We start from the raw sequence: 896,676 nt of genomic DNA on the forward strand, positions 1-896,676 counted from the left end.
CCACGTTCTCGACCACGACGATGGCGTCATCGACGACGATGCCGACCGCCAGGACCAGAGCGAACAGGGACAGGGAGTTGATCGAATAGCCCAACGCCAGCTGCACCGCGAAGGCGCCGACCAGGGACACGGGAATGGCGATGATCGGGATGATCGCCGCGCGCCAGCTTTGCAGGAAGACCAGAACGACGATGACGACCAGAACGATGGCCTCCAGCACGGTGTTCTGGACGGATTTCACCGAGGCGGCGACGAATTCGGTCGGATTGTAGGGCACGGAGACGTTCATGCCCGCCGGAAGATCGGCCTTGATGGCGTCAACCTCGGCCAGAACCCGATCTGCGGTGCCCAGCGCGTTCGCGCCCGGCTGCTGAACGATCGCGACGCCGACGCCGCGCTTGCCGTCGAAGAAGCCGCGGATGCCGTAGTCCTGGGCGCCCAGTTCGATCCGCGCCACGTCGCGCAGATAGGTGACTCGACCTTGGGCGTCCGTCTTGAGGACGACCTTGGAGAATTCGTCGGGATCGGTCAGACGGCCCTGAACCTGGATCGGCAGCTGGAACGAGGCGGCGCTGTTGGGGAACGGCGGCTGGCCGATGGAACCGGCGGCGGCCTGAACGTTCTGGGCGCGCAGGGCCGCGACGATCTCGGGGCCCGTCAGACCGCGCTCGGCCGCCTTGGCCGGATCGATCCAGATGCGCATCGAATAGTTGCCGCCGCCGAACACCTGAACCGCGCCCACGCCTTCGATACGCAGAAGACGGTCCCGCAGCGTCGAGTTGGCGTAGTTGCCGACATAATCGTTATCCAGCGTCCCGTCGGGCGACGTCAGACCCAGGATCATCAGGAAGCCGCTCTCGGCTTTGTTGACCACGACGCCCGTCTGGCGAACCGCCTCGGGAAGGCGGGGTTCGGCCAGGGCGACCCGGTTCTGGACCAGCACCTGTGCAGAATCGAGGTCGGTTCCGGGCTGGAAGGTCACGGTGATCGCCACCGCCCCGTCCGAGGTGGACGAGGAGGTGATGTAGAGCATGTTCTGGACGCCGTTCACCTCCTGCTCGATGGGGGCGGCGACGGTCTCGGCTAAAGTCTCGGCCGAGGCGCCGGGATAGGCGGCGTTGATGGTGATCGTCGGCGGCGCGATCTGCGGATACTGCGACAGGGGCAGCAGCGGATAGGCGGCGATGCCGATGATCGTGATCACCACCGCGATCACGGCCGCGAAGATCGGCCGGTCGATGAAGAAGCGGGAGATGTTCATGGCTTAGCCAGCGGGAATGGAGTTGGCGAACGAGGCGCTGGACGCCGGGGCCGCCTGGGTGACCGGCGCCTGCGAAGCATCGGCCGCGACCGGCTGGATCTGACCGTTCTTGGGCGTGACCTTCGAACCCGGCTGAGCCGCGCGTTGCAGGCCGGCGATGATGACGCGGTCGGTCGGGGCCAGGCCCGAACGCACGACGCGCAGGCCCTGTACGATCGGGCCGAGCTGGACCGCCTTGTTCGTCACGGTGCCGTCGGCGTTGACCACGGCGACGGTGCGGCGGGCCTGATCGGTGCCGACGGCCGAATCCGGGACCAACAGGGCGTCATAGGCGCCGGCGCCGGCGACCTGGGCGCTGCCGAACATGCCGGGGCGCAGGAAGCCGTCGGCGTTGGGCAGAATGGCGCGCAGGCGGATGACGCCCGAGTTCGTGTCCACGGCGTTGTCGGAGAAGTCGAGACGGCCGCTGTGCTTGTAGGTGCTCTCGTCCTGCAGACGGACGTTGACGGTCGCGCCCTGGTTGGCGCCGCCTTCACGCAGATACTTCAGCAGGACCGCTTCCGAGCCGTCGAAGACGAAGTGGATCGGGCCGCCCGAGATGATGGTGGTCAGCACGTCCCCGGCCGACGATCCGCCGGCGATGACATTGCCCGGATCGACGCGACGGTCGGACACGCGGCCCGAGGTCGGCGCAGTGACGCGGGTATATTCAAGGTTCAGACGCGCCGTACGGACGGCCGCGTTGGCGGCGGCCAGATTGGCCTGGGCCGCGTCGACGGCGGCCTTGTTGGCGTCATACTCGGCCTTGGACACAGCCTGCGAGGCCAGCAGGGTCTCGCTGCGGGCCAGGTTGGCGCGGCTCAGCGTGACCTGCGACTGCATCTGCGTCACCTGGGCCTGGGCCTGGGCCAATGCAGCCTGCGCCGGACGAGGGTCCAGGGTGAACAGCAGCTGGCCGCGCTGGACCATCTGACCGTCGCGGAAGTGAACCGCCTGGATATAGCCGCCGACGCGAGCCCTCACCTGCACGTTCTCGATCGCTTCGAAGCGGCCCGTGAATTCGTCCCAGTCGCGCACCTTCTGCTGCAACGGCGTCGCCACCGTCACCGGTGGCGCGCCTTGCGCCGGAGCTTCCGCCTTGGGGGAACAACCATAAAGCGCACCCGTCGCCATGACGGATACAGCCGCAATCTTCAGCCCGCGCATCTGCGCATTCTCCCTGTCGGAGGTAAATCCCAGTCGTGCGGACAGAGGCCGATGGGGAGTCGGCCTTGTCAACGCGTGGTGACTTAATGATCGGGGCCATGCCGCTTGTCAACAGGCGTTGACAAAGCCATATGTGATCTACGGTTATTCACCTGTGGAGTGTCATCACCTTGTTATGTCCCGGCCCACGCCCGAGGAACGCCGCCGCGACCCGCACGGCCATTCTCGATGCTGCGCGTGAGAGATTCGCGGCGGACAGTTACGACGACGTGGGCATGCGCGACATCGCGCGGGACGTCGGCGTCGATGCGGCGCTGATCAGCCGCTACTTCGGATCCAAGGACGACCTGTTCCTGGCCGCGCTGGACAGCTGCGGCGACGGCAGCGCCCTGATGTCAGGCGAGAAGGGTGATTTCGGCCGGCGCGTGGCCCACGAGATCGTCTTCGAACCCAAGAAGGCCGAGAAGCTGAAGGGCATGTCGATCATGCTGCGCTCCATCGGTTCGGCCAAGGCGTCGGAGATGGTCCAGACCACCTGCGCCCAGCGCTTCTTCGGGCCGCTGGAGGAATGGCTGAGCGGACCGGACGCCACGGTTCGCGCACGGGTGCTGGCCGGCTTCCTGATGGGCATGTCCGTCAGCCGCGAGCTGGGCGGCGGCAGTTTCGATCTGGAACCCGCCGAGTGCGAGCGGATGCGCGACCGGCTGGCGCCGATCCTTCAGGCCCTGATCGACGGCTGATCACACCCCGGAATGCAAAAGGGCGCGGAAGGAAACCTCCGCGCCCTTTGTCTTGTCCGACGACCGGTCTCAGTGCGAGGCGGTCGAGGTCACCTCGGCCCGCGCCTTGGTGCGGATGCAGGCGATGGCGAAGACGGTCAGACCGACATAGCCCAGCATCGGCACGATGAAGGCGGGTTGCAGCCGGCCCGCGGCATCGGCGATGTGCGCCGCGACCTGAGGCAACAGGGCGCCGCCGATGATGCCGAAGACCAGCAGGCCCGAGGTCGCCGAGGTCGGCGCGGTGGACCGCTCCAGCGTCAGGGTGAAGATGGTCGGGAACATGATCGAGTTGAACAAGCCGATCGACAGCACGGCGTATGCCGCCGTCGGGCCGCCGATCTGGCTGACGATCAGGCACAGGATCCCCGCCGCCACGGTGCAGCAGACCAGGACGATGCCGGGACGAACCTTGGTCAGGACGGCCGAACCGATGAACCGGCCGACCATGGCGCCGCCCCAGTAGAGCGCGACCATCTTGCCCGCGGTCTCGATGGGGGCGTTCAGGATGTCGGGGCTTTCCAGGAAGTTGGTCAGCATGCCGCCGATGGCGACTTCGGAACCGACGTAGAGGAAGATGGCCAGGGCGCCGAAGATGGCCCAGGGCGAGGACAGCGCCTTCAGCGGCGAAACAGCGTTGGTCGTGGCGGGGGCGGCGGCGTTGATCTTCTTGCGCGCCGTGAAGATGAAGACGGCGACCAGGGCGAAGAAGGATCCCATGCCCAGGAAGGCCATGTCGATGCTGCGCAGCGACTGGGTGCGCGTGGCGACGGTGACGACCGCGCCGGCGGCGAAGACGCCCCCCGTCAGCAGGACGTGCGACCCCAGCCACGGGCCGATCGTCGTGCCCAGCGAGTTGAAGGCCTGCGACAGGTTCAGGCGGCTGGACGCGCCCTTGGGGCTGCCCAGTTCGGCGACCAGCGGATTGGCCGCGACCTGCAACAGGGTCACACCCGAGGCGATGACGAACAGGGCGATCAGCACGCCCGGATACCAGTCGGCGGCCGTCGCGGCCGGCACGATCAGACAGCCCGCAACCATGACAATCAGGGCGCCGATGATCGAACGGCTGTAACCCAGCTTGCTCAGCACCGAGGCGGCCGGCAGCGACATCAGCCCATAGGCGATGAACCAGGCGAAGGTCGTCAGGAAGGCCTCGGCGTTGTTCAGGTCAAACACCCGCTTCACCGCCGCGATCAGCGGATCGATCAGCGATGTGGCGAAGCCCCAGGCGAAGAACAGGGTGGTGACATAGGCGAAGGCCAGGCCCGCGCCCTGGCGTTTTCCGGCGTCTGGAATGGTCATGGATGAAATCCCCCAGTGGAACAGAACGGCCGCGCTGTTGTCGCGCGGTTCTCGTCCTGCTTGGTTCCGACATCGCACGACAGGCGTCCAGCCGAAAAGCGTCGTCTGTAACGAAACTTTCCCAGGGACCGTCGGCGCCGCAGGCAAAGAAAAGGGCCGCCTCGCGGACGCGGCGGCCCAAGTTTGCTCAGAAGAGGGGGAGATCAGAACTTGTAGTTCATCCCGACCGCGAAGGTCCGGCCATAGCTCTGATAATCGATGGTCTGGCGCTCATCGCCGTTCTGGAAGGTCTTGAACGGTTCGTCGGTCAGGTTGTTGACCTGGGCCAGGATGGACAGACCCTCCAGCGGACCGGCCTGGAACTGATATCCGATCTGGGCGTCGACGACGGTTTCCGCCGCCACCGAACGCAGGGTGCGGCCGTTGCCGAAACCGGCGACCTCGCCCAGATAGTCCGAGCGGTGACGGGCCGAGATGCGCGACTGGAAGCCGTAGCGCTCATAATAGAGCGTGCCGTTGATCACGTTCTCCGACAGGCCCGGCAGGGCCGTCGGGGCCTGGGTCGGATCGGGCTGGACCTCGCTGTCCGTCGTCGAGGCGCTGAACTGGGCGCCGAAGCCTTCCAGCGCCGGATGGAAGATGTCGAACGGCGCCGAGATCGAGAACTCCAGCCCCTTGATCCAGCCGCCTTCGCCGTTGTCGGGGGCGCCCACCAGACCTTGACGCAGGGCCGGCTCGGGGTTGGTCGGCGAGATCGTGCCGATCGGATAGCCGGTGAAATCGACGATCTGGTTGCGGTTATAAACGTAGCTTTCCAGGTTCTTGTAGAAGGCCGCCAGCGAGACATAGCCCTTGCGGTTGGCGAAATACTTCTCGAACGACAAATCCACGACGTCGGCGATGAACGGCCGCAGTTCGGGATTGCCGCCCCCGCCGCCCCATGGCGACTGGTTGATGTCGGTCGATTGAGCCAGACCGGCGTTATAGCTGAAGTTACGCGAGGCGCGCATGTCGTCCATGCGCGGACGGGCCAAAGTGCGTGAGGCCGCAAAGCGCGCAAACATATCGTCGCCGATCTGCAGGATGAAGTTCGAGCTGGGCAGAATCTCCAGATACTCGGCGCCGCCGTTGACGGCGATCGTTTCAGACACGCCCGGCCCGACCTGACGCGCCGAGAAGCCTTGGCTCTGCTGATTCGTGTAAACGAACTGCATGCCGACATTGCCGGTCAGCGGCATGCCGAACACGTTGTGGTCGATGTTGGCGCGGATGTAGCTGGTCGAGACCTTCTCCGTCACCTCCCAGTTGCCCGCCGTGACATCGGCGTTCGGGTTGCGAATGCGGTTCAAGGCGCCGCTGTTGACCAGACCGAGCGCGTCATAGCTCAGCACGGCGCTGATGCCGAGATAGCCCAGATCGGTCGGAGCCAGCAGGAAGGCGCTCGGCACCGTCAGGTCGCCCCCGCCGGGGACGCCGAGATAGAACTGATCGTTGACGAAGCTCTTCTGACGTTCGGTGTAGTTGAAGCCGAAGTCGATCGACTTGAACGGGCTCTGATGCAGTTCGCGCGTCGCGCTCAGACGCACGGCCTTGATCTCGTCCTCGATGGACGGTGTGTTCATATAGCCGGCCTGGCCACCCGGAATGACGTCGCCGCCCCAGCCTTGCGGGCTGGTGATGCGGATCAGGGCCGGATCGGCATAGTTCAGACGGCTGGTGAAACGGGTCACGCCGTCGTCGGTCAACTGGAAGCCCAGGGTGTCCAGCGCGCCGTTGATATTGCGGCCGGTGCCGGCGTTGGTTTCCAGGATGATGTCGTTACGCTCGACCTTGGAATAGCTGAGGTCCAGGGTCGCCGACCAGTCGTCGTTCAGGACGAACTCGGTGTTCCAGCCCAGGGCCGTGATGTTGCTTTCACGCTTGTTCAGGTCGTTACGAACGACGCCCTTGATGTTGTCCCAGGCGCCCGCGACGATCAGGCCGTTATCGACCGTGTAGCCAGGACGCAGCGACGGCCCCGGACGGCAGACGGCTGAGGGCACGTTCACGGTGCAGTCACCGGACGAACCGCCCCAGGCCAGCGGGAACTCGATGCCGCGCAGAACCTGGGTGTTCTTGAACTCGGAATAGAAGGCGTCGATCGTGGAGTGAATGCGGTCGTTCGGGCGCCATTCCAGCACGCCCATATAGCCGCTGCGCTCCAACTCCGACGACATCACATAGGGCTTTACGCCGCCGGTCAGCAGATTGCCGTCGGTGTAGTTCGGATAGCCCCAGGCGTTGAACCTTTCCGACTGATAGGGCGAGTTCATGCGGGCGTAGCCCAGGGCCACGCCCAGCGTGCCGTCCAGGAACTGGTCGATGTAGGAGACGGTGTAGCGGTCGCCCTTGTCGGTCGTGCCCGAATTCAGGGCGCCGATGTCGTTCCACTCGCGGCGATAGTTCAGCGCCAGGGCCTGACGGCCATAGGCCAGCGGGCGCACAGTGCGCAGGTCGACGGTGCCGCCCAGGCCCTGACCGATCAGCGACGAATCCGGGGTCTTGTAGACGACGACGCTCGACAGCAGTTCGGCGGGAAACTGGTCGAACTCGACGCCGCGGTTGTCGCCGGTCGTGACCAGCTCGCGCCCGTTCAGCAGGGCGGTGGTGAAGTCGGGACCCAGGCCCCGGATCGAGATCGCCTGGCTGCGGCCGTCCAGGCGCTGCATCGTTACGCCGGGCAGGCGCGCCAGGGATTCGGCGATGGAGACGTCCGGCAGCTTGCCGATGTCTTCCGACGAAATGACTTCGACGATCGAGGTGTTGTTGGCCTTGGCGTTGATCGAGGCTTCGATGGAGCGGCGGATGCCGGTGACGACGATCTCGCCGACCTCGGTCGCCTGATCGTCGGCCTGGGGCGTCGTGGCGGCGGTCTGGGCGTGCGCAGCGCCGACCGACATCATGGCGGCTGCGCCGAAGGCGACGCCGGATAGCAGGCGCGCGCGCCGGTTGAGACGTTGGAACATGGTCATCCTCCCTGGGGCTTACCGCGTTTCTGAGCGTCGCAGTCTGAAGCCGTCGCAAAAATATGCAAATCTTTGGCAAGGTTGCAAGCAGTTAATGTAACCGCCCGATTTCGGCCCTCCCCCGGCGTCGCCCCAAGCCCCTACACACCGGACAAACAGCAATGAACGGCGACGCTTGCGCTGCGTTGCAGCAAGTTAAACCCGCGTTGACAGGCCCGGCCATTGCTGCAAAATCTTGCAAATCGATCTGGAAGGCTTTGCATTTTCCAGACGGCAGGGAGCGAGCGCCATGAGGAAGAGGACCGCCGTCCGAAACGGACTGCACGCCATGGCGGCCGCAGCGAGCCTGCTGATCGCCTCCAACGCCAGCGCCGACAGCCTCGCCGACCTGCGCCAGCGCCTGCCCCAGGACGAGGTGATCTATTTCCTGCTGCCGGACCGGTTCGCCAATGGCGATCCGTCGAATGATCACGGCGGCTATCTAGCCGAGCGGCTGAAGAGCGGTTTCGACCCGGCCGACACGGATTTCTATCACGGCGGCGACCTGGCGGGCGTGACCCAGCGGCTGGACTATATCCAGGGCCTGGGCGCGACGGCGGTCTGGCTGGCGCCCGTCTTCAAGAACAAGCCGGTCCAGTCGGATGGGAACTATACCGGCGCGGCCCACCACGGCTACTGGATCACCGACTTCACCACCGTCGATCCGCACTTCGGCGACGAGGCGTCGATGCGCGCCCTGGTCGAGGCGGCCCATGCGCGCGGGATGAAGGTCTATCTGGACATTGTCGCCAACCACACCGCCGACGTGATCCAATATCGCGAATGCCCGGAAGGCCGCTGCGCCTATCGCAGTCGCGCCGACTATCCCTACACGCGTCGCGGCGGCGGCGGCGGCGCGCCGATCAACGACGGCTTCGACGGTCGCGACTTCTCGCGCCTGACCGGGCCCGACTACGCCTACACCCCCTATGTTCCGACCGGCGAGGAGACCGCCAAGGTTCCGGCCTGGCTGAACGACCCGATCCATTATCATAACCGGGGCGAGAGCACGTTTTCGGGCGAGAGCAGCCTGGACGGCGACTTCGCCGGTCTGGACGACCTGCTGACCGAAGATCCGGTCGTGATCCAGGGCATGATCGACGTCTTCGGCGGCTGGATCGACAAATACGGCATCGACGGCTTCCGCATCGACACCGCCCGCCACGTGAACCCCGAGTTCTGGCAAGCCTTCATCCCCGCCATGATCGCCCGCGCCGAGGCCAAGGGCATTCCCAACTTCCACATCTTCGGCGAGGTCTATGATCCCGACCCGGCCGTGACGGCGCGGTTCACCCGGGTCGACGGCTATCCCGCCGTGTTGGACTTCCCGTTCCAGAAACAGGCGGTGGACGCGGCCTCGGGCAAGGTCGGCACCGACGCCCTGGCCAAGCTGTTCGACGCCGACACGATTTACGACAAGGGCGCCGACACGGCCGCCATCCTGCCGACCTTCCTGGGCAATCACGACATGGGCCGGGTCGGTTTCTTCGTGAAACAGGCCAATCCGAACGCCGACGACGCGGAACTGCAGTCGCGCATCGCCCTGGCCCATGCACTGATGATGTTCAGCCGGGGCGTGCCGACCCTGTATTACGGCGACGAACAGGGCTTCGCCGGCGCGGGCGGATACGGAAACTCGCGCCAGGACATGTGGCCCAGCCAGACCCCGGTCTATGCGAACGAGACGCCCGTCGGCGGCCGACAGCCCGCCTATTCCACCGACGCGCCCCTGTATCGCGCCATCTCCGAAATGGCCCGCATCCGCGCCGCCGAACCGGCCCTACGACGCGGTCGTCAGGTGGTGCGCGCCTATGGCGACAAGCCGGGCCTGTTCGCCATTTCGCGCATCGGCCAGGACGGGGGCGAGGAAGGGAGTGAAATCCTGATCCTGTTCAACACCTCCACCACGCCCGTCGCAGCCCAGGTCGAGGTGGAGCCCGGCTCGCTTCGGTGGCAGGGTCTGCGTGGTGATTGCGCCGTCCAATCCTCGGCGCCCGCCAGTGTCGCCGTCCGCGTCCCTCCCCTCGATTACCTCGTCTGCAAGAGCGTCCCGTGACCGCCCAGCCTCTCGATCTTTCCACGGCTGACGCCGCCCCTGCCCTCGCTCACGACTGGTGGCGGGGGGCGGTCCTGTACCAGATCTATCCACGCAGTTTCGCCGACTCGAACGACGACGGCGTCGGCGACCTGAAGGGGATCACCGAGCATCTGGATCACGTCGCCTCGCTGGGCGTGGACGGGATCTGGCTGTCGCCCTTCTTCACGTCGCCGATGAAGGACTTCGGCTACGACGTGTCGGACTATTGCGACGTCGATCCGATCTTCGGCACGCTGGCCGACTTCAACGCCCTGATCGCGCGCGCTCATGGCCTGGGCCTGAAGGTCGTCATCGATCAGGTGTTCTCCCACACCTCGGACGAACACCCCTGGTTCATCGACAGCCGCGCCAGCCGAAACGGCGAACACGCCGACTGGTACGTCTGGGCCGACGCCAAGCCGGACGGTTCGCCGCCGTCGAACTGGCAGTCGGTGTTCGGCGGCCCGGCCTGGACCTGGGACGCGCGGCGCGGCCAGTATTACATGCACAACTTCCTGGCCTCCCAGCCTCAGCTGAACGTCAGGAACCCGGCGGTGCAGGACGCCCTGATCGCGGCGGCGCGGTTCTGGCTGGACAAGGGGGTGGACGGCTTCCGCCTGGACGCCATCAACTTCGCCATCCACGACCCCAGCCTGCGCGACAACCCGCCCATCGCCGACGGCAAGAAGCGGACGCGGCCGTTCGACTTCCAGGACAAGATCTACAACCAGTCCCACCCGGACATCATCGGCTTCCTGAACCGCGTCCGCGCCCTGACCGACCGCTATGAGGGCCGGTTCACCGTTGCGGAGGTGGGCGGCGACCATGCCGATCGCGAGATGAAGGCGTTCACCGCCGGGAACGACCGGCTGCATTCCGCCTACGGCTTCCTCTACCTCTATGCCGATGCGCTGAAGCCCGAGTTGATCGGCGTGGGCGACAGCATGTGGCCGGACCAGCAGGGCGAAGGCTGGCCGTCCTGGACCTTTTCGAACCACGACGCGCCGCGCGCGGTGTCGCGCTGGGCCGAGGGTCGCGACGAAAAGGCCTTCGCCCAGATGGCCCTGCTGCTGCTGATGTGCCTGCGCGGCAATGTCTTCGTCTATCAGGGCGAGGAACTGGGCCTGCCCCAGGCCGAGGTGCCGTTCGAGCGGCTGGTCGATCCCGAGGCCATCGCCAACTGGCCCCAGACGCTGGGCCGCGACGGCGCCCGCACCCCGATCCCCTGGGTGGCGTCGGCGCCCAACGCCGGCTTCTCGACGATCGAGCCCTGGCTGCCGGTCGATCCGCGCCATCTGACGCTGGCCGTCGATGCTGAGGAGGCCGATCCGACCTCGACCCTGCATGTCGCGCGCCGCGTCATCGCACTGCGCAAGGCCCATCCGGCGCTGCGCCTGGGCGGTCTTGACCTGGTCGACGCGCCCCAGGGTCTGGTGGTCTTCGAACGGTTCGAGCGCGGCGGCGACGGCGAGCGCCTGTTGTGCGTCTTCAACCTGGGCCACGTCCCCGTCGACTGGATGCCGCCTGCGGGGGCGCATCGTATCGAGGCGATCAACTGGACCGAGGCGGACGGACAGACCCTGCCGCCCCTCGCCGGCCTGTTGTTCACGGTCTGAAGATGGGTTCAGCCGCCGCAGGTCTCGCGCACGATCAGCTCGGTGGGCACCCGCTCCGACCGGCCGGCGCCGACGTCGGCGCCGCCGTGGTCCAGCAGTTTGGACACCATCAGCCGGCCGGCCTTCATCGTGTCCTGGGCGATGGTGGACAGGGCCGGGCGCGAGTAGCGGCTGAACGGCACATTGTCGAAACCGATGACCGAGACCTGGCCCGGCACGTCGATCCCCGCATGCAGCAGGGCGCGCACGGCGCCCAGGGCGATCTGGTCGGAGGCGGCCACCACCCCGTCGAAGGCGACGCCGCGTCGGATCAGGGCGTCCACCGTGGACTCGGCCGACTCGACCTCGAAATGGGCCGATACGATCAGGTCCGGCTCGACCGCCAATCCGGCCTGGGCCAGGGCGTCCAGATAGCCGCGGTGCCGCTGCATCGACTCGGGCGGATCCAGATCGCCCAGGAAGACGATGCGCTTTCGACCCAGCCGCGCCAGATGAAGCGTCGCACGCCGTCCGCCCGAGATATTGTCCGAGCCGATCGAGCAATAGTCCTGATCCGGCAGTTCGGCGCCCCAGACGACGAAACGATGGTCGGCGTCCACCAGCCGGTTGAAGGCCGAGTGCAGGCTGGATTGCCCCAGGAAGATCACCCCGTCCGCACGACTGGTGTTCAGCGCGCCCGACAGCTCGTCATAGTTGGCGGGCGAGATATGGCTCATCAGCAAATCACAGCCACGCTCGCGCGCCGCCTCGCCCACCCCGGCCAGCAGTTCCAGGAAGAAGGGATCGCTGAGGCGCCCTTCGCGGCCCTGCGGGCGCGGCACGACAAGGGCGATGGTGCCCTGGGCGCCGATGGGGCCCGCGGGCATGTGGCGGCGGAACGGATAGTCGTGCTCCTTGGCCAGCTTCCAGATCGTCTGTTTGGTGCGGTCGTTGACGGCGGGGCTGTCGTTCAGCGCGCGCGAGGCGGTGGCGATGGACACCCCCGCCAAGCGGGCGATGTCTTCCAGACGGGTTGTCTTGCGGCTCAAGGTCGCGGGTCCTCACGACAGCGTTTCGACGCTGCAAATTTTTCTGCAAATATTTCAGCCACCGTTCGCGGCGGTTGGCAAGAGGCGGCGTAACGGAGTTCCCATGATGCAGCGCAGATCCTTCCTGGCCCTCGGCGGCGTTTCGATCCTGGCCTTCGGCGCCACCGGCGTTCGTGCCCAGACCACGCCGACCCACGCCCGCGCGTCGTCGCCGGGTGGGGTGCTGACGGTCGAGGCCTTCACCGACAACGACGGCCGGCCGATGTATTCGGTCCTGCGTCAGGGCCGGGTCGTGGTGGCGCCGTCCAAACTGGGCTTCCTGCTGACCGACGCCCCCGCCATCGAGCGCGGTCTGGCCCTGACTGCCGGTCAGCCGGTCACGATCGACGACACCTGGGAGCAGCCCTGGGGCGAGCGCCAGTTCATCCGCAACCACTACAACGAATGGCGCGTCGCCTATGCCGAGACCGGCGGCCTGCAACGCCACGTGGACGTGGTCTTCCGCCTGTATGACGACGGCCTGGGCTTCCGCTACGAGTTCCCGGACCAGCCCGCGCTGAAGACCGTCCGCATCGGGTCGGAGCTGACCGAGTTCAACCTGGCCGAAAACGGCGAGGCCCTGTGGTGCCCAGCCTGGGAATGGAACCGCGAGGAATACCTCTACAGCCGCACGCCCATCGATGCGGTCGGCAGCGCCCAGACCCCGATGACGGTCAAGGGCCAGTCGGGCCTGCATGTCTCGATCCATGAGGCCGCCTGCATCGACTACGCCGGCATGAACCTGCGTCGCTCCGAGGGCACGAACTTCCGCGCCCAACTGACGCCTGGCCTGACCAACGCCGCCGTGGTGCGCGCGGCGCCGTTCAACACCCCGTGGCGCACGCTGCAGATCAGCGACACCGCCGCTGGCCTGATCGACTCCAGCCTGATCCTGAATCTGAACGAGCCCAACAAGCTGGGCGACGTGTCGTGGTTCAAGCCGATGAAATACGTCGGCGTCTGGTGGGAGATGCACCTTGAGCTGAAGAGCTGGAACTCCGGCCCCAAGCACGGCGCCACCACCGAGAATACGATCAAGCACATCGACTTTGCGGCCCAGAACGGCTTCGGCGGCGTCCTGGTCGAGGGCTGGAACAAGGGCTGGGACGGCCAGTGGTTCGCCAACGGTTCGGACTTCAGCTTCACCGAGGCCTACCCCGATTTCGACATTGAGGCGGTCTGCGTCCACGCCCGGTCCAAGGGCGTGCAACTGATCGGCCACCACGAAACCGGCGGCAACGCCTTCCATTATGAGCAGCAGCTCGAACCGGCCATGGCGCTGTATGAACGTCTCGGCGTCCATTCGGTGAAGACCGGCTATGTGGCGGATGCGCAGGGCGCGCGCGTCGCCGGACCGGACGGACAGATGGTCATGGCTTGGCACGAGAGCCAGGCGATGGCCCAGCACCATATGAAGGTCGTCGAGGCCGGCGCCCGCCACAAGGTGGCGATCAACGCCCACGAGCCTTTCAAGGATACGGGCCTGCGCCGCACCTATCCCAACATCATCAGCCGCGAAGGCCAGCGCGGCATGGAATATTCGGCCTGGGGCAACCCTGGCAATCCGCCCGAGCACGAGCCGAACCTGGTCTTCACCCGCCTGCTGGCCGGGCCGATGGACTATACCCCCGGCATCTTCGGCATGGAGACGCGCAGCCCCGGCGGCGTGCAGACGACCTGGGCGAAACAGTTGGCCCTCTATGTCGTCATCTACAGCCCGATCCAGATGGCGGCCGATCTGCTGGTCAACTACGAGGCCAATCCGGGTCCGTTCCAGTTCATCAAGGACGTGCCCTGCGACTGGGCAGAGACCCGCGTGCTGGCGGCCGAGATCGGCGATTACGTCGCCATCGCGCGTAAGGACCGCGCTTCCGACGTCTGGGCCCTGGGCGCCATCACCGACGAGCATCCGCGCGTCCTGACCGCGCCCCTCGACTTCCTGGACGACGGGCGCCGCTATCGCGCCGAAATCTACCGCGACGGGCCGAACGCCGACTATCGCGGCAAGCGCGAGGACATCGTCATCGAACAGCGCGAGGTCACGTCGGCCGACGTCCTAACCCTGGCCCTGGCTCCCGGCGGCGGCCAGGCGATCCGGTTCGTGCCGGTTGGAAGGGCGCGGCGGTGAGTATCGCCAATGATGTCCTTCTCCCCTCGGGGGAGAAGGTGGCTCGCGGAGCGAGACGGATGAGGGGGCTGGCTCAGCATCCCGATCGTTCGACGTGGACTCCGTATTCGGCAGCCCCCTCATCCGAGCGGCTTCGCCGCCCACCTTCTCCCCCGAGGGGAGAAGGATCAGGTGTGCGCCCATGACCCTCCTCTCACACCGCCCGCGACTGTCCGGCCTGGCGATCTGGAACATGTGCGTCGGCTTCTTCGGCATCCAGATCGGCTTCGGTCTGCAGAACGCCAACACCAGCCGCATCTTCCAGACCCTGGGCGCCGAGGTGGATTCGCTGGCCATTCTGTGGATCGCCGCGCCGCTGACGGGTCTGCTGGTCCAACCGATCATCGGCCATTTCAGCGACAAGACCTGGACGCGGTTCGGGCGTCGTCGCCCCTATTTCCTGGTCGGCGCCATCGCCACGACCCTGGCCCTGATCGCCATGCCCAACAGCCCCAGCCTGTGGTTCGCCGCGGCCATGCTGTGGATCATGGACGCCTCGATCAACATCACCATGGAGCCGTTCCGCGCCTTCGTCGGCGACAACCTGCCGGAGGAGCAGCGCACCGCCGGCTATGCGATGCAGAGCTTCTTCATCGGCGCCGGCGCGGTCTTCGCCTCGACCCTGCCGTGGCTGCTGTCCAACGTCTTCAACATCGCCTCGACGGCCGAGGCCGGGGTCGTTCCGCTGTCGGTCAAGATCGCCTTCTACGTCGGCGCGGCGGGCTTGTTCGCAGCCGTGCTGTGGACGGTGCTGAGCACAAAAGAATACAGCCCCGAACAGATCGCCGCCTTCGAACGCGCAAAGCAGAAGGCCCTGGGCGCCCCCGCCGACGACGGCCCCGAGGCGCCGGCGCGCAGCGTTCAGGGCTGGATGACTTCGGGCCTGGTCTGCGCCGCCATGGGCGCGCTGGGCTTCGTGCTGATTTCATTGCTGGATCTGGAAAAGGAGCTGCTGGTCCTGGCCGGCTTTTTCGCCGGTTTCGGACTGCTTCAGATCGCGGTCGGCGTGATGCAGCGCCGCCGCATCACCAACGCCGCGACCGAAATCCTGAACGACATCTTCCGCATGCCCGAGACGATGCGTGGCCTGGCCATCGTCCAGTTCTTCAGCTGGTTCGCCCTGTTCGCCATGTGGATCTACACCACCGCCGCCGTGACCCGCGTCCATTACGGCACGACCGACACGACCTCGGCCGCCTACGCCACGGGCGCCGACTGGGTCGGGGTTCTGTTCGGCGTCTATAACGGCGTCGCGGCCCTGGCCGCCTTCACCCTGCCCATGCTGGCCAAGCGGATCGGGCGAAAGGCGACCCATGCCCTGATGCTGCTGCTGGGCGCGGCGGGCCTGTTCGGCGTCTTCGTCATCCGAGAGCCAGGCCTGCTGTGGCTGCCGATGATCGGCGTCGGCTTCGCCTGGGCCTCGATCGTCTCCATGCCCTACGCCATCCTTTCGGCGGCGGTGCCGGACCGGAAGATGGGCGTCTATATGGGCGTGTTCAACATCTTCATCGTCGTGCCGCAACTGCTTGCCGCCACCGTCCTGGGCCTGATCCTGAAGACCCTGTTCGACGGCCAGGCCATCTGGGCCCTGGTGTTGGGCGCCGTCTCCTTCGTGCTGGCTGCGGTCAGCGCGCTGTTCGTCCGCGAGTCCCGCTCGCTTCCCCCCACGCACAATCCGTGAGGACCTCCATGCGTATGTCAAAGACCCTCTGCCTCGCCGGCGTCGCCAGCCTGGCCCTCGCCTCCGCCGCCTCGGCCCAGTCCGTAGCCCCCGGCGCACCGGGCGCGCCGCCCGTCTGGTCCAGCGCCGCCAAGACCGGCGCGGGCGCGTCGTATGAAGCCTATGTCGATGGCCAATACCGCGACGGCGGCCCGACCGGCGCGGTATCCAAGGTCTGGTTTTCCATCGCCGACGGCGTCCTGACCGAGACCATGTACGGCCTGATCCATGAGGCGCAGATCAAGGCCCTGCGTTTCGTCGGCGTGACCCACGACGGACTGGTCGTGGAGGGCGACGACACCACCAGCCGCACCGAATACCTGCATGTCGATGCTCAGGGTCGCCCGCTGTCGCCCGCCTATCGCGTCCTGACCCAGGACAAGAACGGCCGCTTCGAGATCGAGAAACAGATCTTCACCGACCCGGACCGCAACGCCCTGGTTTTGCGCGTCACTATCAAGGCGTTGAAGGGCGAGGTGACGCCCTATCTGCTGCTAGAGCCACACATCGCCAACACCGGGATCGACGACAGGGGCGAAGTGACACGCGACGGCTTCCATGCCTGGGAAGGCGATACCCATCTGTTCCTGAAACCCAGCGAGGCCTTCGAGAAGGCCAGCGTTGGTTTCGTCGGCGCCTCCGATGGTCTGACCGATCTGAAGGACGGCAAGCTGGACTGGAACTACACCTCAACGGGCGATCAGGCCGGCAACACCATGATGACCGGCGCCCTGCCGCACATGGGTGAAAGCTCGACCCTGACCCGTGACTTCGTCATCGGCTTCGGCGACAGCGAGGTCAAGGCCCGCGCCGCTGCGGACGGCGCATTCGGGACCGGCCTGGACGAGGTGCTGGCCCGCTTCAACGGCGAGGGCGAGCGCCTGGGTTGGGAGGACTATGTCGCCTCCCTGACCGAGCTGCCGCGCATCGCGCAGCAGGCGACGGACGGCGGCAAGCTGGCCTACGCCTCGGCCCTGATGCTGAAAGTGCAGGAGGATCGCACCCATGCCGGCGCCCTGATCGCATCCCTGTCCAACCCATGGGGCGACACGGTGGACGCGTCCAAGTCCTCCACCGGCTACAAGGCCGTCTGGCCGCGCGACTTCTATCAGGTGGCGATGGCTCTCGCGGCGCTGGGCGACAAGGAAACGCCGCTAGCGGCCTTCAACTACCTGCCGCAGGTTCAGGTGGGCGCAAACACGCCCGGAAATACCGGCGCCGGCGGCTGGTTCCTGCAGAAGACCCACGTCGATGGCGAACTGGAGTGGGTCGCGGTTCAGTTGGACCAGACGGCCATGCCGATCATGCTGGGCTATCGTCTGTGGAAGATGGGCTGGCTGTCCGACGCCCAGATGACCGAACACTATCAGTCCATGCTGAAACCGGCCGCCGACTTCCTGGTGGACGGCGGCAAGATCGGCCTGTTGTGGAACGATGCCGAGATCAAGCCACCCTTCACCCAGCAGGAACGCTGGGAAGAGCAGCAGGGCTATTCGCCGTCCAGCACCGCCGCCGTGGTCGCCGGCCTGACGGTCGCGGCCGAAATGGCCCGCGCCTCGGGCGATGCGACGAGCGCCACGCGGTATCAGATCGCCGCCGACAACTATGCCTCCAAGATCGAAGACCGGATGTTCACCACCAACGGCGACTTCGGCGACGGTCGCTACTTCATCCGCATCACCCAGAACGAGAACCCCAACGACAAGGCCCCGATCGGCGCCGCCAACGGCCAGATCGCGCCGGCTGAGGATCGCGTCGTGGACGGCGGCTTCCTGGAACTGGTCCGCTACGGCGTGCGCAAGGCCGACGATCCCCACATCTTGTCCACCCTGCCCGTCTATGACGATCAGTCGCTGGAGCCGCTGTATCGCGTTCGCTACGACTTCGGCCCCGAGGGCGACAAGACGCCGGGCTGGCGCCGTTACGGCGTCGACGGCTATGGCGAAGATCATCTGACGGGCGCCAACTACGGTGTCGGCGGCGAGATGAGCCCCGGTCAGCGCGGCCGGGTCTGGCCCTTCTTCACCGGCGAACGCGGGCACTATGAGTTGGCGCGTGCGTCCGTGAACGGCACGCCGTCGGCCGCAGACATCGCCGCCATCCGCCAGACCTATGTGCGCGGCATGGAGCGGTTCGCCAACGGCGGCCTGATGTTGGCCGAACAGGTCTGGGACGGCGTCGGCGATCCGACCGCCAGGGACTATGCGCTTGGCCAGAACACGGATTCGGCAACGCCCCTGGCCTGGGCCCACGCGGAATATCTGAAGCTGCTGCGGTCGCTGGCCGACGGCAAGGTCTGGGACAGCTACGACCCCGTCCACGACCGCTACGCCCGTTGAACGAAAAAGGCCCCGGAGATCGCTCTCCGGGGCCTCTCTTTCAGGTCGACCGCTGGATCAGAAGGCGAGCTTGACGGCGCCTACAATCCGGTCTGCGGCGCCCGGCACGCCGTCGACGTCGGTGTCGTAGTAACGGACGTCAATGCCCACCTTGTCGGACAGAGCATAGCCCACGCCGGCGTTCCAGGTGGTGTAGTCGTCGGTGACGTTCAGCCACTGCTTGCCGACGGCGCCCGAGACCGTCCACTTGTCGGCCGGGCTGAAGGCGGCGTTGACCTCGGCATAGGTCGCTTCGTCGTCGATACCGAAGAAGTCGGGCGAGTAATAGACGGCGGCGCCGAAGGTGGCGGGCCCGACGGCGCGCGAGGCCGCAGCCTTGAACTCGGCGTAGCTATAGTCCGCGGCGTCCGGCTCTCCGACGTAGAGGTAGCCGATCATGCCGAAGTCGAGCGCGAAGCCGCCCGCCTCGGTGCGATAGCCGCCATACAGATCGACTTCCGCGTCGGTGTCGTCGCCGAAATCGACGTTGGAGGCCCAGGCGCCGCCATAGAAGCTGCCCGAGGTGACGTCGACGCCGCCCTGGATGGCCGGATCTTCGCCCGTCTGGCTGAAGCCGCGGAAGATGTAGTCGCTGACGACGCCGACATTCCAGGCGACCTTCACGTCGCTTTGAGCGGACGCCGGAGCGGCGAGACCGATCAGGCCGGTGGCGAGAGCGGCGGCGGCCGCCGCGCGAAGCATGGTGTTTCTCATAATTTATCCCCTTGTTGTACTTGATTTATTCAGGTCGAAATCGGGCGCGGATTGAAAGCCGCGCCCGATCCTAATCAGTGTTCCAGCGCTTCGCCGTGTAGCGAAGTGTCCAGACCGGCGGCTTCTTCCGCCTCGCTCACGCGCAGGCCCGTCGTGAACTTGCAGATGAACAGGATGATCAGGGTGCCGACGGCGCTGTAGACGATGGTCCACAGAAGCCCCAGCGCCTGGGCGCCGACATTGGCGCCTTCCGACAGGCTGTTGATCGCGGTCGTGGCGAACACGCCGGTCAGCAGGGCGCCGATCAGGCCGCCGGCGCCGTGGATGCCGAAGGCGTCCAGACTGTCGTCGTAGCGCAGCAGCTTCTTGATCCACACCGACGAGGCGTAGCAGACCGGACCGGCGATCAGACCGATGATGACCGCGCCCTTGGGATCGACGAAGCCGGCCGCCGGTGTGATGGCGACCAAACCCGCGACGACACCCGACAGCATGCCGACCAGCGAGACCTTCTTCTTCTCGATGAACTCGACCAGCTTCCAGGTCAGGGCGCCCGCAGCGGCGGCCAGGACGGTGTTCAGCAGGGCCACGCCCATCAGGTCGTTGGCCGCGCCCGCCGAGCCGGCGTTGAAGCCGATCCAGCCGACCAGCAGCAAAGAGGCGCCGATCATGGTCAGGACAGGGTTGTGCGCCAGTATCGGCTCGACGCCGTAACCCTTGCGACGGCCCAGGAAGATGGCGCAGACCAGACCCGCGACGCCCGAGTTGACGTGAACGACCGCGCCGCCCGCGAAGTCCAGCACGCCGGCCGAACCCAGGAATCCGCCGCCCCAGACCCAGTGACAGATCGGTGCATAGACCAGCAGCGACCACAGGGCGGTGAACAGCAGCAACGCCGAATATTTCATCCGCTCGGCGAAGGCGCCCGTCACCAGCGCTGGCGTGATGATGGCGAAGGTCATCTGGAAGGAGATGAACAGGAATTCGGGAATGCCCGGCAGCAGGGCGTTGGCGGTCTTCAGCGACACGCCGTTCAGGAACAGCATGTCCAGGCTGCCGATATAGGGTTGCAGCGCCGCATTGCCGTTGGCGCCGAAGGCCAGGCTGTAACCGGCGATGAACCACACCAGAGACACCACGGCGAAGACGCCGACGGACTGGGTGATGGTGGCGATCACGTTCTTCTTGCGAACCATGCCGCCGTAGAACAGCGCCAGACCGGGGAGGGTCATCAGCAGAACCAGGGCGGTCGAGGTGCCGAGCCATGAGGCCCCGGCGCTGTCCAGCTCAAGTGCGGCCTGGTGGCCCAGCAAGGCCGGCGCGGCGTCCTGTGCGTTGGCCGCGCCTGCGGCCATCAGACAGAGTGTTGGAAGAAGGAGCCCTGCGGCCCCCATAAGTCGGTTCGTTGTCCGCGACATGAGCTAGTACCCCCTATGCAATCTCGCAGTTGCGAAGGTTTTACTGCAATCGCGAAACACGCAAGGAGATTCACCGCAGTCGGTGCAACTTTCTTGCAACGGTCATGATAAAAAAAGAACAAGGCGCACGAACCATGCGGTTCATGCGCCCATACGAATAAATCATGTCTTCACAGCCAAGGTTTCAAGGCAGGATTTTCACCCCGCGCTCAGGCCGACTTTAACCTTTCGACCATCACGCCCAATGCATCTGCACCCGATGCGCCGCCGCCCAGTGGATGGCGCGAATGGCGTCGATGACGGCTTCGGTCGCCGCGCGCGTGCCCAGTGCGCCGCCCAGGTCGGCCGTCACCGCGCCGGCCGCCAGCACGGCGGCGACGGCGGCCTCGATCGAATCGGCCTCGTCTTCCAGCTTCAGGCTGTGGCGCAGCAGCAGGGCCGCCGACAGGATGGTCCCGACCGGGTTGGCCAGATCCTGACCCGCGATGTCCGGCGCCGAACCGTGGATCGGCTCGAACAGCCCCGGCCCGCCCGCGCCCAGCGAGGCGGACGGCAGCAGGCCGATGGAGCCGCCCAGCACCGAGATCTCGTCCGACAGGATGTCGCCGAACATGTTCTCGGTCAGGATGACGTCGTATTCGCGCGGCTTCCTGATCAGGTGCATGGCCATGGAATCGACCAGCGCGTGTTCCAGCTCGATCTCGGGGAATTCCTCGGCATGGATGCGGGTCACCACCTCGCGCCACAGGCGGCTGGTCTCCATGACGTTGGCCTTGTCGACCGAGGTCACCTTGCCGCGACGCTGTTGGGCGGTCTGGAAGGCGGCGCGGGTCACGCGCTCGATCTCGGGCACGGTGTATTCGCACAAGTCGGTGGCGCGGTCGGCGGTGCGGGTCTTCTCGCCGAAATAGACGCCGCCGGTCAGTTCGCGGAAGACGATCAGATCGACACCCTCGACGATCTCCTTCTTCAGCGGCGAGCGATGCGCCAGCACAGGCGAGACTTGCAGCGGGCGCAGGTTGGCGAACAGGCCCATGGCCTTGCGGATCGCCAGCAGGCCTTCCTCGGGCCGACGCTTGCCGCCGTCCCATTTCGGACCGCCGACGGCGCCCAGCAGCACGGCGTCGGAGGCGACGCAGGCCGCACGCGTGGCCTCAGGCAGAGGCTCGCCGGTCTCGTCGATGGCGGCGCCGCCGATCAGGTGTTCGGAGAACTGGAAATCATGGCTGTAGAAGTCGCCGATGACCCGCAGAACGTCGCGCGCGGCGCGCGTCACCTCGGGTCCGACACCGTCGCCGGGCAGCAGGACGATGTTGTAGGTCTTGGGGGCGGCGTTGGTCATCAGACAGTCTCTCTCGATCGCTCGAACGCTTCGATCTCGGGCATGTTTGCTTGCAGCCAGCCCAGGGTGTCCACCCCGTCCAGCAGGCATTGGCGGGCGAAGGATTCGACCCCGAACGGCACGGGTTCGGCATTGCCGCGCTGAATCTGATTGGCCTGGAGGTCGATCGTGACCGGCTGGTCCGGCTGCGACGCCAGATCGTCCCAGACGGCCTGGCTGACGACGATGGGCAGCAGGCCGTTTTTCAATGCGTTCGATGTAAAAATGTCAGCGATCTCGGTCGAGATCACGGCCTTGAACCCATAGTCCAGCAAGGCCCAGGGCGCGTGTTCGCGCGACGAACCGCAGGCGAAGTTCTTGCCCGCCAGCAAGATGCGATGCTCAGCCGGGTCGATCCGGTTCAGAATGGCCTCGGGCTTTTCCGAACCATCTTCCTCATAGCGCCAGTCATGGAAGGCGGCCTTGCCCAGCCCCTCGCGCGTCGTCGTGGTCAGGAAACGTGCGGGAATGATCTGGTCGGTGTCGATATTGGCCTGGCTCAACGTCACAGTCTTGGAGGTCAAAACCTGGAAGGGCTCAGACATGCTCGACCTCAATCAGATACACGCGCGGGTCGGTCAGCACGCCGGCCACCGCCGTCGCCGCCGCCGTCGCAGGACTGGCCAGGATGGTGCGGGCGTCCTTGCCCTGGCGACCTTCGAAATTGCGGTTCGACGTGGATACGGCAAGCTGCCCCGGCGCGACGAAATCGCCGTTCATGGCGATGCACATCGAACAGCCCGGAATGCGCCATTCCGCCCCGGCGGCGATGAAGACCTGATCCAGGCCTTCCGCCTCGGCGTCGCGACGCACGGCCTCGGACCCCGGCACCACTAGCATCCGCAGACCCGGCTTCACCTTGCGGCCGCGCAGCACGTCGGCGGCGGCGCGCAGATCGGGCAGGCGGCCGTTGGTGCAGGAACCGATGAAGACCACATCGACCGGCTGGCTGGTCGTCGCCTCCCCGGCGGTGAAGCCCATATAGGCGATGGCCTTGCGGTCTGAGTCCGACTGCGGCTGGGGCACCGGCGACCCGATGGGGGCGCCCGCATCCGGCGTCGTGCCCCAAGTCGCCATCGGACGTATGGCGGCGCCATCGATGGTCACTTCCTTGTCGAAGACCGCGCCCGGATCGCTGGACAGTTTCAGCCACTCGGCCGTCGCCGCCTCATAGTTGGCGGGGACGTGCTTGCGACCGCGCAGCCAATCGATGGTCGTCTGGTCCGGCGCGATCATACCGGCCCGCGCGCCGGCTTCGATGGACATGTTGCACAGGGTCATCCGCCCTTCCATGTCCAGCGCGCGCACCGCCTCGCCGGCGTATTCGATGACATAGCCGGTGCCGCCGCCGAAGCCGATGGCGGCGATCACGGCCAGGGCGACATCCTTGCCCGACACGCCAGGCTGCAGCTCGCCCGTCACCGTCACCCGCATGGCCTTGGCCTTGCGCTGCAACAGGCATTGGGTCGCCAGCACATGGCCGACCTCGGACGTGCCAATGCCGAAGGCCAGGGCCCCGAAGGCGCCGTGGGTCGCCGTATGGCTGTCGCCGCAGACCACGGTCATGCCCGGCTGGGTCAAGCCCAGCTCCGGCCCCATGACATGGACCACGCCGCGGTCGTCGGAGTCCCAGCCCGCCAGCGGCACGCTGTGGGCTGCGCAGTTCTTCTCCAGCCGATGCACCTGAGCCTCGGCCTGGGCGGTGACATAGGGTTTCAGCCCGTTCAGCCCCGCAGGCAGGGTCGGGGTCGAATGGTCCAGGGTCGCATAGGTCCGGTCGGGGCGACGCACCTTCAGGCCTCGCGCCTCGATCTCGCTGAAGGCCTGGGGGCTGGTGACCTCGTGGACCAGGTGCAGGTCGATATACAGCACCCCCGGCGTATCGGCCGTTTCCGGCCGCACGACATGGGCGTCCCAGACCTTGTCGAACAGGGTTTTGGGATCAGGCATACTGGGCCACGACCTCGGACACGCCATCGACACGGTCGATGATGGCGATCAGTTCTTCGTCGTTGATCTCGCCGATCTGGTCGGCGCGCGACTTGAAGCCGGCGACCACGGCGACCAGACGCTCGCCCTCGATGGGACGACCGATGGTCTCTGCGCGCTTGGCGATGGCGTGGCGGCCCGAGTGTTTGCCCAGCACGAACCAGCTGCCTTCGAAGCCCACATCCTGGGGCCGCATGATCTCATAGGTGCGACTGTCGGCCAGCATGCCGTGCTGATGGATGCCCGCCTCGTGGGCGAAGGCGTTGATGCCGACCACCGACTTGTTACGGGCGATGACCGTCTCGGTGATCTCGCACAGAATCTTGGAGGCGCGCACCAGGTGGCGGCTGTCGGCGCCGGTCGTGACGCCGTAACGGTCCTCGCGGACCTTCAGGGCCATGATGACTTCTTCGATGGAGGCGTTGCCGGCGCGTTCGCCGATGCCGTTGATCGCGCCCTCAACCTGACGCGCGCCGCCCTCGATGGCGGCCAGGGAGTTGGCGACCGCCATGCCCAGGTCGTCGTGGCAATGAGCCGAGAAGATCACGTGCGGATGGCGCTTGTGGATACGCGCGGCCAGGGCGGCGAAACGCTCGCGCACCTCTTGCGGCGTCGCATAGCCGACGGTGTCGGGCACGTTCAGGGTTCGGGCGCCGGCGTCTGCGGCGGCCTCCATCACGTCGGCCAGGAACTCCGGCTCGGTGCGGAAGGCGTCTTCAGCCGAAAACTCGACGTCGTCGAACAGGCTGCGGGCGTATTCCACCGACCGCACCGCCGTCGACAGCACCTCGTTGGTGGACATCTTCAGCTTGGCGCTGCGGTGGATCGGGCTGGTGCCGATGAAGACATGGCAGCGGCGATGCGACTTGGGCGCCGGAGCCAGGGCGCGGAAGCTGGCGTCGATGTCTTTCTCGTTCGAGCGCGACAGGGAGCAGAAGACCGGCCCCTCGATCTCGCCCGCCACGCGGCGGATGCAGTCCTCGTCACCGGGCGAGGCGGCGGCGAAGCCGGCTTCGATAACATCGACGCCCAGGTCCTTCAGGACCTGGGCCATCTTCACCTTGGCCTGGGCGCTCATCGAGAAGCCCGGAGCCTGTTCCCCGTCCCGCATCGTCGTGTCGAAGATTATGACGCGGTTCGGGTCTTTGGCGACGATCTGTTCGGTGCGCGATACGCCCGATACTCGTACCTCTTCGGGGGTAATCATTACGCGGCCTCGGATTGAATAATGTCGTTGCTGATGCGGCGCACGCCGAACAGCCGGTCGATCTGGCGACCCAGATTGTCCTTGCAGCGGCCGGCGTCGCGGCCGCGCACGGTCAGAGCAATTTTACGGAATCCGCCTTCGTCGGCCATCGCCATGCCGTCGATGTGGAAGCCGCGGCGCTCCACCAGGCCGATGAGACGCTGAAGCGAACCGTCCGCACGGTCGATCTGGATGTGGATCGTGTCGCTCATCTCAGGAGCCCTCCATCATTTCAGCATTGCTCTTGCCCGGCGGAACCAGCGGCCAGACATTGTCTCGGGGATCGATGACCACGTGGGCCAGGCAGGGGCCGTCGGCGGCCAGCAGGCGCTGGATGCCGTCGGACACCTGATCGCGACGATCGATACGGAAGGCCTCAATGCCGAAGGCCTCGGCCACCTTCACGAAGTCCGGGTTGTCGGACAGATCGATCTCGGAATAGTTCTCGGCGAAGAACAGCTCCTGCCACTGGCGCACCAGGCCCAGCGAGGAGTTGTCGATCAGCACGATCTTCAGCGGGATGCCGTAACGCTTCAGCGTCGCCAGCTCCTGGATGTTCATCATGAAGCCGCCGTCGCCGGCGATAGTCACGACCGTAGCCGACGGATCGGCCAGCTTGGCGCCGATGCCAGCGGGCAGGCCAAAACCCATCGCGCCCAGACCGCCCGAGGTGATGTGCGATTCCGGACGGGCGAAGCGGCAGTGCATGGCCGCCCACATCTGATGCTGGCCCACGTCGCAGGCGGCGACGAAATCATCGCCGGCCGCTTCCGAGATTTCCTTCAACAGGGCCGGGGCATAGACCCCCTCGCCCGGCGCGTCATAGCGGTGCGCGCCGGCCTCGGTCGCCCGAGCGCAGTCGTCGGCCCAGGTCTGGATGTCCAGCGCCGCGCCCGCGCGCATCCGCTGTGTCAGGGCCTCGACCCCTTCAGGCAGTTCACCGACGACAGCGACATTGGCCGCCCGCAGCTTGCCGACTTCCGAGGCGTCGATGTCGAAATGGACGATGCGGGCGTTCGGCGCGAACTCGGCCAGCTTGCCTGTCGCGCGGTCGTCGAACCGGGCCCCGACGACGATCAGCAGATCGCTGTCCTGCACCGCATGGTTGGCGGCGCGCGTACCGTGCATGCCCAGCATGCCCAGCATGCCCGGCGCGTCGGTCGGGATGGTGCCCAGGGCGTTCAGGGTCGAGACCTGGGGGATGCCGGTCGCGGCGACGAAGGCGCGCAGGGCCTCTGTCGCGCCGCCGATCTTCACGCCCCCGCCGATATAGACCAGCGGCTTCTTCGAGGCGCGGATCGCGGCCTCGGCGGCGGCGATGGCGTCGTGATCGACGCGCGGCGTCTCGTTGGGGATGTGAAAGCCGTAGTCGTCGCTGGTCGTGGCGAACTGCACGTCCTTGGGCAGATCGACCAGGACCGGGCCAGGGCGACCCGACCGGGCGATATAAAAGGCTTCCTCGATCGCGGCCGGAACCTCGGCGGCCGAACGGACCAGGATCGAGTGTTTCACGATCGGCAGGGTGACGCCCAGGATGTCGATCTCCTGAAACGCGTCGGTGCCCATCAGACCTTGCGCGACATTGCCGGTGATGCAGACGATCGGCACCGAGTCCATCATCGCATTGGCGATGCCCGTGACCAGATTGGTGGCGCCCGGACCCGAGGTGGCGATGCACACGCCGACCCGACCACTCTTGCGCGCATAGGCGTCGGCGGAGAAGGCCGCGCCCTGCTCGTGGCGGACCAGGATGTGCTTCAGCTTCGACCCGGCCAAGGCGTCATAGACAGGCATGATGGCGCCGCCCGGATAACCGAACACCACCTCCACGCCCAGCCGCTCCAGGGTGGAGACCAGCAGGCGCGCCCCCGACTGGGGAGCGGCCTCGGCTGAGGTTTTGAAGGCGGCGGCGGTCATCAGGGTCATCCGGTGTTTAATGCTGGGCTCAGGCCGCTTCGGACTTGGGCGTGTTCAGCCAGGCCATGCGTTCACGCAGGCGGGCGCCGACCTGTTCGATCTGGCTTTCGCGGTCCGCCTTCAGCCAGGCTTCGTACTGCGGCTTGCCGGCCTCGTTCTCGGCGATCCAGTTGCGGGCGAAGGTGCCGTCCTGGATCTCGTCCAGGATGGTCTTCATGCGGGCCTTGGTCTCTTCGTTGACCACGCGCGGGCCGCTGGCGACGGCGCCGTATTTGGCCGTTTCCGAGATGAAGTGGTGCATCTTCGAGATGCCGCCTTCGTAGAACAGGTCCACGATCAGCTTCAGCTCGTGCAGGCATTCGAAATAGGCGATCTCGGGCTGGTAACCGGCCTCGACCAGGGTGTTGAAGCCCTGGATGACCAGCTCCTTGGCGCCGCCGCACAGGACGGCCTGTTCGCCGAACAGATCGGTCTCGGTCTCTTCGCGGAAGGTGGTTTCCAGCAGGCCGCCGGTCGCGCCGCCATTGCCCTTGGCGTAGCCCATGGCCCGGTCGCGGGCCTTGCCGGTGACGTCCTTCTCGATGGCGAACAGGCTGGGCACGCCGCGACCGCGCTGGAACTCGCGACGGACCAGATCGCCCGGTCCCTTCGGCGCGACCAGGATCACGTCCATGTCGGCGCGCGGCGTGATGCGCTCGTAGATGATCGAGAAGCCGTGCGCGAACAGCAGGGCCGAGCCTTCCTTGGCGTTTGGCTCGATGATGTCGCGATAGACCTCGCCCTGGACCATGTCCGGCGTCAGGATGGCGATGATGTCGGCGCCCTTGACGGCCTCGGCCGGCTCGGCGGTCGCGACCCCGTCTTCGGTGGCGTGTTTCCAGCCCGTGCCGCCGTGACGCACGCCGGCGACCACGTCATGGCCGCTGTCCTTCAGGTTCTGGGCGTGGGCGCGGCCTTGCGAGCCATAGCCGATGATGGCGATGCGTTGGCCGGCGATGGCGCCGGGGCGGATGTCGTCGTTGGTGTAGATGGTGATGGCCATGGGTCAGGCGTCCTGAGCAGCAGTTGTCTTGTGAGACGCCGGGATTTGGGCCGGCGGCGGGTTGGGGATGGTGACGGCGCCCTGGGCCGCAGAGGAGACCGAGGCGCGGTATTTGGCGAAGACACCTCGCGCCGGGCGGACTACGTGGGGCGTAAAGCCCGCCCGGCGCGTCGCCAGATCGACATTGACGTCGATGCGGCGGTTGGTGACGTCGATGGTGATGCGGTCACCATCGCGAATGAGAGCGATCGGGCCGCCGACGGCGGCTTCCGGCGAGACGTGGCCGGCGACGAAGCCGTAGCTGGCGCCCGAGAAACGGCCGTCGGTCAGCAGGGCGACATTGTCGATCTTGCGCCCTTTCAGGGCGGCGGTGACCTGCAGCATCTCGCGCATGCCCGGACCGCCCTTGGGTCCTTCGTAGCGGATGATGATGACGTCGCCCTCGCCGACCGAACTGTCCTGAACGGCGTGGAAAGCGTCTTCCTCGCTGTCGAAGACGCAGGCCGGACCTTCGAACTTATCGACCTTGTGACCCGTCAGCTTGATGACCGCGCCTTCCGGGGCGACATCGCCATAGATGACAGCGTAGCTGCCGCGCGCCATGACGGGGGCGTCGAAGCTGGTCACGACCACCTGGCCCGGCGTCTCTTCGGCTTCGGCCGCCTCGGCGAACAGGCTGCGGCCGGTGACGGTCGGGGTGTTCACGATCTTGCCGGCCTCGGCCATTCGCTGGGTGACCAGACGGGTGCCGCCGGCCGCGAACAGGTGCGAGGCCAGGAAACGGCCGCCCGGCTTCAGGTCGCAGATGACCGGCGCCTCGACGCAGGCCTGGTGGCAATCCTCGACGCCGAAATCGACGCCGGCTTCCGCCGCGATGGCCGTCAGGTGCATGACCGCATTGGTCGATCCGCCCGAGGCCGAGACCGCGACGGCGGCGTTCTTCAGGCTGGCGCGGGTGATGTATTTGCGGGCCGTGTCGCCGGAGAAGACGCGCTCGACGATGATGCGGCCGCAGCGCTCGCCCTCGGCCGCCTTGTTCGGATCGACGGCCGGCACATCATTGGCGCCCATGGGCGAGATGCCCATGACCGACAGGGCCATGGCCATGGTGTTGGCCGTGAACTGACCGCCGCAGGCGCCGGCGCCGGGGCAGACAGCGGTCTCGACCGCCTTCAGACCCGCGTCGTCCAGGGCGCCGGCCGAATGGGCGCCGATGGCCTCGAACACTTCCTGGACCGAGACCTCCTTGGTCCCGATCACGCCGGGCATGATGGTGCCGCCGTAATAGACCAGGCCGGGGATATCCATCCGCGCCAGGGCCATGGCCGCCGCCGGGATGGTCTTGTCGCAGCCGACGATGCAGACCACGCCGTCCAACTGGTGGCCTTCGATGGCCAGTTCGATGCTGTCGGCGACGACCTCGCGGCTGATCAGCGAGGCCTTCATGCCCGCCGTGCCCATCGAGATGCCGTCGGTGACGACGATGGTGTTGAAATCAACGGGGTAGCCGCCCGCCGCGACGATGCCGGCGCGCACGTCCTTGGCCAGGCGGTCCAGGTGCATGTTGCACGGCGTGACCGTCGACCAGGTGTTAACGATGCCGATCATCGGCTTGTCGAAGTCGGCGTCCTGCATGCCGGCTGCGCGCAGATACGAGCGGGCCGCGGCCCGGTTCGGGCCAGCCGTCACCGCCGCGCTACGCGCGTTGGGCTTTCGGGGTTCTGAGGTAGAATCTTGCGTCATCGGTCCGGTTCTTTTGGAACCGCCAAGCACGAAAAACCCCGCTTCCTTTCGGGAGCGGGGTGGTGCGAGGCGATCCTGAGTACGTTTAGGTCAGGTCGCGTGCATCCACGCCGCTTGCGTAAGCAGGCCGAGAAGTACGAGGGTAATGAGGAATACAGGGCTTTCCAGGCCGGCCGGCGCGCGAACGGCCGCCACCGCCTTCGCGGTTCGTCCCTTCATCATGTCGCGCGTCATCGTGGCCACGGGTGGCTCCCTGTTCTGACGCCAAGAAACCATAGGCGCTGGACAGGCACAACCCCTGTCGCAAAGATTTTGCGCATTATCTCGAAAAGAACCGCCTCAAGGGTGTTTCTTGCCCGAAGCTGACAACGCCGCCTCTGGAAGCGTAAACGTCCATCACATCATGTTACGCGCGCGGGGTTGAAACCCATCCGCGACCGCTCCATTGAGACGCCAACCTATATACACCGCTCAACACCTACCGTTCAGAGGAGCCTCCCATGACCGTTCGCGTCGCCATCAATGGTTTCGGCCGCATTGGCCGCCTTGTCCTGCGTTCCATCGTCGAGCACGGCCGCACGGACATCGAAGTCGTGGCGATCAACGATCTGGGCCCCGTCGAGACCAACGCCCACCTGTTCCGCTACGATTCGGTTCACGGCCGCTTCCCCGGCACGGTGACCTCGGGCGAAGACTGGATCGACGTCGGCACGGGCAAGATCAAGGTCACGGCCGAACGCGACCCGGCCAACCTGCCGCACGCCGAACTGAAGGTGGACATCGCCTTCGAATGCACCGGCATCTTCACCTCCAAGGACAAGGCCAGCGCCCACCTGAAGGCCGGCGCCAAGCGCGTCCTGGTCTCGGCCCCCGCCGACGGCGCCGACAAGACCATCGTCTACAAGGTCAACCACGAGACCCTGACCGCCGACGACATCATCGTGTCCAACGGCTCGTGCACCACCAACGCCCTGGCCCCGGTGGCCAAGGTGCTGAACGACCTGTTCGGCATCGAGCGCGGCTATATGACCACCATCCACTCCTACACCGGCGACCAGCCGACGCTGGATACGATGCACAAGGACCTGTACCGCGCCCGCGCCGCTGGCCTGTCGATGATCCCGACCTCGACCGGCGCCGCCAAGGCCCTGGGCCTGGTCCTGCCGGAACTGAAGGGCAAGCTGGACGGCTCGTCGATCCGCGTCCCGACCCCGAACGTCTCGGTCGTGGACCTGAAGGTCGTCTCCGGTCGCGACGTGACGGTCGATGAGATCAACGCCGCGCTTCAGGCCGCCGCCGACGGTCCGATGAAGGGCGTCCTGTTCACGACGACCGACCCGCTGGTCTCGCACGACCTGAACCACATCGCCGCCTCCTCCACCGCCGCCCTGCCCCAGACTCAGGTCGTCGACGGCAAGCTGGCCCGCGTCCTAAGCTGGTACGACAACGAATGGGGCTTCGCGACCCGCATGGCCGACACGGCCCTGGTGATGGCGAAGTTCCTGTAAGCCGAAAACGTCTCCTCCCCACAGCGTGGGGAGGGGGACCACGAAGTGGTGGAGGGGCTCTTTCCACCGCACCGAACTCGGGGCCAGAGCCCCTCCGTCACGGCGCAAGCGCGCCGCGCCACCTCCCCATCGCTTCGCGACAGGGAGGAGACAGGGAAACGATCATGACCTTCCGCACTCTCGACGACGCTCGCGACCTCGCCGGCAAGACGGCCTTGGTCCGCGTGGACTTCAACGTCCCGATGGAGGGCGGCAAGGTCACGGACGACACCCGCTTGCGGGTCGCCCTGCCAACGATCCAGCGCCTGCGCGACGCCGGCGCCAAGGTGGCCCTGCTGGCCCACTTCGACCGTCCCAAGGGCCAGCGCGTCCCGTCGATGAGCCTGAAGCCGGTCGTCGAACCGCTTGAGGAACTGCTCGGCGCCCCCGTCCGCTTCGCCGACGACTGCATCGGCGGCCCCGCCGTCGAGGCCATCCGCGACCTGGACGCCGGCGGCGTGGTCCTGCTGGAGAACGTGCGCTTCCACGCGGCGGAAGAGGCCAATGATCCGGTCTTCGCCCAGAAACTGGCCGACCTGGGCGACCTCTATGTCAACGACGCCTTCTCGGCCGCGCACCGCGCCCATGCCTCGACTGAAGGGATCGCCCACCACATCCCCGCCTACGCCGGCGAATCCATGCGCCGCGAACTGTACGCCCTCGACGCCGCCCTGGGCAATCCGCAGAAGCCGGTCATCGGCATCGTCGGCGGCTCCAAGGTCTCGACCAAGCTGGACCTGCTGAAAAATCTGGTCGGCAGGCTGGGCACGCTCGCCATCGGCGGCGGCATGGCCAACACCTTCCTGTTCGCCCAGGGGATCGACATCGGCGGCTCACTGGCCGAACGCGACATGGCCGACACGGCGCGCGAGATCATGGCCGAGGCCGAGGAGCAGGGCTGCAAACTGCTGCTGCCCGTCGATTTCGTGGTGGCGACCGAGGTCAAGCCCGGCGCCGCATCCCGCCCCGTCGTCGCCGGCGCCGCCCTGTCGGCCGACGACAAGATCCTGGACGCCGGCCCCGCCACGGTCGCGCGGCTGCTGGAGGCCCTGACGGCCTCCAAGACCCTGATCTGGAACGGCCCTCTCGGCGTGTTCGAGGTGCCACCCTTCGACGCCGCCACCGTGACCGTCGCCCGTCATACGGCGGCCCTGGCCAAGGCCGGGATGCTGGTCGCCGTCGGCGGCGGCGGCGACACCGTCTCGGCCCTCAACCACGCGGGCGTGTCGGACGACATGACCTTCGTCTCCACCGCCGGCGGCGCCTTCCTGGAATGGATGGAGGGCAAGCCCCTGCCCGGCGTCGAGGCGCTTAGGGGGTGACGAAAGGCGCGTTCGCTCTGCCGGACTGACCGGGATAGGGATTATCGCATCCCGAACCCGCTTCGGGGTCGCGGCAGGCCGACACATCGCAACGCGATGATTGCCGACACGTGCCTTCCAATACGCTGTGTGCGGTTTTGGCCCAGTCGATCCGCGGAGGGCTAGCGCAGCTCATCGTCCCTAGCGCCAGGGCAAAGATCAAAACGACACGCATGACGACGCCTCCGTTGGTAGGGTTGAAATCTTCACACGTCAAAGGCGACACATACAAGCGCTGCGTGAATTTATGCTCGCTCTTGTCACGATGCAGGCGGATCACGCCCGCGCGCTATCGTCGAAATTCAATGCAAGGCGGCTGTAGCGCGGCGTGACTTCGTCACGGCTCGCGTCTAATCTCTCGCCCAATCAAAAAAGACTACTCGGCTCAGGAGACTACCCAATGGCGCGCATCACGCTGCGACAGCTGCTCGACCACGCGGCAGAGAACGACTACGGCCTGCCCGCCTACAACATCAACAATATGGAACAGGGTCTGGCGATCATGGAGGCGGCGCACGAGGTCAATGCTCCCGTCATCATCCAGGCCTCGCGCGGCGCCCGGAACTACGCCAACGACATCGTCCTGGCCAAGCTGATCGACGCATTGGCCGAGCTTTATCCGCACATCCCGGTCTGCATGCACCAGGATCACGGCAACGGTCCGGCGACCTGCGCCACCGCCATCCAGTACGGCTTCACCTCGGTGATGATGGACGGCTCGCTGGAAGAGGACGCCAAGACCCCCGCCTCCTACGACTACAACGTCGATGTCACCCGTCGCGTCACCGAAATGGCCCACGCCTGCGGCGTCTCGGTCGAGGGTGAACTGGGCGTGCTGGGCTCGCTGGAAACCGGCATGGGCGAGGCCGAAGACGGTCACGGCTTCGAGGGCGTGCTCGACCACTCGCAACTGCTGACCGACCCGGACCAGGCCGTCGATTTCGTCGCCGCCACCAAGGTCGACGCCCTCGCCATCGCCATGGGCACCAGCCACGGCGCCTACAAGTTCTCGCGCCAGCCGGACGGCGAAGTCCTGGCCATGAACGTGATCGAGGAAATCCACCGCCGCCTGCCCAACACCCACCTGGTGATGCACGGCAGTTCTTCCGTGCCGCAGGACCTGCAGGACATCATCAACCAGTACGGCGGCGAAATGCCCCAGACCTGGGGCGTGCCGGTCGAGGAGATCCAGCGCGGCATCAAGCACGGCGTGCGCAAGGTCAACATCGACACCGACAACCGCATGGCCATCACCGGCGCCATCCGTAAGGCGCTGGCGGAAAAGCCGGGCGAGTTCGATCCGCGCTTCTATCTGAAACCCGCCAAGGAGGCGATGAAGAAGCTCTGCATGGAGCGCTACGTCCAGTTCGGCTGCGAGGGCCAGGCCTCCACGATCCGTCCGCTCTCCACCGCCCAGATGGCCAAACGCTACGCCTCGGGCGACCTGGATCCGTCCTTCCGCGGCGCATCCGTCAAGGCCGGCTGAGACGTCTAGACCGGGTAGCGACCGCTCAGTTCGCGCCGCACCCGGCGAACGTCCCATTCCGCGCGATCCAGCGCGTCGCGTGCCTCGCGGGCGTTGCGACGCGCCTGACGGATTTCACCCCGGACTTCCTCGATCCGGTCGCGCACTCGCTGCCGCTCCTCGTCCGTCAGCCCTTCGCCGCGCAGTTCACGCTGCTTGGCGTCCAGCTTCTCTTCACGATTGTCGATCCGGGCCAAGGCGCTGTTTAGCGTGCTTTCCGCCGTTTCGAACGCATCCTCGACCTCATGCAGCATCCGCCCGTCCCGATAGGCTGGCAGGAACGCCTGCTCCTCCTCCGGCCGACAGACTCCGTAATAGGTGTTGCCCGCTCTACCTTCCTCCCACCCGCGCTCGAAGGTGCAATAGGTCCGCAACCCATCCTCACGCGCCGAGTCATAGGCCGCTGGATTGGGCGCGACCTGAAACTTGGCGCAGGCCTTGGCATGGTCGTCCAGACGCGTCGTCGGATAGCCCGCCGCGCCGTCCGCATAGCCCTTCTCGCCCCAGGCCCCGGCCAGGCACTGGTTCTTGCTCATGGTCGCGCAACTGCCCAGCAGCGCCGCCACGGCGACCGCGCCCCCGGCGATCATCAACCGCGTCATCGGATGTCCTCTACGCCCCCAAGCTTGACTATCGCCCCACCTCCGCCCCTCGCGCAAGCGGCCGGTCGTGCTAGGGAGGACCCGTGTCCGACCCTGACCTGATCGACGACGAAGAAGACTCGGCAACCGTCGGCCCCGCCGAAGTGCTGGAAGCTCGCATCGACGCGTCCGGGGTTCGACTGGACAAGGCCCTGGCCGACGCCTTCCCGACCCTGTCGCGCGCCCGGCTGCAGGCTCTGCTGGCCGAGGGCGCCGTCACCCGCGACGGCGCGGTCCTGACAGGCGGTTCGGCCAAGGCCCAGCCCGGCCTCTACGTCGTCGCCCTGCCGCCCGTCGCGCCCGCAACGCCCCAGCCACAAGCCATCCCCCTGACCGTCCTCTACGAGGACGCCGACCTAATCGTCATCGACAAGCCCGCAGGCATGGCCGCCCATCCGGCGCCCGGCACGCCCGACGGCACCCTGGTCAACGCCCTTCTGGCCCACTGCGGCGACAGCCTGTCGGGCATCGGCGGCGTCGCCCGCCCCGGCATCGTCCACCGGCTGGACAAGGACACCTCCGGCGTCATGGTCGCCGCCAAGACCGACCGCGCCCACCAGGGCCTGTCCGCCCTGTTCGCGACCCACGACATCGAGCGCACCTACATCGCCCTGACGCGCGGCGCACCGTCGCCATCCAAGGGCCGGATCGAGACCCGCATCGGCCGCTCCACCGGCGACCGCAAGAAGATGGCGGTGCTCAAGGCCGGCGGCCGCGAGGCCATCACCGACTATGTCGTCCAGACCACCTTCGGCGAACCGGCCAAGGCCGGCGGCGCACCCATGGCCGCCCGAGTCGCCTGCACCCTGCACACCGGCCGCACCCACCAGATCCGCGTCCACCTGTCGTCCAAGGGCTCGCCCATTCTAGGCGACGCGACCTATGGCTCCGGCAGTCCGGCGATCCCCGTGCGCGCCGCCATCGCCGAGGCGGAGCTGTCGCGCCAAGCCCTCCACGCCGCCGTCCTCGGCTTCGTCCATCCCGTCACCGGTGAACAGATGCGCTTCGAAACCGCGCCCCCCACTGATATGTTGCGCCTCGAAGCCCTGCTGTCCGAACTCTGAGACCCGCCATGCTCGATCCCGAAATCCACGACAACGCCGAGCTGAAACGCTACGAACTGCCCGTCGATGGCGAGGTGGCGATCGTCACCTATAACCTGTCGCCGCCCAATCTGATGATCACCGAAACCCTGGTCCCGGAACGGCTTGAGGGCCAGGGGATCGCCAGCCGCCTGGCCAAACATGTGCTGGCCGACGCCAGGGCCCGCGACCTGCTGATCCTGCCGGTCTGCCCCTTCTTCTCCGCCTATCTTCAGAAACACCCCAAACACGCCGAGGCGGTTCACCCGACCTATCGCGGCATCCTGGGAATCTAGGATCCGGCGCCGAACACCCCGGCCATGGCCATGACGAACAGTCCCACGATCGCAATGGCCGACACGCCGGCGGCGACTGCCCCCACGGCCAGGACAACGATCAGAACCCGTTCGCGCACGCTCTTTTTCATGGCTGCCATCTAAGCGGTTCGAACGTCAAACGTCCACGCGCGTCAACCGCACCGCCATCCATTGCCGCCCCGGCAAGGTCAGGGAGGGCCGCGCCGGATCGCGGAAGAAGTATTTGGTGTCGTCGCGCTTTTGCATCGTGAACTCGCCCGGCACGGCCTCGACGGTCATGTTCCAGGTGTCGATCACATCGACCTTGAACCGCTCGCCGCCGACGATCTCGTCGCGGGGCAGATCGACCGCCCATTCCGTCGGCGCCGTATCCCCGAAATAGCGCAGGTAGTACCGGCCCGGCACGCCACCCAGATGCTGCTCCCACCATTTGTCGATCGGCTCGACCCCCGGCTTTGGCCCCGCCTCCATGAGGGCCTTCAGGAAGGCCAGCCGCGGCGCGCTCTCGCCACGCAGCGCCCCGCCCTCGCCCAGCCAGAACTCGCCGCCATCGACCGGGAAACACTCCGAATGGCCGATATAGGTCCCGGCGATCAGCCCGTGCCAGAAGGCGCGCACCATCTGCGGCCCGGTCAGATTCCCCCAACGCTCGTCCAGCGAGCCCTCGTAGCAAACTTCATCGAAGATCACGGCCTTCTGCCAGACGCTGCGATAGGTCTCGGCCCGCGCATCATCCATAACGGCCGATCCGTTCTGGATGCTGGAATGCGTCACCCAGGGCTTGCCGTTGTCGTAAAGCCTGCGCCAGTTATGGATCGATCGCAGCCGTCCGTACGGATCGTTGGCCTGCACCAGCTGGAACAAGCGATCCCAGTCCGTGTCCGTCTTGGTCTTCAGGATGTCGAACTCGTTGGCCATCGACCACCAGACGTTCCGATAGGCCGCCAGCCGCGCCACGACATAGCGGACGTAGCGATCGTCCGCCTCGATCGGCATCTCGTCGAACCCGTATTTGCCGTCATAGGGGTGAAACAGGATCACGTCCGCCTGGATTCCAAGGTCCACCAGCGCCGCCACGCAGGACTCCAGCCGTCGGAAATAGGCCGGGTTGAACCGCGTCAAATCCCAGTCCTTGTCGCCCGATCCGGTCTTCTCGAACGGGAACAGAGCCTCGTTCGTCTTCACCGAGGCGTTGGGGAAGACCAGCATCCGCATCTTGTTGAACGGCGCGGTCTTCAGCGTCTCAAGCGTCTGCCGCCGCTTCGCCTCCGGCTGGTGCGTCCAGCCGTAAGCGGTCGTGCCGATCTGGCGGAACGGCGTCCCGTCCGCGTGGGCGAAATGATAGGTCTCCACCACGCCGACCGGCCCGTGATTGCCAGACGACGGCGCCACCGCCTCGATCTGACCCGACCGACCGTTCAGCGCCGCAACAGCGCTTTCGCTTGTCCAACGCCACGCCCCCGTCTCGGGCGGCGAGAACCGGATGCGCCAGGTGTCATCCCCGTCAAAAAAGCCAGGCGCCCGCACCGTGGTCCGACCGTCGGTGAAGACCCCGACGACCTCGACCGCGTATGGATTACCCGGGACCGTCGCCTCCAGTGCGACCTCGAACAGCCCCCATCGCTCAACCCGTTCGGGCGTCGCCGCCTGCACCGTCCCTGCCAATCCCAAGGCCGCCGCCGTCGCCAGCGCGCCCCTGCGTGTCAGTTCAAGTCCCATTCGCTCCTCCCCAGGAGTCATTTGTTACCGGTGTCATACAGGGCGCAAGGCGACGGCGACAAGCGCGTCAGCCTGCCGCGTCGGCGCATCTTGAATAGCAACTGACAAAGTTCTATATAGGACATTGATCGGCGCGAGTGGCGCCAGGGCCACGGTCACGCTTTCGTGTGACGATCCGCCTCTAAAAATGGCGGCAACCCATCGCTACTTCACCGGTTGAGGGGTGAGACTTCGGCGCACGCACCGTGGCCGATGACGAAGAGCCCGCTCGTTTAGACGGTCGGAGGGACCTGTATATGGCTGCCAATAGTACGCTCGCGGTGATGTCGCCTGAACAAGGCCTGTCGCGTTATCTGACGGAAATCCGCAAGTTTCCGATGCTGACCAAGGACGAGGAGTTCATGCTGGCGAAGCGCTGGTCCGAACACCAGGACGCCGAGAGCGCCCACCGTCTCGTGACCTCGCACCTTCGTCTCGTGGCCAAGATCGCCATGGGGTATCGCGGCTACGGCCTGCCGATCGGCGAAGTGATTTCCGAGGGTAATGTCGGCCTCATGCAGGCCGTCAAGAAGTTCGACCCGGACAAGGGCTTCCGCCTGGCCACCTACGCCATGTGGTGGATCCGCGCCTCGATCCAGGAATACATCCTGCGCAGCTGGTCCCTCGTGAAGATGGGCACCACGGCTGCGCAGAAGAAGCTGTTCTTCAACCTGCGCAAGGCCAAGAGCCAGATCTCGGCCTTCGAGGAAGGCGACCTGCACCCCGAACACCTCGCCGCCATCGCCACCAAACTGGGCGTCAGCGAGGAAGAGGTGACCAACATGAACCGTCGCCTCGGCGGCGACGCCTCGCTGAACGCGCCCCTGCGCGCCGACGGTGAAAGCGAATGGCAGGACTGGCTGGCTGACGACACGGCCGTGTCCCAGGAAACCCAACTCGCCGAAGACGAGGAAAAGGGCATCCGCATGAGCCTCCTTCAGGAGGCAATGGAAGAGCTGACCGATCGCGAGAAGCACATCCTGACGGAACGTCGCCTCAAGGACGACCCCGTCACCCTGGAAGAACTCGCCGGCCAGTACGGCGTGTCGCGCGAACGCGTGCGCCAGATCGAGGTCCGCGCCTTCGAGAAGCTGCAAAAGGCCATGCGCGCCGCCGCCGAAGAGCGGAACCTGGTCGACGCCTGATCGAGAATAACCTGTCGCGCTTTATCGGCGCGACAGGCCTCTATCGCCTCAGGACGCTCGCGCCATCAGCGCCGTTTGCTCTGCGGCCTTGGCCGCTGCGACCACGGCGCCGATCGGCTGGGCCAGACCGACCTTGGTCACCTGACCGCCGGCCAGATAGGCCTGCAACGTCGCCACGACCATCGCCAGCTTGGCGTCAGCCGTCTTGATCGCCAGCCCGTTCAGCGTCTCGGCCTGCTGTCGAATGGCGCGCGTCGCTTGCGACGGATCCTGATCGAACTGCGCCATGGCTGAAACCAGGATGCGGATCGCCTGATCCTTCACTTCGGCCGGCCCACCGCCTGCCGAACCGTCGCTGCGTCGTTTGCGCGCACCGGAAAATTCTCCCGAGTTGAACCGCCGCCGATCCGGCCCGACATAGCCGACCGCTTCGATCCACGGCCGGGGCTTCAACGCGACGTTCTCGACCCGCTTGAACAGGTCGCCGGTCGTGAACGGCTTTCTCAGAAACTCGTGGATGCCGGAATCGCGCGCGCCCTTGATGGCGGCGGCGGTCGCCTCGCCCGTCACCATGATGATCGGCGACATCCGGCACGACATGCTGGACCGGCGTATCCGCCGCGCCAGCGTCTCCCCATTTAACGTCTCGCCGGACCGCTCGGTGAAGATCATGCCCGGCTCGACGTCACGCAGCAGCTCAAGCGCCCGCTCCTCGTCGGTCTCGGCATAGACCTCGCGCGCGCCCATGCCCTTCATGATGTCCGTCAGCAGTCGTGCGGACGACAGATTGGGGTCGATGATCACCACCCGCCTGACGGCGGGTTCGATGCGACTCAAGGTTCTGGCGTTGGCGGCGAACACGTCCGTCTCCCGGTTGGAGCCGTTATCCTTACCGCGCGCTGGTTAAAGCCTGTTGAATCAACGAAACCGTCACCTCACCCTTGGAAGGGATCTCGCATCAAAATCGTGTCGTCCCGTTCAGGGCTGGTCGATAGCAGGGCCACAGGCGCGCCGATCAGCTCCTCGATCCGCCGCACATATTTGATGGCGTTGGCGTTGATGTCCTTGAAGCTGCGGACGCCGACGGTGCTTTCGCTCCAGCCTTCCAGTTCCTCGAACACCGGCTCGGCCGCCGCCTGGGCCTTCAGGCTGGAAGGCAGGTAATCCAGCACCTCGCCATCGACGCGATAACCGACGCAGATCTTCAGCGTCTTCAGCCCGTCCAACACATCCAGCTTGGTCAAGGCGATGCCGTCGATGCCGTTGATCGCCACCGACTGACGCACCAGCACGGCGTCGAACCAGCCGCAGCGACGCGCCCGGCCCGTATTCACCCCGACCTCGCGGCCGACGGTCGCCAGATGCTCCCCGACCTCATCGTCCAACTCGCAGGCGAACGGCCCCTCACCGACGCGGGTCGTATAGGCCTTCACGATGCCCAACACATAGCCGACGCCGCGCGGACCGATGCCCGACCCCGCCGCCGCCTGACCCGCCACGGTGTTGGAGCTGGTCACATAAGGATAGGTGCCGTGGTCCACGTCCAGGAAGGCGCCTTGCGCCCCCTCGAACAGCACGCGCTTGCCGTCCTTCTGCGCCTGATCCAGCACCCGCCAGGCAGGCTTCACATAGGGTAGGATTTTCGGCGCGATCTCCAACAGCGACGCCAGCAGCGCGTCGGGGTCGATCGGCTCAAGCCCCAGCCCCGCGCGCAACGGATCGTGGTGCGAACGCAGCCTGTCGATCTTGACCCTCAGGTCGTCCTCATTGGCCAGATCGCACACGCGAATGGCGCGACGCCCCACCTTGTCCTCATAGGCCGGGCCAATGCCCCGCCCGGTCGTGCCGATCTTGGCCCCCGGCGCGCTCGCCGCCGCCTCGCGCGCCACGTCCAGCGCGGGGTGGATCGGCAGGATCAGACAGGCATTGTCGGCGATGGTCAGGATTTCGGGGCTGATCACGACGCCCTGGGCCGCGATCTTCTCGATCTCGCCGACCAGATGCCAGGGATCGACCACCACGCCGTTGCCGATGATCGACGGCTTGCCCTGCACCACGCCCGACGGCAGCAGCGCCAGCTTGTAGACCTTGCCGTCCACGACCAGCGTATGGCCCGCGTTGTGACCGCCCTGGAACCGCACGACCATGTCGGCGCGGTTGGACAGCCAGTCCACGATCTTGCCCTTGCCCTCGTCGCCCCACTGGGCGCCGACCACCGCTACGTTCGCCAAGGTCCGTACTCCGCCTTAGCGTTCTCCTCGGAGAACGCGTCAAAACCAGCAGGCGCCGCATCTTCGCGGCGATCTGAATGCGGGCGCAGCCTATAGCGGGGGAATCATCCGATGTCGTCCCAGAAGTCGGATTTATCCGATCTCCGAGACCGCCGTTTCGAACGCCCATTCCAGCCACGGCGTCGCTGCGACCACATCGGCCGTCTCGACCGTGCAGCCGCACCATAGCCTCAGGCCCGGCGGCGCGTTGCGGTGGGGCTCCATGTCGAAGACCGCCGCCTCGTCTTCCAGCAAGGCCTTGAACCGCACGACGAAGGCCTTCTGCGCCTTGGCGTCCAGCGCGGCGATCCGTGCATCGGTGAACTTCAGACACACCGAAGTCGTCGACCGGATCTCTGGTAGATTCGGCAGGAAGGCGATCCAGTCCGTCTTCTCGACCCACGCCGCCAATGCCGCATAGTTGGCGTCCGTGCGCCGGATCAACTCGCTCAGACCGCCGATGCCCTTCGCCCAGTCCAGGGCGTCGATCCAGTCCTCGATGGTCAGGATCGAGAAGGTGTTGATCGCCACCCCGTCCGCCAGCGCCCGGTCGAACCCCTTGCCGTCCGTCAGCCGCAGCAACTTCGGTATCGCCCGATCCGGCCGATACGTATCCAGCCGCTCGATCGCACGCGGCGACAGCACCATCACGCCGATGCCCGCTTCGCCGCCCAGCGCCTTCTGAAAGCTGAAGGTCACGACATCCAGCTTGTCGAACGGCAAGGGCATGGCGAAGGCGGCCGAGGTCGCGTCGCAGATGGCCAGCCCCTTGCGGTCGTCGGAAATCCAGTCGGCGTCCGGTACGCGCACGCCCGAGGTCGTGCCGTTCCACGGAAACACCACGTCCCTGGACCAGTCCGCCTGGCTCAGATCCGGCAGCTCGCCCCACGGCGCCGTCAACGCTTCGGGCTCCAGCCCCAGATGATCCTTCACATCCGCCAGCCAGGTCAGACCGAAATTCTCGAACGCCACGACCTGCACCGGCCTTCGCCCCAGCATCCCCCACAGCGCCGCCTCGACCGCGCCGGTATCGGACCCCGGCGTATAGAGCATCACATGGCTCTCGGGGACTTCCAGCACCTCGCGCGTCAACCGCAGGCCATGCGCGAACCGCTCCACCACCTCCGGCGCACGGATGCCCCGCCCCAGCAGGTCGGACGGCAAGCCCGCCAGGCTGTAGCCCGGTCGTTTCGCCGTCGGTCCCGCCGAGAACCACGGCCGCGACGGCTTCATATCAGGCTTCACGCTCATGCTCTTTCCCCTTGGCGCTACCGCGCCTCGCGCGACTTGAGCGCGCTCAACGTCCCGGCGTATAGGGCCGCTTGGCCCGCCATTCCTCGGCGAACTTGGTCAGGGCCTCGTCCGGCTCGTCCGGCAGCGTCACCACCAGCCGCGCCAGCAGATCCCCGCGCCGACCCTGCGCAAACGCCCCGCGCGCCTTCAGCCGCAGAATCTTGCCCGAGTTCGATCCCGCCGGGATCGTCATCTGCACTACGCCCTCGGGCGTCGGCACCCGCACCTTGGCGCCCAGCACCGCATCGGGCGCCGACACCGGCAGGTCCATCGTCAGGTCCGCCCCGTCGCGCTTGTAGATCGGATGCGTCTCGATCCTCAGTTCGATCAGGGCATCGCCGTTCTCGGCCCCGCGCCCCGGCGATCCCTGTCCGCGCAAGCGGATGGTCTGGCCTTCCGACGCCCCCTTGGGAATGGTCACGTCCAGCGTGCGCCCGTCCGAGAACTGGATCCGCCGCGTCGCCCCCGCGATGGCGTCCTCCAGACTGATATCCAGCGTCGCCTTCACGTCCTGGCCGCGCGCGGTGAAATCGCGGGCGCCGCGCTGACGTCCGCCCCCGCCGAACATGCCGAACAGGTCGTCCAGATCGACGCCATCGAAACTGGCCCGGCCGCCCGGCCCGCCGCCGAAGCCGCCGCCAGCGCCGCTTTGACCGAACGGACTACCGCCCGCGCGACCGCCCCCGCCAAAGCCGCGATATTGGTCGTTGCCGTCGTTGTCGATCTGGCCGGCGTCGTATTTGGCCCGCTTGTCCTTGTCGCCCAGGATGTCGAAGGCCGCCGTCACCCGCTTGAACTTGTCCTCGGTGATCTTGTCGCCGGGGTTCTTGTCGGGATGCAGCTCCTTGGCCAGCTTGCGATAGGCCTTCTTGACCTCGTCCGCATTCGCGCCCTTCGAAACGCCCAGTTCCTTGTAGGGGTCGCCTGCCACGTCCGTTGCCGCTCCAACTGAAAAACCGAGAGGCCGTCAGTTAAGCCATGCCCCGCCGCCCGCAAAGGGCCGGACCCGCCCTATTTGCTCAGATCAGCCCGATTTCCGCCTGCACCTCTGCCTCTGGGCCCCACCCAAACCCCTCGCCCCACTGCGCCACGGCGATCCGCGCGCCCGCCGTCACGCCTTCGGGGAAGTCCACGACCAGGTCCGCCGCAGCATAAGACGCAGACATCCCCTCCACCTCCATCGTCCGAACCCCGACGCCGCAGTCCAGCACCCTCAGGCGAAACCGCATCGGATCGACCGCCGCCGGTTCGCCATCCCAGCCGTCGCCGAACAGCCGCACACGCGGCGTCCACCGGATCGTCAGCCCGTCCTCCTCCGCAACGATCGCCAGCCCACACGGCGACCACGGCCGATCATGCACGCCCCTCGACGTAAAGGCCGTCTCGCTGAACCCCGTCCCGCCCGGCGCCGCCCCGGCCGGTCCCGCGCGACAGACCAGCGGCAGGCCCCGCTCCCCTCGTCCGATCTCCGCCCGCGCCAGCCGGTCGTCCAGAAACACCACGACCGATCCCGCCCCGGCGCCCGCCTGCATCTCGACCTCGGTCCCCTGCTGCCCCCGCAACAGACCCGTCAGCCGCCATGTCCCCGGTCCGACCAACAGCGCTGAGCGATACTGCACCACCTCCCAGCCTGCCGCCGTCTCGACGGCCAGCGCATTGCCGCCCCCCAGCACCGCCGTCTCGACCGCGCTTTCCGGCGCTGCGCCCTCGACCCGCACCAGGATCGCATGGACCTCGTCCCAGCGATGCCGCACCCCGGGCCCCAGCGCGGCGACCAGCACCCCGACCGTCGCCGGCGTCTCGACATCCGCCCGCGCCGTCAGCGTTTCCGCCGACGCCCCCGCATGCAGCCGCATCGTCCGCCAAGGCTCAGCCGCTACGGCTACTACCGGCCGCCCATCCTCCTCGCGCCCCATCAAGGGCGGCAGATCCATCACCCTGACAAAGGGCGCCCCGACCACCGCCGGCGTCTCGCCGCCGCGCCAGACGCCATCGTCCTCGACGACCCGTCGCAAGGCTACCGGCTCCACCACAGCCGACGGCGTCTCGTCCGTCGTCGTCCGAATCACCCGCCAGTCGCCCGCGACGCAGTCCAGCCGCACCCCATCCCCCGGCTCCAGCCTCAAGGCCTCCAGCGGCCCCAGCGCCAGGGTCTTCGCCTCCACGCCCTCGCCATCCAGCGCCCGCTCCGCCGCCGCCTTGGCCAGTCCGCCGCCACACACCAGCGGCAGGTCCATATCCACCCCGCCGCCCGTCGCCGCTGCATCGTCCGACCGCACCACCACCGCGCCCGTCTGATAGTCCGCCGTCTCGTCGATGAACCGCACCCGCGCCTCGCCCGCGCGCGCCTCCAGCGTCCGCGTCGCCGTCTCCGCCGCGCCGCCGTCGGGCAAGGCCAGCGCCCCACCCGCAATCTCGACCACCGTCTCGACCCGCCCCAGCACGGCCACCCGCCCGTCCCGCTCGGTCGCCACGGCATCGAACGCCGCCAACAGCGGCTCCAGCGCATCGCGCGTCCGCATCGGCCGGTCGATCACATAGCCGGCCGCCGCCCCCTCGACGCCCTCGACCGACATCTCAGACGGCGACAACCCGCCCCGCGCCAGGACGGCCTCGATCAGGTCGCGCCCGTCGCCCGCCAGCCGTCCGTTCAGCCAGTGCCCGGCCCGCCACGCCCCTGCGTCGGCCCAGACATCGCCCCGCGCCGGAAAGGCCGGATACGGCCGCGCGTCCCAGCACCAAGCGTCCGCCCCCGCCAGCATCCGCCCGCCATAGACCGCCGATACGGGATTGTTCTCAGCCGTCGCATAGTGCCCCAGCACCGCCTCCAGAGCCGCCCGCTGCACCGCGTCGTCGCGTGCGCCGGTCGATCCTGGCGGCAAGCTGCTCTCCGTACTCTTCGCATCCTGAAACAGGTTCGGCGCATTGCCGCCCCGGTCCACCGCCGCACAGCCGAACTCCGACAGCCGCACCGGCTTCATCCCCGGAACCCAGGCCGTCGGCGTCGCGCTCCGCACCCCGCCCGGCCGGTCATGGTGCCGGTTCGACCACCACCCCTTCAGGTCCTTGGGCCGGAACAGCCAGTGCTCGCCATACGCCCCATCGACGATGGGCGTCCGCACCTGCGCCGCCCGATCCGCCTCGCTGGCGTAGAACCAGTCGAACCCATCCCCGCCCGCGACACCCGACGCCAGATAGGCCGGGTCCGCCGCTCCACCAAACGCCGCCGCATCCACGCCGCCGTCCCCCTCGCGCCAGTCCGTCAGCGGCGGATACCAGTCGATCGACACATGATCGATGGTCTCATCGGCCCACAGCGGATCGAGATGAAACACCACCTCCCCGCCCGCCTGCCGCCCGAAATACTCGCTCCAATCCGCCGCATAGGACAGGGCGACATCCGACCCGACCACCGCCCGACACTCCCCCGCCAGCGCCCGGAACTGATCGACCGCCGGAAAGCCCCCGGCCGCATCCCGCGTCCAGGTCACGCCCCGCATCTCCGACCCGATCAACAGGCCGTCCGCCCCTTCATCGGCCGCGATCCGGGCATAGTTCAGCGCCATCCGCCGCAGACCCCAATCCTCGGTCCCGCCGAACAAGGCCGCGATCTCCGCCGTCGCCCCTGCGCCATCCACGCCCGCCACACGCCCGCGCCACGGATAGCCGGGGCAGTCCATGAAGACGAACGGATACAGCGTCACCTCCAGCCCCCGCGCCTTCAGCTCGCGGATCGCCTGACGCACGCTCTCGTCCGACGGCGTCCCGCCATAGGCCGGCGCCCCGTCCACCCGGCTGACCTCATAGGCGTCTTCGCGCGCCAGGCCCGCCACGGACCAGCCCATCGGCTCGGTCGGTTTGTCCCGCCGCTCCACCCCTGGCCGCACGCGGCATTCCCCCGCCCTCAGATCGCTGCCGAACCACCCGACCACGAGACTGACCCGCTTCAGGTTCGGCAATTGCGCCTGCAGCTGATCCAACGATGCGATCAGGTCCGCCCGCCCCTCGCCGTTGTGCACATTCTCAGGCCGCGTCCGCGTCAGCCCCTCGCGCCTCACCACCGCCTCGGTCGCCAGGGCGAACTCCCCCGCGCCGGGGATCAGGCATACGCCTTCCAGCAGGTCCTCAAGCCGCGCCGCCTGCCCCCTCGGCCGCCGAAACACCTCGAAACTTAACTGCGGAACCCGATCCCCGAACGGCCCCAGCGGCAGATCCTCGAACACCACATAGGCTGTGCCGCGATAGGCCGGCGCCGCCCCCTCGACCGCCTCGATCAACGGATCCGGCGTCTGGTCCTCGCCCCCGCGATGCACCCGCATCACGACCCCGGTTATGTCCATCAGCCGCCCATCGGCCCAGACCCGCCCAACCCCGTCGATCTCGCCTTCGCAAAGCGCCACGGCGAAACTCAGCGAATAGACATAATCGACCGTCTTCGGCCCGCCCTTGCCCGCCCGCCCTTTATTTTTGCCTTCCAGGAACCGCGCCGCCCAGATCACCTGACCCGTCACCCGCGCCCGTCCGAACACACAGGCCATCGGCGACCCTTCCGCCGTCCCCTGGACCTTCAGCGTCTCCAGCCTTGGCCCGACCTGCCGCGCCGGCCCCAGCGAGCTTATCACGCGATTGTCGATCGCCCGCCCGAGGGTCGAACCGATCACCCGCCCGATCCCCCCGCCGACCTGCTGGCCGACCGCGCTCAATACTACCTGGGCCAATCAAGCCTCCTCGGAAACCGAAACACGGCGACGAGCCGCCTTCGCCACCACACGCCCATCCAACTCTCGACCACCGCCCGTCCCCAATAGGCGTGGATCATCCTCGGCTCCGGCCCCTCGACGTCGCTCAGGATGGCGCAATGCTTCGCCGCCGCCCCCGGCGACATGCGAAACAGCATCACGTCCCCCGCCCGCATCTCCTCGACCGAAACCGGCCTCAGCCACCGCCCCGCCGCCTCCAGCAGCGTCTCGCGCCCGCCCGTCTCGGCCCAGTCCGCCGAATAGGCCGGCAAGATCTCCGGCTCCTCGCCCGCCACCTCACGCCAAACCCCGCGCACCAGCCCCAGGCAATCCGCGCCAACGCCCCTCACGCTGGCCTGATGCCGATACGGCGTGCCGAGCCAGGATCGGGCCGATGCAACGACAAGCGCACCAACCTCTCCCTCCCCCCGCGGGGGAGGGGGGTCGAGCCGGAGGTGAGACCGGGTGGGAAGGGCCCGGCACTCCGAGTCCGCTCTCCCTGCCGTCCCCACCCCGTCATCGCTGCGCGCTGACGCCCCTCCCCCGCGGGGGGAGGGAGAGTTCTTCGTCGCCCCGCCCCTCACCGCCGGCTCCCGCCGTCGTTCCGCGCGCTCCCGGCTGGATAGGCCGTCAGGAAGTCGTCCCCCGGCACATCCGGGAAGCCGCGAAAGTTCACCCTATTCCCGAACGTCCCGACGCAGGTCTCCCACCGCTTGTCGCAGACCCGCCCCTGTGTATCCGCGACCCCGCACCTTTGGTCCCCCAGCCGCGCATCGCACATCCGCCCATAGGTCCGCCCGACCACCCGCTCCAGCTTCGCCAACGGCCCTTCCAGCTCGGCGACGAAGCCGCCCGCTTCGCGTCGGATTCGCGCCAGCGCCCCCGCCCAGAGCCGCACCTTCAGATCCGGTCGCGACCAGTCCACGCGCCACAGCTCGACCGTCGCTGCATCGAACAACCCCGCCGCCACATCCGCTTCACTGATGGCCTCGTCATCCAGCGCCCCCGCCGCCGAGACCGACCCCGCCGCCAGCCCCACGGCGCTCTCGCCCGCCCCCGCCGTCCAGCCGCTCGCGGCCCGACAGACCACGCCGTCCACCACCAGGTCCCGGTCGTGATCGGTGAACCCCATCACCGCCCCGTCACCCCGCTCCAGCCGCCAGACATGACACAGCGTCGCCGCCCCGCTCTCGATGCGGGCGGCCATTTCTTCCGGTATGTTTCGCATGGTTCAGACCCGAACCTCGATCAGCGGCACGGCCGCCATCCGCCCGGCCTCGAAACTCTCCAGCGTCGTCTCGATCCGGTCCGAGTCGAACCGCACCGGCGTGTCGAACTGAAAGCCCGCCGTCACCACGACGCCCGCCCCCGGCGCGCTCTCCAGCATCACCTGCCCGGTCGCCACATCGAGCGTGAAGGCCGTCATCTCGACACCGCCCACCGCAAGACGCACCGAGCCTTCGACCGGCTTGGCGATCGGCCGCACCACGTCACCATAGGCCTTGATCAAGCCGAACTCCGTCCGCGCCCCATCCCCGACGCCCAACACCTGGTCCCGGGCCGAAACCGTGCCGCCCGGCGCGCACGACTTGAAGTCGGCGAAGTCCTTGAACCGGAACCCGTACAGCCGCCCCCGCCGAGCCTCGAAGAAGGCGACCAGCTCGGCCATGTCGTCCAGCGACCTCAGGTTCGCCCCGATCAGATACCGCCTGCGCCCCAGCGCCCAGGGCGTCGAACGCCGCTCGAACCCCGACGCCAGCGTCGTGATCTCCGTCCGTCGCTCCACCCCGCCGGTCGAACCGAACGCCAGCCGCGCAGGCAGGCGCACCTCGTGAAAAGCCATTGCCGTCTCCATTGTGGCCGCCTCCGTCTTCGGCCAAGGTTCGACGACGGCGCACCGGCCGCGTCCCTTGGATCGAGACATGAGAAGCGATGTTCTGAGCTTGGATCCCGCGACGACGACGCGAGCCCCCCATGCGCGGTGAGATTCTCAAGTACGATCCCGAAACCGGGGCCGGCCTGGTCAGCGGCGACGACCTCGCCCGCTATGGTTTTTCATCCCGGTCGCAGGATCTGGCGGTCGGACGCCGCGTCGATTTCGTCGTCACATCCGACGGCGCAGCGACGGACCTGATCGTTCTGCAGGACACCCGCCCCCAACCCGTCGTCATCGCCGCCGAGCCGGACCTGGGCCTGTGGGGCTATTTCCGTCGCTGCGTAACCACGAAATACGTCGATGGAAACGGGCGCGCCCGGCGCATGGAATACTGGTCCTTCGCCCTGTTTCAGTTCCTGATCCTGATGCTCTCCATCATGCCGATCCTGGGGCTAGCGATCGCCGACGCCGAGACGGGGCAAGGCATGGAGGCTTGGGCCGTCGCCTGGATCTGCGTCGTCGCCCTGGTCTATTTCGGCCTGCTCATTCCGGGTGTCAGCGTCACGATCCGCCGCTTTCACGACGTCGGCCTCAGCGGCTGGCTGATCCTGATCGGCCTCATTCCCTACGTCGGCGGCCTGTTCCTCTTTGTGGTCAGTCTTCTGCCGTCGCAGCCATGCGTGAATGTCCACGGCGCACCGCCGAAAGGCATGGGCCAGATCGCAATTTGAGAGAAATTCTCAGGAACCGTTCGCCAAGCTTGACCTTTCAGTCTTGTCCGGCGCACGTCGTCTGGCGAAGTTCGCAAACTGCCGCTCGGCGGCGACAACCCAGGAGACCTCCGTGCGCGGTGAAATTCTCAGCTACGACGCCACGACCGGCGCCGGCCTGATCAGCGGCGACGACGGCGCCCGTTACGACTTCACCTCGGCCGCGCTCCAGTCGCCGGCCGTGCCCACGTCCGGCGTCCGCGTCGACTTCGTGCCCGAGGGCGGCGTCGCCACCCAGATCCTGATCCTCGCGGGCGCTGCGACCACCACCGGCGTCGCCGGCGGTTACGCCACTTCGGCCGCCTCCGCCGCTGTCGGCGCACCCGGCTCGGGCTTCGACTTCAAGTCCGCCATGCTGTCGTTCGACGGCCGCCTGCGCCGCTCGCACTTCTGGATCGGCTTCCTGATCATTTTCGGCGCCAATATAGTGCTCAACTTCATTCCCTTTATCGGCGCGCTGATCTCGTTGGCCCTGATCTGGTCGAACCTGGCCATTTCGGTGAAGCGCCTGCACGACATGGGCAAGACCGGCTGGCTGGTCGCCATCCCCTACGCCGCTTCCATCGTGCTGGGCATCGCCGCCGCCGTCATGATGGTCGCCGGCATCGCCGCCAGCGGCATGGACGAAAGCTACTACGAGAACAATCCGATGGCCGCCCTGTCCATGATGGGTCCGGCGTTCGGCATCTTCGGCATCATCATGCTGGTCAACCTGGCCTTCCTGCTGTGGGTCGGCATCACGGACAGCCAGAAGGGCGAAAACCGCTTCGGCCCGAACCCCAAGGGCGAATAGGCCTCAACGCCTGAACGACCTCCGCGCCGCCCCGTCCTCGACGGGGCGGCGTTTCTACATCCGCCGCGCACCCAGACTGACCGCCCGCGCCAGCATTTGGGCGATCTGCGCCTCGGACCGCAGCAGAGCCGGCGCGCCCCCGTCCACCGCCACATTGACGGTAACCCCGCCGCCCGAGCCTGCTAGACTGCCAACCGGCCCGATCTCGCCGCCCGTCGCGGGTCGAAACACCTCCGGCCCGCGCTCCCCGACCAGATAGGCCCCGCCGCCCAGTACCGGCCCGCCGTCCGCCCGCGCCCCGCCGAAACTGGACAGCACCGACTGGATCGCGCCGCTTAGTCCACCGCCTGGGCCGACCTGCGACCCCGCCGCCGCATTGACCGCGTTCAGCACCGCCCGCGCCAGTTCGGCCAGCGACACCTCCCCATCCGCCGCCGCCCTTGCCAGCGACCGCGTCAGGCTGTCGCCCGCGCGCCCGAACGCCTCCTCGATGGCGTCAGCCGCCTCCTGCGCCGGCGCCTTCAGCGCCTCCAGCGCCGCCCCAGCCTCCGCTGCTCTCAACGCGACCTGATCGATCCCGTCCCGCCCGAACTCATCCGCCATCCGGCCAACCCTCCATCAATCGCGCCAGCCCGTCACGCCCGAGCGGCGCCGTCCCGCGCGGCGCCTGCGTCAGCATTCGCCACTCCTTCAGCGACAGCCGCCAGAACGCCTCCGGCGCAACGCCCATCGCCGCCGCCAGCCTCAGCATCTCGTCCCACGGCGTCACCTCGCAGCCGCCGCAAACGCCTGCGCCACCGCGACCGCCGCCTCGCGCGGATCGACGCCGGCCACATTCGGCGCCTCGTCCCCGCCCCCGCGCAACACCGCCGCCAGCACCACCATCAGATCCCTCGCCGACAGCGTCTTCATCCGCTCCGCCACGGCCGCCAGCCCATCGACGCCCAGCTCAGTCTCGATCTCCGCCAGCGCCCCCAGCGTCAGACACACTCGTCGCCGCTCGCCGCCGATTTCAACGAGCATTTCACCCCGCACGCCGTTCATCACATCTCCGATTTCGATTTCGTGAGCGGTGAATCGTGATGCGTGATCAATGCCTCGCCTCACGATTCACGCATCACCATTCACGAGGCCTCATATTGCGCTGAACCCGATGGCACCCGCGCTGGCCAGGCTCAGCGCAAACGTCGCCTCCCCCTCATGCTCGCCGGCGTATTCCAGCGCCGCCACCAGGAACGGCCCCTCCAGCACGCCGAAGTCCGGCACGATCAACCGCCACCGCTTCGCCGCCTGATCGAAGAAGGCCTCGCGCACCAAGGCGTCCGACGCCGCATCGCGGAAAATGCCCTGTCCCGACACCGCCGCCGACTTGACGCCCGCCCCCGCCAGCAGCTCGCGCCACCGCCCGGCGCTGTCGCCGTCCGTTGCATCCACCGTCTTCGCGTTCAGCGAAATCGTCCGCGCCCTCAACCCCGCCACCGTCGTGAACACGCCCGGCGCGCCCTCGATCTTCAGCAGCATGTCCTTGCCGGCCTGTGCCGTCATTCTGTCCTCGCTTTGCTCGTTGGTGGTGAGTCGTGAATCGTGAGCCGTGACGACCAGCCGTTCGCAGGCCGGCTACAGTCACGGCTCACGACTCACCATTCACCTCTTCCGTCACCGCCCTCAGCCGCACCACCGCATAGGTCCGCCGCCCGTCACCCGCCCGAAACACATCCGCGAACGTCGCCCTCAGCGTCGCCGTCCGCACGCCATCGGCCTCCAGCACCGCCTCGTGAAGACAGGCCCGCACCGCCGCCGCCACCGCCTTAGCCTCCTCCGATCCCGCGAACCGCGACACGCCCGTCAGCGTCAGCCGCTGCTCGACCCCGCCCCCGTCCGCCGCCACCGGCCGGCTCTCGCACCGCCCGATCACCAGATGCGGAAACTCAGCCCCATCCGGCGCCTGATCCCAGACTCGCCCGGCCAACATCGCCTGCACTGCGGCATCGCCCCTCAGCGCCGCCAGCACCGCCTTCTGCAGCGCGCTCTCGTGATCCCTCATCGCACCCGCTCCAGATCCAGCTTCGCCCGCCCCGGCCGCGCATCCTCGACCGAGACAATCCGCCAGTCCGCCCCGCCGAACCGCAGCACGCGCCCGACCGTCAGCCGAGGATCCGCCCGCGCCTCCGCGCCCATCGTCTCGACCGCCCGCCGCTGCTCCCCTTCGCCGCGTTCGGTCCGCCCGCGCGCCCCGCACTTCAGCCAGGCCGACCCGACCACCTTGAACGTCACGCTGCGCCCGCCATACGGCGTCTCGGCCTCCACCGGCTGAAACAGCCCCGCAAGAACTCTCATGTCGGCGCTCAAGTAGGCCGAAGGCCGATAGCGCCCAGTCAAAGTCGCACCACGCGATAGGGCGCGATCCAGCCCTCGACCGGTTCCACCGCCACCGGCTCCCCCCGCTCATAGGCCCGCAGCACCAGCATCAGGATCGCCAGCCGCAACGGCGCCGGCGAGGTCGATGTCAGGCCCAACCCCACATCCCCCTCGACTTTCGCCTGCGCCGCCTCGATCAAGGTCTGGATCAGCCCGTCCTCGGCCTCATGCTCGATCCTCAGAAACAGCTTCGCCTCCGCCACCGTCACCGGCTGCGCCATGGCAATCTCCATTGTCAAAAATCAGACCTCTCCCTCCCCCACGGGGGAGGGTGGTCGAGCCGCAGGCGAGACCGGGTGGGGAGGGCCAGGCAATCCAAGTCCGGTCGCCCTGCCGCCCCCACCCGGCCGCTACGCGGCCTGCCCTCCCCCGCAGGGGGAGGGAGAAACGAGCGCCATCACATCAGCTCGCGCTGAACTTCGTCACCTTGCCCTCCGCGACTACGTCGCGGAGAACTTCATCACCTTGATCGCGTCGAAGTTCTGCACCCCGCCGCCGACCCGCTTGGTCGTGTAGAACAGCACATAGGGCTTGGCCGAATAGGGATCGCGCAGCACCCGCACCCCCGCCCGATCCACGATCAGATACCCCCGCTGGAAGTCCCCGAACGCGATCGACAGGCTGTTGGCCGCCACATCCGGCATCGTCTCGATCTCGGTCACGGGATAGCCCAGCAGAGACGCCGTCTCGCCCAGCCGCGTCGCCGGCTGCCAGATGTAGTTGCCGTCCGCGTCCTTGAACTTGCGCACGGCCGAAACCGTCTTGCGGTTCATCACGAAACGCCCGTTCGGCCGATACTGGGCCTTGGGCGCATAGACCAGGTCGATCAGCCGGTCCGCCGGACTGGTCGGGGCGAAACCGCCCGCCGCGCCGGACGCCACATAACCGATCTGACCCCAGGCCTGGCCCGCATCCGCCACGGTCGGATAGGTCAGGAAGCCCTTGGGCTTGTTCACCCCGTCGCCGCCCACGAAGGCCTGGGTCTCCTGCGCCGCAAAGGCGTCCTCGACTTCGGCGGCCAGCCATTCGTCCAGATCGACCATGGCGTCGTCCAGCAGCGCCTGGGTCGCCGCCGGATTGGCGTAGAGATCGGCCGACGGGAACTCCAGCAACGCCAGGGTCGCCGGGTCCGTCTCCGGCCGCGCCGCCGTCTCCGCCACCCAGCCGCAGGCCACGCCCGCCGTCGACACCGGCTTACGGAACACGCCCGCCGCCACCGTGCGCACCGTGGCGATCTCGCGCATCGGCGAGGCCGCCATCAGACGCCGCTCAATGGCCCGCTCGGTCTCGTACGGCACGACATAGCCGCCCGAGGTCGCCCCGCCCGACAGCCCCGCCTTGACCTCCAGCGCACCCGACTGACCCGTCTTCAGATAGCCATCCCAAGCCGCCTTCGCCTCGGGCGCAGCCGCGGGCTCGGCAGGTTCGCCCCCGATCATGCCGGCGATCTGGGGACGCCTGTTCTGGCTCATCACACGATCCAGCCGCGCCTGCGCCGACGCCACCGCCTGGTCGATACGCGCCACCTTCTCCTCCAGCAGCACATCGGCCGCCGCCTTCTTCTCGATCTCGTCCAGCCGGACGTCGTTCGCCCCTTTGAACGCCTCGAACGCCGCCATAATCTCATGCACGACAGCGCGCGCCTCCGGCGAGCCGGAAGCCTGTTTGGTCTCTTTCATGATATCTCCGGTTTTTAATGGAAGGGGCGGCGCAGGTTGGAACCTGCAAGCGCCACGTCGAAGCCTCAGAGCTTCGATCTCTTTGCCGGCACGGGCGATTTCGCCCACGCCTTTGCAACGCACGGTAATCTTACCGTTCGCGCATCTTGAAAACGCTGATATGTCTGAAAAGCGAAACCCCGCGAGGGCCTTTCGGCTGTCGCGGGGCTCTATCAGTCCGAAACCGTATGCCTAGGCAGTGACGAGTTCCGGCTCACTCGGATGTCTATACGCATAGTGGCGAACGTAGTTCAACAAAGTCTTATAGAGCAGCTTAGGCCCGTCATATCCGACGAACGGATCGGGACATATCTGACGGCGGCTGGTTTTGACACGGACCGAGCGCTGCGCCTCTACATCTGGAACGCCCTCATAGGCGAAGCCTTTCACCTGCCCATTCAATCCGTTGAGGTCGGCCTGCGCAACAGGATCAACGCTCATTTGATCAATCTGTACGGTCCGAAGTGGTGGCAGGAGCAAGTGTTTCTGACGATGGCCGGGCGTGAACGCGCTTCGGATATCGAGACCGCGTTGCGGCGCATACGCAACAGAGGCGCGTCGCTCGACACAGGCCAGGTGGTCGCCACGCTCTCGTTCGGCTTCTGGGCCAGCCTGCTTCAAAAGAAGTACAATCCTCCGTTATGGGGCGGCCGTCTTTCCTCCGCCTTCCCCTATCTGCCTCCTGGGACCAGTCGCGGCGATCTCGCCAATCGCGTGAAACGTGTGGCCGATTTCAGAAACCGGGTCTGGCATCACGAGCCGATCACCAAAAAGGATCTGCTGGCTGAATACTCGGTCGCCATGGAGCTTCTAGGCTGGATATGTCCGGTGAAAGCAGGATGGGTGCGTCCCCATTGTCGTGTTCCAACCCTCATGCGACAGAAGCCGTGAACCTAAGGCGTGTCCTATTCATGCCGTCCTTGGACAAAGCCTGATGTCCCACCTCACGCCGCTCGGAAGCGCCGTCATGGACGCCATGGTCTGGCAGATGGGCGACGGCGTCCCCGATCTGGCGGCGCAGGCGGCGTCCAGTTCGCCGGGTCTGCGTCGCAACACCGGCGCCGGCCTCTATTCCCGGATCGTCGTCGATGCGGACCGCATCGCCGCAAACCCGGACGCCACCGGCCTGTTCGGCACGGTCCATGTCGTGGTCGGCGATCTGCCCGATCCCATCGGCTTCCAGATCGAGCTGCGCCAGGGGCGGCTGATGGCCCTGCACGGCCAGAGCTATGGTCAGGACACCCGCGCCATCGACTTCTCCAGCACCCCCTTCGGCGAGGTCTTCACCGTCGACGCCCGTGGCCAGTCCGTCCTCTACCGCCCCGCCCGGCGCGCCCCCGATCCCGTCGCCCCCAGACCAAAACCCGCCGTCCGCCCGGCCCCACAGGCCCAAACCCCGGCCCAGACCAAGCCCCCGGTCGCCGCCGTCAAGCCTACGGACCCCACCCCCGCGACTGCCGCCACGCCCAGCCTGACCGAAATCCTCGCCAGCGTTTCCAACCCCACCGCCTCTCGCGCCGGCAAGCTGGCCCTGGTCTATCTCGGCGCCTATGCGCTGGCGGTGCTGTTCGTCCTGTTCGCCGAACTCGTCCTGCATCTCGGCTGGGTCTTCGCCGCCATCGTCGCCGGCTGGGCGTTGCGCTACATCCACGGCTCGAAAGGCCGCGCCAAAATGGCCGACCTCGCCGACCACCTGGACCGCAACGGCGCCTTCGAGGCCCTCAAGCCAAACTGAACCGCGCGCCCGGCAGCATCGGAAACGTCACCAGCGACACCTCCCACAGCTCGACCGCGCTCAGCACCCGCAACCGCCCCTGACGCCGGGCCCGCGCCGTGCGGTATCCGATCGACAGTCCGTCGATGGCCCCCGCCCGGCTCAGCGCCCCGGCGAACCGCGCTTCGGTCGACCAGTCCTCGATCAGCCCACGGACGAACAGCCCCCGCGCGTCCTCAATAATCTCGTCCCAGACCCCGACCGGCGCCCGCCCATCGTGCTGGTTCAGCATCCGCACGCCCGCTGCGCCCGTCTTGCCCAGACTGTCCGCGAACGCCCCCGCCTGCACCACATCCCCGTTCAGATCCGCCACGCCCCACAGCGAGGCGTAGCCTTCGATCCGAAGGGGTGAGTGGTGACTCGTGAGCCGTGAATGATTGCGCTCCATCACCACTCCCGATTCACCACTCACGACCCGCCCTCCAACCGCCGCTCGATCCGCTCCACGGTCGCCGCCGTCGCCTCGCCCTGGACCTCCAGCCGCGCCAGCCGTTCGGCGACCAGCCTCTGTTCCCCCACCCGCTGCTCCAGCGTCGCGATCCGCGCCGCCGCGCCCCCGGCCCAGACCAGGCCGCCGATGGTTTGCACCGCCACGGCGATCAGCAACGCCGTCGGCACGCGCCGGATTTGATGTTCGGTCATTCGCCCACCCCCGCCATCCGCCTGCGCTCCTCGTCCGTCAGGAAGCTCGCCGCCTCCAGCCGCGCCCACAGGGCGTCCCGCTCGGGCTGCAAGGCCGACACCGCGTCAAGGTCCGCCCGCACCTCGCACCCCGCAAACCGCTCGCCAAGCCAGCCCGTCATCGCCCCCGCCGCCTTCTTCACCAGCGGGATCACCGTCTGTCGCCAGAAGGCCGCATTGGCCTCGCGATAGTTGGCGTAGGTCGCGTCCCCCGGTATGCCCAGCAGCTGCGGCGGAACCCCGAACGCCAGGGCGATCTCGCGCGCCGCCGCATGTTTGCCGGCCGTGAAATCCATCTCCGCCGGCGTCAGGCTCAGCGGCTTCCAGTCCATCCCGCCTTCCAGCAGGATCGGCCGCCCGGCGTTCGTCGCCCCGGCGTAGACGTTCGACAGCTGGTCCTTCAGCGCCTCGAACTGCCCGTCCGTCAGCCGCTCACCGTTACGCGCCCCGTAAACCAGCGCCCCCGACGGCCGCGCCGCATTGTCCAGCAGGGCCTTGTTCCAGGCGCCCGCCGCATTGTGCGCATCCACCCCTTGCGCCGCCGCCTCCAGCGGCGACAGCCCATACCAGTCGTCCAGCGGATGCCACAGCTTCAGGTGCATCACCGGCGCCCATCCGTCCGCCGCCCGCCCGATCCGCACCGACCGTCCGTCTACGGAATAATCCCACGCCTCGGGCCAGCCGGAGCGGCCCGGAACCACCTTCACCCGGTCGGAACGCAGCGCCCACAGCTCGTCCGGCGCCCCGTCCCCATCCGCATCGCCGGTCGCCTCGACCCAGGCGTTGCCCGACACCTGCAACGCCCCATAGACCGCCTCCATCAACTCGGCCCCCGACTGTTCGGGATTGGGCCGACGGATCAGCTTCGCCAGCGGATGCGCCTCGTCCCGCGCGCCGTCCACGAACACCGCGAACGGCGCCGCCGCCGCCGCCTCGGCGATCATGCGGATGCAGCGATAGGCCACCGCATTCTTCTGATACCCCTCGCGCGCCAGGCTGGCGTAGTCGTTCGGCGTCCACCGCGGCCGCCCGACCCCCGACAGGGCGATCACCCCGCCCGCCCGGCTTTCCTTCGCCTCGGGCGCACGCACGCGCCCCGCCTGGCCAAACGGCCACCGGATCGAAACCATCACAATCTCCTCAGATTTCTTGTCCCTTCTCCCAGTGGGAGAAGGTGGCTCGAAGAGCCGGATGAGGGTCGGCTGGTGGGCCAAATCGCACGAGCCCCGCCCTCACCCTTTCGCGCAAGTCCGACCGCTACGCGTTCGGGCGCTCAAGCCCTCTCCCAACGGGAGAGGGGCGCATAACTTTCAACACCGGCCGCTCCACCCACAGATGCACGATGACGCCCGCGGCCAAACTCGCGAGCACCGTCAGCCCAACCACCGCATCCCCCGGCGCCGCGACCATCCCGCTCTCGAACAGCCGTCCCAATGCCCGGACTGCCAGCACATGCGTCAGATAGATCGAATAGGACGCATCCCCCATGAAGGCCGCCGCCCACTCCAGCCGCCCCGGCGTCGCGTCAACCCGCTCCATCCGCACCACACCAAACACCAGCAACGCACTGGGCAGGCCCCAGATCAGCACCCGCCTCAACCCATTCCACGGATCGTTCAGCGCCCGCACATCGTCGATCCCGCCATAGCCGATCACCAGGCTCAGCCCGAACCCAACCATCGCCAGCCCGACCGCCCACCGCCCCAGCCGACGCGGCGCCTCCCGCCACACCGACGCGATCCCGACGCCCAGCAAAAACTCCAGAATGATCGGCGCGCCCCAGAACCTCAGCACCGGCGCCGCCACGACCAACCCGGCCGCCAGCATCGCCGCATAGGCCCCGACCAACCCCCAGCCGACCCGCCTGCCGCCCGCCATCGCCCCACCCGCTATGGCTAAGCCGAACCCGGCGTAGAACAGCATCTCGAAACACAGGGTCCACCCCGGCCCCAGCGCCGGAAACGTCATCTCCAGTCCGCTGAACGGCCAGAACAGAAATGTCGCCACCGCCACCTCAGGGCTCAGCGTCCCGCCCCGCGCCATCCCCACCAGGATAGGCAGCGACAGCAGCCAGTAGATCGGCGCCACCCTGCGAAACCGTCGCCACAGAAAGTCGCCGGCCGCGCCCACGCCCGCCTGTCCCCGCGTCGTCGTCGCGATGATGAAGCCGCTGATGACGAAGAACACGTCCACGCCCACCGCGCCGAAATCCTCCAGCGTCCCGCCGGCCAGCGCCGTTTCCAGCCCCAGCCGCGTCCCCGCCAGGTCCAGCGCATGGGCGACGACCACCGCCGTCGCCGCCGCGAACCGCAGCCCCTGCACCCCGTAAAACCGCTCCCCCATCCGCCACGGTTAACATCGCGCGCGTAGAACAAACAACCTCAGATAATCACCCGCGCCCGCATCGCCTCGGCGATCCTCGCCTGACCCGCTGCATTGGGATGGACGGAATCGAACATCAGCCCGCCGGCGAAACTCCCGCCGAACAGGGCCGTCCCGTCGATGGGCGCCGCCAGCCCCCGCGCCGCCGCAACCTCGAATACCGCATCCCGGATCGCGCCCTGGGTCGCATAGCTCGCCTTGCCCTGCGTCGGGTCCGACGGACAGCCCGTCATCAGCAGCACGTCCCCCGTCGTCAGGCACCGATCCACCAGCATGCCCAACCCGGCCTTGTAGGTCGCCACAGCCGTCCCCGCGTTCCAGTCATTGATCGTCAAACACACGACCGACAGATCGGGCGCCGCCGCCGGGATCGCCCCATAGGCCCGATACGGCTGGTCCGTCGTGATCCAGTCCGCCACCTTGGCCCCGCCCCATCCCGCATTGATCACCCGCGCCCGCCGCACGTCCGACCGCCACGCGACCCCGCCCGCGATGAACACCGCCCCGCCCGAGCCCCAGCGCACCGTCACCGGCCCGCTGGTCTCGGGAAAGGCCACGGTCGTCACCTCCATCGACGCCGGCTTGGTCGTGTTCACACTCGCGCGCACCACCCCGTCCGTCTCGACCGTCATCACACCCAGCGCCGTATTGGTCACGGCCCACAGGTCGAACCGATCCACGGCCGCGTCGGGCTGAAAGCTCCAGGCGCCAGCGGACGCCGCCGCGCCCGAGAACAGCTTGCCGCCCATCCCCGTCAGCGCATTGACGCCCCACCCCGCGCCCATCGTCACGCGCGGATCATAGGCCGAATAGCCCCCGCTCGCCCCGTCCGCCGCACCGGCCCCCGCGACCGACGCCGCCGAGGCCGGCAGGCCGCGACCGCTCATCATCGCCGCCAGCCGCTCGGGCCAGGCGCCCGCCCGACCATTCGGCGTCCAGCCGCCGGAGACCGCGCCATAGCCTTGCGTCACGCTGTCGCCGATGCACAGCAGCCGCGCCTCGCGCCCGCCCGCCTGCATGGTCCGCACCGCCGCCGACCAAAGGGGCAAATCCGGTACGGAAAACCTCGACCGCCCCAATACCCCGCCCGGCGCCGCCGTCGTCGCCCCGATCTCGACGCCCGACATCAGTCGAAGGCCGCCACGATCTGCGTCGCCGTCGTCCCGGTCGCCAGCACGCGCCGCACCTGCACCGGCAACCACCCCACCGGATGGTTGGCGAACATCACCGCATCCCCATCCTCAGCCCCCACCGTCAGCACACGGACATTACCTGCCGCCCCGACATACAGCGCCTTGGCATAGGCCGTCAGATCGACCGTATCGCTGGGCGTCACCGCCACCGCGCGCCGCGCCGGCCCGCTCGCATCGCGCCCATGATTCAGCAGTCCGTCCCGCTCGGGAATGGCCGGCATCTCGTCTCTCCTGTTCAAAAAATCTCCCTCCCCCCGCGGGGGAGGGTGGCTGAGCCGCAGGCGAAGCCGGGTGGGGGCGGCAAGGCGCCCCATCACCGATCTTGCGTGATCATCCGTGCGCCCCTGCCGGGCCGCCCCCACCCGGTCGCTCCGCGACCCCCCTCCCCGTTCCGGGGAGGGAAAAGCCCTAGAGCCTTCTTATCGATGGTCCCGCCGACTGCGGCCCCAGCATCAACCGCGTGATCGCCCATACCAGGGCGTCCGCCCGGTCCGGGCTAGGCCCGCCCTCGCACCCCAGGGCCAGCATCTCTTCCTCCAGCGCCGGAAACGCGTCGCAGTGGACCACCCGCCCCTGTTCGTAGAGCAGGGCCACCGGCTCGGCCCGCGCCGCCTTGGACCGCGAGGCGTGCACCATCTCGACCGGCGCGGGACAGTCGTTGGTCCTCAAGACCGCGCGCACCATGTCCCCGCCCTGATTGCCCTCGGCGACCACCTCGTGCGCCCCATAATCCCGCGCGGCCTGACAGACCGCCTTGGCCCAGCCGCCCGGCGACAGCCCCCGCACCGTCCGGTCGGCCAGAACGAAGGCCTGCCGATCCCTGCGACCGACCACCACGATCCCGCAGGCGTCGCCGCCCGCCGTCGCCGGCGGATCGACCGCCACCACCACCCGCTCCAGCTCGACCGGCCGCGCGCCCCTGGCCCGTTTCAGATCCTCGATACGGAACAGGGCGCCCTCGCCCTCTACCACCAGGCCTTCCAACTCCTGCGCCGCCAGCCGCGTCCCGCCATAGACGTCGTGCAGATGCGCCAGAAATCCGGGCGACAGGTTCTGCGCGTTCAACGCCGTCGCCGCCCGTTCCGTCACCGTCCCGGCCTCGGCCATCAGCCGCCTCAGCGCCGGGATCGGCCGGGGCGTCGTCGTCACCGCCAGCAGCGGCTCGTCCCCCAGCCGCAATCCGAATCTCAGGTTCGACAGCACCATCTCCGGCTTGCGCCAGGCGCAGAACTCGTCCGCCCAGGCCGCATGAAACTGCGGCCCCCTCAGACTGTCCGGGTCTTCCGCAGAAAACGCATAGGCCGCCGATTGATTGCCCCACACCAGCCGACGCCGCCCCGCTTCCCAGCGCGGCCGGTCACCCGGTTCCGCCAACGCCTTGATCCCCGACGCCCCCTCCACCATCACCTCGCGCACGTCGTGCAGGGCGGGGCCGACCAGAGCCAGGGTGATGCCGGGCAGCTCGCGCGCCATGATGTCGATCCAGACCGACCCGGCGAAGGTCTTGCCCGACCCTCGCCCGCCCAACAGCAGCCAGGTCTTCAGATCATCGTCAGTCGGAAGACACTGATGGCTCGCCACCCGACAATGGCTGCGATGCAGCCTTAGCTCGCGCCCTTTCAGCAGCCTCGGCGTTCTTTTCTTCCAGAATCCGATCAAGCCTCTCGTGCTCGACGACCAGCTCCTGTCGGATTCGCTCGTCTTCTGCGGGATCGTAGGTTCGTCCACCCATCTCGTCCTCTTCGTTGTCGCTCAGGCACAGCAGCCGCATCGCCTCGACCGCCTTGGCCGAGCGCGCGATCACCCCGATCTGACGCGCGACCTTTTCGGCCGTCACCGCGTCCTCGATCTCTGTCTTGCAAACCTTCTGCGCGGCCTCTTCCATCTTGGCCTTCAGCATCAGGAACATCGGCTCCAGCCATCCGGCGCAGGCCGCAGCGCTCTCGCGAGCGCCACCCCGGCCGCCCTCTTCGTCATCCCGATTTCCCGTCATGCCCAAACCATAGCGCAGCAGCGTCCTCAGGCCGGAAGAACGCCCACATAATTCGCCAACGATTTGTTTTCTAAAGACTTCGACCAGCGTCATTGCGCTGGCTAGAGGGGGCTACCCTAGCAGCCTCAGCCCCGCTCCAGCATCCATTCAGGCGCCTCGAAGTCCAGCGCATCCTCCGGCTGGGCCAGCGACAGCTCCGAAATCGTCTGCCCCCGCACCGACACCCCGGCCGTATGCACCGTCTCGCGACTGCCCGAGATCAGGTGATGCCACCCCGCCAGCGGCCGCCCCTCGTGCAGCCGGCGATAGGCGCACGACAGGGGCATCCACCCCAGCGCCTCGATGTTTCCGGGCGTCAGCTTGATGCAGTCGGGCACCTGGGCCTTGCGGTTCGCATAGTCCGAGCACGAACAGGCCTGGGAATCGAACAGCTTGCAATGCACCCGCGTCGGAATGACCTCGCCCGTATCCTCGTCCTCGAACCGGATCACGCAGCACAGCCCGCACGCATCGCACAGCCCCTCCCACTCGGACGGCGACATCTCGGCCAGGGTCTTGGTTTCCCAGTAGGGCGCCATCAAATCCTCCCCCGTCTGCGGGGGAGGGGGGCCACGAAGGGGTGGAGGGGGCGGACGCCGCACCACGCGCGACGCATCCCCTTGCCAAAGGCACAGCTTGTGATGGTGATGCACTCCATGAGAGCGCCGGTCCTTACCCAAAAACGCGCCAGAAGTCTCCGCCGGACGATGTCTTTGTCAGAAGTCCTGATCTGGCAGCGTATTCGAGGCTGCGGCTTTCGTCGCCGGCACGCTTTCGACGCCTTCATCCTGGACTTCTATCGCGCCAGAGACAGCCTCTGCATCGAGATCGACGGCCAGCAGCACGACCTCGCCTGTGACGGCCGCCGCGACGCCTATCTCGCCGAAAGAGGTATCCGCACCGTCCGCATTGCCGCCGTCTCTGTCCTCGCCGACCCAGACGCCGTCGCCGAATTCATCCTGTCCCTCTAGATTCTCCCCCGTTCACGGGGAGGGGACCGCGCGAAGCGTGGTGGAGGGGGCGGAAACGGGCTGGATGTGAAACGTCTGGCGCACCGCGCGCCTTTGCCCCCTCCACCGCTTCGCGGTCCCCCTCCCCCGCTACGCGGGGGAGGATTGTTTCAGTGACCCACCGTCTTGGAGAACAGGTTGATCACCACCACCCCGCCGACGATCATCGCCAGACCCGCCATCGCCGGCAGGTCCAGCCTTTGGCGGAAGACCACCGCCCCGATCACCGAGATCAGCACCACGCCCAGCCCGCTCCAGATCGCATAGGCGATCCCCACCGGCATCTGCCTCAGCGCGATCGACAACAGGTAGAAGGCCACGCCGTAACAGGCCGCCATCCCCGCCGTCGGCCACAATCGGGTGAACTGCTGCGAGGCCTGCAGCAGGGTCGTCCCAGCCACTTCCAGCGCGATGGCGCCCAGCAGCGCCATCCACGTCACCGGGCTCATGCGTCGTTCGCCGTGATGGGATGTCCGGGCGTCAGCAGCGACAGCAGCGCCTTCCTCTGCTCCGGCGACACATTGTGCGTGCCGAAAATGTCCGACATCCACAGCCCGTCCGCGATAAGCATCAGCATCAGGGCGTCGTCTGCCCCGACTGGATCGCGCGGATCGTCCACCTTCACCTTTTCCATCCAGCCGTTCCAGCGTTGCGACAGCGCTGGCTCGATGGCGCAGGCGGCCATGACGACGCGCCCGATGCTGACGTCCTGCGGCGTGAACGGCTCGTTGACCGTGGCCCTCAGATAGGCCCGCGCATTGCGACCGTAGGGTTCGGGATCGCGCGCCGCCTCGGCCAGTATGGCCTGCATATGCATCTCGCCGAGATTATCGATCATCCCCTCCAGCAGGGCGATCTTGGTCGAGAAATGGTGCAGCAGGGCGCCCTTGCTGACGCTCGTGCGCGCCGCAACCGCATCCAGCGTAAAGCCTGACGCCCCCAGTTCGGCGGCGACCTCCAGCGCCTTTTCGATGATTTCAGCGCGGGTGTCGTCGGGCGCACGGCGGCGTGTGGTCGTGTCCATACGCGCTACATACCAACCGGACGGTAACTGTCAAGACGTGCTAGATCAGGCTTGGCGCGGCGTCCGCCGACGGCTCCAGGCCACCCAGGCGATGCCCAGGATCGACACGAAGATGCCACCGAAGAACGCCCCCACCGCCGACAGGACGACGGCGAACATCCCTGTCATGAAGCCCTGACCCACCGCGATCACGGTCTGCGGCCCGGCACCGCTGTCGTAATCCGCCGACACCCTGTAGGTCCCGGCCCGGTCGATGCGGAACTTCTGGATCGACTGCCCCTGCCGTCCGCCGAAGGTGTAGGTCGAGCTGCCGCTCGGTGTTCGCGTCGCCACCGGGCTTCCGTCCGCCGCCTGGACCTTGACCGCCAGTCCGCCCACGTCTTGCACGACATAGACCCGCCCATCGACGACGCTGCGGAACTCCAGGAACACCGTGTGGTCGCCGGGTTTCAGCATCAGGTCGCGCGCGCCCGGCACGACGATCTGCTCCAGCCCGTCGTCCAGCGCCGGCAGTTTCGTGGCCATAATGACCACCATGATCACGATCCCACAGATCGCCGGCAGCACAGCCAGCAGATAGAAGATTCGCCCCGGCTTACGTTCTGGCGCTCCTCCGCGCCCGTTCGACGTCATATCCATCCCTGCATCCCCCGACTGCACACTGTGCACGAACTACACCGTGTCGCCCGGAAACCGTCAACGCCGATGGCGGTTCGGCCTCCCCTCCTCTATATGGCCGCCCATGGCAGCCAGACCCCCCCTCGTCGCACTCAAGGACGTCCGTCTTCAGGACGGCCAGCGCCCCCTCTTTGACGGCGTCGACCTCGCGGTCGAACCGCGCAGCCGCGCGGCCCTCGTCGGCCGCAACGGCGCCGGCAAGTCCACCCTGATGAAGGTCGTCATGGGCATGATAGAGCCCGACAGCGGCGACCGTTCGGTCCAGTCCTCCGTCCGCTTCGCCTATGTGCCGCAGGAGCCCGTCATCACCGGCGAGACCCTGCTGGACTACGCCTCCTCCGGCGAGGCCGAGAGCTGGACTGCTGAATCCTGGTTGGCCACCTTCGGCCTGAACCCCGAGAAATCCACCCAGGGCCTGTCCGGCGGCGAGACCCGCCGCGCGGCGCTCGCCAAGGCCTTCGCCGAAGAGCCCGACCTGCTGCTGCTGGACGAGCCGACCAACCACCTCGACATCCTGGCCATCGAACTGCTGGAGAATGAGCTGATCCAGGCCCGGTTCGCCCTGCTGGTCGTCAGCCACGACCGCGCCTTCCTGAACCGCGTCACCAACACCGTCCACTGGCTGGAAGGCCGCCGCGTCCGCACCCTGAGCAAGGGCTTCGTCGAGTTCGACGAATGGTCCTCCAGGGTCATGGAGGAGGAGGCCGAATCCCTGCGTCGCCTGACCAAGACCATCGAGCGCGAGACCGCCACCTTCTACTCCTCCATCACCGCCCGCCGCAGCCGCAACGAGGGTCGCGCCCGCTCGCTGAACGCCCTTCGCGCCGAACGCGCCGAGAAGATGAAGGACGCCCCGCGCGAGCTTTATCTGGGCGTCGATTCCGGCGGCACGTCGGGCAAGCTGGTCGCCGAGATCAAGGGCGTGTCCAAGGGTTTCAACGGCCGCACCCTGTTCAAGGACCTGACCACCCGCATCATCCGCGGCGACCGTCTGGGCATCGTCGGTCCCAACGGCGCGGGCAAGACCACCCTGGTCAAGACCCTGCTCGGCGAACTGCCGCCGGACGAAGGCACGGTCCGCATGGGCTCCAACCTGGAGTCCGTCTATCTGGATCAGTCGCGCGAGGGGCTGAAGTCGGACATGACCCTGTGGGACGCCCTGACGCCCGGCGGCGGGGACTCGATTCTGGTGCGCGGCGTGTCCAAACACGTCGCCGCCTACGCCAAGGACTTCCTGTTTTCCGAGGCCCAGCTGCGTCAGCCGATCTCGACCCTGTCGGGCGGCGAGCGCAACCGCCTGCTGCTGGCCCGCGCGCTCGCGAAACCCGCCAACCTGCTGATCCTCGACGAACCGACCAACGACCTCGACATGGACACGTTGGACAAGCTGGAGGAGCTGCTGGAAGGCTATGACGGCACCCTGATCCTGGTCTCCCACGACCGCGACTTCATCGACCGCCTGTCCACCTCGACCCTGGCCCTGAACGGGCGCGGCGACATCGTCGAGACCCCCGGCGGCTGGACCGACTTCATCCGCCAGAACCCCGGCTTCCTCCAGCCCGGCTCCAACCCCCGCCCCCAGGACAAGGCCGCCGCCCAACGCGCCGCCGAGGCCGCCCCGGCCGCCGTCGCCCCCAAGAAGGCCGGCAAGCTGACCTTCAAGGACGCCCACCGCCTGAAGGAGCTGGAAGCCCTCATCGACACGCTCCCCGCCACCATCGCCAAACACGACGCGACTTTAGCCGACCCCGCCCTCTACGCCCGCGACCCCAAGACCTTCGACGCCACGATGAAGGCCGCCGACAAGGCCCGAGCCGACCTGGAAAGCGCCGAACTGGAATGGCTGGAACTGGAAGAGAAGAAGGCGGCGCTGGCGGGGTAGAGGCTGGTATGGCCCAAAGGACCGTCCTCTCAACCATACCAGCCTGAACCCAACCCCACCCGTCATCCTCGCCCTTCTGGCGAGGATCCGTAGACTCCGTCGGAGAAGCGACGCATCTCGTCAACACCGGGAGTCTGTATCCTGGGCACAAGGCCTAGGATGACGAGATTGGGGAAAGTCCGTCCGCCGCCGTTGTCTGCTTACGGAATTGGCGATCCGACTTGAAACCGGTGCGCGCGTCCCGATCTTGTGTTAGCGTGAAGACACCAAAGGAGGCTCCATGTCGTATATGCAGATCGCTTCTGAAGAGACCCTGCGCGCCGGTCGCAAGATCGTGGAACAGTATGGCAGCTGGTCGGCCGCCATCGCCAAAGGCGAGCGCCGCGACGACGGCGTCGTTGTGCTGCCTGCGCCACCTGCGGTTCAACCCGCCAGCAAGCCGACTCAGATCAAGAAGCCGGCCCGCGCCGCTTGACTGTCACCCTGGGGGTCGCCTGGGCGCTTTTCATCCTTGCGCCGGGCCTGGCGGTGTTCGCCGCCCTCTATACCTCGGGCGGCGGCAAGGTGGTCGCACCCGCCCCGCCGGCTCCCAACTCCTTCACAGCCCTGTCCATCGTCATCTTTGGCGCACTAGCGGCTCATGCGGCGGGCGCGGGCCTGTTCGTTCTCAACGACCTAGCCGCCCATCTACTGCCGTCGATCCATGTGCCCTGGAACCCGAACCCCTACGCCTACTTCCTGGCCGCGCGACCGAAGGACGACCCTTTCCTAGGCTTGGAGGCGTGGTTCCTTCTCAGCGTTTTGCTGGCCCTGTCCTACGGCGCCTATCTGGCGATGCGGGGGGCGATCAACCAGGCTGAACGCATCAGCATCACCCGTCAGCAGCAGGAACTGCCCCAAACGGCGACTCCCCTGTTCCGTTTCCTCTACGGGGGCTGGGCTTCGATCCTGACACAGCTCAGCCCAGAGCCTGACTACAACAAGCACTTGGCCGCCTATGTCGTCACCGACATGGAAATCGAGGACAGCTGGATCGGCTACGAAGGCGAGGTCGAAAGCCTTTCCCTAGATACGGACAAACAGATCGTCGCCCTGACGCTGAAGAACTGCCAAGCTTTTCGCTTGGTCTCGACCCAGACCGGCCTCAGCCACAAAGTCGTCCGCCGCACCATCCCGATTCCTCTCATGCTGATCGAGCGGTCGCAGATCAAGAACATCGCCCTCCAGGTTGTCTTCCAGCGCAAGTCCCTTCCCAAATGACCCTGCGCACCCACCTCGTCGAGTTCGCCCCGCCCCAGCAGGCGGCGGTGCGGCGGATCAACGCCGTCCTCGCCCGCGCGCCGCGCCTGCGCACCGACGGCTGGCGGATCGATGCAGGTCAGCGGCTGTCGCTGTGGCTGGACGCCGCCGCCGGGCGGGTCACGGTCCCCCGCCTCAGGAAGCGCGGCGTCACGGTCGAGATCATCCAGACCGATGGCGACCATCCCGTCCCCTTGCGCATCCTGCACCCTGTCGGCACGCCCCGCGCCGTCATCCTGGACATCCACGGCGGCGGCTGGGTGCTGGGCAGCGCCAGTTTGAACGATCGGCTGAACGCCCATCTGGCGCACCACGGCTTCTGCGTCGTCTCGGTCGATTACCGCCTGCTGTCCGAGCGTCGCCAGATCTATATCGACGCCGCCATCGCCGACTGTCTGGCCGCCGCCTACTGGACCGTGACCAACGTCGACCGGCTGGGCGCCTCGACCCTGTTTCTGACGGGTGAATCCGCCGGCGGGCATCTGGCGGCCCTGACCGCCGTGGCCCTGCGCGACCAGGGGCTGATCGACCTGGTGAAGGGCTGCGTCTTCACCTACGGCGTCTTCGATTTGTCGGGGACCGAGAGCGTGCGCTCGGCCGGACCAGAGACCCTGCTGTTCAACGGCCCGACCATGCGCGCCGACCTGGCCCGGTTGGCCCCTGATCGCGACGAGGCGGGCCTGCGCCGGCCCGACGTGTCGCCTCTCTATGCCGACCTTACCGGCCTGCCGCCCGCCCTGTTCATCGCCGGCGAGGACGACCCCCTGTTCGAGGACAGTCTGCTGATGGCCACCCGCTGGGGCGAGACCTCGGACGCCGACCTCATCCGCGTGCCCCAGACCCCGCACGGCTTCCTGCACTTCGGCGGCCCGGCCGCACGGGGCGCGCGCAGAGCGATCCGCACCTGGCTGGATGCTCGGATTTAGAGCCTTCGGGCCCCAGGTTCTGGACTCATAAGTTCTGAGCCAAAGTCTTGTTGAAGCGAGCAGTACGGCGGCGAGGAAGTTGCGGGCGAGTTTGTCGAAGCGGGTGGCGACGCGTCGGAAGTGGTTGAGCTTGCAGAAGTAGCGCTCGACGACGTTTCGGTGTCGGTAGATGGCGGGGTCGATAATGGCCTGGGCTTCATTGCCTCGGTCGGCGACCAGAGCCTTGGCGGGTTTGAGGCCGTCGATCAGGGCCTCAACGGCGGCCTTGTCCGATGCCTGACCGGCCGAGAGCACGATCCGCAACGGCAGGCCGTCCTGATCGACCAGGGCGTTGATCTTGGTGCTCAGTCCTCCACGAGAACGGCCGATGGCGTGATCCGGACCCCCTTTTTTCACCGGCGGCGTGCTGGTGGGCCCGGATGATCGAACTGTCGATCACGGCGAGCTGGCAGACAAGGCCTCGAACACCCGGATTCAGACGCCTGCCTTGGCCCAGCGGCTGAAGCGATTGTAGACCGTCTTGTGCGGCCCATAGCGACCCGGCAGGTCCCGCCACGGCGAGCCGGTCCGCAGCACATAGAAGATGCCGTTGATCACCCGACGGTCATCGACGCGGGCCACCCCGCGCGGCTTATTCGGCAGCAGCGGCTCAATCAGACGCCATTCCGTCTCGCTCAAATCGTATCGCGCCATCCCAAGGCTCCTTTCAGGACCTCGAATCCCCGCACGCTTTATGAGTTCGGAACCTAGAGCGGCCGGCGCCAGACCAGGCCTCGCCAATTCCCTCAGGTTGCGTCTATGGTCGAGGGCCGAAGGGGAGAGCGGACAATGATGCTGAGGATTCTGGGATGCTGAGGATTCTGGGATGCTGAGGATTCTGGGATGCTGAGGATTCTGGCTGCGGCGCTTGCGCTATCGACGGCCGCAATGACGACGGCGCCCGCGCTCGCCCTTGCGACGGCCGCCGCCGACGCACCGCAGATGTCGCGTCAGGAACGTCAGGATCACGAACTCTTCGTCCAGGCCAACGCCGAGTTTCAACGCCGGGGCTATCCCGCCCTCGCCCGCCGCCTTCCGTTGCTTCGCCAGGCGCTGGACCGGATGCCTGCGGACTATGGCCAGTTGGTCGAACAGTCCGGTCAGCATGTGGTCAGGGTCACCGATCCGGGCGATGTGCTGATGATGATGATCGGTCTGTCTGCAGCCGCCGCCAAGGACGGCAGCACCGCCAAGGGCGCGACGGCGCTGCCGAACGTCTATGGCGACATCGCCCTGATGCTCGCCTCGGAAGCGGTCGAGGGGCGGCGCTATGACGAGGGCATCGCCTATCTGGATCGCGTGCTGAAAGTGCAGCCGAAGAACTGGCTGTTGCTCGTTGAAAAGGCCGCCGCCCTGCAAGGGCTGGCGCGCTGGAACGACGCCCTGGTCCTGGCGGACGCCGCCCTGGCTGACGACGACATGCTGATGGTTCTGCATCGCGGCCCGTTCCATCGCCGGCGCGGCTTCAGCCTGATCGAACTGGGCCGACTGGACGAGGCCAAGGCCGCCTACGAGGCCGCGCTCGAAATCGATCCGGCGGACGCAAACGCCAAGCGCGAACTGGACTATATCGCACAGCTGAGGGCCGGCGCCCCGCCGACCGCGCCCCAGGTGATCTCTCCCCTGTCGCCAACGCCTCCACCGCCGACCAGCTAAAGCAACCGGCCGCCGGCCTCGTGCGCCAGCAGCCAGCGCTTGCGCTCCAGCCCGCCGGCATAGCCGGTTAGCGTTCCGTTGGCTCCGATCACGCGGTGGCAGGGCACGATGACGCCGACGGGGTTGGCGCCGTTGGCCAGGCCAACGGCCCGCACGGCCTTCGGCGCGCCGATCGCCGCAGCGAGCTGGCCGTAACTGCGCGTCTCTCCGGCCGGTATGTCGCGCAGGGCCTTCCACACCGCGCGCTGGAACTCGGTGCCGCCGGTGCGGACCGCGATGGCGTCGAAGGCGGTCAGGTCGCCGCCGAACCAGGCCTCGACCGCCTGGCGCACCGGCTGCGGCGCACGGCCTTCAGTCAGCACGACCTCGCCATAGTGGCGGCGCAGCAGCAGCCGCAGCCGCGCCTCGTAGTCGTGGAAATCCAGCGCCCGCACCGCGCCGTCCGCATCAGTGACGACCAGCACCTCGCCCACGGGCGACGCGATCCGGTCCAGGGTCAATTGCATATCAGGCTGCTTCTTCATCTCGCCGCTCCTCGATCAGGGTCCAGTACAGGGCGCCATAGGCGCGCCACGGCCGCCACCGCTCCGCGCGCGCCAGCAGTCCGGCATCCGTCGTCGTCAGCCGGTCGCTGGGCGCATCCTCGCCCGCATCGATCCAGTCGCCCGCAGGCCGCAGTCCCGGCCGGGTCTCGACGGCCGCCCGCAGGACGGGATCGGCCGACAGGTCGCGCGTGATCGCTTCGGGATCGGCGGCGAGGTCGAACACGCGCCGCACCCGCGCCAGAACGCCGGGCAAGGCCTTCAGCTCGCCGACCCGCGCCTCGACCGACGCCTTGCCAGTGGCGGCGTGACGCACCGTCACCGACCCATCCGTGCCGTCCACGTCGGCCCGCAGCCGCCGGATCCAGACGCCCTCAACCACCACCTCGTCCGCGACGCCGCGCATCGCCAAGGTCGTCATCATGCTGGTCCAGTCATAGGGCGGGCGATAGGACAGGCCGATCTTGACCACCCCGCCCGGCTCGCTTTCGACCTTTCGTCGCCGCAGGTCCGACGGCGCCCGGCCATACAGAGCCTGGAAGGTCTCGTTGAACCGCCGCACGCTGCCGAAGCCGGAGGCCATGGCCACCTCGGCCATCGAAAGGTCGCTCTCGTGGATCAACTGTTTGGCCAACAGCACGCGCCGGGTCTGGGCCACGCTGACGGGGGCGGCGCCCAGATGCTGGCGGAACAAGCGGCGCAGTTGCCGCTCGCCCATGCCCAGCCGTGTCGCCAAATCTTCCGCATTGCCAGTATCCAGCGCCCCGGCCTCGATCAGGGCCAGCGCGCGGTTGACCGTGTTCGACGTGCCGCGCCAGGCGCCCATCTCGGGCGCGGTCTCGGGCCGGCAGCGCAGGCAGGCCCGAAGCCCCGCCTCCTCGGCCGCCGCCGCCGTCGGATGAAAGATGACATTCTCCCGCTTCGGCGTTCTCGCCGGACAGACCGGCCGGCAATAGATCCCGGTCGAGGTCACGCCCGTGAAGAAACGCCCATCGAAACGCGCGTCCCGCGCCACCACGGCGCGCCAGCAGGCGTCCTGATCCAGAGGCTGTTCCATGAGGACAGGATGCCCCCGCCGCCCCGCGATGTCTCGCGGTTTTCGGACATGGATCGGATCAGTCCTTGAGGAAGAACAGCCCCTCCACCGTCGTCTCCAGCGCCCGCGCCAGTTCCAGCGCCAGGACGGTGGAGGGCACGAAGACGCCGTTCTCGACCGTATTGATGGTCTTGCGCGACACGCTCGCCTTGTCGGCCAGGCCCTGCTGGGTCAGGCCTGCGGCGGTGCGCAGTTCCTTGAGCCGTGACCCCAGTCTTGGATCACCCATCGCGACCGGCCTCCCGGTCCAGCCAAGCGAACCGCAGGCCCGCCGACGCGCCGCCCAACGCCAGCACATAGGGTAAGGCCATCACGCCATAGTCCGCGCGCCACATTCCCAGACCCAGTGCGACCGTGACGCCGCTCATCAGCACCACGAAAGCCAGAATGATCGACCGCGCCCTCATCACCTGGGTCAGCTCGTCCTCCAACAGGCGGCGGTTCTTCTGCGCATGCCAGTCCCAACCCATGACGAGGACGGGGATCAGCCAGCCGTACAGGACCGGAGTCAGTATCTGGATGTAGGCGCCGAAGTTGTGGTCCCCGCCCAGCACCCTCAGCATGGCGCTGTGGGCCTGCACTATGAACATCAGCATCATCACGGGATAGATAATCAGCTGTCGTGTGCGCACGCGCTGCAGCTTGTCGCGGCGCGACCCCTCTCCGCTTGCAGCGACATTGATCGGCTGGCCGGGCCTCCCGCACCAGGCCATAAGCCCCCCCACGATCAAGAGGCCAAGACCGACGCCCGCAGCCACATCTGCCGTCGTCGCTTGATCGCCGTCTGCCCCGACTAGAACGGCGAAGCCAGCGCCATTGACTAGGGCGGCGGCGCCGACGACCACAATCGCGATGCCGCCCCACCAGTATTTGCGCCGTTCCGTTTTCACCCGTAGCACGGCAGCGTTTTCGTCATTGTTCATCACAGCCTCCTGAAGTAACCTTGAGGTGACATATCACCTATAGGTTACACGCCGTCAAGAGGCGACTGTCACATGGGCCAGAACAGCAGGATCGTCGGCGGGCCGATGACCAGCACCAGCAGGCTCAAGGGCGCGCCCAGCTTCGGATAGTCCGAGAATTTGTATCCGCCTGGCCCCATGACCATGGTGTTGCACTGGTGTCCGATGGGGGTCAGGAAGTCGCACGCGGCCCCCACCGCAACCGCCATCAGGAAGGGGTCGGGCCGATGGCCCAGCTGCTGGGCCAGAACACCGGCGATGGGCGCCACGACCAGCACCGTGGCGGCGTTGTTCAAGAAGGGCGTCACCGCCATCGACGCGGCCATCATTCCCGCCACGGCGACCACCGGCGGAATGCCCTCGAAAAGCCCCTTGAGATGACTGGCGATCAGGTCGGCGCCGCCGGTCTGCTGGATGGCGTCGGACACGGGGATCAGCGCCGCGATCAGAACCAGCAGCGGCCCATCCAGCGCCGCATAGGCATCTCGCATCCGCAGGCCACCCAGGGCGACGATCACCACCGCGGCGCCGAAGAAGGCGATGGCCACGGGAAGGATGCCGAACCCCACCATCACCATCGCCGCCGCCAGCACCACCGCCGGCAGGTATTTGCGCCTCTTGCCGCCCAGCCGCACCTCGCGCTCGGCCAGCGGCAGCAGTTGCAGCGCCGTCAGCACCTTGGGCATCGCCGCCTCGGACCCCTGAAGCAGCAACACATCGCCCGCCTGAAGCTTGGCCGTTCTTAGATGCTGCGTCAGCTCATAGCCGCTGCGCGACACCCCCAGAAGGTTCAGACCGTGCTGGCCGTAAAGGTCCAGCTGGCGCACGGACTGGCCCGTCAGCGGGGATTTGGCGCCGACCACCGCCTCCACCAGATTGACCTCGTCCTTGGCCTGTTCCAGCAGCACCGGCCGGTCGCCCCGCACCAGCGTCAGCTTGGTCGCATCGATGAAGGCTTCCAAGGCCTCGTGGTCGCCCTTCAGCAACAGGGTGTCGCCCGGCTGGACCACGGTGTTGCCACGCGGCCTGGCGCGCCGCTTGCCGTCCCGGATCAGGGCCATGATCTCGACCGCGTCGGGCGCCAGCGCCACCAGGGCGGTGATCGTCGTCGGCGACCGCATCCAGTCGTCCGGCGCACGCGCCTCGGTCAGATAGGCGTTGGCCGAAAGGGCCGCCGACAGGCCCAGCGCGCCGGTTCGATCCTTGGGCAGCAGCCGATAGCCGAACGCCAGAAACGCCAGCGCCGCCGCCGTCAGCGCCAGACCGACGGGCGCATAGTCGAACATCTGGAATGGTTGGCCGACGATGTCCTGACGCACCTCCGCGACCAGGATATTGGGCGAGGTGCCCACCAGGGTCACCATCCCGCCCGCCATGGCGCCGAAGGCCATCGGCATCAGCAGGCGCGACTGGGGCGTGCCGGTCCTGCGCGACACCTGAAGCGCCACCGGCATCATGATCGCCAAGGCCCCGACGTTCTTGGTCACCATGGACAGCAGGGTCACCGCCGTCGTCAGAACCGGAACCTGGCTGCGCTCGGTCTTCAGATGGGGCAAGACCCGCTTCAGCGCCATCTCGACGATACCGGACCGGGCGAAGGCCGCCGACACCACCAGGGCGCAGGCGATGATCACCGTCACGTCGTTGGCGAAGCCCGCGAAGGCGTCCTCCGCCGGAATCACGCCGACGGCGAGACCCGCGACCAACGCCGCCAGCGCCACCAGGTCATAGCGGAACCGACCCCAGATGAAGGCCGCCACCGTCAGGCCGACCAGGCCGAACGCCAAACCCTGTTGTAATGTCACGCGATGATCCCGCCCCCGTTGCGGCCTGAACGGCGCCGCTTGGCCCCAACGGTGCAGCCGTCCGAAGGTTCAGCAATCAACCGTCGGAAAGGGGTTATCTATCGCCCCCTCACCGCCCGACGACCAGTCGCGCCGCCGCCCGGACCACCCGCACCACCTCTGCCGCGAAGGCCCAGACCACCACGACCATCAGGATCGTCGCCAGACCGCCCGAATCCTCGCGAGAAGGACCGATCAATATCCGCACCCGCTCAACGAAGTCGGTCACTGTCCCGACCCAGATCAGCGGCGACAGCGCCGACCAGAACCAGACCCACAACAGGCCCCAGGCGGCCGCGATCCCGAACGCCAGATCGCCCAGCGCCGTCACACGCACATTCCCGCCCGAGGCCGCCCGCATCATGTCGAAGCCGACACGGCAGGCCGCGAACAGGGCGACCGGCCAATAGGCAGCCCGCACCATCTCGCCCAGAATCCGCCCGTAATCGACGCCGTCGACGACGCCCGCCAGATCCTCGGGCCGGATCGGCGCGACCTGCAGCAAACCCGTCCACCACAGCAGCACCACGGCCCAGCCGATGGCGCTGGCCACCGCACGGGCCACGGGCGACATCTCGGCGCTCTTGCGGACGTCGGCGCCCGGTTTGGCCTTCGGAGAAGACCATTCGCCGCGCGCCAGCCTTTGGCCCCACTGGTCGGCGTCGAAGTCGCCGCCCAGTTCGAACAGGCCCAGATCCTTGACCCGCCACTTGGCGATGAAGTCCGGCTTCTTCTCCTGCCGCTCCAGCACGAAGCCGGCGACGGTCAGCAGTCCGATGATGGTCACGGCCCCGCTGAACAGGCTGGCGATGCCTTGCCCGATCGCCTGGCCCACATAGACGTCGCCGACCAGCACCCGCACGGCCAGCCCGACCAGGGTCACGCAGGCCATGACCGACAGCCCGACCTTCACCCCGAACATCCACCAGGGATAGAGCTCCGGCCCGATCAGCGCCTGAGGCCCCGAGCGATAGCGCGCCGCCACTGTCAGGGGATGACCCACCTCGCGCAGCAGGGCCTCGACCTCGTCGTCGCTGGGCGCACGACCCAGCCGCGCCTCAAGCGCCTCCAGCCGATCCATGATCTCGTCGCGCAGTTCGGCGACGATGTCGTCGCGACTGTCCTTGGGCAATTGCGCCGCCAAGGCCTTCAGATAACGTTCGACCAGGTCCATGCCCGTCTCTCCCTCTTTCCCGGTGTTCACAGCATCTTCTCCAGCGAGGCCGACAGGCCGCGCCATTCGGTCGCGAGCCGTTCCAGCATCGCCTCGCCGCGCGGCGACAGGCGATAGAAGCGCTTCTTGCGCCGCTCCTCCTCGCGCCATTCGCTGTCGAGCAGCCCCTGGCTCTCAAGCCGGCGCAGCAGCGGATAGAGGGTGCTCTCCTCCATCTCGACCCCGACCTCGCCCAGGGCGACCCGCAGCGAATAGCCGTATTGCTCGCGCCTGAGGCTGGCCAGCACAGCCAGGATCAAAGACCCCCGCCGCAGCTCCAGCCGCAAGCTCTCGAACAGCAGCGCCTCGTTGTTCTCGCTCACGCGCCATCTCCGTGCGTCACATAGTGTGTGATACACAGTGTATGGGACATACTGTGCGAGGGAGTCAAGCCTGGCATTGCGCCGTCTTGTCTATTCCGGCGCCCGGACAAAGAAAAAGGGCGGCGGACCGAAGTCCGCCGCCCCTATTCAGTTTGAGACAGTCGTTCTTAGAACGACTTGGAGACGTTGATGAATGCGCTACGTCCAACATAGTCGTAGCCGGAGTACAGAACGGTATCGCCAACCTTGTTGTAGGCGCCCTGCGAGATCGGCGGCAGATCCGCGTCGAACAGGTTGCGAACACCAGCGGTGATCGTGATGTCGTTCATCGAGTACTGGGCGGAGATGTTGTGCGTGAAGTACTCGTCAACATCGAAGACGTAGTCGGCCAGACCCGTGGCGCCGACGAACGCGGTCGAGTCCATCGCGTCGATCCATTCCACGCCATAACGAACCCGGTACGGACCCCAGGCGTAGCTGACATTGCCGGTCGCGGTCCACTCGGGCGAACCCAGGATTCCCTTCTCTTCGCGGATGGGATCATCCGAGAAGAGCTGGCTGTAGATTTCCAGGAACTGAGTGGCGCCCAGGTTCACGATAACGCGGCCCGGACCGATGTCTGCGTTCCAACGCGCGTTGTAGTCGATGCCGCGAACCTTGTCGGTGGCGACATTGGTATAGCTGTCGCGAACCGTCAGAGCCTGCGTTCCAGCGTTACGCGGATCGATCAGACGGCAGAAGCCGTTGTCGGCGGTGAAGTCGGCCGGGTTGGAGTCGTAGCAGCGCGACAGGATGTTGGCGGAGCCAATACGGCTGACGCCGTTCTCGACGGTGATCTCGTAGTAATCGACGGCGAACGAGAGGTTGCCGAAGCCCGACGGAAGGGTCGGCTGCAGAATTACGCCGGCCGTGAAGTTCTTCGAGGTTTCAGCCGCCAGAGCGCCCGAACCCGCGCCACCCGAACTGATGACGGTGATGCCGTTCGTGGCGCTGAAGCCGGCCGGCAGGCCTTGGCTGGCGCAGTTGGCTGCACGGTTCGCGAAGACGCCCGGAGCGTCGTAGTTGTTGCAGGGATCGCTCGACTGGTTGAGGAAGCCGCTCGTTGCGCCCTGGAACTGTTCGAACAACGCAGGTGCGCGGTACGACGTGCCATAGGTGCTGCGAACCGACAGCCACGACACCGGCGTATAGACGAGGCCGGCCTTGTAGGTCGTGTCGTCGCCGTAAGAATCGTAGTCGGTGTAACGACCCGACAGGTTCAGGCTGAGTTCCTTAGCGAAAGGCAGGTTTGCCAGAAGCGGGATTTCCAGCTCGCCGAAGACTTCCCAGACCTGGTCCGAACCGCGCGTGGGCGCCGAAGTCGTCAGGTTGAACAGGTTGCCGTTGACGCTGTCCACAGGCGGCGAGTCGTTGATCGACGCATCACGCCATTCAGCGCCCAGGAAGGCGGTGACTTGACCGGCAGGCAGGGTGAACAGCGGACCGTCGATACCGGCCGAGATGGTCTTCTCTTCATACACGGTGGTGCCGGTCACAGGGCGGAAGACGTAGTCTTTCCAGTCCTGCGGCAGGGCGCCGCCGATGGTCTGGCTGGTCAGGAACGGCGCAGCGATACAGCCGGCGGTCGGGTTGGTGATGTTGACGGCGCAGGTGACCGAGCCCTGGACACCGGTCGGCAGAATGCCGGTGCGAACCAGGCGGGCGGGCGTGCCGGCCGGAGCAGCCACGACGTTCAGCGAGTCGCGCAGACGGTCGGTCAGGAACGATTCGAACACATAGGTCGAGTTCGAACGCGCATAGCTGGCGTAAACGTCATAGCGCCATTCGGGCAGGAAGAAGTCGCCACGGATGCCGGCGGTAGATTTAGTGAAATCGACCTCCTGCGTGCTCGTGTCGTTGCCGAATCCGATGAAGGCGCGAACACCGACTCTGGTTGTGGGCGTCGCGGAAGTCGGCTGAGCAGCCAAGAAGTTGCTGAACTGGAGGTTGCCGGGGATCAACAGGCTGCCCCGGTTGTAGTCGAGCGACAGTTGACGGAAGCCGGTCTGGCTCGACTTACGGCGGTTCACTAGGAATTCGCCGTAGAGTTCGGCGTTACCGAGCGCCTTCAGGTCGTAAGAGCCTTCGAGGAAGGCCGTGCCGACTTCGACTGGCGTGGTCAATGAGCGCTTCAGGATACGCGGATCGAATGTATCACGGACATTCAGGTTATTTGCGCCGCCACCCACGCCTTCAAATCCGACCAACCCGGTCGTCACTGCAGAGTTCGGGCGGAACCGGTTGAAGAGTGTTCCAACCGCACCAGCGGCCCGAACGCCAGCGACGTCTACGGTGCCAGTGACGCCATCAGTATCGACACCGATGGTGTTGATCGTCACGCCGTTCGAGCCGGTGCCGGTGACCGGATAGCATTTACGCTGGCCGGTCAGGGGATCGACGAAGTCGGAGAAGGCGCCGGTCGTGCGGTTCAGGCGGTAGTCGGTGTTGCAACGCGTGAACTCACGGTCGCCGAGGGTGATTTCCTCGCGGTTGTAGTATTCTGCCGAGCCGGACAGGTGGAAGCGATCGCCCTGCAGGCCAGCGACGACCGAGTAACGCGTCTGCTTGCCGGCGCCGTTCGCTTCCATAGGAGCATTCAGCTGGGCTTCGAGGGTGATCCCGTCGATGTTGTTGCGCGTGATGACGTTGACGACGCCGGCGACGGCGTCGGAACCGTAGATCGACGAGGCGCCGTCCTTCAGGACTTCGATGCGCTCGATCATGGCGGTCGGCAGGACGTTCAGGTCGGCCGAGCCGACGGCGCCGCGCGAACCGGCGGGCGCAACGCGACGGCCGTTCAGCAGGATCAGGGTGCGGGTCGCACCCAGGCCGCGCAGCGACAGGGTGTTGGCGCCAGGGCCACCGTCGGTCACGAAACCGCCGTAGGAGTTGTTGATCTGCGACGAGCCGCTGGTGACGGCGGTGCCTTGCAGCACTTCGGTCGTGGAGGCGAAACCGGCCAGGGTCGACTCTTCGCGCGTCACGACCTGAATGGGCGACGGCGAGTTGTAGGTGTCGCGGCGCAGACGCGAGCCGACGACCACAACCTCTTCGACGTTCGTGGCGTCTTCGGCTTCGGTCTGGGCGTTCGTGCGGGTGGTGGTTTGTGCGGATGCGGCCGATGCCGAGCCAATGACCGCGACGGCAGCCAGGCCGGCGACCATCGTCGAGCCTAGAAGCTGGTTTTTCAATTTCAGCATGTGGTTGTACGCCCCTCTTCGTGAATCTGAACGATCCGTCGTTTGCCAACGACCGAGTCCATCGGTCCTTACACGAAGGCCGATACGAAGCGACAGCGGGCCGGTCGCCTTTTGGTCACTTTCCGACCACCGGCGTTACATTTCCGCCACATAACGCTGATGTGACAAATGCGTCAAAAATGCGTGAAATGCAGGATTACGCGCACGGCTCGTTCACTGCCAGTGCTGATACGTGGACGTTTTTTTGAGCCACAACGTAAGCAGTGACTTTTTCGGAAGTGAACATTTTCGTGCGATTTGGGCGGCGAAGCTTGGCGTCTTGAGGCCGATGATTTTGCATTCAAGGCCAAAAAAGGGCGGCGGACCGAAGTCCGCCGCCCTTCCCAAACCAAGATCGCCCTTAGAACGATTTCGTCAGATTCACGAAGGCCGTGCGTCCCAGATAGTCGTAGCCCGAATACAGCGGAGCGTTGCCGACCCGGTTGTAGAAGCCGGACGAGATGGTCGGGGGGTCTTCGTTGAACAGGTTGCGCACGCCAGCGGTCGCCGTCCAGCCATTGGCCGAATATTGCACCGACGCGTTGTGCAGCCAGTAGTCGTCGACTTCCAGATCCAGATCGGACGTGACCGGATCTTCTTCATAGTAGGCATAGCTGTCGGTGCCCTGGATCCACTCGACGCCGTAACGCACGCGCCACTTGTCCCAAGCGTAGGAAACGTCCGTCGTGCCGGTGAACTCCGGATTGTTGAGCATACCGGTGAAATCTACCAGCGGATCTTCGGCGAACAGTTTGCTCGATATTTCCGTGTACTGCGTCACAGCCAAGTTGAACAACGCCGTGCCGGGACCGACATCCTTGCGATAACGCACGGTGTAATCCAGACCCTTAACATTGTCGGTGGCCAGGTTGATGTAGCTGTCCTGGACCGTCAGGCTGTTGTCGACCGTGCTGCGCGTGACCAGACGGCAGAAGCCGTTGTTGGCGGCGAAGTCGGCAGGGCTGGAATCGTAGCAGCGCGTCAGGATTTCGGCTGCGCCCGTCCGAGAGACGCCATTGTCGACCTCGATTTCGTAGTAGTCGACGGCGAAGGACAGATCGCCCCAGTTGGACGGCAGCGGCGGCTGGAGGACCAGGCCGACCGTCATGTTTGTCGATGTTTCGGCCGACAGACCGGCGTCTGCGCCGCCCGAAGTGACGACACGAACGCTGGTGACCGACTGGAAGTCGCCCGGCAGGCCTTGGGCCGTGCAGTTGGCGACCCGGTTCGGGTTCACGTTCGGCGCGCCGTAGTTGTTGCAGCGATCCAGCGTGTTGGACTGGAAGCCGGTCGTTGCGCCCACGAACTGTTCGAACAGGGCGGGCGCGCGATACGACGTGCCGTAGGTGCCGCGAACCGTGACCCAGTCGATGGGACGATAGACCAGACCGATCTTGTAGGTCGTGTCGTCGCCGTAAGAGTCATAGTCGGTGTAGCGGAACGAACCGTTCAGCGTAAGTTCCTTGGCGAACGGCATATCCGCCAGGATCGGTGCTTCGATCTCGCCGAACACTTCTTTCACCGAGTCCGAGCCGCGCGTGATGGACGAAGTCGAGAAGTTGTAGGTGTTGCCCAGTTGGCTATCGAGACCCGGCGTGTCGTCGATTTCCGATTCACGCCATTCGGCGCCGAAGAAGCCCATCACGCGACCAGCCGGCAGGCTGAACAGCGGACCATCGATGCCGAAGCTGACGACCTTCTCGGTGAACTCGGTCGTGCCGGTCACCGGGCGGAAGACGTAGTCGACCCAGTTCTGAGGCAGCACGCCGCCGATCGTCTGAGTGTTCAGAACCGGAGCGGCGACGCAGCCGGGGTTAGCGCCCAGTTGAGCGCACTGGAACTGGCCCGGCGCGGTCTGGACGACATCCAGGCTCTCGATCAGGCGATCCGTCAGGAACTGCTCGCTGGTGTAGGTCGATTTGGAGCGCGAGTAGCTGAACGATGCGTCGTAGCGCCATTCTGGGATGAAGAAGTTACCCTTGATGCCCGCGACATAGCGGCCGAAATCGACTTCCTGCTCGGATTGGTCGTTGCCGAAACCGATGAAGGCGCGCACGCCGACGTTCTGGCCCTTGTTCAGGCCTTGATCGGCGAAGACGACGCTGTTCTGGAGGTTGGCCGGGATCAGCGGGCTGCCGACGGCATAGTCCAGCGCCAGTTGGCGGTACCCAGTCTGCGAAGACTTGCGGCGGTTGAACAGGGCTTCGCCATAAATCTCGGCATCGCCGAGCGCCTTCAGCTGATAGCCTGCCTCGCCGTAAAGGGTCGTGATCTCGACCGGCGAGATCAGCGACTTGTTCAGCATGCGATCTTCGAAGGTGTCGCGCACATTGACGTCGTTGGCGCCGCCGCCGACGCCTTCGAAGCCGATCAGACCCGTGGTGACGGCCGAGTTCGGACGCCAGCGGTTGAAGGTCGTGCCCACCGAACCGGGAGCGCCGACGCCGGCGATAAGGTTGGTGCCGATCGTGTTGATCGAAACGCCATTCGAGCCGGTCGTGGTGATCGGATAGCATTTCGACTGGCGGGTCAGCGGATCGATGAAGTCCTGACCGTTGCGGAAGCCGTCCGTCTGGCAACGCGTGAACTCACGGTCGCGCAGGGTCAGTTCGTCGCGCTCGTAGCGCTCGACCGAGCCGGCGGCCCGCCAGCGATCGCCGCTGGTTCCGGCCGTCAGCGACAGACGGGTCGAACCGCCGGCGCCATTGGCTTCCAGCGGCTCGTTGCGCTGGGCTTCGATCGTCACGCCGTCGATGTTCTTGCGGGTCTGGATGTTGACCACGCCGGCGACGGCGTCGGAGCCGTAAACCGACGAGGCGCCGTCGCGTAGGATTTCGACGCGGTCGATCATCGCGGTCGGCAGCACGTTCAGGTCAGCGGCGCCGACAGAGCCGCGCGAGCCGGCCGGCGAAACGCGACGGCCGTTCAGCAGCACCAGGGTGCGGCTCGGCGACATGCCGCGCAGACCGATGGTGTTGGCGCCAGGGCCACCGTCGGTGACGTAGCCGCCGTAGGAGTTGTTGATCTGCGACGTGCCGCCTGTGACGGCCGTGCTTTGCAGCGCTTCGGTGGTCGAGGCGAAGCCCTGAAGGGTGGCTTCTTCGCGCGTCACGACCTGGGTCGGCGACGGCGCATTGTAGTTGTCGCGACGAATGCGCGAACCGATGACGACGACCTCATCGACGGTCGACGCTTCACCGGCTTGAGCGACGGAAGCATCCTGTGCCGCAGCAACGGATGGAGCGAACATCGCAAGCGATACTGTAACAATTCCGCCGACTATGGTCGACGCAAGGAGATGGTTCTTACGGTTACGCATACGCCTCATTCACAATCTGTATTGACACGATACTTAACGACACCCGCGTATCGCGGATATGTATCACCGATATACGTATTATATCGATTGTGTGACAGCCCTAGGCGCAACCAAGAACAACCACAACTGAAAAAGTCACACAAAAGTTCGTAACGAGGTCAAATTAAGCGCAAAATGCCGCAGTTGAGGCCGCAACAAAGCACGATGTTTTTACATTGCGACGTTTTCTGGCCTTTTTTACTCCCAACATCCGAGATGAACCGTCTTGGCGCTCTGTGCGCTATGGCGTCATTCCGTAGCGCTCACTAAGTTCTGTTCATGAACCGTTCTTCGACGCCGAAGCCCGCCGCCGCAAAGCCGGCCAAGCCTGTTCACGTGCCCAATCCGGGGGTGCAGGAGGCGTCGGCGCAGTTTGTGCGCGATACCGGCAAGCCGGCCAAGGCCATGCCGATGTTCGCCCCCGTCACCGGCCCGCGCCTGACGCCGGAGGAGCCCATCGCGGCCCCCGCCGACTGGGTTCCGCACCGCCCCTCGCACGAGGGCAAGAAGAAGGGCGGCCGTTTTCGGCTGGAGACGAAATACACCCCCGCCGGCGACCAACCCACAGCCATCGCCGAACTGGTGGCCCAGGCGGGGGAAGGTGACCGCGATCAGGTGCTGCTGGGCGTCACCGGCTCGGGCAAGACCTTCACCATGGCCAAGGTGATCGAGGAAACCCAGCGCCCGGCCCTTATCCTGGCCCCGAACAAGACTCTGGCGGCCCAGTTATACTCCGAGTTCAAGAGCTTCTTCCCGGACAACGCCGTCGAATATTTCGTCAGCTACTACGACTACTATCAGCCAGAAGCTTATGTCCCGAGAACCGATACCTACATTGAGAAGGATTCGTCGATCAACGAGCAAATCGACCGGATGCGGCACTCGGCTACTCGGGCCATACTAGAACGGGAAGATGTCATCGTCGTGGCGTCGGTGTCCTGCATCTACGGCATCGGGTCGGTGGAGACCTATACGGCGATGACGTTCACGCTGAAGGTCGGGGACCAGATCGACGAGGCGAAGCTGAGGGCGGATCTGATCGCGCTGCAGTACAAGCGCAACGACCTGAACTTCGACCGGGGGATGTTCAGGAAGCGCGGGGACGTGATCGAGATCTTCCCGGTCCACCTGGAGGATCGGGCCTGGCGCATCAGCCTGTTCGGGGACGAGCTGGAGGCGATCCAGGAGTTCGATCCCCTGACCGGCAAGAAGACCGCCGACCTGACCGAGATCACCGTCTACGCCGCCAGCCATTATGTGACGCCGCGCCCGACGCTGAACCAGGCCACCAACGGCATCAAGGCCGAGCTGAAGGAGACGCTGGACTGGATGGTCGAGAACGGCAAGCTGCTGGAGGCGCAACGCCTCGAACAACGCACCCGCTTCGATCTGGAGATGATGGAGGCCACCGGCAGCTGCGCCGGCATCGAGAACTATTCCCGCTGGCTGACCGGCCGCGCGCCGGGAGAGCCGCCGCCCACCTTCTTCGAATACATCCCCGACAACGCCCTGCTGTTCGTGGACGAGAGCCACGTCACCATCGGCCAGATCAACGGCATGTTCCGGGGCGACTACCGCCGCAAGTCGACGCTGGCGGAATACGGCTTCCGCCTGCCCTCCTGCATCGACAACCGCCCGCTGAAGTTCGAGGAATGGGAGGCCATGCGCCCCCAGACGGTGCACGTCAGCGCCACCCCAGGCCCTTGGGAGATGGAACAGGCGGGCGGCGTCTTCGTGGAGCAGGTCATCCGCCCCACCGGCCTGATCGACCCGCCGGTGGAAATCCGTCCGGTCAGCGGCGTGACCCGCAACCAGGTCGACGACGTCATCGACGAGGTCAAGGCGACGACCGCCAAGGGCTACCGCAGCCTGGTCACCACCCTGACCAAGAAGATGGCCGAGGACCTGACCGAATATATGCACGAACAGGGGGTGCGCGTCCGCTACATGCACTCCGACGTGGACACGCTGGAGCGGATCGAGATCCTGCGCGACCTGCGGCTGGGATCGTTCGACTGCCTGATCGGCATCAACCTGCTGCGCGAGGGGCTGGACATCCCCGAGTGCGGCCTGGTCGCCATCCTGGATGCGGACAAGGAGGGCTTCCTGCGCTCCGAGACCTCATTGATCCAGACGATCGGCCGCGCCGCGCGCAACGTGGACGGCCGCGTCATCCTGTACGCCGACCGCATGACCGGCAGTATGGAGCGCGCCATCGCCGAGACCGACCGTCGCCGCGAACGCCAGGTCGCCTACAACACCGAACACGGCATCACCCCCGAGAGCGTCAAGCGCGACATCAAGGAGATCATGGCCGGCCCCTATGAGTCGCGCGAGATGGACCGGATCACCCGGCCGGGCGTGGCCGAGGCCTCCAAACCCTTCGTCGGCTCCAACTTCCAGGCCGCCCTGCGCGACCTGGAAGGCCGCATGCGCGAGGCCGCCTCCAACCTGGAGTTCGAGGAAGCCGGCCGCCTGCGCGACGAGATCAAACGCATGAAGCTGATGGACCTGGAGTTCGCCAACGAAGCCCTGACCGGCGCGGGGGAAACGGTGGACAAGTCCGCGCCCAAGCGGTGGCGGGCGGATGCGGCGGCGGAAGCGCAGGAGCGGTTCAGGAAGGGGCGGTTGTAGGGTGAGCGCATTAAGATGGCGCGACAACCAAGAGGAATGGATATTATCGTGTAACCTAAGCTAGTTGACTTCTTGCGGCCGACAACATCCCTTACGTGCTATACGCACACGCTCAATTAGAACCTTAAGGCGCAGCTGGATGGCTTACACTGCAAAAATGATACCGATAATGCTCGCGTCTCCAGGCGACGTGCTAGAAGAGAGAAGCATAGCCAGAGATGCAATTCACGAGTGGAACTATATACATTCGCTATCCACACAGACTGCTTTAATGCCCGTAGGTTGGGAAACTCATTCGGCACCAGATTTAGGAGGGCGCGCTCAAGAACTTATAAATGATCGCGTGCTCGCCGACTGCGATCTTCTAGTCGGAATTTTTTGGACACGCCTCGGCACTCCAACTGGCGATTCAGCCAGCGGCACAGTCGAAGAAATTCAAAAGCATTTGGACGCCGGAAAGCCTGCAATGGTTTATTTTTCCTCTGCGCCGGTAGCTCCTGAAATTTTGGATCCAGCTCAATACGCTGCCTTAAGTGAGTTTCGGGATTGGTGCAAAGATAAAGGCATTATTGAAACATATTCAAACTACTCAGATTTTCGAGAAAAATTTGTAAGGCAACTTCAAATTCAGCTACGCAAAAATCCCTATTTGATCGAACTTTTATCCACTCAAGCTAACACCGATGCCAATGGGTTAGGGAGCGCCGCAATACCCGCACCCGCCCAGACCCCAGAATCGCTCATTTCAGCCGAAGCTAAAGAGCTTCTTCTAGAAGCGACAGCAGGCAATGACGGCATGATCATGCGTCTGGCAACATTGGGTGGTCGCTACGTCCAAGCAAATGGCAAGTCATTTGGAGACCCTCGCGATCGTAGATCGAATGCAAGATGGGAATACGCCGTCGAGGAACTCGTTGATCAGGGCTTCTTGATAGCCAGAGGCGTCAAAGGCGAGATCTTCGAAGTGACCGCCAAGGGATACGATGTGGCCGATCGGTTGCGCGCAGCTCTCTGAGGATTGCTAGGCACCAAAGGCCTAAAATCGACACTTGGGTGTTGAGGATGCTGTCAACTGTCCGACTTTGGTCGGCATTGCAGCGCGAGTCAGGACTTGGGCCTTTATCGCCATTTTGATTCCTTCTCCCCTTGCGGGAGAAGGTGGCCGAGCGGAGCGAGGTCGGATGAGGGGTTGCGCGGTCTTGGACGGTCAATGCTGAACCGACCCCTCATCCGCCCCTTCGGGGCACCTTCTCCCGCAAGGGGAGAAGGAATGTGGCGGGTGGGATTGAAATCTGGGCGGAGGCGCGAAACAACTTCAGCATGGATGGCTGGCTGCAATCCCGCGCCAATGCGATGCGTCGCGAACCCGTGCTGTATGAGCGGCGGCTGTGGGCGATCTTGCGGGATCGGGGGCTGGCGGGGCTGAAGTTTCGGCGGCAGGTGGTGATGGGGCGGTATATCGCCGACTTCGTCTGTCTGAGGCATCGGCTGATCGTCGAGGCGGACGGGCCGCATCATGAGGGTCGGGTCGAGGACGCCGAGCGGGACGCGTGGTTTCGCGAGCAGGGGTTTCGGGTGCTGCGGTTTCCCAATCAGATGATCGAGAACCGTAGGAACGAGGTGCTGGCGGCGATTGTGGCGGCGACGCGGGAAGGGTTGATTGGGGATTAAAATCCCTTCTCCCCTTGCGGGAGAAGGTGGCCCGAAGGGACGGATGAGGGGTCGGTTTGACTTAAGCCGCTGAGGCCGGCGCAACCCCTCATCCGACCTCGCTCCGCTCGCCCACCTTCTCCCGCAAGGGGAGAAGGATCAGATGTTAGAGATCATCCAGCGTCTTGTCCCATTCCTCCATCGTCACGATCCCGCGCCAGGTGCCCAGATAGAGGTCGATCCCCTTGGAGATGCGGCGGTCCTGTTCGCGTTCGATGACGGGGTCGAGGCCGGCTTCGCGGAGTTGGTCTTCCAGGGCGGCGATGCGGCGGTCCAGCTGGACGCGGCGGGCCAGTTGGGCCTCGCTCCATTCATCGTTGGCGCGGTTCAGCTTCTCCTTGGCCTTCCAGTATTGGCCTCTCAGTTCCCAGTCGCTCTTGTCGCTGGTGTTCATGGCGAAGCGGCGCTCGGCCTCCCCGAAGTTGGTCAGGATATCGAAGACCAGTTGCAGGGGCGCGGTCTTGAGCGTCAGGCGGGCGCCGCGCGACGAGGCGCTGCGGTCGGCCAGTTTGCGATAGGTCTCGGCTAAAGCCGCCAGGGCGCGAGCCTGGGTGAAGTCCTTGGCGTGGAGAGCGCGGCCCGAGGCCTGGGCCGCCGCCTCGGCCAGGGCGGCGGGGTCATTGGGGTCGGATTCGGGGGCGTCGAGGTCTGGGGCATCCTCGAACGGGCCGAAGTCGTCGGTTGAGGCGGGCGCCGGGGCGTCGGGCCTGAGCGGCGCCGCCTTTGCGGGCTTGGCCGGCGACCGGCGCGGGGCGTGGAGGTAGCGGGACCAACCCTCCTTCGTCGCGCGGGCGCGCAGGGCGGGCACGGTGACGTCGTAGCGGGCGGCGACCTGACGGGCGTCGTCGCCGGCGAGGTAGTCCTTGCGGATCTGGCTCCAGATCTCGGGGGACACGATCTTGTATCTGCGTTTTTCCATGCCGCCAGTATGGGGCGGGCGCGACCTCAGGCCGGAAGACGGCCGATTTTCGATGTCAAACCGCTGAATTCATACAGATCGACATGTAAAGTTTGACGCGCCAGCCCGCGTAATGACGCTGCTGTCCCCCTACCCTCTCCCCGCCTGCGACCGATGCTGACGCAGGGATGGGTCACAAGGGGCGAATGAGCCAGGGCATACATCGCAAGATCCGGCCGGACGCCGTCTGGGCCGAGGTGCGCAAGGCGTGGGAGGACGGCGAGACGGCGCGGTCCGTCGCCGCGCGCTATGACGTCGGGGTGCATGCCCTGTGGAAGCGGCGCGAGGCGGAGGGGTGGAAACGGCCCGAGCCGACGCAGGGGCCGATCGAGCCGGCGGAAGGCTGGGACCGTTACATCCAGGCGCGGCGCGATGCGTTCACCGCGCAGTTGGAGGACGCGCGGGCGCTGGCGGAATGTCTGGCGGCGGCGATGGCGGACGAGCGGCTGACGAGTGCGCCGCACTGGCATATTCCGTGGCTGTATCACTGGCGGGCGACGCATCTGGGACCGGAGGCGACGGCGCGGGACCGGGCGCGGGCGATCGAGACGGGCCAGCCGTGGGCCGAGCGGTTCTGGGACGACGACGGGGCGCTGAAGCCGCTGGCGTGGCTGGATCTGGAGATGGCGCGGCTGCATCCCGAGGACTGGCGCGCGGCCATCGGCCTGCCCGACGGACTGCCCGAGGCGGCGACGCGATACGCGCCCTGATGGGCGCCGCAGTTGACTTATCGGCGATAAGCGCCCATTTGCGCGGCGTCGCACAATCGCGATCTCCGGCGTCTCCAGCGCGTGTGGGTCTGATCCAGACCTGTCTGTAGAAGCCGCCGGCCCCTCATATCCATTCGCTGCCCGGACACGCGGGGCGGCGCCCGATCCACCCCGCAGGCCTCCTCCCCGAGGCCCCGTCGGGACTGGCGGTGCGCGGCCCGACGGCGTCATGCCATGGCCGAAGCGCGTCGCCGCTACGCGAAAGACATAGCTGTGAGCATCACCTTCGAATCCATGGGCCTGAACAAGGCCCTGCTGCAGGCCCTGGCCTCGACCGGCTACACCAAGCCGACGCCGATCCAGGAAAAGGCCATCCCCGACGTCATGGCCGGCAAGGACCTGCTGGGCATCGCCCAGACGGGCACCGGCAAGACCGCCGCCTTCGCCCTGCCGATCCTGCATCGCCTGGCCGAGAACCGCATTGCGCCCAAGCCCCGCACGACGCGCGTGCTGGTCCTGAGCCCCACGCGTGAACTGGCCACCCAGATCGGCGACAGCTTCAAGGCCTATGGCGCGCACCTGGGCTTCCGGGTCGCGGTCATCTTCGGCGGCGTGAAATACGGCGGTCAGGAGCGGGCCCTGCAACAGGGTCTGGACATCCTGGTCGCCGCGCCCGGCCGCCTGCTGGACCATATCCAGCAGAAGAACCTGGACCTGTCCTCGACCGAGATCTTCGTGCTGGACGAGGCCGACCAGATGCTGGACCTGGGCTTCATCAAGCCGATCCGCCAGATCGTCTCCAAGATCCCGGCCAAGCGCCAGAACCTGTTCTTCTCGGCGACCATGCCCAGCGAGATCGGCAAGCTGGCGGGCGAACTGCTGAAGGATCCGGTCAAGGTCCAGGTCACGCCGCAGTCGACCACGGTGCAGCGCATCAGCCAGTCGGTGGTCTATATCGAACAGGGTCGCAAGCGCGCCCTGCTGACCGAGATGTTCAGCGATCCGGAATATACGCGCTGCCTGGTCTTCACCAAGACCAAGCACGGCGCCGACAAGGTCGCGGCCTATCTGGAAGCCGGCGGCGTCGAGGCCGGCGCCATCCACGGCAACAAGTCCCAGCCTCAGCGTGAACGCACCCTGGCCGCCTTCAAGGCCGGCAAGCTGCGCGTGCTGGTCGCCACCGACATCGCCGCGCGCGGCATCGACGTGGACGGCGTCTCGCACGTCGTGAACTTCGAACTGCCGCACGTGCCGGAAAGCTACGTCCACCGCATCGGCCGCACCGCGCGGGCGGGCAAGGACGGCACGGCCGTCAGCTTCGTCGCCGGCGACGAGATGAAGCTGCTGAAGGACATCGAAAAGGTCACGCGCCAGAAGATCCCGGCCATCGACCGCAGGAACGACAAGGCCCTGGGCCAGCTGGACGCCACCATCATGGCCACCGGCGTCGGCAAGAAGGCGACCATGCCGGAACGCGAAGGCGGCGACCGGGGCGAAGGCGGCCGCGGCGAAGGTCGCGGCGGTCGTGGACGCAGCCGCGTCCCGCATCGCGACGGCGTGCGCCCGGAAGGCGGCGGCCAGCCGCATCGCCAGCGTCGCGCCCGTCCGGGCGAGACCCCGGCGGCCCCGCGTCCCGAACGCGCCTACAACCCGCTGGGCGGCGAGCGCGTGCCGTCGATCAACGACAACGTCAAGCCGGCAGAAGGCGAGATGAAGCGCCGTCCCCGTCGCCGCCCGTCCAACGGCGGCAAGGGCTATGTCGGCGGCGCCAAAGGCTGATCCAGATCCTCCCCCGTGAAGCGTAGCGAAACGGGGGAGGGGGACCGCGAAGCGGTGGAGGGGGCGAACGTCGCACGGCGCGAAACGTCGGAAATCGAGCCCGTTTCCGCCCCCTCCACCCCGCTTCGCGCGGTCCCCCTCCCCCGCTGCGCGGTGGAGGAATAAAAAAAACGGCGGCTCCTGCGAAGGAGCCGCCGTTCTCATGTCAGGCGTGTGCGGACCTTAGAAGGCCCAGGTCGCGCCCATCGAGAAGCCGACGCCGTAGCCGGTGGCTTCGCCACGCAGGTTCGAGACGACCAGGCCGTTGCCATAGACGTCGCGCGTGTCGTTGATCGCGGCGGTGTCGATGTCGATGTAGGTCACAGCGCCGTCCAGGGTCATCGCGCCGACCGTCTTGGACAGGCCGGCGGCGTAGAGCCAGCGGTCGCCGTCCGGGATGCGTGCGGTGCGGTTAGCATCCGGGGTCGGGGTCGGGTCGTAGCCCAGGCCCGCGCGGAAAGTCATGGACGGATCGATCTTGTAGTCGAAGCCGATCGCGCCGGTGGTCACGTCGTCATAGTCCTGGACGATGGTCGAACGGCCGGTGGCGCCAAAGCTCACGCGGATGGCGTCGAACTCGCTCCAGCCGATCTGGTTGACCTGGGCGTTCAGGGTCAGGCGGTCGTTGACGGCGTAGCGCGCCGAGACCGTGGCGTACCAGGGGGTGTTGAAGCTGGCGACCCCGTCAGCCGAGACGTTGTTGGCGGCCAGAGTGCCCGTCAGACCCGAGATGTTCACGGCGCCTTCCAGTTCGTGCTCGATCTTGGAGCGGTAGGACACACCCAGGTCCAGCTTGCCGAAGTGCATCTGGGCGCCGGCGTTCCATCCGTAATCCCAGCCGTCGCCTTCCAACTGGTTGCGACCGTCGCTGGACGGCGCGACGACATAACCCGGCGCCAGGACAGCGGCCGACACGTTCGGCAGAGCCGAAGACAGGGTCGCCTTGGCGTACTGGGCGTCGAAGCCGACGCCGACGTCCAGCCAATCCGTGACGGTCATGGCGGCGACCAAGCTGACGTTGGCCGATCGCAGCTCAGACGTCAGGGCGTCGTAGCGGGCGAAGTCGGGCTGCTCGTATTTGGTGGTGAAGTTGTACGGCGCCTGGACGGCCAGGCCGACGTTGAAGCGGTCGCCGATCGGCATGGAGACGGCGAAGTTCGGCACGATGCCGCTTTCGACGACTTCATGGACGTGCGGGTCGCCGTTGACGGGAGCGGTGCGGCTGACGACGCCGCCGGGCGTCGGCACGTTGTAGGTCAGGCTGGAGCCACGGTCATCGACGTCGGAATCCAGGATCAGGCCGTGGGCGCCGACATAGACTTCACGTTGGGTTCCGGCGATGGCGGCGGGGTTCCACCACAGGGACTGAACGCCCTTGTCGGCGCCGACGCCGGCGTTGGCGCGGCCCTGGGCGCGCGTCGATTGTTCCTGAACATAGAAGGAGCCGGCCATGGCCGGGGCGGCGACGCCGGCCAGAAGGGCGGTCGTCAGAGCAAGCCCGCCCACGCGGGCGAAGTTCCTGGAGGTCATTTCAAACACCTAAGTAAACGTCGACCGCATTAGGCGCGGTCGATCCGGGGAGGAACCCACTCAGCGTTCACGGCGTGAAAGCGTTGCGGGCAAGGCCCCCATCGGACCGGAAACAGGCGAAACCGTGGCGCCTGAGCCGCACATGATCACGGCTTTGCGAGGTTACGTTGCGGCAACATCGATGCTCAGATTACGGAGTTCGGCGATCAAATCTTGCGCCGCAGCCTCGACCTGGCCGGCGTCGCGGCCACGGATGACCAACTGGGTTCCAATCTCGCCGACGCTTCCATGGCCAAACGGATAGCTGCCGAACGACAGGTCACGGTGCAGATTTGCGGCGGCGCGCAGCACATCGGCCACAGCCCCCTCGCCCACCCCACTGACCTTCAGCGTCCGGGAATGTACGACGGCGCCTGTGCGCAGGCGCGGCGCCACATCCTCAAGCATCGCCTGCATGATCTTCGGCACGCCGGCCATGACGAAGACATTGCCGATCTTGAAGCCGGGCGCGTCGGTGACCGGATTGGCGATCAGCACCCCGCCCTCAGGGATGCGAGCCATGCGACGGCGCGGGGCGTTGAAGTCGTCGCCATAGCGGCGCGCCAGGATGGCCATCGCCTCGGGATTCTCGGGCAAGGCCACGCCGAAGGCCGCCGCGACGGCGTCAGCGGTGATGTCGTCATGGGTCGGGCCGATGCCGCCGGTGGTGAAGACATAGTTCCAGCGCGACCGCAGCGCGTCGAGCGCCTCGATGATCCGGTCGTGGTCGTCGCTGACGACCCGCGCCTCCATCAGGTCGATCCCCAGGGCGGCCAGGAAGCGGGCGATGGTGTTGGTGTTCGTGTCCTGGGTCCGGCCCGACAGGATTTCGTCGCCGATGACCAGGACGGCGGCGGTGGGCCCGGCAGCGGCGGGATTGGCGTCGGTCATGCGGGGAATCCAAACTCGGGGTTGAGGTTTCATGCTATAACGACCATCTGCGGCGAACGGATTGCGCCGTATCCTCGCCTTTTGCAGACCGATCGCCCCATGTACGAAACGCCCGAAATCGAAACCGACGTCCTGGTCCGCTCCAGCGCCATTCGCGTCCACGAAGCCGAAGACTTCGAGGGGATGCGCAAGGCCGGGCGTCTGGTCGCCGAGGCGCTGGACATGATCGCCGCCCATGTGAAGCCGGGCGTCCTGACCAGCACGATCGACGATCTGGTGCGCGAGTTCACCCTGGACAACGGCGGCCTGCCCGCCTGCCTGGGCTACAAGGGCTATGAGAAGACCGTCTGCACCTCGATCAACCACGTCGTCTGCCACGGCATTCCCGGCGACCGGGTGCTGAAGGACGGCGACATCGTCAACATCGATCACACCGTCATCGTCGACGGCTGGCACGGCGATAGCAGCCGCATGTATGCGGTCGGCGAGATCAATGCGCGCGCCAAGAAGCTGATCGACGTGACCTATCAGTCGCTGGATCTGGGCCTGGAACAGGTCAAGCCGGGCAACACCTTCGGCGACATCGGTTTCGCCATCCAGAAGTTCGTCGAGGCCCAGCGCATGAGCGTGGTGCGCGACTTCTGCGGCCACGGCATCGGCCGCGTCTTCCACGACAGCCCCAACGTCCTGCACTATGGCCGTCGCGGCGAGGGCGCCGTGCTCAAGCCCGGCATGTTCTTCACCGTCGAGCCGATGGTGAACCTGGGCAAGCCGCACGTGAAGGTGCTGTCCGACGGCTGGACCGCCGTGACGCGCGACAAGTCACTGTCCGCCCAGTGCGAGCACACCATCGGGGTGACGGAAGACGGTCTGGAAATCTTCACGGCGTCTCCGGCTGGGCTGTTCCGGCCGAACTGACTCCAGGCTTTCGTCATCCTCCGGCAAGCCGCTTGCGGCGCAGACCGGGGGACCCAGCGGCGCGCGCGAGCGCGAACCTGCCGCGGACACTTTCATTCGACATCATGCCGATGGACGCATCGCCTTCGGCGCCGCTGGGTCCCCCGGTCTTCGCTGCGCTTCGCCGGAGGATGACGAAAGAAGGTAGTGTTCACACACGTTGAGCTTGCACGCATCGTCGGATCGACCGATCCTGTGAAGGTTGCGCATCTGCGAGCCTGACGGCGTATGACCGACGAGATTTCGACCAAGCCGACCCCGCGCCACAGCGGCCATCGCGACCGGCTGCGTGAGCGGGCGGCGAAGGGGGGCCTGGGCGCCCTGCCCGACTATGAGCTGCTGGAGCTGCTGCTGTTCCGCAGCGTGCCCTACAAGGACACCAAGCCGCTGGCCAAGGATCTGTTGGCGCGGTTCGGCGGGCTGGAGGGGATCGGGGCGGCCAGCCACGAGGCGATAGAGGATCAGGTTTCCCGGTCGATGGGCTATGCGGCCGGCAAGGCGACGCGAGCGGTGGCGCTGGACCTGCAGCTGATCTTCGACGTGACGCGGCGGATCGCACGCGAGCCGACCGCGAAACGGCCGGTGATCTCGTCGTGGACGGCGCTGTTGGCCTATGTCCGCGTCGCCTTGCAGCACGAGCCGCGCGAGCAGTTTCGGGTGCTGTATCTGGACAAAAAGAACCAGCTGATCCTGGACGAGGTGCAGAACCGGGGCACGGTCGATCATGCGCCGGTGTATCCGCGCGAGGTGGTGCGGCGTGCGCTGGAGCTGTCGGCCAGCGCCCTGATCCTGGTCCACAACCATCCGTCGGGTGATCCGACACCCAGCCGCGCCGATATCGAGATCACGAAACAGGTTGTGCAGGCCGGGCGCGCCCTTAACGTGGAGGTTCACGACCATCTGGTCGTCGGCCGCGACGGGGTGGCCAGCTTCAAGCAACTGGGCCTGATGTGAACGACGCCATTCTGACGACCGAACGGCTGGTGCTTAAGCCCGTCTCGACCGACGATTTCGACGACCTGCTGACGCTATGGTCGAACGAGGACTTCACGCGTCACATCATGGGCCGGGCGCTGGGGCGCGAGGAGGTCTGGTTCCGGCTGCTGCGCGACATCGGCCATTGGGTCGCGATGGGGCACGGCAACTGGACGATCCGGCTGCGCGACGACGGGGCTTATCTGGGCAGCGTGGGGGTGTTCGACTATCGCCGCGAGCTGGAGCCGCCGTTCGATGCGCCCGAACTGGGCTGGGGCGTGGGGCCGGCGTTTCAGGGCAAGGGCCATGCGGCCGAGGCCCTGACGGCGGCGCTGGGCTGGACCGACCGGACGCTGGAGGGGCGCACCGTCTGCATGATCGCGCCCGAGAACCTGGCCTCGCTGAAGCTGGCGGCGCGGGTCGGTTATCGCCCCTATGCGACCGCGACCTATAAGGATCATACGGTTCAGCTGTTCGATCGGCCCCGCCGTTTCGCGTAGGTCGCCATTAAGGTTTATGCGTCAAAATCGCGTCGAACGAACCGCGAGTCCCTTGCCATGCCCATGTCCGTCGAAACGCTGCGCCAGCATCTGGTCGAGGCCTTTCCCGACGCCCAGATCGACATTGAGGATCTGGCGGGCGACGGCGACCACTATCGCGCCCGCATCGTGTCCGACGCCTTCGCCGGCCTGGCGCGCGTGCGACAGCACCAACTGGTCTATGCGGCGCTGAAGGGTCAGATGGGCGGCGAACTGCATGCGCTGGCGCTGGAGACCTCGGCGCCGGTCAAGGAGGCCTGACCCCATGCGCTATCGCCCCTTCGGCGTTTCAGGCTCCGCGATCTCGAACCTGACGCTCAGCTTCGGCGCCGAGGCGTTGAAGCGGGGCCGCGAGGCCGGGCTGGACCTGCTGTATTCGGCGCTGGAAAGCGGCATCAACAGCTATCGGCTGGAGAATGCCGATCCTGTGGCGGCCGAGGTGCTGGGCGAGGCGCTGTCGCACGTGGATCGCAAGCTGGTCTACGTCAGCCTGACCCTGGGGGCCGGCGACGGGCGCGAGGGCGAACGGGACTTTTCCGCCCAGGGCATGACTGCGGCCATCGACCGGGCGCTGCACTTCTCGGGGCTGGGCTGGATCGACGTGGCGGTGCTGCACGAGCCGGGCGAGGCCGAACTGGCCCAGTCGTCGCTGAGCGCGCTGAAGGCCATGCGGGCGACCGGCCGGATCAAGCTGCTGGGCATCGCGGGCGGCGGCGAGGTGATGGACGCCTACGTCTCGACCGGCGCGTTCGACGCCCTGCTGACGCCGTTCGACATCAATGCCGGCTGGCAGATCCGCAACCGCATCCGTGCGGCGCGGGATCAGGACATGGCCGTCTTCGCCTATGGTTTCCACACCGACCGCCGCAGCCGCGCGCCCGAGGCGCCAGTGTTCAAGAAGGGGCTGTTCGGCCTGGGCGGCGGCAAACGGCCCGTCGATACGCCCAAGAAGGACGCCTTCGGCTTTCTGTATCGCACGCAGAACTGGACCGCCGAGGCGATCTGCCTGTCCTACGTCCTGACCGATCCGTCGGTGTCCAGCGTGATCGTGACCGCGACGGACACCGATCGTCTGGCCACGCTGGCGGCCGCGCCCGAGCGCGACCTGCCGCCCGGCCTGGCGGCGCAGATCGAGATGGGCCGCGTCGTCGCCAGCGCGGCCTAAGCCGACCCGAATGCGCGATGCAGAACGTCGCGCACGCCTTGACCGCGCCCTCTGCTCTCCCTAGCTGACGGGCTTCACGAAAGGCCTATCCCGTGACCGACACCATTCAAGCCGCCGATCCCGCCCACGCCTTCATCGGCGAAACCGTCGCCCAGAACGACGTCGTGCTGTTCATGAAGGGCACGCCCGACCAGCCGCGCTGTGGCTTCTCGTCCCTGGCGGTGCAGATCCTGGATCATGTCGGAGCCGCCTTCGTCGGCGTGGACGTGTTGCAGGACGAGGCCCTGCGCGAAGGCATCAAGAGCTTCACCGACTGGCCGACGATCCCGCAGCTCTATGTGAAAGGCGAATTCGTCGGCGGATCGGACATCATCCGCGAGATGTTCCAGGCTGGCGAACTTCAGGCCCTGATGGTCGAGAAGGGCGTGCCGCTCGGCGAGGCCTGATGGCGCGCAAGACCCTGAGCCCGCGCGAGGACCGCGAGGTCTTCGTCGTGCCGCTGCACGTGCTGCCCGAGCACATCGACGCCAATGGACACGTCAACAACGTCGTCTATGTCGGCTGGCTTCAGGACGCCGGCACGGCCCACTGGAACGCGCGCTTCGACGAGGCGACGCGGGCGAAGTGGTCGTGGGTCGCGACCCGGCACGAGATCGACTATCTGCGCGGCATCGAACCGGGCGCACAGGGCGTGGTCGCGCGCACCTGGGTCGGCGATCCGCAGGGGCCGCGCTTCACCCGCTATGTCCGCATCGAGGACGCCCAGGGCCGCGTCTGCGCCCAGGGCGTCACCGAATGGGTGCTGGTGGACGCTGCGACCCTGAGGCCGCAGCGCATTCCGGCCACGATGCTGAGCGTTTTCGAGACGCCTACTTCAACGGATTGAAGATCCGCGCCGGCGTACCGGGCTCCAGGCCCAGGTCGGCGTAGGTCCAGCGCAGTTCGACGCCGTTGGGGACCAGGGCCTTGCACAGGTCTTCCTTGGTGCGACGCAGGGTGATCTCGGCAGGCGAACCGTCGGACACCGACACTTCGAAGTCCGAGGACTGGGTGCAGCCGTTGGAATCGACGCGAGCGACCAGGGCGCCGTCGGCGAAGCGGGCCTCGCGAATGGCCTCGGCCGGCGGGGCGTCGTTGCGCGTGACATTGACCGAGACGTTCTCGCCCGCATCGCTGTCATAGATGACGCAGGCCGACAGCAGCGGCGCGACCAGGGCCGCGACCGCCAGACCCTTGACGAGGCCGCGCATCACTGACCCGAGGCCGGGGCGGTGATGACCCGCGTGGTCGGCTTTTCGGTCGAGACGATGATGCAGCCCGACAGCAGCGGGGCGGCGATGGCGATGGCGAGAGCGAGACGAAGCATTTGGGTTCCCCTTTGAAAGCTTGACCCTTTGTGCCGCGAGGACCGGTTCAACACACGTGAATAATCGGCAAGCTGGATGAACATTTGGAAAGGGTCGGGGTTGAATGCGTCCGCAACTGCCATAGCTACAGTCCCTCCCCTTTCCTTCGGATCGCCTTTCATGAGCCTGCTGTTCTCGCCCCGCGCCGTGGGCCCGCTGACGCTGAAGAACCGCGTCGTCATCGCGCCCATGTGCCAGTATTCGGCCATCGACGGCGTGCCCCAGCCCTGGCACGTGCAGCATCTGGGTCGGCTGACCATCTCCGGCGCAGGCCTGGTCATCGTCGAGGCGACGGGGGTCGAGGCGGCGGGCCGCATCAGCCCGGACGACACCGGCCTGTGGAACGAGGCCCAGGAAGCCGCCTTCGCCCGGATCATCGCCGACATTCGCACCTACAGCGACACGCCCATCGGCATCCAGCTGGCCCACGCCGGTCGCAAGGCCTCGACCAGCGCGCCGTGGAAGGGCGGCGGCGCCCTGAAGGCCGAAGACGGCGCCTGGGAGACGTTCAGCGCCTCGGCCGAGCCGTTCAAGGACGACTGGCATACCCCGACCGCGATGACCGAGGCCGACATGGACCGCGTCGTCGCCGCCTTCGAGGACGCCGCGCACCGGGCGGACCGGGCCGGGTTCGACCTGGTCGAACTGCACGCCGCCCACGGCTATCTGCTGACCCAGTTTCTGTCGCCCCTGTCCAACCACCGCACGGACGATTTCGGCGGCGGGTACGAGAACCGGGCGCGCTTCCCCTTGCGGGTGGCCCAGGCCCTGCGCGACGCCTGGCCCCGGACCAAGGCGCTGGGCGTGCGGTTCAACGGGTCGGACTGGGTCGAGGGCGGCATCGCCCTGGACGAGGTCACGGCCTTCGGGCAGGCCCTGCATGACATGGGCTATGACTATCTGCACCTGACGTCGGGCGGCAATGTCGCGCGCGCCGACATTCCGGGCGCCGAGCCGGGCTATCAGCTTGCGTTCGCGCAGGCCGTGAAGGCGGCGACGCCCGACGCCAACGTCATGGCCGTGGGCATGATCTTCGATCCGCAGCAGGCCGAGGACATCGTGGCCTCGGGTCAGGCCGACCTGATCGCCATCGCCCGTGCGGCGCTGGACGACCCAAACTGGGCGCATCATGCGGCCGTGGCGCTGGGCCAGGACGAGGGCCTGCCGCCACAGTACGTGGCTGCGAGCAAGGCCTACTGGCCGGGCTACGACAAGGCCAACGCTTAAGGCCTGATCAGGCGGCCTTCTCCAGCGCGGGATCGACGGCCCACAGCACCCGCGCCGCCGCCTGGACCTCGCTCTCGGCCGTCTTTTGCGGGCGGCCGAGCAGATAGCCCTGGACCTCGTTGCAGCCCTGGTCGCGCAGGAAGGTCAACTGTTCCAGCGTCTCGACGCCCTCGGCCAGGACCGGGATGTGCAGGCTCTCGCCCAGAGTCAGGACGGCGCGGATGATGGCGGCGGATTGCGGTCCGCCGTCCAGCTCGGACATGAAGGAACGGTCCAGCTTGATCTTGTCGAACGGGAAGGCGCGCAGGGTGGACAGCGACGAATAGCCGGTGCCGAAGTCGTCCATGGCGATGGAGACACCCAGCAGCTTGAGCTGGCGCAGCACATGGGTCGTGCGCTCCATATCCGTGATCATGGCCGTCTCGGTGATCTCAAGCTCCAGCCGGGCCGGCGACAGGCCCGTCTCGATCAGGACCTGATGCACCAGGCGCGGCAGATCGACGTGGCCCAGCTGGACCGGCGACAGGTTGACGGCGATCTTGTGCGGCTCGGCCCATCCGGCGGCCTCGGCGCAGGCGGTGCGCAGCACCCACTCCCCAATCGGCAGGATCAGGCCGTTCTCTTCGGCCAGGGGGATGAAGTCGGCCGGCGAAATGAAGGTCCCGTCCGGCTGGATCCAGCGCAGCAGAACCTCGTAGCCCGTGATGTCGCCGGTATCGACGGCGGCCTGAAGCTGCCAGTTCAGGCTGAACTGGCCTTGGTCCAGGGCCTCGCGCATCTGCTGGGCCATGCGACGGCGGTTGCGCACCGCCTCGTCCATCTCTTCCTCGTAGAAGCAGACATCGGTCCCCAGCGAGGCCTTCGCCCGGTACATGGCCAGGTCCGCGTCATTGATCAGGGCGGACGGGTCATGGGCGTCGTCGGGCCAGATCGCGATGCCGGTGCTGAGGCCGCAGGCGACCTCGGCATGGTCAAGAATGACGGGTTCGGTGACCGCGTCACGCAGGCGCGCCACCAGGTCCAGGGCGTCGTCGCGGTGGCGGATCGGCATGACGGCGACGAACTCGTCTCCGCCCAGGCGGGCCACGAACTCGTCATGGTTCAGGCAGGCCCGCATCCGTTCGGCGATCTGGACCAGCAACTGGTCGCCGGCGGCGTGGCCATGAACGTCGTTGACCTCCTTGAACCGATCCAGGTCCATGGCCAGCAGGGCGACCTTGGTCGGAGCGTTGAGGTCCGAGGTCTGGCGCGTCAGCCATTCCAGGAAGGACGAACGGTTGGGCAGGCCGGTCAAGCCGTCATTGCGCGCCAGATGGGCGATGCGACGTTCCTGGGCCAGGCGCATGCGCAAGTCGCGCACCGCATAGATCATGACATCGGTCACGACGGCGTGTCGGCCATCGCGCCGCACGGCGATCTCGACCGGGATTTCGGTCTCGCCCGCGCCGACCAACTTGGACTGTGTCAGGCCGCCTACCGTCAGGTCGGCGGTATTGGACAGCCAGCGCGACAGCGGCTCGCCGACCAGGGCGTCATGCGCCACTCCGGCCAGGTCGGCGAAGGCGGCGTTGGCGGCCAGGATCAGGCCGCCCTGCTCGACCACCATGCCATCCACACTGCCCTCGATCAGATGATCGAGACGCGCCTTGGCCTGGAGCCGGGACTGAATGTCCAGAGCGTGGCTGGCGACGCCGGTGCCCAGCATCATCAGGCCGACGGCGGATGCCGCGAAGGCCAGGACGATGTTGGCGCTATTGCTGGCGATGTGACCCGGCGACGGCGCGAGCGGAATGACGGTCATGGCCGCCATGCCGGTGAAGTGCAGCGCGACGATGCCCAGCACCATCAGGGCGACGGGCGCCACCTGTCCCGAACGCCGCGCGCGGTTGAACGCCAGCCCACCGAACAGGACGGCCCCGACGATGGAGGCGACGACATAGGCGGTCGACCAGTGGATGACGGCGTCGGTCGCAAAGGCCGCCATGCCGGTGTAGTGCATGGCCACCACGGTCAGGCCGAACAGCACGCCGCCGATCTCGGCCGAGAACCGCAGGGTCCGCGAGGCGACCCAGAGCGCCAGGGCGCTGCCCCCGATGGCCACGCCCAGGGAGACGCCGGTCAGAACCGGTTCGTAGCTGACGCTCGTGCCGGGCTCATAGGCGATCATCGCCACGAAATGGGTGCACCAGATCGTCGCCCCGGTCGCCACGGCGCCCATGAAGGCCCAGGCCAGGCGCGTGCCCTTTTCGGCGGCGCGCAGGCGGCGATAGAGGCGGAAGGTGATGATGGAGCCGATCAGGCAAAGACCGGCGGCGAGCCCCACCAGCCAGAGATTATGATCGTCGGTCAGGCACGTGAAAAAACGCATGAAAGCTACAGACCGTGGAGAAGACAGCCTGGCTTCATAGCAGCAGAGAATTTAATCAGACGCGCCCGAACAGGCTTAACCAATCCCTATCCGGACGGATCAGGAGCGCGGCAGCTGATAGGGGTTGTTGACGCTGATGGGCGAGCCGGGCGGCAGGCCCAGTTCCTCGAACGACCATTTCAGCTCGACGCCCTCGACCAGATCCTGACGGCACTTGTCCTCGTCGATGCGACGCAGGGTGATGACGGCGGCGCCGCCCTGCAGGCTGACGATGGGGATCAGGTCTTCCTTGGCGGTGCAGCCGTTTGAGCTGACCCAGAAGACGGCCTCGTTCTTGGTGAAGGCGGCGGCGTGGATCGGCTCCAGCGCGCCGGGCATGCCCTGGGTCGAGACGGTCGGCTCGCTGGCGGTCGCGCAGGCGGCAAGGCTCGCTGCCCCGGCGGCGATCAAACCCAAGCGTCCGATGATGGAGTCGCGCACCGACGACCTCCCCTGTCTCTCAAAGCCTGAACGGGCCGAGAATGCGCCTGTTCGCCCGTGGAGGGAACAGGGTAAAAACGAAAGGCCCCGGACGAATCCGAGGCCCTTCAAACTGAAACCTTCAAAGGGACTATCGACGGGCTCAAGCAGCCCGAAGGGCGATAGCCCCTCAAAGAGAGCTTCGTAAGCCTTGCTTACGAAGCGTAGTATTCGACGACCAGGTTCGGTTCCATCTTCACGGCGTACGGCACGTCCGACAGTTCCGGGACGCGGACGTAGCGGACCGAGAACGAGCGATCCGACAGTTCCAGGTAATCCGGCACGTCGCGTTCCGACGACGTCTGGGCTTCGATCACCAGAGCCATGCTGCGCGACTTTTCCTTCACCGTGACGACGTCGTCCGGCTTCACGCGGTAGGAGGCGATGTCGACCTTCTTGCCGTTGACCAGGACGTGGCCGTGGTTGACGAACTGACGGGCGGCCCAGACGGTCGGGACGAACTTGGCGCGGTAGACGATGGCGTCCAGACGCGATTCCAGCAGGCCGATCAGGTTTTCCGAGGTGTTGCCCTTGCGACGCGTGGCTTCGTCGTAGGTCTTGGCGAACTGCTTCTCGGTGATGTTGCCGTAGTAGCCCTTCAGCTTCTGCTTGGCCTTCAGTTGCAGACCGAAGTCCGAAACCTTGGACTTGCGACGCTGACCGTGCTGGCCGGGACCGTAAGAACGCTTGTTGACCGGCGACTTGGCGCGGCCCCACAGGTTCTCACCCATGGCGCGGTCGATCTTGTATTTGGCGCTGTGGCGCTTGGACATTCTATTCTCTTTTCAACGATACGGCCCGGCACCCCCTCGATTGGGAATGCGATCTCAACGGCGGTCCACGCATCTTCCGTCATCAATCCCGCCCCTGGCGAACCAGAGGCATGGAAGGCGGCGCTTATGGCCAGAGGGGCCGACGGAGTCAAGCCGGACGGGCCGTTAAGCACGATGGAATGGAACGATCGACCGGTTCCACCCTTCATTCGATGCAACCGAACACTGCACGAGGACAAGGAGGAGTGGAATGCAGACTGAATCCAAAAGCTTTCAGACCGGCCTGTCCGATCAGGCGGTGGAAACCCTGAAAAAACAACTGGTCGATCTGGTCGAACCCCTGACCGATCATCAACTGCTGGACCTCGCCGACGGCATCCATGAGATGCTGCGCCAGCGCCGCGCGGTCAGGCAGCACCATGCCGAACGCATGAACGAGCGCGTTCGGCAGGGCGTGGACCTGAGGGTCTGATCTCTATTTAGCCGCCCTACTTGGCCGACTGGGCCTCCGAGATGAACATCGCTCGCCCCTCGCGCGTGGCGATCTTGCCCAGGCCCGGGAAAGGGAAGTGATAGGCGTAGATGTGGGCGCCCGAGTTGCGCAGCGCCGTCACCTGGTCCAGCCGCGCCTTCTCGCCCGCCGCCTGATCGTCGTCATAGCCGACGTTCCAGTCAGGATGTTCCACCGACAGGATCCAGTGGTGCATCAGGTCGCCGGTGAAGAGCAGCTGGTTCTGGCCGTCGGCGATCAGATAGGCGACGTGGCCGGGCGTATGGCCCGCCGTGTCCTGGGCCGTGACGCCCGGCGCGACCTCTCCACCCGGCGCGAAGGCCTGGACCTTGGGCGTGATGATCCGCACCAGATCGGACAGTTCGGGATTGGCGCGCATCGACGCCCACTCCGCCTGCGACATCCGGATCGTCGCATTGGGGAAGGCCAGGCCGCCGCTGCGGATCAGGCCGCCCACATGGTCGGGGTGGCCGTGCGAGATCAGCACGTCGGTGATCGAGGCCGGATCGACGCCCGCCTTTTGCAGGCTGTCCATCAGTTGACCCTTGCCCTCGCCCAGGCCGGTGTCGAACAGCATCGTCCGGTCGCCGTTCCTGACCAGCAGCGGGTGGATTTCCAGCATGATCGGATCGGCCGGCTGGCCGGCGGCGGTCAGGGGCGCGGCGACCGCCTGAGGGTTCAGGCCGACGCCGAACACCTTGTTGTCATTCGGCACGGGGTTCTGGCCGTCGAACAGGGCGATGGCGTCCAGCGCGCCGATCTTGAAGCGATAGACCGGCTTTTCCGCCGGTGCGGCGACCGTCTGCTGGGGCGTGGGCGGAGCGTGGTCGCCGGACTTCTGCTCGTTCGCCGGCTGCTGGCAAGCCGCCAGGGTCAGGCAGGCCAGAGCGGCCCCCGTCATCATGATCCGCATCGCTTCAATCTCCGTGTGCCAGAGCAGAATCGAAAACGCCCGCCGGAGGTTCCGGCGGGCGTCGTCATGTCTCGATCCGAAAGCGACTTACTTGGCGGCGGCGTACAGTTCGTTGACCTTGTTCCAGTTCACGACCGACCAGAACGACTTCAGATAGTCGGCGCGGCGGTTCTGATATTTCAGATAATAGGCGTGTTCCCAGACGTCGGCGCCCAGGATGACTTCGCCGCGCTCGTCAACGACGTCCATCAGCGGATTGTCCTGGTTGGGGGTCGAAGTGATCTTCAGCTTGCCGTTCTGCACGATCAGCCAGGCCCAGCCGGAACCGAATTGCGCTGCGCCGGCGGCGTTGAAGTCTTCCTTGAACTTGTCCATGCCGCCGAGATCGGCGTCGATGGCGGCGGCGAGTTCAGCCGAGGGTTCGCCGGCTTGATCCACCGGGGCCAGCAGTTCCCAGAACAGGCTGTGGTTCCAGTGACCGCCGCCGTTGTTGCGGACGGCCTTGGGCGCGGTCGAGATGCTGGTGAAGATTTCTTCCAGCGACTTGCCCTGCAGACCGGCGTCGGCGTCGACGGCCTTGTTCAGGTTGTCGACATAGGTCTGGTGGTGCTTGTCGTGGTGGAAGGTCATCGTCTCCTTGTCGATGGCCGGCTCCAGCGCGTCATAGGCGTAGGGCAGCGGGGGCAGGGTGAAGGCCATGGGAGAGCTCCTTTTCCGACAGATCTTGATAGGCAGCACATAGGCGCCCGTTCGTAAAACCCAAGCGACAAGACCCGGATTCGTTCCGACTTATCGGCCCGGAACGGTCAAGCTGGCAAGTTCGCCTTCAGGCATTCGCGCACGGCGCGCTTCACGTCGCCCGGCGCATTGGGCTCGTCCACGCCTTCGGCGGCGAAGACGGCGCGCACGGCAGCGTCCAGCCCCTTGGGCAGGGCCTCGATCACCTTCTTCTGGCCCTTGGCGTGCAGGCAATAGCCCACCTCGCGGCACAGGGCGGAAAACATCGGTTCGTAGGGATCGGGAGCGCTCATGGCGCCCCTCTATCACCGCCGGGCGATCAGCGACAGTCGGTCACGCCTTCAACCGCTCGGCGTGGAAGGCGACATGGTCGGCGATGAAGCTGGTCATGAAGAAGTAGGAGTGGTCGTAGCCGGGCTGCATACGGATCGTGACCTTCTGGCCGGCGGCGTCGGCGGCGGCTTGCAGCAGTTCGGGTTTCAGCTGGTCGGTCAGGAAGCTGTCGGAGTCGCCCTGGTCGATCAGGATGTCGTCATAGACCCCGCGTGCGGCGCCGGCCGTGATCAGTTTGGTGGCGTCGTGGCAGTCCCAGGTCGTACGGTCGTCGCCCAGATAGGCGGTGAAGGCCTTTTCGCCCCAGGCGCATTGGGTCGGCGAGCAGATGGGGGCGAAGGCGGAGACGGATCGAAACAGGTCGGGGTGGTTCAGCGCAAGCGTCAAGGCGCCGTGCCCCCCCATCGAATGGCCGCTGATGGCGCGGACGCCCGTGGTCGGGAATTCGGCGTCGATCAAGGCGATCAGTTCGTCGGTGACATAGGATTCCATGCGGAAGTGCGACGCCCAAGGGGCTTGGGTCGCATCCAGATAGAAGCCCGCACCCTGGCCCAGGTCATAGGCGGGATCGTCCGCCACGCCTTCCCCGCGCGGGCTGGTGTCGGGGGCGACGACGATGACGCCGTGCTCGGCGGCGGCCCGGTAGGCCCCGGCCTTGGTGGTGAAATTGTCCTCGGTGCAGGTCAGGCCCGACAGCCAGATCAGGACCGGAAAGGGCCCCTCCCCGCCCGGCGTGAAGACCGACAGGGTCATGGGCGTGCCGGTGGCTGTGCTGTCGTGCTTCAGATAGCGGAGGGTGCCGCCGTGGACGATGTGGGTCTTGGTGGTCTCGAAGGTCATGCGACGGTTTCCGACGAACTCAACAGGCGAACATCCATTCCCTCGACCTTGCCCAACTTCCGGGCCAGCTTGAGGTCGGCTGTAACGAGCGGGATACCCCGCCGCCGCGCCATCACGGCATACAGGCAGTCGGTCATCGAATGGTTCAGGTCGCAAGCCAGGGTGAAGGCTTCGGAGATCAGCCCCCGGTGATCCACCAGATCGACCACCTGCGGGATGATGGACAGGTTCTCTGTCGCCGACGACGACTGCAACTCGTCACGCACGACATAGCGGCGAAAGACATTCGCCACCTCGATCAGCATCAGGTCAGGCGCGACCGCCGGACCATGGGTCCGACGCGCCTCCATCGCCGCATCCGCCAACGGATCATCGACGAACCATTTGACGACGACGCTGGCGTCGAAGACCGCGCTCACCGATCACGGTCTTCGCGGATCAGAGCGGTGGAGTCGAGCGACGAGCCGCGAGTCTGCTCGCGGGATCGTCGGGAGGCGTTTTCAAAGCGAGCCTCGACGTCCATGGCCTCGCGAGCGGCCATATCCCTGAACTTCTGCTCCAGGGACATGTTCTCAGCCTTCGCCATCACCTTGAGGCGAGCGACGATGCCGTCATCCAGATCGCGAACGAGAACCTGAGCCATGAAGCGATGATAGCGCAATGCTATCATCGCGCCAAGTGCCTCACCCCACCCGGTGCATCGCGACGATCTTGTTGCCCGACGGATCGCGCAGATAGGCCAGGATCATCGGGCCGAACGGGCCCTGACGCTCGCCGGGCGGATCCTCGATGGCGCGACCGCCGGCTGCGACACCGGCGTCGTGGAAGGCCTGGACCATCTCGGGCGTCTTGGCGGCGAAGCCGATCGTGCCGCCGTTGGCGTGGCAGGCCGGATCGCCGTCGATCGGCGCGCCAACCGCAAAGGCGCCGCGCAGGGTGCGCCACCAGTAACGGCCCTTGGGATCCGGCCCCTGCCCCGGCTCGACGCCCAGGGCGCCGAGCGCCGCATCATAGAATTTGCGCGACGCCTCGATGTCGTTGGCGCCGACGGTGACGTGTGTGAACATGGTCAAACCTCCCGATTTCCAGTCCGTTTCTTTAAACAACGAACCGTGTGACGCGCAAGTCGATCAAAACACCACAACCGACCGGATGCTCTTGCCCTCGTGCATCAGGTCGAAGGCCTTGTTGATGTCTTCCAGGCCGAAGGTGTGGGTGATCATCGGGTCGATCTCGATTTTGCCGTCCATGTACCAGTCGACGATCTTGGGCGTGTCGGTGCGGCCGCGCGCACCGCCGAAGGCGCTTCCCCGCCACACCCGCCCCGTGACCAGCTGGAACGGGCGGGTGGCGATCTCCTTGCCGGATTCGGCGACGCCGATGACGACGCTCTCGCCCCAGCCGCGATGGCAGGCCTCAAGCGCCTGGCGCATGACGACCGTGTTGCCGGTGCAGTCGAAGGTGTAGTCCGCGCCGCCGTCGGTCAGTTGGACCAGATGGGCCACGACGTCCGGCACGTCCTTGGGATTGACGAAATGGGTCATGCCGAAGCGGCGGCCCCATTCTTCCTTGTCGCCATTGATGTCCACCCCGACGATCATGTCGGCGCCCACCATCTTCAGCCCCTGAATGACGTTCAGGCCGATGCCGCCCAAACCAAAGACCACGGCATTGGCGCCCGGCTCGACCTTGGCCGTGTTGACCACCGCGCCGACGCCCGTCGTCACGCCGCAGCCGACGTAGCAGGCCTTGTCGAACGGCGCGTCCTTGCGGATCTTGGCCACCGCGATCTCGGGCAGGACGGTGAAGTTCGAGAAGGTCGAGCAACCCATATAGTGGGCGATGGCCTGGCCCTTGTAGCTGAAGCGCGACGTGCCGTCGGGCATGACGCCCTTGCCCTGGGTCGAGCGGATCGAGGTGCACAGGTTGGTCTTGCGCGACAGGCACGACTTACACTGGCGGCATTCCGGCGTGTACAGCGGGATGACATGGTCCCCGACCGCAACCGAGGTCACGCCCGGTCCGACCTCGACCACCACGCCCGCGCCCTCATGGCCCAGGATGCTCGGGAAGATGCCCTCACTGTCCAGGCCGTCCAGCGTATAGGCGTCGGTGTGGCAGATGCCGGTGGCCTTGATCTCGATCAACACCTCGCCGGCGCGCGGCCCCTCCAGATCGACCTCGACGATCTCCAACGGACGTTTGGCCTCGAAGGCGACGGCAGCGCGGGTTTTCATGGCGAGGGCTCCTTGGTTTGCGCCTGTTTCTCACGAGCGACGCCGTGAAGGCCAGCCCGTCCGCCGATGAAGGCTGCTGAATTTTTTTGAGTGCACTTTCGTGCAGATTTTTGAGACTGGTTCGCAGACACCCTTCGATATGACCAGCCATAGGCTGCATCTACGTCACAGGCGGACGTAGGCTGACCAAGCAGGCGAGACGCGCTAATCAGGGTCATGACCCATCGCAACCTCGTCGTCCTGACGGGCGCCGGCATTTCGGCCGAGAGCGGCGTGCCGACGTTTCGGGCCGACGATGGGCTGTGGTGTGGGCATCGGGTTCAGGATGTGGCGACGCCGGAGGGGTATGCGGCCGACCCGGCCCTGGTTCAGGACTTCTACAATCAGCGGCGGCGGCAGTTGGCCGATGTGGCGCCCAATGCGGCGCATCGGGCGTTGGCGGATCTGGCGGCGCGGTGGGAGGGGAAGTTCCTGCTGGTGACGCAGAACGTCGATGACCTGCATGATCGGGCGCATGCCGCGACCAAACCGGCCGCAGGGTTCGAACTGATCCATATGCATGGCGAGTTGTTGAAGGCGCGCTGCACCCGGTCGGACGTGGTGATGGACTGGACGGCGGACATGGCGGCGGATCAGGCCTCGCCGCATCATCCGCAGGGCCTCATGCGGCCGCATATCGTCTGGTTCGGGGAGATGCCGCTGGAGATGGAGCGGATCGAGCGGGCGCTGGAGGCCTGCGACCTGTTCGTCTCGATCGGCACGTCGGGGGCGGTCTATCCGGCGGCGGGCTTCGTCCAGACGGCGCGGTATGCCGGGGCGCGGACGGTGGAGATCAATCTGGAGCCGACGCAAGGGGCGCGCCTGTTTGATGAGGGCGTCTATGGGCCGGCGACGCAGGCCGTGCCGGGCTTCTTCGACAGCCTGTAAATACGAAAACGGCGACCGCTGCGAAGCGGCCGCCGTTCGGGTCTTTCGAAGTCGAGGCGGTTAGGCCAGGACGACGATGGTCACGCGGCGGTTCTGCGAACGGCCTTCGGGCGTGTCGTTCGACGCCACCGGCTGTTCCTGACCATAGGAGATGGTCGCCATGCGGTTCAGGGCGACGCCCTGACGGTTCAGGAAGCGACGCACGGCCTCGGCGCGCTGCTCGCCCAGCTCGTCATTGTGCTGGGGCGTGCCGGTCGCGTCGGTATAGCCCTGGATTTCCAGATAGACGTTCTTGTTTTCGCCAGCCAGGCGCTGGGCGAACTGGGCCAGGCGTTGCTCGGCTTCGGGCGACAGGGCCGCCGCGTCGGTGGGGAATTTCACGGAATCGTCCGACAGCACGACCTGATAGAGGAACTTGCCCTCGGCCAGTTTGTGCGCGTCGTTGGCGCGCTGGAGCGCCTGACCCGCCGTGCCTTCGACGCCGGTCACGCGGGTATCGACGACTTCCACCTGATCACGCACGAAACGATGGCTGGCGCAGCCGCTGGCCGCAAAGCCGAGGGCGATGAGGGCGCCGCCGACGACCGCCGTCCTGAGTTTCGATCTGCTCAAGTTCTGTCTCCTTCTTGCCGGGAGCGCCACACCCGTTTTTGCGCAAGATGAAAATGGCGTAGGGCACAAGGCGGAGTAATGACGTGCTTTGGGCAGGATCATGTCAGCTTGACCATAAAAAGATGGGGTATTTCGCGTTATTCTTGCGCCGACATGGAACCCGGCGGCGAGATCAACCGTTGCGCCGCCGACGGTTCAGGCCGAAAGGCGGGCAGGCTGATCTATCGCTGATCTGAAACGCCGTCCGGTTGTATTCGGCTCAGCGCCACTTTCCTGACGCGACCGAATGTTTTCAACAGGGCCTGATGTTTTTTACAGGCGTTCTGCTCTGATGACCATGCGGCGCGGTGTTCAACTGTCATCACGGATAGGCGATTGAGCGCCGGACGGGCACCGCGCCGGGCACGACGCTGGACGCTGGCGGCGATGCCGATTCTGGTCGCTCATGCCGGGCTGGCCCTGCTGATGACCGCGCGCGCGGAGCCGGAGCCGGTCGTGTCCGAGCCGCCGCTGATGATGGTCGAACTGGTCGAACCGCCGCCTCCTCCCCCGCCGCCGGCTCGCGTCATCGCCCCCGATCCCTCGCCCAAGCCGGATGCGCCGGCCGCCGCGGCCCAGTCGGCCGCGCCGCCCAGGCCCGCCCCCCAGCGTCGCCCGCCCGCGGTGGCGGCGGCTCGACCGCGACTGGTCGTGACCAAACGCCCGCCCGACGTCGAACCCCTGCCCGCCGCGCCCGCGCCGCCGGGACCGCCCCTGCCCTTGCTGGGCGCGGCCCAGATCGCCGGCGCCATGACGGTGGGCGCCGGGCCGGGCGGCGGGGGTGGAACGGGCGTGGGCGGCGGCGGCGGGTCGGGCGGAACCGGCTCAGGCTCCGGGTCGGGCGGCGGATCGTGCGACATGGTGCGCTGGGTCCAGGACGCTGTGCGCGACGACACCGCCGTGCGCCGCGCCGTCATCGACGCCTCCCGGGACATGGACGCCAATGGACGCGCCATCCTGGTCTGGAACGGCGACTGGCTGCAGAGCCGCAACCAGTCGGGCAAAGGCCTGGCCGGCGTGCGCCAGGCCATCGCCCTGGAGGTCGCCTTCGCCCCGGCCGAGTGCAAGAACCAGCGGATGACGGGCCTGGCGGTGCTGAAGCTGGAAGACCGGGCGGGTGGCGCGCAGCTGGCGTTGGGCAAGGGCAGCTGGCGCTGGTCGGACCTGCTGGGGGCGGGTTAAGCGGCCCTCGGGCCGAACAGAATGATCCCCGCGCCGACCAGGCAGACCAGGCCGCCCAGCACGTCCCAGCGATCCGGCGTCGTCTTCTCGACCAGCGCCATCCAGACCAATGAGGCGCAGATATAGACGCCGCCATAGGCCGCGAAGGCCCGGCCCGCCGCGTCGCTGGGGACCAGGGTCAGCAGCCAGGCGAAGGCGATCAGGCAGATGACGCCCGGCGCCAGCCACAGCGGCGAGCGATCCAGCTTCAGCCAGGCCCAGAAGGCGAAACAGCCGCCGATCTCCGCCAGCGCCGCCAACGGATAGATAAGCAAGGCTTTCATCCTCGCCTCCTACCGCTCGCCGCGCGGCGGCTCGCTACTTGAGGAGGCCTTGGCCGCCCGCTCGGCCGCCAGCTTGGCCAGCACCCGGCCGCGGCCGCGCGACAGGGCGTGGATGGCCCCGCGCATGGTGGCGACCTCCTGTTCGGAGAAGGCGGCGCGTCCCAGCATGACGCGCAGGTTCTGGCTCATAGAACGCTTCTTCTCGGGCGGATAGAAGAAGCCGCCGTTTTCAAGCTCTTCCTCCAGATGCTCGTACATCCCGACCAGAAGCTCGTTGGACGCCGGCGGTTCACTATCGCGGAAGCGCGGCGGCGGGGCGTCCAGGATCAGGGTGCGCCACTCATAGGCGTTGATCGCCACGGCCTGGGCCAGGTTAAGCGAATGGTGCCGGGGATCGATGGGGATGGTGACGATGCCGGCGCACAGGGCGATGTCGGTCGTCTCAAGCCCCGCGCGCTCGCCGCCGAACAGCAGGCCGGTCTTCAGGCCCGAGGCGGTGTCGTCATAGAGGATGCGGCCGGCCTCGCGCGGGGTGCGGACCGGCTGGCGCGTCTCGCGCGGGCGGGCGGTGGTGGCGAAGACGGTGTTCAGGTCGGCGACGGCGTCCGCCACGCTGTCGAACACCCGCACACCCTCCAGCACCCAGTCGGCGCCCGAGGCCATGGCCCAGGCCCGCTCCTGGGGCCAGCCGTCGCGGGGCGTGACCAGGCGCAGGTCCGTCAGGCCGAAATTGGCCATCACCCGCGCCACGGCGCCGATGTTCTCGGCCATCTGCGACTTGTCGAGGATGACGGCGGGGGGGGTGAGGTCGGACATGGGCGCTGCTTAACGCCTCAGCCCACGCGCGGAAAGCACCCCTCTTCTTTCGTCATCCTCCGACGAGCGGAGCGAGATCGGGGGACCCAGCGGCGCCGAAGGCGATACGTCCGTCGCACGATGCCGAGACATCCCCCTCCGCGACAGGGTCGCGCTCACGCGCGCCGCTGGGTCCCCCGGTTCCGCTTCGCGGCCCGGAGGATGACGAAAGTATGGGGTCTTAGTCCTCGCCCACCATGGCGATCCAGGGGTCGGCGGTTCCGGCCTCGACCTCGGCGACCTTGACGGCGGGCCAGCCGATGGAGGCGCTGCCCGAGGCGGTCCAGGCGGTGACGATGAAGTCGCGCAGTTCGCCGGCGCCCGCCGCCAGACGTTCGTTGACGAAGGCCGCGCCACGCGGATCGGCGTCGCGGAAACCGCCCGCCTTCTCCAGCCGATAGAAGGGGATCACCGTGCCCAGGGTTGTGGTCAGATAGGAGACGGTGCGCGCCTTGGCGTCGAAGCCGTCCAGATTGGCGGCCGACATGGCGGCCTCGACCGCGTCCAGTCGGGCGACGCGGTTGGTGAACTCGCCCTCGAACAGGGCGTGGGTCTGACGCGAGTTGGTGAAGCCTTCGGGGTTCGGGAAGTCGCCCCAGCCGTTGTAGTGAATGCTGGTGTGATGCGGCTGGGAGCCGTCGCCGACATAGTGGCCCATCACGCCGATGTCGCGCAGGATCAGGGCCTCGCGGCGGATGCGGTCGGCGCGGTACCAGGCCTGGCGCTCCATATTCGTCTCGCGCTTCTCGGCGGCGTTCAGTACGCGCCAATAGGCGAAGTCGCGGCCCAGCTGCTGCCAACCGTCGATCATGGCGTAGGGCAGATAGCCGGCGTCGTTGACGTCCAGACCGGCCTTGGTCAGGGCGGCGTCATATTCGGATTTCAGGCGCGGCAGATCGGCCAAGGCCATGCCGCGCTGGTCCATTACCCGGCCCTGGTCGTCCAGATCGACGAAGTGGGCGGTGTCGCGTTCGCGGTCGTGAGGCTGGCCGGCGCCCTTCCAGCGGTCGGGCTCGCGCGCCAGCTCGCCCACGTCGGCGATGGCCGCCGGGGTGCGCAGGAAGGCCGGCAGATCGTCAGGCAGGGCCCGCATCGCCGCCACGCCGATCAGGCGGTGGCCGGTATTGCCCCAGGCGGTGACGGTGACGGCCGGCGCGGCGACCGCGACCAGGGCGAGGGCGGCGATGGCGAGACGTTTCATGAGGCGACCTCGGAAAGACGGGAAGGCCTCGCTCTAGCGCATCGCTACGCCCGCCTCCACCCGCCTCAGACGTCGGCGGGTTCGCGCCTGATATTCGGCGCCGCCGGGCCCGCCTCGTCTTCGTTCAGCAGACGGCCTTCGCGCTTGGGCTTGATGTAAGGCGCGGGCTGCGGCGTCGGCATATTGCCGCGCATCAGCTGGCGGCCCGCGCTGATCCCGCCCGTCAGTTGCAGATCCAGACGCGCCTCGTCGCGACGGCGCACGTCGCCGATGGTCTCGGCCGCCTGGCTTTCGTCCAGCCCCAGTTCGACCAGGGCGCGCTCTCCGAACTTCAGCGCCGATTCGAAAGTCTCGCGGATCTGGTAATCGACCCCGGCCTGGATCAGGCGCATCGAATGGCCCCGGTCGAAGGCGCGGACCATGATCTTGGTCGTCGGGAACTCGGACTTGACCAGTTCGACGATGCGGTCGGCGGCCTCTGGCTTGTCCACGCAGACCAGGACGATCTCGGCCTCCTCGGCGCCGGACGCCCGCAGCGTGGCGAGCTGGGCGCCGTCGCCGTAATAGACCTTGAACCCGAACTTGGAGGCGGCCTGGATCATCTCCACGTCGTTCTCGATGATGGACACGTCCACGTCGCGCGCCAGCAGCGGCTGGGACACGACCTGGGCGAAGCGGCCGAAGCCGATGATCAGCACCTGGCCGCGCAGGTCCTTGGCGAAGTCCACGCCGTCCGCGTCCTCGGCCGACACCACCGGCTTGGGCAGAAGCCGCTCGGTCAGCAGGCTGGTCAACGGCGTCAGAGCCATCGACAGGATGACGATGGCCGAGAGCATGGCGCCGACCTGGGCATCGAACAGACCCGCCGCGACGGCCGCGCCATACAGGACGAAGGCGAACTCGCCCCCTTGCGCGAAAAGGGCCGCGCGCTCGACCGCCTCATGATGCGAAGCCTTGAACAGGCGGGCGACGCCGTAGATGCCCAGCGCCTTGACCACCATGAAGGCGATCACGCCGCCGACCACGATGCGCCAGTCGGTGATCACGACCGACAGGTCCAGCGACATGCCGACGCTGAGGAAGAACAGGCCCAGCAGGATGGCGCGGAACGGCTCCACGTCCGATTCCAGCTGGTGGCGGAAGGTCGATTCCGACAGCAGGACGCCGGCCAGGAAGGCGCCCATGGCCATCGACAGACCGCCCAGCGACATGGCCCAGGCCGCGCCGACCACGACCAGCAGGGCGGCGGCAGTCATCACCTCGCGCCCACCATAACGAGCCAGCAGGCGGAAGATGGGATCGACCAGATATTTGCCGGCCAGCAGAACGCCGCCGACCGCCGCGACTGCGAAACCGATGGTCTGCCACAGGGGCGGCGCCTGTTCGTTCGCCACGCCCAGCACGGTGGCGAGGACGGCGACGATGGCCAGCAACGGCACGATGGCTAGGTCTTCCAGCAGCAGGATGGACACCGCCCGCTGGCCAGGCCCGCCGGCGATCTCGCCCCGCTCCTCCAGCATCTGCATGATGACGGCGGTGGACGACAGGACGAAGCCCATGGCCCCGACGAAGGCGACCGGCGCCGAAAAGCCCGCCAGCATTGCCGTCAGGGTCAGGATCAGGCCGCAGAACAGCACCTGCGCTGCGCCCAGGCCGAAGATTTCCTTCCTCAGCCCCCACAGGCGTTTGGGCCGCATCTCCAGCCCGATGATGAACAGGAAGATGACCACACCGAACTCGGCGACATGCAGGATGGTCTCGGGTTCGCGAAACAGCTTTAGGCCGAAGGGACCGATGGCGAGGCCCGCCGCCAGATAGCCCAGCACCGACCCAAGGCCGATCCGCTTGAACACCGGCACGGCGAGCACGCCCGCCGCCAGCAAGGCGGCCGCCGCACCCAGATCCAGTCCTGTCGCCGCCTCGGCCATCACATTCCCCCTCAAGCTTGGCCCCTATTTTGGGGGGCGTCGCGCGCGATTGCGAGATGGCGCCGAAGACACGGTCGAAGATCACCGTGCGACGAGCGATCCGGACGCCACAGTTTCGCCCCAGGACGACCCGCGACTGGCGTCAAGAAAACAACCGGAGGAAGCCATGTCACGTCTCGCCCGGATCGCCGCCTTGTCGGTGTTGAGCCTGTTGATCGCCGCGCCGCCGGCAGCCCTGCCGTCCATCGCCCTGGCCAAGCCTTTGGACGGCGAGGCGACACAGGCGGCCTGTGGGCCGCTGGGCTTCGACCTGGGCCAGCCTGCGCCGGTCGCTGCGCCTCCGGTGCGGCGGGTCAGCCCGCCGACGCCGCCCGTGAACATCACGCCGACCCGGAAGGAAGACCGCATCCAATACGGCGCGCCGCCTCCGCCACCTCCCCCTCCTCCCCCTCCGTCGGCCCCGCCAGCGCCGATGCGGCCGGCCCTCATCCAGGGTTCGTCCGCCGCGTCAGGCTCGGTGAGTGAACTCGTCGTCACCGGATCGCGGATCATGCCGGGCGGGGTCGCCCCTGCGCCCGCCGACACCGAACGCTATCCCGATGCGACGCCCAATCCGGTGAAGCGGACCAGCGATCAGCCGGTCTCGACCTTCTCCATCGACGTGGACACCGCCGCCTATTCGAATGTTCGGCGCTTTATCGACGAGGGGCGCGCCCCTCCGAGGGACGCCGTGCGGGTGGAGGAACTGATCAACGCCTTCGACTATGGCTACGCCCGGCCGACGTCACAGAGCCGGCCGTTCGCGATCACCACGGCTGTGGCGGCCTCTCCTTGGGGTCCGGGCCGGCAAATCGTTCACATCGGACTGCAAGGTTATGAGCTGCCGGCGGGGGAGCAACGGCCGCTGAACCTGACCTTCCTGGTCGATGTCTCGGGGTCGATGCGGTCGGCGGACAAGCTGGACCTGGCCAAGAAGGCGATGAACCTGGCCATCGACCGGTTGAGGCCGCAGGACACTCTGGCCGTCACCTATTACGCCGAGGGCGCCGGCACGACGTTGCAGCCGACGCGCGGCGACGAGAAGCTGAAGATGCGCTGTGCGGTGGCCAGTTTGCGCGCCTCGGGCGGCACCGCCGGGGCGACCGGCATGACCAACGCCTATGACCAGGCCCAGGCCAGCTTCGCCCGCGACAAGGTCAACCGCATCCTGATGTTCACCGACGGCGACTTCAACGTCGGCGTCACCGACGACAAGCGGCTGGAGGACTATGTCGCCGACAAGCGCGGGACCGGCATCTATCTGTCGGTCTATGGCTTTGGGCGCGGCAACTATCAGGACGCGCGGATGCAGACCATCGCCCAGGCGGGCAATGGGGTGGCGGCCTATGTCGGGGATTTGCGTGATGCGCGCCGGCTGTTCGGCCCGGCCTTCGACAAGGGCGCCTTCCCCATCGCCGACGACGTCAAGATCCAGGTCGAGTTCAACCCCGCGAGCGTGGCCGAATGGCGGCTGATCGGATACGAGACCCGGCTGTTGAATGAGGAGGATTTCGCCAACGACCGCATCGATGCCGGCGAGGTCGGATCGGGCGCCAGCGTCACGGCCCTGTACGAAATCACCCCCGTCGGCGGCCCGACCCAGGTTCCCGAGCGCCGCTACCCCGACAATCGCATCGGCGTGGGCGGCGGCGATCCGAACGGCGAGATCGGCTTCGTCCAGGTGCGCTACAAACAGCCGGGCCAGAGCCGGTCCGAACTGATCCAGCAGCCGCTGACCAACCGTGCGGCCGGCGCGGTCAGCGCCCAGCCGCCCGAGGCCACGCGCTGGGCCATCGCGGTCGCCGGCTTCGGCCAGAAGCTGCGGGGCGATCCGTGGATGGCGGCCGACTATGGCTGGAACCGGATCGTCGACCAGGCGCAGGGGGCCAGGGGCGAGGATCCCTATGGCGACCGGGCCGAGTTCGTTCAGCTGGTCCGGGCAGCCGAGGGCCTGCCGGCCCAACGGACGCCCTGATCGGAACCGCCACGCTCGCGGCGGGTTTCCAGCGCAACGCTTCAGCTCAAGGAAACCCGCCATGAAGATCCGCGACGTGATGACCAAGGACGTGCACCTGGCCCGTCCCGCCGACACCATCCAGGACGTGTCCAACCGCATGGCCAAGGGCGGCTTCGGCTTCGTGCCCGTCGCGGACGGCGATCAGCTGATCGGCACGATCACCGATCGCGACATCGTCGTGCGCGCGCTGGCGACCGGCGCGGCCTCCAGCGCGGCGGTGGTCGAGTTCATCACCCGCGATCCGCAGACGGTGCTGGACACCGACGACCTGAAGGTCGTGCTGGACCTGATGGGCGCCAAGCAGATCCGCCGCGCGCCGGTGGTCGACAAGCACGGTCGTGTCGTCGGCGTGGTTTCGCTGGGCGATCTGTCGACGCGGGTGAAGGAAAAATACGCCGGAGAGACGCTGGAAAGCATCTCGCGTTAAGACCTGCGTAACCGCGCCCCGACACCGGGCGTCAAGGATCGTCGTTCATGCTGTTCTTCGAATCTCGGAGAATGGCATGGCGCGCGCGCAGTTCCAGAAGGGTCAGAAGGTCTGGGTCGAATGTGTCGGCGCCTGGGCCTTCGTCGAACAGGTCCAGCCCGTATGGGCCAAGGGCTTCGAGGAACCCGTGCGCGTCACCTACGACGTCGGCCTGGGGCGCGAGTTCACCGCCAACGAACTGATGCTGGCGACGGACGATCCGTCGGCGGACGAGGGCGTCGGCGAGTGGCGGCTGCTGCGGGCGCGCAACAAGTGGCAACTGCCCGAGGACTGCCTGCACCACCCGCATCCCGGCACCTATCCCGTGGTGGTGACCGACCGCGCGGACTGGGGCGGCTGGCGCGTGCCGGGCGCCGAATACGACCGTGACCCGCAGCAGATCGAGCTTCAGGCCCGGTTGATCGCCGCCGCGCCCCAGTTGATGCAGATCGCACAGGCCCTGGTGGACATGGTGTCGGAGGCGCCCGACGACGCCCCGCCCGCTGTCCTGACCCTGGCCCGTCAGGCGCGCGATACGCTGCAAGGCGTGACGCGGGTGCTGGAGCCGGCGCCGGATCGCCTGCTGTCGCCGGTCGCAGCGGCTTAAAATACCGTTAAAAGCGCGCGCCGAGCCTCGACAGGAATCCGCGACGCAGCCTAGATTCCCCCCACAGCAGATTTGCCGGAGGGGACGGGCTTGCGCGACGAGGAGCGGCGGGAACATCGGTCGGGGCGGCGCGCCTCCGACCGCGCCCCCGGCGCGCCCGCCTGGCTGCGGATTTCCGTGCTGGCTTTGGCCTTGGTCGCGACCGGCTATGTGCTTCTGGCGTCACGCGAAATCACGCGGCCGACGCGAGATGTCAGCCGGCTGGAAGCCGAGAACCTGACGCTGAACGCGCAACTGGTCGCCAGCCAGACCGCCGTCCTGATCCAGTCCGCAAACGCCGGCCTCGCCGCCGGCCAGGCCGAAATCCGCGCAGGTCGTGCGCCGATCGACGTGATCGAGGCCGCACGTCGCGTCGCGCCCCAGGTCGCGTTCTCGCTGATCGGCCCCGGCGAGACCGTTCAGGCGGCCGAGGGCGAAGGCGCTGTCGCGGCGGCCAGCGCCAACCTCAACGGCCTGAGGCTGGAGGCGCGGATGGACCCGCCGCTGCCGGCGTCGGGCGAGGCGCGGATCGTGTCGGCGGGCGGGGTGGTCCTGGCCTCCAAACGCGCCGCCGAAATCGGCCAGCCGATCCGGGCGTTGATCGACGTGGACGCCGTCGCCCTGGCCGGCCAGGCGACGCCGCGCAATGTGACCATAGACGGCGAGGGTCGGATCGTGACCGCTGCGCGCACGACGCCGGACGGGCCCTATGTGTTGACACTGTCCAAGGGGGCGACCTCGTCGTTCCTGGACGACCTGTGGCTGGTGACCGTGCCGCTCATGCTGGGGCTGGGCGTCGTCGGCCTGTTCGTCTTCTACGGTTTTCGCCGGACCCGTCAGCACCGCGAGCGGGTCGCCACCGAGAAGCGGTTCCGCATCGCGGTCGAGGCTGCGCGTTGCGGCGTTTGGGAGTGGGATCTGAAGAAGGACGAGGTCTCCCTGTCCGACTTCATGGCCGTGCTGCTGGGTTTCGAGCGCGGCGGCGTCAGTTCGGCCGAGGCCGTGATCGCCCGCGTCCATCCGCGATTCCAGGAAGATTTCCGCCACGCCCTGCGCCAGGCGGCGGCATACGGCGCCTTCGAGATCACCTTCCCCGTGCCGGGCGCCGACGGGCGGGCGCGTTGGATCGACGCGCGGGGCCAGGCGCGCGGACCGCGTGGCGATGCGGGCTTTTCGGCCATTCTGGGCGTCGCGCTGGACATCACCGAGGCCCGCCGCGCCAAGGCTGCGGCCCAGGCCGCCGAGAGCCGGCTGCGTGACGGGGTTGAGAGCATTTCCGACGCCTTCGTCCTGTTCGACCGCCAGGGGCGGCTGATCCTGTGGAACCAGGCGTTCGAGGACGCCTTCGGCTTCGAGCACGGGGTGGTCCGGCGCGGCGCCCTGAAGGACGAGTTGAACCGGATCGCGGCCCTGGCGATCAAGGCCGAGCACCGTCCCGCCGGCGGGCGCGCGGGTCTGCGCGAGGTCGAACTGCACGACGGGCGCTGGCTGCAGTTGTCAGAGCGCTTCACCTCCGAGGGCGGTTCGGTCGTCACCGCCGCCGACATCACCGCCATCAAACGCCAGGAGGCCGAGCGCCGACGCGCCGCCGACGACCTGCGCGCCACCGTCGACCAGCTGGAAGCCAGCCGTGAGACGCTGGCGCTGCTGGCGCGCAAATACGAGGTCGCCATGACCCGCGCCGAGGCCGCCAACCAGGCCAAGTCCGAGTTCCTGGCGAACATGAGCCACGAGTTGCGCACGCCGCTGAACGCCATCAACGGCTTCTCGGAGATCATGGCCAGCGAGCTGTTCGGGCCGCTGAACGAGAAGTACAAGGGCTATGCCGGCGACATCCTGAAGTCGGGCCAGCACCTGCTCAGCCTGATCAACGACGTGCTGGACATGGCAAAGATCGAGGCCGGCAAGATGACCCTGCACTATGAGCCGGTGTCGCTGCGCGAGGTGTGCGAGGACGCCGTGCGCCTGATGCGCGGCAAGGTTCAGGAGGCGGGGCTGAAGATCGCCGTCGAGGGCGGCGACCTGCCCGACATCGAGGCCGACTATCGCGGGGTCAAACAGGTGCTGCTGAACCTGATCTCCAACGCCGTGAAGTTCACGCCCGACGGCGGGTCCATCGTCGTGTCGCTGAACCGGTTCGCAGGCCCGGCGGGCGAAGACCGCATCCGTGTCGCCTGCGCCGACACCGGCATCGGCATCGCGCCCGAGGATCTGGTCCGCCTGGCCCGCCCGTTCGAACAGGTCGAGGGCCAGCATTCGAAGACCACGCAAGGGACCGGCCTGGGCCTGGCCCTGACTAAGTCTCTGATCGAGATGCACGACGGCAAGCTGACGATGGAAAGCGAGCCGGGCCTCGGCACGGTGGTCAGCTTCGACCTGCCGGTCAAACGCCCAGACCAGACGGTGCAGCCAATCCGGGCGGCCTTCGCGGCGTAAGGCGGCCGGCTGACGTCTGACTAATCCCGACGACAGTGTCGCTTGCAGACCCACGATAGGGTTTCATGACGTCCGAAGTCGTAACCGCACGCTCGTTAACGCTTCGTGGTAACTGGAAGTTGTGGATGGTGGCGTCATTGCTGGGAAGCGTCACCATCAGGAAGTCGAACATGCGAGCCGCGATCATCACCCTCGCCCTGATGTGCGGCCTTGTTTTCCCTGCGGCGGCCGCTGACGATCCCTCCAGCTGGTGGGTGAGATGCGGCGGCCCATTCCAGCTCTGTGGCTATGTCGAACGGGACACCGAGACACTCCGGATTCCCATGCGATACGAAGCCGCGAAGCCTTTCCGCAACGGGCTCGCCGCGGTCAGAATCGACGGCAGATGGGGCTATATCGACCGCAGCGGCGATCTGGTGATCCGGCCAGCTTATACTGAAGTGGCGTCCTTTTACGGGGCATTCGCGGAGGTTCGGGTCAACGAAGCGTCTGGGATTATTGACCGGCGCGGGCGAATGATCATTAGCCGCCAATTCAAGCGTGTCATCCCGTTCGCGCGCGATGTCTTCATTGCAGTCCCGCTCGGTTCCAGTGCGCGGTCTGACGGCCTGTTCGGGCTTGATACTGAGCCTGCCAAACTTTCGGGCATCGAAGGCGCAGGTCTCTACCACCGTCGGCGAGGTTGGCTGACTTCGCCTGATCTTCAGTTCACGGCTTTCGATCCAGCCCGTGGCCTGATCTGGGCCGGGCGGCGCAATGAAGACCACGAGGATGTGTGGGGACTGATGCGCGCTGATGGGTCATGGCAGGTCACCCCTCGTTATAGCTACGTTCAGTGGCTTGCCGGCGGGCGCGCCATCGTCAGAAGTCTGCCGGATCGTACGGTCCCTGCCGCCGAGCGCCGGGCCAGCGTTCTCTCCGGAGCGATCGACGGGGACGGCGAGCTTGTCGTACCCATGGAACGTCGCTGGCTCGGCTATTGGCGCGCCGGCTACGGCCTTGCAGACAGGACAGGGCGCGCCAGTGGCTTAGAGGATCCGACCGGCGAGCCAAGCGCCGGCATTGTGAACCTCGACGGCACCCTGTTGGCGGGGCGCTATTTCGATGAGGTCGATATTTCGGAAGAAGGGCTGCTGCCTCGGGGGCGCCTGGGTGACGTCTGGTACAGCATCGATCAAAGCGGCCGATTGCTGCCGGACCAGTTGGAGGGAACGACGCTGCTGGACTGTCCTGACGGGCCGTCCTTCATCCGCCGCGGCGCACGCGTCGAGGTTCGTGGACCCAATGGCAGGTCTGCAGGAACTTATGAACCCGGGCATCTTCAGCAGCGTGAATGCCCAGGGCCGTTCTCGCTAAAGCGCGCAGACCGCTGGTTCATAGTCATGCCCGACGGCCGGGTGTTGGGCGGCGAGCGGGGGTTCGAGAACCTGTACGGCTTCAACGGCGACAGCTCGGCCGTCCAGCTCAACGGAAAATGGGGCATCATCGATCGGCTTGGGCGGTTCACCGTCTCGCCGCGTTTTGACCAACTGCGCCCCGCTGGGGGCGGGGTGTTCCGGGTGGAAGGTGCTGACCCACAGTGGATCGACGCCATGGGCCGCGCAGTTTCGGAACCGCAGCCTCCCCGCCCTGACCTTGTCTGTGAAGGCGGCCTCACCCCGTTTCAGGCGGACGGCCGCTGGGGAATGAGGGACGATCTAGGGCGCACGGTGATCCGGCCCGAGCACCGCGTTCTCACCTGTTTCAGTCACGGCTTCGCTTGGGCGGTGTCGTCCGGTGCGCGCGAGTGGTGCCCCATCGGTCCGGATGGCGAGCGTCGGCGAGCATTCCGTTGCATAAAGGCGGTCTATCCGCAGATCGTGAGCCATCACGCGCCGGAACGGTTCGACGATGACCCGTTCGAAAACAGCGTCCGTTGGAATCTGGCGCTTCTCGACTACCTCGCGGGTACGCGGCCTGAGCCGCCCCAATGGATTCCAGCCGACGGCGGCAGAGCCAGCTACTCTGTCATCGGAGGATTGCCACAGCCCGAGCGCGTGGATTCAGGGGGCGATGGCCAAGAGGCGCTCCTGAGGTTCGCTCCGTACGCGGCGGGCGTCATGAGCCTAGTGGCGTTTGTGATCAGCAAAGGACATCGATCGCGAACTGCCAACTCAGTTGGCTTTACCGAAGCGTGAGGCACGAGCTTAGTCTCTGTCCGCATCCCACTTTAGCACGCGCACCAAGTCCTCTAACGCGACATGCGGAGAGCCTAAACCAGCTCCACGCCCATCGCGGTCGCCTCGCCGCCGCCGATGCACAGGGCGGCCATGCCCTTGGTCTTGCCGTGGGCTTTCAGGGCGGACAGCAGGGTGGTCAGGACGCGGGCGCCGGAGGCGCCGAGCGGGTGACCCAGGGCGCAGGCGCCGCCGTTGACGTTGATCTTGTCGTGGGGGATGCCGAGTTCCTGCATGGCGATCATCGGCACGATGGCGAAGGCCTCGTTGACCTCCCACAGATCGACGTCGTCGGCGCTCCAGCCCGCCTTCCTCAGCGCCTTTTGCAGGGCGAAGACCGGGGCGGTGGTGAACAGGCTGGGCTCGTGGGCGTAGGCGGCCTGGCTGACGACGCGGGCGACGGGCGTCAGGCCGAGCGCATCAGCCGTCGACTGGCGCATCATGACCAGGGCGGCGGCGCCGTCCGAGATCGAGGCGGCCGAGGCGGCGGTGATGGTGCCGTCCTTGCCGAAGGCGGGCTTCAGGTTGGGGATCTTGGAGGGGTCGGACCTGGTCGGCTGTTCGTCGCGGTCGACGATGACGGGGCCCTTGCGGGTCTTGACCTCGACCGAGGCGATCTCGGCGTCGAAGGCGCCTGAGTCCTGAGCGCGCTTGGCCCGGCCGGCGCTCTCGATGGCGTAGGCGTCCTGCTGCTCGCGGGTGAACTGATAGACCTTGGCCGTGTCCTCGGCGAACTGGCCCATCAGCTTGCCGGGCGTGTAGGCGTCCTCCAGCCCGTCCAGATACATGCTGTCGGAAATGACGTCGTGGCCGATGCGGGCGCCGCCGCGGTGCTTGGTCATCAGATACGGGGCGTTGGTCATGGACTCCATGCCGCCCGCGACGATCACGTCGGCGGATCCGGCGGCCAGAGCGTCGTGCGCCATCATGGCCGCCTGCATGCCCGAGCCGCACATCTTGTTGATGGTGGTCGCCTCGGTCGAGACGGGCAGGCCCGCGCCCATCCCCGCCTGACGCGCCGGCGCCTGGCCCAGGCCGGCGGGCAGGACGCAGCCCATGATGATCTGCTCGACCTTGTTCGGGTCCAGCCCGGCGCGTTCCAGCGCCGCCTTGACCGCGACGGCGCCCAGGTCGGTGGACTTGGCGTCCGACAGCGCGCCCTGGAAACCGCCCATCGGGGTGCGGGCGTAGGAGACGATGACGACGGGATCGGACATGGAGCGGTTCCTCTTGTTGCGCGGACAGATAGCGATCCGGGCCGGTCAGGAAAAGTGCAGCCGCCGATACTTGCCCCGGAAATAGAGCAGCGGGTCGCGGCGCGGCTCGAACCGCGCGCGCGTCACCCGGCCGATGATGACCAGGTGATCGCCGGCCTCGACGATCTGCTCCGTGCCGCATTCGAAACTGGCCAGGGCGCCCGACAGGATGGGCGCGCCGGTGTCCCAGGTCTCCCACGCCACGTCCTGGAACCGGTCGGCATGGGACCGGGCGAAGACGCCGGAAGTCGGCTGCTGGCCGATGTGCAGGACGTTGATGGCGAAATGTTCGGCCTGGCGGAAACGCTCGACGTTGGTGGACGAGCGAGCAAGGCAGAACAGGATCAGCGGCGGGTCCAGCGACACAGAGGAAAAGGAGTTGGCGGTCAGGCCGACGGGCTGACCGGCCTCGTCCCGCGTCGTGACCACCGTCACCCCGGTCGCGAAACAGCCCAGGGCGTCGCGCAGGGTGCGCGGGTCGGACCCGGCCTGATACAGCATGGCCTCGCGCGGCGCCTGGCGTTCGAGGAAGCCCAACAGGGCGGCGTTGTCGGCCTCGACCGGATCGGGACCGTCGTCACGGGAGATGATCTGGACCGGCAGGCCGGCCAGCAGGGTCTCGACCTCGGGCGACACGGCGCCCTGCCCTTCGCCGGCGATGATCGTCATGCAGCTGGCCAGAGCCGGGCCGGTGACGGCCAGCGCGGGTGCCACCGCGTCCAGCGTCCGGTCCGAACAGACGATGGCAGGCCGCGACGGGATTTCGGTCAGCAGACGCCTCAGCGCCGCCGAGCCGTCCTCGGTCTGATCGAAATCGGCGGCCAGCACGACGTGCCGCCCGGCCTCGACCAGCGCCCGCACCGACCGCCGCCAGTCGCCGGACAGGCTCTCGGGTGCGCCGATCAACAGGACGATGGGATCTTCCGGGTCGCCCCAGCTTTCGACGTCCAGGCCTCCGATCCGGGGCGGCGATGCGGTCATGAGGCGAGGCGGTCCGGTCTGTGGTGGGGCGAGAGAGCCGTCCCTAATAAGGGAAGTCCGGCCGCCGACGCCAGCCGGACGATCAGACGTTCAGCCGATAACCGACGCTGGGTTCGGTGACCACCAGGGTCGGCTCGGCCGGATCGGCCTCCAGCTTGTGCCGAAGTTGGCCCACGACGACCCGCAGATATTGAACGTCGTCGGCATGGCCGGCGCCCCAGACGGTCTTGAGCAGATCGACGTGGCCCAGCACCTTGCCGGCGTTGCGCGTCAGATAGGCCAGGACGTCGTATTCCTTGGGCCGCAGCTTCACCCGCTCGCCGGCGCGGGTGACGATGCGGCGGTCCAGATCGATCACGACATCGCCCGCCGTGACCACCCCGCCCGCGACCGGCGTCAGCGCGCCCTGACGCAGGCCGGCCCTGATGCGGGCCAGCAGTTCGCCGACGCCGAACGGCTTTTCGACATAGTCGTTGGCGCCCAGGTCCAGGGCGACGATCTTTTCCGCCTCGCGGTCGCGGGCGGACAGGACGATGATCGGCCCCTGATAGAAGTCGCGCGCCCGCGTCAGCACGTCCTTGCCGTCCATGTCGGGCAGGCCCAGGTCCAGCACCACGGCGTCGGGGCTCCACAGAGCGATGGCGCGCAGGCCTTCCTGACCGCTGTCGGCGCGGCGGGGCTCATAGCCGGCGGCGTCCAGGGCAGGCGCCAGGAAGCGGTGGATCTGGGGCTCGTCGTCGATGACCAGAACCTGGGGGCGAACGGCGGACATCACAGCAGATCCGGGTGGGTGGCGATGGACTTGGGCAGGCTGATCAGGATGCGGGTGCCGCGCTTGCCGTCGGCGTCGTCCTGGATCGGGCTGGCGGCGGCGATGCGGCCGCGCATGGCTTCGACGAAGCCTTTGGCGATGGCCAGACCGAGACCGGCGCCCTTGGCCCGATCCGTGGACTCTTCCATGCGGCGAAACTTGTCGAACACCCGTTCCAGCTCGGCGGTGGGAATGCCCCTGCCCTCGTCCTCGATGGAGATGACGACGGCGCCGCGATCCTCATAGGCCGCCAGTTCGATGGTCGTGCCGTCGGGGCTGTAGGCGATTGCGTTTTCCAGGATATTGACCACGGCCTGTTCCAACAGGCCCGGATCCGCCTCCACCATGCTGAGCTGGGCCGGAAAGTCGCGCGTGACCTTGCGCCGGCCCAGGCGACGCGACACCCGGTCGGCGGCGGTGTTCAGGATGTCGCGCACATCGCTCCAGTCGGTGCGGACGTTCAGCCCGCCGCCCTCCAGCCGGGTCATGTCCAAGAGGTCGCCGACATAGCGCGACAGGCGTTCGGCCTCCTCGCGGATGCTGAGCAACAGGTCGTCGCGGACCTCGGGCTTCAGGGTCGCGCCATAGTCGATCAGGGTCGTCGCCGAGCCGAGGACGGTGGACAGGGGCGTGCGAAGATCGTGGCTGACCGAGTTCATCAGGGCGGCGCGGAAACGGTCGGCGCGACGCAGGGTCTCGGTCTCCAGCGCCTGACCGGCCAGATCGGCCCGCTCCAGCGCCACCGCGCCCTGGTCCAGCAGGGCCATGGCCAGGCGTTCCTCGTCCGAGCCCGCCGCCACGGCCGAGGTGTCGATGCCCGCCACGCCGGCCCGACCGCGAACGCCCTGCAGCGGCTGAAACCGCCAGTGGGTCTGCGGCAGGGTGCCGGTGCCGTGGCCCGTGACCTCGCCATGGGTCCAGGCCCAGCGGGCGGCGGCCATGGCGTCGGGGGCCAGGGTCACGCCCTCGGGGCTGGCGCCGATCAGGACGATGTCGTCCTCGTCCGGCAGCAGGACGACCGCCCCGGCGCCGGCGGCGGCCGAGGCCTGTTCGGCCAGGCTGCGGGCCGTGGTCGCGCGATCCTGACCGGCCGACAGGGCCTGGCTGGCGGCCAGCAGGGCCGAGACGGCGGCGGCGCGACGCTGGGCCGCCCTGGCCTGTTCGCGCACCCGCCCCGCCAGGGCGCCTGTGCCCAGGGCCACGCCCCAGAACAGGATCAGGGTCAGCACGTCGGTCGGCGAGCCGATCAGGAAACTGTAGCGCGGCTGAAGGAACAGGAAGTTGTAGGTCAGGAAGGCCAGGGTCGCCGCCGCCAGCGCGGGCCGCAGCCCGTTCAGCACCCCCGCCGCCACGACCGCCGCCAGATAGATGACGCCCAGATCGACCCGCTCGAACCGCGTGTCCAGCAACAGGGCCGCCCCCGTCGCCGCCAGGACGAAGGCCGCGCCGGCCGGATAACCACGCCAGTCCAGCGCCGCCTTGACACCCGACTTCAACGCCGGTTCGGGCGCGGTCAGGTCGCCCTCGGTGACGACGTGGACCGCGACGCCCTGGGCCTTGCGCAGCAGTTCGGTCGCCAGCGCCCGACCGGTCCATTCGCTGAACCGTCCGCCGCGTGTCTTGCCGATGACGATCTGGGTGACGTTGTTCCTGTGGGCGTGATCCAGCACGGCGCGCACCACGTCGTCGCCGCTGATCGTCACGGGCCGGCCGCCAAGTTGTTCGGCCAGCTTGAAGGCCTCGGACAGCCGCCCCGCCGAGCGGGCGTCGGCGCGCGATCCGCTGGGCCGTTCGACGTGGGCCACCGACCAGGGGGCGTCCATCATCATGTCCGACATCCGCCGTCCGGTGCGAACCAGCGAGGCGGTCATGGCGTCGCCGCCGATCAGGACCAGGATCCGCTCGTTCGCCGCCCACGGCCCCGACACGCCCCGCTCGCGCAGGTGCGACAACAGCTGGTCGTCCACCGTCTGGGCCGCGCGGCGCAGGGCCAGTTCGCGCAGGGCCGTCAGGTTCTCGATCTTGAAGAAGTTCTCGGACGCCACCCGCGCCGTCTCGGGCACATAGACCTTGCCCTCGGCCAGACGCGCCCGCAGGTCCTCGGGCGTGATGTCCACGACCTCGATGTCGTCGGCGCCGGTCAGGGCGCTGTCGGGCACCGCCTCGCGCTGGCGCACGCCGGTGATGCGCAGGACGACGTCGGACAGGCTCTCCAGATGCTGGATGTTCAACGTCGTCCAGATGTCGATCCCGGCGTCGCGCAGCTCCTCCACGTCCTGCCACCGTTTCGGGTGGCGCGAACCGGGCGCATTGGAATGGGCGTATTCGTCGACCAGCAGCAGTTCGGGACGCCGCGCCAGGGCGCCGTCCAGATCGAACTCCATCAGCGCACGGTCGCGGTGTTCGATCGGCGCGCGCGGCATGACGTCCAGCCCGCGCAGCAGGCTCATCGTCTCCTTGCGGCCGTGGGTCTCGACCACGCCGACGACGACATCCAGCCCCTCGGCCTTTCGTCGGCGCGCGGCGCGCAGCATCTCGTAGGTCTTGCCCACGCCGGGCGACATGCCCAGAAACACCTTCAGCCGCCCGCGCTTGCGGCGCGGAGCGGCTGAAGGGCCGGGCGTGGTTTCGCTCGAAGTCTCGGGCAATCAGCCCTCCGCGCCGAAGCGGGCGTCCAGCGCGCGGTTGGTCAGCAGGACATTGACGTGCGGCTGGCCGATGAAGCCGAGGAAGGCCCCCTCGATGTGCGCGTCGATGATGCTCTGGACCTGCTGCACGCGAACGCCTCTGGCGCGGGCGATCCGCGCGGCCTGAAGCCGAGCGTAGGCCGGAGACACGTCGGGGTCGAGACCGGAACCCGAGGTCGTCACCGCATCGGCGGGGATGACGCCGGGGCCGTCCTCGGCGCGGATCGTCTGAGCGCTTTCGGCGACGCGCGCGGCCAGGTCCTCATTCAGCGGCCCCATGTTGGAGCCGGACGAGGCGGCGGAGTCATAGCCGGCGCCCGCCGCAGAGGGGCGGGGATGCAGATAGGTGGCGCCCGCGAAGGGCTGACCGATCAGGGATGAGCCGACGACCTGACCGCCGGCGTCGCGCACCAGGCTGCCGTTGGCCTGTTCCGGAAAGGCGACCTGGGCGATGCCTGTGACGGCCAGCGGATAGGCCAGGCCCAGCAGCAGAGTGAAGAGGGCCGTCATGACGATGGCCGGGCGAAGTTGGTTGACCATGATCGTCGCCTCAGAAGCTGGCCTTCAGCGTCACCACAGCGCGCGCGCCGTAGCCATCGCCGAAGTCGTGTTGATCGGTGTCGTGATAGCGCAGGTCCACCGCCAGATTGCTGGTCCGCTGATAGCCGCCGGGGTAGAAGCCGTTCTTGGTCAGGTCGACGCCGTCCGGGAGGGCGGGGTTATCCTGGGCCTTGGCCTCGCTGCACAGGCCCAGACCGGCGATGCCGAGGATGCAGGCGGCGGCGAACCAGGCGTCGTTGCGACCCGAGGCCCTGGAGTGGGATTTGCGCATGGAGATGTCCTTGGAAACGCGCATCAGGCCAGGCCGAGCGCGGAAATGAGGAGGTCGATCAGCTTGATGCCGACGAACGGGGCGATCAGGCCGCCCAGTCCGTAGATCAGCAGGTTGCGACCCAGGAGGGCGCCGGCGCCGATGGCCCGGTATTTGACGCCCTTCAGCGCCAGCGGGATCAGGGCGACGATGACCAGGGCGTTGAAGATCACCGCCGACAGAATGGCGCTCTCGGGGCTGTGCAGCCGCATGACGTTCAGCGCGCCGAGCGACGGGAGGGCGACCACGAACATCGCCGGAATGATGGCGAAATACTTGGCCACGTCGTTGGCGACCGAGAAGGTGGTCAGGGCGCCGCGCGTGATCAGCAATTGCTTGCCGACCTCGACGATCTCGATGACCTTGGTCGGGTCCGAGTCGAGATCGACCATGTTGCCGGCCTCGCGCGCGGCCTGGGCGCCGGTCTGCATGGCCACGCCGACGTCGGCCTGAGCGAGCGCAGGGGCGTCGTTTGCGCCGTCGCCGCACATGGCGACCAGACGGCCCTTGGCCTGTTCGGCCTTGATGAGGCGCATCTTGTCCTCGGGCGTGGCCTCGGCGAGGTAGTCGTCAACGCCGGCTTCCGAAGCGATGGCCGCGGCCGTCACCGGATTGTCGCCGGTGATCATGACGGTGCGCAGGCCCATGCGGCGCAGGTCGGCGAAGCGCGCCTTCACGCCCGGCTTGACCACGTCCTTCAGGTGGATGACGCCGACCAGGGCGCCGTTCTGGGTCACGGCAAGGGGCGTGCCGCCCGAACGGGCGATCCGGTCCACGGCCTGGCGGAACTCGGCCGGGGCTGAACCGTCGGTCAGGTTCAAATCCTTCAACACCGCATCGACCGCGCCCTTGCGCCAGCTGTCCTTGCCGACATCCAGGCCCGACTGGCGGGTGACGGCGGTGAAGGGAATGGCGACGGCGCCGGCGGGCTTATCGACCGAGACGCCGGCGTTCCGGCCCAGCTCGACGATGGAGCGGCCCTCGGGCGTCTCGTCGGCGAGCGACGCCATGACGGCGGCGGCCAGAGCGGCCTCGGGGCGCACGCCCGGAACCGGGATGACCTCGGTCGCCATGCGGTTGCCGAAGGTGATGGTGCCGGTCTTGTCGAGCAGCAGGGTGTCGACGTCGCCTGCCGCCTCCACCGCACGGCCCGAGGTGGCCAGCACGTTCACCTTCAGCAACCGGTCCATGCCGGCGATGCCGACGGCGGACAACAGTCCCCCGATCGTGGTCGGGATCAGGGTGATGAACAGGGCGCCCAGGACCATCGGGTCCAGATCGACGCCCGAATAGGCGCCCAGGCCCACCAGGGTCACGACCGCGATCAGGAAGATCAGGGTCAGGCCGGCCAACAGCACGGCCAGGGCCAGTTCGTTCGGCGTCTTCCTGCGGTCCGCGCCCTCGACCATGGCGATCATGCGGTCGAGGAAGGTCGAGCCCGGCTTGGCGGTGATGCGCACCTTGATCCAGTCGGAGACGACGGTGGTGCCGCCGGTCACGGCCGAACGGTCGCCGCCGCTTTCGCGGATCACCGGGGCGCTCTCGCCGGTGATGGCGGCCTCGTTGACCGAGGCCACGCCCTCGATGATCTCGCCGTCCGAGGCGATCACGTCGCCGGCCTCGACCAGGATGATCGACCCGACCTCAAGCTCCGACGCATTGGTGGGGACCACCGTGCCGGTCTTGGGATCGACGATCAGCTTGGCCTTGGTCGTGACGCGGGTGGCCCGAAGACTGTCGGCCGCCGCCTTGCCGCGCCCTTCGGCGATGCTTTCGGCGACATTGGCGAACAGGACCGTGGCCCACAGCCAAAGCGCCAGTTGCACGGCGAAGGCCGCAGACTGACCGCTGGCGATGGCGGCCGCCGCCGAGATCGTGGACAGCAGCGCCACGATCCAGGTGGTGAAGATGACCGGGTTCTTGATCAGTTTGACGGGGTTCAGCTTGACGAAGGCCTCGCCGACGGCGCGTCCGATCATCGCCCCGGAGAGCCCGCCCGCGAGGGGCGACGCACGGCCGCCCTCGCGTGGGTCCCCCCCGCTCGTGTCCAATGTGATTTGTGTCATTTAATGATGTCCGGAGGATCAGGCGCCGGCGACCGCGGCGAGCACCTGGAAGTGCTCGACGATCGGTCCCAGGGCGAGGGCGGGCAGGAACTGCAGACCGCCGAGGATGAGGATCACGCCGATCAGCAGGCCGATGAACAGGCCGTTGTCGGTGGGCAGGGCGCCAAGGCTGGGCGCCAACTTGGGCTTGACGACCAGGCTGCCGGCGATGGCCAGGACGGCGACGGCCGGAATGAATCGCCCGAACAGCATCCCCAGACCCAGTGTCGTGTTCCACCAGGGGGCGTTGGCGGTCAGGCCCGCAAAGGCCGAACCGTTGTTCGCCGCCGCCGAGGTGTAGGCGTACAGGATCTCCGACAGACCGTGCGGTCCCTTGTTCAACAGGCCCGCCAGCGCCGTCGGGAAGACGGCCGACACGGCGGTGAAGCCCAGGATGGCGAGCGGCAGGATCAGCACCGCGATCATGGCGAACTGGATCTCGCGCGCCTCGATCTTCTTGCCCAGATATTCCGGGGTGCGCCCGACCATCAGGCCGGCGACGAAGACCGACAGCAGGGCCATGACCACCATGATGGCGATGCCCGAACCGACGCCGCCGGGCAGGATCTCGCCCAGTTGCATCAGGAACATCTGCAAGCCGCCGCCCAGGGGCATGAAGCTGGCGTGCATGGCGTTGACCGAGCCGTTGGAGGCGCCCGTCGTGACGACGGACCAGACGGTCGAGGCGGGGGCGCCGAAGCGAACCTCCTTGCCCTCCATGTTCACCGAGGCGTCCACTTGGGCCGCGACCAGGGACGGCGGTGCTTGCGTCTCGATGACGTACATGGCGGCCGAGGATACGGTCAGCAGGATCAGCGCCGCCGCCGCCAGGGCCTTGATGTCGCGTCCCGCCATCGCTGTGCGGCCGAAGGCGAAGAAGGCGGCCCAGCCCATGACGTTGATCGCCACGGCGGTCAGCAGATTGGTGATGGCGTTCGGGTTCTCGAACGGATGGGCGCCGTTGACGTTGAAGACGCCGCCGCCGTTGATGCCCAACTGTTTGATCGCGACCTGGCTGGCCGCCGGGAACAGCGGCAGGGTCTGCGACCCGCCCTCGACGCCGGTCGCATGGACATTGGCCGCCAGGCTCTGGACGATGCCGAGACCGGACAGGGTCACGGCCAGGATCAGGGCGGCGGGCAAGAGGACATAGAGGGTGGTGCGCGTCAGGTCGGCCCAGAAGTTGCCGACGCCCTCGCCGCGATTGGCGACGAAGGCGCGCGCCAGGGCGGCCGCGATCGTCGCGCCGGTGGCGGCCGAGACGAAGTTCTGCACCGTCAGCCCGACCATCTGAGTGAAGGTCGACATCGTCGCCTCGCCGCCATAGCTCTGCCAGTTGGTGTTGGTGACGAAGCTGACGGCGGTGTTGAAGGCCAGGTGCGGCGACACGCCCGCAAAGCCTTGCGGGTTCATCGGCAGCACGCCCTGCAGACGCAGGATCGCATACAGCAGCACAAAGCCCGCCAGATTGAAGGCCAGCAGGGCGCCGGCGTATCCAAACCAGCCCTGGCTGCGCTTCGGATCGACGCCGGCCGCACCGTAGAAGACGGCCTCGACCGGCTTGAGCACCGGGTCCAGCCAGGTCCGTTCGCCGTTCCAGACGCGCGACATATAAACGCCGATGGGCCAGCCGAGCATTACGGCCAGCCCAAGGGTCAGGGCGATCTCGCCCCATCCTTGAATGTTCATGATTTAAGTCCCGGTCCCTTAGAACCGCTCGGGCCGCAGCAGCGCCGCGACCATGTAAACGGCGACGGCGACCGCCCCCGCTCCCCAGAGCATGGCGATCATCGTCACACCCGTTTCAATGCTGTGGCCAGCAGGGCGAAGGCGGCGAACGCCCCTGCCCCCACCGCCAGAAAGATCACGTCGGCCAATCCGGCCTCCTCAGGCTCAAGTGAAGCAGGAGGAGATCATGGGCGGCCGTAACGTCGCGATGTGAATCCCGGCGCCGGGCATAAAGGAACCATAAAACCGGGCCGGTCGCCGGAATGCGAAAAAGCCTCCGACCCGCAAGGATCGGAGGCTTTCAAAATCACCACAAACGCTTGGGTCGGATTAGCCGCCGTAGCTGCGGCCGCCGCCGCCGAAGCCGCCGCGCGAGACGACGGTGGTGCGGCTCTGCACCCGCGTCGGGGCCTGGCGGGCGACGTCGCCGTGTTCGCGCGCATTGGTCAGGGTCTTGCCGGTGCGGTAGTCGCGGTAGGTGTAGCCGCCGCCGTAGCCGTTCGACAGCCGGCCTTCCCGGTCGCGATACAGAGGACCGCCGCCGCGATAGCCGCCGTTCAGCATCTGGCCGACGATGAAGCCGGTCAGCAGCGGGGTGAAGAAGGAGCCGTTGCCGCCCTGGTTGTTGGGCTGGCACTGGGACGGTCCCCACTGGCCCTCGCACTCCTCGCGCGAGGCATAGCGGGGCGCGGTCTTGGCCGCCTCTTCCCGGGCCTTGGTCAGGGCGGCGTCGCACTGATCGTCGGGGATGTCGTTGGCGGCCTTGCACTCGTCCAGCGACTGATAGGCCAGGGTCGGTTCGGGATCGGGCGCCGGGACGCGCTGGGGCGAGCCGCAGGCGGCCAGCGAGAAGCTGGCGGTCGCCATCAGGCTGCTGACATGAAGCACGCGCGAGCGCTTCAGCCGGCGCATCGTGTCAGTCTTGGGCAGGTCCTTGGGATCGGTCATGGCGGTCACGACGTCATGCAGGCGGCGTTGAGCAGGCCGACGCAGATGGAGATGGAGGCCAGATAGACGGCCGCCGCGATCTCGCCCGCCTCGATGCGGACGACCAGATTGCGGAAGGCCATGCGGCTGATGGTGACGAAGACGACGATCTGGATGATGCCGGCCAGCAGGGCCCAGGCGGCGAACTCCATCAGGCTGACGGTGTACGACAGGGCCGAGGCCAGAGGCAGGACATAGCCGATAAGGGCGCCGCCCAGCGCGATGGCGGCGGCGGTGTTGCCCTGACGGATCAGCGTATGTTCGTGATACGGCGTGACCCACTGATAGACCAGTTTGAAGGCCAGGGTGAAGACGCCCGCCATTGCGAAGGCGATCAGGAAGGCGATCGCCCCCTGCTGAAATACGAACCAGTCGAACATCTGTCTTGCCCCTCGGATTGCGCGCTCAGGCGCGGAACTCGGCCATTTCCAGCGGAATGCCGATCATGATTTCGTGCGTCGTCTCGCCGCCCTCGGGCTGCTGCTCCAGGGCGATCATCAGTTCGCGCCCGCCGCCCAGCTCGCGTGCATACAGCATGCAGGTCTGGAAGATCTTGGCATAGGGGGTGGTCGCGGTGCGGTCGTCCCAGATCGTCTCCCACAGGGTGACCGGCGGCTGGATGGCGTCGCTCTCGGCGAACCAGAAGCGCGGATAGTCGGGCAGCTCTTCGGCCGCGCCGTGGAAGACCGGCGCCGACAGGCGGTCGCGCCAGATGCGGCGCTCGCGCTCGCCCGGCGGGTAGGCCGAGGTCCAAGGCACGAACAGGCTGAAGTCATAGCTTTCCAGCCCCGCCTCGTCGTCGCTCATGGCTTGAAGCATGACGTGGTCGTCGGTGTAGAAGCGATGCACGAACTGACCGCTGTCCAGGCTTACCAACCCCTGCGCCGAGATATCCAGCACGTCGCGATCCAGGGTGAAGTGGGTCTCTTCGCCCAGACGGCGCCAGGCCAGAGGGTCCAGCGACACGGTGCGACCTACGGTGATGTTGCGCACCGTCGCCAGCCGATTGGCGGGCGCGGCCTTCTCCGACGATCCGAAAAGCTTCTTGAACATGGGCGACTATCTAGGCCCGATGCGCGCCGACGGCGAGCGAACAGAGACGATGCGACCGAATGAGGCGGTTCATGCCCACAACTTCCGTCCGATCTTGCATCAAGTCAAGCGTTCATGTTACGCGTTTCATGTAACGACATGCCGAATGACGCCTCATCCTCCTCCGCCGCAAACGACCGCATCCGTGCGTGGCGACAGGCGCGTCGCGAGGCGGGCCTGGTCAAGCTGGAGCTTTGGGTGCCGGAGACCGCCCGCGACGACGTGAAAGCCGCCGTGCGCGCTATCGTCACAGATTCCACGCGCGGCCCGCACCTTGCCGGCCAAACCCTTGCCAGGCAGGCGCGCCGCCCCACTTCTGATCCCATCACCCCTGGAGACGACCACCATATGGACGCCGTGATCGAAACCCCCTGGACCGTGCCCGCCATCAAGTCGGCGCTGGACGGTTCCGCCCTGCTGCGCGACGGGGAAATGACCCTGCGCGTGGTCGAGGGCGCCGAGCCCGTGCTGCTGGCGACCATGCACGAATATGGCGACCTGCCGGTCTATCTGAGCGTCGGCGGCGCGCAGATCGTCTGTTCGGTCCTGCTGTGGCCCGTCGCCGAACAGGCCGACCGCCATGCCTTCAACGAGTTCCTGCTGAAGGCCCAGCGCGTTGTGCCCCTGTCCAACTTCGCCATCACCAACGTCGGTGGCGAAGACGTGTATGAGCTGATGGGCGAACTCTCTTGCAAGACGACGCTGCAGACCATCCTGATCGAACTGCGCACCCTGGCCGAGAATGCGATCGACGCCACCGAACTGCGTGAAACCTTCGGCGCCGACGCCGCCTGATCCCGGAAGACCGACCATGTCCATGCTCAGAAAACTGTCCGCCCTGTTTCGGGGTTCGGCCCATGACGCCGCCCAGGGCGTCGTCGACGCCAATGCGCTGAAGATCCTCGATCAGGAAATCCGCGACGCCGACAACGCCCAGGGCAAGGCGCGCGACGACCTGGCCGGCCTGGTGGCGCGCCGCCGCATGGCCGAGAACGAGATGTCCAGCTTCCGCGACCAGATCGGCAAATACGAAAGCTCGGCCCGCTCGGCCATGAGCCAGGGCAAGACCGACCTGGCACGCGAAGTCGCCGGCCGCATCGCCGAACTGGAGGTCGAGATCACCAGCCGCGGCCCGCTGATCGAAGACATGAAGACGGCGGAGACGCGCCTGCGCACCGCCATCGCCTCGACCGACCAGAAGATCGAGACGCTTCGTCGCGAGATCGACATCGTCAAGGTCAACGACTCTGTCCAGCGCGCCCAGACCTCGGTCGCCCTGAACTCGGCCGGCGCCCAGTCGCGCATCGGCTCGGCGGCGGACAGCCTGCAACGCATCAAGCAGCGCCAGGCCATCCAGGAAGAGAAGCTGAACGCCAACCAGGCGCTGGAAGACCGCCGCACCGGCGCCGACCTGGACGCCAAGCTGCGCGAGGCCGGCATCCTGCCCGGCCATTCGTCGGCCGACGACGTCCTGGCCCGTCTGAGCCAGCCGGAGGTGACGGTGGTCACGCCGCGCATCGGGCAGTCGGCTCCAGACAAAGACCCGGCCTGATCCATGGAGCGTCTGCGCTTCGATCCCCGAACCGACTGGGACGCCAAGGCCGAGGAACTGGGCTTCACCTGGCGCCATACCGACGGCAAACCCTATTGGGACGAGACGGCGGCCTACGCCTTCTCGCTGGCCGAGATCGAGGATGGGATCGAGGCGCCGACCGAGGAACTGCACGGCCTGTGCCTTGAGCTGGTCAACGAGGCCGTCCAGTCCGAGCGGCTGATGGAGCAGCTCGATATTCCCGAACCCATGCGGGACTATGTGGCCGCCAGCTGGAAGCGGGGCGATCCGTCCCTCTATGGCCGGTTCGACTTCGCCTATGACGGGACCGGTCCGGCCAAGCTGTACGAATACAACGCCGACACCCCGACCAGCATCTATGAGACGGCGGTGTTCCAGTGGCTGTGGCTGGAGGATCAGATCGCGGCCGGCGCCCTGCCCGCCGACGCCGACCAATTCAACAGCCTGCATGAGAAGCTGGTCGATCGGTTCCGGGCCATCTTCCCGAACGGCGGCTTCGTGCATTTCGCCTCGGACGCCGACTTTGTCGAGGACCGCCAGACGGTGCGCTTCCTCGAAGACCTGGCGCGTCAGGCCGGGCTGGACCCGCAGTTCGTCGCCATCGACCAGATCGGCCTGAACGCCGACGGCCGCTTCGTGGACCACGAGAACTGGATCATCCAGGCGATGTTCAAGCTGTATCCGTGGGAGCAGATGCTGCGCGACGACTACGCCGCCCCCCTGCCCACCGCCGACGTGACGGTGCTGGAGCCGGCGTGGAAGAGCATCCTGTCCAATAAGGCCATCCTGCCCCTGTTGTGGGAACGGCATGCGGGCCACCCCAATCTGCTGGAATCCTATTTCGAGGGCGATCTGGACGAGAGCGCGCTGGGGTCGTCCTATGTCCGCAAGCCGCTGTTTTCGCGCGAGGGCGACAATGTCGAACTGATCGACCAGGGCCTCAGCGCGGCCGAGGTCGTGGACGGCGGCTATGGCGAGGGGCGCTACATCCGCCAGGCGCTGTGCGATCCGCCGAACTTCGACGGCAACCATGTGATCGTCGGGTCGTGGGTGGTCGGGAAGGAGCCCGCCGGCATCAGCCTGCGCGAGGATGTGGGGCGCATCACCCGCAACACCTCGCGTTTCGTGCCGCACTTCATTCGGGGCTGAGGCGGCGTCACGCCGTTTGGCGAAGGCGGCAACCAATGCAAGGCGCGGGTCGTTCTTGGGGTCCCACAGACGCCCGAAAGCCGCATCCATGCCCAGCATCCGCCTCGCCCTCTTCGCCACGACCGCCCTGACCCTCGCCGCCGGCGCCGCCAGCGCCCAGACCCAGGCCCCATCGACGACCCAGGACCGCCTCGGCGCCGTAGTCGGAGCCCTGTTCGGTGATCGGCTCGGTCTCTCGGCCATGGATCAGGCCTGGCTGCGCGGCGGCCGTCCTTTGCGTGATGGACAGAGCCAGTTCTCGACCCAGGTGGACGCCAGCCTACGCGCCGGTTCGGTGTCCAGCTCGGCCGCGACGCGGTTGAGATCGGACTATACGGCCCTGGTCGATCTGGAGACCCGTTACGCTGCCGACGGCATCAGTACTCAGGAGCGCGCGGACCTGAACGCCCGCTACACGGCCCTGACCCAGACGCTGCAATCTGGCGCCTCGGGTTATGAAGAGACCGACACGGTCGCCCAGGGCCGCGCGGCCTTCAACGCCCGCGTGGACGCTGCCGTGACCGCTCGCCGTCTGACCCGCACCGAGGCCACGCGCCTGAAAACCGACTATCAGGCCCTGATCCAGATCGAGACCCGCTATAATTCCGACGGGACGATCAACGCCACAGAACGCGCCGATCTGGACGCGCGCCTGGATGCTCTGGACCTGCGTGTCGGCGACGGCCCGACCGGCACGACGCCGCCTGCCGCCAACCTGACGGCGCGCGTTCGACTGACGAACCTGGAAACCACCCTGACCGCATCCGAACGCTCGGGCGCCGTCACCCGCGCCGAGGCCGCAGACATCCGCGTCGAAGCCGGCGATCTCGCCCGTCTCGACGCCGCCTACACCCGCACCAGCCCGTCGGCCGACGACACGGCCTACCTCAGCCGCCGCATCGGCGAACTGGAAGCCCGCGCACGCCGCTGAGGCAGGGCCATTATCCCCGACGCTCGGCTTCCACCCGCTCGTAACCCGCGTCGATCACGAACAGCATGGCCTCGGCGGCGCCGGGGCCATCTTGTCGTTCGATCAGATCGACGATGCGTTCGTGGGCGGCGGCCGTGTCGGCCTGAAGCCGCAGGTCGCGTGTGGGCGGGCTGAGGGTGAAGACCTCCAGCAGGGCCGTCTCGATGACACTGGCCAGCGAGCGCATCATCGGATTCTGCGACGCCGCGCCGATGGCGACATGCAGGGCCAGGTCGGCCAGGGCGAAATCGTGCTCGGACAAATCCTTGACCTGCATCCTCTGCACTGCGTGGCGCATGGCGACCAGATCTTCCGCCGTCCGGCGTTGGGCGGCCAAGGCGGCGGCGGCCGGTTCAAGGGCGCGACGCACCTCGGCCAACTGACGCCTGAAGTCCGCGTCCATGCCGCCCGAGACCTGCCAGGTCAGGACTTCGCGGTCGAAATAGTTCCAGTGGACGGGATCGGTCACGCGGGTGCCGACGCGCGTCTTGACGCTGAGAAACCCCTTGGCCGCCAGCGTCTTCAGACCCTCGCGCAAGGCCGTGCGCGAGACGCCGAAACGGTCGAGCAGATCGGCCTCAAGCGGCAGTTTCTCGCCCGGCGCCAGGCGGCCGGTCAGGATGTCCTGCGCCAGGGCGCGCACGATCTGCTCGTGCGTGGACAGGACCTGCGTCGATCTGAGGGGACCGACCGGGGCATCGTTGCTGGCGCTCATCCTGCGGTCGTAAGCCAGGCCGGCTCAAAAGTCAGCAAACCAAATAATATGATTATATGCCGCACGCCTCAGGGCACCAGCACCCGACGCAAGGCGGGCACGGCCAGGATCAGATCGCGCGTCACCATGGCGGCGAAGAAGTCCGCCCCTTCGTGTCCCAGGTGCGTGTAGTCGAACGATACGCGCGCCTGGCCCAGCGGCTCGACGGCGGCGTTGTTCTGGGCCTGGGCCGCAGGCGTGGCCGGCGCCGGCGTCACGCCGGTCGAGCCGGGGATGGTCGTGCCGGTCAGCAGGGCGGCCGCGACCTCGGGCGACGGCGGAACCTGGGCGAAGCGGGCGGACATCGTCGGCCCCAGGGCCTGGACCGCGGCGGCGCTGGACGTGTTCAGATCGACCAAGGGCGCGCCCGTCTCCCCGGCGACCTTGCGCACCGCATCGGCCCAGGGGACCAGGTCGTTCTGTAGCCGGCCGTCGACGAACTGACGCCGTGTCAGCGGCGTCAGCAGGACGGGGATGGCGCCACGTGCGCGGGTCTCCTCGACATAGCGTTTCAGATTGGCGGGAAACTGGGTCGCAAGATCGGTGGAGCGGCCCGGCTTGCCCGGCTGGTCGTTATGGCCGAACTGGATCAGCACATAGGTCTGGACGAAGCCGGGCGTAGACATTTCCGCCAGGGCCAGATCCCAGGAGCCTTCAGCGAAATAGCTGCCCGAACTGCGCCCGCCCCGCGCCAGGTTCACGCAGGCGACGAAGGAGGTCACGTGGTCGGCGCAGAAGCTGGGCCCCCAACCGCCGATCACCGCCGTGGTGGAATCGCCGACCAGAATGATCTTGGACGCCTGGATCGGCGTGATCGGCGTGCCCCCAGGCGGCGGCGCGGGTGCGGCCTGGGGGACGGCGAGCAGCGCGACGGACGAGAGGATGGCGGCGAGCGTCATGGGATTTCCTTCGGTTCAGTTCGCACAGGCGGCGGTGGGTTCGAGCCGGGCGGCCCAGGGAGCGGCGGTCGTGCTTTCCAGGCGGGTCGCACCGGCGGGCAGGCAGGCGACGCCCTGGCCGCTGGCCCAGCGAACGGTCATCGGTCGGGCCAGTCGGCGCAGCGTCGCGGGGCCTTCGATCGCATAGACCAGCAACCGCCCATCGGCGTCGGCCCCGCCCCAGGAGGACGGTCCGGCGATGACGCGGTCGGAGGGTCGCATCCCTGCTCGCGCCGCCGCCGGGAAGGCCGCCTCGACGGCTCGGCTCAAGTCGGGATAGGCGTCGTCGCCGTCCAGCAGCGCCAGGTCGGCGCGGCGGTCGCGGTATTCGCGATAGGCGCGGTAACGCATGGCGGGCGTGGACTTCCACAGGTCACGACGCACCTGGGCGGCGTCAGCGCCGTTGGCCAGATCCTGGGGTCGGGCGATGGCGTCCACCTGTTCGCGCGGCGCCTTGTCGATGCCGCCTTCGACCGCGAACAGCGTCCCGTCCGGGCGATAGGTCCAGTGATGGAACTCGACCCCATTGATGACGCGCGACAGGGCCGGATCGTCCAGCACCGCGTCCGTCACCGCCTTGGGCGCCTCCAGCACGACCCAGACCGAGCGGCCGGTCTCGGCCTCCCATTCGGCGATGGTTTCCAGCCAGAAGCGGACGAAGGATGCAGGGCCGGTGTATTCCGGGTCGAGGCCGAAGATGACGTTGGAGCGGTCCTTCAGCGCATCAAGCGTATGGCGAATATAGAGCCGATGCAGGTCGCGCCGCACGGGGTCGGAGACGTCCCAGAAGACCTCGGCCGCCGGAACCTCCATCGGCATGCCCGTCGCCTGGATCGTGTTCATCGGCCGCCACGGGAAGTCGACGTAATGGGCGCGGCTCTCCAGCAGCCAGTGCTGCAGATACATGCGGTGATGCAGGACGACGCCGCGCCGCTCGGCCCGTTCCGCGAACCCATCCAGCCGGTCGAAGAACCAGGGATTGAAACGGGTCAGGTCGTATTTGCTGAGGCCGTCCCAGGCCCGCCCCTGCCCGCTGCGGGCCCAGGGCAGTTCGATGAAGGGCGACCAGACCTCGCCGTCCGTCTGATCCGGCGAGCCGTAGAAGTCGTGATCGACGCGGCGGCGGTCGTACCAGAGGCCGTAGTTGTGCTGGACCACGTCGCCGGTGTTCAGCCCCGAGACCAGGGCGTCCAGATCGTCGGTCAGGCCCAGTCCGATCTTGCCCGGCGCGAACCGGGTCAGGAAGGGGCCTGAGGCGGCGGCGGCGGCCGTGGGCATCTGGGCCTGGAAGAAGGCGAAGCCGATCTTGCGCACATAGGCCGGGCGGCCGTCGATCTGGAACCGGCCGTCGGCCAGGGTCAGGGGATGTCGGTCGTCGGACGGACGTTGGGCGTCGCGCCATGCGGCGGCCTGAGCCTCGGTCAGGCTGGGCGTTCCGCGTGCGGGCGCAGGCAAGACGACGGGGTCGAGCGCACGCAGGGCCGAAGCGCCCAGACGCGCCTCAAGCTGATAGCGATACAGGCTGGTCGGTTCCTGCGGCTGGGCGCGGTGGAAGTCGCGGCCGGGCTGGGCGCGCGGATCCTCCAGCACCCCGTCGCCGATCCGTTCGCCGCGACAGCCGACGGCGGCGTTGGGGGCCTCGGGCGGATTGCGCACCTCGACCACTGTCGCCTCACAATTCCACAGCAAGGAATTGGCGGCGGCCCAACCGGCGCCCTGGGCCTCGCGTCCCCGATGGGTCAGGGTCAGGGCGCCGCCGCGCACCTTGACCCCGTCGAACAGGGCGCCCGAGGCCCAGCTTTCCAGCGCGCCGCTGTCGCCCTTCGCGTCCGTGGCGGTGCAGTCGAGGAAGACGTTGGGGCCGGCCGCCGCATGACCCAGGCCGAAGTCGTGGATGCCGTCGCGGCTGTCGCAGCGGACGAACAGGCTCTGCTGGCCCGCCGTATAGAAGACCCGCCGGCGCCAGCCGCCGATCTCGGACACGGGGTCGGAGGCCGAGACGTCCTGAACCGTGATGCGCCGCGTCGTCTCGCCCAGATCGACCACCGAGCCGACGAAGCCGCGCGCGGACAGATTGCGAATCCAGCCGTCCTCGACCCCGTCGAAGGCGACGGCGTACCAACTGTGATCCTCGTCCATCGGTCGTGCGGGATCGTGGGCGGAGACCAGGGTCAGACCTTCGACGCCGACTTCGCGGATGCGCGGCGTGGACGGGCCGCGTGTGACCAGACCGCCGCCCATCGCCGGGTTCAGCGCCGTGGTCAGGGGGGCGTCGATGACCACGGCGCCCGGCTCGACCGCCGTGACCGTGCGGTCCCAGACTATGTCGCGCGTGCCCGGCTTCCAGTTCAGCCGCCCCTCGGGCCGCCAGCCGACGAAATCGTCCATGCCCAAAGCGGCGATCCAGGCGTCTGTGCTGGACCGCCGGATCGTGATCCGATCACCGACCGCGAGGCCTGCGGTGGAGACCAGCGGCAGGCGCATGGCCCCCACCGGCACGGCGCCGACGACCGACACGGGATCGCCGGAAGGCGCAGCGCCGCCTTCGCCAACGACGGCGATCAGGGCGCGACGATCCACGCCGGTCGCCACGACGGTCGTCCCGCCACCGGCCGCGCCGCGCAGCACCACGCCGTCGGCCGCGATGCGCACCTGGCCCTCGACCTCATAGGTTCCGGGCGTCAGTTGGACCACGCCGCGATGGCCGCGCCGGTCTGCGGGCCGTGCCGCGACGAGGTCGATCGCCGCCTGAATCCGCGCGCCGTCATCGCCCTCGACAGGCTCCACGATCAGGGTCGCCGGATGGATGGCTGGCACCACGCCGCCGCCGTGATAGCCGGCGTGGGAGAAATCGATGGGCGGTATCCGCCATACGGCGCGCGGATCGGCGTCTTGCGCGCCGGCCAGGCTCGACAGTGCGATCAAAGCCGCTGCGGCGAAGCCGCCCACTCGCCACTTCATGGCCTTTCCTCCCTAGCCATTTGCCGAAAAGTATTATTATATTTCCAGACATGTCCAGCGGTGTCATTCCGCAAGTCGCCGTCAGAGCGTCGGACATCCGGGAAACGAAGGGGTCTTCGATGCTGAGCCGACGCACCTGTCTGGCGACTGCGGCCGGCGCCGCTCTGGCTGCGCCTCTGGCCGGTTGGCGCGCGGCCGAGCCGACGCGCGCCCAGGTGCTGGCGACCATGGCGCGCGCCACCCGCTTCATGACGGAGAAGGTGGCGGTGAATGGCGGATATGTCTGGTCCTACGTGCCCGACCTGTCGCGCCGCTGGGGCGAGATGGAGGCCTATCCGACCATGATCTGGACCCAGGCGCCGGGCACGCCGGAGATGGGACAGATCTTTCTGGACGCCTGGCGGGCGACCGGCGACGATCTTTATTACACGGCCGCGACCCAGGCGGCCGACGCCCTGATCCAGGGCCAGCATCCGGCGGGCGGCTGGAACTACGTCATCGACACGGCGGGCGAGGATTCGATCCGGCGCTGGTACGAAACCATCGGCGCCAATGGCTGGCGGCTGGAGGAGTTTCAGCACTACTACGGCAACGCCACCTTCGACGACCACGCCACGGTCGAGTGCACCCGCTTCCTGCTGCGGCTGCATCTGGCCAAGGGCGAGGCGCGGTTCCGGCCCGCCGTGGACAAGGCCATCGACTTCGTCCTGACCAGCCAGTTGCCGTCGGGCGGATGGCCCCAGCGCTGGCCCCGGGCGGGCGCATTCGAGAACCACGGCAAGCCCGACTACACCGGCCTGATCACCCTGAACGACGAGGTGGCGGACGAGAACATCGACCTCCTTCTGCTGGTCCTCCAACAGCTGAAGGACGAGCGGGTGCGCGAGCCGATCCAGCGCGCCATGGCCTGCTACCGCGACCTGCAACAGCCGGACCCGACGCCGGGCTGGGCGCTGCAATACACCCCCGACTTCAAGCCCGCCTGGGGACGGACCTATGAGCCCGCCGCCGTCTCGCCGCATACGACCGCCGCGTCCATCGACAAGATGCTGGACTTCTATCGGCTGACCGGCGACCGCAGCTTCCTGGCTCGCTTGCCGCAGGCGCTGGACTGGCTGGAGCGGATGGAGGCGCCGGTCGAGGCCCACAACGACGGCCGTAACTTCTTCCGCTTCGTCGAGCCGGGGACCAACCGCTTCATCGCCGTGCATCGACGCGGCTCCAACGCCCAGAACGGCGAATACTACGCCGACTTCGACATGACCGGCGCGCGTGGTGAGAAGCACATCGACGTGGCCGCCCTGCGCCGTCGCACAGCCCAGGTCTCGGCCCTGTCGCCTGAGCAGGCGACGCAGAACTCGCCGCTGCTGGGGCGCGGGCCGTCGCTGATGCCGGACTATGTCATCACCCGTCCGCAGGCGGGTTCGGACCTGAACGCCGCCGGGCCGGCTCCGGTCGCGGCGCTGGTCTCGGGACTGAACGCCGAGGGCTATTGGCCCGTCGCGTTGAAGACCACCAGCCACCCCTATCGCGGCCCCGGCCCGGCCGAACCGCCACCCGGCTTCGTCGATCGCGGCCAGGTCGGCGACGACTGGGACACCTCGCCCTTCACAGAGGCCAGCGGGCCGATGGGCATCTCCACAGGAACCTACATCAACGCCATGAGCCGCCTGATCGCCGTGGCGAGGCCTACGACATGATCGCGCGTCTTCTCAGCACTGCTGCCCTGGTCCTGATCGTCGGCACGTCCGCCCAGGCCCAGCAAACGGTTCCCGACCGGTCGCCCGAGGGCCTGGCCTATCGCGCCCAACCCCTGACTACCGACATCTTCTTCGCCGATCCGTCGGCCCACGTCTTCGACGGCCGGGTCTATGTCTATGGCTCGCACGACATCGAGGCCCCGCCTGCCGACGATCAGCCGGGCAAGGGCTATGCGATGCGAGACTATGTCGTCCTGTCGATGGACCGGATCGGCGGGCCGGTGACGCAGCATCCGGTCGCCCTCGCCCTGGAGGATGTGCCCTGGGCGTCTCGCCAGCTCTGGGCGCCCGACGCGGCCGAAAAGGACGGCCGTTATTACCTCTACTTCCCGGCCAAGGACCGCGAGGGCGTCTTCCGCATCGGCGTGGCTGTCGGCGAACGGCCCGAGGGACCGTTCCGTCCTCAGCCGCAACCGATCCCCGGCGCCTTCAGCATCGACCCCAGCGTCTTCGTCGACGACGACGGCGCGGCCTATCTGTTCGTCGGCGGCATTCATGGCGGACAGTTGCAGCGCTGGGCCACGGGAACCTATGACCCGGCCGGCGGCGACACCGACCTGGGCCGCCCGGACCAGCCGGCCCTGACGCCCAAGGTCGCCCGTCTGAGCGACGACATGCTGAGCCTTGCCGAGCCGATGCGCGACGCCGTGATCGTGGATACGGACGGCAAGCCCCTGCTGGGCGGCGACCTGGACCGCCGCTTCTTTGAGGCGGCGTGGATGCACAAGCACGACGGCCTCTATTACCTCAGCTGGTCGACGGGCGAGACCCATCTGCTGGCCTATGGCACGGCGACGACGCCCTATGGTCCCTTCACCTATCGCGGCACGATCCTGTCGCCAGTTCAGGGCTGGACCACCCACCATTCCATCGTCGAGGTGGACGGCCGCTGGCGGCTGTTCTTCCACGACACCCAGCTGTCGAACCGCAACAACCTGCGCAGCGCCAAGGTGCTGGATCTGACGCACGAGGCGGACGGCGCGATCCGCACGCTGGACCCCTTCATCCGCGAGCCCTGATCGGCCCGCGATAAAAAGAAGACGACAAAGGAAACGCTCATGAGATTCATCGACCGCCGCGCCGCCCTGACGGGCCTGCTGGGAGGCGTCGCCGTCGCCGCCCTGCCGGTGCGCGCCGCCTTCGCCCAGACCAACGAAGAGGCCGCGCCCCTGGGTCGCGAATGGGCCGGCATGAAATGGCGTCGCGGCATCGAGGGCCAGCGGATGGCCGATCTGGGGAACGGAACCTTCCTCAACCCCATCATGTCGGGCGACCACCCCGATCCGTCGATCCTGAAGGACGGCGACGACTACTACATGACCTTCTCGTCGTTCGAGTCGGTGCCGGGCATCCACATCTGGCACTCGCGCGACCTGGTGAACTGGCAGCCGGTGATCGCGGCCCTGACCACCAATATCGGCTCGGTCTGGGCGCCCGAACTGATCAAGCACGAGGGCAGGTTCTACTGCTACATTCCCGCCCGCTTCCCGGAATACCGCTCCAACTACGTCATCTGGGCGGACAAGATCGAAGGGCCGTGGAGCGAGCCCATCGACCTGAAGATTCCGGCCAACATCGACCCCGGTCACATCGTCGGCGAGGACGGCAAACGCTATCTGTTCCTGAACGGCGGCGACCGGGTGAAACTGACCGATGATGGCCTGGCCACCGACGGCCCGGTCGAGGAAGGCGTCTACAAGGCCTGGCGCTATCCCGACGACTGGATCGTCGAAGGCTTCGCCCAGGAAGGGCCCAAGCTGCTGAAGCACGGCGAATATTTCTACATGATCACCGCCATCGGCGGCACGGCCGGCCCGCCTACCGGTCACATGGTCATCGCCGCCCGGTCGAAGTCGATCAACGGCCCGTGGGAAGACTGCCCGCACAACCCCATCGTCCGCACCGCCTCGGGCGCCGAGAAATGGTGGTCGCGCGGCCACGCCACCCTGGTCGAGGGGCCGACCGACGGCGACTGGTGGATGGTCTATCACGGCTATGAGAACGCCTATTGGAGCCTGGGCCGCCAGACCCTGCTGGACCCCATCGAATGGACCGACGACGGCTGGTTCCGCGCCAAGGGCGGCGACCTGTCCCAGCCCATCGCCAAGCCCCAGGGCGGCGAGGCCGTGCCGCACGGCATGGCCCTGTCGGACGACTTCTCGACCGACAAGTTCGGCATCCAGTGGAGCTTCTACGATCCGCAACCCAACGAGAAGGATCGCCTGCGTCGCGAGAACGGCGTCCTGCATATGCGCGCCAAGGGCAAGGCGCCGGTCGATTGCTCGCCCCTGACCTTCGTCCAGGGCGAGCAGGCCTATCAGATCGAATGCGAGGTCGAGATCGATCCCGGCGCGGTGGCGGGCCTGATCCTGTTCTACGACCGCGCCCTGTATGCCGGCCTCGGTTTCGACGCGACCCGCTACGTCACGCACCAGTATGGGATCGAGCGCGGGCGACCGGCCAATCCCCACGGCCGGCGCATGTTCATCCGCCTGACCAACGCCTACCAGAACGTCTATTTCGACACATCGGGCGACGGCGTTACCTGGCAGCGGTTCGACCGGGGCATGGAGGTCTCGGGCTATAACCAGAACGTCCGAGGCGGCTTCATGATGCTGCGCCCCGGCATCTACGCCGCCGGCGAAGGCGAGGTCCGGTTCAAGAACTTCAAGTTCAAGGCCCTCTGATCAAAGACGCCGGGCGCGTTCCGACGCGCCCGGCCCCCTGCCCTGTTTCCCGAGTTTAGAATGCCCAATACCCTGCACGGCCTGACGCGCGCCCAGATCGACGACACCCTGCGTCGCCTGATCGACAATCTGGTGAACATCACCGACGAGAGCGGCGAGTTCCTGCTGCGGCTCGACGACGGTCGGGTGATCGACACCAAGGGCTGGAACGACTGGGAATGGACCCACGGCATTGGCCTGTACGGTCTGTATGGCCTGTATCAGCAGACCGGCGACCAGGCGGTGCTGGACATCATGCTGGACTGGTTCCGCGACCGGTTCGCGGCCGGGACGCCGACCAAAAACATCAACACCGTCTCGCCCTTCCTGACCCTGGCGCATCTGTACGAACAGACCGGCGACCAGACCTATCTGCCCTATCTGGACGCCTGGGCCGAGTGGCTGATGGACGGTCTGCCCCGCACCGAGGAGGACGGGTTCCAGCACATCGTCTTCAACGACGAGAACCCGCAGGAACTGTGGGACGACACCCTGATGATGAGCGTCCTGCCCCTGGCCAAGATCGGCCTGGTGCTGGGCCGGCCGCACTACGTCGAGGAAGCCAAGAAGCAGTTCCTGGTCCACATCAAATACCTGTTCGACCGCAAGACCGGCCTGTGGTTCCACGGCTGGACCTTCCTGGGCCGGCACAACTTCGCCGACGCCCTGTGGGCGCGCGGGAACTGCTGGGTCACCATCGCCATCCCGGAGTTCATCGAACTGCTGGACCTGCCGCCCGAGGACAACCTGCGTCGCTTCCTGATCGAGACGCTGGAGGCCCAGGTGAAGGCGCTGGCGGCGCATCAGGACGACAGCGGCCTGTGGCGCACCCTCATACCGGATCGGACCAGCTATCTGGAGGCGTCGGCGACCGCCGGCTTCGCCTATGGCGTCCTGAAGGCGATGCGGAAACGCTATATCGGCGCCGAACATGCGCCGATGGCGCTGAAGGCGATCCAGGGGGTGCTGGCCAATATCTCCGACGACGGCGAACTGCAGCAGGTGTCGTTCGGCACCCCGGTCTTCGACGACCTGCAGGGCTATCGCGACATTCCGCTGACCTCCATGCCCTATGGCCAGTCGCTGGCCATCCTGGCGCTGGCGGAGTTCCGACGCGGCTTCATCTGATCTCAGGCGGGCGAGGCCGGCGCCGCCTCGATCCACCGATCAAGAACAGGCGCGGGTGGAAAATCGATGGTGCGATCGCAGGCGCGCACGCCGCGCTGGTGGAACTATTGGGGCTGGGGCTCGGGCGACATGCTGGGGGCGGGGGCGCAGGCCGTCGTCACCGGCTGGCTGTTCTACTTCTTCACCACCTTCTGCGACCTGACGCCGGTGGAGGCGGGGCTGATCCTGGGCCTGCCGCGCCTGCTGGAGGCGATCACCTGTCCGCTGATCGGCTATGTCTCGGACAATCTGCGCCACACCTGGATCGGGCGGCGCATCGGACGACGCAAGATCTTCCTGCTGATCGTCATTCCCCTGCTGCCGTGTTTCGCCCTGATCTTCGTGACGGGCCAGACCTTCTTCTACTACCTCGCCGTCTTCATCGTGTTCGAGCTGCTCTACACGATGTTCCTGATCCCCTGGGAAACCCTGGCCGCCGAGATGACCAGGGACTATCGGGAAAAGGCGCGGTTCGCGGGCGCGCGCATCCTGACGGGCCAGGCTTCGGCCATCCTGGCCTCCTATCTGCCGATCCTGATCATCGATGCGTTCGGCGGGCGGGATTCGGCCCAGACCTTCCTGATCATGGGCGTCGTCTTCGGCCTGTTGTTCAGCCTGGTGGTGATCCTGGTCGTCTGTTTCAGCTGGGAACGGCCCTATACCGACGAGGAGAAGGCCATCGTCGCCCCGCCGTTCGACGCGCGCGCCGCCCTGCTGCTGCCGGTGAGGATGTTCCGCGACCTGTTCTCGACACTGCGGATCCGCGCGTTTCGCCAGCATCTGTCGATCTATCTGGGCGGCTATATCTCGCAGGACGTGTTCAACACCGCCTTCCCCATCTTCGTCGCCACGGTGATGATGGGGGCGACCGTCATGATCTCGCAGATGATGACCGTGATGTATGTGGCCCAGCTGGTCTCGGTGATGATCGCCATCCAACTGGTCATCCGTATCGGCCCGGCCGTGGCTTACCGGGTCGCCATCAGCTTCTTCGGCGCGGCGTTGTTGCTGTTTTTGGCCCTTTATCTGATCCGCCCCGAGCTGGCGGGACGCGACCTGTTCGCCGTGTTGAACCCAGGATCGGCGCTGTTCAGTCCCGCCACGGCCCTGTGGCTGCTGGTCCCTATCGTGCTGGCCGGGTTGGGGCGCGGCACGTTGAACTTCGTGCCCTGGTCGGTCTACAACTACCTGCCCGACGTGGACGAGGCGGTGACGGGACAGAGGCGCGAAGGCGTCTTCGCCGGGGTGATGACCCTGGTGCGCAAGGTAGCCCAGTCGCTGGCCATCATCGCCACGGGCTGGATCATCGGCGCGGGCGGCTATGTCGCCGACGCGCCGGTCCAGAGCCAGGAGACGGTGAACGTGATCGTCGGCGTCGTGGTCGCAGGGCCGATCCTGGTGATGCTGATCGGACTGATCGCCTCGTGGCGGTTCCGCCTGAACGGTGCGAACCACGCCGTGCTGATGACCGAGATCGAGCGGCTGCGCGCCGGCGAAACCACACCCTCCAGCCCCGAGGCCGGCGCCGTGGTGCAGGACCTGACCGGCTGGCCCTATGACCGGCTATGGGGCCGAAACCGACTGACCGCCGAACGGAAACAGCCATGAGCGACGCCATCGAAACCGTGGCCTTTCGGATGCGGCTGCATCCCGGTCAGGCCGACGAATACCGCCGCCGCCACGACGCCATCTGGCCCGAACTGGCGAACGAGTTGAAGACGCGCGGGGTGCTGGACTACCGCATCTTCCTGGACCCCGAGAGCCTGGCCCTGTTCGCGGTCATGACGCGGCGTCGCGACCATGGGCTGGACACCCTGCCAGACACCGAGATCATGCAGCGCTGGTGGGCGATGATGGGCGACATCATGCAAACCAACCCGGACCAGTCGCCGGTCCAGGTCGATCTCCAGCCCATGTTCACCTTGGCCTAGCTGGGCGTGCCGTCCCGCCGCGTCATCGTCGCCAGGTCCCAGTCCGCCTCGACGAAGGCGCGCTGCATCGGCGTCAGGGTCGGGTAGCCGCCGACTTCCTTTTCGTCGTCGATGATCCGGCCGGTTCCGTCGCGGACCTGCTGCAGGATGCGCCGGTCGATGGCGTCGCGCGCCCAGGGCCGCGCCCCGGCCTCGGCGAAGACCCAGGCCTCGACCTCGCCCGACGGTCGGGCGCGAAAGCCCTCGGGCCAGTGCGGCGACCGTTCCAGCCGGGTGATCTTCGGGTCGCGGTCGGAGATGATCCCGATCTCCTGCATCGGCCGGCCGTCGGCGTGGCGGGCGGGATTGTCGATGGCGTAGAGATCCAGATCGCCCTGCCCCTCCACGATCAGGAACGGCAGGTCGGCGCGGGTCGAGGGGCCGCCGCGCGTCACGTTTCCGACGATCGACAACTGGCCTGCCTCCCACGGATGGCCGACCCATTCCGAGGCGTTCAGCGCATAGTGCATGCAGCGATTGCCGGGGTCGTAGATCAGGTTGTTGGCCGTCACCGCATGGGCGCCGCCCTTGAACAGCTGGTTCCGCTCGTAGTCGTGGGCGTACAGATTGCCGACGATCAGCACCTCCGTCGCATTGTCGTGGATCAGCGTGCCCTTGGAATGCTCGCCCTTGGCGTGGCTGGAGTGGGACAGGCCCTCGGCGACGATGTTGCGGCTGAAGGTGATGCGGCGCGACGTGTTCTGACGCCACTGTTCGACCGTGTCGCCGCCATTGAAGCGCGGGCCCGAGGCCGACAGATTCTCGTCCGTAGCCCACGAAAACGAGCACTGATCCACGATCACGTTCCAGCCGCCCGAGGTGGTCAGGCCGTCCACCTCCCAGCCGCTGCGGGGCGCCGCGCCGTTCGCGCCGGGCCGCACGCGGATATGGCGCACGATCACGTCATGGGTGCGGATGCCGATCCCGCCCCGGATCAGGGTGATCCCCGGTTCGGGCGCCGTCTGGCCGGCGATCGTCAGGAAGGGGGTCTGCACCCGGATGTCATGACCGTTCAGATCGATCACGCCGCCGACCTCGAACACGACGATGCGCGGCCCCTCGGCTCCAAGCGCCTCGCGCAGGGATCCCGGCCCGTCGCCGGCCAGGGTCGTGACGCGGACGATGCGACCGCCACGCCCGCCGAGTGTTGCGGCTGCCCAGCCCATGGCGCCAGGAAAGGCCGGCTGTGCTTCCCTGGCGAGACTGGAGGTCGGCAGAGCGACCAGGGCGGCGCCGGTCAGCAACAGGGTTCGGCGATCCATCACGACATCATCTCCGGCCTGGGCGTCGGCAGGGGCGGCAGGGGGCGGGCGAAGGGCTGGTCCTTGGCGGTGACGATCCGCCCGGCGTCGTCGAACTCGACCCGGATCAGGCCGGGTTTCTCGCGAAAATGGCTCTGTTCGTCATTGCCGAAGAAGGTGGACCACCAGCGCCCTTCCCTGTCCTTGAAGACGTTGCCGCCGCCGGCGCAGGGCGCCGCCTCGTGCCGCATCCGATAGGGGCCGTGGATGTTTTCCGACACGGCGAAGACGAAGGAATAGCGCCCCTCAACATTGCCCACCGCCCCAAGATAATAGAGGCCGTCCTTCTTGAAGAGGGTCGCGCCTTCGTAGCCCAGGATGTTCTCGCCGCGCAGGCAGCGGTCGCGGTCGCGCGCGACCAGGCACTCGGTCTCGACGAACTCGGTCTTGCGCCACTCGCCTGCATAGCCGGACAGATCGTCCTTCAGCCGCACCATCTCGTCGCCCGAGCCATAGGTCAGATAGACGGCGCCGTCGTCGTCCTGGAACAGGGTGGCGTCGATACCGCGACGCAGGTGGGCGTCGGGCGAGAAGGCGTATTCATACGGTCCCTCCGGCTTCCCGCTGGTGCTGCGCAGGACGCCCAGCCCCGCGCGACTGACGCTGAAGCAGATGAAGTAGTTTCCCGCGACATAGTGGATTTCCGGCGCCCAAATGGCGCGGAAGGGCACGCCGCGCCGCGACCGCCAGGCCTTGGCCCAGCCGCCCTCGCGATCCAGGCTCCAGACCAGGCCCAGATAGGTCCAGTCGGTCAGGTTCTCTGACCGCCACAGCTCGACCCCGTCGTTGAAGGCCCAGATGTTTCCGCCGGTAGAGCCGGTCATGTAATAGGCCCCGTCGCCGCCGATGCAGATCTGGGTGTCGCGCAGTTGCACCTGGATCAACGGATGGATCGGCGGCAGCAGTCCCTTGTCCACCGCGGCCCCCGTCGCCGCCTCGCCCCAGGGCAGGACCGGATAGGGCATCGGTCGTCGGCCGCTGTAGCGCACGCCCGGCAGGCCCGACATCCAGCCGCCGCGCGCATCTTCCGGCTGAACCGGCAGGCCCGGCCCGCTGACGCCGGAATAGGGATAGGGATTGTGCTCGGGCGTCGGGATGATGCGCCCTGAATCGTCCAGCGGTTGATCGGCCCAGGCGCCGCGCGCCGCGCCGATGCTCGCCACCCCGGCCGCACCGGCCAGAAACCCTCGTCTGCCCAAGATCATCGCGTTCCTCCAAACGTCGTTATTTTAGGTTGCAAGCTGCGTCTGCGCGCGTCATGACACCGGTGACATTTCTGCTTGATGTCCAAATCGTATCATACTACTTTTTGATTGTGACCCGGCGCACCGGGATTAGGGGAAGTCGGCATCCAGCCCGCCAAGAGGCCAGGAGCGCGACTGCAACGGAGGGAAGAATGCGGAACCAACACACGGGATATTTGCGCGCGGCTTCGTCGCCGGCCGCCCTTTTGATGGGGGCCATGCTGTTCGCCGCCCCCGTCCAGGCGCAGGAGGCCGACCCCGAGGCCACAGAGGTCGGCGAGATCGTCGTCACCGGCATCCGCGCCTCGCTGGCCAGCGCGCTGAGCGAAAAGCGCCGGTCCAACACGATCGTCGACGTCATCAACGCCGAAGACATCGCCGACTTCCCGGACGCGAACCTGGCGGAATCCCTGCAGCGGATCCCCGGCGTGTCGATCGACCGTGAGAACGGCGAGGGCAACTCCATCTCGGTGCGCGGCCTGGGCGGCGACTTCACCCGCGTTCGCCTGAACGGCCTGGAGACCCTGTCCACCTCGGGGTCCAGCAACGCCGACGGCGCCCTGCGTCGCGACCGGGGCTTCCAGTTCAACACCTTCGCCTCCGAGCTGTTCAACTCGCTGAAGGTTCAGAAGTCAGCCGACGCCAAGACCGACGAAGGGTCGCTGGGCGCCACCGTCGACCTGATCTCGGGCCGTCCGTTCGACTTCAAGGAACGCCGCCTGGCCCTGACCCTGCAGGACGCCTATTACGAGAACGGCGGCACCCACAATCCGCGTGTCGCCCTGCTGGCCTCCGACCGCTGGGACAGCAAGATCGGCGAGTTCGGCCTGTTGGGTTCGGTCGCCTACAACGAGCGTAAACAGTCGATCGACAGCTATTCGCGCGGCGTCGGATCGTCGGACTACACCTATCGCGGTGCGACCTTCAACAACGTCGGCACAGGCACGGCGGGCGACCATCAGGGCTTCGCCTTGCCGATCGGGACCAACCCCGCGACCGCTCTGCCGCGCGTCACGAACCCGGAGGCGCTGGGCTATCTGATCGGATCGAACCCGACCGCCTACAACCTGATCAACGGCGGATCCACGCGCGGCTCACTGGTGCGAATTCCGGCCCTGGCTACGCTGAATCGCCGCGAAGTCGAGCAGGAACGTCTGGGCGTCACCCTGTCGGGACAATGGCGTCCGACGGACCGGACCACGATCAACTTCGACAATCTCTATTCGGAGATGACCCAGGTCTCCACCAACTATCAAATCGGTCCGGTGGGCCTGAACCGCAACAATACCAACGGCAACCGCACCACCACGGCCTTCAGCTACCAGACCTTCCCCACGACCAGCGCGACCAACAACTCCTACGCCAATCGTCGCGCCGCCTATGCCAACTGCACCTCGCAGGCCGCGACCGAGTTCCGCGATTCCATCGATTGCGGCCAGTCGATCTACGGCAGCAACCCGATCTTCCGAACGGCTCCGGGCGCGACCAACCAGAACCTGGCGGCGGGAACGGGCAGCTTCAACCCGAACAATCTGGACGTCTACGACTACTATAATCAGCCAGGATCAGTGGGTTACGTCGCCCACCCGCAGAATTTGGCCATGCGTGGCGCCTTCATCGGCCGCCCGTCGGTTCGCCTGCTCGACGCCGGTCTCAGCGAGACGGGCGCCAACGCAAACTATCTGGTGCTCGGCAACGTCGATTTCCGTTCGGCGGTCGACCAGGGCGGCTACACTACCAAATTCCGTCAGAATTCGATCAACATCGAGCACGAATTCAGCGACCGCTTTCGCATGTCGTTGCTGGTCGGAGACTCGGAATCTACAAACGAAAACACTGGCTTGCTGGTCGACTTCATCCGCCTGGACTCGGGCCAGGGCGTCGCGGGCAACGACTACTTCGTCTATGACGACCGCAACGGCGGCGATATGCCCAGCATGAACTTCGGCTTCGATGTCGCGAACCCCAACAGTTGGGACTTCGTGAAGGGCTACTCGGCCCTGCGTAACTACAAGACCATCACCGAGAACGGCTATCAGACCGCCAAGGCCGACTTCGAGTGGGATCTGAACGACGACTTCACGCTGAAGTTCGGCATCGGCAAGCGCAAGTTCGACTTCTACTATACCCGTTTCGAGCGTCTGATCGGCGATACCATGAACCCCTCGCTGCTTGAGGGCGTCAACACCGGCCTGACCACCGCCACGACCGTGGGCCAGATGGGTCAACTGGTCAGTTGGGGTGACGGCCTGAACGTGCCCGACGGCACGCCGACATCCTTCTTCGTGCCCAATCTGGACGCGTTCAAGAACCGCTTCGGCTTCGACTGCAACTGCATCAACGCCTGGGGGGACTGGCGCCTGTCGGACCTGCGCAACGGCGGAGTCAACACCTTCTCGGTGGATGAGGAAAGCCTGTCCTATTATGGCCAGCTGGACTTCCGCGTGCCCATGTTCCTGGGCGAGATTCGCGGCAACGCCGGCCTGCGTCGTTCGGAGACCAGCATCGACGCGCGAGGTCGCTCGCCCAGCGGGCGTCCGGTCCAGAACGATAACAACTACAACGACACCCTGCCGTCGATGAACCTTGTGTGGGAGCTGAACGACAAGCTTGTCCTGCGCTTCGCAGCGGCCAAGGTCATGGCTCGTCCGCAAATGATGGCGTTGCAACCCGGCGTGACCGCCTTCACCGTGCCCGTGGGCATCGGCGTCGATCCAGCCCAGTTCGACGGCAACAACGCCCAGATCACCCTGGGAAACACCAAGCTGAAGCCGTTCCGCGCCTCGAACCTGGACTTCAATGTCGAATGGTATTTCGCGCGTGACGCCATCTTCTCGGTCGCCCTGTTCCACAAGCAGATCGACAGCTTCCCTCAGGTGGTTCTGCGTGAGGGCAAGCTTAGCGAGATCTTCAATACCGAGCAGGTCGCCAATCTGCGCGCCGCTTTCGACGGCCTGGTGGACGTCGCCTCCGACAGCCGCCGCGCCTACATCGATCAGGATCAGCCTTTCCAGGTCCGTCAATACAACGACGCGCCGGGGGGAACGCTGAACGGGTTCGAGATCGCCTATCAGCAGAACTTCACCTTCCTGCCCGCACCGTTCGACGGCTTCGGCATCCAGGCGAACTACACCCAGATCGATTCAGAGCTGGAATACATCCTGGATCCGGCGCGCAACCTGACCGGCACCGCCCCCTTCCTGGGCGCCTCGCCGAAGTCGTTCAACGCCACGATCTTCTATGAGGTCGAGAAGTGGAGCGCCCGCGTCTCCAGCGCCTATCGCGCCGGGTATCAGACCACTTATCCGCTGGCCTCGGGCGGCTGTGACCCAGGCCAATGCGACTCGCCGCTGATCAACGACTTCATCGGCTCGCAAGAGACGCTGAACGTGGACGCTTCCTTCACCTACAAGCTGACGGATCACGTTACCTTCACCGCCGAGGCGCTGAACCTGACAAACCAGACGGACACCCGCTGGGCCTATCAGGCGGACCCGGTCATCGCTAACTACGGCGCCACAGGCCGTCAGTATTTCGTCGGCGCACGCTTCGTGTTCTGACCATGACGTTCGACAGCTAATCTCTCCCAGGATGCTGTCCCTCGGGGCGCCGCGAAACATCGGCGCCCCTTCTTTTTTGCCCGAACCGGAAAGGCTCTCGATGAAAAAGGTCGCTCTGATCCTGGGCTTCGCCCTTTCCACGACGGTGTTGGGCGCCGGCCCGAGCTGGGCGGCCCCTCAAACCGCCGCAGCCGCAGTCTGGAACACAGCCGTCGTGCGTCATCCCGCCGACTGGTACGCTACCGACGAGGCTCGGCGTCTGGCCGCGACGGTCATCTTGCACCAGTCGTCCGAGGGCGGCTGGCCCAAGAACACCGACCTGTTCGCGGCGCCGCGCGCCGACGCCGACCCTGGCCTGGCCAATACGATCGACAACGGCGGCACGACCCTGCCGCTGGCCTTCCTGGCCAGGACGATCACGGCGGGCGATACGAGCAGCCGCGCCGCCTTCGACCGGGGGCTGGACTATCTGCTGGCGGCGCAACAGCCGAACGGCGGCTGGGCGCAGTTCTTCCCGCTGCGCGGCGGCTATCACGACCAGATCACCTTCAACGACGACGCCATGGTCCATGTGCTGGAGCTGTTGCGGGACGTGGGTGACGGAACCGCGCCCTATGGCTTCGTCGATGACGGACGACGTGAACGCGCGCGTCAGGCCGTGGCGCGGGGCGTGGACACCCTCCTGCGCACCCAGGTCCGCAAGAACGGCGTCCTGACCGGCTGGTGCGCCCAGCATGACGCACAGACCCTGGCCCCGGCCCCGGCGCGGCGGTTCGAGCCGGCGTCCCTGTCCGGCCAGGAAAGCGTCGGCATCGTCCGTTTCCTGATGAGCCTGCCGGACCCCAGCCCCGAGGTCGTCGCCGCCGTGGACGGCGCGGTCGCCTGGCTGGAGAGCGCGGCGCTGCGCGACACGACCGAGGTCTTCGTCACGGATGCCGAGGGTCGCCGCGACCGCGTCCTGGCGCCCAAGCCCGGCGCGCGCATCTGGGCGCGATTCTACGATCTGGAAACGGGTCGGCCCATCTACATCGGCCGCGATTCCATCGTCCGTCACGACCTGATGGAGATCGAATACGAGCGCCGCAACGGCTATCGCTACGTCGGGGAATGGGCCGAGCAACTGCTGGATAAGGATTATCCGGCCTGGAAGCGGACGGTCGCGGCAGGCTGAGCGATCAGAGAGCCGTCGCGGCGCCGATCGTCATGGCGAGCGATCGGGTCTCGCCCGGCGCCAGGCGGATCAGGCCGTGGTCCTCGCCCTGCGGCGCATTGTGGGCGTCCGGGCGGTGGGTGACGGGTTCGACGCAGAAGAAGTCGGCGCCCACCGGCGCATAGACCTGGGTCCAGCGCGCGGGCGCATCGGCGCTCAGAGTCACCCGGCGACCGCCGCCGTCCAGCACGGCTTCGCCCGTCCAGCCGGCGTATGCGTGATCGACGAAGGGGGCGTCGGCCAGGGCCAGACCGTTCGACCAGTCGGTGATCTCGGCGGGCGCCGCCAGCCGTTCGGGGATTTCGCGGGCGTCGGTGATCCAGACGCCCTCGGCCGACAGGGTCAGTCGGCTGTCGGCGTATCGGTGGAAATAGGGATGCAGGCCCAGGCCGGCGGGCATGACCGCATCGCCGGTGTTGGTCAGGGACAGGGTGATCTGAAGCCCCCGGTCCGTCAGTTCGACGATCTGCCGCGCGCGCCACGGCCAGGGCCAGCCGGTTTCGTCGCCGGGCCAGTCCAGCGTCATCTCGACCCGGTTCGCTGTCTGGGTTTCGACGGTCCAGGGCAGCAGCCAGGCGTCTCCATGCAGGGCGTGGGGGGCGAACCGTTCCAGTGCCGGCAACTGGACCGAGCGCCCCTCGAATGTGAAGCGTCCGTCCGAGATCCGGTTGGCGTAGGGGACCAGCGGAAAACAGGCGGTCTCCAGAATATCGGTCGCGCCGTTGGGCGTGGGCCGGAACACCGGTTGACCCCGCCAATCCAGGCTGAGCACCGCCCCGCCCTGCTCCGGCGCCAGGGTCGCGCGCCAGTCGCCGGCCGTCAGCGCGATCACAGGCGGATCCGGTTCTGCGGCAGGCCCGGCGTCTCGACGCGCACGCGATAAAGGCCGCCCAATGTCGGCTGGTCCGCCCGCTTGTCGGCGTTGGCCAGCCAGGCCGTGGTCATATAGAGGTCGCGCAGGTCGGGACCGCCGAAGGCCGCCTTGGTCACGGTCTGGACCGGCATGTCGATCTTGCCGATCCGCGTGCCGTCCGGGGCGTAACGGGCCACGCCCCAGCCGTTGAACAGGCCGACGTGAAGCACGCCCGCCGCATCCATGCTGGGACCGTCGGCATAGCCGTCCTCGGTCACGGCGAAAACGCGCCGGTTGGAGATCGCGCCGTCCGCATGATCGAAGGCCAGGACGGTCTTTTTCAGCGTGTCGTGGTGGTAGAGGGTGCGGCCGTCGGGGCTGAGGCAGGGGCCGTTGGTGACGCCATAGCCGTCGTCGTGCCGCGTCAGATCGCCCCGGAACCAGCGATAAAGGGCGCCGGTCTCGACTTCCTCGCTGTCGTCCATCGAACCGAACCACAGCGAACCGTCCGGCGCGACGAAGCCGTCGTTCAGCCGGTTCTGCGGCCGGTCTTCCTCGACCGGCTGGAAGCGGGAGAAGTCGCCCTCCTCCGGGTCGAAGCGATACAGGCCGCCCCGCACGCCGCAGATCAGCGAACCATCCTCGGCGGGCAGGGCGAAACCGGTCTGGTCCGGCGTGTCCCACGACCGCTTCTCACCGGTCGCGGGGGTGTATCGATGCAGCTTTCGACCCTTGATGTCGACGAACCACACCGCGCCACGCGCCGCGTCCCAGACGGGGCCTTCGCCCAGCTCCGCCTGAATATCCCAGACCAGTTCCGGCTCGCTCATGGATCAGCCCGCCGAATAGCTGGTCTTGATCTGGGTATAGAACTCCACCGCCGCAAAACCCTGTTCGCGCGAGCCGTAGGACGACTTCTTCGAACCGCCGAACGGGACGTGATAGTCGACGCCGGCGGTGGCCAGGTTGACCATCGTCATGCCGGCCCTGGCGTTCCTCTGGAAGTCGCGGGCGTGTTTCAGCGACTGGGTGACGATGCCGGCCGACAGGCCGAACTCGACGCCGTTGGCGACGGCCAACGCCTCTTCATAGCTGGCGACGCGGATGGTCGAGGCGACGGGGCCGAAGACCTCTTCGTTGTTGATGCGGGCGTCGGCGGCGGTGTCGGCGATCAGGGTCGGCTGGACGTACCAGCCGGGGGCGTCGAAGGTCAGGCGCTCGCCGCCGGTGACGATCCGGCCGCCGGCTTCGCGGGCGATGTCGATGTATTTGTAGGAAACCTCGCGCTGGGCCTCGGTCACCGCCGGGCCCATCTGGGTGTTGGAATCCAGCGCATTGCCGACGCGCAGGGCGGCGACCTTTTCGGCCAGAGCGGCGACGAAGCGATCGTGGATGCCGTCCTGGACGATCAGGCGGCTGGAGGCGGTGCAGCGCTGGCCGGTGGCGAAGAAGCTGCCGTCCAGGGCGATGTTGACCGCCCGGTCCAGGTCGGCGTCGTCCAGAACGATCAGCGGGTTCTTGCCGCCCATCTCCAGCTGGACCCGCGCCTGGCGCTTGACCGCGCCCTCGGCGACGCCTGCGCCAACGGCTTGCGAGCCGGTGAAGCTGATGCCGTCGATGCCGGGGTGGGCGACGATGGCGCGGCCCACGTCGCCGTCGCCGATGACCATATTGACCACGCCCTTGGGCAGGCCGGCCTCATGCAGGACGGCGATCAGGGCCTCGGCCGTGGCCGGGGTCGGGCCGGCGGGCTTGATGACGACCGTGTTGCCGAAGGCGATGGCGGGCGCGATCTTCCACGCCGGGATGGCGATAGGGAAGTTCCAGGGCGTGATCAGGCCGAAGACGCCCACCGCCTGGCGATAGGTCTGGATCTCGACGCCGGGACGGGTCGAGGCCAGGTTCTGGCCGTGGACCCGCAGGGCCTCCCCGGCGAAATATTTCAGGATGCGGGCGGCGCGCATGGTCTCGCCGATGCCCTCGGGCAGGGTTTTGCCCTCTTCGCGGGCCAGCAGGCGGCCGATGACGGCGGCGCGCTCCATGATCAGACTGCCGGCCTTGTCCAGCACGTCGAAGCGCACTTCCGGCGAGGCGTCGGACCAGCCGGGGAAGGCGGCGCGGGCCGCCTGAACGGCCTGATCCACCTCGGCGGCCCCGCCCTTGGGCGTGCGGGCCACGACATCGCGCGTGTCCGACGGGTTCAGGCTCTCGCCCGCAAACGCGCCCGCGACCTTCTCGCCGCCAATCCAGTGCGAAAGTTCAAGCGTGTCGGTCATGGGGAAGTCCTTTTCATAAGGCTGACGGGCGGCGGGGGAGCGCCGCCCGTTTCGGGGAGAGGGTTTCAGGCGTCAGACCGGGATCAGCCGGTCATGTCTTCCAGTTCGCGCCCACGTGTCTCCTTGACCCAGGCTTGCACAAGGAAAAACGATATCAATGCGCTAATCGCATAGAAGCCGTAGGTGATCACCAGACCCAAGGTGGCCGCCATCCACGGGAAGCTGACCGAGATGGCGAAGTTGGCGATCCACTGGGCGAAGCCGGCGACGGCCAGGGCCGAACCCCGCATCTGGTTGGGGAACATCTCGCCCAGCATGACCCACATGACCGGGCCCCAACTGAAGTTGAAGAAGACCACATAGGCGTTGGCCGCGATCAGGGCGATCAGGCCGGTGTTGTCGTCCAGATGCAGCGAACCGTCGATCAGGGCGGCGCGCGAGAAGCACCAGGCGACCGTGCCCAGGGTCACGAACATGCCCGCCGAACCGATCAGCAGCAGCGGCTTGCGACCGATCTTGTCGATGACCGAAATGGCCGCCAGACAGGCCGCGATCGACAGGACGCCGGACAGGATGTTGATCTGCAGTGCGTCGTTCTCGGAGAAGCCGACCGACTGCCACAGCACGGCGCCGTAGTAGAAGACGATGTTGATGCCGACCAGTTGCTGGAACACGGCCAGGATCAGGCCAGCCCAGACGATGGGACGCACCTTCTTCGTCGCCGGGTCCAGAAGATCGGAGAATTTCGGCTTGTGATCGGCGCTCAGCGAGGCGCGGATTTCGTTCACCTTGCGCGCGCCGGCGGCGGGTCCGAACAGTTTGGACAGCACGGCCTGCGCCTGGGCGTCCTTCTTCTTGGCGACCAGGAAGCGCGGGCTTTCCGGGATGACCAGCAGCGCCAGCAGATAGATGGCGGCGGGGATGACCTGCAGCCAGAACATCCAGCGCCATGCGGGGAAGCCCAGCCAGAAGTCGGCGGTCGATCCGCCCGCGGTGCGCGCCAGCACGTAGTTGGCCACGAAGGCGCCGGTCAGGCCGGTGATGATCATGATCTGCTGCACCGACGACAGTCGGCCGCGGATCGAGGCCGGGGTCACCTCGGAGATATAGGCCGGCGACAGGACCGAGGCCGCGCCGACGCCCAGACCGCCGATGAAGCGGGCGATGATGAAGTGGGCCGAGGTATCGGCAGCCCCTGCCCAGAAGGCGGAGATGATGAACAGGACGGCGGCGATCTGCATCACCGTGCGGCGGCCGATGGCGTCCGCCAGACGACCCGCGATGAAGGCGCCGACGGCGCAGCCCAGCAGGATGGCGCCGACGTTGAAGCCGGTGCCCAGCGCCGACAGGTTGAAGGCCGCCTCCAGCCCGTCCTGGGTGCCGTTGATGACGCCGGAATCATAGCCGAACATGAAGCCGCCGATGGTGGCGACCGCCACGATCAGGGCGATGAACGCCATGTTGACGCGGTCGTCGCCCGCGATGTCGGGGCCTGAGCCCCCCGTCGGTCCTGCCATCTCGATGTAACCTCCCAAGGCCCGTCTGACGCGGGCGTGAAATCAGAAAACCCTACCTTGATGCTGGAGCCTGATTCACCGCTACGTCGAAGCGCGAAGCGCTTCAACTCAAGCGGATCAGGCTCTAGCGCCAGCCGGCGTCCACGAAATACTCATGGCCCGTGATCAGCCGCGCGTCGTCGGACGCGAGGAACAGGCCCAGGGCTGCGACATCGTCGGGCTGTAGCCGGCCGGGCAGACATTGAGCCGCCACGATCTCGGCCTCGCCCTCGGGCGTGTACCATTTCATCTGACGCGGGGTCTGGACGTTGCCGGGCACGATGCAGACGACGCGCACGCCGTCGCCGCCCAATTCGCGCGCCAGGGCCCGCGTCATGCCCTCGATGCCCGCCTTGGCGGTCTCGTACAGCGACAGGTCGGGCAGGCCGAGGTGCCAACTGATCGAGCCGAGGTTGATGATCACCCCCCGTCCCTGCTTGCGCATGCCCGTCGCCACCGACTGGGCCGCGAAATAAAGGTGGCGCAGGTTCACGTTGATCCGCTCATCCCAATAGGCGGGCGTGACCTCGGCCAGCGTATGACGGTCGTCGTTGGCGGCGTTGTTGATCAGGACATCGATGGGACCGTGTTCGGCGACGACCTCTGCCAGACGCCCTTGCAGGGCGGCGATGTCGGTCAGGTCGCAGGGGCGAAAGGTCGGGGCCGGCGACAGCTCGGACAGCGACGCCTCCAGCGCCCTGGAATCCGCCTCGGCGATGTCGAAGAAGACGACGCGGGCGCCCTGACGCGCAAAGGCCTCGGTGAAGCCCGCGCCGATGCCCGAACCGCCGCCGGTGACGACGACCAGACGGCCTTTCAGCGACGGATAGATTGCGCCGCTCATGCGGTGGCTCCCAGCAGGCCGCGACCGGCCAGATTGCGCATCAGCTCCAGCACCCCGAACCGCCACGGCGGGGCCTGGTCGCAGGTCGCGACGATGTTTTCCAGCACACCCAGCTTTTCGGACGAAACGCGGACCCGGTCGCCGATCTTGTGGGTGAAGCCCTTGCCCGGCGCATCGCGGTCGTCGATCGGCGCGAACATGGTGCCGAGATAGAGGGCGAAACCGTCGGGATACTGATGGGCGCTCAGGGTCTGGCGCACCAGCTCTTCGGGGTCGCGGCTGATCAGGCTCATCGAGCTTTCGCCCGTCATGACGAAGCCGTCCGCGCCCTCGACCTCCAGCCGGACGGTTGCGGCGCGCACGTCGTCCATGCCGAAGCCGTCGTCGAACAGGCGGATGAAGGGGCCGACCGAGGCCGAGGCGTTGTTGTCCTTGGCCTTGCCCAGCAGCAGGGCCGACCGGCCTTCGATATCACGCAGATTGACGTCGTTGCCCAGGCTGGCGCCGACCGGACGGCCGGCGGGATCGCAGATCACCACCACCTCGGGCTCGGGGTTGTTCCAGGCCGAGTCCGACCGCACCCCGACCTCGGCGCCCCAGCCCACCGAAGCCAGCACCGGCGCCTTGGTGAAGATCTCGGCATAGGGGCCGATGGCGACTTCGAGATACTGGGACCACAGACCCTCGGCGATCAGCTGGGTTTTGACCGCTTCCGCCTGTTCCGAGCCGGGACGCAGGTCCTTCAGATCGCCGCCGATCCGGTCGAGGATGGATTGGCGAACGGCGTTGGCCGCGTCGGCGTCGCCGCGTGCGCGCTCCTCGATCACCCGTTCCAGGGCCGACACGGCAAAGGTGACGCCCGAGGCCTTGATGCATTGCAGGTCCAGCGGCGACAGCAACTGCACGCCCTGCGCCGACCAGGCCGAGGCGACGGTCAGTTCGTCCAGCGGCCCCATGTCCACGCCCGCCGTATCCATATCGTCCAGCGCGACCGCCTGGGCCGTCGTCGCGACATGGCTGGAAAGATCATAAAGCCGACCGCCGCGCGCCAGCACCGGCGACGGCCCGGCCGGGGTCATCACGCGTCCAAGCAGGCGCGCGTCGCGCCAGTCCGCCGGCAGGCATGAAACTAGATCCACAGTCGTCTCCTCTCCACGTTCTCCGACGTGGTAGCGCTAACATCTTTTAGCGGGACGCGGATGTCAATCGCGCGGTGCGGCGGTGCTTTCGCGGGCGATGAATTGGTGGGGGACCGGACCGTCCGCCTCCCCGCCCCGCCCCAGGATGACGGCGGCGGCGCGCGCCATTTCGGCGACCGGCTGGCGGATGGTGGTCAGGGTCGGCCAGACGCTGGCGGCCAGATAGGTGTCGTCGAAGCCGGCGACGGAGATATCGCCCGGCGTGGACAGGCCGGCGGCATGCACGGCCGCCAGAACCCCGGCGGCCATGTCGTCGTTGCTGGCGAAGACGGCGGTCGGACGCTGGGGTCGGGCCAGCAGCCGCCGCCCGGCCTCGAAGCCGGATCGGTAGGTGAAGTCGCCCGCCTCGACCAGCAGCGCCGCGCCCTCGACCGCATCGACGGCGGCCTGGGCGCCCGTGCGGCGATCCGCGCTGGCGCTCTGATCCTGATGCCCCTCGACGAAGCCGATCAGGCGATGGCCCAGGTCCAGCAGATGGTGCGTCATCTCGTGTGCCGCACCTTCATCGTCCACCCGCAGGGAGATCAGGCCGTCGCGATCCACAGGTGCGGCCAGGACCACGGCCTTCATGCCGCTCCTGGCGATGGCGTCCAGGGTCGCAGCCGATTCGCCCAAGGGCGGCGGCACGATCACCCCCTGCGCCCCGCCGGCCGCCAGCCGCTGAACCGCCTCGCGCTCCTCGTCGGGCGCCCCAGGCCGCGACGGCTCGATCAGCAACAACAGTCCCACCGACCGCGCCCCATCCAGGGCGCCGGACAACAGTTCGGCCAGATAGGCGCTGGATGGGTTGGCATAGAGCAGGCCGATCCGCCCGCCGCCGGCCCGCGCCAGGATTCGCGCGGCGGGATCGGGCACATATCCGGTTTCGCGAATGACGGCCTGGACCTTCTCGCGCGTCGCCTCGCGCACCCGCGCATCCCCATTGACCACGCGCGACACCGTCATCGGCGAAACGCCGGCCAGGCGCGCGATGTCGCCCATGGTGTGGTTGCGATGCGGATTCGTCTGGAAAGTCACAAGCGCAACAGCAGCACGCCAGACCGGGCGCGTCCACCTCTGCGCAGAACGGTGTGGTTGGCCGCCACGATCTATAGTTGAAACTTTCTGCTGACCTTCGAGCACGAACTGGTCACGGCCACGGACATCGCCGGCGATCACGTCGGCAGTCCGCCCCAATCGCAATCGCTTCAGCGTATCGCGAAACTGGTCCGTCAGACCTCAGCCGTGTGGCTCGCATGGCCGAGAATGTGGAGTATCAGGGCGAATATCGCCGACCCATGGTCGGAGCCATTCGCAAGCCTGTGGATTGCGCTGCTTCCGCCTTTTCTCACCCAAGTCTCCATAGGTTTCGTCGCGGTGCAGGCGGCCATCGTGGCCGTGACCATGCCCTTCTCGTGGATGGCCGCTCGCGCCTTGACGGCCCTTCGGCTGGGCGAGGACCGGGCGCTGAGCGCCGGGGTCGATGTGGGGCGGTTGCGCTTCTTCTCTCTGTTGCGCGCCAGGCTGCTGTCCGCCGCCGCCGTGGCTTTCGTCGGGGTCATCGGCTTCGTCGGCTGGTCGGGCCGCACATCGCGCGGCTGCTCGTCGGCGAGGATCACCGGCTCTATCTTCCCGCCAGCGTGCTGAGCAGCGCCCTGCTGATGTCCCTGGCCTCGGCCGCGTCCAAAATCCTCGTCCCCGGCGCCCTGCTGCCGGTCGGGGTGGTGACCGCCGTCATCGGCGTGCCCGCCTTCCTGTTCCTGATCTTCCGCAGCGGAGCGCGGCGATGAGCCTGACCGTCCACCATCTGACCGCCCGCTACGGCGACCGGACCATCCTGTCCGACGTGGCGCTGCAACCCCTGGAGGCCTCGCCTTCCGCCGCCGGATCGGCCCATGCGGAGGTGCGCACCCTCGCCGCACTTGAGCGGGTCGGGGCGATCAATCTGGCCCTGATGCGTCTGGACCGTCTTTCGGGCGGCCAGCGCCAGATCGCAGGTCTGGCCCAGGCCATGGTGCGCGAACCCTGCGTGCGTTGCTGGATGAGCCGACCAGCGCGCTGGACCTTCGACACCAGTTGGAGGTGTTCAGCCTGGCGCGCGCCTATGCTCGTGAACGCCAGGCCGTGGTGGTCATGGTCCTGCAAGCCCTGCAGGCCGCCGCCCGCGTCTCGGACCGGATCGTGGTCCTGGCCGACGGTTAGGTGAAGATCGAGGGTACGCCGACCGAAGCGGTCACCCCCGCCGTCCTGGCCGAGATGTGGCAGGTCCGCGCGCGCGTCGAACCCTGCGCGCGGCCAAATTCAGGTGATGATCCACGACGTCCTCTGAAACGCAGGACGCCGACGCCTTTTCGAGGCGTCGGCGCGAACCACGTCAGATTAGTGAAGCGACAATTAGATCAGGGCCGGATCAGGGTGACGGTGTCGCCTGCTGGATCGACGGGGACTTGCGTCACGGCCGGGGCGCTGCGCGGCAGGCCCCGCGCCTTGTTTGTCACATAGACGGCATTGGTGCGCGCCCAGAACTGCAGCCCCGGTTTCTCGGCGACGACCGGTCCGGCCAGATAGAACTGCCCCTGATACCAGTCGGCGCTGTCGCCGTTCTCCTGGGACACATAGTCGGCGCCGACCGATCCGCCCCAGCGCAAAGGCACCTTCTTGGTGATGATGTTGATGACCCCACCCAGGGCGTCCGACCCGTACCGGGACGACATCGGCCCGCGCACCACCCGGACCCGCTCGATCTCCCCGACAGGCGGCGTGAAGCTCGAACGGCACAGGGCGACCGGTTTTTTGCTGGATGATCGTCGAGCGCTGATGAATGGCTCCGTCTTGGGCGACATCCGCCAGCCGGAGCTTCACCAGATCACAGCCTCTGAGCTTGTTCAGCGTGATGTTGAACATCGCCAAGGGCCCTGATCGATCCGAGCGACTTGAGATCCTGTCAGATCGCCCAAATGTGTTTAGGCTTCAGGGGAGCCTTCGTTCCTGCATTCGACAAGGGTTCCAGGTCTTGCGAGGTAGACGGACCAGATCGGGCTGGCTCATGACCACCTTCCACGATCAACGCCCCCTTTCACAATACGCCCCTTCAGAGGCTCCGATGCGCCAGCAGCGGACGATGAACTCTGGCATTAACGGGGTCGAGGGTTCCCTCCCCTGTCAGCTGTCAGCTGTCAGCTGAAATGCGCCTGGGATATTTGAATTAGTCCGCCGGCAACTTCGCTTACGCACCATCATCTCACCGCAATGCGTCGCTGCCGTAACGCTTTCTCTTCCCGTGACGACAACGGCAACTGTCTCATGGCGTCGTTCAGATAGCCGTGCAGCGAGCCGGAGAACGGCCAGTCGGAACCCGCTACGAAACGCGCGACGCCGATGCTTCTCATGACCTCGACCAGTCGCGCCCGGTCTTGCGGCGACGTATCGGCGTGGAAGACCTGGGCCAGGTCGAAGGAGAGGTTGGGGGGTGTGTCAGGCCGATCTGCCAGGACGTGTCGAAACGCCTCAAGCGCGTCCCAGGTGTTCGCGTCCAGCCCGCCCCAGCCGCCGGAATGGGCGATGACGACCGAGATGTTGCGAGCGTGGGGCAGGACCTGTTCGACGAAGATGCGGACGTCGCGCGCGCCATAGTCTTCGGCCCGGGTGCGCATGTGGATCATGATGGTCAGCCGGGCGTCCGATGCGGCCTCGAAGACGGCCGCCAGGCGACGGATGTGCTCGGGATTGCGCAGATCGACGCCCGAGTTGGTCAGGTGCAGCTTCAATCCCTTGGCGTAGGGATCATTCTTCCACGCCTCGATTTCGGCCACAGCATCCGGCGTCAGCGGATTGACCGAGACGAAGGCGACCAGACGCCCAGGGTGCGCCGCCGCCGTGGCGACGGTGAAGGCGTTGGCGTCGTGAACCCGCGTCGCGGCGTCGGCCAGCGCGGGAACCATCATCGGGCTTTCGGCCAGATAGGCCGTGGACATCATCCAGGCCGTCTGAACGCCCGCCTCGTCCATGTCCGCCAGCAGATCATCGGCCGTCAGCGGCTCGACGAAGGCCGGATCGCAGGTGCCGATACGCCCCGGACTGCTGCAATAGGCCAGTAGTATCTCCAGAATTGTAGGCGAATGGACGTGGACGTGATGGTCGGTGTGAACCGGCGTGCGGGTCTGCGCCATCACGGGCGCCGCAAGGAGCGCGGCCGAAACCGCGCTCGCCGCGACGATGCGTTTGAAGGGCATGGGATATCTTCTGAACGGCGACGGTCAGGGCTCAGCGCGCGGCGTCGCCCAGCAGGGTCTGTTTCCAGAACAACAGGCTGGTCCAGAAATAATAGTCCTCGTTCTCCTTCTTGTGGAAACCGTGACCCTCGTTCTGCGCCAGCAGGTGCCAGGCCGTGCCGCCGTTGCTGCGGACCGCGCTGACGATCTGGTCGGCTTCGGAGGCGGGCACGCGTGGATCGTTGCCGCCCGTCGCCACCAGCAGCGGGATGGTGATCTTGTCCACGCTGGTCAGGGGCGAGATGGCCTGCAGTTGCGCACGCTGCGCCGGATCACGCTCGTCGCCGTATTCGACGCGTCGCAGGTCGCGGCGATACGACTGGGTGTTTTCCAGGAAGGTGACGAAGTTGGAGATGGCGACGTAGCAGTTCGCCCCCTTCAGCCGGTCGCTGTAATGCACGGCCGTGGCGTAGCACATGTAGCCGCCGTACGAGACGCCGGTGACGGCGAAACGCGCGGCGTCCAGCTCAGGATTGACCTCCAGCGCGTCGAGGAAGGCGCCGATATCCTTGACCGAATTCTCACGCTGGAACGGGCCGTTGTCCAGGTTGACGAAGCGCGTGCCGTAGCCCGAGGACCCGCGCACGTTGGGGAAGAAGATCGCCACGCCCAGCTCGTTCAGCAGATAGTTCTGAGAGCCCAGGAAATCGGGACGGGTCTGGCCTTCCGGTCCGCCGTGGATGTCGACGATCAGCGGACGCTTGCCGGGGAATTTGGTCGGATCGGGTTGATAGAGGAAGCCGGACACGGTCTCGCCGTCGAAGCTCTTCACCTCCACCAGCCTGGGCTCGATGTTGATCGCGGGGTCCAGGCCGCCGGTCTCGCTGTGAGTCCATTGGGTGACCGCCAGGGTCTTCGGATCGATTGAGAAGGCGTCGCCTGACACGCGGGCGGACGACAGGCTCAGCCCGATAGCCCCCCACGGTGCGATGTCGATGGACGGGCCGATGCTGTAGGGGATGACGCCGTCCGGCAGGCCGGAGACGACACGCACCGCGCCCGTGGCGACATCCATGACCTTGAGCCGCGAGATCCCCGCCTCGTTCACCGCATAGGCGACGAAGCTGCCGTCCGGCGCCAAGGCGTAGTCGCTGACATCCCACCGGGTCTCGGTGCTCACGGGCGCGAAACCGCCCTGCCTGATCCGCCCCAGGCGAAGGAAGTCGCTGTCCTTGTTCGACGTCGCCCAGACCGTGCCGTCGGCCGCATATTTGGGATCGACATAGGAAACCTGCGCCGCCGGATCGGTCAGCGGCGTCATGCGGCCGGACGCCAGGTCCAACTCATAGACCACGGCGTTGTTGATCGACATCCGGTTCAGGACCAGGGCCTTTGTCCCATCCTTGGAGAAGTCGGCGATGTTCCAGCCGCCGCCGGACACCTGCGCCACCAGACGGTCGGTCGAAGGATTTTCAGGATCGATGACATACAGGTCCATGTCCGCGCCGTTGCGCCGCGACGAGGCATAGCCGACCCGCTTGCCATCCGGGCTCCAGGCGCCGAACCAGTTGCGGCTCTTGCCGTCGGTGATGCGGGTCAGGCGGCCGCCGGACAGGGTGTAGAGTTGATAGAATTCGTCCCCGCCATTGTCCTTCTGGACTAGCAGGTTCTGGCCGGAAGGCGAGAAGGCGCCGCCCACGATCGGCTCCGCCTCGAAGCTGATCTGGGTCCGGGCGCCGTCGGGCGATGCAACGACATGGAGTTGGTCCGTGGCGCCGAACCGGGTCTTGACCAGCATGGACCGGTCTGCAGCGTTCCACCCCATGAAGGCGGCCCGACGGGCCTGAAGATAGGGCTGGGTCGCGGCGACCAGATCGTCCGGCACCGCCGGCAGGCCATCGGCCACGATCGCGGCCGGCTTCGGCGCTTCGGCGAAGGCGGCGGGCGCTGCGGACAAGGCGAGCGCGAGGGCCAGCGGGAGACGAGAAATCATCATTCGGACCGTGAACTGGGGGGGAGGGGGGGAAGAAAGGGTCGCCGGCTCCCGATCGGGAGAACGAAGCCGGCGACCGGGAGCGCGCTACCCGAACTAGAAGCGGTAACGCGCGCCTACCGTGACGTACCGACCGACGACGTCGTAGTACGGAGAGAAGAGCGAACCATCCGGCGGAGACTTGTCGAACAGGTTGGTCGCATTGGCGTAGAGCTCGACGCCGTCGGCGCCGTAGTGGGCCAGGTCGGCCGTCAGCCCCAGATCGACGTAGGTGAAGGCGTCGATGTCGTTGTTCACGATCTTGACGGTGCTGTTGTAGACGCCTTCCGAGATGTGGCGGGCGCGCAGGTTTGCGCCGAACACCTCGCCCTGCCAGCCCAGGCTGGCGTTGACCCGCAGTTCCGGCACGCCGAGGCCGAAGGCGTAACCCTGCGACTTGACGTATTCGATCTCGGAGATGCCGTCGTCCGTCGTGAGGCTGTTCACCCAGGTCCCGACCAGGCGCATCTTCACCCGTCCGGTTGCGCCCGGAACCCACAGGTCCGCCGGCGACGAATAGGAGACTTCGGCGTCGATGCCGTCGGTCTGATACTCGGCAAGGTTCACATAGGTGGACCGGGTGCGGATCAGATTGCCCGAGGCGTCACGGTCCACATTAGCGCACAGGGTGGTGTTGCCGTTGAAGCAGCGGCTGACCAGATCCTGAGGGGCGATCGTTGTGATCACGTCGTCGATCTTGATGTTGTAATAGTCGACCGACATGTTCAGGCCGTGGATCGACGGCGGCGAATAGGTCAGTCCCAGCGTCAGGGTATCCGCCGTTTCCGGCGCCAGATTCGGGTTACCGCCGCCGTTGTTCAGCGTGTAGACAGTCTGTCCCTTCAACGGGTCGTTGATGTTGTTATAGCCGGTCGTGGTGGTGGTATAGAGCTCGGTCAGGTTGGCCGAACGGATGTCCCGCGACTGGGTGATCCGACCCCGGAAACCGGGGAAGAACTCGTTAGTCGCGCCGACCTTCCACGACCAGATCGAGCCCGTGGTGTCATAGTCAGAGATACGCGCTGCGGCGTTGAATTCGAGATTGTTCAGAACCGGCAGGTCGCGAACGATCGGCACCAGGATTTCGCCGAAGGCTTCCTTGACGGTGAACTCGCCCGACATGGCCGAGAAGCTGAAGGTCTGGAACGCCTTGGCGGCGTCCAGTTCACCCACGCGCTGATCGGTCTGCTCCTTGCGGGCCTCCAGACCGACGGCGATCGAGACATCGCCCGCCGGCAGGCTGAAGGGCTCGCCGCGCAGGCTGACGCCGGCGACGTCCAGCTTGGTGGTCGTGCGCTGCTGGGGCGTGCCGGTGACGTAGTCGATGGCTTCCTGAGACGGCGCGCCCAGGCCGAACAGGTTGATGGGCACGCAGCCGGAGTTGGCGTTGGTCAGGGTCACGCGGCAGACGGGCTGATTGGTGACGGGGCTGATGACCGAGTCGACCGCCTGGGCGTAGTTGGTGGTCAGCAGGAAGCCGGGCGTGTCGATATTGTTCTCGTATTCGCCATGGCTGTAGTAGGCGCCCCACCGCCAGCTGTCGCCGAACTCGCCGTCCAGGGCGATGGTCGCCTGGGTCGTGACCCGTTCGAAGTCGATGGTCGAATAGGACAGGTCGGAGTTGAAGCGACCCATGGTGAACGAGGTCTGGCCCGCCGCCGCCATCTGCTGCTTGATCGCCGTGGACAGGAAGGCGTTGTCGTTCTTGATCGTCAGATTGCCGCGATTGTGATCGCCGAACCAGATGTAGTTGTTCCACATCCGCGAGTGACGAACGTCGGCCGTCAAGCGGAGCTTGTCGGAAAGCTCGTAGGTGGCGCTGGCCAGACCGGTGTAGCGACGCTGGGGCGTGACCAGGGGGCTGAGGTCGTCGTTCGACGGTCCCTCGCCGCCGACCGTATTCGTGCCGACCACCGTGCCATAGTTGAAGGGACGCAGCGTGCCGTCAGGGTTGAACACCTTGCCAGCGTTCACGCCGGACATGATCAGACCGCCGTACGCCGCGTTCGAGAAGCCGACGTTGGGAACGGTGACGAACCCGCCGGCGCCGTTCGAGACTTGGGCCCAGCGACCGATGGCCGGGCGCGAGGTCTTAGGCACCACGCCGTCATTGTCCAGATATTCACCGCCGATGACGAAATGACCGCGTCCGTCGGCAAACGGCGTGCCCCATGCGGCTTCGAAACGCTGCTGTTCGGCGTCGTCGAAGGACGAGATGCCGTATTCGGCGCCCAGCTTGCCGCCCGTGAAGAAGCGGTCGATGCCGATGTTGACCACGCCGGCGACAGCGCCCGAACCCCAGGCGGCGGATGCGCCGCCGGTGACGACGTCAACGCTCTTCACCAGAACGGACGGAATGCTGTTCAGGTCGTTCTCGCTCGCCGCCCGGCGCCCGTCGATCAGGACCAGCGTGCGGTTGATCCCCAGGCCGCGCAGATCGACCGGCGCATTGCCCGCGCCGGTGTTGGTGCCGGTCGTCTGGGGCGAGCTGCTGGCCTTGAACTGGGGCATGTCGTTCAGCGCGGCGGCGATGTTCTGGCGCGCGCCGACCGAAAGATCCTCGGCCGTCAGATGGATGGTGGGCGTGGGCGCCTGGAAGCCGGCCCGGTCGATCCGGGACGCGGTGACGACGATGTCGTCCACCGAGGCGGCGGCCTCTTGAGCGGTTTGGGCGTCCTGTGCGTGAGCGATGCCGGCGCACGAAAGCAGAGCGATGGCGCTGCAGCAGGTGGTCAGATGGCGGTTGAGACGAGACAAGGCGATGGTCCTCATAAAGATGACGCCCCTCCCCAGGGGTGTCTGACGCGAGCGACGCTCTGCGGCGTCGTTTCGCCCCCGCTGTCATCAGGCCTGAGAGCTTCGGGGCCTTGCGACCCGTTTCTCCTTCGGCGAGGCCGGATCCCCCGGACCCGTCCTTCTCTCCAGCGTTCCTTCAGCAAGACGGTCCGTTTGCCTGAGCGTTTCCGGGGCGGTTGCGCCTTCGGCGTCGGCCGGAGCCGATCTCTCCCGCCTTGCTGAAGCTGAGTAAGATCGACCCCCGCCTCGGTGTCAAATAGGTGAAAACCGCAATTTTATTGCAGCATGAAGCGCTCCCTTCGCATTTCATTGCTCTTCAGGATCAAGTGGGGTCACTTACGGCTACTCTCCATAGGCACCTCGTACGGCAGTGACGGCGGCGTGACAGAAAGGCGGGTTTCGGACTTTGTGGACTTATCCACAGGAACGCTCAGGGCGCGGCAGGATCCGAGGGCGCCCTGACGCCTAGACGCATCGCGGCGTCCCACCGCGTCAGCAGGGTCGCACGCCGCGCCTGATCCAGATTGGCCAGCAAGGCCGGCCCGACCCGAATGGGCCGAACGCCGGGCGACGCGGGTCGCAACGGCGCATCGACATCGTCGCGCACCGGCCGAACCCCCAATGCGCCGATCACCCGTTGTCCTTCGCGCGACAGCAGAAAGTCCAGAAACAGTCGCGCCGCGTTCGGGTGCGCGGCGTTGCGAGGAATTAAGGCCACTCGCGACACAGACAGATGATAATCGTCGGGCGTGATCAGCCCGATCTGAGGAACACGCTCGGCCCAGGACGCACCGTAGGATTGGTTCATATTATAGGCGAACACCATCCGCCCATCGGCGATCTGGCCCATCATCCTCTGCCCCGAGGTGTCCAGTCGCGGACGCTGCGCGCCCAGCGCCTCCATCAATGGCCAGGCGTCGGGATAGATCTGCACGTCCGCAGACAACTGCATCAGGGCCACACCGCTGCGTTCGGCGTCGTAGAGGGTGACGCGACCGCCGAAGAGATCCGGGCGAGCCTTCAGCAACCGAAGCAGATCCGCGTGATTGCGCGGCACCGCATCACCCGCAAGCTGGCCTCGGTTATAGGCGAACACGATCGGCTCGGCGGTCAGCCCATACCCCTGATCGCGCCACACCGACCCGTCGGGCATCGCTGCACGATGCGGTGACTTATAGGCCTGGGCATAGCCGTCGTTGATCAGCTTGACCTGCACGTCCATGGCCGTGCTCCAGACCAGGTCCGGCCCATCCTGCCCTGCGTCCGCAAGCGTCCGAACCTGTTCGGCGATCCGCGTCGAGTTTATGTCTTCCAGATGCACGCTGATCCCGGGCCAGCGACGACGAAAGGCCTCCAGCACCGGCCCCATCAGGCTGGTGTTCGTCAGGATGTGCAGCGCCCCTTCACGGCGCGCCAGCCAGCGCACGCGCCGCGCCGTGCCCGCCCCCTCCGGCTCCGACGAACAGCCGGCGGCGCCCAATCCCGCCAGGCCTCCCGCCAGACCCATCAGCAGATGTCGTCGATCCGTCTTCACCGCTCCGGCTTTCTGGTTATGGTGTCGCGCATGATCCGTCGCCCCGTTCCGTCGCCATGAGAATACTCGTCGTCGAAGATGACAAGGCGCTGCGGCATTCGCTCGAAGCCAGTCTTCACGAGGCGGGGTTCGAGGCAAGCTGTATCGACAGCGGCGAACAGGCCTTGCAGCTCGAAAGCGCCGAGATCTTCGACGCCGCCATCCTGGACATCGGCCTGCCCGACATCGACGGCTTCGAAGTGCTCCGAACCCTGAGGCGGCGGGGATCTTCGACGCCGGTCCTGATGTTGACGGCGCGCGACGCCCTCGGCGACCGCGTCGCGGGCCTGGACCTCGGGGCCGACGACTATCTGGTCAAGCCGTTTGCCCCGTCGGAACTGGTCGCTCGCCTTCGCGCCATCGTGCGCCGACGTCAGGGACAGGCCGCCGGCGCGGTGGTGGTCGGGACCCTCTTCTGCGATTGGCGCACGGGCCGCGCCCTGGTCAACGACCGCGACCTGGCCTTGCGCCCCCGCGAATGGGCGGCTCTGCGCGTCCTGGCGTCCCGGCCGGGACAGGTCGTGGACCGCGATCTTCTGGCCGCCGAGGTCTTTCCGCAGGACGAGGCGCCGTCCCTCAACGCGCTGGAAATCCACGTCGGACGGCTGCGGCGCAAGCTTCAGCCGGATGGCCCCGCGGTGACCAATATTCGCGGCCGTGGGTATCGTCTCGATCCATGAGCCGCGCCCGGCATGCCCGTTCCCACAGCCTGGTCATACGCCTGTTGATCGCACAGGTGGTTCCGCTGGCGATCTTTGCCGTCGTCGTTCTGGCGGTTGGCGCCTGGACGGCCCAGCGGGTGGTGGCGAGCAATGCAGACCGGTTGTTGGCCGGCGCGCTGCAAACGATCCGCGAGACTGTGTCGGCCACCGACGATCGCATCACAGTAAACGTGGAACCCTGGGCTCTGGCCTTGCTGGACGGCCCCGAACGTGACGCCGTCTTCTACAGCGTCCGCGAAGGCGATCGGCTCGTCACCGGCTATCCAGAACTGCCCAACCTCCCGCAGGCGCAAGCGGACCGGCCGGTGTTCGCGGACCTGTCCGTCAGGGGCGTTGCGGTGCGGATGGCTCAACAGACGCTGGTCATTCCCGGCCGCGACGCCCCCGTCCGCGTTTCGGTCGCCCAGAGCCTGGACTCCCGCCGCGCCAGCCTGCGCGAGCTTTACCGCAGCATGCTGCTTCTCCCCGGCCTTCTGGTCGTGCTCGCCGCCCTTCTGATCTGGCCGGCCCTGCAATGGGGCCTGAATTCGCTGAAACGCCTGATCGACGACCTGACGCGACGCCCAAGCCCCTCGGCGAACTTCGCCCCGACCAATGTCGATCTGGCGCCGCGCGAGTTCTGGCCGGTCCTGAACGCCTTCAACCATCTGCTCGCGCGGCTGGAGACCTCGACCTCCGGCATTCAGCGGTTCGCGGCCGACGCCTCGCACCAACTGCGCACGCCGCTGTCGGTGGTCTCCGCCAATCTCGACCTTCTCGCAGGATCATCCCGTCCCTGGACGGATCAGGAGCGACGGCTGATCGCCGATTCTCGCGACGCCGTCAGCGGCATGACGCGCCTCGTCGGGCAACTGCTGTCCACGGCACGCGCCGACGGCGCGCGGATCTCGTCCTCAGCCGACCTGGGCCGCGCCGCCCGTCGCGCCTGTCAGGCCGCCGGTGAGCGCCGCAGCGTTCCTGACGGGGCCCTGCGCCTTCGTCTTCCGGCCGAACCGGTCACCGTCCTCGGCGCCGAGGACCTCATCAACGAACAGATCCTCAACCTGATCGACAACGCCTTCCATCACGGCGCACCGCCTGTAATCGTGCATGTGCAGATGACGGGTGCGGTGTGCGTCTGGGATCACGGCCAAGGCGTCGACGAAGCCACGCTCCCCCACCTCACCGACCGCTTCTTCCGCGCCGCTTCAACCCGAGCATCCGGCTCCGGCCTCGGCCTGGCGATCGTTCACACCCTGGCCGAAGCCCAGGGCGCGCAGTTCAGAGTGTATAATCGCAGCGCAGAACGAACCGGTCTTATTGGGAGGATCGCCTTCCAGCTTGCCACGTAGCCCTATCGCGTTGGGCGACCTAATTGCCGGAGCAAATAGTTGCGTACCGACAAGGCGGCGCGCTGCCGAATGAGCGACCCATGACGGAAGCGGCGCTGCTGGTCAGGCGATGTACGAACTGGCTACGGCCTCAGAACCGTATGATGCTTCTCGGATGCAAGAAGGCGCGCAAGCGTCTGTTCAGCGTTCTTCTTGCCACGCTGAACGCGCGCCAGTCCGACCCTCGCAACAATCGTCCGGCTGCCTAATAAGCGTCTAGAAATCGCGGCTTATCGGCCTTTGCCTTCAGTCCGGCGAAAGTCGCTGCTTGCGTTGGTCGATTTGACGTTCTGCCTCTACCGCCCATGCCTTGGCATCGTCGAACCGTAGGAAGGTCTCGCTCGCAACGTGTCCCTTACGCCGAACTTGGGCGCGCCACCGACCAGACCTTTGCTTGCGGATCGAAGCCATGTTTTGGGTGCAAAAAGGGTGCAGTGAGCTGTCGTAAAAGGGCGAAAACCGTCAAAAAAGCGCGTAATAGCGTCGGCGAACACCGTCCGACAACCCTCTGAACTTACAGGAAAAATGTCGTTAAATCAAGCGCGTAGGCTGTCCGTGGCCCCCATGATGGACTGGACCGACCGGCATTGCCGGGCGTTTCACCGTGCGCTGACGACGCGGGCCCTGCTCTATACCGAGATGGTGACGGCGCCGGCGGTGTTGCATGGGGATCGCGAGCGGCTGTTGGGGTTCGATGCGCTGGAGCATCCGGTGGCGCTGCAGCTGGGCGGGTCGGATCCGTCGCAGTTGGCAGAGGCCGCCAGGATCGGTCAGGCGTTCGGCTATGACGAGATCAATCTGAACGTCGGCTGTCCGTCGGACCGGGTCCAGTCGGGCAGGTTCGGGGCCTGTCTGATGCGCGAGCCGGAGCTGGTGGCGGACTGTATGGCGGCGATCGCCGAGGCCGTGACCGTGCCCGCCACCGTCAAATGCCGCATCGGCGTGGACGATCAGGATCCGGCGGTCAGCCTGTTCGCCACGGTGGACGCCTGCGCCGCCGTCGGGATCGAGGTCTTCGTCGTCCATGCGCGCAAGGCCTGGCTGAAGGGTCTGTCGCCCAAGGAGAACCGCGACGTGCCGCCGCTGGATTACACCCTGGTGCGCAGGCTCAAGCGCGAGCGGCCCCATCTGAACATCTCGATCAACGGCGGCATCGCCTCGATGGACGAGGCCGAGGCCCATCTGGACGACACCGACGGGGTCAAGCTGGATGGGGTCATGCTGGGCCGCGCCGCCTATCATGAACCGGCCATCCTGGGTCAGGCGGACCGTCGTCTGTATGGCGAGGCTGTCGCCGACACCGACGCCTTCGTCGCGCTGGACCGCTATCGTCCCTATATGGCCGCGCGGCTGGCCGAGGGCGTCGCCCTGCCCGCCATGGCGCGGCACATGCTGGGCCTGATGCACGGACGTCCCGGCGCACGGGCGTTCCGCCGCACTCTGACGGTCGAGGCGATCCAGCCCGGCGCCGGGCTGGAGGTGCTTGACCGCGCCGTCGAGGCGGTGCGCGAGGCCGAGGCGCGTCGCGACGAGGCGGCGTAAATCAGTCTAAAGGCCAGCGCGAACATCAAGTCTTTCGTCTGACGCAGCCACTAGCTTGCCGCACAGGCGCGCAAGCTGGGGATGGATAGATCATAACAAACAACGCGTTAACTTAGAAACAAATCGTAACGCACAGCGCGCCGGACGATCTGGCCGCTTTCTCGCCACAAGTTAACGCGACAAGACAAGCGCCGGCGGCGTTGGGAGCCGGTGTCTCCTGAGCGAAACTCATGATCGGCGCTTCCGCTGCTATCGCCATGCTTTGGGCCGCCGTATCGTCTGTGACGAGCGGGCCTGTCCCCTACAATGATGTCGTAGCGGCGGATGAAGTCAGGGTTGAAACCCCTGCCGCCACCGTCGGTTCCGCCGAAATCGAAACCGCTCTGAACGCCGAACAGGCGCAGATGATGGCCTCCGATCCCGACTGGCGTGCATCGGCGCGCCTCTATCACGCAGGCGGCGGCGGCGCGACGGGCAACGATTCCCTGGGTTGCCGTCCGATCGCCATGCGCACCGTCGCGGTCGATCCCCGCGTGATCCCGCGCCGCACCAAGCTGTTCATCCGCGAGACGGTCGGCCTGCGTATGGCCGACGGCACGATCCACGACGGCTACTGGTATGCGTCGGACACCGGCGGCGCCATCAAGGGCCAGAAGGTCGATCTCTATACCGGCAACGGCCGTGGCTCGATGAATCAGGCGCAGCGTCTGAACATGCGCACCCTGACCATCGTCGACGCCGGCGATTTCGACGGCTGCCCCCCGGCCTGGACCACCGCCTCCAACTAAGTCCATGCGGAAATGAAAACGCCGGCTGACCGCGAAGGTCAGCCGGCGTTTCCGTGTCTGCGTCTAGCTGCGATCAGTCCATCTCGGACACTTCCAGCGTCGATTGCACCATCGAGTCGTTGTAGGTGCCGACCCAGATGTCATAGCGGCCGCTCTGCGGATTGGTGATCGTGACCTTGGGATCCAGGTCGCCGCCGCTGTCGTCGTCGCAATAGAAGCGGCCGTTCGGCGTATTGATCAGCAGGGTGGTGTCCTCCTCCGCCCGCACGCGGAACGTCAAATCGGAATCCCCCGGCTCGAAGAAGATTTGAATGTCCGGCGCCGCGCTGACCGAGCCTTCGCAGCCCGACTTGGCAGCCGAGGCCGGCGATGAACCGCCGGCCAGGATCGACTTGATCCAGGGATCGGGCGTGAAGCCTCCGCGCAGATTGGCCGTGCCGTAGTTGGGCTCCAGGCTGATGTCCGGGCCGCTGCCCGAATCGTCGCCATCCATACCGACGCGCTCTGTGACCGATAAGGTCGAATCGACCATGCTGTCGCCATAGGTTCCGACCCAGATATCGTAACGGCCGCTTTGGGGAGCGTCGATCGTGACCTCGGGGTCCAGATCGCCGCCGCTGTCGTCGTCGCAATACCAGTCGCCGCCCGGCGTGTTGACCAGCAGCGTCGTATCCTCCGACGCCACGGCCTTGAACGTCAGGTCCAGCGCGCCCGCCTCATAAGTGACCTGAAAATCGGGCGCGGCGCTGACATTGCCCTCGCAACCAGATTTGGCGCGAGAGGCCGGGATCGAACCGCCGGCGCGTATGGCCTTGGTGTAGGGATCGGGCTCGAACCCGACCGAAAGGTCGACCGTGCCGTAGTTGGGATCCAGGTTGAAGTCGGGCCTGGCTTCGCCCTTCTGCGCCAGGCTGACGCCCGGTGCGAACAGGACCGAGGCGGCGGCGACGATGGCGATGGATTTCATGAACGCTCCCTCCAGCAGCGGCGAGGCACCGCAGAGGCAGACTAGTCGGTTTCAAAAAACCGCGCAGCTTGAAATGCGGATCAGAAGCGACGCTTGCCCGACACCGTCTCGAAGAACAGGCGGAAGTCGCCCATCAGGCTCCACAGCGGATATTGGAACGTCGCGGGCCGGTTCTTCTCGAAGAAGAAATGCCCCACCCAGGCAAAGCCGTATCCGAGCAGTGGCATGGCCAGCAGCCACCAGGGGTTCCACGTCACGAGGAAGACCCCGAACGCCAGGATCACCAGACCGGTGCCCACGACGTGGATACGCCGGCACGTCCGGTTCGAATGCTCGTGGATGTAATAGGGATAGAAGGCCTCGAACGAGGCGTATCGTCCCTCGGGTGCGGACGGCGTGCTCATGGCCGAAGGGTGCGCCCGCACGGCGCCGGAGGCAAGTCCGGGATCAGAAAGGGCGCCGCCCGGTCACGGTCTCGAAGAACAGACGAAAATCCCCCATCAGGCTCCAGACGAAATGGCGCAGGCCTAACGGACGGTTCTTCTCGAACACGAAATGCCCGATCCAGGCGCTCGCGGCGACTGCCGGAAAGATGACGAGCCACCATGGATTCAGGGTCAGCAGGCTGATCGGAACCGCCAGGATCATCAGACCCGTCCCGATCACATGGATGCGTCGCGAGACCCGGTTCTGATGCTGACTGATATAGAAGGGATAGAAGGCCTCGAACGAGGCGTATCCCTGCTCGGGCATGCTCATGGGTGAAGGGTGCGCCAGCACGGCGTGGGTGGCAAGGGCACACCCATTCCGCTCATCCCCGCGAAAGCGGGGACCCAGTGTTTTGGGCGCTTCGGCGCAGACGCTACGAGGCGGCGCCTATCCCGGACATCGTGCCACGCAAAAGAACTGGGTCCCCGCTTTCGCGGGGATGAGCGGAGTTTTTCTGGTCAGCCCTTCGGCTTGCCCTTGAAGCCGTCCTTCTTGAAGTTCGGCTTGCCCTGGAAGGCCTTCTTGGCGAACGGCTTGTCGGCCGCTGCGTTCGAGCGCGGGTTGCCGCCGCCGTCAGCCTTGGGCGCCCAGGGCTTCTTGAAGGCCGGACGGGCGTCGCCCGCGCCGCCGTCGGCACGCTTGTAGGGGGTCTTCTTGAATGGGCGGTCGCCCTCGTCGCGGTTCGGCTTGCCAGCGAAGCGGCTGGACTTCATCGAGCCCGGCGTCGGAGCTTCCGACGGCGTGATCTTCACCTCGTCCTTGGACGCGGCGACGGCTTCGCGGAAGGCCTTCTCGTGGGTCTTGGCGACCTCGAACCGGGTCTCGTCGGGGAAGGTGCGGATGGCGCCGATCTGGGGCTTGGTGATGCCGCCGATGCGGCAGATCAACGGGATCAGCCATTTCGGGTCGGCATTCTTGTTGCGGCCGACATCCAGGCGGAACCAGACCACGTCGTCAGAGCCCAGGCGGTCGCCCGGCCAGGGTTGGGCCGCGGTGCCGTCGTCGTTGCGCACGGTGCGTTCGCGCTTGGCGGGACCGCGATCCGAACCGGGATCGGACAGTTCTTCCGGCGCCGGCTGTTCCTTGCGCAGCAGGCGCACCAGGGCGGCGGCGATCTCGTCGGGCGTGCGCTCGGCGATCATCCGCTTGGCGACGATCATGTCCTCGTCGGAGACCTCGGCCTCGAAGAACTCGGGCGACAGCAGACGGCCTTCGTCGGCCTTGCGGATTTCGTCGAAGGTCGGCGCACCGGTCCAGACGGCGTCGACGCCGGCCTCGTCCATCAGACGCTCGGCCTTGCGACGGCGCGAGTGCGGGACCAGCATCACGGACACGCCCTTCTTGCCCGCCCGGCCCGTCCGGCCCGAACGGTGCAGCAGGCCGGCGCGGTTCATCGGCAGTTCGGCGTGGATGACCAGACCCAGGTCCGGCAGGTCCAGACCGCGCGCGGCGACATCGGTGGCGACGCAGACGCGGGCGCGGCCGTCACGCAGCGACTGAAGCGCGTCGGTCCGCTCGCGCTGACCCATCTCGCCCGACAGGCTGACGGTCGAGAAGCCGCGCTCCAGCAGCGACGACTGCAGGTGACGCACGCTGTCGCGCGTCGAGCAGAAGACCATGGCGCGCGGCGCCTCGAACCAGCGCAGGGTGTTGACCACCGCATGCTCGATCTCGTTGGGGGCGATGCGATAGGCGCGGTATTCGATGTCGGCGTGCTGGCGTGTCTTGTCGGTGGCGTCGATACGCACCGCGTCCTTCTGATAACGCTTGGCCAGGGTCGCGATCTCGCGCGCGATGGTCGCCGAGAACAGCAGGGTGCGGCGTTCGGCCGGCGCCTGGTCCAGGATGTGCTCCAGGTCCTCGCGGAAGCCCATGTCCAGCATCTCGTCGGCCTCGTCCAGGACGGCGACCTTCAGCTCGGACAGGTCCAGGTTGCCCCGGTCGATGTGATCCTTCAGGCGGCCGGGCGTGCCGACGACGATGTGGACGCCGAAGCTGAGGGCGCGCGCTTCACGACGCGCATCCATGCCGCCGACGCAGGTGGCGATCTTGGCGCCGGAGTCGGCGTACAGCCATTCCAGCTCGGCTGCGACCTGCATGGCCAGTTCCCGCGTGGGGGCGATGGCCAGGCACAGCGGCGCGCCGCCGGGGGCGAAGATCGGCTTGTCGCCCAACAGGGTCGGCGCGGCGGCCAGACCAAAGGCGACGGTCTTGCCCGAACCCGTCTGGGCCGAGACCAGCAGGTCGCGTCCCGCGTATTCGGCTTCCAGGACCGCAGCCTGAACCGGGGTGGGTTCGGCATAGCCCTTGTTGATCAGGGCGCGGTCGAGCGCGGGATGGACGGCGGGAAAGGGCATAGGAAACCTGGGCAAACGGACAAGGGCGGTCGTTGAAACGACCGCGCCCGGCCGAGGTCAGACCTCAGGCCGGGCGAATGATGGCGCTCTATACACGGATAAAGGCGCGGGTGGGGCGAAGAATCGCCGTTCACCCTGTTCCTTCAGGCCGCGTTGACCTGAAAGACGCACTGTGGCGACCGAACGAACCTCGCCCAAAGCGCAATCGGAAGCATAACGCCATGCAGGCCCTTTCCATCGCCGCCGCCGGAATGACGACCGCCCAGAACCGCTTCGAAAGCAGCGCGCGCCGCACGGCCGCCGCGCCGCTGGACAACCTCGCCGAGGAAACCGTCGAACGCGTCCAGGCCAAGACCGCCTTCAGCGCCAACGCCGCCGTGGTCCGCACCGCCGACGACATGACCGGAACCCTGCTGGACATCCTGGCCTGATCGCCGTCAGGCCTGCGCCTTCTCCGGCAGGTTGAAGAAGCCCACGAACCGGTCGAACACGGCCCGGTCGCCGGTCAGGGTCATCAGCCCCTCGGCCTCGAACGCAGCCGGCGGAACCTTGCCATAGACGCAGGCGGCGACCAGCGGCGGCTGGGTCGTCAGCACGACCTCGGCGGCGTCCGTCGCGTCGCGCAGCGTCGTGATGACCCCGCCTGCAACCTGGACCACGAACGGCTCGTCGCCGAAGACGAAGCCCAAGGTCATCGTCGCATCGCCGGCCAGAGCCGGGTCGAACATCGTCTCGAACGACTGCATGATCGACACCGCGCTGATCGGCAGGGTCGGGTCGTGCAGCGGCGAGCGCGCCGCCCAGCCCCCCAGCACCATGAAGACCGGCTTGATCTCATAGCCCCAAGGCGTCAGCTCATAGACCTGGACCGAGGCGGGCGGCGGAAGCTTCCTGCGCCGCAGGATGCCCGACGCCTCCAGCCCCTCCAGCCGCTGGGTCAGCACATTGGCCGAGATGCCGTGCAGATCCTTCCTCAGGTCTCCGAACCGGCGCGGTCCCATCATCAGTTCGCGAATGACCAGCAGCGCCCAGCGCTCGCCGATCAGATCCAGTCCGTGGGCCGCCCCGCAGGCGTCATGATATTTGCGGCCCGCCTTTTCGGTTACTTTTTCTAACTTCATGGTTGACTATCATAATCATCGGAGTCAGGTTTCGCAAACAAACAAGGAAGAGGAAACGCCGTGCCCCAGCTGATTTTCATCAACCTGCCCGTTACCGACCTGCCCAAGTCCATCGCCTTCTATGAAGCCGTCGGCGCGACCCGGAACCCCATGTTCAGCGACGACACGGCCGCCTGCATGGTCGTGTCGGACGTCATTCACGTCATGCTGCTGACCCACGACAAATGGCGCACCTTCACCGACCGCCAGATCCCCGACGCCCACGTCTCTGCCCAGATGTCGCTGTGCTTCTCGTGCGACAGCCGCGCAGCCGTGGATGACGTGGTGCAGAGGGCGGGCGCCGCCGGCGGTCTGATGGACCCCAATCCGATCCAGGATCACGGCTTCATGTACGGTCGCGGCTATGCCGACCCCGACGGCCATATCTGGGAACCGATGTGGATGGACCCGGCCGCCGTCGCCGCCGGCCCCGAGGCCTTCGCCGCTGACGCCACGGCAGCGTGATGGCCGACCCCCGCGAACTCAGCATCAGCCGCCTGATCCAGGCCTCGCCTGAAACCGTCTGGAAGATCTACACCCAGCGCACCGGCGAATGGTTCTGCCCTCGCCCCTGGACCACCCCGGTCGTCGATTGGGACCTGCGCGTCGGTGGACGGGCCAATATCGAACTGGCCTCGCCCGAGGGTGAACGCCATCCCTATTCCGGCGTCTTCCTGGAGGTCGTACCGGGCCGCAAAGTGGTCTCGACCGGGGCCTTCACCGAGGGCTGGGTTCCCCAGTCCGGCGACCTCGACTTCGTCCGCATCGACACCTTCGAGCCCGAGGCCGGCGGCACGCGTTACACCTCCATCGCCCGCCACTGGGACGAAAAGACCGCCGCGAAACACAGGGACATGGGCTTCGAACAGGGCTGGGGCGCCGTCGCCGATCAGCTCGCCGCCCTTGCAGAGGGAGACACCCAGTGAACATCACCCCCAACCTGATGTTCCACGATCAGGCGCGCGAGGCCTTCGGCTTCTACGCCGAGGTTCTGGGCGCCGACCAACTGAACCTGATCACCTTCGCCGACATGCCCGAGGCCCCCGTCGGCCCCGACTGGAAGGACAAGATCGCCCACGCCTGGATGCAGGTCGGCGACCAGGCGATCATGGGCTCCGACAGCCCGCCCGGAGTCTGCGCCGACACCGGCGAGCACAAGGCCGAAGAAATGCGGACACCGCCCGCTCGAACCTCCGTCGCCCTGCATTTCGACACGGCGGATCGTGCACGCCAGATCTTCGACCGGCTCAGCGAGAACGGCCTGATCCAACTGCCCTTCGCCGCAACCTCCTGGTCCGCCGGTTTCGGCATGACGCGCGACCGGTTCGGCAAGGACTGGATGATCAACACCTTCCCGCAGGAGCACGCGTGATGGCCGACAAGATCGTTCCCTGCCTGTGGTTCGACGGCGACGCCGAGGCGGCGACCGCCTTCTATGTCTCGCTCCTGCCCGACAGCCGCGTGACCGCCGTCAATCGCTCGCCCGTCGATACGCCATCCGGTCCGGCCGGGTCGGTCCTTACGGTCCAGTTCGTCCTGGCCGGCCATGACTATGTAGCCCTGAACGGCGGCCCGAACTTCCGCTTCACCGAGGCCGTCTCCTTCATGGTCATGACCGAGGATCAGGCCGAGACGGACCGGCTGTGGGACGCCCTGATCGCCGACGGCGGCAGCGAGAACGCCTGCGGCTGGCTGAAGGACCGCTGGGGCCTGTCGTGGCAGATCACGCCGCGCCGCCTGATGGACCTGACCACCGACGCAAATCCCGCCCGCGCGGCCGCCGCCATGACGGCGATGATGAGCATGATAAAGATCGACATCGCGGCGCTGGACCGCGCCGTCGCCGACCTCTGAACCCAAACCAAGGAGACGACCGATGACCTATGTGACCGGCTTCCTGACCCCCGTGAAATCCGAGGACAAGGCGCGCTACGTCAAGTCCGCCGAGGCCGCCTGGCCCCTGTTCCAGAAATACGGCGCCCTTTCCCAGGTCGAGACCTGGGGCGAGGACGTGCCCGACGGCAAGCTGACCAGTTTCCCCATGGCGGTGAAGCTGGAGGATGGCGAGGTCGTGGTCTTCTCCTGGGTGACCTGGCCCGACCGCGCCACCGCCGACGCCTGTTTCGGCAAGATGCAGGACGACCCCGACTTCGCTGACATGGACATGCCCTTCGACGGCAAGCGCATGATGTGGGGCGGTTTCGACGTCGTCTTCGACGGCAAGGACTGACCTTCAAGGTTAGGACTTGAAACATACCTAGGAGAAATATTAGTAACTACCAGGGATTGCCGCCCTTATCGAACCGCGTGATGCAGAGACCACCGACTGTACTTGAGTGAGGTTCAGCAGCCTCGCATGTCGCTCACACATCGAGGGCTGAGATTTCATGGCATGGCAAATCGAGGAAGCGCCAGCCTTTCGAAAATGGATTCTCAGCCTTCGTGATGAAATCGGCCGCGCCATAATCTTGCAACGCATCAGCCGCTTGGCGGCGGCGCAGATCGGCGACGTCAAACCTGTAGGAGAAGGCGTTTCCGAACTGCGTATCAATCACGGACCCGGATATCGGGTGTATTTTGTGAAGCGTGGAAGCACGGTCGTCGTGTTATTGTGTGGTGGCGACAAGAGTTCCCAAGCGCGGGATATCATCCGCGCCAAGTCTTTCGCGAAGGACTTTTGACTTGGACACCCGGCCCTTTGATCCCGCCGACTATCTGACCTCCGAAGAGGGTATCGCCGCCTATCTTTTGGATGCTCGTAGTTTCGGCGCCCAAGCCTATTCCGAGGCCGTCGAGGTTGTCGCTCGCGCACGTGACCGTATGCGAGGGGCGCGAATCGTGCGACGTTCTTCTTCTGTTCGCAAGGAGGCGACAATGGGAAAGAACACCGGAAACGACTACCGCATCGGTGCGGTCAAAGGCCGAACGCAGTTCCAGCACGAGAACGGCGACTGGCAGAAACGCGACGAAGGCTCCGGCCGTTTCATGGAGCGCAAGTCCAGCGACGGCGCCTTCAAGGGCGTAGCCAAGGAGCCTGACGGCCGCGACGGCAAGGACTGATCTCCTAGCGGCAGAACCGCGTGTCCGTCGCCTCCAGGTGCAGGTGGTTGTGGTGGACGGCGTTGTAGTCGGGGCTCAGCGTCGTGCCGAAGATGCGGCAGGCGTCGTCGCGGATGCGGCGCAGGAAGCGCGCCTCGGCCGTGTCGCCGCTCCAGTCCCTGGTCACCGTGATGCGCCGCCCGTCCCTCAGCCGCACCCCGGCGAAGTCCAGCGCCGCCGCCTGGGAATGGGCGCTGATCCGGTTCGAGCCGACCCCGTTGTTCACGTTGCGACAGGCGTAGGCGCCCATGTGGTCGATCTGGACCACGTCCGAGCCCAGGATCTCGCGCGCCGCCGGCTCCAGCGATTGCCTGCGCCAGATGCTCAGGGCCAGCGCCGTCTGGCACGTCATCTCCACATCGCCCGGCGCCAACCGCGCCACCGTTCCCAGATCGGGCCCCAGCACCCCGCCCTGGCTCAGGCCGCAGGTCGCGGTGTTCTGGCGATCCGGCACGGGGCTGAACCGCACGCGCGCGGCGTTCAGCTCGGCTAAACACCGCCCCAGGTCCCGCCCCTCGCGCACCACCGCGCCTTGCGTCCCCCCATCGATGGCCCGATCGACCAGACCCCCGACCAGCGGCGCCTCGGTGCGGGAAGGATACCCACCCGGATAGGGCGAAGGCCTCAACGGCTCGGGTGGCCGCCGCACGCAACTGCTCAGGATCAGACAGACGACGACGGCGACCGAGGCGATGACGCGGCCGGATTTACGCGGGAACAGGGGCGATGACATTTCGCCATCCTAAGCGATTCCCGGGCCATCCGAAGGTGGAGACAGGTGGATCGGCCCCGCATAGTTCAGATCCATTGTTTGCGGGTGGCGCCAGCCCGGAATGGCGTCGAACTGCGGCGCGCGCCTCAGATGCTGGGCCACCATCATGCCCAGCGGCGTGATCGGCTCGGGCAGCGGCCTCAACCGGCCCTCCGCGTCGAAATAATTGGGCGCCCATCCTCCGTTCACAGCATAGGCGAAATCGGACGCCGTCGCCTCCGGTCCCAGGTGATGCGCCCGCCAATGATACAGGAAGGCGCTGTATCGCCCCGCCTCGCCCATCGGCTGGTCCATCAGCATCGCACAGGCCAACCGGGTCGCGTTGTCGATGATGTCGGCGTCGCGTTCGGCCATCCACTTGGCGATGTCCGCCTCCGACGCCCCTTCGTCGTCCGCTGCCTCGACAGCCCTGGCGGGTTCCGTTCGATCCGCCAGCCGCGCCAGCGCCTCGGCCGAGCGCACCAGAACCTGGGCCTCGCTGCTTCGCCCTTGTGACAACAGCCCGCCCGCACGCTGCATCGCCTCCTCCACCGCCTGACGCGGATCGACCGACGGCGGCGGCGAGGCGGCGTCCGAGGGCGCGACGCCCGGACGCACCGGCTCCAGCTCCTGGTCCAGGCGCGCGGCGGTTTGCTTTCGGCACCACCCCTCCAGGCGGGCCTTCTTCCTCAGATTGGCAAGGCCCACATCGAGCCGACGCGCCACGGACGCGCCGCTCTCTCCGGCCTCATAGGCCTGGCGGACACGTTTCCAGACCTCCGGTCCCCGATATTTTCTCAGACGAAAATGTTCCATCCCGTCATCCTGATCGTCCGAGTCGTCAAAATCGGTCGCAGGCCGTCGTCGCAGTCGTCGAAATCTCACGAAATTCGTCGTCGAATTCTCTCATGAGTATCAGGGCCTTCAGGCGCCTCCCTGCGCACCCTTCGCCCGGCATCGATCCGAGCAGAACCGCACCTGATCCCATTCCCGCGCCCATTTCTTGCGCCACGCGAACGGTAGGCCGCAGGCGGCGCAGATCTTTTGCGGCAGATCGGCCTTGGCGGGGGCCATACCGAGGTTGACGTGCTTTCGGGCCATGTCGCCTGCCAAGAAAAAGGGCGGCCCCGTCGGAGCCGCCCCTTTAGTGTAGAGTTGAGCCGGCAACCCCTGCCGCCATGCTGGACCCCATTCCCGCTATTACGATCAGACTTTGTCCGATCATATTTCGAATGGTCTTCAACACGTTAGTTACGGTCGTCTTCGTGATGCGCCTGCGCCCTTTTGGGCTTTGATTGAATCCGTATGGATTCTTTCTGAGGGCTTGCACCCCCACAGTCTCATTTTTCATGTCCTCACCCTTTACCTTTCCGCCCACCAGATGGAGGGCTGCTAGAAATGGGATTGAGGCCAGCACGATGGCGATTGGAGTTGAACCGGTAACTGCTCCGAAGTTCAGAATTCGAATCTAGACCAAATTTAGAAAAGATTCAAGTATTTCAGCACAAGAATCTTAGCTGTCCAGGAAGGACCGCAGTTTGCGAGACCGGCTGGGGTGCTTCAGCTTGCGAAGCGCCTTGGCCTCGATCTGACGGATCCGTTCGCGGGTGACGCTGAACTGCTGGCCGACTTCTTCCAGCGTGTGGTCGGTGTTCATGCCGATGCCGAAACGCATCCGCAGGACCCGCTCCTCGCGCGGCGTCAGCGACGCCAGCACGCGGGTGGTGGTCTCGCGCAGGTTCGACTGGATGGCGGCGTCGATGGGCAGGACGGCGTTCTTGTCCTCGATGAAGTCGCCCAGGTGGCTGTCTTCCTCGTCCCCGATGGGGGTTTCCAGCGAGATCGGCTCCTTGGCGATCTTCAGGACCTTGCGCACCTTCTCCAGCGGCATGGCCAGCTTTTCGGCCAGTTCTTCCGGGGTCGGCTCGCGGCCGATCTCGTGCAGCATCTGGCGGCTGGTGCGGACGATCTTGTTGATCGTCTCGATCATGTGGACCGGGATGCGGATGGTGCGCGCCTGGTCCGCGATGGAGCGCGTGATCGCCTGACGGATCCACCAGGTAGCGTAGGTCGAGAACTTGTAGCCGCGACGGTACTCGAACTTGTCGACCGCCTTCATCAGGCCGATGTTGCCCTCCTGGATCAGGTCCAGGAACTGCAGGCCGCGATTGGTGTATTTCTTGGCGATGGAGATCACGAGGCGCAGGTTGGCCTCGACCATTTCCTTCTTGGCCTGACGGGCTTCGCGCTCGCCCTTCTGGACCGTCTGGACGATGCGGCGGTAGTCGTCGATCGGCAGGCCGGCTTCCAGCGCCACGGCGGCGACGTCGCCGCGGATGGTCGCGATCTGCGCCGCTTCATTGTCGCTGAACTTGGTCCAGCGCACACCCTGTTCCTTGATCCGGTCGGTCCAGGTCGGGTCCAGTTCGGCGCCGAAATAGGCCTTCAGGAACTCAGGCCGCGAAATGCCGTAGCTGTCGGCGAGACGCAGCAGGCGGCCTTCCAGACCGATCAGGCGCTTGTTGATCGCGTAAAGCTGCTCGACCAGGGCCTCGATACGGTTGTTGTTCAGCTTCATCGTCTTCAGACGGTCCGAGATGGACAGCGTCAGCGCCCGATAGGCCTTCTCGTCCTTGGCGCTCAGCACCTCGCCCTTCAGGCGGGTCTGGACCAGCTTGTCCTGAAGCCCCCGGAACGCGCCGAAGTCGGCGGCGATCAGGTTCAGGACCTCCATCACCCCATCGCGCAGCTCGGCTTCCAGCGCCGAGATCGACATGCCGCCGCCATCGTCGAAGTCATCGTCGTCATCGTCGTCGTCGGATTCGGGCTTGGCCTCGGCCGCCGGTTTTTCTTCGGTTTCTTCTTCCGCCTCAGCCTCGGGCTGAACGGCGCCCGGCAGGGACGACGGGTTCAGCACGCCATAGGTGGCGTCGAGGTCGATGACCTCGCGCAGCAGGATGCGGTTGTTCTCCAACTCGTCGCGCCACACCATGATGGCCTCGAAGGTCAGGGCGCTTTCGCACAGACCCGAGATCATGGCGTCGCGGCCGGCCTCGATCCGCTTGGCGATGGCGATCTCGCCCTCGCGGCTCAGCAGTTCGACCGAGCCCATCTCACGCAGGTACATCCGCACGGGGTCGTCAGTGCGGTCATAGGCGGCCTTGGCGGGCGCTTCGGCGACGGCGGTGCCGGCGGCGGCGGCGACGTCGGTGGACTGCTGCTCCTGCGCGTCCTCCTCGGCCTCGACGACGTTGACGCCCATCTCGGACAACATGGCCAGGGTGTCTTCAATGGCGTCAGGCGTGACTTCTTCCGACGGCAGAACCTTGTTCAGCTCCTCCATCGTCACATAGCCACGGGCCTTGGCCTGTTTGATGAACTTCTTGACGCCGGCGTCGGTCAGATCGAGCAGGGGCCCATCGGTCGAAGCCTCGGTTTCCTGCGTCTCGGTCTGTGCGTTCATAGTCAGTCTGTCTCCAGCCGGAGGGGGTGATCAATCCGCCCCGACGAAAAATACAATGCCTGGCGGGCCGTAAGGTTACGTGCCCGCGCTGTCTTCCCAAATCGTTCCGGCTTTGATCGCACGGCGAAGCGCATCCCGCTCGGCCTTAAGCCGGCGAAACGCCTCATCCTGCCCAGGCACATCACGTGCATGGGCCAAGGCGTCCTCCAACGCGGCGACCCGCGTCGAAGCGTCGAACGCCTGCGACCATCGGACCCTTGCCTCGGCGAGGGGCGCATTTGCGGCCAGGAAAGGCGCGCCGGACTTTGCCGCCGCCTTCTCGACCTCGCGCACTAAGGCATCATGACCCGATTGCGCCAGATGGCGTCGCAGGGCGGCAGAGTCAAGGCTATGTCCCGACAGACGCAGGCGAACCAACTCCTGGGCCAGCCCATCCAGCCCCTTGTCGCCGAAACCATGCGCGGCAATTTCCTCCAGATGGTCGTCCATTCGTTCGGGGTCTTCGATGGCGCCGTGGGCCAGGGCGGCCGGCACGGGCTCAATGGCGCGAAACAGCGACTGCATCGCCTGGGCCCCTTCCGCCGTCTGACCCAGCTTGGGCGGCGGACCGAAACCACGTCTCCCCTGCCCTGGCGTCCAGGGCGCGCGTTGGGAACTGCGCGGGAACAGGGCGTCGAAACGGTCGAACAGGTCGCGGCGGTATTGCTCGGCCAGATCCTTGTCCTGGATCGCCGAGGCGGTGTTCCTCAGCCGCGCCTTGAAGCCGGCCTTGCGTTCCGGCGTATCCAGCGGCTCCAGATCCTGTTCGCGACGGAACAGCACCTCGGCGAAACCGTGGGTGTCGGCCAGGGCCTGGCGCAGCGCCGGCGCCCCCTTTTCACGCAGGATATCGTCGGGGTCCTGCCCGGCGCCCAGCAGCGAGAACCGGAACGAGCGCCCCGCCTTCAGCAACGGCAGCGACCGTTCGATGGCGCGATAGGCGGCGCGCAGCCCCGCCGCATCCCCGTCGAAACACAGCACCGGCTCGGACGACACCCGCCACAGCCGCTCCATCTGTTCTTCCGTCAGGGCCGTGCCCATCGGCGCCACGGCCGGCAGGCCCGCGCGCTGGCAGGCGATGACGTCCATATAGCCTTCGACCACGATGATGGCCTGGTCATTCTTGCTTTCCGCCCCCAGGATCCGCCGCGCCTCAGGCAGGCCGTAGAGGGTCGCACCCTTATGGAAGAGTGGGCTTTCCGGGCCGTTCAGATATTTGGCGCGGTCGTCGGGGTTCATGGCCCGGCCGCCGAAGCTGACGATCCGCCCACGCGCGTCCAGAATCGGGAACATCAGCCGGTCGCGGAACCGGTCATAGGGCTGGCCGCCGCTTTCCGGCGAGATCAGCATCCCGGCCTCGACCAGTTCTGCCGGCTTGGCGCCCCGCTGAACCAGGGCCTGTTTCAGCCCCTCGCGGTCGTTGGGTGCATAACCCAGGCCGAAGCGCTCCCACTGATCCTCGGGCAGGCCGCGTTTTTCAAGATATTCGCGCGCCGCCTTGCCTGGCGTGCGCCGCAGATTGGCGGCGAACCATTTCTGGGCCAGGTCCATCCAGTCCGACAGGCCCGCCCGCTTCTGCTCGCGCTCGGCCTCCTTGGGGTCTTCGGCCGGAAGCTGCATGCCCGCCTCGCCGGCCAGCCGCTGCACCGCCTCGACGAAGCTGAGCCGCTCGGTCTCCTGCAAAAAGGATATGATGTCGCCGTGTTTGCCGGACGAGAAGTCGTGGAAGAATCCCTTGTCGTCGTTGACGAAGAAGGACGGCGACTTTTCCTTGGAGAAGGGCGACAGGCCGACATATTCGCGCCCCTGACGCTTCAGCTTCACCGTCCGCCCGATCACGTCGGACGGCCGAAGGCGGGCCTTCAGTTCATCGATGAATCTTTCGTCGAAACGCACCCGGCGATCCTTAGGGCCTGCGGGCCTCTACGTCGATATCGGGAGCGATCAGGCGGCTCGTCCGGGCATCCCCCGATATCCGAACGAACCGCCGCATCGCAGAAGGCGTAAACCGCCGCGTCCCCCAACGCCTTGGCTAACGAAGTCCTAACGCCTCGCGGACCGGCATCTGAAGTCAGGACCGGCGTTCTGTCGAGGGGGCTACCGGTGTCTTTCGACGGATCAAGGCGAGACTGTGTCTTTTGCGCCGCGTATCGTTCGCCTCAGGGGCGACCGAAGGGTACGACCTTGTTGGCGCCGTCGTGCCCGATATCGGCGTTTCCGAGGAAGGGTATGCCCGACCTCAGACACCAGTATCGAACGATCTCCTCGGGAGTCTGTCCAAAATCGGGATCGTTTGGCGTGACATCCGAAACACGCCCCAGGCGAATCCCGGCCACACGCCGAATGCTGGCCTGGCTCGTCAAATGAAACATCATCCGGTCGATCCGGTAGGCAGCCTCCGAAACCTCCTCCAGCATCAGGACGTGACCGGATAGATCCGGCTCCAGCGACGTGCCGGTCAGCTCGTTCAGGATGGTGAGATTGAAGGCCACGGCCGGTCGCGGATCGCTCGCCAGAGACGGCTCGATCCAGTCGGTCCGCCCCGTAGTCAGCCAGGACAGCGCCCCACGCGCCGTCGCATCGTCGCGCACCGAATCCGAGGCCATCGGCCCGTGCGCCAGATGCTGGAACCCGGCCTTGTACATCCCGGCCAGCAGGCTGCCCGCGTCGGAATAGCCCATGTAGCGCTTCTTGCGCGCCACGGCGTCCAGGCGCGGGATCACGGCATCGGCGATGCGGCATGAGCCATAGCCGCCGCGCGCGAACCAGATGGCGTCGATGCGCGGGTCGTTGGCGAACTCGACGAAGGCGTCGGCGCGCGCCCGGTCGTCGCCGGCGAAATGGCCGTGCTTCAAAAAGCAGGCGGGGTGAAACACCACCGCCACGTCACGGTCGGGATGGTTCTGCGCCATCCAGGCCTCGACCGCCTCGGCGCGTTCCTTCGAAAACCGCGAACTGGCGCAGACGACGCCGATCTTGAAGCTATTGGTCGCCACGCGCGCCTTCTTCGTCGTTTTTGCGATCCCCTACTGGCGGACCGGCCCGATCCCCTGTTCTAAGGGGGCATGAACCAAGACGCCTCCTATTTCTTCTGCGGCATCGGCGGGTCGGGCATGCTGCCGCTGGCCATGATCGTTCAGGCGCGCGGCGCGACCATCGAAGGCTCCGACCGCGCGCTGGATCAGGGCCGCACGCCCGAGAAGTTCGACTGGCTGCGCGCCCACGGCGTGACCCTGCACCCCCAGGACGGATCGGGCGTGACCCGCGCCGACCAGACCGTGATCGCCACCGGCGCCATCGAGGAGACGGTGCCCGACATCCGCGCGGCCCGACGCGTCGGCGCGACCCTCAAGACCCGGCCCCAGTTGCTCAGCGAGATCTTCAACGCCGCTCCGACCTCGGTCGGCGTGGCGGGCACCAGCGGCAAGTCCACCATCACCGGCATGATCGCCTGGATCCTGCACCAGACGGGCCGCGCCCCCACCGTCATGAATGGGGCGGTGATGAAGAACTTCGCCGACGCGGACCATCCGTTCGCCAGCGCCCTGATCGGCGGACCCGACCTGTTCGTGTCAGAGGTCGACGAGAGCGACGGCTCCATCGCCGGCTACGATCCGACCGTCGCCGTGGTGTCCAACATCTCGCTGGACCACAAGTCGATGGAGGAGCTGCGCGACCTGTTCGGCGGCTTCACCGCCCGCGCCACGACGGCTGTGCTGAACCTCGACAATCCCGAGACGGCGGCTTTGGCCCAGACGCTGCCGGCCGGCAAGGCGATCACCTTCGGCCTGGGCGAGGAAAAGGCCGACCTGTCCGGCCATGATCTGCAGCCCCTGCCCACGGGCATGAAGTTCCGCCTGATCGAGGGCTGGAGCGAGCACGACGTGGTGCTGAACGTTCCCGGCGCCCATAACGTCGCCAATGCGCTGGCGGCGCTGGGTGCGACCAGGGCCCTGGGCGTGCCGACGAGCGAGGCGGTCAAGGCGCTGGAGACCTTCGCCGGCATCCGTCGCCGCATGGAGGTGGTCGGGACCGTGAACGACATCACCGTCATCGACGACTTCGCCCACAACCCGGACAAGATCGCCGCCACGCTGAAGACCCTGCACGCCTTCGACGGGCGCCTGCTGATCCTGTTCCAGCCGCATGGGTTCGGCCCGCTGAAGCTGATGAAGTCGGAGTTCATCGACGGCTTCGCCGGTCTGATGCGGCCGGACGACGTCCTGCTGATGCCCGAGCCGGTCTATTACGGCGGCACGACGGACCGCAGCGTTGGGTCCGAGGACATCGCCTCCGGCGTCCGCGCCGCTGGGCGCCAGGCGGAGGCGCTTCCGGCGCGCGCGGCATGCGGCGACCGGATCGTGGAGATCGCAAAACCCGGCGACCGGATCATCGTCATGGGGGCGCGGGACGACACCCTGTCCACATTCGCGGCGGAGCTGCTGGAACGACTAAGGAAATAGCCGCTCATCCCGGCGAAAGCCGGGACCCAGTGCTTTGGGCGACCAGACGTGACCTGTCTGGCGGCTGTCGATCCCAGACATCCTGCCTCGCGAAAGGACTGGGTCCCGGCTTTCGCCGGGATGAGCGGAAAAGTTAGTACACGTCGCGCCGATAGCGGCCGTCTTCCAGCATCGTCAGCACAGTGTCCGCACCCAGCGCATTTTCCAGCGCCGCATGCACGCCCTGCGACATCCCTTCCAGGCTGCCGCAGATATAGATCGCCGCTCCGCGATCGACCCAATCGCGCAGTTCGTCAGACGCCGACGCGACCAGAGCCTGCACATAGCGCCCGTCGCCCGCATCGCGCGAGAAGCATCGGTCTAGCCGTCGCAGAACGCCTGACGCCAGCCACGCCTGCAGCTCCGCATCGAAGAAGGCGTCGTGCACCTGCGTCCGCTCCCCGAACAGCAGCCACGCTCCGCCTGCCGCCGTCCGCGCCTTCAGGTGCGCCCTCAGCCCGGCGATGCCCGTGCCGTTGCCGATCAGGATCATCGGCGTCTCGTCCGCAGGGCCGTGGAAGCTGCGGTTGGTGCGCAGGCGCATTCCGATCTGATCGCCGGGCGCCAGGTCCTGCGTCAGCCAGCCCGAGGCCAGGCCCGGCGCGCCGTCGGGATGGCGCATCAGGCGGATCAGGAACTCGACCCGGCCGTCCGACGGCAAAGAGGCGATGGAATATTCACGAGAGCCCGGCGTGACGCCGTCCCGCTCGGGCAGGCCGACCTCGGCGATGTCGCCGGCCGACCAGTCGGGCGCCGCGCCCACGGCTTCGAACGCCAGATGCCAGGCCACGCCGCCGGGACTGCCGGGGTTGACCAGGGTGCGCTCGACCAGCCGCCAGGGATCATAGGCGGGCGGGGTCCAGTCGGGGGCGGTCACGCTGCCGGTGATCTGGTTCAACTGGTGCTGCCAGTGGCGGATGGCGCCGGCCTCGCCGTTGTCGACCTCGACCATGTCGAACAGGGGTTCGGCGCCCGACCGCCTCAGCCAGCCGTCCACCGCATGGCCGAAGCCGCAGAACTGATCGTAGCTACGGTCGCCCAGCGCCAGCAGGCCGAAGCGGAGACCGGACAGATCCGCCGTCTCGCCCATGGCCTTGCGCACGAACCGGGCCGCGCTGTCGGGCGGATCGCCCTCGCCCGTCGTGGAGACGATCAGCAGCGCACGGTCCGTCGCCTTCAGGGTCTGGACGTCCAGATCGGCGAAGGACAGCATCCGCGCCCCCACGCCGCCGTCGCTCAAGGCGCGCGCCGTCATCCAGGCCAATTCCTCGGCGAAGCCCGTCTGGCTGGCGAAGGCGATCAGCACCGTTCGCTCTTCGCCAGCGCCGGCAAAGGCGTCCGAGCGCGCACGCGCATCAGCCTTGGCCCGGCGTTCGCGCCAGACGATGACGGCGATCAGGGCCAGCCAAAGCAGGAACGCCCCGACCGCCCACAGCCAGCGCTGCGGATCGGCTGTCACCCCGGCCGATCTCCGTCGGGATCGTCCATCAGGGCGGCGAAGGCCGACGTCATCCGCTCGACCGGCCCGCGCTCGGTGCGTTCGACGAAGTGGGCGATCAGCCCCAGCGCCTCGGCATACTCCGGCCCCTCGAACGGCCCTATGACCGTCAGCGCCGTGGCGTAGGCGTCGGCCATCATGGCCGAGGCGTGCAGCACGGTGACCGAACTCAGATTGTTGCTGACGGGACGCCCGGTCGAGCCGTCGATGGTGTGGGGATAGAGCCGGCCGTCGTGCCTGAACGCCCGGCGATAATCGCCGCTGGTGGCGACGGCCAGGTCGAACAGTGCCGCCACGGTGTGGGGCGCGGGGCTGCCCTCGACCCGTTCGATCTCGACCCACCAGGGCTGGGCGTCCGGCTTGACGCCGCGTCCCTTCAACTCGCCGCCGATTTCGATCAGGTGCGAGGTCGCGCCCATCCCCATCAGCCGGTCGGACACCCGGTCCACCGCATGCCCCTTGGCGATGCCGGAGAAATCGAGCTTCATCCCGCCCGTCTGCATGACGCCGCGCGCATCGGGATTCAGCCGCAGCTTCTGCCAGCCGGACACGGCCATGGCCGCCGTTATCTCTTCGTCGGACGGCACGGGCAGCAGGGCCGAGCGTGGTCCCGGCGGGCCGAACCCCCACAGATCGACCAGGGCGCCCAAGGTCGGATCGACCGCCCCGTTCGTTTCGTCGCCCAGGGTCATCGCCGCATCCAGCAGATCCCAGAACGGCGGCGACACCGCCCAGAACCCGGCCGGCGCATTATTGAACCGGCTGATCTCGCTGGACGGCTCCCACGGACTGAACAGACCGACGACGGCCGCCAGCTCCTGTTCGATCGCGTCCTGAATCGCGGCCTCGCCCACGCCCGGCGGCGCGATCACGCGCGCGCTCCAGGTCGTGCCCATCGTCTCGCCGCCCAGCGCACGGATCAGGTCGCTGGGCGGACGGGGCGGCGCGCCCTCGATGACGGGCACCAGCACGCGGTTGTCGACGCGGTCGGCCAGCGGGCTGGCGTCGCCGATATTGACCGTGGGCGGGGCGGCGCGGGAACCGCGCGAGGGAGGCGTGTCTGACATGCCCTTCGCTTAGGGCAGGACTTCCATCGCCGCCACATAGCTGGCGTTGGAACCGAGCGTTTCGCCCTGACCTTCTGTGCGGACAGAGGCGTTCAGCCAGTACATGCCGGCTTCCGGCCAGGTCACGGTGAAGGCGCCGTCGGCGTTCGTCTTGACCGTCGATTCCTCGGGGTTGTCGCGATAGCGGATCGCGCCGCGCGCCACGGTGACTTCGATGTCCGACGCCGGCTGGCCGTTGTTCAGCAGCTTGAAGGTTGCGGGCTCGCCGACGACCAGGTCGTTGGGGTGGGTCACGGGAACCAGTTCAAGCCCTTCGCCGGTCGTCTTGAAGACGGTGTCGGTCGGGTTGTTCAGGGTGACGAAGGTTTCGATGCGGCTGGCGGTGCGGGTCGCCTGCACGTCGGTCGCGCCCTCGGGCAGGCCCGCCGGGTATTCGGCCGCCGCGCCGCGCCAGCGCTTCTGCTCGCCGTTCAGCTTGTAGCTGGCCATGACGCCGCCCATGACGTTGGCGATCTTGTAGGTGCCGTTCTGCGTCAGGTGCGCGTCGAAGGTCGAGCGATACTGGCCCTGCATGGCGTGTTCGGGCTGGACCGCCGAACCGTCCGGCGCGGTGATGGCCAGGCCCGTCAGGCGCATGGCGGCGTGATCGGGGTTGAACACCTGGTTCGACATGCCGGCGTCGAAACCGACCCAGGCGTCCGAGCCCGACAGGGTCGTGGCGGTCGGCGCCAGCCAGGCGCGGTGCGCCTGCGCGGCCATGGGGGCGGCCAAGGCGGCGGCCAGCGTGAGGAGAGCGATCGTCTTCTTCATGGGTCTGTTCCTTAGCGAGAGACGGCGACGCGCACGGCGCCCAGTTCGGTGGAGCCGGTTCCGGCGCCGGTGTTGGCGGCGCCCCAGCGGAACGGCACGCGCACGACCTCGCGACCGCCCAGTTCACGGGCCGCCTCGACGACGATGTTGTACTGGCCCGGTTGCAGGCCGGCCAGACGCGCGGCCGGTACGGTCACGGTCTGGCGACCCGGCGCACGAGTGGCGCCCGACACGCCGTCGGCCGGCAGGCTCATGGCCCGGCCGCCCTTGCGCCACCAGGTGCGCAGGTCCTTCAGCCAGTCCTTGCCGTCGCCCTCGTTGTTGCGGGTCTGCTGATACCAGACGGCCAGGGTCCGTTCGGCCGACTGATCCGGCTTCTCGATCCAAACAGCGACATAGGGGCGGTGATAGGAGGCGGTGTTCAGGCGCGGAATCTCGACCGACACCGTCAGGTCGGCGGCCATGGCGGGCGCGGCGGCGGCGGCGAGGCCGACGGTGGTGATGACGATGGGGAGCAGGCGCATCGGGAAACTCGTCAGTGAATGAAGATCAGGGCGATGACGACGGGGATCAGCAGGCCCAGCGCCGCCAGCGGCCAGGTCGACGGCCGACCCTTGGCGTGCAGGACCATCAGGCCCAGCCCCGTCAGGGCGAAGAGGGTGCAGGCGACGGCGAAGACGTCGATGAACCAGAACCAGACCGAGCCGGCGTTGCGGCCCTTGTGCAGGTCGTTGAGGTAGGCGATCCAGCCACGGGTGGTCTTCTCGTGCAGCGTCTCGCCGTTTGAACGGTCGATCGTCACCCATCCGTCGCCGCCCGGCATGGCTAGGGCGACATAGACCTCTTCCGGCGTGGTCTCGGTCGGCTTGCCGGCGATCTCGACCTTCAGCGCCTGCGACGCCCAGCGCGCGACGGCGTCGGGAACGGGATCTGTCGTCTCTTGCGGGAAGGCCGCCAGCCGCTGCAACAGCGGCGTCGGCAGGGTCGCGGTCTGTTCGACCGTGACCGGGTTTCCGGGGATCGAGGCCGCGTGGTTCAGTGTGATGCCGGTGACGGCGAACAGGATCATGCCGACCAAGCTGACCGCCGCCGAAATCCAGTGCCAGCTATGGAGCTGTTTCAGCCAGAACGACCGCGCGCCGTTCAGCGCCGCCTTGGGTTTGGGCCCCTTGGTTGCGGTTTCGGCCTGACGCTGTGTGGCGAGTTCGGTCACGCGGTCGCTGTGCCATTGTTGCGAACGGGTTGCAATAGCGTTTAGCGGCCCCGCGACACCCTGTGCCCTAGACCTCGGCCCAGCGGCGCAGCAGATTGTGATAGACGCCGGTCAGTTCGATCACCGCCTGATCCTTCGGACCCTTGTCCACCGCGACCCGCTGGGTGGCGATGTCCAGGCGGAACAGCGTCTCGCGATCCGCATCGTCGCGCACCAGGCTCTGCATCCACATGAAGGACGACACCCGCGCGCCGCGCGTCACCGGCGTGACGCTGTGCAGGCTCTTGGACGGATACAGAACCAGATCGCCGGCGGGCAGTTTGATCGATTGCGACCCGTACATCTCCTCGATGATCAGTTCGCCGCCGTCGTAATCCTCGGGCTCGGACATGAACAGGGTCGCCGACAGGTCGCTGCGGATGCGTAAAGCGCCTCCTCCCCGCGCCTGACGGATGGCGTTGTCGATGTGCAGGCCGAACTCGCCCCCGCCCTCGTAGCGGTTGAACAGGGGCGGAAAGATCGTGTGCGGCAGGGCGGCGGCCACAAACATCGGATTGGCGTTCAGGGCCTGGACGACCAGGGCCGAGACCTCTTTCGCGACCTCAGAATCCTCGGGCAGTTGCAGGTTCTTCTTCGCCGTCGCCGACTGATGGCCCGATGTGACGTTGCCGTCGCTCCAGGGGCCGGCGTCCAGCCGCGCGCGCAGGGCCGCGACCTCGGCCTTGGAGAAGACTTCCGGGATCTGCAGCAGCATCATGCCTCGCGGAAAGAAAACGGCCCCGCGGGGGATCGCGGGGCCGTCAGGATAGGCCGGGTGGAGGGCCTTTAGAAGCGCAGGTTCAGGGCCAGGATGGCTTGCCGACCTGCCGCCACGCCGGCGTAGTGGATGCCGTTGGTGCGGATGATGTATCCCTCGTCCGTGAGGTTCTTGACGTTGAGTTGAAGCGTCGCGCGATCCGTCAGGTCATAGGTGGCGAACGCGTCCACGCGGGTCCATTCCGGCGCATAGACGCGGTTGGTCCCGCCGCCGGCGCCGCCCTGGTTCCCGCCCAGAGACTTGGACGTATAGTAGACGCCGCCGCCAACCGTCAGCTTTGGCAGGACGCGGTAGGTGGTGAACAGGCTGGCGTTGTTCTTGGGCGTATTGGCCAGCGGCAGGCCCTGCAGCGGATTGACGATCTCCACCGGCGGCAGCGTCGCCGTGAACATCCTGGCCGCCTTGGTCAGTTCGGAGTCCATGTAGGTGTAGCCGCCGAACACGGTCCACTTCGGGGTGATATTGCCCGAAACACCCAGTTCGAAGCCCTTGACCTCGACCTCGCCCTCCTGACGGAAGATGTTGGGCTGAACCAGGATCAGCGCGTTCTTGCGCGTCAGTTGGAAAGCGGCCGCCGACAGCGCCAGACGGTCGTGGAACACGTTGGCCTTGGCTCCGATCTCGAAGCTTTCGGTGTCTTCCGGGTCCAGCACGACGTTGGCGACGCCATCGACCGTGCCCGTGCCGCCCGAGGCGTTCTGATCGCCTGCCGATATGGTCGGCGGCGTCGAGGAGGTGGACCACGACGCATAGACGCTGCTGCTCTGCGTCGGCTTGAAGACCAGTCCGACCTGATAGTTGGTGAACTCCCAGGTCCGGTTCGGCACGGCGGTGAATCCCGTCGTTGTCCAGACGCCAGCCGCCTGGGTCGCCGTCGCATTCACGCCCTTGACCGAATACTGGTCCCAGCGAACGCCCAGGTTCAGGATCAGACGCTCGGTCAGGGTGATGCTGTCGTTGGCGTATACGCCGATGGCCTCGGTCGTGTTCGAGCTGGTCGGGCCGCGATTGATCACGCCGGTCCAGGCGTCGTCGGGGTTCGGATTGAACACCGGGGTGCAGTCGTCGGCGCCCAGCGCGCCCGTCGCCGTGGGAGGCGCACCATTCACTGTCGTCAGACCCGTCGGGCAGGTCGAGCCCGAGGTCGTATAGGTCGAATAGGCCGCATTGAGGTTCCGCTCGCGCGACAGTTCGACGCCGACGTCATAGCTGTGTTTGATCGAGCCGGTGGCGAACTGGCCGAAGACATCCGTCACATTGGCCAGGGTGGTGACCGGATTCCAGCGGGTCTTGGTGCCCCGCTTCATCCAGTAGGCGCCATCCGCCGCCCGACCGACATAGCCGCCGTCGCCGGGATTGGTGACGATATAGTCGTTCAGCGTCCGCGAGAAGCGGCTGACGTTGCGGATGGTGGCGAAGTCGTTGAGGCGATGCTCGGCGCGGAAGGTGAACGCATCCACCTCATTGGTCAGATAGTCGCGGGACTTGAGGCCGTAGAAGCTGTCGTAGGGCACATCCAGAACGCCGCTGTCCGTGCGCGGCCGAACCGGCGCCGTCGAGGTCGCGGACGGAACCAGCTTCGTAAACAGCGGAATGCCGTAGTCGGGCATCTGGTCGCTGGTCAGGTGGTAATAGCTGAAGACCATCGACGACGGCGTGCCGAGGCCGGCGCCCAGGCTAAGGCCCAAGCCCCATTTGTCATAGTCGACGGCGTCGCGGCCCGGCACGTCGCCCTGGGCGCCCATCAGGTTGATCCGCAGGGCTGCGGTCTCGCCCAGCGGCAGATTGGTGTCGATCGTACCGCGCAGATAGCCGTCCGTGCCCACGCCGGCCGAGATGTTGTTGAAGGCATTCAGCTTGGGCGATTTGGAGCCCAGGTTGATGCTGCCCCCGCCCGAGCCGCGCCCGGAATAGACGGCGTCCGGTCCCTTGATGACCTCGACCTGCTCCAGGTTGAAGACTTCGCGCTGCTGGCCGCCGGTGTCGCGGATGCCGTCCACGAAGATGTTGTTGCCCGAGGACTGGCCCCGGATGAACGGACGGTCGGCCAGCGGCTGGCCGCCCTCACCCGCGCCGAAGGTGATGCCCGGCGAGTTGGACAACAGATCCTGCAGCGACGAGGCCGAAGTCTGTTCAATGATGGCCTGGGGGATGATGGTGATCGAACGCGGCGTATCGACCAGGGGCGCCACGAACTCTGGGCTGACAGGGGCCGGCTTCTTGACCTGACCATTCACGTCGATCGTGCCTAGGTTAGCCGGTTGCTGCTGGTCGGCCGTGACGACCACGCCGTCCTCGGCGGTGACGTCAGAGGCGAAAGCGGGTGCGGCGATCAACATGCCGGCGGCGCTGGAGGCGAACAGGAGCGCTCGGAGGGAGGCGGCTCGGGAGTCGGACATAGTCTTGCGACCTTTTGGTCTGATTTTGCGATGCGGTCGCAATAACCAGCTTCAATATGTCGCACAAGTTCAATTGCGAACAAATCGCAATATTAATCAACTAACGACGGTCATCGTCCGTTGAGCCGGCGTCTTGTCCACATCCAGCCAGGTCGGATCGGGCATGGCGCGGTGAGCGGCGGCCAGAGCCTCGGACCAGCGGCGTCCCAGGTCGCGGAAATAGGGGTCGTCGGCTTCGATACGCCGTGCGGTGCCGCTCAACTGGTCACGCGGCATGACGATCAGGTCCAGCGGCGGCCCGACCGCGATGTTCGAACGGATGGTCGAATCGAACGAGATCAGCCCCAGCTTCACAGCCTCGGACAAGGTCGTCGAACTGTGCAGCGCCCGATCCAGGATCGGCTTGCCGTATTTCAGCTCGCCGATCTGAAGATAGGGGGTGTCCGGCCCGCACTCGATGAAATTGCCCTGACCATAGATCAGATACAGCCCCATCTTGCCGCCCGAGATCTGACCCCCCAGCAACATCGACGCCGTGACGTTCAGCCCGTCGGCTGTCGGGGTCGGCGGCGTGTTGATGCTGGCGCGGACGCTGGCCATCGCATGGCCCAGGATCTGAGCCGCACGAAACAGCGTCGGCGCGGTCTCCAGGGTCTCCACATCGATGGAGTCGGGCAGTTTTACCCCGGCCGACGCCATGGCCAAGGCCGTCTGGGTCACCGACAGATTGCCCGCCGTCGCCACCGCCAGCATCCGCTCGCCCGGCGACTTGTAGATGTGCAGCTTTCGGTAGGACGAGATGTTGTCCACGCCCGCATTGGTGCGCGTGTCGGCGATCATCGCCAACCCTTCGTCCACCAGCATGCCTACGCAATAGGTCACTTCGCTCTATCCGCTCCCCGCGTTGCGAATCCGATGACGCTAACAGATTCGCGCGACATGCCTATCAGGGCCATCCGCGCGACTGCAGTTGTTGTTGGGTCTGTTGCACGGGCCGCACATTCAGGGCGACCGTCAGGGTCTCATGCCCACCGCCATAGCTGGTGCCCCGGATCGGCGTGGCCCCGCGCGCGTCGAGGCCGACGGCGACGCGAACATAGTGTTCGGTCGGGCTGATGCCGTTGGCCGGATCGAACCCGACCCAGCCCAGGTTCTCGACCCAGGCCTCGGCCCAGGCATGGGCGGCGTCCTGGTCGTGCTTGCCGTCCTGACGGCTGAGGTGGCCCGAGACATAGCGGGCGGGAACGCCCATCCGTCGCGCCGACGCGATGAAGATCTGGGCGTGATCCTGACAGACGCCGCGCTTCTGGGCGAAGGCCTCGGCGGCGGTGTGGCTGGCCGAGGTCGAGCCGACCTCGAACGCCACATCCTGCTTCAGCGCCCCCATCAGGGCATGCATCCGGCCCAGGGTCGCACTTTCGGGGATCGAGCGGGCGAAGTCGTCGATGGCCGCATCCGGCTTGGTCATCGGCGTCTCGCGCAGGAAGACGATGGGCGACAGCCGCTCGGCCTGGCCCCGCACCACGCCGCCCGTGTTCACCGTCGCCACCTCACCGGTGACCCGAATGGTCAGGGCATCGGTCGGCCGCTCGGTATAGAGGCTGTGGACCACATTGCCGAAGGCGTCCTCGCTGCGACGCAGGCGGGCGTCAACGTCGGTCTCGATGCGCCAGTCGCGCACCTGCTGGCCCTCGCACGAGCGCGGCGTCAGTCGCAGCATCTGCACGATGAACCGCGCCGGGCGGGCGTAGGCATAGCGGGTGGAGTGGTCGATCCGTATCCGCATGTCAGACCAGATACTGTTCTTGGACGGCCGCAGCCAGGGCGTTGTTCTGGTTCAGGAAGCCCTGGATGTATTCGTGCAGGCCGGACTGGAAGATGTCCTCGATCTTGGCCTCGTTGAACTGGGTCAGGCGGTTGGAGGCCAACCGCTGCGCCGGGCCGCGCCGCCCGTAATCGGTCGCCAGCCGTTCCAGATAGCTGACGATCATCCCTTGGCACGACGCCAGCGAACGCGGCATCTGGCGGTTCAGCACCAGCAGGTCCGCCACCAGCCAGGGCCGCACAGATTCGCGATAAACCCAGCGATAGGCGGTCAGGGCCGAGACCTCACGCAGCAGGGTCGTCCACTGGAAATAGTCCAGCTGTCCCCCCACCCGTTCGCCGGGCGGCAGCAGCAGATGGTATTTGACGTCCAGCAGGCGCGCGGTGTTGTCGGCCCGCTCGATCGCCATGCCCAGCCGCAGGAACCAGTAGGCGTCGTTGCGCAACATGGTCCGCGACGAGGCGCCCTCGACCGCCAGCGACGTGGACTTCACGAAGTCGAGAAAGTTGGTGAAATCGTCGCGCTTGGTCGGTTCGCCCAGTTCGTTCAGGCCGTTCCAGGCGCCGTTGATCGCCTCCCACAACTCGATGGTCAGGGCGGTCCGCACCGAGCGCGCATTGGTCCGCGCCTTGGTGATGCAGGCCTTGATCGAGGTCGAGTTGTCGTAGCCGAAGGCCAGATACTCGCGGACCGACTTCTCCGAAATCGTCCGGCCCGAGGCGTCGAACCCGCTCTTGACCCCGGACGAGGCGATGGCGCCCGCCCAGGCCGTGACCGTGGCCTGGTCCTTGGCCGGCAAGGCGGCCAGGCGAATGGCGGCCTCAAGAATGCGCGCGAGGAAGTCCGCCCGCTCCATGTAGCGGCCGGTCCAGTAGAGGCTGTCTGCGGTGCGTGAAAGCATCAGTTGTCCAGCACCCAGGTGTCCTTGGTTCCGCCGCCCTGGCTGGAGTTCACCACCAGCGACCCCTCTTTCAGCGCGACCCGCGTCAGACCGCCGGGCGCGACGCGCACCCCGGCCGGGCTGGACAGGACGAACGGCCGCAGATCGACGTGGCGGGGCGACAGGTCGCCTCCATTCAGGGTCGGCGCCGTCGACAGGCTCAGCGTCGGCTGGGCGATGAAGTCGTCCGGGTCGGCGATCAGCTTGGCGCGAAACGCTTCGATCTCGGCCTTGGTCGAGGTCGGCCCGACCAGCATGCCGTAACCGCCCGATCCGCCCACTTCCTTGACGACCAGTTCCGGCAGTTTTTCCAGCACCTCTTTCAAGGCATCGGCTTCGCGACATCGCCAGGTCGGCACGTTCTGAAGGATCGCATCCTCGCCTGTGAAGAAGCGGATGATCTCGGGCATATAGGTATAGACGGCCTTGTCGTCGGCCACCCCCGTCCCGATGGCATTGGCCAGGGTGACGCGCCCGGCGAAATAGGCCGACATCAGTCCAGGCACCCCGACCGTCGAATTCGGCATGAAGGTCAGCGGATCGATAAAGTCGTCGTCGATGCGGCGATAGATGACATCGACCCGTTTGGGCCCCTCGGTCGTGCGCATGAAGACGGTGTCGTCATTGACGAACAGGTCGGTGCCCTGGACCAGTTCCACCCCCAGCTTGTCGGCCAGGAAGCTGTGTTCGTAATAGGCCGAGTTGAACGGTCCGGGCGTCAGCACGACGATGGTCGGGTCCGCCCCCGCGCCCGCCGGCGCGGACGCCTGCAAAGACCGCAGCAGCATGTCGGTGTAGATTTCGACCGGCCGAACCGCATGTTCCGCGAACAGATCGGGGAACAGGCGCATCATCATCTCACGGTTCTCCAGCATGTAGGAGACCCCCGACGGCGTGCGGCAGTTGTCTTCCAGCACGTAGAAGCCGTCCTCGCCGGTGCGCACCAGATCGACGCCCGAGATATGGCACCAGACATCTCCCGGCGGACGGCGGCCCTGCATCTCGGGTCGATAATGCGGATTGGTCAGGATCAGGTCGGCCGGGACGATGCCGGCCTTGATGCATTCCTGCGCGCCGTAGATGTCTTTCAGGAAGGCGTTGATGGCGGTGACCCGCTGCTTCAACCCTTTTTCCAGTCCGCTCCATTCGTCCGCGCCGATGATGCGCGGCACGACGTCGAAGGGGATCAGACGTTCGTTGGATTCCTCGTCGCCATAGACGGCGAAGGTCACGCCCATACGGCGGAAGAACAGCTCCGCCTGGCGCGAGCGCGCCTGCAGCAGATCGGCGGGCGCGTTTTCCAGCCACGCCGCCAAAGTCTTGTAGCTGTCGCGGATCGCACCCGATCCGCCGCCGTTCATTTCGTCGAAAGCTCTCGTCATTCGCCCCCGCCGCGTTGAAGTCGCAGCTTGATCGTCCCCAAACGAAAAGCGCAACAGTTTTGTTGCACTGCGGCGACGAGGAGCGGCACTGCACCTCTCCCTCCCCCTGCGGGGGAGGGTGGCCGAGCGGAGCGAGGTCGGGTGGGGGCGGCAAGGCGACGCCTCACAGACCTTTCTTTGAATCAAGTAAGTGCGACCCTACCGGGCCGCCCCACCCGGTCGCTACGCGACCACCCTCCCCGAAGCGGGGAGGGAAAGGTTTCGGGTCACCCGGCCGCCACGGCCTTCATCGAAATCGCCGGATCGGCCAGCTTGTCCACGTCCACCGGCGTCGCCTTCCCGATCAACTGCTTGCCCGCCATGAACTCCGGCGGCGCATTGACCGCCTCGACGCAGACCACACGGTCGCCGTTCAGATGAAACACCGCAAATCCCCCTACCGACGGATCGCCGCGCACCACCTGACGGTCAGCGTCGAACGGCAAGCCGGCGATCTGCAGCTTGAAGTCATACTGATCCGACCAGAACCACGGCACCTCGGGCGTCGGCCCCGCCCGGCCGACGATGGCGGCCGCCGCCTGTTTCGCCTGTTCCAGCGCATTGGGCACGCTCTCCAGCCGGTGCGAAACTCCGCCGTGAACCGGAATCGGCCGCCGCGTCATGTCGCCGACGGCGAAGATGGCCGGATCGCTGGTCCGCGCCTCGCCATCCACCACCACCCCGTCGTCGCAGGTCAGGCCCGCCGACCGCGCCAGGCTGTCGCACGCCAGCGCCCCGACCCCGACCAACACCGCATCCGCTCGCACAACCGATCCGTCCGCCAGGGTCACGCCGTCATTGGCCACGGCGACCACCTCGGCCTCGGTCAGGATCTCGACCCCATGCGCCCGGTGCTGGGCGGTGAAAAAGGCCGACAGGGTCTCCGACGCCACCCGCGCCAGCACGCGCGGCGCCCGTTCGATCACCACCGCCTCGGCCCCCAAAGCCCGGGCCGAGGCCGCCGCCTCCAGCCCGACATAGCCGCCGCCGGCCACCGCCAGCCGCTTGCCCGGCCCCAGCACGGCCTTCAGCCGCTCGGCGTCCTTCAGCGTGCGCAGCTCCAGCAGGTCGGGATGATCCCCGCCTGGCACCGGCAGTTTCCGCGCCGTCGATCCCGTCGCCAGCACCAGGACGTCATAGGTCTCGCTCGACCCGTCATGGAAGGCGACCGTCTTCGCTGCCGGGTCCACCGAAACGGCGACGGTCGAGGGCCGGAAGTCGATCCGCTGTTCCTCATAGAAGCTCAGCGGCCGCAGCAGCAGCGCCTCCAGATCCGCCTCGCCCTTCAGCCAGGCCTTGGACAGAGGCGGCCGCTGATATGGCGGCGCATCCTCCTCGCCGATCAGCACAATCGGCCCCTCATGGCCGTATTGCCGCAGAAAGGCCGCAACGGAGCCGCCGGCATGCCCGGCGCCGATGATGAGGATCTTGGTCATGGGGGTGATGTAGAGCGGTGAACGAGTGTGCGTAAGTCGTGATTGGTGAATCGTGAGCCGTGACTGAAGCCCACACCAATCACGACTCACGTACTCCCTCTTGACCGTTCCACCGTTACAGCATAGTGGAACGCGCATGACGACCCCGCCCGCCCGTGACGCCCTTCATGACGCCCTGCTGTCGATGCAGACGCGCACGGAGATCGACGCCTTTCTGGCCGATCTATGCACCCCGGCGGAACTGCGCGCCTTCACCGAGCGCTGGCAGGTGGCGCGCCTGCTCGACGCCGGCGGCAAATCCTATCGCGAGATCGCGGCCGAGGCCCACGCCAGCCCCACCACCGTCGTCCGCGTCGCCCGTTATCTGAAAGACATGCCGCACCAGGGCTATCGCCTCGCCCTGGATCGCCTGAAGAACAAGAACTGAGTATCCGAACATGAGCACCGTCCAGGGCCGGCTTCGCATCGCCGTCCAGAAATCCGGCCGTCTGGCCGACCGCAGCCTCGACCTGATCCGCGACGCGGGTCTGAAATGGGTCAAGGGCCACAACGACCTGCTCTATCGGGTCGAGAACTATCCGATCGACCTGCTGCGCGTCCGCGACGACGACATCCCCACCTTCGTGGCCGACGGCGTCTGCGACCTGGGGATCGTCGGCGAGAACGTGCTGGAAGAGGGAAAGAACGGCGGGGCCAACGCCTCCATCGTCATGCCGCTGGGCTTCGGCCGCTGCACCCTGAAGATCGCCACGCCCCCGACCTTGGCCTATGACGGCCCGGCCTCGCTGGACGGTCTGCGCATCGCCACCTCCTATCCCAAGATCCTGCGCCGCTTCCTGGACGAGCGAGGGGTCAAGGCCGACATCGTCGTCATGCGCGGCGCCGTCGAGGTCGCGCCTAGGCTGAAACTGGCCGCCGCCATCTGCGACCTGGTCTCGACCGGCGCGACACTGGAGGCCAACGGCCTGGGCGCCAAGGACACGGTGCTGGAAAGCCAGGCGGTCCTGATCCAGTCCCCCGTCGCGCCCGAGCCCGGCCTGCAGCACCTGCTGGACAGCGTGATCGAACGGATGTCCGGCGTGGTGTCCTCGCAGGGCGCCAAATACGTCATGTTGAACGCGCCGCGTTCGGCGCTCGATGAGATCACCGCCATCCTGCCCGGCGCCGGTTCGCCCACTGTCATGCCCCTGATGGGTCGTGACGATGCTGTCGCCGTCCACGCCGTCTGTCAGGAGGCCGTCTTCTGGGAGACGCTGGAGAAGCTGAAGGCCGCCGGCGCCTCGGCCATCCTGGTCCTGCCCATCGAGAAGATGATGTGATGACCACGGCCTTCAAACGCATCGACTGGTCGGCCCTCGACGCCGCCGGCAAAAAGGCGGCCCTCGCCCGCCCGGCCCAGCGCACGGCCGGCGACGTGACCGAGGTCGTCCGCACCATCCTGGACGATGTGCGGATGCGCGGCGGCGCGGCCGTCACGGACTGGTGCCTGAAGCTGGACAAGGCGCCGCCGCGTCGCATCGCCATCACGCCCGGCGTCGTCGCCGAGGCGCGGGGCGCCCTGCCGCCCGCCGACGCCCGCGCCCTGCGCATGGCGGCCGAGAACGTGCGCGTCTTCCACCAGGCGACCAGGCCGGAAGACACCCCCTTCATCGAGACCACGCCCGGCGTGCGCTCCAAACTGGCCTGGCGTCCGATCGCCTCGGCCGGTCTCTACATCCCCGGCGGCACCGCCCCCCTGTTCTCGTCCCTGCTGATGCTGGCCATTCCGGCCGGGGTCGCGGGTGTCGGCCAGCGCGTCGCCGTCACGCCGCCCGACAAGAACGGCGGCGTCCACCCCGCCATGATCCTGGCGGCGGCCGAGGCGGGCCTGGACGCCCTCTGGCTGATGGGCGGCGCCCAGGCCATCGCCGCCCTGACCTTCGGCGTCGAACTGGAGGACGGGGTCATCCCCGCCTGCGACAAGCTGTTCGGCCCCGGCAACGCCTATGTCGCCGAGGCCAAGAAACAGGCCTCCGCCCTAAGTCGTTTCGGGGGGGGCGGCCCCGCCGTGGACATGCCCGCCGGCCCGTCCGAACTGATGGTCATCGTCGACCGCGACGCCGCGCCCGAGATCGCCGCCGCCGACCTGCTGAGCCAGGCGGAACATGACGCGGACGCCCAGGTCATCCTGGTTTCCACCAGCCGCGCCACTATCGACTACATCCTGTCGGAGGTGGAGGTTCAGATCGCGACCCTGCCGCGCGAAGCCATCGCCCGCGCCTCGCTGAACGAGGCCCGCGCTATTCTGGTGCGCGACCTCGACGCCGCTGCGGAGGTCGCCAACCTCTATGGTCCCGAACACTTGGCGATCCAGATCGACGATCCCGAACCGCTGGTCGATTCAATCAACGCCGCCGGCGCCGTCTTCGTCGGTCGGTTCGCGGCCGAGACCCTGGGCGACTATGCGGCGGGTCCTAGCCACGTCCTGCCGACCGACGGCGGCGCCCGCACCCTGGGCGGCGTCACCACGTCCAGCTTCATGACCACTATGTCGGTTCAGTTGGTGACCGAGGCCGGCGCCCGCGCGCTGGCGCCCATCGCGGCCCGCCTGGCCCGGATGGAGGGCCTCGAAGCCCACGCCCGCGCCGCCGATCTGAGGAGTGAGGGATGAACGCCGCAGCCTCTGGACAAGACCCCGCCCTCGCCCCACCTCCTGTGCGTCGCCCAGCCTTGAATGGACGAAGTGCACTGATTGCACCCTCTTTTATCGTGAGCGCATCCAGGCGAACTGCACACATTGCACCCTGTTTTTCGGGCGCCGATTTGAGACCAATTGCACTGATTGCACCTCGTTTTGTCCGGGGAGCCATCCAATGACCCTGCCCGCCCCCTATCCCCCGCTGGTCTCCGGCGGCGAGGGCCTGGACCGCTATCCTGGCGACGCGTCGGCCTTGGGCGCCCGCATGGCCGCCGTCTACGCCGTGCCCGCCGAGCAGGTCCTGCCGGTGCGCGGCCTGACCCACGGGTTGGAGCTGGCCTGGCGTCTCGCCGCCCGCGAAGGCGGTTCGGTCGATGCCCCCAAGGCCGAGCCCTATGACAGTCTCGCCGCCATCTATCCGGCCAGGGGCGAACCCGCCGTCGTCGTCATCCGCGCGCTGGGCTCGCCCGAGGCCGTCGCCGAAATGGCCGCCCGCGTCGCCCCCGCCCTGCTGGTGGTGGATGAAGGCCTGATCGAGTTCTCCGACAGCGTCTCGGCCGTCACGGTCGTCGCTGAGCAGCCGAACCTGATCGTCCTGCGCAGCCTGTCCCTGGCCTATGGTCTGGCCGGCGCCCGCGTCGGCGCCGCCATCGCACAAGCCCCGACCCTGGCCCGCCTGGCGTCGGTGCTGGAGCCCTACGCCCTGCCCGAACCCCTGGTGCGGCTGGCGATGCAGGCGCTCGACCCTTCCCGCATGATCGAAACCGCCGAGCGGATCGCCTCCGTCCGACGTGAGCGCGAGCGGCTGGCCCGCGAACTGGGTCGCCAGATTAATGTCGAGGCCGGCGTCGGCCCCATCATCATGGCCCGCCCAGAAGACCCCGCCGCCGCCCTGGCGGGTCTGAAGGCCTACGGCGTCGAGGCCGACCTGTCCGGCGACCGCCTGCGTCTGCCCGTCTCCATCAAGCCCGAGGTCAACGACCGACTGCTGGCCGCCTTCGGCCTGACGCCCGCCAAGCGTCGGCCGGCTCGCGTCGGCCAGGCCGTGCGCGATACGAAAGAGACCCGCATCGTCTGCGCCGTCGACCTGGACGCGCCCGGTCCGGTGAAGATCGAAACCGGCGTCGGCTTCTTCGATCACATGCTGGAGCAGATCGCGGCCCACGGCGGCTTCTCCCTGCGGCTTCAGTGCGAGGGCGACCTGCACACCGACCCGCACCACACCATCGAGGACAGCGCCATCGCCCTGGGCCAGGCGCTGAAACAGGCGCTGGGCGAAAGGAAGGGCATCGCCCGCTACGGCTTCGTCCTGCCGATGGACGAGGCCAACGCCACCGTCTCCATCGACCTGTCCGGTCGTCCCTATCCGCTGTTCGAGGGCACGTTCGACACCCCCTTCATCGGCGACTATCGCACCGACCTGACGGCGCACGTCTTCCGTTCATTGGCTGAGGCCATGGGCGCCGCCGTCCACATCTCGGTCACAGGCCAGGACGACCACCACAAGACCGAGGCCGTCTACAAAGCCTTCGGCCGGGCGCTCCGTCAGGCCATCCGCGTCGAGGGCGACGCGGTGCCGTCGACCAAGGGGGTGCTATGATGAGCGGACCCGCGTTCCTTCTCCCCTCGGGGGAGAAGGTGGGCCCGAAGGGCTCGGATGAGGGGGCTCTGTCCGCCTCAGTGACGGCAAGAGAGGTCCTGTGTCCAGCAGCTCCCTCATCCGTCTCGCTCCGCGAGCCACCTTCTCCCCCGAGGGGAGAAGGCTGATGGAAGTCGCCGTCATCGCCTATGGCGCCGGCAACGTCGCCTCGGTCCAGTTCGCGCTGGAACGGCTGGGCGCGACCGTGCGCCTGACCGACGATCCCGCCGTGATCGCGGACGCCGAACGTGTCATCCTGCCCGGCGTCGGCGCGGCCGGTTACGCCATGAGCCGCCTGGCCGAACTGGGCATGGTCGAACCGATCCGCGCCTTTTCCCGCCCCCTGCTGGGCGTCTGCCTGGGCCAGCAACTGCTGTTCGGGCGCAGCGACGAAGGCGACGGCGTCGATCTGCTGGACCTGATCCCCGGCATGGTGATCCGGCTGGAACCCGCAGGCGATCTGCCGGTGCCGCACATGGGCTGGAGCCGCCTGACGCGCGACCATGACGACCCGCTGCTGGACGGCGTCGCCGACGGCGCCTACGCCTATTTCGTTCACGGCTTCGTCTGTCCCGACGGCCCGGCGACCTTGGCCCGCGCCGACTATGGTGGGGTCGTTCCGGCCATGGTGAGATCCGCCAACCGCTGGGGCTGCCAGTTTCACCCCGAACGCTCGGCAGAGGCCGGTGCGACCATCCTCAAGAACTTCCTGGGCCTGCCATGCTGATCTATCCCGCCATCGACCTGAAGGACGGCGTCTGCGTGCGCCTGATGCACGGCAAGTTCGACCAGGTGACCCAGTATGACGAACAGCCGGCTGCACGCCTGACCGCCTTCGCGACCGAGGGCGCCCAGTGGATCCACATCGTCGATCTGGACGGCGCCGAGGCGGGCGAAGCGCGCCAGCATGGCCTGATCGGCGAACTGACCCAGGCCATCGACGTCAAGATCCAATCAGGCGGCGGGGTGCGCGGCGCCAACGACGTGGCCAAGCTGCTGGACGCGGGCGTATCCCGCGTCGTCGTCGGCTCTCTCGCCGTGACCCAGCCCAACGACGTCGCCGCCTGGCTCAAGGGCTTCGGCGTCGAACACATCACCCTGGCCCTGGACGTCAAGATCGAGGACGGCGTGCCCGTCCCGGCCCTGAAGGGCTGGACCCAGTCGTCGGGCGTCACCCTGTGGGAGGCGCTGGATCGCTATCCCAAGGGGACGGCAAAGCATCTGCTGGTCACGGACGTCGGCCGCGACGGCGCAATGACCGGACCGAACCTGGATCTGCTGGCGGAAATCCGTCAGCGCCGTCCCGATCTGGTGCTCCAGGCATCGGGCGGGGTCTCGTCGCTGGACGACATCGCGGCGGTCAAGGCTCTGGGCTGTCACGGAGTCATCGTCGGCCGCGCCCTCTACGAAGGCCGCTTCACCCTGCCCGAAGCCATCGCGACGGCCAGGCGCGCATGACAGCTCGCCGCATCATTCCCTGCCTGGACGTCAAGGACGGCCGGGTGGTCAAGGGCGTGAAGTTCGTCGGCCATACCGACATGGGCGACGCAGCCGAATTGGCCGCCCGTTACCGCGACGCGGGCGCCGACGAACTGGTCTTCTATGACATCACCGCCAGTCCCGAGGGGCGGACGCTGGACTATGGCTGGATCAAGGATATCGCCCGACTGCTGGACATCCCCTTCTGCGTCGCCGGGGGCATTCGCAGCGTGGACCAGGCGGCCCGCTGCCTGGATCATGGCGCGGACAAGGTGTCGATCAACTCCCCGGCCTTGGAACGTCCCGAACTGATCGCCGAAATGGCCGCGCGCCTGGGCAGCCAGTGCGTGGTGGTCGGCGTCGACAGCCGGTTCGAGGACGGCGACTGGGTGGTTCACAAATACACCGGCGATCCCGACGCGCGCCGCCACGCGGGAAAGCGCACATTGGAATGGCTGGACGAGGCGCAAGGCCTCGGCGCCGGCGAGATCGTGCTGAACTGCATCGACCAGGACGGGGTCCGACGCGGCTATGACATCGAACAGCTTTCCGCCGCCCGCGCACGCCTGGCCATTCCCCTGATCGCCTCGGGGGGCGCCGGCGCGCCCGAACATTTCAAGGATGTCTTCGAACAGGCCGACGTATCCGGCGCCTTGGCCGCCAGCGTCTTCCACACCGGCGCCATCGCCATTCCCGACCTCAAACGATACCTGGCCGAGCAAGGCCTGGAGATGCGGATATGACCCTCGATCCAAACACCATCGACTTCGCCAAGGGCGACGGCCTGGTTCCCGTGGTGGTGCAGGACGCCGCGACGCTTCAGGTTCTGACCCTGGCCTATATGGACCGCGCCGCCCTGGACGAAACCCTCGCGTCCGGCGAGGCCACCTTCTTCTCGCGTTCGCGCGGCGGGCGGTGGAGGAAGGGCGAGACCTCGGGCGACCGGCTGCATGTCGTCGGCGTCACGCCGGACTGCGACAACGACGCCCTCGTCCTGTCGGTGAACCCGGTCGGCAATGCGTGCCACCTGAACCGGACCAGCTGCTTCGGCGAGGCCGACGCGCCGGGCGTGGGCCGCATCGCCCGGCTGGAACAGACCATCGCCGTGCGCGCCGCCGCCGATCCGTCCGAAAGCTGGACCGCCAAACTTATCGCCCAGGGGCCCAAACGCATCGCCCAGAAGGTCGGCGAGGAGGGTGTCGAGACCGCTCTGGCCGGCGTCGCAGGCCCTGACGAGGAACTCGCCAGCGAGGCTGCGGATTTGATCTATCACCTGCTCGTTCTTCTCCATGCCCGTAACATGGTGTTTCAGGACGTGCTGGACGTGTTGGCCTCGCGTGCGGAAGCGGGCAAAGCCAGCGGCTAGGCCGTAAAGGCGTTCGTCCCGACAAATGGGACAGTCGAGGGAAATTCTATGGCGGCTCTCATTCTGTTTGGCGGCGGCGGCGATCTGGCGATGCGCATGCTGCTGCCGTCGCTCTATTTCCTCGAACACGACGGTCTTCTGCCTGAAGGACTGAAGATCATCGGCGCCGCCCGTTCGGAAGAGAGCGCCGACGACTATATCGCCAAGGTGCATGAGGCCGTGAAGGCCCGCGCCGAGGCCGACCAGGCCTGGGACGAAACCAGCTGGACCAAGATGAAGGCCCGTCTGGACTATCTGGCCGTGGACGCCACCTCGCCTGACAGCCTCAAGCCCCTGAAGGACAAGGTCGGCGACGGCGAGGTCACCTCCTTCCTGGCCGTCTCGCCCTCGCTTTACGCCCGCATCGTCACGGCGATGAAGGCGGCGGGCCTCGCGGACAAGAACTGCCGCATCGTGCTGGAGAAGCCGGTCGGACGCGACCTGAAGTCCTTCCTGGAAATCGACGACGCCGTGGCCCACGCCTTCAGCGAGAGCCAGGTGTTCCGCATCGACCACTATCTGGGCAAGGAGACGGTCCAGAACCTGATCGCCCTGCGGTTCGGCAATACGATCTTCGAGCCGCTGTGGAACAATCTGACCATCGACCACGTCCAGATCACGGTCGGCGAGACGGTGGGGGTCGGCGACCGTTGGCCCTACTATGACGAATACGGCGCCCTGCGCGACATGCTGCAGAACCATATGCTCCAGCTGCTGTGCCTGGTGGCCATGGAGCCGCCCAGCGACCTGGACCCGGACTCGGTGCGCAACGAGAAGGTCAAGGTGCTGCGGTCCCTGCGTCCCGTCACGGTGGACGAGGTCGAGCGCGTCACCGTGCGCGGCCAGTATGTGGCGGGCGTCTCAGAGGGCAAGCCGGTCAAGGGCTATGACGAGGAACGCGGCCAGCCGTCCGACACCGAAACCTTCGTCGCGGTGCGCGCCGATATCGACAACTGGCGCTGGGCCGGCGTGCCCTTCTTCATGCGGACCGGCAAACGCCTGCCCGAGAAGCGCACCGAGATCGTCATCCAGTTCAAGCCGGTTCCCCACTCGATCTTCGACCGCGACGACCGCGGCGAGGTTCAGGCCAACCGCATGATCATCGAACTGCAGCCCGAGGAAGACATCTCGCTGACGGTGATGAACAAGCGGCCCGGCCTGGATCGGCGGATGCAGCTTCAGCCGATCAAGATGAGCCTGTCGTGGGGCGTCGATGGCAAGTCCGCCGCCCCGCCCCGCCGCCGCATCGCCTATGAGCGGCTGCTACTGGATGCGATGGCGGGAGACTCGACCCTGTTCGTGCGCCGCGACGAAGCGGAACAGGCCTGGAAATGGGTGGACGAGGTCTCCGAGGCCTGGGCCGAATCCGGCTTGAAGCCCGACGAATACGTCGCCGGCACCTGGGGGCCCGACAGCGCCGACATGCTTATGATGCGCACTGGCCGCGACTGGAACACGACCGATGCGTGAAGACAAAACGCCTCCCTCTCCCGCTGGGAGAGGGCTTGAGCCTCCGAGAGCGCCGCGATCGGCAAGGCGAAAGGGTGAGGGGATCGCCCTTTCATTCGGCGTGAGCCGCGCCCCCGAGCGTGCGGCGGCTTACGCCGACGGACGCACCCGACCCTCATCCGACCGCTTCGCGGCCACCTTCTCCCAACGGGAGAAGGGATCAGTTTTCGGCGGAGCCGTTCAATGACCCACCCCATCGAAACCTTCCCCACCGTCGACGCCTGGGCCGCGACCATCGCCGCACGCTTGGCCGAGACCCTGGGCGCCGCCGTGCGCGACAATGGCCGCGCCCTGTTCGCCGGTCCTGGCGGTTCGACGCCCGCCCCGGTCTATCGCCGTCTCGCGGCGACCGATCTGGACTGGTCGAAGATCGCCGTGACCCTGGTGGACGAGCGCTATGTCCCCGAGACCTCGCCGGAATCGAACGCTCGCCTGATCCGCGACGTGCTGTTGCAGGACAAGGCGGCTGCGGCGCGCTTCATCCCCCTTTACACGCCCGAGGTCACGGTGGACCGTGCAGGCATCGTGGCGGCCAAGGCCCTGGCCGATGCGGGCGGGCGTTTCGACGCGGTCCTTCTCGGCATGGGCGAGGATGGCCATATCTGCTCCATGTTCCCGGAAAGCCCGACGCTGAAGACCCTGCTGACGCCGACGCTGAAGCCGACGGTCCTGGGCGTGCCGCATGGGCGCGACGGCATGGCGCCCAGCCTCGAACGACTGTCGATCAACCTGCCCTATCTGATGTCGGCGGGCCGGGTGATCCTGGGCCTGAAGGGCGGGGCCAAGCGGCGGGTGTTCGAAGAACAGGCGCAGGGCGATCCGAAGATCCAGCCCATCGCCGCCCTGATCGCCGCCGGCGTTCCCCTTGAAGTTCTGTGGACGGAGGAAGGCTGATATGGCCCTTCACCCAACCGTGGCGGCCGTCACCGCCCGCATTGTCGAGAAAAGCCGCGAGACCCGCGCCGACTATATCCGTCGCATGGACGCCGCCCGCGACAGCGGGACCGGCCGGGCCAAGCTGAGCTGCGCCAACTGGGCCCACGCCTTCGCCGGTCAGACCATCGCCGACAAGCTGACGGCGATGGACGGGTCCAAGCCCAACCTGGGCATCGTCACCGCCTATAACGACATGCTGTCCGCCCACCAGCCGTTCGAACGCTTCCCAGACGTGGTGCGCAAAGCCGTGCGCGAAGTCGGCGCCACAGCCCAGGTCGCCGGCGGCACCCCGGCCATGTGCGATGGCGTGACCCAGGGGCGTCCGGGCATGGAGCTGTCGCTGTTCAGCCGCGACGTGATCGCCATGTCCACCGGCGTCGCCTTGACGCACGACGCCCTCGACGCCGCCCTGATGCTGGGCGTCTGCGACAAGATCGTGCCTGGCCTGTTCATGGGCGCCCTGGCGTTCGGCCACCTGCCCGTCGTCTTCGCCCCCGCCGGCCCCATGCCGTCGGGCATTCCGAACGCGGAAAAGGCCCGAGTCCGCGCCGAATATGCGCAGAACAAGGTGGATCGCCACACCCTGCTGGAAAGCGAGATCGGCAGCTATCACTCGCCGGGCACCTGCACCTTCTACGGCACAGCCAACTCCAACCAGATGATGATGGAGCTGGGCGGGTTGCACATGCCGTCCACCGCCTTCGTCCACCCCGACACCGGCCTGCGCGACGCCCTGACGGCGGCGGCGGCCAAGCGCGCGGTCGAACTGGCCCGCAGCGGCGAATGCCGCATGGCCGACGTCATCGACGAGAAGTCCATCGTCAACATGATCGTGGCCCTGCTGGCCACCGGCGGCTCGACCAACCACGCCATCCACCTGGTCGCCATGGCGCGGGCGGCGGGCGTGCTGGTCGACTGGACCGACATGGACGAACTGTCATCGGTCACGCCGCTGCTGGCGCGGGTCTATCCCAACGGCTCGGCCGATGTGAACGCCTTCCAGGCCGCCGGCGGCGTCGCCTTCATCGCCCGCGAACTGGCGATGGCCGGCAACATCCACTCGGACGTGACCACCATCATGGGTCAGGGCATCGAGGCCTATTTCCAGGAACCGTCGATGGTGGACGGCGAACTGGTCTGGCGCGACGGGGTGGCGGAAAGCCTGGACCTGGACATCCTGCGTCCCGCCTCGAACCCGTTCGACAAGGAGGGCGGGCTGCGCCTGGTCCAGGGCGATCTGGGGCGCGCGGTCATCAAGATCTCGGCGGTCAAGCCCGAGAACCGCGTCGTCGAGGCGCCCGCCGCCGTGTTCGAAACCCAGGAAGACGCGCTGCAAGCCTTCCGGGACGGCAAGCTGTTCCGCGACGTGGTCGTGGTCCTGCGCTTCCAGGGACCGAAGGCCAACGGCATGCCCGAGTTGCACAGCCTGTCGCCGGCCCTGTCGGTCATTCAGGACAAGGGGTTCAAGGTCGCCTTCGTCACCGACGGCCGCATGTCGGGCGCCAGCGGCAAGACGCCCGCCGCCATTCACGTGTCACCTGAGGCCCTGGCAGGCGGCCCGCTGGCCCATGTCCGGGACGGCGACATCATCCGCCTGGACGCCGAGGCCGGGGTCTTGACCACGGTCGGGATCGCCGACCTGACCGCCCGCCCCCTAGCCGCCCGGTCCGCCGACAACGCCGAGGGTTCGTCCTGGGGCTATGGCCGCGAGATGTTCGGCGCCTTTCGCCATGTGGTCACCACGGCCGAACAGGGGGCGACAGTCTGTTTCGCCGTTCCAACCGGTTCACGCGGTCATGACGACACGCCGCCCAACCCCAACTTCGTCGACCGGACCGTGGACGCATGATCCACCGAACCGAGCGCAGGAAACGACCCCATGAATGACAAGACCCTCCTCGTCGGTGATGTCGGCGGCACCAACGCCCGCTTCGCCGTGGCCCGCATGGTTGATGGAAAGCCCGTGCTGGACCACCACGAGAGCTTCCCGGCCGAGACCTATCCGACCTTCCTGGAAGGCGTCGCCGCCTACGTCGACGGCTGCGACGTCAAGCCGACCGGCGGCGTCATTGCCGTAGCCGGCCCGGTCACCGACGGGGCCATCGACCTGACCAACTCGCCCTGGGCGGTGTCCGAGACCGAGCTTCAGACCCTGGGCCTGAAGCCGGTCAAGCTGATCAACGACTTCGAGGCCCTGGCCTGGGGCGCGCCCGTCGTGCCGGAAGATCAGCTGGAAAGCCTGGGCGGCCCGGTGGACGGTGATCCGCATTCGACCGTCGCGGTCATGGGACCGGGCACGGGCTTCGGCGTCTCGGCCCTGGTGCGCGACGCGGCCGGCAAGGAAATGGCCATGCCGTCGGAAGGCGGTCACGCCTGTTTCCCGCCCGGCGATCCGATCGAGGACGAAATCCTGCGCATCCTGCGTCGTCGCTATGACCGCGTCTCGATCGAGCGGCTGATCTGCGGTCCCGGCCTGCTGAACATGCACCGGGCTCTGGCCGAGATCGACGGGCGCGAGACCCATATCGACGATCCGGCCCAGATCACCGAGACGGCGATGGCGGACCCCAACAGCCCGTGCGGCGCGACCCTGGCCCGCTTCTGCGCCATCCTGGGCGCGGTCGCCGGCGACATCGCCCTGACTACCGGCGCGCGCGGCGGCGTCTATATCGCCGGCGGCATCGTCCCGCGTATCCTGCCCTTCATCAAGGCCAGCCCCTTCCGCCAGCGGTTCGAGCGCAAGGGCCGGTTCAAGGACTATATGTCCGAGATTCCGACCAAGGTGATCATGCACAAACACGCCGCCCTGTTGGGCGCGGCACGCGTCGCCTTCGCCCAATCCGAAGACTGAAGATCACGAAAATATCACGGCGGCGTGAACCGTTTCGCCGCCGTGACGTTTCCTGATTTCCACCAAGGAGAGGAAACGAAAATGAAGAAGATCGCCATCGCCGCCGCCTCGCTGTTCATGCTGGCCGGCGTCGCCGCCTGCGGTGAAAGCGCCGCCGACAAGGCCGCTGAAAAGCAAGCTGGGGCCGTCGAAGCGACGGGCGAGGCCCGCGCCGATCAACTGGAATCGCAAGCCGCGACCGCTCCGACCGCCGCTCAGGCCGGCGCTCTGAACGCCCAGGCCGATCAGGTCGAGGAGAACGCCGACCGCAAGGCCGACATGGTCGAGCAGCAAGCCGGCAACGCCGACGGCGGCGCCACCACGGCCAACACGCCTTCGACTCACTAAGTCCGTTTACGGATGGATCAGCCCCCGTCGTTCGCGACGGGGGCTTTTTCGTGCCTGCCTATTTGCGCTGACGATCAGTCGATGCAGAGGGTCGCGCCGGCCTTGCCGTCCTCGACCGCCGTGTTGCAGCCGAAGCGGTTGCTGGTCGCCTGACAGACGCCCGCCACGGCCGCCCCAGGCGCGACGCCGCTGTTGCCCTCGATCAGGCAGTCAGCCTGGCATTGGTCGCCGTCGGTGCAGCGTTTGCCGGCGTCGGTATAGCGAACGACGCACTGCCAGGACTGCATCCGCCCCACCTGTTGCATCGTGCCGCCTCGGGTGGCGCACGACGCGGCGTCCGCGCTCTGCATCGGGGCCTCGGCGGCGGAGCCCGTCGGCTGGGACGAGCAGGCGGCAGCCAGCAAGGCGACGGCGGCGATGAGGGAAATACGGATCATGAGATCTGTCCTTTGGTGAAGCCTGACCAGCAGTCGTCGTAGTCGAGCTGCATCTGCGGTGATTCGGACGCCCATTTCGTGACTCGGATCGGCGCGCGGGTTTCGAACATGAAGGCCAGGGTGTTTTCAATCTTGTGCGGCTGAAGGTCCGCCTTGATCGCCCCCTCATAGCTGGCCTGATCGGGACCATGGCCGCTCATGCGGTTGTGCAGGGACGCGCCACCCGGCGCGAAACCGCCGGCCTTGGCGTCATAGGCGCCGGTCACAAGACCCATGAACTCGCTCATGACGTTGCGATGGAACCACGGCGGCCGGAAGGTCTGTTCGGCCACCATCCAGCGCGGCGGAAAGATGACGAAGTCGATGTTGGCGGTGCCCGGCGTCTCTGACGGGCTGGTCAGGACGGTGAAGATCGACGGGTCCGGGTGGTCGAAGCTGACGGTGTTGATCGTGTTGAACCGCGCCGTGTCATAGCGGCAGGGCGCCAGGTTGCCGTGCCAGGCGACAACGTCCAACGGGCTGTGATCGAAGGTGGTGACCCACAGGCGGCCGCCGTATTTCTGGACGCACTCGGTCGGGCGATCCACATCCTCGAACGCCGCGACCGGGGTCTCGAAGTCGCGCGGATTGGCCAGGCCGTTCGAGCCGATAGGGCCCAGATCCGGCAGGCGGAACGGACTGCCGTAGTTCTCGCAGACATAGCCCCGCACCGGCCCCTCGACCTCGACGCGGAAGCGCACGCCGCGTGGGATCAGCACGACATGGCCCGGCTCGGCCTCGATCACGCCCATCTCGGTGACAAAGCGGTGCGCCCCCTCTTGCGGCACGATCAGCAGCTCGCCGTCGGCGTCGTAGAAGACCCGGTCGGTCATAGAACGGTTGGCGGCATAAAGATGGATGCCCGCGCCTGCGCCCGCGTCCGGCTCGCCGTTTCCGCCATAGGTCGTCAGCCCCTCGACCCAGTCGGTCGGCGCCTCGGGCATCGGCAGCGGGTCCCAGCGCATCCGATTGGGATTGGGCGGCGTCTCGTCGAACGGGCCGGAGCGCACCAGACCCTGGCCGAAGGGCGTGTACGGTCCATGCTGGGCCGAGGGGCGCAGGCGATACAGCCAGCTGCGGCGGTTCTCGGCGCGCGGGGCGGTGAAGGCCGTGCCCGAAAGCTGTTCGGCATACAGGCCCATCGGCGTCTTCTGCGGCGAGTTCTGGCCGACCGGCAGGGCGCCGGGCGCGGCCTCGGTCGCGAAATGATTGCCAAAGCCGGTCAGATAGGCGGGCGCGTTGGATCGCGTCATGTCGTGTCTCCCTATGACGCCGGTTTAGCCGTCCCTTGGGTCAGCGTCACCCTTTTGCGGCGAGGCAACAGCTTGGCGGTTGGCGCGTTGCTCTGGCCTCACGGAGGGATTTCCATGACCTATCTGACCCGGGCGGTCTTCGCCTTCGCCAGCCTGCTGCTGTTGCTGGCCGCAATGGCCCTGATCGGCTTCGGCGTGAAGGACGCGCTGGAGGGGATCGGGTCGCCGGACAAGTCGGGCGCCGACGCCGTGCTGGACGTGCTGGGCTATGTCATCGTCGCCATCGCCGTGTTCGACGTGGCCAAATACATCTTCGAGGACGAGGTGCGGCGCGGCAACGAGAAGCGCAGCGCCGCCGAGGCCCGGCGCAGCCTGACCAAGTTCCTGTCCACCATCGTCATCGCCCTGTTTCTGGAGGCGTTGGTGGTCGTGTTCAAGACGGCGCGCGAGGACGTGGCCCTGCTGCTCTATCCCACCGCCCTGCTGGTCGCCTCGGTGATGGTTCTCGTGGGGCTGGGCGTCTTCCAGCGCCTGTCGGCCACGGTCGAGGAAAAGGTCGGCGACGACGACGAGGCCGAGGACCGCAAGGACAAGGTCAAGCGAAAGGCCGCGACCTAGCCTTTGTACGGCAGGCCTAACCCTTCGAGGGCAAGAAAGGCGAGAAGGTGATCACGGTGAAGGTGTCGCGCACATGCGGTCGCGTCTGCACCTGTTTCGTCACGAAGGTGCCGATGTCGGCGTCGCGCGGCAGGTTGAACTTGGCCAGCAGATCGTGCTGGCCCGAGGTCGAATAGACCTCCGAGACGTTCTCGACATTGTCCACGATGTCGGCCGCCACCTCGTTGGCGTAGCCCAGCTCGCATTTGATGAAGACGAAGATGGCGGTCATCATGGCGGATCAGTCCTCTGGTTCGAGGGCGTTCCTAGCGGATGAACACGTGCCGGGGTAAGCCGCAAGACACAGACGCCGTGCTGGAGGCGCAATATAACAACCGCGCCCTGGTCCCCGACCACCCCGCCGTCATGGCGCGCTGGAAGGCGGGATCGGAGGCGGCGCGGGCGGCCCATCCGCCGCAAGTCCTGCAATACGGCCCCGGCGCCCGCGAGCGGATCGACTGGTTCGACGCAGGGAAAGGCGCGCCGGTCGTGGTCTTCATCCATGGCGGATACTGGCAGGCGCTGGACGCCGGCTGGTTCAGCTTCGTCGCCCCGCCCCTGCTGGCCCACGGCGTCAGCGTCGCCATCCCGACCTACGACCTGGCGCCGACCGTGCGGCTGGGCCGGATCGTCGACCAGATGCGCACGGCCGTCGATCTGATCCACGCCCGAACCGGCGCCCGCCCCGTCGTCAGCGGCCATTCGGCGGGCGGCCATATGGCGGCCTGCCTGCGGTCCGAGGGCCGCGCCTGGGCCGCCATCTCCATATCCGGCGTGTTCGACCTTGAGCCGCTGATCCCGACCTCGCTGAACGTGGCTCTGGACCTGAACCCCACCGAGGCGCGCGCCCTGTCGCCGATCCACTGGCCCGCACCCGCCGGCGCGATTCTGGACTGCATCGTCGGCGGCACCGAGAGCGACGCCTTCCAAAGCCAGAGCCGGGCCATGGCTGAGCGATGGAGCGCCCAAGGCGCCGAGACACAGTTCGAGGCCCTGTCAGGCATGAAACATTTCACGGTGCTGGATCCGTTGTTCGATGCGGAAAGCGTCTTGGTCGGGCGTCTGGCGGCATTGGCGCACCGCCGCAACGCGGTTTGACTTGACGTTGCGGCCGCGACATCGGAGGTCGGACGCGAACCTATCGCAGAGGAAACCATCCATGGCCCACGATCGCGTCAGCGTGCTTCAGGCGCTGGAGACCCAGGGCGTCTGCCCGGTCTTCTATCATCCCGACGCCGAGGTCAGCCTGAACGTCATTCGCGCCTGTGCGCGCGGCGGCGCGCCGGTGGTCGAGTTCACCAATCGCGGCGACTTCGCCTGCGACCTGTTCGGCGAGATCAATCGCGAACTGATCAAGACCGACCCGGAGGTGGTGCTGGGCATCGGCTCGGTGGTCGATGCGGGCACGGCGTCGCTTTATCTGAACCGGGGCGCGCGCTTCGTGGTCAGCCCCTGCCTGATCCCCGACGTGGCCAGGGTCTGCAACCGGCGCATGGTCGCCTATTTCCCCGGCTGCGGCTCGGTGACCGACATCGGCGAGGCGCACGAACTGGGCTGCGACATCGTCAAACTGTTCCCCGGTTCGTCGGTCGGCGGCCCGGACTTCGTCAAGGCGGTGAAGGGGCCGATGCCTTGGGTCAAGATCATGCCGACGGGCGGCGTGGACCCGGACGAGGCCTCCATCGCCAAATGGTTCGGCGCTGGGATCGTGGCGGCGGGCATGGGCTCCAAACTGGTGACGGACGAGGCCGTCAAGTCGGGCGACTGGGCCGCCATCGAGGCCAAGGTCCGCGCGACGGTGGACGCCGTCGCCGCCTTCCGGGCGTCCAAGAAGGGCTGATCGGCCGAACGGCTCAGCGGGACGGACGGTCGTCCCGCTGACGACCGTTCCGCTCGCCGTGATGGACGATGGCGCGGCGGGCGTCGCCCTTGCGTTGCAGGATCGGGGTCAGGGCCTTGCGCTCTTCCGGCGTCAGCGTCGCCAGGACGGCGACGGCGCCGTTTTCCAACCGCGTGCGGCCACGCATCTCGGCGGCCCTGGATTGTTCGAGCAGCGTCTGAACACGGGCCGCGTCCAACGTCGGTTGACCGGCCGCGTCGATGGCCTCACGCCGCGCCGCCCGCGCCGCCTCGAAATCGGGACGCGCCGCCAGGGCGGATTCCCGCAGGGCCGTGCGCACGCGGTCTCGAACGGCGGGGTCCAGATCGCCCAGCACCTCGGCCAGCGGGCCTTCGCGACCGGGACGCCTCTGATCCTCGATCTTGCGTTCGATCCTGTCGCGGTTGACGCCATAGGTCACGGCCCCCGCGACCGCGAACACGTTCAACGCCACCGAAACGGCCAGGGCGATCTTCAGGGTCTTCGGCGTCATCCCAGAACCTCGGTGTCGTCCACGCCGGTCAGCGAGGATTGATAGAGCACCGCATCGGCCCGCGCGTCGGCGGTCAGATGGGTGGTCAGGCCGACGCCGGCGACCACGCCCGCACAGGCGGCGGCGGCCCATCCGGCCCCCAGATACCAGACTGCACGCCCCAGCCGGCTGCGTGCCTTGCGTTTGGGCGCTGCGGCCAGAATTCGCGCGGTCAGGGCGGCGGACGGAACCGGCGCAGGCGCGCCGTTCAGCAGGGCGTCCAGCGTCGCCGCCTCGTCCAGCACCGACTTCAGCGACGGATCGGCCGCGATCAGGCTTTCGGCGAAGGCGCGCTCGGACGCGGGCCACCGACGCAGGTCGGCGCCGTAGGCGTCCGCCAGTTCGTGCAACCGTTCCGCCTTCATCGTCCGTCTCCTCTACCCGCCCTCGGCGACCCGGCTGGGGCCATGTCCGAAAGGGCCTGACGCAATGCGCGACGACCGCGCGACAACAAACTCTCCAGCGCCTCGACGCTGATCTCCATCAGGGCCGCCGCCTCGATATTGGACAGCTCCTGATAATGGCACAGGACGATGGCCTCGCGCTGTCGGTCCGGCAGACGTTTCAGGGCCGCATCGACCCGCGCGCCCGTTTCTGCGGCCAGCAGCCCCCGATCCGGCGCCGGCCCCTCGTCGGGGCGATCCGGCGGCGTATCGGTGGGGATTTCGCGCCGTCGCCTCAGCCGGTCGTAGCAGAGATTCAGCGCGACGCGGTGCAGCCAGGTGTCGAACCGCGCCTTGCCGGGCGCCCATTTCGGCGCCTGTCGCCAGGCCTTGAGCATGGCCTCCTGGGCCACGTCCTCGGCCTCGGCCGCGTCGCCCAGCATCCGCTGCGCCAAGGCCAGGATGCGCGGCAGCTTGCGCGCGACGAGCGTCTGCGCGGCCGCCGGGTCGCCCTGACCCACCCGGCGCACCAGATCCTCGTCGGGGTCGACGATCGCGACCAAACCTGCCTCTTCCGCTGCTGACGAAAGGGACCGGTTCGTTCATGACGGCCGACCCCGACACCGTTCTTACTCCGAAGCCGGGGCGGGGGAAGCCGGTTGTTGCGCCGGACGGACTGCGCGGCGTTCCGCACGCTGGGCCTGACGCTCTGCACGATGGGCGGTCATGGCGGCGCGACGCTCGTCGGCCGAGATCACGCCGTCGCGGTTGGCGTCCATCTTGTCGAAACGCTCGCCCAGCGTGGCGGCGACGTCTGAGATCACCACCGGACCGCGTTCGCGGCCGGGGCCACGCCCTTCGGCGCCGGGACGGCCGGGAGCGCGCATGGCGTGATGCGGGCCGCCGCGATGACCCTCACGATTGCCGGCGCGTTCGGCGCGCGGACCGCGATCGGGGCGAGCGGCATGGCCGGCGTCGAACTCGGCGCGGCTGATGGAGCCGTCGCCGTTGGCGTCCAGCTTGGTGAAGCGGGCATCGGCGCGCTCGGCCTGGCGGGCCTGCATGCCGGCCTGACGTTCCTCGACGCTGACCGTGCCGTCGCGGTTCGCATCCAGCGCGGTCAGGCGGGCGACGCGCGTATCGACGAACTCTGCGCGCGTGATCTGACGGTTCGGTTCGCCGCGCGTTTGATGCGGAGCGGCTGCGCCAGCGGGGGGAACCTGTGCGGTCGCAACGCCGGCGACGGCGGCCAGCGCGATGACGCTCAGGCCGGTCAGAAAGGTCTTTCTCATCTCGATCATCTCCATGGACCGCGTGACGCGACCCTTTGACATTGCCCTGTCAGGAGATTGAACGCGGCGTCTCCGAATCTCCGTCGCGACCTGCAGGAACAGCCCGCTCGAAGGCCTTGCGCGCCCGCGCCCGCAGGTCGGTCAGTTCGGTCTTCAGGGTCTCGAAATCGGGCGCGCCCGCCGCCTCGGCCAGACGAAGCTGGAAGACAGACGGCTCGGCCTCGGGATCGACACGCCCCTCGAAGGCGGCGGCCAGCAGGTGCGCCAGCCGCTGCTGCACCCGCCAGGCCTCGGCCAGGACAGGGTCGTCGTGCAGGGCCTCCAGCGTGGACAGGGTCAGGGGCTCGCCGATGGCGGCGGCCTGGAGCTGGCGGAACTGGGCTGCGAACTCGGCATCCACCTGACCGCCGGGCGACAGTTTCAAATCCCAGAAGCCGTGCGGGCGCCGCTCGCGATCCATCAACGCCCGCATCTTCCTGACATCGGCGGCGACATCGACGCCGGGGCGCGGACGGCGCAGGGCGGCCTCGATGGCGGCGGACACCTGGGCGCCGAACTTCGGATCGCTGGCCCAGACGACGCGGGCGCGGGTCAGGACCATGAACTCCCAGGTCTCGGCCTCGCGGGCGTAATAGTCGTCGAAGGCCTTCAGCCGCACCGACACCGGCCCCTTGGAGCCGGTGGGCCGCAGCCGCATGTCGACCTCATACAACCCGCCCTCGGCCGTGTGCGCCGACAGGGCCGCGATCAGCCGCTGGGTGAAACGGGCGTAGAAGACGTCAGAGGTCCAGCCCTTGATCTCGGATGCGGCTTCCGGCGGCGCCTCGTACAGGGTCATCAGATCCAGGTCGGACCCGGCCGTCATCTCGCGCGAGCCGGCCTTGCCCAGGGCCACCACCGCGACTGCGCCGGGCAAGGCGCCGCCCAACCGTTCGGTCTCGGCCAGGGCCGCCGGCGACAGAGTCCGCATCGCCGCGTCGGCCAGGGCGGCATAGGCGCGACCCGCCGCCTCGGGCCCCGCACGTCCTGTCAGGGCGTGGATGCCGATGCGGAACATCTGCTCGCGGTGCAGGCGGCGCACGGCGTTCATGGCGCCTTCGAAATCCTCGGTCTCGCCGGCCTCGCGCAGGATCTGTTCGGTCAGACCGGTCTCGGCGGACAGATCGGCCAGAAAGCGCGCGTCCAGCACCCCGTCCAGCGCCGCCGGTTGCCGCCCCAGGGTCCGGGCCAGGCGCGGCGCGAAGGCCATGACGCCCAGCACCATCTCGAACAGTTTGGGCTGGTTCAGGAACAGGGCCTGGACCTGGACCCCCGCCGCCAGGCCCGAGAAGAAGGTGGCGAAACGGCGAAACGCGTCGTCTGGAGCGCCCGACCGAGCCAGGGCCTCCAGCAGGCGCGGCGCCAGGCGGGTGAACAGTTCGCGCCCTCGCGCCGTCCGCGTCGCGGGGATGCGGCCGTGGTGCCAGCTGCGGATGGCAGCAGCGACGGACGGGGCCTCGGAAAAGCCCATGCGGCGCAGGGTCTCCAGGGTCTCGGGATCGTTCTCGACCCCGGTGAAGACCAGGCTGCCATAGCTCGAATCCAGATCCTCGCCGCCCTCGAACAGTTCGCCATAGCGGGTGTTGACCCGGACCAGCAGGGCCTCGACATGGGCGTCGAAGGCCGCCAGTTCGCCGAAACCGGCAAGCGCGGCGACGGCGGCGCGACGTTCGCGGTCCTCAGGCAGGCGGTGGGTCTGCTCGTCGTCGAGCATCTGCACCCGGTGCTCCAGCCCGCGCAGTTCGACATAGGCGGCCGACAGCTCTTCGGCGACCGCCTGGGGGATGTGATCGGCGTCGGCCAGCGCCTTCAGCGCCTCCAGCGTGCGTTGCTTGCGCAAGGCCGGATCGCGCCCGCCCAGGATCAGCTGCTGGGTCTGGGCGTAGAATTCGATCTCGCGGATGCCGCCGCGCCCCAGCTTCAGATTGGCCCCGGCAGCGTGCAAGCCCTCGCCGGTCTTGTGGACGTGGATCTGTTTCTTGATCGACTGGATGTCGAGCACGGCGGCGTAGTCCAGGCTGCGCCGCCAGATGAAGGGGATCATGGCCTTCAGGAACCGGCCCGCCGCGCGCATGTCGCCCAGCACCGGCCGCGCCTTGATGAAGGCCGCGCGCTCCCAGTTCTGGCCGACGCTCTCATAATAGGCCAGGGCCATCGGTCCCGCGACCACCGGCGGGGTCGAGGATGGATCGGGCCGCAGCCGCAGATCGACGCGGAAGACATAGCCGTCGGCCGTCCGCTCGGTCAGCAGGGTGGCGACTCCCTTGCCGACGCGATTGGCGAAGTCCTGCATCTCCTCGCCCTCGCGCAGGGCCAGGACCATCAGGCGCGGCTCGAAGAAGAGCGAAATGTCGATGTCGGAGGAGTAGTTCAGCTCGTTGGCGCCGTGTTTGCCCATGGCCAGGCCGAACAGGCCGGGGATCGGGCCGCGCGGATCGCCCGGTGGCGACACCAGACGGCCGCGCGCACGCTGCTCGGCCGCGACGGCGCGCAGGGCGGCGCGGCATGAAGCGTCCGCGAACTTCGACAGGGCGTCGGTGACCTGGTCCAGATCCCAGACACCGCCGAGGTCGGCGAGCGCGGTCAGAAGATGCAGGTCTGCCTTGAGCACCCGCAGCGGGGCGCGGACCTCGTCCGGCTCGGCGTCCAGCGCATCGGTGTCGCGGATGATCTGGACGAGGCTGGCGGCGGGATCCTCCTCCAACAGGCGGCGCAGATGGGTGGGGCGGCGGCGCATCAAGCCGGCGAGATAGGGGGACGCTCCCGCAACCGGGGCCAGAGCGGGCCAGGCGGCGTCGAGTGTGTCGCGCCAACCGTAGGCGTCGTCGGCCTCGGTCAAGCTTTCCAGCAGGCGGTCGGCGGCTGCCGTGTTGGCGACAGGTCCTGCGGGCTTGATCCTCTGGCCCAACGGGATCGGTGCGGAGGTTGCAGTATCGGCCATTAAATCATCCGCTCATCCCCTCGAAAGCGGGGACCCAGTGCTTTCGCTCGGCAAAGCGTTGGACCACGATCCTGACACACGCCACAAGCCTGACTGCCCAAAGAACTGGGTCCCCGCTTTCGCGGGGATGAGCGGAAATCTTTAGTTCTGGACCGCAGCGGGCAGCACCAGCGCCACCCGCAGCCCCGGCCCGAAATCGCCATAGGCGCCGGGCCCTTCGTCCAGCACGACCCGGCCGCCGTGCGCCTCGGCCACCGCCGTCACCAGCGACAGACCCAGACCCGAGCCGGGTTCGGTGCGGCTGTTGTCCAGGCGCACGAAACGCTGGACCACCCGTTCGCGGTCCTCCACCGGCACGCCCGGTCCGGTATCGGTGACGGAATATTCGATCTCGCCCGACGAGCGCCGACGCGCGCGCAGCTTCACGGCCCCGCCGGCCGGGGTGTATTTGATGGCGTTGTCGATCAGATTGGCCAGGGCCTGGGCCAGGAAGGGCTGATTGCCCTCGATCATCAGGCCGCGCTCGACCTCGGACGAAAAATCGATCTCCTTGTCCTCGGCCGCCGGCTCGTACAGTTCGGCCATGTCGGCGGCCAGGTCGGCGGCGTCCATCAGCCTGGGGTCCGGCGCGCCGCCCGCCTGCAGACGCGCGATGGCCAGGACCGTGTTGAAGGTCTTTAGCAGATGATCGGCCTCGTCCAGGGCGATGCCCAGGGCCTCCACCCCGTCGATCTTGCCCGCCTCGGCGTCGATCAGAGCCACCTCCAGCTTGGCCCGCATCCGGGTCAGCGGCGAGCGCAGATCATGCGCGATGGCGTCGCCGGCGTGGCGAATGGAGGACATGGACGCCTCCAGACGGTCCAGCATGGTGTTCAGCCCCTGGCCCAGCTCGTCCAGTTCGTCCCCGGTGTGGCGGATAGGCGCGCGGACCTTGAGATCGCCCTCCTGCACCGCCTGCACGACCCGGTTCAGACCGGCCATCGACTGTTCCACCCGTCGGCTGATGTAGAGACCACCCGCCAGGCCCAGCAGCATCACCAGCGCCATGGCGCCCCACAGGGCCTGGGTCAGGCGCGCCAGATATTCCTCGATGTCGCCGATGTCCTGACCGACGAACAGATGCTCGCCCCCCGACAGTGTGGTGATCACCCCGATGGAGCGCCGACGCTGGACCTTGCCCTGCGCATCCGTGTCGGTCAGGCGGAAGGTCTCCCAGTCGCTGGCGCCGGCCGGCAGGCTGAGGTCGATGTCGATCGGCGATTCGGTGATGTTGCCGGTGATCGTCTTTCCGGCCGTATCGGTCAGCAGATACAGATACGGTCCGCCCCGGATCGACCGCTCGACCAGCGCCTGGTTCAGGGCGTCGATGCCGCGCGTGCGATGGATCGCCGTCAGGGCGCCCAGCTCGATCTCCACGTCCGCCTTGGCCCGGCCTTGGGCCTCGGACGCCGAGGCGAAATAGACATAGGCCAGAATCGCCCCCGCCGCCGCCACGAACAGCGCCAGGAACAGCAGCGTCAGCCGGAAGGGCGTGCGGCGAAGGAGGGAGGGAAGGCGCATAGATCAGGAGAAATCTTCTCCCTCCCCCTGCGGGGGAGGGTGGTCACCGCGCAGCGGTGACCGGGTGGGGCGGGCAAGGCAATGCGCGCGCACGTCATCGACAACCTGAATCAACTCATCTCTGACCATGAGATTGTCGTAGCGCAAGGTCAGCAGCCCATCTCTCGCGAAGACGGCGTCGCGCACGCGATCCTGTCTCATGCGGTCTTCGTCGAGATGAAAACTGCCATCGACTTCCACGATCACGCCGCGCGCCCAACAGAAGAAGTCGAGGTAGTAGCCGCGCAAAGGCGCTTGTCGGCGGAAATGCAAACCCTCGGGTCTGAGATCTCGTAAGGCTACCCAAAGACGAGCTTCCGACGGAGTGAGCGCCTTTCGCATCGCGCGGGCTCTAGCGATGATCGCCATGTCGCCTTGCCCTCCCCACCCGGCCGCTGCGCGGCCACCCTCCCCCGAGGGGGAGGGAGAACTATTTGCGAGACCTCACGCCTCCAACCGATACCCCGCCCCGCGCACGGTCTGCAGCATCACGCGGTCGAAGCCTTTGTCGATCTTGGAGCGCAGGCGGCTGATGTGGACGTCGATGACGTTGGTCTGGGGGTCGAAATGATATTCCCACACCTTCTCCAGCAGCATGGTGCGCGTCACCGACTGGCCGGCGTGACGCATCAGGAACTCCAGCAGCTGGAACTCGCGCGGCTGAAGATCGATCTCTGTCGCACCGCGATGGACGGTGCGGGCGATCAGGTTCATCTCCAGGTCGCCCACCTTGAGCACGGTCTGGACGCCGCCTGTCTCGCGGCGGCGGGCCAGGGCCTCGACCCGCGCAATCAGCTCGGCGAAGGCGTAGGGCTTGACCAGATAGTCGTCGGCGCCGGCCTTCAGGCCTGTAACCCGGTCCTCGACCTCGCCCAGGGCCGACAGGAACAGAACCGGCGTCTGATCGCCGCCCTTGCGCACCGTCTCGACCATGCCGACGCCGTCCAGGCGCGGCATCATCCGGTCCACCACATAGACGTCGTAGCCGCCCTTTTGCGACTCCAGCAGCCCAAAGGCCCCATCCACGGCGTGGGTCACCTCATGTCCGGCTTCGGACAAGCCCCGCACCATGGCGGTCGCCGCCTCGGCATCGTCCTCGACCACCAGAATCCGCATCGAAACCCCTCCCGGAATCAAAATCGCCGCCGATGGTAGCGTATCGGCGGCGATAGGGTGAGTTAAGGCTTGGTCAGAATGCCGATCATTCGTCGGTGGCGAAGCGCAGCGGCACCGGGCTGGTGCCCTGGGGCGTGCGGACGAATAGCAGGATGCTGGGTCGACCCGCCTGTTTGGCCGCCGCCACCGCCGCGCGCAGATCGGCCGCGGAGGTGATGTTGCGGTCATTCGCACGGGTGATGACGAAGCCCGGCTGGAAGCCGAGACGCGCCGCAGCCGACTCCTGCTCCACATTGGTGATGACCACGCCGTTGACGCTGTCGGGGATGCTGAAGCGCGACCGGGCCGCAGGCGTGATGGCGGTGACGCCGAGGCCTTCGATGGTTTCGCCCTGGCCCGGCTGGGCCTGATCCGGCTTGGCCGCGCCACCTCCCTCTTCACCGGCGTTCAGCTCCTCTTCCGACGGACGCGTGCCCGAACGGACGTTGAGCGTCTGACGACGACCGTCGCGGAGCACTTCCAAGCGAATGGTGTCACCTGGCTTGGCGGCGCCGACGCGACGGGTGGCTTCCTGGCTGTTAGCCACCGCCTCGCCGTTTACGCCGACCAGCAGGTCGCCGATCTGAACGCCGCCGCGCGAGGCAGGACCGCCGTCGGTCACGCTCTCGATCAGGGCGCCCTTGAAGTCCTTGGGCTGACCCAATGCTTCCCAGCCATCGGGGCTGAGAGTGCGAAGACCCAGGCCGACATAGCCGCGCTCGATCGACTGACCGCGCATCAGGCGTTCGGTGATCGACTTGGCCGTCTCCGCAGGGATGGCGAAGCCGATGCCGACCGATCCGCCGGTGGGCGAATAGATGGCCGAGTTCACGCCGATGACGCGGCCGTGGATGTCGAAGGTCGGGCCGCCCGAGTTGCCCCGGTTGATTGCGGCGTCGATCTGGATGTAGTCGTTGTAGCCCGACGGATCGATGTCGCGCGCCTTGGCCGAGACGATGCCGGCCGTGGCGGTGCCGCCCAGGCCGAAGGGGTTGCCGATGGCGATGACCCAGTCGCCGACGCGGGGCTCGGCCGTCTCTTCGAAGCTAACGTATTTGAAGTCGTTACCCTCGACCTTGATCACCGCCAGGTCGGTGCCGGGATCGCGGCCGATCAGGCGGGCCGGCAGTTCGCGGCCGTCCGACATCTTGACCTTGATCTCGGTCGCGTCGGCGACGACGTGGTTGTTGGTGACGATGAAGCCGTCCTGGGAGATGAAGAAGCCCGAGCCGGCGCCCTGGGTCGTCTGAGGTTCGTCATTGCCCTGACCGCCACGGCCTTGCGGCGGCACGAACTGGAACGGCAGGCCAGGGATCTGGAAGGCGCCGCCCTGGGGCTGGTCCACCTTGACCGTCACGTCGATCTGGACGACGGCGGGCGAGACCTGATCGAAGATGGTCGCGAAGCTGCTGGGCGCGCCCGGCGGGGGCGTGAAGGCGTCGCCGTTGGCCGGGACCGGGGTGATCCGGTTCACCGCCTGCGGTTCCGCATGCGCGCCGGGCCAGTTGATGACGCCGCCGGCGGTCGCCGCCGCCGCCAGGGTCAGGCCGGCCGCGGCCCCGAGAATGAACTCCTTGCGCTTCAGCATCGTGGTCCTTGCGATCCTCTGTCCTGCGCCATGCGGGCGTAGGTTTCGCGATTGATATAGGCCGGACGGCGGTTACGCCAATCCCGACCGCCGATCGTTGATCTCGACTAGCGCCCGTCGTGAGGCGAGGTTGCGTCAGGATCGCGGCGAAGCTTCTCATTTCGCAAAACTTCGTCCAGCCGGTCTTCCTCTTCGGCCGTCAGGGGCGCGGCCTCGACCGGACGACGGCGCGCGCGCAGCATCAGCACCACAACCGCCAGCAGCACCAGAGCGAAGGGCCCGAACCACAAGAGCCAGGTCCCGGCCCGCACCGGCGGGGTGAACAGCACATAGTCGCCGAACCGCCGCACCAGGTCGTCGCGCACCGCCTGGTCGGAGGCGCCGGCCGCGATCTCCTCGCGGATCAGGCGGCGCATGTCGCCCGCCACGCCCGCCGGACTGTCGGCGATGGCCTCGTGCTGACAGACGACGCAGCGCACGTCCTTAAACAGGGCTTGGGCGCGCGCCTCCTGTCTTGCATCGGGCAAGGGCCTGTCGGGCGCGGCGGGCGGTTCGGCCGCCGTCAGCATCAGCACCAGAACCGGCGCGGCCAGCAGGATCGCCAGGCGCCTCACGCCGTCCTGCGCCGACGCGCGCCGACCCCGACCCTCAACCGACGATCCAGCAGGGACAAGACGCCGCCCAACGCCATGATCATCGGCCCCAGGAAGATCAGTCGCGCCCAAGGGTTCCAGTACAGGCGCACGACCCAGGCCGGTTGTTCGGGACTACCCGCTCTTTCGCCCAGCGTTACATAGACGTCGTCGAGTCCTCGGAAATCCAGTCCGACCTCGGTCGTGGTCTGACCGCCGGCGGGGAAGAAACGGCGTTCGGCCGTCACCGTGCTGGCCCGACCCCGGTCATCTGTGGCGCGCACCGTCAGCCGGCCCTGTTCGGCCAGATAGTTCGGCCCTTCGATCACGCGGACCTCGTCGAGGGTGACGGTCCAGGGTCCGGCGGACACGCTCTGGCCCAGCGACAGCGCGCGCGCCGTCTCGGCCTTGAAGCCGGTCTCGACCACCGCGCCCAGGATGAAGACGCCCAGGCCCAGGTGGGCGAAGGTCATCCCCCAGGCGCCCAGCGGCAGGCCCTTGAGCCGACGCAGCGTCTCAACCGCCGACGCCCGGAACAGCCGCGCGCGTTCGGCCACCTCGGCCAGCGATCCCAGGATCAGCCAGGCCCCCAGCCCGATGCCGGCGGCGGCGAAGGCCTCCTTCGGTTCCCACAGAGCGTAGGCGGCCAAAGCCGAAACCACGGCCAGACCCGCCGCGACGGCCAGGCGTTGGACCGCGCCGGGCAGGTCTCCGCGCTTCCACGCCAGCAGCGGTCCGGCGGGCAGGATGATGAAGGCGACGACCATCAGGGGCGTGAAGGTCGCGGCGAAATAGGGCGGGCCTACCGAGATGGTCGCGCCGGACGCGGCCTCCAGGATCAGGGGATACAGGGTGCCCAGCAGCACGGTCGCGGCGGCCGCCGTCAGGAACAGGTTGTTCAGCACCAAAGCCCCCTCACGGCTGACGGGCGCGAACAGACCGCCGCCCTTCAGCTGGGGCGCACGCCAGGCGAACAGGGCGAAGGCGGCGCCGGCCGTAATCCCGAGAATGGCCAGCAGCATCATGCCGCGCTGGGAATCGACAGCGAAGGCGTGGACCGATGTCAGCACGCCCGACCGCACCAGGAAGGCGCCCAGCATGGAGAAGGTGAAGGCCAGCAAGGCCAGGAAGACGGTCCAGCCCGCCAGCGCGCCGCGCCGTTCGGTCACGACCGCGCTGTGCAACAGGGCCGCGCCCGCCAGCCATGGCATGAATGACGCATTCTCGACCGGATCCCAGAACCACCAGCCGCCCCAGCCCAGCTCATAGTAGGCCCAGAACGACCCCAGGGTGATGCCGACGGTCAGGAAGGCCCAGCTCGCCAGCGCCCACGGCCGAACCCAGCGCCCCCACGCGGGCCAAAAGGCCGTCTGCGCCCGCCCCTCGATCAGGGCCGCGACGGCTAGCGAGAAGCAGACCGAAAAACCGACATAGCCCGCGTAGAGCAGCGGCGGATGCACGGCCAGGGCCGGATCCTGAAGCAGGGGGTTCAGCGACGCACCTTGGAACGGCGCGGGGTCCAGGCGGGTGAAGGGGCTGGAGGTGAAGACGGCGAAGGCCAGAAACAGCGAGCCCAGAGCGCCCTGCACCGCCACGGCCGAGGCCTTCAGCCCGAACGGCAGACCGCGCGCCCGCGCCAGCGCCCCGCCGAAGACGGTCAGCACCAGACACCACAGCAAAAGCGACCCCTCGTGGCTGCCCCAGGCGCCGGCGACCTTGTACAGCATCGGCTTGTCGGTGTGGCTGTTGGCCGCGACGTTCGAGACCGAGAAGTCGGACACCACGAAGGCGTAGATCAGCGCCGCGAAACTGAGCGCGATCGCGCCCGCCGCCGCCAGAGCCGCGCCTTGCGCTGCACCCGCCAGGACCGGGCTGCGTCGCGCGCGCCCGGCCGCCGACAGGCCCGTCTGCAGGATCGAAAGCGCCAGAGCCAGCGCCAGGGCGAAGGCCCCAAGTTCGGCGATCATAGGGGAACGGTCTTGGTCGCAGCGGCCGTCGTCGGCGCAGCTTCAGGCCGCCACTCGCCCTTTTCCTTCAGACGGTCGGCGACCTCGCGCGGCATATAGTTCTCGTCGTGCTTGGCCAGGACCTGGCTGGCGTGGAAGGTGCGATCGGCGCCGAAGGCTCCCTGCGCCACGATCCCCTGCCCTTCGCGGAACAGATCGGGCAGGTCGCCGTGATAGACGACGCGGGTCACGCCGACGTTGTCGGTGACGGAAAAGGCCACCACGCCGTCGCCGGATTTTTGAACACTGCCGATCTCGACAAGACCGCCCAGGCGGATGTTGCGGCCCTCGGGCGCCTTGTCGGCGGTGGCCTCGGATGGGGAATAGAAGAAAGTCACGCTGTCCTGCATCGCCCACAGCGACAGGCCGACCGCCAGCGCCAGGATGGGCGCCACGGCGGCGACGACCCACAGGCGACGACGCGCCTTCGGCGATTTGGGCAGCCAGCTCATGCGACGGACGTTCCGGGTTCGGAGGGCAGATCGGCGGCATATACCGCCGTCGCGGCGCACGACCAACGCGTCATTGCGCGCCCTCCTTCTGCAGTCGCCGTTCAAGATCCAGACGACGCAGGTCGGCCGGATCGAGCGCGGCGATCAGGGGCGTCCACAGCGCACGCGCCGATGCGCCGTCGCCGCGTCGCAACGCCGCCTCGCCCAGGAAGAAGCGCGCGCCCAGCTGATCAGGGTCCAGCTTCAACGCCTCGCGAAAGGCAGCCTCGGCGTCGCCGCCGATCTGGTCGTCATTGGCCACCACCAGGCTTTCGCCCAGCCGCGCCCAGGCCTGGGCGTCCTTGGGGTTCAGGGCGATCAGACGACGGAAGGCCGACGCCGCGCCCAGGGGATCGCCGGCCGCGTAACGCGCCGCGCCCAGCATGGCCAGGGCCTGACGGTCCTCGGGGCGTTCCCGCACGACCCGCGCCGTCACGGCGGCCAGCTGCGCCGGCTCCAGCCCGTCCAGGTTCGCCGCCCAGTCGTCGACGCGCCGCTCATAGGCCTGATCCGGCAGGCCGGGCGCCCCGGTGAAGACATAAAGGCCCAGCGCACCCGCGACTGTCACGGCGATCCCGCCCAGCACCCAGAACCGATCCCGGACGCCGGCCACCGGGGCCGCGGTCGTCGCCACGGCCAGAAGCCGCCGCCCCGCCTCGGCCCGAGCGCCAGCATAGGCCGCATCGTCCAGCAGGCCGCGCGCCTTCAGACGATCCAGTTCCTCGATCTCGCGTGAGCCGGCCTGGGTCTCGGCCCCGGCGGCCGGGTCAGCGCCGCGCCGCGCACCGGTCAGCACCAGCAGGGCGGCCAAGGCCGCCGCCAGTCCCGTCATCATCCAGAAGGCGATCATTCTCGCCGTCTAACCCATCCGCGAACGACGGGCGAGGCGTCGTTTCAGCCCAGGCGCGCCATTTCCGCCGAGGCCGCGCGTCGTCGCACGGCCCGCGCCGCCTCCAGCGCCTCGATCAGGGTCAGAAAACGCGCCGCGACGCCGACCAGGCGCAGGACATGGTCGGGATCCTCGACCTCGCCGTCCGCCGCGCTATCCAGCGCCTCATTGGCCCAGGTGGAAAGATAGTCGGTCAGTTCGGTCTTCAACGCCGAGCGGTCGGCCTCGCAGCCGAAGGTGTTGGCCGCCCCGCGCAGTGCCGCGACCGCCGCCAGCAGGGCCGCTGCCGCCTCGATCGGCTCGCCGTCGCCGGGCGCCTCCAGCCAGGGCGACATCCGCGTCATGCGTCCGGTGATCGTTCGCCGCTTCATCGGCAGTGCCGCATGGACGGCGGCCGAGGTGGACTTCATCAACCCAGACAGCTGACCCGAGACCTGGACGCGCGCCATCCGCGCCGTCTTGCCCCAGCTGGAATCGGGCCGGATTTGCAGGCTCATGTCCATCTCGGCCAGAACCCCGGCGCACCAGGTCACGTCGTCCACGACGCCCAGCATGGTCGCCTCGCCCAGTGACGACCGTACGGCGGCGATGCGCTGAACCCGCGTCTGGACCGAGGTCAGCAGCCGTTCGACGAAGACGCCCATTTCCGAATGGCTGAGGGTCGCCTCGCGGTCGGCCAGACGGCTGGTGCGCGTTACGACCCGCAGCATCCGCTCGGCGTCCGCAACATGGGCGAACAGGATGTCGATCATCCGCCGGCCGCCCTCGGGCGACATGACCAGACAGTCCTGGATCAGCAGGCGCAGGCCCGCCAGCTGATTGTCGTCGGGCCGTTCCAGCCACACTGGCAGGCGCGGCAAGGCGGACCGCGCCAGCGGCGTCAGGTCGAAACAGCCGGCCAGTTCGAACGGCGTCGCAAGCGGCTCGCCCTCCGCCGGTCGCTGATAGTCGGGCCAGACATCGCTCGCGCGGTCGCGCAGCACAGCCGCCGCCTTGGCGCAAAGCCGGTCGGCGGCCAGGGTCCATTCGCCGTCGATGGTGACGGCGCCGTCCAGCAGCGGCAGGAAGGCCTCCTCGCCCACCACCGCCTGACGCCAGACACGGCACAGAACCTGTCGGGGAAAGGCCAGGGCCGGCACGCCGTCCGCCCTTGGCTGAAACAGCGGCAACAGGGGTCCGAAGGCCGTACCGCGCCGCGCACGGTCGCGCGCCTCTTGCGCGACGATGATCGCCAGTTCGGCCGCCTTGTCCCCACGCAGAGCCTCAACGGCCGCCCCCAGCGTCGCCAGCGACGCGTCGGGACAGGCCTCGACGACCGCCGTCAGGGCGGCGCGGTGGGCGGCGGACAGGGACGACACGAAAGCTCCCGCCAACGAAGGGAAAGCCTGCACCGTGAGGCAATCCGGTTAACAACGACTTGGCGCCCTCTTGGGTCAGGCGCCCCTTGAGTAAGGCGTAGAGCACGCCATATTGCCGCCACACCCCGGCCGGCGCCGCCGCGCCGCCGGAAAGGAACGCCCATGCCCGTAATCGAGATCGACGGCCTGACCAAGACCTACAAGTCGGGGCTTCAGGCGCTGAAGCGCATCGACCTGACCATCGAAAAGGGCGAGATCTTCGCCCTCCTGGGTCCGAACGGCGCGGGCAAGACCACCCTGATCTCCATCGTCTGCGGCATCGTCACGCCCACGACCGGGACGGTGGTCGCCGACGGCCACGACATCCAGAAGGATTTCCGCGCCGCCCGCACCAAGATCGGCCTGGTGCCGCAGGAGCTGACCACCGACGCCTTCGAGACCGTGCTGGCCACCGTCACCTTCAGCCGGGGCCTGTTCGGCAAGGCGCCGAACCCCGCCTTCATCGAGAGCGTGCTGAAGGACCTGTCGCTGTGGGACAAGCGCGACGCCAAGATCATGACCTTGTCGGGCGGGATGAAGCGCCGCGTGATGATCGCCAAGGCGCTGAGCCACGAGCCGGACATCCTGTTCCTGGACGAGCCGACTGCCGGGGTCGATGTCGAGTTGCGCCGCGACATGTGGGCGATGGTCAGGAAGCTGCGCGAACGCGGAGTCACCATCATCCTGACCACCCACTATATCGAGGAGGCCGAGGAGATGGCCGACCGGGTGGGCGTGATCCTGAAAGGCGAACTGATCCTGGTCGAGGAGAAGTCGGCGCTGATGAAGAAGCTGGGCAAGAAGACCCTGACGCTGAACCTGATCGATCCGCTGATCGCCCTGCCCGCCGACCTGTCCGACTGGGATCTGACGCTGAAGAACGAGGGCGGCGAGTTGGAATACAGTTTCGACGCCAACGCCGACGACACGGGCGTGCCGTCGCTGATCCGTCGGCTTGAGGCGCTGAACATCGGCTTCAAGGACCTGAACACCCGCCAGAGCTCGCTGGAAGACATCTTCGTCAGCCTGGTCCACCAGAACGGAGCCGCGGCATGACCTTCAACGCATTCGGCGTCTGGGCCATCTATCGTTTCGAGATGGCGCGCGCCCTGCGCACCCTGTGGCAGAGCGTGGTCACGCCGGTCATCACCACGGCCCTGTATTTCGTCGTCTTCGGCGGCGCCATCGGCAGTCGGATGCAGGAGGTGGACGGCGTTCCCTATGGCGCCTTCATCGTGCCGGGCCTGATCATGCTCAGCCTGTTCACCCAGTCGATCTTCAACGCTTCGTTCGGCATCTACTTTCCCAAGTTCACGGGCACGATCTACGAGATCCTGTCGGCGCCGGTGTCGTCGCTTGAGATCGTGCTGGCCTATGTGGGGGCGGCGGCGACCAAGTCAGCGGTGCTGGGCCTGATCATCCTGGCGACGGCGGCCTTCTTCGTGCCGCTGCAGATCCTGCATCCGTTCTGGATGATGGCCTTTTTGATCCTGATCTCGGTAACCTTCAGCCTGTTCGGCTTCATCATCGGGGTCTGGGCCAACGGGTTCGAGCAGCTTCAGATGATCCCCATGTTGATCGTCACCCCCCTGACCTTCCTGGGCGGCGCCTTCTATTCCATCGACATGCTGCCCGACGGCTGGCGCACGGTGACCCTGTTCAATCCGGTAGTCTATCTGATCTCGGGCTTCCGCTGGGCCTTCTATGGTCAGGGCGATGTCGCGATCGGCATCAGCGTGGCGGCCACCCTGGGCTTCTTCGCCGTCTGCCTGGCCATCGTCATGTGGATGTTCAAGACCGGCTACCGGCTCAAGAACTGATCCGTCACGAAACGGGCCAGATCGCCAGCGATTGGAATAGAATGTCCGACGACCAAAAGACCCCGCCCGAACCCTTCGCCCGCCCCGAACCTTTCGCTCGAAAGCCGGTGACCTGGGGACGCATGCCCGCGACGACCTTCCACGTCGGGCCGGTTCCGGTCGCGCCCAATCCGCTGGATCGCATCCCCAATCCGCCGCCGCGTAAACCCGCGCCGCAACAGCCGCAGGGTGCAATCCAGGGCCAGAGCCTGGCCTCGGGCATGGCCCCGGCCAGGGGCCTGTCGCCGGCTCAGGGCCAGGCCCCCACGCCCCGGCCCGCGCCGCGTCCCCAGACCGGCAGCATCCTGGGCGGATCGCTGATCCCGACCGCGCGCCCGGTCGCCGCTCCCGCAGCACCTCAAGTGACGCCTGCACCCCGCGCGTCTTCCGACGCCGATCTGACCGTGCGCCCCCTGCCGACGCCGCAGGCTGCGCCCCAGCCCGCGGAGGCCGCGCCTGTCGCCGCCCCGTCGGTCGCCCCCGTCGCAACCAGGCCTGCCGCCGAAGCCCCGGTCGTCGCACCGGCCGCGCCGCCCCTCACGCCCAGCTTCGCCGGCAAGCCGGCCAAGTCGTCTCGCCTGCCCCTGTATGTCGGCGCCGGCGTCGTCGCCCTGCTGGTCGCCGGCGGCGGTCTGTGGTTCGCCCTGCGCCCAGCCGCCACGCCAGATCCTGCGATAACCGCCCTGTCCGCAGCGCCCCTGACCACGCCTCCGGCCGAGACCGTCCCCACCGGCGCCGCGCCGGTCGTTGCGACCGAAACGCCTGCAGCGACGACACCCTCGACCGCTACGGCGCCCGCTCAGACGACGCCGGCCCCAACCGCCCGCGCGACGACGCCCGCCACGCCGACGACCCAGCCTCGTCCGACGACCGTAGCGCCGCGTCCTCAGACGCCGGCCGCGACGACGTCTCAGCCCGCCGCCTCCAACCCGGCCCCGACGCCTGCGCCGACGGTTCAGACCGAACCGCTGGTCGTCGTGCCGCCGACGCCGGCCCCGACCGCCGCTCGTCCGGCGGCCAGTGATCCCAACGCCCCGGTGGTGACGCGACCGCAACCGCTGGACTGATAGAGCTTTCGCGTCCTGAACAGGTGACGAAGCGGCCTGCAGCCCCTACCTACAGGCCATGACCGTTCACGCCTCCCCGCCGCCCATCCTCGACGCCGCCGGCGTCGATACCGATGAAGCCCTGTCGATCCTGAAGACGGCCCTGGCCGGCGCCGACGACGGCGAACTGTTTCTGGAACGGTCCGAGAGCGAAAGCCTGGTGTTCGACGACGGCCGGCTGAAGTCCGCCGCCTATGACGCGACCGAGGGCTTCGGCCTGCGGGTCGTGGCGGGCGAGACCGCCGGCTACGCCCACGCCAACGAGATATCTGCCGCCGCCCTGCGCCGCGCCGCCGACAGCGCCGCCTTGGCCAAACAGGGCCATGCCGCCCTGGTCGCCGATGGGCCGCGCGCCACCAATCAGAAACTGTATGGCGAGGTCGATCCCCTCGCCTCGCCCGCCTTCTCCGACAAGATCGCCCTGCTAGCCGAGATCGACGCCTGGGCGCGCGCGCGCGATCCTCGCGTGGTTCAAGTCTCGGCCTCGCTGGTGGGCGAGCGCCGCGCCATCGAAATCCTGCGCGCCGACGAGCGGGCGGTGCGCGACGTCCGCCCCCTGGTCCGGCTGAATGTCTCCGTCACCGTCGAGCAGAACGGCAAGCGCGAGAGCGCCTCGTCCGGCGCCGGCGGCCGCGCCGGCTTCGAGACCTGGGTCGCGCCCGAACGCTGGCAGGCGCAGGTAGACGAGGCCCTGCGTCAGGCCCTGGTCAATCTGGACGCCATCGACTGCCCGGCGGGCGAGATGGACGTGGTCCTGGGCGCCGGCTGGCCCGGCGTCCTGTTGCACGAAGCCATCGGCCACGGCTTCGAGGGCGACTTCCACAGGAAGGGCTCATCCGTCTTCAACGGCATGATGGGCCAGCGGGTCGCCGCCCCCGGCGTGACCGTCGTGGACGACGGCTCCATCGCCGGGCGGCGCGGGTCGCTGTCCATCGACGACGAAGGCACCCCGACCTCGCGCACCGTCCTGATCGATGACGGGATCATGGTCGGGCTGATGCACGACCGGCTGTCGGCGCGTCAGCTGGGTGTGGCTGCGACCGGCAACGGCCGTCGCCAATCCTTCGCGCATATGCCGATGCCACGCATGACCAACACCTTCATGGAAGGCGGCAAGGACTCCAGGGCCGACATGATCGCCAATACCAAGCGCGGCCTCTACGCCGCCAACTTCTCGGGCGGCCAGGTGGACATCACCAACGGCAAGTTCGTGTTCCAGTGCAACGAGGCCTATCTGATCGAGGACGGCGTGATCACCGCTCCGGTGCGCGGCGCCACCCTGATCGGCGACGGGGCCACCGCCCTGACGAAGATCCAGATGGTCGGCGACGACTTCGCCTTCGATCCCGGCGTCGGCGTCTGCGGCAAGGCCGGACAGGGCGTGCCCGTCGGCATCGGCCAACCGTCGCTCAAGATCGGCGGCCTGACCGTCGGCGGCACGGCGGTCTGAGCGAGCGGAACCGTATCGCGCGACAACGTGTTTCCTCGCCACACTGGAGAGGGAACACCATGCCGACCGAACGCGAAGTCCGACATCCCGATGGCCGGGTTGAACGCATCACCGAAACCAACGCCGCTCCCACGACCATCGTCGAGCGCCGCAGCGGCAGCGGCATGGGCGCCATCGTCGCCCTGATCATCGGCCTGCTGGCCGTGCTGGTGATCGGCTACTTCCTGATGAACATGAGCCGCAGCGACGCGGCCAAGGATAACGCCATCGCCGGTGCGGCCGAGAGCGTCGGCAACGCCGCCGACAATATCGGCGACGCCGCCCGCGACGCGGTCCCTGAACGCGCCCCGGCGCCGGCTCCTGCCAACTAAGTCGTCAGGGGGCGGATGGGCGCCATTCGGGACCGAGCGGTTCCAGCCCGTCCGCCTCCAGCCGATCCAGCACGCCGCCCGGCTCGGCCAGCAGTCGCAAGGGCGCGATGGCGACCGTGACGCCGGTCTCGGCCAGCGCCTCGTCCACCGCCGTGTTCCAGATGCCCCGCAGCGTCTCGCCCTGCCCCATCACCGCCCAATAGGAACAGGCGTTGGTCGCCTGATCCAACGACGAGGCCAATACGGCCGGCACACGCCGCAGACGCCAGGCCTCGGCCCGCTGCGCGGCCTCTTCAGGATGCGCCTCCGCCGCTGTCACCGCCGCCGTAATACAGTCCACATAGGCCTCGGGCGGCGTGGTCAGGATCTTATCGATCATCTCATCGCCGCGAAAAACGCCCACCGGCTCGGCCGGGGTGCGATTTGTCCGGGCCGCGCGACGCACCACCTCCGACACCGGCCGGGCGCGACGCGCATAGCCGCCATGTTCCATCAGGTCGGCTGACAGCATCAGCATGCTCTTGCGGCTCGGCCCCTCGCCCGTCACCTGTTCCACCCGCGCCTCAAGCTCGGGCGACAGATAGTCCGCGCTGGTGCGGTCGTCCGGCAGGCGCGTCAGGGTTCGCATCCGCCATAGCAGACGCCCGACATCCGCCAGGGACGCGCGTCCCTCGACCGGAAACAGCACCCGATCCGCCCGTTCGACCGCCGAGATCAGGGCGTCGGTGCGCCATTCCATATCGCGCGGCAGGCCGTCGATCGACCCGACCAGGATCAGCACGCTGTCGCCGCGCCGCACCTCCCACATCGGCCCCTCGATCCGGCGCGCCGTGACGACGATGTCTTCGACCGCATCGGACGGAACCTCCTGGGCCGAGACCGGGCCGGCAAACGCGGCGGCGGCCAGCAGGGACAACAACAGGCAAGATGAGCGTCTGATCATTACATCGCTGTAAGGCGTTCTACTGTCTTATGTGTAATGAAATCCCTGTAATGATGTCGTCGATTTAATCCACCTTTCAGCCTTGTAACTGGAGATGAACGCGTCGGATCGGCACACCTCTCGCCAACGAAACGAGGGGAACCCCATGACCAAGACCCTGTTGCTGGCCAGCACCGCCCTGCTCTTCACCGCCAGCGCCGCCTTCGCCGGTGATGCGCCGCAGGTCGCCGAGGCCCCGGTCCCGACCGGGCCGACCAGCCAGGCGCCGTTGACCGACGCCAACCAGCGCGGCGTGCTGGTCTTCACCCCCGACTTCTTCGCCGCCCAGCGCCCCAACACGGCGCTGGACATGGTCAACCGTGTGCCCGGCTTCTCGGTCGACGACGGTTCCGGCGCGCGCGGCTTCGAAGGGGCGGTCGGCAACGTCCTGATCAACAACAACCGCCCGGCGTCCAAGAACGACTCGGGTTCGAACGTCCTGGGCCGCACCCTGGCCAATCAGGTCGAGCGCATAGAGCTGATCCGCGGCGGCGCCTCCGGCATCGACATGCAGGGCTATGCGGTCGTCGTGAACGTGGTCCTGAAATCCACCAGCAGCCGTCAATCGATCCTGACCTGGAACGCCATGCTGTTCGAAGGCGGCCACGACATCTACGGCGGCAGCTACCAGTTCACCGCGCGCGACGGCGACCGCAGCTGGGGCGTCGTCCTGTCGGACGGCATCAGCTCCAGCGATTCCAACGGCGTCGGCCGTTCGATCCGCACCAATGCGGTGGGCCAGGTCATCCGGGATGAGCGCTACGAGAACGACGGCTGGGGTGGCGGCGCCTCCATCCGCGGCAACTATTCCGGCCCGCTGTTCGGCGGCAAGGTCGAGAGCACGGCCCGGTTCGGCGTCAACGACTTCCAGAACTGGTCGGAGCTGACTTCACCCACCTCGCTGCGTCGTAGCGACTATGCCGAGACCGGCGACGCCGGCGAGCTTGGCCTGACCTGGACCCGCCCGATCAACCCGCGCTGGCAGTCCGAAACCCGCTTCATCCATGAGTTCAGCAGCTTCGACAACGTCTCCAACAGCAACGAGACCCTGAACGGCGCCATCGACCCGGAACAGCAGTTCAAATCCAACGGCGACTCTTCGGAAACCATCCTGCGCGCCCTGGTCCGCAACGAGCGTTCGCCGGCCCTGACGTTCGAGGCCGGCGGCGAGGTCGCCTACAATATGCTGGACGTGCAGCAGGGCTTCACCATCGGCGGGACGGCAGTCGATCTGCCCAGCGCCTCGGTCAAGGTCGAGGAGACGCGCGGCGAGGGTTTCGGCAAGGCGACCTGGCGCGCGAACCCAAAGTTCACGCTGGAGGGCGGAGTCCGTCTGGAGGCCTCGACCATCAAACAGTCCGGCGACGCGAACCAGGAAAAGAGCTTCTTCTTCGCCAAGCCCCGCCTCCTGGCGACCTGGACGCCGATGGCCAACAACCAGCTGCGGTTCCGTTTCGAACGCGAACTGGGTCAACTCAATTTCGGCGACTTCGCCGCATCGGCCGACCTGGGTGAAAACAATGTCTTCGGCGGCAACGTCGATCTGGAGCCGGAGCAGCGCTGGATCTCCGAACTGACTTATGAACGCCGCTTCTGGGGCGAGGGCATCGTCGCCATCGGCTATCGCCACGACCGGATCATCGACGTCATCGACCGCCTGCCGCTGCCCGGCGGTCTGTCGGCGGTAGGCAATATCGGCGACGGCACGCTGGACCAGCTGTCGCTGAACGTGACGGCGCCGTTGGACAAGGTCGGCATCTCGGGCGCGCGCTTCACCTTCAGGAACAACTGGAACAAGACCAGCGTCACGGACCCGACCACGGGCGAGGACCGCCGCATCTCGGGCGTGCGCGCCAGCCAAGCCAATATCGGCTTCCAGCAGGACATCACCCGGTGGAAGACCCAGTGGGGGATCAACTGGTTGCCGCGCCTTGGCCAGGGCACCTATGGCCCGGATCAGGTCAGCGTCTGGCGCGGCTCGGACTACATCGAGGCCTTCGTCGAATACAAGCCGACCGTGACCCTGGCGATCCGCGCCCAGTTGAACCTGTGGGACGACTTCACCATCCGTCGCACGGTCTATGCCTCGCGCGATCCCCGCACGGTCGCCTTCGTCGAGGACCGCGACATCGATCCCCGCACCTTCCTGTCGCTGCGCGTCCGCAAGACGTTCTGAGGCGCGCCCAGCCCAACAAAAAGCCCCGGCGGATCGCTCCGCCGGGGCTTTTCTTCGTCAGGCGGTCGGGATCAGTGAACCCCGGCCATGCCCTTCTTGAGCAGCGGCGAGATCAGCAGCAGGAAGACGCCGACACCGACGCCCGTCCAGCCGATGGTGCCGAAGATCGACCCATAGGTTTCCAGCGCCAGAGCCGGGCTGGTCACGACGCCCGCGACCGTGTCCGTCGCCGTCGCCTTGGCGATCAGTCCGGCGACGATGTGCGCCACCGAGCTGGACAGGAACCAGACGCCCATCATCAGGCCGACCACGCGAGCCACCGACAATTTGGTGATCATCGACAGGCCGACAGGCGACAGGCACAACTCGCCGATCGTGTGGAAGAAGTAGGTCAGGAACAGGAACAGCAACGGGACGCGGAACGCCTCGTTGGCCTGGCTGCCCGCCGCCCAGGTCAGGACCAGAAAGCCGATGCCCACGAAGACCAGACCGAACGAGAACTTGACCGGCGTGGACGGCTCAAGCTTGCGCTTGGCCAGCCAGACCCACAGCGCCGCCATGATCGGGCCGCCGATGACGATGATGCCGGGGTTGAACATCTGCGTATAGCCGGCGTTGAACCAGCTGGGCATCTGGGTCGATTGGTCCGCGAACAGGGTCAGCGAAGAGCCCGCTTGTTCGAACAGGGCCCAGAACAGCACCGAGAAGAAGATCAGCACCTGGGCGACCAGCATACGGCTGCGCTCGGCGCCCTTCAGACGGAAGACGGTGAAGCCGACGACCGAGGCGAAGATCACGCCGGCGATCCAGGGCAGGCCCGTCTCGATGATCTCGTGGCGTTGCATCAGGAGCCAGGTCGGGACGACGGCGATGATGCCGGCGATCCAGAAGAAGGGCACCAGCGGCACGCCCAGGATCGAACGCCCCTGGATCGGGACCGGCGGTCCGCCGCGACCTTCCAGCCACGACTGACCCAGCACGAAGGTCAGCAGACCCGCCAGCATGCCGATGCCCGCCAGGCCGAAGCCGTAGGCCCAGCCGTAGTTGAAGCCCAGATAGGAACAGGCGGCCGTGGCCAGGAAGGACCCCAGGTTGATGCCGACGTAGAAGATGGTGAAGCCCCCGTCGCGACGGGGATCGTTCTGCTCATAGAGCGAGCCGACGACGGTCGAGATATTGGCCTTCAGGAAGCCGACCCCGACAATGATCAGAGCCAGGGCCAGGAACAGGACGGGCTCGCCCAGCTTCTGGTCGCGCTCGGTCTCCAGCGTATAGGCGCCGGTCGCGGTGAAGGCGGGGAAGCCGGCGGCGGCGGCGGCCTGAGGCGCAGCCTGGGTCGCGGGATCAAGCGCGCCGGTCGGCGGCGTGCCCAGACCCGTGCCGACAGCGGCGGCCGCTGCGTCTGCGGCGTTGGCGGCCGAGGGTTCGGCGCCGACGGTCGAAACACCTTCGGGCGTGATGGCGATATGGACCCGCTCGTCGCCGTTGACGGCGAACATCTTGCGGTTCTGGTCTCGGCCTTCGACCTGAATCTGATAGGTCGTCTCGCCGATGGTCAGGCTTTCACGTCCGCCCGTGCCCTCGAAGGCCATGGTGAAGTGACCCAAGACCAACAGGACGGCGCCGATGATGACCGCCTTGCGCGATCCCAGATATTTGTCCGCGATCATGCCGCCGATGACCGGCATCAGATAAACCAGCGCGGCGTAGGCGGCGTAGATGCCTTGAGCTTCGGCCGGGCCGAACAGGAAGTGCTGCGTCAGATACAGCACCAGCAGGGCGCGCATACCGTAGTAGGAGAACCGTTCCCACATCTCGGTGAAGAACAGGATCACCAGCCCCCGCGGGTGCCCCAGGAAAGTCTTGCGAGGCGCGAGCGCCCCCCCATCCGTCGCTGTCAACGGCTCACTCCCAACTGCTGCGCCGCTATCGGGCGCGCGAAAGGCGCATACCCAGCACAGCGGGCGAATCCGAACAAGTGTTAAGGCCGTTGTGGGACAGCGTGCCGCGAAGACCTGTCGCCAGACACAACCTGTGGTGATATATGTTGGCGCCCATTCTGCAATCCTCGCGCCCAGGAGAAACCCCCGGTTTCATAATGGGAAGGAGCGCCCGATGTCCGTTCGACCGATCGTCGGATCCGACCACGAGGCCCTGAACCGGCTGCACCGAGACGTGGGCTGGCCCGAACGGTCGCCGGCCGGCTGGCGCTGGCTGGAGGCCAATCCGGCGCGCCAGGATATCGCAGCCCCGGCCGGCTGGGTGGTCGCCGACGATCAGGACGAGGCCGTCGCCATGCTGGGCAACTTCATCCAGCGGTTTCGGCACGGGTCACGCAGTCTCTATGGGGCGACCGGCTTTTCGATCATCGTGCCGCCTAGCCAGAAAGGCGCCAGCCGTCCGCTGATCCGCACCTTCCTGAAACAGTCCGGCCTGTTCGCTCGCTACACCTTCAACGCCAATGCGCGCTCGGCGCCGCTCTATAGCCTGTTCGGCATGTCGCCCTGGCCCGCCCAGACACACGGGCTGAAGCTGTCGTGGGTGACGGACCGGGTGGCCTGCGCCAAGGGGCGGATGCTGCGAAGCCTTCTAGGCCGCACCTCGGCGCAGACGGCCGCCCGGTTGGGCGAGCAGCTAATGAACGGACGGGTGTTTCGACAGACGACCCCGGCCCTGCCGCCGCAGGTGACCGTGCTGCGCGACCTGTCGGACGGCTCGCCCTATGCCGATTTCTGGCGGCGGGTGTCGTCGGAGGATCGCCTGCTGGCGGATCGCAGTCCCGAAACCCTGCGCTGGCGTATGGCGGACCCCGACCTGACGCTGACGCCGCTGTTGCTGGCCTGTGTGCGCGATGACCGGATCGTCGCGACCGCCATGGCGCAGATGACCAAGACCAGCCTGATCGAGCCGCCCTGCCTGGACATCATTGATCTGGTCGCTTTGGAAACGGCGCAGGATGCGATCGAACTTTTGACGCAGGCCCTGATCGACAATGCGCGAGACATGGGCGCCGCCAAGGTGCGGTTGCAGATGGTGACGGCGCGGATGATGGCTGCCTTGGGCGACCTGGCGACCACGGCGCGGCGCGAAGGCGGTTGGGGCCATTGCCACGCCATCATCGACGATCCGGCGCTGGCGGCCGCCTGGGCGCCGACCCCGTTCGACGGTGACTACGGCATCTGTTCGCGCAACCCGCCGGCGCCGACGCGTCTCAGCCGGCCGTCCGCGGCGCGCGCGACATCGCGTGGCCGCGTTTCCAAGGCCTGATCAGGCGGTTGGGCGGGCCTTCAGCTCGTCGCGGATTTCGATCAACAGGGCTTCGGTCGCGGTGGGCGCCGAAGGTGTCGCGTCCGGCTCGGCAGCCTGCTGGCGGCGCAGCTTGTTGATCAGCTTCACCATCATGAAGATGACGAAGGCGACGATCAGGAACTGGATCATCACATTGATGAAGGCGCCGTATTCGATCACGGCCGGCTCGCCGGTCGGATTGGCCGGATTGACCGGCAGGGTGACCTTCAGGTCCGCAAAGTCGATCCCGCCGATCAGCCAGCCGATCGGCGGCATGATGACCTGATCGACCAGGCTGGTGACAATCTTGCCGAATGCGCCGCCGATGATGACGCCGACCGCCAGGTCGACGACATTGCCCTTGACCGCGAACTCACGAAACTCAGACAGCAGGCTCATGGATTTTTCCTTGGATGGTCGTCAGAGGGCGAGGCGCAGGATCACGCGTCGCCGGATGCGTTAAGCCGCTCGCGCAATTCCTTGCCGCTCTTGAAGAAAGGCACGGCCTTGGCGGGCACCTCGACGGCTTCGCCAGTGCGGGGATTGCGTCCCGCCCGCGCCGGGCGCGAACGAACCGACAAGGCGCCGAAACCGCGCAGCTCGACACGTCCGCCCTCGGACAGGGCCGTGGTCATGGTGCCCAGGATGACATTGACCAACCGCTCCACCTCCGCGTGGGTCAGGTGGGTGTTTTCCATCGCCAGCTTTTCGATCAGTTCGGACTTGATCATTGATGCCCCTGCCAGCTCGTTTTGACAGGCCGTCTCGCCCGCCGTCGATCCAGAAGCTGCACCCTAACCTTCGACCGGCTCTCGAAAAAGCCCTTATCCGCCAATGATGCGCGCCATTCGCAAGAAATGTGTCCGCTAGGCCCAATCGACATTCAGTGATTCCCGAGCGTCCTGATGCGTGATTCATAGGTCTCCGTGTTGGCGGAGGTCTTTGATGGGTGTGAAGCGTTACGAACTCGACGATGCGCAGTGGGATCGGATAGCGCCGTTGTTGCCGGGCAAGACTTCGGATCCCGGCCGGACCGGGGCGGACAACCGACTGTTCGTGAACGGTGTGCTGTGGGTCTTGAGGTCTGGCGCGCACTGGCAGAACCTGCCCGAGCGCTATGGCAAGTGGAAGACGGCGCACAAGCGCTTCAGCCGATGGGCAGCGGCCGGGGTGTGGGAGAAGGTCTTCGCCGATCTCGTCGAAGATCGGGACAACCAGTATCTGATGCTCGACTCGACCCTGGTGCGGGCTCACCAGCAGGCGACGACCGGCCGGGGCAGCGGCTCAAAAAAGGGGGCCTCGATCCGGCTGTGGGGCGTTCCCGAGGTGGACTGACGACCAAGATCCATATGGCCTGCGACACGCTGGGACGGCCGGTCCGCTTCCTGATCGCGCCGGGGCAGAGCCACGACATTCTCGCCGTCCCGGCGCTTCTGGAGGGGTATCGACCCGCCGCCGTCCTCGCCGACCGGGCCTACGACGCCAACAGCCTGCGCGCCTATCTGGCCAGCATCGGAGCCGAGGCGGTCATCCCCTCCACCCGCTCGCGCAAGACCCCGATCCCGCACGATCCCCTGATCTACAAACTACGGAACCGCGTCGAGCGCTGCTTTAACAAGCTCAAGCACTTCCGACGCTTCGCCACACGGTTCGACAGGCTGGCGCGTCACTACCTCTCCTTCGTCCACATCGCCGCCTCCATGCTCTGGATGCGGTGAATGTCGATTCGTCCTAGCGAACACAAGGGTGTGCCAGACAGAGAAAAGGGCGACGGGATCACTCCCGTCGCCCTCATCTTTAGTGCGCTATCGCGGAGCGCGCGGCGCTCCGCTGCTTGAGCGCTTAGTCCTTGGTGCCGGCGTTCTTCAGCGCAGCGCCCAGGATGTCGCCCAGCGAAGCGCCCGAATCGGACGATCCGAACTGTTCGATAGCCTCGGCCTCGTCCTTCATTTCCAGCGCCTTGATCGACACCGAGACGCGGCGCGAGGCCTTGTCGACGGCGGTGATCATGGCGTCGATGCGATCGCCGACGGCGAAGCGTTCCGGACGTTGTTCGTTGCGGTCACGCGACAGGTCCGACTTGCGGACGAAGGCCGTCACCGGCGCGTCGTCTTCACCGAACTTGACCTCGATGCCGCCCGACTCGATCGACGAGACGGTGACGGTGATCTGCTGGCCACGGCGATAGGTGTCGCCCTCGCCGATCGGATCGCCGCCCAGTTGCTTGATGCCCAGCGAGACGCGTTCCTTCTCGACGTCGACGTCCAGGACCTTGGCCTTGACCATCTCGCCCTTGCGGTAGCGCTGGATGGCTTCTTCACCCGAGACCGACCAGTCGAGGTCGGACAGGTGCACCATGCCGTCGATGTCGTTGTCCAGGCCGATGAACAGGCCGAACTCGGTGGCGTTCTTGACTTCGCCCTCGACGGTCGAGCCGATCGGGTTGTTGGCGACGAACGCATCCCACGGATTGTCCTGAGCCTGCTTCAGGCCCAGCGAGATGCGGCGCTTGGAGGCGTCGACATCCAGAACCACGACGTCGACTTCCTGCGAGGTCGAGACGATCTTGCCGGGGTGGACGTTCTTCTTGGTCCAGGACATTTCCGAGACGTGCACCAGGCCCTCGACACCGGCTTCCAGCTCCACGAAGGCGCCGTAATCGGTGATGTTGGTGATGCGGCCCGTGTATTTGGCGCCGACCGGATATTTGGCTTCCACGCCGTCCCAGGGGTCCGACTGCAGTTGCTTCATGCCCAGCGAGATACGTTGTGTGTCCGGGTTGATCTTGACGATCTGGACCTTGACGGTGTCGCCGACGGCGAGAACCTGCGACGGGTGCGAGACGCGCTTCCACGACATGTCGGTGACGTGCAGCAGGCCGTCGATGCCGCCCAGGTCGACGAACGCACCGTAGTCGGTGATGTTCTTGACGACGCCTTCGCGGACTTCACCCTCGGCCAGCTGACCGACCAGTTCCGTGCGCTGTTCGGCGCGGGCTTCTTCCAGGATGGCGCGACGCGAGACGACGATGTTGCCGCGCGGACGGTCCATCTTCAGGATGGCGAAGGGCTGTTCCTTGCCCATCAGCGGACCGACGTCGCGGACCGGACGGATGTCGACTTGCGAGCCGGGCAGGAAGGCCGAGGCGCCGCCCAGGTCGACGGTGAAGCCGCCCTTGACGCGGCCGACGATGGCGCCGTTGACCGGCTGGCCTTCGGCGAACACGACTTCCAGACGGGTCCAGGCTTCTTCGCGGCGAGCCTTGTCGCGGCTGATGACGGCTTCGCCCAGGGCGTTCTCGACGCGCTCCAGGTAAACCTCGACGTTGTCGCCGACCTTGGGCAGGGCGCCGTCGTCGCCTTGGCCGAACTCGCGCATGGCGATGCGGCCTTCGGTCTTCAGACCGACGTCGATGATGACGATGTCTTTTTCGATGCCGACGACGCGGCCGTGAACGACCTGGCCTTCGCCGAAGTCGCGACCCTGAAGTTGTTCGTCGAGCAGCGCCGAGAAGTCGTCGCGCGTGGGATTGAGAGTATCAGACATGAAGCTCTGGTGTTTCCGATAGGGCTGTGGCGCGCGACCGAACGGTTCCGCGCGAGGTGGACGCCCCTCACACAGCAAGGCGCTGCGCCGAGGCGAGAGGAAAAGATAGGCAGGTCGTCAGGATGCGAGGCCGTTCAGAACGATCAAAACGCCCGCGGAAGCCGAGGATGGGAGCGTTGGATTTGCGAGAGCGGTCTTTTTGTTTCCCTACCGCTTACGCTGCATGAGGGAATCTAGAGACCGTGTTTCGCGCGCGCCGCCTCGACGATACGGCGGGCCGCATCGAAGGCCGCCTCTATACCCATGTCGGTCGTATCCAGCAAGACCGCGTCGTCGGCCTGGACCATGGGGGCAGAACCCCGGCCGGCGTCCCGCTCGTCCCGGCGCTGGATATCGGCCAGCATGGCCTCGAAGGCGATGTCCGATCCGCGCGCCGACAGCTGCTTCCAGCGGCGGGTCGCACGCACCTCGGGCGTGGCGGTGACGAAAAGCTTGGCCTGGGCGTCCGGCGCGATCACGGTGCCGATGTCACGCCCGTCCAGCACCGCCCCGCCCGCCTGGGCCGCGAACGCCTGCTGCAGTTCCAGCAAGGCCGCGCGCACGACGGCGAAGCTGGCGACCCGGCTGGCCGCCTCGCCAGCCTCGCCCGTCGTCAGGCGCGAATCGTCCGACAGTCCGGCCGCGTCTAGCCCGCGCGCGGCCTCGGCAGCCGCCGCCTCGTCGTCCAGCGAGCCGCCGTCCTCCAGCAGCTTCAACCCTACCGCCCGGTACAGCAGCCCCGTGTCCAGATGCGGCAGTCCATAGGTATGGGCCAGGCGCGCGGCGATGGTCCCCTTACCGGAGGCGGCCGGTCCATCGACGGCGATGATCAGGGTCAAGCGGAGGTTCCGGGCGAATGTATTCAAGTCTGGTCAGGCTTTAGCGGTCGGCGCACGGCCTTGTCCAACGTCGGCCCGCCCTGTTGGCTCACGCCCAGTCGTTCCAGCGCGCCAGGACGAAGACCGCGAATGCCGCCAGACCCAGCCACAACAGACAGGCGACGCCGTTCAGCGTCACTGTCGAATAGAAGAAGAAGTCGCCCTCCGCCCTCAGATGGACGGCGCCGTGCTTGCCCCTGACGCTGCCGGTCATCATCCCCTGCCAGACGGTCCAGGCCGTCCAGCTGGCCCCACCCAGACAGGTCAAAAGCCCCAGGACCGCAACGCCGCGATAAAGGACGTCGCGCGTCGGCTTCAAGCGATCCGTCCGCCCAGCCCGTTCATCATCTCGACGAAGCCGGGGAAGCTGGTGGCGATCATGCCGGGTTCGTCGACCGAGACCGGATGTTCGGCGGCCAGGCCCAGGACCAGATGGCTCATGGCGATGCGGTGATCGTGGGCGGTGTGGACGGTCGCGCCGCCGTGAACCCCTCCACCCGTGACAATGAAGCCCTCCGGCTCCTCCTCGACCTGGACGCCGCAGGCGCGCAGGCCCTCGACCATCAGCGAGATCCGGTCGCTTTCCTTGACCCGCATCTCGCCCACGCCACGCATGACCGTGACGCCGTCGGCGAATGCCGCCGTCGCCGCCAGGATCGGATATTCGTCGATCATCGAGGCAGCGCGCCCCTCGGGCACCACCACGCCCTTCAGCGCCGAATGCCGGGCGGTGATGTCGCCGACGTCTTCGCCGCCGGCCTCGCGCCGGTTGGTGATGGTCAGGTCGGCGCCCATCTCGATCCAAGTGTCGAACAGGCCGGTGCGCAGGGGGTTCAGCATCACCCCCTCGACCGTGACTTCCGACCCCGGCACGATCAGCCCCGCCGCCAGGGGGAAGGCCGCCGAGGATGGATCGCCCGGCACTGCGACGAAGGTTCCGGTCAGCGACTGACCGCCCTTCAGCGTTACCTTCCAACCCTCGCCCATCTCTTCCACGCCGACCTCGACGCCGAAGGCCCGCAGCATCCGCTCGGTGTGATCGCGGCTCTTTTCGGGCTCGACCACCGAGGTGACGCCCTCGGCGTTCAGCCCGGCCAACAGAATGGCCGACTTCACCTGAGCGGAGGCCACGGTCTGCACATAGTCGATGGCCTTCAGCGTTCCGCCCGTCAGCGTCACCGGCAGCCGATCCTCGGTCGCCTGCCAATCGAACGCCGCGCCCATGTCGGCCAGCGGCCCGGTCACCCGTTTCATCGGCCGCTTTCTCAGAGAGCCGTCGCCGTCAAAGGTCGCCGTCAGCGGATAGCCCGCCGCCGCACCCATCAGCAGGCGCACCCCGGTTCCCGCATTGCCGCACTCGATCACCGACACCGGCGTCTTGAAGCCGCCCGCACCCTCGATCCGCCACTTGCCGTCGCCCGTCCGCTCGACCTTGGCGCCGAACGCCTCGACGGCGCGGCCGGTGGCCAGAACGTCATCGCCTTCCAGCAGACCCTCGACCTCGGTCACGCCCGACGCCATTCCGCCCAGGATCATCGACCGGTGCGACATGGATTTATCGCCGGGCGCGCGGACCTTTCCGGTCAGGGCGGACGAACGGCTCGCGGTCAGTTGGGCGGTCAGTTGGGAAGGCATATTCACCCGCTTCAGGCGCTATTGTCGAAACGGCCGCGCGGGCGGCGCGAAAGATGGCTTTTGACAGCGGGTCAAAGGGGTGGCAAGGGACCGCCCCGAATTCAACCCGTTGAAAGTGTCCTCACGTGGCCAATCCCGAACTGGGCGCCAAGCAGGTCTGCCCCAACTGCCAGGCGAAGTTTTACGACCTGAACCGTCGCCCCGCCCACTGCCCCAAATGCGGCACGGACTTCGATCCGGAAGAAGCGCTGAAGCTGCGCAGCCGTCGCGCTCGCCCCGGCTATCCGGCCGACGACGAAGCCGAAGACCAGGTCAAGGACAAGAAGGTCGATGGCGACGAGGACGAGGAAGAAGACGTCAAGACGCCCGAGATCGACGAGGAAGGCCATGAGCCGATCCTGACGCCGGACGACGAAGACGAGGACGCGCCCGCCGATGCTTCGGAAGAAGCGGGCATGGGTTCGACCGACGGCGACGACGATCTGACCGACGACGATGACGACTCCGTGCCGTTCATCGAAGACGACGACGATGACTCGATCGACGACGAAATCGCCAAGCCGTCGCGCGACGACGACTAATTTTGGGCCTATCGCGCGTCGCGCTACTTGAGGCCGGGTTTCCCGCCTCTGCTGCGCTTCTCACGACTGGGCTCAGATTCTTGTTGCACCCGCCGCATTTCCCGCTAGGGAAGCGCGGCGGGACAGCAGCCTTTTCCAGCCGCTTCGGTTTGAAAAATCTGCGTATTTTCACCTCTGGGAACGCGGTGAAAATAAATCTCGAAACGGGCTTGATCGCAGAAAAGCCCTGACATAGTTTCCGCCGCCTCGCCGGGGGCCATCGCAAGATGAACCGGGCGAACCAGACCGACAGGTCCGGGGCTTTAGCTCAGTTGGTAGAGCGCTTGCATGGCATGCAAGAGGTCAGCGGTTCGACTCCGCTAAGCTCCACCAATTTTTCAAGGGGTTAGCAGGAAACTGCTAGCCCCTTGTTCGTTCTGGGTTGCACATGGGTAGCAAACTGCGTTCTGCGAAATAGTTTAAGGCGGGGCTGTTTCTTTAAGCGTCAGGCCGTTTCAAGCGCCTTCGCCTGCGCCCCGGGCCAGCGCATCCATTCCGCCTCCATTTTCATCCCTCAACCGGTCAGAGAGCGCTCGGCCTGAGAGCCGTGAGGCGTCTGGTCGCACCGCGGCAACCGCCGCGACTCGCCGCATCCCACGCGCTTCCGGCGACGGCGGTCATCCATCTAGTTCGGATGTTATGATCCGGCATGGGCAAGAAGATTTCCGAGAATCCGACCGCGGCCGAGATGATCCAGGCGGCGGAGGCGGCGCGTCTCATCGCGAGCCTCGGGATCGTACCGCAGGACGGTCCACTGGCAGAGGCCGCCAAGGCGTTGGCGGACGTCGTCGAGAAGGCCGGCGTCCTGACCCTTCCGGACCGGTTCAACTCGGCCTTCGCGGGCCTTGGCTGGATCACTTGCGGAAGCATGCCGACCACGGCGATGGAAACCGCGATCGACCTGAAGAAGGCCGGACGCCCGGACGATGCGGAAGAGACTCTGGCCGACATCTTCGACGAGCCGGCTTTGCGCTTCCTGATCATGAGGTCCCACCGCTTCCACAGGGCCTACGAACGGAAACTCCAACTCGAGGAGGCCAAGGCGCTTTTCCTGGAGGGCCGCTACCTGGCCGCCACGCCCCTCGTGCTGATGGCCTCGGATGGACTCGCCTATGACGTCGGCGGCTTCAGCGTCTTTTCCGAACACGCCGACCTGACAGCGTTTGATTCCATCGTCGGTCACCCGACCGGGCTCCCTGCCCTGATCCGGCTCATCCGGGCGCCACGCCCCCGGACGTCCGGCGACGCCGTCTCGGTTCCCTATCGCCATGGGATCCTGCATGGCCGCGATTCCGGATACGGAAACAGGATCGCCTGCGCCAAGGCCTGGCACCTGTTCCAGGCTCTCGTCGACTGGGCCCAGGAGAAAGCCGAGGAACCCGGTCGAATCGCGAGCCAGAAGGAGAAGGCCGCTCAATCGGTCGGAGACATCATCAACCAGGCCGTGGCCAGCGCGGCCCGACGGGACGAGGAAAGGCAGGCCTTGGAGGCCTGGACGGCGCGCGACCTGCCCTGCCTGCCCGATGCCCTCGCGGTCGGCTCACCTGAGGAGGCGCTCCACGATTATCTGTCGGGATGGAGAAGCGGCAACTTCATGCTGATGGGAACCCGTTCGATAAATTTCACCGGCAAGACACCCGGAAAGATGGCCTATGAAACCGGTCGCGACGCACGGAAGCTCAAGCTGACGGGCTTCCAGGTTCATCGGTTCGAGGATCTGAACCCAAGCCAGTCCAGGGCCGAAGCCACGCTCACCTTCGACACGCCTGCCGGGCCCAGAGGAATTTCGCTCTCGATCGGGATCATGCTCGACCTCGGCAAGGATGGCATTCATCTCCGCGGGCCTAAGGCGCGCTGGCAGGTCATGGGCCACGCGCTCCATGAGGTGCGCACCTGGCTGGAGGAGCCTGGCGAGTTGTGAGCCGCAGGCTAAACTCGCGCAAACAATTGGTCGGCCGCGGTTGTCGCGTCGGCGGCGGGGTGACGAACATACCGGGAATCAAGCCAACGCTACGACGCCGTGGAAGCGGTGGTGGCTCCCCTCGCGCCCTCCCGAGCCTCTCGACAGGCCGTTCGGGCCACTCGTCAAGGGAGGCATCCAGTGTCCAAGCTGCAGGTCCGCGATGGTCTCAGGACCGCCCGCCGGGGATGCCGGAAGGGACGGCAGTTCTGGGGCTGCGCCAGCTATCCCTTGTGCCAAGGCACAAGGCCCGACTGACCGATGGCGGCCGGGGCTCGGCGTCGATCAGATGTAGTGTTTGAACGGCAGGGGCGGCAGGTCGGCGATGGGCGCGGCGGTAAGGATTTCGCCGACGTCGTCAGCGAATCTCAGGGTCACCGGGGTGCCGTCTCCATAGATGCAGGCGTTGAAGTTCAGCTTGGTGAGACCGAGGACGTCCTGCATGACCTGCGTGAGGTCGGCGTCTCCTCTGGTAATCTCGATCGACAGGGGGTTGGGCGCCTCCCGGCCGGGATAGGTCTGGAGATCGGGAACGAACCCTACCGTCCAGAGGTAACCCTTCCGCGGGCTGACGGTGAGCGCGGTCCCGCGCAGGACGGGGCTACGTCCCTGGCGGAAGAGCTTGATCTCCCGCGTGGTCTGGATGCGAACACCGACGAGCCGGGTGTCGGGTCCGACGGCGCTGGAGAAGCCACGCCACTCCGCCTCGTTGAAATGCTGTTTGGCGTGGATGAAGAGTTCTTTTGGCGGACGACCATGCTTGGCGACATAGGCCTCGACCACCAGGCCCGCGATCTCCTTCGCTTTCGCCTCGTCGAGGTGGAATTCCGAGGTTGTCAGCGAATACCAGGGCCCGACCGCACCCTTGAAGACGACGCCGTCCCCGGAGCCGAGGAACATCTGGGCGCCGCAGCAGGCGTTTCCCGGCGAGCCAGCCGTATCCGTCTTTTTGAAGACGAGGCCGATGTAGCAGACGTCTTCTCTCACCCCCGCCAGGGCCCACGGACGGCCGCCCGCCTTGAAGAAGGCGGTCGTGGAGAGGTTCCAGGCGATGTTCGCCGGATCCTGCAGCATCCGTGGTTTGCCGCCTAGCGCATTAACGCCCTCCGGATCGATGGTGGATTCCCGCACGATCTGGAGGACGACCTTCTGGTCCAGAAGCCGCGCCTTCAGCTGGTTGTGGAAATCGACCTCGTACCGATAAGGCTCCGCGGCCGCGTTGTCCTCGGCGAACATGGACGGAGCCTGGACGAAATTCCGAGCGGTGCGCGCCGAGAATCGTTGGCTCGTCCTCGTCCGCTCCGGCAGCGGCACTGTCGATTTCGGTCTGCAGAAGCGATGGACGTCATCGGGTATGACCACGAACCAGACCGCCGGACTGCTGTCTTCCTCCCGCAGGAATTTGCGGATGGCCTGGTCAAAAAGGTCGACGGTCTTGTAGACGCGTTCGTGCCCATCCGGGATCCGGACGGTGCTCGACAGGGCTGCGGCCGAAATCGAGATAGCCGCGACGGGATTGGCCGGCCATCTGGTCTTGAAGGCGGCTTCGAACCCGGGAAAGGCCAGGTGGTGCTGCTCGGCCTTGGCAGCGGGAATGTAGCCGGTGATCTGGGCGACCCACTTCTTGTACCGGGCGATCCCCTCGTCGGTGCCGATGACCCCAACCCGCATCTCGGCGGGTTTGCCCTCGTCGATCATGGGGCCAAAGAGAAAAAGGCCGTCTTTCGGATCCGGCATCATCTGGCCATGCCCGAACTGAAGAAGAGGTTCGGGCAGCATCTGAAGGGTCTGGATCACGTCAGTCATCAGCGGCTTCGTCCATTCCCGCGATCTCGAAACCCTCGTCCGGTTCGACAGGCGCCTCGGGCGGCGTCTCGTCCTCGTCCTCGACCACGAGGGCTTTCGATTTCACGGCCGGGTCGGGACAGGAAACCGGCGAGTCGAACAGAACAGGCCGCACATCGACGACCACCTCCGCGAAATCGCCCATGGCCAGCTTCAGCCGACCTTCGTCGTCGCCGATCCAGGCGACATAGGCCAGCATCAGGTCGCGCCACTGGCCGTTCCACCAGTTCCGGCAGAACCCCCGCCGCAGCTTGTGCATCTTCTCCACGCTGTCGAGCGGGGTCTTGCCGTCGTGGGAAAAAATGATCGCCGCCTTCATCACGAAGTGGGGCGTGTCCGTCATGACGGGCTTGGCGATGAAGCCCAGGTGCCAGTAGACGCCCCGTTTCTCGCTTCGGCCGACCATCGCCTTCCGGCGACGCCTGCCCGTGTGGTCGATGAAGTGTGCCGTATCCGTCTCGATGAGGTCCTTGGGGAAGAACCAGGCGATGGAGTTGTCGGCCATCTCGAAGGCGGACAAGCCCTTGGCCGCCATCGCATTGTTCCAGGACTGCCGCAGGAGATTGACGACCATTCGCCTGGCGTCCACGCGTTTGACCGAGGGCATCGCTGACGGCGTGCCCGCCAGCATCTCGTCGAGCGTCACGAGGTAGCGGCGCTCGATGATCTGCTCCGGCAGGGCCAGCTTCAGGTCGACCTCCGCGCCGAACGTCCCGACGAGCTTGAAGTATTTGAACCACGGCAGCCGCGTCCCTGCCATCAGACCCGCGACGTGCTTCTCTTCGACCCCGACGGAGAACAGCGACACTTCGGTCGGCAGGGACGTGATCGGAAGCCAGTTCGAGTACAGCTGCTCGGTCTCGGCCCTGGGCGCCTGATCCGTGTCGAAGCGACGAAGGCACCAGGACGCGACGTCGGCCGGGGCGATCGCACCCTTGGGAATACCGTCGCGTTCCAGAACCTGGAACACCCGCGCCAGCGCCGGAGCCCACCCCGCCTTGAAGTCGATGACGTTCTTACGGGCGATGTTCCCCTTGAAGTCGGAATAGGGGACATCATCGACCCTGACCGGCAGCAGGAAGTTCTCGATCTTGTCGCTGCGTTCCACGGTGACAGCGAGGTGGATTTCGTCCTTCACGCCCTCCTTCTTCAACGCGGCGCTGGAGACGACGAGGATGAATTTCGCCGTGTGGTGGCGAATGGCGTCCTCGATATCCTCCCAGAACAATTCCCCACCGATCAGCTTGGTGACGTCCGACCAGACTTCGTAGCCCGCGCTGGCGAGCTGAACGCCAAGCCAGCGCACGAAATCATTCTCTTCCGGGTTGGCGTGACTGATGAAGACGAGCCGTCGCGCAGGTCCAGCGGGCTTCGGGGGCGTCGAGGATGTCGCGGCTGAAGGAATCACCCCGGAACCATAGCGCGTTTCCCTGAACTTTCCCGCTTTGTTCCTCCATGCCCGGGGCCGGCTCATCAGGTGGCGATGACGCTACAGGTTGTAGACCGCCTTCAGGCGCGCGATCAGCTTACCTTTGTCGGGAGGCGACAGCTTCAGGGCCTTGGGATCGAAGGTCTCGTCAGCGGACACAGCCTCGACGAAAGCTCCCAGGTCCGCGGCGATACCCCCGGGAAGCTTGACCGTAACCGCCGGCCCGAGCAGCTGCAGGAGCTTAAACACGTCGTTCCGGTGCTTGGTGACATTGTGCTTGTCGACCTGCCCCCCTTCCGCGCGATCGCGCGCGAGATTGTTGTAGGCGAAGGCTTTGAAGGGGATGAGCACCTGGACATCGACGACCGGGACGCCGTCCATCTCCGTCGTCCCTTCCTGGAGCAGTTCATAATAGGTGTCGTCGAGCAGCATGGCGGACAGGCTTTCGACCGTCCCGTCCAGCGGTATGGGCGTCAGGCGCGCGCCTTTCGGGACGGTGATGACATCCGGCACGCGCGAAAACAGCTCGAGCATCGCGGGATAGGACTTGTCCGCGGGATGGGTGAAGCGGAAGAAGTCCCGGGTCCCGTCGCTGCGCTCCCGGGTCTGATAGCCGCCCGCGTCGATGAAGGCCCAGAAGGTCTGGACGAAGGCGGGCTTCAGGGCCTCGAGACAGAGGACCAGGTCGAGATCCTTGGTGGCCCGGAACGGTAGTCCCGCGCCCGTCATGTGGATCTCGGCCGCCGCGCCGCCGATCAGGGTGTACTGGTCCTCGAAGCCGGCGAAGGCCGCCTTGAACACATCGATGCCTACGACCATCCGAGGGACTCCATCAGGGTTTCGACGGCCTGTTCGAGGCGCTCGTCATGGCGGTCCTCGAGGCTCAGAAACAGCGAGATACGATCGACGACCGGGCCATGGTGGCAGAGCAGGCGCGGGTCATAGGACCAGGTCTCGATCCGGACGGCCGCCGGGTCGTCATCATCGGCCGGCTCCAGGTCGTACTGGTAGACCAGCGCCTTCCACTGACGCGCGGACACCGCGCGGATATCAAGTGGAGGCGGCCCGAGGTTGGTATAGTCCGCCAGGGCCGACTCCCCCGCCAATGGCAAGGTCCGCACCTCGGGGAAGGGTCGAACCAACCGACGCGCGCGGACAGGCGATTGCAGCAGGGGGCGGACGTCCCGCCACAGGGCGTCGCCCTCCTCGCTGAAGGCGATGCGACGCTCCCGCCCCCGCGCCTCGACATCGAGGATCCCATGCCGCTGGAGTTCATCGACCACGCGGCCGGTGGTCATCGCCGAATACTGGAACCGCTCGGCCAGTGACTTGGGCGTCTGGCCGTCCAGGTCTTCCTGGAGCAGGGTGGCCACGACTAGGACCTGGGCGGCTGGGGTCAGTTGCTCCAAGGCCGGCCGGACTTCGGACCGGAAGTATTCGCGCAGGTCGGCTCCGAGCTCGGGAAGGAAGAGCTGGTTGCCAGGAACGATGAAGTTGACGCCCTGCTGGATGAGCCGTTGGCGATTGGCCGAACTCAGCGCATCCGTCAGTACGACGACGACGAACCCGTCCGACGTCGAGCGTGCGGTGGCGACATGCTTGGCGATGGCCGCCGGCGTCTCCGCGTCCTGGCCAAGGGTGGCGAGGATAAGCAGCCTTCGCCCAAACAGGGTGGTCTCGGCGAGGCGATAGCGGTCGGTCAGAAAAAACGGCAGGAGACCCACGTCGGCGGGCTCGAACGCCAACCGGGCGTCGAACAGCTGCCCGACATAGGCCGCCGTGTCGTCGAACAGACGGCCCAACTCTCCAAAGGATGCGGTGTTTGATAACATTGGATTGGACGATAACACCGACAACGTTACCATTCAATCTAATGTTATTATGGTCGCTTCGCCGTCCGGCTCATGATGGTGATGATGGCCGTGCGCCCCAGTCACCTCGGCGGCGCGTTCGCTCTTCTGATCGTCGTCGGCCATTCATCACCTTTCACACGCCGCGCGTGCCTTCCGGTCTCTGTTCACTCCTCGATCAGATGGAACTCTTCGAGCAGCTTGGCGATCTCGGTGCCTTCGAGCTTCTTCATCAGCAGCTTGCGCAGGAAGGCCGGTCCGGGAAGGTCGATGCCCTTGCCGTCCCGCAGCGGACCGATCGCTGCCAGCAGCGTACGGATATCGTAGGTCGAGTTGAAGACTTCCGGCACGCCGCGCTCGACATTCATCAGGGTGTAGACGGCCTCCATCGGGGTCCTCACCGAATATTCCGTGGTGAAGATGCAGTCCCGCTGTTTCGATTCCGCGAACTGTCCGATGAAGGCGAAATTGACCGCGCCCTCCGGCACCACGTCCGGCCGGTCACCCGCCTGGCGCGGCATGAAGAAGGCGGTGATATAGGGCATCATCGTGGGCACGGTGCTGGCGCCGGAGGCTGCGAGCTCCGGAATGTCCTCGACCGGTACACCGAGATGGTAGAGCCACTCCTGGGTGATTTCCTCGCCGGTGCATTCCTGCATTGGCTTCTTCACATAGTCGCCGGGCTTGTCGACAAAGAGCGCGTAGAACCAGGCGATCATCTGGTCCTAGGGCTGCTTCTTGAAATGCGGCTGGCGATGAACCGTCCAGCTCAGCAGCCACGCCGAGTCCTTCACCGTGACGATACCCGCCGAGACGATCTTGCCGGTGAAGGGGTTGCGCTTGGTGATCTTCTCGACATCGGCCGGAATACGGGCATCGAGGGCGGTAATCGATGCCGAGGCCCATTTCGTTTCCGGGATATGGGCCCCGAATACGTCCGGGCGGCCGAAGGCCGGATCCTTCGCCGCGATCCGCCGCCACAGGTCCCAGGCCGGCGCCGGTCCTTCGTTGAGCTTCGCCGGCGTCTTGTGATCGCCATTGTCGGAATTCTCGGTCAATGAGCCGATGGTTATGAAGACGAGATCGTCTGGCGCGAGATCGACGCCGCCTTCGACGCCGCGCTCTTTCCAGTGAATGCGGGTCGCTTGCTTGCGGCCGGGCTGGATGTCGAAATCGACGTCGGTGACCTCGACGCCGTAGCGGAACGTGACGCCGTGATCGGTCAGCCACTTCACCAGCGGCAGGACCATGGATTCATACTGATTGTAGCGATTGAACTTGAGCGAGGAGAAGTCGGCGAGACTGCCGATATGATGGATGAAGCGGTGCAGGTAGAGCTTCATTTCCAGCGCCGAATGCCATTCCTCGAAGGCGAACATGGTGCGCCAATAGAGCCAGAAATTGCTCTTCAGGAAATCTTCGCCGAAGACCTCGTTGATGCGCTTGTTCTCCATCTCCTCGCGTGTCGCCAGGAAAACGGAGAGCAGGTCCTTCTGGGCCTTGTCGTTCAACGTCAGCAGCGCCTTGTCGGGCACGTCCTGGCCCTGGTTCTGCGTCGTACGCTGGAGCGAAAAGTTGGGGTCGTCCTTGTTGAGCCGGTAGAATTCGTCGAGGACGCTGGCATCCTCGATCTCCAGCGAGGGGATCGAGCGATAGAGGTCCCACAGGCACTCGAAATGCTCCTCCATCTCGCGGCCGCCGCGAATGACGAAGCCCTTCTCCGGCACATCAAGACCATCGAGCGCGCCGCCGGGGATTCCCAGCTCTTCCAATATGGTGATGCGATCGCCCGAAACGCCGCCGTCGCGGATCAGGAAGGCGGCGCCGGCGAGCCCCGCCAGCCCCGAGCCGACGAACCAGGCCGTCTTCTTGTCGGCCCCCTCGGGCTTGCGGGGACGCACGAAGGCTTCATAGTTTCCACTGCTATAGTGCATGGCGAACTCCTGTTCTTCTTGTTGGGATCAGTCTGCGGAGGGTTTGTAGCTGTAGAAGCCTTCGCCCGAGGCGATGCCGAGCCTGCCCTTGTCGATGTAGTTTTCCTTCAGCCATGCCGCGAGCGACTGGGCGTGCTCATCGCCATGCGACAGAATGTTGTAGGGGGTGTTCAAGCCGATGATGTCGTAGATCTGGAACGGCCCCATCGGCGCGCCGGTGGCGATCCGCCAGACCTTGTCGACATCTTCCGGCTCGGCATAGCCGCCGGCGGCGAGATCGGCCGCCGCGTTCAGGAACGGCACCAGCAGGGAATTGAGGACATAGCCTGCCTTTTCCTTGCGCACCGGGATCGGCACCATGCCGATGGCCGAGGCGAAGGCGATCAGGGCATCGAACACGGCCGGATCGGTGTCGTCGGTGCCCATCACCTCGGCGGTGTTGAACTTCCAGATGCTGTTGGCGAAGTGCAACGCCAGAAACCGGTCCGGGCGGCCGGTGAAGGCCTTGAGGTCGCTCGGCAACAGGGTCGAGCTATTGGTAGCGAAGATCGCCCTTTCCGGCGCAAGCCCCGCGAGCTTCTCGTAGAGCGCCTGCTTGATCGAGAGAAGCTCCGGAACCGCTTCGATCACGAGGTCCGCGTCCGCGACGGCCGAACCGAGATCGGCGGACAGGGTGATGCGCTGCAGGGACTCGGCGGCCTTGCCGTCGGCCGCACCGGCCACCTCCTTGCCATAGGTCTCGACGAGCATGGCAAAACGCTGCCTTGCCTGTTCAAGCGCCTCCTCGCTGGTGTCGTAGGCGGTAACGTCGAAGCCGCTATAGGCGGTCTGGAAGGCTATCTGGCTCCCGAGGACGCCCGTGCCGAGAACCGCCACTTTCCTGATATCGCTCATTCAATCTCCTTCTGCGCGGTATCGTCACCAAGAAACGGAGCCGCCACCTCCACCGGGACGCGGGCCAGCTTGCCGGTTTCCCGATCGACAAGGGCCCACTGGGTCAGCGAGGCGACGAGCGTCCGCCCGTCTTCATCATGGAATTCGACGCATCGTGCATAGCGCGCACCGCGCGGCACTCCGACGACCCAGGTGATCGCGCTGACCGCGTCTCCCGCCCGGACATTGCCGCGATAGTCGACCTCATGGCGCAGCACGACCGCGACGAGCCGGTCGCGATCTTGCGGACGCGCGGCCGTCAGCCAGTGCGCCACCGACGCATCCTGGATCCAGGTCACCCAGACAGCATTGTTGACATGGCCGAGTTCGTCGATGTCGGCGTCCTGGGCGCGGAAGCGGATATGGAAGCGCCGATGCTCATCCACCTCGCCGACGAGCGGGTGTCCGTGCTCATCGCAGCCGATGCGTCGACGATCTGACACGATCCCGCTCACGAATACGCCTGCTCCTCATGCGACGAACCCAGTCCAGCCATGGCGCGGAAGAAGCCGACGAGCATCTCGTCGCGCGGCATGGCGCCTTCGACATCGCCCTGGACCGCCAGTCCCATCCAGAGCGCGTATAGACCGATGCCCGTCTGCATCGGCGGCAAGGCCGGACGCAGTGCGAAGCGTTGCGTTAGATCGGCAACGAGTTCACCGAACATCCGATAGCAGGCCGCCTTGCCCTCCCGGTGCCGCTCGGCGAAAGCCGGATCGCGCCGCGCGTGAAGCTGCAATTCGATCGAGAGGAGCGACCATTGCGCTTCACCGGCCAGCTTCGCGAGCCGGGCGGCCAGCACCTGGAGCGTTGCCTCGATATCATCGCCGGAGCAGTGCGCGACCAGGTCGCGAAGCAGTGTGACCTCATCCTGGATATGGCTCTGCAGGATCTCGACCAGCAGATCGTCCTTGCTGGCGAAGTTCGAGTAGAAGGCACCCTGCGAATGGCCGGCCGCGCTGCAGATGTTGCGGATCGACATGGCGGCGACCCCCTCCTCGATGATCGAGGTATGTGCGGCGGCGATCAGCCGGTCCCGCGTCTGGCGCTGCGTGTCCTTGCGCGTAAGCGGCATGGGTTCGTTCTCCAACCAACGGGCGAGACGTGCGAAACCTTTTCGGCGGTTCCGCGTTCTCAGTAAAACCAGATATCAAGTGATATCCGAAATCAACGGCGATTTCGACCCGAAATCGTCCGCAGTATCGAAATTAAAACGCGAAGGAGTGCCCTTGGCTGAAACCTACATTGGCTATTCCCCGGACGTGGAGGTTCTCGGCGAAGACGAGGAGCGGCTGACCGCCGAAATCCTCGAGATCATGGCGAGCACTAACCGTAAGGCCTTCGAACGCCACCGCCATGCGGTGCGCGACGCCCATGCCAAGAGCCACGGGTTCCTGAAGGGTGAGTTGGTCATCCCGGAACTGCCGGAGCATCTGCGCCAGGGGCTTTTCGCTCGTCCCGCCACCTATTCCGTGGTGATCCGCCTCTCATCAGCGCCCGGAGATATTCACTCCGATACGATACCGGCTCCGCGCGGCATGGCGATCAAGGTCATTGGCGTGGCGGGGGAGCGGCTTCTCCCCGAAGACCAGGGCCGCAACCAGGATTTCCTGCTGGTCAATATCCCGACCCTGAGCTTCGGCACGATCGGTAAATATCGCCAGCTCATCGGCCTTCTGGAAAAGAATGCCCAGAACCCGGCCGTTCTCCAGCGCGCCATGGCCGGGGTGGCGCGGGGAGTGGAAGCCGCGGTCGAAGCGGTCGGCGTCGAGCCCGGCGCCACGCTGCGCGGTCTCGCGCGCGACAATGACCATCTGCTTGGCGAGACCTATCACTCGATGGCGGCGATCCGCTTCGGCGACTACATCGCCAAGATCAGCGCCGCACCGCTCTCCGACAATGTCCGGGCACTCGCCGGCAAGGATGTCGGCGCGGTGGAGGACGCCACCATGCGCGATCTGGTGGTCGAGCATTTCCGCGATCAGAGCGCGGAGTATCAACTGCGCGCCCAGCTCTGTACCGATCTCGAAAGGATGCCGGTCGAGGATGCGGCGGTGCTCTGGCCGGAAGATCTCTCGCCGCACCAGCCGATCGCCACGCTGCGCATTCCCCCTCAGGACGCCTATTCGCCAGCGCGGCGGGTCTATGGCGATGACGTGCTGTCCTTCAACCCCTGGCACGGCATCCGCGATCATCAGCCGCTCGGCTCGATCATGCGGGTGCGCATCGCCGCTTATGAACGTTCCGCCCGCTACCGCCACGAAATGAACGCGCAGCCGCGCGTCGAGCCGACGAACATCGACGCCATTCCGGACTGACGATCCGATCGTCAACCAAACTTACGAAAGGAGGCCAGCCATGGCCGAGACCGAAGAAACCCCTCAGATCGACGAAACCCGCCTTCAGGCCATCCGCCGCCGGATCGAGGAAGTGGCCGGCGACGCGCCGCAGCTCGCCAAGCTCGCCCTCGAGCAGATGGTGACGAAGCATAATCCAGACCTCAAGGGCACCGCCGGCTCCGCCGGCCGTGTCGGCGCTCAGTCCGGCAATGTCTCGGAGCTTACCGCCATCGCCAACCTCAAGCCAGGCGGCGCGGACCGGCTGAAACGCATCTTCGGGCTGGTGAACGGCAATTTCGACGGAGCACAGAAGGTCGGCACACTGCACAATATGCGCTTCGTCTTCTTCGACAACGACACGCGCATCCTGTTCGCCACCGCCTATGATGGCGACTGGGACACCTATATCAACGACTTCGCCACCAAGATCCCCGACCTGATGGACCTGCTCTTCGCCTCGGTCGAGGGCTGGCCGGGCATTGCGAGCCCCAAGGTCAAGGACTTCATCGCCGAGCATCAGATCACCGCCGCCGGCTGGTTCGTCGCCAACCCGCAGGTGACCGTCGTCGATGTGCGCCGGCTCCAGCGCATGGAGCATGCCGTCAACGAATTTCTCGACAAGGTGGGCTGAGCAATGGCGATCCTTCAGAAACTGAAAGAGCGCTTCCGGCGCGACAGCGTCACGCTCGACCTGCACGACATCCAGGCGCTGATTCTGCGAAGCCGGCCGGAGCCCTATGTCGGCATCCACGCCATGCTCCATTTCGACGAGGCCGAGGGCGCGCGCGACCTCCTCGGCCGGCTCGCGCCGCATATCGCCTCGGCCGACAACTGGAGCGACGATCTCGATTTCTGGATCGGGGCCGCACTCAGCTTCGAGGGGCTGAAGGCGCTCGGCCTGCCGGAAGCACAACTCAAGACCTTCCCGCTCCCCTTCCAGCAGGGCATGCCCGCACGCGCGGAGCAGCTTCGCGACTTCGGGCCCAACGCGCCTGAAAAGTGGGAAGAGGTCTTCAAGCCGGGCAACTGCCATCTCGCGCTGACCATCTATGCCGTGAATGATGCGGCGCTCGACAAAGCGCTGGCGACAGCGCGCGCCGAACTCGACCGGAGCAGCGGCGTGACCCTGCTCGGCGAGCATCGCTTCGGTGCGCCGGATGGCGCGAAAAACCCGTTCGGCTTCCGGGATTCGATCTCCCAGCCCGCAGTGGAGGGCAGCGGCGTTGATCCGCTGCCAGGCGAGGAGCGGCCGATCAAGGCCGGCGAATTCATCCTCGGCTATGAGAGCGAGAACGGCCAGCCTCTCGGCATGCCGGAGCCCGCCGCGCTCGGCAAGAACGGCACCTTCGTCGTTATGCGCAAGTACAACAGCCGGGTCGGCTGCTTCAACGCCTTCCTCAAGGCGCATGGCGAGACGCCGGAGGAACGCGAGCTATTAGCCGCCAAGATGTTCGGGCGCTGGCGCTCCGGCGCGCCCTTGACGCTGTCGCCCGACCATGACGATCCCGACCTCGGCGCCGATCCGCAGCGCAACAATGACTTCACGTTCAAGGAAGACCCCAAAGGCCGCGTTGTGCCGCTCGGCTGCCATATGCGTCGACTCAATCCCCGCGATTCCGAGCTGACGCTGCTTACCGACGTCAACATCCACCGGATCATCCGCCGCTCCTCGACCTTCGGACCGGTCTATTCCGAGGATGTCGCGCCGGAAGACGATGCCGAAGGCGATCGCGGCCTGTTCTTCATCTTCATCAGCGCGCGTGCCTATGACACGATCGAGTTCATGCAGCAGGAGTGGATCAACCGAGGCAATTTCGTCGACCTTGGCGAAGAGCGCGATCCGATCGTTGGCCTGCATGAGGATGACGGCCGGTTCACGATCCCGCAGGCGTCGGCGCGCAAGCGCATCGACGGTGTGCAGACTTTCAATGTCATGAAGGGCGGCGAATATCTGTTCATGCCAAGCCTGTCCGCGCTCAAATGGCTGGCGGCCGGGAGCTGGGGTTAGGAACCCGCCGGTCAGTCGTTGGCCTTTGTGAAGATGAACGTGCAATTCATCAGGATCGCTGCGCTCGGCCTCACCATGATCTTTGCCAGTCGCGTCTGGCCCGATCGGTAATCCTGACGTCTGCAAAAACTGCCTCTAACGCATGATCGGCGAGGACGCTTCGGTCATCCGGACCGCTTGAGCGCAGGCCTTTCGGATCCCGGGTGGCTTTTGCTCTTCATAAGAGCTTGTCCTTCAGCAGCGTCTCAAGCCAATCGGCAAATACCTGCAGCCGGTGTGAAAGGTGCTGGCGGTGGGGATAGAGTAACGTCATAGGCATCAGCTCGGCTCGATGGCCGGGCATCACCTCGACCAATTCTCCCGCCTCAAGATGCTGTTTCACGTCATAGGCTGGGATCTGGATCATGCCGAGGCCTGCGAGGCAACAGGCGATGTAGGCCTCGGCGACCTTCGGAGAGTCCGCTTCTGGGAGTAGAGGTTCGCTGTCAGGGGGCGATCGCGGCGCGCCCATTTTCTGAGGAAGTTGGCCCTCGCAGGCCGCGTTGGGTTAGGCATCAGGCAGGCCAAAATCGGCCGTTCTAGCGCAGCGGGCGGGGCGGATGCCTGACCCCGCCCCGCCCATCATCGATCCGACGAGCCTCTTATTCCGGCGGGCCCTTTGTGACCTTGTCCGCCCACATCTGGGCCACTTTGCCGGCGGCGTCGCGTCCGCCAAGCCCAAACGCCAGGGCGGCGGCGACGGCGGCGGAGCCGAGGATCAGGCCGAAGGCCAACAGCACGATATCGTCGGCAATGCCCATGAACCGAAGGCCCATGGCGGTCGCTAGAGCGATGGTCGCCCAGCGTACCAAGGTCGACGCGAACCCGTCTGCCCCGCCAGTGCCCTTGTTGATGAGGTTGGCCAGGACGCCCCCGATCAGCACGCCGGCGGTGATGATGATCCCGCCGACGATGACGTGGCCCGTAAGCGACAGGATTTCCTGAAGGGTGACAGCGATAGTGCCGAACTGCAGCAGCTTGGCCGCCTCGATGGCCGTGAAGGCGACGATGGCCGCCATGGCGATCTTGCCGACGACTATGGACGGGGTCATCGGCTTGGGCGCGTCACCGCCTAAGGCCCGCGCGGTGGCCGGGGTTACGTCGCCGGCGTAGGGGACGGTGGCCGCTTTTGGCGCGGCGGCCGCAGAAGTAGATGCCGTCAGCGAGGTTAGGCTGGAGATGCTGCGGTCGAACCCGGTCGCGGGGAGGATCCGCTCGATCAGTTGAGCGACCCACCGGCCGATGCACCAGCCGACGGCGAGTACGATCGCGGCGGCCAGCACGTTGGGGATAGCGGCCAGCACCGTCGAGAGAACTGCGACCGCAGGCACCGTCAGGGATTCGATGCCCAGCTGCTCAAGGGCGGCGATGGTTATCGGGATCAGGATCAGGACGAAGACTAGGGTCCCGATCGCCGAGCTGACGCCTGTCGACCCGGTCGCCCTGGTCAGTCCCGCCTTCCCAAGCCAGCGGTCGGCATTGGCGGCCTGCAGGGCCGCCTCGACGACGCGCTTGGCCAGGGTCGCGACGACGAAACCGATGAAGAAGATCAGCACCGCGCCCAGCACGCTCGGAATGAAGGAAGCGACTTGGTTCAGGAGCGAGTTGAGAGGGGTGACGACCTGGCCCAAGTTCAGGACGCCGAGGGCGGCGACGACGCCGAAAAGCAGGATCAGCCAGAAAGCCACATCACCGAGGCTGGCGCCGATGGAGTGTTTGGGATTGTCGCTCGTCGTGGCCTTCGCGGCGCCGGGAATGCGGTTGATGCCTTTGGCTAGGGCCCATTTGACGGCCTTGCCGATAAACCAGGCCGCGACGAGGATCAGGATGGCGCCGATCGCCTTTGGCGCCCACTCATAGACGAGCGCGTCCCAGCCGATGAATTCGTAGTCTGTCGTTTGCATTAAGCCCTCTCAAACCCCACGCCACCGCGGAGTGTTCCAGCCGTTGAAACCCTGGGAGTTCGCCGCAAGTTCCGTCGCGTCCAGGACATAGACCCGATCGGGCGATCGCGAACCTTCGTGAGGCTTGACCGATAGGACGTCATTGGAAGCGGCGCCCGACGCTTAAGCCGCAGGTCAGGTTCAGCCGCCTCTGCTCTGCAGTGTTCGATGTGTCAGTTCGGTGGGCCGCCTAAGCCCCGCCGCAAGGGCAGCGGGGCTGTCTGGGTCGAAGATCCTACCCGGCTTTCGGCTGTGTAGCCTCGGCGTTGACGGCCGCATCAGCGATCGTCGTCAGATCCTCGTCGGTCTGGCTTTCCTCCTGCAGGGTCTCGTCCAGCAGGGCGACGGCGTCTGTCAGCCCGAGCACATTGGCCCAGCGCTTCAGCGTGCCGTAACGGGTGATCTCATAGTGTTCGACGGCCTGGGCCGCAGCCAGCAGGCCGGCGTCGAGCGCGGCCGTGTTCTTGTACTCTTCCATGATCTCGTCGCCCTCGGCCAGGATGCCTTCGATGGCATCGCAGGTCTTGCCGCGCGCGGACTTGCCGATGATCTCGAACACCTGCTGCAGGCGTTCGATCTGGCCTTCGGTCTGATCCTTGTGCTTTTCGAAGGCCGCCTTCAGCTCGGGCGACTGCGCGGCCCGGGCCATCTTCGGCAGGGACTTCAGGATCTTCCGCTCGGCGTAGTAGATGTCCTTGAGCGTGTCGTGGAACAGGGTGTCGAGGGTTTTCTCGGCCATGGTGCAAACTCCTGATGATGCGCCTAGCGCGCGCAGCAAAAAGGACATGTGGCTCCAATGGTTCCTGTTCGCGGGTGAGGCGGGGACGGTAAAAGCAGGCGCGTCTCCCCACCGCCCCACAGCACCAAGCCGACGCCGGACAAAGCGCCGGGCAGCCACGCGATGGATATGCCTCCGCTGAGCGAGGCACCGAGCGACCTCCCACCTGACAAGGTCCCTCAATGGACGCAGGAACCGCCAGCTCCGAATGACCATTCAACCCTCTTGCGAGCGCCCGTCGCAGGCAAGCGCAGGCTCGCCCAGCAAGCCCCCAAGAGGCCGATGTGCAACGCTACTTTTTCAACATCGCGGACGGGAGCTGTGTTCGCGATCCGCAGGGCGATGTACTCCCGGGACTGGACCAGGCCAACCAGATGGCCTTGGCAGTCATGTCGGAACTCCTGCCCATGCAGCACTCCAGCCTGCTGGTGGCGGGCGAACGGCCCGGCGAGGTGCGCGTTCCTGTGTCGGCTTGGCGACCAGGCGCGTTGAATATCCGGTTCGGCTCGGCTCCCCGAAACACAGTACAATACCCCTGAGAGGCGAGAGCCTCGTACTTCCGACATCGTCAGGAAACCCCATGAAGAGATACGCCTACGCCTGGATCACGCTCGGTTTCTTCGCGGTGTCCCTTGGGCTGCACTGGCTGTTCGGCTGGTTCACCTTCGTCGATGAAGCTCGGGACCACGGAGTCGCGCCGGAACTGACACCATATCTGATGGTGATGGGGCGCGACACATTCGAGAACTGGCAGTCGGAGTTTCTGCAACTGCTCTGGCAGGTCGTGGGTCTGGCCTATTTCCTCTACGTCGGTTCGCCCTCCTCCAAGGAGAACGACGACCGGATGGAGGCCAAGATCGACGCCCTCCTGGAACTGGTCGGTAAGGAGCGCGGCGAGGCCCTGATTAAGGAGATCGACGGCACCCACCTGCGCCGCGACGGCCATGCCTCCATCCATCAGGATCCTGCCTATTCCGCTGATGCGCTCGTCGCGAGAGAAAGCTCAGGAGAAGCGAAATGACCGATGCGGTGGAGAATAATGCGTTCGCCAGAAAGCTCGCGTACGGTGCCGAGTTGACCCAGGCGGACAAGGCCGTGCTGGTCGACGTCTCCTCCGGCGGCCGACGGATGCCGAGCCGTTCGGACATCATCGCCGAGGGAGACAGGCCGACCAATGCGCATCTGATCATGGAAGGCTATGGAGAACGAGAAGGACTGGATCCAAACCTGCCTCGGCTCACCAAACCGTTCCGGAAAGACGAACTCGCCGCATGCCTGGCCGAGCTCGGCTGACACCGCGACCCCATCAACGCAAGAGTTCATATCCAGCTGGCTAGGGGCATGCCCTGTTCTTAAGTCCCCCATCGTTGGCTGGAAGAGGCCAATGGCGGCGCCGTCAAGTAGTTGGCGTCAGATGACGCCTCTGTGAACCATATCGATGCCAACGATCGCCGCTGCCGCGAGGCTTGAGACGACATATGCCAGGACGTTGACCTTCCAAGACAGGCGAAGTGACGTGACCCCCGTTTCTCATCCAGCCATAACGAGAGTCCTTTGGTGATCTGAACTGGGGTTGGTGGGGTTGGCAAGAGGCCGGTCAGCGCAGCCTTCAACCAGCGCAGCGGACCGGCCGATCTTTCCGCTGAGCGCATCTGCGTAAGCCTGCGGCGTCAGCCATCCCAGCTTTGAGTGCGGCCGGGTTTCATTGTAGTCGCGCCGCCAGGCTTCGAGCACGACACGGGCGTGCGGCAATGATCGGAACAGCGTCTCGTTCAGCAGCTCGTCACGCAGGCGGCCGTTGAAGCTTTCGTTGAAGCCGTTCTGCTGGGGCTTGCCTGGCGCGATGTAGTGCCAGCCGACCCCGGCCTCGTCCGCCCAGGCCAGAATGGCGTTGGACGTATATTCCGTGCCGTTGTCGCTGATGATCGTGTCCGGGCGCCCCCGTCGCAGGATGATGGCGTCCAGCTCGCGCGCCACCCGCCGGCCCGACAGCGAGGTGTCGGCGACGAGTCCGAGGCACTCACGTGTGCAGTTGTCGATCACTGTGAGGATGCGGAAGCGCCGCCCATCGGTCATCTGATCGGACACGAAGTCCAGCGACCAGCGCTGGTTTGCGACCAGAGGAATCTCCAGCGGCCGCCTTGTGCCCATGGCGCGTTTGCGCCCGCCGCGCCGACGCACCGTCAGCTTCTCTTCGCGGTAGATCCGCTGGACCCGCTTCTTGTTGACCGCATGCCCCTCGCGCCGGAGCATCACGTGCAGACGTCGATAGCCGAACCGCCGACGCTCCTGGGCCAAGGCCTTCAGCCGATCGCGCAGGGCGCCATCGTCCGGTCGTGTCGCCTGATAGCGCACGCTCGTCCGATCCACGCCCAGCACCCGACAAGCCCGCCGCTCGCTCATCGCGTAGGCCGACTGCAGGTGCGCCGCCGCCGCTCGATGCGCAGCGGGCGTCACCACTTTTTTCCCAGCAGATCCTTCAGCGCGACGTTGTCCAGCATCGAGTCCGCCAGCATCCGCTTCAGCTTGGCGTTCTCGTCTTCCAGCACCTTCAGGCGCCGGGCCTCCGACACGTCCATGCCGCCATATTTGGCTTTCCACTTGTAGAAGGTCGGCGAGCTCAGCCCGTGCTTCCTGCACAGGTCCGCCACCGGGACACCGGCCTCCTGCTCGCGCAGGATCCCGATGATCTGCTCTTCCGTGAACCTTGATCGCTTCATTCTGTCCGTCCTTTCGAGGAGCGGACTCTAGCTATTCCTGGAGGAGTTTCAGGGGGTCACGTCACGGGCTAACCACACCGATCTGCCTTTTTCGACGATGTCAGACTAGCGCAGGCGTGTGCACAAACGAAGTCGGCTTATGGTCAATACGGTTGTCGGTCGCCCGGCCGGGGCATGTCCGCTAGAGGGCGACGAACCGATGACCGCTCACGGCGCAAAGCAGCGGTTTGCTAGGCCATCTCGTGACGGAGGCGCGCATCCGCTCTGGCCTGTTGATCTGCTCGACACCGTGAGTGGCACCAAGCCTGGATACAGGACCTCGGATCTTGGGGCCTAATGTCCGAGGTTCTGAACCCTTCACCGTGAGCGCTTTGCACGGGTTGCGCGTGGGGTCCTAGAACCTCATGGCCTGGCTGAGTCGGGCCGCCGTCTTGTTGGCCACAAGCTTCAAGGGGTCGTCGCTGAGATGGGCGTAGATTTCGGTGGTCCGCGCCTGCTTGTGACCGAGAACCTTTCCCACCAGGAACAGCGAGGCGCCGTCAGCAATGGCAAAACTCGCGAAACTGTGCCGAAGGTCATGGAGGCGAACGGTCGTCAGCGACCGAACCTCCCGAAGATCGCCGCCAAGGTCGTGGATCCGTCGGTGCAGGATCGTATCGGCCCTGAGTTTGACCTTGGTCCAGAGGTTGGGGAGGCCGACGAAGTGACCGTCTCCCTTCAAAGCCGGCAGCACCCACGGCGACCCAGCGCCCGGCACAGGCATCGTATCACCCGAGTTGTGGCCCCTCGACGCCTCGGGCGCTCTCGTCTCGTCCCAACGACGCCGGAGCACTGCGATCGCATCGTCGGCCAAGGGCACTACCTTGGCTCCGGTCTTGGATTCCGGAAGCCGCAAGCACCCCTTCGACCAGTCGATGAAGTCCCACTGCAAGGTCAGGATCTCAGACTTGCGGCAACCCGTCAGCATCAGCAGGCGCACCGAGTCGGCCATGACAGCGTAGCGCTCGTCCTCGCGCTCAAACTCCGCCAAGGCCTCGGCTAGCGCCGCGATTTCCCGCTCGGAGAGGTATCGCTCCTTCCGGATCGTCTTGAACCTTTCGACGCCTTTGGTCGGGTTCTTCTGGAGGTACTCGGCCTTGATCGCGAACTCATAGACCGCCCCGAGCGTGATCACCGCCATCGCCGCCTAGGAACATTATCCTAATGCTGCCCAAGAGCGCGGGGCGCCCCCAGTGGTGGGCCAACACCGCCGATTCCGATACGACCCATGTGCAGCGCAGGGCCTGGGGCGACGCCGGCTTCGACGCCTTTCTGATCGACGGCGCAGATCGCGTGCGCTTCCGACGCCTTCCGTCCAAAGAGCCGGTTTCCTAGCTCCCGAAGTCGAAGGCGATCTGGCCAGGCGAGGTCTTGGAGCCCCGGCGTCCGACGGATGCCGGGCTCTCCTGCACCGGCTCACCGGCAGGGGTGGTCGTCGCGGGGGCCTTACCGGCGGGCGCGACGGGGCGGCTGCCGCCTTGCCGTTCCGGGTCGGCTGGGGCCTCGAACAGCCGGGGCTCGGCCGGACGGCGCGGAGCCCGCGCCAGCTTCCATGCGGCCAATTCGCTCTCCCACCATCCTACCCGGCCCCGCGACACCAGGACCGGCAGGGGAAAATCCCCCGCCTTCTGCATCCGCCAGGCGGTGGTGCGGCTGAGGCCAGTCACGGCGTGAACAGCCGGCCATGCGAGCAGGCGATCGTCAGCGCCGCCCGGGCGCCCGTCGGTCACGGCGCCCATGACACAGCCTCGTCCGCCCGGCGATCGAGAAGATCGGCGAGGATCCGGGCGTCGTGCGCCGCGTCGACCGGATCGCGCATTTCCCAAGCCTTCAGCACGTCCTTCAGGGCGAAGCTGACCGCCGGATCCACCAGCAAGTCGGCCACCGTCGGCAAGCTGCGATCGGACACCGGCCGTGATTGCGGATCAGCCATGGCGACGCCCCCGTGCTGCGGGCGGGGCTGATGCGCGCAGGTCGCTGACCTGGGCCAGGGCCCAGGTCCTCAGCACCCCCCTCGGATAGTAGGGCTTGTGACGGACGTGCCGGCAGGGCGGACCATTGCCCCCCGTCGACCATAGTCGGGCGAGCGTCTCCGGCTTCATGCGAATGCCGAACTGGACGAGGAAGGCTGAGGCTTCCTTGCGTGTCAGCAGGTCGTCATCGCCGGCCTCCGGACGCCCGACCTCCACCCCCCCGATCACAGCCCGCCCTCCGGCGGCCGGCACTCCGGGGAGTTTCGAGCCCCGCGCCCGGCGGAGAGCGCCAGGTAGCATTCGACAACGCTGACGACATAGGCGCGGGTCTCGGCGATCTCGGGGATGCGGCCGAGGCGGGCGACGCGACCGGGCCCGGAATTGTACGCCGCGAGCGCCAGGCGGACGTCCCCGAAGCGCATCAGCTGCCGGGCCAGATAGTCGGCTCCGCCGGAGAGGTTCTGCTCCACGTCGAATCGATCGCTTACGCCCAATTCGGCCGCGGTCCCTGGCATCAACTGGGTCAGGCCACAGGCGCCCGCGGACGAGCATGCGTCGGCACGGTAGGCAGACTCCGTGATCACCAGCGCGTGGAGGAGCTTGGGGTCGAGGCCGTGACGATCCGCCGCCCGGTCGATCGCCTCCATGAACGGCTGAGACAGGGGTCTGAGCCGAGCCGCGAAGCCCGCGGCGTCGGCGACCTCGACCGTTTCGACCGCCGACGGCCGTCCGAACAGGTCGCCGCCCGCCTCACGCCAGTCGACCGACTGGGCCTGGGACGCCGCAGGCCAGAGCAAAGCCGTCGCCGCCACCAAAAGGGATCTCACCATGTCAGGGTCTCCCGGAACACGCCGTCGACATCGCCGACGGCAACGGGTCCAAAATACCGGCTGTCGAAACTGCCCGGCGTGTCTCCCAGGACGAACAGTTCGCCCGGGCCGAGCCGCCGGCACCCTCGCCACTGCGGCAGCGGCTCGCCACGGCCGTCGCGCTCCAGGACTGGCGCGGTCCGACCGGCGGCCGTCACCCCGGCCTCGCCCCGGCAGACGAGGTCCCCCCCGACCGCCGCCACCCGCTTGATCAGCAGGACGTCGACCGGCATCCCGAGGGCGCCGAGATAGCGCTGGGCCTCCGGCGGCTGCGGCAGGGCGACGGTGGCGCCGCGACCGGGTGCGGCGCCGATCTCACGGAGATAGAGCCCCTTGGGCAGGCTTGGGCTTTCGTTGACGAGCGCCAGGGCCGGGGTCCGGTCTGCGACCGCGGCGACGCAGCCAAGAACGAAGACGGTGACTCCAAGGGCCGCCCAGCGATTTCCATTGTCCAGGGGCGAAGTCATGGCTGGTAGGGCTCCAGGATCAGGTCCTGGGTGATCATCACCCGAACGGAGGCGCCGGGCCGGAGCCGGATCGAAGGTCGGACCTGGAGCTCGCGATCGACCAATCGCCCGCCGACCTGCGACCCCTCGATGGCGGCCGCGTCGCCGGCGTCGCCGAGCAGGCCGCCGGAGCTGCGGTCATCGCCGTCCCGCGCAATCTGGCCAAGGGTCGTGATGGCGCCGGCGAACAGGGTCCCGACAAAAAGCGGCAACAGCCGACGATCGACCGATCCCCGCACGCCGACGGCGCCCTGGGCGTCCACCCCGGGCTCCTCCGTCAGGACCAGGCTCTTGCCGTTGGGCAGGATCAATCGGTCCCAGGCCAGGAAGGCGCGGCGGTCGCCATAGGCGCTCTCACCCTCATGCCGGCCGATCAGCCGCGTTCCCTGGGGCAGAACCAGGTGGCGGCCGCTGACCGAGTCGAAGACGTTTTGGGACACCGTCGCCACGACGGGTCCCGCCCGCGAGGTGTCCACGCCGGTCAGAAGCACGGCGGGGATGATGGCGCCCGCCTTCAACTCGTAGGGCGAGAGGGGCGCGGTCAGCACATGGCCGTTGTACGTGGCGCCGATGTCGGCGGCGTCGGCGCCACCGGCCCGGGGGGACCCGCCAGCCGGCGCTCGCTCCCCCGGCGTCGCCGAGCCTTGCGCCGTTTCAAAGAACAGCCCCGACCGCGCCGCCAGTTCCTGCGGTCCCGGTCCCCGGTCCCGCGGCGCGGATCGTGGCGCAGACCCACCGCCATAGGATCGCACAGGCTCGGTCCGGGGCGACGCAACCGCTCCCGGTTCCGACTCCGGCTGGGCGGCGGTGCGCGGCTCGGGCAGACGATCATAGGTCGCCGGCTGTTCGGTCACGGCCTCGGCCGGCCGCACCACGCCGCGCGCCTCGTCCTCCCGGGCCTCCGCCGCCCGCGCGCGGGCGCTGTCTCGCAGTTCAGGCTGGATCACGAAAGCCCAGGCCAGCGAGCCGGAGACCAGCACAGCCCCGCCGATCACGATCGCCTGGACGACGGACTTTCGCAGGCGGGTCGCGGGCGGACGCGGCGCCCGCATCGACAGGCCCGGCGGCGGCGTCTTGGCGGCCGGTTGAACGGCCTCGGCCGTGTCGGACTCAGGGCGAGGGTCAGGAGGAAGGGTCATCGGGCGGCTCCCTGAAGACGGCGGATGCGCACGACCTGGGGCCGCCGGTCGCCGAGCCTCAGCTCGGCGCGGTCGAACACCCGGTCGACAATGAAGAGGCCCCCGGCCTGGCGGTAGTTGACCATCTGCGCCTCGCCGTCCGGCGCGATCACGAACAGGGCCGGTGCCTCATCGATGTGCAGATCGGGATCAAAGGCGATGAAGGTGCGCAGACCGTCGTTGAACACCGAGACCGGCGTCCACCGCGCCCGCCGTCCCTGGGGCTCGATCCGGTAGCGGGCGTCGAGCGGGCCCTCCGGGGTCGCGACCGGGTCGGGAACGCGTAGGTCCACACCATCCTCGACCAAGGGCGACGCCGGTTCGTCCATCGCCCCGACGTCCCAGGCGATCGCCGCATTGAAGCCGTCAGCCGCGCCGCTTCGCAGGTCCAGCAGGTAGACACGCCGGTTGGTGGTGAGGACCAGGTTGGTCTCCAGCCCGCGTTGCAGCGGCTTGAGCAGGACATGGGTGCGTTGTCCGGCGCCCTCGCCCGAAGTGGTCTCGCCGATCTGCCAGCGGACGGTGTCTCCCGCCGCTTTGGAGACCAGGGTCTCCCCGGCGCCGAGCGTCAGGGTGGTGACGCGCAGGGGCGCGGTCCAGACCTCATAGACCCGACCCGAGGACCAGCCGAACACCTGCACCCCGCCGACAAAGGCGTCGGATTGCGATGCCGTCCGAGCCTCCACGTTGGCGGCCGCGATGGCGCGTCGTCCGGAGGCGGCCGACGTTGCGGTTTCCGCACGCGCAGCAGGGGCTGAGGAGGGGATCGCAGCGACCGTCTCATAAGGAACAGGACCGCTGTTCGTCGGCTCGGCTTCCGCCCCATCCGCGGCCCGCGTCTCCTCGAAAGCCTCCTCGCTCACAGCGGAAGCCGCAGTCTCCGGAGGGTGGGACGCCTCCGCCGAAGGTACGGGATGCGGCGACGGGACGGTGGCGTGACCGAGGGACAGGGCCGGGTCGCGAAGCACGGCGCAGCCGGTCAGACCGAGCCCGGCGATGGTCAGGATCAGGAGGCGTCGGGGGTCCATGAGATGTCCTCGATTTTGATGCCAAGGGGATTTTTCATCAGTTCGGCCTCGGTCCGCGGCGCCTGGCGCCCGGTCGTGATCAGGGCGCGCCATCGCTCGACCCCGGCCTGCTGGCCGTTGACGAACCGGGTCTCGCGCCACTGCAGGTCGTAGGTGCGCTCGGTGCGACGCACGACGTTCAGGATCTCGACGTTGACCGCCTCGCGCCCGACATCGGCGAAGGGGTCGTGGGTCTGGGCCCAGGCGTTGAGGAAACTCGCCGCCCGGGGCGTCAGCAGGTCGTAGGCGGCCAGCCAGTTCTGCCGGATCACGATCGGATCGATCGACTTCGATCGGACGTCACGAATCCAACTCGCGAGGGCGTGGCCGACCTGGGCCTCGGTCGGATCGTAACGGCCGCCGATGGCCGTGATCCTCTGGGTCTCGCCCCAGTCGGAGACCTCCACCACGAACGGCTTGACCACGGCCCGGTCGGCCTGGACCCACCAGCCCGCGCCGAGAAAGCCAGCGAGGACGAGATTGGCCAGCGCGATCCGCCGCCAGTTGCGGGCATGGGCGAGCGACAGACCCATGCGGTCGTCCCAGACCTGGCCCGCGCGCTGGTAGGGGGTCGCTTCGGGGGCGGACGGCTGGACGCGTCGAGGGCGGAAGAAAGGATGCATGGTCACTGGTCCTCTGTCCGGAGGTTGGGAGACAGGACGCCGCTGGTCTCGCCGGCGGGGAGCAAGCCCCGTCCGGCATTGGCGACGAAGAAAGCCTGCAGAGCGGCAGCCCGCCCCGACGGACGCGGTGCGGCCTGGGCGGATCCGGACGCGGCGCGATGGAAGGCGCGGCGCGCGGCCTCGGCCTCGCGTCCGATCGTCGCCGAGGGCCGGCCGGACGACGCGCCATCGGGTCCAGCGGCCGACCCGCCCGCCCCCGACATGGAAGCCTGGGTGACAGCATGGTCTGGCTCAGCCGATGCGACCTCGCCCTCCCAGGCTCGCGCCGGCTCGGCGACGCCAGGGCCTCGCCCGCCGGGGCGCGGGCCCGAGGGGGCGGGATTGTCGTTTGACGGACGCGGCGACCCCGATCCGGAAGGCCCGGAACCGGATGGGCCCGAACCTGGCGACCAGGGTCCCGACGGCGACGTCGGCGGCCGACCGGAACCCGCCCCCGCCGCCGCCCGGGCAGGCCCAGCCATCCGGGCGGCCGTGCCAGAAACTGCGGCTCCGGCGCCGGCCACGGCCCCGGCCGCCAGGGCGCCTGCGCCGCCGACCGCCAGGGTCCCGGCCAGGGCAGCGCCGGCGCCAAGCGCGGGGCCGCCGGTCACAAGGGCCGAGGCGAGGTTGGGGATGAACAGCGCCAGCATGGCCAGGAGGATCGCGGCCACGAGGATGCTGAGCGCCTCGTAGATGTCGGGGTTGGCCGAAGGCTGTAGCTGATCGAAGATCGTCCGCGCGCCCGAGACCACGATGGCCAGGGCCAGGACCTTCAGACCCGAGGAGACGACGTAGCCGAGGGGCCGTTCGGCCAGGAAGGCGGACTTGTTCCAGATGCCGAAGGGCAGGAGCACGAAGCCGCCCAGGGTGACGATCTTGAACTCCAGCAGGGTGACGACGATCTGCAGGGCCAGCACGGCGAAGGCCAGCATGATGCCGATCATGGCCAAGCCCAGGATCAGGGCGTCGGTCATGTTGCCGACGACGTCGAGCGGATTGTCGACGGGCGCGGGCGTCTCGCCGAGCGCTTTCACGATCTCCCAGCCCTGTGAGAGGATGGCTCCGGGGTTGAGGAAGTCGGCACGGCTCAGGGACCCACCGCCCGCCGTGAGGCCGAGCTCGATGAAGCCGGCGTAGATCGTCTCCGACAGTCGTTGCCAGTCGTTGATCAGCCAGGCGAAAGCGCCAATCAAAAGGACCTTGCCGAACCCCGAGGCCAGCACCTCCCGGTTGGGCGACATCGCCCACTGGATGCCCGTCAGGGCCACGACCAGTGCGATTAGCAGGCCGAAGACGCCGTTGACCGAACCCTGCAGGGCGTCGAACCCGGCCGAGATGGTGTTGGAGAACACCACCATCAGCTCGTTTGGGGTTTCCATTCCGACCGACATTCGAGGGCTCCTCAGTCCCGTGCGTGCGACAGCGGATCGAAGACCGGGGCGGTCGGCGTGGTCACCGGCGCGGACCAGCGGCGGCGACGGGCCTCGTCTCCGGCGGCCCGGTCGGCGGCCTCCCGGGCGGTCGCCTCGGCAAGCAACCGGGATTGGGCCAGCATGACGGTCCGGAGCGCGGCGAGGTCCTCGGCCAGGACGGCCAGCATCTGGTTCGACGACTGGATCGCCGCCGTCTGCCCAACGGCGGCCTCGCTCGCCGACAGGGCGCCGGTGAGCCGGCCGGTGCGCCCCTGACCGAGCCGTTCGAGCTCGGCCGCGGTGCGAGCCACATCCTCGGCCGTTCGCCGGGCGGCGGCGGTGCGCGCTTCGCCCTGCGCCACTAGGCGGGCCAGATCGGCGCCGGACAGGTTGTCCGGGTAGAGGTCCGCGAACTGCCGTTCCAGGCCTTCGACTGAGGTTGCGAGCCCTCGGGCGGTCCGGGCCAACTCCGCCATGTCGTGCAGGCTCTGGCTGTTCCGGGTCAGGTGGCTGTAGGGGGATGCCGCCAGGGTCCGGGCCTCGTTGGCCAGGCTTTCCAGCTGTCGCGCCGTCTGCAGCGCGTTCTCGATGTGGTTGCGGGGATCGAACACCACCTGCTGGGCCAGGGCCGGAGCCGGCGCGGCTCCGACGAGACTGGCGCCGACAAGCCCGGCGGCGAGGATGCTGAGCGGACTATTCCGCCGCGAGCGGCGGGGCGAAGGCGTCGAGGACGGCGTCGACATGATGGACTCCCTTGGCTGTGAGGAACTGGCGTGCGAATCCGGCCTCTCCGGAGCGCGCGAGGATATCGTCGATGAGGGTCTGGTCTTCCGGCGCGCCGGAGCCGCAAAGGGCCAGGGCGACGCCGGTCAGGCGCAGGTCAAACAGGCGCCGACCTCGAGGCTGGCGCCAGTAGTAGGCGCGCTTGGGCGTGGCGAAGGCGATCAACTCCAGCTGACGCCGGTTCAGGCCGAAGCCTTCGTAGAGCCGCGCGGAAGACGGCTCGAGCGCCCGCGGGTTGGGCAGGAAGACCTGGGTGGGACAGCTCTCGATGAGGGTGGCGGCGATCGGCGAGGCCGCGACATCGTCCAGGCTCTGGGTCGCAAAGATCACCGCCACCCGCTTCTTGCGCAAAGTCTTGAGCCACTCGCGAATCTTGGCGGCGAAGGCGGTCTCGCCGAGGAAGAGCCAGGCCTCGTCGAGGATCAGCAAGGTCGGCCGCCCGTCGAAGCTCCGTTCCAGATGGTGAAAGAGGGCCGAGAGGACCGGAGCCACCGCGGACGGCGTCGCCATCAGGCTCTCCAGTTCGAAGGTGTCGAACCGTCCGGGCGCGGGGGCTTCGCCCTCCCCGTCCAGCAGGGCGCCGTGAGGCCCCTTGAGGGTCAGGGGCTCCAGGGCCGCGGCGACGGCGCGGTCCTGGACCAGGGCGCAGAACAGGGTGAGGGTGCGGTGGCTGACGGGCGCATCGGCGAGCGCGCCCAGCGCCGCCCAGATCTCCTCCCGGATCCGGGGCACGGGCTCCAGACCGGCCAGGCGGACGGTCTCGGCGATCCATTCCGAGGCCCAGGCCCGCTCGGTCTCCTCGTCGATCCGGGCCAGGGGCTGGAGAGAAAACTTCGCCCCCGGTTCGAGGGCGCGCCACCGCCCGCCGGCCGCCAGGGTGGCGGCGCGCGCCGAGCGGCCCTTGTCGAAGAAGACGACGCGGGCGTCCGGGTAGCGGAACCACTGCAGGGCCAGAAAGGACAGGAGGGCGCTTTTGCCCGAGCCCGTCGGTCCGACGACCATGGCGTGGCCGACGTCCCCGACATGGAGCACCAGCCGGAAGGGCGTCGAGCCCGTGGTCCGGGCCGTGGCCAGGGGCGGCCCATCGAGATTGAGGTCCATGGCCGGGCCGGCCCAGATCGCCGAGACCGGCAGCAGGTCCGCCAGATTGAGGGTCGAGACAAGAGGGCGGCGAACGTCGGCGTAGGGCTCGCCGGGCAGGGAGCCGAGCCAGGCCTCGACCGCATTGAGGTCCTCGATCCGCGCCACGAGGCCCTGGGCGTTCAGCGCCGCCTCGATAGCGCGCGCCTTGGCGGCCGCGCCGGCCTCGGTGTCGTCAAGGACCGTCACGGTCATGGTCAGATAGCCGAAGGCGCAGGCCTCGGCCCCCAGGGCCGCCAGGGCTCCGTCGCACTCCTCGGTCTTGGAGGCGGCGTCGGTGTCGAGGAGCGGGACCTCCTCCTTGGTGATGGCTTCGCGAAGCAGGACGCCGACGCCCTTGCGCTTGGCGAACCAGCGCTTCCTCAGCTTGACGATCTCACGCTCGGCTTCCGGCTTGTCGAGGCCGATCCAGCGCGCGGTCCAGCGATAGGGGAACGGCAAGGCGCCCAAGGCATCGAGCAGCCCCGGCCGGGTGACGGAGGGCAGGCCGCGCACGGAAACGACCTTGAGCCAGCGCGTCCCAAGCTTCGGCGCGATGCCGCCGGAGAGATCGGTGTCCGCCAGCCAGGCGTCCAGGAACATCGGCTGCTCGGGGACGGTGATCTGGAAGGCGCGCGTGGAGACGCAGTCGTGTAGCCAGGTCAGCAGGGACGCGTCGTCCAGGACTGCGATCTCGGGCAAGGCATCGGACAGAAGGTCGAGCGTGGTCTCCGCTTCGCGGGCGAACAGGGCGAGGGCCTGGCTCCAGTCGGCGCCGCTGCGGGCCAGACCGTCGAACAGCCAGCGTTCGATCCGACGCGTCTCGTCGGCCGGCGGCAACCAGGTCAGGGCCAGTCGGAAGTCGGTCTCGAAGGCCAGGTCGCCCGCCTCAAAGCGGCTGCGGCGCTCCTCGTCCAGGAGCCAGGCGACGTCGAGGTCGAAGGCGCTTTCCGGATAGGGCGCCGCTTCGCGCCGACGGGCTTCCATGTGCAGGCACCAGCCGGTGCCGAGCCGCTTCAGCGCGTTGTTCAGCCGGGCCCGGACCGCCATCAGTTCGTCCTCCGTAGAGGACTCGAGGTCAGGACCCCGAAAGCGGAAGCCGGTGGTGAAGGAGCCGTCCTTGTTCAGGATGACGCCGGGGGCGACCAGGGCCGCCCAGGGCAGGTGATCGGCAAGGGCCGCCGGTCGTCTGCGATGCTCGTCGAGAAAACGCATTCCGGTCTCACGCGTCCAGATGGCCAGGCATGGCCAGGTGCCGGCGCAGGACATCGAAGAAGCGGCGATCCGCCTTGGCGGCCCACAGGCCAATGGCGTGAGCCGCCGCCCACCACAGCAGGCCTAGCCACCAGATACGCAGGGCCAGGCCGAGAACCATGGCGATCGTGCCCATGGCGATTGCATAGTCCCTCGGCATCCCGGCCATCAGCACGGGTTCAGCCAGGGCCTGGGCGACCGGGAGATCCCAGCCGTCCGGACGGCCGTCGGAACGGAACTCAGCCATCACCCGATCTCCGCCCCGCCGGCGAAGCCGAAGAAGTCGAGGAAGAAGGTCGAGGCGGCGAAGGCGATCGACAGGCCGAACATGATGCCGAGGCCCCTGCGCATCGAGGATCCGTTCTCGCTCATGGCGATGCCGGCGCCGAAGACGACCACCGCCACGACGGCCGCGGCCTGAACCACCGGTCCCGTGATCGACTCGACCACCTGCTGCAGCGGTCCCTCCCACGGCATCCCGGATCCCCCGGCCAGGGCGGGTCCGGCCAACAACAGGCCGCACGTCGTCATCGCGCCGAGAAGCCGGCGCCCCAGTATCCGTCGCATGTCTGCTTCCTTTGTTTTCAGCGCGTCTCACCGCGCCTCAACACATTGCAAGCAAATATATCCACAGGCTGTCAACTCTGTGGATCGATTATTTTGAGTGACTGTATTTTGACTTACATTCGAGTCCCGACAACTCATCTGCCGACTTGCGGAGACTTTTTCGCGAAGTCTCGGTAACTCGCCAATCGACTTTCGACGACTTCCAATCATGTTCAGTCGTGGCGGGGCTTTGGCCCCGTGCGGTCCACGTGCGGTTTTGCGCAGCACTCACCCGTCTCTCTGGAAAAAAACGCGGGCGCCATATTCATTGGCGGAGACGCAGATTGGCCGGTCGGGCCGGGCGGCGCCGTTATCAGTCAGGCGGAGCGCGAAGACGTCGCTACGCGGACGTGGAAGCCCTCGCCGGCCCCCTCCACAAGCCGGGTCAGACCGCCATCGCCCGGGCGTATGCGGAGGCGCAGGACGCTCCGGTCGTCGGCCTGGTCTCCAGGCGGAATGTCCTCTCCCGCCAGGAAACGGGCCTGTTCGGGATCGGGAAGATCGGCCGAGAAGCCATCGGTCGCCAGGATCAGGTCCCGCTCGTCCTCGAGTGGGAGGGCGGAGGGCGGCATGAACTCCCGGGGTCTGAAGCTGCGCGTCAGACGATGCCGGGCCGGATCGGCCGCGATCGCCGTGATATCGAGGTCGACGAAGGCGTTGGCGAGGGTGTCGGGCCGCAAGAGCCACTCGGCGCGCCCCGCACGGACCCGTCCCAGCAGACAGTCGCCCGCATGCAGCACCAACCCGTCGCCGCCATTCAGGTGAACGAGCGCGTAGCTCGCCGAGGCGCGCGGCCGGCGCGAAGCAAGCACCTGGTGCAGGTCGCGGAGCTTCGCCTTCAGCGCTCCAGCGGTGACGGCGCTCTCGAGTTCAACAAACCAGTCGATCAGGCCCCGGGCGATGTCGCGGGCCAGCGCACCGCTGTCGGGCCCCTGGGTCGATCCGTCCAGGACGATGCAGAGCGCTTCGTCGCCGCGCACGCCCAGGCCGGCGCAGTCGCGGTTGTCCACGGTGCGTCGTCCGGCCCGGGTCCGCCAGGCGACATCAACCCCCCACGGTCGCCGCCGCTTGCAGCCAAGTCGGCGAGGCGGCGGTAGACAATGTCCGTCCGTCCCTCCGGGCCACGGATATTGTCTTCCAGGAGGTGGTTGAAATCCCTGCCCTGCATGAGCGCTGCCATCTGTTGGGCGATGAAGACGCGGACCTCCGTTTCCGCGGCCCGCACCTCGACGACAATGGCCGGGCGACCGTCGACGACCAGCAGGACAAAACCCGTAGGGCCAAAGACGAACGACCGAACGCGAACGCGCGTCCATGGCCTAGATCGTCCGCTCATGCGCTGGAGCGTCGGCCGTGACGATGCGTCGTAAGGATCGATTGCCGGTTATGGGGGGAATGTTCCCATGCAACATCAATGCCCTATGCGAGCGACAGTCGCAGAATCGCCTCGGTGCATCGCCTATAGTCCCCCATGGTGCAGGGGCAGGCCAGACCCTCTCCAGACGGTGACCCCCAGCGGGGGGCGGGGGGTAAAGCCAGTGGGTCCGCGTATATTCGACACTTCAGAAATGTGACCCAAAACCATTTGGGCTATGGTGCGCGCTTGTTCAGCAGTTCCGCAATGGCGGCCACGACCTGTGCAGGGACGAAAGGTTTGTCGATCAGGATGCTGTCTGGAACCCCATGCGCGGCCCACTCGTCGGCGCTATCGCCGGTCACATAGATCACCGGCAAGGTCGGAAACTTTTCGCGCGCTGCCCGCGCGATGTCCCAGCCTTTGATTTCTCCTCCGAGATTCACGTCCGTCACCAAGGCGCGGCATATGTGACCCTTCTCGTTGAATAGAGCCAATCCGTCCTCGGCTGTGTGCGCGGTGTGTGGACGGAAGCCGTCGTCTTCGAGCGCATGTTCGATGGTTGTCGCGACTAGCACATCGTCATCGACGACGAAGATGCATACAGAATCCATGATTTAGCCCGAGCCGAGTGGAGTTCCCCGGAGCCAGAACACGCTCACCGCAAAAACGATCCCGGTGAGCGCAGCGTCATTCGAGCGGAAGTAGGAACACTCTGGCGTAGCCCGTAGAGCCATCGGTAGTGGGAAAAGCCACGAACTCTTCGCCGTTACGCTTCAAGACCTCTCGGGCGAGATCGTTGAAACGGTCCTCGGCGCCGTCCAGACGAACAAGCAAAAGGCCGTCCGCTTCCGCGATCACTGTGTGCGCGGACGACCCTTTACGAAGTCGGTCGAGGAACTTCCCCATGGCTCCAGAGAACATGAACATAAATTCATGTTCAAGGTGGGCCGCGTGAATATCGCGTGACAGGAGAGTCTTTTCTCGGCGTTCAAAGGGCGAGGCCCGCTGTTCTCGCTGTGGAACCGGCACCCGCCGTGCCCGAAGTGCGGCGATGGCCGGTTCCTCACGAGCCATCATGCGGGCAAAGCCTTTGTCTGGCCCATGACAACGGACCTGTTCGTCACGACCGCACACCTTCACGAGATATACGAGAACACGAAGGGGAAGGTTTAGAGCGGAATGATCTCGGCACAGTCGTAGAGCTTGTTTTCATCGAGCCGGGGGAACAGCGCGAAGTCGCGAACGGTCATGTCCTGAAGCGACGCGACAAACCGATCAAACTCCTGTTCGAACCCAAGCCTTGGGTGGATCGTCCACGAGCCGTCATGCTCGCGGGAAAGGTAAACTTCCCCATCTTTTTGCAAGTCGACGAATGTAATCATTCGACAATTTTAAGCGTAGCGCGAGCGCGATGCAAATATGGCAGCGCTTGAGCCGTATTAAGATCAAGCTGCGACAGAATTCCTAGTTCAATGCGGGATCTGGCGAGCATGCCTCCAGATGCAAAAAGCTTAAAAGAACAGTCCGTTCGTTGCCGTGCTTTGTTTCGGCGGTCAACCGACGCCCAGACGCTCACGGCTATTGAAGGGCATTGCGATGACCTAGATCATCGCGTGGCCGGCCTCAAATGTGGCGCATCTAGCGCGGCCAACTCGACGAGTCGGGCAATTAGCCGACCGGGAACCGTTCAGACCGACCTTACCGGACGGCGCAGATCAGTTCAGCCGCATGACCTCGGCCGACGCGTAGAACCCGGCTGGCCCCATCTTGGGGAAGATGGCGAACCCGCGATCCTCAACCTCGTAAAGGTGGGCGACCAGCGTATCGAACTCTTCCTCACACTCGGGGCGGGGCTGGATCAGGATTGCGCCTGACAGGGGAACCACGATGTGGATATCGCTACCGGCGGCGAGATCGTCGAATGAAACCATGGGCGGGGTCTATCGCAGAGGGTCGTGAGCGTCTTGTGACGACGATGTAGCCGGGCATTACCCGGATCGTCGCTGACTAAATATCAGCATGATTTCCAAACTTCTGACCGGCGGCATCGACCTGCCGAAACTCTAACAGCGCGTCATCGCGCTCACCACAGAACTCGTCACCGCCTGTAGGCGCCAATCTGTCCGCTGTCCTAGGACTGCGGACAAGATTGTAGGTGACGGAAGGATTGTCAGCCAATGTGCGTCGCTGAAGTGTTCAGGCCAGAAGGCTGATCGCATAGGCGTCGTCGCCCGACGGCTCGACGCCGAGAACGGCCTCGACCTTTCGCCCAGTCGCCGTCCGGCGGATATGGACGATGCGATCGACTGCCTGTGCGATCGCGCGGCGAGGCGTCCGGGTTGATACCTCCGCGATCAGGTCCTCGACACGGCGAAGCACATCGTCGGCCGAGTTCGCATGGATGGTCGACAGGCCGCCGGGATGTCCGGTGTTCCAGCTCTTCAGGGTCTCGAGCGCCGCAGCGCCATCTCGCATCTCGCCAACTACGATCCGGTCTCGCAGCGGTTGTGGCAAGCTTAGCACCACGTCCTGCATCATGAGAGCGTGCGCCTGATCGGCCGCATGCGAGTGCGCAAACCCTGGGGTCGCCTCGATAAGCAGTTCCGCCCGGCGCCGGGTCAGCCGCGCCCGGGTGATTGCGATATTTGAGGCGACCTTCAGCAGCAACGCCTTCGGATGGCGGATTTCGACCCTGTCGCTCATGGGCACGATCCAGAGCCAAGCTTCCTGCACAATGTCTTCGGCATCCCAGCCGAAGCGCCGCCGGATGCGTGCTGTCAGCCAGTGGGAATGAAGACGATAGAGCTGGTCCAGCCCTCTCCGTCCGCGGCGGGTAACCGCGCCGTTCTGTTCTACTGGCTCGACCTTCGACACGGACCGTCTCCAAACCAAATCAAATCATAACCGAAAGGAGAAATAGTCACTATAGTGACTGGCCGAATTTGACCTTGTCGGCGCGCTTGCGTCGATGACGCTGGTTCAGACATTCGGCCGAAACGTTCGTAGAGAACGGGAAGCAAAGGGCATCACCCTCGAGGGTCTGGCCCATGATGTCGGGCTGTCGTACAGCTACGTTGGCGGCATCGAGCGTGGCCAACGCAATCCCACGCTGGCAGTGATCGAGCGCATATCGGCGGCGTTGGATATTCCTTCGCTTGATCTACTCAGCAACCGAAGAACCTGACCAGACCCGCTGTATGGTGAGATCGGCGGGTCTGCAGTGATGACACGAGACCGATCATGAGCTTACGTCGCGCTAGAACAGAGTTGACCAGAAACGGCAGTGATTGTCCGAAAATAGACCACCGCGAGGCTCGCTGACGGGGGCCTGGTGACGATTTGCGCCAAGAACGGCCATTGCTGCGCGACCGAAAATGCGACACTCGATCCAGTGATCCGCCATCAACCCTGTTGGATCGGCGCGCGATGTTTGGCTGACGCCGCGCGCGAACGCCTGTAACCTGACGCGCCTCTACTGTTGCACCCCGGAACGCTCCCCACATGACCGTCAGCGCGTGACCTACGCCGTCAAGGAAGCCTTCCTGACCGTGCAGGGTGAAGGCGGACAGGCCGGCAGGCCGGCCGTCTTCCTGCGCTTCGCAGGGTGCAATCTTTGGAACGGTCTCGAACGCGACCGTGCGAGCGCCATCTGCAGCTTCTGTGATACGGAGTTCTTGGGCGTCGATGGCGACGGCGGCGGCAAGTTCGCAGAACCCCACGTCTTGGCGCGTCATGTTGCGGGGCTCTGGCGCGGGCGCCCGAGCGATCCAAAGCTGGTTGTCTGCACAGGCGGCGAACCCCTGCTCCAACTCGACAGGCCGTTGATCGAAGCCTTGCACGACGTCGGCTTCGAGATTGCGGTCGAAACTAACGGCACCAAGGCCGCACCAGACGGACTCGACTGGATCTGCGTCAGTCCTAAAGCCAGTGCGGCCATCGTCCAGACGTCCGGTCAGGAACTCAAGCTTGTCTTCCCGCAACCGCTCGCCATGCCCGACCGCTTCGAGGCTCTCGCTTTCGAGAGGTTCTGGCTTCAGCCCATGGACGGCCCGGATCAAACCGCCAATACCGCCGCCGCCCTCGAATACTGCCTGACCCATCCGAAATGGCGCCTCAGCATCCAGACCCATAAATACATCGGCGTCCGCTAGAGACGGATGGACGGGCGCTGTGGTCGAGCGTCAGACTTCAGGCTGCGGCCTCGCGCACGGCGTTGAGGATGCTCGCCGTGCCCTTGCCGGCCGCATAGACGGGCTCGCGCCCGCCCAGAGCGTCCTTGATGCAGAAGAAGGCCTGATGGCTGCTGCTGCGCCAGGCGAAGATGAAGATGTCGGCGGTCCGCGCCAGGTTGGTCAGGCTGAGCGTGCTGACCGTGTCGGAGTTCACCTCCACGGCGCACCCGGGGTAGAGCACTTCAAGCGCCGCCTTGGCCCGGGCGCCGGCGGCGGTCGTCAGGGTATAGACGCCGATGAGTTTGCCGTTCAGGTCCGCGCCCGCCGTCTCTTCGGCGCCGGGGCCGGATGAGGGTCGCAGTCGGGCGATCGACGAGGGATCGACGCCGAAGTCCCGCGTCAACGACTCGATCACCAGGACATCGGACCCCGTCAGCCTGTGCGCGAAGCCTTGGCATTGGCCGATGACGGCGAGGAAGACACGCAAGCGCGCCTCGTTCGCCTCGGCCGAGGGTGTCGGCGAGATCGCCAGGGTTTCGCAAATGTCCAGAGACCAGGCGAGATTGACGTAGGAGGCGCTGCGCGCCTGCACCGCCTCCAGATCGGCGATCATCGTCAGATAGTCGGGCGCGGTCAGGCCGAGATCCAGCAGGGCGGACATCACCGTCGTCAGGGTCTCGAGATCAGCGCGCCCAACGGCGTCGTCGATGGCGATCAGCAGCAGGACGACATTTGCCACGGCCCGGGACGGGCCCGTGGCCTGTTCCCCTTCGGGGAAGAAGGCCGAGACCACCATGGGCAAGGCTTGACGCGCCGCTTGCGCCGCTGCGCCCTCCAGATTGCCGATCAAATCGGCGAACGTCCGGCACTGGGCGGCGTTTGCGCGCAACTCCCGCGTCTCCCAGGCGGCGCGGTTATCGAGGACATCCGTCACCGCCTCGTCGACCCCCTGCCCGGCGTCAAGGCGCTGCGCCCAGTTCAGCCAGCCGGACGCCGGCGCGTAGGACAGATCTCGCGGGACCTCGGGGGCGGTCCGTGGCCTCAGCGCGTCCAGGCGCTCGACCTGGGTCTTGGGCAGATCCGTTCGGGCCTGGGGTTGGGCGTCGAAAGCCTCCAGCACTCTCGACCGGGCCTCCGCCGTACCGATGAACTGGGCGCAGGCCAGAAGGCGCATCACGGATTTGCGATTGAGGGGTTTGGCAAGATCGATTTCGAAGGCGCGATCGACCTGCCCGTCGTCGAAGGCAGCCTCGGCCTCGTCAACGACCCCGTCCGGGTCACCCACGGTCTCCGGAACGTCGGGGGCTGCAAGAACGGACGCAGGCTCCGGGCCTTCAGTAGTCGGGTCAAGGGACGCCTCCACCGGGGGCGTCGCCCGAGGCGGAGGGGGCGGTGAGACGGGAGGCGTGGGGCCTGGCCCGGACGCCTCGGCGTCGCGTGCCGCAGCAGACCCTTGAGGGGCCTCGACCTCGGTGACGAAACGTTCAACCCAATCGGCGTCCTCTGCGGGCAGAAGGGCGGTAAGCGTCGCCAGAATGGCGGCGTTCGGTCGAGGCTGAACGTGCTCGTGGAGGATGAAGGCCTTGACCACGCGGGGCGTGCGCACGCCGTGACGAGAGGCGAACAGCCTCGGGAAAGGGTCGAGAATGTCGTTCCTGAAGGCTGCGACGAACGCCGTCGTATCTGCGTCGGCGTCGAGTTCGTCCAGGTGCACCCGGTAGAGCGCCTCGACCAGATCCGACAAGGTCTGGGGGGGAAGCGGAAGGTCGGAGAGGTTTCGGATCGCCCAGTGATCGAGCGCGATCTGGCGCCACTGTCCAAGACCCGCCTTGAGCCGCACATCGAGGAACTGGAGGTTCTCTTCGTTCAACCGCCCCGTCGCCCGCAATTCGGCGATGAGAGCGAGCGCCCCCGTCTCATCGCGCGCCAGAAGGGCGCGTTCGAGATCGGAACGTATGCGGCCGACAGGCCGGGGCGCGGAGCGGGCCAGTCGGGGCCGCTGGGCGTCGAGGCGCGCCAGAAGGGTCAGCTTCGCCGAGATCGCATCGGGGTCCTGGCCGGTGAAATAGAGCACTTCGCGGCCAAACCGTCCCCGCAGGGCGTCGGCCTGGGGGTCGGCCGGCGCCGCGGCGTCCAAGGTTGAAAGATAAGAGGTTCCGAGCCAGGCCCGCAGCGTCGATCGCAGCCCCTGCTCGCCTTCGCGGGTCATGGCGGTCGCATACCAACCCCTGAGCCGCCCCCCGGCGCACATCGGCAGGATTAGGGGCGTATCCGACACCGATCCAGACAGTCTCGCCAGCCAGGGCGATACGGCGTCGACCTGGTCCTGTCGCGCGGATCCGGCGGCGAGCGTCTCCCCCGTCAGGCCGTTCGGCGCACTGAAGAACGCTTGCACCCAGGCGCGTTCACCTTCGGGCAGATCGGCGATCATGGCTCGACCCTTGCATAGGAATCAAAGTTGAGCCGCGCCTGGGCGATCGTTCGCGTCGCCGTGTCATAGACCACAGTCTCGTCGTTCAGCTCCAGGCCGCGATAGGTCAGGTTCATGGATCCCGTGAGCAGTCCGCGCTTCAGCAATATGCCTTTGACGTGGAGGTTTTCGCGCTTGACGATCACGAGCTTGGCGGACAGGCCGGCTTCCTCGGCGCCCACCCGCAGCGCCTCGAGAAAGGGGGCGTTGTGGGTGTCGTGATTGGTGGCGATGCCCAGTTCCGTTCCTCGCGCCATCAGGTGAAGCGCCACCTCGGTGAGCCGGATCTCCCGCCCCCCCCACTCCGGATTGACCGAAGCGAACCCGCCCGCGCGGTTGTCGAACAGCACGACATTGCTGATCCAGGGGCTGACCAGCCAGGCGCGCTGTCCGCCCGGCGAAACGATCTCGCCCAGAAGCATCATCTGCAGGAGTTCGCGTACGAGGTTCTGGCTGGTCGCCACGCTCTTGAAGATCCGTCGGCTCTCGAACGTCATTGGACCGCCTCCGCGATATCGACGTCGACGGCCAGGGTGCTCTCGACCCGACGAACCGCCTGGACCCGCGCATAGACCGACAGATAGTCGGATTGAACCGGGTTGGTGGCCAGGAAGCTGAAGGCGTCGGCCAGAAGGTCGGCCTCGCCCATGGGGCAGACCAGAGTGGCCGCGCCCAGGCTCGCCAGACGTTCCAGGCAACGGGGGCGCCAGTCCTCGTCGCGGATGTCGATCACATCTAGGCCCTCAGTCAGGAAAGATTTGACCAGCAGGGGTTCGGGAGGCGGCAACTCGCCAAACGGCGAATAAAGGTCCAGGCCGGATCGCCGGATCTGGGCTCCACGTGGCCACAACAGGCCATAGATGACCCCGAACCGCCATTGGGCGGCGCTGACCGACGGCGCCTCGATGCCGGCCTCCATCAAGGCGGCGTCGATATCGGGCCAGTTCGCCAGTCTGTAGGCCAGCACCCGGGCGTCGAGTTCGACCCCCAGTCGGGCCTCCTCGGAAGACCAGCGCGTCAGGGCCTCAAGCAGGAAGGCATCGCTGCCGGGTCCGGACCCGGGCCGCAGGATGCGGTTGGCGAGCGCGACGATGAAGGCGTGGAACGTGACGTAGCCTTCCCCGGCGAGAGTCTCGCGCAATTCTGTGAACCGGGCGTAGCTTTCCCGAGCGCCATAGGCCGAGCGGTAGTTGATCGTCGCCACGGCGATTTCGCCGCCCGGATCGGCCGCCAGTTCGCCGAGGTAGCGCGTCATCTGGAAATCACTGAGCAGGAAGTCGTTGTCGCGGAGTGCCGCCGTCATCAGGCTGAAAAAGCGCCTCGGATCCTCGGCGTACTGTTTGAGGACGTCCTCGATCAACCCGTTGCCGCCGGGGGCGAACTCGCTGATCCAGATCTCGCTGGCGTCGGCGCCGGCCAGGACATCGTCCTCTTCGCGCGGTCCGGCATCGATGTCGACGACGAGGCTGTCGGAATCGATCTCCGGACACAGGCTGGCGATGGCGCTCGAGGCCGCCGCCGCAACGGTGGCGACGAAGCGCTGCCTGAGCCAGGGCTCCCAGGTCTCATCGATCGGCTTCCAGAGGATCGTGGCCAGACTCCGCAGGTCGGCCAGGACGGTCGGGTCCTCGAGATAGGCCTCGAGATCGACCCGCAGCTTGTCCTGCACATTGCCCTGGGCGTCGACGTCATCGACCGTCGCCGACTGGAACAGGATCACCAGGGTGGCCTTGAGCGAGAGGTCGGCGAGGTCGTTGGCGAGATTGTCCGCCGCCGCACTGAGCGAAATCCCCTTGGCGATCGCTTCGTTGGACAGGGCCGACAGCAGCAGGTGGGCCAGCCATTCCCGGGCGAAGACATTGTCGACGCTCGCCAGAACCGGGCCCTGACGCGCCTTATGGTGGAACCGGGCGGTCCGCATGGCCCGGTACAAGGCGCTCTCTGCTCCCCCGAGCGACGCCCAGATCGCCGTCGGACAGGTCAGCCTCAGGCACAGGGCGTCCACGGCGACGCTGAAGCCCACAGCCGCCTGCCCCCCCTCGTCGGCTGAGAATGTGAACGTCTTACGCACGCTGCGGCCATCGCGATATTTGATCTCCGCGTCGCTGGCGACGGCGAACCGCCGGACCTCCACGGGCGACAGATTCTGATGGGTGAAGAACCGCACCTCGGACACCAGGTCGGTCCACGGATCCTTGCGGGGAAGAGCCAGGACGAGGCCGGGGGTGCGGGCGACGATCTGGGTTCGCCAGTCGAGCCGCGCATGGGAGGTGTCGAGGACCTGACCCGGGGTCTGTTCCGTCCTGATCAGCAGGGGGCGGAACACCGGAAGCCGGAACACCCCCGCGCCGGCGGCCATGGCCCACTCGCCCAGAGGATCGCTGTCCAGGATCGAGGCGATGCTCAGGACCTGGTTCGGCCTGTCGTCCAGGGCCGGACAGACCCAGTGTCGCTCGCCCCCGTGCTGGAGGGCATAGCGGCGGGACACCCGCCCCGGCGCGAAGTCGCGCATCGCCTGAAGGATGGGCATCACGCGCGGTTCGACCTCCTGTCCGTTCAGGGGCGGCAGTGTGATCGTCACTTCCGGGAGGTTCAGATCGCTGAACAGATTGGCCGGCGCAAACTCCGGCAGGGGCGAGTTGCGGATCACCGCCTCGTGCAGGGGCGGCTGGCTGCGCCAATGCGTCTCGAGCCGCCGAAGGGCCGTCGGCAAGACCTCTGTCAGGAGCGGGCGCGGCTGATCCCAGAGCAGCAGGCGAACCTCTTCCTCGTCGAGCTTGAGCGCCTTGGCGAGATAGGTCCCGTAGCGGTCGCGCTCAGCAGGTTCGGAAAGGACCCGCGTAATGGCCTGGGCCAGACGGGCCTGACGGGTTTTGTTGGGAGCCCAGTTCGCCGGTTCGGCGAGGTCGCGCCACACGCTGCCGGCGGGCGCGCCACCCATCTGTTCGCTGAGGTAATCGAGGGTGGCGTAGACCGACTGTATGCGGCGCACATAGCGGTTGCCGGTGGGCAGGCTGCGCACGGAGAGTTCCGGATCGAACAACAGGTCGTAGCCCTGATAGGCGATCCGGTCGCGACCGTAATCGGACAGGACGACGATCGTCCAGGGCCGCATGCGCCGCGATCGCCCGGCCCGGCCCTTGCGCTGCAGGAACTGGGCGACATCGCGCGGCGCCTTGTGCTGGATGACGGCCCCGACGAGCGGATCGTTGAAGCCGACTTCCAGGGTGGCGGTCGCCACGACGATGTCGAGGTTTTTGCCCACGCCCGGGTCCAGCGACATGACACGGCCCACCGCCTTGCGATCGGAGGCGTTCAGGTCATGGCCGATGATCTGAGGCGCTTCCCAGTCCTGCCCATGGAGTTTGCGCTGGCGGTTGGGCATGGGCCGGCGCAGGACCGACAGGCCTCCACGAGGATGGTTCTTCATGTCGGGCTTGCCGGCCGAGTTGCGGCCCTCGGCGTCGAGCATGGCAAAGAACATCCGGTTGGTGACGTCCAGATCGTCGGTGAACAGGAACAGCCGCTCCCCCAGGACGCCGTCGCTTTTGCGGCTCAAGGGCGCATCGAGCATCCGTGAGGCCAGCATCGCCGCCTGGATGGTCGTCGACAGCAGGGCGGTGCGGGAGACCGGATCGCCGCGCAGTGCGAGCATGTATTCGGCCCCCTCCTCGACCATCTCGGAGGCGACAGGGGTGACTTCCGCCGCCGATTGTTCGCTCACGCCAGTCAAACGCGCGAAGAAGCGCGCGCCGTCCCTCAGGGTGGCCGACAGACCCACGAAACTCACGGGCTTGCGCAGCATCTTGCGCCACCGCCGAAGCAGGAAGGCGACTTGGGCGCCGGAGCGTCCCGAATAGGTGTGCACCTCGTCGAGGAGCATCATCTCCACGGCGCGCTCGGCGCGCCCGCCCAGGCCGAACAGATGGTGGAGTTGGGAATCCGCCAGCCTCTGGTTCAGCATCTCGGTGGTGGTGAACAGGATGTCGGGACTGACCGTCTCGAGCCGTTTGCGGGTCAGGACGATCTCGTCCTCGCTGATATGGTGACGGCAGACATCGCAGCGCAGGCTCTCGATGTGCTGATCGCGATCCTCATTGCGCCAGACCAGATCCCCGCCGCAGTTTTCGGTCGGGCACCGGATGTACTCGCAGATCAGGCCATCGGGATGGACCGGCCATTTGTTGTGGCCGGTCTCGACGGTCTTGTCGGACTGGGGCGTCGGTCCGAACAGGGTTCCGATGAGGATCTTGCGACGGCCCTTCGCCGCCAGGGTGTCGTCCAGCGCCCGCGCCTGGGCATAGACCTCGGCGAACTGGTCCTTCAGCAGTTCATTGCGAGGGTAGAGCGCCAGGACCTTGACCCAGCGGGTGTCGGGCTTGTCGCGCTGAATGTGGGATGCCACCCGCGCCAGGGCCGGCAGATAGAAGGCTAGGGTCTTGCCGCTGCCGGTTCCCGCGCTGACCAGGGTCGCCTGGGAATACGGGCTGGCGAAGCCGGCGAGAATGCGTTTGGCGGCGTTGACCTGGAACCGGGCGAGCGTGAAAGCCGCGCCGTAGCGGCCGATCAGGGCGGCGATCGCCGCGCGCCCTTCCGGCTCCGCCGTCGCCTCACCGATCTCGGCGATGGCGGCCTGGGGCGCGACGTCGCGCATGGGGTAGCGTCGGCGCCGCCAGAGGAAGCGGAAGTCCGCGACCAGGGTCGGCGCCCCCTGCCAGCCGACCGCGCCCTCGTGCTTGGGAAACAACTGGCGGAGGCGGAACATCAGCCTCACCTCCTCGGCCATGCGCGAGCGGAAGCGTTCTCCGGGATCCTCGCCGACGTCGAACACCAGCGCCTGGTCCACAAGCGCGTCGATGATCGCCTCGACCGTCGTCAGGGTCAGCCCTTCGACGGAGGCGAGGTTATCGATCAGGTCGCCGACGATGTCGTGAAGGTCGGCGGCGGGCAGAAAGGCGTCGACCAGCCCCCAAGACAGGAGACGGGCCTCCTGCTGTTCGATCTTGTCGAGGGCGGCGAAGACCAGCGTGTCGTCGGGGGTCATTGTGTCTCCGCAGCACGAATGCGGTAGCTGTCGATCGCATCGCCGGATTTAAGCCAGTCCAGAACCTCATCCGTCAGAAGCGCCAGAGGCGCCCCGCCGGCCTGCACCGCGGCCAGGAACACCTTGACCTCGGGTTTGACGTCGTAATCAAAACGGGCCGCGATCCGCACGAGTTCGGCGGCGAGGCTCCTGGCTCTCTCAACAACGGACGGGTCCGTCGGCTGAGACTGGAACAGTTTGGTGAAGGCCTCATGCGTCTGTTGATAGGCGACGAGCGCGTCGAGATTGCCCTTGGTCGAGGCCAGAACCCCTTTGATCTTTGCGGGCGCGTCCCCGGCGAACAGGGTCGAGCGATACTCCCGCCAGGCGGCGCCGAGCGACTTGTCGACATCGGCGGTCGCCGAGGTCAGGTCCGCCAGCATCAGTTTCCAGGCCTGTCCCTTCTTCAGGGTCGCCGATGAGCGCTCCGCCCGGAACTTCTCGCGGACACCCTCGGCCCGCTTTTTCAGGACGCCCAGACTTTCCGGCGCTGAAACCGGGACGCCGAGGTCTTCGAACACCTTCTGGCGAAGGGTCAGAGCGCTCAGGGTCTGGACCGGTTCGCCGAGATCGGTCCGCAATCCCGACAGGTTGCTGGCTTCCTGCTTCCTGGACGCCAGACTGTTCAGACGACCCAGTTTTTCCTTCAGTTCGGTCAATCGACCCGGCAGGGACGCGGTCATGACGATGCTCCGGACGGGCCGGCGCCATCCGGCCCCGGCTCGCCGATGATCGTGGTCAGCAAACCCTCGATCTCGTCGGCGATCCGGTCCGGATTGGCCTGGTCGCTCAAGGCATAGGCCCGGTCGACATTGGCCTGGGCGACCTCGATGAGGGTTTCGACCATGGCCAGGAAGGATTTGGTCCGGTGAATGTTCGACAGATCCAGCGTCCCAAGGGCGTTGAGGACCTTGGGCAACTGGTCCAGGGTCGCCTCGTCCACGATCGTCGCCTTATAGACCAACTCGACGATCGGCGCGGCCTTGAACTCCGTCAGCCGCCTGGCGAACTCCTTGAGGTTCAGCTCCGCGCGATCCGGCCAGGTGGCTGTCGTCATCAAAAGACTGGCCACATCCTGCAGGTCGTTGACGAAGGCGGCCTTGTCGAAGTCGCCCTCCACGTAGTCGGCCAGTTCGGCGCGGAACTCCCTCAGCCGTCCGATGACGGGCTGCAGTTGGAGCCAGATGCGGTTGTCGCTGAACTGCTTGAGATAGACGAGGGTGTCAGGACTCAGACTGTCCGCTCTCGTCTCCTGAACCTCGATCGCCGCCAGACTGTCTAGCAGCCTGACGCTGTCCAGGGCGTAAGGCGTTGAGCCCGAGCTTCCCTGGAACGACGACAACAGTCCCTGGAGTTCCGACTGGAGAAGCTCGCGCGCCGGCCGCCCTGCGAGTTGCCCCCAGGCCGCTTCACACAAACGTTCCCAGTTCTCATCAAAGTCCTGGCGGGTGCGGGTTGGCAGGACCTCGAACAGTCCGCCGAGCGTCGCAGCGACGTTGGTGGGTTTGAGCGGCGGCGCGAGCCCCGCGATCCGACCTTGCGCCAGCAGTCCCTGCGCCAGTGTCCGGACCTGAAGCTCGACATCCTCTGACACCATCCGTTCGACCTGGGCGACCAGGACGTCGATGATCGCGGCGCTGGCCACATAGTCCGTGTCCGCCCCGGGGTAGGTCCAGCCCTGGTTGCGTTGCTCGTAACGCAGCGCGCCCAGCAGTCCGGCGCGAATGCGACCGTCTTCATCGCTGGGAGCCTTGCAGACGTGGATGGCCCTGCGGGGCGGCGGATTGCCGCGAGCCTCGGGGATCGAGATCGAAGCTGCGGAAATCGCACGTTTGCGCACGCGCATCCGCGGCCACTCCATGGCCTTTTCGAGAAGCGGATAGAGGGCGTTGCGGATCGCCCGCGCATCCGTCTGGACCAGCGGCTCGCCGCCCGCCCAGGCGTCGAGCACGCCCGACCATTTCACAGCCCAAGGGTCCGCTCCGGTCGATGGTGGAGCGGCAGGTTTCGGCGGTCGGCTGTCGTCCTCGCCATCGCCCCCGGTCTGGGCGCCCCCCGACGGTTCAACGGGCCGGATATTGTCCAACTGTTCGGGCGTCGGAAGGTTGAAGGCCTCGAATGTGCCGGGCGCCAGGCGGGCCAGGTCCGCCTCGCCGGGAGGATTGCCGCCCCAGACGGCAAGGAAGGCGGCCAGCCTCTTGCGGATCGCTTCGCTCTGGTTGGTTCGCCGTATCCAGTCGGCCAGATTGGCGTTGGGCGTGTAACCCTTCTGATCGACCGACGGGAAGGCGTTCGCCTCGTACAGACGGCGCAGCAGTAGGGTGTTGCGCAGGATGTCGTTGATGATCTTGCGCGGATTGAAGACAAGCGCGGTATTCTTGATCAGATGGGCGTCGGCCATCACCGAGATGGCCTGCCGATTAAACGGAAACAGGGGCGCGCCGGACCGGGAATAGCCGAAGGCGTCCAGCAAGGCCTGGGCGCGATCCGTGTCGTCGTCGTCGCGCCAGATCGGCAGCCAGGCCCTGTCGACCTCCGCGTCGCTCGTCTTGAACAGCCGTTGAAGTTCGGCCTCGCCCCATCGGGCCGCGTTCAGATAGGCCCCGACCAGATCGACCGTCGCGTCCTTGATCTGGGCCTCGCTCATCTCGCGGCCGCCGACGATCCACTCCTTCTGGGCGCGGGTGAAGATGGTGTCGCGGAAGGACAGCACGCCGTCGGTCAAGGCGATGGCGGTGCGCATGGTGGCCCTGACCTTCTTGCCCTCGTACTCGCCCTCCTGGATGCAGACCTTGAGGAGGACATCCTGGATTCCGGACAGGGCCGCAAAATCCTCGACCAGAAGAACCAGGTCCTTGTCTTCCTCGAGCAGCGTCTCGCGTACGGCCAGGATGATGTCCTGCAGCGTCATTCCTCCGGTCGAGTGCTGGAGATGAAAGACATTGCCGATCGCGGGATCGGTCGCCTCATTCAGCAGGTCGATCGGGACGCGCAGTTTCGCCGGATCCGCCGTGTCCAGATTGCGCTGGAAATAGCGCCGGACCGCCAGGGCCGCCTGCCCCAGGTCGATCTCGGGCGGAAGTTTCAGGTCCTCGGGGACGAACTGGCTCTTGCGATCGTCCTCTTCGCTGCTGGCTTCCGAACGCCCTTTGAGCGCGCGCTGGACGATGCGCGACAGCACATTGTCCAGGAAATGCCTGGCCAGGGCGGCATCGGAGAAGAATTTGGGCAGGTCCTGGGCGTGGGCCAGCTTGACCCGGAGATCCGCCCGCTCGGGGTGTTCCAGGCATTCGGTCAAGAGGCGGGCGGCGATCTCGCCCAGGGCGAACTCCAGATGCGCCCGGAAGGTCAGGACGGCTTCGTCGACGTTGACGTCGGCGACGGCGCGGGTCAGTTCGCCGCGGGCCTTGGCGTAGAGCGGATTGTCTTTCAGCGGCTCCAGAATCTTCTCGACCACGGTGCGCAGACTGGCGCTTTTCGGGATGCGAATGATGTGAAGCTTGTCGCGTTTGGAGGATCGCTGCAGTTGCGCGTCCAGCCAACGGATCATGTGCGACTTGCCGGCCCCGGATGCGCCCGTGATCGGGAACAGCAGGGCGCCGCCTGGCACATTGTCCGTCAGGAAGGCCGCCAGCAGATCGTCTTCCGTGACCGCGCTGGGAAGGCCCGATCCCACGTCGCGTGTCGTCAGGGGCGACGGCTGGTGGACCGCCAGCAGGACAGCCACATCGGCGGTCTCGGCCTCGTTCTTGATACAGGCGTTGACCTGGGCCGCCTCGGGCCAGTAGCGCTCAAGCATCACCGGGCTCCCGCCGGACGCGCGGGGCGCCAGATATGGGTGAAGGATCGCCACACCCGGCCGTTCACACCCGTCAACTGCAAACCGTCTTCGGCGTCCGCCCGCTGTTCCATGGCGAGTTCATCGGCATAGACCAACCTCTCTATGGCGCGCGAGAGCGAGGTCGACAGCCGGTTGTCGTCGAGAGGCGACCAGGCCGAGGTCTTCAGGGTCTCCTCCACCATCAGGCGATAGGCGCCCTGATCGAGGACGGGGAGGATTGTCGCCGCCCTTGAGAGGAACTCGCGCGCCGGGAGGGGTTTGGCGTCCGGAAAGATCGCCGGCAGGCTGTCGCGAACGGCGACCGTGGGATCGACGACAAACGCGGCCTCGCCGCGTCCGAACCCGAGATAGATCATCCAGGCCTTGAGGCCGGTCCAGCGGGTGTCGTTCTGCATCATGCGCCGGCTGAGATCGGGAATCTGACGGGTTTCCAGTTCCTCGATCCTGCCGTGGCTCGAGGTGTCGAGCGGGTAGATGTCTTGCGCCAGCATCCAGGACAGGCCTCGGGTCAGGTCGGCGCTCTTGTTGCCGTCGCTCTCCCAGAAGCGCTGATTGTTCTCAGCGGCGAGCACGATCTCGCGGGCGACGGCGGGCAGGCGGGTCTCGGCCCTGGCGGCGTCCTTGCCCAGTCGGCTCCGATAGGGCTCGCTCAGGACCACCCGATCGTCCTGCACCTCGAACAGACCCAGTTCGGTCCATCTCAGATAGGTGCCGTTGAGGCGGGACGGGTCGACGCCAGGGACGCCCGCGCCGCACAGGGCGAGCAACTCGGTGCGTTCACGCGGGCCGAACCGGACGGCGGCGCGCACCAGGGCGATCAGGACGTTGAACTGGCCGTCGTTGGCTTGGTTGAGGACGGTCATAGACGGGTGCCCGATCGGAATTGTTCGAGGGTCAGGACGTTGGAGCCGACCTCGCCGAGGCGGCGGGCGGGGTGCCACGGGTCGGGTGTCGAGGTCGGGGCGATGATGATGTGCAACGGTCGCTCGAGGTCGAGAAGATAAGCCGGAACCGAGCCTTCCGTCAGCACGCTGATCCGGGCGACCGGATAGGGCGGCGGCGCCTTGGCCTCCTCCTCCAGGTCCTGCAGCATGAGGAAGCCGCCCGGGGCTTTCTTGTGCAGCGTCCGCACGGCCGGCGTCCCAAATCTGAACGCCCGCGATGTCGCGATCTCCTTGATGTTGAATAGGGCGACGGCCTCCCCGAGGACGGAAGCGATGTCGCGGGTCTCCACGCCGTCCGGCACGAGCAGGAAGACCGTTCTGGCGTCAGACAGATGCGGGAAAATCCGGCGCCAGTCGCCGAGGTCCTGGGGCGGAATCCGGCTGACGCCGAACACAGCGGGTTCGGCGTAGTCGGTGTTGACCTCGCCCTCGCGGCGATGGACAGGGCAGCCGCCGCACGCGGCGGAGACCACGATCGAGCGGCCCTGTTCGTAGCTCTGGTAGAGGCGCGCCAGCAGGGTCCCGACCTCGCTGTCGCCGCTGACGAGTGCGTGCAGCAGGGTGGCGTTTTCCTGCGCCGCCCGGAAGGATCGCGCCCGCTCGGCCTGGATGCGGTTCGAGAACACGGTCTTGTCGCGATGGCCCGCCTCACGCAGATCGACGATGCAACGCATATAGTAGGCCGACCAGTAGGCCTCGGTCCGTCGCTCGAAGGCCTCGTCGTCCTCGGCTGCGCTCCGCGCCTCGAGGTCGGGCGCTGCCGCGTCCATTTCCAGCATGCCCGCGCGCGCCATCATGATGAGGGTGCGCATGTTCCAGGCTTCGTTGTAGTCCGTCTGCTGCCTGAGCCTGGGGGGCACGATGGCGATGCTCACCTCCAGCCTCGACCCGATCGCATTCAGGGGTTTGGCCTCGCGAACCATCGCATCCCAGCGCTCGAAGGCCAGGTCCTCGCTGATCAGGGACGGCTGGCCGATGCGTTCGGCGACGGCGAGGTCCCGCCCCGAATAGATCAGCATAGACCCGGCCGGGCTGCCGTCCCGACCCCCGCGCCCGACCTCCTGATAGAACCGGTCTACGGTCTCCGGGACGGCCGCATGGATCACGGTGCGCACGTCGCTCTTGTCGATGCCGACACCGAAGGCGGAGGTGGCGACGATGATGTCGATCCGGTTGTGCGCCCAGTCCTCGATGATGCGTTCCCGCCGCCCATCGGGCGTCTCGCCGTGAAACTCCTCGATCCGCCCGAACCCGTGGGCCGTGAGCCGTTTGCGCCAGGCGCGCGCATCGTCGCGTTTGGTCACATAGAGGATGACCGGCCGCGGTGCCGTCCTGACGGCCTCGAGTATTTTCTGTTCCTTCAGAGCCTCGTCGTCTTCGCGCTGTATCCAGTACTGGGGCTCGGGACGAATATGGATGGACGCCACCATCTGGATGCTTTCCGGCGGCCCGAACAGGGCGTCGATCGTCTCGATCGCCTCCGTCGTCAGGGTGGCCGACATCAGGATGGTGCGAAAGCGATCGCCCGAGCATTCGCGGAGCAACCCCCGGCGCACCCCGGCCACCAGTTGGAAGGCTGGCCGGAAACCGTCGCCCCACTGACTCAGGAGATGGGCCTCGTCGATGATCAAATAGTCGAGAAGACCCGACTGCGCTGCGGCGTAGAGCGAGGGGAGAAGGGCGCCGGTCATGGCTTCGGGCGAACAGTAGAGGATGCCCTGGCGCCCTTCGCGGATCGCCGCCTTGATCTCGGCCTTTTGCTCCGAGGACAGACCCGAATGCCAGGCCAGCGTCCGGCGCTCGCCGGCCAGGGAGCGCGGCGCCATCATCCTCAGGGTCTGGCGCGCTTGGTCGAGCGCGAGCGCGGTGGTCGGCACGATGCACAGGCTCAGGCCGCCTTCGAAGCCGCGCGCCAGAACCGGCGCCTGGGCGACGAGACTTTTTCCCGAACCCGTCGGCAGGCAGACGATCAGGGTTTCCCCCGGAGGAATCAGAAACGCGCTGCGGACCGCTTCCCTCTGCCCCGGCGTGACGTAGTCGAAGAAGCCGCTGCTTTCGCCCAGAAAGGGGTCGATGGCGCAGAACCAGCTCTTGCGCACGAGGTCTTCGGCGAAGACGTCCTCGAACACCGGAACGTCGGCTCCTTTGAACCAGTCGGGTCGCCAGGCGAGCGACTCGATCAGGGCGTGGGCGCCGGTTTCGCTGTGGGCGCTGAGGCCGTAATTTCCCCAGACCCGCGCCGTCGGCCAGGACGCATCGGTCCGGACGCGGAACTGGGCCGGCGCGCCCGTGCGAAGGGACTGGCGGCGCAGAATATGCTTGAGCAACGGCGCCAGGTCGGGGAGCGCGGCGGCGACGCCCTTCGTCCGGGCGGCGCTCAGGATCTGGGCGACGCGATCGTACAGTCCATCGGAACCGGCCTCAGGCGAGGCGACGTCCGGCCAGCCGTCAAGCGCGGCGTAAAGGCTGCCGAAATCGAGGTGCGTCGCCGTCATCCGCGGGCCAGGGTCGCAGCGGTCTTCATGTCGGATCCGAGGAAGCAGGCGCAGACCGCGTCCAGCGACAGGCGGGGCATCCGGATGCCGGCGATCAACTGCTCGGACAGGGCGCGCTCCAGATGAAGATCCCTCTCATCGGCGTCGCTGGCCGCGCCGGCGCGCGCCGTCCGAGCCTGCAGCAGCCCGAGGCGGCCCGCATCCATCGTCTCCGCCCGGCGGGCGGCGATCTCCAGATCCGCGTTCAGGGCCGGCAAATCCCGCAGATGCCGTTCGGCCGCGCGTCGGGCATCGACGCACAGGTCGGCCCATTGATCGAGGTGAATCGCGCCGAGCGCCTTGAGCGCGGCCCAGCGCCTGGGGTTGAGGTTGAAATCGCGCCCGCCCTGATTGCTGGCGTCGACGCGATACGGTCGCGCCAGCAGGGACAGGGCGCGGGCGTCTGTGACGATCTGGCGGTCTGCGTCGAGCCAGAGCGTCTGGAAGGACGGCACCAGGGCCATGTCGCCGCGTCGCCCCAGAGACGACAGGGCCGACGGCGTCAACTGCCCAGCCAGATCCAGGATGTCGTGCGCTCCGGCGACCTCGGCCTCGACGACGAAGTCGAAGCGGAAGAACAGTTTGGTTTCGCCCCACTCCGTCGGCGGCACGTGGCGCCAGAACGCTGTGGAGCGGCCCCGTTCGTCGCGCTGGGCCAGATCGCGAAGGCCGGTCACGAGAGGGTCGCCATATCGCAACAGTCGCGCCTGCACGGCGCGCCCCTGCCGGGACAGGGCGGACAGACGACGATAGGTATAGGGCACGGTCCAGAGGTCACGCGAGCGAACGACCTTAACCGTCAGGTCAATCGCGGGCCGGCACTTCTCGTAAAAGGTCTCGAGCGGCAACAGGGTATGCTGCCCACCCGTCATATAGCGGTAACGAAAAGCGCCACCGGGGGCGCTCGACGCCGGCGGGCCAGGCGGTTCGTTGGATCGCCCGAACATCAAGGTCGTTTGGATCCAACCGCCGATGTCCGTTTCCAGTTGTCGCCATTCGTCGTCCAGGTCGGACAAGGCTTCCAGGGTCTCGGACGGCGGGGCGCCGAGCGCATCCAGCGCATCCTGCTGATTGAGGCTCCGGATTTCGCGCGCGACCCGTCCGTCAACGCCGGCGTCTCGCGCTAGAAGGTCGAGTATCCCCTCGACGCCCTCGGCGAGAAGCAGCGCAGGCAGGGCCTGAACCGTCTGATCGATCAGGTACTGAAGGCTGGCGATCGATCGGTCGAAGACCTGCAGGCCTTCGTCCAGATAGCGCGCCCAGGCGCGCTCGATCGGATCGTCCTGGCAACACAGGAGGAGCGACTTGACCGATTGGCCTGAACCATAGCGGTCTGCCCGTCCTAGGCGCTGTTCGATGCGGTTGGGGTTCCAGGGCAGGTCAAAGTGGACGACGATCTTCTCTCCGCCCTGCAGATTGAGACCCTCCTCGGCGCGGTGATCGCAAACCAGCACGGTCCGGGTCGGATCCTCACTGAAGGCTCGCCAGTCGTCGTGCGCCGGGTCGTGACGATCGACGGGCCGACCGAGTCGCGCTGTCAGGCTCTTCACGATCTCGTCGCCCGTCTCAGGGTCCGAGCAGAAGACGATAAACTGCGCCCTGGGCACCGTATGGGCCGCAATGGTTCGGGCGAGAACCTCCATCCGGTCAGCCGCCCTTCCCGGAGCCTCCAACGCAGACACTGCGGTCTCGTAGGGGCTTAACGCGATCGGACGCGCGCTGTCGGGGGTCACCGCCTTCGTTCCGCCGGTGCGATAGGCGGCGCGGGTGTCCGCGAGGGCGGAGACGGCTGTCAGGCTGGCCGGGTCGAGGGTGTCCGGCGCCTGGCCGACCATCTCGGCGAAGCGCCAGTCCTCGACGGCTTCGGCCGCTCTCCTGCCCGCCTCCGACGGGTAGTCGACCCTTTCGGCCCCGCGCCTGTCCGGGGTCAGGCCCATGACGTTCTGGCGCCGGTGACGCAGCACCCGGCGGTGCAACCGGTAGACCTCGCTCAGGTGGTCCCGCACGACCGCGACTGCGGCCACAAGCTCCGGATCCTCTTCCGTCGGCATCCGGGCAATGATCCGGCGCAACTTGTCTGCTTCCTGCTGAAGGCGGAGATCCGTTGGAAACATCACTGCCAACTGGTCCAGCGCATCGTCCAGATAGAGGGCGTTATCGGGCGTCAGCGACGCCACGATTTCGGCCAGGGCCTGACGATCACCGACCCGCTTGCGGAAGCCGTCCTCTGCATCGAGCGGATAGCCGGCGGGATCGAGCATATGCAGCATCCGCAGGAAGCCGCGCTCGTTATGCAGGGCGGGTGTGGCGGAGAGCAGCAGGACCCGGTCGATCGCGGGCGCGGCCGCGATCAGGGCGTCGTAAAGCTCCGTGGCCCCCGCGCCGGTGTCTGTCGTGAGATGATGGGCTTCGTCGATGACCAGCATGGTCGCCGATCCCAGTCGCGCCTTGATCCGGTCGATGGCCGAAAACGGTTCGACGAAAACTGTCTCGCCGAGCAGGTCGCCCAGGAAGAATTTGCTCGTCAGTTCCAGACGCCACTGCGAGACCAGGGCCTCAGGCGTCAGGACCAGAACCCTGGCCTCGGCGCGATCGTCGAGTACACACTGGCGGATCAGGACGCCGGCCTCGATCGTTTTTCCCAGACCGACCTCATCGGCCAGAAGGTAGCGCTGGATCGGATCCTGCAGAACCTTTCGCACAACCTCGACCTGATGCGCCTCGAGTTCGATGGCCGACGACGGCAGGGCCGACATGCCGAGGGACACGGCGCGTTGCTCGAGCAAGGATCGCACGAAGGGCGCGCGACCGTCTGTGAACCGCGGGGTCTCGGTGATGCCGGCGGCGAGAAACGGCGTGGGATCGGCGATAGGCCGGTCCCACCGCACAAAGACTTCGGACACCGGGAGGTGCAGCGTCTCGTCGTTGGGGAATTTGACCAACTGGGCGTCGCCATGGTCGTCGAGCAAGCGCCCGATCTTCCAGGCTCTCACCCGGGCGTTATAGGCATAGACACGGGTCTGGGACGGAACGCTCAGCGTCCGAAGGTCAGAGGAGAGACATTCCCACAGGACGGGATCCGACATCGGCGTGTCGAAATATTCGACGACGCAGTCCGCGCCGTTTTGCGAGAGCAGTTTGCCGACACCCCAGGATCGCGCTTCGCCTGAAACGGCCGTTACGAACACGCGGCGAGGCTCGTAAACGGGATCGGCGACCCTGCGGCGAACCTGAACACTTCAGCCTTCCGAACCATTGCCGGCCGGCCCGGTTTTACCGGACTCATTCGCTTCCCCACTCCACCCGAGCACGCTCGCTCGGATGATATGGGATGGCAACCGTAAAGTGAGCGTTACGAGCGTTTCCCCGCTTACGGGCTCCACCGTTCGAAACCGGACCGGCGCAGGTCGCAGGCGGGGCAGTCGCCGCACCCCCGGCCCCAGGCGTTGTGGGTTTCGGTGTCGCCCTTGTAGCAGGTCAGGGTTTCGGCGCGGATTAGTTCGACCAGATCCGCACCGCCGATGGCGTTGGCTATGGCCCAGGTCTGGGCTTTGTCGATCCACATCAAGGGGGTCTCGAGCACCATCCGGGTCTCCATCCCCAGGTTGATCGCGACCTGAAGCGCCTTGATGGTATCGTCGCGGCAGTCCGGATATCCGGAATAGTCGGTCTCGCAGACGCCTGTGACGATATGTTTGAGGCCTCGGCGATAGGCCACGGCGGCGGCAAAGGTCAGGAACAGCAGGTTCCGCCCGGGGACGAAGGTGTTGGGCAGGTCGGACGCGCTGGTGACGATCTCCATGTCCTGAGTCAGGGCGGTCTCGCTGATCTCGCCCAGAACGCCGAGGTCCAGAATGTGGTCCTCGCCCAGCTTGCTGGTCCAGTCCTTCATCGCGCGCAGACCGTCCAGGACGACGGTGCGGGCGTCGAGTTCGGCCCGATGACGCTGGCGATAGTCGAAGCCTATTGTTTCAACCCGGTCGAAACGCTCGAGCGCCCAGGCCAGGCAGGTGGCGGAATCCTGACCGCCGGAGAAAAGGACAAGGGCCCCGCTCACGCGACGGACTCCCCGAAATAGGTGACCCGGTCCTCGGTGGAGTCCCGAAGGACCGCCACCGAATGGAGATTGGAAATCTCGTCCTCGAGGCGGCGCCAGATGTAGGCGCACAGGTTCTCCATCGTGCCCGGACCAAGATCGTTGATCTCATCTAGAAACCGGTGGTCGAGGGCGTCTCGGGCCTGTTCCAGCTTTCGGGCCAGCAGGCCGGTATCGATGATCATCCCGGTTTGGGGATCAGGCCGGCCGCGCAGGGTCACCTCCGCGCGATAGGAGTGGCCGTGAATGCGACGGCTTCCCTCAGTCTCGATCTCGCGCTCGAGCGTGTGGGCGGCGTCAAACCGGAATTGTTTGGTCAGTTCATACATGGCGTGGATCGCAGAAGATCATGAGTCGGAGGATTAGAGCAGGCTTGGTTGGGCTTCGACCGCGTCCGCGAGCCTGGCCCGACGGGCGCGCACATCGCGGCGCACGATGCCGTCCAGATATCGCGACAGGACCGAGACGTCGGTGGCGGTGACATTGACCGCCTTCCAGTGACGCACGTCGCCATTGCCGAAATCCCAGCTGCCTTCCGTCCAGGCCGTCCGGCCTTCGAGGCAGGCCAGCCCCTTCAGAAACTGGCTCCAGGTGCGCGCGTCGTCCAGCTGGGCCAGCGTCTCCATGACATGGCCCAGGGACTGGATGCCGGCGCCGCCGACCAGACGGGAGGTGTTGGCCTTGTGACCCCACCAGTCGGTTGGAAACGCCATGGCGACCGCCTTGTAGAACTCGCTGATGAGCTCAAAGCATTGGCGCTCCCCGTTCGGCTCGGTGACCATCGCCCGCATGATGCCGTCACTCAGGGAGTTCATCAGCACCTTCTGGATCGCGGTATCCTTGATGACGCCCGAGGGATTGGTGTGCAGATGGATCTGGCCCTTCAGCGAAGAGGCCTGGTTGAAGTTCAGCCGATCCGTCAGTTTCGCCGCCAGTTGACGGCTTTGCATGCGGTCCGGCAGGCCGTCGACCGTCGGCAGCAGCTCGTAGATCAGCGATTTGGGCAGGGGCCGGGTGTTGTTTACCAGGACAAACTGGCGACGGAGTTCGGCTTCGTCCTTGCACAGCATCAAGGACACGAAGAGCTGGAAGTCCTGCCGGGACGACAGGCTGAGCGCCGTCAGACGCTGCTGGCCGTCGACGATCAGGCCCTTTGGACCCTTTTCAAGATCGATCGTCACCCGGCATATCCCGTCTCCCCTATCCTCTACGACGACGCCCTGTGTGAAGGCTACGACGATCGCGTTCGGCAGGATGGCCGTCGGCGTCTCGATGTAATCGCGGATTTCGCGAATATGGCCGGCGATCTGGGGGCGTTGGAAGCCGCTCAGCGTTCCCGACTCATCGCGACCCACCCGGTCGATCTCGGCGAACTCCAACACCTGTCCGGCCGTCGCCGCGAAGGTCAGGACGTCGTGTTCGGCGCTTTGGCGCGCGCGGGCGGCCATGAAGGTCAGGCTCGTCATAGTCTCTCGTTCTTATTGGATGGCAGGGCGTCAACCACGGTTTTGAAGGCCGCCAAGTTGTGAATGCCGCGACGCTTGTTGCGATTGCTGGCGCGGAAGATCATCACCTCGATGCCGACATCGCGACAGATGCGGCAATCGCATTTGCGCCACGGCTTGTCGGCCAGTGTGGTGCGGTAGCGGCCGCGCAGCTTTTCCATCGTCGCGCTGTTGCGGACGTGTTCGTACGCCTGGCCTGTGGCGAGGACGGCATTGTACGCGAGCACCGTCTCAAGCACGTCTTCGAGATCCTGATCATCATGGTCGTAGGCTCGCAGGGCCGCTAGGGCGTGGGTCTCCAGTCGCGTCAATGCCTCCGCTTTGAAATCCCCTTGCCGCACGTGCGCCTGCAAACGCGGGTTCTCGATGGCTTGGGGAACGCGGATCGCGGTGTAATAGGTGAGCTTGGGCCCATCCCCGAGCCAGTAGTTCTGCTTGTCGTCCTTGAACGCCCGCAGCAGCGGTGACGTCGTGTCGATACTGGTGACATTGAAGGAGGCGAATTCGTGAATGTCGTTGGCCTTGGCGAAGCCGAGGATATGCAACCGGGTTGACGGTGGCACCACGTCACGAATGGCGACGAGGCAGCGTTTGATCTGGTCCGATTTCAGCGGAACCATCCCGCCGATGGCCAGGTAATCATAACCCATGGCGACAAGGCGGCGCGCGGCTTCAGCCATGCTTTGAGGCGACCAGCCCTGGACCACCCCCATCGGCGTGAACCGACCGACGTGGCGGGCCTCCGTCAGGAAGGCCGCCGCGTTCTCAAGGGTGATCTCGAACCGGCGATGGGCTTCGGCATTTCCGCCCTCCATGCCGACGGCGGTTTCGTCGAAGTCGAAGATGATGTGATCGACCGAGCAGCCGTGAGTGAAGCCACAATCCTCGTAGAACTCCATCGTATCGGTCGGGGTGTAGGGAGGATTGTCCTCCTTCACATAGGTGAAAGCGCCGCAATCCCCGAACAGGGCGAGCTCAGCGAACTCCGGGGTATTGAGGCGAAGAAACTCCCTCGCGCCGACCCGACGGAACCGCATGGCTTGGGCGTCGGTGTATTTTCCTTTCACCGGGCCATCGCCGACGATCCCGCGCGAGACCAGCATGCCGTGGTACGGCGCATAGCCGAGGATTTCGTGTGGATAGGCGTCGTCCCAATAGGGTTTGCGGCCCGGAGCGTTGCGATCGTTCAGAAAGTCGTAGCCCGGATCGACATAGTCGAGGCTGTCGGCGAAAATGAACTTCATCGCGCGGGCCTCGACAGTTCACGGTCGAGCTTGAGCAGGTGTTCGCTTAGTCCCTTGATGTGCCGGCCTGTCGCCTGGACGTCATTCCAGGCCCAACCCAACCCCTCCCAGGTTCCTTCAGTCCAGCGACAGTGAGGCGCGATCCGCGCCAGAGCGGCGGCGACTTCCGCATCCGGATTCTCACTAGCGTCGGCCCGCGTCCAGATGGGGTCCATCAAAGCGCCCATGGCCTGGATGCCTGCAGTATGCATCAGGCGACTGTCGCTCGACGAGCGGCCCCAGGCGTCGGGAAAGGCGTCTCTCACCGCCCCCCAATAGGTGCACAGAGCCTGCAGAATGGCATCGAGACCGCTCTCCGCGTCATAGGCTCCTAAGGCGCCCGCCGGCCTGAGATTGGCGGCGATCGCCTTGGTCAGGGCCGTATCGGTGACCACGGCTGCGGCGTTGTCGTTCTGGGACTCCCGCTTGATCATGCCGTTCAGGGGCGAGGCTGGATTGTCACTCAACTCAGCGCAGAGGGCACTGGGCACCTGCCGCGCCTTGAGCGATCGCGGCAGAGCCATGGACATCAAGGGCAGCAACTCATCGATCAAGCGAGGCGGCAGGGGTTTTGCCTTGTTAACCAGAATGAACTGGGCGCGCTGGGTCTCCAGGTCACCGGAGACGAAGGCCACCACGGGCACCAGCAGGTCGGCTTTTTTGGCTCGGGCCAGCGCCAGCGAACGCTGCTGACCATCCACGATCCAAGCCGCGCGCTGCCCTTCGGGACGGATGGGAATGATCAGTTCGCCGCTGCGCACGGCGGTGTCCTCTCCCGCAGGGCCACGGGCCAGTTTGAACCGGACCTGAGGCGACAAGGCCAGAATAATGGCGTTCGGAAACAGAACCGCGCCTTGACTCAGGAAGTCGGTAATCTCGGAGACATGAGCCCGGATTTCCTTGCGCTGAAACCCGTCGAGCTTTCCGTCGCCACGGCGTAATCGGGTGATGTCGGCAATTTGGGTGACCTGGTCGCCCGGCAGGAAGAAGGCGTAGACGTCAATGTCATCGCCCTGACGGGTCCTGAGCGCGCGGACCGTCACCTTCGGCCCGCGGCTCATGCGCCCGCCCCCGCCTGAAGGCTGACGCGAGCCGAGTGGAACAACCGCCGGAAGCGTCCCTGCTCACAGGCCATGCCGAGTTCGTCACGGAGGTGGCGCAGCATCAGGGCCGAGCGCCCGTCCACGGCGGCCCAGTGGGCGCGGATCGCCGCTTCGATCCTGTCATCCGACGCGCGTTCGCGGATTGGCACCTCACGGGCTTTATGGTCGCCCAAGGCCTCCATCACCGCCGCACGGTCGAGGTCCGCAGATCCCCTTCCCTTGATCGCCTCCGCGAAATGGCGAAGCGCTCGCTGGGCGAAATCGCTCTGCGTCCCAGCCAACTCGGCACCGACCGCATCGAGACGATCGTCATACGGCATCCAGGCTCCGGCCAAGGCCGCCGCCGGACCCTGCGGCCGGCCTTTGGTGAATAAGCGCAAACGGCCAAGCCTCTCGGGAGGCCAGGCCGACCAGTCTTCAGCGACCATGCCGACATAGGAGGCAGACAGGGCGGCGAGGATAAGACCTGTCTCGGTTTCCACCGCCCGACTGCGGAATGGCGTCGCCTCTTGCAGCGCTGACCACCAGGCAGCGGCGCCGCTGGTGGTCTTGGCGAGAACATTGTCTGGATCGCGCCCTGCTGTCGTCAAACTATAGGAAGGAGCCAGCGTTTCGCCGTCGATCAGGCCAAGCCCGGCGGACACGATCGCTAACGGTGCGCCAAGCAAGAGCGCGGCCCGGCGGGCTTCAGAAAAACCCCGCCCACCGTAGAGAGATTCGGCGGGGCCGACCGGAGCCCTCGTGCGCAACCGAGCCGTCCAGGCCCTGGCGACCTCCGGGGAAGATCCTGGCGCTAAGGTTCCCGCCAACAGGGTCTCGTCGACGGGCAAACGCTTCCTCTTGCTGCAGTTGGTAATCACAAGTGTCACGGTTTTTGCACCAAACGATCGTATCTTTTACGCAGTTTTTTGACGCAAATCACGCCATCTGCGTGTAGTTTCCCACCTGTTTTACCGTAAATCCATAGCTGCGATCGCAGACGGCGTGTTTATTGGCCAAGCTTTCGCGGCTGAGTGCTCCGACATGCGGCGGTTCGAGCGTGTCGCCGCCTCACTGGCCTATCACTCGTCAAGGGAGGAAGGCTGCCCGGCTCGCAAGACAGCGGACATCTTAGCCCAGTCGTAGAAGTCGCGCCTGGTCTTCGCCACAAGGACAGGACAAGATGAGGGCCGATGCTGAGTCCAAGCCGCCGGAGCCCCCTCCCGCACCAGTCCCCCGAGCCTGACGCCTGTCGAGGTCAAGGCGGTTGCGTTCATTGCCTCAGAGACCGATCCCGGAGCGCTGCGCGGAATGGCGAAGAGCGCTTTAGGTCGATCCCCGTGGTCGAACAGGCCGCCCTCCGTCGTCTCGCAGAGGTCTCGGCCGGCCGGACGCTGGGGACGGTCGAACATGCCTGCTCGCAGACGGTTGATGCCGTCGAGGTCCTGCGGCGGTTGAACGGCCGCAGGGTTTGGCGCATGCGCCGCATGCGCCGCATGCGTCCGAAGATCGCCAGAGACGGCGAGGTCGCGCCCTGAAGTACAGCGCGCTGAAGCGCACCGAAGGCTTGACGAGATCATGGCCTATGGACTGCCCGCATTGGCGGCTGAAGCCATCTCTTGCGGTTCGCGGCCAGCTTTACGTCTGCGGCCCTTGCCGCCGCTCGAACGCGGCTTGAGGAGGCCGGCTCCACCGTCGGAGCGAGGGGAGAACTGACACGATGACCGTCATTTGGTCGAAACCGGCCTTGTGATCCTGACACCCCTCGCCCGCCGCCAGGCGGGCAACTGATCCGTCTCGAAAAGCCGGCGATCAGCACGAAAACGACGAGGAAGAATAGAGTCCCGCCGATGACGTTGCTCGGGTGATGCCGCAGAAGCTTGCGGCAGGAGTTGGGTCGACGCTGCCGCGCGGTTCTCCTCCACTGTTTGCAGATGAACCCTACTCCCGGATGGTCAAGACAGGGTTCTCTCGACGGCCCATCGGCCCGATAATCGGCCCTATTCGCCCGATCGTTGAGACGCTCCCAGGCAGTCTGATCGGGCTCCTTGTGCCCGCCAAGTCCTGGTCCGCGAAACGGCACGACTCCGGTTCTTGCTCCGGGCCATTGGCGCGTTTCGGAAACAGCGCTAATGAGAGCCCCCACGCGCGCGAGTTGTGCCTCCCTCTATGTATGAACCGTTTCTCATTCGGTCGCCGCGTTTGCGTTTCGAGGCCACTTCCCCAGGCGAACGCCTGTGGTTCGCCATTCGCGACTGGTGGTACAATGCTCTCGGAGATCAGGCTGGGCCCCAAGGGCTGATTGGCTTTGCCTGGCTTGATGGCGACGGTCGGCCTGGTCAGGCGCTGACTCATGCGGCGATCTCCGATGCCTGCACCCGTCTTGCGCGTCGGGCGGATAAGGTACTTACTCGGTCTCTCGAGGGCACCTTCGAGGCGGAGCAGTTCCGCGACACAGTCGTCAGCGAGGTCAAACAATACTGCGTTTCGCCTATGGGCATGAGCTTTAGCGATCCGATACTCACTGTGCTTGGCAACCTTGCGTTCGAATGCGCCCGGGTGTCACGGCAGTCGATCTCACAGACGACGCGCCGAGATGTTCACAACGAAATGCGCGGCGCAGATGGCCATGCCCAATGCTACGTCTGCGGACTCCAGCTCGATGGCCGATATCCGCTCGATCATCTCTGGCCCCAATCGCTCGGTGGCATTAGCGGCGAAGCCAATCTTCTGCCGGTTTGCGAGGAGTGCAACACGCGTAAGAAAGACCGCATAGGCTGGGACATGTTCGGGGTTGTCGTTGACAACGCCTTTTTCGGCCAAACGATTGAGGGCGGGCGAATTGGGGACATGGCTTTGCAACGGCGCGCCGCAACACGTCTAGCCGAGCGGGACAAGACGACTCTCAAGGACGCCCTCAAGCGGATCGGGCCCGTACGGATCCGTGAGAAGATAAGCCCCGATTACGACGGCGACTGGTTCTATAATAACTCCGTGCACGACCTCTCGGTTTTGCCCCAACTTTGAAATGACAATGGCCAAATACACTTATCCAGCCCTGGTCTATTCCCAGCGCGGCAGCGCCAAGACGGCTTTTTGCATGCTGTCCGCCCCGGCTGGTCAGATACTCCAGTGGGCTCGTGTCGATCGCCTTGAGCACAACAACCTCAAGGGTGTGCAGAGACGCAAGAACGACACGAGAACGCGGTCGATCAAACAGTTCCTGACGGCAGATCCAGCCAACACTATCCCGACCGCCTTGACTGTCGCCCTCCCGTTCAGCGCGATCAACGGCATAGACGGTGCGGCCATCGGCAAGACCGGCGTCTCCCCAGTCTCGATCACGATCGACGTCGATGAGGCGGAGGAATTGCCCGGCCTCATTATCGATGGGCAGCATCGGATTTTCGGCATCAACGAGTTCGATCCGCAGATGCACGTGTCGGTCGTGCTGCTGCTCGGCGCCAGCGATGCAGAAATCGCCTTTCAGTTTCTGGTGATCAACAACAAAGTCGCCCGGGTCAGTCCCGACCATATGAAGGCGCTCAAACTCGCTTACCAACTGGATGATCTCGACGCCCGCCTCACCCGTTCGGCGCGGATGAAATCGAACGGCGCTCCGACCTATCTGGAAACGATCGACACCGAAGCGGACAGTCCATTCAAAGGGCGACTCAAATGGCCGCGCAATAACGACACCGCTGCCTTCCGCGCGATCCCGCCCAACGCCTTCGAGGCCGCGCTGCTTTACCTCCAGCAACAGATGGCTGTGACTTCGACCGACGCAGACGCCAAGGGCTACGATGCGGTTGTAGACTTCTTTCTCGAGATATGGAGAACGGTGCAGACCAAATGGCCCCTCGCCTGGACTGACGCGACGTCCCGACTGCTTTCCAAAGTTGGGATTGTGGCGTTTTCCCAGTACATCATCGACGCAGTCATCGCTCGTGCCGAAGCGCTCGATCAGATTGAAAGCCTCAAGGACCTCGATCAGGTCCGGCAACATGTCGAGAAGATCTTGGAACGCCAGACCTACGAGTTCTGGACGGCGCCATGGTCGACAGGAAGCTTGGACACGGAGGCGGGTCGTGGGCTCGTGCTCAAGGACTTGAAGCGTATTGCCAACAACGATCGCAATGGCAAGCCGTGGTTCGACAGCCTGGGACTGGTCGACAAACTCGACGGTTAGGGCTGTCCTGAGCTTCGTCTCCACATCGTCATCGAGCCAGTATCGCCGGCCCGCCCGTGCGGGCCGTGCTCGACGAGATCGCGGACAAATGGACCATCATGATCGTGACCGTCCTTTGCCCCCAGCCTTCGCGTTTCAACGAGATCAAACGACGGCTGGATGGCATTGCTCACAAGGCGCTGGCGGACGCTCAGAAGCGGTTGGCGCGGAATGGTCTGGTGACGCGCACCGTTCTGCCGACGACGCCTATCGGGGTGGAGTATGCAATCACGCCTCTGGGACACTCGCTTCGCCAACCCTTCGAGGCTCTGTGCGCCTGGGCTGTGGTTCACGCCGAGGCCGTCGAGCAATCGAGTTCGTCCTACGATGACGGCAAGGCCGCCTGATCCGCAGTCCTTGCGCCGCTGCCAGGCTCAACCCAACGGCCCGTCCCCGTCCTGACCGCGACGTTCCCTACGAGGTCCGGGTCCGACGGGCTGACATGCTCCCGGGAAGCCCTCGACAGGACGGACGGTTGATGGCCCGAAAGCCCGAGAATCCATGTCGAACGATCCGCCACGCGGCGCTGGCGGGGCCCATCGACCCTAACGCGACAGGTCCGCGCCCCGCCCGCTCACGACCTGAGCCAACCCGTTTGACATCGGCTGGAGCGTGACCGTCCTGCCCGCAGTCAGGAAAGGACTCCCCGCCCGCAGCCGCGCATAGTGTTCGACGCCGCTCTGGTCACGCAGCACGACGAAAGCAGAAGCGCCCGCCTCGTCATGGAATCCCGCCTTCACGACCACGCCCCGCACGCGCTCAAGACCCAAAGGCCGCACCTCCTTCGCCCCCTCCAGCCGGCGTTGGTTCAGCGTGCGTATGATGTCCCGGCGAGCCTGCAGGGTCCTGAGCTTCGGCTCGATGTCCTCGTCGAGGCGGTATCGCCGCCCCACGCGGGTCGCGAGACCCAGTTGTTCCAGATGCCTCAGCCGACCGCGCGTCAGGGCCGCCCAGGCGTCGGTCGTCCCTACGCCGTCGTCCACCATCCGGCCGCCGTCCGCCTCGGCGATCAGGCGCCGATCGAAGCCGGTGAACCGGTTCGCCTCGGTCTCCTTCCAGATCCGTCGCTCGGCCTCCACCCGCGACAGGTCTCCGAGGCGCTCCTGCGCGACCTCCTGCGCCCGCGCCCTGAAGCCGTAGCCGATGTAGTCGCGAGGGATGACGAGGTCCCGGCCGTCCTCCCGCCGTCCCCGAACCAAGACGTGGGCATGCGGTTGATCGGTGTCGTAGTGGCAGGTCGCGACCCATTTCAGATCGGGCTCTCCGAGGTCCGCAGATACCCGTCCCATGACCTCGCGGACATAGGATTTCATGTCGAGCCGCTCGCCGTGCTCGGGCGAGATGATAAACCGGAAATGGTGACGGTCATCGCTCCAGCCGTCGGTCTCCGCGGCCGGCCGGATCCCGTCGACCTCGCGATCGAAGAACTCCGGACGCTCGCCTTCGACACCGGCGCCGGACCGGCCGAGGTAGGCGATATGCTTGCCCTGGGCGGCAGCCCGATCGGCGCCTCGGCCGACATGACGCGAGACCAGCGCCTTGACGATGACCTTCTGGCGAACGTCGAGACGGAAGGCCCGGCCCGACCGGTTCTGCGCCGCCTTCAGGACGCCGGATCGGTCGCCGAGCGCGAACGCCCTGGAACTCGCCAGCCGTTGCATCATGCCCTTGCGAACGCACGGCCGGTCCTTCTTCAGCCGGATCGGTAGGCTGACGCGGACGCCTTCTGGGTTCTCGCGGGAGCCGGCGGCCATCCTCTCTCCAATGGCGTCGCGGATCAGCATTCAGACCGCTCCTCAGATATCCCCGAGGCTGTTCCCCGGCGGCAACTCAACGCAACTCGCCCATAGGTCCGCGCGTCTCGACTAAGTCACGGTCAGAATAGAAGAAAAGCGCAGCGCCAAAAACACCCTTTTATCTTGCCCTCCGACCTCTTTTGCAGATTGTCATACATTCCGATCATCTCTCGACATGCCCGATCAACAGAAACCGCCGCGTTCCTCTCCTGCGCCGGGATGTTCTCGTCGAGGCCGCTCCGGACGTCGGACGCCACCGGATGACAAACAAAAACCCGCCCGGCCGAAGCCGAGCGGGTCGTTGATCTCAGTCCTGATGTGTCAGGCTGCGCGCGCCTTGATGGAGACGTGTCGCAGCCCGTTCTCCATCGCCTTCTGCCCGAGGTTGAGCGCCGGTCCGAACGGCCGCTGATCCTCCCGCATCCCCGCCACCGAATGGACCAGGGTCAGGCAAACTTCCGGCTCGAGCGCGATCAGCTCTTCGTTCGCCCGGAAGGGAGCGGCTTTGCCGTGCGCATCGAAATCCGCCCGGGCGAGGATGAGTTTCACCCCCTTCTGCTGGGCCCATCTGATCGCCAGTTTCTCGGACCCCTTCGCCCCGGTCGTCGCCAGGGCCATGTCCGGCCAGGTCTCCTTCGCCCAGTTGAGGGCGTCGAAGATCCGGCCCGCATCCTCCGCCGTGTCGGCCGTCGGCGCGCCCCGGAAGGCGATCACCGGACCGCCTGGATCGGCCTCTCCGGATTTCCGGTTGCGGATCGCCCGGATCGCCTGTTTCGCTTCCAGCTGCGCCGCCGTCAGATGCGTGCCGCGCCGTGATCCGCGCCAGGCCGTCCAGACCTCCCCGGTCGCGACCGTCCAGGTTTCGGAGGCCGCGTCCCGGATCAGTTCGCAGGCCTGCGTCGCGGCATCGCCCGCCTTGGCCTTCGCCGTCGCTTCCTGAAGCTCGGTGTCGGCCGCCTCCGATCCGTCGAAGTGTCGGTCGAGCGTTCTCATCGTGTCGCGGGCCCGATCCGCATCGCGTTCGATCCGTCCGGCCGCCGAATGGAAGGCGCCGATCAACGCCTCCCCCAGGATAGTCTGGTAGTCTTCCAGCGCCGTGTCGGAAATCACGTCCACCAGCTCGGTCATGAGCGCGCGCCCGAGCTGGACCAGGGCATCCTCCGTCGGGTGCGGACGATCCTCACCCAGGGACGCGGTCAGGTCGTCGAAGGCGGAGTCGGACTTCTGGGCGGCGGAGGCGATGAAGGGATGGCTGTAGAAGGTCATTGGAACATTCCTTGAGAATGTCGAGCGCCCCATGCGCAACGACCCCGGTCTTGGCCATATCGGGGTCCCCGGCAGTCACCGGAGCGGGTCGCCTCTTGCGACCCGTGGAGGGGAACGGCGCAGCCGTTGACTTCCGGGGTGATATGACAAGATCGGAGGGCGTTGTGTGGGGGCAAGTCGTCGTCGCTCTTCGCGACGACGACACAACTCGGCGCCGTCGCGCCGATGCGGACGAAGACACATCGATCTTCCTGTCCGTCGGCGTCGGCGAGCCGACGACGCTGCCCGGTCGACCGGACCGCAATCTGCCTCTGTCGCTCGACCGGCGACCGAACTAGTCTGGAGACTTACTCACCGAATAGGACGGCCCCGACCCTGATGGAGGACTTACATCCCCTGGTGCGCGCAATACTCCGAGGTCTTCTTGAAAGCCCACTCTACAGCCTGGCTGAAGACGTTGTCGCGCGACTGTCCTCTGACCAGGATGAGCCGTCCGAAGGCTGGAGCGCGGATGACGCGCCGCCACGTCGCGAAGGGCCGGCGCTGAAATCACGCCGCCAACCGACCGATTATGACGGCATGGGCCAGCTCCTCGTTCTGGAAGAGGTCGTCGGCGGCTGGCTCACACGAGAGATGGCGATCGCAAGGGCTATGCCCAAGCTCGCCAGGGTGCTCGAACTCGAAACCGTGTCGTTTGACCGGTTCAGCGACGTCAATCTCATCGACGAAGACCGGAGCGTGGCGCTGGAAATGTTCGAAAAGAGGTTCCGTTTCGTCGTGGCCCGTGCCCGTGCGGCCCTGTCGGGCGACGCCGGAGACCTGCCATGAGTTCGCCGCCGCTCACCGCTACGCCGTCTCTGGAAGAGCAGTTCACCCAGGAGATCGCTCTGGCCTCGACAGACCTAGCGATCGCCCAGCCGGACCTGGCGCTCGGTCTCGGCAAACGTTTCGAGGCTTGGCTCTACCTCAAGATCGCGGCTGACCTGAAACCCTTAGCGAAAGCTCGCAACTCGACCGGAGAGTCGACGGCCGACCTCATTATTCGCGGTGGCCCAGGGTACATGGCGCCCAAGACCGGAGATCCCCTCGTCGAGGCCGGTTACTTTCGGATCGGTGGTGATGAGGGTCCTCACCTCGAACTGCATGCCGGTCTGCGCCACAAGGGTCTCAGCGGTGCGTCCCACGAGATCGACATCAGTCTCAACTCGCGCCTTACTTGCCATGGCACGCGGTCCGGAACCAAGGCGCAGCCCTATCCGGGAGCGCCGGTCCTAGGACTGGAGCTGAAGCAGTACGACGCCGCCAAGGCCCTCGACAAGAACTTCGCCCGCGCCCTTCTGGGCGTGGCGGTGGATCTCGATCCCTGCTGGCTGATCGGGGAGATCGAACTGGTGGGTCGCAGACGGTCGCTGGGGGCATGGCACGCCCCGGATCGCGCCGCCTACCGGCTTGTGACCACCGCGACGCTGACCCCCGAGACCGTGTCTTTCCTCGATGCCTACGACATCGGCATGTCCGTCAGCGTAGCGCCGCAGACCGCCGGAACCACGGCCGACCTCATGGAAGCCGTCTGGGACGCGGTTCGCTTCTCCTGCTGATCCGGGCGAGCAGACCGTCCGCCGGTCTGCTTGTCCTAAACGGGCTCTACCCATCCGGTCGGCCGCCAGCCGCTGAAGGCCTCGATCGCGACCTTGACCGGCCCGCTGATGTCGCGCTTTCCGGCCTCCATATCCTGGATGCGTGCCTCCAGCTTCTCCGGCGTGCCGACCAGACGTAGCGCGCGCGCCATCGTCAGCGCATCCCAGCCCAGGATCTGGCGGGCGACCTTCAGTTCAGCGGCCGGAGACGCCATGATGGACCTCGTGCGGCCGGGGCCGAAAAGGGGGCGGCGCGATTGGGCCGGCCGGACAAATTGACAAACGGCGACCTCGTCGAGGCCGCCGTTCGGGCGTGTGTAGACGTGGATTGCAGCGGCCCCATGGCCACTATGGCCGTCAGACCAAACCCGCCAGCCGCTCAAGGCTGCGTGTCGTCTCAAGCACAGGCCGATACGCGATCTGGGCGTGCGGCGCGCAATAGGCGCCGCGAACGGCGGGCCGTCCGCAGAGACTGAAGCTGCGAGTGCCCGGATCTCCCAGAGGCCAGCGACAGTCGTGGCGGCGGACGGACAGGAGGGACGCCCGCCCTGTCTCTGGCGGCTCCGGACAATCATCGGGTAGGCCCTCCTGTGGCGAAGGCGCCGGCAGGGTCGGAGCGCGGGAGGTCAAAGCACGGGCGGGCCGCGGTTTCATCGTCGGCGGCGCGGCGGCGCGTCCGGCCGACAGGCCCATGCGATAGACCTTGCCCAGCACGGCGCTTCGACTGATGCCGTGCGCAAGCTCGTGGGCAATGTGCTCTGCGGTCTTTCCTTCTCTCCAGAGGGTCTTCAAGCGTTCGATACGATCCTGGGTCCAGGCGGAGGCGGTCATTGGGGGGACTCCCGATGCGACGAGCCCGATCGGCTCGCCCCTCCCGCCCTTCCTTTTTCTCCGGCAGACGAAGAACGGCCCGACGCCTGCGCGCCGGGCCGTTCAAGGAGGGAGCCGCTCCGATCAGAACGGGATGTCGTCGTTCAAATCGTAGCCGCCGGCCGGTTCCTGGACCTGGCGGCTTTCCGCCGGATCGTCCTCGCCGGCGCGCTCGCGCCGGTTCTTGAGGCGAATGTCGCCGACGATCAGGCGAAGGTCATAGTGTTCGACCCCGTCCTTGCCGGTCCAGGTGTCGTTCTCGACGTGGCCCTGGATCACGACCCGGCTGCCCTTCCTGGCGTACTGCTCGATGTAGCGTTCGGCAGTCGCTTCGTTGAAGCAGACGCAGTTGAAGCCGGTGGTGCGTTCGCCCGGCGTGCCGTCGCCGCGCCGGAAGCGGGTGGTCTCCAGCACGCGGAAGCTCGCGCGCTTCTTGCCCGAGCCCTGGGCGGAGAGGATGGAGGGGTCGGCGGCCAGATAGCCTTCGATGACGAGGGTCTGCATGGTCAGTCTCCTGTTGAATGTAGGGGGTTGAAAGGATCAGGCGGCGGCGCGGTCGGGCGAGCCGACCGAGGCGTCGCGGCCTTCGGCCCAGTCGAGGACGGTCAGCCGGTTGATCACCAACTCCTTGGCCGCCCGCTCCTTGCCGTCCCGGGCCGTGTAGGTGGTGTCGATGAAGGCGCCGATGACCACGGCCTCGCAGCCCTGGGCCAGTCCGCGAGCGATGACCTTCTCGTTCAGACCCTTGGACCAGCTGACGCAGTTGACCCCGACCAGCCGGTCCTTGCCGGCTGCGTCGACGCCACGCTTCTCGAGCAGCCGGAACACGGCCTTGCCGAAGTCGTCGCTGATCTGGGGATCCGCCGCGAGACGCCCGGTGAACATCATGGATTGCATGTCAGTCTCCTGTCGATCCGAAACGCCGGGGAGCCGATCTCCCTCATCCCGCTTCACCCATGGCCTCCCTTCCTCCATTACTTTCCGGTTCGGGCCTCCGCCCGGACGGTCTGCTCGGTCAGGCGATGCCCGCGCCAAGGCCCCCCGTGCTAGACTGATGCATTGGGATCGACCCAGGAGGGACGGCATGGATCGGGAGCCTTTGTCGGCCAAGGACGCGCGCGACCTGGCGCGGATGTCCAAGGCGATCGTGGAGATCTGCGTCCGGAATACCGAACTCGAGACGCTCCACGCCGGACGGTTTCCGGTCTCGCGCGCGGGCGACTTCAGCGACGTCGTGGTCATCACGCCGGACGGCGAGATTCCATGGGCCGAGCTCAGCCGGATTTCCGATCCGGAAATGAAGGCCCTGATGATCGAGATCGTCGACAGGGTCTTCACCTACATGCGTTTCCCCGAAGCCCTGGCCACGATCCCGGGCGGCCGCGCCTGGGATCCGCCCAAGTTGAACGAAGACCTGATGAAGACCGTGCGTCGCCGACAGGCCCTGCGAGACGCCGAAAGGCTAGCTCAGGCCGGCGCTCAGGCTGCGGCGCCGTCTAGCACGGTCTGCACGGGGTGACGCCGGAGCACCGCCTCGACCACCCGCGGCCGATCTACGGGCACGAACACTCGCGGCGTGAAGGCGATGATTTCGACGAAGCAGCCCAACGAGACCAGGGCGTCGCGATCGGCGCGCCCCCCGACGATCTCCAGGCGCCAGCGGTCCATGACGCGGGCCCGCTTTAGCCAGAGGCCGCCTTCCAGCGAGAGCTGGACGCCTCGGTCGAGCACTGCTGCCCCGGTCGTCGCGCCGTCGGCCCAGGCCTCGCTCACGTCCGTCAGGCCGAGAGCGGCCTTCAGAGCGCGGGCCTGGACGGCGTCGAGGACACGGCCGAGCCAGCGCCGCCCATCGGGCGCGCGGACGCGACGAACGGAACAGCCCCTGGCTGGCAGCCGGCCCCAGATTGGCAGAAGCAGGCCGGTCGCCAGGGTCAGCTCGCGCCGACGCCACGGGTCCGTACCGGCGACCTCCTCGTCCCACGCCCGCCGCCAGTCCTCGACGATCGCAGGCTTCCAGGACGACTCCTCGAAGGCCTTCTCGGCCAGGGTCTGGCGGTCGTCGGGACGAATGAGCCGCACTGCCGTGACCAGGCGATCGTCGTCCGTGGCCGTCGTCAGGCCGAGCTCGGCTATCGCCGCCCGGCCCGACTTCTCGTTGACCACCAGCCGGTGGGCGATGTCACCCGCCAGGTTCAGGGCGTCGTCGGCGTTGAGGATCTCGCGCCGCACCTTCAGTGCGAAGGTGACCAGGGCCGTCTCGGCGCCGGTGGCGACATCGGTGCGGATCCTCTCCTGATCGACGACTTCCAGCTCCTCGGCCTCGATGTCCTCCAGGCCGCGATCCAGGTCCCCCGAGGCGGCCGCTCGCTCCAGGATGCCGGAGAGGATGCGGTCGAAATCGTCGAAGAGGGCGTTCTGATCGGCGATGCGCAGGGCCAGCAGCCGGTTCAGGAAGGTGTGGATGGGAGGCAGGTCGTCGGAAGGTTTGAGGGGGCCGTCCTCGTCCAGGAGCTTCAGGCTCGTCTTGGCCATGAAGGTCTCCAGCATCATGGACGACAGCTCGCCGAAGGCCAGAGCTCCATAGAAGACCAGCAGGGCGCGGCGCGCCCAGGGGCTTTCGAGGTTGTCCTCAGCCCGGAAAAGACCAGCTCCGGCGGTCCGGCGCTCTCCGCGCGTTAACGCGCCCAGGGAATCGAGGCGCCGGGCGATCGTGGAGGTGAAGCGCTTTTCTCCCTGGATGTCGGTGGTCACGGGCCGAAACAGGGGCGCCGAGGCCTGGTGGGTCCGGTGGCTGCGGCCCAGCCCCTGGATGGCGGCGTCCGCGCGCCAGCCGGGTTCGACCAGGTAGTGGACGCGACGCTGGCGGTTCTCCGCCGACAGGTCGGCATGGTAGCTGCGGCCCGTCCCGCCCGCGTCCGAGAAGATCAGCACCCGCTTGCGTCCGGACATGAAGGCGTCCGTCTCGGCCCGCGCGGCGGAGGCGCCGCGCCGTTCCACCACGCGTCGGCCGTCCCGCACCACCACCCGGCGCGACCGGCCCGTGATCTCGGCGACGGCGTCCGTGCCGAAGGCCCCCAGCAGCGCGTCGAGCACGCCGGGCACGGCGGGCAGGCAGGCCATACGCGTGATGAGGAGCTGTCGGCGTTCGACGGCTTCCCGGCTGACGGCTGGTCGTCCGTCGACCATGACCGGGACCATGGTGACCCCGCCCCTGTCGTCCTCGATCGCTTCCATCAGATGGATCGGGAAGGCCTCGCGCAGATAGTCGAGGACGTATTCGCGGGGGGTCAGGTCGATCGACAGATTGTTCCACTCCTCGGGCGGAATGGAGGAGAGCCGGCGTTCCATCACCGCCTCGTTGGTCGAGACGATCTGGACCACGGCCGACCGGTCGGCAGCGAGGTCGTCACGGATGGAGGCGATCAGGCTGGGGGCCTTCAGCCCGGCGAGGAGATGGCCGAAGAAGCGCAGCTTGGCGCCCTCGAAGGCGGAGTGGACGGCGGAGGCTGCCTGTCCGCTCCTGGGCTTGCCCTCCTCGTCATTCAGACCGGTAGCCTTCAGCGCCTCGGCCAGGTTGGCGTGGATGACCTGGAACGCATCGGCCCAGGCGTCCCAGATGCCGATATCGTCGGGCGTCAGCGGATGGACGAGCGGCTCGTATTCGACGCCCTCGAACGACAGCGACCGCGCCACATAGAGACCGAGCGCCTTGAGCTCGCGCGCCACCAGCTCCATCGCCGCGACACCGCCCCGGTCCATCGCATCGAGGAAGTCGGCGCGGGTCATGAACGGCGCCTCCGGCCCGCCCCACAGGCCGAGACGCGCCGCGTAGGCGAGGTTCTCGGCCGTGGTGGCCCCGGTCGCCGAGACGTAGAGGATCCGGGCGTTCGGCAGGCGGTTCTGCAGGGCGAGACCCGCCATGCCCTGCAGCGAGGCCTTTTTGGTCCCCCGCGCGCCCTTGCCGCCGCCTGCCGCGTTGGCCATGGCGTGCGCCTCGTCGAAGGCGATGACGCCGTCGAAATCCTCCCCTAGCCAGGCGACGATCTGGTCCAGACGCGACGGGCGCGCGGCCCGCGCGGGCTGGCGAAGGGTCGCATAGGTCGTGAACAGGATCCCGCGATCCAGCCGGATCCCGTCGCCCTGTTTCCAGCTCGAAAGCGGCACGATGTCATGGGCCCCGCCGCCGATCGCGCCCCAGTCGCGGCGAGCGTCCTCCAGAAGGGCGTCGTTCCGCGACAGCCAGACGGCCCGCATGCGGCCCTGGCCCATGTTGTCGGCAATGACGGCCGCGATCTGGCGGCCCTTGCCGCAGCCCGTTCCGTCGCCGAGGAAGAAGCCGCGGCGAAACCGGATCGCGTCCTCCGCATCGTCCCGGACGAGCACGACCTCGTGCGGCGCCTCGGCCGGGCGGAACCGCCCAGGCAGATGTCCGCCGTGGGCCTCGCCGGCGTAGATGACGCTCTCTGTCTGGGCGTCCGAGAGGCGAGCCTCGGCCCGCATCGTCGGCGGCAGGACCGGACGATAGGTCGGCGCCGGGGGCGCGACCGAGGCCATTGGCCCGGACTCCACCAGAGGGGACGGATGCGGCCTCGGGTCCGGCAGGTCGATCCGCGCCAGGGCGTGGGCCTGGTAAAGGCCGACGTCGCGGCCTGCCCCGCTCCATGCCTTGACCGCATAGGCGAGCGGCGCCGCGCCCGCGAGGAAGCCAAGCCGGCCGGAGGGCAGGGCCAGGCCACGGTCCCTGGGCGCGAGGAGGGAGGTCGCGGCGAGCTCGATCCGGACGCGCGGCCTGGCTGAGGCGCGCGGAGACAGGCCGCGGATCAGGCCCGTCATCGCGTCCCAGTCGTCCGGCTGGTGCAGGAGCCCATCCCAGGTCCGCGCCGGCGCACGATCAACGACCAACAACCCGGTTTCGACGGATGTGCCATGTCTGGCGAAGGCGCGGCCGGGAAAGGCGATCGTCCCGACGACGGCGCCATGCGCCTCGAACGCGCGGCGCATCCCCGTGTCCGCCAGGGCCGTCAGGGGCACGATGGCCGCCATCCTCCCCCCGTCCGCCAGAGCCTTGAGACCGGCGACGAGGTGAGCCGCCAGGTCGGAGAAGGGTGGATTGACGAGGACAACGTCGAAGCGGCCGGCCTCGGGCAGCAGGTCGGCGAGGTGGCGACCATCATGCCGCGTCCGCGCGGCCAGAGGAAACAGGCCGTCGAGGAGGCCGGCGCGGCCCGGCGCCCTCTCGTTCAAGGTCAGTGCGCCTCCGCAGACCTCGGCCACCACCGCGAGCAGCCCTGTGCCCGCCGAGGGCTCCAGCACACGGTCGCCGGGCCGCACCTGGGCGGCCAGAACCGCCATGGCCGCGAGCGGCGGCGGGGTCGAGAACTGGTCGAGCGCGACCTGTTCCTCGCTGCGACGGCTGTGGGTCAGACCCAGGGCGGACACGCCGGCGAGGACGGCGGCGATCTCGGCCGGCGCGTCTTCCAGCCTCGCGACCTGGGGCGCCAGGCGCCGGATCTGCATCACGGTCCCGGCCTCGATGGCGTCATAGGCGTCGCGCCAGGTCCAGGCCCCTTCCGCATCCGACGCGCCGAAGGCGGTGGTCATGACATCGGCGACGAGGCGGCGGTCGAGCGGCCTGGACCGCGCAAGGGCGATGGCGAACGCCCGCGCCGCGGCGAGGACATTGGCCGATCGGTCGGACCGCGAAGGCGTGGCGAACAGGGACGGGGTGATCGAGGCGGCAGGCATGGCGGGCATCCGGATCACCTGGAGCGGAGGGCCCTCCCTCACGGTCCTCCAGGCTCGCCTCGCCCCGCCCTTCCCCCGCCTTTCCGGGTCCGCACGACAACGCCGCCCCGACCGAGGTCGAGGCGGCGCGTTCGTCGTCGGCGAAGGTTCAGGCCGCGGCGGGGTCGAGCGCGGCTTCGCCAGCGGCGGTGACAGCGAAGGCGCCGACGCCATCGTCATCGGCCTCGTCGTTTAGCGCATCGAAAGGACCGTCCTCCGCGCCCTGACCATCCTCCGCGGCCGCGCCTCCATCATCGACGGAGAAACGCCAGGACAGGCTTGCGGGGGCCCAGGTTCGCGCGGCCGCCTGTTCGACCACCCAATCTACCAGTTCCGTCTTCTTCAGGGTCCGGGCGCGCTCGTCCTCGGAGCCCATGGTCTCGAGCATGCCCAGCAGGAGGCCCTTGGAATGAGACTGCAGAAAGGGCGCATCGGGCGTCCAGTGCAGGCTGATGTCCGCATCGCAAAGCGCGGCGAGTTCCGCCGCCTCGGCTCGGGCAGCCCGGCGGACCTGGAAGGTCTTCTCCTCCCGGACGTCGAGGCTGACGGCGGTGAGTTCGGCCAGCAGTCCCATCTTCTCGCCGTGCGGCAGTCCATGGATCCAGGCGATCACGGTCTCGCCCGAGGCCTGCCAGGCGGCGCGACGATCGTCGAGGCGCTGGCGGACGTCGCCGTCGAGGGCCTCGATGACCCTCCCGGCCGAAGGGTTGAACCCCGTGGCCACGATCGCCAGGGCCGACTCCGACCGGGCCACGCGGCTGCGCAGGACGATCACCGTGAACAGGCGCGAGATCAGCGCCGTCAGGGCGGCGGACGGATCATCGGCCAGGGCCCGGATCAGGCCTCGCGTGGCGACGTCGGTGCGCGCCCCATGGAGCGCGTGGTTGACCCCTTCAGTCTCAGGTTCGGGCGCCTCTACCTCGGGCGAGATGTAGGCGGGCGGGGCGGCCGGGCGCGGGACTGGATCGCCCCCGCCGCTCTCATCGTCGTCGGTCTCGGGCTCCTCCGGCGTGTAGCAGCGCACCTCCACGCCCGTCTCCGCGGCCGGCCACATCACCATCGTCGTCACGACGCGGCCGCCGCAGCCGGTCTGGTCGGAGGCGATCCGCGCGCGGATCATGTCCATGATGGCGAGATCGGCGATGTCCGGCCGGGCCGGTTCGGCCAAGGCCAGGCGCGCAGCCTCGACACGATCGTTGAAGACCTCGCGCTGGGCGCGATATCGCGCCATCTCCTCGGCCGGGAGGGAGCCGCCATAGACATAGCCGAGCGCTTCCAGGTCCTCGGGCAGATCCGGCTCCGGGCCAGCCGTGACGTGGACGGCGACGCCTTCCGCCTCGAACACGGCCGCGATGCCACGGGCGCGCCTCAGCCACAGATCGGTCAGGATGTCAGGGTCGAGCAGGACGGGGACGAGTTCGCCGAAGAGATCGGTCTCGGTGCGGCCCCCGGCCTCGCTGTAGGTGGTGGGGTCGACGAGGGCGCAACGGCGGTCGCGCGCGGTGACGCGGGCGTCGTCGAGCCGTTCGAGAACGCGCCAGTCCTGGAAGCCGTGACCGTCCAAGGCCGCCTCGGCGAGTTCCTCCTGCTCGGCCTTGTCCGGCAGCCGCGCCAGCAGCCGCGCCTGCTTCAGGCTCATGCGGCCGCTCTTCAGGGCGACGAGCGCTGCGGACGGCAGGCCGGCGAGCGCCGCCAGACGCTTGATCTCGATCTCGGCATAGCCCAGCGCCCTGGCGATCACCGCGACCGTCAGTTTCGACTTCAGCATCCTGCCGATCGCCGCGATGATGTCGGCGACATGGACGGGCACGGCGGTATTGGTGAGGAGCACCGCAGCGGCCTGACGGGCCGGGTCGGTCTCGACGAAGACATCGACGGGATGGTCCTCGCCGATCTCGCCGGCCTGGAGAAGAAGGCCGAGCGCGAGCCGGCGACGGCGTCCGTCGAGCGCCATCCACGGCTCTTCCTTCCTGCCGCGACCGGGGCGGACCGTCAGGGGCTGAAGCTGGCCGGCCGCCCGGATCGTCGCCGCGAGCGTGGGAATGTCGTCGTCGGGCGGTTCGCCGTGACGGAGGTTTTCCCGGGCGATGCCCAGATCGCCGAGACGGACTGTGCGTCGGTCGCGCTCGACGACAACGACAGGGGTGATAACGGGAGCGAGGTCGGTCATGGGATCATCTCCGCAGGGCGACGGGGCCCATCCCCGCCGCTCCGGCGCCCCCGAGCGCCCTCGCTCCTCCTTTCGCGACGCCGCGGGCGATCGCGTTCCAGTCCTCGAACGGCGGGTTGGGGCAGCAGACCCGAACCTGGATTCCCAGCGTCCTGAGGCGATGGCCCAGGCGGGCGGCGGCGTCCTCGCCGACCGCGCCCCGGTCCGCGGCGACCAGCAGGCGCCGGACGTCCGGCGGCGGGGTCCAGGCCGCGAGATTGTTCGCCGACATCAGGGCCCAGCCGGGAAGGCGGAAGCGGTCGATGGCGGACAGGGTGGTGACCACCCCTTCGCCGACCAGCATCTCCTCGGCCGCCGGCGACAGGCGAACCGCCGCGCCAGGCGGCACGACGCCCACCGTCTTGCGGGGCACGGCGAGGCCGACGGCGCCCAGGCCGTTCGGCTCGAGATAGGTCACCTCGACGGCCGTCAGGCCCCCGTCCGCCCCGACGATTCGCGCGACGAGGGCCGGACGCGTGCGCCCGCCGGGCCGGTAGATGGAGACGGGGACGGCGGGATGGAAGCGCAGGTCGAGCGCCCCGTCGCCGCTCTGGACGGCGCGGCGCCGCAGGTAGAGGCACGCGGGATCGGAGGGGCTTAACGGTCGAGCGTCATGCCACAGACGAGAGGCGGTCTCGATGCGCCGCCGGCGGTCCGGCGCCGGGGCCGACACCGGGGCGCGCCCCGCCCCCGTGAGACGCCCGGTATCGTCGATGAAACCCGAACTACGCAGGTGGTCGCGGATGGCCCTCCAGTCCGCCGCGCCGAACCCGTGGATGATGACCCGACCCTGGGAAAGGAGGAGCGAGACCGATCGATCGGCCTGGCTGTGGCCCGGCGCGGGCACATTGGCGCGCAGCCCGCTCTGGTAGAGGTCGCCGCCCAGGGCGGCGACGATGGCGTGAAGGGTCATGACGGCCTCAGAACAGGCCGAGTTGCTTGAAGCTCGCCGTCCCCTGACGCCCCAGGACCAGATGGTCGTGGACCTGGATGCCGAACAGTTTCGCAGCGTCCACGATCTGGCGGGTGACGACGATGTCCGCCTGGGACGGGGTCGGATCGCCGGAAGGGTGGTTGTGAACCAGGATCAGGGACGAGGCGGACAGTTCGAGCGCCCGCCGGATGATTTCCCGCGGATAGACGGGCGCGTGGTCCACCGTGCCGTCGGCGACCAGTTCGTCGCGCAAGAGGTGATTGCGGCGGTCGAGAAAGAGGGTTCGGAACTGTTCCCGGGGCAGATGGGCCAGGGTCGTCCGGGCATAGGCTGTGAGCGCGTTCCAGGATGACAGGACCGGGCGGGCGCACGCCGTGGTCCGCGACAGCCGCACGCTCAGTTCGCGCAACAGCTTGAGATCCAGAATGGCCGCCGGACCAATCCCGGGCAGCCGGCCGAGTTCGGCGACCTCGGCGGCGGCGATATCGCCGAGCGACCCGAACCGATCGACGAGGGCCTCAGCGGTGGCGCCGACCATAGGCGCCGGCAGGCATCGCCCAAGCAGCAGGCCGAGCAGGGCCAGGTCGTCCAGATTTGAGAGCGTTGACGGCTCGGCGGTGAAGGGGGGTGTAGCCGCAAGGGCCGGGTATGCTGGTGCGCGGTCGGGAAGCGATCTCATGGCGACCTCCTGGTCTGCGCTCCCTGATCGGAGCGCCCGCCGCCGCCCTCGCTTTCCCTTTCGATCGATGGCGTCTTGGCGAAGCGGCGGACGCGCTTCACCCTGTGCCCATGAAATGGCTCCTCGTTGTCGCCGGCCTCCTCCTCACCCCCGCCGCTGCCCGCGCCGACCCGTGCGAGGGACGCCTGCCTGACCGGGCCGGCGAGACCTTCTCCGGGCTGGTCCGCTATGTCGGGGACGGCGACGGCCTGTGCCTTGGCCCCACGGCGGACCCCTCGACCTGGATCGAGGTGCGGCTGTCGGACTTCGACGCTCCAGAACTCAACAGCCCGGCCGGTCGCGGCGCCCGGGATCGTCTGGCCAGTCTGGTGCGGGGGCGCAGGCTAACCTGCGTCGCGGTCAGGGGCAGAAGCGGCCGGGTCGTCGTCTACGATCGCGTCGTCGCCGCCTGTCGCCTGAACGGGCGAGGGATTGGCGACCTGCTGCGGGAAGCCGGCGGCCGCGAAGGCGGCAACTAGGACCGACGGCGCGTTCGCTCGGCCTAGGCGCGATCCTCCAGGATCGAGTCCGACCGGCCCCCTATAGCTGACAACCGGGCGGGTGACCGGCCTTTCCGACGTCACGAAAACCATTGCAACTCCAGCCAAGCGACTATCATCGCAGGGCTAGATCGCGGCGCCCGAGCCACTCCTCAACATCGTCTGAAGCGTCGATTCTACCTTGCCGACTGGCGCTCAAGGCGCTCAGCCATAACTCAGGTTCGACGCTGGCCGGTCGGCCCGGGCGACCGACTGTACAGCGCCAAGTTCACCACGAGCTGCCTGTGTATCGCCGCTCCGTCGAGCAGGAAGTTCTGCTCGTAGAACCGACCGTCCCGGATTATGTGAAAACATGTTCGGCGCATTTCACGGTCGCGCCGTTGGGTTCGGCCCCCAACCACGTGGAGATGGAACACCCGTGTGAAGAATATTGCCGCAATCCGATCGTCGTCCATGGCGACATCCTGCAGGTGAAGGTCCTGATGACGGCCTGCATGCGCGCCCACCTCTCTTCTCGCCGACCGGCGGGAAGAGAGACCAAGGCGTCGCGCCCGCGCCCTCGGAAAGGCGCGGGAGCGGTAGAACTCTTAGGCGTGGGCGTTCTTTTCGGGGTTGAACCCGTCCCAACTCTCGAACACGTCCATGAAGCCCGGGACCGTATCCTTGCGGGACCAGTCGCGCTGGAACTCGCACCACAGCTGAGTTTTGCTGATGAGCTTGCCGCCGGCCTGCTCGACGCGGCGCAGCCCGAGCTCATGCGCCGCCACGGAGGTGCCGCCGATCGCGTCGGCCACGACGTAGACGTCGAACCCTTCGCGCAGTGCGTCGAGTGCGGGGAAGGCAAGGCAGACCTCGGTCCACAGCGCGGTCATGATCAGCTTCTTGCGGCCCGTGGCGAGGACGGCTTGCTTGAATTCCACATCTTCCCACGCATTGACCGTCGTGCGGTCGATGACCGGCGTGTCAGGCAGCAGGTCCATAAGGGGTTGAATCGGCGCTTTGTTGAGGCCCGTCGCCACGTTCACCGACGAGTGGATGACCGGGACGTTGTAATTCACGACCGCCTTGACGGTGTGGACGATGTTGAAGAGCAGTTCCTCCTGGCCGATGGACCGGATCGAGCTGACCTGGATCGGCTGATAGTCGATCAGAAGAAAAGCGCAGTTTTGCGGCGTGAGGAGGTGATCGGTTTTCGGATCACGGATGGGTTCGCTAGCCATTACAGATACTCCTGGCGTTGAGATCGGGATGCGCCTGCGCGCAAGCACGCAGGCTGACGACGCCCGGCCGGGTCGGGGGATTGGGGGGAAGCCCGGCCAAGGCGACGATGGGGTCAAGGTAGCCCCCTCGCCTGTCGCCGTCCGCCTGGGCCGGGAGAACTCAGTGTTCTCCAGTCCGGCGCCGCCGCTGGTCAGCCGACGGGCTAGACCTTCCCGGGGGCCCGCCCCTGGCAACCCCGTCACGAGCGGAAACCTGACACGGCGGCGCCGTGCGGACATCGCCCGAGCACCGGTCGCCAAGAAGGCTTCGGCGCGACAACACGAGACCAGAGACCGTCATGACGCTTCAGCGCCCCCGCTCCGCCCCGACCCCCTCCTCAGCCCCGGCCGCCGCCTGGCTGGCGAAGGCGGGCGCGGTCGCCTACGTGATCTGGGGCCTGCTCCACGTTCAGGCGGCGTGGAAGGTCTACAGTCTCGGACAGCAGATGGCGGACGGCATGGAACGCGCGCGCGTTCTGCAGAACGCCTGGAACCTGCTCTGCTTCGCCCTGATAGCGATCGTAGCCGCGGTGGTCCTGAACTGGCGGAACAGTTCACGGGGCTGGTGGATCAACCTCGTGGCCGTGAGCGCCACCGATATCGGCTTCATCGCCTTCGTCCTGGCCCCGGGCTATATGCCGCTATGGCCCGGTCTGCAGGGGCCGCTTTTCTGGTTCGTCGGCCTGGGCCTGTCCACGGCCGCCCTGTTGGAGGCCCGCAAGACCTGAGACGCGACGGCGGCATGGCGCCTCCGGCGGCGATCCTCGCGACGGGACGCTCCCTCTCACGCGGCGGGCGGATCTCTGCAGGAAAGGCGTCCGCAGTTGCTTCAGCGTTCCCGGCCGGCCGTCTCGGTCACGTCACCCGGGGCCCTGCAGCGGGGTGCGGCTCCCCGGGAGCGCCCAGGGGCAGGAGGTAGGCGGCGGCCGGCGCGGCCAGCAAGGCGACAGCGAGCGGCTCGAAGACGAAGGCCATGGGGATCGCCAGACCGTTGGCCGCCAGGGCCAGAAGGTTCTTCAGTCGTCGCGGCCGCGCCAGGCGCCGGACGTGTTCGACCTCCTGATTGTGCCCCGTCAGATCCCGGTTGAGCCACATGAAAGCGGCCGAGGTCATGGCCGAAACACCCGCATAGACCGCGATCGTCAGCGGCGCGGCGCGGCCCTGGCCGATGAAGGCGGCGGCGAAGGGGAAGAGCGACAGCCAGAACAGGAAATGAATGTTGAGCCACAGCGTGCTCGTCCCGACCCGCCGGGCGGAGTGCAGCAGATTATGATGATTGACCCAATAGATGGCGACCAGGGTGAAGCTCAGCCCATAGGCGGCAAAGATCGGCCACAGCGGGGCCAGGGCGGTCAGGCTGGCGGAATCCGGAGGCCGGAGTTCGAGAACCATAATCGTCACGATGATGGCGATCACTCCGTCGCTGAACGCTTCCATCCTGGCGGCGTCTACGCCCGTCGCATTCATGGTCTCGACCTGTTCCACTTCGCCCTCCGGGAAGCGCGACGATAAGCTCGGACAGAACGTCCTGGCGTTCATTTCTGGAGCACGATGAGTTCTGCGGTCCCGCGCGGCTATGGGCGCGCGCCCCCTCTATCCTGGGGCCATCATCCACGCGGCCCGACCGCAGCGAGATCTGCTATGCACAAACTCTATTATACGCCCGGAGCCTGCTCGCTCTCGGTCCACATCTGCCTGGAATGGATCGGACGACCCTACACGGCTGAACGCGTCAACACGACCGATCCCGATTATGCGCGCATCAATCCGTCCGCTGCCGTTCCGGCGCTGGACATCGGGCAAGACCAGGCCCTGACCCAGTGCGCGGCCATCCTGCACTACCTGGCCCGCCGGTATCCGGAAGCGAGCCTCGACATCGGTTCCAACCTCGAGCAGATCGCCGAACTTGAGCGCTGGTCGTCCTTCCTGACGGGCGACCTGCATCCGGCCTTCTTCCCCATCTTCATGCCCCAGCGCTACACCACCTCGACCGACTCGGAGCAACTGGGCCACGTCCGTGAAGCCGGGGTCGCCCTCGTGCGCAAGAAGTTGGCGATCCTCGACAAGCACCTTGAGGGCCGGGAATACATGCTGGGCGCCAAACGGACCTTCGTGGACGCCTATACAGTGCCCATGGTGCGGTGGGCGACCAGTGCTCTGCCGGGCGGCCTCGCCGACTTGCCGGACGTCGCGCGCCACCATGCGCACATGCTGGCAGACCCCGCTGTCCAGCGCGCCATGGCCGACGAAGGTCTGAGCCGTCACTGACGGTACAGCCCGGTCTTCCCATCGCGCTGTGTCTTCGGTGCCAAGGGCAAGACCGGGCCTTTCGCGGGCGAACAGCGGACCGGCGCCCCGGCGCTCGAAGCTGTCCAATGCCGGAACGGGCTTTACACCCGCGGGCGCCGCCATTGGCTCGCCCGCTCAACCTTTTTGCAACTCTGGAGCCCACCCAATGTCGATCGACTGGATCTCGCGCCCGGTTGTGCGCACCCTGGAGGCCAAGCCGGCCATGGACGGGGCGGGCGTTCGCATCCGCAGGGTCTTTCCGACCGAAACCATCGACGACGTCGATCCCTTCGTCCTGCTGGACGAGATCCGGTCCGATGACCCCAGCGCCTATATCGCCGGTTTCCCGCCGCATCCGCACCGGGGCATCGAAACGGTGACCTATATGCTCGCCGGTCACATGCGCCATAACGACAGCAACGGAAACGAGGGCGTCATCGGCGCCGGCGACGTCCAGTGGATGACGGCCGGACGCGGCATCATCCATTCCGAGATGCCCGAGCAGAAGGATGGCCTGATTTGGGGGTTCCAGCTTTGGGTGAACCTTCCGGGGGCCGAAAAAATGAGCACCCCGTCGGCTTATCGAGAGCTGGCGTCCGCTTCGATCCCGGAGGTCAGCGAGAACGGCGCGACTGTCCGCGTGATTGCGGGTCAGTACGGCGGGCGGGGGGGCCCCGCGCCCGGACGCACCGCCCGGCCGCTTTTCCTGGACATCCGGCTCGACGCCGGGTCCGAAGTCCGGGTGCCGATCGAACCGGGACATAGGGCCTTCGCCTATGTCATCGATGGCAGGGTGACCTTCGCCGAGGGCGCCGATGTCGGGACCGGGCACGCCGCGATCCTCGGTGAAGGCTCCGGCGCGCAGGTCTCTGCGCCAGGTGGCGGACGTCTGCTGCTGTTCGCGGGAAAGCCCAATCTCGAACCCATCTTCCGCTATGGCCCGTTCGTGATGACAAGCGAAGACGCCCTTATGGAAGCCGTCTCCGACTTTCGGTCGGGCCGGTTCCTCGATCCGCAGGCCTGACAGCCGACGAACCGCCGGCGGCGAGTTCCACGCTGCGCAGGTCCGCGCAGGCGCCTCGCCGGCGCCGTGCCGGTCAGGCGACCTTCGCCGGCGCGTCTTCAGGCGAACCCGCGGTGTCGCGGGGGGCGTCCCCGAGGGGCGCTTCTGCGGGCGTTCCGGCCTGCGGGTCCTTCGAAGAGGCCGTGGAGGGCATGGCCGCGCCGAACAGGCTGCGGTCCCAGAAGGGATCGTCGCCGAACCGGGAGACCAGGAAGTCGATGAACAGCCTGACCTTGGCCGAAACGTTCCTGCTGGACGGATGGACCACGTGCATTCCGATCGGCTCTCGCCGATAGTCGGTCAGCACCATCTCCAGCTCGCCCTTCAGGATGGACTGAGAGACGATGAAGGTGGGCAGCATGGCGATCCCGGCGCCCTGAATGGCAGCGTCCCGGATCGCATCTCCGTTGTTCAGGACGAGCCGCCCCCTGGCCTCGACGCTTTCGTCGTCCTTGAACATCCAGTAGGTCTTGGGATCGACGTTGCTGTAGGCGATCCCCGCGTGGTCCTTCAGATCAGCAGGGACCTGGGGCCTGCCATGCCGATCCAGATAGGCCGGGCTCGCGCAGCAGACGTGCCGGATGGTCGCAACGCGACGGGCGATCAGGGATGAATCCTTCAGCCGGCTGACCCGCACCGCAAGGTCGAAGCCCTCGCTGAAGAGATCGACGATCCGGTCATTGGTCTCGACTTCCAGTTCCACGCGCGGATTGGCGTCCAGGAACTCGCACAGAACCGGCGCCAGGCAATGCGTCGTCAGGGACACCGGAGCGGCGATCCGAAGGCGACCGACCGCCTCCTGCGATCCGGTCGAGGCGATCGCCTCGGCCTCCTCAAGCTCGGCTAGCAGGCGACGAGCCCGTTCGTAGAAACCCGAGCCGGCTTCGGTGAGCTTGATCTGCCGCGTCGTGCGATCCAGCAACCGCGACCCCAGTCGGTCCTCGAGGTCGCGAATGCGTCGACTGACCGCCGATTTCACTACGCCCAGCCGGTCGACCGCCGCGTTGAAACCGCCGCCTTCCACGACAGCCACGAAGGTTCTCATATCCTCAAAACGGTCGGCCAAATCGTTCCCCGCGCAACTCACCATTCTTCTGCGAAGAGTGTGCTTAGCCGGAGAACGATAGCCTCTTGCCGTTCGCGTTTCAAGGCCGGCAATCGCGTCGACCTCTGGGCCTAGAGGGGAAGGGCGGGGTCTGGCGGCCCTGTGCGATGTGACGCCCCGTCGCTTGCGCTATGGTGACGACCTGGGCGCCGACCGTCAGGGCCTTATGCACGGGGCAGCGTTCCGCCGCCTTCAACAGACGCTCTCGCAGAACCGGTCCTACCCCCTCGGGAAGATGGATGGTGCGCTCGAAGATGTCGGGCGGGACAGCCGCCTTGTCTTTGCGGTGCGTTACCGTCACCGCCAGCGGTTCCACCGCCACGCCCGTTTGTTCGGCCTGCAGTCGCATGGTCATCAGCGTGCACGCGCCCAGGGCGCTGCTCAGCAACTCGAAGGGCGTGGAGCCCTCGCCTGAACCGCCCGACGTCGTCGGCTCGTCCGCCGTCAGATCTGCGGTGGCGGTGCGAATGTGCGTGCGGAACCGTCCGGTTCCCGTCTCCTCCAGTTCGACGGTTCCGAGCGGCGGCCCGACCCTGGCGCCGTGCGTTGGAAGGTATCGCTCGGCCCAGGCCGCGATGACGTTCGCCGCGTAACGTCCGTCGGCCGGCCGGAGCAGAAGGTGGTCGGCCTGATCCAGGGACACGAAGCTTTTGGGATGATGCGCCGCCTGAAAGATTTCCGAGGCGTTGGAGAGGGAGACGATCTGGTCGACGGGCGATTGCAGGACGAGCAAGGCGCGCCGGAGTCCCCGGACGACTATGGCCGAATCCTGCCGCCGTAAATCCTCGACAAACTCTCGTCGGACAGTGAACGGCCCGGCGCCGAGATCGACGGCCGCCTGACCTGTCTCCAGAATCACCTTCAGGCGGTCACCGAGGAGGCCTTCGGCGTGGTCGGGACGAAACGGCGCGCCGATGACCGCCACCGCCGTAACGCCGGGGAGCGACGCGGCGGCCGCCAGCACGGCCGCGCCGCCCAAGCTGTGGCCCACGAGGAGCTGTGGCCCGCGCCCGACCGACTGCATCATCTCGGCCGCCGCGGTCAGGTCCGCGACGCTCGAACTGAAGGTCGACCCGGCGAACTCGCCCTCACTGGCGCCCAGGCCGGTGAAGTCGAACCGCAACACGCCGATCCCGGCGTCGGCAAGCGCCGCCGAAATCGCGATCGCGGCTCTCGAGGATCGCGTGCAGGTGAAACAGTGGGCGAAGAGCGCGTGAGCGCGGGGCTCACCGGTGGAGGGAAGATCCAGGCTGCCGGCCAGCCGCTGCCCGCCCGCGCCGGTGAAAGAGAACGGACGCGTCAGCACGCGATCAGTCGCCCGCCCGCGTCTCGGGCCTGTCGGACCCGGACGCCTGCTCGGTTTTCCAGCGTCCCTGCGCGTCTTCAAACCGGATCGATGCGTCATCGCCGGGCCGGCGTTGTCGCGAGGCCGCGGCGTGCGCAGCCGTCACGGCCGCCTCGCGGACCGGAAAGGTCTCCGAATACGTCCCGCCGACCCGATAGGCCCAGCCCCCGTCGTGGGGGATGATCTCGTACACAACCGTCGCCATCTCTGAACTTCCCGCCAAAATGCGACTATGGCGGCGATCGCCCGATCCGTCGGCGAGCATGCGTGAACACGGCATTCGTGGTTCAAGAACAGTCCTCGTTCTCCCGAACGGAACTCTCGGTTCTGCGAAGATGCGCGGCGATCTGGGGGTGCAGCCGCTAGACTCCGGCTTCCTGCAGGGGCCTTGAATGGACGACATGATCGAACGCTATGAGGGCACGGACGTCACCGTGCTGATCCACCCTCACCGGTGCATTCATTCGCGCAACTGCGTGATGGGTCGGCCGGATGTGTTCGTCCCCAATGCGGAGGGGCCGTGGATTCATCCGGACGCGGCGCCCGCCGAAGAGGTCATCGCGATCGCGCGCAGCTGCCCCTCCGGCGCTATCGCCTATGAACGCCATGACGGCGGCCTTCCCGAAACCGGCCCGGTCGTGAACACGATCAGGCTTCGGGAAAACGGTCCGCTCGCCCTCAACGCTGATCTCGCCATCGCCGGGGGCGGCGCGAGCCTCAGGGCGACGCTCTGCCGCTGCGGGGCTTCGCGCAACAAGCCCTATTGCGACGGAAGCCACCATGACAGCGGCTTCGTGGCGACGGGTGAACCCGAGACGCGGAGGTCCAAGGCTCTGGACGTCCGGAACGAACCGCTGACGGTGACCCCGACCCCGAACGGGCCCTTGATGGTCTCGGGATCGCTGGAGATCCTTTCCGGGACCGGGCGCACGATCGACCGGCTGGAAACGGCCTTCCTCTGCCGCTGCGGCGCCTCGGCGTCCAAGCCCTTCTGCGACGGGAGCCACAAGCGCGTCGGCTTCACGGACCAACCGTGACCGGCGAGGTTCACCACGGTCTCGAACTCGCCGCGCCCCTGGTCTTTCTAGGGGCGGCCGTCATCGCCGTGCCGCTGTTCCGCGTCCTCAAGCTTGGGGCGGTGATCGGCTACATCGCCGCCGGCGTTGTTGTCGGTCCCTCCATCCTGGGGCTGATCGACGACCCCGGCTCAGTCCTCACCTTCGCCGAGCTCGGCGTGGTTCTGCTGCTCTTCATCATCGGCCTCGAGCTCAAACCCAGCCGCCTGTGGGCCATGCGTCGGGACATCGCCGGTCTGGGCCTGGGTCAGGTGCTTGCTTGCTGGGTCGTCCTCGGCGTGGGGCTGTGGGCTTTGGGGCTGTCGCTGCCCGCCGCCGTCATCGGCGGCGCCGGCCTCGCCCTGTCCTCGACGGCCTTCGCCGTCCCCCTGCTCGAAGCGAGAAACGATCTGGCCGCTCCCTATGGGCAACGCGCCTTCGCTATTCTCCTCCTGCAGGATCTCTCGATCGTCCCCTTGCTGGCGCTGGTCGGATTGCTCGGCGAAGGCGGGGCGACGAGCGCGGACGCAACGCCGGCCTGGCTGAGCGTTGTCATGATGATCGGCGCCGTCGGCGCGGTGATCGTGGTCGGCCGCTTCGCCCTCAACCCTCTCTTCAAGATCCTCGCCCGGTCCGGCGCGGGCGAAATCATGACCGCAGCCGCCCTGCTGGTGGTTCTCGGCGCTGCGGCGCTGATGCAGTTCGCCGGCCTGTCCATGGCCATGGGGGCCTTCCTGGCCGGGGTGCTGCTGGCGGAATCGCGGTTCCGGCACGAGCTGGAAGCCGATATCGAGCCCTTCCGGGGCCTGCTGCTGGGCCTGTTCTTCATCGCCGTGGGGATGGGACTGGACCTTCGCGCCGTCCTCGACAATCTTCCCGCCATCCTCCTCGGCGTCGCCGGCGTGATCCTCGCCAAGGCCGGGGTCATTCTCCTGCTGGCGCGATCGACCGGTTCCGGCTGGCGCGACGCCCTCAAGCTCGGCGCGGTGCTTTCGCAGGGCGGGGAATTCGCCTTCGTGCTGTTCGCAGCGGCCGCCGCGGGCTCGGTCATGCCGACCGGGACCGCCGCCATCCTGACCGCTGTCGTCACTCTGTCCATGGCCGTCACTCCCCTGATGGTCGCCCTGGCTGAGAGGATCGCCCGGGGCAGTCCAGGCGCTGACCGCGAAAGCGATTTCCGGGACGCGCGCGGTACGGCGCTGGTGATCGGGTTCGGGCGAGTCGGCCAGGTGGTCTCGCAGCTCCTCATGATGCGAGGTGTCGAAGTCATCATGATCGACAGCCAGGTCGAGGCGATCGACGCGGCCGGTCGCTACGGCATGGAGGTCCACTACGGAGACGGGTCGCGCATCGACCTTCTGAAGGCCGCGGGCGCCGCCAAGGCGGAGCTGATCTGCGTCTGCATCGACGACGCCGCGGCGGCGACGCGGATCGTCGATATCGCCCGCGCCCAGTTTCCGATGGCCAAGCTGTTCGTCCGCTCGGCCGACCGCAATCACGGACTGGAGCTCGCTGGACGCGACGTGGACTACCACATCCGCGAAACCTTCGAGTCGGCGGTGAAACTGGGCGAGAAGGCTTTGGAGGCTCTCGGAATGACGCCCACGGCGCTCGAGGTCCTGGTCAGGACCTTCCGTCAGCGCGACCGTGAACGGTTCGAACGTCAACTGGCCGGCGGCGTCTACGCCGGCCTGGATCTGGTGCAGCGGGAAGCCGCCACGCCTTCACATGAGGACAAAGACGATGGGCGTTCTGGTTGAGGGTCGCTGGACGACCAACGCTGCCGAGTTCGAGGGTGGGGCCTACAAGCGCAAGGCGAGCGCATTTCGCGATGCGGTGACGGCGGCCCCCGATGCCGCATTTCCCGCAGAGCCGGGTCGCTATCATCTCTACGTCTCGCTCGCCTGCCCCTGGGCCAGCAGGGTCCTGATGGTGCGCAAGCTCAAGAGGCTCGAAGACGTCATCTCCGTCACCGTGGTCGATCCGGACATGCTCGAGAACGGATGGACGTTCGGAGACCAGCCGGAGCCGATCAACGGGTTCCGCTTCCTCCACGAGGTCTATTCGGCGGCGGATCCGACCTATACCGGCCGCGTCACCGTTCCGGTGCTCTGGGACCGGAAGTCCGGATCCATCGTGAGCAATGAGTCGGCGGAAATCATCCGCATGCTCAACTCGGCGTTCGATGCCTGGGGCGACGCGGACCTCGACCTCTACCCGGCCGACCTGGCTCAGGAGATCGATGCGCTCAACGACGTCGTCTACGACACGGTCAACAACGGCGTCTACAAGTCGGGCTTTGCGCGGTCGCAGGCCGCTTATCAGGACGCCGTCTGGGCGCTGTTCCAGACTCTGGAGAGGCTCGAGGACCGGCTTGCCTCGCGACGGTATTTGATGGGTTCGCGCTTCACAGAGGCCGATGTCCGGCTGTTCACGACCGCAGTCCGCTTCGACCTCGTCTACTACAGCCATTTCAAATGCAATGTCCGGCGCTGGGCCGACTTTCCCAACCTCGACAACTGGCTGCGGGACGTCTTCCAGATGCCGGGTGTCGCCGAGACTGTCGATCTCGACCAGATCAAGCGCCACTATTACTTCAGCCAGCGCTGGGTGAACCCCTCGGGGATCATCCCCGCCGGTCCGTCGATCGATCTGCGCGCTCCGCATGATCGCGCGCGGTTCGGCAGACGGTGATGCGGCCCCCCTGCGGCCAGCGGTTACGGTTCATCATCCGTCCGCTTTCGAAACATCCGGACCTCTGAGGTGGATATCGAGGCGCTGCGCTGCTTCGTGGAAGTCGCCGATACCGGGGGCGTGTCTTCCGCGGCCCGACGGCTCGGGGTGGCGAAGTCGATCGTCAGCCGCCGTCTCCTCGGGCTCGAGGCCGAAGTCGGCGTTCAACTGCTGACCCGGACCAGCCGAGGGACGTTGCTGACCGAGGCCGGGGCCACCTTCCGGGACTACGCCGCGAGGGTCTGCGCCGAGATGGACGTGGCGAGGGAGACCATTCTGCCCAAAGGCGATCTTCGCGGCCGCCTTCGGGTGGCCGCGCCTCTCGCCTTCGGCCCCACCCATGTCGCGCCGGTCCTCGCCGAACTGGCGCGTCGCCACCCCGAACTCAGCGTTCAGGCCGCCTATACGGACCGGTTCGTGGACCTCGTCGCCGAAGGCTACGATTGCGCGATACGGATCGGCTACCTCCAGGATTCCAGTCTGGTGGCGCGACGCATCTCACCCGTCGACGTCAAGCTGATGGCCAGCCCGGCCTATATCGCCGCCCACGGCGCGCCGGAAAACCCCGACGAACTGGTCGCTCACGAGGCCCTGATGCAGGGCTCGGAAGCGTGGCGGTTCCTGGATGGGGAGACCGTGCTCACGGTTCGTCCCCAGGGCCGCTTCAAGGCCGACAACGGAATGGCGCTGACGGCCGCTGCGGTCGCCGGCCTCGGCCTGGCCTATCTCCCCACCGTCTTCACCGGCGAACACGAGGCGAAGGGCGCCCTGGTTCCGATCATGACCCGTTTCCCGCCGCCGCCTGCCGGAGCCTACGTTTTGCGGCCGCCGGGCCAGCATCCCGAGCGCAAGATCCGCGTGCTCAGCGAGTTGCTGATCGAGTTCTGGCAGGAGTCGAACCCCGACGCGGCGATCGCCATGGCCCGTCCGGGGCCGCGGCGCTTTTCGGTCACCGCAGCCGCATAGGTCGAACCGACAGGCAGGGACTGACCCCTTCGCCAGGCCAGCCAGTCGCCTGTGGGGAATCGACGCCATCGATATGGCGGACCGTTCAGGCGGCGCCGCGAAGGCCTGACGGCGCCGCGCCAGGTCGCCGCTAGAACAGGGCGACCTTGAAGTCATCCAGGCACGCCGCCAGACCGGGCGTGCTGATCAAGGGCAGGGCGGAGATCTCGCCCAGCTTGGCCACGGAGCGCTCGAAGACTGCGATGTTCAGCCCTCCGTTGAGACGCGACGGGTAGTAGATCCCATCCACGCTTCGGGGATGCTCATGGAAGGCGAGCGACCATTTGCGCGCCAGACCCTGGCGGGAGTCGCGCGCCACATCGGTCGGTATTCCCATGCGGATGAGATTGTCGCCGGTCAGGTCGATCAGGGTCAGCGGCTGCTCCGCACGGATCGACGCGTAGTTGCGGGAGCGCAGCTCGGACTCCGCCATGTCAAGGTCTGCGCCGATCCCGTCTCTCCGATCGCGTAGCACGGCTTCGAGGAAGCAGACCTTCAGCGAGGAGCCGACGTAGAGCACCCCGTACCGGCTCTCCGCCTTGCGCCCGGTTCTCGGGTCGCTGAAGCGGCTGCGCGTCTTGCCAAACCCCAGCGGATCCGGATAGCGCGCGTCATAAATCCTGCCGAAGGTCTCGCCCGGCTGAACGACGTGCAGGTCGAGCGTCTGCGCATTGAACGCGTGAGGAGGAGCGACAGCAGCCATGGGTCAGGCGAAATCCCCGAGGCCCCGGCCCCTCGCCGCCTCGATGAGGTCCTCGTCACGACCTTCCGCCATGACCTCGCGACCCGCGCGGCCGTCGAGCGCCGACTGCGGCCGGGTCAGGAACAGGAACACGGCCCATGGATCATCCCCGATCACCTCGAACAGACGCGGTATCACCGCATAGGGCCGACCCGCATCGTTGATCTGCCAGTCCGGATACCGAAGACCGCGTTTGGCGCGCTCCAGGCCCAGCACCGCCCTCGCCTTGCGCCAGGTATTGACCGTTTCCCGGGTCACGCCGAGCCGGTCGCCAAAGGCGTCCGCGCTCAACATGTCCTGACCGTTCAGCACAAGCGCCGCGCGGGCATCACCCCGCGCGCGGGCCCGGCTCAGGGCGCCGTCGAGATCCTCGGCCGGAGCCGGGGCGACGTCGGCGACGCTGGCGGGCGGCGTCACCGGCATGCGCCGCAGATCCACGGTCCCGTCAGGGCGCACCACGACATGCATGGAGACGCCGCGGCCGGCCTGGAGGCTACGGGCCAAGGCGCGGCGATAGAACGCCCTCAGCCGCTCTGGCACGACGTCGTCGTCCGGCCCGTGAGACACATGCCTGTAGAGCGGCTTCTTCGCGGACTTCGCCGAAACCTCCTCGGCAAAAGACGGAATCGCAGTCTTGCCGGGCTTTGCATGCCTTGAGACGCCGGACTCCAGAAACGCCTTGGTCTTGGCGACCTTGGCGACCCGGCTTCGCACCGGCTTGAACTGGCCATGGCGCTGCGGCTGCGCGGGCGTGGACTTGTTGGTGGCCATGCCGACAAGATGGCGCGCGCATCCTCGTTCGTCAAGTTCGTCAGATTCGAGGATTGGCATGAAGGCGACATTGCCCCCGGCAAGCTCCCCCTTGGCGCATGTAAACCCGCGCCCAAGGTCGTCCGTCAGACGCCCGTCGACGGCGAGATGCGCGCACTGTCCGGCAAGGGGGTGAACTCCAGATCATCGGCGTCCGGCAGCTTGATGCGTCCGGCTTTCCAGTCTTCCGCCGCCTGGCGGAGACGGTCCGGCGAGGACGACACGAAATTCCAGTAGAGATAGCGTTCGCCGACCGGCTCTCCGCCCAGGACCATCACAGTCGAAGGCCGCTCTGCGCGCAGGGATGAGGCGGCCGCCCCAAGGACCGCCATCTGCCCTGCGCCGATGGATCGCCCGCCCACGGCGACCTCGCCGCTGGCGACATAGATGGCCCGCTCGCTGTGGCCGGCGGGAATTTCCGCCGACGCTCCGGCGTCGAGATCGAGATGTACGTAGAAAAGCGGCGAATGGGTGCGCGCGCTGGCCGTCAGGCCGTAGGCGGCGCCGGCGATCAGATGGCCGCGCACGCCTGCCGGATCCCAGGACGGCAGATCGCGGCCTTCGTAGTGATCGAAGGCGGGGTCCGTTTCCTCGTCGCCGGTCGGGAGCGCCACCCAGGCCTGGATGCCGTGAAGATGATCTCCGACCGCGCGCCCCTTCTCAAGACGCTCGCTGTGCGTGATGCCCCGGCCTGCCGTCATCCAGTTGACCTCGTTCGGCCGAACGGCCTGTTCGTAGCCAAGGCTGTCGCGGTGCATCATCTCCCCCGAATAGAGGTAGGTGACGGTCGACAGTCCGATATGCGGGTGGGGGCGGACGTCTACCTCGCGGCTGACGCCGGCCGCGACGTCCATCGGGCCCATGTGGTCGAAGAAGATGAAGGGCCCGACCATCCGGCGCGTCTCCGAAGGCAGCACCCGGCCCACCTCCAAGCCTCCGCCGAGGCTGCGGCGCCTCTGATCGATCACCAGTTCAATCATGTCGCTCTTTCCCCTGACCTTGGCGCCGCAAGCGCCTTGTCAGGCCTCCCACGATGGCGGTGCGGGGGTCATGCCATTCCTCATTCCCGGGGGGAATGGGCCGCGGCGCAACACTGCGTTGCGGATTGCGGAACATCCGCGTTCGATGACACTTCGCCTGATCGGCCAGGGCACGCGCTTGCGGTCGAAGCGCGGCTCGGATCGCACGCCCGGGTCAGTCGGCGCGGTCGGGACCTCTGACCTCGAGCCCGGTCCACCGGGCGGCGAACGCCCACATGTCGGCGGTCTCCTCAATGACCTTGTCGAGCGGCCTGCCCCCGCCGTGGCCCGCCTCAGTCTCGATCCGGATGATCCTCGGCCGGTTTCCCAGGTCCGCCGCCTGGAGGGCGGCGGTGTATTTGAAGCTGTGCCCCGGCACGACCCGGTTGTCCGTGTCGGCGGTCGTGACCAGGATCGCCGGATAGTCGTTCCCGGAACGAATGGCGTGGTAGGGCGAATAGGCGAAGAGCGCCCGGAAATCGGCCTCGTTCGCCGGGTCGCCGAACTCCGTCACCCAGAGTTGCCCGCCGGTGAAGCGATTGAACCGAAGCATGTCGAGCACGCCAACGCCCGGCAGGGCCGCCGCAAACAGGTCGGGGCGCTGGTTGATCACCGCGCCGACCATCAGCCCGCCATTGGATTCTCCCTGGACGGCGATCCCGTCCGCCCTGGCGATGCCGCCGCCTCGGAGGTCTTCCGCCGCGGCGATGACGTCGTCGAACGCCTTCTGGCGATTGGGTCCGCGCGCCGCCTCGTGCCAGGCCTCACCGTATTCCCCTCCCCCGCGAATATTGGCCACGGCGACCACCCCGCCCTGCTCGACCCAGGCGAGCTGCAGCGCGGAAAAGAACGGGACGTTGGCGATGCCGAAGCCGCCATAGGCTTGCAGCAAGGTCGGGGCCGGGCCTGTGAGGTCGCGCCTGCGGACGATGAACATCGGCACCCTCGTGCCGTCACTGGAGACGTAGAATCTCTGCAGGACCTCTATCCTGTCCAGGTCAGCCGGAACGTCAGGTCTGGCCCACACAGCGGCGATGTTGGACGCTATGTCGTAGCGGTACACGTTGACCGGCGCGTTGAAACTCGTGAAGATGAAGAAGCTTTCCGACTCCCGGGGATCGCCCTGAAAGCCGCCAGCGCTTCCGACACCCGGCAGGCCGATCATCCCGTCCGGCGTCCCGTCGAGCCGGTAGCGCCGCAGTTCCGTCTTTGCATCGACGAGATTGGACGTGATCAATCGACCTCCAAGCAACCAGGCGTCGTTGAGAACAGAATCCCGTTCAGCGACGACGTCGCGGAATAAGGGGCCTGCGCCGGCGAGCTCGATGCTGACGATCTTGCGCCGTTGCGCGCCTTGGGTGGTGACGGCCAGAAGCGAGGTTCCGACATTGTCGATCACGCTCCATTCGTGATCGTGGTCAGCGATGATCGACCGGGGAGTCCATCGGGAGTCCTCCAGGTCAACGACCGTCAGGGCGTTGCTGCCGGCCCCCTTCAACGTCGAGATGGCGAGGTACCGGCCGTCCGGCGTCACGTCGATGTAGTGGACCTGCCCCGGCTCTTCCGGCGTGGCGAACACCGGACGGTCGGCCGATTGCGGCGTGCCGAGCGCGTGGAAATAGACCGCGTGGTTGGCGATGCCGGCCTCGAAAGCCGCCCCCTCGTCGGGCTCGGGGAAGCGGATGTAGAAGAAGCCGGACCCGTCGTTCAGCCATTCGATCTGGGTGAAGCGGGCCCATTTCACCTCGTCCTCAAGCACCGCGCCGGTGCCGACGTTCATCACCTTGAGCGTGCGCCAGTCGGTCCCGTTTTCCTGGACCGCATAGGCGACATGCGACCCGTCGCCGGACGGAGCCCAGTCCGCGAGCGCGATTGTCCCGCCCGATGACCAGTCATTGGCATCGATGAGCCTGCGGCCGGCTCCGTCCAGGGTATCGCGCACGTACAGCACGCCCTGATTCTCCCGGGCGGACTGACCCATGTAGAAATACCGCCCGCCCCGCTTCTTCGGCGCATGGATCTGTTCGTAGTCGAACAGCTCGGTCAGCCGTTGCCGGAAGACGTCGCGCCCCGGAAGGGTTCGCAGATAACTCTCCGTGAGCTGGTTCTGCGCCTCGACCCACGAGGCGACTGCCGGGTCGGTGCGGGCGTCGTTTTCAAGCCAGCGATACGGATCGGCGACCCGCTGACCGAAGTAATCATCGACAACCTCACCGCGGACGGTGTTCGGGTAATGAAGCGCCATGGTCGCGCCTTCCTTGTTGGCGGTGCAGCTGGCGAGGACGGTCGCCATCATCAGGCTGAGCGCCGCGCGCATCAGGGGATCTCCAGGGCCTTGAAGCCAGGAAAAGCGATCAGAACGCGGCCGTGAGCTGAACGAGCCCGAACGCCACGTCGTCGCCGCCTGCATTGCGGATGCCATCCAGCGCCTCGGCGCGAAGGATCGATGTATAGAGCTCGACGCCTGGCCGCACGGACCACCGCGCCGACGCTTCCAGGAGGACCGCCGAAAGGCGATCGCCGGACGGCGGCGTGGCCAGCGGCCTGCCGGGGCTCGTATAGATCGCGTCGGACGTATCGTATCGACCGGTTAGCGTCACGTCCGCCTGCAGCGTGACCGCGCCGAACCTGCGCTGCGCATTGACCTGCGCATTGATCTGGTTCGCATAGTAGTAAAGCGGGGCATCGCCGAAGGCGCCCAGGTTCGGGTAGAGCGGATCGAAGGTGTTGAGCTCGCCATCCCCGGCGTCGCCATCCCCGCTCGCGACGCTGAACTCCGCCCCGATCCGGGTCGGCGATCCGGGCGAGGGCCGCCAGCCGTAATCCACCGCCATGCCCCAGGCCGAGACGCCCTGCTCCCCGACTTCGCCAGTCTGCGCGACGATCTGGACCTCAAGGTCGGACCGGTCGCCATCAGCCGCATAGCGGAAGCCGTAGCTCTGGCGCCGTTCCTCGCCGACGGCCGAAGCATAGCGCGCGAGACGTCGGCTCCGCTCGAACGCGAACAGGCTCCAGACCGGCCCGTCTTGCTCATGCGGCAAGGCGATGCTGACGCCGCCGAAGGTCTCCCCCGGCGTCGTCCGGTCGTCGAACGCGTCCGGCTGATTGAGCACGGGGCTGACGTAGAAGCCGGTCACTGCCCATCCGTGGGCCTCGACATCGACCCGTGCGCCGTCAAAGGCGCGGCGCAGGGTGACGCCGTCGCGCAGCGCGACCAGACGATTGTTCAGGCTGAGCTCCTGCCGGCCAAGCCTCAAGGAGACCGACCCGCCGTCGAACTGGACGGGAACGTCCACAAAGGCCTGGGCCAGATCCGGGTCGCTCTCGTCGAACGCTCGCGGGCCCGGCTCGCGCCCGTCCTGACCCGCCGCCGAAAGCTGTACGAACAGGCGCGGCCCGGCTTGCGTGCGCAGGTCTGCATGGAGAAGCGACCGGTAGGCGAGAACACCGTAGTCCGGGCCGTCGCCGATCCCGAAATCGACGCTGTCCAGACCTTCCGCCCGCGTGCGGAACTCGCCGCCCACCGTCAGCCAGATAGCTCCGTCAGCGGCCAGCGGCACATAGCGCAGGGCTTCGAGACCTGTCCGGGGACTGTCCGCCAGGTTGCGGCAATCCTCGGTCCAGCGGTTCAGCTTGACGGCGCAGGTCTCCGGTTCGGGGGATGGCTGAGCGAGCGCCTGGCTCGCGACCAGGGCCAATGCGACCCCGGCGCCGCTGGACCAGACCCTCATTCCATGCCCGCCCGCGGTTCACCCGGCGCCGACGGGTCGGTCGCATAGGCCGGATTGTGGCTGACGGGCGACCAGGCGGGCAGGACAGGCAACGGCGCCGGAGCCAGGGCGGAGAGCGCCCCGGTCGCGTGGATCACGTCGCCGCCGACCACGGTCAGGACAGACTCCAGCCCTGCGATGTCACCCGGTGCCACGCTGAAATAATCGGCGCTCAACAGGGCGAAGTCGGCCTGCTGGCCGGACTTCAGGATCCCCTTGCGATCCTCCTCGCCGGAGAACCATGCGCTCCCCACCGTGTGGGCGCGCAGGGCCTCCAGGCGCGTCAGACGGTTCTCGGGTCCGTACAGAACCCGGCCGCTGGCCGTCTCCCCGGTCACCAGCCAGTGGAGGGTCACGAACGGGTTGAACGTCGACCCTCGCGGTGCGTCCGTTCCGAGGCCGAGCGGCACGCCGGCATCCAGGATCCGGCGAACCGGCGGCGTGCGGGCCGCTTGCTCGGGGCCATAGCGGGCGACGAAATCATCGCCAAGCATGCGCATCCGGCTCTGGACCGCGATCCCTCCGCCCAGCGCCTTGACCCGTTCGATGTTGCGGTCGCTGATGGTCTCGGCATGATCAATGGAAAAGCGCAGGCCCTGAAGCGGCGTGTCGCGATTCACCTCCTCGATCACGTCCAGGATCACAGAGACGGTCTCGTCGTAGGTGGCGTGGAGAGAGAACGGCCAGCGCTCCTTCACCATCAACTGGACCACTTCCTTCAACTTGACACGCGCCGCCTCTGGAATGTCGGGCCGCGGGGACTGGAAGTTCTCGAAATCGGCCGCCGCCCAGACCAGGTACTCCCCGCCGCCGTGAAGCTCGAGTTCGTCCTCGACAACGCCGAAGCTGCGTCCGGCCCGGCTACCAGCCGTCCAGGTCTGGAAGTCCTCGAGCTCGCGGCCCGGGCGCTGCGCGAACAGATTGAACGCCGAACGGATCGGCAGCAGCCCCTCGCCCGCCAGACCTATCGCGACGTCATAGTCGTCCGGATAATCCTGCCCGCCGCCGCCCGCGTCGATGGCGCTGGTCAATCCATAGCGCGCAAGCGTGCGGTACTGCTGCAGGGTCGAGTTGCGCTGCTCCTCCGGCGACAGGGCCGGGAGTTTGGCGACGCTCTGGTACATCAACTGGGGATGGGGATCGGCGATCAGAACTCCGGTGAGCTCCCCGCTCGCATCGGTCTCCAGCCGGGTCCCCTCGGGAGCCGTGGTATCCGGGGTGAAGCCCAGCGCTGCGAGCGCCAGGGTGTTCACGATCGCCTTGCTGTAAAAATACTGGACATAGACCGGCCGGTCGGGCGAGGCGGCGTCCAGTTCCGCCTTGGTCGGAAGCCGCTTTTCGGCGAACTGCCAGGGCGTCCAGCCCCCGATGACCCGCACCCACTGCCCTTCCGGCGTGCGAGCGGCCTGCTCGCGGATCAGGCGCAAACCCTCCGCCAGCGTCGTCACGCCGTCCCAACGGAGCTCGGCGTTCCACGACAGCCCACCCCGGATGTAGTGGGAGTGAGAGTCGTTGAGCCCCGGAATCATTCGCCGGCCGCCTGCATCGACCACGCGCGTGTCCGGCGCGCGCAGTCGGAGGATCTCGGCGTCGTCGCCGACCGCCGTGATCACGCCGTCGTCAACCGCGAGCGCAGTGGCTTCGGCCCGCGCGGGGTCCAGCGTGGTGATCCGCGCGTTATGGACAATCAGATCCTGCGCCTGCGCCGCCGGGGACCCGAGGGCGGCGGCGACAGTGAGCGCGAACAGGGCCCGGCGATTGAAACGGCTCATTGAGCGCCCACCTCGGCGTAGGTTTTTGGAATGTTGACCTGGGTGTGGATGAACGGGAAGACCTTGTACTGACCCCATGCGGCCGCCATTCGCTCGGTCACCCGCGCTTGCGTCTGCTCGGACGTCAGGCCTTCCGCCTTGGCGGACGCGACCTCGCGCTGCAGCTCTTCGAGATAGGCGATATGGCGATCCACAGCGCCCATGTCGGTCGGCACGCCGTGGCCGGGCACGATGATCGTGTCGGCCGGGAACTCGGCCCTGATCCGCCGCAGCGTCGCGGTGGCGTCGGCCACGTGACCGTCCAGCAGCCACGAGAAGGAGGGGCCGCCGCTCAGGATGGGGTTGCCCGTGAAGAGCACCTTGTCGGACGGGACGTAGACGAACAGATCGCCCTGCGACTGCGCAAAACCGAGATGCATGACGCGAACGATCTTGCCGCCCAGATCAATGTCGCGGGACTCGCCGTCCTGGAAGAGGATTTCGGCGCTTTGCGGCGTGAGCTCCGACAGACCTGACTCAGAGCCGAAATTCTGGCCCATGAAGGCTATGTCTTCTTCGAACTTGGTCTGCACATAGGTCTGGGTGTTGGTGTGCTGGATGACCTGCGTGGCTTCCGGCAGAAACTGGTTTCCGTAGGAATGGTCGCCATGATAGCTCGTGTTGACCGCGTACTGGATGGGCGCCGCACTGCGTTCGGCGACGAGCGCCAGCAGCTGATTGGCGAGATTACGGTTGATCATGGTGTCGATGAGCAGGACGCCGTCGCGCCCGACGATGAACCCGCCCGACGTCGCTGCGGGGGTCCCCTCCGCGCTCCTTCTTTCCGCGTCGTCCGGGAAGACGGCGAAGACGCCCGGGGCAATCTCGCGTGACATGAGCGCTGTCGCGGCGGGCGTCCACACCAGGTTTGGATCTTCGGGGGCGCGGGCGGCCGCAGCGCGGGCGTAGGCGGCGCTGGCGTGCTCAGGGGACCCAACGGTCTGGGCTTGCGCGGCGCCGGCCGCCGTCAGCGCTGCGGCGAGCGCGGCGGGCACGAGATAGGATTGAAGTTTCACGCTGAGCAGCTCCCGATGAATATCTGCTGGCAAGGTAGCCGTCTGGGAGGCCAAGCGGGGCACCGGGTTCGGGAACTCATTGTGCGTAGAGAGAGAACAATCCGCCGTTCAGTCCACTCTCTTGGTGGACCAGGAAGCGCTCGGTCGCATGTGCGTAGGCCCGGACTAATTTACGGACATACAGACCGCGAGAAACCGTGATGGTCACCCTAAACGGCGCGCACGGTCAGTTCGTGGAGCACTCAGGCGCGGGAGGAACAATGGTCCACAGTGGCTGGCTGGAAAAGTTCTCTCTGGACCGCCCCCAAGGCGAGGGCGAAGCATCGAGCGGCGCTGGCCGCGGGTTCACCGCCTTCCGGGCGAACCTACGATCCTTCGCGATTGAGGGCGTGGCCCTCGACATCGACCAGGTAAGAACGCTGGATCTCGGCGCCGCGGTCGAAACCAAGTGGGTGCTAAGCTGGCCTGTGCTCGCCCACCTCGATGAGATGGCCGTCGGGATCGACGACGTAACACCGGCGTTCGTCGCCATTGGGCAACGGCGGGGTCAGGAATTCAGCACCCCGTGCCGACCATTCACGATAGACGGCGTCGATATTGGCGACGCGCACGTTCATGAAGGCGGACACGGCAGCGTTCGGCGCGGGCGTCGCCAGGGCAATGTTTGGCTTATCGGGCGTAGTCCCGCCGCCGGGGTTCATGATGATCCAGATGTTGGCAAAACGGACGACAGCCGGGTCAGCGGACCGCGTGATCGTCGCTCCAAGGACATCGCGGTAAAAGCGCGCTGATCGCTCGACGTCTGCAACGACGAGGAACAGCGTCGCAACCAGACCGGAATCCGGCGCCGGAATACCTTTGACTTCTCTTGTCATCAGATACCTTCCATCAACGGGTGCAGATTGTTCTGCGTCTGTTGCGGGCTAAGGAACGCCCTGTAACCAGCAACGCCGCGTTGACCGGCGGCGGGCCGCGGGAACGGTCGGACAGCAATCAGGCCTCTCTCGTACCCAGAAGATCCGTGGGGTATGGCCAACGCCGCTTCGTGACAACGAAATGCCACCTCCGCCAAAAGAGCTTTGGGCATTCCGAAAACCGGAGCGACCACCGGAGCCGCTCAGACCTTGGCTTTTACAGAACTCAGGATTTCGCGACAGGACGGGGCCTGCGGGGTGCTCCGGTCCGGCATTCAAGCGACCGATCCCAATCAGCCGTCGATGCCGCAGCCTCAAACGTCGATTGCAAGAATTCGAGGAGCGCCGCCTCTGGGTCTGGGGCCTTCCGGACAAGTTCGTAAGGCAACAACCATTCGCCAAGCTCTTTTGAAAACCCCGCCCCATCGGGCCCCACAACGGCCTCTGCAAAGCCGTCAGGAGCCGGATAGGCGTAGGAATAAAATGAAGCCTCCGGATGGTTCTCATCTCCCGGCCAGAAGCCGGCGCTGCTGACCTCGTAGTCGTAGGCTTCGCGGGCGATGGCGTCTGGCAGGCCGGGCACCCCGCCTGGATGGACCGGAGCGCTACGGCCCGAGAAGCGGGTGACCGCCAGGTCAAAGCTCCCCCAGAAGAAATGCACGGGGCTGGCCTTGCCGACGAAGCCGGTGCGGAAGCGCTTGAAGACATGGTCAATCGACAGCAGTGCGCGCCAGAACCGCCGCGCCGCTTCTCCGTCGTAGGCGAAATGGATGCGATCCTCGGCGAAGGGGGTGGCGTCCGCGATCTCGCTCGGAATGCCGTCGAAGCGCGGGTCGACGCCAATCGCTTCAAGTGCACGGATCAGCTTGGCGTGGAAGTCGGCCATGGACATGGGTTCGAGCCGGAACCCGGTGTCGGCATGGTCTGAGCTTCGAAGCAACAGCCGGTCCTGAACAAGGTCAAACTCAATCTCGAACGCCGATCCGGCGGTGTGAATCATCGACGTCGTCAATCCGCTGGCGCTGACGTAGAGCGGCACGTGCCACGAGTGGTTGAGCCAGGGCTCATGCGCCACCCGGACCTTACCGACCATCTGCGTCCAGAGCCTGAGCGTCATCAGAGGGTCGCGCCACTACGCGTAGTCAAGCGCAGGCCATCGATCGTCGCGGTCAGTCATGGCTGGTTCTCCTTGAAGCAGCATTATCACCTACTGCGGAGCGCGCGGCCGAGGATAGGAGAACAACGCGTTCTTCTCCTGCGTCCGGGTATTTACTCTGATTTCACTCTGGAGTCCGACCGCTCGGTCCCTCGCCGATAGGTCGCAAAACTCCCGGTTGAGAAGTCAGATACTGCCCGACGCAGCCCTTTCCCTCCCGATGGACGGCGCCCAGCGCGACTGGCCGCTGCCGCCACGGAACAGACTTGCCGACCGCGGATTTCTTTCCAGCGCGACCAGCGGACCGGCTCGTTCGGACCAGATCAGATCGTCTCGTCAATCGTCACCTGATCGCGTCAGCGCCTCTGCTGGATACAGGATTCAGCGGCCTTCAGACCAGGCGACGGCGTCAGCGCCGGCTGGTAAAATCATCGGGCAGTTCGGATCGGTTGCTGCTCGGAAGACGGCTCCAGCCACGTCCTGCGAAGTTGTCACCGCGCCGCCCGCTGCATGTTGCTGCATGCCGGCCATCGTCTGTTGAACGAAGTCGGCATAGGCGTCGGGAAAGCCTCCATTGGCCGCGATCCGCACGCGGGCGGTCGTACCGAAATGGGTCATGGGCGCAGCGCCCGGAACGACCACGCGCGCACGGATATTGAACGGGGCAAGTTCCAGATCTGCACATTCCGTCAGCGCGTTCACAGCAGCCTTGCTCGCGCGATAGATCGAGAGAAGCGGCAACGGCTTGAATGTCGTGCTGGAGCTAATGTTGACGATCATGCCCCTCCCCCGGTCGCGCATGCCCGGCAAGACGGCCTGCATCATTGCGACCATCGAGAAGGTATTGGTCTCGAAAACCTGACGCACGGTCTCCATCGATGTCCCCTCCACCGCGTTGAGCCAACCGACGCCGGCATTATTCACCAAAACGTCGATCACGCCGGCATCGGCGATTGCGGCCTTGATGCTTTCCGGATCGGTCACATCAAGCGTCAGAATGCGCAGTCGGTCGGACGCCGGCAAGCTGTTGGCTGAAAGGTCGCGCATTGTCGCGACGACGTTCCAGCCTTTTTCAAGAAAATGGACGGCGGTTTCCCGGCCAAAGCCGGTCGAGCATCCGGTAATCAGAACGGTTTTCATCGAAGATCTCCTGAGATTTTGAAGCGAGAGGTAGCCCGGAGCAGCCGGACGCACTACGTTCGAAAGTCCGAAGTTTTTTAGAATTAGTCCGACAGTGACCGACCCGCTCGCTCAAGTGATCCGCTTGCTCATGCCCAAAGCTTCGTTCTCCAAGCTTGTGACGGGCGCGGGCTTGTGGGCCGTGCAGCCGCCGGGACGGCTGCCGTTCTACTGCGCTGTGCTCGAGGGTCAGTGCGAATTGACAATCAAGGGGCGCGAACCGGTGAGGGTCGCCAAAGGCGATTTCATCCTGGTTCCGGCGTCCCATAGTTTCACGATGACAAGCCTGACGCTTCCTCCTCACGGCTTGGTGTCCGAACCGGTTGAGGTCCGCCCCGGTGAGTTCCACCTGGGAGCGCCGGGGACGCCGGACGTTCGGATGCTGGTCGGGCATTGCGTGTTCGCTTCGAATGACGCGGCGTTACTCGTTTCGCTCTTGCCGGAGTTCGTGATCGTGCGGGGCGAGCGACGATTAACAGCTCTTGTCGAACTTCTGAGAGACGAAGCGAGCGGCCGTCGTCCCGGCCGCGAAACGGTGCTGACCCATCTTTTGGAGGTGCTTTTGATCGAGGCGTTTCGCGCGACGACAAAGCCATTGGCTGCGCCCGGACTGCTGCGCGGGCTTGCCGACGAGCAACTCGCTGCGGCCCTTACGCGGATGCATGCTGAGCCTGGCCGGCCTTGGACGATCGGCGACTTGGCAAAGGAAGCCGCGTTTTCGCGATCGACCTTCTTCGGCCGGTTCCGCCGCGAAGTCGGGATCGCCCCCATGGAGTATTTGCTCGGATGGCGAATGGCGGTCGCCAAGGACCTGTTGCGCGGCGGGGCGCTCAGCGTGAGCGAGGTCGCACGCCGTGTCGGTTACAGCTCGGCCAGCACCTTCTCCGTAGCGTTCTCGCGACATGAGGGATTTGCGCCAGGCTCTTACGCTCGCGGGAAAGCGAACGTCGCGTGACCTTCGCTGGCGCCGCTTGTGCTGACGCTTTTCTTAATCCTCAGCCTTAGCCCGAACAAGAACACTGAAACCCCGAACGGAGGCCTAGCAGAGAGAGGGGCCTCGCGTAGGAGGTGGGGGATGGGATGAGGGTTGGCGTGTGACACGTCACGCCAGAACACAGCGAACACGTCGCGCTGCCGCCCTCGCCTGCCACGCCTTCTCCGCGAGACACCAATGCCGTTCGATCTGACTTTTCCCCGCAGGCCCTGGCTGCTTGCCGGAAGCCTTCTGCTCGCTGGGTTTGTAGCTCTCAGCATTCATGTGGGCATGCTGGCGAGCGGTGTTCCCTTTCCCCTGCCAGAGCCGCCGCGCGTTGCAGTATGGCTACATCAGTCACTGGTCTGTCTCGGGTTGCTTTGCTTCCTCCGCCTGGCCGAGCCGCGCCTCGGGCGCCGCAGCGTTCTGACACGGATCGTGGTCGTGTTTCTTGTGCTTCTCGGCCTGCAGGAGACCTTCCGGGTGGCCATCATGACAAGCGTGGTCACGGGAGGCTGGGAGTATTCTGTGCTGGCGCTTGTAAAGCCGCTCATCCGATGCGCGACGCTCGCTAGTCTCTGCGTGGTCCTGGGGCGTTGGGTGCGGGGTGGAAAGTCGCTGTTCATGATCGCGCTGGCCGCGGGCGCGCTGGCCACGGTGGCGCAGACCTTGGTCAACCTCGCTTTTGCGCCGGTTATGCAGCATTTCGCCGGACTGGCGCGAGGCGACCTCTACGCCTTCCCGTATCCGTTTCACGTAACAGTCAGCGCGTATGTCTCATTCATTGAGGCGCTCGCCGGCGGTACGCTCATGGCGGCTTTGGCTTGGGATGGACTCCCCGGGTCCCGACCGATCCGCCTGCTGGTCCTCGGCGGACTCGCCGCTCTTATCAAGGGGGTTGTGGGCGGGACATTCGTGTACGGGTTTTTCACGGGCGGATCGGTCTGGATCGGCATGTTCAGCTGGAGCCAGTTCCTTCTGGAGTTCCTCGCGTTGGGGATCCTTATTGGTGTCGCTCTGGAGATGTTCGCGTTTTCGGCGTCGTCACGTCTCTCAGCTGAAGCGGATGGGCGGCCAGTCTAACCGCCCCCGGGTTTCAACGTCGTGGACCTTGGGGCATTGACCCACCTGGCCGCCTGTAGAAAACGCCTGCACTGCGCGGCGGCGCCAGTCCACATGGACCAGCAAAGCTAGTCGCCAAAAGATGTCGCCGCTCGGTCGATCCGCTGCATAGGGGAGTTTGCGGTCGACGGCTGCTTCGGCCATTTCAGTGGTCGACGCACGGCGAGGCGGACCTGTGCCCGCTCCGGTCGCTTGAAGCGACACCGTGTCGCCGCTTCCGGGACGCCGCTAATGCTTCACCGTGCAGCCGGTCGGTCTTAAAGACCGAGAGCTTCCTGAGTCTTCAAATGGGCCGGCAGATGGAGCCCGTTACCGTCCGCCTGGCAGCCAGCTTTGCAGGACGCGGCGGACCGCTCCGTTCGACTAAGACATGCGGAACCAGCATCAATCTGCCCGTCCGGCCGTCCGACTCCATGATAGGCAAATGGAGAGAAGGTCATCTCGAGAGGACGACCTTCTCTCGTGTGCTTACGAGCTCGATCGACGACCGGGCTTCAGACCGTGAACTCAGGTCCTGCTGGCGTCTTGATGGACCATGACCCGTCCGCGCTGAAGGAGCGGGATGTGGCGAAGGTATCTTCCATGAACATGAAGGCGACAATCACTCCATTGCGGACCTTGGCATGGATCGCCAGCGGGGAGCGGACGGTCTTGCCCAAGGTATTGGAGGTGTAGGTGAAGTCGCCGAAGACGGCGACGTCCTCGCCTTCGCCGAAGATCGCGGAGATGCTGAAGGCGTCGATCGTCCACCACCTTGCAACGCCAAGGAAGGTTTCGACGTAGGCCTGACGGCCTTTCTGCGTGCCGGTCCAAGGCAAGATTTTCTTGAGATCGGCGTTTTCGAAGTTCAGCGAAATGTAATCAGCGTCCTCAGCGACCAGCCGGTCGGCTGCGGCCTGAACCTTGTCGGGGGCCGTATTGGCCAGGAAGTCGGCGACGATGTCTTTCGGGACGATAGTCATAGGTATCTCCAAAGGGCGGCCGACCTCGGTCCGTTTGTCGAGGACGACAGAGGGCGGCTGTCTATCCCGCTAAGCTCATTCGGATAATCCTCATTAAATCGATGATGATGTTCGGATTTATTGATCAAACCGACCGCGCGATGATAGGCGCACGTGCAGTTTTGACCTGATCGATCCAGGACGTTGAATGACAGAGCCCGGCGCTCCCACGCTCGACCAGTTGAAGGTCTTCATCACCATCGTTGAGACGGGGAGTTTCACCGCGGCCGCACGCAAGCTCGGTCGTGCGACGTCGGTGATCAGTTATTCGGTGGCCAATCTGGAAAACCAGCTCGGCGTCCGGCTCTTTGACCGGACCCAGACCAAGACACCCCAGCTGACCGACGTCGGGCGAACCCTCCTGGCTGAAGCGCGAACCGTTACAAACGGCGTCAACGGCCTGCGCGCCAAGGTCAAGGGACTGGCTCAGGGGCTGGAGCCGGAGGTCAATCTCGCGCTGGACGTGATGCTTCCGGCCGCCCGCGTGACGGACGCCTTGAGGGCGTTCAGCGAGGCCTATCCGACCGTCACCTTGAGCCTCTGCGTCGAGGCGCTCGGCGCCGTTACCCAGATGGTCCTGAACGGTGCAGCGGGTGTGGGCGTCAGCGGCCCGCTGGATGTCGAGATCGCGGGCCTTGAGCGGGTCGGCGTCGGCTATGTGGAATTGGTGCCCGTCGCCGCTCCCACCCATCCGCTCGCGCTGGCCGGCCGAAACCCGCCCGGCGCGGGACGTGACCATGTCCAGCTGGTGCTTACGGACCGATCCTCCCTCACCCAGGGCGTGGAGTATGCGGTCGTCGGAACTCGCACCTGGAGGCTGGCGGACCTCGGCGCCAAACATCTTTTGCTCAAGGAAGGAATCGGCTGGGGCAATATGCCGGAGCCTATGGTCCGCGAGGATCTCGCTTCTGGCCGGCTGGTCCTGCTGGACATGCCGGACGTGCGCGGCGGCCCTTACCGCCTGCAGGCGATCTACCCGAGCAACAACCCGCCGGGACCAGCTGCCCGCTTCCTGATCGAGCGTTTCGAAAGTCAGGCTGTGGGTCATCAACTCCAACGCACGGATCGACTTTAGCCGAAGCCGGCAGCGGCATGCGTTCTGCGATGGGCGATGCGGCGTAGCCGTGAGCGGCCCGGTTCAACGCGTCCAAGGCGCTGAGGGGCTGAACTCGGCAATCACCCTCTCGATGAACAGGCGTGTTTTGGCCGGCACGAGCCGTCCTGGTGGAAGTAGGATCTGGACGTCGCCCTCGTGGTCCATCCGCCAGTCCGGAAGAACACGGACGAGGCGTCCCGCAGCCAGATCCCTGCCGCAAGACCATTCTGAGGCCAGCATAATGCCCCCGCCCTCAAGCGCTGCGAGCACCATGCTGCTGCCATCGTCGGTCCTGAACTGAGCCGGTGCAGGCAAAGTGGCACGTTCGTCGCCCCGGCGAAGACGCCAATCGGGCCAGAAGTTCGGCACCTTCAATCCAAGGCAGCGATGGTCTCGCAAATCATCGGGCGTAGAGGGAGCGCCCGCCTCGGCGAGATACGCAGGCGACGCGCAGAGGACGGTCTGGAAAGATGCAAGGCGCCGAACCACAAGCGAGCTGTCGGCGAGACCGCCGATCCTGATCGCGACATCAAATCCTTCCGCAACCAGGTCGAAATGCCGGTCGCCTAGTTCGAGGTCCATTTCGATCTCGGGGTAGTCGCGAAGAAAAGCAGGCAGCCATGGCACGACCCAAAGCCGCGCAAAGGTTCTCGGCATAGTCACGCGAAGTAAGCCGCGCGGGCGGGCCGCGCCGTCCGATGCCTCGACGTCGGCAGCGGCGAGTTCCGCAAGGATCGTTCGCACTTTTCGCAGATAGGCTGCGCCGCCCTCCGTCAGGCCGACTCGGCGGGTCGTCCGGGCGAATAGCCGCACGCCCAGGCGCCGTTCCAGAGCGTCGATCCGGCGGGACAGGACCGAAGGGTCCTTGCCGAGAAAACGGGCCGCCGCCGCGAAGCCGCCGTGATCAGCGACCGCTACGAAGGCCTCGATCTGATCGAAATAGCCGCCCGTCCTTTCGTGCATTTTTTGCATCGATCCCATGCATCGTGAAGCCATTATCGCCGCCCAAGGCATGGCCTAAATGGCTCTCGAAGTCGATGGCGGAGCCGACCCCCGGTGCGGCCGCCCAACAATCGAAGGGTTGAACTTTGACAACGACAAACAACACCAAGCCGCTCGTTTCGGTCTACGGCGCGACAAGTAAGCAGGGGCGTAGCGTCGCCGCCACGCTTCTGGACAGTGGGCGATTCAGAGTTCGCGCCATCACGCGCAACCGGGACTCGAACGAGGCGCGTGCCCTGGAGCGTCTCGGAGCCGAGATCGGCATTGTGCCAGCAGGACCGGTTCGGCGCGAAGCGCTGGTCGCGGCCTTCGAAGGCTCCGATGGCGTGTACCTGATGACGCCACAGGTGGATCCGCAGGACGGCGTGGAGTTCGCTCTGGGCAAACAGCTGGCCGATGCGGCGGTCGAGGCCGGCGTCGGTCATATCGTCTTCAGCACGCTGGAGAATGCGAAGGCGGTGACTGGCTCTCGGAAGCACGTCCCGCACTTCACGGAGAAGGCGCTCATCGCCGACTACATCCGGAGCTTGCCAGTCTCACATTCGTTCGTAATGCTGGCTTTCTTCTACACGAACTTCCTCGAGTATTACGTTCCGCGCGTGGAAGACGGCAAGCTGCTCATGCCGATCTATCTCCCGGAGGATTTCCGAGCGCCGTTCGTCGATCCCCTCACGGCAACGGGACCGGCCGTGCTCGAACTCTTCTCAGACCCCGGTCGCTACAACGGCCAGACGCTTCCGCTCGTCGGCGACATCCTTTCGCCGCGTGAGATGGTCGAGACCTTCCAGCGTGTGACCGGCATCAAGGCTGAATATCGCAACGCCTACAGCCGCGAGGGCCTCCTTCACTATTTCCCGGACTTCGCGGCCAACGAGCCCCTGGTCGACGAACTGGTCGGAATGGTCGAATACGCGGTCGAGTACGGCTACTTCACCGCGGCCCGTGATCTGGACTGGAGCCGTCGCCTGAACCCGTCGACCCTCACCTGGGAGCAGTTCCTCCTCGCGACCGGGTGGCGGGGAGAGCAGCGGCCATTCGGCGGCTAAGCCGCGCGAGGTCTCTACAGACGGGAGTTGGACATGAACATTCAAGACAACAAGCAGGCGGTGCGCGCGTACCTCGAGCATTTCGGAGAGGCGTCCATTCCGGGTCTCCTGGAGGCCATGACCGAGGATGCGACCTGGTGGATCCTCGGCAAGCCTCACCTTTTTGCCGGCGCGGGCACCAAATCCAGGGACGATATGGCGCGCATCTGGCGCGGTCTCTTCAGTCACATGAAGGACGGGCTCGAGATGACCGTCGTCGGTATGGTCGCAGAGGGTGACCAGGTTGCGGTCGAGATCAGATCTCATGCCGATCTGAACGATGGCAGGGTCTACGAGAACCAGTACCACATGCTCTTTACTATCCGGCGAGGCAAGATCGCCGAGGTCAGGGAGTATGCGGACACTCTTCTGATCGCGGACATGTTCGGCTAATGGCCACCGCAGGTGAATAGGACTGGCGGCGTCTCAGTGCGTTCATTTGGAAGTCGATGTTGGCGAACGGGTCTGCCCGCCTGGGTCAGGTAAGCGTCCTTGCGAGCAGAAGGACAGGGATGGTCGGGATGTTGACGAAGACATGGACGGTGACGGCCGTCCAGATCGAGCCACTCCGGCGGAAGATTTCTCCGGCCGCGAGGCCTACGACGAGGGCTGCGGGAAAGACCATGTTCACCCCGTGAAACAGAGCGAAGATGAAAGCGCCCCCGATAACGCCCACGAGCGGCCCCAACCGAAACAGGGCGCTGGTCACCACCCCCCGGAACAAAAACTCTTCGCCGATGGGCGTAAGCACACTGAGGAAAAGCGTCGAGACCACCAGGGTCCACACCCCGCCGCTCGCGCCGGTCGCATAGACCTCCTGGATGTTGCGATCATCGCCGGTGAGGTGGACCCAAAGCAGAATCGCCAGCCCTTTCGCGACGAAGGTCGCAACGCCGACGCCCGCAGCGATGAGTAGCCATCTAACCGACGTCCCGCGCACGCCGAAGGCAGCCAGAGGCCGTCGTCGCAGCGCCCAGGCCGCGGCGAAGGCCGTGAGCCCGCCGATCCCGGACATGGCCGCGAGGATCAGGCCGAGCAATACGGGGTCGATCTCGGACTTGACCAACACAAGCGAGCCGCCGATCGCCACGACGGCGATGGTGACGAGCCCGATCACAGCCTCCACCCAACCCGGGCGATCGATGTCGACATCTCTGGTCATCATGCCCTTCCTGCGTATCTGGGATCCGGTGAGCCGAATAGGCCGGAGCCGGCGCACGTCCCGTCGCTCAGAGGCACGCGACGATTGTTGAGGTGGGAAACGCACTTCGCCCCGCCACCGGATTATTCCCGCCTGTCGGGCGCCCCGTTCCAATAGCTTGCGAGAGTGGCCTCACTCGCATGCTCTAAATGGAGCGACTTTTTGTAAGGTCGAGCCTGACCAAGCCGTCGGATGATTGCGCCACGCACCGATTACTGAATGATCGGATCACGCTCCGCAGCCTGTTCGGTCGGCCGCAGGAAGAGGGTCTGGGCCCCCACATCCAGCACGCCGGCGAAGCGCGTCAGGACATCCTGACCGACGACACCGTCGATGTCGGCTCCCGTCGCCAGCTTCAGCTGGTCGACCACTGCGCCGAGATCAAGCGTTCTCACCTGATCTATGTCGAGCGGCACGCCCTCAATCACGAAGGACTGTACATTCGCCCGAAAGGCGGTGAACCCGCCGCCCGCGCCACTCGACGCTTCCCCCTCACCTTGAGGGGCCTGTAGAGAGAACTTCTCAAGCCGGCCGTTGTGGACAACGGTTCCTCCCGCGCCGGAATCCACGACGAACTGACCTTGAACGCCGTTGATTGTGACGATCACCGTTTCATGGCCGGTGGACAGCTTGGTCATCTTGATCGGCACGTAGCCATGCTGAGTGAGGTAACCCGCGAGGTCTTGAGCGGACGCCGTCGCGGGCGCCAAGGCTGCGCTTGCGGAGAGAACCGCCAGCGCAGCGACAAGTGAAGCGGATCTTGAAAACATGCCGGTGATTGCGCAGCCCTAACTAGGACGCACCTCAGCCAGCGCGTAGGCGCCCACACAGCGACGCTGCGTCGCCATCTGAGCAACACGGGTCATAAAGCGCGAGCAAGGACAGTTTTGGGCAAACACCACACGTATGTCTGATGTTTCAGGGCCCTGCCGGCGCAATCAAACGCACCAGTCGGTCAGCCCAGATAAGCAACGCCGAGAGCGGAAATGGCGCGACGGCGAAGCTTCGCCCAGTCGACTGGCCGGCGACTAGCGGCCGCCCTCAGGCGGAACGCCAAACCTGTTCCGGACCCACGTCAAATAGAGTCCGTAGGGGCGGCCTAGCACCAGCATCATGACCACCGCTCCAGCCACCCCAAAGAGGAGCGATCTCCCTGCTGCTCCGCTAATGAAGATGATCGCCGCATAGATGGGCGCCTGGAAACTCATCAACGCAAGGGCGTCCCAGACGAACTGCGAAATCCTGTCGGGCCGGGCGCGCTGCAGCAGCCAGTCCCGCCAAAGGCCATAGGGCCTAGCGACTGGAACCATCAGGACCGCCCCGAGCACGCGCGCGTTCAAAACTTCGCTCCAGCTCATACCGGCGATCCAGCGCTCGTTGATGATCCCCGTGAGGGTGAAGAATGACAGGAGGGCCGTAGTGTCGGCCGCAAACCGCCGCAGGTCGTGTTTTGAGGAGCGTGAGCCAGTCATTTTGGTCTCGATAAGGAAATGGCCCGCTTGAACAGGCGGCGAGGACTGCCGCTGGGTGATGGGGAATGCACTTGATTGCTTGCGCGTTTGAAAAGGGGATGAGACCTGCAGTCGCTCGTCAAAGCCTCCTGCCAACGCGCGGACGTCGATACCGTAAAGGTCGCGATAGCGCGCGCGACGCGAAAGAAGCAGCTCCGCCGTCCGACGGCCCACACGACGAACCCGGAGATCGCGACGCGGGCGATCGGCATTGTATTCTCCCTGGGTAAGAGACGAACGCAGGCATCGCGGATCTCGTCTTTGGTTTCGGCTTAGTAGAAGCCTTCGAGGACAATCTTTCCCTTGGCGCTTCCGCTCTCAAGCAGGGCGTGGACGCGCTTCAGATTGACGGCGTTGATCGGCGAAAGGCGCTCGCTCAGGGTGGTGCGGATATGTCCTGCGTCGGCGAGATCGGCGACGGCGTTCAGGATCGCCCCCTGGTCGGCCATGTCGGGTGTCTGGAAGATCGAACGGGTGAACATGAGTTCGTGGTGAATGGAGACGGCCTTGCGCTTGAACGCCATGGCGTCGAAGCTTTCCGGATCGTCGATCAGAGCAAACCGGCCTTGCGGCGCGATGAGTTCAACGACCTCGGCGACGTGCTGGTCGGTATGGGTGGTCGAGAAGACGAAGGCTGGGGCTCCCAGCGTGAGTTCGGCGATCTGGGCGGCGAGCGGCCGCGAATGGTCGATCACATGATGGGCGCCCTGAGCGTGAGCCCAGTCCCGTGTCTCCTGACGCGACGCCGTGGCGATGACGGTCAGGTCCGTGCGCTGGCGGGCGATCTGGATCGCGATTGATCCGACACCGCCTGCCCCGCCGATAATGAGGATGGCGGGCGCCGCGCCGGGAACCGGGCGGGTGACATCCAGCCTGTCGAAGAGCGTCTCCCAGGCCGTCAAGGCCGTGAGCGGAAGCGCCGCGGCCTCGGCCCAGTCCAGCGACGACGGCTTGCGGGCCACGATGCGTTCGTCGACCAGGTGAAACTCGGCGTTCGCACCCGGCCGCGTGATCGACCCGGCGTAGAAGACCTCGTCTCCCGGTTTGAAGCCGGTCACGTCCGATCCGGTCGCGGTGACGACGCCCGCCACGTCCCAGCCGAGCACCTTCCACGTGTCGCCGCCGGATGGAGCCGTGCTGCGGCGGACCTTGTAGTCCACCGGGTTGACGGACACCGCTCTGACTTCGACGAGGAGGTCGCGCCCGATCGGGGTCGGTTTCGCAAGATCGATGTCGACCAGCGCGTCGGCGTCGGTGATCGGGCCGGGCGACCGGTATCCAATGGCTTTCAAGATGGGGCTCCAATGTTTGAGAGGTGACGAGAGACCCGGCGCTCTGTGGCGCGCCGGGTCAGAGTTAGAGACGAGTTGCTTGGTCTGCTTGCGCTGGACATGGCGATCACCGCGTCAGCACTTTCGCCCTAGCCGTTCATGGTTCTCGGGCCCCGTGACCGGGCGTCCGTTGACAGTGTGTCCGTCGGCATGTGCAGAACGACAGGCTCCTCCGCCAGGAAGGGCGCGAGAGCGGATATGAACCGCTCGTGCGCTGGGCTCGGCTCGAAGCCCTGGATGTGGGCCTCCAAGTCGCGCCACTCGACCTGAAGCAGATAGAGCCCTGCCTCGTCGAGCGTTGGCGCCAGACAGTGCTGCACATAGCCATCCGCGCCGGCCAAGAGAGAAACAACGCTGGCGAAGGCCGCTTCGAACTCGAGGCTGCGGCCCTGGTCAACGCGTAAGATCGCGAGCTCCGTTACCATTTTGCCTCTCCTGACAAGGGGCCGGCGTTCTCCTGGCAAGCTGTGGCTGTTTGAGCCGTCACTGGCCTTTCTCCTGGCCGGGCAGGCTGACAGTCTCGCCCACGACGTCGATCACGACCTTGCCTCGCAAGCCCCGGACGGAGCCGTTCTCCAGCAGATCGTGCGCCTCTCCCATGCGCGCCAGCGGCAGGATCGCCCCGACGACAGGCTTCACCAGGCCGCGCTCGACGAGCGTGGTGAGCGCGTCCAGCTTGCCCTGGTTCTGGCGGGTGAAGACGAAGTGGTAGGATGCGTTCTTGCCCCAGGCCTCGATCAGGTTCTGCGGTTGAGCGATGTCGACGAGACTGACCACACGACCGAACGGGGCCAGCGTCAGAGGGCTTCTCGTGAGGGTGTCGCCTCCGATCGTGTCAAAGACGACATTAACGCCGATGCCGTCCGTCAGCCGGGAGACCTCCTTGACGTAGTCACTGGTGGTGAAGTCGATCGCATCGTCAGCGCCCAGGGACCGTACGAAATCGTGGTCCTTGGCCAGCGCCGTCGTGATCACCCGCGCGCCGATCGCCTTGGCGATCTGGATGGCGAGCGTGCCCACGCCGCCGGCCCCGCCGTGAATGAGGATGTTCTCGCCGACGCTCAGTTTCGCGCGCTCGACAAAGGCCTCCCAGACGGTGCCGCCCGCCAGCGTCAGGCTGGCGGCCTCGAGGTGGGTCAGGTTGCGCGGCTTGCGAGCGACCAGTTCCACGTCGGCGACATGCTGCTCGGCATAGGAGCCGAAGCCGCCGAAGATCTTCGGCGTGTAATAGACCTCATCGCCCGGGGTGAATTCGCAGACCTCCGATCCGACCTCTTCAACGACGCCGGAAATGTCGTGACCGGTGATGGCGGGCAGCGGGACGTAGTCTTTGTAGTCGCCGCGGCGGATCTGGTAGTCGAGAGGGTTCAGGGCTGTGGCGTGAACCCGCACTCGTACCTGCCGCGATCCGACAGGCGGCACAGGCACGTCTCGCAGCTCGAACGAGTCAGGCCCCCCGAAGCGGGTGAGCACGGCGGCTTTCATGGTCTTGGTCATGGTGTTCTCTTTCTTTGAATGGATGGATGGGGAGGATCAGCGGTCCCGAACGGGGCTCTCGGCGCCGACGCCGGCCGGTGAGCGCGTCTGCAGCTCCCGGGTGACGAAGATCGGCGCGGACTTGCCTTGAGGACCGAAGTGGCGAAGTTCACGGACCGTTTCGACGCGGGTTTCACCGGTCATAGCCGGCCTGGGCGAACCGGGACCCGTGGCGCAGGCGCTGAGCAGCGAGACCGTCGCCAGCAGCCCGATGGCGGAAAAGGATCGCCTCGATTTCCCGTGGCGCTGCGCCGAGATGAGAGCTGGAGTCACGTCCGAACGACCGGGCGCTGCGAGGTTTTGGATCAGCATGGTCTGTTCCTTTGATTTGCGGCCCGGTTCAGTCCGGCGCCTTGTGGACGCTATTTGACTTCCCGGACTGGCCACGGGTAGCTGGGTCGTTCTAGGATCAGCTTCAAAGAACTGTTGAAAGTCGATCCGTGGACGTTGATGACCTGAACCTCTTCGTCCGCATTGCCCGGCTTCGGAGCATCAGCGCGGCGGCCCGCGACATCGGCGCTACGCCGGCGAGCGCGAGCGCCCGGCTGGCGGCGCTGGAGAAGCGGCTCGGCGCCCGACTTCTTCATCGGACGACACGGCAAGTCACCCTGACGGAGGACGGTCTGGCCTTCCTCCCGCATGCGGAGAATGTCGTGTTCGCAGCAGAAGCCGCCCAGGCGGCGCTTGGACGCGAGAACGCCACGCCTCGCGGCACGCTGCGCATCGCCGCCCCGGCCTCGTTCGCCCGGCTGCATATCGTGCCCGCGCTGACCGAGTTCTGCAGTCGGTACCCCGATCTGGCCATCGACTTGCGGATCTCGGACAGCGTCGTCGACCTGGTCGAAGGCGCCTTTGACGTGGCGGTCCGCTACGCCGATCTTGGCGACTCCTCCTTCGTGGCGCGCAGGCTCGCGCCCGACCGGCGCGTCCTGGTGGCCTCGCCGGGCTACATCGAGCGACACGGACGACCACGCACCCCTCACGACCTCTCGGGCCACGCGTGTCTCGCTGTGGGTACGCTCGATCTCTGGACCTTCCGGGGCAAAGACGGCGAGACGATCGAGCGGCGCGTGGAGCCCAGCCTGCGCATCAATGACGGCGAGGCGGTCCGGGACGCCGCCGCCGCGGGGCTGGGTATCGCCCTGATGGCGACGTGGTGCGCAGCGGACGAACTTCGCTCGGGCGAGCTCTTGCCGGTCCTCACGGAGTTTCCGTTGATTTCGACGCAGACGCTCTGGGCGCTGTATCCCAGCTCTCGCGAACTGGCCCCAAAGGTGAGGGTCCTGATCGACTGGCTGACCGAACGGTTCGGGCCCCATCCGTACTGGGACGAGGGTCTCGAGACGCTTCTTCGGGCCCCATGAGGCGAACGGTCGGCCGCCCGCTCACGATCTTGGCGCGCTAGGCGAGATCCTGCAGCAAGGACGGGATCAGTTCTGACACCGTCGGATGGATCGGCACGGCCCAGCGCAAGGCTTCTATGGTCTGGCCTGCGCTCATCATGTCCAGAATGCCGTGGATCGCCTCATCTCCGCCGACGCCCAGGATCGCCGCGCCGAGTATGCGGCGGCTGTCCGCGTCGGCGACCACCTTCATAAAGCCCTGCGTTTCGCCCTTCTCGACCGCCCGTCCGACACGGGTCATCGGCCGTTTGGCGTGCAGCAACCGGAGCCCGGTCTTGCTCGCCTCTGCGTCCGTCAGTCCGACCCGCGCCAGCGGCGGATCAATATAGAGCGCATAGCCGGGCAGCCTCTGGGTGACGCGGCGGTCTTCCCCATCCAGGAGGTTGGCCGCGACGATCTCGAAGTCATTGTAGGCGGTGTGAGTGAAGGCGCCGCGCCCGTTGCAGTCGCCAAGCGCCCAGATCCCGGGCGCCGAGGTGCGGAGCTGGTCATCAACGGTGATGTAGCCCCGCCCATCTGTCGTGACGCCGGCGGCCTCCAGACCGAGGTCATCCGTGTTGGGCCGGCGTCCGATCGCCAGCAAGACGTGGCTGCCCACGGTCGCGGGAGAGCCTTCGGCGCAGTCGACCGATACCGACACCCCCTCATCCGCCGCCGCCGCGGCGAAGCCAATGCAGTTCGCTGCGGTGCGCACCACGATCCCTTCCGCTTCGAGGATCTCGCGGACGGCTTGGGATACGTCGGGGTCCTCGCGAGAAATCAGGCGATCGGACCGCTCTACGATCGTGACCTCAGAGCCGAACCGGCGATACATCTGGGCGAACTCCAGGCCGATGTAGCTGCCGCCGACCACGACCAGATGCCGCGGCAAGACGTCGAGAGCGACCATGCCGGTGTTGGTCAGGTGGAAAACGTCGCTGAGCCCGGGCATATCAGGCACGGACGCCCGGCCGCCGACATTGATAAAGATACGCGCCGCCTTCAGCCGCCGACCCTGAACGACGACCGTGTCCGCGCTTTCGAACCTGGCGTGGCCCCGGATCAGCTCAACCTTGTCCATTCCGGCAAGCCACGCCTCCTGGCTCTTGCGGGAGTCGAGCGTGACCTTCAAAGCGCGCGCAGCGACGGCAGCCATGTCCACCACGACTTCGCCGGCCGAGAAGCCGTAGTCGCTGCCCCGTCGCGCGGTGCGCACGGCTTGGGCGCTGGCGACGAGGGTCTTGGTCGGTTTGCATCCCGTGTTCACGCAGGTGCCGCCGACGAGGTGGCGCTCTATGATCGCGATCGTCATCCCGGCCGCATTCAGCCGTCCGGCAAGCGCGGGGCCCGCCTGGCCGGCCCCAATGATGATGGCGTCGAACTGTTGCGGCGCGACGAGGTCAGGCTTGGTCGACATGCAAGGTCCTTAGGCCGGGTGGGAAGGCGACGCCCGGCATCCGAAGCCTTGCGCCAGACGATGGGGCCGCCACGGATATCTACCATATTCGCGCGCCCTCGCGGTCGATCGAAGACTCTGATCAGACAACCGCTGCGAACGGAAGGGCGACGCGACAGCGATCCGCAGCACCCGAACGGCCGAGATCCAGCCTGGCTGCGCCAGGCCGGATCAAGCGGTCCGCGATCGCTCTGACAGTCATCGGACATTATCCCCTTGGGACCGCTCCTGAAAAAGGCAGGGAGCCACGGCAGCGCGTCGAGCGTGAAGATCGCCTCCTACGAGGCGATCTTCATTTCGTCCTCATTGATCGACGTAGTAGCTATCGAAGTGGTTCGATGGCGACCAGGCGGGCAGAGCCGCCGGCAGTCGAGGCGACAGATCGCCGTAATCCTCGGCCCCAAACACGACCCGGCCGTCCATGACGGTCAGGACCGAAGAGATGGATTCGATCTCTTCGTCTGGCACCGAGAAATAGTCCCGGTCCAGCAGAGCGAAGTCCGCCAGGTTCCCGGGCGCGATCGCCCCGAGCTCGGCCTCCGCATCCATGAACCAGGCTCCGCCCCTGGTGAACAGTTCCAGCGCCTCGGTTCGGGACAGGCGGTTGTCGTCGGCGAGAGCCTGGGCCCCCGACACGGACTTGCCGGTGACCATCCAGCTGATCCCGACCCAGGGATTGAAGGTGGCTGCCCGCAACCCGTCGGTCGTCATGGCCACAGGGATATCGCTATCGACCAGCATCCGCAGGCGCGGCGTCTGAAGCGCGAGCTCGCGGCCGTGGGTCGCGATGAAGCCATCGGCATGGAGCGCCATCTTGGCGTCGAGAGCGATACCGCCCCCAAGGCGGCTCACTCTTTCGATGTTTTGCGGGCTGATGGTCTCGGCGTGCTCGAGGCTCCACATCAGGCCGTCGAGCGGCACGGTCTCGTTCACCTTCTCCAGAGCCTCGAGGAAGGGGGTGATGTTCTCGTTGTAGGTGGCATGCATCCGGAAGGGGATGCGCCGCGCGATCAGTCTCGCCACATCCTGCTCGACGAAGCGCTGCATCTTCTCGGGGTCTATGATGATCGCCGGACGATCGAAGTTCTCATGGTCATGCAGTTCGGCGTTCAGGACCTCCCCGGCCCCCCGATACTCGTGGCCGTGTTCAAGGGTGGGATGCAGGTTCTGTCCCGCGCTGATCGGCGCTTTCTCCGTGATCGCCTCGATCTGAAGGTCGACCATGTTCCCGCCGCCAAGTTGCAGGTCCACGAAGGGCAGACGTACGTTCAGGCGGTTGTCGCGGGCCAGGACATCGACCCGGGTCTGGGCCTCAGGGTAGCCCCACCGGCTGCCGTTATCGATCACCGACGTGACACCGACCCGGTTCAGAGCCTGGACGCTGTAGACGATCGAGCTGACCTGTTCGTCGAAACTGAGCTGCGGCACCATCGTCTCGAAGGCGACGAACACCCAGGTGTTGCCGTGGACGACGCCCGTCGGGCGGCCGTTGCTGTCGGTCTCGAACTCGATGTCCGGCACTTGCGGGAACCGATCGGTGCCGACGCCCAGCGTTTCCATGGCCTGCTTGTTCAGGAAGGCGCGGTTATAGGCGTACTGAACGATCGCCGGACGGTTGGGGACGGCCTCAGCCAATTCGGCGAGCGTTGGAAACCGGTTCTCCTCGAACTGGTAGGGCGACCAGCCGCCGATCACCTTGACCCATTGGCCCTCTGGCGTGCGACCCGCCTGCTCGCTGAGCATGGCCAAGGCCTCCCGCAGCGTCGGCACTCCGTCCCATCGCACATTGGAGTTGAAGGCCAAGTCGTTGAGGATGTGCGTGTGCGCATCGATGATGCCAGGGATCAATCGACGGCTGCCTGCATCGATCACCTGGGTTTGCGCGTTCGTCAGGCCGCGGATGTCCGCATCTGACCCGACGGAATAGATCCGTCCATCCTTGACGGCCAGGGCCGAAGCTTCGGGTTGCGCTCGGTTGCCGGTGTAGATCCGCGCATTGATCACGATCAGATCGGCGCCAGGGTCAACCGGCGCGGTTTGCGCCTGGGCCGTCGTGAACGAGACGCTCGCAACGGCGGCGATAAATAATTTCCTGATCATGATGTCCTCAGCCAGCTATGCGGTGATTTGGGCCGTCCTCGTCTGCGAGCGATAGGCCGCATGCACGGCACACCGTGTCGCGCACCGGGGAACGGCGCGCGCCAGTTACTGGCGGCGCGCTTGCGTTGACCCCCGTCGATGACGTTCCGGAAAAAGCGACACAGCTACGCAGTCCCCCACGCTATTGCGCAGGTCTGAAGCGGAACACAGTTCCCCCGTCGCCAACCGGACCCGAAGGGGCTGCACGCTCATGAAAACTCTATCGAGACCTGAAGGCCAAACGGCCGCCGCCTCGGTGCAGGCCGAAATCGAACAGGTGTTGCAGACTTACGAGACAGCGCTGAACGCCTCGGACACCGACACCGTCCTGACCGTGTTTGCAGCCGACGGTGTCTTCATGGCTCCGAACACTCCCTCGATCATCGGCGCCGATGCGATCCGGGGCGCCTACGCTGGCCTCTTCCAGGCGATCACGTTCGACACCGAGTTGACGGTCGAAGAAGTCGTGCAGGTCGCGCCGGACTGGGCGTTCGTCCGGACAAGCTCGAACGGACATGTGACGGTGAATGCGATCCAACAGCGCGTCCCCGACGCCAATCACGAACTGTTCGTCTTCCACAAGGGTGACGACACGGCCTGGAAGATCGCGCGCTACTCGTTCGCGACCACGAACCCGCTACCGCAGTCGTAGGGACGACGTCCGGACCTCTGAGGAGGGCAAAGGGCCGCCAGACGCTCCCCGCCGCCTCACCAGGGGTTATCCGCAGCCGACCGGCGCGGAGCCGAGGCGCCATCCAGCCCCAAGCTGACCTCGTCCAGCATCACGCAACAGGAGAGAGCCCATGATGATCGCCGACACAATGGGCCGTCTGTTGCGCCGGGGGAGCCTGACGCCGCGGGTCCGATCCACGAGGCTTGCCCTGATCCTGCTGACCGCTGCGGCGTCCCCGGCCATCGCGCAGGCGGACCGACGACCTTCCGCATCCGAGCTCGCGCCGCAGGTCCGGCTAATGGACGACGTTGTCGCCCTGCCGATCACCATGATCCGGGAGTACCCGTTCGTCGACGCCTCCATCGCCGGCGTTGCGGGCAAGCTAATGCTGGACACGGGCTATGAGCCGGCCCTGATGGTCAACGATCATCGTGTACCGACGAGCGGCGGTCGTTCGATCGGAACGGGCTCGTTCGGCAGCGGACAGACGTTTCAGGTGCGCATCGTTCCGGAGGTAAGCGACGTCCGCATCGGCCAACTGAGCTTTCCTCGGGTGACCGAGGTCCGGACCCAGGATGCGCGTCTGCTTGAAACCATCACGCCGGATTTCCTGGGTTGGCTGGGCTACAATGCCTTCGCCACCCACGCCCTCAAGCTCGACTACAGAGCCTTACAGGCGACGTTCTACCGGTCGGGTGGAACCGACTTTCTTGCGGGAGAGCGCGTCGTCGCGCAACTTGCCTTCTCGACACGCCGGCTGCCCAACCATCCGATGACGCCGGCCCGCCTCGGGGAGATGTCCATCGTCGCGGCCTGGGATACGGGCCAGTACGGCGACCTCTACACGACCGAAGAGGGTAAGGCCCGACTGCTGAGCGAAGGGCGGCTCACACCGTCCCAGACGGATCTGGACACTTTTGACCTCCATGGCCTGACTGTGGACGGCCACCCTATGCCCGTCCTGTCCGGAATTTCCGTGCAGACGGATCCGTCGCCGTCTGCAGGGCCTATCGGAATCACCGAAAGCGACCACCTGACGATTGGCTACAATCTGCTCCAGCACTTCAAAACGGTTTGGGACTTCCAGCAGCGCCGCATCTATCTGCTTGCCCCCGGACCGGCTTCCATCCCCTAGACGCCAGCCGCGCCCGCCCACAGTTCAAAGGAACGTCAATGGTTCACGTCACATATCGCATCGTCGAACACGATGGAGGCTGGGCCTATAGACTGGGCGCTACCTACTCGGAGACCTATCCGTCCCACGACGCGGCGCGCGCCGCCGCCGTGACGGCCGCTCGCGAACAAAGGGTCCCGGACCAGGACGCCTTCATCGAATACGAGACCCCCTCAGGTCAGTGGCTGACCGAGCGCGCCGACGGCCATGACAGGCCCGAGACCGCCGTCGAAGGTTGATCGCGGGCCGCCGTGGCCGTCTTTCCAGGGAGCGGCGACACCGGAGATGCGGCTCAGAGATCGCGCAGCCGCAGTCTTGCTTCTCACCCTGCGGGTCTGACCCAAGCCTGCGGCCGCAGGCCATGAGCCTTCAGGGGTTCGATAGAGCCGAATCCGCGGTGTCACCTTCAGGCTTCCCTGGGCTGACCGTGGCGGCCCTGCCCGCACTCCAGTTCGTCGCGATCCCAGCCGCCAAGGTCAGCAGCGGCCGCATAGGTGGTGCGCAAGAACTCAAGGAGGGCTGCATCCGGATCGGTCGACGCGCGGACGGCCTCGTAAGGCAGTAGGAACTCTCCGAGCGTCGTGTTGAACGTCGCCTCTTTCGGGCTGACCGCGGCCGCGGAAAAGCCCTCAGGGGTCGGATAGGCATAGGCGTAGAACGACGGCTCCATCCCCATGCCTCCGGGCCAGAAGCCGGCGCTCGAGACCTCATGAGAGTAGGCTTCGCGGGTCACGGTATCGGGCAGGTTAGGGATTCCGCCGGGATGCGACGGCGCGCGACGCCCAGAGAAGCGGGTCACCGCCAGGTCAAAACTGCCCCAGAACAGATGGACCGGGCTGGACTTGCCCAAGAACCCTGTGCGGAACGTCTTGAACACGCGGTCGATCTGCACGAACGCCCGCCATAGAGCTTTCGCAGCCTCGGGGTCGTAGACGCGCATCGTCGTGTCTTGTGAGAACGGGATCGCATCTGCGATCTCGTTGGGGGTCTCATGGATCGCGATCTCCAGATCGAGGGAGGCGAGCGCCTCAACCACCCTGGCGTAGAAGTCGGCGACGCTTGCGGGCGCCAGCGCGACCCGTCCCTCTCGGCCCAAGGTGTCACGCACGACCAGCATGCTGTCCTCGAAGTCGAACTCCATCTCGAAGGAGAGCCGCTCGGTGTGGATCAGCGACGTGGTCAGGCCGCGCGCGGAGACATAGAGGGTGGCGTGCCAGGAGTGGTTCAACCATGGCGTGGCGCGAAGACGGATCTTGCCGACGATCTGGCTCCATAGCTGAAGCGTCTGCGCCGTCGCTTCCAACTGCGGCGACGACAGGTTCGGCCAGGGGTGGGGTGTGAGCTTCGTCATCATCTCTCCGATCGGTCGCAATGTGATGGGGTTTAGTTGGCCACCGCTGGGGCGCGTTGCTCGTCCAGATGGCTCCACACCCGCGAAATGACGACAGAGCCTTCTCCCACTGAAGAGGCGACCCGCTTGACCGATCCGGCCCGGACGTCGCCAACGGCGAATATGCCGACCGTCGAGGTGGCGTAGGGCGACGCGCCGCCGGCCGCATCGCCGGTCAGCACAAACCCCTTGGCGTCAAGCGCCACGAGGTCCGCCAACCAGTCGGTGTTGGGCTCCGCGCCGACCATGATGAACAGGGCGCAGGTCGCTAGCTGTCGCTCGCTTCCATCCGCTCGGTTCCTGACCGTCACGGCGCCAAGCGTGTCCGAGCCTTCCAGGGCGACGATTTCGGATTCGTAGTCGATCGTAATGCGCGGATCCGCCTCGAGACGACTGGAGAGATAGTTCGACATCGATGCGGCCAGGGACCGCCCGCGGACGATCAGATGCACGTGGTTGGCTGAACGGCTCAGATGCATGGCAGCCTGGCCGGCGGAATTGCCTCCGCCGATGATGACAGCGGTGCTGGACCGACAGTAGCGGGCCTCGTTCTCTGTTGCGGCGTAATAGACCCCGGCGCCCTCGAACTCGGTGAGCCGGTCGATCGGCAGGCGCTTGTACTGGACGCCGGTCGCGACCACGACGGCGCCGGCCGAGATCCGGCGTCCGTTGTCGAGGGTGGCGCAGAACCGTCCCTCCGGCAGGCGCTCAAGAGCCACAACCCGGCGCGGCATGAGGAACCGTGTACCGAACTTCATGGCCTGGATTTCGCCGCGCCAGACTAAGTCGGCCCCGGAGATCCCGGTCGGGAACCCCATGTAATTTTCGATCCGGCTGGAGGTTCCTGCCTGACCGCCCATGGCGGTGTCTTCCACCACCAGGGCGCTGAGCCCTTCCGCGCCGGCGTAGACAGCGGAGGCGACGCCGGCCGGTCCGCCGCCGACGATGAGGACGTCGAACGGGGCATCGTCAGCAAGGTCGTAGTTCACGCCCATGAGCCGTGCGACCTTGTCAGGCGTCGGATCGACGACCACATGGCCTCGACCAAAGATCACAGCGGGTGCGTTTCCGGAGATCGCGCAGCTCTCGGCAGCCTCCAGAGCCTCAGGGCTGCCGGGCTCATGGGAGGCATACGGCAGGCGGTTGCGGCTTGCGAAGTCCGCAATCCGACGGACGTCACGATCCTCATCCTCGCCAATCAAGACGAGCGGGCTAAAGCGGAATTCAAGCTGTTTGCGCCGACGGGCGGCCAGGACAGTGATGATGATGTCGGACATCTCGGGGATTTCAGACATCAGGCGCAGTACGGCCTGTCGGGGAGCCTCGATCACCCGTGTGGTCTTAACGGCGCGCATGGGCATCGACCACACGCCGCCGTTGAGGAACGAGATCTCGCCCATGAACTGAGACGATCCGAGGGTGGAGCCCGTAAGTCGGTCGCCGGTGAACGGATTGACGACCTCGATCTCTCCGTCGAGCACATAGACGAAGCTCTCAACGGCATCACCCGGCTGTACGAGATACTCGCCGGGCTGATGGACGACGATCTCGCCGACGGCGCGGATGGCGTCGACGTGCGCCTGCGACAGGGGCGTGCGCTGCATCTCCTCAAGGTCGCGGCCGATGGTTTCCACGCTTGCTCCTGCAGAGATCGAATGCGCCTCAGTGCGAGGCCGTCTCAGGCCTATATCGCATAGAACGGCGCCAGGGCTCGTTCCCCTTGGCGGGACACGGCGTCGTCTACGGCAGCGCTATCGCGGCTGGTCCGGCCGTGACATCCCGCTTGGTGATGCGCCGGCCATACGCCTGCCGCCCATGCCCAGCTTGGGACCTGGAGCGGCATCGGCCCGGTTTACGCTCCCCAGGTTTCTCCTGACCGCCAACCCCGAAAGGACCACCCGGCATGGCCTACCTTACCCTCAAAGACGGCGTACAGATCTTCTACAAGGACTGGGGTCCCAAGGAGGCTCAGCCCATCGTCTTCCACCATGGCTGGCCGCTGAGCTCGGACGACTGGGACAACCAGTTGCTGTACTTCCTGGACAAGGGCTACCGCGTGGTCGCTCACGATCGCCGGGGTCACGGGCGGTCAGACCAGACCGACACCGGCAATGACATGGACACCTACGCCGCCGATGTCGCGGAACTGGCGGACGCGCTCGACCTGAAGAACGCCGTGCACATCGGTCATTCCACCGGCGGCGGAGAAGTCATCCGCTATGTTGCGCGCAGCGCGCCCGGTCGCGTGGCCAAGGCTGTGCTCATCGGGGCAGTGCCCCCAATCATGCTGGCCACCCCCGACTATCCGGGCGGGCTGCCGCTGTCTGTGTTCGATGGCTTCCGCGAGGCGCTCAAGCGTAATCGCGCCCAGTTCTTCCTCGATGTCCCCTCGGGTCCCTTCTACGGCTTCAACAGGGACGGCGCGGACGTCAGCGACGGTTTGATCCGAAACTGGTGGCGGCAAGGCATGATGGGCGGGGCCAAGGCCCACTACGACTGCATCGTCGCCTTCTCCGAGACCGATTTTACAGACGATCTGAAGGCCGTCGCCCTGCCCGTGCTTCTCATCCACGGAGAAGACGATCAGGTCGTTCCGATCGACGCCTCCGCCCGCGAAGCCATCAAGCTGTTGCCGAACGGGACCCTGAAAACCTACCCCGGCCTGTCCCATGGACTGTTCGCGACCCACCCAGACATCATCAACCCCGACCTGCTGACGTTCGTCAGAGCCTGAGGTCGACATGACCGACCCCGCGCAGACGATCGCCTCGCCTGGCATGACCCCGAGAGCTATGGGCGCCTACATCGCCCTGGCTCTGGGGCTCAGCTGGGCGCTTCAGGTGGCGGCCATCACCCTTTGGGGTCTCGACAGCGACCCGGCCCGGCTCATCTTCGTCGCGGCTATGTGGTCGCCCACGGTGTTGGCGCTGGCGTTCCTGGTCTGGCATCCGCCGGCGCGCGCGGGTGTGCTCTGGCGGCTGGGTCGAATTCGATATCTGCCGCTGGGCGTCACAGTCGAAACCGCCATCGCCTTCGTCATTGTCGCCCTGCTCGTCGGCGGAGGCATGGCCACGTCAGGCTGGTTCGCGTTCGAAGCCTCGGGCGTCTCCATCAGCGGCGGTCCATGGGTTCTCGGCGGCGGCTTCCAGGCCTGGCCTCTCTACGGACTGAACATTGTCGCTACGGCCATGGCGTTCTCGGTCTTCGGTCTTGTGGCCTCAACCGGTGAAGAGTTCGCATGGCGCGGCTTCCTGCAGGGCCACCTCATCCGCCGGCTCGGCGTGCAGACCGGCATTCTCCTTCTCGCAGCGGTGTGGTGGGCCTGGCATCTGCCGGGGCTGCTGGCCGGCTACAACTTCCCCGACTACCCCCTATTGGGGGCCCTGGTCCTTTTCCCTCTCCAGATGATCGGCGCCTCGTTCTTCTTCGGCTGGCTGACGCTGCGTTCGGGAAGCTTCTGGGCCGCCGCCCTGGCGCACGCCGCGGTCAACTCCGTCCAGCAGGGCGTAGTCGATGACCTGCTGACGACCGTGTCGCCGCTTTATGTCGACGGGCTTCGAACCACGCTTATTCTAGCCGTCGGCCTAGTGTGTTGGTGGCGGCTGAGCCGGTCATCCCCGACGCTCAAGTCTTGAAGACGCTGAGGCAGGCGGGGTCCTCGACCTCGCCTGCCCAGGTCTTGAAGGCCGAGATGGCCAGCCTCTGACGCATTGAGTGAGGCGCAACATCGCGGCGCCGGTGCCCAGCCTGCCGTGGCGACGGAACGTCAGGCTGGTCCCTTGATCAATGGCCCAGCGGCTCCGGGACCGGCTGGAGGTGAACATGAGACTGACCCGACATCATGTCCCCTTGGACTTGTTCGGCGAGACGCTGGGCGTCCCGTCGCCGCATATCAGCAGCGGTTTCGTCAATGTCCGCTTCGGAATGGCCGAGAGCCCGCAAACCGGCCGCGCCCATCAGATGGGCTGACTCCACCGTCTCACGGATCTCGAAGTCCACGCCCGCTCGGATCAGAGCCATCGAATGGCCGCGGTCGAAGGCGCGAACCAGAATCTTCGCCTGGGGAAACGCGTGCTTGGTCAACTCGACGATCTGCAAGGCGGCCTTCGGCTGGTCGATACAGATCATGATCGCATCGGCCTGTCCGGCTCCAGAGGTCTGGAGGACATCGAGCCGCGTCCCATCGCCGAAGAAGACCTTGAACCCGAAACGGGCGGCCTCGCGGATGCGGTCTGGATCACTGTCGATGACCGCAAGGGTCACGCCTCGCGACAACAGGGCTTGAGAAGCGATCTGGCCGAAGCGGCCGAAACCGATCAACAGCACCCTGCCCTTCAAGTCCGCTGCGTGCTCGACGCCGTCCATGGACACGGCCGTTCGCAGCAGCCGATCTGCGAGGATCATGAGCAAAGGCGTCAGGGCCATCGACAGGATCACGACGGTGGAGAACAGGGCGTTCTCACGGGCGTCGATCACCCCGCCGGTTGCGGCCGCGGCGTAGAGGACAAAGGCGAACTCGCCGCCCTGGAGGAACATGGACGTCCGATGCAAGGCGCGATGGTCAGAGCTGCCGAAGACGCGCGCCACGCCATAGACGACCACGCCCTTGGCGATGGTGAAGGCTGCGAGGAGGCAGAGCAGCAGCTGCCACTCTTGCGCAACCACGGACAGGTCGAGCGACATCCCGACAGCCAGGAAGAAGAGCCCCATCAGCAGTCCGCGAAAGGGCTCAATGTCGCTCTCGATCTGGTGCCGGTAACTCGAGTTCGACAGCATCACCCCGGCGAGGAAAGCCCCCATGGCCATGGAGAGGCCCGCGAAATCCATCAGCAGGGCGGCGGCCAGAACGACCAGCAAGGCGCCAGCTGTCAGGACCTCTCGGGTGCGGGCGCGGGCGAGAAGCCCGAAGAACGGGTTGAGCGCCCATCGCGCCACGATGAGAAGAACAAGCAGTGCGCCCAGTGCCGTCAACGCCTGTGTCCACCCGCCCTCGCCATGGGCAAGGGGAGATATGAAGGCGACGACCGCCAGGAGCGGTACGATCATCAGGTCTTCAAACAGGAGGATGGCGACAGACTTTTGCCCCTCGGCGCTGGAAATCTCGCCCCGGTCCTGCAGCACGGACATGATCACCGCGGTGGACGAGAGAACGAACCCGGCTCCGGCGACGAACGCGGCCGGCCCGGATAGGCCAAAGACCAGCCAGGCCGTCAGGGCCAGGGCGGCAGTCGCGAGGGCCACCTGGACCAGACCGAGCCCGAAGATGTTCCCGCGCATCGACCAGAGCTTGGCGGGACGTAGCTCCAGTCCGATCACGAACAGGAACATCACGACCCCGAGTTCGGAGAAGTGGAGGATCGACTGGGCGTCGGTGAACAGACCAAGCACCGATGGCCCGACGAGGACGCCGGCAGCGAAATAGCCAAGAACCGAACCGAGGCCTAGCCGACGGAACAGCGGCACGGCCACGACGGCAGCCGTCATGAGGACCACGGCCGGGGCGATGGTCTCTGTGATGCTCGCTTCAGCCATGGGTGGTCCTCTTCTTCCGCCGGTGAGACCCGGCGCTGGGCAAACTGATCGGCCCGTTCATCCGGCCACCTGCTCGATCGAAGCCCCGACCAAGGACAGGATCGTGGCCCCGCCTTCGAGTGTCCGATGCACCGGGCATTTGGCTGCGACCTCAAGCAGTTTGGCCCGTTGGTCCTTGCTCAGCTGCGGGCCACGGATGGAGATCGTCTTTTCGAAGACGTCGACCGGCGCCGGCGAGCCGGCGAACTGCTTTTTGCTGTACTCGACAGCGACCTCCACGGTGTCGACCGGCCAGTTCTGCTGGCGCGCGTACCAGCGCACGGTCATGGCCGTGCATTCGGCCAGAGCGGCCGACAGCAGTTCAAACGGCGCTGGGCCCAGGCCCCCTCCCCCCGCTTCGATCGGTTCATCGCCGGTGAAGACGTGCCCTGACGTCTGGATGAGGACGGCGAACGGGCTTTCGCCCGTCTCCGATGCGGTCGCCCGGGCGCGAAGCGCGGCCATCATGATCTCCTTGGTAAAATCTGCCCTGGCGCGCCTCGCACACCTTCACCCGACGGGCGGTTTGCAGCTTCGGATAGACGCACGCGGTCTCGTTGTCGCCTGCCGGAACCCTCGCTTCGCCTCAGCATCCTGATTGGCCGAAGCGACGCGGGCGCGCCAGGCCGCTCACGCGGGGCTCACGTCGAGCGTCGTGTGGATCGGCACGCCTGACTTGATGGCCAGAGTCACCGGTGTGCGCTCTGCGATATCGGCCAGCTTGGCCTGCTGTCCTGCATCCAGCCCCTCGATCGTAAGTCTACGTTCGATGCGGTCAGCGTCGCCGGCTTTGGACGATCGAAGAAATCGCAGCTTCACCTCCAGCGATTTCAACGGCCAGCCCTTGTGCTCGGCATACATTTTGAGCGTGGCCGATGTGCAAGCCCCGAGGGCCGCGACGAGCAGGCCGAAGGGGGGCGGGCCGACGTCCTGACCGCCCAAGGCGACAGGTTCGTCGGCCATGATCCTGTGGCGTCCGACATCGATGGTCACCGCATAGGGCGTTTCGCCGATCCGCGCCGTAGCCTTGCCGAGGAGGAGTTCAGCCGGACCGCGATGACGATCATGCCGATGGCTTTCGTCCGATGCAGCCTCGCTCATGCCGGGCTCTCGGGCGTGATCCGGGCGCTATCCGGCAGGGGCGTGAACTCCAGGTCGTCTCCGTCGGGAAGCTTCATGCGGCCGGCTTTCCAGTCTTCGCCGGCCTGCTGGAGCCGTTCCCGTGAGGACGAGACGAAGTTCCAATAGAGGTAGCGCTCGCCAAGAGGCTCCCCGCCGAGCACCATCACCGTTGAGGGCTGGGTGGCGCGCAATAAGGACGCCTGCTGATCCAGGACCGCCATCTGGCCTGCCCCGATCGCCTGTCCCCCTAGCTCCACCGCGCCGGTGGCGACATAGACCGCCCGCTCGCTATGCCCGGGCGGCACTTCCGCTGAGGCGCCCGCCTCAAGGTCGAGATGGACGTAGAATAGGGGCGAATGGGTGCGCGCGGCCGCGGTCAGACCGTAGGCGCTCCCAGCGATGAGATGGCCGCTCACGCCAGCCTCTCGCCAGGACGGAAGGTCTGAACCCTCGTAATGATCAAAGGCGGGCGCCGTCTCCTCGTCAGCTGTCGGCAGAGCGACCCAGGCCTGAATGCCGTGCAGACGATCGCCGACGGCCCGGGCCTTTTCCATACGCTCGCTATGGGTGATGCCGCTTCCAGCCGTCATCCAGTTGACCTCTTGAGGGTGGATCAACTGCTTACGGCCCAGGCTGTCACGATGCATCATCTCCCCCGAGTACAGGTAGGTGACGGTCGAAATGCCGATGTGCGGATGCGCCCGCGAACCGTAGTCCCCGTCTCCACCCGGCGCGACATCGACCGGCCCGAAATGATCGAAGAAGATGAAGGGTCCGACCATACGTCGCTTGACGAAGGGCAGGACCCGTCCGACCTCAATGCCGCCGCCGAGGTCTCGCCGCCGCTGCTCGATGATCATCTCAATCATGTTGTCTCTCCATAGGTTGAGCGGCAGCCGTTTGCGACGGGCCGATCACGGGGCGCTCCAGGGCCGAGCGAATACGCGGTGCGACCTCAGAGCCGATGAGGGTGATCGCCCGCTTCATGACGTCGCTCTCGACCGCCGCCGTCGTCATCTGGAAGGTCAGGCGAGCCAGGCCGCCGAGCGTATCATTGGCTTGGAGGACCTTGGCCGCGACCGTTTCCGGGGCGCCGACGAGAAGAGCGCCCTGCGGGCCAATCATAGCGTCGAAGTGTTCACGCGAGGGCGCCGACCAGCCGCGTTCACGCCCGACCTGACCCGTCAGATGCGCCCATCCCGGATACATCAGGTCGGCGGCGGCCCGGTCGGTCTCAGCGACAAACCCGACCACATGCACCCCGACCTTCAACGAAGCCGGATCATGCCCGGCTCGTTTGCCGGCTTCGCGGTAAAGATCGACAGCAGGCCGAAACCGCTCGAACGCGCCGCCGATGATCGCGATCATGAGCGGCAGTCCAAGCAAGCCGGCGCGCGCGAAGGATTCCGGCGTCCCGCCCACACCGAGCCAAATCGGCAACCGGGCCTGATGTGGGCGGGGAAAGACCCCCTGGCCCGTCAGGGCAGGTCGGAACTGACCCTGCCAGACGGGATAGGCGCTTTCCCGCAACGTCAGGAGAAGGTCGAGTTTTTCGGCGAACAGCGCGTCGTAGTCCGCCGTGTCCAGGCCGAACAACGGAAAGGCCTCTCCGAACGAGCCGCGCCCCACGACGATCTCGGCGCGACCTTGAGAGATTAGATCAAGGGTGCTGAATTCTTCAAAGACCCGGACGGGATCGGCGGCGGAGAGGACGGTTACGGCGCTCGTCAGCCGGATCTTCCGTGTGCGAGCCGCTGCCGCCGCCAGGATGATCGCCGGCGCAGAATCGAGGAACTCCGCACGATGGTGTTCACCAATGCCGAAGACATCGAGCCCGACCTGGTCGGCGACCTCTACCTCCTCGAGCAGCTCAGCCATGCGCTCAGCGCCGTTTCTAAGCGCGCCCGTAGCGGGATCGGGGAGGAGGGCCGCAAAGCTGTCGATTCCGATTTCCATGGGATGACTCCGAAGATCAGTAGCGGAAGGTGGCCGAAGCGCTGCCGAGCAGGATCGTCTGCGACGGACCGGTGTCGCGGATGAATGCGCCGGCCTCGAAGGCTCCCGTCGAAACCGCCAGATCCAGCTCGGGCGTCACATGCCAGGTCACCGATAAATCCACCTGTGAACCGATGAAGCGCTCGCCGCTGTCGCGCCCGCTGCGAACGAGGAATCCCGGGATCGAGTAGATCCCGTCGCGCGTGCTCTCTCGCCAGTACGCCGCTCCCATCAGGGTGACATCAACGTCCGCTCGCGGATGGAGCGTCACCGCGGGTTGGATCTGGATCAGGTTGCGCGGTCCGACCGGTGACTGTGCCAGGAAATATCGCCCTCTGGGAAACAGGGCGTTGAAGGTCCCCAGCTTGGGATCGTCGGGGTCGTCGTCGCCGGATACGAAGTCGACCGTCATGGCCAGTTCGGGCTTCAGGCGCACGGTCTCGAACCGACGACCAACCTCTCCTCCCACGCCCCAGGCGAGGTTCCGGGCGCCGTTGAACTCGCCGCGCTGAATGACCCCCTCGACGTTCCAGCGCCAGGGGCCGTTCACGCCGAAATAGCGAACACCGAAGGAATGGACGACCTGGCGGCCTGCGCCCTGGTCATAGATGGCGTTGCGGTCTCGAAAGCCCAGCCAATAGAGGTCGACGCCGGTGCGTCGATCCGCCTCGAGCCATTGAGTGCCGTAAAGCCCCCAAAGCGATTTTTGGTCCGAGCTCCGATCATCAAAATCGTCCAGCCGGTTGTCGACGGGACGCAGGCCCAGCGCCGTGATGCGCCGCGTCCCACGTGTCAGGGTGGCCTCCGCGCCGTCGAAAGCGAGAGGCACGTTAAGGCCGTAACGTGTGTCGACCAGCCGACCCGCCCCAAGCGATCGCAGGCGGCGACCGGCGACAAGCTCCAGTGTGGTCTCGCGTCCGACGTCCAGCTCCACATCGACGAAGGCCTGCAGAATGTCAGCCCCGGTCGTATCGACGGGCGTCTCAGGACGCTCGCCTCCCGAGACCTCGGTCACGATCGCCTGGGCGAAGACACCGACCTTGCCAAGATGGAGATCGGCGTGAGGCATCAACCGGCTCCACGTATAGTCGTTGTCCGATTGAGCGCCCCATTGGCCGTTTTCATAGGTTTCGTAGCGGGCCCGCGCCTCCAGGCCGGTCGTCAGATAGACGTCGCCATCGTCGCTGATCGGGATGTACCTCAACGGGTCCGTCCAGCGGCCCGTCCGCCTTGTCGGATCCGCTAGATAGGACCAGGTCTCGGTGTACCGCACGGTCGAGAGCGGCGGTGTTGCGCGGACACTCGCGGGCGTCTGCGCTTGCACGGCCAACGGCGTTCCCGCTGCCGTCGCGATCAGACCCAAGATCAGCGCGGCTTTGGTCATGACAGGCCTCGCTTTGCGGGAAGCAGGGATGGCGAGAACCGTGGAGGCGTCAGCGCGGGTTTGCGGGTCGCGGGGCGACGGGCCGCCAGACCGGTCACATGCCGCCTTCGCTGGCCGAGGACACGGGCGTATTGAGGAGTTGCTGCTCCCACATATAGGCGATGCCCCCGCCGCCGAGGTGCGCGATGAGCACGTCGGTCAGTTCAGCGATATGCTCGGTGCGAGCCCAGTCGCGTTGCCACTCGGAAGCAAGCGCCAACCAGGTCATGACGTTCGCGCCGGCGGCGATCATCCGCTGGATGGCGACCTGATGGGCCTCAACAGAAACCCCGCCGCAAGCGTCGGTGACCACCGTCACGTCCCAGCCTTCACCGAGGGCCTGGATCACCGGCATCGCCACACAGATTTCGGTGTAGAGCCCCGCGATGATCAGTTGTTTGCGCCCTGTCGCCTTGACCAGATCAACGCACCGCTGGTCCTCCCAGGTGTTGAGCGTCGTGCGGTCGATCACCTCCTGGCCGGGGAAGACGTCGGTGACGTGTTTGAACAGGACGCCGCCCCGCGCTGCGACGACGCTGGTCAGGATCGTCGGTACGTTGAAGGCCTTGGCGGTCTTGGCGAGCGCAGTCGTGTTGTTCACGACGGCCTGCGGATCGTGGCTGTTCACATTCGTCAGCTGAAAGGGCTGGTGATCGATCAGGACCAGCACGGAATCTTCGGGTCGAAGGAGCGAGTTGAGGCCGTTGCGGAAGGTCATGGGCGGTCTCTGATGCCGAAGGTCGAAAAGTCGGGGTGAAGGACGTCGCTGCGACGTCCCAGGCTCGACATTGGCATTGCCATTTTTGATGCGGTATGCCCTCAGCAGGCTACGCTGTGTCGCGATTTGGGGAACACTGACATGGACATTGATGAACTTCGCAGCTTCGTCGAGGTGGCTGACGCGGGCGGCGTCTCGCCTGCGGCCAGGCGGCTCGGGGTCGCCAAATCCATCGTCAGTCGCCGGTTATTCCGCCTGGAGGCCGAGCTCGGCGTCCAGCTTCTGGCGCGGACCACGCGAGGGGCCGCGCTCACGGAGGCCGGCGCCACCTTCAGGGATTACGCCGCCCGGATTTGCGCCGACCTGGATGTGGCCAAGGAAACCATTCTGCCGCAGGGCGAACTGCAGGGGCGTCTTCGCGTTGCGGCGCCGCTGACCTTCGGTCCGACGCACTTCGCCCCTGTGTTCGCCGAGATGGCGCGTCGTCATCCCAAGCTGAACATGCAGACCTGTTATGCGGACCGGTTCGTCGATCTGGTCGCGGAAGGGTTCGATTGCGCGATCAGGGTTGGCTATCTCCAGGACTCCAACCTGATCGCAAGGCGGATCGGGCCCGTTTACGGCAAGCTTGTCGCCAGTCCCGACTACATCGCCGCGCATGGCGCGCCCGAGACGCCAGACGATATCGTCAACCACCAGTCGGTCATGCAGGGGACCGAGACCTGGCAGTTCATGGATGGCGAGCGCACGATTTCTGTCCGCCCTCAGGGTCGCTTCAAGGCCGACAATGGCACCGCACTCGTTTCAGCCGCAGTCGCTGGCCTCGGGCTGGCCTGGTTGCCGGACGACTTCACCAAGGTTCACCTTGAGCGCGGTGAGTTGGTCGCGGTCATGCCCCGCTTTCCGGTGCCTCCCGCGGGCGCCTATGTCCTGCGACCACCCGGACAGCATCCGGCCCGTAAGATCCGCGTGCTGACAGAGCTGTTGATCGAGATGCTCCACCAACCCGCGCATAGTTCGGGCCGGTTCGGCGTGAAGCTGGAGCGGCCTGCTGAAGCGTAGGCCGCCCATCGGCTCGCGCGCCTCGCCGATGCACACGACCGGTCGCGCTCTTACCGCTTAGATCAGATCCCCAGTATGCCGCGGTAGGTCGGATGAACCGCTTCAGCATGCTCGGGGTGTTTCTGCAGATAGGCCGCGAAAAACGGACAAACCGGCAGGATCACGAGCCCCCGAGCGTTGGCGTCCGATAGGACATGCTTGGCGAGTCGGCTGGCGATCCCACGCCCTTCGAGGCGTTCCGGGACGAGCGTTTCCGTGATCATCAGGTTCGGTGGGGAGAGGTTGTAGGTCACAACAGCGACTTCGCCATCGGCCTGAAGCTCGTAGCGCTTCAACTCTTCATTATCGTGGATTTCAGGATCGAGCATCTTCGTCTCACGGGTTGGGCCAACGCCGGGTCTGGCGGGGCGGCATGACGTCCATACGTCGGACACCGAGATCTATCTGAGCCGGTCGCCGGATGTCTTCACGGCAGCCGTTCCTCTAGCTGCGACGCAGAAGTGCAGAAAGCGCCCTATGCGCGCTTGGCCCGCGCCACCACGTCCGCCTTCAGCCCTGAGCATGAAGTGAGGAGACTACGAATGACGGACGCTGTCGCAGCGGAGCAGGCTCCAACTCAACAGACGCAGGTGACGGCACGACAGATCGTGACCAAAACGCGCGGCCATGGCCACGGGCCGATCACCCGGCTGATGAGCCCCGGCGACTTGGGCGAGGTCGTCAAACCCTTCGTCTTCCTCGACATCTTCGAAGCCGACTGGAGGAAGCTGACGGACAGCATGCAGATCCATCCTCATTCAGGGATCGCCACCGTCACGGTCTTCACCAAGGGCGACGTCCGATACGACGACCCGAAAGATGGACAAGGTCCCCTGGCCTACGGGGCCGTGGAATGGATGCGCGCGAGCGGCGGCGTATGGCACGGCAAGGAGATCGGGGCCGGCGAGTCTGCAAGGGCTCAGGGCTTCCAGCTCTGGGTGGCTCTGCCCCCTGAACTCGAGAACGCCACGCCGGACAGTCAGTACATTCAAAACAAGGACATGGTGCAATCGGGCCCGGCTTACATCATCCTTGGGGCCTATGAGGGCGCTCAAAGCCCGGTCCGGGCGCCTGACGGGCTCAACTATCTCCTCGTCACCCTGAAGCCCGGCGAGACCTGGACCTATACGCCGCCTGAGGGTCACACGGTCGGGTGGCTGGCCTTGGCCCAGGGAAGCCTTGCTGCGCAGGAGCCGGTTCAAGCCGGAGAGTTGGCCATCTTTGAAAACGGCGAAGACGCGATCACCCTGACCAGCGATGGGCCCCAGGACGCGATCTTTGTGCTCGGCTCGGCAGTCCCTCACGACCATCCTCTGCATCTCGGCTATTATTCGGTGCACACCAGCGCAGACGCGCTCGTGCAGGGCGAAGCGCGCATCGCCGAGCTCTACCAGACGCTCCTGGCCGCCGGCGAACGCCGCACCGAGTCGGGGACTGTTCCGGTCTATCGCTAGAGGCTTTGAGCTCGACCGGGCGCGGTCCCTGTCCGGTCGAGCGCTGTCGATGGGGGCTCCGGCAGACCTAAACACAGCACGCCGATAGCCTGGGGCGATCGAACATCGCTGTTCCGCCTGGAGCGACAGCGATGACCATGGCCGATGGCTATCGGAACCGAAGCGGAACGGCGACACCTGAGGCGTTCAACTGCAGGAGCCGCCCGTGGCCCATATCCTCGTCCTCAACAGCAGCGTTTCAGGCGACGCGTCTGTTTCCAGGCTTCTCGTCGAAGACGCTGTCGAGCGGTTGCGTGAGGTTCACCCTGACGCGATCGTCACCCAACGGGATCTCGGCTCCGAACCGCCCCCGCACCTCGTCCCTTCGACGGTCGCGGGCATCCGGGCTGTCGCGAATACAGACGCTGAACTCGGCGCTCGTGCGCTGTCCGACAGACTGATTAGTGAAGTGTTCGCCGCGGACATCATCGTCATCGGCTGCCCGATGTACAACTTCAGCGTCCCGACGGGTTTGCGCGCCTGGATCGACCACGTCCTGCGCCCTCGTGTGACGTTCGCCTACGGCGAATCGGGCGTTCAGGGCCTGGTCACAGGCAAACGCGCGATCGTCATCGAGTCGCGCGGCGGAACCTATACCGAGGGCCCCCGCGCACCGATGGACTTCCAGGAGCCCTATCTGCGTCTCCTCCTTGGTTTCATCGGCATCACGGACGTCACCTTCGTCCACGCCGAGAATATCGGTTTCGGGCCTGAAGCCCGGGAGGCCGCCATCGCCCATGCCAAATCCCAGATCGCCGTCGTGGCCGCGCAGCCCCTCTCTGCGGACATTTGACGGTGTGAGAGCCCGGCACGCACCCTCCCCCGGTAAGCGCGTCGGGCTCGCCTTATGCCCAAGGAGTACGGCGAATGCTCGGGGACAGCCAACAACCCTCTACGCTCGCTCGGGAGCGCCTGCGCAACGACATCCGACACCTTGCGCTCTGGACGTTTCAGGGTTGGCTGGCGATGGCCTTCATAGGCGCAGGCTACGCCAAGACCTCCGAATCCCTGACGACGCTGCAAGGCCTGCTCAGCTGGTTCAGGCCGGAGCTCGAGGCGCTGACCCGGGCGCTGGGCCTGGTCGAGATCTGTCTGGGCCTGACCATGCTTGTTCCGCTTCTGTCGTGGAGGATCGGCCGTCCCATTCTGCTCGCCGGCGCCGCCGGCGTCATCGCGTCGTCGATGATCATGATCGTCGTTCATGGCCGAAAGGCTGAGGTCGAGGCAGTTCTCCTCAACGTCGCGCTCGTCCTGCTGGGCGTGGCCGTCTCGATTGGCAGGCGACCGGGAGCCCCTTGCCTTCTACGCTGACCTGGGACTGGGCGGCGATGGGATGTCAGGGTCGACTGAGCTTCGGCGACACCATGACGACCCTAATGGCGCGACGCGTCCCGGTATGCGCTCTGGGCTTCGAGCACCTCATCGCGATGCTGCTCTGCCCATGACAGGATCGCGCCGATATGCGGTTCGAGCGAACGGCCGAGGGGCGAGATTTCATAAAGGACCGCCACAGGGGCGTTACTGACCACCGTCCGTCGGAGCAGACCACTCGCTTCCAGACGCCGTACGCACTGGGTGAGCGCCTTTTGAGTGACCCCCGGCACCGCCCGCCGCATGGCGTTAAACCGCATGGGCCCGTCACAGAGCGCGTGAAGGACCAGCAAGGTCCATCGGCTCGTTATTTCCTCCAGAACGAACCGGTTGCGCTCGAGGCTTTCGACAGACGGCGCGGTCACGGGCGGGATACTCATGGATACCTGGTAGCCTTAAGGTGCGTAATTGCGCCGTAGTGTAAAATGTATACCTGAACCGTCTTCTGTAACAGGAGGCGGGCATGCCGACGTCGAAGGTTCTTCCCGATCGAATACCCTACCGCGGCCACAGGCCGAAAGACGGACGGACGATCCTCGTCTTCGGCGCGACCGGCCAGCAGGGCGGCGCGGTCGCCAGAGCGCTGAAACGCGACGGTTGGTCGGTGCTGGCCTTGGTCAGGAAACCGGACCAGCCCAAGGCCCAGGCCTTGGCCGAGGCGGGCGTGGAACTCATCGGCGGCGATCTCTCGGACGCCGCCTCGATCCGCCGCGCGATGACGGGCGCCTATGGCGTTTTCAGCGTGCAGCCAAACTCGGGGCAAAGCGCGTCAGGCCTCAGCGATGAGACGGAGGTTAGCTATGCCAACACCATTGCGGATCTCGCGGTTGAGCTCGGCGTGGAACACCTGGTCTATTCATCGACCATCCTTCTGAGCAAAGGCCCTACCGGCGTCGCCAACCTGGACTGCAAGCTCGAGATTGAGGCCCGCCTCGGCGCGCTGCCGCTGCGCAGCACGATCGTCCGGCCTGCGACCTTCATGGAGTTGCTGCTGCAACCGGGCCTGGCGCCCAACGATGGCCTGTTCACCTTCTTTGTTGAACCGGATCAAACGGCTCAGCTGATTGCTGTGGAGGATATCGGACGTATCGTGGCGGGCGTCTTCGATGACCCAGAGCGTTTCGCAGGACAGGCCGTCACCATCGCCGGCGACGCCCTGACTGGTCGGGAGATGGCAGCGGCGCTTGGTCGCGCCGCCGGGCGGCCGATCCGCTATCAGCGCTTTCCCCACGAGAATTTCGCCCAGGCCCCCTCGCTCGCACGGACGGTGGCCGCGTTTGCTCCAGGACGATCCGAAGCGGCGGACATCGCCGAGCTCCGCAGCAGTTTTGGAGACCTGCTCACGTTCGACGCATGGCTGGCCGGGCCTGGCAAACCGGTCGCGGACAAGGTGTTCGCGCCTGAGGCATGACGAGCGCCGGGGCGGTTCCGATGGTTCTGCGTCGCCGCCCCTCCGCCCCGGCCAGTTGCCAGGACGTCGGCTTCAATCGTCCCGTCTCATCAGGATCTAAGCTGTTCGCCAATGCGGATAGGTCACATAGGCCGTCCGCGCGCCCTCAGCCTGGGTCTTAATCGTCACCGGCTGCCCCTTGGGCATATGAACGATATCGCCCGCTGTCGCCCGAACCGTCTCGGCCCCGCTGGTGACGGAGAGAGCCCCTTCCAGAATGATCATGACGTCATCGACGGCCATGGTCTCCTCCAGGGTCTGGTTCGGATCCCAGCGGCCGTATCCGATGGTGATCGGCCCCCCGTCTCGTTCGTCCACCAAATTGCCGGTGTAGATGTCCGCCGGCTGGCCCGGCGAACGCTCCATAGACGCATCCGAGTAGCTGAACTTGCGCGTCTTCATGGGCTGGCCTCCTTCAAGCGAAGCAAACCAGGATCATGAAAGTGGGTTCCGGCCCTGAGCAGGAACGCGCTGTCGCTCGTGCTGCAACTCGCACGTCAGAGAACTGTCTGGCGCGGCTCAACGACCACGGTAAAAAGGACCAATGACTGACGCTGACAAAATCGAAGCACTGCTCGACCTCGTGGACGAGAACCGGACCGCCGATCGGGATCGTAGCGAGACACTCGTCGTCCTGGGATACGCCGTGCGACGGGGCAAGGGCTACTGGCCGAGCCAGGCCGGATGGAATTTCCTGGGAGAGCGCGGCCGTCCTTTCGATCCGGGCTGACGCAGTCTGACGTGACGGGCCCTGCCAGACGACGCCCGTCGAAAATGCGAGACTTGGCGTAGAGACTACAACGAAGAGCGACCTCACAGCGCGATCGGCGACAAGTGCCCGATCGAGCTCATGAACGGCGCCGGGCCATATGGCCCGCCCGGCGCCTAGACACCGAGATGTTCCGGCGAGAACCGGTCCAACATCGGGGGCAAGGTCACCGCCTCGACCGCCATACCGGCGTTCCGTGACGGCGTCCTCCCGTTTCAGGATCCTGATTTTCCTCGCGTGTTCCTTTCTCGTGCGATGGTTTGGGTATGAGGTCACCAGCGGGCCGCCCGCAGCCGCCGCCAGACTTCAGCGTGCGGGGCTTCATTGTCCCCAGGCTGCAGGCAGTCCCACCAGTTGCGGATCCGATCGCCATGGAACTCGTAGAGAACCAGCTTTCGAACAGCAGGAGGGGTCGGCGCGTCGCTCTGTAGAGCTGCCGCTGGGCGGTCGGGACGAGGTCTCCGTCCGGAACCTGACGTTCAAGACTCATCCGCACCACGTCATGTGAGTCGAACATCCGACGCCAATAGGCGAGGATCGCCCTGCGGCCGACGAGCGGATCAAACCCTTCCACACGATAGAGGATGTCCTCGTCCAGAAAGGGCTCGAGGTGCTCACATCGACGTGTCTCGAAAGCGCTGAGAAAGTCCTGCACGGCTCCAAACCCTTAGTCTGGACGTCCGCCCACCGATGGGCCAGGCGGTGGGCGGACCAGAACCAGGGCGGCGACTTTCATTCTCAACGCTCCGACGGCCAGTCGGACGGATTGAGCAGCCAGCCGGGGTATTCGATCGGCAGTCGGCTCACCTTGTCCAGCGCGGCCCGATCTTCGGCGTCGAGCCTTACCTCGGCGGCACGGACATTGTCCTGAAGCTGCTCGACCCGCTTGGCGCCGATGATCACCGTGGAGACCACGGGCTGATGCAGGAGCCAGGCGATGGCGATTTGGGCCGACGTGCGATCGTGCCTGGCGGCCACAGTCGCCAAGGTCTCGAGCAACGGCCCGCCCCGCACCCGGTCGATCGGCGGGAAGTCGAGCTCGGTCTGCCGGCCGCCCGCCCCATCGCCGCCCCGGGCGTACTTTCCGGTCAGGTAACCGCCCGCCAAGGGGCTCCAGACCATGAGGCCAACCTGTTCCGAGTTCAGAAGCGGCACGATCTCGCGCTCGAGATCCCGTCCAACCAGCGTGTAGTAGGCCTGCAAGGCGGTGACGGGAGCCAGGCCGCGCGCTCGGGAAATCCCGATCGCCTTCATGATCTGCCAGCCGGCCCAGTTCGACAGCCCAACGTAGCGGATGTCCCCGGCCCGGACGAGGGTGTCCAAGGCGTCAAGGGTCTCATCGATCGGCGTGGACGGGTCGAACCCGTGGACCTGGTAGAGATCGATGTGATCGACCCCCAGCCGCTGCAGGCTGGCATGGCAGGCGCTGATCAGATGCCGGCGCGATGCGCCGCGCCGGTTGGGGCCTTCTCCCATCGCGCTGAAGCCTTTGGTGGCGATGACCACATCGTCCCTCGGAACCCCCAGCGCCCTGAAGGTCTGGCCCAGCATCTCCTCGCTGCGGCCGTTGGCGTAGACGTCGGCCGTGTCGAAAGTGTTGATGCCCGCCTCGAGCGCGGCGCGCACGAGGGTGTTGGCGTCGTCCTGGCCGAGACGGCCGACCTGACCCCAGAGGCCGTCGGTTCCGCCGAACGTCATGGCGCCGAAGCTCAACTCCGAAACCCACAGGCCGCTCTGGCCCAGCTTGCGCATTCTCATGGCGCGTCTCCTCAGAAGAGTGACCCTGAAAGGTCGTCGCGGCCTGCGCCGCGACGACCGCTGTTGACGATCAATCGATGATCCGCTGCCTTTCTCCGGTCTTCGCCGCACGTTCGACCGCAGCGATCAACCGGCTGTTATGGAGGGCGTGGGCGAAGCCCGGGGTGGCGTAGGTCCCCGCTTCCAGGTCGCGCGCAAGCGAGGCGTAGACCTCGCCCACATTAATCGCCGCTCCCGCCCAGAACTCAGCAGCCGTGGGCCCCACGCCGTTGGCGACCGGCGCTTCGGGGGCTTGGAAGGCCACGCTGGCCGTAAGGGTCAAATCGCCGACCTGGACGCCCGCGAAATGGTGGCCCGTAAGCGTGATCCAGCCTTCCGAGCCGCGGATCTCGAAGGTGAAGTTCGCCTGGTCCGCCGGCACCCCGGCGAGCACCTGCAGCGACACCGGCGCACCACTCTGCGTCTTGGCGATCATGTCCAGGTGGTCGGGAATCTCCCGCCGCGAGGTCTCACCTGTGTCCACAATCTCAATATCGGGCCAAAGCAGTTCCGTGCGGGCGTCGACTTCCACGATATCGCCCAGCACCGCCTCGACGACATCCAGCACATGGCCCGTCGTAATGGTGAGGAAGCTGGCGCCAGACGCGGCCTTGTTGAAGTAGTCGTAGACGCTCGGCGACTGGGGTCCGTAGCCGAAGGTGGTGGCGATCACGCGGGCCGACATGAGCCGGCCGACAGCCCCCGCCTTCACCAGTTCAGCGGCCCGACGGACGGCAGGATTTTGTCGCCCCTGCAGCCCGATCGCTGTGTGGAGATCGCCGACGGCCGACGCCATTTCTTTCGCTTCGGCGACCGAGACCCCGAGTGGAGATTCGCTGTAGACGGCCTTGCCGGCCGCCAGGGCCGCGAGAACCAGTTCGCGATGGGCGGGAACCTTCACGGCCACCGTCACAACGTCGATCGTCTCGTCGGCGATCAGGGCATGGGGGTCCGCGTACCAGCGCTCGGCGCCGAAAGCCTCGGCTGCGGCGCGCGCGCTCTCCTCACGACGGGTCGCCACCGCGACCAGTTCGAGGTTGGGCTGCGCGGCCAGGGCGGGAATGTGGGACGCCCCCGCCCAGCTCGCGGCGGTGTCCGCCCCGATGATCCCGACACGGAAAACTTTCTTCGACATTGATTAGCTCCAGCTAGGTCGACGAGCGCGATGGGTGCGCTTCGGCGATCGATCTAGGGAGCAGACCCACTTCAGAGAAATCGATATGCGGGATGTGTCATTATCCATCCCATGGATATCACTTGTACCCGCCGCCGCCGCGGCGGTCCGGATCAGTAGTACTGCTGGCGCAGATCCGCACAGACCGGCAGGGAGGGTTGCCAGACATGGGGGAAGCCCCCCGCAAGACAACTGCGCAGCCAGGTCTGGGCCGGGTGAACATCGTTGCGGCGATGCCAGGCCATGACAAACGGCACGGCATTCAGGGCCAGCGGGAACTCCAGAATGGCGAGGCGGTCGGCCTGAGCGGACTGGATCACCGCGCTTTCCATCACCGTGGCGATCCTGTCCGAAGCGGCGACAAGCTGGAGCGCCGTCGACATCTGGCCGACCGTGGCGGCCGCCCGCCGCGCCCATCCCTTGCTGGCGAGCGCCGCGTCGGCGACATCGATCCCCTCGTTCTCTGGCGACACCACCACATGGGACAAGGCCTGGAAGGTTTTTGGATCCAGCGGGCGTCGGGCGACGGGATGATCCTTTCGCACAACGCAGACGAAACGGTCCTGAAACAATCGAGCCGTCAGAATCCGGGCCGTGGCGGACGGCGGTATCCCAACGGAGAGATCGACCTCGCCGGCGTCCAGCAAGCGGATCGCGTCGTCGCGGGCGGCAAAGGTCCGGACCCGCAGGTCGACGCCCGGAGCCCGCGCGGCGAGGATCGCCATGAGCCGGGGGACGACCACGGTCTCGGCATGGCTCGACAGTCCCAAGGTGAAGGTCATCCCGGAGCGCGCCGGGTCGAAACCCTGGGTGAACTCCAAGGTGCGCTGGATGTCGCCGAGCGCGACGGAAATGGGTTCGGAAAGCTCGAGCGCCCGCTGGGTCGGCTGCAGGCCCTGTGGACCGCGCACGAACAGTTCGTCGTCCATCAAACGGCGCAGACGCATCAGGGCGGCGCTCATCGCCGGCTGGGTGCGTCCGATGCGGGTCCCCGCACGGGTGACGCTCCGCTCGGCGATCAGGGCGTCGAAAGCCACTAGCAGGTTGAGGTCGATGCCATGCAAATCCATGGCATGGATTTATATACACGCCGGAGATCGACAGCAACGATGGATACGTCATTACGGTCAGTCCGGGAGCCGCGGATAGTCGGTGTAACCGGCCGCACCACCCCCGTAGAAGGTGGCCCTGTCCGCCGTGTTGAACGCGGCGCCGTCCCGCAGCCGGCGTTCGAAGTCCGGATTGGCCAGGACGAGCTGGCCATAGGCCTCGAAGTCGGCCAGTCCACTCTCGACGTCGGCGCCGATCATCTCCCGGGGGCGTCCGGGTCGATTGAGGATCAAGGCCCCGCCCCACAGGCGACGCAGAGCCCTGACCTCTGCGTCATCGCCGAACTGGGTGATGTGGAGGTAGCCGAGGTTCAGGCGATCCAGCTCCAGGACGAGATGCGCGTAGAGCGCTTCGGCGTCAACGCCCTCCTCGATCCCGAAGATGTTCGCGCCGGGTGACAGCCGAATCCCCGTCCGGTCGGCACCGATCTCGACAGCCACGGCGCGGGCGATCTCGAGTGCAAACCGGGCGCGGCGTTGGGTCGAGCCGCCCCAGTCGTCGCTCCGGCGGTTTGAGCTGGCGCCGAGGAACTGATGGATCAGATATCCGGTGCCACCGTGGATCTCGACCCCGTCCGCTCCAGCTTCGAGCGCGCGTCGCGCCGCATGGCGGAATTCGTCGATGACGGTCCGAATCTGTTCGTCCGTCAGTTCCCGTGGGGTCGGGACCGGTTGCATGCCAGTGGGGGTGAATATGTCCGTACCCGGACCGACGGCGCTGGGCGCGAGCCCTGGTCGTCCGTGGGGCGTGTTGTCCGGGTGAGACATACGTCCGGCATGGGCGAGCTGGATAACGATGCGGCCGCCGCGCTCATGCACGGCGTCCGTGACACGCCGCCAGCCCGCGACATGGGCGTCCGTGTAAAGTCCCGGCGTCGTCATATAGCCCTGGCCGTCCGCAGACGGCTGTGTGCTCTCGGTGACGATCAGACCCATGCCGGCGCGCTGGGCGTAGTATTCGGGGCTGAGTGGTCCGGGGGTCCCGTCTGGCTCCGCACGGTTGCGGGTCATCGGCGCCATGACGAGACGGTTGGAGAGACGGTTCAGCCCGAGCTTCACCTTGTCGAACAGACAGTCCACGCCGGGGACTCGCCCGCTGGCGGCGACCTCCGTTTCAAGATCGATGGCGGTCATGACGCGACTCCAGGTTTGAGAGCGATGTGTTTGTATTCGATGAAGTCTTCGATGGCGGCGTGACCGTTCAGGCGTCCGAGGCCCGACTGTTTGAAGCCGCCCTCCTCCGTGCCGTCGAAGACCTTGGCCCAGTCGTTGACGAAGACGCTTCCGGCCTCGAGGGCCTGGGCGACGCGCAGAGCCCGATCGATATCTCGGGTCCAGACGCTGGCGGACAGGCCAAAGATGCTGTCGTTGGCCAGATCGATGGCCTCCGCCTCGTCGCCGAACCTCTGGACGGTGATGACGGGACCGAAGGTTTCCTGCTGGACGATGTCCAGACTGTTGTCCTGGACCTCGAGCATGGCGGGACGGAAGAAGGCGCCCGGGGCGAGCGGCCCTTCGGTGATCGGCCCGCCGCGCACCACAGCCGTGGCGCCTGCGGCCAGGGCGGCGCGCACGACACCGTCGACGCGTTCGACGTTCTGGCGGTCGATCAGCGGTCCCATGTCGCTCTCCGGACTGGAGGCTGGCCCCACGCGCACCTTGCGCAAGCGCTCGGCCAACCGATCGCGAACGACCTCATAGAGATGGTCCTGGACGAGAAGACGCGAGCCGGTCATGCAGAACTGGCCGGCGAAAATTGTCAGGGCTTTCTCGAGGACCGGGATCATGGGTTCCACGTCCGCGTCCTCAAACACGATCATCGGCGCCTTGCCGCCCAGCTCCAGCCCCATGCGCTTCATCATCCGTGCGCCCACCGCGCCGATCGCCGCGCCGGTCCGGGTGCTTCCGGTGAAGCTGATGGCGGGGACATCCGGGCTTTCCACAAGCAGGGCGGAGCCCTCGGCTCCGCTCTCGACGAACATGTTCATCACCCCCGCCGGAAGATCGGCGGCCTCGGCGAGCACCTCGGCCAGGACGCTGGCCGTCTGGGCCGTCTGACCGGGCATTTTCATCACCACGGTGCAGCCTGCCGCGAGCGCCGGGGCGAAGGAGCGGACCGCCAGGATGACCGGCGAGTTCCAGGGGACGATCACGCCTGCTACGCCCATCGGTTGGCGCAGGATCACCGACAGGCTGCCCGGCCGGGGCGTGGTCGCCCGGCCGCTCTCGGTCAGGGTCATGGCGGCCCAGTAGCGGAGCTTTCCGGGCACGGCGGCGACCTCGAAACGCGCCTCGCCGCGGATCTTGCCATTCTCAAGGGAGAGGACCGAGACCAACCGGTCCAGATTGCGCTCGACGGCGTCGGCCATCTGGGACAGCACCCGGGCGCGCAGCTCAGGGTCATGGCGCCAGGGCGAGCTTGCGAAAGCCCTGCGCGCAGCGACGATGCAGGCCGCCGCGGCCGCCGCCCCGTCATCCGGATAGTCGCCGATGGGCTGGTAGGTGGCCGGGTCGATCGAGGTTGTCCGGCGCGACGCCGAGACGTGCTGGCCGTCGATCCAGTTGTGGCCTTTGAACGATGACATGAGTGATCTTCCTGGCTGGTGTCTTGGGCGCGAATGGGCGGGGCGCTCGGGGAGGGATAGGCGCCCCGCCCTGCTCGGCCTCCGCCGCGCGGGTGGGGTGATGTTCCGCGACGGGGTCGGCCGACCGGTCAGGCGTAGAACGGCGGGGGGTTCTCGCCCTTGAGGCGGTAGTTGGGTCGGTTCCGCTCGAGGCGGATCGATTCCAGCACAGTGTAGGCGTGGTACTTGGTCTGGGTGGTGACCCCGGCCAGACGCTCGGACCACAGCTGTCCATTGCTGCTCCGCTTCTCAAGCACATGCTTGGTCGCGAAGTTTGTCATGGAGTTGATCCAGTTCTCGGTGCCGACCCAGAACTTGTCGAGGCCCGGCTCGATCAGGATGTCGATCAGGACATCCGAGCGGGAAAAGCGATCGACGGCCGCCTGGGCGCCTTCCAGCACGTCGGCGAAATATTCGATGGAGGCCTTCACCGTGTCGGGCGTGCCGTAGCTCATGTGGTGGCCGGCGACGAGGAAGTCGAAGTCGTACTCCATCAACTGGGCCTGGGCCTCATACCAGCCCGAGATGTTCTGCGAGGCGTCGCAGTGCATGAAGGTCGCGCTGCCGGGGCTGATGATGTCGATCACCGTCAGCACCTTCTGGGCCGGGGCCCAGATGAAGATGTTGCCCGGGCAATGGTTCTCTCCCTTGTAGGACAGTTCCAGGACCACACCGCCGACGACGAGCGTATAGGCCGTGTCGAAGGTCAGGGTCGGGACGGGCCGTTTCGGATCGGGGAAGCGCTCCAGCAGTTCCTTGGTGATCTCGTGGCCGATGATCTCGACGTCCGGGCCGTAGATAGATGCGGCGCCGATATGATCGGAATGCCAGTGGCTGTAGATCACATGAGTGACCGGTTTGTCGGTCACGTCCCGGATCGCCTCCAGCATGTTCTCGCCCAAGGTCGGCGGGGCGTCGATCGCCACCACGCCTTCATCGGTGACCACGAAGGCCGCGTCATAGCCGCCGCTGGTGACCCAGTAGAAGCCGTCGCGCAGTTCCTCGACATGATAGCCGAGCCGCTGAAAGCGTTCGCTTGTGAAGTAAGGCGGGTAGTAGTTCGGCGGATCAGCGGGATGTTCGCCGGCTTCCGGGAAGCCGTAGTTGTCGATGCCGAAGAAGGCCGGGGTATCGGAGGCCACGATGGGCTTCTGGTGCTTGTCGCACATGGCGGTAGTCCTTTTCTGAAAAGGCTGGGGGCGGGGCTTGGGGTTACGAAGCGGGAAAGCGGAGAACGGCCTTGATGACCCGACCCGAGCCGGCGTCCTCGAAGGCCTGGTTGATGTCGTCGAAGTCGTAGAAGCTGATGAGACGGTCGAACGGGAACCGGCCGCCGCGATACAGATCGATCATCTCCGGGATCATCAGGGTGGAGACGGCGTCGCCCTGGATGATGCCGGTCAGGCTCTGGCCCAACGTCAGGCGCGAGGCGTCCAGAACAGCGCCGGAATGGTCGTTGAAGGCGACGAAACCGAAATGACCCATGGGGGCCAGGGCCCCCACGCCGGCGTCGAGGTTCTCCTTGCGACCGCTCGTATCGAGCACATATTCAACCCCGCGCGGGCTGATCGCCCTGAGGGCCACAGTGACATCGTCGACCTCGCGGGCGTTGACGACCTCGGTGGCGCCCAGTTCGAGGGCCAGGGCGAGGCGATCGGCGTTCACATCCACTGCGATAATGGTCAGGGCGTCGGCGACCTTGGCGGCCATGATCGCCGCCAGACCGACGGCGCCGACACCGAAGACGACAATCGATGCGCCGACCCGGACGTCCAGCGCCTTGAGCACGGCGCCCGCGCCCGTCTGGAAGCCGCAGCCGAGCGGTCCGAGGATCTCAAGCGGGACGTCCCTCGACACCTTTATGGTGTTGCGGGCGTGGGCCAGCGCATAGGTGGCGAAGGAGGACTGGCCGAAGAAGTGGGCGTGAAGGCTCTCGCCGTTTTCATCACGCACGCCGCAGGTGCCGTCCAGTCGGGCGCCGGCGAAATTGGCGTCCCATACCCGATCGCAATAGGCGGCGTGCGAACTCGCGCAGGACTTGCAGTGACCGCATGAATGGTAGGACAGGACCACATGGTCGCCCGGCGCGACATGGGTGACGGTCGATCCGACCCGTTCCACGATCCCGGCCCCTTCATGGCCGAGGATCGCCGGAAGGGGCGCAGGCATCAGCTGGCGCTGGACATGGGCGTCCGTGGCGCAGATCCCGGTGGCGACCATACGGACGAGCACCTCGTCAGCGCGGGGCTCCTCCAGGATCACCGACCGGATGACGAAGGGGGCGTCCTTCCGGTCAATCACTGCGGCTCGGGATGCGATGCTCATGTGATCAGTCTTTTCGTCTGGGGCGGACCGCGCCGGGCGGCGCTGGTCAATCCGGTGATGGTTTCAGCGGTCGTCGGCTTCTTCGGCCGCTGGGCGGGATGGATCGTCAGGCGGTTGCGGAAACCGGCTGCGACGCCTCGGCCATCAATGGACCACGCCCTTCCGCCGCCCTGAAGACGGCGTGCTGGAAACGGAGCGTTGCTGATGCGGCAACCCCCACGACAGGCATTCGTCCGTTGCAGCGGAGTGTTCCGGCTCGCGCTCACGCGCATCCTGTGCGGCCCACGGCTCCGCAGGTCGACAGGCGGGTTAGGCCAAGGCCGCCGTGCGACAGTCTCTTTGAACATCGGCGATGGGGGTTGCTTGAAACGCTACGCTGAGTTGGGCCTGGCGGAACCACTTGGGAGGAGCAGCGGCGACCTCGCGCCCTTAAGCTCCCGAGCATGTCCAGCCATCCGAACCCCACACGCGCCGCGACCCTGGTGAGCCACATCGGGCGCTTTCTCTCTGAAGAAAGCCGCCTGTTCGGCCCCGGCGAGCGGCCGGCCGTCGCGGGTTCGCCGGCCACCCCGCAGCACGGGCCGGCGTTGCGCGCCGCCTATGCGGTCATCTCGGTCCTGCTCGGCCTGACCGCCGGGCTTGGCAGCGCCTTCGTGCTGGTGAATGCGGGGACCATCCAGGCAGCGATGGGCTGGACGGCGGTCGAAGTCGCGTGGCTGCCGACCGCCTATGTGATGACGAGCGTCTCGGCGAACCTGCTTCTGATCAAGTTTCGCCAGCAGTATGGACTGCGTCCCTTCGCGATCCTGTTCCTGGGACTCTACGCCCTGCTCTCTGTCGGCCATCTGTTCGCGACAGATCTTGGACACGCCATCGCGCTGCGGGCCGCCAGCGGGATCGCGGCGGCGGCCCTCATTCCGCTGTGTCTGTTCTATATGATGCAGGCGTTGCCGGCGCAGTGGCGTCTCCGCGGCATGGTGCTCGGCGTCGGCGTGGTGCAGTGCGCCCTCCCCCTGGCTCTTGTCCTCTCTCCCGCGCTGCTGGCGGCTTCGGAACGGCGCTCCCTGTTCGAGTTCGAGGCCGGGCTCGCCCTTCTGTCTCTGGCGGCGGTGGCCCTTGTCCGCCTGCCGCCGACCGAGCGCGTGCGCGTCTTTCAGTCTGCCGACGCTGCGACCTTTGTCCTGATTGGCGGCGGGCTCGCCTGTCTGGCTGCCTTAGCCGGCCTCGGCCCCGTGTCCGGCTGGGGCTCCGGCTGGATTGTTCCGGCCCTCGCAGCAACCGTGGTTCTGATCAGCCTGGGGACGGTGATCGAGCTCAGACGTCCCGAGCCCCTCCTCGACCTGCGCTGGTTAGCGCGTGGCGAGGTGGCCCGGTTCGCCCTGGCCACGCTGATGGCGCGTCTGGTTCTGGCTGAACAACAGATCGCCACCGATCTCCTCCGCATGCTTGGCGCGGGGGCGAACCAGCTCGAAACACTTTCCCTGTTGGTCCTGAGCGGCGTCGTCTCCGGAGCGGCCGTCAGCGCCATTTCGGTCAAGGTCGAGAAGCTGGCTCGCCCGATGATGCTGGCCATCGCTGTCGTAGCGGTGGCCGCCTACGTCGAGAGCGCGCCCGCCGACCTCTCGGCCCTGCCCCGCTTCTACGTCTCTCAATTCGTGATCGGTTTCGCCGGCGCCTATTTCCTTGGCCCGGCGCTGCTGCTGGGCGTGACCCAGGCGCTGCAGCGGGGAAGCCGGGAGCTCATCAGCTTCATCGTGCTGTTTGGCCTGCTCAACGGACTGGGCGCTTTGGCGGGCCACGCGCTGCTGGCGGCTGTTATCGACTGGTCGCTGGTCCGCCACAAGACAGCGCTCGCTTCCGAGCCCGCGATCCTTGCCTATCAGGACGCCTTGCGCTTGGCGGCGATGCTGGCCGCGGGCACCGCCGCCTACCTCGGTGTTCTGCTGTCGATCCGGATCCGGGCGCAGCTGGCGCAGCTGCGCTCGGGCGCGACCGCCGCTGCGCCGGCTGCGCCGGTCTCCACAGCATCGACTTGGCGACCGCCCGCTGCGTCCCTCGCCGGCAAAATCCTCCTCGGCGGCGTCGCGGCGGTAGGCGCGGCTCTGGTGGTGGGATCGTTCCTCCCCTGACTCCTCGACGCTGCGACGTGCGACGAAGGTGACGGATCGGGCGCACGGTGATCTGCCCTCTCCCGCTTCAGCCGCAAATGAACTCCAGCACATCGCGGCTCAGCAGGGTCTTGTGGGTCTCAACCAGGCTATGGGCCCACACGAATAGGCCTTCAGGACCGCCCGCGGCGCCAGGACAGGTTCAGGAAGACGCGACGACAGTCGGCGCCTGGCCTGCGGCGATCATCAGCCGATCGCGCAAAAGGAATTCGCCAGACGCCCGGAGCGGGTCTGCGAGCCCCCTCCGGGCAGGGCCGAAAAGCCTCGCCCTTCGGCAGCGGCGCGTTCAGGCAGCCCCTGGGAAGCAAAGCGTCGCCCTCACCACCAGCCGGACGCAAGCGCATTCGCGCCCGGAGCGGTCTTGAGGGCGGGCGCGGCAGGAACAACAGCGGCGGCCGGGGCCGGCCGGACCAGAAAGGCCGGAAGGGCGGTCATGGCCGCCACGCCGGCGGAGGCGCCGAGCACAATCTTGCGTCGGCTGAGAGAGGGCTGGGTCATCGGAAGGGTCTTTCTGCGTTAGGAGTGATTTTTGAGAGCGGCGCAGGGTCGGAGCGGAGATCGCGGCATCAGCTGCGATCGCCGCCCTGTCGTCCGCAGACGACAGGGCGGCGCATCATCAGGCGGCGGTGGCCCAGTGCGCTTCCAGCTCGCGCGCCACGTCGCCGGGCACGTTAAGCAGGGGCCAGTGGGTGGCGCGCAGCTTGACAACGGCGCGGGCGCGAGTGGCCTCGCCGAGCAGATCCGCAAACCGGTTCGGCAGGAACGGGTCGTCGATACCCCAGATCACGAGGGCGGGTGCGACGACTTGGGCGAGGCCCGGCTTCCACTCCGCTCCCACATTGATGGAGGAGCGGTACAGGGCCAGGATGCTGGCCTTCATCTGGTCATCGATGTGGCTGACCGACTCGCGCGCGTCTTGCGGCGGCATCTGGGCGTCGATCAGGTTCTGGGCGAACTCGTCTCTATCCAGAGCCGCCATCCACGCCTCGCCTTCGCCCGGCTTCTGCCAGATCTCGGCGAGATAATGCCACTCGTACTCGGGGTCGAGCGGGCCGCTGATCCCGGTCCAGGTCCGGACCAGATCGGGCCGGACCGATGCGATGCGGGCCGTCAGCAGACTTCCCCAATCATGGCCGACCAGGTCAACCGGTTCGCCGAGCGCCTCGATCTGACGGATCAGCCACTCCAGATATTCTTCCTTGGTGGACTGGAAGCCTTCCGGGATTGGGGAATCGAAGCCCGGCAGGGACAGGGCGACGACATCCTTCCGTTGCAGGCGAGCGCGAACAGGATCCCACAGGCGATGGGTATCGGGAACGCCGTGAACGAGAACTGCAGGCATGGGTAATCTCCTTCTCAAGGGTTGGGTCCAGACGCGCGCGACAGATCGAAGGATAGGTCGACCGGCTGGATTGGAGGCGGCGTCGGTGGGAGCCGTCGCCGGGTTGCGTCCGTAGCGGTCAGGCCGCGTCCGGGCGTGGCGAACGATCGGCGTCAAGCGGGATAGCCGTCACGGGCTCTCCTCCGCTCATGCGCGCGACCAAAGGTCAGGATGGTCAGGGCGCCGGCCAGGACGACGACGGCGGCATAGGTCATCACCCCGGTCGGACCGACGTTGTCGATGAGCAGTCCCCCCACGACGGCGCCGCTGGCGATAGCCACCTGGAAGGCGGCGGCCATCAGGGCGCCCGCGCTTTCCGCCAAGTCGGGCGCAACCCGGGCGTTCCAGACCGACGCCGACACCGGCACCCCGCCAAAGGCGAAGCCCCAGAGACCGCTGGCGAAGAGGGCTGCGGCCGCAGACTGTCCCTGAAGCACGAGGCTCAGGGCGGCGGCGGCGATCAACAGCGCCGAGGCGCCGATGGCCCAGGCCGGACTGCGCGCCGCCAGCGCCGCGGCCGCCGCGTTGCCGGCGAGCCCGCCGACGCCGAAGGCGACAAGCGCGATTGAAACCGCAGTGATTGACAGCCCGGAGACCTCCTCGAGGAACGGCCGGATGAAGGTGAAGCCCGCGAAGTGACCGGACGTCACGAGGATCGAAACGCCGAGACCGACAAGGACCGCGGGACGGGACAAGGCGAACCGGAACGCCGCCAGCCCGACGGCTCCCTTTGACGGCAGGCGAGGCAGGACGCCCAGCTGGATCGTCATGGCGACAACGCCAAAGCCGGCGACCGCCCAAAAGGTCGCGCGCCAGCCCGCCAGGGCTCCGAGGACTGCTGCGAGCGGGACGGCGAAGACCGTCGCGGCGGACACGCCCATGATGATGATCGCGATGGCGCGGGCGACGTGGGCGGCCGGGACAAGCCGCAACGCCAGGGCGGTGATGAGCGCCCAGTAGCCGCCGAGGGCCAAGCCAAGCAGGGCGCGACCGAACAAGAGCACCTGGATGTTGGGCGCAAGGGCGCTGATCAGGCTGGAGACGATCAATAGCGCCATCAGCAGCCGGATCAGGGTGCGACGATCAACCCGCCCCGCGCCGAGCACCAGAAGCGGCCCCGCTACCGCGGCTATGACTGCGGTCACGGTGACGGACTGGCCGACCGCGCCGAGCGAAACGCCCAGATCGACGGCCATCGGCGTGAGGAGGCTGACGGGCAGCAGCTCCGCCGCTACGACGCCGAAGGCTCCCAAGGTCAGGGACCAGACAGCGGGCCAGTCGGCGCGGTCCGTTCCGGAAAGGGAATCGTCAGTCGGCACGTCGAGCATAGGGAACTCCGGAGACATGACCGCGCGGTCCGCGCGGCGATGGCCGGGCGGGTCTCACCCGGTCGGTGAGGCGAGGCCCCGGGACGCCGGACGGCGCTCAAGGCATGGTGGGAAGGACGAGAAGGCCTGTCTGGCGCGGCCTTCAAAGAATGGCGGCGCGTTGCATCAACCGGGTGTGGCGAAAGATTTGACGATCAAAAGCATCTCCAGATCGGCCGGATGGTGGGACAATCCGCGAGCGACACCTTGCCGCTTCTCCAGAAGATAGTTCCGCCCTACTGTTGCAAAAGTCCTTCCCGCTGCAACGGAGCGTTGCTGATGTCGAAACCCCCTGCCGTTGATCTCCTCGACGTTGTTGCGTTCGTCCGTGTGGTCGAGACGGGAAGCATCGCCAATGCCGCCGCCCGGCTTGACGTCGCCAAGTCGATCGTGAGCCGGCGGGTGAGCCGGCTCGAGGGCGTCCTTGGGGCGCGGCTGCTCACCCGCACGCCGCGCGGCACCACCCTGACGGATATCGGGCGGGACTATCACGCCCGCGCTTCAGCCGGGCTGACGGAGCTCGAGGCCGCGCAGGATGCGGTGACGGTATCGACCGCCGAGATTTCAGGACAGCTTCGCATTCAGGTGCCCGTAGCCTTCGGCGAATATTGTCTGGCGCCGCTTCTGGCGGAGTTTGCTGGGCTTCATCCCAGGGTCAGCCTGGATATCCGCTTCGAGGATCGTCAGGTCGACATGGTGCGAGAGGCTTATGACCTCGCCGTCTGGACCAGCAATGTGCCGGACTCGGTCCTCATCACCCGCAAGCTCGCTCGGGTGCGTTGGACGGTGCTCGCCAGTCCCGCCTACCTCGACGCCCAGGGGCGGCCGGAGACGCCTTCCGACCTGGCCGACCATGCAGCCGTCCTCTATCTCCATGACACGGGTCGTTGGCGGTTTCGCCGGACAGGGGACTGGGAGGCGGTGCGGCTGGAGACACGCATCCGGGCGGACAACGGCCAGATGCTTCTCGCCGCGGCCAAGGCCGGACTGGGCGTCGTCCTGGTGCCGCGCTTCATGGTCGAGAACGCCTTGGCCGACGGCGATCTGGAGGCCGTGCTTCCGGACTGGACCCATGAAGGCGCCGACCTTCAACTGTTCCTACCCGCCGCGCGCTCCGGGATCGCAAGGGTCCGCGCCCTGGTGAATTTCCTCACTGAACGCATCGACCGCGAGATCTGACCGAGCGAACGTTCAGATGATCAGAACCGGGAGGCCATCGAGGCTCCGGCCGTCCATGGCGGCATGCGCAATGGCCACATCCTGGAACGAATACCGCGCGATGGCGAGGTCCTCGAACACGCCGCTGCGGATCCTGTCCCAGAGCGCTGAACTGGCGTTCCTGGTCGTGGCCCCGTGAACATGTTGAGGCGTGCCGCCTCCGCGCACCTGGACGCCACGCTGGCGTAAGGCCTCGACCGGCGGCGCGGGCGGGCCGGAAGCGGCGCCGATCGTCGTGATCACGCCGCCGTCGCGAACCGCATCGACGGCCAGATGGAAGGTCGATTGGCCGACCAGGTCATAGACCACATCGACGCCCTCGGGAGCGATCCGGCGGATCGCGCCGGCCACATCATTGCCGCCGGCGAGAAGAGCGTGGTCCGCTCCGGCCGCTACCTTGTCGAGTTTGGTCGAAGACCCGGCCACCCCGATCACGGTGACCCCGTCCGCCTTCGCCCAGCGCGAAAGGATCGAGCCCACGCTTCCGGACGCCCCGAGCACGAGGATTGTGTCGCCCCGTCCGGGTTTCGCCAAGGCGTTGAGACCCATCCACGCGGTGAGTCCCTTGGCGAGCCAGGTGGCTGAGGTCTCTTCAGAAATATCGTCCGGCAAATGGACCAGAGCCGAGGCGGGAACGATTGAAACCTCGGCATAGGCCCCTTCGGCGAAGAAATAGCCGACGCGATCGCCTCGAGCGAAGTCGGACACGCCCGGCCCGACGGCGTCGACCGTCCCGGCCGCCTCGAAGCCCGGCACCGTCGGAAAAGCAACGGGATAGAGGCCTTTGCGCACCATCACATCGACGTAGTTGAGGCCTGCCGCGCTCTGGTTCACCCGCACCTGACCGGGGCCCGGCGCGCCGACATCGCGGGTGATGAACTCCAGGACCTCGGGGCCGCCGGTGGATTGGATCTGTATGGCTCTGGACATGGAATAGCTCTCGGCAAGGCCGTCGCCGCAACGGCCCGAGGTCCGCTACGGCCGTTCGGCGTCTGGGTCAGGAAACGAGGGGGCGCATGTCGCCCGCGTGGGGGAAGGCCCCGTCGCGGTAGCGGGCGTAGTAACCCGCCAGCTCTTCGCGGGAGCCGGCGATGAACGGGCCCTGGGCGACGACCGGCGTCTTTTGCGGCTGGCCGGCGTAAAGCAGGAGACGGGACCCGCCCTCCCCCGCCCGCAGGGGAAGGGTGCTGTTCTGTTCCTGGGTCGGACTGCTCCAGCCGACGACGCCGACAGTCAGTTCCGCTGCGGTGTCGCCGACGAAGGCCTCGCCCTCGATCACCACCACGAAGGCGTTGAAGTCGGACGGAAGGCGGGGCTCCCAGATCGCGCCCGGCTCCAAGCGGACGTCCGCGAGAGTGACCGGAACGGCGTTCAGCGTCGGCGAAATCGCATCGCCCAGATGGCCGCTGTAGACCGTGGCCAGCACGCCGTCGCGCCGATGAGCCGGAGCCGTGGCGGCGCGTATGATCTGGACGCGGGGGTCCATGTTGCGTTCGGCTTCAGGCAAGGTGAGCCATAGCTGGAACAGCCGCATGCCCTCGGTGACCTTGGCCTGTTCGGAATGGACGATGCCGCTGCCGGCCGTCATCCATTCCACATCGCCTTCGTCGAGACGACCGCCGGTATCTTCCATGGTCCCATTGAGCATGAAGGTGACGGTTTCGAGCCCGGCGTGGGGGTGAGCCTCGCCGAAACCGCCCTCAACAGTGACGTGGTCGTCCGCCATCAGGAAGAAGGGGTCTGTGCGCTGCAGGTCGCCCGGCGAGACCACGAGGGCCGCCTTGTGGTGATCGCCGTCGAACCCCGGCCCGAGGGGCGGAATGGCGGTGATGCGGTCGATTGTTCGTGACGACATGGTCAGATCCTTATCAAGGGTCGCATGGGACGCCCGTCGGTCCATCCGACGCCGTCCCGCAGCCAGACCAAACTTCGAGAACGAGCGATCCGCTTACAAGCCGCCCGAGGGGAACGCTGCGTTGCCCGGCCCGCAACCACCTTTCCCGCTCTGGTGATGCGAGAGGATGTGCTGCCTCTCTGATCCAAACCCGTGTCTCGGCTCTCGCACCACAAACGCGGACCAGAACGCGAGGTCGGTGAGATACCCGATGTGACCCGGCCGACGACGCGCTCGGTCGCGACGGTCACACGCAGATATCGCTGCGGCCGCCTTTTCCTCGCCAGCCCCGACGCGCATTGCATGACCGGAACGGTTCCAGGGATAGACGGCGAATTCAAAGCCGACGGACCGATGCGTCGCCGACGTCCGTGCGGTTTCAAAACAAGCAACACAGCGTTCCAGGCGCACGACTGGCTAGACTGGCCAGGCGTCGCCAGATCTCGATCTGAATGCGCCACGCGTGAGCTGTGGGGCACGGGCGGTCTTCGCGTAGACCGCCTCTCGACCTGCGAGGCATCTGTATTGAGAGTCCTGATCGTTGAAGACGAACCTCAGATGGCCGAGGCCTTGCGGTGGGCCTTGGAGCGCGAGCGCATGGCCGCCTCCAGGCAGGACCCCGCGGATTGGCCGTTCCCATGAGGATCCTTCTGGTCGAGGACGAACGTCAGATGGCCGAGGCGCTGCGGAGCGCACTCGAGCGGGAACGTTATGTCGTCGATCATGTCAGCCGTCTGCACACAGCGCGGGACGCAGCAGCGCTGGCCGTCTTCGATCTGGTGCTGCTGGATCGCACCTTGCCGGACGGTGACGGCCTGACGCTCGTCGCAGAGCTACGCGAAAGCAGCCCGGGGCTGCCGATCATCGTCATAAGCGCGCGCGGGGACGTGTCGGACCGCATCACCGGCCTGGACGAGGGCGCCGACGACTATCTCATAAAGCCTTTTGCGATCGACGAGATGCTGGCGCGCATCCGAGCTGTGCGTCGACGCCCACCCGAACTGGCGAAAGACGACATCCGCGCAGGCCGGCTTGTCTACGACCTGTCTCATGAGGAAGCGAGGATCGGCGAGGATCGGCTCGACCTTCCACGACGCGAATTGCGGGTGCTCGCCGCGCTGATGAGGCGGCGCGGGAGAACCGTGCTGCGAGAGTCCTTGGAGCAGGCAGTCTTCGGGTTCGACGACGAGGTCCAGTCCAACACTCTGGATTCTCACATCTCGCGGCTCCGCCGTAAGCTCACCGATGCGGAGGCCGGCGTCGAAATCCATGCCATTCGGGGCGTGGGCTATCTGCTGCGGGAACCCTTGTGAACCGGCCTCTCTCGCTCAAGCGCCCATTGATCATCTACCCCCTCGCCGTCCAGCTCGCGATCCTTCTCATCTCCTTCGCGACCATCCTGGCGGTGACCGTCCGCATCGACAGCGGGGGCCCCTATACCGACGAGAGCATCACCCCGGTCATCGCCCGGGCGATCGATCGAAACGACGACGGTCGTCTCTTCGTCCGGATGACACCCGAACTAGCCGAACTGCGGAAGGAGGCGCCCGATCTCTGGTTCGTGGCCGAGGATGACGAGGGCCGCAGCGTATCGCTGGGCGACGTGCCGGCCCGCTATGCGTCGCTCGGCGCTCTGGCGGATTTCTCGTATGCGCAACTCCGCGATCGCGAGGCGCCGCACGACCTGACAGCGGTACTCCGGCGGGAAACGGCCCCGGCCGGAACGCTGACGATCCTCGGTCACGGCAAGCTGAACAGACTGAGCATGATTATCCTGATCGCGTCCAATGTGATCGTCCTCCCGATCTTTCTGCTGCTCGTGCTGACGTCGGTCCTTGTCACGCCGTGGATCGTCAGGCGATCGCTCGCCGGGGTGTCGCGCATCGCCCAAGAGGCGGCGGAGATCGATATAGCGAGACGCGGTCGTCGCCTGAGCGAGGACTATGTGCCGATTGAGATTGCGCCGCTCGTCCGTGCCATCAACCTGGCGCTGGACCGTCTCGATGAGGGCTACGAGCGCCAGCGCCGGTTCATCGCGTCTGCTGCGCACGAGCTGCGCACGCCTATCGCGATCCTGCGCGCCCGGGTGGAGGTGTCGCAGACGCCCGGAATGCGGGCGCTCGCCGCCGATGTTCATCGCCTGGCGACACTGGCGGACCAGCTGCTCGATCTCCAGCGGCTCGATCAGGACAGGCAAGACGAAGACCTTGATCTGGTCGGGCTCGTGCGAGGAGTCGTCGCTGACCTGGCTCCCCTACTGATCGAGGCAGACCGCTCAATCGAGGTTCAAGTCGTGCGCCGACAATCGTTGACGGTGGATCGTTCGTCGATGGAACGGGTGGTCACCAATCTGATCCAGAACGCGATGGAACATGGCGGGCGACATATCATCGTCAGGATCGACGGGTCGGCGTTCGAGGTCGAGGATGATGGGCCCGGGATTCCCCCTGAGGAGCGGGAACGCGTGTTCGAGGCCTTCCATCGCCTGCGGCCGCGCTCAGCCGGGAGCGGCCTGGGTCTGAACCTGGTTCAGCAGGTGGTCCAGCGGCACGGCGGGCGTGTGTCCATCGCCAGCGCCGTCGTCGGGGGAACCGTGGTGAGAGTGGATCTCGCGCCACTTTGACAGGTCGCGGATGCGCTTCACTGAACCGGCGCGAAGCCCAGAGCCGACGCAAAACTGTTTGCGCCATTGTAGACGCAATGCAGGACAACGCAGGGCCAGACCGACCCGGTGCGGCGAAAGAGGATGGCTGAGAGTACGCCAACCATGATGGCGACGGGCAGGATCACGCTGACGCCGTGCACGATGCCGAAGATCCCCGCGCTGAGCCCGACGCCCGCCCAGGCGCCGTACCGGTTCAGAGCGTTCGCTATGACGCCCCGGAACAGTATCTCCTCCCCGAAGGGGGTGAACAGAGCGCCGCCCATGAGCGAGAGGGTGAAGGCGATCGCACCGCCCTGAGCCGCCGCATGGAGCACGGCCTGCGGGTTGTCGTCGCCCAGGAGCGACACATAGGTGAACTGGATGATGAGGTTCAGACCGTAGCCGACAATCCCGAGCGCGGCAGCGATCAACAGCCAGCGGACCGCTACCGGTATGAACCCGAAGGGACCCAGGGCACGGATCCGCAGGCCCCAGGCCGCGGCGAAGCCGCCAACCCCCGCCAGACCACCGGCCGTCGAGCCGACGACGCCCTGGAGAACAGGCTGATCGTGCAGGAACCCGACGGCCAGGGCTGCCGGGACCAGGAGCACCACAAAGGTCGCCAGTCCCACGAGGATTTCGGGCCAGCCCGGCTGTTGCACCTTGGCGCTCATTGTCCTGCTCCGATGTTCAAAGGGCATGGCGTCATCCGGAGGGACGCGCCGTTGACGCGCTCTTCCGGATCGCTTTTCAATCTTCGTTTGGCTTCGGCGTCTCAGGGATGCGGACTACCGGCCGCACTCGCGACGGTTCGGATCCCGTCTGCAACGGTCCCGCCGCGCCTGTTCGGCGGTGGCGTAGGCGTCTCGGGCGCCCTCGTTGATGAGCTGGTTCTTGCGCGCTTCATTCAGTCCGGCGTCATCACGCCGACGCTGCTGGGCGACCATGCAGTCGCTGTAGGCGCGAGACCCTGGAGCGGACCCGAACTCCGAGCAGGTTCTATAGTCGTCCTGCAGGTTCACATGGTGAGGCGCGGCTGTCGTGCCGCATGCCGCCAGAGCGGCCGCGGACAAGGCGACGGCGCACAAGGCGGATCGCGAGCGATTGCGGAACAGGGGGTTAGGCATGGTGTCGGACTCCAGGTTTCCGGGAGCGGCGGGACGGTTGCGACGCGGACCCTCGCATCGCAACCGACCGTCGGCGGGGCTCTAGAAGAGCAGGCCAAGATTGCGGGAACATGGGATGGTCCGCTGTTCACGCCGCGCCGGATTTCGGGCGATCCTCTGCAGACGGCCTCAGACGCTACCGATGCGCCGCCAAAGGCGGCGAAGCAGGCCTTCAAGATCGCGCTCGCCTAGCCGGGTCTGAGCGCCCTCCTCCAGCCCGCCTCGGATGAGCGTCTCACCGGCAGGGCGAGCGAACAGTCCGGCCCACGCATCATGTTCCAGCTTGAGGCCGTCGGTCAGGTCGGCAGGCGGCAAGGCGGACTTCGCGGCCGCGATCACGCCATCGGGGAGAGCCGCGATATTGCGGGCCAGACGATCCACGAAAGCGTCTAGATCGGCGGCGGGCAGGGCCCGGTTGATCCAGCCGTACCGCTCGGCGGTCGCGGCGTCGATCAGATCGGCCCCGAGGACAATCTCAAGCGCCCTGCCCCTCGTCGTTCTTTCGGCGAGCAGCTGCGTCCCTGCGCCTCCCGGTATGATCCCCATCAAGGCCTCGATCTGGCCCAACCCGGCGGTCTCCAGAGCGGCGAAGCTCATGTCGGCGGCCGCGACGAACTCCGCGCCGCCGCCGCGCGCCTTTCCAGCGAGCTTCACGATCGTGGCCTGCGGCTGAGCCCGAAGCCGCAGGGCCATCGCCTGGAACGGATTGGCCGCCGATGGGAGCGACTGGGTCAGCTCATCGAACGCGGTCGGCTCGTCGATGAGGCTCATATCGACGTGGGCGATGAAGAACTCATCGTCGGCGCTTTCGAAAACGATCACCCGCACGTCCGCGTCATCGCGAAGCGCGTCCAGCAATCCGACAAGCTCAGCGGCCAGGCCGGCGTCCAGGATGTTGACGGGCGGGTTGCCGATGACAACGCGGGTGACGCCGGCTTCGGTGGAGACACGGAGCCGACTGAAGGCGGGAAGAGACATTGAGGGACCTTTCTGTAGAAAGGCCGCTCAAGTATCTCTTGAATACCTAGGGTCAAGAACGCACCTTGAGTATCCCAGGTATGCTGGAGAATACGATGTCTCGTCCGATCGACCCCAACGATCCCCGCGACCCGGTCTACCGGGCTGACTGCCCAAGCCGGGCGATCCTCGATCAGATCGCCGACAAATGGTCGATGCTGGTGTTGCAGGTCCTGCGCGAGCCGCGACGCTTCAACGCCATCCGCCACCGCCTGGACGGCATAACCCAGAGGGTGCTGACCCAGACCCTGCGCAAGCTCGAGCGCAATGGGATGGTCGAGCGCCGCGTCCTTGCGGGGTCTCCTCCGGGAGTGGAGTACTCGCTCACGCCGCTCGGCCGGTCGCTGCAGCAGCCGTTCGGCGCCCTCTACGACTGGACCGTGCTGCACATGGATACGATTCAGTCGGCCCAGACGACGTACGACGGCCGCTGAGCGGGGCTGTGTGCCGGTCTGGCGGATCGCATCGCCATGTCAGCCGGGCGCCCTTGGGAGGTCGTCGACCGGCGAGGCGCCGAACATCGACTTGTACTCTCGACTGAACTGGGACGCGCTGACGTAGCCGACATCGAACGCCACCCGCGAGACCGTGGCGCTCCCGGCGGCGAGTAGCTTGCGGGCCTCCAGAAGGCGCATGTGTTTCTGGAATGCGAGTGGGGTGTGGCCGGTGATCGCCTTGAAGTGCCGGTGGAAGGACGTCACGCTCATCCCCGCCGACGCCGCTAGGTCGGGAATGACGACAGGTTCGCGATTATGGGAGGCGAGCCAGTCGGCTGCCGCCTTGATGTGGCGGACACGCGCATTGCGCTGGCCGATCTGACGAAGCGTGTCGCCCATCGGGCTCTGCAGAAGCCTGTAATAGAGCTCAGTCTCGATGGGGTCCGCCAGCATGTCGATGTCGCCAGGCGTTTTCACGAGCGCCACAAGCCGTGCGAAGGCTTCACCCACTGGGCCGCTGAGGTCTCCGGCCGCCGCCGCGCAGGTCCAGAGATCTTCCCGTTTGGGCATATTGAGCATGACGTGAGTAAGCTTGGCGATATCAAAGTCTAGACTGACAGCGATGTAAGGCGCTGACCCATAGGGCGTGAGTTGGTCCACGTAGGGCAGACCGAAGGACGAGGCGGTGCAGGCGCCTGGGGTCAACTCGAAGCGGTTCTCGCCCATGAACAGAATCCTCGTTCCCTGCAGGACGGCGTAAAGCATGGGTTTGAATGCCGCAGGCGTCGGATCGGTCGGCGTGGTGGTCGACCACACCGTCAGGCGGGGCACTGGCGTCTGCACGCCCCGGGTGTCCGGACGCGCAGCGACGAAAGGCTCTAGGTCGTCAAGAAGGCGGCGTGTGATGTGCGCGAGATCCGTCATGGCCAATGAGATAGGTCGCTGGCAGGATTAGGCAAGCCTCCGGCAGGATCAGATATTCTGGTCCGCAGAGCTTCGCCTATCTCCCTGCACAGAAGAGGCCGACGAAACGCGGCTCTCAAGGGGCCCGCCGGGCCCTTTCACCCAGGAACAGATATGACCGATCTCAGTGGAAAGCGCGCTCTCGTCACCGGAGGATCCCGGGGTATTGGCGCTGCGATTGCTCAGGCCTTGGCCGAGCGCGGCGCGGACGTCGCCATCACCTACCAAAACTCCCCGCAGCGCGCGGACAGCGTCGTCGCTGCGATCCAGAAGGTCGGGCGCCGCGGCCTCGCCGTGAAGGCCGACAGCGCCGACACCGACGCCATCGAGAGCGCCGTAGCTGAGACGGTCAATGCGCTCGGCGGCTTGGACATCCTGGTCAATAGCGCGGCCATCGGACTAGCCGGTCCCGTCGCGGATCTGGACCTCGCTCAATTCCAGACCCTGATGGACGTGAATGTTCGCGGACCCGTCGCCTTTTCCAAGGCCGCGATCCCGCACCTCGGTCAGGGCGGGCGGATCATCTCGATCGGCTCCGCCTTGGGTGATCGGGTCCCCTTCCCTGGGGTGACGGCCTACGCCATGACGAAATCGGCTCTACTGTCCTTCACGCGCGGCCTTTCGCGGGAGCTTGGTCCGCTCGGCGTCACCGTGAACCTCGTCTCGCCAGGATCGACCGATACCGAGGCCAATCCGGCTGACGGCGAAGGCGCCGATTTTCAGCGCGGTCTGTCGTCCGTGGGACGCTATGCGGACCCGCGCGAAATCGCCGACGCCGTCGCCTTCCTGGCCAGCCCGGCGGCCAGCATGATCAACGGCACGGTTATAACGGTCGACGGCGGCGCGAACGCCTAGCCTGTCAAAGACGCCCGCATCGGCGCATTGCCGATGCGGGCGTTGACACGGGCGACGCCGTCGGTAGCGGCGCAGAGCAGCGGTTTATAACGTCGATCTGGCGTTGGAAGGCTCGCGGGTTCTGGGATCGAATCCCTACCGGTCGCTCCATGCCTCAAGGACTGAGAACGGCGCTTCACGACGTCTGCTTTGGAGCAGCAAGCAAGGCTGTGGCTTTCTGCGGCCAACCGAGCAGGCCGCGAAGCGTGATCCGATCATTCAGCAAACGGCGCGCGCTATCCACCAAGCCGCCACCGTTAGGCTTCAGGGATCAGGGGTCCGTATTCGACGCCGACCACACAGCTAACGGGATCCCTTTTCTACGCCGGTCCACACTTCAGCGCTATCTCGCTACTTTCGAGACGGTATAACCACCTGATCGGCCAGCAGTCGGTCGAGCTTCAGGGCGACCGCGCCACCGTTCGCCAGCTACAGGATCAATCGCGCGTCGGTTGACCGCCCCATCGTCGCCCCCTACGCCCGGCCCCCCAGTCCGGGAGTTGATCGTCACCTGACCCCGGAGTTTCCATGACCAAGGCGTCTGATCTGTTCGTCGCATGCCTCGAACAGGAGGGTGTCGAATACGTATTCGGCGTGCCGGGTGAGGAGAATCTCGACCTTCTGGACAGCCTGTCCCGATCAAAACAGATCCGGCTGATCCTCACGCGCCACGAACAGGGCGCAGGGTTCATGGCGGCCACCTATGGCCGGCACACGGGCAAGGCCGGCGTCTGCCTGGCGACGCTGGGTCCAGGCGCGACCAATCTCGTCACCACGGCCGCCTATGCGCAGCTGGGCGGCATGCCAATGATGATGATCACCGGCCAGAAGCCGATCAAGTCCTCCAAACAGGGACGATTCCAGATTCTGGATGTGGTCGACATGATGCGGCCGATCACCAAATACACGCACCAACTGGCCTCGGCCGACAACATCCCCGCCCGGGTGCGCGAGGCCGTGCGCCTGGCCCAGGAGGAAAAGCCCGGCGCGACGCATCTGGAGCTTCCCGAAGACGTCGCCCGCGAACAGACCGACAACGGCCCGATCCCCGCGAGCCAGGTGCGCCGTCCCATTCCAGACCCCAAGTCGATCCAGATCGCGGCCGACCGGATTGCGCGGGCCAAATCCCCGCTTCTGATCGTCGGGGCGGGCGCCAACCGCAAGATGACCAGCCGGATGCTTACCGAGTTGGTCGAAAAAACCGGCATCCCCTTCATCACCACCCAACTGGGCAAAGGCGTCATCGACGAGCGCAATCCGAAATATCTGGGCTGCGCCGCCCTCTCGTCGGGCGATTTCGTCCATCGCATCGTCGATGCGGCGGACGTCATCATCAATGTCGGCCATGATGTCATCGAGAAGCCGCCCTTCTTCATGACCACCGGGGGCAGCGAGGTGATCCATATCGGCTTCCGCACCGCCGAGGTGGATCCCGTCTATTTCCCTCAGATCGAAGTGGTCGGCGACATAGCCAACGCCATCTGGCAGCTGAAGGAAGCCCTTGAGCCGCAGGCCCACTGGACATTCGCGGATATGGAGCGGTTCCGGCGCGCCGAGGTCGCGCATTCCGCCGCCGCGGTGGGCGACACGCGCTATCCGCTCTATCCGCAATACCTTGTCGACCAGATCCGGCAGGTGATGCCGGACGACGGCATCGTCTGCCTCGACAACGGCGTCTACAAAATCTGGTTCACCCGAAACTACCCGGCCTACATGCCCAACACCATGCTGGTGGATAATGCGCTGGCCACCATGGGCGCCGGCCTGCCCTCGGCTATGGCGTCGGCCATGATCTGCCCGGGGCGAAAGGTCATGGCCGTCTGCGGCGACGGCGGCTTCATGATGAACAGCCAGGAGATGGAAACCGCCGTCCGGCTGGGGCTCAACCTGGTCGTTCTGGTTCTCAACGACAACAGCTACGGCATGATCCGCTGGAAACAGGCGCATATGGGTTTCGCCGACTGGGGTCTGACCTACGGCAATCCGGACTTCGTCAAGTACGCCGAGTCCTACGGAGCGCACGGGCACCGCGCGACCAGCGCGGAAGGCCTGCCAGACCTGTTGCGAGCCTGCCTCGATACCCCGGGCGTCCATCTGGTGGAGGTTCCGGTCGACTATGCCGACAACGACCGTATCCTGAACACCGACATTCGTGACCTGAGCGCCGCGCTCTAGGTCGGCCGTCAGCCCCATGCCGGAGCAGTCCTTTGCCCTCCCTGAAGACATCCTATCCGCTCTACCTGGCCAATGAGGCGCTGAGCCCGAACCAGGACCTCGAGGTCACCAACAAATACTCCGGTGAGGTGGCGACACGGGTCGCCCTGGCCGACGCGGCGACGATCGACAAGGCCATCGATGCGGCGGTTAAGGCCACGCGTCCGATGGCCGAAATGGCGGCATACGAACGCCAGGCGGTCCTCGCCCACTGCGTGACGCGGTTCCAGGAGCGGGCGGACGAACTGGCCTATGCCCTGTGCATCGAGGCCGGCAAGCCGATCCGGGACTCGCGTGGCGAGGTCAGCCGGCTGATCGACACCTTCCGCATCGCAGCCGAGGAATCCGTGCGTATGACCGGCGAGGTCCAGCCGCTGGACATCTCCGCCCGCGCCAAAGGCTACCAGGGCATGTGGAAGCGAGTTCCGATCGGCCCCTGCTCCTTCATCTCGCCGTTCAACTTCCCTCTGAACCTGGCGGCGCACAAGATCGCCCCGGCGCTGGCCGTCGGCTGCCCCTTCGTGATGAAGCCTGCGTCCCGAACGCCGCTGGGCGCCTTGATCATCGGCGAGGTGCTGGCCGAGACCGACCTTCCCAAAGGCGCCTTCTCCATCCTGCCGGCGACCCGCGACGGCGCGGATCTCTTCACCACCGACGACCGGTTGAAGCTGCTTTCGTTCACCGGCTCGCCGGAGGTGGGCTGGGCCCTCAAGTCCAGGTCCGGCAAGAAGAAGGTGGTGCTGGAGCTCGGCGGCAACGCCGCGGTGATCGTCGATCGCGATACCGATCTGGCGGACGCCACGGACCGGATCATCTTCGGGGCCTTTTACCAGTCGGGGCAGTCCTGCATCGGCGTCCAGCGCATCCTGATCCACGAGGACATCTACGAGGCCTTGCGGGACATGCTGGTCACCAAGGCCCGCTCGCTCGTCTCTGGCGATCCTCTGGACGAGAACGTCTTCATCGGTCCCATGATCGACGAGGGGGAGGCGCGCCGGCTTGAGAGCTGGATCGCCGAGGCGACCGCTGCGGGCGCGACCCTGCTGTGCGGCGGCGGCCGTCAGGGCGCGATGTTGGAAGCGACGTTGCTGGAGGGCGTCGGGAGGGGCCTGAAGATCCGCGACGAGGAGGCGTTCGGGCCAGTCGCGATCCTGTCCCGCTTCTCCGATTTCGAGGTTGCGCTCGAAGAGATCAACGACAGCCGGTTCGGCCTGCAGGCCGGGATCTTCACTCGCGACATCCACAAGGCGATGCGGGCCTGGGAGGTGCTGGAGGTCGGCGGCGTGCTCATCGGCGACGTTCCCAGCTATCGCGTCGACAACATGCCGTATGGTGGGGTCAAGGATTCCGGGCTGGGCCGCGAAGGGGTCAAGTTCGCCATGGAAGACATGTGCGAAATCCGCAACCTGGTGATCAGAAGGCACGGGTAGTCGGCAGGGCCATCTCCCTCCCAGTCAGCCAAAGTCTCTTCTTGACTCAAAGCGGCGGTTGGGGACGTCGGCTTTCGGTCAGGGAAATTATGAAAACAGCGGTGGCGTCCTCAGCACTGTTTGCCAAGGTGTGGCTTGCAGCTATGGACGGGCGGAATGAACTTTTCGGGTTGGAGAGCGAGCTTGGCTCAGACGCAGCATGGCGTTGGACGCATTCGATCGAAGGTCGAAATTTGGGTCGGAGTGGGCGTCGTGCTCGTTCTCGCCTTCTTCCTGATTAGCGGCGTCGTCGCCTACCTCAACGTCCAGGGCCTGCGCGCCAATAGTCAGAAGGTGGTTGGAACCCATACGACACTGGTGGCCATAGACCAGGTCCTGTCGACCGTGCAGGACGCTGAAACGGGACAGCGCGGTTACCTTCTCACGGGCCAAGACCGTTATCTTGAGCCCTACGAAGACGCCGTGGCCGCAATGGACCGTGACCTTGCGATCCTCACCGAAGTGACCTCGCGCGACCCAGCGCAGCAGGCCAACCTCAAAGAGGTCAAGCGCCATGTCGGCGTCAAGATGGAGCAGTTGACCCGGGGAATCGAAGCGCGGCGTACGGGCGGCCTCGCGGCGGCCGTCGCGATGATCGAAACCGACCGCGGCAGGACGGCGATGAATGCGATCCGGGAACGCTTGGCCATCATGCGCGCCGACGTCGCGCAGCAGCGGCGACAGTGGCTGTCTGAGATGGAGGTCGCTTACCGGACCGCCCTGCTGACCGGAATCCTGTCCGCCCTGCTCGGCGCCGCCCTCACCGTCGGGGTGTTCCTGCTCATCCGCAACAGCACGCGGGAACGCGCCCGGCGGGAGTGGCTTCAGGCCGGACAGGTCGGGCTCGCCGAAGCAATGAGCGGCGACAAGACCATCGAGGCGCTGGCCGACAGCATCTTGGGCTTCCTGGCTCGATATGTCGACTTTCAAGCCGCAGCGATCTTCAAGGGCGAAGGCGGCGTTTTCCGCCGCGCCGCCACCCTGGGCGTTCCATCAGACGCGCCCGTGCCTATGGAGTTCCGACTTAAGGAGGGCCTTCTGGGCCAGGTCGCCGCTGATGGGGCGTCAGTGCTGCTGACGGATGTCCCTCAAGGCTATCTGACTATTGGATCCGCGCTGGGACGGGATGACCCGCGTCATCTCGTCATCGCCCCTGCGAACGCTGATGGCGTCATCAACGCCGTGATCGAGTTGGGCTTTATCCATGCCCCGGGACCGCAGGTCCTTCGGCTGCTGGACGAAAGTGCGGCTGCGATAGGCGTCGCCCTCAGGTCGGCGCGCTATCGTCTGGATCTTCAGAACGCCCTCGAAGAGACCCAGCGCCAGTCCGAGGAACTACAGGTGCAGAGCGAAGAGCTTCGGGTTTCCAACGAGGAGTTGGAGGAGCAGGGGCGCGCGCTCAAGGAATCCCAGGTGCGGCTGGAGCAGCAGCAGGTGGAGCTTGAACAGACCAACAGCCAGCTGGAAGAGCAAGCACAGGTTCTGGAGGGACAGCGCGACGACCTGGAACGGACCGGCGCCGATCTGGCCCTCAAGGCCCGGGAGCTCGAAGCGGCCAGCCAGTACAAGTCCGACTTCCTCGCCAACATGTCCCACGAACTCCGGACGCCTCTTAACTCCCTGCTGATCCTGTCGAAGCTTCTCGGCGACAACAGCGACGGAAACCTGTCCGAAGAGCAGGTTCGCTACGCCCGGACCATTCAGTCCTCGGGCGACGATCTGTTGACGTTGATCAACGACATTCTCGACCTCTCCAAGATCGAGGCCGGGCACGTCCAGATCCGTCCCGAAGCTGTTTCGGTCCAGAGACTGGCCGGCGACTTGCGCCAGCTGTTCGATCCGATTGCAGACCAGCGGGGGCTGAACTTCACGATCGACGTCGCCAAGGGGACGCCCGATCTGGTTGAGACGGACCGTCAACGTCTGGAACAGATCCTTAAGAACCTGCTTTCGAACGCCTTCAAGTTCACAGAGAAGGGGAGCGTAAAGCTGAGGATCGCGCCCGGCGACCGGGGCTTGGTTTTTTCGGTGAAAGACACCGGAATCGGTATTTCGCGCGAACAGCAGAACAGCATCTTCGAAGCCTTCCAGCAGGCCGACGGCACGATCAGCCGCAAGTACGGCGGGACGGGGCTCGGACTTTCGATCTCCAGGGAACTGGCTCGGTTGCTCGGAGGCGCGATCACTCTGGAAAGCAAGCCCGGCAAAGGCAGCACCTTCACCCTCAGCGCGCCCCTCGCCTACGACGCCGCTCAGGTTGCGTCGCGCGCGCCCTTTGCTCCGCAACCCGCGGCGTCCTCAGTCACGCAGGCCGCCCCGAAATCGTCGCCCGCTGTCCTGCCCCGCGCGATTGAGGATGATCGGGACGCGCTGGCCGTGAACCGGCGCACGTTGCTGGTCGTTGAAGACGACGATCGTTTCGCCGCCATCGTCCGGGACCTGTCGCGCGAAATGGCGTTCCAGTGTCTTGTGGCCAGTAATGGCGAGGACGCGATCAAGCTGGCCAAACAGTACCGGCCGAGCGCCATCGTCCTTGACGTCGGCCTTCCTGACCAGTCCGGTCTGACGGTCCTGGACACGCTGAAGCGCGACGACCAGACCCGCCATATACCGATCCATGTGGTGTCCGCTGGAGACCATGCCACGACCGCGCGCGCGCTTGGCGCGATGGGGTATCTCACCAAGCCGGTCAAACGTGAGGCGCTGGCGGATGTCCTTCGGGCCCTGGAGGAGGACCTCACCCGGACCGTTCGACGAGTCCTGATCGTGGAGGATGACGCCGTCCAGCGCGAGGCCATGAGAGCCCTTCTGTCGAGCGGCGGGGTCGAGACGGTCGGGGTGGGCACGGCGGCGGAATGCCTTCAAACCCTCGAACAGCAGACCTTCGACTGCATGGTTGTGGACCTGTCCCTGCCCGACGCCTCCGGCTTCTCGCTGCTGGAGACGCTCAGTCTGGACGGTCAGCAGGCCTATCCGCCGGTGATCGTCTATACCGGCCAGGATCTGACGGCGGACCACGAGCAACAACTGCGCCGCTACTCCAGCTCAATCATCATCAAGGGCGCCAAGTCGCCGGAACGCCTGCTGGATGAGGTCTCGCTGTTCCTCCACCAGGTGGTCGCCGACATGCCGCCCGAACAGCAGCGCATGATCCAGAAGGCGCGAAATCGAGATGCCGTGCTGGAAGGCCGGCGCATCCTCGTCGTCGAGGATGATGTCCGAAACATCTATTCCCTCACCAGCGTGCTCGAACCTCGCGGCGCCGTCGTGCAGATCGCGCGCAACGGGCAGGAAGCGCTCGACGCGCTCGATGCGTCCGCCGCCTCTGCACCCGCCATAGACCTCGTTCTGATGGATGTGATGATGCCGGTCATGGACGGGCTCACCGCGACACAGCGCATCCGGAGCGATGGACGCTGGGGCGGCCTGCCGATCCTGATGCTGACCGCCAAAGCCATGCCGGACGACCAGGAACGCTGTCTCGCAGCAGGGGCCAACGACTACATGGCCAAGCCCCTGGATGTCGATAAGTTGCTCTCTCTGGTCCGCGTGTGGATGCCGCGCTGATCCATGGCCGACGCTCTCGAAGACCTCGAAATCCAACTGCTGCTGGAGGCGCTGTTCCAGCGCTATCATTTCGACTTCCGTCACTATGCCCGTGCGTCGATCAAGCGGAGGCTAGTGCAGGCCCGCGACCAGATGGGCTATCCGACGCTGACCGCGCTGCAGGACGCTGTCCTGCACGACCCGACGATGCTGCCTCGGCTGCTGGGCTATCTGACGGTGCAGGTCAGCGAAATGTTCCGCGACCCGACCTATTTCAAAGCCTTGCGCGAGACGGTGCTTCCCCATTTGCGCACCTATCCGTCGCTCAAGGTTTGGATTGCGGGGTGCAGCACTGGCGAGGAAGTCTACTCCCTAGCCATCCTGTTCCGGGAGGAAGGGCTGTATGATCGCACCCTCTTCTATGCCACCGACATCAATCCCGATGCGCTCCGCGCAGCAGAAGCCGGGGTCTACGCCCTCGATCGGCTGCGCAAATTCACCGAGAACCACCAGAAGTCGGGCGGACGTTCGTCCCTGTCCGACTACTATACGGCCGACTACGGGCGGGCCGTCTTCGACCGTAGCCTCAGCGCCCGGGTCGTCTTCTCCGATCACAGCCTCGTCACGGACGCGGCGTTCGCCGAGATGCAACTGATCTCCTGCCGCAATGTCATGATCTATTTTGATCGCGCCCTGCAGGATCGCGCCATTGGCCTGTTCAAGGACTCCCTACCACGCGGAGGCTTCCTCGGCCTCGGCTCCAAGGAAAGTTTGAGGTTTTCGGCCCACGCCGGCGAATTTTCTGAGTTCGTCCCCCAGGAAAAGCTCTACCGAAGGCTAGGCGCATGAGTGTCCCATCACAACGCGCGGTGGTGATCGGCGCTTCCGCCGGCGCCGTGCAGGCGCTTTTAGCCATCCTTCCCATCCTCCCAGCGGACTATCCCTTGCCCATTCTGATCGCGGTCCATGTCCCCCCGGATCGAGGCAATGGTCTCGTGCCGCTGCTTCAAGCGAGCTGCGCCCTTGCGGTGCTTGAAGCCGAGGACAAGGAAAGGGTCCTTCCGGGAACCGTCTATTTTGCGCCCCCCGACTATCACCTTCTGGTCGAGCGAGATGGCGGGCTGGCCTTGTCCTCGGATGAGCCGGTCAACTATTCTCGCCCATCGATTGACGTTCTCTTCGAAAGCGCCGCCGACGCCTATGGAGCCGGCCTGATCGGCGTCGTGCTGACGGGCGCCAACAACGACGGGGCCGCCGGACTGAGAGCCGTTATGGAAAGGGGTGGCGAGGCCTTCGTCGAATGTCCGTCAGAGGCCTATGCGTCAGCGATGCCAGAAGCCGCTCTCGCGGCCTGCGCGGGCGCAACGGCCATGAGTCTGGCGGACATCGCAAACTATCTGGTGGAACTCGAATCCGCATGACGACCCTCGACGCCCCGATAAAGGTTCTTCTTGTCGATGATCTCGAGGAAAACCTCCTCGCGCTTGAGGCTTTGCTCCAGCGCGAAGGTCTCCACCTGCTCAAGGCGAAGTCCGGAGATCAGGCGCTTGAGCTGCTCCTTGCCGAAGACGTCGCTCTCGCCCTCCTAGACGTGCAGATGCCTGGCATGGACGGCTTCCAACTGGCCGAATTCATGCGCGGCAACGCCCGGGTCCGTCATGTCCCCATCATCTTCGTCACGGCGGGCAGCGCAGAACAGCAGCGCCGGTTTCGCGGCTATGAGGCCGGCGCTGTCGATTTTATACAGAAGCCGATCGAGCCTGATATCCTGCGAATGAAGACGGAGATCTTCATTGAACTCTATCAGCAGCGTGAGCGGATACGCCTGCAACGAGACGAATTGGACGTGCATGCGACGGCCTTGAGCGCCGCAGATCAACGCAAGAACGAGTTCCTGGCGGTCTTAGGTCATGAGCTACGCAATCCCATCATGGCCCTGAACGCAGGGCTGAAGTTGCTCGATCGCGCCGGCGAGCCAGATCAAGCCGCCGTCATCCGGGAGCGGATGGCGACCCAACTGTTCCACCTCTCGCGGCTTGTCGAGGATCTGCTTGACGTTTCGAGGATCGATCAGGGCAAGATCGCCCTGCGCCTCGAACGGGTGCAGTTAAAGACCGTGCTGGACTCCGCGATCGATACAAGCCGTCCCAGGATCGACGCGGGTGGGCATGCCTTCACGTTTGACCTACCGACGGAAACCGTATGGGTCACAGCCGACTTCACCCGCCTATCGCAGATCGTCAGCAATCTGCTGACCAACGCAGCCAAATACACCCCGTCGGGCGGGACGATCCAGCTCCGGGCGAACGCCGGGCCCGACTACGTCGAAGTCGCCGTCTCCGACACTGGCGTCGGCATTTCCAAGGATATGCAAGCTCGGGTCTTTGAGCTGTACACGCAGTTGAAGGGGCCCGACGATCGATCCAGCGAAGGCCTTGGCATCGGTCTGGCCCTGGTCCGCCAACTGGTCGATCTGCATAAGGGCGACATCCGCGTGGAAAGCGACGGTCCGGGCGCCGGCAGCTGTTTCACCATACGGTTGCCGCGTTCAGCATAGCATCGACCGTCGGAGTAGGCGCGGCTATTGCCAAACAATGCGGCAGTGGATGTCTGGGACTGGCGCACAGAAGTTCATTATCCGGAAGCAGGCGTCGCGACAGGGAGGCGACCTCAGAGGAGGGGGCATGCGACAGTCTGACCTGTTCCTACAACCGAAGCCCTCAGGGAACGCCGGCCGTCTAATCGGCCCCAAGGCGCCGCTTAAGCCCACGCTCATCTGGTCCATCCGACAACAGTTGAGTGTGGCTAGGAGATTTCGCGACCTCGCCATGTTCAACTGCGCGTTGGATTCGAAACTACGCGCCTGCGACCTGGTCCGACTTCGCGTGAGCGATGAGGCGAGAGGCGGTGTTCTCCGTCAGCGGTCGGTCGTCATCCAACAGAAGACCGGGAGACCTGTGCCCGTTGAGATCACCGAGCCTGCGCGTGATGCGATCGCTGCTCGCCTGAGTGTGCGGCGCCAGCCTGAAGACGACTGGCCGTTCCCAAGCCGGAGCCGGTGCGGCCAGCACATCGGCGCCAGGCCGTATGCTGGGCTGATAGACCGATGGCGCCGTTGATTGACCTAGAGCCCTAAGGGTACGGCGCTCACAGCCTTAGACGCACTAAGGTCTCGCTCATTCACAAGAATGACAGGCTATCTTCGCGCATGCCAGCTCCTGATCGGCCACAGGAGATTGGAGAGCATAGTCAGATATCTCGGTATCGAGGTGGATGACGCCTGGGAGATGTCAGAGCAAATCGACTTGTGACCCTAAGCCGGGCCCTGAAGCAGGCCCGGCGATGTCAGCTTTGGGTGGGAAGCGGATGTTAGTGGGCGGGCGCCGAGAGGCCGTACCCTCCTGCGGGCGCCGTCTCGGCCACCCTCGACATTCCCGCGATCATCGGTCGCCCTCTCGAGATCGCATCGCGGACCGCCGGAAGCGTGAGTGACGCGCCGTGCGCTTCCTTACTTTGCCATGCCTCTGTGATCCAAATCACCTCCGGCTCTAGCGGGTCCAAAGCAACGATGTAGCTCAAACAGCCCGGCAGTCCGCTTACACCCTCGATGAGGACTCTGACCAGCTCGTCGCGATGACCTGGCTGCGCTGTCATTTTGCCGATCAAGCCGTACATCGATGAACTTTCCATGTCCGCAGCAGACGCGCGAAGCGGTGAAGTGACGGCCAAGCCGACGCCAGCAACGACGATTCTGCGGCTGATTTCCATCGCAATACGTTAGCTGGCCGATAGATCGAGACAAGCGGATAGTTCCGCAACGGGTCGATTTCGGTCCTGGGCTTTGGCGCCGAACGCGGATGTTGGCCGTTAGGCCGGAAAGCAGTCGCCCTTGACGCCAAATCGGGGTGATTAGTGGACGTTCCTCATCGAAACAACGGGGCGTGGAACCATAGCCTCTAGAAACGACCGGTAACCGGACGGGCGTTGCCGCATTAAGGGAACGACGCCTTGTCGATCCTCCGGAGAGCCATGCCCGATCCCTATATCCTCATGCTGTTTGTGGTGGGGGCGCTGGTCGCGCTGGTGGCGTGGCTGCCGCTGGTGTTCCGGCGCGCGCCGCTTTCGCTGCCGATCGTCTGCGTCGGGCTTGGGGCCGCGCTGTTCAGCCTGCCGCAGGTGGGGTTCGATCCGCTGCCGCAGACCTATCCCGAGATCACCGAGCGGCTGACCGAGTTCGTGGTGATCATCGCCCTGATGGGGGCAGGGCTGAAGATCGACCGGATCTTCAATCCGAGGCGATGGGGCGTGACCTGGCGGTTGCTGGGCGTCACCATGATGCTGTCGATCGTGGCGATCGTGCTGCTGGGATGGACGGTCCTGGGGCTGGGCCTGGCGGGGGCGATCCTGCTGGCCGGCACGCTGTCGCCGACCGATCCTGTGCTGGCGTCGGACATCCAGGTGGCGGCGCCGGGCGAAGGGCGTGAAGACGAGGTGCGGTTCGGCCTGACGTCCGAGGCGGGGCTGAACGACGGGTTGGCGTTCCCGTTCGTGAACCTGGCCATCGCCCTGGCCCTGGTGGCGGCGGGCCAGAAGGACGACTGGTTCGTAGAGTGGCTGACCGTCAGCGTGCTGTGGGAAATCGGCGCCGGGCTGGGCATCGGCTGGGCGATCGGCTGGCTGTTCGGCTGGCTGACCTTCACCATTCCGGTCAGCACGCGACTGGCCGCGACGCGCGACGGGTTCATCGCCCTGGCGGCGACCTTCATCTCATACTCGGTGACGGAGATGCTGCACTGCTACGGCTTTCTGGCGGTGTTCATCACGGCGCTGGCGTTCCGGCACGCCGACCGGGACCACGATTTCCAAGTCGAGATGCACGACTTCATCGAGCAGATCGAGCGTATGGCGATGATGGTGGTGCTGGTGCTGTTCGGCGGGGCGCTGGCGTCGGGCCTGCTGGCGCCGCTGCGGCCGCTGGATGCGATGGTGGCGTTGGCGATCGTGCTGGTGGTGCGGCCTCTGACCGGGATGATCGGCTTCATCGGCTGGAGGCGGCCGATGCGCGAGAAGCTGATTCTGGCCTTCTTCGGGATCCGGGGCGTGGGGTCCTTCTACTATCTGGCCTATGGGCTGAACGCCGCGCCGTTCGAGAGCGACGGCCGGCTGTGGGCCATCGTGGGGCTGATCTGCCTGATGTCGATCCTGCTGCACGGGATCACGGTCACGCCGGTGATGCGATGGTTTGACCGCAGCGAAGGCCGCGATCCGGATGCAGAGGCGGATGGGGTGCAGGCCGAAACGTCGGGGCGAGGAACGTCAGCCTGACTTTGTGACCAAGGCCGATTGGATCAGGCACCTCAAATGTCCGCTACGGGTGGTTAGCGGTCATCGACTGGCGGTAGCCTTCGCTTAGCTTCCGAGATGAGCCACTTCACGACTTCAAGGGGGATGCTTCCTTTATCAAACGTCGCCAAGGTCATCTGACCGTTTGCGTCAGCGTAGAAAACCTCTGCCAAGGGCGCGTGTTCGATCACCCCATCCGACAGTTCGAGGAACATGCCGTCACGCTGGACATCACTGCCCATGGTCAGTTGAACGATCCAGCAGGCGACTTTGACATGCGAATACCCCAGATCGCACTAGCCTAATCGGCTGGGCCGATGTCCGCCTCGGGTGGGAAGCGGACATCGTCCCAACTTTCAATCAATGAGCTCGGTAATGCATAGCGACCGCGCCGTTACTGAAAGGCTTGGTCGAGAGCAGTTCTAGTCTGCGTGTTGCGGACAAGCCGGCGTGATAAAGGGTCGGACCGTGCCCTGCGATCCTTGGATGAACGACGAGCTTGTATTCGTCGATCAGATTCAACCGATCTAGTTCCGTCGCCAGCTTGTCGCTGCCGAGGAGCACGCCAGCCGGCGTAGCGTCCTTCAGCGCTTGCACCGCCGCATGTAAGTCGCTGCCAAGATGGTGGCTGTTTGTCCACGGGAACGTCGTACGAGTCGTTGACGCCACATACTTTGGTTTGTCTTCCAGCTTGACCGCCCACTCGCGGATCGCCGCAGGTGCATCCACCTCGCCACTAGCGACGGTAGGCCAGTATCTCTCCATCATCTCGTAGGTCACACGACCCCAGAGCATCGCGCCGTTCTCGTCCATCAAGCGGGTAAAAAAGGCGTGCGTCTCGTCGTCGGCGATGCCTTCCTGATGGTCGACGCAGCCATCTAGAGTGAGGTTGATGCTGAAGGTCAGAAGTCCCATGAGGCTAGCCTATGCGATCTTGGCTCGAGCTCAACGTCCGCAACGGGTTGGTTTGCGAAGCAGCCATCGCCCCCGAAAGAGGACCTCTGATCCACGCACGGAATGTCGTCTTTCCGGCATGGTCCGCATGACCGCTCCTGGCGCATCTGCGCTGTTTGGAGCGTATCGTGCGGAGGGGGCGTTGATCTTGGGAGGTGGCCATGAGCCAGCCCGATCTATTTCGTTTACCCCGCAAACCCTGGAACGCTGGTCGAATGACCGGAGCGAAGGCCCCGCTCAAGCCAAAGCACATCTGGGCGATCCGTCAGCACCTGAAGTCCGTTGGATCGATACGGGATCTTGCGATGTTCAACATCGCATTGGACGCCAAGCTGCGGGGCTGTGATCTGGTGAAACTCCGCCTCGGCGATATTGCTCAAGGCGGCGTCATTCGGCAGCGGTCGACGATCATCCAGCAGAAGACCGGTCGGCCCGTGCCGTTCGAGATCACGGAGGCCGCTAGAGAAGCTCTGGCTCACTGGTTGGAGCGCCGAGGACGACGGCGTGACGACTGGCTGTTCCCCAGCCGCAGCCGAGATGGAGAGCACATAGGCACCAGGCAGTACGCTCGGCTGGTCGATACCTGGGTGAGAATGATCGACCTGAACCCCAGCGCCTATGGCACCCACAGCCTTAGACGGACCAAGGTGGCCTTGATCTATAAGAAGACCGGAAACCTACGCGCCTGCCAGCTCCTTCTCGGGCACGGAAAGCTCGAGAGCACCGTCAGGTATCTCGGCATCGAAGTGGACGACGCGCTGGAGATTTCAGAGCAGATCGACCTCTGAGCAGGCTTGGGGCGGCCCGCCGGAAAGCGGACTGCCCCTATGTCTCAGAGGGGTGGTGAGCGGACATCGGCCCCCGACGACCGGGGTCTTTTTTCCAAAGCCTGCCTGACCCATACAAGCGGTCCGTTCTCGTACCGCGCGGGCTTGGCTATATGAGCAAGGTGATGGCTGTTACCCAGGAAGACGCGAGAGTGCCTCGCCTCACGCTCATCGACCTATTCCTGAAATTTCTGCACTTCGGCGTCCTGGCGTTCGGCGGGCCTGTGGCGCAGATCGCCATGATCCGGCGCGAACTCGTGGAGCATGAACGCTGGATCTCCAGCGCACGGTTCAACCGCCTGCTGGCGGTGATGCAGGCACTTCCAGGGCCGGAGGCGCATGAGCTTTGCGTACACATGGGGATGTTGGCGCGTGGTCGCATAGGCGGCGTTCTGGCGGGCCTCGGGTTCATGTTGCCGGGCTTCATCCTGATGATGCTGGCGGCCTGGACCTATGACGTCCTGGTCGCCGGTCGCGCGGTCTGGACCGGCGCCCTGCTCGGGGTTCAGATCGTCGTGGTGGCGCTTATCATCAGGGCGGTGCAGCGGATCGGACAACACGTCCTTGAAGACCGAATGCTGTGGCTGCTGGCTGGCCTGGCGTTTGCCGCCAGCCTGATCGGCGCTCCGTTTTGGATACCGCTTGTCGCCGGCGGGCTGATCTACGGCTTAGGCGCGCGCCCCTGGATCGCATTGAGCCTCGGCCTGGTCGCCCTGGCGCTATCTGTCGCCCTGCACTCGGGCGGGATCAATGCAGCTATCACCGTCAACGGCCCCATCACCCACGCGGGAACGTTTGATCTGTTTGTCGCAGGGCTCAAGGGCGGGCTGCTGACCTTCGGCGGGGCCTACACCGCCATTCCCTATGTCCGGGCCGACACGGTGGGGCGGGGCTGGCTGTCCGACGGAGCCTTTCTCGACGGGGTCGCCCTGGCGGGAGTCTTGCCTGCGCCCCTGGTGATTTTCGGAACCTTCGCCGGCTATGTCGCAGGCGGCTGGGCCGGCGCCCTGGCGGTGACAGCCGGCATCTTCCTGCCGGCTTTCGCTTTCTCCCTGATCCTGTTCGAACGGTTGGAAGCCATGGTAGACAATCCGGCGCTGCACCGCGTGCTCGCCGGGGTCGCAGCGGCCGTCGTTGGCGTGATCGGCGCGACCTGTCTTCAACTGATGTGGTCCACGGCCGAGCGTGCACCGACCCTCTGGGGCGCCGCCCTCATTTTCTCGGTCGCACTGGCAGCGGTGTGGCTGGCGAAAGGGAAGTGGGCGCCGCCGCTGCTTATTGTGACGGGCGCTCTCGCAGGGCGATTGGCTTTCGGCTGACAGACTGTGCCTAGCGCGCAGGTCTGCAGCGGGTCGTGTGCGGTCTTTGGCTTCGCCGCCGAAAGCGGACGTTGGCCTCCAGGCCGGAAAGCAGTCGTCGCCGTCGTCCGCCAGGGGTGGAAAGCGGACATTGGGGTAACGAGTTCAAGCTCGTTAACGTCTCTCGTGAGCCATTTTAGGCGCCAGCACCTGAAGCTGATCGGCGTCATGGAGAGGCTCAGACGTGTATAGTTGTAGTCTCAGGTTGCATCTTTGCTTGACGGTAATGCGTCTACGGGGCGACCATCGCCACAGCCGGCTCGCCAATCGATCCTGCGCGCGTGCTCCGGAGGATGACCCATGCGATTTACAGCAGTCAGGCTAGTGCTTGTATTCCTCGCCGGGCAGGGCTTTTTCTCGGACGCATCGGCGCAAGCGGCTGGCGACGCGCCCATGTCCGAGTGCGAGCTTGCACGCCAAGACTGGGCCGCAAATTATCCGCCGACGCCTCCCGAAAATCTCAATGATAGGCTGGCCTATATGCGGCGCTCTATCGATACAAGTCACCTTCGTTATGACTTGAACTGCGACCACCGGCTTTCATTTGATGAATACTTCTCGATGCAATGGGAGTCGTGGCGGCGGATGGACACCGACGAGGACGGGGCGGTTAATCGGGCAGAATGGATCACGGGATGGTGCACCCGTCGTTTAAGTTGGGTGTTGAAGGAACACCCGGACTGGCGCCCCTCTTGTGAGCGGTCGAGCGTTTCGAGCTTCAACACTTACTTCGGAGCCCGGAGGCCGGGCGGGATAGACCAACGCGCCTACCGGCGTACGGTGCGGATAAGCTTCCGGCGGGCGGACAGGAACCGTGATCGCTATCTCACTCGGACCCCAAACTCGGCACATTATTACGAATGAACTTCTGGTCTTTTTGTGATCGGACAAAGGTCCGCAATGGGTCGGGAACTGCCAAAGGTGCCGGATCGAAAAGCGGACGTTCCTAGGCTCAGACGGCATGGCTGAATGTCGTGTTTCCGGCGCTCAGTGAATGACCGATCCTGGCGCTTCGCCGACTTGCCCAGCCGGATAGCGCCAATGGCCACGAAGAGCCGAAGGCGGACCTCTCACGAAATCCGCCTCATGCCCCTTACAAGCCGAAGGTCACCATGCCTTGCTCGTCGATCCGCCATGCGGGGTTGAAAGCGATCTCCCAAGAGTGGTCGTCAGGATCGACAACGTAGCCCCGAAACCCTCCTTGTGGAGGCGCATCAGCTTGGCGAAGGATTCGACCGCCTGCGCCGGCGAGCCGATCCATCAAGGGGACGACGATTTCTTGTTCACTGACATTATGGGCGAGGCTGAAAGCACCCGGACGCTTCAGCCCCTCTCTCTGCATGTCGCCCTCAAGACCTCCGTCAACCCAAGTTCCCAGCATGAAGCCGTTCATTTGATAGGAAACGATCTCGTTCTCGAAGACGGGCGACCACCCAAATCCGTCTACATAAAAGCGTTTGGATCTCGCCATGTCGGCGACGCTCAGAGTGATGACCGAAATCTGCTGTTGCATAGTCCACGTCCCTTGCTCGCGGCGTGCACCATGCAAGCCGCTTTAAAGGTCGAGGACCACAGGAAGCGACGGACAGACCCGCTTGCGCGAGGATCGGGCTAACCACACCGATCTGCCTTTTTCGACGATGTCAGACTAGCGCAGGCGTGTGCACAAACGAAGTCGGCTTATGGTCAATACGGTTGTCGGTCGCCCTTCCGGGGCATGTCCGCTAGAGGGCGACGAACCGATGACCGCTCACGGCGCAAAGCAGCGGTTTGCTAGGCCATCTCGTGACGGAGGCGCGCATCCGCTCTGGCCTGTTGATCTGCTCGACACCGTGAGTGGCACCAAGCCTGGATACAGGACCTCGGATCTTGGGGCCTAATGTCCGAGGTTCTGAACCCTTCACCGTGAGCGCTTTGCACGGGTTGCGCGTGGGGTCCTAGAACCTCATGGCCTGGCTGAGTCGGGCCGCCGTCTTGTTGGCCACAAGCTTCAAGGGGTCGTCGCTGAGATGGGCGTAGATTTCGGTGGTCCGCGCCTGCTTGTGACCGAGAACCTTTCCCACCAGGAACAGCGAGGCGCCGTCAGCAATGGCAAAACTCGCGAAACTGTGCCGAAGGTCATGGAGGCGAACGGTCGTCAGCGACCGAACCTCCCGAAGATCGCCGCCAAGGTCGTGGATCCGTCGGTGCAGGATCGTATCGGCCCTGAGTTTGACCTTGGTCCAGAGGTTGGGGAGGCCGACGAAGTGACCGTCTCCCTTCAAAGCCGGCAGCACCCACGGCGACCCAGCGCCCGGCACAGGCATCGTATCACCCGAGTTGTGGCCCCTCGACGCCTCGGGCGCTCTCGTCTCGTCCCAACGACGCCGGAGCACTGCGATCGCATCGTCGGCCAAGGGCACTACCTTGGCTCCGGTCTTGGATTCCGGAAGCCGCAAGCACCCCTTCGACCAGTCGATGAAGTCCCACTGCAAGGTCAGGATCTCAGACTTGCGGCAACCCGTCAGCATCAGCAGGCGCACCGAGTCGGCCATGACAGCGTAGCGCTCGTCCTCGCGCTCAAACTCCGCCAAGGCCTCGGCTAGCGCCGCGATTTCCCGCTCGGATAGGTATCGCTCCTTCCGGATCGTCTTGAACCTTTCGACGCCTTTGGTCGGGTTCTTCTGGAGGTACTCGGCCTTGATCGCGAACTCATAGACCGCCCCGAGCGTGATCACCGCCATCGCCGCCACGCGCTTGCCGCCCCTCACCTTCGACCGGCGACGGTGACCAAGCATGATGTTTCTGGCCGTCTTGCCTTGAGAGATGTCGAACTGCATCCGCGACACGTCCATAGCGGTGACGTCGCGAGCAAGGTGCCGTCCGAGCAGCGGTTTGATGTGGCAGTCGAACATGATGCGGTTCGTCTCCCAGCTTGAGTCCTTCTTGTTCGGCTTCAGCGCGGGACCCTGCTCGAGGTACAGATCCGTCAAGGCCTCCACGGTTAGCGCGTTCCGGTCGGCCACCTTCTGCGCCTGGGGATCCACGCCGTCCCGCACGTCCTGGAGTTTCTCGATCGCCCGGTCACGCGCCTCATCAAGACCATACCCTCCGTCGGCCTTGCCGAGGGTGAGCTTCCGGAACCGGCCTCCCAGTCGATAGAAAAGGACGTAGCTGCGTCCACCGCCAGGCCTGACGCGAACACCAAAGCCTGTGACCTGCGTGTCCCACACGCAGAACTCTGCGGCTGCAGGCTCTAGGTTTTCAATCAGTTTCTTCGTCAGTTTCGGCATCGAAACGCCCCAAAAAAGGTAGCGTATGGGTAGCAGAAAGTGCGATTTGCTACCTGTTTCCGCGATTTTCACATCGTACCGGAAAATAGGATTTCGGCAATCTTTTCCGTACGTTGAAACAAAATGAGACGACCTGAAAAAGCCTGAAATAGGAACATTATCCTAATGGCATGCAAGAGGTCAGCGGTTCGACTCCGCTAGGCTCCGAGGAGCCTGACCATCACCATCCTGTAATCGCTCACCGATCACGGAGGATCATGTAATGAGCAAGAGCACCACTGCCCAACAACGCCGCGACGCCGACTTCGCGGGGATTATGGAAGGTCTGGAGCAAGCTGTCGCACACGCTGAAGGCAAGCCCGAAGGCGCGGCTGTCCGTGTCCATGCGCCCGTGGCGGTAGACGTGGCGGCGATCCGCAAAGCCCAAAAGCTTTCCCAAGAAGGCTTCGCTATCGCCTACGGGCTTTCGATCGCTACGATTCGAGACTGGGAGCAGCACCGCCGTGAGCCAGGCACAGGTAGCCGCCTGTTTCTGAAGGTCATCCAGCGTGAGCCGGATGCCGTGCGCCGGGCGCTGGCCGAGGCCTGACGACTGCCTATGATCTGGGTGCCCGATTGTTTCCAATATGGCCCGCTTTCACCGTGAAAACGGAAACTACTGAACGCAAAAGCCCGGAAATGCGGGGCCTAGGCGCGATGTTCCGTTGTTGACGTTTCCCGCAAAACGATAAGCGACACTTGTATGACGCCGCCGGTCGGTGCGCGCCTTACCCGGAAGGGTTTGTGGGGCGTCGGATGCGCGTTCGCTGGACCTGGGCCGTGGAATGGGCGATCTCGAAGCCATGGGATCTGTCGCGCGCCTGTTTCGTCTGCATTTCTCCCTGTGGCTGGGGCTGATGGTGCTGGCGATGGTGGCGGCGGTGACGCCGGCGGGCTTCGGCTGGCCGCTCAGGCTGGCGGCGGGGTGGGACGCGGGCGTCGCGGTCTTTCTGGTCGTCACCTTGTATCATGTCTTTCGGGCGCGCTCTCAGGACGCGATCCGACGCCGCGCGGCCGAACTGGATCAGGCGGGCGCCCTGGTCTTGCCGCTCAGCATGGCGGCGGCCGTCGCCAGCGTCGTGGTGCTGGTCCTGGCCATGGTGGCGAGCGGCGGCAAGCCAACGGTGGGGCAGGCGGTGTTCTCGGTCTGCACCGTGGGCCTGTCGTGGCTGTATGTGCACATCATCTTCGCCCTGCACTATGCCCACGGCTTCTACGCCCCGCGCGAACACGGCAAGGGCGATCAGGGCGGCCTGATCTTCCCCGGTGAGGACGAGCCCGACTACTGGGATTTCCTGCATTTCAGCCTGATCATCGGCGTGGCGAACCAGACGGCCGATATCCAGATTTCCAGCCGCAAGCTGCGCGGCTTGGCGACCCTGCACAGCCTGGTGGCCTGGTTCTTCAACGCCGTCATCCTGGCGCTGACGGTCAATCTGGCGGCGACGCTGTTCTGAGCGTCGCCGCCGTTTCGATCAGAGATCGACGGGTCGGCCGGACTCTTCTTCTTCAAGCGTGACCGCGACGTCGGCATTGGCCGACAGGCGCACCTTGTCGCCCTCGACGCCGGCGACGAAACCGTTCTCGATATAGTGGTGGTGGTCTGCGTGGGCGCCAGAGTTCTCGCGGCGCGTCAGCTTGATCCGGTCGCTCTCGACCCGGTCCACGACGCCGACGTGAACGCCGTCGGCCCCGATGACCTCCATGCCTTCCTTGATCTCGCTCATCGCCGTCTCTCCTCGTGAAAATGACATCGAGAGGGGAGCCCGCAGATCTGGATTCTGTTCCGGGACGCGTAGAAGTTCGTCGCAGCGATGCGAGGCGTGCGGAGATCAGAATGTATCTGAAGGAATGGCCAGTCTCCCTCTTCCCCGGTCGGACCGGTAGAAGAGGGAGGCTGATGGTGGAGCCTATCCATCATGGTCTTGAGGGCCGTCACCTGCCTATCGGTGAAGTTCGCAGCCCGACCCTTCGATAAAACGAACAGCAGATATACGGGGCGGTCGTCGTTCAGGTAGGCGGTGGCCACCCGGTAGCCGCCCGACTTGCCCTTGCCGCGCCCGGCGACCCGAACCTTTCAGACGCCGCCCGAGCCGACGATCATGCCGCCTGCTTTGGGATCATCGGCGATTTGCAGAATAGCCGCCTCACGCTCGGCGTCCGTCATCCCGACATTGCCGGCGCTAACGCCGAATGCTGGCGTTTCAGCGACGGTATGCGGCGGGGCCTCCATGTGAATCACATACGGCAGTGCCGTATGTAGCACAAGCAGAAACTACGGCATTGCCGTAGTTTTCCATGCTAACCTGAAATCCATTCAGGCGACTGGAACACGCGATCCAACGCTGGGCGCTGGCTGCGGCAAATCTGAAAAAGGAAGGAAATGGTGGACGCGACAGGGATTGAACCTGTGACCCCCTCGATGTCAACGAGGTGCTCTCCCGCTGAGCTACGCATCCGCCGTAGGGCTCCGAAAAAGCTGTTCGGAGCGGGAAGAGCGGTCGTATAGCGGCGAGGCCGGGCTTCATCAAGCCGATTTCACGGCAAGATCAAGATTTCTCGCCAAACGCCGCTCGGCGTCTTCTTACGCGGCGACCATGCGCTCGACCTCGTTGACCAGGTCACGCAGGTGGACAGGCTTTGACAGGACCTTGGCGTCGGGCGTGGCCTGGGCGGCGGTCAGGGCCACGGCGGCGAAACCGGTGATGAACATGATGCGCAGGCCGGGCTGACGAGCGGCGGCGACGCGCGCCACCTCGATCCCGTCCGCGCCCGGCATGACGATGTCGGTCAACAGCAGGTCGTAGGGGCCGTGCTCCAGGGCGTCGATGGCGTCGTCGCCGTTCTCGCAGTCGATGACCTGATGGCCCGCCCGCTCAAGCGCGCGCGTCAGAAATCCGCGCAACGAACCGTCGTCTTCGGCCAAGAGGATACGCGCCATTCGGAAAACACCTTTGAAACAGGCGACCAGACTAGAGGCGCAACGGTAAACCGCCGATGAAATTCACCGATCAACCGACTTCCTTCCACAGCGAAACCCGCTATGCGGAGGCATGACCGACGGCGGCGACAGCTTTTCGATCACCGCACCGGCGTCGGATGCGCCCGCGACGGCGCTGGTGTTCGCCTCGCCCCATTCCGGTGACCGCTATCCCAAGGACATGGACGCCGCGCCCGGGCTACTGCACGCCAGCCTGAAAAGCGCCGAGGACGCCCTGGTCGGACAGTTGATCGTGGAGGGGCCACGTCAGGGCGCAACCCTGATCGAGGCCCACGTGGGCCGGGCCTATGTCGATCTGAACCGCGACCCCGGCGAACTGGATCCCGCCCTGATCGAGGGGCTGGACGGGCCGGTGGGGGCCAAGACCGCGGCCGGTTACGGCGTCGTGCCGCGCCTGGCCGGCGACGGGACGCCCCTCTATGCGCGCCGGCTGAGCCTGGCCGAGGCGCAGGGCCGCATCGACAGGGTTCACCGCCCCTATCACCAGGCGCTGGGCGACCTGATGGAGACGACGCGGGCGCGCCAGGGGCGGGCGGTGCTGATCGACTGGCATTCGATGCCGGCGCGGGCGGTGGGGGCCGAGGTGGTGCTGGGCGACCGTTACGGCTCGGCGTGCAATGCGCGGCTTAGCCGGCGGCTGCGCGCGCTTTTCGAGGGGCTGGGCTGGCGAGTGGCGCAGAACCATCCCTATGCCGGGGGCTGGTCCACCCAGCACTGGGGTCGGCCGGACGACGGTTATGAGGCGATCCAGATCGAGCTGAGCCGGCGGCTATATCTGGACGAGGTGACACTTCAGCCTGGGGCGACCTACGCCACGACACAGAAGGCCCTTACCCGCGTGATCGCCGCCCTGTGCGCGGAGCCTTGAGCGCAAAGCTTTGGGCCCGCCTGACTGATCGCTGATCAGATCAAAAAAAAGCCGCACCCGAGGGTGCGGCATTAAAGTCTATAGGGAGGAAACGCCCAGGAAGGGCAAGACGCCCGGAGGCGTCAGAGGTCAACTTAGGTTGCGATGCACAATGGGTCAAGGCCGATATGCGCCTTTGCGGTCACGCCGTGTTACGCAAATGCGGCGATGTAACTGGTATCATGGCCCGTATTCGACCAAAGTCTGACCTTCAGCCCCATCTCGCACTTGCGAAATAGCCGACCTCAATGCTCCAGCAGACGACGCGCATTGCGAATGGCGCGCGCAGCCGGAGATGCTTCCTGGCGATAGATCAGCAGGCCGAACGACCATGCCACCCCCAGCGCCAGCCACAGCGGCCCGAACAGCCAGGCCGCCGCCGCCAGGGCGAAATAGTAGCCCCTCACCCCCTGGCTGAAAGCGCTCAGCGCGGGATTCAGAAGCTGCCCCGCCGCCTCGCTGAACGCCTTGCGGTCGGTGTTGGAATGCAGTTCGGGCGCCGAGCCGATCAGGGCCAGGGTGTAGTTCATCTGGCGCAACGCCCAGATGAAATCCAGGAAGCCCCGCGCCAGGCAGACCAGCACCAGGGCCAGCTTGGCCTCCAGGATCTTGAGCGGCACGTTTTCGGCTCCGACGGCCGCGAACCCCTGCAGCGCGCTCTCGCCGCCGAACAATATGCCCCCCACCGCCGCGATCAGCAGCAAGTTGGTCGAGGCGAAGAAGGAGGCCGAGTTGATCGAATGGCCCATCAACTGGCTGTCGATCAGCTTCATCTCGCGGTGAGTCATGGACTGCATCCACACCGCGCGGACATGCTCCATGTCCTTGTTCAGCGAGCCGCCCTTACGGCTGATGAAAGCCAGGATGGGGCTGTATCCCAGCCAGCAGATGAAAAAAAGCGCCAGGGCGGCCCAGTCGGTCAAGGTCATGCGCCAGATGTCCGCGATGACGCGCCCGGACGCAAGCCTGTCCGCCGCATGTCGCGCTTGCCGTTGCGGGCTGGTAGGCTTATCACGCCTCGCCTTTTCGAATTTCGCAGTCGCAGCAAAGATCCGCCATGAACCTTGACGCCATTCCGGTCGGTCCCAACGCCCCCTGGGACATCAACGTCATCATCGAGATCCCGCAGGGCGGCCTGCCGGTGAAATACGAGATGGACAAGGCCTCGGGCGCCCTGTTCGTCGACCGCTTCCTGCACACCGCCATGTACTATCCGGGCAACTACGGTTTCATCCCGCACACCCTGTCGGACGACGGCGACCCCTGCGACGTGATCGTGCTGAACCCGACGCCGGTCGTGCCTGGCTGCGTCATCCGTTCGCGCCCCATCGGCGTGCTGAAGATGACGGACGAGGCCGGCGGCGACGAGAAGATCCTGGCCGTGCCGGTCGACAAGCTGAACCCCTATTACACCGAGATCGCCAGCTATCGTCAGCTGCCCGCCATCCTGATCGAGCAGATCGAGCACTTCTTCACCCGCTACAAGGACCTGGAAAAGGGCAAGTCGGTCACGGTCCAGGGCTGGGGCGACGCCGGCGAAGCCGCCGACCTGATCGCGGCAGGCATGAAGGCCCACCAAGACAAGCTGGCCAAGGGCAAGGCCGCCAACGCCGCCTGATACTGGCGACATCGCTGAATGCATCGAGGCGCTCTCCGACCGGAGAGCGCCTTTCTTTTCGAAAGCAGCATTCAATGTCGGCTCGCTTCCGAAAGTCAGGACTCCTTCGCTAACGGCACGTCCGGGTTTGCCCCGGTGCGGAGATCTGGGAGTCGCGTCCGGAGGGTCAGCCTCCAATTCAGAGGCTCAAGATCGTGAAAAAGGCGAAAGTCGCAAACGCCCACTTCAGTCCTAGAGCCTGCAGGATCGCAAGCCAGCGGGAGGTCCGACGTTGAACCAGATAGGCGATGGCGATCACTGACGCGATCCAGCCTGTCAGCAGGATACCCTCCCAGCCCTTCGACCAGTGCATGCCGACTGCATAGACGAGGATACCGATCAGAGCGCCGATCAGCGGCTGGCGCCATAGCCGCTGCGTTATCTCGATCGGGGCGACCGTTAGAAGCAGCGCTTCTCCCGACAGGACCACAAACATAACAGTCCCTAGCAGGACCGGATTGGTGCCCGCGAGGTTGCCCAGCCCTTCATCGGGCAACTTGGCCAGAACTGAGATCAGTTCCGCGCCGCCGAAGAGAAGCGCCACGCAGACGATATACAGTACGAGGGGGCCGGCTCGCGATTCCAGCAAGGACGAACAAGTCCATACTCCTAACTTCTTGAACGCCATACCAACTCCTGCGTGTACGACAAAGCCATCGTGACGATGTCCGCTTGCCAGCCCTAGATGAAAATCCGTGCGGTGCGCTTAAAACAGTCTCTCCGGCTCCAAATCCCTCACCGCGACGCCCCGCCCCTCTCCCGCTCCGCTTCACGACCTCCTATCTGCACCGCATGACCGAACTGACCCCCCGCGAGATCGTCTCCGAACTGGATCGCTATATCGTCGGCCAGGACGACGCCAAGCGCGCCGTGGCCGTGGCGTTGAGGAACCGCTGGCGCAGGAAGCGCGTGCCGGCGGACCTGCGCGACGAGGTGACGCCCAAGAACATCCTGATGATCGGCCCCACCGGCGTCGGCAAGACCGAGATCGCGCGGCGTCTGGCCAAGCTGGCGGGGTCGCCCTTCCTCAAGGTCGAGGCGACCAAGTTCACCGAGGTCGGCTATGTCGGCCGCGACGTGGACCAGATCGTGCGCGACCTGGTCGAGAGCGCCCTGATCATGGTGCGCGAACGCAGGCGCGGCGACGTGCGGGCCAAGGCGGAAGCCGCCGCTGAGGACCGGATCTTGGACGCCCTGGTCGGACCGGGCGCGGGGCCGGCGACGCGTGACAGTTTCAGGAAGAAGCTGCGGGCCGGAGAGCTGGACGACAAGGAGATCGAGATCACGCTGGCGGATGCCGCCTCGCCGATCCAGGGCCTGGACATTCCGGGCGGCGGCAACGTCGGTCTGCTGAACCTGTCGGAGATGCTGGGCAAGATGGGCGGCGGGCGCACCAAGACGGTCAAGCTGACGCTCCGCGACGCTGTCACGCCCCTGATCGCCGAAGAGGGCGACAAGCTGCTGGATCAGGACAGCCTGACGCAGGAGGCCCTGTCCCTGGCCGAGAACGAAGGCATCGTCTTCCTGGACGAGATCGACAAGGTCGCCGCGCGCCAGGGCGCGTCCGGCGCCGACGTGTCGCGCGAGGGGGTGCAGCGCGACCTGCTGCCGCTGATCGAGGGGACCACGGTCTCGACCAAATACGGCCCGGTGAAGACCGACCATGTGCTGTTCATCGCCTCGGGCGCCTTCCACGTCGCCAAACCGTCGGACCTGCTGCCAGAGCTTCAGGGACGGCTGCCGATCCGGGTCGAGCTGAAGGCCCTGACCCGCGACGACTTCAAGCGCATCCTGACCGAGCCCGAGGCCAATCTGATCCGCCAGAACCAGGCCCTGCTGGCGACCGAGGACGTGACGCTGACCTTCACCGACGATGCGGTCGAGGCCATGGCCGATGCGGCGGTGGCGGCCAACACCGCCATCGAGAACATCGGCGCGCGCCGGCTTCAGACCGTGATGGAGCGGGTGCTGGAGGAGACCAGCTTCAAGGCCTCGGACCTGTCGGGCCAGACCGTGGCCTTCGACGGCGACGCGGTGCGCGAGAAGATGGACGCCCTGACCAAGGACGTCGATCTGAGCCGCTTCATTCTTTAGAGGCGGCCTCGACGGCCTTGCGGTTCTGGCGGCCTCGGAACCGGTCCGCCATCCGCTCGGCCTGGCGCTGGGTGAAGGCCAGGGCGGCGGGGTTGCCGCGTCGGGCGCCGATGCTGTCGGCGACCTTGGCGCCCCGCTCGCCGATCGGCAGCGGCTTGCCGGTGGTGGTGTCGACGGCGGTCTGGTGCTCGATCTCGGCGTTCAGCTCGGCCCCCATCAGGATCACCTGCACCGACAGCCAGGTCCACAAGAGGAAGCCCATCATGGCCGCCAGCGGGCCATAGCTATCTGTCCGCACGAAGTTGTTCAGATACCAGCTGAACAGGAAGGACACCGTCAGGCTGAGCACCGCCGCGAAGATGGCCCCCGGCGTGACCCAGCGCCAGCGCGCCCTCTGACGGCAGGGACCGAAGCGGTAAATGATGGTCAGGGCGGCGATATAGCCCGCCAGCAGCAGCGGCCAGCGCAACGGCGCGAACAGGCCCCACTCCTCCTCCAGCCCGAACAGGCGCACCACCACCGGCACGCCGACGACCAGCACCGAGGTCAGCAGCACCGCGAAGATCGCCCCGACGGTGAAGGCCATGCACAACAGGTTGTAGCGCACGAGGCTGCGCCGCTCGACCTCGTGGTAGGCGACGTTCAGCCCATAGAACAACACCTTGACCGCCCCATTGGCGGTCCACAGCGACAGGGCCAGGGTCCACATCAGGGTGAAGGTCAGCTGGCCGTTCGAGTTCTGGGCCAGGCGCTGCATCTCGCCGCCCAGGAAGACGGCGATGCTGTCGGGCAGGACGGCGTAGAGGAAGTTCAGCCGCCCCCAGGCGTCGGACGGATCGGCGAACAGGCCATATAGCGTCACGAACGTACCCAGCAGTGGGAACAGCGACAGCAGGGTGAAGAAGGTCACGCCCCCCGCCAGGAACCCGACCCGGTCCCCGAAATAGGAGCCCCCGGTGCGCCAGACGATGTCGGACCAGCCCCTGTGCGGGATGTGCTCGGGCCGTTTCGCCATGCGGCCGCGGCCCGGTTCCTTGGCCTCATAGTCCTCAGGCGTGGGCGGCTTGGGCGGCAGGGGCTCGGGGCGTTCGGGACGCAGCTCGACCCCGACCTTGTGGCCCTGGCTGTACAGCAGGTGGGCGGCGCCCGCCCCGGCCGTCAGTCCTCCGGCCACGGCCGCGACATAGCGCCAGATCCCGCCGCCGCCCTTGCCGCCCCGTCGCGCAGGACGGGGGGACGACGACAGGCGTGACAGGACGGACGGGCGGCGGGGAGACTTGCGGTCGGACATGGTCTGGCGAACGGTATAGCTGCTTGCCCGTTCCGCAAATGCTTGAAATCGGCGCCCGCGCGGGCCAATCAACGCCCATGACCGCATCCAACACCCTGCTGACCGCGTGGAAGGCCGCCCAGGCCAAGCTGAAGACCGGCCGCATCGACAGCCCCGCCATCGACGCCCGCCTGCTGCTGGAGGCCGCATCGGGCGCCAGCCGCATGGACATCCTGACCGACCCCTACCGCGTCATCACCGACGACCAGCTGAGCGCCTATGAGGCGATGGTCGAGCGCCGGCTGAAGCGCGAGCCCGTCTCGCGCATCGTCGGCAAGAAGGGCTTCTGGAAGATCATGCTGAACGTCACCCCCGACGTCCTCAGCCCCCGCCCCGACACCGAGACCCTGATGGACGTGTCCATGCTGGCCTTTTCCCGGAACGAGGCGTTCGAGGCCATCGACCTGGGCACCGGCTCGGGCGCGATCCTGCTGGCGCTGCTGGCCGAGCGGCCGGCCGCCAAGGGCGTCGGCACCGACATCTCGTCAGAAGCGCTGGCCGTGGCCAAGGAGAATGCGGCCAACCTGGACCTGAATGACCGCGCCGTCTTCCTGCGCACCGAATGGGCGGCGGGCTTCGGCGACGCCAGCTTCGACCTTGTCCTGTCCAACCCGCCCTACATCCCCACCGACCATATCGCGACCCTGGACCCCGAGGTCCGCGACCACGACCCGCACCTGGCCCTGGACGGCGGCCCCGACGGCTTGCAGGCCTATCGCGACCTGGCGCCCGAGGTGAAACGCATCCTGAAGCCCCTGGGCGTCTTCGCCGTCGAGATCGGCTGGGACCAGGGCCCGCAGGTCAAGGCCCTGTTCGAGGCCGCCGGCTTCACCGACGTCAAGATCATCAAGGACCTGGGCGAACGCGACCGCGTCGTCACCAACGGCCCGGACCCGAGGACCAATCCGATCCCCAAGGACTGAGCGATTTCAGACGGTCGGTGGACAAAAACACCGTCTATTTCGTCTAATTCGTCTGATCCCCACCCTCCCCGACCGTGCGATGCGTCCCCTGCGGACGAACCGAGACAGGATCGCACGGTTTAGGGGTGTGGGCAGGAGGATGACGCTGGCGGCTGGCAGGGTGTTGAAATCGTTGACCTTACCTTTTGGGAATAGGACGGCTAACCCATTCTTTCGTCATCCTCCGGCAAGCCGCGCCTTCGCGGCGCAGACCGGGGGACCCAGCGGCGCCGAAGGCGATCCGCCCGTCTCGTGATGTTTGAACACCGCGTCCGCGACAGGTTCGCGCTCACGCGCGCCGCTGGGTCCCCCGGTCTCCCCTCGCTTTCGCGAGGGTCGCCGGAGGATGACGAAAGACTGGATCAATCCTCTTCCATCGGCGGCCGCCAGTTCGGATCGTTCACCGGATACCAGTCCTCGGCCAGATCCCGCCATTCCGGGTTCTCCGCCTCGATCAGCTTCAGCTTCCAGTCCCGCAGCCACTTCTTGACCCGCTTCTCGCGCGCGATGGCCTCGACCACCCAGGCGTGCCGCTCGAACCAGACCAGCCGCGTGCACCCATGCGCGGCTGAGAAGCCGTTGAACACGCCGCTGCGATGCTTCCAAACTCGCGCCTCCAGGTTCGCCGTCATGCCGGTGTAGAGCGTGCCGTTCCGCCCGCTGGCCATGATGTAGGTCGCGATGAAGGTGCGATGCGTCCCCATCCGCACAACCTAAGCCATACCCGCACGCTCGTCATCCCCTCCCCCACTTTCGTCATCCTCCGGCGAGCGGAGCGAGACCGGGGGACCCAGCGGCGCGCGAAAGCGCGACCCTGTCGCGGACGAGGCCTTGCTGCATCGTGCGGCGGAAAGATTTCGCCTGACGGCGCCGCTGGGTCCCCCGGTCTGCGCCGCGAAGACGCGGCTTGCCGGAGGATGACGAAAGGAAAGCGGCGATAAAGGCAGGACTAGCTTTTGAACCGTGCCGCCCGCTTTCGCACGAGGCACCATTTTCTGCGAGAGGCTGATCCTCTCACCTGCCCTTGTGTTCTACACGTCGGTTTCCGGCACGCTCATCGCAAGAGCACCAGCTATGGTCGACAATGTACCTGCCACTCCCCAATCACGTGTAGAAAACATCACTGTGATATCAGAAACGAGTGTGGCCATGCCGACAATCTGTGTCTTGGGAATGTGTATTCCACCTAGAGAGCCTCGTAGATGCTCTGCTAAAAACATCACGCTTCGCCTGATTTGTGCTGATGACAGGATTTGCTCACGTTTCTCAAGTCGTTCGAAAAGATCGCTCCGTCGGATTACCAAATCTTCGATCAATTTTTCCAGCGCGGGATGGACACGCAAAGCTCGAAGGAGACGGACTTCCATTTCAACGAACTGGATCGAATCCATCGGAACAACACCAGTTGAATATGCAGGGACAGACAGGCCCAATCGAGCCCTGAAGTCGGCCCATTGCCTTGAGGAAAGCACTCTTTTTCGACCTCGTTCACTCCTGGTCTTGAGGTAAATTTCCCGAGTCTTGGAGTCGTCAGAAAGCCGTCCGTCAGACACCATTTCCGTGAACGTTGCGGCACGCATGAACGCATGACTGTTAGCGTACTCAGTTAGAAGGTCGCAAAGTTCAGCTACATCCTCATCGCTGATCAAGAGATGATCTTCACCGACATTTCCATCGTACGAATGGCGATTTTGTTCGAGGACAACCTTGGCCAGGAGAACCAGAAGCTCCTTGTCTATGGAGGTCAGAAGCGGCTGTGGAGGATAGATCGCCATACGTGGATCGACGCATGATTCAGGGCTGGTGCCAAATGACCAGTGCTAAGACCTCAGCATGCACTTCACGTCTAGGCGCGAAGACCCCCTCCATAGAGAAAGCCCACAACTCGCTTAGCGCTAATGCACCCGCATCTTCCCGATCTCCAACCCGCCCTCGCCGGCGGTGACGGCGATCACGCCGCCGTCCTCGATCTCGCCGGCCAGGAGTTTGCGCGCGATCGGATCGACCAGGTCCTTCTGAATGACCCGTTTCAGCGGCCGCGCCCCATAGGCCGGGTCGTAGCCGCGGTCGGCGAGCCAGGCCAAGGCGCTGTCGTCGAGGTCCAGAGTCAGGCGGCGGTCGGCGAGGAGCTTCTCGAAGCGTGACAGCTGGATGCGGACGATGCCGCCCATCTGGTCGCGGCCCAGGCGGTGGAACAGGATGATCTCGTCGATCCGGTTCAGAAACTCGGGCCGGAAGTGGGCGCGGACGGCGTCCATGACGAAGGGGCGCACGGCCTCGACGTCATCACCCTCGCCCTGATCGGCCAGATACTGGCTGCCCAGGTTGGAGGTCATGATGATCAGGGTGTTGCGGAAGTCGATGGTGCGGCCCTGGCCGTCGGTCAGGCGGCCGTCGTCCAGCACCTGCAACAGGACGTTGAAGACGTCGGGGTGGGCCTTTTCGACCTCGTCGAACAGGACGACCTGATAGGGGCGGCGGCGCACGGCCTCGGTCAGGGCGCCGCCCTCGTCATAGCCGACATAGCCGGGAGGGGCGCCGATCAGGCGGGAGACGCTGTGCTTCTCCATATATTCCGACATATCCAGGCGGGTGATGGCCGCCTCGTCGGTGAACAGGAACTCTGCCAGCGCCTTGGTCAGTTCGGTCTTGCCCACGCCGGTCGGGCCCAAGAACAGGAAGCTGCCCAGGGGACGGTTGGGGTCGTTCAGGCCGGCGCGGGCGCGGCGCACGGCGTCGGAGACGGCGGCCAGGGCCTCGTCTTGCCCCACGACGCGGCCGCCCAGGGCGGTCTCCATCGACAGCAGTTTCTCGCGCTCGCCCTCCAGCATCTTGTCGACGGGCACGCCGGTCCAGCGGCTGACGACGGCGGCGATCTGTTCGGCGTCGACGACCTCGGGGGTCAGGGGGCCCTTGCCGGAGGTTTCGTTGGCTTCGGCCTCTTCAAGCTGTTTCTCGATCTGGGGGATCTGGCCATAGGCGATCTCGGACGCGCGGCCGAGGTCGCCGGCGCGCTGGGCGTTGGCCAGTTCGAGGCGCAGACGGTCCAAGGTTTCACGCAGGGTCGCGCCTTGGCCGACCTTATCCTTTTCGGCCTTCCACTGGGTGGTCAGGTCGTCGGACTGGCCTTCCAGATCGGCGATCTCGTCCTCCAGCTTTTCAAGCCGGGCCTTGGAGGCGGTGTCGGTTTCCTTCTTCAAGGCCTCGCGTTCGATCTTGAGCTGGACGAGGCGGCGGTCGATCTCGTCCAGGGCCTCGGGCTTGGAATCGACGGCCATGCGCACGCGGCTGGCGGCCTCGTCGATCAGGTCGATGGCCTTGTCCGGCAGGAAGCGGTCGGTGATGTAGCGGTTCGACAGGGTGGCGGCGGCCACGATGGCGCTGTCGCTGATGCGCACCCCGTGGTGGACCTCGTACTTCTCCTTCAGGCCGCGCAGGATGGAGACCGTGTCCTCCACTGTCGGTTCGGCGACGAAGACCGGCTGGAAGCGACGGGCCAGGGCGGCGTCCTTCTCGACGTGCTTGCGATACTCATCCAGCGTGGTGGCGCCGACGCAGTGCAGTTCGCCGCGCGCCAAAGCGGGCTTCAGCAGGTTGGAGGCGTCCATCGCGCCGTCGCCCTTTCCTGCGCCGACCAGGGTGTGCATCTCGTCGATGAACAGGACGATGCCGCCCTCGGCCGCCGAGACCTCGGACAGGACGGCTTTCAGCCGCTCCTCGAACTCGCCGCGGTATTTGGCGCCGGCGATCAGACTGCCCATGTCCAGGGCCATAACGGTCTTGTCGCGCAGGCTCTCGGGCACGTCGCCGTTGACGATGCGCAGGGCCAGGCCCTCGACGATGGCGGTCTTGCCGACGCCGGGTTCGCCGATCAGGACCGGGTTGTTCTTGGTGCGGCGGGCCAGGACCTGGATGGTGCGGCGGATCTCTTCGTCGCGGCCGATGACCGGGTCGATCTTGCCGTCGCGGGCGGCCAGGGTCAGGTCGCGGGCGTAGCGTTTCAGGGCGTCATAGCCGTCCTCGGCCCCGGCGCTGTCGGCGGTCTTGCCCTTGCGCACCTCGGCGATGGCGGCGTCCAGTTTCTCGGCCGTGGCGCCGGAGGATTTCAGCACCTCGGCGGCGACCCCGCCCTCCTTGGCCAGGGCGGCCAGCAGGCGTTCGGTGGTGACGAAGGCGTCGCCGGCCTTTTTCGAGGCGTCCTCGGCGGCGGCGAGGACGCGGGCGGTGTCGCCGTCCAGATAGAGCTGGCCCGAACCGCCGGAGACCTGGGCGCGCTTCTTCAGCGCCGTCTCGATATCGGCCTCGGCGCGGCGGGCGTCGCCGCCGGCGGCCGTGATCAGGTTGCGGGCCAGGCCGTCGCGTTCCTCCAACAGCACCTTGAGCAGATGCTCGGGTGCGAACTGCTGGTGACGGCGGGCGAGCGCCAGCGACTGGGCCGACTGGACGGCCTGTTTGGCGCGGTCGGAATAGAGTTCGAGATTCATCGGTATCCCTTCGAGAAGCGGATGGGGCGGAGACATCCTCTGCTGAGCGATGTCCCCGCCTCTTGCCGTTTCAGGTGGGCGCGACCGAAAGCCTCTGCAAGGGCGGATCAGCCTCCGGTCGTCGGACCCTGGAAGTCGAACTGTTCGGGACGGCGCTGGCCCCCGCCAAAGTTCCAGGTCAGGCCGATATAGGCCGCCCGGCCGCCGAAGGTCTGGTCCGTGCGGTCGCGGAAGGTCGGGGTGGTCAGGGTGGTGGTCGAGCCGAAGTCGTCGAACACGTCGCGGATCGTCGCCTGCAACGACCATGTGTCGTTCAGCTTGCGGCGATAGCCGAGGTTGACCAGGGTCGACTGCTCGCGCACGCCTTGGGCCAGCAACTGATCGCCGGCCCAGATGCCGGAGACCTGGACGAAGTCCTTGGGCGTCGGCTGCCAGTTCAGGGACAAACGACCCGAGACGGCGTCACCCGACCGATTCTGAGCCCCGACGATGCCGGCGGCGTCGATCTCTTGGCGATAGACGTTCAGGCTGGCGCTGTAGCGCAGGGTCGGCAGCAGCGGGCCGTTGGCGACCAGCTCCAGCCCGGTCGAGGTGCTGGCGCCCAGGTTCTCGGGCCGGGTCAGGAAGACACCATTGCCCAGGTCGACGGTCGTCTGGGTGAAGGCCTTGTTCGTGTCGCGGTAATAGAGGGTGGCCTGGTAGAAGGTCTGCTGCACCCGGCGCTGCCAGTTCAGCTCGAACGAGTCCGTTTCCTGCGGCTGAAGGTCCGGGTTGCCCGAGCGGAAATTCTGCGGGTCCCCGAAGGTCAGGAAGGGGTTCAGGTCGGCCGGGCCGGGCCGCTGGATGCGGCGGCTGTAGCTGGCGCGCACCGTGTCCTTGTCGTTCAGCTTGTAGGACAGGTGGCCGGTCGGGTAGGCGCGGAAATAGTCCTGGGACGTCTTCACGCCGCTGGTGACCTGATCCAGGTCCAGGTTCGCCTGTTCCAGACGCAGGCCGAACTGGGCCGACAGTTTCTCGCTGAACGGCTTCTCGTAGGTGACGTAGAGAGCGTGGACGACCTGATCGACGTCGAAGCGGTTGGACACCAGCGGGTCGGGCGTCAGGGCGGCCTGTGTCGGGCCGCGCGCGACGCCGTTATCCAGCTCCAGCAGAGTGGCCTGCAGCTCATAGCCGAGGCGCAGCTTGCCGCCGTCCGACAGGGGGCGGACATAGGCGCTGGTGACGCCCCACTGGTCCTGACGGTTCTCGTTGGCGGTCGTCTCGATGAAGTTCGACGCCGCCGGGATCTGCTGATCGACGAAGCTGTCAGAGCTGAAATTGAAGGTGTTGCGGTCGAAGCGGACCTCGTTGGTCCATTCGTGGCCCTGGTCGTCGAAGCGACGCAGCATGCGCGCCGTGGCGCCCGAGAACTGGCCCTTGAAGCGACCGTCTCCGCTGCGGCGATAGGCCGAGCCGATGCCGCCGGCCGCATTGTCGGCCTCGTACAGGGTGACGCCATCGCCGCCCGCATCGACCTCTGTGTGGCGCAGTTCGCCGACCAGCTGTGTCCTGGCGTCCAGATTGTATTCGGCGGACAGGCGGACGTAGGCGCTGTCGGACGACCCGTCGATGTCCTGGCTCTGGCGCGACTGGAGGAAGCGGCCCGAGCCGACATCCAGCCGATCGCGGACGCGACTGGCTTCGGACAGATAGCCGTCGTGGCGGATGCCGACATCGGCAGACAGGGTCGTCTTGCCGTTCACATGGGCGACGCTGCCGCCGATGTTGTAGCGACCGCCGTCGCCGACATTGGCGCGGATCGAGCCGGTCGTGGTCTGGGTGGGGCGGACCGTCGTCGGCTTGGTGATCAGGTTGATGACGCCGCCCGAACCCTCGGGGCTGTAGGCCGCCGAGGGGTTGGTCATGACCTCGATGCGGGCATACTGGGCCGCCGGAATCTGCTGGACCATCTGGCCGCGGCTGGGGCCGTTGAACTGGGTCGAGGGACGGCCATCGACCAGGATGGTGACGTTGGAATCGCCGCGCAGGCTGACGTTGCCGTCAGGATCGACCTCGACCGAGGGCACATTGCGCAGGGCGTCGGCCAGGGTTCCGGTCGTGGCCTGAAGATCGTTGGCCAGGCTGTAGCTGGTGGAATCGATCGAGGTGCGCACATCGGCGGCGCGGGCATTGACCACCACATCGCCGACGGCGGCGGGCTGCTGCTGCGCCGGCTGCGCCGGCTGGGCCGGGGGCGCGGTGCGGGGCGCGGGCGTCTGTGTGGTCGGCTGGGCCGGGGCCTGTTGCGCGAGCGCGGCGCCGGGCAGCACGGCCGCAGCCACGCCCAGCATGAGAACGAGTTTGGAGGAGGTCATGCCCTGGTGATCCTGAAAGTGCGCCCAGGCGTCCGCGACGCCCTTCGATGAAGCCTGCCTAACGGCGCTACTTTGAAAAGCAAAGTTACATCTTCTTCATCCGCATGACGGGTCGCCCGCCGCGCATGGAACCGCCAGCTTCGCCATACGCTTTGACCCGATGCTGACCACCAAGATGAACCCCCGCGTCTTCTGGGGTGCGAGCGCCATCGCCGGCGCCCTGCTGCTGATGACGCTGGTGGCGCCCAATACCTCGGACCTGATCTTCGGACGGGCGCAGGCGTGGGTGATCGACACCTTCGGCTGGTTCTACGTCGCCTCGGTGGCGGGCTTCCTGGGCGCCGTGGTCTGGCTGGCGGTCGGGCCGACCGGGCGGCTGAAGCTGGGGCCGGACGAGGCCGAGCCGGACTTCCCCTATCTGTCGTGGCTGGCCATGCTGTTCGCGGCGGGGATGGGCATCGGCCTGATGTATTTCGCCGTCGCCGAGCCTGTGCAGCACTTCATCTCGCCGCCGGACGAGGCGCCGGGCACGGTGGATGCGGCGCGCGAGGCCATGGTCATCACCTTCACCCACTGGGGCGTCCACGCCTGGGCCATCTATGCGGTGGTGGGGCTGAGCCTGGCTTATTTCGCGCACCGGAAAGGCCTGCCGCTGACCATGCGGTCGGGGCTGTATCCTCTGCTGGGCAAGCGGATCAACGGGCCGATCGGCGATGCGGTCGATATCTTCGCCATCTGCGGCACCCTGTTCGGCATCGCCACGTCGCTGGGGCTGGGCGTGGCCCAGATGGCGGCGGGGCTGGACTATGTGTTCGGCATTCCCAACACGGTGCTGATCCAGGTCGGGCTGATCGTGGCGGTGATGGGGGTGGCGACCCTGTCGGTGCTGTCGGGCGTCGAAAAGGGCGTGCGCAGGCTGTCCGAGTTGAACCTGGTGCTGGCGGTGTGCCTGATGCTGTTCGTCCTGTTCGCCGGGCCGACCCTGTTCCTGCTGCGGGCGCTGGTGCAGAATTTCGGCCTGTATCTGGATCATTTCTTCCAGCGGACCTTCACCCTCTACGCCTATGAGCCGCGGGCGTGGATGGCGGATTGGACCCTGTTCTACTGGGCGTGGTGGATCGCCTGGTCGCCGTTCGTGGGCATGTTCATCGCCCGGATTTCGCGCGGGCGAACGGTGCGCGAGTTCGTGGTCGGAGTGCTGCTGGTGCCGACCGGCTTCACGTTCCTGTGGATGACGGTCTTCGGCAATACGGCCATGGCCTATGACATGGGCCAGGCGGCGGGCGCGATCTCGCAGGCGGTCCAGACCGACCTGTCCACGGCCATGTTCCACTTCTTCGAACAGTTGCCCGGCACGCTGTTCACCTCGACCCTGGCGATCCTTTTGGTGGGGGTCTTCTTCGTGACCTCGGCGGATTCCGGCTCGCTGGTGATCGACACCATCGCGTCTGGAGGCGCGGACGACACGCCGCGCTGGCAGAGGATCTACTGGTGCGTGATGCAGGGGCTGGCGGCCGCCTTGCTGCTGCTGGCCGGCGGTCTGGGCGCCTTGCAGGCGGCGACCCTGGTGGCGGCCCTGCCCTTCTGCGTCATCATGATCCTGCTGGTCGCGGGCCTGTTCCGACAGATGAACGCCGACCTGAAGGGCGAGGTCATCGCCACCGAAACGGCGCCCCTGTCGCAACAGCTGAAGCGCATCCTGACGCCCGCGACCCGTACCGACATCGTCCACGAGATCGAGCGGCAAGGCCTGCCCGCGCTGGAGACGGTCCACGCCGCCCTGGAGACCGACGCGGAGATCGGGCATGACGACGGGGTCGCCTGGCTGACGGTGCGGCAGGGCGAGCAGACCTTCGTCTATCGCCTGGGCGCCCGGTCGCGCCCGCGCCCCGCAGTGACCCAGCGCGAGACGCCCGAGGGCCGCCGCCTGCTGGAATGGCGACTGACGGCCCAGACCGGCGAGGGCGCCCGCCCGTACGACATCACCGGCTTCACCCGCGACCAGATCGTCGCGGATGTGCTGGACAAGCTGCAGGCGTGGCGACTGGCGTAGTGTCGATCAGGTCTTCGGAATGACGCGCGGCGCGGGCTCGTCCTTCCACCACAGCTGCATCGCGCCGTCCTTGAAACCGATACGCAGGATGTCCAGGCCCTCCACGGCGAACAGGCCATCGCCGGTCAGGGGCTGAAGCTTGCGCGGCGCGGGCCACAGCGGATGGCCGGGACGGGCGACGACCAGGGCGCCGTCCTCCATCGTCACCACATAGTTGCGGTAGGCGCCGGGCGCGGATTTTAGCAGGCCGGCGTCGATTACAGGCGAGGTCAACCGCGCCTCGACGGCGGTCAGCGCCCAGGCATAGTCGGCCTTGGCCGCATCAGAGGTCGTCGTGGACGACAGCCGTCGCAGCGCCTCGGCATGGGCCGTGTCCAGCGCCTGGGCCGACGAGGTGACGGTGTCCGGCGCGACGCCGACGCCTTCCCAGTTGCCCCTGCTGACGGGGTGGACGGGGCGGCCGACCGACAGGCTGAGCATGAAGCCCGGCGCGATGGGGAAGAAGTCGTTGTTGTTGGCCGCGCCGGCCGTGCCGGCCCCGACCAGCCGACCCAGTTTGAACTGCTGGACATCATAGGCGAAGGATTCCGCCGCCGAGGCCGAGGTCTGGTCGATCAGGACATAGAGGGGCGTGTTCGTCAGGCGACCGGCGGGCAGATAGTCGAGCGCTCGGGTCTGCACAGGCTCCTGCCCCGCCTTCAGGAAGGTGATCTCCAGCGTGCCGGCCTTCAGGAAATGGCTGACCAGATACTGGACCGCCTCGGGCGATCCGCCGCCGTTGCCGCGCAGGTCGATGATGGCGGCGTCGCCGCCCTTCAGGAAGCGCATGGCGTCGTCATAGGCCTGACCCGTCTCGTCGGAGACCCAGTGGAAGGCGCCGATCTTCAGATAACGGACATTGCCGGGCAGGATTTCCGTGGCGCTCAGGCCGTGGTTGTCGCGGCGGGCGGCGGCGGTGTCGATCTGGGACAGGGCCTGGGCGGCGGACGCTCCGGTCGAGGCAGCGGCGAAGCGGTCGGGCGCATATTCGAGATAGACGTGACCGTCCTGGCTGGCCTCGCGCAGGTCGCCGCTGATCAGGCCGGCCAGTTCGTTCGGCGATGAGACGTCGTAGCGGCCGGACGCCTGGGCCGCGTCGAGGCGGGCCAGGATCGCCGGCGCCCGATCGGGGAAGACATAGGAGAACTGAACCGCCTGGCGGATCGCGGTCATGACAGCCGCCCGCTGGGTCGCGGACAGTTCGGGTTGAGACGCGGCCGCAACGGGCGGACGGGCCTGGGCATAAGCGACGCCTTGGCCGCCCATCAGGGCGAGCGCCATCGCAGCGGCGGAAAGCAGCTTGGAACGCATGATAGTCTCCGTGGAAGAGGTTGGGATTAGGGGGTGGACTGCGCCTTTGCAGCCGCCTGTATTCGCTGACCGAACGGTTCGTCGGTCAGGGCGGCGATGGCTTCCTGCACCACGCCGGACAGGGGGGCCGACAGCTCCTGATCCAATGTATCGGCCGCCAGGTTCACGGCCGCCCACTGACGTTGGAGGCGCGGGATCATCCGCTCGGTCTTGTCGGTCAGGATCACGATCCGCTCGCGGGCGTCGGCGCCGGGTTTCAGCATGACCAGCTCGTCCTTGACCATCTGGGTCACGGTCTGGCTGACGGCCGAGTGGCTGATGCCGATCTCGCCGGCAATGGCCTTGATCGACTGTGCGCCCCGGTTCATCAGGACGCGGAGAACCGGCGTGTAGCGCGGCCGCCAGGCCAGATCGGCGGCCTCATAAGCGGCCTCGACCTCACCGTCCAAAAGATCGATGAGATGGCGCAAGAGCGTACCTAGGGTAGGAGATGCAGAAGACATGAGGACTTATATATAAGTGCTTATATGTATCGTCAATGGCCTTTTTGGATGGGCTCTTGGCCCGAGGCTTTCGGGGCGCTAGCGTCGCGACGGTCGTTTCCCGGAGCCTGCCCATGTCCCTTCGTCTGTCGCGCCGTTCCCTGTTCGCGTCCGGGGGCGCAGCGGCCCTGGCGGCCCAGCCGGTATTCGCCCAGAGCGCGCCTGCGAACGACGATGCCTCGCTGGCGGCGGCGGTGGACGCCTATGTGGCGAAATGCATGGCCGCGTGGCCGGATCAGCCGGCGCTGGGCGTCGCCGTGGTCAAGGACGGTGCGACCGTTCTGGCGCGCGGATACGGCGTCAAGCTGCAGGGCAAGCCGGCCCGCGCCGATGAGCACACCCTGTTCGCCATCGCCTCCAACACCAAGAACGTCACCGCCGCCGCCCTGGCCATCCTGGTCGACGAGGGCAAGGTGAAGTGGGACGCGCCGGTTCGGACCTACCTGCCCGGCTTCACCCTGTCGGACCCCTATATCGGCGAGCACATCACGGTGCGCGATACGCTGAGCCACCGGGCCGGGTTCGGCCTGGGCGCCGGCGACCTGCTGTTCTCGCCCAATTCGGACCGCACCCGGGCCGAGGTGCTGGCCCAGGCCGCCTTCGTGCCGATCGAGGACGGGTTCAGGGCGCGCTATCACTACTGCAACCTGATGTTCGTAGTCGCAGGCGCGGTGCTGGAGGCGGCGTCCGGCCTGACCTGGGAGGCCTTCATCCAGACCCGCATCCTGGACAAGGTCGGCATGACCGAGACCGTGCCGCTGGCGCGGCTGGCGGACCCTGCCAAATCCGCCCTGCCCCATGGCCGGGTCGGGCCGCCGCTGCGTTATCAGGGGGCGATGACGCCCATCGCCAAGTCCATCGTCGAGGTGTGGAACTGGGATTCGGCGGCCGCGGCGGGCGGCATCTGCACCACCCCGACCGACTGGGCCAAATGGATCGCCGTGCGGCTGAACGACGGCAAGCTGGCGGACGGGACGCGGCTCTATTCCGAGGATGCGGCGCGCGAGATGGTTCGGCCCAACATCATCGTCGGGTCGTCGTCGGGACCGACGGCGGAACTGCCCAACCGGGCCATCGCCTCGACCTATGCGATGGGGCTGCAGGTTCAGGACTATCGCGGCGAGCGGATCGCCAGCCACGGCGGCGGCTCGCCCGGCGGGATTTCGGCGACGGTGCTGATCCCCGGCCGCAAGACCGGCTTCTGCATCTTCTCCAACGCCGAGGAGAGCTTCCTGCTGCGCGCGCTTCGTTCGGGGATTTCGGACATCTGCATGGGCAGGGTGGATGTCGACTGGATCGCGGACTCCAAGCGGATGGAGACCGAGGGCAATGCGAAATCCATCGCCGCCGCCGCCGAGATCGACGCCAAACAGGCGGCCGGCTCCGCCCCGTCCATGCCGCTGGAAGCCTATGCCGGAACCTGGCGCGACCCCTGGTACGGCGACATCGTCATCGCGCCCAAGACCGAGGGGCGCGGGCGCAACAGGAAGAGCGGACTGTGGCTGACCTTCACCCACACGCCCGCCCTGCAAGGCTGGCTGGAGCCGTATGACGGCGAGACCTTCCGCACCCGGTTCCCGGACAAGCGCGAGGAGGACGCTTTCGTCACCTTCGCCATCCTGACGGCCAAGCCTGCGACGGCGACGATGAAGGGGGTCAGCCCCGACATCGACTTCAGCTACGACTATCAGGATCTCAAACTGACGCGAGTGGACTAAACCGTCCGCCTGATCCCGGGCCTGTCCCTGGCGTCGCAGGCCGCGAGGGCCGTCGTGGTCATCAGGGCCAGAGAGGCCAGAGGGGTGCGGCGCATGGGCGTCTCCTTCAGTTACCGAGACGCAAACGGCTCAGCCTGACTTCAGCTTCGCGGCGCCGGGACCAGTTCGATCAGGTCGAGGTTGGACTCGTACTGGGGCCAGGGCAGGACCAGGCGCCACCGGGCCTCGCCGATGCGTTCCAGAACGGCGACCAGGTCGCGGTCGGCGTTGCGGCCATAGGAGTTTGCGGCGGGTTCCTGGGCCAGGGCCATGGAGCCGAGCAGGACCATGTGGCGGTCGTCCTCGGAGAACAGCAGGCCCGAGGGGCGCTGGGAGCCGGTCAGTTTGGAGAACTTCAGCCCGCGCGGCGTCTGTTCGATGCGGCAGGCGAACCAGCCATAGACGACATAGCCCAGGCCGTCCTCGCCGCCCTGGGAGCCCAGTTTGACGGTGCGGCAGCGATAGTCGCCGGGCGGCGGCGTGGCGCCGGGACGGGCCGCCTTGGGCGAGATCAGATCGCCCAGCCCGTTCAGGTCGCCCGAGCCGGGCTGACGCTTCGCCTGCTGCAGGGCCAGGGTCCAGGCGGCGTCGACGCGGCGATAACGGTCGCGGTCGCCCGAAGTGATGACGCCGCGCCAGTCCATCAGGGCGGCGCCCGACGCAGTACTGGGCGGCGGAGGAGGGGGCGGCGGGGTCGTGGCGCAGGCGGCGACGGCGCAGAGGGCGACCAGGGGCGCCAGGCGGTGGACGAGCAAACGGGACGAAACGAATAGGGCGAACTGACGCATCAACGCTTCCCTTGGGGGCGACCTTGCGGGCGAAGTGGCCCCCTTAGGCCCTCTGGCGCCGGTCGGCGTCAAGGCCGTCGGACGCGGGCGCGCTGCCCAGCACGTCGTTCAGCGCAGCCGCCAGGGCGGTCAGGTCCAGCGGCTTGGCCAGCCAGGCGTCGAAGCCGGCGGCGGCGCCGCGCGTGCGGTCCTGGGGCGAGACGGCGGCGGTCAAAGCCAGGACCGGCACATGGCGCGTGATCGGATCTGCGTCCAGCCGCGCCTTGACCTCATAGCCGTCCATGGCCGGCAGGCCGATGTCGAGCAGGATCACGTCGGGCTGAAGCGCGCGGGCCAGCTCCAGCCCCTCCGGCCCCGTGGTCGCGGCGTGCAGGGTGAGGCCCAGACCCGCTGCCGCCTGGCGCATCAGGGCGATGTTGGCGGGGTTGTCCTCGACATAGAGCACCACCGCCTGTTTCAGGGTCGAGGCGGACCGCGCGCCGACGGCCGGCAGGCTGAGCGAAAAGATCGTCCCGCCCCAGGGCTCGCGTTGCTGGGTGATGGCGCCGCCCATCCGCTCGGCCAGCCGCTGGATCGAGGCGACGCCCAGGGCGGTGCCGCCGCGCGCGTCCTGGCCGTCCAGGGGGTGGAACAGGCGATCCGATCCCTCGCCCGTCGGCGTCGCGCCCGCGTCATGGATGGCGACGATGACCTGTGCGTCGTCGCGCCTCATCTCCATACGTACGGTCCCGCCGCCGGGCGAATGGCGCAGGGCGTTCTCGACCAGGCGGCGCAGGATGCGGCGGACCTGGCCGGGGTCGGCCATGACGCACAGGCCCGACGCCGGCGGCGGACAGTCCAGGGTCACGCCCGCCTCGCGCGCCTGCGGCTCGATCCCGTCGCAGACCTGACGCAGGGCCAGACGCATATCGACGCGGTGGATGGAGGGCGAGGCGCCGGCGTCGCCGCAGGCCACGAAGGCGTCCGCCTCTTCGATCAAGGCCAGCAGCACCGCGCTCGCCGCCTCGATCTGGCGCACGGCCTGGGACTGGCGTGCGGTCAGGGGGTCGGCCTCGGCGTTGACGCGCAACAGTTGGGAAAAGCCCATGACGGTGGTCAGGGGGGTGCGCAGTTCGCGCCCCAGGGCCTGCATCACCTCGCCCTTGGTGCGGTCCTCGGCGGTCAGGCGTTCGACCTGCGCCTCGGCGGTCGTCAAGGCACGACGCAGGGCCTGGGTCTGTTGCACGATGCGGGTTTCGAGCCGGTCGTTCTCACGGCGCAGACGCACCGCGACCGCGTGCGCCTGAAGCCAGAGCCATATTCCCGCACAGGTCCCGGCCAGGGCCAGGGACAAGACAAGCAAGACGATATCCATGACGCCCTCCTACGCGCCAGAATGGCACGCAGGAGTTGCACTCAGGTAAACACGCTCGCGTAAGTTGTTTCAGTCTTCGGAAGCTGCGGCGGCTTCCGGCTTGCGGCGCGGTGCGCGACGACGCGGGGCCGCCTCGCCTTCGGCTTCTGGAGCAGCGGCCGCCGAAGCCGGCGCGCGGGTCAGGAAGCCCGGCAGGGCGGTCGGGGCGTCGCCGTCGTCCGCAGCGATGGCGGCGGCGGTGCGACGCGGACGGCGGGCGGGACGGTCCTCGACGGCGGGCGTTTCGGCTTGGCTCTGGACAACAGGCGTCTCGACGACGGGCGTCTCTGCGACGGTCTCGGCCTCGGCGTGAGCGGCGGTGTCGGCGCCTTCGCCTTCCTGGCCGTCGAAGCGGCGGTTGCGTTCCTCGCGGCGACGCTCCCAGCGTTCGCGACGGCTTTCGCGACGACCGCCCTCGCCCTCGGCGCGGACCTCGTCCCCCTCGCGCGGCTCGCGGAGTTCACGCGGTTCGCGAGGCGGTTGGGCGTCGCGGTTCTGGGCCTGGTCGCGGTTTTGATCGCGGTCACGATTTTGGTCGCGATTCTGGTCGCGGTCACGATCACGATCACGATCACGATCACGATCACGGTTTTGGGTCTGATCCCGATCGCGATTGTAGTCGCGGTCGCGGTCGCGGTCGCGATTTTGGTCGCGGTTCTGGTTCTGCTCGGTGCGGTCGGACGCTTCCTGCGCCTGGCGGTCGGCTGCCTGCTGAGCGGCGACGAAGGCGGCGGCCTGGGCGCCGGATTCATCCTCGAAATCGATGTCGAAGCCCTGGTTAGACTGTTCGCGCGCGGCGATGTCGGAGAAGGACCGCTGCGGCTGGAGCGCGCGCAGGACGCGGTAATAGTGTTCGGCGTGCTGCTGATAGTTTTCGGCCAGCACCCGGTCGCCGCCGGACGAGGCGTCGCGGGCGAGCTGCTGATAGCGCTCATACACGGTCTGGGCGTTGCCCCGGACCTTGATGTTCTCGGGGCCTTGCGAGTCCCACGAACGATTCGGATTGGCGCTGTTGGCGTTCGACGCGCCCGCCTTGTTCCGATTGCGTCCGCGCTGACGCTTCATGCCCTTGAAATCTCTCATTCGCGCTACCGTGTGCAGGGATGGAGCCCAGGCCGTCGGCCGGTTCCGTCCGTTTCGTGGTTCCGTTTCGCTCGGGGCCGATCCCCGATTGTCGAACTGTCGGAATGCCTTGTCGCCCGCATGGTGCGCCGGTCCTTTCGGGACCGACCGTCATGATCGGCTCAAGTCGCGAACAACCGGGTTGAGGCCCGTAAAGCTGCGTTTGAGTGGGAGACGAGCGAGACTTACCCCGTGCGCCGTCCCTTTCCAAGAGTTTTCGTCAAAGCGTCGCACGGGCTCGTTAACAGCCCCGCTTTGCCGATGCCAGCCTGCTGGGCTAGGCATGACCTTTGAGACGACGACGAGGCTATCCCATGCGTGTTCTGGTTCTGGGCGGCGACGGTTTCTGCGGCTGGCCCACGGCCCTGCATCTGTCGGCCGCAGGGTGGGACGTGACCATCGTCGACAATCTGAGCCGCCGAAACATCGACAACGAGCTGGAGGTCCAGTCGCTGACGCCGATCCGCACCATGGGCGAGCGGATCAAGGCGTGGAAGGACGTCTCCGGCCGCGACATCGGCTTCGTCAACATGACGGTCGGCAAGGAGTTCGACCGGCTGGTCGCCCTGATCCGCGACTATGCTCCCGACAGCGTGGTGCATTTCGCCGAACAGCGGGCCGCCCCCTATTCGATGAAGTCGGCGCGGCACAAACTCTACACCGTCGACAACAACATCAACGCCACCAACCACCTGCTGGCCGCCATCGTCGAGAGCGGACTGGACGTGCATCTGGCGCATCTGGGGACCATGGGGGTCTATGGCTACGGCACCGCCGGCCTGCGCATCCCCGAGGGCTATCTGAAGGTGACGATGGACACCGACCATGGCCCCGCCGAGCAGGAAATCCTGTTCCCGCCCAATCCGGGCAGCATCTATCACATGACCAAGACGCAGGACGCCCTGCTGTTCCAGTTCTACGCCCGCAACGACGCCTTGCGGATCACCGACCTGCACCAGGGCATCGTCTGGGGCACTCAGACGACCGAGACCAAGCAAGACGAACGGCTGATCAACCGCTTCGACTATGACGGCGATTACGGCACGGTGCTGAACCGGTTCCTGATGCAGGCGGCGGTCGGCTATCCGCTGACGGTGCACGGATCGGGCGGTCAGACCCGGGCCTTCATCCATATCCAGGACACGGTGCGCTGCGTCGAGCTGGCGCTGAAGAACCCGCCCAGGCGCGGCGAGCGGGTCAAGATACTGAACCAGATGACCGAGAGCCGGCGCGTGCGCGACCTGGCCGCCATGATCGCCGACAAGACCGGCGCCGAAATCCACAACGTCGCCAACCCCCGCCAGGAGGCCGACGAGAACGATCTGGTCGTCGCCAACGACCAGTTCCGCGATCTGGGGCTGAAGCCGATCACACTGGCGCAGGGGCTAATGGACGAGGTGACCGAGATCGCCCGCCGCTATGCCGACCGGGCCGATCTGACGCGGGTCCCATGCGTGTCCGCCTGGAACCAACGCCGGGCGGAGGCGCTGGAAAATGAGGCGCGCCCGCCAATCGCCGCGCCGCTTTCCAAAGTTCTGACGGCCTGAGTAACGTGATGCCTACCGACGTCCCCTCTTCCCTCAACCTGCTGGTCTTCGGCGGCGGCTATCTGGGACGGGCGGCGGCGCTGGAGGCGATCCGGCGCGGCGGACGGGCCAGCGCCACCTCGCGCAATCCCGAACGGCGTCGCGCCCTGGCGGCCGAGGGGATTACGGCCATCGACCCGACAGACACGGCCGCACTGAAAACGGCGCTTGAGGCGGCCACCGCCGTGCTGATCACCGCCGCGCCGGACGCCCACGGCTGCCCCGGTCTGCGCGCCCTGGGGCCGCTGGCGGGCGACGCCTGGCCCGACTGGATCGGCTACGTCTCCTCCACCTCCGTCTATGGCGACCGGGCCGGCGGCTGGGTGTTAGAGACCGGCCCCCTGAACGCCGCCACCCTTGAGGGCGCGCGCCGGGTGCGGGCCGAGCGCGACTGGCTGGACGGGGCGCAGGGGATGGGGCTGACGGTGCAGATCTTCCGCCTGCCCGGCTTCTATGGGCCGGGGCGCAGCGTGGTGGAGCGGCTGCGGGACGGCACGGCGAAACTGGTGCGCAAGCCGGGCCAGGTTTTCAACCGCATCCATGTGGACGACATCGTCTCGGGCCTGTTCGCCTCGATGGCACGGCCACGTCCGGGGGCGGCCTATAATCTGACCGACGACGAACCCTCGCCGGCCGATGTGGTGATGGAATGGGCCGCCGACCGGATGCGCCTGCCCCGCCCGCCCCAGGTCGACTGGACCGACGACAGCGTCAGCGAAGCGATGCGGCGCTTCTACCTGGATTCCAAACGCGTCTCGAACGCGCTGGCCAAGGCCGAGTTGAGCTGGCGACCCGCCTATCCGACCTGGCGCGAAGGGCTGGCGACGCTGCTGGATGCGCCGCCGCCGTTGCGATTGGTGAGTTGATCACACCCCGTCATCCTCGGGCTTGACCCGAGGACCGGATGATCCGCCGCTCATGCGAAGGGGTGACGCACAGTCCGACCGACGCTCGGTCCTCGGGTCAAGCCCGAGGATGACGGATGGTGAGTAGCTTAGAACGGCAGCAAGTTCCGCTGGCGGCTGTAGCTCATGGTCCCGACATTGGCGCCCAGGCGCAGGCCGACGCCGGTGCGGATGGGGGCCAGGACGATGCCGTCGGCGCGCTGATAGTTCACGCCCAGGCCGGCGACCAGATAGGCCGATCCCTCGATGCCCGGATAGCGGCGATAGATCATGTCGGGGTGGTACAGGCCGTAGACCAGGGTGAAGACCCGGCTGGCGTTGCCGCCCCAGTCCCAGCCCACCGATGCGCCCTGCCAGAACACCTCCTGAGAGGCCGACAGGTCCTTCATGTGCAAGGCGCCGCGGCCGTAGCGAGCGCCCACGACGACGGCGCCGGAGCCTTCCTCGCCCGCGATATAGGCGGTCGGGCGGTCGCCCTGATCGGCGAAGACGCGCTCGATGGCGCCGCCGACCACCTCGGCCGCGATGCCCAGCTCGCGCGAGCCCGCCGAGACCAGTTCATCGAAGCTGTAGGCCTGGGCGGTCTGATCCGAGCGGATCGGATAGTTGGGATCGCGCGCCGGCGCCGAGGCGCAGGCGCCCAGCGAAGAGGCGCCGGCGGCGGTGGCCAGGCCGGACAGGATCAGTTGACGACGATGCATGGAGGACGCTCCGAGGGCGGCGAGAGGACGGCCGGCTGGCGCGCCGGTCTTCACCACACCGTCCCCAACCTTTGCGGCAGCCTTGCGGCTTCAAGGTTAACGGGGGCTTACGGGGCAGGTGTCAGGCTACATTGCCGCGAATTCACTTGGTGTCCTTCAGTGACTACCCGAGCTTGGCCTCACAGCTAACGAGGCTCCCCCAATGAACCGACGCGAAATACTGGCTTGCACAATCGGCGCAGCGGCGGCATCGGCGATGGGCGGCTCTGCTCACGCCAGCCGCGCGAGCACCCGATTTTCCGTAGATGCTCTCGCTATCGGCGGCGCAGGATCGATAGACGGACCCGAAGTTCTCGCCGCCGGGATGGACGCGCTTGTCCTGGACATGACCATCTTTCCTCGCGCCCCGGTGCAGGCGGCGGAAGGCTTGGCCAAATGGGGAACGGCGGAGACGGCGCTGGGCTCAGGAATCATCATCATACGCGCCGGACCCGATTTCGAGCGTGCTCGCCGGTTGGGCAAGCTCGGCATCGTCATCGCCTGCCAGGATGCGTCGATCCTGGGTCCGTCCGTCATCTCATACTCCGATCAAAATCTTGAAAATCTCAGAACCTTCCACGCCTCTGGTCTTCGCGTCCTGCAGTTGACGCACAATGAGCGAAATGGAGCGGGGGACGGATTCATGGAACCGGAGGACGGAGGCCTGTCTCTTCTCGGAGGCGCCGTCGTGGAGGAAATGAGTCGGCTCGGCGGGCTGATCGATTTATCGCACTGCGGCGACCGGACGACGCTTCAAGCCATTTCCAGGTCACCGACTCCGGTTGCCGTAACGCATTCGGGCTGTCGAGAATTAAACCCAAGCCGCCGCAACAAGACCGACGAAGCCATCAAGGCGCTCGCTGACCAAGGCGGCTTCTTCGGCGTCTTCATGATGAGCCGGTGGTTGACAGATCGAGACACCGCGTCGGTGGAGAATGTCGTCGATCATATCGATCACGCGGTGAAGATCGGAGGGATCGATCTCGTCGGTTTCGGCAGCGACCAGCCCACCATGGGGGATAACAGTCCGCAATCCGAAAAGGTCGCGCGACTGAACGCCTACCAAGCCCGAAACCCCGGTCGAGCCGGCGCCGAACCTCTACACGGTCATGTCACCTGCGCGGACATGGACGGTCCGAACCGCATGGAGATCCTGGCGGCGGCGCTGGCGCGCAGGGGCTACAGAGCCGCCGCTCAAGACAAGATCCTTGGCGGCAACTTCATTCGCACCTTCACGCAAGCTTGCCGCACCGCTTGATCACCTAGGCGAACTCATGCCCGCAGCTTGCCGCCCTGCTTCTCGACCGCCGCCACGACCTTGGCGGTCAGGGCTTCGATTTCGGCTTCGGTCAGGGTGGCGTCGCGGGGCTGGATGACGACTTCCAGGGCGACGGACTTGAAGCCGTCGTCGACGCCCTTGCCGCGATAGACGTCGAACACGCGCACGTCGGCGATCAGGGCCTTGTCGGCGCCGGTCGCGGCCCGGACCAGGTCGCCGACGGGCTTGGCGTCCTCGACCACGAAGGCGAAGTCGCGGGTCAGGGGCATCAGGGCCGACAGGTCGGCGGAACCGCGCGCCTTGGAACCCTTTCCGCGCGGCTCGGGGACGTTGTCCAGCACGATCTCGAAGGCCAGGATCGGACCGTCGGCGTCCAGCGCCTTCAGCACGCGCGGGTGCAGTTCGCCGAACTCGATCATGACGTTCTTGGGCCCGAGTTGCAGCCGGGCCGAACGGCCGGGGCGCCACCAGTCGCGGTTCTGGCCTTGGACCAGTTGCAGCGAGGCGACCGGGGCGCCGATCTCTTCCAGCAGGGTGGTCAGGTCGGCTTTCAGCGCGAACAGGGCGTCCTCGCCGGCGCCGGCCCAGTGACGGGCGGCGTGGGGCGCGACCAGGGCCGTGATCACCGTGCGCTGATCCGCCGGACTGTCGCCCAGATAGATGGGGCCGATCTCGAACAGGGCGGCGTCGGCGAAGCCGCGCGCGGCGTTCCTCGCCGCCGCCTGGATCAGGTTCGGCAGGGCCGAGGGTCGCATGCAATCCAGATCGGCCGCGATGGGGTTCTCCAGCACCAGCTTGTCGTCGCCGCCGCCGAACAGGACGGCCGTCGATTGCTTGGTGAAGGACCAGGTGACGGCCTCGGCGTAGCCCAGGGCCGCCAGGGCGCGGCGCGCGGTGCGGACGCGGGCCTGGCGCGGGTTCAGCACGCCGCCGGCGGGACGGGCGACTTCGGGCAGGGGCGTGTCGGGCAGGCTGTCGAAGCCTTCGATCCGCGCCACTTCCTCGACCAGATCGGCCCGGCCCTCGACGTCGCGACGCCATGACGGCGGGGTCACGGTCCACGGCTCGGCCTGATCGGCGGGGCCGGCGGTGACCTTGAAGCCGAGCTGGCCCAGGATGGTCCCGATCCGGTCGTCGGCCAGGTCCATGCCGCTGAGCCGCTTCACATAGGCGGGGTCGAAGGCGAAGGGCGCCGGGCTGGCCGGGGGTTCGCCGACGAAGACGATCTCGGACGGCTCGCCGCCGCACAGGTCCAGGATCAGGCGGGTGGCCAGCTCCAGCCCCGGCGTGACCGAGACCGGATCGACGCCGCGCGCGAACCGGTACTGGGCGTCGGAATGGATGCCGAGGGCACGTCCGGTCTGGGCGATCACCAGCGGGTCGAACCAGGCGCTTTCGACGAAGACGTCGGTGGTGGTCTCGTCGCAGCCGGTGCTTTCGCCACCCATGACGCCGCCCAGGCCGATGGGACGCTCGCCCCCGGCGTCGGCGATTACGCAATCGGTCGCGGCGGCGGCATAGGTCTTGCCGTCCAAGGCGATCAGATGCTCGCGGCTGTGATCGACCCCTTCGACGAACATTCCCTCATAAGTCAGACGGCCGCCTGAAGCTCCTAGTTGGACTTCGTCCGCCTGCTTAACCAATCCCGCGCGCACCACGATCTCGGTCCCGACCAGCTTGGCCACGTCATAGACATGCAGCGGGCGGGCGCGGTCGTAGGCGATCAGATTGGTCACATCGACCAGCCGGTTTATCGAGCGCAGGCCGATGGCCGTCAGCCGTTTTTGCAACCAGGCCGGCGACGGGCCGTTCTTGACGCCGCGAATGACGCGACCGGCGAAGACCGGGCACATTTCGGGCGCGTCCAGCCGCACCGTGATCGGCGAGGGGAAGGCCCCGCGCACCACCGCGATGTCGAAATGCTTCAGCTTGCCGACGCTGGCGGCGGCCAGATCGCGCGCGATACCGGCGACGCCCAGCCAGTCGGGGCGGTTCGGCGTGACCTCGAAATCGATGACGGGTTCGGCGCCGAACAGACCGGCGACCGGGGTTCCCACCGGGATCTCGGGCGGCAGTTCCTGGATGCCGTCGCTCTCGTCCGACAGCTCAAGCTCCGACGCCGAGCACAACATGCCGTTCGACACCACGCCGCGCACCGGCTTCTCGACCAGGGTCACGCCCAGGCCGGGCACATAGGCGCCGATGGGCGCATAGATGGTGGTCAGGCCCGCCCGCGCATTCGGCGCGCCGCAGACGATCTCCTTCAAGCCATCGACGGTCTCGACCTGGCAGACCTGCAGCCGGTCGGCGTTGGGGTGACGCTCCGCCGACAGGATCTTCGCGACGGTGAAGGGCGCCAGCTTGGCGGCGGGGTCGATGACCTCCTCGACCTCCAGCCCGGCCATCGTCATGGCCTCGGCGATCCGATGAACATCCGCCTCGGTCTCGAGGTGGTCCTTCAGCCAGGACAGGGTGAACTTCATTGTTGCGGCGCCGTGAGAGTGGGTATGGCGGCCAGTTGATCGAGAATGTCTCCCGAGCCCGTGAAGCCGACGTTGTAGAATTCGCAGCCGAAGAACCGGCAGTCGCGCATGGGAATCGTGCCGATGGCTTTATCTCCGACGGGACGCAGCAGCAGGTTCTGGATGCCGCCGCGGCTGTCGCCGAAGTTGGTGTCGTCGAAGGTGACGCCCTCCGACACCAGGATGATCGCCGGCCCCTGGAAGCGGCAGCCGGTGAAGGTGCGGCCCTGAATCAGGCCTGCGCCGTTCTTCGACGCCGCGACGAACAGTTCATACAGAACGATATCGACATGTTCGAAGGTCGCCGCATTCAGGTCGGCCGGATCGATCACCGCGCGGTTGATCGGCAGGAGAGACGTCATCGACCCGCGCTCCCTTCCAGCATGGCGACGATTTCCTGAAGGAACGCCGGCCCACCCGTGAAGCCGACCCGCAGGAAGCGGCAGTTGGCGAAGGTGCAGTCCTTGAAAGGAACCGCCCCCGTGACCTTTTGCGGCCCCATCGGCGTCAGCATCAGATTGCGCGCGTCGCCCATGGTGTCGCCCATGTTGCACCCGTCGAAACTGCAGCCCGAGATCGGCAGGAACACCGCCGGGCCTTCAAAGAAGCAGTCGGTGAAGGTGCGGCCCTCGATCAGAGCCTCACCGCGCTGTGCGGCCTCGATGACCAGTTGCGGCAACCAGATGTGACGAGACACATACTGCGGTCCCGGCCCGATGATCGGCAGACCCAGCGTGTCGTCGGTGAAGGTCATGGTCATGGATCAGCTCAGGCCCGAGGCCGGGTTGGGGGCGGCGAAGGCCGAGAAGCCGTAGTGGGACAGCCAGCGGGTGTCGGCGTCGAACATGGGGCGCAGGTCGGGCACGCCGTATTTCAGCATGGCCAGGCGGTCCACGCCCATGCCGAAGGCGAAGCCCTGATACTCGTCCGGGTCGATGCCGCAGTTCCGCAGCACATTGGGATGCACCATCCCGCAGCCCAGGATCTCCAGCCAGTCGTCGCCGGTGTTGAACACCAGTTTCCCGCCCGAACGGTCGCAACGGATGTCCATCTCGGCCGAGGGTTCGGTGAAGGGGAAGTGGTGCGGACGGAACCGCGCCTGAACCGCATCCAGCTCGAAGAAGCGGGCGATGAAGGTCTGCAGCGTCGTCTTCAGGTGGCCCATATGGATGTCGCGATCGATCACCAGACCTTCGATCTGGTGGAACATCGGCGTGTGGGTGGCGTCCGAATCCTTGCGGAAGGTGCGGCCCGGCGCGATGATGCGGATCGGCGGTTTCTGCGACATCATGGTGCGCACCTGCACCGGCGAGGTGTGGGTGCGCAGCATCTTGCGCTCGCCCGTCTGCGGGTCCGGCTTCAGGAAGAAGGTGTCGTGCATTTCCCGCGCCGGGTGTTTGGGCGGGAAGTTCAGGGCGGTGAAGTTGTGGAAGTCGTCCTCGATGTCCGGGCCTTCGGCCACGGCGAAGCCCATTTCGGCGAACAGGGCGATCATCTCGTCCATCACCTGCATGGTCGGGTGGACTCCGCCCTTCCTGCGCGGCCGGGCCGGCAGGGTCAGGTCGATGCGCTCGGACAGCAGTCGCGCGTCCAGTTCGGCGGCTTCCAGTGCGGTCTTCTTCGCGGCGATGGCGGAGGCGACGCGGTCGCGCAGGCCGTTGATCATCGGCCCCTGTTCGCGGCGTTCGTCCGGGCTCATCGCGCCCATGCCCTTCAGCAGGCCGGAGACGGAGCCGGACTTGCCCAGGGCGGCGACGCGCACCTCTTCCAGGGCGGCGACGGTTTCCGCGCCGCCGATGGCGTTGATCAGTTCGAGTTCGAGTGTGGCGAGATCGGTCATTTGACCCGTGCCTTAACGGGTGGAACGGCTTTCGTCACCCTTCAAGGCGATGCAGCGAACGTCCGACGGCTTGCGCGGGACCAGCCATTTCCGTCCGTCAACGGATCGACTGTCGGAAACCCGCCGCGAAAGGTTCATGAACGGCAAAGCTGGCGTTAAATCTCATCCGCTAAGGCGAGGGCCGAACGGGTGAGGACCTTGATGCCGCGTATCGGTGACTTCGTTGATTTGATCGCGCCGGTGGCTCCGTCCACGCCGGGCGCCGAGGTGTTCGAGCGGTTCCAGACCGAGCCCAACACCCTGGCCCTGGCGGTGGTGGACGACGACGGCCGCCCGGTCGGCATCATCGAGCGCAACGCCTTCACCCTGAGGATGGCGGCGGAGTTCGGGCGCGCCCTCTACGCCAAGAAACCCGCCGAAAGCCTGATGGACCGCAACGCCCCCGTGGCGGACGCGGCGACCAGCGCGGAGGCCTTTTTCCAGGCCTATGGCGCGGCGGAGCTGGGCGCCCTGCTGGGCGGCTTCGTCGTGGTGGCGGACGGTCGCTACGTCGGGGTCGGCACGGCGTTGCAGATCGTTCAGGCGGGCGCCGCCCTGCACCGTCAGCGCGCCGAGGAGATGGGCGCCCTGGCCCGCGACCTGGCCATCGCAGAGGCCGAAGCCGTCGCCTCCAGCCGCGCCAAGTCCGAGTTCCTGGCGGTGATGAGCCACGAGATCCGCACGCCCCTGAACGGGGTGCTGGGCGTCGCCGCCCTGATGGACAAGAAGCTGGAGCAGGAGGAGTTGCGCCCCTATGTCCGCACCGTCATCGATTCGGGCCAGAGCCTGCTGCGGTTGCTGACCGATGCGCTGGATATGTCGCGCGCCTCGGCGGGCATGCTGATGCTGGAAGAAGAGCCGCTGGACCTGTCGGCTGTCGCCTTCGACATCGACGCCCTGTGGCGCGCGCGGGCTGAGGAGAAGGCCCTGGCCCTGACGATCCGCACCGACCTGGCTGTCCCTTGGGTTCAGGCCGACGGCATGCGGTTGAAGCAACTGCTGAACAACCTGATCGGCAACGCCCTGAAATTCACCCTGACGGGCGAGGTCGTCGCCCTGATCGAAAGCCGGCCCGACGGCGAGGTGATCTTCACCGTGGACGACAGCGGCCCCGGCGTGCCCGAGGCGGCGGCGGCGACCATCTTCGACCCCTTCAACACCGGCAAGGCCGGGCGCGAGGGCGCGGGCGCGGGCCTGGGTCTGGCCATTTGTCGTCAGATCGCCGAGCGGATGGGGGGCGTCATCTCCCTGGCGACCTCGCCCCAGGGCGGCGCCCGGTTCCAGGTGCGGCTGCCGCTGCGCGTCGCGGTCGAACGGGCGGCGGCTGTCCCCGTCATGGCCGAGCCGACGCCGCACGACACCCTGCATGTGCTGGTGGTGGACGACAATGCGACCAACCGCTTCGTCGCCGGCAAGCTGCTGGAGCTGTTCGGCTGCACCTGCGAGATGGCCGAGAACGGACGCGAGGCGGTGGACGCCGTCAGTGTGCGCGCGTTCGACCTGGCCCTGATGGACATCAAGATGCCCGTGATGGACGGCGTCGCCGCGACGAGGGCCATCCGCGCCCTGCCCGGCCCGGCCGGCGCCCTGCCGATCCTGGCGCTGACGGCCAACGCCGACGAGCGTGACGAGTTGGACTACATCGCCGCGGGCATGAATGGGGTGGCGCAAAAGCCGATCCAGCCCGACGCCCTGCTGAACGCCATCCGCATGGTGCTGGCGCAAAGCCGTATGGCCGAGGCCGCCTGAAACGAAAAACGCCCGCCCCGGAAACCGGAGCGGGCGTTGATCTTGGCCGGTGCGACTGTGGCTTAAGCCAGAGCGGCGCGGACCTTGTCGGCGACGGCCTTGAAGCCGGTCGCGTCGGCGGCGATCGAGGCCAGGACCTTGCGGTCCAGTTCGATGCCGGCCTTGTTCAGTCCGTTGATGAACTGGCTGTAGGTGAAGCCTTCCAGACGGGCGGCGGCGTTGATGCGCTGGATCCACAGGGCGCGGAAGTTGCGCTTCTTGGTGCGACGGTCGCGATAGGCGTATTGCCCGGCGCGGTCGACGGCGGCCTTGGCCGTACGGATGGTGTTCTTGCGGCGGCCGGAAAAGCCCTTGGCCTGTTCCAGAACCTTCTTGTGCTTGGCGTGCGAGGTTACGCCACGTTTAACGCGAGCCATGTCGCTATTCCTTCAAATTCTTTGGGATGGAGATCAGTCGTACAGCGCGCGCCGATCAGGCGTACGGCATGTAGGATTTGATCTTCTTGGCGTCGGCGTCGGCCATGACCTTGGTGCCACGGTTTTGACGGATGTATTTCGAGTTGTGGCTGATCAAGCGGTGACGCTTGCCCGCAACGCCCGACTTCACCTTGCCCGTGGCCGTGAATTTGAAGCGCTTTTTGGCGCCCGACTTCGTCTTCAGTTTCGGCATTTCAATCTCCTATTTGAGGGGCTGCCGCCTTCGGGCTGCTTGAGCCGTGGGGTGGTGCTTCCTCAGAGTTTAAGAACCGCCCAGGCATGCCTGTTCGCCCGGCGGTTCGGTACGCGAAGGCGCGGCTTGTAGGCGAAGACGTCCGGCGACGCAAGATGTGAGTCAGGTCAAGGACTTGGCCGGCGCATCCGCCGCGACCTGACCCCGCCGGATCGCCCGCCCGGCGTTGATCGCCATGACCGCCGCCGGGATGGTCAGCAGCGCCCCGACCAGGAAGGGCCAGTCGTGCCCCAGGCCCGAGAACAGCGCGCCCGCGATCATCGGCCCGAAGATGCGCGCCACCGAGCTGGACGCCATGTTCAGGCCCAGCATGGCCCCCTGCCGGTCGGGCGGCGAGGCGCGGCTGATCATGGCCGAGATATTGGGCATGGCCAGGGACATGCCGCACGCCCCCACCGCCATGACCATCGGAATGACCCAGCCCTGGACGATGGGAATGGACAGGGCGCCCAGTTCCAGCCGGGTCGCCGGGAACCAGGCGACGGGCGCCAGCACCTGAAGCACCAGCGAGCTTCCGAACAGCAGCATGCCGACCGCCAGCACGCGCGATTCGCCGAACCGTCGCGCCAACTTTCCGGCGAAGAATCCCTGGTTCAGGGTCGAGACGATGCCCACGATCATGAAGCTGAGGCCCACTTCGCGCGCCCCCCATTGATAGCGGCTCTCGGCCCACAGGCCGAACACGCTCTCCATCGCCGAAAACCCGGCCATATAGATCAGGGTCACGATCAGCACCCGCGACACCACATCGTTGTCGCGTGCGTCTTTCAGCCCCGCCAGGAAGGGCGGGCGCGGTGCGGCGGGATCGGCCTTGGCCCGGCTCTCGCGCAGGAAGACGACCACGCCCACCGCCGCCAAGGCCGCCAAGGCCGCCGCCAGGAAAATCGGCAGCTGGTATCCAAGACGCCCCAGCTGCGGCTGGGTCAGCAGTCCGCCCAGGCCCGGCCCGACGATGAAGCCCAGGCCGAACGCCGCCCCGATCAGCCCCATCCGCCCCGCCCTCTGTTCCGGCGGCGTCACATCGGCGACATAGCCCTGGACCGTCGAGATATTGCCCGCCCCCAGACCGGTGAACAGGCGAACCGCGATGGCCAGCCAGATGTTGGGCACGAAGGCCAGCATCAGATAGCCCAGCGCATTGGCGATCAGGGTGATCAGCAGCACCGGCTTGCGCCCGATCCGATCCGACAGCCGCCCCCAGAACGGCTCTGCGAAGAACTGACCCAGCGAATAGGCCGAGAACATCAGGGTGATCTGCCACGCCTCGGCCTTCAGGCTCTGGGCGAAGAAGGGCAGCAGCGGCACCACCAGCCCGAACCCGACCAGGTTGATGAACACCGTGGCGAACAACACGGCCAGCGCCGGGGTCTTCAGCTTGGGCGGGGTCGTGGAGGTCGCGGTCATGGCCAAGGCTTAGCGCGGCATTCCGTCGCTAGCGAGCCGGATTGTTCGCCTCCAGAAACCGCACCGTCTCACGCAGCATCTGCTGGCGGGTGTCGGCGCGCGACAGCCAGTGATCCTCGCCCTCAAGCTCGATCAGTTCGACCGGCTTGCCAGCCCGACGCATCGCCTCGGCCATGACGCGGCTCTGTTCGATCGCCACCACCGTATCGTCGCGCCCGTGGATCAGCAGCAGCGGCTTGTCGATCATGTCGGCCAGATAGGCGGGCGACAGCGCATCCAGCGCCCGGTCGTTCAGGCGCGCGGCGCCCATGAACCGGTTCCAGTATCGGACCGTCTGGTTATTCTGACTCCTTTCTTGGCGGGCTTCCCAGTTCACCATGCGGCGCAGGTCGGAGACGCCGGCGACGGCGACGGCGCAGCGATAGACGCCCCGATCCAGCGTCAGTCCCGCCATGGCGGCGTAACCGCCGTAGCTGGCGCCGACGATGCAGACCCGGTCGGGATCGACGATGCCCTGTTCGGTCAGCCAGCGCACGCCGTCGGACAGGTCCGTCTGCATCTTGCGACCCCATTCGCCGTATCCCGCCTCCAGAAAGGCGCGCGTGTACCCCTTCCGACCCGCGGAAGTTGGGCTGAAGCACCGCATAGCCGCGCGAGGCCAGAGCCTGGGCCCACCAGTCGAACCCCATCACATCGCGCGACGCCGGCCCGCCGTGCGCCAGCACGATCAGGGGCAGTTGCTCGGGCGTCTGAACACCGGGCGGCAAGGTCAGATAGCCAGGAATCTTCAGGCCGTCGGCGGCGTCATAGGTGACATGTCGAACGGCGCCGACCTGTTCCGGCGGTATGTCGGGATAGGTGAAGGCCAGGGCGTCGGCGGTGCGACGGTCGAAATCCACCAGCTGATAGAGGCCGGATTCGCCGATGTCGCTGAAGACCAGGATGCGTTTCTGGTCCGCGCTCCATGACACCAGCTGCGGCGCCTTGCCCTCGAACGCGCGCTCGATAGAACGCCACCGGCTGGCCGAGGTCGGGTCGATGAACTCATAGCGCACGCCGTCCTCCTCGACCCGAGAGCCGCCGATCAGAAGACGGGTCTTGGGATGGTGCCACAGCGCGTCCGGGTGATGCGCGAACGGCAGTTTTGTCCACTCGCCGGTATCGACATTGACCTCGAACAGATTGGCGGGCGTCTCGGATTCGGGATCGGCGGCGGCCAGATCGGGTCGATCCGCGCTGATCACCACCGTGCGCGGCGTGCGACCCATGCCCAGGAACGTCGGCGTGTCGACGGGGGCATTGGTCGTCCAGGCCTCGCGGAACCGGCGGCCGTTCGGCAGCATCATGGTCCAGCGCCCGCTGCGCTCGACATAGCGCGCGGTGGCGATCACGACGCCGTCGCCGTCCAGCACATAGTCGTCCGTTTCCCGATCCATCGGCACGACCGAGCGCCCGCGACCGGAACTCAGATCGACCCTGTGCAGATCGGACTGTCCCGTTTCGACGTTGAAGCCGCGCACGAACAGCGTCGGCCCCTGGTCGGTCTCGCGAACCGATGCGCCGCCATAAAGAACCGGCAGAACATCCTGCGTGCGATCCAGCACGCGGGTCAGCTTCTGCGTTTCCAGATCGAGAATCATGCCGAAATAGAGCTCGGACCTGGGCACGCCCAAAAGATGGATGGCCCGCGTCTGGGAGCTGATGATCAGCACCTTGCCTTCGCCGATCCAGCGCAGATCGCGCACCTTGGCCTCGCCGATGGACGAGGCGAAGACATGCTGCGCCGTATTCATATGGGTGACGGCGATTGCACGCTGCTCGCCCGTCACGACGATGCGCGCGATCAAGTCGCCGCTGGGGGATAGCGCCATTAGCTCGACCGTGGGCGACGCGGCATAGACATCGAGCGACGGCGGAGCGCCTTGCGCCTGAGCGCCGGAAACCACGACGCCGCCCAGGGCGACGACGCTCAACACGGTCAGGACCAATCCCGACAGAACAGACTTCAGCATGAACTCCCCCATCCACGGTGAAGCTCAACCAGAAGACAGGGAGCGACGCAAGCGGCGGATGCGCCAACGAAAAACGCCCCGGTCCTGCGACCGGGGCGTTTCGTATTCAGCGATGGATCGCGATCAGCGCGGGGCCAGGATCATGATCATCTGGCGGCCTTCCATCTTGGGCGAGAACTCGACCTTGGCGATTTCGTCGAAATCGGCCTGGACCTTGTTCAGCAGCTTCATGCCCAGTTCGGGGTGCGCCATCTCGCGACCGCGGAAGCGAAGCGTGACCTTGACCTTGTCGCCCTCGTCGAAGAAGCGGTGCATGGCCTTGGTCTTCACCTCGTAGTCGTGGGTGTCGATGTTGGGGCGCAGCTTGATTTCCTTGAGCTCGACGACCTTCTGGCGCTTGCGCTGCTCGGCCTTCTTCTTCTGCTCCTGGAAACGGTGCTTGCCGTAATCGAGGATCTTGACCACCGGCGGCTCGGAGGTGGAGACGATCTCGACCAGGTCCATCCCGGCTTCTTCGGCGGCTTCGAGCGCGGAAGAGGTGGGCATGACGCCCTGTTTCTCGCCGTTCTGGTCGATGAGCAGAACGCGAGGGGCGCGGATATCCTGGTTCATACGCGGCCCGTCTTTCACGGGTGGCGCTTGCATGGGACGGCGAATGGGCGTCGTTTCCTTATGTGGTCAGAGAAGGCGTGTGTCTTGATAAGCAGAATGGCGCAGCTTGCGCCACGTTCCCCTCAAGGCCGCAATATGCGCCCGGAAGGCCGGTTTTTCAAGGCTTCACGGGCGCGGCGCCGATATAGGCGTCATGCAGCGCCAGCACCGCCTCGAACACATGATCCACGCTCAGGTCCTCGATGGGCGCGAACTGGCCGCGCGTCTCGTTCGACGCCGCCGTGCGCGTCTTCGGCCCCCACGGACCGTACAGCCACCACTCGGTCGGCCCGAACAGGCCCAGCGTCGGCCGACCCAGCGCCGCCGAGACGTGCATCAGGCCTGAGTCATTGCCGACGAACAGATCCGCCCGGTCGATGGCGGCGGCCGACGCGAGAATGTCGCCCTTACCGACGAAGTCGATGCCGCGCCCCCCTTGCTCGGCATGCCCGGCGGCCTCCAGCGCCGGGGTCGCCGGCGGCCGGTCGCCCGGCCCGCCCACGGGCATGAAGCGCCAGCCGTCGAAACGCGGTTCGGCCTTCAGCTTCTCGACCAGGGCGCCCCAGCGGTCGGCGGGCCAGCTCTTGCCCGGCTGATGCGCGATGGGGGCGAGCGCAATGATCCGGCCGGGACCGGCCCCGCCCGCCAGCTGCGGATCGATGACGGCGGCGGCCTCGGCGCGCGCCTGATCGTCCAGGAAGATTTCAGGATCCAGCGGCGTCGTCGACCCCATCAGGCGCGACACCATCTCGACCTTGCGCAGACCGGTCTCCCAAGACCGATTATAGACGATGCGACGTTTGGCCGGGACCAGATAGCTCAGCGCCGAACCCCGGATGTCGATGACCAGATCCCAGCGCGTGCCGACGACCTGTTTCCACAGGTCGAGCCAGTGGCCGGACATCTTCTTCTTGTCGAGCACGATGGTCCGCACCACGCCCGGCGCATTGCGGAAAAAGGGTGCGGGCGGCCGGCCGCAGGCGGCGGTGATTTGCGCCCCCGGTACCTGGCGCGCGATCTCTCGGATCACCCCCGACGAGATGACGCAGTCGCCGATGCGGTTGGAGGTGACGAACAGAACTTGGGGCGAGGACATGGGCCTGTGTTCCGCCATCCCGCGTCGCGGTCAAGGGTGACGGCGGCGGAAAGTCCGGGCAAAACGGCTCCATGACCGACATCCAGCACCTGTCCCGCCCCGATGGCGAAACCCTCGCCTTCCGCCACATCGAGGGCGACGGCCCGACCGTGATCTGGGTCGGCGGCTTCCGCTCGGACATGGAGGGGACCAAGGCTCTGGCGCTGGACGCTGCGGCGCGCGACCGCGGCTGGAACTTCATCCGCTACGACCATTTCGCCCATGGCCAATCTTCCGGCGACTGGCGCCAAGCCACCATCGGCCGCTGGCGCGAGGACGCCATCGCCCTGATCGACAGCCTGTCGGGGCCGGTCATCCCGGTAGGATCGTCGATGGGCGGCTGGGTGTCGCTGCTGGCGACCCTGGCGCGGCCGGAACGGATCAAGGGGCTGGCCCTGATCAACCCGGCCCAAGACTTCACCGAACGCTTAATGTGGCCCGGCCTCGCCGACCACGAGCGCCAGGCCATCCTGCGCGAGGGCGAGACCCTGATCGTCGAGGAGGGGCTGGGCGAATATGTCCTGACCCGCCGCATGTTCGAGGAGGCGCGCGACTGGCTGCTGCTGGACGGCCTCATCGACATCGCGACGCCGATCCACATCCTCCAGGGCCGCGCCGACGACGTGGTGCCCTGGCGCCATCAGGTCGAACTGGTCGAGCGGCTGACCGGCGGCGACGTGCGGCTCGACCTGATCGAAGGCGGGGACCACCGGCTTTCAACGCCGACCGACCTCGACCGGCTGGTCGCGGCCGTGGAGGCGATGCGGAGCTAGATCCTCCCCCGTTTACGGGGGAGGATCGGGTCAACCCTTACCCGTCAGCGCCCCATACAGATCCGTCCGGCGATCCCGGAAGAAGCCCCAGGCGGCGCGATACTTGTCCAGCGCATCCAGGTCGAAGCGGTGGACCAGCACCCCCTCCTCCTCGGCGCCCAGGCTCTCGACCAGATCGCCACGCTGATCGGCGATGAAGGAATGGCCGTAGAAAGTTTGGCCCACGTCCGTCACCGTCTCGTGCCCGATGCGGTTGGCGCCGACCACGGGCACGGCGTTGGACACGGCGTGCCCCTGCATCGCCCGGCGCCAGGGCTCGGCCGTGTGCAGATCCGCATCATGCGGCTCGGTGCCGATGGCGGTCGGATACATCAGGACGTCTGCGCCCATCAGCATCATCGCCCGCGCCGCTTCCGGGAACCACTGATCCCAGCAGATTCCGACCCCGACCTTGCCGAACCGGGTGTTCCAGACCTTGAAGCCCGTGTCGCCCGGCCGGAAATAATACTTCTCCTGATAGCCGGGGCCGTCGGGGATATGGCTCTTGCGATAGATCCCCAGCGCCTCGCCGTCCGCATCCAGCATGACCAGCGAGTTGTAATACTGCGGCCCGTCCTTCTCGAAGATCGAGACCGGAATGGCCACGCCCAGTTCCTTGGCCACCGGCGACAGGGCGGTGACGCACGGATGCTCGCGCCACGCATAGGCCTGGGTGAACCAGTGCTCCTCCTGCGAGACGCAGAAATACGGCCCCTGGAACAGCTCCGACGGCAGGATCACCTGCGCGCCCTTGCCCGCCGCCTCGCGCACGAAGTCGATGGTCTTGGCGATATTCGCCTGCATGTCCTCGCCGTACGAGGTCTGGATGCCGGCGACGGTGATGGTGCGGGTCATGCGGGCTCCTGCTGGGAGATGCAGTGAAACGAGCCGCCGCCGGTCAGAATGGCCATCGACGGCAGCGGGATGATCTCGCGATCGGGAAAGGCGGTCGCCAGGGCTTCGCAGGCGAAACGCGCGGCCTCGTCGTCGCCATAGGTCGGCACCACGACGGCGCCGTTGGCGATCAGGAAGTTCATGTGGCTGGCCGGGATCGGCCGTTCGTCCTCGTCCAGGACCAGGCCCGGCGACGGGATCCTCAGCACACGGAGCGTTCGCCCAGCAGCGTCGGTCATGGCCGACAGATCGCGCGCGGTGGCATCATAGACCTCGGCGTTCGGGTCGTTGCGGCCCCAGGCGACCGGGCAGGCCACCACGCCCGGCGCGACGAACCGCGCCAGGTTGTCGACATGGCCGTCGGTGTGGTCGTTCAGCAAACCGTCGCCCAGCCACAGCACGGCTTTGGCCGCTATGGCCTTTTCCAGTTCAGCGGTCGCGACCGCTTCGTCCTGGTTCCAGGCCGGGTTGCGGTTCGGGTTCAACAGGCATTGGCGCGTCGTCAGGACCGTCCCCTCCCCGTCGTGATCCAGCGATCCGCCCTCCATGACGAAGTCGTTCCACGTCAGGGCCACGCCCGAATGCTCACCGATCTGGCCGGCGACCAGGTCGTCGCCCGGCATGTCGTATTTCCCGCCCCAGCCGTTGAACTTGAACGCAGCCGCCGTCATGGACCCCACTCCGAAGATCGGGCCTGTGTCACGCAGCCAGATGTCGCCGAACTCGCCGGCCACAACCTCGACATTCTCCACGTCCTCAAAGCGCGACTGGGCGTCCGCCAGCACATCGGCCTTGCCGACCATCAGCCTGACCTGCTCACGCCCGGGCCCCGCCAGCGCCCGTACCAGCCCCTCGACCTCATCCTGCGCCTGCTCCAGCGTCTCGAACCAGTATTCCGCATGGCTGGGCCAGCCCACCCACATGGCGCGGTGCGGAGCCCATTCGGCAGGGATGGGAGCGGAGATGGCGGCGGTCATCGGCGAACTGATCCTGTCTGGAGTTCCGGCGGAATATCCGGGGACGAAACGCGAGCCGCGCCATATGGCCCCTCCCGCCCCCGACTTCAACGCCGGGCCAATACACCAAAGAAAAAGGGCGGCCCGCGAACGGACCGCCCTTCTTCGTTTCAGTTTAGCTAAGCCTTAGAAGGCGTAGGTCACGGTCGCTTGGATCGTCCGCGGCGCGCCGCGGAAGGCAAAGGTGCTGCTCGACGCGTTCCTGGCGCCCGAGATCGAGCCGAAATATTCTTCGTCCAGCAGGTTGACCACGCGCAGGGCCGCGCTTGAGTTCTTGTAGCCGAAGTAGCCCAAGTCGAACTTGGCGTCAGCGTTCACGACCGTATAGGCCTCGGTGTACAGGTCGTTTTCGTCGGTGACAAAACGCTCGCCCGTGTACTTGACCTGAGCGCCGACTTGCAGCGGGCCGGTTTCGTACTGGACGCGACCACCGAAGGTCCAGTCCGGGGTTTCCGTCAGAGACTTGCCGCCGGTACGGACGATGGTGGTGCCGTCCAGATAGTCGTTAGCGATTTCCGAGTCCGTGTACGAAGCTGTGGCGTACAGCGACAGACCTTCAACCGGCGACCAGCCGATTTGCGAGTCGAAGCCGTACAGGTCGACGTTGCCCACGTTCGAGTCGAATGAAACGCCCAGGTCCTGGTCGAAACGCGACACAATCCGGTTGTCGAACTTGGTGTACCAAGCGTTGGCCGAGGCGATCAGGGTGCCCGTCTGGTAGCGATAGCCGAAGTCGTAGGTCGTGGTCTTTTCCGGCTCCGTGATCGGCGAGGTGATGTTGCCGGCGGTGTCGAAGAAGACGGTGTACAGGTTGTCGGTGCGCGGCAGGGTCAGCGACTGGGCGAACGAACCATAGACCGAGTGAGGGCCCGAGAAGTTCCAGCTGACGTTGACGTTCGGCAGGATGTCGTCGAACTCGACTTCGCGCGAGTACGGCGCGAGGTAGCTCGCGGTACGCGTGCCCAGCTTGAAGGTGCCGTCTGCCTGCCTGACAGCGGTTTCAGTGCCGCAGACAACCGAACTGCTCTTGGATTGCGAATAGCAGTTCTGGTTCAGCTCACGTTTGAAGAAGGGCGCGCGGAGGCCAAGGTTCACGCGGACCGAGTCATCCAGGAAGCGACCGACATATTCGACGGCGAACTGGTTCAGGATGGCCGACGACAGGCGGTCGCGCGAGCGAATCTCATAACCGTCCAGATTGACGATGCGGTGACCTTCGTCGCGCAGACCGGCGAAGGCGTCGAAGAAGCGCGGCGACGTCGGGTTCGAGAAATCGATCTTGCTGTTCAGACCCGTCTGGCGGTGACGGGCGTCGTCGAGCGTGTAGGCGGCGCGCAGGGTCTGCGTGTCCGACAGCTTCCAGATCAGAGAGGAGCTGATGCCGTAACGCTGGGTGTGCGTATTGTTCGTCGAGTGAACGCGCACGCTGTCCAAGATGTCGCCGTCGCCATTCAGGTCGACGCCGCCCGTGGTTTTGGACCCGCGGATCGTGCGATCAGTTTCCGACAGGACGAACTGACCCGAACCACCGGTCGCCAGAGTGTACTGGAACGACGGGTCGAAGGTGAAGATCAGGTTGTCGGCCAGGGTGAAACGCGATTGAGCGCGAATGTTGCCGGTGTCCGACGGGTTCTGACGCAGAGCCCAGTAGCGGTTGCTGTTGCCATCGACATCGGCCAAGCCGTTACGGTAGGTCGGGGCGGTGTAGTTGTTGTCGAAGTCGCTGTTCCAGGTCACACCGTTGGCCAGACTGGCCGAGCCGTCCGCATTACGCTGCAGTTGCAGGTCGGCGTAGTTGTTGTTGCGGTTGCGGTTCCAGTGACCGGCCAGCGAGACGAAGTCGCCGTTGTCGCGGATCGGCTGGAAGACCTTGAAGTTGTACTGGGTCTTGTTGAGGTCGCCCTGACCCTTGTATTTGTCATACGATTGGTCAGAGTAGGCGAACCATGCGCGGGTGCCGAAGGGACCGACCTCGCCGGTGTTCAGTTGAGCGAAAACGCGACGGAAAGCGTTGTCACCCAACGAACCGATAACGCGGCCGCCGAACTCTGAGGGGACGGCGATCGACGACATATTGATGGTGCCGCCTGACGCCGAGGCCGTCGGCGAGTCAACGTCGGTCGTGCCGGTGTTGACCGAAGCCGAACCGATCAGCTCGCTGTCCAGTTGCTGGTTCGAGTAGAGCGAATAGTTGCCCGAGTCATTCAACGGCATACCGTCGAAGGTCTGCGAAATGCGCGGGCCGTCAAAGCCGTGCAGACGGATATTGCCGCCGGACGAGCCGTAGGCGTCGTTGTTGGTGAAGCTCATGCCCGGAACCAGGTTCAGGATCTCGTTGATCGACTGACCGGCTGCCTGGGTCGAGATGAACTCCTGGGTGATCGTCGAGCGGCTCTTGCCGACGGTTTCGGCGACGATGGCGCCGTCGATTGTGCGCGGGCCGCGAGCGCCGGTGACGACGACTTCCTGGACTTCAACGGCTTCCGTACCGGTCGATTGGGCGGAGGCGGCGCCGACGAAGGCGAGCGAGCCTACAAGGGCGGTGGTCGCCCAGATCAGGCTTTTGCGGTTGTTCATTACATCTATCCCCAGATGGACGGCGCCAATGGCCTGGGCGGCAGACGGCCATCGCCTGTCGCAATCCAGCCCCCTCTAGGACTCATGTTGAACCCTGGGACGACAGTTATGTGACAGAGAAATGACAAGGCCAGAGGAGTGGTCTCGGCGCCACACTTGATGACGAGCCACCCATTTCAGCGTGCCGTCAGCCCGATACGCGCTCGAACACGTCCGCAATTCCACGCGCCGTGGGCAGGATGGCGTGGGGCTCGTGGAAGTTGCCGTTCACCTGGCTCTGGGCGATCACATGGGCGCGGAAGCGGGTGAACAGCGCGGTGTCGGGCGCCTGGGGCGCAGACCAGAAGGCGTCGATCGGCTGCTGGTCGGTCAGGCCGTCGAAATCGAAGAAGGCGTCGCCCATGACCTTGACGGGCGTGTGGAAGCCCAGCGCGGACAGGGCGGCGCTGGAGTTGTTGACCACCATGCCCTGCGATGCGCGACACAGGGCGGCCAGATTGCCGCCATCGATGAAATCGACACGGCCGGCCAACCCGTGCGCCTCGGCCAGACGAAGCGTCACGGCCCGCAGGTTCACAAGACCCGGATCCAGCGGATGGTTCTTGACCACAAGCCGCGCGCCAGCGGGCGCCCTGGCGGCGAAGCTGGCGATGACCGCCGTCAGGAAGGCGCGGTTGTCGGCGTAGCGCGAATACTGCAGAAGCTGGGCGTCGCCCTCGCGCTGCAGGCAGGCGATGAAGAAGTCTCCCCGCGCCTTTATGACATCGGCGTCGCAGTTCTCGGCCCTGCGGAAGGCCAGACTGACATAGCGACGGATATGGCCGACGCACTGTTTCAGCGGCGAGAAGACATAGGGCGCGGCATAATGGGGGAACAGCGCGCCGCCGATGATCTGGGCGGCGTGATAAGCGCTGATGTTGGCCACGTGGTGAGGCAGTATCTTGCCGACCGCCACAGGCTCTGGCAGGCGGGGCGCAGGCTCGGGATAGCCGTCGCGGAACCGCGGCAAGGCGCTGGAGCCATTGACGCCGTTACGCTCCACCGTCACCCAGTCGGGTCGGAAATAGCCGTTTTCCAGGACCCACACGCGTGAGGACAGGGTCTCTGCAGCTGTCAGGACGGCCTTGTTGTACGGTCCGGCTTCGCCGAACACGATGATGTCGGTGAAACGCGAAGCAAGCTCGGAAAACCCATCGGCCCACGCCTGGGGATCGGCCTTGAACACCAGGCGTCCGGGCCGTCGCCAATTCATGGCGTCGCCGGCGTTGAAGATCATGCGGCTGACGGTCGCCCCTCGCCCCTCAAGAACAGAAGCCAGCGCCGTACCGAAGGATCCGAACGGAGCGGAAACGATCAGAAAGCTTCGGCCTGCCAAGCCGACGTCGCTGCGCCGGACGGATGTCGGAAATGAAGAAACAACCGCAGATGTCGCGGTTTGCGGACCGCGCGAACGCACATGCGCATCCGGGCGGGTCAGCTCGGCGCGAAGCCGATAGCGGCGGCGACGGCGGGCCGAAAGCAATCGGGAAGAAGAGCGCAACTCAACCATTACGCCGCCCCGATCGGGCGCGACCCAATAGCTGGAAACCGCAACACCAGAAACTCGGCACAATCAGGGCGTTTACGGACGAGCATCATTATCGCTCTTTTGTCGCGGCAATCGGAGACGATCAACCGAAATCGGCGGCGATGTAGCGGTTTACCGACACCGATCGTGAAGCGAGGCTTTTTAACATCAAAGCCGCCGCCACCTTGATGGCGACGACGGCTCGATACTTCGAAATCAATGATTTCCATGAACCACAGGTCGCCGGTCTGGAAATCCAGACCGGCTTCCACGTAGATCTTAGAAGTTGATGTCGATGGTCGCGCGGCGGTTGAGCGGTTCACGCACACCGTCGGCGGTCGGCTTGGCCAGGTTGGTTTCGCCCTTGCCGTCGAGGGCGATGACGCCGCCGTTGACGCCTGCAGCAACCAGCGAGTCCGCGACGGTGCGCGAACGGCGGTTGGACAGACCCAGGTTATAGGCGGCCGAACCCGAGGTGTCGGTGTAGCCGACGATCACGACGCGCGTCGGACGACCCGACTTGGCGTAGTTGGCAGCCTGCGTCACCACCGAACGGGCTTCTGCGGTCAGGTCCGAGCGATCCCAGTCGAAGTAAACCACGAACTGGCGAGCGACCGGGGTCTGAGCGACCGGCGGCGGAGGCGGCGGCGGCGGAGGAGGCGGCGGGGGCGGCGGGGGCGGGGGCGGCGGCGGCGGCGGTGCATCTTCCGCACCGAAGCTGTAGCGCAGACCCAGGGTCACGGTGTGCGACTGATCGTAGTCGCCGTCCCATTCGCCGAACTGCGTGGCGCCGACGCCCGTGCCGACCGTCGTCGAGGCGAAACCAGCGTCGCCCGTCAGATAGCGGTAGGTCAGGTCGATATTGGTGCGGTCGCCCACAGCCCAGGCCAGACCAGCGATCGCCTGAGCGGCGAACTTGGTCGAGTCGTCATCGGCCGTGAAGGTCGCGCCACGGTTGGCGCGCAGGTTGCCCGTCAAGTCCGTCTTGACGCGGTTCACACCAGCGCCGAGGCCGACGAAGGGACGGATGCCCCAGGCTTCGTAACCGAAATCATAGATGACGTTCGCCATCAGGGTGACGGATTCGATGTCGCCTTCAGGAGAGAAGCAACCGCCCGTCGCCGGGGTGAAGTTGCAAAGGCCCTGCGTGCCCGAAACGGCGCGAACGGTGCCGACATCGCCCGAGCGATAGCCGCCTTCGAGTTCCGCACGCCAGTTGGGATTGAAGCGGTAGCCGAGACGGGCAAACGCCGCCCAGCCGTCGTTGACTTCATAGTTCCACGACGCGCCGGTCGTGGACGACTCGGCGTTGATTTCGTCGATCCATTGATAACCGGCGTCGACCGCCCCGTACCAACCATTGGGTTCTGCCGATGCGGCTCCGGCTGCGAACAGCCCGGCTGCGGCGACAGAGGCGAGAAGTTTGAGCTTCATAGCTTCCTCACTGTGTGAATTGCGCGAAGCTGCGCATTGGCACAGCGTTCCCGAGCCGAACGGCATGGCTGGCGTCCGGTTCCGCTCTCGGATTAGGATTGTGTCGACTGTGGCGCCGTTTCAACACATTGGGCGCCTGCGAAAGGAATAGATTATGGCGATGCGGTTCGACGGACAGGTGGCGATCGTGACGGGGGCCGGCGGCGGGCTGGGGCGCGAGCACGCTTTGGCGCTGGCGGCGCGGGGGGCCAAGGTGGTGGTCAACGACCTGGGCGGCGCGCGCGACGGCTCAGGCGGATCAGCCGGCGCCGCCGAGGCGGTCGTGGCCGAAATCGAGGCGGCGGGCGGCGAGGCCATCGCCAATGCGGCGTCCGTCACCGACTTCGCGGCGGTCCAGGCCATGGTCGGTCAGGCGATGGCGAAATGGGGCCGGATCGACATTCTGGTCAACAACGCCGGCGTCCTGCGCGACAAGACCTTCGCCAAGATGGAGATCGAGGATTTCCGCTTCGTCGTCGATGTCCACCTGATGGGGGCGGTCAACTGCACCAAGGCGGTGTGGGAGATCATGCGGGGGCAGAACTACGGCCGCATCGTGATGACCACCTCGTCGTCGGGCCTGTACGGCAACTTCGGCCAGTCGAACTATGGCGCAGCCAAGATGGCCCTGGTCGGTCTGATGCAGACGCTGTCCATCGAGGGGGCCAAGAACGACATCCGCGTCAACTGCCTGGCGCCCACCGCCCACACCCGCATGACCGAGGACCTGGGCGCCGCCCTGCCGCTGGAGGCCCTGTCCCCTGCCCTGGTGACGCCGGGCCTTCTGTATCTGGTCAGTCAGGACGCCCCCAGCCGCGCCATCCTGGCCGCCGGCGCAGGCGGGTTCGAACGCGCCTATGTCACCTTGACGCAAGGAGCGTTCGTCACCGGCGAGGATGCGCCCGAACAGGTCGCCGCCCGCTTCGACGCCATATCGGACCGCGCCGGAGAGATCGTCCCCGAGATAGGTGCGGCCCAAGGCATGATCGAACTGACCAAGGCCCAAAAAGCGCACGGAGGCTGACGATCTGATCCTGCCCCTTCTCCCATGGGGAGAAGGTGGCCCGTAGGGCCGGATGAGGGGGGGGGGTACGTGTCAATCGCGTCGCACAGCCTAACCCCTCACCCTTTCGCACAAGGACGACGGCTGACGCTGCCGTGTGCTCAAGCCCTCTCCCGCCGGGAGAGGGTTGCGTTGACGTGGGGTCAGGCGCCTAACTTCCTTCCAGAGGAAACCGGCCTCAAGCAGCGCAAAGCGCGATAGGCCAAACACAAATGGGCTCAAGTAGCCCGAAGGGCGATAGCCCCAGGAGGAAAGCTCATGCGCGAAGCCGTCATCGTCTCCACCGCCCGCACCCCGATCGGCCGGGCCTATCGCGGGGCCTTCAACGACACCCAGGCCCAGCAGCTGGGCGCCCATGCGGTGAAACACGCCGTGGCCCGTGCCGGCGTCGATCCGGCCGAGATCGAGGATGTCGTCATGGGCGCGGCCCTGCAACAGGGCTCGACCGGCACGAACGTGGCGCGCCAGATCGCCCTGGCCGCCGGCCTGCCCTCGACCGTCCCCGGCATGAGCCTGGACCGCCAGTGCGCCTCGGGCCTGATGGGCATCGCCACGGCGGCCAAACAGGTGGTCTTCGACCAGCAGAAGATGGCGGTCGGCGGCGGGCTGGAAAGCATCTCCCTGGTCCAGAACCAGCACATGAACCTGTACCGCGGCAAGGACGAGGCCCTGCTGAAGCTGGCGCCCCACATGTATATGTCGATGTTGGAGACGGCCGAGGTCGTGGCCCGGCGCTATGGCATCGACCGCGACCGCCAGGACGAATACGCCCTCCAGTCCCAGCAGCGCACGGCCGCCGCCCAAGCCGAAGGCCGGCTCGACGCCGAGATCGTGCCTATGACCACCTCCATGCTGGTCACGGACAAGGCGACCGGCGAGACCTCTTCCAAGGAAGTCACCCTTTCGAAGGATGAGGGCAACCGGCCCGATACGACGCTGGAAGGCCTCAAGTCGCTGAAGCCAGTGTTCGGCGCCGGCGAGGAAATCCAGCAGGGCGAGTTCATCACCGCCGGCAACGCCTCGCAACTGTCGGACGGCGCCTCGGCCTGCGTCATCATGGAGGCCGGCGAGGCGGTGAAGCGCAATCTTCAGCCGCTGGGCGTCTATCGCGGCATGGCCGTCGCCGGCTGCGAGCCGGACGAGATGGGCATCGGCCCGGTCTATGCGGTGCCCAAACTGCTGAAACGCCACGGCCTGACGGTCGACGACATCGGCATCTGGGAGCTTAACGAGGCCTTCGCGGTCCAGGTGCTCCATTGCCGCGACACGCTGGGCATCCCCGACGAACTGCTGAACGTGTCGGGCGGCGCCATCTCCATCGGCCACCCCTATGGCATGTCCGGCGCCCGCATGACCGGCCACGTCCTGATCGAAGGCAAGCGACGCGGCGCCAAATACGGCGTCGTCACCATGTGCATCGGCGGCGGCATGGGCGCGGCCGGGCTGTTCGAGATTTACTGATTTTCGTCATCCTCCGGGCCGCGAAGCGGAACCGGGGGACCCAGCGGCGCCGAAGGCGATGCGTCCGCCGCACGATGCGGCAAGATTCGTTCTCGCGACAGGTTCGCGCTCTCGCGCGCCGCTAGGTCCCCCGGTCTGCGCCGCAAGCGGCTTGCCGGAGGATGACGAAAGAAAGCTAAACCCGTTCGCTGACCTTGATCGCCGCCTTGCATCCCGCCCTGATCACCCCGCTCAGCAGCCGATAGGCCGGCGCCTCGCGGCTGCCGTGCTCGATGGCGTGGTCGTGGTGCGCGAGTTCCTCGTCGCGGAACTGTTTCAGTTCAGCCGCCAGGGCCGGGTCGCGGTCGCCAATTTCGGCGATCTGGTCGGCATAGTGTTTCTCGATGACGCTCTCGACCGCCTCGGTGCAGGCGTGCGCCGCCTTCTCGCCCATCAGGGCCGTGCCGGCGCCCAGGGCCGAGGCGGCGATCCGCCACAGGGGCGTCATCACCGTCGGCCGTACCCGCCGCTCGTTCAGCAGCCGGTCGAAACGCGCCAGATGCACCGCCTCCTGGTCCTGCATCTCGCCGAGGTCACGGGCGATCTCGCCCCTGCCCTTGCGCCCCTCGAACACCGCCTTCTGCGCGCGATAGATCAGGACGGCGGCGTATTCCCCGGCGTGATCGACCCGCAGGATCTCGTCCATCCGCGCCTTGTCGGCGCCGCGTCCAGGACGAGGAAGAGGAATGGAGCCGCTCATGTCAGGTCAGGCCTTCTCGATACGGGGGGCACGGGCGTCCTTGGGGCGTTTGGCGGCAAGCAGGCTGAACACCGCAAGCGCCGAGGCGACGATGGCGTTCCATCCGGCCATCGACAGGCCCAGCCAGCTCCAGGCCACATCGCCGCAACCGATCACCTTGACTACCGGCCCCGTGCCCATGGCCAGCGCCGTCAGACTGTCCATATCAACAGACCCGCCGACCGACGAACAGGTCGCGGGCAAGGCCCACCACCTGTATTCGCCCCCCATGTGGAAGATGGCCGTCACGGCCCCGGTGGCGAAGACGGCGGCCAGCAGGAAGGCGGCGATGCGCGGGGTTCCCCGCCGGCTGCCGCTGATCAGGGTCCAGGCCGTGGCGACCACCGCCACCGCCGCCGCGCCCCAATAGGCCTCGCGCTGCTTGAGGCACAGGTTGCAGGGCTCAAGCCCGCCGAACCGTTGAAACGCATGGGCCGCGCCCAGCATGGCCAACGACGCGGCCAGGGCGAAGGCGGTCCACCAACGGGTCAGAAGGCGATAGGCGTCGATCATCCCGAAAGGTCTTACTCCGCCCCGACCGCCCCGTCGACTTACAGAAGCTTCACCGCGACGATCAATCCGACCAGGACAATCAGACCGATCACGCTCCACAGCGCCAACCGCTTTTCCACCTGCGCCAGCATGGCCGGACCCCAGCGTTTCAGGATCCACGCCTCCAGGAAGAACCGCCCCCCGCGCGTCGCTACCGACGCCGCGATGAAGACCGGAAAGCTGAACGCCGCCAGGCCCGAGGCGATGGTCACCAGCTTGTAGGGGATCGGCGTCAGCCCCTTGATCAGTATGACCCACAACCCCCACTGCTCGAACCAGGCGCGGAACTGCGCCAGCCCGTCCGAATGGCCCAGCAGCCGCATCATCGCCAGACCCACGTCGGTCAGGAAATAGCCGATCGCATAGCCCAGTATACCGCCCAGCACCGAAGCGACGGTGCAGACGGCGGCGTAGAAATAGGCCTTCTCCGGCCGCGCCAGGATCATCGGCGCCAGCATCACGTCGGGCGGAATGGGAAAGAACGAGCTCTCGGCGAACGACACGACGGCCAGGGCCTTCGTCGCATGGCGGCTGCGCGCCAGATCGAAGACGCGGTCGTAAAGCTGGCGAAGCATGAAAATCCCCGAGACGAACGTCGTCCCTAGCAACGCCGGGCGGCGCCGTCACGGTCTCGCGGCGCGCCGCGAGCACGACAAGTCCCCAAAACAAGCCTGGGCGGCAAGGTCGACGGGAACATCCGCCGCCATGCGGGGATTGTGCGACATCGCACCGCTCGCAGTCTGTGCTTCAACCCCCTAATCGGATCGCATGACGCCCACCCTCTCCCCCGGAAAACAGGACGATGTCAGCCATAACGTCACCCGCCTCTTGCGGCGGCTGGCGGACGACGGCGGCGACGCGGGCCTGACCCTGCACGAGATCCGCGACCGGCTGGACGAGCGCGCCTATGGGCTGCTGATCCTGCTCCTCTCCATCCCGTGCCTGGTGCCCGGCCTCTACGGCGTGCCGCAAGTCGTCGGACTGATCGTCATCCTGCTGGCGGGCCAGATGCTGGTCGGGCGCGAGGAGCCGTGGCTGCCGCGCTGGTTCCTGAACCTGCGCTGCAAGGGCGTCTGGCTGAAGGCCATGGCCGATTTCGCCGAGACGAAACTGGGCTGGATCGACCGCCTGTCGCGCCCCCGCCTGCGCCGCTTCGCCGACGGGCCGGGTGAGAAGCTGGCGGCCGTCTTCATGATCCTGGCCACCCTGACCATCGTCATGCCCCTGACCAACACCATCCCGTCGGTCGCCCTGGCCCTGCTGTCGGTCGGCCTGATCCAGCGCGACGGCCTGTTCGTCCTCGCCGGCGCCACCGTCACCACCGTCTGGCTGACGATCCTGGGCGTGCTGGCGACCGGCCTGCTGATGGGCGCCGAATGGGCGACGCGCTGGCTGCCGGGCTGACGCAACCTTGAAAGATTCGCCGTCAAATCGCCCTAGTTGTTCTGGCCAGTATGCTCACGCTTGATCGTGGGAGCCTGAACATTTGACCTCGAATCTGATCGGCCTTGTCGCCGCCCTCGGCCTCGCTTTCGGAGCCGCCGCCCCGGCCTTTGCCCAGCAGGCCGCGACGATCGAGGCCCGCACCGCGCCGGGCGGCGTTCTGGTGACCTGGAAGCTTGCCCAGCTGACGAACGAGGTCGCCTTCCTGGATCAGGAAATCGTCCGCACCCTCTGGACGGTCAGAACACCGGGCCTGTCGCTCTCGGACGGCGTCGTGAGGTCCGACAGGCCGTTCGATGCTTTCGACATCCTTATCGCCCCCGACGCGGCCGAGGTGGACCGCGTCTATATTGGGCTGGTGCGGGTCGGATCGGGCCAGAGCCTTTACGGACCCGCGCTGGCGCTGAAGGACATGGACGCCGAACTGACCGTGAGGGCCGCCGACGGTGAAACCGTCACGCCTCAAACCAACGCGATCCAAAGCTACGTCTATGTCGGACCGACGTCGGCCGTGACACAGGATGACGGCGGCGTGGTCGTCGTCGGGGATACCGTTCCTGCGTCCCTACGGACTGCGATGAGAGATGGATTTCTAGCGGCCCAGGGATTCTATGGCGCTCGTCTCGGCCGCGATCTGCCCTATGCGCCGACCCTGATCGTCACTACCGACAGCCCCGGCCCGACGACGTTTCGGGGCGATGTGACCGACAATGGCGTCATCTCCCTGCGCTTTCACGGCTCGGACTGGTCCGCGCCCCCGCTCGATGTGACCGAACAGCTCTCGACCTTCGTGTGGCACGAGACGCTGCACCTGTGGAACAGCCATGCGGTGACGACCAAGGACGGCGCCAGCGCGCCGTGGCTGCATGAGGGCGGAGCCGAATACGGCGCATTGATCGCCGCCCTGTCCACGGGAACGATCGACGAGGCCCAGTTGAAGACCTCGCTGGCGCGACGGCTGAACGGCTGCCGCGCCGCCCTGAGCGACCGCGCTGACGCCGAGCAGCGCTTGCGCACTGCAAACGCCATCTACAACTGCGGCGTTGTCGTGCAGTGGATCGCGGACCTGGAGACCCGCCGCGCCTCCGATGACCGCACAGACATCTTCGACACCTGGAAAGCCATCCTTCAGTCCGGTCGCGCGGGAGACGGCTATGGGGTGGCGGACTTCCGCAACCGCCTGACGCCAGACACCGCCGTAGCCGTCCTGCTGGACGGTCCGGGTCCGGAACGCTGGGCTGGCATCCAGACGCGCCTGGCCGCCCTCGGCGTCACCCTGGTCGATAGGCCCAGCCCGCGTGACCTTCGCCAGGCCGCCCTTTTCCACATGGTCGATCAGAACTGTGGCGGCCAGGGCGGCTTTTCAATCGATAACGGCCGGATCAAGCTGGACTCCGGCGATCGATGCGGCGCCCTGTCTGGCGATCCCGTCGTCGTCGCGATCGAAGATCTGGACCCCATGTCGAACAGTCAGGGCGTCTTCCAGGCCGTCCAGGCCCGATGCGCCGAAAACCTGCCGGTCCGTTACCGACTGTCGGACGGCAAGACCGTCGAGGCCGTCTGCAAGGCCCCGCTTCAAGCCCCGGACGTCTGGGCCGTGGATGCGATGCCGGATATGAAGGCGCGACCCGTCTGACGGTGCAAGCGCCGCCATAAATGTCCAAGATTTAACGGGTGCCAGGCCGACATCCGTTGAAAGGTGAAATGGTCGACCGGCGGTCGATCTTTCTCAGGTTTCTTTCACGGCGTGTCATGGCTTTGCATCTTCGTTCCTCGCGCACCCTACTCGCCGCACTTGGCGTCGGCGTCCTGCTGACGGCCGCGCTGCCAGCCGCCGCTCAGGATTATCGCCAGTCCTTCCATCCCGATCAGTTGAAGGGGCCGCCCGCCGGCGCGCTGAACGAGGTGTTGGTGCTGGGCACGCCCCACCTGTCGAACCTCGGCGACGGCTTCAAGGCCGAGAGCTTGTCGCCCCTGTTGGACCGGCTGGCGGCCTGGAAACCCACCGCTATTGCGACGGAAGACCTGTCGGGTCTGCAGTGCGACAGCCTGCGTCGCTATCCGGCGCGCTATGCCGAGACAGTCGAGACCTATTGCTGGGATCCCGCCCCCGCCGCCTTGGCGACCGGCTTGGACGTGCCCGCCGCCAACGCCGAGGCCGAACGGCTTCTGGCGGCATGGCCCGTCCAACCCACAGCGGCCCAGCGGCGTCATCTGGCGGGTGTTTTCCTGGCGGCCGGCGAGCGCGGATCGGCCCTGGTCCAGTGGCTTCGACTTTCCCCCGAGGACCGGATCGCGAGCGATGGGCTAAACGAGGCCCTTGTCGCAATGCTGAACCGGATCAAGGATCGGTCGAACGAAACCTATCTCATCTCCGCCCCTCTGGCGGCGCGGCTGGGACTGGAGCGGCTGTGGAGCGTCGACGATCACTCCGCCGACACGCCGGACCCGACGGACCCGGTGGAGAAGAAGGCCAACGAGGACGCCATCATGGGCGCCTGGGACAATCCCGCCAGCACAGCCCGTCGGGCGCAGGACGTCCGTCTCAGCGCCGGCCTGGACCAGCCCGACGGCGTCCTTCAGATGTACCGCGCCTATAATGCGCCGGACGCTCCGGCGATGGCCTATCGATCCGATTTCGGGGCCACGTTGGTGGAACCCTCGCCACAAGCCTTTGGCCGCATTTATCTCGGCTTCTGGGAAACGCGGAATCTGCGGATGGTGGCGAACATACGCGATGTGCTGGGTCGCTATCCCGGCACGCGGATGCTGACCATCGTGGGCGCGGCGCACAAGGGCTACTACGAAGCCTATCTGGACCAGATGCACGACGTCCGGCTGGTCGATCCCGAACCCGTCCTGCGCTGATCGCATGCGGCGCTGCGGGGCGCTGTTCATCACGTCCCCGTGGCTTCGTCTTGGCTCCGTCGTCTTCTGTGACTAGGTTCCGCGCCAATCGGCGGCGAGACCGCCAGCAAGATTACGCGGGAGACGCGCCATGAACGACATGACCCAAGCCCAAGTCGAACAGATCGACCTTGAAAACCCCCTCGGCGTCGACGGTTTCGAGTTCGTCGAATTCACCGGCCCTGAGCCCAAGGCGATGATCTCGCGCCTGGAGCTGATGGGCTTCACCCAGACGCATGTGAACCCCAGGACCGACGTGGTCCGCCTGAAGCAGGGCGACATCAGCTTCCTGGTTCATCGCAAGCCCCAGGATCGTCCGGAGAGCCAGGCCGCGACCTTCGCCAAGGATCACGGCCCGTCCGCCAACGGCATGGCCTTCCGCACCGCCGACGCCAAGGCCGCCTATGAGGGCGCAGTCGAGCGCGGCGCCAAGCCGGCCCAGGGCGTCAACGGCGGCGCCCTGGGCGCAGACTACCCCTATATCCTCGAAGGCATCGGCGGCAGCCTGCTCTACGTCATCGACCAGTATGGCGACGCCGGTTCGCTGTATGACACCTGGGACGAGATCGAGGGCTGGGAGGAATCCGAGCGCAAGAATTCGATGGGCCTCGAAATCCTGGATCACCTGACCCACAACGTGCGTCGCGGCGAGATGCGCACCTGGTCCGGCTTCTACGGCTCGGTCTTCAACTTCGAAGAGCAGAAGTATTTCGATATCAAGGGCAAGGCCACCGGCCTGTTCTCACAGGCCATGATCGCGCCCGACCGCGCCATCCGCATCCCCCTGAACGAGAGCCAGGACGACAACTCCCAGATCGAGGAGTTCCTGCGTCGCTACAACGGCGAGGGCATTCAGCACATCGCCCTGACCACCGAGAACATCTTCGAGACGGTCGAGGCCATGCGCGAACGCGGCGTCGACTTCCAGGACACCGTCGAGACCTATTTCGAACTGATCGACAAACGCCTGCCCAACCACGGGCACGACGTGGCGCGGATGCGCAAGAACCGCATCCTGATCGACGGCTCGGACGAGGACGGCCTGCTGCTGCAGATCTTCACCCAGGACACCTTCGGCCCGATCTTCTTCGAGATCATTCAGAGGAAGGGCAACGAGGGCTTTGGCAACGGCAACTTCCAGGCCCTGTTCGACTCCATCGAGCTGGACCAGATTCGTCGCGGCGTCATCAAGGTCGACGCCTGAATGCAGATGCGGCCGCCCGCCTGGCTGCCCTGGCTCGGCCCGGTCCTCGCGGCCGGCGCCGGGGCCCTGGCCGGCGAATACTGGCTGGGCGGCGGCTTCTGGATGGTCCTGATCGCCGCCCTCCTCTGCGGCTTCGCCCCCATCGTCGGCTATCAGGTGTGGAAGCGGCTGCACCACCGGGGGTGACGCGGTCGCGCCGCATCTCTCCTCACTCCCTTCGTTCAGACTGACACGCCCATGCCTGCAACCGACGACGAACTGACCGTGATGGCCCAGGAGGAGCTGGACGCCGCCTGCGCCATAACCTTCGTCGAGCTGAAGAAGATCACCCCCTGGGGCGACAGCTACGAAGGCTTCGCCCCGTCCGGCCGCACGGTCGAGGTCGAGCGCCGCTACCTCTGGGCCGTCGAGCCGGAAGGCGGCGTCGTCGTCGAGGTCGAGGTCCGCGACCGCGCCGCCCGCACCGGCGCCGAGGCGCGCGCCCTGCTGACGGCCGCCGACTGATTCCGCCGTTCCCAACATCGCAAATCCGGTCTAGGCCTTGCTCATGAAACTCGCCTCGCTCAAGCACGGCCGCGATGGCCGCCTCGTCGTCGTCTCGCAGGACCTGAACTGGTTCACCGACGCCTTCCTGATCGCCCCGACGCTGCAGGCGGCGCTGGACGACTGGGACCAGTGCGGGCCCCGGCTTGAGGCCCTGGCCGAAAGTCTGGAACACGAGGGCGTGCCGCGCGGTCGCTTCCACGAGCGGGACGCCGCATCGCCCCTGCCCCGCGCCTATCAGTGGGCGGACGGCTCGGCCTATGTGAACCACGTCGAGCTTGTGCGCCGCGCGCGCGGGGCCGAAATGCCCGAGACCTTCTGGACCGATCCGCTGATGTATCAGGGCGGCTCCGACAGCTTCCTGGCGCCGCGTGATCCCATCCCGCTGGCCGACGAAGCCTGGGGCTGCGACCTCGAAGCCGAGATCGTCGTGGTCGTCGGCGACGTGGCGCAAGGCGCGACGCGCGAACAGGCCCTGGCCGCCATCCGCCTGGTCGGCCTGGTCAACGACGTGAGCCTGCGCAACCTGATCCCCGCCGAACTGGCCAAGGGGTTCGGCTTCGTCCAGTCCAAGCCCGCCAGCGCCCTGTCGCCGGTCCTGGTCACGCCGCAGGCCCTGGGCGACCGGTGGCAGGACGGCAAGCTGCACGGCGCGCTGAACGTCCAGCTGAACGATCAGGACTTCGGCAAGGCCGACGCCGGCGTGGACATGACCTTCGACTTCGGAACCCTGATCGCTCACCTGGCCAAGACCCGGTCGCTGGGCGCCGGGACCATCATCGGATCGGGCACTGTGTCCAACAAGGACGCCGACGGCGGCCCCGGCAAGCCGGTGTCGGAAGGCGGCCTGGGCTACAGCTGCATCGCCGAGGTCCGCACGGTCGAGACGATCCTGCGCGGCGCCGCCGAGACCCCCTTCCTCAAGCACGGCGACACGGTGCGGATCGAGATGCTGGACGACCGTCACCACTCGATCTTCGGCGCCATCGAACAGACGGTCGGCCCGCTTTCCAGCGCAGAATGACAGCGCTAGATTGATGGCGTCAGCCTCGGGGGAGGCCGCAAAGTCCTGGGGAGAGACGACGTGCCGCCTGAAAAACTGATCCCGCTGCTCATGATCCCGATCATGCTGGTGGTCGTGCTGCTGAAGAACCGCAGGAAGCGGGTGCTGAAGCCGCATCTGCTGTGGATCATGCCAGCCATCGTCCTGCCGCTGATCGGCCTGGGCCTGTGGGGCACGACGCAGAACCCCAACATGGCCCACGCCCCGTTCGGCCCTGCCGCCTGGGCGGTGCTGGCCATCGGCGGCGTCCTGGGCGGCGTCGCCGGCTGGTATCGCGGCAAGACCGTCACCATCGAAAAGGAGCCCCACGGCTCCCTGATGGCCCAGGCCTCGCCTCTGGGCCTGATCCTGCTGGTCGTTCTGTTCGCGGGCCGGTCGCTGCTGCGCGACCTGATCGAGAGCCACGCCGCCGAATGGCATCTGAACGCCATGGCCGTGACCGACGCCTTCCTGGTCTTCGCCATGGGCCTGATCGTCATGCAGCGCGTCGAAATGTACATCCGCGCCCGCCGCATCCAGGCGGGCGGCACGGACGGGCATGTGGAGGTCGCGGCCTAAAGGTTCAGGCTAGACGCCGCCTCCGCCCTTGTGGCATGAGGCGGCCTCTGCGGGCGTGGTGGAATTGGTAGACGCGCTGGATTCAAAATCCTGTTCCGAAAGGAGTGCCGGTTCGATTCCGGCCGCCCGCACCACCTTCTTCACATGATGAGCGTTTTCACCCGCCGTCCCGGCGCGGCGGACGTCAGGATATGGCGAACTGCCGAGCGATCGCCAAGGCCCCGATCACGATCGCAAGCACGATGACCAGGCCGATGACGACGGCGATCCCGGCCTTGGCCTGATCCCGGTTTGAACGCGCGTTGGCTTCGAGGTCCAGATAGAACAACCCTTCCCCGACCGGCACGATCACCTTGTGCTTGATCAGGGCGTCGACGGTGTGGCGTGGGGACCTGGGCGGCAAGGCGATGGCGGTGTCGGCGGTCAGCGCCCCGGCCTTCTGGAAATGCTCCACGACCCGGTTGCGGACGCGCGCGGCGTTGATCGCGGCATTTGCGGCAATATTGGCGGCGGCGTTCGTGGCGGCGTTCATCGCAAACTCTCGGCTGGGGAAGCGATCAGCCGCATCCGCTTCACCTCAGTTCAAACCGCCACGCTTGAAAGCGCAAGAGCCGATCAGCCCAGTTGGCGGTGGAAGAACCCCGCCACGTCGGCGAGCACCGTCGCCTTCTTGCGGAACAGAGGCGAGAAGGTCGCGATCAGGTCGGCGTGGTCCAGGCCCGGATAGAGTTTGGCCTCCGAGCGGCCGCCCGCCGCCCGCATCCGATCGTCCAGAATGATCGTGTCCTCGTCGTGGACCACCTTGTCGGCCGTGCCGTGGCCCAGCCACAGCGGCGGGGCGTCGGCGCGCACGAAGGTGACGGGCTGGGTCAGGGTCGGATCCGGCGCGCGGCCGAAGGCGTTGCGCGACGCCGCCACGTCGAACGGCAGGAAGTCATACGGCCCCGCCAGACCCGCCGCCGCCTTGATCAGGTCGGGCCGACCGACGGCGGCCATATAGCGACGGTCCAACGCGATCATCATCGCCAGATGCGCGCCCGCCGAATGGCCCAGCACGCCCAGGCGCGCGGGATCGCCGCCATATTGAGCCGCCACATCCGCCGCCTTGGCCGTGGCGGCGGCGGCGTCCTCGATGAAGGCCGGGAAGATGACCTGGGGCACGACGCGGTAGTCCGGCAGGGCCACGACGAACCCCTGCGCCGCCAGCGCTTGCGCCGCCCAGCCGTACTGGCTGCGCGAACCAGAGTCCCAGCCTCCACCATAGAAGAAGACCAGGATCGGATACGGTCCCGGCGCGGTCGGGGCGTAGAGGTCCATCCGCTGGCGCGGGTCGTCGCCATAGGCGATGTCGCGCGCGACGCGGCGGACCCCGCCGTCCCTCGGCCCCAGGGTGTTGAGCAGGCCCAACGGCGAGCAGGCGGCGGCGAGAAGCCCCAGGGCGGGCGCGAACAGGCCACGGCGGGTCATGCGTAAGGTTCCATCGCGCTCAATACGTTCGCGCCGCCGATTCGGTCTTCGTCGCCCCGATGATTACCGCGCGGCATGTCACCTGGCGTTGGCAATCAGTCCACCGCAGTCGGCGTCCTCGGCCAGGCCCGGATCGACGAAGGCGAACAGGGCCGTCACCGGCGCCACCACCGCGCCCAGAAGGCCCGCCAGCCCGCCCTGCGACACCACATCGCCCAGATCGACCCCGACCTTGGGCGCCGTCAGCGGGCCGGAGACGGTGATCGGCGCCCACAGACGCAGCAGGCGCGGCTTCTTGGATTCGCCCTCGATGCGCAGGTTCATCGTCTCGGCGCCCAGATTTATCGTGCCCTTGCCCTGGGCCAGGACCACATCCGTATCGATGACGAAGGTGCGGGCGGTCGCCGTGCCCCCGCTGACGCTGAAATCGGCGACGGCGCAGCGGATCTGGCTTTCGGACTGATCGCCGCTGAGCAGTTTCAGCAGGCCCGCGCTGGCGTTGATGCCCAGCAGTTCGGCAAAGGCCGCCCGCATCCGACCGTTCGGCACCACCAGGCTGAGCGAGCCTTTCGACGCCCCCGCGAAATCATGGATCGAGGCGCCCGGCCCTTCCAGCCTGGCGCGGCCCAAGGCGCGACCGCTTAACGGGACGGAGCCGTTACGGGCGGGAATGATCGATTCCAGCGGATAGCCGGCCAGCCGCAGATCCACCGTGCTGTAGGGCGTGTCCCGGGTCGCATTGATCCGCGCCGTGCCGTTCATCTCGCCGCGGTTGAAGTTGAAGCTGATCGGGTCGAGCTTGAGGACGCCGTCCTTCAGGTCCGCGCCCAGGTTCACGGCGCGCACGTCGAACTCGTTCGCCTTCACCGCCGCCGCCCGGTAGGTCAGGGTACCGTCCATGGTGCGCAGGCGTTCGGTCTGCAGCTTGGCGTCGGGCAGCAGCTTACCGCCGACGGCGACCGGCGCCTCGGTGTCGGTGCCGGCCGCATTGGTCCGGGTCCGCGCACCCAGCACGGCGGCCAAATCGTCGATGTCCAGGCGGCGCGAGGTCAGTTGCGCATCCACCCTCAGGCGCCGGGCGGAATCGACCCGTACCTCGCCCGACAGGTCTGACGCGCCGACGCGCCCGTCGAAATCCTTGAAGGTCCAGATCCGCTCGTTGCGGTTCAGCGCGCCCGACAGCCGATAGGGCGGCGTATTGGGCAGGGTGACGCCGGTCAACAAATAGAGGTCCGACATATTGCGCCCCTTCATCGTCAGGGTCGCATCGAACCGGCCCAGGTCGAACGGGCGGGTGATCGCGCCCTTGGCGGTCAGGGACGACCCCGCCCCGCTGACCTCGGCCTCGAACCGATAGGGCCGGTTGCGCCGAATGTTCATGAAGGGTCCGCCCTCGATCTTCAGCGTCAGGGGCGAGCCGTTCACCGTGCCTCGCCCGTCCAGCAGGAAGCCGGCGGCGCCGCTGGCGGCCTCGCGCGCGTTGACGGCGGCCTGCAGCGTCAGGCCCCGCCGCTGTTCGTCGAAGGACAGCTGACCGTCGGTGATGATGAGTTGCTGGATGACGGGCAGCTTCAGCCCCTCGCCGGTGTCGGGCTTGTTGGGGTTCAGCTCCCAGCTCTTTCGGCCGTCCTTGGTCGAGATCAGCACGACCTTGGGCCGGGTGAAGCTGAGCAGCGGCATCTCGATCTGGCCGGCCAGCAGTTTCCTGAGCCTGACCGAGGCGCGGACCTCATCGACGTCGGCCGTGTCGCGATCTCGCGCCCAGTCCGGCCCGCCGATCTTCAGCCCCCGCACCACGGCGGACGGCGTCCAGCTGAACAGGTTGACGTCCAGATCCCCCGTCAGGGCGATCTGACGATCGTATTTGACCGAGGCCCAGCGGCCGATCGGCCCACGCAGCATGTTCCAGTCGAACAGGGCCAAGACCAGCACCACGACCGCGACGAGGACCAGCACGACCCCCGCCGCCCATTTTTCCGCCGATCCGGGCCGCCGCGCCGCCGCATAGACGGGGTCGTTGTCGCGAACCCAGTCGCGCCAGGACCGCAGGCGCACGCCCGCCGGAACCAGCGCCCTTTGATGCACGCCAGCCCGAAAAGTCCGCCAATTCCGTGGGTTCGACAATCGCTCGTCTCCGTCAGCCACAGAGAACGCATCAGCCCCCGTTTGGCGCCGCAACGTCAACCTCTCGTCAGTCGTCGTCTATTTGACGTGAACTTGTCGCATATTCTTTACAAACAGAAATATCGGCGCATATTTCGTCAGAGTCCTGATCTTAATTCAGGCCATGGAGGATGACCCGATGACCCGTTTTCTCACCCCTGCCCTGATCGTCGCCGCCTTGGCGGCCGCCGCGTCGCCCAGCCTGGCCCAAAGCTCGACGCCGCGCGCCGAACGCGCAGCCGTTCTCCAGTCCGTCATGGTTTGTGGAACCGATGCGGCCTCGCGCCCCGCCTATCAGCGCGACAACGGCGTGACCCCCACCTTCGTCACCGCACAACAGGCGGTCGCCGCCCGCCAATCGGGCCAGCGCTGGGCCGCCCCGCGCTGCATGACCGCGCACCAGTATGACCGCCTCGCCGGCGCACCCCAGATGCGCGCCTCGCTCTGATCCTGCGGCCCGACGCATGAAAAAGGGGCGCGGTCTGACGACCGCGCCCCTTTTGTCATTTCAAGCTGACGCGGCTTACTGCGCCGGCGTCAGATATTTGTTCAGCCAGCCGAACACTTCATTGTGCCATTGCAGGCTGTTGGCCGGTTTCAGCACCCAGTGGTTCTCGTTGGGGAAGACGATCAGGCGGCTGTCGATGCCGCGACGTTGCAGCGCCGTATAGGTCGACAGGCCCTGGGCCGTCGGAATGCGGAAGTCGCGGTCGCCCTGAACCACCAGCATCGGCGTCTTCCAGTTCTCGACATGGTTGGCCGGGTTGAACTTCTGATAGCCCTCCGGCTTGTCCCACGGGGTGCCGCCGTATTCCCACTCCGTGAACCACAGCTCTTCGCTGGAATAGCCCATGCCAAAGGTGTCGAAGACGCCGTCGTGGTTGACCAGGCACTTGAACTCGTTGGACCAGTTACCGGCGATCCAGTTGATCATATAGCCACCGTACGACGCGCCGAGCGCGCAGGCGTTGTCGCCGTCCAGGAAGCTGTATTTCGCTTGAGCCGCCGCCCAGCCCTTCTGCAGGTCTTCCAGCGGGCGATCGCCCCAGTGTTGGCTGATCGCGTCGGTGAAGGCCTGGCCGTAGCCGGTCGAGCCGTGGAAGTCGATCATCACCACCGCATAGCCGGCGCCGGCGTAGGTCTCGGGATTCCAGCGATAGGACCAGCCGTCGCCGAACGAGCCCTGCGGCCCGCCGTGGATCAGGAAGGCGACCGGATATTTGCGGCCCTCGACATAGCCGGCCGGCTTGATGACATAGCCGTGGACCGTCTCGTTGTTCCAGCCGGGGAAGCTGAACTGCTCATACTCGCCGAACTGTTTGGCGTCGAAGGCCGGGTTGGCGTTGGTCAGGCGCAACGGCATTTCGCGACCCAGGAAGGTCTTGAAATAGAGGTCGCTGGGGGCCTTCAGACTGTCTTGAGCCAGGACAAAACCCGACGGCGTCTGCTGGAAGGCCGAGACGTGGCCCGCGCCCGTGATCGGCGTCACCACGCCGTTGCGCGTATCCACCGAGAACAGTTTGGTCGAACCGACGTCGCCCGCCGTCGTGTACAGCGTCTGGCCGTCGCGCGACCATTGCAGGGTGTCCGCCGACCGGTCCCAGTTCGAGGCGATCTCACGCTTCTGGCCGGTTTCGACATCCATCAGCACGATCTGATAGCGATCCGCCTCGAAGCCCGGCCGCGCCATGGCGCGATAGGCCAGGGTCCGTCCGTCCGGCGAGAAGACCGGGCCGGTGTCCCAGGCGTCGTTGTCGTCGGTCAGGTTGGTGAAGGTGCCGTCGCCGGTCAGGCCGTTGGTCTTCCATAGGTCGAAGTTGGTGCTCCACGGCTCGGTCTGACCCGCCAGACGCGCCGAGAAGACCACGGCGTCACCCGCCGGCGTGAAGACGAACTCGCTCTCGTCGCCGAACGGCTTGGACGGCGTGTCGCCATCGAAGCCCTTGGTAATCCAAGAAGGCGTTCCCGTCGCCTTGCCGTCGCGGCCGATGGACTGGACGAACAGGTGGTTCTGGGTGTGGTCGTTCCAGGTGTCCCAGTGACGCACGAACATGCGGTCATAGACCTGACCCGTCGTCTTTTGCTCGGCGATGGCCTTGCCCTGTTCGACCGAGGCGTTCAGGTCGGCCGCGTTCGGATAGACCGCCAGAGACACCGCCACCTTGTCGCCCGTCGGGCTGATCCGATAGGCGTTCACGTCGGTCGGCAGGTTGGTCACCTGCACCGGCGCCGACGTGGGCGAGGCCACACGCCAGACCTGGCTCGCGCCCGACTTGCCCGACAGGAAATACAGATTGCCGTCCCCGCCCCAGCGCGCGGTGTTGGCGCCCTGATCCGAGATCGCCAGGCGACGCGGCGCAGTGTCCGGCGCGTTCAGGTCCAGGATCCACAGGCTGCCCGCGCGGCGGTTGGCGTCCACGTCCGTGGTGGTGACCGAATAGACGACATAACGGCCGTCCGGCGACACCTGCGGATCGCCCAGCCGGTTGGCGGTGATCATGTCCTTATAGGTGAAGGCGTCGGGCGTCGCGGGCGCTGCGGGAACCGGGGCGGGCGGAACCTGGGCCAGGGCAGGAACGGCGCTCATCAGGGCGACAGCCGCGCAGGCGGCGGACAGAAGGGAACGGTGACGCATCAAGCTCTTCCTCGGAAATCTTGCTGCGCCAAGGCGTAGCACCGCCGTTCGCCAGGCGGAAGTTGTCGCGAACGACTGGCTTAGCTAAGATAGTGGGTCCAAGGAGCGCGACATGACCACCGTCACCGTCCACCACGCCAAGACCCATCTTTCCAAACTGATCGCCGCCGCCGAACGCGGCGAAGAGGTCGTCATCGCCCGCGGTGACAAGCCCGCCGTGCGGATCGTGCCGTTCGAACAGGCCGCCAAGGTGGAACGCAAGCCCGGCCGACTTAAGGGTCTCATAGCGATGGACGACCGCTTCTTCGAGCCCTTGCCTGAGGATGAACTGCGCCTGTGGGAGGGTCGCGGCGAATGAGACTGCTGCTCGACACCCACGCCCTGATCTGGTGGATGTCCGGCGAGGCGGGCCTCAGCCGCTCCGCCGAAGCGGCGATACGGGACGGCGGCAACAGGGTCTTCGTCAGCGCGGTCTCGGCCTATGAGATTGCGCTCAAACATGGCATGGGTCGCCTTCCGCAGGCCGCGCCTCTGGCGGAACGGTTCGAGGCCGAGGTCGAGCTCGAAGGGTTCGCCATCCTTCCCATCACCGCCCGCGAGGCGTCGCAAGCCGGCCGCATGGACAATGCCCACCGCGATCCGTTCGACCGGCTGCTGATCGCCCAGGGCCTGCTCAACGACCTGACGCTCGTGTCCAACGAGCGCCTGTTCGACAGTTTCGGGGTCGCCCGGATCTGGTGAACTACTGCGCCGCCGTATAGCGGCCGACCCAGTCCAGGATTTCCTGCTGCCAGTCGACCCAGGTGCGCGGCTTCAGCACCCAGTGGTTCTCGTCCGGCACATGGACGAAGCGGCTGGGCACGCCCTGACGCTGCAAGGCCGAGAAGGTCGCCAGCCCCTGCTCCATCGGCACGCGGAAGTCCTTGGACCCGTGCAGCACCAGCATCGGCTTCTTCCAGTCGCCGACGAAGGCCTCCGGGTTGAAGGCGTCGTACACCTCTTTACGCTCCCAGGTCGGCCCGCCGAACTCGTGGATGAAGTTGCCGATATCCATGGCGTTCATCAGCTGGGGCACGTCGAACACCCCGGCGTGGTTGACCAGGCAACGCCACGGCCCGTTCCACTTGCCTGCGATCATATTGACCATATAGCCGCCGTAGGAGGCGCCCAGGGCGCAGGCTCGGTCGCCGTCGATCCACGGATTGCTGGACAGGGCCGCCGCCCAGCCCTTCTCCAGATCCTCCAGCGGCCGGTCGCCCCAGTGGTCGTTGATGGCGTCGGTGAAGGCCTGGCCGTAACCGGGCGAGCCGTGGAAGTTGATCATCACCACCGCATAGCCTGCGGCCGTATAGGTCTGGGGGTTCCAGCGGTAGGAGAAGCTCTCGGTCCAGGGCGATTTCGGCCCGCCATGGATCAGATAGACGGCCGGATAGCGCCGCCCTTCGACCGCACCGGCGGGTTTGAACACCCAGCCCTGCACCGGCTCGTTGTTCCAGCCGGCGAAGGTGAAGGCCTCGCCCTTGGGCAGGTCCAGTTGCGCCAGCACCTCGGCGTTCTGGCGGCTGATCTGGCGCGGTTCGCTATTGGTGTGGACGAAGATCTGCGCCGGAGCGACGAAGCTCTCGTGGGCGTAGGCCAGGACGCCCTCCACCTCTTCATAGGATCCGACCGTGCCGGTCCCGGTCAGGGGCGTGACCCTGCCGTTGCGTGAATCGACCGAGAACAGCCGGTTCTGGCCCTCGTCCGCCGCCGAGACCAGCAGCGACCGACCGTCGGTGCGCCATTGCAGCCCGCCCGCACCGCGATCCCAGTCCGTCAGCTTCCTCGCACCCGAGCCGTCAGCGTTTGCGACCCACACCGCCGCCTGATCGCCGCCAACATTCTCGCGCGGCGCCGACAACCAGGCCAGTTGGCGACCGTTCGGCGAAAAGACGGGATTGCCGTCCGACCCCTTGTTCGCCTCGGTCAGATTGACCGGCGCTCCACTCTCCAGCGTCACACGGAAGACATCGCTGTTGCTGGTGAAGGGTTCGCCCGCCCCTTGCGTCTGGGTTCCGTAAACCAGCGTCCGCCCGTCCGGTGAAATGTCGAAGCTGGAATCGCCCGCCGAGACATCGGCGTCGAGGTCCGAAAGCAGGTCGCGCGGCTCGCCTCCACCCAGGCCCGATCCGTTCAGGGGCTGGACGAACAGATGGGTGCGGCGCGTATCGACCCAGTGATCGAAGTCGCGCAGCGGCAGCCGGTCATAGGACTGGATCGTCGACTTGCCCCGCTCATCCAGCCGCGTCTTGGTGCAGGCCAGGGCGTCGCAATCGACGAAGACCGAGACCGCCAGCACCAGCGACTTGCCGTCCGGCGCGATGCGGAAACCCGACACATCGAACGGCAGGGTCGTCACCTGTGCCGCCGCCATGCCGGCCGCATCCGTGCGCCAGACCTGGTTCGATCCACCCCGCGACGACAGGAAATAGAGGGCCCCGCCGTCCGGCGCCCAGCGCGCGCCCGAGGCGCCACCTTCGGAAATCGCCAGCCTGCGCGGCTCTCCCCCCGCGACATCCGCCAGCCACAGGCCGTTGACGCCCTTGTTGCCGTTCCAGTCGGTGGTGCGCACGGCGTAGACGATCTGGCGACCGTCAGGCGAGACGCGCGGCTCGCTGACCCGCTCCATCATCGCCAAGTCCTTCAGCGACAAACCGCGCGGTTGGGCCTGGGATGGAGGCGCCGCGGCCTCGACCGGCGCAGGCGCCGCCTGCTGAGCGAACGCCGGCGCGGCGGCCAGCATCAGACTTCCAAAGGCGGCGGCCGCCATCCAGCGCGAACGCGTCATGTCTCAACTCCCCACAGGTTTTCGCCAGTGATAGGGGTCGCCTGACGGATCGCCAAGCTCACAGGACGCCGCGCATCTTGCCCCTTCCGACCGAACCGGCGACAAGCGTTCATCCATGACCGCATCCTCCACACCCGCACGGCGCAGGCCTCACATCGTCGATGTGCTGATCGCCGAACGCGCGCCGCGCCTGACCGCCTCGCACCTATGGCCCGTGGTGCGCCCGGCCCTGTATGGCGTGCTGGGCTATGGGGCGGCGGTGCGGATGGCCGACGCCATCCAGCCCCTGTCGGGGACGCAGACCTTCGACTACGTGTCCGACCTGCTGAAGCTGAAGGTGGCGGCGACCAACCTGGACCGCCTGCCCGCGACCGGCCGATGCATCGTCGTGTGCAACCACCCCACCGGCATCGCCGACGGGGTCGCCGTGTTCGACGCGATCAAACGGCGACGCAGCGACATGATCTTCTTCGCCAACGCCGACGCTATCCGCGTCTCGCCCCGGCTGGACGAGACCATCATCCCCGTCGAATGGGTCCACGACAAACGCACCCGCGAAAAGACCCGCGCCACCCTGACCGCCGCCAAGGAGGCGTTCGAGGCCGAACGCTGCGTCGTCATGTTCCCCGCCGGTCGTCTGGCGCGCGAGAGGAACGGCGTCCTGACCGACCCCGAATGGGCGCCGACCGCCGCCTCGATGGCGCGCAAATACGATGCGCCGGTGATCCCCATGCACGTCACCGGCCCCTACAGCCGCCTGTTCCACCTGTTCGACAAGGTCTCGCAGGAACTGCGCGACGTGACCCTGTTCCACGAACTGCTGAACAAGGCGAACAAGCCGTTCGGCGTCGATGTCGGCCTGCCCATTCCCGCCGACCGGCTGGACGTGGACGCCGCAAAGGCGACCGAGGCGTTGAAACACTTCACGGAACGCACCCTGGCCGCCGATCCAGACGCGGTGTTCGCATGAAGATCGAACTGCCCGACGCCGAGGCCACCACCGCCCTGGGCCAGGCCATCGCCCCCCTGCTGGCGGCGGGCGACAGCCTGCTGCTCTACGGACCGCTGGGCATGGGCAAGTCGACCCTGGCGCGCGGCCTGATCCGCGCCCTGACCACGCCGGACGAAGACGTGCCCAGTCCGACCTTCACCCTGGTCCAGTTCTACGAGTCCGATCCGCCCGTCGCCCATTTCGACCTCTACCGCCTGACCCGGCCGGAAGAGGCCTTCGAGATCGGGCTGGACGAGGCGCTGGACGAGGGTTGCGCCGTCATCGAATGGCCCGAGCGTCTGGGCGAGAAGCCTGAGCGGTTCCTGGGGCCGGACCAGCTGATCATTGAAATCTCCGAACAGGGCGACGGCCGCCTTGCGACCGTTTCCGGCGTAGGCCGATGGGAAACGGGACTGAAGGAATTGCATGTCTGATCGCGAAGCCCTCCGTCTCGACTTCCTGGCGTCCGCCGGTCTGGCCGACGCCGTGCGCACCCCCCTGCCCGGCGACGCCTCGACGCGACGTTACGAGCGGCTGACGCCCGCGACCGGCCCAACCCTGATGCTGATGGACCAGGCCCCCGCCGCCGAAAGCCCGCCCGCCGATCCGGCCTGGACGCCCGAGCAGCGCCACGCCGCCGGCTGGAACGCCGTCGCCCGCCTGTCCGCCGGCCGGATCGAGGCCTTCGCCGCCGTCGCCGCCCACCTGAAGTCGCTGGGCCTGTCCGCCCCCGACATCCCGGCCCTGGACGCCCCCAACGGTCTGGCGGTGCTGGAGGATTTCGGCGACGCCCTGTTCGCCCGCGTGATCGAGGAAGGCGCCGACGAGACGCCGCTGTATCTGGCCGCCATTGAGGCCCTGGCTGTCCTGCACGAGGCCGAAACCCCGCCGCAGACCCTGCACGGCCCCGGCGGCGAATGGCCGCTGCTGACCTATGACGAGGCGGCGCTTCAGGGGGGAGCGGATCTGTTCGTCGACTGGCTGCCGAAGCTGGACGAGCGCGTCGCCTTCGACGACGACGCCATCGCCGACTGGCGCGCGGCCTGGGCGCCCATCGTCGCCTCGGGCGCGGCCGGGGCCTCGGTCATGGCCCACCGCGACTATCACGCCGAGAACCTGATCTGGCTGCCCGAGCGTGAAGGCCCCGCCCGCGTCGGCATGATCGACTTCCAGGACGCCGTTTGCGCCCACCCAAGCTGGGACCTGCATTCCCTGTTGCAGGACGCCCGCCGCGACGTCTCCCCCGCGCTGGAGGCCCAGGCCCTGGACCGCTATTTCTCCCTGCGTCCCGGCGTGGACCGCGCCGCCTTCATGGCCGACTACGCCGGGCTCGCCGCCCTGAACGAGGCGCGCATCATCGGCATCTTCGCCCGTCTGATCGCCCGCGACGGCAAGCCGCGCTACGCCCGCTTCCTGCCGCGCATGTGGCGGCATCTCAACGCCAATCTGGAACAACCGGCCCTGGCGCCCGTCGCCCGCTGGTTCGACCGGCACGTTCCAGCCGAGGTTCGCGTATGACCCATGCTCCCAAGACGGCGATGGTGCTGGCCGCCGGCCTGGGCACCCGCATGCGCCCTCTGACCGATGACCGGCCAAAGGCCTTGGTCGATGTCCAGGGCCGCGCCCTGATCGACCATGTGCTGGACCGGTTGTCGGACGCAGGCGTCGAAAAGGCCGTGGTCAATGTCCACTGGTTCGCGGACCGTCTGGAAAGCCATCTGGCCGCGCGCGAACGCGGCCCGCAGATCGTCATCTCCGACGAACGCGCCGAACTGCTGGAGACCGGCGGCGGGCTGAAGAAGGCCCATCCCCTGTTGGGCGAGGATCCCGTCTTCGTCGCCAATATCGACAGCGTCTGGATCGACCGGGGCGATGCGCTAGGCGATCTGGTCCGCCTGTGGAACCCCGAGACGATGGACGCCGCGCTGCTGCTGGCCCGCCGCGAAGGCTCCATCGGCTTCGAAGGCGACGGCGACTTCTTCGTGCGCGACTCCATTTCTGGAGAGGGGGGCCGCCTGGCCTTCCGGGGCGCGGCCGCATCGGCGCCTTACGCCTATATGGGCGTCCACATCACCCGGCCCGGCTATGCCGACAACGGCTGCGAAGGCCCCTTCTCCCTCAGCCCACTGTGGCGCAAGTCCGCCGCCCAGGGCCGTCTGTTCGGCTGCATCCTCGACGGCGACTGGATGCACGTCGGCGACCCCCAGGCGCGGGATCAGGCCGAGGCGAAACTGGCGGGAGACGCGTGAGCGCCTTCGATCCATTCGCGGACCTCCCTCAAGCAGCCGACCGCCGCGCGGGCGGCGCTAGGGAAACAGGAATGTGCCCCCGCTGGTACGCCATCCCCGCGCACCGGCCCTTCCTTGAAGACCTGGCCGCCGGCGTCCTGGCCTGGCTGGGCGAGCTGCCGCCCGAGACCCTGTCGGACGCCACCATCCTGCTGCCCAATCGCCGGGCCGCGCGCGCCTTCACCGGCGCCCTGTCGAAACTGTCGGGCGACCGACCCATACTGCTGCCCCAGGTCCGTCCGCTGGGCGATCTGGAGGAGGACGAACCGCCCTTCACGCCCGGCGCCCTGGGCCTGGACATGCCGCCCGCCATCCCCGCCCTGACACGCCGATTCGAGATGGCGCGGATGATCGTCGAACAGTTCGACAGCACCTTGACGCCGATGCGCGCGCTAGACCTGGCAGACGCCTTGGGCGGCTTCCTGGATTCCTGCCAGCTGGAAGAAATCCCCAATCCCGAACGGATCGCGACCCTGGTCGACGGCGAGATGGCCGAACACTGGGAGCGGTCGGCCGAATTCCTGGGCCTCGCCGTCACCGCCTGGCCCAAACGTCTCGCCGAACTGGGCCTGGTCGATCCGGCCTGGCGCCGCGCCACCCTGCTGCGCCGCCTCGCCGAACTGTGGGACGCTAATCCTCCGACCCAGGCCGTCATCGCCGCCGGTTCGACCGGCACCGTCCCCGCCGCCGGCGACGTGCTGAAGGCCGTGGCCAGGGCGCCTCTGGGCTGCGTCGTCCTGCCTGGTCTCGATTTGGATCTGGACGCCGGCGTCTGGGACCGGCTGGACGAACAGCATCCGCAAAGCGCGATGAAACGGCTGCTGGACCGCTGTGATATCGCCCGCGAGACCGTCCGTCCCTGGTTCCGCCCCGCCGTCTCCCCGGCCGTCGCGGCGCGTGGCCTGGCCCGCCAGAGACTGGTCAACGAGGCTCTGCGTCCGGCCGAGGCCACCGACGACTGGCGCGGCGCCATTCGTGACATCCGTTCGGCCGCCGTCGCGCGCGGCGAGGCCCGCGACCCCATCGCCGAGGGGTTGCAAGGCCTGTCCCTGTTGACCGTCCGCGCCGAGGAGGAGGCCGCCGCCGCCATCGCCCTGATGATGCGCGAGACGCTGGAAACCCCCGGAAAAACCTGCGCCCTGATCACGCCGGATCAGGCCCTGGGCCGCCGTGTCGCCGCCCGGCTGGAGCGCTGGGGCGTGATCCCGGATTCCTCGGCTGGCAGCCCCCTGTCGCGCCTGCCCGCCGGCGCCCTGGTCGATCTGTGCGCCCGCTGGATCGCCGATCCGGTCCAGCCCCATCTGCTGCTGGCCGTCGTAAAACATCCGCTGGCCCGGTTCGACCTGGGCGACGCCTCTCAAGCCGCAGGGGTCGCCGCGCTGGAGGAGCACGCCCTGCGCGGTCCTCGCCCGCGCGACTTCGCCGCCATCCATCGCCGCCTGCTGGAGGCGGTCCAGCCCGACCGGCGCGGCAAGGCGTCGCCCGAATGGAAACAGGACCGGCTGTCGGCCGCGACCCGGCTGGTCGAGCATCTGCAGGCCGCCGTCGAGGCCGCCACAGCCGCCTTCACACCCGACGCCGACCTCAACCTCGCCGCCTCGGCCCTGACCCGGCTGATCGAAACCTTGGCCGGCCAGAACGCCTGGGCCGGTCCCGACGGCGAGGCCGCCGCCGCCCTTCTGTCCGGTTTGATCGAGGGCGGGGCGTCATTGGGTCGTATCCGCCGCGTGGAACTGGCCGAACTGGTCACGTCCCTGGTCAAGGAAAACGTCGTGCGGACCGGCGGCGCGACCCATCCGTCGCTGCGGATTCTCGGGGCCATCGAGGCCCGTCTGGTGCGCGCCGACCGGATGATCCTGGCCGGACTGGAGGAAGGCGTCTGGCCCCAGGCCGCCCCGACCGACCCCTTCCTGTCGCGCCCGATGCGCAAGGCCCTTGGCCTGCCCCCGCCCGAACGCCGCCTGGGCCAGACGGCGCAGGACTTCGTCCAGGCCGCCTGCGCCGACGAGGTGATCCTGATCCACAGCGAGCGACGCGGCGGCCAGCCCGCCGTGCGCTCACGCTGGCTGTGGCGGCTGGAGATGCTGACGCGCGGCGCCGACGCCAAGGACACGCCGGTCGCCATCGCCCGCCCGGCGGCCGTCATCGACTGGGCCCGCGCCCTGGACGCGCCTCCGCCTGGCCCGCCGCAGTTCGCCAAACGGCCGGAACCCCGCCCGCCGGTGCATCGCCGCCCGCGCAGCCTGTATGTCACCCGCATCGAACGCTGGGTGCGCGATCCCTACGCTATCTACGCCCTGTGGGTGCTGGGGGTTGAGGCGCTTGAGCGGCCCGGCGCTTCTGCCGAAGCGCTCGCACGCGGCAACGCCGTCCACGCCGCCGTCGAGCGGCTGACGCTGGACTGGCCCGACGTCCTGCCCGACGACGCCGAGGCCCTGTTGCACGGCCATCTGCTGCGCGAGCTAGGGGCGCGCGGCTTCGAGGATGCGGCCATGGCCCGCGAAGGCCCCCTGGCCCGCAACGCCGCCCGCTGGCTGACCGATTTCGAGCGGCGCCGGCGCGCGCGCGGCATCGACATTCTGGTCGAACAGCAGGGGACGATGACCTTCGACGCCCCCGCCGGGCCCTTCACGGTCAAGGCCTTCGCCGACCGGATCGAGCTGGCTTCCGACGGGGCGGCGGTGATGGACTTCAAGACCGGCGCGGCTCCATCCGCCAAACAGGTCAAGTCCGGCTTCGCCCCGCAACTGACCCTGACCGCCGCCATCCTGGCCGACGGCGGGTTCGCGCGCACCAACGGCCCGGTTACGCCCGACGAACTGACCTATGTCCGCGTGGTGGGGCGCAAGACGGCGGGCGAGGTCATCACCCGCGCCTCGGGGCTTGAGGCCGCCGACCTGGCCCAGGCCGCGCTGGACGGGCTGAAGCGCCGTATCGCCCGCTTCGACGACGAAAACACGCCCTACGTCTCCTGGGCCGCGCCTCAGTTCATGGGCAACCAGGGCGGCAACTACGACCATCTGGCCCGCGTCTGGGAATGGTCGGTCATCGGCGACGGGGACGAAGAATGAGCCTGTCGCCCCAGATCGTCTCCCCCCAGATCGTCGCCGCCGATCCGCGCCTGACCGTCTTCGTCACCGCCAACGCCGGTTCGGGCAAGACCACTACCCTGGTCAACCGGGTGGCGCGGCTGCTGCTGGACCAGGTCGATCCCGGCGCCATCCTGTGCGTCACCTATACCAAGGCCGCCGCCGCCGAGATGCAGGCGCGCCTGTTCGACCAGTTGGGTGGCTGGGCCGTGCTGGACGACGCCGCCCTGTCGAGCGAACTGGCCCGGCTGGACGACGGCGACCCGCAGGCGATGGATCATGCCGCCCTGTCGCGCGCCCGCAAGTTGTTCGCCCGCGCGCTGGAAACGCCCGGCGGCCTGAAGATCCAGACCATCCACGCCTTCTGCGAAAAGCTGCTGCGCCGGTTCCCGCTGGAGGCCGGGGTCTCGCCCCGCTTCACCGTACTGGAAGACCAGGCCGCGACCGCCCTCAGCCATTCCGCGCGCGAGGATCTGGCCCGCGCCGCCGTCGCCGATCCGGACGGCCCCACCGGCTCGGCCTACAGCCATTTCGCCGTCGAGCTGGACTGGCAGCGCTTCCAGGCCCTGCTGTCGATGATCGAGGCCAAGCGCGCCGACCTCTTGGACTATGTGGACCGCGCCGAGGCCGGAACCGCGCCCGATCCCTGGTCCCTCACCGGCGCCGAGCGCGACCGCGCGCCTGAGGATCTGGAACGGGACTTCGTCGCCTTCATCGATCCCGGCGAATGGAACCGCATGGCCGAGGCCATGGAGACCGGCTCGACCAACGACAAGAAGATCGCCGACGCCATGAGCGTCGCCGCCCCGCCCTATGCCGGTTTCACGGCCCTGGCCGGGGTCTTCTGCACCCAGGCGGGCGAACCGCGAAAGAGCATGGGCACCAAGTCGGCGCCGCAGGGGGCGGTCGGCTGGCTGGTCGATCTCCAGACGAAATTCCTCGCGACGCGCGAGGCCCTGCGCAAGGCGCGGATCGCCGACGACACGGTCAAGGTCCTGACCCTGGCCCGCGCCCACGCCGCCTTCTACGAAAACGCCAAACGGTCGAAGGGCGCGCTCGACTTCCCCGATCTGGTCGCCCGCGCCGCCGCCCTGCTGACCGAGAGCGGAGCCGCCGCCTGGGTGCTGTACAAGCTGGACGGCGGGGTCGATCACGTCCTGATCGACGAAGCCCAAGACACCGCCCCCGAACAATGGGCCATCGTCCGCGCCCTGACCGGAGAGTTCTATTCTGGCCAGACATCCGGCCGCACGGTCTTCGCCGTCGGGGACGAAAAACAGTCGATCTATTCCTTCCAGGGCGCCCGGCCCGAACGGCTGCGTCAGGAACGCGGCGCGTTTCTCGCCCTGGCCGAGGGCGCCGGCGAACCCTTCGCCGGGCCGGAGCTGAACACCTCCTACCGCTCGACCGAAGAGGTGCTGGCCTTCGTCGACGCCGTCTTCGCCGATCCCGATCGCACCCGCGCCCTGACCGGTCCGCAAGGCGACATCGCCCGCCACATCCCGGCCCGCATCGGCCAGCACGGCGCCATCGACCTGTGGCCCCTGTTCCTCGACGAACCCGCGCCCGAGACCGACGCCTGGGACGATCCTGTCGATCAGGAAAGCGCCGGCAGCGCCAGGAAACGCCTTGCCCGCGACCTGGCCCGCGAAATCCGCCGCCAGGTCGAAAGCGGCGTCGCCGTCTTCGATCGCAGCACCCTCGACCTGCGCCCTGCCGGCTATGGCGACTACATCGTCCTGGTCCGCCGCCGCGACGCCACGTTCGAGGAGATCATTCGCGCGCTGAAGACCGAGGGCGTGCCGGTCGCCGGTGCCGACCGGCTGAAACTGTCCAGCCATATCGTGTTCGACGACCTGATCTCGCTGGCCCGTTTCGCGCTCTTCCCCGACGACGACCTGTCCCTGGCCGAGGTCCTGCGCAGCCCCCTGTGCGACGTGGACGAGGACGGCCTCTATGCGCTGGCCGGGCGCGAAAACCGCAAGTCCGGCCAGCTTTGGCGCGACCTGCGCGACCGGGCGCACGAACGCCCCGAATGGATCCGCGCCCGCGATGCGCTTCAGTCCGCCATAGCCGCACGCGGCGGCGACCCGTTCGCCTTCTTCTCCCATGCCCTGAACCGCGTGGACGACACAGGCCGCTCCGGCCGCGCCCGCATCCTGGCCCGGCTGGGCCGCGAGGCGGAAGAGGCTATCGACGAGACCTTGAACCAGGTGCTGGCCGCCGAGAACCGGGGCGCGGTTGATCTGGAGACCTGCCTGGCCCAGCTGGAGGCCGCCGACGTCGAGGTGAAGCGCGAACTGGAGGGGGCGCGCGGCGAGGTCCGCGTCATGACCGTCCACGGCGCCAAGGGGCTGGAGGCGCCCATCGTCATCCTGCCCGACACCACCATGAAGGCGAAGGCGCAGGGCCCCTCCATGATGCCGGCCGTCACGCTAGAGGGCGACGGCGAGGCCTGGCTGATGGCGCCCGGTTCGGCGAAGGACGACTGCCCCGCCTCGGCCGACGCCCGCGCCGCGCGCCAGACCCGCACCGACGACGAGACCCTGCGCCTGCTCTATGTCGCCCTGACCCGCGCCCGCGACCGCGTCATCGTCATGGGCCGCGCCTCCAGCCGGGGCGCCGAGGCCGGCAGCTGGTGGTCGATCATCGAAGAGACCTTCGACCGGTTGGGCGATCAGGCGCGCGAGGTCGATAATGGCGTGCGCCGCTACGGCGTCGATCCCGAACGCCGCCCGGTCGCCGACGCCGAAATCCGTTCCGCCGCTACCCTTCCCGCCTGGGCCGCCGCCTTGCCTCCGGCCGACGCCGCCGCCCGCTTCGCCTCGCCGTCGCGGATGGAGGGATCGATCCGCATCCCCGCCCCCTCGCCCCTGGCCCGCAGCGCGGCTGGCGGCGCGGCCCTGGGCCGGTTCCGGCGCGGCGACCTGATCCACCGGCTGCTGGAGCGTCTGCCCGAGATCGCGTCCACCGACCGTCCCGACGCGGCCCGTCGCCTGCTGGCGCGCGAGACTGATCTGGACGAGGCCCAGCGCGCCGAGATGATCGCCGCCGCCTTCTCGGTGCTGGACGACGCCCGCTTCGCCCCCGTTTTCGGTCCCGGCTCCCGCGCCGAGGTCGCCCTGACCGGCGCACTGCCTGGCCCGTCGAGCGTGGCGATCAATGGCCGCATCGACCGGCTGGTGGTCACGCCCGAACGGGTGCTGGTCGTCGACTACAAGACCAACCGCCCCGCCCCGGACGCCATCGCGGCCGTTGATCCCGCCTATGTCCTGCAAGCCGCCGTCTATGTCGCCGTGCTGAAACGCCTCTACCCCGACCGCCCGATCGAGGCCGCCCTGGTCTGGACCGACGGCCCGAAACTCATGCCCATCCCGCAGGCCATGCTGGACGCCGCGCTCACGCCTTAACTGCCGTCATCCTTGGGCTCGACCCGAGGACCGGGCGTCGATCGGGCTGTGCGTAGCCGTCTTCGCACGAGCGACGGAACATCCGATCCTCGGGTCGAGCCCGAGGATGACGGACGGAGAGAGGGTGTGACGGCGGGAGTTGAATTGCCCGCGATTCGCTCCCACATCTTCAACCGAACCCGGACGCATCCGGCCAACCCCCATTCGCGCTCAAGCAGCGAGGCCCCGCGGGCCGAGCGCTAGCCCCCCAAGGAGCCATTTATGGCGACGGTAAAAGTCACCGACGAAAGCTTCGACGCCGACGTCCTGAAATCCTCCACCCCCGTGCTGGTGGATTTCTGGGCCGAATGGTGCGGCCCCTGCAAACAGATCGGCCCGGCGCTGGAACAGATCGCCGACGAACTGGGCGACAAGGTCACCGTGGCCAAGATCAACATTGACGACAGCCCCATGACCCCGTCCAAGCTGGGCGTGAAGGGCATCCCGACGCTGATGTTGTTCAAGGACGGCCAGATGACCTCGATGAAGGTCGGCGCCATGCCCAAGGGCAAGATCGTCGAATGGTTGGCAGAAGCCGGCGTCAAGGCCGACGCCTGATCCTTATCTACCTGTGAAGATCAAACGCCCGCCGGTCCCGACCGGCGGGCGTTTTCATGCTAGGATGCCATCATGAGCGACGAAGACCCCCCGATCCCCGCCCCGATTTCTGACGAAGAGATTCCCGGGGAAACCTCCGTCCAGCGCGCCCTGCGCCTGAAGAACGCGGCGCTAGACGGCAGACCCAAGGCCCCTCGCGGCGGCCGGTTCCAGCGCGAACAGAACGCCCGGATCGCCGCCGGCAAGTCGCGCCCCTGGATGAGCAAGTAAGCACATTTTCCCTCCCCCTGCGGGGGAGGGTCGTCGCGCAGCGACGGGGTGGGGGCGGCCCGGCAAGGCCGCACTTGCTTGGCTAAAGAGAAGTCCGTGGGGCGTCGCCCTGCCGCCCCCACCCGGTCTCGCCTTCGGCTCGACCACCCTCCCCCGCAGGGGGAGGGAGAAGCCAGTGCTTAAACCGGCCAGGTCTCTCGACTGGCCCCCAGCACCTCGCCCGCCAGATACAGCGACCCACAGATCGCCACGCGGCCGGCGCCGAGACGCAGCGCCAGGTCCAGCGCATCGCTCACCGATCCCGCCGGCGTCGCCGCCAGTCCATGCCCGCGCGCCACAGCCGCAAGAGCGACGGGATCGGCCGCCGCCCCGTCGAAGCCGACGGTGAAGACCGTCGCGTGGCTGTCCTTCAGGGCGGCGAAGAAGCCGCCCGCGTCCTTGTTCGACAGCATGCCGCAAATCAGGGCCAGCGGACGCGGCGCGCGCGCCTGACGCTCGGCCAGAAACGCCGCCAGCGCCTTTGCGGCGTGGGGATTGTGCCCCCCGTCCAGCCAAAGCTCGGCCTCGGCCGCCCGCGCCGCCTCGCCGTAAGGTCCGGCCGAAATCCGTTGCAGCCGTGCGGGCCAGCGCACGGCCTTCAGCCCTTCGGCGATCGCGGTTTCAGGCAGGTCCAGCTCGACCGCCGCCGCCACGGCCAGGGCCGCATTGTCGATCTGGTGCGCGCCCGCCAGCGCCGGCGCCGGCAGGTCCATGAACAGTTCGGCCGTCTGGAACGCCAACCCGCCCCGCTCGGCCCAGGCGTCGAAATCGACTCCCAGCACGGTCAGCCGCGCATGGACGTCGGCGGCGCGGCGCTCGATGGCCGCCATCGCCTCTTCGCGCTGGCGCGCGATCACGGCCGGCGCCCCGGCCTTCAGCACACCCGCTTTTTCCGAGGCGATGGCCGCCAGATCCGTGCCGAGGAACTCCGCATGGTCATAATCCACCGGGGCGATGACGCTGAGCAGCGGCCGCTCAATGACGTTTGTCGCGTCCAGCACTCCGCCCAGACCCACCTCGATGATGGCAAGGTCGGCGGGCGTCTCGGACATGGCCAGGAAGGCGGCGGCGGTCGTGCTTTCGAACACCGTGGCCTCGCTGTTCGTCTCGGCCATGACCGCCTCGATCCGGTCCAGGATGGCGTTCAGCGCCTCGTCCTCGATCAGCTTTCCCGCCAGACGAATCCGCTCGTTGAACCGCACCAGATGGGGCGAAGTATAGGCGTGAACCTTCAGGCCCGCCGCCTCGGCGATGGCGCGGATCAGGGCGACCGTAGAGCCCTTGCCGTTGGTGCCCGCCACATGGATCACCGGCGGCAGCTTGTGTTGCGGATCGCCCAGGGCGGCGCACAGCACGCGCATTCTTTCCAGCGACAGGTCGATCCGCTGGGGGTGGCGCGCACGTAGACGTTCGGAGACGGGATCCATCCGCCTCCTTTAGCCCCTGATTTCGAGAACCGCGACATGACTTCCAGGCCGGACATCAGAACGGCGGCCCGCATCGTCCTGGCGGCCGTCTTCCTCGGCGCCGGTGTGCTGCATCTGATGGTTCCCGGCCCCTTCGTGCGGATCACGCCGCACTGGGTCGCCGACCCAGCGCTAGTCGTGGCGCTGACGGGGATCGCCGAACTGCTGGGCGCGGCGGGGCTGATGATCCCGCGCCTGCGCGTCGTCGCGGGATGGGCGCTGGCCCTCTATGCGGTCTGCGTTTACCCCGCCAACGTCCAGCACGCCGTCGATGGCCTGACCTCAGGCACGGGGCTTGGATGGGCCTATCACGGCCCGCGCCTGCTGTTTCAGCCGGTCATCGTCTGGTGGTGCCTGTGGGCCTCGACCGCGATCGACTGGCCCTTCAAGCGGTCTCAGGCGGCGACGCGCGTGCCGCCCATCAGCATGGAGAGGATCTGACCCAAGGTACGCGGCAGGTCGGCGCGGGTCACGACCCGGTCCACCATGCCCTTTTCCTGCAGATATTCGGCGCGCTGGAACCCCGGCGGCAGTTTCTCGCGGATGGTGGCCTCGATCACGCGCGGACCGGCGAAGCCGATCAGGGCGCCCGGTTCCGCCAGATGTACGTCGCCCAGCATGGCGTAGGAGGCCGTCACCCCGCCCGTCGTCGGGTCCGTCAGGACCACGGCATAGGGCAGTTTGGCATCCTTCAGCTCTTCGATGGCCAGTGTGGTGCGCGCCATCTGCATCAGCGACAGGGCGCCTTCCTGCATCCGCGCGCCGCCGGCGGCGGTGAAACAGATCATCGGAACCTTGCGGGACACGGCCTCGCGCGCGGCCTTGATGAAGGCCTCGCCCGCCGCCATGCCCAGCGACCCGCCCATGAAGGTGAAGTCCTGAACGATCACGACCGCGTCCTGACCGCCAACCACGCCATAGCCGATGGCCATGGTGTCCTTGCGGCCCGACGCCTTGCGCGCCGCGCTCAGGCGATCCTTGTAGGACTTGCCGTCCGAGAATTTCAGCGGATCTTCCGGCACGTCCGGCGTATCGATGGCCTGGAACACGCCGCCGTCGAAGGTGGCCTTCAGGCGCGTCGGCGCATCGATCCGCATGTGACGGCCCGACGGCGTCACCCACAGCGACGCCTCCAGATCCGAGCGATACAGCATCTCGCCGCTGTCTGGATCCTTGACCCACAGATTGTCCGGCGTGTCGCGGCGCGACACGATCTTGCGGACACCGGGCGCGAAACGGCTCAGCCAGCCGCCGCGCTTTTCCTGAGGTTTGTTCTTGTCGACCATGGGCGGGCTCTTAGACGGTTTCCACCAGGGATGCACCAGTGCGCACGGACCGAACCGCATCGCCCAGCGCCTTGACCCTGGCCAGAACGCGCGGCGCGGCCGGTTCGTTCGCCGCCAGCGCCGCCGCAACCTCGTCCACCAGGGCCGAACCGACCACGACGGCGTCGGCCACGCGCGCGATCTCGGCGGCCCGTTCCGGCGTCTTGACCCCGAACCCGACCGCGACCGGCAAGCCGGAGGCTTTGCGCACCCGCTCCACCGCCGGGGCCACGACATCGGCGTTCGCTTCCTTCACGCCCGTCACGCCCGCCACCGCCACGTAATAGACGAAGCCCGATGTGCCCTGGACCACGACCTTCAACCGTGCATCGTCAGATGTCGGCGTCGCCAGGCGGATCAGCGAGATCGACACCTTGTCCAGCGCCGTGATCAGCGGACCGGCCTCTTCCGGCGGGCAGTCCACGACGATCAGCCCGTCGATGCCGCAGTCGGCCGCATAGGCGGCGAAGGCGTCATAGCCCAGGCTCTCGATCGGATTCAGATAGCCCATCAGCACGATCGGCGTGGCGTCGTCGCCTTTGCGGAATTCCTTGGCCAGATCCATGGTCGAACGCAGCCCGAACCCGGCCGCCAGACCCCGGATCGCCGCCCGCTGGATCGGCGGCCCCTCGGCCATCGGGTCGCTGAACGGAAAGCCCAGTTCGATGATGTCCGCCCCGGCGGCGGGCAGGCCGTTCAGGATCGCCAGCGCCTCCTCGCGCGACGGATCGCCTCCCATCACATAGGGAATGAAGGCCGCACGGCCCTCGGCCTTCAGCGCGGCGAAACGGGCGTCGATACGGGCGGTAGTCATTGTTGCGGCGATCCGGCGGGAGCGGCGGGCGGGGTCGCAGCAGCGGCCGCGCACACGTCGCCCGGAATGGTGGCGAAGCCCAGATAGGCGGGCAGTTCGGCGACGGCGGTCTTGGTGGTGTCGTAGAAGGCGACCATCTGCATGCCGTCGCAGCCGCCGGCCTCGCGGCGCTTGATGAAGACCACGCGGTTCTCGTCGCCGCCCGCCGCCAGCCAATTCTTGGACGCCAGGTCGGCGATATAGGCGTCGGCCAAGGCGCCGATCTGTCCCAATTGCGCCGTCACGCAATACGCCCGGCCTGTCAGATTGTTCAGCCCGCCGCAATCGGCCGACAGCTCCGCACCGGGCAGCAGACCGACATCGGCTGGGCCGCCTTGCGGCGCAGCCGGAGCCGGCGTCTGGGCCTGAACGGCGGCGGTGGACAGGGCGAGCGCGGCGGTCGCCGCCAGAAGGCTACGGATCACAGTTCCACTCCCAGATGTTTGGCGACCTGGAAGATGTCCTTGTCGCCGCGGCCCGACATCAGCAGGACGACGTCCCCGCCCTTGCCGACTTCGCGCGCCACTTCGCCCGTCCGCGCCAGAGCATGGGCCGGTTCCAGCGCCGGAATGATACCTTCCAGCTTCGAGCACAGTTGGAAGGCCTCCAGAGCCTCATTGTCGGTCGCCGAGCGATATTCGGCCCGGCCGATGTCGTGGAGCCAGGCATGCTCCGGCCCGATGCCGGGATAGTCCAGCCCGGCCGAGATCGAATGCCCCTCGACGATGTTGCCGTCCTCGTCCTGCAAAAGATAGGTCCGGTTGCCGTGCAGCACGCCTGAGCGGCCGCCCTTCAGCGACGCCGCATGGTCCGGCGTATCCAGCCCGTGCCCCGCCGCCTCGACCCCGATCAGCCGCACGGCCTCGTCCTCGATGAAGGGATGGAAGGCGCCGATGGCGTTCGATCCGCCGCCGATGCAGGCGACCACGGCGTCCGGGAGCCTGCCCATCCGGGCCATTGACTGGGTCTTGATCTCCTTGCCGATCACCGACTGGAAGTCGCGCACCATGGCCGGATAGGGGTGCGGACCCGCCGCCGTGCCGATGATGTAATAGGTGTCCGAGACATTGGTGACCCAGTCGCGCATCGCCTCGTTCATCGCGTCCTTCAGGGTCGCGGCCCCGGCCGTGACGGAGAAGACTTCCGATCCCAACAGACGCATGCGGAACACGTTCGGCTGCTGCCGCTCCACGTCCACCGCGCCCATATAGACGGTGCAGGGCAGACCGAACCGCGCAGCCACGGTCGCCGACGCCACGCCGTGCTGACCCGCGCCGGTCTCGGCGATGATGCGCGTCTTGCCCATGCGCCGCGCCAGCAGGATCTGGCCCATGCAGTTGTTGATCTTGTGCGCGCCCGTGTGGTTCAGATCCTCGCGCTTCAGCCAGATGTTGGCCCCGCCGAAATGCTCGGTCAGCCGCTCGGCGAAATAAAGCGGGCTCTCGCGACCGACATAATGGGTGAGGAAGCTGTCCAGCTCGGCCTGGAAGCTGGGGTCCGCCTTGGCCGCCTTATAGGCCGCGTCCAGCTCGTGGATCAGCGGCATCAGGGTCTCGGCCACGAACTGCCCGCCATAGGGACCGAACCGCCCCTGCGCGTCCGGCCAGGCGTAGGCGTTCGACAACGGCTGGGCGGGATCGGGGGCTTGGATGGGGGTCTGGGCGTTCACGGGTTCGACTTTCACGCGGAGAGGCGTCGTAATTACGACCGGCGCGCGTTTTGGATGAAGGCCGCGATCCGGTCGGCGTCCTTAACACCCGGCGCGCTTTCCACGCCAGAGGACACGTCCACCATCGGCGCGCCTGTGATCCTCAGCGCCTCGGCCACATTGTCCGGGTTCAGCCCGCCCGCCAGGAACCACGGATGGCGAAACGCCCGGTCCGCCAGCAGGGTCCAGTCGAAACTGTGCCCCACCCCGCCGGGCAGCACAGACCCCTCCGGCGGCTTGGCGTCGAACATCAGATGATCGGCGTGATAGTCCCATTCGGCGGCGGCGGCGAAGTCGTCCCCATGCCGGATCGGCAGGGCCTTGATCACCCCCGCCCCCGTCAGCGCCCGCACCCGTTCCGCCCGCGCCGGGGTCTCGGCCCCATGCAGTTGAATGAAGTCGGGCCTCAACACCCGCGCGATCTCGTCCAACAGCGCGTCGTCGGGATCGACCGTCACCGCCACGATCTTCGCCCGCCCCCGCGCCCGCTCGAACAGGCCGGCCGCCGCCTCGGGCGCGATGTGTCGGGGGCTCTTGGGAAACACCACCGCCCCCACGAAGTCCGCCCCGCCGTCGAGCGCGGCGTCCAGAGTGTCCGCCGTCGTAAGGCCGCAGATCTTGATGGCCGTCATGGCACGATCACAGTCATGCCGATGTCGCGACCTACCGCGGCCATATCCTCATCCAGTGTCGCCACGACGCAGCCGTGTCTGGCGGCGACGGCCAAATGCACGGCGTCGGGCGCCCGCAATCTTGTGTCCGCCCTGAGCATGGCGCGCGACTCTACGATGTCGCCATCGACCACCGACAGCACGATCCGGCCCGTCAACCATTGGTCAAGCACGCGTTCGAACGACCTCCGCTCCTTGTCGAGCAAATGGCGCATTCGCGCCTTGACCGCCAAGGCCGAGGAAAACTCGGCCAGCGCCCAACTGCTCAGGACGAAATCGTCAATGTCGGCAATCCAGGTCGATGTCCGCTGCGTGTGCTTGTCGGTATGGAACAGAGACACCAGAACGCTGGTGTCGAGATAAACAGTCAAATCTCTTCGTCCCGCATGCGCCGGATCAGCGTGACGGAGTCGATGGGCGACTTGGACTTGATCCGCACCCTCTCAACCCACGCCATATCGATCGGCCCCGACGTCGGCTTTGTCTCCTGCGTCGGTTCAAGCCGCGCGATCGGCACGCCACGCCGCGTGATGGTCACGGCCTCTCCCGCCAGCATGCGATCCAGCAGCTTGGGCAGGTTGTTCTTGGCTTCGGCGACGGAATAGCTGGACATGGCCATCAAGATAGCCATCTGCCGCCAAATGTCCAATCAGGCCCCGGTCGGTTCCTCGAAGATCGACCCGATCTCGTCCTGGCTCAGCAGTCGCCACTGCCCCGGCGCCAGATCGGCCGGCAGGGCCAGCCCGCCCATACGCTCGCGGTGCAGGGTCTCGACGTGGTTTCCGGCGGCGGCGAACATGCGCCGCACCTGGTGATAGCGCCCCTCCGTCACCGTCAGCAGGGCCTCGGTCGGCGTCACGACCTCCAGCACCGCCGGCGCCAGCGGCTTGTCCTCGCCCTCCAGCACCAGCTCGCCTGAGGCGAACAACGCGCCTTCCGTCCCGACCAGCGGCCGCGCCAGCCCGGCGCGATAGACCTTGGCCACATGGCGCTTGGGCGAGATCACCCGGTGCAGCAGGTCGCCGTCGTCGGTCAGCAGCAGCAGGCCCGTCGTCTGTTTGTCCAGCCGCCCGATGGTCGAAATGGCCGGATCGCGCGCCCGCCACCGCCCCGGCAGGATGTCATAGACCAGCGCCCCCTCTTCCTTGTGCGAACAGGTCATGCCCAGCGGCTTGTTCAGCATGATCACCAGCCCCTGCACGGGGTCCAGCGGTTCGCCGTCGATCTCCATCCGGGTCGGCAGGTCGCGCGTCACCGGAATGCGTTTGGACACATCCGTCAGGTCCGCCCCGTCCAGCACGATCCCGCCCGCCTTGGCCATCCGCGCCATCTCGGCCCGCGAGCCATAGCCCATCGAGCCCAGCAGACGATCGACCCTCGACGTCGGAGTTTTCACTTCACCGCCTCGAACAGCTTGTATCCACCCGCTTCCGCCACCAGCCGCACCCGCTTGAACGCCGCGTTCAGTTCCGCCTCATAGGGCAGGTGTCGGTTGGCGACGACCCAGGCGACGCCGCCCTTCTTCATCAGCTCCGCCGCCTTGCGAATGAAGGCCTGGCCCAGCCGCCGGTCCTCGGCGCCACCGTCGTGGAAGGGCGGATTGCTGACCACGAAATCCTTGTCGCCCTTGGCCTCCAGGGTGCGGGCGTCCGACCACCAGACCTTGGCGCGCTCGTCCGTCACGTTCTCGCGCGCGGCGCGGATGGCGCGGCGATCCAGATCGACCAGCTTCAGCCTGGTCACCGCAGGCGACCGCAAAACGACCGTCGCCAGCGCTCCGTAACCACAGCCCAGATCGACCCCCTCGCCCTTCATCGGCGGCAGGTGTTCGGCCAGCAGAGCCGAGCCCGCATCGATCCGGTCCCAGGCGAAAATCCCCGGTTGAGACCAGGCCTCCAGCCCTGGCACGAACTGCGGCCCGCCCGCGGCGATGGCGGCGTCGATGGCCGTATCCAGCCCCTGCGCCGTCTCGGGCTTGAAGACGATGCAGCGCCGGTGGTGGGCCTTGGCCGTCTCGGCGACCTCGACGCCGAACGCCTTCAGCTCCTTGCCCAGGCGCGACCCACCCTTGTCCTTGGGCGCCATCACGTCCAGCCGTCCGCCGACTTTCAGCGCCCTCAGCGCCAAGGCCAGGACATAGCGCCGCTCCAGCACGCCGGGCGGGGCGTAGATCATGATCGTATCGGCCGAGCCGGCGTGCTGCGCCTCCAGCGCGGCGGACTCCGGGATCAGGGGCGAGGTCTGGGTCGCATCACCCGGCGGATCGAAAACGACAGGCGGACGGCCATAGAGAAGCGTGGTCATGCCCCGCCCTTAGAGGGTGAAGGCGTCGGGGACCAGCCTCAGAACCCCGCCTGCAGCAGCACCAGTCCCACGACCCCGACCCCGATCCGCCACCAGGCGAAGACGCCGAAGCCGCGCTTGGACACGAAATCCAGCAGGAACCGCACCACCGCCAGGGCCGAGATGAAGGCCACGACGAAGCCTACGGCGATCAGGCCCACGTCGCTGAAATCCAGCGTCTTGTGGTTCTTCAACAGGTCATAGGCCACTGCCGCCCCCATGGTGGGCAGGGCCAGGAAGAAGCTGAACTCGGCCGCCGACCGCTTGTCGGTCTTCAGCAGCAGCCCCCCGGCGATGGTGGCGCCGGATCGCGACACGCCGGGGATCATCGCCAGGCACTGGAACAGGCCGATCAGGAAATAGATCCGCATCGGATAGGCCTCGGCGTCCAGCCATTTGGGCCGCTTGTCCATCCGGTCCAGCGCCAGCAGGATCACCCCCCCGACGATCAGAGCCACGCACACCACCTGCGGCGTCTCGAACAGCACCGTCTTGATGTATTCATAGGCGAAATAGCCGACCACGGCTGCGGGCGCGAAGGCGACCAGCAGGCCGATCAGGAACCGCCGCGCCTCCGGGTCGAAAGGCCAGCGCGTCGCCAGGCTCCACAGCTTTTTGAAATAGATGCTGACGATGGCCAGCAGCGCTCCCAGCTGGATCACGATCTCGAACGTCTTGCCCGCGCTCTCGAAGCCCATGAAATGACCCAGCAGCAGCATATGGCCCGTGGACGAGACCGGAATGAACTCGGTCAGCCCCTCGACCAGACCCAGGATGATGGCCGCCAGCCAGTCCGACATGAAAACCCCGAAACAGGTCCGGGATCACGACGCGCCCGGTTCGCCTCACCCTTAGACCAACCATCCCCGATTAGGCGAGGGGATGGCGAGCGGTTGGCTTTCCGCCATGATTGCGCGAGAAGAGGCCGCATATGACGACGCCCGCCCCCGCACCTGCGCCTCTGGAAGACGCCCACCTGGCCACCCGCCGCATCACCCGCCTGTCGGTCGGGGTCGCGGTGGTGCTGATCGCCATGAAGGCCTTTGCGCTCGGCGCCTCCGGCTCGGTCTCCATCCTGGCGACCCTGGCGGATTCGGTGCTGGATCTGGCGGCGTCCCTGACCACCTTCTTCGCCGTGCGCTGGGCCGCCGCCCCGCCGGACGAAGACCACCGCTATGGCCACGGCAAGGGCGAGGCCCTGTCCGCCCTTGTCCAGGCCGGGCTGGTGTTCGCCTCCGCAATCTTCATCGGCTGGGAGGGGGTGCAGCGCATCTTCGACCCCCGCCCCGTCACCGCCGGCTTCTGGGCGACCGGGATCATGGTTGTCGCCATCGCCATCACCGCCTGGCTGGTGTGGATGCAGACCCAGACGCTGAAGAAGACCGGCTCTCTCGCCGTCGCCGGCGACCGCGCCCACTACGCCGCCGACCTGGCCGCAAACGTCGTGGTCCTGATCGGGGTGATCTCGGGCGCCTTCCTGGGCGCGCCGGGGCTGGACGCCGCGGCCGGCATCGTCGTCGCCGTCTGGCTGTTCTGGGGCGCGACCGGCATGTTGAAGGTCGCCGCCGATCACCTGCTGGACCGCGCCGTGCCCGAGGCCGACCGCGTCGCCATCACCCAGGCCGTCCTGGCCGATCCTCAAGTCTTCGGCGTGCATCAGCTGCGCACCCGCATGGCCGGCCAGGTGATGATGATCCAGATGCATGTCGATCTGGACGCCCACCAGACCCTTGACGCCGCCCACGCCATCGTCGTCGCGGCCGAAAACCGGGTGCTGAGCCAGTATCCCGCCGCCGACATCCTGATCCACGCCGACCCGCGCGGCCGTGCCCGTCCGCAGGTGGAAACGCCCGTCATCCCTGCGGCGGCGCCGGCCGAAACCAAAGCCGTCGAGACCCCTACCGGCCCCGCGCCAAAGGGCCCGTGGTCCTGACCTTGCGTCCAATTTCAATGCAGTAAACGCGCATTAACGGGTCGGGGCGCATCAACCCCTGATGGCCGACCCCTGCGTTCTCTTCCACTTCGCCTTCCAGCCCGCCTCGCGCGCCGCGCGCCTGGCCCTGGGCGAGGCGCGGATCGAATGGACCGACACGCCGGTTCGTCCGTGGGAGGACGATTGCCCGGTCAACGACTTCAATCCGTCGGGCCTGCCGCCGGTGATCCAGACGATGGATCGCGGCCGTCCTCTGGTCCTGTGCGAACTGCCCGCCGTCCTGGGCTGGATCGAGGATCAGCAGAAGGGGCCGCTGCTGCTGCCCGCCGACCTCGGCGAACGGGCCGAGGCGCGCCGCCTGACCGGCTGGTTCGAGCGCCGCTTCACCGACGACGTGGACTCCGTCCTGCTGCACGAGCGGATGGAGAAACCCCTGCTCAAGCTCGGCCCACCCGAGGCGCGCGCCCTGCGCGAGGGTCGCGACGCCCTGAAAGCCCACCTCGCCATGATGGAGGATCTGGTCGCCGCCCGCGACTGGCTGGCCGGCCGCCGCCTCAGCCAGGCCGACCTCATCGCCGCCGCCCACCTGTCGGTCCTCGACTATTTCGGCGAGATTCAGTGGAAGACCTGGCCCGGGCTGAAGACCTGGTACTCCAAGCTCAAATCCCGCCCCTGCTTCCGCCCCCTGCTGGCGGACCGCTTCGTCGGCGTGCCTCCGTCGGCCTGGTATGCGGATCTGGATTTCTGAGGCGAAGGAAAAACACCTTTCGTCATTCCGGGCGCAGCGTAGCGGAGACCCGGAACCCAGCGGAGGGAATGCCTCCAGTTCCTGCAAAAGGCGCTTTAAGATGACCTATTGGCGATTCAGATAGGCTTTGGCTTCATCAGATAGATCGACGCGGACAGCGGATGGTCGATCAAAGGTTTCATTGACCGAGCGCGTCCAGGCGTTGACTGCGGCCTTGTCGGTCTTTTCCATCTTATCGAAAGCATCGCTCATCTCGATCAGCAGGCTGAGCGCAGCGCTCGCCTTGCCTGTCGGACTCCCGTCCAGCCCCAGTTCCCCGCCTGCCTGTGCGGCCTCAATGCGATTGGCCAGCTTGAGACGCGCCTCCATTGTCGCTTGCCAGTCTTCTGGTGTTTCGCCTTTTCGGGCTGCGAAAGCGACCTTATCGTCTTCGGAAAGCGATTTGAAGAAATCAAGTTGAAGGGTGAATGTATCAGAGCTTTTATGCGGCACATCTACGAGCGCAGCTATCTGCGAGTTAATATTCATACTCAACTCGCTGCCGCGTTTGTAGAAGCTAGATGACCCCAAGGAGTTTTTGTATTCTTGAGTGGCTTTGCTGCTTGAGCTCATATCTATTCGTTTCGAATAGAATTCATTCATAATCTCAGCCTTTCGTCTAGCACTAACAGCGCCAGAGTCGTCGTGTAGCTCGTCTACGACTGCCTTGATACTCGGGTCCACAGCACCCTTGCTGGCTGCAGCCGTGGACACAGTCGTCATGCTAGAGATCAAGGTCATCGGCACCCTCGCCACAGAATTACGCCCGATTCTGAGTTGGGCGGATTAAAACTCAAGATTGCCTACTGATTATTAAGAGGAGATGACCTCCGGCCATTTGTTCTCTCGCCGCAAAGGGCGACATTGGCTCGGTTTACGCGTGAAACATCTTTCGTCATTCCGGGCGAAAGGCCTCTTGGTCCGCCTCCCCGGAATGACGAAAGTGAAGAGCGTCTCGCCCCGACGTCATCCGATTTCGTGCTATCCCCCGCCCCGTGTCCGACCGCCTGAAAACCTTCATCCGCCAGCGCGCGGCCGAGCTGGGCTTCGATGTCTGCCGGTTCGCCTCGGCGGCGGACGCCTGGCCGGCGGGCGAGCGGCTGCGGCATTTCGTGGACGAGGGTCGGCATGGCGACATGGAGTGGATGAAAACGACGCTGGATCGCCGCCAGCACCCCACCGCCATGTGGGACGAGGCGCGGACGGCCATCGTCCTGGGCATGAACTACGGCCCCGAGGAGAATCCGCTGGAGCAACTGGCCGACCGCTCGGCCGGATACATCTCGGTCTATGCGCGCGGCGACGACTATCATGAGGTCATCAAGGGTCGGCTGAAACAGCTGGCGGGCCAGATCGCGGCCCGCAACGGCGCCGACATCAAGGTCTTCGTCGACACCGCCCCCCTGATGGAGAAACCCCTGGCCCAGCGCGCCGGCCTGGGCTGGCAGGGCAAACACACCAATCTGCTCAGCCGCACCCACGGCAACTGGCTGTTTTTAGGAACGATCCTGACCGCCGCCGAGATCGAACCTGACGCGGCCGAGACCGAACACTGCGGCCGCTGCACCGCCTGTCTCGACGCCTGTCCGACCAAGGCCTTTCCCGCCCCGTTCCAGCTCGACGCCCGGCGCTGCCTGTCCTACCTGACCATCGAATTCGCCGCCCCCTGGCCGGTCGAGTTCCGCACCCTGACCGGATCGCGCATCTATGGCTGCGACGACTGTCTGGCGGTCTGTCCGTGGAACAAGTTCGCCCAGGAAGCGCGCGAGATCCGCCTGCTGCCGCGCGAGGCCTTCGAAAGCCCCCGGCTGCACGACCTGCTGACGCTTGACGACGCCGCCTTCCGCGCCCTGTTCACCAAGAGCCCGGTCAAGCGGATCGGTCGCGACCGCTTCCTGCGGAACGTCCTCTACGCCGTCGGCAACTCGGGCGACGCAAGCCTGATTCCCCCGACGAAAGCCCTGCTGGCCGATCCCTCGCCCCTGGTGCGCGGCGCCGCCGTCTGGGCCCTGTCGCGACTGACATCCCCCGGCGAATTCGCGACCCTGGCCGGCGCGACGGACGAGATCGATCCGCAGGTATTGGTGGAATGGCGGCAGCTCGAAACGACCTAGCCAGCGTATTTGCCGCGCCAAACATAAGCAATTTCAATGCTTTGAAGCGGACCAGCGACCGCTACCTTATCGCCCATACGCGCTGGGTTATGATGCCGCCTTGGTCTTTGACATCCGCCCAACGACAGGACTGCAAGCCGCTCGCAAAAATCTGCACCAAAGTGCACTCAAAAAATTCGCAGTGCACTTTTCATCTCCTCCCCGCTTCACTGGGAGGGGGGCGCGTAGCGGTGGAGGGGCTCTTGAAGTCCCACAGACGCTGGTGATGCGGTTCAGAACCCCTCCGTCACGACGCGAAGACGCGCCGCGCCACCTCCCCGCTTCGCAGGGAGGAGACGGCAGCCATCACCCCATCGCCGTCGCCGCACCCGATCCGCCGCCCGGCACCTTGGCCACGTCCAGCAGTTTCAGCCGGAAGATCAGCACCGAATTCGCCGGGATCTTGGGGCTGCTCCGCTCGCCATAGCCCAGCTCGGGCGGCACATAGAGCAGCCATTCGTCGCCGACGCGCATCTTCTGCAGCGCCTCGGTCCAGCCCTTGACCACTTCCTCGGGCGTGAACACCGCCGGCGCCCCGCGCGCGAACGAGCTGTCGAACACGCTGTTGTCGACCAGCTTACCCTCGTAATCGACCTTGACCAGGTCGTTGCGGTCCGGGCTGACGCCGCTCGCCGGCCCCGCCTGCACCACCTTGTATTGCAGGCCGCTGGGCAGGGTCACGACGCCCTCGGCCTTGGCGTTCTCGGCCATGAAGGCGACCGCCTCGACCTTGCCCGCGTTCGGATCGACCGGCTCGGCCTGGCCGCAGCCCGCCAGCAAGAAGGCCGCGACGATTGCCGCCTTACCCCATCCGAAGTTCATAGCCGCGTTCCTTCAAGGCCTCGCCGATCTCGTCGGCGTGGGCGCTATCGCGCGTTTCGACCATGATGTCGAACTCGGCGCCCTTGGCCGGCACGTCCAGCGCCAGGCGGTTGTGGACCACGTCGATGATGTTGCCGCCCAGGCCGCCGATCACCGCCGCCATGGCCGAAAGCATGCCCGGCCGGTCGTCGCCCAGGATGCGGTAAACCAGCAACCTCCGTTCACGGACCATCTCGCGGTTCAGCACCACGGCCAGCATCCGCGCGTCGATGTTTCCGCCGCACAGCTCCAGCCCGACCTTCATCCCCTTGAACCGCTCGGGATAGGCCAGCAGGGCCGCCAGGCCGCCGGCGCCCGCGCCCTCGGACACCGTCTTCTCATAGGTGACGTAATGGGCCACGGCCCGTTCGAAGTCCGCCTCCTCGCAGACGAAGACCTCGTCCACCAGCGGGTCGGCCAGGGCGAAGGGGATGTCGCCCACCGCCTTGATGGCGATGCCCTCAGCGATGGTCTGGCCGGTACAGACCGGCGGCAGACCGGCCCGGCGCGCAGTGAAGGACGGATAGCGCGCGGCCTCGACCCCGAACACCTTGATGTCCGGCTTCATCGCCTTGGCCGCAATGGCGCAGCCGGCGATCAGCCCGCCGCCGCCGATGGGGATGATCAGGGCCTCGACGTCCGGCGCATCTTCCAGGAATTCGATGGCGCAGACCCCCTGGCCCGCCACGATGCCCGCGTCGTCGAAGGCCGAGACGAAGACATAGCCCTTCTCGACCTCCAGCCGCTGGGCCGCCTCGGTCGAGCCGGTGAAGTCCAGGCCTTCGATCACCACCCTGGCCCCGTGCGACCGGGTGCCGTTGATCTTGGCGAAGGGCGTCCCCTCGGGCATCACGATGGTCACCGGCACCCCCAGCCGTCCGCCGTGATAGGCCAGGGCCTGGGCGTGGTTACCGGCGCTGGCCGCCACCACCCCGCGCCTGCGCTCGTCCGGCGTCAGCATCAGCAGCCGGTTCAGGGCGCCCCGCTCCTTGAAGCTGCCGGTGAATTGCAGGTTGTCGAACTTGACCCAGACCTCGGCCCCGGTCAGCTGCGACAGCTTGCGGGAATAGCGGGTCGGGGTGTGGTCGACCTGGCCTGCGATACGGGCGCGGGCGGCTTGGATGTCGGCGAAGGTGACGGTCATGCGGGCGTTTCCGAGCTGTCGCGCCTCGACGAATGGACGCGTTGTCGGGCCTGTGTCGCGCGTTGCTGAGCCTGGGTCCAGAGGCAGGCATCTTGACCGTGGAAGTCGAGCGCCGGGTCGTGCGATAGTGGGCTTGGTCGTCCCCCGCGACCGTGACGATCACCGGAGGAAGCCCCCATGTCGATCCGCCCCTTCGCCGCGCCCGGCCTCGCCCTGGCCCTCGCCGCCGCAGCCCTTTCGGCCTGCGCCCCCACGACCGGAGGCGGCCTGCCCTATGCTGGGCCTGCGGCCTTCAACGAAGGCGACTTCGGCTGGTCCCAGATGCCCGGCCGCAACAGTATCCAGGGTCAGGTCGCCTTCGCCCAGGATGGCAAGACCTTCTCCTGCGTCGGCTCGGCCGGCCTGACGCCGGACACCCCCTATACCCGCGCCCGGTTCCGCACCCTGTACGGCTCGACACAGCGGGCGGCCGTGCCCGCCGCCGTGGTCCGCGCCCGCACCGTGCCGGACGCCAACGCCGACTACAGGGGCTATGTCCGCTCCGAGCGCTGCGAGAACGGCCGCTTCCGCTTCGACGGCCTGCCCGACGGCGGTTGGTTCCTGATCGTGCCGGTGACCTCGGGCGATGCGCCCTTGGTGCTGATGCAGTCGGTGCAGACGCGCGGCGGCCGGGTCGTCACCGTCACCCTGTGACCCGATAGAGCCATGTCACGAAGATGCGACCCCGGTAACGCGGATCGCCATCTTCTGACCACGAGCGCCCCGGACTGATCGCCGCTTCTGTGCGAGAGTTCGGGGAGCGCTTTTCATGTCCCAACACAACATCATAGGGTCCGAGGCCTTTACGCGAGGGCCGTCGGTCATCATCCGCAAATACAAGGCGGGCGGGATGCGGCGACGCCGGTCCAAGACCATCGCGACCTTCATCGCCGGCGCGGGCGCCATGCTGGTGGTCGGCCTAATCACCGCCGCCGCCGTCTATGGACCGACCATGGCCGGCGGCTGACGCCTGGCCGGCCGTTCAGGCCAGCCAGACCATCATGCGGGTGTCCGCCTCGGCCCGACGCGCCTTGCTCCACGCCCGGCGCGTCTCGCCGGTGTAGAGGAAGCCCGCCTTCTCCAGCACGCGACCGGACGCCGGGTTGTCGGCGAAATGGCCGGCGACCAGCGCCCGACGCTTCCACTTGCGGCTGGCCCAGACCAAGGCGGCGTCCAGCGCCTCGGTGGCGAAGCCCCGACCCCAGTATTCGCGCCCGATCCAGTAGCCTGTCTCGGGCACGCGATCCTCGCCCTCGAACAGGCCGATCACGCCGATCGGCCCCACGTCCTCGTGATCGATGACGAAGGTGTTGGCCCGTCGCGGATCCTGAGACGCCACCTGCAGCACGAAATCGTCGGCATGGCCGATGTGGAACGGGTGGGGCATGCGCTTGGTCATGCGCGCGATGTCCAGGTCGTTGGCCAGGGCCGCGATGCGCGGCGCGTCCTGGGGCGCGGGCGCACGCAACACCAGGCGCCGGGTCTCGACGACGGGAGAGGTTTCGATGACGCACATGGGCGTTGCCTCGGATCTTCAACCGTCTCCTTGAAGGGCTCGGACGGTCTTCGAGGCGGGGAAACGCAAACGGGGAGCCTGGTGATCCAGACTCCCCCGCGGAATATAATCCCTGGTCCGGATCGGCTGCTTTCAGAAGCAACGCCGATCCAGGAAGGTCCAGATCGCGTTACTCGGCGGCCATTGCCACTTGGGCGTCGTCATTGGCCGCGAGGATCGACACGTAACAACGGCCGCCCGCTTTCTTGGTGAATTTCACCGCGCCGTGCGTCAGGGCGAACAGGGTGTGGTCGCGGCCCATGCCGATGTTCTCACCCGGGTGGAAGGTGGTGCCGCGTTGGCGCACGATGATGTTGCCGGCCAGCACGCGCTCGCCGCCATACTTCTTCACGCCAAGGCGCTTCGACTCGGAGTCGCGACCGTTACGCGACGAACCACCGGATTTCTTGTGAGCCATCTTGCCGCTCCGTCTTTCTTGAGTGTCCTACCGGCCTTTCGGCCTACTGAGGACGTCACTCTGAACTGTCTGGCGCCGTGAGGCGCCGGTGAATGTCTTAGGCTTCGTCGCCGGCGGCTTCAGCCTTGGGCGCGGCCTTTTTCTTGGCCGGGGCCTTCTTGCCAGAGTCTTGGGCGGGAGCCGAGCTCTCGACCACGACGCCCTTGACCTCGGCGCCGTCAACGTCGGTCACGACCGTCGAGGTCGAACCCAGCGAAGACGAAGCGTCGCGCGTGGCCAGGTTGCGAGCCCGCAGGTTGATCTCGGCCTTGGTGGTCAGATCGACCGTGCCGTCCCACGTGGCGGTCTCGCCGGCGCCGTCGATGCCGGTGATGCGCAGGACCGATTCCATCTGGCGGTGGCCGTTGGTGCGGCGATAGCCCTGGCGACGGGTCTTCTTGAAGATCTTGATCTTCTCACCCTTGCGGGTCTCGACCAGGGTCGCACCGACGAAGGCGCCGTCGATCAGGGGAGCGCCCAGGGTCACGCCCTTGTCGCCGCCCAGCATCAGGACGCTGTCGAACTTCAGCTCCGAGCCGGCATCGCCGTCGAGCTTTTCGACGACGATGGTGTCGCCCGGTTGGACCCGGTACTGCTTGCCGCCGGTCTTGATCACCGCGTACATGTTGAAGCCTCAGCGCAAACGCAAAAAAAGATACGCCGTCCGAGGGCACCCCGGGCGGCGAAGAGCGGCGACATATACGGAAGGGTGTCTGAGAGTCAACGCCGAACCCGGCGGAAATTCAGCCCCGGACGGATTATCCCCCGTCGTCGCGGCCTCTGACGCCTCAGTCCCCGGACTCAATCCAGGGCGCAGATGTCGGGCAGGCCGCGCAGGGTTCCAGCGTGGTCCAGGCCATAGCCGACCAGGAAGCGGTTCGGCGCCTCCCAGCCGACGAAGTCCGGTTCCGGCGCACGGGGCGCGGGCCAGGGCTTCCTGGCGAAGACGCAGGTCAGGACCTCGGACGCGCCGGCCTCTTTGGCGATGCGGACCGCCTCGGCCAGCGACAGGCCGGTGTCGAACACGTCGTCCAGTATAAGGACGCGACGCCCGGCTATCGGGCGCTGGAACGGGGCATAGACGTCGATGCGGCCCCGGCTGGTCTGTTCGTCGCCGTAAGAGGCCAGCCACAGAGCGTCGAAGCGGACGTTACGGCCGACACGCGACAGGGCGCGGGTCAGGTCGGCGGCGAACCACAGGCCGCCGGTCAGCAGCACGGCGGCGACGGTCTCGTCGTCGATCACCGGGGCGATACGCTGGGCCAGGTCGGCGACTATGCGCGCCACCTCGGTCTCGGAGAGGAGAACGGTCGGCGTCGGGGAGGGATCAGCCATGATGCGAGGGCGATACCGCCTCACCATGCCCCTTGTCCACCGCCCCCACGGGTCGCGCGTCGATCGGCGCCGCAGTGTTCGGCGCATCGGCGCCAGGCGCGGTCGCCGAGCGCAGGCCGTGGGCGGCCGCAGCATCCGCTGCAGCAGGCGCATGGTCGGCAGCCGGCTGAGAGCCATGCGCTGCAAGCGCCTCAGCCTTCTTGTCATCGTCATGCCCGGCGGCCGGCTTGGCCGGGGCAGGTTTCGCCGGGGCGAAATCGACGCCTATGCCCGCGCCGTGTCCGCCCGGATCGGGGATCAGGGCGGCGAAACCCTGAACCTTGCCCGGCAAGACCGGCGCGGCGTCGATCTGAACGATCTTGAAGCCCACCTCGGCGCCGTTGGCGTCCACCAGGGCGACGCGGACGGGCGGCGACACGATCTCGACGTCGCGCACATTGCGAATGGCGCCGGACACCACGACCATGCCGGGATGGCCGGGCGCCGCCTTGGCGGTCAGGGCCTCGAAGTCCAGCCCGACCGGGTTCACCGTGGCGCCAAAGAATTTGTAGGCCGAGGCCGCCTTGGGGAAGGCCTGGACGATCTCGACCCGGAACAGGAAGGCCGCCACGATCAGGCCGATGAAGACGCTGGCCAGGCCCGCCCAGACGACGCCGTGGGCGGCGGCGCGACGCAGCTTCTTCTGGCGGTCGGCGCGAGCGCGGAAGGCGCGGGGCAGCTCGGGCGCCGGCGTCTCGGCCAGACTGGCGGTCGGCGCAGGCTCCGGTTCTGGAGCGGCGGGGGCGACCACAGGCTCGGGCGTCAGGGTCAGTTCCAGCGGCTCGTCGGGCGTCGCGCGCCACACTTCGCCGCACGACTGGCACCGGACCTTGCGGCCCTCTGGACCGACCGCGTCGTCACGAATGAAATAGCTGGTGGCGCAGGCCGGGCAGGTCAGTATCATGTGGCTGACTGCGAGGCTGTCGCCCCCTCCCGTAAGGCGCGACGCCGCGCCCTGTTCCTGAAACACATACCATGCCGCCCTCGCCCGCCGAACCCGCTCCCGTGACTGAGACCGTTCGCCTGTCGGGCGTCGGTTTCGGCTATGCGGGTGCGCCCGACGTGCTTCGGGACATTAACCTCATTCTGCCGCGTGGCTCTTTCCACTTCCTTACCGGGCCGTCAGGAGCCGGAAAGTCTTCGCTGCTGCGTCTGCTGACGCTGGCGGACCGGCCCAGGACGGGAACCCTCCGCCTGTTCGGATCGGATGTCACCCATATCGACCGGCGCGACATCCCCGCCTTTCGACGGCGCATGGGGGTGGTGTTCCAGGATTTCCGCCTGCTGGACCACCTGTCCGCCTTCGACAATGTCGCCCTGCCTTTGCGCTTGGCCGGCGGGTCGGAGGCCGACTACGCCGCCGATGTGCAGGAGATGTTGAAATGGGTCGGCCTGGGTCGCAGGATGGATGCGCGGCCTCCCGCCCTGTCCGGCGGCGAGAAACAGCGGCTGGCCATCGCCCGCGCCGTCATCACCCGGCCCGGCCTGATCGTGGCGGACGAACCGACGGGCAGCGTGGACGCCGTCATGGCCGACAAGCTGCTGCGGCTGTTCCAGTCGCTGAACAAGCTGGGGGCTACCGTCCTGATCGCCAGCCACGACGAGGCCCTGGCCCAGAGGTCGGGCGCACGCGTCCTGCGGCTGGATGCCGGGCGTCTGAGCGAACCGTCGCGGGTCGCCGCATGATCCGCCAACCCCGAATAAGATTGGCCGATTTCAGCCTGTCCAGCCGCCGGCCCGGCCTGCTGCCGCCCGCCGCGGCCGGTGAGCCGTGGCTGATGACCGTCATCGCGGTCCTGTGTTTCCTGGCGTGTTTAGCCGCCGTCGCCGCATCGGCCGCCGACCGCGCCGCCCACGGCTGGGCCCGGCAACTGGGCGCCGAGGCCACGGTGCAGGTGCGCCCCAGCGTCGGCGAGACCGGCGACACCGCCGCCGCCCGCGCGGCCGAGACCCTGTCGGGCGTCGATGGGGTGGAAGAAGCCGCCGCCCTGAGCCGCAAGGCGGCCGAGGACCTGTTGCGCCCCTGGCTGGGCGACGCCGTCCTGCCCGACCTGCCCGTGCCGCATCTGGTGACGGTGCGGCTGAACGCCCAGGCGCCCGCCAGCGCCGTGACGCTGAGCCGCGCCTTGGCCGAGGCCGGGCTGGATGCGACGGTGGACGACCACAGTCTGTGGCGCGGCGAGGTCGAGCGGTCCGCCGCCCTGATCACGGCCCTGGCCGGCGCCGCCTTCCTGGCCATCGCCTTCGCCGCCGCCGCCGCCATCGCCTACGCCACCCGCGCGGGTCTGGCGGCCGGGCAAGGCGTGATCGAGACCCTGAGCCTGAACGGCGCAACCGACGGGGCCATCGCCTGGCTGTTTCAGCGGCGATTCGGCCTGATGGCGGCGGGCGCGGGCGCGATCGGGGCCGGGCTGGCGGCGATCCTGCTGGCCTTTCTCAGGTTCCTGGGCGGATCGGACGGGCTGTCGGCGGCGTTGCCGATCACCTGGAGCGACCTTGCGCTGCTCTCGCCATGCCCGCTGCTCGCGGCTACGGTTGCGGTTCTCGCGGCGAGATTCGCCGCCATGCGGGTGCTGGCGTCAGGCAGGCCGACAGAACGGGGAGGCGCATGAGACTGTTGAGCGTCATCGCCATTGCGGCCCTGATCTGGCTGGTCGGCCTGTTCGCCTTTGCGCATCGGGTGCGCGAGCTGACGCCCGCCGACGATCCCGCCCGCGCCGACGCCATCGTCGCCCTGACCGGTCCGTCGTCCGAACGGGTCAACACCGCCATCCGGCTGCTGGAACAGGGCAAGGGCGAGCGGGTGCTGATCTCGGGCGTCAACCGCGAGGTCCGCCGCCAGGAGCTGCGTGAGCTGACCCCCGGCTCCAGCCGTCTGTTCAACTGCTGCGTCGATCTGGGCTTCGAGGCCGAGGACACCGTCGGCAACGCCCAGGAGATCGCCGCCTGGACCCGCGCCAAGGGCTATCGCAGCCTGATCGTGGTCACCTCCGACTATCATATGCCGCGTTCGCTGGTCGAAATCCGGGGCCAGTTGCCGGGCGTGAAACTGACGCCCTACGCCATCTCCACCCCGTCGCTGGACAATGCGCGCTGGTGGCGGGCGGCGGTGACGGCGCGGCGCATGACGCTGGAATATATGAAATATCTTGCCGTTCTGGGCCGCGAGGGCGTGCGTCGCATCACCCGCGACCGACCCGCCGCCGTGACGACCCCCACCGACACGTCTCCTGACGAAAAGGCCCCTGCCTAAGTGAACACCCTACGTTCCCTGCTCTTCACCGCCTGGCTCTATCTGTCGATGCCGGTCGTCGCCGTCGGCCTGTCGCCTGCCTTGCTGCTGTCTCACCGCTATGCCCAGGGGGTGTGCCGGCTGTGGGCCAAGATCGTCCTGTTCGGCCTGCGCTGGATCGCCGGGATCAAGGTCGAGGTGCGCGGGCTGGAACACGCGCCGTCGGGCGCCGCCCTGATCGCGTCGAAACACCAGGGGATGCTGGACATCGTGGCCCTGCTGGCCGTGCTGCCCGACGCCTGTTTCGTGATGAAGAAGGAGCTGATGCCCCTGCCCTTCTTCGGCTGGTTCGCCTGGAAGGCCAAGATGATCGCCGTGGACCGCGCCGGTCACGCCAAGGCCCTGAAGGACATGACCCGCCAGGCGCGCGAGCGCCTGTCCGAAGGCCGCCAGATCGTCATCTTCCCCGAGGGCACGCGCAACGATCCGGGCGTTCCCGGCGACTACAAGCCCGGCGTCGCCGCCATCTATCGCGATCTGGAGGGCTCTTGCTGGCCGGTCGCCACCAACTCCGGCGTCCACTGGCCCGCCCACGGCTGGCGGCGCTATCCGGGCGTGGTCGTGTTCGAATTCCTGGAGCCGATCCCGGCCCAGTTGAAGCGGGGCGCCATGATGGCGTTGCTGGAAAGTCGCATCGAGACGGCTTCGTTGGCGCTGCTGGAGCCAAAGGCATAGCTTAGGCGTATTGGCACTTCCGATTTCGTCCTTTTAGGAAACCTCCCCGTATGTTCCTGCGTTCCTTCGCCCTGACGACCGCCGCTGCCTGCGCCTTTGCCGGCTCCGCCCTCGCCCAGTCGCAACCCTATGAGCAGATCCGTCCCGCGCCCCAGGGCTGGACCGTCGATCTGGGCGCGGGCGTCCTCTATCGCAACGACAGCAACGGCGACACGGGCTCGAAGACGACCGTCGCTCCGTGGGTCTCGGCCAACTATCGCGATCTGGTCTATCTCAGCCCTATGGACGGTCTGGGCTGGAACGCGATCAAGACCGACGACTTCCGCGCCGGCCTGCAACTGCGCCCGCGCTTCTCGGCCGACGACATCGAAGGCCTGACGCTGGACCGCCCCGACTTCGGCGCCGATGTCGCCGCCTATGCCTACAAACGCCTGCCCGGCAACATCGTGGTCGGCGGCCGGGTCAGCCGCGACGTGACGGGCGTCAGCGAGGGCACCGAATACTACGCCTCTGTCGGCCATCAGCGCGTGACGCCGGTCGGCCTGCTGAACGCCTCGGTCTATGTGCGCGGCGGCGATTCCAAACTGGCCGATGCCTATTATGGCGTCAGCACCGCCGAGGCGACGGCGAACGGCATCAGCGCCTATTCCCCCGGCGGCGGCCTGCAAGGCGCGGGCGCCAGCCTGTTCCTGCTGGTTCCGATCGGCGACAAATGGGGCGCCGGCGCTCTGGTCAACTACGAACGCCGTTTGGGCGACGTCGCCGACAGCCCCCTGTCCCAGGAAGACGACACGATCCGCACGGGCGTCTTCGTCGCCCGCCGCTTCGGCGGCTGACGACAGAACGGCGGCCGTGGATGCGGCCGCCGTCCCTTGCTTCGATCAGGTCGCCGCGAACTCGCTCAGCGCGTCGATCACGGCGCGGTTCTGGTCTTCGGTGCCGATGGTGATGCGCAGGGCCTGGGGCAGGCCGTAACCGCCGACCGGGCGCACGATGATGCCCTTGGTGTTTAGATACTCGTTGGCGGCGGCGGCGCGTTCGGCGCCTTCGAACATCACCAGCACGAAGTTGCCGGCGCTGGGCAGCACCTCCAGGCCGAAGCCACGCAGGGCCTGGGTCAGGCGCGGCTTCCAGTTCGACACCAGGTCGCGCGACGCCGTCTGGTGCGCCTCGTCGAACAGGGCGGCGGTCGCGGCGTCGACGCCCGGCACCGAGACGTTGAACGGCAGGCGGATGCGGTCGATGGCCTCGGCGACCTTCACCGGCGCATAGCCGAAGCCGATGCGCAAACCACCCAGGCCGTGGATCTTGGAGAAGGTGCGGGTGACGACGATGTTCTGTGCGTCGCGGGCCAGCGGGAAGGCGGTCTCCCAGTCGGCCTCGGTCACATATTCCGCATAGGCCTCGTCCACGACCAGAATGATGTGGGGCGCCAGCGCGGCGTGCAGGCGGCGGATTTCCTCGCCCGTGTTGTAGCTGCCGGTCGGATTCGACGGGTTGGAGACATAGACGATCTTGGTCCGGTCATCGACCTGGGCCAGCAGCGCATCGACCTCGGCCTTGAAGTTCGGCTCGGGCGCCAGCTTGACCTGGGCCTCGCAGCCCAAGGCGCTGATCCGATAGGCCAGGAAACCGTACTGGCCGCAGACGATGTTGTCGCCGGCCGTCAGATAGGTCTGGTTCAGCAGGGCGAAGACCTCGTCAGAACCGTTGCCGAAGATCAGGCGTTCGGGCTCCAGGCCGTGGATCTCGGCCGCCGCGTCGCGCAGCTTGGTCGCGCGGCCGTCGGGATAGACGTGGATGTTCTTGATCGCGGCCTCATAGGCGGCCCGCGCCTTCTCGCCCGCGCCCAACATGTTCTCGTTCGAGGACAGTTTCAGCGGCTCGGCGACGCCGGCGATGGACGACTTGCCGCCGACATAGGGGGCGATGTCGAGGATGCCGGGCTTGGGGGCGGGCGCGTCGGTCATGGGAAACCTTGAACTAATAGATGGGGGCGGCGCCGATGACGCCGTTCAGGCGGCCGGGCGCGGTCTTCAGCCGCCCGTCCTCGGCCTGCACATAGCCCGTCAGCATGAACAGCTTCAAGCCGCCCGCCGCCGCCAGCGGATCGGCGACCAAGCCGGCCTCGCCCAGGGCCTCGACGATCTTGCCCTCGGACCAGCCGCTGTCGGTGACCCAGAAGCTGCGGTCGTCGCCGGTCGGTCCGGACATGTCCGTGGACACCACGAAGGCCTGGGGTCGGCCGCGCCGGTCGTCCGGCAGGGCCGCGACGATCTTCAGCTCGGGCCGGGCCAGCAGCCGCCCCCACCACGGCCGGTCGGGCGTCAGGTCGATCACGGCGCGCGACCCGGCCTCGACCGCCTTCAACGCGTCGTCGGCCGACATGGGGCGCGATCCCAGACCATAGCGGTCGGTCGCCAGAGCCTGAGCCACGCCGCCGCAGACGACGACGGCCGCGCCGGTCGCGACCTCCAGTCGGCCCCACACCGCCTTCACCGCCGCCGCCTCGGAAGGCGAGGCCCCGTCCAGCAGTCCACGCAGGGCGATGGCTGAAGCGTCGGCCCGATCGCGCGGCCCCGCCGCCACGCGCGCCTTCACGGCCTCGATCAAGGCGCGGTCCAGCGCCAGCAGGGCCTCGTTCGTTTCGGGTTCGTCCAGCAGGGCCATCAGAACAGCTTGGGCGCCGGGGCCAGGGGGAAGGGCCCGAGCCAGGTGCGGCCGTCGCGGAACACCAGCGTCAGAGGCAGTTGCTCCTGACCCGTCGCCTCGGCGGCGCCAGCCGCAGCGGCGGCCCCGGCCGCGCCGATCCGGTTGACCGGCCCCTGTCGCGTCGCCATCAGGCCGGCCAGCGCGGGCAGAGGTTTCTGCGCCTGCAGCTCGACCTGTCCTGTCAGGCGGCCATTGGCGTCGGCCCTCAGCACGGCGCTGGTCAGGGTGGCGCGGCTGTCGCCGGCCTGCAGATCGCCGCGCACGTCACGGAAGGCGCCGCCCGCCTTCGTCCAGGCCGAGAAGACGCCGGCCGCGTCGCCGCCGCGCTTCAGCAGGCTGGCCTGGCCGATGACGGCCTCGATCTGGGTCGTCAGCCGACCGTCCTGGGCGAAGCCTTCGACGGGGCCGTCCGCCCGCCCCTGGCCGTCCACCAGGCGGAACATGACATCGATGTCGTCGGTCGGCGTGGTCGAACCTTCCAGATGCGGCCGGGCGTAGAATTCGATCCGCGCGGCGCGGGCGATGGGAAAGGGTTCAGCGCCGGTCTGGGTCGTGAAGACCGGATTGACCATCTCCAGCGCCAGATTGGGCCAGCGCTGGTCGATGCCGCTGGCGCTCATGCGGATGGCGTCGCCCTTGACCGCGACCTCGCCCTTGCCGGCGCGGGTCAGCATCAGCCCCTGCGGCGCCACCACCACCCATTTGGTCGGCTGATAGGCGTTGGCCTCGGCGTTCAGTTCGGCCGCATTGATCGCATGCCCCGACGGCGTCTCGACCACCAGCTGGGTCAGGCCGACACGGGCGCGGAAGGGCCAGCCGGAGATCGTCTTGCCCGCGAACCGCACATCCCATCCGTCCTGACGCAGAGTCTGGACCTGAGCCTCCAGCCGCGTGTCGATCTGGCGCGTCAGAAAGACCCACCAGCCGGTCCAGGCCGCCAAGGCGATCAGCACGAGGATAAAGGGCGCATAGAGGCCCTTGCGGCTGGGTCGCTTGGTCGTGGCTTCGGTCATGCCGGAGCCTATAGCGCGCCGCTCCATGGCGTTCTAGGCGGTCAAGTCAGCCAGCACCGCATCCGCGACGCTGCGCGCATCCTCCGGCGCGATGCCAAGCAACAGCCCGCGCTGGCCTGCATTGATCAGCACCTGATCGAACAGAATGGCCGTCTCGTCCATCGCGGTCGGCACGGCCTTCTTCTGGCCGAAGGGGCTGACCCCGCCGACCTTGTAGCCGGTCAGCCGTTCGGCGTCGGCGGGCTTCATCATCTGGGCCGACTTGCCCCCCAGCACCGCCGCCAGCTTCTTCATGCTGACCTCGCAGTCGGAGGGCACGATGACGCACGCGGGCGCGCCATCGACCAGAACCATCAGCGTCTTGAACACCTGTTCCGGCGCAATCCCCAAAGCTTCGGCCGCCTGCAATCCCACGCGCGGCGCATCGGGATCGTAATCGTAGGGATACAGATCGAAGGCGACCCCGGCCTTGGTCAGGGCGACGGTCGCGGGCGTGGTCTTGGACATCCTAAGTCGTCTCGGGGTTCAGGAAGCTGCGGGTCAGTTCCACCGCATCGGCAAGGCCCATCCGCTGGACATCCGTTCCCGGCGGCAGGCTGGCGAACAGGCGTGTCGGCGTGGCGGCGTCCAGCATCAGGAAGACCCCCTTGTCGTCGCCGCGCCGGATCAACCGCCCGAAGGCCTGGGCGATGCGGGCGCGAGCGAGCGCATCATCATAGCCCTTGCCGCCCAGCCGTTCGCGCCGCGCCTTGTGCAGCAGGTCCGGGCGCGGCCACGGCACGCGGTCGAAGGCCAGGACGCGCAGGGACCGGCCCGGCACGTCCACCCCGTCACGCACGGCGTCGGTGCCCAGCAGGCACGAGTTCTCCTCGACCCGGAACATGTCCACCAGAGCCCCGACCTCCAGCGGATCGACGTGCTGGGCGTAAAGCGGCACGCCGGATTTCGCCAGGTCCGGCCCCAACCGTTCATAGACCGCCTTCAGCCGGCGGATGGCGGTGAACAGGCCCAAGCCCCCGCCGCCCGCCGCCAGGAACAGTTCGCGCATCGCCGCCGCCGTCTGTCGCGGATCGTCCTTGACCAGATCGTTGACGACGATGACCCGGCTGTTGGCCGCATAGTCGAACGGGCTTTCGACCTTGAGGGTGCGGGGCGGATCGATCAGACGGGCCGATCCGGTCCGCATCCGCGCCAGATCGAACGGATCATCCTGCATCGGATCGGACAGCGTCGCCGAGGTCACCAGCACCCCGTGCGACGGCACGATCACGGCGGCCTCCAGCGGCACGGTCGGGTCGATCCAGTGGCGACGCAGGGCCACGTCGTGAATGCGGCCGAACGCCGTCTCGGCCGACAGCCAGTCGACGAAATCAGGATCGGGCTGATCGCTCCCATCCTCCAGCGCCGCCAGCATCGACCGCCACCCCGGCAGGGTCATGCGTGCGCGTCGGTCCAGACCGCGCAGCGCCCCCTCGATCCGCGACCGTTGCGACCCGTCCAGCTCGGCTGCCTCGTCATCGAGGATGTCTTCCAGATGCCGCGACAGGGCCAGCAGCGGAGCCTCCAACGCGGCCAGGGCCTGGGCCGCCGCGCGAGCGGTCTCCGCGACCGGATCGGTGACGGGCTTCAGCGCGCATTCCATGCCGAACTCGGGTCCGCCGTAAGTATTGGTCTCGGCCGTGCGCGCGCGCAGCTGGTCCAGAGCGGCAGCGAGAAAGGCCTCGATGGGGCCGATGGGGTTCACCTCGCCAGACGCAGGCGCGACGCGGCCCGACACGCCCTCGCCCGGAAGCGCGGCCGAGGCGCGGATGGCGTCCTGAAGCGCCTTCAGCGCCGCCTCATTGTCCCCGACCATATCGCCCAGCCGCTGTTCCAGCCCGCGCCCGCGACGCCCACGCCCCTCCGGCCCTCGGATCCAGCGGCGCAGCTCGGCCGCCTCCTGGCCCGACAGACAGGCGGAAAAGGCGCTGTCGGCGGCGTCGAACAGATGGTGGCCCTCGTCGAAGACGATCCGCTTCAGCGCCGCCGTCTCGCCGTCCTGCTTCTGCCCCCGGGCCGACCGCGCGCCGTCGAACGCCGCCTGGGTCAGGACCAGCGCGTGGTTGGCGATGACCAGATCCGCGCGGCGGCTGGCGCGAATGGTCTTCTCCACGAAACAGGTGCGGTAGTGCGGACAGGCCGCATGGACGCATTCGCCGCGCCGATCCACCAGGTTCGCCGCGCCCGCCGCATGGGCCGCCGGCATGGCGAACAGGCCGGGCAGCCAGCCGGGAAAGTCCCCGCCCGTCATGTCGCCGTCGCGCGTATGCAGCGCCCATCGCCCGGCCAGCGCCAGACCGATCAGGTCGCCGTTCCCCAGCTGGGCCGCCTGCACCATGTCCTGCAGGTTCAGGACGCACAGATAGTTCTCGCGCCCCTTGCGGATCACCGCCTTCTTCTTGCGTTCGGCCGGATCGGGCCACAGCGAATGGCTCTCGCGGTCGATCTGGCGCTGCAGGGCGCGGGTATAGGTCGAGATCCAGGCCGCCCCCTGGTTCCGCTCGGCCCACAGGGAAGCGGGCGCCAGATAGCCCAGGGTCTTGCCCGTGCCGGTCCCCGCCTCGGCCAGCAGCACGCGGGGCCGGCCCTCCTCGTTGCGAGGCGAAAAGGCGAAGGCGACCTCGGCGGCGTAATCCGATTGGGTCGGTCGCGTCTCGTCCAGACCAGACGCCTGAAGCAGTTTCTCCAGCCGGATACGCGCACTCTCGCTGTCGACCGGTGCCGATCCCGCCTCGCCGCGCGGGGCCTCGTCCTCCCATTCGGTCAGGCGCGACCAGACATCCAGACCAGACCCGCGATGCTGGCGCGCCCGCACCCCGCCGGCCTCCAGCGCCTGCACCACCCGCTCGCCCCAGGCCCAGCCCGCGCGCTGCATCGTCAGCGCCAGGACATAGGCCGCCTCGCGCTCGGGATAAGCCGCTTGAGCCAGTTCGCGCAGCAACAGGCCCGCCGCCTCGCGCAGGGCCGCCGCCTGTTCCTCCGCCGATTTCGGCTCGGCCAGGCCCAGCGACAGGGCAAGCCCCGTCGGCGACGGCGCACAAAACCGCGCCGGCCGCACGAAGGCGTAAAGCTCCAGCACATCCATCAGTTCGGGTGACCTCGGCGGCGGCGTCAGCCCCAGCCGCCGCGCCGTCAGCGACGCATGCGCCACCATCACCGGCCCGGTCGTGAACACGCCCTCGGCCGCGCCCCGCCCGATCTTCCTTGCGCCCGCGTCGTCGCACACCGCACCCGAGCCGGGCGGCGTGGCGAGCGCAGGCGGCAGCCCCGCCCACGGCTCGGCGCCGGTCAGGCGGGTTTCAGCGATGACGGATTCGTCGGACACGAGCGATAGATAGCGACGTCGGGACTGAAACGGAACGGGAACATCTGGCGACTGACGCTCTGACACGCTAATTGTAAGTCATGGCTCGAAAGATGAAGCTTTTTACTCCGATGGGTCTGTCAGCCGTGATCCTACTGATGACGGGGCTCATCGTCCTGATGGGGCTAATCGCTGGACCTAAACTCAGCAGCTTCATCGCACAGGATTCATGCCTCGACGCGGGCGGTGCATGGAACGGTCACGCCTGCACGGGCGCTCGGTCGGGGTGACGCCCCTTCCCCCTCTCTTCGCCGACTGGTTTGCGCAGCGCGGCTGGTCGCCTCGGCGGCATCAGTTGGAGATGATCGCGGCGGGTGAAGCGGGCCGACACGCGCTGCTGGTCGCGCCGACCGGCGGGGGCAAGACGCTGGCGGGTTTTCTGCCCAGCCTGATCGAACTGGCGGAGCGCGGGCCGAGGCCGGCGACCGGGCCGGGGTCGGGGGTGCACACGCTGTATCTGTCGCCGCTGAAGGCGCTGACCACCGATGTCGAGCGCAATCTGATGACGCCGATCCGCGAGATCGGGCTGAACATCCACGTCGAGACCCGGACCGGCGACACGAAACAGTCCAAGCGTCAGCGGCAACGCGATTTTCCGCCCGACATCCTGCTGACAACGCCTGAGCAGTTGGCTCTGTTTTGCGCCTGGGAGGGGGCGCGGTCCTATTTCGCCGATCTGAAATGCGTCGTGCTGGACGAAGTGCATGCGATCTGGAGCGGCAAGCGCGGGGATCTGCTGTCGCTGGGCCTGGGGCGGTTGCAGAGCTTTTCGCCGGGGATGCGGCGGGTGGGGCTGAGCGCGACCATCGAAGATCCCGATCTGATCCGGGGGTGGCTGGCGCCGGGTGATGCGGACACAAAGAACCCCTCCACCGCTTCGCGGTCCCCCTCCCCGCAAAGCGGGGAGGCGACGCAGGCCGAGCCGTCTCCTCCCCATGAAATGGGGAGGGGGACCGCCGAAGGTGGTGGAGGGGCTCTCAACGCAGTCACGCTGGTCCGTGGCGACCCCGGCGCCCCCGCCGTCATCGACGTCCTGATCTCCGAGGGCAAGGTCCCCTGGGCGGGCCACACCGGCCAGCACGCCATCACGGAAGTCTACGCCGCCATCCAGCGTTCGACCCTGGCGCTGATCTTCGTCAACACCCGCTGGCAGTCGGAGTTCGTCTTTCAGCAGCTCTGGGCCATCAACGACGAGAACCTGCCCATCGGCCTGCACCACGGCTCGCTGGCGGCGGAGCAACGGCGCAAGATCGAGGCGGCGATGGCGCGGGGTGACCTGCGGGCGGTGGTCTGCACCTCGACACTGGATCTGGGCATCGACTGGGGCGATGTGGACCTGGTCATTCAGATGGCGGCGCCGAAGGGATCGAGCCGCCTGGTCCAGCGGATCGGCCGCGCCAACCACCGGCTGGACGAGCCGTCGCGCGCCCTGCTGGTGCCCGCCAGCCGGTTCGAGATGCTGGAGTGCCAGGCGGCGCGCGAGGCGGTGGCCGACAACGCCTTCGACTGGGAGCCGGTCCACATCGGCACGCTCGACACCCTGGCGCAGCACATCATGGGCGTGGCCTGTTCGGAAGCCTTCGACATGCAGGCCCTGTACGACGAGATCGTCGGCTGCGGCCCCTATCGCGACCTGACGTGGGAGCAGTTCGAGGAGGTGGTCGATTTCGTCGCCACCGGCGGATATGCGCTGCGGACCTATGACCGGTTCGCCCGCATCGTGCGGACGCCGGATGGCCGCTGGAAGGTCAGAAACCAGCATATCGCCCAACGCCACCGCATGAACGTCGGCGCCATCGTCTCGGCAGGAACCCTGAACGTCCGCGTCGCCAGCCGTCGAGGCGGGGCGTCTCGCCAGTTGATCGGCGGGCGCAAGGTGGGCGAGGCCGAGGAGTGGTATTTCGAACAGCTGACGCCCGGCGACACCTTCCAGTTCGCAGGCCAGGTCTGGGCTTTCCAGGGCATCACCGGCACCGACGCCCTGGTCACCCACGCCAACGACAAGGATCCCAAGATCCCGTCCTGGGGCGGGTCGAAGTTCCCGCTGTCGACCTCGCTGGCCGACCGGGTGCGGACCATGATCCACGACCGCGACCACTGGCGCGTCCTGCCGCCCGACGTGCAGGAGTGGCTGGAGCTTCAGGAAACCCGCTCGGTCATTCCCAATGCGGAATCCATGCTGGTCGAGACCTTTCCGCGCGGCAGTCGGCATTTCCTAGTCGCCTATCCGTTCGAAGGCAATCTGGCCCACACCACCCTGTGCATGCTGCTGACGCGGCGGCTGGACCGGATGGGCGTCGGGCCGCTGGGCTTCGTGGTGACGGACTATTCGCTGGCCATCTGGTCGATCAAGCCGATGGACGGGATCGACCTGGACGCCCTGTTCCAGTCCGACATGCTGGGCGACGATCTGGAAGACTGGCTGGAGGAAAGCTTCATGATGAAGCGGTCCTTCCGCAATTGCGCCCTGATCTCGGGCTTGATCGAGCGTCGCCTGCCCGGCGCCGAGAAGACTGGGCGGCAAGTGACCTTTTCCACCGACCTGATCTACGACGTGCTGCGCCGCCACCAACCCGACCATCTGCTGCTCAAGACCGCCCGCGCCGACGCGGCGTCCGGCCTGCTGGACGTGGCGCGCCTGGGCCAGATGCTGGCGCGGATCGAGGGGCGCATCCGTCACCAGCCCCTGACGCGCCCCTCGCCCTTCTGCGTGCCGGTTCTGGTCCAGATCGGGCGCGAGCGGGTCGGCGGGGACGCCGCCGAAATGATCCTGGACGAAAGCGCCGACCTGCTGATCGCAGAGGTCATGGACGACGCCGAACCCGGCGAGGCCGCATGAACGCCGCCCTGCGCCAGACCCTGTCGCCCGCCCGCAAGACCTGCGGGTCGCTGAGCGTGCGGATCGCGGGCGAGGCGTGCGTGCTTCGTTGCTCCGGGGCGTTGTGGCTTCCGGCCCACGGCGCCCTGATCGTCGCGGACCTGCACCTGGAAAAGGGTTCGGCCTTCGCCGTGCGGGGTCAGCTGCTGCCGCCCTATGACAGCCGCGCCACGCTGGACAAGCTTGAGGCCGAGATCGATGATCTGGCCCCGGCCATGGTCGTGCTGCTGGGCGACAGTTTTCACGACACGAAGGCGATCCCCCGCATGGCCGCCGACGACCGCGCGCGGCTGGACCGGCTGGCGGCGGGGCGCGACTGGCTGTGGCTGGAGGGCAACCACGACCGAGAGGCGCTCGCTCGGGATGCGGACGTTGCGGCCCGCCTGCCCGGCCGGATCGTCGGCGACATGGCGCTGGGCGCGCTTCGCCTGACGCATGAGCCGGAACCGTTGACCGCCGACGACGACCGGCGCGGCGAGGTCGCGGGACACCTGCACCCCGCAGCCAAGGTCGCCGCCTATGGACGCGGCGTGCGGCGGCCCTGTTTCGTCACGGACGGATCGCGCATCGTGCTGCCGGCCTTCGGCGCCTTCACCGGCGGATTGAACGTGCGCGATCCCGCGATCGCCGATCTGTTCGCCGCCCCGCCCCTGGCCGCCGCCCTGGGACGGGACCGGGTCCACGCCTTGGCCTGGGACGTGCTGCGATAGGTCGTTCGTAAACCGTTCAGCACGTCGCTTCACCGCATCTTGGCGGACGGCGATGCAGGATGACGGCGGATCGATTTTACGGACGCCCGCCTCATGCTCACGCCCCGCCGCATCGTCATGGCCGCCCGCCTCGGCTTCGCCCTGGCGGCGCTGGGCATGGCCGTCCTGATGCTGGGGCCGTTCCAGGGGCTGGAGCAGGTGTTCGGCCTGAATGACAAGGCTGCACACGTCATCGCCTTCTACGGCGTGGCCAGCGGTCTCTTCCTGATCGCGCCCAGCCAGCGCCGCGACGACCTGGCCCTGTATGTCATCGCCGCCGCCTTCGGCGTCGAACTGCTGCAAGCCCTGACCGGCCGCAGCGTCTCCATCATCGACTTCATGGCCGGCGCCGCCGGCGTCACGGCCGCCTGGGCGCCCGGCCGTATCGAGCAACTGCGTCAATCCTTCCGCCGCCATCCCGACCTGACCCTGACCGAGATCGACCGCCTGGACCGACGCCTGCGTCGCCGCCGCGCCTCGACCGGCCCGTCGCCCGTGAGCGCCGTCCAGCGCCCCTAGGGCTCCAGCTCGATGTCCCAATAGAGATAGTCGAGCCAGCTCTGGTGCAGATAGTGGGGCGGGAAGCGCCGACCCGCGTCCTGAAGCTGCCAGGCGTTGGGGCGATAGGGTTCGCGGCGGATCGGCATCATGGCCTGGCGCGGGGTGCGCCCGCCCTTGGCCAGGTTGCAGGGGCTGCAGGCGGCGACGATGTTCTCCCAGGTCGTGCGGCCGCCGTGCGAGCGGGGGATGACGTGGTCGAAGGTCAGTTCCTTGGATTCCCCGCAGTACTGACAGGCGAAACCGTCGCGCAGGAAGACGTTGAACCGGGTGAAGGCGGGATTGCGGTCCTGATCCACATAGCTGCGCAGCGCGATCACGCTGGGAAGCTGCATCTCCATCGAGGGCGAGCGGACGACCTTGTCATACAGGGACACCACGTCCACGCGGTCCTGATAGACCGCCTTGACCGCCTCCTCCCACGGCCAGAGCGACAGCGGATAGTAGGACAGCGGTCGAAAGTCCGCGTTCAGCACCAGGGCGGGAAAGCCGGAGGGTGGTCGATGGAGAACCTGCATCAGGCCCTCCCGCGCGGACGGGGGGATATCGAGGCGACAGAGGTGAGGACACGTCTCCTTCCCTAGTCTTGTGAGATCAGCCTACGCGTGATTCCCGCTCATCGCCATGACCAGAGTGCAGCGTTTTCGTGACGCGACGTCAGAACACCTCGACCAGTTCGAAACGCTCGCAGACGACCTTCATGCCCGGCGCCCAGGCGCCCTCGCGCCGGTAATAGGCTTCGTGCGCATCCCGCCACCATTCATAGCTCAGGTCGCCCTCTCCCTCGGCGCGGGCGAAGTCCTCGCTGACATCCTCGAAAGCCATGATCTCGACCTGGGTCGTGCGGATGGCGCAGCGGGGCGTTCCCGCGCCGTCCAGGATCACGCTGACCTCGCCCACGGTCGGCATGATATCGACTTCGCACGCCGCAAGCGACGAACAGGTGGCGCGTTTGCCGCCCGCCAGCACCAGGGCCAGCAGTTCGTCGGCCATTTCGGGGCTATCGCCGAACGGCCAGTGCGGGGCGTCGCGATAGACGGCGGGGATATCGGTCATGATCTGCTCAGGCTCGACTGGCGTGGGTGGGGAAGCCCGGCAGGGTCCAACCCCAGCGCAGGGCGGCGGCCCGCAGCAGGAAGCCCGACAGGGCGGCGATGATTGCGGCGGGCCAGATCGGCGTGCCGGGCGCCCTCAGCACCATATAGACCGTCGCCGCCAATATGGCCGCCGTGACGTTGATCTCTCGCCGCAGCAGGATCGACGGCTGACCCGCCAATGTGTCGCGCACCACCCCGCCGAAACAGGCCGTCAGCGTGCCCATGACGATGCAGATCAGGGCCGGAGCGCCCGCCGCCTCGGCCTTGGCCGCGCCCATGACGCCATAGGCCGCCAGGCCTACTGCATCCAGCCACAGCAGGGCGCGGAACCGCCAGTCGCGCTGACCCACCAGCCACAGGGCCGTCGAGGCGAACAGACAGACCGCGAGATAGCGCCAGTCCTGCACCCAGAAGACGGGTAGACCCAGCAACAGGTCGCGCAAGGTGCCGCCGCCCACGCCGGTGATGGCGCCGAAGAAGGCGAAGGTGACCACATCGTGCTTCTCGCGTGCGGCGGCCAGGGCGCCGGTGGCGGCGAAGACGGCGACGCCGGCGAAGTCCAGCGCCGTCAGCACGGTCTGGGGGTTGCGCAGAGGTTCGGTCAGGACGGGATCGAGCGGGGTCATGCCGGTGCGTCCAATACGATCTCGCCGCGTTTTACGCCGGTGTACCAGGCCCACAGCAGATGGGTCGCCACCGCGCGATAGGGCCGCCAGACCTCGGCGCGGGCATAGGCGCCCTTCTGATCGGGCCGCACCTCGGCGCCGTCGGCCCAGCGGATCGCCTCTTGCAGCGCCACGTCGCCGCCGGGAAACACATCCAGCCGCCCCTCGCACATCAGCAGATAGGCCTCGGCCGTCCACAGCCCCACGCCCTTCAGCGCCGTCAGGGAGGCGATCGCCGCCTCGTCGTCGAGATTGGCCAGATGCTCCAGATCGATTTCGCCCGCCATCTGGGCCCGCGCGATGCCCTGGCCATAGGTCGCCTTCTGCCGCGACAGGCCCATGCCGCGCAATTGGTCCAGATCATGCGCCAGCAACAGCTCGGGCGTGATCCCGCCCATCCCCTCGCGCAGCCGCGCCCAGACCGAGGCGGCTGAGGCCACCGAAACCTGCTGCTCCACGATCATGCGAAACAGCCCCTCGAACCCACCGACCCGCAGCCGCCATTCGAAGGCCGGCGTCTGCGCGTGAACCCGCGCCAACGCCGCATCGGCGGCGACCAGCGCCTCGCGCGCGGCGGCGATGTCCTGGGGCGTGGGTTGAAGCGGCATGGCCTACCTATGACCTGCGCGGGCGCTCAAGGAAATGGAGGCATTGGCGGATTTCGGCTGGCGACAGCATAGCCTAATAACTATTATTGGCCTGTGGATTGAGGATGTCGTCATGACCATGACCGTCGAACTGGGCGCGCTGGAACAGGTGGTGGACCGTTTGGTCCGCGACGGCCGATACGGCTCCAAGAGCGAGGTGCTGCGCACCGGCGTTCGGCTGCTGCAGGAGCATGAGGCCCGACTGGCGGCCCTGCTGGGTAAGCTGGAAGAAGGGATCGCCGACGCCGACGCCGGTCGGTTGACGTCCCTCGAAGACGCCCGCGCTGCGTTCGAGGCCCGCTGGGCCACCGAGGGCGAATGAAGGTTCGGCTCGCCGACGCCGCCTTGCAGGATCTGGCTGTGATCGAAGACCATGTGGCGCTGGACAGCCCAAACGCGGCCCGCCGGCTGGTCAGGACGCTTTTCGAACGGTGCGAAACCCTCTCTCAAAATCCTCAACGCTATCCAGAAGCCGGCGTCGCCGATCTGCGAAAGCGCCCCGAGGGCAGCTATCTGATTTTCTATAGGGTGACGGCCGATGTCGAGGTCGTCCGCATCCTTCACGCGACGCGTGACTGGACACATCTGCTGGCGACGGACGAAGACTGAGCCGTGTTCACGACCCGCTTCGCCCCCTCCCCCACCGGCCGTCTGCACAAGGGTCATGCCTTCTCAGCCCTGACCGCCTGGTCGGCGGTGAAGGTGGCGGGTGGGCGGTTCGTGCTGAGAATCGAGGACATCGACCCGACGCGGTGCCGAGCAGAATACGAGGCGGGCATTCTGGAAGACCTGGCCTGGCTTGGTCTGGACTGGGAGACCCCGGTCCGGCGGCAGTCCGATCATCTGGACGACTACGGTGCCGTGATCGAAAGTTTGAGGGCGCGCGGCCTGCTCTATCGGTGTTTCCGCACGCGAAAGGAGATCCTGAACGCCATCGGCGATGCGCCGCATGGGGCGATGGAAGCGGTACGCCCTGGCCCACATCCGGCGGATGAAGAGGCGCGTCTGCTGGCCTCGGGCGCGCCCTTCGCCTGGCGGCTGTCGCTGGATCGGGCGCGAGAGGCTTTGGGCGACGCGGTCTGGAACGACCTGAGCTTCGTCGAGGAAGGCGAGGGTCCGAACGGCGAGACCGGCGTCGTCGCCGTCGATGCCGAGGCGGCGGGCGATGTGGTGCTGGCGCGCAAGGACACCGGCGTTGCCTATCATCTGGCAGTGACCCACGACGACGCGCTGCAAGGTGTGACCCATGTGATCCGGGGGCAGGATCTGTTCGAGGCGACCCATGTGCAGCGGTTGATCCAGACGCTGATGGGCTGGCCGACGCCCACCTATCGCCATCATCGGCTGCTGGCGGGGCCGGACGGACGGCGCTACGCCAAGCGGGATCGCTCGGTCACCCTGGCCGAACTGAGAGAAGGCGGGCTGACGCCCGAGGCCCTGCGCGCCGAACTGGGCTTCAGCTTCGACGACTGAAGATGCGCGAGGCGCCGTAGCCGGTCAGGGCGGCCAGAACGACGCACAGCACGCCGTAAAGCCACGGACGACGGTGCGCGAACTCGTAGATGTCGCGCTCCAATCCGACCTTCTCGACCGTGAGCGTCAGGTTGGACACCGACTGCGGCTCGCCATTCTGGAACAGCCAGACCTCGGCGTAGTATTTGCCCGTCGGGGCGACAGTGGGCAGTTCGACCTCGGCGCGGAACAGGCCACGGTCCACGAACTCGACGCCTTGGGAATCGGTGTCGTAGAGGGCGGCGGCCTCCTTCAGCCGGATCACGGCGCGGCGCCAGTCAAGATAGTCGTCGCCCAGTCGGCTGACGACCACGTCACGCACGCCATAGCGGGTGACGGTGCGGCTCTCCTCCGGCGCGTCGATGCGCAGGTGATCGACCCCGACGCCGAGACGCCGCAGCTGGCCGAAGTCGGCGATGTCGCTGAGCGGACGGGTCGAGGCGGTCATATAGAAGCCGGGCGCGCCCTCGAACAGCACAGGCCGGCTGTTCAGCCAGACGCCCGAGGTGCGGGTCTTCTTGACCAGGCGGATCGGCGCATCCGGTCCCCGCACCACCACCACGACATCGGCCGGCTCGGGCGTCGGATTGAACACCGCGCCGTACAGGACGATCGACGCGCCCCGGAAGCTGCTGTCGACCCGGACCTGGGCGTCGGTCAGGGCGGCGGCGACACGCAGGTCGCCGGTTGTCGCCTCGGAACGATCCGGGGCGGGAGCCGTGACGACGAGCGGAGGGGGCGGGAGCGCCTGCATCAGTCCGCGATCCCCGGCGCGATCATGAAGATGTCGTTGGGTCGAACGAACAGGTCCAGCCCCATCTGGATTCCGACCAGTAGAACGATCAGCCCCAGCGCCGCCCGCAGCTCCTCGGCGCGGAACCGCCCGGCGAACCGCGCGCCGACTTGCGCGCCGACCACCCCGCCCAGCAGCAGGATGGTGGACAGGACGATATCGACCGTCTGGTTGCGCCCGGCCTGGAGAATGGTGGTGATCGCAGTCGTGATGATGATCTGGAACAGGCTGGTCCCCACCACCGCGCCGGCCCGCATCCGCAAAATATACAGCATGGCCGGCACCAGAATGAAGCCGCCGCCGACCCCCATGATGGCCGACAGGACCCCGGCGAACACGCCCAGGCCGAACGGCGGCAGGGCGCTGATGTACAGACCCGACTTGGGGAACTTCATCTTCAGCGGCAGGCCATACAGCCACATCGGCCGCCGGCGCTGCTTGTGCGGCGCGGGCAGGCCCCGGCGTCGGCGCAGGATCTCGGTCAGGCTCTCGTTCAGCATCAGCACGCCGATGGCGCCCAGGAAGACGAGGTAGGAGACGGCGACGACCAGGTCGGCCTGGCCCAGCAGGCGCAGGTATCGGAACAGTTCGACCCCCGCCAGGGCGCCGACCGCGCCCCCGGCCGCCATCACCGATCCCATCTTGAAATCGACTGCGCCGGCGCCCGCATAGCGGATGACGCCCGAGGTCGAGGAGGCGACGACGTGGCTGGCCTGGCTGGCGACGGCGACAGTCGGGGGGATGCCGAGGAAGACCAGGATCGGGGCCATCAGGAAGCCGCCGCCGATGCCGAACAGGCCGGACACGAACCCGACCACCGCCCCCAGGATCACCAGGGTCGGCCAGTTCACCGAAACCTCGGCGATCGGCAGATAGATGTCCAAAGGACGCGCCTTCGGCTGGAGCGGTTAAAGGGTCGCCGTCAGGCGGGGACGAGGTCGTGACGACACGGGCGACCGATAGCCGCCCGATGCGTGTGAATCTAGCCCGTCGCCTGCGAAGCGGGTTGCGTCTGGGCCACAAAGGCGTCTGCGGCGGTGCGGGCGGCGCGCTGGGCCGTAGCGGTGGCCGTCGGACGCAGGCGCGTCACGGCGGCCTGGGCCTCGGAGTCCCCACCGCGCGCGGCGATCATGTACCACTTCAGGGCTTCGGTCGGATTCTTGGCCACGCCGTCGGCGCCGGTCTCGTAGATGCGCGCGACATTGTACTGGCTGTCCGGCAGGCCGCGCTCGGCGGCGTTGAGCAGCCAGGTCAGGGCTTCGGCCTGATTGGTCGCGCCGCCGTCGCCTTCATAGAGTTGCATCCCGTAGAGATGCATTCCGCGCGGATCGCCACCCTCGGCCGCACGACGGCCCCACTGGCGGCTTTGCGCCGGATCGGCGGGCACGCCGTTGGCGCCGTCCAGATAGAGCTGACCCAGATAGGTCTGGGCCGGGGCGTAACCCAGGTTGGCGGCGCGCTTCATGCCGTCCAGACCCGTGCTGTCGCCGGCCTCCAGCTTGCCGATGGCCGTTTCGTAGTCGGCCGCGCCGGGACCGGCGAGGTCGAAGGTCGGTCGCACGCCCGTCGGCGTCACGGCCGAGGCGGCGATAGGCATGGCGGGGTCAGCGGCGGGGGCGCCGCCGAAGCTCGGCAGGTCGAAGTCGGGCGCGCCGCCATCGGTCAGGGACAGATAGCCATAGACGCCGCCGGTCAGGGCGACCGCCGTGACCGAGGCCAGGAAGGTCTTCTTGACGGTCGAGCCGTCCTTGGCCGCCTGTCTGTCCAGCCGCTCCTGCAGCTTGGACTTGCCGCCGCGCTTGAGGCCGAAGCCCGAACGCGGGGCCGGTTCCGGCTCGGGCGGCGTGGTGATGGCGGCGCGGGCGGCGTCGATGGTGCTGCGGGTCGCCGAGGCGCGACCGGCGGCGGCCGCGGCGCCCATGGTGGCGCGAAGCTGGCGCGGATCGACGAACTCGGTCTCGCCGCCGAAATCGTCGTCGTCGGCGGCGTCCAGAACGGGGGCGTCGCGCTTCTCGGTCGAGAAGCCGGGCGAGGTCGCTTCCAGCGCATCCTCGACATCGGCGCCGCCGAAGCCGCTGAAGGGCTGGATGATGGGTTCGACGCCGTCCGGATCGACCTGACGCGTCGGCGTTTCGTCCGCATCGGCCGTGACCGTGTCGGCTTCAGGCTCGGCGAAGTTGGTCGAGGGGAAAGGCGAGGCTGCGGCGACTTCGGGCGTGACCGGATCGCTGGACCAGGCGTCCTGGTCGGTGAAGGTCTCGTCGGGGAAGGCGGCGGCGCGCCAGTCGCCATCGACGGATGTGGACTGGATCGGCGCGGGTGCAGCGCGTTCCAGAACCGGACGCGTCGGGCTCCAGGACGGTTCGCTGTCCAGCGGCTTGTCGCGGATCGGCGTCGGGCCGCGCGCGTCGATGCTGTCGCGGGCCTCGGCCAGCAGGCGGGCGGTGCGCTCCTCGCTCATCCGCATCCGCTCGGCCAGTTCGCCCGAGGCGCGGTCGTAGCGTTGCTCGATCTTGTCCGAGCTTTCCGACAGGCGCCGGCCGATGTCTTCCAGCGCCTGCTGAGAGCGGCGCTCCGACTGGGCGATGCGGTCGCTCAGCTGGTCCGAGATGCGGGTGATCTCGCCGCCCAGCTTCTCCAGCGCAATGGCATGGCGATCGTCGCTGGCGGTCAGGCGCTGATCGACGCGGTCGACGTGACGCGCAAACTCCTGATCCAGGCGACCGGCGCGACGCGCGACCTCGGTCTCGATGGTCTGGCCGACGGCCTCGGTCACAGCGCGAGCGACGGCGTCGGTGCGACCGTCGCTGTCGGTTTCGACCTTCTGGACACGGGCGTTCAGGTTGCGGGCGATGCGCAGGACTTCGCGCCCCATGGCTTCCAGGCCCACGGCGCCCTTCTGCTCGGACGTCTTGATCTGGTCGCTGACGGCCTGGACGGCGCGTTCGATGCGGTCGATGCGCGCGCCGGTCTCGGCGGCGTCGAGACGCTGCATCATTTCGGCGCGGTTGTTCTCGATCTGGCGCGACAGGCTTTCGGCCAGCTTTTCAAAGCGCGCGAGATCCCGCGCGCTTTCAGGCTCGACCCGACTTTCGGCCGACCGCATCCGTTGATCCAGCTCGGCGAACGAGCGCTCCAGCGTCTTCAGCGCTTCGGTCGTGCGGTTCTGCGCCTCGTCCAGACGCGCGCCGACCTGGGTCAGCATCTCGGTGCCGACGCCGGGGCCGGCGGCCTTTTCGACCGCCTCCATCCGCTCGCGCAGGTCGTTTACGCCCAGACGCTGGCGTTCCTCGATGTCGTAGAGGCGACCGCTCAGCGCGCCCAGCGAGGTCTCGACCTTGCCGAACGCTTCTTGGGTCAGCGGGCCGGTGTCGCGTTCGAAGGCGCGCAGGCGGCGATGGCCCTCGCGCAGTTCCTCGGCGATGTCGTCGATACGGCGGGCATTGCCCTGGGCCTCGACATCCTGGCCGTCGAGGCGACGCATCAGGCCGGAAACCGCCTGGTCCACGCCCTGAATGGCGACGGTCGAGCGGCGCTCTGCGGCTTCCAGCCGCGCGGCGATCACGTCGATGGAGGCGCTGATCCGATGCCCGTTGTCCTCGGCGACATCATAGGCGTCGTCGAGACGGCGGCTGCGGTTGCGACGTTCGTATTCGGACGTTTGGGACCGACGCGGCAGGGTGGCATACCCCTCCTCCTCGTCCTCCATGATCATGGAGTTGAGCCATTCACCCAGCGTCATGCCGGATCGACGCGCAAGGTCCTTTGCGACCTCACGAGCCTTGGGATCGATTCCCTTAACGCTCCACGGCGCTGCAGCGCTCACTGATTCGTCTCCCGGCCCATACGAGTGAGGCTATACCGTCAATATCGAGGGTGTAAACTGATGGTTAACCGCAATATCTAGCGGCGGTCTCCCAATCCTGTGGACAGCCCCCCAGACGCCGCGATTAGTGAATCATCTCGGTTAACGCGGTGTGAAGATTAACCTCCCGGCAAGGGTTGGCTTGCCAAGCGGCGCAAGCTTCGCCACGTGCGGCGCATGAGCTTGACGACAACCCTCACTCTGCTGGCCGTCGCACTGGCGATCATGGTCTTCACCGGCTGGCGCGGCGCCCGTCCGCCCGATCCCTTGAAGGGGCCGCGCATGATGCCGTGGCGGTTTCTGATGATCGGGTCGGCCGCCATCGCCATGCTGCTGCTGATCCATCTGGCGACCCTGTTCGGCGCCGAGCGCGCACCATGGATTCCCGGAGCTTAGCCTTAGGAACCCGAACCGGGCCGGTCGGTTGATCCTGCAACCAATGCAAGGAGATGCCGCATGACCGACAAGCTGACGCCCGCCGAGGCGGAAAAGGAATTCTGGAAGAGCCTGAAAGAGTCCAACACCGGCATGCTGGGCCTGGACAAGCCCGGCTATCACCATCAGCCCATGACCGGCTATGGCGAGGAAGAGACCGGAACCATCTGGTTCTTCACCCGCGACGACACCGACTTCGCCCGTGACGTGGCCGGCGGCGGCCAGGACGGCATGTTCTGCTACCAGGCCAAGGACGGCAAGGTCCAGGCCTGCATCCATGGTCGCCTGGCCGTGGACCAGGACCGCGCCCGCATCGAGAAATACTGGAACCCCATCGTCGCCGCCTGGTATCCCGACGGCAAGGACGACCCGCACCTGACCCTGGTCCGGTTCGACGCCAACGACGGCCGCGTCTGGGTCTCCGACAAGGGCGCGCTGGGCTTTGGCTACGAAGTCCTCAAGGCCAACCTCACCAAGTCGATGCCGGATGTGGGCGGCGTTTCGGACGTGAAGCTGTAACGAGGCCGTATCGTGGGCTCTCCAAGCGAAGAGCCGGCTGACCTGAACTATGACGCGCGCCAGACAGGGTTTGGCGCGCGTCTTTATCTTTTACAAAATATCGAGACCGACTGCATTCCTACGATACTGGGAGGCGCGACCATAATTTAGCCCTCCAGGTTGCCTCGACTGCAACTTCGAACACCAGAGGGGAATCAATGCTGGGACTTTTCGCCGCCTCCGCCATCGCGGCCTGTTCGCCGCCGTCAGGAACCTCAGCCCTGCTTGATCGACCGGAGCGTGTCATCGTGGTCGGGGAGCTACACGGCACAGCGGAAGCACCGCATGCGGTGGGCGAGATCGCCTGCGCAGCGACCGAACAGGGCCCCGTCATCGTGGCGCTGGAACTGGAAGACACTTTGCAGCCGACGCTGGATGCCTTCATCGCCGCACCTGACGAGGCCGGCGCGCTGGCGACCCTGGAGGGGTCGTCCCTGCTGAACCGTGCGGTGCAAGACGGGCGAACAAGTCAGGCCTTGCTGGCTTTGCTGAACAGGGTGCGTGAGCTCAAGGCGGCAGGGCGCGACATCGGCCTGCACCTCTTTCAACCGAGCAGCTTGACGCGAGGCGAAGGCCTGGATCAGGCTTGGTACGAACTCAACATGGGCTATCTGCTGGGTCAGGCACGGCAAAAGCGCCCGAACGCCCGGATCATTGGACTGGCCGGCAACATCCACGCCCGAAAGACGGCCTTTGCAGACTACCCGGATCTGGGTGTTCCGGCCGCCGGACACCTGCCGACCCGCGAGACCTTGAGCCTGAAGATTGCGCAGCAGGGCGGGTTCGCCTGGAACTGTTCGCCGGACGAGTGCGGCGTCAATCCCTCCATCGAAAGTTACGATAAGGAGGCGCGCGGCGTGATCCTGACCCCGTTGGATGATGGCGGATACGACGGCGTACTCGCCCTAGGACCTTGGACAGCCTCACAACCCATCGGCGGCGAGGACTGAGGGAAGGTCACCCCGCGAAGCACCAGGCCAGCACAGCCTTCTGGGCGTGGATGCGGTTCTCGGCCTCGTCCCAGACCAGAGAGCGGGGGCCGTCGATGACGGCGTCGGTGACTTCTTCGCCGCGGTGCGCGGGCAGGCAGTGCAAGAAGACCGCGTCGGGGTCGGCCAGGGCCATCAGGGCCTCGTCCACCGAATAGGATTCGAAGGCGGCCAGACGCGCCTCGTAATCCTGATCCCCCATCGAGACCCAGGTGTCGGTGACGACGACGTCGGCGCCCTTGACCGCTTCGCGCGGGTCGCTGGTCAGGGTGACGGCGTTTGCGCCCTTGGCCAGGTCGCGAAGGTCGGGATGATATTCCGCCGGGCAGGCGACGTTCAGATGGAAGCCGAACTTGGGCGCCGCATGCATGAAGCTGTGGCAGACGTTGTTGCCGTCGCCAATCCAGGCGATCGTCTTGCCGGCGACGGGGCCGGAATGCTCCTCGATCGTCTGCAGGTCGGCCAGGATCTGGCACGGGTGGCTGCGGTCGGTCAGGCCGTTGATCACCGGTACGGTCGAGACGCGGGCGAACCGCTCGACATCCTCGTGGTCGTTGGCGCGGATCATCACCGCATCCACCATGCGCGACAGGACGCGGGCCGTATCCTCCACCGGCTCGCCGCGACCCAGCTGCATATCGGCGGCGGTGGCGATGATCGACGACCCGCCCAGCTGGCGGATGGCCGCGTCGAAGCTGAAGCGGGTGCGGGTCGAGTTCTTTTCGAAGATCATGGCCAGGACGCGGTCCTCGCCCGGCGCATCGGCGTCGGCGCGCCCTTGGGGCCATCCCTTGCGGGCGGCCTTGCGGGCGTGGGCGTCGTCCAGAATAGCGCGTAGGTCGGCGGCTTCGAGCCGGTGGATGTCGAGGAAGTGGCGGGTCATAGGCGATCCGGTCGAGACGAAAAGAGGTTCATCACAAAGAGCACAACGATGTCACGACGAACACGACGCAAGGCGGCCGACGGGATCATAAAACCAGACGGCGAAAGCCGTCCTTCAGTCTGGGGGTGTTAAAGTTGATCAGATAGCCCAATCGAACTTGCGAGAACCTCAGATAGGTGAGGATCTGGGCGGTATGGATCGACGTCAGGGCGTCGATGGCTTTGACCTCGACGATCACCTGACGCTCTACGAGCAGATCGAGGCGGAAGCCGACGTCCAATCGGTCATCACGATAACGGACGGGAATGGCGACCTGCCGTTCCACGGCGAGGCCGGCGCGGATCAGATCGCTGGCGAGGCAATGCTCGTAAACCGACTCCAGCAAACCCGGTCCAAGTTCCCGATGCACGGCAAAGGCCGCGTCCATGACGGCGCGGCCGATCTGGTTCACTTCCGGTGAAACAGCCTCCCTGCCGTCGTGTCCGTCGTGCATTCGCCGTGCCCGTTGTGATGAACCCGATCAGGCCGCCAGCTTCTCGCGTGCAACCTCGCAGGCGCCCTCGAACCGGGCGATGGCCTCGCGGGCCTCGTCCAGCGTCAGGTTCAGCGGCGGCAGCAGGCGCACGCAGTTGTCGCCGCCGCCAGCGATCAGCAGCTGTTGCGTGTCGCGCGCCAAGGCCATGAACTCGCGATTGTTCGGGACCAGCTTGACCCCGATCAGCAAGCCCTTACCGCGCACGTCCACGATCACGTCGGGGAAGCGTGCTTGAAGACCCGCCAGCTGCTGCTTCAGATAACCGGCGATCTCGGCGACGTTGTTCAGCGTCTCGGGCGTATTGATCAGGCTCAACGCCTTCTGACCCACGGCCATCGCCAGGGGGTTGCCGCCGAAGGTCGAGCCGTGGGCGCCGACCGTCATGCCCGACGCCGCCTTGGCCGAGGCCAGGCAGGCGCCGATGGGGAAGCCGCCGCCCAGGGCCTTGGCCACCGCCATGATGTCGGGCGCCATGCCGGCCCATTCGTGCGCCCACAGCTTGCCCGAGCGCCCCATGCCGCACTGGACCTCGTCGAAGATCAGCAGCACGCCGTTGTCGTCGGCCATCTGGCGCATCCAGCGCAGTTCCTCGACCGGCGTCTCGCGGCAGCCGCCCTCGCCCTGGACGGGCTCAAGGATCACGGCGGCCGTTGTCGGATTCTTGAAGGCGGCTTCCAGCGCGGGCTTGTCGCCCCAGGTCAGCTGGTGGAAGCCCTGCATCGGCGGGCCGAAGCCCTCGGTGTAGCTGGGATTGGCGGCGGCGTTGATCGCCCCATAGGTCCGGCCGTGGAACGAGCCGTCGAAGCCGTAGATGTCGATCCGTTCCGGCGCGCCGTTGGCCGAATGATATTTGCGCGCCGTCTTCAGCGCACACTCGACGGCTTCCGTGCCCGAGTTGGTGAAGAAGACCACGTCGGCGAAGCTGCTGTCGCACAGGGCTTCGGCCAGCGCCTCCTGGCCCGGAATGCGGAAGATGTTGGAGACGTGCCACAGCTTCTCGGCCTGATCCTTGACCGCCTGGACCAGTTCGGGGTGGGCGTGGCCCAGGCCGTTGGTCGAGATGCCGGCGACGCAGTCGAGATACTCGGTCCCGTCTGTCGCCCACAGTCGCGCGCCTCGGCCGCGATCCACTTCCAGCGGCGCGCGATTGTAGACACCCATCAGATGGTTCGTGGACACGGGACTATGACCTCCAAAAGCGAGACGGCCCCGACGCGAGCACGCGACGGAGCCGGATTGATACGGACAGGCGTTGTCGGATTAGTGACGGTGTTAGTCAACACCGGCGCCGAGCAAGCCTTTTACTCCTCGCCCGGCGCGGGCGCGGCAGGCGCGGTCTCGGCGGCGACGGCGTCGTCCTTGGCCTGGATCTCGACCAGACGCTTGTCCAACGCCAGACCCAGGTCGGCGACGAACAGGCCGAAACGGGCCACATCGACGCCCTTGATGTAGGACAGCCTGTCCTCGGCCGAATGGATACGCTGGAACACTGGCGGGACGAAGCCTTCCTTCAGGCCGTTGTTCTCGCCGCCGTTGAAGGCCAGCCACATCTGGTGGGCGCCGACGGCGTCCTGGGTGCCCATCGACACCACCGGCACGCCGGCCGCGGAGAAGGCGCGGTCGTCGCTGGGCGGATAGACCGGATAGGGCATGCAGTCGAAGCCGCGCTCGGCGCACAGGCTGCGCAGCGTCTCAAGCACGAAGCCCGATTGGTCGCCGTTGTTCTCGCCATACATGACCGTCTGGCCATAGGCGGCGACATCAGCGTTGATGACGGCGGCAATCCGGTCCTTGCCGTGCTTTTCGAGGAAGGCCTTGGCGCCCAGCAGGCCCAGTTCTTCCTGATCGGTGAAGACGAAGACGAAGCGGTGGGCGACCGGTTGGCCCTCCAGCCCCATCTCCAGGGTCTTGGCCGCCTCCATCATCGCCATGACCGAGCCGACATTGTCGACGATGCCTTGCGACAGGGTGCCGTCGCGCAGCTTCACCGCATCATAGTGGGCGGTCAGAACGATGTCCTTGGCGCCCTCGCCGACCGTGACGACGACGTTCGCGCCTTCCATCGGGCCGGTGGCCTGATTGCCGCCGGCGAAGACCTGGATCTCGGGCGTGAAGCCCAGTGTGGTCAGCATGCCGACCAGGACCTGGGTCCGTTCGGCGTTGGTGGGCTTGACGAATTGGGCGGCGCCGGCGGCGATGTCGGGGCGGTCGCCGGCCTGGGGCGTCGCCTCTTGGGAAAAGGCGGGCGTGGCGGCGAACAGCGCCGTGGCAGCGACGAGCGAACGGAACAGCATGGCGGACCTCTCGGGGGAGCGATCCGCAAAAGGTAGCGATCTAGCTCTTCAGACGCCAGCCCGAGCGGAACACCAGCCAGCAGACGACGCCCATGACGACCATCAGCACGGCCGAACCGACAACCCCGACCGTCACATTGCTCTCGGCATGGCCGATGAAGCCGTAACGGAACCCGTCGATCAGATAGAAGAAGGGGTTGTAGTGGCTGATCGACCGGAACGGCTCGGGCAGGTTCTCGACCAGATAGAAGGTGCCCGACAGGAACGTCATGGGCATGACGATGAAGTTCTGGACCGCCGACAGATGGTCGAACTTCTCACTCCACAGGCCCGCCAGCACGCCGGTCATGCCCATGATGAAACAGGCGGCCAGGGCGAACCAGACGATGGCGAAGACATTGGCGATCCCCAGCGGCGCGAACGGCAGGACGCAGATCGCCGTCACCAGACCGACCGCCAGGCCCCGCGTCGCCGCGCCCAGGGTAAAGCCCAGCGTCAGCTCCAGCGGGCTGAGCGGCGGCGTCAGGAAGTCGGTGGCCGTGCCCATGATCTTGGCCTGGATCAGGCTGGACGAGGCGTTGGCGAAGGCGTTGTTCAGCATGGCCATCATGATCAGCCCCGGCGCGACGAACAGGGCGAACGGCGTGCCGTGCAGCGGCGGCCGCGCGTTCTGAAGCGCCACCACGAAGACCAGCATATAGAGAAGCGTCGTCACCACCGGCGCCGCCACCGTCTGGGCGCCCACCTTCCAGAAGCGCCGCACCTCGCGAAGATACAGGGTCTGCACCCCGATCCAGTTGATCCCCGGATAGCGACGCGGCTGCGGCAAACCGGCGGGACGGGTGGAGATCAGGTCGGGGGTCTCGGTCATGGCCCGCCAGATGCGCTCGACGGCCTCGCTTCGCAAGGCCGGGGTGACTGGTGATTGGTGAATCGTGACGGTCTTTACGCAGTCGCCTGACTCACGATTCACGCGTCACCCCTCACCAATCCGCCTTAACCTTAACGATGATTCAATATCTGGTTTCTGTGGACGATTGATTCGCACATCTTGCGTCTCTTAACGGCTGGTTTACGATTAGTTGTAGGTCAAGACCCCGGAGGGGGAGCCTGGACCTAGATATTGAATCCAAACTCGCTGGAGGGTGGCATGACCGCAGGCTGGACTGACGACCGCGTAGGCGCGCTGAAGAAGCTCTGGCTTGAGGGCCAATCCGCGAGCCAGATCGCCAAACAACTGGGCGGCGGGGTCACCCGCAACGCCGTGATCGGCAAGGTGCACCGCCTGGGCCTGTCGGGCCGGGCCGCGCCGTCGCAACCGGCGCGCACCGTCGCCGCGACCTTCCGCACCGCCCGTCCGCGCCCCGCGCCGGCCGCCCCGGCCCAACCCTCGGCCCCGCGCCGTCTTGAGGCCGTCCAGCCCAAGCCGGTCCAGGCCGCCGCCCCCGTCCCCGCCCCGATCCCGGACCTGCCGGGTACGGCGACCGTGATGACCCTCGGCGCCCACATGTGCAAATGGCCGATCGGCGACCCGTCGTCGCGCGAGTTCAGCTTCTGCGGCCGCCGCTCCTCGGAAGGCGTCTATTGCGTCGAACACGCCCGCGTCGCCTACCAGCCGCAAGTTCGCCGCGGCTCCAAGGAAAGCGGTTCCGACCTGGCCCGCAGCCTGCGTCGCTACATCTAAAGAGCGCTATCGCGCTTCGCGCGACTTGAGCGCGGCGCTTCGCGCAGATCCCCCTCGCCGGCTCGCCCAAGCAAGCCGGCGAGACTTCAGGGGCGGGGCTGCGGTTCATCCGGGTTGACGCAGCCCCATCCGCCTTTCTCGATCCTCCCCCGCGCAGCGGGGGAGGGGGACCGCGCGAAGCGGGGTGGAGGGGGCGAAACCGGACTTGATCTTCAAAGTTCAGCATCACGCTAAACCAGACCGACTGTAAGCGTTTGGCGTGGAGTCAGCGTCTGCCCCCTCCACCGCTTCGCGGTCCCCCTCCCCCGTTTCGCTACGCTTCTCGGGGGAGGGTTTCGTCAGTTCAACACCCGCCGCGCATCGGGCGTGTCCAGCGAAAAGGCCGGGATTTCCGCCTCGAAACTGCGCCCGTCCGCATCCGTCATATAATAGGCCCCGACCATCGACCCGCTGTCGGTGCCCAGCGGACAGCCCGAGGCGTAGGCGTAGCTGCCGCCCGGCTCGATCACGGGCTGTTCGCCCACCACGCCGGGGCCGCGCACCTCCTCGACATGGCCGTGGCCGTCGGTGATGGTCCAGCGGCGCGCCATCAGCTGCACCGTCGATCCCGTCAGGTTCACGATCTCGATCTGATAGGCCCAGACCCAGCGGCCTTCGTCGGGATCGGACTGGCCCGCCAGATAGCTGGGCCTCACCCGGATCAGGATGCCGTTCGTTTCGGCGGTATAGGCAGGACCATCGTGCATGGGCTATATGCTCGCCCCGCCGCGCGCGGGCTGCAAGCCCGACTTGGAGACAAGTCGCGAAAACCGTGTGAGACAGATGGCATGAGCATATTCCAGGCGCCGCGCCCCGGCATTCTTCCGGCCCAGTCCATCGAGACGCTGATCGCCACGGGCGCCATCACGTCCGACACCGCATTCGATCACGACCAGGTCCAGCCCGCCAGCCTGGACCTGCGCCTGTCGGATCAGGCCTGGCGCGTCCGCGCTTCCTTCCTGCCCGGCAAACGCAAGGTCGAGGACCGGATCGCCGACGTCGAGATGCACGCCATCGAGATCACCGACGCCGGCGTCGTGCTGGAAAAGGGTTGCGTCTATATCGTGCGCCTGCAGGAGCGGCTCAGCCTGCCCCAGGGCCTGATCGCCCGCGCCAACCCGAAAAGCTCGACCGGCCGCGTCGATGTCTTCGTGCGCCTGCTGACCGACCAGGGCGCCCGTTTCGACGATGTGGCCGAAGGCTATGACGGCCCGCTCTATATGGAGGTCGCGCCCCAGACCTTTTCCATCCTGGTCCGGCCCGGCACCCGCCTGAACCAGCTGCGCCTAAAGGCCGGCGACCCGCCCAAGCTGGAGACCCGCAGCGTCGGCGTCGATCTTCAGGGCGGCGACATCGTCGGCTTCCGTGGGCGGCGCCATGCGGGCGTGGTCGATCTGGACCATATCGACGGCCATGACCCGCGCGACTTCTGGGAACCGCTGAGCTTGCGTCGTGGCGAACTGCTGCTGGATCCGGGCGAGTTCTACATCCTGGCCTCGTCCGACGACGTGGAGATCCCCGTCGATCAGGCCGCAGAGATGACCCCCATCGATCCGTCGGTCGGCGAGTTCCGCGTCCACTACGCCGGCTTCTTCGACCCCGGCTTCGGCACGGACGAGGCGCACGGCGCGGGATCGAAAGGCGTGCTGGAAGTCCGCACCCACGACACCCCCTTCCTGCTGGAACACGGCCAGATCGTCGCCCGCTTGGTCTACGAACCCCTGACGGAGCGCCCCAGCCGCCTCTATGGCGAAAGTGGCAGCCACTACCAGAGCCAGGGCCTGAAGCTGTCGAAGCATTTCAAGGTGTGGTGAAACGTGAGGGGTGACTCGTGATTGGTGAGTGTTCGCCTCACGATTCACCAATCACCCCTCACCCACCTCACGTCAGCTTGTCGGCCTTCCTCAGCCCCGGGAACATCGTGGCCCAGGCCCCCGTCGCCGCCAGCGCGCCGAACCCGCCGAACACCGCCGCCCCGACCGCGCCCAGCAGCCGCACCATGACGCCCGAATAGGCCTCGCCCAGTTCGTTCGAGGCGCCGATGAACAGCATGGACACCGAAGACACCCGTCCGCGCATATGATCGGGCGTGGCCAGCTGGATCAGGGTCTGACGGATATTGACGCTGATCATGTCCGCGCCTCCGCCGATCAGCAGGGCCAGGGCGCTGATCCAGACGATTTTGGACAGGCCGAACGTCACCGTGCAGATCCCGAACACCGCCACCGCCGCGAACATCCATCGCCCGCCGTGCCGCACGATCGGATACCGGCTCAGATAGATGGCCACCGCCATCGCCCCCACCCCGAACGACGCCCGCAGCAGGCCGAACCCTTGCGGCCCCACATGCAGGATGTCGCGCGCGAAGATCGGCGTCAGCAGGGCAACGCCCGCCAGAAGCACCACGACCAGGTCCAGCGAGATGGCGCCCAGCACGATCTTGGTCTTGTAGACATAGGCCAGCCCCTCCTTGACGGATTCGATGGGCGACAGGGGATTGGCCTGGGGCGCGGGCTTGCCGCTGGTGCGGATCAGGATGAAGGCCGCGACCGCCAACAGGAACATGCCCAGCGACACCGCATAGGCCAGGGGCACGTTCACCCCCACGATCACCCCGCCCAGGGCCGGGCCGGCGATGGCCCCGGTCTGGAAGGCGATGGACTGAGCGGCGATCGCCGGCGGCAGGGCCTTGCGACCCACAACCATCGGCAGAAACGCCTGGCTGGCCGGCGCCAGGAAGGCTCGCGCCGCGCCGAACAGGGCGGCGACGGCCAGCAGGCCCCACAGGGGCGGATTTCCGTGCAAGGCCATAGCCACGAACGACCCTGCGCAGGCCGCCTCGACCAGGATCGAGATCCACACCGTGCGCTTGCGATCGCGCCGGTCGGCCATGGCCCCGGCCGGCAGTGTAAAGGCCAGCAGCGGCAGGAACTGACACAGGCCGACCAGCCCCAGATACAGGCTGGCCTCCTCGATCGGATGATCGCGCCTGGCGATCTCATAGACCTGCCACAACAGGGCCGAGGACTGGATCTGGATCGCCAGCACGGCGACCACCCGCCCGAACCACAGCAGGCGAAAATCACGGATCCCCCACGGACTGGACGGCCCCTCTGGCCCCCCAGATGATGGAGCAGGCGGAACGGGCGGGGCGGCGGGGCCGGTGTCTATGGTTTCTGTGGTCACGTTCTTCGGGACTGTTTCGGATAGGGCGAGCCGTCGCGGTGGAAATAGCCGTCGACGCCCGCGTGGAGCACCATGTCGATGTCGGGATAGTCGCACGCCGTCACCGAGGGATTGCGCGTTCCGACCTCAATCAGGACCGCGTCGCGGCCGGAGCGGTTCTCGATCTTGTGGCCGTTGGCGACGCCCGCCTTGAACCCGGCGCAGTCGCCGGCGCGCAAGATGGTCTCGCCGTCCTCCTCGATCAGGATCACCTCGCCCTCGACGACCATGACGAACTCATCTTCCTCGGCGTGCCAATGGCGCTGGCTGGACCAGGCGCCGTCGGGCAGGCGCAGCAGGTTGACGCCGAAATGGGTCAGCCCCGCCGCATCGCCCAGCTTCCAGCGGCGACGCGGCTTGCACGGGCCGGCGTGTTCCTCGGGATAGGTCGTGCCGAAACTTGTCGGCGCGTTGGCGATGTCGATCTTGGGCATGGCTCTTCTCGCCTCCGCACGATTTCCCTAAAGCATAGAGCCATGAGCCGCGCATCAACTCCCGTAATCGATCCTGTCGAACTGACCCGCGACCTGATCCGCATCCCCTCCGTCACCCCCGCCGACGAAGGGGCGATGGATGTGCTGGAACGGCATCTGACGGCCCTGGGTTTCACCTGCCGCCGGCTGGCCTTCGAGGGGCCTGGGGGAGAAGGGGTCCATGCGCGGATCGAGAACCTGTACGCCCGGCGCGGGACCGCCTCGCCCAACCTGTGTTTTGCCGGCCATACGGACGTGGTCCCGACCGGCCCCTCGGACCAGTGGTCGTCGCAACCCTTCAACGCCGAGGTCCGGGACGGCGTCCTGTATGGCCGGGGCGCGGTGGATATGAAGGGCGGAATCGCCGCCTGGGTCGCCGCCGTATCGCAGGTGTTGGCGGACGGCGAACCCGAAGGCTCATTGTCCTTCCTGATCACGGGCGACGAGGAAGGCCCGGCGCTTCACGGCACCAAACGGGTGGTCGAGGCCCTGGCGGCCGAGGGCGAAGTCATCGACGCCTGCGTGGTCGGCGAACCATCCTCGTCGCAACAGCTGGGCGACATGATCAAGGTCGGGCGGCGCGGCTCGCTGAACACCTGGATCACCGTCCACGGCAAACAGGGCCACGTCGCCTATCCCGAGCGCGCCGCCAACCCGGCCCCGGTGATCGCGCGCCTGATGGCCCGTCTGAACGACCACGTCCTGGACGACGGCTACGAGAACTTCCCCCCGTCCAACCTCGAAATCACCACCATCGACATCGGCAATCCGGCGACCAACATCATCCCGGCCGAGGCCAGGGCGCGGCTGAACATCCGCTTCAACCCCAGCCATACCGGCGACGCCCTGATCGACTGGCTGAACCGCGAGGCCGGCGCCGTCCAGGCCGAGACCGGGCTTCAGATCACCCTGGAGCACCTGTGCTCGGGCGAGGCCTTCCTCACCGAGCCGGGCGCCTTCGTCGCGGCGGTGCAGGACGCTGTCGAGGCCGTCGTCGGCCGCCGCCCCGAGGCCTCCACCAGCGGCGGCACCTCCGACGCCCGCTTCATCCGCACACTGTGCCCTGTGCTGGAACTGGGCCTAGTCGGCCAGACCATGCACCAGATCGACGAACGGGTGCCGACGGCGGAGTTGGAGACACTGACGGCGGTCTATCGCCGGGTGATCAAGACCGTGTTCGAGCGGCTTCAATGACACCTGCTGGCGGCCAGATTTTAGTGAATCTGCTTTCATTTGGCCCGCTCCAAACCGAGCCTTCGGATAGTCCGAAAGGGGTGGGTAGCGGACATCAGACCTGCAGCATCAAGGTCTGGCGAGAAATCCGGACGTCTACGGGAGACTACGTAGCGGGTCGGTAAACTGGCGTTATCCACATTCTGAATAGGGTCTTACACGAAGGACGAGCAAGGGCCGCCCTTAATGGAGAAGGGTATCAAGCCGTGTCCAATCAAGCCGTCGAGAGCCGGATCAAGTTCATGAAATTGGATGAGGCCGCGCGCTCGCGGATCAAATCCATCAAGCCCCTTATCATGGCGGAGATGCCGGCGGCTCTGGACGGGTTTTACGAACAAGTCCGCGCGACACCCGAGACCAAGGCCTTTTTCAAGAACGACGGCCATATCGACGCTGCGCACAAGAAGCAGATGGCGCACTGGGACATCATCTCGAGCGGGCTTTACGACGATCGCTATGCGGACGGCGTGAACAAGGTGGGCGAAGTCCATGCTCGCATCGGCCTGGAGCCTCGTTGGTACATCGGCGGCTATGCTTTGGTTCTGGACGCCATGGTGACCAAGGTCATCGAGGCGCGCTGGCCCAAGCACGCCTTGCATGCCCGTGGCGTGACAGCCGGGTCCACAGCGGGTGAACTTGGTGCCCTGGTCAAGGCGACCCTGCTGGACATGGACCTCGCGGTCTCCGTCTACCTCGACGCTCTGGAGACCAGGCGGAAGATCGCCGAGACAGAGCGGCAGGAGGCCGAGGACCAGCAGAATCGTGTCGTGGCTGCGCTCGCCGAAGGCCTGAAAAGCCTGGCGGCCGGAGACTTCACGACACGGCTGGATATCGAGGTCGAACCACGCTTCCAGGGGGTGAAGGACGATTTCAACAAGACCGTCGAAACCCTGGCGGCGACAGTCCGATCAATCTCAGGATCCGCCAGCGCCGTCCTGCATGGATCGCAGGATATCGCTTCAGCTTCGGAGGAACTGTCGCGCCGAACCGAACAACAGGCCGCTTCTCTGGAAGAGACCGCCGCCGCCCTCGACGAAATCACCGCCACGGTGAACCGCACCGCCTCGGGCGCCAAACAGGCGTCGGAGACGGTTCAGGCCGCCAAGGGCGACGCCGAGACCTCGGGCGTCGTGGTTCGTGACGCTGTCGGCGCCATGGGCGCGATCGAGACCTCCGCCCAGGAGATCAGCCAGATCATCGGCGTGATCGACGAGATCGCCTTCCAGACCAATCTGCTGGCGTTGAACGCCGGCGTCGAGGCCGCTCGTGCCGGTGACGCAGGCCGCGGCTTCGCCGTCGTCGCCTCCGAAGTCCGCGCCCTGGCCCAGCGTTCGGCCGAGGCCGCCAAGGAGATCAAGACGCTGATCTCGGCCTCGACCAGCCAGGTCAACGCCGGTGTCGCCCTGGTCGGTCAGACCGGCGAGGCCCTGCAACGCATCGTCGGCCGCGTCGCCGAGATCGACGGCCTCGTCTCCGAGATCGCCGCCTCGGCCCAGGAACAGGCCACCGGCCTCCAGCAGGTCAACACCGCCATCAATCAGATGGACCAAGTGACCCAGCAGAATGCCGCCATGGTCGAGGAATCCACCGCAGCCAGCCATTCGCTGAAAAAGGAGGCAGGAGAACTGGATGGGCTGGTGTCCAGGTTCAAGTTCAGCACGTCCGCCGCCACGCAGGCGAACCCGGTGCATGCTGCTCAAGCGCGCGTCGAGGCCTTCGCGCGCCCGACCCCACGACCCCGCGCGCTCGGCAACACGGCTCTGAAAGCCGCTCAGTGGGAGGAATTCTGAGCATGGCCTCCGTCGAGATCCCTGCCGCCGACGCCGGCGGCACGCTTGAGATGATTTCGTTCGAGATCGGGGGTCAGGCGTACTGCATCGACGTTCGTTCGGTGCGAGAAATCCGGGGCTGGACGCCGACGACCCCGATGCCTCAGACGCCGGACTATATCCTCGGAGTGATAACCTGCGCGGGGCGGTGATGCCGGTCCTCGATCTGCGCTGCCGCCTGGGTCTGGGCAAGACCGAACCCTCCAGCAGGCACGTCATCGTCGTCATCCAGCACGGCAGCCGTCTGGCCGGGATCCTGGTCGACGGAGTGCAGGAAACCTTCCAACTGGCCGCATCCCTGCTTCAGGCGCCGCCCTCCGTAGGGTCAGACGCCGACGATCAGTTCGTCGACGCCATCATTCCTCTAGAAGGCCGCATGCTTTCGCGGCTGGTGGTCGAATCTCTCTTGCCTCTCGTGGTGGGGGAACTCGAATAGGCCCGATCACTGCACCTCTTCAAAGGTGCGGCTTTGTCCGCTTCGGGTCGGTTTGCGACATTGGCTTCCGACTGCCATCGTTCGCCTCGCCTAGCTGCGCTCCAAAAATCGCAACGCCGTCAGGACATGCGTCTTCACCCCCAGCGGCAGCACCTTCTCGTTCGGTGAGAACTCCGGCGAATGGTTGGGCGCCGACGCAGCCGGATCGACACCGTCGGGGCTGGCCCCAAGATGGTAGAAGACGCCGGGGATGACTTGCTGGAAATAGCTGAAGTCCTCGGCCACCGTGGTCGGGGGCGTGGCGGGGTTGACGTTTCCTTCACCCGCCGCCTCGGTCAGGACGGGGGCCAGCCAGGTGGACAGGCCGGGGTCGTTGAAGACCAGGGCGGCGTTCTGTTTGACGCCGAACTCGGCGGTGGCGCCGTAGGCGGCGGCGACATGGTCGATGGCGGTCTCGGCGCGGGCGACCAGGGCGTCGCGCTGGGCCGTGTCGAAGGTGCGCAGGGTGCCAGACAGGGTCGCGCTGTCGGGGATGATGTTGTAGCGGACGCCGGCGTTGATCGTGGCGATGGTGAAGACGGTCGGGGTCGTGGTCGGATCGACCGTGCGGGCGGTCAGGGTGTTGACCGTCTCGACCACCTGGCCCGCCACCGCGATCACGTCGATGCCGCGCCAGGGCCAGGCGCCGTGCGTCTGCTTGCCCTTCAGCACGATATCGACCCGGTCCGAGGCGGCCATGAAGCCTTCGGGCCGATAGAAGACACTGCCCGAACGGCCCGGCACGACGTGCAGGCCGAAGATGGCCTCGGGTTTGGGATCGTTCAGCGCCCCTTCGGCGATCATCAGGGCCGCGCCGCCTTTGGGTTCACCGGGAGGGGCGCCCTCCTCGGCGGGCTGGAAGACGAAGACCACCGTGCCGGCGATCCGGTCCTTCATCCCCGCCAGCACCTCTGCCGCCCCCATCAGCATGGCCATATGCATGTCGTGGCCGCAGGCGTGGGCGACCGGCACCGTATTGCCCATATAGGTCCCGGTCGCGGTCGAGGCGAAGGCCAGACCCGTCGCCTCCTGCACCGGCAGGGCGTCCATGTCGGCGCGCAGGGCCACGACCCGGCCCGGACGGGCGCCGCGCAGAATGCCGATCACGCCCGTCTTGCCGACCCCGGTGCGGACCTCAAGCCCCAGAGACCGCAGATGTTCGGCGATCACCCCGGCCGAGCGGGTCTCGGCGAAGCCCAGTTCGGGATGCTGGTGGAAGTCGCGACGCCAAGCCGTCACCTCGGGCATCACGCGCTGGACGGCGGCGTCCACGCTCGCCGTATCGACCTGCTGAGCATGAACGCTCCCGGCCGCGAGCAGCAGCGCCAGGGTGGAGGCGGCGAACAGTCGGCGCATGTGAAGGTCCCGTGAAATTTTCTTACCTGTCGCAGGTGACGGCGCCGCGAGCGCTTGTGCAAGCCGTCGCGAACGGCGATTTCTGTCGGCATGGCCGAGAAGGACTTCAAGACCGCGAAGACGGAATGGCGGGACGTGGTCCTGGTGTGCCGCAAATGCTCCAAGAAGCTGGACGGCGGCTTCGGCCCCGGCGGCGACCTGACGCTGAAGAAGGCGCTGCGCAAATACCTGCACCTGAAGAAGGGCAAGCAGGGGCGAAAGGGCGGGCTGACCGTCACCGGCGCCGACTGTTTCGACATCTGTCCCAAGGGCGGGGTGGTCGCGGTCAACTCGGCCCAGCCCAAGAAGCTGCTGATCATTCCCGCCGGCGCGGATTTGTTCGAGGTCAAGACGCGGCTGGGGCTGGACGACGGGCGTCGGTTGAAGTTGATCGAACCGGACTGAAGACAGCGGCCGGTTGCGCCTTCCTTCCGGCGACAAGCCGTGCCAGAGCGAAACCATGGATGACACTCGTATCGAAAAACGCGTCGGCGTTCAGGCGACCTCGGACCGGATCTGGGACCTGGTCGCCGATCTGTCGGGCTGGAGCGCCTGGAACCCGGTCGACACCGATGTGGAAGGCGCCATCGCCTATGGCGGCCGGCTGACGATGAACGAGGCCTGGCCCGACATGGCCGAGCGTCAGGCCCTGGCCCAGGTCGTCGAATGGCAGCCGCGCGTGCGTCTGGTCTGGGCGGAACGGCGCGGCTTCCTGTCCCAGAGCCTGCGCTACATCCAGATCGAGGAGTTGGGCCCCGGCAACTGCATCCTGACGGCGGGCATCCGCTTCTCGGGCCTGCGTGGCGAACTGTTCCACGACAAGCATCGCCCGGCGATCCGCCAGGCCCAGGAAGCCATCGTCGAAGGCCTGAAGGCGGCAGCGGAAGCGGGCTAGCCGCCCTCTTTCATCATGTCGATGACGTTCAGGATCGCCGGTCCCAGGATGACGATGAACAGCACCGGCAGGAAGAACAGGATCATCGGCACGGTCAACTGCGCCGGCAAGGCCGAAGCCTTCTTCTCGGCGGCGGACAGACGCAGATCGCGGTTTTCCTTGGCCATGACGCGCAGGGCTGTCGCCAACGGCGTGCCATAGGTCTCGGCCTGGGTCATGGCGGTGGCCACCGACTTCACGCCCGGATGGTTGGTGCGCTTGCCCAGGTTCTCATAGGCCATGCGACGTTCAGGCAGATAGGAAAGCTCGGCCGACAGCAGCGACAGCTCCTCGGCCAGGTCGATCGACGACGGCCCCATTTCCTGGCTGACCTTGGTGATCGCCGCCTCAATGGACATGCCCGCCTCGACGCAGATCAGCAGCAGGTCCAGCGCGTCGGGAAACGCCTGCATGATCGAGGTGCGGCGCTTGGTGATGCGGTTCTTCAGATAGAGGTTGGGCGCATAGAAGCCCGCCACCGCCGCACCCATCACCAGCGTCAGCTTGTTCATCGTGGGCCAGTCCACGACCTTGATGACGAACATGTAGAAGGCCGCCACGATCATGAAAACGAAGGGCGAGGCGAAGCGGAAGAAGTAGAAGGTCGTCAGCGGACGCGGGCCGCGATAGCCGGCCTGGGCCATCTGTCCGGCGACCTTGGGGTCCTCCAGCAGCTTGGTCAGGTTCAGCCGATCCACGATCCGCTTCTTGAACCCGTCGTCGGTGTGACGCAGCGCGCCTTGGCCAGCGGCCATATTGGCCCGCGAGCGGCGTTTCAGGTCGTCGCGCCGTTCGGCGACGGCCTTCATCCGCTTGTCCAGCGCAACGCCCCCGGTCATCGACGACATCAGGGTCAGGACGGTGGCGAAGACCAGCACGCCAACGCCGATGCTGAGCAGGTTCTGTGGATCGGTGATGAAGCGGATGAAGCTTTCCATGATCCCCGCCTCAGAACTTGAACGAGATCATGCGCTTCATCACGAAGATGCCGGTCGCCATCAGGCAGACCGCCATCAACAGCATGAAGTTGCCGCGGAAGTCGGTGAACAGGGGCATCATGTAGGACGGCGTCGTCATCATGACCATCGTCATGACCGCCGGCGGCAGGGACGCAATGATGCCGGCCGAGGCCAGGGCCTCGGACGACAGGGCCTTGATCTTCTCGCCCATCATCCGCCGCGCGCGCAGCACGCCCGACAGGTTGCCCAGCGCCTCGGCCAGGTTGCCGCCGGTCTTCTGCTGAATGGCGATGACGATGGTGAAGAAGCGCAGTTCCGGCGTCGGCATCCGCTCGAACATCTTCTCCAGCGCCTGCTCCAGCGTCAGGCCGACGCCCAGTCCCTCGACCAGCTTCTGGAACTCCGGCCCCAAGGGCGCAGGACTTTCGCGAGCGATGATCTTGAAACATTCGTGGACCGGCAGGCCCGACTTGATGCCCCGCACGATCACGTCCACGGCGTTGGGAAACTCCAGCGAGAATTTCTTCATTCGCCCCTTGGCCAGGAAGCCGACGACCCAGCGCGGCAAGCCCAGGCCGAAGACCACGGCGACGCCCAGGACCGCCAGGATCGGCAGGCCCAGCACCAGGGCGACCAGCGCCGCAACCACCCCGACCACGGCGGAGATGATGTAGAAGGTCGTCACTTTCAGGCTGAGGCCCGCCTGTTTCAAACGTGACGCCAGGGTGGTGCGCGCCTTGCGCTCGCGACGATCCGCTTCCTGAAGCTGGACCAGGATCTGCTTGCGGCGCGCCTCGGGCGTATTGGCGGCGGCGGCCTTGCGGGCGATCGCGGGGTTCTTCTTAGCCTCGCCCAGGCTCTGGGCGCGCTTGACCGCCTGGGCGGACGAATCGTCGCCCCCGACGAAGACCCAGCCCAGGCCGCCGATGGTGATGAAGGCCAGAACGGCGGCGAGAATCGGCAGCATCGTCCTACTCCGCCGCGTCCAGGGCGTCGGCCAGCTCGCGCTCCAGCCCGTAGTAGCGGGCGCGGTCCCAGAAGCGGGGACGGGCGATGCCGGTCGAACGGTGACGGCCGATGATCTTGCCGTTCTCGTCCTCGCCGGTGATGTCGTAGACGAACAGGTCCTGGGTCACGATCACGTCGCCTTCCAGGCCGACGACCTCGGTGATGTGGGTGATGCGACGCGACCCGTCGCGCAGGCGGGCGGCCTGGATGATGACGTCGACCGAGCCCACGATCATCTCGCGGATGGTGCGCGAGGGCAGGCCATAGCCGCCCATGGTGATCATCGATTCCATCCGACTGATGGCTTCGCGCGGGCTGTTGGCGTGCAGCGTGCCCATCGAGCCGTCGTGGCCCGTGTTCATGGCCTGCAACAAGTCGAAGGCCTCGGGTCCGCGCACCTCGCCGACGATGATCCGCTCGGGGCGCATCCGCAGGCAGTTCTTCACCAGATCACGCATGGTGATCGTGCCCTGGCCTTCCAGGTTTGGCGGGCGGGTTTCCAGACGCACCACATGCGGCTGCTGCAGTTGCAGTTCGGCGGCGTCCTCGCAGGTGATGACGCGCTCGGTCGGGTCGATGAAGGCCGTCAGGGTGTTGAGCAGGGTCGTCTTGCCCGACCCGGTGCCGCCCGAGATGACCAGATTGCATCGCGAGGCGCCGATGACGCCCAGGACGCGCGCGCCTTCGGGACTGATGGAGGCGTACTCCACCAGGTTCTTCATCGTCAGCTTGTCCTTCTTGAACTTCCGGATCGTCAGCGTCGGACCGTCGATCGCCAGCGGCGGGGCGATGACGTTGACGCGCGAGCCGTCCGGCAGACGGGCGTCGCAGATGGGGCTGCTCTCGTCCACGCGGCGGCCGACCTGCGACACGATCCGCTGACAGATGTTCATCAGCTGGGTGTTGTCGCGGAACCGGACGTTGGTCAGCTGGACCTTGCCGGCGACCTCGATGAAGACCCGCCCGGCGCCGTTGACCATGATGTCGGCGATGTCGTCGCGCGCCAGCAGCGGCTCCAGCGGCCCATAGCCCAGGACGTCGTTGACGATGTCCTGAACCAGATGCTCCTGCTCGGCGACCGACATGGAGACGTTCTTGATCGCCACCAGCTCGGCGACGATGTCGCGGATTTCCTCGGACGCCGCCTTCTGGTCCAGGTGCGCCAGCTGGGCCAGGTCGATGGTGTTCATCAACGCGTTGAAGATCGTCGTCTTCGTGGCGTGATAGTAGTCGCTCTGTTCACGGACGATCTCGGCGACCGCCTGGGCCTTCTTCAGCTGTTCCAGACCGGCCGTAGCCTTGGGGCCGGTCCCGGCGACATTGCCGGTCGGCCGCGGCGCTTCCGGCTTGGGTTTGGGGCGCGAGGCCAGGGCGTCGAGACGGTCGGCAGGCGCGGGCTGCGTCGGCGCCGATGCGCGTTCGAAGGCTTCCGCCGCCGGCTCCAGGTCCTCGTCGGCGAAGGCGTAGGCCTCGGCCCTGGCCTGAGCTTGGGCCTGGGCGGCCATCCCCGGCGGGGGCGCGGCGGCGTCGACCTTGAAGACGGACACAGGCTCGCCGGCCGGCGCAGGCGCCGGACGCATCGGCGCCGTCGTGACGCCGGGCTGGCCTGTGCGCTTGCCGAACATGCGTCAGCGCTTCTTGAACATGTTGGCGAACAGGGACTTGGACGCGCCGTCTGCGGGCTTGGACGACTTTTCCGACTTGGCGGGTTTGCCCGCCTTGCCCTTCGGCCCGGCGATCATCGGCAGTTCGCGACGCGAGACGATCTGGGCCAGGGTCTGGAAGGCCTCGGCCGCCTTGGTCTTGGCCCCGGCGTCCAGGATCATCTGGCCGTTGTTGGCGGCGGCGCCGAAGGTCTTGGCGTCGAAAGGGATCAGCAGACTGGGATGCACGCCCAGAGCAGCGCCAAAGTCCTTGGCCGGAATCTCGGGACGACCAGGCACCCCGACCTGGTTCAGCACCAGGCGCGGCGGCGCATCATTGGGCCGGCCCTGACGGATCAGGTCGATCATGTTCTTGGCGTTGCGCAGCGAGGCCAGGTCGGGCGTGGCCACCACCACCACCTCGTCGGCGCTGATCAGGGTGCGGCGCATCCACGGCGACCACAGGTGCGGCAAGTCCAGCACGACGAACGGCGCCGTGGCGCGGATCTGGTTCGTCACCTCCTCGAACGCCTCGGTCGAGATGTCCCAGTCCGTCTCCAGGCTGGCGGGCGCAGCGAACAGGCTCAGCTTGTCGGTGCAGCGGACCATCATTCGGTCCAGCAGGGTCGCGTCCAGCCGGTCGGGCTGGCCCAGGGCGTCGGCGACGCCGCTCAACGGGTCCTGGTTGAAGTCCAGGCCGGCGGTGCCGAACGGCAGGTCATAGTCGACGATGACGGTATTGGCGCCGATCCGCTCGGAGATCGCATAGGCCGTGTTGTGAGCCACGGCGGACGCCCCTGCTCCGCCCCGTGCGCCGACGAAGGCGATGGTGCGGCCGACAAAGGGCTGGGCTGGATCGTTGAACAGGCCGCCGATGGCCGCGATCAGTTGCAGCGGCTGCAACGGCGCGACCAGATATTCGCTGACCCCCCGACGCATCAGTTCGCGGAACAGGATGATGTCGTTGGTGGCGCCGATGACCACGACCTTGGTGCCCGCGTCGCAGACCTCGGCCAGTTGATCGACCTCCCAAAGCAGCGTCTGGGGGTCTTTCAGGCATTCGACGATGATCAGCGGCGGCGTGGGTTCGTGATGATAGGTCTCGACCGCAGCCGCCACGCCGCCGACGCGGATCTGGGTCGTGGCGCGCGACAGGCGGCGATCCTGAGCCGCGCGCTCGGCGGCGGCCAAAGTATCCTGGCGCTCGGCGAAGACATGGATGGCGATGCGCGGCACCGACACTTCGCCGATATTGCTGGACGGGGCCAGACCCGTGGACCCCAGGCCCGTCACATCCAGACCCGTCTCCATCAGGCTGGCCTCGGCCTGGGCCACCACTTCGCCGACCGGGTTGAATCCGGCGGCCTCGGGCACATAGGCGGGCGCCACCGCGAAGGGCGCTGGCGGTTGGGGCGCGGGCTGTTGTGGCGCTGGCGGAACGGACGGGGCGGCCGTGAACTGAAGCGGCGCCCGCGTTTGGTCGGGCGAAACCTCGGCCAGGGGTTCGGCGAACTCCATATCGACGTCGAAGGCGTCGTCGAAAGTATCGAACTCGCGGGGGACGGGGGCAGTGCTCATGGGTCTAGTTCACCGCACGGGAGACGGCGGTCTCCCGGATCAGGGTTTCCGGCTCGGCGGATGTCGGCTTGCCGCCGCGATACAGATCGAAGACCACGGTGCGGCGCCCGGCGTCGGCAGGCGTCATGGCGCGCGGCCGCTGGATGTCGCGCGGATCCTCGATCTGGGCGGCGAGGTTGGCCGTGACCGCGCAGCCGAAGTTGGAGGCGGATTGATTGTCGCCCGAACGGCCCAGATTGCCCCAGGTCGTTCCGCATCGCGGCACGGCGGCGCGGACGGTCTGATAGCCGACCACAACCGGCGCCCTCGGATCCGGCGCCGCATAGCTGACCAGGGTGATGCGATCCGGCGCCACGCCCGACGCCGCCAGTATCGACTTGATGTCATAGGCGGTCTTCAGCGCGACCGGATCGTTTCCGGCGGGCGCCTCGATCACCATCGGCACGGCGTCGACGTAGCGATAACGTCCGACCAAAGCCTGCAGGGCGTCGCCCTGGGCCGGCGACAGGCCGGTGTCGTGAACCGCCAGGGCGATGCGGTCCAGGTCGGGCTCGACCTGAAGCTGATAGCGCGAGGTCGGCGTCAGCGGCGGCTCGCCGCCCAGGCTGGCAGGGCCGCCAACGCAGGCGCCCAGAGCGAGGGCGGTCGTGGTCAGAAGGGCGATGATCGGGGTGCGGATCACACTGCAAGTCATGGGGCGCTCACTCGATCACATAGCCGACCGAACCGGCCGGGGGCGCATTGGGCAGGCCATAGACCTGGTTCAGCTGTCCGAAGAGGATAGTCTGGCTGTCTTCGGCGATCCGCAGGCCGTCGGCCGGCGTCTGCATCCTGCCGGGCGAGGTCGGGCTGACGATATAGGGCTCGACGATGACCACCAGCTCGGTCTCGCCCATAAGATAGTCGCGCGAACGGAACAGCTGACCCAGCACCGGCAGATTGGTCACGCCGGGCAGCGAGTCCACCGCCTGGCGGCTGCTTTCCCGCAGCAGGCCCGCGATCATCATCGAACCGCCCGAGGGGATTTCTATGGTGTTCTCGCTGCGACGCACCGTCAGGCCCGGCAGGGTGATCGACGACGGCGTCCCCGCCCCGATGGTCAGGCCGCCTTGCGACGACAGTTCCGACACCTCGACCTTGACCTGAAGGCTGATGCGCCCGCCCGACAGCACCACCGGCCGGAAGGCCAGGCCCACGCCGTAGGGTTTGTACTGGACGGTGATCTGGCCCTGGGCGTCACGGCTGGCCGGCACGGGGAATTCGCCGCCCGCCAGGAAGCTGGCCGCCTCGCCGTTGACGGAGGTCAGATTCGGCTCGGCCAGGGTGCGCAACAGACCGACGCGTTCGAAGGCCTTCAACATGGCCTCGCCCTTGTTGAGACCGTCAGAGCCGGGTCCGGCGCCCTGCGGCGCCGTATCCCAGTTCGCGGCGTCTTGGGGGCCGTTCACAGTGTAGTTGCAGAGGACGCCGGGCGCGAAGGCGCCGCCGCACGGCCGTTGAAGCTGATAGTTCTTCGTCGTATCGATCGACGAGCCGGCGCTGATGCCGCCCAGCAAGGCGCCGTTGACGCCCCAGGTCGCTGCATTGCCCAACAGCCATTGCGTATCGCCCAGGCGGCCGATGACCGCAGACGTATTGAAACCAAGCTGCTTGATGACGTTGCGCTGAACCTCGACCACGCGAACCTTCAGCGTCACCTGGTCCGAACCCGGCACGGTGATCAGGTTCAGCACCTTTTCGGGCGCCGAGACGAAGGCGGCGGCGATGCGCGCGGCCTGGGTCGAGGAGGCGGGGTTTTCCGCCACGCCGGTCAGGATGATGCTGTCGTTGACCGCCTCGGCGCGGACCTGTCCGCCGGGGATCATCCGGTTCAGCGTGTCCTGCAGCGCGCTGGTGCCCGCATCCACCCGCACCTTAAGGCTCAGGATCGTGCGTCCGGCCCCGTCCAGGAAGACGGCGTCGGTCTCGCCCGGCGCGATGCCGATCACGGTGATGCGGCGCGGCGAGTGCAGCATGGCCTCGGCCACCTGCGGATTGGACACGATCACGTCGCGCGCGTCGGCCGGCAGATCGACGGCGAAGGATGTGCCGCGCGGAAGGTTGATCATCTGCGGCGCGGCGCCCATCGCCACGGCGGCGCGGGTCTGGGCGACGCCGGCGGGCGCGGCGGTCAGGCTGGCCAGAAGGGCGCAGGCGACGGCGGCGGTCTTTTGCATCGCGGATCGGCGCATCGGAACGGCTTTCATGGGACGGCGACCACTTCGGGCGCGCCGCCGCGATAGATGCGAACGGCCTGGGGTTGAGCCGTCGCCGCAGCGCGACGGTGCGTGGCGCCGGACGGGCCGGCCGTATCGGCATAGGAGCGCAGCGACAGCGACAGCTCGCCCTCGGCCTTGGCCTGGGCCAGCATTTCGGCGTCCTGCGGACGGACTTCCAGGGTGGCGGTCGCGCCGACCACGGCCTGTTCGTCGTCGCCGGCGCGCGTCGATTGGTCGATGGCAAGAACCTTGATGTTCTGCAACACGGTGCCGGAAATGAACTTGGACTTGGAGGCGCCTTCGACCGCGCCGTTGCGGTTGGTTTCTGCGGTCAGGACCACGTCCACTCTGTCGCCCGGCAGGATGAAACCGCCGGCGGCGGATTCCACGGTCACGGCGATCGCCATCGCGCGCATCCCCGGTTCGAGATAGGCGGCCAGATATCCGCTGTCGCCGGCGCGCACGATCTTGCGCGCCACGATCGGCTCACCGGCGAGAATGGGTTCGCGCACGACCGAACCGATATAGTCGGATTTGGCGCCGGGTCCGGCCAGTTCGTTTGCTGCATGGGCGACACGCTCGACCGCGCCGGAGGCCTTCTCGGCCGCGTTCTCGGCGACGGGCTTTGCGGGAACAGGCGTGGAGCCGTCGGTGATGAAGACCGGATTGACCTCGTCCGCCGGCCAGTCTTTCCAGGCCAGATCGCCTTCGACCAGACGCTTGCCCGGCTCCAGATCCTTGGCGGCGACCAGCACCTTGGCCATCGCCCGCGTTTCGACCGCAGCGGCGGCTGCAGGCGCGGCGGGTTGGTTCGAGGATGATCCCATGGCCCGAACCACCAGGGCCAGACCGATGGCCGAGACGGCGGCGATGCAGATGACGACGATACGGGCGGGCTTCATCCAGGATGTCTCCAGCAGGCGCTGTGTTCGGATTCAGTCCCCGAGGCCTACCGTTAACGATCATGACCCTTACGGGTTAACGCTTCCTAAGCGGCGCGAACGCTGGTCCGTGTAGCCTCAGCGACCCGAGGCGAAGGTCAGCATCAAGCCGCTTTCCGGCAGAGCCAACAGGGCGCCGGCGGCGATGGCGACGCCATAGGGGATGTCGCCCTTGGGCTGCATCAGATTGACGACCCACCCTTGCGACACCGACGGTGCTACCATCGGGAAATACTGGCGGGCGGTCATCAGGAACAGGCAGAAGACGCCGCCAGCGATGCCGGTCCACAGCAGGAAGGGCGCGACGCCGCTCAATCCCATCCACAGACAGCTGGACGCCAGCAGCTTGGCGTCGCCGCCGCCGACCCATCCGGCCGCGAACATTCCCATTCCGACCAGAAGCGCAGCCACGCCGATCCCGACGTGAATGGCGATATCCATCGGCGCGGCGCCGATCAGCAGGGCGACGGGAAAGAAGGCGCCGACCAGGGCCAGCGAGATCCAGTTGGGGATCTTCATCGTGATCAGGTCATGCAGACCGCCGACGATCACGAGGGCCGGAAACACGCCGAGCACGATGAGCAGCAGAATATCCATAATGAGAATAGTCGCAGCCATGCCTTAAGGTTGGGTTTCCGACATACGAAAAGGGCCGGGGCTTTGGCCCCGGCCCTTCCGTCGTATCTCTTTGGAGAGTTACTTGCTGTTGGCAGTCTGCAGGTCGGTGGCGACGCGAGTGAAGGTGCCCTTCAGTTGGGTGCTCATCGTGCCGAGAACCGTAATCAGGGCGACGGCGATCAGAGCCGCGATCAGGCCGTACTCGATGGCGGTGGCGCCCAATTCGTCTTTGGCGAAGCGCGAGATGAACTTGGTCATGGGGTAGTTCCTTTTTTCAAATGGTCTAGCGAGCAACTTGGCGGGGGGAGCCGGTAGCCCGCTTGACCCCCAAACGCAGGATCAAAATGCCAGACCCCCGTTAAATCTGAGTCACGAGGTTTGGTTACGCGCGGATTTACCAAAGAAAATTCTGATGGCGTCGCTTCAGGCTTTATTGAGGATCACGGCTGCATCATGCGTGCGTCCGCGTCTGCACGCGCCGTTATTCAGAGCCGCCGATGTCCCGCATCTCCGCCGCCGTCCTCGCCGTCGCCCTCGTCGCGTCTCCCATTGTCGCCCACGCCCAGAACGGCCCGCTCAACGTCGAGATCGATCGCTCGACCCGGGTCCAGCTGCGCGGCGCGGCCGCCTCGGTCATCGTCGGCAATCCGCAGATCGCGGACGTATCGATGGTCGACGCCAACACCCTGTTCATCGTCGGCAAGGGCTATGGCGTCACCGAGGTCGCCGTGGTCGACGGCGTCGGCCGCACCCTGTTCCAGCGCGAGATCGTCGTGTCGGGCGGCTCGACCGGCTCGGTCCGCGTCTGGCGCGGCGCCCAGGCGACGGAAATGGCCTGCGGTTCCTCCTGCGCGCCCAGCGTCCGCGTCGCGCCGACCAGCGCGCCGACCGCCCCCTGATCCCGGACATGAGCGCCCCGGACCCATCGGCCGCCCGTCAGCGTCGTTCGCGGCGCAGAAGAACGCGTGAAGGCGCGGCGGCCGTCGAGTTCGCCATGGTCGCCCTTCCTTTCTTCCTGATGATCTTCTCGATCCTGGAACTGGGCATCGTCTTCGTTCTGGATTCCGTGATGGAGACGGCGACCACGGAAGCCGGCCGCCTGGTCCGGACCGGCCAGGCCGATCAGCAGAAGTTCACCGCCGCCCGCTTCAAGACCGAATTCTGCAGCCGCATGATGCTGTTCGAGAGCGACTGCGCCAATCGCGCGACCGTGGATGTCCGCGTGATCCCCAAATTCACCGAGCCCAATCCTCCCGATCCGATCACCAACGGCGCGATGGACGAGAAAAAGACCATCTACGACGGCGGCAAGCCCGGCGACCTCATTCTGGTCAGCGTCTGGTATGTGCACCCGCTCGCCACCCCGATGTTGAGCCAGGCCACCTCGCCGCTCGGGATCGGTAAGATCATACTGCGCTCCACGACCGCCTTCCGCAACGAGCCCTGGAATGCGTAGGTCCGGCCTGATCTCCTTCTTCAGGGCCCTGGCGCGCGACACGCGCGGGCTGGCGGCGGTGGAGTTCGCCTTTCTCGCTCCGATCCTGATCGTGTTCTATTTCGGCATGGTCGAATTCTGCCAGGGCTATATGGCGCTGAAACGCACGGGTCATGTCGCCGCGATGACGGCGGACCTGGTGTCCCAATCCGATTCCGTCACCAAGACCGAGGTCCAGGATCTGCTCGCTTTCGGCGATCTGATCATGAAACCTTTTGCAGCGAGCGGCCTGACCCAGCGGGTCTCAAGCGTCACGCGCGTCAATGCGACGACCTACCGGGTCGACTGGAGCGTCGGAAAGGGCATAACCGCGAAACTGACGGTGGCGGAGGCCAAGCTCCCCTCCGACATGCTCGCCGACGGCGAATCCGTCATCGTGGCCGAGGCGAACTACGACTACAGGTCGCCGTTCGATCGTGTCGCCCCCTATGTCACCCAGTTCAAGCGGATGGCTTATCTGCGTCCCCGCACGGCCGACGTCATCGCCTGCAAGACCTGCTGACCTAAGGCCCGATCAAGGCGTCGCGCATCGCTGAAATCTTGACGTCGGTCTCAGCTTCCTCGGCAGCCGGATCGCTGTCGGCGACGATGCCGGCGCCGGCCAGGGTTCGGAAGCGCCAGACGCCGTCCGATCGTTCGAAACCGGCCGTTCGGATCAGGACCGAGGCCGTCAGGGCGCCGCTCTCCCCGATCAGGAACAGCGAGCCGCACCACGGGCCGCGCGGCGGCTCATGCGTCGCGATCACCTTCATGGCCTGATGCTTGGGCGCGCCGGTGATCGAACCCGGCGGGAAGGTCGCCTCCAGCAGGTCGGCGGGGCCGACGCCGGCCGCTGCCCGTGCGGTCACCGTCGAGACGAGGTGATGCACGGTTGGATGGCGCTCGATCTCGAACAGGGTCCCGACGCGCACGGATCCCGGCTGTGACACCCGCGCCAGATCGTTGCGCATCAGATCGACGATCATCAGGTTCTCGGCACGATCCTTGGCGCTGGCCTGCAACTCATCCGCCAAGGCTTTGTCTTGAGCCGGATCGACGGCGCGCGGGCGGGTGCCCTTGATCGGGCGGGCCTCGATGCGGCGGCTGGCGGCGTCGAAGGCGAGGAACAGTTCGGGCGAGTTGGACACCAAAGCCCGCTCCCCGATCCGCCAATAGGCCCCGAACGGCGAGGCGCGATTCTGCTGAAGGCGCAAAAAGACGTCGAACGGATCGGCGGCAGGCTTCAAGGCTCCGGACCAGGCCTGCGCGATATTGGCCTGGAACAGCTCGCCCGCAGCGATCCGTTCCACCACGTCCGAGACGGCGGCGCGATAGGCGCCCGCCGGCGCTTCGGCGTCGAAGGTCTCGGCCGGCGCAGACGGCGGGGCGACAACGGCGGTGTTCGCCAACCAGCCGAGCGCGACCTGCGCCGCCGCGTCCGCCTGTTCCGGCGTCGCCCCTCGCCCCAAGGCGGTCACCGTACGCTGGTGATGATCGAAGGTCAGCATGGCCGGATAGCGGGCCAGCATCAGGTCGGGCCATGTCGTCTCTCGCCGCCCGGTCGCCGGCCGCGCGCCCGCATCATAGGCGGCCAGGCCCACCACGCCCGCGCCGAACGCCGGATCTCTCAGCGCCTGGAACGGCGCGGCGTCATCGACCGGACCGACTTGAACGCGGTCCGGCGCCGTGGCCACGTGCGACCATCGCCCGCCCGGCCCGCCGTCGGACACCAAGGCCAGCACGCCGTCGCCGCCGCCCAGCCCCGCCGCCACTGCGACGGGTTCCGCCCATGGCGCATCGCGCGTGACGACCTGGCTCAGAACCTCGCTCACGCCGACAGCCGCTCCACGATCCGGTCGCGCCGAGCCGTATCGACACCCAGGGCGTCGCTTAGATAGGCGTCCACCGACCCATGCCGCGCCTCGACCTCGGCGAAGGCGGCCTCCAGATAGGCGGCCTCGACGCCCAGGAAGGCGACGACGGCGTCGTCGGACGCGATACGCCCCGTCATCTTGTGCAACTGCCTGGCGATGCCGGGCGCGCGTCCGGCCAGATCGACCGCCGTATTGGTCAGCAGATAGTCCTCGATCATGTCGTCGCGGGACACGCCCAACAGGTTATGGGTCAGGGCGGCGAGGAAACCCGTCCGATCCTTGCCCGCCGCGCAATGGATCACCACCGCCCGGTCCTGATCGGCCAGAGCTTGGAAATAGCGGGCGAAGACATCCTGATGCGACGAATCGAACGGCAGGGTCCGATAGGTGGCTTCCATGAACCGACGCCCCGAATCCGGCGTCAAATCCGCAGTCTTCAGGAAGGCGATATGCGGCGCCTCGGCCCCGTCGTCGACGCCGCCTTCGATCACCAGGCCGGTGAAACCCTCCGGCCGACGCGACGGCTGATCGCGCCGCTCGCCGGGGCGACGCAGATCGACAACCGCCCCGATATCCAGCAGCCTCAACCGCTCCAGATCCGCATCGCTGGCCCGCGCATGGTGGGCGGAGCGCAACAGACGGCCGGGCTGCACGCGCCGCCCGGCCGTCGTGGCGTAGTCGCCATAGTCACGGAAGTTGTCGATGGCCTCGAAGGCGTGAAGACGGGTGGTCATGCCCGCGCTTCTAGCTTGATTTCACCGATCTGGCAGCAGGCCCGCCATCGCGTCGAGATAGGCGACGAAGGCGTCGCGTCCCTGGTCGGTCAAGCTGGCCTCGGTCAGGGGCTTTCGGCCCTTGAAACTCTTGGTCACGGCGACGAAACCGGCCTCTTCCAGCTTGCGCAGATGGACCGACAGATTGCCGTCCGTGGTCTGCAATCGGGATTTCAGGCTGGTGAAATCCGCCGTCCCCGCTCCCGACAGATAGGCCATGATCCCCAGCCGAATGCGCCCATGGATGACGTCGTCGATGCGGCTGATGTCGAAATCATCGGCCATGCTCAGACGATCTCCGACGGTTCCTGACGCATCAGGATGATCCCCGGAACCAGGGCGACGGCCATCAGCACGACCGTGAACACCAGATAGATCGCCGGGCTTTCGATGAACCAGGCCACCGCGACCGCGCCGGCATAGGCCGCCAGGGCCGTGAACGACATCCAGCGCGTCTTCGTCATCGCCGCACCGATCATCCAAGCCGAGCCATAGGCGACCAGCACGGTCGTGGGCATCACCGCCATCCACGACCAATTTCCGGTCTTGAAAGATAGAGCCATCAGCGCCAGCCAGGTGACGAAGATGCCATACCCGACCCCGGACCAGGCGGCGCCGACCGCCTTGTTGCCAGCCGAGTTGATACCCGGCTTGCCCGTCATGCGTCCGATCAACACCGTCAACCCGATGGCGAAGACGACGCCAGAGGCGATCCAGAGCCACAGCTGCACCCATGGATTGACCTGGATTATTCCCGCCTGAATGGCCCACTGGCCAATGTTGGCGGCGCCGAAAACGATGGCGGCCGTAACCAGGATCGGTCCCGCCAGCAGCGGCGCATGGCGGCCCTCGTGCGCGAGGCTGCGCATATAGGCGATGTCGTCCTGAATGGCCTGGGTCTCGCGGGTCATGGGTCTCTCCTCCTCAAATCCGATGAAGGAAACATCGTCCACAAACTTTGTGTTGTAAAGTTCTTTCTCGACATCGCCTTGGTGCATAGAAAAAGGGGCGGAACCGAAGTCCCGCCCCTCAATCTGATTGTCTCGCCCGTTATAGTCGGGGGGCGCCGCCGCGTCCGCGAAGTCCGCCGGCCACGAGGGCGATGACGAACAGGATGATGGCGACAACGGCGACGAATTTGGCGATTTCGAACGAGAAGTTCGCAATGCCGCCGAAGCCGAGAACGGCCGCGACCAAGGCCACGACCAGGAAGATAATTGCCCAACGCATCATGGGTTTAGCTCTCCTGAGTTGATGTTGCCGTCGGCGACCCTAGAGCCGTTCGTCGGTCCGTTGCATCAACGTCGTGGCGGCTTGGCCGTTCCCTCGTTCGGGCGCCTTATCGACGGCGACGGCTCTTGTAGCCGCCCTGGTCCATCTTGCGGTCCGCGACCATGCTGGCGACGATGGCCGCCAGAGCCGGATTGCGCAGCAGGAGGAAGGCCGCACCCAGACCGCCCACGGCGCCAACGATGGGCCGCTCGCGCACGATATGGATCACCTTGCCCAGCAAGCCTTCCGGCTCTTCCTCTTCGTCGTCCTCGTCGTGCTTGTCGCCCTTCAGGAAGACGACGGCGACAATCAGTGCGACCAGAGCGAACAGGCCGAAGGTCACGGCTGCCGCGCCCAGCGGCGTCAGCTTGAGGCTGAGCGCATAGAAGATGGATACGCCAAGAAAGACGACGGCCAGAAACACGCTGGCGGCGACGACGGCCGTCGCCACCAGCTTTTTGACGATGCCCTTGAACATCAGCGGCGACGGCCGGCCAGTAGCATGCCCAGGATGACACCAACGCCCAGAGCCACCGCGGTGGACTGAAGCGGACGCTCCTGCACGCGCTCGACGACATAGCGTTGCGCCTCGTCGAAGCGTTCGGCGGCGTCGTCGTAATATTCGCGGCCCTTCACGCGGGCTTCGTCGTAGTAGCCGCGAGCCTGGTCGCGCACTTCGTCGCTCTTGGCGCGCAGCTTGGCTTCAGCCTCGGCGGCCTTTTCGCGCAGGCGTTGGGTTTCTTCGCGGGCGCCGGTCTTCAGATCCTCCTTGAGGGTCTTCAGGTCGGCCTTGATGTCTTCTCGGGCCTTGGTGGTGGCCATGATGCGCGCTCCGTTGAAAGCTTGGCGGTAGAATAGAGAACCCCGTCTGGCAACGCCACACTCCGAACGAGGTTCCAACAGATGGGCGCCCGCCTCTACCCTCGCCATGGGCTTTTCGCCGCACTAGAACGGCTGGATGACCCAATGGCTGTTCCCACCCCGCCCCGTCCCGTCCCTGCCTATCGTCGGCTCGGACCAGCGCTTCCCCGTTCGCCGGATTCTGTGCGTGGGCCAGAACTACGCCGCCCATGCGCGCGAGATGGGGTCGGACCCCGACAAGCAGACGCCCTTCTTCTTCACCAAGCCAGGCGACGCGCTCGTGTCGGACGGCGCGAACCCCGCCTATCCTTCGGCGACGGCGAACCTGCATTACGAGGCCGAACTGGTCGCGGCCATAGGGCCCAATGCTGACGGCGGCGTCGCGATCGTCGGCTGGGCCGTCGGCTGCGACCTAACGCGACGCGATCTCCAGGCCGAGGCCAAGAAGACCGGCCGCCCGTGGGACGCCGCCAAGGGCTTCGACCAGTCGGCGCCGTGCGGCCCCATAACCTTGGGCGCCCTGCCCCATCCCGCCGGCGCCATCGGCCTCAGCGTCAACGGCGAGGTCAAGCAGGCGGGCGCGCTGGACGACATGATCCTGAACCCCGACCGCATCGTCGAGGCGGCGCAGGCTCTGTGGTCGCTTCAGCCCGGCGACCTGATCTTCACCGGCACGCCTTCCGGCGTCGGTCCGGTAAGCCCCGGCGACCGTGTGGTCGTGACCGTCGAGGGTCTGGAGACGCTCAGCTTCGAAATCCAGCCATGATCCTGCACGGCTATTGGCGTTCGGGCGCCAGCTACCGCGTCCGCATCGCCCTGAATCTGAAAGGGCTGGGGTACGACCTCTCCGCCCACGACCTGCGCAAGGGCGAGCAGAAGACGGCCGACTATCTGGCGCTGAACCCGCAGGGCATGGTCCCCGCTCTGCAAGACGGCGACCTGATCGTCACCCAGAGCCCGGCCATCCTGGAATGGCTGGAGGAAACCCACCCCGAGCCGGCCCTGTTGCCGAGGGCGGCGAACGATCGCGCGGCCGTGCGCGCCATGACCGCCCTGATCGGCTGCGACATTCACCCGCTGAACAACCTGCGGGTGCTGAAGGCCTTGCGGTCAAATTTCGACGCCGATCAGGCGACCGTGGACGCCTGGGCCGCCGGGTGGATCGCGCCGGGGTTCGACGCGCTGGAGGCTTTGATCGCACGCCACGGCGGCGCCTGGTGCTTAGGCGATGCGCCGACGCTGGCCGATTGCTATTTGATTCCACAGCTTTATTCGGCACGGCGGTTCAACATGGACCTGTCGCCTTGGCCCCGCCTTCTGGCCATCGAGGCGACCGCCGAGGCGCACCCCGCCTTCGCCTCGGCCCACCCGGATCGTCAGCCCGACGCGGATGCCTGATTTTCGCCTGATTGCGCATATCAGCGGTGGATAAGTAGGGTTCGCTTAAGGTCTCGCTCAGCGTCCCTTAAGCATTGCGGCTCATATTGCGGGCGTGTCGTATTCCCCCGCCACACCTTCGGCGTCGTCGCCCATCCATCGCCTGGCCCTCGCCGTGGTGACAGAGCCCGAACGCGCGCCCGGCGCCTTCATGAGCGCGCCGTCCGGCGCCCGCGAAGAGGCCATGCGTTTTCTGCTGCAAACGGGGGCCGACGCCGGCGTCAAACTGATCGCCACCCGCCCCGAGGGCGACGGCGAGCGCCTGCTGGGTCAGGCCTGGCCATTCCCGTCGCCCTTCCAGGTGACGGTGCGGACCGTGCCGATCAGCGAAGGTGTGGACCGGGTCGAGGCCCGCGCCCGCCGCTCATTGGAACGTATGGGTCTGCCGCGCGGCGACGTGCTGCTGATTTCCAACGCCGCTGACTTGGCCGGCGCTGAGGGTCGCGCCCTGTGGGATCGCGCCCGCAGCCTTAAGGATCGCGGTCTTTATCGCCGCATCGGTTTCTGCGCCACGTTGGAGGACGGTCCCGCCCTGCTGGCGCGCCGTCTCGAAGCCGATGTGGTTCAGGTGCCGTGCAGCCTGCTGGACCAACGCGCCGCCCAGGACGGCGTACTGGAAGCCATCGCCGATACGGGTGCATCCGTTCATCTGTCTTCGGTCTTCGCCGGCGGCCTGCTGTTCGCGGGCGGCGACGATCTGCCTGTCGAACTGGCCAGCCACGCCCAGGCCCTGTCGCGCACGCGTCGGCGTCTGGCCGAACAACGTTGTGACCCGATGCAGGCGGCCCTGGGCTACGCCCTGGCGCTGAAAGGCGTGGACAAGGTGGTGGCCAGCGTCGCCTCGGCCGCCGAACTGCGCGCCATCCTGGCCGCCGCCCACGCCCCCTGTCCGAACCTGGACTGGGCGTCTCTGGCGCTCGAAGCGCCGGCGGCCTTCACCGCCGGCGCCCGCGCCCGGATCAGTAGCGCAGCCTGATCCCGACATAGCCGGACCGTCCCGGCTCTCCGTAACCAAACACCTGCTGATAGTGTTCGTCGGCCAGGTTCTCGATCCGAGCCGTCAGGGTGACCTGGTCGGTCAGTTCATAGGCCGCGTTCAGGTTGGCCGTGACGAAGCCCTCGCGAGCCACGGTCGAGAAGCCGCCGCTGTCGTCCTGGTCGCCCTCGGCCCGCACCGTCAGCGCGCCCGAGACCCGGTCGCCGGTCCAGCCCAGGGTCGCCGAACCGGCGTGTTCCGGCACGCGCAACAGGCGGGCGCCCGTCGTGCGGTCCTCGGCGTCGGTCCAGGCATAGGCCAGCGTCAGGTCGAAACCGGCGCCAAGCAGGGCGCGGCCTTCCAGCTCGAACCCGTCCGAACGGGTCTTGGCGACGTTGATGTAACGGCCGGCCGTATAGGTGATCTGGTCCTCGACGTTCAGGCGATACAGGGTCGCGCGGCCATCGAACCGGCCGTCGGCCGAGGCCCAGCCCAGGGCGATCTCGACGCTGTCGGCCGTTTCCGGCTTCAGTTCGGGATAGGGCAGCGGTGCGAAGCAGAAGTCGCACACCGCCTGGCTGACGGTCGGCGACTTGAAGCCGGTGCCGTATGCGCCCGACAGGATGAAACCACCGGCCAGATCATAGGCGGCCGAAACCCGGCCCGTCGTCTTGGAGCCGAAGTCGTCGGTGTCGTCGTAACGTAGGCCGCCGGTCAGGTTCAGCGCCCCGACATCGTATTTGGCCACGCCGAAAACCGAGGTGATCGCCAGTTCGCGCGACCGGCCCGACGACAGGTCGGCCGAGGCCTCGTTGCGCTCAACGCCGAATGCATAGTCCACGTCCTGCGCCTTGCCGTCCGCCTGCCAGCGATAGGCCTGGCGGTCGCCGGTGAAGGTCGAGCCGAAGCCGCCGCTTACCGAGCTGCGGTCGATGTCCGACGCCGAGACGCTGAACTGATGGTTCAGGCCGAACGCGTTGGCGGTCACCCGGCCAAAGCCCGACCATTGCTCGCTTTCCTGGGTGTCGTCGGTGTCGGCCAGCGAGAAGGTCGGCGCCGGGAAGCCGTCGATGTCGGCCTTCGACTTGTTCCAGCGCACCGAGCCGTCGATCTTGACCGCATCGGACAGGACGTAACGCCCCTTGGCGCCCAGGGTCGTGCTGCGGAAACCGTCCGTCTCGGGATTGCCGTCGGCCTTATCGGCGGCGGAGATGCCGTCGGTGTCGAAGCGCGAAACATAGGCGCTGAAGGCGTAGGTCTCATTGGCGACGCCGGCCGACAGACGGCCGCGCACGGTGTCGAAACTGCCGGCCTCGGCCTCGGCGCGCACGCCGTCGATCTCCTTCGTCGTGAAGGCAATCACGCCGCCGATGGCGTCGGAGCCCCACAGCGACGACTGCGGGCCGCTGAGCACCTCGATGCGCTCGATGTCGGCCAGCTCGAAACTGGAGAAGTCATAGGCGCCGTTGGGCTCGGCCGCATCGTTGACCGGCGCGCCATCGACCAGGACCAGGGTCTTGCCGGGCGTCGCGCCGCGCATGCGGACCTGGGCGACTCCTCCAAAAGCGCCCGAGCGCGTCACCGACAGACCCGGCACGTCGGCCAGGATGTCGGCGGCGAAGATCGCGCCGCGCTTTTCGATGGTCGCGCCGTCGATGACGCGGGCGCCGGGCGTGTCGGCGACAATGGCCGGGATGCGGGTGGCGGTGACGACGACTTCGTCAAGCTGGGTCGTGTCGTCAGCAAATGCGGGTGCGGCGAAGGCGGCCGCGATCGCGGCCGTCGAGAGAAGAATGGAACGCTTCATTGAGCGAGATCCCCGTTTCCGGTCCCGCGAATGCGCGCGAGAGACCGTTCAAAGCGAGCCGACCCGCCAGACCGAGGGTCTGGACGGCGCAAGGTCGGGTCGCTGCGACGAGATAGTCCCGCGCCTCTGCCTGGTCCCGGACAGCGACGAGCGACGTTGGCGGCCAGGTTTCCTGGCTTGCGGGTCAAAAAACGCCGTCCTCGCCTTCCCAGTTTCCCAGTGGCGCCGAGGTGATCAGACCCCGGACGGACGACGCTCTCGCCGCCTACAGTTGCGGGCACAGCCACGGTGTCTCACCGTGTTCCCTAAACCGCCTGGCGCGGCCTATCGCAGGGGCGACAAGCCTGTGCAAGGGCCGTTCAACGGCCTTGAGCCGCCGGGCGCGATCCGTCACCCTGTCGCCACATGAACGCGCCCGTCACCCACCCGCCCGAAATCGCCGCTTCGCTGGAGGGTGCCACGCCGTTCATGGCGCAATATCTGACGGCCAAGGCGGGTCAGCCGGACGCCATCCTCTTCTTCCGCATGGGCGACTTCTACGAGCTGTTCTTCAAGGACGCCGAGGTCGCGGCCGCCGCCCTGGGCATCGCCCTAACCAAGCGAGGCAAGCACCAGGGCGAGGACATCCCCATGGCCGGGGTGCCGGTCAATTCGATGGAGGGCTACCTCGCCCGCCTGATCCGCATGGGCCACAAGGTCGCCATCTGCGAACAGCTGGAAGACCCCGCCGAGGCCAAGAAGCGCGGCGGCAAGGCCGTGGTCCATCGCGGCGTGGTCCGGGTGGTGACGGCCGGCACCCTGACCGAGGATTCGCTGCTGGACGCGCGCGGCGCCAATCGCCTGGCGGCGGTCGCGGTGCGCAAGGGCCGGGCGGCGGTCGCCGTGGTCGAACTGTCGTCCGGCGCCGTCGATTCCGTCGCCTGTTCTATCGAAGACCTGGGCGCGGCCCTCGCCGCCTTCCGACCGTCCGAGGTTCTGGTGACCGACCTGATGTATTCGGACGAGGCCACGCGAGATGCGCTGGATGGTTCGGGCGGCGTGGTCCAGGCGCTGGCCAGCGCCATCGCCGAGCCGCAGGCCGCACGCGTGCGGGTCGAACGGCTTTACGGCGTCTCCGCGCTGGACGGCTTCGGCGCCTTCGAGGAGGCCGAGGTCTCGGCGCTGGGCCTGATCGCCGCCTATCTGGAGACGACCCAGGCCGGCAAGGTTCCCGCCCTGGCCCCGCCGCGCCGTCTGGGCGAGAGCGGCTTTCTCGCCATCGACCCGGCGACGCGAACCAGTCTGGAGATCGACCGCACCCAGCGCGGCGAGCGCGAGGGCTCGCTGCTCGCCTGCATCGACCGCACCGTCACCTCGGGCGGGGCGCGGGCTTTGGCCGAACGGATCGCTCGCCCCCTGCGCGATCCGCTCGCGATCAACGAACAGCTCGACGCCGTCGAATGGCTGCTGGAGCGGCGCGAGCTCAGGCGCGACCTGCGCGAGGCGCTGAAGGCGTCGTCGGACATCGCCCGCGCCGTCGGGCGGCTGGCCCTGGGTCGGGGCGGCCCGCGCGACCTGGCGGCCGTGCGCATCGGCCTGTCGATCGCGGAGGGCGTCGCCGGCCTGTTTGTCGGCCAGTCGGGGGGCCAGCTCGATCCCCTGACCGGCCAGCCGCGTCGCATCGCCTCGGCGCTCGACCGGCTGACCCTGTCTGCCGACGTGTCGCGGCTGAAGGCCGATCTGATCGACGGCCTCGTGGACGAGCCCTCGCACCTGGCGCGCGACGGCGGCTATGTGCGCCCCGACTATCGCCCCGAACTGGACGCCGCCCGCACCCTGCGCGACGACAGCCGCCGCGTCGTCGCCGATCTGGAAGCGCGCGCCGTCGCCGAATCCGGCGTGCCCTTCAAGGTCAAGCACAACGCCGTCCTCGGCTATTTCCTGGAAACCTCGGCCAAGGCGGCGGAGCCCCTGTTCCGCGCCGGTCCCGACAGCCCTTTCATCCACCGTCAGACCCTGGCGAACCAGGTCCGGTTCACCACGGTCGAACTGTCCGAACTGGACGCCAGGATCAGCCAGGCCGGTCACCGCGCCCTGGCCATAGAAGGCGAGACCTTCGAGGGCTGGCGCCGCGAGGCCGCCCGCCTGGCCCAGCCGCTGCAGGCGGTGGCAGAGGCTTTAGCCGAACTGGACGCCCATGCCGCCTTGTCCGAATGGGCGCAGGAGGTCGGCGCGACCCGGCCCGTGGTGGACGACACACTGACATTCTGCGTCGAGGCCGGCCGCCACCCCGTCGTCGAGGCGGCGGTCAAGGCGCAAGGATCGCCCTACACACCCAACAACGCCCGGCTGGACGGATCGGGACAGGACGGATCGCGCCTCGCCATCGTCACCGGCCCGAACATGGCCGGTAAGTCCACCTTCCTGCGCCAGAACGCCCTGCTGGTCATCCTCGCCCAGGCCGGCGCCTTCGTGCCCGCCCGGTCGATGCGGCTGGGCGTCGTGGATCGGCTGTTCAGTCGCGTCGGCGCCGGCGACGACCTGGCGCGCGGCCGCTCCACCTTCATGATGGAGATGGTCGAGACCGCCGCCATCCTGACCCAGGCGACGCACAAGAGCTTCGTCGTTCTGGACGAGATCGGGCGCGGCACCGCCACCTATGACGGCCTGGCCATCGCCTGGGCCACGGCCGAGGCCCTGCACGAGACCAACCGCGCCCGCACCCTGTTCGCCACCCATTATCATGAACTGGCCCAGCTGGAGACGCGGCTGGATCACGTCTGCAACCTGTCCATGGTCGCGCGCGAGTGGAACGGCGCACTGGTCTTCCTGCACGAGGCTGCGCCCGGCGCGGCCGACCGTTCGTATGGCGTCCAGGTCGCCAAACTGGCCGGCGTCCCCGCCTCCGTCGTCGCGCGCGCCCGCTCGGTGTTGAACCGGCTGGAAGGTGAAAAGGCCGCCGCCGCTCGCCTGGACGACCTGCCGCTTTTCGCCGTCGCCGAGCCGGAGCCGATGCGCGGCCCTTCGCCTCTGGAGAAGGCCATGCAGGACGTCGATCCCGACGCCCTCAGCCCCCGCGAGGCGCTGGAAGCCTTGTATCGCCTGAAGGGTCTGGCCTGAGCCGACTACGCATCAACCCTTATAGGTTGAGAATTTTAACCTCGTTCCGGCAAGTCAGAAGCTCGGCCCCTCCACCGGCCTTTCTACTCGGACCAGACGATGAAGCTCAGCGCCCTTTCCCTGTCGGCCAAGACGGCCTTGATGGTTATCGCCGCCCTCGGCGCCCTGACCCTGGCCGTGATGGCGGTCGCCGCCGTCCTGTTGACCCGCGACGCCGAGGCCAGAGCGGCCGAGCGTCAGGAAACCAATATGCGGGTCGCCTGGGACGTGCTGGCCGACTATGGCGACGGCTTCACCGCGCGCGATGGCAAGCTCTACGTCGGCTCGACCCCGATGAACGATTTCACCGCCCCTGTTGATCGGGTGAAGACCCTGGTCGGCGGCACCGCGACGGTCTTCATGGGCGACCTTCGCGTCACGACCAATGTGGTCAAGGACGACGGCGCGCGCGCGGTCGGCACCCGGCTGAAACCCGGCCCGGTCTTCGACGCCGTGCTCAAGGACGGCAAAGCGTATCGCGGCCAGGCCGACATCCTCGGCAAACCCTATTTCGTCGCCTACGACCCGATCAAGACGGCGGCCGGCCAGACGATCGGCGTCCTGTATGTCGGCATTCCCAAGGCCGACTTCATGGCCTCGGTGAACCATGTGATGATCGCCCTGTTCGCCTGCGGCCTGGTCGTGGCCCTGCTGACCGTGGGCGCCTGCCTCTATGTGTCGCGCCGGATGTTCTCGCCGCTGAAGGGCCTGTGCGACCGGATGGAGGCCCTGCGCCAGGGCCGCACCGACTTCGACGCCCCCTGGGTCGCGCGCGGCGACGACATCGGCCAGATCTCGCGCGCCGTCATCGCCTTCCGCGACGCCGCCGTGCGCCAGAAGGAAACAGAGACCGAGGCCGAAACCATGCGCGAGACCGCCCGCGCCACCCGTGTCGCCAGCGAGGCGGATCGCGAACGCCTGGCCGCCGAGGACGCCGTCGTGGTGGAGGCCCTGGGCGACGGCCTGGCCGCCCTCGCGCGCGGCGACCTGACCTACCGCATCACCACCACCTTCGCCGAGCGCAGCCGTAAGCTGAAGGACGACTACAACGCCGCCGCCGACACCCTGACGGCGACCATGGGCGAGATCATCGAACTGGTCGGGGCCATGCGCGCCGGCACGGCCGAGGTCACCACCGCCACCAACGACCTGTCGCGCCGCACCGAGCAGCAGGCCGCCGCCCTGGAAGAGACCGCCGCCGCCCTGGATCAGATCACCGTCACGGTGAAGAAGACCGCCGAGGGCGCCCAGTCCGCCGCCGGCATCACCGCCAAGGCCCGCAGCGGCGCCGAGGAGCGCGAGCGGATCATCGCCGACACCACCGCGGCCATGGGCCAGATCGAAAGCACCTCGGGCCGTATCGGCGAGATCATCGGCGTCATCGACGAGATCGCCTTCCAGACCAACCTTCTGGCGCTGAACGCGGGGGTCGAGGCCGCCCGTGCAGGCGAGGCCGGTCGCGGCTTCGCCGTCGTCGCCTCCGAGGTTCGCGCCCTGGCCCAGCGCTCGGCCGACGCCGCGCGCGAGATCAAGGGCCTGATCGCCGCCTCCAGCGCCAGCGTCGGCGACGGCGCCCGCCTGGTGGCCCAGACCGGCGGCGCCCTGACCGCCCTGATCGGCCAGGTGGCGGAGATCAATCTGCTGGCCGCCGAGATCGCCGCCTCCGCCCGCGAACAGGCGGTGGGCCTGGCCGAGGTCAATGTCGCCGTGAACCAGATGGACCAGACCACTCAACAAAATGCTGCGATGGTCGAACAGACCACCGCCGCCAACCAGGCCCTCAGCCACGAGGCCGAGACCCTGGCACAACTGGTGTCGCGCTTCCGCATCGAGGCCGGCCGCCAAACCCACGACCGCGAGAACGCCTGGGCCGCCTGACGCACCACTGAAAGACAAAAGGCCCGGCCGCTGCGAAGCGACCGGGCCTTTTTCTTGACCTGAAGCCCCGCGCCTTTCGGCGCGGCGCCGGATCAGGCCTGCATCATCCAGCCTTCGACATCCATGGCAGCCTGGCGCACGGCTTCCGAACGGGTCGGGTGGGCGTGGCAGGTGCGGGCGATGTCTTCCGACGCGCCGCCGAAGCTCATGGTGATGGCGGCTTCATGGATCATCTCCCCGGCCTGCGGGCCCATGATGTGGACGCCCAGCACCTTGTCGGTCGCGGCGTCGGCCAGCACCTTCACGAAGCCGTCGGTCTCGTGGTTGATCTTGGCGCGGCTGTTGGCGGCGAACGGGAACTTGCCCTTCTTGTAGGCGACGCCCGCGGCCTTCAGCTGATCCTCGGTCTGACCGACCCAGGCCACTTCGGGGAAGGTGTAGACCACGCTGGGCACCAGGGCGTAATTCACGTGGCCGTATTTGCCGGCGATGGTTTCGATCACGGCGACAGCGTCCTCTTCCGCCTTGTGCGCCAGCATCGGGCCGTGGGTCACGTCGCCGATCACCCAGACGCCGCCCTCGTTGACCTGGCCCGCCACCTTGAAGTTGTCATGGTCGATGAAGCCGCGCTTGCCCGGCGTCACGCCGACGCTCTCCAGGCCCAGGCCGTCCGTGTAAGGACGGCGGCCGATGGCGACCAGGACCACGTCGCCCTTGATCGTTTCCGCCGCACCGCCGGCCGACGGTTCGACCGTCAGTTCCACCCCGTCCTTGACCGACTTTGCGGCCGTGACCTTGGCGCCCAGTTTGAACGTCATGCCCTGTTTGGTCAGGGTGCGCTGAAAGGCGGTGGCGACCTCGGCGTCCATGCCCGGCGTGATCCGGTCCAGGAACTCGACCACCGTGACCTCGGCGCCCAGCCGGCGCCAGACCGAACCCAGCTCCAGGCCGATGATGCCGGCGCCGACCACGATCAGCTTCTTGGGCACGGCCGGCAGCGACAGGGCGCCGGTGGAATCGATCACCTTGCCGTCCTCGAAGGCGACGCCCGGCAGCGGGGTCGGCTCGGAGCCGGTGGCGATGACGATGTTCCTGGCGTCCAGCGTCTGGACCGATCCGTCGGCGGCGGTGACTTCCACCTTGCCGGTTCCGACGATCTTGCCCCTGCCCTTGATCCAGTCGGCCTTGTTCTTCTTGAACAGGAACTCGATCCCCTTGGTCAGGGCGGTGACGCTCTCGTCCTTGGCCGTGTGCATCTGGTCCAGGTTCAGCTTGGGCTGGACCTCGATGCCGATCTTGGCGAACTCGGTATTGGCGGCGTTCCACAGTTCCGACGCGTGCAGCAAGGCCTTGGACGGCATGCAGCCGACGTTCAGGCAGGTGCCGCCCAAGGTCTCGCGCATCTCCACGCAGGCGACCTTCAGGCCCAGCTGGCCCGCACGGATTGCGGCGTTATAGCCGCCAGGGCCTCCGCCGATGATGACGACGTCGTAGGCGGCGGTGGCTTCGGCCATGGTATCCTCTGGTCTTCTGGCGCGCGGGGAAAGGCGCGCGGACACTAGAGCATGATCGTTTCTGGTGGAACCGCTTCGCGGTTCCGACAGAGGCGTGAATCATGCTCTCGATTAAAAATAGAGCCTGATCGGCGTTGGCCCCGCACGGGTCAACCGCTGCCCGCCATATGGGGCCGCGTTTCGACCAATTGCAGGGGGTCAGACGACGAAAAAGGGCCGGGCGTCGCCGCCCGGCCCCTTCAATCACGTTCGGTCGGCGCGCTTACAGCTTGAAGCGCACGCCCATGAAGACGTTGTAACCGAACTTCTCGTACTCGTAGGTCCGCTCCTTGACGCCGTAATAGCGCACGCCGGCCGAGTCCGTCAGGTTCTTGGCCTCGCCGAACACTTCCACGCCGTTGCCGAAGTCGTAGCTGGCGGTGAAGTCCAGCTGACCCCGGCCCTCGACGTACAGATCCTTGCCAGGGTTGTTCGCGTCGATCGCCTCCAGGAAGTCGCCACGTCGCGTGTAGGAGATGCGGGCGCTGAAGCCGTAGCGCTCGTAGAACAGGGCGGCGTTATAGGTCTTGTCCGATTGACCCGGCAGGGCGAACGTGTCGCGGAAGCTCCCTGGAACGGCCGTGCTGCCGAAGGCGCGGCGCGTTTTCATCTCCGCGTCCGTCAGGGTGTAGTTGGCGAAGACGCCGAAGCCCGAAGCCCAGCCCGGCAGGAAGTCGAACGTCTGCTGCCAGTTGAATTCGATGCCCGCCAGATGGCCTTCATAGGCGTTGCGCGCCTCGGTGAAATCGGCCAACCCGTTCGGCGACGGCGTATAGGGCGCACCCTGCGTCACCAGCACGAAGCGATAGTTCGACAGGTCCTTGTAGAAGGCGTTGGCCGAGATCACGCCCAGCGGCCGCAGATAATATTCCAGACCGGCGTCGAAGTTGTTCGACAAGGTCGGCTTCAGATCGGGATTGCCGCGCGTCACCGTCGTGCGGCCGCTGTCCGTCGTGTCCAGAACGCGCGGCACGATGTCGGTGTAATCAGGACGCGAAATGGCGCGGGTCAGGGCGAAACGCCCGACCAGTTGGTCGCTGAAGTTGTGGCGCAGGGTCAGGTTCGGGAAGAAATCGGTCTGGTCGCGGTCCACAGTCACCGGCGTCTGCACGCCCGACAGGGCCACGCTGACGGCCGAACCTTCAAAGTTCGTCTTCTCGACCCGCAGCCCGATCAGGACGTTGGTCGCCCCGATGTCGAACCTGGCCTGACCATAACCCGACAGGATGTCCTCGTTGGCGGTGTAGTCGGCCGTGATCGACTGCGGGATGCGGCGCACGCCGGCGGCCGGGTCAGGGTTGGTCGAGCCGGCCCGGACGCGGTCGAAGTAGTCGGTGGCCAGACCCGCGTCGAACTTGAAGCCGAGATTGTAGTCGTAGTTTTCAGAGCGACGGTCGCTCAGAAGCGGCGCCAGGGCGCCCGAGTTGGCCGCCGCGGTCCGGTCGCGGAACCGTTCCTCGTCCGCCGTCACGTCGCGGGTGCTGTATTTGGCGCCGAACTTCAGCGTGACTTCACGGCCGCCGATGACCGTCGGCAGTTCGAAGTTTGTCTTGAACGCGACGTCGTCCTGCTCGGTCGTGTTGGAACGGAAGGTGTTCTCGCGGAAGGCGTAGTTGTTGGCGTTCAGATAGAAGCCCGTCGGCTCGGTGAAGACCGAATAGGTCGGCTGGTAGTGGTCGGCCGTGTTGTAGGACATCGTCGGCACTGCGGTGGAGCGATAGACCAGCTCGTCGCGGTTCGGATAGGTCTGTTCGCTATTGGCGAATGACAGGGTCGCATCCAGAACGGCGCCGTTGCCGAACGTGTGTTCGCCGCCCAGCGACACCGTGGAGATGGTGTTCTCCTGGGTCCGGTGACGCAGTTGCTTGAAGATTCGGGCGCCGGTGAAGGTGGCGCTGGTGTCGGTCGAGCCGGGCTGCAGAACGCCGTCGCTATAGGTCAGGTTCAGCGTGTTGCGGAACTCTTCGTCGCGGAACTGGGCATAGGAGCCGCGCAGCCAGAATCGCGTGGCGTCCGTAGGGCGCCACTCCAGGGCGCCGGTCACGGCCTTGCGGGTCCGCTCGGTCTCGTAATCCTTGAAGAGGGTGTTCTCCAGGCCCCAGATCTGGCCGCCGCCCTGCGCCGGCGTGCGGTTGATCAGCAACCAGCCGTTCTCGACGTTGTCCGGCCGGCGGTTGGTCTCGGAATAGCTGACCGACACCAGGGCGCCGAAGGTTTCGTTCGGGCCGAAGACGTTGGCCGCCGTCGCGCCCGCGCGGGTGTCCGAACCGCCGTAGTCGTTGTAGCTGCCGCCGGCGTAGCCGTTGAGCGTCAGGCGGCGCTTGTCGAACGGCGAGCGGGTCTTGATGTCCACGGCGCCGGCGATGGAATCGGCGTCCTGGGCCGGCGTCAGGGTCTTGGACACCTCGACGCTGGAGACGATATCCGAAGGCAGGGTGTCCAGGTCGACCGCGCGGGTCGTCGGCGACACGGCCGGGATGGCGACCCCGTCCACCGACACGGCGGTGAAGGACGACGGCGCGCCGCGCACGTTGATGTAGCGGCCTTCGCCCTGGTCGCGCTGGATGGCGATGCCCTGGACGCGTTGCAGGGACTCGGCGACGTTGGGGTCGGGATAACGACCGATGGCGTCGGCCGACAGGACGTTGACTGTGCCTTGCGCATTCTTCTGCTGGTTCAGCGAGCGGGCGACGCCGTCGGTGATGACGCCCGTCACGACCACGTCGGCCACGTCGGTGGCCGCCATATCGGTCGAGGAACGGGCGCCCAGGACGATGGCGACATTGGCGCTTTCGCCCGGCGTGGTCATGACCGTCTGGCTGGTCGAGGGCAGACCCAGATAGTTCACGTCCAGAACCACTTGGCCGCCGGCGGCCGGCAGGGTGAACTCGCCCTGGTTATTGGTGACGGCCCGCTGGCCGGCGCCGCGCACCAGGATCTCGGCGCCCGGCAGGGGCGCGCCGGCCGCGTTGGTCACGCGGCCATAGATCACGTCGCCCGAGACGGCGGCGGACGCCGAAGCCGCGATGGCGACATCGGCATGCGCAGGCAGGGCCAGCGTCGCCAGGATCATCGGCGCAAAGGCTGCGCCCATCAGCAGATTCAGTTTCATCTCATAGGTCCCCTTCGGCGAGCGACGTTTCGCTTCAGCCGATGGGAGGCCCGATTAACGTTTGGCGACGACGCGTAAGCGACGGTTCCACGACGTGGAGTTCGCGAATTTCGGACAAGACGGCGACGATTGATCCTTTGACGGATCATTGGTCGTCGAAATGACGCTCAACCGTCACGCTTGCGCCGTTGACCGGGGCGGCGGCTTCACGACAGGACGCCATCAGACCATTTCGGGGACCAGAATGCGCCGCTCGACCACCCGCCTGCTGTCCGCCTGCGCCATAATGTCGCTTCTGGCCGCCTGCGCCACGACGGAAGTCGATTTCCAGGGCGAGGGCGAAGGCTTCGTCGGCCCCGGCGCCCCGGTCCAGGCCGTTATCGAAACCCCGTCGGTCGGTACGGCCGGTCAGGACGCCGCCGACGACCCCGCCGTCTGGGCCGGCGCAACGCCGGTCACGGTGATGGGACAACAGACCCCCGGCTTCGTCGCCGGCACGGACAAGAAGTCCGGCCTCTATATCTATGGCTTCGACGGCCAGATCCTGCAGTTCCTGCCCGAGGGCCTGCTGAACAATGTCGATGTGGTCGAGGGTCTGTCGGTCGGCGGCCGCCCTCAGGTGGTGCTGGGCGCCAGCGACCGCACGCCGGGCAAGACCGGCATCTCGCTCTACACCTTCGATCCGGCCGGGACTGGCCAGAACGGCGTGCGCTATTGGGGCGCCGTCGCCACCGACGTGATCGAACCCTACGGCTTCTGCTTCGCGCGTCGCGGGGCCGAGGTTCATGCCATCCTGGTCGGCCATGAGGGCGAACTGCGCCAGTTCATCCTGAGCGTCGGGGCTGACGGCAAGCCCGCCGCCCGCGAGGTACGCCGCGCCGAGATCGGCACCATCTCCGAAGGCTGCGCCGCCGACGAGGCCACCGACGCCCTCTATATCACCGAGGAGAACGTGGGCCTGTGGCGCTATGGCCTGAACCCGACGTCCGGCGCGGCCCGCACCCTGATCCAGCCCATCGCCAGGGACATTCTGGTCGCCGACGCCGAAGGCCTGACGACCATCACCGACGCCTCGGGCCGTTACCTGATCGCCTCCAGCCAGGGCGATTCCACCTTCCCCGTCTGGCGCATCGACGGCGCGGCGCCGGAATATATAGGTCGGTTCAAGGTCGTTGACGGCGCGGTCGACGGCGTCACCGGCACCGACGGCCTCGCCGCCGCCAGCGGCCCGGTCGGCCCATTCCCCGAAGGCGTCGTCGTGATCCAGGACGACGTCAACGACGTCGGCACGCAGAACTTCAAATACGTCGATTGGCGCGACATCCGCAGGGCGCTGGGGCTGTAGCGCCCGCCCCCGTCATCCTCGGGAAAACCGATGCGTCAGCACCTTGATGTGTTTTGCGGATCAGCAAATCCCAGTCTAAGCGCCAAACTTCATCTTACTGTCTCACCACCACGCCTTGGGCTGCGCACTGTCGCCTTACCCTGACTTGGGCCGCTTGGTTGCGCTCGTGAGACCAATTGCCGGTCCGCGCCAGATTGGGGATTCCCAGCGGCCTATCCTCGGCCGTGTCCGGGGTCGTGTCGCTGGATATGAACACCATCGGCGTTTCTCCTGGCGATGTGACAAGCCCGCAAATCGTGCGCCTGTCGGTCGAGAACGCAAATGCTGAAAGCTCGGCCGCAGGATAGGCGATCGCCAATTCTCTCAGACGATCCTTGAGATGGCTTTCGATTTCAGCATTGGTTGCTGGTCCTTGGTTGGTCGGTTGAGGGCTGGCTGGCGAGGAACACGCCGCCAATAGACCAAGGATAGATAATCCTAGAAACCTCATAATCAGTCTCTCCAGCGATCAGTAACCGGGGTCCAACGGGTATCGGCATACGCAGGCCCGCGTGGGGTCTCATCGACTAGATACCGACTCAAAGAGACACGGACGCGTCTGATGATCTCGATCACCCCGCACGCATCCGTCTTCTTGAAGGAAATATAGATCGGCCAACCCCTGTAACTGGACTGAAGGGCGCAGTTTCCGCTCCATTCGAAACAGCCTCCTACGGCCTCATATGACTCAGCGCCTTTGGGATAACCGACGACGAAGGTATCGGGCGCGGGAGGTCCGTCGGCGGGCATGTCCGCAGCGACAAGAAGGGATCGCTGTGAGGACGAAAACTCAGTCGCCGAGTAGCGATCCACGTCACAGGATTGGGGATCCAGCACGAGGCCGTTCGCGACAGGGAATCCGAACACGCCAAACGCGTGGTTGAACTCGCTAATGTTCCGGGCTCCGATGTTTCCGCCGACATCCGCACTGTATATCCGCACACTGATATCCTGTTGGTCGGGCGAGGTGCCGTCCGTCATTGATATTTTGATGCTCAACCGCATCCTCGGGCCGGGCGTCGCGTCGGGCAAAACCATGACAGGAGGCAGTCGGAAGCGTATTCTCTTCCCCGTAGTCCGATGACCGCCGGTGACATATTCGTAGAGGCTCTGCTCCACCAAACCTTGAGGCTTGGTAATCGACAAGCGGGGTCGCCCCGGCTTTACGATATCTCCAGGTTTGGGGTCTCCAGCTGGGGCGTAAGACGCAAGAGCCAGAAGGCAAAGGGGCGAAAACGCCCACATCAATGTGCGGCGACTCATCAACGCCGCGTCCAATTCCAAGCCGCTGCGACCATCCGCTCAGGCCGGTTGCGAAAGCTCACTTTGCTTGCGCCTTGCGAAGGTCAACCAGCGCAAAGGCGGCACGCGTCGCCAGAACACCCGCCAGAACAGCGACCAGGCTGAATGCGGAAAGAGCAGCCCAGCCATAAACCCATCTGGTGAAAGGAAACACGAGGCCGACAATCGCCCATGCCGTCATCCCGAGAGCGACAAAGCGATTAGGGACAGAACGAAGATAGAAGCCCCCAGCCATCGCGACTGCTGCCATAACAAGGAGAAGGGGCGAGGTTGCATTCGGGTCTCGGGTGACAAACGTGCTGAACGGAAACTGCCATGCGTAGATGGCCGAAAAGACGTGTGTGATCGCGATGGCGAAAAACCCTGCCGCGCCTTCTTCGACACCAAAACGCGCGGCTTCCACGCTGGCGAATTTCTGAAATGGATTGGCCTTGGCCAGCGTTCTGGCTTGGGAACTGTAAATCGCCATGGAGGAAGCATCCTCCAAAAGCGTGAACCCCAAGTTGAAAACCTATCGGTGAGTTGGTGGTCCGCCACCCATCCTAAAAAGGTGATCGGAATGTTGCTGTCAGGGCCGAGCGTGACGGCGGCCGTCACTGATCCTCGTCGAACTTCCGCGCAACAAGGTCCGTCAGGGCTTCCATCGCCTCTTCGGCGTCCGGCCCTTCGGCGGAGACGTCGATGCTGCAGCCGATGCCGGCGCCCAGCATCAGCAGGCCCATGATCGAGCGGGCGTCCACCGTCACGCCGTCGCGGGTGACGTGGATTTCGCTTTCGAAGCTGGAGGCCAGTTTGACGAACTTGGCCGAGGCGCGGGCGTGCAGGCCGCGCGTGTTGCAGATGTTCAGGGTCGCCGCGACAGTCATTTTTCGCCTGCGAGCACCCAGGACGCGACGGAGATGTATTTGCGGCCGGCGTCCTGCGCATGGGCCACACAGGACTCCAGCGTCTCGCGCCCGCGCACGCTGGCCAGTTTGATCAGCATGGGCAGGTTCAGCCCCGCGATCACCTCGGCGTGGGTCTGTTCCATCACCGAAATCGCCAGGTTCGACGGCGTGCCGCCGAACATGTCGGTCAGCAGGATGACGCCGTCGCCGTCGTCCACGGCCGCCGCGGCGTCCACGATGTCGCGACGCCGACGCTCCATGTCGTCTTCCGGCCCGATGCAGATGGCCGCGACGCCGCGCTGCGGGCCGACCACATGCTCCATCGCGGAAAGAAATTCGGACGCCAGCCCGCCGTGGGTGACGATCACCAGACCGATCATGAGGACTTCACTCGCATCCCGCCCCGAACCGTCCCAGGCATTCCCCCGCCCGGCAAGGGAGGCCGGACGCCGCCCTCTGTGGACCGCAAGGGGCGTGTCATAGACCCGTCTTTCGGGGTTTCAAAGCGTCTCCAACGCCGCTGCGACCACATCGACGGCCGAAGCCGGTCGGGGGTCCAGCGCCAAGAGGGGCAGGTCCACCCCCGCGAAACGCCGGAACTGCGGCTCTGGAAGCCGTTCGACGGCCTCCGGCACGCAGGCGACGGCCAGCACCACTCGGGCCAACGGGCGTGTTCTGGCGGACACGATTCCGACCCCGCGCACCTCGATCCGACCCGCGATCGAGGCCGGCGCCGAGGCATGAACCGCCCCGCCCGACGTCCAGACCTGGGTGTAGTCGTCGCTGACCAGCCGCCAGCCCCGCGCGATCAGCCTCAGCGCCAGATCGCTCTTGCCCACGCCCGACGGCCCCAGGATCATCACCCCCTGCCACTCGCCGCGCCTGCGAACGGCGACCGTGGTGGCGTGGACGGGCGGTTCCATCCTCATGCCCTGCGGCCGACCGCCGGGAAGACGATCTCGAACCGGGCGCCGCCCTCGGGACGGTTTTCCGCATGGACGCGTCCGCCGTGCGCCTCGGCGATCTGACGCACGATGGACAGGCCCAGGCCCGAGTTCGATCCGAACACCGCCCCCTTGGGCCGCGAGGTGTAGAACCGCTCGAACACCGTCTCCAGGTTCTCGGCCGGAATGCCCGGCCCCTGGTCCTCGACCCGGACCCGGATCGGCAGGTCGTCGGTCGTCTCTTCCAGTGTCACTTTGACCACGCCGCCGGCCGGGCTGAACGAGCGGGCGTTGTCGATCAGATTGCGGAACACCTGACCCAGCGGCCCGTCGCGTCCCATGACGCGCAAGGCCTGCTCCGGCGCTGTGAACGCGACCGGGATGTCTCCGGGCTTGGCCGTCGTCTCATAGATGCCGACGATGTCGCCCAGCAGCCGGTTCACGTCCACCGGGCGCGGCCGATCCCGCGACAGCTCTGCATCCAGCCGCGACGCATTCGAAATGTCGGTGATCAGCCGGTCCAGCCTACGCACGTCCTGCTGCAACAGGGCCGTCAACTTCTCGCGGTGCGCGTCGGTCTTGACCAGCGGCAGGGTTTCCAGCGCCGAACGGATCGAGGTCAGGGGGTTCTTGATCTCGTGCGACACATCGGCCGCAAACCGCTCGATGGCGTCCATCCGCGTCGACAGGGTGTCGGTCATGGATTCCAGCGAGCGCGCCAGATCGCCGATCTCGTCCTTGCGATCCTCCAGATCGGGCAGGGAGATGGCCCGCGCCCGTTGCAGCTTGACCTGATCCGCCGCCGCCGACAGCCGCATGATCGGCCGCGCCACGAACAGATGCAGCAGCAGCGAGGCCAGCAGATTGACCCCCAGCGCCACCAGGGCGAACGGCACCAGGGCGCGCCGCTGAGCGCTCAGAATTTCGTCCACGTCGCCGGATTCGACCGTCAGCACGCCCAGCACCTGGCGCACATGGCGCACGGGAATAGAGACGGACACGACCCGGTCGCCGGATTCGTTGCGGCGCAGGGTCGCCTGGGGTGCGCCTTCCAGCGCGGCCGAGACCTCGGCGGCCAGCTCGCTGTCGGCGCGGGCGACGCGGCGCTCGGACACGATGCTTTCGGCCGCGCTGTCGGGCGTCGGGGCGCCGGCCGGATTGGCGTCGGGCAGGGGCTGTCCGCCGATGGCCTCGGTCACCTGATAGCTGTCCACCAGCAACAGGCCGTTGATGTCGTAAAGCCTTACCCGCTGCCCCGCCGGAATAAACCGGTCGGTCAGCCACAGCGAGGCGCGGATGGGGTCCAGCTCCGGCGTCGGCTCGCCCCGCGTCACGCCCTCCTCGCGCAGGACGTTAGCCAGCAGTTCGGCCTGGACGCTCAGCGATTCCTGACGCGCGCCGACCAGCCCCTTGCTCCACTCGTTCAGCAGCAAGGCGCCGCCGAACAGGATCAGCAGGCTGAGCAGGTTGAGCACCAGAATAAAGCCGCCCAGCCGCGATCCGCCGAAGCGGAACAACGGCCGGCGCACAGGCTCCTCGTCGGGCTCTCGCCCGCCCGGAAGATCAGCTCTCGCGGTAGCGGTAGCCGACGCCATACAGGGTCTCGATCGCGTCGAACTCATTGTCCACGGCGCGGAACTTCTTGCGCATCCGTTTCACGTGGCTGTCGATGGTGCGGTCGTCGACATAGACCTGATCGTCGTAGGCGGCGTCCATGAGGTTGTCGCGGCTCTTCACGAAGCCGGGACGCTGGGCCAGGGCCTGCAGCAGCAGGAACTCGGTCACCGTCAGCTTGACCGGCTTGCCTTCCCAAGTGGATTCGTGACGCGCGGGGTCCATCGACAGCTTGCCGCGCTTGATGGCGCGCCCCGAGACCTCGGCCGCCGTCTCCGGCTCGCCGCCGTCGGCGCCGGTGCGGCGCAGCAGCGCCTTGACCCGTTCGATCAGCAGCCGCTGGCTGAACGGTTTGTGCATATAGTCGTCGGCGCCCAGGTTAAAGCCGAGAATCTCGTCGATCTCCTCGTCCTTGGACGTCAGCATGATGACCGGGATCTGCGAGGTCTGGCGCAGGCGACGCAGCACCTCCATCCCATCCATGCGCGGCATCTTCACGTCCAGGATCGCCAGATCGGGCGGCGAGGATTCCAGCGCGGCCAGGCCCGATGCGCCGTCGTGATAGGCGGTGATCTTGTGGCCATGGCTTTCCAGCGCCAGCGACACGGACGCCACGATGTTCTCGTCGTCATCGATCAGGGTGATATTGGCCAAGTCTGTCTTCTCCTGAACTTGCGTTCTCGCGAACGACAACGCGCAACAAGCGTAACCGTTCGATCACGGTGACATTAGGGCTGGAGCCCGGCGGGCAGAAGGGAATTCGCTCCACAATCTCCAACAGCCCGCGAACGCCCAAGATGGTTCGTCGCCCCGCCCATTTCAACGCGGCGCCAAATTCGCCTCTGCAAACCTCGCCTTAAAGCCTTGCGCGCCAGGGTGGGCCATGGCCGGTCCGATCCACTACGAAGTCTATGTCCGCAAGAGCGCGCCGTCCGCCTGGACCCTGCTGATCGCCACCGAAGACCGCAAACACGCCATCGAGACCGCCGAAGACCAGCTGAACGACCGCCTCGCCGTCGCCTCACGCGTCACCAAGGAGACGCTGGACCCCGACACGATGGAGTTCAGCTCCCTGACCATCCTGACCCTGGGCGCGCCGGAAGAGAAAAAGAAGAAGGTCGCCGACCCGACGCTGCGCCCGGCCTGCAGCGGACCGGCCGAGCTCTATTCCCCCCACGCCCGCGCCCTGATCGGCCGGGTGCTGGAGGATTGGCTGAAGCGCGAGGGCGTCACCGCCTTCGAACTGCTGCACCGCCCGCACGTGGCCGAACGACTGGAGGCCTCGGGCGTCGAGCTTCAACACGCCATCCAGAAGGTCGCGGTCCCCGAAAGCCAGGCCACGGGCCAGGATGTGCACGGCGTCGTGCGCCATTATCAGAAGCTGGTCGAACAGGGCATGGCGCGCCTGCGCAAGGCCGGCCGCGACGGCATGTTCCCCGCCCTGGAAGGCCGCTCCATCTCGGATCTGGCGCACCGTCTGGCCGGTTCTTCGGATCGCGCCTTCAGCATGGGCGGCGTCGTCGCCGGCGCCCTGAAGGACCGACGCGGAGCGCGCGAGCGGCTGGGCGCGCTGATGGATTTGATGGACGCGGCTCCGGCCGACGGCCCGCCGCGCGCCCTGGTCGTGGTGGTGGTCGAACAGATCGTCGCCGAGATGCTGGCGGTGCGCACCAACCTGACCGAAATCCTCGGTCCGTCGCTGGATCAGGGCGCCAATCTGGCGGCCATCGTGCGGATGGTGGCCCCGGCCGAGATGGACGGTCTGCTGCGCATGGACCCGCGTCTGGCCCTGATGATGCCCGATGTGGACGGCCCGGCCGCGCGCCTGGGCGTGCATCTGGCGGCCGGCGACTTCCCGCTGCTGGCCGCGTCCCTGGCCCGTCTGGTGACGCGCGAACTGACCAGCCCGCGCCGGCTTCGCCCCGCCGACCCGGTGGGCGAGATCGACATCCTGCGGCTTCTGGCCATGGCCCTGACCTCCTCGGCCGGCCGGCTGTTGACGCTGGAAGAGGTTCAGACCGCCTTCGTCGAACGCTCCAAGAGCCTGGTCACGGCGGACTTCGTCGGCGCCTACGTCAACCCCTGCCCCACCGTCCTGGCCGAGGCCGAGCAGCTGACACGGCTGTGCGAGAACGTCACCGGCGGGGCCAACAAGCGCGCCGCCGCCCGCTGGCTCAGCGCCTGTATCGGCTCGCTGCGGTTCGAGACCGAGATGCGTCAGGCCGTGCCCGGCGGCCCCAGCGCGTCACAGAAACTGGCGACCCTGGCGCGGCTGCAACGCGCGGTCCGCGCCGCCCATCTGGGCGAACACGACCAGACCCAGATCGCCGAGGCCATCGGTGCGGTCGGCGCCAATCTGGAGGCCGACGCCAACCTGGTCGCCCAGATCGTCCGCGCCCAGGTCGCCGCGCCCCAGAAGCTGGCGGCCCTGCTGAAACTGGCGGTGGGGGAGGCTGGCCCATTGGGGCCGGCGGCCGACCGCGCCCGGTCCGAGGCGATCAAGCTGCTGCGCGCGCCGGACGTCCGCACCGCCCTGTCTGCCGCGCCCGAAAGCGTCGCCGCCCTGAAGAGCCTGATGCAGGCGGCGGGTCTCGCCGCCTAGCCTCTCCCCCAACCTGTCACCCTCGGGCTCGTCCCGAGGGCCTACGGCAAGTTGGACACGGAAAGTCGGGGTTACGCACCGCCCGTTTGAACCCTCCCGTCCTGAGCGCGACCGCAGGTGGGCCCTCGGGACAAGCCCGAGGGTGACGGATTTTGGGCTACTCAGTCGAAGATGTCGAAGATGCTGTCGCGCTTCTTTTTCTTGTAGCGATAGTCGTCGTCGCCATGGCGGCCGTCGCGATGTTTGTCGCTCCTGTAGCCCCGGTCGTCGCGATAGGGCTGAGGCGCCGCCCCGCCCCACGGCTGGGGTTGAGGCTGGGCGTATTGCTGCGGTTGCGGCGGCGGGGCATAGGCCTGGGCCGCGGGCGCGACCGGCGCGGCGGCGCGGCCTTCCTCGACGGCGGCGGCCATCAGTTTTTCCAGCTCGCCGCGATCCAGCCAGACGCCACGGCAGTCGGGACACATGTCGAACTGGACGCCGTTACGCTCCAGCGTCTGCATGGCGGCGTTGTCGTTCGGGCACATCAGAAGAGGCATTATCTGGCTCCGGTCGAAAAATCAGGATCGGGTGGTCGATACGACAGGCCAGGAGGGGGACAAAGCCCATCGCATCGACGCACCCGTGCGGTCCGACATCGCGTCGCCCAGCCCGGCGCAAGGAAGGGGGAACGCCAGACCGCAACAACGCCAAAGGGCCCGTTCCGCTCCTTCAAGCTAGGCGCCGTCCCGCCCCGCCGCCATGCGTCGCGGGGCCGCAGGCCTGCATAGTGATAGGTCATCGCCGCCAGCCCGCGTATCCCGGGCAACGAAACGACGTCTTTTCAGAGACTTGAGGATCAGCAGCGGCAATCGACCATCCACGATGCCGGGATCAGATATGATGCCCTCCCGGTCTTTGACATCGCAGAACCCACTTGGACACTTGGACTCGTTGGACTGTTTTTTTCGGAGTCCAACTTCGCGCCAAATTGCACCTGATTGCACAGTGCAATTTCAGTTCAGGATTTTATCACAGAAAATCAAAGATGTAGTTTTGAGATTGCACTCATTGCACTGTTTTTCCCGCGTGCAATCACGGTCGCCGAGCCCCGGTCGCCTCAGCAGACCTGCCCGGCAGTCCAGCCCGACGACCAGGCCCACTGGAAATTATAACCGCCAAGCCAGCCGGTCACGTCCACCGCCTCGCCGATGAAATACAGCCCTGGAACGGCCTTGGCCTGCATCGTCTGCTGGTCCAGCGCGGCGGTATCCACCCCGCCCAGGGTGACCTCGGCGGTGCGATAGCCTTCCGACCCCACAGGCTTGACCGCCCAGGCGTTGACCGCCTGGTCCAGCCGCCTCAGCACCTTGTCCGACAGGTCCGCCAGATTGCCCGCCGCGCCCTCGCGCACGCACAGGCTCTCGGCCAGACGGCGCGGCACGATATGGCCCAGCGCCGTATGCACGGCCTGTTTGCCGTTCGACGCCTTGGCCGCCTTCAGTTCCTCGAACACGTCGCGACCCGGCGCCATCGAGGCCACCACCGCCTCGCCCTCACGCCAGTAGGAGCTGATCTGAAGGATAGCCGGCCCGCTTAGCCCCCGATGGGTGAACAGCATCGCCTCGTTGAAGCTGGCCTTGCGCGCCTTGTCCGTCGGCGCAGAGGCCACGCGCGCCTCGACCGCCACGCCCGCCAGCGGCGTCAGGGTCTCCAGCAGCCCCGCCTCGAACGTCAGTGGAACCAGCGCCGGCCGCGTCTCGGTGACGCGAATGTCGAACTGGCGCGCGACCTCATAGGCCCAGCCGGTGGCGCCCATCTTGGGGATCGACTTGCCGCCCGTCGCCACGACCAGCGACGCCGCCGCGACCTGCGTCCCGTCCGACAGGATCGCAGACCAGCCGTCGCCGGATCGCGCGATCCGCTCCACGCCGGTTTTCATGTTCAGGGTTACGCCCGCCGCCGCCATGTCGTCTGTCAGCATACGGACGATTTTCTTGGCGCTGTCGTCGCAGAACAACTGACCCAGCGTCTTCTCGTGCCAGGCGATTCCGGCCTTGTCGATCCGCTTGATGAAGTCGTGCTGGGTGTAGCGGCGCAGGGCCGAGGTCGCGAACCGCGGGTTCTCGCCCAAGAAGTTCGCCGGCCCGCAGCCCAGATTGGTGAAGTTGCAGCGCCCGCCGCCCGAGATGCGGATCTTCTCGCCCGGCCGGTCGGCATGATCCACCACCAACACTCGGCGCCCGCGTTGCCCGGCCTCGATGGCGGCCATCATCCCGGCCGCCCCTGCCCCCACGACGAGGACGTCGAACGACGCCCTCGTCATGACCGGCCCCTCGGTATGAGGGTCTTAGTAACGGTAGTGATCCGCCTTGAACGGGCCTTCGACCGGCACGTTGATATAGTCGGCCTGGTCCTTGGTCAGGACGGTCAGCTTGGCGCCCAGCTTGGCCAGGTGCAGCAGGGCGACCTTCTCGTCCAGGTGCTTGGGCAGGGTATAGACCTGGTTGTCGTAGGCCTTGGCGTTGGTCCACAACTCGATCTGGGCCAGCGTCTGGTTGGTGAAGGACGCCGACATCACGAAGGACGGGTGGCCCGTCGCATTGCCCAGGTTCACCAGACGGCCTTCCGACAGCAGGATGATCTTCTTGCCGTCCGGGAACTCGATGTGGTGGACCTGCGGCTTGATCTCGTCCCACTTGAAGTTCTTCAGGCCGGCGACCTGGATCTCGCTGTCGAAGTGACCGATGTTGCAGACGATGGCGTTGTTCTTCATCTGCCGCATGTGATCGACGGTGATGACGTCCTTGTTGCCGGTCGTCGTCACATAGATGTCGGCGCGGCCGGCGCTGTCGTCCAGCGTCTGGACCTCATAGCCTTCCATCGCGGCCTGCAGGGCGCAGATCGGGTCGATCTCGGTCACGATCACGCGGGCGCCGCCCTGGCGCAGCGAGGCGGCCGAGCCCTTGCCCACGTCGCCATAGCCGCAGACCACGGCGACCTTGCCCGACAGCATGACGTCGGTGCCGCGACGGATGGCGTCGACCAGCGATTCACGGCAGCCGTACAGGTTGTCGAACTTGGACTTGGTGACGCTGTCGTTGACGTTGATGGCGGGGAAGGGCAGCTCGCCCTTTTCGGCCATCTGATACAGACGGTGAACGCCCGTGGTCGTCTCTTCCGACACGCCGCCGATGGCGTCGCGAATGGCCGAATAGAAGCCGGGCTTCTCGGCGATGTAGCGTTTCATCACCGCGAACAGGGCTTCTTCTTCCTCGTTCTGCGGGTTGGCCAGGACCGAGATGTCCTTCTCGGCCTTGGGGCCCAGCACGGTCAGCAGGGTGGCGTCGCCGCCGTCGTCCAGGATCAGGTTCGGATAGCCGCCGTCGGCCCATTCGAAGATCTTGTGGGCATAGTCCCAATATTCTTCCAGCGTCTCGCCCTTGGTGGCGAAGACCGGCGTGCCGGCGGCCGCGATGGCGGCGGCGGCGTGGTCCTGGGTCGAGAAGATGTTGCACGAGGCCCAGCGCACTTCGGCGCCCAGGGCTTCCAGCGTCTGGATCAGGACCGCCGTCTGGATGGTCATGTGCAGGCTGCCGGCGATGCGGGCGCCCTTCAGCGGCTGGCTGGCGCCGAACTCCTCGCGCAGGGACATCAGGCCCGGCATTTCGGTCTCGGCTATCTCGATTTCCTTGTTGCCCCAGTCGGCCAGGGAAATGTCGCGGACGATGTAGTCGGTCATGTCGGGGCTCCGAGCCTCATGAAGGTTTGGGGCCTCATAGCCCGCCCGGCCTTTATGAGCAAGAAACCCATAAAGATATCCTTATGTGATGCGACACCATCGCGCCCGATTTGTGAAGGCGAATATTTGCAAAATTACGTTTTTGCATATGACCCTGCTTGCATCAGGGGAAACGGATGCTAGTCGTGCCTCATGGCCGACGACCTCTCCCGCACCCTCCCCGCCCGTCTCGACGCTTGCATCGACGCGGCGCAACCCCGCCACGACTGGACGCTGGAGGAGGTCGAGGCCCTGTTCGCCCGACCCTTCATGGAACTGGTGTTCGACGCCGCCACGGTCCACCGGCGCTGGTTCGACCCCAGCCAGGTCCAGAAGTCGCAGCTGCTGTCGATCAAGACCGGCGGCTGCGCCGAGAACTGCGGTTACTGCTCGCAATCGGCCAGTTTCAAGACCGGGCTGAAGGCCGAAAAGCTGATGGAGCCGACCACCGTCATCGCCGAGGCCATGGCCGCAAAGGCCGGGGGCGCCAGCCGCTTCTGCATGGGCGCGGCCTGGCGCGAGTTGAAGGATCGCGACACGCCCAAGCTGGCGGCGATGATCTCGGGCGTGAAGGCCCTGGGGCTGGAAACCTGCGCCACCCTGGGCATGCTGACCGCCGATCAGGCGCGCCAGCTCAAGGACGCCGGGCTCGACTACTACAACCACAACCTCGACACCGGCCCCGACTACTATGCCGAGGTCGTCACCACCCGCAGCTATCAGGACAGGCTCGACACGCTGGAGCATGTCCGCGACGCGGGCATGAGCACCTGCTGCGGGGGCATCGTCGGCATGGGCGAGGCGCGGCGCGATCGAGCGGGCCTGCTGCACGCCCTGGCCACCCTGCCCGTCCATCCCGACAGCCTGCCGGTCAACGCCCTGGTCCCCGTCACGGGAACACCGCTGGGCGAGCGCGTCCTGAAGACCGGCGAGATCGACCCCATCGAGTTCGTCCGCACCGTCGCCGTCGCCCGCCTGGTCTGCCCCAGGGCGATGGTGCGCCTGTCCGCCGGCCGCGAGACCATGAGCCCCGAGATGCAGGCGCTTTGCTTCCTGGCCGGCGCCAACTCCATCTTCGTCGGCGGCAAACTACTGACCACCCCCAATCCCGAACAGGACGAGGACGCCCGCCTGTTCGCCCTGCTGGATCTGAAGCCCATGCCGGTGGGAGCAACGGCGAATTAAGAGATTGGGGTTAGGTCTGGCGGCATGGAACGCCGCGCCCTTCTCGGTCTCGCCGTCGTTGCGACGGCCGCCGCCGCCTCGACCTCCGCTCGCGCGTCGAGCGGCGGCGGGGCTGCGTCCGCCGACACCTATTTCCGCCTGCCCGTCATCACCGCCTCGATCATCCACGCCAGCGGCCGTCGCGGGGTTCTGACCATCGAGACGGGGGTCGATGTGCCCGACGCCGCCCTTCGCACCCGCGCCCAGCAGTCCGCGCCGCGTTTGCGCGCCGCCTACAACACGGCCGCCCAGCGGTTCGCCAACGGCCTGCGTCCCGGCGCCGTGCCCAATATCGACCAGTTGTCGGCCGAGCTTCAAGCGGCGACCAACGCCACCCTGGGCAGGGCCGGCGCCCGCGTGCTGCTCGGCACCGTCATGGCGGCCTGAGCGCCTAAAGGAACGAATAGGGGTCCACGTCCACCGTCAGGCGGACCGAGCCCGGCACCTTCACCCGCGCCAGCCAGGCCCGCAGAAAGGCCTGGATGTTCACGTCGCGGTCGGCCCGCACCAGCAGCCGCTTGCGCCGGCGTCCACGCACCAGGGCCAGCGGCGCGTCGGCGGGACCATAGACCTCCAGCCGTTCGGCGTTGGGAATGGCCTGGGCCAGGTCGTTGGCTGTCTTCTCCACCGCAGCCGCATTCTCGCTGGACAGGATGATCGCCGCCAGCCGGCCATAGGGCGGAAGCGACGCCGCCTCGCGCTCGGCCATCTCCGCCTCGACGAAGGCGTCGCGGTCGCCCGCCGCCAACGCCATCAGCACCGGATGCTCGGGCGTCCAGGTCTGCAAAATGGCCCGCCCCGGCCGATCCGCCCGCCCCGCCCGCCCGGTCGCCTGAGCCAGCAGTTGATAGGTCCGCTCGGCCGCCCGCAGGTCGCCGCCACGCAGGCCCAGGTCTGCATCCACCACCCCGACCAGGGTCAGGCGCGGGAAGTTGTGCCCCTTGGCCGCCGCCTGGGTGGCGACCAGAATGTCGATCTCGCCGTCGGTCATCCGCTGGATCAGCGCGCGCGCCGACTTGGCGTCCGGCGCGGTGTCCGAACTGAACACCGCCGTCCGCGCCTCGGGGAACAGTTGGCGCACCTCCTCCTCGACCCGCTCCACGCCCGGTCCGACCGAGACCAGCGAATCCTCTGCCCCGCACGACGGACACAGCTTCGGACGCGCCATGGAAAAGCCGGTCAGGTGACAGACCAGCCGGCCGGTATAGCGATGCTCGACCAGCCAACTGTCGGTGTCCGGCGCCGTCAGCCGATGCCCGCAGGCGCGGCACAGGACGACGGGGGCGTATCCGCGCCGGTTCAGGAACAGCAGGGTCTGCTCGCCGCGCAGCAAGGTCTCGCCAATGGCCAGCCGCAGCGGCTGCGACAGCCAGGTCTGGGGATCGGGCGTATTCTGGCGCAGGTCCAGCAGGGCGATGTCCGGCAGGACCGCCGTCCCGTGCCGCGCGCCCAGCTTCAGCCAGTCGTAGCGACCGCTCTGGGCGTTCCACAGCGTCTCCAGCGACGGCGTCGCCGAGGCCAGGACCACCGACGCCCCCTCGATCCGCGCCCGCGCCACCGCCAGGTCGCGACCGTGATAGACCAGTCCCTCCTCCTGCTTGAACGAGCCGTCGTGCTCCTCGTCCACCACGATAAGGCGCAGGTTCACGAAGGGCAGGAACAGGGCCGACCGCGCCCCGACCACGATATTGCAACGCCCGGCGACCACCGCCTCCCACACCTGGCGACGGCGCGGCGGGGCGACGCCGGAATGCCATTCGGCCGGGGCCGCGCCGAACCGCGCCGTGATCCGCTCGATCAGGGCCTGCGTCAGGGCGATCTCGGGCAACAGGATCAGGATCTGCGCGGTCGGGTCGGCCCGCAGAACCCGCGCGACGGCTTCCAGATAGGCCTCGGTCTTGCCCGACCCCGTCACCCCGTCCAGCAGGAAGGGTCGGAAACCGCCGCCGGTCACACCCGCCGACAGGGCCGCCGCGGCTGCCGCCTGATCCCCGTTCAGTGATGCGGGCGCATGATCAGGATCGGGTCGGTCGAACGCCGCCTCGGCCGCGATCTCGATGATCTCCAGCACGCCTTCGTCGATCAGTCCCTTGACCACGGCGGACGACACCCCCGCCGCTCGCGCCAGATCGGCGCCCTTCATGGATCGCTCGCCCAGGGCCTCCAGCACGCCCGTTCGCGCCGGGGTGGCCCGCGACGGCGCCCGCTCGCCTACCCGCCGCACCCGCCGTTCTGGCCGGGGACGCGGCGCGCGAAGGCCCTTCAACGCCGTCGCCGCCATCTCGCCCGGCGGCGACAGGGTCCAGCGCCCGGCCCATTCCACGAAATCCATGACGCCCGCCGGCAGGGCCGGATCGTCCAGCCGACTGTCCACCGCCTTTAGCCGCCGGTTCGATCCCGTCGTCTCGAACACCTCCGACACCACGCCCCGTATCAGGCGCGGCCCCAGCGGCGCCGCGACCTGATCGCCACGCGCCAGGGTCATGCCTTCGGGAACCTCGTAATCGAAGGCTTCCGGCACCGGCAGGGGAATGAGGACCGAGGCGACTTTCACCGAACTTCGCCCTCGGCTATGAAGCCGCCCATGAAACTCTTTCTCGATACCGCCGACGTCGCCGTCATCAAGGACATGGTCCCCACCGGAATGGTGGACGGCGTCACCACCAATCCGTCGCTGATCGCCAAGTCGGGCCGGAACATGGCCGAGGTCATCGCCGAAATCTGCGCCCTGGTCGAGGGGCCGATTTCCGCCGAGGCCGTCTCGCTCGATTTCGAGACCATGGTCAAGGAGGGCGACAAGCTGGCCGCCATCGCCCCGAACGTGGTCGTGAAACTGCCCCTGACCTGGGACGGGCTGCGCGCCTGCCGCGTCTTCACCGACAAGGGCATCAAGACCAACGTCACCCTGTGCTTCTCGGCCGCCCAGGCCCTTCTGGCCGCCAAGGCCGGCGCCACCTTCGTCTCTCCCTTCGTCGGTCGCCTGGAAGACAACGGCGCCGACGGCATCGGCCTGCTGGAAGAAATCCGCGTCCTGTATGACGTCCACGGCTTCGACACCCAGATCCTGGCCGCGTCCCTGCGCAATGTGGGACATGTGGCCGCCGCCGCCGTCGCCGGATCGGACGCCGCCACCTTCGGCGCCGACACCTTCAAGGCGCTGGTGAACCACCCGTTAACCGACAAGGGTCTTGATGCCTTCATGACGGACTGGGCCAAGACGGGTCAGTCGATTCTGTAGCATTCACGTCCCGGAGAGGTCTGTTTGAGCGGCGCATTGGACCTTTTCGAAACGTCGGAATCGGACGTAACGCCGCACATCGGCGACGGCCTGCACTGGCCTGACGTGCGCGGCTGGCTGCAAACCCACCCCCAGACCCTGCTGGACGACCGGTCCCTGCTGGAAGAGATCGGCCTGCGTCCGCACGGCCGCAACGTGGTCGAGTTCGGCGCCGCCGCCCTGACGCGGCTTGAGGCCGTGGTCGAGCGCGAGACCGGCGCCCGGCGCGAGATCGAACTGATCGCGCGGGCCAACTTCGCGGCCCAGACCCAGACGCACGTCGCGACCCTGGACCTGATGGAGGCCAGGAACCATTCCGACCTGGCTCGGCGTCTGGACGCGGCGGCGCAAGGGCGATTCGGCCTTGCCGGCGCCGCCATCGCCCTGGAAAAGCCCGGCGGCGTACCCTTCGGCTGGCGCGCGCTGGAAGAGGGCGACGTCAACAATCTGCTGGGCGAACACGGCCTGACCTGGCTGGGCCCGATGATCCCGGGGCTGAACTTCTTCGGCGCGACCGAGGATCAGGTGAAATCCATCGCCCTGGTCCGCATGGCTCCGCACCTGACGCCCGGCGCCCCGCCGCGCCCCTGCATCTGCGCCTTCGGTTCGCCCGAGCCGGAAGGCTTCACCCCGAACATGGGCTGCGAACTGGCCGCCTTCCTGGCGCGGGTGACGGAGCGGATGGCCGAGCGATGGCCCGTCCTGAACTGACAAGCTCTCAACTGACCGCCCCCGACGCCCTGCGCGCCTGGCTCGACCATCTGGCGCACGAGCGTCGGCTGTCGCCGCGCACGCTGGAGGCCTATGGCCATATCGGCCGGCTCTATGTCGCCTTCCTCGAACGCCATCGCGGCGAGACCCTGTCGCTGAAGGACATGGGCACGATCACCGCCGCCGAGGTCCGCGCCCATATGGCCGAGCGCCGCTCAGGCGATCACCCGCTGGCGGCGCGGTCGTTGAGCCAGAGCCTGTCGGCCATTCGCGGGTTTCACGCCTTTCTCGACCGGCGGCTGGACACGCCCGCGCCGCAACTGGCCCTGGTGCGCGGCCCCAAGGTCAAGCCGTCCCTGCCACGCCCGGTAACCGAGGATCAGGCGCGCGGCCTGCTGGCCGAACCGGACGCCGATCCCGACGCCGATCCGTGGGAGGCTGCGCGTGACCGCGCCGTCCTGACCCTGCTCTACGGCTGCGGCCTGCGGATCTCGGAAGCCATGTCCCTGACGCGCGCCGACGCGCCCCTGGGCGAGACGCTGCGCATCGTCGGCAAGGGGTCCAAGACCCGGATCGCCCCCATCCTGCCCGCCGTGCGCGCGGCGGTGGACGCCTATCTGGCACTGCTGCCCTTCCCGCTCCAGCCGAGCGACGCCCTGTTCCGCGCCCGGCGCGGCGGACCGCTCAGCCCCCGTCACGTCCAGGCCTCGGTCCAGCGGTTGCGCGGCCGGCTGGGTCTGCCCGAACGCACGACGCCCCACGCCCTGCGCCACAGTTTTGCGACCCATCTGCTGGGCGCCGGCGCCGACCTGCGTTCGATCCAGGAACTGCTGGGCCACGCCAGCCTGTCGACGACCCAGAAATACACCGGCGTCGACGCCGATAGACTTTTGAATGCCTATGCGGCCGCCCATCCCCGCGCCTAAAAAGGCCGGATGAGTATCGACATCCTGGCCATCGGCCTGCCCGCCCTCGCCGACCAAATGCTGACCCAGCGCGCGCCCGGTCTGGGCTGGACCCTGCATCGTCCCGGCCCCGACGGCCTGCCTTCGCCCGAGGTCGCCGACCGTATCGTCGGCGTCGCCGCCTCGGGCGCCGCGTCCGTGGACGCCCGACTGATCGACGCCCTGCCCGCGCTGAAGATCGTCTCCGTCCACGCCGTCGGCTATGACCTGACCGATGTCGCCCACGCCCGGTCGCGCGGCGTGATCGTCACTCATACGCCCGATGTCCTGAACGAGGATGTCGCCGACCTGGCCCTGCTGCTGGCCCTGGGGACCTTGCGTCGCCTGCCGGCCATGGACGCCTGGGTCCGCGCCGGGCGCTGGGTCTCGGATGGGCCGCCGCCGCTGTCGCGCAGCGCCACAGGCCTGCGATACGGCCTGCTGGGCCTGGGCCGGATCGGTCAGGCCATCGCGCGGCGACTGGAGCCCTTCGCCGGCGAGATCGCCTATCACACCCGCAACCCGGTCAAGGATTCCCCCTGGCGGCACGTGCCGAGCCTGGTCGATCTGGCGACCCAGGTCGATGTGCTGATCGTGATCGTGCCGGGCGGCGCTTCGACGCGTGGCCTGGTCTCGGCCGAGGTGCTGGAGGCCCTGGGTTCGACCGGCGTGCTGATCAATGTCGCGCGCGGCGAGGTGGTGGATCAGGACGCCCTGGTCGCCGCCCTGACCTCGGGAGCGCTGGGCGGCGCCGGCCTGGATGTCTTCGCCGACGAACCGAACGTGCCCCAGGCCCTGATCGACAGCGACCGCTGCGTCCTGACGCCCCACGTCGCCTCGGCCACCGTCGAGACCCGCAACGCCATGGCCGAACTGATGATGGCCAACCTTGAGGCTGTATTGGCGGACAAGCCGCCGGTCACGCCGGTCCCGGACTAGCCTATTGAACCGGCCGTGAGGGACGTGTCGGCGTCACCGACACGGTCGGGCCGAACTCGCGGCCCAGGGCGCGCGGCTGATCGGGGATCGCATAGCTGATCGGCAGGGGACAGTTGTTCCGATCGCGCCGATCCAGCAGCATATAACGCCGCGCCTGGCCGTCATCGAGCGAACGGTCTAGCGTCATGGCGCGGTCGCCGCCGCCTTGCTGGGCCTGCATCAAGGGATCGGCGCAAGGCACCATCACTTGGTCCAGCACAGACGCAATCCGCACCATCGGCTGATCGACGACGGGCGCCGGATGGACGATCGCCGCGCTGTTGGACAGGGCCAGCATGAGTAGGGTCAGCATCTGGATGCTCCGGGTTCGATGCTGATCCTACGCCAGCAACCTCGGATTGACCAGATCGGCGCCGAACCACAGGACCGACAAGAATATGTCGCATGGCATTGGCGGAAAGCGCCTAACCTGATCGCCTCGGCCATGGCGTCAAGGAGGACAGGCGGTTGCGCCTTGCATTCGGCGACCAGACTTCCTGCACTTCGTCGCGGCGCGAGGCGCTGAGCCTGCTGGCGGCTGTCCCGTTTCTTTCCGCCCAGACCGCTCCCCCGTCGGAGCCGCCGCCCGATCAGGTCCGGCTTTTGCAGAACCTGCTGACGCGGATGGGCGTTGGGGTGCGTCTGAACGACGGCGCCCAGCAGGTGTTCGTCATCGACACCGGCGCCGAACGCAGCGCGCTCTCGGCCGAGTTGGCGCAGGCTCTGGCCCTGCCGCCCGGCCGCCCGGTCGTCGTGCACGGCATCACCGCAGCCGAGGTCACGCCCACCGTCGAGATCGCACAGATCGAGATCGGGCGACGGCGTTTCGCCGACCTGACCCTGCCGGTCTTCCCCCGCGCCGCCCTGGGCGCCGACGGCCTGTTGGGGCTGGACCTGCTGTCGCGCTTTCGCCTGACGCTGGACGTCAACGCCCGCCAGGTCGCCCTGTCGCCCTCGGGCTCGACCAGCATCGCCCTGACGACCAGCGTCGACGGCACGCGGCTTCGTCAGCAGGACGTCCTCGTCGCCGGCCATCGCGGTCGGTTCGGCCAACTGATCCTGACCCGGATCGAAGTAGCGGACGTCGAGGTCGCCGCCTTCATCGACAGCGGCGCGCAATACTCGATCGGCAATCTGGCGCTGATGCGGGCGGCCGGGATCGGCCAGACCACCGACCCGTCGCAGCCCGTTCGCATGGTCGGCATCGTCGGCGGCGCGGTGACGGCGCAGTCGGGGACGGCTCCGGCCATGCAGGTGGCGGGGCGGTCGCTGGGACCGACCCCGCTGCTGTTCGCCGACCTGCATGTGTTTCAGGTCATGGGCCTGATCGACCAGCCGGCCCTGTTGCTGGGCGCCGACATCCTGAGCCGGTTCAGCCGGATCACCCTGGATTACGGTCGCAGCCGCGTGGCCTTCGGCGGCGTGCTGCGCAGGCGTCCCTCAGCCGCCGGCGCGGTCAGATCGCCTTGATCGCCCCACCGTCCAGCCGGATCAGCGACCCGGTGACATAGGCCGCCAGCGGGCTGGCCAGGAAGGCGGCGGTGGCGCCGAACTCCTCGGTCGTGCCGATGCGGCCGACGGGGATGGACTTGACGGAGTCGGCCCGCGCCTCCTGCGGCGTGACGCCGGTGCGTTCGGCCGCCGCCTGGTCCAGCCGTTCGATGCGCGGCGTGTCGATCCGCCCCGGCAACAGGGTGTTGACCGTCACCCCGTCCGGTCCGACCTCGTTCGCCAGCGTCTTGGCCCAGGCCGCGACCGAGGCCCGCAGGGTGTTGGACACGCCCAGCGCCGCCGACGGCTCCACCACCGTGATCGAGGCGACGTTCAGTATCCGCCCCCAGCCAGCTGCTCGCATGCGCGGCAACACCCGGTCCGTCAGGCGGAAGATCGACAGCACCATCGATTCGAAATGATCGCGCCACACCGCCGGCTCCAGACCCGACACCCCCGACGGCGGCGGCCCGCCCGTGTTGTTCAGCAGGATTTCGATGTGGCCGCCCAGCAGCTCTTCGGCCAGGTCCGCCGCCTTCAGCAGCGCCGCGTGATCGGCCAGGTCCGCCGTGACCACGACCGCCTTGCCCGGCCCGGCCGCGTTAAGCGCATCCGCCACCGCCTGAAGCTTGTCCGCATCGCGCGACAGCAGGGCGACGTGCGCGCCCTCCGCGACCAGGGCCGTCGCCACGGCCCGGCCCAGGCCGGATGAGCCGCCACAGATCAGGGCGCGCTTGCGGTCCAGTTTCAGGTCCATGGTCGATCTCCGGCTTCGATTTCCAGCCCCGCATATCGGACGCCTGCCCGCCCGGCGCAACGCGGCGTTAACCGATGCGGCGCACCTTCATGCCTGAGCGGCCGCCATCAGCCGCCAGGACAGGCCGGGGAGGGCTCGCCCATGTCGACCAAGATGACTTCGAGCATCCGCCGCCACAGCGATCATTTCGAGCCGCAGGACACCGATCCCCAGGAACAGCGCCGCCTGCGCGGCCAGCTGGAACAGATCGACTACGCCGCCTACATCGCCAACAAGGAGGTGATCGGCCACGCCCTGACCGGCGTCGACGCCTCGTCCCTGCAAAAGCTGGCGGTCATGACCGCCACGGCCCGCGCCAAATGGGTGGCGGAATCGCTGCGCCTGGCCCACTCCGGCTCGGCCGTGACGCCTGATCAGGTCGCCCGCCTGACCGCCGCCCGCACCGCCTACGACGAACTCGCCGAAGCCTACGAGGCCCTGCGCCGCATCATCGAGCGGGGGTATATCGCGCTGCGGTGACGTGGATCAGTTTCGACTATGCCTGAGGCGCGTCATCGGCCTCGACCGAAGCGGTCAGCCGGTCGAACAGTGAACGGCCATCCAGGGTTCGTTCCAAGCGGTCGAGATGTTCGGCGACGTCGTCAGCCTCGCGATTCAGGGCCTCGGCTTCGCGATTCATGGCGAGCCACAGCGGGGTCAGGCGGACGACCAGAGCCTCGCCTGCCGAGGTCAGGGACTGACGACGCCGCCGCGCGTCCTGTGGATCCGGCAGAGCCCGCACATAACCGGCCGCTTCCAGCGATCGCAGTGACTGGCTGACCGAAACGTGGGTGATGCGTAGCGCGGCGGCGAGTTCGCCGACCGTCATCGGACCGTTCTGGACAACCTGGTTCAGGACGCCGAACCATCGCTGCTCGAAGGTGATGCCCAGGTGCGCATAGATGCGGCCGACGTCGCGGTCGATCCGCTCCGACAGGCGGCGCAGTTGGGCGCCGATGGTCGCGCCATGGCCGCCCTTCAGATCGGTCACTCGGACGGCTCCACGATGACGGCGATCTGCATGATCCGCTCGGCGCCAGCCGCATTTCCGCGGTGGCGAGCCTTCGCCGCCTCGACCTCGAAGACCGAGCGCGGTTTCAGGCCCTGCGGCCTCGCGTCGAACAGGGCGCGGGCTGCTCCCACGCTATCGTCCCTCGCCGCCGCCGTCATCGCCATGCCCAGATGATAACCGTCGGTCGCAGGACCGGGTCCACACAGGATGTCCTTCACCGCAACATTCAGGCCCCAGTAGCCATCGACCTCGCCATTGGTGAGCATGGCGAAGGTATAGCCCAGATCCTCGTAACGCCAGACCTCGCCGGCGATGCCGACATGGCCGCCGGTGTTGCCCACCATGCGATGACCGTTGATGGTCTCTTCCATGAAGCCCAGACCGTAACGCGCGCGGCCCAGATCGAACAGACCTTTGGTCGCCGTTGTGTACATCTGCGGCGACAGGAGCCGGCCGTCGCCCAGGGCGGTGATGAAGATCGACAGGTCCTCTACGGTCGAATAGCCGCCACCCGCCGAATTGCCCCGAAACTGGTTGACGAACAGATTGCTGCGCCAGGCGCCGGGAACAGCTTCGTCGCGGGCATAGCCGTCGGCCCGGTTCGGCACGACGAGATCGAGCGGCCAGTCGCCGCTGCCGCTCATGCCAAGGGGCTCGAATATGGTTCGCCCGATGTGGTCGGCGTAGGTCTCGCCGGTCATGGCCTCGACGATCAGGCCCAGGATCACATAGCCGCCATTGGAATAGCCGAGCCGCTCGCCGGGCGTGAACTCCAGCGGCAGGTCGGCGATCAGGGGCAGAAAGTCGCGGGTCTCTACGAAGGCCTTGGACGGCTTGTTCGCGATCGACTCCCAGTAGTTGCCCACGCCTGAGCTGTGCGACAGCAGCTGGCGGGCGGTGATCTGTTCGGCGACGGCGCGGTTCGGATAGTCGGGCAGATAGCGAATGACCGGGGCGTCCAGGTCGATCCGACCCTTCTCCACAAGACGCAGCACCGCCGTGGCGGTGAACATCTTGCCGATGGAGGCGACGTTGAACCGGGTGTCAATACGGTTCGCCGCGCCGAACACGCGCTCCGCCTGGCCCACCGCACGCTGATAGACGACCTGGTCGCCGCGCCTCAACATCAGGACGCCCGAGAAATCCGCATCTATGATCGCCTGTTCCACGGCGGCGTCCAGACGGGCGGCGATGGAGCCTCCTTCGTCCCCTGCTCGACCAAGGCCGCTCCAGCTCAAGACGCCCAGCCCTGCTGTCGCGCCCATCACCCCTCGCCGTGTCATCCGAATACCCACCGAAACCGCCCCAACATTTATGTAGGCGCCTACATAAATGCACGTTGAAGCAAACGCCAGCCTTGGAAACGCCCAGGACGACCCGAAACTCGGGACAGAGCGGATGACACGACCCGCACCTTCCGCAAACATTGATTTTATATGATGTATCTGGAGGGCCTGGTGGAGCCGAGGGGAGTCGAACCCCTGACCTCGTCATTGCGAACGACGCGCTCTACCAACTGAGCTACGGCCCCGTTTCCAGCGTGGGATCGGGTTCACAGTCGAGGCGGACATAGAAGGCGGGCGGGCGTGGTGTCAACGGGCTTGTGCGCGCAATCGGCGCAGGTCGGATACGGCCGTTGTCGGAAGGGGTGCGAACACGCTAGAAGCGCCGATCCAAGCAGGAGTTACGGTTCATGGGCTATGCGCTCGTCTGGTTGATCAACACCATCATCAGTCTGATGATCTGGTTCATCATCGCCCAGGCCATATTGAGTTGGCTGGTGGCCTTCGACGTCGTCAACTATCGCAACCGCTTCGTCTATTCGGTGGGCACCTTCTTGGACCGGGTCACGTCGCCCCTGCTGGAGCCGTTCCGCCGCATCATTCCGAACCTGGGCGGCATCGACATCTCGCCCATCGTGGTGATCCTGCTGCTGCAGTTCATCAGCGTGTTGTTCAACCGCACGGCGGCGCCGGCCCTGATCCAGTTGCTGGGCTGAGGCGACACGGCGGGCGGAAATCTGACGTTGGGGGGCCGATCCGCTCTTGCGCCGCGCGCCGTCCTTCCTAAAGGTGCCCGCCCGACCACTTTCGACCACGGTTCATGACCACGATCACCACAGTCGCCATTCTGGGCGCCGGACAAATGGGCGCAGGCATCGCCCAGGCGGTGGCGCTCGGGGGCTATTCGGTCCGGCTCTATGACGTCGTCGCCGACCGGCTGCCGCTGGCGCAGGGCGAGATCGCGGCCAGTTTGTCACGTCACGTGGCGCGCGGCCTGATCGATCAGGCCGCCGCCGACGCGGCCCTTGCCCATATCGCCGTCAGCGATGTGATCGCCGACGCCGTCGCCGGCGCCGATCTGGTCATCGAGGCTGCGCTGGAGGACGAGGCGGTCAAGAAGGCCATCTATGCGCAGGTCCTGCCGCACCTTGGGCCGCAGACCCTGCTGGCCTCCAACACCTCCTCGATCTCGATCACCCGTCTGGCGTCCTCGACAGACCGGCCGGATCGGTTCGTCGGCCTGCACTTCATGAAGCCGGCGCCGATCATGAAACTGGTCGAGATCGTGCGCGGCATCGCCACCTCGGCCGAGACCCATTCCGCCGCCGTCGCCTTCGCCGAGAGCTTGGGCAAGACGACCACGGACGCCGAGGACTTCCCCGCCTTCATCGTCAACCGCATCCTGGTGCCGATGATGAACGAGGCGATCTTCACCCTGTACGAGGGGGTGGGCGACGTCGCCTCGATCGACAAGGCGCTGCGCCTGGGGGCCAACCATCCGATGGGGCCGCTGGAACTGGCGGACTTCATGGGGCTGGATGTCGTCCTGGCCATCATGAACGTGCTGTATGACGGCCTGGCCGATAGCAAATACCGCCCCTGCCCGCTGCTGGTGAAATATGTCGAGGCCGGCTGGCTGGGCCGCAAGAGCGGACGCGGCTTCTACGACTATTCCGGCGACACGCCGGCGCCGACACGATGAGCCGGTTCGAGAGCTATTCCGACCTGCCGGGTCAGGCGACCATCGCCGCACGGCCCGCGCCTCTGTATCCGGTCCTGGCCTGTCTGGCGGGCGCGGCTTGGCCTCCACTGTGGCTGACCCTGCCGTTCTGGCGGCCCCATGCCTTCATGCCGGGACGCGACATGGACTGGCGGCTGGTTGTGATGCTGATCGGCCTGATCACCGTGCCGCTGGCCCTGTATCGCATCCTGACCGAGCGCAAGCGCGACGGTCGCCCCGGCACGCGGCTGGGCGTGGTCTGGCGCTTCATGATGTACGGCGGCCTGGCGGCGGCCCTGGTCCAGATCGTGGTCGCTCTGGGCATGAGCGTCATGGGCTGGATCGAGGCCGGCGACTTCATGCAGGCCCTGGGCGCCACCGAGACGACCCTGCTGATCTTCGGCGTCGGCGGCTTGCCTATCGCCATGATCGTGGGCGTCAGCTACGCCCTGTGGGCCGGGCTGTGCGCCGCCTTCATCGCTTTCGAGGCCCGGCCCGCAGTCAAGGACAGACTGGGCCTTATGCCGAAAGGCTGACATCGGCGTCTCAGGCCAGTTCAAGGGATTGGGGGATCCGCACATGACCATCGACCCGCCCGTCCTGTCGCCCGTCGAGCCGACATCGCGTATCGCCAGCCTGGACGTGATGCGGGGCCTGGCGGTGCTGGGCATCCTGGCGGTCAATGTCGTCTCCTTCGCCCTGCCCTTCATGGTCTATGACGACGCGAGCCTGAGCCCGTTCGCGGTGACGGGCGCCAACGCCGTGGCGCGCTGGACCGTGGACGTCTTCTTCCACCAGAAGTTCATCACCCTGTTCTCCATGCTGTTCGGCGCCTCGATCTTCCTGGTCGGGGGCGAGCGCGGCGACCCGGCGCGCGGGGGGCTGTTGCGGCGACGCCTGTTCTGGCTGGCGGTCATCGCGCTGATCCACGGCCTGGCCTTTTGGTACGGCGATGTGCTCCTGCTCTACGCCTGGTCGGCTTTGTTCGTGATGCTGATGCGGTCGATGCGGGCAAAGACGCTGATCGGCGTCGGCCTGGGCGTGACCCTGGCGCTGGGCGCGATGCAGGCCCTTGCCACATGGATGATGGTCGCCGGCCCGCCCGCCGTCACTGAGGCCATGGGCCAGGGCGAGCCGCAATACACCGCCGCCATGGTCGCCGAGGCCATCGCCGCCTATCGCAGCGGCTGGGCCGGGGCCATGGGCCAGAACCTGCAGAGCTGGCTGTTCCTGCAGGGGGCCAGCCTGACGATGTTCGTCTTCTCGACGGTGGCTCTGATGATGCTGGGCATGGGCCTGTTCAAGGCGGGCGTGTTCAGCGGCCGGGCGCCGACCTGGGTCTATGCGACGCTGATCGGCGTGGGCGGGGCGATGCTGGCCCTGCTGGGCGTGCTAGAATGGGCCGAGGCCATGGCGCCGGCCGGAACCCACCCGACGCGCGGCCTGGCGGAGGCCGTCGCCTCCTTCCCGATCTTCGTCACCCTGGCCTATGTCAGCCTGATCGTCCTGGCGACGACGCGCGGCCTAGGCTGGATCACGGCGGCGCTGCGGCCGGTGGGGCAGATGGCCTTCACCAACTATCTGACCCAGACCCTGATCATGACCTCGATCTTCTATATGCCGTGGAGGCCGCGCCTGTTCGGACAGGTGGACTATGTGCAGATGTGGGGCCTGGTGCTGGGCGTCTGGGCGCTGCAACTGGTCTGGTCGCCGCTGTGGCTGTCGCGGTTCAGCATGGGGCCGCTGGAGTGGGTTTGGCGCTGTCTGACCTATGGTCGTCGGGTGCCGATCCAGAAACCCGGCTGACGGCGCTTTTATCGCAGGCGCGAAGGGATTAACTGAGGGCCATGGCCGCCCCGGATACTCCCGCCGAAACCTTCAAACGCGCGCTGGGTCATGCCGCGCGGGCGTTGGCCGAACAGCCCGAGCTGGAGGTGATGTTCGGATCCGACGGGCCCAAGCTGTCGAACGGCGTCCTGACCCTGCCCCATCCGCCGCGCGATCCGTCCGGTCCCGAGAGCGCCTCTCTGCGCGGCCAGGCCGACCGGCTGGCGCTGCGACTGGCCAATCACGATGGGGCGGTGAACGCCAGGATGCGGCCCGTCGACACCAAGGCGGCCGAGGTGTTCGACGCGGTCGAGCAGGCGCGGGTCGAGGCATTCGGGTCGGAACATCTGGCCGGGGTGCGCGACAATCTGAGCGCCGCCCTGATCACCCGGCTGGAAAAGACCGGCGCCCTGCGGATCAATGACGCCGACCGCGTGCCGGTGTCCGAGGCCGTGGCGCTTCTGGTGCGCGAGCGGCTGACTGGACGGCCCGCCCCCGACGGCGCCAGGGCCATGCTGGATCTGGTCCGCGCCAATATCGAGGCCAAGGCGGGCGCCAAGCTGGACGCCCTGGCGGGCACGGCGGGCGATCAGGAAGGCTTTGCGCTGAAGATGCGCGAGGTGCTGCGCGCTCTGGATCTGGATCCCGGCGACGGTCGCGGCGAAGATACGTCCGAAGATCCCGGCGACGAGGAACCCGATCCCCAGGACCCGGCCGCCGACGACGATCAGGACGAGGAAGAAGACGAGGACGGCGGCGAGGGCTCCCAGTCGATGGAGGGCGACGCCGACGATCAGTCCTCGGACGAAGAACGCGAGAGCCGTCCCGAGGGCGCGCCCGCCGATCCCGACAGCGAAGGCTCCGACGAAGGTCCCGAACTGCAGGAAGGCCAGCAGCCCAATCGTCAGCAGACGGCCGACGACGGGCGCGCGGTGGACTTCTACCGCGTCTTCACCACCGCCTTCGACGAGGTGGTGGACGCCGCCGACCTGTGCGACCCGGTCGAGCTGGACCGGCTGCGCGCCCTGCTGGACGGCCAGCTGGCCATCCTGTCCAGCGTCGTCTCGCGCCTGGCCAACAAGCTGCAACGCCGCCTGCTGGCCCAGCAAAACCGCTCCTGGGTCTTCGATCTGGAAGAGGGCATGCTGGACACCGCCCGCCTGACCCGGATCGTCACCGATCCGACGGCGCCCCTGTCGTTCAAGGCCGAGAGCGAGAGCCCGTTCCGCGATACGGTCGTGACCCTGTTGCTGGACAACTCCGGCTCCATGCGCGGGCGGCCGATCATGGTGGCGGCGGTCTGCGCCGACATCCTGGCGCGCACGCTGGAACGCTGCGGCGTCAAGGTCGAGATCCTGGGCTTCACCACCCGCGCCTGGAAGGGCGGGCAGAGCCGCGAGGCCTGGATCAGCGCCGGCAAGCCCGCCAATCCCGGCCGCCTGAACGACCTGCGCCACATCATCTACAAGGCCGCTGACGCGCCCTGGCGCCGGGCCAAGAAGAACCTCGGCCTGATGATGCGCGAGGGTCTGCTGAAGGAAAACATCGACGGCGAGGCCCTGCAATGGGCGCACAGTCGCCTGCTGGCCCGCACCGAGCAGCGCCGCATCCTGATGGTCATTTCCGACGGCTCGCCGGTGGACGATTCGACCCAGTCGGCCAATGCGGCGCTGTATCTGGACAAGCACCTGCGCCAGGTCATCGCCGAGATCGAGGATCGCTCGCCGGTCGAACTGCTGGCCATCGGCATCGGCCACGACGTGACCCGCTGGTATCGTAAGGCCCTGACCATCGTGGACGTCGAACAGTTGGCGGGCGCCATGACCGAGAAGCTGGCCGAACTGTTCGAGAACGAAGGGGCCGCCGGCACCACGCGTCGCACCCGACGGAAGCTGGCGGCATGAGCCGGGTTGGCCGTCTCGCCTCCATCTGGATCGCCCTGTCGCTGACGGCCTGCGCCGCCTCGCTCGGCGCGCCGCGTCCCTATCCGCTGTCGTCCGATGGCTGGACGCCCGCGGTCGCGGAGCTGAGAAGCGTCAGCCTGGGCCTGCCGGGCGGGGCGCAGTTGGCGGACGGCGTGGGTTTCGCCGGGGGCCTGCAGATCAGCGCCGCCCCGACCTCGCCCTTGCACAGTCTGTCGGACCTGAAACTGACCGGTGACGGCGGCTTCGTCACCGTGTCGGATGCCGGCGATCTGGTGCGCGGCGACATTCGCCTGGACGCCGGCGGGCGGCTGATCGGCCTGGATCATTTCCGTTCGCGCCGCCTGACGCTGGAAGACGGGCGCGCGATCTCCGACAAGCAGGACGGCGATGCCGAAGGCCTGGTCGTCACACCCCCCGGCGATCTGCTGGTCAGTTTCGAACGGCGCCACCGAATCTGGAACTACGGCCCGCTATCGGCTCTCAAGACCCGGCCGACGCCGATGCGGGCGCCCGACTTCGCTTTCACCGAAAACGACGGGATGGAGGGGCTGGCCGTGGCGCCCAACGGCTGGCGTGTCTCTGGCGAGGCCGGCGGCGTGTGGAACTGTTCAGCGGCCCGATGCACCGTCGTGACCGCTCCGCCCGAGACGCCCATTCCCGACAGCGAATATCGCATAACCGGTCTGGATCGTGATCCGTCCGGCGACGGATGGTTCGTGGTTCAGCGCCTGTACCGGGCGCCCATCGACATGCGCGCCCGCGTGCGCCGCATGGCCCCAGACGGGACCCTGGGGCCGATCCTGATCGAGTTGAAACTGCCCGGCACCACCGACAATTTCGAAGGCATCGCCGCCGAGACCCGTCATGGCAGGACGCGCCTCTACATCCTGTCCGACGACAACTTCAATCCGGCCCAGCGCACCCTGATGCTGGCCTTCGACGTGGACTGAGCTTCAGGCGGCTCCTGCCCACTGGGTCGATTGGGCCGTCGTGTCGTCGGCGCGCAGGGCGCGCACGAAGTCGTCGCGCCAGATGCCCACATCGGTGGCGCGCACCACCTCCATCAAGGCTTCCCATTTCCGAATACGCTCGGCCAAGGGCATGGTCAGCGCCTTCTGTATGGCGTCCGAAAGCTCTTCGCGGCTGTAGGGATTGACCAGCAGGGCCTCGCCCATCTGCTCGGCCGCCCCGGCGAAGCGCGACAGGATCAGCACGCCCGGATCTTCGGGGTTCTGGGCGCAGACATATTCCTTGGCCACCAGGTTCATGCCGTCGCGCAGCGGCGTGACCAAGCCCACCCGCGCCGCGCGATAGATGCCGGCCAGCTGATCCCGGCGATAGGTGCGATTCAGGTAGCGGATCGGCTGCCAGTCCATGTCGCCGAACGCGCCGTTGATCCGCCCCGCCAGGGCGTCAAGCCGCGCGCGAATATCCTGGTAGCTGTCGACATCGTCGCGCGAGATCGGCGTGACCTGCAACAGGAAGACCTCGCCCCGCATCGAGGCGTTGTCCTGCAGGAACTGCTCATAGCCGAGCAGCCGCTCCTCCAGCCCCTTGGAATAGTCCAGCCGGTCCACGCCTACCATCATCGACCGGAAGGCCGACGACGCCGCCATCCGGTCATAGGTCCGCGCTCCCAGCGTCGAGTTCCGCGCCGCCAGGAAGCCGTCCACATCGATGCCGATGGGGAAGACGCCCGTCTGGACCTTGCGTCCGAAACACTCCAGCCCGCCGGTCCCGTCCAGTTCGCCCTGGGCCTCCGAGACCACATAGTCGGTGAACAGGTCGCTCCATTCCTGGGTGTGGAAACCGATCAGGTCGAAGTCGAACATGGATTCCACCAGCCGCCGGTGATGCGGCAGGGTCACCAGCAACTGCCGCGCCGGCCACGGCGTATGCAGGAAAAAGCCGATCCGGTTCCTGATCCCCAGGCGACGCAGGTCCCGCGCCATCGGGATCATGTGATAGTCGTGGATCCAGATCATGTCGTCGGGCTGGATCAACGGTGCCAGCACCTCGGCGAAGCGGCGGTTCACCCGCTCATAGCCCTCGCCGTATGACCGCTCGTACTGCGCCAGATCGATGCGGTGGTGGAACAGCGGCCACAGCGTCTTGTTGGCATAGCCATTGTAGTATTCGTCGACGTCCTGGGCTTCCAGATCGACCAGGCCCACGGTCACGCCGGCCCGGTCCTCGATCTTCACCTCGCCGGTATAGTGTTCGATCGTTTCGCCGGACCAGCCGAACCACAGACCATCGTATTTTCGCAAGGCGGCGGACAGGGCCATGGCCAGGCCGCCGGCGGACCCGGCGGCAGGGTCCGTCGGGGCGGAGACCCGGTTGGAAACGACGATAAGGCGGCTCATGACTTCACTTCAGACGGCGACCCCAGCCCCGGGGCCCGAACATTAACGCACATCGGTCCACGAACGGCTCAACAGCACGGCGCAATTGATAATGCCGACCAGGGAATAGGTCTGCGGATAGTTGCCCCACAGCTCGCCGTCGTCGATCGAGATGTCCTCGCTCAACAGGCCCGCAGCCGTGCGGCGGCTCAGCATTTCCTCGAAAATGGTTCTCGCCTCCTCGATCCGGCCGTTCTGGTGCAAGGCCTCGATGAACCAGAAGGTGCAGAAGTTGAAGGCGGTCTCCGGTTCACCGAAATCGTCCGGCTCGACGTAGCGGAATAGGAACGGACCCTTCTTCAGATCGCGTTCGATGGCGTCGAAGGTGGCGACCTGACGCGGATCGTGCGCCTCCAGGAAGCCCAGATCGGTCATCTGCAGCAGGGAGGCGTCCAGTTCACGCCCGCCGAAGCTGGCGGCGAACCGCCCCTCGTCCGGCAGATAGGCCTCGGCCTCGATCCGCTCACGGATGATCTGCGCCCGCGCACGCCAGAACTCGCCTCGATCCGGCAGGCCCAGATGGTCCGCCGCCTTGGCAAGCCGGTCGCAGGCGGCCCAACACATGACGGAGGAATAGGTGTGGACCCGCGCGATGGTGCGGAACTCCCACAGGCCGGCGTCGGTCTGATCGTGCATGGCGAAGGCCCGCTCGCCGATGGTCTCCAACGCGTGGAAATCTTCGAGAGTGCCAGGACGCAGCAACCGCGCGTCGTAGAAGGCCTGAACCAGCGGAAGTACAATCTGTCCGTACACGTCATGTTGCAGATGCTCGTGCGCCTGATTGCCGATCCGCACCGGCTTCATGCCGCGATAGCCCGCGACCGTATCGACGATGCTCTCGCCGATGCCGGGCTCAAGACCCACGCCATAGACCGGCTGGACGTGACCTCCGGCGGAATCGTCGACCAGGTTCCTCAGATAGACCAGGTAGTTCTCAAGGATGTCCACCGCGCCCAGGCGATTCAGCGCCCGCACCGTGTAATAGGCGTCGCGGATCCAGCAGTAGCGATAGTCCCAGTTGCGCCCGCTCTCCTTGAACTCGGGCACCGAGGTCGTCATGGCGGCGACGATGGCGCCGGTCTCTTCATAGGCGCACAGCTTCAGCGTGATCGCCGCGCGGATCACCGCCTCCTGATAGTCCAGCGGCAGATAGAGTTTGCGCACCCAGTCCTGCCAATAGGCCACCGTCCGGTCCAGCGCGCCCTGCACCCCGTGACCGACATCCTGGTCATAGCCCTCGTCCGGCCCCAGGAAGAAGGCGTGGGGCCGCTCAAGCCGGAACACCCGTTCCTCCAGCACATGCGACACCGGACAATCGGTCGTCAGGCGGAAGGTGACGTCGGCGCACATATAGCGGATGTGGTTGGAGCCGGAGGTATAGGGCGCCGGTCGCGCGCCCCAGTCCGTCGAGGGTCGCAACCGCACGCGAATGCGCGGCGTTCCCGACAGCGGCCGCACCATCCGGGCAAAGGCTAGTGGACGATAGGTGCGGGCATGTTTGGGATGGCGCGGGGCGAAGTCGATGATCTCTGCGCTCGAACCGTCCTCGGCCGTCATCACCGTGCGCAAGACCGGGGTGTTGCGGACATAGGCCTGATCGATGGACTTCACGTCCTCCATCTCGATGGCCCAGAAACCGTGCTCGGGTTCCTCGCCGTCCATCAGGGCGGAAAAGACAGGGTCGCCGTCCACGCGCGGCGCGCAGGCCCAGACGAAGCGGCCCTGACGGTCGATCAGGGCGCTGACGCCGCAGTTGCCGATGGGGAAGAGATCAAGATTGGGCTTCATCGGTTCAGGCCTTCGCTACGGCTTCAAGCCAGGTCAGTACGGCGTCGACATCGTCCAGGCGGTAACGCGCCGCCGTCTCGCGTTCCGGGCCGACCAGCACGCCATAGCCGCCTAGCGCCGCGGCCGCCTCGAATCCATATTCGTCGGTCAGGTCGTCGCCTAGCATGACCGGGACCGCGCCCTTGAACGGCGCCTCCTGCATGAAGGCGGTGACGGCCGTGCCCTTGTCGGCGCCGGGCGTCTTCAGTTCCAGCACCATATGGCCCGGCTGCAGCGTCAACCCCGTCTCAACCTGAAGCTCGGTGGCCAGGCCCTTGGCGGCGCCTGCTTCGTCCGGAGCCTGACGATAATGCAGGCCGACGGATACGCCCTTGTCCTCGACGATCACGCCCGGCCGGCCGGCGGCGAATTCCTCGAAGGCGTCCAGCGCCTGGGCGACCCCCGCGTCGGCCGTCTTGCGCTCGATCGAGCCGTCCTTCAGCCGCCGCTCCAGCCCATGCACGCCCGAGCCGGACACCAGGGCGTGGTCGGAGATACGGTCGATCTCGGCGATGGTTCGGCCGCTGACGATGGCGACCCGGCCCGACAGCCGCGCCTCGACCGCCTTCAGCGCCGCCGTGCGGCGAGGGGTCGGCACGACGGCGCCCGGCGTCGGCGCCATCGGCGCCAAGACGCCGTCCATGTCCAGGAACAGGGCGATCCCGTCGGCGACGACGGGCGGTGATGGGAGCAATAGCGCGGCGGCTCCGGCGTGAGACGGCATTGACGATCGGTTCTCTATGTTGGCTTCCCCGTCACCGTAACGCGCCAATGCGGCAAAGGTTGACCCGAAACCGACAAAGTCGTCTGAAAGGACGCGTTGCGTACGATCTTCGATTACGGCAGATCGCGCGTCTCGAAGAAGGAGAGCCCGGTTGCGGGCCGTCACAGCATGACCGAGATCATCCACTCCACGCCCGAAGACATCGCCGCCATGACTGATCGCGCACGCGAGGTCGTCCGGTTGAACATCGAGGCGCTGGAGGCGCTGGAGCGTTCGATCGACGTCTTGATGGCCCGCGCGGTCGATGTGATCATGAGCCGACCCGGCTATGTCGTCGTCACCGGAATGGGCAAGTCGGGCCATATCGGCAACAAGATCGCCGCGACCCTGGCCTCGACCGGCACCAACGCCTTCTTCGTCCACCCCGCCGAAATGAGCCATGGCGACCTGGGGATGCTGCGCCCCGACGTTACCCTGCTGGCGCTGTCCAACTCAGGCGAGAGCCGCGAACTGCGCGATCCGCTGATCTATTGCCAGCGCAACAACATTCCCGTCATCGCCATCACCCAGCGCCCCGCCAGCTTCCTGGGCCGCAACGCCGCCGTCTGCCTGACCATGCCCAGCGTCGCCGAGGCCTGTCCCAATGGCCTGGCGCCGACGACCTCGACCCTGATGGCCCTGGCCCTGGGCGATGCGCTGGCGATGGTGCTTATGGACCGTCGCGAGTTCACGGCGATGGATTTCGGCCTGCACCACCCCGGCGGCGCCCTGGGCATGAGCCTGCAAAGCGTGCGCGAATGGATGGGCGACAACGCCGCCGTCCCGGCCAGCGTCGCGCTGAACGCCGACTTCCGCGAGGTCGTCTCGGCCATCACCGAGGGTCGAAAGGGCGCCGTGGCCGTGCTGACCGACGACGGCGCCCTGGCAGGCATCGTCACCGACGGCGACCTGCGCCGCGCCTTCCAGCGCGACACCACCAATTTGACGGCGGCAGACATCATGGGCGCCAACCCGATTACGGTCGATCCTGACGCCCGCATGAGCGATGTCGTCGACCTGCTGACCGCCAACAAGATCGCCAACCTGTTCGTGGTCGAGGACGGACGCCCCACCGCCATCGTCCATATCGCCGAACTTATGCAGGCCGGTTACGTCGCCTGAGATGCGCATTCTGTACGACGCCAGCCGGCTGATGAGCCGGGCCGACCGCTCCGCCCCGACCGGCGTGGACCGGGTCTGTCTGGCCTATGCCGAATGGCTGCTGGCCTCGCCGAACGTGACGACCATTCCGGTGCGCGGTCGCAAGAACCGGCTCGTCGCCGTCGAGATCGGCTGGTTCCGGCGGTTTGTCATCGATCTGCGCGCCAAGTGGAACGGCGCCGCCAGCGCGCCCGCCGACCTGGCGCACGAGCAGCGCTTGTTGGCGGCTTTGACCGCAGAGACCCAACCCGCCGAATCGGTGCTGGGCGCACCCCCGGCTCTTGTTCAAGAGAAGCCCGCCGACAAGGCTCGCGTGCTGAAGCAGTTCTTCCGCTCGCGCCATGTCGCGCCCCTGCCGGACGCCGACCTCTATCTGACCGTAGGCCACACCACCCTGCACGATCCGGCGACGCTTCAGGACCTTGAAGCGGCCGGAATCGAGCGGGTCGTCCTGATCCATGACCTGATCCCCGTGACCCATCCCGAGTTCTGCCGCCCTGGCGACGGGGAGAAACACCACGCCCGCGTCGCCAACACCCTGCGTCACGCCAGCCGAATCATCGTCAACTCGGCCTATACGGGCGAGGAACTGCGCGCCTTCGCTCAGCGTGAGCAACTGCCCCTGCCGCCCGTCCACGTCGCCCACCTGGGGCTGGAGCCGGCCTTCGTCGCGGGCGACGCCGTCACGGCGCCCCGCCCCTATTTCGTCCACGTCGGCACGATCGAGGCGCGCAAGAACCTGGCCCTGCTGCTGACCTTGTGGCGCCGACTGGAAGAGCGGCTCGGCGACAAGACCCCCTCGCTGGTGCTGGTCGGTCGCTATGGCTGGGAGAACGAAGCGGTGCTGGACCACCTGCAACGCTCGCCCAATCTTCAGGGCGTGGTGCATCAGGCCTCCAACCTGTCCGACGCCGTTCTGGCTCGACTGATGCGAGGCGCGCGTGCGGTGCTGGCGCCGTCATCCGTCGAGGGGTTCGACCTTCCGGCGGTCGAGGCCTGCGCCATGGGCCTGTCCCTGATCGCCTCCGACATCGCGCCGCATCGCGAGCTGACACCGAGCGCCGAGTTGATTGACCCATTGGACGGCCTGGGCTGGCTGGCCGCCATCGAGCGCGCGACGCAGGCAGCGCCGCCCCCGCCGCCAACCTATGTCGCGCCCGACTGGCCGGGGCATTTCCGCATCGTCGCCGACGCCATCGGCCTTGAACACGCCTAGCCTCTGGCGAGCGCGCTCAAAGGCTTGTAATCAATCCGCGAACAAGGGCTAACCAGCTTCATGACGCGCACCATCCTGCCGCTTGCCATCGTCGCCATTCTGGGCGGCTGCTCCACTCTGCCGCGCGACGGGCCGTCGGGCGCCTCGGTCAACGCCGGGGCCACGACCGCCTCGGCCCTGGGCAGCTATGCCCTGGTGCCCCTGACCTATGAGGTCACAGAGCGGATGAAACAGGTTCCGCCTCAGTTCTTCGGCACCCTGGCCGCGGGGTCCAGCGATCAACCGGCCGATGTGATCGGTGAAGGCGATACGCTGGCCATCTCGATCTTCGATCCGTCGGGTTCACTGTTCGGCGGATCCCTGGTGTCTGGGTCGTCGTCCAGCCGCACGAATACGACCCTGTCCGGCGGCAACCAGGCCCTGCCTGGCGCCACCGTCGATCGCAGCGGCTCGGTGATGATTCCGTTCGGCGGACAGGTTCGCGTCCAGGGCCTGACCTCGACCCAGGCGGCGTCGGCGATCCGGCGCTCGTTGGTCGGCAAGGTCGCCAATCCGCAGGTGCTGGTGTCGATCGCCGGCAACGCCTCCAACACCGTCAATGTCCTGGGCGACGTGCGCCAACCGGGTCGCGCGCCCCTGGGCGTCAACAGCAACCGCATCCTGGACGTCATCGCTGCGGCCGGCGGCTCGGCCCGCACCACCGACGACCTGACCATCTCGATCCAGCGCGAGGGCCGGACCTACACCGCCCCCCTGTCGGCCGTGACGACCGAGTTCGGCGAAAACGTCCGCCTGCAACGCGGCGACGTGGTCAATGTCCAGTACAAGCCCCGCCGCTTCTCGACCTTCGGCGGCCTGAACGCCGTGGCCCAGGTCGACATGCCGGCCGGCCCCATGACCCTGACCGGCGCCATGTCCAAGGTCGGCGGTCTGAACACCAACACCGCCAACGCCCGCCGGGTGCTGATCTTCCGCTTCGAACGGCCCGAGGTGGCCCAGGCCCTGGGCATCAGCCAGCCCGCCACTCCACGGGGCGTGCCTGTCGTCTATCAACTGGACTTCAGCGACGCCGCCAATGTCTTCGCCGCCACCAACATGCAGGTCATGCCGGAAGACGTGATCTATGTGCCCCTGGCCGGCGCCGCCGAAATGCGGAAATTCTTCGAGGTCGTTCAGAGCCTGACCCGCGTCGTCTATGACGTGTCGGTGACCAGCGCGCTCAACACCAACTGACGTCATGGACAAACGGCGGGCGCTGCTTTCGGGTCTGTTTTCACGCAGGTCCAAGACTGCGCCTGCCGACGATCACAACGATCCGTTCGAACGCCCCGCCGACCTCGAACCCGCCGCGCCCGACGCCCTCAGCCTGGCGCTCGACGAGGTCGAGGCCGGCGCGCTCGACATCTACGCCAGCGCCGGCCTGCCGACGCAGCCCGGTCATTATCGGCGCGAACCCGACAGCGAGGACTGGACGTTTCTGTCCGCCGACCTTGGGCCGGAACAGCGGTTCGCCCTGACTTTGGAATATCCGCCGGAACAGGGTTGGCGGTTCGCCCGACTTCAGGATCTGGGCGCACGGTCAGAGCGCGAAGATCTCCGGGCCGCCGCCCGTCTGTTGGGCGATGTGGCCGCATTGCGAAACTCTCGACGTGAAATCCTGACCCAGGATCATCTGATGACGGCGATGGAGCTGGGCGCCGCCTGGCGCGCGTTGCGCGACGCCCAGGCCGTGCGAAACTGCCGTCTGACGCTTTCTGTGCCGGCCCGGACAAGATCGCTCAAAGGCGACAAGCCGCCAAAGCCGCGCTAGAGACCCCGCCTCCCCGAACAGCAGGCCCTCTTCCATGTCCGACACCCCCGAACACCCGCCCGAATATCAGCCCGTCGGCCGCATCATCGCCATGCCTGCCGACACCAACCCCGAGGGCGACATCTTCGGCGGCTGGTTGCTGGCCCAGATGGACGTCGCGGGCGCGACGCCGGCGTTCGAACTGGCCTGCGGACGCTGCGCGACCGTGGCGCTGGACGGCATGGTCTTCCATAAACCGGTCTCCGTCGGCGACGAGGTCAGCATCTACGCCCACGTCATCGGCTCGGGCCGCACCTCGATCCGCGTCCACGTGGAGGCCTGGAAGCGCGCACGGGGCCAACCCCAGGCCGCTTCGGTGCGGGTGACCCAGGGCGTCTTCACCTATGTCGCCATCGACGAACACCGCAAACCTCGCGCGCTTCCTGGCAAGGAATAGGGCCGGCGAGGAATAGGCGCAAATCTTGACCTTGGGCCGGGTCGGGCCTACGTCCCGGCCATGGCCATCCGACGTATCCTCACCATCGACATCCCCGCCGACCTGGCGATCCTGAAACAGGTTTCCACCCCCGTCGCGGCGGTGGACGACGCCGTCCGCGCCCTGATGGATGATATGCTGGAGACCATGTACGACGCACCCGGCATCGGTCTGGCCGCCGTGCAGATTGGCGCCCTGGACCGGGTCATCGTCATGGACCTTGGCGATCGCGACGGCACGATCCCCGAAACCGAGGAAGAGGACACCCCCGAGGCGTTCGAAGCCCGCAAGAACCCGCGCTTTTTCGCCAACCCCGAAATCCTGTGGACCTCAGACGAACTCTACACCTACGAGGAGGGCTGCCTGTCGATCCCCGAGTATTTCGACAAGGTGGAACGCCCGGCCCGCGTCCGCATTCGCTATCTGAACCGTGACGGTCAGTCGGTGGAGGAAGAAGCCGAAGGCCTCTATGCCGTCTGCATCCAGCACGAAATGGACCACCTTAACGGCGTGCTCTTCATCGACCATCTGTCGCGTCTCAAGCGGGATCGCGCCGTGACCAAGGTCAAGAAGGCCGCCCGCGACAGGATCGCCGCCTGATGACCAAGATCGTCCGCCCCGAACGTATCGAACGCGCCGCGCGCCGCATCGCGCCGTCCATTCCGCGCGGCCGATCGCTGATCATCGATTCCTCGGGCCGCCGTCGTCTGACCCGCAGCCAGAAGATCGGCGTCGCCGGTGTCGCGACCCTGGCCGGCGTGGCCCTGCTGGGCGTGGTGGCGGGCCTTCTGCTGGACAAGCTGCTCGATTTCGACGACGCCCTGGACGCTGGCGGCGAATGGGACGAGGGCGGCGGCGTCTTCACCCGCTGGCAGTAGGCGGCCTAAACCTCTTTCTTCGAGCGTATGATTCACGCTCCGGCCTGAACCGCATTGCGGTTCCGTCCGAAACGATCATGCTCTAAAGGCCTGCCCATGCGCCTTGCCTTCATGGGAACTCCCGATTTCGCCGTTGCGTCTCTGGCCGAGCTTATCGCTTCGGGCCACGAGATCGTCGCCGTCTATTCGCAGCCGCCACGCCCCAAGGGCCGGGGCCAGAAGCTGACGCCGTCGCCGGTTCACGCCTTCGCTGAGACCATGGGCCTGCCCGTCTTCACGCCCGACAGCATGAAGGCGCCCGACACCATCGCCGCCTTCCAGAGCCTGGACCTCGACGCCGCCTGCGTTGTCGCCTATGGCCAGATCCTCAAGGCCGAGGTGCTGGATGCGCCCCGCCTGGGCTGTTTCAACCTGCATGGATCGCTGCTGCCTCGCTGGCGCGGCGCGGCGCCGATCCAGCGCGCCATCATGGCCGGCGACGCCCAGACCGGCGTCCAGATCATGCAGATGGGCGTCGGCCTGGACGAAGGCCCCATCCTGTTGACCGAACTGATGGATATCCGCGCCGACGACACGGCCGCGACCCTGTCCGAGCGCATGTCCCATGTCGGCGCCGGCCTGTGGCCCCGGGCGCTGGCCGCCATCGAGCGCGGCAGCGTCACGCCGTCGGAGCAGGTCGGCGAGCCGACCTACGCCAGGAAAATCACTCCCGCCGAAGCCCGCATTGACTGGACACGCCCGGCCGCCGAGGTGGACGCCCATATCCGCGGCCTGTCGCCCTTCCCCGGCGCCTGGTTCGAAGCGCCGTCAGAGACGGGGCCTGTGCGCGTGAAAGCCCTACTGTCGGCCCTGGCGGACGGATCGGGCGCGGCGGGCGAAACCTTGGACTACGCCCTGACCGTGGCCTGCGGGACCGGCGCCGTGCGCCTGATCCGCGTCCAGCGCGAGGGCAAGGCGGCGCAATCGGCTGACGAGATGCTGCGCGGCTTTGCGTTGCCGGCCGGGACCGCGCTCGGCTGATGCCGCGCTACAAGCTGACCATCGAATACGACGGCACGGCCTACAACGGCTTCCAGGCCCAGGACGGCCAGCCGACGGTTCAGGGCGCGCTGGAGGCCGCCATCCACGCCTTCTCGGGCGAGCGGATCCGCATCGCCGCCGCCGGCCGCACCGACACCGGCGTCCATGCGACCGCCCAGGTCATCCACGCCGATCTGGAACGCGACTGGCCCGTCGATACGGTGTTGAACGCCATGAACGCCCATCTGATAAAACAGGATGTCTGCATCCTGTCGGCGGATTATGCACCCGATCCCGATTGGCACGCCCGGTTCTCGGCGACTGGTCGGGGCTATCTATATCGGATACTCAACCGCCGCCCCCAGCCGGTACTGGAGCGCGACCGCGTCTGGCACGTCAAGAAGACCCTGGACGCCGAGGCCATGCACCACGCGGCCCAGGTCCTGGTCGGCCATCACGACTTCACCACCTTCCGCGACATGGGCTGCCAGTCCAAATCGCCGGTTCGCACCCTGGACGTGGCTCGCGTCTCCCGCTTCGGCGAGGAAGTGCATCTGGTGTTTCAGGCGCGCAGCTTCCTGCACCGCCAGGTCCGGTCGATGGCTGGCACCCTGGTTGAGGTCGGCCTGGGCCGCTGGACCGCCCATGACATGAAACAGGCGCTGGAGGCGAAGGACCGCGCCCGGTGCGGCCCCGTCGCCCCCTCGGCGGGGCTCTATCTCAGCGGCGTGCGCTACGACTGACCCCCGCCTGTCGGGTTATCAGCCGCGCTGCTGCACCAGAACCTCGGCGATCTGAACCGCGTTCAGGGCCGCGCCCTTCCGCAGATTGTCGTTGGAGACAAACAAGGCCAGGCCGTGCTCGACCGTCGGATCGGGGCGGACGCGACCGACGAAGACCGGATCCTTGCCCGTGGCGTCCAGCGGATTGGGCACAGCCGTCACCACCACGCCCGGCGCCTGGCCCAACAGCTCCAGCGCCTGGGCCGCCGACAGCGGACGCTCGAACTCGACATTGATGGATAGCGAATGGCCGGTGAAGACTGGCACACGCACGCAGGTGCCGGACACAGGCAGGCCGGGGATCTCCAGAATCTTGCGGCTCTCGTCGCGCAGCTTCAGCTCCTCGTCGGTATAGCCGTCCTCACTCAGGGTGTAGTTCAAGGCCACCACATTGGCGGCGATCGGCACCACCCACTTCTCGGGCGTGCCGAAGTCGGCGGCTGATCCGTCACGGGCCAGATCCGCCCCCTTGCCGACGGCGGCGCGCGACTGATCCTCCAGCACGCGAATGCCCTCGATCCCGCCGCCCGACACAGCCTGATAGGTCGAGACGGTCAGACGCTTCAGGCCCGCCGCGTCGTGCAGAGGCTTCAGCACCGGCATGGCCGCCATGGTGGTGCAGTTGGGGTTGGCGATGATCCCCTTGGGCAGGTTGGCCAGGGCGTGGGGGTTCACCTCGGCGACCACCAGCGGCACCTCGGGGTCGTTGCGCCAGGCCGAGGAATTGTCGATCACCACCGCGCCGGCCGCCGCCACCCTGGGCGCCAGGGCCTTGGACGTGTCGCCGCCGGCCGAGAAGAAGACGATGTCCAGACCGGCGTAATCGGCCGTCGCCGCATCCTCGACCACGACATCGGTCTCGCCGAAGCGGACAGTCTTGCCCGCTGACCGGGCCGATGCGAACAGGCGCAGCGAGGCCAGCGGGAAGTTCCGCTCGGCCAGCAAGCCGCGCATCATCTCGCCGACGAGGCCGGTGGCGCCGACGATGCCGACGTGGGGCGGATTGGACGGGGAAAAGGACATGGAAGGCGTCTCCTGGAAGGATGGAGGCGCGGGGTTCAGCCGGATCGACCGCCCCGCGCATCGGCGGGGCTTGGGATCGGGGTTCGGCGCTTCAGACCTTGCGAACACCCGAAACCGCCCCGCCGAAGCCGGTGGTTTTCGTGGTAATCGTTTTGGTCATGAGCATGGACACGGCGACGCTCTCTAAGGACGAGAATCGGTCGTGTAAACTGGCGTTGGCGAAAGAATCGTTATGACTGGAAGCTTCAACGCCTCAATCGCGCAATAAGTCGCCAATCCAACCCCGTCGTCATCCTCGGGCTTGACCCGAGGATCGGAGGTTCCGCCGCGCTGCGCCTGATCCCAGCGCACAGCCCGATCACCACACGGTCCTCGGGTCAAGCCCGAGGATGACGGGGGCGAGGGTAAGCGGGCCTCAGACCTTCGACAGGATCAGCGTGCCGTTCGTTCCGCCGAAGCCGAAGCTGTTGGACATGACGTGGGTCAGTTCGCCTTCGTGGCGCTGACGCAGGATCGGCATGCCTTCGAACGCCGGATCGAGATTTTCGATATGGGCGCTCTCGGCGGCGAAGCCGTTCTGCATCATCAGCAGGCAGTAGATGGCTTCCTGCGCGCCCGCGGCGCCGAGCGAGTGGCCCGTCAGCGACTTGGTCGAGGAGATCATCGGCATCTGGTCACCGAAGACGGCGCGCACGGCCTCCATCTCCTTTGAATCGCCGACCGGGGTCGAGGTGCCGTGCGGGTTCAGGTAATCGATCCGGGGATTGCCGGCCTGTTCCAGCGCGATCTTCATGCAGCGCTGGGCGCCCTCGCCCGACGGGGCGACCATGTCGTGACCGTCGGCGTTGGCGCCGTATCCGGTGACTTCGGCATAGATGGTCGCGCCGCGCGCCTTGGCCCGCTCGTATTCTTCCAGCACCACGATGCCGGCGCCGCCGGCGATGACGAAGCCGTCGCGGTTGACGTCATAGGCGCGCGAGGCGACCGACGGATTGTCGTTGAAGTCGGACGACATGGCGCCCATGGCGTCGAACATGTTCGACATGGACCAGTCGATGTCCTCGCAACCACCGGCGAAGACCACGTCCTGCTTGCCCCACTGGATCTGTTCGACCCCGGCGCCGATGCAGTGAGCCGACGTCGCGCAGGCCGAGCTGATCGAATAGTTGACGCCGCGCATCTGGAACCAGGTCGACAGCACCGCCGAGGGGCCGGACGCCATGGCCTTGGGCACCGCGAACGGGCCGATGCGCTTGGGCGAGCCGCGCTCGACCGTGGTGGCCGCAGCCTGCAGGATGACCTGGGTCGAGGGACCGCCTTCGCCGACGATCAGGCCGATGCGGTCGTCCTTGATCTCGTCCGCCGTCATGCCCGACGACTTCAGCGCCTCTTCAAAGGCGATGTGCCCCCAGGCCGTGCCGTTGGCCAGGAAACGGGCCGCGCGACGGTCCACCAGCTCCTCCCACGGGCCGATCTTGGGCGGCGCCCAGACCTGGCTGCGGAAGCCGTATTTGGCGTGATCGGGGGCATGGACGACGCCCGAACGGGCTTCGCGCAGGGACTGGGTGACCTCTTCGGCGCCGTGGCCGATGGAGGAGACGATGCCCAGGCCGGTGACGACGACACGACGCATGGTGTTTCCTTCTCAAATGCTTCCTGGTCCGAAGACCGTCCGCCTTGTTCGCGGTTATATAGGGGCTTAAGCGCCCGCCGCCTCATCCTTGGCGCCGAACAGGCCGACCCGCATGTCGTTGCAGGTGTAGATGACCTGGCCGTCGGCCTCCAGCACGCCGTCGGCGATGCCCATGACCAGTTTGCGGTTGATAACGCGCTTCAGGTTGATCTTATAGACCACCTTCTTGATGTCCGGCGTGACCTGGCCGGTGAACTTGACCTCGCCGACGCCCAGGGCGCGGCCCTTTCCGGGGCCGCCGATCCAGCCCAGGTAGAAGCCGACCAGCTGCCACATGGCGTCCAGGCCCAGGCAGCCCGGCATGACGGGGTCGCCGATGAAGTGGCACTGGAAGAACCAGAGCTCGGGATTTATGTCCAGTTCCGCCTCGACATAGCCCTTGCCGTGCTCGCCGCCGTCCGCGTTGATCGTCGTGATCCGGTCGAACATCAGCATCGGCGGGGCAGGCAGCTGAGCGTTGCCGGGACCGAACAGCTCGCCGCGGCCCGAGGCCAGCAGGGCCTCATGATCGAAGGACGAAGGATATTGGGACTGGGTCAAGGCGCTTCCGTTTCTTAAGGCGTTGCGCGCGGGTTACACGACCGCGCCGCTTCGCTCAACAGCAGGGCTTCAGTTGCGGCCCGTGCCGGCCGGCCGATTGGCGTTGCACAGCGCCCGTTCCTGGGTTCCGAACACCGCCCGCTGCGCCACCCAGCCTCCCAGTCGCCGCGCCCGGACCTTACACCAGCCCTCTTCGCATTCGTCCAGCGACACCAAGGCGCGCGGCGACAGACGCGCCCGCACCGAGGCCGTTTCCGACCGGCCCGACCGGATCGGCACTTCCTGAGCGGTGGTGTTGAAGACATAGCGGCGGCCGGACGACACGGTGCGATGGATCCAGGCGACGGCGCCGTCCGGGTCGCAGATCTTGCGCCATTCCGTCGTCTCGGAGATCACCTGAACGGGCAGTCCCGCGGCGCGATATTCCCACAGAATCGGATAATCCAGCCCCGGCCCCTGGCGCGCGCGGACGTGCGAGGACTTCAGCGAAATCCAGCGCGGCACTTCAAGCCCCGTGGGCGTAGGGCGGCCGTCAGGCATGGTGGCGCCCGCGCTGGCCATCACGCCCAGGCCCCCAAAAGCCGAAGTGACGGCGAGAACGATGGCGATGCGGCGTCGCAGGCTTTGGAAGATGGCGGCGGCTTTGCTAGACACTGAATGGAACGACCCGTCGCGCGGGCTTTCGATCCGTCTGAATCGCCGCCCGCAAACCAAGGCCCGCAATGTCCGCCCGCAAGCTTAAGGTCGTATTAACCAGACGCCTGCCCGACGCGGTGGAAACGCGGATGCGCGAGCTGTTCGACGCCGAACTGAACCTGAAGGACCAGCCGATGGACCGCGCCGCGCTTCAGGCCGCCGTACAACGCGCCGAGGTTCTGGTCCCGACCATCACCGACGTCATCGACGCCGAGTTGATCAATGGCGCGGGCGAGCAGTTGAAGATGATCGCCAACTTCGGCGCCGGCGTGGACCATATCGACATCGACGCGGCCGTGGCGCGCGGCATCATCGTCACCAACACACCCGGCGTCCTGACCGAGGACACCGCCGACCTGGCCATGAGCCTGATCCTGGCCGTCAGCCGCCGCATCGTCGAAGGCGCCCAGGTGGTGGCCGAGGGCCGGTTCGAGGGCTGGACCCCGACCTGGATGTGCGGGCGCAAGCTGTGGGGCAAGCGGCTGGGCATCGTCGGCATGGGCCGGATCGGCCAGGCCCTGGCCCGCCGCGCCAAGGCCTTCGGGCTCCAAGTCCACTACCACAACAGGAAACCCGTCCCCGCCCTGATCGAAGAAGAGCTGGGCGCCACCTATTGGGACGATCTGGACCAGATGCTGGCGCGGATGGACATCGTCTCGCTGAACTGCCCGGCGACCAGGGACACCCACCATCTGCTGTCGGCCGAGCGTCTGGCCCGGCTTCAACCTCACGCCATCCTGATCAACACCGCGCGCGGCGAACTGATTGACGAGGCGGCCCTGGCCCAGGCCGTCGCGATGCGCGCACTGTCCGGCGTCGGCCTGGACGTGTTCGAGAACGAGCCGGACATCCATCCCGGCCTGCTGGGCCAACCCAACGTCGTCCTGCTGCCCCACCTGGGCTCCGCCACCCTGGAAGCGCGCCAGGACATGGGCGACCGCGTCATCGCCAACGTCATGACCTACCAGAACGGCCACCGCCCGCCGGACCGCGTCATCCCTGCGATGCTTTAGGCCGACGCCAGCAACCGCTCGGCCGCGTCCGGATATTTCTGTGCCAGCCGCGCCGCCCAATCCGACTTTAGCGGCAACGGCGTGCGAACCTCGCGGATGCGGCGTTCGACCAGGGCCGCCGCCTCGCGGTGGGCGGGCCAGTCCATCAGGAAGCCCAGCGCCGTCTCGAAATCGGCATAGGCTGCGGCGTGCGCCAGGGCGCGGTCCAGCGCCTCCACGTCGTCGAAGTCCGGCAGGCGCGCCAGATAGGCCCTCAGCACCGGCGCCGACAGGTCGCGTTCGAACATCGACCAGCGCAGATCCTGAGCCTCGTCCTTGCGACCCTCGGCTTCCATCAGGTCGATCGAGGTCGCCTCCCAGGCCGGCGTCAGCACGGGCGGCCCAGCCTGGGGCGACCGGCCGAAGGTCCATCGCCGATTGCCCGCCGAGGGCTTGAGCGCCGCCTCCAGCGCCTGACGCGCCTCCGGAACACGGTCGGCGACCAGCAGCCGCTTGGCCATCACCGCCGCGAAGTCCGGCGAGCCCCGCTCCTCCGGCGTCGTCAGCGACAGCCACAGATCAAGATCGCCGGCCCGGTCCGCCAGCCGCCGCATCACCGTCCGCATTCCGCGCGCGCTCGACGCCTTGTCCAGATGGTCCAGCAGCCGCCTGGCCAAATCCGCCGTCAGGTCATCGCCGCCCGCCCCGATCCAGCGGGCGTATTCCAGCGGCTGACGCTCCACCGCCTGGGCCAGAGGCGCGATGGCCTTCTCATCCGCCTGAACCGCCACCTCGGCGATGCGCCACAGATTGGGCGCCGCCGTTTCGAACGTTGCCGCCACCTCACCCTTCTGATCCTTGACCCGCGTCGCCAGCCCGCGAAACAGGTCGAACCAGGCGATCAACCGCTCCAGCCCCGCTCCCGGCGCCGCCACGGCCAGATCGTCGATGACGGCTTCACGCAGAATCTCCAGATCGCGCAGCAGGTCGGGCCGTTTCCGCCACGACACCCGCGCCCGGCTGGCGGCGATGGTCGACAGACGCTTGTCCAGTTCCAGCGCCAGCAGGTCCGGCCCGGCCTCGGCCGCCAGCACAAGCCTGAGACGGCGCTTCAGGATGGCGTCCGCGTCGGCCGCCTGCATCAGCAGTTCGCCCAGGCGATCCGCCCCCAACCCGCTCAGATTGGCGGCGTTCAGGCGTTTGGGCGAGGCGGGACGTCGGGCCATCGGGCCTCCTTTTTCACAAGTCTGTCGGACCGGACTCACACGGCTGTCGAAAACCACGGGCAGGGGAGGAACCGCCGCGAGCGGGCTTCGTTTCCGGCGGCGTATTCGAGGAAGTGTTGCGTTGGACTCCTACTATTGCATCGTCAACCTGCCCGGCGTTCCGGTGCGGGACATCTGCGTCCTCGACGCGGTTCACGACACGGCGGCCAATCACGCGCTGGAAGGCGTGGCCCGCAACTGGGTCGGGTTCGAGACCCTGTATCTCTACTGCGGCGAGCGGCTGGTGACGGTGCTAAGCAACCCCGCCCTGGGCTTCGCCGCACCCCTGCCCGACTTTGATCTGGCCGACGTCCGCTTCGCCACGGCCGCCTGAGGCTCAGCCGCCGCAGGTCGGGCAATGGGGATCCGCCGCGACCCGCACGGTCCTCGCCGTTCCCGCCAGACCGTCATAGAGCAGCAGCCGTCCGGTCAGGACCTCGCCCGCGCCTGTGATCAGCTTGATGACCTCCAGCGCGGCCATCGACCCGATCACACCCGCCAGGGCCCCCACGACGCCGACCCGTGAACAGGTCTCCGCATCCGGCGGAACCTCCGACACCAGGCATTGATAGCAGGGCCGGCCCGCAAACACCCCGACCTGACCGTTCCAGCGTCCCAGCGCCCCCGACACCAACGGCTTGCCCACCGCCACGCAGGCCGCATTGACCCACAGCCGGGTCTGGAAATCGTCTGTCCCGTCCAGGACGATGTCGAAGGCCCCGACCCGCACCTGCGCATTCTCGGCCGTCAGCCGCTCGGCAAAGGTCTCGATGGAGACATGGGGATTCAGCCCCTCCAGCCTCTGCTGCGCCGCCTCGACCTTGGGCCGGCCGACCTCCGCCGTGGAAAAGGCGATCTGACGCTGAAGATTGGACAGGCCGACGACATCGTCGTCGATCAGGCCCAGCGTCCCGACACCCGCCGCAGCCAGATAGAGGGCCGCCGGAGATCCCACGCCGCCCGCGCCGACGATCAGCACCCGCGCGCGTTTCAGCGCCTGCTGCCCCGGCCCGCCCACTTCGGACAGGACGAGGTGGCGCGCATAGCGTTCGACTTCGTCTTCGGAAAAGATCACCGTCCCATCTAGCCATCCAAACGGCGGTGCGCGAGGGGCGCCGCGCTAAACGGCGTCGGCCGTCGTCTGAACCAAACCCAACAACAGGCGATCCACCTCGGCTGGGACGTCCGCCTGCGTCATATCGGTCGCCAGAAAGGCCTCGACCTCAGGTGTCGCTTCCAGCCGCCCCATGGCCCAGGCGGGAAACAGTCGTTCCGAGATCGGTTGGTCCGAAAGAATGCACAGATTGTCGTGGCGGCGGTCTTTGCTCACCCGCGCCATGACGCGGTTCAGATCGGCGCGCGCCCCTTCGAGAATCTGAAGGAATCGCCCGTCGTGGCGCATTAGCACGCCGGTCAGATGGTCGCGGCGATTGTTCTGTTCGGACACACCGATGATGTCGATCAGGGGCATAAGGCCTGAGCCGACCGACCCGGTCGCCTCGCTGAGATAGACAATACGGAACAACGCCATAACCACTCTATACGCAACTCAGGGCCAAGGCCCGACGTGTGACAGCTAGGCGATCGGGGTTAACAGAAGGCGCCGCCTCAGGGGCGGATTAGGGGCGGGTCAGGCGGCCATCTTGACGTGTTCGCACGACAGCAGTTTTTCCAGTCCCGCACAGGACAGATCGCTCAACCGCCGCCCGTACAGGATGTCCCGCGCCTGGATGTCGGTGAGCGCGCAGAGCCGAGCCGTATCCCGCATCCGACGCTGCATCACCGGACGGTCTTCGAGAATGCGGATGTTGCGATGACGCGGATCGTTCGAGAGCCGCGCCAGCAGTCGGTCCAGGTCTCCGCGCGCGCCTTCCGCCATCTGGGCCGCCTCGCCCTCGTGAAACATCATGGCGCTGCTGATTTCGTCGCGGCGATTGTTGCGTTCCGAAGCGCCGAGGATTTCGGCGACCGCCTGCACCTCGTTGCCGGCCGCGCCGATCATTTCGCTCACGAAAACGACACGATAAAGCACGGCACGACCCCTGATAGCGCTAAATTCTGAGATTAGTTGTGCGTTCTAGCCATTAATGGGGTCAAAATAAGACGTCGTTATCTGAAGCGACGGCAGACTTGATGCATGCCGCCCGGCGCGCCATCTGACGGGGATGACACAGAGCGCTTCGAACTTTCCCGACTGGCACGGCACCACCATCCTGGCGGTGCGCAAGAACGGCCGCACCGTCATCGCCGGCGACGGCCAGGTCTCGATGGGGCCGACCATCGTCAAGGGCGCGGCGCGCAAGGTGCGGGTTCTGGCCGGCGGCAAGGTGCTGGCGGGCTTTGCCGGGGCCACGGCCGACGCCTTCACCCTGATCGAGCGGCTGGAGGCCAAGCTGGAACAGTATCCCGACCAGCTGGCCCGGGCCTGCGTGGACCTGGCCAAGGACTGGCGCACCGACCGCTATCTGCGTCGGTTGGAGGCCATGCTGCTGGTGGCGGACAAGTCGTCCATCTTCACCGTGACCGGGGTCGGCGACGTGCTGGAGCCGGAATACGGCGTCGCCGCCGTCGGTTCGGGCGGCAACTACGCCCTGTCAGCGGCCCGCGCCCTGATCGAGGAGACCGAGCTGGACGCCGAACAGGTCGCCCGCAAGGCGATGAAGATCGCCGCAGAGATCTGTGTTTACACCAACGGCAATCTGACGGTGGAAACGCTTCAGGCCTGACCCGGCAGCCGGGTCAGATCACGTCGGCGATGAGGCCCAGCGCCTTGGCTTCCTGTGCCTCGATATACCAATTGGCGGGGGCGCGTTGCAGCACTTCCTCCATCGTCACCGACGACCCACGCACCAGGTTCTCGAACCCTTCGTTCTGGATGGCGATTGAGTGTTCCAACTCGTTCAACATCGCCCGGACCGAGGCGATGCAGGTGGTCAGCGGGCCGGTGATGTGCAGCGCCTTATCCATCTTGCGCTCATGGATCATGACCCGCGCGCCGCGCGTCAGATAACGGTTGGGCGTGGCGAAAAAGCTCATGAACGTCGCGCCGGCGGAGTAGATCGCCGCCTTGCCCAGGAAGACCAGTCGTCGCGATGGGTTGATGTCGCTCTGAAACCGGACATCCTCGCCCATCATCCGCGCCACTTCGGGATCGCCGCCCAGCGTAGACAGCTCGATGACCGTCAGTCCGCTCTTGGGTGCAGCAGCCAACTGCTCTCGGAACCGATCGTACATTTCATAGTCGATGGCGCCGGCCAGCAGAATACGCGGCGTGTCGAACGCTTCGGCAGTCAATATGCCACTCGGCGGGTTGTCGGACATCACGCCTCCGAGGACGACGCGGCGTCGTCGCTGACCGGATAGCCCTGCGCCGAGGCCCAGGATTTCGCCTCGCCGATGGAGAAGAAGGCCTGATCGCGGATGCGTCGAGACCCGTCGGTATCGACCAGTTCGCACTCCCACCAGCGGATGGTGCGCCGGTCCGACGTGTTGCAGGTGCGGGATACGAGAAGGGCGTGTGGCGTCATGGCGCTCAACAACGGAAAGCCTGTGCCCAGGTTCCGCCCCAATGCGATTTCTCTTCGTGTAAACAAGCGCCTGTGTCAGGCAACCGACATTCGACGGTCTGGAAGTCACCGGCCGTCGCCTCATGGAATTTGCGGTGATCCGCCCCTTGGCTTAAGCGCGCGCCATGAGCACCGACACGCCGATCCGTCCCCTCGCCCGCAATCCGCGCGGTTTCGCCGACAAGCGCGGCCGCGACCTGACCGCAGAGCGGCGCATCGTCGCCCGCGTGTCCGAAGTCTATGAGCGCTGGGGCTTCGAGCCGCTAGAGACACCGGCCTTCGAATATGCCGACGCCCTGGGAAAGTTTCTGCCCGACGCCGACCGTCCCAACGAAGGCGTCTTCGCGCTTCAGGACGACGCCGGGTCGGACGAGCCGGGCGAGTGGATGGCCCTCCGCTACGATCACACTGCGCCGCTGGCCCGGTTCGCGGCCCAGACGTGGGAGACCCTGCCCAAGCCCTTCCGGCGCTATGCCTATGGTCCGGTCTGGCGCAATGAGAAGCCCGGCCCCGGCCGATTCCGGGAGTTCTGGCAGTGCGACGCCGACACGGTCGGCTCCGACCGACCCGAGGCCGACGCCGAGATCATCGCCATGGCCTGCGAAGGCCTGGCCAGCGCGGGTCTGGATGCCGGCCAAGCCCAGATCCGCGTCTCGAACCGCAAGCTGTTCGACGGCCTGTTCGACGCCGGTGGCGTGACCGAGGCCGGTCAGCGCCTGACGGCCCTGCGCGCCATCGACAAGTTCGACCGCCTGGGCTGGGAAGGCGTCGTCCAGTTGCTGGGCGAAGGCCGACTGGACGAGTCCGGCGACTATACCAAGGGTGCAAGCCTGCCGACCAAGGTCACGGCCGCCATCGAGGCCTTCCTGGACTCGGCCAACACCCCCGGCCTGACGCGGGCGCAGACCCTGGACGCCGTCGCGCGTTCCGGCGACCTGGGCGCAGCGGGCGAGGCGGCGCTGAACGAACTGGCCGCCATCGACCGGGCGCTGGCCGCCATGTCGGTCGGCCAGGAGGCCGTCAAGTTCGACCCCACCATCGTGCGCGGTCTGGAATACTACACCGGCGCCGTGTTCGAGGCTGAACTGCTGCTGGACACCGTCGACGACAAGGGGCGCCCGGTCCGCTTCGGCTCCATCGGCGGCGGCGGCCGCTATGACGACCTGGTCGCCCGCTTCACCGGCCAGAGCACGCCGGCCACCGGCTTCTCCTTCGGGGTCTCGCGCCTGGCCTCGGCTCTGCGCGCGGCGGGACGGGGCGCCGAGGACGCCGTGCGCGGCCCGGTCGTGGTCATCGTCTTCTCCGAAGACGACATGGCCCATTATCTGACCGCCGTCGCCGAACTGCGTGCTGCGGGCGTCTCCGCCGAGCTCTACCTCGGTCGCGCGGGCATGAAGGCCCAGATGAAATACGCCGACCGCCGCGGCGCCCCCGCCGTCGTCATCCTGGGCGGCGACGAGATCGCCGCTGGCGAGGTCACGATTAAGGATCTGGACGCCGGCCGCGCCGCCGCCGCCGCCATCACCGACAACGACGCCTGGAAGGCCGAACGTCCGGGCCAGATGAAGATCCCCCGCGAAGGCCTGGTCGCCGCCATCAAATCCATTATCGAATAAGCTTCGATAATAAGAGGCCCCAAAGATGAGTTATCAGCGATAAGTCGAAGAAAGTTCGACTCGGGCGGATACGGCCGTTGACGGCGCCGGGGCCGATGCGTCAAATGAACTCACTCGAGGGCAAGCGTTGCTCAAGCGCGCAGCACTCGAAGGCGTTTCGGGGAGGAAACGTCCGCTCTGCAAAGAGCGCGAAAGCCCGCTGCGATGTATCCCCCGCAGCGGGCTTTTTCGCGCCTGGAGCTTAGTTGTGACCTCTGAAAAACCTCGATAAATTGTCGGTGTGATGTCGAGGTTCGACAGGCGATTGTCGACATGAAAAAAGGCCGGGGCGAACCCCGGCCTTTCCATTCTCGAACAAGCGTCGCCTTACCAGAGGCGAACGCGTTCCTCCGGGGTCAGATAGTATTTCGTGCCCGGCTGGACGTCGAAGGCGTCGTACCAGGCGTCGACGTTGCGCAGAGGGCCGATGACCCGGAACTGGGCGGCCGAGTGCGGGTCGGTGGCGACCTGCTGCTTCAGCGCTTCGTCGCGGTATTTTGACTGCCAGACCTGGGCCCAGCCGTAGAAGAAGCGCTGGTCGCCCGTCGCCCCGTCCAGAACTGGCGCCGGCTGACCGTTCAGCGACAGATGATAAGCTTCAAGACCCACCGCCACGCCGGAGGCGTCGCCGATGTTCTCGCCCATCGTCAGGCCGGGATTGATGTGATAGCCGGCGATCGGCTCATAGGTCGCATATTGCGCGCCCAGACGCGCGGTCAGGGCCTCGAAGTTGGCCTTGTCCTCAGGCGTCCACCAGTTGCGCAGCACGCCGTCGCCGTCGGACTTGGAGCCCTGGTCGTCGAAGCCGTGGCCGATCTCGTGGCCGATCACCCCGCCGATGCCGCCATAGTTGACCGCTGCATCGCCGTTCGGATCGAAGAAGGGCGGCTGCAGGATCGCCGCCGGGAATACGATCTCGTTGTTGGCCGAGTTGTAATAGGCGTTGACCGTCTGCGGGGTCATGCCCCACTCCGACTTGTCGACCGGCGCGTTCAGGCGGGCCAGGTCATAGTTCCACTCGAACAGACCCTTGCGTTCGGCGTTGCCGACCAGGTCGTCGGAACGGACCTCCAGGCCGGAGTAGTCGCGCCACTTGTCGGGATAGCCGATCTTGACCGTGAACTTGCGCAGCTTCTCCTGCGCCGCCGCCTTGGTCTCGGTCCCCATCCACGTCAGGTTCTCAATCCGGTGCGACAGGGCTGTACGCAGATTGGCGACCAGTTCTTCCATCTTGGCCTTGGATTCGGCCGGGAAATACTGGGCGACATAGAGCCGGCCCGTGGCCTCGCCCAGCGAGCCTTCGGCGAAGGAGATGGCGCGCTTTTCGCGAGTGCGCTGCTCGGGCTGACCCGACAGGTCGCGCGACCGGAACTCCCACTGGGCGTCCGAGAACCGCTTGGACATCATGGGCGCCATGTCGTCGGCGGTGTGGAAGGCTTCCCACGCTTGCAGCAGTTCGACCGGCGTCTCGGCGTAGATGGCCGCGATCTTGGGCATGGCCGTGTCCTGACGCACGATCACGCGCGGTACGCTGCCCAGTTCGGCGGCGTCGTAATAGGCCTGCCAGGCGAAGCCGGGCGCATCCTCGGCCAGCTTGGCGATGGTGAACTCGTTGTAGGTCTTGTCGCGGTTGCGGTTCTCGGCCGGCGACCAGTGGGCCTCGGCGATCTTGCCTTCCAGGGCCACGATCTGGGCGGCGGTCTCGGTCGGGTTGGCCCAGCCGATCATGCCCAGCATGCGCGCGACATAGGCCTCGTACAGGACTTTCTTGTCGGCGAAACGGGCGTCCAGATAATAGTCGCGGTTCGGCAGGCCCAGACCCGACTGACCCGTCGAGACGACGTAGCGGGTCGGCTGTTTGGAATCGATCGTGATGCCTGTACCGAAGAAGGACGAACCGAAGCGACCGACCGTCTGGCCCATATAGACGGCCATCTTGTCATGGCTGTCGGCGGCGCGGATCGCGGCCAGATAGGGTTGCAGCGGTTGGGCGTCCAGCTGCTCGATGCGCGCCTCGTCGATGTAGGAGCGATAGGCGTCGGCGACCTTGGCCTCGTCCGAACCGGGCGCCAGGTCGGTGCGGTTCGCCAGGCCCAGCACCAGTTCCTTCATGCGGTTGTCCGACAGTTCGCGCAGCAGGGCGAACGAGCCATAGCTGGTGCGGTCCGACGGGATGACCAGCTTCTCCAGCGCCTTGCCGTTGGCGTATTGGAAGAAGTCGTCGCCCGGCTTCACCGCCGTGTCGCGCCCGGCCATGTCGAAGCCCCAGGTGCCGTAGCGAGGCGCCTCGGTGCCTTGCCAGCCTGCCGCCGTCTCTTCGCCCGAGAACAGCGAAACGATCGAGCAGGTCTCGTCGATGCAGGCGTGGTCGTGGCCGACGTCCTGCGCCAGGACGGCGCTGGCGGGCAGAAGAAGGGCGCCGACAGCAGCCCCGATAAGCAGTCTTTTCATCACGGATTCCTGGAAGCCGCCCCTGAAACGGACGGGTCGGGCCGGACCCTAGACCCGCGCGATGGGGTGTCGCCTTAAAAAAAGTTCATGAAACCCGTGCGACCTCTCGCCACGGCCGGGGGATCAGGGTCAGATACGTAGACTTAAGGAGGGCGGATGCACGGTCAGGGCGGGGACTATAAGGATCTGGTGGTGTTCCTGGCTGCCGCCGGCGTCATCGTGCCGCTGGTCAACCGGCTCAAGATCAGCCCCGTCCTGGGTTTCCTGGCGGCGGGCGTGCTGCTGGGACCAGATGGACTGGGCCGGTTCGCGCAGTCGCTGCCCTGGCTGTCGTGGCTGACCATCGGCGATCCGGGTCAACTGGCCCAGCTGTCGGAACTGGGCGTCGCCTTTCTCCTGTTCATGATCGGACTGGAGCTGTCGTGGGAACGGCTGCGCGCCATGCGCCGACTGGTGTTCGGCCTGGGCATGATGCAGGTCGTCGTCTGCACGGCGGTTCTGGCCTGCGGCTTCCTGCTGATGGGTCAGACCCTCGCCAGCGCCGTGGTGCTGGGCATGGGCTTGGCCCTGTCATCGACCGCCGTGGTCATGCCGGTCCTGGCCGAGCGCGGCCGGCTGAAGGGGACGGTCGGCCGCTCCACCTTCGCCATCTTGCTGGCCCAGGATCTGTCCGTCGCCCCGATCCTGATCACCGTCACCGTCCTGGCGGCCCTGGCCCAGCAGGGCGGCGCGCTGGACACCGCCGTCCTGGGGCGCGCCCTGTTCACCCTGGTGCCGGCGGCGCTAGGCTTGGGGCTGATGGTGCTGTTGGGCCGTGTCGTGCTGCGGCCGATGTTCCGGTCGGTGGCCAAGGCCCGCAAGGTCGATCAGGGCGGCGAACTGTTCGTCGCAGCCTCCCTGCTAGTGGTGGTCGGCGCCGGCCTCGCCGCCCAGGCCAGCGGCCTGTCGATGAGCATCGGCGCCCTGCTGGCGGGCGTGCTGCTGGCCGAGACCGAGTTCCGGCGCGAGGTCGAGGTCTCCATCGAACCCTTCAAGGGCTTGTTGCTGGGCGTCTTCTTCGTCGGCGTCGGCCTGGGCCTGGACCTGGACGCCATCGCCGCCGATCCCGTCGGCGTCTTCGGACTGGCCCTGGCGCTGACGGTCGTGAAGACGGGCGTCATCTTCGGCCTGGCTCGGTTTTGGGGCCTGGGCGCGCGGCCGGCGCTGGAGACGGCCCTGGTCCTGGCCCCGGCGGGCGAGTTCGCCTTCGTCGTCTTTGCAACAGGCCTGGTCGAGGGTCTGGCGCCGCCGCAACTGACCAATACCGTGGCCCTGTCGGCGACGGTCAGCATCTTCTCCATTCCGCTTCTCGCCCTGCTGGGTCAGAGATTGGCGCGCAAGTCGGCGCCCGCCGGCCAACAGCTCGATCTTCCAGCGCTAGAAGCCGCGGACGGCGCCGTCATCATCGTCGGCTTCGGCCGCGTCGGGCGGCTGATCGGCGAGATGCTGAAAGAGCACGACCAGGCCTTCATCGCCCTGGACACCGATCCCGGCATCGTCGCGGCCGGCAGGCGCGACGGCTTCGACGTCTTCTATGGCGACGCCGGCCGCCGCGAAATGCTCCAGCACTGCGGCGTGCAATCCACCCGCGCCCTGATCGTAACGATGGACGCCCCGACCAAGGTGGACGAGGTGGTGACCGCCGCCCGTTCCATGCGCGAGGACCTGATTCTGATCGCCCGCGCCCGTGACGACCAGCACGCCATGCGACTCTATGGCCTGGGCGTCACCGACGCCGTGCCGGAGACGACCGAAGCCAGTCTTCAGTTGGCCGAAAACACCCTTGTCGATCTGGGCGTGCCCATGGGCCTAGTGCTGGCCTCCATCCATGAGCGGCGGGACCAGTTCCGCAAGGCCTTCCAGGCCGCAACCCCGATCGAGCGTCGCAATCGCCCCAGCCGCGCCCTGCGTCGAACGGTCCGCCCGGCCAAAACCGCCCCCAGCCAAGACTAGGGGCTGATACCTACGGTCGCATCACGGACCCATTTTCGTCATGGTTCCGTGATGCAAGCACAGCTTCCGTATTCCTGCATCTTCGGAGCAGCAGCGCCCGTCCGACCCGCTCTCGGGCCGAGATATTCACCTGAAGTCGATGGCGGATGCTCCCCCTCATCCGCGACTTAAAGTAGAGTAAAAGCCTGATTTATGACTGATATTGTCGCAACCCTCGCCGTCGAACCCCGCCTGAACCGGCGCCAGGCCGCCAAGATCCGCACGCGACAAAAGGTTCTCGACGCCGCCCGTTCGCTCTTCGCCGAGCGCGGCTATGAGCCCGCCACGATCCGAGACATCGCCAAGGGCGCAGGCATGTCCACCGGCGCCGTCTTCGCCAACTTCCAGGACAAGGCCGAACTGTTCGAGGCCGTCCTGACCGAGGACATGACGCGTCTGGCCGAAGTGGTCGAGGCCGCCGCCCCCAAGGGCGAGCCCGTCCGCCAACGGCTCGTCACCGCCCTCAGCGCCGGATACCACTCGTCGCTGGACCAGTTGCCGCTGTTCCAGGCCATCGTCGCCCGGTCGTGGTTCCAGCCTCTGGCCGCCGAGATGCGCGCCCGCGCCGCGACCAAGAACCTGCTGCTCGCCATCGGCGGCATCCTTCAGGACGCCGTGGCCAAGGGCGAACTATCCAAGGACGCCGACAGCCGCCTGCTGGTCGAGCTGATCTGGGACGCCTATCTGTCCAACTATCGCCGCGCCGCCTATGACGAATGGGACGCGCAGGCCCTGTCGGACCATATGGGCAAGCAGATCGACGTGATCCTGGCCGGCGCCATCGCCGCCAAATAGGCCGACGACAAGCCGCTTTTGAAAAGGCCGGGTCCGCCAGCGCGGGTCCGGCCTTTTTCTTTGGCTATCAGGTCCGACGTTTCAGGGTGACGTAGAAGGCGCCGTTTCCGCCGTGCCGCTGGTGGGCGACGGTGAAGCCCGACACCACACCGCGCAGCGCAGGCGACGACATCCATTCGCCGAAGGCCGAGCGGATGACGCCGCCGCCCATCCGGCCCTGGCCCGTGATGACCAGCACCGCCCGCATCCCTCGCGCCTGGCAGGATGTCAAAAAGCCGCGCAGTTGATCCTCGGCCTCGAACCGGCCGAAGCCATGCAGGTCGATACGCGCCTCGATGGGATCGCGCTCTCGCGACAGCCGCTGCTTGCGACGCGGCTCCAGATCCTCGGGCGCCGGCTTGGGGCGTAGGGGCGAAGGCCGCTTCTCGACAGGCGGCGCGGCGGCGACGCGTTTCGGCGACGACTTGGCCAGCGGACGGGGACGCTCCACCGGTGTGACGACGATCTCGGGCGGGGTCTCGGCGCCGGGAGTGACGCGGGCGGCCTTGCGGGTTTTGGGCGCGGCAACAGATCCGGCGACACGGGTCCAGATCCGGCGGTCCTCGGGCGTCAGTCCGTTTTCGTCGCGGCTCGGCCCCTTTCGCCTCATGCCTCGCCGTCGTCCTCGATCGTGTCGCCCGGACCGGGTTCATGGGCCAGCAGATCGCCGGGCTGGCAGTCCAGTTCGCGGCACAGGGCGTCCAGGGTCGAGAACCGCACCGCGCGCGCCTTGCCGGTCTTCAGGATCGACAGGTTCGCCACCGTCACCCCGACCCGGTCGGCGAGTTCGGTCAACGACATGCGGCGTTCCACGAGGACGCGGTCGAGCTGGACGCGGATGGCCATGCGGGAATCCTACTTCGAAACGGCTCAGATCGTCAGTTCGGATTCGCGGCGCAGGCGCGCACCCTCGCGGAACACCTCCGCCAGCACGAAGACGATCAGCACGGAAAAGATCGGTGTCAGCAGCTCGCCCAACCCCTGCGGGTCCATGACGCCGGGCGCCAGCCGTTTGGCGACGAAACCCTGAGCCACCCAGACACCGCCGGTCACGACCGCGAGCGTCAGACCGATCTGGCGCAGACGGCGCACATTGTCGGGCTGGAACGGGTCGCCCATGGTCAGGGTGCGAATGATGCGGCGCAGGCTGCGCAAAATCAGCATGAAGCCGCCGAAATAGGCCGTCGCGGCGCCTAGGCCGAACAGCAGCAGGGTGCGCGTCAGCGGCAGTTGCTTGCCGCCGGAGTCCCCGCTGACGGTGATGTTCACATTATCCAGAGGAATGAAGATCGCGGCGATGACCAGCAGCAGTAGAAAGCCGGTGATCAGCCAGAGCAGGATATAGGCGACGTCCAGCACCACCTTCAGCATGCTGGAGACCGAACCCGGCCCCATTGCTCTGAACGGGGCCTTGAAAGGAATGCGCAGGGCGCTCAGCCCCCTGATGGCGCTTGCCTCGCCTCGCTTCAGCGGATTTGGCGGCGTCGGCAGGCGCATGGTCTTTCTGATCTCAGGCCGGGGAAGGCGGGGCGATGGCCACGCGGGGTCCGGCGAACCCGCGCGCGGCTCTATACATCGCGGTCTTCATGCTGGTCGTCAAAGCTCTCTTGATCGAAAAAGGCTAGATCAGAAGCCTTGGAACAGAATGACGACCAGGGCGGTCGGCAGGGCCGCGATCAGAACGGTGGCGACAAAAGCAGCGCCGACCTTGTCGAGCCACATCGAGGCGTTCATCGTGTGCATGGTATTTCTCCGTCTTTCCTGTTTGGGCGATTATCGCCCTTTGCATTTGTTAATCGCATGATCGTTTCCGTTTTCGCGGAAGTCATGAACGCTGCGACCTCGTTCCTGACGATCAATAGATAGGCCGTGCGAACGGAAAAGGCACGTTACATATCGTTTAACGATATTAAACTTTGGCAATAGACTGTTTCAGGGGCGTGATCGTCGATGAATCTAAAGCTTATCAAGGGGATGCGGCTCGTCGTCGCGACACATAACCCCGGCAAGGTCCCGGAAATCTCCGCGCTGCTGGGCGGAAATTACGAGATCGTCACCGCAGGTGAGTTGAATCTGCCCGAGCCGGACGAGACCGAGACCACTTTCGTCGGCAACGCCATGCTGAAGGCCCGCCATGCGGCCCAACTGTCGGGCGAGGTGTCGCTGGCCGACGATTCCGGCCTGTCGGTCGCGGCGCTTGACGGGGCGCCGGGCATCTTCTCAGCGCGCTGGGCCGGACCGGGCAAGGATTTCGCCGTCGCCATGCAGAAGGTCGAGGAGCGACTGAAAGAGATCGGCGCGACCGACCGCGCCGCCTGGTTCACTTCGGCCCTGGCCGTCGCCTGGCCCAACGGCCCCTGCGTGGTGGTCGAGGGCGAGGTCCACGGCCAACTGACCTTCCCGCCGCGCGGCGACTGGGGCTTCGGCTACGACCCCTTGTTCATTCCCGACGGCGGCGACCAGACCTTCGGCGAGATGGAGCCGGCGGCCAAGGACGCCATCAGCCACCGCACCCGCGCCTTCGCCAAGCTGAAAGCCGCCCTGATTGACTGATCCCCGCGACCCCGGGACCGACATCGGCCTCTACGTCCACTGGCCCTATTGCGCGCGTATCTGCCCCTATTGCGACTTCAACGTCGTGCGCGACCGGGGGCGCAGCGAGGAGCAGGCCGGGCTGGTCGAGGCGATCCTCGCCGATCTGCGCGCGCAGAGGGTTCTGACCGGCCCGCGACGGCTGGCCTCGATCTTCTTCGGCGGGGGCACGCCGTCGCTGATGGCGCCCGAGGCCGTCGCCCGCATCGTGGCGGCGGCGCGCGACCTGTTCCCGCCCATTGGCGAGATCGAGATCACGCTGGAGGCCAACCCCACCGACGCCGAGGCCGGCCGGTTCGCCGCCCTTGCCGACGCCGGGATCAACCGCCTGTCGATGGGGGTGCAGGCGCTGGACGACGACGCCCTGCGTTTTCTCGGTCGCGACCATTCGGCGGCCGAAGCCCTGCGCGCAGTCGATCTGGCCCGCCGCGCCTTCGACCGCCTGTCCATCGACCTGATCTACGCCCGACCGGACCAAACGCCCGACGACTGGGCCGCCGAACTGACGACCGCGCTCGCCCTGGGGTTCGAACACGTCTCGCCCTATCAGCTAACCATCGAGCCCACGACCGCCTTCGGTCGGGCCTTTGCGCGCGGCGCACTGACGCCGCCGGACGAAGACCGCGCCGCGTCTCTTTATGAAACCACCCAGGCCGTGCTCTCGGTCGCCGGCTTCGACGCCTATGAGGTGTCCAACCACGCGCGAGGCACGGTCGCCCGGTCGTCGCATAATCTGCATGTCTGGCGCGGCGGCGACTATCTGGGCCTCGGCCCCGGCGCCCACGGCCGGCTGACGCTGGACGGCGTCAGGACCGCGACCGTCGCCCATCGCCGCATCGCCGACTATGTAGCGGGAGTTTCGGCCGCTGCGCCCTGGTCCGACCGCGACGCCCAGACCTCGGCCGATGCGGCCGAGGAGCGGTTCCTGCTGGCCCTTCGCACCACCGAGGGCGCGCCGACCGCCCTGCTTTCGCCCCTGGGCCTGTCGCCGGATCGCGCGCCGGTCGCCGGCCTGATCGCCGACGGATTTCTGATCCTTCAGAATGATCGGTTGATCGCAACCGCTCGCGGCCGCCCGGTGCTGGATGGCGTGCTGAAGGCGCTTCTGACCTGAGCCTCAGCCCTTCTTCAGGCCGATCATCCCCAGCCAGCCGCCGCTGGTCAGCAGGGCCACGTCCAGCAGCGCCATCGGCAAGGGCGTCGACACCGGCGCGGCGATGAAGCGCGAACGCCAGTCCGGCCCGAACTTGGCCTTATAGCTGCGCAAGCCCTGAAAACCGTAAAGCGCCCCGCCCTCCTCGAACACCAGGGCGCCGACCCTCGCGAAGACCGGGGCGATCCGGCGATCCTCCAGCCCCGCCAGCGGCGCCATGCCCAGGTCGAAACTGGCCAAACCTTCGGCCTTTGCCCATTGGGCGCAGCGGATGAACAGATAGTCCATCACCCCATGCGGGGCGTCGGGACGGTGGCGCATCAGATCGACCGCCGCCTCATCCGGCGCGGTCAGCAGATTGGCGAAGGCCACGATCCGCCCGCCCTCGCGTACGACGGCCAACGGCGTCAGGTCCAGATAGGCGGCGTCGAACCGCCCCAGCGAAAAGGACTTCTCAGACCCGTCATGCATGGCCAGCCAGGCGTCCGAGATCTCGCGCAGCTCGTCCGCGATCGGCCCGGCCGAACCGGCCGGCAACACCTCGAACGACGAGCCCTCCCGCTCGGCGCGGTTCACCGCCGTCCGCAGGTTCTGCTTGCCCTTGCCCTCGATGGAAAATTTGTCGGCCTCGATCACCGCCGTCTCGCCGACCTTGCGCACGGCCAGCCCCATGGTCGCCAGATCGCCCAGCACGCCCTCGCCGACCGAATAGAAGACGGCCGCCCCGCCGTGGCTGTCGGCCATCTCGGCGAAGTTCCACAGCAGCTCAAGCCGCTCGCTTTTCAGGCCCGCCGGTTCGCCCATCGCGATCCAGCGCCGGCCTCGCACACGATACGCCAGGAAGCTGGACCCCGACGGGCTGAACATCAGCGCCTTGTCGCCCAGCATGGCCAGCCAGGCTTCGGGCGTCGCCGTATCCGCCGTCTTAAGCGCCGTCGTCGCCCGTTCGATGTCCACAGGGCCGGCCGGGCCATGACTGTCGGCGCCGGGCGAGCTCAATAGCGACCGTCCCGCCACCACCAGGGTCAGGATCGCCAGCACCAGACCGGCGCGCAGGAAGCCTGACTCCTGGCGATCGCTCAGAAAACGCCACCACAGCTCGTCATTATAGGCCACGTCGCGATAGGCGAAGAAGCCCAGCCACAGCATGGACGCCACCACCGCCGTCAGCAGCAGCAGCCAGCTGGGCCGCAGCGGCTCGCTCAGCCGCGACCGGCGATTGAAGGCCGACCGGCAGGGCGCCAGCAGGGCCGCGACGATCACCAGATTGGTCGCCTGTTGCCAGTCCAGTCCCTTGAGGATCGAAAACACCGCCCCTGTCGCCAGCACCAGCAGCGCCGCCCAATAGGCGCCGCGCCGCCGCCGCCACAGCCCCGCCGACAGCAACAGCAGCAGGAAGCCGGCGATGCTGCCGACGAAATGGGACAGGTCGATCAGAAGCGGCGACACCACCCCCGTCAACCGACGCAGCCGGTCGTCGAACTCGGGCGTCACCGCCGAGACCAGCATCAGGGCCCCGGCCACGAACGCCACGATGGCGAATATCTGCGGCGTCAGCTCATAGGCCAGGCCCAGAAGACGACGGTACAGACCGGAAGTGCGCCTGGGTCGGCTGGACAAGCTTGGCCTCTCGAATCGTGGATTGCCCGAACATAGACCAAGAATCGTCCAACCGGGGCGCTCCTGAGGTCATTTCTAGGCGCGTGAAACATATCGTAACATGGCGAGTTTGGTCTGGTGCGGGCGTCGGGCTCGCGTAACCGGGGACGTTCTCCCATGACCATCAAGACTGTTCTTCTGGCCGGCGCTGCCGCCGCCTTCATGACCGCCGCGCCCGCTATGGCGCAAGAAGCCACGCCCGCTCCGGCTGCTGCGCCTGCCGCCGCTGCGTCCTCGCAGCAATCGCTTTCGCTCAACCCTGGATCGAGCGTCGCGGGTCCTGACGGCGAACTGGGCAAGCTGGAAGGCGTTCAGTCCAATGCCGAAGGCAAGCAGGAACTCACCGTTCGCGGCGCCGACGGCCAGCTTCGCGCCGTGCCGCTGAGCGGCATCCGCCAGGAAGGCGCCGGCGTGGTCGTAGCCTACACCAAGGCCGAGTTCGACGCCGCCGCCGCCATTCCGGGCGCCCCGCCTGCACCGGCCGCCGCTCCCGCCGCTGAACCGGCTCCGACCACGGAACCGGCCGATCCGGCCACGACCGAACCGGCGACCCCGGCCCCCGATGCGGCCACCCCGGCTCCGACCGAGCCGAACTAAGTCTGACGTCACAGGCTGAATGACGAAGGGCGGCCGGTTCACCGGCCGCCCTTTCGCTTGTCCGCTCCGGCGCCTGACACAACGCGCAAGAAAAAGGGCGGCTCTTTCGAACCGCCCTCTTCGTCTTCAGCCTATTGCCGGATCAAGCGCGACGCTTGACCAGTCCCAGAAGGAACAGCAGCAGGCAGGCGCCCAGGAACGCCACGATCAGCGTCACAAAGTTGAAGCCGCCGACCGGCGTGCCGAAGACATTGTTGGAGATAAAACCGCCGAGCAGAGCGCCGATGACGCCGACGATCAGATTCGTCAGAAGGCCGTGATTACGACCCATGACCTTTTCAGCCAGCCAGCCGGCGACGATGCCGATGACGAGCCAACCAATGATTCCCAAACCCATGCTGTGGTTCCTTCCTGTAAAAGCCAAGCTGTTGCAGTAAATGCAGCTCGAGCCATACGGTTGCGTCATCACCCTTTGCTCGCCGCATTTTTGCCGAACTCGCCTCAGACGCGATCCGGCACGGTGATTGCCCCCATCGACGTATGTCGTCCCGCATCGGGACAGACGTTGAGACGAGGATCACGGCCATGGCCGCCGACATCGACCTGCACCTGGGCCGCCGCCTGCGTCGGCGCCGGCGTCTGCTGGGCCTGACCCAGCAACAGCTGGCCGTCCAGGTCGGCATCCGCTTTCAGCAGATCCAGAAATACGAGTGCGGCGCCAACCGCATCTCCGCCGCCCGCCTGTGGCAACTCTCCGAGGCGCTGGAAACGCCCGTCGCCTATTTCTACGACGGTCTCGCCGAGGCGATGGAGAACGACGCGGCCCCGACCAAGGGCGGCGAGGTCTTCTCGCGCAAGGAGACCCTGGACCTGATCCAGGCCTATTATCAGCTGGACGAACGGCCCCGCCGCCGCCTGCTGGACCTGGCCAAGTCGCTGCACACGGATGTGCCCCCCGCCTGAGACGCTGAGGGGCGCCCAAGCCGGCGAAAGCGCGGTAAGGGAGCCTCATGACCGAATACGAAGCCTTCGCCATCGAACTGGCGCGCGAAGCCGCGCGCGTCACCCTGCCCTTCTTCCGCTCTGACATCGGGCACGAGGACAAGGGCGGCGCCGCCGGTTTCGACCCCGTGACCGAGGCCGACAAACAAGCCGAGGCCGCCATCCGCCGCCTGATCGCCGCCCGCTACCCCGACCACGGCGTCATCGGCGAGGAATACGGTCAGGACGGGCCCGAGGCCGAGCACGTCTGGGTGCTGGACCCCATCGACGGCACCCGCGCCTTCATCTCGGGCCTGCCGCTGTGGACCACCCTGATCGCCCTGCGCCAGTCCGGAAAGCCCACGGTCGGCGTCATCGCCCAGCCCTATCTGGACGAGATCTTCATCGGCGGCCCGTCCGGCGCGCGGCTGCTGCGCGGCGAGGCCGAGACGCCGCTGGTCGTGCGGGCGTGCGAGAAACTGACCGACGCCGTCATCTCGACCACCGACCCCGACATCTTCAACGGCGCCGAACTGGGCGCCTGGACTCAGGTCCGCGCGACCGCCCGCCTGGCTCGCCTGGGCTGCGACGCCTATGCCTATGCGATGGTGGCGGCCGGCAAGATGGACCTGGTCGCCGAGACCAGCCTCAAGCCCTGGGACTGGTCCGCCCTGGTCCCCGTGATCGAGGCCGCCGGCGGCCAGGTCGTCAACTGGCGCGGCGCCGCCCCCGACGACAACGGCCAGATCCTCGCCGTCGGCGACGCCCGCCTGATCGACCAGGCCCTGGTGACGCTGAAACGCGCGGCGATATAAGGCGAACAAAACGTCCCACGCGTCTGAGAGGGCGCAGGGATAAGGAGCAGGTTCAGTGATATATGCTCTCGCTCGCCGACATGCGCTGAGCCTGACGTCGGCCTACAGTCTTACGACCCTGATGTTCCTGTCGGGACAGCTTTATCCGTTGATGACCGCCTTTGCGATCAACGGCGTTCTCAAGGGCGACTGGAAACCCATAATCGTCCTCGCCGTCTGGCATCTGCTCATGACGGGTCTGGAGGTGGGCGCGAGGATGTTCGACACGCGCGTCTTCACTCGGGTTTATGCGGATCTGGCCGGCGGTTTCGTTATACGTGCGCATGGCAAGGGGATGACGCCGACGATCATCACATCACGCGCCATCCTGTCGCGCGAGTATGTCGATTTCCTGGAGAAAGACATTCCGGGCGTGCTGATGGGCCTCGTCGGACTGGTCACGGCCATGGTCATCCTGCTTTCGCTCGATCCGATCGTAGGCGGAATCTGTGTTCTGCTTCTCATTCCGCTCGGCCTGGTCAACTTCGCCTTGGCGCGGCGCTCGCTCGTTCTGAACCGAGGACTGAATGATCGACTGGAAAAAGAGGTGACGATTCTGACGCGAGGACGCGTTTCGACCGTGAGACGCCATTTCGACGCGCTTTCAAGATGGCGGGTCAGATTGTCCGACTCGGAAGCCCGCGCGTTCGGGCTGATGGAGCTCAGCGTGATCGTCCTGGTCGCAGCCGCCTTATGGAGACTCTCTCAAGGCGGCGCTGTGGCGGCGGGCGATGTCTATGCCGTGTTCGCCTATGTCTGGCGGTTCGTTCTCGCGCTGGACCGCGTTCCCGAGACCGTGCAGCAACTCGCCAAGCTTAAGGATCTCAACCGACGCTTTGTGTCTTAGGCGCCATCCTCAGGCGAGATGGACTCGTTGGACTGTTTTTCCGGGGTCTGGCTTCAGGCGACAGACGGCGTCTCCGCCGTCACGTCCACCGTCCTCGCCGACGGGTCAACGACCGCATCCGCCGTCGGGGCGACCATGTCGGCCATGGCGTCGAACTCGTTCAGGAAGACGGCGCGCAGGTCGTCGGCCTCCATGATGACCTCGTGCTTGGCGCCGGAAACTTCGACATAGCGCCCGCGCGGGATGCGTTTGGCGGCCCAGCGGTTGGTCTGTTTCCACACCACGTCGTCGGCGTCGGCCTGGACGATGACGACCGGCGCCTTGACCGCCTTCAGCGCCTTGGGCTTCAGCGCCCGCTCGCCCGCGTCCAGCGCAAAGGCCAGCCAGCCGTAGGTCGGGCCGCCGATGGCCAGGTGCGGGCAGGCATACAGCTGCTGGCGCCACATCTCGTATCGGCTCTCGTCCGAGGTCAGGGCGTCCTCGGCGAAGTTGTGGTCGAACGGATCGTCGGGATCGCCCAGGATATAATCGCCCGCCTGGCCGTGGCGGATGTTCCAGCGCACCACCAGCTTGACCGACCACATCGACCGTTTGCCGGTCTTGATCCGCAGCATGGGGCTGGACAGGACCGCGCCCGCGAAGCGCTCCTCGCCGCTTTCCAGCGCCAACAGGTTCAGACAGGCGCCCATCGAATGCCCCACCATGATCCACGGCTTGGGGCATTGATCCTCATAGGCGTTCAGCAGGCGGTTGTAGTCGTCCAGAAACTCCTCGACCGCGCGGGCGTGACCCTTCAGCCGGTCTGGCAACAGCCGCGCCGACAGTCCCTGGCCCCGCCAGTCGTGGGTCAGGACACACCAGCCGCGCGCCAGGAAGTTGCCGATGACCTCGTAGTATTTCTCGATCGGCTCGGTGCGGCCGGGGCTCAGCACCACCGTCCCGCGCACCTTGTCCGCGCTCAGGTGCGACGGCTTCCACAGACCGGCGCGCAGGCGCATCCCGCCCGCGCCGCGGAACCAGTCGCCCTTGCCGCCGGGGGGCGAGGCGGCGCCGGGGACCCCCATCAGGGGGGCGTTGGCGGCGAAGGCTTGGGCGCGGTTCACTCGGGCTTCCTGAACTTCAAGGTCATGCGATCGCTCTCGCCGATCGCCTCGTATTTCGAACGGTCGAACTCGGGATCGACCGGCTGGCCGCGCGGGGCCGTCAGGCGCGTGGGCGCCAGCGTATCGACGCCGAAGGGATGGTCCTTGGTGTCGTCGGGGTTGGCGTTGATCTCGGACGCCTCGACGAAGACGAAGCCCGCCTCGGCCGCCAACTGGCGCACGAAGGCCTCCTGGACATAGCCGTTGGCGGCGACTGGATCCTGATCCTCGGCCGGCGACAATCGATGCTGCTCGATGCCCAGGATGCCGCCGGGCCTAAGCGCGGCGAAGGCGTCGGCGAAGGCCTTTTCGGCGATGCCCGCCGCCATCCAGCCGTGCAGGGTGCGCATGAACAGGCACAGTTCCGCCGTCCCCGCCGTCGTCACCGGGCCAGAGCCGGATCCGAAAACCGTGAACTGCGGCTCGCCATACAGTTTCTTGTCGCTGGAAAACCGCGTGCGGAAGGCGGCGTTCAGAACGGCCTGGGCCGGATCGGCGGTCGGCCCCTCGGGGAACAGGGCGGCGACATAGGTTCCGGCGCCCTTGGCCAGATAGGGGGCCAGGATTTCAGTGTACCAGCCGCTGCCGGGCCAGAACTCCACCACCGTCATGCGCGGCTGAAGCCCGAAGAACCGCAGGGTCTCCATTGGATGGCGGAAGGCGTCGCGCGCCTTGTCCTGGGCGTTGCGCCAGGAACCCTCGACCGCCCATTCCAGAGAACCTTCCGCTGGACCGGCGGGCTTGGGCGGCGCCTCGGGGGTCTTGGCGGCTTCGTCCTTGCGACCGCAAGCCGCCACGCCGGTCAGGGCCAGCGCGGTCGCGCCGCTCAGCAGGAACCGACGCGAAAACCCGCCCGCGCTCGCCAGACAATCAGCCATTCAAAACTCCCGCAGCACGCCGGGACCCGCGTCCGACGCACCCTGACCCATTGGGCTTAATCAGGTTCGCCGGCCCGGTCAAAACGCAAGACCACCTATTCCGGCTTGCGGAACCGCAGGGTCATGCGGTCGCTCTCGCCGATGGCGTCGAAGGCGGCGCGTTCCTCGGGCGTCAGGGTGCGGCCCGACGGATCGTTGCGCGCCGCCGACTGGCGGATCGGCGGCAGGGTCCAGACCCCGAACGGATGGTCGTGATCGTCCTTGGGATTGGCGTTCAGCTCGCTGCGCGCCTCCAAGACGAAGCCGGCGTTGCGGGCTTCGTGGATCACATAGCTTTCGGGCACGTAGCCGGTGGAGGCGACGTCGGCGACGTTCAGTCCCTCTGCGCTGCGGTGCTGTTCGACGGCCAGGACGCCGCCCGGCTTCAACGCCTTGAAGAAGGTGTAGAGATAGGGCTGTGTCCGGTCGTTACGCGACCAGTTATGGAAGGCGCGCGCCACCAGGATGAAGTCTGCGCTGCCCTCAGGCACGCCCATGTCTTCCAGCGGGCGGTTGACCGGCACGTAGCGACCGCCGGTCGCCGCCGCATAGGGCTCCAGAATATGCCGCCACCAGCTGGCGCCGCCCGGCTCGATCTCCACCACCGTCATGCCTGGCGTCAGGCCCCAGAAGGTCAGGGATTCGTAAGGGTGGCGATAGACGTCGCGTGCCCGATCGGCGGCGGGCCGGGTCTCCGCGGCGACGGCGGTCTGCAACGCCGTGTCCTCGGCGAAGGTCGGCAGGGCGCTGGACAGGGCCGAGCGCGGCGGCGTCCAGGCCCCTTCGGTCTGGAACGACTGATGCGCGACGGCGGGGGCGGCGGACAGCAGAACGGCGGCGAGGCCGAAGACGGCATGGCGCATGATCAGGAGCTCCGGGTTCAAGTCCTTCTCCATAGGCAGGCCCGCCGCCCGAGCAAATGACGTTCGCGAGACGCAGGCCAATTTGACGCAAGCAAAATCATCGACCCCGCGCCCTTGACGCCGTTTTGGAGGCCACCATCTTCTTTCGCGAGAGCGCCGATTTCGGGTTCTCCAGACTGACGACGCCGATCTCGGGTCGTCGGACTGCATCCCTACCGTCCGGGCCAAACCGCCGGGCGGCTCAACCTTGCTGATCCTCAGGAGGATGCTGATGCGTACCTATGATTTCACCCCGCTGTACCGTTCGGCCGTCGGCTTCGACCGTCTGGCCAATCTGCTGGAAAGCGCCTCGCGCACGACCGGCCAGGACACGGGCTATCCGCCGTACAATATCGAGACCACGGGCGAGAATGCCTATCGTATCGAGATCGCCGTCGCCGGTTTCACCACCGACGAGTTGAATATCGAGGTGAAGGAAAACCTGCTCACCGTGACCGGCCGCAAGACCGCCAATGACGATACGGCGACGCAGAAGACCTATCTGCATCGCGGCCTGGCCGAGCGCGATTTCGAGCGTCGCTTCCAGCTGGCCGACTATGTTGTCGTGACCGACGCCGATCTGGTCAACGGCCTGCTTTCGATCTCGCTGAAGCGCGAACTGCCCGAGGCGCTGAAGCCCCGCCGCATCGAAATCGGCGCCGGCCAGCCCCTGATCGAAGCCAAGGCTGAAGCGGCCTAAATCGCCCTCAGGCCAGATTATGAAAGGGCGGTGTTCGCGCCGCCCTTTTTCTATGCCGCCAGATGGGCGAAGGCGGCGACGACCTGCTCATAGGCCGGGCGCTTGAACGGCACGATCAGGTCGCAGGCATCCGACAACGGGCCCCAGCGCCAGGCGTCGAACTCGACATCGTCGTCGGCCGCCAGATCGATCTCGGCCTCGTCGCCGGTGAAGCGGAAGGCGAACCACTGCTGCTTCTGGCCCTTGAAGCCTCGCCAGGCCTTGGCGTTGTTCATGGCCTCGGGGGGAAAGTCGTACAGGATCCAGTCGTCCGTCCGCGCCAGCAGTTCGACGGAGGTGACGCCCGTCTCTTCGCGCAGTTCGCGCCGGGCCGCCGCTTCCAGATCCTCGCCCGCATCGACGCCGCCTTGCGGAAACTGCCAATTGTGCGGACCGGGCGTGGCGTGGCGCTGGCCGTACCAGACCAGGCCGTCGCGATTGAACAGCACGACCCCGACATTGGGCCGATAGGCGTCGAGATCGGACACTAGCGCCCCGGCCGCATCGACATGGACGAGGCGGGCGCCAGTTGCAGGCCGCGCTGTTCCAGACCGGCCGTCCAGCGGGCGGCGGCCTCGACCGTCACCGGATAGCTGAAGCCGGTCCCCAGGGCCGATCCACGCTGCTTGGCCTGGGCCTCCAGTCCGTTCAGGGCGGCGATGATGGCGGCGGGCGACTGGGTCCGGTCGATGACGCGGTCCGCACTGGCCCGCGCCCAGGCGCCCGGTCGACGCTGGAACGACCCGTCGTCCAGGAAGGCGACGCCGCGCTGACGCAATATGCCCAGGAAGGCGTTCATGCCCGTGTCAGAGCCGGCGAAACGGTCGCCCAGATAGTTGGTCACGCCGAAATAGCCGGTGGCCCGGCCCAGCAGCCAGTCCATCTTGGCCGCCACGTCGTCGGGGCCGCCATCGACCAGCAGCGTATAGGGGCCGGGATCGTTGTCGGGATAGCCGGTCGGCTCCATCGGCATTTCCAGCATGACCTCGTGGCCCTGCGCTCGCGCCTGGTCGATCCAGGATTGCAGGTTGTCGGCATAGGGCACGAAGCTGAGCGTCACTTCCGGCGGCAGGCGTTCGATGGCCGCGCGGGTCGTCACCGCATTCAGGCCAAGGCCGCCAACGATCAGCGACACGCGCGGCTTGCCGTTCGGACGGAAGGGCCGGGCATAGGCCTGGGCCGGAACGCGGCCGTCCGGCGCGATCATCGGCAAGGGGCCGTTCGATCCGGGCTGCGACAGGCCCGTGATGGGCGCGCGCGCCAAAGGTGAAGCCGCATGGACCGGGGCGCTGATGGGCGCGCCCTGGCCCGACACGCTGCCGCCGTCCGGCAGTGTGATGACCGCATCACCGCCCGTCGCCGGATCGCCGCCGCCCGCGAGATTCTGATAAAGCCCCATCGCCCCCATGGAGAAGGCCTCGAACCCGGTGGGCGCGGCCGCCGGAGCTTGCGCCGCGGGGGCCTCACGCTCCAGCGCGACATGGGCCGAGGGCGTGCCGGCCTTGGGATCGCCTAGCACCGTCAGGAACAGGGCGCTTGTGCTCAGCAGGAACAGCCCGGCCAGGCCCGCCACGACCGGCGGCTTCTTCAGCGCGTTGATGACGGGCGTCAGGCTCGGGCCATCCTTTGCGCGCGGAGCGGCTCCGGCGGCGGCGGCGAGGGCGGACTGGCGTTTGGCGAACATGGGCACAGGCGGAACCGATCTGGAATCCTACGCCGCCATCATCGCCCGCTGTCGGTTAAGAAACCCTAACGGCGGGTTCACCATGATCTCTGCAAGAAATCTCTGCGCACTGCTGTCACGGATCGTGCGTTGACGCGGGCGCATTCGCACTTCCAGATGCCGATCTCCCCGTGCCGACCAAGGATATGCCACATGATGAGCCCCGCCGCCGACGACGCCCTGCGCGACGAAGTCCGACTGCTGGGCGGCCTTCTGGGCGACATCATCCGCGACGAGGGCGGACAGGCCCTGTTCGACCACGTCGAGGCGGTGCGCCAGGCCTCCATCGCCTATCACCGCGACCCGGCCTCCCATCCCGCAAAACGTCTGGAGAAGCTGCTGACCGCCATGTCGGTGGATCAGGCGGCCGGGCTGGCGCACGGCTTTGCATTGTTCTCGCTTCTGGCCAATATCGCCGAGGATCGCTCGACCCGCAGGCGTGCTCAAAGCCAGGCCGAGGCCGGCGCCCGGCCCGACACCCCCGAAGGCGCGCTGAAGCGGTTAGCCGATCAGGGCGTGGACTTTGAGGCCGTGCGCGCCCTGCTGGACCAGTCCCTGATTTCGCCCGTCCTGACCGCCCACCCGTCCGAGGTGCGCCGAAAGAGCGTGATCGACCGGATCGCCGCCATCTCCGACCTGCTGGACGCCTGCGACAAGGCCGGCGACGCCTGCACGCTCGACGCCCTGAACGAGCCGCTGCGCCGCCAGATCGTCATCCTGTGGGCCACGCGGCTGGTCCGCACCCAGGGGCTGGTGGTGCAGGACGAGATCGACACCGTCGTCTCCTTTCTCGACCGCATCTTCCTGCACGTCGCCCCCAAGCAGCTGTCGGCCTGGCGGCGTCTGCTGGACGCGCCGGACCTCAAGCCCTTCATGCGGGTCGGCACCTGGGTCGGCGGCGATCGCGACGGCAATCCAAACGTGGACGCCACGGTCATGACCGCCGCCTTCCGCACCCAGGCGCGGGCGGTGCTCAGCTTCTATCTTGAAGAGGTCCACGCCCTGGGCGCCGAGCTCAGCCTCGCCGCCGAACTTGCCCAGGTCTCACCTGAACTTCAGGCCCTGGCCGACGCCGCCCACGACCCCTCGCCTCACCGCGCGGACGAGCCGTATCGCCGCGCCCTGACCGGCGTCTATGCCCGCCTCGCCGCCACGCATCAGAAGCTGGGCGACGCCCCCGCGCCGCGCCGTCCCGCCGTCGAGGCCCAGCCCTATCCCGGTCCCGACGCCTTCGAGGCCGATCTGAAGACCCTGCACGACAGCCTGGTCTCGCACCACGGCGGCGTCTTCGCCGACGACCGGCTCAGCGACCTGATCACGGCGGTCGAGGTGTTCGGCTTCCACATGGCGACCCTGGACATGCGCCAGAACGCCGACGTCCACGAACGCGTCGTCGCGGACCTGCTGAAGGTCGCCGGCGTCCAGTCCGACTATCTGGCGCTGGACGAGGAAGGGCGGTTGAAAGTCCTGGCCGAGGAATTGGCCTCGTCGCGCCTGCTGTTCAGCCCCTACGCCGAATACGAACCCGAGACCCTTAAAGAGCGCGCCATCCTTCAGGCGGCTGCGACCTCCCTCTCCGCCTTCGGACCCCAGGCCATACGCACCCATATCGTGTCCAAGACTGACGCAGCCTCGGACCTGCTGGAAGTCTATCTGCTGCTCAAGGAGGTCGGTCTCTATAGCCCCGAAGACCCCGCCGCCTGCCCCATCCAGGCCGCCCCCCTGTTCGAGACCATCGAGGATCTGCGCGCTGCGCGTCCGACGCTGGAACGACTGCTTCAGGAACCGTCCGCCCTCGCCGTCGCCAAGGCGCGCGGGGTGCAGGAGGTGATGATCGGCTATTCAGATTCGAACAAGGACGGCTCCTACCTGACCTCGGGCTGGGAGTTGCACGAGGCCTCGCGCGCCCTGGTCGAGGTGACGCAGAAGCATGGCCTGAAGCTGCAACTGTTCCACGGGCGCGGCGGCACGGTCGGGCGCGGCGGCGGCTCGTCCTTCGCCGGCGTCCTGGCCCAGCCCGAAGGCACGGTTCAGGGCCGCATCCGCACCACCGAACAGGGCGAGGTCATCGCCAACAAATACGGCGAGCCCGAGATCGCGCTTCGCAATCTCGACGCCCTGACCTGCGGCGCCATGCTGGCCTCGCTGGGCAAGGGGACGGATCACGCCTTCACCGCCGAACACGGCGCCACCCTGTCGGACCTGTCGGCTCGCTCCATGGCCGCCTATCGCCAGCTGGTCTATGAGACCGACGGCTTCGTCGACTACTACCGCGCCGCCACCCCCATCGCCGAGATCGCCGACCTGAAGATCGGCTCGCGCCCGTCGTCGCGCACCGCCTCGACCCGGATCGAGGACCTGCGCGCCATTCCCTGGGTGTTCAGCTGGTCGCAGAGCCGGGTCATGCTGCCCGGCTGGTTCGGCTTCGGCTCGGCAGTCCAGGGCCAGGACATGGGCGGACTGAAGGCGATGGCCGAGGCCTGGCCCTTCTTCAAGACCCTGGTCCAGAACATGGAGATGGTCATGGCCAAGTCCGACATGACCATCGCCCGCCGCTACGCCACTCTGGTTCCCGATGCCTCTTTGGCGGCCCGCATCTATGGCGAGATCCGCGAGGAGTGGCAGCGCACCCACGACGCCATCCTGGCCATCACCGGCCACGACAGGCTGCTGGGCGGCCAGCCCGAGCTGGACCGCCTGATCCGCCTGCGCATGCCCTATGTCGAGCCGCTGAACCACGTCCAGATCGAGCTGATCCGCCGCCGCCGCGCCGGCGACGACGATCCCCGCGTCCGCGAGGGCATCCTTCTGGCCATCAACGGCGTGGCGGCGGGGCTGAGGAACAGCGGGTGACGGCGCCGCGACCGTGACGACGATTTAATCCCATTGTCGCGGATCGGCGGCTGAACCCTCATCATCCTGTCGCACGACAAGACTATTGCGCCCTCGTCGCCACTTCGAGCGATAATTTTTCGCCTCAGGAGCTAAGTGATGAAGGTTCTCTCCCCCGTCCTCTTCGCCGCCGCCGTTCTGTCCGCCGCCGTCGTCGCCCCGGCCACGGCTCAGGACGCCCACATCCGTTATGGCGACCTGGACCTGTCCACGGCCGCCGGCGCCGCCGCCTTCGACACGCGCGTCGACGAGGCCGGCGTTCGCTTGTGCCGCGACATGCGTCGCACTGACCGTCTGGCCGTCGATCAACGCCGCTGCCTCACCATAGTCCGCGAGGAAGCCCTGCGCGAACTGCCGCGCGCGCGTCAGACCGACTATGCGCGTTCGCCGCGCACCGGCCGTCAGATCGCCCAGGTCGTCGATCTGTTCGTGCTCAGCTGAAGCATGACGGCGAGGGGCGCCGGCGTCCCTCGCCGCCTACAGCCACTTCGTGCGTTTGAACGTCACGTACAAGGCCGCGCAGATGGCTGTAATGACGCCCAAAACCGCATAGTATCCGTAGTCCCAGCGCAGCTCAGGCATGTTCTCGAAGTTCATGCCGTAGATGCCGGCGATGGCTGTGGGCACGGCCAGGATGGCGGCCCAGGCGGCCAGTTTCCTGGTGATCAGCCCCTGGCGTTGCTGCTCCAGCAGATTGGCCACTTCGAACACCGACGACAGGATGTCGTTCAGCCCGCCCAGCCGGCTGTTCACCCGCCGCACATGGTCGCTCACGTCCCTGAAATAGTGCCTTACATCAGGGTCGATACAGGGCAGATCCAGCGACTGAAGACGCCCCAGCACTTCCTCCATCGGCCCGAGAATGCGCCGGAACTTCAGCAACTCACGGCGCAGGGTGAACAGGCGCCGGATCTCGACCCGCGACAGGAAGGCGTCGAGCGTCCGCTGCTCCATCTCCAGCACGCTGTCCTCTGCATCGTCCACGATGGGGGAATAGGCGTCGACGATGAAGTCCAGAATACCGTGCAGGACGAAATCCGGTCCCTTGTTGAGCTGTACCGGCGACGCCTCCAACTGCGCCCGCAGGAGATTGTGCGCCCGCGCCGAGCCGTGGCGGATGCTGACGACATGGTCGTCGCCGACGAAGACGTGGGTTTCGCCATAGGCGATCCGGTCATCGACCTTCGTGGCCGTTCGCGCCACGACGAACAGCTCATGGCCATAGACCTCGACCTTGGGCATCTGGTGGGCGACCAGCGCGTCCTCGACCGCCAGGGGATGCAGTTTGAACCGCTTCACCAGGATATCGATCTCGGCGTCCGTCGGATCATAAAGGCCGATCCAGACGAACTCGCCCGGTTCGAGCGCCAGCCCTTCAGGCGTCAGAGGCGCCTCGCGCACGCGCTGACCGTCGCGATAGACGTAGGAGGCGACGACGCTCATGAAATCTCCAGCAGGACGATGCCCGCCCCTGACTTAGAGACTCAATGGCCGCAGTTGAAGCACCTGACGTGCGCGTGCGTTCATCCTGGCGTCGAACCTGACCGAAATGTCATGACGTCGAATTATAGAAGCGCCGCCTTTCCGCCTCGGAAGCTTCGCCGTTTCGATCCGATCCAGCGTCACCGTTCCCTGCCCCGGACGACAAGGGGCAGGAAAAATGGAACCAGGATCATGCTCAGGATTGCCTCTCTGACGACCGCCGCCTTCCTTGCCGCAGGCGCCGCCTACGCCGCCCCGATCGAAGCCCGCATCTCCTACGGCGACCTCGACCTGTCGAGCCGCGCCGGCGCGACAGCGTTCGACGCCCGCGTCCGCCAAGCCTCCGACCGCTTCTGCCGCAGCGTCCGCAACGTGGAACGACCCGCCTGCCGTAACGGCGTGCGGGAGGAAGCCCTGTCCCTCCTGCCCGAACGCGCCCGCACCGACTACGCGCGCGGTCGCGTCGCCTTTGAGGCCTGAAACGCAGGACGCCGCCGGACCGATCGTCCGGCGGCGTCCCATTTCATAAAGCCAAAGCCGCTTTCCGGGCCTCAAGTAGCCCGAAGGGCGGTAGGCCCTTAAGATACAGGGAAGCCCCGGACCTTCAGCAGTGCCGCCACGTCCGGGTCGCGACCGCGGAAGGCGCGGTAGGCTTCCGCGCGGTCGGTGGTGTTGCCCGGCGCCAGCATGATCGACTTGAAGCGGCCGGCGATGTCCGGATTGAACACGTCGCCCGACTCTTCGAAGTATGCCCAGGTGTCGGCGTCCATCGTCTCGGACCAGAGGTAGCTGTAGTAGCCGGCCGAATAGCCGTCCGACGTGAACAGGTGATTGAACTGCGGCAGGCGGTGCCGCATCACGATCTCCTTGGGCATGCCGATCCGCGCCAGGCTGGCCTTTTCGAACGCATCGATGTCGATCGGCGGCGTGGCTTGCGTGTGCAGGTCCATGTCGACGATGGCCGAGGACAGATAGCTGACCGTCGCATAGCCCTGATTGAAGGTGGCGGCGGCCTCGATCTTGTTGACCAGCGCCTGCGGCATGGCCGCACCTGTCTGATAGTGTTTCAGATAGCCGTCCAGGATCGGGCGGCTCAGAACCCAATGCTCGTGAACCTGCGACGGATATTCCACGAAGTCGCGCGGCGTGTTGCCGTACGACGGATAGGTCACGCTCGACGAGAAGTAGTGCAGGGTGTGGCCGAACTCGTGGAACAGCGTTTCGGCGTCGTCCAGCGAGATCAGGACGGGCTCGCCCGGCTCCGGCTTGGTGAAGTTGTTGTTGTTCGAACCCAGGATGATCTTGGACCCGTCCAGCGTCGAGAACGACCGATAGGTGGTCATCCAGGCGCCCGAACGCTTGCCCGGACGGGCGTAGTCGTCGGTGTAGTAGAGGCCGATCTGACGGCCCTTGGTCTTGTCGTGAACCTCATAGACCTCGACGTCCGGCTCGAAGGTCGGGACCGTTCCCTTGGGCAGCTTCTTGAAGGTGAAGCCGTACAGGCGCTCGGCCATGGCGAAGGAGCCGGCGCGAACGGCGCTGAGTTCGAAGTAGGGCTTCAGCTCGTTCTGATCCAGGTCGTACTTGGCCTTGCGGACCTTCTCGGCGAAGTAGAGGTAGTCCCACGGCTCGATGTCCCCCCCTTCAAGGGCAGAGCCGGCGATCGCCTTCATGTCGGCGACCTCTTCGGCGACGCGGGCCTTGGCCGGCGCCCAGACGCGGTCCATCAGGGCCTGAGCAGCCGCAGGCGTCTTGGCCATCGTGTCCTGCATGCGCAGTTCGGCATGGTTGCGATAGCCCAGCAGCTTGGCGCGCTGGTCGCGCAGCTTGACGATCTCGGCGATGGTCGCGTTGGTGTCGTTGGCGTCGCCGTTGTCGCCGCGATTGACGAACTTCTTCCACACCTGCTCGCGCAGCGCCCGATTGTCGGCGAAGGTCAGGAAGGGATCGACCGCCGAACGGGTGTTCAGGATGGCCCAGCCCTGCAGGTTGCGGCTGCGCGCTGCGCCCGCCGCGGCGGCCTTGTTGGAGGCCGGCAAGCCCGCCAGACCGGCTTCGTTGGGGATCAGGGTCCAGGCGTTCTCGTCGGCGACGACCTTCTGGCCGAAGCGGGTGAAGGCGTTGGACAGGGCGGTGTTGATCCGGCCCAGCTCGGCCTTGCCGTTCGCATCCAGATTGGCGCCGGAACGGATGAACTCGTCGCGGCGACGCTCAGCCAGTCGCTTCTGCTGGGCGCTCAGGCCCATAGCGTCCGCATTGTCCGCCACAGTCTTGACCCGCTGGAACAGCTTGTCGTTGAAGTTGATCTCGTCGAAGAAGGCCGACAGCTGGGGCGATAATTCGGTGTCCAGAGCGTCATAGGCCTCTCCGCCGATGTTGCCGGTCATGACGCTGTAGATGTTGTAGGCGCGGTCCAGAGGCTGGCCCCACAACTCCTGGGCGGCCATGGTGTTGGCGAACGTCGGGGGCTCGGGATTGTTCGCCACGGCGGCGACGTCGGCACGGGCCAGTTCCATCGCTTCAAGCATGGCGGCGCGCAGCTTGGCCGGGGTCACCTTATCGAACGGCGGCACGCCGTCATAGGGGCCGGTCCAGACCTGCAGCAGCTCGGCGCGCGGCGTCTGGGTCGGCAGGACGGCGCGGGCGATGCGCGCCTCTTCGGCCAGGCTGGCGGCCGACGGGGCGGCGGCGGAACCGCCCGAGGCGGCGCCGGTCGAGGCGCAGGCGGACAGGGCCATCAGGCTGCCGCCCGCGATGAGAAGCTGGCGTCTATGCATGGAATGCTCCGAAAGAAGATCATGATTGCCCACACACTTAGGCGCACTGACCGGCCCCGTCACCTGATGCAGGCATAATCTTGTCGCCAAGCCGGTTGGATACGTCGTCGCACTGCTCTAAAGCGCGCCCATGGCTATTGGCGTTTTCGACTCCGGCGTGGGCGGCCTGACCGTCCACCGCGAACTGACCCGGCGGTTTCCACAACGGGACTTCGTCTATCTGGCCGACCAGGCCCACGCCCCCTATGGCGGACGCGGCGGCGAGGACATCGTCGAACTGACCAGGGCGGGCTGCGAGCGCCTGTTCGACGCCGGCGCTTCCGTCGTCGTCCTGGCCTGCAACACTGCCAGCGCCATCGCGCTTCGTCGCCTGCAACAGACCTGGCTGCCGGGTCTGCGCGAACGGCTGGGCCGCCCGGTCAACATCCTTGGCATCATCGTGCCGACAATCGAGGCCGCGACCGGAAAGCTCTGGAGCTTCGAGGCCGAGCGGCCGCAGGAGGGCGAGAAGGTCGCCTCCATCGACATCACAGGCGTTTTCTGCACCGCCGCCACGGCCATCAGCCGCGTCTATGAGATCGAGATCGACAAGCGGCGCGAGGACATCGCCGTCTTTTCCGAGCCCTGCCCCGGCCTGGCAGGCCTGATCGAGCTGGGCGCGCCGCCGGAGGAGTTGAAGGTCGTCATCGACGACCACGTCGACGCCCTGCGCCGCCGCATCGGCCGTCACCCGGACAAGGCCATCCTGGGCTGCACCCACTATGAGATCGTCGCCGAACTGTTCGCCCAGGCCCTGCCGGCGGGAACGGCGCTGATCGAACAGCCCAAGGCCGTCGCCGACGCGCTGGAGCGCTATTTCAAGGCGCATCCCGAATACGATCTGGGCGACAGCGGCCGCCGCGACTTCCTGACCACCGGCCAGGCCGGTCCGCAGTCGGAGATGGTGTCCCAGTTCTGGGGCGCGCCCCTGGCCTTCGCCCAGGCGTAGAGGGTCAGCAGCCCGGACAATCCGGCAACGGCTCGTTCTCCATCTGCAAGGTCGTGTGGCCGATGGCGTAGCGTTTCGCCACGGCCTGGGCCTCGCCGATCAGGGCCGCCGCATCCTCGCGGTCGTGAACCAGGTGCGCGGTCAGGGCCGTCTCGGTCGTGGACAGGCCCCAGACGTGCAGATCATGCACCGCCCGCACGCCCGGCAAGGCGACCAGCGCCTTTTCCAGCGCCGGCACGTCCACACCCGTCGGCGCGCCGTCCATGGCCAGGTTGACCGAATCCTTCAGCAGGCCCCAGGTCGACCACAGGATCACGACCACGATCGCCAGGCTGACCAGCGGATCGACCACCGACCAGCCGGTCATCATGATCAACCCGCCAGCCAGCACCACGCCCAGCGACACCCCGGCGTCGGCCATCATGTGCAGATAGGCGCCGCGCGCATTCAGGTCGTGCTGTGACTTCATGAACAGCAGCGCCGTGCCCAGGTTGATGACGAAGCCGATGCCCGCCACCGCCATGATGACGCCTGATCCAACGGGCGCCGGCTCGTTGAAGCGCCGTACGGCCTCGAAGGCGATGGCCCCGCAGGCGAAGATCAGCAGCAGCGCATTGCCCAGGGCCGCCAAAACCGTCGCCTTGCCGAACCCATAGGTCCGCCGCCCGCCCGCCGCCCCATGCGCCCCGCGTCGCGCCAGCCAGGCCGCGCCACCCGCCATGGCCAGGCCCAGCACGTCCGACAGATTATGACCGGCGTCGGCCAGCAACGCCGTGGAATCCGCGATCAGGCCCGCGCCGAACTCGCACGCTACAAAGAGCAGATTGACGACCAGACCGACGGCGTAGCGCCAGTCGCCGGTATCCACGGGGCCGTGGTTGTGGCCGCCATGCCCGTGGCTGTGTCCGTGATGGCCGGGAAAATGCCCGTGATCGGCGTGATCGTGGTCATGGTCGTGATCTGCGTGATCGTGCGCGGCGTTCATGGTTCGCCTATATGCCTTTTGGCGAAACAGCCAAGCCGATATATGATAACGTGTTGAATGTTATGATGTAATGTCAGCCTTAGTGCTGATGCATGGCGACGACGAGGCCCAGCACGATCAGGGCCACGCCCAGCACCGCCCCCTCATACCGCGCCCACCGTTCCAGCCGCAGGATCGAGGCGCCGGCGCTGGCCAGGGCCGTGAACGTCGCCATGCCGGCGATGGTGCCGACCGCAAACACCACCGTCAGCATCGCCAAGGCGCCGATGCCCGCCGAGGCCGAGGACAGATAGATGGGCAACAATACCTCGCCCGGCGACACCGCCATCATGGCGATCAGGCCCAGGAAGGCCGCCTTGTCCGACACCGCCGACTCGGAGGTTTCCAGCGCGGGACCGCCCGCCATGGCTGGCCGACGCAAGGTCGACCGAGCCAGATAGAAGGCGCCGAACAGGAACAGCAGCACCGCCGCCAGATGAGGCAGCACGCCTCCAATCCACTGATCCAAGGCCAAGCCCGCCGCCACGATCAGGCCGCCGACCACCGCCGTCGTCGCGATATGGGCCAGACCGGCCGCCGTCACCGCCATCAGGATCCGTGACGGCCGCCAGCCTTGCGCCCGCCCCACCAGCGTAAAGGGCAGCCAGTGGGTCGGCAGGGCCGCATGCAGGAAGGCCGCAACGAAGCCGCCCCCCAGCAGGGAAAGCATGACGGACTGTTCGGGACCGGGGGACATGACCAGCCCTATAGCGTGTTACTTTATAACGGTCGAGAAGAATTCGTGGTCACAGCCAGTCGGCGAACGGCTCACGGTCCAGCATTTCCTCATAGGTCGGGCGCGGCCGGATCACGGCCCACTGATCGCCGTCCACCAGAACCTCGGGGACCAGGGGCCGGCTGTTGTATTCGCTCGACATCACCGCGCCGTAAGCGCCCGCCCCGGTGAAGACGATCAGGTCCTCGGCCTCCAGCGGAGGCAGTTCGCGATCCCGCGCGAAGGTGTCGCCCGTCTCGCACACCGGCCCGACCACATCGTGCGGCAGGCGCTTGCCGCTGCGCGGATTGACCGGCTGGATGTCGTGGAAGGCGTCGTAGAGCGCCGGCCGCATCAGGTCGTTCATCGCCGCGTCCAGCACCAGGAAGCGCCGCCCGTCCGAGCGTTCGTTGACTTGGATCACCTGGCTGAGCAGCACCCCGGCGTTGGCGGCCAGAAGCCGCCCCGGCTCGAACGCCGCCTCGACGTCCAGCCCATCCAGAACCCGCGCCGCCATGGCGACATATTCGGCCGGCGACGGGGGTTCGACACCGCCGGAATAGGGCACGCCCAGCCCGCCGCCCAGGTCCAGCCGGGTCACGGCATGACCCTGGGCCCGCAAGTCGCGCGTCATCTGGGCCAGCACCTTGAAGGCGGATTCCAGCGGAGCCAGGTCGGTGATCTGGCTGCCGATATGGCAGGCCAGCCCCACCGGCGTGACGTGGGGCGAGGCCGAGGCGCGGGCGTAGAGGTCCATCGCCTCCTCGACCGGCACGCCGAACTTGTCGCCCTTGCCGCCCGTGGTGATCTTGGCATGGCCGCCGGCGCCCACGTTCGGATTGACCCGGATGGCGATGGCGGGCGACGTATCCATCATGGCGGCGATGGCGATCAACCGGTCCAGCTCGGCGCCGGATTCGACATTGATCTGGCGCACGCCGACGCTGATGGCGAAGGCCATTTCCACGTCGGTCTTGCCGACGCCGGAAAAGATGATCCGGTCGGCCGGCACGCCCGCCGCAAGAGCCCGGCGGATTTCACCCTCGGACACGGTGTCTGCGCCGGACCCCAGTTTCGCCAGGGTCGCCAGCACCGACAGGTTGGAGTTGGCCTTGACCGCGAAGGCGATCAGGGCCTCGCCCAGGGCGTCGCGATGCGCATCTGCGGCGGCGCGCAGCAGGCCATAGTGCCGCTTCAGCGTCGCGGTCGAATAGACATAGGCCGGTGTGCCGACCTCGTCCGCGATCAGCTCCAGCGGCACGCCCTCGGCATACAGGGCGCCGTCCTTCAGGTCGAAATGGTGCAACGGTTACCGCGGGTCGTTCTGGGCGGCGCCGGCGCCGATGGGGTTGGAGGGGCCGCCGTCGATCGGCACGCTGCTGGACGGACGGTTGATGGTCGCCGGCTCGGGCAGGTGAGGGGCGCGGCTGTCGCGCGGCGCACGTTCGGTCTGGCGCACCGGCGATTCCAGATCGGCCATGCGGCCGCAGGCGGAAGTAATAAGGGCGAGTACGCCCGCGAGGATCAGGGTCTTTTTCACAGGCGGCTTCTCCAGTCGGCGATACGCGCACGGACCTGTTCCGGCGCGGTTCCCCCATAGCTTTGACGACTTTCGCAGGAAGCCTGGGCGGTCAGCACCTTGTAAACCGCTTCGGTGATGCCCGGCTCCAGTTTCTGCATTTCTTCCAGCGGCAGTTGCGACAGATCCACGCCCAGGCCTTCCGCCTGTTTCACCGCCGCGCCCGTCACATGGTGCGCCTTGCGGAACGGCAGGTTCAGCTCGCGCACCAGCCAGTCGGCCAGATCTGTCGCAGTCGAAAAGCCCGCGCCCGCCGCCTGGGCCATACGCGCGGTATTGGGCTGCAGCGCCGAGACCATCGCCGTCATGGCGACAAGGGCCAGGTCCAGGGCGTCGAAGGCCTCGAACACAGGCGGCTTGTCCTCCTGCATGTCCTTGGAATAGGCCAGCGGCAGACCCTTCATCACCGTGGACAGCGCGACCAGGGATCCCATGATCCGGCCGGTCTTGGCCCGCACCAGTTCGGCGGCGTCCGGATTGCGCTTCTGCGGCATGATCGACGACCCGGTCGTCAGGTCGTCGGGCAGGGAGGCGAAGCCGAACATCGGCGTCATCCAGATCACGATCTCCTCGGCCAGACGCGACAGATGCCCCGCCGTGATCGAGGCGGCGGCCAGGCTTTCCAACGCGAAGTCCCGGTCCGACACCGCATCCAGCGAGTTCGCCATCGGCCGATCGAAGCCCAGTTCCGCCGCCGTCATCTGCCGGTCGATGGGGAAGGGCGAACCGGCCAGAGCCGCGGCGCCCAGCGGGCTTTCGTTCATGCGGGCGCGCGCGTCGGCGAACCGCCCCGCATCACGGCCGAACATCTCGACATAGGCCATCAGGTGGTGGCCCAAGGTCACCGGCTGGGCGGTCTGCAGATGGGTGAAACCGGGCATCAGGTCGCCCGCATGCTGTTCGGCGCGCGCCAGCAGGGCGGCCTGCAACGCCTTCAACTGCGCGACCGAGCGGTCGCAGGCGTCGCGCACCCACAGACGGAAATCGACGGCGACCTGGTCGTTGCGGCTGCGCGCCGTGTGCAGGCGGCCGGACGGCTCGCCAATCAGTTCGTTGAGGCGCGCCTCCACATTCATGTGGATGTCCTCGAACTGGTCGCGGAAGGGGAAGGTCCCACCCTCGATCTCGGTCTCGATGGCGTCCAGCCCGCCCAGGATGGCGTCCGCATCCGCCTGCTGGATGATCCCCTGCTTGGCCAGCATGCGGCAATGGGCGCGCGATCCGGCCAGATCCTGACGCCACAGACGCTGGTCCACGCCGATGGAGACGTTGATCGCCTGCATGATTTCAGCGGGGCGCGACGAAAAGCGTCCGCCCCACATGTCTTGACCCGCGGGCTTCACCGGCGCAGTCGAACCGCCGGATGGCTTGGCGTCGGAAGAGGTGGATTCAGTCATGAGCGGCTCTAGGAAGGCGGTCTGGGCGGTCGTGGGCGCGGTCGTGGTCGTCAGCACCATCGCCGGCGCCGGCGGTATGGCGATGTCGCTATACGCCAATCATCGCCAGAAGGCGCAAGTCGAACAGGCCGCAACCGCCGCCGCAACGCCAAAAAGCGACCTTGCGCGCTTCGCCGTCGGTCCTCTGGCGGCGCTTTCGACCCCAATTGAGACCAAGACGGCGCCCGAATACGCCTTCCGCGACCGAACCGGCACGGCCGTCCGCTTCTCGGCCTTCGAAGGCAAGGTGGTGGTCGTGAACCTGTGGGCCATGTGGTGCGCGCCGTGCAAGGCGGAGATGCCGACGCTTCAGGCTCTGGCCAAGGCCTATGAGGCGAACGAGGATCTGGTGGTCCTGCCGATCAACGTCGACGCAACGCCGGAAGCGGCAGCCGAGGCCAGACGCTTCCTCGACGACCACGCCCCCCTGCCCTTCTACAGCGACATCCGCTTCCAGCTGCCGTTCGAGTTTCCCGGCAAGGGCGCCATGCCGCAAACGATCATCCTGGATCGCCAAGGCCGCATCCGCGCCACGATGGCGGGCGAGGCGGACTGGTCCAGCCAGCAGGCCCGCGCCCTGATCGATGCGGTGCTGGCGGAAGAACCCAAGTCGGAGTGACCCCTCCCGCCTGATCGGATTTAGTTCTTTGCCGGCACGCGTTCGTCGGTGGCGGGATTGATCGCGCCTGGCTTGCCCTCGGCGGCGGCATGGGCCTGTTCGCCTTCCAGCTTGTCAGCGACCTTGCCGGCGCCGCTCTCGACGGCCTGGGCCGCCTTCATCGCCCCGCCCTCGATCACTTCGCCGGCCTGAGACGCGACATTGGCGGTCTTGTCTGCGGCGGCCTCGGCATTGGCCTCGGTCTTGTTCTGCTCGGCCTGGGTGCAGGCGGCGGTGCCCAGGGTCAAGGCGGCGACGGCCGCCATCAGGACTTTGGTTCGGATCGTCATGGCGGATCTCCAGTCAAGGTTAAGGTCTCGACAGACAACGCAACACAACGGTGCAGGTTGCAGACGCATCTGCCGCTGAGCCGTAACCAGCGGGGTGTGCTTGCAGTCCCGCCAGAAGCCGCTCCAAATAGTCGGCATCGAGCCTCAACCCGCCGAATGCGCGCCCCGAAAGTGTTCACGTAGAGGTTACTGGTTGTGCGATCTGCAATGTCAGATCATGAACTCGCCTTCAGGAAGAAGGCTCATAGGAGTACACGCCCGTGAGGAAACTCGTACATTTGGCGCTTGCTGCGGCCCTGATGACTTCGTCGGCTGTCGGCGCCGCGACACTCGCTCCAAGTACCGCTCAAGCGGCCGAGAAGCCGTGGCTCATCATTACATATCTGAGGAACGGCCAGCCCGTCGGAAACACTCAGGTGTTCTGCGAAAGTCCCGCCGTCGATTTTGGCGACACCTCAAACTACGACAACACGCACTACGCCTACTATTTCATGTGTCCCTGAGCACGGCTGTCGCGGTTATCCGAGCCGCGCATGCGAAAGCGAGGCCGTCATCCTTGGGGTTGACGGCCTTTCATCGTTTAACCGGAACAAATAATTGTTTTATATGCGAAAAATGGTGACTGGAGGCGGGATCGAACCGCCGACCTGTGGGTTATGAATCCACCGCTCTAACCATCTGAGCTACCCAGTCCCGGGCCTAGGCGAGGCCGAAGGCCAGCGCGAAAGAGGCGTGCCTATATCGCCGTCGGGCGCGCGGTTCAAGTCGTCTCGGTGCAGATCGTGCGGCGATAGGGCGCAAGACGACGCAGGGCCGGAACGGTAACTCTGGCGTCGCCGTTCCCGAACCAACGTCCATTCTCCTCGGAACCCTCGCCATGCGCCTGATCGTCGCCGCCGCCTCGACGTCCCTGCTTGTCCTCGCCGCCGCCTGCGGTGCGAACGGCGAAAGCGCGAACGCTTCGCCTCAGGCCGGCGCGCCGCTGGAGACCCAGCCGGCCAACAACCCCAATCAGCAACCGGCCTTCGCCGGCCAGACGCGCGCGCCGAGCGTGAAGACCGAACAGGCGATGCGCCATACGGTCGTCGCCTCCGGCCTGGTTCATCCCTGGGGACTGGCGGCCATGCCCGACGGCCGCTGGCTGGTTACGGAAAAGCCCGGTCGCCTGCGCCTCATCACCGCCCAGGGCCAGATCAGCGAGCCGGTCGCGGGTTTGCCCACCGTTGACGCCCGCGGTCAGGGCGGCCTGCTGGATGTGATCGTCAGCCCCGGCTTCGCCCAGGATCGCATGATCTACTGGAGCTATTCCGAACCGCGTGACGGCGGCAACGCCACCTCCGTCGCCCGCGCGCGCCTGTCGGACGACGGATCGCGGGTGGAAAACGTCCAGGTCATTTTCCGCGCCCTGCCCATCTATGACGGCGACAAGCATTTCGGCTCGTCCCTGGCCTTCGCATCCGACGGCAAGCTGTTCATCACCCTGGGCGAACGCTCCGACAAACCGATGCGGCCCCAGGCCCAGGATCTGGGCTCGCACATGGGCAAGACCATCCGCATCAACGCCGACGGCACGGTCCCGCAGGACAATCCCTTCGTCGGCCGCGCCGGCGCCCTGCCCGAGATCTGGAGCCTGGGCCACCGCAACGTCCAGGGCGTCGCCGTCCAGCCCGGCACGGGCGCGGTCTGGACCATCGAACACGGCACGCGCGGCGGCGACGAGGTCAATATCGACAAGCCGGGCCTGAACTACGGCTGGCCCGACGCGGCTTACGGCGTCGAATACGCCGGCGGTCAGATCAACACCGGCGCGACCCAGGCGCCGGGCACTGAACAGCCCGTCTATTACTGGGATCCGGTGATCGCGCCGGGCGGCGCGACCTTCTATCAGGGCGCCATGTTCCCCGGCTGGGACGGAAACCTGCTGGTCGCGGGCCTGAAGGAGAAGCACATCGCCCGTCTGGTGATCCAGAACGACCGCGTGATCGGCGAGGAACGACTGCTGACCGACCTGGGCGAACGCATCCGCGACGTGGCGGTCGGCGCCGACGGCGCGGTCTGGGCCATCACCGACGAGGAGAACGGCAAGCTGGTCAGGCTGGCGACGACGCAGTAACCTGCGGACGCCGGGGGGCTAATGAGGGAGCGCATCGACGCTCCAGGGAGCACCGAGCCATGCGTATCCTCATTCTCTCCGCCGTGATCAGCCTGCCTTTGCTGGCGGCCTGCAGCACGATGGGCGGCGTCAGCAGCTATCAGAAGGACATGGACGCGCTGGAGGCTGAATGCACCCGCAGCCAGGGCATCCTGACGCCGACCGGCCTGCAGACTGGCCGGCCCCAGACGGAATACGCCTGCAAGATAACCGGCGGCGCGACCCGTATTCCGCCGCGCTGAATGAACATGAGCGGGCCGAGCGTCGCGCCGGTCCGCTCGCTAGCGGCGTCGACACTCATCTTAACCGGAAAAACACCGGCCCCATGGCGCGGCATCACGCGGCTTATTACTTGACGTTGACGTAAACGTAGGGTTCTTGGCGGGCACGCTTAGATCCGTCCTTCCCCTAAAATCGCGAGCCGCCGTGCGGCGAGCGTAGGGGACCAAACTGGAGACGCACTCCCATGGCTGACGCCTACATCTACGACGCCGTCCGCACGCCGCGCGGCAAGGGCAAGAAGGACGGCTCGCTGCACGAGATCACCGGCCTCAGCCTGGCGACCCAGGTTCTGGAGGCTCTGCGCGACCGCAATGATCTGGACACGTCCAAGGTCGACGACGTCATCTTGGGCTGCGTCACCCCTGTGGGCGAACTCGGCGCCGACATCGCCCGTACGGCGGTGCTTTCGGCCGGCTGGTCGCAATATACGGCGGGCGTTCAGGTCAACCGCTTCTGCGCCTCGGGCCTGGAAGCCGTGAACATGGCCACAGCCAAGGTGAAGTCCGGCGAGGCCGATTTCGCCGTCGGCGGCGGCGTCGAGGTCATGAGCCGGGTGCCCATGGGTTCGGACATGGGCGCCTGGCCCACCGACCCGTCGTCGGCCTTCCCGACCTATTTCGTGCCCCAGGGCGTGTCGGCGGACATGATCGCCACCAAATACGGCTTCAGCCGCGACGACGTGGACGCCTATTCGGTCGAAAGCCACAAGCGCGCCGCCAAGGCCTGGGCCGAGGGCCGGTTCAAGACCTCGGTCATCGGCGTCAAGGACCAGCTGGGTCTGACCATCCTGGACCATGACGAGACCATTCGTCCGAATACGGACATGCAGGCCCTGGGCGGCCTGAACCCCTCCTTCGCCATGATGGGCGAACTGGCCTTCGACAGCGTGATCAACCAACGCTATCCCGAGGTCGAGCGCGTCAATCACGTCCACACTCCCGGCAACTCGTCCGGCATCGTCGACGGTTCGGCCGGCGTGCTGATCGGCTCGCTGGAAGCCGGCCAGGCTCTGGGCCTGAAGCCGCGCGCCAAGATCCTGGGCGGCGCCTCGATCGGCTCGGAGCCGTCGATCATGCTGACCGGCCCGGAATATGTGACCCGCAAACTGCTGGGCAAGCTGGGCATGACGCCCGACGACATCGACGTGTGGGAGCTGAACGAGGCCTTCGCCGCCGTCGTCCTGCGCTACATGCAGGCCCTGAGCATCGACCACGCCAAGATGAATGTGAACGGCGGCGGCATCTCGATGGGCCACCCCCTGGGCGCCACCGGCGCCATGATCACCGGCATCGCCCTGGACGAACTGGAACGCTCGAACAAGTCGACCGCCCTGATCACCCTGTGCATCGGCGGCGGCATGGGCACCGCCACCGTCATCGAACGCGTCTGAGGATCACACCCATGGAAAACTTCAAGATCGACGTCGACGCCGACGGCATCGCCCTGATCACCTTCGACGTGCCGGGCCGTTCGATGAACACCCTGACCTCTTCGGTGATGAGGGAAATCCCCGAGCTGGTCGAACGCATCAAGACCGACGACGCCATCAAGGGCGCGGTCATCACCTCGGGCAAGGCGTCGGGCTTCTGCGCCGGCGCGGACCTGGGCGATATGGCCGGTGGCGTGCTGTCGGGCGGCGGTGACTTGCAAAAGGCGTTCGACGCCGGCTGGAAGCTGAACGGCGCCTTCCGTGCATTGGAAACCTCGGGCAAGCCGATCGCGGCCGCGATCAACGGCCTGGCCCTGGGCGGCGGGCTGGAGTTCACCCTGGCGACCCACTACCGCGTGGTCGAGAACGACAACAAGATCCAGCTGGGTCTGCCCGAGATCAAGGTCGGCCTCTTCCCCGGCGGCGGCGGCACCCAGCGCCTGACGCGCCTGGTCGGCGTTCAGAACGCCATGATGGCCATGAGCGAAGGCAAGTCCTTCCGCCCCAACGACGCCAAGGGCGCCGGCATCGTTCATGAAGTGGTCGAGAAGGGCCAATCGGTCGAGGCCGCCAAGACCTGGATCAAGAATGGCGGCAAGGCCGTCCAGCCGTGGGACGAAAAGTCCTTCAAACTGCCCGGCGGCGGCCCCTATCACCCGGCCGGCATCCAGAACTTCATGGTCGGCAACGCCATGCTGCGCAAACAGTCCTACGGCAACTATCCGGCCGTGGTGAACCTGATGAAGGCCGTCTACGAAGGCGCCCAGGTGCCGATGGACGCGGCCCTGCGCATCGAGACCCGCTACTTCATCAAGACCCTGATGACGCCGCAGGCCCAGGCCATGATCCGTTCGCTGTTCCTGTCCAAGCAGGAACTGGACAAGGGCGCCGTGCGTCCCGCCGGCATTCCGAAGTCGGACCCCAAGAAGGTCACCGTCATCGGCGCCGGCATGATGGGCGCGGGCATCGCCTATGTTCAGGCGCTCGCCGGCATCGAGACCATTCTGATCGACCAGACCCAGGAAGCCGCCGACAAGGGCAAGGCCCATGTCGAGGAACTGCTGAAGAAGCGCCTGTCGCGCGGCCAGCTGACGCAGGAGAAGTATGACGCCCTGCTGGGTTCGGTCACCGCGACGACCGACTATGAGCTGATCAAGGGTTCGGACCTGGTCGTCGAGGCCGTGTTCGAAAGCCGCGAGATCAAGGCCGACGTCACCAAGCGCGCCGAGGCCCAACTGGCCGAGGGCGCCGTGTTCGGCTCCAACACCTCGACCCTGCCCATCACCGGCCTGGCTGAGGCCTCGGTCCGCCCCGAGGACTTCATCGGCATCCACTTCTTCTCGCCCGTCGACAAGATGATGCTGGTCGAGATCATCCTGGGCGAAAAGACGGGTCAGGCCGCCATCGCCAAGGCGCTGGATTACGTCCTGAAGATCAAGAAGACCCCGATCGTCGTCAACGACAGCCGCGGTTTCTACACCTCGCGCTGCTTCTCCACCTTCCTGATGGAGGGCATGGCGATGCTGGAGGAGGGCTACGGCCCGGCCCTGATCGACAATGTCGGTCGCATGACCGGCATGCCTCGCGGCCCGCTGGAGATGCACGACGACGTCGCCCTGGACCTGTCCTACAAGATCGCCAAACAGACGGCGCTGGATCTGGGCGACAAATACGTCCCATCGGAAGGCGCCGACATCGTCGCCCGGATGGTCGAGGGCGGACGGTTCGGCCGCAAGAACGGCAAGGGCTTCTACGACTACGACCAGAAGCCCAAGACGATCTGGAAGGGCCTGTCGGACCTCGCCCCCGTCACCAAGGGGATCGACCAGCCGGAAGAGCCGACCGCCTTCGCCCAGATCGACGAGCTGAAGACGCGCCTGCTGTATCGCCAGGCGGTCGAAGTGGCCCGCTGCTGGGAAGAAGGCGTCATCGACGACCCCCGCGAGGCCGACCTGGGGGCCATCCTGGGCTGGGGCTTCGCGCCCTGGACCGGCGGCCCGATCAGCATGATCGACGGCATCGGCCTGGCCAGTTTCGTCGAGACCGCGGACCGCCTTGCTGCGACCTACGGCGACCGCTTCAAGGTCCCGCAGTTGCTGCGCGACATGGCCGCGAAGAACGAGACCTTCTACGGCAAGTTCGCCCCGGAGAAGGCCGCCGCCTGATCGGCTGCGGACATTATCGGACTACGGAACGGGCGGCCTTCGGGTCGCCCGTTTTCGTTAGCGCCACATCTCTTCCGCTCATCCCGGCGAAAGCCGGGACCCAGTGTTTTGGGCGATCTGGCTTGTCCTCTGACCCGCACAATCGATCCAACGCACTGCCGAGCGACAGAACTGGGTCCCGGCTTTCGCCGGGATGAGCGGAGAGGTGAGTATCGGGCCTCAAGCAGCGCGAACGCGCGATAGGCCACAAAGAAAGACCCGCCCGACACGAGGTCGAGCGGGTCGCTCCGCCGCCCTTCGCGGGGTCGGTGGCGGGTCGCTAGGGGCGACGGAGTGGGGGTGAAAAGGCCGGGCCGCAGCCGAAGCGAACCGGAAAGGTCCGCCCCGGCCGCCCAGCCTCTTGTCTTGGCGTCAGCCTTCGAGATCCTGGCCTTCGTCCGGCTCGGGCGTGCCCAGCAGTTCGTCGGCGATCTTGTTGGTCGAGGCCCGCACCGCCTTCTCGATCGAGACGGCGATGTCCGGGTTTTGCTTCAGGAACTCGCGCACATTCTCGCGGCCCTGGCCGATCCGGGTCGAGTCATAGCTGAACCAGCTGCCCGACTTCTCGATCACCCCGGCCTTGACGCCCAGGTCGATGACCTCGCCCAGTTTGGAGATGCCCTCGCCGTACATGATGTCGAAGATGACCTCGCGGAACGGCGGGGCGACCTTGTTCTTGACCACCTTGACCCGGGTGGTGTTGCCGACCACCTCGTCGCGGTTCTTGATCGCGCCGGTGCGGCGAATGTCCAGACGCACCGAGGCGTAGAACTTCAGCGCATTGCCGCCCGTCGTCGTCTCGGGCGAGCCATACATGACGCCGATCTTGTGACGGATCTGGTTGATGAACAGGACGATGCAGTTCGACTTGGAAATCGACGCCGTCAGCTTGCGCAGCGCCTGGCTCATCAGACGCGCCTGAAGGCCCGGCAGGCTGTCGCCCATCTCGCCCTCGATCTCGGCGCGTGGCGTCAGCGCAGCAACCGAGTCGATGACCACGATGTCCACCGCGCCCGAACGCACCAGGGTGTCGACGATCTCCAGCGCCTGTTCGCCGGTGTCGGGCTGCGACACCAGCAGGTCGTCCAGATTGACGCCCAGCTTCTGAGCATAGCCGGGATCCAGCGCGTGTTCGGCATCGACAAAGGCGGCGACGCCGCCGGCCTTTTGGACCTCGGCGACCGTATGCAGGGCCAGGGTCGTCTTGCCCGAGGACTCAGGCCCGAACACCTCGATCACCCGACCGCGCGGCAAACCGCCGATGCCGAGCGCCATGTCCAGACCCAGCGATCCGGTGGAGACCGAGGGGATCACATCCGCGACCCCGCCCTTGCCCAGTTTCATCACCGAACCCTTGCCGAAGGCGCGATCGATCTGCGCGATCGCCGCCTCCAGGGCGCGTTGCTTGTCGCCGTCGTCCTTGCCCACCAACTTGAGTGCTGCCTGTGAAGCCATTGCCTTCGTCTCCCTTGCCATGATTCCCGTCATTAAGCTTGGGAGAGACCCGCCTGGACCCGCCCCCGTTTCGTGAGGACGACTATGTGCATGGTTTGTTCTGGTTCACAAGATGTTCTCATTGATCAAAACGAGAACATCGAAAAAGAACGACCGTTTCTGACGTAGGCCGGTCCGGTCAGGCGATGGCTCCAGCAGCCAATTCCACGCCGCATCCGGCGATCAGACAGACGGCCACGAGCACGCTTAGCACCCTCATCCCACCTGCCGACGTCGGCGCCAGCGGCCGGGCCGTCATGACCATAAGCAAGGCGATCAGGCCCAGGGCGCCAGGCAGGTCCATGCCCACGCCCAGGAAGACGCCGTGCGCCTGAACCAGCAGCCAGCCGCCGACGACGACGGTCGCGACGACGGCGGGCGCCAGGGCGGTCCAGCGCACCAGCCGTGCGCCGATCAGCGCGGCCGAGGCTGCGGCCAGAGCGGCGGCGAGGCCGGTCCAGATGAACAGGAAGGCCGCCTCGGGCGCAAAGGCCTGAACCACAGCCCCCACGATCAGCACCAGGACGATAAGGCCCAGCCAGCCTCCCCAAGGCGTCTCGTCGGCGCCCGCAGGCCACAGCGTCATCAGGACGGCCACGACCGCCGCGCCGATCACCACAGGGTTCAGACCACCGACCGCCAGGGCCAGAACGGCGCACATGGCGATGACGATCGCCACGACGCGCCGCCCGACCGCCGCCCGCCCCGCCGTCAGGATCAGACTCGCCGCCAGGATGGTCAGCCCGACCCCGACCTCCATCCACGGCAGGCGGCGCAGCAGAGTGTAGTAGGTCTCGGCCGACTCTATTCGGCTCCCGACCGGGCCGGCCAGAACCCGCGCGGTCTGGGCCACGACCAGTCCGGTCGCGACCAGCCAGAGCCCCCCACCCGCCCCCTTGACCACCGACAGGCCGGTCAGACCCGTGGCGTGACGCGCGCCCCAGGCCGCGAACCCCGTCAGCAGGGCGGCGAGCCCCAGCAGCGCCCAGCCAGCCTGAGGTGGATGACGCAGAACAAACAGGCCAAAGATGTCGGCGTATACGGTGTTTTGGGTCGCCTCGGGCAGGACCGACGCACGCACGAACCCGTCCGCCGCCTCCAGCGCCTGCGAGCCGATATGCTGCAAGGCGCCCTGATCCAGGGCGTCCGGCGTCGAGCTGGGCGAATGATATTGGGCCGGGCGGCCGATGAAGGCGAAGTTCAATCCGGGCAGACCGCGATCGGCGGCGATGGTGAAGTCGGTCCCGTTGGGCATCAGCCGATAGACGAAGATGGCCAGCGCATTGCTGGACACCCCGCCGGTCGCATCGCCGGCATGGCGGGCGAACCGGGCGATGGTCTGGGCGTTGCCGGGGCCGGTCTCGAACATCGTGGCCTGGCCGCCGCCGCCCCGCGCCTCCAGATTGATCACGAACCCGACCCGGTCGCGCAGCGGATGCTCGCTGAAGAAGGCGCGGGCGCCGTCCAGATTCAGCTCCTCCGCATCGGTCAGCAGGACGATCAGGGTCCGGTCCGCCGGTCCCCGCGCCTTGACGGCCTGGACCGCCTCCAGGATCGCCGCCACGCCCGAAGCGTCATCGGCGGCGCCAGGCGAGCCGGGCACGCTGTCGTAATGGGCCATCACCATAACGGCGGGCAGGACGGGATCGCGGCCCGGCAGCACGCCGACCAGATTGACGGCTGACAGGCCCGCCGCGCTTTTTCCCTCCGCTTCGATGCGTGCGACGGCGGCCGGCGACAGAGCACCGACCTGACGCGTCGGATTCAGGCCAAGCGCCGTCATCCGGCCCATCAGATAGGTCTGGACCAGGGCATGTTCGGCCGATCCGACCGGGTGGGGCGCACGCGCGATCCGGCGGACATCGATCATGGCGCGAACGGCCGAAAACTGGGTTGTCGGCGACTGTGCGGATAGGGGCGACGGCGTCTGGCTGGTCAGAACGGCCAGACCCAGCGCAGCGGCGAGAGAAAGGAAAAGCAAGGCCAGCCGCACGATCACCTCCTGTGAGAACGCAGTCAGCCTCGAACCGCGTCGTTTCGCAAGTGCGGCCCAAAGGCCTCACCGCTGAACGATGTTGCGCGCCGCCACATTGCCCGTGGCGCCGTCCCCGTCGTCCGCACTGGAGCCGAAGGGCCAGCCCCGGTCGTCGCCGCAATAGCGCCGGCCGCCCTCGCGAGAGCCGATCACCACCGCGCGCGGACGCAGCCAGCCGGCGCCGGTGAAGACATTGTCCGTAATCTGATTATAGGACGGCGTCTGGTGCCGAATCACCCCGTCCTCGCCGCAGTTGCGGTACAGAAACACCCCGCCCTTGCCGCCCAATGCCAGCCGGTTGCCGACGATCCGGTTGGCGCCCGATCCGTCCACGGCGATCTGCTCGCGCCCGGTTCGGATGTCGAAATCATTGTCCTGGATCAGCGCGCCCGCACTCTCGGCGTCCAGATAGACGGCGGTCGAGGTCGAGCGGCCCACAAAGGTCGAACGCATCACGGTCGTCCGCGTCACGCCCGGCCCGACATAGAGGGGAATGGTCCCCACGCCCTCGAACCGCACCCGGTCCAGGGTGACCCGGACTGGCGCCGCAGACTGGGCCGCCTGCGTATGGCCCGCGGTGCGCGACGAGGCCAGCAGGTCGCGCATCGACCCGCCCGCCCCCATGCCCCAGATGCGAACATTGCCGACGACGGTGCAGTTGCGCACCGTGACATCGACCGGCCGCGACCATCCCTCTCCGTCTCGCCTGGACCAGACGGCGACGGTCGGGGCGACGGTCGTCGCCTGGCCCGGCGCGCGGACAGCGCCCCCGCCGCAGTCCAGCGACGCGCCCGACGCCTCGGCGCCCTCGATCAGGACGCGACGGCGAACGTCGATGCCCGACAGTTCGGCCCGACACAACAGGCGATAGGGCTGGTCCGACGGCGTCGTCAGGTCGCGCAATTCCTGCGCCGTGCAGGGCCGTTCGGCGGGCGCCGCCTGAAACGCCAGGGCGGCCAGGGCGAGCCACAGCGCCATGTCAGGGCAGGACGGTCGCCAGGGCCGCGCGTTCGGCCGCGCAGCCGGGGTTGGTCAGGCCGCTGCGACGCGCGGCCCCCAGTTCCGCTCGCGCCGTCGCGGCATCGGCCTGGAAGGCGGGCGTCCGCGCGGCCTCGAGGGCGACCGCGCTGCCGATCTCTTCGCCCACAGCCACATCGGTCGGATAATGCATGGCGCAGACCAGCCGGCTGACGCCGATCTGATAGCCGATCCGCCGCACCGCCTCGGCCCGATCCGGCTCCAGCGCCGCGAAGGCCTCGCCATAGGCCGCGCCCACGGCGGCGCTGCCGGAGGGATAGGAAGCGCTGTTTCGCGCGGCCGCGCCCACAACCTGACAGGCGCGCCGGTTGGGATCGTCGCCGACCGGCCGGGGCCGCGCTTGTCGCTTGACCCGTTCCGCCACGCTGTTCGCATCATGAAACACGCGCGCCATCAGCCGATCCAGCGCCGGTGTTTCTGCGGACCCGAGCCGCACGCCCAGGGCGCAGTCGAAATGTTGCAGGGCCAGGGGCGGACGCAGTTCCGCATGGGAGGTCGCCAGCAGCCAGCGATCACTGTCTTCCAGCGCGACATAGCGCGCGGAGGCCGTCTTGTCCGCCAAGTCCTGGGCCGACCCGACCGTGGGCGGCGGCGGGACTGCCTCGGCCAGCCGCGACATTAAGCCCGGCGCCAAAAAACCTTCTGTCGGCGTCGTCACGACTGGTTTCGGCGCGCCGGCGCAACCCACGACCAACAGGATCGCCGTCGCCGCACCCAGGGCGGCGACCGACCTCACTGGCCTGCGCTCCAGCCCAGCTGGACCGAAGTCTCGCCCGCCTCCGTCGGCGCCGCCACGACCTGCAACGACGGCCCGTTGGCCTGGTCGCCCGCCGCGCCATAGGCCCGCGCCTCGCCCTGGTTCATGCCGGTGACGGAGCGCAGGCCCGCAGCTTCCGCCCGCTCGCGATAGAAGGCCACGACCTGATCGGGCGAGGCGTCGGTGGTGAAGGTCACCAGACCGCCTGCGCCGCCGGCCAGCAGCGGCTGTCCATCGATCTGAGAGTTTGGATAAATCGCAGCGAAAGCCGGCGCGCCGTCCATCGCAGGCGCGGCCGCAACAGGCGCGTCGTCTGAGGGTGCAACACGATCCGGCGTCGGCGTCTCCGCGACCGCCGCAGGCGCGCCCGCATCTGGCGCCTGTTTCGCGTCGGCCGGCTTGGCCGTGCGGTCGCATCCGGCGATACAGAACAGAACCACGGCGGCGGCTGCCGCCCAACGAAGCGTCATCGAAAGATCGTCCCTGGACCTATTTGGTCGAAGCGCCACCGTGGCGCATGCGTGCGGCGGCAGCAAGGCGCCGTCGTCAGTCGACGCGCGCGCCTTCCGCCGGATCACCGCCGGAACCATCGAAACGACGCCCCGATCCCTCGACGGCGTCTGGGTCTGCGTCTGACGGCGAATCCGGGTCGGCCGACTCGCGTCCCTCTTCCGCCAAGGTCTCGTTGATCTCGCGCGAATCGGGATCGTCGTCGGATCCCGAGGCCGATCCGCCACGTAGCGATCCCGCGCGCGTGTCAGACCCCGAATCGCTGCCGTCCAGGGCGTCGATCAGCGTGTCCGCCTTGCGGCCCAGATCGGGCTTCTCGCCCATGTCGGCGGCCTCGCGCGCATCGTCGCACTCGGGGTCGGGCTTGGCAGCATCAATGTCCGTCATGGCGCAGGTCTCCGTAGTGAGGATTTGAGTCTTAAAGCGCCCGACCCGGTTGCGGTTCCGCACCCCGCGCCCTTGAACCCCGGCGCACAGCCCCGATCTAGGCGTCATGATCCCGTTCTCAGTTCTCGACCTCTCTCCCATCGTCGAAGGCGGCGACGCCCGCCGCGGCCTGGACGAAACCCTGGCCCTGTCCCAGGCCGCCGACCGTCTCGGCTACGAGCGGTTCTGGCTGGCCGAGCACCACAACATGCCCGGCATCGCCAGCGCCGCGACCTCGATCGTCATCGGCCATGTGGCGGCGGGAACCGAGCGTATCCGCGTCGGCTCCGGCGGCGTCATGCTGCCCAATCACGCCCCTCTGGTCGTCGCCGAACAGTTCGGCACGCTGGAGACCCTGTTCCCCGGCCGGATCGACGTCGGCCTGGGCCGCGCGCCCGGCACGGACGGCGCCACCGCCCGTGCGCTGCGTCGCTATTTCGAAGGCGCCGACCAATTCCCGCGCGACGTGGTCGAACTGATCCAGTGGTTCGAGCCGGCCTCGGACAATCAACCGGTCCGCGCCGTGCCCGGCGCCGGGCTGCGCGTACCCGTCTGGCTGCTGGGCTCCAGCCTGTTCAGCGCGCAGCTGGCCGGCCAGCTGGGCCTGCCCTACGCCTTCGCCAGCCATTTCGCCCCCGAACTGCTGCTTGAGGCCCTGGCCCTTTATCGCCGCAGCTTCACCCCCTCGGACCGCCTGGCCAAGCCCCACGCCATGGCCGCGATCAACGTCTTCGCCGCCGACACCGACGAGGAAGGCGTGCGCCTGTCCACCTCGATGCAGCAGAGCTTCGCCCGCCTCTCGACCGGCAAGCCCGGAAAACTGCCCCCGCCGGTCGACGACATCACCACCGTCCTGACGCCGCAACAGATCGAGGGGGCCAAGGGGCGGCTGATCTATTCCGCCGTCGGCGGGCCCGAGACGGTCAAGCGCCAGCTCTCTGACTTCATCGTCCTGACCGGGGTGGACGAGCTGATGGTCACCGGCATGATGTTCGACAATGCCGCCCGCATCCACAGCCTGGAAATCGTCGCCGACGCGCGCGAGCAGATGGCGCTGGCGGAAGCGGCCTAAAGCGCTTTCAGGAACTCCAGCAGCAGAGCGTTCACCTCATCCGCCCGCTCCTGCTGGATCCAGTGCCCCGCGCCCTGCACGACCACCGACCGGGTCAGCCCCGGCGCCCACTCCTTCAGCCCCGCCTCATGCGCTCCGGCGTAGTGGCGCACGGGGTCGTCCTCGCCGACGATGAACAGGGCCGGCGGCGTGATCTTCTGATCCTGCACGAAGGCCGTCAGCGACCAGTTCAGGTCCATCGCCCGATACCAATTCAGCGGCGCCTCGAACCCACCGGCCGAGAAGGCCTGCACATAGTCGTCGAAATGATCCGCGCTCATCCACGGCGGCAAGGTCGCCGCGTCGTCGATGGTGTCGAGCAAGTCCACGCCCTCGGGCATGAAGCCGGTCGATTTCCTCGCCGCCGGGGTCGCACCGTCATAGGCGTAGAAGAGTTTCCTCAAGGCCGTCGCCGGATCGACGTCCAGCGCCACATGGGCGTCCGGGGCCTGGAACCGGCTGATGTAGAGGTCGCCCAACCCGGCCCGCTTCGAGATCGCAGCCATGGCGACGGTTGGCGGTCCCTTCGGTCGGCGCGGCTGGAACGGCACCGACAGGCCCGCCACTGCGGTGAAGACATCGGGCCTCAACAGGGCGCAATGCCAGGCCACCGGCGCCCCCCAGTCGTGACCCACGACGACGCAGGACCGCTTGCCCAGCGCCCGGACCAGATCGACCATGTCCCCGACCAGATGCAGGATGGAATAGGCCTCCACGCCCCCCGGCTTCTCGGTCCCGCCATAACCCCTCATGTCGGGGGCTGCGACGTGGTATCCTGCCCGGGACAAGGCCTCGACCTGGGCCCTCCAGCTGACCCCCAGTTCGGGAAAGCCGTGGATCAGCAGGACCAGCGGCGCGTTGGGGTCTTCGAACCCGGCGTCCAGAACCTGTTGGACCAGGCCGTCGGTCTTGATAAGCCGCGTTCGCATTCCACCCTCTTTCGCGGTCTTCGCCGCTTCTAGTTTCGTCAGGACGGACATGACCCGCCTCGTCACCTTTGCGGACGGTACGACCGTTCCCGCCCTCGGCCAAGGCACCTGGGAGCTGGGCGACGACCCCGCCTGGCGCGACGAGGAGCAGCAGGCCCTGGCCCGCGGCATCGACCTGGGCATGACCCTGATCGACACGGCCGAACTCTATGGCGACGGCCGGTCCGAGCGACTGGTGGGGGAGGTCATCGCCGACCGCCGCGACGAGGTCTTCCTGGTCTCCAAGGTCCGGCCCGAGAACGCCTCGGAGATGAAGATGATGCTGGCCTGCGAGAAGTCGCTGGAGCGGCTGGGCGTCGAACGGCTGGACCTCTACCTGCTGCACTGGGAAGGCAACGTCCCGCTGGAAGAGACCGTCGAGGCCTTCCGCGACCTGGTCGACGAGGGGATGATCGCCCGCTGGGGCGTGTCCAACCTGGACCTGCGCGCCATGGAACAGCTGATGGAGATCGAGGGGGGCGAGGACTGCGCCGCCAACCAACTGCTCTACAATCTGGCCTCGCGCGGGGTGGAGTTCGACCTCCTGCCCTGGATGCAGGCCCGCGACATGCCGATGATGGCCTATTCGCCCCTGGGACGCGGCGAACTGCTGGAACAGCCTCTGATCCGCGACATCGCCAATCGTCATTCGGCCAGCCCGGCCCAGGTCGCGCTCGCCGCCGTCCTGCGCCACGACGGCGTCATCGCCATCCCCAAGGCCAGTTCGGTCGAACACGTCGAGGCCAACGCCGACGCCCTGGAAATCCAGTTCGACCTGGAAGACCTGGAACGGTTGGACGAGGCGTTCCGTGCGCCGAACCACGCGGTGCCGCTGGATATTATCTGAGTTCCAAAGTTTTAAATCGTCACCCTCGGGCTTGTCCCGAGGGCCCACCGCAGGTTCAGGCTCGGCAGCCTGATGTTCAGGTCACGACTTGCAGCGTCTTGCGGCCGCGCTTGCCTTACCGTGGGCCCTCGGGACAAGCCCGAGGGTGACGGGGTTGGGATCAGGCAGGATTCTTACAGACCCGCGCCCTCGTCGTCCGCGATCACTCCCAGCAGCCGCACCCGCTCACCGTCCGCATACGGAACAACAGGCCCTCGCCCCCACACCGGATCCGGCCAGAGGCCGTCATCACGGCAGCGTCCGACCACGTGAACATGAAGTTGCGCCGTCACATTGCCGATGGCGCCGACGTTCAGCTTCTCTACAGCGCCCAGCTGTCGCACCAGCGCCCCGGCCCGCACCGCCTCCTCCATCAGCATGGCCCGCTGCTCGACGCTCAGATCCTCCAGCTCCACCGCCCCCTCGACGCGCGGGATCAGGATCAGCCAGGGAAACCGCGCATCGTCCTGGAGCCGCACATGGCACAGCGGCCATTCGGCGGCGGCGAGCGATCCGGTTTCGAAGGCCGGCGCCACCTCAAACCCCATCAGTTCAGCCCGTAGATGACGCAGGCGCTGTCGGTCAGGATCTGCAACGGCGGTTGCAGCGCCAGCCGCGCCGCCTCTATGTCCGTTTCGCTGGGTCCGCCGCCGCCAGAGATCGGTGCGGGCGGCGGCGGGGGCGGTGCAAAGGCCGCCTCTGCGCTCACACGCGATCCCGTCACCACGATGTCGTCCACCGTCGTCGCCTGGCCTCCGGCCGCATAGGAGGGCCAGCCCGCCAGCACGTCCGTCTGACACACCCGCCCTGACGGATCGATGATCTTGACCCGGCCCAGGGTCGCGCCCGCATTGGTCGCCGCCGCCTCGGCCCGCCGCCGCGCATCCTTCATCGCCTCGGCCTGAAGATTGGCCTTCCAGCTGTTCTCCGGCTCCAGGTTGAAGTTGACCTGTCCGATGGACGTCGGGCGCGAGGCCACGATCGTCGCATAGACCCGCTCGATCAGGGCCACGTTGCGCACCGTCACGCTGACCGAGGCGTCGGCCTGATAGCGGGCCACACGGTCGGCGCGGGTGTTGTCGCGCATCACCCCGTTCTCGTCGCGATACTGGTCATACAGAGGCCGGGTGGTGACGCTGGTCTCGACCCGCACCTTGTCCGCCCCATAGGCCGACAGCGACTGGCTCAGCGCCCGCACTTGGTCGGCGGCGGCGCGCGAGGCCTCGGTGACACTGCGGTCCACCGACTGGAAGCTGGCGGAGACGAAGGCGCGGTTGGCCTGGATCTCGACCCGCACCTGGCCGACCGAGGCGATCACCGGATCGCGCATCCACCAGGGCGCGGGAATATAGCGGTCGCCGATGGTCGCGGGCGGGGTCTGGGCGAGAGCAGGCGTCGCAACGGCGGCCAGCAGCAGGGCCAGGGTCAATGAAGGGCGCATCGAAATCCTCCGGTTGGGACCAGACCTTCGCAGCCCCGACCAAGGCCGTAAAGCGAGGTTCTTGCGACAGCCGCTTGAGGGGTCTAGACCGCCCGCACGATTAATCCCCATTTCGCACACGCAATAAACGGAGACATCCATGGCTCGCGCGAAGATCGCCCTTATCGGCGCCGGCATGATCGGCGGAACCCTGGCCCACGTGGCCGCGCGCGAAGCCCTGGGCGACGTGATCCTGTTCGACATCGCCGAAGGCACGCCACAAGGCAAAGCCCTCGACATCGCCGAGGCCTCGGCCGTCTTCGGCCAGGACGTGGCCCTGAAGGGCGCCAACGACTATGCCGATATCGCGGGCGCCGACGTCTGCATCGTCACCGCCGGCGTGCCGCGCAAGCCGGGCATGAGCCGCGACGACCTGATCGGCATCAACCTGAAGGTCATGAAGGCCGTCGGCGAAGGCATCAAGGCCCACGCCCCCAACGCCTTCGTCATCTGCATCACCAACCCGCTCGACGCCATGGTCTGGGCCCTGCAGAAGTTCTCGGGCCTGCCCAAGGAGAAGGTCGTCGGCATGGCCGGCGTGCTCGACTCGGCGCGCTTCGCCTACTTCCTGGCCGAGAAGACCGGCGTCTCGGTTCAGGACATCCACGCCTGGACCCTGGGCGGTCATGGCGACGACATGGTGCCGATGGTGCGCCACTCGACCGTCGGCGGCCTGCCCCTGCCCGACGCCGTCGCCGCCGGCCTGCTGTCGCAAGCCGATCTGGACGCCATCGTCGACCGTACCCGCAAGGGCGGCGGCGAGATCGTGGCCCTGCTGAAGACCGGGTCGGCCTTCTACGCCCCGGCCGAATCGGCCATCGCCATGGCCAAGTCCTACCTGCTGGACCAGAAGCGCGTCCTGCCCTGCGCCGTCTGGCTGTCGGGCGAATACGGCCTGTCGGACCTCTACGTCGGCGTCCCCGCCCTGATCGGCGCGAACGGCGTGGAAAAGGTGATCGAGTTCACCACCAATGACGAAGAAAAGGCGATGTTCGAAAAGTCCGTCGCCTCAGTCCAGGGCCTGCTGCAGGCTTGTAAGGATATCGACGCCTCGCTGGCTTAAGCCACGCCTCTGTCGAATGACGAAGGGCCGCGGAGCGATCCGCGGCCCTTTTTCTTTTCCCTTCTCCCATTGGGATAAGGCAAAAGTGTTAACTTACTAGAATACAACAACATTCTATGCTATGAAGTTTATACACGATGTATGCACGTCACGGCAGATCAATGACTTAGCGCCGCGATGTGCACGAAACCTGCACGACGATGGAGGCTGTCATGGCGTTTGTCACGGACAAGGAAGAGCTGAAGCCTGGATTGGTAATCTTCCGGCGAGGCGATTTGCAGACTCGGGATTGGTACTGCCGCGTTCGGCTGCCGAAGGCGACGCGCTACAAGACCATCGCCTTGAAGACGCCCGACATCACAACGGCGCGCACCCTTGCCTACGACCACGAAAGCGAAGTTCGCTTTGCGTTGAAGCGCAATCTGCCGGTGTTCAATCGCCCGTTCTCCGCTGTGGCGAAGGACTATATCGCCGAACAGAGATTGCGCGCCCAGCGCGGCGAAATCACGCTGGGCCGTGTGAAGCTCATCGAGTCGGTCGTGAAGAACCAACTCAACCCCTATGTCGGCAAGACGCAGATCGACCTGATCGCGCTGGACCGTTGGCAGAACTATCCGTCCTGGCGGCGGTCGCTCCGTCAGGGCCGCATGACCCGCCACGGCAATGTGCGACCCATGACGGAGGTGGAGCGCGCTGCCGCCAAAGAGGTCGCCGAGGGTAAGGCTGCGGAGAAGCGGCGCCGGAGCGACAAGGAGCCCAACGCGAACACCAAAGCGGAGCAGACGGACTGGATCATCGTCAGCGACGCCACCATCCGGTTCGAGATGAAGATCTACCGCGCCATCATTAATGACGCGGTTTCAAAACAGGAGGCCCCGCCTCATCACCGGATCGAGGGAATGCCCTCGCTGGAGAAGCAGCGCCGGGATGCCTTCTCGCTGGAAGAATACCGTCGCCTCCATACCCACGCCCGCACCAAGTGGGTGGATGCCGCGAAGACAGTAACTGCCCACTGGTACCGGGCCATGGTTTATCAGTTCGTCCTGATCATGTGCAACACCGGCATGCGGCCGTCAGAGGCGCGTAACCTGCGTTGGCGCGACGTGATGGAGGCGACTGACAAGAACGGTCAGCCGGTGACGGTGTTGTCCGTGCGGGGCAAGGGCAAGTCCCGCCAGCTTGTGGCGCCGAGCGGAAACGTCGGAAAATACCTCGACCGTATCCGCGCCATCGCGGTGAGCACCGCGCCTGAGGCTCCGGTGTTCAGCAGTGCGACCGGCACGATAGAACGCACCCTCTACAAGGCCTTCATCGCCGACCTTCTGAAAGACGCCAATCTGCGCGTCGGGCCGTCCGGCATTCTGCGCTCGACCTATTCGTTCCGTCATACCTACGCCACCATCCGCCTGACGGAAGGCGTCAGCGAACTGCTGTTGGCAGAGCAAATGGGAACCTCAGTGCAGATGATTCAGGAGCACTACGGCCACGTGGACACCATCAAACATGCCGACCTCGTGTTGCAGGGCATGAGTGACTGGGAGCCACAGGAGTTGGCACCGACCGACCAAAATCAAATTATCCAGGTCAAACGAAACGCGCGTGCAAAGATCAGCACGGAACCGCGCAACCCTCATTGATGTCCAGCCCTTCGCCGCCGAGGATCACGCGCCGAGTTCGGTGCGCCGCTGGTGGCGAAAGGCTGGTCTGCGTCTCTGCCATAGGTCCGATGCGCAGCCTGCGCTCTTGATCGGCCGTCTGGCAAAGCAGGCGGGTGGAATAAGCCGCGTCGAGTTCGATGCGGCCCGGCGGCCTGCGTCTTCCGCTGCGATGCTCCCGCGCGCCGTGGCGCTCTTGGAGGGGGCGTAGCAAGGCTTTATACGTCGTCGGGGATCAGGGATCGGCGATATCGCGAATAGCTGACTCTGATAGCTGACTCTGAATGCAAAAACCGGGCGGTTAAGGCTTGATCTAGTCCTGGTAGGGTCAGCCGTACCTACTTCGGTCCTTCCAGAACCCGGAACCAGTCTCGGATCGCGAGCTTCAGCCGATCCACCTCGTCGTCCGCGAGGAGCCCGCAGTGCGCTATCGTGCCCCGGAGCATGTTGAGCCCCCAAAGCACCCTCATTACTGCAGGCTGTGTACTGAGCATGCCGGCGAAAGTATCCCAGTTGTCTTTCAGGATGTCCGAGAGCTGGCCGAAGGTGGTGTAGTCGATCTCCGCTTCGGAGCGCGCCGTGACACCCGCTTGCGCTTCACGGCTCTTGTTTTTGCGGACTTCCTCTTTCACGGGCTGTGAGACGTGTGTGTCCCACCAGTCGGCACCGTGCTGTTCCTCCATCGTCTCAACAATGAGCCGGCGGATGTCGTTCTCCAGCATATAGAATATCTCGTAGTACCGGGCCATCTTCGACGCATTCACCCGGTTCTCCAGCGAGAACTGTTTAATGAACGGGTCTATCCGGTCGTCGTCTAGCAACTGGGACTGGACATGGAGGTCTGGCGAGGCGGCTACGTTCGTCCGCAGCTCCGTCTCAATGACAGCGCACTTCAATATGAAAAGCTCGACCGTGTGGGTGTCTGTCACCCTAAGAGATTCCCTTTGATGCTCCGAAAGATCGCGTTGTAGACCTCGACATTGGTGGTCTCGGGCAAAACAACGTTGATGTTGTAGGCCAGATTGAGCTTCCCGTTCCGAACTTCCGGACTGCGCTCGCTGACCCCATCATTATCGTCCCCGCCAGTCCGGCCGTCCCCGGCGGCTTCATCGCCTTGCGCTTCCTTGGCGCCTTTGGCGAGCTCCTGAAACGCTTGAAAGGTTGAGTAGATGTATCGGACGATTTGATCCGTTCCGGGCAGGCCGGTAACCTGGACGATGACGTCGGTAAGGGCCGCCTCGTCCGCTTTGTGCGCGTAGGTGTTGCGCTTGAATATCTCGCCGTAACCGTTGCGAAGGGCTTGGAGAGCCGCAGTCGGTCGGCCGCTTTCGGTCTGGAATTGCGAGTAAAGCTCGGTTGGGGAGCCATTCTGATTAAGCATCCCGGTCGACTTGAGGATCGGGATGATGGGGCGGGCGGCACCGCCCGTGGCATTCAGGACGGTCCCAAGAAAGTCGCTTGTGAAGATGCTCGGCTTCTCCGAAGTGGGAATCTTGCCAAGGACTCGCCGGAGCACTCCGGCGCTGGACGTGTACGGAAGCCCGCCCGGAATTTTCCGCCGCGCCGTCTTCTCTGCCGCTGTCGCGGGAGCGGCTTCCGCTTTCGGTGCTGCACTTCTCGCCATGTCTCGTCCCTCGCCCGAACTAAACGTCAGCGAGATCGTGGTGCGCGTCAATGGTCCTACATCCCGACCGGACAACCTGTGGCTTGCGCGTTAACTAAACCGAACCCATCTATAGTTGAAGCTTGGCTGCAGGGGGCATCGTCATGGGTGAGAAGCGTTTTCCGTGGAAGGGCAACTTCCTTAAAATCCCGCCGAAGGTCCGGGCCGAACTGGACAGGATTGACGGCGACCTCGTCGCGGTTGCGGCCGTGAAGTCAGTTCGCGTTGCTGATGTTGAGGCCGGTCTGTACTCACACCTCGGCCTAAATATTGACTTGCTGGATGGCTCCGCCAAGGCTGATGGCCCAAGGCAGCCGCCGGAGGATGCGGGGAAATGGTCGTACCGCAACGCGCGGGGCTGGGACCGAAAGCGCCCCGACCTTCCCATGGCCCCGAAGAGCTTTGTCTTCGAGTCACCGAACTTTGGCGACGCGGCCAGAAACGGGACCCATACCCACTATCAGACGAGACAGGTCTACCAACACCAAGTCTTCGAACCGCAGGGGATGGAGATTGAGCCCGTGATCATGTCGCAAACAACCGCTGACTACGTCGTCGTCAAGTTCGCGCTGATGCCGCTTCTAAGCCGCAGTCAGCCGGAGTTTGAGCTCATGCTCCTCTGGGCGGTGAATGTCCTGCAGGAGAACACCGGCGTGGCGGATGTTTTCGCCAGCACGGCCACGAAGGAAGACTTCCTCGGCACCATCCAGCTCGACTGGGACATCTTCCCGCCCGGAACAATTGACGACGTCGTGGAATGGTACACCTCGAAACCGAGCTCCGGATTGCGAGCTACGGACTTCGATAAGCACCTCCGGGATCGGACGGCGGCCTTCAACAAGCTCCAACCGGTGTCCTACATCCGCGGCTCAGGGCAGTTCGGTTCGTACTTCGGTGCCAAGTTTGCTGACGACCTCGTCGTGTTTGAGAACCTCCGATATGGCAACGCTCTGTACATCCTATACGATGACTGGGACGACATCTCGAAGCGCTCACGTCTCGACCTCCTGCGCGATCACGATGCCAAGTTTGACCGGGTAGTCCACGCGGCCGACTGGCAGTTTCAGTTCAACAAGATCATGAAGATGGAGCTCACCGCGCGCCGCCGGGGGAAGGGGCGCCGGTCGGGCGCTTAAGCGGCCCGTGCTCGAAGCGCACGAGTCCGTCTGGCTCGCGGAGGTATTCGAACACCGATTACGCTATTAAATCGGAGGATTGGATTCCTCTAATGCGACGCTGTCAGCGTACCGGCAAAAGCGGTAAGCCGAGGGCCATCAAAAATTCGTTGTGCTTGACCGTCGCGTCCGTAATTCTCCCTTCGATCGAAACCAAATCGGCCTGCGTCGCAGACAAATCGATCTCTTCCTCACCGATCGACGTACTGATGTAGCGAGAAACGTTGAGGTTGAACCCTTCGTTAGCGATGCGGTCCAGGCTCACGCGTTTGGAGTAGCGTTCTTCCTCCTTCCGGAACTGGTACGTCTCTATGATCTTGTCGATGTGCGCGTCAGTAAGCTGGTTCTGACGCTTGTCCTTCTTGAAGTGCTCGGCTGCGTTGATGAACAGGACGTCATCCGGTTTTTTGCACTTCTTTAGGACAAGGATGCACACGGGGATGCCGGTCGAATAGAACAGGTTCGCGGGCAGGCCGATGACGGTGTCGATGTGGCCGTCCTTCAGCAGCTTCGTCCGGATGCGCTCTTCCGCTCCACCTCTGAAAAGCACACCGTGAGGCAGGATGATGGCCATCACCCCCTCGTCTTTCAGGTAGTGAAAGCCGTGCAGCAAGAAGGCGAAGTCGGCCGCTGACTTGGGAGCCAGGCCATAGTTCTTGAACCGTACATCGTCACCCATCGCATCGGTGGGCTCCCAGCGCAGGCTGAAGGGCGGGTTCGCCACAATGGCGTCGAACGCAGGCTTCTTGGCGGGGTTGAGTTCGCGCAAGAGATCCCAGTCATTGGCGAGGGTGTCGCCGTGGAAAATCTCGAACTCGCTGTCCTTTACCCCATGCAGCAGCATGTTCATGCGAGCTAGGTTGTAGGTGGTGATATTGCTCTCTTGCCCGAAGATCTTGCCGATCCCGTGTTGACCCATGCGCTTTCGGACATTGAGCAAGAGCGAACCCGACCCGCATGCGAAGTCGAAGACGCTGGCGAGACGTTCTTTCTTGCCCGTGGCCGGGTCCTGACTATCCAAGGTCACGATTGCCGACAGGATGTCCGAGACCTGCTGCGGAGTATAAAACTCACCGGCCTTCTTGCCAGACCCGGCGGCGAACTGGCCGATGAGGTATTCGTAGGCGTCACCCAAGACGTCTAGCTCCGACGAGAATTCATTCAGACCTTTAGCTATCTCGGCAATGATCGAGCAGAGCTTCTTATTCTTGTCGGTCTGGGTCTTGCCCAGCTTTTCCGAGTAAAGATTAATCTCTGAGAACAAACCACTGAAGGTGCTCTGAAAGGACTCGTTCTCAATATATTTGAAGCCCTCGTGCAGAGTTAGCAGAAGCTCACTGCTCTGTGTGCGCGCTAAATGCGCGATGTTATTCCACAGGAAGGGCGGCTGAATTACGTAGTGCACCTTTCGACGCATCTGCTTTTCGAATTCGGCGACATCGTCCGGATTGCTTTTGTACCACGCCTGCAACGGCGTGCTTGCTCCAGTTGTGTCTGGCAGATCGGTCGGGAGCCTTGGGTAGTCTGCCCCTAGCTCCCTTTTGGCCGCAGCCTCGTAGTTGCCTGAGAGGTAGCGGAGGAACAGGAAGGACAGCATGTAGTCGCGGAAATCGTCCGCATTCATTGCTCCGCGCAGTTGGTCGGCAATGTTCCAAAGGGTCTTGCCAAGTCGCTTTTGAGTTTGGTCGTTCATTGAGCGGCTACTTCTATGGCACGGGCACGGGCACGGGGACGGGCACGGGCGCGGATGCGGGCGTCGGCGGCGGCCCAGGCACGAGGGTAGCGGAGGGCGACGCGGGCACCACGCCAGGAAGTGCGAAATCAAATCGGGTAATGAATGCACTCAGGATGCGGCGGAACAACTGCTTGTTGTCCTCGCCCATTTCAGTCGGCTCATGGATGGCGTAGGCGCCGTGGCTCAGCAGGTTGAGAGCCCTATTGAACAGCGCACGATCTACATCGTTGTCGAGCGCCTTGAGGCAAAATGCAATGCTGGAATGCCCGAAGAAGGAAGCCGTCTTTTCCATGATGCTGCGCAGGGCGTTGAAGTGGAACGTGTACAGCGTCCCCTTCGTGGGATCCGCCGCACGCTGTAGCTCCGCGAGGGTTGCGACATGGTGGAAGAAAGGCGTGTCTCCGGTCGGCTGGAGTTTGTAGGTTCCCTCGTCAACCGGGCGGTGCAGGAAGTAGCGCTTATGGTTCACTGACGGCGAGTTATCAATTTTCCGCCCGATTTCATTGCACATGACGTTGAAGAAGAGTGCGTGGTGCGACGAAAAGATCACCTTGATCGGGGCAGCCTCGCCGTTGGCGTCCTTGCGCGAGGCTGTTCTGCGCAGAAGCTTGGCAAGATCGCAGGCAACAGAGACGGCGTTGTTGTCATCCAGCGATGAAATGGGATCGTCGATATAAAGGTACTTCTTACCTTGGTAGGAGACATGGCCATCCAGCATCCGTTCGCAGATCGCCATGAAAGTGCACCAGATGAAGAGGTTCTGTTCACCCCGCGACACCTTGATGTTGATCTGGTCGCCTTTCCGGAAGCTGACGTAATCCGGCTTGGAGATTGTCTCTGTGCCCTGCGGGACGTCCTTGTAAACGAAGTCGAACTCAAAATCGGCGTACCGGGACAGATAGCTGGCGATGGTCTGATCCAGGGTGAGCTCCGTCATCGCGTTGAAGAACGAAGACTTATCGTTCAACTGCAGGTGCCGCACGCTGTCGCCTTCGAGATCGTTCTCCCAGATGAATAGATCTTCGGTGAAGGCATTGAAATAAAGAGTGTCGGACGCGCCGTTCGGGTTCTTCTTGCTCTTGCGCTTGCCGGCATCTTTGAACGCCATCGACAGTCGTGTCTTGCCGGTTCTATTGAAGGCGTAGATCAGGATCAGCGAGGTCGGCTTGGTGGGGTTGTTGAGATCGTCGCGAAGTCTTCCCACGAGCGTGTTTAGGGTCTTGTAAGTGCTCATGCGGCGACGTCCCCCATCCGAGGAAAAATCTCCCGCATCAGTCCTTTCATATGGACGTTCAGAGCTTCGAGCTTGCGGGTCTCGGCGGCGATGAGGTTGTCCAGAGACATCAGGCAGTCGGTTATGCGTTGCTGTTCCGACGGGGAAGGAACCCTAATCGTCATAGCCAGAACGTCCGGCTTGGAGATGTTTTTCATCGAGCCCGAACTTCCTCCCGCCAAGTTCGACAGGGCCGATCGCCCCACATCGGACCCCAAAACGAAAGCTACGAAGCGCATGCAGGTCGACGGTCGTGGTTTGGCCGCCCAAAGCCGGTCAGGGAGAAAAAGGTTGGGAAACTCGCGCTCAACGTAAGCGCTGGCGCCGACTAGCTTGGGCGTGTTCATGCGGCTTATGATTATGGTGTCGGCGCGTACTGGCTCTTTCACGCGGCTGATTTCTTCATCGTCGTATACAACCTTGTTCTCCAGCGGATCGAAAACGCCACTGGTGACCGCGCTCGTCTTGAGCACGCCGATTTCATCTCCATTGGCGAGCCGGTCACCTGAATTTACGCTGACGCCCGCGTTCAACGCGCTCACGAGAGCCGACAGCGGCGTTTCCTCCCAATCTCCCGAGCCCCCGAACTCCCCGAACCGCAGTCGCGGCACAGCTTCGCCTTTGAGGGGGAAGAGCTTCTGCTTTAAACCTCTTCTATGTGCGCTAAGCGCTTTCACCTTCTGCGCCTGCGCACGAACAACCGCGTCTGTAGCGGCCAGGCAGTCGGCGACCCTTTGCTGTTCTTGCTCCGTCGGTCGCCATGCCTCGGTAGTCAGGAACTGGCTGACGGAGATGTTGAAGCGGCCTGCTCGGGCACCCTCGTTGATCAGCCTTCCCAATGCCGGGTCATGGCTCCCAGACTCGAAATACCATTCCCAAAAAGCTGCGTTCTCGCTCGGCTGGAAGCGAAAGCATTTGTAGATGGGTGAGACGATTCCGGCCGGGTATCTGGAAAGGCGTTTGATCGTTCCGAAGCTTGACGCTTTTGTCGTCCGGTCGTTGTAGACGAAGTCGTCTCTTAGAATTCTCAGATAGCGATCGGTGGAGTCGCCAGCGATCTTCTTGCCGAAATATTCGCGCTGCAGCACAAGCCCGTGCTCCCCGGAGAGCGTGAGAACCATATCCGCGTCATTGTCAGTCGCCCTCTCGGTTACGGGACGGGCCAACTTATGAAGCGGGGACTCCTTCCAGCCGTCTGCGTTCTCGAACTCCGGAAAGCGCAACTTGGGGGCCAGTGTGGCCCCACGGTTCCTGGGCCGGTGTGCCGGTCCCCCCTCACTGGTCATAGGCGCTTAGCCCCGAAATCTCGCGGCCGTCGGCGCGTTTGTGCAAAAGCGGCATCAGATCGGCCATCAGGTCCAGTTCCGTCACCCGCCGCGCTTTCCAGTTAAGGCCGAGCGGTTCCATCAGGTCGGTAAGCGCATCGCCGTCAAAGATCATGCGCTGCAGGATAGCGTCGACAAAGACCTGAAGGTCATGCGGGACGATTCCATGGCGGGCTGCGATTGCGACCAGTTCCGCCGCATTCTTTTCGGCCTTGAACCGGGAATAGCCTTCGCGGATGGTCGTCTCACTTAGACCTTCGCCCGCTTTCAGGGTGGCGATATAGGCCGCGATATCCTCCCGCTCATCCATGAACTTGGCGTCGGACTGGATAAGGCCGATCAGTTCCTCGCGGGTCATCTTCTGCTTGCCGGGGGTGGCTTCGGAATAGCGGGTGATGAGTCCCATTATATAATCGTAGTCGATAACGGCGGAGGCAAAGAGGACAAACTCGAAGTCCAGCTGGTCCACCTCTTGGGTTGGTTTGCCGTCCCCTCCGCCCTGTTGGGCTCGAAGCCGCTGGGCGGTTTCCAGATAGGCGCCACGAAAGCCCAGCAGGTTTTCGCGCGGCAAGATTTTTTCGATGGTCTCGGCGTTCTCAGGCGTCAGATCGGTGTATTGGTCGAGCTGGGTTTTGAGGCGCTGAACCTCCTTGAAATGCTCGACGAAGGCCGCGCGCGCCGCGTCTCCCTTGAGGTTGGGTACGGCGTCGGGAGCGCTGTTGAGCTTCTGCGACGCCATGAAGGCGTCTAGCTTGCCCACTGCGGCTTCCAGCTTCTGTATGACCACCGGGGCCTTGTCGACCAGCCAGATTTCGCGCGCCTTCTCACCGGCGGCCTCGCCGGAGAAGAGCGCAATGGCGGCGTCAACAGCCGATTGCTGCTGACGAAAGTCCAGGATGTTTCCGTAGGGCTTTGTCGCATTCAACACGCGGTTGGTGCGCGAAAAAGCCTGGATCAGGCCGTGATGCTTTAGGTTCTTGTCGACGTAGAGCGTGTTCAAGAATTTAGAATCGAAACCCGTTAGCAGCATGTCCACGACAATGGTGATGTCTATTTTGTGGTGCGGGAAGTTAGGATAGGCCTTCTTGAGGTCGGCTTCGGGCCACTGTTGGTCCTTGATGCGTTTCTGCACATCCTGATAATAGGCGTCGAATTCGCTGATCTTGTGATTGGTGCCGTAGCGTACGTTGTAATCCGAGAGGATGGCTTTTAGCGCCTCCTTCTTTTTCTCCGGCTCGACAGCGTTGTCTTCCTTCTCAGTTGGAAGATCCTCCTGAATCTGCTTCACGTCAGGATTACCCTCCGCAGGCGGAGAGAATACGCACGCGATGTTCAGAGGCTCAAAGTCGGGATCCGTGATCTGCCTCTCGGCCTGCATGGTCTCGAACAGCGCATGATATTCAATGGCGTCATTGATCGACGACGTCGCGAGCAAAGCATTGAACCGCCGATGACCCGTGGCGGCGTCGTGCTTGGACAAGATGGCTTCGATGACCGCTCGTTTCGCTAACGGCTCGCCCGGTTTTGGAACCGTTTTGCCTTGCGCCTTAAAATAGTCGACGTGGAAACGAAGGACGTTTCCGTCCTCGATCGCGTGGGTGATGGTGTAGGTGTGAAGGCGCTTCTGGAAGAGATCTTCCGTCGTTTTCATGCTGCCTTGGGCGTCTTCGATTTTCTGTTGGGCGGCATTCTGGTCGAAGATTGGCGTGCCGGTGAACCCGAAGAGTTGGGCGCGCGGGAAGAAATCCTTGATTGCCTTATGGTTTTCGCCAAACTGCGACCGATGGCACTCGTCAAAAATAAAAGCGATGCGCTTGTCACGGAGCGGTGCCAGCTGCTCTTTGAAACTCGTCCTGCCAGCTGCCTTCTGCTGCTTGTTGCGCTTGCTGTTCTCGTCCAGCGCGAGGCCCAACTTTTGGATAGTGCAGACGATGACCTTGTCGGCGTAATCATCTGACAAGAGGCGTCGAACCAGGGATGCGGTGTTGGTGTTTTCCTCGACGCAGCCTTCCTGAAACCGGTTGAACTCCTCGCGCGTCTGCCGATCGAGGTCCTTGCGGTCCACAACGAAGAGACACTTTTGGATGTCAGGGTTGTCCTTTAAAAGTGTCGAGGCCTTGAAGGAGGTCAGCGTCTTCCCGCTGCCCGTTGTGTGCCAAACGTAGCCGTTTCCGCAGTCTTGGGCGATGGAGTCAACGATCGCCTTGACCGCATATACCTGGTACGGTCGCATCATCAGAAGCTTCTGCTCGCTGGCGACGAGAACCATGTAGCGGGAGATGGCTTGGCCTAGAGTGCACTTTGCGAGAAAGCTCTCCGCGAAGCTATCGAGATGAAGGACCTTCTTGTTGTCCACGTCGGCGAACTCGTAGACCGGCAGAAACCGCTCGTCGGCATTGAACGCGAAATGCCGTGCATTGTTATTCGCGAAATAGAAGGTGTGGTGCCGGTTGCTGACCACAAAAATCTGCAGAAAGCACATGATAGTGTTTGAGTAGCCGTTGCCCGCATCGTTCTTGTATTCAACGATCTGCTCCATCGCGCGGCGAGGGCTTATACCCAGCGTTTTCAGCTCGATTTGAACGACCGGAACGCCATTGATCAGCAATATCACATCGTAGCGATGATGGCTGTTCTGGGTGTTCATTCTGAGCTGACTGACGACCTCAAACGAGTTTTTGCACCAGTCCCGAATGTTGACGAGCGTGTAGTTGAGCGGTGTTCCATCATCGCGTGTGAAGTGATTGCGCTCACGTAGGGTCCGCGCAGCCGTGAAGACATCCGACGTCACGATCTCGTCGAGAAGCCGCTGAAACTCGCTGTCTGTCAGCGCGACTTGATTCAACGCTTCGAACTTCTCCCGGAAGTTCGCCTCAAGTGCGGCTCGATCACGGATATCTGCCCGCAACTCATATTTCAGGTCGCGCAGTTTGGCGAGAAACGTCTCTTCGAGATGCCGTTCCGACGTGTTCATCGACATTGAGAGGGCTGACGTTCCTGAGCTAAAAGAGGCCCCTGCCTAGCCGACGATGGAGAGGAACGCGAGCCCCGGCAAAGCCGAGACGGCCGCCAGACACGTGGCGACCTCGTGTCTGCTATCGGGCGGCGTTCTGATGTCCGCGCTTGGCGAACAGGAGACATCGCTAAATAGGCCCCTAGAGCTGGATAGCGTCGAAGGGTTCTGCTCCAAGGAGATGCTAGGCGGCTACTAACTCATTGCCTACGGAACGCTGACGCCTTTCCGTCTAGTCGATAATAGCAACGAACTCCGGATCAGAAAAATATCGCACCTTTAGTGCGGCGACCGGCGCCTGGCCCTGACGCAGCAGGATCTCCAAACTGGAATCCAGCCGCATCACTTCGTCGGCCGTGAGCAGTTCGCGCTTCACGAGATGGTCTGTCGTGGAGGTGTTGGTGGATGTCTGCGAGAACATCATCGGCCCCGGCGACTGCGATTCTCCGCTGCTCGCCGTTCGGTATGCGACGGTCCCCGAGCCCATCGACCGGGAAACCCAGCTCGCGGTCTCGACATCACCGACGTTGAAGATTTGGATCAGCCCGGCGTTCGACAGAAACGTCCCCGCGCGTTCTCCGTAGACGCTCCTCAGCTGGTGCAGATCTTGGAGGATCGGCCAGAGTTGCAGGCCATAACCCGCCATCAGACCGAAGGCCTGTTCCAGCGGCTCCAACCGTCCCAAGGCTGCGAACTCATCCAGCAGAAGAAGGACCGGCCCGTCCGGTCGCTCTGTGGATTTGGCCAGTGCGCCGATGGCTTGGGCCACGAGCAGGCGCAGCCAGCGCGCATGCGTGCTCAGCCGCTCGGGCGGCAGGACCAAAAACACCGTGCAGACCTCAGCCTTCAAATCCTCGAACCGGAAATCCGAATGCCTCAAGACCGCCGACATCCGTTGGCTGTCCAGGAAGTGTGTGTGGCGCTGGGCCGACGACAGCACCCCCGCCGCCTCCCGACCGCTTTTACTCAGATGACGATTGGCTGCCCGCGCGACGAGGCCACCGGCGCCCTTAGATTTCTGCATTACCGCCAGCATCTTGTCGAAGGCCTCGGGGGCGCTGGTGAGCATGTCGCGCACGGTGACAAGGTTGCGGGCGCCAGCGTGTTCGGAACAGACGACATGGAGGATGACGCCGGCGATCAGCGCCTTGGCCTCTTCGTTCCAGTGCGCCTCGCCGGTCTGGCCCGGCGGATCGTAAACCAGTGCGTCCGCAAGCAGGGCGGCGTCCTCGGCCAGCTCCAGACTGTCCGGATCGAGAGAGTCCAACGGATTGAAGGCGGCGGAATGCATACCCGACACACCGAACGGGTCCAGCACCTCAACCGGCCCGAAGCCGAGCCGCGCCCGCACGGTGAGCCGCGCATTCTCACCCTTGGGGTCGATGCAGAGGATCGATCGGTTGACGGTCAGCAGATTGGGAATGATGGCGCCGACGCCCTTGCCAGACCGGGTAGGCGCGATAGTGATCAGATGCTGCTCGCCATCGTAGCGCAGAAGCTGGCCGCCCCGCCGGTTCTCCCGCCCGACGATCAACCCGTCCGCCCCGCCCAGCGACGCCCGGACCTCCCGCTCGCTCGCCCATCGGGCCGAGCCATGCACGTCGCCAGTGTCTTCGAGTCCCGCGCCCGGCGCCCGTCGTTTTAGCCAGGCGATGAGGGCTCCCGCCGATCCGGCCGCGAGCAAAAGCCAGTTCTGCTCAGTCTCATTGGTGTGCCGGATCAGGATGAACGGGATGATGAAGACCAGACCGATGATGGTGCCCATCAGGTAGCCACTGATCAGGGTGATGATCAGCCCGACGAGTCCGAAGAGCCGGCGCAGCACCTCAGCGCCCGATCAGGTCTTGTCGGGCAGCGGCACCGCGCCACTCTCGCCGATCAGATCGGAGAACAGGGCGGCGTCGTCGTCGCGGGTGATAAAGCCGGGGAGCTCGCGCCGCAGCCAGTGGGGAAGATGCTCTTTGGAGAAGGCGTCCTGCCCCTTCTCCAGCCGGTGCAGGACCAAGGCGCCGAGCAGGATCTTGCGGCGCGTATCTCTGGCCCGCTCCTGTTTGCCGAGCTTGGTCTGTAGCGATTTTCGCTGGGCCTCCAGTTGAGCCAGCCGCTCGGCGATTGACCGCCTCGCCATCGTTTCCTCCGTGTCGCCACTCCGTTGCAGAAACCCAAGGTAGCACAAGAGCACCGAGCCGTCATCGTTTCCAGCGAGGCACCCCGGCGTACCGTCCAGCAACGTTCCAGCAACACCCCGGTCTTCCCCGCGTCATTGCGGCGGATTGCAAGCCTCGCCATGCTCACCCAAAGCTGGCGAACCGATTCGCTTGGCGGCTGTCCACCCGTTGCTGAATGGCGGCTTAGATTTCCTACATCGCTTGTTCACAAGCGCGCCTCACCGAGCCTATCGAGCGAAGTGAAGATTGGCGAAGGGCGCACTTACGAGTTGCTGTGCAACTCAGGGCTTGATATTTTCCCATCGACGGACCCGGGCGACGGCGTGGCTTTGCGTTTCCTCGGCCCGCCAGTCTGGCCGCCCTCACGGCGGTTCCCTGGAGGTCGCCATGGCGATCTATCATCTGGCGATGAAGCCGATCAGCCGTTCGAGCGGGCGCAGCGCCGTCGCCGCAGCGGCCTATCGCGCCTCGCAGAAGCTGACCAACGAACGCGACGGCCAGACCCACGACTTTACGGCCCGTCGCGGCGTGGAGCACACCGAGATCGTATTGCCGGACGGCGTGGACGTCGCGTGGGCGCAGGACCGTTCGACCCTGTGGAATGCGGCGGAGTTCGCGGAAAACCGCAAGGACGCCCGGGTGGCCCGCGAAGTCGAGGTCGCCCTGCCGCATGAACTGACGCCCGAGCAGCGGCTCGCGCTGACAAGGGAGTTCGCTCAAGGGCTGGCCGATCGCTACGGGGTGGCAGTGGATTTTGCGATCCACAGTCCGCACGGCGACACCGACGTGCGCAACCACCACGCCCACATTCTGCTGACCACCCGCAAGGTCGAACGCGAGGGCCTCGGTGAGAAGTCCGAGATGGAGCTGGAGAACAAGCGGCTGATCGCGCTCGGCCTGCCGACCTCGCACGATCAGCTGCGCGATTTGCGTCTGGATTGGGAGGATCGGGCCAACCGCCATCTGGCGTTGGCGGGTCACGACCTGCGCATCGATCATCGCTCTCATCAGGCCTGTGGTCTGGAGATCGAACCGACCCAGCATATGGGCGTCCACGCCACCCAGATGGACCGGCGCGGCAAGTCCGTGGCGCGCGCCCGTCAGGACGCTGAACAGGAGCAGCGCAACGCCCGACTGATCCGCGAGAAACCCGAGCAGGCGCTGACCCTGGTCACGAACGAGAAGAGCGTGTTCGACCGCACCGATGTGGCCAGGGTAATTCACCGCTACGTCGATGATCCCGACGCTTTCCAGCGGGCCTTCGCCAGAGCCATGGCGTCGCCCGCCCTGGTCGAACTGCGCCCCGAGCAAAGGGATGAGTTCGGCCGGACTTTGAAGCCGGCGAGCTACTCCACCACGGAGATGATCGCCGTCGAACAGTCGATGGCCGACAGCGCCGACCGGATGGCGGACAGCCGGACATTCGGCGTCGGCCGACAGCACACCGAGCGCGCCCTCGTCGAGCGGCCCTTCCTGTCCGGGGAGCAGAGCCAGGCGGTCAGACACCTCACCGGTCCCGAACGGATCGGGGCCGTGGTCGGCATGGCGGGCGCCGGCAAGAGCACCATGCTCAGCGCCGCGCGTCAGGCGTGGGAGGCCGACGGCTACCGGGTGATGGGCGCGGCGCTGGCGGGCAAGGCGGCTGAAGGGCTGGAGGAGTCCTCGGGGATCGCCTCGCGGACGCTCGCGAGCTGGGAACGGAGTTGGGAGCGCGGTCGCGACACCCTCGGGCCTCGCAGCGTGCTGGTGATCGACGAGGCGGGGATGGTGGGGAGCCGCCAGCTCTCGCGCGTGTTGAAAGAGGCCGACCGGTCCGGTGCCAAGGTGGTGCTGGTGGGCGATCCCGAGCAGCTCCAGCCGATCGGTCCCGGCGCGGCGTTCCGTGCGGTGGCTGAACGCGTTGGCTTTGTGGAGCTGGGGGAGATCCGTCGCCAGCGCGAGAACTGGCAGCGCGACGCCTCCGTGAACCTCGCGCGGCACCGCACCCATGAGGGTCTGACCGCCTATGCCGAGCGCGGTGCGGTCCGTTTCGAGGCCGACACGGGCGCGGCGCATCAGGCGATCGTCGCCGACGTGATCGCCGACATGGTCGCCCGGCCGGACGGCTCGCGGCTGGTGCTGGCGCACCGCCGTCTGGACGTGGCGGAACTGAACGACGCGATCCGGGCCGCGCGGCAGGACCGGGGCGAGCTTCGCGGCGAGCACCTCTACCAAACGACCGAGGGCGAACGGGCCTTCGCCACCGGGGACCGGATCCTGTTCAGGGAGAACAATCGCGACCTCGGGGTGAAGAACGGCATGTTGGGCACAGTGGAACGGGCCGAGGCCGGTCGGCTGGAGGTGCGGTTGGACAGCGCCAAAAAGCCCGGCCAGGGCCGCGCGGTCTCGGTGTCTATGGCGGACTACGCCGCCGTGGATCACGGCTACGCCACCACCATCCACAAGGCTCAGGGCGCGACGGTGGATCGAACCTATGTGCTGGCGTCCGCCACGATGGACCGGCACCTGACCTATGTGGCCATGACCCGCCACCGGGAGGCAGTGACGCTCTATGCCAACCGGAATGAGTTCAAGGATCTGGACGCTTTGTCGGCGCGGCTTTCGCGGACGGGGCTCAAGGAAACCACGCTGGACTATGCCGCACGGCGCGGCCTCGAAGCGCCGACCCGCGCCACGGGTCACGACGCCGAATCTCGCAAACGGGGCCTGTTCGACGGGTTGACCCTGAACAAGCGCGCGGCACCGCCGCAGTTCAGCCGCGTGGAAGGCTTGTCGTCGTCCGGGCCGGGGCGAACGGCTCCCGTTCTCGCGCAGACGTTGGAGGTTTCGGTGGAGCGCTTTGCGCGGGCCATGGACGATACCGAGCGGATGCGCGCCCAGAAGCTGCCCGTGCTTGAATATCAGAAGCGCGAACTGCGCGAGGCCGGGGCGGTGCTGGATCAGACGAGGCCGGGGGCGACGCGCGACCTGCATAACGCCTTGCGTCATGAGCCCTCAACCTGGCTCGCCATGCGGGATCTTCGCGGGTCTGAACGCGGTGCCGAGCTGGCGGGCGCCATCCGCCGCGAAGCGCGGGTCCGGCATGATCCGATGTTGAAGGCCGACCGGTTGGTGAAGGATTGGAAGCGGCTGGAAACGCAGCATGACCGGCTGGACGGGTGGCGGCACAGAGGCGAACGCCAACGCGTGGAAGCGCGCATGAAGGCGATGGCGGGCACGCTGAAGCGCGATCCGCAGCTGGCATCACTGGTGCGGTCGCGGGCGCAGGACTTGGGAATGGGCCAGAGTTCGACCCTCGGTCGGGTGATCTCGGCGCGTAGCGTGCAGCAGGCGACCCAGCAGATCAGGCGGGACTTGTATCGGGGCCTGTCGTTGTAACGAAGTCAGGAGGCGAGGATGGCGGAGGATCAGGCGGGCGACCCGGCCCAGGCGTTCGAGGACCTGCGGGCCGAGGTCTCGGTGCTGCGCCGCGCGATCGAGGGCCTTCCAGCGGCGATCCGGGAGAACCGGCCGCCTGACTACAGTCAGGATCTCGCGATACTCGGCAAGGGTCTCGACGAGATCGGTCAGTCGTTGGAGACGGTGCTGACCTCGCCTGCGCTTAACCTCACGCCTGAGCAGCAGGGCCAAGGTATCGCGAGGGCGGGTTCGGCGCTGGTGCGGGAGGCGGCGCAGAGGCTGGACCGCGCCGCGCAGGAGGCGGAGCGCGAGCGGTCACGGCTCTCCGGCCTCATCGGTCAGGCCTGGGCGAAGGATATGCAAGCCCGGTTGCTGGGCTGGATCGGGGGCTTGGCGTTCGCGGTCGGGCTGTTGCTTTCGCCGATCCTCGCCGGCGTCTTGCCGTTCGAGCTGAACACACGAGTGGCGACTCTGGTGATGCGGGAGGATCGCTGGACGGCCGGCGGAGCGTTAATGCGGGCGGCGAACCCGATGGGCTGGGCTCGGATCGTCGCGGACGCCCGGCTTGCCGACGAGAACCGGGACGCCCTTGAGGCGTGCCGGGCGGCGGCGATCGATAGCGGGAAGGTGCAGCGGTGCACGGTGACGGTGGCGCCGCCGAAGGATTCGGTAGCAGACCGCTATCAGAGTAGCAGCCTAGTGCTGCCACCCGTAATCTCTTAGGGGCTTGGCAGAAGTCTGCTTCGGGCATTGATAAACATGACTGACATCGACCCGATGCGGCCATTCCGGGGAGTCGGTCTGGAGGTCCGTGACTGACTCAACGCGGCGATTGGACGTCTGCTTTGGAGCACTGCCCAAGGACCGTGGTTTCGGTTGGCGGCGACTGGCGAGATCGACCTTCCGGCCACAGCGCGTTTCGCCCATCAGCCGAAGAGCGGACAAGGTTCTGTCCGCTATGAGATCGGTAAGTCAGGCGATCTATAAGGTCGATGGTGCTAGTCCATTAGTGCTCCAAGGATTTACCATCGTGATCCAGACCCACGGGACCGACGAATTTCTGCGCGCTCTCGTGCTGGTCCTGGATCTCTGCGGCACATTCGCCTTCGCCCTCAGCGGCGCTATGGCGGGCGTGCGTCGGCGGCTCGACCTGTTTGGCGTGCTAGTGCTGTCCTTCGCGGCCGCCACCTTCGGCGGCATAGCCCGGGACGTGCTGATTGGCGCGTCGCCGCCCGCGGCCCTGCAGGACTGGCGGTATCTGGCGGTGTCCCTGAGTGCCGGAACTATCGTATTTTTCTGGTCGTCCGTGATCGAGAAGCTGCGGAATCCCGTCCGCATGCTCGATGCCATGGGCCTCGCGCTGTTCGCCGTCGCCGGCACGGAGAAGGCCCTCTTCTTTGGCTTGAGTCCGGCGATGGCTGCCCTGCTAGGAATGCTGACGGGCATCGGGGGAGGGGTCGCACGCGATGTCCTCTTAGCGGAAATTCCGGCGGTGCTTCGGTCGGACCTGTATGCGGTGGCCGCGCTGGCCGGCGCGGCGATCGTGGCCGGGGGCAGTCTGCTACATCTGCCCGTGCTCGTCACGGCGCTGGCCGGCGGCCTTGCGTGTTTCGGTCTGCGGGTGGTGGCGATTCGGCGGGGGTGGAGACTGCCGATCGCGGGTGCCGGAAGCGGCTAGATCGCTTTTTGGCCGAATGCCGGTTCGGATCCCGGAAGAAAGACTTACGAGGCCGGCCCAAAGTTGACAGTCAGGGTCTCGGGAGCGCACAGTCCCCGTAATGTGGAAACGCGCCGTACATAAGCGGGATACGCTTCACGCAGGACGCTTCGTCGGAGGCGTCTAGCCCCAAACTCGTATTGAGCGAACGCTCAGGGTTTGGGGATTGTTTCCTTGCACGCGATTTACAGTATAAGCCGCCTCGATAACGCCGATGACGTGCTGTCGTGCGTGCGAAACCTTGCTTTCATTTAATCAACCCATGCGCCGTTTGGTGCGGCTCAGTCGCGCCCTGTTCCGGTCGCAGGCGACAAGGACGTTCGTCATGACAAAAACCCTTTCAAAGGCGATCAGAAAGCCTCGGCTTCTGATCACCACCCAAGACCACGCAATCCTCGCCTCAATGATCGGCAGCGCGCCGTCCTCGGCAGCGGCCCTGTTGCTCGAGGAGGAGCTCGACCGGGCCGTGATGGTGGACGAGACCTCGGACACGCGACCCTTCTGCCGGATCGGCAGCTGGATCACCTACGAGGATCACAGCAGCGGCCAAATTTGGGAAATCCGGCTGGTTCTGCCGGCGGACGCCGATATCGACAAGCGATGGGTTTCAGTCTTCAGCCTCGTCGGCGCCGCGCTCCTCGGCTTGGCTGTCGAGGCTGAATTCGGCTGGGTCGACGACAGAGGCCGGCCGCACCGGTTAAAGGTTCTGGACGTGGTGAGTTCTCATGACGCGCATGTCTTCTAGCGACGCGACGTTGCTGCAAGCCGCCGCATCGGAAGCGATAAGCGCCGCGTGGTGGGATCGTCTCGATCTAGAGGCCCGCCGTCCCGGCGAGGCCAATACGGACCTGATCCTCGGCAAGGCGGCCGAGCTCGCCTTCTCGCCCATTGCCCGCGACCAGCTGATGTCCCTCGCGCTGGTGACGGGCGTGCGAGACACTGGCGGCACTAAGGTGTTGGTCGAAACGTCCGTGCCTTCTGCAGAGCGGGCGGTGATTGCAGAGCGCGTTCTCAGACAGGGGCCCCACAAGGCCTCGGAGACTGACGCATTGGTGGCCGAGATCGAGGAGCGCAACACGCGGGATCTGGACCATGACGCCCGTTTCGACCTCCTGCCGCAGCGTATCCGGCAGGACGCAGCGCTCCAGGAGTTACTGTGGGATCACCCCGCCATTCCTGCCCGCGACGACGTCCGGCTGGCAATGCTCTGCTCGATCCCAAAGCTTTTCGAACGCGTCGAGACACTATCCGGCGGCTTGCCCTGGCGGCTTGTCACCCCCTGGCTCAATCGCATTACTGGTAGAGGCGCGTGATGAGGCAACGACACAACATCGTAGGTTCTGAGGTCGGGCGTCCTAGGCCGCCTTTCTACACACGCAGCAATCTGAGACTTCAGGTCATGAAGCCTCACAAGAGGAGGCGCTGGATCATCCTTTCATTGGCCGGCGCTGGCTGTCTTGGGCTGATCTTCGTGGCGGTTGGCTGACTTTCAGCACCGCCGGACGGCCGCAGGTTTAGGATTCCTTGCGGCTGTTAGAATGGGCTTTCTGAACGCCTCCAAAAGTCCATCCGTGTGGACGTCATTTTTGCCCGGTCAACGATACGTCTCTGGACCGGGTTGGGAGTTTCTCGTGTCACTCATTCGATTTGCCCCTCTTGCGGCGAGTCTCGTTGCATTGCTTTTGGTCATCCCATCGCTTCCTGCCTATTGGGCGTGGCTGGTGTTCGCCCTGTCGGGGACCCTGTCTGCGCTGGGAGTGTATGATCTGGGCCAGCCGGCGCACTCGGTTCGACGGAACTACCCGGTTGTCGGTCGTCTTCGCTGGCTCTTCGAGGATATCCGCCCTGGCATCAGGCAATATCTATTCGAAGACGAGCACGAGGAGACGCCGTTCTCCCGTAGCCAGCGCTCGCTGGTGTACGCGCGCGCCAAAAATGAGGTCAGCGACCGTCCTTTCGGCACGCTTCTGGATGTGTACGAGAACGGCTACGAGTTCATCGCGCACTCGACAAGGCCGGTTCCCGCAGCCGATCCCGGCGCTTTCAGGATTTTGATAGGTGGCAAGGACTGTCGGCAGCCTTACTCTGCTTCAATCTTCAACATCTCTGCGATGAGCTTTGGCGCGCTGAGCGCCAACGCGATTCGAGCGCTGAACAAGGGCGCCAAGCTTGGTGGTTTCGCCCACGACACGGGGGAAGGCTCAATCAGCCCTTATCACCGCGAGCATGGCGGCGACCTCATTTGGGAGATTGGAAGCGGCTACTTCGGATGCCGCGACGATCAGGGCAGGTTCAATCCCCGTCGCTTTGCCGAGCAAGCGGTGAATCCACAGGTTCGAATGATCGAATTGAAAATCAGCCAAGGTGCGAAGCCCGGGAAAGGCGGAATCTTGCCTGGGCAAAAGGTCACCCCCGAAATCGCTCTTACACGCGGCATTCCGGTCGGCCGCGATTGCATATCCCCGCCTGGGCACTCGGCCTTCAGCACCCCTCTCGAACTGATCCATTTTATCGCTCAGCTGCGTGCGCTGTCCGACGGAAAGCCGGTTGGGTTCAAGCTGTGTGTGGGTCAGCCTTGGGAGTTTATGGGCATTGTGAAGGCGATGCTCGAAACAAACATCTTGCCTGATTACATCGTCGTCGATGGCGCTGAGGGCGGCACGGGCGCCGCGCCTCTCGAATTTGCAGACCACCTGGGCATGCCCCTTCGTGAGAGCCTGCTCTTTGTTCACAACACCCTCGTGGGTGCGGGCTTGCGGGACCAGATTAAGGTAGGCGCCGCCGGCAAAATCGTCAGCGCTTTCGACATCGCGACGGTGATGGCGCTTGGCGCGGATTGGACCAATGCGGGACGCGGTTTTATGTTCGCCATCGGCTGCATCCAGTCTCTCTCATGCCATACGAACCAGTGCCCCACCGGCGTCGCCACGCAGGACCCCATGCGTCAGAGAGCGCTCGTGGTAAGCGACAAGGCCGAGCGCGTGCACAACTTCCATCGGAACACGCTGCTGACCTTGTCTGAGATGATCGCTGCAGCGGGCCTGGACCATCCGAGCAGGCTTGGTCCCCACCATCTCGTACGTCGTGTCAGCCTGACGGAGATCAGACTGTTCTCGCAGCTGCATATTTTCCTCGAGAAGGGCGAGTTGTTGGGGGGCGACTGTGACCGGGACTTCTATGGCGCAGCATGGCGTCTCGCGACGGCGGAAAGCTTCGACATGGCGACCTAGCCCAATCAGCTGTCCTGCCGGCGATGCTTCGAAAGTTCGCCGAAACGCGGTCGATCGAAAATCAGCTCTCGGCGCGAAGGGGCTGCTCAGTGTGCTCAGGGTTAGAGCGTGAAGATCACACTGAACGTTGGAGCGCTGGGCGTAGACCCGTGGCCGCGACCGCCGCAGCGATGCTGTCAGGATCGGTGACGTCCAGAGGGAGCACCTGCAAATGCCCTGCGGCGGGCGGGGTGCTCGCGGTCGGGTCGCGCATGGTGGCGACGACGTTCCAGCCCTTGTCGAGAAACTCCAGCGCGGTCTCGCCGCCGAAGCCGGTCGAACAGCCGGTGATGAGGACAGTTTGCATGGGAAACTCCTTGCGGGGACGAAATGAGGCTTAAAAATGAAGCATCCTTCAGCTTTGGAATTCGCATTTGAACCGGCCCAACCCCACGCTGCTGCAGCCCCGCAAATCGCCGCAACAGGCCCGCTCCGCCGCCACGATCGAGGCGATCCGGCAGGCGACCATTCAGGTTTTTTTGCTGGCCGACGGCGCGGGGCGGCTGACGACCACGCGCGTCGCCGAGCGGGCAGGCGTTTCGGTTGGCACGACGTATTAGTACTACCCGCACAAGCAGGCCCTGCTGTTCGGGATCGTGGAGAGGCAGTTGCTTCTGATCGAAGAAACGATGTGCGCCGAGTCCGACCGCCTGATGGGGGCGGGCCTGAAGACCTTGGCGGAAGGATTGGCGGCGGCGTGGCTCGACGCCAAGATGGCGGACATGGTGTGGTCGTGAGCGATCTAGGGGATTGCCGCCGAGTTCGATCTTTCCGTCCCGATGGGGCGGGCGGCAAAAGTGCTGACGGAGATGTTCGACGCCTTGCTGGCCAGTGCGCCGGACGCCCGATTTTCGGATCGGGCGTCCGTGGCCTTCATGCTGGCGGCCTTGCTGGGCGGATCGGTGCGCATGGTGATGGAGGCCGATCCCTCCGATGGCAATCTGGAGCGGTTGCGTGTCTGCCGCGCGCTTGCCATGCCTATCTCGTCGCAGCCCGCATCTAGGGTCCACGCTGTCCTTGGGACCCTGTTTCGGCCGAATGTCAGGTTTGGAGCGGAGGACTAGTGACCGCTCCTGGCGCGTTGGCGACGTTACGTATGCCGCTCGCGAGGGTGTTGCGGTTTATCGAGAACGCACAGCCACGGTTCTCGACGGACTACCCACGATTCGTACTGAGGATCGAGCAACCCAGGCTCATCTAAACTCCCAAGGAAACTTCCACCTCATCGCCATTGAAGGCGATAACCCGGGACCCGCAGTCACCGCAGAACTGTCGATCGTACCCGGGCGAACTAAACCAGCTCCGCAGTTTACCAGAAACCTCGATGGCCTCGGCTTTGAAAACGACGAGAGGATTGAAAGCGGCGGCGTGAGCCTTTCGGCACGTCATGCAGTGACAGAGCCCTATCCGCAACGGTTCAGACCGAGCTCCGAAGCGGACCGCGCCGCAGGCGCATCCCCCAGAGAAGAGTATCGACGCTCCTAGCATGACAACTGCAACGCCGGGTCCGTTCGTTCGATCCGCAGCGGTTGGCGCGGCCCCCGAGCCGGCAATCGCGAGGCCAGCTTAACGGACGAATGCTGAAATTCTCCCAACGTCGGCTTTTGTCGCTCTGATGCCGTTGGCCGACTACCAATCACGGTATTGTCGAAATAAGGACTACTGTCAGTCCAACCCGGCTTCGATCGGCTGCAATACCCAGCTTCAGAATGACCGCAGCAGCCTCAGTGTGAAACAACTGCCCTGGTTCGTCCCGGCGCTGTGAACGGAGATGCTGCCTTTGTGCAACTCGACCAACTGTTTCACCAGCGAGAGACCGATCCCGAGCCCATCAGACGATCGGGCGTCTGGACCTGCAACCTGGGTGTAAAGGTCGAACACCTTGCTCTGCATTTCAGGGGATATCCCGACGCCGTCGTCGGTGACCGCGATCTCGACGAAGTCCGCCCCTACAGTGGCCACAAGTTCGATGCGGCCTCCGGGCGGCGTATATTTGGCGGCATTCGTCAGAAGATTGCTCACAACCTGTGAAAGCCGGGTGAAGTCGGCCATGACCCAGATCGGCTCATCAGGCAGATCGACGCTGAGCGTGTGGCGTCCGGCGTCGATCTTGGGCCGGCTGGTCTCGATGGCTGAATCGAGCACGGTCTGGAGCGAGACCCGTTCGAGCCGGAGGGTGATCTTGCCCTGGTCGATGCGCGAGATGTCGAGCAGGTCCTCGACCAACCGAGACAGGTGGAAGACCTGAGTGGCCATGCGTTCCCGGATCAGCCTGACCTTGACCGGGTCGACCTCGCGCTCGACCAGCTGCAGGCCTGCGCTCAGGGCCATCACCGGATTGCGAAGCTCGTGACCCAGCACAGCGAGGAACTGGTTCTTTCGTTGGTTAGTGGTCCTGAGGGCGGCGGCATGGGCTTCGAGTTCATCGCGCTGCGCGAGGATCTGCCGCCGCTGGCGGTAGAGATCGACGAAGACCTCCGCCTTGCTCCGCAGGACGTCGGCTTCGATCGGCTTCTGGATGAAATCCACAGCACCGGCTTCGTAACCTCTGAATCGCCGCTGTTGGTCGGAACTGCCGGCCGTGACGAAGATGATCGGCACATGATGTGTTCGGGTGTTGCCCCGCATGTATTCGGCCAGCTGGAAACCATCCATGCCCGGCATCTGGACGTCGAGCAGCGCCAGGGCCACGTCGTGGGAAAGCAGCAACTCGAGCGCTTCGTCGCCGGAGCGGGCTTTCAGGAACGTCAGGCCGTCGCGACGCAGCAGCGCCTCGAGCGCGAGCAGGTTTTCCTCCAGGTCATCGACCAGGAGCAGCGTCGCCGGAGCCTCGAAATATGTCATCGGGCAAGCTCCGCGAGGTAGTGAGCAATCTCTTCCAGACGCATCGTCGGCGCGCCAGGGCAGGCCTTCAGCGCCGCCTCGGGCATGGCCGAGGCATAGGCATGCTCGGGATCTTCTACAATGACGCGCCCTCCAGCGAAGCTTATCGCCTGAAGGCCCGCGGCGCCATCCTCGTTGGCGCCGGTGAGGATGACGCCGATCAGGTCCGCGCCGAAGGCGTCGGCGGCGCTTTCGAACAGTACATCGATGGACGGCCGGGAATAGTTCACGGCTTCATCCGACGACAGGGCGAGTGTCCGGTCCGCTTCCACAAGCAAATGATAGTCGGAAGGGGCGAGATAGGCCGTGCCTGTCCTGATCGTCTCCTTGTCCTCCGCTTCCTTGATCCGAATGCTGCACCGCGACTGCAGGAGCGGCACAAGGGCGTTATCGCGGTCGGGGGGAACATGCACCGCGACCAGCAGAGCGAACGGATAATCCTCGGGTAGGGCGGGCAGGATTTCGAGCAGCGCCTGCACCGCGCCGGCCGAGGCGCCGATCGCCACGGCTTTCGCTTTGCTCCCGCTCACGCTGCGAGCTTCCGATAGATTTTTTCGTCGCGGACGAACTCGGAGTAGGCGGACGCGTGCTTGGAGAAGCGAAGGCTTTCCTTGGAGCCCAGTCCGAGGAATCCGTTCCTCGGGAGCGAGCCGCAGAACAGGCCGATGGCGCGATCCTGGAGGGCGCGATCGAAATAGATCATCACATTGCGGCAGGAGATCAGCTGCATCTCGGCAAAGACCGCGTCCGTCACCAGACTGTGGTCCGAGAAGACCACGCGGCTCCTGAGGCTCTTGTCGAAGACGGCGCGACCGTAGTCAGCGGTATAATAATCGGAGAGTGACGACCGCCCGCCGGCCTTCTGATGGTTCTCAGTGAATTTGCGCAAGCGATCCATCGGATAGACGCCCGCCTCGGCCGCTTCCAGCGCGTCGGGGTTGATGTCGGTCGCGTAGAACAGAGTCCGGTCGTAGAGGCCTTCCTCCTTAAACAGGATGGCGAGGGAATAGACCTCTTCGCCGTGGCTGCAGCCCGCGATCCAGACCTTCAGCGACGGATAGGTGCGGAGGTGCGGCAGCACCTTCTCCCGCAGCGCTTTGAAATAGGTCGGATCCCGGAACATCTCGCTGACCTGCACCGTGAGATATCCGAGTAGCCGTGGGAGCATAGACGGGTCATGCAGGACTGCATCCTGTAACGCTGAGAGGGTGGCGAAGCCCATCTGGTCGCGCGCCTGCACCACGCGGCGCTTGATCGACGCTCGGGCGTAGTGCCGGAAATCATAGTGATAGCGTTGGTACAGCGCCTCCAGCAGCAGCTGGAGCTCAAGGTCTTCAAGGCGTTCGGGCACGGATCATCCTCAACGCGGCATCCAGACCCGAACCAGCGAGAGCAGCTTGTCCACGTCGATCGGCTTGGCCATGTAGTCGTTAGCGCCCGCCGCGAGGCAGCGTTCCTGATCGTCGGGCATGGCCTTGGCCGTCAGCATCAGGATCGGCAGATCCGACCAACGGGGATCGGCGCGCAGCGTCTGCGTCGCCGTCAAACCATCCATCACCGGCATCATCACGTCCATCAGCACCAGATCGATGGCGCGATCCGGGTGATCCGCCGAGGCCTGCAGCAGGTCGATCGCCTCTTGGCCGTTGCGGGCGATCTCGACCACGGCGCCACGCGGTTCCAGGACGTTCGTCAGCGAGTAGACGTTGCGGACGTCATCCTCGACGATGAGAATCCGACGGCCCTCGAGCAGGGCGTCGCGATTGCGCGCCTGGCGGATCATCTTCTGCTGCTCGGCGGGCAGTTCGGACACCACTTGGTGCAGGAAGAGCGAGACCTCGTCGAGCAGTCGCTCGGGAGACTTGGCGCCCTTGATGATGATCGAGTTCGAATAGCGCCGAAGCTGCTGTTCGTGGTCCGGCGTGAGGTCCTGGCCGGTGTAGACGATCACCGGAGGGAAGGCGTGCTCCTGATCCTGGCTGAGCGTCTCCAGCAAGGAGAAGCCGGACGCGTCGGGCAGCGTCAGGTCCAGCACCATGCAGTCGAAGGTTTGCTCGCGAAGGGCATTGAGACACTCCCCCGCCGTGCCGACGCCCACCGTCTCAACGTGGCCGGAGGAGAGGAGGGCCTGGACTGCTTCGCGCTGTACGTCGTCGTCCTCCACCACGAGAACCCTGCGCACCGTTCGTGCCAGGGTATTCTCCAGTCCGCCGAGCACCTCGGCGAGATCCTCATGCTTGACCGGCTTCATCGTATAGCCCAGCGCGCCCAGCGCCATGGCCGTGCGGCTGTGATCCTCGGCGGAGATGATGTGCACCGGGATATGACGCGTCTGGTCATCGCGCTTGAGGCTGTCGAGCACCGTCAGACCCGACTGGTCGGGGAGGCCGATGTCGAGAACAATCGCACTTGGCCGGTGCTGACGAGCGAGCTTCAGGGCTTCCTCTGCGGTGGTCGCGACCAGACACTGGAAGCCGAGCTCGCGCGAGAGGTCGCGGACGATGGTCGCGAACCGGTCATCGTCCTCGATCACCAGAAGCAATCGTCGCGCCTCGGCGATTTGCTCGCGATCATCCGTGATGGCGCGAAGGAGAGAGGGCGAGGCAGCGGCGCCCTTTCTCGTCGGCGTCGCCGGTCGCGGGCCGTTGATCGGCTTTGGCGCCCCGGGAATGCGGGGCGCGACCTGGCTGGCGTCATAGATCCGAGGCATGACGAGGGTGAAGGTGCTGCCCTCGCCGGGCCGGCTGTCCAGCATTATCGAGCCGCCCAGCAGGCGCGACAGTTCCCGTGAAATCGACAGGCCGAGACCTGTGCCGCCGTATTTGCGGCTTATGGTGCCGTCCGCCTGCTGGAACGCTTCGAAGATTCCGACCTGTTGGTCGGACGAAATGCCGATGCCCGTGTCTGTCACGGCGAAGGCGATGTCGTCGCCCGCCGGGGCGACGGACAGCCGCACCGAACCTTGTTCCGTGAACTTGAACGCATTCGACAGCAGGTTCTTGAGGATCTGCTCCAGCCGCTGCCGATCGGTCTCGACGATCTCGGGAAGGTCGTCGTCGAGGGTGATCGTGAAGTCGAGGCCGCGCTCGTCGGCGATCGGCTGGAAGAGATGGCGCAGATCGCTTGTCATGCGTTGCAGGGATACGCCCTCGGCTCGCATCTGCACATGGCCGGCCTCGATCTTGGACAGGTCGAGGATGTCGTTGATCAGGGTCAGCAGGTCGTCACCCGAGGACTGGATCGTGCGGGCGTAACGCACCTGTTCCTCGGTCAGATTTTCATCGGAGTTGTCGCCGAGCAGCTTGGACAGGATCAGAAGCGAGTTCAGCGGCGTGCGCAGCTCGTGAGACATGTTGGCCAGGAAGTCAGACTTGTACTGGCTGGCCCGCTCCAGATCCTGCGCCTTCTGGGTTAGGTCGGCGCCGGCGCGCTCCAGGTCGTCACGATGCGCCTCCAGGGTCTGGGCCTGCTCCTCCAGTTGGCTGTTGGTCTGCTCCAACTCGACCTGCTGCTGCTCAAGACGGACCTGTGACTCCTTCAGCGCGCGACCCTGTTCCTCCAGCTCCTCATTGGAGACGCGAAGTTCCTCGCTCTGGACCTGCAACTCCTCCGACTGACGCTGGGTCTCTTCCAGCGCATCCTGAAGTTCGGCCCGGTATCGTGCCGAGCGGAGGGCCACGCCGATCGAAGAAGAGGCGGCGTCCAACAGTTCGAGGACGAGCTCGCCGGGCGCCTGAAGGAAGCCCAGTTCGATGACGGCGTTGACCGCCTCGTCCACCCGCGCCGGCGTGATGACGAGATGGCGGGGGATGTCGCGGCCCAGGGCAGACCCGAGCGTCATATAGCCCTCGGGTACATCATTGAGCAGGAGGGCGCGCCCCTCGTCGGCCACTTGGCCGAGCAAGCCCTCCTTGAGCCCGAAGGCGACGGGAATCGGGGCGTCGGCCGGGACGCCGCGGGTGGCGGTGCGGCGGAAGCGCCCGGCCTCGCCCTTGAATAGAGCACCGGCGTGGGCCCCCGTATAGCGCGCCAGGAAAGCCAATACCCTTTCCGACAGCTCCTCGACCGTGTGGTCGCCGCTCAACGCCTCTGCCAAACCGACCTGACCGGACTGGAGCCATTCCTGCCGGGAGCGCGCCCGGGCGCTGTGCCGGATCAGAAGAAAGACGGCGATCGTGAGGGCGGCGCCCAGGGCCGCCGACAGCAGGCCGCTGACGACGGCGGTCCGATAGGCGGTCTCCATTTGGGTCAGCCAGTCTTGGCGCTGGCGCAGACCCTCCGTCCGGATCGCCGCGACCTGTTCGCGGATGGCCTCCATTTCCAGCTTGCCCCGATCGGTGGTGACGATGGCGAGCGCGGCCTCCCGGTCGCCGGCACGGCGAAGGACAATGGTCTGGCGAAGTTCCGCTGTTTTCGCGTCGATGTGGCGGCGGAGCAGCCCAATGTTGGCGGTCTGCCGAGGGTTGTCGTGCGTGAGTGCAACCAAACCTTCAATGCGCGAGTCGAGAGCGGCCACGGCGCGGTCGTAGGGCTGGAGATAGCGAGGGTCGCCAGTCAGCAGAAATCCTCTCTGGCCGGTTTCGGCATCCTGCACAGTCGACAGCAGCTCATCAGCGCCGACCAAGACCGAGTGCGTGTGAATCACTCGCGCGTTGTTCGACCGCAGTTGCTCAATGTTGCTGTAGGCGATCAGGCCGCTGATGACGAAGAACGCCAAGACGGTCGCCAATCCCACTGCGGCCCAGACTTCAATTCTCGAGCGCAGGGGCGAGGCGGCGGAGTTCGGAAGGGACATTCGCAGCTCGACAGTGAAGGACGCGCTCTGACTAGTTGCTCAAACCCGAATAGGAAAGGGCGAGCCGGTCGGCGCCCGCGGCAGCGGGTCGGTATCAGGCATGAGAGCGGCGAGCCCAATGTCCGAATGTAGGCGCTCTGCCAATGACCGCTTCTGGCGCATAGGCGACTTTGATCATGGTTCGAGCCCATGTCCGCAAACCACCCGTAGACGACAGAAGGGAGGTCTCCTTCCAGCGGCGTCTAACTAAGTCATGATCCTTCAAGTCCACGTTTTAGGCGCACTCCCGGCCCCGACTCGCTTGTCCCTTCCAGGAAGGTGACCCCAGCGGTTTCAAGAGCCAGCTGAACAGCTTCGACATTAGCGGCAGAGCTACGCCCCGGACCGAGCTGGCTCTCCATACGCACGATGGTGGGCAGCGAGAGGCCCGACGCCTTCGCCAACGAAGGCTGGCTCCAACTAAGGAGGGCGCGCGCGGCCTTGATTTGTGGGGATGTCAGCACAGCGATGATGATTTTATTATCATGAAAGACTATTTTCTATTGACGCGATACTTGCCTTCGGCGATCATGAAATAATCATAGGTGATTAGAAGGCTTTAGTCATGGGCTCGCGTCGAAAGACGGGCATCGAGGACGCGCGCCTGCCTGCACTTTCCAGGCGCGCGCTCATCGCCGGCACATCGGCCGTTGCGTTTGGGGCCGCCAATCCGGCTGCCGCTTCCGCTGCCCTGATTCCCGCCGCCGATGCCGCTTCGGACGTAGCGACGCGGCGGTGCAGAAACTGGCTGGCCGTCGATGACCAGATAGAGCGTCTCCAGACCCGTTGGGCGAAGCTGGAAGGCTGGCTGATCCGGGAGCATTCGTGGTGCAACCTCACGCCGACTGAACAGCAGGCTTTGCCATGGTCCAAAGAGCTTCGCGACATAGACGGCATCTTGGCCACGCTATTCGACAAGCGTGAGCGTCTTCTAGAGGCGATCCCTGATTCCAGCGCGGCGACCTTGGAGGCGATCGTTGCGCGGCTGGCAGTCGTTGAGCGTCTGGTCTGGCCCGAGGACCATCCGGAGGCCCACGCAATGATCACGAGATCGCGGATGGACCTCATCGCGATTTCCCAAGGAACTTGTTGAACGCCTAGCCGGAAGGCGATCGACTACGTGCTGCTAATGATGGAGCCATCATAGGAATCGACTGGAGGACGAGCGGGATGACAACGCCGAAGTCCCGGCCAAAACGCCGACGTGCAAGAAGCTCTGCGGATGTCCTTAAGGCGGCGATCCTGCGACTGCCTACCAACCTTCGCGACGTGTTCGTTCTCCATCGTTTCGGGGGGCTCACCTACGGCGAGATCGGATCGCATCTTGGGATAGCCCCGGAGGCTGCGGAGGCGGCATTTGCTGCCGCACTTGCTCGCCTCGCGCGGGCGGTCAGGATTTCCGAGGAGTGATGCTCCGCCATTTTCTGGAGTTGAAGCCCACTCGGCTGATAACCAGCGGCCAGATACGCGGCGGCCATTGAGCCGTAGCGACGGTAGATCGTGTAGGTGCTGGGCGTACCGTAAGCGTCCAGTATCTCACGCGACAGGCTGCCATGCTCGGCAAAGGCCCGTTTCAGGTGCTGGTGCAAATCCTCCATCGAATATCTCGGCTTGCCTCGACCGTGGCGGTTCATGTCGCCCTTAAAAAGGTGATGGTTCGCGAACTTGGACGGCATAGGCAGGTTCAGTAGATCGCGAATGACCGGCATAGGGCCGACTTGCCGGTAGTAAACGCCGGGGCTCCATCGGCCGAAGCGTCGAATGAGGCCCTGACTGATGTAGCCATGGTCGGCGCCAACGCGCCGCAGATCTGCGAGCGCGGCTTTACAAGCAACAGGAGTTCGGTTGCGCTGCCGCTTTCGTTGTGCGGCCTCGAAGACATCCTTTGTCACGATCGGGGGGACGCCGTCATCTACGACGATCCAGTCGGCGCGAGGCAGGGCGCCCCCAGACTTGACGCCGACTGGTCTGGAGTAACGCCCGCCGATGAGTTTGCCGATATAGGCCTGGTTATCGAGGATGTACCGCACTCGTCTGGCTGACCAATCACCCCACTCAGCATTCGCGCCCGGATCTGCCGTCAGTTTTCGCGCGACGCTCACAGTGGTCGCCTTCGGACGAAGATAGAGCGCGAATATTCGACGCACGAACTCCACCTCGGCGCCCGGGCCCAGGATGAGCTTGGTTCGCACACCTTGCTGTTTACGGACGAACGAACCCGATGGTGCGGCGAGCATCGTGCCATCACTGCGCGTGAATATCCGCCGCAAGCCGAGCGGAGCCCGCCCTCCGGTCCAGAATCCTTGGGCCAATAGTCCACGCTGAGCGCGTGTCACCTTCTCGGAAAGGTCATGGCTGTACTGGCCCGCCATGGTCCGTTTGATATGCTTCATCAGTTGCGACATCGGACTGCCGTCGTTTTTAAAGCCGTCAGCGCAATAGAGGACAGGTACGCCCGCCTGAACGCACATGAACTCGTAGTAGGCGGCCTGGTCGGAATTTTGGAACCGGCCCCATCGGCTGACGTCGTAAACAAGGACGCAGGTGAAACCGCTGTCTCCTGAAAGCACGTCGGCCAAAAGGGCTTTTAGACCGTCTCGCTTCCGGAGAGAGACCCCGCTAACGGCGGCGTCTTCGTAAGTCCGAACGATCTGCATCCCATGCTCGACCGCAAAGGCTTCATTGGTCGCCTTCTGGAATGTCGGCGAGTATTCCTGTCGCTCTGTCGACATACGCACGTACTGCGCCGCTCTAATTGGCGAAACCTGCATTTTCATCTCCCGCGTCATCTATGACTTGGGACATCAGCACTCGCCCGACCTTTGCTTGTCAAAGCACGCAACGCGGGCGGCCGAGCTTCCGGCCTCGCTGGCGATCATATTCCATTCGGGTGCTAGCCCTATCCCTATCCCTAGCGGCCTACGGAACGAAGGTCGTGAAACCGACCAGGCGCCGTAATGGGGTGGTTATCTCAACGGGCGATCCGCGCCGTGCGCGGCGGGCTTTAGGCTGTGCCCCGAGCTTCCGGCTGCGCCGGCGATCTCGTCCCATTCGGGTGACAATCCCTATCGCAAGAAGCTTGAGGCGTTGCCCCCTGCGCACTCCGAAGAGGCATCCGCCCAGCTTCTCTCACAGAGTTCGTTGCAGCCGGGTCCCCGCGAAGCCTCCCGCTCCGTTTGCTCCCCCAGTCTCGCCGACGGGCAAGGGTTCAGTACGAACCCAAACCCCAGAGGCGGATATGAAGAACGACTACTCAATAACTCGGACACGCTGGAACGGCATCGAGATCGAAATCCGATGGAACGCCGACTATCTGATCTATGACGACCGAACCCATATGGCCCATCTGGAAGTCGTGAGCGTGTCACCCGAGCGAGCGCCATTACCGATCACCGAGACGGGATACAGGTCACACTTCACTCCCAGGGCAGCGATGGACGGTTACGACAGCGCGGAAGCCTTCGTAGAGGCGTGGCTTGACCAAGCGTCGCGTTCGCAGGAATGGAAGGCTTTCGATCAGGCGAGCAGGCAGTTGTCGCTGTTCTAGGCGGGCGGACGTTCAAGCGGTTGCGCGAACGTCCGCCATTGCCATCAGGTCTTTGGCTGGCGGGGTTTGCGGGTCTTGGGCGCAGGAGCAGCGGCGGCTTTCGCCTGACGCCCTTTTGAACCCAAACCGATGGCGCGAGCCAGTTCCGACCTCTGGGCGCTATAGGCCGGATGGACCATCGGATAGTCCGACGGCAAACCCCATTTGGCGCGATAGTCCTCAGGGGTAAGACCGCGCGTCCCAAGGTGGCGCTTTAGGCTCTTGTACGGCTTGCCGTCTTCGAAGCTGATCAGGGCGGCGTCGCCAATCGACTTCTTGATCTCGGCTTTGGACTTACGATCCGGCGCCGTCGCTTCCAGCTCGACCCCAGTCGGCGAAACATCGAGGCTCGAAAGCGTGGCGAAGGTATCGCGGATCAGGGTCTGAAACTCTTCAGCCGTGAGGCGCGTGTTGGTATTCGAGACATAGGCGCTGACCAGTTCGATTGTGCCGTCCCGCGCGTCGGATGCGGGGGTGTATGTGTCATCAGCCATGGGTAGACCTTCATATCCAAAACAGATCCTGCTTAGGACAATGCCTGTCGCCTTGCCAAGCTGGTCACGCCCCACCGTCAATATGGATGAAGTGGCTCCACCCTATTGGACGCGGCCGTCAATTCACGCCATCTTTCGTGGCTAAAGCGCCGAATAATCTACACGATTTCTGCACGGCATTTACGCGTGCAGAAATCGTGTTATTTTACAATGGACTATACGGACGAAAGATGTCTGTCTTTCTCCCATTGGGAGAAGGTGGCCCGCAGGGCCGGATGAGGGTCGGCCGGTGGGCCAAATCGCACGACCCGCCCCTCACCCTTTCGCACAAGACGACGGCTATCGCCGCCGTGTGCTCAAGCCCTCTCCCAGCGAGGTCATTGCGGCGCGACATACCCCATCTCGCCTGCGAACTTGGGCAGCAGTTGCAGCCAGACCGCCAGCGGGTCCGCCAGCTGCGCCACGCCTTCGCCGGACAGCACGACGACATCGTACTGCACCGTCGCCGTCGGGGTCTCCGCAGCGGTGTGGAAGGCCTTCAGATAGCGGTTGTCGCGGTTCCAGGCGTTGACCTTGTCCAGCGTCGCGCCGGCGCCCGGCACCACGGCGCTGAACTGAACCTCGCCGCAGACGCCCGCCTCGCAGCCGTAGAAGAAGACCGCCCAGGTCAGGCCCGCATTGGTCACGGTGAAGAAGGTCAGGCCATTCTCGGTCTGCACCGGCCCGACGCGGCCGCCCAGCCCGGTGATCCAGGTCCCGACCTCGGCCGGCGTCAGACCGCGACTGGCCACAGCCGGCGCCATCTGGGCCAACGCAGCACTCGTCGTCAACGGCGACAAACTCAAAGCAAGGGCGGCAACGAGGACGAGGCGGCGCATGGGAACTCTCCGAAGGTCAGCCCCCACCCTAGCCGTCAGTCGCGGACGTGCGCCAGCCAGTCCTTGCTCTGCATCTCGTTGAACCGCGACACGGTCCGCTCGAACTCGAACGCCCCAACCCCCTCGGTATAGAGGGCCTCCGGCTTGGCCGCCGCCAGCACGATCAGCTTGGTCTTGGCCTCGTACAGCGCGTCCACCAGGGTCACCAGACGCCGCGCCTCGTGATGGTTGGCCGAGCTCAGGATCGGCACGTCTTCCAGGAACAGGGTGTGGAACCGCTGGGCGATGGCCAGATAGTCCTGCGGCCCCAGCGGTTTGCTGCACAGGTCCGCGAACGTCGCCCGCGCCATAGATCCGACGGTGCGCTCCACCACCACGTCGCGACCCAGCACGGTCAGGTGCGCCGGCTCCTCGGGCTCGCCGCCCTTCAGCTCGCGCCACAAATCCTCGAACCCCGCGCGGTCGTCGGGCGTGTGCCACACCTGGGCCGAGGTCATCCGGTCCAGCCGCCAGTCGCGCGCTCCGGCCATTTCCACCACCGCGCAACGCTCGCTGATGATGTCGATGAAGGGGACGAACAGCTGGCGATTGATGCCGTTCTTGTACAGGTTCTCGGGCGCGCGGTTGGAGGTAATGGCCAGCACCACCCGATCCTCGAACAGGGCCTCGAACAGCCGGCCCAGGATCATGGCGTCGGCGATGTCGGTGACCTGCAGTTCGTCGAAACACAGCAGCCGTGCCTCAGACGCGATCAGCCTGGCAATGGGCGGAATGGGGTCGTCGCCCTTGTGGGCGCCGAACACGGCCTTGCGCGTCTTCGCATCCCCCTCGCGCCACTGTTTCACCAGGTCGTGGATGCGGGCCATGAAGGCGTGGAAATGGGCGCGCGTCTTTCGCGGCTCGGGCGTCGCCGAATAGAACAGGTCCATCAACATTGATTTGCCGCGTCCCGGCGGCCCGTAGAGGTAGACGCCCCGCACCTCCGGCGCCTTGCCGAACAGGCCGCGCCTGGCCAGATCGACCTCCAGCCGCTCCAGCGCCGTGATCACGCTCTCCTGCGCCGGATCGGGCGTCAGCACGCCCTCTTCCACGCGGATGTCGTAGGCGTTGCGGATGCGGGAGGTCATGGGACGGCTGCTTAACGCCCCCTCCGCCGAAAAGCGATTGCTTCGCGGCCCCGAACGCCTATTTGCAGGGCTCTCACTACAATGCGCTCAAGCAGCGAGGCTCCGCGAGCCGAGCGTAGCGCGTCCGAAGGACAAGAAAAAATGGGTTATCGCGTCGCCATCGTCGGAGCCACGGGCAATGTGGGCCGCGAAATGCTGAACATTCTGGAAGAGGTCGAATTCCCCGTCGACGCCATCCACGCTATCGCCTCGCGCAAGTCCAAGGGGGTCGAGGTCTCTTTCGGCGACAAGACCATCAAATGCCAGGACATCGAGCAGTTCGACTTCTCGACCGTCGATATCGTCCTGATGTCCGCCGGCGGCGAGGTCTCGCGCGCCTGGTCCGAGAAGATCGGCAAGGCCGGCCCCATCGTGATCGACAACTCCTCGGCCTTCCGCAAGGACCCGGACGTGCCGCTGATCGTGCCGGAGGTGAACCCGGACGCCATCAAGGATGCGACCAAGAAGAACATCATCGCCAACCCCAACTGCTCGACAATCCAGCTGGTCACGGCGCTGAAGCCGCTGCACGATGCGGCCAGGATCAAGCGGGTGGTGGTCTCGACCTATCAGTCGGTGTCCGGCGCCGGCAAGGAAGGCATGGACGAGCTGTGGAACCAGACCAAGGCCATCTACGGCCTGGGCGACGCGCGTCCCAAGAAGTTCCCCAAACAGATCGCCTTCAACGTCATCCCCTACATCGGTTCCTTCCTTGAGGACGGCTCGACCGACGAGGAACAGAAGATGTCGGACGAGACGCACAAGATGCTGGACCCGGACATCAAGGTCACCGTCACCTGCGTGCGCGTGCCGGTCTTCGTCGGCCACTCGGAAGCCGTCAACGTCGAGTTCGAGCGCGCCCTCGCCCCGGACGAAGCTCGCGCCATCCTGCGCGAGGCGCCCGGCGTGCTGGTGATCGATAAGCAGGAGCACGACGGCTACATCACGCCCGTCGACGCCGCCGGCGAGCACGGCGTTTACGTCAGCCGCATCCGCAAGGATCCGACCGTCGAGCACGGCCTGAACCTGTGGGTCGTGTCCGACAACCTGCGCAAGGGCGCCGCCCTGAACGCCATCCAGATCGCCCAGCTGCTGGACGAGACGGGCGTGATCACGTCGTCGTCGGGATACCGCTCGATCACGGTCTGATTCACCCGTCGTCATCCTCCGGCAAGCCGCGCCTTCGCGGCGCTGACCGGGGGACCCAGCGGCGCGCGTGAGCGCGAACCTGTCGCGGACCTGATCTTCCGGCATCATGCCGCTGAACCATTTCGCCTCCGGCGCCGCTGGGTCCCCCGGTCTCGCTCCGCTCGCCGGAGGATGACGAAAGAATTAAGTCGCGCGGGCTACGAAAAGGAATACGCGCCATGAGCGCCACCACCACTGCCCAAAGCGACCCCCGCGCGGTGGGCACGGCCATCGCCTGTTACACCCTGTGGGGCCTGTTGCCGCTGCTGTTCATGGCGATGGCGGCGCATGGGTTCGGTGCGCCCGAGATTCTGGCCCACCGGGCCGTCTGGTCGGTCTTCGTCGCGGCCTTGGTGCTGCTGCTCGCCGGCCAGTGGGGCGAGGCGAAAAAGGTGCTGGCCACCCCGCGCACCCTGGCCTGGCTGGCCCTGTCGGCCCTGCTGATCGCGACGAACTGGAGCCTCTACGTCTACGCCACGACGCACCATGCGACGCTGGAGGCCAGCCTCGGCTACTATATCAATCCCCTGCTCAACATGGCGGCGGGCGCCGTGCTGTTCCGCGAGAAGATCGACCGCTGGAGCGCCGTCGCCATCGGTCTGGCCGCCATCGGGGTCGTGATCCAGACCATCGCCCTGGGCCATGTGCCGATCATCGGCCTGACCCTGGCCGTCACCTTCTGCGCCTATGCGGTGATCCGAAAGCGCGTGCCCGCCTCGGCCCAGACCGGCCTGTTCGTCGAATGTCTGGTCCTTCTGCCCATCGGCGCGGTCTTCCTGGCCTGGCTGACGATCCAGGGCCAGGCGACAGGCTTTTCCTCGCCCTCGGGCCTGGCCTGGGCCCTGGTCAACGGGCCGGCGACGGTGATCCCTCTGGTGCTGTTCGCCTGGTCGGCGCGGCGTCTGCCCCTGTCCACCGTCGGCTTCATCCAGTTCCTGGCGCCCACGCTCCAGTTCGCCTGCGGCGTCCTGACGGGCGAGGCCCTGACGCCGCTGCGCATCGTCTCGTTCGTCTTCATCTGGGCCGGCGCCGGCGTCTTCGCCCTGGGCGCGCTCAATCGCTCGCGCGCCGCCAAGCGCGCCGTCTCTCTGTCGGAAACGGTCTAGAGCGCCCCGTACAGCGCCTCCAGCAAGCGTTTGGGCCTGGGGTCGCCGATCAGGTGCGGCGACTGCCGCGTCATCACATAGGCCGCCGACAGCCGGCGCGACGGATCGGCCATGGCCATAGACCCGCCCCAGCCATAATGGCCGAAGGCTTCGTCCGGCCCGAACACCTTCAGCCCGTCGTTGCGCATCAGTCCCGCCGCCCAGCTGATCTCGAACGGCAGCACCTTGTCCGGCCCGTGGATGCGTTCTCGCGTCAACTGCTCCAGCGTCCCTGCCGACAGCACCGACCGGCCGTCCAAGGCTCCGCCATTGGCGACCACGCCCAGCATCCGCGCCAGCCCCAGGGCCGTGCCGTGCAGATTGGCCGACGGAATCTCCATCTCGCGCCATGCCGCCGAGCCCCGCCCGCCGGGCGCGGAGCCGCGATCCAGGAAGGCCGCCTGTTTGATCGGATCGACGACGCCCAGGCTGGGCGCCGCCGTCGGCTTCCTCATCTGCGCCACCCGCCCGTGTTCGCTTTCCGGCAGACCGATCCACAGATCGAGATCGGGGAAGTCCTGACGCAGCGTCTGGCCCATGGTCCGTCCCGTCGTGCGGCGGAACACCTCATTGGCCAGATAGCCGACCGTGACGGGATGATAGCCCGAGGCCGTCCCCGGCGCCCACATCGGCGCCTGGGCCGCCAGCCGCGCCAGCACGGCCGGCACGTCGAACCAGATCGTCGGATCGACCGCCTCGGAGAAACCAGGAAGCCCAGCCTGATGGCTCATCAACTGGGCCACGGTCACGTCCGCCTTGCCCGCCGCGCCGAACTCGGGCCACAGCGACGCGACCGTCTGGTCATAATCGACCTGCCCCGCCTCGACCGCCGTCGCCATCAGCAGGGCCATCACCGCCTTGCCGGTCGAGAAGACCGAGGTCAGGGTCGTGTCGGTGAACGGCGTCGTCTTCGCCGTATCCGCATGGCCCGCCCACAGATCGACGACCGCCTCGCCCTCGACCAGTACGCTGAACCGCGCCGCCTGCTCGTTCAGCCCCTCGGGCGCCTCGGTGAAGTTGGCGGCGAACGCCTCGCGCACGGCCTCATAGCCGGGGGCGCAGACGCCTTGGATGTCGATGGGATCGGTCATGGGCTGGTCTTAGCGCGACCGCCGCCCACGAAAAAGGCCTCCCGCCGAAACGGGAGGCCTCAAATCGTTCGATCCTTGAAAGGGTTCAGCCCGCGAAGACCTCGACAGCCTGTTCGGCCAGGATGGTCAGGCCTTCGCCGTTGACGTCGGCGAAGCCGCCGTGGACGTCGTACTGGACCTTGGTCCCGCCGTTATAGACGGTGACCAGACCCTCGCGCAGGGCGGTCATGAAGGGGGCGTGGTCCGGCAGAACGCCGAAGTCGCCCTCGACGCCCGGCGCGTCCACCTGGTCCACGAGGCCCGAGAAGACCTCGCGTTCCGGCGAGACGAGGGAGAAGTTCAGCTTGCCAGCCATAATCAGGCTTCCGACGCCATCTTCTCGGCCTTGGCGACGGCCTCTTCGATGGCGCCGACCATGTAGAAGGCGGCTTCAGGCAGGTGGTCGTAGTCGCCGGCGACGATGCCCTTGAACGAGCGGATCGTGTCGGCCAGTTCGACGAACTTGCCAGGTGCGTTGGTGAACTGCTCGGCCACGAAGAAGGGCTGCGACAGGAAGCGCTGGATCTTGCGGGCGCGCGAGACGACCAGCTTGTCCTCTTCCGACAGCTCGTCCATGCCCAGGATGGCGATGATGTCCTTCAGGCCCTTGTACTGCTGCAGCACTTCCTGGACCGAACGGGCGACCTGGTAGTGCTCTTCGCCGATGACCAGCGGGTCCATGATCCGCGAGGTCGAGTCCAGCGGATCGACGGCGGGGAAGATGGCCTGGGCGGCGATGTCGCGCGACAGCATGGTCGTCGCGTCCAGGTGGGCGAACGATGCGGCCGGGGCCGGGTCGGTGGGGTCATCGGCAGGGACGTAGATGGCCTGGACCGAGGTGATCGAGCCCTTCTTGGTCGAGGTGATGCGTTCCTGCAGGTTGCCCATCTCGGTGGCCAGCGTCGGCTGATAGCCCACGGCCGACGGGATGCGGCCCAGCAGAGCCGACACTTCCGAACCGGCCTGGGTGAAGCGGAAGATGTTGTCGACGAACAGCAGGACGTCCTTGCCTTCTTCGTCGCGGAAGTATTCCGCCTGGGCCAGGCCGGTCAGGGCGACGCGGGCGCGGGCGCCGGGAGGCTCGTTCATCTGGCCATAGACCAGGGCGCACTTCGAGCCCTCGGTCGAGCCGCCGTTCTTGGCCGGGTCCACGTTCACGTTGGACTCGATCATCTCGTGATACAGGTCGTTGCCCTCGCGGGTGCGCTCGCCCACGCCGGCCAGGACCGAATAACCGCCGTACGCCTTGGCGATGTTGTTGATCAGTTCCTGCATGGTGACGGTCTTGCCGACGCCGGCGCCGCCGAACAGGCCGGTCTTGCCGCCCTTGGTGTAGGGGCAGATCAGGTCGATCACCTTGATGCCCGTGACCAGGATTTCCGACGAGTTGGTCTGCTCTTCGAAGGTCGGCGCCTCGCGGTGGATCGGACGGTACTGCGTGGTCTGGATCGGGCCGGCTTCGTCGATCGGCTGGCCGACGACGTTCATGATGCGGCCCAGCACGCCCGGTCCGACCGGTGTCTGGATCGAGGAGCCGGTGTCGATCACGGGCTGACCGCGCGTCAGGCCTTCCGTCGTGTCCATGGCGATGGTGCGGACCATGTTCTCGCCGAGGTGCTGGGCGACTTCCAGCACCAGGGTGAAGGGCTCGCCCGTCTTCTGGTCGACGTTCTGGGTGTTCAGGGCGTTCAGGATCGCCGGCAGGTGGCCGGTGAACTCGACGTCCACGACGGCGCCGATGACCTGGGCGATCTTGCCGGTGGCGACGATGGAGCCGGGCGCGGTCGCGGCGGCGGGCGCCTTCTTGACGGCGGGCTTCTTGGCGACTGCCTTCGGGGCGGCGGGTTTTTTGGCGACGGTGTCGGTCATGGCTGGGGTCCGTATCGGAATGTCTGTTCGGTCGGGATCAGAGGGCTTCGGCGCCGGCGATGATCTCGATCAGTTCGGTGGTGATCTGGGCTTGGCGCTTGCGGTTGTATTGCAGCGTCAGGGCGTTGATGAGGTCGCCGGCGTTGCGCGTGGCGTTGTCCATCGCCGCCATCTGCGACCCGAAGAAGCCCGCCTGGTTCTCGTACAGAGCGGCCAGGATCTGGGTCGTCAGGTTGCGGGGCAGCAGGGTCTCAAGGATTTCCTCTTCCGAGGGCTCGTATTCATAGACCGCGCCGTTCAGGTCGATCGGGGCCGCGTCGCCTTCGACCACGGCCGGGATCAGCTGCTTGCCGGTCGGGACCTGTTGGATCACCGACTTGAACTGGCTGTAGAACAGGGTGACCACGTCGGCCTGACCGTCCTCGAACGCCGTAGCGATCATTTCGGCGACCGGCTGGGCCGAAGGCAGGCCGATGGTCTTGTGCTCGCTCAGTTCGAAGGTATGGATCACCTTGGCGCCGTACAGACGCGTCAGCTGGTCGCGCGACTTCTTGCCGACGGCGATGATCTTCACATCCTTGCCGTTGGCGATCAGGCTGTTGATCCGCTCGCGGGCGGCGCGGATGACGTTGGTCGAGAAACCACCGGCCAGACCCTTGTCCGCCGTCGCCACCACGATCAGGTGACGCTGGTCCTGACCCGTGCCGGCCAACAGCCTGGGCGCGTCGGCGCCCGAGACGCCGGCGGCCAGGTTGGCGATGACCGAGGCCATCTTCTGCGCATAGGGCCGGGCGCTTTCGGCCTGATCCTGAGCGCGTTTCAGCTTGGCCGCGGCGACCATCTGCATGGCTTTCGTGATCTTCTGCGTCGCCTTGACGCTTCCGATCCGATTGCGCATTTCCTTGAGGCTGGCCATCCGGCGCTTACTCTCTCAGCTATCCGGCGGGGTTCAGGCGAAGGTCTTGACGAAGGCGGCCAGGATGTCCTTCAGCTCGGCTTCGAGGTCCGAGGTCAGGTCCTTCTTGGTGCGGATTCCGTCCAGCAGCGAGGCGTGGTTCGCGTGGATGCGCGCCAGCAGTTCCTTCTCGAAACGGCCCACATCGCCCACGGCGATGCCGTCGATATAGCCGCGCGTGCCGGCGTAGACCGAGACGACCTGCTCTTCCATCGCCAGCGGCGAATATTGCGGCTGCTTCAGCAGCTCGGTCAGGCGGGCGCCGCGCGCCAGCAGCTTCTGGGTCGAGGCGTCCAGGTCCGAGCCGAACTTGGCGAAGGCGGCCATCTCGCGATACTGGGCCAGCTCGCCCTTGATGGTGCCGGCGACCTTCTTCATCGCCTTGGTCTGGGCCGAGGAGCCGACGCGCGACACCGAGATGCCGACGTTCACGGCCGGGCGGATGCCCTGATAGAACAGGTCCGATTCCAGGAAGATCTGGCCATCGGTGATCGAGATCACGTTGGTGGGGATGTAGGCCGACACGTCGTTGGCCTGGGTTTCGATGATCGGCAGGGCCGTCAGCGAGCCCGAACCGTAATCCTCGTTCAGCTTGGCCGAACGCTCCAGCAGGCGGCTGTGCAGGTAGAAGACGTCGCCCGGATAGGCTTCGCGGCCCGGCGGGCGGCGCAGCAGCAGGGACATCTGGCGATAGGCCACAGCCTGTTTCGACAGATCGTCATAGACGATCAGGGCGTGCATGCCGTTGTCGCGGAAGAACTCGCCCATGGCGGTGCCGGCGAACGGCGCCAGGAACTGCAGCGGGGCCGGTTCCGAAGCCGTGGCGGCGACGACGATGGTGTATTCCAGCGCGCCGGCCTCTTCGAGGGTCTTGACGATCTGGGCGACGGTCGAGCGCTTCTGGCCGATGGCGACGTAGATGCAGTAGAGCTTGGCGCTCTCGTCGTCGGTCTTGTTGACGTTCTTCTGGTTCAGGATGGCGTCGACGGCGACGGCGGTCTTGCCGACCTGACGGTCGCCGATGATCAGCTCGCGCTGGCCGCGGCCGACGGGGATCAGGGTGTCGATGGCCTTCAGGCCGGTCTGCATCGGCTCGTGAACCGACTTGCGCGGAATGATGCCCGGCGCCTTGACGTCGACGCGGCGACGCTCGGTGAACTCGATCGGACCCTTGCCGTCGATCGGCTCGCCCAGCGGGTTGACGACGCGGCCCAGCAGGCCACGGCCGACCGGCACGTCCACGATCTCGCCCAGGCGGCGCACGTCGTCGCCCTCGGCGATCTGGGCGTCGGCGCCGAAGATCACGGCGCCCACGTTGTCGCGTTCCAGGTTCAAGGCCATACCCTTGACGCCAGCCTTGGTGAACTCGACCATTTCGCCGGCCTGGACATTGTCCAGACCGTGGATGCGGGCGATGCCGTCGCCGACCGACAGCACGCTGCCGACGTCGGAAACGTCGGCTTCGACGCCGAAGTTGGCGATCTGCGACTTGAGGATGGCCGAGATTTCAGCGGCGCGGATGTCCATGACGGGCTCTCTGTTCTTCAGTCTTCTGCGGGTGCGCCGTTCAGGCGCGCATTCTTGGTGGCGGGAGCGGGCTTACGCGCGCTGCTTTCTTGTTTCTGAAACGAGACTACGCTCGTTTCAGTGCGAACTTCATCTGGTCGAGCTTGGTCTTCAGCGAGGCGTCGAACAGTTTCGAGCCGACCTTGATCTTCAGGCCGCCCAGGATCGACGGATCGACGCGCGCGGTCAGTTCCGGCGCCTTGCCCAGGCTCTTGGACAGGGCGGCGGTGATGGCGGCGACCTGTTTGGCGTCGAGCGCCTGGGCCGAGACGACCTCGGCGGCGACGACGCCGGCGTGTTTGGCGTAACGGGCTTCGAAGCCGGCGATGACAGCCGGCAGGTCCTTGGCGCGATGGTTCTGGGCCAGCAGACCCAGGAAGTTGGACGTGGTCTGTTCGAACCTGGCCTTGGCGGCGATGGCGACCAGACCCTTGGCCTGATCGTCGGCGCTGATGACGGGCGAGGCGGCCAGACGACGCAGGTCGGCGCTCTCGATCCAGGCCGCCTTCAGCGACTTCAGATCGGCGCGCACGGCGTCCAGGCGGCCGGTTTCCAGCGCCAGGTCAAACAGCGCCTGTGCGTAGCGATCGCCGACTTCCGTCGTTCTGAAATCATCAGCCACTGATTAGGGTCCGAGGTCGTTGTGTCAGGGTCGCGACCGACTGCGAGGCTCGCAACGGTCAAAAGCTTGAAATGCTTACGGAAAGCACGACAGAGGCCGTATCCGTGAATACGCCCCCTTCAAGCCGGGCGCCTGATAGCACGGGGTTTCGCCGCTCGCAACATTGCGTGAAGGCGCGTCGATGCCGCAGGGGGCCAGGGACAGGCTGCAAGGAGGTGTCCCCCTCCCCACATCGTGGGGAGGGGGGACCGCGCGTAGCGTGGTGGAGGGGCTCTTGAAGTCCCACAGACGCCTGCGATGCGGTGAAGACCCCTCCGTCACGGCGCTGAAGACGCGCCGCGCCACCTCCCCATGAAATGGGGAGGAGACGATGCTCATCCATCACAATGCCGCTGGTTCATTCCCAGCGAATCCAACCGCTTGCGGATTTATGTCCCCCTTCTCCCATCCCCCCTCCGAAACAAGCGTATTCTAAGCCCGTCCCGTCGCCCGGAGGGCTCGCTTGGCCTGCGACCTTGCGGCGGCGGGAGCGGATGGAACGGGAGCGGGTCTGAAACGGCTCGCGCTGGCGGCGACACACGGTGCGCCGCCGGAGGGTCGAGGGGGATACTCGATCGCACTCGGGACGGGGTTTCGCAGACCCCGCCGACCCGTCGCAGGCTTATGGGGTTAGGCGATAAGACCGCCACCGCTCGACGCCCCGAGCTTGCAGGCCAACCACCCGCGCGGAGCGTCACACCCTTCGTCGAAACGGTACTTACAAACTCACACTCCGGGCGAAGGCCCGGCGCTCCGCCCAGCCCTCCACCAACTTCGCAGGCCAAACGCCGCGAAGACGCTTCCGCATGCCGTTTTTCCGTCGCAGAATGACAGAGGGGTGCGACCATGACGCCGCACCCTGTCGCTTGATCGGAACCTGCGTCGGCCCTAGCGCTTTCCGCTCAAGCTTTATTCTCCACCAGGAACCCCAATGCTCGACAGCATAACCCCCCTGCTCTCCGATCCGGCCGCCTGGGCCGCATTGGTGACCCTCATCGTGATGGAGGTCGTGCTTGGTATCGACAACCTGATCTTCATCTCGATCCTCTCGAACAAACTGCCCGAGCATCAGCGCCAGAAGGTCCGTCGCCTCGGCATCGGCCTGGCCCTGATCATGCGCCTGGCCCTGCTGTCGATCATCGCCTGGCTGGTCGGCCTGGTTCAGCCCGTCTTCACCGTCATGGGCAATGAGTTCTCGTGGAAGGATCTGATCCTGATCGCGGGCGGTCTGTTCCTGGTCTGGAAGGCCACCAAGGAAATCCACCACACCGTCGATCCCACGCCCAGCGACGCCGTCCTCGACAAGAAGGACGTCATGATCATGAACGCGGGCGCCGCGATCTTCCAGATCATCCTGCTGGACATCGTCTTCTCGATCGACTCGATCCTGACCGCCGTCGGCATGACCGAACATCTGCCGATCATGGTCGTCGCCGTCCTGGTCGCCGTGACCGTGATGCTGCTGGCCGCCGACCCACTGGCCAACTTCATCAACAAGAACCCCAGCGTGGTCATGCTGGCGCTCGGCTTCCTCTTGATGATCGGCATGGTGCTGATCGCCGACGGTTTCGGCTACCACGTGCCCAAGGGCTACATCTATGCGGCCATGGCCTTCTCGGCCGGCGTGGAGGCCCTGAACATGATGGGTCGTCGCGGCGCCACCAAGAAGGAACAGGCCGAACAGGCCCGCAGCGAGGCGAACGCCGCCGAAGTCCGCGCCCAGAAGGCCGAGGCCGAAGCCGCCGCAGAGCGGGGCTGATACCTATGACCCGCCTGTCGTCACGTCTCGCCGGTCTGATCGCCGGCCTGCTTGTGGCGACAGGCGCGTCCCTGCCTGTCCAGGCGGAGGTTCCGGTCCAGTCCTGGGACGTCGTGCGGGCCTATCCGCACGACACGGGGGCCTTCACCGAGGGCCTCTTCTTCCACGACGGTTCCCTTTACGAGAGCACCGGCCTGTATCCGTCCTTCATCCGCAAGGTGGACCTGGAGACCGGGGAGGTGCTGCGTCAACGCGACCTGCCGACCGTCTATTTCGGCGAGGGCATGACCACGCTGAACGGCAAGCTCTACAGCCTGACCTGGCGCAACCACATCGGTTTCATCTGGAAGCTGGACGACTTCTCGCCCCTGGGCGGCTTCTCCTATCCGGGCGAGGGCTGGGCCCTGACCACCGACGGCCGTCGCCTGATCATGAGCGACGGCACCGACCAGTTGCGCTTTCTCGATCCCGAGACGCTCGCCGAAACCGGCCGCGTCTCCGTCACCGCTAACGGCCGGCCCCTGACGCAGATCAACGAGCTGGAATGGATCGACGGCGAGGTCTTCGCCAACATCTGGCAGGACAACCGCATCGCCCGCATCGACCCCGAAACCGGGGTGGTGAAGGCCTTCATCGACCTCACCGCCCTGGTCCCCAAGGACATCGGCCTGGACCCCAACGACGACGTCCTGAACGGCATCGCCTGGGACGCGACCGGCAAGCGCCTGTTCGTCACCGGCAAACGCTGGCCCCAACTGTTCGAGATCAAGCTGCGCTAGAATAGCGAAGGGGCCGGACGCCGTGGCGGCGTCCGGCCCCTTGCTTTCAGTTCCGGCTCAGGCTCAACCGTGCAGGTCGAACCGGTCCAGCTCGGTCACCTTGGTCCAGGCCGCCACGAAGTCCGACACGAACTTTCCTTGCGCGTCCGACCCGGCATAGACCTCGGCCAGGGCGCGCAGCACGGCGTTGGAGCCGAACACCAGATCGACGCGCGTGCCCGTCCACTTGGCATCGCCCGTCTTGCGGTCGCGCCCTTCGAACACATCCTTGGCGTCAGAGGTCGCCGTCCACTTCACGTCCATGTCCAGCAGGTTGACGAAGACATCGTTGGACAGCACGCCCGGCCGCTCGGTCAGCACGCCGTGCGTCGCCCCGCCGACATTGATGTTGATGGCCCGCAAGCCCCCGATCAGCACCGTCATCTCCGGCGCCGTCAGCGTCAGCCGCTGCGCCTGATCGATCAGCAGGGCCTCGGCCGGAACCGCATAGCGGGCCTTCTGGAAGTTGCGGAACCCATCGGCGACCGGCTCCAGATAGGAGAAGGATTCCACATCCGTCTGCGCCTGGCTGGCGTCCGTCCGGCCCGGAGTGAACCGCACGCTGGCCTCATGCCCGGCCGCCTTGGCCGCCTGCTCGACACCCGCATTGCCGGCCAGCACGATCAGGTCGGCCAGAGACACCTTCTTGCCGCCTGTCTGGCCCTGGTTGAACTCGAACTGGATCCGCTCCAGCGTCTTCAGCACCCGGTCCAGCTGCTCGGGCTGGTTGACGGCCCAATCCTTCTGCGGCGCCAGGCGGATGCGGGCGCCGTTCGCCCCGCCCCGCTTGTCCCCGCCCCGGAAGGTCGAGGCCGAGGCCCAGGCCGTGCCGACCAGTTCCGACACGCTCAGCCCTGCGTCCAGCACCTTGGCTTTCAGAACCGCCGCATCCGTCGCATCGATCAGCGGGTGATCCACCTCCGGCACGGGATCCTGCCAGATCAGCACTTCGCGCGGGACTTCCGGCCCGACGTAGCGCGAGCGCGGACCCAGGTCGCGGTGGGTCAGCTTGAACCAGGCCCGCGCGAAGGCCTCGGCGAAGGCCTGCGGATTGTGCAGGAAGCGGCGTGAGATCGCCTCGTAGGCCGGGTCGAACCGCAGCGACAGATCGGTCGTCAGCATGGTCGGCCGCTTCTTCTTGGACGGATCGTGGGCGTCGGGGATGACCTCGCCGGCGTCCTTGGCCACCCACTGGTGCGCCCCGGCCGGGGACTTCTCCAGCTCCCATTCGAAGCCGAACAGGTTCTCGAAGAAGAAGTTGCTCCACTGGGCCGGCGTCTGGGTCCAGGTGACTTCCAGCCCGCTGGTGATGGCGTCGCCGGCCTTGCCGGAGCCAAAGCTGGAGGCCCAGCCCAGGCCTTGCGCCTCCAGGCCGTCGCCTTCCGGCTCGGCCCCGACATGGTCGGCCGGGCCGGCGCCGTGGGTCTTGCCGAAGGTGTGGCCGCCCGCGATCAGGGCGACCGTCTCCTCGTCGTCCATCGCCATCCGCGCGAAGGTGTCGCGGATGTCGCGCGCCGCCGCGATCGGATCGGGATTGCCGTCCGGCCCTTCCGGGTTGACGTAGATCAGACCCATCTGCACGGCCGCCAGCGGGTTCTCCAGATCGCGCGAATGCTCGTCGCCGTCCGCATTGTCGTCCGAGACCAGCACGGCCTCGTCGCCCGGCTTCGCCACCCCGTGCGAGCCGTGGGCGTAGCGTTTGTCGCCGCCCAGCCAGGTCGTCTCGCGACCCCAATAGACGTCCTGATCCGGCTCCCAGACATCCTCGCGACCACCGGCGAACCCAAAGGTGCGGAAGCCCATCGTCTCCAGCGCCACATTGCCGGTCAGGATCAGCAAGTCCGCCCAGGAAATGGCCTGGCCGTACTTTTGCTTGATCGGCCACAACAGGCGGCGCGACTTGTCGATATTGACGTTGTCGGGCCAGGAGTTCAGCGGCGCGAACCGCTGCTGGCCCCGCCCGCCGCCGCCACGTCCATCGCCGACGCGATAGGTGCCGGCGCTGTGCCAGGACATCCGCACGAACTGCGGCCCATAATGCCCGAAGTCCGCCGGCCACCAGTCCTGCGAGTCCGTCATCAGCGCCCGCAGGTCAGCCTTCAGCGCTTCGTAATCCAGCTTGGCGAAGGCCTCGCGATAGCTGAAGCTCTCGCCCAGCGGGTCGGACCGGTTCGAATGCTGGTTCAGCAGATCGGTGCGCAATTGGCCCGGCCACCAGTCGCGGTTCTGCACCCCGCCGCCCGCGACCGACTCCGTCGTCCGTCCGGAGAATGGGCATTTGGCTTCGTCGGTCATGGTGATGTTTCCTGCTGATTTCGCGCGACTTGAGGGTCGGTCTCGATAGCCCTGTAGATGACGAGGTCATTCGACACGGATCAAACGGATAAAGCCAATCGATTATCCTTGGCGTCGGCATAGGACAAGCCTATCTCACACCCATGCTCCCCACCCTGCGACAGCTCCAGTATCTCAAGCTCTTGGCCGAACACGGCAGCTTCTCGCGCGCCGCCGAGGCCGCCCACGTCAGCCAGCCCGCCCTCAGCGCCGGGGTGCAGGAGCTGGAGCGCATCCTGGGCGCGCCCGTGGTCGAACGGACGCGCGGCGCCGTCATCATGACCGCCGTCGGGGTCGAGGCCGTGCGCCGGGCCGAGGACGTTTTGGCCCGCACCGAGGATCTGGTCGAGGCGGCCAAGAACGCCGGCCGCCTGTTGTCGGGCCGGTTCCGGCTGGGCGTCATCCCGACCGTCGCCCCCTTCCTGCTGCCGGCCAAGCTGCCGTCGCTGAAGGCCGCCTATCCCAGCCTGAAACTGTTCATCCGCGAGGACCTGACGCCCCGCCTGATCGCCGCCCTGAAGGCGGGCCAGATCGACGCCGCCGTTATCGCCCTGCCCTATGACGCGCCCGGCATCGCCCACGCCCGCATCGGCGACGACGAGATCATGGCCGCCGCCCCCCACGACCATGCCCTGGCCGCGCCAGGGCCCATCCGCCCCGGCTCGCTGCGGGCCGAGGACCTGATCCTGCTGGAAGACGGCCATTGCCTGCGCGACCATGCCCTGGCGGCCCTGGACATCGAGGCGCCGCGCGGCGACGACGTCTTCGCCGCCACCAGCCTGCACACCCTGGTCCAGATGGTCGGGTCGGGCCTGGGGGTCTCCTTCCTGCCGAAGATGGCGGTGCAGGCGGGCCTCGCCGACAACCCCTCCGTCGCCATCCGCGCCTTCGAGAACCAGGCCGACGGCGCCCCGCCCCACCGCGAGATCGTTGTCGCCTGGCGCGCAGGCTCCAGCCGCGCCGCCGAGGCCCGGCTGCTGGCCGAAGCGCTAAAACTAGACTGAAACGCGACCGACCCTGTTGACGTGAACGCCGAACAGGCCGCTTGGAGGCGAATGGCAACCGAAACCGTCTATATCGTCCAGGCCTATGTCCAGGGCCGGGGCAAGGCCCTCCGCGCCGAACAGCAGGTGGGCTGCAAGGATGCCGAGGAGGCGCGTCGCAAGGCCGAACGTCTGGCCCCCTTGCGCCTGGGCGTCGTCGCCTTCGCCGTCTCCGCCGACACCGAAATGGGCGACTACGACGAGGAGCCGACCATCATCTTCAAGTCCGGTCAGCTGCCGCCGCCGTTCAGCGACGCGGACTGAGAGATCTTGCGTCGGGGCGAGGGCAACCGCCCCGCCCAGCAGGCGTTCGTTTCCTTAGACAACGGATCGGCGCCGCCCCGGGCGTCCGACCGAAGCTTCAGGACGCCGCATGGCCTATCGCACCCTCAATCCCTTCACCGAACAGACGCTTCAGGAATACCCCGAACACTCGGACGACGCCGTCGAGGCCGCCCTGGCCAAGGCCGACGCCGTCTTCCGCGCCGACTGGTCGCAGGGCGAAATCCAGCCACGCTTGGCCGTGCTCGAAGCCCTGTCGAAACTGCTGACCGAGAACCGCGACAGCCTGGCCCGCACCATCGCCGAGGAGATGGGCAAGCCCCTGGCCCAGGGGCAGGGCGAGATCGACCTGTGCGCCGGCATCGCCGCCTACTATGCCGAGAAGGCCGCCGACTTCCTGAAGCCCCAGAAGATCGACAGCGAGTTGGGCGAGGCCTGGGTCGAGTTCCATCCCGTCGGCGTGCTTCTGGCGGTCGAGCCGTGGAACTTTCCCATCTATCAGCTGATCCGAGTCGTCGCCCCCGCCATCGCGGTCGGCAATCCGGTGCTCTACAAACACGCTGGCATCGTGCCGCGCTGCGCCGCCCGTTTCGCCGAACTGGTGCGTGAAGCCGGCGCGCCGGAAGGCTGCGTCGCCAACCTCTACATCTCCTCGGACAAGGTCGCCGAACTGATCGGCGACGACCGCATCCAGGGCGTGGCCCTGACCGGGTCGGAGGGCGCCGGCGCCAAGGTCTCGGCCCGCGCATCGGAAATGCTGAAGAAGTCCACGCTGGAACTGGGCGGCAGCGACGTCTTCGTGGTGCTGGACGACGCCGACATCGAAAAGGCCATCGCGGCGGGCGTCGAGGGGCGGCTGTCCAACGCAGGACAGGTCTGCACCGGCTCCAAACGTTTCATCGTGCAGAAGTCCGTCGCCGACGCCTTCACCACCGGCTTCGTCGAGGGCATGAAGAGCGCCGTCATGGGCGACCCGCTGGACGAGGCCACCGTGCTGGGTCCGCTGTCGTCCGAGGACGCGCTGAAGACCCTGAACAAACAGGTGGACGAGGCGGTTCAGCACGGCGCAAAGGCCGTGATCGGCGGCAAGCCCGCAGACCGCACCGGCTTCTTCTACGAACCCACCGTCCTGACCGACGTCGCCCGCGACAACCCGGCCTTCTACGAAGAATTCTTCGGCCCCGTGGCCCAGGTCTTCGTGGTCGAGGACGACGACGCGGTCGTGGCCCTGGCCAACGATTCCCGCTTCGGCCTGGGCGGTTCGATCTTCTCGGGCGACACAGCGCGCGCCCGCAAGCTGGCGTCACGGATCGAGACCGGCATGGTCTTCATCAACACCACCACGACCTCCATGCCTGAACTGCCGTTCGGCGGCGTCAAGCGCTCGGGCTTCGGCCGTGAGCTGGGCGATGTCGGCATCAAGGAGTTCGTCAACCGCAAGCTGGTGGTCGTCAGCGCCGGCTGACCCACCGTCTTCGGACAAGCAAAAGGGCCGGCGGATCGCTCCGCCGGCCCTTCCTTCATCTCGGCGAACCGCTGCCTATTCGGCGGCGATCGGCGCTTCGGTTTCCGGGCCGCGCGCCAGGTTGCGCAGCACATAGGGCATGACGCCGCCGGCCAGCAGATAGTCCAGCTCGGTCTGGTTATCGATGCGGCAGCGCACGGGGAAGCGGGCCATCTTGCCGTCCGAGGGGCGGAACAGCTCGACCCACAGGTCCTGGCGAGGCTTCAGCTTGCCGATATTGGCGTCGGTCAGGCCCCGGATCGTGACGATCTCTTCGCCCGTCAGGCCCAGCTTCAGCCAGCCGTCCTGCTTGAACTGCAGCGGCACGACGCCCATGCCGACCAGGTTCGAACGGTGGATGCGCTCGAAGCTTTCGGCGATGACGGCGCGAACGCCCAGCAGACGCGTGCCCTTGGCCGCCCAGTCGCGCGACGAGCCGGTGCCGTATTCCTTGCCGGCGAAGACGACCAGCGGCCGGCCTTCCGACTGATACCGCATGGCGGCGTCATAGATCGACATGGTGTCGTTCGACGGGAAGTGTTTGGTCACGCCGCCTTCGATCTCGGGCGTGATGCGGTTCTTGATGCGGATGTTGGCGAAAGTGCCGCGCATCATGACTTCATGGTTGCCGCGACGGGCGCCGTAGCTGTTGAACTCGGCCGCCTCGACGCCGTGGTTGGTCAGATAGACGCCGGCGGGCGAAGTCTTCTTGATCGAACCGGCGGGGCTGATGTGGTCGGTGGTGATCGAGTCGCCGAAGATCGCCAGGACGCGCGCTTCCACGATGTCCGTGACCGGGGTCAGGTCCATCGACAGGCCTTCGAAATAGGGCGGGTTGGCGACATATGTCGAGCTGTCGTCCCACTCATAGGTCTGACCGCCGGTGACCTTGATGGCCTGCCAGTGCTTGTCGCCCTTGAACACGTCCTTGTAGCGTTTGGCGAACATGGCGGGGGTGACCGACTTCTTCTGGATGTCGGCGATTTCCTGGCTGGTCGGCCAGACGTCCTTCAGGAAGACGTCATTGCCCTTCTTGTCCTGGCCGATCGGATCCTTGGTGATGTCGATCCGCATCGAGCCGGCGATGGCGTAGGCCACGACCAGCGGCGGCGAGGCCAGATAGTTGGCCTGGACGTCGGGGTTCACGCGGCCTTCGAAGTTGCGGTTGCCCGACAGGACCGAGGTCGCGACCAGGGCGTTGTCATTGATCGCCTTGGAGATCGCCGGGTCCAACGGACCCGAGTTGCCGATGCAGGTGGTGCAGCCATAGCCGACCAGGTTGAAGCCCAGGGCGTCCAGATCCTTTTGCAGGCCGGCGTCGGTCAGATAGTCGGTGACGACCTGAGAGCCCGGAGCCAACGAGGTCTTGACCCATGGCTTGGCCTTCAGGCCGAGCGCATTGGCCTTGCGCGCCACCAGACCGGCGGCGATCAGGACCGACGGGTTGGAGGTGTTGGTGCATGAGGTGATGGCCGCGATGACCACGTCGCCGTCGCCGACGGTGAACTTCTGGCCGTCGACGGACACGCGCTCGGCGTCGGTCGGGCGGCTGAAGACTTCGGCCAGGGCGGTTTCGAAGGCCGGGGCGGCGGTGGTCAGTTCGACGCGGTCCTGAGGACGCTTCGGACCGGCCAGCGACGGCACGACGGTCGAGATGTCCAGTTCCAGCACGTCGGTGAAGACGGGGTCTTCGCTCGTCTCGTCAATCCACAGGCCTTGGGCCTTGGCGTAGGCTTCGACCAGGGCGACGCGCGCCTTGTCTCGGCCCGTGGCGGTCAGATAGCCGATGGTGGCGGCCGAGACGGGGAAGAAGCCGCAGGTGGCGCCGTATTCCGGGGCCATGTTGGCGATGGTCGCCTGGTCTTCGATCGTCATGTTCGGCAGGGCGTCGCCGAAGAATTCGACGAACTTGCCGACCACGCCCTTCTTGCGCAGCATCTGGGTAACGGTCAGCACCAGGTCGGTCGCCGTCGTGCCTTCCGGCATGGCGCCGGTCAGCTTGAAGCCGATGACTTCGGGGATCAGCATCGGGATCGGCTGGCCCAGCATGGCCGCCTCGGCCTCGATGCCGCCGACGCCCCAGCCCAGGACGGCCAGGCCGTTGATCATGGTGGTGTGGCTGTCGGTGCCGACGACGGTGTCGGGATAGGCGACGGTCTTCTTGCCTTCGTCGATGGTCCAGACGGTCTGGGCCAGGTTCTCCAGGTTCACCTGGTGGCAGATGCCGGTGCCGGGGGGCACGACGCGGAAGTTGTTGAAGGCCGACGACCCCCAGCGCAGGAAGTTGTAGCGCTCGATGTTGCGCTCGTATTCGCGCTCGACGTTCTGGCCAAAGGCCTTGGCCGTGCCGAAGTTGTCGACCATGACCGAGTGGTCGATGACCAGATCGACCGGCACCAGCGGGTTGATCTTGGCGGCGTCGGCGCCCAGGGCGCTCATGGCGTCGCGCATGGCGGCCAGATCGACCACGGCGGGAACGCCGGTGAAGTCCTGCATCAGCACTCGGGCCGGACGGAAGGCGATCTCGTGCTCGACCGAGCCCTTGTTCTCGACCCAGGCGGCGACGGCCTTCAGGTCGGCTTCGGTGACGGACACACCGTCCTCGTTGCGCAGCAGGTTCTCCAGCAGCACCTTCATCGAGCGCGGCAGGCGGGAAATCCCGGTCAGACCGGCTTCCTCGGCGGCGGGAAGGCTGTAATAGGCATATTTCTTACGCCCGACGGAAAGGTCCTGGCGGGTCTTGAAGCTGTCGTTCGACGGCATGGAGTCTTCCTCTGGTCAGCGCCGCCCGACAATCCGGTTGCGCCTTCGCGCGACAGACGCAGCGGCTCACAGGGCCCCTGCGCGCGCGGCGAAAGCCTGCTGCGGCGACCGTGCCTATAGCTCCACGGGACCCGACCGTCCATGTGTCCACACCCTCGACAGGGACATTGAGAAGGGTTCGCAGATTCTGCACCCCACTTCTCCCTCCCCGCTCCGGGGAGGGTGGTCGCGCAGCGACCGGGTGGGGGCGGCCCGGCAGGGACGCACGGTCTAATACAAGGTGGATCGGTAATGCGGCGCAACGCCGCCCCCACCCGACCTCGCTACGCTCGGCCACCCTCCCCGGCGCGGGGAGGGAGAATTACGCATGATCCACACCCTCACCCTCTCCGACCTGACCGTGTCACGCGGCGAGCGGCGGCTGTTCCACGGCCTCGACCTGACCCTGCGCGCCGGCGAGGTCCTGGCCCTGACGGGCGCGAACGGCGCGGGCAAGACCAGCCTGCTGCGCACCATCGCCGGCCTGCTGCGCCCCGACGCGGGAACCGTCGCCTTTCAGGACGGCGACGGCAATCCGCTGGACGAGCGGCAGGCGCGCGGCCGCGAGACCCACTTCCTGGGCCATCTGGACGGGCTGAAAGGCGGCCGAACGGCGCGCGAGGAGCTGGGCTTTCAGTGCGACTGGCTGGGACACACCCAATATGGCCTCGATCACGCCGTCGAGGCCTTCGGCCTCAAACCCCTGCTGGACCTGGAGGTGCGGCGTCTTTCGGCCGGCCAGCGCCGCCGTCTGGCCATGGGCCGGCTGGTCGGATCGCCGCGCGCCCTGTGGCTGCTGGACGAGCCCATGGCCCCACTCGACGCCCGCTGGCGCGAGGCCTTCGCCGAACAGATGCAGCGCCATTTGGTCAATGACGGCCTGATCGTCGCCGCGGTTCACGATCCCCTGCCCCTGCCGACCCGCGCTCTCGACCTGGGGGCGCTGACATGAGCCGCCGCGACGCCGATCAGGAACCGCGCCCGCCCGGCCTGCGCGGCGCCACCCGCGTCCTGCTGGAGCGCGAACTGGACCTGGCCTGGGGCGGGGGCGGGGGGCCGCTGCTGGCCTGCGGCTTTTTCGCCTGTCTGACCGCCATCCTGCCTTTGGCGGCCGGGGGCGATCCGCGCACGCTCGGCCCCGTCGCGGGCGGCGTCGCGTGGTTGGCCCTGGCGCTGGCGTCCCTGTTGTCGCTGGAGCGGCTGTTCGAGCGCGACCTGGAGGACGGCGGCCTGGACCTGCTGGCGCTCGGCCATCTGTCGCTGGAGCAAGTCGTTCTGATCAAGGCCCTGGCGCAGTGGATCGCCGTTGGTCTGCCGCTTGCCCTGACCGGCCCTGTCGCCGCCCTGGCCCTGGGCCTGCCTGTGTCGCTGACGCCTCTCGTCGCATTGACGGCCCTGATTGGCGGCGCAGGCTTCGCCTTCACCGGCGCGCTGGGCGCAGCGCTCGCACTGGGCGCAAAGCGCGGCGGCCTGCTGATCGCCGTGGTCGTCCTGCCGCTGTTCATCCCGCCCGTCGTCTTCGGCGCCGGGACGCTGGAGCGCGCCGGGTCGGGCCAGCCGGTCGGCCCGGCTCTGGCCCTGCTTTGCGCCTACGTCCTGTTCGCCGCCGTCATCGCCCCCTTCGCCGGAGCGGCCGCCGTTCGGAACGCGCAAGGGTGAGCTTGCCCGTCGCCCCTTCGCCGCGTAAGCGCTGAACCGATGTTCGGCCTGTCCAACCCGCAGCGCTTCATGGCCTTCACCGGCCCGTTGACGCCCGTTCTGTGGGGCCTCGCCGCCGTGCTGCTCGGCGTCGGCGCCTGGCTCGGCTTCTCCGTCCCGGCCGATTATCAGCAGGGCGACACGGTGCGGATCATGTTCGTCCATGTCCCCGCCGCCGTCTGGGGCCTGGGCGCCTATGCGGCGCTCGGCGTCTCCAGCTTCTTCGCGCTCGTCTTCCGACACGCCCTGGCCGACGCCGCCGCCCGCGCCGCCGCCCTGCCGGGCGCGGCCTTCACGGCGCTGGCCCTGTTCACCGGCTCGCTTTGGGGCCGGCCGATGTGGGGAACCTGGTGGGTGTGGGACGCGCGCCTGACCAGCGTGCTGGTGCTGTTCCTCTTCTACCTCGGCTATATGGCGTTGAGGGCCTCGATCGACGACGAGCAGAAGGCCGGGCGCGCCGCCGCCGTCCTGGGCCTTGTCGGCCTGATCAACCTGCCGATCGTCAAGTTCTCTGTCGACTGGTGGAACACCCTGCATCAGCCCGCCAGCTTCCTGACTCCCGGATCGTCGGGCCTGGACCCCGTCTATCTGCCGCCCTTCCTGACCATGCTGGCGGCCTATGGCGTGCTGTTCCTGGCCCTGTGGCTGACGGCCATCCGCACCGAGATCCGCCGCCGCCGCGTCATGACCCTGCGCGCCCGATCGGCTCAGGAGGCTTAAGCGATGCTCGACCTCGACATGACCCCCTACGCCGCCTTCGTCTGGCCCGCCTGGGGCGTCAGCGCCCTGGTCCTGACCGCCCTGACCGCCCGCGCGGTGATCGCTTCACGCAAATGGAAGCGCGAACTCGACCGCCTAGACATAGCCGCCGATGAGGCGGCTCGCCCTCAAGTAGCGCGAAGCGCGATAGGGCAACAAAAATGAACCGCTGGCTGGCCATCCTCCCGCTGGTCGTCCTTGCGGCGCTGGCGGCCCTGTTCGTCGGCTGGTCGCTGAAGCGCGATCCGGCCTTCAAGCCCGATGCCCTGGTCGGCCAGACAATCCCCGAGACCGTCCTGCCCCTGTTGTCGGGCGATCAGGCGGGGCCGGGCAATCTGGACCTGAAAACCGCCGGCGTCGGTCGACCCATGCTGGTCAACGTCTTCGCCTCCTGGTGCGCGCCGTGCCGGATCGAACATCCCAAACTGCTGGCGCTGAAGGCGCGCGGCATCGCCGTCGTCGGCATCGCCTACAAGGACGAGCCGGTCGCCACGCGCGCCTTCCTGGACGAGCTGGGCGACCCCTATTCCATGGTGCTGGTGGACCGCGAGGGTCGGGCGGGCCTCGACCTCGGCATCTCCGGCGTGCCCGAGACCTTCGCCGTCGACGCCATGGGCCGCATCACCGCCAAACAGTCCGGCCCCCTGCTGGACGACGCCGATATCGACCGACTGGTCGCCTCCATGCAGGCCCCGCCGCGCCCGGCGCCCCGCCCCAAGTAACCGCCGCTACAGGCCGTTAACCCTTTTTCGAGGGTTTCCATTAACCATACCGGCATGAGCGCGATTCGCACCGGCCTGCCGCTGAACCTGCCCGCCCCGGGTCTCGACCTGCCGAGCGCCCGCAACGCCCAGGCGGCCTTCTTCCGCGCCGCGATGGATCAGGCTGCGGCGCCAAAGGCCCCCGCGCCCGCCGCCGCCGTCATGTCCACGATCCGCACGGCCAATCCCGCGCGGCCGGTCGAGGCGCCGGCGGCCCCGCCTCAGCGCGAGGAGCCCCGCATCATGCGCCCCGGCTCCTACCTCGACATCCGGGTCTGACGCTCAGTCCAGCGGCGTCGCGCCCAACAGCGTCCGACAAGCCTCGGCTTCCGCCGCCAGCGCCGCCCGCTTCGCCTCGCCGAACCCGTCCAGGGTCTTGTAGGGCATGGCGAGGCGCACATTGTCCCTCAGCCGGTGGCGGTTGCGCTCCAGAAAGCCCCAGTACAGCCGGTTGAACGGGCAGGCCGCGTCGCCGCTCTTGCTCTTCACGTCATAGCGACAGGCCCCGCAGTAGTCGCTCATGCGGTCGATATAGGCCCCCGACGCCGCATAGGGTTTGGACCCCACGATGCCTCCGTCCGCGAACAGGGCCATGCCGCGCGTATTGGGCATCTCGACCCATTCATAGGCGTCGGCGTAGACGCACATATACCAGTCGTCGACCGCGTCGGGATGCACCCCCAGCAGCAGGGCCAGATTGCCCGTCACCATCAGCCGCTGGATGTGATGGGCGTAGGCGTTGTCGCGCGTCGTCTTCACCACATCGGCGACGCAGGCCATGTCGGTCTCGCCGGACCAGTAAAACTAGGGCAGTTTGCGGTCCGCATCCAGGAAGTTGCGCGCCCGATATTCCGGCGCCTTCAGCCAATAGATGCCCCGCACGAACTCGCGCCACCCCAGGATCTGGCGCACAAACCCCTCGACGGCGTTCAGCGGCGCCTTGCCCGCGCGATAAACCGCCTCGGCCCGACGACAGACGCCCAGCGGATCCAGCAGGCCCAGGTTGATCGAGGTCGAGATCAGCCCGTGCCACATCCACGGCTGATTCTCCGCCATCGCGTCCTGCCAGTCCCCGAACGACGGCAGGACATCGCTCAGGAAGTGCGCCAGCGTCGTTTCCGCCTCGTCCGCCGTCGTCGCCCAGCCGAACCCGTCCAGCGATCCGAAATGCTCGGGAAACAGCCGCTCCACATCCGCCATGGCCTCCCGCGCCATGGCGTTGGGCGGGATGCGCAGCCGACCCGGCGGCGTCACGCCCTTCGCCAGCTTCTTGCGGTTCTCCGCGTCATAGTTCCAGCGCCCGCCCTCCGGCTGGGCGCCGTCCATCAGGATGCCCGTCTCGCGCCGCATCTCGCGATAGAAGAACTCCATCCTCAACTGAGACTTGCCCGAGGCCCAGCGCCGAAAGCGGTCGTGCGAGCCGATGAAGCGGCGGTCCTCGCGGACCTCGACCGGCAACCCTGCCCCTTCGGCGAAGGCCGCCAGATGCTCGGCCAGCCGCCATTCGCCGCATTCGGTCAGAACCGCCGCCTCATAGGCGCCGTCGTCCAGGGCGCGCGCCAGTTCGCCGGTGATCGAGCCGCTGTTGTCGGGATCGTCGATCCGCACATAGCGCACCCGCACGCCCCGCGCCGTCAGCCGCGCGGCATGGTTCCGCATGGCGGCGAACACCAGGGCCAGCTTCTGCTTGTGATGCCGGACGTAGGTCGCCTCGTCCCGCACCTCGGCCATCAGGACCGTGTCGGCTCCATGGTCCAACCCCTCCAGCGCCGACAGGTCGTCGGACAGCTGATCGCCCAGCACCAGTCTCAGAACCGCCAACCGTCGTCTCCGCACATCGCCATCGTCGCAGATCGTGGCCCTGAAACGCAAAAACGGGCCTGACCGACTGGTCAGACCCGTTTTTATTGCATCTCGACTTGGAGCGGGCGAAGAGATTCGAACTCTCGACCCCAACCTTGGCAAGGTTGTGCTCTACCACTGAGCTACGCCCGCACTCCGTAGGAGCTAGGTGCGCTCCCCGTCGAGGAGGGGGCGTATAGCGGAGGGTTGCGGCAGGCCGCAACCCCTTTTTTAGGGGCTACCGCACTTCGTGCTGCTTGAGCCCCGAAAACTCCCGAACGGCCGCCGCCAGAGCGCCTTCGCGCTCAAGCAGCGAGCGACCGCGTCGCGAGCGTAGCGCCCTTCCGCGCGTCAGCGCGGCGCCAAGCGAATAGCCCCGTCCAGGCGGATGCATTCGCCGTTGATATAGACGTTGCGCGCCAGTTCCAGCACCAGGGACGCATAGTCGGCCGGCGTGCCCAGGCGGCTGGGGAAGGGGATGGCGGCGGCCAGGGCGTCTTGGATTTTCTGGTCCATGCCGGCCATCATCGGCGTCCACATGATGCCGGGCAGGATGGTGTTGCAGCGCACCCCTTCCTGCGCCAGATCGCGCGCCACCGGCAAGGTCATGGCGTAGACGCCGCCCTTGGACGCCGAATAGGCCGCCTGGCCGATCTGGCCGTCCTGGGCCGCCACAGACGCCGTATTGACGATCAGGCCGCGCTCGCCGTCCGCCATCGGCTCCAGCATGATCATGCCGGCCGCCGATTGTGACAGGACGCGGAAGGTGCCGAACAGATTGACGCGGACGGTGCGTTCGAACGCCGCCATGTCGTGGGCGCGGATCTCGCCGGTGTCCTTCTTGCGCGACACGGTCTTCTGGCCCGTGGCGATGCCGGCGCAGTTGACGGTCAGACGCTCCTGGCCGTGCGCGGCGCGGGCCTTTTCGAAGGCGGCCGCGACCGAGGCGTCGTCGGTCACGTCCACCTGGCAGAAGACGCCGCCGATTTCCCTGGCGATCTCCTCGCCGCGCTCGGCGTTCAGGTCGAACAGGGCGACCCGTGCGCCCGTCGCGGCGATGGCGCGCGCGGTGCCCTCGCCCAGGCCCGAGGCGCCCCCGGTGACCACGGCTGCGATGGTGTTGTCGAGTTTCATCCTGGTCGTTCCTATGTATTGTTTGAACCTGAGTTTCGTTTGAGGATTTAGCGGCCATGACCGCCAAAGCCAAACCCGCCGATCCATCCGACGCCCTGGACCCCAAAAAGGCGCTCGTCCCTTCCGTCGTGAAGGTCAATGAGGCGCGCGTGACACGTGGCTTCTGGCCCAAGATCACCCGCACGGCCGCCCGCATCCCCTTCGCTGACCAGGCCCTGGCCGCCTGGTACGCCGCGCGCGATCCGCAGACGCCGATGGCGGCCAAGGGCATGATCTTCGCCGGCCTGGCCTATTTCGTCCTGCCCGTGGATGCCATTCCCGACATCTTCGCGGGCATTGGCTACACCGACGACGCCGCCGTGATCACGGCGGTGCTGGCCATGGTCGGCGCCAACATCAAACGCCGCCACCGCGACAAGGCCGAGGACGCGGTGCAGCGGCTGAAGTCGAAGTAACATTTTCCGTCATCCTCGCCCTTGTGGCGAGGATCCAGACTCCCGGTGCGTCCGCAGGGTGCGCCGCCGTCGAACACCGGGAGTCTGGATCCCAGGGACAAGCCCTGGGATGACGAAACGAGAAAGGGCGCCCCGCCCTCAGCTCTCCACCGTCACCACGATCTTGCCCAGGGCCTGCCGGTCGCCCAGCGCCTTGATCGCCTCGCCGGCCTTTTCCAGCGGGAAGGTCTTGGACACGCGCGGCTTGATCTTGCCGTCGGCGTACATCTGCATCAACTCGGCCATGTTGGCGGCGTGGCCCTTGGGATCGCGCGCAACGGCCGCACCCCAGAAGACGCCGATCACCGACACCGACTTCAACAGCGTCAGGTTCAGCGGCAGGGCCGGAATCCCCGCCGGGAAGCCCACCACCAGATAACGCCCGTTCCAGTCCATGGCCCGCAGCGCCGGATCGGCATAATCGCCGCCCACCGCGTCATAGACCACGTCGGCGCCGTCGCGGCCGGTGGCCAGCTTGAACTCGCCCGAAAGTTCCTTTTGCGCCGCCCTGTCCATCGGCCCGGATGGATAGATCAGGCCGTTGTCGGCCCCCAGATCGAGGGCGAACTGAACCTTGTCGTTGGTCGAGGCGGCGGCGACCACGCGCGCGCCCATGGCCTTGCCCAGTTCGACGGCGGCGGCGCCCACGCCCCCGGCCGCGCCCAGCACCAACAGGGTCTCGCCGGCCTTCAGCTGCGCCCGGTCCTTCAGCGCATAATAGCTGGTGCCATAGGTCATGATCAGGGCCGCCGCCTCCTCGAAGCTCATGGCCTCGGGAATCGGGATGACCGTCTCGGCCCGCACCGCCAGCCGTTCGACCAGCCCACCCCAGCCCGGCACGGCGATGACGCGGTCGCCCTTGCGCACGCCCTTGACGCCCTCGCCCACCGCCTCGACCACGCCCGCGACCTCGGCGCCGGGCGAGAAGGGCCGTTCGGGCCTGAACTGATATTTGTCCTCGATGATCAGCGTGTCGGGATAGTTGATCCCCACCGCCTTGACCTCGATCACCACCTCGCCCGCCTTGGGCGTGGGATCGAGCACGTCTTCCACCACCAGGGTTTCGGGACCGCCAGGCGCTTTCGAAAGAACAGCACGCATCAAGATTTCCTTTCTTGGCCTACCGCGCTTCGCGCTGCTTGAGGCCGTTTTCCCTGGACCGACATGGCGCGGCCTTCATCGCGACGCTAAAGAGCGCCACGCCCGTTTGAAAGAGGCGACCGAAACAAGGCTCAGGAAGACGACATGACCGCCCTCATCCTCCACGGCGGCGCCGGCGCCCGGCGCGAACGCAACTATGACGCCGAGATCGTGCATATGCGCCAGGTGGTCGAGGCCATGAAGGTCCGGCTGGACGCGGGCGACAGCGCCCTGGAGGTCGCCACGGCCGCCGTCGTCATGCTGGAAGATTCCGGCCTCTATGTCGCCGGCAAGGGCGCCTCGCCCAATCTGGCCGGCGCCTATGAACTGGACGCCAGCATCATGGACGGCTCGACGAAACGCGCCGGCGCCGTCGCCGCCCTGCAGGGCTTCCGCAACCCGGTCGTCGCCGCTCGCGCCGTGATGGACCGCACGCCCCACGTCATGCTGGTGGGCGAGGGCGCGGCCCTGTTCGCCCACGACCAGGGGCTGGAGCCCATCGCCGACGAGGCCGCCTGGTTCACCGGCGCCGGCCAGGGCGAGGACAACCATCCGCCCGGAACCCTCAGCCACGGCACCGTCGGCGTCTGCGTTCTGGACAGCCAGGGCCGCCTCGCCGCCGCCACCTCGACCGCAGGCGTCTTCGGCAAGATGCCGGGCCGCGTGGGCGACACCCCCATCCCCGCCGCCGGAACCTGGGCCGACGGACACGCCGCGACCTCCTGCACCGGCCAGGGCGAATACTTCATCCGCGTCGCCGCCGCCGCCCAGGTCGCCTGGCGCGTCGCCGCCGGCCAGACCCTGGCCGAGGCGACCCAGGCCGTGATCGACGAGATCGGCTCCATGGGCGGAGACGGCGGAATGATCGCCCTGGACGCCGCCGGAAACATCGCCGCCCCCTTCAATAGCCAGGGCATGAAACACGCCTGGCTGACCCCCGCCGGCGACATCGGCGTCGAGGTCTTCCGCGACTAAGTGGGGGCGGCTGAGTTGGACGAGGCGACCCCTCAGCTCCGTTTAGACAGTGGTTCATCACAGCGGTCACGACGAGGTCACGACGACACGACGAAGCCGTACCGGTTCGGAACGTCTCGATGGCCTGCGGCGGCGAAGCGGAAGATCAATCCGCCGCCCGAACATGGAACTCAGAACCGACGCGCGTTCGGTCCCGTCGTGTTCTCCGTGACTTCGTTGTGCCCGTTGTGATGAACATCTTTCAGGCTCGCATCGACCAAGGCGACGATTGCTCTAGGTCCGGGCGGCCATCACGTCGGAGATCGTGGTCAGCAGCACCTTCAGGTCGATGGGCTTGCTGACCACCGCATCCATGCCCGCCGCCAGATAGGTCTCGACCTGCTCCACCATCGCATTGGCGGTCAGGGCGATGATCGGCGTGCGGGGCAGCCTCTCGTCGGCTTCGCGCTGGCGGATGGTTCGCGTCGCGGTCGGCCCGTCCATGTTCGGCATCTGCACATCCATCAGGATCAGGTCCCAGGCGCGTCCTTGCGTCGCCTCGACCGCCTGAGTGCCGTCCTCGACGATCTCGACCTCGATCCCGACCTGGCCCAGCAGGCCGCGGATCACCTGCTGATTGACCGGATGGTCCTCGGCGACCAGCACCCGCAGCGCCGTCTCCGGCTTGGCGTCCGGCGCATCCTCGCCAGCCTTCACAGGCTGCGCCGGCTTCAGCGGCAGGGTGACGACGAAGGTCGCCCCTTCGCCCGCCTCGCTTTCGACCTCGATCCGACCGGCCATCAGGTCCACCAGCGTCGCCACGATCGACAGCCCCAGCCCCGCCCCGTCGCGCCGGTCGACGGCCGCCGCCTCGATCTGGGCGAAGCGCGTGAACAGCTGCCCGATCTGATCGGCCGGTATGCCCCGCCCGGTGTCCGAAACCCGCAACACCACCCCGTCGTCCGTGCGCGCCACGTCCAGCGCCACCTGGCCCTCGGCCGTGAACTTGATGGCGTTGGACAGCAGGTTGAACAGGATCTGGCGCAGCCGCACCGGATCGGCGCTGACCCAGCCCAGGCCCGTCGACCGCACGTGAAACGCCAGTCCCTTGCTGTCCGCCAGCGGCCTCAGCGTCTCGCTCACCTCATGGATCAGGGCGTCGGCGTCGATGGCCTGAGGCACGATCTCCAGCCGGCCCTCCTCGATCCGCGACAGGTCAAGGATCTGGTTGATCAGGTCCAGCAGAGTATGGGCCGACCGGTCCAGGATCTCCAAACGCCCCTTCTGCCGATCCTCCAGCACATCGCCGGCCATGATCTGCGCCATGCCGATGACGCCGTTCAGGGGGGTGCGGATCTCGTGGCTCATATTGGCCAGAAAACGCGACTTGGCGGCGTTGGCCTCGTCCGCCTCAGCCCGCGCGCCCTGGGCGGCGTCCCGGTCCCCCACGGCCGCCGCGTGCGCCGCCTGGACTTCGATCAACAGGGCCTTGTTGCGTTGGTCGGCGGCGAACAGGTCGCACCACAGGGCATGGGTCGCCCGTGAGATGATCACCAGAATGGCCGCCAGCATCACGAAGGCCGCCCCGACCGCCAACCCGTGCGGCCCAGTCAGCGACGGATAGATCACCACCAGCACGGTCGCGCAGATCGGCGCCGCCGCCAGCGCCAGCAGCCTGGGCGCCGCGCTGAACTGGACGAAGGCCACCCCGATCGACCAGACCTGGATCAGCACCACCACCAGCATCACGTCGGGGCAGGGGTTCATCAGCCAGGCGACCAACGGCCCCGACACACCCAGGCCGAAGCGCACCGCCACGATGCTCATCAGCACGAACGGCCAGCCGGACGCCGGCGCCGCCTCGTTCTGATAGCGCCTGACCCGCCGCTGCGCCCAGGCGTCGAACGCCATGCCGACGACGGCGAACCCCAGCCCCAGCCACGGCTGGCCCAAGGCCGCCAGGATCACCCCGGCCGCCGCCCAACTGCCGTACAGAACGACAGGCGAGGTAACCATATTTTCGAGGACGAAGGTCCAGACCGCGATCTTTTCGTCTGAGACAGAAGTCGCTTTCGCTCGTCTCGGCACACAACCTCGGCTTGGGTGGTCGCTGGGATGCGACTTTTCGGCAATAGATCGCCGTCGGGAACTTGTCCATCAACGACCTGACCGAGGATCCGGTTCATTACATCTCGGTAAGGTGCAAGTCGGCAAATCACTGATACGGTCTGCGCGCCCGGCGTTCCGGGCTTCGGAGCCCCTCATGAAATTCCGCCTGACCGCAACTCTCAAAGTCGGGGCAGCCGCCTCGGCCCTGATGCTGGGCCTCGCCGCCCCCGCCTTTGCAGAGGGCGCCGCCCCTGCCGCCGTCGTTCAGGCGCCCCAGGGCGTGACCGTGCCCCCGCTGGGCTTCGCCAGGCGCGTCCTGCCGAACGGACTTGAGGTCTATACGGCGCGCGACGCCGACACCTCCAACGTCACGGTGCAGGTCTGGTACAAGGTCGGCTCCAAGGACGATCCGGCGGGCCGTTCGGGCTTCGCCCACCTGTTCGAACACCTGATGTTCAAATCGACGAAGAACCTGCCGCCCGAGACCTTCGACCGGCTGACCGAGGACGTGGGCGGTTCCAACAACGCCTTCACCGCCGACGACACCACCGCCTATTTCGAGACCGTGCCCGCCAACCATCTGGAGCGGATGCTGTTCGCCGAGGCCGACCGCATGGGCTCGCTGGTCCTGGACGAGCCGACCTTCGTCGCCGAGCGCGACGTGGTGAAGGAAGAATATCGCCAGCGCATCCTGGCCAATCCCTATGGCCGCCTGTTCGGCCTGTTCGTGCCCGAGACCATCTACAAGGAAAGCCCCTATCGCCGCCCCGGCATCGGCTCGATCGAGGAGCTTGATTCCTCGTCGCTGGACGACGTGCGCCGCTTCCACGCCACCTATTACCGGCCCGACGCCGCCTATCTGATCGTGGCCGGCAACTTCGACCAGGCCCAGCTGGATCGCTGGATCGACCAGTATTTCGGCCCGCTGAAGAACCCGACCACGCCGGTTCCGACCAACAATGTCGTCGAGCCCGAGCCGACGGCGCCCCAGAACGTCACCTACTACGCGCCGAACGTGCCCCTGCCGGCCGCCGTTCTGGCCTGGCCGACCGTCAAATACGCCGACGCCGACCGCGCCGCTCTGACGGTGCTGGACGGCGTCCTGTCCTCCGGCGAATCGAGCCGCCTGTATCGCTCGCTGGTCTATGACAAGCAGATCGCGGCCCAGATCGGCTCGACCCCCGACTTCTCGCAACAGGCCGGCAACCTGTCGGCGCTCGCCATCATGGCCCAGGGCCATACGGCCGAGGAAGGCGTCGCCGCCCTGAACGCGGAAATCGCCAGGCTGCGCGACGCCCCCGTCACCGCCGACGAACTGTCCGAGGCCAAGAACGAACTGGTCGCGAGCGCCCTGCGCGGCCGCGAGACGATGGACGACCGCGCCACCGCCCTCGGTTTCGCCCTGATCAACACCGGCTCAGCCGCCGCCGCCGACGAAGAAGTCGCCCAGATCCAGGCCGTCACCGTCGCCGATATCCAGCGCGTGGCCCGCAAATATCTGACGCCTCAGCGCCAATCGACGATCACCTTCCTGGCCGCCGATGACGCCACCCCCGCCTCGGTCCAGAAGATGAACGTGGGCGCGCCCGTCACCGTCGCCGACCTGGCGCCGGCCGGCCCGCCCGCCGTCCTGTTGCCCGAGGCCGAGCGCACGCCCCTGCCCCAGCCGGGCGCCGAGGTCGCGCCCACGACCCCGACCGTCGCCGACTTCCGTCTGGATAACGGCCTGCGCGTCCTGGTCGCCCCGACCGACGGCGTGCCGCTGGTCTCGGCCCGCCTCAGCTTCGACGCCGGCTCGTCAAACGATCCGGCGGGCAAGGCCGGTATCGCCGCCATGACCGCCGCCCTGCTGACGCAAGGCACGAAAACGAAAACCGCCCCCGAAATCGCCACCCAGATCGAACAGCTGGGCGCCTCTGTCGGCGCCGCCGCCGGCGTGGACTTCTCCAACGTCTCCGCCAACGCCCCGTCCAACGCCTTCCCGGCGACGCTCGCCCTGATGGCCGACCTGGTGAAGAACCCCACCTTCGCCGCCGAAGAGCTTGAGCGTCAGCAGGCCCAGACCCTTGACGGTCTGCGCGTCGCCCTCAGCCAGCCGGCCGCCATCGCCGGCATGACCGTGGGCCGCGTCGTCTATGGCGACGCCCCCTATGGCGCGACGATCACGCAACAGACGGCGCCGGCCATCACCCCGGCCGACGTCGCCGCCTTCCACGCCGCCCGCTATCACCCGTCGGGTGCGACCCTGGTCTTCTCGGGCGACATCACCCCCGACGACGCCCGCGCCCTGGCGCAGCAGGCGTTCGGCGACTGGCGCCCCGCCGGCGCTGCGCCTGCCGCAACCGCCAATCCCGCCGGCCAGCCCCTGGCGCCCCGCATCGTCGTGGTGAACCAGCCCGGCGCAGGCCAGGCCGCCGTGGTCGCCGCCGTTCGCGGCGTCTCGCGCACCGACGCCGATTATTTCCCGCTGACGGTCGGCAATTCCTTGCTGGGCGGCGGTTTCTCGTCGCGTCTGAACCAGGAAATCCGCATCAGGCGCGGCCTGTCCTACGGCGCCTCGTCGTCGCTGGGCGTGCGGGCGGATGCGGGCCTCTTCACCGCCGCGACCCAGACCAAGAACGAGACCGCCGACGAGGTCGCCGACCTGATCCTGGCCGAGATCGCCAAACTGGGCGCCGAGACCCCGAGCCAGGCCGACCTGGCCCCGCGCCGCGCCACCCTGATCGGCGGCTTCGGCCGCTCGCTGGAGACGGTGGACGGCCTGGGGACGCTGGTCGCCAACCTGGCCCTCTATGATCTGCCGATGAGCGATCTCGCCGACTACGCCGGCCGGGTCCGCGCCGTGACGCCCGAACAGGTCCAGGCCGCCTTCGCCGAACACCTGCCGGTCAATCGCGCCAGCATGGTCATCGTCGGCGACGGCTCGCTGTTCCTCGACGCCCTGCGCGCCAAACACCCGAACCTCGAAGTCATCGAGGCCGGCGCCCTGAACCTGAACAACGGTTCGCTGAAGTAGGGGTAGGTACAACGCAAAACTCTCCCTCCCCCAGCGGGGGAGGGTGGTCGCGTAGCGACCGGGTGGGGGCGGCCCGGCAGGGTCGCAGTTCCCTACAAGTCTGGGAACGGTCGCCCTGCCGCCCCCACCCGACCTCGCTTCGCTCGGCCACCCTCCCCCGCTAGGGGAGGGAGAGACGCCGTCTCATACCCGCCAACCATCCTAATCCGGCCGGCGTCGCTCAATCTTTTCAACCGCTTGAAGACCGGCAGCGTCTTTCACCCATACGCGGTCCCGACCGGGGTTATGATCCATCCCCCGGTCTTTGACATCGCGATCCCGCCGAGTTGGACTCGTTGGACGACTTGGACTGTTTTTTTCAGAGTCCAACTTCGAGTTTCAACTCGCCTTCAAATTGCACAGTGCAATTCGAGTGCAACTTTTTCTTTCAACGATTACAGCTGATTGACAGAGAATTTCACTTCGTTGCACTGTTTTTCGCCGAGTGCAATTTCGCCGCCTAGACCGACAGGCACACCACCTGGGCCACGCGCAGATCGCGCCTCAGCCGGTTCGACACCCGGCCATAATCCTCGGTCGTCACCGCCTGGCCCCGCGCATCCTCGCCCGCCGTCTGTTCGCCCCGGATCGCCGGGCCGAAGGTCTCGGGCGCCGTCGTATAGATCCGGCCCCGGCGCGGCGCCTCGGCGATGGTGACGCCCACGACCCGGCCCTGACCGTCCATCGCCGGCGCACCCGACAGGCCCGACAGCGTCCCCTCCAGCCCATTGGTGCGCCCGACCTCGGCCCAGGCCAGGACCGGCTCGTCGCGTGCGCCGCGTCCGAACACCTTCAGCGTCTCGCGGCCCAGCAGGCGCGAGGTCACCTCGCCCGGCCGGCCTTGCGGGAAACCGGGGTGAAAGGCCCTCTGCCCCTTCCTTAACGGCGCCTCGGCCGCGACCGGCAGCGCCGCCGGCCCCCCGTCGGTGATCAGCAGGGCGATGTCCGCGCGCGGCGCCAGGCGCACGTCGGCCGCCACCGCCCGGCCCTGTCCCACCACCAGGGCCGGCCTGCGACAACCCTCGACCACATGGCGCGCGGTGATCCAGCGCCCCCGCCCGGCGATGGAAAAGGCGGTGCCCGACGACGGCTTGAACGGCGCCTCGCCTGCATCCACCGTCACGGCGGCGTCGAACGGCGTGATCGGTCCCAAGAGCGGCCCTTCGACCTCGGAGGCCGGCGCCGACGCGGGCGGCGCATCCGCATTCTCGCGTCGACCCAGCGACACCGCCAGAAACACGGCCGCCACCGCTCCGTAGATGGCCCAGTCCGGCAGGCGGGGAAACTGCATGACCCCGGCCGATCAGCCGGTCAGCGCGGCGGACAGGATCACGGCCGTCGCCAGCTTGGCGCCCAGCAGCACCACCGCCGCCGCGATCTCGCCGTCCTTGATTCGCTGCGGCAGGCCGGTCAGCAACAGGTCCACCACCCGGAACGCCAGCAACTGCAGCACCACCGTCGCCACACCCCAGATGGCGATGTCGCGCACCGAGGTCGAGACCGACAGCGACACCGCCAGCGGCACGGCCAGACCCACCAGGATGCCCGCGAATGCGATGGCGGCGGCCGTATTGCCCTGACGGATCAGGGCGACCTCCTTCCACGGCGTCAGCAGGGCATAGACCGTGGCCCCCGCCGCCAGCAGCAGCAGGGTGACGATCAGGTGCATGACCATGACCGGGAAGCCCGAGGCGAAAGCCTGCACCTCGGCGCTGGAAAGGACGTTCGACAGGGACGGATCCATACCCAGACGCCTTGCCCGATTGTCGCCCCAATCCGCAAGCGCGGCCGGGACACAGTGCGTGACATTATGTGTCGAGGGTTGTGGAAGCCATTGCAGGACGTCGGTCGATAACTCATCCATTCATGCACCAGATGGAGGAGCTACATGATGGCGCTGGCGATTCAGCAAACGATGACGCGCATCGCCATCATCGTCGCAGCAGCCATATTGGCGGCTTTTGCAGCAAGCTTTGCCTACGTCTTGTTCACTGGTGCGGCTGCGACTGTCGCTGGTCTTCACCAAGGGATGTTGATGGCGTTCAGCGACGGTCTCGTAGCCGTCGCCATCCTTCTGCACCTCTCCCCTGTCGTCCTTGGATTCTTCCTCTTGGGAAGTTTCTGTGTCGGCGTACCGACCTATCTGATCCTCAGGCGTGTGGGCAGGGCGGGACCATTGGCGTTGGCTGTCGCAGGGGCTCTGCTCTCGGGGCTAACGGCCGTGGTGGTCTTTGGAGCATTGGGACCACTGGCGGTTCTACCCGCACCAGCGGCTGGCGCTGTCGGGGCGATGATCTTTCGGATCGTCGCCGAACAGATGCCTATGCCGCTTCCGAAGCCGCCGCCTGCTCCGCCTTCCTGAGCGTGCTGGCGCGGACCTTCTCGCTCTCGGACTTCAGCTGGCCGCAGGCGGCCAGGATGTCACGGCCCCGCGGCGTGCGGATGGGCGATGCGTATCCCGCCTTGTTCAGGATGGCGGCGAAGCGCTCGATCGTCTTCCAGTCCGAGCATTCGTATTCGACGCCCGGCCAGGGGTTGAACGGGATCAGGTTGATCTTGGCCGGGATGCCCTCGATCAGCTTCAGCAGGGCGCGCGCCTCCTCGGGGCTGTCGTTGACGCCCTTCAGCATGACATATTCGAACGTCACCCGGCGCGCGTTGGACAGGCCGGGATAGGCCCGGATGCCCGCCATCAGCTGTTCGAGATTGTATTTCTTGTTCAGCGGCACCAGCACGTCACGCAGCGCGTCGTTGGTGGCGTGCAGGCTGATGGCCAGCATGGCCGCCGTGCGCGTGCCCAGGGCGTCCAGTTGCGGCACCACGCCGCTGGTCGAGACCGTGATCCGGCGACGCGACAGGGCGATGCCCTCATTGTCCGAGATGATGTCGATGGCGTCGGCGACATGGTCCAGATTGTAGAGCGGCTCGCCCATGCCCATGAAGACGATGTTCGACAGGCGGCGGTCTTCCTTGGGCGAGGGCCATTCCTCCAGATCGTCGCGGGCGACCTGGACCTGGGCCACGATCTCGGCGGCGGTCAGGTTGCGGACCAGCTTTTGCGTGCCGGTGTGGCAGAAGGTGCAGTTCAGGGTGCAGCCGACCTGGGACGAGACGCACAGGGCGCCGGCCCGACCCACGTCGGGGATGTAGACGGTCTCGATCTCGATGCCCGGCGCGGTGCGGATCAGCCATTTGCGCGTGCCGTCCTTGGACACCTGGCGCTCGACGATCTCGGGGCGGGCCAGGGTGAAATGCTCGGCCAGTTTGGCCTGCATGTCCTTGGCGACGTTGCTCATGGCCGCAAAGTCAGTGACGCCATAGTGGTGGATCCAGCCCCACACTTGGCTGGCGCGCATCTTGGCCTTTTCAGGCGGACAGACGTTGGCGTCGATCAAGGCCTGGCGCAGGCCCGCGCGCGTCAGACCGCTGAGGTTGACGGGAGCCTTGACGGCGGGGGCGTTCGAGACGCGCGAAAGGTCGAGCGTGATGCTCAAGGCGGCGATCCTGCGTGAGGTTTAGCCGGCCTATATAGCACGTATCCCGGCGATTGCATGGCCGGGGCGGATTCGGCGGCTTTAGAGCCCCACGTCCCAGACGCCGGCGTCGCGCATCCGGGTCTCGCGCGCCTCTTCCGCCCGACCGCCCATGTCGCTGGCCATGCTGCGGATCGCGGTCGAGACGGTGGCCTTGTGCACGCCCGGCACGACGGCGTGGGCGAAGGCGGCGCCCGCCAGACGCAGCAGCTTGAAGCCGAACCCGGCCGAGGCGACCATATGCTGGACATAGGTCTCGTCGACCTCGCGCGGGTGGTCGCGGAACAGGCGGTCGAACGGCGTCGAACCCGAACGGCTGCGATTGATCGTCGTCTGGCTCATGGCGGCGGCCTTCCCTGTTTCGTCGTCCCTATGGTCACGCCGTACGGCGCCGGACGCAACCCCTGTCGCGATCTGTTCATTCCGCCCGCCCATCGAGTATCAGGGCCATCGTCAGAAACAAAAACTCGGGCTAGGGTCACCGCTCGATCAAGGGAATGCTCATGCCGATCCGCCTCAAGGCCGTCTCCTCCATGGCCCTCGCGCTCGCCCTGCTGGCCTCGGCGTCGCCGGTGCTGGCCCAGTCGGGCGCCGCCAGCCTGCCCTATGACGCCCGGCGTGGCGTGTTCAGCTTCTCTTCGGGGCTTGAGGGTTCGCTTCCGGCGGTGGTGCAGGTCACGACCCTGGGCCAGTCGCGCGGCCCAAGCTCGGATTCGACCGATCCCAAACCCTATGCCTCCGGCTCCGGCGTCATCCTCGATGCGGCCGAGGGCCTGCTGATCACCAACAATCACGTGGTCGAGGGCGGGCGCAAGTTCACCGTCGACCTGACCGACGGCCGCCTGTTCGACGCCGTCCTGGTGGGGGCGGACAAGGCCACCGACATCGCCGTGCTGCGCATCGTGCCCGACGGCCGACCGCTGAACCTGAAACAGGTCCAGACGGTGGATTCCGACACCCTGCGCACCGGCGACCTGGCCTTCGCCGTCGGCTATCCGCTGGGCCTGGACCAGACCCTCACGATGGGCGTCATCTCGGGCCTGAACCGCTCGGGCCTGGGCGACGCGGTCGAGGACTATATCCAGACGGACGCGGCCGTGAACTCGGGCAACTCCGGCGGGCCGCTGCTGGACAGCCGGGGCCGGCTGATCGGCATCAACACCTCGATCCTGTCGGGCGGCCTGGGCGGCGGCAACGACGGCATCGCCTTCGCCGTGCCGACGCGGATCATGCTGTATGTCGCCGACCAGCTGAAGAAGAACGGCGAGGTCAAGCGCGGCGAGACCGGGGCCATCTTCGGCTCGCTGAACGCCGAACGGGCGCGCGAGCTGCACCTGGGCATCGTGCGTGGCGCGGTCGTCGCCGACGTCGCGCCGGGATCGCCGGCCGAGCGCGCGGGCCTGCGCCACAACGACGTCATCACCCGCATCCAGGGCCGCCCCGTCGCCAACGCCGGCTCGGTCAACGCCACCATCGGCATCGCCGCGCCCGGCTCGGACCTCAGCGTTTCCTATCTGCGGGGCGGTCGCGACGCCACGACGACCCTGTCGGTCGAGACGCCCGTGGACCAGCCTGTCGTCGTCGGCGCCCAGTGGGTGCTGGCCTATGGTGCAACTCTGAAAGATCAGGACGGCGGCGCCCAGGTCACGGCCGTCTCCGCCGGCTCGCCCGCCGCCCAGGCCGAGCTGACGGCCGGCGACCTGATTACCGCCATCGGCGGCGCAGCCGTGGCCGACGCCCAGGCGGCCGCCACCGCCCTGCAAGGCGCGACGGGCTCGGTCGAGGCGATCGTGCTGCGGAATGGAGAGACCCTAAACCTGACCCTGTCGCTTTAGCCGGGGTCCAGACAGCGAAACGCCCGCCTTGCCAGGGAGGGGGAGGGGAAAGGCAGGGCGGGCGCTCGCTTGGAGGAAGCATCGGCCGCCGGAGCCCTTCATGGAAACATCCAGGGGGGCTGGGGGGGCTGTTCAGGATCCGGGACGCTTCCGAACTCCGACGAGCCGATGATCGATATTTCGTCGCCCAACCGGGCGGGCGAAGGACCGAAACGGGGCCATTTCGTGTCTGCGTCGTTTTCCTTGCGCCCACTGGCGCCGGGCCGTCGTGCCCTTAAGTTGAGGGTATGAGCATGAACCCTCACGAGGCGGCGCCCACCGCCGGCCCCGTCTTCTTCGACCGCCGCGAGCTGGACCCGATCCTGCGGGTCTATGGCCGCATGGTCGCACAAGGCGAATGGCGCGACTACGGAATCGTGGGCCACAAGGACTTCGCCGAGTTCGCCGTCTTCCGCCGCACCGGCGACGCCCCGCTTTACCGGATCGAAAAACGCCCCGCCCTCCAGACCCGCCAGGGCCAGTGGGCCGTCATCGGCGAAGGCGGGCAAATCCTGAAACGCGGCCGCGACCTGGCCCAGGTGCTGCGCGTCTTCGACGGACGTCGGTTCCAGGTGGTGGACTGAGGTCAAAAAGAAAGGGCCCCGCGAGGGGCCCTTTCCGTATCCGTCTTGCGATAGAGCTTAGTTCCGGTTGCCGCCCATGAAGGCCAGCAGGAATTGGAACAGGTTCACAAAGTTGATGAACAGGCTCAGCGCGCCGAAGCCGGTGGCCACGCCCATCGCATTCTGGTCGCCGCCCAGCTGGTAGTAGGTCATCTTCAGACGCTGCGTGTCGTAGGCGATCAGGCCCGCGAAGATCAGCACGCCCAGGCCCGAGATGATCAGATAGAAGGTCCCCGACTGCAGGAACATGTTCACCACCGAGGCGATGACCAGGCCGATCACGCCGAAGATCAGGAAGGTGCCCATGCCGGTCAGGTCCTTCTTGGTGGTGTAACCCACCAGGCTGAGACCGCCGAACGCCGCCGCCGTGACCAGGAAGGTCGAGGCCAGCGAGGCGCCGGTGTAGCGCAGGAAGACGATGCCCAGGCCCGCGCCGATGGTGGCGACCACGGCCCAGTAAAGCAGGTTCACGCCCTTGGCCGACGGGTTCTTCATGAAGAACATCGAGCCGAACAGCATCACCAGAGGCGAGAACTGAACGATCATGCCCAGCATCGTCAGGCCGATCCGGCCGTCTGCTGTCTGGGCGAACAGCAGCTGCTGCACCGCCGGGACGTTGCCGGTGACGTAGGCCAGGGCGGCGGCGACCACCAGGCCCAGGGCCAGCTTGTTGTAGACGCCCAGCATGAAGCTGCGCAGGCCGGCGTCGACCGACATGTCGGCCGTCTGCGGCAGAGGACGGGCGTAGCCGTTGTTGAAATCGCTCATGGCGACGAACTTTCTCCGATTGGCCGGAGAGGCTTCTCCGGTCACAGGGTTTGAATATCGTGAGCCGAGGCCCCCGCTGCAAGGAAAACCGGACTTGGAGGCCGTTGTTCCGGCCGCTACCTTCGGTCGCATGCTTCGCCTGTTCACCGCCCTGACCTTGCCGCCCGATGTCGGAGAGACGCTGAAGCGGCGTCAATCCGGCCTGCCCGGCGCCCGCTGGCGCCCGCTGGACGCCCTGCACGTCACCCTGTCCTTCTATGGCGAAACCGACGAACGCCGCGCCGACGACCTGGCGTCGGAACTGGCGCGCGTGGCGGGCGGGCCGTTCGAGATCGCGCTGAAGGGCGTCGGCTGTTTCGGCGACGACCACCGCAACCATACCCTATGGGCAGGCGTCGAGACGCCCAACGAGCGGCTGTCGGTGCTGGCGGGGCGCTGCAAATCGGCCGGCGAACGGGCGGGGATCAAGATGGAGGCGCGCACCTACAAGCCGCACGTGACCCTGGCCTATCTGAAGACCCAGACCAATCCCGACCGCATCGGCGCCTGGATGGCGGGACACAATCTATTGCACTCGCCGCCGATCCGCATCGATCGCTTCGGCCTGTATTCCAGCGTCCTGACCGACAGCGGCAGCCATTACGAGCTTGAGCGGGAGTATCTGCTGTGACCGCTGCTGCCTACGTCGTTGCACCCCATGTGACCCTGGGTCCGACGCTGGAGACCGAGCGGCTGATCCTGCGGCCGCCGGCGGTCGAGGACTTTCCACGCTGGGCCGCGTTCATGGCCGATCCCGAGACCGCTCGCTTCATCGGCGGCGTCCAGCCCGCGCCCACTGTCTGGCGCATGATCTGCACCATCGCCGGCATGTGGGCCCTGACCGGCGAGGGCATGTTCTCCATCTTGGAAAAATCCACCGGCCTGTGGCTGGGCCGGATCGGGCCGCTGCATCCCTATGGTTGGCCCGGCCGCGAGGTGGGCTGGAGCCTGCATCGCGACGCGACCGGCAAGGGTTATGCGGTCGAGGCCGCCGCCGCGACGATGGATTACGCCTTCGACGTGCTGGGTTGGGACGACGTGATCCACTGCATCGACCCCGAAAATCTGGCCTCCGCCGGGGTGGCGACGCGGCTGGGATCGCGCAATCGCGGGCCGGGCGTCCTGCCCGAACCGCTTCAGGACCACGCCGTCGATCTGTGGGGCCAGACGCGCGATGAATGGGCGGTCAATCGCTCGCGTCTGAAGCGGTAAAGGCAACCGATCGCGCCGATGCGGCGTATCCCCTCCAGATCGAACGAGGATATGCCCATGTTTCGCGCCAGCCTGATCGCCGCTTCCGCCGCCCTGGCCTTCCTGCCCGCCACGGCCTTCGCCCAGGCGTCGAACGTCGATCTGGCGCGCTTCGACGGCCGCTGGTTCGAGATCGAGCGCAATCACAACAATGTCCAGAAGGACTGCAGCCGCGCCCAGATCGACTTCACCCCGCGCGATGCGGCCGACCGCTATGCCATCGCCGTGACCTGCACCCGGCGCGCCGACGGCAAGGTCGAGGTGCTGCGCGCCAACGCCCGCGTGACCGACACCACGACCAACGCCAAGTTCCGGTTCAGCCTGACCGGGCTGCTCAGCTTCGGCGGCCTGGCGGGTCAGAACTACTGGGTCTACGACCATGCGCCGGACTACAGCTGGGCTATCATGGGCCTGCCGGACAAGTCGAACTGGTGGATCTGGCACCGCAATCAGAATGCGTCCCAGGCCGAGCGCGACCGCATCCTGACCCGTGTCCGCGCCTTGGGCTTCACCACCGGCCGCCTGGTGCACACCGGCCTGTAAAGGCGCCGCTTGCGATGGGAACGTAGGCGGAACATAAGCTGTCGGCATGTCCGCCGTCGCCCATCTCGAACTCGTTTTCAGCCGTCCCGAGACCACCCAGTCGGTCACGCGCGGGGCTGCGCGGCTGATGATGGACATGGGGTATGCGCCCCTGCTGGAAGTCTGCCTGCCCAACGGTCGCCGCGCCGATGTCATGGCCATCGGACGCAAGGGCGACATCGTCATCTGCGAGGTCAAGTCGGGCGTCGACGACTACCGGGTCGACCGTAAATGGCATGAGTACGGGCCGTTCTGCGACGCCTTCTATTTCGCCGTCGCGCCCGAGTTTCCGCAAGACATCCTGCCGGACGAGCCGGGCCTGATCGTCGCCGACGGGTTCGGCGGGGCGGTGGTGCGCGAGGCGCCGCCGATGATGCTGGCGCCGGCGCGCCGCAAGGCCCTGACCCTGGCCTTCGCACGGCTGGGGGCGATGCGGACCTTGAGAGATTAAAGGCGGCGGAAGACGGCGGCGGCGAAACCGTCGGCGACAAAACGCGCCTCGACCTCGGCCAGAGGTTCGATGACCACCCCCTTGCCGCCTGTCGCGTGGATGATCCGCTCACAGTCCAACACTAGGGCCGAATGGCCGGTCCAGCCTTGGTCGCCGTTCGGCGCCAGCCAGACGGCGATGTCGCCGCGACTGATGTCCGGGGCCGAGACCGCCCGCCCCAGCTGGGCCTGGGCGTCCGACCGGCGTGGACCCGGCAGACCACACGCCAGCAGCGCCTGCTGCACCAGACCGGAACAGTCGGTCGAGATCGAAGACCGGGCGCCCAACTCATGCGGGCGACCCAGCAGCTGTTCGGCCACGGCGACCAGATCGGTCTCGAACTCACCCACCGGCCGCAAAGCATCCTCGGTCAGACCCGCAGCTTCAACCACCAAGGCATTCAAAGGCAGGGCGGCGTCAACGGCCGCGACACGATGCGTCGCCAGCGGCGCGCCGCTCGACAGACTGTCCAGCACGACCCAGCCGACCACGCCGTCCCGGCGCGCCCGGCCCCAGGCCCGGCCGTTGTCCCGATCAAGAACGTCGAAGATTTCGCCATGCAGAAGCTGGTCGATCCGGCCGGCTTCGTCAGAAAAGATGTCCGCCACGGCCACGCGGCAATGCATGGCCTCGGTCGCGCGATAGGCGTCCGCACGCACCAGCCCTTCCAGCGCCTGTTCGGCGAGGTCGGGGCGAGCAAGACGGTCGCCGGGCGGAAGAAGATCGAGGACGTCGGTCAACGTGAACTCGCGTGATTGAGCCCACAGCCTTATCCCCCGATGGCTTAGGGGCCGTTAACGGCCGACGCTTTTGCGAAAGAAAATCAACAAAACCGCGTTCTCAGATGGTGGAAGCAGGCCCTCAGCGCCTGGGCCTCGCCACCTTCGGGGAAGCCGGGGCGGGCGCGGGGATTCCAGGCGAAGATGTCCATGTGCGCCCAGGCGCCGGTCGTTGGGGCGAACTTTTGCAGGAACAGGGCGGCGGTGACAGACCCGGCCTGAGCCCAGGCGGAGGAATCGTTCTTCAGGTCCGCGATCTCGGTGTCCAACGCGGCGCGATAACCGGCCCACAGCGGCATCCGCCACAGGGGATCGCGCACCTGCCCCGCCGCGGCCAGCAGGCCGGCGGCCAGAGCCTCGTCGTCGGTATAGAGCGGTGGCAGTTCCGGCCCCAGCGCGACCCGCGCCGCCCCGGTCAGGGTGGCGAAGTCCAGCGTCAGGTCGGGTTCGTGCTCGCCCGCCCGCGTCAGGGCGTCGGCCAGGATCAACCGGCCTTCGGCGTCGGTATTGCCGATCTCGATGGTCAGGCCCTTGCGGCTGTTCAGCACGTCGCCGGGGCGGAAGGCGTCCGCGGACACGGCATTCTCAACCGCCGCCACAATGACCACCAGCCGCACGGGCAGGTCCGCCTGCATCACCAGCCGCCCCAAAGCCAGGGCGTGGGCCGATCCGCCCATGTCCTTCTTCATGTTGCGCATCCCTGCGGCGGGCTTCAGGTCCAGGCCGCCGGTGTCGAACACCACCCCCTTGCCGACTAGGGCCACCAGAGGCAGGGCGGGCTGGTCCAGCTTCCAGCCGATCTCGATCATGCGCGGCGCCCGGTGCGGGGCGGCCGCGCGGCCGACAGCGTGGACGGCCGGATAGTTCTCTTCCAGTAGGGCGTCGCCCTCGACCACCGTGATGGTCGCCCCGGCGCTCTCGGCGATCTCGCGGGCAATGGTCTCGATCTGCAACGGCCCCATGTCGGCGGCGGGCGTATCGACCATCTCGCGCGCCAGGGCGCAGGCGGCGGCGATGCGCGAGACCTCGGCGATATCCACCCCGTCCGGCGCGACCAGCCTGACCGGCGCCCGATCCGGCCGGGCCTTGTAGCGGTCGAACACATAGGCCCCCAGCAGGAAGGCCAGGGTCGCCAGTTCCGCGTCCTCGGCCGCCACCTCAAGCCGATACAGGCCGCCCGGCAGCCGGGCCGAAAGGCCCCGTACGCTCATCGGATCGAAAATCGCCACCGCCCCGACCACGACCTGGGCGACCTCGCCGTCCGCGCCTGGCACGACCAGCAGCTGACCCCCCTTGGCCTCGAACCCATGCAGATCGCCCCAACGGCGCGCCCCGGCGTCCAGCGCACCGCCCGGCTGAACGAAGCGAATCGGGATCGCGCCGTCGCCGTCTTGGGCGGAAACCAGCAGGGGATGCGAGATGGACATGCGGCCCTCGAAACGAAGTTAACCATCAGTTGACTTGAACAGGCGATTCTAGGGGCAAGACCCAAGGACCGCCTGGACCCGACCCATGTCGCGCATGCCCGCCCTTCTCGCAACCGTCGCCCTGATCGCCCTGTCCGGCGGATCGGCCCTGGCGGCCGATCCGACGCCGGCCACGGCGGGCCAGACTCGTGCGCCTTCCTCGGCGCAAGTCCGCGCCACCTATGACCGGATGGACGCCCTGTCGCGCTCGGTCTTCTGGGCGTCGGAGCAGGAGGCCAACCCGACCGATGCGGTCGCGGGCGTGAAGCTGGCCCAAGCCCTGCGCGAACTGGGTCGCTACGACCAGGCCGCCGAGGCCGCCCAGGCGACCCTGACCGTCCAGCCGAACAATCTCGACGCCCTGCTGGAGCTGGGTCGCGCCCATATCGCGCGGGGTCAGGCCTTCTATGGCGTGGCGCCGCTGGAAAAGGCCCGCGACCTGGCGCCGCGCGACTGGCGCGCCTATTCCCTGCTGGGCGTGGCCTATGAGCAGGTGCGGCGCGTGGACGACGCCCATGCCGCCTGGAACCAGGCCCTGGTCCTGTCGCCCGACAATCCCGATGTCCTGACCAACGCCGCCACCGCCGCCCTGACCCACGGCGATGCGCCGGGCGCCGAGACCCTGCTGCGCCGCGCCGTGGCCCAGCCGACCGCCTCGGCCAAGGTGCGCCAGAACCTGGCCATGGTGCTGGGTCTGCAAGGCAAGATGGGCGAGGCCGAACAGATCCTGCGCCGCGAGCTTCCGCCCGAACAGGCCGAGCAGAACCTGCGCTGGCTGCGCGCGCGCGGCACGGCCGGCGCCGCGCCGTCCAGCGGCGGCGCACCGGCCGACACATCGACGACCGACACCGCCCGCACCTGGAATTCTCTGCAAGGCGGCTGATCCGCCCGTTGCGATCGGCCCGCGCGCGTGGTGGATGAGGCCATGACCGCCCTCCCCGCGCCCCGCACCTACCAGGCCTTCCTGTTCGACATGGACGGCACCTTGATCACCTCGACCCTCGCCGCCGAACGCGTCTGGACCCGATGGGCCGAGCGTCACGGCCTGGACGTCGCGGCCCTGCTGTCGGTCATGCACGGGGTGCGCGCCATCGACACCATCCGCAACCAGAACCTGCCCGACATCGACCTGGACGCCGAGGTCGCCTGGGTAGAGCGAGGCGAGATCGAGGATGTGGAGGGCGTCGCCCCCATTCCCGGCGCGATCGACTTCGTCAAACGCCTGCCGCCCGACCGCTGGGCCGTGGTCACCTCCGCCTCAGTCCCCTTGGCCCGCGCCCGGCTGAAGGCCGCAGGCGTGACGCCGCCCGCCGTCATGATCACCGCTGAGGACGTCGAACGCGGCAAGCCCGACCCTGCCGGCTACCTGAAGGCTGCCGCGACCCTGGGCTTCGACATCGCCGACTGTCTGGTGTTCGAGGACGCCGAGGCCGGCATCAAGGCGGGCGAAGCGGCCGGCGCCGACGTGATGGTCGTCACCGCCGCCTGGACGCACCCGTTGGAGACGGATCATCCCACGCTGGCGGATTATGCGGACGTGGAGCTTGAGGTCGGGGCGGACGGGACGCTGACGTTTAAGGTCTGACACATCATTTCCCTCCCCGCCTCGGGGAGGGTCGTCGCGCAGCGACGGGGTGGGGGCGGCCTGGCAAGGCCGCACTGCCGGATGCAGGACAGGTCAGTGGGGCGTCGCCCTGCCCTCCCCACCCGACCTCGCTCCGCTCGGCCACCCTCCCCGTTCCGGGGAGGGAGAGGTTTCCTGCGACTTCCCCCAAGCCCTTGCGCATCCTATCTTCGTCCCATGATCGACGACCTCTACAGCGCGCGCATCCTGTCGCTGGCGGCGAACCTGCCGCATGCGGGGCGGTTGCCTGCGCCGCAAGGCACCGGCGAGCGGGTGGCGAAACTGTGCGGGTCGCGGGCGACCGTCGATGTGACGCTGGACGAGCAGGGCCGCGTCGCCGGCTTCGCCCAGAACGTGAAGGCCTGCGCCCTGGGCCAGGCGGCGGCCGGGGTTTTGGGTCAGTTTGTAGTCGGTGCGTCGGTCGATGAACTCCAGGAGGCCCGCGAGGCCATGTCCGCCATGCTGAAATCCGGCGGCGAAGGCCCAACCGGCCGGTTCGAGGATCTGCGCCTGCTGAGACAGGTCGCCGATTATCCGGCCCGTCACGCCTCGACCATGGTCTCGCTGGAGGCGACGCTGGAGGCGGTCAACGCGGCGCTTACCGCCCGAACGCGTCTCGCCGGGGCGGCCTGACGGGCACGACCGGTTGATCCCCCTGCGATGACAGGGGATAAGCGCGGCGAACCCATCCAGCCCCCGGCCCCATCAACCCCCGGCGAAGGGACGTGATGTCTCTCTATGAACGCGGCGTGCGCGCGGCCCATCGGGGCTACAAGCTGACGCTGTCTCCCCTGATCGGCCAGCAGTGCCGGTTCCTGCCGACCTGTTCGGATTACGGGCGCGACGCCCTGATCCAGCATGGACCGGTCAAGGGGGGATGGCTCACCGTGCGCAGGCTCTGTAAATGCCATCCCTTCGGCGGGTCGGGTTACGATCCGGTTCCGCCCCTGAAGACCGACCAAAAAGAACAGCAGTCATGATCGACCTGAAATTCCCCGACGGCGCGGTTCGCCAGTATCCCGAAGGCTCCACGGCGCGCGATGTCGCGACCTCGATCTCGCCCTCGCTGGCCAAGAAGGCCGTGCTGGCCGAGCTGAACGGCGAACAGCGCGACATGGGCCGGGTGCTGGAGAGCGGCGGCGACTTCCGCCTGATCATGCGCGACGATCCCGCCGCCCTCTATACGATCCGCCACGACACGGCCCACGTCCTGGCCGAGGCGGTCCAGACCCTGTTCCCCGGCACTCAGGTCACGATCGGCCCGGCCATCGAGGACGGCTTCTACTATGACTTCTTCCGCGAGGAACCCTTCTCGACCGACGACTTCGCCGCCATCGAGAAGCAAATGGCGAAGATTGTCGACCGCGACGCCAAGTTCGAGCGCGAGGTCTGGGAACGCGACGAAGCCATCAAATTCTTCGAGGCGCGCGGCGAGAAGTTCAAGGCCGAACTGATCCGCGACCTGCCGGGCGCCGAGACCATCACCCTCTATAAGCAGGGCGACTGGATCGATCTGTGCCGAGGCCCCCACTTCCCTTCGACCCGCCACGTCGGCAAGGCGTTTAAACTGACCAAGCTGGCCGGCGCCTATTGGCGAGGCGATTCGAAGCGCGAACAGCTGCAACGCATCTACGGCACCGCCTGGGCGACCAAGGAGGATTTGGACGCCCACCTGCTGCGCTTGGAAGAGGCCGAGAAGCGCGACCACCGCAAGGTCGGCAAGGCCATGGAGCTCTTCCACATGCAGGAAGAGGGCCGGGGCATGGTCTTCTGGCATCCCAAGGGCTGGGTCCTGTGGCGCGTGCTGGAGGCCTATATGCGCCGCCGTCTGGACGCCGCCGGCTACGTCGAGGTCAAGACGCCTCAGGTGCTGGACCGCAAGTTCTGGGAGCAGAGCGGCCACTGGGACAAGTACCGTCCCAACATGTTTGTCTGCGAGACGGTCGAGGGCGAGGAGCTGAGCCTCAAGCCGATGAACTGCCCGGGTCACGTCCAGATCTTCGACCAGGGCCAGCGGTCCTATCGCGAACTGCCACTCCGCATGGCCGAGTTCGGCGCCTGCCACCGCTATGAGCCGTCGGGGTCGCTGCACGGCCTGATGCGGGTGCGCGGCTTCACCCAGGACGACGCCCACATCTTCTGCCGCGAGGACCAGATCGTCGAGGAGACGGCCGAGTTCATCAAACTGGCCCGCAGCGTCCACGCCGACCTGGGCATGGAGACCGCCTACATCAGCCTGGGCACCCGGCCCGAAAACCGCGCCGGTTCGGATGAATTCTGGGACAAGGCCGAGGCCCTGATGGCCGAGGCCGCTCGCGCCGCCGGGACCGAACCGGTCGTCACGCCGGGCGACGGCGCCTTCTACGCGCCCAAGCTGGACTTCATCGTCAAGGACGCCATCGGCCGCGAATGGACCTGTGGCACGATCCAGCTGGACTATGTCCTGCCGGAACGTCTGGATGCGACCTACATCGCCGAGGACGGCCAGAAACACCGGCCGGTCATGCTGCACCGGGCGATCCTGGGGTCGTTCGAGCGGTTCATCGGCATCATGATCGAGAACTACGCCGGCGCCTTCCCGCTGTGGCTCGCGCCGGTGCAGGCGGTGGTGGCCACCATCACCTCCGACGCCGACGACTATGCCCGCGACGTCATGGCCCGGTTCAAGGCGGCCGGCCTGCGCACCGAGATCGACCTGCGCAACGAGAAGGTCGGCTACAAGGTCCGCGAACATTCGGTCGGCAAGGTGCCCGTCATCGCCGTGGTCGGCAGGAAGGAGGCGGAGGAGGGCATGGTCGCCATCCGCCGCCTCGGCTCCCAGGCCCAGACCCTGGTCACGGTCGAGGAGGCCGTTCGCATCCTGACCGACGAGGCGACTCCGCCCGATCTGAAGCGGGACACGGCGGCCGATTGAGGCCGCGCCTTCGCGGTGATTGTCGCTTAAGGTAGGGCGTCAGGCTTCAGCACGCTCCCGTGTCTGTCCCGGCAAGGGTCGAAGGGGAGAGCGGGCATGTCCAACACTATCCTGGTCACGGGCGGCGCCGGCTATGTGGGCTCGCACGTCTGCCTGGCCCTTTCCCAGGCCGGCTTTACGCCGGTGGTCTACGACAATCTGTCGAACGGCCATGCGGCCTTCGTCCAGTGGGGCGATCTTGAGATCGGCGACATCCGCGACGCAGCCCGCCTGGATGCGGTGATCGCCAGACACAGGCCCGTCGCGGTCCTGCATTTCGCGGCCCTGATCGAGGTCGGGGAATCGGTCAAGGAACCGGGTCGCTTCTATGACAACAATGTCGTCGGCGCCCTGACCCTGATCGAGGCGGCGAGGCGGGGCGGGATCGAGGCGATGGTCTTCTCCTCGACCTGCGCCACCTATGGCGATCCCGTCTATCTGCCGATGGACGAGGCCCATCCCCAGGCGCCGCTAAACCCCTATGGCCGGTCCAAGCTGATGGTCGAACAGGCCTTGGCCGACTATTCGGCCTATGCCGGCTTCCGCTCGGTCTGCCTGCGCTATTTCAACGCCGCCGGCGCAGACGAGGACTGCAGGATCGGCGAGCGCCACCACCCCGAGACCCACGCCATTCCGCTGGCGCTCCAGACGGCGCTGGGCCAGCGCCAGGGATTCAAGCTGTTCGGCGACGACTACGACACCCGCGACGGCACGGCGGTGCGCGACTATGTCCACGTCATGGATCTGGCCGACGCCCATGTGCGGGCAGTGAAATACCTGCTGGACGGCGGCGAGACGACGGTCTTCAACCTGGGCACCGGCACGGGCACGACGGTCAGGGAACTGATCGACACCATCCGTCGCACGACCAACCGGCCCTTCCCCGTCGAGACCGCGCCCCGCCGCCCCGGCGACGCCCCCTGTCTGGTGGCCGACAACCGCCGGGCGCGCGAGGTTCTGGGTTGGCGACCCACGCGGACCCTGGACGACATCGTTCGCACGGCCTGGCGCTGGCATGCCGCCGAGCGGGAGGCGCACGAGGCCTAAGCCTCGACACCGGGCGCGCGAAACCGCGCACAGGAACGTAAAACGAACGGATCGCTTGTGGTGGGGCGCGCCTCGCGCTCCATCACAAGAGAGACACGACCATGGCCGAGAAGACGCTCGACACCCTGTTCCACGACACGCTCAAGGACATCTATTACGCTGAGCGCAAGATCCTGAAATCCCTGCCCAAGATGGCCCGTGCGGCGCAATCGCCAGAGCTGAAGGCCGCCTTCGAAAAGCACAAGGGCCAGACCGAAGGCCAGATCGAACGCCTGCAACAGGTCTTCGAACTGATCGGCAAACCCGCGCGTGGCAAGACCTGCGACGCCATCGAGGGCATCCTGGCAGAGGGCGAGGAGATCATGGAGGAATACAAGGACACCCCCGCCCTCGACGCCGGCCTGCTGGCCGCCGCCCAGGCGGTCGAACACTATGAGATCACCCGCTACGGCACGCTGAAGCGCTGGGCCCTGGTGCTGGGCATGAAGGACGCGGCCGCCTTGCTGGACGAGACCCTGCAGGAGGAAGCCCAGACCGACGAAGACCTGACCGGCATCGCCGACGCCGCCATCAACTCAGCCGCCATGAAGACCGCCGCCTGATACGACCGGAGGCGGCTGCGCGGCCGCCTCCATCTCCTTTGGGCGCCATAACTCAGGCGCCCAACGTCCGAAACCGGACATTGCTTAGCAACAAAAGTGAGCGTTCACCGTATCTTAGTTGACGCTAGTCCAAGTTACGTCATCGGCTCCAGAGACCCTGACGATGACTCAACCCCAGACCGCTGAACGTCGCCCCCTCCTGCAACATCTGATTGCAGCCGGTCATATGCGTTACTGGATCATCGCCAGCTGGGCCCTGGCCCTGTTCACCGTCACCGACCTCGCGACCGCCGCCATCTGGTTCGGGGCGGCTACATCGGGTGGGTTGTTGCGCACCTTCGTCGAGCGCGGTCTGGTCATGCCAGACTCGGTGATGCACGGGCGCATCAAACTGGTTGCAGCCACCGTCTCCTGCTTCGCCTGGGCCGGGGCCCCGCTGTTGGCCTTCCTCCATGGCGGAACCTATGGGGTGCCCCTGGGCGTCGCTTTGCTGATGGCCGGCTATGTCCTGGTCTTCACCCAGATGCGGGCCGCGCCGCGAGAGGCCCTGATCGCCTCCGCCCCCTATTCCATCGTCGTGGCGATCCTGTTCGCCAGCCTTTGGGGCACGCCGGGTTTCTGGGTCGTGCTCAGCATGGTCCCCGTCCTGGCCCTGGCCCTGGTGATCAAGGTCGCCATCACCCAGATGAAGGACGGCGACCTGGAAGCTGTGAACCGGCGCCAAGCCGAACTGATCGCAGAGCTGGAGACGGCGCGCGACCGCGCCGACGCCGCCAGCGCCGCCAAATCCAACTTCCTGGGCGTCATCTCGCACGAACTGCGCACGCCGATGAACGGGGTGCTGGGTGCGGCGCAACTGCTTCAGATGTCCGAACTCAGCGACCGCCAGAAGGAGTTCGTCGGCGTGATCCGCAACTCGGGCGAAGGTCTGATGGTGCTGCTGAACGACATCCTCGACATCACCAAGATCGAGTCCGGCAAGATGGAACTCGACATCGCCGATATCGAGACCGACACGCTGATGGCCCGGCTGACGGGACCGTTCAGGGCCCAGGCTGAGGCGCGGGGCCTGACCTTCGCGACAGAGATTCGAGGCGACCTTCCGCCCGTGCTTAAGATGGACCCGCTGCGACTGGCCCAGGTCACGCACAACCTTCTGGCCAATGCGATCAAGTTCACGCCGCAAGGCGAGGTTCGTCTGGTCGTCGAAAGCGAACCGCGCGCCGAAGGCCGCGTCGCCCTGCGCCTCGGCATCGTCGATTCCGGCATCGGCATCGCCGCCGACGATCTGTCGCGCCTGTTCCAGCCCTTCTCCCAGGTGGACGGCTCGTCCACGCGCAAGTTCGGCGGCACCGGCCTGGGCCTCAGCATCTGCCAGCGTCTGGCCCTCCTGATGGATGGCGAGATCACGGTGACGTCGATCCCCGGCCAGGGATCGACCTTCACCCTTCACGCGACGTTCGACGCGCCTCAGATCGAAGCCGCCCGCGCGGCCGCCTGATCAGTCGCGCAGTAGTTCGTTGACGCCGGTCTTGGCCCGCGTTTGGGCGTCCACCCGCTTGACGATGACGGCGCAGTAAAGCGATGGCCCGCCGTTGGGATCAGGCAGCGCACCCGGCACCACGACCGAATAGGCCGGCACCTCGCCCCGGAACACCTCGCCGGTCGCCCGGTCCACGATCTTGGTCGAACCCGACAGATAGACGCCCATGGCCAGGACCGCGCCCTCGCGCACGATCACGCCTTCGGCGACCTCGGCCCGAGCGCCGATGAAACAGCCGTCTTCGATGATGGTCGGATTGGCCTGCAGCGGCTCCAGTACGCCGCCGATGCCCGCGCCGCCCGACAGGTGGACGTTCTTGCCGATCTGGGCGCAGGAACCGACCGTGGCCCAGGCGTCAACCATTGAGCCCTCGTCCACATAGGCCCCGATGTTCACGAACGACGGCATCAGCACGACGTTCCTGGCGATGTGGGCGCCGTGACGAACGATGGCGCCGGGGACCGAGCGGAAGCCCGCCGATTGATAATCCGCCGCCGTCCAGTCGCCGAACTTGTTGGGCACCTTGTCCCAGAAGGGTCCGACGGCCGCAGGATGGTCCGCCGACAACGGCATGACGGACGCAGGACCGGCGCGCATGATCTGGTTGTCGTTCAGGCGGAAAGACAGCAACACCGCCTTCTTCAGCCACTGATGCGTGGTCCAGACGCCGTCCTCGCCGCGCGAGGCGACGCGCGCCTGGCCGGAATCCAGCAGGGCCAGCGCCGTCTCGACGGCGTCACGGACCTCGCCGTGGGTGGCGGCGGACACCTCGGCGCGCTGTTCCCAGGCGGCCTCGACGACGGATTCGAGATGCGACAGATCGGTCATGCGGCGTCCTTGAAGGTCAGGTCGGAGAGGAAGTCGAGAAGGTCGGGGGCCACATGGTCGATGTGCGGCCCGATCGGCTTGCCGTGGCCGTCGCCGATCAGGATCGTGGCCATGCCCAGAGCCTTGGCCGGCTCCAGATTCTTGGGCGTGTCCTCGAAGAAGGCGGCCTGATGCGGGTCGATGTCGAACCGTTCCAGCATCCGGCGGAAGGTGGCGGGGTTGGGCTTGGGCGTCAGGTCACCGTCCTCGATGGCGAAGACATCAGCGAAACAATCGGCGACGCCGATCCGCTCCAGCACCCGATGCGCATACTCCCGCGCGCCGTTGGTGAAGACGTAGCAGCGGCCGGGCAGGCTTTTCAGTCGCTCGGCCAGCCGTGGATTGGGCTCGACCCCGTCCAGCGGCACATCGTGCACCTCATGCAGGAACCGCTCGGTATCGACCGCATAGTTGGCCATCAGACCGGCCAGGGTGGTGCCATGCTCGTCCAGAAACTGGCGCTGCATCGCCGCCGCCGCCTCGGGATCCAGCCCCACGGCCTCGACCACGAAGGCGTTGATCCGCGCCTGCACCAGCCGCATCAGCCCCTGCTCGCGTGGATACAGGGTGTCGTCCATGTCGAACACCCAGGCCCGCACGTGCCCAAGGGATGCAGAATGGTGATCGCTCAAGATGCCTTCACCAGGGTACCGGCGCCGAATTCGGTGAACAGCTCGACCAGCATGGCGTGCGGCCGGCGACCGTCCAGGATGACCACCGCCTCGACGCCTGCGCGCACGGCCGCCATGGCCGTCTCCAGCTTGGGGATCATGCCCCCGTGGGCGACGCCGCTGTCGATCAGGGCTTGCGCCTCCTCCAGCGTCATCTGGCGAATGATGTCGCCGTCCGCGCCCTTGACCCCCGGCACGTCGGTCAGCAGCAGCATCCGCTTGGCGTTCAGCGATCCGGCGATGGCGCCCGCCACCGTGTCGGCGTTGACGTTGTAGGTCTGTCCGTCCTCGGCGACCCCGATCGGGGCGATGACCGGCACCCAGTCCTCGGTCTCCGACGCGATCAGGCCCTTGATCAGCTTGGGATCGACCTTGGTCGGTTCACCGACATAGCCCAGGTCCACCTCGTGCTCGATCATGCTGTCGGGATCGCGCTTGGTCCGGCGGGTCTTCTCGACCGTCAGCAGGCCGGCGTCCTTGCCCGACAGACCGACGCCGCGCACGTCCGCCTCCTTGCCGGCCATGGTGATCCAGTGGGCGATTTCCTTGTTCACCGCGCCCGACAGCACCATCTCGGCGACCTCCATCGTCGCCGGATCTGTAACCCGCAAGCCATCGACGAAGCTGGACTTGACCCCCGCCTTTTCCAGCATGGCGCTGATCTGCGGCCCGCCGCCGTGCACCACGACCGGATTCACCCCCATCAGCTTCAGCAGCACGACATCGGCCGCGAACTGACGCGCCACGGCGCTCTCGCCCATGGCGTGGCCGCCGTATTTGATGACCACGGTCTCGCGATCATAGACCTGAATATACGGCAAGGCCTCGGCGAGCGTCTTCGCCGTCTCCCAGCTGCGTTCTTCCGACTGGCGTTCTGTTTCGTTCATCACGCGCGCGAGATAGCGGGGGATGGGGACGGTGTCACGGACTTAAGTCGTGGGCATCGCCAAGCAGTCTCGGCGTTGCATTACAGCCCCGGTTTCGCGACAAGTCGCCTGTCACGTGAGGTAAGGTATGGTTACGGTTTGCATTGATGGTTGGAACCTTGCGCTTCGCAAGGGCTCCGGGATCGCCACCTACGGCCATTCTCTTCTCTCGGCGATCAGGGGATTGGGCCTCAACGGGCAAGTTCTTTACGGTCCTTCGACCCCAAGATCCTCGGTGAACCTGCTTAACGAAATAGCGCTGGTTGATGCTGGTGCCCCGACCCGACGACGGGCAAGTCTGGGAAGAGCCGCCTCGACCTTGGCGGCGCGATTCGGCCGCTCCGCATATCCGATCACGCCTTCAGGGGATGTGATCTGGCCAACAACCGGGCCGAGACGCCCCGATGCGGAGAGTTACTGGGCATCGACGGATGTGTTTAACCTGTCCCAACGCGCATACCAGCGATACGGAATATTCACGCCTGTCCGTTTTGAGGACAGCGCCGACCGTCCCGCACCTGATGTCATGCACTGGACCTGTCCCCTTCCACTGACAGCGCCGAAGTCCATCAACATCCTTACGTTTCACGACATTATTCCCCTGCGCCTCCCCGGAACAACGGCCGACAACAAGAAGATATTTTACAATCTCTGCAAGACAGCGATCGACAGAGCCGATCACGTGATCGCGGTATCGAATTCGACGAAACAGGACCTGATCGAGATCCTGGGGGCCGCCCCCGACAAGATCACGACCACCTTTCAGGCCACGCCCTCGACACCCCAGACCGGTACCGACGAGGACTGCGCGGTAAGCCTGCAGAAACAGCTGGGCTTGGAGTGGAAAGACTATTTCCTTTTCTTTGGTGCAATCGAACCGAAAAAGAACCTCGGAAGGATTGTAGAAGCATTCCTGTCTGCAAACACGAAGGCGCGTCTTGTGGTCGTCGGAGGCCGGTCCTGGCTTTCGGAAAGCGAAACCGGGCTTCTGGAAGCTGTGCTGGAGAACGACAAATCAAAGAAGATCATCCGTTTGGACTATCTGCCTTCATCGACGCTGCGTGACCTGGTCCGTGGCGCAAAAGCGACTTTGTTCCCGTCTCTTTACGAAGGTTTCGGGCTCCCGGTGCTCGAATCCATGGAAGCCGGCACGCCTGTCCTTACCTCGGATCGAGGTGCGCTTCCCGAAGTAGCGGGCGATGCAGCGATCACCGTCAACCCCTATGATGTCACCTCTATCCGCATGGCGATCCAACTTATGGATAGTGACGACGGCTTACTGGAGAACATGGCTATGAAAGGCCGTGCCCAGGCAAAGCTCTTCACTCAAGCCAAGTATCAAGAAAAACTGACCCAGGCCTATAAAAGCGCTGGCGTATTCTGATCACGAGACACTCCACGGATCGGTCTTCGATTGACGCGTAATGTAGGCTAATATTTCCCTGATAGACAAAGCTCTCAAGCCGTCGAAGGCATTTCGATTTTCCGTGACCCAATGCGGGTTTCTTCCAGGATCAAGGACCGCATCCTCCCGCCAGATATCGTAGAACAGTCTCATTTCGACCTCGTCCCACGCCACCTGCTCGGAAGTCACGTTTTCTCCTCGTGTCTTGGACTCGTGATGAATGATGACGATCGAAGGATCGTATATGACGGGGAAGTTGGCCTTTCTGCACCTCAGACAGAAATCGAGATCGCTGTAAGCCACGGGGAGCCGCTCGTTGAATCCGCCGACCTCATGAAAGGCACGCCGCGAAACCGCCATGAAGGCGCCAGTCACGGCGGCGCAACGGCGTACCTGCGCCCAGCGACCGCCGGGCCCCGGATCGGTAGCGGGTCGATCCAATCCCTCATGTACCGCTCCGCCCTCTCGTCCTCCCAGCACGACTCCAGCATGCTGGATTCGGCCGTCGCCGTACAAAAGCTTCGCCCCGACACACCCGCCGCACGCCAATGCCACGCCTCGCCGCACAAGAGAATCCCAACCTTGTGTGACGGCCTCTACGTCGTTGTTCGCGAAGAGGAGAATATCCTCCGTAGTTGAACCGACGGCGAGGTTGTTCAGCCTGGCCCAATTGAAGGGCTCATCCACGGGGACGATATCGACTGACAGTTTCGCAAGCACTTCGAAGCACCGAAGGGTCTTTTCCTGCGAACTGCGGTTATCTATAATAATGATCCGCAAGAGATCGGGGCGTTCAGCCTTCTCGATCAGACTACTAACAGCCGCTTGAAGCAAATCTGGCTGGTCGCGAGTCGGAATAATCACAAGTAGACGCTCTTGTCCGCTTGAGCGGGGGTCATCTCTTCGCCGGGCGATCGGACTTGGCGGCCATACTGAGGGAGCTTCGTTAAAGCCGCAGAGCGTGGCTAGCAGAGCCGGTACATGGCAGATTCCTCCCCCCTTTATCTCCAGAAGGACACCCCGATGAAGATCCTGCGTGGAAACCGCATCGTCCACCCGCTCGACCAACAGGCGACCGTGCGGCGCTGAGACCAGAACGACCAGAGGAGGCTCACCGCCGCCTTCTAAGCCGATTTCGTCATATGCACCGTAGAGGACGGGATCCGAGTATGAAGTGACGCCCCGCCAATCATGCACCGCATGATCGTGGTCGCCATAGGCTGCGACAGCACCGGCTTGGGACCGTGCGACGGACAGCCAAGCCAGACATTCGGCCTCCAGGCGAATGCCAGCCGATACGCTGACAACGGCGTCATCGTGCAACACGATCTCTGCGGCGCTCGCGCAGAATCGAATACGCGGGTCCTGATGGGCTAGTGAAGCGACAGGATGACTTGCCAGAGCGGCATCCGAAACCACCGTCGCAGACCATGTCGCCAACGACTGATCCTGGAGACTGTAGAGAGTGAGCAAGACCTCTGCAGGCGACCGAGCCCGACCATCGACGATTACGTCGATCATGACGTGATCGCGGACAGTAGGAGCATCCGCGATCAGGCGATTTCTCATCTGCCCGTATGCGGCAGGAGAAAAGGCGGCTTGCTGCAGTGCGACCTCCAGCCGGTCTCTCAAACTTTCTATATTACTGGCTACGCCTTCGACGACGTCCCCAATCGCACTTCTATCGCCCGCCCCCTTCAGCCCGGCCCGGCCCGCCAAGGCCAGTATCTCAATATTTGCTCTTTCATCGCCGAATTGAAAAGCTTGTTGGTACGCCGCTAGAGCCGCTTCCTTTGCATGATTCAGTTTCAGAACATGGCCCAGATGAAGATGATAGTCGCCCGACCGGGGGCGCTCTGACAAGGCCGATCGGTATGCCGTCTCCGCCTCATTCAAGAGCCCCAACTCCTTCAGGACATGTCCCCTGCGCACTTGAAGCGAATGTCCAGCAGTCTTCAGACGAGCGGCCTTGTCATAATGGTCCAGGGCCTCCTTCCAAGCCCCTCGCGCACGGGCGGCGTCACCTGCGGCGCGGTGTTCCGCAACCCGCCCCGCCTTTAAGCCCAATGCGCGCTTCACCAAGCCGAGAAGCGAAGCCATAATCACCTCTAAATAGCCCGCCTAATTTGTAGACGCAGGATCAGACCTCGCCACCGATCGCAAACCGTCGAGCAGATCCACGCTAGGACTGAAGCCGATCTTGGACGACAGTATATCCGCCGAGCCGACAAGCACTGGCGGTTCGGAAGGCCTTGCCGGTATCGCGCCGAAGCGCACGAGGTCGGTCCGTCCGAGCGCATCAGCCAGCGTGGAAACTATATGGCGCACCTCTACGGCCTTGCCGGAAGCTATATTGACCGGCCCCGAATAGTCGCTGAATAAAATCGCGACCAAAGCCGCTGCGACGTCTTCCACATGCATGAAGTCACGCCGCTGCAGACCTGAGCTCGTTTCGAAAGGCCGGCCATCCGAAAGGGTTCGCACGAGGTCCGAAACCAGCCGGCCCGGCTTCTCGTTCGGGCCGTAGAGCCAGAACACGCGTCCCCATGCGACAGAAAGACCAAGTCGCGGCGCCGCCGCAAAAGTTAGATCTGAAAGGGCCTTTTTGGCTGACCCATAGAGTGTTGATGGACGCAATAAGGTTCTGGTCTCGTCCAGCCTCCCCTCGCCTGTCCAGTCATACTCGGCGCAAGTTCCGACGCCGACCCATCGCGAACCGCCGACCTCGGCAAAACTCTTGAATAGCCCGAGGGAAGCGGACATCCAGTCAAGATTGTCCGGATCATCCCAAAATGCGCCCGGGGTCGCATTCCACCCGAGATGCAGAAAATGAGTTGGCGCGATCTCATTCATGAGACCGGCAAAGCTTGGCGTGGATAGTAGATCACAACTCACGGACCGCACACCGTGATGGTGAGAGGGAGTGCGGCCCAGAGCGACGACGTCAACGCCTCGAGCCACAAGCTGCCGCACGACATTTGAGCCGATAAACCCGGTCGCGCCGGTCACGATCACCCGCATACGAAGTCCGGATAACTGGCATCTCGTTCCGAGAGGGTCGGATTGGGCAACGGCCAGTCGATTCCAAACCGAGGATCATTCCATCGGACCCCCAGACCCGCACCAGGACAATAGGGTGGAGTGATCTGGTAAAGCACGTCCGTATTGTCCTCGAGCGTCTGAAAGCCATGCGCAAAGCCAGCCGGAATAAGCAGCGCGCGTCCGTTGTCGGCCGAAAGCACCGCCCCGAACCAGCAGCAGAACGTCTGCGAGTCAGGACGAATATCCAAGGCGACATCGAAGATTGCGCCGCGAACGCAACGAACCACCTTCACCTCGGCATCGGGCGACGCCTGATAGTGCATGCCACGAAGTGTGCCTGCCAGAAGGTTCCGGGAAAGACTGGACTGTTCGAAACGCGACTCGATTCCCGCTTCCGAGAACTCCCTCTCGCAAAAGATGCGCGAAAACGAACCCCGCTCGTCGTAATGGGGCTCCAATTCGATGACGCGAACGCCTTCCAGAGATGCGTTAACGAATTTCACGTCAGTCGAATATCTGAATGGTCGGTATGGGCGTCACGAACTTACCGCCCCACTCCCTGACATCAGCCATCTGCTCAATGATCTCCTCACGGAGATTCCACGGCAGGATCAGTACGTAATCAGGCTTTCGCGATCGGATTTCTTCGGGCGCGTATATGGGTATATGAGTACCCGGCAACCTCTTGCCGATCTTGTGAGGACTTTTATCGACCGTGAAAGACATCATGTCCGTCTTCACGCCACAGTAGTTGAGAAGCGTGTTCCCCTTAGCGGGCGCACCATAGCCGACGACGCTCTTTCCGGCCTCGAAGGCCTCAACAAAGAACTTCAGCAAAGACACTTTTGTTTCGACGACTCGTCTTGCAAAATCCCTGTACGCGCTCAGATCGTTCAGCCCGAAGTCATCTTCCGCAGCAAGCATCATAGCGACCCGATCGGTGTCCGGTCTATCCACGCAATCGGCATGGGCGACATATATGCGTATGGAGCCACCGTGGGTCGGCAATTCTTCAACGTCGTACACGCGAAGTCCGTGCGCGGCGAAAATCTTCCGCGCTACGGTGAAGGACAGATAGCTGAAATGTTCGTGGTAGATCGTGTCGAACTGGACCTTCTCCATCATGCGGAGAAGGTGCGGGAATTCGAAGTGCGCGACACCTTTGGGTTTCAGCAAGATCGCATAGCCCGCGACGAAATCATTGATGTCAGGGACGTGCGCTAGAACATTGTTGGCGGCTATGACGTCTGGGCGTACGCCGCGCTCTCGAAGCCGTTCGGCCGTTTCTCGACCGAAGAACGCCACCTCGCTCTCTATGCCGTGGTTCTGAAGGGCGGCTGCGGCAGTGTTCGCCGTCGGCTCTACGCCCAGCACAGGAATCCCCGCCTCCTTGAAGTTCTTGAGCAGATATCCGTCGTTCGACGCCACTTCGACGACCATGGAATCGGGCCCCAAGCGTTCCTTTTCAAGTACGGTCAGCGAATACCTTCTCGCATGCTCCAACCACGACGATGAGTAAGATGAAAAATACGCATAGTCGTCAGTAAAAAGCGCGTCGGCCTTTTCATAGTCTACAAGCTGAACAAGCAGGCAGGATGCGCATACGTAAGCATGAAGAGGGTAGAACACCTCAGCCGCATTGTGATTTCGCTCAGAAACATAATCATTAGAAACTGGAGACATGCCAAGATCGGCAAAAGTCTCCGTAAGGGGAGCATTACAAAAACGGCAGTGGGCCATGTTTTCTCAGTTCGAAGATTTAGAAAGCGATTCGTATTGTTCGATTTGTTCCAGGCAAGCTTCAACCGGGGAGCGGCCATTCGCCACCTCCCGATACCAACTCGCGGACCATTCGAGAGCCTTGCGGGTATCGAGACGCGCGAACCAGCCCAACCTGTGCGCAGCCTTGCTCGCATCCACCCTAAGCAGTCCCGCCTCGTGATATCCAGATTGATCGCCCTCGACCCGCCAGCGTGCGGACGGCCAGGCTTCAGCCAAGACTTCGACAACATCGACCACAGGCCAAGCCTGATTGTCAGCAGGCCCGAAGTTCCATCCTTCGGCTACAGGCTCCTGTTCGTAAAGGCGCTGAGCCAAAAGCAGATACCCGCTGATGGGTTCCAGCACATGCTGCCAAGGCCGCGTCGATGCAGGGTTGCGGATCACCACCTCTTGGCCCGCCTCGAACGCCCTAACGCAATCCGGAACCAGACGATCCAACGACCAATCACCGCCCCCGATTACATTGCCCGCCCGCGCAGATGCAAGTCGCGCACCCTTTTCGTCCGAGAAGAAAGAGCGTTGATAGGAGGCGGTCACCAGTTCCGCACACCCCTTGCTCGCGCTGTAAGGATCAGAGCCTCCAAAACGATCAGTCTCACGATAGGGCCAAATCTGCTCGACATTCTCGTAACATTTGTCGCTCGTCACATTCACGATCACCCTGACCGACGAAGTCTGGCGGGCGGCGTCCAACACCCGCACAAGCCCCATGACATTTGTGTCGAATGTAGCATCGGGATCCACATAGGATTGCCGGACCAAGGCTTGGGCCGCCATGTGGATTACGATTTCAGGCCGCGCCTTCTCAAACGCCTCGAAAACTCTTGCCGCGTATCGAATATCGCCGATCGAAGTCGCGCCGCCGGGCCGCCCCATTCTGGACCAAAGGCTCGGATCGCCCTCAGGCTCAAGCGAAAGTCCCGAGACGTGAGCGCCCATCTTTTCGAGCCAAAGCCAGGTCCAGCTTCCCTTGAACCCCGTATGGCCCGTCAACAGAACGCGCTTGCCTTGCCAAAAGGACATCACCACACCTTCCAGGGCGCTACGGCACGCCCCCAGAGATCCTCAAGCAGCCGCTTGTCTCGAAGCGTATCCATTGGCTGCCAGAAACCTTCGTGCAGATGGGCGTTCAACTGCCCATCTGCAGCCAGACCAGCCAACGGGGCGCCTTCCCATACCGTTGAATCGCCTTCGATGCGGCGCAGAACATCCGACTTCAGGACGAAAAAGCCCCCGTTAATCCAGCTGCCGTCGCCCAAAGGCTTTTCAACAAAACCGCGCACCTGCCCACCCGATATATCCAGCGCACCGAAACGCCCGGGCGGACGCACAGCCGTGACTGTCGCCTCAAGTCCAGAAGCCTTGTGCGCCGCGATCAGGCCGCGGATATCCACGTCGGATACGCCGTCGCCGTAGGTCATGCAGAAATCATCGACTCCGATATGATCCGCGACCCGAAGCAATCTCCCGCCCGTCATGGTTTCAGCGCCGGTGTCCACAATAGTCACGCGCCATTTTTCGGCGCGGGTCCGGTGAACCTCGACAGAATTCTCACCCAAATCCACCGTAACGTCGGTCACATGCAGAAAGTAATTCGCAAAGTATTCGGCGATTACGTAGCCTTTGTATCCAGCGCAGACGATGAAATCGTTTATTCCGTGAGCAGAATAAATGCTCATTATATGCCATAATAGAGGTCGCCCGCCGACCTCCACCATGGGCTTGGGCTTTTCGCTGGTTTCTTCCGACAAGCGCGTGCCTAAACCGCCGGCCAAGATGACAGCCTTCATTAAATTTTGTCCGCCTATTAAGTCTTGGGCAATCCTACAGTCCGCCACCTAGGGCGTCCATAGCCATCCCTAGATCAACGGCTAGGGAGCAGAAATTGAACGACCATCCAACCGATCCCTCCCTCATTTCGCCACGGAACCCTCAATGACATGGAGGCAATGTATGCGACGTCTGTCCCCCGCAGGAACAAGGGAACGGAACACATCAGCCTTGTCGCTTCGCCGACAGGGGGATCGGGCGCGATCCGCCCACGACTGGTCAGCCGCCGCCCATGCCTATGGGCAGCACCTTGAAACCGATCCGAAAGATCGGGCTATCTGGATACAACTAGGTCACGCCCGCAAGGAAATGGGCGAATATGGCGCCTCCGAAGCCGCATACAGGACTGCGCTGGAGATCAGTCCGAGGGATGCGGAAACCTGGCTCCACATGGGCCATCTGATGAAGCTCTGCGGAAGAGAAGCCGAGGCTACGGACCACTTCCTCCGCAGCGCGCGACTTGATGACAATGCTGACGCCTTATCCGAATTCACCACCATGCGAGGCGCCACGATCACTCCCGACCAGCGTTTGCTGCTGGCCTCCGTCCTTGCGGAAAGGTTAGCCCGTCGATCGACGGGGGTCACGATCAGCCAACTGGTCCCCCCCCCCTCTCCGTACGAACCTCCCTCACGGCCCGACCATGGATGGGTGGATTTCGCCGGCGATGCCGATATGGGGCGCTGGGTCAGCCTGCGGCTGGTGCATCACCATCCCGATCTCACCGCGCCAGGCGCCATCCTTGCTGACTATGGGCAAGGCCTGACGCCCATCACCGACGGCACCTTGCATTGGGATGAAAACAACGTTGCGCGAATATCGATATACACCACAGGCCTGAAGAAAGTTCGCTTGGTCTTTCCGTCGGATTCATTGGTTATCGACCGCCTGTCCTTGCACCTGGAACCTGAGGAGACACCGGCCTTGCCGGCAGGCGACGAAGTCGCATTCGTCAAATCGCTCTCGATGTCGGAAGCCGCTCACTCGGCCCAAGCTCCGGACATGGCCCGACATGCTATCCGCACCCAACTTCTGGCCCAGCCTTTCACGAAAGGCACAGATTCCCTCACGCGAGAGTATGGGCAGTGGATTAGACTATGGGAAGAAGGTTCAGTTCAGCCCTCCACTAGCTCTCCAAACACAAAAAACCCACTAACTATATCTTTTATTGTTCCTGTTTACAAACCTTCTCTCGAATTTTTGCGCTCTTGCGTCGATTCCGTTCTTTCACAGACGCACGAACACATTGAACTCTGCATAGCGGTGGATGTGGATATTTCATCCGAGGCCGATGAACTCCTTTGCCGCTATGAAAAGGCCGACCCGCGGGTGCGGTTGACGCGGCGCAAACGTCGAGGACACATATCGGCCGCAACCAACACTGCAGCCGCACTGGCGCGTGGAGAGTATCTAGTGCTCCTGGATCAGGACGACACACTCAGCCCCATATGCGCCGCTGAGATTACGTCGGTCATTTCAGAATTTCCTCATGTCAAAATTGTTTATTCAGATGAAGACAAGCTTTCACCTCAGGGACAACGAACCTCTCCCCACATGAAAGGAGAATTCGACCCTCTTCTTTTACTATCCAAAAACTTCATCTGCCATGCTCTTGCGATAGAGCGAGAACTTTTCATCTCATTGGGAGGCCTTAGGCTGGGTTACGAAGGTGCCCAAGATCATGACTTGACTTTACGCGCCGTCGAAGCGGCCGGATCGAACGCCGTTCGCCACATACCTAAAGTGCTCTATCATTGGAGAGATACCCCAGGATCGACCGCGAGTTCCGTCAATGCGAAACCATATGCCGAGCGCGCCATGCTTGCGGCAGTCAACGCCCATTTGACACGACAGAAGGTGCCGATGCTCGCCGTACCTGGGGTTGCGCCAGGAAGAGCTTCTTTGAAACCCTATTCGGAATGCAAGGCCGACGTATCCGCGATCATTCTACATTCCGAGAAGGGAAATCTACGGGATTGCCTATTATCTGTCATTGCCGCAGAAACTACTTCAATCGACATCAATATCGTTCACCACAACGCGATATCTGATCGCGATCTTGAGTTAATTCGAAACCTACATGAAAGTACAAGAATCAGCACGACGGTGTCTCAGGCTATTCTCGAGGATGCCTCCTCTATCGGAATGACCGCGAAGAGCGACATCATTCTTTTCTGCGATACCTCAGCCTCCTTCATGGACGACTCTTTTTTGAACCGTGCACATGCCATTCTGAGCTTCCCCGAAATGGGCGTACTGGGCTGCCGCGTTCTGAAATCCTCCAACGCCATAGATAGCTTCGGCTTCGCGTTCGGAGAGGGAAAGGCCCACAATCTTTATGAAGACGCACCGACCGCCGTCGGCTGCAACTTTGATCGCAACAGATTGCTTCAGTCGTTTTCAGCCGTACAGCTTCCGCTCTTCATGAAGCGTGAAACCTTCCAGGCCCTGGGAGGATTTAACCGCAGCATGTCAGGGCTCGATGCAATTCTCGACCTGTGCATCAGGGCCAGAGCACATGGCCTCCGTGTGGCTGCAGACCCTGACATCCAAGCAAGGCGGAGCCTGACGGGATCTCCGTTTTCGACAGGTGAACAATCTCGAATCTCGAGCGATCTTCTGCAAGAAGATCCCTTCTATTCGTCCAATCTCGACCTCAGAAGGGTTGGAAAACTGGCGCACCCTCCTCGGCGCTAGGTTCGCCCTCACCCACACGTCATGCCTTTTAGATGCGGCTTAGGAATTCGCCTCGCCGTGAAGTCCGAACGCCCCAGCAGAGACTATGAACGCACCAATCGCTCGGCCTGAAGGAGTGATCACAAGTCCGGTGAAGAGGTCCTGGCGGACGGCAGCATCCTACGTTGTTGGGGCGTTACCGTTGCAAGCACATGGGGCGTGATCGTCAGCAAAACATCGGAACGCGCCGCAATAAGCGCGATCTCTCGCATGAAACGATCCGGCTCAAGTTCGCCCCCTCCCTCGTCGACGAGGCGCTGAAGAAGATCGCGTCGCAACGCCATGTTCAAAGGGGCCATAACGTCGACACAACGCTGGCAAAACAGCTGACCATAGTAGCCGCCGGAATCCATCGACGCGCCATAATGGCGATCTCGGATCCCCCCATCCACGGCCAGCTCTCCTCCTGCCCATACCACACGGTTGCCGGAGTCGTCAGTAAGAACGCCTGAGACGCCAGCGACCCTTGCATCCCAGTGAATTGGCGCGGCAAAGGCCGAACTCAGCTGCTGCGGGTCGGTGTCCGGCAGATGGAATAGAAACCAGTCAGGCTCCGATACGTCCAGCAACCTCTCCAGAACCTGCCGCCGACTGGACGGATCAAGACGCCAGAACCAATCGACGTCGATGGGTTCGGCCGGCACGGTCTCAAGCGCCTTCAGCCTCCACATTCCCGTGCCGGGACGGATGTCGTTCGGCTCAGCCGTGAGATATTTTTGCTTCTGGCGTTTTTTGATCGTGCGATCGAGCACGTAACGCTGCGATTCGACCGCAGCGGGTTTCTCGCCCGTTTCCACGGACGCGGTAGAGCCTGGACTGATCCTCCACGCGTAGAGAAGCTCCGGCACATGCACGGGAACCCGACCACTTTCGACACAGCGCATGGTGCTGTCCCAATCGTGGCACCACGTTGCTCTTTCGTCCGAGTAAGCCTTCAGACGACGCATAGTTTTGACGCGGAAACCCATCAGATGAGTTACGTAGCAACAGTTGCTTATCATAAGCGGATCAAAGTCCGGCTTTATGTAGGGCGAAAATTTGTCAGACTGGGGGTTCGACTTGAATTCGTCTGAATAGAAAATATCCGCCTGTGGATTCAACTCCATATAGTGCGCCATTACAGCGAGCGCATCTATCGTCAAGAAATCATCTGCATCTACAGGAAGATAATAATCTCCACTACAAGCTGCAAGCATGGCCTTCGACGCACCGGCAATGCCTCTATTTTCTGGCAGCCGAACAACTTTAATGTCAGGATTTAAGGATGCGTGATCTAACCACGCCCTAGTTTCTTCCATAGTTGATGCATCATCTACTATAATAAGCTCTTTGTTCGCGTAGGTTTGCATCCTATACGATTCATAAAGCTCTCGTAGTTGAGCACGCGTCTGGTTAAAGACTGGAACGCAAACTGATAACTTTATGCCTCCAGAAGAAGGGTAGAGATTCGCTCTTTGACCGATTCGTCGGTCAAGCCAATTTTCGAAAGCTACAGCATCGCTGGAGCGATCCGTTGCATTACCGCGCTCTTCATAATAGGGACTTCTCTGATCAAGGGCAGCGTTGAAAAATGGATCGCGGAGCTCGGGCCATTTATTAAACAACCACTCTTTCTCACATTTGAAAGTGCCTGCCTTGGTCGCACTCTCAAAGTGGAAGACCTTCACATCGGGATCGACAACTGAAGACAGGCCGATTCCTCTTAGCTTCTGGCAGAAGTCTACATCATTGTAGTTAAGGGGGAAACTCTCATCGAAGCCGCCGACAGCCTCGTACTCAGCCTTTCGGCAGAACAACATTGCGCCCGTGACGCCCATAGCCTCTCGACGGCAGAGGAGATTGCCGAAGTGCCCTCTGTATCCCGCCTGCTGAAACACGCCTGCATGTGAAGGGCCTTGCTCCAGCAAAATGACGCCATTGTGTTGCACACGACCATCTTCAAACAGGCACAGGGGAGCGACCGCGCCGACTGAGGCGTGAGTCTCCATAAAGCCGACAATGTTCTCCCCACCGCGCTCGTCGATCGCCTCGATATCGTCATTGAGGAGGCAGATATATTGGCCTGAAGCCACCGCAACTCCGAGATTCATCTTCCTGGCCAGGTTCAGTTCCGGCTCCGGATAATAAACCAGTTTCACGTCGGACAGTTCGGCTAGGTAACCCAGATGAGCCTCTGTCAGGTCACCATTGTGAACAATGATATACTCGCAATTTCTATAGAACTGCGTTCGTCGCAAGCTTTCCAGGCAGTTCGTAATCAGATCTAGGGATTCGCCGCGGACGAGGCGACGCCCCGCTCCAGTCGGCATGACATAGGACAATAGAGGCGCTTTATTGGGAAGGGGATACCGAGCTCGCCAAAGTCCTGTCTCCTCGCCGCATTCCACACTTGCCTGGGGATGAAGACTGGTCGCGTGATCCAATACGGCGGCACGCTGTCTATCAATCGCGTATGATTTTTCGGACAAGCTTGTTGCTGTGGAGCCCGGAATGGCCCTCCAAAGGTATCCCACCACGCCCACATGCTGCGCACTTGAAACAACTCTTGAGGCGCGCAACGCCAGATCATAATCCTGAGTTCCATCGAAGTCCGAACGGAATCCACCGACCTTATCAACAACTTCTCTACTATAAACGGTCAAATGACCGATATACATCGTGTTCTCCAGAAACGAAGGAGACCAAGACGGCTTATAAAAGAAATCATAAAGCTCTCCATCTATAGAAAGCTTACATTCATCAGTGTAAAATAAGTCGGAAGCAAAATGCTTCCATTTAAGGTGGATTTCGCTAAAAGCATTTCTGGATAAAAGGTCGTCATGATCTACAAGGGCGACATAATTGCCTTTAGCTTTACTTAATGCAACATTACTAGCGCCCGATATACCGATATTTTGTTTAGCGAAAATAACCTCAACACGCTCGTCACTAGCAAGCTCGCGAAGCTTTTCTAAGGTTTCCGGCTCATAGGAACAGTCATCGCATATGACCCATTCCCAATTCGAGTAATTTTGGTTGAGCAGGCTGACGTACAGCTCCTCCAGCAAATGCGCTGGGGTGTTATAGGCTGGCGTCAGCACTGAAATCCGGAACTCCGGGTCACTAATTTGGATAGGCCTCTCAAGCTGATATGGATTGCAGAGAGTCAACAGATGCGGCGCTTGGTTGGACGCACGTCCAATCAAGGGAGACGCACGCCCCTCTCTGTGCCCGTGCAAAAGCCAGTGCAGCAGAGGGTTCACCCCAGAGGCAGCGACATCTGCATTCCCAGCCCGATACGACGCCGCGTCGAAATAGGGAGAGGGTTGCCGACCCTCTGCAAAGCCGTGAGTAATATAATGTTGGGCCGCCAACTTTCGCGATAGCGCCGGGACGCGAGCGCTATACCAGTCTGGATCGAAAAGGCCGCTCATCTCGATCAATTTGACAGATGCGGCCAGCCGCTCTTCGGTTGTAACCGTCGATGAGCGCTGACTCTTTATTTTAGAATAGTATTTCTTTATTGTTTTAAAGAATTTACGCGCCTTGGACTTAACCCTCACGACGAGGTCCTCCGTCGGATAGATGTCGAATTTCGCACCTGAGAATACTCAACTCTCCAAAAAGGGCGGCGCGTTCCAAATGTATCTCCACTCCAACAGATGCAATCATGCTGATGTTCTGGTCCATGGTCAGTTCGTAGACACCAGGACGAACCAGTTCTTCGACCAGATCCTTCGTGGCCGACTGCCCCATTAGATGAATTCTAACCACTGTGGGTTGGGTGGAACCTTTGTATTCGAGGGCGATAGAAAGCGCCCACCGCCCAGGACCAATATCCAGCTTGGGACCGGCGAACAGAAGTCTGGCCTTACCCTGCAAATCCAACCGACCCTGGCTCGCGACGTCACTCGTTTGCGAAGAAAACCATTCGTGGCCAAAACTTGCGCGGGTGCGAGAGTCCACCGGTAGGCTCGAGTAGATGTCTTCCAACGGCTTAAGCCAGTGTCGCTCGTTCTTACCCTCGTCTGCAGACAGGGTCTCACTACCGATAGAAACCCTTCCTACGCCAGGAACGGTCTGTGTCGTACCGAATTCAACCGTGGCACCCACGCGGCGGCACAACATGTCCGCCGTCGCCAACCGGTTGGCTACATAGCGCGCGGCCGCGCCCTCCTCGCCGATCCAATCCAATGACGCCGAGAAGGCGTCCTCGACCGACGTACCGACCACATGCCAGGTATCTGCGTACCAGCCCATGCCCTGTTGGGGGTCCTCGCTGAGAAGCAGTGAGTCTCCCTCCACAGTATCCGCCGGCGCAGCCTCTAGATAGCTAAAGCCCGATGTAGAACAGGCCTCCCGGAAGGCAGCGCGCCAAAGCTCGGCCCCGCTTGTCGGGATCAGCAGAACCGCAATGCGACGCGACATCTATGGGGCCCTCAACCAACGGTAGATATCGACGGCTTCGTCGACATCAGAAAAAACTCGAGCGACGCCACTCTCAATCAGAAGCGCACGGTCGCAGATCGAGGAAATCAGACCCAACTCGTGAGAGGCAACAATGAACGCACGGTCACCTCGATAGCTAAAGAGTTCGTCGTTACATTTGCGAGAAAACCGCGCATCTCCCACAGCCATAAGCTCATCGACAAGATAACAATCGAACTCGATTGCTAGTGAAAGGCCGAAAGCTAGTCGGGCTCGCATTCCGGAAGAGTAATGCTTTACGGGCTCTCTTAGAGAGAGCCCCAGTTCTGCAAAGTCGTCCACGCGAGCGAGTGTTTCCTTGTAATCCCGATCGTAAAGACGCGCTATAAATCTGATATTGTCATGACCGCTTAGACTACCCTGGAATCCGCCACCGAAGCCTATGGGCCAAGATGATGACATCTTCCATACTATTTCGCCACTGGTCTGCGGAAGCACGCCGCCAAGAATTTTGATCAGCGTAGATTTACCCTGGCCATTCCGTCCGAGGACAGCGAGGCGTTGGCCTCTGGTCAAGTCGAAACCCAGATTTGTAAAAACCGGCTTGTGTCCGCGACTTTCCGGATAGATTTTCGAGAGGTTGCGGACCGACAACCCCGGCTGTAGCGCAGAACTCATCTAGGCTTGCCGCGTTTCTCTTACGCCGGCAACGATAAGCCAGCCCACACCATAGAAAAGCAACGTCGTCGCGAAAACGGCAAGGATGGCCATAAATCTCTTCGGCTCCCCCGGTCGGTCCGGTCGATCGGGATTAACTACCCGATCAAGATAAAGTTTTTGGCGACGCGCTTCCTCCTTGGCCCGATCTTCGGACTGAGCCGCGCTGGCTAGGTTGCGATCAGCGAGCTCGCGCTCAAGTACCAGCCCCTCGTAAACGCCAACTTTCGGGGCCAACGCGTCCATGCCCCCCGCCAAGCGCCCCCGGGCTTGGGCGATCTGAGCCTCGAGCGCACGAATTTGCGCGTCTAACTGGGGCAACTGGGGACTTTGCGGCGCATCGGCCGCGATCTGATTCTTACGGACCTGAAGCAAAGCCAGTTCGACGGACAGCCGGCTGGCTAGATCGGATCCCTCTTCCGCTACCGTCCTCGGGTCGATGAAGCGTTCACGGTTGCGAAAAGCGGCAAGCCGGTTTTGCGCATCGACGAGCCGAGTTCTCGCTTCGCTGGTCGTAAGCCGCGCATCGCGGAGGGCGTCGGTGGAAGCGCGCTCGTTCAGCGTATTAACAAGATGCTCCCCGCCGCCGAGAAGAATGTTGGCCGCCTTCTGCGCCTCCTCCGGCGTGAAGGCTTCCACGCGAAGCGTGCTTATCCCGCTAGTGGAATCATAACCAACAGTCACAAACCTGCGATAAGCGCCAAACAGAGACTCAAATGAATTTCCTTCCCAGAAGCGAGGGTGCCTGGAAATTGGGTCCACCGTGCGCGCGCCCCACAGCGCCTCCACATCCGCCCGTGTACGAAGGAAACTCAGACCATCGCGCGAACTGATGAAGGAGTGGACGAGAAAGGCGTCGCTTTGAGTTGGGGCCAATCCTACCCCCTGCAAGGTCATTCCCAGCGCGGATGGCTGATCCTGATTCGCGCGTCGAACGACAAAGCGGGATTCCGAAACATAGCGCGGGGACGCGATGAAGCAGAAATATATGATCGCAAGCACTGTCGGCAGCGCTACGAGAATCAAAAAGGAAATCGGCACGCGCTCAGCCAGCCGGCGAACTCGATCAATTTTTTGCTTATCGTCGGGCAGAGGCCCGACGTATCGAAGCTGTGCGTCAGCCATCAGATTTCATCCAGAATACAGACATGAAGGCAAGCCTCACTCCACGTCCATGTGATGCTTGACTCTGGCAAGCAGGATCAATGCAATGAGATTCATAACAGTACCGCACATCAATGCATAGGATGCACTGTAGTGCGTCTCGACAAATTCACCAAATACACCAGCTCGTACCATTTCTATGGTGTTGGGAAATGGTATCAGAAGAAAAAGGTCACGCCACTGAGCAGGCACGACAGACGCCATGAAGAAGGCGCCAGACAATGGGATCAACGCGTATGTCATTACCGGCGTCAATCTCTCCATAATCTCAAATTCGACGCCTAAAGCAGCGATTGTCACTGCAAACCCCATAGACAACCAGGCAAGAAGCAACCAGCCGCCGTAAAGTTTCAGAACGTCGCTTGGAACCCCTACCTGCCCCATCAGAAAGAGCATTGTGTAGACAATTATGAACGCCGCCGTGGCACCGGCGAACTCAAGAACGTTTCTCGCAAAGAAGATATGATAGACAGTAATCTTCTTGTGATATAGTAATCCTGAATTGCCAATTAAGGCTCCACTGCTATACTGAATGCAGTGCCTAAGTAACAACAAACACATATACCCAGTCATTACGAAGGGGCCGATTCGTATGCCATGCTCATACGCCGGCTTGAGCGCCGTCCAAAGCACAATTACCCCAAGGCAAAAAAGCAATGGCTCCCCGATAAGCCACAGAAACCCCAGCCCTTTTCGGCCAAAACGCGTCATGATCTCGCGCATCATCAATGCGCCGATGATACGGCCTTGCCCCGCAAGGGACCGCGTCAAGCCTGATATCGCGCTAAACATGACCTAATGCAAATCCCACATCACCGCAGCCTGCCAGCGCCTTCGAACGGGACAAATCTAACTCGTTTATAAGTCAGCGCGCTCCTCCATACATGGAAGCAAGCCGAAACCAACCCGCAATATCAGGCTATTTCCTGAGAACCGCGGCGAACTCATGACGCCCAACGGGCGTGACATGAACGTTCTCGGGCCGTATGGCCGCTTCACCCAGCCGACACAACATGGCCATCAGACCCTCGGGTGAACCGCCAAGCGTGCACATCGACATACCTCTTCACCTAATCAAAAACCATCAATGCCTCGGACATTCGCGCCGGCGCATCGCGGCAGCAGGCCCAACTTTCCTGCGCCCGTATGAAAGCGCGTCGTTATGGGACGTCATTATAAATGCTCAACCACGCTCTTTAGGGGATGCGTCACCACCCCTTCGCGTCGGGCACATCAGCGATAGTGGCTTCAGGGATAAAACTGCTTTCCAGACTCCGGGCTCAGACACGCCACTCACAAGTGCGGCCAGAAAAAGGCGCGGCTTCAAGTATAGAAGCGTTATGATGCCAAGCTATCGCAATAAAAGGCGCTCGAAGGGCGGCATACGACCCGACACGAGCCTCGGACTCCCGTACTTCACCCAGTTATCTAGTGCTTGGGCGTCGCTGATGTTCGCCAGATAGATATGGCGAAATTGGAGGCATAAGGGAGGACTATTCCAGAAAGATTCAAGTCACGTTGCTCGCCTTCTAATTCAGACATTGCGCACGGCCGTCAGCCGCTAGACTTTCGCAGTTAGCCCACGAACGTATCGACCGTAGTCGCCCCCACCCAAGGTAGTCGCCACTTCTTCTAGCTTTTCGGCGTCGATGAAGCCCTTCTCGAAGGCGACCTCTTCGGGGCAGGCGATCTTGAATCCCTGTCGTTTTTCAAGTACGCGGACGAACTCGGCCGCCTCGATCAGGCTGTCCGGCGTGCCGGTGTCCAGCCAGGCATAACCTCGCCCCATGATTTCGACCGACAGTTTGCCACGCTCCAGATAGATGCGGTTGACGTCGGTGATCTCCAGTTCGCCGCGCGCCGAAGGCTTCAGGTCGCGGGCGATCTCGACCACGTCGCTGTCGAAAAAGTAGAGGCCGGTGACGGCCCAGTTGGACTTGGGGGCCGTGGGTTTCTCCTCGATCGACAGGGCGCACATCCGTTCGTCGAAGTCCACCACGCCATACCGCTGGGGGTCGTTGACATGATAGGCAAACACCGTGGCTCCGTCCGGCCGGCCCATTGCGGAGGTGAACAGGTCGGTGATGCCGTGGCCGTAGAAGATGTTGTCGCCTAGGATCAGGGCTGACGGATTGTTGCCGACGAAGTCCGCGCCGATGACATAGGCCTGGGCCAGCCCGTCCGGGCTGGGCTGGACCGCATACTGGATTTCCATCCCCCATTGCGAGCCGTCGCCGAGCAGGGTCTGGAAGCTGGGCACGTCGCGCGGAGTAGAGATGATCAGCACCTCGCGGATGCCGGCCAGCATGAGGGTGGACAGCGGATAATAGATCATCGGCTTGTCGTAGACCGGCATCAGCTGCTTGGAGGTGACCAGGGTCATCGGATGCAGGCGGGTGCCCGATCCTCCGGCCAGGATGATGCCTTTCATGGAACGGTCCTTTCAGCGGCGTACAGCTCGTGGACGATCTCGGCGATGGCGGCCTGCCAGGGGCGAGGCGCGATCCCGTAGTCGCGGGTAAGTTTCTCGGTCGAGAGACGCGAATTCGACGGTCGTTTGGCGGGTGTCGGATATTCGGATCCGGGGATGGCATCGACCGTAGCCGACGGGCCGCTGGCGGCGGCGCTGAGGGCGAAAATCTCGCCGGCTAGCCCGGCCCAAGTGGTCTCACCCGCGTTGACGAACTGATAGATACCGGTGGGGGCGTTCGCGTCGGCGATCATCTTCAGAACGATGGTCTTGAGCGTCTGGGCGATGTCGCGTGCCGAGGTGGGGCAGCCGTGCTGGTCGCCCACCACCCGCAGCGCCGGCCGGTCGGCGGCGAACCGCAGCATGGTCTTGAGGAAGTTGGCGCGGTGGACGCTGAGCACCCAGGCCGTCCTCAGCACGACCGAGCGCGGATTGCCGGCCCGCACCGCGAGTTCGCCCGCCAGCTTCGAGGCGCCATAGACGCCCAGCGGCCCGACCGGATCGGTCTCGACATAGAAGCCAGCCTTGGAGCCGTCGAACACATAGTCGGTCGAGACCTGGATCAAGGGGATGCCGGCCTCGCGCGTGGCGTCGGCCAGAACCGCCGGCCCCATGGCGTTGGCGGCGAAGGAGGCGGCGGCCTCGGTCTCGGCCTTGTCCACAGCCGTGTGGGCGCCCGAGTTGATCACCGCGGCAAAGGAGGTGGCGGCGAAGGCGGCCCTCACCGAGGCGGCGTCGCCCAGGTCCAGTTCCGCGCGCGTCGGCGCGTGCAGCACGACGCCTTCAGGCCAGCCGACGGCCGACAACTCGAGCCCTACCTGACCGGCACCGCCCGTGATCAGGATGTGGACGGGATCAGCCATTGACCACGCCCAGTCGCTGGGTCGAATAGCGGGCGTCGAGGATGTCCTGCCACCAGGACTGATTCTCCAGATACCAGGTTACGGTCTGTTCAATGCCCTGTTCGAAGGTCACCGATGGGGTCCAGTCCAGATCGGACCGGATTTTGGAGGCGTCGATGGCGTAACGCTGATCATGGCCAGGACGGTCGGTGACATAGGTGATCTGGTCGGCGTATTTTCCGTCCGCCTTCGGCCGCAGCCGGTCCAGGATCGAGCAAATCGTCGTGACCACCTCGATGTTCTTCTTCTCAGCGTTGCCGCCTACATTGTAGGTTTCGCCAGGCGCGCCAGTCTCGAAGACGGCCTGCAGCGCGCGGGCGTGGTCGTCAACGAAGAGCCAGTCGCGCACGTTCGAGCCGTCGCCATAGACCGGCAGCGGCTCGCCATTCAGGGCGCGGATGATGATCAGCGGGATCAGCTTTTCAGGGAAGTGGTAGGGGCCGTAGTTGTTGGAGCAGTTGGTCACCAGCACCGGCAGGCCATAGGTGTGGCCCCAGGCGCGCACCAGATGGTCCGACCCGGCCTTGGACGCCGAATAGGGCGAGCGCGGATCATAGGGTGTAGTCTCGGTGAAGAAGCCGTCCTCGCCCAGAGAACCGAACACCTCGTCGGTCGAGATGTGGTGGAAGCGGAAGGCCGCCTTGGCGTCCTCGTCCAGCGCGCGCCAATAGCCCAGGGTCTGGTTCAGCATGACGAAGGTGCCGACCATATTGGTCTGGATGAACTCGCCCGGGCCATCGATCGAACGGTCGACATGGCTCTCCGCGGCAAGGTGAGCAACCACGTCCGGCTTGAGTGCATGTATGGCTTTGGACACTGCGTCAGCGTCGCATATGTCGGCTTGAACAAAAGAATAGCGGTTGCTTGAAGCGACCGGCTCAAGGGAACTGAGCAGGCCGGCATAGGTCAGCTTGTCAAACACCAGAACCTCGTGGTCCGTGTGCTCAATAAGGCGCCGCACCAGCGCCGAGCCGATAAAGCCGGCGCCGCCGGTGACCAGAATACGCATTGAAGGCTTCTCCGTTAGAGCGAGGGCAGCGGCTCAAGCGGCCGACCGTCATACTCAAAGGGGCTGTCGAACTCGGCCAAGGTCGGCAGCAGTTTGTCCTTGTCAGACAACACAGCACCCGAACCCGGCAAGGGCCAGTCGATGCCGATCATGGGATCGTTCCAGATGATGCCGCCATCGCAGTCCGGCGCATAGAGGCCGGATACCTTATAGGCGATTTCTACATCCGGCTCGAGCGTGACGAAGCCGTGGGCAAACCCAACAGGCACAAACAACTGCTCGCCGCCATCGGCGGTCAACTTGGCGGCGACATACTGACCATAAGTCGGCGAACCTCGACGTATATCCACGGCGTAGTCCATGATCGAGCCGCGTACGCAGCGCACCAGCTTAGCTTGGGCGTGCGGCGGACACTGAAAGTGCAACCCACGAACCGTGCCCTCCGTCGCCGAAAACGACTGATTGTCCTGTACGAACCGAACGTCGATGCCCGCCGCCAGCGCCGCAGCCTCCGAATAGGTCTCCATGAACCACCCCCGCGCATCGCCGAAACGACGCGGGCGGAGAAGCGCTACAACTCTACTCATATCTTTTTACCGCTCCAAACGACAGGCAGTCAAAACGAGAACTGTATCAACCGCCCCCTAAACACAAGCTGAACATCGATAGGACGACGAAGCTCCGCTTTACGTCCCTCAGTTACAGGTTCAGCAGCGCCGGATCCCCGCCCTGCGCGGCGATATTGACGCTGATGGCCTTCTCGGCGGCGTAGCGGATCAGGCTGTTGGGTCCGCCGGCCTTCGGTCCAGTCCCCGACAACCCTTCGCCGCCGAACGGCTGCACCCCGACCACCGCGCCCGTGATCGAGCGGTTCACATAGACGTTGCCGGCGGGGACCAGGTCGACGACCTCGGCGGCGAAGGCTTCGATGCGGCTGTGGATGCCAAGTGTCAGGCCGTAGCCGCGCGCGGCGAGCTTGCCGGCGACCGCCTTAAGGTCGGACGGAGCGTAGCGGTAGATGTGCAGGATGGGGCCGAAGACTTCGCGTTCAAGGAAGTCGGGCGTGGGGATTTCGGCGATGGTGGGGGCGAACAGGTCGCCCTTGTCCGAGCCCAGCGGCAGGTCGGCGCGGGCGATGATCTTGGCGTCGCGCGACAGGCGTTCGACGTGGGCCTCCAGGGCGCGGCGGGACTCGGTGTCGATGACGGGGCCGATGTCGGTCTTGGGATCGGCGGGATCGGCAACGGTCTGGACGGCCAGGGCGCCCTTCAGGCCCTCGATCAGGGCGTCAGCCGAATCCTTGGGCACATAGAGGACGCGCAGGGCTGAGCAGCGCTGGCCGGCCGAGCCGAAGGCGGACTGGATCACGTCGTCGATGACCTGTTCCTTCAGCGCCGTGGTGTCGATGAACATGCCGTTCAGGCCGCCGGTCTCGGCGATGAAGGGGATGATGGCGCCGGGGCGGGCGGCGATCGAGCGGTTGATGGCGGCGGCCGTGTCGGTGCCGCCGGTGAAGGCGACGCCGTCGATTCCGGGGTGGGTGACCAGGGCCGCGCCGACCGTCTCGCCGCGCCCGGGGACCAGGGCCAGCAGGTCGGGGTTCAGACCAGCCCTATGGTATAGGCGCACGGCCTCGGCGGCGATCAGCGGCGTCTGCTCCGCGGGCTTGGCCAGGACAGCATTGCCGGCGGCGAGGGCGGCGGCGATCTGGCCGGTGAAGATGGCCAGGGGGAAGTTCCACGGCGAGATGCAGGCGAAGACGCCCCGTCCGTGCAGGAACAGCTGGTTGGTCTCGCCGGTCGGGCCCTTCAGCGTTTCCGGGGCGGTGAAGTCACGCTCGGACAGCAGGGCGTAATAACGGCAGAAGTCGGCGGCCTCGCGCACCTCGGCGACGCCATCGTTCAGGGTCTTGCCCGCCTCGCGGCTGAGCAGGGCGACCAGCCGATCCAGATCGGCCTCCAGCGCATCGGCCATGGCGCGCAGGACGATGGCGCGCTTGGCGCCGCCCTGACGGTCCCATTTGACCTGAGCCTCGGCGGCGGCCTGGACGGCGGCGTCGATGTCAGCCGTCTCGGCTTCCGACACATGGCCCAGCACCTGTGATCGATCGAAGGGATTGGTCACGTCCTGAGCGTTGAGGCCGGCGCGGAGCTTGCCGCCGATGATCGGGCCGCTGGTCAACTTCTCGCGGTCGACCAGTTCCAGCGCCTTGGCGTGGGCTTCACGGTCGGCGGCCTGAGAGTAATCGCGGCCGAGGGAGTTCTGACGATCGCCGTACATGTCTTTCGGAACCGGAATCTTGGGGTGACGGTCGGGCGCCTGCTCGACCAGGGAAATGGGATCGGCCGCGACGGCCGAGGCGGGCACGCGTTCGTCCAGCAGGGCGTGGACGAAGGAGGAGTTGGCGCCGTTTTCCAGCAGGCGCCGGACCAAATAGGGCAGCAGCTCCTCGTGTCCGCCGACGGGGGCATAGGCGCGGACGATGACGGTTTCATCGGCCCAGGCTTCATGTGCGGCGTCGTACAGGGCTTCGCCCATGCCGTGCAGGCGCTGGTGCTCGACCGTCACGCCCTGGTCACGCGCCATGCGACGCACGGCGGCCAGGGTGTGGGCGTTGTGGCTGGCGAACTGGGAATAAATCGCCGGCGCCGCCTCGATCATCGCGCGGGCACAGACAAGGTAATTCAGGTCGGTCGCCGCCTTGGTCGTATATACCGGATAGTCGGTGCGCCCGAACACCTGGGCGCGCTTGATCTCGGTGTCCCAATAGGCGCCCTTGACCAGGCGCACCATCAGACGACGGCCCGAACGTCGGGCGAGGTCGGCGACCCGTTCGATCGTCTCAAGTCCGCGCTTCTGATAGGCCTGGACCGCCAGCCCCAGGCCGGTCCAGTCGCCCAGGCTGGGCTCGTGCGCCAGTCGGTCGAGCAGCTTCAGCGACAGCGCCAGACGGTCCGCCTCTTCGGCGTCCATCGTATAGTTGATGTCGTATTTGGCGGCGATCTGGGCCAGGCGCAGGATGCGGGGATACAGGGCCGTCCAGACGTCGTCCTCGTGCGTCGCCTCGTAGCGGGGCGACAGGGCCGACAGTTTCACCGACACCCCGTGGCCGTGCTCCGGCCCCTGGCCCTTCGAGGTCTTGCCCACGGCCTCGATGGCGTCGGCATAGATTTTCTCATAGCGGTCCGCGTCGGCGACGGTGCGGGCGCCCTCGCCCAGCATGTCGAAGCTGCACAACCAGCCTTCCTTGTTCGACCGCTTCAGCGCGCCCTGAATGGTGCGGCCGACCACGAACTGCTCTCCCATGATCTTGACGGCGGTCGCCACGGCCTGGCGGATGACCGGCTCGCCCAGTCGCCCGGCGATCCGCTTCAGGAAGCCGGGCAGGTCGCTTCGCGCCTCGTCGTCGACATCGACCAGTTTGCCGGTCAGCATCAGGCCCCAGGTCGACGCGTTGACGAACAGGCTGTCGGATTGGCCCAGGTGGCTGGCCCAATCAGCCGAGCCGATCTTCTCGGCGATCAGCCGGTCGCGCGTCTCCTCATCCGGCACGCGCAGCAGGGCCTCGGCCAGGCACATCAGGGCCAGGCCTTCGCGGGTGCCCAGCGAAAACTGCTGCAGGAAGCTTTCGACCACCCCCTGTTTCTTCTGGCTGCGGCGGGCGTGCTCGACCAGAGCCGTCGCCTCCGCCACTACGGCGGCGCGCTCAGCGGCATCTAGCGGCATTCGGGCTAGGTTGGCGGCGACGGCCTCGCGTTCATCGCGGAACTTGTGCGCGTCCAGGCCGTCCCAGGCGGCCAGGCTCGAAGGCGTGAAGGCGGGGGTGGTCATCGGCGACAAATCCTGTGGATTCACGCCCTATATGCCGGAGTTCATTGAAGGTGCTTCGTATGATACGAGGCCTGACCGAAGATCGTTCGGTGCAGAGCCCCGATTTCCGATGATCGATATAGACGCTGTCGACCGCCGCATCCTGCGGGTGCTCCAGACCGATGGCCGGCTGTCCAACGCGGAACTGGCGCGGCAGTGCAACCTGTCGCCCGCCGCCTGTTTCGAACGGGTCCGGCGCCTGCGCGAAAGGAAGATCATCACCGGCTACGCCGCCATGATCGACCCGGCCAAGGTTGGCCGCGATCTGCTGATCTTCGTCGAGGTCCTTCTCGACCGCACCACCGGCGACGTCTTCGAAGCCTTCGCCGCCGCCGTCCGCAGCCAGCCCGAGGTGCTGGAGTGCCACATGGTCGCCGGCGGCTTCGACTATCTGATCAAAGCCCGCGTCGGCGACATGGATGCCTACCGCGCCTTCCTGGGCGACGTGCTGGTGCGCATGCCGGGCGTGCGGGAGACGCGGACCTATGCGGTGCTGGAAGAGGTGAAGTCGACGACGGTGCTGCCGCTGTAAAGCGCGATCAGCCGCGCCCAAAACAACCTCAGCGTTATTTTCCGCAATGATGGATTTTGGCCACTCGGCAAACTAAGGACGCGTCCTACTGGACTTGCACGATCCAATCGGAGCAGCTTTGACCATGGCGATGATTTATCCGGTTATCATGTGCGGTGGAGCGGGCACGCGGCTCTGGCCAGCTTCTCGCCCCTCCCGACCCAAGCAGTTCATTCCTCTGGCCGGCAATCGGTCCCTGTTTCAAGACGCCGTGGAGCGCGCCCTTCCGCTGATGGAGAAGGGCGGCGAACTGATCGTCGTGGGGGGAGAGCAGCATCGCCTGGAGATTCTGGCTCAACTGGACCAGGTCGGCGCTACGGCGACCATCTTCCTGGAACCCGAAGGCCGCGATTCCGCCGCCGCCATGGCTGTCGCAGCGCTGTGGACCGCCCAACAGCACCCGCAAGCCATCAATCTCTTCGTCGCCTCCGACCACCACATTCCAGACCACGGCGCATTTCACGCAGCAGTGCAGGAAGCCGCCATAGCTGCAGACAAGGGTCGCATCGTCACTTTGGGAGTCGTGCCCACAGAACCGTCCTCCGCCTACGGCTACATTGCACCGTCCGGTGCAGGCCTCACCGACGTCGCGGCCTTCGTTGAAAAGCCCGACGCCCTCACGGCCGAACGCCACATCCACAACGGCTTTCTGTGGAACAGCGGCAACTTCATCGTGCGCGCAGATGTGCTGATTGAGGAACTGTCCCAACAGGCGCCCGCAGTCATGACGGCCACCAGGGACGCCCTTGAGCATGCGGAATTCAACGGGCGATACCGATTGCTTGGGCCGCAGTTCTCCAACGCTCCGAAGATTTCGATCGACTATGCAGTGATGGAAAAGACAACCCGTGCGTCGGTCCTTCCCGTGCGGTTTTCCTGGTCCGACCTCGGGGCCTGGGACGCGGTACAAGCCTCCGGCGAAGGCAGCGTCGGGCTGCATCTTCTGGAAGACTCCGAGGGCTGTCTGGTACGGTCATCCGACGGCGTCATGGTCGCAGTTATCGGTCTGCGAGACGTGGGTGTCATCGTGGAACGCGATGCCGTGCTGGTCACCGACCTCAGGCGCAGCCAAGACGTCAGGAAAGTCGTCGAGCGGCTCGGGAAACTGTCACCGACGCATCTCGATTTTCCGACGCCCGCCCCGGAGTCGCTGAAAAGCGGCGCTGAACGGCTGGCGACATGGTTGCGTCAGTCCGCGCTTCCCGTTTGGTGCACGTTGGGACAGGGGACGTCCGGAGCCTTCGAAACACTTCTGAGCACGAGCGGGCGTCGCATTGCGACATCGCACCTTCTTCAAGTTCAGGCGGCCCAGCTAGAAGCCTACGCCCAAGCCGGTCGCCAGGACTGGCCTGGGCCATGGCGGGCAGTGATCGAAAAAGGTCTGCCGTACCTGCCATTGGACGGCGATCAACCTGAACAAGGCGATCATAGCTGCTTGCCTGTCGCCTTGGCCGCTATTTTCGCAGCGACAGGCGCCTCCTCGGTGGAGCGCGACGCCACAACCCTTCGCGACCGTCTTTTAGGGGACGAGAACGAACCACCCGACCAAGCGAAGTCTCTCATCCTGCTGGAAGGCGCGCTTGCTTGGGCAGGCATAAGCGCCGACCCAGGCTGGCGCCGGGCTGCAGACCAGATCGTCAGCCTGATGCAAGACACATCAGACATCGATCATCCGGCGTCGCCTGGCGACCTATTCTATCGGGCCTGGCTGCTGGCCCGCTACAGCCGATTGACATCCGACACCGCCGCACTCGTGAACGCCCGCAAGTTCTTCAAGGCTGGGCTTCAAGGCATCGACTTGAAACGCGGAGTCGCCGTGGAGGCCGTGAGCGACCAAGGCCTCCTTCAGAGTGGTCGCGCCCGGCTCTGGTCGCAGACGCAATGGCTCAAGGCGTCACTGACCCTCGCGTCTATGGCCGACGACGGCCCATGCGCGGCCTCGCTGGAACAGGCAGGGTCCGCGCTGCGCGCCGTATGGCTTTTCCTTACACCTCAAGGCCTCTGGCGCGACGCCATGCTCGAAAACGGCGACTTCATTGATGAACCATCACCGGCGCTGTCGCTCCGTTCGATCATGACGGCTCATATCCAGCTTCGGGAAACGCTGGGGGCCTTGGCCCACGATGGGGACAATAGCCTTCAACTGTCCTGAGCCGCACCCACAACCCGACTCGACGATGATAATCGCTGTCTCGCCTTCGTCATTCGAACCGTCTAGAAGTTCCGCCCTTACTCAACGGCTCAGGGTCCGCCCGCCTCAATGCGCATCGTTCTGGCCACCGACGCCTGGGAACCTCAGGTCAATGGCGTCGTCCGCACCCTGACCCGCACGGTCGCGGAATGCCGTGGCATGGGCCATGAGGTCGAGGTCATCGAGCCCAGCCTATTCAAGACCATTCCCTGCCCCACCTACCCGGAAATCCGGCTGGCGCTCGGGGCGGAAGAAGAGATCCGCGAGATGCTGCGGGCCTTCGAGCCTGAGGCCGTGCATATCGCCACCGAGGGTCCGATCGGCATCGCCACGCGTCGCATCTGCGTGGAATGGAAGCTGCCGTTCACGACCAGCTACCACACCAAGTTCCCCGAATATGTCTCGGCCCGTTTCCCGATACCGGTCCAGGTTGGCTACGCCTATATGAAGTGGTTCCACAAGCCGTCGGGCCGGCTGATGGTGGCGACCCCGACCCTGCGCGACGAACTGGTCGAACACGGGTTCAAGAACGTTTCACCCTGGTCGCGAGGCGTCGACACGGACGTTTTCAACCCCGAGCTGGAACGGATTTACGACGAGCTTGGGGGCAAGGACTGGCCCCGGCCCTTCTTCCTTAATGTGGGCCGTGTAGCGGTCGAGAAGAACATCGAATCCTTCCTTCAGCTCGATCTGCCCGGCACCAAGATCGTCGTCGGCGATGGACCCGCCCGTGCGGAGCTTCAGGAGAAATATCCCGAGGCCAAGTTCCTCGGCGCCCGGTTCGGCGACGAGCTGGCGCGCTGCTTCCGCGACGCCGATGTGTTCGTCTTCCCCAGCTGGACCGACACCTTCGGCCTGGTGATCCTGGAAGCCATGGCCGCCGGCACGCCGGTCGCCGCCTATCCGGCCCACGGCCCCATCGACATCATCCCCGGCTCAAACGCCGGGGCGATCGACAAGGAACTCAGGACCGCTTGCCTGGAGTGCCTCGAACTCGACCGCAAGGTCGTGCGCGCCTATGCGGAGAAGTTCAGCTGGCGCGCCTCCGCCGATCAGTTCGTCGAGAACCTGCAGCCCTATCCCGAGCCGGAGCGCGGCCGTTTCTGGCGTCGCCTGCGCCGCATCGCCCGTATTCGCAAGCGCGCCGCAGCCTGAGCCGCACAGAATGCTCATTCCCCGGCAGGACCTGAAGCCGAATACGGCGGATTATGAAAACCTGGCCTTCGTAAAGCCGACCGGTTTCCGCGAATACGATGCACGCTGGATCCTGGAAAAGGAGATCAACCTTCTCGGCATCCAGGCCCTAGGCCTCGGCCTGGCGACCTATGTCCACGAGATCGGCGTGCCGCCAAAAATCGTCACCGGCCATGACTTCCGCGGCTACAGCCTCAGCGTCAAACAGGCCCTGATCCTGGGCCTGCTGGAAGGCGGCATGGAGGTTCTGGACGTGGGTCTGGCCCTGTCGCCCATGGCCTATTTCGGCCAGTTCGAACTGAACGCGCCCTGCGTCGCCATGGTCACCGCCAGCCATAACGAGAACGGCTGGACGGGGGTGAAGATGGGGGCGAACAAACCCCTGACCTTCGGCCCCGAGGAAATGGGCCGGCTGAAAGAGATCGTGCTGAACGGCGAAGGCGTGGCCCGCCCGGGCGGCAAGCTGGGTCGGGTCGAAGACTTCCGCGAGACCTATGTCGCCGACGTGGCGTCAAAGGTTCAGATCAAGCGGCCGCTGAAGGTCGTCTGCGCCTGCGGCAACGGCACGGCCGGCGCCTTCGCCCCCGACGCCTTGCGCCGCATGGGCGTCGAGGTGATCGAGATGGACACCGACCTCGACTACACCTTCCCCAAATATAATCCGAACCCGGAAGATCACGCCATGCTGATGCAGATGGCCCAACGGGTGCGTGAGACGGGCGCCGACCTGGCCCTAGGCTTTGACGGCGACGGCGACCGTTGCGGCGTGGTGGACGACACGGGTGAGAAGATCTTCGCCGACAAGATCGGTCTGATGCTGGCCCGCGACCTGTCCGAGGTCTATCCGGACAGCACCTTCGTGGTCGATGTGAAGTCGACCGGCCTCTACAAGACCGACGAAGTCCTGAAGGCCAACGGCGCCGAGGTCGTCTACTGGAAGACGGGCCACTCCTACATCAAGCGCAAGACCGCCGAACTGGCCGCCCTGGCCGGGTTCGAGAAGTCGGGCCACTTCTTCATGGCCGGCGACCTGGGCCATGGGTATGACGACGGCCTGGTCGCGGCCGGCGCGGTCTTGGCCATGCTGGACCGCAATCCGGGCAAGAAACTGAGCGAGCTGAAGGCGGCGCTGCCGGACGCCTGGACCAGCCTGACCATGTCGCCCCATTGCGACGACGAGCTGAAATATGGCGTGCTGGAGCGGATCGTGAAGGAATACTCCGACTTGGCCGCAGCAGGCGGCGAAATCCTGGGCCGCAAGATCCTTGAGGCCATCACCGTCAACGGCGTGCGGGTGCATCTGGAAGACGGATCGTGGGTTCTGGTCCGCGCCTCGTCGAACAAGCCGGAACTGGTGGTCGTGGTCGAAAGCATGCGGTCGGAAGACGACATGCGAGATCTCTTCCGCAAGGAGATCAAACCCCGCCTCGCCGCCTATCCCGAAATCGGCGCCTTCAACCAGGAAATCTGAAAGATCACAGAGGGCTGAACCAATCGGCCCCGTGACCGCTTCCTCCCTCGGCTGCTGCCAGGAGGAAAGATTGCCGCGATACTTTTTCCATACCCAAAATGGCGACTGCATTCGCGACGACCAGGGCGAGGAGCTGAAAAGCGTCGACGCCGCCAGAGAGGAGGCCGTCGCCGTTCTGGGCGAAATCCTGCGTTATCGTGGGGCTTCCTTCTGGACGACCCGCGCCTTCAGCGTCATCGTCACGGATGCGGACGGCCAGACGGTCGTCAGCGTCACCGCAGCCGCTTCCGATGATGCGCCTGACGGGTGGAGCCTGGTGGACAGCGCCCAATGAGCAGACTTCAAGCCACGCCCAAGATCACGACCCTGGTCGAGAAACTATCCCTGCGCGACCGCATCTCTCCCGAAGAGATCGAGGCTCTGCAGAAGGCGCTGGAGCCGCCCAAGACGGTCGCCGCCGGTTCGGACATCGTGCGGGAACATAGCCGACCGCTGCACAGCACGCTTCTGATATCCGGCTTTTCCGCCCGCTATTCCACGCTGGAAGACGGCGCGCGCCAGATCACCGAGATCAATGTGTCGGGCGACTTCATCGACCTGCACAGCCTGCTGATGAAGCAGATGGACCATGGAGTCGTCGCCCTGACGGAGTGCGTCATCGCCGAGGCGCCCCATAGCGGCCTGATCGATATCACCGAGCGCCATCCGCACCTGACGCGTCTGCTGTGGCTGGACACCATCATCGACGCCGCCGTCCACCGCCAATGGCTTGTCGCCATGGGTCGGCGCAGCGGCCTGGGTCATCTGGCCCATCTGGTATGCGAGCTCTATCTGCGTCTTCAGGCCGTCGGCCAGACCGGCGACATGACGTTCGATCTGCCGCTGACGCAGGCCGTCCTGGGCGACGCTTTGGGCCTGTCGACAGTCCATGTCAGTCGCCTGATCTCGGAGCTGCGCGGCGAAGGCGTTATCAACTGGTCGAACGGTCAGATCGACATCCTCGACTGGCGCCGCCTGGCCGAGATCGCCGAGTTCGATCCGACCTATCTCAGACTTCAAAGCGACCCCGTTTGACCGCTTAACGCATGTTATCGCGTAAAACGCCGTTTGGCGGTCTAGACGATGCATGTCCACGTCGAACCTCGCGCGATCCCTGCTTTCCCTGCTAGCGGTGCAGGGATTGGATGAAGGCGACGCCTTCGACGCCGCGCCGGGCGAGCGCACCAGTCTGACGCTCGATGGCGAACCGCTGGTGACCTTCATTCTCGACGGCGTCGCCGCACGTATCGGACCCGATGAGACATTGTCGCGCGGCCTGGCCTCAAGCGACGATCTGATCAACTTCGACGCGGTGCTGGGGCGGGGCGAAAAGGAAGTCGCCCTGTGGCTGACGGCGGGACGGTTCCTGACCGTGCCGGCGCGACGGCTGGTCCAGCGCATCGATCGCGACACCCTGGTTGAAGCGACCCTGACCGACCTTCGTCAACGCAACGCCGCCCTTCAGGCCGAACTGGGGCGTCACGCCGACCTCAAGGTGACCCAACGCTTAGCCGCCCTCATCCTTGACGTTCACGACCAGGGCGGCGGCGATACAGTGTCATTGCGCCAGAGCGACCTGGCGGACCTGATGGCGGTGCGGCGCGCCAGCGTCTCGACCGCCTGCACCGAACTGTGCGCGGCCGGCGCGCTGCGCCTACGCCGCGGCGCGATCCAGATCGCCGATATGGAAGCCCTGCGCGAGACGGCGGTTGCGCCTCACTCCACCGTGACGGACTTGGCCAGGTTGCGAGGCTGATCGACGTCGGTGCCCTTCTGGACGGCGGTGTAATAGGCCAGCAGCTGGACCGGCACCGCATAGACCAAGGGCGCGATCAGGGGGTGACAGTCAGGCGCATGGATGCGGCGAATGCCGGCGCCGTGCGGATCGGGGGCCTTTTCCGGCGCGATCATGATGACCGGCCCGCCGCGCGCGGCGACTTCCTGCAGGTTCGACGCGGTCTTCTCGAACACCTCGTCCAGAGGGGCCAGGGCGATGGTCGGCGTCTCTTCGTCGATCAGGGCGATGGGGCCGTGCTTCAGTTCGCCGGCGGCATAGCCCTCGGCGTGGATATAGCTGATCTCCTTCAGCTTCAGCGCGCCCTCCATGGCCAGTGGGAACATGGCGCCCCGGCCCAGGAACAGGACGTCGTCGGCCTTGGCCAGATCCTGGACGACGGCGCGGATGCTGTCGCCCATCGTCAGGGCCTCGGCGATCAGGCGCGGGCTTTCGAACAGGGCCTTGACCAGTTCGGCCTCCTGGACCGCTTCAATCCGGCCGCGCGCCACGCCCGCCGCAACGGCCAAGGCTAGGAGGGCCGCGACCTGGGCGGTGAAGGCCTTGGTCGAGGCGACGCCGATTTCAGGGCCGGCATGGGTGGGCCACAGCACGGCCGCTTCGCGCGCCATGGACGAGGAATGGACGTTGACGACGGCGGCGGTGTTCAACCCTTGCGCCTTGCACCAGGTCAGGCTGGCCAGGGTGTCGGCCGTCTCGCCCGACTGGCTGACGGCGACCGCCAGCGTCTTTTGCGTCACCGCCGGGGAGCGATAGCGGAACTCGGACGCAATCTCGACGTCGCAGGGCAGGCCCGCCAGCTTCTCGAAGGCGTAGCGGCCGATCTGACCGGCATAGAAGGCGGTGCCGCACGCCACGATCTGGATGCGGTCGATGGCGGCGAAATCGACGGTGTTCGTCTTGGCCGTACCGGTCACCAGGTCGAGATATTCCGACAGGGTGTGCTGGACGCTGTCGGGTTGTTCATGGATCTCCTTTTCCATGAAGTGGCGATATTCGCCTTTCTCGACCATGGCCGAGGAGGCCGAGACCTGGACCACTGCACGATCGACCGGCTTTCCGGTCACGTCGAACATCTGGGCGCCGGCCTTGGTCACGGCGACGTAATCGCCCTCTTCCAGGTAGGAAATCTTCTGGGTGAAGGGACCGACCGCGAGCGCGTCGGAGCCCAAATACATCTCGTCCTCGCCCCAGCCGACCACCAGCGGGCTGCCGCGCCGTGCGCCCAGGATCAGGTCGTCCGTGCCGTCGATCAGCACCGCCAGCGCATAGGCGCCGGTCAGTCGGTCCAGGGTGATCTTGAACGCCTCAAGCGGCGCACGACCCGTGTTCAGCTCGGCGTCCAGTAGATGGGCGATGACCTCGGTGTCGGTCTGGCTTTCGAAGACATGGCCCTCGGCGGCCAGTTCCGCCTTCAGCTCGGCGAAGTTCTCGATGATGCCGTTGTGGACCAAGGTGACGCGCCCGGCCTTGTGCGGGTGGGCGTTGGCCGTCGTCGGGGCGCCGTGCGTCGCCCAGCGGGTATGGCCGATGCCGACCGTCGCCGTCATCGGCTCCTCGGCCAGAACGGCTTCCAGATTGCGGATCTTGCCCTTGGCGCGGCGGCGCTCGACTGCGCCGTCAACCACGGCGGCGACGCCGGCCGAGTCATAGCCGCGATACTCCAGTCGCTTCAGGCTGTCGATCAGCCGGGGAACGACAGGTCCGTTGCCGGTGACGCCGATGATGCCGCACATAAGCGAAGGCTCCGAGAGGTCAGGGAAAGGGGCGCCGCTTTGCACTGGCGGCGATCCGGGGCTAAGCCACACATCAAGCCCCACCGGCCGTCTATGCAATCTTAAGGCGGGCCGCATCAAAAAAGGGGTTTCGGAACGTTACCCGAAACAAAGGACCAGGCCTTGGGCGACAGAAAATATTTCGGCACCGACGGCATTCGCGGGCGCGCCAACACCTATCCGATGACGGCCGAGGTCGCGCTGCGCGTGGGTCTGGCCGCCGGAAAACTGTTCCGCACCGACGACGACCGCCGCCATCTGGTGGTGATCGGCAAGGACACGCGCCTGTCCGGCTATACGATCGAGCCGGCCTTGGTCGCCGGGTTTGCGTCGGTGGGCATGGACGTGCGCACCTTCGGCCCCGTGCCGACGCCGGGCGTGGCCATGCTGACCCGGTCGATGCGCGCCGACCTGGGAGTCATGATCTCGGCCTCGCACAATGACTACGCCGACAACGGGATCAAGCTGTTCGGGCCGGACGGCTACAAGCTGTCGGACGAGATCGAGCTGAAGATCGAGGCCATGATGGACCAAGGCCTGGACCAGGGTCTGGCGCCGTCGAACAAGCTGGGTCGGGTCAAGCGGATCGACGACGCCCAGGCCCGCTATATCGAGATCGCCAAACAGGCCTTCCCTAAGCGGCTGACGCTGCAAGGGCTGCGCATCGCGGTCGATTGCGCCAATGGCGCCGGCTACAAGGTCGCGCCCACCACCCTGTTCGAACTTGGCGCCGAGGTCTTCCCCGTCGGCGTGACGCCGAACGGAACCAATATCAACGCCGAGTGCGGCTCGACCCATCCGGCGACCCTGGTCGATGCGGTCAAACGCTACCGCGCCGACATCGGCATCGCCCTGGACGGGGACGCCGACCGGCTGATCATCTGCGACGAGAAGGGCCAGGTCGTGGACGGGGACCAAATCATGGCCCTGGTCGGACTGGACTGGGCGAAACGCGGCCTGCTGACCGGCGGCGGCGTGGTGGCCACCGTCATGTCCAACCTGGGGCTGGAGCGCCGGCTGACGGCCGAGGGCCTGACGCTGGAGCGGACCAAGGTCGGCGACCGCTACGTGATGGAGCGGATGCGCGAGGGCGGCTTCAACATCGGCGGCGAACAGTCGGGCCACATCATCCTGCACGACCACGCCACCACCGGCGATGGCCTGATGGCGGCGCTGCAGGTGCTGGCGGTGCTGGTCGAATCCGGCAAGCCGATGAGCGAACTGGCCCGCCAGTTCGATCCAGTCCCGCAAAAGCTGGAGAACGTCCGCTTCACCGCCGAAAAGCCGCTGGAAACCGACACGGTCAAGGCCGCCATCGCCGACGCCGAGGCGGCGCTGAACGGTCAGGGCCGCCTGCTGGTGCGGCCGTCAGGCACGGAAAAACTGATCCGCGTCATGGCCGAGGGCGACGACGAGGCTTTGGTGAAGCGCGTGGTGTCTGAAGTTGCAGCGGCTGTGAAAACAGCAGGGTGAGACCCACAACACAATGTACGAACCTATGCGGCGTGTGCGTGCAACTTCGCGGTTCACAGCGTCTGAGTTTACGGTAGACTCTTCCTATGCGGTCCGATCTGGAACATCTGCCGGAGCGTCATCAACGTGAACTTCGACGCGTTCGCGACATCTTGCTTGCCGGATTTGAAGCAGCCAGGACAAGCGGCGGCGGCGCCAACTCTGGTTGGCGACGCGGCGGCCAGATTCTCAAGATCATCCTCTTCGGATCGTACGCACGGACGGACTGGGTCGACGAGCCGGAGAATGGCTATCTCTCTGACTTCGACCTTCTGATCGTGGTCAACCACGAGAAGCTGACCAACATCGCCGACTACTGGTGGAACTCCGAGGACCAGATCCTACGCGACCCGGCCATCGGCCGCACCGTCAATCTGATAATCCATGATCATCAGGACGTGAACGCCGCCTTGCGGCGTGGTGAGTACTTCTGGACCGACATCGTCCGCGACGGCATCGCCCTTTACGAAATCCCCGGCCATCCCTTCCCGACGCCGCAGCCGATGACAGCCCAGGCCGCTGCCGAAATGGCAGATCGCCATTTTGAAGCTAAGGCGGCAGACCTCAGGCGGTGGATCGATACGGCTGAATACCAAACTGGAAGGGCTGCCACGGACGAAGGCTTCCGCAAGCTAGCCGCCTTCAGCCTGCATCAGGCGGTGGAGACCGCCTACGCCTGCTTCCTTCTCGTCCACACCTTCTATTTTCCGCGCTCGCACAACATCAAGTTCCTCCGCTCGCTAGCCGAGGACGTAAACACCAGCCTGGTCGAGACCTGGCCGCGTGAAAGCCGCTTTGATCGCCGCCGATTCGAACTGTTGAAACGTGCCTATGTCGAAGCGCGCTATAGCGACCAATATGATGGCTCGTCCGAAGACCTGGAGTGGCTCATGGCGCGGGCTCGGTGTCTGCGCGATCGGGTCACCGAACTCAGCAAAGCGCGCATCGAGGAACTTAAGGTGAAAGCAGGGAGCGCCGGATAGGTCGTCAACCTTGGAACACGCAGATGCAAATGCAGCAGCCGAGTACGAAGATCGTCTTCTGAACCGAAAGGAAGCGTCGCGTGAACTCGCGGCCTTGGGCATTCAACTCGCTCCGTCTACGCTAGCGAAAATGCTGTGTCTGGGGTTGGACGGCCCGCCCTACGTCCACCTTCGAAGACGGCCCTACTATCCGAGACATCAGCTTCGAGAATGGGCCTGGTTGCAGGTCAGTGAGCCTCGGCGTTCATCGCGTGAGCCTCGCATCCCGCAGAAGGCCAGGGGATAGGGATTCAGCGCGGCGCTGATTATTTGCCCTTCGAAGCGGCCACATCATCCAGGCAAGATTGGGCTGCAGAAGCCTGCGGATCGCCTGTGACAAAGCCTGCAGAACATCAGGGCCGCCGCGCGTGCCCATTTGAATGCAGCTTGGTCGGAAGGCACGGAGTGAGAATCCCAAGTTCTCCGTTTATGGGTTTGTTCGGATAAGTTACCGTCCAGACGCCCGGGCGGCCCCCGCGTATGTCCAGGCTTCGGCTAAAGGCGGCGGCGCATGGCTCAACCATGTTCTCAACGGCCGGCGCATGATCAAGGCGCAAGCGAAAGTCGTGCGGATATCGCGCCACACTTGCCAACTGTGAGTGAATGATTCATGCTGGTGACGCGTCGCAGAGCGGCGTCGAGGCGTGAGAACCTCGGTTGAGACGAAACCCGCATTACGCGCTTGCACGTCTGTATGGGCGCGGCTGCGCCGTGGCCTTTGCGCTTGCCTCAACCGTGGCTCGACTTCCGTCAGTCCGGACGGTCGGTCTCGTTGGTCGGAGGCGAACCCTTGGCGTCTGGTGGTCGACAGTCGAAATCTATGCCGGCGCTCTCGACCGGGAGCGACGCCGAGACCCTGTTCGCTACCTACGGCGCATGGTTCCTCAGATCGTTGCGTCAGCAGTATGGAGCCGACCTCGCCGAGGACCTCCTGCAGGACACCTACCTCAAAGTCCTGCGTCAGCAGCGCCCTGCCGAAATCCTCAAACCGAAGGCCTTTCTGCTTCAGGTCGCCCGCAACCTGTTCTTGAGCCGTTATCGCCGCGATCGCCGGCGAGAAGAACTGGATGCATGGCAGTCACCTCCATCCAGCCAGGCGGCTGCACAGGATGCATCCCTGCTCCTTCAGGACATTGTGCTGAGCCTTCCGCAACCGCTCCGTGAGGTGTTCCTGCTCAGCCGCTTCGGCGGCATGACTAACCAGGAAATCTCTCACCACCTCGGCATCCGGCTGAAAACGGTCGAATGGCGCATGACCAAAGCTCTCGCCCAATGTGCTGCACAGTTGCGAGATTGAGGCCGCGGGTCGGAGCGTTCCGGCCGCACACTCATCCTTCGCAAGCGCGATCCGACAGCTCCAGAGTTGGGCTCACGTGCCACGCCTACCAAGAACAATAGCCTAAAGCTCCAGTCCCAGGCCACGGCCACGCTCTCCGAACCGAAACTCCACCTGCCCTGCCTGCAGAACCCCGGTGAGACCCTGGCCACGACACGCCTCCAAACCCGCTCGCCAAGGCGCCAGGGTGACCACGGTGCGGCTCTCGACCGCCGCATAGGTTCGACCGCCCATGTGAACTCTATCGTTGTAGACGCCGGAGAAGGGCTGTCCTTCCTCAGCCTTGACGACCAGTTTCTCGCCCTTTCCAAGCCTCTTGAACTGGGTCTCGATCTCCATCGTCCAGAGGGCGAGCATGTCCTTGTCGGTCAGCTTGGAGCCATCGCCATCGCCATCGCCGATCCCCCACCCCTTTCGAATCTCAGCCCGTTCTTGTCCCAACCTTCTGGCTTCATCCGCCATGGTGCCCGCGCCGGGATCAGGTTCGAATCCGCCAGCAACCTTGTCCAGCCAGGTGACGCCGCGCGCTGAGGTTTGAAGGTGCAGAGGCCTGACGTCGAGCACTCGGACTTCGACGTCGGCGGGACCGTGTCGCGCCTGATCCGCCGCCAGCGCCCGCGAGACGTAGTCGGATGGAATGGCGAACCGGTCTTGGCGCAGAGGCTCAACCGCACCTTCGCGGCTCATCGCTTCGAGCCGTCGAAGGTGGCGATCTATGAAACCAGGCCGATCTTCGGGCCGAACGGCGAGATGATCGGCTTCAGAATAAACGCCGTTCCTCAGTCGCGCGATCTGGGCGATGGTCTGGTCCGAAGCCCTTTCCCTCCACGGCTTTCCCCGCAACTCGATAACGGCCCGCTCGGGCACGCGATCCAGGATCATGACGCGATCCAGTGACGCCAGCCGCACATGCCCCAGACGTCCATCCATGGTCTCAAGCACGAGTAACTGGGCCGCCTTCTTGTGCCATTTGAGCGGCTGAACGCCGGCGTAAGCGCCAACGACCACCTCGCCTTCCGAGAGACTCAGCGGTTCGAGGCGATTGGTCTGCCCGCCCCAGAAGCCGCCCCAGAAGCCGCCCCAGATGGCGCACGTCGCGGCGGCTTCACGCGCCTCCTGTTCACCGAGATTCCGCAGGATATCGCGCAGATTTTCAGGGACGGCCCAAAAGCCTTGGCTATCTCGCTGAGCCCATCCGCGACGCTCAAGATGGACCAGACGGCGGAGGGCGTTGGCTCTTTCTCCGCTTTCCAGACCCTCGATATTGACCTTGCCGTCGCCCTGCCTGCGCAAAAGCGTGTCATCCATCGCCGTCAGTCGGTCCGCCGTCAGATCACGGATGGAAGTCGTCCGGTCGGACCTCGGACCCAGGATTTCGGTCGCCAGGGCCTCGCACCGGCTGCGCAGGCCTTGTGCTGCATAACCGCGGCTGAAGACAAGGTCGCGCCCGTCGTCGCGCAGACCGCGTAAAATGATGTGGAGATGGGGCCGTCCGGTGTCATAATGCGCTACGGCAAGCCATTCGAGCGGCGTGCCGGTGTCGATCTCAACCTGTTTCATCATCCGCCGTGCAAACGGCCTGACGTCCGCGAGCTCTTGTCCATCCTCCGGGTTAACGACGATCCGGTAATGACGGCGGTCATCTGCCCACCGATCGACCTCCGCCTTGGCGTCAGGCCGGTCCTCCTGCGGCCCGAAAAACGCTGCTCTCGCCCCCTCCTCGCCAGCGCCCTCCCGTCCGAAGTACCGCACACAGGCTTTCAGGGAGGCGCGCGCGTTCGGTGTCCTCATCACGACCTTGACCTTCACGAACACGCGACGCGACGGCCCGGCTCCCCGAAAGGCAGGCCGGACCCGCTTCACGATCGCCTTGGCTGCAAAGTGTCGTGTTCGCGCCCTCAAGGGCATCGACGCCGTCGCACGACCAAGCAGGCCGACGGCCCCGCGGGGATAGTGATCTCTGCGCGCCGTCATTGACGGACGAAATGGAAAATCCTCAGGATCGTGAGGCGTGGCCATGAGGCAACCTTGTCGTCAACAACCGCTTTGTTCGCGAACCGTCCACCGGTCGCCGGGAGTTTTGCGAACAAAATCGCGCCTGTCGCGCCCTGAGTTATTCCGTCGGATTGACGACGTTTGATCCCCTTTGATCCGGGTGCATCGCGATCGGTTGTGTTCGGGCCTTAAGACCTGGGCGCTCTGACGACCGCCCATCCCACGCTCTTCGCTGCTGACTGTCCGTCCGTCAGTTCGATCCGGTGCAGCTGGATAACGTCCGCTTCACGGCCGAAAAACCGCTGGAGACCGAGACGGTCAAGGCCGCCATTGCCGAAGCCGAAGCGGCGCTGAACGGTCAGGGGCGCCTGCTGGTGCGGCCGTCGGGCACGGAAAAACTGATCCGCGTCATGGCCGAGGGCGACGACGAGGCGCTGGTGAAACGGGTGGTGGCCGATGTGGCGGGCGCGGTGCGCGCCGCCGGCTGATGGCCTGCCTCTAAGGCTTGCACGCCGCCGGCGGATCGCCGTCGCGTTCCCACAGTTTGCAGGACCGATCGATCTCGCCCTGGATCAGGTCGCAAGGATTGGCGGCGTTGCAAGGTGGGCGCGTTGCCGGGCTGACCTGAATGCAGCGCTCGACCAGGCGGGCCGAGGCGGCGGACCCGATGGCTTCACGACACGGAACTTCGCTGACCGGAACCGGCTGAGGCGCCATGTCCGGCCCCTCGGGGAGGCTGGCCTGGGGCTCCTCGGCGGGCTTTGGCGGTTCCTTGGCCGGCGCATCCGCCTTGGCAGGCGGAGCGACCGGCGCGGTTTCCGGCTGTAGAGGAACCGCATCGATCACGTCGGGGTTCGACGTCGAATCGCCGGACGACGGCGCTGCTCCGGGGCCGGAAGGCTGACATCCGGCCATCAGCACGGCGCAGGCGGCCAGCGAAAGCCATTGGGATCGACGCATCGACTTGTCTCCGGTCAGAACCAACCGGACAAGAATGCCCGCCTGCGGCCGAGGGCGAAACCCCCTATCGCTTCACCGCCGCCAGCGCCGCCTTCTGCAAGGCGAACAGTTCGGTGCAGCCGACCTCGGCCAGTGAGAACAGCCGGTCGAACTCGGCGCGCGAGAAGCCGCGCTTCTCGCCGGTGGCCTGGACCTCGACGATCTGGCCCGCGCCGGTCAGGACGAAGTTGGAATCGGCTTCCGCCTCCGAGTCCTCTTCGTAATCCAGGTCCAGAACGGGCACGCCGTTGCAGATGCCGCACGAAACGGCCGCCACCTGATCCGTGATCGGATCGGCCTTGAGCACGCCCTCGTCGCGCAGATAGTTGAGCGCCAGGCTCATGGCGACCCAGGCGCCGGTGATCGAGGCCGTGCGCGTGCCGCCGTCGGCCTGGATGACGTCGCAGTCGATCAGCACCTGACGTTCGCCCAGCGCCTTGAGGTCCACCACGGCGCGCAAGGAGCGGCCGATCAGCCGCTGAATCTCTTGCGTGCGACCCGACTGTTTGCCCGCGGCGGCCTCGCGACGGCCGCGCGTGTGGGTGGCGCGCGGCAGCATGCCGTATTCCGCCGTCACCCAGCCCTGGCCCGTGTTGCGCATCCAGCCCGGCACCTTCTCCTCGATCGAGGCGGTCACCAGCACCTTGGTGTTGCCGAAGGTGATCAGGCACGAACCCTCGGCATAGCGGTTGACGCCGGTCTCGATGGTCACGGGACGCAGTTGGTCGTCGGTGCGTTGCGAATGGCGCATTGAGATGAATCCTTGGAAGCCGAGGCGGCGGTGCTTATCCTGAAACCGTGAGCCTGTATGCCCCCAAAACCCCGCCGTTCGACAACGGCCAATCCCTCGCAGGGTTGGCGGGGCTGGACGCACGCGCCCGCGACATCTTTCGCCGCATCGTCGAGAGCTATCTGGAGACGGGCGAGCCTGTCGGATCCAGGACCCTATCGCTGGGCGGGATCGCCCTGTCACCGGCCTCGATCCGCAACACCATGCAGGATCTGACCCTGGCCGGGCTGCTGGCCGCGCCCCACACCTCGGCGGGGCGAATCCCCACCCATGCAGGCCTTCGCCTGTTCGTCGATGGCCTGCTGGAAGTCGGCGACCTGACCAAGGAGGAGCGGCGCGAGATCGACGGGCGTCTGGCGGGGCGCGGACGCAACTTCGAATCCGCCCTGGACGAGGCGTCCAACCTTTTGTCCGGCCTGGCGGGCGGCGCGGGCGTGGTGTCCAGCCCCGTACGGGACTCGGGCGTGAAACACGTCGAGTTCGTGGCCCTGGGCGGGGATCAGGCCCTTGCCGTCATCGTCGCCGACGACGGCACGGTCGAGAACCGGATCATGACCCTGTCGGCGGGCGTCACGCCCTCGACCCTGGTCGAGGCCTCCAACTTCCTCAACGCGCGCCTGCGCGGCCGCCCCTTCGCCGACGCCAAGCGCGAGATGACGCACGAACTGGAAATCGCCCGTCGCGAACTGGACCAGACCGCGGCCCGCCTGGTGGAAGACGGATTCGCCGCCTGGTCCGGCGGACCCGACCGCGAGCGCGCCCTGATCGTGCGCGGCCGCGCCAACCTGCTACAGGACGGCGAGGGACTGGCGGACCTGGAACGGGTGCGCGTCCTGTTCGACGACCTGGAGCAGAAGGAACAGCTGATCGGCCTGCTGGACGGCGTCGATGCGGCACAGGGCGTGCGCATTTTCATCGGCGCGGAAACACGGTTGTTTTCACTTTCGGGTTCCGCCGTGATCGCGGCGCCCTATATGAGCGGCCGACAACGGGTTCTGGGCGCCATCGGCGTCATAGGGCCCGCAAGACTGAACTACGCCCGTGTCATTCCGTTGGTGGACTATACCGCCCGGGTGCTGGGCCGGATGCTGGACGGGAACGACAAGTGAGCGACAAACCCCTTAACGACGAATTCGACGCCCTGGATGCGGCCGAGACCGACGCCGAACACGGCCTGGACGCCCATCCTTCTGAAAATCGGGGGGACGACCTGACGCCCCTGGACGCCGTCATCGCCGAGCGCGACGAGTGGAAGGACCGCGCCCTGCGCGTCGCCGCCGAGATGGAGAACCTGAAGCGCCGTTCGGAAACGCAGCAGAACGACGCCCGCGCCTTCGCCATCCAGCGCTTCGCCAAGGATCTGCTGGGCGTGGCCGACAATCTGGAACGCGCCCTGATGGCTGCGCCCAAGGACGCCGAGGGCGCCACCGCCGGCCTGGTGACCGGGCTGGAACTGACCCAGAAAGCCCTGCTTCAGGCCTTCGACAGCAATGGCCTGAAGCGCGTCGCGCCGGAAGCCGGCGAGGCGTTCAACCCGCATCTGCACCAGGCGATGATGGAACAGCCGTCGGACACCGTGCCCGGCGGATCGGTGCTTCAGACCATGCAGTCCGGCTTCGAACTGTTCGGCCGCACCGTCCGCCCCGCCATGGTCATCGTCGCTGCCAAGGGCTCGGGCGCGCAAGGCCCCAACCCCTATGGCGCCGCGCAGGCGCCCGAAGGTCAGGCCTTCGACGGCAAGGCCTGATCCCGGATCAGCAGGCGGCGTCGGTCAGAACTGACGCCGCCAGGCTCCGATCAGCGCAAACTCCGGCTGCGCATCCGCCACATGGCGCGGCTCGCGGCTGGCCACAGCCTGCAACGTCATGCTGGAGCCGTCCCACAGCCGACGCTCACCACCCAGGATGAAATCGATCTGACGACCGCTGGGCGACGCCGAGAAGCTGCGGCGCGAATAGGTCAGGGGATCGAAATATTCGACCGGCACATCGGCCAGCAGCGCCGAGAATGTCCCGCTCTCGATCCGCAACGGCTGCGACAGAGTGAAGCTGATCCGGTCGCAGACCATCGTACAGCCGGTCAGCAGGCCCAGCCGCCAGTTCGAACTGATCGCCGCCTGATCCATCGACAGGAACCGACCCTCGATCTGCGTCGACCCCATGCCCGCCTCGCCGATCAGGCGCAGACCGGGCCACAGGGTCCAATCCCCACCGAGCGCATAGAAGGCGGTCCGCGACGGCAGGGCGAAGTCCGACCCGCCGGGCAGGAAGGCGCCCAAGGGCCCCAGCCTTTCGTCCAGGGCGCCGACGCTGAATGACAGGCCGCCCTCCGCGCCCCGCCATCCGATCGCGGCCCGGCTATAGGTCGAGGCGTCCTGCTCGACGCGGCGCAGCGGCATGCGACGATCCCCGCCGCCGCTTTCCGCCGAAACGGTCACGGCGCCGAACCGCATCGCCCCGCGCACCGCATGGTCGGCCTGGGCCAGGGACGCGAACCCGTCGCCGGCCGAGCCTTCGAACGGCGACGCCGCCCCGCCCTTGCCCTGCCAGACCGAGAAGTTCATCCGGCCGGTTTCCAGGTCCAGCATGGCCTCCTGGCGCGGTTCGTCGCCCATCCACGGCGCATCATAGAGGTCGTGACGTGGCGCCACGGGTTCGGGCGTCGCGCTCGGCTGGGCCGCGATCAGGTTCAGTCGCCCGCCGCCCGGCAGGGCCAGGGTGGTGGTCGCCGTGGTGTTTTGTTCGAACGGCGCGGCCTGATAGGATCGGCTGGGCGCCGTGGGATAGGCCCCGCCCAGCTGGACCGCGAACATCCGGTCATAGGCGTCGTACAGCACCGTGTTCAGCGCGCTCTGACGCAGGAAGGCGTCGCCGAAGGCCGCGCCGACGAAACTGCCCGGTTCGCTGAGGGTCACGATGGAGCTTCCGTCCGCCATCGGGGTCGAGGTCGTGCCGACAGGTCGAAAGGCGCCGGCCACGTCCAGCAGGCCGCGCCCATAGACGATGTCGGTTCCCGGGTCGCCCGCATCGCGCGCCGTATCGACCAGAATAGCCAGGGCCGCCCGCGCGCTCAGATTGGGGAAGGCCTGCATCAGTAGCGCCAGGGCGCCCGAAACATGCGGCGCCGAAAACGAGGTGCCGTTGACCCGCCAGCAGGACGTGCCTTCGCAGCCGGTGATGACGTCTTCGCCGGGCGCAGAGATGTAGCCGGCCGCCGTGTCGCCGGCCCGGTTGGAGAAGCTGGACATGACATCGGTCGCGCCATGCGAACCGACGGCGATCACGCTGCCAGCGAAGCGGGGGTCGATGGCGTAGCGCGCAGGCCAGCCCGGATTGGCCTCGCCGTCATTGCCCGACGAGGCCACGATCACTGCGCCGGAGTTCACGGCCCGCAGCAGCGCCGCCTCGAACGCCGAGCCCAGCCGCCCGTCGCCGCCCAACGACATGTTGATGATCTTGACCCCGTTGGCGACGGCGTAGTCCAGGGCGCGCACCAGGTCCGAACTGCTGAAACAGACCTCGGTGTTCTTGTCCGTGCAGTCCGAGATGTCGGTGCGGATCGACAGGATGGTCGACTGGTAGGCCACGCCGATCGTACCGAAGCCGTTGAAGTTCGAGGCGATGACGCCCGACACCCGCGTGCCGTGGCTGCTTGAGGCGACATAGGGGGTGTTGCGGCCCGCGACCACGTCGGTCGAGGCGCTGGAAATCCGCCCTTCAAGCTCGGGCAGGGTGTTGGCGATGCCGGAATCGACGACGGCGACGGTGACGCCCGAGCCGGTCGCCCCGGCCTGCCAGGCGACCTGGGCCTTCATATTGGCCAGGCCATAGTTCCGCAGATATTCGCTCGATGTCACCGAGGGCGGCGGCGGGGGCGGGGGCGGGGGCGGTGGTGGCGGAGGAGGAGGCGGGGGTGGCGGAGGTGGCGGTGGAACAGGGGGCGTGATTGCGCCGCCACCACCACCGCCGCCTCCCCCGCCGCCGCCGCACGCGGCCAGCGGAAGGAACAACAGGCCCAGGCCCAGAACGACCGCTCCGCGACGCCGCAATCCGTTCATGCCGAACCCTCCACTCAGGCCGCCCTCCGCAGCCTTCCCATCAGTAACGCCCTAATTCTTTAACGCTTTATCGAAGGTGGCCAGCAGTTTGGACCAGCCGTCCCTGGCGTCGGTCTCGGAATAGCTGGCGCGGTAGTCGGCGTGGAAACCGTGCTGCGCGTCGGGATAGACGACGATCTGGCTGCCGGTCTGACCGGCCCGCGCAAGGGCTTCGCGCATCCGCTCCACGCTGGCCAGCGGAATGCCCTGGTCCTTGCCGCCATAAAGGCCCAGCACCGGCGCCTTGAGGTCGTCGGTGATATCGACCGGCCAGGGCTGACCCGACGAGATCTGCACCGGTGTCGCATCGGCGGCGGGGGCCAGACGGCCATACCAGGCCACGCCGGCGCCGATGGCGGCGAAGCGGGCCGCCGCCTGCCACACCACCTTGCCGCCCCAGCAATAGCCGGTGATCCCGACCTTGCCGTCCTTGGCCCACGACTGCTGGCTGGTCCATTCCAGCGTCGCCGACAGGTCGCCCATCACCTGCTCATAGTTGGCCGCCCCGACGATCTGCATGATCCGCTGCATGTCCGACAGGGGCGCGGGATCCTCGACCCGGTTGAAGAAGGCGGGTGCGATGGCGGCATAGCCCTGCTTGGCCAGGCGGCGGCAGATGTCGCGGATATATTCGTGGACGCCGAAGATCTCGGACACCACGACGACGACCGGGAAGGGCCCATCGCCCGCAGGCCGCGCCACATAGGCCGGAAGCTGGAACCCGTCCGGCGCGGCATAGGTCACGGTCTCCGTGGCCAGGCCCGCCTCGTCGGTCGTGATCGGCTTGGCCTCCTTCGCCAGGGCCGCGACGGCATAGCCGGAGAACAGCAAGCCCCCCAGCGCCCCCAGGCTTCGTCGGCTCAGCTTCAGATCGTCGGCGGTCTGGCCTTCGGGACGGATCAGGACGGTCATGGGACGCTCCAACGCGGGAAAGCGGTCAGAGCATCACGCCCGGCGCCGAGCGTCCAGTCACGTTAAGGCGCGCTGTTGAAGTCTAGACGACCTCTACAAACGAGAAGAAGGGCGCTCAAGCAGCGAGCGACCGCGTCGCGAGCGTTAGCGCCCTTTCTTCTCAAGATTAATGTCTGAAGACCCGCACCCCGGTGAAGGCCATGGCGATGCCCTTTTCGTCGGCGGCGGCGACGACCTCGGCGTCGCGCATCGAGCCGCCCGGCTGGATCACCGCCGTGGCCCCGGCCGCGACCGCTTCCAGCAGGCCGTCGGCGAAGGGGAAGAAGGCTTCGGAGGCGCAGGCGCTGCCTTCGGCCAGCGACTGGGCCAGACCCTTGGCCTCGCCCGCCTCCTTGGCGCGGATGGCGGCGATGCGCGCGCTGTCGCGACGGTTCATCTGGCCGGCGCCGATGCCGGCCGTCTGGCCGTCCTTGGCGTAGACGATGGCGTTGGACTTGACGTGTTTGGCCACGGTGAAGGCGAACAGCATGTCCTGGATCTCGGTCGGCGTCGGCTGGCGCTTGGTGACGATCTTCAGGTCCGACGGCTTGATCAGCGAACGGTCGCGAGATTGGATCAGGAAGCCGCCGGCGACCGAGCGGAACACCTCGCCCGGCCCGTGCGGATCGGGCAGGCCGTCGGTGATCAGCAGGCGCAGGTTCTTCTTCGAAGCAAAGACTTCCTTGGCCTCGTCGTCGGCGCCGGGGGCGATGACCACTTCGGTGAAAATGCCGGTGATGGCGCGGGCGTCGTCGCCGTTCAGCGGGCGGTTGACCGCGATCACGCCCCCAAAAGCGGAGACGGCGTCGCATTCCAGCGCGCGGGCGTAGGCTTCCGACAGGTCCTTGCCCACGGCGACGCCGCAGGGGTTGGCGTGTTTGACGATGACCACGGCCGGGGCCTCGAACTCCGCGACCAGCTCATAGGCGGCGTCGGCGTCGGCGATATTGTTGTAGCCCAGCTCCTTGCCCTGGACCTGGGTCGCATAGGCCACGCCCGGACGGCGCTCGCCGGTGCGATAAAAGGCGCCGGTCTGATGCGGGTTCTCGCCGTAGCGCAGGGTCTGGGCCAGCGAACCGGCGATGGATTTGCGGGCCGGGGCGACGTCCTCGACTTGGCTCGCGAACCAGCCCGAAACGGCGGCGTCATAGGCGGCGGTGCGGGCGAAGGCGCGGGCGGCCAGCCGCTTGCGCAGGGCCAGATCGGTCGAACCATCCGCCTTCAACGCCTCAAGGATCAGACCGATGCTCTCGCCGTCCACGGCGACGGCGACATAGCCGTGGTTCTTGGAGCCCGAACGGATCATGGCCGGGCCGCCGATGTCGATGTTCTCGACCGCCGCCTCGAACGAACCGCCCGCAGCAACGGTGGATTCGAACGGATAGAGGTCGATCCAGACGATATCGATGGCGCCGATGCCGTGGTCGGTCATGGCCTGGGCATGGTCGGCCGCATCGCGCACGCCCAGCAGGCCGCCGTGGACGATGGGATGCAGGGTCTTGACCCGACCGTCCATCATCTCGGGGAAGCCGGTCAGATCGGCCACGTCCTTGACCGGCAGACCGAGCTTTTGGATCGCCGCACGGGTGCCCCCGGTCGAGACCAGTTCGACGCCCAGGTCATGCAGGATGCGGGCGGCGTCTTCCAGCCCGGCCTTGTCGGACAGGGAGATCAGGGCGCGTTGCGGCTTCACCTGATCGGGCGCGGGCGGAAAGTCGGGAGCGGCGGGCATGAGGCGGCGTCCGTGAAGGCTGGGGGAGGATGGCGCGCCCTCTAGACCCAAACCGGCGTCACGTCACCCCACGGACGGTTTCAGAGCCTGATCGGTAGAGATCAAATCGCTACGCGATTTTATCGATGCCGTGAATCAGGCTCTTGCGTCATGTCGGCTCGCCGCTTGCTCCGGCCGGGCTCAGCTTCCAGCGAATCTTGCTCTCGCTGTCGGTGCGGGCCGAGCCGCGCACCACGATCTGCAGCGAGCGGCGGGTCAGGCCGGCGTCGATATGGACGCTGGGTTCGATGGCGACATCGGGACCGTCGGTCCTGAACCACCAGCCCCGGCCCGAGGCGCCGCGCAGCAGGATCGAGCGGCGGTCGCGCGCCAGCGAGGCCTGGACCCCCGGCTCCAGATGGAAACGGATGGCGTAGGGGGCCGCGATCTGGCGCAAAATCTCCTTGCGGCCCGGCGTCGGGAACAGCTTCTCCTCGGCCCGCAGCTCGTCCAGCCGCTGGTCGAGATACAGCCGCCGCTGATGGTTCAGGCCGAACAGCTCGTTCCAGCCGTCGTGCTCCATCTCCAGCCAGACGGCGCCGTCGCCGTCGCGCAGGTCCGTCGTCACATGGATCGGCGGCCCGACCAGGCGCGGGCCCAGCAGCTCGCCCTTCCAGCCGCCCAGCGGCTCATTCAGCGAACGCTCGCCCAGGGTCAGGGTCGAATGGGCCGGCGTCAGCCGCAAAGCCTGACGATCCGTCGAGGCCGGGGTCCAGCCCGAGCCGGTGACCAGTCGGTCCTTGCCGCAGGCGATCTCCAGCGCCATCGGCTGGGCGCAGGCGGCGGCGCCCCAGGCCCCGCGGGCCGGCGGGGCCGCATCCGCCATGATGGTCAGCAGCGGACTGGCGATGCGCGTCAGGCCGGCGACCGCGCCGGCGGGCGAATGGGCGGCATCGCCCTTGGCCGGGGCGGCCTCGTCGTCATGGGCGCGGGCCGCCGCGACGCGTTCGGCGCTGGAGGGGCCGCCGCCCTGAAAGCTGGCAAGACGGCCGTCGGGCAGGGTCAGAAGCCGCAGGCCCTGGGTCAGCCGGGCGATGGCGGCCGAAACGCCGTCCGGCGTCGGCTCGGACAGTTGCGACAGGGCGTCGTCCAGCGTCAGCAGGTCGAGCAGAAGCTCCAGCCCCGCCTCGGGACTGCGCGAGGCATGGCCGCCGTCGTCCTGGACGGTGGCCTTCAAGGCGCCGTCCAGCCGCCCCAGCGCGCGACGACGCAAGGCCTGCCCCGGCGCGCCCGCCAGGACGCAGCCGCCGATGGCCGCCGCCGTCAGCCGTTCGGCCCGACTGGCCAGGCCGCCGGGCGGTCGCAGCAGCTGACGCGTCTGGCGCGCCAGGCTGTCGGCCAGCTTCAAACGCTCGGCCTCGGTCGCGACGGCGCCCATCCGACGCGCGCCGCACGCCAGATTGACCACCCGCCGCCCCAGGATTTCCGGTCCCCAGGCGAAAGGCGACCAGCGCGCGAAGGCGTCGGCCCAGGCCAGGGTCAGACGCAACGCCTCCCGCGCCCCCCGGTCGCCCTGGGCCATCAATCCCGGCAGCCAGGCGAAGGCGTGAAGCTCGACGGCGAACGGCCGCGAGGGGCTGGGCCGGTTCCACGGATCGGACGGCGGCTCGACGTCCATCGACGCCCCCGCCAGCATGAAGCGTCCGGCCAGGACATTGCGGCCCGGCGCCGGATCATTGGGGCGGAAGTCGCGCGGCGTGGCGGCAAAGGCCGTCACCTTGCCGCCGCCCAAGGTCAGTCCATAGCCGGGCAGGCCATAGAGCTCGATCCACAGCTGTCGCGTCGCCACCCGCCCGGCGATGGCGGGCCACAGGCCCGGCCCCGCGATCGTGTCGCCCGAGCGCACCGGCGTGCGCACCGGGGCGCCGGGCAGGCCAGGGATCTGGCCCGAGGCGACGTCCAGCGTGGTTTCTTGCCCGCGCGGGGCGAAGGGGCCGAGCGGGCTCACGCGGCTGCCGGCGCGGCTTTCAGGGCGGCGATATTGGTCGCGTAATCGCCCTTGAACACGAACGACCCGGCGACCAGCGCATCGGCGCCGGCGGCGACGCAGGCCGCCGCGTTGGCCGAGGTCACGCCCCCGTCCACCTGCAGGTGCGCCGCCGAACCGGCCCGGTCCAGAATGGCGCGCGCGCCGGCGATCTTCTTCAGCGAACTGTCGATGAACTTCTGGCCGCCGAAGCCCGGATTGACCGACATGATCAGAACCAGATCGACCAGATCGACCACCTCTTCCAGGATCGACAGCGGCGTCGCCGGATTGAACACCACGCCCGCCTTGGCGCCCAGCTGGCGAATGCGGCCCAGGGTGCGGTGCAGGTGAGGCCCGCTCTCGGGATGGACGGTCAGGACATCGGCCCCCGCCTCGCGGAACGCCTCCAGCCACGGATCGACCGGCGCGACCATCAGGTGCACGTCGAACGGCAGGCTCGTATGCGGCCGGATCGCCTTCACGATGTCGGGGCCCAGGGTGATGTTCGGCACGAAATGCCCGTCCATCACATCGACGTGTATCCAGTCGGCGCCCGCCGCCTCCAGCGCACGGACTTCTCCACCCAGCCGCGCGAAATCGCTGGCGAGGATCGACGGACAGATCAGAGGGGTGAGGGCCATGGCCTCGGGATAAGGCGCGGCGCCGACGGGAGCAACCGGCTTGGCGAGGAAGCCCCGACATGTTCTACTCTTGTTCACGCCAAACTTGCGCAGGAAGTCCTGATGTCGATGCAAGACCCGTCTGCCGCCGAGCCCGTGCGCGTGTTCGAGGACGGCTCCGGCGACCGCTTTCTGATCTACGGCGCCCATGACGGAGCCAGGGTCGAAATCCGCTTCGACGGCGATGCGCTTTGGATGAGCCAGGCGCAGATCGCGAGCCTGTTTGGGCGGGACTTGTCCGTGATTTCACGCCACATCAGCAGCATTCTGGAGGAGGGCGAACTCGACGAGTCGATTTCTTTGCAGAAAATGCAAACAAATGGTCGGGGGCGGCCAGGCTTCCTCTACAGCCTCGATATGGTGATCTCGGTCGGCTACCGGGTCAGTTCGGCGCAGGCGACCCTGTTCCGTCGCTGGGCCACCGCCGTGCTGATCCGGTTCGCCACGCGCGGATTCGTGGTCGATGTGGAGCGGATGAAGGCGGGCGGCCAGCAGGATCGCATCCGCGAACTGCGCGACATCATTCGCGACATCCGCAGCGAGGAAGCCAACCTCTATGCGGAAATCCGTCAGATCTGCAGCCTGTGCCAGGATTACGATCCCAGGTCGGACGCCTGGCGCACCTTCTACCGGAACACCCAGGCCAAGCTCTGCTACGCGGTGACCAGTCACACGCCCGCCGAGATGCTGATGACGCGCGCCCACGCGGCGGAAGCCGACATGGGCCTTCGGTCCTGGAAGGGTGAGCGAATAGTTTCGGCCGACGTGACCGTGGCCAAGAACTTCCTGGCGCCGGCGGAAGTCCGCGAGCTGAACCGTCTGACCGACCTGCTGCTGACCATCTTCGAGGACCAGTTGGAGACCGGTCGGTTGACGACGATGGCGCAAGCTTCCGAACTTCTGGACGCTCAGTTGAAGGGGTTGGGCCGCGTGGTTCTGTCCAACGGCGGACGTGTTTCCAAGGACGACGCCGACCGCCACGCCAAGGCGGCCTACAAGGCCTTCGACATCCAGAGGCGTGCGCTGGAAAAAGCACGGGTGGAGCAGGAATACGCCGACCTGCGGAAGGCCGCCGACGCCCTGCCTGAGTCTAAACGCGCTCCTCGAAAAACCTAGGCGATCCGTTCCAGCCTGGCGGCGAAGAAGCCGTCCAGGCCGCCGTGCTCGGCCCACATCGAGGGCAGGATGCGGAGCCAGCCTTCGGGGGTCAGGGCCTCTGGCGGCGCGCCCAGGGCGGCGGGATCGGCGGCGACGGTGCGGAAGGCGGGGTTGCGGCGCAGGAAGGCGATGATCTGGGTCTCGCCCTCCTCGCGTTCCAGCGAACAGGTGCAATAGACCATCCGCCCGCCGGGCTTGACCCGTTCGGCGGCGACGTCGAGCAGGCGGTGCTGGACATCGGCCAGTTTGGCGACCTCGGCGGGCTTGGTGGCGCGCAGGACTTCCGGGTTGCGGCGGAAGGTGCCGGTGGCGGTGCAGGGCGCATCCAGCAGGACGGCGTCGAAGGTGCGGGCGTCCTCCCAGTCCTCTGCGGGGACGGCGATCACCTCGGCGGTCAGGCCCGTGCGCTCCAGGTTCTGGCTCAGGCGCTTCAGGCGGGGGGCCGAACGGTCCAGGGCGACGACCGAGGCGCCGGCGGCGGCCAGTTGCAGGGTCTTGCCGCCCGGCGCGGCGCACATGTCCAGGGCGGTCTCGCCAGATTTCACGTCCAGCAGGCGGCCAGGAACGGCGGCGGCGGCGTCCTGCACCCACCAGTCCCCGTCCTCGAAGCCGGGCCAGCCGGCCACGTCGCCACGACGGCCGGTGCGGACCGTGCCGCCCTCTAGAGCTTCGCCCTCGACGGCGGCGGCCACAGCGGCGGGATCGACGCCGGGCTTGAGGCTGAGATCGGTCGCCGGCTCCTCGCGGGCGGCCAGCGCCAGTCCGGCCAGGGCAGCCTCGCCATAGGTCGCCTTCCAGCGGGCGGCGATCCAGTCGGGCAGATTGCTCTCGGCCGTCGTCAGGCCGGGGCCTTCACGACCTACGCCCCGCAGGACGGCGTTGACCAGGTTCTTATAGGGGCGCGTCTTGGGATCGCGTTCGGCCAGTTTCACCGCCGTGGAGACGGCGGCGAAGGCGGGAGTTTCCAGCACCAAGGTCTGGGCCAGGGCGATGCGCATCAGGGTGCGGACGGCTTCGGGCGGGGACTTCTTCAGGCGGCGGTTCAGGATCTGATCGATCTCGCCCAGACGCCGCAGGGCCGCCATCGCGACGGCGCGGGCGAAGGCGCGGTCCACGGGCTCCAGCGCGCGAGCTGCAGGCTGGGACAGGGCCTCGTCCAGACCGTTGCGCTTTTCCAGCGCCGCGTTCAGCAGCAGGCCGGCGACGACACGGGCCTCCACGCCGATGTCGTCCTGCGACGGGGCGGCGGCGGCGTCCACGGCCGGAGCGGGGCGCGGGCGCCCCTTGACAGCCATGCGGCGTCCACGCGCCTGCGAACTTTGTCCGCCTCGTCCCTCAGCACTCATACGGCCACCTGCGCGCCCAACTCGACCACGCGGCCGGGGGGAATATGGAAGAAGTCGGTCGGATTGGCGGCGTTGCGCATCAGGAAGATGAACAGCCGATCCTGCCACAACGGCATGCCCTGTCGCGCCGACGGGATCAGCGAGCGCCGGCCCAGGAAGAAGCTGGTCGACATGATGTCGAACTTCAGCCCCTGCTTGCGGCACAGGCCCAGGGCTCGCGGCACGTTCGGCGTCTCCATGAAGCCGTAGGTGACCGTGACCTTTTTGAAGTCGTCGTTGATCGGCTCCATCTTGACCCGGTCTGCCTCCTTGACGCGCGGCCGTTCGGACGTGCGCACGGTCAGGATGACGTTCTTCTCGTGCAGCACCTTGTTGTGCTTGAGATTGTGCATCAGGGCGACGGGCGCGACATCCGGGTCGCTGGTCAGGAAGATGGCCATGCCGGGCGCGCGGTGCGGCGGGCGGGCCTGCAGCATCTCGATCAGATCGTTCAGCGGCAGGCTGTCCTTGCGCGTCTTGGCGGTCAGGATCTGGGTGCCGCGCACCCAGGTCCACATGATCACCACCAGACAGGCGCCCAGCACCAGCGGCATCCAGGCCCCGTCGGGGATCTTCAGCAGGTTGGAGGTCAGGAAGACGCTGTCGATGAAGGCGAACGGGATGAGCGTCCCGGCCACCGCCCACATCGGCCATTTCCAGCCCTTGCGAATGACAGAGTAGGCCATCAGCGTATTGACCAGCATGGTCCCCGTCACCGCGACGCCATAGGCGGCCGTGAGGTTGTGCGAGCTCTGGAACACGAACAGCAGCACCAGAACCCCGATCATCAGGAAGGTGTTCACCGCCGGCACGAAGATCTGACCGGCCTGGGTCTCGGACGTGTTCCTGATGTCGATGCGGGGCAGCAGGCCCAGCTGCACCGCCTGCTGGGTCACCGAGAAGGCGCCGGTGATCACGGCCTGCGAGGCCACGACGGTCGAGATCGTCGCCAGGATTAGCATGGGCCAATAGGCGAACTGCGGCACCATGTTCCAGAACGGATTTTCGGCTGCGGCGGGGTTATCCAGGATCAGGGCGCCCTGTCCCAGATAATTCAGCGTCAGGCACGGCAGGACGAAGGCCAGCCAACCCATGCGGATCGGCGCCTTTCCGAAATGGCCCATGTCGGCATAGAGGGCCTCGGCCCCCGTCACCGCCAAAAAGACGCTGCCCAGGATGATGAAGCCCAAAAAGCCGTCGTGCAGCAGCAGGCTGACGCCGTAATAGGGCGACAGGGCGCGCAGGATGCTGATGTCGTCGAAGATGTGGACCAGGCCCAGGGCGCCCAGGCTGAGGAACCAGACGGCCGTGATCGGGCCGAAATATTTGGCCAGGCTGGCCGTGCCGCGCGACTGGACCATGAACAGGGCGATCAGGATGCCGGCCGAGATCGGCACGATGAATGCGTCCAGCTTGCCCGCCAGACCCGGCGCGTCCTGTAGCCCCTCGACCGCCGACAGCACCGAAATGGCGGGCGTGATGATGCCGTCGCCATAAAACATCGCCGCGCCGCAGACGCCCAGGATGAAGATCCAGGCGCTACGTCGACCGACCGCGAACTGGGCCAGGGCCATCAAAGACAGGGTGCCGCCTTCGCCCTTGTTGTCGGCGCGCATCAGGAAGAAGACGTATTTGAACGTCACCACGACCATCAGCGCCCAGAAGGCCAGCGACACCACGCCGACCACGGCCAGGTCGCCGCCCACGCCGCGCTGGGCATGACCGATCGCTTCGCGCAGGGCGTACAGCGGGCTGGTGCCGATGTCGCCGAACACCACGCCGATCGCGCCCAGGGTCAAGGCGAACATGCCGCCGTGCTTGGCGACCTGGCCTCCTGGAGCGTGGGACTCGGGTCCCGTGGCGTGGGTGGGCGTGTCCGGCGTGTTCGACGCGGGCGAGGGAGCGCTCGCGTCGTGGGGAGTATCCCCGGCCATGCGTATCCTCCGGGTCTCCGACGCTGCGTCGGTCCCTTCAAAGCGGCGAGCCTTTAGGCTCATTCCGCGCGGTCTTCAATCGTGCCGAAGGGGATTCGGTTTCGGCGTTCTGCGGACCGATTTGTGATTCGGGCCATGAGCGCCTATTTTCACCTCAGGAACAAAACCATGTCAGACAGCCAGCGCTTTCCCGTCGCCGCCCACGCCTTGGCCTATATGGCCCACAAGGGCGCCTATGGACCTGCGCAGGCCGCACCCAGCGGCGTGCTGGCCTCGTCGATCCCGACCAACCCCGTCGTGGTCCGTCGCGTGACGGCTCTGCTGGCCAAGGCCGGGCTGATCGCCACCCGTCCGGGCGCCACCGGCGGCTCGTGGTTGCTGCGTCGGCCAGAGGACATCCGGCTGGACGAAGTGCTGAAGGCCGTGAACGGCTGCGCCCACATCGGCTCGCCCCCGGCCGGGGCCAAGGGCTGCCCCATCAGCGAACATATCCCGCGCCAGGTCGCCAAGGCCCTGACCGCCGCCGACGAGGCGGCGACCGAGGCTTTGTCCAAGATCACCATCGCGGACCTGTTGGCCGAGAATCCGATTTCGCTGGCGGCCTATACGCCGCACAAGTCTTGCCCCGTCGCGGCCTGACCGGCCTGTGAGCCGCACGGTTCTGGTCACCGGCGCCTCGGCCGGCATCGGCGCGGCGCTCGCTCGGACCTATGCGGCCAAAGGCTGGGACCTGATCCTGACGGCACGTCGTGAAGGTCCGCTTCAGGCTCTGGCCGAAGAACTAACCGCCGCCCACGGCATCACGGCGACCGTCATCCCCGAAGACCTGTCCGACCCCGCCGCGCCTGAACGGCTAGTCGCGGCCATCGCCGCCCACGGCGTGACCGTCGACGGCCTCGTCAACAACGCGGGCTTCAGCCGCATCACCGGCTTCCTGGACACGGACCTCAGCGCCCATCGCGCCATGATCCAGGTCATGCTGACCGCGCCGGTCGAGCTGTCGCGCCTGCTGCTGCCCGGCATGATCCAGCGCGGCTTCGGCCGGGTGCTGAACGTGGCGTCTCTCGCCGGCCAGATGCCGGCGACCGGCGGCGACACCCTGTATGGGCCGATCAAGAGCTTTCTGATCAAGGCGTCCCAGGGTCTTTATCTGGAGACGCAGGGGACCGGCGTCCACGTCACGGTCCTGAACCCCGGCTACACCCTGACCGAGTTCCACGACGTCAACGGCTCGCGCGACCAGGTGTCCAGCGCCTATCCAGCCTGGATGTGGATGGACGCCGCGCGCGTGGCGGAGATCGGCTACGACGCCTGCGAAGCCAATCGCCCCAGCGTCACGCCGGGCGTCATGAACAACGTCATGGCCGGCCTGGCCCGTTTCCTGCCCGACGGGCTGGCGCTTCGCATGGTGGCGAACCACGCGAAGCGGCTGGAGCGGCTGTAGCCCCCGTCCCATCCCCGTCATCCTCGGGCTTGGCCCGAGGACCCACTGGTCCGCCCCGAGGTTTTGGAAGTGTCGCACAGCCATGAACGGCTGGCGATTGATCCGCCGTGGGCCCTCGGGACAAGCCCGAGGGTGACGGATGAGTATTAGATATGGATCGCGTGCCCAAGCGCGCGCAGCGACGCCTCATGGAAGGCCTCGCCCAGGGTCGGATGGACGTGGATCGTTCCCGCCACATCCTCCAAAACCGCGCCCATCTCCAGCATCTGGGCGAAGCTGTTGGACAGTTCCGACACATGCTGACCCACCGCCTGGATGCCCAGGATGCGATGATCGGCCTTGGATGCGAGCACACGGACGAAGCCGCCGTCCTCGCCCGCCTCGATGGCCAGCGCCCGGCCGATGGCGGCGAAGGGGAAGACCGACTGGATCACGTCGTCGCGGCCCGCGACATCGTTCGGACCCAGACCCGCCGAGACGATCTCAGGCTCGGTGAAACAGACGGCGGCGATGGTGACAGGGTCGAAGATCCGATCATGACCGGCGATGATCTCCGCGACCACCTCGCCCTGGGCCGAACCCTTGTGGGCCAGCATGGGTTCGCCGGTCAGGTCGCCGACGGCCCAGACATTCTTCATGCTGGTGGCGCAGCGCTGGTCGATCTTCACGAACGGCCCCGCCATGGCCACGCCCATGTTGTCCAGACCCCAACCCTGGGTGCGCGGCCGACGGCCGACCGTCACCAGAACCTTGTCGGCGTCCAGTTGCAGGGGTTCGCCGTCCCTGGTCGTGATCGACAGTTTCCCGTCGCCAAACCCTCCGGCGCGCGCGCCCAGGTGCAGCTCGACGCCATGCTTCTCCAGCCACTTCGCCACCGGATCGGTGAGGGCCTTGTCGTAGAGCGGAAGGATCCGCTCGGCCATTTCGACGATGGCCACCTCGGCCCCCAGCTTCCTGAAGGCGATGCCCAGTTCCAGCCCGATATAGCCGCCGCCGACGACGACCAGTTTCTTGGGAACCTCCGACAGGCTCAGCGCCTCGGTCGAGGAGATGACGTCGCCGCCGAACGGCAGGAAGGGCAGTTCCACCGGCTCGGACCCGGTGGCCAGGATGACGTGTTCGGAAGTGATTCGGATTTCGCCGTCGTCGGTCTGGACGATGCAGGTCTTGGCGTCGGCGAACTCGGCCCAGCCCTTGATCACCTTGACCTTGGCCTTCTTCAGCAGGGCCGCGACCCCGGCGTTCAGCTTACGGACGATGCCGTCCTTCCACGCGACCGTCTGCGACAGGTCGATGGCCGGCGCCGTCGCCGTGATGCCCAGCGTTCCGCCGCTGGCCGCCTTGGCCACCGTCTCGAACTTGCCCGCTGCATGGATGATGGCCTTGGACGGAATACAGCCGACATTCAGGCACGTCCCGCCCAGCCCATCGCCGCCGTCCACCAGCACGGTGTCCAGCCCCAGCTGGCCGCACCGGATGCCGGCGACATAGCCGCCGGTGCCCGCGCCGATGATGAGGACTTTGGTCTTGAGCTGCTGCATAGCGAGGCCTGTCACAGAATATAGGGGGTGCGGACGCCCGGCTCGTCGGTCGGGAAATCCTTGGTGTTGCGAGTGACCAGCAATCGACCGGTCGTTTGCGCCGCAGCCCAAATGATGGCGTCGGGTAACTTGAGGCGCTGCGTCTTGCGCAGTGAAACGGCGCGCTCCGCCACCGTGCCGTTCAGACCGATCACGGTGAACTCGTCGAGGAATTGGCGAGCCGGTTCTGCCAGATGGTCGGGAATACCGACCATCACTTCCATCCAGGTGATGATGCTGATGGCGCGATCTTCGTAGCGGTCGATCTCCGCCTTCGCCTGCGGGAACCCTCTCAGATGGTCCACGAGGATGTTGGAGTCGAACAGCGCGGCTACCATTCGCTGCGAAGCTTCTCTTGGAACTCCAAACCATCCGGTCCGTCGGCCCACAAGCCGAAGGCTTCCTGAACGCCCTTGCGGCGGTGACGGGCCAGATAGTCGTCAATCGCCGCGCGGATCACAGCCGCGCGCGGACGCTGCTCAAGCTTGGCAAGGTCGTCGAGAGCGGCGACCTGAGCCTCGTTTGCATCCACTAGAATACGCATTCTAGGCCTCCATGATATACTGAGTATATATCATATGTGGCACCTTACCCCATCCACAAGGTCGCGGGATGTTCCAGCAGCCCCTTGATCCGCTGGACGAAGACCGCCGCATCATGCCCGTCGACGATGCGGTGATCGAAGCTGGAGGACAGATTCATCATCTTGCGCACGACCATCTGACCGTCGCGGACCACGACCCGTTCGGCGATCTTGTTGGGGCCGACGATGGCGACCTCGGGGTGGTTGATGATCGGGGTGTGGACCACCCCGCCCAGCGTGCCTAGCGAGGTGATGGTGATGGTCGAGCCGGACAGTTCCTCGCGCTTGGCCGTGCCATCCTTGGCCGCACCCGAGACGCGGGCGATCTCCAACGCCGTGTCATAGGGGTCGCGCGCCTCGGCGTGGCGGACCACCGGCACCATCAGGCCGTTCGGCGTCTGGGCGGCGATGCCCAGATGGACCGGGGCGTGCTGGGTCAGGACGCCGGCCTCGTCGTCATAGGTGGCGTTGATCTGCGGCTGGTCGCGCAGGGCGACGACGATGGCGCGGGCGATGAAGGGCAGCAGGTTCAGCTTGGGCTGGTCCTTTTGCTTCGTCGCATTCAGGTGCGCGCGAAGCTCCTCCAGCGCCGTGACATCGATCTCCTCCACATAGGTGATGTGGGGAATGCGGCGCACGCTCTCGGCCATCTTCTCCGCGATCTTTCGGCGCAGGCCGATGATGCGAACCTCGGTGGTTCCCTCCGCCTTCGCGTAGGTCGAGGCGCCGCCGGATGGGGCGGACGCCGGCTGCGAGCCGCCACGCGCGATGAAGCCGTCCAGATCCTCGTGCGTGATCCGCCCGGCCGGGCCGGAACCGGGCACGAAGGTCAGGTCCACGCCCAGATCCCGCGCGCGATTGCGCACGGCCGGCGAGGCCGAGGGGCGTTCACCCGGCGCGCGGCCGGTCAGGGCGGGAACAGGCTTGGACGGGGTCGTCACCAAAGTCTTCGAAATCGCACGCGCAGTCGTCGAAGTCGCAGCGGAAACCGTCGTCGAATTCTCTGTCGGTTTGGAGGCCGGTTTTGGCGCCGCGACGGGCGTGGAGACATTGCCCCGACCCTCGACATCGAACGCCACCAGCGGGCCGCCGACGGGGACAGATTTGCCCGCGTCGCCGTAGAGGGCGACGACCGTTCCGGCGACCGGAGAGGTGATCTCGACCGTGGCCTTGTCGGTCATGATGTCGGCGATGATCTGGTCCTCAGCGACGATCTCGCCGACCTTGACGTGCCAGCCGACCAGCTCGGCCTCGGCCGTGCCTTCGCCCACGTCAGGCAGTTTGAAGACGTAGTTGCCGGTCGGGGTCTGGGGGGCGTCAAGAGCCCCTCCACCCCGCTTCGCGCGGTTCCCCTCCCCACTGACGTGGGGAGGAGACGATGCCGCCACTGTTTCCTCCCCGCGCGAAGCGGGGGGAGGTGGCTCGGAGCGAAGCGGAGAGACGGAGGGGCTCTCCTCGGCATTCCCCGCCCCCTCGACCTCGAACTCCACCAGGGGGCCGCGCACCGGCACCATTGCGCCGGGTTCGCCATGCAGGGCGATGACCTTGCCGGAAACAGGGGCGGTAATCTCGACGGTGGCCTTGTCGGTCATGATGTCGGCGACGATCTGGTCCTCTGCGACGATGTCGCCGACCTTGACGTGCCAGCCGACCAGTTCGGCCTCGGCGGTGCCTTCGCCCACGTCGGGCAGTTTGAAGACGAAACGACCCATGTCAGCGACCTCCCGTCATGACGCTCTTCAAGGCGTCTGCGACCCGTTGCGGTCCGGGGAAATATTCCCATTCGAAAGCATGGGGATAGGGCGTGTCCCAGCCGGTGACGCGCGCGATGGGCGCCTCAAGATGATAGAAGCAGCGCTCCTGAACCAGGGCCGACAGTTCGCCGCCGAAGCCCGAGGTCTTGGGCGCCTCGTGCACGATGACGCAGCGGCCGGTCTTCTTAACGCTGGCCTCGATGGCCTCGATATCCAGCGGTACCAGGCTGCGCAGGTCGATGACTTCGGCGTCCACGCCCGCGTGTTCGGCGCCGGCCAGGGCGACCCAGACCATGGTGCCATAGGCCAGGATGGTCACGTCATTGCCTTCACGCATGACCCGCGCCTTGCCGATGGGTTCGACATATTTTCCGGTCGGGACCTGGGCCAGATCCTGGGCCTTCCACGGGCTGACCGGCTTTTCATGCCAGCCGTCGAACGGGCCGTTGTAGAGGCGTTTCGGCTCGAAGAAGACGACCGGATCGTCATCCTCGATGGCGGCGGTCAGCAGGCCCTTGGCGTCATAGGGGTTGGATGGAATGACGACCTTCAGGCCCGCGATATGGGTGAACAAGCTTTCCGGCGACTGGCTGTGGGTCTGGCCGCCGAAGATGCCGCCGCCATAGGGACTGCGCACCACGATGGGCGAGGTGAACTGGCCGCCCGAGCGATAGCGCATCTTGGCCGCTTCCGAGACGATCTGATCATAGGCCGGATAGATGTAGTCGGCGAACTGGATCTCGACGACGGGGCGCAGGCCATAGGCGCCCATGCCGATGGCGGCGGCGACGATGCCGCATTCGCTGATCGGGGCGTCGAAGCTGCGGGTCAAGCCATGCTTCTGCTGCAGCTTGTCGGTGACGCGGAAGACCCCGCCGAAATATCCGGCGTCCTCGCCGAACGACAGGACATTGGCGTCCTCGGCCATCTTGACGTCGATGGCCGAGTTCAGGGCCTGGATCATGTTCATCGGCACGACGCCCGAGCCCGTCGCCTGCGAAGCGGGGGCGGCGTTCTGGTCGACCATGTCCGGCTCGACGCCGTCGTTGCGATCGGCGTCGGTGAAGGTGGTTTGCTCAGCCATGGTCAGACCCCCACCTCGCGGCGCTGTTCGATCAGCCGCCAGTCTTCGGTCGCATAGACCTCTTCGAACATCGTCTTCACGCTGGGGCGCGACTGGCCCAAGGTGCCGATGGCTTCGGATTCCTTGCCGGCGGCGCGGACCTGTTCGACCGCCTCCTTCAGCGCGGCCGTATGACGTTCGTCGTCCCACTCGCCGATGACGGTCAGGTGCTGGCGCAGCCGTTCCAGCGGATCGCCCAGCGGCCATTTCTCGTGCTCGTCGCCGGGGCGATAGCGGCTGGGGTCATCGGAGGTCGAGTGCGGGGCGCCGCGATAGGTGAACAGTTCGATCACCGTCGCCCCCTGGTTCGAGCGGGCGCGTTCCTCGGCCCACTGAGTCGCCGCCCAGACCGCCAGGAAGTCATTGCCGTCAACCCGCAGGGCCGGCAGGCCATAGCCGATAGCCTTGGAGGCGAAGGTGGTTTCCAGCCCGCCGGCGATGCCCTGGAAGGACGAAATGGCCCACTGGTTGTTGACGACGTTCAGGATGACTGGGGCGCGATAGACGCTGGCGAAGGTGAGGGCGTTGTGGAAGTCGCCTTCGGCCGTGGCGCCGTCGCCGATCCAGCTGATGGCGATCTTGTCGTCGCCCTTGTAGGCGCTGGCCATGGCCCAGCCGACCGCCTGCGGCACCTGGGTCCCGAGGTTCCCAGAGATGGTGAAGAAGCCGTAGTCCTTGGCCGAATACATGATCGGCAGCTGGCGGCCTTTGATCGGGTCCGCCGCGTTCGAATAGATCTGGTTCATCATCTCGACCAGTGGATAGCCGCGCGCGATCAGCAGCCCCTGCTGGCGATAGGTGGGAAAGCCCATGTCCTCGCGGCTCAGGATCATGCCCTGGGCGACCGCAATGGCCTCTTCGCCGGTGCACTTCATGTAGAAGCTGGTCTTGCCCTGGCGGTGGGCGCGGTGCATCCGGTCGTCGAAGGCGCGGGTCAGGATCATGGCTTTCAGACCGCGACGCAGCGTCTCGGCGTCCAGGCGCGGGTTCCACGGCCCGACGGCGTTACCTTCGTCGTCCAGCACCCGAATCAGGCGGAAGGCGAGATCGCGCATCTCATAAGGGGTCGATCCGACCTCGGGCCGTTCGACCACGCCGGCGGGGTCCATCAGCAGATGGCTGAAGTCCGGCGCATCGCCGGGACGGCCGGAGGGTTCCGGCACGCGCAATGACAGGGGTTGGCTGTTCTTTTTCACGTTTTCGTCGTTCATGCGGGCGTCCATATCCATTCGGGGTCCGTCCGTGTTTCCTCTGGACGTGTGATAACACGGCCCCTAAGCAGGTGCTCGCTCAAATTGACCTTGCAAAATCCCGATCTCGGGTATTTTATTTCGCGATAATCATCATCGGAGAAACGCATTGGCCGACGAACTCGACCCCATCGACGCCCGCATCCTGGATATCCTGCAGCAAGACGCCGGGCTGTCGGTCGCGGAGGTCGCGGATCGCGTCGGATTGTCGGCCTCGCCCTGCTGGCGGCGAATCAAGCGGCTGGAAGATTCCGGCCTGATCACCAAGCGGGTCACCCTGCTGAACGCGCAGCTGCTGGGCCTGGACTTCGAGGTGTACGCCATCGTCAAGCTGATGCTGCCCTCGGCCGACAATCTGAACCTGTTCGAGGCCGCCGTCGCCAAATGGCCGGAGGTGGTCCAGTGCGCGACCATCACCGGGCGCGAGGACTATGTGCTGCGGATCATCACCTCTGACATGCACGCCTTCGACCTGTTCCTGCGCGAGAAACTGCTGGCCCTGGGCATCGTCTCGGACTGCGAAAGCCACATCGTCACGCGCGGCGTGAAGAATGTGACCGCCCTGCCTCTTGGCATCATCACGCCTCACGTCGGATAAGAGGTCTCAGGCGACTACGTTCGCCAAAGGGACCAAGACCATGATCGAACTCGTGATCGACGCGCGCCGCAAGGACCTGGGCGGGTTCGAGGTCGGGCGCGTCCTGCCCTTCCATTCGCGCCGGATGGTCGGGCCCTTCATCTTCCTGGACCAGATGGGGCCGGCCGAGTTCGCAGCCGGAGCCACGGCCATTGACGTGCGGCCGCACCCGCATATCGGCCTGTCGACCCTGACCTATCTGTTCGAGGGCGAGATCATGCACCACGACAACCTCGGCTATGATCAGGCGATCCGGCCGGGCGAGGTCAACTGGATGACGGCCGGCAAGGGCATCGTCCATTCCGAACGCACCGATCCGCTGAGAAAGAGCACCGGCGGGGCGATGCACGGGATGCAGGCCTGGGTCGCCCTGCCCGACGAGGCCGAAGAGACCGATCCGGCCTTCCATCACCTGGGCGAGGACGCCCAGCCCGCATACGAGAACGGCGGCCTGTTCGCACGTCTGGTGGCGGGCGAGGCCTATGGCGCCAAGGCCGCCGTGCCGGTGTCGTCGCCGTTGTTCTACATCCACTGGGAGCTTCAGCCCGGCGTCCGCACCGCCCCGCCGTCCGGCAAGGGCGCCGGGGGCATGAGCGAACGCGCCCTCTACGTGGCCAAGGGTTCCATCGAGGTCGGCGACCGCACCTTCCACGAGGGTCAGATGATCGTGCTGGAGCCGACGGCCGAACCGACCGTCAAGGCCCTGGTCCAGTCGACCGTCATGGTGCTGGGCGGTGAGCCGGTGGGCGAGCGGCTGATCTGGTGGAACTTCGTCGCCTCCAGCCAGGCTCGGATCGATCAGGCCAAGGCCGACTGGAAGGCCGGGCGGATGAGTCTGCCCCACGCCGACGACCTGGAGTTCATCCCCCTGCCCGACGAGCCGACCAAGGCCCAGGCCGCCCCGGCGCCGGTCGAGCCCAAGCCGACCGACCCGGTCTAGTGGCAAAGCACTGACTTTCTCCCTCCCCCTGCGGGGGAGGGTGGTCGAGCCGAAGGCGAGACCGGGTGGGGGCGGCAGGGCGACGCCCCACAGACCTTTCTTGTCTCAAGGCCAGTGCGTCCCTGCCGGGCCGCCCCCACCCCGTCGCTGCGCGACGCCCCTCCCCGAACGGGGAGGGAGAAACCAGCGCGATCCCCACTCTATTTGCCCCCGCTCCCGCAACCCGCTAACGCCTGCGCCATGAACTTCGATTTCGACGCCCAGGTCACCGCCGCCCTGTTCGACAACTCCGGCGCCGTCTTCGCCCTCGGCGACGGCTCGATCCGGTTCGAGGACCGGACGCGGGTCGAGGCCCACGACGGCGCCGTGCTGTGCGCCTGCGTCCACCCGTCCGGCGACGGCGTGGTCACCGGCGGCGACGACGGCAAGGTCGTCTGGAGCCGCCGCGACGAGGATCCGGTCGTCCTGGCGACGGCCAGGAACCAGTGGATCGACGCCATCGACGCCTCGCCGGCCTCGGGCCTGATCGCCTTTTCCTTCGGCCGCACCCTGTCGGTGATCGATCCCAACGAGGTGGGCTTCCGTCGCGACTTCCAGCACGAGCGCACCGTCTCGGGCGTCGCCTTCGAGCCCAAGGGCCGACGCATCGCGACCTCGACCTATGGCGGGGCGGCGCTGTGGTATGCGCGGATCGAGAAACAACAACCGGTCAAACTGGCCTGGGCCGGATCGCACACCGGCGTCGCCTTTTCGCCCGACGGCGCCTTCGTCGTCACGACGATGCAGGACAATCAGATGCACGGCTGGCGCATCAAGGACGCCAAGAACCTGCGCATGGGCGGCTATCCGGGCAAGGTGCGGTCGATGGCCTTCCTGGCCAATGGTCAGCTGATGGCGACCTCGGGCGCGCAAGGCGCGGTCCTGTGGCCCTTCATCGGCTCGAACGGGCCGATGGGGCGTGAGGCGACCGAGATCGGCTATGACGACACGACCCTGGTCAATCTGGTCTCGGCCCGCGCCGATCAGGGCCTGCTGGCCGCCGGCCTGACCGACGGCCGCGTCTGGGTGGCGCATCCGGCGGCCCAGGGGCTGAACTTCGTCAAGGCCGAGAAGGGGCCGGCCATCGTCGCCCTGTCGCTCAGCCCCGCCGTCGACAAGGTCGCCTGGGCCGACGAGGACGGCGCCGCCGGCGTCGCCATCCTCTGATGGCGAAGGGTCGCAAGAGCTGGCGTCGCGTCGTGCTGACCGCCCTTCTGATCCTGGCCCTGATCCCGGTCGCCGGGGTGCTGATCGTCGCCGTCGCGCCGCCGCCGCCGACCATACTGATGCTGCGCCAACTCGCTCGCGGCGAGGGCATGGACTACCAGTGGCGTGGCCTGAACCAGATTTCGCCCAATCTTGTGAACGCCGCCATCGCCGCCGAGGACGCCCGTTTCTGCAGCCACCACGGCTTCGACATGGAGGCCATCCAGAAGGCGCTGGACCACAACGCGGAGGGCGGACGTATCCGGGGCGGATCGACCATCAGCCAGCAGACGGCCAAGAACGTCTTCCTTTGGCCGGGCCGCGACTGGATCCGCAAGGGGCTGGAGGCGGGCTACACCGTCCTGGTCGAGGCGGTCTGGTCCAAGCGCCGGATCATGGAGGTCTATCTGAACGTGGTGGAATGGGCGCCTGGCGTCTATGGCGCCCAGGCCGCCTCGCGCCACTGGTTCGGCAAGGACGCTCGTGATCTTAGCCCACGCGAGGCCGCACGCCTGGCCGCCATCCTGCCGGCTCCGCGTCGCTACGAAGCAGCCGCGCCCGGCCCCTATGTCCGCCGAAGGGCGTCTCGCATCCAGGCCGCGATGGGCACGGTGCGCAACGAGGGGCTGAACGCCTGCGTCGTCGGGCGGGGCTGACGCCAAAGCCTGGTTAACCCTTCCCCTTGAGGCTTCCCTTAACCGCCCGATGGCACATTGAGCGCTATTCGGGCGATCTGCGCCCTCGGGGATGATCATCGTGAAGGCTTTCACACGGATCGGCAAAGCGGTTCAGGGCCTGCGCAATCTGGCGGCGCGCCTGTCGTCCAACCGAGCGGGCAATGTGGCGATGATCTTCGCCCTGGTCATGCCGGCCTTGGTGATGGTCACCCTGGGCGGCATCGACATCAACCGCATCACCACGGTCAAGGCCCGCGTTCAGGACGCCCTGGACGCCGCCGCCCTGGCCGCCGCGCGGTCGTCCTATACTGATCCCGATGACCTGCAGGCCGTGGCTGTGGTGGCCTTGCGGGCCAATCTGCGAAACGCCTCGGTCGAGCCGTTCGCCGACGATGCGGTCAAGATCGTCCTGACCAAGGACCAGCTGATCGTCGCCGACATGCAGGTTCAGGTGAAGACGCTGGTCGCCAACGTCTTCCTTCCGCCCTACGGCAAGATCTTGGACGACACCCTGCCGGTCAGCGTCCATTCCGAGGTCAATCGGTCTTCCAAGGACATCGAAGTCTCGCTAGTTCTCGACATCACCGGCTCGATGGCCAGCAACAACCGCATCGGCGACCTGAAGAATGCGGCGAACCAGTTGGTCAAGCTGGTGGTTCAGCCGCCCGCCAAACAGACCCCCTACTATTCACGCATGGCCATCGTCCCCTATTCGATCGGGGTCAATGTGGGATCCTGGGCCGACGGCGCACGTGGAGCACCGGTCGCCTCGACTAATATAACCGGCGCGTCCTGGGCGGCGGCTGCGGCGAAGTCGATCGGCGGCATCACCCGCGCCTCGCCCGGCGTCGTCACCGCAAACGGTCACGGACTGGCGAGCAACGACTACGTATGGATCAGCAGCGTCAACGGCATGACCCAGATCAACAACCGCGCCTACCGCGTGGTCCGCATCGACGCCAACAAGGTCTCGCTGCAATACCAATCCGGTGGCAACTGGTATGCGCTGAACACGAACAGCGGCTACAGCAGCTACAGCTCCGGCGGCCAGATCCGCAAATGCACCCGCGAAGACTGTTTCGTCACCGTCACCTCGCGCAATCACGGCCTGTCCGAGGACGAGGGCGTCCAGATCGCCGGCGTCAACGGCATGACGGCGCTGAACACGACGAATGAAGGCCTCTACGAAGTCTTCGAGAAGACATCCAACGACGCCTTCGTCCTGCCTGTCGCCGGCGCGACCTATGCCGACTACACCAACGGCGGAACCGTCCAGTGCGGCCGCGACGGATGCGCCAAACGGGTCTTTCGGGATGCGCAATACAATCGCCTGACGGCATTCGACAACACCACTTGCGTCAGCGAGCGTACAGGATCGCAGGCCTATACCGATGCTGCGCCAAGCAGTTCCAGCTACGTCGGCCGGAACTATGCCGCCCCGCAACGCACGACGCCTGTCAGATCAGCGGGCAATCCATGCCCAGCGGCCACGATCCAGCCTCTGACGTCCAACATCGACACCCTGACGACCCTGGTGAACGGGCTGTCCGTCACGGGCTCTACATCCGGCCAGATCGGTCTGGCCTGGGGCTGGTATGCGGTCTCGAACCAGTTCAACAGCCTGTGGTCTTCGAACCCGGCCGCCGCCTATGCGCCGACCAAGGTGCTGAAGGCCGTGATCCTGATGACGGACGGCGAGTTCAACACTCCTTATTGCGGCGGCGTCATCGCTCGCGATGCTGGTTCAGGCTCGGGCAATCTCTTCGACAAGATCGCCTGCGACGCGACCAACGGCGACCCGTTCGACCAGGCGGCCCAGCTCTGCACCAGCATGAAGGCCAAGGACATCATCGTCTATACGGTCGGGTTCTCGATCACCCCCGGCAGCGAGGCCGCGACGATCCTGAGCACCTGCGCCACCGACAAGGACAAGGCCTTCCTGCCGCAGTCGGGCGCGGACCTGTCCAACAACTTCCAGGCCATCGGCCGCGACATCACCCGGCTGCGGATTTCCCGCTGACGGCCTACAGCAGGCGGATTTCCCGCAGGCGCTCGGTCAGATAGTCCTCGGCCAAGATGGTCTTGCCCGCATAGCGGTCGGGATTGTCCGGCGTAATGGCGCTGGGCAGGGTCTCGATGGGGAAGTCCGGGTTGAAGTGCAGGAAGAAGGGCGTCGAATAGCGGGCGAAACCGCGACGCTCGGGCGCAGGATTGACCACGCGATGGGTCGTCGACGGCAGGACGTGGTTGGTCAGTCGCTGCAGCATGTCGCCGATGTTGACGACCAGAGCGCCAGGCGGGGGCGCGATGTCCAGCCAACTGCCGTCTTTCTCCTTCAGCTGCAGGCCGGCTTCCTCGGCGCCCAGCAGCAGGGTGATGACGTTGATGTCCTCATGGGCGCCGGCGCGGACGCCCGGCGCATCGGCGGGCACCGGCGGATAGTGCAGCATGCGCAGGACGCTGTTGCCCATCTCGACCTTGTCAGCGAAGAAGTCGTCGCCCAGCTTCAGATAGCGGGCGATGGCGCGCAGGATCTTGGCGCCCAGGGCGTCCAGATCCTCGAACATGCCATAGAGATGCGGCTTGAAACCTTCGACCTCGGTCGGCCAGACGTTGTCGCGCATGTAGCGGCGATAGGGATGCCCTTCGGGGAGTTCGCGGCCGACGTGCCAGAACTCCTTCAAGTCGACCGTCTTGGCGTCCTTGGCCGCCTCGACCCCGAACGGCGTCAGGCCGCGCGCTCCGCCGGTGCCCGGCTGGTGATACTGGCGCTTCACGTCCTCGGGCAGGGCGAAGAAGGCCTTGGCGTCGTCGATGGCGGCGGTGATGCGCGTCTCGTCCAGCCCATGATCGGCGACAACCGCAAAGCCGTATCGTGAGAAGGAGGCGCCCAGGGCGTCGCTGAACGCCTGAAAGTCGGCGTCGTACTGGGTCATCGACACGGGCGTGATGGCGCGGCCGGCGGGGCTGTCGTTCAGGGTCGTGCTCACGGACGTCCTCGATCTGGGAATGTGCGGCGGTTCCCATACGCCTAATCCGCGCCCTTGTCAGTTCATCGTCGAACGGGGTCGCCAAGGCCGTTCACGCGCCATACAGCTTGGAACCTTCACAGTAAGCATACGTTTCCGCGCCAGAACTCATTAACCAAAGGACCATTCCATGCGCGCCAAGATCATCGTCGCCAGCGTCTCGATCGCCGCACTGCTGGGCGCCGCCGCCTGCACCACGACCGACCCCTATCGCTCGGGTCCCGTTCGCAACAACACCGGAACCGGCGCCATCGCCGGCGCTCTGGGCGGCGCGCTTCTGGGCTATCTGACCAACACCTCGAACGGCGAGCAGGGCCGCAAGAACGCCCTGATCGGCGCTGGCGTCGGCGCCCTGGGCGGCGCGGCCGTGGGCCAGTACATGGACCGCCAGCAGCGCGCCATGGAGGCCGAACTGTCGGGCTCCGGCGTCGGCGTGGCGCGCCAGGGCGACGTCCTGGTCCTGCGCATGCCGTCGGACGTGACCTTCGCCACCAACCAGTCCTCGATCGATCCACGCTTCCTGCCCGTTCTCGACGACGTGGCGCGCGTGCTGCAGCAGTATGACCAATCGACGGTGGACGTGATCGGTCACACCGATTCCTCGGGCGGCGATGCGATCAACCAGCCCTTGTCGGAACGCCGGGCCGGCAGCGTCGCGTCCGAACTGGTGCGTCGCGGCGTCATCGCCCAGCGCCTTTATGTCGCCGGGAACAGCGCGCGTAATCCGATTGCGTCGAACGCCACGACAGAGGGCAAGGCGCAGAACCGCCGCGTGGAAATCCTGATCCGTCCGTTCACCGGCTGATCGACGGCTTCATCTTAAGACTTGGGGAAGGGCGGCGTCGCAAGGCGTCGCCCTTTCTTTGTTCAATCACAGGCTTCGTGATTTGCGCGCACTGGCACACCATGGTTCTCGATCTCATCGGATCATGGGAACGACGCAGTGACGCCTGAGGATCGGGAGTTCGGGCAAGGCCTGAAGCTGACCGCCATCGCGGTGATCAGCGCCGTCTTGACGGCGACCCTCGTCATCGGCGCCGGCCAGGCGCTCTTGCGCGGCTTCGAACCGATCATCAGGCTGGAAGCAACCGTCGTCTCGCACGCACCTGCCGAATGATCCTGCTCCCCTTGTTCTGACGATCTCTCCGGCAAAGAAAAACGCCGCCTCCTTTCGGAAACGGCGTTCTGTCTTTCGACGACTTCGAGATCCGAAGATCGACCCGGAGAGAAGTCCGGATCGATCCCCCCAGAGGTCTTAGAAGTTGATGTCGATGGTCGCGCGGCGGTTGAGCGGTTCACGCACACCGTCGGCGGTCGGCTTGGCCAGGTTGGTTTCGCCTTTGCCGTCGAGGGCGATGACGCCGCCGTTGACGCCAGCAGCAACCAGCGAGTCCGCGACGGTGCGCGAACGGCGGTTGGACAGACCCAGGTTATAGGCGGCCGAACCCGAGGTGTCGGTGTAGCCGACGATCACGACGCGCGTCGGACGACCCGACTTGGCGTAGTTGGCGGCCTGCGTCACCACCGAACGGGCTTCCGCCGTCAGGTCCGAGCGATCCCAGTCGAAGTAGACCACGAACTGGCGAGCGACCGGTGCGGGCGGTGCAACCGGAGCCGGCGGCGGGGGCGGAGGCGGCGGGGGGGGCGGAGGAGGCGGGGGAGGCGGCGGCGGCGGCGCATCTTCCGCACCGAAGCTGTAGCGCAGACCCAGGGTCACGGTGTGCGACTGATCGTAGTCGCCATCCCATTCGCCGAACTGCGTCGCGCCCGGACCCGTGCCGACCGTGGTCGAGGCGAACGAGGCGTCGCCCGTCAAGTAACGGTAGGTCAGGTCGATGTTGGCGCGATCGGTGACCGCCCAGGCCAGACCGGCGATCGCTTGAGCGGCGAACTTGGTCGAGTCGTCGTCAGCCGTGAAAGTCGCGCCGCGGTTGGCGCGCAGGAAACCATTGGTGTCCGTCTTGACGTAGTTCACACCGGCGCCGAGGCCGACGAAGGGACGGATGCCCCAGGCTTCGTAACCGAGGTCATAGATGACGTTCGCCATCAGGGTGGTGGACTCGATATCACCTTCAGGCGAGGTGCACGGGCCGGTCGCCGGCGTCACATTGCAGAGGCCTTGCGTGCCCGAAACGGCACGAACGCGACCGATGTCGCCCGAGCGGTAGCCGCCTTCGAGTTCAACGCGCCAGTTGGGGTTGAAGCGATAGCCGAGACGGGCGAACGCCGCCCAGCCGTCGTTCACTTCATAGTTCCACGACGCGCCGGTCGTCGACGACTCGGCGTTGATGTCGTCGATCATGTGGTAACCGGCGTCGATCGCGCCGTACCAGCCATTCGGTTCTGCCGACGCAGCGCCAGCCGACAGGGCCAGGGCGGCCGCTGCGCTGGAGGCCAGCACGAAAGTCTTCATACGCATAGGGGGTAGCCCTCCGCCTCTGTTATAGTAGGGGCGGGTCTACCGCCTAGGCCGGTCTTACCAGCCTTGCTGTAGAAGGTCGAGGCGGAAACGTGACCGATATCAACTGTGCAGCGCTCACCGTGGCGTTGATGCTACAGGTAAATTTGTCAGTTTGTCGATGTTTCGTTAACTTCTGGACCAGCGAACGTCACAATCTCAAAACGCGTGACAGCCAACTCATCCGGGTGGGCGGCGCTACATCATAGTTTGCCCGCTCATTCCTGCACGACCTGCATGCCTAGCCACTCTGCGATCAAGGCAGGCTTGTCGGCGCTCTCGATTTCCACAGTCAGCTCGTGCTTCAACACCCACCTGCCGCCGCCCTTGTCCTCTGCGGCCAATAGCTTGAACCGGCCACGAATGCGTGCCCCTGCCGGAACCGGAGCCAGGAACCTCAGCTTGTCGAAGCCGTAGTTGACACCCATCGTCACACCATCCAACGGCGCGACCGCGTCGTAGCTCATGGCGGACGCCAGACTCAGTGTCAGAAAACCATGCGCTATGGTTCCGCCGAACGGCGTCACCCTGGCCGCCTCGGGATCGACATGGATGAACTGGTGATCCTCGGTGCAGTCGGCGAAGGCGTCGATCCGGGCCTGGGTGACGTCGAACCATTTCGACACCCCGACCTCCTGGCCGATCAGTCCCTGAAGTTCACTGGCCTTGGTCATCGCGCCCTCTCTCTTTTGCTTTGAGAAGAGGTTGGCCGACCGGCGCCATGAAGGAAAGACCCTCAGCCGCCGAACCGACCTTCGATGATGTCGGCGTACAGCGTCGGATCGACATTGCCGCCCGACAGGATGATCGCCGTCGTCAACCCTTCCGTCCCGATCTTTCCGGCCAAAAGAGCCGCCAGGGACACCGCGCCACCGGGCTCGATCACCAGTTTCAAATGACGGAAGGCGAACCGCATCGCCTCCGCGACCTCTGCGTCAGACACTGTGATCGCGCCGGCCAGCCGTTGATTGATCGGCCAGGTCAGCACCCCCGGCATCGGCGACATAAGCGCATCGCAGATCGACGGCGCGCCTTGCGGATGCCCGACCCGCGCGCCCGCCGCCAGCGACCGCGCCGTATCGTCGAACGCTTCCGGCTCCACCACGAACACCTTCGTCGAAGTACTGCGCTCGGCCATCACCAGATTGATCCCCGCCATCAGCCCGCCGCCGGAGGCGCCGCACAGCAACTGATCGAACGGCGCATCGGCCTGATCCAGCATTTCCAGCGCCGTCGTTCCTTGTCCTTCGATTACGAAGGGATCGTCGAAGGGCGGAACCAGTATCGATCCGCGCTCGGCGGCGATGCCCGCGCCGATGGCCTCGCGGCTCTCGGTCCAGCGGTCGTAGAAACGCACTTCTCCGCCGAAATCGATCACCCCCTCGACCTTAACCTTGGGGGAATCCGACGGCATGACGATGATGGCCGGCATCCCGACGAGGGCAGCGGCGGCGGCTACCCCCTGCGCATGGTTGCCGGACGAGAAGGCGACCACCCCGCGCGCCTTCTCCTCGGCGCTCAGCCGGCTGATGCGGTTGTAGGCGCCGCGAAACTTGAAAGCCCCGGCGCGCTGGAGGTTTTCGGCCTTCATCAGTACCCGTCCGCCGACCACGGCGTTCAGGGCGGGGCTTTCGAGCAGCGGCGTGCGGACAGCGACGCCGTCGATCTGGCGGGCGGCGTCGAGGACGCCTTCATAGCTGGGCAGACGCGTCGTCATATGCTCCCCTTAGCCCAAGGTCCGAGCGCCGCGTAAGGCGTCCAAGGGAGAAACGTCTTGAGCCTGATCCTCGCCATCGACCAGGGCACGACCTCGACCCGCGCCATCGCCTTCGAGATCGCGCCTCAAGCAGCGCGAAGCGCGGTAGGCGAAAGAATGGGGGATTTGCGCCCCGTCGCCGTCAGCCAGATCGAACTGGCCCAGCATTTCCCCAAGTCCGGCTGGGTCGAACACGATGCTGCCGAGATCTGGACCGCGACCCTTCAGACCTGCCGCGAAGTGGTGCGAAAGGCCGGCGGGGTCGCCCGTTTCGCCGCCATCGGCATCACCAACCAGCGCGAGACGGCGGTGATCTGGGACGCCGCGACGGGCGAGCCTTTGCATCGCGCCATCGTCTGGCAGGACCGGCGCACGGCCGACGTCACCGCCCGCCTGACCACCGAAGGACATGAGCCCATGGTCCAGGCCGCGACCGGCCTGATCCTCGACCCTTATTTCTCGGCGACGAAATTCGCCTGGCTGCTGGACGCCGTGCCGGGATCGCGCGAGCGCGCGGCCAAGGGCGAGGTCAAGCTGGGCACGATCGACGCCTGGCTGATCTGGAAACTGACCGGCGGCCGGGTCCACGCCACCGATGCGACCAATGCGTCGCGCACGGCCCTGATGGATCTGAAGACGGTCGAATGGCGCGACGACCTGTGCGCCCTGTTCTACGTGCCGCGCGAAGCTCTGCCCGACATCGTCCCCTGTGCGGGCGTGATCGGCGAGACCGATCCGGCGCTGTTCGGCCGCCCCCTGCCTATCGCCGGATCGGCGGGCGACCAGCAGGCGGCCCTGGTCGGCCATGGCGCGTTGAAGGCCGGCGACGCCAAGATCACCTATGGGACCGGCGCCTTCCTGGTCGCCAATGTCGGGGCCAAGCCCGTGGCCTCGACCCGGCGGCTGCTGGGCACGCTGGGCTATCAGGCCGACGGCGAGACCGCCTATGCGCTGGAGGGGTCGATCTTCTCGGCCGGGTCGGCGATCCAGTGGCTGAGGGACGGGGTCAAGCTGATCTCCGAGTCGCGTCAGTCGGAGGCGATGGCGCAGGAACTGCCCGACAACGGCGGGGTCTATATGGTGCCGGGCTTCACCGGCCTGGGTGCGCCGTGGTGGGAGCCGGAGGCGCGGGGAACCGTCGTCGGGCTGACGCGGGATTCCGGCCCGGCTCATTTCGTTCGCGCGGCGCTGGAGGCCCTGGCCTATCAGACGCGAGACCTGCTGGACGCCCTGGCCCAGGACGGCGCCCCCCCGCTGAAGATGCTGAAGGTGGACGGCGGCGTCACCGCCAACAGTTTCGCCATGCAGTTCGTCGCAGACATCTGCGAGGTCGAGGTCGAGCGGCCGGCGTTTCAGGAGATGACGGCTCTGGGCGCGGCGCGCCTGGCGGCATTGGGCGTCGACCTGCTGCCCGATCTGGAGGCGCGCCCGGCGGAGGCGCCCGCCTGCTGGAAACCGCGCATGAAGACTGACGAGCGCGAGCGTCTGCTTTCCGGCTGGCGCCGCGCGGTGAAGGCCGCCATCATCGCCGCGCCGGACCGGGCCTAAGATCCGGGCGGCTCAAAGGAAACACCAAAGAACGGACCGGGCCGCCCATGACCGACGCCTCTTCCCTCGACGCTCAGACTGCCTTTTCCGGCACGCGCGAGGTCGATCCCCGCTACCGGCTGGACGAGGCGGCGCTGGACGCCTGGATGGCCGCCCACGTCGCGGGCTACGCAGGCCCGCTGGCGGTGCGCCAGTTCAAGGGCGGCCAGTCGAACCCGACCTATGAGCTGACCACGCCCGCCAAGAGCTATGTCCTGCGGCGCAAACCGCCGGGCGTCCTGTTGCCCAGCGCCCACGCCGTGGACCGCGAGTTCCAGGTCATCTCCGCCCTCGCCGCCCAAGGCTTCCCGGTGGCGAAACCCCACGCCCTGTGCCTGGACGAAGCCGTTATCGGCTCGATCTTTTATGTGATGGACAAGGTCGAGGGGCGGATCTTCTGGGACCTGAAACTGCCCGGCCTGACGCCCGCAGAACGCCGCGCCGTCTACGAGGCCCAGACGGATACCCTGGCCCGTCTGCACGCCTTCGACCCCGCCGCCATCGGCCTGGGCGACTATGGCAAGGCCGGCAACTATTTCGCCCGCCAGGTCGGGCGCTGGACCAAACAATATCACGCCTCGGAAACCAAGCCTGTTCCGGCCATGGACCGGCTGATCGCCTTCCTGCCCGACAGCCTGCCGCCCGAGGGGCCGAGCCGCATCGTCCACGGGGACTTCCGCCTCGACAACATGATCCTGGCGCCCGAGCGCGCGGAAGTGCGGGCCGTGCTGGACTGGGAGCTGTCGACCCTGGGCGATCCGATGGCCGATTTTTCCTATCTGCTGATCGCCTGGGCCATTCCGGCCAGCTTGCGCAACGGCCTGGCCGGCGCCGATCTGGAGGCCTTGGGCATCCCCTCTGTCGAGGAGACGGTCGAACGCTACGCCGCCGCCACGGGGATGCGGCCCGCCAATCTGGAATGGCTTTACGCCTACAACCTGTTCCGCCTGGCGGCCATCTGCCAGGGCATCGCCGGCCGAGTCCGCGACGGCACTGCCGCCAGCGCCCACGCCAAGACCATGGCCGCCCAGGTCGGTCCGCTCAGCGACGCGGCCTGGGGTTTCGCGAAGAAGGCCGGCGCCTAATCCCTGACGGCGGCGCCCAGGATGCGCTTGTCGGTCTTGCCCTGGACCAGCACCGCAACCGCCTCGCCGGAGCGAGAGGGGGGCAGGGTATAGAGCATGGGTCGGCCGCGCCATTCGCCCAGGCGGGTGACACCGCGCACGACGTTCATGTGCCGCATCGACTGGCCGCGATTTTCGCCTTGGCGGACCTCGACCACCTGAGGGCCGGGCGTATAGGTCACCGCCACCACCTCGGCGCCGCCGACGGGGGCGCGGCCCGAGCCGACGCCGACGCCGTTTCCGTTCTCGCGGAACTCGATCTGGGGCGGCCAGGCCTGGCGCACGGCTTCCTGGCCGATAGCGGTTTCAAGCTCAAAGCTGCGGGCGCCCGACATCTGACGACGGCCGTCGATCACCACCTGGGGCGTCGAGACGCCGCGCTGGCGCAGGGCGGCGCGATAGGCGCGCTGGCGCTGAACGAACTCCGGGCGGGCGAAGGTGTCGGTCCAGCCCAGATAGTCCCAATAGTCGACGCCATAGGTCAGGGCGATCACGCCAGGCTGGGCCGCCGCCTTCTCGACCGCCGCATTGGCCTCGACGCAGCCGCCGCAGCCTTGGGCGGTGAACAGTTCGACCACCACCGGCGGGCCGTTGGTCACGGCGTGACGCGGCGCAAGCGGCGGACGACCCACAGTCGGCTGGGCCGCCGAGGCGACGGACATGAGGGCGCCCGCCATGACCGAGCCCGCGATGATCCAGCCCTTGGTGTTCATGCCGTCGTTCTTACCCCAGGCCCGATGCGGAACGCCTCATAATCGCGTGACCCACTTTCCTCAGCTCTCAGTCCATCAGCTGTTGCGACAGATAGACATAGTGCCTGGCCCAGCGGCGAGCGTTGGCCACAGGGTCGGCGTCGTTGGAGTGACCGCCGGCCGTGTCCTCGAAATAGAGGTGGTCGTGGCCCTGATCACCCAGGCGGGCGGCGAATTTGCGCGCATGACCGGGGTGGACCCGGTCGTCGCGGGTGTTGGTGGTCAGATAGACGCGCGGATAGGCCACGTCGGGCCGCAACTGTTGATAGGCCGAATATCGGGCGATCCAGGCTGCTTCTTCCGGGATGCGCGGGTCGCCGTATTCGCCGATCCAGGACGCCCCGGCCGGCAGCTCGTGATAGCGCAGCATGTCCACCAGCGGGCTCTCGATCACCGCCGCATTGAACAGTTCGGGATGCTGGGTGATCGACACGCTGGTCAGCACGCCGCCGTTCGAGCGGCCATAGATGCCCAGGCGACGCGGGCTGGTGATCCCGCGCTGTTCCAGATCGCGCGCCACGGCGGCGAAGTCGTCGAAGGCCTTCTGACGATCGCCGTCCAGCGCCGCCTGGTGCCAATCCGGCCCGAACTCGCCGCCGCCACGGATGTTCGCCTGGACGAAGACGCCGCCCCGCTCCAGCCACAGCTTGCCCATCTCGGGCTTGTAGGCCGGGTTCAGGCTGACCTGGAAGCCGCCGTAGCCGAGCATGATGGTCGGGTTCGATCCGTCCAGCTTCATGTCGCGTGGACGGGTGATGAAATAGGGAATCTTGGTCCCGTCGGTCGAGGTGGCCTCATACTGTTCGGTCACGTCACGCGCGGCGTCGAACTTGGCCGGCGCCGACTTCAGCGTGGTCAGGGTCGCGGCGTCGGCATCGGCCAGGCTGAGCGTCGGCGGGACCAGGAACCCTTGGGTCGAGACGAAGACCTCGCCGCGCGACTTGGACGAGTCGCCCAGGCCGACAGCGAGGTTGTCGGGAACCGCGATGTCCGTGCGCGGCCATCCCCACTCGCCACGATCCTGGAAAACTGCCGCACGGCCGCGAACATTGTCGGTGTAGGACACCACGACGCGATCGGAGAGGACGCGGACATCAGCCACGGCCTGACGCGCCTCCGGCCGGAAGATCACATCGGAAGCATTGGTGAAGACGAAGTCTCCCGTGGCCGTCGCCGGATGCAGCACCTCCAAAACCTCGGCCAAAAGGTCGCCGGCCTTGCGATCTTTGCCACGTCGCGACCAGGTTTCTTCGGCCGTAAAGACCAGCTTGCCGTTCAGCACCCCGTGGACGGAAACACGGGAGGGAAGTTCGAGGCGCACAGGCCGACCATCCACCAACTGCCACGTCTCGGACCGGAAGGTGTCCAACGGACGCGTGATGATGACCGCCGCGACCTTGCCGTCCTTGTCGCGATAGACGGCGGGGCTGACCCCATAGCCGCCGTCGCCCTGTTCGCCGCGGTAGACCTCGGTCGCCTGGGCCAGGGTCTGGCCGCGCTTCAGCGTCTTTACGATGAAGGGATAGCCCGACTCCGTCATTGTTCCTGCTCCGAAATCGGTGGCGACCAGAAGCGTTTCGCGGTCCAGCCATTCGATGCGGTGCTTGCCCTCGGGCAGGCTGAAGCCAGCGTTTAAGAACTGCTTGGTCGTCAGGTCGAACTCGCGCACGACCACCGCGTCCTTGCCGCCGTCGGACAGGTTGATCAGGCAGCGGGTTTCGTCTGGCGCCAGGCAGTCGGCGCCCTTGAAGACCCAGTCCTTGCCCTCGGCCTTGGACAGGGCGTCGATGTCCAGCAGAGTCTCCCACTGCGGCGTCGCGGTGCGGTAGCTGTCCAGCGTCGTGCGGCGCCAGACGCCCTTGGGATTGGTCGCGTCCTGCCAGAAGTTGCCGACCCCGTCGCCCAGGGAGCTGGGCGTGGGGATGCGGTCGGTGGCGGTCAGGATGGCCTGGGCCTCGGCGCGGAAGGTCTCGTAGCGCGGGTCGCCGGTCAGGACGGCGAGAGACTTGCGGTTCTCCTCGGCGACGAAGGCCATGGCCTCAGCCCCGTCCACCTGCTCCAGCGCCAGGTGATCGTCCGCCGCCGCCACGCCTGCCGGGGTCAGGTCGCGCGGGAAATGGGGTGGGGGAAGTTGCGTCGTCAAAGCGGCGCCATCTGGCCCAGAACAGTCATAACAGACCGGCTTGTCTTGCGCCGGAGCCGTCGCGGTCTGTGCGAGCACGGGCGTCGCCCCGATCAGAAGGGCCGGAATGGCGGCGGACAGGATCAGGTGACGCATTCGAAAACTCCGCTTTGTCGATCCTCCCCCGCATCGCGGGGGAGGGGGACCGCCGTCAGGCGGTGGAGGGGGCGGAACCAGGCAGGGGTGAGCGGGGTCGCCCCCTCCACCACTTCGTGGTCCCCCTCCCCCGTTCGCAAGCGCTCACGGGGGAGGATCGATCGGTCCTATTCCTGCGCCGGCGTGTCCATCAGGCGGCGCGACAGATAGGTGTATTCCAGCGCCAGGCGACGCGCGGTCTCGCGCAGGTTCGCCCCGGCCGCATGGCCGCCGTCGACGTTCTCGTAGAACAGGACCGGATAGCCCAGTTCCTCAAGCCGCGCCGCCGCCTTGCGGGCATGGCCGGGATGGACGCGGTCGTCCTTGGTCGAGGTATGGATGAAGACTTCCGGGTAAGGCTGGCCGGCGCGCAGGTTCTGATACGGCGAATAGGCCTCGATCCAGGCGCGCTGTTCGGGGATGTCCGGGTTGCCGTATTCGCCGATCCACGAGGCGCCGGCCAGCAGCTTGTGGAAGCGCAGCATGTCGAACAGGGGCACCTGGATGACGGCGGCATTGATCAGGTCAGGGCGCTGGGTCAGCATCGCCCCCATGAACAGGCCGCCTTGCGAACCGCCCATGATGCCCAGCTTGGGCTGGCTGGTGATGTCGCGGGCGATCAGGTCCAGGGCCACGGCCTGGAAATCCTCGTGCGCCCGCTGGCGGTTCTGTTGCAGGGCCGCCTCGTGCCAGCGAGGGCCGAACTCGCCGCCGCCGCGCGTATTGGCGATGACATAGACGCCGCCGCGCTCCAGCCACAGCTTGCCGACCGTGGCCGAGTAGCCGGGCAGCAGCGAGCTTTCGAACCCGCCGTAGCCGTACAGCAGGGTGGGGTTGGAGCCGTCCAGCGGCATGTCCGCCTTATGGACCACGAAATAAGGGATCATCGTGCCGTCGGCCGAGCGGGCCTCGTGCTGGTCCACCGTCATGCCGGCGGCGTCGAACTTGGCCGGCATCGACTTGACCTGATCCACCGCGCCGGTCGCCGCATCGGCCAGCCACAGGCTGGACGGGTTCAGATAGCCGGTGACGCTGACGAAGACCTTGTCGTCTTTCTCGGACGCCGACCCCACGCTGACCGAGACGTTCTGCGGCAGATCCAGGGTCGTGTGCGCCCATTCGCCGTCACCGGGGGTGTAGACCCGCACCGAGCCGCGCACATTGTCATAAAGGGCGACGACCAGCCGGTTGCGCGTAACGTTGACGCCCTCGATGGCCTGACGCTCGGTCGGGCGCAGCACCAGTTGGGCCGGGGTCGCCGGATCGGCCAGCCAGGCCTCAAGGGGCCAGGCGATCAGGTCGCCGGTCTTGAAGTCCTGGCCCGACGGCGCGGTCCAGTCCTGTTTCAGCGACACCAGAAGCTGGCCCTGAACCAGGCCGGTGATGTCCGACTTGGCCGGCAGCTGTAGCTGCGTCAGGGCGCCGTCGTCGGTCAGGCGCCAGGTCTCGGATGAATAGAAGTCCACCGAACGGTTGATCAGCGTCGCCTTCACCACCCCGTCGGAGTCGCGCAGCGTATAGCCGGATACCGAGACGTCGGTCGGCTGGCCGGTGAACAGGGTCTCGGCCTGATCCAGGCCCTGACCGCGCTTCAGACGCTTGACCACCATCGGATAGCCAGAGTCGGTCAGGGTGCCGGGACCGAAGTCGCGAGAGATCAGCAGAGTGTCCTTGTCGATCCACGACGCGCCGCCCTTGGATTCCGGCAGGACGATGCCGCCCTCGACGAACTTGCGCTCGACGCTGTCGAACTCACGCAGCGTCACCGCGTCTTTGCCGCCGTTCGACAGGCTGAGCAGGCAATAACGCTCCTCGGGCGCCAGGCAGGTCGCGCCCTTGTAGACCCAGTTCTGGCCCTCGGCTGCGGCCAGGGCGTCGACGTCCAGGATGGTCTGCCATTCCGGCGTCGCGGTGCGATAGCTGTCCAGTGTCGTCCGGCGCCAGACGCCGCGCACGTGCTGGGCGTCCTGCCAGAAGTTGTCGATATGGCCGTCGTGGGTGAAGCCGGGCGAAGGGATGCGGTCCTGGGCCTGGACGATCTCCAGCGCCTGCTGGTGCAGCGGTTCGTAGCGCGCATCGCCCTGCAGCACGGCGAAGGTGCGTTCGTTGTGGGCCTTGACCCATTCCATCGCCCGCTCGCCCTCGACCTCCTCCAGCCACAGATGGGGATCGGTCGCGTCGCTAGTGGCGAAACCGCCGGAAGCGGATGCGGAAGACTCGTCAGGAGTATGGGCCATGGATACCGAGGTCAGGCTGGTGGAGGCGAGAAGGGCCGCGAGCGCGACGGCGGAATAACGGATCATGGACAGTCCCCGAAAACGACGCCGGCACCTTAGCGGCGGCGCGGTCGTCGGCAAGTCGCGCGACCTTACCGTTTTGTCACACCGGCATCAGTCCTCGTCTTCGATACACAACAGATTGCCGCAGGCCTTGCAGTGGACCGCGTCCTGATCGTGGGTCTGAAGCCCGCAGGCCTCGCACGGATAGCGCACCTTGTGCGGCTTGATCAGGGCCTGGGCCAGACGCAGGAACAGGGTGATGCCCACCAGCATGATGGCGATGGACAAGAGCTTGCCCAGCGATCCGGGCAGGGTCACGTCGCCGAAGCCCGTCGTCGTCAGGGTCGCCACGGTGAAATAGAGGGCGTCGATATAGCCCGCGATCCCGTCATGCCCCAGGAAGGTGGCATAGACGAAGCCCGTCGTGACGAAGACGAAGGTGACCAGACTGGACAGGGCGCGCACGATCCCCTCGATCCGCGTATCGTCGAACCGGGCCCCGATGGTGCGCCAGAAGAAATCCGAGTTCAGCACCGTCCACAACCGCAGCAGCCGCAGGAAACCCAGATTGAACAGCCAGGCGGGGAACAGCAGGGTGGCCAGGATGAACAGGTCCATCCAGACGATGGGCCGCTTCAGCCAATCCCTGATGTCCGAATAGGCATAGGCCCGCGCGGCAAGATCCGCCGCCAGGATCGTCGCCACCAGATAGTCCAGCGCATAGAAGGCCCAGCCCATGTTCTTCAGTATCGGCGAGGCCAGGAAGAAGGCGATGATGGCGAAGTCGACGGCGATCACGGTCAGCCGGAACTTCACCGCCGCCGGCTGGCTGCCGT

At 66.3% G+C, this 896,676-nt stretch carries 844 protein-coding genes, 6 tRNA genes, 7 pseudogenes and 2 riboswitches (2 of these 859 cut by a window edge); of the genes and pseudogenes, 346 read left to right on the top strand and 511 right to left on the bottom strand.

Annotated elements, in window-relative coordinates; all coding sequences use genetic code 11:
* Together AC3ISA_RS02120 and AC3ISA_RS02125 are read right to left on the bottom strand one after the other, a co-directional pair.
* A protein-coding gene (locus AC3ISA_RS02120) for an efflux RND transporter permease subunit (RefSeq protein WP_489179134.1) crosses the window boundary here: on the bottom strand, positions 1 to 1,261 show its beginning. It extends 2,018 nt beyond the left edge of the window; the window shows 1,261 of its 3,279 coding nt (coding positions 1-1,261); the start codon lies at positions 1,259 to 1,261; its stop codon lies off the left edge, out of view.
* A 3-nt stretch (positions 1,262 to 1,264) separates the two neighbouring features.
* Positions 1,265 to 2,467 (bottom strand): efflux RND transporter periplasmic adaptor subunit, encoded by a 1,203-nt coding sequence (locus tag AC3ISA_RS02125; protein ID WP_489179135.1) that lies wholly within the window; start codon positions 2,465 to 2,467, stop codon positions 1,265 to 1,267.
* Between the two features lie 170 nt (positions 2,468 to 2,637).
* Between AC3ISA_RS02125 and AC3ISA_RS02130 the strand changes: the two genes are divergently transcribed.
* Complete coding sequence (locus AC3ISA_RS02130) at positions 2,638 to 3,207, top strand: TetR/AcrR family transcriptional regulator (RefSeq protein WP_489179136.1); 570 nt, start codon at positions 2,638 to 2,640, stop codon at positions 3,205 to 3,207.
* 69 nt (positions 3,208 to 3,276) lie between these two features.
* On the opposite strand, the gene AC3ISA_RS02135 is transcribed toward AC3ISA_RS02130, so the two are convergent.
* Together AC3ISA_RS02135 and AC3ISA_RS02140 are read right to left on the bottom strand one after the other, a co-directional pair.
* The gene (locus AC3ISA_RS02135; RefSeq protein ID WP_489179137.1) at positions 3,277 to 4,551 is read right to left on the bottom strand and encodes a sugar MFS transporter; all 1,275 of its coding nucleotides are present in this window, start codon (positions 4,549 to 4,551) and stop codon (positions 3,277 to 3,279) included.
* A 203-nt stretch (positions 4,552 to 4,754) separates the two neighbouring features.
* Positions 4,755 to 7,556, bottom strand: a complete 2,802-nt coding sequence (locus AC3ISA_RS02140) for a TonB-dependent receptor (protein ID WP_489179138.1) — start codon at positions 7,554 to 7,556, stop codon at positions 4,755 to 4,757.
* Positions 7,557 to 7,845: 289 nt separating this feature from the next.
* Between AC3ISA_RS02140 and AC3ISA_RS02145 the strand changes: the two genes are divergently transcribed.
* Both AC3ISA_RS02145 and AC3ISA_RS02150 read left to right on the top strand, forming a co-directional pair.
* Positions 7,846 to 9,651, top strand: a complete 1,806-nt coding sequence (locus AC3ISA_RS02145; RefSeq protein ID WP_489179139.1) for an alpha-amylase family glycosyl hydrolase — start codon at positions 7,846 to 7,848, stop codon at positions 9,649 to 9,651.
* Positions 9,648 to 11,288 (top strand): alpha-amylase family glycosyl hydrolase, encoded by a 1,641-nt coding sequence (locus AC3ISA_RS02150; protein ID WP_489179140.1) that lies wholly within the window; start codon positions 9,648 to 9,650, stop codon positions 11,286 to 11,288. The genes AC3ISA_RS02145 and AC3ISA_RS02150 overlap by 4 nt, the downstream gene beginning before the upstream one ends.
* Before the next feature lie 8 nt (positions 11,289 to 11,296).
* Here the strand turns inward: AC3ISA_RS02150 and AC3ISA_RS02155 are convergent, their stop codons facing one another.
* Positions 11,297 to 12,316: a LacI family DNA-binding transcriptional regulator gene (locus tag AC3ISA_RS02155; RefSeq protein WP_372692962.1), complete on the bottom strand. Its 1,020-nt coding sequence runs from the start codon at positions 12,314 to 12,316 to the stop codon at positions 11,297 to 11,299.
* A gap of 103 nt (positions 12,317 to 12,419) precedes the next feature.
* On the opposite strand from AC3ISA_RS02155, the gene AC3ISA_RS02160 reads away from it, so the two are divergent.
* From AC3ISA_RS02160 to AC3ISA_RS02170, 3 genes are all read left to right on the top strand, one after another.
* Positions 12,420 to 14,483: a glycoside hydrolase family 97 protein gene (locus tag AC3ISA_RS02160; RefSeq protein WP_489179141.1), complete on the top strand. Its 2,064-nt coding sequence runs from the start codon at positions 12,420 to 12,422 to the stop codon at positions 14,481 to 14,483.
* Between the two features lie 181 nt (positions 14,484 to 14,664).
* Entirely contained in the window at positions 14,665 to 16,203 is a 1,539-nt protein-coding gene (locus AC3ISA_RS02165) for an MFS transporter (RefSeq protein WP_489179142.1), read from the top strand.
* An 8-nt stretch (positions 16,204 to 16,211) separates the two neighbouring features.
* Complete coding sequence (locus AC3ISA_RS02170) at positions 16,212 to 18,581, top strand: glucan 1,4-alpha-glucosidase (RefSeq protein ID WP_489179143.1); 2,370 nt, start codon at positions 16,212 to 16,214, stop codon at positions 18,579 to 18,581.
* A gap of 57 nt (positions 18,582 to 18,638) precedes the next feature.
* On the opposite strand, the gene AC3ISA_RS02175 is transcribed toward AC3ISA_RS02170, so the two are convergent.
* The 11 genes from AC3ISA_RS02175 to AC3ISA_RS02225 form a co-directional block, all read right to left on the bottom strand.
* Positions 18,639 to 19,334 (bottom strand): TorF family putative porin, encoded by a 696-nt coding sequence (locus AC3ISA_RS02175; RefSeq protein WP_489179144.1) that lies wholly within the window; start codon positions 19,332 to 19,334, stop codon positions 18,639 to 18,641.
* A gap of 74 nt (positions 19,335 to 19,408) precedes the next feature.
* A complete protein-coding gene (locus tag AC3ISA_RS02180) occupies positions 19,409 to 20,752 on the bottom strand; it encodes an ammonium transporter (protein ID WP_489179145.1) in 1,344 nt (447 codons plus the stop codon).
* A 235-nt stretch (positions 20,753 to 20,987) separates the two neighbouring features.
* The gene (leuB, locus tag AC3ISA_RS02185; protein WP_489179146.1) at positions 20,988 to 22,094 is read right to left on the bottom strand and encodes a 3-isopropylmalate dehydrogenase; all 1,107 of its coding nucleotides are present in this window, start codon (positions 22,092 to 22,094) and stop codon (positions 20,988 to 20,990) included.
* Positions 22,094 to 22,678, bottom strand: a complete 585-nt coding sequence (leuD, locus tag AC3ISA_RS02190) for a 3-isopropylmalate dehydratase small subunit (RefSeq protein ID WP_489179147.1) — start codon at positions 22,676 to 22,678, stop codon at positions 22,094 to 22,096. Before leuD ends, leuB begins: the two co-directional genes overlap by 1 nt.
* Positions 22,671 to 24,083: a 3-isopropylmalate dehydratase large subunit gene (gene leuC / locus AC3ISA_RS02195; protein WP_489179148.1), complete on the bottom strand. Its 1,413-nt coding sequence runs from the start codon at positions 24,081 to 24,083 to the stop codon at positions 22,671 to 22,673. The genes leuD and leuC overlap by 8 nt, the downstream gene beginning before the upstream one ends.
* Positions 24,076 to 25,329 carry a 2-isopropylmalate synthase gene (locus tag AC3ISA_RS02200; protein ID WP_489179149.1) on the bottom strand — a complete coding sequence of 418 codons (1,254 nt, stop codon included), beginning with the start codon at positions 25,327 to 25,329 and terminating at the stop codon, positions 24,076 to 24,078. Before AC3ISA_RS02200 ends, leuC begins: the two co-directional genes overlap by 8 nt.
* Positions 25,329 to 25,580 (bottom strand): ACT domain-containing protein, encoded by a 252-nt coding sequence (locus AC3ISA_RS02205; protein WP_489179150.1) that lies wholly within the window; start codon positions 25,578 to 25,580, stop codon positions 25,329 to 25,331. The genes AC3ISA_RS02200 and AC3ISA_RS02205 overlap by 1 nt, the downstream gene beginning before the upstream one ends.
* A gap of 1 nt (position 25,581) precedes the next feature.
* Positions 25,582 to 27,294, bottom strand: coding sequence for an acetolactate synthase 2 catalytic subunit (ilvG, locus tag AC3ISA_RS02210; RefSeq protein ID WP_489179151.1), 1,713 nt, complete (start codon positions 27,292 to 27,294; stop codon positions 25,582 to 25,584).
* 19 nt (positions 27,295 to 27,313) lie between these two features.
* On the bottom strand, positions 27,314 to 28,327 hold the full coding sequence (ilvC, locus tag AC3ISA_RS02215) for a ketol-acid reductoisomerase (protein ID WP_159849721.1): 1,014 nt from the start codon (positions 28,325 to 28,327) through the stop codon (positions 27,314 to 27,316).
* Between the two features lie 3 nt (positions 28,328 to 28,330).
* Positions 28,331 to 30,070, bottom strand: coding sequence for a dihydroxy-acid dehydratase (gene ilvD / locus AC3ISA_RS02220; protein ID WP_489179152.1), 1,740 nt, complete (start codon positions 30,068 to 30,070; stop codon positions 28,331 to 28,333).
* A 90-nt stretch (positions 30,071 to 30,160) separates the two neighbouring features.
* Positions 30,161 to 30,313 (bottom strand): hypothetical protein, encoded by a 153-nt coding sequence (locus AC3ISA_RS02225; protein ID WP_372692975.1) that lies wholly within the window; start codon positions 30,311 to 30,313, stop codon positions 30,161 to 30,163.
* Between the two features lie 257 nt (positions 30,314 to 30,570).
* Between AC3ISA_RS02225 and gap the strand changes: the two genes are divergently transcribed.
* The 3 genes from gap (at position 30,571) to fba (ending at position 34,464) form a co-directional block, all read left to right on the top strand.
* Positions 30,571 to 31,578: a type I glyceraldehyde-3-phosphate dehydrogenase gene (gap, locus tag AC3ISA_RS02230; RefSeq protein WP_489179153.1), complete on the top strand. Its 1,008-nt coding sequence runs from the start codon at positions 30,571 to 30,573 to the stop codon at positions 31,576 to 31,578.
* 164 nt (positions 31,579 to 31,742) lie between these two features.
* Positions 31,743 to 32,939 carry a phosphoglycerate kinase gene (locus AC3ISA_RS02235; RefSeq protein ID WP_489179154.1) on the top strand — a complete coding sequence of 399 codons (1,197 nt, stop codon included), beginning with the start codon at positions 31,743 to 31,745 and terminating at the stop codon, positions 32,937 to 32,939.
* A 439-nt stretch (positions 32,940 to 33,378) separates the two neighbouring features.
* Positions 33,379 to 34,464, top strand: a complete 1,086-nt coding sequence (fba, locus tag AC3ISA_RS02240; protein ID WP_489179155.1) for a class II fructose-bisphosphate aldolase — start codon at positions 33,379 to 33,381, stop codon at positions 34,462 to 34,464.
* 5 nt (positions 34,465 to 34,469) lie between these two features.
* Here the strand turns inward: fba and AC3ISA_RS02245 are convergent, their stop codons facing one another.
* Positions 34,470 to 35,105 (bottom strand): DUF2799 domain-containing protein, encoded by a 636-nt coding sequence (locus AC3ISA_RS02245; RefSeq protein ID WP_489179156.1) that lies wholly within the window; start codon positions 35,103 to 35,105, stop codon positions 34,470 to 34,472.
* An 83-nt stretch (positions 35,106 to 35,188) separates the two neighbouring features.
* Here AC3ISA_RS02245 and AC3ISA_RS02250 point away from each other — a divergent pair, with 83 nt between their 5' ends.
* Together AC3ISA_RS02250 and AC3ISA_RS02255 are read left to right on the top strand one after the other, a co-directional pair.
* On the top strand, positions 35,189 to 36,208 hold the full coding sequence (locus tag AC3ISA_RS02250; RefSeq protein ID WP_489179157.1) for an RluA family pseudouridine synthase: 1,020 nt from the start codon (positions 35,189 to 35,191) through the stop codon (positions 36,206 to 36,208).
* 8 nt (positions 36,209 to 36,216) lie between these two features.
* A complete protein-coding gene (locus tag AC3ISA_RS02255; protein WP_489179158.1) occupies positions 36,217 to 36,522 on the top strand; it encodes a GNAT family N-acetyltransferase in 306 nt (101 codons plus the stop codon).
* Here AC3ISA_RS02255 and AC3ISA_RS02260 read toward each other — a convergent pair.
* Positions 36,519 to 36,662, bottom strand: a complete 144-nt coding sequence (locus tag AC3ISA_RS02260; protein WP_489179159.1) for a hypothetical protein — start codon at positions 36,660 to 36,662, stop codon at positions 36,519 to 36,521. The two genes, AC3ISA_RS02255 and AC3ISA_RS02260, sit on opposite strands and share 4 nt — an antisense overlap.
* Before the next feature lie 16 nt (positions 36,663 to 36,678).
* Entirely contained in the window at positions 36,679 to 38,262 is a 1,584-nt protein-coding gene (locus tag AC3ISA_RS02265) for a DUF5605 domain-containing protein (RefSeq protein ID WP_489179160.1), read from the bottom strand.
* A gap of 296 nt (positions 38,263 to 38,558) precedes the next feature.
* On the opposite strand from AC3ISA_RS02265, the gene rpoH reads away from it, so the two are divergent.
* Positions 38,559 to 39,446: an RNA polymerase sigma factor RpoH gene (rpoH, locus tag AC3ISA_RS02270; protein ID WP_135193456.1), complete on the top strand. Its 888-nt coding sequence runs from the start codon at positions 38,559 to 38,561 to the stop codon at positions 39,444 to 39,446.
* A 48-nt stretch (positions 39,447 to 39,494) separates the two neighbouring features.
* Here the strand turns inward: rpoH and AC3ISA_RS02275 are convergent, their stop codons facing one another.
* From AC3ISA_RS02275 to AC3ISA_RS02310, 8 genes are all read right to left on the bottom strand, one after another.
* Positions 39,495 to 40,283: a response regulator gene (locus tag AC3ISA_RS02275; RefSeq protein WP_489179161.1), complete on the bottom strand. Its 789-nt coding sequence runs from the start codon at positions 40,281 to 40,283 to the stop codon at positions 39,495 to 39,497.
* Positions 40,284 to 40,381: 98 nt separating this feature from the next.
* Complete coding sequence (locus tag AC3ISA_RS02280; protein ID WP_489179162.1) at positions 40,382 to 41,677, bottom strand: adenylosuccinate synthase; 1,296 nt, start codon at positions 41,675 to 41,677, stop codon at positions 40,382 to 40,384.
* Between the two features lie 132 nt (positions 41,678 to 41,809).
* Positions 41,810 to 42,967 (bottom strand): phosphoserine transaminase, encoded by a 1,158-nt coding sequence (locus AC3ISA_RS02285; protein ID WP_489179163.1) that lies wholly within the window; start codon positions 42,965 to 42,967, stop codon positions 41,810 to 41,812.
* 46 nt (positions 42,968 to 43,013) lie between these two features.
* A complete protein-coding gene (locus tag AC3ISA_RS02290) occupies positions 43,014 to 43,940 on the bottom strand; it encodes a DnaJ C-terminal domain-containing protein (protein ID WP_489179164.1) in 927 nt (308 codons plus the stop codon).
* 88 nt (positions 43,941 to 44,028) lie between these two features.
* Positions 44,029 to 47,727, bottom strand: a complete 3,699-nt coding sequence (locus AC3ISA_RS02295) for a baseplate multidomain protein megatron (protein WP_489179165.1) — start codon at positions 47,725 to 47,727, stop codon at positions 44,029 to 44,031.
* Positions 47,715 to 48,332, bottom strand: coding sequence for an NlpC/P60 family protein (locus AC3ISA_RS02300; RefSeq protein WP_489179166.1), 618 nt, complete (start codon positions 48,330 to 48,332; stop codon positions 47,715 to 47,717). Before AC3ISA_RS02300 ends, AC3ISA_RS02295 begins: the two co-directional genes overlap by 13 nt.
* Positions 48,329 to 48,976, bottom strand: a complete 648-nt coding sequence (locus AC3ISA_RS02305; protein ID WP_489179167.1) for a baseplate hub domain-containing protein — start codon at positions 48,974 to 48,976, stop codon at positions 48,329 to 48,331. Before AC3ISA_RS02305 ends, AC3ISA_RS02300 begins: the two co-directional genes overlap by 4 nt.
* A 3-nt stretch (positions 48,977 to 48,979) precedes the next feature.
* Complete coding sequence (locus AC3ISA_RS02310; RefSeq protein ID WP_489179168.1) at positions 48,980 to 49,591, bottom strand: phage distal tail protein, Rcc01695 family; 612 nt, start codon at positions 49,589 to 49,591, stop codon at positions 48,980 to 48,982.
* Positions 49,592 to 49,722: 131 nt separating this feature from the next.
* Here AC3ISA_RS02310 and AC3ISA_RS02315 point away from each other — a divergent pair, with 131 nt between their 5' ends.
* Positions 49,723 to 50,355 carry a DUF805 domain-containing protein gene (locus AC3ISA_RS02315; protein WP_489179169.1) on the top strand — a complete coding sequence of 211 codons (633 nt, stop codon included), beginning with the start codon at positions 49,723 to 49,725 and terminating at the stop codon, positions 50,353 to 50,355.
* Between the two features lie 112 nt (positions 50,356 to 50,467).
* The gene (locus AC3ISA_RS02320; RefSeq protein WP_372692994.1) at positions 50,468 to 51,187 is read left to right on the top strand and encodes a DUF805 domain-containing protein; all 720 of its coding nucleotides are present in this window, start codon (positions 50,468 to 50,470) and stop codon (positions 51,185 to 51,187) included.
* 54 nt (positions 51,188 to 51,241) lie between these two features.
* Here AC3ISA_RS02320 and AC3ISA_RS02325 read toward each other — a convergent pair whose 3' ends face one another.
* The 8 genes from AC3ISA_RS02325 to AC3ISA_RS02360 form a co-directional block, all read right to left on the bottom strand.
* Positions 51,242 to 51,790: a phage tail tape measure protein gene (locus AC3ISA_RS02325; RefSeq protein ID WP_372692995.1), complete on the bottom strand. Its 549-nt coding sequence runs from the start codon at positions 51,788 to 51,790 to the stop codon at positions 51,242 to 51,244.
* Positions 51,780 to 51,956: a phage tail assembly chaperone gene (locus AC3ISA_RS02330; RefSeq protein ID WP_489179170.1), complete on the bottom strand. Its 177-nt coding sequence runs from the start codon at positions 51,954 to 51,956 to the stop codon at positions 51,780 to 51,782. Before AC3ISA_RS02330 ends, AC3ISA_RS02325 begins: the two co-directional genes overlap by 11 nt.
* The gene (locus AC3ISA_RS02335; RefSeq protein WP_489179171.1) at positions 51,953 to 52,210 is read right to left on the bottom strand and encodes a GTA-gp10 family protein; all 258 of its coding nucleotides are present in this window, start codon (positions 52,208 to 52,210) and stop codon (positions 51,953 to 51,955) included. The genes AC3ISA_RS02330 and AC3ISA_RS02335 overlap by 4 nt, the downstream gene beginning before the upstream one ends.
* Before the next feature lie 111 nt (positions 52,211 to 52,321).
* Positions 52,322 to 52,732 carry a phage major tail protein, TP901-1 family gene (locus AC3ISA_RS02340; RefSeq protein ID WP_055753040.1) on the bottom strand — a complete coding sequence of 137 codons (411 nt, stop codon included), beginning with the start codon at positions 52,730 to 52,732 and terminating at the stop codon, positions 52,322 to 52,324.
* A gap of 85 nt (positions 52,733 to 52,817) precedes the next feature.
* Positions 52,818 to 53,231, bottom strand: a complete 414-nt coding sequence (locus AC3ISA_RS02345) for a DUF3168 domain-containing protein (protein WP_489179172.1) — start codon at positions 53,229 to 53,231, stop codon at positions 52,818 to 52,820.
* Entirely contained in the window at positions 53,228 to 53,524 is a 297-nt protein-coding gene (locus AC3ISA_RS02350) for a head-tail adaptor protein (protein WP_489179173.1), read from the bottom strand. Before AC3ISA_RS02350 ends, AC3ISA_RS02345 begins: the two co-directional genes overlap by 4 nt.
* A 38-nt stretch (positions 53,525 to 53,562) precedes the next feature.
* On the bottom strand, positions 53,563 to 53,826 hold the full coding sequence (locus AC3ISA_RS02355) for a head-tail connector protein (RefSeq protein WP_489179174.1): 264 nt from the start codon (positions 53,824 to 53,826) through the stop codon (positions 53,563 to 53,565).
* Positions 53,827 to 54,045: 219 nt separating this feature from the next.
* Positions 54,046 to 55,284, bottom strand: coding sequence for a phage major capsid protein (locus tag AC3ISA_RS02360; protein WP_489179175.1), 1,239 nt, complete (start codon positions 55,282 to 55,284; stop codon positions 54,046 to 54,048).
* Between the two features lie 276 nt (positions 55,285 to 55,560).
* On the opposite strand from AC3ISA_RS02360, the gene AC3ISA_RS02365 reads away from it, so the two are divergent.
* Positions 55,561 to 56,214: a hypothetical protein gene (locus AC3ISA_RS02365; protein WP_489179176.1), complete on the top strand. Its 654-nt coding sequence runs from the start codon at positions 55,561 to 55,563 to the stop codon at positions 56,212 to 56,214.
* A 43-nt stretch (positions 56,215 to 56,257) separates the two neighbouring features.
* Positions 56,258 to 57,058, top strand: a complete 801-nt coding sequence (locus AC3ISA_RS02370) for a hypothetical protein (protein ID WP_489179177.1) — start codon at positions 56,258 to 56,260, stop codon at positions 57,056 to 57,058.
* Here the strand turns inward: AC3ISA_RS02370 and AC3ISA_RS02375 are convergent.
* The 9 genes from AC3ISA_RS02375 to AC3ISA_RS02415 all read right to left on the bottom strand — a co-directional run bounded on the left by AC3ISA_RS02375 (position 57,045) and on the right by AC3ISA_RS02415 (position 63,924).
* Positions 57,045 to 57,485, bottom strand: coding sequence for an HK97 family phage prohead protease (locus tag AC3ISA_RS02375; protein ID WP_489179178.1), 441 nt, complete (start codon positions 57,483 to 57,485; stop codon positions 57,045 to 57,047). The genes AC3ISA_RS02370 and AC3ISA_RS02375 overlap by 14 nt on opposite strands.
* A gap of 20 nt (positions 57,486 to 57,505) precedes the next feature.
* Positions 57,506 to 57,739, bottom strand: a complete 234-nt coding sequence (locus AC3ISA_RS02380) for a hypothetical protein (RefSeq protein WP_489179179.1) — start codon at positions 57,737 to 57,739, stop codon at positions 57,506 to 57,508.
* Positions 57,736 to 58,908 carry a phage portal protein gene (locus AC3ISA_RS02385; protein ID WP_489179180.1) on the bottom strand — a complete coding sequence of 391 codons (1,173 nt, stop codon included), beginning with the start codon at positions 58,906 to 58,908 and terminating at the stop codon, positions 57,736 to 57,738. The genes AC3ISA_RS02380 and AC3ISA_RS02385 overlap by 4 nt, the downstream gene beginning before the upstream one ends.
* A 127-nt stretch (positions 58,909 to 59,035) precedes the next feature.
* The gene (locus AC3ISA_RS02390; protein ID WP_489179181.1) at positions 59,036 to 60,121 is read right to left on the bottom strand and encodes an acyltransferase family protein; all 1,086 of its coding nucleotides are present in this window, start codon (positions 60,119 to 60,121) and stop codon (positions 59,036 to 59,038) included.
* Positions 60,122 to 60,159: 38 nt separating this feature from the next.
* Positions 60,160 to 61,209, bottom strand: a complete 1,050-nt coding sequence (locus tag AC3ISA_RS02395; protein ID WP_489179182.1) for an SGNH/GDSL hydrolase family protein — start codon at positions 61,207 to 61,209, stop codon at positions 60,160 to 60,162.
* A gap of 77 nt (positions 61,210 to 61,286) precedes the next feature.
* A complete protein-coding gene (locus AC3ISA_RS02400; protein ID WP_489179183.1) occupies positions 61,287 to 61,574 on the bottom strand; it encodes a spike base protein, RCAP_Rcc01079 family in 288 nt (95 codons plus the stop codon).
* A gap of 187 nt (positions 61,575 to 61,761) precedes the next feature.
* Positions 61,762 to 62,934 carry a DNA-packaging protein gene (locus AC3ISA_RS02405; protein WP_489179184.1) on the bottom strand — a complete coding sequence of 391 codons (1,173 nt, stop codon included), beginning with the start codon at positions 62,932 to 62,934 and terminating at the stop codon, positions 61,762 to 61,764.
* Positions 62,906 to 63,253, bottom strand: a complete 348-nt coding sequence (locus AC3ISA_RS02410) for a hypothetical protein (protein ID WP_489179185.1) — start codon at positions 63,251 to 63,253, stop codon at positions 62,906 to 62,908. The genes AC3ISA_RS02405 and AC3ISA_RS02410 overlap by 29 nt, the downstream gene beginning before the upstream one ends.
* 218 nt (positions 63,254 to 63,471) lie before the next feature.
* On the bottom strand, positions 63,472 to 63,924 hold the full coding sequence (locus AC3ISA_RS02415) for a YcgN family cysteine cluster protein (RefSeq protein ID WP_489179186.1): 453 nt from the start codon (positions 63,922 to 63,924) through the stop codon (positions 63,472 to 63,474).
* 117 nt (positions 63,925 to 64,041) lie between these two features.
* On the opposite strand from AC3ISA_RS02415, the gene AC3ISA_RS02420 reads away from it, so the two are divergent.
* Positions 64,042 to 64,356, top strand: coding sequence for an endonuclease domain-containing protein (locus tag AC3ISA_RS02420; protein WP_489179187.1), 315 nt, complete (start codon positions 64,042 to 64,044; stop codon positions 64,354 to 64,356).
* Between the two features lie 149 nt (positions 64,357 to 64,505).
* Here AC3ISA_RS02420 and AC3ISA_RS02425 read toward each other — a convergent pair whose 3' ends face one another.
* From AC3ISA_RS02425 to AC3ISA_RS02435, 3 genes are read right to left on the bottom strand one after another with little or no spacing between them, the layout of a single operon-like run.
* Entirely contained in the window at positions 64,506 to 64,844 is a 339-nt protein-coding gene (locus AC3ISA_RS02425) for a DMT family transporter (RefSeq protein ID WP_489179188.1), read from the bottom strand.
* Positions 64,841 to 65,419, bottom strand: a complete 579-nt coding sequence (locus AC3ISA_RS02430; protein WP_372693015.1) for a TetR/AcrR family transcriptional regulator — start codon at positions 65,417 to 65,419, stop codon at positions 64,841 to 64,843. The genes AC3ISA_RS02425 and AC3ISA_RS02430 overlap by 4 nt, the downstream gene beginning before the upstream one ends.
* A gap of 45 nt (positions 65,420 to 65,464) precedes the next feature.
* Complete coding sequence (locus AC3ISA_RS02435) at positions 65,465 to 66,058, bottom strand: hypothetical protein (RefSeq protein ID WP_489179189.1); 594 nt, start codon at positions 66,056 to 66,058, stop codon at positions 65,465 to 65,467.
* Between the two features lie 103 nt (positions 66,059 to 66,161).
* Between AC3ISA_RS02435 and AC3ISA_RS02440 the strand changes: the two genes are divergently transcribed.
* The 4 genes from AC3ISA_RS02440 (at position 66,162) to AC3ISA_RS02455 (ending at position 70,204) form a co-directional block, all read left to right on the top strand.
* Positions 66,162 to 67,979, top strand: a complete 1,818-nt coding sequence (locus AC3ISA_RS02440) for an ABC-F family ATP-binding cassette domain-containing protein (RefSeq protein WP_489179190.1) — start codon at positions 66,162 to 66,164, stop codon at positions 67,977 to 67,979.
* Positions 67,980 to 68,259: 280 nt separating this feature from the next.
* Positions 68,260 to 68,454, top strand: coding sequence for a hypothetical protein (locus tag AC3ISA_RS02445; RefSeq protein ID WP_295173307.1), 195 nt, complete (start codon positions 68,260 to 68,262; stop codon positions 68,452 to 68,454).
* The gene (locus AC3ISA_RS02450; RefSeq protein ID WP_489179191.1) at positions 68,451 to 69,239 is read left to right on the top strand and encodes a hypothetical protein; all 789 of its coding nucleotides are present in this window, start codon (positions 68,451 to 68,453) and stop codon (positions 69,237 to 69,239) included. Before AC3ISA_RS02445 ends, AC3ISA_RS02450 begins: the two co-directional genes overlap by 4 nt.
* Positions 69,236 to 70,204: an alpha/beta hydrolase gene (locus AC3ISA_RS02455; RefSeq protein WP_489179192.1), complete on the top strand. Its 969-nt coding sequence runs from the start codon at positions 69,236 to 69,238 to the stop codon at positions 70,202 to 70,204. Before AC3ISA_RS02450 ends, AC3ISA_RS02455 begins: the two co-directional genes overlap by 4 nt.
* A gap of 33 nt (positions 70,205 to 70,237) precedes the next feature.
* Here the strand turns inward: AC3ISA_RS02455 and AC3ISA_RS02460 are convergent.
* Positions 70,238 to 70,897 (bottom strand): annotated as a pseudogene (locus tag AC3ISA_RS02460) (IS5 family transposase); the annotation flags it as partial.
* A 189-nt stretch (positions 70,898 to 71,086) separates the two neighbouring features.
* On the opposite strand from AC3ISA_RS02460, the gene AC3ISA_RS02465 reads away from it, so the two are divergent.
* On the top strand, positions 71,087 to 71,899 hold the full coding sequence (locus tag AC3ISA_RS02465; RefSeq protein ID WP_489179193.1) for a tetratricopeptide repeat protein: 813 nt from the start codon (positions 71,087 to 71,089) through the stop codon (positions 71,897 to 71,899).
* Here AC3ISA_RS02465 and AC3ISA_RS02470 read toward each other — a convergent pair.
* The 9 genes from AC3ISA_RS02470 to AC3ISA_RS02510 form a co-directional block, all read right to left on the bottom strand.
* A complete protein-coding gene (locus AC3ISA_RS02470; protein ID WP_489179194.1) occupies positions 71,896 to 72,423 on the bottom strand; it encodes a methylated-DNA--[protein]-cysteine S-methyltransferase in 528 nt (175 codons plus the stop codon). The genes AC3ISA_RS02465 and AC3ISA_RS02470 overlap by 4 nt on opposite strands.
* Entirely contained in the window at positions 72,407 to 73,498 is a 1,092-nt protein-coding gene (locus AC3ISA_RS02475; RefSeq protein WP_489179195.1) for a bifunctional transcriptional activator/DNA repair enzyme AdaA, read from the bottom strand. The genes AC3ISA_RS02470 and AC3ISA_RS02475 overlap by 17 nt, the downstream gene beginning before the upstream one ends.
* Positions 73,499 to 73,556: 58 nt before the next feature.
* Complete coding sequence (locus AC3ISA_RS02480) at positions 73,557 to 73,766, bottom strand: helix-turn-helix transcriptional regulator (protein ID WP_463433898.1); 210 nt, start codon at positions 73,764 to 73,766, stop codon at positions 73,557 to 73,559.
* Positions 73,759 to 74,460, bottom strand: coding sequence for a hypothetical protein (locus tag AC3ISA_RS02485; RefSeq protein WP_489179196.1), 702 nt, complete (start codon positions 74,458 to 74,460; stop codon positions 73,759 to 73,761). Before AC3ISA_RS02485 ends, AC3ISA_RS02480 begins: the two co-directional genes overlap by 8 nt.
* Before the next feature lie 68 nt (positions 74,461 to 74,528).
* A complete protein-coding gene (locus tag AC3ISA_RS02490) occupies positions 74,529 to 76,304 on the bottom strand; it encodes an SLC13 family permease (protein WP_489179197.1) in 1,776 nt (591 codons plus the stop codon).
* 109 nt (positions 76,305 to 76,413) lie between these two features.
* Positions 76,414 to 77,547 carry an HAAS signaling domain-containing protein gene (locus AC3ISA_RS02495; protein WP_489179198.1) on the bottom strand — a complete coding sequence of 378 codons (1,134 nt, stop codon included), beginning with the start codon at positions 77,545 to 77,547 and terminating at the stop codon, positions 76,414 to 76,416.
* Positions 77,544 to 77,879 carry a PadR family transcriptional regulator gene (locus tag AC3ISA_RS02500; protein ID WP_372693026.1) on the bottom strand — a complete coding sequence of 112 codons (336 nt, stop codon included), beginning with the start codon at positions 77,877 to 77,879 and terminating at the stop codon, positions 77,544 to 77,546. Before AC3ISA_RS02500 ends, AC3ISA_RS02495 begins: the two co-directional genes overlap by 4 nt.
* Positions 77,880 to 78,046: 167 nt before the next feature.
* The gene (locus AC3ISA_RS02505; protein ID WP_489179199.1) at positions 78,047 to 81,118 is read right to left on the bottom strand and encodes a TonB-dependent receptor domain-containing protein; all 3,072 of its coding nucleotides are present in this window, start codon (positions 81,116 to 81,118) and stop codon (positions 78,047 to 78,049) included.
* 400 nt (positions 81,119 to 81,518) lie between these two features.
* Positions 81,519 to 84,407: a TonB-dependent receptor domain-containing protein gene (locus tag AC3ISA_RS02510; protein ID WP_489179200.1), complete on the bottom strand. Its 2,889-nt coding sequence runs from the start codon at positions 84,405 to 84,407 to the stop codon at positions 81,519 to 81,521.
* A 513-nt stretch (positions 84,408 to 84,920) separates the two neighbouring features.
* Between AC3ISA_RS02510 and uvrB the strand changes: the two genes are divergently transcribed.
* The 3 genes from uvrB to AC3ISA_RS02525 all read left to right on the top strand — a co-directional run bounded on the left by uvrB (position 84,921) and on the right by AC3ISA_RS02525 (position 88,820).
* Positions 84,921 to 87,149 carry an excinuclease ABC subunit UvrB gene (gene uvrB, locus AC3ISA_RS02515; RefSeq protein ID WP_489180067.1) on the top strand — a complete coding sequence of 743 codons (2,229 nt, stop codon included), beginning with the start codon at positions 84,921 to 84,923 and terminating at the stop codon, positions 87,147 to 87,149.
* 139 nt (positions 87,150 to 87,288) lie between these two features.
* The gene (locus tag AC3ISA_RS02520) at positions 87,289 to 88,164 is read left to right on the top strand and encodes a DUF4062 domain-containing protein (RefSeq protein ID WP_489179201.1); all 876 of its coding nucleotides are present in this window, start codon (positions 87,289 to 87,291) and stop codon (positions 88,162 to 88,164) included.
* 257 nt (positions 88,165 to 88,421) lie between these two features.
* Positions 88,422 to 88,820, top strand: a complete 399-nt coding sequence (locus AC3ISA_RS02525) for an endonuclease domain-containing protein (RefSeq protein WP_489179202.1) — start codon at positions 88,422 to 88,424, stop codon at positions 88,818 to 88,820.
* 145 nt (positions 88,821 to 88,965) lie between these two features.
* On the opposite strand, the gene AC3ISA_RS02530 is transcribed toward AC3ISA_RS02525, so the two are convergent.
* Positions 88,966 to 89,778, bottom strand: a complete 813-nt coding sequence (locus AC3ISA_RS02530) for a hypothetical protein (RefSeq protein ID WP_489179203.1) — start codon at positions 89,776 to 89,778, stop codon at positions 88,966 to 88,968.
* A 185-nt stretch (positions 89,779 to 89,963) separates the two neighbouring features.
* On the opposite strand from AC3ISA_RS02530, the gene AC3ISA_RS02535 reads away from it, so the two are divergent.
* Together AC3ISA_RS02535 and AC3ISA_RS02540 are read left to right on the top strand one after the other, a co-directional pair.
* On the top strand, positions 89,964 to 90,527 hold the full coding sequence (locus AC3ISA_RS02535) for a hypothetical protein (protein ID WP_489179204.1): 564 nt from the start codon (positions 89,964 to 89,966) through the stop codon (positions 90,525 to 90,527).
* 294 nt (positions 90,528 to 90,821) lie between these two features.
* Positions 90,822 to 92,306: a DEAD/DEAH box helicase gene (locus tag AC3ISA_RS02540; RefSeq protein ID WP_489180068.1), complete on the top strand. Its 1,485-nt coding sequence runs from the start codon at positions 90,822 to 90,824 to the stop codon at positions 92,304 to 92,306.
* Positions 92,307 to 92,528: 222 nt separating this feature from the next.
* Here the strand turns inward: AC3ISA_RS02540 and AC3ISA_RS02545 are convergent, their stop codons facing one another.
* On the bottom strand, positions 92,529 to 93,875 hold the full coding sequence (locus AC3ISA_RS02545) for an OmpP1/FadL family transporter (RefSeq protein WP_489179205.1): 1,347 nt from the start codon (positions 93,873 to 93,875) through the stop codon (positions 92,529 to 92,531).
* Positions 93,876 to 94,037: 162 nt separating this feature from the next.
* On the bottom strand, positions 94,038 to 94,805 hold the full coding sequence (locus AC3ISA_RS02550) for a competence/damage-inducible protein A (protein WP_489179206.1): 768 nt from the start codon (positions 94,803 to 94,805) through the stop codon (positions 94,038 to 94,040).
* 99 nt (positions 94,806 to 94,904) lie between these two features.
* Here AC3ISA_RS02550 and map point away from each other — a divergent pair, with 99 nt between their 5' ends.
* The 7 genes from map to AC3ISA_RS02585 all read left to right on the top strand — a co-directional run bounded on the left by map (position 94,905) and on the right by AC3ISA_RS02585 (position 99,327).
* Entirely contained in the window at positions 94,905 to 95,723 is an 819-nt protein-coding gene (map, locus tag AC3ISA_RS02555) for a type I methionyl aminopeptidase (RefSeq protein WP_372693036.1), read from the top strand.
* Positions 95,724 to 95,990: 267 nt separating this feature from the next.
* The gene (radC, locus tag AC3ISA_RS02560) at positions 95,991 to 96,716 is read left to right on the top strand and encodes a RadC family protein (protein ID WP_489179207.1); all 726 of its coding nucleotides are present in this window, start codon (positions 95,991 to 95,993) and stop codon (positions 96,714 to 96,716) included.
* Entirely contained in the window at positions 96,713 to 97,237 is a 525-nt protein-coding gene (locus AC3ISA_RS02565; RefSeq protein WP_489179208.1) for a GNAT family N-acetyltransferase, read from the top strand. The genes radC (AC3ISA_RS02560) and AC3ISA_RS02565 overlap by 4 nt, the downstream gene beginning before the upstream one ends.
* Positions 97,238 to 97,294: 57 nt before the next feature.
* Positions 97,295 to 97,537, top strand: a complete 243-nt coding sequence (locus AC3ISA_RS02570) for a BolA/IbaG family iron-sulfur metabolism protein (RefSeq protein WP_489179209.1) — start codon at positions 97,295 to 97,297, stop codon at positions 97,535 to 97,537.
* Positions 97,538 to 97,541: 4 nt separating this feature from the next.
* Entirely contained in the window at positions 97,542 to 98,441 is a 900-nt protein-coding gene (locus AC3ISA_RS02575) for an aldo-keto reductase family protein (RefSeq protein WP_489179210.1), read from the top strand.
* A gap of 92 nt (positions 98,442 to 98,533) precedes the next feature.
* Complete coding sequence (gene grxD, locus AC3ISA_RS02580) at positions 98,534 to 98,887, top strand: Grx4 family monothiol glutaredoxin (RefSeq protein ID WP_489179211.1); 354 nt, start codon at positions 98,534 to 98,536, stop codon at positions 98,885 to 98,887.
* Entirely contained in the window at positions 98,887 to 99,327 is a 441-nt protein-coding gene (locus AC3ISA_RS02585) for an acyl-CoA thioesterase (RefSeq protein WP_489179212.1), read from the top strand. The genes grxD and AC3ISA_RS02585 overlap by 1 nt, the downstream gene beginning before the upstream one ends.
* On the opposite strand, the gene AC3ISA_RS02590 is transcribed toward AC3ISA_RS02585, so the two are convergent.
* Entirely contained in the window at positions 99,311 to 99,691 is a 381-nt protein-coding gene (locus AC3ISA_RS02590) for a hypothetical protein (RefSeq protein ID WP_489179213.1), read from the bottom strand. The two genes, AC3ISA_RS02585 and AC3ISA_RS02590, sit on opposite strands and share 17 nt — an antisense overlap.
* A gap of 276 nt (positions 99,692 to 99,967) precedes the next feature.
* Between AC3ISA_RS02590 and AC3ISA_RS02595 the strand changes: the two genes are divergently transcribed.
* Complete coding sequence (locus AC3ISA_RS02595; RefSeq protein WP_489179214.1) at positions 99,968 to 101,074, top strand: NADH:flavin oxidoreductase/NADH oxidase; 1,107 nt, start codon at positions 99,968 to 99,970, stop codon at positions 101,072 to 101,074.
* A gap of 7 nt (positions 101,075 to 101,081) precedes the next feature.
* Here the strand turns inward: AC3ISA_RS02595 and AC3ISA_RS02600 are convergent, their stop codons facing one another.
* The 3 genes from AC3ISA_RS02600 to rpsD all read right to left on the bottom strand — a co-directional run bounded on the left by AC3ISA_RS02600 (position 101,082) and on the right by rpsD (position 104,734).
* On the bottom strand, positions 101,082 to 103,442 hold the full coding sequence (locus AC3ISA_RS02600; RefSeq protein ID WP_489179215.1) for a bifunctional diguanylate cyclase/phosphodiesterase: 2,361 nt from the start codon (positions 103,440 to 103,442) through the stop codon (positions 101,082 to 101,084).
* Positions 103,443 to 103,541: 99 nt separating this feature from the next.
* On the bottom strand, positions 103,542 to 103,922 hold the full coding sequence (locus AC3ISA_RS02605; RefSeq protein ID WP_489179216.1) for a hypothetical protein: 381 nt from the start codon (positions 103,920 to 103,922) through the stop codon (positions 103,542 to 103,544).
* A 194-nt stretch (positions 103,923 to 104,116) separates the two neighbouring features.
* A complete protein-coding gene (gene rpsD / locus AC3ISA_RS02610) occupies positions 104,117 to 104,734 on the bottom strand; it encodes a 30S ribosomal protein S4 (protein WP_428154164.1) in 618 nt (205 codons plus the stop codon).
* A gap of 250 nt (positions 104,735 to 104,984) precedes the next feature.
* Here rpsD and AC3ISA_RS02615 point away from each other — a divergent pair, with 250 nt between their 5' ends.
* Complete coding sequence (locus AC3ISA_RS02615) at positions 104,985 to 105,206, top strand: hypothetical protein (RefSeq protein WP_159849368.1); 222 nt, start codon at positions 104,985 to 104,987, stop codon at positions 105,204 to 105,206.
* Positions 105,207 to 105,222: 16 nt separating this feature from the next.
* Here AC3ISA_RS02615 and AC3ISA_RS02620 read toward each other — a convergent pair whose 3' ends face one another.
* The 8 genes from AC3ISA_RS02620 to AC3ISA_RS02655 all read right to left on the bottom strand — a co-directional run bounded on the left by AC3ISA_RS02620 (position 105,223) and on the right by AC3ISA_RS02655 (position 110,306).
* A complete protein-coding gene (locus AC3ISA_RS02620; protein ID WP_489179217.1) occupies positions 105,223 to 106,158 on the bottom strand; it encodes an MBL fold metallo-hydrolase in 936 nt (311 codons plus the stop codon).
* 87 nt (positions 106,159 to 106,245) lie between these two features.
* A complete protein-coding gene (locus AC3ISA_RS02625; RefSeq protein WP_428154158.1) occupies positions 106,246 to 106,857 on the bottom strand; it encodes a superoxide dismutase in 612 nt (203 codons plus the stop codon).
* A gap of 107 nt (positions 106,858 to 106,964) precedes the next feature.
* Positions 106,965 to 107,189 carry a hypothetical protein gene (locus tag AC3ISA_RS02630; RefSeq protein WP_346494789.1) on the bottom strand — a complete coding sequence of 75 codons (225 nt, stop codon included), beginning with the start codon at positions 107,187 to 107,189 and terminating at the stop codon, positions 106,965 to 106,967.
* Positions 107,190 to 107,229: 40 nt separating this feature from the next.
* On the bottom strand, positions 107,230 to 108,069 hold the full coding sequence (gene fghA, locus AC3ISA_RS02635; protein ID WP_489179218.1) for an S-formylglutathione hydrolase: 840 nt from the start codon (positions 108,067 to 108,069) through the stop codon (positions 107,230 to 107,232).
* Complete coding sequence (locus AC3ISA_RS02640) at positions 108,066 to 108,488, bottom strand: type II toxin-antitoxin system VapC family toxin (RefSeq protein WP_372693052.1); 423 nt, start codon at positions 108,486 to 108,488, stop codon at positions 108,066 to 108,068. The genes fghA and AC3ISA_RS02640 overlap by 4 nt, the downstream gene beginning before the upstream one ends.
* Positions 108,485 to 108,712, bottom strand: a complete 228-nt coding sequence (locus tag AC3ISA_RS02645; protein ID WP_489179219.1) for a FitA-like ribbon-helix-helix domain-containing protein — start codon at positions 108,710 to 108,712, stop codon at positions 108,485 to 108,487. The genes AC3ISA_RS02640 and AC3ISA_RS02645 overlap by 4 nt, the downstream gene beginning before the upstream one ends.
* Positions 108,713 to 108,752: 40 nt before the next feature.
* Positions 108,753 to 109,136, bottom strand: coding sequence for a VOC family protein (locus tag AC3ISA_RS02650; RefSeq protein ID WP_489179220.1), 384 nt, complete (start codon positions 109,134 to 109,136; stop codon positions 108,753 to 108,755).
* A gap of 63 nt (positions 109,137 to 109,199) precedes the next feature.
* Complete coding sequence (locus AC3ISA_RS02655) at positions 109,200 to 110,306, bottom strand: S-(hydroxymethyl)glutathione dehydrogenase/class III alcohol dehydrogenase (protein ID WP_489179221.1); 1,107 nt, start codon at positions 110,304 to 110,306, stop codon at positions 109,200 to 109,202.
* Positions 110,307 to 110,522: 216 nt separating this feature from the next.
* Between AC3ISA_RS02655 and AC3ISA_RS02660 the strand changes: the two genes are divergently transcribed.
* The gene (locus AC3ISA_RS02660; RefSeq protein ID WP_489179222.1) at positions 110,523 to 111,233 is read left to right on the top strand and encodes an NAD-dependent deacylase; all 711 of its coding nucleotides are present in this window, start codon (positions 110,523 to 110,525) and stop codon (positions 111,231 to 111,233) included.
* Between the two features lie 60 nt (positions 111,234 to 111,293).
* On the opposite strand, the gene AC3ISA_RS02665 is transcribed toward AC3ISA_RS02660, so the two are convergent.
* Positions 111,294 to 111,845: an OmpA family protein gene (locus AC3ISA_RS02665; protein WP_159849344.1), complete on the bottom strand. Its 552-nt coding sequence runs from the start codon at positions 111,843 to 111,845 to the stop codon at positions 111,294 to 111,296.
* 426 nt (positions 111,846 to 112,271) lie between these two features.
* Between AC3ISA_RS02665 and AC3ISA_RS02670 the strand changes: the two genes are divergently transcribed.
* On the top strand, positions 112,272 to 113,066 hold the full coding sequence (locus tag AC3ISA_RS02670; protein WP_489179223.1) for a hypothetical protein: 795 nt from the start codon (positions 112,272 to 112,274) through the stop codon (positions 113,064 to 113,066).
* Here AC3ISA_RS02670 and AC3ISA_RS02675 read toward each other — a convergent pair.
* The 4 genes from AC3ISA_RS02675 to AC3ISA_RS02690 all read right to left on the bottom strand — a co-directional run bounded on the left by AC3ISA_RS02675 (position 113,063) and on the right by AC3ISA_RS02690 (position 117,373).
* On the bottom strand, positions 113,063 to 113,389 hold the full coding sequence (locus tag AC3ISA_RS02675; RefSeq protein ID WP_489179224.1) for a YnfA family protein: 327 nt from the start codon (positions 113,387 to 113,389) through the stop codon (positions 113,063 to 113,065). The two genes, AC3ISA_RS02670 and AC3ISA_RS02675, sit on opposite strands and share 4 nt — an antisense overlap.
* Before the next feature lie 9 nt (positions 113,390 to 113,398).
* Positions 113,399 to 114,205 (bottom strand): RNA methyltransferase, encoded by an 807-nt coding sequence (locus tag AC3ISA_RS02680; protein WP_489179225.1) that lies wholly within the window; start codon positions 114,203 to 114,205, stop codon positions 113,399 to 113,401.
* Between the two features lie 220 nt (positions 114,206 to 114,425).
* A complete protein-coding gene (locus tag AC3ISA_RS02685) occupies positions 114,426 to 115,445 on the bottom strand; it encodes a phospholipase C/P1 nuclease family protein (RefSeq protein WP_489179226.1) in 1,020 nt (339 codons plus the stop codon).
* A gap of 65 nt (positions 115,446 to 115,510) precedes the next feature.
* Positions 115,511 to 117,373, bottom strand: coding sequence for a monovalent cation:proton antiporter-2 (CPA2) family protein (locus AC3ISA_RS02690; RefSeq protein WP_489179227.1), 1,863 nt, complete (start codon positions 117,371 to 117,373; stop codon positions 115,511 to 115,513).
* 166 nt (positions 117,374 to 117,539) lie between these two features.
* Here AC3ISA_RS02690 and AC3ISA_RS02695 point away from each other — a divergent pair, with 166 nt between their 5' ends.
* From AC3ISA_RS02695 to AC3ISA_RS02715, 5 genes are all read left to right on the top strand, one after another.
* Positions 117,540 to 119,387: a vWA domain-containing protein gene (locus AC3ISA_RS02695; protein WP_489179228.1), complete on the top strand. Its 1,848-nt coding sequence runs from the start codon at positions 117,540 to 117,542 to the stop codon at positions 119,385 to 119,387.
* A 61-nt stretch (positions 119,388 to 119,448) separates the two neighbouring features.
* Entirely contained in the window at positions 119,449 to 119,856 is a 408-nt protein-coding gene (locus AC3ISA_RS02700) for a CBS domain-containing protein (RefSeq protein WP_489179229.1), read from the top strand.
* 76 nt (positions 119,857 to 119,932) lie between these two features.
* Positions 119,933 to 120,502: a hypothetical protein gene (locus tag AC3ISA_RS02705; protein ID WP_372693066.1), complete on the top strand. Its 570-nt coding sequence runs from the start codon at positions 119,933 to 119,935 to the stop codon at positions 120,500 to 120,502.
* Between the two features lie 90 nt (positions 120,503 to 120,592).
* Positions 120,593 to 122,977: a sensor histidine kinase gene (locus AC3ISA_RS02710; RefSeq protein WP_489179230.1), complete on the top strand. Its 2,385-nt coding sequence runs from the start codon at positions 120,593 to 120,595 to the stop codon at positions 122,975 to 122,977.
* 65 nt (positions 122,978 to 123,042) lie between these two features.
* Positions 123,043 to 125,154 carry a WG repeat-containing protein gene (locus AC3ISA_RS02715; protein WP_489179231.1) on the top strand — a complete coding sequence of 704 codons (2,112 nt, stop codon included), beginning with the start codon at positions 123,043 to 123,045 and terminating at the stop codon, positions 125,152 to 125,154.
* A gap of 74 nt (positions 125,155 to 125,228) precedes the next feature.
* On the opposite strand, the gene AC3ISA_RS02720 is transcribed toward AC3ISA_RS02715, so the two are convergent.
* The 12 genes from AC3ISA_RS02720 to AC3ISA_RS02775 all read right to left on the bottom strand — a co-directional run bounded on the left by AC3ISA_RS02720 (position 125,229) and on the right by AC3ISA_RS02775 (position 137,672).
* Positions 125,229 to 126,410: an acetyl-CoA C-acyltransferase gene (locus tag AC3ISA_RS02720; RefSeq protein WP_489179232.1), complete on the bottom strand. Its 1,182-nt coding sequence runs from the start codon at positions 126,408 to 126,410 to the stop codon at positions 125,229 to 125,231.
* Positions 126,411 to 126,455: 45 nt separating this feature from the next.
* The gene (locus AC3ISA_RS02725; RefSeq protein ID WP_489179233.1) at positions 126,456 to 127,430 is read right to left on the bottom strand and encodes a flavin reductase family protein; all 975 of its coding nucleotides are present in this window, start codon (positions 127,428 to 127,430) and stop codon (positions 126,456 to 126,458) included.
* A gap of 82 nt (positions 127,431 to 127,512) precedes the next feature.
* Complete coding sequence (locus AC3ISA_RS02730) at positions 127,513 to 128,202, bottom strand: response regulator (protein WP_489179234.1); 690 nt, start codon at positions 128,200 to 128,202, stop codon at positions 127,513 to 127,515.
* Positions 128,202 to 130,889 (bottom strand): DUF4118 domain-containing protein, encoded by a 2,688-nt coding sequence (locus AC3ISA_RS02735; protein WP_489179235.1) that lies wholly within the window; start codon positions 130,887 to 130,889, stop codon positions 128,202 to 128,204. Before AC3ISA_RS02735 ends, AC3ISA_RS02730 begins: the two co-directional genes overlap by 1 nt.
* Positions 130,890 to 131,468: a K(+)-transporting ATPase subunit C gene (gene kdpC / locus AC3ISA_RS02740; protein WP_489179236.1), complete on the bottom strand. Its 579-nt coding sequence runs from the start codon at positions 131,466 to 131,468 to the stop codon at positions 130,890 to 130,892. It lies immediately after the preceding gene.
* A 10-nt stretch (positions 131,469 to 131,478) separates the two neighbouring features.
* Complete coding sequence (locus AC3ISA_RS02745) at positions 131,479 to 131,760, bottom strand: hypothetical protein (protein WP_489179237.1); 282 nt, start codon at positions 131,758 to 131,760, stop codon at positions 131,479 to 131,481.
* A gap of 23 nt (positions 131,761 to 131,783) precedes the next feature.
* On the bottom strand, positions 131,784 to 133,865 hold the full coding sequence (gene kdpB, locus AC3ISA_RS02750; RefSeq protein WP_489179238.1) for a potassium-transporting ATPase subunit KdpB: 2,082 nt from the start codon (positions 133,863 to 133,865) through the stop codon (positions 131,784 to 131,786).
* A gap of 18 nt (positions 133,866 to 133,883) precedes the next feature.
* Positions 133,884 to 135,593: a potassium-transporting ATPase subunit KdpA gene (kdpA, locus tag AC3ISA_RS02755; RefSeq protein ID WP_489179239.1), complete on the bottom strand. Its 1,710-nt coding sequence runs from the start codon at positions 135,591 to 135,593 to the stop codon at positions 133,884 to 133,886.
* A gap of 18 nt (positions 135,594 to 135,611) precedes the next feature.
* The gene (locus tag AC3ISA_RS02760; protein WP_409719786.1) at positions 135,612 to 135,695 is read right to left on the bottom strand and encodes a potassium-transporting ATPase subunit F; all 84 of its coding nucleotides are present in this window, start codon (positions 135,693 to 135,695) and stop codon (positions 135,612 to 135,614) included.
* A gap of 267 nt (positions 135,696 to 135,962) precedes the next feature.
* A complete protein-coding gene (locus tag AC3ISA_RS02765) occupies positions 135,963 to 136,580 on the bottom strand; it encodes a DUF1190 domain-containing protein (protein ID WP_489179240.1) in 618 nt (205 codons plus the stop codon).
* 5 nt (positions 136,581 to 136,585) lie between these two features.
* A complete protein-coding gene (locus tag AC3ISA_RS02770; RefSeq protein WP_489179241.1) occupies positions 136,586 to 136,999 on the bottom strand; it encodes a DUF350 domain-containing protein in 414 nt (137 codons plus the stop codon).
* A gap of 25 nt (positions 137,000 to 137,024) precedes the next feature.
* Entirely contained in the window at positions 137,025 to 137,672 is a 648-nt protein-coding gene (locus AC3ISA_RS02775; protein WP_489179242.1) for a DUF2491 family protein, read from the bottom strand.
* 138 nt (positions 137,673 to 137,810) lie between these two features.
* Between AC3ISA_RS02775 and AC3ISA_RS02780 the strand changes: the two genes are divergently transcribed.
* The 4 genes from AC3ISA_RS02780 (at position 137,811) to AC3ISA_RS02795 (ending at position 141,403) form a co-directional block, all read left to right on the top strand.
* The gene (locus tag AC3ISA_RS02780; protein ID WP_489179243.1) at positions 137,811 to 138,506 is read left to right on the top strand and encodes a YjfI family protein; all 696 of its coding nucleotides are present in this window, start codon (positions 137,811 to 137,813) and stop codon (positions 138,504 to 138,506) included.
* Positions 138,507 to 138,522: 16 nt separating this feature from the next.
* Entirely contained in the window at positions 138,523 to 139,263 is a 741-nt protein-coding gene (locus tag AC3ISA_RS02785) for a PspA/IM30 family protein (RefSeq protein ID WP_489179244.1), read from the top strand.
* 3 nt (positions 139,264 to 139,266) lie between these two features.
* Positions 139,267 to 140,433 (top strand): glutathionylspermidine synthase family protein, encoded by a 1,167-nt coding sequence (locus AC3ISA_RS02790; protein WP_489179245.1) that lies wholly within the window; start codon positions 139,267 to 139,269, stop codon positions 140,431 to 140,433.
* Between the two features lie 88 nt (positions 140,434 to 140,521).
* The gene (locus AC3ISA_RS02795) at positions 140,522 to 141,403 is read left to right on the top strand and encodes a hypothetical protein (RefSeq protein ID WP_489179246.1); all 882 of its coding nucleotides are present in this window, start codon (positions 140,522 to 140,524) and stop codon (positions 141,401 to 141,403) included.
* Positions 141,404 to 141,413: 10 nt separating this feature from the next.
* On the opposite strand, the gene AC3ISA_RS02800 is transcribed toward AC3ISA_RS02795, so the two are convergent.
* From AC3ISA_RS02800 to AC3ISA_RS02810, 3 genes are all read right to left on the bottom strand, one after another.
* On the bottom strand, positions 141,414 to 142,157 hold the full coding sequence (locus tag AC3ISA_RS02800; protein WP_489179247.1) for a FadR/GntR family transcriptional regulator: 744 nt from the start codon (positions 142,155 to 142,157) through the stop codon (positions 141,414 to 141,416).
* Between the two features lie 68 nt (positions 142,158 to 142,225).
* Positions 142,226 to 143,095, bottom strand: coding sequence for a rhamnogalacturonan acetylesterase (locus AC3ISA_RS02805; RefSeq protein ID WP_489179248.1), 870 nt, complete (start codon positions 143,093 to 143,095; stop codon positions 142,226 to 142,228).
* Between the two features lie 15 nt (positions 143,096 to 143,110).
* Positions 143,111 to 146,095, bottom strand: a complete 2,985-nt coding sequence (locus tag AC3ISA_RS02810; RefSeq protein ID WP_489179249.1) for a DUF6298 domain-containing protein — start codon at positions 146,093 to 146,095, stop codon at positions 143,111 to 143,113.
* Positions 146,096 to 146,214: 119 nt separating this feature from the next.
* On the opposite strand from AC3ISA_RS02810, the gene AC3ISA_RS02815 reads away from it, so the two are divergent.
* From AC3ISA_RS02815 to rhaM, 6 genes are all read left to right on the top strand, one after another.
* Entirely contained in the window at positions 146,215 to 147,795 is a 1,581-nt protein-coding gene (locus tag AC3ISA_RS02815; protein WP_489179250.1) for a pectate lyase, read from the top strand.
* Positions 147,792 to 148,874 (top strand): glycoside hydrolase family 43 protein, encoded by a 1,083-nt coding sequence (locus AC3ISA_RS02820; RefSeq protein WP_489179251.1) that lies wholly within the window; start codon positions 147,792 to 147,794, stop codon positions 148,872 to 148,874. The genes AC3ISA_RS02815 and AC3ISA_RS02820 overlap by 4 nt, the downstream gene beginning before the upstream one ends.
* 39 nt (positions 148,875 to 148,913) lie before the next feature.
* Positions 148,914 to 150,542, top strand: coding sequence for a family 43 glycosylhydrolase (locus tag AC3ISA_RS02825; protein ID WP_489179252.1), 1,629 nt, complete (start codon positions 148,914 to 148,916; stop codon positions 150,540 to 150,542).
* Positions 150,543 to 150,602: 60 nt separating this feature from the next.
* Positions 150,603 to 151,709, top strand: coding sequence for a beta-galactosidase BglB (gene bglB, locus AC3ISA_RS02830; RefSeq protein ID WP_489179253.1), 1,107 nt, complete (start codon positions 150,603 to 150,605; stop codon positions 151,707 to 151,709).
* Between the two features lie 66 nt (positions 151,710 to 151,775).
* A complete protein-coding gene (locus AC3ISA_RS02835; protein ID WP_489179254.1) occupies positions 151,776 to 153,356 on the top strand; it encodes an MFS transporter in 1,581 nt (526 codons plus the stop codon).
* Positions 153,353 to 153,679 carry an L-rhamnose mutarotase gene (gene rhaM, locus AC3ISA_RS02840; protein ID WP_489179255.1) on the top strand — a complete coding sequence of 109 codons (327 nt, stop codon included), beginning with the start codon at positions 153,353 to 153,355 and terminating at the stop codon, positions 153,677 to 153,679. Before AC3ISA_RS02835 ends, rhaM begins: the two co-directional genes overlap by 4 nt.
* On the opposite strand, the gene AC3ISA_RS02845 is transcribed toward rhaM, so the two are convergent.
* Together AC3ISA_RS02845 and AC3ISA_RS02850 are read right to left on the bottom strand one after the other, a co-directional pair.
* A complete protein-coding gene (locus AC3ISA_RS02845; protein WP_489179256.1) occupies positions 153,676 to 154,980 on the bottom strand; it encodes a pectate lyase family protein in 1,305 nt (434 codons plus the stop codon). The two genes, rhaM and AC3ISA_RS02845, sit on opposite strands and share 4 nt — an antisense overlap.
* Positions 154,980 to 156,224: a family 43 glycosylhydrolase gene (locus AC3ISA_RS02850; RefSeq protein ID WP_372694081.1), complete on the bottom strand. Its 1,245-nt coding sequence runs from the start codon at positions 156,222 to 156,224 to the stop codon at positions 154,980 to 154,982. The genes AC3ISA_RS02845 and AC3ISA_RS02850 overlap by 1 nt, the downstream gene beginning before the upstream one ends.
* Positions 156,225 to 156,415: 191 nt before the next feature.
* Here AC3ISA_RS02850 and AC3ISA_RS02855 point away from each other — a divergent pair, with 191 nt between their 5' ends.
* On the top strand, positions 156,416 to 159,823 hold the full coding sequence (locus AC3ISA_RS02855; RefSeq protein WP_489179257.1) for a TonB-dependent receptor: 3,408 nt from the start codon (positions 156,416 to 156,418) through the stop codon (positions 159,821 to 159,823).
* A 100-nt stretch (positions 159,824 to 159,923) separates the two neighbouring features.
* Positions 159,924 to 160,994 carry a pectate lyase gene (gene pelA / locus AC3ISA_RS02860; RefSeq protein WP_489179258.1) on the top strand — a complete coding sequence of 357 codons (1,071 nt, stop codon included), beginning with the start codon at positions 159,924 to 159,926 and terminating at the stop codon, positions 160,992 to 160,994.
* A gap of 4 nt (positions 160,995 to 160,998) precedes the next feature.
* Here pelA and AC3ISA_RS02865 read toward each other — a convergent pair whose 3' ends face one another.
* The 7 genes from AC3ISA_RS02865 to AC3ISA_RS02895 form a co-directional block, all read right to left on the bottom strand.
* Positions 160,999 to 161,865 (bottom strand): aldose 1-epimerase, encoded by an 867-nt coding sequence (locus AC3ISA_RS02865; RefSeq protein ID WP_489179259.1) that lies wholly within the window; start codon positions 161,863 to 161,865, stop codon positions 160,999 to 161,001.
* Positions 161,862 to 162,716 carry an SMP-30/gluconolactonase/LRE family protein gene (locus AC3ISA_RS02870; protein WP_489179260.1) on the bottom strand — a complete coding sequence of 285 codons (855 nt, stop codon included), beginning with the start codon at positions 162,714 to 162,716 and terminating at the stop codon, positions 161,862 to 161,864. The genes AC3ISA_RS02865 and AC3ISA_RS02870 overlap by 4 nt, the downstream gene beginning before the upstream one ends.
* A 3-nt stretch (positions 162,717 to 162,719) precedes the next feature.
* Positions 162,720 to 164,162: an aldehyde dehydrogenase family protein gene (locus tag AC3ISA_RS02875; protein ID WP_489179261.1), complete on the bottom strand. Its 1,443-nt coding sequence runs from the start codon at positions 164,160 to 164,162 to the stop codon at positions 162,720 to 162,722.
* Between the two features lie 83 nt (positions 164,163 to 164,245).
* Positions 164,246 to 165,679, bottom strand: coding sequence for a sugar porter family MFS transporter (locus tag AC3ISA_RS02880; protein WP_489179262.1), 1,434 nt, complete (start codon positions 165,677 to 165,679; stop codon positions 164,246 to 164,248).
* 124 nt (positions 165,680 to 165,803) lie between these two features.
* Positions 165,804 to 166,562 carry a D-xylose 1-dehydrogenase gene (gene xylB, locus AC3ISA_RS02885; RefSeq protein ID WP_489179263.1) on the bottom strand — a complete coding sequence of 253 codons (759 nt, stop codon included), beginning with the start codon at positions 166,560 to 166,562 and terminating at the stop codon, positions 165,804 to 165,806.
* Positions 166,559 to 167,701: a fumarylacetoacetate hydrolase family protein gene (locus AC3ISA_RS02890; protein ID WP_489179264.1), complete on the bottom strand. Its 1,143-nt coding sequence runs from the start codon at positions 167,699 to 167,701 to the stop codon at positions 166,559 to 166,561. Before AC3ISA_RS02890 ends, xylB begins: the two co-directional genes overlap by 4 nt.
* Positions 167,702 to 167,764: 63 nt before the next feature.
* A complete protein-coding gene (locus tag AC3ISA_RS02895) occupies positions 167,765 to 168,778 on the bottom strand; it encodes a LacI family DNA-binding transcriptional regulator (protein WP_489179265.1) in 1,014 nt (337 codons plus the stop codon).
* Positions 168,779 to 169,144: 366 nt separating this feature from the next.
* On the opposite strand from AC3ISA_RS02895, the pseudogene AC3ISA_RS02900 reads away from it, so the two are divergent.
* Both AC3ISA_RS02900 and AC3ISA_RS02905 read left to right on the top strand, forming a co-directional pair.
* Positions 169,145 to 169,530, top strand: a pseudogene (locus tag AC3ISA_RS02900) (FecCD family ABC transporter permease).
* On the top strand, positions 169,527 to 169,946 hold the full coding sequence (locus tag AC3ISA_RS02905; RefSeq protein WP_489179266.1) for a P-loop NTPase family protein: 420 nt from the start codon (positions 169,527 to 169,529) through the stop codon (positions 169,944 to 169,946). Before AC3ISA_RS02900 ends, AC3ISA_RS02905 begins: the two are co-directional and overlap by 4 nt.
* A gap of 193 nt (positions 169,947 to 170,139) precedes the next feature.
* On the opposite strand, the gene AC3ISA_RS02910 is transcribed toward AC3ISA_RS02905, so the two are convergent.
* The 5 genes from AC3ISA_RS02910 to AC3ISA_RS02930 form a co-directional block, all read right to left on the bottom strand.
* Positions 170,140 to 170,583 (bottom strand): TonB-dependent receptor plug domain-containing protein, encoded by a 444-nt coding sequence (locus tag AC3ISA_RS02910; RefSeq protein ID WP_489179267.1) that lies wholly within the window; start codon positions 170,581 to 170,583, stop codon positions 170,140 to 170,142.
* Positions 170,584 to 170,976: 393 nt separating this feature from the next.
* Positions 170,977 to 171,972, bottom strand: coding sequence for an amidohydrolase family protein (locus AC3ISA_RS02915; protein WP_489179268.1), 996 nt, complete (start codon positions 171,970 to 171,972; stop codon positions 170,977 to 170,979).
* A 31-nt stretch (positions 171,973 to 172,003) separates the two neighbouring features.
* The gene (locus AC3ISA_RS02920) at positions 172,004 to 173,947 is read right to left on the bottom strand and encodes a prolyl oligopeptidase family serine peptidase (protein WP_489179269.1); all 1,944 of its coding nucleotides are present in this window, start codon (positions 173,945 to 173,947) and stop codon (positions 172,004 to 172,006) included.
* A 93-nt stretch (positions 173,948 to 174,040) separates the two neighbouring features.
* The gene (locus AC3ISA_RS02925; protein ID WP_489179270.1) at positions 174,041 to 176,740 is read right to left on the bottom strand and encodes a TonB-dependent receptor domain-containing protein; all 2,700 of its coding nucleotides are present in this window, start codon (positions 176,738 to 176,740) and stop codon (positions 174,041 to 174,043) included.
* A gap of 174 nt (positions 176,741 to 176,914) precedes the next feature.
* Positions 176,915 to 177,002, bottom strand: a riboswitch (glycine riboswitch).
* A 207-nt stretch (positions 177,003 to 177,209) separates the two neighbouring features.
* Positions 177,210 to 178,313 carry an ABC transporter substrate-binding protein gene (locus AC3ISA_RS02930; protein WP_489179271.1) on the bottom strand — a complete coding sequence of 368 codons (1,104 nt, stop codon included), beginning with the start codon at positions 178,311 to 178,313 and terminating at the stop codon, positions 177,210 to 177,212.
* 56 nt (positions 178,314 to 178,369) lie between these two features.
* Between AC3ISA_RS02930 and AC3ISA_RS02935 the strand changes: the two genes are divergently transcribed.
* The 4 genes from AC3ISA_RS02935 (at position 178,370) to AC3ISA_RS02950 (ending at position 182,774) form a co-directional block, all read left to right on the top strand.
* Positions 178,370 to 179,032: a response regulator transcription factor gene (locus AC3ISA_RS02935; RefSeq protein ID WP_489179272.1), complete on the top strand. Its 663-nt coding sequence runs from the start codon at positions 178,370 to 178,372 to the stop codon at positions 179,030 to 179,032.
* Positions 179,029 to 180,405 (top strand): sensor histidine kinase, encoded by a 1,377-nt coding sequence (locus tag AC3ISA_RS02940; RefSeq protein WP_489179273.1) that lies wholly within the window; start codon positions 179,029 to 179,031, stop codon positions 180,403 to 180,405. Before AC3ISA_RS02935 ends, AC3ISA_RS02940 begins: the two co-directional genes overlap by 4 nt.
* A gap of 564 nt (positions 180,406 to 180,969) precedes the next feature.
* Positions 180,970 to 181,986, top strand: coding sequence for a tRNA dihydrouridine(20/20a) synthase DusA (dusA, locus tag AC3ISA_RS02945; protein WP_489179274.1), 1,017 nt, complete (start codon positions 180,970 to 180,972; stop codon positions 181,984 to 181,986).
* A gap of 230 nt (positions 181,987 to 182,216) precedes the next feature.
* On the top strand, positions 182,217 to 182,774 hold the full coding sequence (locus tag AC3ISA_RS02950) for a 3D domain-containing protein (protein WP_489179275.1): 558 nt from the start codon (positions 182,217 to 182,219) through the stop codon (positions 182,772 to 182,774).
* Positions 182,775 to 182,847: 73 nt separating this feature from the next.
* On the opposite strand, the gene AC3ISA_RS02955 is transcribed toward AC3ISA_RS02950, so the two are convergent.
* The 4 genes from AC3ISA_RS02955 to AC3ISA_RS02970 all read right to left on the bottom strand — a co-directional run bounded on the left by AC3ISA_RS02955 (position 182,848) and on the right by AC3ISA_RS02970 (position 186,587).
* A complete protein-coding gene (locus AC3ISA_RS02955) occupies positions 182,848 to 183,741 on the bottom strand; it encodes a hypothetical protein (protein WP_489179276.1) in 894 nt (297 codons plus the stop codon).
* A gap of 80 nt (positions 183,742 to 183,821) precedes the next feature.
* Positions 183,822 to 184,145 carry an Mpo1-like protein gene (locus tag AC3ISA_RS02960; RefSeq protein WP_372694051.1) on the bottom strand — a complete coding sequence of 108 codons (324 nt, stop codon included), beginning with the start codon at positions 184,143 to 184,145 and terminating at the stop codon, positions 183,822 to 183,824.
* A 43-nt stretch (positions 184,146 to 184,188) separates the two neighbouring features.
* Complete coding sequence (locus AC3ISA_RS02965) at positions 184,189 to 184,500, bottom strand: Mpo1-like protein (protein WP_489179277.1); 312 nt, start codon at positions 184,498 to 184,500, stop codon at positions 184,189 to 184,191.
* A gap of 188 nt (positions 184,501 to 184,688) precedes the next feature.
* The gene (locus AC3ISA_RS02970; RefSeq protein WP_428156562.1) at positions 184,689 to 186,587 is read right to left on the bottom strand and encodes a DEAD/DEAH box helicase; all 1,899 of its coding nucleotides are present in this window, start codon (positions 186,585 to 186,587) and stop codon (positions 184,689 to 184,691) included.
* Between the two features lie 221 nt (positions 186,588 to 186,808).
* On the opposite strand from AC3ISA_RS02970, the gene AC3ISA_RS02975 reads away from it, so the two are divergent.
* The gene (locus AC3ISA_RS02975; RefSeq protein ID WP_489179278.1) at positions 186,809 to 187,018 is read left to right on the top strand and encodes a flagellar basal body rod C-terminal domain-containing protein; all 210 of its coding nucleotides are present in this window, start codon (positions 186,809 to 186,811) and stop codon (positions 187,016 to 187,018) included.
* Positions 187,019 to 187,024: 6 nt separating this feature from the next.
* Here the strand turns inward: AC3ISA_RS02975 and AC3ISA_RS02980 are convergent, their stop codons facing one another.
* Entirely contained in the window at positions 187,025 to 187,708 is a 684-nt protein-coding gene (locus AC3ISA_RS02980; RefSeq protein WP_489179279.1) for a winged helix-turn-helix transcriptional regulator, read from the bottom strand.
* A 60-nt stretch (positions 187,709 to 187,768) separates the two neighbouring features.
* On the opposite strand from AC3ISA_RS02980, the gene AC3ISA_RS02985 reads away from it, so the two are divergent.
* The 7 genes from AC3ISA_RS02985 (at position 187,769) to AC3ISA_RS03015 (ending at position 190,807) form a co-directional block, all read left to right on the top strand.
* A complete protein-coding gene (locus AC3ISA_RS02985; RefSeq protein ID WP_489179280.1) occupies positions 187,769 to 188,212 on the top strand; it encodes a VOC family protein in 444 nt (147 codons plus the stop codon).
* Positions 188,212 to 188,673, top strand: coding sequence for an SRPBCC family protein (locus AC3ISA_RS02990; RefSeq protein ID WP_489179281.1), 462 nt, complete (start codon positions 188,212 to 188,214; stop codon positions 188,671 to 188,673). Before AC3ISA_RS02985 ends, AC3ISA_RS02990 begins: the two co-directional genes overlap by 1 nt.
* A complete protein-coding gene (locus tag AC3ISA_RS02995) occupies positions 188,670 to 189,119 on the top strand; it encodes a VOC family protein (protein WP_489179282.1) in 450 nt (149 codons plus the stop codon). The genes AC3ISA_RS02990 and AC3ISA_RS02995 overlap by 4 nt, the downstream gene beginning before the upstream one ends.
* The gene (locus AC3ISA_RS03000) at positions 189,119 to 189,601 is read left to right on the top strand and encodes a VOC family protein (RefSeq protein WP_489179283.1); all 483 of its coding nucleotides are present in this window, start codon (positions 189,119 to 189,121) and stop codon (positions 189,599 to 189,601) included. The genes AC3ISA_RS02995 and AC3ISA_RS03000 overlap by 1 nt, the downstream gene beginning before the upstream one ends.
* A gap of 22 nt (positions 189,602 to 189,623) precedes the next feature.
* A complete protein-coding gene (locus tag AC3ISA_RS03005; protein ID WP_489179284.1) occupies positions 189,624 to 189,977 on the top strand; it encodes a DUF1428 domain-containing protein in 354 nt (117 codons plus the stop codon).
* A 157-nt stretch (positions 189,978 to 190,134) separates the two neighbouring features.
* Positions 190,135 to 190,428, top strand: a complete 294-nt coding sequence (locus AC3ISA_RS03010; RefSeq protein WP_489179285.1) for a type II toxin-antitoxin system RelE/ParE family toxin — start codon at positions 190,135 to 190,137, stop codon at positions 190,426 to 190,428.
* Positions 190,429 to 190,621: 193 nt separating this feature from the next.
* The gene (locus AC3ISA_RS03015) at positions 190,622 to 190,807 is read left to right on the top strand and encodes a hypothetical protein (protein ID WP_489179286.1); all 186 of its coding nucleotides are present in this window, start codon (positions 190,622 to 190,624) and stop codon (positions 190,805 to 190,807) included.
* Positions 190,808 to 190,811: 4 nt separating this feature from the next.
* Here the strand turns inward: AC3ISA_RS03015 and AC3ISA_RS03020 are convergent, their stop codons facing one another.
* The 6 genes from AC3ISA_RS03020 to AC3ISA_RS03045 form a co-directional block, all read right to left on the bottom strand.
* Positions 190,812 to 191,579, bottom strand: a complete 768-nt coding sequence (locus tag AC3ISA_RS03020) for an extensin-like domain-containing protein (RefSeq protein ID WP_489179287.1) — start codon at positions 191,577 to 191,579, stop codon at positions 190,812 to 190,814.
* Positions 191,580 to 191,588: 9 nt separating this feature from the next.
* On the bottom strand, positions 191,589 to 192,413 hold the full coding sequence (locus AC3ISA_RS03025) for a hypothetical protein (protein ID WP_489179288.1): 825 nt from the start codon (positions 192,411 to 192,413) through the stop codon (positions 191,589 to 191,591).
* A gap of 108 nt (positions 192,414 to 192,521) precedes the next feature.
* Positions 192,522 to 192,698: a DUF2256 domain-containing protein gene (locus AC3ISA_RS03030; protein WP_489179289.1), complete on the bottom strand. Its 177-nt coding sequence runs from the start codon at positions 192,696 to 192,698 to the stop codon at positions 192,522 to 192,524.
* Between the two features lie 412 nt (positions 192,699 to 193,110).
* On the bottom strand, positions 193,111 to 195,060 hold the full coding sequence (gene rpoD / locus AC3ISA_RS03035; RefSeq protein ID WP_489179290.1) for an RNA polymerase sigma factor RpoD: 1,950 nt from the start codon (positions 195,058 to 195,060) through the stop codon (positions 193,111 to 193,113).
* A 75-nt stretch (positions 195,061 to 195,135) separates the two neighbouring features.
* Positions 195,136 to 196,995, bottom strand: coding sequence for a DNA primase (gene dnaG / locus AC3ISA_RS03040; protein ID WP_489179291.1), 1,860 nt, complete (start codon positions 196,993 to 196,995; stop codon positions 195,136 to 195,138).
* Between the two features lie 263 nt (positions 196,996 to 197,258).
* On the bottom strand, positions 197,259 to 198,095 hold the full coding sequence (locus AC3ISA_RS03045; protein WP_489179292.1) for an LD-carboxypeptidase: 837 nt from the start codon (positions 198,093 to 198,095) through the stop codon (positions 197,259 to 197,261).
* A 69-nt stretch (positions 198,096 to 198,164) separates the two neighbouring features.
* On the opposite strand from AC3ISA_RS03045, the gene AC3ISA_RS03050 reads away from it, so the two are divergent.
* Positions 198,165 to 199,562 carry a UDP-N-acetylmuramate--L-alanine ligase gene (locus AC3ISA_RS03050; protein WP_489179293.1) on the top strand — a complete coding sequence of 466 codons (1,398 nt, stop codon included), beginning with the start codon at positions 198,165 to 198,167 and terminating at the stop codon, positions 199,560 to 199,562.
* A gap of 133 nt (positions 199,563 to 199,695) precedes the next feature.
* Here AC3ISA_RS03050 and AC3ISA_RS03055 read toward each other — a convergent pair whose 3' ends face one another.
* From AC3ISA_RS03055 to AC3ISA_RS03110, 12 genes are all read right to left on the bottom strand, one after another.
* Positions 199,696 to 201,060 carry a sulfite reductase subunit alpha gene (locus AC3ISA_RS03055; protein ID WP_489179294.1) on the bottom strand — a complete coding sequence of 455 codons (1,365 nt, stop codon included), beginning with the start codon at positions 201,058 to 201,060 and terminating at the stop codon, positions 199,696 to 199,698.
* Entirely contained in the window at positions 201,057 to 202,166 is a 1,110-nt protein-coding gene (locus tag AC3ISA_RS03060; protein ID WP_489179295.1) for an FAD:protein FMN transferase, read from the bottom strand. The genes AC3ISA_RS03055 and AC3ISA_RS03060 overlap by 4 nt, the downstream gene beginning before the upstream one ends.
* Before the next feature lie 9 nt (positions 202,167 to 202,175).
* Positions 202,176 to 202,976 carry a DUF4198 domain-containing protein gene (locus AC3ISA_RS03065; protein ID WP_489179296.1) on the bottom strand — a complete coding sequence of 267 codons (801 nt, stop codon included), beginning with the start codon at positions 202,974 to 202,976 and terminating at the stop codon, positions 202,176 to 202,178.
* A gap of 11 nt (positions 202,977 to 202,987) precedes the next feature.
* A complete protein-coding gene (locus AC3ISA_RS03070) occupies positions 202,988 to 203,500 on the bottom strand; it encodes a DUF2271 domain-containing protein (RefSeq protein WP_463434027.1) in 513 nt (170 codons plus the stop codon).
* A gap of 11 nt (positions 203,501 to 203,511) precedes the next feature.
* Positions 203,512 to 204,189, bottom strand: a complete 678-nt coding sequence (locus AC3ISA_RS03075; RefSeq protein ID WP_489179297.1) for a PepSY-associated TM helix domain-containing protein — start codon at positions 204,187 to 204,189, stop codon at positions 203,512 to 203,514.
* 67 nt (positions 204,190 to 204,256) lie between these two features.
* On the bottom strand, positions 204,257 to 204,943 hold the full coding sequence (locus AC3ISA_RS03080) for a Fe2+-dependent dioxygenase (RefSeq protein WP_372693999.1): 687 nt from the start codon (positions 204,941 to 204,943) through the stop codon (positions 204,257 to 204,259).
* Between the two features lie 71 nt (positions 204,944 to 205,014).
* Positions 205,015 to 207,405, bottom strand: coding sequence for a TonB-dependent receptor (locus tag AC3ISA_RS03085; protein WP_489179298.1), 2,391 nt, complete (start codon positions 207,403 to 207,405; stop codon positions 205,015 to 205,017).
* 96 nt (positions 207,406 to 207,501) lie between these two features.
* Positions 207,502 to 208,287 (bottom strand): proteasome-type protease, encoded by a 786-nt coding sequence (locus AC3ISA_RS03090; protein WP_372693995.1) that lies wholly within the window; start codon positions 208,285 to 208,287, stop codon positions 207,502 to 207,504.
* 64 nt (positions 208,288 to 208,351) lie between these two features.
* Positions 208,352 to 209,191 carry a transglutaminase family protein gene (locus AC3ISA_RS03095; RefSeq protein ID WP_489179299.1) on the bottom strand — a complete coding sequence of 280 codons (840 nt, stop codon included), beginning with the start codon at positions 209,189 to 209,191 and terminating at the stop codon, positions 208,352 to 208,354.
* 1 nt (position 209,192) lies between these two features.
* Positions 209,193 to 210,131: an alpha-E domain-containing protein gene (locus tag AC3ISA_RS03100; protein WP_135193667.1), complete on the bottom strand. Its 939-nt coding sequence runs from the start codon at positions 210,129 to 210,131 to the stop codon at positions 209,193 to 209,195.
* Positions 210,131 to 211,552 carry a circularly permuted type 2 ATP-grasp protein gene (locus AC3ISA_RS03105; protein WP_428156589.1) on the bottom strand — a complete coding sequence of 474 codons (1,422 nt, stop codon included), beginning with the start codon at positions 211,550 to 211,552 and terminating at the stop codon, positions 210,131 to 210,133. The genes AC3ISA_RS03100 and AC3ISA_RS03105 overlap by 1 nt, the downstream gene beginning before the upstream one ends.
* 266 nt (positions 211,553 to 211,818) lie before the next feature.
* Positions 211,819 to 213,027: an NAD(P)/FAD-dependent oxidoreductase gene (locus tag AC3ISA_RS03110; RefSeq protein WP_489179300.1), complete on the bottom strand. Its 1,209-nt coding sequence runs from the start codon at positions 213,025 to 213,027 to the stop codon at positions 211,819 to 211,821.
* A 136-nt stretch (positions 213,028 to 213,163) separates the two neighbouring features.
* Between AC3ISA_RS03110 and AC3ISA_RS03115 the strand changes: the two genes are divergently transcribed.
* The 13 genes from AC3ISA_RS03115 (at position 213,164) to AC3ISA_RS03175 (ending at position 225,910) form a co-directional block, all read left to right on the top strand.
* Positions 213,164 to 213,454, top strand: coding sequence for a YerC/YecD family TrpR-related protein (locus tag AC3ISA_RS03115; protein WP_489179301.1), 291 nt, complete (start codon positions 213,164 to 213,166; stop codon positions 213,452 to 213,454).
* Positions 213,455 to 213,464: 10 nt separating this feature from the next.
* Positions 213,465 to 214,346: an ATP phosphoribosyltransferase gene (gene hisG, locus AC3ISA_RS03120; protein WP_489179302.1), complete on the top strand. Its 882-nt coding sequence runs from the start codon at positions 213,465 to 213,467 to the stop codon at positions 214,344 to 214,346.
* Positions 214,346 to 215,677 carry a histidinol dehydrogenase gene (hisD, locus tag AC3ISA_RS03125; protein WP_489179303.1) on the top strand — a complete coding sequence of 444 codons (1,332 nt, stop codon included), beginning with the start codon at positions 214,346 to 214,348 and terminating at the stop codon, positions 215,675 to 215,677. The genes hisG and hisD overlap by 1 nt, the downstream gene beginning before the upstream one ends.
* 202 nt (positions 215,678 to 215,879) lie before the next feature.
* A complete protein-coding gene (hisB, locus tag AC3ISA_RS03130; protein WP_489179304.1) occupies positions 215,880 to 217,304 on the top strand; it encodes an imidazoleglycerol-phosphate dehydratase HisB in 1,425 nt (474 codons plus the stop codon).
* Between the two features lie 166 nt (positions 217,305 to 217,470).
* Positions 217,471 to 218,070 (top strand): imidazole glycerol phosphate synthase subunit HisH, encoded by a 600-nt coding sequence (hisH, locus tag AC3ISA_RS03135; protein WP_489179305.1) that lies wholly within the window; start codon positions 217,471 to 217,473, stop codon positions 218,068 to 218,070.
* Positions 218,064 to 218,801, top strand: coding sequence for a 1-(5-phosphoribosyl)-5-[(5-phosphoribosylamino)methylideneamino]imidazole-4-carboxamide isomerase (gene hisA, locus AC3ISA_RS03140; protein WP_489179306.1), 738 nt, complete (start codon positions 218,064 to 218,066; stop codon positions 218,799 to 218,801). Before hisH ends, hisA begins: the two co-directional genes overlap by 7 nt.
* Positions 218,798 to 219,565 carry an imidazole glycerol phosphate synthase subunit HisF gene (gene hisF, locus AC3ISA_RS03145; protein ID WP_489179307.1) on the top strand — a complete coding sequence of 256 codons (768 nt, stop codon included), beginning with the start codon at positions 218,798 to 218,800 and terminating at the stop codon, positions 219,563 to 219,565. Before hisA ends, hisF begins: the two co-directional genes overlap by 4 nt.
* Positions 219,562 to 220,188, top strand: a complete 627-nt coding sequence (gene hisIE / locus AC3ISA_RS03150; protein ID WP_372693971.1) for a bifunctional phosphoribosyl-AMP cyclohydrolase/phosphoribosyl-ATP diphosphatase HisIE — start codon at positions 219,562 to 219,564, stop codon at positions 220,186 to 220,188. Before hisF ends, hisIE begins: the two co-directional genes overlap by 4 nt.
* A 48-nt stretch (positions 220,189 to 220,236) precedes the next feature.
* Positions 220,237 to 221,697, top strand: a complete 1,461-nt coding sequence (zwf, locus tag AC3ISA_RS03155) for a glucose-6-phosphate dehydrogenase (RefSeq protein ID WP_489179308.1) — start codon at positions 220,237 to 220,239, stop codon at positions 221,695 to 221,697.
* A gap of 222 nt (positions 221,698 to 221,919) precedes the next feature.
* Entirely contained in the window at positions 221,920 to 222,630 is a 711-nt protein-coding gene (gene pgl / locus AC3ISA_RS03160) for a 6-phosphogluconolactonase (protein ID WP_489179309.1), read from the top strand.
* A gap of 1 nt (position 222,631) precedes the next feature.
* Positions 222,632 to 224,521 carry a phosphogluconate dehydratase gene (gene edd, locus AC3ISA_RS03165; protein ID WP_489179310.1) on the top strand — a complete coding sequence of 630 codons (1,890 nt, stop codon included), beginning with the start codon at positions 222,632 to 222,634 and terminating at the stop codon, positions 224,519 to 224,521.
* 30 nt (positions 224,522 to 224,551) lie between these two features.
* Entirely contained in the window at positions 224,552 to 225,523 is a 972-nt protein-coding gene (gene glk, locus AC3ISA_RS03170; RefSeq protein WP_489179311.1) for a glucokinase, read from the top strand.
* A gap of 81 nt (positions 225,524 to 225,604) precedes the next feature.
* Positions 225,605 to 225,910 (top strand): hypothetical protein, encoded by a 306-nt coding sequence (locus AC3ISA_RS03175; RefSeq protein WP_372693959.1) that lies wholly within the window; start codon positions 225,605 to 225,607, stop codon positions 225,908 to 225,910.
* A 74-nt stretch (positions 225,911 to 225,984) separates the two neighbouring features.
* Here the strand turns inward: AC3ISA_RS03175 and AC3ISA_RS03180 are convergent, their stop codons facing one another.
* Positions 225,985 to 226,347, bottom strand: coding sequence for a hypothetical protein (locus AC3ISA_RS03180; protein ID WP_489179312.1), 363 nt, complete (start codon positions 226,345 to 226,347; stop codon positions 225,985 to 225,987).
* The gene (gene hmgA, locus AC3ISA_RS03185; RefSeq protein WP_489179313.1) at positions 226,344 to 227,639 is read right to left on the bottom strand and encodes a homogentisate 1,2-dioxygenase; all 1,296 of its coding nucleotides are present in this window, start codon (positions 227,637 to 227,639) and stop codon (positions 226,344 to 226,346) included. Before hmgA ends, AC3ISA_RS03180 begins: the two co-directional genes overlap by 4 nt.
* A 114-nt stretch (positions 227,640 to 227,753) precedes the next feature.
* Here hmgA and AC3ISA_RS03190 point away from each other — a divergent pair, with 114 nt between their 5' ends.
* Positions 227,754 to 228,257, top strand: coding sequence for a GNAT family acetyltransferase (locus tag AC3ISA_RS03190; protein WP_489179314.1), 504 nt, complete (start codon positions 227,754 to 227,756; stop codon positions 228,255 to 228,257).
* Positions 228,258 to 228,273: 16 nt separating this feature from the next.
* Here AC3ISA_RS03190 and AC3ISA_RS03195 read toward each other — a convergent pair whose 3' ends face one another.
* Entirely contained in the window at positions 228,274 to 228,531 is a 258-nt protein-coding gene (locus AC3ISA_RS03195) for an Lrp/AsnC ligand binding domain-containing protein (RefSeq protein WP_306002252.1), read from the bottom strand.
* Between the two features lie 38 nt (positions 228,532 to 228,569).
* Here AC3ISA_RS03195 and AC3ISA_RS03200 point away from each other — a divergent pair, with 38 nt between their 5' ends.
* Both AC3ISA_RS03200 and AC3ISA_RS03205 read left to right on the top strand, forming a co-directional pair.
* Positions 228,570 to 229,394, top strand: coding sequence for an alpha/beta hydrolase (locus AC3ISA_RS03200; protein WP_489179315.1), 825 nt, complete (start codon positions 228,570 to 228,572; stop codon positions 229,392 to 229,394).
* Positions 229,395 to 229,455: 61 nt separating this feature from the next.
* On the top strand, positions 229,456 to 230,136 hold the full coding sequence (locus AC3ISA_RS03205; RefSeq protein ID WP_489179316.1) for a bifunctional 4-hydroxy-2-oxoglutarate aldolase/2-dehydro-3-deoxy-phosphogluconate aldolase: 681 nt from the start codon (positions 229,456 to 229,458) through the stop codon (positions 230,134 to 230,136).
* Positions 230,137 to 230,149: 13 nt separating this feature from the next.
* On the opposite strand, the gene AC3ISA_RS03210 is transcribed toward AC3ISA_RS03205, so the two are convergent.
* From AC3ISA_RS03210 to AC3ISA_RS03275, 14 genes are all read right to left on the bottom strand, one after another.
* A complete protein-coding gene (locus AC3ISA_RS03210; protein ID WP_489179317.1) occupies positions 230,150 to 230,668 on the bottom strand; it encodes a periplasmic heavy metal sensor in 519 nt (172 codons plus the stop codon).
* Positions 230,665 to 231,072: a hypothetical protein gene (locus AC3ISA_RS03215; RefSeq protein WP_489179318.1), complete on the bottom strand. Its 408-nt coding sequence runs from the start codon at positions 231,070 to 231,072 to the stop codon at positions 230,665 to 230,667. The genes AC3ISA_RS03210 and AC3ISA_RS03215 overlap by 4 nt, the downstream gene beginning before the upstream one ends.
* A complete protein-coding gene (locus tag AC3ISA_RS03220; RefSeq protein WP_489179319.1) occupies positions 231,069 to 231,653 on the bottom strand; it encodes an RNA polymerase sigma factor in 585 nt (194 codons plus the stop codon). The genes AC3ISA_RS03215 and AC3ISA_RS03220 overlap by 4 nt, the downstream gene beginning before the upstream one ends.
* A gap of 66 nt (positions 231,654 to 231,719) precedes the next feature.
* A complete protein-coding gene (locus tag AC3ISA_RS03225) occupies positions 231,720 to 232,382 on the bottom strand; it encodes an EF-hand domain-containing protein (protein ID WP_489179320.1) in 663 nt (220 codons plus the stop codon).
* Positions 232,383 to 232,431: 49 nt separating this feature from the next.
* A complete protein-coding gene (locus tag AC3ISA_RS03230; protein ID WP_489179321.1) occupies positions 232,432 to 235,362 on the bottom strand; it encodes a bifunctional [glutamine synthetase] adenylyltransferase/[glutamine synthetase]-adenylyl-L-tyrosine phosphorylase in 2,931 nt (976 codons plus the stop codon).
* Positions 235,363 to 235,503: 141 nt separating this feature from the next.
* Entirely contained in the window at positions 235,504 to 236,922 is a 1,419-nt protein-coding gene (locus tag AC3ISA_RS03235; RefSeq protein WP_489179322.1) for a sensor histidine kinase, read from the bottom strand.
* Between the two features lie 3 nt (positions 236,923 to 236,925).
* The gene (locus tag AC3ISA_RS03240) at positions 236,926 to 237,330 is read right to left on the bottom strand and encodes an endonuclease domain-containing protein (RefSeq protein ID WP_489179323.1); all 405 of its coding nucleotides are present in this window, start codon (positions 237,328 to 237,330) and stop codon (positions 236,926 to 236,928) included.
* 75 nt (positions 237,331 to 237,405) lie between these two features.
* Positions 237,406 to 238,077, bottom strand: coding sequence for a response regulator transcription factor (locus tag AC3ISA_RS03245; RefSeq protein WP_489179324.1), 672 nt, complete (start codon positions 238,075 to 238,077; stop codon positions 237,406 to 237,408).
* A gap of 85 nt (positions 238,078 to 238,162) precedes the next feature.
* A complete protein-coding gene (locus AC3ISA_RS03250; RefSeq protein WP_489179325.1) occupies positions 238,163 to 239,704 on the bottom strand; it encodes a Do family serine endopeptidase in 1,542 nt (513 codons plus the stop codon).
* Between the two features lie 107 nt (positions 239,705 to 239,811).
* Positions 239,812 to 240,318: a cytochrome c-type biogenesis protein gene (locus tag AC3ISA_RS03255; RefSeq protein ID WP_489179326.1), complete on the bottom strand. Its 507-nt coding sequence runs from the start codon at positions 240,316 to 240,318 to the stop codon at positions 239,812 to 239,814.
* Positions 240,315 to 242,303, bottom strand: a complete 1,989-nt coding sequence (locus AC3ISA_RS03260) for a heme lyase CcmF/NrfE family subunit (RefSeq protein WP_489179327.1) — start codon at positions 242,301 to 242,303, stop codon at positions 240,315 to 240,317. The genes AC3ISA_RS03255 and AC3ISA_RS03260 overlap by 4 nt, the downstream gene beginning before the upstream one ends.
* On the bottom strand, positions 242,300 to 242,794 hold the full coding sequence (gene ccmE / locus AC3ISA_RS03265; protein WP_489179328.1) for a cytochrome c maturation protein CcmE: 495 nt from the start codon (positions 242,792 to 242,794) through the stop codon (positions 242,300 to 242,302). Before ccmE ends, AC3ISA_RS03260 begins: the two co-directional genes overlap by 4 nt.
* 70 nt (positions 242,795 to 242,864) lie before the next feature.
* On the bottom strand, positions 242,865 to 243,683 hold the full coding sequence (gene ccmI / locus AC3ISA_RS03270) for a c-type cytochrome biogenesis protein CcmI (protein WP_489179329.1): 819 nt from the start codon (positions 243,681 to 243,683) through the stop codon (positions 242,865 to 242,867).
* A gap of 44 nt (positions 243,684 to 243,727) precedes the next feature.
* Complete coding sequence (locus AC3ISA_RS03275) at positions 243,728 to 245,080, bottom strand: hypothetical protein (protein WP_489179330.1); 1,353 nt, start codon at positions 245,078 to 245,080, stop codon at positions 243,728 to 243,730.
* A 162-nt stretch (positions 245,081 to 245,242) separates the two neighbouring features.
* Here AC3ISA_RS03275 and AC3ISA_RS03280 point away from each other — a divergent pair, with 162 nt between their 5' ends.
* The 5 genes from AC3ISA_RS03280 to AC3ISA_RS03300 are packed head-to-tail and all read left to right on the top strand — an operon-like array spanning position 245,243 to position 249,905.
* Positions 245,243 to 246,175 carry an ABC transporter ATP-binding protein gene (locus tag AC3ISA_RS03280; protein ID WP_489179331.1) on the top strand — a complete coding sequence of 311 codons (933 nt, stop codon included), beginning with the start codon at positions 245,243 to 245,245 and terminating at the stop codon, positions 246,173 to 246,175.
* The gene (locus AC3ISA_RS03285; protein ID WP_489179332.1) at positions 246,172 to 246,939 is read left to right on the top strand and encodes an ABC transporter permease; all 768 of its coding nucleotides are present in this window, start codon (positions 246,172 to 246,174) and stop codon (positions 246,937 to 246,939) included. Before AC3ISA_RS03280 ends, AC3ISA_RS03285 begins: the two co-directional genes overlap by 4 nt.
* Positions 246,940 to 246,980: 41 nt before the next feature.
* Positions 246,981 to 248,045 carry a hypothetical protein gene (locus AC3ISA_RS03290; protein ID WP_489179333.1) on the top strand — a complete coding sequence of 355 codons (1,065 nt, stop codon included), beginning with the start codon at positions 246,981 to 246,983 and terminating at the stop codon, positions 248,043 to 248,045.
* A 58-nt stretch (positions 248,046 to 248,103) separates the two neighbouring features.
* A complete protein-coding gene (tldD, locus tag AC3ISA_RS03295; protein WP_489179334.1) occupies positions 248,104 to 249,534 on the top strand; it encodes a metalloprotease TldD in 1,431 nt (476 codons plus the stop codon).
* Between the two features lie 59 nt (positions 249,535 to 249,593).
* Positions 249,594 to 249,905: a hypothetical protein gene (locus AC3ISA_RS03300; RefSeq protein WP_489179335.1), complete on the top strand. Its 312-nt coding sequence runs from the start codon at positions 249,594 to 249,596 to the stop codon at positions 249,903 to 249,905.
* Between the two features lie 4 nt (positions 249,906 to 249,909).
* On the opposite strand, the gene AC3ISA_RS03305 is transcribed toward AC3ISA_RS03300, so the two are convergent.
* Entirely contained in the window at positions 249,910 to 250,848 is a 939-nt protein-coding gene (locus AC3ISA_RS03305) for a TraB/GumN family protein (RefSeq protein ID WP_489179336.1), read from the bottom strand.
* Positions 250,849 to 250,993: 145 nt separating this feature from the next.
* Here AC3ISA_RS03305 and AC3ISA_RS03310 point away from each other — a divergent pair, with 145 nt between their 5' ends.
* On the top strand, positions 250,994 to 253,063 hold the full coding sequence (locus tag AC3ISA_RS03310; RefSeq protein WP_489179337.1) for a TonB-dependent receptor plug domain-containing protein: 2,070 nt from the start codon (positions 250,994 to 250,996) through the stop codon (positions 253,061 to 253,063).
* A gap of 71 nt (positions 253,064 to 253,134) precedes the next feature.
* On the opposite strand, the gene AC3ISA_RS03315 is transcribed toward AC3ISA_RS03310, so the two are convergent.
* Positions 253,135 to 254,964 carry a peptide MFS transporter gene (locus tag AC3ISA_RS03315; protein ID WP_489179338.1) on the bottom strand — a complete coding sequence of 610 codons (1,830 nt, stop codon included), beginning with the start codon at positions 254,962 to 254,964 and terminating at the stop codon, positions 253,135 to 253,137.
* A 214-nt stretch (positions 254,965 to 255,178) separates the two neighbouring features.
* Here AC3ISA_RS03315 and AC3ISA_RS03320 point away from each other — a divergent pair, with 214 nt between their 5' ends.
* The gene (locus tag AC3ISA_RS03320) at positions 255,179 to 256,330 is read left to right on the top strand and encodes an N-acetyltransferase (RefSeq protein ID WP_489179339.1); all 1,152 of its coding nucleotides are present in this window, start codon (positions 255,179 to 255,181) and stop codon (positions 256,328 to 256,330) included.
* Here the strand turns inward: AC3ISA_RS03320 and mscL are convergent, their stop codons facing one another.
* Together mscL and AC3ISA_RS03330 are read right to left on the bottom strand one after the other, a co-directional pair.
* The gene (gene mscL / locus AC3ISA_RS03325; protein WP_489179340.1) at positions 256,331 to 256,750 is read right to left on the bottom strand and encodes a large-conductance mechanosensitive channel protein MscL; all 420 of its coding nucleotides are present in this window, start codon (positions 256,748 to 256,750) and stop codon (positions 256,331 to 256,333) included. It lies immediately after the preceding gene.
* Positions 256,751 to 256,791: 41 nt separating this feature from the next.
* Positions 256,792 to 257,082: an integration host factor subunit beta gene (locus AC3ISA_RS03330; RefSeq protein ID WP_135193710.1), complete on the bottom strand. Its 291-nt coding sequence runs from the start codon at positions 257,080 to 257,082 to the stop codon at positions 256,792 to 256,794.
* Positions 257,083 to 257,302: 220 nt separating this feature from the next.
* Between AC3ISA_RS03330 and AC3ISA_RS03335 the strand changes: the two genes are divergently transcribed.
* Positions 257,303 to 258,069, top strand: a protein-coding gene (locus AC3ISA_RS03335; RefSeq protein WP_489180069.1) for an IS5 family transposase whose coding sequence is annotated in 2 segments (ribosomal slippage) — positions 257,303 to 257,654 and positions 257,654 to 258,069 — 768 coding nt in all. Because the reading frame shifts where the segments join, the coding sequence is not laid out codon by codon here.
* A 124-nt stretch (positions 258,070 to 258,193) separates the two neighbouring features.
* Here the strand turns inward: AC3ISA_RS03335 and rpsA are convergent.
* The 4 genes from rpsA to aroA all read right to left on the bottom strand — a co-directional run bounded on the left by rpsA (position 258,194) and on the right by aroA (position 262,449).
* Complete coding sequence (gene rpsA, locus AC3ISA_RS03340) at positions 258,194 to 259,897, bottom strand: 30S ribosomal protein S1 (protein ID WP_159849104.1); 1,704 nt, start codon at positions 259,895 to 259,897, stop codon at positions 258,194 to 258,196.
* Positions 259,898 to 260,130: 233 nt separating this feature from the next.
* Positions 260,131 to 260,775, bottom strand: coding sequence for a (d)CMP kinase (gene cmk / locus AC3ISA_RS03345; protein WP_489179341.1), 645 nt, complete (start codon positions 260,773 to 260,775; stop codon positions 260,131 to 260,133).
* An 88-nt stretch (positions 260,776 to 260,863) separates the two neighbouring features.
* On the bottom strand, positions 260,864 to 261,133 hold the full coding sequence (locus tag AC3ISA_RS03350) for a hypothetical protein (protein ID WP_372695213.1): 270 nt from the start codon (positions 261,131 to 261,133) through the stop codon (positions 260,864 to 260,866).
* Entirely contained in the window at positions 261,130 to 262,449 is a 1,320-nt protein-coding gene (aroA, locus tag AC3ISA_RS03355; RefSeq protein WP_489179342.1) for a 3-phosphoshikimate 1-carboxyvinyltransferase, read from the bottom strand. Before aroA ends, AC3ISA_RS03350 begins: the two co-directional genes overlap by 4 nt.
* A 125-nt stretch (positions 262,450 to 262,574) precedes the next feature.
* On the opposite strand from aroA, the gene AC3ISA_RS03360 reads away from it, so the two are divergent.
* From AC3ISA_RS03360 to AC3ISA_RS03370, 3 genes are all read left to right on the top strand, one after another.
* A complete protein-coding gene (locus tag AC3ISA_RS03360; protein WP_489179343.1) occupies positions 262,575 to 263,030 on the top strand; it encodes a TIGR02300 family protein in 456 nt (151 codons plus the stop codon).
* A 296-nt stretch (positions 263,031 to 263,326) separates the two neighbouring features.
* Positions 263,327 to 263,402, top strand: a tRNA-Ala gene (locus AC3ISA_RS03365).
* Between the two features lie 316 nt (positions 263,403 to 263,718).
* Positions 263,719 to 264,990 (top strand): hypothetical protein, encoded by a 1,272-nt coding sequence (locus AC3ISA_RS03370; protein WP_489179344.1) that lies wholly within the window; start codon positions 263,719 to 263,721, stop codon positions 264,988 to 264,990.
* A gap of 324 nt (positions 264,991 to 265,314) precedes the next feature.
* On the opposite strand, the gene AC3ISA_RS03375 is transcribed toward AC3ISA_RS03370, so the two are convergent.
* The 8 genes and pseudogenes from AC3ISA_RS03375 to AC3ISA_RS03410 form a co-directional block, all read right to left on the bottom strand.
* Complete coding sequence (locus tag AC3ISA_RS03375) at positions 265,315 to 266,826, bottom strand: argonaute/piwi family protein (RefSeq protein ID WP_489179345.1); 1,512 nt, start codon at positions 266,824 to 266,826, stop codon at positions 265,315 to 265,317.
* Position 266,827: 1 nt separating this feature from the next.
* Positions 266,828 to 268,348, bottom strand: coding sequence for a toll/interleukin-1 receptor domain-containing protein (locus AC3ISA_RS03380; RefSeq protein ID WP_084375251.1), 1,521 nt, complete (start codon positions 268,346 to 268,348; stop codon positions 266,828 to 266,830).
* A gap of 15 nt (positions 268,349 to 268,363) precedes the next feature.
* Positions 268,364 to 269,122, bottom strand: coding sequence for a hypothetical protein (locus AC3ISA_RS03385; protein WP_066624046.1), 759 nt, complete (start codon positions 269,120 to 269,122; stop codon positions 268,364 to 268,366).
* A complete protein-coding gene (locus AC3ISA_RS03390) occupies positions 269,113 to 270,105 on the bottom strand; it encodes a helix-turn-helix domain-containing protein (protein WP_066624049.1) in 993 nt (330 codons plus the stop codon). Before AC3ISA_RS03390 ends, AC3ISA_RS03385 begins: the two co-directional genes overlap by 10 nt.
* Positions 270,106 to 270,320: 215 nt before the next feature.
* Positions 270,321 to 272,087: pseudogene (locus tag AC3ISA_RS03395) on the bottom strand (oleate hydratase).
* A gap of 27 nt (positions 272,088 to 272,114) precedes the next feature.
* Entirely contained in the window at positions 272,115 to 272,981 is an 867-nt protein-coding gene (locus AC3ISA_RS03400; RefSeq protein ID WP_007407172.1) for a 3-hydroxyacyl-CoA dehydrogenase, read from the bottom strand.
* Positions 272,978 to 273,475 carry an acyl-CoA thioesterase gene (locus AC3ISA_RS03405; protein WP_244878347.1) on the bottom strand — a complete coding sequence of 166 codons (498 nt, stop codon included), beginning with the start codon at positions 273,473 to 273,475 and terminating at the stop codon, positions 272,978 to 272,980. Before AC3ISA_RS03405 ends, AC3ISA_RS03400 begins: the two co-directional genes overlap by 4 nt.
* Positions 273,472 to 274,095 carry a TetR/AcrR family transcriptional regulator gene (locus tag AC3ISA_RS03410; protein WP_007407173.1) on the bottom strand — a complete coding sequence of 208 codons (624 nt, stop codon included), beginning with the start codon at positions 274,093 to 274,095 and terminating at the stop codon, positions 273,472 to 273,474. Before AC3ISA_RS03410 ends, AC3ISA_RS03405 begins: the two co-directional genes overlap by 4 nt.
* Before the next feature lie 79 nt (positions 274,096 to 274,174).
* On the opposite strand from AC3ISA_RS03410, the gene AC3ISA_RS03415 reads away from it, so the two are divergent.
* Genes AC3ISA_RS03415 through AC3ISA_RS03425 form a run of 3 tightly spaced genes read left to right on the top strand, consistent with a single transcriptional unit; the run spans position 274,175 to position 277,367 of the window.
* Positions 274,175 to 275,338 carry a catalase family protein gene (locus AC3ISA_RS03415; protein WP_218015899.1) on the top strand — a complete coding sequence of 388 codons (1,164 nt, stop codon included), beginning with the start codon at positions 274,175 to 274,177 and terminating at the stop codon, positions 275,336 to 275,338.
* Positions 275,339 to 275,378: 40 nt separating this feature from the next.
* The gene (locus AC3ISA_RS03420; protein ID WP_066624052.1) at positions 275,379 to 275,990 is read left to right on the top strand and encodes a hypothetical protein; all 612 of its coding nucleotides are present in this window, start codon (positions 275,379 to 275,381) and stop codon (positions 275,988 to 275,990) included.
* A gap of 3 nt (positions 275,991 to 275,993) precedes the next feature.
* Complete coding sequence (locus AC3ISA_RS03425) at positions 275,994 to 277,367, top strand: Dyp-type peroxidase (protein WP_066624059.1); 1,374 nt, start codon at positions 275,994 to 275,996, stop codon at positions 277,365 to 277,367.
* Between the two features lie 217 nt (positions 277,368 to 277,584).
* Here AC3ISA_RS03425 and AC3ISA_RS03430 read toward each other — a convergent pair whose 3' ends face one another.
* From AC3ISA_RS03430 to AC3ISA_RS03440, 3 genes are all read right to left on the bottom strand, one after another.
* Positions 277,585 to 277,878, bottom strand: coding sequence for a LysR substrate-binding domain-containing protein (locus AC3ISA_RS03430; protein ID WP_066624061.1), 294 nt, complete (start codon positions 277,876 to 277,878; stop codon positions 277,585 to 277,587).
* 130 nt (positions 277,879 to 278,008) lie between these two features.
* The gene (locus tag AC3ISA_RS03435) at positions 278,009 to 279,310 is read right to left on the bottom strand and encodes a mechanosensitive ion channel (RefSeq protein WP_066624063.1); all 1,302 of its coding nucleotides are present in this window, start codon (positions 279,308 to 279,310) and stop codon (positions 278,009 to 278,011) included.
* A 274-nt stretch (positions 279,311 to 279,584) separates the two neighbouring features.
* Positions 279,585 to 280,088 carry a YciE/YciF ferroxidase family protein gene (locus tag AC3ISA_RS03440; protein WP_489179346.1) on the bottom strand — a complete coding sequence of 168 codons (504 nt, stop codon included), beginning with the start codon at positions 280,086 to 280,088 and terminating at the stop codon, positions 279,585 to 279,587.
* Positions 280,089 to 280,411: 323 nt separating this feature from the next.
* Between AC3ISA_RS03440 and AC3ISA_RS03445 the strand changes: the two genes are divergently transcribed.
* From AC3ISA_RS03445 to AC3ISA_RS03455, 3 genes are read left to right on the top strand one after another with little or no spacing between them, the layout of a single operon-like run.
* Positions 280,412 to 280,666 carry a DUF6894 family protein gene (locus AC3ISA_RS03445; RefSeq protein ID WP_157076415.1) on the top strand — a complete coding sequence of 85 codons (255 nt, stop codon included), beginning with the start codon at positions 280,412 to 280,414 and terminating at the stop codon, positions 280,664 to 280,666.
* A gap of 41 nt (positions 280,667 to 280,707) precedes the next feature.
* Positions 280,708 to 281,148 (top strand): DUF6766 family protein, encoded by a 441-nt coding sequence (locus AC3ISA_RS03450; protein WP_066624067.1) that lies wholly within the window; start codon positions 280,708 to 280,710, stop codon positions 281,146 to 281,148.
* Positions 281,145 to 281,420 carry a hypothetical protein gene (locus AC3ISA_RS03455; protein ID WP_066624070.1) on the top strand — a complete coding sequence of 92 codons (276 nt, stop codon included), beginning with the start codon at positions 281,145 to 281,147 and terminating at the stop codon, positions 281,418 to 281,420. Before AC3ISA_RS03450 ends, AC3ISA_RS03455 begins: the two co-directional genes overlap by 4 nt.
* Positions 281,421 to 281,657: 237 nt before the next feature.
* Here the strand turns inward: AC3ISA_RS03455 and AC3ISA_RS03460 are convergent.
* Positions 281,658 to 282,847, bottom strand: a protein-coding gene (locus tag AC3ISA_RS03460) for an IS3 family transposase (RefSeq protein WP_489178357.1) whose coding sequence is annotated in 2 segments (ribosomal slippage) — positions 281,658 to 282,589 and positions 282,589 to 282,847 — 1,191 coding nt in all. Because the reading frame shifts where the segments join, the coding sequence is not laid out codon by codon here.
* Between the two features lie 394 nt (positions 282,848 to 283,241).
* The gene (locus AC3ISA_RS03465) at positions 283,242 to 284,027 is read right to left on the bottom strand and encodes a tyrosine-type recombinase/integrase (protein ID WP_489179347.1); all 786 of its coding nucleotides are present in this window, start codon (positions 284,025 to 284,027) and stop codon (positions 283,242 to 283,244) included.
* Between the two features lie 23 nt (positions 284,028 to 284,050).
* Between AC3ISA_RS03465 and AC3ISA_RS03470 the strand changes: the two genes are divergently transcribed.
* Positions 284,051 to 284,221, top strand: coding sequence for a hypothetical protein (locus tag AC3ISA_RS03470; RefSeq protein WP_489179348.1), 171 nt, complete (start codon positions 284,051 to 284,053; stop codon positions 284,219 to 284,221).
* Here AC3ISA_RS03470 and AC3ISA_RS03475 read toward each other — a convergent pair.
* The 19 genes from AC3ISA_RS03475 to AC3ISA_RS03565 form a co-directional block, all read right to left on the bottom strand.
* Positions 284,218 to 284,625, bottom strand: a complete 408-nt coding sequence (locus AC3ISA_RS03475) for a helix-turn-helix transcriptional regulator (protein WP_489179349.1) — start codon at positions 284,623 to 284,625, stop codon at positions 284,218 to 284,220. The genes AC3ISA_RS03470 and AC3ISA_RS03475 overlap by 4 nt on opposite strands.
* Positions 284,613 to 284,819, bottom strand: coding sequence for a hypothetical protein (locus tag AC3ISA_RS03480; protein ID WP_489179350.1), 207 nt, complete (start codon positions 284,817 to 284,819; stop codon positions 284,613 to 284,615). The genes AC3ISA_RS03475 and AC3ISA_RS03480 overlap by 13 nt, the downstream gene beginning before the upstream one ends.
* Positions 284,812 to 285,087, bottom strand: coding sequence for a hypothetical protein (locus tag AC3ISA_RS03485; protein WP_489179351.1), 276 nt, complete (start codon positions 285,085 to 285,087; stop codon positions 284,812 to 284,814). The genes AC3ISA_RS03480 and AC3ISA_RS03485 overlap by 8 nt, the downstream gene beginning before the upstream one ends.
* The gene (locus AC3ISA_RS03490) at positions 285,084 to 285,689 is read right to left on the bottom strand and encodes a lytic transglycosylase domain-containing protein (protein ID WP_489179352.1); all 606 of its coding nucleotides are present in this window, start codon (positions 285,687 to 285,689) and stop codon (positions 285,084 to 285,086) included. Before AC3ISA_RS03490 ends, AC3ISA_RS03485 begins: the two co-directional genes overlap by 4 nt.
* Positions 285,683 to 286,195 (bottom strand): S26 family signal peptidase, encoded by a 513-nt coding sequence (locus AC3ISA_RS03495; RefSeq protein WP_489179353.1) that lies wholly within the window; start codon positions 286,193 to 286,195, stop codon positions 285,683 to 285,685. Before AC3ISA_RS03495 ends, AC3ISA_RS03490 begins: the two co-directional genes overlap by 7 nt.
* Positions 286,192 to 287,373 (bottom strand): TraB/TrbI/VirB10 family type IV secretion system protein, encoded by a 1,182-nt coding sequence (locus tag AC3ISA_RS03500; RefSeq protein ID WP_489179354.1) that lies wholly within the window; start codon positions 287,371 to 287,373, stop codon positions 286,192 to 286,194. Before AC3ISA_RS03500 ends, AC3ISA_RS03495 begins: the two co-directional genes overlap by 4 nt.
* Complete coding sequence (locus AC3ISA_RS03505) at positions 287,370 to 288,440, bottom strand: TrbG/VirB9 family P-type conjugative transfer protein (protein WP_489179355.1); 1,071 nt, start codon at positions 288,438 to 288,440, stop codon at positions 287,370 to 287,372. The genes AC3ISA_RS03500 and AC3ISA_RS03505 overlap by 4 nt, the downstream gene beginning before the upstream one ends.
* Positions 288,419 to 289,102 carry a conjugal transfer protein TrbF gene (trbF, locus tag AC3ISA_RS03510; RefSeq protein ID WP_489180070.1) on the bottom strand — a complete coding sequence of 228 codons (684 nt, stop codon included), beginning with the start codon at positions 289,100 to 289,102 and terminating at the stop codon, positions 288,419 to 288,421. Before trbF ends, AC3ISA_RS03505 begins: the two co-directional genes overlap by 22 nt.
* Before the next feature lie 2 nt (positions 289,103 to 289,104).
* Positions 289,105 to 290,520: a P-type conjugative transfer protein TrbL gene (gene trbL, locus AC3ISA_RS03515; RefSeq protein WP_489179356.1), complete on the bottom strand. Its 1,416-nt coding sequence runs from the start codon at positions 290,518 to 290,520 to the stop codon at positions 289,105 to 289,107.
* Between the two features lie 23 nt (positions 290,521 to 290,543).
* Positions 290,544 to 291,296, bottom strand: coding sequence for a TrbJ/VirB5 family protein (locus AC3ISA_RS03520; protein WP_489179357.1), 753 nt, complete (start codon positions 291,294 to 291,296; stop codon positions 290,544 to 290,546).
* Positions 291,247 to 293,670, bottom strand: a complete 2,424-nt coding sequence (gene trbE / locus AC3ISA_RS03525) for a conjugal transfer protein TrbE (RefSeq protein ID WP_489179358.1) — start codon at positions 293,668 to 293,670, stop codon at positions 291,247 to 291,249. The genes AC3ISA_RS03520 and trbE overlap by 50 nt, the downstream gene beginning before the upstream one ends.
* 7 nt (positions 293,671 to 293,677) lie before the next feature.
* A complete protein-coding gene (locus tag AC3ISA_RS03530; protein WP_489179359.1) occupies positions 293,678 to 293,956 on the bottom strand; it encodes a VirB3 family type IV secretion system protein in 279 nt (92 codons plus the stop codon).
* Positions 293,956 to 294,276 (bottom strand): TrbC/VirB2 family type IV secretion system protein, encoded by a 321-nt coding sequence (locus tag AC3ISA_RS03535; RefSeq protein ID WP_191554985.1) that lies wholly within the window; start codon positions 294,274 to 294,276, stop codon positions 293,956 to 293,958. The genes AC3ISA_RS03530 and AC3ISA_RS03535 overlap by 1 nt, the downstream gene beginning before the upstream one ends.
* A gap of 356 nt (positions 294,277 to 294,632) precedes the next feature.
* Positions 294,633 to 295,325 (bottom strand): hypothetical protein, encoded by a 693-nt coding sequence (locus AC3ISA_RS03540; RefSeq protein ID WP_489179360.1) that lies wholly within the window; start codon positions 295,323 to 295,325, stop codon positions 294,633 to 294,635.
* Between the two features lie 580 nt (positions 295,326 to 295,905).
* On the bottom strand, positions 295,906 to 296,283 hold the full coding sequence (locus AC3ISA_RS03545; RefSeq protein WP_489179361.1) for a response regulator: 378 nt from the start codon (positions 296,281 to 296,283) through the stop codon (positions 295,906 to 295,908).
* A gap of 76 nt (positions 296,284 to 296,359) precedes the next feature.
* A complete protein-coding gene (locus AC3ISA_RS03550) occupies positions 296,360 to 296,749 on the bottom strand; it encodes a hypothetical protein (RefSeq protein WP_489179362.1) in 390 nt (129 codons plus the stop codon).
* A gap of 92 nt (positions 296,750 to 296,841) precedes the next feature.
* Entirely contained in the window at positions 296,842 to 297,054 is a 213-nt protein-coding gene (locus AC3ISA_RS03555) for a hypothetical protein (protein ID WP_489179363.1), read from the bottom strand.
* A gap of 333 nt (positions 297,055 to 297,387) precedes the next feature.
* Positions 297,388 to 297,603 (bottom strand): hypothetical protein, encoded by a 216-nt coding sequence (locus AC3ISA_RS03560; protein ID WP_489179364.1) that lies wholly within the window; start codon positions 297,601 to 297,603, stop codon positions 297,388 to 297,390.
* A 265-nt stretch (positions 297,604 to 297,868) separates the two neighbouring features.
* Positions 297,869 to 298,546 (bottom strand): ATPase, T2SS/T4P/T4SS family, encoded by a 678-nt coding sequence (locus AC3ISA_RS03565; protein WP_489179365.1) that lies wholly within the window; start codon positions 298,544 to 298,546, stop codon positions 297,869 to 297,871.
* 94 nt (positions 298,547 to 298,640) lie between these two features.
* Between AC3ISA_RS03565 and AC3ISA_RS03570 the strand changes: the two genes are divergently transcribed.
* A complete protein-coding gene (locus AC3ISA_RS03570) occupies positions 298,641 to 298,856 on the top strand; it encodes a helix-turn-helix domain-containing protein (protein WP_489179366.1) in 216 nt (71 codons plus the stop codon).
* Between the two features lie 331 nt (positions 298,857 to 299,187).
* Positions 299,188 to 299,823, top strand: a complete 636-nt coding sequence (gene queE, locus AC3ISA_RS03575; RefSeq protein ID WP_489179367.1) for a 7-carboxy-7-deazaguanine synthase — start codon at positions 299,188 to 299,190, stop codon at positions 299,821 to 299,823.
* A 37-nt stretch (positions 299,824 to 299,860) separates the two neighbouring features.
* On the opposite strand, the gene dpdD is transcribed toward queE, so the two are convergent.
* The 14 genes from dpdD to AC3ISA_RS03645 form a co-directional block, all read right to left on the bottom strand.
* The gene (dpdD, locus tag AC3ISA_RS03580) at positions 299,861 to 302,275 is read right to left on the bottom strand and encodes a protein DpdD (RefSeq protein ID WP_489179368.1); all 2,415 of its coding nucleotides are present in this window, start codon (positions 302,273 to 302,275) and stop codon (positions 299,861 to 299,863) included.
* Positions 302,272 to 302,811 carry a phospholipase D-like domain-containing protein DpdK gene (gene dpdK / locus AC3ISA_RS03585; RefSeq protein WP_489179369.1) on the bottom strand — a complete coding sequence of 180 codons (540 nt, stop codon included), beginning with the start codon at positions 302,809 to 302,811 and terminating at the stop codon, positions 302,272 to 302,274. The genes dpdD and dpdK overlap by 4 nt, the downstream gene beginning before the upstream one ends.
* Positions 302,808 to 307,358 carry a protein DpdJ gene (gene dpdJ / locus AC3ISA_RS03590; protein ID WP_489179370.1) on the bottom strand — a complete coding sequence of 1,517 codons (4,551 nt, stop codon included), beginning with the start codon at positions 307,356 to 307,358 and terminating at the stop codon, positions 302,808 to 302,810. Before dpdJ ends, dpdK begins: the two co-directional genes overlap by 4 nt.
* Positions 307,355 to 308,080 (bottom strand): hypothetical protein, encoded by a 726-nt coding sequence (locus tag AC3ISA_RS03595; RefSeq protein WP_489179371.1) that lies wholly within the window; start codon positions 308,078 to 308,080, stop codon positions 307,355 to 307,357. Before AC3ISA_RS03595 ends, dpdJ begins: the two co-directional genes overlap by 4 nt.
* Positions 308,077 to 311,196, bottom strand: coding sequence for a protein DpdH (dpdH, locus tag AC3ISA_RS03600; protein ID WP_489179372.1), 3,120 nt, complete (start codon positions 311,194 to 311,196; stop codon positions 308,077 to 308,079). Before dpdH ends, AC3ISA_RS03595 begins: the two co-directional genes overlap by 4 nt.
* Entirely contained in the window at positions 311,196 to 312,101 is a 906-nt protein-coding gene (dpdG, locus tag AC3ISA_RS03605; RefSeq protein WP_489179373.1) for a protein DpdG, read from the bottom strand. The genes dpdH and dpdG overlap by 1 nt, the downstream gene beginning before the upstream one ends.
* The gene (dpdF, locus tag AC3ISA_RS03610) at positions 312,098 to 314,677 is read right to left on the bottom strand and encodes a protein DpdF (protein WP_489179374.1); all 2,580 of its coding nucleotides are present in this window, start codon (positions 314,675 to 314,677) and stop codon (positions 312,098 to 312,100) included. The genes dpdG and dpdF overlap by 4 nt, the downstream gene beginning before the upstream one ends.
* Positions 314,674 to 317,904 (bottom strand): protein DpdE, encoded by a 3,231-nt coding sequence (gene dpdE, locus AC3ISA_RS03615; protein ID WP_489179375.1) that lies wholly within the window; start codon positions 317,902 to 317,904, stop codon positions 314,674 to 314,676. Before dpdE ends, dpdF begins: the two co-directional genes overlap by 4 nt.
* Before the next feature lie 182 nt (positions 317,905 to 318,086).
* The gene (gene queC, locus AC3ISA_RS03620) at positions 318,087 to 318,773 is read right to left on the bottom strand and encodes a 7-cyano-7-deazaguanine synthase QueC (protein ID WP_489179376.1); all 687 of its coding nucleotides are present in this window, start codon (positions 318,771 to 318,773) and stop codon (positions 318,087 to 318,089) included.
* Positions 318,770 to 319,141, bottom strand: coding sequence for a 6-pyruvoyl trahydropterin synthase family protein (locus AC3ISA_RS03625; RefSeq protein WP_489179377.1), 372 nt, complete (start codon positions 319,139 to 319,141; stop codon positions 318,770 to 318,772). The genes queC and AC3ISA_RS03625 overlap by 4 nt, the downstream gene beginning before the upstream one ends.
* 33 nt (positions 319,142 to 319,174) lie before the next feature.
* Positions 319,175 to 320,278, bottom strand: coding sequence for a DGQHR domain-containing protein DpdB (gene dbpB, locus AC3ISA_RS03630; RefSeq protein ID WP_489179378.1), 1,104 nt, complete (start codon positions 320,276 to 320,278; stop codon positions 319,175 to 319,177).
* On the bottom strand, positions 320,275 to 321,561 hold the full coding sequence (dpdA, locus tag AC3ISA_RS03635) for a tRNA-guanine transglycosylase DpdA (RefSeq protein WP_489179379.1): 1,287 nt from the start codon (positions 321,559 to 321,561) through the stop codon (positions 320,275 to 320,277). The genes dbpB (AC3ISA_RS03630) and dpdA overlap by 4 nt, the downstream gene beginning before the upstream one ends.
* Positions 321,558 to 322,661 (bottom strand): DGQHR domain-containing protein DpdB, encoded by a 1,104-nt coding sequence (gene dbpB, locus AC3ISA_RS03640; RefSeq protein ID WP_489179380.1) that lies wholly within the window; start codon positions 322,659 to 322,661, stop codon positions 321,558 to 321,560. Before dbpB (AC3ISA_RS03640) ends, dpdA begins: the two co-directional genes overlap by 4 nt.
* On the bottom strand, positions 322,658 to 323,347 hold the full coding sequence (locus AC3ISA_RS03645; RefSeq protein ID WP_489179381.1) for a hypothetical protein: 690 nt from the start codon (positions 323,345 to 323,347) through the stop codon (positions 322,658 to 322,660). Before AC3ISA_RS03645 ends, dbpB (AC3ISA_RS03640) begins: the two co-directional genes overlap by 4 nt.
* 675 nt (positions 323,348 to 324,022) lie before the next feature.
* On the opposite strand from AC3ISA_RS03645, the gene AC3ISA_RS03650 reads away from it, so the two are divergent.
* The 4 genes from AC3ISA_RS03650 to AC3ISA_RS03665 all read left to right on the top strand — a co-directional run bounded on the left by AC3ISA_RS03650 (position 324,023) and on the right by AC3ISA_RS03665 (position 327,257).
* The gene (locus AC3ISA_RS03650) at positions 324,023 to 324,220 is read left to right on the top strand and encodes a hypothetical protein (protein WP_489179382.1); all 198 of its coding nucleotides are present in this window, start codon (positions 324,023 to 324,025) and stop codon (positions 324,218 to 324,220) included.
* A gap of 664 nt (positions 324,221 to 324,884) precedes the next feature.
* Entirely contained in the window at positions 324,885 to 325,709 is an 825-nt protein-coding gene (locus AC3ISA_RS03655) for an HNH endonuclease (RefSeq protein WP_489179383.1), read from the top strand.
* Positions 325,710 to 325,716: 7 nt separating this feature from the next.
* The gene (locus AC3ISA_RS03660) at positions 325,717 to 326,871 is read left to right on the top strand and encodes a DGQHR domain-containing protein (RefSeq protein ID WP_066629698.1); all 1,155 of its coding nucleotides are present in this window, start codon (positions 325,717 to 325,719) and stop codon (positions 326,869 to 326,871) included.
* Between the two features lie 56 nt (positions 326,872 to 326,927).
* Complete coding sequence (locus AC3ISA_RS03665; RefSeq protein ID WP_489179384.1) at positions 326,928 to 327,257, top strand: winged helix-turn-helix transcriptional regulator; 330 nt, start codon at positions 326,928 to 326,930, stop codon at positions 327,255 to 327,257.
* Positions 327,258 to 327,455: 198 nt separating this feature from the next.
* Here AC3ISA_RS03665 and AC3ISA_RS03670 read toward each other — a convergent pair whose 3' ends face one another.
* Positions 327,456 to 328,694: a DUF3363 domain-containing protein gene (locus AC3ISA_RS03670; protein ID WP_489179385.1), complete on the bottom strand. Its 1,239-nt coding sequence runs from the start codon at positions 328,692 to 328,694 to the stop codon at positions 327,456 to 327,458.
* Between the two features lie 333 nt (positions 328,695 to 329,027).
* The gene (locus AC3ISA_RS03675) at positions 329,028 to 329,972 is read right to left on the bottom strand and encodes a DUF2493 domain-containing protein (protein WP_066629703.1); all 945 of its coding nucleotides are present in this window, start codon (positions 329,970 to 329,972) and stop codon (positions 329,028 to 329,030) included.
* A 579-nt stretch (positions 329,973 to 330,551) separates the two neighbouring features.
* Between AC3ISA_RS03675 and AC3ISA_RS03680 the strand changes: the two genes are divergently transcribed.
* Positions 330,552 to 330,800: a hypothetical protein gene (locus AC3ISA_RS03680; protein ID WP_157076494.1), complete on the top strand. Its 249-nt coding sequence runs from the start codon at positions 330,552 to 330,554 to the stop codon at positions 330,798 to 330,800.
* Positions 330,797 to 331,570 carry a hypothetical protein gene (locus tag AC3ISA_RS03685; protein WP_066629716.1) on the top strand — a complete coding sequence of 258 codons (774 nt, stop codon included), beginning with the start codon at positions 330,797 to 330,799 and terminating at the stop codon, positions 331,568 to 331,570. Before AC3ISA_RS03680 ends, AC3ISA_RS03685 begins: the two co-directional genes overlap by 4 nt.
* Before the next feature lie 35 nt (positions 331,571 to 331,605).
* Here AC3ISA_RS03685 and AC3ISA_RS03690 read toward each other — a convergent pair whose 3' ends face one another.
* From AC3ISA_RS03690 to AC3ISA_RS03705, 4 genes are all read right to left on the bottom strand, one after another.
* Positions 331,606 to 331,824, bottom strand: coding sequence for a hypothetical protein (locus AC3ISA_RS03690; RefSeq protein WP_066629718.1), 219 nt, complete (start codon positions 331,822 to 331,824; stop codon positions 331,606 to 331,608).
* Between the two features lie 142 nt (positions 331,825 to 331,966).
* Entirely contained in the window at positions 331,967 to 332,440 is a 474-nt protein-coding gene (locus AC3ISA_RS03695) for a GcrA family cell cycle regulator (protein ID WP_066629720.1), read from the bottom strand.
* A gap of 123 nt (positions 332,441 to 332,563) precedes the next feature.
* Positions 332,564 to 332,983, bottom strand: coding sequence for a single-stranded DNA-binding protein (locus tag AC3ISA_RS03700; RefSeq protein ID WP_066629721.1), 420 nt, complete (start codon positions 332,981 to 332,983; stop codon positions 332,564 to 332,566).
* A 36-nt stretch (positions 332,984 to 333,019) separates the two neighbouring features.
* Positions 333,020 to 333,376 (bottom strand): single-stranded DNA-binding protein, encoded by a 357-nt coding sequence (locus AC3ISA_RS03705; RefSeq protein WP_066629722.1) that lies wholly within the window; start codon positions 333,374 to 333,376, stop codon positions 333,020 to 333,022.
* Between the two features lie 187 nt (positions 333,377 to 333,563).
* Here AC3ISA_RS03705 and AC3ISA_RS03710 point away from each other — a divergent pair, with 187 nt between their 5' ends.
* Positions 333,564 to 333,998: a hypothetical protein gene (locus AC3ISA_RS03710; protein WP_489179386.1), complete on the top strand. Its 435-nt coding sequence runs from the start codon at positions 333,564 to 333,566 to the stop codon at positions 333,996 to 333,998.
* On the opposite strand, the gene AC3ISA_RS03715 is transcribed toward AC3ISA_RS03710, so the two are convergent.
* From AC3ISA_RS03715 to radC (AC3ISA_RS03730), 4 genes are all read right to left on the bottom strand, one after another.
* Entirely contained in the window at positions 333,959 to 338,233 is a 4,275-nt protein-coding gene (locus AC3ISA_RS03715) for a strawberry notch family protein (RefSeq protein ID WP_066629726.1), read from the bottom strand. The genes AC3ISA_RS03710 and AC3ISA_RS03715 overlap by 40 nt on opposite strands.
* A 139-nt stretch (positions 338,234 to 338,372) precedes the next feature.
* Positions 338,373 to 340,433 carry a ParB/RepB/Spo0J family partition protein gene (locus AC3ISA_RS03720; RefSeq protein WP_066629729.1) on the bottom strand — a complete coding sequence of 687 codons (2,061 nt, stop codon included), beginning with the start codon at positions 340,431 to 340,433 and terminating at the stop codon, positions 338,373 to 338,375.
* Between the two features lie 4 nt (positions 340,434 to 340,437).
* The gene (locus tag AC3ISA_RS03725) at positions 340,438 to 341,385 is read right to left on the bottom strand and encodes a DUF7146 domain-containing protein (RefSeq protein WP_084375473.1); all 948 of its coding nucleotides are present in this window, start codon (positions 341,383 to 341,385) and stop codon (positions 340,438 to 340,440) included.
* Between the two features lie 7 nt (positions 341,386 to 341,392).
* Complete coding sequence (gene radC, locus AC3ISA_RS03730) at positions 341,393 to 342,085, bottom strand: RadC family protein (protein WP_084375474.1); 693 nt, start codon at positions 342,083 to 342,085, stop codon at positions 341,393 to 341,395.
* 110 nt (positions 342,086 to 342,195) lie between these two features.
* Between radC (AC3ISA_RS03730) and AC3ISA_RS03735 the strand changes: the two genes are divergently transcribed.
* Positions 342,196 to 342,603: a thermonuclease family protein gene (locus tag AC3ISA_RS03735; protein WP_066629757.1), complete on the top strand. Its 408-nt coding sequence runs from the start codon at positions 342,196 to 342,198 to the stop codon at positions 342,601 to 342,603.
* 608 nt (positions 342,604 to 343,211) lie between these two features.
* Here AC3ISA_RS03735 and AC3ISA_RS03740 read toward each other — a convergent pair.
* The gene (locus AC3ISA_RS03740) at positions 343,212 to 343,844 is read right to left on the bottom strand and encodes a hydrolase (protein WP_489179387.1); all 633 of its coding nucleotides are present in this window, start codon (positions 343,842 to 343,844) and stop codon (positions 343,212 to 343,214) included.
* 338 nt (positions 343,845 to 344,182) lie between these two features.
* Here AC3ISA_RS03740 and AC3ISA_RS03745 point away from each other — a divergent pair, with 338 nt between their 5' ends.
* Complete coding sequence (locus AC3ISA_RS03745; RefSeq protein WP_489179388.1) at positions 344,183 to 344,611, top strand: hypothetical protein; 429 nt, start codon at positions 344,183 to 344,185, stop codon at positions 344,609 to 344,611.
* A 127-nt stretch (positions 344,612 to 344,738) separates the two neighbouring features.
* Here the strand turns inward: AC3ISA_RS03745 and AC3ISA_RS03750 are convergent, their stop codons facing one another.
* Positions 344,739 to 345,368, bottom strand: coding sequence for a TMEM175 family protein (locus AC3ISA_RS03750; RefSeq protein ID WP_489179389.1), 630 nt, complete (start codon positions 345,366 to 345,368; stop codon positions 344,739 to 344,741).
* A 156-nt stretch (positions 345,369 to 345,524) separates the two neighbouring features.
* Here AC3ISA_RS03750 and AC3ISA_RS03755 point away from each other — a divergent pair, with 156 nt between their 5' ends.
* Positions 345,525 to 346,151 carry a glutathione S-transferase family protein gene (locus tag AC3ISA_RS03755; protein WP_489179390.1) on the top strand — a complete coding sequence of 209 codons (627 nt, stop codon included), beginning with the start codon at positions 345,525 to 345,527 and terminating at the stop codon, positions 346,149 to 346,151.
* A gap of 187 nt (positions 346,152 to 346,338) precedes the next feature.
* On the top strand, positions 346,339 to 347,196 hold the full coding sequence (locus tag AC3ISA_RS03760; RefSeq protein WP_489179391.1) for a pirin family protein: 858 nt from the start codon (positions 346,339 to 346,341) through the stop codon (positions 347,194 to 347,196).
* A 73-nt stretch (positions 347,197 to 347,269) separates the two neighbouring features.
* On the opposite strand, the gene AC3ISA_RS03765 is transcribed toward AC3ISA_RS03760, so the two are convergent.
* Genes AC3ISA_RS03765 through AC3ISA_RS03775 form a run of 3 tightly spaced genes read right to left on the bottom strand, consistent with a single transcriptional unit; the run spans position 347,270 to position 349,890 of the window.
* A complete protein-coding gene (locus AC3ISA_RS03765; protein ID WP_489179392.1) occupies positions 347,270 to 348,325 on the bottom strand; it encodes a LysR family transcriptional regulator in 1,056 nt (351 codons plus the stop codon).
* A 55-nt stretch (positions 348,326 to 348,380) separates the two neighbouring features.
* Entirely contained in the window at positions 348,381 to 349,646 is a 1,266-nt protein-coding gene (locus AC3ISA_RS03770; protein WP_489179393.1) for a bifunctional alpha/beta hydrolase/OsmC family protein, read from the bottom strand.
* A gap of 4 nt (positions 349,647 to 349,650) precedes the next feature.
* Positions 349,651 to 349,890, bottom strand: coding sequence for a DUF2188 domain-containing protein (locus tag AC3ISA_RS03775; RefSeq protein ID WP_489179394.1), 240 nt, complete (start codon positions 349,888 to 349,890; stop codon positions 349,651 to 349,653).
* A gap of 187 nt (positions 349,891 to 350,077) precedes the next feature.
* Between AC3ISA_RS03775 and AC3ISA_RS03780 the strand changes: the two genes are divergently transcribed.
* The 4 genes from AC3ISA_RS03780 to AC3ISA_RS03795 all read left to right on the top strand — a co-directional run bounded on the left by AC3ISA_RS03780 (position 350,078) and on the right by AC3ISA_RS03795 (position 354,439).
* Positions 350,078 to 350,722 (top strand): CDGSH iron-sulfur domain-containing protein, encoded by a 645-nt coding sequence (locus tag AC3ISA_RS03780; RefSeq protein ID WP_489179395.1) that lies wholly within the window; start codon positions 350,078 to 350,080, stop codon positions 350,720 to 350,722.
* Complete coding sequence (locus AC3ISA_RS03785) at positions 350,719 to 352,500, top strand: monovalent cation:proton antiporter-2 (CPA2) family protein (RefSeq protein WP_489179396.1); 1,782 nt, start codon at positions 350,719 to 350,721, stop codon at positions 352,498 to 352,500. Before AC3ISA_RS03780 ends, AC3ISA_RS03785 begins: the two co-directional genes overlap by 4 nt.
* Entirely contained in the window at positions 352,484 to 353,434 is a 951-nt protein-coding gene (locus tag AC3ISA_RS03790; RefSeq protein ID WP_489179397.1) for a glutathione S-transferase family protein, read from the top strand. The genes AC3ISA_RS03785 and AC3ISA_RS03790 overlap by 17 nt, the downstream gene beginning before the upstream one ends.
* A gap of 69 nt (positions 353,435 to 353,503) precedes the next feature.
* Positions 353,504 to 354,439 carry a LysR family transcriptional regulator gene (locus AC3ISA_RS03795; protein ID WP_489179398.1) on the top strand — a complete coding sequence of 312 codons (936 nt, stop codon included), beginning with the start codon at positions 353,504 to 353,506 and terminating at the stop codon, positions 354,437 to 354,439.
* A gap of 130 nt (positions 354,440 to 354,569) precedes the next feature.
* Here the strand turns inward: AC3ISA_RS03795 and AC3ISA_RS03800 are convergent, their stop codons facing one another.
* From AC3ISA_RS03800 to AC3ISA_RS03845, 10 genes are all read right to left on the bottom strand, one after another.
* On the bottom strand, positions 354,570 to 355,181 hold the full coding sequence (locus AC3ISA_RS03800) for an RES family NAD+ phosphorylase (protein ID WP_489179399.1): 612 nt from the start codon (positions 355,179 to 355,181) through the stop codon (positions 354,570 to 354,572).
* A 3-nt stretch (positions 355,182 to 355,184) separates the two neighbouring features.
* Positions 355,185 to 355,991: a hypothetical protein gene (locus AC3ISA_RS03805; RefSeq protein WP_489179400.1), complete on the bottom strand. Its 807-nt coding sequence runs from the start codon at positions 355,989 to 355,991 to the stop codon at positions 355,185 to 355,187.
* Between the two features lie 125 nt (positions 355,992 to 356,116).
* The gene (locus AC3ISA_RS03810) at positions 356,117 to 357,010 is read right to left on the bottom strand and encodes a pirin family protein (protein ID WP_489179401.1); all 894 of its coding nucleotides are present in this window, start codon (positions 357,008 to 357,010) and stop codon (positions 356,117 to 356,119) included.
* 214 nt (positions 357,011 to 357,224) lie between these two features.
* Positions 357,225 to 359,366, bottom strand: a complete 2,142-nt coding sequence (locus AC3ISA_RS03815) for a prolyl oligopeptidase family serine peptidase (protein WP_489179402.1) — start codon at positions 359,364 to 359,366, stop codon at positions 357,225 to 357,227.
* A gap of 37 nt (positions 359,367 to 359,403) precedes the next feature.
* Positions 359,404 to 360,780 (bottom strand): alginate export family protein, encoded by a 1,377-nt coding sequence (locus tag AC3ISA_RS03820; RefSeq protein ID WP_489179403.1) that lies wholly within the window; start codon positions 360,778 to 360,780, stop codon positions 359,404 to 359,406.
* Positions 360,777 to 362,591 carry an amidohydrolase gene (locus tag AC3ISA_RS03825; protein ID WP_489179404.1) on the bottom strand — a complete coding sequence of 605 codons (1,815 nt, stop codon included), beginning with the start codon at positions 362,589 to 362,591 and terminating at the stop codon, positions 360,777 to 360,779. The genes AC3ISA_RS03820 and AC3ISA_RS03825 overlap by 4 nt, the downstream gene beginning before the upstream one ends.
* Positions 362,588 to 363,679 (bottom strand): MBL fold metallo-hydrolase, encoded by a 1,092-nt coding sequence (locus AC3ISA_RS03830; protein ID WP_489179405.1) that lies wholly within the window; start codon positions 363,677 to 363,679, stop codon positions 362,588 to 362,590. The genes AC3ISA_RS03825 and AC3ISA_RS03830 overlap by 4 nt, the downstream gene beginning before the upstream one ends.
* Positions 363,680 to 364,101: 422 nt before the next feature.
* Entirely contained in the window at positions 364,102 to 364,521 is a 420-nt protein-coding gene (locus AC3ISA_RS03835; RefSeq protein ID WP_489179406.1) for a VOC family protein, read from the bottom strand.
* Positions 364,522 to 364,786: 265 nt separating this feature from the next.
* Positions 364,787 to 365,680: a DUF5996 family protein gene (locus AC3ISA_RS03840; RefSeq protein WP_489180071.1), complete on the bottom strand. Its 894-nt coding sequence runs from the start codon at positions 365,678 to 365,680 to the stop codon at positions 364,787 to 364,789.
* 417 nt (positions 365,681 to 366,097) lie between these two features.
* The gene (locus AC3ISA_RS03845; RefSeq protein ID WP_489179407.1) at positions 366,098 to 366,856 is read right to left on the bottom strand and encodes an SDR family oxidoreductase; all 759 of its coding nucleotides are present in this window, start codon (positions 366,854 to 366,856) and stop codon (positions 366,098 to 366,100) included.
* Positions 366,857 to 366,950: 94 nt separating this feature from the next.
* Here AC3ISA_RS03845 and AC3ISA_RS03850 point away from each other — a divergent pair, with 94 nt between their 5' ends.
* Together AC3ISA_RS03850 and AC3ISA_RS03855 are read left to right on the top strand one after the other, a co-directional pair.
* Positions 366,951 to 367,850 carry an AraC family transcriptional regulator gene (locus AC3ISA_RS03850; protein WP_489179408.1) on the top strand — a complete coding sequence of 300 codons (900 nt, stop codon included), beginning with the start codon at positions 366,951 to 366,953 and terminating at the stop codon, positions 367,848 to 367,850.
* Positions 367,851 to 368,066: 216 nt separating this feature from the next.
* Positions 368,067 to 368,951: a hypothetical protein gene (locus tag AC3ISA_RS03855; RefSeq protein ID WP_489179409.1), complete on the top strand. Its 885-nt coding sequence runs from the start codon at positions 368,067 to 368,069 to the stop codon at positions 368,949 to 368,951.
* Positions 368,952 to 369,484: 533 nt separating this feature from the next.
* Here AC3ISA_RS03855 and AC3ISA_RS03860 read toward each other — a convergent pair.
* Complete coding sequence (locus tag AC3ISA_RS03860) at positions 369,485 to 369,952, bottom strand: nuclear transport factor 2 family protein (RefSeq protein WP_489179410.1); 468 nt, start codon at positions 369,950 to 369,952, stop codon at positions 369,485 to 369,487.
* A gap of 187 nt (positions 369,953 to 370,139) precedes the next feature.
* Between AC3ISA_RS03860 and AC3ISA_RS03865 the strand changes: the two genes are divergently transcribed.
* Positions 370,140 to 371,066 carry a LysR family transcriptional regulator gene (locus AC3ISA_RS03865; RefSeq protein WP_489179411.1) on the top strand — a complete coding sequence of 309 codons (927 nt, stop codon included), beginning with the start codon at positions 370,140 to 370,142 and terminating at the stop codon, positions 371,064 to 371,066.
* Between the two features lie 63 nt (positions 371,067 to 371,129).
* Here the strand turns inward: AC3ISA_RS03865 and AC3ISA_RS03870 are convergent, their stop codons facing one another.
* Complete coding sequence (locus AC3ISA_RS03870) at positions 371,130 to 372,059, bottom strand: LysR family transcriptional regulator (RefSeq protein ID WP_489179412.1); 930 nt, start codon at positions 372,057 to 372,059, stop codon at positions 371,130 to 371,132.
* 116 nt (positions 372,060 to 372,175) lie between these two features.
* On the opposite strand from AC3ISA_RS03870, the gene AC3ISA_RS03875 reads away from it, so the two are divergent.
* Complete coding sequence (locus AC3ISA_RS03875) at positions 372,176 to 373,135, top strand: NmrA/HSCARG family protein (RefSeq protein ID WP_489179413.1); 960 nt, start codon at positions 372,176 to 372,178, stop codon at positions 373,133 to 373,135.
* Between the two features lie 33 nt (positions 373,136 to 373,168).
* Entirely contained in the window at positions 373,169 to 373,567 is a 399-nt protein-coding gene (locus AC3ISA_RS03880) for a nuclear transport factor 2 family protein (protein WP_489179414.1), read from the top strand.
* A gap of 85 nt (positions 373,568 to 373,652) precedes the next feature.
* On the opposite strand, the gene AC3ISA_RS03885 is transcribed toward AC3ISA_RS03880, so the two are convergent.
* From AC3ISA_RS03885 to AC3ISA_RS03915, 7 genes are all read right to left on the bottom strand, one after another.
* Positions 373,653 to 374,339 carry a CPBP family intramembrane glutamic endopeptidase gene (locus tag AC3ISA_RS03885; protein ID WP_489179415.1) on the bottom strand — a complete coding sequence of 229 codons (687 nt, stop codon included), beginning with the start codon at positions 374,337 to 374,339 and terminating at the stop codon, positions 373,653 to 373,655.
* Between the two features lie 248 nt (positions 374,340 to 374,587).
* Complete coding sequence (locus tag AC3ISA_RS03890) at positions 374,588 to 375,085, bottom strand: aspartyl protease family protein (RefSeq protein WP_489179416.1); 498 nt, start codon at positions 375,083 to 375,085, stop codon at positions 374,588 to 374,590.
* 318 nt (positions 375,086 to 375,403) lie between these two features.
* On the bottom strand, positions 375,404 to 376,060 hold the full coding sequence (alaE, locus tag AC3ISA_RS03895; protein ID WP_489179417.1) for an L-alanine exporter AlaE: 657 nt from the start codon (positions 376,058 to 376,060) through the stop codon (positions 375,404 to 375,406).
* A gap of 98 nt (positions 376,061 to 376,158) precedes the next feature.
* Complete coding sequence (locus tag AC3ISA_RS03900; protein ID WP_489179418.1) at positions 376,159 to 377,178, bottom strand: zinc-binding alcohol dehydrogenase family protein; 1,020 nt, start codon at positions 377,176 to 377,178, stop codon at positions 376,159 to 376,161.
* Between the two features lie 128 nt (positions 377,179 to 377,306).
* Complete coding sequence (locus AC3ISA_RS03905; protein WP_489179419.1) at positions 377,307 to 377,642, bottom strand: antibiotic biosynthesis monooxygenase family protein; 336 nt, start codon at positions 377,640 to 377,642, stop codon at positions 377,307 to 377,309.
* A gap of 58 nt (positions 377,643 to 377,700) precedes the next feature.
* Complete coding sequence (locus AC3ISA_RS03910) at positions 377,701 to 378,714, bottom strand: zinc-dependent alcohol dehydrogenase family protein (protein ID WP_489179420.1); 1,014 nt, start codon at positions 378,712 to 378,714, stop codon at positions 377,701 to 377,703.
* A 36-nt stretch (positions 378,715 to 378,750) separates the two neighbouring features.
* Positions 378,751 to 379,065 carry a hypothetical protein gene (locus AC3ISA_RS03915; protein WP_489179421.1) on the bottom strand — a complete coding sequence of 105 codons (315 nt, stop codon included), beginning with the start codon at positions 379,063 to 379,065 and terminating at the stop codon, positions 378,751 to 378,753.
* Positions 379,066 to 379,193: 128 nt separating this feature from the next.
* Between AC3ISA_RS03915 and AC3ISA_RS03920 the strand changes: the two genes are divergently transcribed.
* The gene (locus tag AC3ISA_RS03920) at positions 379,194 to 380,117 is read left to right on the top strand and encodes a LysR family transcriptional regulator (protein ID WP_489179422.1); all 924 of its coding nucleotides are present in this window, start codon (positions 379,194 to 379,196) and stop codon (positions 380,115 to 380,117) included.
* Positions 380,118 to 380,154: 37 nt separating this feature from the next.
* On the opposite strand, the gene AC3ISA_RS03925 is transcribed toward AC3ISA_RS03920, so the two are convergent.
* Positions 380,155 to 381,552 carry an FAD-containing oxidoreductase gene (locus AC3ISA_RS03925; protein WP_489179423.1) on the bottom strand — a complete coding sequence of 466 codons (1,398 nt, stop codon included), beginning with the start codon at positions 381,550 to 381,552 and terminating at the stop codon, positions 380,155 to 380,157.
* Positions 381,553 to 381,894: 342 nt separating this feature from the next.
* Positions 381,895 to 383,691, bottom strand: a complete 1,797-nt coding sequence (locus tag AC3ISA_RS03930) for an amidohydrolase (RefSeq protein ID WP_489179424.1) — start codon at positions 383,689 to 383,691, stop codon at positions 381,895 to 381,897.
* Positions 383,692 to 383,941: 250 nt separating this feature from the next.
* On the opposite strand from AC3ISA_RS03930, the gene AC3ISA_RS03935 reads away from it, so the two are divergent.
* The 3 genes from AC3ISA_RS03935 (at position 383,942) to AC3ISA_RS03945 (ending at position 385,816) form a co-directional block, all read left to right on the top strand.
* Positions 383,942 to 384,382, top strand: a complete 441-nt coding sequence (locus AC3ISA_RS03935; protein ID WP_489179425.1) for a YybH family protein — start codon at positions 383,942 to 383,944, stop codon at positions 384,380 to 384,382.
* Between the two features lie 151 nt (positions 384,383 to 384,533).
* The gene (locus AC3ISA_RS03940; protein WP_489179426.1) at positions 384,534 to 385,538 is read left to right on the top strand and encodes a hypothetical protein; all 1,005 of its coding nucleotides are present in this window, start codon (positions 384,534 to 384,536) and stop codon (positions 385,536 to 385,538) included.
* A 38-nt stretch (positions 385,539 to 385,576) separates the two neighbouring features.
* Positions 385,577 to 385,816: a DUF2188 domain-containing protein gene (locus AC3ISA_RS03945; RefSeq protein ID WP_489179427.1), complete on the top strand. Its 240-nt coding sequence runs from the start codon at positions 385,577 to 385,579 to the stop codon at positions 385,814 to 385,816.
* A 167-nt stretch (positions 385,817 to 385,983) separates the two neighbouring features.
* On the opposite strand, the gene AC3ISA_RS03950 is transcribed toward AC3ISA_RS03945, so the two are convergent.
* Both AC3ISA_RS03950 and AC3ISA_RS03955 read right to left on the bottom strand, forming a co-directional pair.
* Entirely contained in the window at positions 385,984 to 386,931 is a 948-nt protein-coding gene (locus AC3ISA_RS03950) for a DUF5996 family protein (RefSeq protein ID WP_489179428.1), read from the bottom strand.
* A 29-nt stretch (positions 386,932 to 386,960) separates the two neighbouring features.
* Positions 386,961 to 388,601 carry an FAD-dependent oxidoreductase gene (locus AC3ISA_RS03955; protein ID WP_489179429.1) on the bottom strand — a complete coding sequence of 547 codons (1,641 nt, stop codon included), beginning with the start codon at positions 388,599 to 388,601 and terminating at the stop codon, positions 386,961 to 386,963.
* Between the two features lie 269 nt (positions 388,602 to 388,870).
* Here AC3ISA_RS03955 and AC3ISA_RS03960 point away from each other — a divergent pair, with 269 nt between their 5' ends.
* Complete coding sequence (locus AC3ISA_RS03960) at positions 388,871 to 389,701, top strand: alpha/beta fold hydrolase (protein ID WP_489179430.1); 831 nt, start codon at positions 388,871 to 388,873, stop codon at positions 389,699 to 389,701.
* 7 nt (positions 389,702 to 389,708) lie between these two features.
* Positions 389,709 to 390,602 carry a CPBP family intramembrane glutamic endopeptidase gene (locus AC3ISA_RS03965; RefSeq protein ID WP_489179431.1) on the top strand — a complete coding sequence of 298 codons (894 nt, stop codon included), beginning with the start codon at positions 389,709 to 389,711 and terminating at the stop codon, positions 390,600 to 390,602.
* Between the two features lie 148 nt (positions 390,603 to 390,750).
* Here the strand turns inward: AC3ISA_RS03965 and AC3ISA_RS03970 are convergent, their stop codons facing one another.
* From AC3ISA_RS03970 to AC3ISA_RS04000, 7 genes are all read right to left on the bottom strand, one after another.
* A complete protein-coding gene (locus tag AC3ISA_RS03970) occupies positions 390,751 to 392,499 on the bottom strand; it encodes a monovalent cation:proton antiporter-2 (CPA2) family protein (protein ID WP_489179432.1) in 1,749 nt (582 codons plus the stop codon).
* A 57-nt stretch (positions 392,500 to 392,556) separates the two neighbouring features.
* Positions 392,557 to 393,006, bottom strand: coding sequence for an OsmC family protein (locus tag AC3ISA_RS03975; RefSeq protein WP_489179433.1), 450 nt, complete (start codon positions 393,004 to 393,006; stop codon positions 392,557 to 392,559).
* A gap of 162 nt (positions 393,007 to 393,168) precedes the next feature.
* The gene (locus AC3ISA_RS03980; RefSeq protein WP_489179434.1) at positions 393,169 to 393,639 is read right to left on the bottom strand and encodes an OsmC family protein; all 471 of its coding nucleotides are present in this window, start codon (positions 393,637 to 393,639) and stop codon (positions 393,169 to 393,171) included.
* Positions 393,636 to 394,529: a pirin family protein gene (locus tag AC3ISA_RS03985; RefSeq protein ID WP_489179435.1), complete on the bottom strand. Its 894-nt coding sequence runs from the start codon at positions 394,527 to 394,529 to the stop codon at positions 393,636 to 393,638. The genes AC3ISA_RS03980 and AC3ISA_RS03985 overlap by 4 nt, the downstream gene beginning before the upstream one ends.
* Positions 394,522 to 395,616 (bottom strand): Atu2307/SP_0267 family LLM class monooxygenase, encoded by a 1,095-nt coding sequence (locus tag AC3ISA_RS03990; RefSeq protein WP_489179436.1) that lies wholly within the window; start codon positions 395,614 to 395,616, stop codon positions 394,522 to 394,524. The genes AC3ISA_RS03985 and AC3ISA_RS03990 overlap by 8 nt, the downstream gene beginning before the upstream one ends.
* Positions 395,617 to 395,632: 16 nt before the next feature.
* Complete coding sequence (locus AC3ISA_RS03995) at positions 395,633 to 397,039, bottom strand: alginate export family protein (RefSeq protein ID WP_489179437.1); 1,407 nt, start codon at positions 397,037 to 397,039, stop codon at positions 395,633 to 395,635.
* 94 nt (positions 397,040 to 397,133) lie between these two features.
* On the bottom strand, positions 397,134 to 397,796 hold the full coding sequence (locus tag AC3ISA_RS04000; protein ID WP_489179438.1) for a hydrolase: 663 nt from the start codon (positions 397,794 to 397,796) through the stop codon (positions 397,134 to 397,136).
* A gap of 141 nt (positions 397,797 to 397,937) precedes the next feature.
* Here AC3ISA_RS04000 and AC3ISA_RS04005 point away from each other — a divergent pair, with 141 nt between their 5' ends.
* Positions 397,938 to 398,858 (top strand): LysR family transcriptional regulator, encoded by a 921-nt coding sequence (locus AC3ISA_RS04005; protein ID WP_489179439.1) that lies wholly within the window; start codon positions 397,938 to 397,940, stop codon positions 398,856 to 398,858.
* Positions 398,859 to 398,920: 62 nt separating this feature from the next.
* On the opposite strand, the gene AC3ISA_RS04010 is transcribed toward AC3ISA_RS04005, so the two are convergent.
* Positions 398,921 to 399,226: a GNAT family N-acetyltransferase gene (locus AC3ISA_RS04010; protein ID WP_489179440.1), complete on the bottom strand. Its 306-nt coding sequence runs from the start codon at positions 399,224 to 399,226 to the stop codon at positions 398,921 to 398,923.
* Positions 399,227 to 399,439: 213 nt separating this feature from the next.
* Between AC3ISA_RS04010 and AC3ISA_RS04015 the strand changes: the two genes are divergently transcribed.
* From AC3ISA_RS04015 to AC3ISA_RS04025, 3 genes are all read left to right on the top strand, one after another.
* On the top strand, positions 399,440 to 400,351 hold the full coding sequence (locus AC3ISA_RS04015; RefSeq protein ID WP_489179441.1) for a pirin family protein: 912 nt from the start codon (positions 399,440 to 399,442) through the stop codon (positions 400,349 to 400,351).
* 205 nt (positions 400,352 to 400,556) lie between these two features.
* On the top strand, positions 400,557 to 401,183 hold the full coding sequence (locus AC3ISA_RS04020) for an FMN-dependent NADH-azoreductase (protein ID WP_489179442.1): 627 nt from the start codon (positions 400,557 to 400,559) through the stop codon (positions 401,181 to 401,183).
* 74 nt (positions 401,184 to 401,257) lie between these two features.
* The gene (locus AC3ISA_RS04025; RefSeq protein ID WP_489179443.1) at positions 401,258 to 401,701 is read left to right on the top strand and encodes a DoxX family protein; all 444 of its coding nucleotides are present in this window, start codon (positions 401,258 to 401,260) and stop codon (positions 401,699 to 401,701) included.
* 62 nt (positions 401,702 to 401,763) lie between these two features.
* Here AC3ISA_RS04025 and AC3ISA_RS04030 read toward each other — a convergent pair whose 3' ends face one another.
* A complete protein-coding gene (locus tag AC3ISA_RS04030) occupies positions 401,764 to 402,141 on the bottom strand; it encodes a winged helix-turn-helix transcriptional regulator (RefSeq protein ID WP_489179444.1) in 378 nt (125 codons plus the stop codon).
* 83 nt (positions 402,142 to 402,224) lie between these two features.
* On the opposite strand from AC3ISA_RS04030, the gene AC3ISA_RS04035 reads away from it, so the two are divergent.
* Positions 402,225 to 403,172 carry an NmrA/HSCARG family protein gene (locus tag AC3ISA_RS04035; protein ID WP_489179445.1) on the top strand — a complete coding sequence of 316 codons (948 nt, stop codon included), beginning with the start codon at positions 402,225 to 402,227 and terminating at the stop codon, positions 403,170 to 403,172.
* Between the two features lie 96 nt (positions 403,173 to 403,268).
* On the opposite strand, the gene AC3ISA_RS04040 is transcribed toward AC3ISA_RS04035, so the two are convergent.
* On the bottom strand, positions 403,269 to 403,613 hold the full coding sequence (locus tag AC3ISA_RS04040; RefSeq protein ID WP_489179446.1) for a cupin domain-containing protein: 345 nt from the start codon (positions 403,611 to 403,613) through the stop codon (positions 403,269 to 403,271).
* A 142-nt stretch (positions 403,614 to 403,755) separates the two neighbouring features.
* Here AC3ISA_RS04040 and AC3ISA_RS04045 point away from each other — a divergent pair, with 142 nt between their 5' ends.
* Positions 403,756 to 403,941, top strand: coding sequence for a hypothetical protein (locus tag AC3ISA_RS04045; protein WP_489179447.1), 186 nt, complete (start codon positions 403,756 to 403,758; stop codon positions 403,939 to 403,941).
* A 30-nt stretch (positions 403,942 to 403,971) separates the two neighbouring features.
* A pseudogene (locus AC3ISA_RS04050) lies at positions 403,972 to 404,100 on the top strand (integrase core domain-containing protein); the annotation flags it as partial.
* Between the two features lie 46 nt (positions 404,101 to 404,146).
* Here the strand turns inward: AC3ISA_RS04050 and AC3ISA_RS04055 are convergent.
* From AC3ISA_RS04055 to AC3ISA_RS04090, 8 genes are all read right to left on the bottom strand, one after another.
* Positions 404,147 to 404,635, bottom strand: a complete 489-nt coding sequence (locus AC3ISA_RS04055) for a nuclear transport factor 2 family protein (RefSeq protein WP_489179448.1) — start codon at positions 404,633 to 404,635, stop codon at positions 404,147 to 404,149.
* 83 nt (positions 404,636 to 404,718) lie between these two features.
* Positions 404,719 to 405,732 carry an aldo/keto reductase gene (locus AC3ISA_RS04060; protein ID WP_489179449.1) on the bottom strand — a complete coding sequence of 338 codons (1,014 nt, stop codon included), beginning with the start codon at positions 405,730 to 405,732 and terminating at the stop codon, positions 404,719 to 404,721.
* A gap of 76 nt (positions 405,733 to 405,808) precedes the next feature.
* A complete protein-coding gene (locus AC3ISA_RS04065; RefSeq protein WP_489179450.1) occupies positions 405,809 to 406,912 on the bottom strand; it encodes a Gfo/Idh/MocA family protein in 1,104 nt (367 codons plus the stop codon).
* 152 nt (positions 406,913 to 407,064) lie between these two features.
* Positions 407,065 to 407,988 carry a LysR family transcriptional regulator gene (locus AC3ISA_RS04070; protein ID WP_489179451.1) on the bottom strand — a complete coding sequence of 308 codons (924 nt, stop codon included), beginning with the start codon at positions 407,986 to 407,988 and terminating at the stop codon, positions 407,065 to 407,067.
* A 90-nt stretch (positions 407,989 to 408,078) separates the two neighbouring features.
* Positions 408,079 to 409,194: an alkene reductase gene (locus AC3ISA_RS04075; RefSeq protein WP_489179452.1), complete on the bottom strand. Its 1,116-nt coding sequence runs from the start codon at positions 409,192 to 409,194 to the stop codon at positions 408,079 to 408,081.
* Positions 409,191 to 410,645: an aldehyde dehydrogenase family protein gene (locus tag AC3ISA_RS04080; RefSeq protein ID WP_489179453.1), complete on the bottom strand. Its 1,455-nt coding sequence runs from the start codon at positions 410,643 to 410,645 to the stop codon at positions 409,191 to 409,193. Before AC3ISA_RS04080 ends, AC3ISA_RS04075 begins: the two co-directional genes overlap by 4 nt.
* Before the next feature lie 128 nt (positions 410,646 to 410,773).
* Positions 410,774 to 411,853 (bottom strand): MBL fold metallo-hydrolase, encoded by a 1,080-nt coding sequence (locus tag AC3ISA_RS04085; RefSeq protein ID WP_489179454.1) that lies wholly within the window; start codon positions 411,851 to 411,853, stop codon positions 410,774 to 410,776.
* 43 nt (positions 411,854 to 411,896) lie between these two features.
* The gene (locus AC3ISA_RS04090; protein ID WP_489179455.1) at positions 411,897 to 413,009 is read right to left on the bottom strand and encodes an NAD(P)-dependent alcohol dehydrogenase; all 1,113 of its coding nucleotides are present in this window, start codon (positions 413,007 to 413,009) and stop codon (positions 411,897 to 411,899) included.
* 443 nt (positions 413,010 to 413,452) lie between these two features.
* On the opposite strand from AC3ISA_RS04090, the gene AC3ISA_RS04095 reads away from it, so the two are divergent.
* Positions 413,453 to 415,138: an MFS transporter gene (locus tag AC3ISA_RS04095; protein WP_489179456.1), complete on the top strand. Its 1,686-nt coding sequence runs from the start codon at positions 413,453 to 413,455 to the stop codon at positions 415,136 to 415,138.
* 357 nt (positions 415,139 to 415,495) lie between these two features.
* Here the strand turns inward: AC3ISA_RS04095 and AC3ISA_RS04100 are convergent, their stop codons facing one another.
* The 3 genes from AC3ISA_RS04100 to AC3ISA_RS04110 all read right to left on the bottom strand — a co-directional run bounded on the left by AC3ISA_RS04100 (position 415,496) and on the right by AC3ISA_RS04110 (position 417,886).
* On the bottom strand, positions 415,496 to 415,675 hold the full coding sequence (locus AC3ISA_RS04100) for a hypothetical protein (RefSeq protein WP_489179457.1): 180 nt from the start codon (positions 415,673 to 415,675) through the stop codon (positions 415,496 to 415,498).
* Between the two features lie 118 nt (positions 415,676 to 415,793).
* The gene (locus AC3ISA_RS04105; RefSeq protein ID WP_489179458.1) at positions 415,794 to 416,519 is read right to left on the bottom strand and encodes an alpha/beta fold hydrolase; all 726 of its coding nucleotides are present in this window, start codon (positions 416,517 to 416,519) and stop codon (positions 415,794 to 415,796) included.
* Between the two features lie 152 nt (positions 416,520 to 416,671).
* On the bottom strand, positions 416,672 to 417,886 hold the full coding sequence (locus AC3ISA_RS04110; RefSeq protein ID WP_489179459.1) for an MFS transporter: 1,215 nt from the start codon (positions 417,884 to 417,886) through the stop codon (positions 416,672 to 416,674).
* A gap of 318 nt (positions 417,887 to 418,204) precedes the next feature.
* Here AC3ISA_RS04110 and AC3ISA_RS04115 point away from each other — a divergent pair, with 318 nt between their 5' ends.
* Positions 418,205 to 419,104: a LysR family transcriptional regulator gene (locus AC3ISA_RS04115; protein ID WP_489180072.1), complete on the top strand. Its 900-nt coding sequence runs from the start codon at positions 418,205 to 418,207 to the stop codon at positions 419,102 to 419,104.
* A 12-nt stretch (positions 419,105 to 419,116) separates the two neighbouring features.
* Here AC3ISA_RS04115 and AC3ISA_RS04120 read toward each other — a convergent pair whose 3' ends face one another.
* Together AC3ISA_RS04120 and AC3ISA_RS04125 are read right to left on the bottom strand one after the other, a co-directional pair.
* Positions 419,117 to 420,073, bottom strand: coding sequence for a zinc-binding dehydrogenase (locus AC3ISA_RS04120; RefSeq protein ID WP_489179460.1), 957 nt, complete (start codon positions 420,071 to 420,073; stop codon positions 419,117 to 419,119).
* Between the two features lie 67 nt (positions 420,074 to 420,140).
* Positions 420,141 to 420,998, bottom strand: a complete 858-nt coding sequence (locus AC3ISA_RS04125; RefSeq protein ID WP_489179461.1) for a pirin family protein — start codon at positions 420,996 to 420,998, stop codon at positions 420,141 to 420,143.
* 677 nt (positions 420,999 to 421,675) lie between these two features.
* Here AC3ISA_RS04125 and AC3ISA_RS04130 point away from each other — a divergent pair.
* Entirely contained in the window at positions 421,676 to 422,350 is a 675-nt protein-coding gene (locus tag AC3ISA_RS04130; protein ID WP_489179462.1) for a response regulator transcription factor, read from the top strand.
* 26 nt (positions 422,351 to 422,376) lie between these two features.
* A complete protein-coding gene (locus AC3ISA_RS04135; protein ID WP_489179463.1) occupies positions 422,377 to 423,660 on the top strand; it encodes a sensor histidine kinase in 1,284 nt (427 codons plus the stop codon).
* Between the two features lie 17 nt (positions 423,661 to 423,677).
* Here the strand turns inward: AC3ISA_RS04135 and AC3ISA_RS04140 are convergent, their stop codons facing one another.
* The 3 genes from AC3ISA_RS04140 to AC3ISA_RS04150 form a co-directional block, all read right to left on the bottom strand.
* On the bottom strand, positions 423,678 to 424,355 hold the full coding sequence (locus tag AC3ISA_RS04140) for a CPBP family intramembrane glutamic endopeptidase (protein WP_489179464.1): 678 nt from the start codon (positions 424,353 to 424,355) through the stop codon (positions 423,678 to 423,680).
* A gap of 114 nt (positions 424,356 to 424,469) precedes the next feature.
* Positions 424,470 to 424,808, bottom strand: coding sequence for a hypothetical protein (locus AC3ISA_RS04145; RefSeq protein WP_489179465.1), 339 nt, complete (start codon positions 424,806 to 424,808; stop codon positions 424,470 to 424,472).
* A gap of 168 nt (positions 424,809 to 424,976) precedes the next feature.
* Positions 424,977 to 425,825 (bottom strand): enoyl-CoA hydratase/isomerase family protein, encoded by an 849-nt coding sequence (locus tag AC3ISA_RS04150; RefSeq protein ID WP_489179466.1) that lies wholly within the window; start codon positions 425,823 to 425,825, stop codon positions 424,977 to 424,979.
* Between the two features lie 95 nt (positions 425,826 to 425,920).
* Here AC3ISA_RS04150 and AC3ISA_RS04155 point away from each other — a divergent pair, with 95 nt between their 5' ends.
* Positions 425,921 to 426,298, top strand: a complete 378-nt coding sequence (locus tag AC3ISA_RS04155; protein WP_066629760.1) for a winged helix-turn-helix transcriptional regulator — start codon at positions 425,921 to 425,923, stop codon at positions 426,296 to 426,298.
* Positions 426,299 to 426,337: 39 nt separating this feature from the next.
* Here AC3ISA_RS04155 and AC3ISA_RS04160 read toward each other — a convergent pair whose 3' ends face one another.
* Entirely contained in the window at positions 426,338 to 427,225 is an 888-nt protein-coding gene (locus AC3ISA_RS04160; protein WP_489179467.1) for an AraC family transcriptional regulator, read from the bottom strand.
* Between the two features lie 153 nt (positions 427,226 to 427,378).
* Between AC3ISA_RS04160 and AC3ISA_RS04165 the strand changes: the two genes are divergently transcribed.
* The 7 genes from AC3ISA_RS04165 to AC3ISA_RS04195 all read left to right on the top strand — a co-directional run bounded on the left by AC3ISA_RS04165 (position 427,379) and on the right by AC3ISA_RS04195 (position 437,944).
* Complete coding sequence (locus tag AC3ISA_RS04165) at positions 427,379 to 428,119, top strand: SDR family NAD(P)-dependent oxidoreductase (protein ID WP_489179468.1); 741 nt, start codon at positions 427,379 to 427,381, stop codon at positions 428,117 to 428,119.
* A gap of 567 nt (positions 428,120 to 428,686) precedes the next feature.
* Positions 428,687 to 430,333, top strand: coding sequence for an acetolactate synthase large subunit (locus AC3ISA_RS04170; RefSeq protein WP_489179469.1), 1,647 nt, complete (start codon positions 428,687 to 428,689; stop codon positions 430,331 to 430,333).
* A gap of 32 nt (positions 430,334 to 430,365) precedes the next feature.
* The gene (locus AC3ISA_RS04175) at positions 430,366 to 431,802 is read left to right on the top strand and encodes an aldehyde dehydrogenase family protein (RefSeq protein WP_489179470.1); all 1,437 of its coding nucleotides are present in this window, start codon (positions 430,366 to 430,368) and stop codon (positions 431,800 to 431,802) included.
* A 183-nt stretch (positions 431,803 to 431,985) separates the two neighbouring features.
* A complete protein-coding gene (locus AC3ISA_RS04180) occupies positions 431,986 to 435,408 on the top strand; it encodes a response regulator (protein ID WP_227975958.1) in 3,423 nt (1,140 codons plus the stop codon).
* A gap of 3 nt (positions 435,409 to 435,411) precedes the next feature.
* Positions 435,412 to 436,236 (top strand): CheR family methyltransferase, encoded by an 825-nt coding sequence (locus AC3ISA_RS04185; RefSeq protein ID WP_152950508.1) that lies wholly within the window; start codon positions 435,412 to 435,414, stop codon positions 436,234 to 436,236.
* Positions 436,233 to 436,808, top strand: coding sequence for a chemotaxis protein CheB (locus AC3ISA_RS04190; protein ID WP_152950507.1), 576 nt, complete (start codon positions 436,233 to 436,235; stop codon positions 436,806 to 436,808). The genes AC3ISA_RS04185 and AC3ISA_RS04190 overlap by 4 nt, the downstream gene beginning before the upstream one ends.
* Positions 436,805 to 437,944, top strand: a complete 1,140-nt coding sequence (locus AC3ISA_RS04195) for a hybrid sensor histidine kinase/response regulator (protein ID WP_152950506.1) — start codon at positions 436,805 to 436,807, stop codon at positions 437,942 to 437,944. The genes AC3ISA_RS04190 and AC3ISA_RS04195 overlap by 4 nt, the downstream gene beginning before the upstream one ends.
* 812 nt (positions 437,945 to 438,756) lie before the next feature.
* On the opposite strand, the gene AC3ISA_RS04200 is transcribed toward AC3ISA_RS04195, so the two are convergent.
* Positions 438,757 to 439,155, bottom strand: coding sequence for a putative quinol monooxygenase (locus AC3ISA_RS04200; RefSeq protein ID WP_165116481.1), 399 nt, complete (start codon positions 439,153 to 439,155; stop codon positions 438,757 to 438,759).
* A gap of 261 nt (positions 439,156 to 439,416) precedes the next feature.
* Between AC3ISA_RS04200 and AC3ISA_RS04205 the strand changes: the two genes are divergently transcribed.
* Complete coding sequence (locus AC3ISA_RS04205) at positions 439,417 to 440,712, top strand: cation:proton antiporter (protein WP_314123430.1); 1,296 nt, start codon at positions 439,417 to 439,419, stop codon at positions 440,710 to 440,712.
* Positions 440,713 to 440,765: 53 nt separating this feature from the next.
* Here the strand turns inward: AC3ISA_RS04205 and AC3ISA_RS04210 are convergent, their stop codons facing one another.
* Positions 440,766 to 440,945, bottom strand: coding sequence for a hypothetical protein (locus AC3ISA_RS04210; protein WP_313015567.1), 180 nt, complete (start codon positions 440,943 to 440,945; stop codon positions 440,766 to 440,768).
* Positions 440,946 to 441,090: 145 nt separating this feature from the next.
* A complete protein-coding gene (locus AC3ISA_RS04215) occupies positions 441,091 to 441,645 on the bottom strand; it encodes a dihydrofolate reductase family protein (RefSeq protein WP_165116485.1) in 555 nt (184 codons plus the stop codon).
* 200 nt (positions 441,646 to 441,845) lie between these two features.
* On the opposite strand from AC3ISA_RS04215, the gene AC3ISA_RS04220 reads away from it, so the two are divergent.
* Together AC3ISA_RS04220 and chrA are read left to right on the top strand one after the other, a co-directional pair.
* Complete coding sequence (locus tag AC3ISA_RS04220) at positions 441,846 to 442,472, top strand: tyrosine-type recombinase/integrase (protein WP_313015478.1); 627 nt, start codon at positions 441,846 to 441,848, stop codon at positions 442,470 to 442,472.
* A gap of 191 nt (positions 442,473 to 442,663) precedes the next feature.
* The gene (gene chrA / locus AC3ISA_RS04225; protein ID WP_476069424.1) at positions 442,664 to 443,830 is read left to right on the top strand and encodes a chromate efflux transporter; all 1,167 of its coding nucleotides are present in this window, start codon (positions 442,664 to 442,666) and stop codon (positions 443,828 to 443,830) included.
* A 1,132-nt stretch (positions 443,831 to 444,962) separates the two neighbouring features.
* Here the strand turns inward: chrA and AC3ISA_RS04230 are convergent.
* Entirely contained in the window at positions 444,963 to 445,382 is a 420-nt protein-coding gene (locus tag AC3ISA_RS04230; RefSeq protein ID WP_489179471.1) for a VOC family protein, read from the bottom strand.
* Positions 445,383 to 445,806: 424 nt separating this feature from the next.
* The gene (locus AC3ISA_RS04235; protein WP_489179472.1) at positions 445,807 to 447,141 is read right to left on the bottom strand and encodes a tyrosine-type recombinase/integrase; all 1,335 of its coding nucleotides are present in this window, start codon (positions 447,139 to 447,141) and stop codon (positions 445,807 to 445,809) included.
* 262 nt (positions 447,142 to 447,403) lie between these two features.
* On the opposite strand from AC3ISA_RS04235, the gene AC3ISA_RS04240 reads away from it, so the two are divergent.
* Positions 447,404 to 447,730 (top strand): helix-turn-helix domain-containing protein, encoded by a 327-nt coding sequence (locus AC3ISA_RS04240; protein WP_489179473.1) that lies wholly within the window; start codon positions 447,404 to 447,406, stop codon positions 447,728 to 447,730.
* Positions 447,731 to 447,965: 235 nt separating this feature from the next.
* Positions 447,966 to 448,637 (top strand): DUF1345 domain-containing protein, encoded by a 672-nt coding sequence (locus tag AC3ISA_RS04245; protein ID WP_489179474.1) that lies wholly within the window; start codon positions 447,966 to 447,968, stop codon positions 448,635 to 448,637.
* Positions 448,638 to 448,655: 18 nt separating this feature from the next.
* Here AC3ISA_RS04245 and AC3ISA_RS04250 read toward each other — a convergent pair whose 3' ends face one another.
* The 5 genes and pseudogenes from AC3ISA_RS04250 to cpdR form a co-directional block, all read right to left on the bottom strand.
* Entirely contained in the window at positions 448,656 to 448,907 is a 252-nt protein-coding gene (locus tag AC3ISA_RS04250) for a DUF2171 domain-containing protein (protein ID WP_489179475.1), read from the bottom strand.
* A pseudogene (locus tag AC3ISA_RS04255) lies at positions 448,904 to 449,245 on the bottom strand (type II toxin-antitoxin system RelE/ParE family toxin); the annotation flags it as partial. The pseudogene AC3ISA_RS04255 and the gene AC3ISA_RS04250, both read right to left, overlap by 4 nt.
* Before the next feature lie 12 nt (positions 449,246 to 449,257).
* Positions 449,258 to 449,413: a hypothetical protein gene (locus AC3ISA_RS04260; RefSeq protein ID WP_489179476.1), complete on the bottom strand. Its 156-nt coding sequence runs from the start codon at positions 449,411 to 449,413 to the stop codon at positions 449,258 to 449,260.
* A gap of 151 nt (positions 449,414 to 449,564) precedes the next feature.
* Positions 449,565 to 449,639: transfer RNA gene (locus tag AC3ISA_RS04265), tRNA-Val, on the bottom strand.
* Between the two features lie 125 nt (positions 449,640 to 449,764).
* Positions 449,765 to 450,121 carry a cell cycle two-component system response regulator CpdR gene (gene cpdR / locus AC3ISA_RS04270; RefSeq protein WP_017506825.1) on the bottom strand — a complete coding sequence of 119 codons (357 nt, stop codon included), beginning with the start codon at positions 450,119 to 450,121 and terminating at the stop codon, positions 449,765 to 449,767.
* A gap of 112 nt (positions 450,122 to 450,233) precedes the next feature.
* Between cpdR and AC3ISA_RS04275 the strand changes: the two genes are divergently transcribed.
* Entirely contained in the window at positions 450,234 to 451,049 is an 816-nt protein-coding gene (locus AC3ISA_RS04275) for an N-formylglutamate amidohydrolase (protein ID WP_489179477.1), read from the top strand.
* A 284-nt stretch (positions 451,050 to 451,333) separates the two neighbouring features.
* Here the strand turns inward: AC3ISA_RS04275 and AC3ISA_RS04280 are convergent, their stop codons facing one another.
* Entirely contained in the window at positions 451,334 to 452,017 is a 684-nt protein-coding gene (locus tag AC3ISA_RS04280) for a DUF599 domain-containing protein (RefSeq protein WP_489179478.1), read from the bottom strand.
* A gap of 128 nt (positions 452,018 to 452,145) precedes the next feature.
* On the opposite strand from AC3ISA_RS04280, the gene ppa reads away from it, so the two are divergent.
* Positions 452,146 to 452,706, top strand: coding sequence for an inorganic diphosphatase (ppa, locus tag AC3ISA_RS04285; RefSeq protein WP_489179479.1), 561 nt, complete (start codon positions 452,146 to 452,148; stop codon positions 452,704 to 452,706).
* A gap of 178 nt (positions 452,707 to 452,884) precedes the next feature.
* Here the strand turns inward: ppa and AC3ISA_RS04290 are convergent, their stop codons facing one another.
* Positions 452,885 to 453,373, bottom strand: a complete 489-nt coding sequence (locus tag AC3ISA_RS04290) for a hypothetical protein (RefSeq protein WP_489179480.1) — start codon at positions 453,371 to 453,373, stop codon at positions 452,885 to 452,887.
* A 164-nt stretch (positions 453,374 to 453,537) separates the two neighbouring features.
* Between AC3ISA_RS04290 and hslU the strand changes: the two genes are divergently transcribed.
* Complete coding sequence (gene hslU / locus AC3ISA_RS04295; protein WP_489179481.1) at positions 453,538 to 454,839, top strand: ATP-dependent protease ATPase subunit HslU; 1,302 nt, start codon at positions 453,538 to 453,540, stop codon at positions 454,837 to 454,839.
* Here hslU and AC3ISA_RS04300 read toward each other — a convergent pair.
* Positions 454,829 to 456,130, bottom strand: a complete 1,302-nt coding sequence (locus AC3ISA_RS04300) for a YihY/virulence factor BrkB family protein (protein WP_489179482.1) — start codon at positions 456,128 to 456,130, stop codon at positions 454,829 to 454,831. The two genes, hslU and AC3ISA_RS04300, sit on opposite strands and share 11 nt — an antisense overlap.
* A gap of 77 nt (positions 456,131 to 456,207) precedes the next feature.
* On the opposite strand from AC3ISA_RS04300, the gene prmC reads away from it, so the two are divergent.
* A complete protein-coding gene (prmC, locus tag AC3ISA_RS04305) occupies positions 456,208 to 457,092 on the top strand; it encodes a peptide chain release factor N(5)-glutamine methyltransferase (protein ID WP_489179483.1) in 885 nt (294 codons plus the stop codon).
* A 401-nt stretch (positions 457,093 to 457,493) separates the two neighbouring features.
* On the opposite strand, the gene AC3ISA_RS04310 is transcribed toward prmC, so the two are convergent.
* The 4 genes from AC3ISA_RS04310 to AC3ISA_RS04325 all read right to left on the bottom strand — a co-directional run bounded on the left by AC3ISA_RS04310 (position 457,494) and on the right by AC3ISA_RS04325 (position 463,969).
* Positions 457,494 to 457,835: a GIY-YIG nuclease family protein gene (locus AC3ISA_RS04310; protein WP_489179484.1), complete on the bottom strand. Its 342-nt coding sequence runs from the start codon at positions 457,833 to 457,835 to the stop codon at positions 457,494 to 457,496.
* A 327-nt stretch (positions 457,836 to 458,162) separates the two neighbouring features.
* On the bottom strand, positions 458,163 to 458,906 hold the full coding sequence (locus AC3ISA_RS04315; protein WP_489179485.1) for a hypothetical protein: 744 nt from the start codon (positions 458,904 to 458,906) through the stop codon (positions 458,163 to 458,165).
* A 120-nt stretch (positions 458,907 to 459,026) separates the two neighbouring features.
* The gene (gene clpB, locus AC3ISA_RS04320; protein ID WP_489179486.1) at positions 459,027 to 461,615 is read right to left on the bottom strand and encodes an ATP-dependent chaperone ClpB; all 2,589 of its coding nucleotides are present in this window, start codon (positions 461,613 to 461,615) and stop codon (positions 459,027 to 459,029) included.
* A 107-nt stretch (positions 461,616 to 461,722) separates the two neighbouring features.
* On the bottom strand, positions 461,723 to 463,969 hold the full coding sequence (locus AC3ISA_RS04325) for a TonB-dependent receptor domain-containing protein (RefSeq protein ID WP_489179487.1): 2,247 nt from the start codon (positions 463,967 to 463,969) through the stop codon (positions 461,723 to 461,725).
* A gap of 160 nt (positions 463,970 to 464,129) precedes the next feature.
* On the opposite strand from AC3ISA_RS04325, the gene AC3ISA_RS04330 reads away from it, so the two are divergent.
* Positions 464,130 to 466,022, top strand: a complete 1,893-nt coding sequence (locus tag AC3ISA_RS04330; protein ID WP_489179488.1) for a BCCT family transporter — start codon at positions 464,130 to 464,132, stop codon at positions 466,020 to 466,022.
* Between the two features lie 6 nt (positions 466,023 to 466,028).
* Here AC3ISA_RS04330 and AC3ISA_RS04335 read toward each other — a convergent pair whose 3' ends face one another.
* The gene (locus AC3ISA_RS04335) at positions 466,029 to 467,372 is read right to left on the bottom strand and encodes a S41 family peptidase (protein ID WP_489179489.1); all 1,344 of its coding nucleotides are present in this window, start codon (positions 467,370 to 467,372) and stop codon (positions 466,029 to 466,031) included.
* A gap of 26 nt (positions 467,373 to 467,398) precedes the next feature.
* The gene (locus AC3ISA_RS04340; RefSeq protein WP_489179490.1) at positions 467,399 to 467,842 is read right to left on the bottom strand and encodes a MarR family winged helix-turn-helix transcriptional regulator; all 444 of its coding nucleotides are present in this window, start codon (positions 467,840 to 467,842) and stop codon (positions 467,399 to 467,401) included.
* A 146-nt stretch (positions 467,843 to 467,988) separates the two neighbouring features.
* On the opposite strand from AC3ISA_RS04340, the gene AC3ISA_RS04345 reads away from it, so the two are divergent.
* Positions 467,989 to 469,632 carry a serine hydrolase gene (locus tag AC3ISA_RS04345; RefSeq protein WP_489179491.1) on the top strand — a complete coding sequence of 548 codons (1,644 nt, stop codon included), beginning with the start codon at positions 467,989 to 467,991 and terminating at the stop codon, positions 469,630 to 469,632.
* A gap of 140 nt (positions 469,633 to 469,772) precedes the next feature.
* Here AC3ISA_RS04345 and AC3ISA_RS04350 read toward each other — a convergent pair whose 3' ends face one another.
* The 3 genes from AC3ISA_RS04350 to AC3ISA_RS04360 all read right to left on the bottom strand — a co-directional run bounded on the left by AC3ISA_RS04350 (position 469,773) and on the right by AC3ISA_RS04360 (position 472,935).
* A complete protein-coding gene (locus tag AC3ISA_RS04350) occupies positions 469,773 to 470,459 on the bottom strand; it encodes a DUF4893 domain-containing protein (protein ID WP_489179492.1) in 687 nt (228 codons plus the stop codon).
* A 43-nt stretch (positions 470,460 to 470,502) separates the two neighbouring features.
* Positions 470,503 to 471,813, bottom strand: a complete 1,311-nt coding sequence (locus AC3ISA_RS04355; protein ID WP_489179493.1) for a hybrid sensor histidine kinase/response regulator — start codon at positions 471,811 to 471,813, stop codon at positions 470,503 to 470,505.
* A gap of 69 nt (positions 471,814 to 471,882) precedes the next feature.
* A complete protein-coding gene (locus AC3ISA_RS04360; RefSeq protein ID WP_489179494.1) occupies positions 471,883 to 472,935 on the bottom strand; it encodes a DUF4167 domain-containing protein in 1,053 nt (350 codons plus the stop codon).
* A 353-nt stretch (positions 472,936 to 473,288) separates the two neighbouring features.
* Here AC3ISA_RS04360 and AC3ISA_RS04365 point away from each other — a divergent pair, with 353 nt between their 5' ends.
* Complete coding sequence (locus AC3ISA_RS04365; protein WP_489179495.1) at positions 473,289 to 474,521, top strand: NAD-dependent epimerase/dehydratase family protein; 1,233 nt, start codon at positions 473,289 to 473,291, stop codon at positions 474,519 to 474,521.
* An 8-nt stretch (positions 474,522 to 474,529) separates the two neighbouring features.
* Positions 474,530 to 475,426: a Rossmann-fold NAD(P)-binding domain-containing protein gene (locus tag AC3ISA_RS04370; protein ID WP_489179496.1), complete on the top strand. Its 897-nt coding sequence runs from the start codon at positions 474,530 to 474,532 to the stop codon at positions 475,424 to 475,426.
* A 128-nt stretch (positions 475,427 to 475,554) separates the two neighbouring features.
* On the opposite strand, the gene AC3ISA_RS04375 is transcribed toward AC3ISA_RS04370, so the two are convergent.
* Positions 475,555 to 476,166, bottom strand: coding sequence for a DUF1134 domain-containing protein (locus tag AC3ISA_RS04375; protein WP_372692438.1), 612 nt, complete (start codon positions 476,164 to 476,166; stop codon positions 475,555 to 475,557).
* A 202-nt stretch (positions 476,167 to 476,368) separates the two neighbouring features.
* On the opposite strand from AC3ISA_RS04375, the gene AC3ISA_RS04380 reads away from it, so the two are divergent.
* Positions 476,369 to 477,463 carry a dipeptidase gene (locus AC3ISA_RS04380; protein ID WP_489179497.1) on the top strand — a complete coding sequence of 365 codons (1,095 nt, stop codon included), beginning with the start codon at positions 476,369 to 476,371 and terminating at the stop codon, positions 477,461 to 477,463.
* A 14-nt stretch (positions 477,464 to 477,477) separates the two neighbouring features.
* Here the strand turns inward: AC3ISA_RS04380 and pheT are convergent, their stop codons facing one another.
* Genes pheT through pheS form a run of 4 tightly spaced genes read right to left on the bottom strand, consistent with a single transcriptional unit; the run spans position 477,478 to position 481,846 of the window.
* Positions 477,478 to 479,967, bottom strand: coding sequence for a phenylalanine--tRNA ligase subunit beta (gene pheT, locus AC3ISA_RS04385; RefSeq protein WP_489179498.1), 2,490 nt, complete (start codon positions 479,965 to 479,967; stop codon positions 477,478 to 477,480).
* The gene (locus AC3ISA_RS04390) at positions 479,964 to 480,368 is read right to left on the bottom strand and encodes a hypothetical protein (protein WP_489179499.1); all 405 of its coding nucleotides are present in this window, start codon (positions 480,366 to 480,368) and stop codon (positions 479,964 to 479,966) included. The genes pheT and AC3ISA_RS04390 overlap by 4 nt, the downstream gene beginning before the upstream one ends.
* Complete coding sequence (locus AC3ISA_RS04395) at positions 480,365 to 480,766, bottom strand: hypothetical protein (protein ID WP_489179500.1); 402 nt, start codon at positions 480,764 to 480,766, stop codon at positions 480,365 to 480,367. Before AC3ISA_RS04395 ends, AC3ISA_RS04390 begins: the two co-directional genes overlap by 4 nt.
* Positions 480,767 to 480,769: 3 nt before the next feature.
* Positions 480,770 to 481,846, bottom strand: a complete 1,077-nt coding sequence (gene pheS / locus AC3ISA_RS04400; RefSeq protein WP_489179501.1) for a phenylalanine--tRNA ligase subunit alpha — start codon at positions 481,844 to 481,846, stop codon at positions 480,770 to 480,772.
* Positions 481,847 to 482,047: 201 nt separating this feature from the next.
* Here pheS and AC3ISA_RS04405 point away from each other — a divergent pair, with 201 nt between their 5' ends.
* Complete coding sequence (locus AC3ISA_RS04405) at positions 482,048 to 483,634, top strand: ATP-binding protein (RefSeq protein WP_489179502.1); 1,587 nt, start codon at positions 482,048 to 482,050, stop codon at positions 483,632 to 483,634.
* Between the two features lie 62 nt (positions 483,635 to 483,696).
* Here AC3ISA_RS04405 and rplT read toward each other — a convergent pair whose 3' ends face one another.
* The 6 genes from rplT to AC3ISA_RS04435 form a co-directional block, all read right to left on the bottom strand.
* On the bottom strand, positions 483,697 to 484,050 hold the full coding sequence (gene rplT / locus AC3ISA_RS04410; protein ID WP_159848990.1) for a 50S ribosomal protein L20: 354 nt from the start codon (positions 484,048 to 484,050) through the stop codon (positions 483,697 to 483,699).
* Between the two features lie 55 nt (positions 484,051 to 484,105).
* On the bottom strand, positions 484,106 to 484,303 hold the full coding sequence (rpmI, locus tag AC3ISA_RS04415; protein WP_135193772.1) for a 50S ribosomal protein L35: 198 nt from the start codon (positions 484,301 to 484,303) through the stop codon (positions 484,106 to 484,108).
* A 162-nt stretch (positions 484,304 to 484,465) separates the two neighbouring features.
* A complete protein-coding gene (locus AC3ISA_RS04420; RefSeq protein ID WP_489179503.1) occupies positions 484,466 to 485,767 on the bottom strand; it encodes an MFS transporter in 1,302 nt (433 codons plus the stop codon).
* A gap of 28 nt (positions 485,768 to 485,795) precedes the next feature.
* On the bottom strand, positions 485,796 to 486,413 hold the full coding sequence (locus AC3ISA_RS04425) for an alpha/beta hydrolase family protein (RefSeq protein WP_489179504.1): 618 nt from the start codon (positions 486,411 to 486,413) through the stop codon (positions 485,796 to 485,798).
* Between the two features lie 1,489 nt (positions 486,414 to 487,902).
* Entirely contained in the window at positions 487,903 to 488,424 is a 522-nt protein-coding gene (infC, locus tag AC3ISA_RS04430) for a translation initiation factor IF-3 (protein WP_135193774.1), read from the bottom strand.
* A gap of 124 nt (positions 488,425 to 488,548) precedes the next feature.
* On the bottom strand, positions 488,549 to 489,526 hold the full coding sequence (locus AC3ISA_RS04435; RefSeq protein WP_489179505.1) for a glycosyltransferase family 9 protein: 978 nt from the start codon (positions 489,524 to 489,526) through the stop codon (positions 488,549 to 488,551).
* Positions 489,527 to 489,597: 71 nt separating this feature from the next.
* On the opposite strand from AC3ISA_RS04435, the gene AC3ISA_RS04440 reads away from it, so the two are divergent.
* Positions 489,598 to 490,338, top strand: a complete 741-nt coding sequence (locus tag AC3ISA_RS04440; protein ID WP_489179506.1) for an alpha/beta fold hydrolase — start codon at positions 489,598 to 489,600, stop codon at positions 490,336 to 490,338.
* A gap of 30 nt (positions 490,339 to 490,368) precedes the next feature.
* Here the strand turns inward: AC3ISA_RS04440 and aguB are convergent, their stop codons facing one another.
* From aguB to AC3ISA_RS04470, 6 genes are all read right to left on the bottom strand, one after another.
* The gene (gene aguB, locus AC3ISA_RS04445) at positions 490,369 to 491,232 is read right to left on the bottom strand and encodes an N-carbamoylputrescine amidase (protein ID WP_489179507.1); all 864 of its coding nucleotides are present in this window, start codon (positions 491,230 to 491,232) and stop codon (positions 490,369 to 490,371) included.
* A complete protein-coding gene (locus tag AC3ISA_RS04450) occupies positions 491,229 to 492,248 on the bottom strand; it encodes an agmatine deiminase family protein (RefSeq protein WP_489179508.1) in 1,020 nt (339 codons plus the stop codon). The genes aguB and AC3ISA_RS04450 overlap by 4 nt, the downstream gene beginning before the upstream one ends.
* A gap of 165 nt (positions 492,249 to 492,413) precedes the next feature.
* Positions 492,414 to 494,864, bottom strand: a complete 2,451-nt coding sequence (locus AC3ISA_RS04455) for a TonB-dependent receptor (RefSeq protein ID WP_489179509.1) — start codon at positions 494,862 to 494,864, stop codon at positions 492,414 to 492,416.
* A gap of 187 nt (positions 494,865 to 495,051) precedes the next feature.
* On the bottom strand, positions 495,052 to 496,140 hold the full coding sequence (locus AC3ISA_RS04460) for a capsular polysaccharide export protein, LipB/KpsS family (RefSeq protein WP_489179510.1): 1,089 nt from the start codon (positions 496,138 to 496,140) through the stop codon (positions 495,052 to 495,054).
* 272 nt (positions 496,141 to 496,412) lie between these two features.
* Positions 496,413 to 496,703 (bottom strand): hypothetical protein, encoded by a 291-nt coding sequence (locus AC3ISA_RS04465; RefSeq protein ID WP_489179511.1) that lies wholly within the window; start codon positions 496,701 to 496,703, stop codon positions 496,413 to 496,415.
* Between the two features lie 7 nt (positions 496,704 to 496,710).
* Positions 496,711 to 497,865, bottom strand: a complete 1,155-nt coding sequence (locus tag AC3ISA_RS04470; protein ID WP_489179512.1) for an outer membrane beta-barrel protein — start codon at positions 497,863 to 497,865, stop codon at positions 496,711 to 496,713.
* 154 nt (positions 497,866 to 498,019) lie between these two features.
* On the opposite strand from AC3ISA_RS04470, the gene AC3ISA_RS04475 reads away from it, so the two are divergent.
* Together AC3ISA_RS04475 and AC3ISA_RS04480 are read left to right on the top strand one after the other, a co-directional pair.
* On the top strand, positions 498,020 to 498,928 hold the full coding sequence (locus AC3ISA_RS04475) for an SDR family NAD(P)-dependent oxidoreductase (protein ID WP_489179513.1): 909 nt from the start codon (positions 498,020 to 498,022) through the stop codon (positions 498,926 to 498,928).
* A 297-nt stretch (positions 498,929 to 499,225) separates the two neighbouring features.
* On the top strand, positions 499,226 to 500,428 hold the full coding sequence (locus AC3ISA_RS04480) for an acetyl-CoA C-acyltransferase (RefSeq protein WP_489179514.1): 1,203 nt from the start codon (positions 499,226 to 499,228) through the stop codon (positions 500,426 to 500,428).
* 175 nt (positions 500,429 to 500,603) lie between these two features.
* Here the strand turns inward: AC3ISA_RS04480 and AC3ISA_RS04485 are convergent, their stop codons facing one another.
* From AC3ISA_RS04485 to AC3ISA_RS04495, 3 genes are read right to left on the bottom strand one after another with little or no spacing between them, the layout of a single operon-like run.
* Complete coding sequence (locus AC3ISA_RS04485; RefSeq protein WP_489179515.1) at positions 500,604 to 501,167, bottom strand: demethoxyubiquinone hydroxylase family protein; 564 nt, start codon at positions 501,165 to 501,167, stop codon at positions 500,604 to 500,606.
* A 6-nt stretch (positions 501,168 to 501,173) separates the two neighbouring features.
* Positions 501,174 to 501,719: a disulfide bond formation protein B gene (locus AC3ISA_RS04490; RefSeq protein ID WP_489179516.1), complete on the bottom strand. Its 546-nt coding sequence runs from the start codon at positions 501,717 to 501,719 to the stop codon at positions 501,174 to 501,176.
* Positions 501,720 to 501,757: 38 nt separating this feature from the next.
* The gene (locus tag AC3ISA_RS04495) at positions 501,758 to 502,333 is read right to left on the bottom strand and encodes a YqaA family protein (protein ID WP_489179517.1); all 576 of its coding nucleotides are present in this window, start codon (positions 502,331 to 502,333) and stop codon (positions 501,758 to 501,760) included.
* Positions 502,334 to 502,526: 193 nt separating this feature from the next.
* Here AC3ISA_RS04495 and AC3ISA_RS04500 point away from each other — a divergent pair, with 193 nt between their 5' ends.
* From AC3ISA_RS04500 to AC3ISA_RS04540, 9 genes are all read left to right on the top strand, one after another.
* Entirely contained in the window at positions 502,527 to 503,162 is a 636-nt protein-coding gene (locus AC3ISA_RS04500; protein WP_489179518.1) for an exopolysaccharide biosynthesis protein, read from the top strand.
* Between the two features lie 82 nt (positions 503,163 to 503,244).
* Positions 503,245 to 504,837, top strand: a complete 1,593-nt coding sequence (locus AC3ISA_RS04505; RefSeq protein WP_489179519.1) for a hypothetical protein — start codon at positions 503,245 to 503,247, stop codon at positions 504,835 to 504,837.
* Between the two features lie 116 nt (positions 504,838 to 504,953).
* Positions 504,954 to 506,069 carry a DUF5694 domain-containing protein gene (locus tag AC3ISA_RS04510; protein ID WP_372692411.1) on the top strand — a complete coding sequence of 372 codons (1,116 nt, stop codon included), beginning with the start codon at positions 504,954 to 504,956 and terminating at the stop codon, positions 506,067 to 506,069.
* A 130-nt stretch (positions 506,070 to 506,199) separates the two neighbouring features.
* A complete protein-coding gene (hppD, locus tag AC3ISA_RS04515) occupies positions 506,200 to 507,312 on the top strand; it encodes a 4-hydroxyphenylpyruvate dioxygenase (RefSeq protein ID WP_489179520.1) in 1,113 nt (370 codons plus the stop codon).
* A complete protein-coding gene (locus tag AC3ISA_RS04520) occupies positions 507,313 to 507,498 on the top strand; it encodes a hypothetical protein (protein ID WP_346497806.1) in 186 nt (61 codons plus the stop codon).
* 51 nt (positions 507,499 to 507,549) lie between these two features.
* Positions 507,550 to 507,816 carry a hypothetical protein gene (locus AC3ISA_RS04525; protein ID WP_489179521.1) on the top strand — a complete coding sequence of 89 codons (267 nt, stop codon included), beginning with the start codon at positions 507,550 to 507,552 and terminating at the stop codon, positions 507,814 to 507,816.
* 43 nt (positions 507,817 to 507,859) lie between these two features.
* Positions 507,860 to 508,879, top strand: a complete 1,020-nt coding sequence (locus AC3ISA_RS04530) for a fumarylacetoacetate hydrolase family protein (protein WP_489179522.1) — start codon at positions 507,860 to 507,862, stop codon at positions 508,877 to 508,879.
* Between the two features lie 60 nt (positions 508,880 to 508,939).
* Positions 508,940 to 509,476 (top strand): CcdC protein domain-containing protein, encoded by a 537-nt coding sequence (locus AC3ISA_RS04535; RefSeq protein ID WP_489179523.1) that lies wholly within the window; start codon positions 508,940 to 508,942, stop codon positions 509,474 to 509,476.
* A gap of 49 nt (positions 509,477 to 509,525) precedes the next feature.
* Positions 509,526 to 509,610 (top strand) — tRNA-Leu (locus tag AC3ISA_RS04540).
* A 50-nt stretch (positions 509,611 to 509,660) separates the two neighbouring features.
* Here AC3ISA_RS04540 and AC3ISA_RS04545 read toward each other — a convergent pair.
* From AC3ISA_RS04545 to AC3ISA_RS04555, 3 genes are all read right to left on the bottom strand, one after another.
* Entirely contained in the window at positions 509,661 to 510,008 is a 348-nt protein-coding gene (locus tag AC3ISA_RS04545; protein ID WP_489179524.1) for a hypothetical protein, read from the bottom strand.
* 83 nt (positions 510,009 to 510,091) lie between these two features.
* The gene (locus tag AC3ISA_RS04550) at positions 510,092 to 510,943 is read right to left on the bottom strand and encodes an alpha/beta hydrolase (protein ID WP_489179525.1); all 852 of its coding nucleotides are present in this window, start codon (positions 510,941 to 510,943) and stop codon (positions 510,092 to 510,094) included.
* Between the two features lie 78 nt (positions 510,944 to 511,021).
* A complete protein-coding gene (locus AC3ISA_RS04555; RefSeq protein WP_489179526.1) occupies positions 511,022 to 512,998 on the bottom strand; it encodes an AsmA family protein in 1,977 nt (658 codons plus the stop codon).
* Positions 512,999 to 513,245: 247 nt separating this feature from the next.
* Between AC3ISA_RS04555 and AC3ISA_RS04560 the strand changes: the two genes are divergently transcribed.
* Positions 513,246 to 513,554 (top strand): hypothetical protein, encoded by a 309-nt coding sequence (locus tag AC3ISA_RS04560; protein ID WP_489179527.1) that lies wholly within the window; start codon positions 513,246 to 513,248, stop codon positions 513,552 to 513,554.
* A 75-nt stretch (positions 513,555 to 513,629) separates the two neighbouring features.
* Here the strand turns inward: AC3ISA_RS04560 and AC3ISA_RS04565 are convergent, their stop codons facing one another.
* Positions 513,630 to 515,741 (bottom strand): S9 family peptidase, encoded by a 2,112-nt coding sequence (locus AC3ISA_RS04565; protein WP_489179528.1) that lies wholly within the window; start codon positions 515,739 to 515,741, stop codon positions 513,630 to 513,632.
* Between the two features lie 112 nt (positions 515,742 to 515,853).
* Between AC3ISA_RS04565 and AC3ISA_RS04570 the strand changes: the two genes are divergently transcribed.
* Both AC3ISA_RS04570 and AC3ISA_RS04575 read left to right on the top strand, forming a co-directional pair.
* Complete coding sequence (locus AC3ISA_RS04570; protein ID WP_489179529.1) at positions 515,854 to 516,099, top strand: type II toxin-antitoxin system Phd/YefM family antitoxin; 246 nt, start codon at positions 515,854 to 515,856, stop codon at positions 516,097 to 516,099.
* Positions 516,096 to 516,482: a type II toxin-antitoxin system VapC family toxin gene (locus AC3ISA_RS04575; protein WP_489179530.1), complete on the top strand. Its 387-nt coding sequence runs from the start codon at positions 516,096 to 516,098 to the stop codon at positions 516,480 to 516,482. Before AC3ISA_RS04570 ends, AC3ISA_RS04575 begins: the two co-directional genes overlap by 4 nt.
* A 1-nt stretch (position 516,483) precedes the next feature.
* On the opposite strand, the gene AC3ISA_RS04580 is transcribed toward AC3ISA_RS04575, so the two are convergent.
* On the bottom strand, positions 516,484 to 518,568 hold the full coding sequence (locus AC3ISA_RS04580; RefSeq protein ID WP_489179531.1) for an alpha/beta hydrolase family protein: 2,085 nt from the start codon (positions 518,566 to 518,568) through the stop codon (positions 516,484 to 516,486).
* 115 nt (positions 518,569 to 518,683) lie between these two features.
* Here AC3ISA_RS04580 and AC3ISA_RS04585 point away from each other — a divergent pair, with 115 nt between their 5' ends.
* The 8 genes from AC3ISA_RS04585 (at position 518,684) to AC3ISA_RS04620 (ending at position 529,213) form a co-directional block, all read left to right on the top strand.
* The gene (locus tag AC3ISA_RS04585) at positions 518,684 to 519,538 is read left to right on the top strand and encodes a GNAT family N-acetyltransferase (RefSeq protein ID WP_489179532.1); all 855 of its coding nucleotides are present in this window, start codon (positions 518,684 to 518,686) and stop codon (positions 519,536 to 519,538) included.
* Positions 519,535 to 519,993, top strand: a complete 459-nt coding sequence (gene tsaE / locus AC3ISA_RS04590) for a tRNA (adenosine(37)-N6)-threonylcarbamoyltransferase complex ATPase subunit type 1 TsaE (RefSeq protein ID WP_489179533.1) — start codon at positions 519,535 to 519,537, stop codon at positions 519,991 to 519,993. Before AC3ISA_RS04585 ends, tsaE begins: the two co-directional genes overlap by 4 nt.
* Entirely contained in the window at positions 519,986 to 521,077 is a 1,092-nt protein-coding gene (gene amgK, locus AC3ISA_RS04595; protein ID WP_489179534.1) for an N-acetylmuramate/N-acetylglucosamine kinase AmgK, read from the top strand. The genes tsaE and amgK overlap by 8 nt, the downstream gene beginning before the upstream one ends.
* On the top strand, positions 521,074 to 521,808 hold the full coding sequence (gene murU / locus AC3ISA_RS04600; RefSeq protein WP_489179535.1) for an N-acetylmuramate alpha-1-phosphate uridylyltransferase MurU: 735 nt from the start codon (positions 521,074 to 521,076) through the stop codon (positions 521,806 to 521,808). Before amgK ends, murU begins: the two co-directional genes overlap by 4 nt.
* 71 nt (positions 521,809 to 521,879) lie before the next feature.
* On the top strand, positions 521,880 to 524,918 hold the full coding sequence (addB, locus tag AC3ISA_RS04605; protein ID WP_489179536.1) for a double-strand break repair protein AddB: 3,039 nt from the start codon (positions 521,880 to 521,882) through the stop codon (positions 524,916 to 524,918).
* On the top strand, positions 524,915 to 528,346 hold the full coding sequence (addA, locus tag AC3ISA_RS04610; RefSeq protein WP_489179537.1) for a double-strand break repair helicase AddA: 3,432 nt from the start codon (positions 524,915 to 524,917) through the stop codon (positions 528,344 to 528,346). Before addB ends, addA begins: the two co-directional genes overlap by 4 nt.
* A gap of 261 nt (positions 528,347 to 528,607) precedes the next feature.
* Positions 528,608 to 528,943, top strand: a complete 336-nt coding sequence (trxA, locus tag AC3ISA_RS04615) for a thioredoxin (protein ID WP_489179538.1) — start codon at positions 528,608 to 528,610, stop codon at positions 528,941 to 528,943.
* 72 nt (positions 528,944 to 529,015) lie between these two features.
* Positions 529,016 to 529,213 carry a hypothetical protein gene (locus tag AC3ISA_RS04620; protein WP_489179539.1) on the top strand — a complete coding sequence of 66 codons (198 nt, stop codon included), beginning with the start codon at positions 529,016 to 529,018 and terminating at the stop codon, positions 529,211 to 529,213.
* Between the two features lie 179 nt (positions 529,214 to 529,392).
* Here AC3ISA_RS04620 and AC3ISA_RS04625 read toward each other — a convergent pair whose 3' ends face one another.
* Positions 529,393 to 530,679, bottom strand: coding sequence for a bifunctional folylpolyglutamate synthase/dihydrofolate synthase (locus tag AC3ISA_RS04625; RefSeq protein ID WP_489179540.1), 1,287 nt, complete (start codon positions 530,677 to 530,679; stop codon positions 529,393 to 529,395).
* 36 nt (positions 530,680 to 530,715) lie between these two features.
* On the opposite strand from AC3ISA_RS04625, the gene AC3ISA_RS04630 reads away from it, so the two are divergent.
* Complete coding sequence (locus AC3ISA_RS04630; protein WP_489179541.1) at positions 530,716 to 531,159, top strand: DoxX family protein; 444 nt, start codon at positions 530,716 to 530,718, stop codon at positions 531,157 to 531,159.
* Here the strand turns inward: AC3ISA_RS04630 and accD are convergent.
* From accD to AC3ISA_RS04680, 10 genes are all read right to left on the bottom strand, one after another.
* Positions 531,114 to 532,004, bottom strand: coding sequence for an acetyl-CoA carboxylase, carboxyltransferase subunit beta (accD, locus tag AC3ISA_RS04635; RefSeq protein ID WP_489179542.1), 891 nt, complete (start codon positions 532,002 to 532,004; stop codon positions 531,114 to 531,116). The genes AC3ISA_RS04630 and accD overlap by 46 nt on opposite strands.
* Positions 532,005 to 532,014: 10 nt before the next feature.
* Complete coding sequence (gene trpA, locus AC3ISA_RS04640) at positions 532,015 to 532,857, bottom strand: tryptophan synthase subunit alpha (protein WP_489179543.1); 843 nt, start codon at positions 532,855 to 532,857, stop codon at positions 532,015 to 532,017.
* Positions 532,854 to 533,321, bottom strand: coding sequence for a hypothetical protein (locus AC3ISA_RS04645; protein WP_489179544.1), 468 nt, complete (start codon positions 533,319 to 533,321; stop codon positions 532,854 to 532,856). The genes trpA and AC3ISA_RS04645 overlap by 4 nt, the downstream gene beginning before the upstream one ends.
* Positions 533,318 to 534,520 (bottom strand): tryptophan synthase subunit beta, encoded by a 1,203-nt coding sequence (gene trpB, locus AC3ISA_RS04650; RefSeq protein WP_489180073.1) that lies wholly within the window; start codon positions 534,518 to 534,520, stop codon positions 533,318 to 533,320. The genes AC3ISA_RS04645 and trpB overlap by 4 nt, the downstream gene beginning before the upstream one ends.
* Before the next feature lie 77 nt (positions 534,521 to 534,597).
* The gene (locus AC3ISA_RS04655; protein ID WP_489179545.1) at positions 534,598 to 535,236 is read right to left on the bottom strand and encodes a phosphoribosylanthranilate isomerase; all 639 of its coding nucleotides are present in this window, start codon (positions 535,234 to 535,236) and stop codon (positions 534,598 to 534,600) included.
* Complete coding sequence (locus tag AC3ISA_RS04660; protein ID WP_489179546.1) at positions 535,233 to 535,646, bottom strand: type II toxin-antitoxin system VapC family toxin; 414 nt, start codon at positions 535,644 to 535,646, stop codon at positions 535,233 to 535,235. Before AC3ISA_RS04660 ends, AC3ISA_RS04655 begins: the two co-directional genes overlap by 4 nt.
* On the bottom strand, positions 535,643 to 535,906 hold the full coding sequence (locus AC3ISA_RS04665; RefSeq protein ID WP_489179547.1) for a type II toxin-antitoxin system Phd/YefM family antitoxin: 264 nt from the start codon (positions 535,904 to 535,906) through the stop codon (positions 535,643 to 535,645). Before AC3ISA_RS04665 ends, AC3ISA_RS04660 begins: the two co-directional genes overlap by 4 nt.
* An 18-nt stretch (positions 535,907 to 535,924) precedes the next feature.
* Positions 535,925 to 536,629 (bottom strand): pseudouridine synthase, encoded by a 705-nt coding sequence (locus AC3ISA_RS04670; protein WP_489180074.1) that lies wholly within the window; start codon positions 536,627 to 536,629, stop codon positions 535,925 to 535,927.
* A 38-nt stretch (positions 536,630 to 536,667) separates the two neighbouring features.
* Positions 536,668 to 537,579, bottom strand: a complete 912-nt coding sequence (locus AC3ISA_RS04675; protein ID WP_489179548.1) for a class I SAM-dependent methyltransferase — start codon at positions 537,577 to 537,579, stop codon at positions 536,668 to 536,670.
* 38 nt (positions 537,580 to 537,617) lie between these two features.
* Positions 537,618 to 538,418, bottom strand: a complete 801-nt coding sequence (locus AC3ISA_RS04680; protein ID WP_489179549.1) for an undecaprenyl-diphosphate phosphatase — start codon at positions 538,416 to 538,418, stop codon at positions 537,618 to 537,620.
* A 131-nt stretch (positions 538,419 to 538,549) separates the two neighbouring features.
* On the opposite strand from AC3ISA_RS04680, the gene AC3ISA_RS04685 reads away from it, so the two are divergent.
* A complete protein-coding gene (locus AC3ISA_RS04685; protein WP_489179550.1) occupies positions 538,550 to 539,551 on the top strand; it encodes a cation diffusion facilitator family transporter in 1,002 nt (333 codons plus the stop codon).
* A gap of 61 nt (positions 539,552 to 539,612) precedes the next feature.
* Entirely contained in the window at positions 539,613 to 540,299 is a 687-nt protein-coding gene (gene fzlA, locus AC3ISA_RS04690) for an FtsZ-binding protein FzlA (protein ID WP_489179551.1), read from the top strand.
* A 105-nt stretch (positions 540,300 to 540,404) separates the two neighbouring features.
* Here the strand turns inward: fzlA and AC3ISA_RS04695 are convergent, their stop codons facing one another.
* On the bottom strand, positions 540,405 to 540,941 hold the full coding sequence (locus AC3ISA_RS04695) for a hypothetical protein (protein ID WP_489179552.1): 537 nt from the start codon (positions 540,939 to 540,941) through the stop codon (positions 540,405 to 540,407).
* 392 nt (positions 540,942 to 541,333) lie between these two features.
* Between AC3ISA_RS04695 and queG the strand changes: the two genes are divergently transcribed.
* Positions 541,334 to 542,452, top strand: coding sequence for a tRNA epoxyqueuosine(34) reductase QueG (queG, locus tag AC3ISA_RS04700; protein WP_489179553.1), 1,119 nt, complete (start codon positions 541,334 to 541,336; stop codon positions 542,450 to 542,452).
* 345 nt (positions 542,453 to 542,797) lie between these two features.
* On the opposite strand, the gene bamJ is transcribed toward queG, so the two are convergent.
* Together bamJ and AC3ISA_RS04710 are read right to left on the bottom strand one after the other, a co-directional pair.
* The gene (bamJ, locus tag AC3ISA_RS04705; RefSeq protein WP_489179554.1) at positions 542,798 to 543,313 is read right to left on the bottom strand and encodes a BamJ family beta-barrel-assembly machinery protein; all 516 of its coding nucleotides are present in this window, start codon (positions 543,311 to 543,313) and stop codon (positions 542,798 to 542,800) included.
* Entirely contained in the window at positions 543,294 to 544,496 is a 1,203-nt protein-coding gene (locus AC3ISA_RS04710) for a threonine ammonia-lyase (RefSeq protein ID WP_489179555.1), read from the bottom strand. Before AC3ISA_RS04710 ends, bamJ begins: the two co-directional genes overlap by 20 nt.
* 177 nt (positions 544,497 to 544,673) lie before the next feature.
* Between AC3ISA_RS04710 and AC3ISA_RS04715 the strand changes: the two genes are divergently transcribed.
* Positions 544,674 to 545,189, top strand: coding sequence for a hypothetical protein (locus AC3ISA_RS04715; RefSeq protein WP_489179556.1), 516 nt, complete (start codon positions 544,674 to 544,676; stop codon positions 545,187 to 545,189).
* Between the two features lie 115 nt (positions 545,190 to 545,304).
* The gene (locus tag AC3ISA_RS04720; protein ID WP_372692371.1) at positions 545,305 to 545,502 is read left to right on the top strand and encodes a hypothetical protein; all 198 of its coding nucleotides are present in this window, start codon (positions 545,305 to 545,307) and stop codon (positions 545,500 to 545,502) included.
* Between the two features lie 15 nt (positions 545,503 to 545,517).
* Here AC3ISA_RS04720 and AC3ISA_RS04725 read toward each other — a convergent pair whose 3' ends face one another.
* The 5 genes from AC3ISA_RS04725 to AC3ISA_RS04745 all read right to left on the bottom strand — a co-directional run bounded on the left by AC3ISA_RS04725 (position 545,518) and on the right by AC3ISA_RS04745 (position 548,825).
* A complete protein-coding gene (locus AC3ISA_RS04725; protein WP_489179557.1) occupies positions 545,518 to 546,051 on the bottom strand; it encodes a GNAT family N-acetyltransferase in 534 nt (177 codons plus the stop codon).
* 169 nt (positions 546,052 to 546,220) lie between these two features.
* Entirely contained in the window at positions 546,221 to 546,508 is a 288-nt protein-coding gene (gene rpmA / locus AC3ISA_RS04730) for a 50S ribosomal protein L27 (RefSeq protein ID WP_159848772.1), read from the bottom strand.
* A 97-nt stretch (positions 546,509 to 546,605) separates the two neighbouring features.
* Positions 546,606 to 547,172, bottom strand: a complete 567-nt coding sequence (gene rplU, locus AC3ISA_RS04735; RefSeq protein ID WP_372692369.1) for a 50S ribosomal protein L21 — start codon at positions 547,170 to 547,172, stop codon at positions 546,606 to 546,608.
* A 176-nt stretch (positions 547,173 to 547,348) separates the two neighbouring features.
* A complete protein-coding gene (locus tag AC3ISA_RS04740) occupies positions 547,349 to 547,882 on the bottom strand; it encodes a phosphoribosyltransferase (RefSeq protein ID WP_489179558.1) in 534 nt (177 codons plus the stop codon).
* Positions 547,875 to 548,825 carry an MJ0042-type zinc finger domain-containing protein gene (locus AC3ISA_RS04745; RefSeq protein WP_489179559.1) on the bottom strand — a complete coding sequence of 317 codons (951 nt, stop codon included), beginning with the start codon at positions 548,823 to 548,825 and terminating at the stop codon, positions 547,875 to 547,877. Before AC3ISA_RS04745 ends, AC3ISA_RS04740 begins: the two co-directional genes overlap by 8 nt.
* Positions 548,826 to 548,896: 71 nt before the next feature.
* Here AC3ISA_RS04745 and AC3ISA_RS04750 point away from each other — a divergent pair, with 71 nt between their 5' ends.
* From AC3ISA_RS04750 to AC3ISA_RS04770, 5 genes are read left to right on the top strand one after another with little or no spacing between them, the layout of a single operon-like run.
* On the top strand, positions 548,897 to 549,607 hold the full coding sequence (locus AC3ISA_RS04750; RefSeq protein WP_372692366.1) for a cell division ATP-binding protein FtsE: 711 nt from the start codon (positions 548,897 to 548,899) through the stop codon (positions 549,605 to 549,607).
* Positions 549,604 to 550,533, top strand: a complete 930-nt coding sequence (locus AC3ISA_RS04755; protein WP_489179560.1) for a cell division protein FtsX — start codon at positions 549,604 to 549,606, stop codon at positions 550,531 to 550,533. Before AC3ISA_RS04750 ends, AC3ISA_RS04755 begins: the two co-directional genes overlap by 4 nt.
* A complete protein-coding gene (locus AC3ISA_RS04760) occupies positions 550,530 to 551,174 on the top strand; it encodes a YdcF family protein (protein ID WP_372692364.1) in 645 nt (214 codons plus the stop codon). The genes AC3ISA_RS04755 and AC3ISA_RS04760 overlap by 4 nt, the downstream gene beginning before the upstream one ends.
* Complete coding sequence (locus AC3ISA_RS04765; protein WP_489179561.1) at positions 551,175 to 551,888, top strand: lysophospholipid acyltransferase family protein; 714 nt, start codon at positions 551,175 to 551,177, stop codon at positions 551,886 to 551,888.
* A 50-nt stretch (positions 551,889 to 551,938) separates the two neighbouring features.
* Positions 551,939 to 552,724 carry a MipA/OmpV family protein gene (locus AC3ISA_RS04770; protein WP_489179562.1) on the top strand — a complete coding sequence of 262 codons (786 nt, stop codon included), beginning with the start codon at positions 551,939 to 551,941 and terminating at the stop codon, positions 552,722 to 552,724.
* 45 nt (positions 552,725 to 552,769) lie between these two features.
* Here the strand turns inward: AC3ISA_RS04770 and hisC are convergent, their stop codons facing one another.
* The 5 genes from hisC to AC3ISA_RS04795 are packed head-to-tail and all read right to left on the bottom strand — an operon-like array spanning position 552,770 to position 558,977.
* Positions 552,770 to 553,858, bottom strand: a complete 1,089-nt coding sequence (gene hisC, locus AC3ISA_RS04775) for a histidinol-phosphate transaminase (RefSeq protein ID WP_489179563.1) — start codon at positions 553,856 to 553,858, stop codon at positions 552,770 to 552,772.
* Between the two features lie 13 nt (positions 553,859 to 553,871).
* Complete coding sequence (locus tag AC3ISA_RS04780) at positions 553,872 to 554,558, bottom strand: hypothetical protein (RefSeq protein WP_489179564.1); 687 nt, start codon at positions 554,556 to 554,558, stop codon at positions 553,872 to 553,874.
* Complete coding sequence (locus AC3ISA_RS04785) at positions 554,558 to 555,613, bottom strand: DUF2125 domain-containing protein (RefSeq protein WP_489179565.1); 1,056 nt, start codon at positions 555,611 to 555,613, stop codon at positions 554,558 to 554,560. Before AC3ISA_RS04785 ends, AC3ISA_RS04780 begins: the two co-directional genes overlap by 1 nt.
* 33 nt (positions 555,614 to 555,646) lie before the next feature.
* Positions 555,647 to 556,120, bottom strand: a complete 474-nt coding sequence (gene ybaK / locus AC3ISA_RS04790) for a Cys-tRNA(Pro) deacylase (protein WP_489179566.1) — start codon at positions 556,118 to 556,120, stop codon at positions 555,647 to 555,649.
* 1 nt (position 556,121) lies between these two features.
* Positions 556,122 to 558,977 carry an ATP-dependent DNA helicase gene (locus tag AC3ISA_RS04795; RefSeq protein WP_489179567.1) on the bottom strand — a complete coding sequence of 952 codons (2,856 nt, stop codon included), beginning with the start codon at positions 558,975 to 558,977 and terminating at the stop codon, positions 556,122 to 556,124.
* Between the two features lie 229 nt (positions 558,978 to 559,206).
* On the opposite strand from AC3ISA_RS04795, the gene AC3ISA_RS04800 reads away from it, so the two are divergent.
* From AC3ISA_RS04800 to AC3ISA_RS04810, 3 genes are all read left to right on the top strand, one after another.
* Complete coding sequence (locus tag AC3ISA_RS04800) at positions 559,207 to 561,855, top strand: ligase-associated DNA damage response DEXH box helicase (protein WP_489179568.1); 2,649 nt, start codon at positions 559,207 to 559,209, stop codon at positions 561,853 to 561,855.
* On the top strand, positions 561,852 to 562,604 hold the full coding sequence (pdeM, locus tag AC3ISA_RS04805; protein WP_489179569.1) for a ligase-associated DNA damage response endonuclease PdeM: 753 nt from the start codon (positions 561,852 to 561,854) through the stop codon (positions 562,602 to 562,604). The genes AC3ISA_RS04800 and pdeM overlap by 4 nt, the downstream gene beginning before the upstream one ends.
* A gap of 93 nt (positions 562,605 to 562,697) precedes the next feature.
* A complete protein-coding gene (locus AC3ISA_RS04810; protein ID WP_489179570.1) occupies positions 562,698 to 563,162 on the top strand; it encodes a VanZ family protein in 465 nt (154 codons plus the stop codon).
* Here the strand turns inward: AC3ISA_RS04810 and AC3ISA_RS04815 are convergent.
* The 4 genes from AC3ISA_RS04815 to AC3ISA_RS04830 all read right to left on the bottom strand — a co-directional run bounded on the left by AC3ISA_RS04815 (position 563,159) and on the right by AC3ISA_RS04830 (position 565,571).
* Positions 563,159 to 563,719, bottom strand: a complete 561-nt coding sequence (locus AC3ISA_RS04815) for an HNH endonuclease (RefSeq protein ID WP_372692349.1) — start codon at positions 563,717 to 563,719, stop codon at positions 563,159 to 563,161. The two genes, AC3ISA_RS04810 and AC3ISA_RS04815, sit on opposite strands and share 4 nt — an antisense overlap.
* A gap of 139 nt (positions 563,720 to 563,858) precedes the next feature.
* Entirely contained in the window at positions 563,859 to 564,257 is a 399-nt protein-coding gene (locus tag AC3ISA_RS04820; protein ID WP_489179571.1) for an ASCH domain-containing protein, read from the bottom strand.
* 7 nt (positions 564,258 to 564,264) lie between these two features.
* Positions 564,265 to 564,924 carry a trimeric intracellular cation channel family protein gene (locus tag AC3ISA_RS04825; RefSeq protein ID WP_489179572.1) on the bottom strand — a complete coding sequence of 220 codons (660 nt, stop codon included), beginning with the start codon at positions 564,922 to 564,924 and terminating at the stop codon, positions 564,265 to 564,267.
* Positions 564,921 to 565,571: a DNA-3-methyladenine glycosylase family protein gene (locus AC3ISA_RS04830; RefSeq protein ID WP_489179573.1), complete on the bottom strand. Its 651-nt coding sequence runs from the start codon at positions 565,569 to 565,571 to the stop codon at positions 564,921 to 564,923. The genes AC3ISA_RS04825 and AC3ISA_RS04830 overlap by 4 nt, the downstream gene beginning before the upstream one ends.
* Positions 565,572 to 565,683: 112 nt before the next feature.
* Between AC3ISA_RS04830 and AC3ISA_RS04835 the strand changes: the two genes are divergently transcribed.
* Genes AC3ISA_RS04835 through gluQRS form a run of 3 tightly spaced genes read left to right on the top strand, consistent with a single transcriptional unit; the run spans position 565,684 to position 567,083 of the window.
* Positions 565,684 to 565,932: a type II toxin-antitoxin system ParD family antitoxin gene (locus tag AC3ISA_RS04835; RefSeq protein WP_489179574.1), complete on the top strand. Its 249-nt coding sequence runs from the start codon at positions 565,684 to 565,686 to the stop codon at positions 565,930 to 565,932.
* Complete coding sequence (locus AC3ISA_RS04840; RefSeq protein ID WP_489179575.1) at positions 565,929 to 566,219, top strand: type II toxin-antitoxin system RelE/ParE family toxin; 291 nt, start codon at positions 565,929 to 565,931, stop codon at positions 566,217 to 566,219. The genes AC3ISA_RS04835 and AC3ISA_RS04840 overlap by 4 nt, the downstream gene beginning before the upstream one ends.
* A 3-nt stretch (positions 566,220 to 566,222) precedes the next feature.
* Complete coding sequence (gene gluQRS, locus AC3ISA_RS04845) at positions 566,223 to 567,083, top strand: tRNA glutamyl-Q(34) synthetase GluQRS (protein ID WP_489179576.1); 861 nt, start codon at positions 566,223 to 566,225, stop codon at positions 567,081 to 567,083.
* Here gluQRS and AC3ISA_RS04850 read toward each other — a convergent pair.
* The 3 genes from AC3ISA_RS04850 to AC3ISA_RS04860 all read right to left on the bottom strand — a co-directional run bounded on the left by AC3ISA_RS04850 (position 567,067) and on the right by AC3ISA_RS04860 (position 571,741).
* Positions 567,067 to 567,876, bottom strand: coding sequence for a TIGR02186 family protein (locus tag AC3ISA_RS04850; protein WP_489179577.1), 810 nt, complete (start codon positions 567,874 to 567,876; stop codon positions 567,067 to 567,069). The genes gluQRS and AC3ISA_RS04850 overlap by 17 nt on opposite strands.
* The gene (locus AC3ISA_RS04855) at positions 567,876 to 568,799 is read right to left on the bottom strand and encodes a sulfite exporter TauE/SafE family protein (protein ID WP_135193904.1); all 924 of its coding nucleotides are present in this window, start codon (positions 568,797 to 568,799) and stop codon (positions 567,876 to 567,878) included. The genes AC3ISA_RS04850 and AC3ISA_RS04855 overlap by 1 nt, the downstream gene beginning before the upstream one ends.
* A gap of 98 nt (positions 568,800 to 568,897) precedes the next feature.
* On the bottom strand, positions 568,898 to 571,741 hold the full coding sequence (locus AC3ISA_RS04860) for an SEL1-like repeat protein (RefSeq protein WP_489179578.1): 2,844 nt from the start codon (positions 571,739 to 571,741) through the stop codon (positions 568,898 to 568,900).
* A gap of 216 nt (positions 571,742 to 571,957) precedes the next feature.
* Here AC3ISA_RS04860 and AC3ISA_RS04865 point away from each other — a divergent pair, with 216 nt between their 5' ends.
* The 3 genes from AC3ISA_RS04865 to AC3ISA_RS04875 all read left to right on the top strand — a co-directional run bounded on the left by AC3ISA_RS04865 (position 571,958) and on the right by AC3ISA_RS04875 (position 573,723).
* A complete protein-coding gene (locus AC3ISA_RS04865) occupies positions 571,958 to 572,176 on the top strand; it encodes a hypothetical protein (protein WP_489179579.1) in 219 nt (72 codons plus the stop codon).
* A 60-nt stretch (positions 572,177 to 572,236) separates the two neighbouring features.
* Positions 572,237 to 572,734 (top strand): pyridoxamine 5'-phosphate oxidase family protein, encoded by a 498-nt coding sequence (locus tag AC3ISA_RS04870; protein ID WP_489179580.1) that lies wholly within the window; start codon positions 572,237 to 572,239, stop codon positions 572,732 to 572,734.
* A 197-nt stretch (positions 572,735 to 572,931) separates the two neighbouring features.
* The gene (locus tag AC3ISA_RS04875; protein WP_489179581.1) at positions 572,932 to 573,723 is read left to right on the top strand and encodes a hypothetical protein; all 792 of its coding nucleotides are present in this window, start codon (positions 572,932 to 572,934) and stop codon (positions 573,721 to 573,723) included.
* 7 nt (positions 573,724 to 573,730) lie between these two features.
* Here AC3ISA_RS04875 and argF read toward each other — a convergent pair whose 3' ends face one another.
* The 5 genes from argF to AC3ISA_RS04900 all read right to left on the bottom strand — a co-directional run bounded on the left by argF (position 573,731) and on the right by AC3ISA_RS04900 (position 578,345).
* A complete protein-coding gene (gene argF, locus AC3ISA_RS04880) occupies positions 573,731 to 574,645 on the bottom strand; it encodes an ornithine carbamoyltransferase (RefSeq protein WP_489179582.1) in 915 nt (304 codons plus the stop codon).
* A gap of 85 nt (positions 574,646 to 574,730) precedes the next feature.
* Positions 574,731 to 575,138: a GxxExxY protein gene (locus AC3ISA_RS04885; RefSeq protein ID WP_489179583.1), complete on the bottom strand. Its 408-nt coding sequence runs from the start codon at positions 575,136 to 575,138 to the stop codon at positions 574,731 to 574,733.
* 27 nt (positions 575,139 to 575,165) lie between these two features.
* Positions 575,166 to 576,359 (bottom strand): aspartate aminotransferase family protein, encoded by a 1,194-nt coding sequence (locus AC3ISA_RS04890; protein ID WP_489179584.1) that lies wholly within the window; start codon positions 576,357 to 576,359, stop codon positions 575,166 to 575,168.
* Between the two features lie 122 nt (positions 576,360 to 576,481).
* Entirely contained in the window at positions 576,482 to 577,474 is a 993-nt protein-coding gene (locus tag AC3ISA_RS04895) for a M28 family metallopeptidase (RefSeq protein WP_489179585.1), read from the bottom strand.
* 40 nt (positions 577,475 to 577,514) lie between these two features.
* Positions 577,515 to 578,345 carry an ABC transporter permease gene (locus AC3ISA_RS04900; RefSeq protein WP_489179586.1) on the bottom strand — a complete coding sequence of 277 codons (831 nt, stop codon included), beginning with the start codon at positions 578,343 to 578,345 and terminating at the stop codon, positions 577,515 to 577,517.
* A gap of 279 nt (positions 578,346 to 578,624) precedes the next feature.
* Between AC3ISA_RS04900 and gcrA the strand changes: the two genes are divergently transcribed.
* Complete coding sequence (gcrA, locus tag AC3ISA_RS04905) at positions 578,625 to 579,158, top strand: cell cycle sigma 70 cofactor GcrA (RefSeq protein ID WP_159848688.1); 534 nt, start codon at positions 578,625 to 578,627, stop codon at positions 579,156 to 579,158.
* A 338-nt stretch (positions 579,159 to 579,496) separates the two neighbouring features.
* On the opposite strand, the gene apaG is transcribed toward gcrA, so the two are convergent.
* The gene (gene apaG / locus AC3ISA_RS04910; protein ID WP_489179587.1) at positions 579,497 to 579,904 is read right to left on the bottom strand and encodes a Co2+/Mg2+ efflux protein ApaG; all 408 of its coding nucleotides are present in this window, start codon (positions 579,902 to 579,904) and stop codon (positions 579,497 to 579,499) included.
* Between the two features lie 81 nt (positions 579,905 to 579,985).
* Between apaG and AC3ISA_RS04915 the strand changes: the two genes are divergently transcribed.
* Positions 579,986 to 581,011, top strand: a complete 1,026-nt coding sequence (locus tag AC3ISA_RS04915) for a 2'-deoxycytidine 5'-triphosphate deaminase (protein WP_489179588.1) — start codon at positions 579,986 to 579,988, stop codon at positions 581,009 to 581,011.
* 67 nt (positions 581,012 to 581,078) lie between these two features.
* Here AC3ISA_RS04915 and AC3ISA_RS04920 read toward each other — a convergent pair whose 3' ends face one another.
* Together AC3ISA_RS04920 and AC3ISA_RS04925 are read right to left on the bottom strand one after the other, a co-directional pair.
* Entirely contained in the window at positions 581,079 to 582,383 is a 1,305-nt protein-coding gene (locus AC3ISA_RS04920) for an MFS transporter (RefSeq protein ID WP_489179589.1), read from the bottom strand.
* Positions 582,380 to 582,856, bottom strand: coding sequence for a cupin domain-containing protein (locus tag AC3ISA_RS04925; protein ID WP_489179590.1), 477 nt, complete (start codon positions 582,854 to 582,856; stop codon positions 582,380 to 582,382). The genes AC3ISA_RS04920 and AC3ISA_RS04925 overlap by 4 nt, the downstream gene beginning before the upstream one ends.
* A 42-nt stretch (positions 582,857 to 582,898) precedes the next feature.
* Between AC3ISA_RS04925 and dapE the strand changes: the two genes are divergently transcribed.
* The 3 genes and pseudogenes from dapE (at position 582,899) to AC3ISA_RS04940 (ending at position 586,393) form a co-directional block, all read left to right on the top strand.
* Positions 582,899 to 584,089 carry a succinyl-diaminopimelate desuccinylase gene (gene dapE, locus AC3ISA_RS04930; protein WP_489179591.1) on the top strand — a complete coding sequence of 397 codons (1,191 nt, stop codon included), beginning with the start codon at positions 582,899 to 582,901 and terminating at the stop codon, positions 584,087 to 584,089.
* 281 nt (positions 584,090 to 584,370) lie between these two features.
* Positions 584,371 to 585,918, top strand: a complete 1,548-nt coding sequence (locus AC3ISA_RS04935) for a methyl-accepting chemotaxis protein (RefSeq protein WP_489180075.1) — start codon at positions 584,371 to 584,373, stop codon at positions 585,916 to 585,918.
* A gap of 50 nt (positions 585,919 to 585,968) precedes the next feature.
* Positions 585,969 to 586,393: pseudogene (locus AC3ISA_RS04940) on the top strand (chemotaxis protein CheW).
* 90 nt (positions 586,394 to 586,483) lie between these two features.
* Here the strand turns inward: AC3ISA_RS04940 and AC3ISA_RS04945 are convergent.
* The gene (locus tag AC3ISA_RS04945; RefSeq protein ID WP_489179592.1) at positions 586,484 to 587,788 is read right to left on the bottom strand and encodes an amidohydrolase; all 1,305 of its coding nucleotides are present in this window, start codon (positions 587,786 to 587,788) and stop codon (positions 586,484 to 586,486) included.
* A gap of 90 nt (positions 587,789 to 587,878) precedes the next feature.
* On the opposite strand from AC3ISA_RS04945, the gene AC3ISA_RS04950 reads away from it, so the two are divergent.
* On the top strand, positions 587,879 to 588,232 hold the full coding sequence (locus tag AC3ISA_RS04950) for a hypothetical protein (RefSeq protein WP_489179593.1): 354 nt from the start codon (positions 587,879 to 587,881) through the stop codon (positions 588,230 to 588,232).
* Between the two features lie 55 nt (positions 588,233 to 588,287).
* The gene (locus AC3ISA_RS04955) at positions 588,288 to 588,722 is read left to right on the top strand and encodes an SRPBCC family protein (RefSeq protein ID WP_489179594.1); all 435 of its coding nucleotides are present in this window, start codon (positions 588,288 to 588,290) and stop codon (positions 588,720 to 588,722) included.
* Here AC3ISA_RS04955 and AC3ISA_RS04960 read toward each other — a convergent pair.
* From AC3ISA_RS04960 to AC3ISA_RS05000, 9 genes are all read right to left on the bottom strand, one after another.
* The gene (locus AC3ISA_RS04960; RefSeq protein WP_489179595.1) at positions 588,719 to 589,699 is read right to left on the bottom strand and encodes a type II secretion system F family protein; all 981 of its coding nucleotides are present in this window, start codon (positions 589,697 to 589,699) and stop codon (positions 588,719 to 588,721) included. The genes AC3ISA_RS04955 and AC3ISA_RS04960 overlap by 4 nt on opposite strands.
* A 10-nt stretch (positions 589,700 to 589,709) precedes the next feature.
* Entirely contained in the window at positions 589,710 to 590,687 is a 978-nt protein-coding gene (locus tag AC3ISA_RS04965; RefSeq protein ID WP_372692318.1) for a type II secretion system F family protein, read from the bottom strand.
* 4 nt (positions 590,688 to 590,691) lie between these two features.
* The gene (locus tag AC3ISA_RS04970; RefSeq protein ID WP_372692316.1) at positions 590,692 to 592,353 is read right to left on the bottom strand and encodes a TadA family conjugal transfer-associated ATPase; all 1,662 of its coding nucleotides are present in this window, start codon (positions 592,351 to 592,353) and stop codon (positions 590,692 to 590,694) included.
* A 3-nt stretch (positions 592,354 to 592,356) separates the two neighbouring features.
* Positions 592,357 to 593,949 carry a CpaE/TadZ family protein gene (locus AC3ISA_RS04975; protein ID WP_489179596.1) on the bottom strand — a complete coding sequence of 531 codons (1,593 nt, stop codon included), beginning with the start codon at positions 593,947 to 593,949 and terminating at the stop codon, positions 592,357 to 592,359.
* A gap of 4 nt (positions 593,950 to 593,953) precedes the next feature.
* Positions 593,954 to 594,643: a CpaD family pilus assembly protein gene (locus tag AC3ISA_RS04980; RefSeq protein WP_489179597.1), complete on the bottom strand. Its 690-nt coding sequence runs from the start codon at positions 594,641 to 594,643 to the stop codon at positions 593,954 to 593,956.
* A 7-nt stretch (positions 594,644 to 594,650) separates the two neighbouring features.
* On the bottom strand, positions 594,651 to 596,165 hold the full coding sequence (locus AC3ISA_RS04985; protein WP_489179598.1) for a type II and III secretion system protein family protein: 1,515 nt from the start codon (positions 596,163 to 596,165) through the stop codon (positions 594,651 to 594,653).
* A gap of 26 nt (positions 596,166 to 596,191) precedes the next feature.
* Positions 596,192 to 597,109 carry a Flp pilus assembly protein CpaB gene (cpaB, locus tag AC3ISA_RS04990; protein WP_489179599.1) on the bottom strand — a complete coding sequence of 306 codons (918 nt, stop codon included), beginning with the start codon at positions 597,107 to 597,109 and terminating at the stop codon, positions 596,192 to 596,194.
* 117 nt (positions 597,110 to 597,226) lie between these two features.
* A complete protein-coding gene (locus tag AC3ISA_RS04995) occupies positions 597,227 to 597,745 on the bottom strand; it encodes an A24 family peptidase (protein WP_489179600.1) in 519 nt (172 codons plus the stop codon).
* Between the two features lie 99 nt (positions 597,746 to 597,844).
* Complete coding sequence (locus AC3ISA_RS05000) at positions 597,845 to 598,024, bottom strand: Flp family type IVb pilin (RefSeq protein WP_489179601.1); 180 nt, start codon at positions 598,022 to 598,024, stop codon at positions 597,845 to 597,847.
* A gap of 239 nt (positions 598,025 to 598,263) precedes the next feature.
* Here AC3ISA_RS05000 and AC3ISA_RS05005 point away from each other — a divergent pair, with 239 nt between their 5' ends.
* From AC3ISA_RS05005 to AC3ISA_RS05015, 3 genes are read left to right on the top strand one after another with little or no spacing between them, the layout of a single operon-like run.
* Positions 598,264 to 598,665 carry a pilus assembly protein N-terminal domain-containing protein gene (locus AC3ISA_RS05005; protein WP_489179602.1) on the top strand — a complete coding sequence of 134 codons (402 nt, stop codon included), beginning with the start codon at positions 598,264 to 598,266 and terminating at the stop codon, positions 598,663 to 598,665.
* A gap of 8 nt (positions 598,666 to 598,673) precedes the next feature.
* Complete coding sequence (locus AC3ISA_RS05010; protein ID WP_372692307.1) at positions 598,674 to 599,222, top strand: TadE/TadG family type IV pilus assembly protein; 549 nt, start codon at positions 598,674 to 598,676, stop codon at positions 599,220 to 599,222.
* Complete coding sequence (locus AC3ISA_RS05015; protein WP_489179603.1) at positions 599,215 to 599,763, top strand: TadE/TadG family type IV pilus assembly protein; 549 nt, start codon at positions 599,215 to 599,217, stop codon at positions 599,761 to 599,763. Before AC3ISA_RS05010 ends, AC3ISA_RS05015 begins: the two co-directional genes overlap by 8 nt.
* Before the next feature lies 1 nt (position 599,764).
* On the opposite strand, the gene AC3ISA_RS05020 is transcribed toward AC3ISA_RS05015, so the two are convergent.
* The 7 genes from AC3ISA_RS05020 to AC3ISA_RS05050 form a co-directional block, all read right to left on the bottom strand.
* On the bottom strand, positions 599,765 to 601,072 hold the full coding sequence (locus AC3ISA_RS05020) for an anthranilate synthase component I family protein (RefSeq protein ID WP_489179604.1): 1,308 nt from the start codon (positions 601,070 to 601,072) through the stop codon (positions 599,765 to 599,767).
* Positions 601,069 to 601,848 (bottom strand): tyrosine-protein phosphatase, encoded by a 780-nt coding sequence (locus AC3ISA_RS05025; protein WP_489179605.1) that lies wholly within the window; start codon positions 601,846 to 601,848, stop codon positions 601,069 to 601,071. The genes AC3ISA_RS05020 and AC3ISA_RS05025 overlap by 4 nt, the downstream gene beginning before the upstream one ends.
* A gap of 21 nt (positions 601,849 to 601,869) precedes the next feature.
* A complete protein-coding gene (locus tag AC3ISA_RS05030; RefSeq protein WP_489179606.1) occupies positions 601,870 to 602,172 on the bottom strand; it encodes a winged helix-turn-helix domain-containing protein in 303 nt (100 codons plus the stop codon).
* Between the two features lie 2 nt (positions 602,173 to 602,174).
* Positions 602,175 to 602,798: a hypothetical protein gene (locus AC3ISA_RS05035; RefSeq protein ID WP_489179607.1), complete on the bottom strand. Its 624-nt coding sequence runs from the start codon at positions 602,796 to 602,798 to the stop codon at positions 602,175 to 602,177.
* 139 nt (positions 602,799 to 602,937) lie between these two features.
* Positions 602,938 to 603,120: a DUF1328 domain-containing protein gene (locus AC3ISA_RS05040; RefSeq protein ID WP_291538791.1), complete on the bottom strand. Its 183-nt coding sequence runs from the start codon at positions 603,118 to 603,120 to the stop codon at positions 602,938 to 602,940.
* 106 nt (positions 603,121 to 603,226) lie between these two features.
* Positions 603,227 to 603,637, bottom strand: coding sequence for a hypothetical protein (locus AC3ISA_RS05045; protein ID WP_372692301.1), 411 nt, complete (start codon positions 603,635 to 603,637; stop codon positions 603,227 to 603,229).
* Positions 603,637 to 603,981 carry an ElaB/YgaM/YqjD family protein gene (locus AC3ISA_RS05050; RefSeq protein WP_159848619.1) on the bottom strand — a complete coding sequence of 115 codons (345 nt, stop codon included), beginning with the start codon at positions 603,979 to 603,981 and terminating at the stop codon, positions 603,637 to 603,639. Before AC3ISA_RS05050 ends, AC3ISA_RS05045 begins: the two co-directional genes overlap by 1 nt.
* Positions 603,982 to 604,117: 136 nt before the next feature.
* On the opposite strand from AC3ISA_RS05050, the gene AC3ISA_RS05055 reads away from it, so the two are divergent.
* From AC3ISA_RS05055 to AC3ISA_RS05065, 3 genes are all read left to right on the top strand, one after another.
* Complete coding sequence (locus tag AC3ISA_RS05055) at positions 604,118 to 604,786, top strand: fumarylacetoacetate hydrolase family protein (RefSeq protein WP_489179608.1); 669 nt, start codon at positions 604,118 to 604,120, stop codon at positions 604,784 to 604,786.
* Entirely contained in the window at positions 604,783 to 605,418 is a 636-nt protein-coding gene (gene maiA, locus AC3ISA_RS05060) for a maleylacetoacetate isomerase (RefSeq protein WP_489179609.1), read from the top strand. The genes AC3ISA_RS05055 and maiA overlap by 4 nt, the downstream gene beginning before the upstream one ends.
* A gap of 94 nt (positions 605,419 to 605,512) precedes the next feature.
* Complete coding sequence (locus AC3ISA_RS05065; protein WP_372692297.1) at positions 605,513 to 606,433, top strand: aldo/keto reductase; 921 nt, start codon at positions 605,513 to 605,515, stop codon at positions 606,431 to 606,433.
* Here the strand turns inward: AC3ISA_RS05065 and AC3ISA_RS05070 are convergent.
* Positions 606,417 to 608,240 (bottom strand): TonB-dependent receptor plug domain-containing protein, encoded by a 1,824-nt coding sequence (locus tag AC3ISA_RS05070; protein WP_489179610.1) that lies wholly within the window; start codon positions 608,238 to 608,240, stop codon positions 606,417 to 606,419. The genes AC3ISA_RS05065 and AC3ISA_RS05070 overlap by 17 nt on opposite strands.
* 145 nt (positions 608,241 to 608,385) lie before the next feature.
* Positions 608,386 to 608,569: riboswitch (cobalamin riboswitch) on the bottom strand.
* 76 nt (positions 608,570 to 608,645) lie between these two features.
* On the opposite strand from AC3ISA_RS05070, the gene mutS reads away from it, so the two are divergent.
* Both mutS and AC3ISA_RS05080 read left to right on the top strand, forming a co-directional pair.
* Positions 608,646 to 611,339: a DNA mismatch repair protein MutS gene (gene mutS / locus AC3ISA_RS05075; protein ID WP_489179611.1), complete on the top strand. Its 2,694-nt coding sequence runs from the start codon at positions 608,646 to 608,648 to the stop codon at positions 611,337 to 611,339.
* Positions 611,340 to 611,438: 99 nt separating this feature from the next.
* Positions 611,439 to 613,256, top strand: a complete 1,818-nt coding sequence (locus tag AC3ISA_RS05080; RefSeq protein WP_489179612.1) for a methyl-accepting chemotaxis protein — start codon at positions 611,439 to 611,441, stop codon at positions 613,254 to 613,256.
* A gap of 92 nt (positions 613,257 to 613,348) precedes the next feature.
* On the opposite strand, the gene lpdA (AC3ISA_RS05085) is transcribed toward AC3ISA_RS05080, so the two are convergent.
* Together lpdA (AC3ISA_RS05085) and AC3ISA_RS05090 are read right to left on the bottom strand one after the other, a co-directional pair.
* Positions 613,349 to 614,770, bottom strand: coding sequence for a dihydrolipoyl dehydrogenase (gene lpdA / locus AC3ISA_RS05085; protein WP_372692292.1), 1,422 nt, complete (start codon positions 614,768 to 614,770; stop codon positions 613,349 to 613,351).
* Between the two features lie 262 nt (positions 614,771 to 615,032).
* Positions 615,033 to 617,921, bottom strand: a complete 2,889-nt coding sequence (locus AC3ISA_RS05090) for a TonB-dependent receptor (protein ID WP_489179613.1) — start codon at positions 617,919 to 617,921, stop codon at positions 615,033 to 615,035.
* Positions 617,922 to 618,165: 244 nt separating this feature from the next.
* On the opposite strand from AC3ISA_RS05090, the gene AC3ISA_RS05095 reads away from it, so the two are divergent.
* A complete protein-coding gene (locus AC3ISA_RS05095; RefSeq protein ID WP_489179614.1) occupies positions 618,166 to 619,266 on the top strand; it encodes a phytase in 1,101 nt (366 codons plus the stop codon).
* A gap of 1,360 nt (positions 619,267 to 620,626) precedes the next feature.
* On the opposite strand, the gene AC3ISA_RS05100 is transcribed toward AC3ISA_RS05095, so the two are convergent.
* The 6 genes from AC3ISA_RS05100 to chvI all read right to left on the bottom strand — a co-directional run bounded on the left by AC3ISA_RS05100 (position 620,627) and on the right by chvI (position 624,706).
* Positions 620,627 to 621,076, bottom strand: a complete 450-nt coding sequence (locus AC3ISA_RS05100; RefSeq protein WP_489179615.1) for a hypothetical protein — start codon at positions 621,074 to 621,076, stop codon at positions 620,627 to 620,629.
* Between the two features lie 124 nt (positions 621,077 to 621,200).
* Complete coding sequence (locus AC3ISA_RS05105; RefSeq protein ID WP_248119329.1) at positions 621,201 to 621,473, bottom strand: HPr family phosphocarrier protein; 273 nt, start codon at positions 621,471 to 621,473, stop codon at positions 621,201 to 621,203.
* Positions 621,470 to 621,874: a PTS sugar transporter subunit IIA gene (locus AC3ISA_RS05110; protein ID WP_135193946.1), complete on the bottom strand. Its 405-nt coding sequence runs from the start codon at positions 621,872 to 621,874 to the stop codon at positions 621,470 to 621,472. The genes AC3ISA_RS05105 and AC3ISA_RS05110 overlap by 4 nt, the downstream gene beginning before the upstream one ends.
* Positions 621,875 to 621,994: 120 nt before the next feature.
* A complete protein-coding gene (locus AC3ISA_RS05115) occupies positions 621,995 to 622,417 on the bottom strand; it encodes an HPr kinase/phosphorylase (protein ID WP_489179616.1) in 423 nt (140 codons plus the stop codon).
* 2 nt (positions 622,418 to 622,419) lie between these two features.
* A complete protein-coding gene (gene chvG, locus AC3ISA_RS05120) occupies positions 622,420 to 624,033 on the bottom strand; it encodes a two-component sensor histidine kinase ChvG (RefSeq protein ID WP_489179617.1) in 1,614 nt (537 codons plus the stop codon).
* A complete protein-coding gene (gene chvI / locus AC3ISA_RS05125; protein ID WP_372693363.1) occupies positions 624,002 to 624,706 on the bottom strand; it encodes a two-component response regulator ChvI in 705 nt (234 codons plus the stop codon). Before chvI ends, chvG begins: the two co-directional genes overlap by 32 nt.
* 229 nt (positions 624,707 to 624,935) lie before the next feature.
* On the opposite strand from chvI, the gene AC3ISA_RS05130 reads away from it, so the two are divergent.
* Positions 624,936 to 626,654: a hypothetical protein gene (locus tag AC3ISA_RS05130; RefSeq protein WP_489179618.1), complete on the top strand. Its 1,719-nt coding sequence runs from the start codon at positions 624,936 to 624,938 to the stop codon at positions 626,652 to 626,654.
* A 161-nt stretch (positions 626,655 to 626,815) separates the two neighbouring features.
* On the opposite strand, the gene AC3ISA_RS05135 is transcribed toward AC3ISA_RS05130, so the two are convergent.
* The 3 genes from AC3ISA_RS05135 to ahcY all read right to left on the bottom strand — a co-directional run bounded on the left by AC3ISA_RS05135 (position 626,816) and on the right by ahcY (position 630,372).
* On the bottom strand, positions 626,816 to 627,190 hold the full coding sequence (locus tag AC3ISA_RS05135) for a TFIIB-type zinc ribbon-containing protein (RefSeq protein ID WP_489179619.1): 375 nt from the start codon (positions 627,188 to 627,190) through the stop codon (positions 626,816 to 626,818).
* A gap of 560 nt (positions 627,191 to 627,750) precedes the next feature.
* Entirely contained in the window at positions 627,751 to 628,956 is a 1,206-nt protein-coding gene (locus tag AC3ISA_RS05140; RefSeq protein ID WP_489179620.1) for a BaiN/RdsA family NAD(P)/FAD-dependent oxidoreductase, read from the bottom strand.
* Between the two features lie 24 nt (positions 628,957 to 628,980).
* A complete protein-coding gene (ahcY, locus tag AC3ISA_RS05145; RefSeq protein ID WP_489179621.1) occupies positions 628,981 to 630,372 on the bottom strand; it encodes an adenosylhomocysteinase in 1,392 nt (463 codons plus the stop codon).
* Between the two features lie 192 nt (positions 630,373 to 630,564).
* Here ahcY and bioB point away from each other — a divergent pair, with 192 nt between their 5' ends.
* Both bioB and AC3ISA_RS05155 read left to right on the top strand, forming a co-directional pair.
* Entirely contained in the window at positions 630,565 to 631,596 is a 1,032-nt protein-coding gene (bioB, locus tag AC3ISA_RS05150; RefSeq protein ID WP_489179622.1) for a biotin synthase BioB, read from the top strand.
* Between the two features lie 24 nt (positions 631,597 to 631,620).
* On the top strand, positions 631,621 to 632,022 hold the full coding sequence (locus AC3ISA_RS05155) for a Tat pathway signal protein (protein WP_489179623.1): 402 nt from the start codon (positions 631,621 to 631,623) through the stop codon (positions 632,020 to 632,022).
* Between the two features lie 4 nt (positions 632,023 to 632,026).
* Here the strand turns inward: AC3ISA_RS05155 and AC3ISA_RS05160 are convergent, their stop codons facing one another.
* Entirely contained in the window at positions 632,027 to 634,189 is a 2,163-nt protein-coding gene (locus tag AC3ISA_RS05160) for a primosomal protein N' (protein WP_489179624.1), read from the bottom strand.
* A 30-nt stretch (positions 634,190 to 634,219) separates the two neighbouring features.
* On the opposite strand from AC3ISA_RS05160, the gene fsa reads away from it, so the two are divergent.
* From fsa to AC3ISA_RS05180, 4 genes are read left to right on the top strand one after another with little or no spacing between them, the layout of a single operon-like run.
* Complete coding sequence (fsa, locus tag AC3ISA_RS05165) at positions 634,220 to 634,873, top strand: fructose-6-phosphate aldolase (RefSeq protein WP_489179625.1); 654 nt, start codon at positions 634,220 to 634,222, stop codon at positions 634,871 to 634,873.
* Between the two features lie 36 nt (positions 634,874 to 634,909).
* Positions 634,910 to 635,623, top strand: coding sequence for a DUF484 family protein (locus tag AC3ISA_RS05170; RefSeq protein WP_489179626.1), 714 nt, complete (start codon positions 634,910 to 634,912; stop codon positions 635,621 to 635,623).
* Positions 635,605 to 636,549 carry a tyrosine recombinase XerC gene (locus AC3ISA_RS05175; protein ID WP_489179627.1) on the top strand — a complete coding sequence of 315 codons (945 nt, stop codon included), beginning with the start codon at positions 635,605 to 635,607 and terminating at the stop codon, positions 636,547 to 636,549. Before AC3ISA_RS05170 ends, AC3ISA_RS05175 begins: the two co-directional genes overlap by 19 nt.
* 9 nt (positions 636,550 to 636,558) lie before the next feature.
* Positions 636,559 to 637,506, top strand: coding sequence for an NAD(P)-dependent oxidoreductase (locus tag AC3ISA_RS05180; RefSeq protein ID WP_489179628.1), 948 nt, complete (start codon positions 636,559 to 636,561; stop codon positions 637,504 to 637,506).
* 1 nt (position 637,507) lies between these two features.
* On the opposite strand, the gene AC3ISA_RS05185 is transcribed toward AC3ISA_RS05180, so the two are convergent.
* The gene (locus AC3ISA_RS05185; RefSeq protein WP_489179629.1) at positions 637,508 to 637,858 is read right to left on the bottom strand and encodes a hypothetical protein; all 351 of its coding nucleotides are present in this window, start codon (positions 637,856 to 637,858) and stop codon (positions 637,508 to 637,510) included.
* Positions 637,859 to 638,013: 155 nt separating this feature from the next.
* Here AC3ISA_RS05185 and AC3ISA_RS05190 point away from each other — a divergent pair, with 155 nt between their 5' ends.
* Positions 638,014 to 639,015 (top strand): retroviral-like aspartic protease family protein, encoded by a 1,002-nt coding sequence (locus tag AC3ISA_RS05190; protein ID WP_489179630.1) that lies wholly within the window; start codon positions 638,014 to 638,016, stop codon positions 639,013 to 639,015.
* Here the strand turns inward: AC3ISA_RS05190 and AC3ISA_RS05195 are convergent.
* Positions 639,002 to 639,793, bottom strand: a complete 792-nt coding sequence (locus AC3ISA_RS05195) for an SDR family oxidoreductase (RefSeq protein ID WP_489179631.1) — start codon at positions 639,791 to 639,793, stop codon at positions 639,002 to 639,004. The genes AC3ISA_RS05190 and AC3ISA_RS05195 overlap by 14 nt on opposite strands.
* A 141-nt stretch (positions 639,794 to 639,934) precedes the next feature.
* On the opposite strand from AC3ISA_RS05195, the gene AC3ISA_RS05200 reads away from it, so the two are divergent.
* Complete coding sequence (locus tag AC3ISA_RS05200; RefSeq protein WP_409719952.1) at positions 639,935 to 640,312, top strand: hypothetical protein; 378 nt, start codon at positions 639,935 to 639,937, stop codon at positions 640,310 to 640,312.
* Positions 640,313 to 640,328: 16 nt separating this feature from the next.
* Here AC3ISA_RS05200 and AC3ISA_RS05205 read toward each other — a convergent pair whose 3' ends face one another.
* From AC3ISA_RS05205 to AC3ISA_RS05215, 3 genes are all read right to left on the bottom strand, one after another.
* Positions 640,329 to 640,823, bottom strand: a complete 495-nt coding sequence (locus tag AC3ISA_RS05205; RefSeq protein WP_372693347.1) for a MarR family winged helix-turn-helix transcriptional regulator — start codon at positions 640,821 to 640,823, stop codon at positions 640,329 to 640,331.
* Complete coding sequence (locus tag AC3ISA_RS05210; protein WP_489179632.1) at positions 640,820 to 642,109, bottom strand: serine hydrolase domain-containing protein; 1,290 nt, start codon at positions 642,107 to 642,109, stop codon at positions 640,820 to 640,822. The genes AC3ISA_RS05205 and AC3ISA_RS05210 overlap by 4 nt, the downstream gene beginning before the upstream one ends.
* A gap of 190 nt (positions 642,110 to 642,299) precedes the next feature.
* Positions 642,300 to 642,375: transfer RNA gene (locus AC3ISA_RS05215), tRNA-Ala, on the bottom strand.
* A gap of 162 nt (positions 642,376 to 642,537) precedes the next feature.
* Here AC3ISA_RS05215 and AC3ISA_RS05220 point away from each other — a divergent pair.
* From AC3ISA_RS05220 to AC3ISA_RS05245, 6 genes are all read left to right on the top strand, one after another.
* The gene (locus AC3ISA_RS05220; RefSeq protein ID WP_489179633.1) at positions 642,538 to 642,843 is read left to right on the top strand and encodes a YggT family protein; all 306 of its coding nucleotides are present in this window, start codon (positions 642,538 to 642,540) and stop codon (positions 642,841 to 642,843) included.
* 104 nt (positions 642,844 to 642,947) lie between these two features.
* Positions 642,948 to 643,829, top strand: coding sequence for a 3-hydroxybutyryl-CoA dehydrogenase (locus AC3ISA_RS05225; protein WP_489179634.1), 882 nt, complete (start codon positions 642,948 to 642,950; stop codon positions 643,827 to 643,829).
* Complete coding sequence (locus tag AC3ISA_RS05230) at positions 643,826 to 644,383, top strand: phthalate transporter (protein WP_489179635.1); 558 nt, start codon at positions 643,826 to 643,828, stop codon at positions 644,381 to 644,383. Before AC3ISA_RS05225 ends, AC3ISA_RS05230 begins: the two co-directional genes overlap by 4 nt.
* Before the next feature lie 43 nt (positions 644,384 to 644,426).
* Positions 644,427 to 645,653 carry a DUF418 domain-containing protein gene (locus tag AC3ISA_RS05235; RefSeq protein WP_489179636.1) on the top strand — a complete coding sequence of 409 codons (1,227 nt, stop codon included), beginning with the start codon at positions 644,427 to 644,429 and terminating at the stop codon, positions 645,651 to 645,653.
* Positions 645,654 to 645,694: 41 nt separating this feature from the next.
* Entirely contained in the window at positions 645,695 to 647,578 is a 1,884-nt protein-coding gene (gene cobT / locus AC3ISA_RS05240) for a cobaltochelatase subunit CobT (RefSeq protein WP_489179637.1), read from the top strand.
* The gene (locus AC3ISA_RS05245) at positions 647,575 to 648,549 is read left to right on the top strand and encodes an esterase-like activity of phytase family protein (RefSeq protein WP_489179638.1); all 975 of its coding nucleotides are present in this window, start codon (positions 647,575 to 647,577) and stop codon (positions 648,547 to 648,549) included. The genes cobT and AC3ISA_RS05245 overlap by 4 nt, the downstream gene beginning before the upstream one ends.
* A 3-nt stretch (positions 648,550 to 648,552) precedes the next feature.
* Here the strand turns inward: AC3ISA_RS05245 and AC3ISA_RS05250 are convergent, their stop codons facing one another.
* Genes AC3ISA_RS05250 through otsB form a run of 3 tightly spaced genes read right to left on the bottom strand, consistent with a single transcriptional unit; the run spans position 648,553 to position 652,555 of the window.
* On the bottom strand, positions 648,553 to 649,965 hold the full coding sequence (locus AC3ISA_RS05250; RefSeq protein WP_135193971.1) for an alpha,alpha-trehalose-phosphate synthase (UDP-forming): 1,413 nt from the start codon (positions 649,963 to 649,965) through the stop codon (positions 648,553 to 648,555).
* A 42-nt stretch (positions 649,966 to 650,007) separates the two neighbouring features.
* Positions 650,008 to 651,792: a glycoside hydrolase family 15 protein gene (locus tag AC3ISA_RS05255; RefSeq protein ID WP_489179639.1), complete on the bottom strand. Its 1,785-nt coding sequence runs from the start codon at positions 651,790 to 651,792 to the stop codon at positions 650,008 to 650,010.
* A gap of 4 nt (positions 651,793 to 651,796) precedes the next feature.
* On the bottom strand, positions 651,797 to 652,555 hold the full coding sequence (otsB, locus tag AC3ISA_RS05260; RefSeq protein ID WP_489179640.1) for a trehalose-phosphatase: 759 nt from the start codon (positions 652,553 to 652,555) through the stop codon (positions 651,797 to 651,799).
* Between the two features lie 168 nt (positions 652,556 to 652,723).
* On the opposite strand from otsB, the gene AC3ISA_RS05265 reads away from it, so the two are divergent.
* The 9 genes from AC3ISA_RS05265 (at position 652,724) to truA (ending at position 659,897) form a co-directional block, all read left to right on the top strand.
* Positions 652,724 to 653,716 carry a KpsF/GutQ family sugar-phosphate isomerase gene (locus AC3ISA_RS05265; protein ID WP_489179641.1) on the top strand — a complete coding sequence of 331 codons (993 nt, stop codon included), beginning with the start codon at positions 652,724 to 652,726 and terminating at the stop codon, positions 653,714 to 653,716.
* A 1-nt stretch (position 653,717) separates the two neighbouring features.
* Positions 653,718 to 654,971 (top strand): glycosyltransferase family 4 protein, encoded by a 1,254-nt coding sequence (locus AC3ISA_RS05270; protein ID WP_489179642.1) that lies wholly within the window; start codon positions 653,718 to 653,720, stop codon positions 654,969 to 654,971.
* Between the two features lie 60 nt (positions 654,972 to 655,031).
* The gene (locus AC3ISA_RS05275; RefSeq protein WP_489179643.1) at positions 655,032 to 656,204 is read left to right on the top strand and encodes a polysaccharide biosynthesis/export family protein; all 1,173 of its coding nucleotides are present in this window, start codon (positions 655,032 to 655,034) and stop codon (positions 656,202 to 656,204) included.
* A gap of 4 nt (positions 656,205 to 656,208) precedes the next feature.
* On the top strand, positions 656,209 to 656,781 hold the full coding sequence (locus tag AC3ISA_RS05280) for a hypothetical protein (protein ID WP_489179644.1): 573 nt from the start codon (positions 656,209 to 656,211) through the stop codon (positions 656,779 to 656,781).
* A 34-nt stretch (positions 656,782 to 656,815) separates the two neighbouring features.
* On the top strand, positions 656,816 to 657,217 hold the full coding sequence (locus AC3ISA_RS05285) for an acyl-CoA thioesterase (protein WP_489179645.1): 402 nt from the start codon (positions 656,816 to 656,818) through the stop codon (positions 657,215 to 657,217).
* Positions 657,218 to 657,277: 60 nt separating this feature from the next.
* On the top strand, positions 657,278 to 657,856 hold the full coding sequence (gene def / locus AC3ISA_RS05290) for a peptide deformylase (protein ID WP_346495694.1): 579 nt from the start codon (positions 657,278 to 657,280) through the stop codon (positions 657,854 to 657,856).
* Positions 657,856 to 658,134 (top strand): hypothetical protein, encoded by a 279-nt coding sequence (locus AC3ISA_RS05295; RefSeq protein WP_236547456.1) that lies wholly within the window; start codon positions 657,856 to 657,858, stop codon positions 658,132 to 658,134. The genes def and AC3ISA_RS05295 overlap by 1 nt, the downstream gene beginning before the upstream one ends.
* Positions 658,135 to 658,230: 96 nt before the next feature.
* On the top strand, positions 658,231 to 659,154 hold the full coding sequence (gene fmt / locus AC3ISA_RS05300; protein ID WP_489179646.1) for a methionyl-tRNA formyltransferase: 924 nt from the start codon (positions 658,231 to 658,233) through the stop codon (positions 659,152 to 659,154).
* On the top strand, positions 659,154 to 659,897 hold the full coding sequence (truA, locus tag AC3ISA_RS05305) for a tRNA pseudouridine(38-40) synthase TruA (RefSeq protein ID WP_489179647.1): 744 nt from the start codon (positions 659,154 to 659,156) through the stop codon (positions 659,895 to 659,897). The genes fmt and truA overlap by 1 nt, the downstream gene beginning before the upstream one ends.
* An 18-nt stretch (positions 659,898 to 659,915) precedes the next feature.
* On the opposite strand, the gene AC3ISA_RS05310 is transcribed toward truA, so the two are convergent.
* The 4 genes from AC3ISA_RS05310 to AC3ISA_RS05325 all read right to left on the bottom strand — a co-directional run bounded on the left by AC3ISA_RS05310 (position 659,916) and on the right by AC3ISA_RS05325 (position 663,846).
* Positions 659,916 to 660,959 carry an aspartate-semialdehyde dehydrogenase gene (locus AC3ISA_RS05310; protein WP_372693329.1) on the bottom strand — a complete coding sequence of 348 codons (1,044 nt, stop codon included), beginning with the start codon at positions 660,957 to 660,959 and terminating at the stop codon, positions 659,916 to 659,918.
* 415 nt (positions 660,960 to 661,374) lie between these two features.
* The gene (gene fabB / locus AC3ISA_RS05315) at positions 661,375 to 662,592 is read right to left on the bottom strand and encodes a beta-ketoacyl-ACP synthase I (protein ID WP_489179648.1); all 1,218 of its coding nucleotides are present in this window, start codon (positions 662,590 to 662,592) and stop codon (positions 661,375 to 661,377) included.
* Positions 662,593 to 662,658: 66 nt separating this feature from the next.
* Entirely contained in the window at positions 662,659 to 663,192 is a 534-nt protein-coding gene (fabA, locus tag AC3ISA_RS05320) for a 3-hydroxyacyl-[acyl-carrier-protein] dehydratase FabA (RefSeq protein ID WP_372693327.1), read from the bottom strand.
* 69 nt (positions 663,193 to 663,261) lie between these two features.
* A complete protein-coding gene (locus tag AC3ISA_RS05325; RefSeq protein ID WP_489179649.1) occupies positions 663,262 to 663,846 on the bottom strand; it encodes an SH3 domain-containing protein in 585 nt (194 codons plus the stop codon).
* 68 nt (positions 663,847 to 663,914) lie between these two features.
* Between AC3ISA_RS05325 and AC3ISA_RS05330 the strand changes: the two genes are divergently transcribed.
* On the top strand, positions 663,915 to 664,901 hold the full coding sequence (locus AC3ISA_RS05330; protein WP_135193985.1) for a 2-hydroxyacid dehydrogenase: 987 nt from the start codon (positions 663,915 to 663,917) through the stop codon (positions 664,899 to 664,901).
* On the opposite strand, the gene AC3ISA_RS05335 is transcribed toward AC3ISA_RS05330, so the two are convergent.
* On the bottom strand, positions 664,898 to 666,106 hold the full coding sequence (locus AC3ISA_RS05335; protein ID WP_489179650.1) for a DUF6880 family protein: 1,209 nt from the start codon (positions 666,104 to 666,106) through the stop codon (positions 664,898 to 664,900). The two genes, AC3ISA_RS05330 and AC3ISA_RS05335, sit on opposite strands and share 4 nt — an antisense overlap.
* 121 nt (positions 666,107 to 666,227) lie before the next feature.
* Between AC3ISA_RS05335 and AC3ISA_RS05340 the strand changes: the two genes are divergently transcribed.
* Positions 666,228 to 666,479, top strand: a complete 252-nt coding sequence (locus AC3ISA_RS05340) for a hypothetical protein (protein ID WP_489179651.1) — start codon at positions 666,228 to 666,230, stop codon at positions 666,477 to 666,479.
* 3 nt (positions 666,480 to 666,482) lie between these two features.
* Here AC3ISA_RS05340 and AC3ISA_RS05345 read toward each other — a convergent pair whose 3' ends face one another.
* The 3 genes from AC3ISA_RS05345 to AC3ISA_RS05355 form a co-directional block, all read right to left on the bottom strand.
* Positions 666,483 to 667,220: a HesA/MoeB/ThiF family protein gene (locus AC3ISA_RS05345; RefSeq protein WP_372693322.1), complete on the bottom strand. Its 738-nt coding sequence runs from the start codon at positions 667,218 to 667,220 to the stop codon at positions 666,483 to 666,485.
* Positions 667,221 to 667,265: 45 nt separating this feature from the next.
* Positions 667,266 to 667,676, bottom strand: a complete 411-nt coding sequence (locus AC3ISA_RS05350) for a BLUF domain-containing protein (protein WP_489179652.1) — start codon at positions 667,674 to 667,676, stop codon at positions 667,266 to 667,268.
* Positions 667,677 to 667,775: 99 nt separating this feature from the next.
* Positions 667,776 to 668,177 carry a BLUF domain-containing protein gene (locus AC3ISA_RS05355; protein ID WP_489179653.1) on the bottom strand — a complete coding sequence of 134 codons (402 nt, stop codon included), beginning with the start codon at positions 668,175 to 668,177 and terminating at the stop codon, positions 667,776 to 667,778.
* Between the two features lie 133 nt (positions 668,178 to 668,310).
* On the opposite strand from AC3ISA_RS05355, the gene hslV reads away from it, so the two are divergent.
* The gene (hslV, locus tag AC3ISA_RS05360; RefSeq protein WP_135193991.1) at positions 668,311 to 668,871 is read left to right on the top strand and encodes an ATP-dependent protease subunit HslV; all 561 of its coding nucleotides are present in this window, start codon (positions 668,311 to 668,313) and stop codon (positions 668,869 to 668,871) included.
* A 13-nt stretch (positions 668,872 to 668,884) separates the two neighbouring features.
* Here the strand turns inward: hslV and AC3ISA_RS05365 are convergent, their stop codons facing one another.
* Positions 668,885 to 669,466 (bottom strand): ClpP family protease, encoded by a 582-nt coding sequence (locus AC3ISA_RS05365; protein ID WP_489179654.1) that lies wholly within the window; start codon positions 669,464 to 669,466, stop codon positions 668,885 to 668,887.
* Positions 669,466 to 669,672, bottom strand: a complete 207-nt coding sequence (locus tag AC3ISA_RS05370) for a hypothetical protein (RefSeq protein WP_372693319.1) — start codon at positions 669,670 to 669,672, stop codon at positions 669,466 to 669,468. Before AC3ISA_RS05370 ends, AC3ISA_RS05365 begins: the two co-directional genes overlap by 1 nt.
* Before the next feature lie 164 nt (positions 669,673 to 669,836).
* Between AC3ISA_RS05370 and hisS the strand changes: the two genes are divergently transcribed.
* Positions 669,837 to 671,327, top strand: coding sequence for a histidine--tRNA ligase (gene hisS, locus AC3ISA_RS05375; protein WP_489179655.1), 1,491 nt, complete (start codon positions 669,837 to 669,839; stop codon positions 671,325 to 671,327).
* A 366-nt stretch (positions 671,328 to 671,693) separates the two neighbouring features.
* On the opposite strand, the gene AC3ISA_RS05380 is transcribed toward hisS, so the two are convergent.
* Complete coding sequence (locus AC3ISA_RS05380; protein ID WP_489179656.1) at positions 671,694 to 673,817, bottom strand: M13 family metallopeptidase; 2,124 nt, start codon at positions 673,815 to 673,817, stop codon at positions 671,694 to 671,696.
* 156 nt (positions 673,818 to 673,973) lie between these two features.
* Between AC3ISA_RS05380 and AC3ISA_RS05385 the strand changes: the two genes are divergently transcribed.
* On the top strand, positions 673,974 to 675,809 hold the full coding sequence (locus tag AC3ISA_RS05385; protein WP_489179657.1) for a cation:proton antiporter domain-containing protein: 1,836 nt from the start codon (positions 673,974 to 673,976) through the stop codon (positions 675,807 to 675,809).
* 192 nt (positions 675,810 to 676,001) lie between these two features.
* Positions 676,002 to 676,643, top strand: coding sequence for a TetR family transcriptional regulator (locus AC3ISA_RS05390; RefSeq protein WP_489179658.1), 642 nt, complete (start codon positions 676,002 to 676,004; stop codon positions 676,641 to 676,643).
* Between the two features lie 67 nt (positions 676,644 to 676,710).
* Here the strand turns inward: AC3ISA_RS05390 and AC3ISA_RS05395 are convergent, their stop codons facing one another.
* The 3 genes from AC3ISA_RS05395 to AC3ISA_RS05405 are packed head-to-tail and all read right to left on the bottom strand — an operon-like array spanning position 676,711 to position 678,179.
* Positions 676,711 to 677,292 carry a Smr/MutS family protein gene (locus AC3ISA_RS05395; RefSeq protein ID WP_489179659.1) on the bottom strand — a complete coding sequence of 194 codons (582 nt, stop codon included), beginning with the start codon at positions 677,290 to 677,292 and terminating at the stop codon, positions 676,711 to 676,713.
* Positions 677,289 to 677,528: a helix-turn-helix domain-containing protein gene (locus tag AC3ISA_RS05400; protein ID WP_017504942.1), complete on the bottom strand. Its 240-nt coding sequence runs from the start codon at positions 677,526 to 677,528 to the stop codon at positions 677,289 to 677,291. The genes AC3ISA_RS05395 and AC3ISA_RS05400 overlap by 4 nt, the downstream gene beginning before the upstream one ends.
* A 24-nt stretch (positions 677,529 to 677,552) precedes the next feature.
* Positions 677,553 to 678,179, bottom strand: coding sequence for a DUF2975 domain-containing protein (locus AC3ISA_RS05405; RefSeq protein ID WP_489179660.1), 627 nt, complete (start codon positions 678,177 to 678,179; stop codon positions 677,553 to 677,555).
* A 453-nt stretch (positions 678,180 to 678,632) separates the two neighbouring features.
* On the opposite strand from AC3ISA_RS05405, the gene rdgB reads away from it, so the two are divergent.
* A complete protein-coding gene (gene rdgB / locus AC3ISA_RS05410; RefSeq protein ID WP_372693312.1) occupies positions 678,633 to 679,235 on the top strand; it encodes an RdgB/HAM1 family non-canonical purine NTP pyrophosphatase in 603 nt (200 codons plus the stop codon).
* Positions 679,228 to 680,388 carry a radical SAM family heme chaperone HemW gene (gene hemW, locus AC3ISA_RS05415; protein WP_489179661.1) on the top strand — a complete coding sequence of 387 codons (1,161 nt, stop codon included), beginning with the start codon at positions 679,228 to 679,230 and terminating at the stop codon, positions 680,386 to 680,388. The genes rdgB and hemW overlap by 8 nt, the downstream gene beginning before the upstream one ends.
* 3 nt (positions 680,389 to 680,391) lie before the next feature.
* Here hemW and AC3ISA_RS05420 read toward each other — a convergent pair whose 3' ends face one another.
* A complete protein-coding gene (locus tag AC3ISA_RS05420; protein ID WP_372693310.1) occupies positions 680,392 to 682,047 on the bottom strand; it encodes a GNAT family N-acetyltransferase in 1,656 nt (551 codons plus the stop codon).
* 156 nt (positions 682,048 to 682,203) lie between these two features.
* On the opposite strand from AC3ISA_RS05420, the gene AC3ISA_RS05425 reads away from it, so the two are divergent.
* Positions 682,204 to 682,683, top strand: a complete 480-nt coding sequence (locus AC3ISA_RS05425; protein WP_489179662.1) for a hypothetical protein — start codon at positions 682,204 to 682,206, stop codon at positions 682,681 to 682,683.
* A gap of 142 nt (positions 682,684 to 682,825) precedes the next feature.
* Here the strand turns inward: AC3ISA_RS05425 and AC3ISA_RS05430 are convergent, their stop codons facing one another.
* Positions 682,826 to 683,080: a GlsB/YeaQ/YmgE family stress response membrane protein gene (locus tag AC3ISA_RS05430; protein WP_039243891.1), complete on the bottom strand. Its 255-nt coding sequence runs from the start codon at positions 683,078 to 683,080 to the stop codon at positions 682,826 to 682,828.
* A gap of 179 nt (positions 683,081 to 683,259) precedes the next feature.
* Here AC3ISA_RS05430 and AC3ISA_RS05435 point away from each other — a divergent pair, with 179 nt between their 5' ends.
* From AC3ISA_RS05435 to AC3ISA_RS05445, 3 genes are read left to right on the top strand one after another with little or no spacing between them, the layout of a single operon-like run.
* Positions 683,260 to 683,646, top strand: coding sequence for a helix-turn-helix domain-containing protein (locus AC3ISA_RS05435; protein ID WP_489180076.1), 387 nt, complete (start codon positions 683,260 to 683,262; stop codon positions 683,644 to 683,646).
* Between the two features lie 47 nt (positions 683,647 to 683,693).
* On the top strand, positions 683,694 to 684,479 hold the full coding sequence (gene hisN / locus AC3ISA_RS05440) for a histidinol-phosphatase (RefSeq protein ID WP_489179663.1): 786 nt from the start codon (positions 683,694 to 683,696) through the stop codon (positions 684,477 to 684,479).
* A 55-nt stretch (positions 684,480 to 684,534) separates the two neighbouring features.
* A complete protein-coding gene (locus AC3ISA_RS05445) occupies positions 684,535 to 685,365 on the top strand; it encodes an ABC transporter six-transmembrane domain-containing protein (RefSeq protein WP_489179664.1) in 831 nt (276 codons plus the stop codon).
* A gap of 53 nt (positions 685,366 to 685,418) precedes the next feature.
* Here the strand turns inward: AC3ISA_RS05445 and AC3ISA_RS05450 are convergent, their stop codons facing one another.
* The 3 genes from AC3ISA_RS05450 to AC3ISA_RS05460 form a co-directional block, all read right to left on the bottom strand.
* Entirely contained in the window at positions 685,419 to 686,468 is a 1,050-nt protein-coding gene (locus AC3ISA_RS05450; protein WP_489179665.1) for an alpha/beta fold hydrolase, read from the bottom strand.
* Positions 686,465 to 687,385, bottom strand: a complete 921-nt coding sequence (locus AC3ISA_RS05455) for a class I SAM-dependent methyltransferase (RefSeq protein ID WP_372693304.1) — start codon at positions 687,383 to 687,385, stop codon at positions 686,465 to 686,467. The genes AC3ISA_RS05450 and AC3ISA_RS05455 overlap by 4 nt, the downstream gene beginning before the upstream one ends.
* Positions 687,386 to 687,480: 95 nt before the next feature.
* Positions 687,481 to 688,287 carry a class I SAM-dependent methyltransferase gene (locus AC3ISA_RS05460; protein ID WP_489180077.1) on the bottom strand — a complete coding sequence of 269 codons (807 nt, stop codon included), beginning with the start codon at positions 688,285 to 688,287 and terminating at the stop codon, positions 687,481 to 687,483.
* Between the two features lie 271 nt (positions 688,288 to 688,558).
* On the opposite strand from AC3ISA_RS05460, the gene AC3ISA_RS05465 reads away from it, so the two are divergent.
* On the top strand, positions 688,559 to 689,026 hold the full coding sequence (locus AC3ISA_RS05465; protein ID WP_489179666.1) for an Hsp20 family protein: 468 nt from the start codon (positions 688,559 to 688,561) through the stop codon (positions 689,024 to 689,026).
* 50 nt (positions 689,027 to 689,076) lie between these two features.
* Here the strand turns inward: AC3ISA_RS05465 and AC3ISA_RS05470 are convergent, their stop codons facing one another.
* Together AC3ISA_RS05470 and AC3ISA_RS05475 are read right to left on the bottom strand one after the other, a co-directional pair.
* Positions 689,077 to 689,553: an RNA pyrophosphohydrolase gene (locus AC3ISA_RS05470; RefSeq protein WP_372693302.1), complete on the bottom strand. Its 477-nt coding sequence runs from the start codon at positions 689,551 to 689,553 to the stop codon at positions 689,077 to 689,079.
* Positions 689,553 to 690,749 carry a divergent polysaccharide deacetylase family protein gene (locus tag AC3ISA_RS05475; RefSeq protein ID WP_489179667.1) on the bottom strand — a complete coding sequence of 399 codons (1,197 nt, stop codon included), beginning with the start codon at positions 690,747 to 690,749 and terminating at the stop codon, positions 689,553 to 689,555. The genes AC3ISA_RS05470 and AC3ISA_RS05475 overlap by 1 nt, the downstream gene beginning before the upstream one ends.
* A 192-nt stretch (positions 690,750 to 690,941) precedes the next feature.
* Here AC3ISA_RS05475 and ppc point away from each other — a divergent pair, with 192 nt between their 5' ends.
* Both ppc and AC3ISA_RS05485 read left to right on the top strand, forming a co-directional pair.
* The gene (gene ppc, locus AC3ISA_RS05480; RefSeq protein ID WP_489179668.1) at positions 690,942 to 693,641 is read left to right on the top strand and encodes a phosphoenolpyruvate carboxylase; all 2,700 of its coding nucleotides are present in this window, start codon (positions 690,942 to 690,944) and stop codon (positions 693,639 to 693,641) included.
* Positions 693,642 to 693,779: 138 nt separating this feature from the next.
* Positions 693,780 to 694,121, top strand: a complete 342-nt coding sequence (locus AC3ISA_RS05485; protein WP_489179669.1) for a UrcA family protein — start codon at positions 693,780 to 693,782, stop codon at positions 694,119 to 694,121.
* Positions 694,122 to 694,157: 36 nt separating this feature from the next.
* On the opposite strand, the gene AC3ISA_RS05490 is transcribed toward AC3ISA_RS05485, so the two are convergent.
* A complete protein-coding gene (locus AC3ISA_RS05490) occupies positions 694,158 to 695,123 on the bottom strand; it encodes a magnesium and cobalt transport protein CorA (protein WP_372693299.1) in 966 nt (321 codons plus the stop codon).
* Positions 695,124 to 695,354: 231 nt separating this feature from the next.
* On the opposite strand from AC3ISA_RS05490, the gene AC3ISA_RS05495 reads away from it, so the two are divergent.
* Complete coding sequence (locus AC3ISA_RS05495; protein ID WP_372693298.1) at positions 695,355 to 695,642, top strand: UrcA family protein; 288 nt, start codon at positions 695,355 to 695,357, stop codon at positions 695,640 to 695,642.
* A gap of 98 nt (positions 695,643 to 695,740) precedes the next feature.
* Here the strand turns inward: AC3ISA_RS05495 and AC3ISA_RS05500 are convergent, their stop codons facing one another.
* On the bottom strand, positions 695,741 to 697,939 hold the full coding sequence (locus AC3ISA_RS05500; RefSeq protein WP_489179670.1) for a M3 family metallopeptidase: 2,199 nt from the start codon (positions 697,937 to 697,939) through the stop codon (positions 695,741 to 695,743).
* Positions 697,940 to 698,069: 130 nt separating this feature from the next.
* Between AC3ISA_RS05500 and AC3ISA_RS05505 the strand changes: the two genes are divergently transcribed.
* A complete protein-coding gene (locus AC3ISA_RS05505; protein WP_489179671.1) occupies positions 698,070 to 698,927 on the top strand; it encodes a glutamate racemase in 858 nt (285 codons plus the stop codon).
* A 4-nt stretch (positions 698,928 to 698,931) separates the two neighbouring features.
* Here AC3ISA_RS05505 and AC3ISA_RS05510 read toward each other — a convergent pair whose 3' ends face one another.
* From AC3ISA_RS05510 to argH, 5 genes are all read right to left on the bottom strand, one after another.
* Positions 698,932 to 699,912 carry a cation diffusion facilitator family transporter gene (locus AC3ISA_RS05510; protein WP_489179672.1) on the bottom strand — a complete coding sequence of 327 codons (981 nt, stop codon included), beginning with the start codon at positions 699,910 to 699,912 and terminating at the stop codon, positions 698,932 to 698,934.
* 79 nt (positions 699,913 to 699,991) lie between these two features.
* Positions 699,992 to 700,648 carry a hypothetical protein gene (locus AC3ISA_RS05515; protein ID WP_489179673.1) on the bottom strand — a complete coding sequence of 219 codons (657 nt, stop codon included), beginning with the start codon at positions 700,646 to 700,648 and terminating at the stop codon, positions 699,992 to 699,994.
* A gap of 49 nt (positions 700,649 to 700,697) precedes the next feature.
* Positions 700,698 to 701,972 carry a diaminopimelate decarboxylase gene (gene lysA / locus AC3ISA_RS05520; RefSeq protein ID WP_489179674.1) on the bottom strand — a complete coding sequence of 425 codons (1,275 nt, stop codon included), beginning with the start codon at positions 701,970 to 701,972 and terminating at the stop codon, positions 700,698 to 700,700.
* Between the two features lie 3 nt (positions 701,973 to 701,975).
* On the bottom strand, positions 701,976 to 702,206 hold the full coding sequence (locus AC3ISA_RS05525) for a hypothetical protein (protein ID WP_489179675.1): 231 nt from the start codon (positions 702,204 to 702,206) through the stop codon (positions 701,976 to 701,978).
* Positions 702,203 to 703,642, bottom strand: a complete 1,440-nt coding sequence (argH, locus tag AC3ISA_RS05530) for an argininosuccinate lyase (protein WP_489179676.1) — start codon at positions 703,640 to 703,642, stop codon at positions 702,203 to 702,205. Before argH ends, AC3ISA_RS05525 begins: the two co-directional genes overlap by 4 nt.
* Between argH and AC3ISA_RS05535 the strand changes: the two genes are divergently transcribed.
* Complete coding sequence (locus tag AC3ISA_RS05535) at positions 703,641 to 704,300, top strand: TlpA family protein disulfide reductase (RefSeq protein WP_489179677.1); 660 nt, start codon at positions 703,641 to 703,643, stop codon at positions 704,298 to 704,300. The two genes, argH and AC3ISA_RS05535, sit on opposite strands and share 2 nt — an antisense overlap.
* A 20-nt stretch (positions 704,301 to 704,320) precedes the next feature.
* Here AC3ISA_RS05535 and AC3ISA_RS05540 read toward each other — a convergent pair whose 3' ends face one another.
* Both AC3ISA_RS05540 and AC3ISA_RS05545 read right to left on the bottom strand, forming a co-directional pair.
* Entirely contained in the window at positions 704,321 to 704,629 is a 309-nt protein-coding gene (locus AC3ISA_RS05540) for a hypothetical protein (protein ID WP_489179678.1), read from the bottom strand.
* Between the two features lie 616 nt (positions 704,630 to 705,245).
* Positions 705,246 to 705,322 (bottom strand) — tRNA-Met (locus AC3ISA_RS05545).
* A gap of 184 nt (positions 705,323 to 705,506) precedes the next feature.
* Here AC3ISA_RS05545 and AC3ISA_RS05550 point away from each other — a divergent pair.
* The 4 genes from AC3ISA_RS05550 to AC3ISA_RS05565 all read left to right on the top strand — a co-directional run bounded on the left by AC3ISA_RS05550 (position 705,507) and on the right by AC3ISA_RS05565 (position 710,657).
* Positions 705,507 to 706,742 (top strand): PQQ-dependent sugar dehydrogenase, encoded by a 1,236-nt coding sequence (locus tag AC3ISA_RS05550; protein WP_489179679.1) that lies wholly within the window; start codon positions 705,507 to 705,509, stop codon positions 706,740 to 706,742.
* Between the two features lie 59 nt (positions 706,743 to 706,801).
* Complete coding sequence (locus tag AC3ISA_RS05555) at positions 706,802 to 707,023, top strand: hypothetical protein (RefSeq protein WP_372693288.1); 222 nt, start codon at positions 706,802 to 706,804, stop codon at positions 707,021 to 707,023.
* Positions 707,024 to 707,247: 224 nt separating this feature from the next.
* The gene (locus tag AC3ISA_RS05560; RefSeq protein WP_489179680.1) at positions 707,248 to 708,453 is read left to right on the top strand and encodes an acetyl-CoA C-acetyltransferase; all 1,206 of its coding nucleotides are present in this window, start codon (positions 707,248 to 707,250) and stop codon (positions 708,451 to 708,453) included.
* 11 nt (positions 708,454 to 708,464) lie between these two features.
* Positions 708,465 to 710,657, top strand: a complete 2,193-nt coding sequence (locus tag AC3ISA_RS05565; protein ID WP_489179681.1) for a 3-hydroxyacyl-CoA dehydrogenase NAD-binding domain-containing protein — start codon at positions 708,465 to 708,467, stop codon at positions 710,655 to 710,657.
* A 411-nt stretch (positions 710,658 to 711,068) separates the two neighbouring features.
* Here AC3ISA_RS05565 and recA read toward each other — a convergent pair whose 3' ends face one another.
* The 6 genes from recA to AC3ISA_RS05595 all read right to left on the bottom strand — a co-directional run bounded on the left by recA (position 711,069) and on the right by AC3ISA_RS05595 (position 716,917).
* The gene (gene recA, locus AC3ISA_RS05570) at positions 711,069 to 712,151 is read right to left on the bottom strand and encodes a recombinase RecA (protein WP_489179682.1); all 1,083 of its coding nucleotides are present in this window, start codon (positions 712,149 to 712,151) and stop codon (positions 711,069 to 711,071) included.
* 178 nt (positions 712,152 to 712,329) lie between these two features.
* Complete coding sequence (locus AC3ISA_RS05575) at positions 712,330 to 714,183, bottom strand: M20/M25/M40 family metallo-hydrolase (protein WP_489179683.1); 1,854 nt, start codon at positions 714,181 to 714,183, stop codon at positions 712,330 to 712,332.
* Positions 714,184 to 714,249: 66 nt separating this feature from the next.
* Positions 714,250 to 715,203: a right-handed parallel beta-helix repeat-containing protein gene (locus AC3ISA_RS05580; protein WP_489179684.1), complete on the bottom strand. Its 954-nt coding sequence runs from the start codon at positions 715,201 to 715,203 to the stop codon at positions 714,250 to 714,252.
* 1 nt (position 715,204) lies between these two features.
* Entirely contained in the window at positions 715,205 to 715,999 is a 795-nt protein-coding gene (locus AC3ISA_RS05585) for a phosphatase PAP2 family protein (RefSeq protein WP_489179685.1), read from the bottom strand.
* The gene (locus tag AC3ISA_RS05590) at positions 715,996 to 716,490 is read right to left on the bottom strand and encodes a hypothetical protein (RefSeq protein ID WP_489179686.1); all 495 of its coding nucleotides are present in this window, start codon (positions 716,488 to 716,490) and stop codon (positions 715,996 to 715,998) included. Before AC3ISA_RS05590 ends, AC3ISA_RS05585 begins: the two co-directional genes overlap by 4 nt.
* Before the next feature lie 76 nt (positions 716,491 to 716,566).
* Positions 716,567 to 716,917, bottom strand: a complete 351-nt coding sequence (locus AC3ISA_RS05595; RefSeq protein WP_489179687.1) for a ribonuclease — start codon at positions 716,915 to 716,917, stop codon at positions 716,567 to 716,569.
* A gap of 106 nt (positions 716,918 to 717,023) precedes the next feature.
* Here AC3ISA_RS05595 and AC3ISA_RS05600 point away from each other — a divergent pair, with 106 nt between their 5' ends.
* The gene (locus tag AC3ISA_RS05600) at positions 717,024 to 718,028 is read left to right on the top strand and encodes an LLM class flavin-dependent oxidoreductase (protein ID WP_489179688.1); all 1,005 of its coding nucleotides are present in this window, start codon (positions 717,024 to 717,026) and stop codon (positions 718,026 to 718,028) included.
* On the opposite strand, the gene AC3ISA_RS05605 is transcribed toward AC3ISA_RS05600, so the two are convergent.
* On the bottom strand, positions 718,025 to 718,996 hold the full coding sequence (locus AC3ISA_RS05605) for an alpha/beta fold hydrolase (protein ID WP_489179689.1): 972 nt from the start codon (positions 718,994 to 718,996) through the stop codon (positions 718,025 to 718,027). The genes AC3ISA_RS05600 and AC3ISA_RS05605 overlap by 4 nt on opposite strands.
* A gap of 49 nt (positions 718,997 to 719,045) precedes the next feature.
* Between AC3ISA_RS05605 and AC3ISA_RS05610 the strand changes: the two genes are divergently transcribed.
* Complete coding sequence (locus AC3ISA_RS05610; RefSeq protein ID WP_372693276.1) at positions 719,046 to 719,882, top strand: aldo/keto reductase; 837 nt, start codon at positions 719,046 to 719,048, stop codon at positions 719,880 to 719,882.
* Between the two features lie 173 nt (positions 719,883 to 720,055).
* Here the strand turns inward: AC3ISA_RS05610 and AC3ISA_RS05615 are convergent, their stop codons facing one another.
* Both AC3ISA_RS05615 and AC3ISA_RS05620 read right to left on the bottom strand, forming a co-directional pair.
* Positions 720,056 to 720,472: an HIT domain-containing protein gene (locus AC3ISA_RS05615; RefSeq protein WP_489180078.1), complete on the bottom strand. Its 417-nt coding sequence runs from the start codon at positions 720,470 to 720,472 to the stop codon at positions 720,056 to 720,058.
* Positions 720,469 to 721,362, bottom strand: coding sequence for an SIMPL domain-containing protein (locus AC3ISA_RS05620; protein ID WP_372693274.1), 894 nt, complete (start codon positions 721,360 to 721,362; stop codon positions 720,469 to 720,471). Before AC3ISA_RS05620 ends, AC3ISA_RS05615 begins: the two co-directional genes overlap by 4 nt.
* 139 nt (positions 721,363 to 721,501) lie before the next feature.
* On the opposite strand from AC3ISA_RS05620, the gene mdh reads away from it, so the two are divergent.
* A complete protein-coding gene (mdh, locus tag AC3ISA_RS05625) occupies positions 721,502 to 722,464 on the top strand; it encodes a malate dehydrogenase (protein WP_489179690.1) in 963 nt (320 codons plus the stop codon).
* Positions 722,465 to 722,676: 212 nt separating this feature from the next.
* Complete coding sequence (locus tag AC3ISA_RS05630) at positions 722,677 to 724,101, top strand: tyrosine-type recombinase/integrase (protein ID WP_425985679.1); 1,425 nt, start codon at positions 722,677 to 722,679, stop codon at positions 724,099 to 724,101.
* 356 nt (positions 724,102 to 724,457) lie between these two features.
* Here the strand turns inward: AC3ISA_RS05630 and AC3ISA_RS05635 are convergent, their stop codons facing one another.
* Positions 724,458 to 725,048, bottom strand: coding sequence for a Swt1 family HEPN domain-containing protein (locus tag AC3ISA_RS05635; RefSeq protein ID WP_425985677.1), 591 nt, complete (start codon positions 725,046 to 725,048; stop codon positions 724,458 to 724,460).
* A complete protein-coding gene (locus AC3ISA_RS05640; protein WP_425985675.1) occupies positions 725,045 to 725,794 on the bottom strand; it encodes a DUF5343 domain-containing protein in 750 nt (249 codons plus the stop codon). Before AC3ISA_RS05640 ends, AC3ISA_RS05635 begins: the two co-directional genes overlap by 4 nt.
* Positions 725,795 to 725,886: 92 nt before the next feature.
* Here AC3ISA_RS05640 and AC3ISA_RS05645 point away from each other — a divergent pair, with 92 nt between their 5' ends.
* A complete protein-coding gene (locus tag AC3ISA_RS05645) occupies positions 725,887 to 726,918 on the top strand; it encodes a hypothetical protein (RefSeq protein ID WP_425985674.1) in 1,032 nt (343 codons plus the stop codon).
* 103 nt (positions 726,919 to 727,021) lie between these two features.
* Here AC3ISA_RS05645 and AC3ISA_RS05650 read toward each other — a convergent pair whose 3' ends face one another.
* From AC3ISA_RS05650 to AC3ISA_RS05675, 6 genes are all read right to left on the bottom strand, one after another.
* Positions 727,022 to 728,650 (bottom strand): type I restriction-modification system subunit M, encoded by a 1,629-nt coding sequence (locus tag AC3ISA_RS05650; protein ID WP_425985672.1) that lies wholly within the window; start codon positions 728,648 to 728,650, stop codon positions 727,022 to 727,024.
* Between the two features lie 13 nt (positions 728,651 to 728,663).
* Entirely contained in the window at positions 728,664 to 729,926 is a 1,263-nt protein-coding gene (locus AC3ISA_RS05655; RefSeq protein WP_489179691.1) for an AAA family ATPase, read from the bottom strand.
* Entirely contained in the window at positions 729,923 to 731,086 is a 1,164-nt protein-coding gene (locus tag AC3ISA_RS05660) for a restriction endonuclease subunit S (RefSeq protein WP_489179692.1), read from the bottom strand. Before AC3ISA_RS05660 ends, AC3ISA_RS05655 begins: the two co-directional genes overlap by 4 nt.
* Positions 731,087 to 731,240: 154 nt before the next feature.
* Entirely contained in the window at positions 731,241 to 734,264 is a 3,024-nt protein-coding gene (locus tag AC3ISA_RS05665; protein WP_489179693.1) for a type I restriction endonuclease subunit R, read from the bottom strand.
* Between the two features lie 271 nt (positions 734,265 to 734,535).
* Positions 734,536 to 736,128, bottom strand: coding sequence for a type IV secretory system conjugative DNA transfer family protein (locus AC3ISA_RS05670; protein WP_425985664.1), 1,593 nt, complete (start codon positions 736,126 to 736,128; stop codon positions 734,536 to 734,538).
* 12 nt (positions 736,129 to 736,140) lie between these two features.
* Positions 736,141 to 736,431, bottom strand: coding sequence for a mobilization protein (locus AC3ISA_RS05675; protein WP_425985662.1), 291 nt, complete (start codon positions 736,429 to 736,431; stop codon positions 736,141 to 736,143).
* Between the two features lie 427 nt (positions 736,432 to 736,858).
* On the opposite strand from AC3ISA_RS05675, the gene traA reads away from it, so the two are divergent.
* The 6 genes from traA to AC3ISA_RS05705 all read left to right on the top strand — a co-directional run bounded on the left by traA (position 736,859) and on the right by AC3ISA_RS05705 (position 744,817).
* Entirely contained in the window at positions 736,859 to 739,849 is a 2,991-nt protein-coding gene (traA, locus tag AC3ISA_RS05680; protein WP_425985660.1) for a Ti-type conjugative transfer relaxase TraA, read from the top strand.
* An 18-nt stretch (positions 739,850 to 739,867) separates the two neighbouring features.
* Positions 739,868 to 740,593 carry a DUF6118 family protein gene (locus AC3ISA_RS05685; protein ID WP_425985658.1) on the top strand — a complete coding sequence of 242 codons (726 nt, stop codon included), beginning with the start codon at positions 739,868 to 739,870 and terminating at the stop codon, positions 740,591 to 740,593.
* Between the two features lie 307 nt (positions 740,594 to 740,900).
* A complete protein-coding gene (locus tag AC3ISA_RS05690) occupies positions 740,901 to 741,548 on the top strand; it encodes a trimeric intracellular cation channel family protein (RefSeq protein ID WP_372693556.1) in 648 nt (215 codons plus the stop codon).
* Positions 741,549 to 741,849: 301 nt separating this feature from the next.
* Positions 741,850 to 742,332, top strand: coding sequence for a GreA/GreB family elongation factor (locus AC3ISA_RS05695; RefSeq protein WP_489179694.1), 483 nt, complete (start codon positions 741,850 to 741,852; stop codon positions 742,330 to 742,332).
* Entirely contained in the window at positions 742,313 to 742,900 is a 588-nt protein-coding gene (locus AC3ISA_RS05700) for a hypothetical protein (protein ID WP_372693558.1), read from the top strand. Before AC3ISA_RS05695 ends, AC3ISA_RS05700 begins: the two co-directional genes overlap by 20 nt.
* Before the next feature lie 318 nt (positions 742,901 to 743,218).
* Positions 743,219 to 744,817: an FMN-binding glutamate synthase family protein gene (locus AC3ISA_RS05705; protein WP_489179695.1), complete on the top strand. Its 1,599-nt coding sequence runs from the start codon at positions 743,219 to 743,221 to the stop codon at positions 744,815 to 744,817.
* 115 nt (positions 744,818 to 744,932) lie between these two features.
* Here the strand turns inward: AC3ISA_RS05705 and AC3ISA_RS05710 are convergent, their stop codons facing one another.
* Entirely contained in the window at positions 744,933 to 745,163 is a 231-nt protein-coding gene (locus tag AC3ISA_RS05710; protein WP_372693560.1) for an SDR family NAD(P)-dependent oxidoreductase, read from the bottom strand.
* 67 nt (positions 745,164 to 745,230) lie between these two features.
* On the opposite strand from AC3ISA_RS05710, the gene AC3ISA_RS05715 reads away from it, so the two are divergent.
* Genes AC3ISA_RS05715 through AC3ISA_RS05725 form a run of 3 tightly spaced genes read left to right on the top strand, consistent with a single transcriptional unit; the run spans position 745,231 to position 745,920 of the window.
* Entirely contained in the window at positions 745,231 to 745,416 is a 186-nt protein-coding gene (locus tag AC3ISA_RS05715; protein WP_372693561.1) for a hypothetical protein, read from the top strand.
* A gap of 48 nt (positions 745,417 to 745,464) precedes the next feature.
* Positions 745,465 to 745,593, top strand: coding sequence for a hypothetical protein (locus tag AC3ISA_RS05720; RefSeq protein WP_372693562.1), 129 nt, complete (start codon positions 745,465 to 745,467; stop codon positions 745,591 to 745,593).
* 60 nt (positions 745,594 to 745,653) lie between these two features.
* Positions 745,654 to 745,920 carry a hypothetical protein gene (locus AC3ISA_RS05725; RefSeq protein ID WP_372693563.1) on the top strand — a complete coding sequence of 89 codons (267 nt, stop codon included), beginning with the start codon at positions 745,654 to 745,656 and terminating at the stop codon, positions 745,918 to 745,920.
* A gap of 133 nt (positions 745,921 to 746,053) precedes the next feature.
* Here AC3ISA_RS05725 and AC3ISA_RS05730 read toward each other — a convergent pair whose 3' ends face one another.
* The 5 genes from AC3ISA_RS05730 to AC3ISA_RS05750 all read right to left on the bottom strand — a co-directional run bounded on the left by AC3ISA_RS05730 (position 746,054) and on the right by AC3ISA_RS05750 (position 752,456).
* Positions 746,054 to 746,344: a GFA family protein gene (locus tag AC3ISA_RS05730; RefSeq protein ID WP_489179696.1), complete on the bottom strand. Its 291-nt coding sequence runs from the start codon at positions 746,342 to 746,344 to the stop codon at positions 746,054 to 746,056.
* Positions 746,345 to 746,560: 216 nt separating this feature from the next.
* Positions 746,561 to 747,700: a hybrid sensor histidine kinase/response regulator gene (locus AC3ISA_RS05735; protein WP_489179697.1), complete on the bottom strand. Its 1,140-nt coding sequence runs from the start codon at positions 747,698 to 747,700 to the stop codon at positions 746,561 to 746,563.
* A complete protein-coding gene (locus tag AC3ISA_RS05740; RefSeq protein WP_372693566.1) occupies positions 747,697 to 748,245 on the bottom strand; it encodes a chemotaxis protein CheB in 549 nt (182 codons plus the stop codon). The genes AC3ISA_RS05735 and AC3ISA_RS05740 overlap by 4 nt, the downstream gene beginning before the upstream one ends.
* A gap of 20 nt (positions 748,246 to 748,265) precedes the next feature.
* A complete protein-coding gene (locus AC3ISA_RS05745) occupies positions 748,266 to 749,090 on the bottom strand; it encodes a CheR family methyltransferase (protein ID WP_372693567.1) in 825 nt (274 codons plus the stop codon).
* Between the two features lie 9 nt (positions 749,091 to 749,099).
* The gene (locus tag AC3ISA_RS05750; protein ID WP_489179698.1) at positions 749,100 to 752,456 is read right to left on the bottom strand and encodes a response regulator; all 3,357 of its coding nucleotides are present in this window, start codon (positions 752,454 to 752,456) and stop codon (positions 749,100 to 749,102) included.
* A 682-nt stretch (positions 752,457 to 753,138) separates the two neighbouring features.
* Here AC3ISA_RS05750 and AC3ISA_RS05755 point away from each other — a divergent pair.
* Together AC3ISA_RS05755 and AC3ISA_RS05760 are read left to right on the top strand one after the other, a co-directional pair.
* On the top strand, positions 753,139 to 753,666 hold the full coding sequence (locus AC3ISA_RS05755) for a helicase (RefSeq protein ID WP_425985614.1): 528 nt from the start codon (positions 753,139 to 753,141) through the stop codon (positions 753,664 to 753,666).
* 77 nt (positions 753,667 to 753,743) lie between these two features.
* Positions 753,744 to 753,983, top strand: a complete 240-nt coding sequence (locus AC3ISA_RS05760; protein WP_370650367.1) for an RNA polymerase sigma factor — start codon at positions 753,744 to 753,746, stop codon at positions 753,981 to 753,983.
* On the opposite strand, the gene AC3ISA_RS05765 is transcribed toward AC3ISA_RS05760, so the two are convergent.
* On the bottom strand, positions 753,875 to 755,362 hold the full coding sequence (locus AC3ISA_RS05765; protein ID WP_489179699.1) for a recombinase family protein: 1,488 nt from the start codon (positions 755,360 to 755,362) through the stop codon (positions 753,875 to 753,877). The two genes, AC3ISA_RS05760 and AC3ISA_RS05765, sit on opposite strands and share 109 nt — an antisense overlap.
* 449 nt (positions 755,363 to 755,811) lie before the next feature.
* Here AC3ISA_RS05765 and AC3ISA_RS05770 point away from each other — a divergent pair, with 449 nt between their 5' ends.
* Positions 755,812 to 756,120, top strand: coding sequence for a hypothetical protein (locus tag AC3ISA_RS05770; RefSeq protein WP_425985610.1), 309 nt, complete (start codon positions 755,812 to 755,814; stop codon positions 756,118 to 756,120).
* A gap of 44 nt (positions 756,121 to 756,164) precedes the next feature.
* On the opposite strand, the gene AC3ISA_RS05775 is transcribed toward AC3ISA_RS05770, so the two are convergent.
* The 3 genes from AC3ISA_RS05775 to zapE form a co-directional block, all read right to left on the bottom strand.
* On the bottom strand, positions 756,165 to 756,653 hold the full coding sequence (locus tag AC3ISA_RS05775) for a Ros/MucR family transcriptional regulator (protein ID WP_425985608.1): 489 nt from the start codon (positions 756,651 to 756,653) through the stop codon (positions 756,165 to 756,167).
* A gap of 377 nt (positions 756,654 to 757,030) precedes the next feature.
* Positions 757,031 to 757,531: a YbjN domain-containing protein gene (locus tag AC3ISA_RS05780; RefSeq protein ID WP_489179700.1), complete on the bottom strand. Its 501-nt coding sequence runs from the start codon at positions 757,529 to 757,531 to the stop codon at positions 757,031 to 757,033.
* A 35-nt stretch (positions 757,532 to 757,566) separates the two neighbouring features.
* The gene (gene zapE / locus AC3ISA_RS05785; RefSeq protein ID WP_489179701.1) at positions 757,567 to 758,658 is read right to left on the bottom strand and encodes a cell division protein ZapE; all 1,092 of its coding nucleotides are present in this window, start codon (positions 758,656 to 758,658) and stop codon (positions 757,567 to 757,569) included.
* 141 nt (positions 758,659 to 758,799) lie between these two features.
* Between zapE and AC3ISA_RS05790 the strand changes: the two genes are divergently transcribed.
* Positions 758,800 to 759,846, top strand: coding sequence for an aspartate-semialdehyde dehydrogenase (locus AC3ISA_RS05790; protein WP_489179702.1), 1,047 nt, complete (start codon positions 758,800 to 758,802; stop codon positions 759,844 to 759,846).
* 218 nt (positions 759,847 to 760,064) lie between these two features.
* Positions 760,065 to 760,991: an EamA family transporter RarD gene (gene rarD / locus AC3ISA_RS05795; protein ID WP_489179704.1), complete on the top strand. Its 927-nt coding sequence runs from the start codon at positions 760,065 to 760,067 to the stop codon at positions 760,989 to 760,991.
* On the opposite strand, the gene AC3ISA_RS05800 is transcribed toward rarD, so the two are convergent.
* From AC3ISA_RS05800 to AC3ISA_RS05825, 6 genes are all read right to left on the bottom strand, one after another.
* On the bottom strand, positions 760,988 to 762,121 hold the full coding sequence (locus AC3ISA_RS05800; RefSeq protein ID WP_489179705.1) for a serine hydrolase domain-containing protein: 1,134 nt from the start codon (positions 762,119 to 762,121) through the stop codon (positions 760,988 to 760,990). The two genes, rarD and AC3ISA_RS05800, sit on opposite strands and share 4 nt — an antisense overlap.
* Before the next feature lie 85 nt (positions 762,122 to 762,206).
* Complete coding sequence (locus AC3ISA_RS05805) at positions 762,207 to 762,476, bottom strand: ATP synthase F1 subunit epsilon (protein ID WP_489179706.1); 270 nt, start codon at positions 762,474 to 762,476, stop codon at positions 762,207 to 762,209.
* Between the two features lie 2 nt (positions 762,477 to 762,478).
* Positions 762,479 to 764,029, bottom strand: a complete 1,551-nt coding sequence (gene atpD / locus AC3ISA_RS05810; protein WP_489179707.1) for a F0F1 ATP synthase subunit beta — start codon at positions 764,027 to 764,029, stop codon at positions 762,479 to 762,481.
* 37 nt (positions 764,030 to 764,066) lie between these two features.
* Positions 764,067 to 764,945: a F0F1 ATP synthase subunit gamma gene (locus AC3ISA_RS05815; protein ID WP_489179708.1), complete on the bottom strand. Its 879-nt coding sequence runs from the start codon at positions 764,943 to 764,945 to the stop codon at positions 764,067 to 764,069.
* 33 nt (positions 764,946 to 764,978) lie between these two features.
* Positions 764,979 to 766,511: a F0F1 ATP synthase subunit alpha gene (gene atpA / locus AC3ISA_RS05820; protein ID WP_489179709.1), complete on the bottom strand. Its 1,533-nt coding sequence runs from the start codon at positions 766,509 to 766,511 to the stop codon at positions 764,979 to 764,981.
* A gap of 106 nt (positions 766,512 to 766,617) precedes the next feature.
* A complete protein-coding gene (locus AC3ISA_RS05825) occupies positions 766,618 to 767,172 on the bottom strand; it encodes a F0F1 ATP synthase subunit delta (protein WP_159848251.1) in 555 nt (184 codons plus the stop codon).
* Between the two features lie 970 nt (positions 767,173 to 768,142).
* Between AC3ISA_RS05825 and AC3ISA_RS05830 the strand changes: the two genes are divergently transcribed.
* Together AC3ISA_RS05830 and AC3ISA_RS05835 are read left to right on the top strand one after the other, a co-directional pair.
* Complete coding sequence (locus AC3ISA_RS05830; protein ID WP_489179710.1) at positions 768,143 to 768,970, top strand: TerC family protein; 828 nt, start codon at positions 768,143 to 768,145, stop codon at positions 768,968 to 768,970.
* Positions 768,971 to 768,975: 5 nt separating this feature from the next.
* Complete coding sequence (locus AC3ISA_RS05835; RefSeq protein WP_489179711.1) at positions 768,976 to 769,749, top strand: glutaminyl-peptide cyclotransferase; 774 nt, start codon at positions 768,976 to 768,978, stop codon at positions 769,747 to 769,749.
* A gap of 63 nt (positions 769,750 to 769,812) precedes the next feature.
* On the opposite strand, the gene katG is transcribed toward AC3ISA_RS05835, so the two are convergent.
* Positions 769,813 to 772,083 carry a catalase/peroxidase HPI gene (gene katG, locus AC3ISA_RS05840; RefSeq protein ID WP_489179712.1) on the bottom strand — a complete coding sequence of 757 codons (2,271 nt, stop codon included), beginning with the start codon at positions 772,081 to 772,083 and terminating at the stop codon, positions 769,813 to 769,815.
* A 143-nt stretch (positions 772,084 to 772,226) separates the two neighbouring features.
* Between katG and AC3ISA_RS05845 the strand changes: the two genes are divergently transcribed.
* The 3 genes from AC3ISA_RS05845 (at position 772,227) to AC3ISA_RS05855 (ending at position 774,912) form a co-directional block, all read left to right on the top strand.
* Positions 772,227 to 773,126: a hydrogen peroxide-inducible genes activator gene (locus tag AC3ISA_RS05845; RefSeq protein ID WP_372693258.1), complete on the top strand. Its 900-nt coding sequence runs from the start codon at positions 772,227 to 772,229 to the stop codon at positions 773,124 to 773,126.
* Between the two features lie 51 nt (positions 773,127 to 773,177).
* Positions 773,178 to 773,429: a hypothetical protein gene (locus AC3ISA_RS05850; RefSeq protein ID WP_135194053.1), complete on the top strand. Its 252-nt coding sequence runs from the start codon at positions 773,178 to 773,180 to the stop codon at positions 773,427 to 773,429.
* A 109-nt stretch (positions 773,430 to 773,538) separates the two neighbouring features.
* Complete coding sequence (locus AC3ISA_RS05855; RefSeq protein WP_489179713.1) at positions 773,539 to 774,912, top strand: NAD-dependent succinate-semialdehyde dehydrogenase; 1,374 nt, start codon at positions 773,539 to 773,541, stop codon at positions 774,910 to 774,912.
* A 75-nt stretch (positions 774,913 to 774,987) separates the two neighbouring features.
* On the opposite strand, the gene acnA is transcribed toward AC3ISA_RS05855, so the two are convergent.
* Positions 774,988 to 777,714, bottom strand: a complete 2,727-nt coding sequence (acnA, locus tag AC3ISA_RS05860) for an aconitate hydratase AcnA (RefSeq protein WP_489179714.1) — start codon at positions 777,712 to 777,714, stop codon at positions 774,988 to 774,990.
* A 367-nt stretch (positions 777,715 to 778,081) separates the two neighbouring features.
* Here acnA and ccmA point away from each other — a divergent pair, with 367 nt between their 5' ends.
* The 6 genes from ccmA to AC3ISA_RS05890 are packed head-to-tail and all read left to right on the top strand — an operon-like array spanning position 778,082 to position 781,250.
* Positions 778,082 to 778,705: a heme ABC exporter ATP-binding protein CcmA gene (ccmA, locus tag AC3ISA_RS05865; protein ID WP_489179715.1), complete on the top strand. Its 624-nt coding sequence runs from the start codon at positions 778,082 to 778,084 to the stop codon at positions 778,703 to 778,705.
* A complete protein-coding gene (ccmB, locus tag AC3ISA_RS05870) occupies positions 778,702 to 779,412 on the top strand; it encodes a heme exporter protein CcmB (protein ID WP_489179716.1) in 711 nt (236 codons plus the stop codon). The genes ccmA and ccmB overlap by 4 nt, the downstream gene beginning before the upstream one ends.
* A 39-nt stretch (positions 779,413 to 779,451) precedes the next feature.
* The gene (locus AC3ISA_RS05875) at positions 779,452 to 780,171 is read left to right on the top strand and encodes a heme ABC transporter permease (protein ID WP_489179717.1); all 720 of its coding nucleotides are present in this window, start codon (positions 779,452 to 779,454) and stop codon (positions 780,169 to 780,171) included.
* A 3-nt stretch (positions 780,172 to 780,174) separates the two neighbouring features.
* Positions 780,175 to 780,375, top strand: a complete 201-nt coding sequence (ccmD, locus tag AC3ISA_RS05880) for a heme exporter protein CcmD (RefSeq protein ID WP_489179718.1) — start codon at positions 780,175 to 780,177, stop codon at positions 780,373 to 780,375.
* A complete protein-coding gene (locus AC3ISA_RS05885; RefSeq protein ID WP_489179719.1) occupies positions 780,372 to 780,932 on the top strand; it encodes a DsbE family thiol:disulfide interchange protein in 561 nt (186 codons plus the stop codon). The genes ccmD and AC3ISA_RS05885 overlap by 4 nt, the downstream gene beginning before the upstream one ends.
* 54 nt (positions 780,933 to 780,986) lie before the next feature.
* The gene (locus AC3ISA_RS05890; RefSeq protein ID WP_489179720.1) at positions 780,987 to 781,250 is read left to right on the top strand and encodes a hypothetical protein; all 264 of its coding nucleotides are present in this window, start codon (positions 780,987 to 780,989) and stop codon (positions 781,248 to 781,250) included.
* 3 nt (positions 781,251 to 781,253) lie between these two features.
* Here AC3ISA_RS05890 and AC3ISA_RS05895 read toward each other — a convergent pair whose 3' ends face one another.
* The 4 genes from AC3ISA_RS05895 to AC3ISA_RS05910 form a co-directional block, all read right to left on the bottom strand.
* A complete protein-coding gene (locus tag AC3ISA_RS05895) occupies positions 781,254 to 781,751 on the bottom strand; it encodes a hypothetical protein (protein ID WP_489179721.1) in 498 nt (165 codons plus the stop codon).
* A gap of 24 nt (positions 781,752 to 781,775) precedes the next feature.
* A complete protein-coding gene (locus tag AC3ISA_RS05900) occupies positions 781,776 to 782,792 on the bottom strand; it encodes a cryptochrome/photolyase family protein (protein ID WP_489179722.1) in 1,017 nt (338 codons plus the stop codon).
* A 99-nt stretch (positions 782,793 to 782,891) separates the two neighbouring features.
* Positions 782,892 to 782,966, bottom strand: a tRNA-Gly gene (locus AC3ISA_RS05905).
* 198 nt (positions 782,967 to 783,164) lie between these two features.
* The gene (locus AC3ISA_RS05910) at positions 783,165 to 783,947 is read right to left on the bottom strand and encodes an SDR family NAD(P)-dependent oxidoreductase (RefSeq protein WP_489179723.1); all 783 of its coding nucleotides are present in this window, start codon (positions 783,945 to 783,947) and stop codon (positions 783,165 to 783,167) included.
* 56 nt (positions 783,948 to 784,003) lie between these two features.
* On the opposite strand from AC3ISA_RS05910, the gene AC3ISA_RS05915 reads away from it, so the two are divergent.
* Complete coding sequence (locus tag AC3ISA_RS05915) at positions 784,004 to 784,402, top strand: YkvA family protein (RefSeq protein ID WP_489179724.1); 399 nt, start codon at positions 784,004 to 784,006, stop codon at positions 784,400 to 784,402.
* A 138-nt stretch (positions 784,403 to 784,540) separates the two neighbouring features.
* Here AC3ISA_RS05915 and AC3ISA_RS05920 read toward each other — a convergent pair whose 3' ends face one another.
* Positions 784,541 to 785,542 carry an NADPH:quinone oxidoreductase family protein gene (locus AC3ISA_RS05920; RefSeq protein ID WP_489179725.1) on the bottom strand — a complete coding sequence of 334 codons (1,002 nt, stop codon included), beginning with the start codon at positions 785,540 to 785,542 and terminating at the stop codon, positions 784,541 to 784,543.
* Positions 785,543 to 785,686: 144 nt separating this feature from the next.
* On the opposite strand from AC3ISA_RS05920, the gene AC3ISA_RS05925 reads away from it, so the two are divergent.
* Positions 785,687 to 786,556 carry an isoaspartyl peptidase/L-asparaginase family protein gene (locus AC3ISA_RS05925; RefSeq protein ID WP_489179726.1) on the top strand — a complete coding sequence of 290 codons (870 nt, stop codon included), beginning with the start codon at positions 785,687 to 785,689 and terminating at the stop codon, positions 786,554 to 786,556.
* Positions 786,557 to 786,829: 273 nt separating this feature from the next.
* Here AC3ISA_RS05925 and AC3ISA_RS05930 read toward each other — a convergent pair whose 3' ends face one another.
* Positions 786,830 to 788,551: an ATP-binding protein gene (locus tag AC3ISA_RS05930; protein WP_489179727.1), complete on the bottom strand. Its 1,722-nt coding sequence runs from the start codon at positions 788,549 to 788,551 to the stop codon at positions 786,830 to 786,832.
* 247 nt (positions 788,552 to 788,798) lie between these two features.
* Here AC3ISA_RS05930 and AC3ISA_RS05935 point away from each other — a divergent pair, with 247 nt between their 5' ends.
* Positions 788,799 to 791,660 carry a M16 family metallopeptidase gene (locus AC3ISA_RS05935; protein WP_489179728.1) on the top strand — a complete coding sequence of 954 codons (2,862 nt, stop codon included), beginning with the start codon at positions 788,799 to 788,801 and terminating at the stop codon, positions 791,658 to 791,660.
* Between the two features lie 499 nt (positions 791,661 to 792,159).
* Here the strand turns inward: AC3ISA_RS05935 and AC3ISA_RS05940 are convergent, their stop codons facing one another.
* Both AC3ISA_RS05940 and AC3ISA_RS05945 read right to left on the bottom strand, forming a co-directional pair.
* Entirely contained in the window at positions 792,160 to 792,990 is an 831-nt protein-coding gene (locus AC3ISA_RS05940; RefSeq protein ID WP_372691494.1) for a S1 family peptidase, read from the bottom strand.
* 12 nt (positions 792,991 to 793,002) lie between these two features.
* Positions 793,003 to 793,443: a DUF350 domain-containing protein gene (locus tag AC3ISA_RS05945; protein WP_489179729.1), complete on the bottom strand. Its 441-nt coding sequence runs from the start codon at positions 793,441 to 793,443 to the stop codon at positions 793,003 to 793,005.
* 144 nt (positions 793,444 to 793,587) lie between these two features.
* On the opposite strand from AC3ISA_RS05945, the gene AC3ISA_RS05950 reads away from it, so the two are divergent.
* Complete coding sequence (locus AC3ISA_RS05950; RefSeq protein ID WP_489179730.1) at positions 793,588 to 794,061, top strand: hypothetical protein; 474 nt, start codon at positions 793,588 to 793,590, stop codon at positions 794,059 to 794,061.
* On the opposite strand, the gene rlmN is transcribed toward AC3ISA_RS05950, so the two are convergent.
* Together rlmN and AC3ISA_RS05960 are read right to left on the bottom strand one after the other, a co-directional pair.
* On the bottom strand, positions 794,021 to 795,193 hold the full coding sequence (rlmN, locus tag AC3ISA_RS05955) for a dual-specificity RNA methyltransferase RlmN (RefSeq protein ID WP_489179731.1): 1,173 nt from the start codon (positions 795,191 to 795,193) through the stop codon (positions 794,021 to 794,023). The genes AC3ISA_RS05950 and rlmN overlap by 41 nt on opposite strands.
* An 81-nt stretch (positions 795,194 to 795,274) precedes the next feature.
* The gene (locus AC3ISA_RS05960) at positions 795,275 to 795,574 is read right to left on the bottom strand and encodes a DUF6356 family protein (RefSeq protein WP_489179732.1); all 300 of its coding nucleotides are present in this window, start codon (positions 795,572 to 795,574) and stop codon (positions 795,275 to 795,277) included.
* Positions 795,575 to 795,735: 161 nt separating this feature from the next.
* Between AC3ISA_RS05960 and AC3ISA_RS05965 the strand changes: the two genes are divergently transcribed.
* Together AC3ISA_RS05965 and AC3ISA_RS05970 are read left to right on the top strand one after the other, a co-directional pair.
* On the top strand, positions 795,736 to 797,067 hold the full coding sequence (locus tag AC3ISA_RS05965; RefSeq protein ID WP_489179733.1) for a trypsin-like peptidase domain-containing protein: 1,332 nt from the start codon (positions 795,736 to 795,738) through the stop codon (positions 797,065 to 797,067).
* A gap of 287 nt (positions 797,068 to 797,354) precedes the next feature.
* Positions 797,355 to 797,690 (top strand): DUF2794 domain-containing protein, encoded by a 336-nt coding sequence (locus AC3ISA_RS05970; protein ID WP_489179734.1) that lies wholly within the window; start codon positions 797,355 to 797,357, stop codon positions 797,688 to 797,690.
* 57 nt (positions 797,691 to 797,747) lie between these two features.
* On the opposite strand, the gene AC3ISA_RS05975 is transcribed toward AC3ISA_RS05970, so the two are convergent.
* Positions 797,748 to 798,497, bottom strand: a complete 750-nt coding sequence (locus AC3ISA_RS05975; protein ID WP_489179735.1) for a Bax inhibitor-1/YccA family protein — start codon at positions 798,495 to 798,497, stop codon at positions 797,748 to 797,750.
* 130 nt (positions 798,498 to 798,627) lie between these two features.
* On the opposite strand from AC3ISA_RS05975, the gene thpR reads away from it, so the two are divergent.
* The 4 genes from thpR to mmcB are packed head-to-tail and all read left to right on the top strand — an operon-like array spanning position 798,628 to position 800,820.
* Positions 798,628 to 799,167, top strand: a complete 540-nt coding sequence (gene thpR, locus AC3ISA_RS05980) for an RNA 2',3'-cyclic phosphodiesterase (protein WP_489179736.1) — start codon at positions 798,628 to 798,630, stop codon at positions 799,165 to 799,167.
* Positions 799,164 to 799,748, top strand: a complete 585-nt coding sequence (locus AC3ISA_RS05985) for a GNAT family N-acetyltransferase (protein WP_489179738.1) — start codon at positions 799,164 to 799,166, stop codon at positions 799,746 to 799,748. The genes thpR and AC3ISA_RS05985 overlap by 4 nt, the downstream gene beginning before the upstream one ends.
* A gap of 57 nt (positions 799,749 to 799,805) precedes the next feature.
* Entirely contained in the window at positions 799,806 to 800,330 is a 525-nt protein-coding gene (locus AC3ISA_RS05990; RefSeq protein WP_489179739.1) for a lipocalin family protein, read from the top strand.
* 46 nt (positions 800,331 to 800,376) lie between these two features.
* Entirely contained in the window at positions 800,377 to 800,820 is a 444-nt protein-coding gene (gene mmcB / locus AC3ISA_RS05995) for a DNA repair putative endonuclease MmcB (RefSeq protein WP_489179740.1), read from the top strand.
* Here the strand turns inward: mmcB and AC3ISA_RS06000 are convergent.
* Positions 800,817 to 801,599, bottom strand: a complete 783-nt coding sequence (locus tag AC3ISA_RS06000) for a C40 family peptidase (RefSeq protein ID WP_489179741.1) — start codon at positions 801,597 to 801,599, stop codon at positions 800,817 to 800,819. The two genes, mmcB and AC3ISA_RS06000, sit on opposite strands and share 4 nt — an antisense overlap.
* 83 nt (positions 801,600 to 801,682) lie before the next feature.
* Complete coding sequence (locus AC3ISA_RS06005; protein WP_489179742.1) at positions 801,683 to 803,065, bottom strand: leucyl aminopeptidase family protein; 1,383 nt, start codon at positions 803,063 to 803,065, stop codon at positions 801,683 to 801,685.
* An 85-nt stretch (positions 803,066 to 803,150) separates the two neighbouring features.
* Between AC3ISA_RS06005 and AC3ISA_RS06010 the strand changes: the two genes are divergently transcribed.
* From AC3ISA_RS06010 to AC3ISA_RS06045, 8 genes are all read left to right on the top strand, one after another.
* Entirely contained in the window at positions 803,151 to 803,987 is an 837-nt protein-coding gene (locus AC3ISA_RS06010) for a tetratricopeptide repeat protein (RefSeq protein WP_489179743.1), read from the top strand.
* Between the two features lie 42 nt (positions 803,988 to 804,029).
* Positions 804,030 to 804,689, top strand: a complete 660-nt coding sequence (locus AC3ISA_RS06015; protein WP_489179744.1) for an HAD-IA family hydrolase — start codon at positions 804,030 to 804,032, stop codon at positions 804,687 to 804,689.
* Between the two features lie 216 nt (positions 804,690 to 804,905).
* A complete protein-coding gene (locus AC3ISA_RS06020) occupies positions 804,906 to 805,361 on the top strand; it encodes an iron-sulfur cluster assembly scaffold protein (protein WP_489179745.1) in 456 nt (151 codons plus the stop codon).
* Positions 805,362 to 805,456: 95 nt separating this feature from the next.
* Positions 805,457 to 805,708, top strand: a complete 252-nt coding sequence (gene yidD, locus AC3ISA_RS06025) for a membrane protein insertion efficiency factor YidD (RefSeq protein ID WP_489179746.1) — start codon at positions 805,457 to 805,459, stop codon at positions 805,706 to 805,708.
* Positions 805,705 to 807,642, top strand: a complete 1,938-nt coding sequence (thrS, locus tag AC3ISA_RS06030; RefSeq protein WP_489179747.1) for a threonine--tRNA ligase — start codon at positions 805,705 to 805,707, stop codon at positions 807,640 to 807,642. Before yidD ends, thrS begins: the two co-directional genes overlap by 4 nt.
* Positions 807,643 to 807,738: 96 nt before the next feature.
* Positions 807,739 to 808,728 carry a UDP-glucose 4-epimerase GalE gene (gene galE, locus AC3ISA_RS06035; RefSeq protein WP_489179748.1) on the top strand — a complete coding sequence of 330 codons (990 nt, stop codon included), beginning with the start codon at positions 807,739 to 807,741 and terminating at the stop codon, positions 808,726 to 808,728.
* Positions 808,729 to 808,829: 101 nt separating this feature from the next.
* Complete coding sequence (locus tag AC3ISA_RS06040; RefSeq protein ID WP_489179749.1) at positions 808,830 to 809,330, top strand: YciE/YciF ferroxidase family protein; 501 nt, start codon at positions 808,830 to 808,832, stop codon at positions 809,328 to 809,330.
* Between the two features lie 163 nt (positions 809,331 to 809,493).
* Positions 809,494 to 810,831, top strand: a complete 1,338-nt coding sequence (locus tag AC3ISA_RS06045) for a sensor histidine kinase (protein WP_489179750.1) — start codon at positions 809,494 to 809,496, stop codon at positions 810,829 to 810,831.
* Here the strand turns inward: AC3ISA_RS06045 and dapD are convergent, their stop codons facing one another.
* Genes dapD through argB form a run of 3 tightly spaced genes read right to left on the bottom strand, consistent with a single transcriptional unit; the run spans position 810,832 to position 813,298 of the window.
* Complete coding sequence (gene dapD / locus AC3ISA_RS06050) at positions 810,832 to 811,701, bottom strand: 2,3,4,5-tetrahydropyridine-2,6-dicarboxylate N-succinyltransferase (RefSeq protein ID WP_312595560.1); 870 nt, start codon at positions 811,699 to 811,701, stop codon at positions 810,832 to 810,834.
* The gene (locus AC3ISA_RS06055; protein ID WP_489179751.1) at positions 811,698 to 812,372 is read right to left on the bottom strand and encodes a pyrimidine 5'-nucleotidase; all 675 of its coding nucleotides are present in this window, start codon (positions 812,370 to 812,372) and stop codon (positions 811,698 to 811,700) included. The genes dapD and AC3ISA_RS06055 overlap by 4 nt, the downstream gene beginning before the upstream one ends.
* Positions 812,369 to 813,298: an acetylglutamate kinase gene (gene argB / locus AC3ISA_RS06060; protein ID WP_135194182.1), complete on the bottom strand. Its 930-nt coding sequence runs from the start codon at positions 813,296 to 813,298 to the stop codon at positions 812,369 to 812,371. The genes AC3ISA_RS06055 and argB overlap by 4 nt, the downstream gene beginning before the upstream one ends.
* A 274-nt stretch (positions 813,299 to 813,572) precedes the next feature.
* Between argB and AC3ISA_RS06065 the strand changes: the two genes are divergently transcribed.
* Positions 813,573 to 814,721, top strand: coding sequence for a glycosyltransferase family 4 protein (locus AC3ISA_RS06065; protein WP_426022458.1), 1,149 nt, complete (start codon positions 813,573 to 813,575; stop codon positions 814,719 to 814,721).
* Here the strand turns inward: AC3ISA_RS06065 and AC3ISA_RS06070 are convergent, their stop codons facing one another.
* The 6 genes from AC3ISA_RS06070 to rfbF are packed head-to-tail and all read right to left on the bottom strand — an operon-like array spanning position 814,722 to position 821,356.
* Entirely contained in the window at positions 814,722 to 816,842 is a 2,121-nt protein-coding gene (locus AC3ISA_RS06070; RefSeq protein ID WP_489179752.1) for a glycosyltransferase family 2 protein, read from the bottom strand. It abuts the gene before it with no gap.
* A gap of 21 nt (positions 816,843 to 816,863) precedes the next feature.
* On the bottom strand, positions 816,864 to 817,763 hold the full coding sequence (locus AC3ISA_RS06075) for an NAD-dependent epimerase/dehydratase family protein (protein ID WP_489179753.1): 900 nt from the start codon (positions 817,761 to 817,763) through the stop codon (positions 816,864 to 816,866).
* Positions 817,754 to 818,287 carry a dTDP-4-dehydrorhamnose 3,5-epimerase gene (rfbC, locus tag AC3ISA_RS06080; protein WP_426022461.1) on the bottom strand — a complete coding sequence of 178 codons (534 nt, stop codon included), beginning with the start codon at positions 818,285 to 818,287 and terminating at the stop codon, positions 817,754 to 817,756. Before rfbC (AC3ISA_RS06080) ends, AC3ISA_RS06075 begins: the two co-directional genes overlap by 10 nt.
* A 1-nt stretch (position 818,288) precedes the next feature.
* The gene (locus tag AC3ISA_RS06085) at positions 818,289 to 819,524 is read right to left on the bottom strand and encodes a methyltransferase domain-containing protein (protein WP_426022462.1); all 1,236 of its coding nucleotides are present in this window, start codon (positions 819,522 to 819,524) and stop codon (positions 818,289 to 818,291) included.
* 6 nt (positions 819,525 to 819,530) lie between these two features.
* Complete coding sequence (gene rfbG / locus AC3ISA_RS06090) at positions 819,531 to 820,589, bottom strand: CDP-glucose 4,6-dehydratase (protein WP_426022463.1); 1,059 nt, start codon at positions 820,587 to 820,589, stop codon at positions 819,531 to 819,533.
* Entirely contained in the window at positions 820,589 to 821,356 is a 768-nt protein-coding gene (gene rfbF / locus AC3ISA_RS06095) for a glucose-1-phosphate cytidylyltransferase (protein ID WP_426022464.1), read from the bottom strand. Before rfbF ends, rfbG begins: the two co-directional genes overlap by 1 nt.
* A gap of 163 nt (positions 821,357 to 821,519) precedes the next feature.
* Between rfbF and AC3ISA_RS06100 the strand changes: the two genes are divergently transcribed.
* Positions 821,520 to 824,093: a glycosyltransferase gene (locus AC3ISA_RS06100; RefSeq protein ID WP_489179754.1), complete on the top strand. Its 2,574-nt coding sequence runs from the start codon at positions 821,520 to 821,522 to the stop codon at positions 824,091 to 824,093.
* Positions 824,094 to 824,212: 119 nt separating this feature from the next.
* Here the strand turns inward: AC3ISA_RS06100 and AC3ISA_RS06105 are convergent, their stop codons facing one another.
* The 10 genes from AC3ISA_RS06105 to putA all read right to left on the bottom strand — a co-directional run bounded on the left by AC3ISA_RS06105 (position 824,213) and on the right by putA (position 838,632).
* A complete protein-coding gene (locus tag AC3ISA_RS06105; RefSeq protein WP_489179755.1) occupies positions 824,213 to 827,674 on the bottom strand; it encodes a glycosyltransferase in 3,462 nt (1,153 codons plus the stop codon).
* Complete coding sequence (locus AC3ISA_RS06110) at positions 827,664 to 828,539, bottom strand: hypothetical protein (protein ID WP_489179756.1); 876 nt, start codon at positions 828,537 to 828,539, stop codon at positions 827,664 to 827,666. Before AC3ISA_RS06110 ends, AC3ISA_RS06105 begins: the two co-directional genes overlap by 11 nt.
* Positions 828,540 to 829,193, bottom strand: coding sequence for an ABC transporter ATP-binding protein (locus tag AC3ISA_RS06115; protein ID WP_489179757.1), 654 nt, complete (start codon positions 829,191 to 829,193; stop codon positions 828,540 to 828,542).
* 24 nt (positions 829,194 to 829,217) lie between these two features.
* A complete protein-coding gene (locus AC3ISA_RS06120; protein ID WP_426022469.1) occupies positions 829,218 to 830,381 on the bottom strand; it encodes a KpsE/RkpR family capsule polysaccharide export protein in 1,164 nt (387 codons plus the stop codon).
* Between the two features lie 36 nt (positions 830,382 to 830,417).
* Complete coding sequence (locus AC3ISA_RS06125; RefSeq protein WP_426045942.1) at positions 830,418 to 831,191, bottom strand: ABC transporter permease; 774 nt, start codon at positions 831,189 to 831,191, stop codon at positions 830,418 to 830,420.
* A gap of 790 nt (positions 831,192 to 831,981) precedes the next feature.
* Entirely contained in the window at positions 831,982 to 832,851 is an 870-nt protein-coding gene (gene rfbA, locus AC3ISA_RS06130; protein WP_426022471.1) for a glucose-1-phosphate thymidylyltransferase RfbA, read from the bottom strand.
* On the bottom strand, positions 832,848 to 833,753 hold the full coding sequence (gene rfbD, locus AC3ISA_RS06135; protein ID WP_489179758.1) for a dTDP-4-dehydrorhamnose reductase: 906 nt from the start codon (positions 833,751 to 833,753) through the stop codon (positions 832,848 to 832,850). Before rfbD ends, rfbA begins: the two co-directional genes overlap by 4 nt.
* The gene (rfbB, locus tag AC3ISA_RS06140) at positions 833,746 to 834,801 is read right to left on the bottom strand and encodes a dTDP-glucose 4,6-dehydratase (protein WP_489179759.1); all 1,056 of its coding nucleotides are present in this window, start codon (positions 834,799 to 834,801) and stop codon (positions 833,746 to 833,748) included. The genes rfbD and rfbB overlap by 8 nt, the downstream gene beginning before the upstream one ends.
* A gap of 14 nt (positions 834,802 to 834,815) precedes the next feature.
* The gene (rfbC, locus tag AC3ISA_RS06145) at positions 834,816 to 835,388 is read right to left on the bottom strand and encodes a dTDP-4-dehydrorhamnose 3,5-epimerase (protein WP_426022474.1); all 573 of its coding nucleotides are present in this window, start codon (positions 835,386 to 835,388) and stop codon (positions 834,816 to 834,818) included.
* Positions 835,389 to 835,500: 112 nt separating this feature from the next.
* A complete protein-coding gene (gene putA / locus AC3ISA_RS06150; RefSeq protein WP_489179760.1) occupies positions 835,501 to 838,632 on the bottom strand; it encodes a bifunctional proline dehydrogenase/L-glutamate gamma-semialdehyde dehydrogenase PutA in 3,132 nt (1,043 codons plus the stop codon).
* Positions 838,633 to 838,741: 109 nt separating this feature from the next.
* Between putA and AC3ISA_RS06155 the strand changes: the two genes are divergently transcribed.
* The 7 genes from AC3ISA_RS06155 (at position 838,742) to AC3ISA_RS06185 (ending at position 845,893) form a co-directional block, all read left to right on the top strand.
* The gene (locus tag AC3ISA_RS06155) at positions 838,742 to 839,203 is read left to right on the top strand and encodes an Lrp/AsnC ligand binding domain-containing protein (RefSeq protein WP_489179761.1); all 462 of its coding nucleotides are present in this window, start codon (positions 838,742 to 838,744) and stop codon (positions 839,201 to 839,203) included.
* Between the two features lie 124 nt (positions 839,204 to 839,327).
* On the top strand, positions 839,328 to 841,394 hold the full coding sequence (locus AC3ISA_RS06160) for a sugar phosphate nucleotidyltransferase (RefSeq protein WP_489179762.1): 2,067 nt from the start codon (positions 839,328 to 839,330) through the stop codon (positions 841,392 to 841,394).
* Positions 841,395 to 841,502: 108 nt separating this feature from the next.
* Positions 841,503 to 842,588 carry a glycosyltransferase family 4 protein gene (locus tag AC3ISA_RS06165; protein ID WP_489179763.1) on the top strand — a complete coding sequence of 362 codons (1,086 nt, stop codon included), beginning with the start codon at positions 841,503 to 841,505 and terminating at the stop codon, positions 842,586 to 842,588.
* Positions 842,589 to 842,598: 10 nt separating this feature from the next.
* Complete coding sequence (locus AC3ISA_RS06170) at positions 842,599 to 844,098, top strand: phosphomannomutase/phosphoglucomutase (protein ID WP_489179764.1); 1,500 nt, start codon at positions 842,599 to 842,601, stop codon at positions 844,096 to 844,098.
* 70 nt (positions 844,099 to 844,168) lie between these two features.
* Positions 844,169 to 844,432, top strand: a complete 264-nt coding sequence (locus AC3ISA_RS06175) for a DUF6894 family protein (protein ID WP_346495564.1) — start codon at positions 844,169 to 844,171, stop codon at positions 844,430 to 844,432.
* A complete protein-coding gene (locus tag AC3ISA_RS06180) occupies positions 844,429 to 845,172 on the top strand; it encodes a Crp/Fnr family transcriptional regulator (RefSeq protein ID WP_314123269.1) in 744 nt (247 codons plus the stop codon). The genes AC3ISA_RS06175 and AC3ISA_RS06180 overlap by 4 nt, the downstream gene beginning before the upstream one ends.
* Positions 845,173 to 845,224: 52 nt before the next feature.
* Positions 845,225 to 845,893, top strand: a complete 669-nt coding sequence (locus AC3ISA_RS06185) for a Crp/Fnr family transcriptional regulator (protein WP_372691542.1) — start codon at positions 845,225 to 845,227, stop codon at positions 845,891 to 845,893.
* Here the strand turns inward: AC3ISA_RS06185 and glmS are convergent.
* Positions 845,854 to 847,668 carry a glutamine--fructose-6-phosphate transaminase (isomerizing) gene (gene glmS / locus AC3ISA_RS06190; protein ID WP_489179765.1) on the bottom strand — a complete coding sequence of 605 codons (1,815 nt, stop codon included), beginning with the start codon at positions 847,666 to 847,668 and terminating at the stop codon, positions 845,854 to 845,856. The genes AC3ISA_RS06185 and glmS overlap by 40 nt on opposite strands.
* Before the next feature lie 162 nt (positions 847,669 to 847,830).
* Here glmS and glmM point away from each other — a divergent pair, with 162 nt between their 5' ends.
* The 3 genes from glmM (at position 847,831) to AC3ISA_RS06205 (ending at position 851,538) form a co-directional block, all read left to right on the top strand.
* Positions 847,831 to 849,180, top strand: a complete 1,350-nt coding sequence (glmM, locus tag AC3ISA_RS06195) for a phosphoglucosamine mutase (protein ID WP_372691545.1) — start codon at positions 847,831 to 847,833, stop codon at positions 849,178 to 849,180.
* A gap of 86 nt (positions 849,181 to 849,266) precedes the next feature.
* Positions 849,267 to 850,202 (top strand): HEPN domain-containing protein, encoded by a 936-nt coding sequence (locus AC3ISA_RS06200; protein ID WP_372691546.1) that lies wholly within the window; start codon positions 849,267 to 849,269, stop codon positions 850,200 to 850,202.
* Between the two features lie 859 nt (positions 850,203 to 851,061).
* Positions 851,062 to 851,538, top strand: a complete 477-nt coding sequence (locus AC3ISA_RS06205) for an RNA polymerase sigma factor (RefSeq protein ID WP_489179766.1) — start codon at positions 851,062 to 851,064, stop codon at positions 851,536 to 851,538.
* A 102-nt stretch (positions 851,539 to 851,640) separates the two neighbouring features.
* On the opposite strand, the gene AC3ISA_RS06210 is transcribed toward AC3ISA_RS06205, so the two are convergent.
* Complete coding sequence (locus tag AC3ISA_RS06210) at positions 851,641 to 853,386, bottom strand: DUF3363 domain-containing protein (protein WP_489179767.1); 1,746 nt, start codon at positions 853,384 to 853,386, stop codon at positions 851,641 to 851,643.
* 434 nt (positions 853,387 to 853,820) lie between these two features.
* Between AC3ISA_RS06210 and AC3ISA_RS06215 the strand changes: the two are divergent.
* Positions 853,821 to 854,060, top strand: a pseudogene (locus tag AC3ISA_RS06215) (phosphoglucosamine mutase); the annotation flags it as partial.
* A 10-nt stretch (positions 854,061 to 854,070) separates the two neighbouring features.
* On the opposite strand, the gene AC3ISA_RS06220 reads toward AC3ISA_RS06215, so the two are convergent.
* Together AC3ISA_RS06220 and rph are read right to left on the bottom strand one after the other, a co-directional pair.
* Positions 854,071 to 854,532 carry a hypothetical protein gene (locus AC3ISA_RS06220; protein ID WP_372691549.1) on the bottom strand — a complete coding sequence of 154 codons (462 nt, stop codon included), beginning with the start codon at positions 854,530 to 854,532 and terminating at the stop codon, positions 854,071 to 854,073.
* 64 nt (positions 854,533 to 854,596) lie between these two features.
* Entirely contained in the window at positions 854,597 to 855,322 is a 726-nt protein-coding gene (gene rph / locus AC3ISA_RS06225) for a ribonuclease PH (protein WP_372691551.1), read from the bottom strand.
* Between the two features lie 53 nt (positions 855,323 to 855,375).
* Here rph and hrcA point away from each other — a divergent pair, with 53 nt between their 5' ends.
* Together hrcA and grpE are read left to right on the top strand one after the other, a co-directional pair.
* Positions 855,376 to 856,470, top strand: coding sequence for a heat-inducible transcriptional repressor HrcA (hrcA, locus tag AC3ISA_RS06230; RefSeq protein WP_372691735.1), 1,095 nt, complete (start codon positions 855,376 to 855,378; stop codon positions 856,468 to 856,470).
* A gap of 65 nt (positions 856,471 to 856,535) precedes the next feature.
* Positions 856,536 to 857,108 (top strand): nucleotide exchange factor GrpE, encoded by a 573-nt coding sequence (gene grpE, locus AC3ISA_RS06235; RefSeq protein ID WP_489180079.1) that lies wholly within the window; start codon positions 856,536 to 856,538, stop codon positions 857,106 to 857,108.
* Positions 857,109 to 857,132: 24 nt separating this feature from the next.
* Here the strand turns inward: grpE and AC3ISA_RS06240 are convergent, their stop codons facing one another.
* From AC3ISA_RS06240 to rpe, 5 genes are all read right to left on the bottom strand, one after another.
* The gene (locus tag AC3ISA_RS06240; RefSeq protein ID WP_489179768.1) at positions 857,133 to 859,217 is read right to left on the bottom strand and encodes a S8 family peptidase; all 2,085 of its coding nucleotides are present in this window, start codon (positions 859,215 to 859,217) and stop codon (positions 857,133 to 857,135) included.
* A 252-nt stretch (positions 859,218 to 859,469) separates the two neighbouring features.
* Complete coding sequence (locus AC3ISA_RS06245; RefSeq protein ID WP_489179769.1) at positions 859,470 to 860,369, bottom strand: dienelactone hydrolase family protein; 900 nt, start codon at positions 860,367 to 860,369, stop codon at positions 859,470 to 859,472.
* 166 nt (positions 860,370 to 860,535) lie between these two features.
* Positions 860,536 to 862,140 (bottom strand): bifunctional phosphoribosylaminoimidazolecarboxamide formyltransferase/IMP cyclohydrolase, encoded by a 1,605-nt coding sequence (purH, locus tag AC3ISA_RS06250; protein WP_489179770.1) that lies wholly within the window; start codon positions 862,138 to 862,140, stop codon positions 860,536 to 860,538.
* A gap of 148 nt (positions 862,141 to 862,288) precedes the next feature.
* Positions 862,289 to 864,127, bottom strand: coding sequence for a heparinase II/III family protein (locus AC3ISA_RS06255; RefSeq protein ID WP_489179771.1), 1,839 nt, complete (start codon positions 864,125 to 864,127; stop codon positions 862,289 to 862,291).
* Complete coding sequence (gene rpe, locus AC3ISA_RS06260) at positions 864,124 to 864,789, bottom strand: ribulose-phosphate 3-epimerase (protein ID WP_489179772.1); 666 nt, start codon at positions 864,787 to 864,789, stop codon at positions 864,124 to 864,126. Before rpe ends, AC3ISA_RS06255 begins: the two co-directional genes overlap by 4 nt.
* A gap of 102 nt (positions 864,790 to 864,891) precedes the next feature.
* Between rpe and rhuM the strand changes: the two genes are divergently transcribed.
* Entirely contained in the window at positions 864,892 to 865,944 is a 1,053-nt protein-coding gene (rhuM, locus tag AC3ISA_RS06265) for a RhuM family protein (protein ID WP_489179773.1), read from the top strand.
* On the opposite strand, the gene AC3ISA_RS06270 is transcribed toward rhuM, so the two are convergent.
* Both AC3ISA_RS06270 and AC3ISA_RS06275 read right to left on the bottom strand, forming a co-directional pair.
* Positions 865,941 to 867,281, bottom strand: a complete 1,341-nt coding sequence (locus AC3ISA_RS06270; protein WP_489179774.1) for an RsmB/NOP family class I SAM-dependent RNA methyltransferase — start codon at positions 867,279 to 867,281, stop codon at positions 865,941 to 865,943. The two genes, rhuM and AC3ISA_RS06270, sit on opposite strands and share 4 nt — an antisense overlap.
* 47 nt (positions 867,282 to 867,328) lie before the next feature.
* On the bottom strand, positions 867,329 to 869,305 hold the full coding sequence (locus tag AC3ISA_RS06275; RefSeq protein WP_489179775.1) for a potassium transporter Kup: 1,977 nt from the start codon (positions 869,303 to 869,305) through the stop codon (positions 867,329 to 867,331).
* 168 nt (positions 869,306 to 869,473) lie between these two features.
* Between AC3ISA_RS06275 and AC3ISA_RS06280 the strand changes: the two genes are divergently transcribed.
* Positions 869,474 to 869,944: an Rrf2 family transcriptional regulator gene (locus AC3ISA_RS06280; RefSeq protein ID WP_372691563.1), complete on the top strand. Its 471-nt coding sequence runs from the start codon at positions 869,474 to 869,476 to the stop codon at positions 869,942 to 869,944.
* A gap of 7 nt (positions 869,945 to 869,951) precedes the next feature.
* The gene (locus AC3ISA_RS06285; RefSeq protein ID WP_372691564.1) at positions 869,952 to 870,749 is read left to right on the top strand and encodes an SDR family NAD(P)-dependent oxidoreductase; all 798 of its coding nucleotides are present in this window, start codon (positions 869,952 to 869,954) and stop codon (positions 870,747 to 870,749) included.
* 146 nt (positions 870,750 to 870,895) lie between these two features.
* Here the strand turns inward: AC3ISA_RS06285 and lpdA (AC3ISA_RS06290) are convergent, their stop codons facing one another.
* Genes lpdA (AC3ISA_RS06290) through AC3ISA_RS06315 form a run of 6 tightly spaced genes read right to left on the bottom strand, consistent with a single transcriptional unit; the run spans position 870,896 to position 877,000 of the window.
* A complete protein-coding gene (gene lpdA, locus AC3ISA_RS06290; RefSeq protein ID WP_489179776.1) occupies positions 870,896 to 872,290 on the bottom strand; it encodes a dihydrolipoyl dehydrogenase in 1,395 nt (464 codons plus the stop codon).
* Positions 872,291 to 872,301: 11 nt separating this feature from the next.
* The gene (locus AC3ISA_RS06295) at positions 872,302 to 872,667 is read right to left on the bottom strand and encodes a type II toxin-antitoxin system VapC family toxin (RefSeq protein WP_489179777.1); all 366 of its coding nucleotides are present in this window, start codon (positions 872,665 to 872,667) and stop codon (positions 872,302 to 872,304) included.
* Positions 872,661 to 872,873 carry a ribbon-helix-helix protein, CopG family gene (locus AC3ISA_RS06300; protein WP_135194230.1) on the bottom strand — a complete coding sequence of 71 codons (213 nt, stop codon included), beginning with the start codon at positions 872,871 to 872,873 and terminating at the stop codon, positions 872,661 to 872,663. Before AC3ISA_RS06300 ends, AC3ISA_RS06295 begins: the two co-directional genes overlap by 7 nt.
* Positions 872,874 to 872,917: 44 nt before the next feature.
* Entirely contained in the window at positions 872,918 to 874,624 is a 1,707-nt protein-coding gene (locus AC3ISA_RS06305) for a dihydrolipoyl dehydrogenase family protein (protein WP_489179778.1), read from the bottom strand.
* Between the two features lies 1 nt (position 874,625).
* Positions 874,626 to 875,750, bottom strand: a complete 1,125-nt coding sequence (locus AC3ISA_RS06310) for an alpha-ketoacid dehydrogenase subunit beta (protein WP_489179779.1) — start codon at positions 875,748 to 875,750, stop codon at positions 874,626 to 874,628.
* 2 nt (positions 875,751 to 875,752) lie between these two features.
* A complete protein-coding gene (locus AC3ISA_RS06315; protein ID WP_489179780.1) occupies positions 875,753 to 877,000 on the bottom strand; it encodes a thiamine pyrophosphate-dependent enzyme in 1,248 nt (415 codons plus the stop codon).
* A 148-nt stretch (positions 877,001 to 877,148) separates the two neighbouring features.
* Between AC3ISA_RS06315 and AC3ISA_RS06320 the strand changes: the two genes are divergently transcribed.
* From AC3ISA_RS06320 to AC3ISA_RS06340, 5 genes are all read left to right on the top strand, one after another.
* Entirely contained in the window at positions 877,149 to 877,637 is a 489-nt protein-coding gene (locus AC3ISA_RS06320; protein ID WP_135194232.1) for an Lrp/AsnC family transcriptional regulator, read from the top strand.
* A 40-nt stretch (positions 877,638 to 877,677) separates the two neighbouring features.
* Positions 877,678 to 878,616: a pirin family protein gene (locus tag AC3ISA_RS06325; RefSeq protein WP_372691569.1), complete on the top strand. Its 939-nt coding sequence runs from the start codon at positions 877,678 to 877,680 to the stop codon at positions 878,614 to 878,616.
* A 240-nt stretch (positions 878,617 to 878,856) separates the two neighbouring features.
* Positions 878,857 to 879,822: a WD40 repeat domain-containing protein gene (locus AC3ISA_RS06330; protein WP_372691570.1), complete on the top strand. Its 966-nt coding sequence runs from the start codon at positions 878,857 to 878,859 to the stop codon at positions 879,820 to 879,822.
* On the top strand, positions 879,822 to 880,517 hold the full coding sequence (mtgA, locus tag AC3ISA_RS06335; protein ID WP_372691571.1) for a monofunctional biosynthetic peptidoglycan transglycosylase: 696 nt from the start codon (positions 879,822 to 879,824) through the stop codon (positions 880,515 to 880,517). The genes AC3ISA_RS06330 and mtgA overlap by 1 nt, the downstream gene beginning before the upstream one ends.
* A 100-nt stretch (positions 880,518 to 880,617) precedes the next feature.
* On the top strand, positions 880,618 to 882,558 hold the full coding sequence (locus tag AC3ISA_RS06340) for a ubiquitin-activating E1 FCCH domain-containing protein (RefSeq protein ID WP_372691573.1): 1,941 nt from the start codon (positions 880,618 to 880,620) through the stop codon (positions 882,556 to 882,558).
* Positions 882,559 to 882,562: 4 nt separating this feature from the next.
* Here AC3ISA_RS06340 and AC3ISA_RS06345 read toward each other — a convergent pair whose 3' ends face one another.
* Positions 882,563 to 883,474, bottom strand: a complete 912-nt coding sequence (locus AC3ISA_RS06345; RefSeq protein WP_372691738.1) for an isopenicillin N synthase family dioxygenase — start codon at positions 883,472 to 883,474, stop codon at positions 882,563 to 882,565.
* Between the two features lie 223 nt (positions 883,475 to 883,697).
* On the opposite strand from AC3ISA_RS06345, the gene AC3ISA_RS06350 reads away from it, so the two are divergent.
* Both AC3ISA_RS06350 and AC3ISA_RS06355 read left to right on the top strand, forming a co-directional pair.
* Positions 883,698 to 884,372, top strand: coding sequence for a YiaD family glycine zipper/OmpA-like lipoprotein (locus AC3ISA_RS06350; RefSeq protein ID WP_372691574.1), 675 nt, complete (start codon positions 883,698 to 883,700; stop codon positions 884,370 to 884,372).
* Positions 884,373 to 884,510: 138 nt separating this feature from the next.
* The gene (locus AC3ISA_RS06355; RefSeq protein ID WP_372691575.1) at positions 884,511 to 884,684 is read left to right on the top strand and encodes a hypothetical protein; all 174 of its coding nucleotides are present in this window, start codon (positions 884,511 to 884,513) and stop codon (positions 884,682 to 884,684) included.
* Between the two features lie 138 nt (positions 884,685 to 884,822).
* On the opposite strand, the gene AC3ISA_RS06360 is transcribed toward AC3ISA_RS06355, so the two are convergent.
* The 3 genes from AC3ISA_RS06360 to AC3ISA_RS06370 all read right to left on the bottom strand — a co-directional run bounded on the left by AC3ISA_RS06360 (position 884,823) and on the right by AC3ISA_RS06370 (position 887,742).
* Positions 884,823 to 885,980 carry an outer membrane beta-barrel protein gene (locus AC3ISA_RS06360; protein ID WP_372691739.1) on the bottom strand — a complete coding sequence of 386 codons (1,158 nt, stop codon included), beginning with the start codon at positions 885,978 to 885,980 and terminating at the stop codon, positions 884,823 to 884,825.
* 263 nt (positions 885,981 to 886,243) lie between these two features.
* Entirely contained in the window at positions 886,244 to 886,699 is a 456-nt protein-coding gene (locus tag AC3ISA_RS06365) for a MaoC family dehydratase (protein ID WP_372691576.1), read from the bottom strand.
* Positions 886,700 to 886,761: 62 nt separating this feature from the next.
* Complete coding sequence (locus AC3ISA_RS06370) at positions 886,762 to 887,742, bottom strand: threonine ammonia-lyase (RefSeq protein WP_489179781.1); 981 nt, start codon at positions 887,740 to 887,742, stop codon at positions 886,762 to 886,764.
* Positions 887,743 to 887,805: 63 nt separating this feature from the next.
* Between AC3ISA_RS06370 and glpK the strand changes: the two genes are divergently transcribed.
* Both glpK and AC3ISA_RS06380 read left to right on the top strand, forming a co-directional pair.
* On the top strand, positions 887,806 to 889,329 hold the full coding sequence (glpK, locus tag AC3ISA_RS06375; RefSeq protein WP_372691741.1) for a glycerol kinase GlpK: 1,524 nt from the start codon (positions 887,806 to 887,808) through the stop codon (positions 889,327 to 889,329).
* Positions 889,330 to 889,376: 47 nt separating this feature from the next.
* Positions 889,377 to 890,453 (top strand): phosphotransferase family protein, encoded by a 1,077-nt coding sequence (locus tag AC3ISA_RS06380; protein WP_372691578.1) that lies wholly within the window; start codon positions 889,377 to 889,379, stop codon positions 890,451 to 890,453.
* Here AC3ISA_RS06380 and AC3ISA_RS06385 read toward each other — a convergent pair.
* The 4 genes from AC3ISA_RS06385 to AC3ISA_RS06400 all read right to left on the bottom strand — a co-directional run.
* Positions 890,450 to 891,205, bottom strand: a complete 756-nt coding sequence (locus AC3ISA_RS06385) for a DUF1223 domain-containing protein (RefSeq protein WP_489179782.1) — start codon at positions 891,203 to 891,205, stop codon at positions 890,450 to 890,452. The genes AC3ISA_RS06380 and AC3ISA_RS06385 overlap by 4 nt on opposite strands.
* A gap of 67 nt (positions 891,206 to 891,272) precedes the next feature.
* On the bottom strand, positions 891,273 to 893,522 hold the full coding sequence (locus tag AC3ISA_RS06390) for a prolyl oligopeptidase family serine peptidase (protein WP_489179783.1): 2,250 nt from the start codon (positions 893,520 to 893,522) through the stop codon (positions 891,273 to 891,275).
* A 167-nt stretch (positions 893,523 to 893,689) separates the two neighbouring features.
* Positions 893,690 to 895,864 carry a prolyl oligopeptidase family serine peptidase gene (locus AC3ISA_RS06395; RefSeq protein WP_489179784.1) on the bottom strand — a complete coding sequence of 725 codons (2,175 nt, stop codon included), beginning with the start codon at positions 895,862 to 895,864 and terminating at the stop codon, positions 893,690 to 893,692.
* Between the two features lie 87 nt (positions 895,865 to 895,951).
* Positions 895,952 to 896,676, bottom strand: the 3' portion of a protein-coding gene (locus AC3ISA_RS06400) for a potassium channel family protein (protein WP_489179785.1). Its footprint extends 70 nt past the window's final position; only the last 725 of its 795 coding nucleotides appear in the window; its start codon lies off the right edge, out of view — the gene reads right to left on this strand; the stop codon is at positions 895,952 to 895,954.

This window comes from Brevundimonas sp. KH_058 (assembly GCF_057838505.1).

What these genes read in the sequence shown, in the direction of transcription:
- AC3ISA_RS02125 (WP_489179135.1), bottom strand. Translation starts at nt 2,467, where the DNA reads ATGCGCGGGCTGAAGATTGCGGCTGTATCCGTCATGGCGACGGGTGCG.
- AC3ISA_RS02135 (WP_489179137.1), bottom strand. Translation starts at nt 4,551, where the DNA reads ATGACCATTCCAGACGCCGGAAAACGCCAGGGCGCGGGCCTGGCCTTC.
- AC3ISA_RS02140 (WP_489179138.1), bottom strand. Translation starts at nt 7,556, where the DNA reads ATGTTCCAACGTCTCAACCGGCGCGCGCGCCTGCTATCCGGCGTCGCC.
- AC3ISA_RS02145 (WP_489179139.1), top strand. Translation starts at nt 7,846, where the DNA reads ATGAGGAAGAGGACCGCCGTCCGAAACGGACTGCACGCCATGGCGGCC.
- AC3ISA_RS02160 (WP_489179141.1), top strand. Translation starts at nt 12,420, where the DNA reads ATGATGCAGCGCAGATCCTTCCTGGCCCTCGGCGGCGTTTCGATCCTG.
- AC3ISA_RS02165 (WP_489179142.1), top strand. Translation starts at nt 14,665, where the DNA reads ATGACCCTCCTCTCACACCGCCCGCGACTGTCCGGCCTGGCGATCTGG.
- AC3ISA_RS02170 (WP_489179143.1), top strand. Translation starts at nt 16,212, where the DNA reads ATGCGTATGTCAAAGACCCTCTGCCTCGCCGGCGTCGCCAGCCTGGCC.
- AC3ISA_RS02175 (WP_489179144.1), bottom strand. Translation starts at nt 19,334, where the DNA reads ATGAGAAACACCATGCTTCGCGCGGCGGCCGCCGCCGCTCTCGCCACC.
- AC3ISA_RS02180 (WP_489179145.1), bottom strand. Translation starts at nt 20,752, where the DNA reads ATGTCGCGGACAACGAACCGACTTATGGGGGCCGCAGGGCTCCTTCTT.
- leuB (WP_489179146.1), bottom strand. Translation starts at nt 22,094, where the DNA reads ATGACCAACGCCGCCCCCAAGACCTACAACATCGTCCTGCTGCCCGGC.
- leuD (WP_489179147.1), bottom strand. Translation starts at nt 22,678, where the DNA reads ATGTCTGAGCCCTTCCAGGTTTTGACCTCCAAGACTGTGACGTTGAGC.
- leuC (WP_489179148.1), bottom strand. Translation starts at nt 24,083, where the DNA reads ATGCCTGATCCCAAAACCCTGTTCGACAAGGTCTGGGACGCCCATGTC.
- AC3ISA_RS02200 (WP_489179149.1), bottom strand. Translation starts at nt 25,329, where the DNA reads ATGATTACCCCCGAAGAGGTACGAGTATCGGGCGTATCGCGCACCGAA.
- AC3ISA_RS02205 (WP_489179150.1), bottom strand. Translation starts at nt 25,580, where the DNA reads ATGAGCGACACGATCCACATCCAGATCGACCGTGCGGACGGTTCGCTT.
- ilvG (WP_489179151.1), bottom strand. Translation starts at nt 27,294, where the DNA reads ATGACCCTGATGACCGCCGCCGCCTTCAAAACCTCAGCCGAGGCCGCT.
- ilvC (WP_159849721.1), bottom strand. Translation starts at nt 28,327, where the DNA reads ATGGCCATCACCATCTACACCAACGACGACATCCGCCCCGGCGCCATC.
- ilvD (WP_489179152.1), bottom strand. Translation starts at nt 30,070, where the DNA reads ATGACGCAAGATTCTACCTCAGAACCCCGAAAGCCCAACGCGCGTAGC.
- gap (WP_489179153.1), top strand. Translation starts at nt 30,571, where the DNA reads ATGACCGTTCGCGTCGCCATCAATGGTTTCGGCCGCATTGGCCGCCTT.
- AC3ISA_RS02235 (WP_489179154.1), top strand. Translation starts at nt 31,743, where the DNA reads ATGACCTTCCGCACTCTCGACGACGCTCGCGACCTCGCCGGCAAGACG.
- fba (WP_489179155.1), top strand. Translation starts at nt 33,379, where the DNA reads ATGGCGCGCATCACGCTGCGACAGCTGCTCGACCACGCGGCAGAGAAC.
- AC3ISA_RS02245 (WP_489179156.1), bottom strand. Translation starts at nt 35,105, where the DNA reads ATGACGCGGTTGATGATCGCCGGGGGCGCGGTCGCCGTGGCGGCGCTG.
- AC3ISA_RS02255 (WP_489179158.1), top strand. Translation starts at nt 36,217, where the DNA reads ATGCTCGATCCCGAAATCCACGACAACGCCGAGCTGAAACGCTACGAA.
- AC3ISA_RS02260 (WP_489179159.1), bottom strand. Translation starts at nt 36,662, where the DNA reads ATGGCAGCCATGAAAAAGAGCGTGCGCGAACGGGTTCTGATCGTTGTC.
- AC3ISA_RS02265 (WP_489179160.1), bottom strand. Translation starts at nt 38,262, where the DNA reads ATGGGACTTGAACTGACACGCAGGGGCGCGCTGGCGACGGCGGCGGCC.
- rpoH (WP_135193456.1), top strand. Translation starts at nt 38,559, where the DNA reads ATGGCTGCCAATAGTACGCTCGCGGTGATGTCGCCTGAACAAGGCCTG.
- AC3ISA_RS02285 (WP_489179163.1), bottom strand. Translation starts at nt 42,967, where the DNA reads ATGAGCGTGAAGCCTGATATGAAGCCGTCGCGGCCGTGGTTCTCGGCG.
- AC3ISA_RS02305 (WP_489179167.1), bottom strand. Translation starts at nt 48,976, where the DNA reads ATGCGAAACATACCGGAAGAAATGGCCGCCCGCATCGAGAGCGGGGCG.
- AC3ISA_RS02310 (WP_489179168.1), bottom strand. Translation starts at nt 49,591, where the DNA reads ATGGCTTTTCACGAGGTGCGCCTGCCTGCGCGGCTGGCGTTCGGTTCG.
- AC3ISA_RS02315 (WP_489179169.1), top strand. Translation starts at nt 49,723, where the DNA reads ATGCGCGGTGAGATTCTCAAGTACGATCCCGAAACCGGGGCCGGCCTG.
- AC3ISA_RS02325 (WP_372692995.1), bottom strand. Translation starts at nt 51,790, where the DNA reads ATGGCGGATGAGTTCGGGCGGGACGGGATCGATCAGGTCGCGTTGAGA.
- AC3ISA_RS02335 (WP_489179171.1), bottom strand. Translation starts at nt 52,210, where the DNA reads ATGCTCGTTGAAATCGGCGGCGAGCGGCGACGAGTGTGTCTGACGCTG.
- AC3ISA_RS02340 (WP_055753040.1), bottom strand. Translation starts at nt 52,732, where the DNA reads ATGACGGCACAGGCCGGCAAGGACATGCTGCTGAAGATCGAGGGCGCG.
- AC3ISA_RS02345 (WP_489179172.1), bottom strand. Translation starts at nt 53,231, where the DNA reads ATGAGGGATCACGAGAGCGCGCTGCAGAAGGCGGTGCTGGCGGCGCTG.
- AC3ISA_RS02350 (WP_489179173.1), bottom strand. Translation starts at nt 53,524, where the DNA reads ATGAGAGTTCTTGCGGGGCTGTTTCAGCCGGTGGAGGCCGAGACGCCG.
- AC3ISA_RS02355 (WP_489179174.1), bottom strand. Translation starts at nt 53,826, where the DNA reads ATGGCGCAGCCGGTGACGGTGGCGGAGGCGAAGCTGTTTCTGAGGATC.
- AC3ISA_RS02360 (WP_489179175.1), bottom strand. Translation starts at nt 55,284, where the DNA reads ATGAAAGAGACCAAACAGGCTTCCGGCTCGCCGGAGGCGCGCGCTGTC.
- AC3ISA_RS02370 (WP_489179177.1), top strand. Translation starts at nt 56,258, where the DNA reads ATGTCCCACCTCACGCCGCTCGGAAGCGCCGTCATGGACGCCATGGTC.
- AC3ISA_RS02375 (WP_489179178.1), bottom strand. Translation starts at nt 57,485, where the DNA reads ATGGAGCGCAATCATTCACGGCTCACGAGTCACCACTCACCCCTTCGG.
- AC3ISA_RS02380 (WP_489179179.1), bottom strand. Translation starts at nt 57,739, where the DNA reads ATGACCGAACATCAAATCCGGCGCGTGCCGACGGCGTTGCTGATCGCC.
- AC3ISA_RS02385 (WP_489179180.1), bottom strand. Translation starts at nt 58,908, where the DNA reads ATGGTTTCGATCCGGTGGCCGTTTGGCCAGGCGGGGCGCGTGCGTGCG.
- AC3ISA_RS02390 (WP_489179181.1), bottom strand. Translation starts at nt 60,121, where the DNA reads ATGGGGGAGCGGTTTTACGGGGTGCAGGGGCTGCGGTTCGCGGCGGCG.
- AC3ISA_RS02400 (WP_489179183.1), bottom strand. Translation starts at nt 61,574, where the DNA reads ATGCCGGCCATTCCCGAGCGGGACGGACTGCTGAATCATGGGCGCGAT.
- AC3ISA_RS02410 (WP_489179185.1), bottom strand. Translation starts at nt 63,253, where the DNA reads ATGCTGAAGGCCAAGATGGAAGAGGCCGCGCAGAAGGTTTGCAAGACA.
- AC3ISA_RS02415 (WP_489179186.1), bottom strand. Translation starts at nt 63,924, where the DNA reads ATGGCGCCCTACTGGGAAACCAAGACCCTGGCCGAGATGTCGCCGTCC.
- AC3ISA_RS02420 (WP_489179187.1), top strand. Translation starts at nt 64,042, where the DNA reads ATGAGAGCGCCGGTCCTTACCCAAAAACGCGCCAGAAGTCTCCGCCGG.
- AC3ISA_RS02425 (WP_489179188.1), bottom strand. Translation starts at nt 64,844, where the DNA reads ATGAGCCCGGTGACGTGGATGGCGCTGCTGGGCGCCATCGCGCTGGAA.
- AC3ISA_RS02430 (WP_372693015.1), bottom strand. Translation starts at nt 65,419, where the DNA reads ATGGACACGACCACACGCCGCCGTGCGCCCGACGACACCCGCGCTGAA.
- AC3ISA_RS02435 (WP_489179189.1), bottom strand. Translation starts at nt 66,058, where the DNA reads ATGGATATGACGTCGAACGGGCGCGGAGGAGCGCCAGAACGTAAGCCG.
- AC3ISA_RS02440 (WP_489179190.1), top strand. Translation starts at nt 66,162, where the DNA reads ATGGCAGCCAGACCCCCCCTCGTCGCACTCAAGGACGTCCGTCTTCAG.
- AC3ISA_RS02445 (WP_295173307.1), top strand. Translation starts at nt 68,260, where the DNA reads ATGTCGTATATGCAGATCGCTTCTGAAGAGACCCTGCGCGCCGGTCGC.
- AC3ISA_RS02455 (WP_489179192.1), top strand. Translation starts at nt 69,236, where the DNA reads ATGACCCTGCGCACCCACCTCGTCGAGTTCGCCCCGCCCCAGCAGGCG.
- AC3ISA_RS02465 (WP_489179193.1), top strand. Translation starts at nt 71,087, where the DNA reads ATGCTGAGGATTCTGGCTGCGGCGCTTGCGCTATCGACGGCCGCAATG.
- AC3ISA_RS02470 (WP_489179194.1), bottom strand. Translation starts at nt 72,423, where the DNA reads ATGAAGAAGCAGCCTGATATGCAATTGACCCTGGACCGGATCGCGTCG.
- AC3ISA_RS02475 (WP_489179195.1), bottom strand. Translation starts at nt 73,498, where the DNA reads ATGGAACAGCCTCTGGATCAGGACGCCTGCTGGCGCGCCGTGGTGGCG.
- AC3ISA_RS02480 (WP_463433898.1), bottom strand. Translation starts at nt 73,766, where the DNA reads ATGGGTGATCCAAGACTGGGGTCACGGCTCAAGGAACTGCGCACCGCC.
- AC3ISA_RS02485 (WP_489179196.1), bottom strand. Translation starts at nt 74,460, where the DNA reads ATGAACAATGACGAAAACGCTGCCGTGCTACGGGTGAAAACGGAACGG.
- AC3ISA_RS02505 (WP_489179199.1), bottom strand. Translation starts at nt 81,118, where the DNA reads ATGCTGAAATTGAAAAACCAGCTTCTAGGCTCGACGATGGTCGCCGGC.
- AC3ISA_RS02510 (WP_489179200.1), bottom strand. Translation starts at nt 84,407, where the DNA reads ATGTTCGCTCCATCCGTTGCTGCGGCACAGGATGCTTCCGTCGCTCAA.
- uvrB (WP_489180067.1), top strand. Translation starts at nt 84,921, where the DNA reads ATGCCGATGTTCGCCCCCGTCACCGGCCCGCGCCTGACGCCGGAGGAG.
- AC3ISA_RS02520 (WP_489179201.1), top strand. Translation starts at nt 87,289, where the DNA reads ATGGCTTACACTGCAAAAATGATACCGATAATGCTCGCGTCTCCAGGC.
- AC3ISA_RS02530 (WP_489179203.1), bottom strand. Translation starts at nt 89,778, where the DNA reads ATGGAAAAACGCAGATACAAGATCGTGTCCCCCGAGATCTGGAGCCAG.
- AC3ISA_RS02535 (WP_489179204.1), top strand. Translation starts at nt 89,964, where the DNA reads ATGAGCCAGGGCATACATCGCAAGATCCGGCCGGACGCCGTCTGGGCC.
- AC3ISA_RS02540 (WP_489180068.1), top strand. Translation starts at nt 90,822, where the DNA reads ATGGGCCTGAACAAGGCCCTGCTGCAGGCCCTGGCCTCGACCGGCTAC.
- AC3ISA_RS02545 (WP_489179205.1), bottom strand. Translation starts at nt 93,875, where the DNA reads ATGACCTCCAGGAACTTCGCCCGCGTGGGCGGGCTTGCTCTGACGACC.
- AC3ISA_RS02550 (WP_489179206.1), bottom strand. Translation starts at nt 94,805, where the DNA reads ATGACCGACGCCAATCCCGCCGCTGCCGGGCCCACCGCCGCCGTCCTG.
- map (WP_372693036.1), top strand. Translation starts at nt 94,905, where the DNA reads ATGTACGAAACGCCCGAAATCGAAACCGACGTCCTGGTCCGCTCCAGC.
- radC (WP_489179207.1), top strand. Translation starts at nt 95,991, where the DNA reads ATGACCGACGAGATTTCGACCAAGCCGACCCCGCGCCACAGCGGCCAT.
- AC3ISA_RS02570 (WP_489179209.1), top strand. Translation starts at nt 97,295, where the DNA reads ATGCCCATGTCCGTCGAAACGCTGCGCCAGCATCTGGTCGAGGCCTTT.
- AC3ISA_RS02575 (WP_489179210.1), top strand. Translation starts at nt 97,542, where the DNA reads ATGCGCTATCGCCCCTTCGGCGTTTCAGGCTCCGCGATCTCGAACCTG.
- AC3ISA_RS02585 (WP_489179212.1), top strand. Translation starts at nt 98,887, where the DNA reads ATGGCGCGCAAGACCCTGAGCCCGCGCGAGGACCGCGAGGTCTTCGTC.
- AC3ISA_RS02590 (WP_489179213.1), bottom strand. Translation starts at nt 99,691, where the DNA reads ATGCGCGGCCTCGTCAAGGGTCTGGCGGTCGCGGCCCTGGTCGCGCCG.
- AC3ISA_RS02595 (WP_489179214.1), top strand. Translation starts at nt 99,968, where the DNA reads ATGAGCCTGCTGTTCTCGCCCCGCGCCGTGGGCCCGCTGACGCTGAAG.
- AC3ISA_RS02600 (WP_489179215.1), bottom strand. Translation starts at nt 103,442, where the DNA reads ATGCGTTTTTTCACGTGCCTGACCGACGATCATAATCTCTGGCTGGTG.
- rpsD (WP_428154164.1), bottom strand. Translation starts at nt 104,734, where the DNA reads ATGTCCAAGCGCCACAGCGCCAAATACAAGATCGACCGCGCCATGGGT.
- AC3ISA_RS02615 (WP_159849368.1), top strand. Translation starts at nt 104,985, where the DNA reads ATGCAGACTGAATCCAAAAGCTTTCAGACCGGCCTGTCCGATCAGGCG.
- AC3ISA_RS02620 (WP_489179217.1), bottom strand. Translation starts at nt 106,158, where the DNA reads ATGCGGATCATGATGACGGGGGCCGCTCTGGCCTGCCTGACCCTGGCG.
- AC3ISA_RS02625 (WP_428154158.1), bottom strand. Translation starts at nt 106,857, where the DNA reads ATGGCCTTCACCCTGCCCCCGCTGCCCTACGCCTATGACGCGCTGGAG.
- AC3ISA_RS02630 (WP_346494789.1), bottom strand. Translation starts at nt 107,189, where the DNA reads ATGAGCGCTCCCGATCCCTACGAACCGATGTTTTCCGCCCTGTGCCGC.
- fghA (WP_489179218.1), bottom strand. Translation starts at nt 108,069, where the DNA reads ATGACCTTCGAGACCACCAAGACCCACATCGTCCACGGCGGCACCCTC.
- AC3ISA_RS02645 (WP_489179219.1), bottom strand. Translation starts at nt 108,712, where the DNA reads ATGGCTCAGGTTCTCGTTCGCGATCTGGATGACGGCATCGTCGCTCGC.
- AC3ISA_RS02650 (WP_489179220.1), bottom strand. Translation starts at nt 109,136, where the DNA reads ATGTTCACACACGTCACCGTCGGCGCCAACGACATCGAGGCGTCGCGC.
- AC3ISA_RS02655 (WP_489179221.1), bottom strand. Translation starts at nt 110,306, where the DNA reads ATGAAAACCCGCGCTGCCGTCGCCTTCGAGGCCAAACGTCCGTTGGAG.
- AC3ISA_RS02660 (WP_489179222.1), top strand. Translation starts at nt 110,523, where the DNA reads ATGACCCATCGCAACCTCGTCGTCCTGACGGGCGCCGGCATTTCGGCC.
- AC3ISA_RS02670 (WP_489179223.1), top strand. Translation starts at nt 112,272, where the DNA reads ATGCCGATTCTGGTCGCTCATGCCGGGCTGGCCCTGCTGATGACCGCG.
- AC3ISA_RS02675 (WP_489179224.1), bottom strand. Translation starts at nt 113,389, where the DNA reads ATGAAAGCCTTGCTTATCTATCCGTTGGCGGCGCTGGCGGAGATCGGC.
- AC3ISA_RS02680 (WP_489179225.1), bottom strand. Translation starts at nt 114,205, where the DNA reads ATGTCCGACCTCACCCCCCCCGCCGTCATCCTCGACAAGTCGCAGATG.
- AC3ISA_RS02685 (WP_489179226.1), bottom strand. Translation starts at nt 115,445, where the DNA reads ATGAAACGTCTCGCCATCGCCGCCCTCGCCCTGGTCGCGGTCGCCGCG.
- AC3ISA_RS02690 (WP_489179227.1), bottom strand. Translation starts at nt 117,373, where the DNA reads ATGGCCGAGGCGGCGACAGGACTGGATCTGGGTGCGGCGGCCGCCTTG.
- AC3ISA_RS02695 (WP_489179228.1), top strand. Translation starts at nt 117,540, where the DNA reads ATGTCACGTCTCGCCCGGATCGCCGCCTTGTCGGTGTTGAGCCTGTTG.
- AC3ISA_RS02700 (WP_489179229.1), top strand. Translation starts at nt 119,449, where the DNA reads ATGAAGATCCGCGACGTGATGACCAAGGACGTGCACCTGGCCCGTCCC.
- AC3ISA_RS02705 (WP_372693066.1), top strand. Translation starts at nt 119,933, where the DNA reads ATGGCGCGCGCGCAGTTCCAGAAGGGTCAGAAGGTCTGGGTCGAATGT.
- AC3ISA_RS02715 (WP_489179231.1), top strand. Translation starts at nt 123,043, where the DNA reads ATGACGTCCGAAGTCGTAACCGCACGCTCGTTAACGCTTCGTGGTAAC.
- AC3ISA_RS02720 (WP_489179232.1), bottom strand. Translation starts at nt 126,410, where the DNA reads ATGTCCGATCCCGTCGTCATCGTCTCCTACGCCCGCACCCCGATGGGC.
- AC3ISA_RS02725 (WP_489179233.1), bottom strand. Translation starts at nt 127,430, where the DNA reads ATGACCGCATCGCCGCCCCGGATCGGAGGCCTGGACGTCGAAAGCTGG.
- AC3ISA_RS02730 (WP_489179234.1), bottom strand. Translation starts at nt 128,202, where the DNA reads ATGTCCGCCGTTCGCCCCCAGGTTCTGGTCATCGACGACGAGCCCCAG.
- kdpC (WP_489179236.1), bottom strand. Translation starts at nt 131,468, where the DNA reads ATGGTCAACCAACTTCGCCCGGCCATCGTCATGACGGCCCTCTTCACT.
- AC3ISA_RS02745 (WP_489179237.1), bottom strand. Translation starts at nt 131,760, where the DNA reads ATGCGCAAATCCCACTCCAGGGCCTCGGGTCGCAACGACGCCTGGTTC.
- kdpB (WP_489179238.1), bottom strand. Translation starts at nt 133,865, where the DNA reads ATGACACAAATCACATTGGACACGAGCGGGGGGGACCCACGCGAGGGC.
- kdpA (WP_489179239.1), bottom strand. Translation starts at nt 135,593, where the DNA reads ATGAACATTCAAGGATGGGGCGAGATCGCCCTGACCCTTGGGCTGGCC.
- AC3ISA_RS02760 (WP_409719786.1), bottom strand. Translation starts at nt 135,695, where the DNA reads ATGATCGCCATGCTCTGGGGAGCGGGGGCGGTCGCCGTCGCCGTTTAC.
- AC3ISA_RS02765 (WP_489179240.1), bottom strand. Translation starts at nt 136,580, where the DNA reads ATGACCGATCCCAAGGACCTGCCCAAGACTGACACGATGCGCCGGCTG.
- AC3ISA_RS02770 (WP_489179241.1), bottom strand. Translation starts at nt 136,999, where the DNA reads ATGTTCGACTGGTTCGTATTTCAGCAGGGGGCGATCGCCTTCCTGATC.
- AC3ISA_RS02775 (WP_489179242.1), bottom strand. Translation starts at nt 137,672, where the DNA reads ATGTTCAAGAAGCTTTTCGGATCGTCGGAGAAGGCCGCGCCCGCCAAT.
- AC3ISA_RS02780 (WP_489179243.1), top strand. Translation starts at nt 137,811, where the DNA reads ATGCCGAATGACGCCTCATCCTCCTCCGCCGCAAACGACCGCATCCGT.
- AC3ISA_RS02785 (WP_489179244.1), top strand. Translation starts at nt 138,523, where the DNA reads ATGTCCATGCTCAGAAAACTGTCCGCCCTGTTTCGGGGTTCGGCCCAT.
- AC3ISA_RS02790 (WP_489179245.1), top strand. Translation starts at nt 139,267, where the DNA reads ATGGAGCGTCTGCGCTTCGATCCCCGAACCGACTGGGACGCCAAGGCC.
- AC3ISA_RS02795 (WP_489179246.1), top strand. Translation starts at nt 140,522, where the DNA reads ATGCCCAGCATCCGCCTCGCCCTCTTCGCCACGACCGCCCTGACCCTC.
- AC3ISA_RS02800 (WP_489179247.1), bottom strand. Translation starts at nt 142,157, where the DNA reads ATGAGCGCCAGCAACGATGCCCCGGTCGGTCCCCTCAGATCGACGCAG.
- AC3ISA_RS02805 (WP_489179248.1), bottom strand. Translation starts at nt 143,095, where the DNA reads ATGACGCTCGCCGCCATCCTCTCGTCCGTCGCGCTGCTCGCCGTCCCC.
- AC3ISA_RS02810 (WP_489179249.1), bottom strand. Translation starts at nt 146,095, where the DNA reads ATGAAGTGGCGAGTGGGCGGCTTCGCCGCAGCGGCTTTGATCGCACTG.
- AC3ISA_RS02815 (WP_489179250.1), top strand. Translation starts at nt 146,215, where the DNA reads ATGCTGAGCCGACGCACCTGTCTGGCGACTGCGGCCGGCGCCGCTCTG.
- AC3ISA_RS02820 (WP_489179251.1), top strand. Translation starts at nt 147,792, where the DNA reads ATGATCGCGCGTCTTCTCAGCACTGCTGCCCTGGTCCTGATCGTCGGC.
- AC3ISA_RS02825 (WP_489179252.1), top strand. Translation starts at nt 148,914, where the DNA reads ATGAGATTCATCGACCGCCGCGCCGCCCTGACGGGCCTGCTGGGAGGC.
- bglB (WP_489179253.1), top strand. Translation starts at nt 150,603, where the DNA reads ATGCCCAATACCCTGCACGGCCTGACGCGCGCCCAGATCGACGACACC.
- AC3ISA_RS02835 (WP_489179254.1), top strand. Translation starts at nt 151,776, where the DNA reads ATGGTGCGATCGCAGGCGCGCACGCCGCGCTGGTGGAACTATTGGGGC.
- rhaM (WP_489179255.1), top strand. Translation starts at nt 153,353, where the DNA reads ATGAGCGACGCCATCGAAACCGTGGCCTTTCGGATGCGGCTGCATCCC.
- AC3ISA_RS02845 (WP_489179256.1), bottom strand. Translation starts at nt 154,980, where the DNA reads ATGGATCGCCGAACCCTGTTGCTGACCGGCGCCGCCCTGGTCGCTCTG.
- AC3ISA_RS02850 (WP_372694081.1), bottom strand. Translation starts at nt 156,224, where the DNA reads ATGATCTTGGGCAGACGAGGGTTTCTGGCCGGTGCGGCCGGGGTGGCG.
- AC3ISA_RS02855 (WP_489179257.1), top strand. Translation starts at nt 156,416, where the DNA reads ATGCGGAACCAACACACGGGATATTTGCGCGCGGCTTCGTCGCCGGCC.
- pelA (WP_489179258.1), top strand. Translation starts at nt 159,924, where the DNA reads ATGAAAAAGGTCGCTCTGATCCTGGGCTTCGCCCTTTCCACGACGGTG.
- AC3ISA_RS02870 (WP_489179260.1), bottom strand. Translation starts at nt 162,716, where the DNA reads ATGAGCGAGCCGGAACTGGTCTGGGATATTCAGGCGGAGCTGGGCGAA.
- AC3ISA_RS02875 (WP_489179261.1), bottom strand. Translation starts at nt 164,162, where the DNA reads ATGACCGACACGCTTGAACTTTCGCACTGGATTGGCGGCGAGAAGGTC.
- AC3ISA_RS02880 (WP_489179262.1), bottom strand. Translation starts at nt 165,679, where the DNA reads ATGGCAGGACCGACGGGGGGCTCAGGCCCCGACATCGCGGGCGACGAC.
- xylB (WP_489179263.1), bottom strand. Translation starts at nt 166,562, where the DNA reads ATGAGCGGCGCAATCTATCCGTCGCTGAAAGGCCGTCTGGTCGTCGTC.
- AC3ISA_RS02905 (WP_489179266.1), top strand. Translation starts at nt 169,527, where the DNA reads ATGAGCCTGACCGTCCACCATCTGACCGCCCGCTACGGCGACCGGACC.
- AC3ISA_RS02910 (WP_489179267.1), bottom strand. Translation starts at nt 170,583, where the DNA reads ATGTCGCCCAAGACGGAGCCATTCATCAGCGCTCGACGATCATCCAGC.
- AC3ISA_RS02915 (WP_489179268.1), bottom strand. Translation starts at nt 171,972, where the DNA reads ATGCCCTTCAAACGCATCGTCGCGGCGAGCGCGGTTTCGGCCGCGCTC.
- AC3ISA_RS02920 (WP_489179269.1), bottom strand. Translation starts at nt 173,947, where the DNA reads ATGATGATTTCTCGTCTCCCGCTGGCCCTCGCGCTCGCCTTGTCCGCA.
- AC3ISA_RS02935 (WP_489179272.1), top strand. Translation starts at nt 178,370, where the DNA reads ATGAGAATACTCGTCGTCGAAGATGACAAGGCGCTGCGGCATTCGCTC.
- AC3ISA_RS02940 (WP_489179273.1), top strand. Translation starts at nt 179,029, where the DNA reads ATGAGCCGCGCCCGGCATGCCCGTTCCCACAGCCTGGTCATACGCCTG.
- dusA (WP_489179274.1), top strand. Translation starts at nt 180,970, where the DNA reads ATGTCGTTAAATCAAGCGCGTAGGCTGTCCGTGGCCCCCATGATGGAC.
- AC3ISA_RS02950 (WP_489179275.1), top strand. Translation starts at nt 182,217, where the DNA reads ATGATCGGCGCTTCCGCTGCTATCGCCATGCTTTGGGCCGCCGTATCG.
- AC3ISA_RS02955 (WP_489179276.1), bottom strand. Translation starts at nt 183,741, where the DNA reads ATGAAATCCATCGCCATCGTCGCCGCCGCCTCGGTCCTGTTCGCACCG.
- AC3ISA_RS02960 (WP_372694051.1), bottom strand. Translation starts at nt 184,145, where the DNA reads ATGAGCACGCCGTCCGCACCCGAGGGACGATACGCCTCGTTCGAGGCC.
- AC3ISA_RS02965 (WP_489179277.1), bottom strand. Translation starts at nt 184,500, where the DNA reads ATGAGCATGCCCGAGCAGGGATACGCCTCGTTCGAGGCCTTCTATCCC.
- AC3ISA_RS02970 (WP_428156562.1), bottom strand. Translation starts at nt 186,587, where the DNA reads ATGCCCTTTCCCGCCGTCCATCCCGCGCTCGACCGCGCCCTGATCAAC.
- AC3ISA_RS02975 (WP_489179278.1), top strand. Translation starts at nt 186,809, where the DNA reads ATGCAGGCCCTTTCCATCGCCGCCGCCGGAATGACGACCGCCCAGAAC.
- AC3ISA_RS02980 (WP_489179279.1), bottom strand. Translation starts at nt 187,708, where the DNA reads ATGAAGTTAGAAAAAGTAACCGAAAAGGCGGGCCGCAAATATCATGAC.
- AC3ISA_RS02990 (WP_489179281.1), top strand. Translation starts at nt 188,212, where the DNA reads ATGGCCGACCCCCGCGAACTCAGCATCAGCCGCCTGATCCAGGCCTCG.
- AC3ISA_RS03000 (WP_489179283.1), top strand. Translation starts at nt 189,119, where the DNA reads ATGGCCGACAAGATCGTTCCCTGCCTGTGGTTCGACGGCGACGCCGAG.
- AC3ISA_RS03005 (WP_489179284.1), top strand. Translation starts at nt 189,624, where the DNA reads ATGACCTATGTGACCGGCTTCCTGACCCCCGTGAAATCCGAGGACAAG.
- AC3ISA_RS03010 (WP_489179285.1), top strand. Translation starts at nt 190,135, where the DNA reads ATGGCATGGCAAATCGAGGAAGCGCCAGCCTTTCGAAAATGGATTCTC.
- AC3ISA_RS03015 (WP_489179286.1), top strand. Translation starts at nt 190,622, where the DNA reads ATGGGAAAGAACACCGGAAACGACTACCGCATCGGTGCGGTCAAAGGC.
- AC3ISA_RS03020 (WP_489179287.1), bottom strand. Translation starts at nt 191,579, where the DNA reads ATGTCATCGCCCCTGTTCCCGCGTAAATCCGGCCGCGTCATCGCCTCG.
- AC3ISA_RS03025 (WP_489179288.1), bottom strand. Translation starts at nt 192,413, where the DNA reads ATGGAACATTTTCGTCTGAGAAAATATCGGGGACCGGAGGTCTGGAAA.
- AC3ISA_RS03030 (WP_489179289.1), bottom strand. Translation starts at nt 192,698, where the DNA reads ATGGCCCGAAAGCACGTCAACCTCGGTATGGCCCCCGCCAAGGCCGAT.
- rpoD (WP_489179290.1), bottom strand. Translation starts at nt 195,060, where the DNA reads ATGAACGCACAGACCGAGACGCAGGAAACCGAGGCTTCGACCGATGGG.
- AC3ISA_RS03050 (WP_489179293.1), top strand. Translation starts at nt 198,165, where the DNA reads ATGAACCAAGACGCCTCCTATTTCTTCTGCGGCATCGGCGGGTCGGGC.
- AC3ISA_RS03060 (WP_489179295.1), bottom strand. Translation starts at nt 202,166, where the DNA reads ATGTCAGACACGCCTCCCTCGCGCGGTTCCCGCGCCGCCCCGCCCACG.
- AC3ISA_RS03065 (WP_489179296.1), bottom strand. Translation starts at nt 202,976, where the DNA reads ATGAAGAAGACGATCGCTCTCCTCACGCTGGCCGCCGCCTTGGCCGCC.
- AC3ISA_RS03070 (WP_463434027.1), bottom strand. Translation starts at nt 203,500, where the DNA reads ATGCGCCTGCTCCCCATCGTCATCACCACCGTCGGCCTCGCCGCCGCC.
- AC3ISA_RS03080 (WP_372693999.1), bottom strand. Translation starts at nt 204,943, where the DNA reads ATGCTGCTGCAGATCCCGGAAGTCTTCTCCAAGGCCGAGGTCGCGGCC.
- AC3ISA_RS03085 (WP_489179298.1), bottom strand. Translation starts at nt 207,405, where the DNA reads ATGTCCGACTCCCGAGCCGCCTCCCTCCGAGCGCTCCTGTTCGCCTCC.
- AC3ISA_RS03095 (WP_489179299.1), bottom strand. Translation starts at nt 209,191, where the DNA reads ATGCGGATACGGATCGACCACTCCACCCGCTATGCCTACGCCCGCCCG.
- AC3ISA_RS03100 (WP_135193667.1), bottom strand. Translation starts at nt 210,131, where the DNA reads ATGCTTTCACGCACCGCAGACAGCCTCTACTGGACCGGCCGCTACATG.
- AC3ISA_RS03105 (WP_428156589.1), bottom strand. Translation starts at nt 211,552, where the DNA reads ATGACGAGAGCTTTCGACGAAATGAACGGCGGCGGATCGGGTGCGATC.
- AC3ISA_RS03110 (WP_489179300.1), bottom strand. Translation starts at nt 213,027, where the DNA reads ATGACCAAGATCCTCATCATCGGCGCCGGGCATGCCGGCGGCTCCGTT.
- AC3ISA_RS03115 (WP_489179301.1), top strand. Translation starts at nt 213,164, where the DNA reads ATGACGACCCCGCCCGCCCGTGACGCCCTTCATGACGCCCTGCTGTCG.
- hisG (WP_489179302.1), top strand. Translation starts at nt 213,465, where the DNA reads ATGAGCACCGTCCAGGGCCGGCTTCGCATCGCCGTCCAGAAATCCGGC.
- hisD (WP_489179303.1), top strand. Translation starts at nt 214,346, where the DNA reads ATGACCACGGCCTTCAAACGCATCGACTGGTCGGCCCTCGACGCCGCC.
- hisB (WP_489179304.1), top strand. Translation starts at nt 215,880, where the DNA reads ATGACCCTGCCCGCCCCCTATCCCCCGCTGGTCTCCGGCGGCGAGGGC.
- hisH (WP_489179305.1), top strand. Translation starts at nt 217,471, where the DNA reads ATGGAAGTCGCCGTCATCGCCTATGGCGCCGGCAACGTCGCCTCGGTC.
- hisA (WP_489179306.1), top strand. Translation starts at nt 218,064, where the DNA reads ATGCTGATCTATCCCGCCATCGACCTGAAGGACGGCGTCTGCGTGCGC.
- hisF (WP_489179307.1), top strand. Translation starts at nt 218,798, where the DNA reads ATGACAGCTCGCCGCATCATTCCCTGCCTGGACGTCAAGGACGGCCGG.
- hisIE (WP_372693971.1), top strand. Translation starts at nt 219,562, where the DNA reads ATGACCCTCGATCCAAACACCATCGACTTCGCCAAGGGCGACGGCCTG.
- zwf (WP_489179308.1), top strand. Translation starts at nt 220,237, where the DNA reads ATGGCGGCTCTCATTCTGTTTGGCGGCGGCGGCGATCTGGCGATGCGC.
- pgl (WP_489179309.1), top strand. Translation starts at nt 221,920, where the DNA reads ATGACCCACCCCATCGAAACCTTCCCCACCGTCGACGCCTGGGCCGCG.
- edd (WP_489179310.1), top strand. Translation starts at nt 222,632, where the DNA reads ATGGCCCTTCACCCAACCGTGGCGGCCGTCACCGCCCGCATTGTCGAG.
- glk (WP_489179311.1), top strand. Translation starts at nt 224,552, where the DNA reads ATGAATGACAAGACCCTCCTCGTCGGTGATGTCGGCGGCACCAACGCC.
- AC3ISA_RS03175 (WP_372693959.1), top strand. Translation starts at nt 225,605, where the DNA reads ATGAAGAAGATCGCCATCGCCGCCGCCTCGCTGTTCATGCTGGCCGGC.
- AC3ISA_RS03180 (WP_489179312.1), bottom strand. Translation starts at nt 226,347, where the DNA reads ATGATCCGTATTTCCCTCATCGCCGCCGTCGCCTTGCTGGCTGCCGCC.
- hmgA (WP_489179313.1), bottom strand. Translation starts at nt 227,639, where the DNA reads ATGACGCGATCCAACGCGCCCGCCTATCTGACCGGCTTTGGCAATCAT.
- AC3ISA_RS03190 (WP_489179314.1), top strand. Translation starts at nt 227,754, where the DNA reads ATGACCTATCTGACCCGGGCGGTCTTCGCCTTCGCCAGCCTGCTGCTG.
- AC3ISA_RS03195 (WP_306002252.1), bottom strand. Translation starts at nt 228,531, where the DNA reads ATGATGACCGCCATCTTCGTCTTCATCAAATGCGAGCTGGGCTACGCC.
- AC3ISA_RS03200 (WP_489179315.1), top strand. Translation starts at nt 228,570, where the DNA reads ATGAACACGTGCCGGGGTAAGCCGCAAGACACAGACGCCGTGCTGGAG.
- AC3ISA_RS03205 (WP_489179316.1), top strand. Translation starts at nt 229,456, where the DNA reads ATGGCCCACGATCGCGTCAGCGTGCTTCAGGCGCTGGAGACCCAGGGC.
- AC3ISA_RS03210 (WP_489179317.1), bottom strand. Translation starts at nt 230,668, where the DNA reads ATGACGCCGAAGACCCTGAAGATCGCCCTGGCCGTTTCGGTGGCGTTG.
- AC3ISA_RS03215 (WP_489179318.1), bottom strand. Translation starts at nt 231,072, where the DNA reads ATGAAGGCGGAACGGTTGCACGAACTGGCGGACGCCTACGGCGCCGAC.
- AC3ISA_RS03225 (WP_489179320.1), bottom strand. Translation starts at nt 232,382, where the DNA reads ATGAGAAAGACCTTTCTGACCGGCCTGAGCGTCATCGCGCTGGCCGCC.
- AC3ISA_RS03230 (WP_489179321.1), bottom strand. Translation starts at nt 235,362, where the DNA reads ATGGCCGATACTGCAACCTCCGCACCGATCCCGTTGGGCCAGAGGATC.
- AC3ISA_RS03235 (WP_489179322.1), bottom strand. Translation starts at nt 236,922, where the DNA reads ATGCGCCTTCCCTCCCTCCTTCGCCGCACGCCCTTCCGGCTGACGCTG.
- AC3ISA_RS03240 (WP_489179323.1), bottom strand. Translation starts at nt 237,330, where the DNA reads ATGGCGATCATCGCTAGAGCCCGCGCGATGCGAAAGGCGCTCACTCCG.
- AC3ISA_RS03245 (WP_489179324.1), bottom strand. Translation starts at nt 238,077, where the DNA reads ATGCGGATTCTGGTGGTCGAGGACGATGCCGAGGCGGCGACCGCCATG.
- AC3ISA_RS03250 (WP_489179325.1), bottom strand. Translation starts at nt 239,704, where the DNA reads ATGCTGAAGCGCAAGGAGTTCATTCTCGGGGCCGCGGCCGGCCTGACC.
- AC3ISA_RS03260 (WP_489179327.1), bottom strand. Translation starts at nt 242,303, where the DNA reads ATGATCGCCGAACTTGGGGCCTTCGCCCTGGCGCTGGCTCTGGCGCTT.
- ccmE (WP_489179328.1), bottom strand. Translation starts at nt 242,794, where the DNA reads ATGAGCTGGCTGCCCAAATCGCCGAAGGCGCGTCGTCGCCTGTGGGTC.
- ccmI (WP_489179329.1), bottom strand. Translation starts at nt 243,683, where the DNA reads ATGATCGCCTTCTGGATGATGACGGGACTGGCGGCGGCCTTGGCCGCC.
- AC3ISA_RS03280 (WP_489179331.1), top strand. Translation starts at nt 245,243, where the DNA reads ATGCCCGTAATCGAGATCGACGGCCTGACCAAGACCTACAAGTCGGGG.
- AC3ISA_RS03285 (WP_489179332.1), top strand. Translation starts at nt 246,172, where the DNA reads ATGACCTTCAACGCATTCGGCGTCTGGGCCATCTATCGTTTCGAGATG.
- AC3ISA_RS03290 (WP_489179333.1), top strand. Translation starts at nt 246,981, where the DNA reads ATGTCCGACGACCAAAAGACCCCGCCCGAACCCTTCGCCCGCCCCGAA.
- tldD (WP_489179334.1), top strand. Translation starts at nt 248,104, where the DNA reads ATGACCGTTCACGCCTCCCCGCCGCCCATCCTCGACGCCGCCGGCGTC.
- AC3ISA_RS03300 (WP_489179335.1), top strand. Translation starts at nt 249,594, where the DNA reads ATGCCGACCGAACGCGAAGTCCGACATCCCGATGGCCGGGTTGAACGC.
- AC3ISA_RS03305 (WP_489179336.1), bottom strand. Translation starts at nt 250,848, where the DNA reads ATGATCAGACGCTCATCTTGCCTGTTGTTGTCCCTGCTGGCCGCCGCC.
- AC3ISA_RS03310 (WP_489179337.1), top strand. Translation starts at nt 250,994, where the DNA reads ATGACCAAGACCCTGTTGCTGGCCAGCACCGCCCTGCTCTTCACCGCC.
- AC3ISA_RS03320 (WP_489179339.1), top strand. Translation starts at nt 255,179, where the DNA reads ATGTCCGTTCGACCGATCGTCGGATCCGACCACGAGGCCCTGAACCGG.
- mscL (WP_489179340.1), bottom strand. Translation starts at nt 256,750, where the DNA reads ATGAGCCTGCTGTCTGAGTTTCGTGAGTTCGCGGTCAAGGGCAATGTC.
- AC3ISA_RS03330 (WP_135193710.1), bottom strand. Translation starts at nt 257,082, where the DNA reads ATGATCAAGTCCGAACTGATCGAAAAGCTGGCGATGGAAAACACCCAC.
- rpsA (WP_159849104.1), bottom strand. Translation starts at nt 259,897, where the DNA reads ATGTCTGATACTCTCAATCCCACGCGCGACGACTTCTCGGCGCTGCTC.
- aroA (WP_489179342.1), bottom strand. Translation starts at nt 262,449, where the DNA reads ATGCCTTCCCAACTGACCGCCCAACTGACCGCGAGCCGTTCGTCCGCC.
- AC3ISA_RS03370 (WP_489179344.1), top strand. Translation starts at nt 263,719, where the DNA reads ATGGGCAAGAAGATTTCCGAGAATCCGACCGCGGCCGAGATGATCCAG.
- AC3ISA_RS03380 (WP_084375251.1), bottom strand. Translation starts at nt 268,348, where the DNA reads ATGAGCCGGCCCCGGGCATGGAGGAACAAAGCGGGAAAGTTCAGGGAA.
- AC3ISA_RS03385 (WP_066624046.1), bottom strand. Translation starts at nt 269,122, where the DNA reads ATGGTCGTAGGCATCGATGTGTTCAAGGCGGCCTTCGCCGGCTTCGAG.
- AC3ISA_RS03400 (WP_007407172.1), bottom strand. Translation starts at nt 272,981, where the DNA reads ATGAGCGATATCAGGAAAGTGGCGGTTCTCGGCACGGGCGTCCTCGGG.
- AC3ISA_RS03410 (WP_007407173.1), bottom strand. Translation starts at nt 274,095, where the DNA reads ATGCCGCTTACGCGCAAGGACACGCAGCGCCAGACGCGGGACCGGCTG.
- AC3ISA_RS03420 (WP_066624052.1), top strand. Translation starts at nt 275,379, where the DNA reads ATGGCCGAGACCGAAGAAACCCCTCAGATCGACGAAACCCGCCTTCAG.
- AC3ISA_RS03425 (WP_066624059.1), top strand. Translation starts at nt 275,994, where the DNA reads ATGGCGATCCTTCAGAAACTGAAAGAGCGCTTCCGGCGCGACAGCGTC.
- AC3ISA_RS03430 (WP_066624061.1), bottom strand. Translation starts at nt 277,878, where the DNA reads ATGGGCGCGCCGCGATCGCCCCCTGACAGCGAACCTCTACTCCCAGAA.
- AC3ISA_RS03435 (WP_066624063.1), bottom strand. Translation starts at nt 279,310, where the DNA reads ATGCAAACGACAGACTACGAATTCATCGGCTGGGACGCGCTCGTCTAT.
- AC3ISA_RS03440 (WP_489179346.1), bottom strand. Translation starts at nt 280,088, where the DNA reads ATGGCCGAGAAAACCCTCGACACCCTGTTCCACGACACGCTCAAGGAC.
- AC3ISA_RS03450 (WP_066624067.1), top strand. Translation starts at nt 280,708, where the DNA reads ATGAAGAGATACGCCTACGCCTGGATCACGCTCGGTTTCTTCGCGGTG.
- AC3ISA_RS03455 (WP_066624070.1), top strand. Translation starts at nt 281,145, where the DNA reads ATGACCGATGCGGTGGAGAATAATGCGTTCGCCAGAAAGCTCGCGTAC.
- AC3ISA_RS03465 (WP_489179347.1), bottom strand. Translation starts at nt 284,027, where the DNA reads ATGGCGGTGATCACGCTCGGGGCGGTCTATGAGTTCGCGATCAAGGCC.
- AC3ISA_RS03470 (WP_489179348.1), top strand. Translation starts at nt 284,051, where the DNA reads ATGCTGCCCAAGAGCGCGGGGCGCCCCCAGTGGTGGGCCAACACCGCC.
- AC3ISA_RS03475 (WP_489179349.1), bottom strand. Translation starts at nt 284,625, where the DNA reads ATGGGCGCCGTGACCGACGGGCGCCCGGGCGGCGCTGACGATCGCCTG.
- AC3ISA_RS03480 (WP_489179350.1), bottom strand. Translation starts at nt 284,819, where the DNA reads ATGGCTGATCCGCAATCACGGCCGGTGTCCGATCGCAGCTTGCCGACG.
- AC3ISA_RS03490 (WP_489179352.1), bottom strand. Translation starts at nt 285,689, where the DNA reads ATGGTGAGATCCCTTTTGGTGGCGGCGACGGCTTTGCTCTGGCCTGCG.
- AC3ISA_RS03495 (WP_489179353.1), bottom strand. Translation starts at nt 286,195, where the DNA reads ATGACTTCGCCCCTGGACAATGGAAATCGCTGGGCGGCCCTTGGAGTC.
- AC3ISA_RS03500 (WP_489179354.1), bottom strand. Translation starts at nt 287,373, where the DNA reads ATGACCCTTCCTCCTGACCCTCGCCCTGAGTCCGACACGGCCGAGGCC.
- AC3ISA_RS03505 (WP_489179355.1), bottom strand. Translation starts at nt 288,440, where the DNA reads ATGGACCCCCGACGCCTCCTGATCCTGACCATCGCCGGGCTCGGTCTG.
- trbF (WP_489180070.1), bottom strand. Translation starts at nt 289,102, where the DNA reads ATGCATCCTTTCTTCCGCCCTCGACGCGTCCAGCCGTCCGCCCCCGAA.
- trbL (WP_489179356.1), bottom strand. Translation starts at nt 290,520, where the DNA reads ATGGAAACCCCAAACGAGCTGATGGTGGTGTTCTCCAACACCATCTCG.
- AC3ISA_RS03520 (WP_489179357.1), bottom strand. Translation starts at nt 291,296, where the DNA reads ATGTCGACGCCGTCCTCGACGCCTTCGCCCCGCCGCTCGCGGCGGAAT.
- trbE (WP_489179358.1), bottom strand. Translation starts at nt 293,670, where the DNA reads ATGCGTTTTCTCGACGAGCATCGCAGACGACCGGCGGCCCTTGCCGAT.
- AC3ISA_RS03530 (WP_489179359.1), bottom strand. Translation starts at nt 293,956, where the DNA reads ATGGCTGAGTTCCGTTCCGACGGCCGTCCGGACGGCTGGGATCTCCCG.
- AC3ISA_RS03535 (WP_191554985.1), bottom strand. Translation starts at nt 294,276, where the DNA reads ATGCGACGGATACTGGGGCGCCGGCTTCTCGGCGCGATGACGACGTGC.
- AC3ISA_RS03545 (WP_489179361.1), bottom strand. Translation starts at nt 296,283, where the DNA reads ATGGATTCTGTATGCATCTTCGTCGTCGATGACGATGTGCTAGTCGCG.
- AC3ISA_RS03550 (WP_489179362.1), bottom strand. Translation starts at nt 296,749, where the DNA reads ATGATGGCTCGTGAGGAACCGGCCATCGCCGCACTTCGGGCACGGCGG.
- AC3ISA_RS03555 (WP_489179363.1), bottom strand. Translation starts at nt 297,054, where the DNA reads ATGATTACATTCGTCGACTTGCAAAAAGATGGGGAAGTTTACCTTTCC.
- AC3ISA_RS03560 (WP_489179364.1), bottom strand. Translation starts at nt 297,603, where the DNA reads ATGGTTTCATTCGACGATCTCGCCGCCGGTAGCGATATCCACATCGTG.
- AC3ISA_RS03570 (WP_489179366.1), top strand. Translation starts at nt 298,641, where the DNA reads ATGACGCTGGTTCAGACATTCGGCCGAAACGTTCGTAGAGAACGGGAA.
- dpdD (WP_489179368.1), bottom strand. Translation starts at nt 302,275, where the DNA reads ATGATCGCCGATCTGCCCGAAGGTGAACGCGCCTGGGTGCAAGCGTTC.
- dpdK (WP_489179369.1), bottom strand. Translation starts at nt 302,811, where the DNA reads ATGACGTTCGAGAGCCGACGGATCTTCAAGAGCGTGGCGACCAGCCAG.
- dpdJ (WP_489179370.1), bottom strand. Translation starts at nt 307,358, where the DNA reads ATGACCCCCGACGACACGCTGGTCTTCGCCGCCCTCGACAAGATCGAA.
- AC3ISA_RS03595 (WP_489179371.1), bottom strand. Translation starts at nt 308,080, where the DNA reads ATGACCGCGTCCCTGCCGGGTCGATTGACCGAACTGAAGGAAAAACTG.
- dpdH (WP_489179372.1), bottom strand. Translation starts at nt 311,196, where the DNA reads ATGCTTGAGCGCTACTGGCCCGAGGCGGCCCAGGTCAACGCCTGTATC.
- dpdG (WP_489179373.1), bottom strand. Translation starts at nt 312,101, where the DNA reads ATGACCGTCCTCAACCAAGCCAACGACGGCCAGTTCAACGTCCTGATC.
- dpdF (WP_489179374.1), bottom strand. Translation starts at nt 314,677, where the DNA reads ATGACGGCGACGCACCTCGATTTCGGCAGCCTTTACGCCGCGCTTGAC.
- AC3ISA_RS03625 (WP_489179377.1), bottom strand. Translation starts at nt 319,141, where the DNA reads ATGTATGAACTGACCAAACAATTCCGGTTTGACGCCGCCCACACGCTC.
- dbpB (WP_489179378.1), bottom strand. Translation starts at nt 320,278, where the DNA reads ATGACGAGCCTGACCTTCATGGCCGCCCGCGCGCGCCAAAGCGCCGAA.
- dpdA (WP_489179379.1), bottom strand. Translation starts at nt 321,561, where the DNA reads ATGAAGTTCATTTTCGCCGACAGCCTCGACTATGTCGATCCGGGCTAC.
- dbpB (WP_489179380.1), bottom strand. Translation starts at nt 322,661, where the DNA reads ATGAGCCGCGGGCCGAAGGTGACGGTCCGCGCGCTCAGGACCCGTCAG.
- AC3ISA_RS03660 (WP_066629698.1), top strand. Translation starts at nt 325,717, where the DNA reads ATGGCCAAATACACTTATCCAGCCCTGGTCTATTCCCAGCGCGGCAGC.
- AC3ISA_RS03670 (WP_489179385.1), bottom strand. Translation starts at nt 328,694, where the DNA reads ATGCTGATCCGCGACGCCATTGGAGAGAGGATGGCCGCCGGCTCCCGC.
- AC3ISA_RS03675 (WP_066629703.1), bottom strand. Translation starts at nt 329,972, where the DNA reads ATGACCTTCTACAGCCATCCCTTCATCGCCTCCGCCGCCCAGAAGTCC.
- AC3ISA_RS03680 (WP_157076494.1), top strand. Translation starts at nt 330,552, where the DNA reads ATGGGCCAGCTCCTCGTTCTGGAAGAGGTCGTCGGCGGCTGGCTCACA.
- AC3ISA_RS03685 (WP_066629716.1), top strand. Translation starts at nt 330,797, where the DNA reads ATGAGTTCGCCGCCGCTCACCGCTACGCCGTCTCTGGAAGAGCAGTTC.
- AC3ISA_RS03690 (WP_066629718.1), bottom strand. Translation starts at nt 331,824, where the DNA reads ATGGCGTCTCCGGCCGCTGAACTGAAGGTCGCCCGCCAGATCCTGGGC.
- AC3ISA_RS03695 (WP_066629720.1), bottom strand. Translation starts at nt 332,440, where the DNA reads ATGACCGCCTCCGCCTGGACCCAGGATCGTATCGAACGCTTGAAGACC.
- AC3ISA_RS03700 (WP_066629721.1), bottom strand. Translation starts at nt 332,983, where the DNA reads ATGCAGACCCTCGTCATCGAAGGCTATCTGGCCGCCGACCCCTCCATC.
- AC3ISA_RS03705 (WP_066629722.1), bottom strand. Translation starts at nt 333,376, where the DNA reads ATGCAATCCATGATGTTCACCGGGCGTCTCGCGGCGGATCCCCAGATC.
- AC3ISA_RS03710 (WP_489179386.1), top strand. Translation starts at nt 333,564, where the DNA reads ATGGATCGGGAGCCTTTGTCGGCCAAGGACGCGCGCGACCTGGCGCGG.
- AC3ISA_RS03715 (WP_066629726.1), bottom strand. Translation starts at nt 338,233, where the DNA reads ATGCCCGCCATGCCTGCCGCCTCGATCACCCCGTCCCTGTTCGCCACG.
- AC3ISA_RS03720 (WP_066629729.1), bottom strand. Translation starts at nt 340,433, where the DNA reads ATGACCGACCTCGCTCCCGTTATCACCCCTGTCGTTGTCGTCGAGCGC.
- AC3ISA_RS03725 (WP_084375473.1), bottom strand. Translation starts at nt 341,385, where the DNA reads ATGACCCTTCACGCCATCGTCGCCGCCCTGGGCGGCGACCTCTACCAG.
- radC (WP_084375474.1), bottom strand. Translation starts at nt 342,085, where the DNA reads ATGAGATCGCTTCCCGACCGCGCACCAGCATACCCGGCCCTTGCGGCT.
- AC3ISA_RS03735 (WP_066629757.1), top strand. Translation starts at nt 342,196, where the DNA reads ATGAAATGGCTCCTCGTTGTCGCCGGCCTCCTCCTCACCCCCGCCGCT.
- AC3ISA_RS03740 (WP_489179387.1), bottom strand. Translation starts at nt 343,844, where the DNA reads ATGGCTAGCGAACCCATCCGTGATCCGAAAACCGATCACCTCCTCACG.
- AC3ISA_RS03745 (WP_489179388.1), top strand. Translation starts at nt 344,183, where the DNA reads ATGACGCTTCAGCGCCCCCGCTCCGCCCCGACCCCCTCCTCAGCCCCG.
- AC3ISA_RS03755 (WP_489179390.1), top strand. Translation starts at nt 345,525, where the DNA reads ATGCACAAACTCTATTATACGCCCGGAGCCTGCTCGCTCTCGGTCCAC.
- AC3ISA_RS03760 (WP_489179391.1), top strand. Translation starts at nt 346,339, where the DNA reads ATGTCGATCGACTGGATCTCGCGCCCGGTTGTGCGCACCCTGGAGGCC.
- AC3ISA_RS03765 (WP_489179392.1), bottom strand. Translation starts at nt 348,325, where the DNA reads ATGGTGAGTTGCGCGGGGAACGATTTGGCCGACCGTTTTGAGGATATG.
- AC3ISA_RS03775 (WP_489179394.1), bottom strand. Translation starts at nt 349,890, where the DNA reads ATGGCGACGGTTGTGTACGAGATCATCCCCCACGACGGGGGCTGGGCC.
- AC3ISA_RS03780 (WP_489179395.1), top strand. Translation starts at nt 350,078, where the DNA reads ATGGACGACATGATCGAACGCTATGAGGGCACGGACGTCACCGTGCTG.
- AC3ISA_RS03790 (WP_489179397.1), top strand. Translation starts at nt 352,484, where the DNA reads ATGGGCGTTCTGGTTGAGGGTCGCTGGACGACCAACGCTGCCGAGTTC.
- AC3ISA_RS03800 (WP_489179399.1), bottom strand. Translation starts at nt 355,181, where the DNA reads ATGGCTGCTGTCGCTCCTCCTCACGCGTTCAATGCGCAGACGCTCGAC.
- AC3ISA_RS03805 (WP_489179400.1), bottom strand. Translation starts at nt 355,991, where the DNA reads ATGGCCACCAACAAGTCCACGCCCGCGCAGCCGCAGCGCCATGGCCAG.
- AC3ISA_RS03810 (WP_489179401.1), bottom strand. Translation starts at nt 357,010, where the DNA reads ATGATTGAACTGGTGATCGATCAGAGGCGCCGCAGCCTCGGCGGAGGC.
- AC3ISA_RS03815 (WP_489179402.1), bottom strand. Translation starts at nt 359,366, where the DNA reads ATGCGCGCGGCGCTCAGCCTGATGATGGCGACCGTCCTCGCCAGCTGC.
- AC3ISA_RS03820 (WP_489179403.1), bottom strand. Translation starts at nt 360,780, where the DNA reads ATGAGGGTCTGGTCCAGCGGCGCCGGGGTCGCATTGGCCCTGGTCGCG.
- AC3ISA_RS03825 (WP_489179404.1), bottom strand. Translation starts at nt 362,591, where the DNA reads ATGAGCCGTTTCAATCGCCGGGCCCTGTTCGCGCTCACTGTCGCCGCC.
- AC3ISA_RS03835 (WP_489179406.1), bottom strand. Translation starts at nt 364,521, where the DNA reads ATGACAAGAGAAGTCAAAGGTATTCCGGCGCCGGATTCCGGTCTGGTT.
- AC3ISA_RS03845 (WP_489179407.1), bottom strand. Translation starts at nt 366,856, where the DNA reads ATGAAAACCGTTCTGATTACCGGATGCTCGACCGGCTTTGGCCGGGAA.
- AC3ISA_RS03855 (WP_489179409.1), top strand. Translation starts at nt 368,067, where the DNA reads ATGCCGTTCGATCTGACTTTTCCCCGCAGGCCCTGGCTGCTTGCCGGA.
- AC3ISA_RS03860 (WP_489179410.1), bottom strand. Translation starts at nt 369,952, where the DNA reads ATGACTATCGTCCCGAAAGACATCGTCGCCGACTTCCTGGCCAATACG.
- AC3ISA_RS03865 (WP_489179411.1), top strand. Translation starts at nt 370,140, where the DNA reads ATGACAGAGCCCGGCGCTCCCACGCTCGACCAGTTGAAGGTCTTCATC.
- AC3ISA_RS03870 (WP_489179412.1), bottom strand. Translation starts at nt 372,059, where the DNA reads ATGCAAAAAATGCACGAAAGGACGGGCGGCTATTTCGATCAGATCGAG.
- AC3ISA_RS03880 (WP_489179414.1), top strand. Translation starts at nt 373,169, where the DNA reads ATGAACATTCAAGACAACAAGCAGGCGGTGCGCGCGTACCTCGAGCAT.
- AC3ISA_RS03885 (WP_489179415.1), bottom strand. Translation starts at nt 374,339, where the DNA reads ATGATGACCAGAGATGTCGACATCGATCGCCCGGGTTGGGTGGAGGCT.
- AC3ISA_RS03905 (WP_489179419.1), bottom strand. Translation starts at nt 377,642, where the DNA reads ATGGTAACGGAGCTCGCGATCTTACGCGTTGACCAGGGCCGCAGCCTC.
- AC3ISA_RS03910 (WP_489179420.1), bottom strand. Translation starts at nt 378,714, where the DNA reads ATGACCAAGACCATGAAAGCCGCCGTGCTCACCCGCTTCGGGGGGCCT.
- AC3ISA_RS03915 (WP_489179421.1), bottom strand. Translation starts at nt 379,065, where the DNA reads ATGCTGATCCAAAACCTCGCAGCGCCCGGTCGTTCGGACGTGACTCCA.
- AC3ISA_RS03925 (WP_489179423.1), bottom strand. Translation starts at nt 381,552, where the DNA reads ATGTCGACCAAGCCTGACCTCGTCGCGCCGCAACAGTTCGACGCCATC.
- AC3ISA_RS03930 (WP_489179424.1), bottom strand. Translation starts at nt 383,691, where the DNA reads ATGATCAGGAAATTATTTATCGCCGCCGTTGCGAGCGTCTCGTTCACG.
- AC3ISA_RS03935 (WP_489179425.1), top strand. Translation starts at nt 383,942, where the DNA reads ATGAAAACTCTATCGAGACCTGAAGGCCAAACGGCCGCCGCCTCGGTG.
- AC3ISA_RS03940 (WP_489179426.1), top strand. Translation starts at nt 384,534, where the DNA reads ATGATGATCGCCGACACAATGGGCCGTCTGTTGCGCCGGGGGAGCCTG.
- AC3ISA_RS03945 (WP_489179427.1), top strand. Translation starts at nt 385,577, where the DNA reads ATGGTTCACGTCACATATCGCATCGTCGAACACGATGGAGGCTGGGCC.
- AC3ISA_RS03950 (WP_489179428.1), bottom strand. Translation starts at nt 386,931, where the DNA reads ATGATGACGAAGCTCACACCCCACCCCTGGCCGAACCTGTCGTCGCCG.
- AC3ISA_RS03960 (WP_489179430.1), top strand. Translation starts at nt 388,871, where the DNA reads ATGGCCTACCTTACCCTCAAAGACGGCGTACAGATCTTCTACAAGGAC.
- AC3ISA_RS03965 (WP_489179431.1), top strand. Translation starts at nt 389,709, where the DNA reads ATGACCGACCCCGCGCAGACGATCGCCTCGCCTGGCATGACCCCGAGA.
- AC3ISA_RS03970 (WP_489179432.1), bottom strand. Translation starts at nt 392,499, where the DNA reads ATGGCTGAAGCGAGCATCACAGAGACCATCGCCCCGGCCGTGGTCCTC.
- AC3ISA_RS03975 (WP_489179433.1), bottom strand. Translation starts at nt 393,006, where the DNA reads ATGATGGCCGCGCTTCGCGCCCGGGCGACCGCATCGGAGACGGGCGAA.
- AC3ISA_RS03980 (WP_489179434.1), bottom strand. Translation starts at nt 393,639, where the DNA reads ATGAGCGAGGCTGCATCGGACGAAAGCCATCGGCATGATCGTCATCGC.
- AC3ISA_RS03985 (WP_489179435.1), bottom strand. Translation starts at nt 394,529, where the DNA reads ATGATTGAGATGATCATCGAGCAGCGGCGGCGAGACCTCGGCGGCGGC.
- AC3ISA_RS03990 (WP_489179436.1), bottom strand. Translation starts at nt 395,616, where the DNA reads ATGGAAATCGGAATCGACAGCTTTGCGGCCCTCCTCCCCGATCCCGCT.
- AC3ISA_RS03995 (WP_489179437.1), bottom strand. Translation starts at nt 397,039, where the DNA reads ATGACCAAAGCCGCGCTGATCTTGGGTCTGATCGCGACGGCAGCGGGA.
- AC3ISA_RS04000 (WP_489179438.1), bottom strand. Translation starts at nt 397,796, where the DNA reads ATGACCTTCCGCAACGGCCTCAACTCGCTCCTTCGACCCGAAGATTCC.
- AC3ISA_RS04005 (WP_489179439.1), top strand. Translation starts at nt 397,938, where the DNA reads ATGGACATTGATGAACTTCGCAGCTTCGTCGAGGTGGCTGACGCGGGC.
- AC3ISA_RS04010 (WP_489179440.1), bottom strand. Translation starts at nt 399,226, where the DNA reads ATGCTCGATCCTGAAATCCACGATAATGAAGAGTTGAAGCGCTACGAG.
- AC3ISA_RS04015 (WP_489179441.1), top strand. Translation starts at nt 399,440, where the DNA reads ATGACGGACGCTGTCGCAGCGGAGCAGGCTCCAACTCAACAGACGCAG.
- AC3ISA_RS04025 (WP_489179443.1), top strand. Translation starts at nt 401,258, where the DNA reads ATGCTCGGGGACAGCCAACAACCCTCTACGCTCGCTCGGGAGCGCCTG.
- AC3ISA_RS04030 (WP_489179444.1), bottom strand. Translation starts at nt 402,141, where the DNA reads ATGAGTATCCCGCCCGTGACCGCGCCGTCTGTCGAAAGCCTCGAGCGC.
- AC3ISA_RS04035 (WP_489179445.1), top strand. Translation starts at nt 402,225, where the DNA reads ATGCCGACGTCGAAGGTTCTTCCCGATCGAATACCCTACCGCGGCCAC.
- AC3ISA_RS04040 (WP_489179446.1), bottom strand. Translation starts at nt 403,613, where the DNA reads ATGAAGACGCGCAAGTTCAGCTACTCGGATGCGTCTATGGAGCGTTCG.
- AC3ISA_RS04045 (WP_489179447.1), top strand. Translation starts at nt 403,756, where the DNA reads ATGACTGACGCTGACAAAATCGAAGCACTGCTCGACCTCGTGGACGAG.
- AC3ISA_RS04060 (WP_489179449.1), bottom strand. Translation starts at nt 405,732, where the DNA reads ATGCGCAAGCTGGGCCAGAGCGGCCTGTGGGTTTCGGAGTTGAGCTTC.
- AC3ISA_RS04065 (WP_489179450.1), bottom strand. Translation starts at nt 406,912, where the DNA reads ATGTCGAAGAAAGTTTTCCGTGTCGGGATCATCGGGGCGGACACCGCC.
- AC3ISA_RS04075 (WP_489179452.1), bottom strand. Translation starts at nt 409,194, where the DNA reads ATGACCGCCATCGATCTTGAAACGGAGGTCGCCGCCAGCGGGCGAGTC.
- AC3ISA_RS04080 (WP_489179453.1), bottom strand. Translation starts at nt 410,645, where the DNA reads ATGTCATCGTTCAAAGGCCACAACTGGATCGACGGCCAGCACGTCTCG.
- AC3ISA_RS04085 (WP_489179454.1), bottom strand. Translation starts at nt 411,853, where the DNA reads ATGTGCGACAAGCACCAGAAGCCCATCGTGGCCTCCGATACCCCGGCC.
- AC3ISA_RS04090 (WP_489179455.1), bottom strand. Translation starts at nt 413,009, where the DNA reads ATGAGCATCGCATCCCGAGCCGCAGTGATTGACCGGAAGGACGCCCCC.
- AC3ISA_RS04095 (WP_489179456.1), top strand. Translation starts at nt 413,453, where the DNA reads ATGTCCAGCCATCCGAACCCCACACGCGCCGCGACCCTGGTGAGCCAC.
- AC3ISA_RS04100 (WP_489179457.1), bottom strand. Translation starts at nt 415,675, where the DNA reads ATGACCCAGCCCTCTCTCAGCCGACGCAAGATTGTGCTCGGCGCCTCC.
- AC3ISA_RS04105 (WP_489179458.1), bottom strand. Translation starts at nt 416,519, where the DNA reads ATGCCTGCAGTTCTCGTTCACGGCGTTCCCGATACCCATCGCCTGTGG.
- AC3ISA_RS04110 (WP_489179459.1), bottom strand. Translation starts at nt 417,886, where the DNA reads ATGCTCGACGTGCCGACTGACGATTCCCTTTCCGGAACGGACCGCGCC.
- AC3ISA_RS04115 (WP_489180072.1), top strand. Translation starts at nt 418,205, where the DNA reads ATGTCGAAACCCCCTGCCGTTGATCTCCTCGACGTTGTTGCGTTCGTC.
- AC3ISA_RS04120 (WP_489179460.1), bottom strand. Translation starts at nt 420,073, where the DNA reads ATGTCCAGAGCCATACAGATCCAATCCACCGGCGGCCCCGAGGTCCTG.
- AC3ISA_RS04125 (WP_489179461.1), bottom strand. Translation starts at nt 420,998, where the DNA reads ATGTCGTCACGAACAATCGACCGCATCACCGCCATTCCGCCCCTCGGG.
- AC3ISA_RS04130 (WP_489179462.1), top strand. Translation starts at nt 421,676, where the DNA reads ATGAGGATCCTTCTGGTCGAGGACGAACGTCAGATGGCCGAGGCGCTG.
- AC3ISA_RS04140 (WP_489179464.1), bottom strand. Translation starts at nt 424,355, where the DNA reads ATGAGCGCCAAGGTGCAACAGCCGGGCTGGCCCGAAATCCTCGTGGGA.
- AC3ISA_RS04145 (WP_489179465.1), bottom strand. Translation starts at nt 424,808, where the DNA reads ATGCCTAACCCCCTGTTCCGCAATCGCTCGCGATCCGCCTTGTGCGCC.
- AC3ISA_RS04150 (WP_489179466.1), bottom strand. Translation starts at nt 425,825, where the DNA reads ATGTCTCTTCCCGCCTTCAGTCGGCTCCGTGTCTCCACCGAAGCCGGC.
- AC3ISA_RS04155 (WP_066629760.1), top strand. Translation starts at nt 425,921, where the DNA reads ATGTCTCGTCCGATCGACCCCAACGATCCCCGCGACCCGGTCTACCGG.
- AC3ISA_RS04160 (WP_489179467.1), bottom strand. Translation starts at nt 427,225, where the DNA reads ATGACGGATCTCGCGCACATCACACGCCGCCTTCTTGACGACCTAGAG.
- AC3ISA_RS04165 (WP_489179468.1), top strand. Translation starts at nt 427,379, where the DNA reads ATGACCGATCTCAGTGGAAAGCGCGCTCTCGTCACCGGAGGATCCCGG.
- AC3ISA_RS04170 (WP_489179469.1), top strand. Translation starts at nt 428,687, where the DNA reads ATGACCAAGGCGTCTGATCTGTTCGTCGCATGCCTCGAACAGGAGGGT.
- AC3ISA_RS04185 (WP_152950508.1), top strand. Translation starts at nt 435,412, where the DNA reads ATGGCCGACGCTCTCGAAGACCTCGAAATCCAACTGCTGCTGGAGGCG.
- AC3ISA_RS04190 (WP_152950507.1), top strand. Translation starts at nt 436,233, where the DNA reads ATGAGTGTCCCATCACAACGCGCGGTGGTGATCGGCGCTTCCGCCGGC.
- AC3ISA_RS04195 (WP_152950506.1), top strand. Translation starts at nt 436,805, where the DNA reads ATGACGACCCTCGACGCCCCGATAAAGGTTCTTCTTGTCGATGATCTC.
- AC3ISA_RS04200 (WP_165116481.1), bottom strand. Translation starts at nt 439,155, where the DNA reads ATGGAAATCAGCCGCAGAATCGTCGTTGCTGGCGTCGGCTTGGCCGTC.
- AC3ISA_RS04205 (WP_314123430.1), top strand. Translation starts at nt 439,417, where the DNA reads ATGCCCGATCCCTATATCCTCATGCTGTTTGTGGTGGGGGCGCTGGTC.
- AC3ISA_RS04210 (WP_313015567.1), bottom strand. Translation starts at nt 440,945, where the DNA reads ATGTTCCTCGAACTGTCGGATGGGGTGATCGAACACGCGCCCTTGGCA.
- AC3ISA_RS04215 (WP_165116485.1), bottom strand. Translation starts at nt 441,645, where the DNA reads ATGGGACTTCTGACCTTCAGCATCAACCTCACTCTAGATGGCTGCGTC.
- AC3ISA_RS04220 (WP_313015478.1), top strand. Translation starts at nt 441,846, where the DNA reads ATGAGCCAGCCCGATCTATTTCGTTTACCCCGCAAACCCTGGAACGCT.
- AC3ISA_RS04230 (WP_489179471.1), bottom strand. Translation starts at nt 445,382, where the DNA reads ATGCAACAGCAGATTTCGGTCATCACTCTGAGCGTCGCCGACATGGCG.
- AC3ISA_RS04235 (WP_489179472.1), bottom strand. Translation starts at nt 447,141, where the DNA reads ATGCCGAAACTGACGAAGAAACTGATTGAAAACCTAGAGCCTGCAGCC.
- AC3ISA_RS04240 (WP_489179473.1), top strand. Translation starts at nt 447,404, where the DNA reads ATGAGCAAGAGCACCACTGCCCAACAACGCCGCGACGCCGACTTCGCG.
- AC3ISA_RS04245 (WP_489179474.1), top strand. Translation starts at nt 447,966, where the DNA reads ATGGGCGATCTCGAAGCCATGGGATCTGTCGCGCGCCTGTTTCGTCTG.
- AC3ISA_RS04250 (WP_489179475.1), bottom strand. Translation starts at nt 448,907, where the DNA reads ATGAGCGAGATCAAGGAAGGCATGGAGGTCATCGGGGCCGACGGCGTT.
- AC3ISA_RS04260 (WP_489179476.1), bottom strand. Translation starts at nt 449,413, where the DNA reads ATGGAGGCCCCGCCGCATACCGTCGCTGAAACGCCAGCATTCGGCGTT.
- cpdR (WP_017506825.1), bottom strand. Translation starts at nt 450,121, where the DNA reads ATGGCGCGTATCCTCTTGGCCGAAGACGACGGTTCGTTGCGCGGATTT.
- AC3ISA_RS04275 (WP_489179477.1), top strand. Translation starts at nt 450,234, where the DNA reads ATGACCGACGGCGGCGACAGCTTTTCGATCACCGCACCGGCGTCGGAT.
- AC3ISA_RS04280 (WP_489179478.1), bottom strand. Translation starts at nt 452,017, where the DNA reads ATGACCTTGACCGACTGGGCCGCCCTGGCGCTTTTTTTCATCTGCTGG.
- ppa (WP_489179479.1), top strand. Translation starts at nt 452,146, where the DNA reads ATGAACCTTGACGCCATTCCGGTCGGTCCCAACGCCCCCTGGGACATC.
- AC3ISA_RS04290 (WP_489179480.1), bottom strand. Translation starts at nt 453,373, where the DNA reads ATGGCGTTCAAGAAGTTAGGAGTATGGACTTGTTCGTCCTTGCTGGAA.
- hslU (WP_489179481.1), top strand. Translation starts at nt 453,538, where the DNA reads ATGACCGAACTGACCCCCCGCGAGATCGTCTCCGAACTGGATCGCTAT.
- AC3ISA_RS04300 (WP_489179482.1), bottom strand. Translation starts at nt 456,130, where the DNA reads ATGTCCGACCGCAAGTCTCCCCGCCGCCCGTCCGTCCTGTCACGCCTG.
- prmC (WP_489179483.1), top strand. Translation starts at nt 456,208, where the DNA reads ATGACCGCATCCAACACCCTGCTGACCGCGTGGAAGGCCGCCCAGGCC.
- AC3ISA_RS04310 (WP_489179484.1), bottom strand. Translation starts at nt 457,835, where the DNA reads ATGGGGACGCATCGCACCTTCATCGCGACCTACATCATGGCCAGCGGG.
- AC3ISA_RS04315 (WP_489179485.1), bottom strand. Translation starts at nt 458,906, where the DNA reads ATGGCGATCTATCCTCCACAGCCGCTTCTGACCTCCATAGACAAGGAG.
- clpB (WP_489179486.1), bottom strand. Translation starts at nt 461,615, where the DNA reads ATGAATCTCGAACTCTATTCCGACCGCGCCAAACAGGCCGTCCAGTCG.
- AC3ISA_RS04325 (WP_489179487.1), bottom strand. Translation starts at nt 463,969, where the DNA reads ATGACCTCCTCCAAACTCGTTCTCATGCTGGGCGTGGCTGCGGCCGTG.
- AC3ISA_RS04330 (WP_489179488.1), top strand. Translation starts at nt 464,130, where the DNA reads ATGCTGACCACCAAGATGAACCCCCGCGTCTTCTGGGGTGCGAGCGCC.
- AC3ISA_RS04335 (WP_489179489.1), bottom strand. Translation starts at nt 467,372, where the DNA reads ATGCGTTCCAAGCTGCTTTCCGCCGCTGCGATGGCGCTCGCCCTGATG.
- AC3ISA_RS04345 (WP_489179491.1), top strand. Translation starts at nt 467,989, where the DNA reads ATGTCCCTTCGTCTGTCGCGCCGTTCCCTGTTCGCGTCCGGGGGCGCA.
- AC3ISA_RS04350 (WP_489179492.1), bottom strand. Translation starts at nt 470,459, where the DNA reads ATGCGTCAGTTCGCCCTATTCGTTTCGTCCCGTTTGCTCGTCCACCGC.
- AC3ISA_RS04355 (WP_489179493.1), bottom strand. Translation starts at nt 471,813, where the DNA reads ATGGATATCGTCTTGCTTGTCTTGTCCCTGGCCCTGGCCGGGACCTGT.
- AC3ISA_RS04360 (WP_489179494.1), bottom strand. Translation starts at nt 472,935, where the DNA reads ATGAGAGATTTCAAGGGCATGAAGCGTCAGCGCGGACGCAATCGGAAC.
- AC3ISA_RS04365 (WP_489179495.1), top strand. Translation starts at nt 473,289, where the DNA reads ATGCGTGTTCTGGTTCTGGGCGGCGACGGTTTCTGCGGCTGGCCCACG.
- AC3ISA_RS04370 (WP_489179496.1), top strand. Translation starts at nt 474,530, where the DNA reads ATGCCTACCGACGTCCCCTCTTCCCTCAACCTGCTGGTCTTCGGCGGC.
- AC3ISA_RS04375 (WP_372692438.1), bottom strand. Translation starts at nt 476,166, where the DNA reads ATGCATCGTCGTCAACTGATCCTGTCCGGCCTGGCCACCGCCGCCGGC.
- AC3ISA_RS04380 (WP_489179497.1), top strand. Translation starts at nt 476,369, where the DNA reads ATGAACCGACGCGAAATACTGGCTTGCACAATCGGCGCAGCGGCGGCA.
- pheT (WP_489179498.1), bottom strand. Translation starts at nt 479,967, where the DNA reads ATGAAGTTCACCCTGTCCTGGCTGAAGGACCACCTCGAGACCGAGGCG.
- AC3ISA_RS04390 (WP_489179499.1), bottom strand. Translation starts at nt 480,368, where the DNA reads ATGACGTCTCTCCTGCCGATCAACCGCGCGGTGATCGATCCGGCCGAC.
- AC3ISA_RS04395 (WP_489179500.1), bottom strand. Translation starts at nt 480,766, where the DNA reads ATGACCATGACCTTCACCGACGACACGCTGGGTCTGCCGATCATCGGG.
- pheS (WP_489179501.1), bottom strand. Translation starts at nt 481,846, where the DNA reads ATGACCGATCTCGCCACACTCGAACTCGAACTGATCAACGCCATCGGC.
- AC3ISA_RS04405 (WP_489179502.1), top strand. Translation starts at nt 482,048, where the DNA reads ATGCCGCGTATCGGTGACTTCGTTGATTTGATCGCGCCGGTGGCTCCG.
- rplT (WP_159848990.1), bottom strand. Translation starts at nt 484,050, where the DNA reads ATGGCTCGCGTTAAACGTGGCGTAACCTCGCACGCCAAGCACAAGAAG.
- rpmI (WP_135193772.1), bottom strand. Translation starts at nt 484,303, where the DNA reads ATGCCGAAACTGAAGACGAAGTCGGGCGCCAAAAAGCGCTTCAAATTC.
- AC3ISA_RS04420 (WP_489179503.1), bottom strand. Translation starts at nt 485,767, where the DNA reads ATGACCGCGACCTCCACGACCCCGCCCAAGCTGAAGACCCCGGCGCTG.
- AC3ISA_RS04425 (WP_489179504.1), bottom strand. Translation starts at nt 486,413, where the DNA reads ATGCGGTGCTTCAGCCCAACTTCCGCGGGTCGGAAGGGGTACACGCGC.
- infC (WP_135193774.1), bottom strand. Translation starts at nt 488,424, where the DNA reads ATGCAAGCGCCACCCGTGAAAGACGGGCCGCGTATGAACCAGGATATC.
- AC3ISA_RS04435 (WP_489179505.1), bottom strand. Translation starts at nt 489,526, where the DNA reads ATGTCCTCGCCCCAAGTTCTGTTCGTCACCTCCAACCGCATCGGCGAC.
- AC3ISA_RS04440 (WP_489179506.1), top strand. Translation starts at nt 489,598, where the DNA reads ATGACCGACATCCAGCACCTGTCCCGCCCCGATGGCGAAACCCTCGCC.
- aguB (WP_489179507.1), bottom strand. Translation starts at nt 491,232, where the DNA reads ATGACCCGCACCATCACCGTCGCCGGCATCCAGACCTCGTACGGCGAG.
- AC3ISA_RS04450 (WP_489179508.1), bottom strand. Translation starts at nt 492,248, where the DNA reads ATGACCGCCGCCATCTCCGCTCCCATCCCTGCCGAATGGGCTCCGCAC.
- AC3ISA_RS04455 (WP_489179509.1), bottom strand. Translation starts at nt 494,864, where the DNA reads ATGAACAACCGCAAAAGCCTGATCTGGGCGACCACCGCCCTTGTAGGC.
- AC3ISA_RS04460 (WP_489179510.1), bottom strand. Translation starts at nt 496,140, where the DNA reads ATGATCTTCAACGCCGGCGACGCCATGAATTGGCGACGGCCCGGACGC.
- AC3ISA_RS04470 (WP_489179512.1), bottom strand. Translation starts at nt 497,865, where the DNA reads ATGAAGCTCAAACTTCTCGCCTCTGTCGCCGCAGCCGGGCTGTTCGCA.
- AC3ISA_RS04475 (WP_489179513.1), top strand. Translation starts at nt 498,020, where the DNA reads ATGGCGATGCGGTTCGACGGACAGGTGGCGATCGTGACGGGGGCCGGC.
- AC3ISA_RS04480 (WP_489179514.1), top strand. Translation starts at nt 499,226, where the DNA reads ATGCGCGAAGCCGTCATCGTCTCCACCGCCCGCACCCCGATCGGCCGG.
- AC3ISA_RS04485 (WP_489179515.1), bottom strand. Translation starts at nt 501,167, where the DNA reads ATGAGCGGCTCCATTCCTCTTCCTCGTCCTGGACGCGGCGCCGACAAG.
- AC3ISA_RS04490 (WP_489179516.1), bottom strand. Translation starts at nt 501,719, where the DNA reads ATGATCGACGCCTATCGCCTTCTGACCCGTTGGTGGACCGCCTTCGCC.
- AC3ISA_RS04495 (WP_489179517.1), bottom strand. Translation starts at nt 502,333, where the DNA reads ATGCTTCGCCAGCTTTACGACCGCGTCTTCGATCTGGCGCGCAGCCGC.
- AC3ISA_RS04500 (WP_489179518.1), top strand. Translation starts at nt 502,527, where the DNA reads ATGACGCCCACCCTCTCCCCCGGAAAACAGGACGATGTCAGCCATAAC.
- AC3ISA_RS04510 (WP_372692411.1), top strand. Translation starts at nt 504,954, where the DNA reads ATGGCTTTGCATCTTCGTTCCTCGCGCACCCTACTCGCCGCACTTGGC.
- hppD (WP_489179520.1), top strand. Translation starts at nt 506,200, where the DNA reads ATGAACGACATGACCCAAGCCCAAGTCGAACAGATCGACCTTGAAAAC.
- AC3ISA_RS04520 (WP_346497806.1), top strand. Translation starts at nt 507,313, where the DNA reads ATGCAGATGCGGCCGCCCGCCTGGCTGCCCTGGCTCGGCCCGGTCCTC.
- AC3ISA_RS04525 (WP_489179521.1), top strand. Translation starts at nt 507,550, where the DNA reads ATGCCTGCAACCGACGACGAACTGACCGTGATGGCCCAGGAGGAGCTG.
- AC3ISA_RS04530 (WP_489179522.1), top strand. Translation starts at nt 507,860, where the DNA reads ATGAAACTCGCCTCGCTCAAGCACGGCCGCGATGGCCGCCTCGTCGTC.
- AC3ISA_RS04545 (WP_489179524.1), bottom strand. Translation starts at nt 510,008, where the DNA reads ATGAACGCCGCCACGAACGCCGCCGCCAATATTGCCGCAAATGCCGCG.
- AC3ISA_RS04550 (WP_489179525.1), bottom strand. Translation starts at nt 510,943, where the DNA reads ATGACCCGCCGTGGCCTGTTCGCGCCCGCCCTGGGGCTTCTCGCCGCC.
- AC3ISA_RS04560 (WP_489179527.1), top strand. Translation starts at nt 513,246, where the DNA reads ATGACCCGTTTTCTCACCCCTGCCCTGATCGTCGCCGCCTTGGCGGCC.
- AC3ISA_RS04565 (WP_489179528.1), bottom strand. Translation starts at nt 515,741, where the DNA reads ATGCGTCACCGTTCCCTTCTGTCCGCCGCCTGCGCGGCTGTCGCCCTG.
- AC3ISA_RS04570 (WP_489179529.1), top strand. Translation starts at nt 515,854, where the DNA reads ATGACCACCGTCACCGTCCACCACGCCAAGACCCATCTTTCCAAACTG.
- AC3ISA_RS04575 (WP_489179530.1), top strand. Translation starts at nt 516,096, where the DNA reads ATGAGACTGCTGCTCGACACCCACGCCCTGATCTGGTGGATGTCCGGC.
- AC3ISA_RS04580 (WP_489179531.1), bottom strand. Translation starts at nt 518,568, where the DNA reads ATGACGCGTTCGCGCTGGATGGCGGCCGCCGCCTTTGGAAGTCTGATG.
- AC3ISA_RS04585 (WP_489179532.1), top strand. Translation starts at nt 518,684, where the DNA reads ATGACCGCATCCTCCACACCCGCACGGCGCAGGCCTCACATCGTCGAT.
- tsaE (WP_489179533.1), top strand. Translation starts at nt 519,535, where the DNA reads ATGAAGATCGAACTGCCCGACGCCGAGGCCACCACCGCCCTGGGCCAG.
- amgK (WP_489179534.1), top strand. Translation starts at nt 519,986, where the DNA reads ATGTCTGATCGCGAAGCCCTCCGTCTCGACTTCCTGGCGTCCGCCGGT.
- murU (WP_489179535.1), top strand. Translation starts at nt 521,074, where the DNA reads ATGACCCATGCTCCCAAGACGGCGATGGTGCTGGCCGCCGGCCTGGGC.
- addB (WP_489179536.1), top strand. Translation starts at nt 521,880, where the DNA reads ATGTGCCCCCGCTGGTACGCCATCCCCGCGCACCGGCCCTTCCTTGAA.
- addA (WP_489179537.1), top strand. Translation starts at nt 524,915, where the DNA reads ATGAGCCTGTCGCCCCAGATCGTCTCCCCCCAGATCGTCGCCGCCGAT.
- trxA (WP_489179538.1), top strand. Translation starts at nt 528,608, where the DNA reads ATGGCGACGGTAAAAGTCACCGACGAAAGCTTCGACGCCGACGTCCTG.
- AC3ISA_RS04620 (WP_489179539.1), top strand. Translation starts at nt 529,016, where the DNA reads ATGAGCGACGAAGACCCCCCGATCCCCGCCCCGATTTCTGACGAAGAG.
- AC3ISA_RS04625 (WP_489179540.1), bottom strand. Translation starts at nt 530,679, where the DNA reads ATGGATCCCGTCTCCGAACGTCTACGTGCGCGCCACCCCCAGCGGATC.
- AC3ISA_RS04630 (WP_489179541.1), top strand. Translation starts at nt 530,716, where the DNA reads ATGACTTCCAGGCCGGACATCAGAACGGCGGCCCGCATCGTCCTGGCG.
- accD (WP_489179542.1), bottom strand. Translation starts at nt 532,004, where the DNA reads ATGGTCGACAAGAACAAACCTCAGGAAAAGCGCGGCGGCTGGCTGAGC.
- trpA (WP_489179543.1), bottom strand. Translation starts at nt 532,857, where the DNA reads ATGACTACCGCCCGTATCGACGCCCGTTTCGCCGCGCTGAAGGCCGAG.
- AC3ISA_RS04655 (WP_489179545.1), bottom strand. Translation starts at nt 535,236, where the DNA reads ATGACGGCCATCAAGATCTGCGGCCTTACGACGGCGGACACTCTGGAC.
- AC3ISA_RS04665 (WP_489179547.1), bottom strand. Translation starts at nt 535,906, where the DNA reads ATGGCTATCTTGATGGCCATGTCCAGCTATTCCGTCGCCGAAGCCAAG.
- AC3ISA_RS04670 (WP_489180074.1), bottom strand. Translation starts at nt 536,629, where the DNA reads ATGGGCTATGGCTCGCGGGCCGAGATGGCGCGGATGGCCAAGGCGGGC.
- AC3ISA_RS04675 (WP_489179548.1), bottom strand. Translation starts at nt 537,579, where the DNA reads ATGACCACGCTTCTCTATGGCCGTCCGCCTGTCGTTTTCGATCCGCCG.
- AC3ISA_RS04680 (WP_489179549.1), bottom strand. Translation starts at nt 538,418, where the DNA reads ATGTCGGACTGGCTGGCGGCCATCATCCTGGGTCTGGTCGAGGGGCTG.
- AC3ISA_RS04685 (WP_489179550.1), top strand. Translation starts at nt 538,550, where the DNA reads ATGACGACGCCCGCCCCCGCACCTGCGCCTCTGGAAGACGCCCACCTG.
- fzlA (WP_489179551.1), top strand. Translation starts at nt 539,613, where the DNA reads ATGGCCGACCCCTGCGTTCTCTTCCACTTCGCCTTCCAGCCCGCCTCG.
- AC3ISA_RS04695 (WP_489179552.1), bottom strand. Translation starts at nt 540,941, where the DNA reads ATGAATGAATTCTATTCGAAACGAATAGATATGAGCTCAAGCAGCAAA.
- bamJ (WP_489179554.1), bottom strand. Translation starts at nt 543,313, where the DNA reads ATGAACTTCGGATGGGGTAAGGCGGCAATCGTCGCGGCCTTCTTGCTG.
- AC3ISA_RS04710 (WP_489179555.1), bottom strand. Translation starts at nt 544,496, where the DNA reads ATGACCGTCACCTTCGCCGACATCCAAGCCGCCCGCGCCCGTATCGCA.
- AC3ISA_RS04715 (WP_489179556.1), top strand. Translation starts at nt 544,674, where the DNA reads ATGTCGATCCGCCCCTTCGCCGCGCCCGGCCTCGCCCTGGCCCTCGCC.
- AC3ISA_RS04720 (WP_372692371.1), top strand. Translation starts at nt 545,305, where the DNA reads ATGTCCCAACACAACATCATAGGGTCCGAGGCCTTTACGCGAGGGCCG.
- AC3ISA_RS04725 (WP_489179557.1), bottom strand. Translation starts at nt 546,051, where the DNA reads ATGTGCGTCATCGAAACCTCTCCCGTCGTCGAGACCCGGCGCCTGGTG.
- rpmA (WP_159848772.1), bottom strand. Translation starts at nt 546,508, where the DNA reads ATGGCTCACAAGAAATCCGGTGGTTCGTCGCGTAACGGTCGCGACTCC.
- rplU (WP_372692369.1), bottom strand. Translation starts at nt 547,172, where the DNA reads ATGTACGCGGTGATCAAGACCGGCGGCAAGCAGTACCGGGTCCAACCG.
- AC3ISA_RS04740 (WP_489179558.1), bottom strand. Translation starts at nt 547,882, where the DNA reads ATGGCTGATCCCTCCCCGACGCCGACCGTTCTCCTCTCCGAGACCGAG.
- AC3ISA_RS04745 (WP_489179559.1), bottom strand. Translation starts at nt 548,825, where the DNA reads ATGATACTGACCTGCCCGGCCTGCGCCACCAGCTATTTCATTCGTGAC.
- AC3ISA_RS04750 (WP_372692366.1), top strand. Translation starts at nt 548,897, where the DNA reads ATGCCGCCCTCGCCCGCCGAACCCGCTCCCGTGACTGAGACCGTTCGC.
- AC3ISA_RS04755 (WP_489179560.1), top strand. Translation starts at nt 549,604, where the DNA reads ATGATCCGCCAACCCCGAATAAGATTGGCCGATTTCAGCCTGTCCAGC.
- AC3ISA_RS04760 (WP_372692364.1), top strand. Translation starts at nt 550,530, where the DNA reads ATGAGACTGTTGAGCGTCATCGCCATTGCGGCCCTGATCTGGCTGGTC.
- AC3ISA_RS04770 (WP_489179562.1), top strand. Translation starts at nt 551,939, where the DNA reads ATGTTCCTGCGTTCCTTCGCCCTGACGACCGCCGCTGCCTGCGCCTTT.
- hisC (WP_489179563.1), bottom strand. Translation starts at nt 553,858, where the DNA reads ATGACCGACGCGCCCGCCCCCAAGCCCGGCATCCTCGACATCGCCCCC.
- AC3ISA_RS04780 (WP_489179564.1), bottom strand. Translation starts at nt 554,558, where the DNA reads ATGGCCCTGCTGGACGAACCCGAAACGAACGAGGCCCTGCTGGCGCTG.
- AC3ISA_RS04785 (WP_489179565.1), bottom strand. Translation starts at nt 555,613, where the DNA reads ATGACCGAAGCCACGACCAAGCGACCCAGCCGCAAGGGCCTCTATGCG.
- ybaK (WP_489179566.1), bottom strand. Translation starts at nt 556,120, where the DNA reads ATGTCCAAGACCACGCCCGCGACCGTCGCCCTGACCAAGGCCGGGGTC.
- AC3ISA_RS04800 (WP_489179568.1), top strand. Translation starts at nt 559,207, where the DNA reads ATGGAACGGTCACGCCTGCACGGGCGCTCGGTCGGGGTGACGCCCCTT.
- pdeM (WP_489179569.1), top strand. Translation starts at nt 561,852, where the DNA reads ATGAACGCCGCCCTGCGCCAGACCCTGTCGCCCGCCCGCAAGACCTGC.
- AC3ISA_RS04810 (WP_489179570.1), top strand. Translation starts at nt 562,698, where the DNA reads ATGCTCACGCCCCGCCGCATCGTCATGGCCGCCCGCCTCGGCTTCGCC.
- AC3ISA_RS04815 (WP_372692349.1), bottom strand. Translation starts at nt 563,719, where the DNA reads ATGCAGGTTCTCCATCGACCACCCTCCGGCTTTCCCGCCCTGGTGCTG.
- AC3ISA_RS04820 (WP_489179571.1), bottom strand. Translation starts at nt 564,257, where the DNA reads ATGACCGATATCCCCGCCGTCTATCGCGACGCCCCGCACTGGCCGTTC.
- AC3ISA_RS04825 (WP_489179572.1), bottom strand. Translation starts at nt 564,924, where the DNA reads ATGACCCCGCTCGATCCCGTCCTGACCGAACCTCTGCGCAACCCCCAG.
- AC3ISA_RS04830 (WP_489179573.1), bottom strand. Translation starts at nt 565,571, where the DNA reads ATGCCGCTTCAACCCACGCCCCAGGACATCGCCGCCGCGCGCGAGGCG.
- AC3ISA_RS04835 (WP_489179574.1), top strand. Translation starts at nt 565,684, where the DNA reads ATGACCATGACCGTCGAACTGGGCGCGCTGGAACAGGTGGTGGACCGT.
- AC3ISA_RS04840 (WP_489179575.1), top strand. Translation starts at nt 565,929, where the DNA reads ATGAAGGTTCGGCTCGCCGACGCCGCCTTGCAGGATCTGGCTGTGATC.
- AC3ISA_RS04850 (WP_489179577.1), bottom strand. Translation starts at nt 567,876, where the DNA reads ATGCAGGCGCTCCCGCCCCCTCCGCTCGTCGTCACGGCTCCCGCCCCG.
- AC3ISA_RS04865 (WP_489179579.1), top strand. Translation starts at nt 571,958, where the DNA reads ATGAGCTTGACGACAACCCTCACTCTGCTGGCCGTCGCACTGGCGATC.
- AC3ISA_RS04870 (WP_489179580.1), top strand. Translation starts at nt 572,237, where the DNA reads ATGACCGACAAGCTGACGCCCGCCGAGGCGGAAAAGGAATTCTGGAAG.
- AC3ISA_RS04875 (WP_489179581.1), top strand. Translation starts at nt 572,932, where the DNA reads ATGCTGGGACTTTTCGCCGCCTCCGCCATCGCGGCCTGTTCGCCGCCG.
- argF (WP_489179582.1), bottom strand. Translation starts at nt 574,645, where the DNA reads ATGACCCGCCACTTCCTCGACATCCACCGGCTCGAAGCCGCCGACCTA.
- AC3ISA_RS04885 (WP_489179583.1), bottom strand. Translation starts at nt 575,138, where the DNA reads ATGCACGACGGACACGACGGCAGGGAGGCTGTTTCACCGGAAGTGAAC.
- AC3ISA_RS04895 (WP_489179585.1), bottom strand. Translation starts at nt 577,474, where the DNA reads ATGCTGTTCCGTTCGCTCGTCGCTGCCACGGCGCTGTTCGCCGCCACG.
- AC3ISA_RS04900 (WP_489179586.1), bottom strand. Translation starts at nt 578,345, where the DNA reads ATGACCGAGACCCCCGACCTGATCTCCACCCGTCCCGCCGGTTTGCCG.
- gcrA (WP_159848688.1), top strand. Translation starts at nt 578,625, where the DNA reads ATGACCGCAGGCTGGACTGACGACCGCGTAGGCGCGCTGAAGAAGCTC.
- apaG (WP_489179587.1), bottom strand. Translation starts at nt 579,904, where the DNA reads ATGCACGATGGTCCTGCCTATACCGCCGAAACGAACGGCATCCTGATC.
- AC3ISA_RS04915 (WP_489179588.1), top strand. Translation starts at nt 579,986, where the DNA reads ATGAGCATATTCCAGGCGCCGCGCCCCGGCATTCTTCCGGCCCAGTCC.
- AC3ISA_RS04925 (WP_489179590.1), bottom strand. Translation starts at nt 582,856, where the DNA reads ATGCCCAAGATCGACATCGCCAACGCGCCGACAAGTTTCGGCACGACC.
- dapE (WP_489179591.1), top strand. Translation starts at nt 582,899, where the DNA reads ATGAGCCGCGCATCAACTCCCGTAATCGATCCTGTCGAACTGACCCGC.
- AC3ISA_RS04935 (WP_489180075.1), top strand. Translation starts at nt 584,371, where the DNA reads ATGAAATTGGATGAGGCCGCGCGCTCGCGGATCAAATCCATCAAGCCC.
- AC3ISA_RS04945 (WP_489179592.1), bottom strand. Translation starts at nt 587,788, where the DNA reads ATGCGCCGACTGTTCGCCGCCTCCACCCTGGCGCTGCTGCTCGCGGCC.
- AC3ISA_RS04950 (WP_489179593.1), top strand. Translation starts at nt 587,879, where the DNA reads ATGGCCGAGAAGGACTTCAAGACCGCGAAGACGGAATGGCGGGACGTG.
- AC3ISA_RS04955 (WP_489179594.1), top strand. Translation starts at nt 588,288, where the DNA reads ATGGATGACACTCGTATCGAAAAACGCGTCGGCGTTCAGGCGACCTCG.
- AC3ISA_RS04960 (WP_489179595.1), bottom strand. Translation starts at nt 589,699, where the DNA reads ATGGAAAGCTTCATCCGCTTCATCACCGATCCACAGAACCTGCTCAGC.
- AC3ISA_RS04965 (WP_372692318.1), bottom strand. Translation starts at nt 590,687, where the DNA reads ATGCTGCCGATTCTCGCCGCCGTTCTGGCCTTCATCACCATCGGCGGC.
- AC3ISA_RS04970 (WP_372692316.1), bottom strand. Translation starts at nt 592,353, where the DNA reads ATGTTCGGCAAGCGCACAGGCCAGCCCGGCGTCACGACGGCGCCGATG.
- AC3ISA_RS04975 (WP_489179596.1), bottom strand. Translation starts at nt 593,949, where the DNA reads ATGAGCACTGCCCCCGTCCCCCGCGAGTTCGATACTTTCGACGACGCC.
- AC3ISA_RS04980 (WP_489179597.1), bottom strand. Translation starts at nt 594,643, where the DNA reads ATGACTTGCAGTGTGATCCGCACCCCGATCATCGCCCTTCTGACCACG.
- AC3ISA_RS04985 (WP_489179598.1), bottom strand. Translation starts at nt 596,165, where the DNA reads ATGCAAAAGACCGCCGCCGTCGCCTGCGCCCTTCTGGCCAGCCTGACC.
- cpaB (WP_489179599.1), bottom strand. Translation starts at nt 597,109, where the DNA reads ATGAAGCCCGCCCGTATCGTCGTCATCTGCATCGCCGCCGTCTCGGCC.
- AC3ISA_RS04995 (WP_489179600.1), bottom strand. Translation starts at nt 597,745, where the DNA reads ATGGATATTCTGCTGCTCATCGTGCTCGGCGTGTTTCCGGCCCTCGTG.
- AC3ISA_RS05000 (WP_489179601.1), bottom strand. Translation starts at nt 598,024, where the DNA reads ATGACCAAGTTCATCTCGCGCTTCGCCAAAGACGAATTGGGCGCCACC.
- AC3ISA_RS05005 (WP_489179602.1), top strand. Translation starts at nt 598,264, where the DNA reads ATGTCCCGCATCTCCGCCGCCGTCCTCGCCGTCGCCCTCGTCGCGTCT.
- AC3ISA_RS05010 (WP_372692307.1), top strand. Translation starts at nt 598,674, where the DNA reads ATGAGCGCCCCGGACCCATCGGCCGCCCGTCAGCGTCGTTCGCGGCGC.
- AC3ISA_RS05015 (WP_489179603.1), top strand. Translation starts at nt 599,215, where the DNA reads ATGCGTAGGTCCGGCCTGATCTCCTTCTTCAGGGCCCTGGCGCGCGAC.
- AC3ISA_RS05025 (WP_489179605.1), bottom strand. Translation starts at nt 601,848, where the DNA reads ATGACCACCCGTCTTCACGCCTTCGAGGCCATCGACAACTTCCGTGAC.
- AC3ISA_RS05030 (WP_489179606.1), bottom strand. Translation starts at nt 602,172, where the DNA reads ATGGCCGATGATTTCGACATCAGCCGCATCGACGACGTCATCCATGGG.
- AC3ISA_RS05035 (WP_489179607.1), bottom strand. Translation starts at nt 602,798, where the DNA reads ATGACCCGCGAGACCCAGGCCATTCAGGACGACATCGCCTATATGCGC.
- AC3ISA_RS05040 (WP_291538791.1), bottom strand. Translation starts at nt 603,120, where the DNA reads ATGATGCGTTGGGCAATTATCTTCCTGGTCGTGGCCTTGGTCGCGGCC.
- AC3ISA_RS05045 (WP_372692301.1), bottom strand. Translation starts at nt 603,637, where the DNA reads ATGTTCAAGGGCATCGTCAAAAAGCTGGTGGCGACGGCCGTCGTCGCC.
- AC3ISA_RS05050 (WP_159848619.1), bottom strand. Translation starts at nt 603,981, where the DNA reads ATGGCCACCACCAAGGCCCGAGAAGACATCAAGGCCGACCTGAAGACC.
- AC3ISA_RS05055 (WP_489179608.1), top strand. Translation starts at nt 604,118, where the DNA reads ATGACCCAATGGCTGTTCCCACCCCGCCCCGTCCCGTCCCTGCCTATC.
- maiA (WP_489179609.1), top strand. Translation starts at nt 604,783, where the DNA reads ATGATCCTGCACGGCTATTGGCGTTCGGGCGCCAGCTACCGCGTCCGC.
- AC3ISA_RS05070 (WP_489179610.1), bottom strand. Translation starts at nt 608,240, where the DNA reads ATGAAGCGTTCCATTCTTCTCTCGACGGCCGCGATCGCGGCCGCCTTC.
- mutS (WP_489179611.1), top strand. Translation starts at nt 608,646, where the DNA reads ATGAACGCGCCCGTCACCCACCCGCCCGAAATCGCCGCTTCGCTGGAG.
- AC3ISA_RS05080 (WP_489179612.1), top strand. Translation starts at nt 611,439, where the DNA reads ATGAAGCTCAGCGCCCTTTCCCTGTCGGCCAAGACGGCCTTGATGGTT.
- lpdA (WP_372692292.1), bottom strand. Translation starts at nt 614,770, where the DNA reads ATGGCCGAAGCCACCGCCGCCTACGACGTCGTCATCATCGGCGGAGGC.
- AC3ISA_RS05090 (WP_489179613.1), bottom strand. Translation starts at nt 617,921, where the DNA reads ATGAAACTGAATCTGCTGATGGGCGCAGCCTTTGCGCCGATGATCCTG.
- AC3ISA_RS05095 (WP_489179614.1), top strand. Translation starts at nt 618,166, where the DNA reads ATGCGCCGCTCGACCACCCGCCTGCTGTCCGCCTGCGCCATAATGTCG.
- AC3ISA_RS05100 (WP_489179615.1), bottom strand. Translation starts at nt 621,076, where the DNA reads ATGGCGATTTACAGTTCCCAAGCCAGAACGCTGGCCAAGGCCAATCCA.
- AC3ISA_RS05105 (WP_248119329.1), bottom strand. Translation starts at nt 621,473, where the DNA reads ATGACTGTCGCGGCGACCCTGAACATCTGCAACACGCGCGGCCTGCAC.
- AC3ISA_RS05110 (WP_135193946.1), bottom strand. Translation starts at nt 621,874, where the DNA reads ATGATCGGTCTGGTGATCGTCACCCACGGCGGGCTGGCGTCCGAATTT.
- AC3ISA_RS05115 (WP_489179616.1), bottom strand. Translation starts at nt 622,417, where the DNA reads ATGGAACCGCCCGTCCACGCCACCACGGTCGCCGTTCGCAGGCGCGGC.
- chvG (WP_489179617.1), bottom strand. Translation starts at nt 624,033, where the DNA reads ATGGCGTCGGCTACCGCTACCGCGAGAGCTGATCTTCCGGGCGGGCGA.
- AC3ISA_RS05130 (WP_489179618.1), top strand. Translation starts at nt 624,936, where the DNA reads ATGGCCGGTCCGATCCACTACGAAGTCTATGTCCGCAAGAGCGCGCCG.
- AC3ISA_RS05135 (WP_489179619.1), bottom strand. Translation starts at nt 627,190, where the DNA reads ATGCCTCTTCTGATGTGCCCGAACGACAACGCCGCCATGCAGACGCTG.
- AC3ISA_RS05140 (WP_489179620.1), bottom strand. Translation starts at nt 628,956, where the DNA reads ATGACGAGGGCGTCGTTCGACGTCCTCGTCGTGGGGGCAGGGGCGGCC.
- ahcY (WP_489179621.1), bottom strand. Translation starts at nt 630,372, where the DNA reads ATGACCGACTACATCGTCCGCGACATTTCCCTGGCCGACTGGGGCAAC.
- bioB (WP_489179622.1), top strand. Translation starts at nt 630,565, where the DNA reads ATGGCCGACGACCTCTCCCGCACCCTCCCCGCCCGTCTCGACGCTTGC.
- AC3ISA_RS05155 (WP_489179623.1), top strand. Translation starts at nt 631,621, where the DNA reads ATGGAACGCCGCGCCCTTCTCGGTCTCGCCGTCGTTGCGACGGCCGCC.
- fsa (WP_489179625.1), top strand. Translation starts at nt 634,220, where the DNA reads ATGAAACTCTTTCTCGATACCGCCGACGTCGCCGTCATCAAGGACATG.
- AC3ISA_RS05175 (WP_489179627.1), top strand. Translation starts at nt 635,605, where the DNA reads ATGGCCCGTCCTGAACTGACAAGCTCTCAACTGACCGCCCCCGACGCC.
- AC3ISA_RS05180 (WP_489179628.1), top strand. Translation starts at nt 636,559, where the DNA reads ATGAGTATCGACATCCTGGCCATCGGCCTGCCCGCCCTCGCCGACCAA.
- AC3ISA_RS05185 (WP_489179629.1), bottom strand. Translation starts at nt 637,858, where the DNA reads ATGCTGACCCTACTCATGCTGGCCCTGTCCAACAGCGCGGCGATCGTC.
- AC3ISA_RS05195 (WP_489179631.1), bottom strand. Translation starts at nt 639,793, where the DNA reads ATGGACCTGAAACTGGACCGCAAGCGCGCCCTGATCTGTGGCGGCTCA.
- AC3ISA_RS05200 (WP_409719952.1), top strand. Translation starts at nt 639,935, where the DNA reads ATGTCGACCAAGATGACTTCGAGCATCCGCCGCCACAGCGATCATTTC.
- AC3ISA_RS05210 (WP_489179632.1), bottom strand. Translation starts at nt 642,109, where the DNA reads ATGGGCGCGACAGCAGGGCTGGGCGTCTTGAGCTGGAGCGGCCTTGGT.
- AC3ISA_RS05220 (WP_489179633.1), top strand. Translation starts at nt 642,538, where the DNA reads ATGGGCTATGCGCTCGTCTGGTTGATCAACACCATCATCAGTCTGATG.
- AC3ISA_RS05225 (WP_489179634.1), top strand. Translation starts at nt 642,948, where the DNA reads ATGACCACGATCACCACAGTCGCCATTCTGGGCGCCGGACAAATGGGC.
- AC3ISA_RS05230 (WP_489179635.1), top strand. Translation starts at nt 643,826, where the DNA reads ATGAGCCGGTTCGAGAGCTATTCCGACCTGCCGGGTCAGGCGACCATC.
- AC3ISA_RS05235 (WP_489179636.1), top strand. Translation starts at nt 644,427, where the DNA reads ATGACCATCGACCCGCCCGTCCTGTCGCCCGTCGAGCCGACATCGCGT.
- cobT (WP_489179637.1), top strand. Translation starts at nt 645,695, where the DNA reads ATGGCCGCCCCGGATACTCCCGCCGAAACCTTCAAACGCGCGCTGGGT.
- AC3ISA_RS05245 (WP_489179638.1), top strand. Translation starts at nt 647,575, where the DNA reads ATGAGCCGGGTTGGCCGTCTCGCCTCCATCTGGATCGCCCTGTCGCTG.
- AC3ISA_RS05250 (WP_135193971.1), bottom strand. Translation starts at nt 649,965, where the DNA reads ATGAGCCGCCTTATCGTCGTTTCCAACCGGGTCTCCGCCCCGACGGAC.
- AC3ISA_RS05255 (WP_489179639.1), bottom strand. Translation starts at nt 651,792, where the DNA reads ATGAAGCCCAATCTTGATCTCTTCCCCATCGGCAACTGCGGCGTCAGC.
- otsB (WP_489179640.1), bottom strand. Translation starts at nt 652,555, where the DNA reads ATGCCGTCTCACGCCGGAGCCGCCGCGCTATTGCTCCCATCACCGCCC.
- AC3ISA_RS05265 (WP_489179641.1), top strand. Translation starts at nt 652,724, where the DNA reads ATGACCGAGATCATCCACTCCACGCCCGAAGACATCGCCGCCATGACT.
- AC3ISA_RS05270 (WP_489179642.1), top strand. Translation starts at nt 653,718, where the DNA reads ATGCGCATTCTGTACGACGCCAGCCGGCTGATGAGCCGGGCCGACCGC.
- AC3ISA_RS05275 (WP_489179643.1), top strand. Translation starts at nt 655,032, where the DNA reads ATGACGCGCACCATCCTGCCGCTTGCCATCGTCGCCATTCTGGGCGGC.
- AC3ISA_RS05280 (WP_489179644.1), top strand. Translation starts at nt 656,209, where the DNA reads ATGGACAAACGGCGGGCGCTGCTTTCGGGTCTGTTTTCACGCAGGTCC.
- AC3ISA_RS05285 (WP_489179645.1), top strand. Translation starts at nt 656,816, where the DNA reads ATGTCCGACACCCCCGAACACCCGCCCGAATATCAGCCCGTCGGCCGC.
- def (WP_346495694.1), top strand. Translation starts at nt 657,278, where the DNA reads ATGGCCATCCGACGTATCCTCACCATCGACATCCCCGCCGACCTGGCG.
- AC3ISA_RS05295 (WP_236547456.1), top strand. Translation starts at nt 657,856, where the DNA reads ATGACCAAGATCGTCCGCCCCGAACGTATCGAACGCGCCGCGCGCCGC.
- fmt (WP_489179646.1), top strand. Translation starts at nt 658,231, where the DNA reads ATGCGCCTTGCCTTCATGGGAACTCCCGATTTCGCCGTTGCGTCTCTG.
- truA (WP_489179647.1), top strand. Translation starts at nt 659,154, where the DNA reads ATGCCGCGCTACAAGCTGACCATCGAATACGACGGCACGGCCTACAAC.
- AC3ISA_RS05310 (WP_372693329.1), bottom strand. Translation starts at nt 660,959, where the DNA reads ATGTCCTTTTCCCCGTCCAATCCGCCCCACGTCGGCATCGTCGGCGCC.
- fabB (WP_489179648.1), bottom strand. Translation starts at nt 662,592, where the DNA reads ATGCGTCGTGTCGTCGTCACCGGCCTGGGCATCGTCTCCTCCATCGGC.
- AC3ISA_RS05330 (WP_135193985.1), top strand. Translation starts at nt 663,915, where the DNA reads ATGTCCGCCCGCAAGCTTAAGGTCGTATTAACCAGACGCCTGCCCGAC.
- AC3ISA_RS05335 (WP_489179650.1), bottom strand. Translation starts at nt 666,106, where the DNA reads ATGGCCCGACGTCCCGCCTCGCCCAAACGCCTGAACGCCGCCAATCTG.
- AC3ISA_RS05350 (WP_489179652.1), bottom strand. Translation starts at nt 667,676, where the DNA reads ATGGCGTTGTTCCGTATTGTCTATCTCAGCGAGGCGACCGGGTCGGTC.
- hslV (WP_135193991.1), top strand. Translation starts at nt 668,311, where the DNA reads ATGACACAGAGCGCTTCGAACTTTCCCGACTGGCACGGCACCACCATC.
- AC3ISA_RS05365 (WP_489179654.1), bottom strand. Translation starts at nt 669,466, where the DNA reads ATGTCCGACAACCCGCCGAGTGGCATATTGACTGCCGAAGCGTTCGAC.
- AC3ISA_RS05370 (WP_372693319.1), bottom strand. Translation starts at nt 669,672, where the DNA reads ATGACGCCACACGCCCTTCTCGTATCCCGCACCTGCAACACGTCGGAC.
- hisS (WP_489179655.1), top strand. Translation starts at nt 669,837, where the DNA reads ATGAGCACCGACACGCCGATCCGTCCCCTCGCCCGCAATCCGCGCGGT.
- AC3ISA_RS05380 (WP_489179656.1), bottom strand. Translation starts at nt 673,817, where the DNA reads ATGAAAAGACTGCTTATCGGGGCTGCTGTCGGCGCCCTTCTTCTGCCC.
- AC3ISA_RS05385 (WP_489179657.1), top strand. Translation starts at nt 673,974, where the DNA reads ATGCACGGTCAGGGCGGGGACTATAAGGATCTGGTGGTGTTCCTGGCT.
- AC3ISA_RS05390 (WP_489179658.1), top strand. Translation starts at nt 676,002, where the DNA reads ATGACTGATATTGTCGCAACCCTCGCCGTCGAACCCCGCCTGAACCGG.
- AC3ISA_RS05395 (WP_489179659.1), bottom strand. Translation starts at nt 677,292, where the DNA reads ATGAGGCGAAAGGGGCCGAGCCGCGACGAAAACGGACTGACGCCCGAG.
- AC3ISA_RS05400 (WP_017504942.1), bottom strand. Translation starts at nt 677,528, where the DNA reads ATGGCCATCCGCGTCCAGCTCGACCGCGTCCTCGTGGAACGCCGCATG.
- AC3ISA_RS05405 (WP_489179660.1), bottom strand. Translation starts at nt 678,179, where the DNA reads ATGCGCCTGCCGACGCCGCCAAATCCGCTGAAGCGAGGCGAGGCAAGC.
- rdgB (WP_372693312.1), top strand. Translation starts at nt 678,633, where the DNA reads ATGAATCTAAAGCTTATCAAGGGGATGCGGCTCGTCGTCGCGACACAT.
- AC3ISA_RS05425 (WP_489179662.1), top strand. Translation starts at nt 682,204, where the DNA reads ATGACCATCAAGACTGTTCTTCTGGCCGGCGCTGCCGCCGCCTTCATG.
- AC3ISA_RS05430 (WP_039243891.1), bottom strand. Translation starts at nt 683,080, where the DNA reads ATGGGTTTGGGAATCATTGGTTGGCTCGTCATCGGCATCGTCGCCGGC.
- hisN (WP_489179663.1), top strand. Translation starts at nt 683,694, where the DNA reads ATGACCGAATACGAAGCCTTCGCCATCGAACTGGCGCGCGAAGCCGCG.
- AC3ISA_RS05455 (WP_372693304.1), bottom strand. Translation starts at nt 687,385, where the DNA reads ATGGCTGATTGTCTGGCGAGCGCGGGCGGGTTTTCGCGTCGGTTCCTG.
- AC3ISA_RS05460 (WP_489180077.1), bottom strand. Translation starts at nt 688,287, where the DNA reads ATGCGCCATGCCGTCTTCGGCCTCGCCGCCGTTCTGCTGTCCGCCGCC.
- AC3ISA_RS05465 (WP_489179666.1), top strand. Translation starts at nt 688,559, where the DNA reads ATGCGTACCTATGATTTCACCCCGCTGTACCGTTCGGCCGTCGGCTTC.
- AC3ISA_RS05475 (WP_489179667.1), bottom strand. Translation starts at nt 690,749, where the DNA reads ATGTTCGCCAAACGCCAGTCCGCCCTCGCCGCCGCCGCCGGAGCCGCT.
- ppc (WP_489179668.1), top strand. Translation starts at nt 690,942, where the DNA reads ATGATGAGCCCCGCCGCCGACGACGCCCTGCGCGACGAAGTCCGACTG.
- AC3ISA_RS05485 (WP_489179669.1), top strand. Translation starts at nt 693,780, where the DNA reads ATGAAGGTTCTCTCCCCCGTCCTCTTCGCCGCCGCCGTTCTGTCCGCC.
- AC3ISA_RS05490 (WP_372693299.1), bottom strand. Translation starts at nt 695,123, where the DNA reads ATGAGCGTCGTCGCCTCCTACGTCTATCGCGACGGTCAGCGCGTGCGC.
- AC3ISA_RS05495 (WP_372693298.1), top strand. Translation starts at nt 695,355, where the DNA reads ATGCTCAGGATTGCCTCTCTGACGACCGCCGCCTTCCTTGCCGCAGGC.
- AC3ISA_RS05500 (WP_489179670.1), bottom strand. Translation starts at nt 697,939, where the DNA reads ATGCATAGACGCCAGCTTCTCATCGCGGGCGGCAGCCTGATGGCCCTG.
- AC3ISA_RS05505 (WP_489179671.1), top strand. Translation starts at nt 698,070, where the DNA reads ATGGCTATTGGCGTTTTCGACTCCGGCGTGGGCGGCCTGACCGTCCAC.
- AC3ISA_RS05510 (WP_489179672.1), bottom strand. Translation starts at nt 699,912, where the DNA reads ATGAACGCCGCGCACGATCACGCAGATCACGACCATGACCACGATCAC.
- AC3ISA_RS05515 (WP_489179673.1), bottom strand. Translation starts at nt 700,648, where the DNA reads ATGTCCCCCGGTCCCGAACAGTCCGTCATGCTTTCCCTGCTGGGGGGC.
- AC3ISA_RS05535 (WP_489179677.1), top strand. Translation starts at nt 703,641, where the DNA reads ATGAGCGGCTCTAGGAAGGCGGTCTGGGCGGTCGTGGGCGCGGTCGTG.
- argH (WP_489179676.1), bottom strand. Translation starts at nt 703,642, where the DNA reads ATGACTGAATCCACCTCTTCCGACGCCAAGCCATCCGGCGGTTCGACT.
- AC3ISA_RS05540 (WP_489179678.1), bottom strand. Translation starts at nt 704,629, where the DNA reads ATGACGATCCGAACCAAAGTCCTGATGGCGGCCGTCGCCGCCTTGACC.
- AC3ISA_RS05550 (WP_489179679.1), top strand. Translation starts at nt 705,507, where the DNA reads ATGCGCCTGATCGTCGCCGCCGCCTCGACGTCCCTGCTTGTCCTCGCC.
- AC3ISA_RS05555 (WP_372693288.1), top strand. Translation starts at nt 706,802, where the DNA reads ATGCGTATCCTCATTCTCTCCGCCGTGATCAGCCTGCCTTTGCTGGCG.
- AC3ISA_RS05560 (WP_489179680.1), top strand. Translation starts at nt 707,248, where the DNA reads ATGGCTGACGCCTACATCTACGACGCCGTCCGCACGCCGCGCGGCAAG.
- AC3ISA_RS05565 (WP_489179681.1), top strand. Translation starts at nt 708,465, where the DNA reads ATGGAAAACTTCAAGATCGACGTCGACGCCGACGGCATCGCCCTGATC.
- recA (WP_489179682.1), bottom strand. Translation starts at nt 712,151, where the DNA reads ATGGCTTCACAGGCAGCACTCAAGTTGGTGGGCAAGGACGACGGCGAC.
- AC3ISA_RS05580 (WP_489179684.1), bottom strand. Translation starts at nt 715,203, where the DNA reads ATGGCGCTGTGGCTCGCCCTGGCCGCCCTGGCGTTTCAGGCGGCGCCC.
- AC3ISA_RS05590 (WP_489179686.1), bottom strand. Translation starts at nt 716,490, where the DNA reads ATGACGCTTCGTTGGGCGGCAGCCGCCGCCGTGGTTCTGTTCTGTATC.
- AC3ISA_RS05595 (WP_489179687.1), bottom strand. Translation starts at nt 716,917, where the DNA reads ATGACGGACATTGATGCTGCCAAGCCCGACCCCGAGTGCGACGATGCG.
- AC3ISA_RS05600 (WP_489179688.1), top strand. Translation starts at nt 717,024, where the DNA reads ATGATCCCGTTCTCAGTTCTCGACCTCTCTCCCATCGTCGAAGGCGGC.
- AC3ISA_RS05605 (WP_489179689.1), bottom strand. Translation starts at nt 718,996, where the DNA reads ATGCGAACGCGGCTTATCAAGACCGACGGCCTGGTCCAACAGGTTCTG.
- AC3ISA_RS05610 (WP_372693276.1), top strand. Translation starts at nt 719,046, where the DNA reads ATGACCCGCCTCGTCACCTTTGCGGACGGTACGACCGTTCCCGCCCTC.
- AC3ISA_RS05620 (WP_372693274.1), bottom strand. Translation starts at nt 721,362, where the DNA reads ATGCGCCCTTCATTGACCCTGGCCCTGCTGCTGGCCGCCGTTGCGACG.
- mdh (WP_489179690.1), top strand. Translation starts at nt 721,502, where the DNA reads ATGGCTCGCGCGAAGATCGCCCTTATCGGCGCCGGCATGATCGGCGGA.
- AC3ISA_RS05630 (WP_425985679.1), top strand. Translation starts at nt 722,677, where the DNA reads ATGGCGTTTGTCACGGACAAGGAAGAGCTGAAGCCTGGATTGGTAATC.
- AC3ISA_RS05645 (WP_425985674.1), top strand. Translation starts at nt 725,887, where the DNA reads ATGGGTGAGAAGCGTTTTCCGTGGAAGGGCAACTTCCTTAAAATCCCG.
- AC3ISA_RS05650 (WP_425985672.1), bottom strand. Translation starts at nt 728,650, where the DNA reads ATGAACGACCAAACTCAAAAGCGACTTGGCAAGACCCTTTGGAACATT.
- AC3ISA_RS05655 (WP_489179691.1), bottom strand. Translation starts at nt 729,926, where the DNA reads ATGAGCACTTACAAGACCCTAAACACGCTCGTGGGAAGACTTCGCGAC.
- AC3ISA_RS05660 (WP_489179692.1), bottom strand. Translation starts at nt 731,086, where the DNA reads ATGGTTCTCACGCTCTCCGGGGAGCACGGGCTTGTGCTGCAGCGCGAA.
- AC3ISA_RS05665 (WP_489179693.1), bottom strand. Translation starts at nt 734,264, where the DNA reads ATGAACACGTCGGAACGGCATCTCGAAGAGACGTTTCTCGCCAAACTG.
- AC3ISA_RS05675 (WP_425985662.1), bottom strand. Translation starts at nt 736,431, where the DNA reads ATGGCGAGGCGGTCAATCGCCGAGCGGCTGGCTCAACTGGAGGCCCAG.
- traA (WP_425985660.1), top strand. Translation starts at nt 736,859, where the DNA reads ATGGCGATCTATCATCTGGCGATGAAGCCGATCAGCCGTTCGAGCGGG.
- AC3ISA_RS05685 (WP_425985658.1), top strand. Translation starts at nt 739,868, where the DNA reads ATGGCGGAGGATCAGGCGGGCGACCCGGCCCAGGCGTTCGAGGACCTG.
- AC3ISA_RS05695 (WP_489179694.1), top strand. Translation starts at nt 741,850, where the DNA reads ATGCGCCGTTTGGTGCGGCTCAGTCGCGCCCTGTTCCGGTCGCAGGCG.
- AC3ISA_RS05700 (WP_372693558.1), top strand. Translation starts at nt 742,313, where the DNA reads ATGACGCGCATGTCTTCTAGCGACGCGACGTTGCTGCAAGCCGCCGCA.
- AC3ISA_RS05710 (WP_372693560.1), bottom strand. Translation starts at nt 745,163, where the DNA reads ATGCAAACTGTCCTCATCACCGGCTGTTCGACCGGCTTCGGCGGCGAG.
- AC3ISA_RS05730 (WP_489179696.1), bottom strand. Translation starts at nt 746,344, where the DNA reads ATGCTAGGAGCGTCGATACTCTTCTCTGGGGGATGCGCCTGCGGCGCG.
- AC3ISA_RS05735 (WP_489179697.1), bottom strand. Translation starts at nt 747,700, where the DNA reads ATGACATATTTCGAGGCTCCGGCGACGCTGCTCCTGGTCGATGACCTG.
- AC3ISA_RS05755 (WP_425985614.1), top strand. Translation starts at nt 753,139, where the DNA reads ATGGGCTCGCGTCGAAAGACGGGCATCGAGGACGCGCGCCTGCCTGCA.
- AC3ISA_RS05760 (WP_370650367.1), top strand. Translation starts at nt 753,744, where the DNA reads ATGACAACGCCGAAGTCCCGGCCAAAACGCCGACGTGCAAGAAGCTCT.
- AC3ISA_RS05765 (WP_489179699.1), bottom strand. Translation starts at nt 755,362, where the DNA reads ATGACGCGGGAGATGAAAATGCAGGTTTCGCCAATTAGAGCGGCGCAG.
- AC3ISA_RS05770 (WP_425985610.1), top strand. Translation starts at nt 755,812, where the DNA reads ATGAAGAACGACTACTCAATAACTCGGACACGCTGGAACGGCATCGAG.
- AC3ISA_RS05775 (WP_425985608.1), bottom strand. Translation starts at nt 756,653, where the DNA reads ATGGCTGATGACACATACACCCCCGCATCCGACGCGCGGGACGGCACA.
- AC3ISA_RS05780 (WP_489179700.1), bottom strand. Translation starts at nt 757,531, where the DNA reads ATGCGCCGCCTCGTCCTCGTTGCCGCCCTTGCTTTGAGTTTGTCGCCG.
- zapE (WP_489179701.1), bottom strand. Translation starts at nt 758,658, where the DNA reads ATGACCTCCCGCATCCGCAACGCCTACGACATCCGCGTGGAAGAGGGC.
- AC3ISA_RS05790 (WP_489179702.1), top strand. Translation starts at nt 758,800, where the DNA reads ATGGGTTATCGCGTCGCCATCGTCGGAGCCACGGGCAATGTGGGCCGC.
- rarD (WP_489179704.1), top strand. Translation starts at nt 760,065, where the DNA reads ATGAGCGCCACCACCACTGCCCAAAGCGACCCCCGCGCGGTGGGCACG.
- AC3ISA_RS05800 (WP_489179705.1), bottom strand. Translation starts at nt 762,121, where the DNA reads ATGACCGATCCCATCGACATCCAAGGCGTCTGCGCCCCCGGCTATGAG.
- AC3ISA_RS05805 (WP_489179706.1), bottom strand. Translation starts at nt 762,476, where the DNA reads ATGGCTGGCAAGCTGAACTTCTCCCTCGTCTCGCCGGAACGCGAGGTC.
- atpD (WP_489179707.1), bottom strand. Translation starts at nt 764,029, where the DNA reads ATGACCGACACCGTCGCCAAAAAACCCGCCGCCCCGAAGGCAGTCGCC.
- AC3ISA_RS05815 (WP_489179708.1), bottom strand. Translation starts at nt 764,945, where the DNA reads ATGGCCAGCCTCAAGGAAATGCGCAATCGGATCGGAAGCGTCAAGGCG.
- atpA (WP_489179709.1), bottom strand. Translation starts at nt 766,511, where the DNA reads ATGGACATCCGCGCCGCTGAAATCTCGGCCATCCTCAAGTCGCAGATC.
- AC3ISA_RS05830 (WP_489179710.1), top strand. Translation starts at nt 768,143, where the DNA reads ATGCTCGACAGCATAACCCCCCTGCTCTCCGATCCGGCCGCCTGGGCC.
- AC3ISA_RS05835 (WP_489179711.1), top strand. Translation starts at nt 768,976, where the DNA reads ATGACCCGCCTGTCGTCACGTCTCGCCGGTCTGATCGCCGGCCTGCTT.
- katG (WP_489179712.1), bottom strand. Translation starts at nt 772,083, where the DNA reads ATGACCGACGAAGCCAAATGCCCATTCTCCGGACGGACGACGGAGTCG.
- AC3ISA_RS05845 (WP_372693258.1), top strand. Translation starts at nt 772,227, where the DNA reads ATGCTCCCCACCCTGCGACAGCTCCAGTATCTCAAGCTCTTGGCCGAA.
- AC3ISA_RS05850 (WP_135194053.1), top strand. Translation starts at nt 773,178, where the DNA reads ATGGCAACCGAAACCGTCTATATCGTCCAGGCCTATGTCCAGGGCCGG.
- AC3ISA_RS05855 (WP_489179713.1), top strand. Translation starts at nt 773,539, where the DNA reads ATGGCCTATCGCACCCTCAATCCCTTCACCGAACAGACGCTTCAGGAA.
- acnA (WP_489179714.1), bottom strand. Translation starts at nt 777,714, where the DNA reads ATGCCGTCGAACGACAGCTTCAAGACCCGCCAGGACCTTTCCGTCGGG.
- ccmA (WP_489179715.1), top strand. Translation starts at nt 778,082, where the DNA reads ATGATCCACACCCTCACCCTCTCCGACCTGACCGTGTCACGCGGCGAG.
- ccmB (WP_489179716.1), top strand. Translation starts at nt 778,702, where the DNA reads ATGAGCCGCCGCGACGCCGATCAGGAACCGCGCCCGCCCGGCCTGCGC.
- AC3ISA_RS05875 (WP_489179717.1), top strand. Translation starts at nt 779,452, where the DNA reads ATGTTCGGCCTGTCCAACCCGCAGCGCTTCATGGCCTTCACCGGCCCG.
- ccmD (WP_489179718.1), top strand. Translation starts at nt 780,175, where the DNA reads ATGCTCGACCTCGACATGACCCCCTACGCCGCCTTCGTCTGGCCCGCC.
- AC3ISA_RS05885 (WP_489179719.1), top strand. Translation starts at nt 780,372, where the DNA reads ATGAACCGCTGGCTGGCCATCCTCCCGCTGGTCGTCCTTGCGGCGCTG.
- AC3ISA_RS05890 (WP_489179720.1), top strand. Translation starts at nt 780,987, where the DNA reads ATGAGCGCGATTCGCACCGGCCTGCCGCTGAACCTGCCCGCCCCGGGT.
- AC3ISA_RS05895 (WP_489179721.1), bottom strand. Translation starts at nt 781,751, where the DNA reads ATGGCCTGCGTCGCCGATGTGGTGAAGACGACGCGCGACAACGCCTAC.
- AC3ISA_RS05910 (WP_489179723.1), bottom strand. Translation starts at nt 783,947, where the DNA reads ATGAAACTCGACAACACCATCGCAGCCGTGGTCACCGGGGGCGCCTCG.
- AC3ISA_RS05915 (WP_489179724.1), top strand. Translation starts at nt 784,004, where the DNA reads ATGACCGCCAAAGCCAAACCCGCCGATCCATCCGACGCCCTGGACCCC.
- AC3ISA_RS05920 (WP_489179725.1), bottom strand. Translation starts at nt 785,542, where the DNA reads ATGCGTGCTGTTCTTTCGAAAGCGCCTGGCGGTCCCGAAACCCTGGTG.
- AC3ISA_RS05925 (WP_489179726.1), top strand. Translation starts at nt 785,687, where the DNA reads ATGACCGCCCTCATCCTCCACGGCGGCGCCGGCGCCCGGCGCGAACGC.
- AC3ISA_RS05930 (WP_489179727.1), bottom strand. Translation starts at nt 788,551, where the DNA reads ATGGTTACCTCGCCTGTCGTTCTGTACGGCAGTTGGGCGGCGGCCGGG.
- AC3ISA_RS05935 (WP_489179728.1), top strand. Translation starts at nt 788,799, where the DNA reads ATGAAATTCCGCCTGACCGCAACTCTCAAAGTCGGGGCAGCCGCCTCG.
- AC3ISA_RS05940 (WP_372691494.1), bottom strand. Translation starts at nt 792,990, where the DNA reads ATGCAGTTTCCCCGCCTGCCGGACTGGGCCATCTACGGAGCGGTGGCG.
- AC3ISA_RS05945 (WP_489179729.1), bottom strand. Translation starts at nt 793,443, where the DNA reads ATGGATCCGTCCCTGTCGAACGTCCTTTCCAGCGCCGAGGTGCAGGCT.
- AC3ISA_RS05950 (WP_489179730.1), top strand. Translation starts at nt 793,588, where the DNA reads ATGATGGCGCTGGCGATTCAGCAAACGATGACGCGCATCGCCATCATC.
- AC3ISA_RS05960 (WP_489179732.1), bottom strand. Translation starts at nt 795,574, where the DNA reads ATGAGCCAGACGACGATCAATCGCAGCCGTTCGGGTTCGACGCCGTTC.
- AC3ISA_RS05965 (WP_489179733.1), top strand. Translation starts at nt 795,736, where the DNA reads ATGCCGATCCGCCTCAAGGCCGTCTCCTCCATGGCCCTCGCGCTCGCC.
- AC3ISA_RS05970 (WP_489179734.1), top strand. Translation starts at nt 797,355, where the DNA reads ATGAGCATGAACCCTCACGAGGCGGCGCCCACCGCCGGCCCCGTCTTC.
- AC3ISA_RS05975 (WP_489179735.1), bottom strand. Translation starts at nt 798,497, where the DNA reads ATGAGCGATTTCAACAACGGCTACGCCCGTCCTCTGCCGCAGACGGCC.
- thpR (WP_489179736.1), top strand. Translation starts at nt 798,628, where the DNA reads ATGCTTCGCCTGTTCACCGCCCTGACCTTGCCGCCCGATGTCGGAGAG.
- AC3ISA_RS05990 (WP_489179739.1), top strand. Translation starts at nt 799,806, where the DNA reads ATGTTTCGCGCCAGCCTGATCGCCGCTTCCGCCGCCCTGGCCTTCCTG.
- mmcB (WP_489179740.1), top strand. Translation starts at nt 800,377, where the DNA reads ATGTCCGCCGTCGCCCATCTCGAACTCGTTTTCAGCCGTCCCGAGACC.
- AC3ISA_RS06005 (WP_489179742.1), bottom strand. Translation starts at nt 803,065, where the DNA reads ATGTCCATCTCGCATCCCCTGCTGGTTTCCGCCCAAGACGGCGACGGC.
- AC3ISA_RS06010 (WP_489179743.1), top strand. Translation starts at nt 803,151, where the DNA reads ATGTCGCGCATGCCCGCCCTTCTCGCAACCGTCGCCCTGATCGCCCTG.
- AC3ISA_RS06015 (WP_489179744.1), top strand. Translation starts at nt 804,030, where the DNA reads ATGACCGCCCTCCCCGCGCCCCGCACCTACCAGGCCTTCCTGTTCGAC.
- AC3ISA_RS06020 (WP_489179745.1), top strand. Translation starts at nt 804,906, where the DNA reads ATGATCGACGACCTCTACAGCGCGCGCATCCTGTCGCTGGCGGCGAAC.
- yidD (WP_489179746.1), top strand. Translation starts at nt 805,457, where the DNA reads ATGTCTCTCTATGAACGCGGCGTGCGCGCGGCCCATCGGGGCTACAAG.
- thrS (WP_489179747.1), top strand. Translation starts at nt 805,705, where the DNA reads ATGATCGACCTGAAATTCCCCGACGGCGCGGTTCGCCAGTATCCCGAA.
- galE (WP_489179748.1), top strand. Translation starts at nt 807,739, where the DNA reads ATGTCCAACACTATCCTGGTCACGGGCGGCGCCGGCTATGTGGGCTCG.
- AC3ISA_RS06040 (WP_489179749.1), top strand. Translation starts at nt 808,830, where the DNA reads ATGGCCGAGAAGACGCTCGACACCCTGTTCCACGACACGCTCAAGGAC.
- AC3ISA_RS06045 (WP_489179750.1), top strand. Translation starts at nt 809,494, where the DNA reads ATGACTCAACCCCAGACCGCTGAACGTCGCCCCCTCCTGCAACATCTG.
- dapD (WP_312595560.1), bottom strand. Translation starts at nt 811,701, where the DNA reads ATGACCGATCTGTCGCATCTCGAATCCGTCGTCGAGGCCGCCTGGGAA.
- argB (WP_135194182.1), bottom strand. Translation starts at nt 813,298, where the DNA reads ATGAACGAAACAGAACGCCAGTCGGAAGAACGCAGCTGGGAGACGGCG.
- AC3ISA_RS06070 (WP_489179752.1), bottom strand. Translation starts at nt 816,842, where the DNA reads ATGGCTTCGCTTCTCGGCTTGGTGAAGCGCGCATTGGGCTTAAAGGCG.
- AC3ISA_RS06075 (WP_489179753.1), bottom strand. Translation starts at nt 817,763, where the DNA reads ATGCGGGTGATCGTGACCGGCGCGACCGGGTTTATCGGCTCAAATGTC.
- AC3ISA_RS06085 (WP_426022462.1), bottom strand. Translation starts at nt 819,524, where the DNA reads ATGGCCCACTGCCGTTTTTGTAATGCTCCCCTTACGGAGACTTTTGCC.
- rfbG (WP_426022463.1), bottom strand. Translation starts at nt 820,589, where the DNA reads ATGTCCTTTTGGCAAGGCAAGCGCGTTCTGTTGACGGGCCATACGGGG.
- rfbF (WP_426022464.1), bottom strand. Translation starts at nt 821,356, where the DNA reads ATGAAGGCTGTCATCTTGGCCGGCGGTTTAGGCACGCGCTTGTCGGAA.
- AC3ISA_RS06100 (WP_489179754.1), top strand. Translation starts at nt 821,520, where the DNA reads ATGCGACGTCTGTCCCCCGCAGGAACAAGGGAACGGAACACATCAGCC.
- AC3ISA_RS06110 (WP_489179756.1), bottom strand. Translation starts at nt 828,539, where the DNA reads ATGTCGCGTCGCATTGCGGTTCTGCTGATCCCGACAAGCGGGGCCGAG.
- AC3ISA_RS06120 (WP_426022469.1), bottom strand. Translation starts at nt 830,381, where the DNA reads ATGGCTGACGCACAGCTTCGATACGTCGGGCCTCTGCCCGACGATAAG.
- rfbA (WP_426022471.1), bottom strand. Translation starts at nt 832,851, where the DNA reads ATGAAAGGCATCATCCTGGCCGGAGGATCGGGCACCCGCCTGCATCCG.
- rfbD (WP_489179758.1), bottom strand. Translation starts at nt 833,753, where the DNA reads ATGGCTGATCCCGTCCACATCCTGATCACGGGCGGTGCCGGTCAGGTA.
- rfbB (WP_489179759.1), bottom strand. Translation starts at nt 834,801, where the DNA reads ATGCGTATTCTGGTCACCGGCGGCGCCGGCTTTATCGGCTCGGCGCTG.
- rfbC (WP_426022474.1), bottom strand. Translation starts at nt 835,388, where the DNA reads ATGAGTAGAGTTGTAGCGCTTCTCCGCCCGCGTCGTTTCGGCGATGCG.
- putA (WP_489179760.1), bottom strand. Translation starts at nt 838,632, where the DNA reads ATGACCACCCCCGCCTTCACGCCTTCGAGCCTGGCCGCCTGGGACGGC.
- AC3ISA_RS06155 (WP_489179761.1), top strand. Translation starts at nt 838,742, where the DNA reads ATGATCGATATAGACGCTGTCGACCGCCGCATCCTGCGGGTGCTCCAG.
- AC3ISA_RS06160 (WP_489179762.1), top strand. Translation starts at nt 839,328, where the DNA reads ATGGCGATGATTTATCCGGTTATCATGTGCGGTGGAGCGGGCACGCGG.
- AC3ISA_RS06165 (WP_489179763.1), top strand. Translation starts at nt 841,503, where the DNA reads ATGCGCATCGTTCTGGCCACCGACGCCTGGGAACCTCAGGTCAATGGC.
- AC3ISA_RS06170 (WP_489179764.1), top strand. Translation starts at nt 842,599, where the DNA reads ATGCTCATTCCCCGGCAGGACCTGAAGCCGAATACGGCGGATTATGAA.
- AC3ISA_RS06180 (WP_314123269.1), top strand. Translation starts at nt 844,429, where the DNA reads ATGAGCAGACTTCAAGCCACGCCCAAGATCACGACCCTGGTCGAGAAA.
- AC3ISA_RS06185 (WP_372691542.1), top strand. Translation starts at nt 845,225, where the DNA reads ATGTCCACGTCGAACCTCGCGCGATCCCTGCTTTCCCTGCTAGCGGTG.
- glmS (WP_489179765.1), bottom strand. Translation starts at nt 847,668, where the DNA reads ATGTGCGGCATCATCGGCGTCACCGGCAACGGACCTGTCGTTCCCCGG.
- AC3ISA_RS06200 (WP_372691546.1), top strand. Translation starts at nt 849,267, where the DNA reads ATGCGGTCCGATCTGGAACATCTGCCGGAGCGTCATCAACGTGAACTT.
- AC3ISA_RS06205 (WP_489179766.1), top strand. Translation starts at nt 851,062, where the DNA reads ATGCCGGCGCTCTCGACCGGGAGCGACGCCGAGACCCTGTTCGCTACC.
- AC3ISA_RS06220 (WP_372691549.1), bottom strand. Translation starts at nt 854,532, where the DNA reads ATGCGTCGATCCCAATGGCTTTCGCTGGCCGCCTGCGCCGTGCTGATG.
- rph (WP_372691551.1), bottom strand. Translation starts at nt 855,322, where the DNA reads ATGCGCCATTCGCAACGCACCGACGACCAACTGCGTCCCGTGACCATC.
- AC3ISA_RS06245 (WP_489179769.1), bottom strand. Translation starts at nt 860,369, where the DNA reads ATGACCGTCCTGATCCGTCCCGAAGGCCAGACCGCCGACGATCTGAAG.
- purH (WP_489179770.1), bottom strand. Translation starts at nt 862,140, where the DNA reads ATGCCCGCCGCTCCCGACTTTCCGCCCGCGCCCGATCAGGTGAAGCCG.
- rpe (WP_489179772.1), bottom strand. Translation starts at nt 864,789, where the DNA reads ATGGCCCTCACCCCTCTGATCTGTCCGTCGATCCTCGCCAGCGATTTC.
- rhuM (WP_489179773.1), top strand. Translation starts at nt 864,892, where the DNA reads ATGTCGATGCAAGACCCGTCTGCCGCCGAGCCCGTGCGCGTGTTCGAG.
- AC3ISA_RS06270 (WP_489179774.1), bottom strand. Translation starts at nt 867,281, where the DNA reads ATGGCTGTCAAGGGGCGCCCGCGCCCCGCTCCGGCCGTGGACGCCGCC.
- AC3ISA_RS06275 (WP_489179775.1), bottom strand. Translation starts at nt 869,305, where the DNA reads ATGGCCGGGGATACTCCCCACGACGCGAGCGCTCCCTCGCCCGCGTCG.
- AC3ISA_RS06280 (WP_372691563.1), top strand. Translation starts at nt 869,474, where the DNA reads ATGTCAGACAGCCAGCGCTTTCCCGTCGCCGCCCACGCCTTGGCCTAT.
- lpdA (WP_489179776.1), bottom strand. Translation starts at nt 872,290, where the DNA reads ATGCAGCAGCTCAAGACCAAAGTCCTCATCATCGGCGCGGGCACCGGC.
- AC3ISA_RS06295 (WP_489179777.1), bottom strand. Translation starts at nt 872,667, where the DNA reads ATGGTAGCCGCGCTGTTCGACTCCAACATCCTCGTGGACCATCTGAGA.
- AC3ISA_RS06300 (WP_135194230.1), bottom strand. Translation starts at nt 872,873, where the DNA reads ATGCGTATTCTAGTGGATGCAAACGAGGCTCAGGTCGCCGCTCTCGAC.
- AC3ISA_RS06305 (WP_489179778.1), bottom strand. Translation starts at nt 874,624, where the DNA reads ATGGGTCGTTTCGTCTTCAAACTGCCCGACGTGGGCGAAGGCACCGCC.
- AC3ISA_RS06310 (WP_489179779.1), bottom strand. Translation starts at nt 875,750, where the DNA reads ATGGCTGAGCAAACCACCTTCACCGACGCCGATCGCAACGACGGCGTC.
- AC3ISA_RS06315 (WP_489179780.1), bottom strand. Translation starts at nt 877,000, where the DNA reads ATGAACGACGAAAACGTGAAAAAGAACAGCCAACCCCTGTCATTGCGC.
- AC3ISA_RS06325 (WP_372691569.1), top strand. Translation starts at nt 877,678, where the DNA reads ATGATCGAACTCGTGATCGACGCGCGCCGCAAGGACCTGGGCGGGTTC.
- AC3ISA_RS06330 (WP_372691570.1), top strand. Translation starts at nt 878,857, where the DNA reads ATGAACTTCGATTTCGACGCCCAGGTCACCGCCGCCCTGTTCGACAAC.
- mtgA (WP_372691571.1), top strand. Translation starts at nt 879,822, where the DNA reads ATGGCGAAGGGTCGCAAGAGCTGGCGTCGCGTCGTGCTGACCGCCCTT.
- AC3ISA_RS06345 (WP_372691738.1), bottom strand. Translation starts at nt 883,474, where the DNA reads ATGACCCAGTACGACGCCGACTTTCAGGCGTTCAGCGACGCCCTGGGC.
- AC3ISA_RS06350 (WP_372691574.1), top strand. Translation starts at nt 883,698, where the DNA reads ATGCGCGCCAAGATCATCGTCGCCAGCGTCTCGATCGCCGCACTGCTG.
- AC3ISA_RS06360 (WP_372691739.1), bottom strand. Translation starts at nt 885,980, where the DNA reads ATGAAGACTTTCGTGCTGGCCTCCAGCGCAGCGGCCGCCCTGGCCCTG.
- AC3ISA_RS06365 (WP_372691576.1), bottom strand. Translation starts at nt 886,699, where the DNA reads ATGACCAAGGCCAGTGAACTTCAGGGACTGATCGGCCAGGAGGTCGGG.
- AC3ISA_RS06370 (WP_489179781.1), bottom strand. Translation starts at nt 887,742, where the DNA reads ATGACGACGCGTCTGCCCAGCTATGAAGGCGTCCTCGACGCCGCCCGC.
- AC3ISA_RS06380 (WP_372691578.1), top strand. Translation starts at nt 889,377, where the DNA reads ATGACCGACGCCTCTTCCCTCGACGCTCAGACTGCCTTTTCCGGCACG.
- AC3ISA_RS06385 (WP_489179782.1), bottom strand. Translation starts at nt 891,205, where the DNA reads ATGAACACCAAGGGCTGGATCATCGCGGGCTCGGTCATGGCGGGCGCC.
- AC3ISA_RS06390 (WP_489179783.1), bottom strand. Translation starts at nt 893,522, where the DNA reads ATGCGTCACCTGATCCTGTCCGCCGCCATTCCGGCCCTTCTGATCGGG.
- AC3ISA_RS06395 (WP_489179784.1), bottom strand. Translation starts at nt 895,864, where the DNA reads ATGATCCGTTATTCCGCCGTCGCGCTCGCGGCCCTTCTCGCCTCCACC.